Source organism: Pseudomonas sp. 8_5_2 (assembly GCF_059295255.1).
Map to the genome: position 1 here is coordinate 536201 of NZ_CM181238.1, position 900369 is coordinate 1436569.

832 protein-coding genes, 16 tRNA genes, 3 rRNA genes, 9 pseudogenes and 3 riboswitches (2 of these 863 only partly in view) are annotated in these 900369 nt (G+C 63.0%); of the genes and pseudogenes, 510 read left to right on the top strand and 350 right to left on the bottom strand.

Features of this window, described 5'->3' with window-relative positions:
• The 35 genes from rpoC to bfr all read left to right on the top strand — a co-directional run.
• On the top strand, positions 1-2450 hold the 3' portion of the coding sequence (gene rpoC, locus AC5O5R_RS02310; protein ID WP_172221119.1) for a DNA-directed RNA polymerase subunit beta'. It extends 1750 nt beyond the left edge of the window; only the last 2450 of its 4200 coding nucleotides appear in the window; the start codon falls outside the window, past its left edge; the stop codon is at positions 2448-2450.
• 211 nt (positions 2451-2661) lie between these two features.
• Positions 2662-3033, top strand: coding sequence for a 30S ribosomal protein S12 (gene rpsL / locus AC5O5R_RS02315; protein WP_003255492.1), 372 nt, complete (start codon positions 2662-2664; stop codon positions 3031-3033).
• Between the two features lie 106 nt (positions 3034-3139).
• On the top strand, positions 3140-3610 hold the full coding sequence (gene rpsG, locus AC5O5R_RS02320; RefSeq protein ID WP_008089143.1) for a 30S ribosomal protein S7: 471 nt from the start codon (positions 3140-3142) through the stop codon (positions 3608-3610).
• Positions 3611-3640: 30 nt separating this feature from the next.
• Entirely contained in the window at positions 3641-5788 is a 2148-nt protein-coding gene (fusA, locus tag AC5O5R_RS02325; protein WP_172285392.1) for an elongation factor G, read from the top strand.
• Positions 5789-5815: 27 nt separating this feature from the next.
• On the top strand, positions 5816-7009 hold the full coding sequence (gene tuf / locus AC5O5R_RS02330; RefSeq protein ID WP_172221125.1) for an elongation factor Tu: 1194 nt from the start codon (positions 5816-5818) through the stop codon (positions 7007-7009).
• A gap of 142 nt (positions 7010-7151) precedes the next feature.
• Complete coding sequence (gene rpsJ, locus AC5O5R_RS02335) at positions 7152-7463, top strand: 30S ribosomal protein S10 (RefSeq protein ID WP_003186070.1); 312 nt, start codon at positions 7152-7154, stop codon at positions 7461-7463.
• A gap of 80 nt (positions 7464-7543) precedes the next feature.
• Positions 7544-8179: a 50S ribosomal protein L3 gene (gene rplC, locus AC5O5R_RS02340; protein WP_172221128.1), complete on the top strand. Its 636-nt coding sequence runs from the start codon at positions 7544-7546 to the stop codon at positions 8177-8179.
• A 12-nt stretch (positions 8180-8191) separates the two neighbouring features.
• Positions 8192-8794, top strand: coding sequence for a 50S ribosomal protein L4 (rplD, locus tag AC5O5R_RS02345; protein WP_003255485.1), 603 nt, complete (start codon positions 8192-8194; stop codon positions 8792-8794).
• Positions 8791-9090: a 50S ribosomal protein L23 gene (gene rplW, locus AC5O5R_RS02350; RefSeq protein ID WP_003255484.1), complete on the top strand. Its 300-nt coding sequence runs from the start codon at positions 8791-8793 to the stop codon at positions 9088-9090. The genes rplD and rplW overlap by 4 nt, the downstream gene beginning before the upstream one ends.
• 14 nt (positions 9091-9104) lie before the next feature.
• Positions 9105-9929, top strand: a complete 825-nt coding sequence (rplB, locus tag AC5O5R_RS02355; RefSeq protein ID WP_172221131.1) for a 50S ribosomal protein L2 — start codon at positions 9105-9107, stop codon at positions 9927-9929.
• Between the two features lie 16 nt (positions 9930-9945).
• On the top strand, positions 9946-10221 hold the full coding sequence (gene rpsS, locus AC5O5R_RS02360; protein ID WP_003255482.1) for a 30S ribosomal protein S19: 276 nt from the start codon (positions 9946-9948) through the stop codon (positions 10219-10221).
• Between the two features lie 11 nt (positions 10222-10232).
• The gene (gene rplV / locus AC5O5R_RS02365) at positions 10233-10565 is read left to right on the top strand and encodes a 50S ribosomal protein L22 (RefSeq protein WP_003103908.1); all 333 of its coding nucleotides are present in this window, start codon (positions 10233-10235) and stop codon (positions 10563-10565) included.
• A gap of 13 nt (positions 10566-10578) precedes the next feature.
• A complete protein-coding gene (gene rpsC / locus AC5O5R_RS02370) occupies positions 10579-11265 on the top strand; it encodes a 30S ribosomal protein S3 (protein WP_003255481.1) in 687 nt (228 codons plus the stop codon).
• Between the two features lie 12 nt (positions 11266-11277).
• Positions 11278-11691, top strand: coding sequence for a 50S ribosomal protein L16 (rplP, locus tag AC5O5R_RS02375; RefSeq protein ID WP_003255479.1), 414 nt, complete (start codon positions 11278-11280; stop codon positions 11689-11691).
• The gene (gene rpmC, locus AC5O5R_RS02380; protein ID WP_002555481.1) at positions 11691-11882 is read left to right on the top strand and encodes a 50S ribosomal protein L29; all 192 of its coding nucleotides are present in this window, start codon (positions 11691-11693) and stop codon (positions 11880-11882) included. The genes rplP and rpmC overlap by 1 nt, the downstream gene beginning before the upstream one ends.
• A gap of 2 nt (positions 11883-11884) precedes the next feature.
• Positions 11885-12151 carry a 30S ribosomal protein S17 gene (rpsQ, locus tag AC5O5R_RS02385; protein ID WP_023534981.1) on the top strand — a complete coding sequence of 89 codons (267 nt, stop codon included), beginning with the start codon at positions 11885-11887 and terminating at the stop codon, positions 12149-12151.
• 23 nt (positions 12152-12174) lie between these two features.
• A complete protein-coding gene (rplN, locus tag AC5O5R_RS02390) occupies positions 12175-12543 on the top strand; it encodes a 50S ribosomal protein L14 (protein ID WP_002555479.1) in 369 nt (122 codons plus the stop codon).
• An 11-nt stretch (positions 12544-12554) separates the two neighbouring features.
• Positions 12555-12869, top strand: a complete 315-nt coding sequence (rplX, locus tag AC5O5R_RS02395; RefSeq protein ID WP_003255476.1) for a 50S ribosomal protein L24 — start codon at positions 12555-12557, stop codon at positions 12867-12869.
• Positions 12870-12889: 20 nt separating this feature from the next.
• A complete protein-coding gene (rplE, locus tag AC5O5R_RS02400; RefSeq protein ID WP_003255474.1) occupies positions 12890-13429 on the top strand; it encodes a 50S ribosomal protein L5 in 540 nt (179 codons plus the stop codon).
• A 13-nt stretch (positions 13430-13442) separates the two neighbouring features.
• The gene (gene rpsN / locus AC5O5R_RS02405) at positions 13443-13748 is read left to right on the top strand and encodes a 30S ribosomal protein S14 (RefSeq protein WP_008089807.1); all 306 of its coding nucleotides are present in this window, start codon (positions 13443-13445) and stop codon (positions 13746-13748) included.
• A 208-nt stretch (positions 13749-13956) separates the two neighbouring features.
• Positions 13957-14349, top strand: a complete 393-nt coding sequence (rpsH, locus tag AC5O5R_RS02410; protein ID WP_003255471.1) for a 30S ribosomal protein S8 — start codon at positions 13957-13959, stop codon at positions 14347-14349.
• A 12-nt stretch (positions 14350-14361) separates the two neighbouring features.
• On the top strand, positions 14362-14895 hold the full coding sequence (gene rplF, locus AC5O5R_RS02415; RefSeq protein WP_172285391.1) for a 50S ribosomal protein L6: 534 nt from the start codon (positions 14362-14364) through the stop codon (positions 14893-14895).
• Positions 14896-14905: 10 nt separating this feature from the next.
• Entirely contained in the window at positions 14906-15256 is a 351-nt protein-coding gene (gene rplR / locus AC5O5R_RS02420) for a 50S ribosomal protein L18 (protein ID WP_003255467.1), read from the top strand.
• A gap of 3 nt (positions 15257-15259) precedes the next feature.
• A complete protein-coding gene (gene rpsE, locus AC5O5R_RS02425; protein WP_003255465.1) occupies positions 15260-15760 on the top strand; it encodes a 30S ribosomal protein S5 in 501 nt (166 codons plus the stop codon).
• Positions 15761-15762: 2 nt separating this feature from the next.
• Entirely contained in the window at positions 15763-15939 is a 177-nt protein-coding gene (gene rpmD, locus AC5O5R_RS02430; RefSeq protein ID WP_011531895.1) for a 50S ribosomal protein L30, read from the top strand.
• Between the two features lie 3 nt (positions 15940-15942).
• Positions 15943-16377, top strand: a complete 435-nt coding sequence (gene rplO / locus AC5O5R_RS02435; RefSeq protein WP_003255461.1) for a 50S ribosomal protein L15 — start codon at positions 15943-15945, stop codon at positions 16375-16377.
• Positions 16378-17709: a preprotein translocase subunit SecY gene (secY, locus tag AC5O5R_RS02440; protein ID WP_003255459.1), complete on the top strand. Its 1332-nt coding sequence runs from the start codon at positions 16378-16380 to the stop codon at positions 17707-17709.
• A gap of 29 nt (positions 17710-17738) precedes the next feature.
• Entirely contained in the window at positions 17739-17855 is a 117-nt protein-coding gene (gene rpmJ / locus AC5O5R_RS02445; RefSeq protein WP_002555468.1) for a 50S ribosomal protein L36, read from the top strand.
• A gap of 129 nt (positions 17856-17984) precedes the next feature.
• On the top strand, positions 17985-18341 hold the full coding sequence (rpsM, locus tag AC5O5R_RS02450) for a 30S ribosomal protein S13 (protein ID WP_172228320.1): 357 nt from the start codon (positions 17985-17987) through the stop codon (positions 18339-18341).
• 18 nt (positions 18342-18359) lie between these two features.
• Entirely contained in the window at positions 18360-18749 is a 390-nt protein-coding gene (gene rpsK / locus AC5O5R_RS02455) for a 30S ribosomal protein S11 (protein WP_003255454.1), read from the top strand.
• 15 nt (positions 18750-18764) lie between these two features.
• Positions 18765-19385, top strand: a complete 621-nt coding sequence (rpsD, locus tag AC5O5R_RS02460; protein WP_012270238.1) for a 30S ribosomal protein S4 — start codon at positions 18765-18767, stop codon at positions 19383-19385.
• Positions 19386-19407: 22 nt separating this feature from the next.
• Positions 19408-20409 carry a DNA-directed RNA polymerase subunit alpha gene (locus tag AC5O5R_RS02465; RefSeq protein ID WP_003255452.1) on the top strand — a complete coding sequence of 334 codons (1002 nt, stop codon included), beginning with the start codon at positions 19408-19410 and terminating at the stop codon, positions 20407-20409.
• Between the two features lie 42 nt (positions 20410-20451).
• On the top strand, positions 20452-20838 hold the full coding sequence (gene rplQ, locus AC5O5R_RS02470) for a 50S ribosomal protein L17 (protein ID WP_003255451.1): 387 nt from the start codon (positions 20452-20454) through the stop codon (positions 20836-20838).
• Positions 20839-21010: 172 nt separating this feature from the next.
• Positions 21011-22450 carry a catalase gene (locus AC5O5R_RS02475; protein WP_172228318.1) on the top strand — a complete coding sequence of 480 codons (1440 nt, stop codon included), beginning with the start codon at positions 21011-21013 and terminating at the stop codon, positions 22448-22450.
• A 163-nt stretch (positions 22451-22613) separates the two neighbouring features.
• Positions 22614-23078, top strand: a complete 465-nt coding sequence (gene bfr / locus AC5O5R_RS02480) for a bacterioferritin (RefSeq protein WP_003255449.1) — start codon at positions 22614-22616, stop codon at positions 23076-23078.
• A 71-nt stretch (positions 23079-23149) separates the two neighbouring features.
• Here the strand turns inward: bfr and uvrA are convergent, their stop codons facing one another.
• The gene (uvrA, locus tag AC5O5R_RS02485; protein ID WP_172285389.1) at positions 23150-25984 is read right to left on the bottom strand and encodes an excinuclease ABC subunit UvrA; all 2835 of its coding nucleotides are present in this window, start codon (positions 25982-25984) and stop codon (positions 23150-23152) included.
• Positions 25985-26113: 129 nt separating this feature from the next.
• Here uvrA and AC5O5R_RS02490 point away from each other — a divergent pair, with 129 nt between their 5' ends.
• Positions 26114-27508: an MFS transporter gene (locus AC5O5R_RS02490; protein WP_172285388.1), complete on the top strand. Its 1395-nt coding sequence runs from the start codon at positions 26114-26116 to the stop codon at positions 27506-27508.
• Positions 27509-27517: 9 nt separating this feature from the next.
• A complete protein-coding gene (locus AC5O5R_RS02495; RefSeq protein WP_172230115.1) occupies positions 27518-28069 on the top strand; it encodes a single-stranded DNA-binding protein in 552 nt (183 codons plus the stop codon).
• Between the two features lie 179 nt (positions 28070-28248).
• Here AC5O5R_RS02495 and AC5O5R_RS02500 read toward each other — a convergent pair whose 3' ends face one another.
• Positions 28249-29643, bottom strand: a complete 1395-nt coding sequence (locus AC5O5R_RS02500; RefSeq protein WP_172230112.1) for an aminotransferase-like domain-containing protein — start codon at positions 29641-29643, stop codon at positions 28249-28251.
• 439 nt (positions 29644-30082) lie between these two features.
• On the opposite strand from AC5O5R_RS02500, the gene AC5O5R_RS02505 reads away from it, so the two are divergent.
• The 10 genes from AC5O5R_RS02505 to AC5O5R_RS02550 all read left to right on the top strand — a co-directional run bounded on the left by AC5O5R_RS02505 (position 30083) and on the right by AC5O5R_RS02550 (position 42071).
• Positions 30083-31108 (top strand): TauD/TfdA family dioxygenase, encoded by a 1026-nt coding sequence (locus AC5O5R_RS02505; protein ID WP_172230109.1) that lies wholly within the window; start codon positions 30083-30085, stop codon positions 31106-31108.
• A gap of 31 nt (positions 31109-31139) precedes the next feature.
• The gene (locus AC5O5R_RS02510) at positions 31140-31925 is read left to right on the top strand and encodes a sulfite exporter TauE/SafE family protein (protein ID WP_172230106.1); all 786 of its coding nucleotides are present in this window, start codon (positions 31140-31142) and stop codon (positions 31923-31925) included.
• A 21-nt stretch (positions 31926-31946) separates the two neighbouring features.
• Positions 31947-32708, top strand: a complete 762-nt coding sequence (locus AC5O5R_RS02515; RefSeq protein WP_172230103.1) for an SDR family NAD(P)-dependent oxidoreductase — start codon at positions 31947-31949, stop codon at positions 32706-32708.
• Between the two features lie 153 nt (positions 32709-32861).
• On the top strand, positions 32862-35930 hold the full coding sequence (gene fdnG, locus AC5O5R_RS02520) for a formate dehydrogenase-N subunit alpha (protein ID WP_172288052.1): 3069 nt from the start codon (positions 32862-32864) through the stop codon (positions 35928-35930).
• A complete protein-coding gene (gene fdxH / locus AC5O5R_RS02525) occupies positions 35930-36901 on the top strand; it encodes a formate dehydrogenase subunit beta (protein WP_172220644.1) in 972 nt (323 codons plus the stop codon). Before fdnG ends, fdxH begins: the two co-directional genes overlap by 1 nt.
• On the top strand, positions 36898-37554 hold the full coding sequence (locus AC5O5R_RS02530) for a formate dehydrogenase subunit gamma (protein WP_172220641.1): 657 nt from the start codon (positions 36898-36900) through the stop codon (positions 37552-37554). The genes fdxH and AC5O5R_RS02530 overlap by 4 nt, the downstream gene beginning before the upstream one ends.
• Before the next feature lie 4 nt (positions 37555-37558).
• On the top strand, positions 37559-38479 hold the full coding sequence (gene fdhE, locus AC5O5R_RS02535; RefSeq protein WP_172220638.1) for a formate dehydrogenase accessory protein FdhE: 921 nt from the start codon (positions 37559-37561) through the stop codon (positions 38477-38479).
• A 143-nt stretch (positions 38480-38622) separates the two neighbouring features.
• Entirely contained in the window at positions 38623-40050 is a 1428-nt protein-coding gene (selA, locus tag AC5O5R_RS02540) for an L-seryl-tRNA(Sec) selenium transferase (RefSeq protein ID WP_172220633.1), read from the top strand.
• A complete protein-coding gene (selB, locus tag AC5O5R_RS02545; RefSeq protein ID WP_172220630.1) occupies positions 40047-41969 on the top strand; it encodes a selenocysteine-specific translation elongation factor in 1923 nt (640 codons plus the stop codon). The genes selA and selB overlap by 4 nt, the downstream gene beginning before the upstream one ends.
• Before the next feature lie 6 nt (positions 41970-41975).
• Positions 41976-42071, top strand: a tRNA-Sec gene (locus AC5O5R_RS02550).
• 14 nt (positions 42072-42085) lie between these two features.
• On the opposite strand, the gene AC5O5R_RS02555 is transcribed toward AC5O5R_RS02550, so the two are convergent.
• Positions 42086-43075 (bottom strand): asparaginase, encoded by a 990-nt coding sequence (locus tag AC5O5R_RS02555; RefSeq protein ID WP_372242412.1) that lies wholly within the window; start codon positions 43073-43075, stop codon positions 42086-42088.
• 72 nt (positions 43076-43147) lie between these two features.
• Entirely contained in the window at positions 43148-44590 is a 1443-nt protein-coding gene (locus AC5O5R_RS02560) for an alanine/glycine:cation symporter family protein (RefSeq protein WP_172220624.1), read from the bottom strand.
• Between the two features lie 178 nt (positions 44591-44768).
• Between AC5O5R_RS02560 and AC5O5R_RS02565 the strand changes: the two genes are divergently transcribed.
• Together AC5O5R_RS02565 and AC5O5R_RS02570 are read left to right on the top strand one after the other, a co-directional pair.
• The gene (locus AC5O5R_RS02565) at positions 44769-45578 is read left to right on the top strand and encodes a helix-turn-helix domain-containing protein (protein WP_172220621.1); all 810 of its coding nucleotides are present in this window, start codon (positions 44769-44771) and stop codon (positions 45576-45578) included.
• A 399-nt stretch (positions 45579-45977) separates the two neighbouring features.
• Positions 45978-47016 (top strand): annotated as a pseudogene (locus AC5O5R_RS02570) (IS110 family RNA-guided transposase).
• Here AC5O5R_RS02570 and AC5O5R_RS02575 read toward each other — a convergent pair.
• Both AC5O5R_RS02575 and AC5O5R_RS02580 read right to left on the bottom strand, forming a co-directional pair.
• On the bottom strand, positions 46990-47793 hold the full coding sequence (locus AC5O5R_RS02575; RefSeq protein WP_172220618.1) for a TSUP family transporter: 804 nt from the start codon (positions 47791-47793) through the stop codon (positions 46990-46992). The pseudogene AC5O5R_RS02570 and the gene AC5O5R_RS02575 overlap by 27 nt on opposite strands.
• Positions 47794-47803: 10 nt before the next feature.
• Positions 47804-48865, bottom strand: coding sequence for a TauD/TfdA family dioxygenase (locus AC5O5R_RS02580; protein WP_172220615.1), 1062 nt, complete (start codon positions 48863-48865; stop codon positions 47804-47806).
• Positions 48866-49102: 237 nt separating this feature from the next.
• Here AC5O5R_RS02580 and AC5O5R_RS02585 point away from each other — a divergent pair, with 237 nt between their 5' ends.
• Positions 49103-49987, top strand: a complete 885-nt coding sequence (locus AC5O5R_RS02585) for a sugar nucleotide-binding protein (RefSeq protein ID WP_172220597.1) — start codon at positions 49103-49105, stop codon at positions 49985-49987.
• Positions 49980-50912, top strand: a complete 933-nt coding sequence (locus tag AC5O5R_RS02590; protein ID WP_172220594.1) for an NAD-dependent epimerase/dehydratase family protein — start codon at positions 49980-49982, stop codon at positions 50910-50912. The genes AC5O5R_RS02585 and AC5O5R_RS02590 overlap by 8 nt, the downstream gene beginning before the upstream one ends.
• A gap of 129 nt (positions 50913-51041) precedes the next feature.
• Here AC5O5R_RS02590 and AC5O5R_RS02595 read toward each other — a convergent pair whose 3' ends face one another.
• Positions 51042-51485 (bottom strand): winged helix-turn-helix transcriptional regulator, encoded by a 444-nt coding sequence (locus AC5O5R_RS02595; RefSeq protein WP_172220591.1) that lies wholly within the window; start codon positions 51483-51485, stop codon positions 51042-51044.
• A gap of 100 nt (positions 51486-51585) precedes the next feature.
• On the opposite strand from AC5O5R_RS02595, the gene AC5O5R_RS02600 reads away from it, so the two are divergent.
• A complete protein-coding gene (locus tag AC5O5R_RS02600; protein WP_172220588.1) occupies positions 51586-52791 on the top strand; it encodes an MFS transporter in 1206 nt (401 codons plus the stop codon).
• On the opposite strand, the gene AC5O5R_RS02605 is transcribed toward AC5O5R_RS02600, so the two are convergent.
• The 5 genes from AC5O5R_RS02605 to AC5O5R_RS02625 all read right to left on the bottom strand — a co-directional run bounded on the left by AC5O5R_RS02605 (position 52779) and on the right by AC5O5R_RS02625 (position 56769).
• The gene (locus tag AC5O5R_RS02605; RefSeq protein ID WP_172220585.1) at positions 52779-53462 is read right to left on the bottom strand and encodes an OmpW/AlkL family protein; all 684 of its coding nucleotides are present in this window, start codon (positions 53460-53462) and stop codon (positions 52779-52781) included. The genes AC5O5R_RS02600 and AC5O5R_RS02605 overlap by 13 nt on opposite strands.
• A 110-nt stretch (positions 53463-53572) precedes the next feature.
• On the bottom strand, positions 53573-54067 hold the full coding sequence (locus tag AC5O5R_RS02610) for a DUF3299 domain-containing protein (protein WP_172220653.1): 495 nt from the start codon (positions 54065-54067) through the stop codon (positions 53573-53575).
• 150 nt (positions 54068-54217) lie between these two features.
• The gene (locus AC5O5R_RS02615; RefSeq protein WP_172220582.1) at positions 54218-55483 is read right to left on the bottom strand and encodes an ABC transporter permease; all 1266 of its coding nucleotides are present in this window, start codon (positions 55481-55483) and stop codon (positions 54218-54220) included.
• Complete coding sequence (locus tag AC5O5R_RS02620) at positions 55483-56193, bottom strand: ABC transporter ATP-binding protein (protein ID WP_172220579.1); 711 nt, start codon at positions 56191-56193, stop codon at positions 55483-55485. Before AC5O5R_RS02620 ends, AC5O5R_RS02615 begins: the two co-directional genes overlap by 1 nt.
• Entirely contained in the window at positions 56194-56769 is a 576-nt protein-coding gene (locus AC5O5R_RS02625) for a DUF2796 domain-containing protein (protein ID WP_172220576.1), read from the bottom strand.
• A 129-nt stretch (positions 56770-56898) separates the two neighbouring features.
• Here AC5O5R_RS02625 and AC5O5R_RS02630 point away from each other — a divergent pair, with 129 nt between their 5' ends.
• Positions 56899-57243, top strand: a complete 345-nt coding sequence (locus AC5O5R_RS02630) for a hypothetical protein (RefSeq protein ID WP_172220650.1) — start codon at positions 56899-56901, stop codon at positions 57241-57243.
• A gap of 41 nt (positions 57244-57284) precedes the next feature.
• On the opposite strand, the gene trxA is transcribed toward AC5O5R_RS02630, so the two are convergent.
• From trxA to AC5O5R_RS02645, 3 genes are read right to left on the bottom strand one after another with little or no spacing between them, the layout of a single operon-like run.
• A complete protein-coding gene (trxA, locus tag AC5O5R_RS02635; RefSeq protein WP_172220573.1) occupies positions 57285-58157 on the bottom strand; it encodes a thioredoxin in 873 nt (290 codons plus the stop codon).
• Between the two features lie 31 nt (positions 58158-58188).
• On the bottom strand, positions 58189-58848 hold the full coding sequence (locus tag AC5O5R_RS02640; protein WP_172220570.1) for a class I SAM-dependent methyltransferase: 660 nt from the start codon (positions 58846-58848) through the stop codon (positions 58189-58191).
• Positions 58848-59300 carry a YbaY family lipoprotein gene (locus AC5O5R_RS02645; RefSeq protein WP_172220567.1) on the bottom strand — a complete coding sequence of 151 codons (453 nt, stop codon included), beginning with the start codon at positions 59298-59300 and terminating at the stop codon, positions 58848-58850. The genes AC5O5R_RS02640 and AC5O5R_RS02645 overlap by 1 nt, the downstream gene beginning before the upstream one ends.
• Before the next feature lie 106 nt (positions 59301-59406).
• Here AC5O5R_RS02645 and nrdR point away from each other — a divergent pair, with 106 nt between their 5' ends.
• The 12 genes from nrdR to AC5O5R_RS02705 all read left to right on the top strand — a co-directional run bounded on the left by nrdR (position 59407) and on the right by AC5O5R_RS02705 (position 68164).
• A complete protein-coding gene (nrdR, locus tag AC5O5R_RS02650) occupies positions 59407-59871 on the top strand; it encodes a transcriptional regulator NrdR (RefSeq protein WP_009685710.1) in 465 nt (154 codons plus the stop codon).
• A 2-nt stretch (positions 59872-59873) separates the two neighbouring features.
• Positions 59874-61004 (top strand): bifunctional diaminohydroxyphosphoribosylaminopyrimidine deaminase/5-amino-6-(5-phosphoribosylamino)uracil reductase RibD, encoded by a 1131-nt coding sequence (gene ribD, locus AC5O5R_RS02655; protein WP_172220564.1) that lies wholly within the window; start codon positions 59874-59876, stop codon positions 61002-61004.
• Positions 61005-61046: 42 nt separating this feature from the next.
• Entirely contained in the window at positions 61047-61712 is a 666-nt protein-coding gene (locus tag AC5O5R_RS02660) for a riboflavin synthase (RefSeq protein WP_172220561.1), read from the top strand.
• Positions 61713-61730: 18 nt separating this feature from the next.
• Positions 61731-62822 (top strand): bifunctional 3,4-dihydroxy-2-butanone-4-phosphate synthase/GTP cyclohydrolase II, encoded by a 1092-nt coding sequence (gene ribBA, locus AC5O5R_RS02665; protein ID WP_172220558.1) that lies wholly within the window; start codon positions 61731-61733, stop codon positions 62820-62822.
• A 91-nt stretch (positions 62823-62913) separates the two neighbouring features.
• Positions 62914-63390, top strand: a complete 477-nt coding sequence (gene ribH, locus AC5O5R_RS02670; protein ID WP_003255395.1) for a 6,7-dimethyl-8-ribityllumazine synthase — start codon at positions 62914-62916, stop codon at positions 63388-63390.
• Complete coding sequence (gene nusB / locus AC5O5R_RS02675; protein ID WP_172220555.1) at positions 63387-63887, top strand: transcription antitermination factor NusB; 501 nt, start codon at positions 63387-63389, stop codon at positions 63885-63887. Before ribH ends, nusB begins: the two co-directional genes overlap by 4 nt.
• Before the next feature lie 18 nt (positions 63888-63905).
• A complete protein-coding gene (gene thiL / locus AC5O5R_RS02680; protein ID WP_172220552.1) occupies positions 63906-64874 on the top strand; it encodes a thiamine-phosphate kinase in 969 nt (322 codons plus the stop codon).
• Positions 64871-65374, top strand: coding sequence for a phosphatidylglycerophosphatase A family protein (locus tag AC5O5R_RS02685; protein WP_003255391.1), 504 nt, complete (start codon positions 64871-64873; stop codon positions 65372-65374). Before thiL ends, AC5O5R_RS02685 begins: the two co-directional genes overlap by 4 nt.
• Positions 65375-65390: 16 nt before the next feature.
• On the top strand, positions 65391-66134 hold the full coding sequence (locus tag AC5O5R_RS02690; RefSeq protein WP_172286626.1) for a substrate-binding periplasmic protein: 744 nt from the start codon (positions 65391-65393) through the stop codon (positions 66132-66134).
• A 184-nt stretch (positions 66135-66318) separates the two neighbouring features.
• Positions 66319-66936, top strand: a complete 618-nt coding sequence (gene ribA, locus AC5O5R_RS02695) for a GTP cyclohydrolase II (RefSeq protein ID WP_172232079.1) — start codon at positions 66319-66321, stop codon at positions 66934-66936.
• Positions 66933-67352, top strand: coding sequence for an MFS transporter (locus AC5O5R_RS02700; protein WP_172232076.1), 420 nt, complete (start codon positions 66933-66935; stop codon positions 67350-67352). Before ribA ends, AC5O5R_RS02700 begins: the two co-directional genes overlap by 4 nt.
• Positions 67352-68164: a cobalamin-binding protein gene (locus AC5O5R_RS02705; protein ID WP_172232073.1), complete on the top strand. Its 813-nt coding sequence runs from the start codon at positions 67352-67354 to the stop codon at positions 68162-68164. Before AC5O5R_RS02700 ends, AC5O5R_RS02705 begins: the two co-directional genes overlap by 1 nt.
• Here the strand turns inward: AC5O5R_RS02705 and AC5O5R_RS02710 are convergent.
• The 5 genes from AC5O5R_RS02710 to ribB all read right to left on the bottom strand — a co-directional run bounded on the left by AC5O5R_RS02710 (position 68142) and on the right by ribB (position 74140).
• Positions 68142-70013, bottom strand: a complete 1872-nt coding sequence (locus tag AC5O5R_RS02710; protein WP_494514936.1) for a TonB-dependent receptor domain-containing protein — start codon at positions 70011-70013, stop codon at positions 68142-68144. The two genes, AC5O5R_RS02705 and AC5O5R_RS02710, sit on opposite strands and share 23 nt — an antisense overlap.
• Before the next feature lie 141 nt (positions 70014-70154).
• Positions 70155-72050, bottom strand: coding sequence for a 1-deoxy-D-xylulose-5-phosphate synthase (gene dxs, locus AC5O5R_RS02715; RefSeq protein ID WP_172231272.1), 1896 nt, complete (start codon positions 72048-72050; stop codon positions 70155-70157).
• 176 nt (positions 72051-72226) lie between these two features.
• The gene (ispA, locus tag AC5O5R_RS02720; RefSeq protein ID WP_172286629.1) at positions 72227-73114 is read right to left on the bottom strand and encodes a (2E,6E)-farnesyl diphosphate synthase; all 888 of its coding nucleotides are present in this window, start codon (positions 73112-73114) and stop codon (positions 72227-72229) included.
• A complete protein-coding gene (locus AC5O5R_RS02725; RefSeq protein ID WP_027594918.1) occupies positions 73111-73353 on the bottom strand; it encodes an exodeoxyribonuclease VII small subunit in 243 nt (80 codons plus the stop codon). Before AC5O5R_RS02725 ends, ispA begins: the two co-directional genes overlap by 4 nt.
• Before the next feature lie 136 nt (positions 73354-73489).
• The gene (gene ribB, locus AC5O5R_RS02730) at positions 73490-74140 is read right to left on the bottom strand and encodes a 3,4-dihydroxy-2-butanone-4-phosphate synthase (protein WP_172231266.1); all 651 of its coding nucleotides are present in this window, start codon (positions 74138-74140) and stop codon (positions 73490-73492) included.
• Between the two features lie 81 nt (positions 74141-74221).
• Positions 74222-74363, bottom strand: a riboswitch (FMN riboswitch).
• Positions 74364-74425: 62 nt separating this feature from the next.
• On the opposite strand from ribB, the gene AC5O5R_RS02735 reads away from it, so the two are divergent.
• Positions 74426-74641: a hypothetical protein gene (locus tag AC5O5R_RS02735; RefSeq protein ID WP_372242463.1), complete on the top strand. Its 216-nt coding sequence runs from the start codon at positions 74426-74428 to the stop codon at positions 74639-74641.
• Positions 74642-75086: 445 nt separating this feature from the next.
• Here the strand turns inward: AC5O5R_RS02735 and AC5O5R_RS02740 are convergent, their stop codons facing one another.
• From AC5O5R_RS02740 to exaC, 9 genes are all read right to left on the bottom strand, one after another.
• On the bottom strand, positions 75087-75788 hold the full coding sequence (locus tag AC5O5R_RS02740) for a LexA family transcriptional regulator (RefSeq protein WP_172220549.1): 702 nt from the start codon (positions 75786-75788) through the stop codon (positions 75087-75089).
• Between the two features lie 185 nt (positions 75789-75973).
• Positions 75974-76501: an inorganic diphosphatase gene (gene ppa, locus AC5O5R_RS02745; protein WP_016497835.1), complete on the bottom strand. Its 528-nt coding sequence runs from the start codon at positions 76499-76501 to the stop codon at positions 75974-75976.
• Positions 76502-76594: 93 nt separating this feature from the next.
• The gene (locus tag AC5O5R_RS02750) at positions 76595-77410 is read right to left on the bottom strand and encodes a M90 family metallopeptidase (protein ID WP_172220547.1); all 816 of its coding nucleotides are present in this window, start codon (positions 77408-77410) and stop codon (positions 76595-76597) included.
• A 20-nt stretch (positions 77411-77430) separates the two neighbouring features.
• Complete coding sequence (locus AC5O5R_RS02755) at positions 77431-78078, bottom strand: DedA family protein (protein ID WP_019472362.1); 648 nt, start codon at positions 78076-78078, stop codon at positions 77431-77433.
• 276 nt (positions 78079-78354) lie between these two features.
• The gene (locus AC5O5R_RS02760) at positions 78355-78813 is read right to left on the bottom strand and encodes a GNAT family N-acetyltransferase (protein ID WP_172220544.1); all 459 of its coding nucleotides are present in this window, start codon (positions 78811-78813) and stop codon (positions 78355-78357) included.
• A 108-nt stretch (positions 78814-78921) separates the two neighbouring features.
• On the bottom strand, positions 78922-79737 hold the full coding sequence (gene eutC / locus AC5O5R_RS02765; RefSeq protein ID WP_172220541.1) for an ethanolamine ammonia-lyase subunit EutC: 816 nt from the start codon (positions 79735-79737) through the stop codon (positions 78922-78924).
• 8 nt (positions 79738-79745) lie between these two features.
• The gene (locus AC5O5R_RS02770) at positions 79746-81140 is read right to left on the bottom strand and encodes an ethanolamine ammonia-lyase subunit EutB (protein ID WP_172220538.1); all 1395 of its coding nucleotides are present in this window, start codon (positions 81138-81140) and stop codon (positions 79746-79748) included.
• A gap of 46 nt (positions 81141-81186) precedes the next feature.
• Positions 81187-82635: an ethanolamine permease gene (gene eat, locus AC5O5R_RS02775; RefSeq protein WP_172220535.1), complete on the bottom strand. Its 1449-nt coding sequence runs from the start codon at positions 82633-82635 to the stop codon at positions 81187-81189.
• A gap of 225 nt (positions 82636-82860) precedes the next feature.
• On the bottom strand, positions 82861-84381 hold the full coding sequence (gene exaC / locus AC5O5R_RS02780) for an acetaldehyde dehydrogenase ExaC (RefSeq protein WP_172220532.1): 1521 nt from the start codon (positions 84379-84381) through the stop codon (positions 82861-82863).
• Between the two features lie 255 nt (positions 84382-84636).
• On the opposite strand from exaC, the gene AC5O5R_RS02785 reads away from it, so the two are divergent.
• The 4 genes from AC5O5R_RS02785 to AC5O5R_RS02800 all read left to right on the top strand — a co-directional run bounded on the left by AC5O5R_RS02785 (position 84637) and on the right by AC5O5R_RS02800 (position 88936).
• On the top strand, positions 84637-86610 hold the full coding sequence (locus AC5O5R_RS02785; RefSeq protein ID WP_172220529.1) for a sigma-54-dependent Fis family transcriptional regulator: 1974 nt from the start codon (positions 84637-84639) through the stop codon (positions 86608-86610).
• A 66-nt stretch (positions 86611-86676) separates the two neighbouring features.
• Positions 86677-88026, top strand: coding sequence for a UDP-N-acetylmuramate:L-alanyl-gamma-D-glutamyl-meso-diaminopimelate ligase (gene mpl, locus AC5O5R_RS02790; protein WP_172220526.1), 1350 nt, complete (start codon positions 86677-86679; stop codon positions 88024-88026).
• Positions 88023-88652, top strand: coding sequence for a flavin prenyltransferase UbiX (gene ubiX / locus AC5O5R_RS02795; RefSeq protein ID WP_172220523.1), 630 nt, complete (start codon positions 88023-88025; stop codon positions 88650-88652). The genes mpl and ubiX overlap by 4 nt, the downstream gene beginning before the upstream one ends.
• On the top strand, positions 88649-88936 hold the full coding sequence (locus AC5O5R_RS02800) for a YceK/YidQ family lipoprotein (protein ID WP_172220520.1): 288 nt from the start codon (positions 88649-88651) through the stop codon (positions 88934-88936). The genes ubiX and AC5O5R_RS02800 overlap by 4 nt, the downstream gene beginning before the upstream one ends.
• A 3-nt stretch (positions 88937-88939) precedes the next feature.
• Here the strand turns inward: AC5O5R_RS02800 and AC5O5R_RS02805 are convergent, their stop codons facing one another.
• The 6 genes from AC5O5R_RS02805 to AC5O5R_RS02830 form a co-directional block, all read right to left on the bottom strand.
• Positions 88940-89584: an oxidoreductase gene (locus AC5O5R_RS02805; RefSeq protein WP_172220517.1), complete on the bottom strand. Its 645-nt coding sequence runs from the start codon at positions 89582-89584 to the stop codon at positions 88940-88942.
• Positions 89585-89611: 27 nt separating this feature from the next.
• The gene (locus AC5O5R_RS02810; protein ID WP_494512031.1) at positions 89612-91345 is read right to left on the bottom strand and encodes a C13 family peptidase; all 1734 of its coding nucleotides are present in this window, start codon (positions 91343-91345) and stop codon (positions 89612-89614) included.
• Positions 91346-91418: 73 nt separating this feature from the next.
• The gene (locus AC5O5R_RS02815; RefSeq protein WP_172220511.1) at positions 91419-92525 is read right to left on the bottom strand and encodes an acetoin dehydrogenase dihydrolipoyllysine-residue acetyltransferase subunit; all 1107 of its coding nucleotides are present in this window, start codon (positions 92523-92525) and stop codon (positions 91419-91421) included.
• Positions 92522-93544, bottom strand: a complete 1023-nt coding sequence (locus tag AC5O5R_RS02820; RefSeq protein ID WP_172220508.1) for an alpha-ketoacid dehydrogenase subunit beta — start codon at positions 93542-93544, stop codon at positions 92522-92524. The genes AC5O5R_RS02815 and AC5O5R_RS02820 overlap by 4 nt, the downstream gene beginning before the upstream one ends.
• A 33-nt stretch (positions 93545-93577) precedes the next feature.
• Positions 93578-94555, bottom strand: coding sequence for a thiamine pyrophosphate-dependent dehydrogenase E1 component subunit alpha (locus AC5O5R_RS02825; protein ID WP_172220505.1), 978 nt, complete (start codon positions 94553-94555; stop codon positions 93578-93580).
• A 22-nt stretch (positions 94556-94577) separates the two neighbouring features.
• Positions 94578-95633 (bottom strand): ATP-NAD kinase family protein, encoded by a 1056-nt coding sequence (locus AC5O5R_RS02830; protein WP_494514937.1) that lies wholly within the window; start codon positions 95631-95633, stop codon positions 94578-94580.
• 285 nt (positions 95634-95918) lie between these two features.
• On the opposite strand from AC5O5R_RS02830, the gene AC5O5R_RS02835 reads away from it, so the two are divergent.
• A complete protein-coding gene (locus tag AC5O5R_RS02835; protein WP_172220499.1) occupies positions 95919-97778 on the top strand; it encodes a sigma-54-dependent Fis family transcriptional regulator in 1860 nt (619 codons plus the stop codon).
• A gap of 202 nt (positions 97779-97980) precedes the next feature.
• On the opposite strand, the gene accC is transcribed toward AC5O5R_RS02835, so the two are convergent.
• The 6 genes from accC to AC5O5R_RS02865 form a co-directional block, all read right to left on the bottom strand.
• A complete protein-coding gene (gene accC, locus AC5O5R_RS02840; protein ID WP_172220496.1) occupies positions 97981-99336 on the bottom strand; it encodes an acetyl-CoA carboxylase biotin carboxylase subunit in 1356 nt (451 codons plus the stop codon).
• A gap of 17 nt (positions 99337-99353) precedes the next feature.
• A complete protein-coding gene (gene accB, locus AC5O5R_RS02845) occupies positions 99354-99815 on the bottom strand; it encodes an acetyl-CoA carboxylase biotin carboxyl carrier protein (protein ID WP_172220493.1) in 462 nt (153 codons plus the stop codon).
• A gap of 99 nt (positions 99816-99914) precedes the next feature.
• On the bottom strand, positions 99915-100370 hold the full coding sequence (gene aroQ, locus AC5O5R_RS02850) for a type II 3-dehydroquinate dehydratase (protein WP_003255330.1): 456 nt from the start codon (positions 100368-100370) through the stop codon (positions 99915-99917).
• A gap of 179 nt (positions 100371-100549) precedes the next feature.
• Positions 100550-102319, bottom strand: coding sequence for a protein-disulfide reductase DsbD (locus AC5O5R_RS02855; protein ID WP_494514938.1), 1770 nt, complete (start codon positions 102317-102319; stop codon positions 100550-100552).
• Positions 102320-102458: 139 nt separating this feature from the next.
• The gene (locus AC5O5R_RS02860; protein ID WP_494514939.1) at positions 102459-104420 is read right to left on the bottom strand and encodes a methyl-accepting chemotaxis protein; all 1962 of its coding nucleotides are present in this window, start codon (positions 104418-104420) and stop codon (positions 102459-102461) included.
• Positions 104421-104648: 228 nt separating this feature from the next.
• Positions 104649-106007, bottom strand: coding sequence for a GGDEF domain-containing protein (locus AC5O5R_RS02865; RefSeq protein WP_172286319.1), 1359 nt, complete (start codon positions 106005-106007; stop codon positions 104649-104651).
• Positions 106008-106255: 248 nt separating this feature from the next.
• Between AC5O5R_RS02865 and AC5O5R_RS02870 the strand changes: the two genes are divergently transcribed.
• The 5 genes from AC5O5R_RS02870 to AC5O5R_RS02890 all read left to right on the top strand — a co-directional run bounded on the left by AC5O5R_RS02870 (position 106256) and on the right by AC5O5R_RS02890 (position 111227).
• Positions 106256-107323: a DUF2333 family protein gene (locus AC5O5R_RS02870; protein WP_494514940.1), complete on the top strand. Its 1068-nt coding sequence runs from the start codon at positions 106256-106258 to the stop codon at positions 107321-107323.
• Between the two features lie 2 nt (positions 107324-107325).
• Entirely contained in the window at positions 107326-107862 is a 537-nt protein-coding gene (locus AC5O5R_RS02875; protein WP_172232566.1) for an NUDIX hydrolase, read from the top strand.
• Positions 107863-108147: 285 nt separating this feature from the next.
• A complete protein-coding gene (locus tag AC5O5R_RS02880) occupies positions 108148-108519 on the top strand; it encodes a translation initiation factor Sui1 (protein WP_494514941.1) in 372 nt (123 codons plus the stop codon).
• A 152-nt stretch (positions 108520-108671) separates the two neighbouring features.
• On the top strand, positions 108672-110585 hold the full coding sequence (gene speA, locus AC5O5R_RS02885; RefSeq protein ID WP_494512038.1) for an arginine decarboxylase: 1914 nt from the start codon (positions 108672-108674) through the stop codon (positions 110583-110585).
• 186 nt (positions 110586-110771) lie between these two features.
• Positions 110772-111227: an REP-associated tyrosine transposase gene (locus tag AC5O5R_RS02890; RefSeq protein WP_494512039.1), complete on the top strand. Its 456-nt coding sequence runs from the start codon at positions 110772-110774 to the stop codon at positions 111225-111227.
• 77 nt (positions 111228-111304) lie between these two features.
• Here AC5O5R_RS02890 and AC5O5R_RS02895 read toward each other — a convergent pair whose 3' ends face one another.
• Positions 111305-112642, bottom strand: a complete 1338-nt coding sequence (locus tag AC5O5R_RS02895; RefSeq protein ID WP_494514942.1) for an MATE family efflux transporter — start codon at positions 112640-112642, stop codon at positions 111305-111307.
• 150 nt (positions 112643-112792) lie between these two features.
• Here AC5O5R_RS02895 and AC5O5R_RS02900 point away from each other — a divergent pair, with 150 nt between their 5' ends.
• Positions 112793-117694, top strand: coding sequence for an alpha-2-macroglobulin family protein (locus AC5O5R_RS02900; RefSeq protein ID WP_494514943.1), 4902 nt, complete (start codon positions 112793-112795; stop codon positions 117692-117694).
• 125 nt (positions 117695-117819) lie between these two features.
• On the opposite strand, the gene AC5O5R_RS02905 is transcribed toward AC5O5R_RS02900, so the two are convergent.
• Entirely contained in the window at positions 117820-118113 is a 294-nt protein-coding gene (locus AC5O5R_RS02905) for a hypothetical protein (protein ID WP_172228263.1), read from the bottom strand.
• A gap of 77 nt (positions 118114-118190) precedes the next feature.
• On the opposite strand from AC5O5R_RS02905, the gene pbpC reads away from it, so the two are divergent.
• The 3 genes from pbpC (at position 118191) to AC5O5R_RS02920 (ending at position 123239) form a co-directional block, all read left to right on the top strand.
• Positions 118191-120545, top strand: coding sequence for a peptidoglycan glycosyltransferase PbpC (gene pbpC / locus AC5O5R_RS02910; protein WP_494514944.1), 2355 nt, complete (start codon positions 118191-118193; stop codon positions 120543-120545).
• A 109-nt stretch (positions 120546-120654) separates the two neighbouring features.
• Entirely contained in the window at positions 120655-121407 is a 753-nt protein-coding gene (locus AC5O5R_RS02915) for an RHS repeat-associated core domain-containing protein (protein WP_494514945.1), read from the top strand.
• A gap of 167 nt (positions 121408-121574) precedes the next feature.
• Positions 121575-123239, top strand: a complete 1665-nt coding sequence (locus AC5O5R_RS02920) for a ShlB/FhaC/HecB family hemolysin secretion/activation protein (RefSeq protein WP_494514946.1) — start codon at positions 121575-121577, stop codon at positions 123237-123239.
• Positions 123240-123326: 87 nt separating this feature from the next.
• On the opposite strand, the gene AC5O5R_RS02925 is transcribed toward AC5O5R_RS02920, so the two are convergent.
• The 8 genes from AC5O5R_RS02925 to AC5O5R_RS02960 all read right to left on the bottom strand — a co-directional run bounded on the left by AC5O5R_RS02925 (position 123327) and on the right by AC5O5R_RS02960 (position 129449).
• Positions 123327-124103, bottom strand: coding sequence for a helix-turn-helix domain-containing protein (locus AC5O5R_RS02925; protein ID WP_494514947.1), 777 nt, complete (start codon positions 124101-124103; stop codon positions 123327-123329).
• A gap of 119 nt (positions 124104-124222) precedes the next feature.
• On the bottom strand, positions 124223-124693 hold the full coding sequence (locus tag AC5O5R_RS02930) for a prepilin peptidase (RefSeq protein ID WP_172285717.1): 471 nt from the start codon (positions 124691-124693) through the stop codon (positions 124223-124225).
• A gap of 197 nt (positions 124694-124890) precedes the next feature.
• The gene (locus tag AC5O5R_RS02935; protein ID WP_172230130.1) at positions 124891-125460 is read right to left on the bottom strand and encodes a DUF4136 domain-containing protein; all 570 of its coding nucleotides are present in this window, start codon (positions 125458-125460) and stop codon (positions 124891-124893) included.
• A gap of 19 nt (positions 125461-125479) precedes the next feature.
• Positions 125480-126115 carry a DUF4136 domain-containing protein gene (locus tag AC5O5R_RS02940; protein ID WP_172230127.1) on the bottom strand — a complete coding sequence of 212 codons (636 nt, stop codon included), beginning with the start codon at positions 126113-126115 and terminating at the stop codon, positions 125480-125482.
• 21 nt (positions 126116-126136) lie between these two features.
• Positions 126137-126886 (bottom strand): methyltransferase domain-containing protein, encoded by a 750-nt coding sequence (locus tag AC5O5R_RS02945; RefSeq protein WP_172230124.1) that lies wholly within the window; start codon positions 126884-126886, stop codon positions 126137-126139.
• Positions 126883-127188: a MazG-like family protein gene (locus tag AC5O5R_RS02950; protein WP_172230121.1), complete on the bottom strand. Its 306-nt coding sequence runs from the start codon at positions 127186-127188 to the stop codon at positions 126883-126885. Before AC5O5R_RS02950 ends, AC5O5R_RS02945 begins: the two co-directional genes overlap by 4 nt.
• A 54-nt stretch (positions 127189-127242) precedes the next feature.
• A complete protein-coding gene (locus AC5O5R_RS02955; protein WP_494514948.1) occupies positions 127243-128094 on the bottom strand; it encodes a MaoC family dehydratase in 852 nt (283 codons plus the stop codon).
• A gap of 2 nt (positions 128095-128096) precedes the next feature.
• Positions 128097-129449, bottom strand: a complete 1353-nt coding sequence (locus tag AC5O5R_RS02960) for a 3-oxoacyl-ACP reductase (protein ID WP_172285718.1) — start codon at positions 129447-129449, stop codon at positions 128097-128099.
• Between the two features lie 118 nt (positions 129450-129567).
• Between AC5O5R_RS02960 and AC5O5R_RS02965 the strand changes: the two genes are divergently transcribed.
• Positions 129568-130845 carry an acetyl-CoA C-acetyltransferase gene (locus tag AC5O5R_RS02965; RefSeq protein WP_172227938.1) on the top strand — a complete coding sequence of 426 codons (1278 nt, stop codon included), beginning with the start codon at positions 129568-129570 and terminating at the stop codon, positions 130843-130845.
• 139 nt (positions 130846-130984) lie between these two features.
• Positions 130985-131764: an AraC family transcriptional regulator gene (locus AC5O5R_RS02970; protein WP_172285720.1), complete on the top strand. Its 780-nt coding sequence runs from the start codon at positions 130985-130987 to the stop codon at positions 131762-131764.
• Positions 131765-131809: 45 nt separating this feature from the next.
• On the opposite strand, the gene AC5O5R_RS02975 is transcribed toward AC5O5R_RS02970, so the two are convergent.
• The 5 genes and pseudogenes from AC5O5R_RS02975 to AC5O5R_RS02995 all read right to left on the bottom strand — a co-directional run bounded on the left by AC5O5R_RS02975 (position 131810) and on the right by AC5O5R_RS02995 (position 137175).
• The gene (locus AC5O5R_RS02975; RefSeq protein ID WP_372242445.1) at positions 131810-132577 is read right to left on the bottom strand and encodes a methyl-accepting chemotaxis protein; all 768 of its coding nucleotides are present in this window, start codon (positions 132575-132577) and stop codon (positions 131810-131812) included.
• A 90-nt stretch (positions 132578-132667) separates the two neighbouring features.
• Positions 132668-133753, bottom strand: a pseudogene (locus AC5O5R_RS02980) (cache domain-containing sensor histidine kinase); the annotation flags it as partial.
• Between the two features lie 167 nt (positions 133754-133920).
• Entirely contained in the window at positions 133921-134331 is a 411-nt protein-coding gene (gene cueR / locus AC5O5R_RS02985; protein ID WP_494514949.1) for a Cu(I)-responsive transcriptional regulator, read from the bottom strand.
• Positions 134328-136730, bottom strand: a complete 2403-nt coding sequence (locus AC5O5R_RS02990) for a heavy metal translocating P-type ATPase (protein ID WP_172285721.1) — start codon at positions 136728-136730, stop codon at positions 134328-134330. Before AC5O5R_RS02990 ends, cueR begins: the two co-directional genes overlap by 4 nt.
• Positions 136731-136788: 58 nt before the next feature.
• The gene (locus AC5O5R_RS02995; protein ID WP_172227948.1) at positions 136789-137175 is read right to left on the bottom strand and encodes a hypothetical protein; all 387 of its coding nucleotides are present in this window, start codon (positions 137173-137175) and stop codon (positions 136789-136791) included.
• 145 nt (positions 137176-137320) lie between these two features.
• Here AC5O5R_RS02995 and AC5O5R_RS03000 point away from each other — a divergent pair, with 145 nt between their 5' ends.
• Positions 137321-137518 (top strand): heavy-metal-associated domain-containing protein, encoded by a 198-nt coding sequence (locus AC5O5R_RS03000; RefSeq protein WP_172227950.1) that lies wholly within the window; start codon positions 137321-137323, stop codon positions 137516-137518.
• 117 nt (positions 137519-137635) lie between these two features.
• A complete protein-coding gene (locus AC5O5R_RS03005) occupies positions 137636-138817 on the top strand; it encodes a multidrug effflux MFS transporter (RefSeq protein ID WP_494514950.1) in 1182 nt (393 codons plus the stop codon).
• On the opposite strand, the gene AC5O5R_RS03010 is transcribed toward AC5O5R_RS03005, so the two are convergent.
• Entirely contained in the window at positions 138768-138965 is a 198-nt protein-coding gene (locus AC5O5R_RS03010; protein WP_256676265.1) for a hypothetical protein, read from the bottom strand. The two genes, AC5O5R_RS03005 and AC5O5R_RS03010, sit on opposite strands and share 50 nt — an antisense overlap.
• Before the next feature lie 491 nt (positions 138966-139456).
• Here AC5O5R_RS03010 and AC5O5R_RS03015 point away from each other — a divergent pair, with 491 nt between their 5' ends.
• Complete coding sequence (locus AC5O5R_RS03015) at positions 139457-140170, top strand: ArsR/SmtB family transcription factor (protein WP_172285722.1); 714 nt, start codon at positions 139457-139459, stop codon at positions 140168-140170.
• Positions 140171-140191: 21 nt separating this feature from the next.
• On the opposite strand, the gene AC5O5R_RS03020 is transcribed toward AC5O5R_RS03015, so the two are convergent.
• The 5 genes from AC5O5R_RS03020 to AC5O5R_RS03040 all read right to left on the bottom strand — a co-directional run bounded on the left by AC5O5R_RS03020 (position 140192) and on the right by AC5O5R_RS03040 (position 144553).
• Positions 140192-141139: an adenosine deaminase gene (locus tag AC5O5R_RS03020; RefSeq protein ID WP_172230651.1), complete on the bottom strand. Its 948-nt coding sequence runs from the start codon at positions 141137-141139 to the stop codon at positions 140192-140194.
• 96 nt (positions 141140-141235) lie between these two features.
• Positions 141236-141922, bottom strand: a complete 687-nt coding sequence (locus AC5O5R_RS03025; RefSeq protein ID WP_172230654.1) for an SDR family oxidoreductase — start codon at positions 141920-141922, stop codon at positions 141236-141238.
• 366 nt (positions 141923-142288) lie between these two features.
• Positions 142289-142873 (bottom strand): IMPACT family protein, encoded by a 585-nt coding sequence (locus tag AC5O5R_RS03030; RefSeq protein WP_172230657.1) that lies wholly within the window; start codon positions 142871-142873, stop codon positions 142289-142291.
• A gap of 9 nt (positions 142874-142882) precedes the next feature.
• On the bottom strand, positions 142883-143545 hold the full coding sequence (locus AC5O5R_RS03035) for a TetR/AcrR family transcriptional regulator (protein ID WP_172230660.1): 663 nt from the start codon (positions 143543-143545) through the stop codon (positions 142883-142885).
• 90 nt (positions 143546-143635) lie between these two features.
• The gene (locus AC5O5R_RS03040; protein ID WP_172230663.1) at positions 143636-144553 is read right to left on the bottom strand and encodes a LysR family transcriptional regulator; all 918 of its coding nucleotides are present in this window, start codon (positions 144551-144553) and stop codon (positions 143636-143638) included.
• 118 nt (positions 144554-144671) lie between these two features.
• Between AC5O5R_RS03040 and aptA the strand changes: the two genes are divergently transcribed.
• From aptA to AC5O5R_RS03090, 10 genes are all read left to right on the top strand, one after another.
• The gene (gene aptA / locus AC5O5R_RS03045; protein ID WP_494512051.1) at positions 144672-146018 is read left to right on the top strand and encodes an omega-aminotransferase AptA; all 1347 of its coding nucleotides are present in this window, start codon (positions 144672-144674) and stop codon (positions 146016-146018) included.
• 73 nt (positions 146019-146091) lie between these two features.
• Positions 146092-147585, top strand: coding sequence for a CoA-acylating methylmalonate-semialdehyde dehydrogenase (locus AC5O5R_RS03050; protein WP_172232977.1), 1494 nt, complete (start codon positions 146092-146094; stop codon positions 147583-147585).
• A 680-nt stretch (positions 147586-148265) separates the two neighbouring features.
• Positions 148266-149802, top strand: a 16S ribosomal RNA gene (locus AC5O5R_RS03055).
• Between the two features lie 85 nt (positions 149803-149887).
• Positions 149888-149964: transfer RNA gene (locus tag AC5O5R_RS03060), tRNA-Ile, on the top strand.
• 24 nt (positions 149965-149988) lie between these two features.
• Positions 149989-150064: transfer RNA gene (locus AC5O5R_RS03065), tRNA-Ala, on the top strand.
• Positions 150065-150308: 244 nt separating this feature from the next.
• Positions 150309-153201: ribosomal RNA gene (locus AC5O5R_RS03070) — 23S ribosomal RNA — on the top strand.
• A gap of 143 nt (positions 153202-153344) precedes the next feature.
• Positions 153345-153460, top strand: a 5S ribosomal RNA gene (rrf, locus tag AC5O5R_RS03075).
• The 16S, 23S and 5S rRNA genes sit together here with 2 tRNA genes alongside, the layout of an rRNA operon.
• A 153-nt stretch (positions 153461-153613) precedes the next feature.
• The gene (locus AC5O5R_RS03080) at positions 153614-154273 is read left to right on the top strand and encodes a paraquat-inducible protein A (protein WP_172229936.1); all 660 of its coding nucleotides are present in this window, start codon (positions 153614-153616) and stop codon (positions 154271-154273) included.
• Positions 154260-154883, top strand: a complete 624-nt coding sequence (locus AC5O5R_RS03085; RefSeq protein WP_172287246.1) for a paraquat-inducible protein A — start codon at positions 154260-154262, stop codon at positions 154881-154883. Before AC5O5R_RS03080 ends, AC5O5R_RS03085 begins: the two co-directional genes overlap by 14 nt.
• On the top strand, positions 154876-157176 hold the full coding sequence (locus tag AC5O5R_RS03090; protein ID WP_172287244.1) for a PqiB family protein: 2301 nt from the start codon (positions 154876-154878) through the stop codon (positions 157174-157176). The genes AC5O5R_RS03085 and AC5O5R_RS03090 overlap by 8 nt, the downstream gene beginning before the upstream one ends.
• Before the next feature lie 206 nt (positions 157177-157382).
• Here AC5O5R_RS03090 and rpsT read toward each other — a convergent pair whose 3' ends face one another.
• A complete protein-coding gene (gene rpsT / locus AC5O5R_RS03095; RefSeq protein ID WP_003247625.1) occupies positions 157383-157661 on the bottom strand; it encodes a 30S ribosomal protein S20 in 279 nt (92 codons plus the stop codon).
• Between the two features lie 250 nt (positions 157662-157911).
• Here rpsT and murJ point away from each other — a divergent pair, with 250 nt between their 5' ends.
• From murJ to ispH, 6 genes are all read left to right on the top strand, one after another.
• Positions 157912-159450, top strand: a complete 1539-nt coding sequence (gene murJ / locus AC5O5R_RS03100; RefSeq protein ID WP_172229945.1) for a murein biosynthesis integral membrane protein MurJ — start codon at positions 157912-157914, stop codon at positions 159448-159450.
• A gap of 118 nt (positions 159451-159568) precedes the next feature.
• Entirely contained in the window at positions 159569-160519 is a 951-nt protein-coding gene (gene ribF / locus AC5O5R_RS03105) for a bifunctional riboflavin kinase/FAD synthetase (RefSeq protein WP_172229948.1), read from the top strand.
• Complete coding sequence (gene ileS / locus AC5O5R_RS03110) at positions 160516-163347, top strand: isoleucine--tRNA ligase (protein WP_172287242.1); 2832 nt, start codon at positions 160516-160518, stop codon at positions 163345-163347. The genes ribF and ileS overlap by 4 nt, the downstream gene beginning before the upstream one ends.
• On the top strand, positions 163340-163855 hold the full coding sequence (gene lspA / locus AC5O5R_RS03115) for a signal peptidase II (RefSeq protein WP_172233412.1): 516 nt from the start codon (positions 163340-163342) through the stop codon (positions 163853-163855). Before ileS ends, lspA begins: the two co-directional genes overlap by 8 nt.
• Positions 163848-164285 carry an FKBP-type peptidyl-prolyl cis-trans isomerase gene (gene fkpB / locus AC5O5R_RS03120; protein ID WP_172287241.1) on the top strand — a complete coding sequence of 146 codons (438 nt, stop codon included), beginning with the start codon at positions 163848-163850 and terminating at the stop codon, positions 164283-164285. The genes lspA and fkpB overlap by 8 nt, the downstream gene beginning before the upstream one ends.
• A gap of 14 nt (positions 164286-164299) precedes the next feature.
• On the top strand, positions 164300-165247 hold the full coding sequence (gene ispH / locus AC5O5R_RS03125) for a 4-hydroxy-3-methylbut-2-enyl diphosphate reductase (protein WP_172287240.1): 948 nt from the start codon (positions 164300-164302) through the stop codon (positions 165245-165247).
• Between the two features lie 129 nt (positions 165248-165376).
• Here the strand turns inward: ispH and AC5O5R_RS03130 are convergent, their stop codons facing one another.
• Positions 165377-165865: a GspH/FimT family pseudopilin gene (locus AC5O5R_RS03130; protein ID WP_172287239.1), complete on the bottom strand. Its 489-nt coding sequence runs from the start codon at positions 165863-165865 to the stop codon at positions 165377-165379.
• A 109-nt stretch (positions 165866-165974) separates the two neighbouring features.
• Here AC5O5R_RS03130 and pilV point away from each other — a divergent pair, with 109 nt between their 5' ends.
• The 5 genes from pilV to thiO are packed head-to-tail and all read left to right on the top strand — an operon-like array spanning position 165975 to position 168808.
• Positions 165975-166157: a type IV pilus modification protein PilV gene (gene pilV / locus AC5O5R_RS03135; RefSeq protein ID WP_172231260.1), complete on the top strand. Its 183-nt coding sequence runs from the start codon at positions 165975-165977 to the stop codon at positions 166155-166157.
• The gene (locus tag AC5O5R_RS03140; protein WP_494514951.1) at positions 166154-166804 is read left to right on the top strand and encodes a PilW family protein; all 651 of its coding nucleotides are present in this window, start codon (positions 166154-166156) and stop codon (positions 166802-166804) included. The genes pilV and AC5O5R_RS03140 overlap by 4 nt, the downstream gene beginning before the upstream one ends.
• Complete coding sequence (locus AC5O5R_RS03145) at positions 166801-167265, top strand: hypothetical protein (RefSeq protein WP_172231254.1); 465 nt, start codon at positions 166801-166803, stop codon at positions 167263-167265. The genes AC5O5R_RS03140 and AC5O5R_RS03145 overlap by 4 nt, the downstream gene beginning before the upstream one ends.
• 1 nt (position 167266) lies before the next feature.
• Entirely contained in the window at positions 167267-167656 is a 390-nt protein-coding gene (locus AC5O5R_RS03150; protein WP_172231251.1) for a type IV pilin protein, read from the top strand.
• 54 nt (positions 167657-167710) lie between these two features.
• The gene (thiO, locus tag AC5O5R_RS03155) at positions 167711-168808 is read left to right on the top strand and encodes a glycine oxidase ThiO (protein ID WP_172231248.1); all 1098 of its coding nucleotides are present in this window, start codon (positions 167711-167713) and stop codon (positions 168806-168808) included.
• A 37-nt stretch (positions 168809-168845) separates the two neighbouring features.
• On the opposite strand, the gene AC5O5R_RS03160 is transcribed toward thiO, so the two are convergent.
• Both AC5O5R_RS03160 and AC5O5R_RS03165 read right to left on the bottom strand, forming a co-directional pair.
• A complete protein-coding gene (locus tag AC5O5R_RS03160) occupies positions 168846-169076 on the bottom strand; it encodes a PP0621 family protein (protein ID WP_172231245.1) in 231 nt (76 codons plus the stop codon).
• 94 nt (positions 169077-169170) lie between these two features.
• Entirely contained in the window at positions 169171-170190 is a 1020-nt protein-coding gene (locus AC5O5R_RS03165) for an outer membrane protein assembly factor BamD (RefSeq protein WP_172287423.1), read from the bottom strand.
• 147 nt (positions 170191-170337) lie between these two features.
• Here AC5O5R_RS03165 and rluD point away from each other — a divergent pair, with 147 nt between their 5' ends.
• The 8 genes from rluD to AC5O5R_RS03205 all read left to right on the top strand — a co-directional run bounded on the left by rluD (position 170338) and on the right by AC5O5R_RS03205 (position 175762).
• On the top strand, positions 170338-171300 hold the full coding sequence (gene rluD, locus AC5O5R_RS03170; RefSeq protein ID WP_172228580.1) for a 23S rRNA pseudouridine(1911/1915/1917) synthase RluD: 963 nt from the start codon (positions 170338-170340) through the stop codon (positions 171298-171300).
• The gene (gene pgeF, locus AC5O5R_RS03175) at positions 171297-172037 is read left to right on the top strand and encodes a peptidoglycan editing factor PgeF (RefSeq protein WP_494514952.1); all 741 of its coding nucleotides are present in this window, start codon (positions 171297-171299) and stop codon (positions 172035-172037) included. Before rluD ends, pgeF begins: the two co-directional genes overlap by 4 nt.
• A gap of 250 nt (positions 172038-172287) precedes the next feature.
• Positions 172288-174852, top strand: coding sequence for an ATP-dependent chaperone ClpB (gene clpB, locus AC5O5R_RS03180; protein WP_172228576.1), 2565 nt, complete (start codon positions 172288-172290; stop codon positions 174850-174852).
• Positions 174853-175320: 468 nt separating this feature from the next.
• Positions 175321-175396 (top strand) — tRNA-Asn (locus tag AC5O5R_RS03185).
• 3 nt (positions 175397-175399) lie between these two features.
• A tRNA-Pro gene (locus tag AC5O5R_RS03190) sits at positions 175400-175476 on the top strand.
• 6 nt (positions 175477-175482) lie between these two features.
• Positions 175483-175558: transfer RNA gene (locus tag AC5O5R_RS03195), tRNA-Lys, on the top strand.
• Between the two features lie 46 nt (positions 175559-175604).
• Positions 175605-175681, top strand: a tRNA-Pro gene (locus AC5O5R_RS03200).
• 5 nt (positions 175682-175686) lie between these two features.
• A tRNA-Lys gene (locus AC5O5R_RS03205) sits at positions 175687-175762 on the top strand.
• A 265-nt stretch (positions 175763-176027) separates the two neighbouring features.
• On the opposite strand, the gene AC5O5R_RS03210 is transcribed toward AC5O5R_RS03205, so the two are convergent.
• The 4 genes from AC5O5R_RS03210 to AC5O5R_RS03225 all read right to left on the bottom strand — a co-directional run bounded on the left by AC5O5R_RS03210 (position 176028) and on the right by AC5O5R_RS03225 (position 178831).
• The gene (locus AC5O5R_RS03210) at positions 176028-177323 is read right to left on the bottom strand and encodes an NAD(P)/FAD-dependent oxidoreductase (protein ID WP_172228574.1); all 1296 of its coding nucleotides are present in this window, start codon (positions 177321-177323) and stop codon (positions 176028-176030) included.
• A gap of 84 nt (positions 177324-177407) precedes the next feature.
• On the bottom strand, positions 177408-177581 hold the full coding sequence (locus AC5O5R_RS03215) for a DUF3094 domain-containing protein (protein ID WP_144170447.1): 174 nt from the start codon (positions 177579-177581) through the stop codon (positions 177408-177410).
• Positions 177582-177714: 133 nt separating this feature from the next.
• Positions 177715-178344 carry a DUF1780 domain-containing protein gene (locus tag AC5O5R_RS03220; protein WP_003247546.1) on the bottom strand — a complete coding sequence of 210 codons (630 nt, stop codon included), beginning with the start codon at positions 178342-178344 and terminating at the stop codon, positions 177715-177717.
• A 55-nt stretch (positions 178345-178399) separates the two neighbouring features.
• Positions 178400-178831: a hypothetical protein gene (locus AC5O5R_RS03225; RefSeq protein WP_172228572.1), complete on the bottom strand. Its 432-nt coding sequence runs from the start codon at positions 178829-178831 to the stop codon at positions 178400-178402.
• A gap of 59 nt (positions 178832-178890) precedes the next feature.
• Here AC5O5R_RS03225 and AC5O5R_RS03230 point away from each other — a divergent pair, with 59 nt between their 5' ends.
• A complete protein-coding gene (locus AC5O5R_RS03230; RefSeq protein ID WP_172228570.1) occupies positions 178891-179625 on the top strand; it encodes an energy-coupling factor ABC transporter permease in 735 nt (244 codons plus the stop codon).
• A gap of 80 nt (positions 179626-179705) precedes the next feature.
• Here the strand turns inward: AC5O5R_RS03230 and yacG are convergent, their stop codons facing one another.
• From yacG to AC5O5R_RS03250, 4 genes are read right to left on the bottom strand one after another with little or no spacing between them, the layout of a single operon-like run.
• Positions 179706-179906 (bottom strand): DNA gyrase inhibitor YacG, encoded by a 201-nt coding sequence (yacG, locus tag AC5O5R_RS03235; protein ID WP_172228568.1) that lies wholly within the window; start codon positions 179904-179906, stop codon positions 179706-179708.
• The gene (coaE, locus tag AC5O5R_RS03240) at positions 179903-180526 is read right to left on the bottom strand and encodes a dephospho-CoA kinase (RefSeq protein ID WP_172232106.1); all 624 of its coding nucleotides are present in this window, start codon (positions 180524-180526) and stop codon (positions 179903-179905) included. The genes yacG and coaE overlap by 4 nt, the downstream gene beginning before the upstream one ends.
• Positions 180526-181392, bottom strand: coding sequence for a prepilin peptidase (locus AC5O5R_RS03245; protein ID WP_172232103.1), 867 nt, complete (start codon positions 181390-181392; stop codon positions 180526-180528). The genes coaE and AC5O5R_RS03245 overlap by 1 nt, the downstream gene beginning before the upstream one ends.
• Positions 181393-181394: 2 nt before the next feature.
• Positions 181395-182603 (bottom strand): type II secretion system F family protein, encoded by a 1209-nt coding sequence (locus AC5O5R_RS03250; RefSeq protein WP_172232100.1) that lies wholly within the window; start codon positions 182601-182603, stop codon positions 181395-181397.
• Between the two features lie 215 nt (positions 182604-182818).
• On the opposite strand from AC5O5R_RS03250, the gene AC5O5R_RS03255 reads away from it, so the two are divergent.
• The 6 genes and pseudogenes from AC5O5R_RS03255 to bla all read left to right on the top strand — a co-directional run bounded on the left by AC5O5R_RS03255 (position 182819) and on the right by bla (position 187073).
• On the top strand, positions 182819-183229 hold the full coding sequence (locus AC5O5R_RS03255) for a pilin (RefSeq protein WP_172232097.1): 411 nt from the start codon (positions 182819-182821) through the stop codon (positions 183227-183229).
• Positions 183230-183300: 71 nt separating this feature from the next.
• Positions 183301-183376, top strand: a tRNA-Thr gene (locus tag AC5O5R_RS03260).
• A gap of 254 nt (positions 183377-183630) precedes the next feature.
• Positions 183631-183942: pseudogene (locus tag AC5O5R_RS03265) on the top strand (Fic/DOC family N-terminal domain-containing protein); the annotation flags it as partial.
• 677 nt (positions 183943-184619) lie between these two features.
• Positions 184620-184847, top strand: a complete 228-nt coding sequence (locus AC5O5R_RS03270; RefSeq protein ID WP_494514953.1) for a hypothetical protein — start codon at positions 184620-184622, stop codon at positions 184845-184847.
• Between the two features lie 245 nt (positions 184848-185092).
• Positions 185093-186022, top strand: a complete 930-nt coding sequence (locus AC5O5R_RS03275; RefSeq protein ID WP_172231967.1) for a malate dehydrogenase — start codon at positions 185093-185095, stop codon at positions 186020-186022.
• 172 nt (positions 186023-186194) lie between these two features.
• Complete coding sequence (bla, locus tag AC5O5R_RS03280) at positions 186195-187073, top strand: class A beta-lactamase (RefSeq protein ID WP_172231964.1); 879 nt, start codon at positions 186195-186197, stop codon at positions 187071-187073.
• A gap of 15 nt (positions 187074-187088) precedes the next feature.
• On the opposite strand, the gene AC5O5R_RS03285 is transcribed toward bla, so the two are convergent.
• The 3 genes from AC5O5R_RS03285 to AC5O5R_RS03295 all read right to left on the bottom strand — a co-directional run bounded on the left by AC5O5R_RS03285 (position 187089) and on the right by AC5O5R_RS03295 (position 193677).
• The gene (locus tag AC5O5R_RS03285) at positions 187089-188042 is read right to left on the bottom strand and encodes an arsenic resistance protein (protein ID WP_494514954.1); all 954 of its coding nucleotides are present in this window, start codon (positions 188040-188042) and stop codon (positions 187089-187091) included.
• 265 nt (positions 188043-188307) lie between these two features.
• Complete coding sequence (glyA, locus tag AC5O5R_RS03290; protein ID WP_172229231.1) at positions 188308-189561, bottom strand: serine hydroxymethyltransferase; 1254 nt, start codon at positions 189559-189561, stop codon at positions 188308-188310.
• A gap of 285 nt (positions 189562-189846) precedes the next feature.
• A complete protein-coding gene (locus AC5O5R_RS03295) occupies positions 189847-193677 on the bottom strand; it encodes a sensor domain-containing protein (RefSeq protein ID WP_494514955.1) in 3831 nt (1276 codons plus the stop codon).
• Between the two features lie 247 nt (positions 193678-193924).
• On the opposite strand from AC5O5R_RS03295, the gene AC5O5R_RS03300 reads away from it, so the two are divergent.
• The 3 genes from AC5O5R_RS03300 (at position 193925) to gdhA (ending at position 197796) form a co-directional block, all read left to right on the top strand.
• Positions 193925-194326, top strand: a complete 402-nt coding sequence (locus tag AC5O5R_RS03300; protein ID WP_172229227.1) for a hypothetical protein — start codon at positions 193925-193927, stop codon at positions 194324-194326.
• 240 nt (positions 194327-194566) lie between these two features.
• Positions 194567-196234, top strand: coding sequence for an energy-dependent translational throttle protein EttA (gene ettA / locus AC5O5R_RS03305; protein ID WP_172288127.1), 1668 nt, complete (start codon positions 194567-194569; stop codon positions 196232-196234).
• A 221-nt stretch (positions 196235-196455) separates the two neighbouring features.
• Positions 196456-197796 carry an NADP-specific glutamate dehydrogenase gene (gene gdhA / locus AC5O5R_RS03310; protein ID WP_172232167.1) on the top strand — a complete coding sequence of 447 codons (1341 nt, stop codon included), beginning with the start codon at positions 196456-196458 and terminating at the stop codon, positions 197794-197796.
• Between the two features lie 141 nt (positions 197797-197937).
• Here the strand turns inward: gdhA and AC5O5R_RS03315 are convergent, their stop codons facing one another.
• The 4 genes from AC5O5R_RS03315 to AC5O5R_RS03330 all read right to left on the bottom strand — a co-directional run bounded on the left by AC5O5R_RS03315 (position 197938) and on the right by AC5O5R_RS03330 (position 201494).
• A complete protein-coding gene (locus tag AC5O5R_RS03315) occupies positions 197938-198435 on the bottom strand; it encodes a GreA/GreB family elongation factor (protein ID WP_172232170.1) in 498 nt (165 codons plus the stop codon).
• Between the two features lie 67 nt (positions 198436-198502).
• On the bottom strand, positions 198503-198859 hold the full coding sequence (locus tag AC5O5R_RS03320; protein ID WP_172232173.1) for a hypothetical protein: 357 nt from the start codon (positions 198857-198859) through the stop codon (positions 198503-198505).
• A gap of 217 nt (positions 198860-199076) precedes the next feature.
• Positions 199077-200930 carry an Lnb N-terminal periplasmic domain-containing protein gene (locus tag AC5O5R_RS03325; RefSeq protein WP_494514956.1) on the bottom strand — a complete coding sequence of 618 codons (1854 nt, stop codon included), beginning with the start codon at positions 200928-200930 and terminating at the stop codon, positions 199077-199079.
• A gap of 75 nt (positions 200931-201005) precedes the next feature.
• Positions 201006-201494 (bottom strand): DUF3015 domain-containing protein, encoded by a 489-nt coding sequence (locus tag AC5O5R_RS03330; protein WP_172233007.1) that lies wholly within the window; start codon positions 201492-201494, stop codon positions 201006-201008.
• Between the two features lie 250 nt (positions 201495-201744).
• Between AC5O5R_RS03330 and AC5O5R_RS03335 the strand changes: the two genes are divergently transcribed.
• The 5 genes from AC5O5R_RS03335 to bamJ (AC5O5R_RS03355) all read left to right on the top strand — a co-directional run bounded on the left by AC5O5R_RS03335 (position 201745) and on the right by bamJ (AC5O5R_RS03355) (position 206416).
• Positions 201745-204183, top strand: coding sequence for a Lon protease family protein (locus tag AC5O5R_RS03335; RefSeq protein ID WP_494514957.1), 2439 nt, complete (start codon positions 201745-201747; stop codon positions 204181-204183).
• A 162-nt stretch (positions 204184-204345) separates the two neighbouring features.
• A complete protein-coding gene (locus AC5O5R_RS03340; RefSeq protein ID WP_085673987.1) occupies positions 204346-204684 on the top strand; it encodes a PA4575 family protein in 339 nt (112 codons plus the stop codon).
• Positions 204685-204791: 107 nt separating this feature from the next.
• The gene (locus AC5O5R_RS03345) at positions 204792-205280 is read left to right on the top strand and encodes a TIGR00645 family protein (protein ID WP_016501546.1); all 489 of its coding nucleotides are present in this window, start codon (positions 204792-204794) and stop codon (positions 205278-205280) included.
• Between the two features lie 127 nt (positions 205281-205407).
• Positions 205408-205713: a DUF6482 family protein gene (locus AC5O5R_RS03350; protein WP_172228949.1), complete on the top strand. Its 306-nt coding sequence runs from the start codon at positions 205408-205410 to the stop codon at positions 205711-205713.
• Positions 205714-205798: 85 nt separating this feature from the next.
• Complete coding sequence (gene bamJ / locus AC5O5R_RS03355; RefSeq protein ID WP_172228947.1) at positions 205799-206416, top strand: BamJ family beta-barrel-assembly machinery protein; 618 nt, start codon at positions 205799-205801, stop codon at positions 206414-206416.
• A gap of 107 nt (positions 206417-206523) precedes the next feature.
• On the opposite strand, the gene AC5O5R_RS03360 is transcribed toward bamJ (AC5O5R_RS03355), so the two are convergent.
• From AC5O5R_RS03360 to AC5O5R_RS03370, 3 genes are all read right to left on the bottom strand, one after another.
• Positions 206524-206769, bottom strand: a complete 246-nt coding sequence (locus AC5O5R_RS03360) for a PA4570 family protein (RefSeq protein WP_010951938.1) — start codon at positions 206767-206769, stop codon at positions 206524-206526.
• Positions 206770-206853: 84 nt separating this feature from the next.
• Complete coding sequence (locus AC5O5R_RS03365; RefSeq protein ID WP_172228945.1) at positions 206854-207195, bottom strand: zinc ribbon domain-containing protein YjdM; 342 nt, start codon at positions 207193-207195, stop codon at positions 206854-206856.
• Between the two features lie 187 nt (positions 207196-207382).
• Positions 207383-208351 carry a polyprenyl synthetase family protein gene (locus AC5O5R_RS03370; protein ID WP_172228943.1) on the bottom strand — a complete coding sequence of 323 codons (969 nt, stop codon included), beginning with the start codon at positions 208349-208351 and terminating at the stop codon, positions 207383-207385.
• Between the two features lie 244 nt (positions 208352-208595).
• On the opposite strand from AC5O5R_RS03370, the gene rplU reads away from it, so the two are divergent.
• The 5 genes from rplU to AC5O5R_RS03395 all read left to right on the top strand — a co-directional run bounded on the left by rplU (position 208596) and on the right by AC5O5R_RS03395 (position 212284).
• Positions 208596-208910, top strand: a complete 315-nt coding sequence (rplU, locus tag AC5O5R_RS03375; protein WP_003247466.1) for a 50S ribosomal protein L21 — start codon at positions 208596-208598, stop codon at positions 208908-208910.
• A 38-nt stretch (positions 208911-208948) separates the two neighbouring features.
• On the top strand, positions 208949-209206 hold the full coding sequence (rpmA, locus tag AC5O5R_RS03380) for a 50S ribosomal protein L27 (protein ID WP_003247464.1): 258 nt from the start codon (positions 208949-208951) through the stop codon (positions 209204-209206).
• A gap of 189 nt (positions 209207-209395) precedes the next feature.
• The gene (cgtA, locus tag AC5O5R_RS03385; RefSeq protein WP_172228941.1) at positions 209396-210622 is read left to right on the top strand and encodes an Obg family GTPase CgtA; all 1227 of its coding nucleotides are present in this window, start codon (positions 209396-209398) and stop codon (positions 210620-210622) included.
• A gap of 85 nt (positions 210623-210707) precedes the next feature.
• The gene (gene proB, locus AC5O5R_RS03390) at positions 210708-211826 is read left to right on the top strand and encodes a glutamate 5-kinase (RefSeq protein WP_494512074.1); all 1119 of its coding nucleotides are present in this window, start codon (positions 210708-210710) and stop codon (positions 211824-211826) included.
• Positions 211823-212284, top strand: coding sequence for a CreA family protein (locus AC5O5R_RS03395; protein WP_172233124.1), 462 nt, complete (start codon positions 211823-211825; stop codon positions 212282-212284). The genes proB and AC5O5R_RS03395 overlap by 4 nt, the downstream gene beginning before the upstream one ends.
• 149 nt (positions 212285-212433) lie before the next feature.
• Here AC5O5R_RS03395 and mksF read toward each other — a convergent pair whose 3' ends face one another.
• From mksF to mksB, 3 genes are read right to left on the bottom strand one after another with little or no spacing between them, the layout of a single operon-like run.
• Entirely contained in the window at positions 212434-215268 is a 2835-nt protein-coding gene (mksF, locus tag AC5O5R_RS03400; protein WP_172287146.1) for an Mks condensin complex protein MksF, read from the bottom strand.
• On the bottom strand, positions 215265-215972 hold the full coding sequence (gene mksE / locus AC5O5R_RS03405) for an Mks condensin complex protein MksE (RefSeq protein ID WP_172223637.1): 708 nt from the start codon (positions 215970-215972) through the stop codon (positions 215265-215267). The genes mksF and mksE overlap by 4 nt, the downstream gene beginning before the upstream one ends.
• Positions 215962-217251, bottom strand: a complete 1290-nt coding sequence (gene mksB / locus AC5O5R_RS03410) for an Mks condensin complex protein MksB (protein WP_172223634.1) — start codon at positions 217249-217251, stop codon at positions 215962-215964. Before mksB ends, mksE begins: the two co-directional genes overlap by 11 nt.
• Before the next feature lie 285 nt (positions 217252-217536).
• Here mksB and AC5O5R_RS03415 point away from each other — a divergent pair, with 285 nt between their 5' ends.
• From AC5O5R_RS03415 to AC5O5R_RS03430, 4 genes are all read left to right on the top strand, one after another.
• The gene (locus AC5O5R_RS03415; protein ID WP_172223630.1) at positions 217537-218322 is read left to right on the top strand and encodes an energy transducer TonB; all 786 of its coding nucleotides are present in this window, start codon (positions 217537-217539) and stop codon (positions 218320-218322) included.
• On the top strand, positions 218319-218774 hold the full coding sequence (gene rimI, locus AC5O5R_RS03420; RefSeq protein WP_172223626.1) for a ribosomal protein S18-alanine N-acetyltransferase: 456 nt from the start codon (positions 218319-218321) through the stop codon (positions 218772-218774). Before AC5O5R_RS03415 ends, rimI begins: the two co-directional genes overlap by 4 nt.
• A gap of 52 nt (positions 218775-218826) precedes the next feature.
• Positions 218827-219465, top strand: a complete 639-nt coding sequence (gene can, locus AC5O5R_RS03425; protein WP_172223623.1) for a carbonate dehydratase — start codon at positions 218827-218829, stop codon at positions 219463-219465.
• 71 nt (positions 219466-219536) lie between these two features.
• Entirely contained in the window at positions 219537-220121 is a 585-nt protein-coding gene (locus tag AC5O5R_RS03430) for a D-Ala-D-Ala carboxypeptidase family metallohydrolase (protein ID WP_172223619.1), read from the top strand.
• Here the strand turns inward: AC5O5R_RS03430 and AC5O5R_RS03435 are convergent.
• Positions 220061-220978, bottom strand: a complete 918-nt coding sequence (locus AC5O5R_RS03435) for a LysR substrate-binding domain-containing protein (protein ID WP_172223616.1) — start codon at positions 220976-220978, stop codon at positions 220061-220063. The two genes, AC5O5R_RS03430 and AC5O5R_RS03435, sit on opposite strands and share 61 nt — an antisense overlap.
• 227 nt (positions 220979-221205) lie before the next feature.
• On the opposite strand from AC5O5R_RS03435, the gene AC5O5R_RS03440 reads away from it, so the two are divergent.
• Positions 221206-221820 carry a LysE family translocator gene (locus AC5O5R_RS03440; protein ID WP_172223613.1) on the top strand — a complete coding sequence of 205 codons (615 nt, stop codon included), beginning with the start codon at positions 221206-221208 and terminating at the stop codon, positions 221818-221820.
• A gap of 162 nt (positions 221821-221982) precedes the next feature.
• On the opposite strand, the gene AC5O5R_RS03445 is transcribed toward AC5O5R_RS03440, so the two are convergent.
• Positions 221983-222059 (bottom strand) — tRNA-Met (locus AC5O5R_RS03445).
• Between the two features lie 95 nt (positions 222060-222154).
• Positions 222155-223078, bottom strand: a complete 924-nt coding sequence (locus tag AC5O5R_RS03450) for a FecR family protein (protein ID WP_494515457.1) — start codon at positions 223076-223078, stop codon at positions 222155-222157.
• Positions 223079-223269: 191 nt separating this feature from the next.
• Between AC5O5R_RS03450 and AC5O5R_RS03455 the strand changes: the two genes are divergently transcribed.
• On the top strand, positions 223270-224484 hold the full coding sequence (locus tag AC5O5R_RS03455; RefSeq protein ID WP_172285926.1) for an MFS transporter: 1215 nt from the start codon (positions 223270-223272) through the stop codon (positions 224482-224484).
• A gap of 467 nt (positions 224485-224951) precedes the next feature.
• Positions 224952-226109: an MFS transporter gene (locus AC5O5R_RS03460; RefSeq protein WP_172223607.1), complete on the top strand. Its 1158-nt coding sequence runs from the start codon at positions 224952-224954 to the stop codon at positions 226107-226109.
• A gap of 4 nt (positions 226110-226113) precedes the next feature.
• On the opposite strand, the gene AC5O5R_RS03465 is transcribed toward AC5O5R_RS03460, so the two are convergent.
• Both AC5O5R_RS03465 and AC5O5R_RS03470 read right to left on the bottom strand, forming a co-directional pair.
• Positions 226114-227070 carry a FecR domain-containing protein gene (locus AC5O5R_RS03465; RefSeq protein ID WP_494514958.1) on the bottom strand — a complete coding sequence of 319 codons (957 nt, stop codon included), beginning with the start codon at positions 227068-227070 and terminating at the stop codon, positions 226114-226116.
• Positions 227057-227572 carry a sigma-70 family RNA polymerase sigma factor gene (locus AC5O5R_RS03470; RefSeq protein WP_172223600.1) on the bottom strand — a complete coding sequence of 172 codons (516 nt, stop codon included), beginning with the start codon at positions 227570-227572 and terminating at the stop codon, positions 227057-227059. The genes AC5O5R_RS03465 and AC5O5R_RS03470 overlap by 14 nt, the downstream gene beginning before the upstream one ends.
• Positions 227573-227743: 171 nt before the next feature.
• On the opposite strand from AC5O5R_RS03470, the gene AC5O5R_RS03475 reads away from it, so the two are divergent.
• From AC5O5R_RS03475 to AC5O5R_RS03485, 3 genes are all read left to right on the top strand, one after another.
• Positions 227744-228370 (top strand): DNA-3-methyladenine glycosylase family protein, encoded by a 627-nt coding sequence (locus AC5O5R_RS03475; protein ID WP_494514959.1) that lies wholly within the window; start codon positions 227744-227746, stop codon positions 228368-228370.
• A 90-nt stretch (positions 228371-228460) separates the two neighbouring features.
• The gene (ada, locus tag AC5O5R_RS03480) at positions 228461-229519 is read left to right on the top strand and encodes a bifunctional DNA-binding transcriptional regulator/O6-methylguanine-DNA methyltransferase Ada (protein WP_172223594.1); all 1059 of its coding nucleotides are present in this window, start codon (positions 228461-228463) and stop codon (positions 229517-229519) included.
• A gap of 56 nt (positions 229520-229575) precedes the next feature.
• Positions 229576-231987 (top strand): DUF3772 domain-containing protein, encoded by a 2412-nt coding sequence (locus AC5O5R_RS03485; RefSeq protein WP_494512079.1) that lies wholly within the window; start codon positions 229576-229578, stop codon positions 231985-231987.
• Between the two features lie 28 nt (positions 231988-232015).
• On the opposite strand, the gene AC5O5R_RS03490 is transcribed toward AC5O5R_RS03485, so the two are convergent.
• A complete protein-coding gene (locus AC5O5R_RS03490; RefSeq protein ID WP_494514960.1) occupies positions 232016-233233 on the bottom strand; it encodes a DUF3422 domain-containing protein in 1218 nt (405 codons plus the stop codon).
• Between the two features lie 279 nt (positions 233234-233512).
• Between AC5O5R_RS03490 and AC5O5R_RS03495 the strand changes: the two genes are divergently transcribed.
• Positions 233513-233803: a type II toxin-antitoxin system TacA family antitoxin gene (locus AC5O5R_RS03495; protein WP_172223584.1), complete on the top strand. Its 291-nt coding sequence runs from the start codon at positions 233513-233515 to the stop codon at positions 233801-233803.
• Positions 233761-234282, top strand: coding sequence for a GNAT family N-acetyltransferase (locus tag AC5O5R_RS03500; RefSeq protein ID WP_172223581.1), 522 nt, complete (start codon positions 233761-233763; stop codon positions 234280-234282). Before AC5O5R_RS03495 ends, AC5O5R_RS03500 begins: the two co-directional genes overlap by 43 nt.
• Here AC5O5R_RS03500 and AC5O5R_RS03505 read toward each other — a convergent pair whose 3' ends face one another.
• From AC5O5R_RS03505 to AC5O5R_RS03515, 3 genes are all read right to left on the bottom strand, one after another.
• Positions 234283-235713 (bottom strand): aldehyde dehydrogenase family protein, encoded by a 1431-nt coding sequence (locus AC5O5R_RS03505; protein WP_172285932.1) that lies wholly within the window; start codon positions 235711-235713, stop codon positions 234283-234285.
• Positions 235714-235726: 13 nt separating this feature from the next.
• The gene (locus AC5O5R_RS03510) at positions 235727-237226 is read right to left on the bottom strand and encodes a purine-cytosine permease family protein (RefSeq protein WP_172285933.1); all 1500 of its coding nucleotides are present in this window, start codon (positions 237224-237226) and stop codon (positions 235727-235729) included.
• 94 nt (positions 237227-237320) lie between these two features.
• Complete coding sequence (locus AC5O5R_RS03515; RefSeq protein WP_494514961.1) at positions 237321-237710, bottom strand: YybH family protein; 390 nt, start codon at positions 237708-237710, stop codon at positions 237321-237323.
• Between the two features lie 203 nt (positions 237711-237913).
• On the opposite strand from AC5O5R_RS03515, the pseudogene AC5O5R_RS03520 reads away from it, so the two are divergent.
• The 7 genes and pseudogenes from AC5O5R_RS03520 to AC5O5R_RS03550 all read left to right on the top strand — a co-directional run.
• A pseudogene (locus AC5O5R_RS03520) lies at positions 237914-238144 on the top strand (Fic family protein); the annotation flags it as partial.
• A 280-nt stretch (positions 238145-238424) separates the two neighbouring features.
• Positions 238425-239243 (top strand): polyphosphate kinase 2, encoded by an 819-nt coding sequence (ppk2, locus tag AC5O5R_RS03525; RefSeq protein WP_172224550.1) that lies wholly within the window; start codon positions 238425-238427, stop codon positions 239241-239243.
• 36 nt (positions 239244-239279) lie between these two features.
• Entirely contained in the window at positions 239280-240476 is a 1197-nt protein-coding gene (locus AC5O5R_RS03530; protein WP_172224547.1) for a monovalent cation:proton antiporter-2 (CPA2) family protein, read from the top strand.
• Between the two features lie 38 nt (positions 240477-240514).
• The gene (locus AC5O5R_RS03535; protein WP_172224544.1) at positions 240515-241612 is read left to right on the top strand and encodes an AI-2E family transporter; all 1098 of its coding nucleotides are present in this window, start codon (positions 240515-240517) and stop codon (positions 241610-241612) included.
• Between the two features lie 7 nt (positions 241613-241619).
• A complete protein-coding gene (locus AC5O5R_RS03540; protein ID WP_494514962.1) occupies positions 241620-243134 on the top strand; it encodes an efflux transporter outer membrane subunit in 1515 nt (504 codons plus the stop codon).
• Complete coding sequence (locus AC5O5R_RS03545) at positions 243131-244222, top strand: HlyD family secretion protein (RefSeq protein WP_172285937.1); 1092 nt, start codon at positions 243131-243133, stop codon at positions 244220-244222. Before AC5O5R_RS03540 ends, AC5O5R_RS03545 begins: the two co-directional genes overlap by 4 nt.
• Complete coding sequence (locus tag AC5O5R_RS03550; RefSeq protein ID WP_172224535.1) at positions 244212-245222, top strand: DUF2955 domain-containing protein; 1011 nt, start codon at positions 244212-244214, stop codon at positions 245220-245222. Before AC5O5R_RS03545 ends, AC5O5R_RS03550 begins: the two co-directional genes overlap by 11 nt.
• Position 245223: 1 nt before the next feature.
• On the opposite strand, the gene AC5O5R_RS03555 is transcribed toward AC5O5R_RS03550, so the two are convergent.
• The 9 genes from AC5O5R_RS03555 to AC5O5R_RS03595 all read right to left on the bottom strand — a co-directional run bounded on the left by AC5O5R_RS03555 (position 245224) and on the right by AC5O5R_RS03595 (position 253865).
• Positions 245224-246936: a SulP family inorganic anion transporter gene (locus tag AC5O5R_RS03555; RefSeq protein WP_494514963.1), complete on the bottom strand. Its 1713-nt coding sequence runs from the start codon at positions 246934-246936 to the stop codon at positions 245224-245226.
• Positions 246937-247069: 133 nt separating this feature from the next.
• Complete coding sequence (gene ychF / locus AC5O5R_RS03560) at positions 247070-248170, bottom strand: redox-regulated ATPase YchF (RefSeq protein WP_494512084.1); 1101 nt, start codon at positions 248168-248170, stop codon at positions 247070-247072.
• Between the two features lie 22 nt (positions 248171-248192).
• Entirely contained in the window at positions 248193-248777 is a 585-nt protein-coding gene (gene pth / locus AC5O5R_RS03565) for an aminoacyl-tRNA hydrolase (protein ID WP_133331270.1), read from the bottom strand.
• Positions 248778-248856: 79 nt separating this feature from the next.
• Entirely contained in the window at positions 248857-249453 is a 597-nt protein-coding gene (locus AC5O5R_RS03570) for a 50S ribosomal protein L25/general stress protein Ctc (RefSeq protein ID WP_172224524.1), read from the bottom strand.
• Positions 249454-249571: 118 nt separating this feature from the next.
• The gene (locus AC5O5R_RS03575) at positions 249572-250513 is read right to left on the bottom strand and encodes a ribose-phosphate pyrophosphokinase (RefSeq protein ID WP_003247410.1); all 942 of its coding nucleotides are present in this window, start codon (positions 250511-250513) and stop codon (positions 249572-249574) included.
• A gap of 48 nt (positions 250514-250561) precedes the next feature.
• Positions 250562-250636: transfer RNA gene (locus AC5O5R_RS03580), tRNA-Gln, on the bottom strand.
• A gap of 20 nt (positions 250637-250656) precedes the next feature.
• Positions 250657-251517: a 4-(cytidine 5'-diphospho)-2-C-methyl-D-erythritol kinase gene (gene ispE / locus AC5O5R_RS03585; RefSeq protein WP_172224521.1), complete on the bottom strand. Its 861-nt coding sequence runs from the start codon at positions 251515-251517 to the stop codon at positions 250657-250659.
• Positions 251518-251521: 4 nt separating this feature from the next.
• On the bottom strand, positions 251522-252139 hold the full coding sequence (gene lolB / locus AC5O5R_RS03590; protein ID WP_172224518.1) for a lipoprotein insertase outer membrane protein LolB: 618 nt from the start codon (positions 252137-252139) through the stop codon (positions 251522-251524).
• Between the two features lie 4 nt (positions 252140-252143).
• Positions 252144-253865, bottom strand: a complete 1722-nt coding sequence (locus tag AC5O5R_RS03595; RefSeq protein WP_494512085.1) for a tetratricopeptide repeat protein — start codon at positions 253863-253865, stop codon at positions 252144-252146.
• Positions 253866-254197: 332 nt separating this feature from the next.
• Here AC5O5R_RS03595 and hemA point away from each other — a divergent pair, with 332 nt between their 5' ends.
• The 6 genes from hemA to AC5O5R_RS03625 all read left to right on the top strand — a co-directional run bounded on the left by hemA (position 254198) and on the right by AC5O5R_RS03625 (position 259547).
• Positions 254198-255475, top strand: coding sequence for a glutamyl-tRNA reductase (hemA, locus tag AC5O5R_RS03600; RefSeq protein ID WP_172287797.1), 1278 nt, complete (start codon positions 254198-254200; stop codon positions 255473-255475).
• The gene (gene prfA / locus AC5O5R_RS03605) at positions 255472-256554 is read left to right on the top strand and encodes a peptide chain release factor 1 (protein ID WP_494514964.1); all 1083 of its coding nucleotides are present in this window, start codon (positions 255472-255474) and stop codon (positions 256552-256554) included. Before hemA ends, prfA begins: the two co-directional genes overlap by 4 nt.
• Entirely contained in the window at positions 256554-257384 is an 831-nt protein-coding gene (gene prmC / locus AC5O5R_RS03610; protein WP_172287800.1) for a peptide chain release factor N(5)-glutamine methyltransferase, read from the top strand. Before prfA ends, prmC begins: the two co-directional genes overlap by 1 nt.
• On the top strand, positions 257378-258133 hold the full coding sequence (locus tag AC5O5R_RS03615) for a molybdopterin-synthase adenylyltransferase MoeB (RefSeq protein WP_172232805.1): 756 nt from the start codon (positions 257378-257380) through the stop codon (positions 258131-258133). Before prmC ends, AC5O5R_RS03615 begins: the two co-directional genes overlap by 7 nt.
• Positions 258126-258923 carry a glutamate racemase gene (gene murI, locus AC5O5R_RS03620; RefSeq protein ID WP_172232808.1) on the top strand — a complete coding sequence of 266 codons (798 nt, stop codon included), beginning with the start codon at positions 258126-258128 and terminating at the stop codon, positions 258921-258923. The genes AC5O5R_RS03615 and murI overlap by 8 nt, the downstream gene beginning before the upstream one ends.
• 105 nt (positions 258924-259028) lie before the next feature.
• Positions 259029-259547, top strand: a complete 519-nt coding sequence (locus tag AC5O5R_RS03625) for an acyloxyacyl hydrolase (protein ID WP_172232811.1) — start codon at positions 259029-259031, stop codon at positions 259545-259547.
• Positions 259548-259606: 59 nt separating this feature from the next.
• Here AC5O5R_RS03625 and AC5O5R_RS03630 read toward each other — a convergent pair whose 3' ends face one another.
• From AC5O5R_RS03630 to AC5O5R_RS03650, 5 genes are all read right to left on the bottom strand, one after another.
• Complete coding sequence (locus AC5O5R_RS03630) at positions 259607-260308, bottom strand: SDR family oxidoreductase (RefSeq protein ID WP_494514965.1); 702 nt, start codon at positions 260306-260308, stop codon at positions 259607-259609.
• A 12-nt stretch (positions 260309-260320) separates the two neighbouring features.
• Positions 260321-261748 (bottom strand): deoxyribodipyrimidine photo-lyase, encoded by a 1428-nt coding sequence (gene phrB / locus AC5O5R_RS03635; protein WP_172228994.1) that lies wholly within the window; start codon positions 261746-261748, stop codon positions 260321-260323.
• The gene (locus AC5O5R_RS03640) at positions 261739-262638 is read right to left on the bottom strand and encodes a MerR family transcriptional regulator (protein ID WP_494514966.1); all 900 of its coding nucleotides are present in this window, start codon (positions 262636-262638) and stop codon (positions 261739-261741) included. The genes phrB and AC5O5R_RS03640 overlap by 10 nt, the downstream gene beginning before the upstream one ends.
• Positions 262628-263596 carry a YbgA family protein gene (locus AC5O5R_RS03645; RefSeq protein ID WP_172228998.1) on the bottom strand — a complete coding sequence of 323 codons (969 nt, stop codon included), beginning with the start codon at positions 263594-263596 and terminating at the stop codon, positions 262628-262630. Before AC5O5R_RS03645 ends, AC5O5R_RS03640 begins: the two co-directional genes overlap by 11 nt.
• Positions 263597-263693: 97 nt before the next feature.
• Positions 263694-264680 carry an NAD(P)/FAD-dependent oxidoreductase gene (locus tag AC5O5R_RS03650; RefSeq protein ID WP_172286336.1) on the bottom strand — a complete coding sequence of 329 codons (987 nt, stop codon included), beginning with the start codon at positions 264678-264680 and terminating at the stop codon, positions 263694-263696.
• A 186-nt stretch (positions 264681-264866) separates the two neighbouring features.
• On the opposite strand from AC5O5R_RS03650, the gene AC5O5R_RS03655 reads away from it, so the two are divergent.
• Both AC5O5R_RS03655 and hemH read left to right on the top strand, forming a co-directional pair.
• Entirely contained in the window at positions 264867-265772 is a 906-nt protein-coding gene (locus tag AC5O5R_RS03655; protein ID WP_172286337.1) for a TIGR01777 family oxidoreductase, read from the top strand.
• Between the two features lie 13 nt (positions 265773-265785).
• Positions 265786-266799 carry a ferrochelatase gene (gene hemH / locus AC5O5R_RS03660; protein ID WP_494514967.1) on the top strand — a complete coding sequence of 338 codons (1014 nt, stop codon included), beginning with the start codon at positions 265786-265788 and terminating at the stop codon, positions 266797-266799.
• A gap of 132 nt (positions 266800-266931) precedes the next feature.
• Here hemH and AC5O5R_RS03665 read toward each other — a convergent pair whose 3' ends face one another.
• Positions 266932-268206, bottom strand: a complete 1275-nt coding sequence (locus AC5O5R_RS03665) for a uracil-xanthine permease family protein (protein ID WP_172229005.1) — start codon at positions 268204-268206, stop codon at positions 266932-266934.
• 2 nt (positions 268207-268208) lie between these two features.
• Positions 268209-268847, bottom strand: coding sequence for a uracil phosphoribosyltransferase (gene upp, locus AC5O5R_RS03670; RefSeq protein ID WP_172286338.1), 639 nt, complete (start codon positions 268845-268847; stop codon positions 268209-268211).
• Between the two features lie 160 nt (positions 268848-269007).
• Here upp and AC5O5R_RS03675 point away from each other — a divergent pair, with 160 nt between their 5' ends.
• The 4 genes from AC5O5R_RS03675 (at position 269008) to AC5O5R_RS03690 (ending at position 270930) form a co-directional block, all read left to right on the top strand.
• Complete coding sequence (locus AC5O5R_RS03675; RefSeq protein WP_172219934.1) at positions 269008-269565, top strand: hypoxanthine-guanine phosphoribosyltransferase; 558 nt, start codon at positions 269008-269010, stop codon at positions 269563-269565.
• A 2-nt stretch (positions 269566-269567) separates the two neighbouring features.
• Positions 269568-270041, top strand: a complete 474-nt coding sequence (locus AC5O5R_RS03680; protein WP_494512088.1) for a WbuC family cupin fold metalloprotein — start codon at positions 269568-269570, stop codon at positions 270039-270041.
• Between the two features lie 59 nt (positions 270042-270100).
• On the top strand, positions 270101-270571 hold the full coding sequence (locus AC5O5R_RS03685; protein ID WP_172219940.1) for a hypothetical protein: 471 nt from the start codon (positions 270101-270103) through the stop codon (positions 270569-270571).
• A gap of 68 nt (positions 270572-270639) precedes the next feature.
• On the top strand, positions 270640-270930 hold the full coding sequence (locus AC5O5R_RS03690; protein WP_172219943.1) for a PA4642 family protein: 291 nt from the start codon (positions 270640-270642) through the stop codon (positions 270928-270930).
• A gap of 96 nt (positions 270931-271026) precedes the next feature.
• On the opposite strand, the gene mqo is transcribed toward AC5O5R_RS03690, so the two are convergent.
• Together mqo and AC5O5R_RS03700 are read right to left on the bottom strand one after the other, a co-directional pair.
• The gene (mqo, locus tag AC5O5R_RS03695) at positions 271027-272535 is read right to left on the bottom strand and encodes a malate dehydrogenase (quinone) (RefSeq protein ID WP_172219946.1); all 1509 of its coding nucleotides are present in this window, start codon (positions 272533-272535) and stop codon (positions 271027-271029) included.
• Positions 272536-273134: 599 nt separating this feature from the next.
• Entirely contained in the window at positions 273135-273368 is a 234-nt protein-coding gene (locus tag AC5O5R_RS03700; protein ID WP_172219949.1) for a hypothetical protein, read from the bottom strand.
• Between the two features lie 145 nt (positions 273369-273513).
• Here AC5O5R_RS03700 and AC5O5R_RS03705 point away from each other — a divergent pair, with 145 nt between their 5' ends.
• Positions 273514-274098 (top strand): YajG family lipoprotein, encoded by a 585-nt coding sequence (locus AC5O5R_RS03705; protein ID WP_172219952.1) that lies wholly within the window; start codon positions 273514-273516, stop codon positions 274096-274098.
• 71 nt (positions 274099-274169) lie between these two features.
• On the opposite strand, the gene AC5O5R_RS03710 is transcribed toward AC5O5R_RS03705, so the two are convergent.
• Positions 274170-274376, bottom strand: a complete 207-nt coding sequence (locus tag AC5O5R_RS03710) for a hypothetical protein (protein WP_172219955.1) — start codon at positions 274374-274376, stop codon at positions 274170-274172.
• A gap of 160 nt (positions 274377-274536) precedes the next feature.
• Between AC5O5R_RS03710 and AC5O5R_RS03715 the strand changes: the two genes are divergently transcribed.
• On the top strand, positions 274537-274797 hold the full coding sequence (locus AC5O5R_RS03715; RefSeq protein WP_172219958.1) for a hypothetical protein: 261 nt from the start codon (positions 274537-274539) through the stop codon (positions 274795-274797).
• Positions 274798-274831: 34 nt separating this feature from the next.
• Here AC5O5R_RS03715 and AC5O5R_RS03720 read toward each other — a convergent pair whose 3' ends face one another.
• Entirely contained in the window at positions 274832-275998 is a 1167-nt protein-coding gene (locus AC5O5R_RS03720; RefSeq protein ID WP_172219961.1) for a 1-acyl-sn-glycerol-3-phosphate acyltransferase, read from the bottom strand.
• A gap of 124 nt (positions 275999-276122) precedes the next feature.
• Between AC5O5R_RS03720 and AC5O5R_RS03725 the strand changes: the two genes are divergently transcribed.
• The 4 genes from AC5O5R_RS03725 (at position 276123) to AC5O5R_RS03740 (ending at position 278138) form a co-directional block, all read left to right on the top strand.
• Entirely contained in the window at positions 276123-276305 is a 183-nt protein-coding gene (locus tag AC5O5R_RS03725) for a CPXCG motif-containing cysteine-rich protein (protein WP_172219964.1), read from the top strand.
• Positions 276305-276565, top strand: a complete 261-nt coding sequence (locus tag AC5O5R_RS03730; protein ID WP_172220030.1) for a putative signal transducing protein — start codon at positions 276305-276307, stop codon at positions 276563-276565. The genes AC5O5R_RS03725 and AC5O5R_RS03730 overlap by 1 nt, the downstream gene beginning before the upstream one ends.
• Positions 276566-276580: 15 nt before the next feature.
• Positions 276581-277201, top strand: a complete 621-nt coding sequence (locus tag AC5O5R_RS03735; protein ID WP_172219967.1) for an SOS response-associated peptidase — start codon at positions 276581-276583, stop codon at positions 277199-277201.
• 118 nt (positions 277202-277319) lie between these two features.
• Positions 277320-278138 carry a M48 family metallopeptidase gene (locus AC5O5R_RS03740; protein ID WP_172219970.1) on the top strand — a complete coding sequence of 273 codons (819 nt, stop codon included), beginning with the start codon at positions 277320-277322 and terminating at the stop codon, positions 278136-278138.
• A 139-nt stretch (positions 278139-278277) separates the two neighbouring features.
• Here the strand turns inward: AC5O5R_RS03740 and AC5O5R_RS03745 are convergent, their stop codons facing one another.
• From AC5O5R_RS03745 to AC5O5R_RS03755, 3 genes are all read right to left on the bottom strand, one after another.
• Positions 278278-278859: a TMEM165/GDT1 family protein gene (locus tag AC5O5R_RS03745; protein WP_172220033.1), complete on the bottom strand. Its 582-nt coding sequence runs from the start codon at positions 278857-278859 to the stop codon at positions 278278-278280.
• A gap of 90 nt (positions 278860-278949) precedes the next feature.
• A riboswitch (yybP-ykoY riboswitch) is annotated at positions 278950-279089 on the bottom strand.
• Positions 279090-279128: 39 nt separating this feature from the next.
• On the bottom strand, positions 279129-280127 hold the full coding sequence (locus tag AC5O5R_RS03750; RefSeq protein ID WP_494512091.1) for a methyltransferase: 999 nt from the start codon (positions 280125-280127) through the stop codon (positions 279129-279131).
• A gap of 53 nt (positions 280128-280180) precedes the next feature.
• Positions 280181-281146, bottom strand: a complete 966-nt coding sequence (locus AC5O5R_RS03755) for a 2-hydroxyacid dehydrogenase (protein WP_172219979.1) — start codon at positions 281144-281146, stop codon at positions 280181-280183.
• A 241-nt stretch (positions 281147-281387) separates the two neighbouring features.
• On the opposite strand from AC5O5R_RS03755, the gene AC5O5R_RS03760 reads away from it, so the two are divergent.
• The 10 genes from AC5O5R_RS03760 to AC5O5R_RS03805 all read left to right on the top strand — a co-directional run bounded on the left by AC5O5R_RS03760 (position 281388) and on the right by AC5O5R_RS03805 (position 294373).
• The gene (locus tag AC5O5R_RS03760) at positions 281388-283070 is read left to right on the top strand and encodes a fatty acid--CoA ligase (protein ID WP_172219983.1); all 1683 of its coding nucleotides are present in this window, start codon (positions 281388-281390) and stop codon (positions 283068-283070) included.
• A gap of 332 nt (positions 283071-283402) precedes the next feature.
• Positions 283403-285289, top strand: a complete 1887-nt coding sequence (locus AC5O5R_RS03765; protein WP_172219986.1) for a DUF1302 domain-containing protein — start codon at positions 283403-283405, stop codon at positions 285287-285289.
• A gap of 25 nt (positions 285290-285314) precedes the next feature.
• Entirely contained in the window at positions 285315-286679 is a 1365-nt protein-coding gene (locus AC5O5R_RS03770) for a DUF1329 domain-containing protein (protein ID WP_172219988.1), read from the top strand.
• 234 nt (positions 286680-286913) lie between these two features.
• Positions 286914-289631: a winged helix-turn-helix domain-containing protein gene (locus tag AC5O5R_RS03775; RefSeq protein WP_494514968.1), complete on the top strand. Its 2718-nt coding sequence runs from the start codon at positions 286914-286916 to the stop codon at positions 289629-289631.
• A 159-nt stretch (positions 289632-289790) separates the two neighbouring features.
• Positions 289791-291398: a tetratricopeptide repeat-containing response regulator gene (locus AC5O5R_RS03780; protein WP_172219994.1), complete on the top strand. Its 1608-nt coding sequence runs from the start codon at positions 289791-289793 to the stop codon at positions 291396-291398.
• A complete protein-coding gene (locus tag AC5O5R_RS03785; protein WP_172219997.1) occupies positions 291395-292087 on the top strand; it encodes a sensor histidine kinase in 693 nt (230 codons plus the stop codon). Before AC5O5R_RS03780 ends, AC5O5R_RS03785 begins: the two co-directional genes overlap by 4 nt.
• A gap of 168 nt (positions 292088-292255) precedes the next feature.
• Complete coding sequence (locus tag AC5O5R_RS03790) at positions 292256-292534, top strand: AbrB/MazE/SpoVT family DNA-binding domain-containing protein (protein WP_218584436.1); 279 nt, start codon at positions 292256-292258, stop codon at positions 292532-292534.
• A complete protein-coding gene (locus tag AC5O5R_RS03795; RefSeq protein WP_172220003.1) occupies positions 292531-292878 on the top strand; it encodes a type II toxin-antitoxin system ChpB family toxin in 348 nt (115 codons plus the stop codon). Before AC5O5R_RS03790 ends, AC5O5R_RS03795 begins: the two co-directional genes overlap by 4 nt.
• A gap of 18 nt (positions 292879-292896) precedes the next feature.
• The gene (locus AC5O5R_RS03800; protein WP_172220006.1) at positions 292897-293541 is read left to right on the top strand and encodes an MBL fold metallo-hydrolase; all 645 of its coding nucleotides are present in this window, start codon (positions 292897-292899) and stop codon (positions 293539-293541) included.
• A gap of 109 nt (positions 293542-293650) precedes the next feature.
• Complete coding sequence (locus tag AC5O5R_RS03805; protein ID WP_172220009.1) at positions 293651-294373, top strand: YiaD family glycine zipper/OmpA-like lipoprotein; 723 nt, start codon at positions 293651-293653, stop codon at positions 294371-294373.
• Positions 294374-294407: 34 nt separating this feature from the next.
• Here the strand turns inward: AC5O5R_RS03805 and pta are convergent, their stop codons facing one another.
• Together pta and AC5O5R_RS03815 are read right to left on the bottom strand one after the other, a co-directional pair.
• Positions 294408-296495, bottom strand: a complete 2088-nt coding sequence (gene pta, locus AC5O5R_RS03810) for a phosphate acetyltransferase (RefSeq protein WP_172220012.1) — start codon at positions 296493-296495, stop codon at positions 294408-294410.
• Positions 296496-296526: 31 nt separating this feature from the next.
• A complete protein-coding gene (locus AC5O5R_RS03815) occupies positions 296527-296829 on the bottom strand; it encodes a DUF3565 domain-containing protein (protein ID WP_172220036.1) in 303 nt (100 codons plus the stop codon).
• On the opposite strand from AC5O5R_RS03815, the gene AC5O5R_RS03820 reads away from it, so the two are divergent.
• Both AC5O5R_RS03820 and AC5O5R_RS03825 read left to right on the top strand, forming a co-directional pair.
• Positions 296828-297313 (top strand): FKBP-type peptidyl-prolyl cis-trans isomerase, encoded by a 486-nt coding sequence (locus AC5O5R_RS03820; RefSeq protein ID WP_172220015.1) that lies wholly within the window; start codon positions 296828-296830, stop codon positions 297311-297313. The genes AC5O5R_RS03815 and AC5O5R_RS03820 overlap by 2 nt on opposite strands.
• A gap of 145 nt (positions 297314-297458) precedes the next feature.
• A complete protein-coding gene (locus tag AC5O5R_RS03825; RefSeq protein WP_172220018.1) occupies positions 297459-297941 on the top strand; it encodes a glutathione peroxidase in 483 nt (160 codons plus the stop codon).
• A gap of 78 nt (positions 297942-298019) precedes the next feature.
• On the opposite strand, the gene AC5O5R_RS03830 is transcribed toward AC5O5R_RS03825, so the two are convergent.
• On the bottom strand, positions 298020-299210 hold the full coding sequence (locus AC5O5R_RS03830; protein WP_172220021.1) for a glycosyltransferase family 4 protein: 1191 nt from the start codon (positions 299208-299210) through the stop codon (positions 298020-298022).
• A 306-nt stretch (positions 299211-299516) separates the two neighbouring features.
• Between AC5O5R_RS03830 and AC5O5R_RS03835 the strand changes: the two are divergent.
• Positions 299517-300116 (top strand): annotated as a pseudogene (locus AC5O5R_RS03835) (PAS domain-containing protein); the annotation flags it as partial.
• A gap of 228 nt (positions 300117-300344) precedes the next feature.
• Positions 300345-300704 (top strand): annotated as a pseudogene (locus tag AC5O5R_RS03840) (methyl-accepting chemotaxis protein); the annotation flags it as partial.
• Between the two features lie 112 nt (positions 300705-300816).
• On the opposite strand, the gene cysZ reads toward AC5O5R_RS03840, so the two are convergent.
• On the bottom strand, positions 300817-301545 hold the full coding sequence (cysZ, locus tag AC5O5R_RS03845) for a sulfate transporter CysZ (RefSeq protein ID WP_172220027.1): 729 nt from the start codon (positions 301543-301545) through the stop codon (positions 300817-300819).
• A gap of 329 nt (positions 301546-301874) precedes the next feature.
• On the opposite strand from cysZ, the gene trxB reads away from it, so the two are divergent.
• Positions 301875-302837 (top strand): thioredoxin-disulfide reductase, encoded by a 963-nt coding sequence (trxB, locus tag AC5O5R_RS03850; protein ID WP_172286645.1) that lies wholly within the window; start codon positions 301875-301877, stop codon positions 302835-302837.
• A gap of 87 nt (positions 302838-302924) precedes the next feature.
• Here trxB and nadC read toward each other — a convergent pair whose 3' ends face one another.
• A complete protein-coding gene (gene nadC, locus AC5O5R_RS03855; protein WP_494514969.1) occupies positions 302925-303773 on the bottom strand; it encodes a carboxylating nicotinate-nucleotide diphosphorylase in 849 nt (282 codons plus the stop codon).
• 241 nt (positions 303774-304014) lie between these two features.
• On the opposite strand from nadC, the gene AC5O5R_RS03860 reads away from it, so the two are divergent.
• The 3 genes from AC5O5R_RS03860 to ampE all read left to right on the top strand — a co-directional run bounded on the left by AC5O5R_RS03860 (position 304015) and on the right by ampE (position 307665).
• On the top strand, positions 304015-306177 hold the full coding sequence (locus tag AC5O5R_RS03860) for a DUF1631 domain-containing protein (RefSeq protein ID WP_172286647.1): 2163 nt from the start codon (positions 304015-304017) through the stop codon (positions 306175-306177).
• A gap of 88 nt (positions 306178-306265) precedes the next feature.
• Positions 306266-306838 (top strand): 1,6-anhydro-N-acetylmuramyl-L-alanine amidase AmpD, encoded by a 573-nt coding sequence (gene ampD, locus AC5O5R_RS03865; RefSeq protein ID WP_172286648.1) that lies wholly within the window; start codon positions 306266-306268, stop codon positions 306836-306838.
• A complete protein-coding gene (gene ampE, locus AC5O5R_RS03870) occupies positions 306835-307665 on the top strand; it encodes a regulatory signaling modulator protein AmpE (protein ID WP_172286649.1) in 831 nt (276 codons plus the stop codon). Before ampD ends, ampE begins: the two co-directional genes overlap by 4 nt.
• A gap of 10 nt (positions 307666-307675) precedes the next feature.
• Here the strand turns inward: ampE and AC5O5R_RS03875 are convergent, their stop codons facing one another.
• Entirely contained in the window at positions 307676-308452 is a 777-nt protein-coding gene (locus AC5O5R_RS03875) for a TatD family hydrolase (protein ID WP_172286650.1), read from the bottom strand.
• 2 nt (positions 308453-308454) lie between these two features.
• Positions 308455-309450, bottom strand: coding sequence for a catabolite repressor/activator (gene cra, locus AC5O5R_RS03880; RefSeq protein WP_172286651.1), 996 nt, complete (start codon positions 309448-309450; stop codon positions 308455-308457).
• Positions 309451-309734: 284 nt separating this feature from the next.
• Here cra and ptsP point away from each other — a divergent pair, with 284 nt between their 5' ends.
• Genes ptsP through AC5O5R_RS03895 form a run of 3 tightly spaced genes read left to right on the top strand, consistent with a single transcriptional unit; the run spans position 309735 to position 315268 of the window.
• Entirely contained in the window at positions 309735-312587 is a 2853-nt protein-coding gene (gene ptsP / locus AC5O5R_RS03885; protein ID WP_494514970.1) for a phosphoenolpyruvate--protein phosphotransferase, read from the top strand.
• Positions 312588-313535, top strand: coding sequence for a 1-phosphofructokinase (gene pfkB / locus AC5O5R_RS03890; RefSeq protein WP_494514971.1), 948 nt, complete (start codon positions 312588-312590; stop codon positions 313533-313535). It begins immediately after the preceding gene.
• Positions 313532-315268 carry a PTS fructose-like transporter subunit IIB gene (locus AC5O5R_RS03895; protein ID WP_494514972.1) on the top strand — a complete coding sequence of 579 codons (1737 nt, stop codon included), beginning with the start codon at positions 313532-313534 and terminating at the stop codon, positions 315266-315268. The genes pfkB and AC5O5R_RS03895 overlap by 4 nt, the downstream gene beginning before the upstream one ends.
• Before the next feature lie 84 nt (positions 315269-315352).
• Here AC5O5R_RS03895 and AC5O5R_RS03900 read toward each other — a convergent pair whose 3' ends face one another.
• Positions 315353-315577 carry a DUF3820 family protein gene (locus AC5O5R_RS03900; protein WP_172226380.1) on the bottom strand — a complete coding sequence of 75 codons (225 nt, stop codon included), beginning with the start codon at positions 315575-315577 and terminating at the stop codon, positions 315353-315355.
• A gap of 199 nt (positions 315578-315776) precedes the next feature.
• On the opposite strand from AC5O5R_RS03900, the gene AC5O5R_RS03905 reads away from it, so the two are divergent.
• A complete protein-coding gene (locus AC5O5R_RS03905) occupies positions 315777-316253 on the top strand; it encodes a ferritin-like domain-containing protein (protein ID WP_172226377.1) in 477 nt (158 codons plus the stop codon).
• Here AC5O5R_RS03905 and AC5O5R_RS03910 read toward each other — a convergent pair.
• From AC5O5R_RS03910 to norR, 15 genes are all read right to left on the bottom strand, one after another.
• Positions 316250-317740, bottom strand: coding sequence for a diguanylate cyclase (locus AC5O5R_RS03910; protein WP_494514973.1), 1491 nt, complete (start codon positions 317738-317740; stop codon positions 316250-316252). The genes AC5O5R_RS03905 and AC5O5R_RS03910 overlap by 4 nt on opposite strands.
• Before the next feature lie 251 nt (positions 317741-317991).
• Entirely contained in the window at positions 317992-319326 is a 1335-nt protein-coding gene (locus AC5O5R_RS03915; RefSeq protein WP_172288332.1) for an OprD family porin, read from the bottom strand.
• A gap of 204 nt (positions 319327-319530) precedes the next feature.
• Positions 319531-319755: a hypothetical protein gene (locus AC5O5R_RS03920; protein ID WP_494514974.1), complete on the bottom strand. Its 225-nt coding sequence runs from the start codon at positions 319753-319755 to the stop codon at positions 319531-319533.
• 182 nt (positions 319756-319937) lie between these two features.
• Positions 319938-321320, bottom strand: a complete 1383-nt coding sequence (locus tag AC5O5R_RS03925) for a heavy metal sensor histidine kinase (RefSeq protein ID WP_172226365.1) — start codon at positions 321318-321320, stop codon at positions 319938-319940.
• A complete protein-coding gene (locus tag AC5O5R_RS03930; protein ID WP_172226362.1) occupies positions 321295-321969 on the bottom strand; it encodes a heavy metal response regulator transcription factor in 675 nt (224 codons plus the stop codon). The genes AC5O5R_RS03925 and AC5O5R_RS03930 overlap by 26 nt, the downstream gene beginning before the upstream one ends.
• Before the next feature lie 9 nt (positions 321970-321978).
• On the bottom strand, positions 321979-325071 hold the full coding sequence (locus AC5O5R_RS03935) for a multidrug efflux RND transporter permease subunit (protein WP_494514975.1): 3093 nt from the start codon (positions 325069-325071) through the stop codon (positions 321979-321981).
• Positions 325068-326231 (bottom strand): efflux RND transporter periplasmic adaptor subunit, encoded by a 1164-nt coding sequence (locus tag AC5O5R_RS03940; protein WP_494514976.1) that lies wholly within the window; start codon positions 326229-326231, stop codon positions 325068-325070. The genes AC5O5R_RS03935 and AC5O5R_RS03940 overlap by 4 nt, the downstream gene beginning before the upstream one ends.
• A 219-nt stretch (positions 326232-326450) precedes the next feature.
• Positions 326451-327185 carry a YkgJ family cysteine cluster protein gene (locus tag AC5O5R_RS03945; protein ID WP_172285773.1) on the bottom strand — a complete coding sequence of 245 codons (735 nt, stop codon included), beginning with the start codon at positions 327183-327185 and terminating at the stop codon, positions 326451-326453.
• A complete protein-coding gene (locus AC5O5R_RS03950) occupies positions 327182-327493 on the bottom strand; it encodes a hypothetical protein (RefSeq protein ID WP_172225962.1) in 312 nt (103 codons plus the stop codon). The genes AC5O5R_RS03945 and AC5O5R_RS03950 overlap by 4 nt, the downstream gene beginning before the upstream one ends.
• An 88-nt stretch (positions 327494-327581) precedes the next feature.
• On the bottom strand, positions 327582-328481 hold the full coding sequence (locus tag AC5O5R_RS03955) for a chemotaxis protein (RefSeq protein ID WP_172225959.1): 900 nt from the start codon (positions 328479-328481) through the stop codon (positions 327582-327584).
• A gap of 191 nt (positions 328482-328672) precedes the next feature.
• The gene (locus AC5O5R_RS03960; protein WP_172285774.1) at positions 328673-329857 is read right to left on the bottom strand and encodes an HlyD family type I secretion periplasmic adaptor subunit; all 1185 of its coding nucleotides are present in this window, start codon (positions 329855-329857) and stop codon (positions 328673-328675) included.
• Positions 329854-332022: a type I secretion system permease/ATPase gene (locus AC5O5R_RS03965; protein ID WP_494514977.1), complete on the bottom strand. Its 2169-nt coding sequence runs from the start codon at positions 332020-332022 to the stop codon at positions 329854-329856. Before AC5O5R_RS03965 ends, AC5O5R_RS03960 begins: the two co-directional genes overlap by 4 nt.
• Positions 332019-333455 (bottom strand): TolC family outer membrane protein, encoded by a 1437-nt coding sequence (locus AC5O5R_RS03970; RefSeq protein WP_494514978.1) that lies wholly within the window; start codon positions 333453-333455, stop codon positions 332019-332021. The genes AC5O5R_RS03965 and AC5O5R_RS03970 overlap by 4 nt, the downstream gene beginning before the upstream one ends.
• A 63-nt stretch (positions 333456-333518) precedes the next feature.
• Positions 333519-357596, bottom strand: a complete 24078-nt coding sequence (locus tag AC5O5R_RS03975) for a BapA/Bap/LapF family large adhesin (RefSeq protein ID WP_494514979.1) — start codon at positions 357594-357596, stop codon at positions 333519-333521.
• A gap of 191 nt (positions 357597-357787) precedes the next feature.
• Positions 357788-359341: a nitric oxide reductase transcriptional regulator NorR gene (gene norR / locus AC5O5R_RS03980; RefSeq protein WP_172221193.1), complete on the bottom strand. Its 1554-nt coding sequence runs from the start codon at positions 359339-359341 to the stop codon at positions 357788-357790.
• Positions 359342-359495: 154 nt separating this feature from the next.
• On the opposite strand from norR, the gene hmpA reads away from it, so the two are divergent.
• The 13 genes from hmpA to AC5O5R_RS04045 all read left to right on the top strand — a co-directional run bounded on the left by hmpA (position 359496) and on the right by AC5O5R_RS04045 (position 372272).
• Positions 359496-360674: an NO-inducible flavohemoprotein gene (gene hmpA, locus AC5O5R_RS03985; RefSeq protein WP_172221190.1), complete on the top strand. Its 1179-nt coding sequence runs from the start codon at positions 359496-359498 to the stop codon at positions 360672-360674.
• A gap of 454 nt (positions 360675-361128) precedes the next feature.
• Complete coding sequence (locus tag AC5O5R_RS03990) at positions 361129-361635, top strand: disulfide bond formation protein B (RefSeq protein WP_172221187.1); 507 nt, start codon at positions 361129-361131, stop codon at positions 361633-361635.
• A gap of 558 nt (positions 361636-362193) precedes the next feature.
• A complete protein-coding gene (gene cyoA, locus AC5O5R_RS03995; protein WP_172221184.1) occupies positions 362194-363138 on the top strand; it encodes a ubiquinol oxidase subunit II in 945 nt (314 codons plus the stop codon).
• Between the two features lie 3 nt (positions 363139-363141).
• Positions 363142-365160, top strand: a complete 2019-nt coding sequence (cyoB, locus tag AC5O5R_RS04000) for a cytochrome o ubiquinol oxidase subunit I (RefSeq protein ID WP_172221181.1) — start codon at positions 363142-363144, stop codon at positions 365158-365160.
• Between the two features lie 3 nt (positions 365161-365163).
• The gene (gene cyoC, locus AC5O5R_RS04005; RefSeq protein ID WP_172221178.1) at positions 365164-365790 is read left to right on the top strand and encodes a cytochrome o ubiquinol oxidase subunit III; all 627 of its coding nucleotides are present in this window, start codon (positions 365164-365166) and stop codon (positions 365788-365790) included.
• Positions 365790-366122 (top strand): cytochrome o ubiquinol oxidase subunit IV, encoded by a 333-nt coding sequence (cyoD, locus tag AC5O5R_RS04010; RefSeq protein ID WP_172221175.1) that lies wholly within the window; start codon positions 365790-365792, stop codon positions 366120-366122. Before cyoC ends, cyoD begins: the two co-directional genes overlap by 1 nt.
• Before the next feature lie 11 nt (positions 366123-366133).
• On the top strand, positions 366134-367021 hold the full coding sequence (gene cyoE / locus AC5O5R_RS04015; RefSeq protein ID WP_172221172.1) for a heme o synthase: 888 nt from the start codon (positions 366134-366136) through the stop codon (positions 367019-367021).
• A 331-nt stretch (positions 367022-367352) separates the two neighbouring features.
• Positions 367353-368561 (top strand): alanine transaminase, encoded by a 1209-nt coding sequence (gene alaC / locus AC5O5R_RS04020; protein ID WP_172221169.1) that lies wholly within the window; start codon positions 367353-367355, stop codon positions 368559-368561.
• Between the two features lie 114 nt (positions 368562-368675).
• Positions 368676-369803, top strand: coding sequence for a hypothetical protein (locus AC5O5R_RS04025; RefSeq protein ID WP_494514980.1), 1128 nt, complete (start codon positions 368676-368678; stop codon positions 369801-369803).
• A gap of 159 nt (positions 369804-369962) precedes the next feature.
• Positions 369963-370346: a YkgJ family cysteine cluster protein gene (locus AC5O5R_RS04030; protein WP_172221163.1), complete on the top strand. Its 384-nt coding sequence runs from the start codon at positions 369963-369965 to the stop codon at positions 370344-370346.
• 194 nt (positions 370347-370540) lie between these two features.
• Positions 370541-371104 carry a GNAT family N-acetyltransferase gene (locus AC5O5R_RS04035; protein WP_172221160.1) on the top strand — a complete coding sequence of 188 codons (564 nt, stop codon included), beginning with the start codon at positions 370541-370543 and terminating at the stop codon, positions 371102-371104.
• 221 nt (positions 371105-371325) lie between these two features.
• Positions 371326-371865, top strand: a complete 540-nt coding sequence (locus tag AC5O5R_RS04040; protein WP_172221157.1) for a hypothetical protein — start codon at positions 371326-371328, stop codon at positions 371863-371865.
• A 20-nt stretch (positions 371866-371885) separates the two neighbouring features.
• A complete protein-coding gene (locus tag AC5O5R_RS04045) occupies positions 371886-372272 on the top strand; it encodes a lysozyme inhibitor LprI family protein (protein ID WP_494512106.1) in 387 nt (128 codons plus the stop codon).
• A 138-nt stretch (positions 372273-372410) separates the two neighbouring features.
• Here AC5O5R_RS04045 and mnmH read toward each other — a convergent pair whose 3' ends face one another.
• Both mnmH and selD read right to left on the bottom strand, forming a co-directional pair.
• Positions 372411-373523 carry a tRNA 2-selenouridine(34) synthase MnmH gene (gene mnmH, locus AC5O5R_RS04050; RefSeq protein WP_494514981.1) on the bottom strand — a complete coding sequence of 371 codons (1113 nt, stop codon included), beginning with the start codon at positions 373521-373523 and terminating at the stop codon, positions 372411-372413.
• A complete protein-coding gene (gene selD / locus AC5O5R_RS04055; RefSeq protein ID WP_494514982.1) occupies positions 373523-374557 on the bottom strand; it encodes a selenide, water dikinase SelD in 1035 nt (344 codons plus the stop codon). The genes mnmH and selD overlap by 1 nt, the downstream gene beginning before the upstream one ends.
• 123 nt (positions 374558-374680) lie before the next feature.
• Here selD and AC5O5R_RS04060 point away from each other — a divergent pair, with 123 nt between their 5' ends.
• From AC5O5R_RS04060 to phnE, 4 genes are read left to right on the top strand one after another with little or no spacing between them, the layout of a single operon-like run.
• Positions 374681-375535 carry a putative selenate ABC transporter substrate-binding protein gene (locus AC5O5R_RS04060; RefSeq protein WP_172221146.1) on the top strand — a complete coding sequence of 285 codons (855 nt, stop codon included), beginning with the start codon at positions 374681-374683 and terminating at the stop codon, positions 375533-375535.
• Positions 375532-376341, top strand: coding sequence for a phosphonate ABC transporter ATP-binding protein (locus AC5O5R_RS04065; RefSeq protein ID WP_172221143.1), 810 nt, complete (start codon positions 375532-375534; stop codon positions 376339-376341). The genes AC5O5R_RS04060 and AC5O5R_RS04065 overlap by 4 nt, the downstream gene beginning before the upstream one ends.
• Entirely contained in the window at positions 376335-377162 is an 828-nt protein-coding gene (locus tag AC5O5R_RS04070; protein WP_172221140.1) for a PhnE/PtxC family ABC transporter permease, read from the top strand. Before AC5O5R_RS04065 ends, AC5O5R_RS04070 begins: the two co-directional genes overlap by 7 nt.
• On the top strand, positions 377159-377926 hold the full coding sequence (gene phnE / locus AC5O5R_RS04075) for a phosphonate ABC transporter, permease protein PhnE (RefSeq protein WP_494514983.1): 768 nt from the start codon (positions 377159-377161) through the stop codon (positions 377924-377926). Before AC5O5R_RS04070 ends, phnE begins: the two co-directional genes overlap by 4 nt.
• A 130-nt stretch (positions 377927-378056) precedes the next feature.
• On the opposite strand, the gene AC5O5R_RS04080 is transcribed toward phnE, so the two are convergent.
• The 3 genes from AC5O5R_RS04080 to AC5O5R_RS04090 form a co-directional block, all read right to left on the bottom strand.
• Positions 378057-378944: a bestrophin family protein gene (locus tag AC5O5R_RS04080; RefSeq protein ID WP_172231414.1), complete on the bottom strand. Its 888-nt coding sequence runs from the start codon at positions 378942-378944 to the stop codon at positions 378057-378059.
• Positions 378945-379193: 249 nt separating this feature from the next.
• Positions 379194-379847, bottom strand: a complete 654-nt coding sequence (locus AC5O5R_RS04085) for a serine protease (protein ID WP_494515458.1) — start codon at positions 379845-379847, stop codon at positions 379194-379196.
• Between the two features lie 569 nt (positions 379848-380416).
• Entirely contained in the window at positions 380417-380650 is a 234-nt protein-coding gene (locus tag AC5O5R_RS04090) for a hypothetical protein (protein WP_104960812.1), read from the bottom strand.
• Positions 380651-380932: 282 nt separating this feature from the next.
• On the opposite strand from AC5O5R_RS04090, the gene AC5O5R_RS04095 reads away from it, so the two are divergent.
• Positions 380933-384691: an anti-phage protein Upx-like protein gene (locus tag AC5O5R_RS04095; protein WP_494514984.1), complete on the top strand. Its 3759-nt coding sequence runs from the start codon at positions 380933-380935 to the stop codon at positions 384689-384691.
• 98 nt (positions 384692-384789) lie between these two features.
• Here AC5O5R_RS04095 and AC5O5R_RS04100 read toward each other — a convergent pair whose 3' ends face one another.
• The 15 genes from AC5O5R_RS04100 to AC5O5R_RS04170 form a co-directional block, all read right to left on the bottom strand.
• The gene (locus AC5O5R_RS04100) at positions 384790-385377 is read right to left on the bottom strand and encodes a tail assembly protein (protein ID WP_494514985.1); all 588 of its coding nucleotides are present in this window, start codon (positions 385375-385377) and stop codon (positions 384790-384792) included.
• On the bottom strand, positions 385377-385736 hold the full coding sequence (locus AC5O5R_RS04105) for a hypothetical protein (RefSeq protein WP_104960817.1): 360 nt from the start codon (positions 385734-385736) through the stop codon (positions 385377-385379). The genes AC5O5R_RS04100 and AC5O5R_RS04105 overlap by 1 nt, the downstream gene beginning before the upstream one ends.
• A 256-nt stretch (positions 385737-385992) precedes the next feature.
• A complete protein-coding gene (locus tag AC5O5R_RS04110) occupies positions 385993-386190 on the bottom strand; it encodes a hypothetical protein (protein ID WP_033698165.1) in 198 nt (65 codons plus the stop codon).
• 129 nt (positions 386191-386319) lie between these two features.
• A complete protein-coding gene (locus AC5O5R_RS04115; protein ID WP_494514986.1) occupies positions 386320-387477 on the bottom strand; it encodes a phage major capsid protein in 1158 nt (385 codons plus the stop codon).
• 81 nt (positions 387478-387558) lie between these two features.
• Positions 387559-387789 (bottom strand): helix-turn-helix domain-containing protein, encoded by a 231-nt coding sequence (locus AC5O5R_RS04120; RefSeq protein ID WP_081874717.1) that lies wholly within the window; start codon positions 387787-387789, stop codon positions 387559-387561.
• Between the two features lie 3 nt (positions 387790-387792).
• A complete protein-coding gene (locus AC5O5R_RS04125; protein ID WP_494514987.1) occupies positions 387793-389082 on the bottom strand; it encodes a tyrosine-type recombinase/integrase in 1290 nt (429 codons plus the stop codon).
• 250 nt (positions 389083-389332) lie between these two features.
• Positions 389333-389626, bottom strand: coding sequence for a hypothetical protein (locus AC5O5R_RS04130; RefSeq protein WP_494514988.1), 294 nt, complete (start codon positions 389624-389626; stop codon positions 389333-389335).
• Entirely contained in the window at positions 389626-390897 is a 1272-nt protein-coding gene (locus AC5O5R_RS04135) for an AAA family ATPase (RefSeq protein ID WP_494514989.1), read from the bottom strand. The genes AC5O5R_RS04130 and AC5O5R_RS04135 overlap by 1 nt, the downstream gene beginning before the upstream one ends.
• On the bottom strand, positions 390894-391301 hold the full coding sequence (locus AC5O5R_RS04140) for a virulence-associated protein E (RefSeq protein ID WP_494514990.1): 408 nt from the start codon (positions 391299-391301) through the stop codon (positions 390894-390896). Before AC5O5R_RS04140 ends, AC5O5R_RS04135 begins: the two co-directional genes overlap by 4 nt.
• 295 nt (positions 391302-391596) lie before the next feature.
• Entirely contained in the window at positions 391597-391866 is a 270-nt protein-coding gene (locus AC5O5R_RS04145; protein WP_494514991.1) for a hypothetical protein, read from the bottom strand.
• Complete coding sequence (locus tag AC5O5R_RS04150) at positions 391863-392021, bottom strand: hypothetical protein (RefSeq protein ID WP_494514992.1); 159 nt, start codon at positions 392019-392021, stop codon at positions 391863-391865. Before AC5O5R_RS04150 ends, AC5O5R_RS04145 begins: the two co-directional genes overlap by 4 nt.
• A 386-nt stretch (positions 392022-392407) precedes the next feature.
• On the bottom strand, positions 392408-392632 hold the full coding sequence (locus tag AC5O5R_RS04155; protein WP_494514993.1) for a helix-turn-helix transcriptional regulator: 225 nt from the start codon (positions 392630-392632) through the stop codon (positions 392408-392410).
• 109 nt (positions 392633-392741) lie between these two features.
• Positions 392742-393536, bottom strand: a complete 795-nt coding sequence (locus AC5O5R_RS04160; RefSeq protein ID WP_494514994.1) for a hypothetical protein — start codon at positions 393534-393536, stop codon at positions 392742-392744.
• The gene (locus AC5O5R_RS04165) at positions 393536-394744 is read right to left on the bottom strand and encodes a tyrosine-type recombinase/integrase (RefSeq protein ID WP_494514995.1); all 1209 of its coding nucleotides are present in this window, start codon (positions 394742-394744) and stop codon (positions 393536-393538) included. The genes AC5O5R_RS04160 and AC5O5R_RS04165 overlap by 1 nt, the downstream gene beginning before the upstream one ends.
• 207 nt (positions 394745-394951) lie before the next feature.
• Positions 394952-395036 (bottom strand) — tRNA-Leu (locus AC5O5R_RS04170).
• A 105-nt stretch (positions 395037-395141) separates the two neighbouring features.
• Between AC5O5R_RS04170 and queA the strand changes: the two genes are divergently transcribed.
• From queA to AC5O5R_RS04200, 6 genes are all read left to right on the top strand, one after another.
• Positions 395142-396191 (top strand): tRNA preQ1(34) S-adenosylmethionine ribosyltransferase-isomerase QueA, encoded by a 1050-nt coding sequence (gene queA / locus AC5O5R_RS04175; RefSeq protein WP_172231411.1) that lies wholly within the window; start codon positions 395142-395144, stop codon positions 396189-396191.
• A 14-nt stretch (positions 396192-396205) separates the two neighbouring features.
• Positions 396206-397321, top strand: coding sequence for a tRNA guanosine(34) transglycosylase Tgt (gene tgt / locus AC5O5R_RS04180; protein WP_172287079.1), 1116 nt, complete (start codon positions 396206-396208; stop codon positions 397319-397321).
• Between the two features lie 42 nt (positions 397322-397363).
• Entirely contained in the window at positions 397364-397699 is a 336-nt protein-coding gene (gene yajC / locus AC5O5R_RS04185) for a preprotein translocase subunit YajC (protein WP_172224197.1), read from the top strand.
• 63 nt (positions 397700-397762) lie between these two features.
• Entirely contained in the window at positions 397763-399625 is a 1863-nt protein-coding gene (secD, locus tag AC5O5R_RS04190; protein WP_172224194.1) for a protein translocase subunit SecD, read from the top strand.
• Positions 399626-399635: 10 nt separating this feature from the next.
• On the top strand, positions 399636-400544 hold the full coding sequence (secF, locus tag AC5O5R_RS04195; protein ID WP_172224190.1) for a protein translocase subunit SecF: 909 nt from the start codon (positions 399636-399638) through the stop codon (positions 400542-400544).
• Between the two features lie 120 nt (positions 400545-400664).
• Entirely contained in the window at positions 400665-401207 is a 543-nt protein-coding gene (locus tag AC5O5R_RS04200) for a glycine zipper 2TM domain-containing protein (RefSeq protein WP_172224187.1), read from the top strand.
• A gap of 184 nt (positions 401208-401391) precedes the next feature.
• Here the strand turns inward: AC5O5R_RS04200 and suhB are convergent, their stop codons facing one another.
• Positions 401392-402210: a type III secretion system regulator SuhB gene (gene suhB, locus AC5O5R_RS04205; RefSeq protein WP_494514996.1), complete on the bottom strand. Its 819-nt coding sequence runs from the start codon at positions 402208-402210 to the stop codon at positions 401392-401394.
• Between the two features lie 151 nt (positions 402211-402361).
• Here suhB and trmJ point away from each other — a divergent pair, with 151 nt between their 5' ends.
• The 22 genes from trmJ (at position 402362) to AC5O5R_RS04315 (ending at position 422223) form a co-directional block, all read left to right on the top strand.
• Positions 402362-403117 carry a tRNA (cytosine(32)/uridine(32)-2'-O)-methyltransferase TrmJ gene (gene trmJ, locus AC5O5R_RS04210; protein WP_172224181.1) on the top strand — a complete coding sequence of 252 codons (756 nt, stop codon included), beginning with the start codon at positions 402362-402364 and terminating at the stop codon, positions 403115-403117.
• Positions 403118-403121: 4 nt separating this feature from the next.
• Positions 403122-403907 (top strand): serine O-acetyltransferase, encoded by a 786-nt coding sequence (cysE, locus tag AC5O5R_RS04215; RefSeq protein ID WP_172224177.1) that lies wholly within the window; start codon positions 403122-403124, stop codon positions 403905-403907.
• Between the two features lie 179 nt (positions 403908-404086).
• On the top strand, positions 404087-404578 hold the full coding sequence (gene iscR, locus AC5O5R_RS04220) for a Fe-S cluster assembly transcriptional regulator IscR (protein WP_043196984.1): 492 nt from the start codon (positions 404087-404089) through the stop codon (positions 404576-404578).
• 46 nt (positions 404579-404624) lie between these two features.
• A complete protein-coding gene (locus AC5O5R_RS04225; protein ID WP_172224172.1) occupies positions 404625-405839 on the top strand; it encodes an IscS subfamily cysteine desulfurase in 1215 nt (404 codons plus the stop codon).
• A gap of 46 nt (positions 405840-405885) precedes the next feature.
• Positions 405886-406272 (top strand): Fe-S cluster assembly scaffold IscU, encoded by a 387-nt coding sequence (gene iscU / locus AC5O5R_RS04230; protein ID WP_003248539.1) that lies wholly within the window; start codon positions 405886-405888, stop codon positions 406270-406272.
• Between the two features lie 28 nt (positions 406273-406300).
• Entirely contained in the window at positions 406301-406624 is a 324-nt protein-coding gene (gene iscA / locus AC5O5R_RS04235) for an iron-sulfur cluster assembly protein IscA (protein ID WP_060511418.1), read from the top strand.
• An 8-nt stretch (positions 406625-406632) separates the two neighbouring features.
• Positions 406633-407154: a co-chaperone HscB gene (hscB, locus tag AC5O5R_RS04240; RefSeq protein WP_172224168.1), complete on the top strand. Its 522-nt coding sequence runs from the start codon at positions 406633-406635 to the stop codon at positions 407152-407154.
• Positions 407155-407195: 41 nt separating this feature from the next.
• On the top strand, positions 407196-409058 hold the full coding sequence (gene hscA / locus AC5O5R_RS04245) for a Fe-S protein assembly chaperone HscA (protein ID WP_172286980.1): 1863 nt from the start codon (positions 407196-407198) through the stop codon (positions 409056-409058).
• Positions 409059-409061: 3 nt separating this feature from the next.
• The gene (gene fdx / locus AC5O5R_RS04250) at positions 409062-409403 is read left to right on the top strand and encodes an ISC system 2Fe-2S type ferredoxin (RefSeq protein WP_172224159.1); all 342 of its coding nucleotides are present in this window, start codon (positions 409062-409064) and stop codon (positions 409401-409403) included.
• A gap of 9 nt (positions 409404-409412) precedes the next feature.
• Positions 409413-409613 (top strand): Fe-S cluster assembly protein IscX, encoded by a 201-nt coding sequence (gene iscX, locus AC5O5R_RS04255; protein WP_172224156.1) that lies wholly within the window; start codon positions 409413-409415, stop codon positions 409611-409613.
• Positions 409614-409702: 89 nt separating this feature from the next.
• The gene (gene ndk / locus AC5O5R_RS04260) at positions 409703-410128 is read left to right on the top strand and encodes a nucleoside-diphosphate kinase (protein WP_172224153.1); all 426 of its coding nucleotides are present in this window, start codon (positions 409703-409705) and stop codon (positions 410126-410128) included.
• 28 nt (positions 410129-410156) lie between these two features.
• Positions 410157-411302, top strand: a complete 1146-nt coding sequence (gene rlmN / locus AC5O5R_RS04265; protein ID WP_172224149.1) for a dual-specificity RNA methyltransferase RlmN — start codon at positions 410157-410159, stop codon at positions 411300-411302.
• Between the two features lie 14 nt (positions 411303-411316).
• Positions 411317-412078 (top strand): type IV pilus biogenesis/stability protein PilW, encoded by a 762-nt coding sequence (pilW, locus tag AC5O5R_RS04270; RefSeq protein WP_494514997.1) that lies wholly within the window; start codon positions 411317-411319, stop codon positions 412076-412078.
• Positions 412075-413094: a RodZ domain-containing protein gene (locus AC5O5R_RS04275; RefSeq protein WP_172286978.1), complete on the top strand. Its 1020-nt coding sequence runs from the start codon at positions 412075-412077 to the stop codon at positions 413092-413094. Before pilW ends, AC5O5R_RS04275 begins: the two co-directional genes overlap by 4 nt.
• A gap of 3 nt (positions 413095-413097) precedes the next feature.
• Positions 413098-414207: a flavodoxin-dependent (E)-4-hydroxy-3-methylbut-2-enyl-diphosphate synthase gene (gene ispG / locus AC5O5R_RS04280; protein ID WP_346612019.1), complete on the top strand. Its 1110-nt coding sequence runs from the start codon at positions 413098-413100 to the stop codon at positions 414205-414207.
• Between the two features lie 25 nt (positions 414208-414232).
• Positions 414233-415522, top strand: a complete 1290-nt coding sequence (gene hisS / locus AC5O5R_RS04285; RefSeq protein ID WP_172224140.1) for a histidine--tRNA ligase — start codon at positions 414233-414235, stop codon at positions 415520-415522.
• A gap of 38 nt (positions 415523-415560) precedes the next feature.
• Positions 415561-416202: a tetratricopeptide repeat protein gene (locus AC5O5R_RS04290; protein ID WP_172286976.1), complete on the top strand. Its 642-nt coding sequence runs from the start codon at positions 415561-415563 to the stop codon at positions 416200-416202.
• The gene (bamB, locus tag AC5O5R_RS04295) at positions 416203-417345 is read left to right on the top strand and encodes an outer membrane protein assembly factor BamB (RefSeq protein ID WP_172286975.1); all 1143 of its coding nucleotides are present in this window, start codon (positions 416203-416205) and stop codon (positions 417343-417345) included. It begins immediately after the preceding gene.
• Positions 417346-417461: 116 nt separating this feature from the next.
• Complete coding sequence (gene der / locus AC5O5R_RS04300; protein WP_172231896.1) at positions 417462-418925, top strand: ribosome biogenesis GTPase Der; 1464 nt, start codon at positions 417462-417464, stop codon at positions 418923-418925.
• A gap of 283 nt (positions 418926-419208) precedes the next feature.
• Complete coding sequence (locus AC5O5R_RS04305; protein WP_494514998.1) at positions 419209-420114, top strand: RHS repeat-associated core domain-containing protein; 906 nt, start codon at positions 419209-419211, stop codon at positions 420112-420114.
• Between the two features lie 181 nt (positions 420115-420295).
• Positions 420296-421444 carry a pyridoxal phosphate-dependent aminotransferase gene (locus tag AC5O5R_RS04310; protein WP_494514999.1) on the top strand — a complete coding sequence of 383 codons (1149 nt, stop codon included), beginning with the start codon at positions 420296-420298 and terminating at the stop codon, positions 421442-421444.
• On the top strand, positions 421432-422223 hold the full coding sequence (locus tag AC5O5R_RS04315; protein WP_172231890.1) for an amidohydrolase: 792 nt from the start codon (positions 421432-421434) through the stop codon (positions 422221-422223). Before AC5O5R_RS04310 ends, AC5O5R_RS04315 begins: the two co-directional genes overlap by 13 nt.
• 105 nt (positions 422224-422328) lie before the next feature.
• On the opposite strand, the gene AC5O5R_RS04320 is transcribed toward AC5O5R_RS04315, so the two are convergent.
• Both AC5O5R_RS04320 and AC5O5R_RS04325 read right to left on the bottom strand, forming a co-directional pair.
• Positions 422329-424884 carry a PepSY domain-containing protein gene (locus AC5O5R_RS04320; RefSeq protein WP_494515000.1) on the bottom strand — a complete coding sequence of 852 codons (2556 nt, stop codon included), beginning with the start codon at positions 424882-424884 and terminating at the stop codon, positions 422329-422331.
• Positions 424885-425142: 258 nt separating this feature from the next.
• On the bottom strand, positions 425143-427428 hold the full coding sequence (locus AC5O5R_RS04325; protein WP_494515001.1) for a TonB-dependent receptor: 2286 nt from the start codon (positions 427426-427428) through the stop codon (positions 425143-425145).
• A gap of 221 nt (positions 427429-427649) precedes the next feature.
• Here AC5O5R_RS04325 and AC5O5R_RS04330 point away from each other — a divergent pair, with 221 nt between their 5' ends.
• Both AC5O5R_RS04330 and AC5O5R_RS04335 read left to right on the top strand, forming a co-directional pair.
• The gene (locus AC5O5R_RS04330) at positions 427650-428330 is read left to right on the top strand and encodes a Fe2+-dependent dioxygenase (protein WP_172218953.1); all 681 of its coding nucleotides are present in this window, start codon (positions 427650-427652) and stop codon (positions 428328-428330) included.
• 3 nt (positions 428331-428333) lie between these two features.
• Positions 428334-429083, top strand: coding sequence for a tetratricopeptide repeat protein (locus AC5O5R_RS04335; RefSeq protein ID WP_172287689.1), 750 nt, complete (start codon positions 428334-428336; stop codon positions 429081-429083).
• Between the two features lie 54 nt (positions 429084-429137).
• Here AC5O5R_RS04335 and AC5O5R_RS04340 read toward each other — a convergent pair whose 3' ends face one another.
• Positions 429138-430301, bottom strand: a complete 1164-nt coding sequence (locus tag AC5O5R_RS04340) for a type III PLP-dependent enzyme (RefSeq protein ID WP_172218957.1) — start codon at positions 430299-430301, stop codon at positions 429138-429140.
• A 505-nt stretch (positions 430302-430806) separates the two neighbouring features.
• Here AC5O5R_RS04340 and AC5O5R_RS04345 point away from each other — a divergent pair.
• The 3 genes from AC5O5R_RS04345 (at position 430807) to AC5O5R_RS04355 (ending at position 434819) form a co-directional block, all read left to right on the top strand.
• On the top strand, positions 430807-431292 hold the full coding sequence (locus AC5O5R_RS04345; protein WP_172218959.1) for a sigma-70 family RNA polymerase sigma factor: 486 nt from the start codon (positions 430807-430809) through the stop codon (positions 431290-431292).
• A 20-nt stretch (positions 431293-431312) separates the two neighbouring features.
• A complete protein-coding gene (locus AC5O5R_RS04350; RefSeq protein ID WP_172218962.1) occupies positions 431313-432281 on the top strand; it encodes a FecR family protein in 969 nt (322 codons plus the stop codon).
• Positions 432282-432389: 108 nt separating this feature from the next.
• Positions 432390-434819, top strand: coding sequence for a TonB-dependent siderophore receptor (locus AC5O5R_RS04355; protein WP_172218964.1), 2430 nt, complete (start codon positions 432390-432392; stop codon positions 434817-434819).
• Between the two features lie 109 nt (positions 434820-434928).
• Here AC5O5R_RS04355 and AC5O5R_RS04360 read toward each other — a convergent pair whose 3' ends face one another.
• The 4 genes from AC5O5R_RS04360 to AC5O5R_RS04375 are packed head-to-tail and all read right to left on the bottom strand — an operon-like array spanning position 434929 to position 438374.
• Entirely contained in the window at positions 434929-436086 is a 1158-nt protein-coding gene (locus AC5O5R_RS04360; protein ID WP_172218965.1) for an osmoprotectant ABC transporter ATP-binding protein OsmV, read from the bottom strand.
• Positions 436083-436736 carry an ABC transporter permease gene (locus AC5O5R_RS04365; RefSeq protein WP_172218967.1) on the bottom strand — a complete coding sequence of 218 codons (654 nt, stop codon included), beginning with the start codon at positions 436734-436736 and terminating at the stop codon, positions 436083-436085. Before AC5O5R_RS04365 ends, AC5O5R_RS04360 begins: the two co-directional genes overlap by 4 nt.
• A complete protein-coding gene (locus AC5O5R_RS04370) occupies positions 436733-437647 on the bottom strand; it encodes a glycine betaine ABC transporter substrate-binding protein (protein WP_172218969.1) in 915 nt (304 codons plus the stop codon). Before AC5O5R_RS04370 ends, AC5O5R_RS04365 begins: the two co-directional genes overlap by 4 nt.
• 13 nt (positions 437648-437660) lie before the next feature.
• Entirely contained in the window at positions 437661-438374 is a 714-nt protein-coding gene (locus AC5O5R_RS04375) for an ABC transporter permease (protein ID WP_172218971.1), read from the bottom strand.
• Positions 438375-438863: 489 nt separating this feature from the next.
• Here AC5O5R_RS04375 and AC5O5R_RS04380 point away from each other — a divergent pair, with 489 nt between their 5' ends.
• Entirely contained in the window at positions 438864-440447 is a 1584-nt protein-coding gene (locus AC5O5R_RS04380; RefSeq protein WP_172218973.1) for a peptide chain release factor 3, read from the top strand.
• A gap of 358 nt (positions 440448-440805) precedes the next feature.
• Positions 440806-441705 (top strand): hypothetical protein, encoded by a 900-nt coding sequence (locus tag AC5O5R_RS04385; protein ID WP_494515002.1) that lies wholly within the window; start codon positions 440806-440808, stop codon positions 441703-441705.
• Positions 441706-442065: 360 nt separating this feature from the next.
• On the opposite strand, the gene AC5O5R_RS04390 is transcribed toward AC5O5R_RS04385, so the two are convergent.
• The 9 genes from AC5O5R_RS04390 to AC5O5R_RS04430 form a co-directional block, all read right to left on the bottom strand.
• Positions 442066-443034, bottom strand: coding sequence for a peptide ABC transporter ATP-binding protein (locus AC5O5R_RS04390; protein WP_172218977.1), 969 nt, complete (start codon positions 443032-443034; stop codon positions 442066-442068).
• A complete protein-coding gene (locus tag AC5O5R_RS04395) occupies positions 443034-444002 on the bottom strand; it encodes an ABC transporter ATP-binding protein (protein WP_172218979.1) in 969 nt (322 codons plus the stop codon). The genes AC5O5R_RS04390 and AC5O5R_RS04395 overlap by 1 nt, the downstream gene beginning before the upstream one ends.
• 10 nt (positions 444003-444012) lie before the next feature.
• Complete coding sequence (locus tag AC5O5R_RS04400; protein WP_172218981.1) at positions 444013-444939, bottom strand: ABC transporter permease subunit; 927 nt, start codon at positions 444937-444939, stop codon at positions 444013-444015.
• A 10-nt stretch (positions 444940-444949) separates the two neighbouring features.
• A complete protein-coding gene (locus AC5O5R_RS04405; protein WP_027920247.1) occupies positions 444950-445960 on the bottom strand; it encodes an ABC transporter permease subunit in 1011 nt (336 codons plus the stop codon).
• Between the two features lie 91 nt (positions 445961-446051).
• Positions 446052-447662: an ABC transporter substrate-binding protein gene (locus tag AC5O5R_RS04410; protein ID WP_172218983.1), complete on the bottom strand. Its 1611-nt coding sequence runs from the start codon at positions 447660-447662 to the stop codon at positions 446052-446054.
• A 78-nt stretch (positions 447663-447740) separates the two neighbouring features.
• Complete coding sequence (locus tag AC5O5R_RS04415; RefSeq protein WP_494515003.1) at positions 447741-449120, bottom strand: OprD family porin; 1380 nt, start codon at positions 449118-449120, stop codon at positions 447741-447743.
• A gap of 232 nt (positions 449121-449352) precedes the next feature.
• Positions 449353-450945 carry an ABC transporter substrate-binding protein gene (locus tag AC5O5R_RS04420; RefSeq protein ID WP_172218987.1) on the bottom strand — a complete coding sequence of 531 codons (1593 nt, stop codon included), beginning with the start codon at positions 450943-450945 and terminating at the stop codon, positions 449353-449355.
• 146 nt (positions 450946-451091) lie between these two features.
• Complete coding sequence (locus tag AC5O5R_RS04425) at positions 451092-452717, bottom strand: ABC transporter substrate-binding protein (RefSeq protein ID WP_172218989.1); 1626 nt, start codon at positions 452715-452717, stop codon at positions 451092-451094.
• A 333-nt stretch (positions 452718-453050) separates the two neighbouring features.
• Positions 453051-453767: an SIMPL domain-containing protein gene (locus tag AC5O5R_RS04430; RefSeq protein WP_172218991.1), complete on the bottom strand. Its 717-nt coding sequence runs from the start codon at positions 453765-453767 to the stop codon at positions 453051-453053.
• 201 nt (positions 453768-453968) lie between these two features.
• Between AC5O5R_RS04430 and AC5O5R_RS04435 the strand changes: the two genes are divergently transcribed.
• From AC5O5R_RS04435 to AC5O5R_RS04450, 4 genes are all read left to right on the top strand, one after another.
• Positions 453969-455225 carry an ATP-binding protein gene (locus AC5O5R_RS04435; RefSeq protein ID WP_494515004.1) on the top strand — a complete coding sequence of 419 codons (1257 nt, stop codon included), beginning with the start codon at positions 453969-453971 and terminating at the stop codon, positions 455223-455225.
• On the top strand, positions 455225-455785 hold the full coding sequence (locus AC5O5R_RS04440) for a response regulator transcription factor (protein WP_172218995.1): 561 nt from the start codon (positions 455225-455227) through the stop codon (positions 455783-455785). Before AC5O5R_RS04435 ends, AC5O5R_RS04440 begins: the two co-directional genes overlap by 1 nt.
• Positions 455786-456000: 215 nt before the next feature.
• Positions 456001-456942, top strand: coding sequence for an AEC family transporter (locus AC5O5R_RS04445; RefSeq protein WP_494512119.1), 942 nt, complete (start codon positions 456001-456003; stop codon positions 456940-456942).
• 56 nt (positions 456943-456998) lie between these two features.
• Positions 456999-458360: an amino acid permease gene (locus tag AC5O5R_RS04450; protein ID WP_172218999.1), complete on the top strand. Its 1362-nt coding sequence runs from the start codon at positions 456999-457001 to the stop codon at positions 458358-458360.
• A gap of 97 nt (positions 458361-458457) precedes the next feature.
• Here AC5O5R_RS04450 and AC5O5R_RS04455 read toward each other — a convergent pair whose 3' ends face one another.
• The 5 genes from AC5O5R_RS04455 to gatC all read right to left on the bottom strand — a co-directional run bounded on the left by AC5O5R_RS04455 (position 458458) and on the right by gatC (position 463301).
• A complete protein-coding gene (locus AC5O5R_RS04455; protein ID WP_172219015.1) occupies positions 458458-459501 on the bottom strand; it encodes a calcium/sodium antiporter in 1044 nt (347 codons plus the stop codon).
• A gap of 60 nt (positions 459502-459561) precedes the next feature.
• Positions 459562-459936 (bottom strand): septal ring lytic transglycosylase RlpA family protein, encoded by a 375-nt coding sequence (locus AC5O5R_RS04460; RefSeq protein WP_172219001.1) that lies wholly within the window; start codon positions 459934-459936, stop codon positions 459562-459564.
• A 153-nt stretch (positions 459937-460089) separates the two neighbouring features.
• Positions 460090-461535 (bottom strand): Asp-tRNA(Asn)/Glu-tRNA(Gln) amidotransferase subunit GatB, encoded by a 1446-nt coding sequence (gene gatB, locus AC5O5R_RS04465; protein WP_172219003.1) that lies wholly within the window; start codon positions 461533-461535, stop codon positions 460090-460092.
• Between the two features lie 11 nt (positions 461536-461546).
• Positions 461547-462998 (bottom strand): Asp-tRNA(Asn)/Glu-tRNA(Gln) amidotransferase subunit GatA, encoded by a 1452-nt coding sequence (gatA, locus tag AC5O5R_RS04470; protein WP_172219005.1) that lies wholly within the window; start codon positions 462996-462998, stop codon positions 461547-461549.
• A 15-nt stretch (positions 462999-463013) separates the two neighbouring features.
• A complete protein-coding gene (gene gatC / locus AC5O5R_RS04475) occupies positions 463014-463301 on the bottom strand; it encodes an Asp-tRNA(Asn)/Glu-tRNA(Gln) amidotransferase subunit GatC (RefSeq protein ID WP_172219007.1) in 288 nt (95 codons plus the stop codon).
• A gap of 204 nt (positions 463302-463505) precedes the next feature.
• On the opposite strand from gatC, the gene mreB reads away from it, so the two are divergent.
• From mreB to tldD, 8 genes are all read left to right on the top strand, one after another.
• Entirely contained in the window at positions 463506-464543 is a 1038-nt protein-coding gene (gene mreB / locus AC5O5R_RS04480; protein WP_003255163.1) for a rod shape-determining protein MreB, read from the top strand.
• Between the two features lie 165 nt (positions 464544-464708).
• Positions 464709-465734 (top strand): rod shape-determining protein MreC, encoded by a 1026-nt coding sequence (mreC, locus tag AC5O5R_RS04485; RefSeq protein WP_172219017.1) that lies wholly within the window; start codon positions 464709-464711, stop codon positions 465732-465734.
• Positions 465734-466222 (top strand): rod shape-determining protein MreD, encoded by a 489-nt coding sequence (gene mreD / locus AC5O5R_RS04490; RefSeq protein ID WP_172219009.1) that lies wholly within the window; start codon positions 465734-465736, stop codon positions 466220-466222. Before mreC ends, mreD begins: the two co-directional genes overlap by 1 nt.
• Positions 466223-466255: 33 nt before the next feature.
• Complete coding sequence (locus AC5O5R_RS04495) at positions 466256-466864, top strand: Maf family protein (RefSeq protein ID WP_172219011.1); 609 nt, start codon at positions 466256-466258, stop codon at positions 466862-466864.
• Between the two features lie 57 nt (positions 466865-466921).
• Positions 466922-468379, top strand: a complete 1458-nt coding sequence (gene rng, locus AC5O5R_RS04500; protein ID WP_172219013.1) for a ribonuclease G — start codon at positions 466922-466924, stop codon at positions 468377-468379.
• A gap of 82 nt (positions 468380-468461) precedes the next feature.
• Positions 468462-472283, top strand: a complete 3822-nt coding sequence (locus tag AC5O5R_RS04505; RefSeq protein WP_494515005.1) for a YhdP family protein — start codon at positions 468462-468464, stop codon at positions 472281-472283.
• A gap of 8 nt (positions 472284-472291) precedes the next feature.
• Complete coding sequence (locus AC5O5R_RS04510) at positions 472292-473143, top strand: carbon-nitrogen hydrolase family protein (protein ID WP_172286870.1); 852 nt, start codon at positions 472292-472294, stop codon at positions 473141-473143.
• Positions 473144-473145: 2 nt separating this feature from the next.
• Positions 473146-474585: a metalloprotease TldD gene (gene tldD / locus AC5O5R_RS04515; RefSeq protein WP_172286871.1), complete on the top strand. Its 1440-nt coding sequence runs from the start codon at positions 473146-473148 to the stop codon at positions 474583-474585.
• Positions 474586-474639: 54 nt separating this feature from the next.
• On the opposite strand, the gene yjgA is transcribed toward tldD, so the two are convergent.
• Positions 474640-475161 carry a ribosome biogenesis factor YjgA gene (gene yjgA, locus AC5O5R_RS04520; RefSeq protein WP_172230296.1) on the bottom strand — a complete coding sequence of 174 codons (522 nt, stop codon included), beginning with the start codon at positions 475159-475161 and terminating at the stop codon, positions 474640-474642.
• Positions 475162-475269: 108 nt separating this feature from the next.
• Here yjgA and pmbA point away from each other — a divergent pair, with 108 nt between their 5' ends.
• The 6 genes from pmbA to AC5O5R_RS04550 all read left to right on the top strand — a co-directional run bounded on the left by pmbA (position 475270) and on the right by AC5O5R_RS04550 (position 480513).
• On the top strand, positions 475270-476616 hold the full coding sequence (gene pmbA, locus AC5O5R_RS04525; protein WP_172230299.1) for a metalloprotease PmbA: 1347 nt from the start codon (positions 475270-475272) through the stop codon (positions 476614-476616).
• A gap of 116 nt (positions 476617-476732) precedes the next feature.
• Positions 476733-477134 (top strand): FagA protein, encoded by a 402-nt coding sequence (locus AC5O5R_RS04530; RefSeq protein ID WP_172286872.1) that lies wholly within the window; start codon positions 476733-476735, stop codon positions 477132-477134.
• Positions 477127-478503: a class II fumarate hydratase gene (locus tag AC5O5R_RS04535; protein ID WP_494512123.1), complete on the top strand. Its 1377-nt coding sequence runs from the start codon at positions 477127-477129 to the stop codon at positions 478501-478503. The genes AC5O5R_RS04530 and AC5O5R_RS04535 overlap by 8 nt, the downstream gene beginning before the upstream one ends.
• 30 nt (positions 478504-478533) lie before the next feature.
• Positions 478534-478995 (top strand): DUF2753 family protein, encoded by a 462-nt coding sequence (locus AC5O5R_RS04540; protein WP_172230308.1) that lies wholly within the window; start codon positions 478534-478536, stop codon positions 478993-478995.
• 1 nt (position 478996) lies between these two features.
• Positions 478997-479608, top strand: a complete 612-nt coding sequence (locus AC5O5R_RS04545; protein ID WP_172286874.1) for a superoxide dismutase — start codon at positions 478997-478999, stop codon at positions 479606-479608.
• 11 nt (positions 479609-479619) lie between these two features.
• Positions 479620-480513: a ZIP family metal transporter gene (locus AC5O5R_RS04550; protein WP_172230317.1), complete on the top strand. Its 894-nt coding sequence runs from the start codon at positions 479620-479622 to the stop codon at positions 480511-480513.
• 170 nt (positions 480514-480683) lie between these two features.
• Here AC5O5R_RS04550 and AC5O5R_RS04555 read toward each other — a convergent pair whose 3' ends face one another.
• The 10 genes from AC5O5R_RS04555 to AC5O5R_RS04600 form a co-directional block, all read right to left on the bottom strand.
• Positions 480684-480956: an HPr family phosphocarrier protein gene (locus tag AC5O5R_RS04555; RefSeq protein ID WP_086979053.1), complete on the bottom strand. Its 273-nt coding sequence runs from the start codon at positions 480954-480956 to the stop codon at positions 480684-480686.
• 19 nt (positions 480957-480975) lie between these two features.
• Positions 480976-481830 (bottom strand): RNase adapter RapZ, encoded by an 855-nt coding sequence (gene rapZ / locus AC5O5R_RS04560; protein ID WP_172232862.1) that lies wholly within the window; start codon positions 481828-481830, stop codon positions 480976-480978.
• A gap of 2 nt (positions 481831-481832) precedes the next feature.
• Positions 481833-482297, bottom strand: coding sequence for a PTS IIA-like nitrogen regulatory protein PtsN (ptsN, locus tag AC5O5R_RS04565; protein WP_172286875.1), 465 nt, complete (start codon positions 482295-482297; stop codon positions 481833-481835).
• Positions 482298-482309: 12 nt separating this feature from the next.
• Positions 482310-482618 carry a ribosome hibernation-promoting factor, HPF/YfiA family gene (gene hpf, locus AC5O5R_RS04570; protein ID WP_172232868.1) on the bottom strand — a complete coding sequence of 103 codons (309 nt, stop codon included), beginning with the start codon at positions 482616-482618 and terminating at the stop codon, positions 482310-482312.
• 79 nt (positions 482619-482697) lie between these two features.
• Positions 482698-484191, bottom strand: a complete 1494-nt coding sequence (locus AC5O5R_RS04575) for an RNA polymerase factor sigma-54 (protein ID WP_494512125.1) — start codon at positions 484189-484191, stop codon at positions 482698-482700.
• Positions 484192-484367: 176 nt separating this feature from the next.
• Positions 484368-485093 carry an LPS export ABC transporter ATP-binding protein gene (lptB, locus tag AC5O5R_RS04580; protein ID WP_010952146.1) on the bottom strand — a complete coding sequence of 242 codons (726 nt, stop codon included), beginning with the start codon at positions 485091-485093 and terminating at the stop codon, positions 484368-484370.
• Positions 485094-485618 carry a lipopolysaccharide transport periplasmic protein LptA gene (gene lptA / locus AC5O5R_RS04585; RefSeq protein WP_172219174.1) on the bottom strand — a complete coding sequence of 175 codons (525 nt, stop codon included), beginning with the start codon at positions 485616-485618 and terminating at the stop codon, positions 485094-485096.
• Entirely contained in the window at positions 485605-486177 is a 573-nt protein-coding gene (gene lptC, locus AC5O5R_RS04590) for an LPS export ABC transporter periplasmic protein LptC (RefSeq protein ID WP_172219176.1), read from the bottom strand. The genes lptA and lptC overlap by 14 nt, the downstream gene beginning before the upstream one ends.
• A gap of 8 nt (positions 486178-486185) precedes the next feature.
• Complete coding sequence (locus AC5O5R_RS04595) at positions 486186-486710, bottom strand: KdsC family phosphatase (protein WP_172219178.1); 525 nt, start codon at positions 486708-486710, stop codon at positions 486186-486188.
• A gap of 11 nt (positions 486711-486721) precedes the next feature.
• Positions 486722-487696 carry a KpsF/GutQ family sugar-phosphate isomerase gene (locus AC5O5R_RS04600; RefSeq protein WP_172219180.1) on the bottom strand — a complete coding sequence of 325 codons (975 nt, stop codon included), beginning with the start codon at positions 487694-487696 and terminating at the stop codon, positions 486722-486724.
• Positions 487697-487944: 248 nt separating this feature from the next.
• Between AC5O5R_RS04600 and AC5O5R_RS04605 the strand changes: the two genes are divergently transcribed.
• From AC5O5R_RS04605 to hisC, 10 genes are all read left to right on the top strand, one after another.
• The gene (locus AC5O5R_RS04605) at positions 487945-488754 is read left to right on the top strand and encodes an ATP-binding cassette domain-containing protein (protein ID WP_172219182.1); all 810 of its coding nucleotides are present in this window, start codon (positions 487945-487947) and stop codon (positions 488752-488754) included.
• Positions 488754-489551, top strand: coding sequence for a lipid asymmetry maintenance ABC transporter permease subunit MlaE (gene mlaE / locus AC5O5R_RS04610; RefSeq protein ID WP_172219184.1), 798 nt, complete (start codon positions 488754-488756; stop codon positions 489549-489551). The genes AC5O5R_RS04605 and mlaE overlap by 1 nt, the downstream gene beginning before the upstream one ends.
• Entirely contained in the window at positions 489551-490036 is a 486-nt protein-coding gene (gene mlaD, locus AC5O5R_RS04615; RefSeq protein WP_010952152.1) for an outer membrane lipid asymmetry maintenance protein MlaD, read from the top strand. Before mlaE ends, mlaD begins: the two co-directional genes overlap by 1 nt.
• Positions 490037-490045: 9 nt before the next feature.
• Entirely contained in the window at positions 490046-490693 is a 648-nt protein-coding gene (locus AC5O5R_RS04620) for an MlaC/ttg2D family ABC transporter substrate-binding protein (protein WP_172219186.1), read from the top strand.
• Positions 490690-490992 carry an STAS domain-containing protein gene (locus tag AC5O5R_RS04625; protein WP_172219188.1) on the top strand — a complete coding sequence of 101 codons (303 nt, stop codon included), beginning with the start codon at positions 490690-490692 and terminating at the stop codon, positions 490990-490992. The genes AC5O5R_RS04620 and AC5O5R_RS04625 overlap by 4 nt, the downstream gene beginning before the upstream one ends.
• Before the next feature lie 117 nt (positions 490993-491109).
• Positions 491110-491349, top strand: a complete 240-nt coding sequence (locus tag AC5O5R_RS04630; RefSeq protein ID WP_003255121.1) for a BolA family protein — start codon at positions 491110-491112, stop codon at positions 491347-491349.
• Between the two features lie 23 nt (positions 491350-491372).
• A complete protein-coding gene (gene murA, locus AC5O5R_RS04635; protein WP_172219190.1) occupies positions 491373-492638 on the top strand; it encodes a UDP-N-acetylglucosamine 1-carboxyvinyltransferase in 1266 nt (421 codons plus the stop codon).
• Between the two features lie 91 nt (positions 492639-492729).
• Positions 492730-493365 carry an ATP phosphoribosyltransferase gene (hisG, locus tag AC5O5R_RS04640; RefSeq protein ID WP_033701084.1) on the top strand — a complete coding sequence of 212 codons (636 nt, stop codon included), beginning with the start codon at positions 492730-492732 and terminating at the stop codon, positions 493363-493365.
• Between the two features lie 126 nt (positions 493366-493491).
• Complete coding sequence (gene hisD, locus AC5O5R_RS04645; protein WP_172219192.1) at positions 493492-494817, top strand: histidinol dehydrogenase; 1326 nt, start codon at positions 493492-493494, stop codon at positions 494815-494817.
• A 2-nt stretch (positions 494818-494819) separates the two neighbouring features.
• Positions 494820-495866, top strand: coding sequence for a histidinol-phosphate transaminase (gene hisC, locus AC5O5R_RS04650; RefSeq protein WP_172219194.1), 1047 nt, complete (start codon positions 494820-494822; stop codon positions 495864-495866).
• A gap of 62 nt (positions 495867-495928) precedes the next feature.
• On the opposite strand, the gene AC5O5R_RS04655 is transcribed toward hisC, so the two are convergent.
• Positions 495929-497113 (bottom strand): alkaline phosphatase family protein, encoded by a 1185-nt coding sequence (locus tag AC5O5R_RS04655; RefSeq protein ID WP_494515006.1) that lies wholly within the window; start codon positions 497111-497113, stop codon positions 495929-495931.
• A gap of 139 nt (positions 497114-497252) precedes the next feature.
• On the opposite strand from AC5O5R_RS04655, the gene AC5O5R_RS04660 reads away from it, so the two are divergent.
• The 4 genes from AC5O5R_RS04660 to AC5O5R_RS04675 all read left to right on the top strand — a co-directional run bounded on the left by AC5O5R_RS04660 (position 497253) and on the right by AC5O5R_RS04675 (position 500136).
• A complete protein-coding gene (locus AC5O5R_RS04660; protein ID WP_172287406.1) occupies positions 497253-497903 on the top strand; it encodes a FadR/GntR family transcriptional regulator in 651 nt (216 codons plus the stop codon).
• Between the two features lie 13 nt (positions 497904-497916).
• The gene (locus AC5O5R_RS04665) at positions 497917-499197 is read left to right on the top strand and encodes a CynX/NimT family MFS transporter (RefSeq protein ID WP_172219209.1); all 1281 of its coding nucleotides are present in this window, start codon (positions 497917-497919) and stop codon (positions 499195-499197) included.
• A gap of 176 nt (positions 499198-499373) precedes the next feature.
• Positions 499374-499850 carry a nuclear transport factor 2 family protein gene (locus tag AC5O5R_RS04670; RefSeq protein WP_494515007.1) on the top strand — a complete coding sequence of 159 codons (477 nt, stop codon included), beginning with the start codon at positions 499374-499376 and terminating at the stop codon, positions 499848-499850.
• Positions 499843-500136, top strand: coding sequence for a GIY-YIG nuclease family protein (locus AC5O5R_RS04675; RefSeq protein ID WP_172219213.1), 294 nt, complete (start codon positions 499843-499845; stop codon positions 500134-500136). The genes AC5O5R_RS04670 and AC5O5R_RS04675 overlap by 8 nt, the downstream gene beginning before the upstream one ends.
• A 25-nt stretch (positions 500137-500161) precedes the next feature.
• On the opposite strand, the gene yejK is transcribed toward AC5O5R_RS04675, so the two are convergent.
• Positions 500162-501169: a nucleoid-associated protein YejK gene (yejK, locus tag AC5O5R_RS04680; RefSeq protein WP_494515008.1), complete on the bottom strand. Its 1008-nt coding sequence runs from the start codon at positions 501167-501169 to the stop codon at positions 500162-500164.
• 370 nt (positions 501170-501539) lie between these two features.
• Here yejK and AC5O5R_RS04685 point away from each other — a divergent pair, with 370 nt between their 5' ends.
• Positions 501540-501821 carry an HU family DNA-binding protein gene (locus tag AC5O5R_RS04685; RefSeq protein ID WP_003255106.1) on the top strand — a complete coding sequence of 94 codons (282 nt, stop codon included), beginning with the start codon at positions 501540-501542 and terminating at the stop codon, positions 501819-501821.
• A gap of 50 nt (positions 501822-501871) precedes the next feature.
• Here the strand turns inward: AC5O5R_RS04685 and rlmF are convergent, their stop codons facing one another.
• From rlmF to AC5O5R_RS04710, 5 genes are all read right to left on the bottom strand, one after another.
• A complete protein-coding gene (gene rlmF, locus AC5O5R_RS04690) occupies positions 501872-502822 on the bottom strand; it encodes a 23S rRNA (adenine(1618)-N(6))-methyltransferase RlmF (protein ID WP_172219217.1) in 951 nt (316 codons plus the stop codon).
• Between the two features lie 117 nt (positions 502823-502939).
• Positions 502940-505786 (bottom strand): valine--tRNA ligase, encoded by a 2847-nt coding sequence (locus AC5O5R_RS04695; protein ID WP_494515009.1) that lies wholly within the window; start codon positions 505784-505786, stop codon positions 502940-502942.
• A 209-nt stretch (positions 505787-505995) separates the two neighbouring features.
• Positions 505996-506361 carry a DNA polymerase III subunit chi gene (locus tag AC5O5R_RS04700; RefSeq protein ID WP_494515010.1) on the bottom strand — a complete coding sequence of 122 codons (366 nt, stop codon included), beginning with the start codon at positions 506359-506361 and terminating at the stop codon, positions 505996-505998.
• 5 nt (positions 506362-506366) lie between these two features.
• Positions 506367-506795: a DNA polymerase III subunit chi gene (locus AC5O5R_RS04705; RefSeq protein WP_172219230.1), complete on the bottom strand. Its 429-nt coding sequence runs from the start codon at positions 506793-506795 to the stop codon at positions 506367-506369.
• A 49-nt stretch (positions 506796-506844) separates the two neighbouring features.
• Positions 506845-508338 (bottom strand): leucyl aminopeptidase, encoded by a 1494-nt coding sequence (locus tag AC5O5R_RS04710; protein WP_494512130.1) that lies wholly within the window; start codon positions 508336-508338, stop codon positions 506845-506847.
• 301 nt (positions 508339-508639) lie between these two features.
• On the opposite strand from AC5O5R_RS04710, the gene lptF (AC5O5R_RS04715) reads away from it, so the two are divergent.
• A complete protein-coding gene (gene lptF, locus AC5O5R_RS04715) occupies positions 508640-509755 on the top strand; it encodes an LPS export ABC transporter permease LptF (protein WP_172219234.1) in 1116 nt (371 codons plus the stop codon).
• Positions 509748-510809 (top strand): LPS export ABC transporter permease LptG, encoded by a 1062-nt coding sequence (gene lptG, locus AC5O5R_RS04720; protein WP_172219236.1) that lies wholly within the window; start codon positions 509748-509750, stop codon positions 510807-510809. Before lptF (AC5O5R_RS04715) ends, lptG begins: the two co-directional genes overlap by 8 nt.
• Positions 510810-510898: 89 nt before the next feature.
• On the opposite strand, the gene AC5O5R_RS04725 is transcribed toward lptG, so the two are convergent.
• From AC5O5R_RS04725 to gcvH, 6 genes are all read right to left on the bottom strand, one after another.
• Positions 510899-511387 carry an RDD family protein gene (locus AC5O5R_RS04725; RefSeq protein WP_172219238.1) on the bottom strand — a complete coding sequence of 163 codons (489 nt, stop codon included), beginning with the start codon at positions 511385-511387 and terminating at the stop codon, positions 510899-510901.
• A gap of 97 nt (positions 511388-511484) precedes the next feature.
• Positions 511485-511697 carry a cold-shock protein gene (locus tag AC5O5R_RS04730; protein WP_172219240.1) on the bottom strand — a complete coding sequence of 71 codons (213 nt, stop codon included), beginning with the start codon at positions 511695-511697 and terminating at the stop codon, positions 511485-511487.
• A 358-nt stretch (positions 511698-512055) separates the two neighbouring features.
• Positions 512056-513177 carry a glycine cleavage system aminomethyltransferase GcvT gene (gene gcvT / locus AC5O5R_RS04735; protein WP_172287838.1) on the bottom strand — a complete coding sequence of 374 codons (1122 nt, stop codon included), beginning with the start codon at positions 513175-513177 and terminating at the stop codon, positions 512056-512058.
• 27 nt (positions 513178-513204) lie between these two features.
• Positions 513205-514581 carry an L-serine ammonia-lyase gene (locus AC5O5R_RS04740; RefSeq protein WP_494515011.1) on the bottom strand — a complete coding sequence of 459 codons (1377 nt, stop codon included), beginning with the start codon at positions 514579-514581 and terminating at the stop codon, positions 513205-513207.
• A gap of 142 nt (positions 514582-514723) precedes the next feature.
• Complete coding sequence (gene gcvP, locus AC5O5R_RS04745; protein ID WP_494515012.1) at positions 514724-517579, bottom strand: aminomethyl-transferring glycine dehydrogenase; 2856 nt, start codon at positions 517577-517579, stop codon at positions 514724-514726.
• 11 nt (positions 517580-517590) lie between these two features.
• Positions 517591-517974, bottom strand: a complete 384-nt coding sequence (gene gcvH, locus AC5O5R_RS04750) for a glycine cleavage system protein GcvH (protein ID WP_172288869.1) — start codon at positions 517972-517974, stop codon at positions 517591-517593.
• A gap of 603 nt (positions 517975-518577) precedes the next feature.
• Here gcvH and AC5O5R_RS04755 point away from each other — a divergent pair.
• Both AC5O5R_RS04755 and AC5O5R_RS04760 read left to right on the top strand, forming a co-directional pair.
• Positions 518578-519969, top strand: a complete 1392-nt coding sequence (locus AC5O5R_RS04755; protein WP_218584422.1) for an NAD(P)/FAD-dependent oxidoreductase — start codon at positions 518578-518580, stop codon at positions 519967-519969.
• 78 nt (positions 519970-520047) lie between these two features.
• Positions 520048-520545, top strand: a complete 498-nt coding sequence (locus AC5O5R_RS04760; RefSeq protein WP_494512135.1) for a RidA family protein — start codon at positions 520048-520050, stop codon at positions 520543-520545.
• Positions 520546-520658: 113 nt separating this feature from the next.
• On the opposite strand, the gene gcsR is transcribed toward AC5O5R_RS04760, so the two are convergent.
• From gcsR to arcD (AC5O5R_RS04790), 6 genes are all read right to left on the bottom strand, one after another.
• A complete protein-coding gene (gene gcsR / locus AC5O5R_RS04765) occupies positions 520659-522167 on the bottom strand; it encodes a transcriptional regulator GcsR (RefSeq protein WP_172219252.1) in 1509 nt (502 codons plus the stop codon).
• A gap of 185 nt (positions 522168-522352) precedes the next feature.
• Positions 522353-522721 carry a DUF5064 family protein gene (locus tag AC5O5R_RS04770; protein ID WP_172219254.1) on the bottom strand — a complete coding sequence of 123 codons (369 nt, stop codon included), beginning with the start codon at positions 522719-522721 and terminating at the stop codon, positions 522353-522355.
• A gap of 56 nt (positions 522722-522777) precedes the next feature.
• Positions 522778-523707 carry a carbamate kinase gene (arcC, locus tag AC5O5R_RS04775; protein WP_494515013.1) on the bottom strand — a complete coding sequence of 310 codons (930 nt, stop codon included), beginning with the start codon at positions 523705-523707 and terminating at the stop codon, positions 522778-522780.
• A gap of 182 nt (positions 523708-523889) precedes the next feature.
• On the bottom strand, positions 523890-524900 hold the full coding sequence (locus AC5O5R_RS04780; RefSeq protein WP_172219258.1) for an ornithine carbamoyltransferase: 1011 nt from the start codon (positions 524898-524900) through the stop codon (positions 523890-523892).
• 69 nt (positions 524901-524969) lie between these two features.
• On the bottom strand, positions 524970-526223 hold the full coding sequence (gene arcA / locus AC5O5R_RS04785) for an arginine deiminase (protein ID WP_172288496.1): 1254 nt from the start codon (positions 526221-526223) through the stop codon (positions 524970-524972).
• Between the two features lie 33 nt (positions 526224-526256).
• Positions 526257-527684: an arginine-ornithine antiporter gene (arcD, locus tag AC5O5R_RS04790; RefSeq protein WP_172288498.1), complete on the bottom strand. Its 1428-nt coding sequence runs from the start codon at positions 527682-527684 to the stop codon at positions 526257-526259.
• Positions 527685-528116: 432 nt separating this feature from the next.
• On the opposite strand from arcD (AC5O5R_RS04790), the gene arcD (AC5O5R_RS04795) reads away from it, so the two are divergent.
• Positions 528117-529544 carry an arginine-ornithine antiporter gene (gene arcD / locus AC5O5R_RS04795; RefSeq protein WP_494512137.1) on the top strand — a complete coding sequence of 476 codons (1428 nt, stop codon included), beginning with the start codon at positions 528117-528119 and terminating at the stop codon, positions 529542-529544.
• Here arcD (AC5O5R_RS04795) and AC5O5R_RS04800 read toward each other — a convergent pair.
• The 6 genes from AC5O5R_RS04800 to gap form a co-directional block, all read right to left on the bottom strand.
• Complete coding sequence (locus tag AC5O5R_RS04800; RefSeq protein WP_172231835.1) at positions 529524-529937, bottom strand: YbaN family protein; 414 nt, start codon at positions 529935-529937, stop codon at positions 529524-529526. The genes arcD (AC5O5R_RS04795) and AC5O5R_RS04800 overlap by 21 nt on opposite strands.
• 53 nt (positions 529938-529990) lie before the next feature.
• On the bottom strand, positions 529991-530584 hold the full coding sequence (locus AC5O5R_RS04805) for a biliverdin-producing heme oxygenase (protein ID WP_494515014.1): 594 nt from the start codon (positions 530582-530584) through the stop codon (positions 529991-529993).
• 141 nt (positions 530585-530725) lie between these two features.
• Positions 530726-533326: a TonB-dependent receptor gene (locus tag AC5O5R_RS04810; RefSeq protein WP_494515015.1), complete on the bottom strand. Its 2601-nt coding sequence runs from the start codon at positions 533324-533326 to the stop codon at positions 530726-530728.
• Between the two features lie 125 nt (positions 533327-533451).
• Complete coding sequence (locus AC5O5R_RS04815) at positions 533452-534414, bottom strand: FecR family protein (protein ID WP_172224375.1); 963 nt, start codon at positions 534412-534414, stop codon at positions 533452-533454.
• A 91-nt stretch (positions 534415-534505) separates the two neighbouring features.
• Positions 534506-535018, bottom strand: coding sequence for an RNA polymerase sigma factor (locus AC5O5R_RS04820; protein ID WP_172224378.1), 513 nt, complete (start codon positions 535016-535018; stop codon positions 534506-534508).
• 197 nt (positions 535019-535215) lie between these two features.
• Complete coding sequence (gene gap, locus AC5O5R_RS04825) at positions 535216-536217, bottom strand: type I glyceraldehyde-3-phosphate dehydrogenase (protein WP_172224381.1); 1002 nt, start codon at positions 536215-536217, stop codon at positions 535216-535218.
• Between the two features lie 264 nt (positions 536218-536481).
• Here gap and edd point away from each other — a divergent pair, with 264 nt between their 5' ends.
• The 11 genes from edd (at position 536482) to AC5O5R_RS04880 (ending at position 549903) form a co-directional block, all read left to right on the top strand.
• Entirely contained in the window at positions 536482-538308 is a 1827-nt protein-coding gene (gene edd / locus AC5O5R_RS04830) for a phosphogluconate dehydratase (RefSeq protein WP_494515016.1), read from the top strand.
• On the top strand, positions 538305-539264 hold the full coding sequence (locus AC5O5R_RS04835; RefSeq protein WP_172224387.1) for a glucokinase: 960 nt from the start codon (positions 538305-538307) through the stop codon (positions 539262-539264). The genes edd and AC5O5R_RS04835 overlap by 4 nt, the downstream gene beginning before the upstream one ends.
• A gap of 186 nt (positions 539265-539450) precedes the next feature.
• Complete coding sequence (gltR, locus tag AC5O5R_RS04840) at positions 539451-540176, top strand: two-component system response regulator GltR (protein ID WP_172224390.1); 726 nt, start codon at positions 539451-539453, stop codon at positions 540174-540176.
• Entirely contained in the window at positions 540157-541611 is a 1455-nt protein-coding gene (locus AC5O5R_RS04845) for an ATP-binding protein (RefSeq protein ID WP_172224414.1), read from the top strand. The genes gltR and AC5O5R_RS04845 overlap by 20 nt, the downstream gene beginning before the upstream one ends.
• A gap of 228 nt (positions 541612-541839) precedes the next feature.
• On the top strand, positions 541840-543087 hold the full coding sequence (locus tag AC5O5R_RS04850) for a D-mannose isomerase (RefSeq protein WP_172286965.1): 1248 nt from the start codon (positions 541840-541842) through the stop codon (positions 543085-543087).
• 107 nt (positions 543088-543194) lie between these two features.
• On the top strand, positions 543195-544481 hold the full coding sequence (locus tag AC5O5R_RS04855) for an ABC transporter substrate-binding protein (RefSeq protein WP_494515017.1): 1287 nt from the start codon (positions 543195-543197) through the stop codon (positions 544479-544481).
• Positions 544482-544641: 160 nt separating this feature from the next.
• Entirely contained in the window at positions 544642-545550 is a 909-nt protein-coding gene (locus AC5O5R_RS04860) for a carbohydrate ABC transporter permease (RefSeq protein ID WP_172224399.1), read from the top strand.
• A complete protein-coding gene (locus tag AC5O5R_RS04865) occupies positions 545543-546388 on the top strand; it encodes a carbohydrate ABC transporter permease (protein WP_172224402.1) in 846 nt (281 codons plus the stop codon). The genes AC5O5R_RS04860 and AC5O5R_RS04865 overlap by 8 nt, the downstream gene beginning before the upstream one ends.
• Before the next feature lie 3 nt (positions 546389-546391).
• Positions 546392-547546: an ABC transporter ATP-binding protein gene (locus AC5O5R_RS04870; RefSeq protein WP_172224405.1), complete on the top strand. Its 1155-nt coding sequence runs from the start codon at positions 546392-546394 to the stop codon at positions 547544-547546.
• A gap of 41 nt (positions 547547-547587) precedes the next feature.
• On the top strand, positions 547588-548931 hold the full coding sequence (locus tag AC5O5R_RS04875) for a carbohydrate porin (protein ID WP_172224408.1): 1344 nt from the start codon (positions 547588-547590) through the stop codon (positions 548929-548931).
• Between the two features lie 117 nt (positions 548932-549048).
• Entirely contained in the window at positions 549049-549903 is an 855-nt protein-coding gene (locus AC5O5R_RS04880) for a D-hexose-6-phosphate mutarotase (RefSeq protein ID WP_494515018.1), read from the top strand.
• Here AC5O5R_RS04880 and hexR read toward each other — a convergent pair.
• A complete protein-coding gene (hexR, locus tag AC5O5R_RS04885; RefSeq protein ID WP_169774905.1) occupies positions 549896-550759 on the bottom strand; it encodes a DNA-binding transcriptional regulator HexR in 864 nt (287 codons plus the stop codon). The two genes, AC5O5R_RS04880 and hexR, sit on opposite strands and share 8 nt — an antisense overlap.
• 211 nt (positions 550760-550970) lie before the next feature.
• Here hexR and zwf point away from each other — a divergent pair, with 211 nt between their 5' ends.
• From zwf to AC5O5R_RS04910, 5 genes are all read left to right on the top strand, one after another.
• Positions 550971-552440 (top strand): glucose-6-phosphate dehydrogenase, encoded by a 1470-nt coding sequence (gene zwf / locus AC5O5R_RS04890; protein ID WP_494512142.1) that lies wholly within the window; start codon positions 550971-550973, stop codon positions 552438-552440.
• Positions 552412-553152, top strand: a complete 741-nt coding sequence (gene pgl / locus AC5O5R_RS04895; protein ID WP_172221576.1) for a 6-phosphogluconolactonase — start codon at positions 552412-552414, stop codon at positions 553150-553152. Before zwf ends, pgl begins: the two co-directional genes overlap by 29 nt.
• Positions 553153-553169: 17 nt before the next feature.
• Positions 553170-553850: a bifunctional 4-hydroxy-2-oxoglutarate aldolase/2-dehydro-3-deoxy-phosphogluconate aldolase gene (locus AC5O5R_RS04900; protein ID WP_172221574.1), complete on the top strand. Its 681-nt coding sequence runs from the start codon at positions 553170-553172 to the stop codon at positions 553848-553850.
• 87 nt (positions 553851-553937) lie between these two features.
• Positions 553938-554666 (top strand): monalysin family beta-barrel pore-forming toxin, encoded by a 729-nt coding sequence (locus AC5O5R_RS04905; RefSeq protein WP_172286860.1) that lies wholly within the window; start codon positions 553938-553940, stop codon positions 554664-554666.
• Positions 554667-554692: 26 nt separating this feature from the next.
• Positions 554693-555421 (top strand): monalysin family beta-barrel pore-forming toxin, encoded by a 729-nt coding sequence (locus AC5O5R_RS04910; protein ID WP_494515019.1) that lies wholly within the window; start codon positions 554693-554695, stop codon positions 555419-555421.
• A 166-nt stretch (positions 555422-555587) separates the two neighbouring features.
• Here the strand turns inward: AC5O5R_RS04910 and leuA are convergent, their stop codons facing one another.
• The 4 genes from leuA to AC5O5R_RS04930 all read right to left on the bottom strand — a co-directional run bounded on the left by leuA (position 555588) and on the right by AC5O5R_RS04930 (position 560766).
• Complete coding sequence (gene leuA / locus AC5O5R_RS04915) at positions 555588-557261, bottom strand: 2-isopropylmalate synthase (protein ID WP_172221565.1); 1674 nt, start codon at positions 557259-557261, stop codon at positions 555588-555590.
• A gap of 310 nt (positions 557262-557571) precedes the next feature.
• Positions 557572-558399 carry a M23 family metallopeptidase gene (locus AC5O5R_RS04920; protein WP_172221562.1) on the bottom strand — a complete coding sequence of 276 codons (828 nt, stop codon included), beginning with the start codon at positions 558397-558399 and terminating at the stop codon, positions 557572-557574.
• Between the two features lie 3 nt (positions 558400-558402).
• Positions 558403-559782, bottom strand: coding sequence for an exodeoxyribonuclease VII large subunit (gene xseA, locus AC5O5R_RS04925; RefSeq protein WP_494515020.1), 1380 nt, complete (start codon positions 559780-559782; stop codon positions 558403-558405).
• Between the two features lie 105 nt (positions 559783-559887).
• Positions 559888-560766, bottom strand: coding sequence for a LysR family transcriptional regulator (locus AC5O5R_RS04930; protein ID WP_172221557.1), 879 nt, complete (start codon positions 560764-560766; stop codon positions 559888-559890).
• Positions 560767-560863: 97 nt separating this feature from the next.
• On the opposite strand from AC5O5R_RS04930, the gene AC5O5R_RS04935 reads away from it, so the two are divergent.
• The 4 genes from AC5O5R_RS04935 to guaA all read left to right on the top strand — a co-directional run bounded on the left by AC5O5R_RS04935 (position 560864) and on the right by guaA (position 565584).
• Positions 560864-561619, top strand: coding sequence for a sulfite exporter TauE/SafE family protein (locus AC5O5R_RS04935; protein ID WP_172221554.1), 756 nt, complete (start codon positions 560864-560866; stop codon positions 561617-561619).
• A gap of 51 nt (positions 561620-561670) precedes the next feature.
• Positions 561671-562228, top strand: a complete 558-nt coding sequence (locus AC5O5R_RS04940) for a sugar ABC transporter ATPase (protein ID WP_172221552.1) — start codon at positions 561671-561673, stop codon at positions 562226-562228.
• 86 nt (positions 562229-562314) lie between these two features.
• Positions 562315-563784 carry an IMP dehydrogenase gene (gene guaB, locus AC5O5R_RS04945; protein ID WP_172221549.1) on the top strand — a complete coding sequence of 490 codons (1470 nt, stop codon included), beginning with the start codon at positions 562315-562317 and terminating at the stop codon, positions 563782-563784.
• A 222-nt stretch (positions 563785-564006) separates the two neighbouring features.
• Positions 564007-565584, top strand: a complete 1578-nt coding sequence (gene guaA / locus AC5O5R_RS04950; protein WP_172221546.1) for a glutamine-hydrolyzing GMP synthase — start codon at positions 564007-564009, stop codon at positions 565582-565584.
• A 60-nt stretch (positions 565585-565644) separates the two neighbouring features.
• Here the strand turns inward: guaA and AC5O5R_RS04955 are convergent, their stop codons facing one another.
• Positions 565645-568350 carry a dermonecrotic toxin domain-containing protein gene (locus tag AC5O5R_RS04955; RefSeq protein WP_494515021.1) on the bottom strand — a complete coding sequence of 902 codons (2706 nt, stop codon included), beginning with the start codon at positions 568348-568350 and terminating at the stop codon, positions 565645-565647.
• Between the two features lie 195 nt (positions 568351-568545).
• On the opposite strand from AC5O5R_RS04955, the gene AC5O5R_RS04960 reads away from it, so the two are divergent.
• Together AC5O5R_RS04960 and tadA are read left to right on the top strand one after the other, a co-directional pair.
• A complete protein-coding gene (locus tag AC5O5R_RS04960) occupies positions 568546-569928 on the top strand; it encodes a multicopper oxidase family protein (protein ID WP_172221540.1) in 1383 nt (460 codons plus the stop codon).
• Positions 569928-570410, top strand: coding sequence for a tRNA adenosine(34) deaminase TadA (gene tadA / locus AC5O5R_RS04965; protein WP_172221537.1), 483 nt, complete (start codon positions 569928-569930; stop codon positions 570408-570410). The genes AC5O5R_RS04960 and tadA overlap by 1 nt, the downstream gene beginning before the upstream one ends.
• Positions 570411-570490: 80 nt before the next feature.
• Here the strand turns inward: tadA and AC5O5R_RS04970 are convergent, their stop codons facing one another.
• On the bottom strand, positions 570491-570961 hold the full coding sequence (locus AC5O5R_RS04970; protein ID WP_172221534.1) for a hypothetical protein: 471 nt from the start codon (positions 570959-570961) through the stop codon (positions 570491-570493).
• 140 nt (positions 570962-571101) lie between these two features.
• Positions 571102-572559, bottom strand: a complete 1458-nt coding sequence (mltF, locus tag AC5O5R_RS04975; protein ID WP_172221531.1) for a membrane-bound lytic murein transglycosylase MltF — start codon at positions 572557-572559, stop codon at positions 571102-571104.
• Between the two features lie 280 nt (positions 572560-572839).
• On the opposite strand from mltF, the gene purL reads away from it, so the two are divergent.
• Together purL and AC5O5R_RS04985 are read left to right on the top strand one after the other, a co-directional pair.
• Entirely contained in the window at positions 572840-576739 is a 3900-nt protein-coding gene (purL, locus tag AC5O5R_RS04980) for a phosphoribosylformylglycinamidine synthase (protein WP_172221528.1), read from the top strand.
• A 3-nt stretch (positions 576740-576742) separates the two neighbouring features.
• Positions 576743-577054, top strand: a complete 312-nt coding sequence (locus AC5O5R_RS04985) for a YqfO family protein (RefSeq protein WP_172221525.1) — start codon at positions 576743-576745, stop codon at positions 577052-577054.
• Between the two features lie 102 nt (positions 577055-577156).
• On the opposite strand, the gene tatC is transcribed toward AC5O5R_RS04985, so the two are convergent.
• Genes tatC through tatA form a run of 3 tightly spaced genes read right to left on the bottom strand, consistent with a single transcriptional unit; the run spans position 577157 to position 578438 of the window.
• Positions 577157-577918, bottom strand: coding sequence for a twin-arginine translocase subunit TatC (gene tatC / locus AC5O5R_RS04990; RefSeq protein WP_172221522.1), 762 nt, complete (start codon positions 577916-577918; stop codon positions 577157-577159).
• A complete protein-coding gene (tatB, locus tag AC5O5R_RS04995) occupies positions 577915-578205 on the bottom strand; it encodes a Sec-independent protein translocase protein TatB (protein WP_172221519.1) in 291 nt (96 codons plus the stop codon). Before tatB ends, tatC begins: the two co-directional genes overlap by 4 nt.
• Positions 578205-578438, bottom strand: coding sequence for a twin-arginine translocase TatA/TatE family subunit (gene tatA, locus AC5O5R_RS05000; RefSeq protein ID WP_172221516.1), 234 nt, complete (start codon positions 578436-578438; stop codon positions 578205-578207). The genes tatB and tatA overlap by 1 nt, the downstream gene beginning before the upstream one ends.
• A 145-nt stretch (positions 578439-578583) precedes the next feature.
• On the opposite strand from tatA, the gene gspK reads away from it, so the two are divergent.
• Entirely contained in the window at positions 578584-579549 is a 966-nt protein-coding gene (gspK, locus tag AC5O5R_RS05005) for a type II secretion system minor pseudopilin GspK (RefSeq protein WP_172286603.1), read from the top strand.
• Positions 579550-579646: 97 nt separating this feature from the next.
• Here gspK and AC5O5R_RS05010 read toward each other — a convergent pair whose 3' ends face one another.
• Entirely contained in the window at positions 579647-581674 is a 2028-nt protein-coding gene (locus AC5O5R_RS05010; RefSeq protein ID WP_172222326.1) for a PhoX family protein, read from the bottom strand.
• 139 nt (positions 581675-581813) lie between these two features.
• Positions 581814-583889, bottom strand: coding sequence for a PhoX family protein (locus tag AC5O5R_RS05015; RefSeq protein WP_172222321.1), 2076 nt, complete (start codon positions 583887-583889; stop codon positions 581814-581816).
• A 224-nt stretch (positions 583890-584113) separates the two neighbouring features.
• Between AC5O5R_RS05015 and AC5O5R_RS05020 the strand changes: the two genes are divergently transcribed.
• The 12 genes from AC5O5R_RS05020 to AC5O5R_RS05075 all read left to right on the top strand — a co-directional run bounded on the left by AC5O5R_RS05020 (position 584114) and on the right by AC5O5R_RS05075 (position 594715).
• A complete protein-coding gene (locus AC5O5R_RS05020; protein WP_172222316.1) occupies positions 584114-585754 on the top strand; it encodes a bifunctional UDP-sugar hydrolase/5'-nucleotidase in 1641 nt (546 codons plus the stop codon).
• Positions 585751-586176, top strand: coding sequence for a pilus assembly protein PilZ (locus AC5O5R_RS05025; protein WP_172222313.1), 426 nt, complete (start codon positions 585751-585753; stop codon positions 586174-586176). Before AC5O5R_RS05020 ends, AC5O5R_RS05025 begins: the two co-directional genes overlap by 4 nt.
• A gap of 21 nt (positions 586177-586197) precedes the next feature.
• Positions 586198-587952 (top strand): type II secretion system secretin GspD, encoded by a 1755-nt coding sequence (gene gspD / locus AC5O5R_RS05030; RefSeq protein WP_172222335.1) that lies wholly within the window; start codon positions 586198-586200, stop codon positions 587950-587952.
• Positions 587952-589400 carry a GspE/PulE family protein gene (locus tag AC5O5R_RS05035; RefSeq protein ID WP_172222340.1) on the top strand — a complete coding sequence of 483 codons (1449 nt, stop codon included), beginning with the start codon at positions 587952-587954 and terminating at the stop codon, positions 589398-589400. Before gspD ends, AC5O5R_RS05035 begins: the two co-directional genes overlap by 1 nt.
• A gap of 3 nt (positions 589401-589403) precedes the next feature.
• A complete protein-coding gene (gspF, locus tag AC5O5R_RS05040) occupies positions 589404-590606 on the top strand; it encodes a type II secretion system inner membrane protein GspF (protein WP_172222308.1) in 1203 nt (400 codons plus the stop codon).
• 17 nt (positions 590607-590623) lie between these two features.
• Positions 590624-591058, top strand: a complete 435-nt coding sequence (gene gspG, locus AC5O5R_RS05045) for a type II secretion system major pseudopilin GspG (RefSeq protein WP_172222304.1) — start codon at positions 590624-590626, stop codon at positions 591056-591058.
• A gap of 3 nt (positions 591059-591061) precedes the next feature.
• A complete protein-coding gene (gspH, locus tag AC5O5R_RS05050; RefSeq protein ID WP_172222300.1) occupies positions 591062-591490 on the top strand; it encodes a type II secretion system minor pseudopilin GspH in 429 nt (142 codons plus the stop codon).
• Positions 591487-591855 (top strand): type II secretion system protein GspI, encoded by a 369-nt coding sequence (locus AC5O5R_RS05055; RefSeq protein ID WP_172222297.1) that lies wholly within the window; start codon positions 591487-591489, stop codon positions 591853-591855. The genes gspH and AC5O5R_RS05055 overlap by 4 nt, the downstream gene beginning before the upstream one ends.
• Before the next feature lie 157 nt (positions 591856-592012).
• Positions 592013-592603, top strand: coding sequence for a type II secretion system protein (locus AC5O5R_RS05060; protein ID WP_172222276.1), 591 nt, complete (start codon positions 592013-592015; stop codon positions 592601-592603).
• Positions 592600-593676 carry a GspL/Epsl periplasmic domain-containing protein gene (locus AC5O5R_RS05065; RefSeq protein WP_172222272.1) on the top strand — a complete coding sequence of 359 codons (1077 nt, stop codon included), beginning with the start codon at positions 592600-592602 and terminating at the stop codon, positions 593674-593676. The genes AC5O5R_RS05060 and AC5O5R_RS05065 overlap by 4 nt, the downstream gene beginning before the upstream one ends.
• Positions 593673-594059, top strand: a complete 387-nt coding sequence (gene gspM, locus AC5O5R_RS05070) for a type II secretion system protein GspM (RefSeq protein WP_172222268.1) — start codon at positions 593673-593675, stop codon at positions 594057-594059. The genes AC5O5R_RS05065 and gspM overlap by 4 nt, the downstream gene beginning before the upstream one ends.
• Complete coding sequence (locus tag AC5O5R_RS05075; protein ID WP_494512156.1) at positions 594056-594715, top strand: hypothetical protein; 660 nt, start codon at positions 594056-594058, stop codon at positions 594713-594715. The genes gspM and AC5O5R_RS05075 overlap by 4 nt, the downstream gene beginning before the upstream one ends.
• 50 nt (positions 594716-594765) lie before the next feature.
• Here AC5O5R_RS05075 and AC5O5R_RS05080 read toward each other — a convergent pair whose 3' ends face one another.
• Together AC5O5R_RS05080 and AC5O5R_RS05085 are read right to left on the bottom strand one after the other, a co-directional pair.
• Complete coding sequence (locus tag AC5O5R_RS05080) at positions 594766-595320, bottom strand: L,D-transpeptidase family protein (protein ID WP_172222260.1); 555 nt, start codon at positions 595318-595320, stop codon at positions 594766-594768.
• 21 nt (positions 595321-595341) lie between these two features.
• Positions 595342-595893 carry an NUDIX hydrolase gene (locus AC5O5R_RS05085; RefSeq protein WP_494512157.1) on the bottom strand — a complete coding sequence of 184 codons (552 nt, stop codon included), beginning with the start codon at positions 595891-595893 and terminating at the stop codon, positions 595342-595344.
• 124 nt (positions 595894-596017) lie between these two features.
• On the opposite strand from AC5O5R_RS05085, the gene AC5O5R_RS05090 reads away from it, so the two are divergent.
• From AC5O5R_RS05090 to purT, 5 genes are all read left to right on the top strand, one after another.
• Positions 596018-596617: a CoA pyrophosphatase gene (locus tag AC5O5R_RS05090; RefSeq protein ID WP_172222253.1), complete on the top strand. Its 600-nt coding sequence runs from the start codon at positions 596018-596020 to the stop codon at positions 596615-596617.
• A 44-nt stretch (positions 596618-596661) separates the two neighbouring features.
• Positions 596662-597186: a gamma carbonic anhydrase family protein gene (locus tag AC5O5R_RS05095; protein WP_172286729.1), complete on the top strand. Its 525-nt coding sequence runs from the start codon at positions 596662-596664 to the stop codon at positions 597184-597186.
• The gene (locus AC5O5R_RS05100) at positions 597176-597379 is read left to right on the top strand and encodes a DUF1289 domain-containing protein (protein ID WP_172222246.1); all 204 of its coding nucleotides are present in this window, start codon (positions 597176-597178) and stop codon (positions 597377-597379) included. Before AC5O5R_RS05095 ends, AC5O5R_RS05100 begins: the two co-directional genes overlap by 11 nt.
• A 190-nt stretch (positions 597380-597569) precedes the next feature.
• On the top strand, positions 597570-598037 hold the full coding sequence (locus AC5O5R_RS05105; RefSeq protein ID WP_172222237.1) for a 7-cyano-7-deazaguanine/7-aminomethyl-7-deazaguanine transporter: 468 nt from the start codon (positions 597570-597572) through the stop codon (positions 598035-598037).
• Between the two features lie 76 nt (positions 598038-598113).
• On the top strand, positions 598114-599295 hold the full coding sequence (gene purT, locus AC5O5R_RS05110; RefSeq protein ID WP_172222234.1) for a formate-dependent phosphoribosylglycinamide formyltransferase: 1182 nt from the start codon (positions 598114-598116) through the stop codon (positions 599293-599295).
• A 137-nt stretch (positions 599296-599432) separates the two neighbouring features.
• On the opposite strand, the gene AC5O5R_RS05115 is transcribed toward purT, so the two are convergent.
• The 3 genes from AC5O5R_RS05115 to AC5O5R_RS05125 form a co-directional block, all read right to left on the bottom strand.
• Positions 599433-600731, bottom strand: coding sequence for an MFS transporter (locus AC5O5R_RS05115; RefSeq protein ID WP_172222229.1), 1299 nt, complete (start codon positions 600729-600731; stop codon positions 599433-599435).
• Between the two features lie 272 nt (positions 600732-601003).
• Positions 601004-602209, bottom strand: coding sequence for a transporter associated domain-containing protein (locus AC5O5R_RS05120; protein WP_494515022.1), 1206 nt, complete (start codon positions 602207-602209; stop codon positions 601004-601006).
• Positions 602210-602218: 9 nt separating this feature from the next.
• A complete protein-coding gene (locus tag AC5O5R_RS05125) occupies positions 602219-603028 on the bottom strand; it encodes a cytochrome C assembly family protein (RefSeq protein WP_172222201.1) in 810 nt (269 codons plus the stop codon).
• A 313-nt stretch (positions 603029-603341) separates the two neighbouring features.
• Here AC5O5R_RS05125 and ffh point away from each other — a divergent pair, with 313 nt between their 5' ends.
• The 6 genes from ffh to AC5O5R_RS05155 all read left to right on the top strand — a co-directional run bounded on the left by ffh (position 603342) and on the right by AC5O5R_RS05155 (position 607458).
• The gene (ffh, locus tag AC5O5R_RS05130; protein ID WP_172286731.1) at positions 603342-604718 is read left to right on the top strand and encodes a signal recognition particle protein; all 1377 of its coding nucleotides are present in this window, start codon (positions 603342-603344) and stop codon (positions 604716-604718) included.
• A gap of 259 nt (positions 604719-604977) precedes the next feature.
• Complete coding sequence (gene rpsP, locus AC5O5R_RS05135; RefSeq protein ID WP_011535318.1) at positions 604978-605229, top strand: 30S ribosomal protein S16; 252 nt, start codon at positions 604978-604980, stop codon at positions 605227-605229.
• Positions 605230-605234: 5 nt separating this feature from the next.
• A complete protein-coding gene (gene rimM / locus AC5O5R_RS05140) occupies positions 605235-605771 on the top strand; it encodes a ribosome maturation factor RimM (protein WP_172286732.1) in 537 nt (178 codons plus the stop codon).
• A 3-nt stretch (positions 605772-605774) separates the two neighbouring features.
• Positions 605775-606527 (top strand): tRNA (guanosine(37)-N1)-methyltransferase TrmD, encoded by a 753-nt coding sequence (trmD, locus tag AC5O5R_RS05145; RefSeq protein ID WP_172223294.1) that lies wholly within the window; start codon positions 605775-605777, stop codon positions 606525-606527.
• Between the two features lie 42 nt (positions 606528-606569).
• Positions 606570-606920 carry a 50S ribosomal protein L19 gene (rplS, locus tag AC5O5R_RS05150; protein WP_003252148.1) on the top strand — a complete coding sequence of 117 codons (351 nt, stop codon included), beginning with the start codon at positions 606570-606572 and terminating at the stop codon, positions 606918-606920.
• 127 nt (positions 606921-607047) lie between these two features.
• Positions 607048-607458, top strand: a complete 411-nt coding sequence (locus tag AC5O5R_RS05155; protein WP_016485145.1) for an acyl-CoA thioesterase — start codon at positions 607048-607050, stop codon at positions 607456-607458.
• A 180-nt stretch (positions 607459-607638) separates the two neighbouring features.
• Here AC5O5R_RS05155 and AC5O5R_RS05160 read toward each other — a convergent pair.
• A pseudogene (locus tag AC5O5R_RS05160) lies at positions 607639-608730 on the bottom strand (cation:proton antiporter); the annotation flags it as partial.
• Positions 608731-608798: 68 nt separating this feature from the next.
• On the opposite strand from AC5O5R_RS05160, the gene xerD reads away from it, so the two are divergent.
• From xerD to AC5O5R_RS05190, 6 genes are all read left to right on the top strand, one after another.
• Complete coding sequence (gene xerD, locus AC5O5R_RS05165) at positions 608799-609695, top strand: site-specific tyrosine recombinase XerD (protein ID WP_172223287.1); 897 nt, start codon at positions 608799-608801, stop codon at positions 609693-609695.
• Positions 609696-609848: 153 nt separating this feature from the next.
• Positions 609849-610592, top strand: coding sequence for a thioredoxin fold domain-containing protein (locus AC5O5R_RS05170; RefSeq protein ID WP_172223283.1), 744 nt, complete (start codon positions 609849-609851; stop codon positions 610590-610592).
• A gap of 82 nt (positions 610593-610674) precedes the next feature.
• Positions 610675-611979 (top strand): homoserine dehydrogenase, encoded by a 1305-nt coding sequence (locus AC5O5R_RS05175; RefSeq protein ID WP_172223280.1) that lies wholly within the window; start codon positions 610675-610677, stop codon positions 611977-611979.
• Positions 611980-612037: 58 nt separating this feature from the next.
• The gene (gene thrC, locus AC5O5R_RS05180; protein ID WP_172223277.1) at positions 612038-613447 is read left to right on the top strand and encodes a threonine synthase; all 1410 of its coding nucleotides are present in this window, start codon (positions 612038-612040) and stop codon (positions 613445-613447) included.
• A gap of 223 nt (positions 613448-613670) precedes the next feature.
• Positions 613671-614081: an ANTAR domain-containing protein gene (locus AC5O5R_RS05185; protein WP_494515023.1), complete on the top strand. Its 411-nt coding sequence runs from the start codon at positions 613671-613673 to the stop codon at positions 614079-614081.
• Between the two features lie 79 nt (positions 614082-614160).
• Entirely contained in the window at positions 614161-614442 is a 282-nt protein-coding gene (locus AC5O5R_RS05190) for a DUF3509 domain-containing protein (RefSeq protein ID WP_172223271.1), read from the top strand.
• 144 nt (positions 614443-614586) lie between these two features.
• Here AC5O5R_RS05190 and AC5O5R_RS05195 read toward each other — a convergent pair whose 3' ends face one another.
• Together AC5O5R_RS05195 and AC5O5R_RS05200 are read right to left on the bottom strand one after the other, a co-directional pair.
• Complete coding sequence (locus AC5O5R_RS05195; protein WP_494515024.1) at positions 614587-615462, bottom strand: TIGR02285 family protein; 876 nt, start codon at positions 615460-615462, stop codon at positions 614587-614589.
• Positions 615463-615482: 20 nt separating this feature from the next.
• Positions 615483-616682, bottom strand: coding sequence for a CaiB/BaiF CoA transferase family protein (locus tag AC5O5R_RS05200; RefSeq protein WP_172223264.1), 1200 nt, complete (start codon positions 616680-616682; stop codon positions 615483-615485).
• Between the two features lie 131 nt (positions 616683-616813).
• Here AC5O5R_RS05200 and AC5O5R_RS05205 point away from each other — a divergent pair, with 131 nt between their 5' ends.
• Together AC5O5R_RS05205 and recJ are read left to right on the top strand one after the other, a co-directional pair.
• Positions 616814-617356 (top strand): YaeQ family protein, encoded by a 543-nt coding sequence (locus AC5O5R_RS05205; protein WP_172223260.1) that lies wholly within the window; start codon positions 616814-616816, stop codon positions 617354-617356.
• 8 nt (positions 617357-617364) lie between these two features.
• Positions 617365-619074 (top strand): single-stranded-DNA-specific exonuclease RecJ, encoded by a 1710-nt coding sequence (gene recJ, locus AC5O5R_RS05210; protein ID WP_494515025.1) that lies wholly within the window; start codon positions 617365-617367, stop codon positions 619072-619074.
• 361 nt (positions 619075-619435) lie between these two features.
• Here recJ and AC5O5R_RS05215 read toward each other — a convergent pair whose 3' ends face one another.
• Both AC5O5R_RS05215 and AC5O5R_RS05220 read right to left on the bottom strand, forming a co-directional pair.
• Entirely contained in the window at positions 619436-619699 is a 264-nt protein-coding gene (locus AC5O5R_RS05215) for a DUF3077 domain-containing protein (protein ID WP_494515026.1), read from the bottom strand.
• A gap of 850 nt (positions 619700-620549) precedes the next feature.
• Positions 620550-621545 (bottom strand): IS110 family RNA-guided transposase, encoded by a 996-nt coding sequence (locus tag AC5O5R_RS05220; protein ID WP_494514720.1) that lies wholly within the window; start codon positions 621543-621545, stop codon positions 620550-620552.
• A gap of 458 nt (positions 621546-622003) precedes the next feature.
• On the opposite strand from AC5O5R_RS05220, the gene AC5O5R_RS05225 reads away from it, so the two are divergent.
• Positions 622004-623110 carry an NADH:flavin oxidoreductase/NADH oxidase gene (locus AC5O5R_RS05225; protein ID WP_172223252.1) on the top strand — a complete coding sequence of 369 codons (1107 nt, stop codon included), beginning with the start codon at positions 622004-622006 and terminating at the stop codon, positions 623108-623110.
• A 289-nt stretch (positions 623111-623399) separates the two neighbouring features.
• Here AC5O5R_RS05225 and AC5O5R_RS05230 read toward each other — a convergent pair whose 3' ends face one another.
• The 5 genes from AC5O5R_RS05230 to ydcS form a co-directional block, all read right to left on the bottom strand.
• On the bottom strand, positions 623400-624824 hold the full coding sequence (locus AC5O5R_RS05230; RefSeq protein ID WP_172223247.1) for a gamma-aminobutyraldehyde dehydrogenase: 1425 nt from the start codon (positions 624822-624824) through the stop codon (positions 623400-623402).
• A gap of 17 nt (positions 624825-624841) precedes the next feature.
• Positions 624842-625648: an ABC transporter permease gene (locus tag AC5O5R_RS05235; protein ID WP_172223243.1), complete on the bottom strand. Its 807-nt coding sequence runs from the start codon at positions 625646-625648 to the stop codon at positions 624842-624844.
• A complete protein-coding gene (locus tag AC5O5R_RS05240) occupies positions 625638-626549 on the bottom strand; it encodes an ABC transporter permease (protein WP_172286144.1) in 912 nt (303 codons plus the stop codon). The genes AC5O5R_RS05235 and AC5O5R_RS05240 overlap by 11 nt, the downstream gene beginning before the upstream one ends.
• Before the next feature lies 1 nt (position 626550).
• The gene (locus AC5O5R_RS05245; protein ID WP_494512160.1) at positions 626551-627582 is read right to left on the bottom strand and encodes an ABC transporter ATP-binding protein; all 1032 of its coding nucleotides are present in this window, start codon (positions 627580-627582) and stop codon (positions 626551-626553) included.
• A gap of 148 nt (positions 627583-627730) precedes the next feature.
• The gene (ydcS, locus tag AC5O5R_RS05250; RefSeq protein WP_172232439.1) at positions 627731-628882 is read right to left on the bottom strand and encodes a putative ABC transporter substrate-binding protein YdcS; all 1152 of its coding nucleotides are present in this window, start codon (positions 628880-628882) and stop codon (positions 627731-627733) included.
• Positions 628883-629037: 155 nt separating this feature from the next.
• Between ydcS and AC5O5R_RS05255 the strand changes: the two genes are divergently transcribed.
• From AC5O5R_RS05255 to AC5O5R_RS05325, 15 genes are all read left to right on the top strand, one after another.
• Positions 629038-629718, top strand: a complete 681-nt coding sequence (locus AC5O5R_RS05255; protein WP_172232436.1) for a tellurite resistance TerB family protein — start codon at positions 629038-629040, stop codon at positions 629716-629718.
• Positions 629719-629922: 204 nt separating this feature from the next.
• Positions 629923-631545, top strand: a complete 1623-nt coding sequence (locus AC5O5R_RS05260) for a methyl-accepting chemotaxis protein (protein ID WP_172286142.1) — start codon at positions 629923-629925, stop codon at positions 631543-631545.
• Positions 631546-631550: 5 nt separating this feature from the next.
• On the top strand, positions 631551-632057 hold the full coding sequence (locus tag AC5O5R_RS05265) for a chemotaxis protein CheW (protein ID WP_494515027.1): 507 nt from the start codon (positions 631551-631553) through the stop codon (positions 632055-632057).
• Entirely contained in the window at positions 632054-633325 is a 1272-nt protein-coding gene (locus tag AC5O5R_RS05270) for a CheR family methyltransferase (RefSeq protein WP_172229906.1), read from the top strand. Before AC5O5R_RS05265 ends, AC5O5R_RS05270 begins: the two co-directional genes overlap by 4 nt.
• Positions 633322-633984, top strand: a complete 663-nt coding sequence (locus AC5O5R_RS05275; protein ID WP_172286139.1) for a chemotaxis protein CheW — start codon at positions 633322-633324, stop codon at positions 633982-633984. Before AC5O5R_RS05270 ends, AC5O5R_RS05275 begins: the two co-directional genes overlap by 4 nt.
• Positions 633981-636263 (top strand): hybrid sensor histidine kinase/response regulator, encoded by a 2283-nt coding sequence (locus tag AC5O5R_RS05280; protein WP_494515028.1) that lies wholly within the window; start codon positions 633981-633983, stop codon positions 636261-636263. The genes AC5O5R_RS05275 and AC5O5R_RS05280 overlap by 4 nt, the downstream gene beginning before the upstream one ends.
• On the top strand, positions 636260-637273 hold the full coding sequence (gene wspF, locus AC5O5R_RS05285) for a Wsp signal transduction system protein-glutamate methylesterase WspF (RefSeq protein WP_172286137.1): 1014 nt from the start codon (positions 636260-636262) through the stop codon (positions 637271-637273). Before AC5O5R_RS05280 ends, wspF begins: the two co-directional genes overlap by 4 nt.
• A gap of 51 nt (positions 637274-637324) precedes the next feature.
• Positions 637325-638329 (top strand): Wsp signal transduction system regulator diguanylate cyclase WspR, encoded by a 1005-nt coding sequence (gene wspR / locus AC5O5R_RS05290; protein ID WP_172230601.1) that lies wholly within the window; start codon positions 637325-637327, stop codon positions 638327-638329.
• A 200-nt stretch (positions 638330-638529) separates the two neighbouring features.
• Positions 638530-639625, top strand: a protein-coding gene (prfB, locus tag AC5O5R_RS05295; RefSeq protein WP_172230604.1) for a peptide chain release factor 2 whose coding sequence is annotated in 2 segments (ribosomal slippage) — positions 638530-638601 and positions 638603-639625 — 1095 coding nt in all. Because the reading frame shifts where the segments join, the coding sequence is not laid out codon by codon here.
• A gap of 92 nt (positions 639626-639717) precedes the next feature.
• Entirely contained in the window at positions 639718-641220 is a 1503-nt protein-coding gene (lysS, locus tag AC5O5R_RS05300) for a lysine--tRNA ligase (RefSeq protein WP_012270790.1), read from the top strand.
• A gap of 209 nt (positions 641221-641429) precedes the next feature.
• Positions 641430-642134, top strand: a complete 705-nt coding sequence (locus AC5O5R_RS05305; protein ID WP_172230607.1) for a TetR/AcrR family transcriptional regulator — start codon at positions 641430-641432, stop codon at positions 642132-642134.
• 29 nt (positions 642135-642163) lie between these two features.
• Positions 642164-642712, top strand: a complete 549-nt coding sequence (locus AC5O5R_RS05310) for a hypothetical protein (RefSeq protein ID WP_172230610.1) — start codon at positions 642164-642166, stop codon at positions 642710-642712.
• Between the two features lie 135 nt (positions 642713-642847).
• Positions 642848-644125, top strand: coding sequence for a flavohemoglobin expression-modulating QEGLA motif protein (locus AC5O5R_RS05315; RefSeq protein ID WP_172288280.1), 1278 nt, complete (start codon positions 642848-642850; stop codon positions 644123-644125).
• On the top strand, positions 644097-645020 hold the full coding sequence (locus tag AC5O5R_RS05320; protein WP_172231680.1) for an alpha/beta hydrolase: 924 nt from the start codon (positions 644097-644099) through the stop codon (positions 645018-645020). Before AC5O5R_RS05315 ends, AC5O5R_RS05320 begins: the two co-directional genes overlap by 29 nt.
• Complete coding sequence (locus AC5O5R_RS05325) at positions 645017-645343, top strand: PA3694 family proteiin (RefSeq protein ID WP_172231677.1); 327 nt, start codon at positions 645017-645019, stop codon at positions 645341-645343. Before AC5O5R_RS05320 ends, AC5O5R_RS05325 begins: the two co-directional genes overlap by 4 nt.
• 152 nt (positions 645344-645495) lie before the next feature.
• Here the strand turns inward: AC5O5R_RS05325 and lptF (AC5O5R_RS05330) are convergent, their stop codons facing one another.
• From lptF (AC5O5R_RS05330) to AC5O5R_RS05340, 3 genes are all read right to left on the bottom strand, one after another.
• Positions 645496-646287 (bottom strand): lipotoxin F family OmpA-related lipoprotein LptF, encoded by a 792-nt coding sequence (gene lptF, locus AC5O5R_RS05330; protein WP_172231674.1) that lies wholly within the window; start codon positions 646285-646287, stop codon positions 645496-645498.
• A gap of 50 nt (positions 646288-646337) precedes the next feature.
• Complete coding sequence (locus tag AC5O5R_RS05335; RefSeq protein WP_172231671.1) at positions 646338-646751, bottom strand: DUF4398 domain-containing protein; 414 nt, start codon at positions 646749-646751, stop codon at positions 646338-646340.
• Positions 646752-647029: 278 nt separating this feature from the next.
• Positions 647030-647374: a pilin assembly protein gene (locus tag AC5O5R_RS05340; protein WP_172231668.1), complete on the bottom strand. Its 345-nt coding sequence runs from the start codon at positions 647372-647374 to the stop codon at positions 647030-647032.
• 199 nt (positions 647375-647573) lie between these two features.
• Here AC5O5R_RS05340 and ppc point away from each other — a divergent pair, with 199 nt between their 5' ends.
• From ppc to AC5O5R_RS05375, 7 genes are all read left to right on the top strand, one after another.
• Positions 647574-650201: a phosphoenolpyruvate carboxylase gene (gene ppc, locus AC5O5R_RS05345; protein WP_494515029.1), complete on the top strand. Its 2628-nt coding sequence runs from the start codon at positions 647574-647576 to the stop codon at positions 650199-650201.
• A 257-nt stretch (positions 650202-650458) separates the two neighbouring features.
• Positions 650459-651109 carry an adenylate kinase gene (adk, locus tag AC5O5R_RS05350; protein WP_110678221.1) on the top strand — a complete coding sequence of 217 codons (651 nt, stop codon included), beginning with the start codon at positions 650459-650461 and terminating at the stop codon, positions 651107-651109.
• A gap of 230 nt (positions 651110-651339) precedes the next feature.
• Positions 651340-652014: a tRNA (adenosine(37)-N6)-threonylcarbamoyltransferase complex dimerization subunit type 1 TsaB gene (gene tsaB / locus AC5O5R_RS05355; protein WP_494515030.1), complete on the top strand. Its 675-nt coding sequence runs from the start codon at positions 651340-651342 to the stop codon at positions 652012-652014.
• A gap of 129 nt (positions 652015-652143) precedes the next feature.
• Positions 652144-652434 (top strand): hypothetical protein, encoded by a 291-nt coding sequence (locus AC5O5R_RS05360; protein WP_172288566.1) that lies wholly within the window; start codon positions 652144-652146, stop codon positions 652432-652434.
• Between the two features lie 3 nt (positions 652435-652437).
• On the top strand, positions 652438-653307 hold the full coding sequence (locus AC5O5R_RS05365; RefSeq protein ID WP_494515031.1) for a DUF72 domain-containing protein: 870 nt from the start codon (positions 652438-652440) through the stop codon (positions 653305-653307).
• Positions 653308-653335: 28 nt separating this feature from the next.
• Positions 653336-654166 (top strand): isocitrate lyase/PEP mutase family protein, encoded by an 831-nt coding sequence (locus tag AC5O5R_RS05370; RefSeq protein WP_172229273.1) that lies wholly within the window; start codon positions 653336-653338, stop codon positions 654164-654166.
• A complete protein-coding gene (locus AC5O5R_RS05375) occupies positions 654166-654855 on the top strand; it encodes an extensin-like domain-containing protein (protein ID WP_494512167.1) in 690 nt (229 codons plus the stop codon). Before AC5O5R_RS05370 ends, AC5O5R_RS05375 begins: the two co-directional genes overlap by 1 nt.
• A gap of 12 nt (positions 654856-654867) precedes the next feature.
• Here AC5O5R_RS05375 and AC5O5R_RS05380 read toward each other — a convergent pair whose 3' ends face one another.
• The gene (locus tag AC5O5R_RS05380) at positions 654868-655488 is read right to left on the bottom strand and encodes an energy transducer TonB (protein ID WP_172229269.1); all 621 of its coding nucleotides are present in this window, start codon (positions 655486-655488) and stop codon (positions 654868-654870) included.
• A 103-nt stretch (positions 655489-655591) separates the two neighbouring features.
• Here AC5O5R_RS05380 and AC5O5R_RS05385 point away from each other — a divergent pair, with 103 nt between their 5' ends.
• Positions 655592-656368, top strand: a complete 777-nt coding sequence (locus AC5O5R_RS05385) for a class I SAM-dependent methyltransferase (protein WP_494515032.1) — start codon at positions 655592-655594, stop codon at positions 656366-656368.
• A gap of 102 nt (positions 656369-656470) precedes the next feature.
• Here the strand turns inward: AC5O5R_RS05385 and AC5O5R_RS05390 are convergent, their stop codons facing one another.
• A complete protein-coding gene (locus AC5O5R_RS05390) occupies positions 656471-657112 on the bottom strand; it encodes a TetR/AcrR family transcriptional regulator (RefSeq protein WP_172230936.1) in 642 nt (213 codons plus the stop codon).
• A 156-nt stretch (positions 657113-657268) separates the two neighbouring features.
• On the opposite strand from AC5O5R_RS05390, the gene AC5O5R_RS05395 reads away from it, so the two are divergent.
• Positions 657269-658369, top strand: a complete 1101-nt coding sequence (locus tag AC5O5R_RS05395; protein WP_172230933.1) for an efflux RND transporter periplasmic adaptor subunit — start codon at positions 657269-657271, stop codon at positions 658367-658369.
• Positions 658370-658375: 6 nt separating this feature from the next.
• A complete protein-coding gene (locus tag AC5O5R_RS05400) occupies positions 658376-661441 on the top strand; it encodes an efflux RND transporter permease subunit (RefSeq protein WP_494515033.1) in 3066 nt (1021 codons plus the stop codon).
• A 65-nt stretch (positions 661442-661506) separates the two neighbouring features.
• Here the strand turns inward: AC5O5R_RS05400 and AC5O5R_RS05405 are convergent, their stop codons facing one another.
• The 5 genes from AC5O5R_RS05405 to plsB all read right to left on the bottom strand — a co-directional run bounded on the left by AC5O5R_RS05405 (position 661507) and on the right by plsB (position 666338).
• On the bottom strand, positions 661507-662193 hold the full coding sequence (locus AC5O5R_RS05405) for a DUF4197 domain-containing protein (protein WP_494515034.1): 687 nt from the start codon (positions 662191-662193) through the stop codon (positions 661507-661509).
• A gap of 33 nt (positions 662194-662226) precedes the next feature.
• Complete coding sequence (locus AC5O5R_RS05410; RefSeq protein WP_172228986.1) at positions 662227-662625, bottom strand: YbaY family lipoprotein; 399 nt, start codon at positions 662623-662625, stop codon at positions 662227-662229.
• Between the two features lie 69 nt (positions 662626-662694).
• Positions 662695-663396, bottom strand: coding sequence for a hypothetical protein (locus AC5O5R_RS05415; protein WP_172228984.1), 702 nt, complete (start codon positions 663394-663396; stop codon positions 662695-662697).
• Between the two features lies 1 nt (position 663397).
• The gene (locus tag AC5O5R_RS05420; protein WP_172228982.1) at positions 663398-663778 is read right to left on the bottom strand and encodes a YbaY family lipoprotein; all 381 of its coding nucleotides are present in this window, start codon (positions 663776-663778) and stop codon (positions 663398-663400) included.
• 73 nt (positions 663779-663851) lie between these two features.
• Complete coding sequence (plsB, locus tag AC5O5R_RS05425; RefSeq protein ID WP_172287888.1) at positions 663852-666338, bottom strand: glycerol-3-phosphate 1-O-acyltransferase PlsB; 2487 nt, start codon at positions 666336-666338, stop codon at positions 663852-663854.
• Positions 666339-666569: 231 nt separating this feature from the next.
• Here plsB and AC5O5R_RS05430 point away from each other — a divergent pair, with 231 nt between their 5' ends.
• The gene (locus tag AC5O5R_RS05430) at positions 666570-666779 is read left to right on the top strand and encodes a cold-shock protein (protein WP_003252255.1); all 210 of its coding nucleotides are present in this window, start codon (positions 666570-666572) and stop codon (positions 666777-666779) included.
• Between the two features lie 64 nt (positions 666780-666843).
• On the opposite strand, the gene AC5O5R_RS05435 is transcribed toward AC5O5R_RS05430, so the two are convergent.
• The 3 genes from AC5O5R_RS05435 to dapE are packed head-to-tail and all read right to left on the bottom strand — an operon-like array spanning position 666844 to position 669201.
• Positions 666844-667221: a hypothetical protein gene (locus tag AC5O5R_RS05435; RefSeq protein ID WP_172228971.1), complete on the bottom strand. Its 378-nt coding sequence runs from the start codon at positions 667219-667221 to the stop codon at positions 666844-666846.
• A gap of 16 nt (positions 667222-667237) precedes the next feature.
• Positions 667238-668050, bottom strand: coding sequence for a putative RNA methyltransferase (locus AC5O5R_RS05440; RefSeq protein ID WP_172228969.1), 813 nt, complete (start codon positions 668048-668050; stop codon positions 667238-667240).
• Positions 668050-669201, bottom strand: coding sequence for a succinyl-diaminopimelate desuccinylase (dapE, locus tag AC5O5R_RS05445; RefSeq protein ID WP_172228967.1), 1152 nt, complete (start codon positions 669199-669201; stop codon positions 668050-668052). Before dapE ends, AC5O5R_RS05440 begins: the two co-directional genes overlap by 1 nt.
• Positions 669202-669404: 203 nt before the next feature.
• Here dapE and AC5O5R_RS05450 point away from each other — a divergent pair, with 203 nt between their 5' ends.
• The 4 genes from AC5O5R_RS05450 (at position 669405) to AC5O5R_RS05465 (ending at position 674431) form a co-directional block, all read left to right on the top strand.
• A complete protein-coding gene (locus AC5O5R_RS05450) occupies positions 669405-670058 on the top strand; it encodes a DUF1120 domain-containing protein (protein WP_494515035.1) in 654 nt (217 codons plus the stop codon).
• Positions 670059-670162: 104 nt separating this feature from the next.
• Positions 670163-670876: a fimbria/pilus chaperone family protein gene (locus AC5O5R_RS05455; protein ID WP_494512174.1), complete on the top strand. Its 714-nt coding sequence runs from the start codon at positions 670163-670165 to the stop codon at positions 670874-670876.
• Positions 670877-670920: 44 nt separating this feature from the next.
• Positions 670921-673272: a fimbria/pilus outer membrane usher protein gene (locus tag AC5O5R_RS05460; RefSeq protein ID WP_494515036.1), complete on the top strand. Its 2352-nt coding sequence runs from the start codon at positions 670921-670923 to the stop codon at positions 673270-673272.
• 70 nt (positions 673273-673342) lie between these two features.
• Complete coding sequence (locus AC5O5R_RS05465) at positions 673343-674431, top strand: DUF1120 domain-containing protein (protein ID WP_494515037.1); 1089 nt, start codon at positions 673343-673345, stop codon at positions 674429-674431.
• A gap of 33 nt (positions 674432-674464) precedes the next feature.
• On the opposite strand, the gene AC5O5R_RS05470 is transcribed toward AC5O5R_RS05465, so the two are convergent.
• A complete protein-coding gene (locus tag AC5O5R_RS05470) occupies positions 674465-677053 on the bottom strand; it encodes a glycosyltransferase (protein WP_494512177.1) in 2589 nt (862 codons plus the stop codon).
• Positions 677054-677172: 119 nt separating this feature from the next.
• On the opposite strand from AC5O5R_RS05470, the gene tcdA reads away from it, so the two are divergent.
• Complete coding sequence (gene tcdA, locus AC5O5R_RS05475) at positions 677173-677982, top strand: tRNA cyclic N6-threonylcarbamoyladenosine(37) synthase TcdA (RefSeq protein ID WP_172287255.1); 810 nt, start codon at positions 677173-677175, stop codon at positions 677980-677982.
• A 63-nt stretch (positions 677983-678045) separates the two neighbouring features.
• Here tcdA and AC5O5R_RS05480 read toward each other — a convergent pair whose 3' ends face one another.
• From AC5O5R_RS05480 to AC5O5R_RS05495, 4 genes are all read right to left on the bottom strand, one after another.
• Positions 678046-678456, bottom strand: coding sequence for a SufE family protein (locus AC5O5R_RS05480; protein ID WP_172227758.1), 411 nt, complete (start codon positions 678454-678456; stop codon positions 678046-678048).
• On the bottom strand, positions 678453-679658 hold the full coding sequence (locus AC5O5R_RS05485; RefSeq protein ID WP_172227756.1) for a cysteine desulfurase: 1206 nt from the start codon (positions 679656-679658) through the stop codon (positions 678453-678455). The genes AC5O5R_RS05480 and AC5O5R_RS05485 overlap by 4 nt, the downstream gene beginning before the upstream one ends.
• A 69-nt stretch (positions 679659-679727) precedes the next feature.
• Positions 679728-680762 (bottom strand): 2,3,4,5-tetrahydropyridine-2,6-dicarboxylate N-succinyltransferase, encoded by a 1035-nt coding sequence (dapD, locus tag AC5O5R_RS05490; protein ID WP_172227754.1) that lies wholly within the window; start codon positions 680760-680762, stop codon positions 679728-679730.
• Between the two features lie 31 nt (positions 680763-680793).
• Positions 680794-681141 (bottom strand): ArsC family reductase, encoded by a 348-nt coding sequence (locus AC5O5R_RS05495; RefSeq protein WP_172227752.1) that lies wholly within the window; start codon positions 681139-681141, stop codon positions 680794-680796.
• Between the two features lie 588 nt (positions 681142-681729).
• Between AC5O5R_RS05495 and AC5O5R_RS05500 the strand changes: the two genes are divergently transcribed.
• Entirely contained in the window at positions 681730-683376 is a 1647-nt protein-coding gene (locus AC5O5R_RS05500; protein WP_494515038.1) for a Na+/H+ antiporter, read from the top strand.
• Positions 683377-683466: 90 nt separating this feature from the next.
• On the opposite strand, the gene dapC is transcribed toward AC5O5R_RS05500, so the two are convergent.
• Genes dapC through map (AC5O5R_RS05515) form a run of 3 tightly spaced genes read right to left on the bottom strand, consistent with a single transcriptional unit; the run spans position 683467 to position 688215 of the window.
• Positions 683467-684663: a succinyldiaminopimelate transaminase gene (gene dapC, locus AC5O5R_RS05505; protein ID WP_172227748.1), complete on the bottom strand. Its 1197-nt coding sequence runs from the start codon at positions 684661-684663 to the stop codon at positions 683467-683469.
• A 30-nt stretch (positions 684664-684693) separates the two neighbouring features.
• On the bottom strand, positions 684694-687393 hold the full coding sequence (locus AC5O5R_RS05510) for a [protein-PII] uridylyltransferase (RefSeq protein WP_494515039.1): 2700 nt from the start codon (positions 687391-687393) through the stop codon (positions 684694-684696).
• Between the two features lie 39 nt (positions 687394-687432).
• On the bottom strand, positions 687433-688215 hold the full coding sequence (gene map / locus AC5O5R_RS05515) for a type I methionyl aminopeptidase (protein ID WP_172231877.1): 783 nt from the start codon (positions 688213-688215) through the stop codon (positions 687433-687435).
• A 347-nt stretch (positions 688216-688562) separates the two neighbouring features.
• On the opposite strand from map (AC5O5R_RS05515), the gene rpsB reads away from it, so the two are divergent.
• The 22 genes from rpsB (at position 688563) to ispD (ending at position 713848) form a co-directional block, all read left to right on the top strand.
• Positions 688563-689300: a 30S ribosomal protein S2 gene (rpsB, locus tag AC5O5R_RS05520; RefSeq protein WP_172231881.1), complete on the top strand. Its 738-nt coding sequence runs from the start codon at positions 688563-688565 to the stop codon at positions 689298-689300.
• A 186-nt stretch (positions 689301-689486) separates the two neighbouring features.
• Positions 689487-690350 carry a translation elongation factor Ts gene (gene tsf / locus AC5O5R_RS05525; RefSeq protein ID WP_172231884.1) on the top strand — a complete coding sequence of 288 codons (864 nt, stop codon included), beginning with the start codon at positions 689487-689489 and terminating at the stop codon, positions 690348-690350.
• 177 nt (positions 690351-690527) lie between these two features.
• Positions 690528-691271, top strand: a complete 744-nt coding sequence (pyrH, locus tag AC5O5R_RS05530; RefSeq protein ID WP_027920035.1) for a UMP kinase — start codon at positions 690528-690530, stop codon at positions 691269-691271.
• A complete protein-coding gene (gene frr, locus AC5O5R_RS05535) occupies positions 691268-691825 on the top strand; it encodes a ribosome recycling factor (protein WP_172219519.1) in 558 nt (185 codons plus the stop codon). Before pyrH ends, frr begins: the two co-directional genes overlap by 4 nt.
• A 15-nt stretch (positions 691826-691840) precedes the next feature.
• Positions 691841-692596, top strand: coding sequence for a polyprenyl diphosphate synthase (gene uppS, locus AC5O5R_RS05540; RefSeq protein ID WP_172219521.1), 756 nt, complete (start codon positions 691841-691843; stop codon positions 692594-692596).
• Positions 692596-693411 carry a phosphatidate cytidylyltransferase gene (locus AC5O5R_RS05545; RefSeq protein WP_172219523.1) on the top strand — a complete coding sequence of 272 codons (816 nt, stop codon included), beginning with the start codon at positions 692596-692598 and terminating at the stop codon, positions 693409-693411. Before uppS ends, AC5O5R_RS05545 begins: the two co-directional genes overlap by 1 nt.
• Positions 693408-694598, top strand: a complete 1191-nt coding sequence (ispC, locus tag AC5O5R_RS05550) for a 1-deoxy-D-xylulose-5-phosphate reductoisomerase (RefSeq protein WP_172219525.1) — start codon at positions 693408-693410, stop codon at positions 694596-694598. The genes AC5O5R_RS05545 and ispC overlap by 4 nt, the downstream gene beginning before the upstream one ends.
• A 70-nt stretch (positions 694599-694668) precedes the next feature.
• The gene (gene rseP / locus AC5O5R_RS05555) at positions 694669-696021 is read left to right on the top strand and encodes an RIP metalloprotease RseP (protein WP_494515040.1); all 1353 of its coding nucleotides are present in this window, start codon (positions 694669-694671) and stop codon (positions 696019-696021) included.
• 73 nt (positions 696022-696094) lie between these two features.
• Entirely contained in the window at positions 696095-698458 is a 2364-nt protein-coding gene (bamA, locus tag AC5O5R_RS05560; protein ID WP_494515041.1) for an outer membrane protein assembly factor BamA, read from the top strand.
• A 44-nt stretch (positions 698459-698502) separates the two neighbouring features.
• Positions 698503-699006 carry an OmpH/Skp family outer membrane protein gene (locus AC5O5R_RS05565; RefSeq protein WP_012270843.1) on the top strand — a complete coding sequence of 168 codons (504 nt, stop codon included), beginning with the start codon at positions 698503-698505 and terminating at the stop codon, positions 699004-699006.
• Between the two features lies 1 nt (position 699007).
• Complete coding sequence (gene lpxD / locus AC5O5R_RS05570; RefSeq protein ID WP_172219530.1) at positions 699008-700063, top strand: UDP-3-O-(3-hydroxymyristoyl)glucosamine N-acyltransferase; 1056 nt, start codon at positions 699008-699010, stop codon at positions 700061-700063.
• A 114-nt stretch (positions 700064-700177) separates the two neighbouring features.
• Positions 700178-700618: a 3-hydroxyacyl-ACP dehydratase FabZ gene (gene fabZ, locus AC5O5R_RS05575; RefSeq protein ID WP_008094893.1), complete on the top strand. Its 441-nt coding sequence runs from the start codon at positions 700178-700180 to the stop codon at positions 700616-700618.
• A complete protein-coding gene (gene lpxA / locus AC5O5R_RS05580; RefSeq protein WP_494515042.1) occupies positions 700615-701391 on the top strand; it encodes an acyl-ACP--UDP-N-acetylglucosamine O-acyltransferase in 777 nt (258 codons plus the stop codon). The genes fabZ and lpxA overlap by 4 nt, the downstream gene beginning before the upstream one ends.
• A 1-nt stretch (position 701392) precedes the next feature.
• Positions 701393-702520 carry a lipid-A-disaccharide synthase gene (gene lpxB / locus AC5O5R_RS05585; RefSeq protein WP_172219534.1) on the top strand — a complete coding sequence of 376 codons (1128 nt, stop codon included), beginning with the start codon at positions 701393-701395 and terminating at the stop codon, positions 702518-702520.
• A gap of 1 nt (position 702521) precedes the next feature.
• Entirely contained in the window at positions 702522-703145 is a 624-nt protein-coding gene (gene rnhB, locus AC5O5R_RS05590; protein ID WP_172219536.1) for a ribonuclease HII, read from the top strand.
• A gap of 130 nt (positions 703146-703275) precedes the next feature.
• Positions 703276-706800 carry a DNA polymerase III subunit alpha gene (dnaE, locus tag AC5O5R_RS05595; RefSeq protein ID WP_494515043.1) on the top strand — a complete coding sequence of 1175 codons (3525 nt, stop codon included), beginning with the start codon at positions 703276-703278 and terminating at the stop codon, positions 706798-706800.
• A 106-nt stretch (positions 706801-706906) separates the two neighbouring features.
• Entirely contained in the window at positions 706907-707854 is a 948-nt protein-coding gene (gene accA, locus AC5O5R_RS05600; protein ID WP_172219540.1) for an acetyl-CoA carboxylase carboxyl transferase subunit alpha, read from the top strand.
• A 153-nt stretch (positions 707855-708007) separates the two neighbouring features.
• Positions 708008-709291 (top strand): tRNA lysidine(34) synthetase TilS, encoded by a 1284-nt coding sequence (gene tilS, locus AC5O5R_RS05605; RefSeq protein WP_494515044.1) that lies wholly within the window; start codon positions 708008-708010, stop codon positions 709289-709291.
• A gap of 269 nt (positions 709292-709560) precedes the next feature.
• Positions 709561-711189, top strand: a complete 1629-nt coding sequence (gene pyrG / locus AC5O5R_RS05610) for a CTP synthase (RefSeq protein ID WP_172285375.1) — start codon at positions 709561-709563, stop codon at positions 711187-711189.
• A gap of 199 nt (positions 711190-711388) precedes the next feature.
• Positions 711389-712678: a phosphopyruvate hydratase gene (gene eno / locus AC5O5R_RS05615; protein ID WP_172219554.1), complete on the top strand. Its 1290-nt coding sequence runs from the start codon at positions 711389-711391 to the stop codon at positions 712676-712678.
• A gap of 184 nt (positions 712679-712862) precedes the next feature.
• Positions 712863-713144: a cell division protein FtsB gene (gene ftsB / locus AC5O5R_RS05620; protein WP_172219556.1), complete on the top strand. Its 282-nt coding sequence runs from the start codon at positions 712863-712865 to the stop codon at positions 713142-713144.
• Positions 713141-713848 (top strand): 2-C-methyl-D-erythritol 4-phosphate cytidylyltransferase, encoded by a 708-nt coding sequence (gene ispD, locus AC5O5R_RS05625; RefSeq protein WP_172285377.1) that lies wholly within the window; start codon positions 713141-713143, stop codon positions 713846-713848. Before ftsB ends, ispD begins: the two co-directional genes overlap by 4 nt.
• A gap of 134 nt (positions 713849-713982) precedes the next feature.
• Here the strand turns inward: ispD and AC5O5R_RS05630 are convergent, their stop codons facing one another.
• Positions 713983-714879: a LysR substrate-binding domain-containing protein gene (locus AC5O5R_RS05630; RefSeq protein ID WP_494515045.1), complete on the bottom strand. Its 897-nt coding sequence runs from the start codon at positions 714877-714879 to the stop codon at positions 713983-713985.
• A gap of 107 nt (positions 714880-714986) precedes the next feature.
• On the opposite strand from AC5O5R_RS05630, the gene AC5O5R_RS05635 reads away from it, so the two are divergent.
• From AC5O5R_RS05635 to rpoS, 8 genes are all read left to right on the top strand, one after another.
• Positions 714987-716099 carry an S-(hydroxymethyl)glutathione dehydrogenase/class III alcohol dehydrogenase gene (locus AC5O5R_RS05635; RefSeq protein WP_016712915.1) on the top strand — a complete coding sequence of 371 codons (1113 nt, stop codon included), beginning with the start codon at positions 714987-714989 and terminating at the stop codon, positions 716097-716099.
• 8 nt (positions 716100-716107) lie between these two features.
• Positions 716108-716962, top strand: coding sequence for an S-formylglutathione hydrolase (fghA, locus tag AC5O5R_RS05640; protein WP_494515046.1), 855 nt, complete (start codon positions 716108-716110; stop codon positions 716960-716962).
• 176 nt (positions 716963-717138) lie between these two features.
• Positions 717139-717612: a 2-C-methyl-D-erythritol 2,4-cyclodiphosphate synthase gene (gene ispF, locus AC5O5R_RS05645; protein WP_172219564.1), complete on the top strand. Its 474-nt coding sequence runs from the start codon at positions 717139-717141 to the stop codon at positions 717610-717612.
• Positions 717609-718667 (top strand): tRNA pseudouridine(13) synthase TruD, encoded by a 1059-nt coding sequence (truD, locus tag AC5O5R_RS05650; RefSeq protein ID WP_172285379.1) that lies wholly within the window; start codon positions 717609-717611, stop codon positions 718665-718667. Before ispF ends, truD begins: the two co-directional genes overlap by 4 nt.
• Positions 718655-719404 carry a 5'/3'-nucleotidase SurE gene (gene surE, locus AC5O5R_RS05655; RefSeq protein ID WP_172219568.1) on the top strand — a complete coding sequence of 250 codons (750 nt, stop codon included), beginning with the start codon at positions 718655-718657 and terminating at the stop codon, positions 719402-719404. Before truD ends, surE begins: the two co-directional genes overlap by 13 nt.
• Before the next feature lie 35 nt (positions 719405-719439).
• On the top strand, positions 719440-720078 hold the full coding sequence (locus AC5O5R_RS05660; protein WP_172219585.1) for a protein-L-isoaspartate(D-aspartate) O-methyltransferase: 639 nt from the start codon (positions 719440-719442) through the stop codon (positions 720076-720078).
• Positions 720079-720295: 217 nt separating this feature from the next.
• On the top strand, positions 720296-721153 hold the full coding sequence (locus AC5O5R_RS05665) for a peptidoglycan DD-metalloendopeptidase family protein (protein WP_172219570.1): 858 nt from the start codon (positions 720296-720298) through the stop codon (positions 721151-721153).
• A gap of 109 nt (positions 721154-721262) precedes the next feature.
• Complete coding sequence (gene rpoS / locus AC5O5R_RS05670) at positions 721263-722270, top strand: RNA polymerase sigma factor RpoS (RefSeq protein ID WP_003252351.1); 1008 nt, start codon at positions 721263-721265, stop codon at positions 722268-722270.
• Positions 722271-722870: 600 nt separating this feature from the next.
• Here rpoS and fdxA read toward each other — a convergent pair.
• Both fdxA and mutS read right to left on the bottom strand, forming a co-directional pair.
• Positions 722871-723194, bottom strand: a complete 324-nt coding sequence (gene fdxA, locus AC5O5R_RS05675) for a ferredoxin FdxA (protein WP_172219572.1) — start codon at positions 723192-723194, stop codon at positions 722871-722873.
• Positions 723195-723334: 140 nt separating this feature from the next.
• Positions 723335-725908, bottom strand: coding sequence for a DNA mismatch repair protein MutS (gene mutS, locus AC5O5R_RS05680; RefSeq protein ID WP_494515459.1), 2574 nt, complete (start codon positions 725906-725908; stop codon positions 723335-723337).
• Between the two features lie 271 nt (positions 725909-726179).
• On the opposite strand from mutS, the gene AC5O5R_RS05685 reads away from it, so the two are divergent.
• Both AC5O5R_RS05685 and AC5O5R_RS05690 read left to right on the top strand, forming a co-directional pair.
• Positions 726180-727178 carry a hypothetical protein gene (locus tag AC5O5R_RS05685; RefSeq protein ID WP_494515047.1) on the top strand — a complete coding sequence of 333 codons (999 nt, stop codon included), beginning with the start codon at positions 726180-726182 and terminating at the stop codon, positions 727176-727178.
• On the top strand, positions 727126-727740 hold the full coding sequence (locus AC5O5R_RS05690; protein WP_494515048.1) for a hypothetical protein: 615 nt from the start codon (positions 727126-727128) through the stop codon (positions 727738-727740). The genes AC5O5R_RS05685 and AC5O5R_RS05690 overlap by 53 nt, the downstream gene beginning before the upstream one ends.
• Here AC5O5R_RS05690 and AC5O5R_RS05695 read toward each other — a convergent pair.
• The 9 genes from AC5O5R_RS05695 to AC5O5R_RS05735 form a co-directional block, all read right to left on the bottom strand.
• A complete protein-coding gene (locus AC5O5R_RS05695; protein WP_494515049.1) occupies positions 727712-728980 on the bottom strand; it encodes a site-specific integrase in 1269 nt (422 codons plus the stop codon). The two genes, AC5O5R_RS05690 and AC5O5R_RS05695, sit on opposite strands and share 29 nt — an antisense overlap.
• A complete protein-coding gene (xisR, locus tag AC5O5R_RS05700) occupies positions 728950-729144 on the bottom strand; it encodes an excisionase family protein (protein WP_060495023.1) in 195 nt (64 codons plus the stop codon). The genes AC5O5R_RS05695 and xisR overlap by 31 nt, the downstream gene beginning before the upstream one ends.
• Complete coding sequence (locus tag AC5O5R_RS05705) at positions 729141-729716, bottom strand: hypothetical protein (protein ID WP_494515050.1); 576 nt, start codon at positions 729714-729716, stop codon at positions 729141-729143. The genes xisR and AC5O5R_RS05705 overlap by 4 nt, the downstream gene beginning before the upstream one ends.
• Entirely contained in the window at positions 729713-729898 is a 186-nt protein-coding gene (locus AC5O5R_RS05710) for a hypothetical protein (protein WP_494515051.1), read from the bottom strand. Before AC5O5R_RS05710 ends, AC5O5R_RS05705 begins: the two co-directional genes overlap by 4 nt.
• 192 nt (positions 729899-730090) lie before the next feature.
• Positions 730091-730543 (bottom strand): hypothetical protein, encoded by a 453-nt coding sequence (locus AC5O5R_RS05715; protein ID WP_494515052.1) that lies wholly within the window; start codon positions 730541-730543, stop codon positions 730091-730093.
• Entirely contained in the window at positions 730540-731058 is a 519-nt protein-coding gene (locus tag AC5O5R_RS05720) for a hypothetical protein (RefSeq protein ID WP_494515053.1), read from the bottom strand. The genes AC5O5R_RS05715 and AC5O5R_RS05720 overlap by 4 nt, the downstream gene beginning before the upstream one ends.
• A gap of 84 nt (positions 731059-731142) precedes the next feature.
• On the bottom strand, positions 731143-731388 hold the full coding sequence (locus tag AC5O5R_RS05725; RefSeq protein ID WP_238739193.1) for a pyocin activator PrtN family protein: 246 nt from the start codon (positions 731386-731388) through the stop codon (positions 731143-731145).
• Positions 731385-731894 (bottom strand): hypothetical protein, encoded by a 510-nt coding sequence (locus tag AC5O5R_RS05730; RefSeq protein ID WP_494515054.1) that lies wholly within the window; start codon positions 731892-731894, stop codon positions 731385-731387. Before AC5O5R_RS05730 ends, AC5O5R_RS05725 begins: the two co-directional genes overlap by 4 nt.
• Positions 731895-732193: 299 nt before the next feature.
• Complete coding sequence (locus AC5O5R_RS05735) at positions 732194-732898, bottom strand: S24 family peptidase (protein WP_494515055.1); 705 nt, start codon at positions 732896-732898, stop codon at positions 732194-732196.
• A gap of 97 nt (positions 732899-732995) precedes the next feature.
• Between AC5O5R_RS05735 and AC5O5R_RS05740 the strand changes: the two genes are divergently transcribed.
• The 34 genes and pseudogenes from AC5O5R_RS05740 to AC5O5R_RS05905 all read left to right on the top strand — a co-directional run bounded on the left by AC5O5R_RS05740 (position 732996) and on the right by AC5O5R_RS05905 (position 761791).
• A complete protein-coding gene (locus tag AC5O5R_RS05740) occupies positions 732996-733229 on the top strand; it encodes a transcriptional regulator (RefSeq protein ID WP_494515056.1) in 234 nt (77 codons plus the stop codon).
• A 205-nt stretch (positions 733230-733434) separates the two neighbouring features.
• A complete protein-coding gene (locus tag AC5O5R_RS05745; RefSeq protein ID WP_494515057.1) occupies positions 733435-733923 on the top strand; it encodes a phage regulatory CII family protein in 489 nt (162 codons plus the stop codon).
• Positions 733916-734119, top strand: coding sequence for a TraR/DksA C4-type zinc finger protein (locus AC5O5R_RS05750; RefSeq protein ID WP_494515058.1), 204 nt, complete (start codon positions 733916-733918; stop codon positions 734117-734119). The genes AC5O5R_RS05745 and AC5O5R_RS05750 overlap by 8 nt, the downstream gene beginning before the upstream one ends.
• Positions 734116-736896 carry a bifunctional DNA primase/polymerase gene (locus AC5O5R_RS05755; protein ID WP_494515059.1) on the top strand — a complete coding sequence of 927 codons (2781 nt, stop codon included), beginning with the start codon at positions 734116-734118 and terminating at the stop codon, positions 736894-736896. The genes AC5O5R_RS05750 and AC5O5R_RS05755 overlap by 4 nt, the downstream gene beginning before the upstream one ends.
• A gap of 325 nt (positions 736897-737221) precedes the next feature.
• Positions 737222-737770 (top strand): hypothetical protein, encoded by a 549-nt coding sequence (locus tag AC5O5R_RS05760; RefSeq protein ID WP_494515060.1) that lies wholly within the window; start codon positions 737222-737224, stop codon positions 737768-737770.
• 207 nt (positions 737771-737977) lie between these two features.
• Positions 737978-738322, top strand: a complete 345-nt coding sequence (locus AC5O5R_RS05765; protein WP_494515061.1) for a phage holin family protein — start codon at positions 737978-737980, stop codon at positions 738320-738322.
• 160 nt (positions 738323-738482) lie between these two features.
• On the top strand, positions 738483-739082 hold the full coding sequence (locus tag AC5O5R_RS05770; RefSeq protein WP_494515062.1) for a terminase small subunit: 600 nt from the start codon (positions 738483-738485) through the stop codon (positions 739080-739082).
• Positions 739083-739086: 4 nt separating this feature from the next.
• Positions 739087-741134 (top strand): annotated as a pseudogene (locus tag AC5O5R_RS05775) (phage terminase large subunit family protein).
• Between the two features lies 1 nt (position 741135).
• Positions 741136-741342 carry a phage head-tail joining protein gene (locus AC5O5R_RS05780; protein ID WP_056806607.1) on the top strand — a complete coding sequence of 69 codons (207 nt, stop codon included), beginning with the start codon at positions 741136-741138 and terminating at the stop codon, positions 741340-741342.
• Complete coding sequence (locus AC5O5R_RS05785) at positions 741339-742820, top strand: phage portal protein (RefSeq protein ID WP_494515063.1); 1482 nt, start codon at positions 741339-741341, stop codon at positions 742818-742820. Before AC5O5R_RS05780 ends, AC5O5R_RS05785 begins: the two co-directional genes overlap by 4 nt.
• Positions 742817-743968, top strand: coding sequence for a head maturation protease, ClpP-related (locus tag AC5O5R_RS05790; protein WP_494515064.1), 1152 nt, complete (start codon positions 742817-742819; stop codon positions 743966-743968). The genes AC5O5R_RS05785 and AC5O5R_RS05790 overlap by 4 nt, the downstream gene beginning before the upstream one ends.
• Entirely contained in the window at positions 743965-744312 is a 348-nt protein-coding gene (locus tag AC5O5R_RS05795) for a head decoration protein (protein ID WP_494515065.1), read from the top strand. Before AC5O5R_RS05790 ends, AC5O5R_RS05795 begins: the two co-directional genes overlap by 4 nt.
• Positions 744313-744372: 60 nt before the next feature.
• Positions 744373-745368 carry a major capsid protein gene (locus AC5O5R_RS05800; protein WP_119369070.1) on the top strand — a complete coding sequence of 332 codons (996 nt, stop codon included), beginning with the start codon at positions 744373-744375 and terminating at the stop codon, positions 745366-745368.
• Between the two features lie 2 nt (positions 745369-745370).
• Entirely contained in the window at positions 745371-745685 is a 315-nt protein-coding gene (locus tag AC5O5R_RS05805; RefSeq protein ID WP_494515066.1) for a head-tail joining protein, read from the top strand.
• Positions 745682-746344, top strand: coding sequence for a hypothetical protein (locus tag AC5O5R_RS05810; RefSeq protein WP_494515067.1), 663 nt, complete (start codon positions 745682-745684; stop codon positions 746342-746344). The genes AC5O5R_RS05805 and AC5O5R_RS05810 overlap by 4 nt, the downstream gene beginning before the upstream one ends.
• The gene (locus AC5O5R_RS05815; RefSeq protein WP_494515068.1) at positions 746337-746867 is read left to right on the top strand and encodes a hypothetical protein; all 531 of its coding nucleotides are present in this window, start codon (positions 746337-746339) and stop codon (positions 746865-746867) included. Before AC5O5R_RS05810 ends, AC5O5R_RS05815 begins: the two co-directional genes overlap by 8 nt.
• Complete coding sequence (locus AC5O5R_RS05820) at positions 746864-747466, top strand: phage baseplate assembly protein V (protein WP_494515069.1); 603 nt, start codon at positions 746864-746866, stop codon at positions 747464-747466. The genes AC5O5R_RS05815 and AC5O5R_RS05820 overlap by 4 nt, the downstream gene beginning before the upstream one ends.
• Positions 747467-747509: 43 nt before the next feature.
• Positions 747510-747788: a hypothetical protein gene (locus tag AC5O5R_RS05825; RefSeq protein ID WP_494515070.1), complete on the top strand. Its 279-nt coding sequence runs from the start codon at positions 747510-747512 to the stop codon at positions 747786-747788.
• A gap of 2 nt (positions 747789-747790) precedes the next feature.
• On the top strand, positions 747791-748117 hold the full coding sequence (locus AC5O5R_RS05830; RefSeq protein WP_494515071.1) for a GPW/gp25 family protein: 327 nt from the start codon (positions 747791-747793) through the stop codon (positions 748115-748117).
• Positions 748114-749094 (top strand): baseplate assembly protein, encoded by a 981-nt coding sequence (locus AC5O5R_RS05835; RefSeq protein ID WP_494515072.1) that lies wholly within the window; start codon positions 748114-748116, stop codon positions 749092-749094. The genes AC5O5R_RS05830 and AC5O5R_RS05835 overlap by 4 nt, the downstream gene beginning before the upstream one ends.
• Positions 749091-749813 carry a phage tail protein I gene (locus AC5O5R_RS05840; protein WP_494515073.1) on the top strand — a complete coding sequence of 241 codons (723 nt, stop codon included), beginning with the start codon at positions 749091-749093 and terminating at the stop codon, positions 749811-749813. The genes AC5O5R_RS05835 and AC5O5R_RS05840 overlap by 4 nt, the downstream gene beginning before the upstream one ends.
• Entirely contained in the window at positions 749810-750676 is an 867-nt protein-coding gene (locus AC5O5R_RS05845; protein WP_494515074.1) for a phage tail-collar fiber domain-containing protein, read from the top strand. The genes AC5O5R_RS05840 and AC5O5R_RS05845 overlap by 4 nt, the downstream gene beginning before the upstream one ends.
• A 4-nt stretch (positions 750677-750680) precedes the next feature.
• A complete protein-coding gene (locus tag AC5O5R_RS05850) occupies positions 750681-751421 on the top strand; it encodes a hypothetical protein (protein ID WP_494515075.1) in 741 nt (246 codons plus the stop codon).
• Between the two features lie 7 nt (positions 751422-751428).
• Complete coding sequence (locus AC5O5R_RS05855; RefSeq protein WP_494515076.1) at positions 751429-751893, top strand: hypothetical protein; 465 nt, start codon at positions 751429-751431, stop codon at positions 751891-751893.
• Positions 751894-751953: 60 nt separating this feature from the next.
• The gene (locus tag AC5O5R_RS05860; RefSeq protein WP_494515077.1) at positions 751954-752265 is read left to right on the top strand and encodes a hypothetical protein; all 312 of its coding nucleotides are present in this window, start codon (positions 751954-751956) and stop codon (positions 752263-752265) included.
• A gap of 64 nt (positions 752266-752329) precedes the next feature.
• Positions 752330-753499 (top strand): phage tail sheath subtilisin-like domain-containing protein, encoded by a 1170-nt coding sequence (locus AC5O5R_RS05865; RefSeq protein WP_494515078.1) that lies wholly within the window; start codon positions 752330-752332, stop codon positions 753497-753499.
• Positions 753500-753511: 12 nt separating this feature from the next.
• A complete protein-coding gene (locus tag AC5O5R_RS05870; RefSeq protein ID WP_056806658.1) occupies positions 753512-754021 on the top strand; it encodes a phage major tail tube protein in 510 nt (169 codons plus the stop codon).
• 45 nt (positions 754022-754066) lie between these two features.
• Complete coding sequence (locus AC5O5R_RS05875) at positions 754067-754363, top strand: phage tail assembly protein (protein WP_494515079.1); 297 nt, start codon at positions 754067-754069, stop codon at positions 754361-754363.
• 131 nt (positions 754364-754494) lie between these two features.
• Positions 754495-758490 carry a phage tail tape measure protein gene (locus AC5O5R_RS05880; protein ID WP_494515080.1) on the top strand — a complete coding sequence of 1332 codons (3996 nt, stop codon included), beginning with the start codon at positions 754495-754497 and terminating at the stop codon, positions 758488-758490.
• A gap of 9 nt (positions 758491-758499) precedes the next feature.
• Positions 758500-759345 carry a phage tail protein gene (locus AC5O5R_RS05885; RefSeq protein ID WP_494515081.1) on the top strand — a complete coding sequence of 282 codons (846 nt, stop codon included), beginning with the start codon at positions 758500-758502 and terminating at the stop codon, positions 759343-759345.
• Positions 759320-759526, top strand: coding sequence for a tail protein X (locus AC5O5R_RS05890; protein WP_494515082.1), 207 nt, complete (start codon positions 759320-759322; stop codon positions 759524-759526). Before AC5O5R_RS05885 ends, AC5O5R_RS05890 begins: the two co-directional genes overlap by 26 nt.
• 60 nt (positions 759527-759586) lie before the next feature.
• Positions 759587-760630, top strand: coding sequence for a phage late control D family protein (locus AC5O5R_RS05895; protein WP_494515083.1), 1044 nt, complete (start codon positions 759587-759589; stop codon positions 760628-760630).
• 37 nt (positions 760631-760667) lie between these two features.
• A complete protein-coding gene (locus AC5O5R_RS05900) occupies positions 760668-761237 on the top strand; it encodes a glycoside hydrolase family 19 protein (protein ID WP_494515084.1) in 570 nt (189 codons plus the stop codon).
• The gene (locus AC5O5R_RS05905; protein ID WP_494515085.1) at positions 761237-761791 is read left to right on the top strand and encodes a lysis protein; all 555 of its coding nucleotides are present in this window, start codon (positions 761237-761239) and stop codon (positions 761789-761791) included. Before AC5O5R_RS05900 ends, AC5O5R_RS05905 begins: the two co-directional genes overlap by 1 nt.
• A gap of 237 nt (positions 761792-762028) precedes the next feature.
• On the opposite strand, the gene drt4 is transcribed toward AC5O5R_RS05905, so the two are convergent.
• Both drt4 and AC5O5R_RS05915 read right to left on the bottom strand, forming a co-directional pair.
• A complete protein-coding gene (gene drt4 / locus AC5O5R_RS05910) occupies positions 762029-763666 on the bottom strand; it encodes an antiviral reverse transcriptase Drt4 (RefSeq protein WP_494515086.1) in 1638 nt (545 codons plus the stop codon).
• Positions 763667-763729: 63 nt separating this feature from the next.
• Positions 763730-765142, bottom strand: a complete 1413-nt coding sequence (locus AC5O5R_RS05915) for a caspase family protein (RefSeq protein ID WP_494515087.1) — start codon at positions 765140-765142, stop codon at positions 763730-763732.
• A gap of 166 nt (positions 765143-765308) precedes the next feature.
• Here AC5O5R_RS05915 and AC5O5R_RS05920 point away from each other — a divergent pair, with 166 nt between their 5' ends.
• On the top strand, positions 765309-765497 hold the full coding sequence (locus AC5O5R_RS05920; RefSeq protein ID WP_494515088.1) for a hypothetical protein: 189 nt from the start codon (positions 765309-765311) through the stop codon (positions 765495-765497).
• A gap of 340 nt (positions 765498-765837) precedes the next feature.
• Here the strand turns inward: AC5O5R_RS05920 and AC5O5R_RS05925 are convergent, their stop codons facing one another.
• The gene (locus tag AC5O5R_RS05925; protein WP_494515089.1) at positions 765838-766071 is read right to left on the bottom strand and encodes a hypothetical protein; all 234 of its coding nucleotides are present in this window, start codon (positions 766069-766071) and stop codon (positions 765838-765840) included.
• Between the two features lie 458 nt (positions 766072-766529).
• On the opposite strand from AC5O5R_RS05925, the gene AC5O5R_RS05930 reads away from it, so the two are divergent.
• The 4 genes from AC5O5R_RS05930 (at position 766530) to recX (ending at position 769797) form a co-directional block, all read left to right on the top strand.
• Positions 766530-767597 carry a hypothetical protein gene (locus tag AC5O5R_RS05930; RefSeq protein WP_494515090.1) on the top strand — a complete coding sequence of 356 codons (1068 nt, stop codon included), beginning with the start codon at positions 766530-766532 and terminating at the stop codon, positions 767595-767597.
• Positions 767598-767651: 54 nt separating this feature from the next.
• Positions 767652-768134 (top strand): CinA family protein, encoded by a 483-nt coding sequence (locus AC5O5R_RS05935; protein ID WP_172219577.1) that lies wholly within the window; start codon positions 767652-767654, stop codon positions 768132-768134.
• Between the two features lie 103 nt (positions 768135-768237).
• The gene (recA, locus tag AC5O5R_RS05940) at positions 768238-769305 is read left to right on the top strand and encodes a recombinase RecA (RefSeq protein ID WP_172219579.1); all 1068 of its coding nucleotides are present in this window, start codon (positions 768238-768240) and stop codon (positions 769303-769305) included.
• A 21-nt stretch (positions 769306-769326) separates the two neighbouring features.
• The gene (gene recX / locus AC5O5R_RS05945; protein WP_172219581.1) at positions 769327-769797 is read left to right on the top strand and encodes a recombination regulator RecX; all 471 of its coding nucleotides are present in this window, start codon (positions 769327-769329) and stop codon (positions 769795-769797) included.
• 121 nt (positions 769798-769918) lie between these two features.
• Here the strand turns inward: recX and AC5O5R_RS05950 are convergent, their stop codons facing one another.
• On the bottom strand, positions 769919-771037 hold the full coding sequence (locus AC5O5R_RS05950) for an LOG family protein (protein ID WP_494512187.1): 1119 nt from the start codon (positions 771035-771037) through the stop codon (positions 769919-769921).
• A 160-nt stretch (positions 771038-771197) separates the two neighbouring features.
• On the opposite strand from AC5O5R_RS05950, the gene AC5O5R_RS05955 reads away from it, so the two are divergent.
• Entirely contained in the window at positions 771198-771407 is a 210-nt protein-coding gene (locus AC5O5R_RS05955; RefSeq protein ID WP_172224565.1) for a hypothetical protein, read from the top strand.
• 17 nt (positions 771408-771424) lie between these two features.
• Here AC5O5R_RS05955 and AC5O5R_RS05960 read toward each other — a convergent pair whose 3' ends face one another.
• Complete coding sequence (locus tag AC5O5R_RS05960) at positions 771425-771844, bottom strand: quorum-sensing-regulated virulence factor family protein (RefSeq protein ID WP_172224568.1); 420 nt, start codon at positions 771842-771844, stop codon at positions 771425-771427.
• A 217-nt stretch (positions 771845-772061) separates the two neighbouring features.
• Between AC5O5R_RS05960 and AC5O5R_RS05965 the strand changes: the two genes are divergently transcribed.
• The 3 genes from AC5O5R_RS05965 (at position 772062) to AC5O5R_RS05975 (ending at position 774041) form a co-directional block, all read left to right on the top strand.
• Positions 772062-772772: a tRNA-uridine aminocarboxypropyltransferase gene (locus AC5O5R_RS05965; RefSeq protein ID WP_172224571.1), complete on the top strand. Its 711-nt coding sequence runs from the start codon at positions 772062-772064 to the stop codon at positions 772770-772772.
• Positions 772773-772951: 179 nt separating this feature from the next.
• Complete coding sequence (erdR, locus tag AC5O5R_RS05970) at positions 772952-773602, top strand: response regulator transcription factor ErdR (RefSeq protein WP_172224574.1); 651 nt, start codon at positions 772952-772954, stop codon at positions 773600-773602.
• Positions 773603-773675: 73 nt separating this feature from the next.
• Complete coding sequence (locus tag AC5O5R_RS05975) at positions 773676-774041, top strand: diacylglycerol kinase (RefSeq protein WP_010952700.1); 366 nt, start codon at positions 773676-773678, stop codon at positions 774039-774041.
• On the opposite strand, the gene finR is transcribed toward AC5O5R_RS05975, so the two are convergent.
• Positions 774038-774964 (bottom strand): LysR family transcriptional regulator FinR, encoded by a 927-nt coding sequence (gene finR, locus AC5O5R_RS05980; protein ID WP_172224577.1) that lies wholly within the window; start codon positions 774962-774964, stop codon positions 774038-774040. The two genes, AC5O5R_RS05975 and finR, sit on opposite strands and share 4 nt — an antisense overlap.
• A 117-nt stretch (positions 774965-775081) precedes the next feature.
• Here finR and fpr point away from each other — a divergent pair, with 117 nt between their 5' ends.
• A complete protein-coding gene (gene fpr / locus AC5O5R_RS05985; protein ID WP_033700840.1) occupies positions 775082-775861 on the top strand; it encodes a ferredoxin-NADP reductase in 780 nt (259 codons plus the stop codon).
• 170 nt (positions 775862-776031) lie between these two features.
• Here fpr and AC5O5R_RS05990 read toward each other — a convergent pair whose 3' ends face one another.
• Positions 776032-776553: a SprT family zinc-dependent metalloprotease gene (locus AC5O5R_RS05990; protein ID WP_172224580.1), complete on the bottom strand. Its 522-nt coding sequence runs from the start codon at positions 776551-776553 to the stop codon at positions 776032-776034.
• A gap of 107 nt (positions 776554-776660) precedes the next feature.
• The gene (locus AC5O5R_RS05995; RefSeq protein WP_172224585.1) at positions 776661-777260 is read right to left on the bottom strand and encodes a Yip1 family protein; all 600 of its coding nucleotides are present in this window, start codon (positions 777258-777260) and stop codon (positions 776661-776663) included.
• 261 nt (positions 777261-777521) lie between these two features.
• Between AC5O5R_RS05995 and ttcA the strand changes: the two genes are divergently transcribed.
• Complete coding sequence (ttcA, locus tag AC5O5R_RS06000; RefSeq protein WP_172224588.1) at positions 777522-778346, top strand: tRNA 2-thiocytidine(32) synthetase TtcA; 825 nt, start codon at positions 777522-777524, stop codon at positions 778344-778346.
• 4 nt (positions 778347-778350) lie between these two features.
• A complete protein-coding gene (locus tag AC5O5R_RS06005; protein ID WP_172224591.1) occupies positions 778351-779022 on the top strand; it encodes a DNA-3-methyladenine glycosylase I in 672 nt (223 codons plus the stop codon).
• Positions 779023-779154: 132 nt separating this feature from the next.
• Here AC5O5R_RS06005 and AC5O5R_RS06010 read toward each other — a convergent pair whose 3' ends face one another.
• The 3 genes from AC5O5R_RS06010 to arsC are packed head-to-tail and all read right to left on the bottom strand — an operon-like array spanning position 779155 to position 780516.
• Positions 779155-779568 carry a DUF2069 domain-containing protein gene (locus tag AC5O5R_RS06010; RefSeq protein ID WP_172224595.1) on the bottom strand — a complete coding sequence of 138 codons (414 nt, stop codon included), beginning with the start codon at positions 779566-779568 and terminating at the stop codon, positions 779155-779157.
• On the bottom strand, positions 779561-780166 hold the full coding sequence (gene wrbA, locus AC5O5R_RS06015) for an NAD(P)H:quinone oxidoreductase (RefSeq protein ID WP_172224597.1): 606 nt from the start codon (positions 780164-780166) through the stop codon (positions 779561-779563). The genes AC5O5R_RS06010 and wrbA overlap by 8 nt, the downstream gene beginning before the upstream one ends.
• Positions 780163-780516, bottom strand: a complete 354-nt coding sequence (gene arsC / locus AC5O5R_RS06020) for an arsenate reductase (glutaredoxin) (protein WP_172224601.1) — start codon at positions 780514-780516, stop codon at positions 780163-780165. The genes wrbA and arsC overlap by 4 nt, the downstream gene beginning before the upstream one ends.
• Before the next feature lie 85 nt (positions 780517-780601).
• Between arsC and AC5O5R_RS06025 the strand changes: the two genes are divergently transcribed.
• Positions 780602-781066 (top strand): peroxiredoxin family protein, encoded by a 465-nt coding sequence (locus AC5O5R_RS06025; protein WP_172224604.1) that lies wholly within the window; start codon positions 780602-780604, stop codon positions 781064-781066.
• Between the two features lie 123 nt (positions 781067-781189).
• Here AC5O5R_RS06025 and AC5O5R_RS06030 read toward each other — a convergent pair whose 3' ends face one another.
• Genes AC5O5R_RS06030 through AC5O5R_RS06045 form a run of 4 tightly spaced genes read right to left on the bottom strand, consistent with a single transcriptional unit; the run spans position 781190 to position 785831 of the window.
• Positions 781190-781594 (bottom strand): META domain-containing protein, encoded by a 405-nt coding sequence (locus AC5O5R_RS06030; RefSeq protein ID WP_172224607.1) that lies wholly within the window; start codon positions 781592-781594, stop codon positions 781190-781192.
• Positions 781591-782028, bottom strand: coding sequence for a hypothetical protein (locus AC5O5R_RS06035; protein WP_172224610.1), 438 nt, complete (start codon positions 782026-782028; stop codon positions 781591-781593). Before AC5O5R_RS06035 ends, AC5O5R_RS06030 begins: the two co-directional genes overlap by 4 nt.
• A gap of 31 nt (positions 782029-782059) precedes the next feature.
• The gene (locus AC5O5R_RS06040; RefSeq protein ID WP_172224613.1) at positions 782060-783049 is read right to left on the bottom strand and encodes a 2-hydroxyacid dehydrogenase; all 990 of its coding nucleotides are present in this window, start codon (positions 783047-783049) and stop codon (positions 782060-782062) included.
• A gap of 28 nt (positions 783050-783077) precedes the next feature.
• Positions 783078-785831: a response regulator gene (locus AC5O5R_RS06045; protein ID WP_494515091.1), complete on the bottom strand. Its 2754-nt coding sequence runs from the start codon at positions 785829-785831 to the stop codon at positions 783078-783080.
• Between the two features lie 193 nt (positions 785832-786024).
• On the opposite strand from AC5O5R_RS06045, the gene AC5O5R_RS06050 reads away from it, so the two are divergent.
• From AC5O5R_RS06050 to AC5O5R_RS06080, 7 genes are all read left to right on the top strand, one after another.
• Entirely contained in the window at positions 786025-786744 is a 720-nt protein-coding gene (locus AC5O5R_RS06050; protein WP_172224619.1) for a response regulator transcription factor, read from the top strand.
• A 3-nt stretch (positions 786745-786747) separates the two neighbouring features.
• Positions 786748-788109 carry a sensor histidine kinase gene (locus tag AC5O5R_RS06055; protein WP_172224622.1) on the top strand — a complete coding sequence of 454 codons (1362 nt, stop codon included), beginning with the start codon at positions 786748-786750 and terminating at the stop codon, positions 788107-788109.
• 129 nt (positions 788110-788238) lie between these two features.
• Positions 788239-789138, top strand: a complete 900-nt coding sequence (gene cysM / locus AC5O5R_RS06060) for a cysteine synthase CysM (protein ID WP_172224625.1) — start codon at positions 788239-788241, stop codon at positions 789136-789138.
• Positions 789139-790497 carry a 23S rRNA (uracil(1939)-C(5))-methyltransferase RlmD gene (gene rlmD / locus AC5O5R_RS06065; RefSeq protein ID WP_172287300.1) on the top strand — a complete coding sequence of 453 codons (1359 nt, stop codon included), beginning with the start codon at positions 789139-789141 and terminating at the stop codon, positions 790495-790497.
• 98 nt (positions 790498-790595) lie between these two features.
• Positions 790596-792836 carry a GTP diphosphokinase gene (gene relA, locus AC5O5R_RS06070; RefSeq protein WP_172229553.1) on the top strand — a complete coding sequence of 747 codons (2241 nt, stop codon included), beginning with the start codon at positions 790596-790598 and terminating at the stop codon, positions 792834-792836.
• 92 nt (positions 792837-792928) lie between these two features.
• Positions 792929-793762, top strand: coding sequence for a nucleoside triphosphate pyrophosphohydrolase (gene mazG / locus AC5O5R_RS06075; RefSeq protein WP_172229551.1), 834 nt, complete (start codon positions 792929-792931; stop codon positions 793760-793762).
• A 26-nt stretch (positions 793763-793788) separates the two neighbouring features.
• Positions 793789-794328 (top strand): DUF2058 domain-containing protein, encoded by a 540-nt coding sequence (locus AC5O5R_RS06080; RefSeq protein WP_172229549.1) that lies wholly within the window; start codon positions 793789-793791, stop codon positions 794326-794328.
• A gap of 69 nt (positions 794329-794397) precedes the next feature.
• On the opposite strand, the gene AC5O5R_RS06085 is transcribed toward AC5O5R_RS06080, so the two are convergent.
• The 4 genes from AC5O5R_RS06085 to purM form a co-directional block, all read right to left on the bottom strand.
• Positions 794398-794577: a hypothetical protein gene (locus tag AC5O5R_RS06085; RefSeq protein ID WP_172229547.1), complete on the bottom strand. Its 180-nt coding sequence runs from the start codon at positions 794575-794577 to the stop codon at positions 794398-794400.
• A 173-nt stretch (positions 794578-794750) separates the two neighbouring features.
• On the bottom strand, positions 794751-795461 hold the full coding sequence (locus AC5O5R_RS06090) for a DUF3108 domain-containing protein (RefSeq protein WP_172229545.1): 711 nt from the start codon (positions 795459-795461) through the stop codon (positions 794751-794753).
• An 8-nt stretch (positions 795462-795469) separates the two neighbouring features.
• A complete protein-coding gene (purN, locus tag AC5O5R_RS06095; RefSeq protein WP_172229543.1) occupies positions 795470-796123 on the bottom strand; it encodes a phosphoribosylglycinamide formyltransferase in 654 nt (217 codons plus the stop codon).
• Positions 796123-797181: a phosphoribosylformylglycinamidine cyclo-ligase gene (gene purM, locus AC5O5R_RS06100; RefSeq protein ID WP_016485267.1), complete on the bottom strand. Its 1059-nt coding sequence runs from the start codon at positions 797179-797181 to the stop codon at positions 796123-796125. Before purM ends, purN begins: the two co-directional genes overlap by 1 nt.
• Positions 797182-797496: 315 nt before the next feature.
• On the opposite strand from purM, the gene AC5O5R_RS06105 reads away from it, so the two are divergent.
• From AC5O5R_RS06105 to AC5O5R_RS06125, 5 genes are all read left to right on the top strand, one after another.
• Complete coding sequence (locus tag AC5O5R_RS06105) at positions 797497-798552, top strand: DUF2066 domain-containing protein (protein ID WP_172230648.1); 1056 nt, start codon at positions 797497-797499, stop codon at positions 798550-798552.
• A 12-nt stretch (positions 798553-798564) separates the two neighbouring features.
• Positions 798565-799638 carry an AI-2E family transporter gene (locus AC5O5R_RS06110; protein ID WP_172230645.1) on the top strand — a complete coding sequence of 358 codons (1074 nt, stop codon included), beginning with the start codon at positions 798565-798567 and terminating at the stop codon, positions 799636-799638.
• A 151-nt stretch (positions 799639-799789) separates the two neighbouring features.
• Positions 799790-800497: a DnaA regulatory inactivator Hda gene (hda, locus tag AC5O5R_RS06115; RefSeq protein ID WP_056796562.1), complete on the top strand. Its 708-nt coding sequence runs from the start codon at positions 799790-799792 to the stop codon at positions 800495-800497.
• A 127-nt stretch (positions 800498-800624) separates the two neighbouring features.
• On the top strand, positions 800625-801272 hold the full coding sequence (locus AC5O5R_RS06120) for a C40 family peptidase (protein ID WP_172230642.1): 648 nt from the start codon (positions 800625-800627) through the stop codon (positions 801270-801272).
• A gap of 136 nt (positions 801273-801408) precedes the next feature.
• A complete protein-coding gene (locus tag AC5O5R_RS06125; RefSeq protein WP_172230639.1) occupies positions 801409-801942 on the top strand; it encodes a C40 family peptidase in 534 nt (177 codons plus the stop codon).
• Between the two features lie 45 nt (positions 801943-801987).
• On the opposite strand, the gene AC5O5R_RS06130 is transcribed toward AC5O5R_RS06125, so the two are convergent.
• Positions 801988-803304 (bottom strand): PQQ-dependent sugar dehydrogenase, encoded by a 1317-nt coding sequence (locus AC5O5R_RS06130; RefSeq protein WP_172286746.1) that lies wholly within the window; start codon positions 803302-803304, stop codon positions 801988-801990.
• A 157-nt stretch (positions 803305-803461) separates the two neighbouring features.
• On the opposite strand from AC5O5R_RS06130, the gene AC5O5R_RS06135 reads away from it, so the two are divergent.
• Both AC5O5R_RS06135 and AC5O5R_RS06140 read left to right on the top strand, forming a co-directional pair.
• Entirely contained in the window at positions 803462-804460 is a 999-nt protein-coding gene (locus AC5O5R_RS06135; protein WP_172225419.1) for a dermonecrotic toxin domain-containing protein, read from the top strand.
• 37 nt (positions 804461-804497) lie between these two features.
• The gene (locus tag AC5O5R_RS06140) at positions 804498-806006 is read left to right on the top strand and encodes a hypothetical protein (RefSeq protein WP_172225417.1); all 1509 of its coding nucleotides are present in this window, start codon (positions 804498-804500) and stop codon (positions 806004-806006) included.
• Positions 806007-806026: 20 nt separating this feature from the next.
• Here the strand turns inward: AC5O5R_RS06140 and AC5O5R_RS06145 are convergent, their stop codons facing one another.
• Positions 806027-806605, bottom strand: a complete 579-nt coding sequence (locus tag AC5O5R_RS06145) for a hypothetical protein (protein WP_172225415.1) — start codon at positions 806603-806605, stop codon at positions 806027-806029.
• Positions 806606-806772: 167 nt separating this feature from the next.
• A riboswitch (cobalamin riboswitch) is annotated at positions 806773-806992 on the top strand.
• Between the two features lie 120 nt (positions 806993-807112).
• Between AC5O5R_RS06145 and cobO the strand changes: the two genes are divergently transcribed.
• The 16 genes and pseudogenes from cobO to AC5O5R_RS06225 form a co-directional block, all read left to right on the top strand.
• Positions 807113-807724, top strand: coding sequence for a cob(I)yrinic acid a,c-diamide adenosyltransferase (gene cobO / locus AC5O5R_RS06150; RefSeq protein WP_172225412.1), 612 nt, complete (start codon positions 807113-807115; stop codon positions 807722-807724).
• Entirely contained in the window at positions 807721-809016 is a 1296-nt protein-coding gene (locus AC5O5R_RS06155) for a cobyrinic acid a,c-diamide synthase CobB (RefSeq protein WP_172225409.1), read from the top strand. The genes cobO and AC5O5R_RS06155 overlap by 4 nt, the downstream gene beginning before the upstream one ends.
• The gene (gene bluB, locus AC5O5R_RS06160) at positions 809013-809663 is read left to right on the top strand and encodes a 5,6-dimethylbenzimidazole synthase (protein ID WP_172225406.1); all 651 of its coding nucleotides are present in this window, start codon (positions 809013-809015) and stop codon (positions 809661-809663) included. Before AC5O5R_RS06155 ends, bluB begins: the two co-directional genes overlap by 4 nt.
• Positions 809660-810568 (top strand): adenosylcobinamide-phosphate synthase CbiB, encoded by a 909-nt coding sequence (cbiB, locus tag AC5O5R_RS06165; RefSeq protein WP_172225394.1) that lies wholly within the window; start codon positions 809660-809662, stop codon positions 810566-810568. Before bluB ends, cbiB begins: the two co-directional genes overlap by 4 nt.
• Complete coding sequence (gene cobD / locus AC5O5R_RS06170) at positions 810561-811553, top strand: threonine-phosphate decarboxylase CobD (protein WP_172225392.1); 993 nt, start codon at positions 810561-810563, stop codon at positions 811551-811553. Before cbiB ends, cobD begins: the two co-directional genes overlap by 8 nt.
• Entirely contained in the window at positions 811550-813004 is a 1455-nt protein-coding gene (locus tag AC5O5R_RS06175) for a cobyric acid synthase (protein ID WP_172225390.1), read from the top strand. The genes cobD and AC5O5R_RS06175 overlap by 4 nt, the downstream gene beginning before the upstream one ends.
• Before the next feature lies 1 nt (position 813005).
• The gene (gene cobU / locus AC5O5R_RS06180; RefSeq protein WP_172225388.1) at positions 813006-813527 is read left to right on the top strand and encodes a bifunctional adenosylcobinamide kinase/adenosylcobinamide-phosphate guanylyltransferase; all 522 of its coding nucleotides are present in this window, start codon (positions 813006-813008) and stop codon (positions 813525-813527) included.
• Between the two features lie 366 nt (positions 813528-813893).
• Positions 813894-814949 carry a nicotinate-nucleotide--dimethylbenzimidazole phosphoribosyltransferase gene (gene cobT / locus AC5O5R_RS06185; RefSeq protein WP_172225386.1) on the top strand — a complete coding sequence of 352 codons (1056 nt, stop codon included), beginning with the start codon at positions 813894-813896 and terminating at the stop codon, positions 814947-814949.
• On the top strand, positions 814946-815512 hold the full coding sequence (gene cobC, locus AC5O5R_RS06190; RefSeq protein WP_172225383.1) for an alpha-ribazole phosphatase family protein: 567 nt from the start codon (positions 814946-814948) through the stop codon (positions 815510-815512). The genes cobT and cobC overlap by 4 nt, the downstream gene beginning before the upstream one ends.
• A gap of 1 nt (position 815513) precedes the next feature.
• The gene (locus AC5O5R_RS06195) at positions 815514-816242 is read left to right on the top strand and encodes an adenosylcobinamide-GDP ribazoletransferase (RefSeq protein ID WP_172225380.1); all 729 of its coding nucleotides are present in this window, start codon (positions 815514-815516) and stop codon (positions 816240-816242) included.
• A 213-nt stretch (positions 816243-816455) separates the two neighbouring features.
• Entirely contained in the window at positions 816456-817571 is a 1116-nt protein-coding gene (locus AC5O5R_RS06200; RefSeq protein WP_256678466.1) for a glycoside hydrolase family 5 protein, read from the top strand.
• Positions 817572-817632: 61 nt separating this feature from the next.
• The gene (locus tag AC5O5R_RS06205) at positions 817633-818037 is read left to right on the top strand and encodes a MarR family winged helix-turn-helix transcriptional regulator (protein ID WP_172225374.1); all 405 of its coding nucleotides are present in this window, start codon (positions 817633-817635) and stop codon (positions 818035-818037) included.
• A gap of 64 nt (positions 818038-818101) precedes the next feature.
• Positions 818102-819304: an MFS transporter gene (locus tag AC5O5R_RS06210; RefSeq protein ID WP_175586347.1), complete on the top strand. Its 1203-nt coding sequence runs from the start codon at positions 818102-818104 to the stop codon at positions 819302-819304.
• Positions 819301-819423 (top strand): hypothetical protein, encoded by a 123-nt coding sequence (locus tag AC5O5R_RS06215; RefSeq protein ID WP_256676397.1) that lies wholly within the window; start codon positions 819301-819303, stop codon positions 819421-819423. The genes AC5O5R_RS06210 and AC5O5R_RS06215 overlap by 4 nt, the downstream gene beginning before the upstream one ends.
• Positions 819424-819469: 46 nt before the next feature.
• Entirely contained in the window at positions 819470-820021 is a 552-nt protein-coding gene (locus AC5O5R_RS06220) for a glutathione peroxidase (protein ID WP_172225371.1), read from the top strand.
• Between the two features lie 291 nt (positions 820022-820312).
• Positions 820313-820492 (top strand): annotated as a pseudogene (locus AC5O5R_RS06225) (hypothetical protein); the annotation flags it as partial.
• 608 nt (positions 820493-821100) lie between these two features.
• On the opposite strand, the gene AC5O5R_RS06230 reads toward AC5O5R_RS06225, so the two are convergent.
• On the bottom strand, positions 821101-821361 hold the full coding sequence (locus AC5O5R_RS06230; RefSeq protein WP_172226395.1) for a DUF2798 domain-containing protein: 261 nt from the start codon (positions 821359-821361) through the stop codon (positions 821101-821103).
• A 115-nt stretch (positions 821362-821476) separates the two neighbouring features.
• Here AC5O5R_RS06230 and AC5O5R_RS06235 point away from each other — a divergent pair, with 115 nt between their 5' ends.
• Complete coding sequence (locus AC5O5R_RS06235; protein WP_172226398.1) at positions 821477-822406, top strand: LysR family transcriptional regulator; 930 nt, start codon at positions 821477-821479, stop codon at positions 822404-822406.
• Between the two features lie 42 nt (positions 822407-822448).
• Here the strand turns inward: AC5O5R_RS06235 and AC5O5R_RS06240 are convergent, their stop codons facing one another.
• The 3 genes from AC5O5R_RS06240 to AC5O5R_RS06250 all read right to left on the bottom strand — a co-directional run bounded on the left by AC5O5R_RS06240 (position 822449) and on the right by AC5O5R_RS06250 (position 824815).
• Positions 822449-823714 carry an OmpP1/FadL family transporter gene (locus AC5O5R_RS06240; RefSeq protein ID WP_172226401.1) on the bottom strand — a complete coding sequence of 422 codons (1266 nt, stop codon included), beginning with the start codon at positions 823712-823714 and terminating at the stop codon, positions 822449-822451.
• 147 nt (positions 823715-823861) lie between these two features.
• Complete coding sequence (locus tag AC5O5R_RS06245; protein ID WP_172226404.1) at positions 823862-824344, bottom strand: hypothetical protein; 483 nt, start codon at positions 824342-824344, stop codon at positions 823862-823864.
• Positions 824345-824593: 249 nt separating this feature from the next.
• On the bottom strand, positions 824594-824815 hold the full coding sequence (locus AC5O5R_RS06250) for a hypothetical protein (RefSeq protein ID WP_172226407.1): 222 nt from the start codon (positions 824813-824815) through the stop codon (positions 824594-824596).
• A gap of 954 nt (positions 824816-825769) precedes the next feature.
• Between AC5O5R_RS06250 and AC5O5R_RS06255 the strand changes: the two genes are divergently transcribed.
• Positions 825770-826189, top strand: coding sequence for a tetratricopeptide repeat protein (locus tag AC5O5R_RS06255; RefSeq protein WP_172226410.1), 420 nt, complete (start codon positions 825770-825772; stop codon positions 826187-826189).
• A gap of 212 nt (positions 826190-826401) precedes the next feature.
• Positions 826402-827775, top strand: a complete 1374-nt coding sequence (locus tag AC5O5R_RS06260) for a DNA recombination protein RmuC (RefSeq protein WP_172226439.1) — start codon at positions 826402-826404, stop codon at positions 827773-827775.
• Here AC5O5R_RS06260 and AC5O5R_RS06265 read toward each other — a convergent pair.
• The 3 genes from AC5O5R_RS06265 to bglX all read right to left on the bottom strand — a co-directional run bounded on the left by AC5O5R_RS06265 (position 827747) and on the right by bglX (position 834946).
• Positions 827747-831223 carry a hybrid sensor histidine kinase/response regulator gene (locus AC5O5R_RS06265; RefSeq protein WP_172226430.1) on the bottom strand — a complete coding sequence of 1159 codons (3477 nt, stop codon included), beginning with the start codon at positions 831221-831223 and terminating at the stop codon, positions 827747-827749. The genes AC5O5R_RS06260 and AC5O5R_RS06265 overlap by 29 nt on opposite strands.
• Before the next feature lie 123 nt (positions 831224-831346).
• A complete protein-coding gene (locus AC5O5R_RS06270) occupies positions 831347-832525 on the bottom strand; it encodes an MFS transporter (RefSeq protein WP_172226433.1) in 1179 nt (392 codons plus the stop codon).
• Positions 832526-832606: 81 nt separating this feature from the next.
• Entirely contained in the window at positions 832607-834946 is a 2340-nt protein-coding gene (gene bglX / locus AC5O5R_RS06275; protein WP_372242434.1) for a beta-glucosidase BglX, read from the bottom strand.
• A 126-nt stretch (positions 834947-835072) separates the two neighbouring features.
• Between bglX and AC5O5R_RS06280 the strand changes: the two genes are divergently transcribed.
• Positions 835073-836950, top strand: coding sequence for an MFS transporter (locus AC5O5R_RS06280; protein ID WP_172285710.1), 1878 nt, complete (start codon positions 835073-835075; stop codon positions 836948-836950).
• A 9-nt stretch (positions 836951-836959) separates the two neighbouring features.
• On the opposite strand, the gene sugE is transcribed toward AC5O5R_RS06280, so the two are convergent.
• From sugE to rdgC, 3 genes are all read right to left on the bottom strand, one after another.
• Complete coding sequence (sugE, locus tag AC5O5R_RS06285) at positions 836960-837277, bottom strand: quaternary ammonium compound efflux SMR transporter SugE (RefSeq protein WP_172229522.1); 318 nt, start codon at positions 837275-837277, stop codon at positions 836960-836962.
• 142 nt (positions 837278-837419) lie between these two features.
• Positions 837420-838382, bottom strand: a complete 963-nt coding sequence (locus AC5O5R_RS06290) for a bile acid:sodium symporter family protein (protein WP_172229520.1) — start codon at positions 838380-838382, stop codon at positions 837420-837422.
• 186 nt (positions 838383-838568) lie between these two features.
• Positions 838569-839489, bottom strand: coding sequence for a recombination-associated protein RdgC (gene rdgC, locus AC5O5R_RS06295; protein WP_172229518.1), 921 nt, complete (start codon positions 839487-839489; stop codon positions 838569-838571).
• 216 nt (positions 839490-839705) lie between these two features.
• Between rdgC and AC5O5R_RS06300 the strand changes: the two genes are divergently transcribed.
• From AC5O5R_RS06300 to AC5O5R_RS06315, 4 genes are all read left to right on the top strand, one after another.
• Positions 839706-839781: transfer RNA gene (locus AC5O5R_RS06300), tRNA-Val, on the top strand.
• Positions 839782-839794: 13 nt separating this feature from the next.
• Positions 839795-839871 (top strand) — tRNA-Asp (locus tag AC5O5R_RS06305).
• A gap of 170 nt (positions 839872-840041) precedes the next feature.
• A tRNA-Val gene (locus tag AC5O5R_RS06310) sits at positions 840042-840117 on the top strand.
• A gap of 13 nt (positions 840118-840130) precedes the next feature.
• A tRNA-Asp gene (locus AC5O5R_RS06315) sits at positions 840131-840207 on the top strand.
• Between the two features lie 97 nt (positions 840208-840304).
• On the opposite strand, the gene map (AC5O5R_RS06320) is transcribed toward AC5O5R_RS06315, so the two are convergent.
• Entirely contained in the window at positions 840305-841102 is a 798-nt protein-coding gene (gene map, locus AC5O5R_RS06320; protein ID WP_172229516.1) for a type I methionyl aminopeptidase, read from the bottom strand.
• Positions 841103-841439: 337 nt separating this feature from the next.
• On the opposite strand from map (AC5O5R_RS06320), the gene AC5O5R_RS06325 reads away from it, so the two are divergent.
• The 3 genes from AC5O5R_RS06325 to nirD all read left to right on the top strand — a co-directional run bounded on the left by AC5O5R_RS06325 (position 841440) and on the right by nirD (position 848680).
• Positions 841440-845465 (top strand): bifunctional nitrate reductase/sulfite reductase flavoprotein subunit alpha, encoded by a 4026-nt coding sequence (locus AC5O5R_RS06325; RefSeq protein ID WP_494515092.1) that lies wholly within the window; start codon positions 841440-841442, stop codon positions 845463-845465.
• A gap of 300 nt (positions 845466-845765) precedes the next feature.
• On the top strand, positions 845766-848318 hold the full coding sequence (gene nirB, locus AC5O5R_RS06330; RefSeq protein WP_172228219.1) for a nitrite reductase large subunit NirB: 2553 nt from the start codon (positions 845766-845768) through the stop codon (positions 848316-848318).
• Positions 848318-848680, top strand: coding sequence for a nitrite reductase small subunit NirD (nirD, locus tag AC5O5R_RS06335; protein WP_172228217.1), 363 nt, complete (start codon positions 848318-848320; stop codon positions 848678-848680). Before nirB ends, nirD begins: the two co-directional genes overlap by 1 nt.
• A gap of 107 nt (positions 848681-848787) precedes the next feature.
• Here nirD and AC5O5R_RS06340 read toward each other — a convergent pair whose 3' ends face one another.
• From AC5O5R_RS06340 to AC5O5R_RS06355, 4 genes are all read right to left on the bottom strand, one after another.
• Entirely contained in the window at positions 848788-849738 is a 951-nt protein-coding gene (locus tag AC5O5R_RS06340; protein ID WP_172228215.1) for a 2-hydroxyacid dehydrogenase, read from the bottom strand.
• Between the two features lie 40 nt (positions 849739-849778).
• A complete protein-coding gene (locus tag AC5O5R_RS06345; protein WP_172228213.1) occupies positions 849779-850537 on the bottom strand; it encodes an SDR family oxidoreductase in 759 nt (252 codons plus the stop codon).
• 18 nt (positions 850538-850555) lie between these two features.
• A complete protein-coding gene (locus tag AC5O5R_RS06350) occupies positions 850556-851266 on the bottom strand; it encodes a fumarylacetoacetate hydrolase family protein (protein WP_172228211.1) in 711 nt (236 codons plus the stop codon).
• Positions 851267-851484: 218 nt separating this feature from the next.
• Positions 851485-852825 (bottom strand): MFS transporter, encoded by a 1341-nt coding sequence (locus AC5O5R_RS06355; RefSeq protein ID WP_172228209.1) that lies wholly within the window; start codon positions 852823-852825, stop codon positions 851485-851487.
• A gap of 416 nt (positions 852826-853241) precedes the next feature.
• Here AC5O5R_RS06355 and AC5O5R_RS06360 point away from each other — a divergent pair, with 416 nt between their 5' ends.
• Both AC5O5R_RS06360 and pcaQ read left to right on the top strand, forming a co-directional pair.
• Positions 853242-854171 carry a helix-turn-helix transcriptional regulator gene (locus AC5O5R_RS06360; RefSeq protein ID WP_172228207.1) on the top strand — a complete coding sequence of 310 codons (930 nt, stop codon included), beginning with the start codon at positions 853242-853244 and terminating at the stop codon, positions 854169-854171.
• A gap of 10 nt (positions 854172-854181) precedes the next feature.
• Entirely contained in the window at positions 854182-855114 is a 933-nt protein-coding gene (gene pcaQ, locus AC5O5R_RS06365) for a pca operon transcription factor PcaQ (protein ID WP_494515093.1), read from the top strand.
• Here pcaQ and AC5O5R_RS06370 read toward each other — a convergent pair.
• The 11 genes from AC5O5R_RS06370 to AC5O5R_RS06420 form a co-directional block, all read right to left on the bottom strand.
• The gene (locus AC5O5R_RS06370) at positions 855105-856451 is read right to left on the bottom strand and encodes a TolC family outer membrane protein (protein WP_172229459.1); all 1347 of its coding nucleotides are present in this window, start codon (positions 856449-856451) and stop codon (positions 855105-855107) included. The genes pcaQ and AC5O5R_RS06370 overlap by 10 nt on opposite strands.
• On the bottom strand, positions 856421-857992 hold the full coding sequence (locus tag AC5O5R_RS06375) for a DHA2 family efflux MFS transporter permease subunit (RefSeq protein WP_172229457.1): 1572 nt from the start codon (positions 857990-857992) through the stop codon (positions 856421-856423). Before AC5O5R_RS06375 ends, AC5O5R_RS06370 begins: the two co-directional genes overlap by 31 nt.
• Positions 857989-859053 carry an HlyD family secretion protein gene (locus tag AC5O5R_RS06380; protein ID WP_172229455.1) on the bottom strand — a complete coding sequence of 355 codons (1065 nt, stop codon included), beginning with the start codon at positions 859051-859053 and terminating at the stop codon, positions 857989-857991. The genes AC5O5R_RS06375 and AC5O5R_RS06380 overlap by 4 nt, the downstream gene beginning before the upstream one ends.
• A gap of 73 nt (positions 859054-859126) precedes the next feature.
• A complete protein-coding gene (locus AC5O5R_RS06385) occupies positions 859127-859927 on the bottom strand; it encodes a DUF3050 domain-containing protein (protein ID WP_172229453.1) in 801 nt (266 codons plus the stop codon).
• A gap of 41 nt (positions 859928-859968) precedes the next feature.
• On the bottom strand, positions 859969-860940 hold the full coding sequence (locus tag AC5O5R_RS06390) for a fatty acid desaturase (RefSeq protein ID WP_172229451.1): 972 nt from the start codon (positions 860938-860940) through the stop codon (positions 859969-859971).
• A gap of 10 nt (positions 860941-860950) precedes the next feature.
• Positions 860951-861778, bottom strand: a complete 828-nt coding sequence (locus AC5O5R_RS06395; protein WP_172229449.1) for an SDR family NAD(P)-dependent oxidoreductase — start codon at positions 861776-861778, stop codon at positions 860951-860953.
• The gene (locus AC5O5R_RS06400; RefSeq protein ID WP_172286188.1) at positions 861775-862920 is read right to left on the bottom strand and encodes an acyl-CoA dehydrogenase family protein; all 1146 of its coding nucleotides are present in this window, start codon (positions 862918-862920) and stop codon (positions 861775-861777) included. Before AC5O5R_RS06400 ends, AC5O5R_RS06395 begins: the two co-directional genes overlap by 4 nt.
• A 4-nt stretch (positions 862921-862924) precedes the next feature.
• Positions 862925-863368: a type II toxin-antitoxin system RatA family toxin gene (locus AC5O5R_RS06405; RefSeq protein WP_172233569.1), complete on the bottom strand. Its 444-nt coding sequence runs from the start codon at positions 863366-863368 to the stop codon at positions 862925-862927.
• Between the two features lie 9 nt (positions 863369-863377).
• Positions 863378-864634: an aspartate aminotransferase family protein gene (locus tag AC5O5R_RS06410; protein WP_172286187.1), complete on the bottom strand. Its 1257-nt coding sequence runs from the start codon at positions 864632-864634 to the stop codon at positions 863378-863380.
• Positions 864635-864637: 3 nt separating this feature from the next.
• Positions 864638-865711 (bottom strand): SDR family oxidoreductase, encoded by a 1074-nt coding sequence (locus tag AC5O5R_RS06415; protein WP_172231596.1) that lies wholly within the window; start codon positions 865709-865711, stop codon positions 864638-864640.
• Positions 865712-865915: 204 nt separating this feature from the next.
• Entirely contained in the window at positions 865916-866653 is a 738-nt protein-coding gene (locus AC5O5R_RS06420) for an AraC family transcriptional regulator (RefSeq protein ID WP_172231593.1), read from the bottom strand.
• Between the two features lie 270 nt (positions 866654-866923).
• On the opposite strand from AC5O5R_RS06420, the gene bamJ (AC5O5R_RS06425) reads away from it, so the two are divergent.
• From bamJ (AC5O5R_RS06425) to AC5O5R_RS06460, 8 genes are all read left to right on the top strand, one after another.
• A complete protein-coding gene (gene bamJ / locus AC5O5R_RS06425) occupies positions 866924-867676 on the top strand; it encodes a BamJ family beta-barrel-assembly machinery protein (protein WP_172231590.1) in 753 nt (250 codons plus the stop codon).
• A gap of 291 nt (positions 867677-867967) precedes the next feature.
• Complete coding sequence (locus tag AC5O5R_RS06430) at positions 867968-868408, top strand: YkvA family protein (RefSeq protein ID WP_172228342.1); 441 nt, start codon at positions 867968-867970, stop codon at positions 868406-868408.
• Positions 868409-868673: 265 nt separating this feature from the next.
• A complete protein-coding gene (locus AC5O5R_RS06435; RefSeq protein ID WP_172228340.1) occupies positions 868674-869900 on the top strand; it encodes a tyrosine-type recombinase/integrase in 1227 nt (408 codons plus the stop codon).
• Between the two features lie 154 nt (positions 869901-870054).
• Positions 870055-870288 (top strand): helix-turn-helix transcriptional regulator, encoded by a 234-nt coding sequence (locus AC5O5R_RS06440; protein ID WP_172228338.1) that lies wholly within the window; start codon positions 870055-870057, stop codon positions 870286-870288.
• Positions 870289-870394: 106 nt separating this feature from the next.
• Complete coding sequence (locus AC5O5R_RS06445; RefSeq protein ID WP_172228336.1) at positions 870395-872062, top strand: primase-helicase family protein; 1668 nt, start codon at positions 870395-870397, stop codon at positions 872060-872062.
• Positions 872055-872576: a hypothetical protein gene (locus tag AC5O5R_RS06450; protein ID WP_172228334.1), complete on the top strand. Its 522-nt coding sequence runs from the start codon at positions 872055-872057 to the stop codon at positions 872574-872576. Before AC5O5R_RS06445 ends, AC5O5R_RS06450 begins: the two co-directional genes overlap by 8 nt.
• The gene (locus AC5O5R_RS06455) at positions 872569-872751 is read left to right on the top strand and encodes a hypothetical protein (protein ID WP_172228332.1); all 183 of its coding nucleotides are present in this window, start codon (positions 872569-872571) and stop codon (positions 872749-872751) included. The genes AC5O5R_RS06450 and AC5O5R_RS06455 overlap by 8 nt, the downstream gene beginning before the upstream one ends.
• Before the next feature lie 130 nt (positions 872752-872881).
• On the top strand, positions 872882-873412 hold the full coding sequence (locus tag AC5O5R_RS06460; RefSeq protein WP_172228330.1) for a hypothetical protein: 531 nt from the start codon (positions 872882-872884) through the stop codon (positions 873410-873412).
• 500 nt (positions 873413-873912) lie between these two features.
• Here AC5O5R_RS06460 and AC5O5R_RS06465 read toward each other — a convergent pair whose 3' ends face one another.
• Genes AC5O5R_RS06465 through AC5O5R_RS06485 form a run of 5 tightly spaced genes read right to left on the bottom strand, consistent with a single transcriptional unit; the run spans position 873913 to position 879179 of the window.
• Entirely contained in the window at positions 873913-875250 is a 1338-nt protein-coding gene (locus tag AC5O5R_RS06465) for a hypothetical protein (protein WP_172228328.1), read from the bottom strand.
• A gap of 30 nt (positions 875251-875280) precedes the next feature.
• The gene (locus AC5O5R_RS06470) at positions 875281-876249 is read right to left on the bottom strand and encodes a hypothetical protein (RefSeq protein WP_172228326.1); all 969 of its coding nucleotides are present in this window, start codon (positions 876247-876249) and stop codon (positions 875281-875283) included.
• A complete protein-coding gene (locus AC5O5R_RS06475) occupies positions 876246-876764 on the bottom strand; it encodes a hypothetical protein (protein WP_172228324.1) in 519 nt (172 codons plus the stop codon). Before AC5O5R_RS06475 ends, AC5O5R_RS06470 begins: the two co-directional genes overlap by 4 nt.
• Entirely contained in the window at positions 876757-876999 is a 243-nt protein-coding gene (locus AC5O5R_RS06480) for a hypothetical protein (protein WP_172228322.1), read from the bottom strand. Before AC5O5R_RS06480 ends, AC5O5R_RS06475 begins: the two co-directional genes overlap by 8 nt.
• Positions 876996-879179: a hypothetical protein gene (locus AC5O5R_RS06485; RefSeq protein ID WP_494515094.1), complete on the bottom strand. Its 2184-nt coding sequence runs from the start codon at positions 879177-879179 to the stop codon at positions 876996-876998. The genes AC5O5R_RS06480 and AC5O5R_RS06485 overlap by 4 nt, the downstream gene beginning before the upstream one ends.
• On the opposite strand from AC5O5R_RS06485, the gene AC5O5R_RS06490 reads away from it, so the two are divergent.
• On the top strand, positions 879129-879749 hold the full coding sequence (locus tag AC5O5R_RS06490) for a hypothetical protein (protein ID WP_494515095.1): 621 nt from the start codon (positions 879129-879131) through the stop codon (positions 879747-879749). The genes AC5O5R_RS06485 and AC5O5R_RS06490 overlap by 51 nt on opposite strands.
• A gap of 81 nt (positions 879750-879830) precedes the next feature.
• Entirely contained in the window at positions 879831-880151 is a 321-nt protein-coding gene (locus AC5O5R_RS06495; RefSeq protein WP_494515096.1) for a hypothetical protein, read from the top strand.
• A 297-nt stretch (positions 880152-880448) separates the two neighbouring features.
• On the opposite strand, the gene AC5O5R_RS06500 is transcribed toward AC5O5R_RS06495, so the two are convergent.
• From AC5O5R_RS06500 to AC5O5R_RS06510, 3 genes are read right to left on the bottom strand one after another with little or no spacing between them, the layout of a single operon-like run.
• The gene (locus AC5O5R_RS06500) at positions 880449-881369 is read right to left on the bottom strand and encodes a hypothetical protein (protein ID WP_172233091.1); all 921 of its coding nucleotides are present in this window, start codon (positions 881367-881369) and stop codon (positions 880449-880451) included.
• A 24-nt stretch (positions 881370-881393) separates the two neighbouring features.
• Complete coding sequence (locus AC5O5R_RS06505) at positions 881394-881546, bottom strand: hypothetical protein (RefSeq protein ID WP_172233088.1); 153 nt, start codon at positions 881544-881546, stop codon at positions 881394-881396.
• A complete protein-coding gene (locus AC5O5R_RS06510; protein ID WP_172233085.1) occupies positions 881543-881890 on the bottom strand; it encodes a hypothetical protein in 348 nt (115 codons plus the stop codon). Before AC5O5R_RS06510 ends, AC5O5R_RS06505 begins: the two co-directional genes overlap by 4 nt.
• A 531-nt stretch (positions 881891-882421) precedes the next feature.
• Here AC5O5R_RS06510 and AC5O5R_RS06515 point away from each other — a divergent pair.
• The 3 genes from AC5O5R_RS06515 to AC5O5R_RS06525 all read left to right on the top strand — a co-directional run bounded on the left by AC5O5R_RS06515 (position 882422) and on the right by AC5O5R_RS06525 (position 884253).
• The gene (locus AC5O5R_RS06515) at positions 882422-882964 is read left to right on the top strand and encodes a recombinase family protein (protein ID WP_172231961.1); all 543 of its coding nucleotides are present in this window, start codon (positions 882422-882424) and stop codon (positions 882962-882964) included.
• A gap of 585 nt (positions 882965-883549) precedes the next feature.
• Positions 883550-883888, top strand: coding sequence for a helix-turn-helix domain-containing protein (locus AC5O5R_RS06520; protein ID WP_172231958.1), 339 nt, complete (start codon positions 883550-883552; stop codon positions 883886-883888).
• On the top strand, positions 883885-884253 hold the full coding sequence (locus tag AC5O5R_RS06525; protein ID WP_172231955.1) for a hypothetical protein: 369 nt from the start codon (positions 883885-883887) through the stop codon (positions 884251-884253). Before AC5O5R_RS06520 ends, AC5O5R_RS06525 begins: the two co-directional genes overlap by 4 nt.
• A 48-nt stretch (positions 884254-884301) precedes the next feature.
• Here AC5O5R_RS06525 and AC5O5R_RS06530 read toward each other — a convergent pair whose 3' ends face one another.
• Together AC5O5R_RS06530 and AC5O5R_RS06535 are read right to left on the bottom strand one after the other, a co-directional pair.
• Complete coding sequence (locus tag AC5O5R_RS06530) at positions 884302-885285, bottom strand: EAL domain-containing protein (RefSeq protein ID WP_172286185.1); 984 nt, start codon at positions 885283-885285, stop codon at positions 884302-884304.
• 118 nt (positions 885286-885403) lie between these two features.
• Positions 885404-887485, bottom strand: coding sequence for a carboxy terminal-processing peptidase (locus AC5O5R_RS06535; RefSeq protein ID WP_494515097.1), 2082 nt, complete (start codon positions 887483-887485; stop codon positions 885404-885406).
• Positions 887486-887629: 144 nt separating this feature from the next.
• Between AC5O5R_RS06535 and AC5O5R_RS06540 the strand changes: the two genes are divergently transcribed.
• Positions 887630-888592 (top strand): NAD(P)H-quinone oxidoreductase, encoded by a 963-nt coding sequence (locus AC5O5R_RS06540; protein ID WP_172286183.1) that lies wholly within the window; start codon positions 887630-887632, stop codon positions 888590-888592.
• Positions 888593-888716: 124 nt separating this feature from the next.
• Here AC5O5R_RS06540 and AC5O5R_RS06545 read toward each other — a convergent pair whose 3' ends face one another.
• From AC5O5R_RS06545 to AC5O5R_RS06570, 6 genes are all read right to left on the bottom strand, one after another.
• Positions 888717-889370: an HAD family hydrolase gene (locus tag AC5O5R_RS06545; RefSeq protein ID WP_172224891.1), complete on the bottom strand. Its 654-nt coding sequence runs from the start codon at positions 889368-889370 to the stop codon at positions 888717-888719.
• Positions 889371-889384: 14 nt separating this feature from the next.
• On the bottom strand, positions 889385-890374 hold the full coding sequence (locus AC5O5R_RS06550; protein ID WP_172286182.1) for an ABC transporter ATP-binding protein: 990 nt from the start codon (positions 890372-890374) through the stop codon (positions 889385-889387).
• A gap of 1 nt (position 890375) precedes the next feature.
• Entirely contained in the window at positions 890376-891173 is a 798-nt protein-coding gene (locus tag AC5O5R_RS06555) for an ABC transporter permease (protein WP_372242427.1), read from the bottom strand.
• Positions 891160-892008, bottom strand: a complete 849-nt coding sequence (locus AC5O5R_RS06560; RefSeq protein ID WP_494515098.1) for an ABC transporter permease — start codon at positions 892006-892008, stop codon at positions 891160-891162. The genes AC5O5R_RS06555 and AC5O5R_RS06560 overlap by 14 nt, the downstream gene beginning before the upstream one ends.
• Positions 892005-892811 (bottom strand): alkaline phosphatase family protein, encoded by an 807-nt coding sequence (locus tag AC5O5R_RS06565; RefSeq protein WP_172224880.1) that lies wholly within the window; start codon positions 892809-892811, stop codon positions 892005-892007. Before AC5O5R_RS06565 ends, AC5O5R_RS06560 begins: the two co-directional genes overlap by 4 nt.
• 144 nt (positions 892812-892955) lie before the next feature.
• On the bottom strand, positions 892956-894020 hold the full coding sequence (locus tag AC5O5R_RS06570; protein ID WP_172224878.1) for an ABC transporter substrate-binding protein: 1065 nt from the start codon (positions 894018-894020) through the stop codon (positions 892956-892958).
• 316 nt (positions 894021-894336) lie between these two features.
• Between AC5O5R_RS06570 and AC5O5R_RS06575 the strand changes: the two genes are divergently transcribed.
• Entirely contained in the window at positions 894337-895050 is a 714-nt protein-coding gene (locus tag AC5O5R_RS06575; protein ID WP_172224875.1) for a UTRA domain-containing protein, read from the top strand.
• A gap of 116 nt (positions 895051-895166) precedes the next feature.
• Here AC5O5R_RS06575 and AC5O5R_RS06580 read toward each other — a convergent pair whose 3' ends face one another.
• The 6 genes from AC5O5R_RS06580 to minD form a co-directional block, all read right to left on the bottom strand.
• On the bottom strand, positions 895167-897320 hold the full coding sequence (locus tag AC5O5R_RS06580; RefSeq protein WP_172224873.1) for a mechanosensitive ion channel family protein: 2154 nt from the start codon (positions 897318-897320) through the stop codon (positions 895167-895169).
• A gap of 44 nt (positions 897321-897364) precedes the next feature.
• The gene (locus AC5O5R_RS06585) at positions 897365-897532 is read right to left on the bottom strand and encodes a hypothetical protein (protein WP_011532728.1); all 168 of its coding nucleotides are present in this window, start codon (positions 897530-897532) and stop codon (positions 897365-897367) included.
• Between the two features lie 193 nt (positions 897533-897725).
• Complete coding sequence (locus tag AC5O5R_RS06590; RefSeq protein WP_172224870.1) at positions 897726-899015, bottom strand: M18 family aminopeptidase; 1290 nt, start codon at positions 899013-899015, stop codon at positions 897726-897728.
• A 124-nt stretch (positions 899016-899139) separates the two neighbouring features.
• Complete coding sequence (locus AC5O5R_RS06595) at positions 899140-899775, bottom strand: RluA family pseudouridine synthase (protein WP_172224869.1); 636 nt, start codon at positions 899773-899775, stop codon at positions 899140-899142.
• Positions 899776-899931: 156 nt separating this feature from the next.
• Positions 899932-900186: a cell division topological specificity factor MinE gene (gene minE, locus AC5O5R_RS06600; RefSeq protein ID WP_003252572.1), complete on the bottom strand. Its 255-nt coding sequence runs from the start codon at positions 900184-900186 to the stop codon at positions 899932-899934.
• A gap of 3 nt (positions 900187-900189) precedes the next feature.
• A protein-coding gene (minD, locus tag AC5O5R_RS06605) for a septum site-determining protein MinD (RefSeq protein WP_016485323.1) crosses the window boundary here: on the bottom strand, positions 900190-900369 show its 3' end. Its footprint extends 633 nt past the window's final position; the window shows 180 of its 813 coding nt (coding positions 634-813); its start codon lies off the right edge, out of view — the gene reads right to left on this strand; the stop codon is at positions 900190-900192.

The following is a 900369-nucleotide window of genomic DNA, read 5'->3' on the forward strand; positions in this document are numbered from 1 at the left end:
CGGCAGGCCTGCCATACGATGTCGTCAACCAGCCGATGAAGAAAAAGGCGATCTCCAAGCTGATCAACCAGTGCTACCGCGTGGTTGGTCTGAAAGAGACCGTTATCTTCGCCGACCAGCTGATGTACACCGGCTTTGCCTACTCGACCATTTCCGGCGTTTCCATCGGTGTGAATGACTTCGTCATCCCTGATGAAAAAGCCCGCATCATCAACAGCGCCACCGATGAAGTGAAGGAAATCGAGAGCCAGTACGCCTCCGGCCTGGTAACCCAGGGCGAGAAGTACAACAAGGTCATCGACTTGTGGTCGAAGGCGAACGACGAAGTTTCCAAGGCGATGATGGCCAACCTCTCGAAAGAGAAGGTCATCGACCGCGAAGGCAAAGAAGTCGAGCAAGAGTCCTTCAACTCGATGTACATGATGGCTGACTCCGGTGCCCGTGGTTCCGCAGCACAGATCCGTCAGTTGGCCGGTATGCGTGGCCTGATGGCCAAGCCGGACGGCTCCATCATCGAGACGCCGATCACCGCGAACTTCCGTGAAGGCTTGAGCGTGCTTCAGTACTTCATCTCGACTCACGGTGCTCGTAAAGGTCTGGCGGATACCGCACTGAAGACCGCCAACTCCGGTTACCTGACTCGTCGTCTGGTAGACGTTGCCCAGGATCTGGTGGTTACCGAGATCGACTGCGGCACCGACCATGGCCTGTTGATGACCCCGCACATCGAAGGCGGCGACGTTGTAGAGCCGCTGGGTGAGCGTGTACTGGGTCGTGTCATCGCCCGTGACGTGTTCAAGCCAGGCACCGAGGACGTTATCGTTCCGGCCGGTACCCTGGTTGATGAGCAGTGGGTCGAATTCATCGAGCTGAACAGCATCGACGAAGTGATCGTGCGTTCGCCGATCAACTGCGAAACCCGCTTCGGTATCTGCGCCAAGTGCTACGGTCGTGACCTGGCTCGCGGTCACCAGGTGAACATCGGTGAAGCTGTCGGCGTTATCGCTGCCCAGTCGATCGGTGAGCCGGGTACCCAGCTGACCATGCGTACGTTCCACATCGGTGGTGCTGCAAGCCGTACCTCGGCTGCCGACAGCGTCCAGGTGAAGAACGGCGGTATGGTTCGTCTGCACAACCTGAAGCAGGTAGTACGTGCCGATGGCAACCTGGTTGCCGTATCGCGTTCGGGCGAGTTGGCCATCGCCGACGAATTCGGTCGTGAGCGTGAGCGTTACAAGCTGCCTTACGGTGCGGTAATTTCGGTCAAGGAAGGTGAAAAGGTCGAAGCTGGCGCCATCGTCGCCAAGTGGGACCCGCACACCCACCCGATCGTTACCGAGCTGAAAGGTACCGTGACCTTCGTGGGCATGGAAGAAAACATCACCATCAAGCGTCAGACTGACGAATTGACTGGTTTGACCAACATTGAAGTACTGGACGTCAAGGATCGCCCTGCCGCAGGCAAGGAAATCCGTCCGGCTATCAAGATGGTCGATGCCAATGGCAAGGACCTGTACCTGCCAGGTACCGATGTACCTGCTCAGTACTTCCTGCCAGCCAACGCCTTGGTAGGTGTGGCTGACGGTGCACAGATCGGTGTTGGTGACGTAATTGCGCGTATCCCGCAAGAAACGTCGAAAACCCGTGACATCACCGGTGGTCTGCCACGTGTTGCCGACTTGTTCGAAGCACGCCGTCCGAAAGAAGCCTCGATTCTGGCTGAAGTCAGCGGCACCATCGCGTTCGGTAAAGAGACCAAGGGCAAGCGCCGTCTGGTCATCACTCCGACCGACGGTAGCGATCCGTACGAAGAGCTGATTCCTAAGTGGCGCCACCTGAACGTCTTCGAAGGCGAACAGGTAAACCGCGGCGAAGTCATCTCCGACGGCCCGAGCGATCCGCACGACATCCTGCGTTTGCTGGGTGTGAGCGCGCTGGCGAAGTACATCGTCAACGAGATCCAGGACGTTTACCGTCTGCAAGGCGTTAAGATCAACGACAAGCACATCGAGACCATCCTGCGTCAGATGCTGCGCAAGGTCGAGATCTCGGAGTCGGGTGATTCCAGCTTCATCAAGGGCGACCAGATGGAACTGACCCACGTACTGGTGGAGAACGAGCGTCTCGCCGGCGATGACAAGTTCATCTCCAAGTTCACCCGTGTGCTGCTGGGTATCACCAAGGCGTCGCTGTCGACCGAATCGTTCATCTCCGCGGCTTCCTTCCAGGAAACCACCCGCGTACTGACCGAAGCGGCGGTAACCGGCAAGCGCGACTACCTGCGCGGCCTGAAAGAGAACGTGGTCGTGGGTCGTCTGATCCCGGCCGGTACCGGTCTGGCTTACCACAGCGAGCGCAAGCGTCGCCGTGAAGCCGACAAACCGCTGCGTGTGAGCGCTAGTGAGGTCGAAGCTGCACTGACCGAAGCGCTGAATTCCAGCGGTAACTAAGTACAGGGCAGGGCCCCGGCAACCCTCGAACGGTCATCGACGACACACAATGTTGCCGATGATCGGGCGAGGAGGGCCGGGGCCTCGTCTTGACTGGGTGCAAGATCCTCCGTAGACTTTTGTACCCTTAAATTTGGTGAGGCTCCGTCTCGTCAATTTTTGGCTTTCTTGCAAGACAATAGAGTCGCAAGACAATCAGTGGAGCTAGTAGATGGCAACTATCAACCAGCTGGTACGTCAGCCGCGTAAGCGTTCGGTCGAGAAGTCCGACGTTCCTGCGCTGCAGAACTGCCCGCAACGTCGTGGCGTGTGCACCCGTGTGTACACCACCACGCCGAAAAAACCTAACTCGGCACTGCGTAAAGTATGCCGTGTGCGTCTGACCAACGGTTTCGAGGTTTCCTCGTACATCGGCGGTGAAGGCCACAACCTGCAAGAGCACAGCGTCGTCCTGATCCGTGGCGGCCGTGTAAAAGACTTGCCAGGTGTTCGTTACCACACCGTTCGCGGCTCTCTGGATACTTCGGGCGTCAAAGGCCGTAACCAGGGTCGTTCGAAGTACGGTACCAAGCGTCCGAAGTAATCGGCCGTTTGCACACATCCATTTTTTTGAGTCGATAAGAGTAAGGTCGGGCGGGGGTCGTAGACCCAGGTCCCGGGCTAACCTGAAGACCGTTTGAGGGCTTATCATGCCAAGACGTCGTGTAGCAGCAAAACGTGAGATTCTGGACGATCCTAAATACGGATCCCAAATCCTCGCCAAGTTCATGAACCACGTGATGGAAAGCGGCAAGAAGGCCGTGGCCGAGCGCATCGTTTACGGTGCCCTGGACAAGGTCAAAGAGCGCAAGAACAGCGACCCCCTGGAAATCTTCGAGAAAGCTCTCGACGCCATCGCTCCGCTGGTCGAAGTAAAGTCCCGTCGTGTCGGCGGTGCCACTTACCAGGTTCCGGTTGAAGTTCGTCCATCCCGTCGTAACGCTCTGGCAATGCGCTGGCTCGTAGACTACGCCCGCAAGCGCGGCGAGAAGTCGATGGCTCTGCGCCTGGCCGGCGAACTGCTGGATGCTGCTGAAGGCAAGGGTGCTGCAGTCAAGAAGCGTGAAGACGTTCACCGTATGGCTGAAGCCAACAAAGCGTTCTCGCACTACCGCTTCTAATTCAAGCATCAATCATTTTGCGAGGGCTTTATGGCTCGTACTACAGCAATTAACCGCTACCGTAACATTGGTATCTGTGCCCACGTTGACGCGGGCAAGACCACCACTACCGAGCGGATCCTGTTCTACACAGGTCTGAGCCACAAGATGGGCGAGGTGCATGACGGCGCCGCGACCACCGACTGGATGGTGCAGGAGCAGGAGCGGGGTATCACCATTACCTCCGCTGCCGTTACTACCTTCTGGAAAGGTTCCGTTGGTCAGTACGACAACTACCGCGTAAACGTCATCGATACCCCCGGCCACGTTGACTTCACCATTGAAGTAGAGCGTTCGCTGCGTGTACTCGACGGCGCGGTCGTTGTGTTCTGCGGTACCTCCGGCGTTGAGCCGCAGTCCGAAACCGTATGGCGTCAGGCCAACAAGTACGGCGTTCCACGTGTTGTTTACGTGAACAAGATGGACCGTGCCGGTGCCGACTTCCTGCGCGTTGTTGGTCAGATCAAGAACCGTCTGGGTCACACCCCGGTTCCTGTTCAGCTGGCCATCGGTTCGGAAGATAACTTCCAGGGTCAGGTCGACCTGATCAAGATGAAGGCTATCTACTGGAACGACGACGACAAAGGCACCACCTACCGTGAGGAAGAAATTCCTGCGGACATGCTCGAGCTGGCCGAAAAATGGCGCGCGAACATGGTCGAAGCGGCTGCCGAGTCCAGCGAAGAGCTGATGAACAAGTACCTGGAAGGCGAAGAGCTGACCGTCGAAGAGATCAAAGCCGGTCTGCGCGCGCGCACCCTGGCCAGCGAGATCGTTCCGGCTGTCTGCGGTTCGTCCTTCAAGAACAAGGGCGTTCCCCTGGTTCTCGACGCCGTCATCGACTTCCTGCCTGCTCCTACCGAGATTCCTGCGATCAAGGGTATCCACCCTGACCTGATCGAGAAGCCGAAGGATGAGCTGGTCGAGGCCGACTACGACGAGCGTCATGCCGACGACAACGAGCCGTTCTCGGCTCTGGCGTTCAAGATTGCCACCGACCCGTTCGTTGGTACTCTGACCTTCGTCCGTGTTTACTCGGGTATGCTGCAGTCCGGCGACTCGGTGATCAACTCGGTCAAAGGCAAGAAAGAGCGCGTTGGTCGTATGGTGCAGATGCACGCCAACCAGCGTGAAGAAATCAAAGAAGTACTGGCAGGCGACATCGCTGCTCTGATCGGCATGAAGGACGTCACCACCGGTGACACCCTGTGCAACGCCGACAAGCCGATCATCCTCGAGCGTATGGACTTCCCGGAGCCTGTGATCTCGGTAGCTGTAGAGCCGAAGACCAAGCAAGACCAGGAAAAGATGGGTATCGCACTGGGCAAGCTGGCTCAGGAAGACCCTTCGTTCCGCGTCAAGACCGACGAAGAAACCGGCCAGACCATCATCTCCGGTATGGGTGAGCTGCACCTGGACATCCTCGTTGACCGCATGAAGCGCGAGTTCAACGTCGAGGCCAACATCGGCAAGCCGCAGGTTTCGTACCGCGAGAAGATCACCAAGTCCAACGTCGAAATCGAAGGCAAGTTCGTTCGTCAGTCGGGTGGTCGTGGTCAGTTCGGTCACTGCTGGATCCGTTTCTCGGAGCCAGATCAGGACGACAAAGGCAACATCACCGAAGGTCTGGTGTTCTCCAACGAAGTCGTTGGTGGTGTGATTCCTAAGGAATTCATCGCCCCGATCCAGAAGGGTATCGAAGAGCAGATGAAGAACGGCGTTGTTGCCGGCTATCCTCTGATCGGCCTGAAGGCCACGGTATTCGACGGTTCGTACCACGATGTCGACTCCAACGAAATGGCGTTCAAAATCGCTGCTTCGATGGCAACCAAGCAGCTGGCCCAGAAGGGCGGCGGCGTGGTTCTCGAGCCGATCATGAAGGTCGAAGTTGTAACCCCGGAAGACTACCTGGGTGACGTGATGGGTGACCTGAACCGTCGTCGTGGTCTGGTTCAGGGTATGGATGATTCGGTCTCCGGCCGCGTCGTTCGTGCTGAAGTACCGCTCGGAGAGATGTTCGGTTATGCGACCGACGTTCGTTCCATGTCTCAGGGTCGCGCGAGCTACTCCATGGAATTCTCCAAATACGCCGAAGCTCCGTCGAACATCGTCGAAGCACTCGTTAAAAAACAAGGCTAATCCCCTTTAGGCAAGAGGTTCACTGTCGTGGCTAAAGAAAAATTTGATCGTTCCCTTCCCCACGTTAACGTCGGCACTATCGGCCACGTTGACCACGGTAAGACCACTCTGACCGCAGCTCTGACTCGCGTTTGCTCCGAAGTTTTCGGTTCCGCAATCGTCGACTTCGACAAGATCGACTCGGCTCCGGAAGAGAAAGCGCGCGGTATTACCATCAACACCGCTCACGTCGAATACAACTCGACCATTCGTCACTACGCTCACGTCGACTGCCCAGGTCACGCTGACTACGTGAAGAACATGATCACCGGTGCTGCCCAGATGGATGGCGCGATCCTGGTTTGCTCGGCCGCCGATGGTCCGATGCCACAAACCCGTGAGCACATCCTGCTGTCCCGTCAGGTTGGCGTTCCGTACATCGTGGTCTTCCTGAACAAGGCTGACCTGGTAGACGACGCTGAGCTGCTGGAACTGGTCGAGATGGAAGTTCGCGACCTGCTGTCCACCTACGACTTCCCAGGCGACGACACCCCGATCATCATCGGTTCGGCTCGTATGGCCCTGGAAGGCAAAGACGACAACGAAATGGGCACCACTGCCGTTCGTAAACTGGTCGAAACTCTGGACAGCTACATCCCAGAGCCAGTTCGTGCCATCGACCAGCCGTTCCTGATGCCGATCGAAGACGTATTCTCGATCTCGGGTCGTGGTACCGTTGTTACCGGTCGTATCGAGCGTGGTATCGTCCGCGTTCAGGATCCGCTGGAAATCGTTGGTCTGCGTGACACCACCACCACCACCTGCACCGGTGTTGAGATGTTCCGCAAGCTGCTGGACGAAGGTCGTGCTGGCGAGAACTGCGGCGTTCTGCTGCGTGGTACCAAGCGTGACGACGTTGAGCGTGGCCAGGTTCTGGTCAAGCCAGGTTCGGTCAAGCCGCACACCAAGTTCGTTGCCGAAGTCTACGTTCTGTCGAAGGAAGAAGGCGGTCGTCACACTCCGTTCTTCAAAGGCTACCGTCCTCAGTTCTACTTCCGTACCACTGACGTGACCGGTAACTGCGAACTGCCGGAAGGCGTTGAAATGGTAATGCCAGGCGACAACATCCAAATGGTTGTCACCCTGATCAAGACCATCGCAATGGAAGACGGTCTGCGTTTCGCCATTCGTGAAGGCGGTCGTACCGTCGGCGCCGGCGTCGTGGCCAAAATCGTCGAGTAATCACTCGATCGGTTGAAAAAAACCCCCGCTCAGCGGGGGTTTTTTTTATTCGGTTGACACTAAATTGAGGCGTCTATAGAATCACGCCTCCTTTTAGCGGGCGTAGTGCGTCCGTTGGGAACAGCCTGGAGTCTGAAATCCAATGCAAAATCAGCAAATCCGAATCAGGTTGAAGGCTTTCGACCATCGCCTGATCGACCAATCCACCCAGGAAATCGTGGAAACCGCGAAACGTACTGGTGCACAAGTGCGTGGTCCAATTCCACTGCCTACCCGCAAAGAGCGTTTCACCGTTCTGGTTTCCCCGCACGTCAACAAAGACGCGCGTGACCAGTACGAGATCCGCACTCATAAGCGTGTTCTGGACATCGTCCAGCCAACGGATAAAACCGTTGACGCGCTGATGAAGCTTGATCTGGCGGCAGGTGTGGAAGTGCAGATCAGCCTCGGCTAAGACTTCGGTCTTGTCCGTGTAACGCTCTGAAATGGGCGGCCATAGCGGGTGAAAGCCCCGTACACTCATGAGGTTACAACATGACTATTGGTGTAGTCGGTCGCAAGTGCGGTATGACCCGCATTTTCACCGAAGAAGGTGTCTCCATTCCGGTCACGGTCATCGAGATCGAGCCGAATCGCGTCACCCAGTTCAAAACTGAAGAAACCGATGGCTACCGTGCAGTGCAAGTCACTGTCGGCGAGCGTCGTGCTTCTCGCGTGACTGCCGCTCAGGCAGGTCACTTCGCCAAGGCTAACGTTGCCGCTGGTCGCGGTGTCTGGGAGTTCCGTCTTGAAGAAGGCGAGTTCCAGGCTGGCGACTCGATCAAAGCTGAACTCTTCACTGAAGGCCAGCTGGTAGACGTTACTGGTCAGTCGAAAGGTAAAGGCTTCGCCGGTACCATCAAGCGCTGGAACTTCCGTGGTCAGGACAACACCCACGGTAACTCCGTGTCGCACCGTGTTCCTGGTTCCATCGGCCAGTGCCAGACTCCTGGTCGTGTGTTCAAGGGCAAGAAAATGTCCGGTCACATGGGCGCCGAGCGCGTGACTGTTCAGTCCCTGGAAGTAGTTCGCGTAGACGCTGAGCGCAACCTGCTGCTCGTCAAGGGTGCCGTTCCAGGCGCTACTGGCGGCGACGTGGTTGTACGTCCAGCTGTCAAGGCTCGCGGTTAAGGGGAAACTGACATGCAACTTAATGTAAATGACGCTCAGGCGATCGAAGTTTCCGAACTGACTTTCGGTGGCGAATTCAACGAGACGCTGGTTCACCAAGCAGTCGTGGCCTACATGGCCGGCGGCCGTCAAGGTACCAAGCAGCAGAAGACCCGTTCCGACGTGGCTGGTGGCGGTAAGCGCCCATGGCGTCAGAAGGGTACTGGCCGTGCTCGTGCTGGTACCACTCGTGGTCCGATCTGGCGTGGCGGTGGTGTAACCTTCGCGGCTCGCCCTCAAGATCACTCGCAAAAGCTCAACAAGAAGATGTACCGCGCAGCCCTGCGCTCCATCCTCGCTGAGCTGGTGCGTAGCGACCGTCTGGTCGTGGTTCAGGACTTCGCTGTCGAAGCGCCGAAAACCAAAGATCTGCTGAACAAGCTGAACGGCATGGGTCTGAGCGACGTACTGATCGTTTCCGACGCTGTTGATCAGAACCTGTACCTGGCTGCTCGTAACCTGCCGCACGTCGACGTACGTGACGTACAAGGTTCCGACCCGGTCAGTCTGATCGCATACGAGAAAGTGTTGATCACTGTCTCGGCCGTGAAGAAATTCGAGGAGCTGCTGGGATGAACCAGGAACGCGTATTCAAAGTCCTCCTTGGCCCGCACGTTTCCGAGAAGGCTACCGTTCTGGCTGAGAAGAAAGGCCAGTTCGTATTCAAGGTTGCTACCGACGCAACCAAGCTGGAAATCAAGAAAGCTGTCGAAGGCCTGTTCAACGTAAAAGTTGAAAACGTGTCGACCGTTAACGTTCTGGGTAAAACCAAGCGTACCGCACGTGGTCTGGGCAAGCGTAATGACTGGAAGAAGGCGATCGTCTCCCTTCAGCCAGGCCAAGATCTCGATTTCAGCAGCAGTGCTGAGTAAGGAAGGGGTGCATCATGGCAATCGTTAAATGCAAACCGACTTCCCCTGGCCGCCGTTTCGTGGTCAAGGTGGTCAACAAGGAGCTGCACAAAGGCGCTCCTCACGCACCGCTGCTCGAGAAAAAATCGAAGTCTGGTGGTCGTAACAACAATGGCCGCATTACCACTCGTCACGTTGGTGGTGGTCATAAGCAGCATTACCGTCTGGTTGACTTCCGTCGCAACGACAAAGATGGCATCCCAGCCACTGTCGAGCGTATCGAATACGACCCGAACCGTACTGCTCACATCGCCCTGCTGTGCTACGCAGACGGCGAGCGTCGCTACATCATCGCCCCTAAAGGCGTGAGCGCTGGCGACCAGCTGATCGCAGGTACCCTGGCCCCAATCAAGGCCGGTAACTCCCTGCAGCTGCGCAACATTCCAGTGGGTAGCACCATTCACGGCATCGAACTGAAGCCGGGTAAAGGTGCACAGATCGCTCGTTCCGCTGGTGCTTCGGCTCAGCTGATCGCTCGCGAAGGTGTCTACGTGACCCTGCGTCTGCGCTCTGGTGAAATGCGTAAAGTACTGGCTGAGTGCCGTGCGACCCTGGGCGAAGTCTCGAACTCCGAGCACAGCCTGCGTTCGCTGGGTAAAGCAGGTGCCAAACGCTGGCGCGGCGTTCGCCCAACCGTTCGTGGCGTTGCCATGAACCCGGTTGACCACCCACATGGTGGTGGTGAAGGTCGTACCTCCGGTGGTCGTCATCCGGTATCGCCATGGGGCTTCCCAACCAAGGGTGCTAAAACCCGTGGTAATAAGCGTACCGACAAAATGATCGTCCGTCGTCGCAAGTAACTAGAGGGATACGACAGTGCCACGTTCTCTGAAAAAAGGTCCTTTTATCGATCTTCACCTGTTGAAGAAGGTCGAAGTGGCGGTGGAGAAGAACGATCGCAAACCAGTTAAAACCTGGTCGCGTCGTTCGATGATCCTGCCACAAATGGTCGGTCTGACCATCGCGGTTCACAACGGTCGCCAGCATGTTCCAGTTCTCGTGAACGAAGACATGGTCGGCCATAAACTGGGCGAGTTTGCCGGTACCCGCACTTATCGTGGGCACGTGGCTGACAAGAAAGCCAAGCGTTAAGGGGTTAGGAAATGGAAGTAGCCGCTAAGTTGTCGGGCGCTCGAATCTCCGCCCAGAAAGCCCGCTTGGTCGCCGACCAGATCCGCGGGAAGAAGGTGGGCGAAGCGCTCAACCTGTTGGCCTTCAGCAGCAAAAAAGCCGCTGAAATCATGAAGAAAGTCCTCGAGTCGGCCGTTGCCAACGCCGAACACAACGAAGGCGCAGACGTTGATGACCTGAAGGTCTCCACCGTCTTCGTCAACGAAGGGCGTTCGCTGAAGCGCATCATGCCGCGTGCCAAAGGCCGCGCAGATCGCATCGTCAAGCGGTCTTGCCATATCACTGTCAAGGTTGCGGACAAGTAACGGAGTCGATCAGATGGGTCAGAAAGTACATCCCACTGGCATTCGCCTGGGAATCGTCAAGGAGCACACGTCCGTCTGGTATGCAGACGGCGCTACTTACGCAGATTACCTGTTGAAGGATCTGAAAACACGTGAGTACCTCCAGGACAAACTAAAAAGCGCGTCCGTAAGCCGTATCGATATTCATCGCCCGGCTCAAACCGCACGCATCACCATCCACACTGCTCGTCCCGGTATCGTTATCGGCAAGAAAGGTGAAGATGTTGAGAAACTGCGTCAGGACCTGACCAAGCAGATGGGTGTGCCTGTGCACATCAACATCGAAGAGATCCGCAAGCCGGAACTCGACGCTATGCTGGTTGCGCAGAGCGTAGCTCAGCAGCTGGAACGCCGCGTAATGTTCCGTCGCGCCATGAAGCGCGCCGTACAGAACGCCATGCGTATTGGTGCCAAGGGCATCAAGATCCAGGTGAGCGGTCGTCTCGGCGGCGCCGAGATTGCTCGTACCGAGTGGTATCGCGAAGGTCGTGTGCCTCTGCACACCCTGCGTGCCGATATCGACTACAACACCTACGAAGCTCACACCACTTATGGTGTGATCGGTGTGAAGGTTTGGATCTTCAAAGGCGAAGTTATTGGTGGTCGCCAAGAAGAACTGAAACCACAAGCACCAGCGCCTCGTAAAAAAGCTGCTAAGTAAGGGGTACGCCAAATGTTGCAACCAAAGCGTACAAAATTCCGCAAGCAGATGACTGGCCACAACCGTGGTCTGGCACTGCGCGGTAGCAAAGTCAGCTTCGGCGAATTCGCCCTGAAGGCTGTTGCTCGCGGTCGCCTCACCGCCCGCCAGATCGAGTCGGCACGTCGTGCCCTGACCCGTCACGTAAAACGTGGCGGCAAGATCTGGATCCGTGTGTTCCCGGACAAGCCGATCTCCAAGAAACCTCTCGAGGTTCGTATGGGTAAAGGTAAGGGCTCCGTGGAATACTGGGTTGCCCAGATCCAGCCAGGCAAAGTCCTGTACGAGATCGAGGGTGTTTCTGAAGAGCTGGCGCGCGAAGCTTTCGCCCTGGCTGCTGCAAAGCTGCCTCTCGCCACCTCCTTTGTTAAGCGGACGGTGATGTGATGAAAGCGAATGAACTTCGTGAAAAATCGGCACAGCAGCTGAACGAGCAACTGCTCGGCCTGCTGCGCGACCAGTTCAATCTGCGCATGCAGAAAGCAACTGGCCAGTTGGGGCAGTCGCACCTGCTCTCGCAAGTTAAGCGTGACATCGCTCGCGTGAAAACTGTGCTCAACCAGCAGGCAGGTAAGTGATCATGGCTGAAGCTGAAAAAACCGTCCGTACGCTGACTGGCCGTGTCGTCAGCGACAAAATGGACAAGACCATCACCGTACTGATCGAGCGTCGCGTAAAGCACCCGATCTACGGTAAATACGTTAAGCGTTCGACTAAGCTGCACGCGCACGACGAAACCAACCAGTGCAAGATCGGCGACAAAGTTTCGATTACCGAAACCCGTCCGCTGGCCAAGACCAAGTCCTGGGCACTGGTTGAAGTCCTCGAACGCGCTGTTGAAGTCTAAGGGCTAGGGGTCGGAGAAATTTTATGATTCAGACTCAATCCATGCTCGATGTGGCCGATAACAGCGGCGCTCGTCGCGTCATGTGCATCAAGGTGCTCGGCGGTTCGCACCGCCGTTACGCCGGCATCGGTGACATCATCAAGGTTACCGTCAAGGAAGCAATTCCGCGCGGTAAGGTCAAAAAAGGCCAAGTGATGACTGCTGTTGTCGTGCGCACCCGTCACGGTGTCCGTCGCGCTGACGGTTCCATCATTCGTTTCGACGGCAACGCTGCTGTTCTGCTGAACAACAAGCAAGAGCCGATCGGCACTCGCATCTTCGGGCCAGTGACCCGTGAACTTCGTACTGAGAAGTTCATGAAGATCGTCTCGCTCGCCCCTGAAGTGCTGTAAGGAGATCCGACATGCAAAAGATTCGTCGTGACGACGAGATCATCGTGATCGCCGGCAAAGACAAAGGTAAGCGCGGTAAGGTGCTGAAGGTTCTCGCTGATGACCGTCTGGTCATCGGTGGTGTGAACCTGGTCAAGCGTCATACCAAGCCTAACCCGATGGCGGGCGTTCAGGGCGGTATCGTCGAGAAAGAAGCGCCTCTGCACGCTTCCAACGTTGCCATCTTCAACGGCGAAACCAACAAGGCTGACCGCGTTGGTTTCAAAGTAGAAGACGGTAAGAAAATTCGTGTCTTCAAGTCGACCCAAAAAGCGGTTGATGCTTGAACACTGCTAGGTAGAAGACCATGGCACGACTGAAAGAGATTTACCGGAACGAGATCGCTCCCAAGCTTAAGGAAGAACTTAAGCTGTCGAACGTGATGGAAGTTCCGCGCGTTACCAAAATCACCCTGAACATGGGTCTGGGCGAAGCGATCGGCGACAAGAAAGTCATCGAGCACGCTGTTGCCGACCTGGAAAAGATCACCGGTCAAAAGCCGGTCGTGACTTTCGCTCGTAAATCCATCGCTGGCTTCAAAGTCCGCGAAGGATGGCCGATCGGCGTCAAGGTGACCCTGCGTAGCGACAAGATGTACGAATTCCTGGACCGCCTGCTGGCGATCTCCCTGCCTCGGGTCCGCGACTTCCGCGGCCTGAATGCCAAGTCCTTCGATGGCCGTGGCAACTACAGCATGGGCGTGAAAGAGCAGATCATCTTCCCGGAAATCGATTACGACAAGATCGATGCTCTGCGCGGTTTGGACATCACCCTGACCACCACTGCTCGTTCGGATGACGAAGGCCGCGCTCTGCTGCGTGCATTCAAATTCCCGTTCCGCAACTGATTGGAGTAGGAAAATGGCCAAGAAGAGCATGAAAAACCGCGAGCTGAAGCGTCAGCTCACGGTAGCCAAGTTCGCCAAAAAGCGTGCTGAGCTGAAAGCGACCATCGTCAACGTGAACGCCTCTCCTGAAGAGCGTTTCGCTGCCGTTGTTGCGCTGCAGAAGCAGCCACGTGATGCCAGCGCTGCGCGTCTGCGCAACCGTTGCCGCCTGACCGGTCGTCCTCACGGTGTATACCGTAAGTTCGGCCTGGGCCGTAACATGCTGCGTCAAGCTGCAATGCGTGGTGACGTACCAGGTCTGGTCAAGGCCTCCTGGTAATCGCTGCAGGTGTGATTCCGGCGTAAGGAGAGCAATCTTCCGACCGCCGGTGATCTCGCCAACAAACAAGCCCCTATATGGGGCTTGTTTCGTTTCTACCTTGTGTCTAGAATGACCGGCTCACCTGAGCCTGGGGTTTAACCCTGTCCGCTCGGGTGGTTGTGATAGCCGCAAGGCTAATAATTCTTGTATCAGGAGCATCTAGCCCATGAGTATGCAGGACCCGTTAGCGGACATGCTAACTCGCATCCGTAATGCCCAGATGGCTGAAAAGTCCGTCGTAAGCATGCCTTCCTCTACCCTGAAGGTCGCGGTTGCCAAAGTTCTGAAAGACGAAGGTTACATTGCCGGTTACCAGGTTACTGGTGAGGCCAAGCCTTCTCTGTCGATCGAGCTCAAGTACTTCGAAGGCCGTCCGGTCATCGAGGAGCTGAAGCGCTCCAGCCGTCCTGGCCTGCGCCAGTACAAGGCCGTTACAGACCTGCCGAAAGTACGTGGCGGCCTGGGCGTGTCTATCGTCTCCACCAACAAAGGTGTGATGACTGACCGCGCTGCGCGCGCTGCCGGTGTCGGCGGCGAAGTTCTGTGCACAGTGTTCTAAGGGGAGATAGGCATGTCTCGCGTCGCTAAGAACCCCGTTAAGCTGCCAGCAGGCGTCGAAGTCAAATTCGCCGGTCAGCAGCTTTCGGTGAAGGGTGCCAAGGGCACTCTCGAACTGAACGTTCACTCGTCTGTTGAAGTCTCCGAAGTCTCCGGCGAACTCCGTTTCGTCGCTCGCAACGGTGATCAGCAAGCTCGTGCTATGGCCGGTACTACCCGTGCCCTGGTCAACAACATGGTCCAAGGCGTAAGCCAAGGCTTCGAGCGTAAGCTCCAGCTGGTCGGTGTTGGTTACAAGGCGCAGGCTAAAGGCACCGTCCTGAACCTGGCTCTGGGCTTCTCGCATCCAGTGGACTACGAACTGCCAGCCGGTATCACCGCTGAAACACCTAGCCAGACCGACATCCTGATCAAGGGTATCGACAAGCAGCTGGTAGGTCAGGTGGCCGCTGAAATCCGCGACTTCCGTCCACCAGAGCCTTACAAAGGCAAGGGTGTGCGTTACGCGGACGAAGTAGTCCGTCGTAAAGAAGCCAAGAAGAAGTAGGGCCTAGCAAATGACCGACAAAAAAGTTATTCGACTGCGTCGCGCTCGCAAAGCACGTCTCAAGATGCACGAACTCGAAGTCGTGCGCCTGTGCGTGTTCCGCTCCTCGCAGCACATCTACGCCCAGGTCATTTCGGCCGACGGCAGCAAGGTTCTGGCAAGCGCCTCGACCTTGGACAAAGACCTGCGTGATGGCGCCACCGGCAACATCGACGCGGCCACTAAGGTTGGCAAGCTGGTAGCTGAGCGTGCGAAAGCCGCCGGTGTATCTCAAGTTGCCTTTGACCGTTCCGGCTTCAAGTACCATGGCCGCGTCAAAGCGCTGGCTGATGCTGCTCGTGAAGGCGGGCTGGAGTTCTAAGTTATGGCAAATAACGATCAAAAGCGCGACGAAGGCTACATCGAGAAGCTGGTTCAAGTTAACCGCGTTGCCAAAACCGTAAAAGGCGGCCGTATCTTCACCTTCACCGCGCTGACCGTGGTAGGTGATGGTAAGGGCCGTGTTGGCTTCGGCCGTGGCAAGTCGCGCGAAGTACCTGCCGCGATTCAGAAAGCCATGGAAGCTGCTCGTCGCAACATGATCCAGGTTGACCTGAAGGGCACCACCCTGCAGTACGCCACCAAGGCTGCCCACGGCGCCTCGAAGGTTTACATGCAGCCTGCTTCGGAAGGTACCGGTATCATCGCCGGCGGTGCAATGCGTGCTGTCCTGGAAGTTGCTGGTGTTCAGAACGTTCTGGCCAAGTGCTACGGTTCGACCAACCCAGTGAACGTGGTTTACGCCACCTTCAAGGGTCTGAAAGCCATGCAATCTCCTGAATCCATTGCTGCCAAGCGCGGCAAGAGCGTCGAGGAGATCTTCTGATCATGGCAACCGTAAAAGTAACGCTGATCAAGAGCGTCTCGGGCCGCATCCCTAACCACAAACTGTGCGTTAAGGGTCTGGGTCTGCGTCGCATCGGTCACACTGTAGAAGTCCAGGATACTCCCGAGAACCGCGGGATGATCAACAAGGCTTACTACATGCTGAAGGTCGAGGGCTAATCGATGAAACTCAATGATCTGAGTCCAGCGCCGGGTTCCCGTCGCGAAAAGCATCGTCCAGGTCGTGGTATCGGTAGCGGTCTGGGTAAGACCGGCGGCCGTGGCCACAAAGGTCAGACCTCCCGTTCGGGTGGTTCGATCGCTCCTGGCTTCGAAGGCGGTCAACAGCCGCTGCACCGTCGTCTGCCGAAATTCGGCTTCGTTTCCCTGAAAGCCATGGACCGCGCAGAAGTGCGTCTGTCCGAGCTGGCCAAAGTGGAAGGCGACGTGATCTCCGTGCAATCCCTGAAGGATGCCAACGTGATCAACCAGCACATTCAGCGTGTGAAAATCATGCTGTCTGGCGAAGTTACTCGCGCAGTCACCATCAAGGGCATCGCAGCCACCAAGGGTGCGCGTGCGGCTATCGAAGCAGCTGGCGGCAAATTCGAGGAATAAATGGCTAAGCAAGGTGCTCTCTCTTCGCTCGGTAAGGGCGGGATGTCGGAACTCTGGGCTCGTCTGCGCTTTCTGTTCATGGCGATCATCGTCTATCGGATAGGTGCGCATATCCCGGTTCCCGGCATCAATCCGGACCGTCTGGCGGATCTGTTTCGGCAGAATGAGGGGACCATTCTTAGCTTGTTCAACATGTTTTCCGGTGGCGCGCTTGAGCGCATGAGCATCTTTGCACTGGGGATCATGCCGTACATCTCGGCATCGATCATCATGCAGCTGATGACGGCGGTCAGCCCGCAACTGGAGCAGTTGAAGAAGGAAGGTGAAGCTGGCCGTCGCAAGATCAGCCAGTACACCCGCTACGGCACCGTTATCCTGGCACTGGTTCAAGCCATTGGCATGTCCATTGGCCTGGCCAACCAGGGCGTGGCGTTTTCTGCAGGGCTGGGCTTCCATGTCGTCGCCGTCTCCACGTTCGTGGCTGGCGCGATGTTCATGATGTGGCTGGGCGAGCAGATCACCGAGCGCGGTGTGGGCAACGGTATCTCGATGTTGATCTTCGCAGGTATCGTTGCCGGTCTTCCGAGAGCAATCGGGCAGTCTTTCGAGTCTGCACGCACAGGCGATATCAACATTTTCGCCCTGGTCGCAATCGGTTTGCTGGCAGTAGCGATTATCGGTTTCGTGGTGTTCATTGAGCGTGGTCAGCGTCGTATCGCCGTTCACTACGCCAAGCGTCAGCAGGGCCGCAAGGTTTTTGCTGCGCAGACCAGCCACTTGCCGCTGAAAGTGAACATGGCGGGGGTTATCCCGGCCATTTTCGCGAGCAGCATTTTGCTGTTCCCGGCTTCGCTGGGTGCCTGGTTCGGTCAGTCCGAAGGTATGGGCTGGCTGCAGGACATCTCGCAGTCGATCGCTCCTGGTCAGCCGTTGAACATTCTGCTGTTTAGTGCAGGGATCATTTTCTTCTGCTTCTTCTACACAGCGTTGATGTTCAACCCGAAAGACGTAGCGGAAAACCTGAAGAAGTCCGGTGCCTTTATTCCGGGTATCCGTCCTGGTGAGCAGTCGGCGCGCTATATCGATGGCGTTCTGACCCGTTTGACCATGTTCGGTGCTCTATACATGATGGCCGTCTGCCTTCTGCCCCAGTTCCTGGTGGTGGCAGCAAATGTGCCGTTCTACCTTGGCGGGACCTCGTTGCTGATTGTGGTAGTGGTTGTGATGGACTTCATGTCCCAAGTACAATCGCACCTCGTTTCGCACCAGTACGAATCCCTGATGAAGAAAGCCAACCTGAAAGGCTACGGCGGCAGCGGTTTGCTGCGCTGATACGCCCCTTAAGGTTCGAGGAGTCGGTAATGAAAGTTCGTGCATCGGTGAAAAAGCTGTGCCGTAACTGCAAGATCATCCGTCGCGAAGGCGTCGTACGAGTGATCTGCAGCGCGGAACCGCGTCACAAACAGCGCCAAGGCTGAGTGTGATTTGCGTCAAACCCAGCAGCTAGTGTGCTGCTGGGTTGATTAATCGTTTCTACAGCGATATTATCTCGCGCCCTATTTCTTGGCTTCCGGGGCGTAGGTAGCTGTCAATTGGAGTCCCACTGAATGGCCCGTATTGCAGGCGTCAACATTCCAGATAACAAGCATACTGTTATCTCGCTGACCTACATCTATGGTGTCGGTCGCACAACTGCACATAAGATTTGTGCAGACGCTGGTGTAAACCCAGCCGCTAAGATCAAGGATCTGAGCGACGAGCAAATCGAAACCCTGCGTGGCGAAGTCGCGAAGTTCACCACCGAAGGTGACCTGCGTCGTGACATCAACATGAAGATCAAGCGCTTGATGGACCTGGGTTGCTACCGCGGCCTGCGTCATCGTAAAGGTCTGCCGGTTCGCGGTCAGCGCACCAAGACCAACGCACGCACCCGTAAGGGCCCGCGTAAGCCGATCCGCAAGTAACCGCCCAGGAATATAGACATGGCAAAACCTGCTGCTCGTCCTCGTAAGAAAGTCAAAAAGACAGTGGTTGATGGCATCGCCCACATCCATGCTTCTTTTAACAACACCATCGTGACCATCACCGACCGTCAGGGCAATGCTTTGTCCTGGGCGACCTCCGGTGGTTCGGGTTTCCGTGGTTCGCGCAAATCCACCCCGTTCGCAGCCCAGATTGCTGCCGAGCGTGCTGGTCAAGCTGCGCTGGAATACGGTCTGAAGAACCTCGACGTTAACGTCAAGGGTCCAGGTCCAGGTCGTGAGTCCGCCGTTCGTGCATTGAACAGCTGCGGCTACAAGATCGCCAGCATCACCGACGTGACGCCAATCCCGCATAACGGGTGCCGTCCGCCGAAGAAGCGTCGCGTGTAATCAGGAGACAGAAGAATGGCACGTTACATTGGTCCAAAATGCAAACTGTCTCGTCGTGAAGGCACCGATCTGTTCCTGAAGAGCGGCGTTCGCGCTCTGGAATCGAAGTGCAACATCGAAGCAGCCCCAGGTATCCACGGCCAGCGCCGTGGCCGTCAGTCCGACTACGGTACCCAGCTGCGCGAGAAACAAAAAGTCCGTCGTATCTACGGTGTTCTGGAGCGTCAGTTCCGCGGTTACTACCAAGCTGCAGCCTCGAAAAAAGGCGCAACTGGTGAGAACCTGCTGCAACTGCTCGAGTGCCGTCTGGATAACGTCGTTTACCGTATGGGCTTCGGCTCGACTCGTTCCGAGTCGCGTCAGCTGGTTTCGCACAAAGCGATCAGCGTCAACGGTAAGACTGTAAACATTCCATCCTACCAAGTTCGTCCGGGTGACGTGGTCGCGGTCCGCGAGAAGTCGTTGGCTCAGCTGCGCATTGTTCAAGCCCTTGAACTGTGCGCCCAGCGTGGCCGCGTTGAGTGGGTTGACGTGGATGCTGCTAAAAAGTCGGGCGTTTTCAAGAACGTTCCTGCTCGCAGCGACCTGTCTGCCGACATCAACGAAAACCTGATTGTCGAGCTCTACTCCAAGTAAGGGCTAGAAAATAGGTGCATCCATGCAGATTTCGGTAAATGAGTTCCTGACTCCCCGCCACATTGATGTGCAGGTAGTCAGTCCGACCCGCGCCAAGATTACGCTCGAGCCTCTCGAGCGTGGTTTCGGCCACACCCTGGGCAACGCGCTGCGCCGCATCCTGTTGTCCTCCATGCCTGGCTGTGCAGTAGTCGAGGCCGAGATCGATGGCGTACTCCACGAGTACTCCGCGATCGAAGGTGTTCAGGAAGACGTAATTGAAATCCTGTTGAACCTGAAAGGCCTGGCTATCAAACTGCACGGTCGTGACGAAGTTACGCTGACCTTGTCGAAAAAGGGTTCGGGGGTGGTTACCGCTGCCGATATTCAGCTGGATCACGATGTCGAGATCGTCAACCCCGATCACGTAATCGCGAACCTGGCGTCGAATGGCGCCCTGAACATGAAGCTCACTGTAGCTCGTGGTCGTGGTTACGAGCCGGCTGACTCCCGTCAAACCGACGAAGACGAAAGCCGTAGCATTGGCCGTCTGCAGTTGGACGCTTCGTTCAGCCCGGTGCGTCGTATCGCCTATGTGGTCGAAAACGCCCGTGTTGAACAGCGTACCAACCTGGACAAGCTGGTCATCGATCTGGAAACCAACGGCACCCTGGATCCTGAAGAGGCTATCCGCCGCGCTGCGACCATCCTGCAACAGCAGCTGGCCGCGTTCGTCGACCTCAAAGGTGACAGCGAGCCTGTCGTAGTCGAGCAGGAAGACGAGATCGATCCGATCCTCCTGCGTCCGGTTGACGACTTGGAACTGACTGTACGTTCGGCCAACTGCCTCAAGGCGGAGAACATCTACTACATCGGCGACCTGATTCAGCGTACCGAAGTAGAGCTGTTGAAGACTCCTAACCTGGGCAAGAAGTCCCTGACTGAAATCAAGGACGTCCTGGCCTCTCGTGGTCTGTCTCTCGGCATGCGCCTCGACAACTGGCCGCCTGCAAGTCTTAAGAAAGACGACAAGGCGACCGCCTGATCGTCGTAATCACCGAACGTAGTGTTTGGTAAGGAATGAATCATGCGTCATCGTAAAAGTGGACGTCACCTGAGCCGTACCAGCTCTCACCGCAAGGCTATGTTCCAGAACATGGCAGTGTCGTTGATCGAGCACGAGCTGATCAAAACCACCCTGCCGAAAGCCAAGGAACTGCGTCGCGTTGCCGAGCCGCTGATCACCCTGGCCAAGGAAGACAGCGTTGCTAACCGCCGTCTGGCCTTCGACCGTACCCGTTCGAAGTCCGCTGTTGGCAAACTGTTCAACGACCTGGGCAAGCGTTACGCCACCCGTCAGGGCGGCTACCTGCGCATCCTGAAGTGCGGTTTCCGCGCTGGCGACAACGCGCCTATGGCGTACGTCGAGCTGGTTGATCGTCCGGTCGGCGGTGCTGTAGAAGCTGCTGAGTAAGACGTTCTGTCTGCTACAAAGAACCGGGCCTAGTGCCCGGTTTTTTGTGTGTGCATATATTGTTATTTTCTATTGATGCAAGTCATGTAATACATTTGTCCTTATGAACTTGCTCGTCGATACTCTCCCCATAGCCGATTAGCCGGCGCTTGAAGCCCGATAAGGAGAGCCCATGAGCAAGATTCTCACCACCGCCAGCGGTGCACCTGTAGCTGACAACCAGAACTCCCGTTCCGCAGGCCCACGTGGCCCGCTGCTGCTCGACGACTTTCACCTGATCGAGAAGCTTGCCCACTTCAATCGCGAGAACATCCCTGAGCGCCGCGTTCACGCCAAGGGCTCGGGTGCGTATGGCACCTTCACCGTTACCCGCGACATCACCGGCTACACCAGCGCCAAGCTGTTCGAGCAGGTCGGCAAGCAGACTGAGATCTTCCTGCGCTTCTCCACTGTAGGTGGCGAGCGTGGCTCTGCGGATACCGAGCGCGACCCGCGCGGTTTCGCGGTCAAGTTCTATACCGAGGAAGGCAACTGGGACATCGTTGGCAACAACACGCCAGTGTTCTTCATTCGCGACCCGCTCAAGTTCCCGGACTTTATCCACACGCAAAAACGCCACCCGCAATCCAACCTGAAGAACGCCCAGATGATGTGGGACTTCTGGTCGCACTCCCCCGAGGCTCTGCACCAGGTCACCATCCTGTTCTCTGACCGCGGCATTCCGGATGGCTATCGCCACATGCATGGCTTTGGTAGTCACACCTACAGCCTGATCAGCGCCGAGGGCGAGCGCACCTGGGTCAAATGGCACTTCAAGACCCAGCAAGGTATCAAGAACCTCACTCCGGCAGACGCTGCACGGCTGGCAGGTACCGATCCGGACTATGCCCAGCGTGATCTGTTCGAGGCCATCGAGCGCGGCGAATACCCACGCTGGACCGTGTGCATTCAGGTGATGAGCGAAGACCAGGCGGCGAGCCGCGGCGAAAACCCGTTCGATGTGACCAAGACCTGGTCGCAGAAGGATCACCCCCTTATCGAAGTGGGGGTGCTGGAGCTGAACCGCAACCCGCTCAACTATTTCGCCGAAGTGGAGCAGGCGGCGTTCGGGCCAAGCAACATGGTGCCGGGTGTCGGCCTGTCGCCGGACCGCATGCTGCAAGGCCGTGTATTCGCCTACGCTGATGCGCATCGCTACCGCGTGGGGACCAACCACCAGCAGCTGCCTGTGAACGCGCCACGCTGCGCGGTGAACAGCTATCAACGGGACGGCTCCATGGCCACTGGCAGTTATGCGGGTGCGCCCAACTACGAGCCCAACAGCTACGCCGAGGCACCGAAACAGTCGCCGCGCCACGCCGAGCCTGCACTGGCCCTGAGTGGTTCGGCAGACCGCTACGATCACCGCGAGGACAGCGACTACTACAGCCACGCCGGCGCCCTGTTCCGCTTGATGAGTGCCGAGCAGAAGGCCCTGCTGATCGACAACATCGCCGGCACCATGGCAGGTGTAAGCCTGGACGTGGTGCAACGGCAGTTGCAGTACTTCTTCAAGGCCGACCCGGCGTACGGCGAAGGCATTGCCAAGGCTTTGGGCGTCAATCTTGCCTAAGTCGAAGTGATAAGAAGAACCGCCCTCATTTGGGCGGTTTTTCAATGAATATCACTACTGTTTAGCCGAATTTTTGCTTCTAATTGCGCGTTTTTCAGTGACCGCGGGCAAAAGCTGGTTCACACTGTGTGGCATAGACGTATTCACATGGAGAAGCAGGGCGATGCAAGGTCACCCGGACGTAATCAACTACCTCGTCACGTTGCTGAAGGGCGAACTGGCGGCACGCGACCAGTACTTCATTCATTCGCGTATGTACGAAGACTGGGGCCTGTCCAAGCTCTACGAGCGTATCAACCACGAGATGGAAGAAGAGACGCAGCACGCCGATGCCCTGATGCGCCGCATCCTCATGCTCGAAGGCACCCCCGACATGCGCGCGGACGACCTGGAAGTGGGCAGCACCGTGCCGGAGATGATCGAGGCGGACCTCAAGCTCGAGTACAAGGTCCGCGGCGCGCTATGCAAGGGCATCGAGCTGTGCGAGCTGCACAAGGACTACGTCAGCCGTGACATCCTGCGTGCACAGCTGGCCGATACCGAAGAAGATCACACCTATTGGCTGGAAAAGCAGCAGGGCCTGATCAAGGCGATCGGCCTGGAAAACTACCTGCAGTCGCAGATGTAAGTTATCCACAGATCATGAAAAAGCCCCTGGCACCTTCGGTATCAGGGGCTTTTTCATGTTGTCGGATGTATTCAGGCCCGGTCCCGCTCCAGCAGCGGTTTCAGGTAATGCCCGGTATACGACTGTTTCATCGTGCTCAGCTCTTCCGGCGTACCGCAGGCAATGATCTGCCCACCTTTGGAACCACCTTCCGGCCCCAGGTCCACCAGCCAGTCGGCGGTCTTGATCACATCCAGGTTGTGCTCGATCACCACCACAGTGTTGCCGTGGTCGCGCAGGCGATGCAGCACGTCGAGCAACTGCTGGATGTCGGCGAAGTGCAGGCCCGTGGTCGGTTCATCGAGGATGTACAGGGTCTTGCCGGTATCGCGCTTGGACAGCTCGCGTGACAGTTTCACCCGTTGCGCCTCGCCGCCAGACAACGTGGTTGCCGACTGACCCAGCTTGATGTACGACAGGCCTACATCCATCAACGTTTGCAGCTTGCGCGCCAGCGCTGGTACCGCATCGAAGAACTCGCGGGCGTCCTCGATGGTCATTTCCAGCACTTCGTGGATGTTCTTGCCCTTGTACTTGATCTCCAGGGTTTCGCGGTTGTACCGCTTGCTCTTGCACACGTCGCACGGCACGTAGATGTCCGGCAGGAAGTGCATCTCCACCTTGATCAGGCCATCACCCTGGCAAGCCTCGCAACGGCCACCCTTCACGTTGAACGAAAAGCGCCCGGGGCCGTAACCCCGCGAGCGTGATTCCGGCACGCCGGAAAACAGTTCGCGGATCGGCGTGAAGATGCCGGTGTAGGTGGCCGGGTTGGAGCGCGGCGTGCGGCCGATCGGGCTCTGGTCGATATCCACCACCTTGTCCAGGTGCTGCAGGCCATCCATGCTGCTGTGCGCTGCCGCTTCCAGGCTGCTGGCACCATTCAGAGCGGTAGCGGCCAAGGGGTACAGGGTGTTGTTGATCAGCGTCGACTTGCCCGAGCCGGACACTCCCGTCACGCAAGTCAGCAGGCCGATCGGGACTTCCAGGTCGACGTTCTGCAGGTTGTTGCCCCGCGCGCCCTTGAGCTTGAGCTGCAGCTTCTTGTTGCGCGGCGTGCGCTTGGCTGGCACGGCGATCTTCTTGCGCCCCGACAGGTACTTGCCGGTCAGCGAGTCAGGGTGGTCCATGACCTCCTGCGGCGAGCCCTCGGCGACGATCTGGCCGCCGTGCACACCCGCCCCCGGGCCAATATCGACGACATAGTCGGCCAGGCGGATGGCGTCCTCGTCGTGCTCCACCACGATTACCGTGTTACCAAGGTCGCGCAGGTGGTTGAGGGTGGCCAGCAGGCGGTCGTTGTCGCGCTGATGAAGACCGATGGACGGTTCGTCGAGAATGTACATTACCCCGACCAGGCCGGCGCCGATCTGGCTCGCCAGGCGAATTCGCTGGGCTTCGCCACCGGACAGGGTATCGGCGCTGCGGTCGAGGGTGAGATAGTCGAGGCCGACGTTGACCAGAAACTGCAGGCGTTCGCAGATTTCCTTGAGGATCTTCGCCGCGATCTCGCCACGGCGACCGGTCAGGGTCAGCTCGGCGAAGTAGTTGCTGGCATCACCGATGGGCAGGTTGGTCACCGCCGGCAGGGTTTTTTCGCCCACCCACACGTGGCGTGCCTCGCGGCGCAGGCGGGTGCCGCGGCAATCCGGGCAAGGCTGGGTACCGAGGAACTTGGCCAGTTCTTCACGCACGGTGGCCGACTCGGTTTCGCGGTAGCGGCGCTCCAGGTTCGGCACGATGCCTTCGAACGGGTGCGAGCGCTTGACGATATCGCCCCGGTCGTTGAGGTACTTGAAGTCGACGCTCTGCTTGCCACTGCCCTGCAGGATCACCTTCTGATGCTCGGCCGACAGCTCGCCGAAGGGCTCTTCCAGGCTAAAACCGTAATGCGCGGCCAGCGAGCCGAGCATCTGGAAGTAGTATACGTTGCGCCGGTCCCAGCCGCGGATGGCGCCTTCGGCCAGGGTCAGCTCGCTGTTGACCAGGCGCTTGGTGTCGAAGAACTGCTTCACCCCCAGGCCGTCGCAGGTCGGGCACGCGCCGGCCGGGTTGTTGAAGGAGAACAGCTTCGGTTCCAGCTCGCTGATCGCATGGCCGCATACCGGGCAGGCGAAGCGCGCGGAGAAGATCGTCTCTTCGCCCTGCTCGTCGTCCATCGGCGCCACCAGGGCAATACCGTCGGCCAGCTTCAGCGCGGTCTCGAACGATTCGGCCAGGCGCTGTTGCAGGTCGGCGCGAACCTTGAAGCGGTCGACCACCACATCGATGCTGTGCTTCTTCTGCTTGTCGAGTTTTGGCAGCTCGTCAAGCTCGTAGAGCTTGCCGTTGACCCGGGCGCGCACGAAACCCTGAGCGCGCAGCTCATCGAATACCGCCAGGTGCTCACCCTTGCGCTCGCGTATCACCGGCGCCAGCAGCATCAGCTTGCTGCCTTCCGGGCGCTCCAGTACCAGGTCGACCATCTGGCTGATCGTTTGCGCTTCCAGCGGAATGTCATGGTCCGGGCAGCGCGGGGTACCCACGCGGGCGTACAGCAGGCGCAGGTAGTCGTAGATTTCGGTAATGGTGCCGACCGTGGAGCGCGGGTTGTGCGAAGTCGACTTCTGTTCGATGGAAATGGCTGGCGACAAGCCTTCGATGGTGTCGACGTCAGGCTTTTCCATCATCGACAGGAATTGCCGGGCGTAGGCCGACAGCGATTCCACGTAGCGGCGCTGGCCTTCGGCGTACAGGGTGTCGAACGCCAGGGACGACTTGCCGGAACCGGACAGGCCGGTGATCACGATGAGTTTGTCCCGGGGCAGGGTCAGGTCGATGTTCTTCAGGTTGTGGGTACGTGCCCCACGAATCAGGATCTTGTCCACTGCGGCCTCGCTCGGCGGGCATAAACAAAGAAGTATACGGCGCCCTGCCAGTACGCGGCAAAGCGTCGCGTAGATGCCCTCAAGCTGTCGGACTGATAGAATCGCCGCCGGTTCATACGAGGTTAATCCATGCACGACACCCACAACGAGCGCATGAGCAGCGGCGAAACCCGCGCTGCTGGCGGCCTGGCCCTGGTCTTTGCCTTTCGTATGCTGGGCATGTTCATGGTCCTGCCGGTGCTGGCTACCTACGGCATGGACCTGGCCGGTGCAACCCCCGCACTGATCGGCCTGGCCATCGGTGCCTATGGCCTGACCCAGGCAGTGCTGCAGATTCCGTTCGGGATGATTTCCGACCGTATCGGCCGCCGGCCGGTGATTTACCTGGGGCTGGTGATCTTCGCCCTGGGCAGCGTACTGGCGGCGCAGGCCGACTCCATCTGGGGGGTGATCGCCGGGCGTATCCTGCAGGGCGCCGGGGCGATTTCCGCAGCGGTCATGGCATTGTTGTCCGACCTTACCCGCGAGCAGCACCGGACCAAGGCGATGGCCATGATCGGCATGAGCATCGGCCTGTCGTTCGCCGTGGCCATGGTTGTCGGCCCCTTGCTGACAAGTGCATTCGGGTTGTCAGGATTGTTCCTGACAACGGCAGGACTTGCCCTGGTGGGTATCCTGTTGATCGCGTTCGTCGTGCCCAACACCCACAGCATCCTGCAGCACCGAGAGTCGGGGGTGGCACGCCAGGCAATCGGCCCGACCCTGCGCCACCCGGACCTTCTGCGCCTGGATGTGGGCATTTTCGTCCTGCATGCCATTCTCATGGCCAGCTTCGTCGCACTGCCACTGGCCTTTGTCGAGCGCGGCGGCCTGCCGAAGGAGCAGCACTGGTGGGTATACCTGACCGCGTTGTTCATCTCATTTTTTGCAATGGTACCGTTCATCATCTACGGCGAAAAAAAGCGCAAGATGAAACGCGTACTGGCCGGGGCGGTCAGTGTGTTGCTGCTGGTGGAGCTGTTCTTCTGGCAGTGGGCTGACGGTTTGCGCGGACTGGTGATCGGCACCGTGGTATTCTTTACTGCATTCAACCTGCTGGAGGCATCGTTGCCTTCACTGGTGAGCAAAGTGTCGCCTGCAGGTGGCAAGGGGACGGCAATGGGGGTGTATTCCACCAGCCAGTTCCTCGGTGCTGCCCTGGGAGGAATCCTCGGTGGCTGGTTGTTCCAGCACGGCGGGCTGAACATGGTGTTCCTGGGTTGCGCGGTGCTGTGTGCCATCTGGCTGGTCGTTGCCTTGCGCATGAACGAGCCGCCCTATGTGACCAGCCTGCGTATGCCGCTGACGCCAGAGGCAGTCCGGGAAGCCGGCCTGACCGAGCGCCTGATGGCTGTGCCGGGTGTGACCGACGCCGTTGTGGTGGAAGAAGAATCCGCCATCTATATCAAACTGGATACGAAAATTTTGGACCGTACGACCCTCGAGCGCCTGGTAAACCCGGCCTCTTCGGCGTGCGAAGCCTAGGAGAACGTTATGGCCCGTGGGGTTAACAAAGTCATTCTGGTCGGCACCTGTGGCCAGGATCCCGAAGTCCGCTACCTGCCCAACGGTAACGCCGTGACCAACCTGAGCCTGGCTACTAGCGAGCAGTGGACCGACAAACAGTCGGGCCAGAAGGTCGAGCGTACCGAGTGGCACCGTGTGTCGCTGTTCGGCAAGGTTGCCGAAATTGCTGGCGAGTACCTGCGCAAGGGTTCGCAGTGCTACATCGAAGGCAAGCTGCAGACCCGCGAGTGGGAAAAAGACGGTATCAAGCGTTACACCACCGAGATCATCGTCGACATCAACGGCACCATGCAGCTGCTGGGCGGCCGTCCACAAGGTCAGCAGCAGGGCGGTGACCCGTACAACCAGGCCGGCGGCAACTACAACCAGGGCGGCCAGCAGCAACAGTACAACCAGGCCCCGCCACGCCAGCAGGCCCAGCGCCCGCAGCAGCAACAGCAGCAGCGCCCTGCACCGCAGCAGGCAGCACCGCAGCCGGCAGCTGACTTCGACAGCTTCGATGACGATATTCCGTTCTGATCAGAGCGTGAAGTTGTCCAGCTAGAGCAAAACCCAGGGCCATTGCCCTGGGTTTTTTTTGGGTCGCACGACTGGCCGTTCCGGAATGTGCGACGCGGTGCAATTAACCGGTGTCGCAAATCCGCCCGTGCCAGTCAATCAAGCAATGTGGGGCTGGGTGTGCAAAATCATCCAGCGCTTCAATAGAACAGCCGCGGCTCCGGCGAATCCAGCAAGCTGACCAGCTTGGTCAATGCAAAGCCCAGTTCCTGACGGCTTGGTGTCATCAGCGCAATCCGCACCCCACAGGTGGCGTTGCTACGTTCGGGCAGGAACTGGCTGCCACTCACCACCGTGACGCCGTTGCTGCGGGCCAGGTTGGCAAACTCGTCGCTGGTCCAGGGGGCGGGCAACTCCAGCCAGATGTGGAAGCTGTTGGGCTGGCTGCGGATCTTGTACTTGCCAAGAATCTGCTGCGCCATGCACTGGCGCGCCGCCGCTTCCTCCTGCTGCACCTGCACCAGGCGGTCGGCCATGCCGCTGTTGATCAGGTTGCTGGCCAGTTGTGCCATCAGCGGCGAAGGCATCCAGACACTGCTGCGCACCATCGACGATAATCGTGAGAGCGTTTGCGGCGGCGCATAAAGGTAGCCGATGCGCAGCGCAGGCAGCACGCTCTTGGACAGGCTGGTGAGGTACACCGAGCGCTCTGGCGCATAGGCAGCCAGGGGTTTGTAGTCCGGCGCGGGTTCGAGAAAACCGTAGATATCATCATCGACGATGAACAGGTCGAACTCGCGGGCGATTTCGGCGATGGCCTGGCGCCGTGCGTGGGGCATGATGGTGTTGGTCGGGTTCTGGTGAGTGGTGACACACACCAGAAGGGAAGGGCGGTGCTCCAGGCACGCCGCACGCAGTGCTTCGGGGATCAGCCCGTGCTCGTCCATGGCCACGCCGCGCAGACGGCGCCCCATGCTATGGGCCAGGGAAATGATGCCCGGGTAGCAGAAGGACTCGCACAACACCACGTCTTCATTCTTCGACAGGCTGCTGATGGCTACCAGCAGGCCGTGCTGGGCGCCCGAGGTCAGCACCACCTGTTGCCAGCGCGCTTCCGGCAACCAACGCTGAATCCAGGCCGCGCCGGCTTGTTTATGGGTGGCATGGCCGCCCTCGGTCACGTAGTCGAGTACTTGCACCAGGTCGGGTGACTGGGCCAGTTCGGTTATGGCCCCCCGCAGCCAGTCCGTCATGTGCGCGTCATCGGGTTTGATGATCGACAGGTCGATCTGGCCGCTTTCTCGCTCGGGCGGTATCGGCGTTTGGCGTGTTGACGGGGGAGGCGTTTGCGCCTGGCGTTGCTGCAGGACGAAGGTACCCCGCCCGACTTCGCCCACTACCAGGCCGCGTTTGGCCGCTTCGTCATAGGCGCGCCCGATAGTGCCGGGTGTCACGTTCAAGGACTCGGCGAGGTCCTTGAGCGTTGGCAGACGTTCGCCTGCCACCAGCCGGCCGTTGCCAATGTCCTGCTCAAGAGCATCGGCGATCATCAGGTAGACCGGCTGCGCCAGGTCGCTGTAGTGAGGAACCCACATGGAAATGGCACCAGAATCTGCGAGAACGCGAAAGCCTAGCACGAAAGGTCTTATGGGAGTAATTGTGTTTTCCTACGGGTAAATTACCTTGATTGCCATGCTTGCGTACTGCGCTTTATGTCGGCCTTGTTCGTCCTCCGCCTACTCCACGTCGGACTGGACGCCCTGACCATTGCGCCATCGACCAGAAACCTTTTGAAATCAATGAGTTGATTGAATCGATTCAATCGGCATCTATTTGCTTCGCAGAAATGGATTGAATCGATTTTATTTTTGTAATTACAATGATTGAGTCGATGCAATGTGGGCGCGACCTGCCGGTTGCCTCTACCTGTCGTCACACCGCTGTGAAAGGGAAAAATTATAACGTCTGCCGCCTCTGCCCGGCCTAGCACGACATCGAACGGCCTCGAGCCAGCTCAATGGAATAACACTCGAAATGGAAAGCGCACACCTGCATCAAGTGACTGAGCCTCAGGCTTCACTTGAGATCCGCCTGCCCTGGGTTAGCTCCAGTGCCTGGCAAACCCTGCTGAACAACACCCCTCTCGATTTCGAGACCAGCAAGGAGCTTTACCCACAGCTCAGGGACCAGGCTCAGGAGGTGCTGGGCAAGGGGTTGTGCCAGCAGATTCGCGGGTTTGTCGAAGACCCGCACCTGACCAGCATGATCGTGCGCAACTGCCCCCGGGATCGGGACATCCCGCCCACTCCTTATTCCGGTGTGCTAAGCCCGGGGAGTACGCCAATTGCCTGCTTGGTAACACTGAGCATGCAGAGCCTGATGGGTATCAACCCGATCGTTTACGAAGGGGAGAACAACGGCCGGCTGTTCCGCCACGTCATCCCGTCGCGCAATGCATCCAGCCACAAGAGTTCCCATGGCTCGCGGTTGCGCTTTTCCTACCATGTGGATAACCCGGACTTGCCGCTGTCATCCGAGCCACTTGGCACGGCGTCCTGCTGCCCGGAATATCTCTCGTTCTTCGGCATGCGCTGTGACCCGCGCATCAGCACGACGCTGGTCAATCTTGATGCGGTAGTGGCGGCATTACCTGCCTCGGCGGTTCGTGAGCTTTCCCTGCCGCAGTTCGAAGTCCGCCGCCCCGACTCGTTTACCGGCAATCGTCGGTGCACGGCCGAGCTGCCGGTGCTGGCCCGTGGTCACGCCGGTGAATGGCTGTGCCGCTTCGACAGCGAGAACACCCACGGGCTGAACTTGCGTGCAGAGCAGGCTCTGGCAAACCTGCGATCGGTGCTGGAAACCCGCCGCTTCGACGAACCGCACCTGTTGCTGCCGGGTGATTTCATGATCTTCAAGAACCAGCGTGTGCTGCACGCCCGCGATGGCTTCGAGCCGCAGAACGATGGTGCCGACCGCTGGCTGTTACGTCTGTTTGCGGTCAACGACTTGAACCGGGTGCATTTCGCGCGAGCGGACCACCTGTACGAAGTCCTCTCCTGATCTTTTTCACCGACTCGATGGAAGTACTGCTATGGAACTGTTAGGAGCCTTTTGGGCGGAACACTGGTTGTTGGCGATCCTGATGCTCGGGGCGATTGCATTTGTCGCCGGGTTTGTCGACAGCATCGCAGGTGGCGGCGGGTTGTTTCTGGTCCCAGGGTTTCTGCTGGTCGGCATGCCGCCGCAGGTCGCGCTGGGCCAGGAGAAGCTGGTCAGTACCTTGGGCACGTTGGCTGCTATTCGAAACTTTCTGGCCAACAGCAGGATGGTCTGGCAGGTGGCGCTGGTCGGGGTGCCATTCTCGTTGCTTGGTGCCTACCTGGGCGCGCATCTGATCGTCTCCATCCCCCAGGAGACCGTAGGCAAGATCATCCTGGCGTTGATCCCGTTCGGCATCCTTATCTTCCTGACACCAAAGGACCGGCCAGTCGAGGAGCGTGAATTGTCATCGCGGGTGCTCTACACCGTAGTTCCGCTTACCTGCCTTGCCATCGGCTTCTATGACGGATTCTTCGGCCCGGGCACCGGCAGCATGTTCATCATTGCCTTCCACTACCTGCTGCGAATGGACCTGGTATCCAGCTCGGCCAACTCCAAGACCTTCAATTTCGCCTCCAACATCGGTGCATTGGTGGCCTTCGTCATCGCCGGCAAGGTCGTGTACCTGCTGGCCGTGCCGCTGGTGGCCTGCAACATTCTCGGCAACCACCTGGGCAGTGCCCTGGCCCTGCGCAAAGGCAATGAAGTGGTGCGCAAGGCGCTGGTGTTCTCGATGCTCTGCCTGTTCACCAGCCTGGGCGTCAAATACCTGGTCTGACCCACCCATTTGGAGAAACTGATGAAAACTGCATTCGTGACTGGCGCCTCTTCGGGGTTCGGCCGGGCCATCTGCCGCACACTGATTGCCAAAGGCTACCGTGTGCTGGGCGGCGCCAGGCGCCTGGACAAGCTGCAGGCGCTGGAGACAGAACTGGGGGTCAATTTCATCCCCCTGGCGTTGGACGTTACCGACCCGGTATCACTCGGGACGGCGATGGAGCAGATTGCCGATGCCAAGCTGCAGATCGACCTGCTGGTCAACAATGCCGGCTTGGCGCTAGGCGTCGACAAAGCCCAGGCCAGCAGCGCGGAAAACTGGCAGCAGATGATCGACACCAACATCACCGGCCTGGCGATGGTCACCCACAAGGTCCTGCCGCGTATGGTCGAAGCCGACAGCGGCATGATCATCAATATCGGCTCCATTGCCGGCACCTATCCCTACCCGGGCGGCAATGTGTATGGCGCCAGCAAGGCCTTCGTCCGCCAGTTCAGCCTCAACCTGCGTGCCGACCTCGCCGGTACTCGGATACGGGTGAGCAACATCGAGCCTGGCCTATGCTCGGGCACTGATTTTTCTCTGGTGCGTCTGAACGGTGACCTGGAGGCGGTGCAGGCGCTGTATCGCGACGTGCAGGCCATTCTGCCGGAAGATATCGCAGCCACGGTGGCCTGGATAGCCGAGCAGCCAGCGCATGTGAACATCAACAGCATCGAGATCATGCCGGTGGCGCAGAGCAGTGCGGCGCTGAACGTGGTGCGCAACCTGCCGCGTGCCTGAGCGTGAATAAAGCGCTACCACCTGACCCAGGTCATCGCACCTTGCGGATTCTTGACTAGTCTTAACGGTTGGCAGCCATCAATTGGCCGCCACCGTGACTACCGAGAGGCGCCGGCCATGTTCCGCGCGTCCAAACCTGATCAGGAGTGCACGATGGACCTGAACCGTCGGCAGTTCTTCAAGGTCGCCGCCGTCGGCCTTGGAGGCTCGAGCCTTGCGGCGTTGGGTATGGCCCCGACACCGGCATTCGCCGAGCAGGTGCGTCACTTCAAGCTGGCGCACACCCTCGAGACGCGCAACACCTGCCCCTACTGCTCGGTCGGCTGCGGCCTGATCCTGTACAGCCAGGGTGATGCGGGTAAAAACGTCAAACAGAACATCATCCATATCGAAGGCGACGCCGACCATCCGGTCAACCGCGGCACCCTCTGCCCGAAAGGCGCCGGCCTGCTGGACTTTATCCACAGCCCGAGCCGGCTGCAGTACCCCGAAGTACGCAAGCCGGGCAGCAAGGAGTGGGTGCGGGTCAACTGGGACGAGGCGCTCGACCGCGTCGCCGACCTGATGAAACAGGACCGCGACGCCAACTTTATCGAGAAAAACGCCCAGGGGCAGACAGTCAACCGCTGGCTAACCACCGGTTTTCTGGCTGCCTCTGCTGCCTCCAGCGAGGCAGGCTACCTGACCCACAAGGTGATCCGCGCAACAGGCATGCTGGGGTTCGATAACCAGGCACGTGTCTGACATGGCCCGACGGTGGCAAGTCTTGCCCCGACGTACGGCCGTGGCGCCATGACCAACCACTGGTCAGATATCGCCAACGCGAATCTGGTCCTGGTGATGGGTGGCAACGCAGCAGAAGCGCATCCTTGCGGCTTCAAGTGGGTGACCGAGGCCAAGGCGCACAACAAGGCGCGGCTGATCGTGGTCGACCCGCGGTTTACCCGAACCGCTTCGGTGGCGGACTACTACGCGCCGATCCGTACCGGTACCGATATTGCCTTCATGGGCGGGCTGATCAATTACCTGCTGAGCAACGACAAGATCCAGCACGAGTACGTGCGCAACTACACCGACGTGTCGTTCATCGTCAAAGAGACCTATGGCTTCGAAGACGGGCTGTTCAGCGGCTACGACGAGGCCAAGCGGGTGTATGCCGACAAGTCCGGCTGGGGTTACGAGCTGGGTGAAGACGGTTTTGCCAAGGTCGACCCGACCTTGCAGCACCCCCGTTGCGTGTTCCAGCTGATGAAACAGCACTACAGCCGCTACACCCCCGAGCTGGCGAGCATGACCTGTGGCATGCCGCAGCAGCAGATGATGAAGGTGTGGGAGGAGATCGCCACTTGCTCGGTACCGGGCAAGACCATGACCATCCTCTACGCGCTGGGCTGGACGCAGCACTCGATTGGTGCGCAGATCATCCGCAGTGCGGCCATGGTGCAACTGCTGCTGGGCAACGTCGGCATGCCGGGTGGCGGGGTCAACGCCCTGCGCGGGCACTCCAACATCCAGGGCCTGACCGACCTCGGCCTGCTGTCCAATTCGCTACCAGGCTACCTGACCCTGGCCGGCGACGCCGAGCAGGACTACGCCACCTACATCGACAAGCGTGCGTCCAAGCCGCTGCGCCCGGGGCAGCTGTCGTACTGGCAGAACTACGGCAAGTTCCACGTCAGCCTGATGAAGGCCTGGTACGGCGCCAACGCCACGGCAGAAAACAACTGGGGCTATGACTGGTTGCCCAAGCTCGATGTACCGGCCTACGACGTGCTGCGCATGTTCGAGATGATGGGCCAGGGCAAGGTCAACGGCTACATGTGCCAAGGCTTCAACCCGATTGCCGCGCTGCCGGACAAGAACCGTGTCACCGCCGCACTGGCCAAGCTCAAGTGGCTGGTGATCATGGACCCGCTGGCCACCGAGACCTCGGAGTTCTGGCGCAATGCCGGGCCGTTCAACGACGTCGATACGGCCAGCATCCAGACCGAAGTGATCCGCCTGCCCACCACCTGTTTCGCCGAGGAGGATGGCTCGCTGGTCAACAGTAGCCGCTGGCTGCAGTGGCACTGGAAGGGCGCCGACGGCCCTGGCGAGACCCGTACCGACGTGCAGATCATGAGCGAGCTGTTCATCCGCCTGCGTGAGCGCTACAGCAAGGAAGGCGGTGCCTACCCCGACGCCATCATGAACATCGACTGGCCATACAAGATCCCTGATGAGCCGTCCCCGGAAGAGCTGGCCAAGGAGATGAATGGCTGGGCAGTTACCGATGTCACCGACCCGACCGGTGCAGTGATCAAGGCCGGGCAGCAGCTTTCGGGCTTTGGCCAGATGAAGGACGATGGCAGTACCGCGTCAGGCTGCTGGATCTTCGCCGGATGCTGGACCGAGCAGGGCAACCAGATGGCTCGCCGCGACAACAGCGACCCGTACGGCATGCACCAGGTGCAGAACTGGGCCTGGGCCTGGCCGGCCAACCGGCGCATCCTCTACAACCGTGCCTCCAGCGACCCCCAGGGCAAGCCTTGGGACCCGGAGAAAAAACGCCTGGTGTGGTGGAACGGCAAAGCCTGGACCGGCACCGATGTGCCGGATTTCAAGGTCGATTCGCCACCCGAGGCGGGCATGAACCCGTTCATCATGAACCCCGAAGGCGTGGCGCGTTTCTTCGCCATCGACAAGATGGCCGAAGGCCCGTTCCCGGAACACTACGAGCCGTTCGAGACGCCGATAGGCATCAACCCCCTGCACCCGCAGAACAAGAAAGCCACCAGCAACCCGGCCGGGCGGATCTTCGATTCGGTGTGGGACACCCTCGGCACCCACGACGAGTTCCCGTACGCGGCCACCACCTACCGGCTGACCGAGCACTTCCATTTCTGGAGCAAGCATTGCCGGCTCAACGCCATTGCCCAGCCCGAGCAGTTCGTCGAGATCGGCGAGGTGCTGGCCAACGAGAAGGGCATCAAGGCCGGCGATCGGGTGCGGGTATCCAGCAAGCGCGGGCATATCGATGCGGTGGCGGTGGTGACCAAGCGGATTCGCCCGCTGCAGGTCAACAACCAGACCGTGCACCAGATCGGCATCCCGTTGCACTGGGGCTTCACCGGGGCTACCCGGCATGGCTACCTGACCAACACCCTGGTGCCATTCCTGGGTGACGGCAACACGCAGACGCCAGAGTCCAAGTCGTTCCTCGTCAAAGTGGAGAAACTCTGATGGCCAGCCAAGACATCATTGCCCGCTCGGCCACCACCACCGTACCGCCCTCGGTACGCCAGCTGGAGGAGGTCGCCAAGCTGATCGACACCACCAAGTGCATCGGCTGCAAGGCTTGCCAGGTGGCGTGTTCGGAGTGGAACGAACTGCGTGACGAGGTCGGCCACAACCATGGTACCTACGACAACCCCCAGGACCTCACCGCCGAGACCTGGACCTTGATGCGTTTCACCGAGCACGAGCGCGACGACGGCAACCTGGAGTGGCTGATCCGCAAGGACGGCTGCATGCACTGCGCCGACCCAGGTTGCCTGAAGGCCTGCCCCAGCCCGGGGGCGATCATCAAGCACGCCAACGGCATCGTCGACTTCAACCAGGACCACTGCATCGGCTGCGGCTACTGCATCACCGGTTGCCCGTTCAATATCCCGCGTATCTCGCAGAAGGACCACAAGGCGTACAAGTGCACCCTGTGCTCCGACCGCGTCAGCGTGGGCCTGGAGCCGGCGTGTGTAAAAACCTGCCCGACCGGGGCGATCGTGTTCGGCAGCAAGGAGGAGATGAAGGTGCATGCCGCCGAGCGCATTGTCGACCTGAAGTCTCGGGGTTTCGACAATGCCGGGCTGTACGACCCGGACGGCGTCGGCGGCACCCATGTGATGTACGTCCTGCACCATGCCGACACGCCCAGGCTGTACGCCGGCCTGCCGGACCAACCGGTGATCAGCCCGCTGGTGGGGCTGTGGAAAGGCTTCACCAAACCGCTGGCGCTGCTGGCCATGGGCGCGGCGGTGCTGGCCGGATTCTTCCATTACGTACGGGTCGGCCCACAGCGCGTCGAAGGAGACGAAAATCCTCTCCCGCCGGACGGCAGCGTGCACCCGGCAGACACGTCGGTGCATCAGGTGGACCCGGCCGTCCATGTCTTTGATCCGACCAGGCCCGGTGGGCAAGGGGAGCAGCGGCCATGAACGACAACAGACCCATCCTGCGCTACAACGCCAACGAACGGACCAACCACTGGATCGTCGCCATCCTGTTCATGACCGCCGGTTTGTCCGGGCTGGCGCTGTTTCATCCGGCGTTGTTCTGGCTTAGTCACCTGTTCGGCGGCGGGCCGTGGACGCGCATTCTGCATCCGTTCCTGGGCGTGGCGATGTTCGTGTTCTTCCTCGGCCTGGTGGTGCGCTTCTGGCGCGCCAACTTCATCACCGCCAACGACCGCCTGTGGCTGCGCCGTATCGACCGGGTGATGCTCAACGAGGAGGAGGGCGTGCCGCCGGTTGGCAAGTACAACGCCGGGCAGAAGCTGCTGTTCTGGACCCTGCTGCTATGCATGCTGGCCCTTCTTGTCACCGGTGTGGTGATCTGGCGGGCGTACTTCAGCCATCTGTTCGGCATCGAAGTTATCCGTTTGTCTGCCCTGTTGCATGCCCTGGCCGCGTTCGTGCTGATCCTCAGCATCATCGTGCATATCTACGCGGGTATCTGGATCAAGGGGTCGATCGGCGCCATGTTGCATGGTTGGGTCAGCCGCCCTTGGGCGCGCAAGCATCATAAGTTGTGGTACCGCGAAGTGACCGGTGACAAGACCCCGACCCATCACCGACGTAAAGAAGGATGAACGTTTGAGCACGATACTCGAGCCCGGGCAGATTGAAACGTCGGCGGTAACGCCGCCGTTTCTGCATATGCCGCCCGCCAACCTGTTCGAACTGCGGGCGGTGCGCCTTGAGCAGTTGACCGCGGGTAACGCCCTCGGCGATTACATGAAGTTTATCGCGCGGTTGTGCCGTATCCAGCAGCAGCTGGTGGATAACCCGCCTGGTGATGTGCCGGTCGCGGCAGAGCGTCAGCGCCTGTGCATAAGTCATGGTCTGCCACCGCTGGCGGCTGACGGGCTGGTGCGTGAAGGAGCTTGGCTGGTTTGGCTGCAGGCCTTGCTGGCGCACTTCAACAGCGAGACCAGCGGTGCGTTGGGAGATGCGTTGCAAGCGCTGCGTGACAGCGATGAACACCAGCACAAGGGCTGGGGTGTTGCCCTGCTTGCTGGCCAGTACGACGCGGTGCCAGCGGCGTTGGTGCCCTTCATCGGGGCCGCGCTGCAGGCCGCATGGTCCAGTTGGCTGCTGTCATTGCCAGTGGCCGAGCTCAATCCCGCCGGCAGCCTGGCCCAATGCCCGGCCTGCGGTTCGCCGGCGATGGCCGGAGTGGTGCGTAACCGCGGCAAGCACAATGGCCTGCGCTATCTGGCTTGCTCGCTGTGTGCCTGCGAGTGGCATGTGGTGCGGGTCAAGTGCGTGTACTGCGATTCGAGCAAGGATTTGCGCTATACCAGCCTTGAAGACGATCGCCATGCACCGGGCAAGGCGCCGCTGCGGGCCGAATGCTGCCCAGGGTGTCAGAGCTACCTGAAGCAGAACTACCTGGAGAACGATGCGGCGGCCGAGCCGCTCGCCGATGACCTGGCCAGCCTGGCGCTGGATATGCGGCTGGACGAGGAGGGCTTCCATCGAATGGCGCCCAACCTGATGCTCGCGCCCGGCTAGTGGCCGAGTGTCTACACTGAAACACCGAGTTGCCTGCTTCGCGGGTGAACCCGCTCCCACAAGGTCCGCGCACAATCCTGTGGGGGCGGGTTTACCCGCGAAAGGGCCGGAACAGACAACGGATCAGTCCAAGGTAGTACCGAATGTCCATCACCCTCGCCAGCGACATCCCACGCCTGCCCTCCATCGATACCCTTCTGCGCCACCCGGCCTGTCTCCCACTGATCGACCGCCACGGCCGCGACGCGGTCCTCGCCACCTTGCGCCAATTGCTCGACGACCTGCGCGACCCTGCCCGTAATGGCCAAGTCGGCAGTGCCGAACTGGCCCCGCAAATCCTGCTCGGCCGTAGCGGCGAACGCCTCGCCATCCAGCAACGCAGCCAGGTCCGCCGGGTGTTCAACCTTACCGGCACCGTACTGCACACCAACCTGGGTCGTGCACTGTTGCCGGAAGAGGCCATTGAAGCCATGCAGACCGCCGCCCGCTACCCGCTCAACCTGGAGTTTGACCTGGCCAGCGGCAAGCGTGGCGACCGTGACGACCTGATCGAAGGCCTGATCCGCGAACTGACCGGTGCCGAAGCCGTCACCGTGGTCAACAACAACGCAGCCGCGGTGCTGCTGGCGCTGAACAGCCTGGGCGCGCGTAAGGAGGGCATCATCTCCCGTGGTGAGCTGATCGAGATCGGCGGTGCCTTCCGCATCCCCGACATCATGGCCCGCGCCGGTGTGAAGCTGCACGAAATCGGCACCACCAACCGCACCCACGCCCGCGACTACGAAGCCGCCATCGGCCCGCGCACTGGCTTGCTGATGCGTGTGCATTGCAGCAATTACAGCATCCAGGGCTTCACCACCCAGGTGCCCACTGCCGAGTTGGCGTGCATCGCCAGGCAACACGAATTGCCGCTGCTCGAGGACCTGGGCAGCGGCAGCCTGCTCGACCTCACCCGCTGGGGGCTGCCCGCCGAACCCACGGTGCGCCAGGCCCTGGCCGACGGCGCCGATATTGTCACCTTCAGTGGCGACAAGCTGCTGGGGGGGCCGCAAGCCGGGATCATCGTGGGGCGCAAGGAGCTGATCGCCAGGATCAAGAAAAACCCGCTCAAGCGCGCGTTGCGTGTCGACAAGATCACCCTCGCCGCACTGGAAGCCGTGTTGGCGCTGTATCGCAACCCTGACCGCCTGGCCGAGCGCCTGCCCAGCCTGCGCCTGCTCACCCGCAACCAGGCCGAGATCCACGCCCAGGCCGAGCGCCTGGCCCCTGAACTCAAGGCCCGCGTCGGTGAGCAATGGGCGGTCAGTGTCGAACCGGCGCTGGGCATGATCGGCAGTGGCAGCCAGCCCGTGGCGCGCCTGCCCAGTGCAGCCTTGTGCCTGCGCCCGCAGGTGTCGAAAAAGCTGCGCGGGCGCAGCCTGCATGTGCTTGAGCGGGCCTTGCGCGACCTGCCAGTGCCAGTGCTCGGCCGTATCGACGATGACGCCTTGTGGCTGGACCTGCGCCAACTGGATGACGAAGCCCAGTGGTTGGCGCAGTTGCCAGCCCTGCAGCTGGGGCCGGTGCAGTGATTGTCGGCACTGCCGGCCACATCGACCATGGCAAGACCGCGCTGCTGCAGGCGCTGACCGGCCAGGCCGGTGACCAGCGCCAGGAAGAGCGTGCCCGTGGCATGACCATCGACCTTGGCTACCGCTATGCAGCGCTGGCCGAAGGTGCAGCGCTGACCGGCTTTATCGATGTGCCCGGCCACGAGCGTTTTATCCACAACATGCTGGCCGGTGCCCATGGCATCGACCTGGTGTTGCTGGTGGTCGCTGCCGACGATGGGGTGATGCCACAGACCCGCGAGCACCTGGCGATCATCGAACTGCTGGGCATTCCCCAGGCGTTGGTGGCGATCAGCAAAAGCGACCGGGTCGAGCCGGCCCGCCTGGCTGAAGTGCAGGCACAGGTCGGCGAACTGCTGGCGCCCGGGCCGTATGCCGGGGCACGGCAGTTCCCGTTGTCGAGCCTCAGTGGGGAAGGGGTCGAAGCGCTGCGCCAGGCCTTGCTGGAGGCCGAGGCGCGGGTGGGGCAAAGGAGTGTGCAGGGTGGCTTTCGCCTGGCTGTCGACCGTGCCTTCGCGGTGACCGGTGCGGGTGTGGTAGTCACCGGAACGGCGCTGGCCGGGCGGGTCAGTGTCGGCGAGACATTGTTGCTGGGCAAGGCCGGCAAGCCGGTACGGGTGCGCGGCCTGCATGCCCAGAACCAGGCTGCGCTGGTGGCTGAAGCGGGCCAGCGGGTGGCGCTGAACATTGCGGCTGATCGCCTGGCCGTCGAGCAGGTACACCGCGGGGACTGGTTGCTGCCCGAGTGGCTGCATGCGCCCAGCGTTCGAGTGGATATCGAACTGCGCCTGTTACCGGGCGAGACGCGTACCTTCGAACATTTCAGCGCCGTGCACGTGCACCTCGGTACCCAGGATGTGACGGCCCGTGTGGCGTTGCTGGAAGGCGAAACCCTGGCAGCCGGCCAGCGCATGTTCGCCCAGCTGCTGCTCAACGCGCCGCTGCAGGCGGTGCACGGCGACCGCCTGGTACTGCGCGACCAGCGTGCCCAGCGCACCCTGGGCGGCGGCAAGGTGCTGGACCCGTTTGCGCCTGGCCGCCAGCGCCGCAGCGAACAGCGCCTGCGCCAGTTGCAGGTGCTGCGTGACGCCGAGGACCTGGAGGCAGCCCTGCCCGCCCTGCTTGGCAGCGCCCCCGGTGGTCTCGACCCACAGCGCCTCGAGCGGCAATTCAATCGCCTGCGCGAAACCTGGCAGTTGCCCAAGGACGTGCTGGTGGTGGCCACACGGCAAGGCCAACTGCTTTTTGCCTACGACCAGTGGCAGGCGCTCAGGCAGCAGGTGCTGGAGCAGCTGGCGCGCTTTCACCAGCAAGAGCCCGACCAGCTTGGCCCGGACCGTGACCGCCTGCGCCGCTTCGCCGCCTTGCCCCTGGAGCGACCCGCATTCGTCAGCCTGCTGGATGAGCTGCTCGATAGCGGTGCCCTGGCCAGCAGCGGACCATGGTTGCATTTGCCTGATCACAAGGTGCAGTTGAGCGAAGCCGACAGTGCGTTGTGGGCGCGCTTGCAGCCGAAGTTGCTGGCGGGCCGGTACGATCCGCCGTGGGTGAGGACGCTGGCAACCGAAGAAAACCGTGCTGAAGCTGACGTGCGCCTGTTGCTGCGCAAGCTGGCCCGGCTGGGCATGGTGCACCAGGTGGTGCGCGACCTGTTCTACCCTGATTCGACGCTACAGCGCATGGCAGAGCTGCTGCTGGGGCAGGCCAGCGAGACGCCGATAGTGCAGGTTGCCGCGTTTCGCGATATGTTGGGCATCGGTCGCAAGCGCAGTGTGCAGGTGCTGGAGTATTTCGACCGCATTGGCCTGACCCGCAGGGTGGCCGACCAGCGTTACATCCGCGCCGACAGCGCCCTGGCCCAGCAGCAGGCCAGGCACTGAATACAAGGAAGGCAATCGCGCCCGGTGGCGCGGCCGGGCTTCAAACCCGGTTGGGGACGGCAGCCGTTCCCGGGCAGGTTCGACTCCCGCTGCCTTCCGCCATTTTCTCGGGCCTGTCAGGCCCGCTCCCCACATAGATCCAGGGCAAACCACCGCTCAGCCGTGTCGACATCCAGCCCGGCCCCCAGCAGCGCAACCATCTTGCCCAGTGCCGCCTCGCGGGTCATGCCGCCGCCACTGACCAGCCCGGCCCCGCGCAGGCGGTTACCCGCCGCATAGGTATCGAACACCACCGACCCTTCAGGGCACTGGCTGATAGCCGCCAGCATTACCCCGCGCTGGCGCGCCGCGCGCAGCGCATCCAGCAATGCCTGGTCATCCGAAGGCCCGGTACCGCTGCCATAGCACTCCAGCAGCAGCCCTTGCACACCGCTGTCGAGCAGCGCTTTCAGGTGTTCGGCACGCAGGCCCGGGAACACCGGCATCACCGCCAGGTTGACCGGCTGGCGCTGTTGGCGATAGCCCAGCACCGCCGGCAATTCGGCGGCACGCTGGCCTTCACGATGGCGCGGCAGTGCAGCAAAGGCATCGAACGCTTCGCTGCGCAGTTTCGATGTCCGGCAGCCATGCAGCAGCTGACCGTGGAAATACAGCTGCACGCCATCCTCCAGCCCCTGTTCGAACTGGCGCAGCGCGCCACACAGGTTGTCCCAGGCGTCACTGCCGCCGGCACCTGCCGGCAGCATCGAACCGGTCAGCAGCACCGCTGCTGGCAGGCCCAGCAACAGGAACGACAATGCCGCGGCGCTGTAGGCCAGGCTGTCGGTGCCGTGCAACACCAGCACGCCATCATGGCCAGCCACATCCACCGCCTCGACGATGGCATCGCGCATCGCCAGCCAGTTGTGCTGCTGCATGTTGGCGCTGTCCAGCAGCGGGTTCAGCTCTTGCAGGGTCCATTGCAGCTGGGGCGCATCGGCCATCTGGGCGAAGTGTTCGCGCATCCGCGCTTCAAAACCACCGGCTGGCGCCAGGCCTTCCGGGGTTTCGAGCATGCCGATGGTGCCACCGGTATAGAGAACGAGAAGATTCTTGACTGCACGCATGGAAAGCATCCGTAGCGGTGAGCGGAGAAAGAAAAGCCGCCCGCGAACGGGGCGGCTGGGTAGCGCAGGGTATCAGCGCTGTGGCTGGGCTTGAGCGGCCATTTTGTCAGCGGCTGTTTCGGCCTGGGCATTGGCAGGCCAGGCATTGCGGTCCAGGTCCAGGTCGACGAATTTGCTCGAGTCGAACACCGGTTGCTGGATACCGGCCTTGCGCTGGTCGTCGTAGTCGTTCATCACCCGCAGGCCGACCTTGAACAGCATGGCCAGGGCCACCAGGTTGACGAAGGCCAGGCAGGTCATGGTGATGTCGGCGAAGGCGAACACGGTCGACAGGTCCTGCATCGAACCCCATACCACCAGTGCCAGTACCAGGCCACGGAAGATCATCAGCACCACGCGGTTGCGGCTGAGGAACTGCAGGCTGTTCTCGCCCAGGTAGTAGTTGTAGAGGATGCAGGTGAAGACGAACAGCGACAGCGCCACGCTGACGAACACACGGCCCCAGTCACCGACCACAGCGGCCAGCGAGTTCTGGGTCAGGACAATGCCGTCGCCTTCGAAGCCTGGGGTGTAGAAGCCCGACAGCAAGATCAGCAGTGCGGTGCAGGTGCAGATCAAGAAGGTGTCGAGGAACACGCTGAAGGCCTGGACCACGCCCTGCGCGCCCGGGTGCTTCACTGCCGCCACGGCGGCGACGTTAGGCGCGCTACCCAGGCCGGCTTCGTTGGCGAACACACCACGCTTCACGCCCATGACGATGGCGCTGCCAAGCAGGCCGCCAAACGCTGGATCAAGGCCGAAGGCGCTCTTGAAGATGGTTTCCAGCATGGCAGGCACGTGCTCGATCTGGGTGCCGATCACGTACAGGGTCACGCCGATGTAGGCAAGGGTCTTGACCGGTACCAGCAGGTCGGAAACCGCAGCGATGCGTTTGATGCCGCCGATGAAGGTGACGGCCAGCAGCACGGCCAGGACGATACCGGTGTGGCTTGGGTCGAAGGCAAAGGCGTTCTGCAGCGAGTGGGTCACGGTGTACGACTGCAGGCCGATGAAGGCAAAGCCGTAAGTGACCAGCAGCAGCACCGAGAACACGATGGCCATGCTTTTCAGCTTCAGGCCGTGCTGGATGTAGTAGGCCGGGCCACCGCGGTACAGGCCGTCGCCGTCGGCGCGTTTGTAGACCTGGGCCAGGGTGCATTCGAAGAAGCTGCTGGCCATGCCGACCAGCGCAGTGACCCACATCCAGAACACCGCGCCTGGGCCACCCAGGGTCACGGCAATGCCGACACCGGCGATGTTACCCGCGCCCACGCGACCGGCCAGGCTCAGCATCAGGGCCTGGAAAGAGCTCAGCTGGCCTGCCTGGCCACGCAGCGATTCCTTGAATACGGTGAACATGTGGGCGAAATGGCGGAACTGTACGAACCGGGAACGGATGGTGAAGTAACCGCCGAGACCGACGATCAGCACGATGAGGAGTTTCCCGGAAAGGAAATCGTTGAGTGCTTCGAGCATTGGAAAATGACCTCGATTCTTATTCTTCGCATGGAAAGACCAGCGGACGGCAGGCGCACCGCTATTCGTTGGGGCGCATGGTTGGCCATGACAAGAGTGGTTACAATTTCGCGGATTGCTCTGACTTGATGCGACTTGATGCTACAATGGCGCCATTCGCGTCACCTGGGTTCCGCACATGAGCGATCATTTCGCTACCAACCTCAAGCTGGCTTGCAGCCACTACCGCTCTATCTCCGAAGTTTGCCGGCAGCTGTCGATCAACCGCGCGCAGTTCAACAAGTACCTGAGCGGCCAGAGCCGCCCGACGGCTTTCAACCTGAAGCGCATCGGCGATTTCTTCGGTGTCGAGGATTACGAGCTGAACCTGCCGGCCGAGCAGTTCGCCCGGTTGATCGGCGCCCGCGTGTCGACCCTGGCCGATCAGCCCAGCGACCCCATCAGCGAGCTGTTCCGACCGCTGCATGAACACGCGGGCAATTTGTCGCGCTATTGCGGTTACTACTTCGAGTATTCCAACTGCATGTCGGTACCCGGCACCATCCTCGTCTCGCTGGTGCATCTGTGGGAGGAACGCGGCCGTTTCCTGTTCGAACGTCAGGAGCGGCAGGAGCGCTCCAGCGCAGCCGACCAGCATGCCGAAGTACGTTGCCGCTACCTGGGTGCGGCTTTCCAGTTGCAGGACCGGGTGTTCCTCATCGACTACGAGTCGCTCACCTTCAACGAAATGAGCCAGACCATCCTCATTCCCAGCTTCAAAAGCCGTATTACCCGCCTCAACGGCCTGAAGGCCGGGGTATCCAGCGGCGACCGGCGCAACCCGGCCTGTACCCGGGTGGTGTGGGAATATCTGGGAGAGGAGATCAACCGCATCAATGCCTATCGACAGGTAAAGCTGTACCAGCCGGATGATCCGCGCATAGATGACGATGTACGCGAGCGGCTGAGCGTGGGGCCGTTACGTAACAGCCTGTTCGAGATTGAATAGAATCCCCCGTCAAGAACTAGCGCAGTACCTATTGCAGGAGCGGCCTTGTGTCGCAAAAGGGCTGCGCAGCGGCCCCGGCAATTTGTGTATCCATGCTGAACCCTTGGGGCTGCTGCGCAGCCCATCGCGACGCAAGGCTGCTCCTTGTATGTTGTGTCTGACCCTGACGAGAGAGGTTATTCTGGTCAGGTTCGAGAAGCACTTCCGGGGAGACCGATCGCTCCTGAAGGCAGGCTTGCCCTGACCTTGTATGTAGAGAGGTCCCCCGCCTCATTGCCCACTACGAAGAGTATCGAGAAGCCGACTAGTCGGACTTCGCATTACAAGGTTGCAGCGGCATGAATTTCGAGGTCGGGGAACCGGAGGCCATTGTTACCTAACTCACATGCGGTGGGAAGAATGAGTGTCTGTGTTGGCGTGGATATCGGTTCGCGTACTTCGATTGCTGGGGTGCGTAAAGATGGGCGCCCTGTCGGGCAATGGGACATCGCCCAGACACCCGCTGGCCGCAAGGCAGCGGTGAAAAAACTGCAGGCCCTCAAACCCAAGACGATCGTGATGGAGGCCACGGGGATCTATTATTTGGACCTCGCGCTTGAGCTGCATGCGGCCGACCTTCCTGTTTCAGTCATCAACCCCAAAAGTTTCCATAACTTCGCCAAGCTCATGCTGGTCAACAGCAAGACTGATGCAATAGATGCTCAGTTGCTAGCCGAGTACGGCGAGCGTATGACGCCGCGCTTGTGGACACCGCCAAGCCCTGTACAGCTTGAGCTCAGGGCCCTCGGTCGGCACATCAATCGGCTGGTAGGACACCGCACCAGGGCGAAAAATGAGCTGCATGCACTGCAGGCGACCGCTACGACCATTTCTATTTTGATCGAGGATCAGGAGGAGGCGATTGCCACCCTGGACACTCGCATTGAGCGCTTTCGTAAAGCAGGACGCGAACTGATCGCCCAATGTCCAACCCTCACCCAGCAATACAAGCAACTACTCGCAGGCCCCGGAATAGGAGAAGTTACGGCACTTGCAGCTTTGGCTGAATTGACCACACTGCCTGAACTGCTCAAGTCCTCTCAGGTAGCACGCCATGCGGGGCTGGATGTTCGACAGACACAATCTGGAACAAGCATCGACAAGCCAGGCCGGCTCGGTAAGAGTGGGAATGCGTATCTACGCGCAGCCATGTATATGCCAGCGTTGACTGCGGTGCGCTGTGATCCTTATGCAGAGGCCTTTTACGAGTCGCTGATCGGTAGAGGCAAGAAAAAAAATGCAAGCGATCGCCGCTGTCATGCGCAAATACCTGACAGGTATCTGGGCATGCATGCGCGGGGATATGCCATTTGATACGGCCAAGCTTTTCAGCTCTGAACACCTCAGAAAAGCTTGGCCGCCAACAGAGTATCTACATAATTATTCTAAATTGCCGTAACCATTCCCCTACCGGATGCCCATCACCGAACAGCAACTTGATTGCCATCAGGGAACACACAACGATCAGTAGCGGTTTGACCAGTCGTGGTCCAAAGTAGAGCGCGCAACGCGCGCCAATTTGTGCGCCGATGATGGCGCAGACTGCCATTGCCAATCCCAAAGGCCAGATGATCGCCCCACTGAATGCAAATACCGACAGAGCTCCAAGATTGCAGCACGCATTCAATAGTTTGCTTCTGCAGATCGCCTGCATAAGCGCCTGCCCCATTAGCAAGGTGCAGGCGACCATGAAGAATGATCCGGTACCTGGGCCAAAAATACCGTCATAAAAGCCAATGGCTGGAACTACTGCCAACGTGAAGGTAAAACGTGATAGCCGTTGCCTACGGTCCTGATCACCAAGCGTGGGGCTGAATGTAAAGTACGCGGCTACCGCAATCAGCAAGATTGGGACGATTGACTCCAGGACAGCCCTGTCGAGTATGCTGATCGACAAGGCGCCTGCGAACCCACCGGTAAAAGAAAGACAAGCCATAGGCCAGTCGGACCGCCACTCGATCATCCGCTTGCGAGCAAACGCCCAGACTGCTGAAACACTGGCCGAGGACGCCTGAAATTTATTGGTAGCCATTGCCGCCAACGGGTCGACGCCTGCTATGAAAAGGGCCGGGAGCGTAAGCAGCCCGCCGCCGCCTGCTATTGCATCGAAAAAACCGGCAAACAGGGCGACAGCTGAGAGTGCAATTAGTAGTGAGGTTTCAACTTCCACTAGCATTTCTCCAGCATTAGCCGCGCACTACAAGTGGATCTTTTCGCAGGGTCAAGGGGCGGGCATCCGGTGAATAACCAAACAGTCGGATCAACAATCTCCTGTTATCCTTTACGATTTCGCGTGCATGGAGTGTTTGGCTGTTATTGATTAATAGTGCTGAGCCGGGATGAAGGATAAATTCGTGAGATTTTGCTTGGCTCAGCAGGTGCACAAGCGAGTGATAAGCTTTTTGTGCCGACTGGCTGGCCTCGTTATGCAAAGAGTAACGATAGCTACTGTAGCGCAGGGTAAATTCGCCCCTGGGATCAAACTGGAGAATGGAATTTTCGACCGTGTGCTGGCTTTCATCCTTGACGAAGCAATCGCTACGAGTGAAACAGAATGACTTCGATGATAGCGCAAGTGCCTCAAGTCCGTTCAGCTTTGCAACGGCATCGCGTACAGGTATCAATATGGTCGGTTCTCGCAAGGGGTTCCATCTGGCCGTCAGAATCAATGCGCTCGGGGCCGGAGAGTGTCCGCTCTCTGAGTTGATCGAGCAATTGTAGGGAGGCTCTGTATGCGGGCCCAGCATAAGTCCTGAATGGGAGCTCATTTCGGCTTCGTGATCATCAAGCTCATCCGATAACACATTTTCGCCGCCACCTTTGAAGTTACCAACGAGCCTTACTTGCTTGCTGCCGTTGTCTATATCAAAAGCGAAGGAGCGATAGTCGACAAGGTTCAGGAGGATCTGGTTTCGAGAGGCCAGATAGATAGTGACTGGTTCGGTACTGATGATATCCATGGGCGGAAGATGCGCTGGTGCAGGGTCGGAGTGCGGAACTTGCATCGCATTGAACTCAATGGCGGCCGCCATGCCGCAGGTGAACATTTCGAGCATATCGCGTTGCGGAGGGCTCATTGAAAGCATCAGAACTCGGGCGTGATGTGCGGAAATTCTTGCGGCTCCTGTTACGTCAGGCCCGCCGCTCGCGGCAGTTTGTCTGGACCCTGAATCCAATAACCGTGCTTGCTCCTTGGTAAACTGGAATTTGATGATTTCAGGCGAGCGGCTAAATTGAGTTCCTGTCATTGTTTTTTTTCCTTTGTATGTAGAGGAAGGTGAAACTTTTTGTTAGCTCGACGATCATTTAGCCAGATGTTTTTAACCGGGGATGCAGGACCTGATCCGTCTGAGCTGTAGGGAATGTCTCTGGCGATGGTAGGAATGGCCTTACGTATGTACTGCCGTCCCGGTGTTGGACTTCCCCGCCCGGAAACCGCAAAATGCCCCTTTCATTCATTAACCTCTTCCGGATCTGCTGACTCTATGCGTATGCGCCTAATGCTGTTGGGTGGTGGCAATGCCCTCGGGCAAGCGCTGATTCGTCTTGGGGCCGAGGAGGACATCGCTTTCCTGGCGCCGCGCCCGCCCGAGAATGGCTGGGCCCCGGCCAGCCTCACTCAGCTGCTCGATGATCACCGCCCCGATGCCGTGGTCAACCTGGCTTATTACTTCGACTGGTTCCAGGCCGAGTCGGTCAGCGAGCAGCGCCTGGCTCAGCAGGAGCGGGCGGTGGAGCGGCTGGCAGAACTGTGCCAGCACCACCAGATCACCCTGATCCAGCCGTCCAGCTATCGCGTGTTCGACGGTTCGCGGGCCACGGCCTACAGCGAAAAAGACGAACCAGTGCCGCTCGGCCTGCGTGGCCAGGCGCTGTGGCGTATCGAGCAGAGCGTGCGCGCGGCTTGCCCGCAGCATGTGCTGCTGCGCTTTGGCTGGCTGCTCGACGAAAGCATCGACGGTGCCCTCGGCCGCTTCCTGACCCGCGCCGAGCAGCCGCAAGAGCTGCTGCTGGCCGATGACCGGCGTGGCAACCCGACACCGGTCGACGATGCCGCGCGGGTGATCCTGTCGGTGCTCAAGCAGCTCGACTGTAGCGCGCCGCTGTGGGGCACCTACCATTACGCCGGCAACGAGGCGACCACGCCGCTGGCGCTGGGCCAGGCGATACTTACCGAGGCCGGGCATTACCGCCAGCTGGCTGTGCAGGCACCGACGCCGCAGGCGCATGCGGCGCGCCCGGATGCCAGCGAAGAGCCACAGCACGCAGTACTGGCTTGCAAGAAAATTCTTCATACCTTCGGTATCAAGCCGCGCGCCTGGCGTGCCGGCCTGCCGCCCTTACTGGACCGGTTCTATCGCCATGGCTGACGCCCCCATCCTGATCACCGGCGGTGCCGGCTTCATTGGTTCCCACCTGTGCGATGCGTTGTTGGACAAAGGCTACGCCGTACGCATTCTCGACGACCTGTCCACCGGCCGGCGGGCCAACCTGCAGCTCGACCACCCCCGGCTGCAACTGATCGAAGGTGATGTCGCCGATGCAGCGCTGGTCACCCAGGCCGCGGCTGGCTGCCGTGCCGTGGTGCACCTGGCAGCAGTGGCCTCGGTGCAGGCCTCGGTCGAGGACCCGGTACGCACCCACCAAAGCAACTTCATCGGCACCCTCAACGTGTGCGAAGCCATGCGCGTGCATGGGCTGCGCCGGGTACTGTTCGCCTCCAGCGCGGCGGTGTACGGCAACAATGGCGAGGGCGAGTCGATTGCCGAAGACACGCCCAAGGCGCCGTTGACCCCGTATGCCGTGGACAAGCTGGCCAGTGAGCAGTACCTGGACTTCTACCGCCGTCAGCATGGCCTGGAGCCGGTGGTGTTTCGCTTCTTCAACATCTTCGGGCCGCGTCAGGATCCGTCCTCGCCGTATTCCGGGGTTATCAGCATTTTCGCCGAGCGCGCAGTGCAGGGCTCGCCGATCACCGTGTTTGGCGATGGCGAGCAGACCCGCGACTTCCTCTACGTGGGCGACCTGGTGCAGGTGATGGTGCAGGCGCTGGAGCAGCCTCAGGTGCAGGAGGGGGCGGTGAATATCGGCCTCAACCAGGCCACTTCGCTGAACCAGTTGCTGGCCGCGCTGGAGAAGGTGGTTGGCAGTTTGCCTGCGGTCAGCTACGCCGCAGCGCGTTCGGGTGACATTCGCCATTCGCGGGCGGACAACCAGCGTTTGCTGGCGCGGTTCGATTTTCCGCAGGCGACGCCGATGGTCGAGGGTTTGGCGCGGCTTTTGGGTAAAAGCTGATATCCATTGCGGGCGCTCTGCGCCCCAACCGCCGGCAAGCCAGCTCCCACAAGATCCAGTAATCGCAAGATCAACGCGGTACCTGTGGGAGCTGGCTTGCCGACGATGGGCTGCAAAGCAGCCCCATGATCACCCATGCCGCACAACTCTGCGCAGGCAATCCTCGGCATTCAAAACCCGCCCGTCCTGGCCGCGCACCTGCAACGTCTCAAGCCCGTGGCCGCTAGCCGCTTCCACCAACTCCGATCGCACCTCGCCCGCCTCGAACAGAAACTTCTCCCCCCACTGCCGCAAGCCAACCACCACCGGAAACACCGAGCGGCCTTTCCCGGTCAGCACATATTCCTTGTAAGCGCTGCCATCCGAAGCCGGCTGCATCTCCAGCAACCCACTCTCCACCAACAGCTTGAGCCGCGTGGTGAGGATGTTCTTCGCCAACCCCAGGTTCTTCTGAAACTCACTGAAGCGCCGCAGGCCATCGAAGGCATCGCGCAGGATCATCAGCGCCCAGCGGTCACCCAGTACCTCCAGGGCCCGGGCCACGGGGCATTGCGCATTGTTTTCGTCGAGCATGGAGTCGGCCTGCCGTGATTATCTGGTTGCAGATTAAAACTACATTTGCTAAATAGCCAGCATGCGGTTTCAATTCGAAACCAGTTTTCGAGGCCAGCCGATGACCCCTTCGCAGACACGCTGGATAACCCTTCTGCTGGCCATCACCAGCGCCATGGCCGTGGCGACGGTGTATTTCGCCCAGCCGTTACTCGAATCGATGGCCGCCGAGCTGGGGGTGGCGCAGCAGCAGATCGGCTGGGTGGTCGGCGCGACCCAGGCGGGCTACGCCTTTGGGCTGTTGCTGATAGTGCCGCTGGGCGACCTCATCGACCGCAAGCGCCTGATCCTTGGCCAGTTGCTGTTCTCTGCCGTGGCTCTGGTCGGGGTGGGTATGGCGCCGAACTGGTCCGTGTTGCTGTTGGCCCTGGCTAGTACCGGGCTGATGGCAGTGATGGTGCAGGTGATGGTGGCGCATGCCGCGAGCATGGCCGCACCCGGCCAGCAAGGGCGGGCGGTTGGGACCGTGACCAGTGGCGTGGTGCTGGGGATTCTGTTAGCGCGCCTGGTCTCGGGCGGGCTGGCTGATGTGGCCGGCTGGCGCAGCGTATACCTGGTTGCAGCTGGGCTGCTGATGCTTATGGCGCTGGTGTTGTGGCGCACCTTGCCGAGCGGGCAGCGCATGGCGCACGGGCCGGGCTACCGGGCCTTGATCGCTGCCCAGTTCAGCTTGTACCGGCACGACCGGCTGCTGCGTCAGCGCGGGTTGTTCGGTGTGTTGATCTTCGCGGCGTTCAGCGTGCTGTGGAGTGCCATGGTCATGCCCTTGAGTGCTGCGCCGTTGGCACTGAGCCATACCGAGATCGGCCTGTTCGGCCTGGCAGGTGTTGCAGGCACATTGGCGGCGGCGCGCGCCGGTCGCCTGGCCGACCAGGGGCTGGGCGAGCGCAGCACCGGGCTGGCGCTGGCGCTGCTGGTACTGTCCTGGCTGCCCACGGCATTCGTCGAGTATTCACTGATTGCCTTCGTGCTGGGGGTGCTGATGCTGGACTTCGCCGTGCAGGCGGTGCACGTGACCAACCAGAGCATATTGCTGGCCGGGCGTGGCGTGATGGCCAGCCGCTTGATTGGCGCCTACATGTGCTGCTATTCGCTGGGCAGTGGCTTGGGGGCGGTGCTGGCGGGCTGGGTGTACGCCCATTGGGGTTGGGCTGCGGTATGCGGGCTTGGCATGGCGATCAGTGCGTTCGCACTGGGGTATTGGCTATGGCTGCAACGGGCGAGGGCGGCCGAGGCCGCCCTGCAGTGCTCAGGTCAGAACTTGTAGCCCAGGCCGACCATGTAGACCCACGGGTCGACTTCCACGTCGACCTTGGTCTTGCTGTAGCCCAAGGCGGTCGGGCCGTTGACGCTGGCCTTGGTATCGATATCGACGTACCAGACCGAGGCGTTCACCAGCAGGTTGTCAGTGATCATGTAGTCCATGCCCAGCTGACCGGCGATACCGACCGAATCCTGCAGCTTCAGGTTGCTGAAACCCTGTTGCTTGCGGCTGCTGCTGAGGTCTTCATCGAAGAACAGGGTGTAGTTGATGCCGACGCCGGCATACGGCTGGAACCGGGAGTTCGGCTCCATCGGGTAGTACTGCAACGACAAGGTCGGTGGCAGCTGCTTGATGTTCGCCAGCTTGCCATCCAGGCCGCCGCCCAGGCCCTTGACGCCGACGGTGTGCTTGAACGGCGTGGCGGCGAGCAGTTCCAGGCCGATGTGGTCGGTGAGCATGTAGGCGAAAGTCAGCCCCAGCTGGGTGTCGCTGTCCAGGGTAGCCTTGGTGCCCGATACCTTGTTGCCGTCGAATTTCAGGTCGCCGCTGCTCTCGTTGGGGGCAGTGGTGATGGCGCCGGCGCGGACGATGACATCGCCCGCCTGGTGGGCGTGGGCAACAGGGGCAGCGAGCGCCAGGGCCGCGAGGGCGGCGCCGAGCAAGGACTTGTTCATGGAAGCTCCCAAAGGACGTGAGTAATCGAGTAGTCCAATGGTACGGAGCCGTCTAAACCGATTGTTTGACCCAGCTCAAAAGAAGCGTCCGCATGAGTTCGAAGTGGTTCTCATTTCAGCTCATAAGCGTATATTTTCTCGGCTTCCATCTGGTAACCGGCGTCTGCCAGTTCGCTGCTGGAGGCTCTGACCTGCATCTTTCCTTCGATCCAGTAGGGCTGGTAGAGGTCTTCGACGCGCACACCCATTTCGCTGAAGATATGCACGATCTGGTTCGACGGTGGCGGTGGTACGTGGATGCACGCGCCGTAGTAGGGCACCAGCAGGAACTCGGTGGTGCGGCCCTCTTCGCTGACTTCAAGCGGCACAATGTAGCCGGGCAGTTTGATCTGCTGGCCGTCGAGGCTTTTCACCACTGGCGCGTCGGGGGCTTGCTGGCGCGCTGCGGGGGCGGACTCGGCAGACAGGGCGCTGCTGATTTGCGACAGGTCGTGCAGTGGGGCCAGTTGTGGCGGGATGACCGGGGCGCCTTCGGGGATGAGGGCGGGCCAGTCCAGCTCCTTGGGTTCGGCGGCCCAGGCAGGTATTGCCAGCGAGAGCAGCATGATCAACAGGATTTTTGCTGTCTGCGCTGGCCTCTTCGCGGGTGAACCCGCTCCCACAAGGTACTGCACAGGGTTCAAGGGCTGTGCAGTACCTGTGGGAGCGGGTTTACCCGCGAAGAAGCGCATGAGGTACTGGATCATTACTGGCTCTCAGAGGTGTATGGACAAACCATCGGCCAGCGACTGCCGATAGGCACGCCACGCCGGCACGCTACCCATCAGCAGCGCAGCCCCGAGGATGATAGCCAGCAAGGTCCATTCATGAGCGCTTGGCAGCGCCAGCGGCAGGTACAAACCATAGTTGGCCTGCACATACCCCTGGGCCAGGGCTATACCGGCATACAGCAAGCCTAGCCCGGCGAGGATGCCGACCGCTGCCAGCGATAGCGCCTCCAGTACCAGCAAACCGGCGATATGCCACGGCCGTGCGCCCACGGAGCGCAATATCGCCATCTCCCGGCGGCGCTCGTTGAGGCTGGTGAGAATCGCCGTAAGCATGCCGATCAACCCGGTCAGCACCACGAACAGCGAAACCACGAACAGCGCCTGTTCCGCGGTGCCCATCAGGCTCCACAGCTCTTGCAGTGCCACCCCGGGCAAAATGGCCAGCAACGGCTCGTTGCGGTACTCGTTGATTTCGCGCTGCAGGCTGAAGGTTGCGATCTTGTTATTCAGCCCAAGCATGAACGCGGTGATGGCGGCAGGCTGCAGGTCCATCGTGCGCGCCTGCTCGGCACTGATCCGCCCGGCACCACGGGCCGGCACACCGTTATGCCAGTCGATATGGATGGCCTCCATGCCACCCAGGCCGATGTGCAGGGTACGATCGACCGGGGTGCCGGTGCGTTTGAGCACACCGACCACGGTGAACGGCTTGTCGTCATGCTTGACCAGGCTGATCGCCGCAACGCCGTGGGCCAGCACCAGCTTGTCGCCCAGCTTGTAGTGCAAGGCGTCGGCCACTTCGGCACCCAGCACCACTTCGAACGGGTCGTTGGCAAAGGCGCGGCCCTGGCTCAATTCCAGGTGTTGGCGGCGGCCGTACTGGTAATGGCTGAAGTAGTCGCCAGTGGTGCCCATCACCCGGTAACCGCGGTGCGAGTCGCCCAGCGAAATGGGGATTGCCCACTTTACCCGCGGGTCCCTGGCATAGTGCTGATAGCTGTCCCAGCGAATGTTGTTGGTGGCGTTGCCGATGCGAAATACCGAATACAGCAGCAGGTTCACCGAACCCGAACGGGCGCCGACGATCAGGTCGGTGCCGCTGATGGTGCTGGCAAAGCTGGCACGCGCCTCGGTGCGCACGCGCTCGACTGCCAGCAGCAGGCACACCGACAAGGCGATGGCAAAGGCGGTGAGAAATGCAGTGAAGCGGCGGTTGGCCAGGCTGGCCAGGGCAAGGCGGAGCAGGTACATCATGCCTCCCGGGGCGTGGCGGCGCGGTTCAGTTGGGCCAGCGACAGGTGGCGGTCGAACAGCGGCGCCAGGCTCTGGTCATGGCTGACGAACAGCAGGCTGGCGCCAGCGGCGCGGCATTCGTCGAACAGCAGGCCAATGAACGCTTCGCGGGTGTCGGCATCCAGTGCCGAGGTCGGCTCGTCGGCAATCACCAGCTCGGGCTGGCCGATCAGTGCACGGGCAGCGGCGACCCGCTGCTGCTGGCCGATCGACAAGCTGTCGGCACGGCGCGTGAGCAGGGCAGGGTCACCCAGGCCCAGGTGCGCCAGCAGCGTGCTGGCTGCCTGGTCGACACTGCCGTGGCGCTGCACGGCGCGGGCCTTGCGGGTGTGCGAGAAGCGGCAGGGTAGCTCGACGTTTTCGCGTACCGACAGGAACGGCAGCAGGTTGAACTGCTGGAAGATGTAGCCCGTGTGATCGACCCGAAAGCGGTCGCGGGCACCTTGGCCAAGGCTGCCAAGGTCCTGGCCGAGCAGTTGTATACGGCCCTGCCCCGGCACATTCACCCCGCCCAGCAGGCCCAGCAATGTGGTTTTGCCACTGCCGCTGGGGCCCTTGAGGAACAGTGCTTCACCGGCGTCCAGGTGAAACGCCGGAATATCCAGCAGCGGCGGCTGGCCTGGCCAGGCGAACATCAGGTCATGCAGTTCGATCAACGGCTGGCTCATTCAGAAGACGACCGCAGCCTTGGCCGGCGTCGCTTCCACGCCTTTCTGGCCATTGGGGCCGATCAGTTGCACGTTGATCTTCTGCGTGGCCGGGAAGGCTTTGAACAGCGGCGCGAGGTCCACCTGGGTGAGTTTTTCGGGGTTGGCGCAGGTCAGCTGGTAGTGGGCGCCGATATCGCTGTGCTGGTGGCCGTGCTCATGCGCGTCGCCATCGTCGTCGGCTTTCGCGGTGTCGCCGAACAGCGGGCTTTCCAGCGCTTGTTGGTCTTCTTTGCAGCCGGCAGTGGCAGGCAGGCCGAACAGCTGCAGGGGTTTTTCCAGCTGCTGGCGTACGGCGGCGACCTTGGCCTTGTCGGCATCGCTGCTGGCGGCATGTTCGAAACCGACCAGGTTCATGGCCGGGCTGTCCAGCTCCAGCTCCAGGGTGTTGCCATCAAGCACGGCGTTGAGCTTGGCAACGCCATGCTCGTGGGCGCCGAGGGTGCCATGCGCATGGTCATGATCATGCTCGTCGTGGGCATGGGCTACGACCAGTGGCAGCAAGGCGAAGGGCAGGGCGAGCAGCAGGCGACGCATGGATGGCTCCGGAGCGGGCTGAAAGATGTAGTTATGTTATAACAAGATTTATTCGCGCCGCCAGTCTGTGTGGCGCAGGTTTCATGTTGGGGTAGCATGGCTGCATTGACCTTCCTCAAGGAACGCATCGTGAGAATTCGTGGACAGATTGGTGAATGGCCGGTGGACCTGACCATCGAGCTGGCGCCTGAAGAGTGGGCGCAACTTGGGCGGCAGGTCGGGGTGCCGGCGGTGGCGCAGGCCGCAGCCCCGGCAGCTGTTGCGGCGGCGCGTTCGGACGACGGGCAGTGGACCGCGGCGCGTGATGTGCTGCGTTTGGCAGGGCAGATGAGCGGGCCGGAATTGCTGGACCGTCTGGAAGGGCTGGCGGGGAGTACGGCGGCAGGCAAGCGGCTGCTGGTGCGCTTGCGGCATAGCAGTGAGGTGAAGGTGGAAAGTGGCGTGGATTCGCCGGTTTATCACTGGGTGGGGTGATGGTTTCAGAATCATGGGGCCGCAAGGCGGCCCCATGATTATCAGAACATCAGCGCCGACAGCTTGCGACGATAAACCCCAACTAACGGGTGATCCCCACCCAGCAACTCGAACACCTGCAGCATCGCCTTCTGCGGCAGCCCGTTCTCATAGCCACGATTACGCTGGAACAGCTTCAGCAGCCCATCCAGCGCCGCTTCGTACTGCTGCCGCGCCAGCTGCTGGATGCTCAACTGGTAAGCCGCTTCGTCATCCTGCGGGTTCTGCGCCAGGCGGCTCTTCAGGTCTGCCACTTCCGGCAGGCTCGCGGCCTGGCGCAGGAAGGTCAGCTGCGCCTTGGCACCGGCCAGTGCTGCCTTGTGCTCATCGGTCTTGACCGCGTCCAGCACCACTTGCGCTTCACCCAGCTCACCACGCTCGGCCAGGCAACGGGCGTACAGGATCAACGCCTCGGCATTGCTGTTGTCTTCACCCAGCAGCACCTGCAACAGCGCTTCGGCCTCGGCAAAACGGCTTTCGGCAAACAACGCCTTGGCCTGTTCCAGCGGCGATGCAGTGGGGGCGGGGGGCAGTTGCACGTGGGGTTCGAGCATGGCGCGAATGGCGGATTCCGGCTGCGCACCGGCAAAACCGTCCACCGGCTGGCCGTCCTTGAACAGCACCACGGTCGGCAGGCTGCGGATGCCGAACTGGGCAACTACCTGTTGCTCCACATCGCAATTGATCTTGGCCAGCAGCAGCTCGCCCTGGTAACCCTCGGCGATCTTCGCCAGCAAGGGCATCAGCGCCTTGCACGGTGCGCACCACTCGGCCCAGAAGTCCACCAGCACCGGCTTGTGGAAGGAGTTCTCGATCACCAGTTGCTGGAAGTTGGCATCGGTGGCGTCGAAAATGTACGGCGTGTCTTGGGTCATCGCGACTCTCGCAAACTCGTGGATGGCACCACTATAAGGTGTCGCGGCTGGCGTGGTACAGGCTGACCCGGCGGAATTCGTGTGGCTCGGCCAGGTCGGGCAGGGTCAGTGCTTCGAGCACGCCCAGTTGCTGGTACTGCGGGTGGCTGAAGTCACGCACCCGCGAGTCGGCCACCAGCGCCTGGCGGCCGCGACCGAGAAAGGCATCGAGCAGCGGCAGGTTGGCGCGGTCGTACAGCACATCGGCTACCAGGATCAGGTCGAAGCGGTCGGCCTCGGCAAAAAAATCGCTGCTGTAAGCCAGTTCCACACCGTTGAGCGCGGCATTCGCACGGCAGGCATCCAGGGCCAGCGGGTCGAGGTCGCAGGCGACCACTTCCAGCGCACCGGCGCGGGCCGCGGCAATGCCAGCGATGCCGGAGCCGGCGCCAAAGTCCAGCACCCGCTTGCCGGCCACCCACTCCGGGCGCTCGGCCAGGTAACGGGCCATGGCCAGCCCACTGGCCCAGCAGAAGCTCCAGTAGGGCGGCTCTTCAAGAATGCGCCGGGTTTCTTCGCTGCTGAAGGCGCGGTCCATGTTCTGGTCATCGATCAGCCACAGCTTCAGGTCACAGCCGGGCAGCTCGCTGACCACCAGCCGCGCTTCGCCGATCAGGCCGCTGAGGGCCTGTTGCAGGGCCAGCGGCGCCACTATGGCGCCTTCTCGAAACGCAGCGGGCCGGTGGCCTGGGTCTGGGCCTGGGTTATGCGCACCGGTAGCAGGTGCATGATCAGCTGGCCGGAGCTGCTGGCGCGGCCACGCAGCTCGACCCGGGCCCCGGCCGGAAAGGCCTCAGGGTTGAAGCGCAGGTGGTAGGGCAGGGCCTGGCCGGTGCCCGTCAGGTTGCTGCTGGCCAGCAGGCGTTGCGGGCGGTCACGTTCGTCGATGACCAGCAAGGCCAGCTCCACGTTGGCGCCGGCCGGGATTTCCAGCAGGGTACCGCTGAGTTCGCGCTGGTAGGCCGGCAACGGGCCCAATACTTCGGCCTGCTTGGCCGACCGGGCGGGGGTGGGTGCTGCGGGGGTATCGGTCTTCGGCCTGTCGCTGCCGCAGGCGGCAAGCAGGGCGGCGCAGCACAGCACGACGAGCGCTCGGTAGTGCATGGGGTAGTCCTTCACGGGCAGATTTCCCTTGGATGTTAACCCCTTTGGCTTGTCTTGCCAGTGGGATGCGCTACCATGGCCCTCCCTTTTTTTGTTGCCTGCCACCATGCACTGTCCCTTTTGCGGTGCCAACGACACCAAGGTCATCGACTCTCGTCTCGTCGCCGAGGGCGAGCAGGTGCGCCGCCGCCGCGAATGCGTGGCCTGTGGCGAGCGCTTCACCACCTTCGAAACTGCCGAGCTGGTGCTACCGCGGCTGATCAAGCAGGACGGCACCCGCCAGCCCTTCGACGAAGACAAACTGCGCGCCGGCATGCAACGGGCACTGGAAAAACGCCCGGTCAGCGTCGAGCGCCTGGAAGCGGCACTGGCGCACATCAAGAGCCGCCTGCGGGCCACCGGCGAGCGCGAAGTCAAATCGCTGGTGGTGGGTGAAATGGTCATGGCCGAGCTGCGCAAGCTCGACGAAGTGGCCTACATCCGCTTTGCCTCCGTCTACCGGCGCTTCCAGGACCTTGACGAGTTCCGCGAAGAAATCGACCGCCTGGCTCGCGAGCCGGCCAAAGAGTGAACATGCCCAGCCAAGCTGCCATCCTCGACGCCCACTACATGGCCCGCGCGCTGGAGCTGGCGCGCAGAGGCCTGTATACCACCCACCCGAATCCGCGCGTAGGCTGCGTGATCGTGCGCGATGGCCAGGTGGTGGGCGAAGGCTGGCACCTGCGCGCCGGCGAGCCGCATGCCGAAGTGCATGCCCTGCGCCAGGCCGGTGAACTTGCCCGCGGCGCCTGCGCCTACGTCACCCTGGAGCCGTGCAGTCATCATGGCCGCACACCGCCGTGCGCCGAGGCGCTGGTCAAGGCCGGCGTGGCGCGGGTCGTTGCAGCCATGCAGGACCCCAACCCGCAGGTGGCGGGGCAGGGCCTGCGGCGCCTGGCCGAGGTCGGCATCGAAGTCGCCAGCGGCGTGCTCGAAGCCGAGGCCCGGGCACTCAATCCGGGCTTCCTCAAGCGCATGGAGCACGGCCTGCCGTTCGTGCGGGCCAAGCTGGCCATGAGCCTGGACGGTCGCACCGCCATGGCCAGTGGTGAAAGCCAGTGGATCACCGGCCCGGCCGCCCGCTCGGCGGTGCAGCGCCTGCGCGCCCGGTCCAGCGTGGTGCTGACCAGCGCCTCCAGCGTGCTGGCCGACAACGCGCGCATGACCGTGCGTGGCACGGAGCTTGGGCTGGACGCCGAAACCACCCGCCTGGCACTTAGCCGCACACCGCTGCGCGTGCTGGTCGATGGCCGCTTGCGCCTGCCACTGGATGCGCCGTTCTTCCAGGCCGGCCCGGCTCTGGTGGTGTGCGCTGTCGCGGATGACCCGCGCTATGCCGCTGCCGGCCACGAACTGCTCAGCCTGCCGGGTGACAATGGCCAGGTTGACTTGCCGGCGCTGCTGCAGGCCCTGGCGAGGCGCGGGGTCAATGAAATCCTGCTGGAAGCCGGTGCCGGCCTGGTCGGTGCCTTTGCCAGGCTGGGCCTGATAGATGAGTACCAGCTGTTCGTCGCCGGCACCTTCCTCGGTTCCCACGCCCGCCCGCTGCTGGACTGGCCGCTGGAGAAGATGAGCGAAGCCCCGCGGCTGAAAATTACCGAAATGCGCGCAGTGGGCGATGACTGGCGGGTCACGGCCATGCCCCTGCCGGCGTCCGGCGTATAATGCCGGGCTTGCCCCGCGCAAACCGTTTTTGAGGAAGACCCCATGTTCACCGGCATCATCGAATCCATCGGCACCATTCGCAGCCTCACCCCCAAGGGCGGTGACGTGCGCGTGCATGTCGCAACCGGCAAGCTCGACCTGGCGGACGTCAAGCTTGGCGACAGCATTGCCGTCAATGGCGTGTGCCTGACTGCGGTCGAACTGCCGGGCGACGGCTTCTGGGCCGACGTCAGCGTCGAAACCCTCAAGCGCACCGCCTTCATCGACCTCAAGAGCGGCAGCAAGGTCAACCTGGAAAAGGCCCTGACCCCCACCACTCGCCTGGGTGGGCACCTGGTCAGCGGCCATGTCGACGGGGTCGGCGAAATCATCTCGCGCAGCGATAACGCGCGCGCCATCCAGTTCCGCGTGCGTGCACCGAAGGAACTGGCCAAGTACATCGCCCACAAGGGTTCGATCACCGTCGACGGCACCAGCCTGACGGTCAATGAGGTCAATGGCGCCGAGTTCGAGCTGACCATTGTCCCGCACACCCTGTCCGAAACCATCATGGCCGACTACCGTGCAGGGCGTCGGGTAAACCTTGAGGTCGACCTGCTGGCCCGTTACCTGGAGCGCTTGCTGCTGGGTGACAAGGCCGCCGAACCGAGCAAGGGCAGTGGCATCACCGAAAGCTTCCTGGCCGCCAATGGCTTCTTGAAATCCTGATTGAGAAGGGGGTGCCGCGTGGCGCTCAACAGCATCGAAGAACTGGTAGAAGACATCCGCCAGGGCAAAATGGTCATCCTCATGGATGACGAAGACCGCGAGAACGAAGGCGACATCATCATGGCAGCCGAATGCTGCCTGCCCGAGCACATCAACTTCATGGCCAAGCACGCCCGTGGCCTGATCTGCATGCCGATGACCCGCGAGCGTTGCGAAACCCTGAAGCTGCCGCTGATGGCGCCGCGCAACGGCTCGGGCTTCGGCACCAAGTTCACCGTGTCGATCGAAGCCGCCGAGGGTGTCACCACCGGCATCTCCGCCGCTGACCGTGCCCGCACCGTGCAGGCCGCCGCCGCCAAGGATGCCAAGGCCGAAGACATCGTCAGCCCTGGCCACATCTTCCCGCTGATGGCCCAGCCAGGTGGCACCCTGGCCCGTGCCGGGCACACCGAGGCAGCCTGCGACCTGGCGCGCATGGCCGGTTTCGAGCCCAGTGGCGTGATCTGCGAAGTGATGAACGACGACGGCACCATGTCGCGTCGCGCCGAGCTGGAAGTGTTCGCCGCCGAGCACGGCCTGAAGATCGGCACCATCGCCGACCTGATCCACTACCGCATGATCCACGAGCGCACCGTGCAGCGCGTTTCCGAGCAGCCGGTCGAAAGCGAACTGGGTGAATTCAACCTGGTTACCTACCGCGATGCAGTGGAAGGCGACGTGCACATGGCCCTGACCCTGGGCAAGATCTGCGCCGAAGATCCAACCCTGGTGCGCGTGCACAACATGGACCCGCTGCGCGACCTGCTGCTGGTCAAGCAGCCGGGCCGCTGGAGCCTGCGTGCGGCCATGGCCGCGGTGGCCGAGGCTGGCAGCGGCGTGGTATTGCTGCTGGGTCACCCGCTGGACGGCGACGTGCTGCTGGCGCACATCCGCGAAAGCGCGGGCGATGTGCCGACCAAGGCACCGACCACCTACAGCACCGTTGGCGCCGGTTCGCAGATTCTGCGCGACCTCGGCGTGCGCAAGATGCGCCTGATGAGTTCGCCGATGAAGTTCAACGCGATATCCGGATTCGATCTGGAAGTTGTAGAATACGTGCCCTCCGAGTGACTTGAGGCGGCATTGACGCCCTCTGCTCGAGTCCAGAACCCTGTCGAGGCCGCTTGTATGCGGCCTCGCTCTTGAAGATGAGAATATCGGAATGACCCTGAAGACCATCGAAGGTACCTTCATCGCCCCCAAAGGTCGCTATGCTTTGGTGGTTGGCCGCTTCAACAGCTTCGTCGTTGAAAGCCTGGTAAGCGGTGCCGTTGATGCCCTGGTACGCCACGGTGTCAGCGAAAGCGACATCACCATCATCCGTGCCCCGGGTGCTTTCGAAATCCCGCTGGTAGCACAGAAAGTCGCCCAGCAAGGCGCCTACGACGCGATCATCGCCCTGGGCGCGGTGATCCGTGGTGGTACCCCGCACTTCGAATACGTGGCGGGCGAATGCACCAAGGGCCTGGCCCAGGTGTCCATGGAGTTCGGTGTACCGGTGGCGTTCGGTGTGCTGACCGTTGACTCCATCGAACAGGCCATCGAGCGTTCCGGCACCAAAGCCGGCAACAAAGGTGCTGAAGCTGCCCTGTCCGCTCTGGAAATGGTCAGCCTGCTGGCGCAGTTGGAGGCCAAGTGATTAGCGACGAAAGCGATCGTTTCAACCCGCGCGATCCAAAACCTGCGGATGCCGGCAAGCCCTCGAAGAGCGCCAAGCGCCGCGAAGCCCGACAGCTCGCGACCCAGGCCCTCTACCAGTGGCACATGGCCAAGCACTCGCTGAACGAGATCGAAGCGCAGTTTCGGGTCGATAACGATTTTACCGATGTCGACGGTGCTTATTTCCGCGAAATCCTGCATGGGGTTCCGGCGTTCAAGAGCGAAATCGACCAGGCACTGGTGCCTTGCATGACCATCGCCCTGGACGAACTCGACCCGGTCGAACTGGCCGTGCTGCGCCTGTCCACCTGGGAACTGATGAAGCGCGTGGACGTGCCGTACCGCGTGGTCATCAACGAAGGCGTGGAACTCGCCAAGGTCTACGGCGCCACTGACGGCCACAAGTTCGTCAATGGTGTGCTGGACAAGCTGGCACCGTCGCTTCGAGAAGCCGAAGTCAAGGCGAACAAGCGCTGATCCAGGCGCTTGCGAACCATGGGTGAGTTCGAGCTGATCAACCATTACTTCGCCGCCGCGCCTTGTGCGCAGGGTGGCGAGGGCGTGGCCCTGGGTATCGGCGACGACTGCGCCTTGCTCAGCCTTCCGCCCGGTGAGCAACTGGCGGTGTCGACCGACACCCTGGTCGCCGGCGTGCATTTTCCCGCTGTCTGCGATCCGCTTCTGCTTGGCCAGCGTTCGTTGGCCGTGGCAGCCAGTGACCTGGCAGCCATGGGCGCGACCGCAATCGGCTTTACCCTCGCCCTGACCCTGCCTGACGTTGGCCCTGACTGGCTGGCGGCCTACGCCGACGGCCTCAGCCGCATGGCCCAGCGTTGCCGTATGAGCCTGATTGGTGGGGACACCACACGTGGCCCGCTGAGTATCACCGTGACCGTGTTCGGCCGTGTACCCGCTGGCCAGGCCCTGCGCCGCAGCGGCGCCCGGCCGGGCGACCTGCTGTGTGTCGGTGGTGTGCTGGGCAAGGCGGCGGGGGCGTTGCCGCTGGTGCTGGGTGAGCGCGAGGCGCCGGCCGAGCAGGCCGAGCCGCTGCTGGCCCACTACTGGTCGCCGATGCCGCAGCTCGCCTTGGGTCAGCTGCTGCGCGGCCGGGCCACGGCGGCGCTGGATATCTCTGATGGCCTGCTCGCGGACTGTGGGCATATTGCCAAGGCGTCCGCTGTCGCACTGCAGGTGAACCTGGCGCAGGTGCCAGTGTCTCCTGCTGTAGAGGCGTTTCTCGGCCGTGAGGCGGCGCTGCAGGCCGCCCTCAGCGGTGGCGATGACTATGTACTGGCTTTCACCTTGCCGCCTGGGGCGCTGGCAGCTCTGGCTGCCTTCGATTGCATCGAGGTGCATACCATTGGTCGTGTGCTCGAAGGGCAGGGTGTGACCTTGCACGACGCCTTGGGCCATGACATCACCCCCGTTCAGCGGGGCTATCAACACTTTAGGGAGACACCGTGACCGATCACCCCAACCAGGTGCCTGCGGAGTTCGTTCCGCCTTCGGTCTGGCGCAACCCGTGGCACTTCATCGCGTTTGGCTTCGGTTCCGGCACCTTGCCCAAGGCGCCGGGCACCTGGGGTTCGCTGGTCGCCATACCGTTCATTCCTTTGTGGCAGATGCTGCCCGACTGGGGCTACTGGCTGCTGCTCGGGGTGAGCATGCTGTTCGGCTTCTGGTTGTGCGGCAAGGTCGCCAATGACTTGCGCGTGCACGATCACGAAGGCATTGTCTGGGACGAGATCGTCGGCATGTGGATCACCCTCTGGCTGGTGCCGGAAGGCTGGCAGTGGTTGCTGGCGGGGTTCCTGATGTTCCGCTTCTTCGACATCCTCAAGCCGTGGCCGATCCGCTGGATCGATCGCCATGTGCATGGCGGCGTCGGCATCATGCTCGACGATATCCTGGCCGGCGTGTTCGCCTGGCTGGGCATGCAGGTTCTGGTGTGGGCGGTTGCCTGAAACAGGGAGCGCGTGAATGGCCATAAGGACTGTGCTGCTGGCGATGCTGCTTGGCTTTGCCCCGTGGGTGATGGCTGCCGACGGCGTGCCGAAGCAGATCCATCTGGTCAGCGAAGAATGGCTCGACTACACCAACGCCGACGGTACCGGGGTGGCCTGGGACGTATTGCGCAAGGTGTTCGAGCCGGCCGGGGTCAAGGTGGTTGCCCAGAGTGCGCCCTATAGCCGTGCAGTCGGGTTGGTGAAACGGGGTGAGGCCGATGCCTGGGTGGGTTCTTACAAGGATGAGAGCGACGACAACCTCTACCCGCGCTGGCACTTCGATCTGGACCACATCTACGCCCTTGGTCTGGCCAGCAAGCCTGTGCCGACCCCGGAAAACGTAGGCAATTACCGCCTGGCCTGGGTGCGTGGCTACGACTATTCCAGCTACTTGCCCAATGCTCATGACTTCCGTGAAATCCAGCGCCGCGAGGGCATTTTGCCAATGCTCGAGCACGATCGCGTGGACTTCTACATCGATGCGCTGACCGAGGTGGACTACGTGCTCAGCCAGGCCCCGCACCCCGAGCGTTTCCGCCGCACCCATGTAGCCGAACTGCCGCTGTACCTGGCCTTCGCCCGCAACGACCGGGCCAGGGCCTTGCGCGATCTGTTCGACAAGCGCATGGCCGAACTTGTGCGCAGTGGCGAGCTGAAGCCGATTTTCGAGCACTGGAAGCAGCCGTATCCGTTCACTGCAGATAGCACACCGCACTGAATCCTGTTCATGTGGCCTGGCGCGGTTCCCACAGGGACTGTGCAAACCCGATTGACCGGGTGCCGGACTCTGCCAAGCATCGAACTTTTCGATCCTGCCCCACGGTATTCAGCCCGCCCATATCCCCCAACCTGCTGATACAATCGGCCCACGAGAAATTTTCAACTTATTCCAGGAGCACAACGTGCCCGTCGTCTTTGTTGCCGCCTCTAAACTCCCGACGCCCTTCGCGACTTTCACCATGCATGGTTTCCTTGAGGAAGCCACCGGCCGTGAGCACGTGGTGCTCAGCCTGGGTGACATCGCGGACGGGCAGCCGGTGCTGGGGCGCCTGCATTCCGAGTGCCTGACCGGCGATGCCCTGTTCAGCCAGCGCTGTGACTGCGGTTCGCAGCTGGAGGCCGCCCTGCAGGCCATTGCCCGCGAAGGCCGTGGCGTGCTGCTGTACCTGCGTCAGGAGGGCCGTGGTATCGGCCTGTTGAACAAGATCCGCGCCTACGAGCTGCAGGATGGCGGCGCCGACACCGTAGAAGCCAACGAGCGCCTGGGCTTTGCCGCTGACCAGCGCGACTACGCCATCTGCCTGCCTATGCTCGAACACCTGGGCGTGAAGGCCCTGCGCCTGATGACCAACAACCCGCGCAAGGTCAAAGCCCTGACCGACATGAACATCGTGGTTGCCGAGCGGGTGCCGCTGCACACCGGTCACAACCCGCACAACCGCTACTACCTGGCGACCAAGGCCGGCAAACTGGGCCACATGCTGGGCAGCGAACACCAGGGCGAGGTGCCCCAGGCGTGACCCGCGCCCAGGTCAAGCGGCGTCTGGCGCTGGCCTGGTGGCAGTACCTGGCGATGGGCCTGGTGCCGCTGCCGGTCATGGCCTGGGCCTTCGGTGGCGGTGATGCGCTGATCCCGCTGCTGGCGATGCCGTTGTTCATCGCCGGTGCGGCGACCATGTTCCTCAGCCTGCCACGCTTCGGTGCCTACAAGCGCGCGCTGATCGCCACTTCCAAAGTGCTCGGCACCAGTGAAGAACCTGCCGCCTGGATCGAACTGGCGCGGGTGCGGCGCCTGGCCATGCTGTATGCCTGCTTCCCGGCCTGGGTCGCAGCGCTGTCGGTGCTGGTTGGCCTGGAGGCGGTGCCACAGATCCTGCTGGCACTGTCGACCGTTGTGGTGCTGTACCTCTATCGCATTCCGCGCCAGCTCGGCTGATGCGCCTGCTGCCTGGCCTGCTGGCGCTGCTGGCCTGCACTGCAATGGCCGGCGAACCGCTGCGGGTCGTCAGCCTGGCACCTTCGATGAGCGAAATCATGCTCGAGCTGCACGCCGACGACCTGCTGGTGGGGGTGCTCGACGGTGGCGAGCGACCGACGGCGCTGCGTGACCTGCCCTCGGTAGGGCGCCAGGGGCAACTGGACATGGAGCGCCTGCTCAGCCTGCGTCCCGACCTGCTGTTGCTGTGGCCAGGCAGCGTGGCGCCCGCCCAGCGCGACCAGCTCAAGCGCTTTGGCATCGCTACTTTCAGTGCTGAACCCCATGGCATCGAGCAGCTGATCGAGCAGATCGAGGCCATCGCCACGCGCGTCGGCCGTGCCGAGCAAGGCAAGAACTACGCTCAAGCCCTGCGTGACCGGCTGCAGCAACTGCGCAAGCAGTATCGACGGGAAGAACCCTTGCAGGTGTTCTACCAGGTCTGGGACCGGCCGCTGTATACCCTCGGTGGCCGGCAGGTGGTAAGCGATGCCCTGGCCGTGTGCGGGGCGCGCAATGTCTTCGCCGACCTCACGCAACCGGCGCCGCAAGTGAATGTGGAAACGGTGCTGCTGCGCAACCCGCAGGTCATCCTGGCCGGCGACCAGGCGCAACTGGCCAGCTGGAAGGCCTGGCCGCAAATCCGTGCGGTCGCCGATGACCGCTTGCTGGTGGTGCCTGACAAAGGGCTGGAGCGGCCCAGCGGGCAAATGATCGAAGCCACCGCCCGCTTGTGTGCGCTGCTGGCCGCTAGAGCGCCGGCGTCCAGGTGACACTGAACAGCAGCGTGCGGCCTTCTTCACGGTAAGGGTGGTAGGTCCCCTCGTAGCTGTACAGGGCGCGGCTGGAGCTGCGGTCCAGCAGGTTATCCAGCTTGGCTTCCAGTTTCAGCGCATCAGTTGCCGCCCAGCTAGCACGCAGGCCCAGCACGCCATAGCCACCGATACGGTTGCGGTTGGCCTCATCGTCATAGCTGCTGCTGACCGCCTGCCAGCTGCCGCCAATGCTGAAGCGCCCGAATTCACGGTCCAGGTCCAGGCTCAAGGTGCGTCGCGCGCGGCGGGCCAGGGTGTGGCCGGTATCGCGATCGCGTGGGTCGATCAGCGCCAGGCCAAGCTGGCTGTGCCAGGCGCCCCATTGCTGGTTGAGCGCCATTTCCAGGCCGTTGATGCGTGCCGAGGCGACGTTGCGGGGGATCGAGTCCTGGCCAAAGATGATCGCGTCGCGCAGGTCGGTGCGGTAAAGCGAAGTCTCCAGGCGGCTGTCGCCAGTCAGCTGGCTGCGCCATTGCAGCTCGTAGCTGCGGGAGTGCTCGGGGTCCAGGTCCGGGTTGCTGAACTGCGGGTAATACAGGTCGTTGAACGTCGGCGCGCGGAAGCCCTCACTGTAGGACAGCAGCACATCGTTCTGCGCGTTCAGCGGGACGGTGACGCTGCCGCTCCAGGTGGTCTGGCCGCCAAACTGCTGGTTGCGGTCATGGCGCACGCCCAGTTCGGTGGAAAACCGTTCGCCCTGGTAGCGGTGCTGGGCGAACACGGCACGGTTCCAGCGGCTGTCCTCGGTGAAGTCGGTGCTGCCATGTACGCGGTCCTGGTACCAGTCAGCGCCGATCAGCAGCGTGTGTTGCTGCCCCAGGGCCAGGTCGTTCTGCCAGGTGGCCTGGTCCCGATAGGTATTGAACACGAAGCGTTCGGCGCTGAGTTTGTCGCGCTTGTCATCGCGGTTTTCGCTGTGGGCAAGTTCCAGGCGTGAGTGCCAGGCATCGCTGAGCTGGGCGTCGAAGTAGCTGCCCAGGCTACTCACACTGAAGTCGGTGTACGGCTGTAGGCCAAAGCTCTCGAAGGTGATCGGGTCGAAGCCGCCGAACGGGTTGTCGTATTCGCTGCGGCCGCGGCTGTCGAGCAGGTTCAGGCCTGCCTCGAAGCGCTCGCCGAAGGTGTGGCTCAGGCTCAGGTTGAAGGCCTTGTTGCGGTAGGCGTCATGGTCGCCATCGCTGGCGAAGGACGGCCCTGTGGCATCGATGCCTGCAGTCTCGTCCAGGCTGGCGCCCAGGTTGAAACGGGTGGCGTCGTTGCCGCCAGAAAGCCCCAGGCTGCGCTGGAATGTCTGGTTGCTGCCGGCCGCGATGCGCAGACGTGGTTGCAGGCCGGGGCCGCTGCTGCGTCGGGTGAAGATCTGGATGACCCCGCCAATTGCGTCGCTGCCGTACACCGCCGAGCGCGAGCCGCGCAGCACTTCTACCCGCTCGATCTGGTCAACGTCGAGAAACTGCAGGCCGCTGTCGCCCGAGGTGGCGTTGGCGATGCGCACGCCATCGACCAGTACCAGGCTTTGTGCGGCCTTGGTGCCGCGGATGAAGATGCCTGGCAGGCTGCCACGGCCACCGGTGGGGGCCACCTGGACGCCGGGCACGCGGCTGAGCAGGTCGGTGACGCTGCTGGGCTGCAGGCGGTCGATGTCGGTGCGGGTGAAGACGGTGTTGGCGGCACTGGTAGCGGTGCGCGATTCGACCTGGCGGCTGGCGCTGATCAGCACGTCGGGGAGCTTGAGGGCGTCGTCGCGTTCGGCGGCCAATAGCGGCAGGGGGAGGCAGAGCAGGGTGGCAAAGGTTGGGGATTTCATGGGCATAACCATTTTACGAGGGCTGCGCCCTCGATCGCGACACAAGGCCGCTCCTACAGGTATTGCGAAGGCCGGGAGAGCGGCGCGGTCTCTGTAGGAGCGGCCTTGTGTCGCGAAAGGGCCGCAAAGCGGCCCCAGGGATTACAGGCCGAGCTTGGCCATCCGAGCTTTGACAGCAGCCTCGATGCCGGCCGCATCCAGCCCACACTCGGCCAGCATCTGCGCAGGCTTGGCGTGCTCGACATAGATATCCGGCAGCCCCAGGTGCAGCAGCGGCTTGAGCACCGCCTGGCTGGCCAGGAACTCACCCACCGCCGCACCGGCACCGCCCATGATGGCGTTTTCTTCGATGGTCACCAGCAGTTCATGGCTGGCAGCCAGTTCCAGCACCAGGGCCTCGTCCAGCGGCTTGACGAAGCGCATGTCGACCACCGTGGCGTTGGTCTGCGCAGCTACCTGCATGGCCTCGGCCAGTTGCACGCCAAACACCAGCAGGGCGACTTTTTCGCCTTGCCGGCGGACCACGCCCTTGCCGATTTCCAGTGGCTCGAGGTCACCGCTGATCGGCGCATTCGGGCCGGTACCACGCGGGTAGCGCACCGCTGCCGGGCCGTTGTACAGGTGGCCGGTGCTGAGCATCTTGCGCAACTCGTTTTCGTCGCTTGGGGTCATCACCAGCATGCCGGGGATGCAGCGCAGGTACGACAGGTCATAGCTGCCCGCATGGGTCGGGCCGTCTTCGCCCACCAGGCCGGCGCGGTCGATGGCGAACAGCACGTCGAGGTTCTGCACCGCCACGTCGTGAATCAGCTGGTCGTAAGCGCGCTGCAGGAAGGTCGAGTAGATCGCCACCACCGGCTTGCTGCCCTCGCAGGCCATGCCGGCGGCCAGGGTCACCGCGTGCTGTTCGGCAATCGCCACGTCGAAGTAGCGCTCAGGGTAACGCTCGCTGAAGTCGACCAGGTCGGAGCCTTCCTTCATCGCCGGGGTAATGCCTACCAGACGCTTGTCGGCGGCGGCCATGTCGCACAGCCACTGGCCGAACACGGCGGAGTACTTCGGGCCGCTGGCTTTCTTGGGCGCGGCAGGTTTGTCGGCCGGCTCCAGCTTGGTGATGGCGTGGTAGCCAATCGGGTCGACCTCGGCCGGGGCGAAACCCTTGCCTTTCTTGGTCACCACATGCAGGAACTGCGGGCCCTTGAGGTCACGCATGTTGCGCAAGGTGGCGATCATGGTCGGCAGGTCGTGGCCGTCGATCGGGCCAATGTAGTTCCAGCCCAGCTCTTCGAACAGCGTGCCCGGCACCAGCATGCCCTTGGCATACTCCTCGGTGCGGCGGGCGATTTCCCAGGCACCCGGCAGGCGCGACAGCACTTTCTTGCTGCCTTCGCGCATGCTCGCGTAGGTGCGGCTGGAAAGAATCTTGGCCAGGTAATTGGACAGGCCGCCGACATTGCGCGAAATCGACATGTCGTTGTCGTTGAGGATCACCAGCATGTCGGCGTTGACTTCCTGGGCGTGGTTCAACGCCTCGAAGGCCATGCCGGCAGTCAGCGCGCCATCACCGATCACCGCAATCGACTTGCGTGCGCTGTTCTGCAGGCGGGCGGCAATGGCCATGCCCAGCGCGGCACTGATCGAGGTGCTGGAGTGGCCGACGCCAAAGGTGTCGTACTCGCTTTCGCTGCGGCGCGGGAAGGCGGCGATGCCGTCCTTCTGGCGCAGGCTGAGCATGCGGTTGCGGCGCCCGGTGAGGATCTTGTGCGGGTAGGCCTGGTGGCCCACGTCCCACACCAGCCGGTCGTCCGGGGTGTCGAAAACGTAGTGCAGGGCGATGGTCAGCTCGATCACGCCCAGACCGGCACCAAAATGCCCACCGGTCTGACCCACGGTGTAGAGCAGTTCCTGGCGCAATTCGTCGGCCAGGGTCTCCAGGTCGGCTTCGGCCAGCCGGCGCAGGCCGGCAGGCGTGTCAGCGCGGTCGAGCAACGGCGTGACCGGGCGTTCGCGGGGGATCTCTTGAAACGTCGTGGGCATCAGGCGAGTCGTTATAGGTTTGAAGTGGCGGCAGTTTACCCCATTGTGGGAAAAGTGCCCATTCGACCACGGGTTGCGGGGCCCCTGGTGGGCGCAGCTTTACCTGTGAATGCGGCGCTGGATCAACAATCGCATTCGCGGGTAAACCTCGCTCCTACAAGGATTGATGTAGCAGCTTAGTTGCGGCGTTCGACGATGTAACGCGCCAGCGCCCGCAGCGGCTCGGCGTTTTCGCCGAAGCCTTGCAGTGCGAGCAACGCCTGGTCGCGCAGTTCTATCGCATAGGCCTTGGCCGCTTCCAGGCCGAGCAGGGCCGGGTAGGTCGGTTTGTCACGGGCTATGTCAGCGCCTTGGCGCTTGCCCAGGGTGGCGGTGTCGCTTTCCACGTCGAGGATATCGTCCTGCACCTGGAACGCCAGCCCGATGGCCTGTGCATACGTCTGCAGCGCATCCAGCTGCGCCGGTTCGGCGCGGGCACTGGCCAGGGCGCCCAGGCGCACGCTGGCTTCGATCAGTGCACCGGTCTTGTGCCGGTGCATGAACTCCAGCGCCTGCTGGTCCAGTTTCAGGCCAACCGAGCCCAGGTCGATGGCCTGGCCGCCGACCATGCCGGCCGGGCCGGCAGCCTTGGCCAGGGTCTGCACCATGGCCAGGCGGATGCTGTCGGCCTGCGGGCTCAAACCCGGGTCGAGCAGGGCGGCGAAGGCCAGGCTTTGCAAGCCGTCGCCAGCGAGGATGGCGCAGGCTTCGTCGAATGCTTTGTGGGTAGTTGGCTGGCCACGGCGCAGGTCATCGTCGTCCATGGCCGGCAGGTCATCATGTACCAGCGAGTAGGCGTGGATCAGCTCGACAGCGCAGGCAGCGCCGTTGGCTTGTTCGGCCGGGGCACCCAGCGCTTCGCAGGCCGCGTAGGCCAGCAACGGGCGTACCCGCTTGCCGCCGTTCATCACGCTGTAGCGCATGGCGGCGTAAAGGCGTTGCAGTTCATCGGTAGGCGCGACGAACAGCGGCTCGAGGGCTGCGTCGACACGCGCCTGGCAGTTGGCCTGGTAGGTGCCAATCATGCTTCCGGCTCCGCATCGAAAGGCTGCGCGGCCAGTTCGCCATCGCGCTCCAGCAGAATCTGCACCTTCTGCTCGGCCTGCGCCAGGGCGCCTTGGCAGTCCCGGGTCAGGGCGATGCCTTGCTCGAAGGCGGCCAGCGAGTCTTCCAGCGACAATTCGCCGTTCTCCAGGCGCTCGACCAATGCTTGCAGGTCTGCGAGGGATTGCTCGAAATCGAGGGAGGCTTTTTTGCGGGCCATGGCGACTGTCTCGGTAGCTGGTCAGAACGGCGCGACACTAGCAGAGCGGGGCGGGGGGAGCAAACTTCAGGGGTAATGAGGCTGGTTTCAAAGCCCCATTCGCGGGCTTGCCCGCGAATGGACCCAGTGTGGTCTATCAGGCAGGCTCGGCTTCCAGCTCCACCATCGCTTCCCGGTAGCGCGCCAGTTCCTCGATGGTCAGCACCGGCAGATTGTATTGCCGCGCGTACACTGCCACCTGCTCGCCGCGGGCCATGCTGCCATCGGGGTTCATCAGCTCGCACAGCACCGCCGCCGGACGCAGGCCGGCCAGGCGTGCCAGGTCCACCGAGCCCTCGGTGTGGCCACGGCGGGTAAGCACCCCGCCATTGCGGGCGCGCAGCGGGAATAAATGCCCCGGGCTGACAATGTGGCGCTGTTCGGCAGTGGAGCGCAGTGCCGCAGCAATGGTGGTAATGCGGTCCTGGGCCGAAACGCCGGTAGTGATGCCTTCTGCCGCCTCGATAGTGACGGTGAAGCCAGTGCCATGCCGGGCCTGGTTGTTCTGCACCATCGGCGCCAGCTGCAGCTCGTCGACGGTTGCCTCGTCCAGGCACAGGCAGACGATGCCGCTGCAATCGCGAATCATCATGGCCATGGTCTGCAACGAAATGTTCTCGGCGGCGGCAATGATGTCCGCTTCGTCCTCGCGGTCGTCATCGTCGAGCAGCAGCACAGGGCGCCCGGCCTTGAAGGCAGCGATGGCGGCACTAACGTTGGGGTATTGCGGGTGGTAGCGGGTGGACATGAAACGCTCCTCGTTAATGATCGATGAACGTCTCGGGGCGAACAAAATGCGCGCGCAGGGGCGCCCGAAACGGCCCCTGCCTGACGCCTTCTTTCATCCGGACTATGACCGTCGGCTCTGGAGTCGCACCAGATCTGCTGACCCCCGGCATGGCCGGGGCGCTCGCGGGCTCATCTTTCGATTTACCGCCGGTGGGGACTTGCACCCCGCCCTGAAGACCGGCCAAGCATACAGCACAGGGCCACCCCACTGGCAACCCGCGGATCTACGACCTTCGGCGCAATCGTGCCGCTACGTAGGCTGCAGATCGATCGGCGCCACGGCGGCCACCCTTGGCCGCATGCGATGCTGTCGTACCCGGTGACTTCGAAGCTGACGGCTACGTTCAACGTCAACAACCTGTTTGACCGGGACTACCTGTCGCGGGTGGGATCGACCTCGACGTTCAACTTCTATGGGCCTTCGCGGAGCATGATGGTTGGGGCGCGGTATGAGTTCTGATGGGGATGGGGCGGGTAGGTGCATGTCGGGAGATTTGCTGCGCCTGTGACAAGCGCCGCCCGCGCGGCGCTTCGCGGAACAAGCCCGCTTACACATTTGTTTCGGACCAGTTACTCCTGAAGCCGAAGCACTCGGCCGCTTGGGGCCCGCCATGATATCGAGTTGGTGGGCGCTGACCGGGAGGGTTTTGCCAGCGCCGCGAATTTTCTGCGGGCATTAAAAAGCCGGCTTGTGGCCGGCTTCTCGGGGACGGCTCCGACTAATTTATGGTAAGTCGCAACCGCCTTAACTGTGTGGCCATCAAGGGCCTGAAAGAGATGGCAGATAACCGTGTGGGATATTGCCGAGCCCTCTGGACTGCGGCTTGCGCCGGTCGGGGCTGAATGTGCGGCGTAGCATACAAGGGCTCGCGCGGTCTGCCCAGCAAAAAATGGCACAGGGTGTTTCAGCCGGGCCGTTGCTGGCGGAAATGCGACCAGTGGAACACCCAGCCGATGATTTCCAGCCTCTGGGCCTGACGCTGCGCGGCGGTGTAGCGTTCGGCCGCGTAGTTGTGCCGGTCATGGCTGTGCAGGTAAAGCGTGCCGTGCTGGCCGAGGCTGAGGTAGTTCACCCTCAGCGTGCCGTTGTGCAACAAGGCATAGGTTTCGCCTTCGACCACCTGGGTCATGCCCAGATCGATGGCCAGGGTAGCGTCCAGTGGAATCAGCGGGGCCATGTTGCTGGCCGGCATCGCCAGGCAGACGGCGTTGCGAGGGCGTACACCCAGCTCTTTCAGGGCTTTTGCTGGCAGGCGCAGGTGTTGTCCGGCAGCTGGCGAAAGCAGGCCGTTACGTACCTCGTGGTAGGGCACATTCAGTACCCGGCCGCGATGCACCGACAAGGGGCTTGGGGTGTTGGCGGGTGCCGGGCGGGGCGGAAAGTTGCGCAGGATCGGGTTGGGGTGTTTGGGCCCTTCGCCCGTGCGCAGCCAACGACGATGCACACAGAACAAATCGGCCAGTTCGTCCAGCCGGGCCAGGGGGACGCCGCGTTTTAACCAGTTGTTGACGTGCTGTGGTGTGACGCTGCGCTGGGCAGCGAAATCAGAAGAGGTCAGGCCACATTCGTGAAGAAGGGCTTTGAGGCGGTCGCCGGAAGTGTTCATGGCCGCGAGTGTAGCGGCGGGTTGCCAGTAAGGATATGAACCGAGTGTTGACGGAAATTGTACGAAAAGGGCCCGTTTGTAGGGCGTTGGTGTAGGACTGCGTAAGATTTATTACCGCCAGTCTCCGCACCCTCCATCCGGACAAAAAAAACCCCGCCGAGGCGGGGTTTTTTGCACAACCGGTATCAGCCTTTGTAGGCAGCAACCGATTTGGTGATCGCAGCACGGGCGGCGTCGGCGCCGTCCCAGCCTTCGATCTTGACCCACTTGCCTTTCTCGAGATCTTTGTAGTTGGCAAAGAAGTGCTCGATCTGCTGGATCAGCAGGGCTGGCAGGTCGGTGTATTCCTTCACGTCGACGTACAGCTGCGACAGCTTGTCGTGCGGTACAGCGATGACCTTGGCGTCGCCGCCGCCGTCGTCGGTCATGTTCAGGATGCCGACCGGACGGGCGCGGATAACCGAGCCTGGGGCTACCGGGTAAGGGGTAACCACCAGCACGTCCAGCGGGTCACCGTCGTCAGCCAGGGTGTTCGGGATGAAGCCGTAGTTGGCTGGGTAGAACATCGGGGTGGCCATGAAACGGTCGACGAACAGGGTGTCGCTGTCCTTGTCGATCTCGTATTTGATCGGCGCGTGGTTGGCCGGGATCTCGATGGCGACGTAGATGTCGTTCGGCAGGTCTTTGCCCGCCGGAATCTTGCTGTAGCTCATTGGGCAGTGCCCCCGTGTTTGACCAAAAAAGTGGCGGCGATTATAGGCACATTCTGCCGCTGCATGCCACGCCTGGCCTGATGTGTGGCCGCGTCAGGCGTGGCTTTCGCGGTAGTCGGGGTGTTCGGCCTGGAGCCGGCTCAGGCGCGCCAGCGGGTCCTGGCGGTAGAACAGCGACAGCTGATGGTAGACCCGTGGATACGCCTGCTGCAGCAGGTCGGGGGCACTGAAGAAGTATTCGCTGGTAACGGCAAAGAACTCTGCCGGGTTTTCGGCGGCATACGGGTCGATGGCGGTTTCGGCGTCGGGGTCGTTGTCCAGCTGGCGGTTGAGGTCGTCGTAGGCCTGTTGCATGGCGTGCGCCCATTCATCCACAGGCATGCCGCTGTGCAGCGGCGGCAGGCCATTGGCATCGCCGTTGAGCATGTCCAGCTTGTGCGCCAGTTCGTGGATGACCAGGTTGTAGGCTTCCCAGCCGCCGCTGGCCAGCACGCCGTTCCAGGCGAGGATGATCGGGCCCTGTTGCCAGGCCTCGCCGCTGTGCTCGCCATCCCAGGCGTGCTCCACGCCGCTGGCGTCGCGGTGGCGCTGGGGGCTTTTGAAGTCGTCGGGGTAAAGGATGATTTCGTGAAAACCCTGGTACCAGTTCAGGTCGCCCAGGTGCAGCAACGGTAACTGGGCCTGGGCGGCCAGGAACAGCCGTTGCTCATCGTCCGGCTCGACGCCTGGCAGGCAGGTGAGGTGTTTGTCGAGCAGGAAAAGGATGCAGGCTTCGCGCAGCCAGTGGTCTTCTTCGTCACTGATGCCGTCCAGCATCGGCAGGCGCGCGCGCACGGCCTGCCATTGCTGGGGGGCGATGGGGTAGCGCGCCAGGGTGCGCTTGCGCCGCCAGGCGCTGAATGACCACATGTCTGCTGTGCTTCGAGCGTTCAGTGAGCCTTGGCCGCACGGCCCAGGCGGCCACGCAGCAGGCCGAGGATCATTGGCACCAGCGACAGGACGATGATGCCCACCACCATCAGCGACAGGTGCTGCTTGATGAACGGCACGTTGCCGAAGAAGTAACCCAGGGTGACCAGGCCGCCGACCCACAGCAGCGAACCGGCGACGCTGAAGCCGAGGAAGCGGGGGTAATGCATGTGGGCAATACCGGCAACAAACGGGGCGAAGGTGCGCAGGATGGGCAGGAAGCGCGCCAGGGTCACGGTTTTACCACCATGGCGTTCATAGAACTCGTGGGTGCGCTGCAGGTAGTCGCGGCGGAAGATTTTCGAGTTGGGGTTATTGAACAACCGCTCGCCGGCCGTTCGGCCGATCACGTAATTGGTGCTGTCGCCCAGGATTGCCGCTGCCATCAGCAGGCCAGCCAGCAGTACCGGGTCCATGCCGCCGCCCGCAGCTACGGCGCCGGCAATGAACAACAACGAATCGCCCGGCAGGAACGGCATGACCACCAGCCCGGTTTCACAGAAGATCACGGTGAACAGGATGGCGTAGATCCATGGACCGTAATTGGTGACCAGCAGATCGAGGTAGGCATCGAGATGCAGGATAAGGTCCAGCGGGTTGAAATCCATGTACAGCACCTGTGTTCTTGGGCGTAGGCTCGGTTACCTGGCGATGGGTAAATTTTCACACATGACAGGTGGGGCATTATACGGCGAAGTGAAGAACATGCCCGGGGAGTTTGTAGCGGGGGGTTACGGTAGGGAGTTTGTGGGTCAACACAGAGCACCTGTAGGAGCAGCCTTGCGCTGCGAAGAGGCCAGTAAGGCCACAGGCAATCATTTGCCGTACCGGCCCTTTCGCAGCGCAAGGCTGCTCCTACAAATGCGCTGCCCTGTTTTGAGAGGTCAATCCTGACTGATCGGCAGGATGTAGTTCTCGAACTCGGTGTCCTTGCGAAAGCCAATGGATTCGTAGGTCTTGCGGGCTGCCTCGTTACCGGCACTGGTTGAGACCCGCAGGCGTACCGCGTTGGTGTCCTTGGCCATCTTCTTCGCCTCGCGCATCAGGTGGTCGGCCACCAGCATGCGCCGCGAATCCTCGGCCACGTAGATATCGTTGAGAATCCATACCCGCTTCAGCGACAGCGATGAGTAGCTCGGGTAAAGCTGGCAGAAGCCCAGCAGCTTGCTGTCGTCGTCTTCCGGCAGCGCCAGATAGATCACCGATTCATCCCGTTTCAGGCGCTTTTCCAGGAAGCTGCGCGAACTGTCGGGGTAGGGCAGCTGCCCATAGAACTCACGGTATTTGACGAACAACGGCGTGAGCAGGTCGAGGTGTTCCAGGGTTGCCTTGATGATGCGCATGTGCGGCCCTCAGAGTCCATTTGGGGAAACAGCGGAATGCCAGCAGCTTTCAAGGGCATGCTGCCCAATGCGCGTCACAAGTGCAATCCGCCTTCCGTTACATGTTTTTTACCCTTTGCCGAGCAGGAAGTTGCCTTTCTGGTTGCCAGCGTTGTCACTCTCCAGGCTATGGACCTCGGCTTCGTCCTTCAGATTCACCCCGGAAAGCTGGCGCCGACAGGCTTCGCGCATCAGGTACAGCAGGCGGTGCGCCGCCATGCCATAGCTCAGGCCCTCCAGGCGCACGTTGGAGATGCAGTTACGGTAGGCATCGGTCAGGCCGACCTTGGGCGCGTAGGTAAAGTACAGGCCAAGGCTATCGGGCGAGCTGAGCCCCGGGCGCTCGCCGATCAGCATCACGGTCATCCGTGCGCCCAGCAATTCGCCCACCTGATCGGCGACTGCTACCCGGCCCTGTTCTACCAGCACCACCGGCGCACAGGTCCAGCCATCGGCGGCGGCTTGCTCCTCGAAACGGGTCAGGAACGGCAGGGTGTGGCGATGAACGGCCAAGGCCGACAGGCCATCGGCGACCACGATGGCCAGGTCGACGCCACCGGGGTTGGCCTGGGCGTGCTGGCGCAGCGTGCTGATCGAATCGTCATTCAGGCGCCTGCCCAGGTCCGGGCGCTGCAGGTACTGGTGGCGGTCGCTCGCGGCGCTGTGCAGCACCAGGCTGTCGCGGCCCTTTTCTTTCAACTGAGTGGCCAGGCCAGCATGGTCGAAGGCCAGGTGCACGGCGTCGCGGGCCTGGGCATGGGCGAACTGGAAATCCAGCTGCGCCCCGGTCGGCAGGCTGGTGCCGGCACGGCCCAGGGCGATGCGCGCCGGGGTCAGGGTGCGCAAGGCCAGCCAGGGGTTGTCAGGGGTAGGCGTGCGGTTCATGGTCATCCCTATGCAAGCTGGGCCAAGGCCTGGCGGAAAGCCGGCGGCAGGTTGTCACCAAAGCGCACCCGGCCGTCGGCCTGGGTGAAGATGCCGGTATGAGCCAACCATGCCTCGAACTCCGGCCCGGGCTTCAGGCCCAGGGTCTGGCGCGCGTAAAGCGCGTCATGGAACGAGGTGGTCTGGTAATTGAGCATGATGTCGTCAGAGCCGGGTATGCCCATGATGAAGTTGATCCCGGCCACACCCAGCAGGGTCAGCAGGGTGTCCATGTCGTCCTGGTCGGCTTCGGCGTGGTTGGTGTAGCAGATGTCGCAGCCCATCGGTACGCCCAGCAGCTTGCCGCAGAAGTGGTCTTCGAGGCCGGCCCGGATGATCTGCTTGCCGTTGTATAGGTATTCCGGGCCGATGAAGCCGACCACGGTGTTGACCAGAAACGGCTTGAAATGGCGGGCTACGGCATAGGCGCGGGTTTCACAGGTTTGCTGGTCGACGCCATGGTGGGCGTTGGCCGACAAGGCGCTGCCCTGGCCTGTTTCGAAATACATCAGGTTCTGCCCGACGGTGCCGCGCTTCAGCGACAGCCCAGCCTCGTAGCCCTCCTGCAATACGTTCAGATTGATGCCAAACCCGGCGTTGGCTGCCTCGGTGCCGGCAATGGACTGGAACACCAGGTCCAGCGGCACGCCACGGTTGATGGCTTCGATCGAGGTGGTGACGTGGGTCAGCACGCAGGCCTGGGTGGGAATGTCGTAGCGCTGGATGATTGCATCGAGCATTTCCAGCAGGGCACAGATCGAGGCGATGCTGTCGGTGGCCGGGTTGATGCCGATCATGGCGTCGCCGTTGCCGTACAGCAGGCCGTCGAGAATGCTGGCGGCGATACCGGCTGGCTCATCGGTCGGGTGATTCGGCTGCAGCCGGGTCGACAGGCGCCCGCGCAGGCCCATGGTGCCGCGGAACCGGGTGACCACGCGGATTTTCTGCGCCACCAGCACCAGGTCCTGCACGCGCATGATTTTCGACACGGCGGCAGCCATTTCCGGCGTCAGCCCGGGCGCCAGGGCGCGCAGGCTGTCTTCGTTGGCCTCTTCGCCCAGCAACCAGTCGCGCAGGCCGCCCACGGTCAGGTGGCTTACCGGGCCGAAGGCCCGGGCGTCGTGGGTGTCGATGATAAGGCGGGAAACTTCGTCCTGTTCGTAAGGGATCAGCGCCTCATTCAGGAAATGCGTCAGCGGGATATTGGCCAGGGCCATCTGCGCGGCGACCCGTTCGCCGTCGTTGCTGGCAGCAACCCCCGCCAGGAAGTCACCCGAGCGTGCGGGGCTGGCCTTGGCCAATACTTCCTTGAGGCTGTCGAAGCGGTAGACCATGTTGCCTACCGTGTGTACGAAACTTGCCATACAGAATCTCCAGAGCCGCGGGCTGGCCCGCGGCGGGTGGCGGCAATCAGTGCAGGGTCTCTTCGGCCTGCTGGATCGCGGCGAATTCCTCTTCCGGTGTACCGGCTACCAGGTGGTGGCGGCTGTAGAAAGCAAAGTAGGCAATCAATACCCCATAGATCACTGCCGCGCCAATCACTACCCGTGGGTCGACCAGGAAACCGGCCACCACGGCGACGCAGGCCAGTAGCAGCGCCACGCCCGAGGTAAAGATGCCGCCAGGGGTGCGGTACGGGCGCTCCATCTTCGGCCGGCGGATACGCAGGGTGATGTGCGCGGCCATCATCAGCACATAAGACAGTGTGGCACCGAACACCGCGACCAGAATCAGCAAATCGCCCTGGCCGGTCAGCGACAGCGCGAAGCCGATGATGCCGGGGATGACCAAAGCCAGTACCGGCGCCTTGCTCTTGTTGGTTTCCGACAGTTTGCGCGGCAGGTAGCCGGCACGGGACAAGGCGAAGATCTGCCGGGAATAGGCATAGATGATCGAGAAGAAGCTGGCGATAAGCCCGGCCAGGCCGACCAGGTTGACGAAGCTGCCCATCCAGGTAGAGCCGCCGTAGGCTTTGGCCAATGCTTCGACCAGCGGGTTGCCAGAGGCTTTCAGCGCTTCGGAACCCGCGCCGCCAGGGCCGACCACCAGAATCAGCAAGGCAAAGGCGACCAGCACCAGCATCGCGCCGATCAGGCCGCGTGGCAGGTCGCGTTTCGGGTTCTTGGTTTCCTCGGCAGCCAGGGGCACGCCTTCGACAGCCAGGAAGAACCAGATCGCATAGGGGATCGCCGCCCACACGCCGACGTAGCCAAACGGCAGGAAGCTGCTGGCGCCCACGGCGTCCGTCTGGGCGATGTCGAACAGGTTGGCTGCATCAAAATGGGGCACCATCGCCACCAGGAACACCGCCAGGGCGATAGCGGCCACGGCAGTGATGATGAACATCAGCTTCAGCGCTTCACCCACACCGAAGATATGGATGCCGATGAACACGATGTAGAACGCCAGGTAGATCATCCAGCCGCCGATGCCGAACAGTGACTGGCAGTAGGCCCCGATGAAGGTGGCGATGGCGGCGGGGGCGATGGCATATTCGATCAGGATTGCCGTGCCGGTAAGGAACCCGCCCCAGGGGCCGAAGGCGCTGCGGGCAAAGCCGTAGCCGCCGCCAGCGGTGGGGATCATCGACGAAAGCTCGGCCAGCGAGAAGCACATGCACAGGTACATGGTGGCCATCAGCAGTGTGGCGAGGAACATGCCGCCCCAGCCGCCCTGGGCCAGGCCGAAGTTCCAGCCGGCGTAGTCGCCGGAGATCACGTAGGCCACGCCCAGGCCGACCAGCAGCACCCAGCCGGCGGCGCCTTTTTTCAGTTCACGTTGCTGGAAGTAGTCTGAGCCGACCTTTTCGAAGTCTACGGAAGAGCCTGCCGACGAGCCGGCGGATTGATCGCTTGGCATAGATTCACCTGTTTTTTTTCTTGGTGGCCGGGGGAGGTCCGGGCCGATGGTGATGGGTACTGCAGGAAGCGAGCCAGAGCGGCTGGTGCAGGTTGCCGCCCTGGGTTTTGTGTTTGCAGGCCTGCCCCTTTCGCGGGCTTGCCCGCTCCCACATGAATTGCACAGGTCTTGAAAACCGTGCGGTCCCTGTGGGAGCGGGTTTACCCGCGAAGACGGCGACGCGGTCTAGAAGAAGCCCAACGGATTGATGTCGTAGCTCACCAGCAGGTTCTTGGTCTGCTGATAATGATCAAGCATCATCTTGTGCGTCTCACGCCCGACCCCCGACTTCTTGTACCCGCCAAACGCCGCATGCGCGGGGTACAGGTGGTAGCAGTTGGTCCACACCCGGCCGGCCTTGATACCCCGGCCCATACGGTAGGCACGGTTGATGTCGCGCGTCCACACGCCGGCACCCAGGCCGAACTCTGTGTCGTTGGCAATCGCCAGCGCCTCGGCTTCGTCCTTGAAGGTGGTCACGCTCACCACCGGCCCGAAGATTTCCTCCTGGAACACGCGCATGCTGTTGTTGCCCTTGAGCAGGGTCGGCTGGATGTAGTACCCGGTAGCCAACGCACCCTCCAGTTTCTCCACCTTGCCGCCGGTCAGCAGCTCGGCGCCTTCCTTCTGGGCAATGTCCAGGTACGACAGAATCTTCTCGAACTGCTGCTGCGAGGCCTGGGCGCCGACCATGGTGTCGGTGTCCAGCGGGTCGCCGCGCTTGATTTGCAGCACCTTCTTCATCACCACTTCCATGAACTGCGGGTAGATCGACTCCTGGACCAGTGCGCGCGACGGGCAGGTACACACCTCGCCCTGGTTGAAGAACGCCAGCACCATGCCTTCGGCAGCCTTGTCGATGAAGCTCGGCTCGGCCTGCATGATGTCTTCGAAGTACACGTTCGGCGACTTGCCGCCCAGTTCGACAGTGGAAGGGATGATGTTTTCGGCGGCGCATTTCATGATGTGCGAGCCCACCGGGGTGGAGCCGGTGAAGGCGATCTTGGCGATGCGCTTGCTGGTGGCCAGTGCTTCACCCGCTTCGCGGCCATAGCCTTGCACCACGTTGAGCACGCCTTTTGGCAGCAGGTCGCCGATCACTTCCATCAGCACGGTGATGCCCAGCGGGGTCTGCTCGGCCGGTTTCAGCACCACGCAGTTGCCGGCGGCCAGGGCCGGGGCCAGCTTCCAGGCGGCCATCAGGATCGGGAAGTTCCACGGGATGATCTGCCCGACCACGCCCAGCGGCTCGTGGATGTGATAGGCCACGGTGCCTTCGTTGATCTCTGCTGCGCCGCCTTCCTGGGCGCGGATGCAGCCGGCAAAGTAGCGGAAGTGGTCGACCGCCAGCGGGATATCGGCATTGAGGGTTTCGCGGATCGGCTTGCCGTTGTCCCAGGTTTCGGTGATGGCCAGCAGTTCCAGGTTCTGTTCGATACGGTCGGCGATTCTCAGCAGGACGTTGGAGCGGTCCTGCACCGAGGTCCGGCCCCAGGCGTCAGCCGCAGCGTGGGCGGCATCCAGGGCTTTGTCGATGTCTTCGGCAGTAGAGCGCGGGAATTCGGCGATCGGCTGACCGTCCACCGGAGAGGTGTTGGTGAAGTACTCACCCTTTACCGGAGGAACGAACTCACCACCGATGTAGTTGCCGTAGCGGTTCTTGAAGGAAACCTTCGCGCCTTCGGTACCGGGATGTGCATAACGCATGGTGTGTCTCCTGGCTATTGTGTTTGTTAGGGAGTTGGAAAGCGTAGAGCAAAGGTCGGGCCAGCGTTGGCAGCACCAGGCAAATCAATGGGTTGGCTCAGCATCCAGCAATTTGCCGCGCAGCTCTGTGCCAGCATCGGTACGCCCGCAGTGACACTTTGTGCCATTTGCGACACGTCACCGTAGGGTGCATTGCAAACCTTTTCCGGGTAGAGGATGCTGACTGGACTCTCTATCTGCGGAGAACTACAACAAATGCAGAGCAATCATTTCAGTCACCATGCCCGGCAGGTGCATAGCGTGGCCCACGGCGGGGCCGGGGAGGGCGCAAGCGATCCGTCCATCGCCCGCTCCTGGTTGCGCTGTCTTGAGGACTACCACCTCGACCCGTCGGTGGCCCAGGCGCCGGTGGTGCTCGAACACGGGCGCCTGCTGGAAAGCCGCGAGCGTCTGCGCCAGGTGTTGCAAATTGCCGATCATGAAATGAACAGCCTGCACCAGCAGCTTTCCGGGGCCGGTCATGCGGTGTTGCTGACCGATGCCCGTGGTGTGATCCTGAATTGCGTGAGCGCCCCTAACGAGCGGCGCAGTTTCGAGCATGCCGGGCTGTGGCTGGGCGCCGACTGGAGCGAGGCACGCGAGGGCACCAACGGCATCGGCACTTGCCTGGTCGAGCGCCAGGCGCTGACCATCCACCAGAACGAACACTTCCGCGGCCGTCACACAGGCCTTACCTGTTCCGCCAGCCCGGTGTTCGACCCACATGGCGAACTGCTGGCGGTGCTCGACGTGTCTTCGGCGCGGCCCGACGTTTCCCGGCAAAGCCAGTTCCACACCATGGCCTTGGTGAACTTGTCGGCGAAGATGATCGAAAGCTGCTATTTCCTGCGCCATTTCGAGCAACAGTGGCTGCTGCGTTTTCACTTGCAGGCTGAATCGGTCGGCCTGTTCAGCGAAGGGCTGTTGGCGTTTGACGGCGATGGGCGTATCTGCGCCGCCAACCAGAGCGCGCTGAACCTGCTGGGCAGCGTGCGCGGTGGCGTGCTGGGCAAACCTCTGGAACGCTTCTTCGCCTGCAGCCACGATGATCTGTTCAGCCGCGCCACACCCGGTGGCAGCACCGTCTGGCCGCTGCGTACTTTGGACGGTCGTCAGGTCTTCGCCAGCCTGCGTGGCCAGGCCCGTGCGCCGGTGTGGTCGGTGCCTATCGGCCAGCCACGCCCGGCGCGCGAAGTGGAGCCGCTTGTGTGCCTGCTGGACGCGGCCCTGCAAAACGACTTTCGCCGCAGCGTGCGGGTGTTCGAGCGTGATGTGCCGCTGCTGCTGCGCGGCGAGACCGGCTGCGGCAAAGAGGCCTTCGCCCAGGCCGTGCACCAGGCCAGCGAGCGGCGTGGCAAGCCGTTTGTCGCCATCAACTGTGCCTCGATCCCGGAGAGCCTGATCGAGAGCGAGCTGTTTGGCTATCGCGGCGGCAGCTTTACCGGTGCTCGCAAGGAAGGCATGCGCGGCAAGTTGCTGCAGGCAGACGGCGGCACCTTGTTGCTGGACGAGATCGGCGACATGCCGCTGGCCCTGCAGACCCGTCTGTTGCGGGTGCTGGAAGATCGGCAGGTGGTGCCTATCGGTGGCGAGCCACAGGCGGTGGATGTGCGGATCGTCAGTGCCACGCACCGCGACTTGCTGGAGCGAGTCGAGCAGGGCGGTTTCCGCGAGGACCTGTATTACCGCCTGAATGGCCTGGAGGTAGCGTTGCCGGCGGTGCGCGAACGCAGCGACAAGGCGCAGTTGCTGGACTTTCTGCTGCGCCAGGAGGCGCACGGGCAGCTGATTGATATCGAGCCCAGGGCGCGCCAGGCGCTGCTCGACTTCACCTGGCCCGGTAACGTGCGGCAGATGCGCAATGTGCTGCGCACCCTGGTGGCGCTTTGCGAGGATGCCCGGATCGTGTTTTCGGACCTCCCCGCCATGGTTCGCCAGGGCGCTGCCCTCGATCGCCGGCAAGCCAGCTCCCACCCCGACCGTGCCGACTTCAGGCCATCTGCTGTCCCTGTGGGCGCTGCCTTGCCGGCGACAGGGCCAGCTGCATTGAAAGATGCCGAATGCCATGCGCTGATGGCGACCCTGGAAGCAAAACACTGGCACCTGACCCGCGTTGCCGAACACCTGGGCATCAGCCGCAATACCTTGTATCGCAAACTGCGCAAACATGGCATCACCAGGGCCGACTGAGCGAAACAGCGGGTGCGATTTGTCGCGCCCTGGGCTACCCTGCCTCGATGTTTTGCGAGGTCGACCATGCATATTCACATTCTCGGTATTTGCGGCACTTTCATGGGTTCGCTGGCCGTGCTGGCCAAGGAACTTGGCCACCGTGTCACCGGTTCGGACGCCAATGTCTACCCGCCGATGAGCACCCAGCTCGAGGCCCAGGGCATCGAGCTGACCCAAGGCTATGACCCCGTCCAGCTGGACCCGGCGCCAGACCTGGTGGTCATCGGCAACGCCATGTCGCGTGGCAACCCGGCGGTAGAGTACGTGCTGAACAAGGGCCTGCCCTACGTCTCCGGCCCGCAGTGGCTGGCTGATCACGTGCTGCAAGGGCGCTGGGTACTGGCGGTTGCCGGGACCCACGGCAAGACCACCACCAGCAGCATGCTGGCCTGGGTGCTGGAGCACGCGGGCATGAGCCCGGGCTTCCTGATCGGCGGTGTGCCGCAAAACTTCTCGGTGTCGGCGCGCCTGGGCGACACGCCGTTCTTCGTGGTTGAAGCCGACGAGTACGACAGCGCGTTCTTCGACAAACGTTCGAAGTTCGTGCACTACCACCCACGCACGGCGATCCTCAACAACCTTGAGTTCGATCATGCCGACATCTTCCCGGACCTGGCGTCGATCGAGCGACAGTTCCACCACCTGGTGCGCACCATCCCCAGTGAAGGCCTGGTCATTCACCCGACCACCGAACAGGCGCTGGAGCGGGTCATCGGCATGGGCTGCTGGACCCCGGTGCAGACCACCGGTGAAGGTGGCCAGTGGCAGGCGCGCCTGCTCAGCGCTGACGGCTCACGTTTCGAAGTGCTTTTCGAAGGTGAAGCGCAGGGCATTGTCGACTGGCCACTGACCGGCCAGCACAACGTTGCCAACGCCCTCGCCACCCTGGCAGCGGCCCGTCACGTGGGCGTGGTGCCGGCCATGGGCATCGACGGCCTGAGTGCTTTCAAGAGCGTCAAGCGGCGCATGGAAACGGTTGCCGAAGTGCAGGGCGTGACCATCTACGATGATTTCGCCCACCACCCCACCGCCATCGCCACCACCCTCGACGGCCTGCGCAAGCGCGTTGGCGAAGCCCCGGTGATCGCGGTGATCGAGCCACGTTCCAATTCGATGAAGCTGGGTGCCCACCGCGACGGCCTGCCGGAAAGCGTCAACGACGCTGACCAGGTGATCTGGTACGCGCCGGCGAACCTCGGCTGGGACCTGGCGGCCACCGCCGCACAATGCAAGGTGCCGAGCGTGGTGGCTGACAGCCTCGAGGCGATCATCGAACGGATCAAGGGCCAGGCCCGCCCAGGCACCCACGTGGTGATCATGAGCAACGGCGGCTTTGGCGGCCTGCACGGCAAGCTGGCCGAGGCGCTGAAGTGAGCGGGCCGGAACGCATCACCCTGGCCATGACGGGCGCCTCGGGCGCCCAATATGGCCTGCGACTGCTTGATTGCCTGGTGCGCGAAGACCGTGAGGTGCACTTCCTGATCTCCAAGGCTGCGCAACTGGTAATGGCCACCGAGACCGACGTGCTGCTGCCGGCCAAGCCCCAGGCCATGCAGGCGTTCCTCACCGAATACACCGGCGCCGCCGACGGGCAGATCCGCGTGTACGGCAAGGAAGACTGGATGTCGCCGGTAGCCTCGGGTTCCGGTGCCCCGGCGGCGATGGTGGTGGTGCCCTGTTCCACAGGCACCCTGTCGGCGATTGCCACCGGTGCCTGCAACAATCTGATCGAGCGCGCGGCCGACGTTACCCTCAAGGAGCGCCGTCAGCTGATCCTGGTGCCTCGCGAGGCGCCGTTTTCCACCATCCACCTGGAGAACATGCTGAAGCTGTCGCAGATGGGCGCAGTGATCCTGCCGGCGGCGCCGGGCTTCTATCATCAGCCACAGACCATCGACGATCTGGTCGACTTTGTCGTGGCGCGTGTGCTCAACCTGCTGAACATTCCCCAGGACATGTTGCCGCGTTGGGGCGAGCATCATTACGGGGTGGATGATTGAAGCGAGCGCTGGCTGGTTTGCTGACCCTGGGACTGTTGAGTGGCTGTGCCACGGTGCGCACGCTGGACGCCAACAAACCCGGGGCACCGGTAGTGTATGCCGGTACCCGGTTGGACTTGTATGTGATCAATGGTGGCTGCTGCCCGCGAGATCGCTACGGGGCTGACGCGCCGGGTTACCCAGCGCTGGACCTGCCTGGCAGCATGTTGCTCGACACCCTGTTGCTGCCGTTGTCGTTGCTGACGGCGGCCGGGGTAGGCTTCCAGGCCACCGGCGGCCTGTAACGGCTATATCTTGCCCAACCTGCGCAACTCATCCGACTCCACAACCCGTATCCCGTCTTCTTCCTCCAGCGCCAGGCGCCACAGCGCCCGGGCCAGCGTGCAGGCCTCGATCCCCCGGTATTTTCCGGGTATCAGCCTGGAAAACGGTGAAGCCAGCTGTTCACCGAGCCGTGGCTGAATCCGCTCGCCCAGCAGCAACGACGGCCGCACGATGGTCAGCTGTGGCCAGTTCTGAGCCTTCAGCGCCTCTTCCATTTCGCCCTTCACCCGGTTGTAGAAAATCGACGACTTGGGGTCCGCGCCCAGCGCACTGACCACCAACAGATGCCGCGCGCCCATTTCCCGGGCACGCTTGCTGAACGCCACCACCATGTCCAGGTCCACCGCGCGGAAGGCTGACTCGGAGCCGGCCTGCTTCAGCGTGGTCCCCAGGCAGCAGTAGGCGATATCGACCCGCCCGGCCAGCTGCGGCAGGAACACGGCCGGGTCGCCCACCGGGTTTTCCAGGTGCGGGTGCTCGGCCAGGGGCCGACGGGTAGGCGCGAGCACCCGGGTAATGGTCGGCTCGTTGAGCAGGCGGTCGAGCAGGTGTTCACCGGTCAGGCCGGTGGCTCCGGCAAGCAGGACATGCTGAGGCGTCAAGTACATGATGTCTCTCCCTTGTTACACTCAAGCTTAGTGGCTGCCGGGCGTTTTTGCCTGTTCCCCCATGTTGGCCTGCGTGGCATTGCGCAGTGCCTCCTCGGCTTGCTGGCGGCGCAAGTGCTGCCAGTGCTCAAGCACCGTCGGGGGGGCCCACAGCTGCGGTTCAGAGGCTTCGAAGCCTTCTCTGTGTTCCCTTTCGGCAACGCTGGCGCGTGCCAGTTCAAACGCTTGTTTCAGGTCGTCGGTCTGGTTCAGTGCTTCGGCAAACAGGGCATCGCCAAAGTAGGTGAAATCGGCTTCTTCCGAACACCCGAAGGACACGCGGTCAGCTCTGGCGGCGGTCATGATCAGCGTGCGTTCATCCTTGAGCGGGGCGATATAGCCCCCGGAATAGCAGGCGGATATGACGATTACCTTGTCTCGGTCCTTCAGTGGCGCGAGGGCGCTGGCCAGTTCGTCAGCGGTCAGGTCGGCCAGTTGCAGGCGCGGCTGGTCGAGCACCAGCTGGTGGTCGTGGCTGCCATGGCTGGTGAGGTAGATGAACACCAGGTCTTCGGGGCCGCTGCGTTCGGCCAAGGTGCTGGCGGCGCGGGTGAGGTTCTCGCGGGTGGCCATGGGGCGGGTGGCCATGTGATCGCGGTGGTTGACCAGGGTCACCTGGCCACGGGCGCCAAAACGCACCTTGAGCATGTTGCTGACGTAGTCGGCTTCGCGCAGGAACACGCTTTGCTGGCCATCGCCGGCCACTACCAGGCTGTACAGCTGGATCGGCGGGGCCGAGCGCGGTACCCGGGCCAGCGCCTCCTCCAGTAGCCGACCCTGGTTGAGCAGGGCCAGGTCCAGCGGGTCGGACAGCAGCTTGCCTTTGTGGTCGCGCACGCGCACGCCATTGGCCCACATGCCGCTTTCGACCCTGCCGCTGGCCAAGGTCAGCTGGCCCTTGCCGTGGTAGGCATCGTCGAGGAAGCCGCCAATATACTTGCTGCCGTCGGCCAGCTGCAGGCTGCCCTGACCGGACAGCCGCCAGTCGACGAAATTGCCCTTGTAGTGGCTGCCGTCACTGCCTAGCAGTTCGCCCTCGCCGGACAGCGAGCCGTCTTTGAATTCGCCGATCCACACATCGCCATCGGCGTTTTCGTAGCGGCCACGGCCCTCCAGGCGGTTGTCCTTGAACTCACCGATGTACTGCTCGCCGTCGACACTGTCGTAGGTGCCGCTGCCTTGCAGCTGGCCATTGACGAAGCGGCCGCTGAACTGGTTGCCGCTGGCATCGCTGCGCACGCCGGCGCCGTTGGGCTTGCCCTTGGCGAAAAGGCCCTGGTAGCGGCTGCCGTCGGCCAGCTCCAGTTCGCCTGCGCCTTCGTACAGGTCGTCCTTGAACTGGCCACGGTAGGTCTGGTCGGCTTGCTTGAGGGTGCCTTCGCCATCGCGGCGACCGTGGTTGAAGGTGCCGGCATAGTGGCTGCCGGGGGTTGTCAGGTCCCCCAGGCCCTGGAACAGCCCTTCGCTGAACTGGCCCCGGTACACCTCGCCGTTCTGGCCGTGCCATTCACCCGGGCCATGCCATTGGCCGTCCTTGAAGCTGCCGGCGTACCAGCTGCCGTTGGGGTAGTCGATGCGGCCCTCGCCCTGCAACAGGCCATCGACCACCTGGCCCCGGTAGCGCCCGCCGTCAGGCAGGCGTGCGTCCGGCGGGAGCAGCGATTCGCCATCGCCACAGGCGGCGAGCAGCAGGACCAAGGTGATGGGGAGCAGTGGACGCATGGCGAGGACCGGGCAATAGGTCTGCCGAGTATGACGCAGAATTGGATCCTGAGACAGCGAGAGGCATGCGCCCTCAACGCCCTCGTAAAAAGTCCATCATCCGCCGATTCACCTCATCAGCCGCCTCCATCTGCACCATATGCCCGGCCTCCGCCAGCACCAGCACTTCAGCCTCCAGCCCCTCGGCATGGCTGGCCGGGATGATCGCGTCCTTGCCGCCCCACACCACCAGCGCCGGGTGTTGCCCCAACACACCGCGCAGGTCATGGCGCTGCCGGTCGCCGTCGGCGAGCGCCGAGGCCAGCTGCTGCAGGGCCTGATCCACACCTTCCAGGCGCTTGAACTTGAGCATGTCCTCGAGCATTTGCCGGGTGACCAGCGCCGGGTCGGCAAACAGCTGCATCATCTGCGGCTTCAAGGCATTGCGGTTGGCAGCGGCGACGAAACCTTGCAGGTACTGCGCGTTGATCGCCTCGCCCAGCCCGGCGCTGGCCACCAGGCTCAGGCTGGCCACCCGCTGCGGCGCCAGGCGCGCCAGGTTCAGGCAGACCGCGCCACCCATGGAATGGCCGGCCAAGTGGGCCTTGGCGATGTCCAGGTGATCGAGCAAGGCCAGCACGGTTTCGCTCAGTTCATCCAGGTCACCACGCTGCAGGGCCTTGGCCGACTCGCCGTGGCCCGGCAGGTCGAGGGCGATTACCCGGCGCTCGACAGCCAGTGCCGGGTGATTGAAAAGCCAGTTGTTGAGGTCGCCACCAAAACCATGCACCAGCACCAGCGGCGTGCCGCCTTCACCCAGCTCGAACCAGCGCAGCAGCCGACCGCCCACTTCGGCTTTCTGCGGAGCAGGCCCCTGGGCCTGGTCGGCGCCACCTTCGGCGACGAATTCGGCCTGGAAGCGCTGTACCAGCGCATCGATTTCGGCTTCCTCGGCCTCGCCCTCCACCACCACTGCCAGCAGTGCGCCGACCGGCAGGGTTTCATCCGGCCTGGCCACCTGGCGGCGCAGCACACCGCTGAACGGTGCTTCGACGCTGCTGCTGATCTTGTCGGTCTCGACGTCCAGCACCTCGTCGCCCTTGTTGATCGGGTCACCTTCCTGCTTCAGCCAGGTGTCTACCCGGCCCTCGGTCATCGACAAGCCCCACTTGGGCATGGTCAGGGTATGGATCTGGCTCATGCGGCACTCCTTGCAGCTTCGATCACCTTGCGCACGGCGGCCTCGATTTTCGCCGCGTCAGGGATGTACAGGTCTTCCAGCGCATCGGAGAACGGCACCGGGGTGTGCGGCGCGGTGACCATCTCGACCGGGCCCTTGAGCGCAGCGAAGGCTTTCTGCGCCACCAGTGCGCTGATGTCGGTGGCCATCGAGCAGCGCGGGTTGGCCTCGTCGATCACCACCAGGCGGCCGGTCTTCTCCACGCTTTCCAGAATGCTGTCTTCGTCCAGCGGGCTGGTGGTGCGCAGGTCCAGCACTTCGCAGTCGATGCCCTGGCGGGCCAGATTGTTGGCGGCCTCCAGCGCCACATGCACCATGCGGCCGTAGGTGACCAGGGTCACGTCATCGCCATCACGCAGGAAGTTGGCTTCGCCGAACGGCACCGTGTACACCTCTTCCGGCACCTCGCCCTGCATGCTGTACAGCAGCTTGTGCTCGCAGAAGATCACCGGGTCGTTGTCGCGGATGGCCTGGATCAGCAAGCCCTTGGCATCGTAGGGGGAGGACGGGCAGACCACTTTCAGGCCGGGGATGTGCGTCCACAGCGAGGTCAGCATCTGCGAGTGCTGGGCTGCCGCGCGCAAGCCGGCGCCATACATGGTGCGCATCACCAGCGGGGTGACCGCCTTGCCGCCGAACATGTAGCGGAACTTGGCAGCCTGGTTGAGGATCTGGTCCAGGCAGCAGCCGGCAAAATCGACGAACATCAGTTCGCACACCGGGCGCAGGCCTTGGGTTGCAGCACCGACCGCAGCACCGACGTAGCCGATTTCCGACAGCGGTGCGTCGAGCACACGCCCCGGAAACTGGTGATACAAGCCTTTGGTCACGCCCAGCACGCCACCCCAGGCGTCTTCTTCACCGGGCGCACCGGCCCCGCCGGCCACGTCTTCGCCAATGATGAACACGCTGTTGTCGCGGCGCATTTCCTGGGCCAGGGCTTCGTTGATGGCCTGCTGGTAGCTAATCTTTCTTGGCATGGTGGTTCTCCTGTTGTTCTTGTAGTCCGGGGCTCAGGGGTAGGCGACGTAGACGTCGGTGAGCAAATCGGCGGGCTGCGGCTTGGGATCGGACTTGGCACGGCGCACGGCGTCTTCGATCAGGTCTTCGATGCGGGCGTCGATCGCGTCCAGTTGCTCGGCGGTGAGCAGGCCGGCACGGGTGGTCTTGTTGCGGAACTGCATCAGGCAGTCGCGGGTTTCGCGCAGGTTCTTCACTTCGTCGGGCGCGCGGTAGGTTTGCGCGTCACCTTCGAAGTGCCCGTAGTAGCGGCTGAGCTTGACCTCGATCAGCGACGGCCCTTGCCCGGCACGCGCACGCTCGATGGCTGCCCCGGCGGCTTCATGCACGGCAAAGAAGTCGAAGCCGTCGATGGTGACACCGGGCATGCCGAAACCGGCGGCGCGGTCGGCGATGTGGTCGCAAGCCACCGACCAGTTCGAGGCAGTGGCTTCGGCGTAGCCATTGTTCTCGGCGACGAAGATGCACGGCAGGTTCATGATCGACGCCATGTTCATGGCTTCGAACACCGCGCCTTCGTTGGAGGCACCGTCGCCGAAGAACGCCACCGACACGTCGTCGCGGCCCTTGAGCTTGGCGGCCAGGGCAGCACCGGCCACCAGTGGCGCACCCGCACCGACGATGCCGTTGGCACCGAGCATGCCCTTTTCCAGGTCGGCAATGTGCATCGAGCCGCCCTTGCCCCCGCACACGCCGGTCTTCTTGCCGTAGATTTCGGCCATCATGCCGTACACATCGACGCCCTTGGCGATGCAGTGGCCGTGGCCACGGTGGGTCGAGGCGATGCAATCGCTATCGCGCAGGTGGGCCATGACCCCGGCGGCGGAAGCCTCTTCGCCGGCATACAGGTGGACGAAGCCAGGGATTTCGCCGGTGGCGAACTCTATGTGCAGGCGTTCTTCAAAGGCGCGGATGGTGCGCATCACTTCATAGGCATGCAGCAGTTGTTCGGTACTCAGTTGATTGGACATCTTGTTGTTCTCCAGGGTTGTCTCAACGCGGGTTTGCAGGGTGCAGCCGATGGCCGCGAGGCACGGCCAGCAGGTGGTGGCGGGCGGCATGCGCCAGCACGGCCTCGACATCCACGCTCAGCGGGCCTTGGTGGTCGAGGGTGATGGTGGGGGTGTCGTGCTCGGCAAATTCGATTTCGCGTTCGCCGTCCAGGGCCAGCGTGCCGCTGGCCAGGCTCAGGCGGTGGGCGACGCCCGCTGTCAGCGTGCCGCTGGCGGTGATGCCGCAGCCCTGCAGCAGGCCGGGCGCCAGTGGCGCGAGCAGCGCCTGGTCGGCACCCGGGTTCAGGCGTACCCAGGCGCCGTGCGGGTCCTGGCGCGAGACCGGGCACCACAGGCCGCACAGGGCCGACAGGCCGATGGCGTGAGGCTCGGCAAAACAGGCGAACACTTCGCTCAGGTCTTCGCTGCGGCTGAGCGCGCGTGCACCGATGAAGCGCTGGGGTGACACCGCCACTTCCACCAGGGCCCACTGCGCAAGTTGTTGCTCGGGTACCTTCACCAGCAGGCGTTTGTTGCGGCGCAGGCCGATGCTGGCGGGCACCTGGCCGCTTGCGAGCAAGCCGCCGGCCAAGCCCGCGCTGGTGGCTTCGCGCAACTCGGGGAAAGCGTTGTTGGTACCGGTGGACAGGGTCAGCAGGGGTATGTCACCGGCCTCGGCGGCGACTGCCTTGTGGGTGCCGTCGCCACCGAGCACGGCGATCATCGTCACGCCGCGTTCGACCATGCGTCGGGTGGCCTGGTGGGTATCGGCCACGGTCTGGGTCAGTGGCAGGTCGAGTATTTCAATGGCAGGCCAGTGCTGGTCATGGGCGACCGGGCCGTTGCTGGCCTTGAGCACGGCGGCAGCGATGCCGGTCATGTCGCTGGGCAGCAGCACCTGGCCGATGCCGGTGGCGCCGAAGGCAGCAAGCAGGCGCTGGATGGCCGAGGCCTTGTCGGTGCTCGAATAGAGCCCGGCATTGGCGGTCAGGCGGCGCAGGTCGCGGCCTGAGGCCGGGTTGGCAATGATCCCGACAGTCGGGGCGGGTAGCGGCATGGCGCACCTCGTATTGTTGTTTGCCATAAGGCAGGAGCAAGCCCGGTGCCAGCTTTCTGCGGCTGCGCTGAAATACCTGAGGCAGAGCGGTCTGAATGCGCTCGGCCGCACATTGACGGCAGCGCCGGCGAGACGCCGGGTGCCTGCGCAGGGTGGTAATTGCCGAGACGCCGAGACGCTGCGTCTCAAGCGAGCCGGTAATCACGCAGTGCTTGTCGGGGCATGTTCGGAAGCGCTTAATGGCCTCACAACGACAAGAACAGCAACGAGAACCGGAGGGCCTGAATGCTTGCCGCGAACTCCCGAGCCCATGTCGACTGCGTCAGCAGGGTGCTGAAGAACGCCGATCGCCTGCCGCAGGCGCCGGTGCCTGCGCTGATCCTCGATTCATGGCGCCGCTCCATGGACCTGCACCACCTCGACCCTGGCTCTCAGCAAGGGCCGCGCATCCTCTCGCAAAGCCTGCTCAACGAATGCCGTGAACGTGCGGAACTGTTCCTGCGTATCGCCAGTGATGCCGTGGCGCGCCTGCACCAGCAGGTGCGCGGCGCCGACTACTGCGTGCTGCTGACCGACGGCCTGGGGCGTACCATCGACTACCGGGTGGAGTCATCCATCCGCAACGACTGCCGCAAGGCCGGGCTGTACCTGGGCACTTGCTGGTCGGAAGGCGAGGAGGGCACCTGCGGGGTGGCGGCGGTGCTGACCAGCAGGGCGCCTGTCACGGTGCACAAGCGCGATCATTTTCGCGCGGCCTTCATCGGCCTGACCTGTACCGCAGCACCGGTGTTCGACCCGCAGGGCGAGTTGCTGGGCGTGGTGGATGTCTCGGCCTTGCAGTCCCCGGACGACCGTCGCAGCCAGCACCTGATCCGCCAGCTGGTGGAGCAGACTGCCCGCGAAATCGAAAACGCGTTTTTCATGCACAGTGCCCAAGGCCATTGGGTGATGCGCGCCCATGGCACGCCGGGCTATGTGGAAAGCCAGCCTGACTACCTGCTGGCGTGGGACGCCGATGGCCGCCTGCAGGCGATCAACAGCCTGGCGCGGCAACGCCTGGTGGAGCGCCTGGGGCGCCTGCCAGAGCACATCGGTGAGCTGTTCGACATGGACCAGCTGCGCCGCGTCAATGCAGCGTCTGCCCAGCGTCTGCCAGGTCTGGGCGGGCTGTATGGCCGGGTCAGTGCACCGCAGCTACGCCAGCGCGCGCAGCCGTTACGCCAGGCCCAGGACGCCCGTATCGAGCACCACCTGCGGCTGGCGACCAGGGTCAAGGACTGCAACCTGGCGGTGCTGGTACAAGGCGAGACGGGGGCCGGCAAGGAAGTATTCGCCCGCCAGTTGCACCAGCAGAGCAAGCGCCGCGCGGGGCCCTTCGTTACGCTGAACTGTGCGGCAATCCCTGAAAGCCTGATCGAGAGCGAGCTGTTCGGCTACGTGGCCGGGGCCTTTACCGGCGCCTCCAGCAAAGGCATGCAGGGCCTGTTGCAGCAGGCCGACGGCGGCACGCTGTTCCTCGATGAAATCGGGGATATGCCGCTGAACCTGCAAACCCGCCTGCTGCGGGTGCTGGCCGAGGGCGAAGTGGCGCCTTTGGGCGCAGCTCAGCGCGAGCGGGTGGATATTCAGGTGATCTGCGCCACCCACCGCGACCTCGCGGCGAGGGTGGCAGGCGGGCACTTCCGCGAGGACTTGTACTTCCGCCTGGCCAATGCCCGTTTCGAGCTGCCGCCGCTGCGTGAGCGCGATGATCGCCTGGGCTTGATTCAGCAGATGCTGGCCGAGGAAGCCGAGGCCTGCGCGGTCGAAGTGGTGTTGGCGGACGATGCGCTGCAAGCGCTGCTGGTCTACCGCTGGCCAGGGAACTTGCGCCAGTTGCGCCAGGTGTTGCGCTATGCCTGTGCGGTGAGCGAAGGCGGGCTGGTGCGGTTGCAGGATTTACCGACCGAGGTGCGCGGCGAGGCGGTAGCGGCGGCTGAAAGCGGAGTGTCCTGCCCGGCACGTCAGTTGCTGCTGGATGCGCTGATCCGCCATCGCTGGAAGCCGGCCGATGCCGCGCGGGCGTTGGGGATATCACGGGCGACGCTGTATCGACGGGTGCACGAGCACCGCATCGAGATGCCGCGGATGAAGGGGGAGCCCTGACGCTATCCCCTGTAGGAGCGGCCTTGTGTCGCGATGGGGCGCGCAGCGGCCCCACGATTTCAGCTCCGCCGCGGATATCGCCGGGGCCGCTTTGCGGCCCTTTCGCGACACAAGGCCGCTCCTACAAGGATTTGTGAAACGCGGACAGGCAATAAAAAGCCCCGGCACTGGGCCGGGGCTTTGGGTACATCACACTACTCGATCACTCCTGGTTAGCCAGTTTGTGCTCGAGGTAGTGAATGTTGATGCCGCCTTTGCAGAAACCTTCATCACGCACCAGGTCGCGGTGCAGCGGGATGTTGGTCTTGATGCCGTCGACGACGATCTCGTCCAGGGCATTGCGCATGCGCGCCATGGCTTCGTCGCGGTCCTTGCCGTAGGTGATCAGCTTGCCGATCAGCGAGTCGTAGTTCGGCGGAACCGAGTAACCGCTGTACAGGTGCGAATCGACACGTACGCCGTTGCCGCCCGGGGCGTGGAAGTGCTTCACCTTGCCTGGGCTCGGGATGAACTTCTTCGGGTCTTCGGCGTTGATCCGGCACTCCAGCGAGTGGCCGCGGATAACCACGTCTTCCTGGCGGTACGACAGCTTGTTGCCAGCGGCGATGCTGAGCATCTCCTTGACGATGTCGATGCCAGTGACCATTTCCGACACCGGATGCTCAACCTGAACGCGGGTGTTCATCTCGATGAAGTAGAAGCTGCCGTTTTCGTACAGGAACTCGAAGGTGCCTGCACCGCGGTAGCCGATCTCGATGCACGCATCGACGCAACGCTTGAAGACTTCCTGACGGGCCTTCTCGTCGATGCCCGGGGCCGGCGCTTCTTCCAGCACCTTCTGGTGACGGCGCTGCAGCGAGCAGTCACGGTCGCCCAGGTGAATGGCGTTGCCCTGGCCATCGGACAGCACCTGCACTTCCACGTGACGCGGGTTGGTCAGGAACTTCTCCAGGTACACCATCGGGTTGCCGAAGGCAGCACCGGCTTCGGTACGGGTGAGCTTGGCCGAGGCGATCAGGTCCTCTTCCTTGTGCACCACGCGCATGCCGCGACCACCACCGCCACCGGCGGCCTTGATGATCACCGGGTAGCCGACGTCACGGGCAATGGCCAGGGCGACTTCTTCGTCTTCCGGCAGCGGGCCTTCGCAACCCGGAACGGTCGGTACGCCCGACTTGATCATCGCAGCCTTGGCCGAAACCTTGTCGCCCATCAGGCGAATGGTGTCGGCTTTAGGGCCGATGAAGGCAAAACCGGATTTCTCGACCTGCTCGGCAAAGTCGGCGTTTTCTGCCAGGAAGCCGTAGCCCGGGTGGATCGCGGTGGCGCCGGTAACTTCGGCGGCAGCGATGATCGCCGGGATGTGCAGGTAGGAGTTCTTGGATGGCGCGGGGCCGATGCAGACCGACTCGTCTGCCAGGCCCAGGTGCATCAGTTCGCGGTCAGCCGTGGAGTGCACGGCGACGGTCTTGATGCCCAGCTCTTTGCAGGCACGCAGGATCCGCAGGGCAATTTCCCCGCGGTTGGCGATCAGGACTTTTTCGAGCTTCGCAGACATCGTTGGCTCTCCGCGATTCAAACGATGGTGAACAGCGGCTGGTCGAACTCAACCGGCTGGCCGTCTTCTACCAGGATGGCGTCGATCACACCGCCGATATCGGATTCGATGTGGTTCATCATCTTCATGGCTTCGACGATGCACAGGGTGTCGCCTTTTTTCACCGACTGGCCAACTTCAGCGAAGTTTGGCGAGGTCGGCGATGGCTTGCGGTAGAAGGTACCGACCATCGGCGAGCGCACCACGGTGCCTTTCAGGGCCGGGGCAGCAGCGGCTTCGGCGGCTGGCGCGGCGGCGGCAGCAACCGGGGCGGCTACAGGCGCGGCAGCCATCGGCGCAGGTGCGTAGAACTGCTGGGCAGCTGGGGTCTTGCTGTGACGGCTGATACGGACCGACTCTTCGCCTTCCTTGATCTCCAGTTCGTCGATGCCAGACTCTTCCAGCAGCTCGATCAGTTTCTTGACTTTACGGATATCCATTAATCATCAACTCCCAAAGGTTCGGTCAGGGGGCGAAATACAAAAAACGTATCTAGAACGTTTCTCTCGAACCCTGGCCCACTGAGGCCAGGGTTTTCATCATTTGGGCTGTGCGTTGGCAGCCAGTTGTTCCAGTGCGGATTCCAGGGCCAGGCGATAACCGCTGGCGCCCAGGCCGCAGATCACCCCTACGGCAACATCGGAAAAGTAGGAGTGATGACGGAACGGTTCGCGTTTGTGCACGTTTGACAGGTGCACTTCGATGAATGGGATGCTCACCGCAAGCAATGCGTCACGTAATGCGACGCTTGTGTGGGTGAAAGCAGCCGGATTGATCAGGATGAAGTCCACACCCTCGTTGCGTGCGGCGTGAATACGGTCGATCAGTTCGTATTCGGCATTGCTCTGCAGGTACTGCAGATGGTGGCCTGCTGCGCGGGCACGTTGCTCCAGGTCCTGGTTGATCTGGGCCAGGGTCACGGCGCCGTAATGGCCTGGCTCGCGAGTACCGAGCAGGTTGAGGTTGGGGCCATGGAGCACCAGTAGCGTTGCCATCTGCGGATTCCTTGGATTTGTAGGGCAATTCGACACAGCGCGGCGAGTGTGCCGTAAAGCGACGGCAAGTGTCCAGTTCCCGGCAATAGCCAGCACGATGTCCGAGATTCGCGCGAAGTATGTGACCAAATAATTAAATCTGGTCACTGTATCGAGGATTTTTCACGGCTCGCGGGAAGTTATAGCCCGAGTTTGCCCCGTACGCGTGCCAGGATTTGCGCGAATTCACCGGCGTTTATCTCGCCAACGACCCGATCAGCGGTTATTTCGCTGCCGTTCGCAGCAAAGAACAGCAACGCCGGCGGGCCGAACAGCTGGTAGCGATCAAGCAGCTTGCGCTGCTGTGCATTGCTCTCGGTGATGTCGAAACGCAGCAGCTTGAGGCCGGCCAGCTGTGCGTGCACCTGGGGTGCGTTGAGCACTTCGTGTTCGATCACCTTGCAGCTGATGCACCAGTCGGCGTACCAGTCCAGCAAGACCGGTTGGCCGGCCACCTTGGCCTCGGCCAGGGCCGCATCCAGGGCGGCGGGGGTGGTGATGGTCTGCCAGGCATCCGCTTGTGCCACTGTGCTGCTGGTGGCGCTCGGCGCTGCGGCCGGCAGTGGGCGCAGTGGATCGCCCTGGCCACTCAGGGCCCCGTACCAGCAGGCCAGTGCGTACACCAGCAAGCCCAGGCCGAGCAGCTGCGCCAGGCGCTGGCGTGGCGCTTTGACCACAAACTCCAGGGCGCCGAGGAACAGCGCCACGCCGGCGGCCAGGAAGCCCACCAGCAGCAAGGTCACCGGGCCCGGTAGCACACGGCTGAGCAGGCCGATCGCCAGCCCCAGCAGCAGTACGCCAATCGCGTTTTTAACCGTGTTCAACCACGGCCCGCTTTTCGGCAGCCAGGCAGCACCGCCGGTGGCGATCAGCAGCAATGGCGCACCCATGCCCAGGCCCAGGGCGAACAGTTTCAGGGCTCCCCCGACAGCATCGCCGCTGGCACTGATGTACAGCAGCGCCCCGGCCAGTGGTGCCGACACACAAGGCGAAACCAGCAGGCTGGACAACACGCCCAGCACCGCCGCGCCCAGCAGCGAACCGCCTTTGGTGCGGCTGGCGACGCTGTCCAGGCGGGCGCTCAGGGCCTGCGGCAGTTTCAGCTCGAACAGGCCGAACATGGCCAGGGCGAACACCACGAAGAACAGTGCGAAAGGCCCCAGCACCCAGGCCGACTGCAGGCGTGCCTGCAGGTTCAGGCCGGCGCCGAACAGGCCCATCAACGCACCCAGTGCCGCGAAGCTGGCCGCCATCGGCAGCACGTACGCCAGCGACAGCGCCAGGCCGCGCAGGCCGCCGACCTGGCCGCGCAGCACCACACCGGACAGGATCGGCAGCATCGGCAGCACGCAGGGGGTGAAGGTCAGGCCGACCCCGGCGAGAAAGAACAGCAGCAGCGATTTCCAGCTCCAGCCGTGTTCGGCGCTGGCGGGTGCGGCTGCGCCACCTGGGCCATCGATGCTCAGGCGGGCGGTTTCCGGCGGGTAGCACAGGCCCTTGTCGGCGCAGCCCTGGTAGCCCACCAGCAGGGTGAAGGCACGCGGATCGGTGCGTGGCAGCTCGATGTCGAGCACGCCGTGGTACACCTCGACGTCGCCGAAGAACTCATCGTGCTTGGCTTCGCCCTTGGGGATGTTCGGCGCGCCCAAGGCGATGTCGGCCGGTTCCGTGTGGAACTGGAAGCGGTGGCGGTAGAGGTAGTAGCCCTCGGTGGCGACGAAGCGCAGCTTTATGCTTTGCGCATCGGCCTGGACCAGGCTGAGCTTGAAGGCCTCGTGGACCGGCAGGAAGTCGGCGTTGTTGGCCAGCGAGGCGGCGCCGAGGGTGGCGCTGGGACGGTTGTCGAGCAGGCCCGTGGCGAAGGCAGGGCTGGCCAGCAGCAGGAACAGCAGGAAAAACAGGCGGCGCATGGCGGACTCGCGAGGTGGAACGTGCAGGCCATGATAACGGAACTGTTGTGGGTTGGCTTTGTGGGAGCAACTGTCTTGTGTTGCCTGTTTTGGCCTCATCGCCGGCAAGCCAGCTCCCACAGGTATCGTGCAGGCCGGCTCAGACCCTGAACGCCCGCACCGCCCGGTTTAATTCGCCTCCCAGGCTCAGCAATTGTTCCCCCTGCTCACGCCCCTCGCCAATCCGCTGCAGGTTGTCCTCGCCCAGCTCATGAATCCGCTCGCTGTGGTCACGAATCTCGCTCACCGCGCCCGTCTGCTGCGCGGTGACATCGGCAATCCGCACCGCCGTGTCGGCAATGGTGCGGATGGCGCAGACGATCGCCTCCAGCGCCCCATCCGCCGCCTGGGCCTGGTCGGCCGTGGCCTCGGCATGCTCCAGCTGCGCGCGCATACCCGCCACCGAGCTCCTGGCTGCCTGCTGCAGGCGGTCGATCAGTGCCTGGATCTCACCGGTGGCCCCGGTAGTGCGCTGCGCCAGTGAACGCACCTCATCGGCGACCACGGCGAACCCCCGGCCCATCTCTCCCGCCCGGGCTGCCTCGATCGCGGCGTTCAGGGCCAGCAGGTTGGTCTGTTCGGCAATCGAGCGGATCACCGTGAGCACCCCGCCGATGGTCGCCGACTCTTCTGCCAATTGCTCGATCATGCGGGCGTTGCCCTGTACCTCGTCAACCAGTTCACGCAAACCGGTCAGGCTTTGGCCAATCACCGCCTGGCCCTGTTCCACCGCATGCCCGGCATCGCGGCTGGCATTGGCCGCCGCGCTGGCATCGCCGGCCACTTGCTGGATGGTCGCTTCCAGCTCGCCCAGGGCATCGCGGATCTGCCCGGTATCGCCGGCCTGGCGTTCGGCGCCATCGTGCAGGGCGGCGCTCATGCCGGCCAGAGCGTGGCTGCTGCCCGCCACCTGCTCGGCGTTGTGGCGGATGGTGCCGACCAGCTCCACCAGGTACTGGCGCAGGCGGTTGAGCGAGTCCTGAATGTCGTGCAGTTCGCGATTGGTCTTGCCCAGGGCGATGGCCTGGGCGAAGTCGCCTTCGGCCCAGCGCGACAAGGCCGGGGCCAGGCCGGTCAAGGTGCGCGCCAGGCGGCGTTGCAAGGTGTCGATCAGCAGGGCAATCAGCAGGATCAGGCCGATCATCAGGCCCTGGATGATGCGCACCTCGGCGGCAATCCTTGCGTGCTGGCCGCGTACTTCGGGTTCCAGCCGCGCAATCGCCTGCTGCACCGCGTCCAGGCGCTGGCCAGTGCTGGCGGCGAGGGTGGCACGACGCTCGATCTGTTCGCGGGTGCGTTGCAGTTCGGCCGGGTAGCGGCTGAGCAGGCTTTGCAGTTCACGCTTGAGGCCTACGGCAATGTCTTCCTGCCGGGCGCTGGCCTGGGATTCCAGGCCCATCATGGCGGCGAAGTCGTCGGCACCCGACTCGGCGGCGCGGGTCACGCCCAGCAATGGCAGGCCCTCGATGGCCTGGGCCTGGGCGCGGATCAGTTGCAGTTCGCGCTGCACTTCGTCAGCCAGCTCCGCTCGGCCGCTGCTGACCAGCTTGTCCCGGGCCAGCGACAAGCGGCCCAGGTGTACCGTGGCGTCGAGCAGCGGCAGCAGGTAGCGGTGGGCGTCGGCGCTGCCGCTGTCGCGGGCATAGCCGGCCAGTTGCTCGAAGTTGGCGCCCAGTTCCCGTTCGGCCTGCAGCAGCAGGGCTTGAGGGTCGCCGGCCAGCTTGCCGGCGGCCAGCAGTTCATTGGCGGTGAAGGCCTGCAGGCTGTTCAGGCTGGGGCGCAGTTGGTCGCCGAGCGCGTCGGGCCAGTCGGCCAGGGCGGCCTGTAGCTGCTGGTTGGCGTCCATGGCCGCCGCATGGCGCAACGCATCGCCGCTGCCCAGGTACGCCCGGATATTGCCTGCCGCCTGGTTCTGGAACTGCTGGGACAGGCCCAGATAGCGTTCCATCATCTGGTAAGGGCGCTCCAGGGCACGCTGCGACCACCACAAGGTAGCGCCCAGGGCGATACACACGGTCACCAGCAACAGGGTGTTGAAATTGGTCAGCCACTTCAGGCGCATAGCCGCGAACTTCCTGCGGAGGGGAGTGGGGGAGGTAGGTGCCCGAAGTTATTGCGATTTTGTGACTGGGTGATGACGGCAGAGGGTTGGCGTCAGAAAAAAGTGGCAGAGTGCCTGTATCTGTTTCGCCTGGATTGGCCCTTTCGCAGCGCAAGGCTGCTCCTACCCATTGACGCCCGGTAGGAGCAGCCTTGTGCTGCAAAAGGGCCGGCACGGGTGGTGCAAAACTCAGGGCTCTACCCGTACCACGCAGTTCCGCCCGGCATGCTTGGCCCGGTACAGCGCCTCATCCGCCGCACTGGCCATGGTCAGCGCATCCAGCCCGTCATCCAGCTGCACCACCCCGGCACTGAAGGTGCACTGCAAATCCTGCGGCTGCGCGGGGTACAGAATTTCGGCAAAGCGCCGGCGAATATCGTCCAGCACCTTGTGCGCCGCCTCCAGAGCGGTGTTGGGCATGACGATGGCGAATTCCTCACCCCCGTAACGGCCAATGAAATCGCTCTTGCGCAAGCGCTGCTTGAGGAACAGCGCCAGGCTCTTGATCACCCGATCGCCCATGGGGTGCCCGTGGCGGTCGTTGATCTTCTTGAAGCGGTCGATGTCGAGCATGGCAAAGCTCAACGGCTGCTGCTCGCGGCGGGCGCGGAAGCTGCAGTCTTCGAGCAACTGCAGGATGTGCGTGTGGTTGTACAGCCCGGTCAGGCTGTCGCGCACCATGCGCGCCTTCAGGTGCCGGGCACGTGCGGCGCGGTTGCGCACCGTGGTGATCAGGTGGCGTGAGCGAAACGGCTTGGTCAGGAAGTCATCGCCACCTTCGCTCATGGCATCCAGCTGCTTGTCCAGATCGTCCTCGGCCGACAGGTAGATGATCGGCACGCTCACATAACGATCGCTATGGCGGATGACCTTGGCCAGTTCAGGGCCGGTGCACGCGGGCATGTACAGATCGAGGATGATCAGGTCAGGCTGGAAGTCGGCAAGCTCTGCCATGGTGCCGATCGGGTCGGTCAGGCTGCGGGTGAGCATGCCGGCGCTGGCCAGCACACGCTCGGTGTGCAGGGCCTGGGTGCGGGAGTCATCGATGATCAGCACGCGCAGCGGGTCATGAGGGGCGGCATTGGTCAGCAGTTCGACCTTTTCCAGCAGGCTGGAAGCCTCCAGGGTACCCGTGAGGAAGTCCTGGCCGCCGGCGCGCACAGCCGCCAGGCGAGTCGGGGTATCGGTTTCCTGATGGCTGAAGAACAGCAGCGGAACAGGCTGCGCCAGGCCCTGCTGAACCTTGGCGGCCAGCAGCAGGCCCTGGCCGCGGCCGGTGAAGTCGACATCCATGATGATCGCCGCAGGCGGGTATTCACCGATCGAGGCAAGCAATGCCGCCGCGCTGGGCAACGCTTGCACCACCAGGCCAAAGAACTCCAGTTGCTGGGCCAGGCGCAGGGCACGCTCATGGTCCTGCAGCAGGATGTACACCGGCTTGCGCAGGGCCGGCAGCAGCACCTGGTCAAGCGGGTCGTCCTTGCGCAGGCCGCTACGCATCAGCTGTTGGGCGGGGCACTGCGGGCTCGGCTCGACTGCTTGGCTCATGTCCTGGCTACTTGTAGGTTGGAGGTGCAGAGGCAATGATGGCTCTATGCTAGCAGCTCTTTCCTGCCGAGTGAGTGCCCTGCATCAACAAAGCCACAAGAACCAATATTCAGTTGCTGACCGAATGGTCGCTTATGCGCAAGGCGGTGTCTGCTTTATAGTGCTGCCATGCGGGCTTGCCGTGGCACCCTTGCGTAGGCCTGTGGTCCAAGCCCCTGAACCGTCGTGACTAATTTAAGGACAAAGCCATGCTGGACTGGAAAAACCGCGAGGCCAAAGCCGAGCCCCGTGAGCGTGTCGACGGCCGCGGCGCCGCCGCCCGTAGCTACGTTGGCGGCCTTTGGAGCCGTGCCCTGGGTACCCTGATCGGGTTGTACCTGCTGGTGTGCATCGGCCTGGGCTGGTACTGGAGCGAGGAACCGAACCTGTTCCCGGTGCAGCAGACCGCCCAGGCCGCGGCCGAGCACAACGGCCAGCAGATGGTAGTGGGCTATACCACCATCGAAACCCTGAAGACCGTGGCCGGCACCTTGTTGAACAAGCCCGGCGGTTACATTTCCAACGACCGCTTCCCGCCAGGGCTGTGGATGGACAACATGCCGAGCTGGGAATACGGCGTGCTGGTCCAGGTGCGCGACCTGTCCCGCGCCCTGCGCAAGGACTTCGCCCGCTCGCAGTCGCAGTCCACCGAAGACGCCGACCTGGCCAAGGCCGAGCCACGCTTCAACTTCGACAACAAGAGCTGGATCCTGCCGTCGAGCGAATCCGAGTTCGAAGAAGGCATCAAGTCGCTGAACCGTTACCAGACCCGTCTGGCCGCCGGTGACAAGGGCGCCATCTTCTACACCCGTGCCGACAACCTGAACAACTGGCTGGGTGACGTGGCTACGCGCCTGGGCTCGCTGTCGCAGCGCCTGTCGGCCAGCGTTGGCCGGGTCAAGCTGAACACCACGCTGAAGACCGAATCGGTGGTTGCCGGCCAGGCGCCGCAGGTGGACGAAGAGCTGGTGGAAACCCCATGGCTGCAGATCGACAACGTGTTCTACGAAGCCCGTGGCCAGGCCTGGGCGCTGTCGCACCTGCTGCGCGCCATCGAGGTGGACTTTGCCGACGTGCTGGCGAAGAAGAACGCCACGGTCAGCGTGCGCCAGATCATCCGTGAGCTGGAAGCCTCGCAAGAGCCGCTGTGGAGCCCGATGGTGCTCAACGGCAGTGGCTTCGGCATGTGGGCCAACCACTCGCTGGTCATGGCCAACTACATTTCCCGGGCCAACGCGGCAGTCATCGACCTGCGTCAACTGCTGTCGCAGGGTTGATCATGGCCATCAGCCCAACCGAGGCCGCCCATCGGGCGGCTTCCGACCGCGAACTGGTCACCTGGGTGGACGAAGCCGACCAGGTGCTGGGCGCCTTGCCCCGGGCTGAACTGCGCGAGCGCGGCCTGATCGGCCGTTGCACCTTCATCCTGCTGTTCAACAGCGCCGGTGAGTTGTGCGTACATCGACGGACGCTGAGCAAGGCGCTGTACCCGGGGTATTGGGACGTGGCTGCCGGCGGCATGGTTGCGGCCGGGGAAGGCTATGCCGACTCGGCGGCCCGAGAGCTGGCCGAGGAGCTGGGCATTGAAGATGCGCCGCTGCGCTTTCATGAGCGGTTCTACTTTGACCAACCGGATAACCGGTTGTGGTGCGCGGTGTATTCGGCGGTGTCGGATGCGCCGCTGCGGTTGCAGCCGGAAGAGGTGATCGAAGCGCGCTTTGTCAGTCTTGCGCTGGCTGAAGAGGAAAGCCTGACAAGACCCTATTGCCCGGACTCGTTGGCGGCGTTGCAGCGCTATAAAGCTAGCCTGGAATAGTTGCCGGCCCTTTCGCGGGTAAACCCGCTCCCACAGGATTTGTGCAGCTCTCAGGGGCGGCGCAGTCCCTGTGGGAGCGGGCGTGCCCGCGAATAGTCGCAAAACATTCGCAAAATGCCGCAATCCTGTACTTAGCAACCGCCGCATTTATCGTTAAACTGCGCGCCCTTTACGGGCTGCCGCAGGTCTTGCGGCAGTAGCGCCGCCCCTGCCAGAGTGGGGCTTCGCGGTCGGCCTCAACCCCAAGGCACGACCAGTTTTTGTCCTCAGCACAGAGGAACAAAAGTGGCCAAGAAAGCTTCTTCCTTCGCCGCCCTAGGCGGTCTCGTTTACTCCACCGACAGCGGTCGGCACTGCCCCGACTGTGGCCAGCCGGTGGATGCCTGTACCTGCAAGCAGCAGATCATCCCCGAAGGCGATGGCATTGCCCGTGTGCGCCGCGAAAGCAAAGGCCGTGGCGGCAAGACCGTGACCACCGTCAGCGGTGTGCCGCTGCCGCTCCCCCAGCTCAAGGAGCTGGCCACCACCCTCAAGCGCCGCTGCGGTACCGGTGGTGCGCTGAAGGATGGCGTCATCGAGATCCAGGGTGACCATGTCGAGCTGCTGATCGGCGAGCTGATCAAACAGGGCTTCAAGGCGAAAAAGTCCGGCGGCTGAGCAACCCGCGCGATTTTTTGCCCAGTGCTTTCTAAACTCGTTGCCGTGACCAGGGTCTATCGCTGGGCACGGACGAATCGTCATTTTTGCCTTTTACACTGCGCCCGCCTCCTTGCGGGGCAGTGTCTTCGACTTATCTATAGGGGACTTGAATGTCCGTACGACGCACACGCAAAGACGATGGTAGCCAATGGACCGTGGCCGACAGCCGCAGTGTTTACGGCATCCGCCATTGGGGCGCTGGTTATTTCGCCATCAATGAAGCCGGGCGCGTCGAAGTGCGCCCCAACGGCCCGGACAGCGCGCCGATCGACCTGTACGAGCAGGTCGACGAGCTGCGCCAGAGCGGCCTGTCGCTGCCCTTGCTGGTGCGCTTCCCCGACATTCTGCAGGACCGTGTGCGCCAGCTGACCGGCGCGTTCGACGCCAACATCGCGCGCCTGGAATACCAGAGCCAGTACACCGCGCTGTACCCGATCAAGGTCAACCAGCAGGAAGCGGTGGTGGAAAACATCATCGCCACGCAAAACGTATCGATCGGCCTCGAAGCCGGCTCCAAGCCCGAGCTGCTGGCCGTGCTGGCACTGGCGCCGAAGGGCGGTACCATCGTCTGCAACGGCTACAAGGACCGCGAGTTCATCCGCTTGGCGCTGATGGGGCAGAAGCTTGGCCATAACGTGTTCATCGTCATCGAGAAAGAGTCGGAAGTGGCCCTGGTGATCGAAGAAGCGGCCGAGCTCAAGGTCAAGCCACAGGTTGGCTTGCGCGTGCGCCTGTCGTCGCTGGCGTCGAGCAAGTGGGCCGACACCGGTGGCGAGAAGTCCAAGTTCGGTTTGTCCGCCGCCCAGCTGATCTCGGTGGTACAGCGCTTCCGCGATGCCGGCCTGGACCAGGGCATCCGCCTGCTGCACTTCCACATGGGTTCGCAGATCGCCAACCTGGCCGACTACCAGCACGGCTTCAAGGAAGCCATCCGCTACTATGGCGAACTGCGTGCGCTGGGCCTGCCGGTCGACCATATCGACGTGGGCGGTGGCCTGGGCGTGGACTACGACGGCACCCACTCGCGCAATGCCAGCTCGATCAACTATGACATGGACGACTACGCCGGTGTGGTGGTGGGCATGCTCAAGGAGTTCTGCGATGCGCAGGGCCTGCCGCACCCGCACATCTTCTCCGAAAGCGGCCGCTCGCTGACCGCGCACCATGCCATGCTGGTGATCCAGGTGACCGACGTCGAGAAACACAACGACGACGTGCCGACCATCGACAACAAGGAAGCCCTGCCGCAGACCGTGCAGTGGCTGGCTGACCTGCTGGGCCCGACCGACATCGAGATGGTCACCGAGACCTACTGGCGTGCCACTCACTACATGGGTGACGTGGCTGCGCAGTATGCCGATGGCAAGATCACCCTGGCCGAGAAAGCCTTGGCCGAGCAGTGCTACTTTGCCGTGTGCCGCCGCCTGCACAACTCGCTGAAGGCCCGCCAGCGCTCGCACCGTCAGGTGCTGGACGAGCTCAACGACAAGCTGGCCGACAAGTACATCTGCAACTTCTCGGTGTTCCAGAGCCTGCCGGACACCTGGGCCATCGGCCAGGTGTTGCCAATCATCCCGCTGCACCGCCTGGACGAAGAGCCGCTGCGCCGTGCCGTGCTGCAGGACCTGACCTGCGACTCCGACGGCAAGATCAACCAGTACGTCGACGAGCAGAGCATCGAGACCAGCATGCCGGTGCATGCGCTGAAGGATGGCGAGGACTACCTGCTGGGTGTGTTCCTGGTCGGTGCCTACCAGGAAATCCTCGGTGACATGCACAACCTGTTCGGTGACACCGACTCGGTGAACATCTACCAGAACGCCGACGGCAGCGTGTACCACGCCGGCATCGAGACCCACGACACCATCGAAGACATGCTGCGTTATGTGCACCTGTCGCCGGAGGAGTTGATGACCCACTACCGCGACAAGGTGGCCAGCGCCAAGATCACTGCGCGTGAGCGGACCCAGTACCTGGATGCGCTGCGGTTGGGGTTGACCCGGTCTTCGTACCTGTCGTCCTGAGGCCCTGGGGGCCGCTCCAGCAGGGGCCGCGATACCGTCCCATGGCATCGCGATTTTTTGTAGGAGCGGCCTTGTGTCGCGAAATGAGGGCGCAGCCCTCACCGCGTCATACGCGGTAATGATCCCTCGGCACTTTCCGACATCCCCACACCTATCCTTTGAATGCAATCTTCAAAGGAGTTCGACATGGATCGTCAAGGTAATCACCGCTTGCGCCAAGGGCGCTATTCAGAGCCTGGTCGGCTCTACCTGCTGACCACCATCACGCGCCATAGACTACCTCTGTTCGCAAACCTGATCTTCGCGCGGTCGGCAATCCAGCAACTGCGCGCGAGTGATCAAGATGGAAGTTGCCGCTCTCTGGCGTGGGTCCTGATGCCGGACCATTTGCATTGGCTTATCGAGCTTGGGCCGACCAGCTTGAGCAAACTCATGTGTGCCTTCAAGTCGCGTAGCAGTTGCGCGCTTTACCGGCAAGGCGTCGAACGAAAGCACATCTGGCAACCTGGTTTTCATGACCGGGCGTTGCGCAAGGAAGACGATATCAGAGCGACTGCCCGTTATATTATTGCCAATCCCATAAGGGCTGGCCTGGTGCGACGTGCCGGCGATTATCCGCATTGGGATTGTGTGTGGCTGTGAAGCCGCAGGTGAGGGCTTCGCCCTCATTTCGCGACACAAGGCCGCTCCTACAAAGGATAACGATCTCCTGTGGCCAATCATCCCAGCCAACGATCGCTCTGCTGCAACCGCCACCCCACCCACCCCAGCGTCCCTGCGCGCAGCGCCATGAACACCAGAAACGCCAACCACAACCCATGGTTGCCCATTCCGCTCATGGCCAGCGCAACCGGCAGCGCAATCAACAACGACACCAGCATTGCGTTGCGCATCTCCCGCGCCCGGGTCGCGCCGATGAACAGCCCGTCCAGCAGGTAACTCCACACCGCGATCAACGGCAGCAGCGCCAGGTACGGCAGGTACGGATAGGCTGCGGCCCTCACGCTCTCGATGTCGGTCTGCAGGTCGATGAACAGGTGCCCACCCAGCAGGAACAACCCGGCGAAGCCCAGGCTGGTGATCAGCGACCAGCCGCAGGCCACTACCAGCGAGCGGCGCAAGGTGTCGCGGTGACGAGCGCCGATGGCGTGGCCGCACAGGGCCTCCACCGCGTGGGCCAGCCCGTCAAGGGCATAGGCCGTCAGCAACAGGCCGTTGAGCAGCAGGGCATTGGCCGCCACGGTGGCCTCACCCAGGCGCGCGCCTTGCACCGTGATCAGCAGGAACACCAACTGCAGCGCCAGGCTGCGCAGAAAGATGTCGCGGTTTACCGCCAGCAGCGGGCGCCAGGCCTGCCAGCGCTTCAGCGCCGTCCATACGATATGCCCCGGGTAGGCGCGCAGGGCCGGGCGGGTCAGGGCCAGGCCAAGCAGGGCGCCGCTCCACTCGGCAATCACCGACGCCCGTGCCGAACCCAGCACGCCCCAATCCAGGCCAAGCACGAACCACAGGTTCAAGGCGATGTTCAGCAGGTTGGTGGTTAGCAGGATGGCCAGCGGCGCCCTGGCGTTCTGCGTGCCCAGGAACCAGCCGACCAGCGCGTAGCTGGCCAGTGCCGCAGGCAGGCCGAGCAGGCGGGTGTGGAAGAAGTCTTCGGTAGCTTGCTGCAGGGCCGCACTGGGTTGCATGGCGTGCAGTGCCAGCTGGCTGAAGGGCAGCGCCAGCAGGCCGATCAGCATGGCGAAGCCGAACGCCAGCAGCAGCCCTTGCACCAGCACCTGGCGCAGCGCCGCGCCGTCCCCACGGCCGGCGGCCTGGGCGGCGAAGCCGGTGGAGCCCATGCGCAGGAAGCCCATCAGGCCGACCATGAAGGTGAACATCGTCGCGCCCACGGCCACCGCCCCCAGCTGGTGGGCGTGGGGGAGGTGGCCGATGACGGTGCTGTCGACCAGGGCGACCAAAGGCACGGAGATGTTGGACAGGATCATCGGTGCGGCCAGCGCCCAGACCTTGTGGTGGGTGGGGCGGTGGCGCCAGTCGGTGGTCAGTTGCAGCATTGGAGTCCTTGATCGATCAGGAGCAGGCTCGCGCCCCCGCTTTTCGGAATGGCCACAGTGTAACGGCCAGGCAACCAATTCGCGCGAACATGGTCTCAGCGAGCTATAGTTGCCCCCCTCACGTACACGCTGCCCAAGAGTTCATACTCCATGTTCAACAAAGGATTGTTGCTGGCCTGCGCGCTGGCTTTGCTCGGTGCCTGTGACTCTTCGACGCCGGACAAACCGGCGCCCGCCGAAAAACCGCTGGCCACCACGCCGGCCGAAGCCCCGGCAGCCAGGCGCGAAGACCCGGCCGCACTCGCCAAGCGCTACGAGGGCCGCGAGCTCAGCGTGCTGGATGTGTCGGAAGTGCAGCTCGACGGCGCAGCCACGCTGTCGATCAGCTTCTCTGCGCCGCTGGATGCCAAGCAGGACCTGGCCAGCAAGGTGCACCTGGTCGACACCGTCAAAGGCAAGCTCGACGGCGCCTGGGAACTCTCCGACAACCAGATGGAACTGCGCCTGCGCCACCTGGAGCCGCAGCGCAAGCTGGTACTGACCGTCGACAAAGGCCTGCTGGCAGTCAACGGCAAGCAGCTGGACAGCGAATCGATCACCCGCCTGGAAACCCGCGACATGCAGCCGACCATCGGCTTTGCCAGCCGCGGCTCGCTGCTGCCCACGCGCCTGGCTGAGGGGTTACCGGTCATTGCCCTGAACGTCGACAAGGTCGATGTCGAGTTCTTCCGCGTCAAGCCGGCCATGCTCTCGAGCTTCCTGGCCAGCTGGGGGCGCAACAGCAGCCTGTACTACTACCAGTCCAAGGAAACCCTGGACATGGCCGAGCTGGTCTACAGCGGCCGCTTCGACCTCAACCCCGCGCGCAACACCCGCGAGACGGTGCTGCTGCCAATTGCCGGCATCAAGCCGCTGCAGGAAGCGGGCGTGTACCTGGCGGTAATGCGCGCCTCGGGCACCTACGACTACTCGCAGCCGGCAACCTTGTTCACCCTCAGCGACATCGGGGTTTCGGCGCATCGCTACCGCGACCGCCTCGACGTATTCGCTCAAGCCCTGGAAGGCGGCAAGGCGATGAACGGGGTCAACCTGGAAATCCATGACGAGAAAGGCAAGTTGCTGGCCCAGGCCACTACCGACGGCAAGGGCCATGCGCAACTGCCGATCTCGCCGAAGGCCGACACCCTGATCGCCACCCAAGGCGTCAACACCACGCTGCTGCGCTTGAATACCGCCGCACTGGACCTGGCCGAGTTCGACATCACCGGGCCGCTGGCCAACCCGCTGCAGTTGTTCATTTTCGGCCCGCGCGACTTGTATCGCCCGGGTGAGACAGTGCTGCTCAACGGCCTGCTGCGCGACCAGGACGGCAAGCCGGTCAAGGCCCAACCGGTAAGCGTCGAAGTGCGCCGACCGGATGAGCAGGTCAGCCGCAAGTTCGTCTGGGAAGCTGATGCCAGTGGCCTGTACCAGTACCAGTTGCAACTGGCCAGCGAGGCGCCGACCGGTCGCTGGCAACTGCTGCTCGACCTGGGCGGCGGGCGCAAGCAGGTGTACGAGTTCCTGGTCGAAGACTTCCTGCCCGAGCGCCTGGCGCTGGAGCTGAAGGGCAGCAGCACACCGCTTTCGCCTGACGAGAATGCCCGCATCCAGGTCAATGGCCGCTACCTCTATGGCGCCCCGGCCGCTGGCAATCGCCTGAGTGGCCAGGCCTATGTGCGCCCGCTGCGCGAGGCGGTGCCGGCGTTGCCTGGCTACCAGTTCGGCTCGGTGAGCGAAACCGAGTTGAACCAGGACCTGGAGCTGGACGAAGTGACCCTCGACCAAGCTGGCAAGGCTGTACTGGATATTGAAAGCCGCTGGGCCGAAGCCCGCTCGCCACTGCAGCTGACCGTACAGGCCAGCCTGCAGGAGTCTGGTGGCCGACCGATCACCCGGCGGCTGGAACAGCCGATCTGGCCCGGTGAACGCCTGCCAGGCCTGCGCGGGCTGTTCGATGGCGAGGAAACCGACAGTGACGGGCCGGTTGAATTCGAGTTCCTGGTGGCCGACCCCGACGGCAACAAGCTGGCGGCCAACGACCTCAAGGTAAGGCTGATTCGCGAACGCCGCGACTACTACTGGAACTACTCGCAGAGCGATGGCTGGAGCTACGCCTACAACGAGAAATTCCTCACCCAGAGCGAGGAGACCATCAGCGTCAAGGCCGGCTCCACAGCCAAGCTCAGCTTCCAGGTGGAGTGGGGGCCTTACCGGGTCGAGGTGGAAGACCCGCAGACGGGCCTGGTTTCCAGCGAGCGCTTCTGGGCCGGTTACCGTGCCCAGGACAACGCCGAAGGCGGCGCGGTGCGCCCGGACCAGGTCAAGCTGGCGCTGGACAAGCCGTCCTACGCTGACGGCGCCACGGCCAAGGTTACCGTTACGCCACCTGCTGCCGGTACCGGTTACCTGATGATCGAATCCAGTGATGGCCCGCTGTGGTGGCAGGAGATCGACGTGCCCGCCGAAGGCAAGGCCTTCGACGTGCCGTTGGACAAGGCCTGGGCCCGCCATGACCTGTACATCAGCGCCTTGGTGATTCGCCCCGGCGAGCGCAAGGCCAACGCCACGCCCAAACGCGCCGTCGGCGTGTTGCACCTGCCGCTGGACAGGGCTGAACGCAAGTTGGCGCTGAGCCTGCAGGCGCCGGAAAAAATGCGCCCCAAACAGCCGCTGACCGTGAAGTTCAAGGCCGCCAACGCCGATGGCAGCGTGCCAAAGCAAGTACACGTGCTGTTGTCGGCAGTGGACGTGGGCATTCTCAACATCACCGACTTCAAGACCCCCGACCCGTTCGCCAGCCTGTTCGGGCGCAAAGCCTACGGCGCCGACCAGCTGGACATTTATGGCCAGCTGATCGAAGCCGGCCAGGGCCGCCTGGCCAGCCTGGCATTTGGCGGTGATGCGGCCATGGCCAAGGGCGGCAAGCGCCCCAACACCACGGTGACCATCGTTGCCCAGCAGAGCCTGCCCGTTACCCTGGACGACAAGGGCGAGGGCCAGGCCACGGTCGATATTCCTGACTTCAATGGCGAGCTGCGGCTGATGGCCCAGGCCTGGACCGAGGAGCATTTCGGCATGGCCGAAGGCAAGACGGTGGTTGCCGCGCCACTGATTGCCGAGCTGTCGGCCCCGCGCTTCCTGGCCGGTGGTGACCGTACCAGCCTGGCGCTGGACCTGGCCAACCTGTCGGGCCGCGCCCAGCAGTTGAATGTGGACATCAGCACTGAAGGGCAGCTGAGCCTGGCCACCAATGCTGTGCAAAACGTTGCCCTGGCCGAGGGCCAGCGCTCGACGCTGATGATCCCGGTACAGGCCCAGGGTGGGCTGGGGCAGGGCAAGGTGCACGTGCGCGTCACTGGCCTGCAATTACCGAACGAACCGGCCACCGCGTTCGAACGCGAGTGGACGTTGGGCGTGCGCCCGGCCTACCCGGCGATGCTCAAGCACTACCGCGTGGCCTTGAAGGACCAGCCGTGGACATTGCCCGAAGCCGACCTGGCCGCCTTCGAACCCGCCGGCCTGGAAGCCAGCCTGGCCTTGTCGAGCCGGCCGCCGCTGAACCTGGCCGAGCAGATCCGCGCCCTCGAAGCCTACCCCTACGGTTGCCTGGAACAGACCACCAGCGGCCTTTACCCGTCGCTGTATGCCGATGCCGACAGCCTCAAGCGCCTGGGCATCAAGGGCGAACCGGCGGATGTGCGCAAACGCAAGATCGAAATGGGCATCGAGCACCTGCTGGGCATGCAGCGCTACAACGGCAGCTTTGGCCTGTGGAGCTCGGACAGCGAAGAAGAGTACTGGCTGACCGCCTACGTCACCGATTTCCTCCTGCGTGCCCGTGAGCAGGGTTATGGCGTGCCGGCCGAAGCGCTGAAGAAGGCCAGCGAGCGCCTGCTGCGCTACCTGCAGGAGCGTAACCTGATCGAAGTTGACTACAGCGAAAACGCCGACCATACCCGCTTTGCCGTGCAGGCCTATGCGGCGCTGGTGCTGTCGCGCAGCCAGCAGGCGCCGCTGGGCGCCCTGCGTGGCCTGTTCGAGCGCCGCGCCGACGCCCGCTCTGGCCTGCCGCTGGTGCAGCTGGCGGTGGCGCTGGACAAGATGGGTGACAAGCCGCGTGCCGAACAGGCGTTGCAGGCTGGCTTGGGTATCAGCCGCGGCAAAGGCTGGATGGCCGACTACGGCAGTGCGCTGCGCGACCAGGCGCTGATTCTGGCGCTGCTGCAGGAGAGCAACCTGGCCAGCAGCCAGGTCGATCAGCGCCTGTTCGCCTTGTCGGATGAACTGGCGGCCAACCGCTGGCTGTCGACCCAGGAGCGCAATGCCCTGTTCCTTGCCGGGCGCGGCCTGCTGGGCAAGCCCGAAGGCAAGTGGCAGGCCCGCCTGGACAGCGCTGGCGAGGTGCGCGAGTTCAACAATGCCGAGGCTGGCATGAAGCTGGAAGGCCCTTTGCTGGCCTCGCCGCTAAGTGTGCAGAACCAGGGCAGCGAAACGTTGTACCAGCAACTGACCTTGTCCGGTTACCCACGCCAGGCGCCTGCGGCCGGCGGCAACGGGCTGCAGATCCGTCGTGAGTATCTGGGCATGAATGGCCAACCGCTGGACCTGCACAACCTGCGCAGTGGCGACCTGGTACTGGTGCACCTGGCACTCAAGGCCGAAGAGCGTGTGCCGGATGCGCTGGTGGTGGACCTGCTGCCGGCAGGCCTGGAGCTGGAAAACCAGAACCTGGCACAAAGTGCCGCCAGCCTGGATAACGCCAGCAGCGCGGTGAAGGAATGGCGCGAGTCGATGCAGAACGCCAGCGTGGTGCACCAGGAATACCGTGATGACCGTTACGTCGCCGCGCTGAAACTCGACGGCTACGGCACCACCCACCTGCTGTACCTGGCGCGGGCGGTGACCCCGGGCACGTACCGCGTGCCGCCGCCGCAGGTCGAGTCGATGTACCGGCCGAACCTGCAGGCGGTGGGGGATGGGCAAGGGGAGATGATCGTCAAGGCCCGCTAAGGCGAAAGCTGCACATGAGCAGCCTCGTGCTGCGAAGAGGCCGGTAAGCCCCATGAAAAGGGAGCTAGCAGTACCGGCCTCTTCGCAGCACAAGGCTGCTCATACAAAAGATGTCGCTTCGGCTTTCAGTGAATCACCCAGCTCATCACCCACAGTCCCAGCACCAGCCAGATGATCCCAAGGATGATCGAGGCGCGCATGAACGCGCGGATGGCCGAGTACAGCAGCATCAGGCCGATGATCAGGGCCAGGATGCTGACCAGCGAGGTGTCCATGCCCAAGGTGCGCGCCAGGCCGTCGATGAAATTGCCACCGGCATTGGCCAGCAGGTTGAATAGCCCGCTCAAAGCGTCGACGATGATGCGGATCAACGACCCCAGTGCCTGGCCCAGCCACTCGAAAAAACCTTCTACATGCATAGTTGCTTCCTGATGAACGAATCGGCGAGTCTGCCGTTCCCAAGCCTTTGGCCATTCGCTGGCCAGGTCGGTTCCCGATGCCAAGCTTAGCGCGGCCACGCACCCGTGCGGGCAAGCTGTTGCGCGCCATGGCGATCGGCATGCTGGTGCTGTTCGGCCTGGTCTGGCTGGCCGACCGTATCTGGCCGCTGCCACTGCCGGGCGACGACCTGGCCCGGGTGGTGCTGGCCGAGGACGGTACGCCACTGTGGCGCTTTGCCGATGCCGAGGGTGTCTGGCGCTACCCGGTGAGCCCTGACCAGGTTTCGCCGTTGTACCTGCAGGCCTTGCTGACCTACGAGGACCGCTGGTTCTACAGCCATCCGGGGGTCAACCCGTTCGCGCTGGCACGCGCTGCCTGGCTGAACCTGCGGGGCGGGCGTGTGGTGTCGGGCGGCAGCACGCTGTCGATGCAGGTGGCGCGCCTGCTCGACCCGCATGACCGTACCCTGGCCGGGAAACTGCGGCAGCTGTGGCGTACGGCGCAGCTGGAATGGCATTTGTCCAAACGTGACATCCTGCAGATATACCTGAACCGTGCGCCCTTCGGCGGTACCTTGCAGGGTGTTGCGGCGGCCAGCTGGGCATACTTGGGCAAGTCGCCCATGCACCTTAGCCCCGCCGAAGCGGCGCTGCTGGCGGTACTGCCCCAGGCGCCCAGCCGCCTGCGCCCCGACCGTCATCCCGAGCGCGCCCAGCGCGCCCGGGACAAGGTGCTGCAGCGCCTGGCCGAATACCAGGTGTGGCCTGAACAGCAAATCCGCGAGGCCGCCGAGGAACCTCTGGTGCTGGCGCCCCGCCAGGAACCGGCCCTGGCGCCGTTGCTGGCCCGGCGCCTGAACAGCGCCGACAGCCCGCCGCTGATCCGCACCACGCTCGATGCCGCGCTGCAGCGACGCCTTGAAGACTTGCTGCTGGGTTGGCGCGCACGTCTGCCAGAGCGCACGTCCGCAGCCATTGTGGTGGTCGAGGCGCAGACCATGGCGGTGCGTGCCTATCTCGGCTCTATAGACCTGGCTGACGAACGCCGCTTCGGGCATGTGGACATGGTGCGCTCATTGCGCTCGCCCGGCTCGACCCTCAAGCCCTTCCTCTACGGCATGGCGCTGGATGATGGCCTGATCCATTCCGAATCGCTGTTGCAGGATGTGCCACGGCGCTACGGCGACTACCGCCCCGGCAATTTCTCGATGGGTTTCAGCGGGCCGGTTTCGGCCAGTTCGGCCTTGGCGCTGTCGCTCAACCTGCCGGCGGTGCAATTGCTGGAAGCTTACGGCCCCAAACGCTTTGCCGCGCAACTGCGCATGGCGGGCATGCCGCTGATACTCCCGCCGTTGGCCGAGCCCAACCTGTCGCTGATCCTTGGCGGCGCCGGTAGCCGGCTGGAGGAACTGGTTGGCGGGTATGCGGCGCTGGCACGGGGTGGCAACAGTGCCCGGGTGCGCCTGCAACCGCAGGACCCGCTGGTCGAACGCCGCCTGCTGTCGCCAGGGGCGGCGTGGATCATCCGGCGCATCCTCAGTGGCCAGGCCCGCCCGGACCGTGACCCGCATGCCGAGTTGGTGCAGCGCCCGCAACTGGCCTGGAAGACCGGCACCAGTTACGGCTTTCGCGATGCCTGGTCGATTGGCGTTGGCCCGCGCTACCTGATCGGCGTATGGATCGGCCGCCCCGACGGCACGCCGGTGCCCGGCCAGTTCGGCCTGGCTTCGGCGGCGCCGCTGATGCTGCAGGTGCACGACCTGCTGAGCAACCGTGACAGCCAGCGTGGCATCAGTGTGCCGGTCGAACGGGTGCCGGCAAATGTCGGGGTGGCGGCGATCTGTTGGCCTTTGGGCCAGCCGATGAGCAGGAAGGACCCCAACTGCCGACGTCAGCGCTTTGCCTGGACCCTGGACGGCACCACACCGCCGACCCTACAGGCCGCCGACCAGCCCTTGGGGCTGGGTTTGCGCGAAAGTGTGTGGGTCAACGACCAGGGGCTGCGCGTGGATAGCAGTTGCCCGGGTGCCAAGGCCCGCGATATCGCCCTTTGGCCGGCGCCGCTTGAGCCTTGGCTGCCCCGGGTCGAGCGGCGCGCGGCACGGCTGCCGGCCATCGACCCGGCCTGCCCAGCGCAAGTGACGGCCAGCGCGCCACCGCTGTCAATCGTCGGCGTGCGCCCGGGCGACAACTTGCGTCGCCCGGTCACCAGCAGCGAGCCGCTGCAGTTGCATGTGTCGGCCCTGGGCGGTGGCGGGCGGCGCTGGTGGTTCCTCAATGGCCAGCCATTGGGGGAAACCCAGGGGCAAGACAGCTTGCTGCTGCGCTTGCCGCAGGTCGGGCAGGCCGAGCTTAGTGCACTGGATGAAAGCGGCGAGACGGCGCGGGTGATGTTGCAGGTCAGCGAGTGATGCCGTGTATTACTGGCGAGCGCCCGACAGCTAGTATTTCTGACAGTTGTTCACGGCCTCTGTAAATCTTAGTGTCAGGCGTGAAACTCTCCTGATGGCTATCTAGTCTATGAATGCTATGAAGTCAGCGGAATCTGACGCTGAAAGCGCCATACCTGTTGGCAACCCGCACAGCATCGCAGTGTCTTTGGTCTATACACCATATGGTCATGAAAGCGCTGGGGGTAGCGTCCAAGAGGAAGTCAGATTTGTCGGCCAACTGCATCACCGACCGCTTAATGGTTACCTCCTGGGTAATGGGCATCGCCTCTACCATCCCGGTATTTTCCGCTTCGCCTCACCTGATCAGCAAAGCCCGTTTGCCGAGGGGGGAGTGAATGCATACGCCTACTGTGCCGGTGATCCTGTCAACTACCTTGATATTTCAGGAAGGAATCGAGGAAGGGTCAAGCGCTCCAGCTCTTTGCCGCGGCTATCCCGGCCGTCTGTCGGCAGTACCCCTTTGAGAAATGCCCAGTCCTCGCTAGCGCTGCATCCTGAGACCCTGCATGGCCAAGCTACCAAGTTTACTGAGTACTTGAAGGCCTGGATTATAGAGGACGGCCTTCAAGACAGTATTCATATAACAGCCCAAGCCGAGGTAATGGCGAAAGCAGATCGCTTCAACTGGGGGTGCTTGGGTGATGCTGTCGCGTTGGAGGTGACGCAGGCAATCGTCGACACACAATTATCGGGCGGGTTTGTTCATTTCTCCGTGAAAGACGACGGACTGTTCATGCGTAGCTTCCCGGCAGAGGGCCTTAAGAGCGTGATGCTTCACATAAGGGGTGGCGTGAGAGACATGCCAACCCGTCCAGTGTAAACCCGTTTTTCTGCACGCCATGACGAAACCTGAAAGCGGGGATACAGCGCGGGTGGTGTTCCGGCTCAGCGATCAGGCGTTCGACGGCAGCCGGGCCAGCACCTACGCTTGCAGGTGACGGGCGTGAGCGGCTGGCGCCCGCAATTCAAGGGAACATGGAGCGCCCTATGCGTCCACTGGCCGTGCCCCTACTGTTGCTGCCCTGGGCGCTTGCGGCCCAGGCCGGGCCGTTGCCGGTGTTCTTCGACAGCCATGAATACGAACGTCGCCTGCCCAGTACCAACCTGCCCACGGATGCCTATCGCCCTGTCAGCTCGAGCCCGCGGCTAGCCATCGCGGACGACCATCGCCATGCCTGGGCACCTGTAGAGACGCGGCTGGTGCTGCACAAGGTGCGCTTCGAGGGCGGCACGGTGTTCTCCTTGAGCGACCTGCGCGAGCACTATCAGCCGCTGATCGGGCGCGAGATCACCCTTGGCGAACTGCAGCAATACACCCGGCGCCTGACCCAGCACTATCGCCAGGCGGGCTACCCGCTTTCTTATGCCTACTTGCCGCCACAGGATGTGGCCGAGGGGCGCATCAATGTGGTGCTGGTGGAAGGTTATATCCGGGACTACCGCGTGGACGGCGATATTGGCCCGGCCAGCGACTATCTGCAGCAACTGCTGGTGCAACTTGAGGCGGAGCGCCCGTTGACCCAGGAAACGCTGGAGCGCTATCTGGGGCTGGCCGAGCGCATTCCTGGCGTGGCGATAGATGCCGAACTGGCCGTGGCACAGGCCGTTGATGGTGCTGCCCGGCTGACTGTGCACGCGCGGCGCAAGCCGTTTGGCGCTGGTGTTACCTTCGCGCAGTCAAACCGTGAAGCTGCGCAGGCGCTGTTCACAGCCACCAGCAATGCCCAGACCCGCTTTGCCGAACAACTTACCGCCAGCCTGCTGCTGCCCGCTGGAGATGACCATGTCCATTACCAGCGCCTGGACTACAGCCAGTACCTGGACGCCGCCGGCAGCCAGCTGCTGCTGTCGGCTTCACGCTACCGCAGCGAGCCTGGCACGCGTATTCGCCTGGACGATGGCCTGGACATCTTGCGCAAGCGCGACAGCGAGCGTTTCGAGATTGGCTTGCGCCAGCCGGTAATTGTCAGGCCAGGGGAGTGGATGGCGCTGCAGGGGCATTTGTATTCGGTCAGCGAGCATGTTGAGGACCAGGGGGAAGGTCCGCCATCATCAGGGAAGTACGCCACCTATGTACGTGCACTGTCGTTCGAAGGCGACTGGCGCGAGGCGCAAGGGGGGCGTTTGCGTATCGTCAGTGCTGGTGTGTATCAAGGCCTGGATTACCTGGGCGGGCGCAGCGATGCCGATTACGATCTGGATTTTTTGCGGCTGCGGCTTTCGGGGTTGCAGAGCGACCTGCTGTTCGATAATTGGCAGGGGGTGGTGTCCGGGGCGTTGTACTGGAGTGATGACCGGCTGCCCGACAGCGAGCGTGCGGGGTTTGGCGGGCAGAGTTTCGGGCGCGGTTATCCACGTGACCAGGCAGACGGGGACAAGGGGTGGGGGGTGGCTTACGAGTTGAACTACAGCCTGCGCAGTAGCTGGCTGGCGCTGGTGCAGCCCTATGTCCTGGTAGATGCGGCGCAGGCCTGGCATAACCGGGGGGTGGTGCAGGATGCCCATCTGGCTTCGGTGGGGCTTGGGGTGCGGGTTGGTGACAGGCGCTTTTTCAATGTGACGCTGGAGGTGGCGAAGCCTCTGGCGGATGTGGCGCTGGATAGCTTGGACCGCGGGCCACGGGTGAGCTTGAGTGTTGGGGTTCAGCTGTAGGGGGGGCTGCCATCGGCGGCAGGCCAGCCCCCAACAGGGATCGCATCAGGGCAAACACCTGTCAGCGCGAACGCAACTTGCCAAACATCAATGGGTGGTGAACCGCTGATGCACCGGCGATGAACTCGGCGTCAGCGCCAGTGCCAGCTGGGTACGGTTATGCATGTGGGTCAGGCGCAACACCTGCGACACATACAGTTTCACCGTGTTTTCGGTAATGCCCAGCTCACAGGCGATCTGGTAATTGGTCTTGCCCTTGCTGACCAGGCGTGCGACCTCCAATTGCCGCGGCGACAGCTTCTCGAACGCCGCAGGCAGCTCGCTTTCAGGCTCTTCGACATCACTGGCACGTCGGTGAACACCTTGGCCACGGGCTCTTTCCAGGTCCTGATACAGCTCGTCCACAGAGTCGGCCAGGTCTTGCAGGCGCTGGTTCAACCCGCCCAGGTCGCGGAAGTTGCGCTGACGCTTCAGCAACGCTTCTTCCTGCCGGCGCACACCCTCCAGCAACTCATCAAGGTCCATCGGTTTCTGGTAATAATCGGCAAACCCTTCGCGTAGCGCGCGGATCACGTCCTGCTTCTCGGCACGTCCGGTAAGCATGATGGCCTCGAACATGCGCTGGCTGCCGTCGACTTGCTTGAGCGCGCGTACCAGGTCTATCCCGTCCCGATCCGGCATGTGCAGATCGCAGATGACCAGGCCAATGGTCGGGTCTGCCACATAACGTTCGATGGCTTCGTCAGTAGAATGGGCCGATACGGTCGCGTAGCCCTTGGTTTCGAGGAATTCACACAGTTGTTCGACAATGACCGGCTGGTCATCAACGACCAACACCTTCACTTCACTCACTGGTCTGGACACGATCAACTCCCTGTTCGTATACGGCCCTGCTCCCGGGCCAGACGCTCTGGCAGTATAAAAGTAGTCGCTCTGAGCGATTATGTACAAGGTATGTACAACAGATCGGACCGCAGTGAAGCTCATTGGATCCATACGGCTGTCAGAAGAAAGCCCGCGAGCACATAAGGCACGAACGCCTGCTTGTCCCCCATCTCCTCGGTCAGCGCCTGCAAACGCTTCTTCACCTTGGGGTTGAGCAGGGTCCACAGGCGCCGTCGGGTGAGCAGCCACAGCAGCACGCTGACCCCGGCCCCGATGAACGTACCCAGCACATATTGCGGGCTGGTGGCCAGGGCCAGGGCGCCCATCAGCTTGACGTCGTCGGCGCCGAAGCGGCCCAGCATGTAGCCAGGCAACGTCAGCAGCATGACGATGGCCAGCGCCCACCCGGCATCACTGGCATCGGCGCCGATCCAGGTGCGGCCAGTGGCAAACAGCCAGACCAGGGCGCAGGTGGCCACACCCACGGTCAGGAGGTTGGAGATCTGGCGTTGACGCACATCCTGTTCGGAGCACAAGGCAAGCCACAGCAGGAGAACGATGCTTTGCATGGGCAGTTCGCCTTTCCCAATGTTGAACACTTCTACCCGGTCAGTCAGGTTTCCTTAAGTGAAGATAGACGGGAACCGGCAGGCGAGTGGGCTGGAAAGGCTAAAAGGCGTGCCTGGAATGAATTTTGTCGTAGTTGTCACATGCCTGAACCCGCCCCCCACAGGGGCTACGAATCAGCCAGGAGCGAATTACAGGGCTATTTCTTGCTCCCTGGTGGGTAGTTGCCCAGCACCTTGGCCACGGTGCTCTGGATGGCGCTGTTGCGTTCCTCCGGGCTGGGCGGATAATTGTTCATGATCTGTTCGGCACTGCCGCGCCACACCAGCTTGCCGTCGCGGCCATCGAACATATCGATCTGGATGGTGGCGACCTTGTAATCGACACTGCGCGTCTCGTTATACATCGGACCGCCCCAATAGCCGCCCCAGTAACCACCCCAGCCACCGCCGTAGTTGGTGGTGATCTGCTGCTGGCGCTGTTCGACGATCAGGTAAGAGCGCACCATCAGGTCAGGCCGCCCGCCGCCCTGCACCGGGCGCAGGCCACGCTGGTCGAGCTGGTCGGCAACGGCCTGGCGGATGCGCTGCTCGGTCAGGTCGCTCTTGATCCGCGGGTCGTCAGGGCGATACTGCAGGCCCGGCTCCTGCCACGCCCAGCTGCGGTAGGCGGCGAAATCGCGGCTGGCATCGAAATCCTGCTGAACGTTGTTGCTTGAGCAGGCAGCCAGCAACAACGCGAATGACAGTAGAACGAGACGGCGCAACATGATGGTTCTCCGTTAAGCGTTAACTGGGAGGATAGCCGCTGAGCGCCTTGTGCACAGAATCGCGCAGGGCACTTTCGCGGTCGCGCGGCGAGTCCTTGTCGCTGCCGCTTTCGGCGCTGGCGCTCCAGACCGGCTGGCCGTTGCGGGCGTCGAACAGGTCGATGCGCACCACCATCACCTCCACCTCGTAGGTGCGCACGATGGGCACGCTGGCGTAACCCCCGTAGCCATGCCGATAGCCGCCGTAACCGACACCGCCATACGGGGATGGGCCGTAGTAGGGGTCGTATGAGTCGTAGTCACGCACCTGGCGCAAGCGCTTTTCCAGGCGAATGTCGGCGCTGACCAGCAAATCGCCGGCACCCCCCCGGGCGGGGCGCAGGCCATGCTGGTCGAGCGCGCCGCTTACGGCATCGGCCAGCTGTGCCGGGTCGGCATTAGCCGAGCCGCTGGGTAGCTGGCCACTGCGCCAGCTCCAGCTGCGGTACTGACCGTAATCACGAGAGGGCGCCGGGTAGGCACTGGCATCGAAGGTGCTGGCCGCCTGGGCCGGGGCCGGGGGCAGCGGGCGGCTGCTGGCCACATACGGGTTGCTGCCCTGGCAGCCAGCCAGGGCAAGCGGCAGCAGGGCCAGGCACAAAAGACGGTACGGCATTAATTCCTCCCGGCGGGCGGGTCAACGCGGGCGGCAGACCCAGTGCAGGTAGCGGCCAAGGCCGGCGAAGCTGGGGTGGCGACGATAGGCGAGTTCCATTTCCAGCAGGTCGAGTAGTTCGGCCTTGCCCTGGAATTCCTTGGGCATGTAGTCGTGGAACACGCGTACGCCGCTCTCGCTTTCGACCTGCCACATAGGATCAAGTTGCGCCTTGAGTTCACGTGGATCAAGCGGTTTCTGTGGGGTCAGGCTCTGCTTTTCACCTTCCAGCCGGTTGCTGCGCAACTTACGGAAGTGGCCTTTGAGCAGGTTGCGGTAGACCAGTGCGTCGCGGTTGTAGAATGCCAGTGACAACCAGCCGTTGGCGGCCGTGAGCTGGTGCAGCACAGGCAGGATGCTTTCGGGTTCGGCCAGCCATTCGAGCACGGCGTGGCACAGCACCAGGTCGTAGGGCTCGGTGAGCAGGCCGAGCAGGTCCTGCCAGGGGGCCTGAATGAAGGTGGCCGGTTGGCCGGCTTCGGCAAAGCGCGCCCGCGCGCCGTCGAGCATCGGCGCGGCAGGTTCGGCCAAGGTCAGCTGATGGCCGCGCTGGGCCAGCCACAGGGCCATATGGCCCAGCCCGGCGCCGATATCGAGGATGCGCAGTGGGCGGTCGGGCAGGGCCTCGGCCAGGTCGGCCTGCAGCACGGCCAGGCGGATGGCGCCCTTGGCACCGCCGTAGATCTTCTCGGCGAAGCGGGTGGCCAGTTCATCGAAGTGACGGTCGTTCATCGGGCGAAGCGCCTTTCGCTATCGGCCAGCTTGGCCCGCACCACCTGGTCCATGTCCAGGCCCAGTTCGCTGCACAGCAGCAACAGGTAGAGCACTATATCGCCGACTTCCTGGCCGGCGTGGGCAAGCTGGTCGGCTGGCAGCTGGCGCGACTGGTCCTCGCTCAGCCACTGGAAGATTTCCACCAGCTCGGCCATTTCGACGCTGGCGGCCATGGCCAGGTTCTTCGGGCTGTGGAAACCTCTCCAGTCGTTGGTGTCGCGGATCTGGTGCAGGCGTTGGGTGAGTTCTTGCAGATTCATCGGGTTCTCCTAATGCTGCATAGCTTCTGCCCAGGCCCGATGCAAAGCAAGCGCCTAAAGCCGATCCCAGCGCCCGACCATGTGCAGCACGCCGCCATGCCCATCCAGCCGTAACTGACCCGAAGGCCCCGCCTCGGTGGCGCTGAGCACTACCTCTGACGGCAGTCGCACCGGCTTGCGGAAATCCACTTCGAAGGCATAGCCACTGTGCGGCAGATGCCCGTTCAACGCTGCCAGGGCCATGGCCTTGCTCCACATGCCATGGGCGATGGCCGTAGGGAAGCCGAACAGCCGCGCACTGGCGGCGCTGAGGTGGATAGGGTTGTAGTCCCCGCAGACCTTGGCATAGCGCCGACCGATGTCACTGTCGGCGTACCAGCGGGTGGCCTCGGGCAGTGATGCTGGCTCACCCTCGGCAGGCTCTGCTGTTGCCCCTTCGAGCTTCAGCCTGCGCACCAGCATGCGGCTGGTCTCGCGCCACAGCAGGCCGATGCTGTCTTCAGCCTCGGTGACCAGGTCGAAGGTGCCGCCCTTGGCATGGGGCTGTAGATTATTCGCGTACACCGCAAAGCGCAGCCCCTCGACACCGCCAAGCGGGCGCAGCACTTCGATGCGGTTGTGCAGGTGCACCAGGCCCAGCAGCGGGAAAGGGAAGCCTTGGCCAGTCATCAACTGCAGCTGCAGGGTGAAGGCCATGATGTGTGGATAAGTACCCGGCAGCCGCCCGTTGTCGGGGAAGTGGCAGAGCCGCCGATAGGCGCCGAGGTTGTCCGGCTGAACCCGGATGAAGCAACGCAGGCCATCCTGCGGAAGTTGCTCGCCGCTGATCTTGCGCTTGCTCGCTGCACGCAGGTACAGGCTGGCGCGCGAAGCGGGGCTGTGCAGGTCGTGCCATTGTCGGTCCATGCTTACGCCCCCATCAGTGCCTGGCCACATACGCGCAGCACCTGGCCATTGACCGCCCCGGAGCCTGGCTGGCTGAGCCAGGCGATGGCTTCGGCGACGTCCTGCGGGCGGCCACCCTGGCCCAGGGTACTCAAGCGCCTGCCGGCTTCGCGCAGGCCCATGGGCATTGCCGCCGTCATGTGCGATTCGATGAAGCCGGGCGCCACGGCATTGATGCTGCCACCCCGTTCGGCAAGCCTGGGCGCCCAGGCCTGGGCCAGGCCAATCAGGCCGGCCTTGCTGGCGGCATAGTTGGCCTGCCCGCGGTTGCCGGCGATGCCGCTCACCGAGGCCAGCAGGGTGATGCGGGCATCTTCCCCCAAGGCGCCGTTGTCATGCAGCGCCTGGGTCAGTACCTGCGGCGCCTTGAGGTTGACCGCCAGCACCGCGTCCCAGTATTCGGGGGTCATGTTGGCCAAGGTCTTGTCGCGGGTAATGCCGGCGTTATGCACCACGATGTCGATGCCCTCTGGCAAGGCTGCGAGCAGCTGTGTTGCCGCGTCGCTGGCGCAGATATCCAGCGCCAGCGCTTTGCCGCCCAGGCGTGCAGCGAGGGCGTCGAGGTCCTGGCTGGCTTGCGGGACATCGAGCAGCAGCACGTCGGCGCCGTCCCGGGCCAGGGTCTCGGCGATGGCTGCACCGATACCGCGTGCAGCGCCTGTGACCAGGGCGCGACGGCCAGCCAGTGGCCGGGTCCAGTCTTCGACCTGGCTGGCGCAGGCCTCCAGGCGTAACACCTGGCCAGAAACAAAGGCGCTTTTCGGTGACAGGAAGAACCGCAGCGCACCTTCCAGCTGGTCTTCCGCGCCGGGGCTGACATACAGCAACTGTGCAGTCGCGCCATTGCGCAGCTCCTTGGCCAGCGAGCGGCTGAAGCCTTCGAGGGCACGCTGGGCGACGCTGGCCAACGGGTTGTCGAGGCTTTCCGGGGCCCGCCCCAGCACCACCACATGGGCACAGGGGGCGAGGCTGCGCAGCAGTGGCTGGAAAAACTCGCGCAACTGCTTGAGCGCATCGCTGTCGGACAGATGACTGGCATCGAATACCACGGCCTTGATCTTCGGCCCCAGGCCGGCGACCCAGGCCTCGGCCTGCAGGTTGTCGGCATTGAAGCTGTAAAGCTCGTCGGTCAGGCGCGCTGCGATGGCTTGCACTTTGCCCGCCAGTGGTCCGCCACCCAACACCAGGGCGCCTTCCACCGGGCGCAGGCGACCTGACTGCCAGCGCTCCAGCGGTGCGGGTGCAGGCAGGCCCAAGGCATCCACCAGCCGGCGCCCGAGGTTGGAGTTGGCAAAGTCGAGATAACGATCGCTCATTGAGTGGTCTCCGCAAGGCAGGCTTGAAAGTGTGGACCAAGTTTGTGTCGACACGTTCGAATCGTGGCAAAAACACCTAGGCTGTAACGGGTCAAATTGTTTCTGGAGGAACCAACGCATGCGTTCATCTCGCCGGGTAGCGATCCTGGGCGGCAACCGAATACCCTTTGCCCGCTCCAATGGCGCCTACGCAACGGCCAGTAACCAGGCGATGCTGACCGTCGCCCTGGAAGGCTTGATCGAACGCTATCGCCTGCATGGGCTGCGAATGGGGGAGGTGGTGGCTGGCGCCGTGCTGAAGCATTCGCGCGACATGAACCTGACCCGCGAATGCGTGCTGGGATCACGGTTGTCGCCCCAGACGCCGGCGTATGACATCCAGCAAGCTTGTGGCACCGGGCTTGAGGCGGCGCTGCTGGTGGCCAACAAGATTGCCCTGGGCCAGATCGACTGCGGCATTGCCGGCGGTGTGGACACCACCTCGGATGTACCGATTGCCGTCAGCGAAGGCCTGCGCCATATCCTGTTGCAGGCCAGCCGTGGCAAAAGCCTGGGCGAGCGGCTGCAGCCCTTTCTCAAGCTGCGCCCTCACCACCTGAAGCCCGAGTTGCCGCGCAACGGCGAACCGCGCACGGGGTTGTCTATGGGCGAGCATTGCGAGCGCATGGCCCAGGCCTGGCGTATCGGCCGTGCCGAACAGGACGAACTGGCGCTGCTCAGCCACCAGAAGCTTGCCGCCGCCTATGCCGGGGGATGGCAGGATGATTTGCTGACGCCGTTTCTTTCGCTTGCGCGGGACAACAACCTGCGCCCGGACCTGACCCTGGAGCAGCTGGCCAGGCTCAAGCCAGCCTTCGATCGCAGTGGCCAGGGCACGCTGACGGCGGGCAACTCCACGCCGCTTACCGATGGTGCCTCGCTGGTGCTGCTGGGCACCGAGGAATGGGCTGCGCAGCAGGGCCTGCCGGTGCTGGCTTACCTGGTCGATGGCGAGACAGCAGCGGTGGACTTTGTCACCGGCCGCGAAGGGCTGTTGATGGCCCCGGCTTATGCGGTGCCGCGTTTGCTGGCGCGCAACGGCCTGACGCTGCAGGACTTTGACTACTACGAAATCCATGAAGCCTTTGCGGCCCAGGTGCTGTGCACACTCAAGGCCTGGGAGGATGCCGATTTCTGCCGTGAGCGGCTGGGGCTGGATGCGCCGCTTGGGTCAATCGACCGCAGCAAGCTCAACGTCAAGGGCAGTTCGCTGGCGGCCGGCCACCCGTTTGCGGCGACTGGCGGCCGGATATTGGCCAACCTGGCCAAGCTGCTGGCGACCGCAGGAAAGGGGCGGGGGCTGATCTCGATCTGCGCGGCGGGTGGGCAGGGCGTGACTGTCATCATGGAGCGGTGATTCTTCGGGCTACCGCGTCGACTTCTTCGCGGGTGAACCCGCTCCCACAGGACTATGCGAAACCCTGTGGGAGCGGGTTCACCCGCGAAGCAGGCGGTAAACTGTTAGGCTTGTCTGCTCAGAACTACAAGAAACCGCCATGCCGATCATCGGACAACCCCGCGCCCTTCCGGCGCTGGATCATCTGCCCAGGCCCCTCTACGCCCGTTCGGAGAGCCTCGGCGCCGGTTCCTGGACGACCCGGCACCAGCACGACTGGGTGCAGTTTTCCTACGCCATCAGCGGGGTGCTGGGCGTGTACACCCATGAGGGCAGCTACTTCGCCCCGCCGCAATGGGGTGTGTGGATTCCTGCCGATGCCGAGCACGAGGTGGTGACTTCGATGCGCGCCGAGATGCGCAGCCTGTACGTGCGTCGTGATGCCTGCCCATGGGCAGCGCAGCAATGCCGCGTGCTGGAGGTGACCCCGCTGGCGCGCGAGCTGATCAAGCAGTTCTGCCTGTTCCCGGCGGATTACCCGGAGGGCGACAGCGTCGAAGCACGCCTGGTAGCTGTGCTGCTTGACCAGTTGCGCAGCTTGCCGGAAGTAGGTTTTTCGCTGCCGTTGCCACGTCACCCCGGGCTGCTGGCGCTGTGCAACGGCCTGATCGCGGCGCCGGACCAGCCGCAAACCTTGCAGCAGTGGGCCCGGCAGCTGGGGTGTTCGGAGAAGACACTGATGCGGCTGTTCCAGCGCGAGACCGGCTTGAGCTTTCGCAACTGGCGCCAGCGCATGCGCCTGCTGTCATCGCTGGCGTTGCTGGAGGCGGGGGAGAATGTGACCGAGGCGGCGCTGGGCTGTGGGTATGATTCCACCTCGGCCTACATTGCCGCGTTCAAGCAGTTGTTCGGGGCAACGCCAGGGGAGTTGAAGCTTTAACGATCGGTCGCCAGTGCCGGCCCCTTCACCGGCACTGGCTGCACATCAGGTACGGAACCTGCGCACCAGCGTATCCAGCTCATTGGACAACCCGGCCAGGCTCTCCGAGTCCACCCGTGCCGCCTGGGCCAGTTCGGCCACCAGCTGCGCATCTCCGTGAATCTGGCTGATATGCCGATTGATGTCCTCGGCCACCTGGTGCTGCTCCTCGGCCGCCGTGGCGATCTGCGTATTCATGTCGCGAATCACATCCACCGACTCGCGGATCTGCCCAAAGCTGTCGCGGGCCAGGCCGATACGGCTGACCGACTGCTGCGATACCTCCAGGCTGGCATGCATCTGCTCGGCCACTTCGGCAGTGCGGCTGGCCAGGTTGCCCAGCAGGCCGTCGATTTCGGCAGTCGAGTCGGCGGTGCGCTTGGCCAGCGCCCGTACCTCGTCGGCCACTACAGCAAAGCCACGGCCCTGCTCACCGGCACGTGCCGCCTCGATGGCGGCATTGAGGGCCAGCAGGTTGGTCTGCTCGGCAATCGAGCGAATGGTGCCAAGGATCGACTGAATGGCGTTGCTGTCGCGCTCCAGCTGCTGGATCGACTGCGCCGACTGCTCGATTTCCTGGCTCAGGCGGTCGACGCTATGTACGGCGGCATCAATCTGCTGCTGGCCTTCCCGCGCCTGTTGCTGGCCGCTGTCGGCCGACTGCGCCGCCTGGCTGCAGGACCGCGCCACTTCGTTGGCGGTAGCGACCATTTCGTGGAAAGCGGTGGAAACCATGTCCACGGCTTCGCGCTGGCGGCCGGCCGCTTCGGCCATGTCGCTGGAGACGCGGGTCGAGCGTGTGGAGGTGCTGAGAATCTTGCCGGCGGCAGCACCAATGTGCTGGATCAGGCTGCGAATGGCGCCGAGGAACTGGTTGAACCAGCTGGCCAGTTGCGCGGTTTCGTCACGGCCACGGATTTCCAGGTTGCGGGTCAGGTCACCCTCGCCTTGGGCAATGTCCTCCAGGCTGTTGGTGACGCTGTTGATCGGGCGCACGATGAGCTTGGCGAAGGCCGCGCCGACCACGGCGAACAGCGCCGCCAGCACCACGGCGATGACGCCGATCAGCCAGGTCAGCCGGGTAGTGGTCTGCATCACTTCGCTTTGCTGGATCAGGCCGATGAAGGTCCAGCCCAGTTGCTCGTCGGGATACACGTTGGCCATGTAGCGCACGCCGTTGAGCTCGACTTCGACCAGGCCTTTGCCGGCCTTGGCAAGCTCGGCGTAACCGTCGCCAAAGCTGGCCAGCTGCTTGAAGTTGTGGGCGGCGTCACGCGGGTCGACCATCACGTTGCCGTTGCTTTCAACCAGCATCAGGTAGCCGCTGTCACCCAGTTTGATCTGCTTGACGATTTCGGTCAGGCCTTTGAGCGACACGTCGATGTTGACCACGCCGCCGGGGTTGCCCAGCTGGTTGGCCACGGCGCGCACGGTGCTGACCAGCACGGCGTCGTCGGCAGCCCAGTAGTAGGCGCCGGTGCGTACGGTCTTGCCCGGGTTGGCCATGGCCAGCTGGTACCACGGACGGGGGCGCGGGTCGTAGTTGACGAACTTCTGCCCGGCCGGCCAGCCGACGTAGCCGCCGTCACTGACCCCGTAGGAAACATAGGCATAGTTGGGGTGTGAGTCTGCCAGGCGGGTGAAGAACTCCAGCAGCTGCTTGTCCTGCTCGCCCAGCTCGTAGGACGGGTTGGCACTGGTGAACTTGTTCAGGTTGCTGCCGGTGGCGGCGACCATGGGCTGCGCAGCGAGGTACTCGACGTTCTGGTTGATGCCCTGGAAGAAGATGTTCATCGCGTTGCTGACCTGGCGGATTTCCCGGCTGCTGCCGTCGAGGAATCCATCGCGGGCTTCGCCACGCAGGTTGAGGACCACAAGGGTGGCCACGAGGACGATGGGCAAGCCGGCGATGACCGCGAATGCCCAGGTCAGTTTCTGTTTGATGCTCATCGACGCTCCCGGGATTTTTGTTTTCGACACATGAGGCAGGTAGCAACTGCATCGGCCACATCCGGGTTTTATGAAGCCAGAACGCCTGTATTTATTGGATAAAGTCGTGGTTGGTGACTATTCGGTCGTGTTTGGACGCTTATGGCATACCAAACGGCTGTGACGGTTCAGTTACAGCAGGTTCCCGCAGCGCCATTGGCCAGGTCCTTGAGGATCGGGCAGTCCGGGCGGTCGTCCCCCTGACAGTGCGAAACCAGTTCGCCAAGGGTATCGCGAAGACTCACCAGTTCCTCGATGCGGCGGTTCAGCTCACCGATGTGCTGCATGGCCAGCGCCTTCACATCGGCGCTGGCGCGTTGGCGGTCCTGCCACAGGGTCAGCAGCTTGCCGACCTCTTCCAGGGAAAACCCCAGGTCGCGCGAGCGCTTGATGAAGGCCAGGCTATGCAGGTCTTGCGCCTGGTACAGGCGGTAGCCGCTGTCACTGCGCGCGGCGGGCTTGAGCAGGCCGATGGCTTCGTAATAACGGATCATCTTGGTGCTGAGCCCGCTGCGGCGGGCGGCCTGGCCGATGTTCATGGGGCGTCCTCCTGGTGGGTGGTGCCGGGTTTCCAGGCCTTCAGCCACAGCGCGTTGCTGACCACGCTGACGCTGGACAGGGCCATGGCGGCGCCGGCCAGCACCGGGTTGAGATAACCCAGCGCAGCCAGCGGAATGCCGATCAGGTTATAGATGAACGCCCAGAACAGGTTCTGGCGGATCTTTGCGTAGGTCTTGCGGCTGATTTCCAGGGCGGCGGGCACCAGGCGCGGGTCGCCACGCATCAGTGTGATGCCGGCTGCCTGCATTGCCACGTCGGTGCCGCCACCCATGGCGATGCCGATGTCGGCGGCGGCCAGGGCCGGGGCATCATTGATGCCGTCGCCGACCATGGCAACCACGCCATCCTGCTTCAGCGCAGCCACCGTCGCGGCCTTGTCGGCCGGCAGCACCTCAGCATACACATCGTCGATGCCCAGGGCGTCGGCCACCACTTTGGCGCTGCCGCGGTTGTCCCCGGTCAGCAGGTGGCTGCTGATGTGTTGTGCGTGCAAGGTGTCGATGGCCTGCGCGGCGCCGGGCTTGAGGCTGTCACCAAAGGCGAACAGGCCCAGCACGCGGGGTTGCGTGCCGCGTTCGACCAGCCATGACAGGGTGCGCCCCTCGGCTTCCCAGGCCTGGGCCTTGGCGGCCAGGTCGCCGGGCAGCAGCCCGCTTTCATCGAGCAGGCGGCGGTTACCCAACGCCAGCTCGCGGCCTTCGACACGCCCGGCTATGCCGCGCCCGGTCAGCGACTGGCTGTCGGCGACAGTCGGCACGTCGAGCCCTTGTTCGGCACAGGCGTCCAGCACCGCTTTGGCCAGCGGGTGTTCGCTGCCGCGCTGCAGGGCGCCGGCCAGGCGGTGCAGGTCGGCGCCGCTGCCATCTTGCGCCTGGCTGTGGACCACCCGGGGGCTGCCGGAGGTGAGGGTGCCGGTCTTGTCGAAGACCACACGGTTGACCGCATGGGCACGCTCCAGGGCTTCGGCGTCCTTGATCAGGATGCCATGGCGGGCGGCAACGCCGGTGCCGGCCATGATCGCCGCGGGCGTGGCCAGGCCGAGTGCACAGGGGCAGGCGATGACCAGCACGGCGACGGCGTTGATCAGCGCGGTTGCCAGCGGTGCGCCCGCCAGCCACCAGCCGACCAGGGTGATCAGCGCCAGCACCAGCACGGCCGGGACGAACACCTGGCTGACCCGGTCGACCAGCTTCTGGATCGGGGCTTTGGCGGCCTGGGCGTCTTCTACCAGGCGAATGATGCGGGCCAGTACGGTCTCGGTACCAAGCGCCTGGGTGCGTACCAACAGCCGGCCTTCGCCATTGATGGCGCCGCCGGTGACATTATCGCCAGGTTGCTTGGGCACTGGCAGGCTCTCGCCGCTGATCAGGGCTTCGTCGGCATGGCTACTGCCGTCTTCGACCACACCATCGACCGGAAAGCGCTCGCCGGGCTTGACCAGCACCAGGTCGCCGAGGCGCAGCTGGGTGATGGCTACGTCTTCTTCCTGGCCATCGACTACGCGCAGTGCGCGCTCCGGGCGCAATGCTTCAAGGGCACGGATGGCACTGGCGGTCTGGCGCTTGGCGCGGCTTTCCAGGTACTTGCCGAGCAACACCAGGGCAATCACCACGGCCGAGGCTTCGAAGTACAGGTGCGGTGTCATGCCGGCAGGGGCTTGTGCCCACTGGTACAGGCTCAGGCCGTAGCCGGCGCTGGTGCCCAGGGCTACCAGCAGGTCCATGTTACCGGCACCTGCGCGTACTGCCTTCCAGGCGGCCACGTAGAAGCGCGCCCCCAGAATGAACTGCACCGGCGTGGCCAGCAGGAACTGCGCCCACGCTGGCAACATCCAGTGCAGGCCGAACGGCTGCACCAGCATTGGCAATACCAGTGGCATGGCCAGCAGCAAAGCCGCGCCGACTGCCAGGCGCTCATTGCGCAGGCGGCGTTGGGCAGCCTGTTGATCGTCCTTGGCCGCTTGCGGCAGGCTGGCGCTGTAGCCGGCCTTGTGCACAGTTTCGATCAGCAGGTTGTCGTCGACGGCCGCGAGCACTTCGAGGTGTGCGCGTTCGCTGGCCAGGTTGACGCTGACCTGCTCGACCCCTGGCAACTTGGCGAGCGCGCGCTCGACACGGGCCACGCAACTGGCGCAGGTCATGCCGCCAATCTGCAGTTCGACGGTGCGGACAGGCACGCCGTAGCCGGCTTCGCGCACAGCGTCGACCAGGGCCGCCAAGCTGTTGGCCGGGGCCTGGACACGGGCCTTTTCGGTGGTGAGGTTGACGCTGACCTGTTCAGCGCCGGTGACCTTGCGCAGGGCGCGCTCGACCCGGCCAGCACAGCTGGCGCAGGTCATGCCGGAGATCGGCAGGTCGTATGTGGTGGATGCGGGCATGGCTCTCCTCCTTGGACAGGGCTTCAGCATCAGCATCAACCTTGCCACGCAGGTAAGGTCAATAGCCCAGGCTGGCTCGCTTCAACTCCAGGCCATAGTGCCCCATTGCGATGCGGTATTTGTTGATCTGGCCCGCCTGCAGGTTCAAGCGCGTGCTGCGCTGGTCCTCGATACCCGCTTTGCATCCCGGCATCTGCCCTGGCAGCAGGCGCAGGCGCACATCCACTGGGCCCGGTGGCAGGTTGAACGAGGTGGACTGCTCCTGGAACACCCGGCCGGAGAGCTGGTCGTTGAGGTACACGCCGATTTCACAACTGCTGGCCACTTCCAGGCGCTCGCGGGAAATGATCAGCACGCTGTAGTCCGAGTTGCCTTCGGCGCTAGCCGGTGGCACCGCAGCCAGCGCGCTCAACAGCCCGACAACGCCCAATGCTGCCCTGAACATGAAAAATCTCCTGATTGCATGACATCCAAAGGCGCAGCTTGGCCGACGCGGGCGCGGATTTCCACCCCAGGTGTCGCATGGCAGGCCTTGACCTTGCCCCGATGGCAAGCTTGAGACTGCCGGAAACCATCAAGGAGGTAACCCCATGCAAGTGTTCAATGTACAAGGCATGACCTGTGGCCATTGCGTGAAGGCCGTGACCCGAGCGGTGCAGGCGCAGGATGGTGCGGCCGAGGTCGAGGTCGACCTGGCGGCCAGGCAGGTGCGGGTACAGAGTGAGTTGGCACAGGAGCAAATTCTTGTGGCCATTCGTGATGAGGGCTATCAGGCCGAAGTGGCCTGAACCATTGCCTGAGGGAGCGGGGCGCAGCCGCCCTCGGGTTTGTTGCAAATGTTTTCAGACTGATGGGGTCCACAGCAGGTAGAATCAGCCACTTGCTTAGCCTGCTATGGATTCCTGATGAACCTGCGAATGGTGCTCATCCTGGGCGCACTCAGTGCGTTCGGGCCCTTGGCGATCGACTTCTACCTGCCTGCCTTCCCGGCCATGGCGCAGGCGTTCGCCACCGACGAAAAACACGTTCAGGCCACCTTGGCCGCCTATTTCCTCGGCTTGTCCATCGGGCAGTTGGCCTACGGCCCGGTGGCGGACCGTTTTGGTCGGCGCAAGCCGCTGATGTTCGGCGTGACCTTGTTCACCCTGGCTTCACTGGCGTGCGCCTACGCCCCCAACCTCGACACCCTGGTGCTGGCGCGGTTCGTCCAGGCGCTGGGCGGTTGCGCCGGCATGGTGCTGTCGCGGGCCATCGTCAGCGACAAGTGCGACCCTGTGGCTTCGGCCAAGGTCTTTTCGCAACTGATGCTGGTCATGGGCCTGGCGCCGATCCTGGCGCCGATGCTGGGTGGGGTTCTTGTGAACCTGGCCGGCTGGCAGTCGATCTTCCTGGCCTTGAGCCTGTTCAGTGCCGGCTGCCTGCTGGCGGTCAGCCTGGGTCTGCCAGAAAGCCTGCCTGCGGACATGCCGCGTCAGCCACTGTCGGGTGCCTTGAGACAGTACCTGCGTCTGCTCGCCGACCGGGTTTTCCTCGGGCATGCCTTGACCGGCGGTATCGCCATTGCCGGTATGTTCGCCTATATCGCCGGCTCGCCTTTCGTGTTCATCAAGCTTTACGACGTGCCAGCCGAGCACTACGGCTGGCTGTTCGGCACCAATGCCGCCGGTTTTATCCTGGTGGCGCAGGTGAACGCGCGCATGCTGGCCAAACGTGGGCCGGCGTTCCTGCTGGCGCGCGCAGTGTGGATGTACCTGGCTGCGGGCCTGGCGCTGCTGGGCGTGGCAGCACTGCAACCGGCACAGCTATGGCCACTGCTGGTGCCGCTGTTCCTCTGCATCGCCAGCCTGGGCTGCATCATCCCCAATGCTTCAGCCTGCGCCATGAGCGGGCAGGGCGCGCGGGCTGGCAGCGCCTCGGCACTGATGGGCTGCCTGCAGTTCAGCGTGGCCGCGGGTGCGGCGGCGCTGGTCGGGCTGCTGCATGATGGCAGTGCGGTGCCGATGGCGCTGGTGATCAGCTTGTGCGGGGCACTGGCGGTCAGTGTCGCGCTGCTGACCCGGCGTTTGCAGGCCAGGCGTCCCGCATGAGCGGGTGAGGTGCCTGCAAGCGGGTTTCCAGCGTGGCCACGAAAGCACGCGCTTCGGCCTCGCTACGGAAACTCACCACGTGTTGATCGAGCTGCACCTGCCAAGGGCAGGCGGGGTTGCGGCTCGAGGTGCTGACGACAATTTTCATCGTGGCATACCTCCTGAAGGGGGGAGCGGATCAAGTGTAGCGCTGTGCCCCCTGCCTGCCATGACCTTCATCAGTGTCCTGACTGACGGTCGCCGGAAGCCTTTTTTGCGCCGCGTTTGCTGCTTGCCCCTCTCTGCCTGCGAGTAGCTGGAACCTTTCGCTTTATATTGCGCTATTTGCGGAAGTTGCTTGTCGGCCGCTTCCGAAGTTGCGTTCGGTGTTTTCTCCTCAGCACGTCCCTGTCCCTCTGCGCTGGCCCGCAGGGCTGCCTGTTCACGCGGTTTTGGCAAGGTCCTGCAATGCGCTGTCCGGAATGCAATGGGTAGGCATACCCAGTGGCTTTTCGGCGAGTCTGTTCCCGAACCGGTCTGCCGGAATGCTGTTTGCTGCGGCTTATACTGGCGAACCAGGCCAGTGCCAGCGAGAGGTGCTTCCCTGCCAGGGGTTGACCATCGCATCCACTCAGTGAACTTGCAGGGAGTTACAGGGACATGAACGCAGCCAGCAGTATCAGCCAGATCGCCAGCCTGATGGCCGACCCCAAGCGCAGTGCCATGTTGTGGGCACTGATCGATGGCACGCCACGGCTGGCCAATGAGCTTGCAGTAATGACCGGCCTGACTTCGTCGTCGGCCTGCGCTCATCTATCGTTGCTGTCGTCGGCGGGTCTGCTCAGGCATGAAGCAAGGGGCCGCAAGCGCTACTTCCGCCTGGCAACCCCGCAGGTCGGGGCGGCAGTAGAGGCCCTGGCCAGCGTGCAGCTTGAAAGCGCCAGGGGGGAACGGCCCAAAGCGCCGGTATCACCGTTGCCCATGTCGATGCGCCGGGCACGCCGTTGTGGTGATCACCTGGGCGGAGAGCTGGCGGGTGAGTTGTACCATCGCCTGGTGGTGGCCGGTTGGCTGGAAGGCAGCGGTCGTCAGTTGATGGTAAGTGACGAGGGGCGGGCGCAGCTTGCTCAGGTGGGGGTGTACATCGACGCCTTGGCGCCGCATCAGCAACGTGGTTGCGTGATTTGCCGCTGCACCGAGTGGAACGACCAGGGGCCGCATCTGGGCGGGGTGCTGGGCCAGGCTCTGTTCAGGTTGTTCCTGCAGTCTGGCTGGATGCGTGAGGCCGAGGACACGCGGGCATTGCATATCACGGCGGTGGGTATCCAGCAGATCAACTGCATAGCCCGCGTGACGACGCTGCAGCTCGGTTGACCGCAACGTCGCCGTTTCGAATCAGACCAGTCTGGCGTCCAGGCTGTTCTGGGCCAGGCGGCGCGCCTGGTCTTCGGTCATGCCCAGGTGGGTGTGCAGGGCGTGGAAGTTTTCCGTGACGTAGCCGCCGAAATAGGCCGGGTCGTCCGAGTTGACCGTCACCTTCACGCCGCGTTCGAGCATGTCGAGGATGTTGTGCTGGCTCATGTGGTCGAACACGCAGAGCTTGGTGTTGGACAGCGGGCAGACCGTGAGCGGGATCTGCTCGTCGATGATGCGCTGCATCAGGCGCTCGTCCTCGATAGCGCGCACGCCGTGGTCGATACGCTTGATCTTCAGCAGGTCCAGGGCCTCCCAGATGTATTCGGGCGGGCCTTCTTCGCCAGCATGCGCAACGGCGACGAAGCCCTCGCTGCGGGCGCGGTCGAATACGCGCTGGAACTTGCTTGGCGGGTGGCCCATTTCCGAGCTGTCCAGGCCAACGGCGATGAACGCATCGCGGAACGGCAGGGCCTGGTCGAGGGTCTTGTGCGCTTCATCTTCGCTGAGGTGGCGCAGGAAGCTGAGGATCAGGCCACTGCTGATGCCCAGTTGCTGGCGGCCATCCTTTAGCGCCTGGTTGATGCCGTTGAGCACCACCTCGAAGGGGATGCCGCGGTCGGTGTGGGTTTGCGGGTCGAAGAACGGCTCGGTGTGGATCACGTTCTGGGCCTTGCAGCGTTGCAGGTAGGCCCAGGTCAGGTCGTAGAAGTCCTGCTCGGTGCGCAGCACGTCGGCGCCCTGGTAATACAGGTCGAGGAATTCCTGGAGGTTGTTGAAGGCATAAGCGCCCCGCAAGGTCTCCACATCGTCCCAGGGCAGGGCGATCTTGTTGCGCTCGGCCAGGGCGAACAGCAGCTCGGGCTCCAGGGAGCCTTCCAGGTGCAAGTGCAGTTCGGCCTTGGGCAGGGCGTTCAACCAGTCATACATAGTGGGTCATCTCGATCAGGTACTGTTGCCGCCATTCTACAGGGGCTGGCCGGGCAATGCGCCCGACCAGGCTGCGACCGGATGAATCACCAGGCATTACCAGATCAAGGGTTCGCCTTTGTAGTTGATGAAGCGCAACCCGCCGTTACCACTTTGCGCCTTGATCTGTTCGAGCATGCCGCGGGTACTTGTCGGTACGTCGATCTCGGCGTTTTCGCCGCCCATGGCGGTCTTTACCCAACCCGGGTGCATGGCCAGGACGCACAGGTCGGGCCGCTGCTGTTCGACGACGAAGCTGTTGATCATCGAGTTCAGTGCCGCCTTGCTGGCCTTGTACAGGCAGATTTCGCCGCCGTCGGGGATGGTCACGCTACCCAGGATCGAGCTCATGAAGGCCAGCACCCCGCTGTCTTTGCGTACCTGGCCGACAAAGCGGCGGGCCACGCGGATCGGCGCCACGGCGTTGGTCATGAACAGGTCGCTGATGTCGCTGTTCTGAACGCGCTCGAGGTCTTGCGGCAGGGGGCCCATGACGCCAGCGTTGACGAACACCAGGTCGAACACCTGGCCTTTCAGGCGTTGCTGCAGGGCATCAAGCTGGGCTGTATCGTTCATTTCCAGCTGTTCGATATGCACGTCGGGCACATCCTTCAGGGCACCGGGCTGCAGCGGGTTGCGTACGGTGGCGGTGATGTTCCAGCCGTCTTCTTGCAGGCGTTGCACCAGGCCCAGGCCCAGCCCGCGGGAGGCACCGATGATCAGTGCGTTTTTTTCGTCAGCCATGTGAGCGCTCCTTGGTGGTTTTGCAGAAGGGGGGTAGTGAGGATAGTGCAGGGCGGAGCCTGTCTCAGGGATAAATGGTTAAAAAATGTTCAGCCCCGGCAAGCCTTGTATTGCCGGGCGGTTGGCCTGTTGGCGCACGGGTTATCCACAGGCTGGTCCACAGTTATTGTGTGCAAGACAGAAAACGCCTGCGTCGCTACAAGCGCGATTGAATTGGGGATAACTTGAAACTATTCAGCAGTTTGCGGCTGTCATCAAAAAGTGATCAAAATATGATCAAAGCCTTGCAGGCCTTGTGGGCGTAAGCGTGCAGCAGAGTGCCCCAAGCTTATCCACAGGCAGGCCCACAGCTGCTGTGGGCAATATTCAGCGCGCTTCGAGCAAGATGCGCCCGCGGCTGAGGTCAGCCAGTTGCTGTTGCAGCGGCGCAAGGTGGGCTTCGCCTACGGCGATGAGCATGTCCACGCCATTGGCCGTGAACTGCTCATCCAGTACCAGGCCGTCAACCTCTGCCAGGCGCAACTTCACCAGTGCCAGCTCGCTGAAACTGCAGCTGCAGGCAAACTCGCTGCGTTGCACCAGCAGCCGCTTGGGCGCCTGCTGCAGGCATTTGTTGGCGCCGCCGCCATAGGCCCTGGCCAGGCCGCCGGTGCCCAGCTGGATACCGCCGTACCAGCGAATCACCAGCACCACTACCTGATCGCAGTCCTGTGCTTCGATGGCCGCCAGGATCGGCCGACCTGCGGTGCCGCCGGGCTCACCATCATCGCTGCTGCGGTACTGCGCGCCGAGTTTCCAGGCCCAGCAATTGTGAGTGGCTGCCAGGTCGCTGTGACGTTCGATGAAACTCATCGCCTCGGCGGCGCTGCTGATCGGCCCGGCGAGGGTGATGAAGCGGCTTTTACGGATTTCCTCGCGGTATTCGCAGAGGTCGAGCAGGGTAGAGGGCATAAATGATGGTCAGGCAGCCGGCTTGATGCCGCAGCCCTTCAGGATAATGTGGATAAGATTGTTGCTCGCGTCTTCCATGTCCTGCTTGGTCAGGCGGCTGCGGCCGGTAACCTGGCAGATCTGGGTGGCGAAGTCGGCATAATGCTGGGTGCTGCCCCACAGCAGGAAGATAAGATGCACCGGGTCGACCGGGTCCATCTTGCCCGCTTCCATCCAGGCCTGGAACACCGCAGCCCGGCCGCGGAACCATTCGCGGTAGTCGGCACTGAAATATTCGGTCAGGCAGGTGCCGCCGCTGATCACTTCCATGGCGAAAATCCGCGAGGCTTGCGGGTTGCGCCGCGAAAACTCCATCTTGGTGCGGATGTACTGGCTCAGGGCTTCACCCGGGTCGTCCTCCACGCTCAGGGCGTTGAAGGTGCTGTCCCACAATTCGATGATGTTGCTGAGCACCGCGATATAAAGGCCCAGCTTGTTGGTGAAGTAGTAGTGCAGGTTGGCCTTGGGCAACCCCGCCTTGAGGGCGATGGTGTTCATGCTGGTGCCCTTGAAGCCATGGCGGGCAAATTCGTCTTCGGCGGCCTGGATGATCGCCTGTTCGTTCTTCTGGCGGATGCGGCCGGCGGGCTTGCCCGAGGCGGAGAGGCGATGCGCAGGGACTTCTAGGGTCATGGACGATTCCGTACGGGTCAGTGGCTGCGGCAGTCGGACAAGATTACCTGCCTGTGACGAACTGACAAGCATTTGCGGCAGGTACTGGCATCAGCGTGTCGCAGCCAGGCTTTCGAGGAAGCTTTCCAGCACCAGGTTCGGCCGCCGGCCCTTGCGGGTGACCCAGCTGAGGCTCAGGTCATAGAAGCGTTGCTGGGGTTTCAGGGCACGCAAGCGCCCTTGCTGCACCCAGAACGAGGCGTAGTGGTCTGGCAGGTAGCCGATGTAGCGCCCGGTGAGGATGAGAAACGCCATACCCTCGCGGTCCGACGCGCTGGCCGTGCAGTTCAGCGCCTGATAATGCGCCTGGATGTCGGCCGGCAGGCGAAAGGTGGGCGTGATGGCTTCCTGGCTGTTGAGGCGCTCGTCGTCGATCTGCTGGTCTTCGGCATAGAACAGCGGGTGGCCGACGGCGCAGTACAGCAGCGAGCGTTCGCTATACAACGGTTGGTACTCAAGCCCCGACAGCGGGCTGGTCTGGGGTACGACCCCGACATGCAGGCTGCCGTCGAGCACGCCGTGTTCGACCTGGCTCGGGGCAATCATGCGGATCTGGATGCGCACATCGGGGCCCCGGTCCTTCAGCTCGGCCAGGGCATGGGTGATGCGCATGTGCGGCAGGGTAACCAGGTTGTCGGTCAGGCCAATGTTCAACTCACCACGCAAATGCTGATGCAGGCCGTTGACCTCGGTGCGGAAGCTTTCCAGGGCACTGAGCAGTTGCAGGGCCGAATGGTAGACCTCGCGGCCCTCCTCGGTCAGCGAGAAGCCGGCCCGGCCGCGTTGACACAGGCGCAGGCCGAGGCGTTGCTCAAGGTCATTCATCTGCTGGCTGATGGCCGAACGGCCGATGCCCAGTACGTTCTCGGCTGCCGAGAAACCGCCGCACTCCACTACGCTGCGGTAGATCTTCAGCAGGCGGATGTCGAAATCGCTGACTTGGGCGAGTGGATCGGGGCGTCGGCTCATTAGTTTAGTCACGACCTGTCTGAAGATTAGAAATGTAGGCTTTTCCCGACTTTATCGCCGTGCCAATTTAGCTGCAACAACATACATCGTTGCCTAATCGTCTTTCGAGGAACCGCCGATGAACATGCCCGAAACCGCAACCGTCGGTATCGCCAGCCAGCTCAAGCTGGATGCGCACTGGATGCCCTACACCGCCAACCGCAACTTCCACCGTGATCCACGCCTGATCGTGGCGGCCGAAGGCAATTACCTGGTCGATGACCAGGGGCGCAAGATTTTCGATGCCTTGTCTGGCTTGTGGACCTGCGGCGCCGGGCATACCCGCAAGGAAATCACCGAAGCGGTTACTCGCCAGCTGAGCACGCTGGACTACTCCCCAGCGTTCCAGTTCGGCCATCCGCTGTCGTTCCAGCTGGCGGAAAAGATTGCCGACCTGGTGCCGGGCGATCTGAACCACGTCTTCTATACCAACTCCGGTTCCGAGTGCGCCGACACTGCGCTGAAGATGGTGCGCGCCTACTGGCGCCTCAAAGGCCAGGCGAGCAAGACCAAGATTATCGGCCGTGCCCGTGGCTACCATGGCGTGAACATTGCCGGTACCAGCCTGGGTGGCGTCAACGGTAACCGCAAGATGTTTGGCCAGTTGCTCGATGTCGATCACCTGCCTCACACCGTACTGCCGGTGAACGCCTTCTCCAAGGGCATGCCGGAAGAGGGCGGTATTGCCCTGGCGGACGAAATGCTCAAGCTGATCGAGCTGCACGATGCCTCCAACATCGCGGCGGTGATCGTTGAGCCGCTGGCCGGCTCGGCCGGTGTACTGCCGCCGCCGAAGGGTTACCTGAAGCGCCTGCGTGAAATATGCACCCAGCACAACATCCTGCTGATCTTCGACGAAGTGATCACCGGCTTCGGCCGCATGGGTGCGATGACCGGCGCCGAAGCCTTCGGCGTGACCCCGGACCTGATGTGCATTGCCAAGCAGGTAACCAACGGTGCCATCCCCATGGGCGCGGTGATTGCCAGCAGCGAGATCTACCAGACCTTCATGAACCAGCCGACGCCGGAATACGCCGTAGAATTCCCGCATGGATACACCTATTCGGCACACCCGGTAGCCTGCGCCGCCGGCATCGCTGCGCTGGACCTGCTGCAGAAGGAAAACCTGGTGCAGTCCGCCGCCGAGCTGGCGCCGCACTTCGAGAAGCTGCTGCACGGCGTGAAGGGCACCAAGAACGTTGTTGATATCCGTAACTACGGCTTGGCCGGCGCCATTCAGATCGCCGCCCGTGACGGTGATGCCATTGTCCGCCCGTACGAAGTGGCGATGAAATTGTGGAAGGCAGGCTTCTATGTGCGCTTCGGTGGCGACACCCTGCAGTTCGGCCCGACGTTCAACACCACGCCGCAGCAACTGGATCGCCTGTTCGACGCCGTTGGCGAAAACCTGAACCTGATCGACTGATCTATCCGATTTTGATGCCAGGCGCGCGCACGTATTCCGCGCCTGCATTTACCTTCTTTATCTGGAGTTTTGCATGAGCATTGTTCAGCACCTGATCCATGGCGAGCTGGTTACCAAGGGTGAGCGCACCGCCGATGTCTTCAACCCGTCCACTGGCCAGGCCGTTCGCAAGGTCGAGCTGGCCAGCCGCGCGACCGTGCAGGAAGCGATCGACTCGGCCAAGGCCGCCTTCCCGGCCTGGCGCAATACCCCGCCGGCCAAGCGCGCCCAGGTGATGTTCCGCTTCAAGCAACTGTTGGAGCAGAACGAAGCACGTATCTCGCAGATGATCAGCGAAGAGCACGGCAAGACTTTGGAAGACGCCGCAGGTGAACTGAAGCGTGGCATCGAGAACGTAGAGTTCGCCTGTGCCGCGCCTGAAGTACTGAAAGGCGAGTACAGCCGCAACGTCGGCCCGAACATCGACGCCTGGTCCGACTTCCAGCCGCTGGGCGTGGTTGCCGGCATCACCCCGTTCAACTTCCCGGCCATGGTGCCGCTGTGGATGTACCCACTGGCCATCGCTTGCGGTAACGCTTTTATCCTCAAGCCTTCAGAGCGTGATCCGAGCTCGACGCTGTTCATTGCCCAGTTGCTGCTGGAAGCCGGTTTGCCGAAGGGCATTCTCAACGTGGTGCACGGCGACAAGGAAGCCGTGGATGCGCTGATCGAAGCGCCAGAGGTGAAAGCGCTGAGTTTCGTCGGATCGACCCCGATTGCCGAATACATCTATGCCGAAGGCACCAAGCGCGGCAAGCGCGTGCAGGCGCTGGGTGGTGCCAAGAACCATGCGGTGCTGATGCCGGATGCCGACCTGGACAACGCCGTCAGCGCACTGATGGGCGCAGCCTATGGTTCGTGCGGCGAGCGTTGCATGGCCATTTCGGTGGCGGTGTGTGTGGGCGACCAGGTGGCCGATGCCCTGATTGCCAAGCTGGAGCCGCAGATCAAGGCACTGAAGATTGGTGCCGGTACCTCGTGCGGTCTGGACATGGGTCCGCTGGTCACCGCTGCTGCCCGGGACAAGGTCGTCGGTTACATCGATGACGGTGTTGCTGCTGGCGCGAAGCTGGTGGTGGACGGCCGTGGCTTCCGTGTGACCGGTAATGAAGATGGCTATTTTGTTGGTGGCACCCTGTTCGACAAGGTGACCCCGGAGATGCGCATCTATAAAGAAGAGATCTTCGGCCCGGTGCTGTGCGTGGTGCGGGTGAACAGCCTGGAGCAGGCCATGCAGTTGATCAATGATCACGAGTATGGCAACGGCACATGCATCTTCACCCGTGACGGTGAGGCCGCGCGTCTGTTCTGTGACGAGATTGAAGTGGGCATGGTGGGTGTCAACGTACCGCTTCCGGTGCCGGTGGCTTATCACAGCTTTGGTGGGTGGAAGCGTTCGTTGTTTGGTGACCTGCATGCTTATGGGCCGGATGGGGTGCGGTTCTATACCCGTCGCAAGGCTATTACCCAGCGTTGGCCGCAGCGGGCTAGTCATGAGGCGTCGCAGTTTGCGTTTCCTAGCCTTTAAGGCGGGTAACTGAAGCGGGGAGGCCGATAGGCCTCCCCGCTTTGTTTTGGGGTTTTGGATATTGGGTCTGGTATTGCTGTGCTGTGCTGATGGTCGTCAGGGCAGCGCTCGATCTCACAGGCGCCGAAAGGGTTGTGGCAGGCACTTGTCGGCCTTGATACGGTCTTTGCCCCTATATTTCACTTTCTTGAAATTAAAGGTTGACGCCCTTTCGAATCCCCTTATAATGCGCCCCACTTCCAGCGACAACGGAACGACAAACTCCTTGATATTCAACGAGTTAGGTAGTTCAGAGGATGCTGTAAGGGCTTCGATCGAAAGATCGGCAGCGGTGATAAAGGCAGTTGACAGCGGATTTAAACGCTGTATTATTCGCCTCCCGCTACGAGAGATCGCAGCGAGCCAAGTGTTTGAAGCTAAACGAGTTTCTCGGAAAAAACTTCAAAATAAACGCTTGACAGGCTCTGAGGAAAGCGTAGAATGCGCGCCTCGGTTGAGACGAAAAGCTCTTAACCAAACGCTCTTTAACAAATCGAATCAAGCAATTCGTGTGGGTGCTTGTGAGTACGGACTGATAGTCAGAAAGATTATCAGCATCACAAGTGGCCATGCGAGAAATCACATAGTCATTTGAGATTGCTGAGCCAAGTTTAGGGTTTCTTAAAAACCCAAGCAGTATTGAACTGAAGAGTTTGATCATGGCTCAGATTGAACGCTGGCGGCAGGCCTAACACATGCAAGTCGAGCGGATGACGGGAGCTTGCTCCTGGATTCAGCGGCGGACGGGTGAGTAATGCCTAGGAATCTGCCTGGTAGTGGGGGACAACGTTTCGAAAGGAACGCTAATACCGCATACGTCCTACGGGAGAAAGCAGGGGACCTTCGGGCCTTGCGCTATCAGATGAGCCTAGGTCGGATTAGCTAGTTGGTGGGGTAATGGCTCACCAAGGCGACGATCCGTAACTGGTCTGAGAGGATGATCAGTCACACTGGAACTGAGACACGGTCCAGACTCCTACGGGAGGCAGCAGTGGGGAATATTGGACAATGGGCGAAAGCCTGATCCAGCCATGCCGCGTGTGTGAAGAAGGTCTTCGGATTGTAAAGCACTTTAAGTTGGGAGGAAGGGCAGTAAGCGAATACCTTGCTGTTTTGACGTTACCGACAGAATAAGCACCGGCTAACTCTGTGCCAGCAGCCGCGGTAATACAGAGGGTGCAAGCGTTAATCGGAATTACTGGGCGTAAAGCGCGCGTAGGTGGTTTGTTAAGTTGGATGTGAAAGCCCCGGGCTCAACCTGGGAACTGCATCCAAAACTGGCAAGCTAGAGTACGGTAGAGGGTGGTGGAATTTCCTGTGTAGCGGTGAAATGCGTAGATATAGGAAGGAACACCAGTGGCGAAGGCGACCACCTGGACTGATACTGACACTGAGGTGCGAAAGCGTGGGGAGCAAACAGGATTAGATACCCTGGTAGTCCACGCCGTAAACGATGTCAACTAGCCGTTGGAATCCTTGAGATTTTAGTGGCGCAGCTAACGCATTAAGTTGACCGCCTGGGGAGTACGGCCGCAAGGTTAAAACTCAAATGAATTGACGGGGGCCCGCACAAGCGGTGGAGCATGTGGTTTAATTCGAAGCAACGCGAAGAACCTTACCAGGCCTTGACATGCAGAGAACTTTCCAGAGATGGATTGGTGCCTTCGGGAACTCTGACACAGGTGCTGCATGGCTGTCGTCAGCTCGTGTCGTGAGATGTTGGGTTAAGTCCCGTAACGAGCGCAACCCTTGTCCTTAGTTACCAGCACGTTATGGTGGGCACTCTAAGGAGACTGCCGGTGACAAACCGGAGGAAGGTGGGGATGACGTCAAGTCATCATGGCCCTTACGGCCTGGGCTACACACGTGCTACAATGGTCGGTACAGAGGGTTGCCAAGCCGCGAGGTGGAGCTAATCTCACAAAACCGATCGTAGTCCGGATCGCAGTCTGCAACTCGACTGCGTGAAGTCGGAATCGCTAGTAATCGCGAATCAGAATGTCGCGGTGAATACGTTCCCGGGCCTTGTACACACCGCCCGTCACACCATGGGAGTGGGTTGCACCAGAAGTAGCTAGTCTAACCTTCGGGAGGACGGTTACCACGGTGTGATTCATGACTGGGGTGAAGTCGTAACAAGGTAGCCGTAGGGGAACCTGCGGCTGGATCACCTCCTTAATCGACGACATCAGCCTGCTGATGAGCACCCACACGAATTGCTTGATTCATTGTAAAAGACGATGCTGTAAAGCGACCCTGTTATAGGTCTGTAGCTCAGTTGGTTAGAGCGCACCCCTGATAAGGGTGAGGTCGGCAGTTCAAATCTGCCCAGACCTACCATTACATGGTTTAGCCGCAGAATACGGGGCCATAGCTCAGCTGGGAGAGCGCCTGCCTTGCACGCAGGAGGTCAGCGGTTCGATCCCGCTTGGCTCCACCACTTTCGCTGTACACAGTCACTTGTCAGAACTTAGAAATGAACATTCGTGAATGAATGTTGATTTCTGACTTTTGTCAGATCGTTCTTTAAAAATTCGGATATGTGATAGAAATAGACTGAACACCAGTTTCACTGCTGGTGGATCAGGCTAAGGTAAAATTTGTGAGTTCTGCTCGAAAGAGCGACGTGCGAATTTTCGGCGAATGTCGTCTTCACAGTATAACCAGATTGCTTGGGGTTATATGGTCAAGTGAAGAAGCGCATACGGTGGATGCCTTGGCAGTCAGAGGCGATGAAAGACGTGGTAGCCTGCGATAAGCTTTGGGGAGTCGGCAAACAGACTGTGATCCAGAGATCTCTGAATGGGGGAACCCACTCAGCACAAGCTGAGTATCTTGTACTGAATACATAGGTGCAAGAGGCGAACCAGGGGAACTGAAACATCTAAGTACCCTGAGGAATAGAAATCAACCGAGATTCCCTTAGTAGTGGCGAGCGAACGGGGACCAGCCCTTAAGTTGGTTTGAGATTAGTGGAACGCTCTGGAAAGTGCGGCCATAGTGGGTGATAGCCCCGTACACGAAAATCTCTTATCAATGAAATCGAGTAGGACGGAGCACGAGAAACTTTGTCTGAATATGGGGGGACCATCCTCCAAGGCTAAATACTACTGACTGACCGATAGTGAACCAGTACCGTGAGGGAAAGGCGAAAAGAACCCCGGAGAGGGGAGTGAAATAGATCCTGAAACCGTATGCGTACAAGCAGTGGGAGCCTACTTTGTTAGGTGACTGCGTACCTTTTGTATAATGGGTCAGCGACTTATATTCAGTGGCGAGCTTAACCGAATAGGGGAGGCGTAGCGAAAGCGAGTCTTAATAGGGCGTTTAGTCGCTGGGTATAGACCCGAAACCGGGCGATCTATCCATGGGCAGGTTGAAGGTTAGGTAACACTGACTGGAGGACCGAACCGACTACCGTTGAAAAGTTAGCGGATGACCTGTGGATCGGAGTGAAAGGCTAATCAAGCTCGGAGATAGCTGGTTCTCCTCGAAAGCTATTTAGGTAGCGCCTCATGTATCACTGTAGGGGGTAGAGCACTGTTTCGGCTAGGGGGTCATCCCGACTTACCAAACCGATGCAAACTCCGAATACCTACAAGTGCCGAGCATGGGAGACACACGGCGGGTGCTAACGTCCGTCGTGAAAAGGGAAACAACCCAGACCGTCAGCTAAGGTCCCAAAGTCATGGTTAAGTGGGAAACGATGTGGGAAGGCTTAGACAGCTAGGAGGTTGGCTTAGAAGCAGCCACCCTTTAAAGAAAGCGTAATAGCTCACTAGTCGAGTCGGCCTGCGCGGAAGATGTAACGGGGCTCAAACCATGCACCGAAGCTACGGGTATCATCTTATGATGATGCGGTAGAGGAGCGTTCTGTAAGCCTGTGAAGGTGAGTTGAGAAGCTTGCTGGAGGTATCAGAAGTGCGAATGCTGACATGAGTAACGACAATGCGAGTGAAAAACTCGCACGCCGAAAGACCAAGGTTTCCTGCGCAACGTTAATCGACGCAGGGTTAGTCGGTCCCTAAGGCGAGGCTGAAAAGCGTAGTCGATGGAAAACAGGTTAATATTCCTGTACTTCCAGTTATTGCGATGGAGGGACGGAGAAGGTTAGGCCAGCCTGGCGTTGGTTGTCCAGGTTTAAGGTGGTAGGCTGAAATCTTAGGCAAATCCGGGATTTCAAGGCCGAGAGCTGATGACGAGTTGCCTTTAGGCGACGAAGTGGTTGATACCATGCTTCCAAGAAAAGCTCCTAAGCTTCAGATAACTGGGAACCGTACCCCAAACCGACACAGGTGGTTAGGTAGAGAATACCAAGGCGCTTGAGAGAACTCGGGTGAAGGAACTAGGCAAAATGGCACCGTAACTTCGGGAGAAGGTGCGCCGGCGAGGGTCAAGGACTTGCTCCGTAAGCCCATGCCGGTCGAAGATACCAGGCCGCTGCGACTGTTTATTAAAAACACAGCACTCTGCAAACACGAAAGTGGACGTATAGGGTGTGACGCCTGCCCGGTGCCGGAAGGTTAATTGATGGGGTTAGCGCAAGCGAAGCTCTTGATCGAAGCCCCGGTAAACGGCGGCCGTAACTATAACGGTCCTAAGGTAGCGAAATTCCTTGTCGGGTAAGTTCCGACCTGCACGAATGGCGTAACGATGGCGGCGCTGTCTCCACCCGAGACTCAGTGAAATTGAAATCGCTGTGAAGATGCAGTGTATCCGCGGCTAGACGGAAAGACCCCGTGAACCTTTACTATAGCTTTGCACTGGACTTTGAATTTGCTTGTGTAGGATAGGTGGGAGGCTTTGAAGTGGGGACGCCAGTTCTCATGGAGCCATCCTTGAAATACCACCCTGGCAACTTTGAGGTTCTAACTCAGGTCCGTTATCCGGATCGAGGACAGTGTATGGTGGGTAGTTTGACTGGGGCGGTCTCCTCCCAAAGAGTAACGGAGGAGTACGAAGGTGCGCTCAGACCGGTCGGAAATCGGTCGTAGAGTATAAAGGCAAAAGCGCGCTTGACTGCGAGACACACACGTCGAGCAGGTACGAAAGTAGGTCTTAGTGATCCGGTGGTTCTGTATGGAAGGGCCATCGCTCAACGGATAAAAGGTACTCCGGGGATAACAGGCTGATACCGCCCAAGAGTTCATATCGACGGCGGTGTTTGGCACCTCGATGTCGGCTCATCACATCCTGGGGCTGAAGCCGGTCCCAAGGGTATGGCTGTTCGCCATTTAAAGTGGTACGCGAGCTGGGTTTAGAACGTCGTGAGACAGTTCGGTCCCTATCTGCCGTGGACGTTTGAGATTTGAGAGGGGCTGCTCCTAGTACGAGAGGACCGGAGTGGACGAACCTCTGGTGTTCCGGTTGTCACGCCAGTGGCATTGCCGGGTAGCTATGTTCGGAAGAGATAACCGCTGAAAGCATCTAAGCGGGAAACTTGCCTCAAGATGAGATCTCACTGGGATCTAGAATCCCCTAAAGGGCCGTCGAAGACTACGACGTTGATAGGTTGGGTGTGTAAGCGCTGTGAGGCGTTGAGCTAACCAATACTAATTGCCCGTGAGGCTTGACCATATAACACCCAAGCAATTTGCTCATGCAGATTGCGGTGGTGAAGATGACACGAACCGAAAGTTCGCACTGTTCACAAAGCATCACAACTATCACATATCCGAATTCGCTGGGCTGTCCATCTGGACATTCTGGCTACAGAATTTCTTGACGACCATAGAGCATTGGAACCACCTGATCCCATCCCGAACTCAGTAGTGAAACGATGCATCGCCGATGGTAGTGTGGGGTCTCCCCATGTGAGAGTAGGTCATCGTCAAGATTCATTTCGCAAAACCCCTATCTGCGCATGCAGGTAGGGGTTTTGTCTTTGTGGGCGAAAATCTCAGGTATCGTGCATGCCTGTGGTTTGTCGGCTCCCACAATTCGAGCCAGAACACTAGAATAGGCTCACGCACCTATCCAGAAGGGCTCCATGTCCAACCCTGTCGAACCCCAAACGCTGGCCCAGTTGCCGCTGGACGAGTTGGTCGCCTGCCACGAATGCGACCTGCTGCTACGCAAGCCTGTGCTCCAGCATGATGAGAAAGCCCAATGCCCGCGCTGCGGCTACGAGCTCTATGCCCATCGCCATAATGTGGTCAATCGCAGTCTGGCCCTGGTGCTCACAGCCCTGTTGCTATTCGTACCGGCAAACTTCCTGCCGATCATGCAGTTGCACCTGCTTGGCCAGACGTCGGACGACACTGTCTGGAGCGGCGTAGTGGGCCTGTACAATTCGGAAATGCGCGGCGTGGCGGTAGTGGTGTTCTTGTGCAGCATGGCCATTCCCCTGGCAAAACTGCTCTGCCAGCTGGCTGTGCTGCTCAGTATCCGCCTGAACATCGGGCGCAACTTCGGCCTGCTGTTCTACCGTATCTATCACCACCTGCGCGACTGGGGCATGCTCGAGGTCTATTTCATGGGTGTGCTGGTGGCCATCGTCAAGCTGGTGGACCTGGCCGAATTGACCGTGGGTTTGGGGTTGTTCTGCTTTATCAGTCTGTTGCTGATCCAGGTCTGGCTTGAAGTGGTGATGTCACCGCACCAGATCTGGAGTGCGCTATCGGGGGAGGACCTGCATGCGGGCGATTGATGCGGGCATTCTTGTCTGCAATGAATGTCACGAACTGAACAGAAATGAGCCGGGCAGCAAGTCGCAAACCTGCACCCGCTGCGGTGCGATTGTGCATGCGCGCCGGCCGAACAGCATCGTGCGTACCTGGGCGTTGCTGATTGCAGCGTCGATTCTGTACATCCCGGCCAATGTCCTGCCGATCATGACCGTGAGCACCTTGGGGCAAGGCAGCCCCGACACGATCATGTCCGGCGTCATCACCCTGCTCAAGCACGGCATGGTGCCCATTGCCGCCGTGGTGTTCATTGCCAGCATCCTGGTACCCACGTTCAAGCTGGTGGGGATTGGCCTGTTGTTGTACTCGGTGCAGCGCCGTCAGCCGCTTTCGGCGCGGCAGCGCATATTGATGTACCGCTTCATCGAATTCATCGGGCGCTGGTCCATGCTGGATATCTTCGTCATTGCCATCCTGGTGGCGGTGGTGAATTTCGGCCGGATAGCCAGTGTCGAAGCCAACCTGGGCGCTGTCGCCTTCGCAACTGTGGTGATCCTGACAATGCTTGCCGCTTTAACTTTCGATCCCCGACTGATTTGGGATAACACGGAGTCGGATGACGACCATGAGTGACCTGCCAACGGCTAAAACCCGCCCAGCCTCGAACTGGTCGGCTATCTGGATCCTGCCATTGATCGCGTTGATGATCGGGGGCTGGCTCGCATGGCAGGCATACCGTGATGCCGGCGTGGAAATTGAAGTCCGCTTCGAGTCGGGTGAGGGCATCGTCGCCAACAAGACCGAGGTTATCTACAAAGGCATGCCGGTTGGCAAGGTCAAGAGCCTGGTGCTCGATGCCCAGGGCGAGAAGCAGGGGGTGATCGCCACCATCGAGATGAACAAGGCCGCCGAGCCGCATCTCACTAAAGGCACCCGCTTCTGGCTGGTGAAGCCGAGCGTCACCCTGGCGGGTATTTCCGGCCTTGAAACGCTGGTGTCGGGCAACTATATCGCCGTCAGCCCGGGGGAGGGGGAGCGCACCAAGCGCTTTACCGCGTTGAAAGTGGCGCCACCGCTCTCGGACTCGGAACCCGGCCTGCATTTGATGCTCAAGGCCGAGAGGCTGGGCTCGCTCAATCGCGATAGCCCGGTGTTCTACAAGCAGATCCAGGTTGGCCGGGTGAAAAGCTATCGGCTGTCCGAGGACCAGAGCACTGTTGAGGTCAAGGTGTTCATCGAGCCGGCATACGCCAGCCTGGTGCGTAAACATACGCGTTTCTGGAATGCCAGCGGCGTCAGCATCGATGCTTCGCTGTCGGGGGTGAAAGTGCGTAGCGAGTCACTGTCGAGCATTGTCGCCGGCGGTATCGCCTTCGCCACGCCGGAATACCGCAAGGACAGCCCGCCAACCGACCCGAGCCTGCCATTCCGCCTGTATGAAGACTTCGATGCAGCCCAGGCCGGTATCCGGGTCAAGGTCAAGCTGAGCGACTATGAAGGCCTGCAGGCCGGCCGTACGCCGGTCATGTACAAGGGCATCCAGGTTGGCTCGCTGAAAGCCCTGAAGATGGAAGACAACCTGGCCAGCGCATCCGCCGAGCTGACGCTGGACCCGTTGACCGAAGACTACCTGGTCGAGGGCACGCAGTTCTGGGTGGTGAAACCCTCCATATCCCTGGCGGGTATTACCGGCCTGGAAGCACTGGTCAAAGGTAACTACATCGCCATTCGTCCAGGTGAGAAGGGCGCGCGGCCAGAGCGTGAGTTCGAGGCGCGCGCCAAGGCGCCGCCGCTCGACCTCAAGGCGCCGGGCCTGCACATGGTGTTATTCGCCGATACCCTGGGGTCGCTCGAGATCGGCAGCCCGGTGATGTACCGCCAGGTGAAGGTAGGTAGCGTGCAGAGCTACCAGTTCGCCCGCAACAGCAACCGTATCCTGATCGGTGTGCATATCGAGAAGGAATACGAGAAGCTGGTCAACGGCTCGTCGCGCTTCTGGAACGTCAGCGGTATTACCCTGACGGGCGGCTTGTCGGGCATCAAGATCAAGAGTGAATCACTGCAGACACTGATGGCCGGTGGTATCGCGTTCGACACGCCGCGCCCCGATGTAGCACTTAAACGCCATATCCCACGTTTCCGCCTGCATGAGAGCCAGGAGGCGGTGAACCGTGCGGGTACGTTGATCACCATTCGGGTAGACCGTGCCGATGGCCTCAAGCCGGGTACTGCGATCCGCTTCCGCGGCCTGGATGTAGGCAGTATCGAGAGCGTCGACCTGACCGATGACCTGCAGGCTGTGCTGCTGCGGGCGCGCATTACCGAGTCGGCGAACCGCATTGCACGTGCAGGCACGCAGTTCTGGGTCGTCAAGCCGGCCTTGGGTCTGGTACGCACCGAGAACCTCGATACCCTGGTGGGCGGGCAGTACCTGGAAGTTCAGCCAGCCGCCAAAGACCGTGGCCCGCAGCGCGACTTCATTGCCTTGGCCGATGCGCCGCAAGTGGCAGGGCCGGAGGTCGGCCTGCCGTTGACGCTCAGCGCCCCGCGCCGTGGTTCGATCAAGCCGGGTGTGCCGGTAACCTATCGTGAGGTTACGGTGGGTAAGGTGACGGGTTTCGAGCTGGGCCAGAGTGCTGATCGGGTGCTGATCCATATTCTCATCGAGCCGCGCTATGCCGCCTTGGTGCGCAGCGGCAGCCGCTTCTGGAACAGCAGTGGCTTCGGTTTCGACTGGGGGCTGTTCAAGGGGGCTACGGTGCGCACCGAGTCGGTGGAAACCCTGATTGATGGCGGTATCGCCTTCGCAACACCGGACGGTGAGCAGATGGGCAACCCGGCACGGCCTCAGCAGACGTTTGCCCTGTTTGAGAAGGCTGAAGATGAATGGCTGCAGTGGGCGCCGAAGATCCAGATAGCCAGGTAAATGCAGGGGCGGCTCACCGGCGAGGGCGGTGACGCGGTGAATGGCACCGGCTTTGCCGGTGTTCGCGGGTGAGCCCGCTCCTGCAGGTATGTCAATTGATGCTGATTCCTTGGCAATTCAAGGTAAATGTTTGGAGTGAACAATTGCCATGAATTGCAGGCAACAAAAAACCGACCCTAAGGTCGGTTTTTCGAATAGCGCGTCGCTTAGGCAGCTGCAGCTTCTTTCAGCGCCTTGATGTGGCCATTCAGACGGCCTTTGTGACGAGCAGCCTTGTTCTTGTGGATGATACCCTTGTCGGCCATACGGTCGATTACAGGTACAGCCAGAACGTAAGCGGCTTGCGCTTTTTCGGCGTCTTTTGCGTCAATGGCTTTAACTACATTCTTGATGTAGGTGCGGACCATGGAACGCAGGCTGGCGTTGTGGCTGCGACGCTTCTCAGCCTGTTTTGCACGTTTCTTGGCGGAAGGTGTGTTGGCCACCGTCGAGCTCCTCGAAAGACTTTAGGTAAATAGCAAACAAAATAGGCCGCGAATCATGCCGATGAGTCGACCGGATGTCAAGGCCACCTGCAAGGTTCCGCCGAGCGGTGCGCCAACAACCTGGAAAGATTCCTTTCTGCTGCGCGACCTGTACACTCGGGAATTTTTGGCTCCCCTGCAACGGCGCGGGAGTATCGCACATTCGGACGCTGTCTGGCAGCGTCCTCTGTCATTGGCGTGAATCTTTTCGATGAACCTGCTCAAATCCCTGGCTGCAGTAAGCTCGATCACCATGATTTCGCGGGTGCTAGGCTTCGTTCGTGACACCATCCTGGCGCGCATCTTTGGTGCTGGCGTTGCCACCGACGCCTTCTTCATCGCGTTCAAGCTGCCCAACCTGCTGCGGCGCATATTCGCCGAGGGTGCGTTCTCGCAGGCGTTCGTGCCGATTCTGGCCGAGTACAAGACCCAGCAAGGCGAGGAGGCGACACGCACCTTCATCGCCTATGTCACTGGCCTGCTGACCCTGGTCCTGGCCCTGGTGACCACCATCGGCATCCTGGCGGCGCCGTGGGTGGTGTGGGCAACCGCCCCAGGTTTTGTCGACAGCGCAGAAAAATATGAGCTCACCACCGACCTGTTGCGGGTGACATTTCCTTATATATTGCTGATTTCGTTGTCGTCGCTGGCCGGCGCGATCCTCAATACCTGGAACCGTTTCTCGGTACCGGCCTTCACCCCGACCCTGCTGAACGTGGCGATGATCGCCTTTGCCCTGCTGCTGACACCGTACTTCAATCCGCCGATCATGGCCCTGGCCTGGGGCGTGCTGGCGGGCGGCCTGGCGCAGTTGCTGTACCAGCTGCCGGCATTGAAGAAGATCGGCATGCTGGTCCTGCCGCGCCTGAACCTCAAGGATGCCGGCGTCTGGCGTGTGCTCAAGCAGATGCTGCCGGCCATTCTCGGAGTATCGGTAAGCCAGATATCGCTGATCATCAATACCATCTTCGCCTCCTTCCTGGTGGCCGGCTCGGTGTCGTGGATGTATTACGCCGACCGCCTGATGGAGCTTCCTTCAGGCGTGCTGGGCGTGGCCTTGGGTACCATCCTGCTGCCAACCCTGGCCAAGACCTACGCCAACAAGGACCGCGAAGAGTACTCGCGGATCCTCGACTGGGGCCTGCGGCTGTGCTTCCTGCTGGTACTGCCTTGCACCCTGGCCCTTGGCATCCTGGCCGAGCCCCTGACCGTGGCGCTGTTCCAGTACGGCAAGTTCAGCGCCTTCGACGCGGCCATGACCCAGCGCGCGCTGATTGCCTATTCCGTGGGTTTGCTGGCAATCATTCTGGTCAAGGTGCTGGCACCGGGCTTCTATGCGCAGCAGAATATCCGTACACCGGTGAAGATTGCCGTGTTCACCCTGGTCTGTACCCAGCTGTTCAACCTGGCCCTGGTCGGCCCGTTCGCGCATGCCGGCCTGGCCCTGGCCATCAGCCTGGGTGCCTGCCTGAATGCCGGCCTGCTGTTCTGGAAGCTGCGCAGCCAGCAGCTGTTCGAGCCGCAGCCTGGCTGGGCGATGTTCCTGTTCAAGCTGGTGCTGGCGGTGACGCTGATGTCGGCAGTATTGCTGGCCGGCATGCACTATATGCCGGCCTGGGAGCAGGGCAGCATGCTCGAGCGCTTCATGCGCCTGGGCGCACTGATCCTGGCCGGTGTGGTGACGTACTTCGGTTGCCTGTACCTTTGTGGGTTCCGGCCCCGGCATTTTGCCCGCAAGGCCTTGCACTAAGGCGCTGGGCGGGTCAGGCGTCGGTTTTTAGCATTCCACGCCGCCCTTGGGCGCTGCTGCCTGTCACCGGCGCCCGGGTGTGGTTATAATCGGCCACTTTATGAGCAAGAAGCGCGTTATGCAGCTGGTTCGAGGTCTTCACAACCTGCGCCCCGAGCACCGGGGCTGTGTCGCCACCATTGGCAACTTCGACGGGGTTCACCGCGGCCACCAGGCAATCCTGGCGCGCCTGCGCGAGCGCGGCCAGGCCTTGGGCCTGCCGACCTGCGTGGTGATCTTCGAACCGCAACCACGCGAGTACTTCGCCCCCGAGACTGCCCCTGCGCGCCTGGCTCGCCTGCGCGACAAGGTCGAGCTGCTGGCCGGCGAAGGCATCGACCGGGTGCTGTGCCTGGCATTCAACCAGCGCCTGAGCAGCCTCAGCGCCGATGACTTCGTCAAGGCTATCCTGGTCGATGGCCTGGGCGTGCGCCACCTTGAAGTGGGCGATGACTTCCGCTTTGGCTGCGACCGCGCTGGCGATTTCGCCTTCCTGGTCGAAGCCGGCAAGCAGTACGGCTTCACCGTCGAGGCGGCCAACACGGTCATCCAGGATGGCCTGCGGGTCAGCAGCACCGAAGTGCGCCAGGCCCTGGCCGAAGGCAACTTCGAGCTGGCCGAGCACCTGCTGGGCCGCCCCTACAGCATCACCGGCCGCGTGCTGCATGGCCAGAAACTGGCCCGCCAGCTCGGCACACCGACTGCCAACATCCAGCTCAAGCGCCGCCGCGTGCCGCTGTCCGGGGTCTACTTGGCCAGCATCGAGATCGACGGCAAGGCCTGGCCGGGTGTCGGCAATATTGGCGTGCGCCCCACCGTAGCCGGTGACGGGCGCCCGCACCTGGAGATTCATCTGCTGGACTATGCTGGCGACCTTTACGGTCGGCGCCTGACGGTGGAGTTCCACCACAAGCTGCGTGAAGAGCAGCGATTCGCCTCCCTGGAGGCGCTGAAGTCGGCGATCGATGCGGATATCGCCGCCGCACGTGCACATTGGCACGCTCAACCGCTAACCAAGAGCCTGAAATGACCGACTACAAAGCCACGCTTAACCTTCCGGACACCGCCTTCCCCATGAAGGCCGGCCTGCCTCAGCGCGAACCGCAGATACTGCAGCGCTGGGACAGCATTGGCCTGTACCAGAAGCTGCGCGAGATTGGCAAGGATCGTCCCAAGTTCGTGCTGCACGACGGCCCGCCCTATGCCAACGGCAAGATTCACATCGGTCATGCGCTGAACAAGATTCTCAAGGACATGATCGTCCGCTCCAAGACCCTGGCCGGCTTCGATGCCCCGTACGTGCCGGGCTGGGACTGCCACGGCCTGCCGATCGAGCACAAGGTCGAGGTCACCCACGGCAAGCACCTGTCGGCCGACCGCACCCGCGAGCTGTGCCGCGAGTACGCCGCCGAGCAGATCGAAGGGCAGAAGACCGAGTTCATCCGCCTGGGCGTGCTGGGTGACTGGGACAACCCGTACAAGACCATGAACTTCGCCAACGAGGCCGGTGAAATCCGTGCCCTGGCCGAAATGGTCAAGCAAGGCTTCGTGTTCAAGGGCCTCAAGCCTGTGAACTGGTGCTTCGATTGCGGCTCGGCCCTGGCCGAAGCCGAAGTCGAGTACGCCGACAAGAAATCGCAAACCATCGACGTGGCCTTCCCGGTGGCCGACCAAGCCAAGCTGGCTGCCGCCTTCGGCCTGCCTTCGCTGGCCAAGCCTGCCGCCATCGTGATCTGGACCACCACCGCGTGGACCATCCCGGCCAACCAGGCGCTGAACATCCATCCGGAATTCAAGTACGCCCTGGTCGATACCGGCGAGCGTCTGCTGGTGCTGGCCGAAGAGCTGGTCGAAGCCTGCCTCGAACGCTGGAACCTGGAAGGCTCGGTAATCGCCACCGCTCAGGGTTCGGCGCTGGAACTGATCAACTTCCGCCATCCGTTCTACGACCGCCTGTCGCCGGTGTACCTGGCCGACTACGTCGAGCTGGGCGCCGGTACCGGCGTGGTTCACTCCGCCCCTGCCTACGGTGAAGACGACTTCGTCACCTGCAAGCGCTACGGCATGGTCAACGACGACATTCTTACCCCGGTGCAAAGCAACGGCGTGTATGTCGAATCGCTGGAGTTCTTCGGCGGCCAGTTCATCTGGAAGGCCAACCCGGCCATCGTCGAGAAGCTGAGCGAAGTCGGTGCGCTGATGCACACCGAAACCATCAGCCATAGCTACATGCACTGCTGGCGCCACAAGACCCCGCTGATCTACCGCGCCACCGCGCAGTGGTTCGTCGGCATGGACAAGCAGCCAAGCACGGGCGAGCCGCTGCGTGAGCGCGCGCTCAAGGCCATTGAAGAGACCAGGTTCGTCCCGGCCTGGGGTCAGGCGCGCCTGCATTCGATGATCGCCAACCGCCCGGACTGGTGCATCTCGCGTCAGCGCAACTGGGGTGTGCCGATTCCGTTCTTCCTGCACAAGCAGACCGGCGAGCTGCACCCGCGCACCGTCGAGCTGATGGACGAAGTGGCCACGCGCGTCGAGCAGCAAGGTATCGAGGCCTGGTTCAAGCTGGACGCCGCCGAGCTGCTGGGCGCTGAAGCGGACCAGTACGACAAGATCAGCGACACCCTCGACGTGTGGTTCGACTCGGGCACTACCCACTGGCACGTGCTGCGTGGTTCGCACGATATCGGCCATGCCACCGGCCCGCGCGCCGACCTGTACCTGGAAGGTTCCGACCAGCACCGCGGCTGGTTCCATTCTTCCCTGCTGACCGGTTGCGCCATCGACAACCACGCGCCGTATCGCGAGCTGCTTACCCACGGTTTCACCGTGGACGAGAACGGTCGCAAGATGTCCAAGTCGCTGGGCAACACCATCGAGCCGGAAAAGGTCAACAACACCCTGGGTGCCGACATCCTGCGCCTGTGGGTCTCCGCCACCGACTACTCCGGTGAAATGGCGGTTTCCGAGCAGATCCTGCAGCGCAGCGCCGACGCCTACCGCCGCATCCGCAACACCGCGCGCTTCCTGCTTTCCAACCTGTCCGGCTTCGACCCGGCGCGCGACCTGCTGGCGCCGCAAGACATGCTGGCACTGGACCGCTGGGCCGTGGACCGCGCCTTGCTGCTGCAGCGCGAGCTGGAAGAGCACTACAGCGAGTACCGGTTCTGGAACGTCTACTCCAAGGTGCATAACTTCTGCGTGCAGGAGCTGGGCGGCTTCTACCTCGACATCATCAAGGACCGCCAGTACACCACCGGCGCCAACAGTGTCGCCCGCCGTTCGTGCCAGACCGCGCTGTACCACATCAGCGAGGCGCTGGTGCGCTGGATCGCGCCGATCCTGGCGTTCACCGCCGACGAAATCTGGCAGTACCTGCCGGGTGAGCGCAACGAGTCGGTCATGCTCAACGGCTGGTATCAGGGCCTGAGCGAGCTGCCGGAAGGCATCGAGCTGGACCGCGCCTACTGGGACCGCGTGATGGCGGTGAAAGCATCGGTCAACAAGGAGCTGGAAAACCAGCGTACCGCCAAGGTCATCGGCGGCAACCTGCAGGCTGAAGTCACCCTGTACGCCGACGAAGGCCTGAGCGCCGACCTGGGCAAGCTGGGCGACGAGCTGCGCTTCGTGCTGATCACTTCGGCCGCCAGCGTGGTGCCGTTCGTGCAGGCACCGGCCGAAGCCGTGGCCACCGAAGTCGAAGGCCTCAAGCTGCAAGTGGTCAAGTCCGGCCACGCCAAGTGCGGCCGTTGCTGGCACTTCCGTGCCGACGTCGGCAGCCACCCGGAGCACCCGGAAATCTGCAGCCGTTGCGTCGACAACCTGAGCGGTTCGGGTGAGGTGCGTCACTATGCCTAACCCTGCAGAGGGGCGCTTCGGGCGCCTTGCATGGCTTTGGCTGAGCTTGCTGGTGCTGGTCCTCGACCAGGCCACCAAGCTGTACTTCAACAACGCCCTGACCATGTACCAGCAGATTGTCGTCATCCCTGACTACTTCAGCTGGACCCTGGCCTACAACACCGGTGCCGCGTTCAGCTTCCTGGCTGACGGCGCCGGCTGGCAGCGCTGGCTGTTTGCGCTGATCGCGGTCGTGGTCAGCGCGGTGCTGGTGGTATGGCTCAAACGCCTGGGGCGCAACGAAACCTGGCTGGCCGTGGCGCTGGCGCTGGTACTGGGTGGTGCGATCGGCAACCTGTATGACCGGGTCGTGCTCGGCCATGTGGTCGATTTCATCCTGGTGCACTGGCAGAACCGCCATTATTTCCCGGCCTTCAACGTGGCCGACAGTGCCATCACCGTTGGTGCGGTGATGCTGGCGCTGGATATGTTCAAGAGCAAGAAGTCCGAGGATCCGGTCCATGACTGACACCCGTATCGGCCAGAACACCGAAGTCACCCTGCACTTCGCGCTGCACCTGGAAAACGGCGACACCGTCGACAGCACGTTCGACAAGGCCCCGGCCACCTTCAAGGTCGGTGACGGCAACCTGCTGCCTGGTTTCGAAAGCGCGTTGTTCGGCTTCAAGGCTGGTGACAAGCGTACTGTAGTGGTGGCCCCGGAGAATGCCTTCGGCCAGCCCAATCCGCAGAACATGCAAACCATGCCGCGGTCCCAGTTCGAAGGCATGGAGCTGTCCGAAGGGCTGCTGATCATTTTCAACGATGCCGCCAACGCCGAGCTTCCGGGCGTGGTCAAAGCATTCGATGATGACCAGGTGACCATCGACTTCAATCACCCACTGGCTGGCAAGACCCTGACCTTCGAGGTGGAGATCCTCGAGGTGAAGGCCCTGTAAGCCTGGAGCCGAGCATGCAAATCAAACTCGCCAACCCTCGCGGCTTCTGCGCGGGGGTCGACCGGGCGATCGAGATCGTCAACCGCGCGCTGGAAGTCTTCGGCCCGCCGATCTATGTGCGTCACGAAGTGGTGCACAACAAGTTCGTGGTGGAAGACCTGCGCAACCGTGGTGCCATCTTTGTCGAAGAGCTGGACCAGGTACCGGATGATGTCATCGTCATCTTCAGTGCCCATGGTGTTTCCCAGGCCGTGCGCCAGGAAGCCGCTGGCCGTGGCCTGAAGGTGTTCGATGCCACCTGCCCACTGGTCACCAAGGTGCACATCGAGGTGGCCAAGTACAGCCGTGACGGCCGTGAGTGCATTCTCATCGGCCACCAAGGGCACCCGGAAGTCGAAGGCACCATGGGCCAGTACGACGCCAGCAATGGCGGTGACATCTACCTTGTCGAGGACGAGAAGGACGTTGCCAACCTGCAGGTGAGAGACCCGGACCACCTGGCCTTCGTCACCCAGACCACGTTGTCGATGGACGATACAAGCCGTGTCATCGATGCCCTGCGTGCGCGCTTCCCGAACATCGGCGGCCCGCGCAAGGACGACATTTGCTACGCCACCCAGAACCGCCAGGACGCGGTGAAGCAACTGGCGGACGAGTGCGATGTGGTACTGGTGGTCGGCAGCCCCAACAGCTCCAACTCCAACCGCCTGCGCGAGCTGGCCGAGCGCATGGGCACCCCGGCCTACCTGATCGACGGTGCCGAGGACCTGCAACGTGGCTGGTTCGACCAGAAGCTGCGCATCGGCATCACCGCCGGCGCCTCGGCCCCCGAAGTACTGGTGCGTGGTGTGATCGAGCAGCTCAGGGCCTGGGGCGCCACCGGCGCCGAGGAACTGGACGGGCGTGAAGAGAACATCACCTTCTCGATGCCCAAAGAGCTGCGGGTTCGCTCGCTGATCTAATGTAAGCCTGTATTGGCCTCATCGCCGGCAAGCCAGCTCCCACAGGAATAACACTGCCTTCAAGGCTTGTGTTGTACCTGTGGGAGCTGGCTTGCCGGCGATAGGGCCAGCAAAGTCGACTCAAGGCTATCAGGATGCACACCGAGTATTGTTGCGATCCTCTGCAAGCACGTTGACTCGTCCCGTCGATGCCATTACCACTTGATAACGGCTGTTGGCAGATGAGCGTTCGCACACTTCCAGCGTCACCCCCAGCCAGCTGTTGCTCGGCGTCATTGGCAACCCCTGCGCACTGAACTTGAATTGCTCACCGCGATTGCTGGTGATTTTCAGGGGCCGCGCCAGCCGCTGTTCGCGCACCATCTGCTGGTTATGCTCCAGCACTACCCGCCAGCCATTCCCCCAATTACCGTCCAGCGCCTGCACCAGCACAGGCTGGCTTTGCAGCAGCGCATGGCTGCGTGCACTGCGCAGCGTCTGTGCCAGGTCACGGGCGGCGGCTGCCCTGTGCAGGTCGTCGCTCAACCTGGCGTAGGCCGGCATACCCAGCTGTGTCAGCAGGATGGCCAGCGCCAACGCCGTCATCATTTGCATCAGTGTTACGCCACGTTGCTTCACCGTGCATTCCCCTGTGGAAGTGCTTCGCTATAGCTTCACGATCGTTGGGCAGGTGGTCTAGTCGCTCAGGTTCAAGTTGATTGCAGGAAAAATCCGAGGAGGTGCAGGGATGCACGTAAGGCAACGGGGCATGACGCTACTGGAGGTGCTGTTGGCGGTGGTGGTTTTGGCAGTGGGGCTGTTCGCGGCGGCGGCTCTCCAGCTTCAGGCATTGCAAGCCACCGACACTGCGCGCCGCGACGGGCAGGCGGCGATGGCGGCGTACAGCGAGCATGAGCGGCGGCTGCCGTGAGGCGCGCAGAGGGTGGTTTCGGCTTGCTTGAACTGCTGCTGGCGCTGGCCATCGGGTTGACGCTGCTGACCGCCGCGAGCCAGCTGTTTGCCTCCGCTCACCAGGCCTGGCGCTTGCAAGGTACGGCAGTGCGGATGCAGCAGGATGCCCGGCTGGCGCTATTGCGCATGGCGCAGGATATCCGCATGGCGGGGATGTTCGGCTGCCTGCGGCTGAAACCAGGCGACTTTCCGGACCCGGCGAATTATCAGGTCTTCGCCCGGCCACTGGAGGTCGGCCCGTCAAGCCTGAGCCTGGTGGTTGCCGAGCTGCCGGGCCACGCTGGCGATCCGGACTGGACCTTGCTGACCAACTGTACCAACGAGGCGAAGGTGTACCAGGGGCGCGCGCAAGGCAGCGACAGGCTTCTGGCGGTCCCGGTCAGCCGGTACCGTTATCATCTCGAGGGCAAGACCCTGTACTTCACGCGCCGCCGTGATCGCCCCCAGCCCCTGATCGACCATGTGCGCGCGCTGCAAGTGACGCATGTACGGCTGCCGGGCAGGGCACGGATCGATCTTCAATTGACGCTGTACGAGCCGGCTTTGCACCTGAAGCAACACCACGAGCTCAGTGTGGCGATTCGCAATCCGGTATCGACGCCATGAACCGGCAGCGTGGCGTGGTCTTGTTGCTGGCTTTGGTGCTGAGCATGTTGCTGGGTCTGCTTGCCGCATCAGCCCTGCGCGACGCAGTTACGGCCACGCGGATGACCGGTTACCTGAGCGACAGCCTGCTGGCGCTGGAGCAGGCCGAGCAGGCCCTGCAAGCTGGGCATGGCGAACTCCAGCGGGCACCCCCTGACTCTTGCAAGGCGTGCCTGCCGCCGACTCGACCGCACGATTTGGGCGGGCAATGGCAGCGTGCGCCAACCGGCTTTTTCCAGCTGCAGAACCTGGGTACCAGCAACGGTGCTGCACACATGCCCCCAGGGCAGCAGGTCACCTTGTTCCGGGTAACGGCCGTGAGCCTCGACACTCAGCCAAGGCATGTGCTGGAGGCTGTCTATGCCGTGGTCGGCGACCAGACCCAGCGCATTACCTGGCGACAAAGAGCGAGAGGAGACTGACATGCAGCAAGGCTTGAGCCTGATCGAGTTGTTGATTGTGCTGGCCGTCACCGGCATTCTGGCAGCCATTGCCTACCCCAGTTACAGCGACCAGCTTCGGCGAGCCGCGCGCAGCGAAGTGGTTGGCCTGTTGCACGATGCCGCGCTGCGCCTGGAGCGCCACCGCGTGCGCACCGGCCAATACGCCGAGGGCAACCCGGCGTTGCCCGACGGTAACCGCCACTACAGCCTGCAGGCCCGGCGCGACAGCGATACCTTCACGCTGCACGCCCGGCGGCTGCCGCATGGGCTGATGGCGCAGGATCGCTGTGGTGATTTCCAGCTCGACCAGGCTGGCGTGCAGCGCAACCCGGGTGCCGTCGAGGCCAGCGAGCGCTGCTGGGGAAGCTGAAGGTTGAATGGTGCCCGGTGCATCGCGGTTTTACTTCAGGTGTTGGATCGACAGATGAGCAAGCAAGTAGTGGTGGTCGGCGGCGGGGTGATTGGTCTGCTGACGGCATTCAACCTGGCGGCGAAGGTCGGCCAGGTGGTGGTGTGTGATCAGGGCGAGGTCGGTCGCGAGTCGTCCTGGGCCGGCGGTGGCATCGTCTCGCCGCTGTACCCGTGGCGCTACAGCCCGGCGGTGACCGCCCTGGCGCACTGGTCGCAGGACTTTTATCCACAGCTGGGCGAACGTTTGTTCGCCAGCACCGGCCTCGACCCTGAAGTGCACACTACCGGCCTGTACTGGCTGGACCTGGACGACGAGGCCGAAGCCCTGGCCTGGGCCGAGCGCGAGCAGCGGCCGCTGAGTGCCGTGGATATCTCTGCAGCTTATGACGCGGTGCCGGTATTGGGGCCGGGGTTCAAGCGGGCCATCTACATGGCTGGCGTGGCCAATGTGCGCAACCCTCGCCTGGTGAAGTCGCTGAAGGCGGCGCTGCTGGCATTGCCGAACGTGACCTTGCGCGAACACTGCCAGGTCACCGGTTTCGTTCATCAAGATGGTCGGGTGACCGGGGTGCAGACTGCCGATGGCGTGCTGGTGGCGGATGAGGTAGTGCTCAGTGCCGGCGCCTGGAGTGGTGACCTGCTGCGCACGCTTGGCCTTGAGCTGCCAGTGGAGCCGGTGAAGGGCCAGATGATCCTGTTCAAGTGTGCCGAAGACTTCCTGCCGAGCATGGTCCTGGCCAAGGGGCGCTACGCCATCCCGCGCCGTGACGGGCACATTCTGGTGGGCAGCACGCTGGAGCATGCCGGGTATGACAAGACCCCGACCGACGATGCTCTGGATAGCCTGAAGGCATCTGCAGCCGAGTTGCTGCCTGGGCTTGAAGGGGCCACGGTGGTGGCGCACTGGGCCGGGCTGCGGCCTGGGTCGCCGGAGGGGATTCCTTACATCGGGCCGGTGCCTGGGCATGCGGGGCTGTGGTTGAACTGCGGGCATTATCGCAACGGGCTGGTGCTGGCGCCGGCATCGTGCCAATTGTTTACCGACCTGCTGACAGGGGCCGAGCCGATCATCGACCCGGCGCCGTATGCGCCGGCGGGTCGGTTGGGCTGAGGGCCTGTAGACAACTCAGCCGTTTATCAGTGCCGACTCAGCCCTGCTTGCCAGGGCCTTGCTGCAGGTGCGCCGGGCTGCAGTACCACTCACCGCCGCGCTGAAGCGCGCGGTCATTGGGCAGGTGCACGCCGCAATGGGCACAGCGCACCATCTGCAGCGGCGCGTCGAGCTTCGCTTCGGGGCGCGACTGCTGGCTGACTTTGAACTTGCGCCACAGCCAGAACGCGGCGGCGATCAGGGCGATCCAGAAAAGTAGGCGAACCATGGTGTCCAGCTTGTCGATTGAAGAAGCCGACAGTCTAGGACGCGGACAATAAAAAAGGGAGGCCCAAGGCCTCCCTTTCATGTACCGCAGTGCGTCAGTCGAACAGACCAAAGGTCATGTAGCTGAACCACGAGCGGTCTTTCTCGGCTTCTTTCGGGCCTTCCGGCACGATCGGGTTGCCATCTTCGTCTTTGGGCAGCAGTTCTTGCGGCATCTCGTCGCGGGCATCCTGGAACTGCTTGACCACGTCCTGGTTGGCGCGGGTTTCGCCCGGCGGCAGCGGGGCGTCGGTCTCGATCAGGCCCAAGGTGGCCTTGGACAACCAGCCACGACCGTCAGACTCGGTCTGCTTGGGCTGGAACTCGCCATCGGCCAGGCTCGGGTGGTCCGGGTAGTTCAGCTTGAGGGTTTCCAGGCTGGTGGCGGCCAGTTCGTCCAGGTGCATCTTCTGGTACGACTCGACCATCACCGCCAGGCCGTCGCCGACCGATGGGGTTTCCTGGAAGTTCTCTACCACGTAGCGGCCACGGTTGGCGGCTGCCACGTAAGCCTGGCGGCTCAGGTAGTAGTCGGCCACGTGAATTTCGTAGGAAGCCAGCAGGTTGCGCAGGTAGATCATGCGCTGCTTGGCGTCTGGCGCGTAGCGGCTGTTGGGGAAGCGGCTGGTCAGCTGGGCGAACTCGTTGTACGAGTCGCGCGCGGCACCCGGGTCACGCTTGGTCATGTCCAGTGGCAGGAAGCGTGCCAGCAGGCCGCGGTCCTGGTCGAACGAGGTCAGGCCCTTGAGGTAGTAGGCGTAGTCGACGTTCGGGTGCTGCGGGTGCAGGCGGATGAAGCGCTCGGCGGCCGACTTGGCAGCCTCGGGCTCGGAGTTCTTGTAGTTGGCGTAGATCAGCTCGAGCTGCGCCTGGTCGGCATAGCGGCCGAACGGGTAGCGCGACTCCAGGGCCTTGAGCTTGTTCACGGCGCTGGTGTAGCTGGAGTTGTCCAGATCAGCCTGGGCCTGCTGGTACAGCTCGGCCTCGCTGAGGTTCTCGTCGATGACTTCCTTATTGGAGGAACAGGCCGCGGTAAGCCCGAGGATGGCGATCAGCAGCAGGTGTTTCACTCGCATGGCGGCTTGCGTCCCTTTGACGGCCGCTGTCTTGGGCGGTGCCGTCCTGTTATGATGAGCGCCCCGGCCAACCCCGGGACAAAAGAAGCCGTATTTAACCACAAGCTCGCAGCCGAAACCAAAGGCTGTGCGCCCGCCGAATCGAGCATGTCCGAGATCATTCAACTTAGTGCAGAGGTACCGTCCGATCTGGGCGGTCAACGCCTCGACCAGGTCGCCGCCCAATTGTTCGCTGAGTACTCGCGTTCGCGGCTTACCACGTGGATCAAAGAGGGCCGCCTGACGGTCGATGGCGCCGTCGTGCGCCCTCGTGACACCGTCTATGGTGGCGCCGTACTTGCCCTGCAGGCCGAGCAAGAGGCCCAGGGCGAGTGGATCGCAGAAGACATCGAGCTGGATATCGTCTACGAAGACGACCATATCATGGTGATCAACAAGCCCGCCGGGCTGGTTGTGCACCCGGCCGCCGGCCATGCCAGCGGTACCCTGCTCAATGCGCTGCTGCACCACGTGCCAGACATCATCAATGTGCCGCGTGCCGGCATCGTCCACCGCCTGGACAAGGACACCACCGGTCTGATGGTGGTGGCCAAGACCCTGCAGGCGCAGACCAAGCTGGTCGAGCAGATGCAAAGCCGCAAGGTCAGCCGCATCTACGAGTGCATCGTGATTGGCGTGGTGACTGCCGGCGGCAAGATCGACGCCCCGATCGGTCGCCACGGCGGCATGCGCCAGCGCATGGCGGTAACCGATGGCGGCAAGCCAGCGGTCAGCCACTACCGCGTGCTCAAGCGCTTCCGCTCGCACACTCATGTGCGGGTCAAGCTGGAGACCGGCCGTACCCACCAGATCCGCGTGCACATGGCGCATGTCGGGTTCCCGCTGGTCGGCGACCAGACCTACGGCGGGCGCTTCCGCATCCCGCCTGCTGCGAGCCCGACCATGGTCGAGGCGGTCAAGACCTTCCCGCGTCAGGCGCTGCATGCGCGTTTCCTGGCACTGGCGCACCCGATCACCGGCGAGATCATGAAGTGGGAGTCGCCGCTGCCGGATGACTTCCTCTGGTTGCTGACGCTGCTGAACGAAGACCGCGAGAGCTTTATCGGATGAGTGGCCTGGCGCAGTCGCTGCTATTGCCCGACTGGCCAGCCCCGGCCTCGGTTCGCGCCTGCGTCACCACCTGTCAGGGCGGCATCAGCCAGTCGCCCTACGCAACGTTCAACCTTGGCGATCATGTGGGGGATGACCCTGCTGCGGTTGCCGAGAACCGCCGTCGTCTGAGCGACGAGTTCGCCATCCAGCCGGCCTGGCTCAAGCAGGTGCACGGGCTGGTGGTGGCGGATGCCGACCCGGCCGTGGTGGCCGAGGCCGACGCCAGCTGGACTGACCAGCCCGGTGTTGCCTGTACCGTGATGACTGCCGATTGCCTGCCTGTGCTGTTCTGCGACCGGGCCGGTACCCGCGTGGCGGCCGCACATGCGGGCTGGCGCGGGCTGGCTGGTGGGGTGCTGGAAGCTGCGCTGGACCGCCTGGCGCTGGCACCGGAAGAGGTGCTGGTGTGGCTGGGGCCGGCGATTGGCCCCAAGGCATTTGAAGTCGGGCTGGAAGTGCGGGATGCCTTTACTGCCGTGCACCCTGAAGCGGCCCGGGCCTTTGTCGACGGACAGCGGCCGGGCAAGCTGATGGCCGACATCTACGAGCTGGCGCGTATTCGCCTGGCGGCGCGTGGGGTGACGGCTGTTTATGGTGGTGGCTGGTGCACGGTCAGTGATGAGCGGTTCTTTTCCTATCGCCGTACCCCGCAGGGTGGGCGGTTTGCTTCCCTTGTGTGGCTGGAACCGCGCTAGCCTGCACCGGCCTCTTCGCGGGCACGCCCGCTCCCACAGGTACAGCATCGCCCTCGGGGCCAGTGATGATCCTGTGGGAGCGGGTTCACCCGCGAATGGCCCAGCACTAATCCAACAGGTTGACCCCGGTCAACCCCGCTACGCTTGAATCTTCCAGAATCAGCCTTATCTATAAGGTCATCTCAGGCAGGTTTCTTCATGAACAGGCGCTGTCCATCGCTCCGACCTGCCCTTTAAAGGAAGGTACACCATGCGAATAGACCGTTTGACCAGCAAGCTTCAACTAGCCATATCCGATGCCCAGTCCCTGGCCGTTGGCATGGATCACCCAGCCATCGAGCCCGTGCACCTGATGCAGGCACTGCTTGAACAGCAGGGCGGTTCGATCAAGCCGCTGCTGATGCAGGTCGGCTTCGACATCAACAGCCTGCGCCAGGCGCTGGTGAAAGAACTCGACCAGCTGCCGAAAATCCAGAACCCGACCGGCGACGTGAACATGTCGCAGGACCTGGCACGCCTGCTCAACCAGGCCGACCGCCTGGCCCAGCAGAAGGGTGACCAGTTCATTTCCAGCGAACTGGTGGTGCTGGCCGCCATGGACGAAAACAGCAAACTCGGCAAGGTTCTGCTGAGCCAGGGCGTGACCAAGAAAGCCCTGGAAAATGCCATCAACAACCTGCGTGGCGGCGCGGCCGTCAACGACGCCAACGCCGAGGAATCGCGCCAGGCGCTGGACAAGTACACCGTCGACCTGACCAAGCGTGCCGAAGAAGGCAAGCTGGACCCGGTAATCGGCCGTGACGACGAAATCCGCCGTACCGTGCAGGTGCTGCAACGCCGTACCAAGAACAACCCGGTGCTGATCGGTGAGCCCGGCGTGGGCAAGACTGCCATCGCCGAGGGCCTGGCCCAGCGCATCATCAATGGTGAAGTGCCCGACGGCCTCAAGGGCAAGCGCCTGCTGGCGCTGGACATGGGCGCGCTGATTGCCGGTGCCAAGTACCGTGGCGAGTTCGAAGAGCGCCTTAAATCGCTGCTGAACGAGCTGTCCAAGCAGGAAGGCCAGATCATCCTGTTCATCGACGAGCTGCACACCATGGTCGGCGCCGGCAAAGGCGAGGGCGCCATGGACGCCGGCAACATGCTCAAGCCGGCCCTGGCCCGTGGCGAACTGCACTGTGTGGGCGCCACCACGCTTAACGAGTATCGCCAGTTCATCGAAAAGGACGCCGCCCTGGAGCGCCGCTTCCAGAAGGTGCTGGTCGAGGAGCCGAGCGAGGAAGACACCATCGCCATCCTGCGCGGCCTTAAAGAGCGTTATGAAGTGCACCACAAGGTGGCCATCACCGACGGCGCAATCATCGCTGCGGCCAAGCTCAGCCACCGCTACATCACTGACCGCCAGTTGCCGGACAAGGCGATCGACCTGATCGACGAAGCGGCCAGCCGCATCCGCATGGAGATCGACTCCAAGCCGGAAGTGCTCGACCGCCTTGATCGCCGCCTGATCCAGTTGAAGGTGGAGTCGCAGGCGCTTAAGAAGGAAGAAGACGAAGCGGCCAAAAAACGCCTCGAGAAGCTGACCGAAGAAATCGAGCGTTTGGAGCGTGAGTATTCCGACCTGGAAGAAATCTGGGCGTCCGAGAAGGCCGAAGTGCAGGGCTCGGCCCAGATCCAGCAAAAGATCGAGCAAGCCCGCCAGGAGCTGGAAGCCGCTCGTCGCAAAGGCGATCTCAGCCGCATGGCCGAGCTGCAGTACGGGGTGATCCCGGACCTGGAGCGCAGCCTGCAGATGGTTGACCAGCACGGCAAGACCGAGAACCAGTTGCTGCGCAACAAGGTGACCGAGGAAGAAATTGCCGAAGTGGTGTCCAAGTGGACCGGCATTCCAGTGGCCAAGATGCTCGAAGGCGAGCGCGAGAAGCTGCTGAAGATGGAAGACCTGTTGCACCAGCGCGTGATCGGCCAGGGCGAGGCGGTAACCGCAGTGGCCAACGCCGTGCGCCGCTCGCGCGCCGGGCTGTCCGACCCTAACCGGCCGAGTGGTTCGTTCATGTTCCTTGGCCCGACCGGTGTGGGCAAGACCGAGCTGTGCAAGGCGCTGGCCGAGTTCCTGTTCGACACCGAAGAGGCCATGGTCCGCATCGACATGTCCGAGTTCATGGAGAAACACTCCGTGGCTCGCCTGATCGGCGCCCCACCAGGGTATGTAGGGTATGAAGAGGGCGGTTACCTGACCGAAGCGGTACGGCGCAAGCCTTACTCGGTGGTGCTGCTGGACGAGGTGGAAAAGGCTCACCCGGATGTGTTCAACGTGCTGCTGCAAGTGCTGGAAGACGGCCGCCTGACCGACAGCCACGGGCGCACGGTGGACTTCCGCAACACCGTGATCGTGATGACCTCCAACCTGGGCTCGGCGCAGATCCAGGAGCTGGTCGGCGACCGCGAGGCACAGCGTGCGGCAGTAATGGATGCAGTGGGCGCGCACTTCCGGCCAGAGTTCATCAACCGCATCGATGAAGTGGTGGTGTTCGAACCGCTGGGGCGCGAGCAGATTGCCGGTATTACCGAAATCCAGCTGGGCCGCCTGCGCAGCCGCTTGCTGGAACGCGAGCTGTCGCTGAGCCTGACCCCGGAGGCGTTGGACAAGCTGATTGCCGTGGGTTACGACCCGGTGTACGGCGCACGGCCGCTGAAGCGGGCGATTCAGCGCTGGATCGAGAACCCGCTGGCGCAGTTGATCCTGGCAGGCAAGTTTGTGCCGGGTACGGCGATCGATGCCAAGGTGGAAGGCGACGAAATCGTCTTTGTATAAGTTGTTCCATCATGAGCCCCGCGTTTGCGGGGCTTTTTTTTTACCGGTTTTTCTGTGCTGGCCCTATCGCCGGCAAGCCAGCTCCCACAGGTTCAGCACCGCTTTCGAAGGCTGTGGAGGGCAATGTGGCAGCTGGCTTGCCGGCGATAGGGCCCTCACAGCCCCAGCAATTCCGGGCCTTTGCGGACTTGCCGGGTAACCCGCTGAAATTTTTGAAATTTCTGCTTGCATCCTAAAACGGGTCCCCCTAATATACGCCGCGTTGTCAGCCACTAAGCGAATCACCAGCAACATAGGTGACCGCAAAACAACTTACAAATCAGTAAGTTGAATGAAAAAAAGGGGTTGACAAGCAAAACGAAGAATGTAGAATAGCCGGCCTCAGCAGCGACAAAGCGAAAGCTAAGAAGCTGAAGAGTTCGAAGCTAACACAGACTTCGAAGCAGTAAAGATGTACCGAAGTTCAGTTCCGCGATAGCTCAGTCGGTAGAGCAAATGACTGTTAATCATTGGGTCCCTGGTTCGAGTCCAGGTCGCGGAGCCATCTCGGGGTGTAGCGCAGTCCGGTAGCGCGCCTGCTTTGGGAGCAGGATGTCAGGAGTTCGAATCCCCTCACCCCGACCATTTTCCGGGTCGTTAGCTCAGTTGGTAGAGCAGTTGGCTTTTAACCAATTGGTCGTAGGTTCGAATCCTACACGACCCACCATGTTAAAAAGGGCATCTCAAAGAGATGCCCTTTTTTTTGAAAGACCCGGGGTGTAGCGCAGTCCGGTAGCGCGCCTGCTTTGGGAGCAGGATGTCAGGAGTTCGAATCCCCTCACCCCGACCATTTTTGGGTCGTTAGCTCAGTTGGTAGAGCAGTTGGCTTTTAACCAATTGGTCGTAGGTTCGAATCCTACACGACCCACCATGAAACAAGGGCATCTCGTATGAGATGCCCTTTTTCTTTTGCCCCAAAAAAATGCACCCTTCGGTGCAGATCTTCCCGGGCGCTTTTTGCTACACCGTCACCCCTTGTAGGAGCGGCCCGCGAATTCGGCTGTAGGGCCACTATCGCATTCGCGGGTAAACCCGCGCCTACCAGGGAATGCAAAGGCGTTGAGCCTTGTGCAATCCCTGTGGGAGCTGGCTTGCCGGCGATCAGGCCAGCACAGGCAACCTCTGTGGCATGCCTGTCAGTGCAGTTTCAGGCGCGGCTCGGTGCCCCGGCCAATCTTGCTGCCCAGCATCATCAACGCCGTGCGGAAGAACCCGTACAACGCCATCTGGTGCATGCGGTACAGCGACACGTAGAACATCCGCGCCAGCCAGCCCTCCAGCTTCACGCTGCCCATCAGGTTACCCATCAGGTTGCCCACTGCCGAGAAACGCGAAAGCGACACCAGCGAGCCGTAGTCCTTGTACGCGTAAGTCGGCAGCGGTTTGTTCTCCAGTCGCGCCTTCAGGCTCTGCGCCAGCATCGAAGCCTGCTGGTGCGCTGCCTGTGCGCGTGGCGGCACATTACGATCACTGCCCGGTTGCGGGCAGGCGGCGCAGTCACCGAAAGCGAAGATGTTGTCATCGCGGGTGGTCTGCAGGGTAGGGCGTACCACCAGCTGGTTGATGCGGTTGGTTTCCAGGCCATCGATGTCCTTGAGAAAGCCCGGCGCCCGGATACCGGCCGCCCACACCTTCAGGCTGGCCTGGATCAGCTGACCGTCTTGGGTCTTCAGGCCATCCTCGGTCACTTCGCTGACCGCAGCGTTGGTCAGCACCTTGACCCCGAGTTTTTCCAGGGTCTTGTGCACCGGCACGCTGATGCGCTCTGGCAGCGCGGGCAGCACACGCGGGCCCGCTTCGATGATGGTGATGTGCATGTCCTTGGGCTGGATGCGGTCCAGGCCATAGGCCGCCAGTTCGTGGGCCGCATGGTGCAGCTCCGCTGCCAGCTCGACACCGGTGGCGCCGGCGCCAACGATGGCCACGCTGATCTGCTCGCTGGCCACATCGCCGGCGTGGGCGCGCAGGTAGTGATTTAGCAGCTGCTGATGGAAGCGCTCGGCCTGCTTGCGGGTGTCGAGGAACAGGCAGTGCTGCGCCGCGCCCAAGGTGCCGAAGTCGTTGGTGTTGCTGCCCACGGCGATGACCAGGGTGTCGTAACCCAGGGTGCGCGCAGGCAGCAGCTCGCGGCCATCCTCATCGAGGGTGGCGGCCAGCTGGATCTGCTTGCCTTCACGGTCCAGGCCGCTCATGCGCCCCAGCTGGAAGTTGAAGTGGTTCCACTTGGCCTGGGCCACGTAGTTCAGTTCGTCTTCCGAGGAGTTCAGCGAGCCGGCCGCCACTTCGTGCAGCAGCGGCTTCCAGATGTGCGTGAGGTTGGCGTCGACCAGGGTGATTTCGGCCTGCTTGCGCTTGCCCAGGGTTTTACCCAGGCGGGTCGCCAGTTCCAGGCCGCCGGCGCCGCCGCCGACAATCACGATGCGATGAGTCATGGGGATATCTCATAAGGTTTACGGAATGCTTGGCCCTGGGGGCCGGCCGCAAACTGCACGAGGGGTGGGCGAGCGCGAAGCAGCTCATAGCACCAGTCCACTGAGCAGGCGGCTGATGAGACCCAACCCGATGGTCACGGCCACCACCAGCGCAAGGAGCAGCCACGGCCGGAAGGGCCTGCGCTCGACTTGGTGCTGGGGGGCTCGCAGATACTCATCGACGCGACGCTGATCTTCTGGATTCAGGCGGCTGGTCATGGTGGGGCCTCGTCAGGTAGACGTTAGAGACTGCCCAAACGCTACAGCGTTCGGGCAAGCGCTTGAAACAAATGATAATGCTTTCTATCTCTTGCGCCGAGTGTACGCCATCGCAAACATTCGGTGCAGTGGATCAAAGACTGATGCCCACGTCGAACACGATGCTGCGGCCCAGGTTGCCGCGCAGAAAATCCGGGGCATCGGGGTGGGCGAACAGCACCCGGGCAAAGGTTGGCCCGACCAGTGACAGCGAACGCCAGCCCTGGCGCAGGTATTCGGTGGGCGGCGGGAAGTGGGTGTTCAGGTCGAGCACTTCGCGCTTCAGGCTTGAGAAGGCAATGATGTCCAGCTCGTTCAGCTCCAGCCCGCGTTCCCGATAGTTGTGCGCCTTCTTGCGCAGGGTCGGTGCCAGGCGCCCCAGCAGTTCGGTGGCACTGATGCGCCGCGGGCGGGCTTCGCGGCGCACCAGTTGCGCCAACGAGAACGCGCTGCGCCGGCGCTGCAGCTCTTCGCGCCATTCATCGTTCAGCCGGCGGCCCTCGTCGAGCACGAAAAACACCTCGAAGGCGGCATCGCGGAACAGCACGTCGGGTGGCTCCTGGCCTGCCGGGGTGAAGTCCTCGCTGCGGTAGGGGATGTTCAGCCCTTGCAACAGGCGCTGGCACACCCAACGCTCCCGCTCCCACTTGCGGGCGTTGGAGAGAAAGGCATTGGCTTGTTCCGCCTGGATGGTAAGCAGGCGCAAATAGTCTGAGTCATCCATGCCCACAAGCTTAGTCGCTAATCGATGACGGTAAGATGCTGTTTGTGCGCAATATTCAGGTGAGTGCCGACCACTGCTGAACCAGCCCGAACAGATGCACCAGGCCAAAGCCCAGGCAGATCAGCGAACTGACCACGATAAACCGCTGTGAGCGGCCAGTCCCTGCCAGCAACTTCGGCCCCAGCAGGCCGCGGGCCAGATACACCAGGGTAATCAGGCAAAGGGCCGGCAGCAGCAACGGCAGCCTGGCAATCGCCCCGGCAGCGGACAACGCATACGCCGACCAGAGCAGCAGTACAGCGGCGATGGCGGTCGTGATCAGCGCGGGGTACCAGCGGCCTTTTTCGGCGGCCACGGCCATGTGCTCGCCGGCGCCGAACAACCGGTACCAGCGTGGCCCCACGGCGATGATCGCCAGGTGCAAAATGCCGATAAAAGCGTTGAGCGCTGCGGCCAACAGCAGCGCAGGGTTGATTCCTTCAGGCATTGCCAATGCTCCCTGCATCGAATGATGCGCCAGCCTACCGCAGCCGGAAGAAACGGAGAATGGGTGTAGACTCAGCTTTATCCACAGGGTTGAAAGGGGCATTGCGTCCGGTGATCAGCGCACAGGTGTTGTCCGACACCAGCCTTGCCCTTGGCTGGCTTGGCTACGTGCCCTTGCTGGTCTGGGCGGCCAGCCGCGCCCGCTGGGTGGAATTGTTCACCGACCGGCGCCGCCAGCATCTGCTGTTTGGCACGGTGTTCTGCCTGTTTGCCCTGTGGCTGGTCAGGCGCGATTTCGATACCGGCGTTTCCTATCACTTCATTGGCATGACAGCAGTCACGCTACTGCTGGACTGGCCGCTGGCGGTGCTGGGTGGGTTCATGGCCCAGCTAGGCCTGCTGGCGCTGGGTCGCCAGGACCTCGCGGCACTTGGGGTGAACGGGCTGTTGCTGGTGGGCCTGCCGGTACTGATCACCGAAGCATGTGCCCTGCTGGTCGAGCGCGCCCAGCCGCGCAACCTGTTCGTCTATATCTTCTGTTCAGGCTTTTTCCCCGCTGCGCTGACGGTGCTGGCTTGCCTGCTGGCCGGGCTGGGGGTGTTGTGGCTGGATGGGCGTTTCGCCATGCCGGAATGGCTCAGCGACTTTGTCGGCTACCTGTGGCTGATGATGTTCCCCGAAGCGTTCATCAACGGCATGGTGATCAGCGCGCTGGTGGTGTTTTGCCCGGAGTGGCTGGAAACCTTCAACCGTACGCGTTATTTGCAGGCGCCGTGGAAGGAAGATGAGCGATAGATAAGTGTTGGCTGTGCCGCCCCTTTCGCGGGTAAATCGGATCGCCGCGAAGAGGCCGGCCCAGCCAACCTGCTACCGGATCAGTGCCGCGGCTCCAGGTCCCCCGAATACAGCTCATCCTCGGACTCTTCCGCCCCCGGAATCTTGTGCTCTTCCGCCGCCCAGGCCCCCAGGTCGATCAGCTTGCAGCGGTCCGAGCAAAACGGCCGGAATGTGTTGTTATCGTTCCATTCCACAGGTGCGCCACAGGTCGGGCAGTCGACGGTCAATGGCTGGCTCATGGCTGGCCTCCTCGTAAAGTCAGGTAAAAGTGATGCAGGGTGTCGATCTGCTGATGCAACGCGGCCAGGTCGCCGTCATTGACCACCACATCATCGGCATGGCGCAGGCGTTCTTCCCGGGCCAGCTGGGCCCCCAGAATCGCCTGCACCTGCTCGGCACTGGTGTTGTCCCGCGCCAGTGTACGCGCCACCTGCAACTCTTGCGGCGCGTCGATCACCAGCACCCGCTGGGTCTTCTGGTATTGCCCCGACTCGATCAGCAGCGGCGACACATACACCGCATAAGGCGACTGGGCCTTGGCCAGGTAGCTGAAAATCTCCTGCCCGATCAGCGGGTGCAGCAATTGCTCCAGCCATTTGCGCTGCGCCGGGTCGGCGAAAATCAGCTGGCGCAGGGCCGCGCGATCAAGCTGGCCGTCCGCCTGCAGCACACCAGGGCCGAAGCGCTCGACGATGCTGGCCAGGGCCGGCCGGCCGGGTTCGACCACCCAGCGCGCGGCCTGGTCGGCATCGACCAGGTGCACGCCAAGCTCGACGAAGCGCTCGGCAGCAGCGCTTTTGCCGCTGCCGATGCCGCCGGTAAGCCCGAGAATCCAGGGGGTAAAGGCTGCAGTGGTCATCAGAATCCAAGCAGTTGCAGGTAAGAGGCGTATATTTCATCACCCCAGAGCACAGCAATCCACCCCGCAATCGCCAGATAAGGCCCGAACGGCATCGCCGCGCCCATCTGGTGCCGGCGCAAACGCAGCAGGCACAGGCCAACCAGTGCTCCGACCACTGACGACAGCAGCAGTGTCAACGGCAACACCTGCCAGCCGCCCCAAGCCCCGATCAGCGCCATCAGCTTGAAGTCGCCGTAGCCCATGCCTTCCTTGCCGGTGATCAGCTTGAACACCCAGTAAACGGTCCACAGGCTCAGGTAGCCGGCCACCGCGCCCCACAGCGCATCGGTCAGCGGTGCATAAATGCCAAAGGCGTTCACGATCAGCCCCAGCCACACCATCGGCAACACCAGCACGTCCGGCAACAGCTGATGCTCGGCATCGACCAGGCTCAAGGCCAGCAGGCACCAGGTCAGCGGCAGGGCCAGCAAGGCCTCGGCCGAGGCGCCAAAACGCCAGGCCACCAGCAGTGAAAGCAGGGCGCTGGCCACCTCCACCAACGGGTAGCGCAGGCTGATGCGGGCTTTGCACGATGAACAGCGGCCACGCAAGGCCAGGTAGCTGATGACCGGAATGTTCTCCCACGCGCGAATCTGATGCGCGCAATGCGGGCAGCGCGACGCGGGCAGGCACAGGTCGAAGCGTGCGTGTTGCGCAACCGGCAGCCCTAGCACCTCCTGCGCTTCCCGCTGCCATTGCCGCTCCAGCATGATCGGCAGGCGATACACCACCACGTTGAGAAAACTGCCCACCAGCAGCCCCAGCACCGTGGCCAAGGTCAGGAAGTACGCCGGCTGCTCAGCCAAAAAAATCCATGAAGTCATGTTCAGATCAAACTACCCAGCTGGAAGATCGGCATGTACATCGCCACTACCAGGCCGCCCACCAGCACGCCCAGGATCAGCACGATGGCTGGCTCCAGCAGGCTGGTCAACTGGTCCAGTGCCTGGCTGACCTGTTCCTCGTAATGGCTGGCGGCCTTCTCCAGCATCAGGTCCAGCGTACCGCTGGATTCACCGATGCCCGTCAGTTGCACCAGCAACGGCGGAAACAGCGGTTCACCGGCCATCGCCTGGTTCAGTCCCTGCCCATTGGCCATGCCCTGGCGCAGCCGCAGCACCGCCTGCTCATGCAAGTCGCCGCCGCACACCTTGGCCACCGTGCCCAACGCATCCAGCAAAGGCACACCAGCGCCATAAGACGTCGCCAGGCTGCGCGCAAAGCGCGCCAGCGCCGCCTGCCCCAGCAGCTTGCCGAACACCGGCAACGCCAACACCCGTCGAGATATCCACAGGCGCGCTGATGCATGCTGCCGGTAGAGCTGGCGCACGGTCACACCCACCGTCACAGCCATCAGCAACAACAACGGCGCAGACCGGCTCAGCCCTGTGGACAAGTCGATCACCCACTGGGTAAATGCCGGCAAAGCCGCGCCCATGCCGGCGAACATGTTTTCAAACTGCGGGATCACCTCCAGCAACAAGACCGCCGCCACCCCCAGCCCCGTCAGCAACAGCAGCAGCGGGTAGACCATCGCCTTGCGCACCTTCTTGTGCAGCGCCCCACGCTGTTCAAGCATCCCCGCCAGTTGCTCCAGCTGCCGGTCCAGCGTGCCGGACTGCTCGCCTACCCGTACAAGGTTGCAATACAGCGCATCGAACCACGCCGGATGGCGCTGCAACGCATCTGCCAGCCCCAGGCCCGAGGCCACATCCTGTTTCAATCTATCCAGCAATGCCGCCTGTGCTGCATCGCAGCCACTGCGCCCCATCACTTCGAACGCCTGCAACAACGGCACACCCGCCTTCAGCAATGTCGCCAACTGCCGGCTGAAACCCGCCGGGTCGGCTTTCCCTCGCCGCTTGGGCAAACTGAACGCAAACCCGCCGGCCGGGCGCAGGCTGGCGACATTAATGCCCTGGCGGATCAGCCCCGCACGCACATAAGCCGGGCTGCGCCCGGATGCCTGGCCACTGACCTGCGCGCCATTGGCGTCAGTGCCGTGCCAGCTGTAGAGGAGTGTCGATAGAGTCATGCAAAGGTCCTTGTATAGCCCCAGCGACAAGCCTGGAAACAGCTTGCCGCGTCCATGCCAGGGCGCGCGTCCGTGATGCTCACTAGAGTAGTTCAGCGAAGATGACGCCCAAGCGGGCAGGGGTGACAAAAGGTGTCTGTTCAGGCCTACTGCGCCGCTGCCGGTTGGGGCGCGATTGACCCCAATACGTATGCGTATGAAAAAGGAAACCGTTCATGAAAGGGCAACGCGGTATCACCCTGATCGAACTGATGATCGTCGTCGCGATCATTGGCATTCTGGCGACCATCGCCTTACCGATGTACACCAACCACCAGTCACGCTCGAAGGCCGCGGCCGGCCTGCTGGAAATCAGCGCACTGAAGACCCCGATGGATTTGCGCTTGAACGACGGCAAGGACGTCGCCAGCGTGACCGCGCTCGGCGGCCAGCCGGCGACCGCGCACTGCGCGATCACCGCCAGCGGCAAAGCGTCGGACGGCACTGCCAGCATCGCTTGCACGCTGGTAGACGCACCGGCCGCCGTGGTCGGCAAGGCACTGACCCTGACGCGCACCCCTGCCGGCTGGAGTTGCACCACCGACATTGAGGAAGACCTGGCGCCGAACGGGTGCAAGCGGGCCTGAGGGTAGGGCAATAATCCCGAGGAAACAGGGGTTTGCGTAACGGGTGCGAGCAGTGGTACGTTGCGCTACACGCCGGTGTAGCTCAGTCGGTAGAGCAGCGCACTCGTAACGCGAAGGTCGCAGGTTCGATTCCTGTCTCCGGCACCACATAGCAAGGCCGTTCCCCTTCGGCAACTCCCCCATGAAAGCCCGTCTTGTGCGGGCTTTCTTGTTGCCGGTTTCTTGCCGCCCAAGCCGTCATCCTCCCTGACCGTTCAACTTATCGTTCAGCAATTTTCCACTCAAGGTTGCACCACTTTCCAGATAATGCTTATCTGGCGATGCGGTTTCGCCCAATGTTTTCGTGCTATTTTTCTGATTTTTTCCACATAATGAATTTTCCGGCTAGAGATAATTCTTAGATGGCAACCTTTACCCATCACGATCTCCAGCTGCTGAACCCTTCATTCGACTCCCGTCTGGTCGACGTGCAGAGCGAGCTCGAGTTTCTGCGCAGGCTCAGATTGGAGGTCGACACCCCACCGCACGTTTTCTTCCAGCTCAAAGGGTTGTTTTATACGCCGGAGAGCTTGGGATCTGCACGGATCGAGGGCAACCAGACTACGCTGGCGGAGTACATCGACAGCAAGGTCGAAGGCAAAGCGGAAAGTACCGACCAGCTGCTGGAGGTCGCCAACATCGAAAAAGCGATGGACTACATAAAAGCTGTGGTCTAGCCCGGTGTAGCCCTGACCGAACACACCATCCGCGAACTGCATGCCATGACCGGCCGTGAAGTAGGGTTTCATTTTCCGTCCGACGGACTCACCTTCCGAACTCCGGCTTCAAGGCCGATGGTGCCCGCGTATTTTGACCTCCGCTTTCCAGTCGCCTGACTGTTGTAGTCAGCTTCTATGTGCATTAGCAATAAAATGTAGTTAAAAGCCCTGATCGTGCACGTTCACTGCCTTTCGCACAACATTCAGCGACGATTCCTACAGCTTCCATACTTGCTCTTCCGCGAGATGTGAGGCTAAATTTCCAGGTCACGTAAAATCCGTGACCGGGCGTAGGAACCCGTTGGTAAACTTGGCGCACGCACTAGGCGCCCCTGCACCACAGCTGGCGCTTTTTTTGTGCCTGCCGTGCTGTGTCATGGCGGCTGTGTGTGGGCAGGCTTCGGCCTGGCCGGGTTTCCAAGTTTCCCGGTATTCCTACCCCACACACAGCTGCCACCCAATCCCGTAGGAAGGATCGTGGCAGCTCCAACTAAAACTTGGAGCCTCATGCATGCTTATCTCAAGTCCATCCGTGATCCACGCACTCGTTCGCCGCCGGCGCGCCTCGCCGAATCTCATTGAGCTCACTCACGACCGATCCCGCTCCGTCTCCGACAGATCGGAGGCACACCATGACTGACACCGAACGCCTTTCCACCATCCAAAGCTATGCCTGGACCCTGGAGCTGTTAGGCGAAGCCCTGGTCCAGCATGACGAAGTGCTGGAATGCGAACACAACCCGCGCCTCAGTTTCCGCAACACGGCTGGCATCCATCAGGCGATCCGCATCATCAGCCGATTGGCCAGTGAGGAGTGCGGGAAGGTGATGGAGCATCATGCTCAGGACCCGGCGGAATAGGCGGCGTATTCCCTGTGTTGCGCTGTGAGAGCGCAGGTCGGTCCGGGCGGCAGGGGCTGGTTTGAGCTCGTTGGGGCTGCTGCGCAGCCCTTCGCAGGCAAGCCAGCTCCTACAGGGATCGCGTTTTGGCGGCAAGCACCTGATGCGATCCCCGTGGGCACGCCTGGCCTTTTCGCCCCGGCAAGCAATACTTCTCTCTATACGCAGGCGTGTTCCTGGTGGTGCGCGCCGCTGGGAGGTGTCAGGTGAACAAGCTAACAATCGTGGGTGCCGGCCTGGTCGGCGAGGCGGCGGCGCAAGTCATCGCCCGCGAAGAGCTGTGCCGTGAACTGGTGTTGATGGACGTGCAGGGCGAGCTCGCGCAGGGCAAGGCGCTGGATGTGTGGCAGGCTGCAGTGGAATCCGGCTCCGACACGCGGGTATCCGGTGGGGCCAAGGCCGAGATGCTGGCGGGCTCTGAAATGGTGGTGATCACCGCAGGGGTACCGCGCAAGCCAGGGCAGTCGCGTCAGGATGTGCTCAGCATCAACCTGCCGATTCTCGATGGCATCATGGCGGATATCAAACAGCATGCGCCGGCGGCAACGGTGCTGGTGGTGTCCAACCCGGTGGACGTGCTCACCTACCGCGCCTGGAGCGTCAGCGGGCTGGGCCGCGACAAGGTGTTCGGCCAGGCCGGCGTGCTCGATACCGCGCGCATGAAGTGTTTCATCGCCGAGGAAACCGGCTTTTCTGCCCGGGATATCACCGCGCTGGTGCTGGGCGGGCATGGCGACAGCATGGTGCCGCTGATGCGCTACTGCCAGATCGGCTCGGTGCCGCTGTCCCACTTCTTGTCCAGTGAGCAGATCGAGCGAATTGTCGAGCGCACCCGCAAAGGTGGCGGCGAGATCCTCAACCTGAAGAAGATGGGCAGCGCCTGCGATGCGCCGGGTGTGGCCATTGCGCAGATGGTGGATGCCATCGCCAATCGGCGAAACCGCATTCTGCCCGCGGTGGCGATTCTCGAGGGTGAGTACGGGCGCAAGGGCATCGCCATGGGCGTGCCGTGTGTGCTGACAGAAGAAGGGCTGGCGCGGGTGATAGCGCTGCCGCTGGATAAGCAGGAGCAGGCGATGTTCGACCATTCTGCCGATCAGGTTGCGCGGGATATCGCGGAGATGGAGGCGTTGTAAGCGTTAGTTCGGGCCAAGGAGGGCCCGTCGCGGCAGCCCCAATGGCTCTATGTAAGAATCGCCTGACAGGCATCAGGCCAAAGCCCCTCGATCGTGGCAATTGTGTTTCAGTGGCTTTGTATCTGGGTTGAAACCTTCTAGTCTCCCCCTTCGTTTTTCAGTGGGAGCTGACATGAACCAGCCCATTCACCGCCGCCACCTGCTTCAGGGGGCAATTGTTTGCGCCGCTGCCATGGCCTTGCCTGCTTGGGCAGCCGACCCGGTCACTGAACAGTTGCAGCAACTGGAGCAGTCCGAGGGCGTCACTCTCGGCCTGTGGGCGCTCGACACCGCCACCGGCAAGCAACTGGCCTACCGGGCCGAACAGCGCTTTGCTTTCTGCAGTACCTTCAAGGCCATACTGGCAGGCGCAATCCTGCACCAAAGCCAGAAAGACCCAGGGCTGTTGCAGCGCCGCATCCCGTACGGCAAAGAACAGCTCGTGGTGTATTCCCCCATCACCGAGAAGCACGTAGGCAAGGGCATGACCGTTGCCGAACTGTGCGCCGCCACCGTGCAATACAGCGACAACACCGCAGGCAACCTGCTGCTTGAGCAGGTCGGCGGCCCCGCCGGGCTGACGGCTTTCGCCCGTAGCATGGGCGACCCGGTTTTCCGCCTCGACCGCAACGAGCCCGGCCTGAACACGGCCATACCCGGCGACCTGCGTGACACCACGACACCCATCGCGATGGGTACGACCCTGCAGCGCTTGCTGCTGACCGACGCGCTGCCCGTTGCGGGCCGTGAACAGTTGCAGGCCTGGTTGAAAGGCAATACCACGGGCGATGCCCGTATCCGTGCGGGCCTGCCGCAGGGCTGGGTGGTGGGCGACAAGACAGGCTCGGGTGACTACGGCGTCGCCAACGACGTGGCGATCATCTGGCCGGAAGGCCGCGCGCCCTGGATTCTGGTGGTGTTTACCCATGGCGCGAAGAAGGATTCACCATGGCGCAGCGAACCCGTCGCCGCTGCCACGCGCGTGGTATGGGAGGCTTGGCGCGCCGGCTGATAGGCGCAAGGTGAGTCAGCGTACCAGCCGTGGTACTGCGCGCACGTAGATCAGCTCGCCCACCAGCTCCAGCAGCGTTTGGGTGATCACGGCCGCCGCCGCCAAACTGCGCAGCTCCTCTGGCAACGCCAGCGCCAGCGGCAGCACCACCAGTGAATTGCGCGTGGCGGCACTGAAGGTCACCGAGCGGGCCTCGGTGGCCGGCAGGCGCAGCAGCCGAGCCGAGATGAGGCCCAGCACAGGTGCCAGCAGCAGGAAGCCGATGTACACCGGAATCACCGGCAGCAAGCGCTCGAAGTCGCGCAGTACCACGGTAACCTGCGAAGCGATCACCACCAGCAGCACCAGCGCCATCGCCGGAACCGGCAGCCACGCCCAGGCATCGTTCCAGGCCGAGACCGCGCGGTAGCGGCGGGCGCCGGCGCTGGTGAATACGGCAAGGGCCATCGGCAGCACGATCAGTAGTACGAAGGCTTCCACAAACGGTGCGATGGAAATGCTCACGCTGCTGTTTTCACCGAGTATCAACGCAAGGTAGACCGGCAGCATTAGCAGCTGTACCAACAGCAGAACGGGGGTGGCAGCCAGGGTCAGCCGCGAGTCACCCTTGCCGATGTGGGTGAACACCACCACGTAGTCGATGCACGGCGTAAGCAGCACCAGCAGGGCGCCGACGAGGATTGCCGGGTGCTCGACCAGCCCGCGGGTGATAGCCCAGACCAACAGCGGCACAAGGATGAAGTTGACCAGCAGCAGGGCAGCCATGAAGCGCCGATTGCCCAGGTTTTGGCGCAGGTCGAGGAAGGGGATTTGCAGGAACATCGCATACATCAGTACGGCGATGGCAGGGGTGACCAGGGCCTCGAGATGGCGTGCAGTGTCGCTGGCCAGCAGGCCGAAGGCGATGGCGACGAGCACGACCGCGAAGTAGAGGGGGATCTGCCGGGTTTCGAGTTGCTCTCTGGTCAAGGTGCGGCCTGTGCTCGGTAGTGTGAAAGGGGCACAGGGTAATACGTGCTGCCAGCAGGATGTCGCGAATTTTGTAGGAGCGGCCTTGTGTCGCGAAAGGGGCGCGCAGCGGCCCCCTGATTGCAGCTTCGCCGCCGGGATCGCCGGGACCGCTTTGCGGTCCTTTCGCGACACAAGGCCGCTCCTACAAAGGCCGTCGTTGCACCTGAGCCCAATGAAAAAGCCCGGCACTAGGCCGGGCTTTTTCACATCAGGCGAGCGCCGATCAGTTGCCGTAAACCGGCAGCTTCTTGCAGATGGCCTTGACCTTCTCGCGCACGGCGTCGATCACCGCGTCGTTGTTCAGGTCAGCCAGGATGTCGCAGATCCAGCCGGCCAGTTCCTTGCACTCGGTTTCCTTGAAACCACGGGTGGTCACGGCTGGGGTGCCGAAACGCAGGCCCGAGGTCACGAACGGCGAACGTGGGTCGTTAGGTACCGAGTTCTTGTTGACGGTGATGAAGGCTTTGCCCAGCGCGGCGTCAGCGTCCTTGCCGGAGATTTCCTGCTTGATCAGCGACAGCAGGAACAGGTGGTTTTCAGTACCACCGGAAACCACGTCGAAACCACGCTCGATGAACACGCTGGCCATGGCCTGGGCGTTTTTCACCACTTGCTGCTGGTAAGCCTTGAACTCAGGCTGCAGGGCTTCCTTGAAGCAGATGGCCTTGGCCGCGATGACGTGCTCCAGCGGGCCGCCCTGGGCGCCCGGGAATACCGCCGAGTTCAGCTTCTTCTCGATGTCGGCGTTGGCACGGGCCAGGATCAGGCCGCCACGTGGACCGCGCAGGGTCTTGTGGGTGGTGGTGGTGACCACGTCGGCGAACGGCACCGGGTTCGGGTATACGCCAGCTGCAACCAGGCCGGCAACGTGAGCCATGTCGACGAACAGGTAGGCACCAACCTTGTCGGCGATGGCGCGGAAGCGGGCGAAGTCCAGCACCTGCGAGTAGGCCGAGAAGCCGGCAACGATCATCTTCGGCTTGTGTTCGACAGCCAGGCGCTCGACTTCGTCGTAGTCGATCAGGCCGTTGCCGTCGATGCCGTACTGCACGGCGTTGTACAGCTTGCCCGAGGAGCTTACGGAAGCACCGTGGGTCAGGTGGCCACCGTGGGCCAGGCTCATGCCCAGGATGGTGTCACCAGCCGACAGCAGGGCCAGGTAGACGGCAGCGTTGGCCTGGGAGCCTGCGTGCGGCTGGACGTTGGCGTAGTCGGCGCCGAACAGCTCCTTGGCACGGTCGATGGCCAGTTGCTCGACGATGTCGACGTACTCGCAACCACCGTAGTAGCGCTTGCCCGGGTAGCCTTCGGCGTACTTGTTGGTCAGGACCGAGCCCTGAGCTTCCATGACTGCCGGGCTGGTGTAGTTTTCCGAAGCGATCAGCTCGATATGCTCTTCCTGGCGCAGAGCTTCTTGCTGCATGGCTTCGAAGAGCTCGGCGTCGTACTTGGCAATGGTCAAATCACGGCTGAACATGGCGGTCCTCAAGGATCGGGGGTGAGTTAGGCGGGCATTCTAACCGATTGATTCGCGGCTGGCATATGAAGTGGCATCAAGTCGCGGACCAATGGGGCTCATGTTGCATCCCGCGCCGCGTCTGGGCTGGATGGGCATTCGAGTTGACTTTTAAGTCCGGTTTTTTGGGGGCGCTTTGCGCCCCATCGCCGGCAAGCCAGCTCCCACAGGTACCGCATCAACTTCAATGCCAGCGCGAATCCTGTGGGAGCTGGCTTGCCGGCGATGAGGCCAGTGCAGGCTGCATCAATGGAACATGAACAACGTCTCGTTGGCGAACTGCGCCTCGAACTGATGGGCCGGCATCGGCCGCCCGAACAGGTAGCCCTGCACCTCGTCGCAACCATGCTCACGCAAGAACTCCAGCTGCTCGTGGGTTTCCACGCCCTCGGCGATTACCGCCAGGTTGAGGCTGTGGGCCATGGCGATGATGGCCCGGGCAATCTGGGCATCCTGTTCGCCTTCGGGCAGGCCGTCGACAAAGGTGCGGTCGATCTTCAGCACGTCGATGGGGAACTGCTTGAGGTAGTTGAGCGACGAGTAGCCGGTGCCGAAGTCGTCCACCGCAATGCTCAGGCCGAGGTTTTTCAGGCTGGCCAGAATCTGCAGCGCCTCGTTCACCTCGCGCATCAGGATGCTTTCGGTCAGCTCCAGTTCCAGGCAGGCCGGCGGCAGGCCGCTTTCCTCGAGGATGTTGGCGATACGCGTGCCCAGCTGGCCATCGGAGAACTGCCGCGCCGAGATGTTCACCGACACCTTTGGCACCCGCACCTTGGCTTTGTGCCAGGCCTTGAGCTGGCGACTGGCCTCGCGCAGCACCCAGTCGCCTACGTCCACCACCAGGCCCAGTTCTTCGATCACCGGGATGAAGTCGCCCGGCGGCACCAGGCCGCGGGTCGGGTGGCGCCAGCGCAACAGCGCTTCGGCGCCGGTCAGGCGCTTGCCGTCGCCGCTGAACTGCGGCTGGTAGTAGAGGATGAACTCGTTCTGCTCCATGGCATGGCGCAGGTCGCTTTCCAGCTCCAGGCGTTCCAGGGCACTGGCGTTCATTTCCGCCTGGTAGAACTGGAAGTTGTTCTTGCCGCGTTCCTTGGCGTGGTACATGGCGGTGTCGGCGTTTTTCATCAGCTGGCTCAGCTCGCTGCCATCCTGCGGGCTCAGGGCGATGCCGATACTGGCGGTGACGAAGAACTCGCGGTTCTCCAGCACGAACGGCCGCACCAGGCTGCCGAGAATGCTCTCGGCCACGTGGATGGCGCGGTTCAGTGCCAGTTCGCGGGTGGGGCGCGGTTGCAGTAGCAGGGTGAACTCGTCGCCGCCCATGCGGGCCACGGTGTCGTCGTCGTCCACGCAGGCCAGCAGGCGCAGGGCCATGTCCTTGAGCATGCGGTCGCCTGCAGCATGGCCCAGGGAGTCGTTGATCGGCTTGAAACGGTCCAGGTCGAGGAACATCAGCACCACCCAGGCCCTCTGCCGCTCGGCTTGCTGCAGGGCGTTGTACAGGCGGTCCTGGAACAAGGTGCGGTTGGGCAGGTGGGTGAGGGCGTCGTAGTAGGCCAGGCGGTGGATGCGCTGTTCGCTGGCCTTGCGCTCGCTGATGTCGGTGAAGAAGCACACGTAGCTGGCCAGGTCGCCTTCGTCGTCCAGTACCGCAGTAATGCCCACCCAGGCCGGGTAGTGGTCGCCATCGCGGCGCTTGAGCCATACCTCGCCTTCCCAGCTGCCGCGCTGGTGCAGTTGCTTGACCACATAGCGCAGGTGACCTTCCTGCTGCTGATCGACGGTGAGCATGCCCGGCAGCTGGTCGAGCACCTCGCTGACCGCATAACCACTGACGCGGCTGAACGCCTCGTTGGCCTGGACGATATAACCGGCCGGGTCAGTGATGAGGATGGCCGAGGTGGAGTGTTCGAACACCGTTGCGGCCATGCGCAGGTCTTTTTCCGCGCGGCGTTGCTGGCTGATGTCGCGGCCCACCCCGAGCACGCCTTCAAAGCGCTGGTCATCGTCCCATACCAGCACCAGGCGCAGCTCGATGGGGATCTTGCGGCCGTCGGCACGCAGGCAGTCGAACAGGAACAGCTGGGTCGGCAGCTGGCTGCGCAGCTGGGCCAGCTGGGCCGGGTCGCCCATGGCCGTGCTGACGCGCTCCATCAGGCTGTAGACGCCGGTGAGCTGCGCCGGGTTGGCGATGATCGACTGCCAGCCGTTGGCAAAGATCCAGTCGGCCTGATAGCCGAGCACGTTTTGCACCGAAGGGCTGACATAGTTGAGCTTGAGCAGGCTGTCGGTGGAGAAGATCACGTCGCTGATGCTTTCGGCGAGCATGCGGTAGCGCTGCTCGCTGTCGCGCAGCGACTGGCTGGCCTCGATCTGCACCGTGACGTCCTTGCCCACGCCGATGATGCGCGTTACCAGGCCATCGGCGTCGCGGGTCAGGACCTGCTCGCGGATGTCGTAGCAGCGCCAGCCGCCATCGCGGTGGCGGAAGCGCAATTGGCAGTGCAGCGGCTGGTCATGGCCGCTGTCGCGTTGTTGCTGGCGCAGGGCCTGGTAGTGCGCGGCGTCCTCGGGGTGCAGCAGCAGCTCCCAGAAGCGCTCACCCATCTGCGCAAGCTCGGTCCGGTCGTAGCCCAGGGTCTGGCCGAGGTGGCGGTTGCTGAAGATCATCCGCTGGCTGGCGACGTCCTGCACGTACAGCTGGTCGGGCACGGTGCGCACCACGTCCGACCAGAAGCTTTCACGCTCCAGCAGCGACAGCTCGACCTGTTTGCGGCTGGTGATGTCGCTGATGCTGAGAATCACCGCCTGGTAATCGCGGCGCTGTTCCGGCAGGCGCGCCATCAACCACAGGTGCAGCTCGCCGCCCAGCGGCGCAGGCAGGCGTACTTCCAGCTCCAGCAGCGGGCGTTGTTCGATCAGGGCGTCGATCAGTTGCATGCCAACGCTGTCGCGGCCATCGCCACTGCCATCGATCAGCCGTTGCCAGGCCCCTTCGTGGCACTGGATATTCAGCAACTGCCGCGCCACCTGGTTGACCTCGGTGATCTTCAGCTCCAGCAGCAGCGAGCGGCGCAGGTTCGGGTCCAGGGCCAGGCTGTGCTTGAGTGCGGCGCGGTTGCGCAGGTGGTAACGGTCGAGCTGGCCGGGCAGGCTGGACAGGTCGAGTACGCACAAGGCAACCCCGGTACCTTCGAAAATTTCCTGGTAGCGCCGGCGGTCCTCCTGCAAGGCCCGCTGGCGGCGGCGCATGTTGATCAGGGCCAGCACCGGCAGCAGGGCGCAAAACAGCACCAGGACACATTTGCCGATCAATGCCGGCAGCAGCTTCTGCCGGGTCAGCGTGGCGTCGAACAGGCCACGCAGCTGCCAGGTGCTGTTGTCGATAAAGGCCAGCATCACGCTTTGCAGCGGTTCGTTGCTGGTGTCGGCCGGCGCATGGCGCTGCAGCACTTCGCCGCTGCGGCTGTTCTCCAGCAGCCACAGCGGGTGGCCACTGCCATCCAGGTGCACGGTGAGGGCGCGGTAATAGTCGGGGGACAGGCGCAGCAGCCAGTAGCCGCGGCCCTGTTCGGCGGACTGGCGCAGCAGCAGGTAAAGGGTGCTGTTATCCGCCGAATTGGTGAAGAAGTACGCACGGCCCTGTTTCAGTTCGAGCAACTCGTCAAGCATCTGGCGGTCGGGGCTGCCGGCCAGGCTGTCGGCGCGCACCTGCCCGGCGCTGTCCAGCCAGGCCACGCTCTGCAGGGCGGGCAGGCGCTCGCGCAGGGTGCGGATCACGCTGGGCAGGGCAGCAGGCGTCGGCGCATCGACGTAGGGCTGCATCACGTTCACGGCCTGTTGCGCCTTGAACGCCATGTTCAGGCTCAGGTGATCGGCCAGTTCGGCGCTGGCGTCCAGGCTCTGTTTGCGCAGGTCGGCCTGGGTGTGGTTGAACTGGGCGAACAGCTGCCACAGCAGCAACCCCAGCAGGATCAAGGCCAGCAGCGCCAGGGCACCCTTGATCGACCCGCGCAGCGAAGCAGCGGGCGCCTGTGGCGCGGAACGCAGTGACGACGGATGAGTAAGGTTGGTCAAGCGTTGAACCTGCGATTGGGCTGGCGATGGCAGGGATGGATCATGCACGGGGTGTGCCGGTGTCTGGCTGCCGGACCGTGGTGGCGCACTATAAGGCCGGACACCCGAAACGGGCTAGCATGCCTAGGATTATGGCAAAGTGCCAGCCGTGTTGACCGATGGTGACTGCCCGGTGGTTCGGCAAGCCCCTGCAAGCTGTGCGAGAATAGCCGCCGCTTCAATGACCACGCACCGGAGATGTTCGCTTTTGGTTACTCACTTTTCCTCCAATGGCCTCGATTCCGCCTGCGGGCGCAGCAGTCAGACCCTTGTCAGTACTGCCGTGACCGAGGACGTATCCTGCAAGTCCTGCCAGCGCACGCTGAGCAAGCCCGAGTCGGCGGCTGCCGGCAAGAACAAGACCCCTTCGCTGGCTGAACTGCGCAAGACCGCCCAGGCGGCAGAGCCCGCTGTTGCAATGGCTGCTGGCAAGCCGGCTGCCAAGGTTGTCGGCACGGCGCCTGCGGCCGCCAGGCCGGCCCAGGTGGCCGAGCAGCAACCTGCGCGCAGCGCCGGCTTCAGCGTGAAATCCGCCTGGGCATCGCGCCTGGCCGAGCAGGGCGACCGTTGCCGGTTGCCACGGGGCAAGGCCAGGCAGCGTCACGTCTGAGCCATCCCGGTTGCTGTGCCGGCCCTTTCGCGGCTTTAGCCGCGAAAGGGCCGGCACAGGCAGCAAATTCCTTTCAGGGATCACACTGATCCCGGCCCACCATCGCCACCTCCTATGCAACGCCGTGCGTTGGCGTAGAATGGTCGTCTTTGTCCAATGACATCCCATGTACATATCCCCCTGGCCCCTGCGCCGGGGCGGTCGTCGATGTCTTTACCTATCTGATTAGAGGGCTTGGTTTTGGCTCAATACGTCTACACCATGCATCGGCTGAGCAAAGTCGTGCCGCCGAAGCGGGAAATTCTCAAGAACATTTCCCTGTCGTTCTTCCCGGGCGCCAAGATTGGCGTGCTCGGCCTGAACGGCGCCGGTAAATCGACCCTGCTGCGGATCATGGCGGGCGTCGACAAGGAATTCGACGGCGAAGCCCGTCCGATGCCCGACATCAACGTTGGCTACCTGCCACAGGAACCGCAGCTGGACCCGAACAAGACTGTGCGCGAAGTGGTCGAGGAAGCGGTCAGCGTGATCAAGGATGCCCAGGCGCGCCTGGACGAGGTCTACGCCGCCTACGCCGACCCGGACGCCGACTTCGACAAGCTGGCCGCCGAGCAGGCCAAGCTGGAGTCCATCCTGCAAGCCGCCGACGGCCACAACCTGGAGCGCCAGCTGGACGTCGCTGCCGACGCCCTGCGCCTGCCGGCCTGGGATGCGCGAATCGAGCACCTGTCCGGTGGCGAGAAGCGTCGTGTGGCCCTGTGCCGCCTGCTGCTGTCGGCCCCCGACATGCTGCTGCTCGACGAACCGACCAACCACCTGGACGCCGACTCGGTGGCCTGGCTGGAGCGCTTCCTGCACGACTTCCCGGGCACCGTGGTAGCCATTACCCACGACCGTTACTTCCTCGACAACGTCGCCGGCTGGATCCTCGAACTGGACCGCGGTGCCGGTATCCCGTACGAAGGCAACTACTCGGGCTGGCTGGAAGCCAAGTCGGACCGTCTGGCGCAGGAATCCAAGCAGCAGAGCGCCCACGAAAAGGCCATGAAGGAAGAACTGGAATGGGTGCGCAAAGGCGCCAAGGCCCGCCAGTCCAAATCCAAGGCCCGTCTGCAACGCTTCGAAGAAATGCAGTCGCAGGAATTCCAGAAGCGCAGCGAAACCAACGAGATCTACATCCCGGCCGGCCCACGCCTGGGCGACAAGGTCATCGAGTTCAAGAACGTCTCCAAGGGCTATGGCGATCGCGTGCTGATCGACAACCTGTCGTTCGCCATGCCTAAAGGCGCGATCGTCGGCGTTATCGGCGGTAACGGTGCCGGTAAGTCGACCCTGTTCCGCATGCTGATGGGCAAGGAGCAACCCGACTCGGGCAGCATCGAGATCGGCGAAACCGTGCAGCTGGCCTGCGTCGACCAGAGCCGCGAAGACCTGGACGGTGGCAAGACCGTGTTCCAGCAGGTTTCCGACGGTTCCGACATGATCAAGATCGGCAGCTACGAGATCCCGTCGCGTACGTACGTTGGCCGCTTCAACTTCAAGGGTGGCGACCAGCAGAAGTTCGTCAAGGACCTGTCCGGTGGTGAGCGTGGCCGCCTGCACCTGGCGCTGACCCTGAAGGAGGGCGGTAACGTCCTGCTGCTCGACGAACCGTCCAACGACCTCGACGTCGAAACCCTGCGTTCGCTGGAAGAAGCCCTGCTGGACTTCCCTGGTGCCGCGATCGTGATCTCTCACGACCGGTGGTTCCTGGACCGTGTGGCTACCCACATCCTGGCCTACGAAGACGACTCGAACGTGGTGTTCTTCGAGGGCAACTACACCGAGTACGAAGCAGACCGCAAGAAGCGCCTGGGCGATGCTGCTGCCCAGCCGCACCGTGTACGGCACAAGAAACTGGCCCAGTAAGCCGGTTTACTGATGCACAGGAATGGGGCCCACGGTGGCCCCATTTTTGTGCCTGGCTGAAACAAGCCTGCGCCTATATAGGGGGTCTTTTTGTATACACTTATATAAAACGCACCAAATAATTTCAAAAAAACGACATCTCGCCCTATTCCAGTGCAATTGCTTCTTGGTACATTCCTGAAAAAACCAATAAGTCCAAACCCTTCGGTGAGATGTCTACCATGATCGAATCTGTCGACAATTTCCTTGCGCGCCTCCAGCAGCGTGACCCAGGCCAACCCGAATTCCACCAGGCGGTGGAAGAGGTGCTGCGCACCCTGTGGCCGTTCCTCGAAGCCAACCCTCACTACCTGCAATCGGGCATCCTCGAGCGCATGGTCGAGCCCGAGCGTGCGGTACTGTTCCGTGTGTCCTGGGTAGATGACCACGGCAAGGTGCAGGTCAACCGGGGCTACCGCATCCAGATGAGCAGCGCCATCGGCCCATACAAGGGCGGCCTGCGCTTCCACCCGTCGGTGAACCTCAGCGTACTGAAGTTCCTGGCCTTCGAGCAGGTATTCAAGAACTCCCTGACCTCGCTGCCCATGGGTGGCGGCAAGGGCGGCTCGGACTTCGACCCGAAAGGCAAGAGCGACGCCGAAGTGATGCGCTTCTGCCAGGCGTTCATGAGCGAGCTGTACCGCCACATCGGCGCCGACTGCGACGTACCGGCCGGTGACATTGGCGTGGGTGCCCGCGAAATCGGCTTCATGTTCGGCCAGTACAAGCGCCTGGCCAACCAGTTCACTTCGGTGCTGACCGGCAAGGGCATGACCTACGGCGGCAGCCTGATCCGCCCGGAAGCCACCGGCTACGGTTGCGTGTACTTCGCCGAAGAAATGCTCAAGCGCCAGGACAAGCGCATCGACGGTCGCCGGGTGGCAATTTCCGGTTCCGGCAATGTCGCCCAGTACGCTGCGCGCAAGGTCATGGACCTGGGCGGCAAGGTGATTTCGCTGTCCGACTCCGAAGGCACCCTGTACGCCGAAGCCGGCCTGACCGACGCCCAGTGGGATGCGGTCATGGACCTGAAAAACGTCAAGCGTGGCCGTATCAGCGAGCTGGCCGGGCAGTTCGGCCTGGAGTTCCGCAAAGGCGAGACGCCGTGGAGCCTGCCCTGCGATATCGCCCTGCCGTGCGCCACGCAGAACGAGCTGGACGCCGAAGACGCCCATACCCTGCTGCGCAATGGCTGCATCTGCGTGGCCGAAGGTGCCAACATGCCGACCACCCTGGCGGCTGTGGATATCTTCCTGGACGCCGGCATCCTCTATGCGCCGGGCAAGGCTTCCAACGCCGGTGGCGTGGCCGTGTCGGGCCTGGAAATGTCCCAGAACGCCATGCGCCTGCTGTGGACTGCCGGTGAAGTGGACAGCAAGCTGCACAACATCATGCAGTCGATTCACCATGCCTGCGTGCACTACGGTGAAGAGGCCGATGGCCGTATCAACTACGTGAAAGGCGCGAACATCGCCGGCTTCGTGAAAGTGGCCGATGCGATGCTGGCGCAGGGCGTGGTCTGATTCGCGATTCCTGGGGCCGCTTTGCGGCCCTTTCGCGACACAAGGCCGCTCCTACAAGCGATCGCGAGCAGTCAGTCTGTCGCGGTCCGCTGTAGGAGCGGCCTTGTGTCGCGATGGGCTGCAAAGCAGCCCCCTGGGACCTCAATCTCCACCCAAAACCTCAAGCACTTCTATCACCTGCTCTCCCACAGGCCGCCGCCACACCACCTCGTCCCCAGGCCCGGCACCCAGCAACGCCCGCCCCAGCGGCGACCCCCAGTTGATCAGCCCGCGCCCCGCATCGGCTTCATCCTCGCCCACCAGTTGCACCACATGCTCCTGGTCCTGGGCATCGACAAACCGCACCCGGCTACCAATCTGCACCTTGCTGCCCGACGTCGCAGCCGGCACCCGCTGGGCGCTCTGCAACCGCGCATTGAAGTAACGCAGGTCGCGCTCGATATCGGCCAGGCGCTGCTTGTCGCCACGCTCGCCCTGCGCCTGCAGTTCGCTGCGCAAGGCATTCAGCCCGGCCACCCGTTCCTGCAGCTGGCGCAGGCCGCTGGCGGTCACGTAGTTGGGTTGTTCGCTGACACGCCGCTCAACCGGTTGGTCGGCCTGGGCGGCGGCCTGGTCTTCGTTGACGAATGCTCGGCTCATGGCGGGCCTCCTTGTGCAGGTGACCATGATCGCAGGCCGGCAGTTTCAACGGATGTCCGTTTGCGACTCAGTCGTGGCGATAGGCCTTGGCGGCGCCACGGTCCTTCTCCTGCTCCCACTCGCGGTCGCGCTGGTCCCAGAAGCGTTCGTGATACTGGCGCTGCTCTTCGCTGTTCTGCATGGCGTGGCACTGGCGGAAGCCGTCATCCCAGCCGGTTTCGTACTGGCGTTCGTGCAGGTAACGCGGCACGTCCTTGCGGAAGTTGCCCACCATCAGCCCGGCCGCCTGGCGACCGCTGCCGCAGCCGTCCTGGAAGCCGTCGGCATAGGCGGGAGGGTAACCGTGCTCGACCATCTGCTGATGGGTGGTTTCGCAACCTGACAACAACAACGCGATGCACACGCCGAACCAGTACCGCGACATGACTACAAGACCCTCCAGTTGATGAGAGAGAGTCTAGGTGGCGAGTTGTCGGGGAGGTGTCAAAACAGTGTCAAAGACTCGGTTGGATCACACTGTTGCCTGTACCTGCCCTATCGCCGGCCAGTTCCCACATGTACTGCACCGGCCCGGCAGGCCGAGGTTATCCTGTGGGAGCTGGCTTGCCGGCGATGAGGCCCGTGCAGGCAACCGGCAACTTTCAGTAGTGATACCACTTCAGCTCCAGCATCACCTCGTTCTGCGCCGTGGCCAGGTGGCTGAATTCCCGCGAAGCGCTCAACCTCAGCCCCAGGTTCTGGCTGATCTCCCACTGCTGGTTCAGGCTCACACTGCGCCGCACCTCGCCATTGGTGAAATAATCGCCCTTGGCCTCCAGCGTCATGTTGCCCAGCCCGTTGCGCCACAACAGCCCGCCATTGAAGCCCGCCGCCGGGGCGATGAACTGGGCGAAGTCGTTGTGATGCTCGACCCGCACCGTACCCAGGGCAAAGCCCAGCAACCCGTCAGCCAATTGCCAGGTACCGCCAGCCCCACCGTTGACGTGGCTTACCAGCACCTCGTCATCATGCTTGCCCGGCACCCGCTCCAGGCCACCGGCTACTTGCCATGACCAGGGTTTGAGCAGCTCGTTGCGGGGTGTCAGCGAGCGGATGGTGGCCAGGTCCAGGCGCTGCACCTGCCAGTCGTTGCCTTCGTACTGGCGCACCTTCAGCTGCAGGATCTCGATCTGCGCACCCAGCGGGAAGCCATAGGCGTTGTCATTCAGATCGTGGTACGCCATGCGCAGGCCGTATTCGGCGTAGGCACGGTCCTCACGTGTGCCCACGCCCAGCTGCCAGGTGCGTGAGTCGTGGCCATCCTCGGGCAGGCCGGGGCGTTCGATCTGCAGCGGTGGTGGCGGGTTGCTGTTGATCGCCCGCAGCAACTCGAAGCTGCGCCCGGCGCGCGCAGGGTCGCGTTCCTGGCCGTTGGCGCGGTAGCGCTCCAGGCGGTAGGCGGCGTCCTGTACCAGGGCTTGGCGCTCGCGGGGCAGGGCCTTGAACTCAGCGCTTTGCAGGCGCTTGGTGTCGGCGCTCACCGCCAGTACCTGCTGTTTTTCGTCATGGTCCAGCGGCTCGGCACGCGCCAGTAGCTCGCGCTCGCGTGACGGGCGATACGTTTCGCTGGCGACCAGGCCGGACTGCTTCACCGCCTTCACCGTGTCGGTGGGGATGGCAGTCAGCGGAAACTGCGAGGTCAGGTCCAGGCTGGGGCGGGCCACCTGCAGCAGCTCCAGCAAACGATACGAGCAGTTCTCGTCGAAGAAGAAGTAGTCGAACTGGATCTGCTTCAGTTCCCACACATGTTCGACCATGCGCCCGGTTTCTTCGGGGGTAAGGTCCAGCTGGTACTCCCACAGGTCGCGGTTTTCCAGGCTGCGGTATTCGGATAGTTTTTCCTGGTAGGGCATCAGCGCGAACAGCCCCGGGTAGCCACCCATCAGGCCTTTCCAGGCATACAGGATGCTGTTGTCGCTGCCTTCGATGTACGCGCCAAAGTTGATTGCATAGCTGAGCAGCGTGGTGTCGTCGCTGCGGGTGCTTGACTGGTCGATGCGCAGCAGGGTGTGGCCGAACATCGATGACGGGCTGTTCAGGTAGGCCGCCGGAAAGATCAGCGCCGCACTGTGCGGATCGATCGACTGGTACCAGGTCTTGAATTCCTGGCAGTCCGGCTGCGGCAGGTCTTGCAGATCAAGCTGCTCGCGCAGCCAGCGGGTGCGCGCCGGGAACACGCACTGGGCGTGTTTGTCGCCCAGGCTGGCCGGTTGGTACAGCGCCTGGACCGTGGCTTGCAGCTCCTGGTCGGGGTGGTGCGCGCCATCCTCGGCGAGGAAGAACGCGTCGTCGTCCACATAGCTGCGCCAGCCGCCTAGCTTGGCGGTTTCATAATGGCCCAGGGCAATCCAGTAAGGGGTATTGGCCAGTTGCTGGACACGGCCTTGGTCCAGCACCGGTGCAGCATGAACAGGGGCGCAAGCGATCAGCGCCAGGGAAGCGAGGCGTTTGAGCATATCGGGCAACTACTTCTTGACGATGCCGAAAGAAAGGCGAAACCCGCCCCAGCGCTGGGGCGGGAACAGCTGCGCTTAGGCCTCTGTTGCGTATTTGGCCAGGCGTGGGTCGGTTTTCAGGACAGCCAGGGTGTTGCTGTGCACGGTTTCGGCCGTGACATCGGCGCTGGTGAAGATCTGGTTGAAATGCTGGTGAGCCACCGACTCGAAGTAGCCGCGGTCTTCCGGCGCCACACCCAGTACCACGGCATAGGTGGTCAAGGCTTCGCCCTGGCCCATGGCCATGTCTTCCGACAGCTCGTTCATCATGCCATTCATGGCGAACCAGGACTTGCCGCCATAAGTCAGCGAAGCCTTGGTCGAGCAGCCGTTGGTGCCGGAGGTCATACCGAAGGTGGCGTTACCGGAGGTGCCGTTGGTGGTGGAAGCCAGGAAGTGTGCCGGCGTACCGCGCTGGCCTTCGAACAGCATGTTGCCCCAACCGCAGTTCGGGCCGCCTGGCGCTTCGGCCATGGCGTTCAGCGAGACCACGGTGAACAGAGTACCCAGAAGAATCCGTTTCATAGCATTTGTTCTCTTTGTCTTAACCAAGGGTCAGGGTTTCTGGCAACTCGGTTGCCAGGTCGGGAAAGCATTTCACCCACCCGCGCAGCTTGGAGTTTAGGCACGATCTAAAGGTTGCGTTGTTGATTGCGAAAAATTTGCTGTTACATGACTTGCACCGGCTGCGACATAAAGTCTCGCCGAGCCTTGCAAGGCGCGCGCGGGCAGCGCCAGAATGCTGCGTATCTGCCCGCCGAAGTAAGGAAACCCAATGCCCGATCCTGTCGCTGCGCGCCTGCGTCTCGCGCCTGAAGCCCTGACCCGGCGTTTCTCACCCGAGCAGTTTGCCTTTACCAATACCGACGATCTGGAGCCGTTTCGCGGAGTCCTGGGCCAGGAACGTGCTGTCGAGGCCCTGCAGTTCGGCGTGGCCATGCCCCGCCCTGGTTACAATGTGTATGTGATGGGCGAGCCGGGCACCGGCCGCTTCTCGTTCGTCAAGCGCTACCTGAAGGCCGAAGGCAAGCGCCAGCACACCCCGGCGGACTGGGTGTATGTCAACCACTTCGAAGACAGCCGCGAGCCGCGCGCGCTGGAGTTGCCGTCCGGCAGTGCCGGGGAATTCATCAACGACATGAGCGGGCTGATCGACAACCTGCTGGCCACCTTCCCGGCAGTGTTCGAGCACCCGTCGTACCAGCAGAAGAAGGGTGCCATCGACCGCGCCTTCAACCAGCGTTACGACCGCGCCCTGGATGTGATCGAGCGCGCTTCGCTGGAGAAGGACGTGGCCTTGTACCGCGATGCCAGCAACGTGGCCTTCACCCCGATGGCCGAGGGCAAGGCGCTGGATGAGGCCGAGTTCGCCCAGTTGCCCGAAGCGGTGCGCGAGCAGTTCCACGATGACATCGCCATGCTCGAGGAGCGGCTGAACGAAGAGCTGGCCAGCCTGCCGCAGTGGAAGCGCGAGTCGAACAACCAGCTGCGTCAGCTCAACGAAGAAACCATTACCCTGGCCCTGCAACCTTTGCTGGCGCCGCTGTCGGAAAAGTACGCGGAAAACGCGGCGGTCTGCGCCTACCTGCAATCGGTGCAGCTGAACCTGCTGCGCACCGTGGTCGAGCAACTGGTCGACGACAGCAAGACCGACGCGGTCGCACGCAAACTGCTCGAAGAGCAGTACGCCCCAAGCCTGGTAGTCGGCCACCACGCCGACGGCGGGGCGCCGGTGGTGTTCGAGCCGCACCCGACCTACGACAACCTGTTCGGCCGCATCGAATACAGCACCGACCAGGGCGCGCTTTACACCTCGTACCGCCAGCTGCGCCCGGGCGCATTGCACCGTGCCAATGGCGGATTCCTGATTCTCGAAGCCGAGAAAATGCTCGGCGAGCCATTCGTGTGGGACGCCCTCAAGCGCGCCCTGCAGTCGCGCAAGCTGAAAATGGAGTCGCCCATTGGCGAACTGGGCCGCGTGGCCTCGGTCAGCCTGACACCGCAGATGATTCCGCTGAACGTGAAGCTGATCATCATCGGCTCGCGCCAGCTGTACTACGCGTTGCAGGACCATGACTCGGACTTCCAGGAGATGTTCCGGGTGCTGGTGGACTTCGACGAAGACATGCCCATGGTCGACGAGAACCTGGAGCAGTTCGCCCAACTGTTGCGCACCCGTACCAACGAAGAGGGCATGGCGCCGCTGACCAGCGACGCAGTGGCGCGCCTGGCCACCTACAGCGCCCGCCTGGCAGAGAACCAGTCGCGCCTTTCGGCGCGTATCGGCGACCTTTTCCAGCTGGTCAGCGAGGCCGATTTCATCCGCCAGCTGGCCAGTGACGAAATGACCGACTCCGGCCACATCGAACGGGCGCTCAAGGCCAAGGCCACCCGCACCGGGCGTGTATCGCAACGGGTGCTGGACGACATGCTGGCCGGGATCATCCTGATCGACACCGAAGGCGCGGCCATCGGCAAGTGCAACGGGCTGACGGTGCTGGAAGTAGGCGACTCCGCGTTCGGCATGCCGGCGCGGATCTCCGCCACCGTCTACCCGGGCGGCAGCGGCATCGTCGACATCGAGCGCGAGGTCAACCTCGGCCAGCCAATTCACTCCAAGGGGGTGATGATCCTGACCGGCTACATGGGCAGCCGCTATGCCCAGGAATTCCCGCTGGCGATTTCCGCGAGCATCGCCCTGGAGCAGTCCTACGGCTACGTGGACGGCGACAGCGCCTCGCTGGGTGAAGCCTGCACCCTGATCTCGGCGTTGTCGCGTACGCCGCTCAAGCAATGCTTCGCCATCACAGGTTCCATCAACCAGTTCGGTGAAGTGCAGGCAGTGGGTGGGGTCAACGAGAAGATCGAGGGCTTCTTCCGCCTGTGCGATGCGCGTGGCCTGACCGGCGAGCAAGGGGTGATCATTCCGCGGGCCAACGTGGCCACGCTGATGCTCGACGAGCGTGTGCTGCAGGCGGTGGAGAATGGGATGTTCCACGTCTACGCCGTCAGCCAGGCCGATGAGGCACTGAGCCTGTTGGTGGGCGAGGAAGCCGGTGTGCCGGATGAAAAGGGCCAGTTCACCGAGGGCAGCGTCAACGCCCGGGTGGTGGAGCGCCTGCGCGAAATTGCCGAAATGATCGGTGAGGAAGAAATCGAAAGGGCGGAAAAGGAACGCCTGGAAGAGGTGATTGCCCAGGCCAAGCCGGCCTGAGTCAATAAACCGGCGCTAGCGGCGATGTGCTACCGTTCAGCGCCGGTTTTCCAACTTTCTGCGCGGCTATTCTATGCTGGAACTTAGGACAGTATCAGCGTTCAGGATGGAGACAGCCTGAGTTTTTCGGGCTGAACAAGGCTCTATGGAGGGGACGCGGCCATGCGCAACCTCAGCCTCACACGCCAGTGCCTGGGCCTGGTGACCCGCATCGAATGCAGCATTCGCCCGCTGGCCGGGGACAACGGCATGTGGACCTTGCTGTTCGCCGCCGGCATGGCCGGTGAACAACCTTCCGCGATCAAGGCCCAGGGCCCGTTCCATGGGCCGATGGTGGCCGAATCGGTGCTCAATGCCATTGTCGACAGCCTGACCCTGCATGGGTATCAGGTGGCCGAAGACCCGCAAATCTGGTGTCTGCATCTGCAGGCGCAATTACGGCGGATCAATGGCGAGCGCTGTCGCAACCTTGGGGATTACCAGTTTCATCCTGAGACCTGAACGACTGCCGGGGCTGCCGGGCAGCCCCAACACCGGGCTTTTGCTGTAACAGGTGGCTGGCTATACTCGCCGTCGCTTTTTTAGTCACCTGACGAGTCCCGAACTTCATGGAACGTATTCTCGAAAATGCGATGTATGCCTCGCGCTGGCTGCTCGCACCTATCTACTTTGGCCTGTCCCTCGGCCTGCTGGCCCTGGCGCTGAAATTCTTCCAGGAAGTGGTCCACGTCCTGCCCAATGTCTTTGCCCTGAGCGAGGCGGACCTGATCCTGGTGATCCTGTCGCTGATCGACATGTCGCTGGTGGGCGGCCTGCTGGTGATGGTGATGATTTCCGGCTACGAGAACTTCGTCTCGCAACTGGACATCGACGACAGCAAGGAAAAGCTCAACTGGCTGGGCAAGATGGACTCTTCGTCGCTGAAGATGAAGGTGGCCGCATCGATCGTGGCGATTTCGTCCATTCACCTGCTGCGGGTGTTCATGGATGCGCAGAACATCTCTACCGATTACCTGATGTGGTACGTGATCATCCACATGACCTTCGTGGTGTCGGCGTTCTGCATGGGTTACCTGGACAAGCTGACCAAGCACTGAGCCTGGTCGAAGCTGACACCGCCCGTCCGTTGCAAAACGGACGGGCGGTGTCGTTTCTGGCTTGTGCTTTTGCTCTGCCTGTACAAAAAATGAGCTCTCATGCACGGTTCCCACGCGAGGTGCTCTCATGAACCTGCAGAAGCTCAATGCCGAGGCCAGGGCTGGCCATGTCGACGAACTGAACCTGATCGCCATCGAAGGCGGTGACTACCTGCTCGAGGCCCGGGTAAAAGGCCACGCGCATCCCTTGTCCGATGCCCGTGGGGAACGCCTGCGCGTGCACTCGGTGGAGGAAGCCCGCAAGTTGCTGCAAACCATCCCGTTGGTCTCGATGCACCTGGTCCACTGGTCGGTCCAGGACGAAATGTGCGGCATGGGTTCGCACCCTGAAGAAGACCTGAAGGTGCCGATTTCCCAGCGCTCGGCCTGGTAGCTGCTCGCCGCGCCCCAGTGTGCTAGGCTGCTCGCCCTTTTCATCAAGGGCGCGGCTGCACTGCGCCCTGCAGTGGAGCACGACCATGTCCGAACTCAACCTGTCCACCGACGAAACCCGCGTAAGCTACGGCATCGGCCGCCAGCTGGGCGGCCAGCTGCGCGACAACCCGCCACCGGGCGTTAGCCTGGATGCCATCCTGGCCGGCCTGACCGACGCCTTCAATGGCGCCGACAGCCGCGTCAGCGAAGCCGACCTGTCGGCCAGCTTCAAGGTCATCCGCGACATCATGCAGGCCGAAGCTGCCGCCAAGGCCGAAGCCGCCGCTGGCGCTGGCAAGGAATTCCTGGCTGAAAACGCCAAGCGTGACGGCATCACCACCCTGGCTTCGGGCCTGCAGTTCGAAGTGCTGACCGCTGGCGAAGGCGCCAAGCCGACCCGCGAAGACAACGTGCGCACGCACTACCACGGCACCCTGATCGACGGCACCGTGTTCGACAGCTCCTACGAGCGTGGCCAGCCGGCTGAATTCCCGGTCGGTGGCGTGATTGCTGGCTGGACCGAAGCCCTGCAGCTGATGAACGCTGGCAGCAAATGGCGCCTGTACGTGCCGAGCGAGCTGGCTTACGGCGCCCAAGGCGTTGGCAGCATCCCGCCGCACAGCGTGCTGGTGTTCGACGTCGAGCTGCTCGACGTTCTGTAACACCGCTGGGGCCGCCTTGCGGCCCATTCGCCGGCAAGCCAGCTCCCACAGGCTGCGTTGTACTTGTGGGAGCTGACTTGCCGGCGATGAGGCCGGCCCTGGCAGCCTCAATTCCAGTCTGTTCCCCCAGGGCGCAATGCCCGTGCATAGCAGAACAGAAACAAATTCCGCACCAGCTCCTTGAGCACCCCCGGTTCACTCGAATTCAACCCGCTCATGTCCAGGTCGCCCTGGTCACGCAATTCGTCGAGCGCTTCTTCTTCAAGCACCGCGCACACTTCGCCGGTTTCCCGATGAAGAATGCGCAGGTAGGGGTGAGGGCGTTCCAGCCAGGCGTCGATCAGATAAGTCATGGCTATTCTCCTTGGATAGCAGTTCCAATGAGAATAATTCTTATTATCAAAATAGCAAGCGCCAATTGGCAGAATCTTGAGTAATCAGACTTTGCGTACGAACTCGGACTTCAGCTTCATGGCGCCGATGCCGTCGATTTTGCAATCGATGTCGTGGTCGCCGTCGCACAGGCGGATGTTCTTGACCTTGGTGCCGACCTTGACCACCAGGGACGAGCCTTTGACCTTGAGGTCCTTGATCACGGTGACGGTATCGCCGTCCTGCAGGATGTTGCCGACCGAGTCCTTCTTCACCACCTCATCGCTGGCCGCTTCGGCGTCGCCGCTGGCCGACCACTCGTGGGCGCATTCAGGGCAGATCAGCTGAGCGCCATCCTCATAGGTGTATTCGGAGTTGCATTTCGGGCAGGGCGGCAGAGTGCTCACTTCGGTTCCTCAAACAAACAGACAGGCGGTTAAAGGCCTGCATTGTAAAAGGTATTTTCCCAGAAGTGATTATGTCCGGACAAAAGCATTCGCGGGCTTGCCCGCTTCCACAGGGATAGCACTAACCTCAGCGGCGGTACTCATCCTGTGGGAGCGGGCAAGCCCGCGAAGAGGGCGACTCGCTCTATCAGTGAGTACGGGCTACGGCGAACTCGCTCAGTTCTACCAGCGCATCCCGGTATTCGCTGGCCGGCAGCACTTCCAGGCAGGCAATGGCACGCTTCACGTAATCGCGCGCCAGCTCTGCGGTGTACTGCAGCGCACCCGACTCTTCGACTGCCACGCGAATCTGCTCCAGGTCCTCCAGGCCACCCTTCTGGATGGCCTTGCGCACCAGCGCCGCCTGCTCGGCAGTACCTTCGCGCATGGTGTAGATCAGCGGCAGGGTAGGCTTGCCTTCGGCCAGGTCGTCACCGACGTTCTTGCCCAAGGTCTGCGAGTCACCCTTGTAGTCCAGCAGGTCGTCGACCAGCTGGAAGGCCACGCCCAGGTGGTCACCAAAGGTTCGCAGGGCCTCGCGCTGCTCTTCGCTCGCCCCGGCCAGCGCAGCGGCGCTGTGGGTCGAGGCTTCGAACAGCATGGCGGTCTTGCCGCGGATGACCTCCATGTAGACGTCCTCGGTGGTGCTGGCGTCGCGTACCCGCGACAGCTGCAGCACTTCACCCTCGGCAATCACGCGGGTGGCCTTGGACAGAATCTGCATGACCGGCATCGAGCCCAGTTCGACCATCATTTCGAACGAGCGCGAATAAAGGAAGTCGCCTACCAGTACGCTCGGCGCGTTGCCCCACAGGGCATTGGCGGTGGAGCGGCCACGGCGCATGCCGGACATGTCGACCACGTCGTCGTGCAGCAGGGTGGCGGTGTGCAGGAATTCGATGGTAGCGGCCAGCAGGCGCAGGTCGTCGCCCTCGCGGCCGAGCGCCTTGCCACACAGCAGTACCAGCAGGGGACGCAGGCGCTTGCCACCGGCGGACGTGATATAGTCGCCGATCTTCGATACCAGCGGCACGCGCGAGGTCAGCTGCTTCTTGATGATCTCGTCGACGGCGCTGAAGTCATCAGCCACCGCGCGGTAGAAGGTTTGGGGTTGCATCGGCTGCTCCAATAAGGTTGCGCGGCATGCTAGGTCGCGGGTCCCGGTGTGTCAAGGCGCGGTGCCTGCTGGCCGGGGGCGGTACTTGCAAGCAAAACCCGGGTTGCGTACAATCGCGCACCCTAACTTCCTGGGCAGCACCTGCCTTACGCAATTGCGCCGGGCCGTTCCAGCCCTGTGCAGCCATGCCAGCCAATACTCATCATATAAAGCGCTGGGTGAGCAGGATTATCGGAGAAATACCATGTCTTACGCAGTAATCGTTACCGGCGGCAAGCAGTACAAAGTCGCTGAAGGTGAATTCCTCAAGATCGAGAAGCTGGAAGTCGCCACTGGCGAATCCGTGACTTTCGATCGCGTTCTGCTGGTCGCCAACGGTGAAGAAGTCACCATCGGTGCTCCAGTGGTTGCTGGCGCTAAAGTAGTGGCCGAAGTCGTTTCGCAAGGCCGCCACGACAAGGTTCGCATCATCAAGTTCCGTCGTCGTAAGCACCACATGAAGCGCATGGGCCACCGCCAGTGGTTCACCGAGATCAAAATCACCGGCATCCAGGCTTAATCCCCTAGATCCCCTGAATTTATTTGGAGAATTGAACCATGGCTCACAAGAAGGCTGGTGGTAGTACTCGTAACGGTCGCGACTCAGAATCGAAACGCCTTGGCGTGAAGATGTATGGCGGCCAGGTTATCAAGCCGGGCAACATCATCGTCCGTCAGCGTGGCACCGAATTCCACGCCGGCTACGGCGTTGGCATGGGCAAGGATCACACCTTGTTCGCCAAGATCGAAGGCGTGATCAAGTTCGAGAAGAAAGGCGAGTTCATGCGCCGTTACGTGAGCATCGTCGCCGCTTAATTGCGACGTCGCTCCAGAAGCCCCGTCATGCGACGGGGCTTTTTCGTTTGTGTTGAGCCTCTTGCAAAGCTGTTTGTATGGGCTGCCGGCGTGGGTTTCTTCGGTCGTACGGGGCCGCCGCGCTCATTTTTGCAAGAGCCTCAGGTTTATCAGTATTCAACTCGTCGGAAGGCGAGAGGCGGTTTTTGAATGAAGTTTGTTGACGAAGTATCCATTCGGGTCAAGGCCGGTGACGGCGGCAACGGTTGCATGAGCTTCCGTCGCGAGAAATTCATCGAGAACGGTGGCCCCAACGGGGGTGACGGTGGCGACGGCGGTTCGGTGTACATGGTCGCTGACGAAAACCTCAACACCCTGGTCGACTATCGCTACACCCGTCACCACGAGGCCCAGCGTGGCTCCAACGGTGGCAGTACCGATTGCACCGGCAAGAAGGGTGAAGACCTGTTCCTGCGCGTGCCAGTCGGCACCACCGTGATCGACGCCTCGACCCAGGAAGTGATCGGTGACCTGATCACCCCTGGCCAGAAGCTGATGGTCGCCCAGGGCGGCTGGCACGGCCTGGGTAACACCCGTTTCAAGTCCAGCACCAACCGTGCACCGCGTCAGACCACCCCGGGCAAGCCTGGTGATCAGCGCGACCTGAAAATGGAAATGAAAGTGCTGGCCGACGTCGGTCTGCTGGGCCTGCCGAACGCCGGCAAGAGCACCTTCATCCGCTCGGTCTCGGCTGCCAAGCCGAAAGTGGCGGACTACCCGTTCACCACCCTGGTGCCCAACCTGGGCGTGGTCAGTGTCGACCGCTGGAAGAGCTTCGTCATCGCCGACATCCCCGGCCTGATCGAAGGCGCTTCCGAAGGCGCCGGCCTGGGCATCCGCTTCCTCAAGCACCTGGCGCGTACCCGCGTGCTGCTGCACCTGGTCGACATGGCGCCGCTGGACGAAAGCAGCCCGGCCGACGCCGCCGAAGTCATCGTCAACGAGCTGACCCAGTTCAGCCCGTCGCTGGCCGAGCGTGAGCGTTGGCTGGTGCTGAACAAGGCCGACATGGTCATGGACGACGAGCGTGACGAGCGGGTCAAGGAAGTGGTCGAGCGCCTGCAGTGGGAAGGCCCGGTCTACGTGATTTCGGCCATCTCCAAGCAGGGCACCGAGAAGCTCAGCCACGACCTGATGCGCTACCTCGAAGACCGCGCCGACCGCCTGGCCAACGACCCGGCCTACGCCGAAGAACTGGCCGACCTCGACCAGCGCATCGAAGACGAAGCCCGTGCCCAGCTGCAGGCCCTGGACGACGCCCGTACCCTGCGTCGCACCGGCGTCAAGAGCGTGCACGACATCGGCGACGATGACGCGTGGGACGATGATTTCGAGGACGACGAAGACGGCCCGGAAATCATTTACGTGCGCGACTGACCGGTTGCAGTACACTGAACGCCGCTCTCTGGAGCGGCGTTTTTGTATCTACGGTATCTACAGATTCGACATAGGTTGGAAGACGATGCGAAGCAAGGTGACGGGCGCCAGGCGCTGGGTCGTGAAGATTGGCAGTGCGCTGCTGACCGCCGATGGCAAAGGCCTCGACCGCGGTGCCATGGCCGTTTGGGTCGAGCAGATGGTCGCGCTGCGTGAGGCAGGCGTGGAGTTGGTACTGGTCTCCTCCGGGGCCGTGGCTGCCGGCATGAGCCAGCTGGGCTGGACCACGCGACCGAGTGCGATGAACGAGCTGCAGGCCGCTGCATCGCTCGGCCAGATGCGCCTGGTACAGGCCTGGGAGTCGAGCTTCGGCGAGCACGGCAAGCACACTGCGCAGATCCTGCTGACCCACGACGACCTGTCCGACCGCAAGCGTTACCTCAACGCCCGCAGCACCCTGCGCACCCTGGTCGACCTGGGTGTAGTGCCGGTGATCAACGAAAACGACACCGTGGTCACCGACGAAATCCGCTTCGGCGACAACGACACCCTGGCGGCGCTGGTGGCCAACCTGGTCGAAGCCGACCTGCTGGTGATCCTCACCGACCGCGATGGCATGTTTGACGCCGACCCGCGCAACAACCCCGAAGCCCAGCTGATCTACGAGGCTCGTGCCGACGACCCGGCGCTGGACGCGGTGGCCGGCAGTACCGGTGGTGCCCTGGGCCGTGGCGGTATGCAGACCAAGCTGCGTGCCGCGCGCTTGGCTGCCCGTTCCGGTGCTCATACCATCATCATCGGTGGCCGCATCGAGCGCGTGCTGGACCGCCTCAAGGCCGGCGAGCGCCTGGGGACCCTGCTGTCGCCCGAGCGCGGCATGTTGGCTGCACGCAAGCAGTGGCTGGCCGGTCACCTGCAAACCCGCGGCACGCTGGTGCTGGATGCCGGTGCCGTGCAGGCGCTGCGTGAGGCCAACAAGAGCTTGTTGCCGGTGGGTGTGAAAACCGTGCAGGGCAGCTTCCGCCGTGGCGAGATGGTGGTGTGCGTTGGCCCGGACGGTATTGAAGTGGCTCGCGGGCTGGCCAACTACAGCGCCCTGGAGGCGCAGAAGATCATTGGTCAGTCGTCCGCTACCATCGAGTCGATCCTCGGCTATAGCGCCGAGCCTGAGCTGGTACACCGCGACAATCTGGTGCTGGTATGAAGCTGCTGAAGAGGGCGCTTGCCCTGGCGTTGTTCGCGCTGCCAGTAGTGGCCGGGGCTGAGGAAATCGGCCAGGTGTCCACTGTGTTCAAGTTCCTCGGGCCGAACGACCGGATTGTGGTCGAAGCGTTCGACGACCCCAAGGTCGAGGGTGTGACCTGCTACCTGTCGCGGGCCAAGACCGGCGGGGTGAAGGGTGGCCTGGGGCTGGCCGAGGACCGTGCGGAGGCGTCGATTGCCTGTCGCCAGGTCGGGCCGATCAGCTTCAAGGGTGAGCTCAAGGATGGCGATGAGGTGTTCAAGGAACGCACCTCGCTGGTGTTCAAGACCATGCAGGTGGTGAGGTTCCTCGACAAGAAGCGCAATACCCTGGTGTACCTGGTGTACAGCGACCGCATTGTCGAAGGCAGCCCGCAGAATGCGGTGACTGCGATTCCGATCCTGCCTTGGGCTCATTGATAGCCAGGTAGATTGCCGGGAGGCCTTTGGCCTCCATTCGCCGGCAAGCCAGCTCCCACAAGTACTGCGCAGATCTTGAAACTTGTGCATTACCTGTGGGAGCTGGCTTGCCGGCGATAGGGCCGCAAAGCGGCCCCAGTACACCGATATCAGGCCAGTTCCTCGGCCTGATGATCCTCACGCACAACCGGCTTCACCTCATCCAGCCGGCTGATGAACTTCCAGTCCGCTTCGTCGATATAGATGCCATTCGGCCCGCTGCCGCCTTCCAGGTCGATGGCCACATGCGCCGACACCTGCGGTTTCACGCTCGCCAGAATCGGCACAAAGCCCAGTTGCAGGCTGGTCTCCAGCAGTGCCGCCTGGTTGCGTTCGTCGATGTCCGCCGCTTCGTCCAGGTAGTACGGCAGGCGGATGCGCCCGGCCAGGTCGCGGTCCATCAGGTGCAGCAACAAATACATGTTGGTCAGCGCCTTGATGGTCATGGTGGTGCCGTTGGACGCCGCACCGTCGATGTCGGCGTGGATGATCGGCTGGCCGTTGACCTTGGTGATCTCGAACGCCAGCTCGAACAGGTCCTTCAGGCCTAGCTGGTTGTGGTTGGCGGCCACCAGGCGTGCCAGGTATTCCTTGGCTTCCTCGTTCTTGTTGTCCTGATCGGCGCTCTGGGTCAGGTCGAAGACCGACAGGGTTTCGCCTTCTTCATACTGCCCGGCACTGTGGATGATCTGGTCGATGTGCTTGAGCGCTTCCTTGTTCGGCGCCAGCACCACGCGGAAGCTCTCCAGGTTGGAGACCTGGCGCTTGTTGATCTCGCGGTTGAACAGGGCCAGCTGGTGCTCGAGGCTGTCGTAGTCGCTGCGGATGTTGCGCAGGGTACGGGCGATGTCGGTGACTGCCGCGCGGCGTGCCTTGGCCAGGGTCAGGGCTTCGTCGGTGCGGTGCGCGTAGGCGTTCACCAGCAACTGCAGGCGGCGCTCCATGTCGTCTTCGCTGTCGAACTTGGCCACGCCTTTCAGGCGCACCTGGGCATACAGCGCCTCGATCTGGTTGTCGACGCGCTGCAGGCCCTGCCAGCTGTCCTGGTAGTCGTTGAGCAGCGGCAGCAGGTTGTCCATCGAGTCGTCGATGGCTTCCATGTACGGCGTGCCGTAGGGCAGGTCGGCCGGCAGCAACTGACGACGGCGCAGGGCGTCTTCCAGGGTGCGCTGCTTGGACTCGAGGTCGCCGAGTTGCCGACCGACCAGTTGCAGCTTGGCCGACAGTTGCTGGACGCGTTCGGTGAAGGCGTCGCTGGAGCGCTTGAGCTCGTCCTGGGCGGCTTCCAGCTGCGACAGGTGTTCCAGCTTCTCCGGCTCTTCAGCGGCCAGGGTTTCGCTGCGGCGGAAGTCTTCCAGCGCCTTCTGCGCATCCAGCACCTGCTGGTACAGGGTTTCGGTCTGCGCCTTGGAGGCGGAGCGGTCGGCGGCCACGGCCTGCTGGGTCCTGAGCTGCTTCAGCTCTTTTTCCAGGCGCTCTTTCTGGTCGCGCAGGGCGGCGCGATCGGCCAGAGCCTGCAGCGCCGGTGGGTCGATGTGGGTCAGGTCGATGGAAAGGCCTGGGGCCTCGAAACGCTCGCCCTTGAAGCCGTCCAGCACCGCTTCCAGGGATTTTACCCACAGGTCGCTGTCTTCCAGCTCGATGCCGCGGTCGCCCAGCGGCAGGCTGAACAGCGCGCCGTTGAACAGGCGCATCAGGCGGTCGACATCCTGCTGCGAAAATTCTTCCCGCAGGCGCGCGTAGCTGTTGTTGTCGGCGTGGTCCAGCTGCTGCTTGACCTGTTTCAGGCGTTGTTCCAGGTCGCGCACGCGCTCGTCCAGGTCTTCGGCGCTGAACTGCCGCGACTGGGCCAGGGCGCCGGCCAGTTCGTCGTGAGCGTCCTTGGCCGCCAGCAGCTGCTGCTCCAGCACCTTGACGTCATCGACCAGGGCGAAGCGGTGCTTGAGCACCGACAGCTCGCCCAGCCAGCGCTGGATGCCGCTGATTTCACGCTCCAGGCGCATCAGCTCCTGAGTGCCGCCGCGCTGGTCGTTCTGCAGGCGGTCCTGCTCGCCACGGTAGTGCTCGGACTGGATGACCAGCTCCTCCTTGCGCGCCATGGCGTATTCCTGCCAGGTGCCGAGCAGGGTGTCGAGCACCGGCGAGATACGGTGCAGCTTGCCGCGCAGGATATCGCGCTGGGCCACACCACCGGCCAAAGCTTCGACCAGAGGGCCGGCGGCGACAAGGGCGTTGTAGTCCTGCTCCATGCGGCGCACGTCACGGAAGGCCTCTTCGCAGGCGGCGATGTAATCGACGCTGCCCGAACGCAGGCTGTGCTCGAAGGCATCGAGGAACAGCTGCTTGAGCTTGGCTGCGGTGATTTCGCGCATGTGCAGCAGGTTGATGAACAGTGCGCGGAAGGTTTTCAGGCTTTGCTCGCTGGTGGAGCGCAGCGGGATCATGGTCAGGTCCAGCGGCACCGAAGTATGGCCGCCAACCAGCAGTCGGCGCAGTTCGTCCGGCTTCAGCTCATAGGCCTTGATGCCCAGGCGCTCGAGGTTGGTGAACAGCTCTTTCTGGCGCAGGCAGGTGTCGTTCTTCTGGTAGTGAGCCAGGTCCAGTTCGCCCTTGTAGGCGAAGAACTGGTGGCCGAAACCGCCGCCCGGACCGCGCCCGACCACGCCGATCACATGCGGGCCGTGGGGCAGGCTCAGTTCGCAGAGAATGTACGAGGTGTCGCTGGCGAAGTAGAAGCGGCGCGACTGCTCGAGGCTGTACTTGCCGAAGCTCATGTCCGACATGCGCGCCAGGATCGGGAACTGCAGGGCGTTGATCGACGCCGATTTGCCCAGGTTGTTGGCGCCGTATACCGACAGCGGGTGCTCCAGCGGGAACAGGCCAAGGCTGTAGCCGGCAGTGTTGAGCAATGCGAAGCGGCGGATGCCGTAGCGTTCCTGGCTCATGCGTCAATCTCCTGTTGCTCTTCGCGGATGGCCCGGGCCAGGGCGTCCTCTTCACTTTCGTCGCCTTCGAACGGCGTGAGGTCGAGCGGGTCATCGGTGCGGTTGAGTTCTTCGGCGCTTTGTTCCTCGACCAGCACCGGGGTCGGCAGCGGCAGGTCGCTGTGCAGGGTGGCGGCGAGGTCGCGGTCCTGCTGCACCGACAGGCACACGTCGAGGAAGCGGTGCATCGGCGGCAGGAAGCGGTAGATGCCGCCTTCTTCATGGGCGAAGCCGAGCTGGGTCATGCGGCGCAGGATCTTTTCTTCCAGCTCTTCGACCGTTTGCACTTCGGCCTGCAGGAACAGGTCGCGGTACTTGTCCAGCAGCGAGGGCAGCTCGTCGCGGCCGATGCTGCCGCCGTCGAGCACGGCCATCGGGTCGCGGCCCTGGTCGGCCAGGTGCTCGACCAGGATGAAGGTGAACAGCGACAGGCGCTGCGCGGTCTTGTTGACCTGCGCGGCGGTCATGTCCGGCACGAAGTAGTAGAAGCCACGGGTGTCGCAGACCAGTTCGAAGCCCAGGGCCTTGAACAACGTGCGGTACTGGTCCTGGAAGTTCGACAGCTGGGCGTACAGCTCGGGGTCGCGGCGGCTGACGTGGAAACCTTTGAACAGCTCGCGGAAGATCGGCGCGAGCTGGGACAGTTCGGAAAGATCAAGATGCATGGGCTGGGCTCGCGGTGGGTTCGGTAGGCGCGCTGGTGGCGTCTTCGCGGCTGGAGGTCAGGGCGAACGAGCGCAGGCTGACCAGGTGTTCCTGGGTGGTGTACTCGCGCCGCTCGAGGCGTTCGCGCCTGAAGCGCTTTTCTCGCGACAGGCGCGAGAACCAGTACAGCAGCTCGTCGGTGGCGCCTTCGGGTTCCTGTTCCAGCAGCCAGACCATCAGGTCTGGCAGCGGCAGGGCCTGTTCGCAGCGTTCGAGCATTTCCTTGACCGTACGCGGTGCGCGCGGCAGGGCGTCGGACTGGGTCTTGTGCGCCTTGGGGAAGCGCGCCGGCTTGGGCTCGAAGCGGGCCAGGGCGTAGACATAGGCTTCGACCTGGCTGGCGCTACCGAGGAAGGTGCTTTGCGGTCGGGTGAACATCGGCATTGCCGCTTGCGGCACGGCATCGATGCCCTTGCGCCGGATCACCGACAGGGCCAGCGCGGCGCCACGGGTTACGGCGTTGTGCCGGCGGGCTTCTTCGCGCAGCGGCAGCAGCAGTTCGCGGGCATGGCGCAGGGTCAGCTGGGCGCTGGTCTGCATTTCCAGGATGCGCGCGTGGGTGCGCAGCAGCATGTCGTCGTCGACCAGGTGGCCCAGGCGCGCCTGTTCGCCCAGCAGTTTCAGCAGCACGGTCTCGACCTTGCGCACGCCCTGTTCGAAGGCACCGTCGGCGTTGACCAGCTGGATCATCGGCTCGACGTACTCGTCCCAGGTGGCCAGCACTTCGGCATAGCGCTGGCGCAGCGGAATCTGCCGGTTGCTGGTCTTGGCCCGTTCGGCCACGGCCACCAGTGCCTGCTCGTCGTTGTCGAGCTTTTTCAGCACATCGCGCACGCGCATGTCGAGCAGGCGCAGCTGGCGCGCCAGGTCGTCGCTGTCGCGGTTGTCGAAGGCGTCCTGGATGTGCCCGGCAAGGCGCTCCAGGTGGCGCAGGTAGGCTTCGATCTCCAGGCACAGGCCCAGCCGGTGTTCGCGGCGCAGGTAGGCGAGGAAGTCGTGGATCTGCGCGTTTAGCTCGAACCGGTTCGGGCTCTTGGCCACCGGGACCAGGATATCCAGGCGGATCCACACGTCGAGCAGCTGAGTGATGTCCTGCGGGGTGCTCTCGAGCTGCTGGCGGGCCACGTGCTGGCGCAGTTCCACCAGGCTGAGTGTGCCTTGGTCGAAACGCTCGCACAGCGGCTCGATCAGGGCCCAGTGTTCGGCTAGGGCGCGCAGGACGCGCTTGGGTTCGATCATTGGCTTCGACTCGTTGCCAAGAAAAAGGGGGCGATTGTACTGCATCCGGGGGGGAGGATTTCACCCCTTGGTCTGTAATGAGAGATAACCTTGAACCTTGTAGGGGATTCACTGGCCCTTTCGCGGGTGAACCCGCTCCCACAGGTACTGCACAAGGCCATGTGGGAGCGGGTTCACCCGCGAAAGGGCCGGAACAAGCCACAAAAAACCGCCGACCAGTTGCGGCACTCGAATGCCAACAGCGTTAGAATGGCCAATTGTTTTAGCCCCTCGGATACCCGTCCTTTGCTCACCGAACCCCGTCGCCGCGCCTTCCTGTCCGCCATGCAAGTGGTGCACTGGCTGCCGCGCGCCGAACTGCCGTTCGCCGCACCGTCGCGGCCCGAGCTGCTGTTGCCGATAGCGCCGGTCGATGCCCTTGATTTCGATGTGCGGCCCGCGCCGGCCAGCAATGACGCGCCGGCCACCCCGCAGGCGCGCTCCGGCGAGCGACCGAAAATCGAGATCCCGCGCCCGGGCACCGCGCCCAAGCCTGCCGCCAAGCCCGTCGAGGCCGACGAGCAGCCAGCAGCCCCGCGCCCGGCCCCGGTGCCGCCACCGCGCTTCTCGCTGCAACTGCTGCGCGCCGGCAGCTGCCTGCTATTGGTGGAATTGGCCACCGGCCAGCCCTTCCAGAGCCGCGACCCGTCCTACCTGCTGCTCAAGGACATGCTGCGCGCCGCCGGCCTGCCCGACGCCCCGCAGATCATCGGCGAGCCGGTGCGCTGGCCGCTGCTGGTGCGCGGCAATATGGATCAGGGCCCCGAGGCCGCGCGCGATTTCGTCCAGGGCTTTGTCCAGGCCCGCCTGGAGGATGCCCCCTGCACCTTGCTGTGGCTGGTCGGCCTGCCAGCCTTGCGCTTTGCCGCCAATGCCGACGCCCAAGCCTATTACCAAACCCTGAAGCTCGATGGCCTGGGCGATGCCTGGGCGTTGCCGGGCCTTGAACTGTTGATGGACGAGCCGCAGCGCAAGGCGGACGTCTGGAAAGCCATGCGCCAGCTGATGGCGCGCTGGAAGAGCGTTGAATGAGTGAATCGATCAGTTTCCGCCCAATGACCGAGGCGGATCTGGATGCCGTACTGAAGATCGAATATGCCGCGTTCAGTCATCCCTGGACCCGCGGAATCTTTCAGGATGCGCTCAAATCGTACGAGGTCTGGCTGATGTTCGATGGCGAGCAGCAGGTGGGCCACGGGGTGATCAACGTGATCATCGACGAGGCGCACTTGCTCAACATCACCGTCAAGCCGGAAAACCAGGGCTGCGGCATGGGCCTGCGCCTGCTGGAGCACCTGATGGCCCGGGCCTACCAGCTCAATGGCCGCGAATGCTTTTTGGAAGTGCGCGCCAGCAACCAGTCCGCCTACCGTTTGTATGAACGCTACGGTTTCAACGAAATCGGCCGCCGCCGCGACTACTATCCGGTTGCCGGCGGCCGTGAAGACGCCCTGGTAATGGCCTGCACCCTGCTCGAAGATTGACCTTGCAGGGCTTGGCGCTGTTACCCAGGCAAACCCTGATGAGGCAACGACCATGCATGACCTGCAGGAACTGATCGACAACAACGCCCGCTGGGCCGACGCGATCAACCAGCGCGACCCCGACTTCTTCGCCAAGCTGGCCCGCCAGCAGACCCCGGAGTTTCTCTGGATCGGCTGCTCCGATGCCCGCGTGCCGGCCAATGAAATCGTCGGCATGCTGCCGGGCGATCTGTTCGTTCACCGCAACGTCGCCAACGTGGTGCTGCACACTGACCTCAACTGCCTGTCGGTGATCCAGTATGCGGTGGAGGTGCTGAAGGTGCGGCATATCCTGGTCACCGGCCACTACGGCTGCGGTGGCGTGCGCGCCGCCATGCAGGACCGCCAGCTGGGGTTGATCGATGGCTGGCTACGCTCGATCCGCGACTTGTATTACGAAAAGCGCGGCGAGCTGGCCAAACTGGACAGCGAAGAAGCCAGGGTCGACCGCCTGTGCGAGCTGAACGTGATCCAGCAGGTGGCCAACGTGGCCCACACCAGCATTGTGCAGAACGCCTGGCATCGCGGCCAGGAACTGTCGGTGCATGGCTGCATCTATGGCATCAAGGACGGGCGCTGGAAAAGCCTGGATACCACCATCAGCGGCTTTGCCCAGTTGCCCCCGCAGTATCGGTTGCGGGCTTTGGAGTAGTCGTTCTGCCTGTCAGCCCCAAACCGCTTAACTGAATGGCAGCGTCGATCAAGTTGGCCAGGAGAGCCTATATGAGCCGTACCAAGTGGAGGCTGCTGGCATTGAGTCTGGCATTGAGCGCAACCGCCCACGCCGACGAACGCGACCTGTGGATGTTTGCCCAGTGGGCCGGCGACCACCAGACACGCCCGTTCCGGGAAATGCTGGTGGACGCTCGCCTTTACGGCGTTGTACCTATCCACCAGTTGTTGCGCTCGGCCTCGGACTGGAAGCTGTGCCATGCGTCCCCCTTCGCCGTGCCGCCCGCCAGCAACTGGCCGGCCGTGCGCTCGACACTGTCGCTGATCCAGACCTTGTCTGCCCAGGGCCTGCTGCGTCAGTTCGAGGTGGTATCGGCCTACCGCGACCCGCGCCTGAACGTGTGCGCCAGCGGGGCGGCCAACAGCGCCCACACCCGCGCCTTCGCCGTCGATATCCTGCTGCCGGCCTGGGCCGACCCCAACCCGCTGTGCCGTTTCTGGCAGCAGCATGGCCAGGCCTGGAACATGGGGCTGGGCCGCTACCCCTCCGGGCGCATCCACCTCGATACCGCCGGCTATCGCACCTGGGGTGGCAATGGCAGTGCGGACTCGTCGTTCTGCGCCAGGCCCAGATGAGCCAGGCAGCTGGCGCATTCCTCCAGCACCCAGGCGGCGAAGCGCTGGCGTTTACCGTTGTCGTCCAAGGAATGCGGGCTGAGCAGGTGGTAGGCCGAGCCGTCGCGGACAAAGCCGAAGGGTGCCTGCAACTGCCCGCTGTCGAGTTCGTCGCGCACCATCAGCGCTGAGGCCATGGCCAGGCCCAGGCCAGCGCTGGCTGCCTGGATCGACAGGTAGAAGTGCTCGTAGTCACTGCGTTGGGTGTGCATGGCCTGCTGGCCGCTCAGGCGTAGCCAGCTGGCCCAGGCGCCGGGGCGGGTGCTGCTGTGCAGCAGGCGCTGGCCTTCGAGTTGGCGGGGGGCAGGAGGGCGGCCCACGGGGCCGATCCATTCGTCGCAGATTTTCAGGCTGTAAAGCTGGTTGCCCCAGTGGAAGTCGTCGCGGCGTATGGCCAGGTCGATACCGCTGCGGGCGAAGTCCAGAGGCCCACCTGCCGCCACCAGGTGCAACTGCAGGTCGGGGTGGGCGGCATGGAAGCGGGGCAGTCGCGGGATCAGCCAGCGCATGGCAATGGTGGGTTCGCAGGACAGTACCAGCACGTTGTCCCGGGCCTGCTGCTGCAGGTGCTGCACGGCCCCTTCGAGCTGTTCGAAGATGGCCTGGGTGGTGCCTTGCAGGGCGCGGCCGGCCGGGGTCAGGAACAGGGCGCGGTTGCGCCGTTCGAACAGCTCCACGCCAAGGCTCTCTTCCAGCAGGCGCACCTGGCGGCTGACAGCGCCGTGGGTGACATGCAGCTGCTCGGCGGCGCGCACGAAGTTCTCGGTCCGGGCGGCGATGTCGAAATAGCGGAGTGTGTTGAGGGGCGGCAGTTTCATGAGCTTGTTTTGGCAGGCCCGGCCTCTTCGCAGCACGAGGCTGCTCCTACAGGTTTTCGTATCGCCATGTGGGAGGAGCCTTGTGCTGCGAAGAGGCGGGAGCAGGCACTACACCTTTGTGAGAAAAACTATCAGATATGCCCCACTATAAATCGATTTTTACCGGACCTTAAGCTCTCGATAATGACTTCGTCTGTGCATTTTCATCGCCTATCGAGAGCTTCAACATGACCGAACTCATCGCCGTAGCCCTGTTTACCATCCTCGCCGTCATCAGCCCCGGCGCCGACTTTGCCATGGTCACCCGCAGCAGTTATGCACAGGGCCGCAAGGCCGGGCTGGCCGCAGCCGTGGGCATTGCCCTGGGGGTGCAGGTGCACGTGCTGTACACAGTGCTGGGCATTGCCGTGATCATCAGCCACAACCCGGTGCTGTTCCTCACCATGAGGGTGCTGGGGGCGGGTTACCTCGTCTATCTCGGCTACAAATCTCTGACCAACACCCGGCGCATCAGCCTGGAGGCTGGCGGACCATCCACGGCCAGCGTGCTGCAAGCCTTGCGCACGGGCTTTCTGACCAACGCCCTCAACCCCAAGACGATGCTGTTCGTCATCAGTGCCTTCACTCAGGTGGTACAACCCGGCAGCTCGCTGACACTGGCTTTTGCCTATGGCGCATTCATGTCCGTTGCCCATTGGCTGTGGTTCAGCCTGGTGGCAGTGTTTTTCTCCAGCACGGCATTGCGCACGGCCATGATCGACCGGCAGGTATTGGTGGACCGAGTTATCGGTATGGCGTTGATCGGGCTTGGGCTGGCAGTGGCGGTGACGGGCATTCGTTGAGCGGGCGATTGCATTCGAGCAGGCCTGGGCGCGGCAGCCGTGGGTGGTCCGTGAGCGGGCGTTGATCGAAATGCTTGTTGGGCCAGCAGGGGACGTTGTTCTGAATACTTTATCGCAGGCAAAGAAAAAGGGCTTACCTTGCGGTAAGCCCTTCGTCTTGTTTGGTGGCTACACAGGGACTTGAACCCCGGACCCCAGCATTATGAATGCTATGCTCTAACCAACTGAGCTATGTAGCCGATGGCGCGCATTATTCTCTTGAACGGCCCCCCTGTCAACACTCATTTCAAAAAAAATTTGCACGCTTTCAAAAACTTAGCGGCCGGGTTCGGTTTCAGCGCACTACCAGCCAGTGCCCGAGCACGCCCTGCAGTTGCAGATGCTGGGCCGCAGCCAGCGATTCCAGGCTTGCGGCAGGCCGGTCGAGGTTGAAATCGCCGCTCACGCGCCGATGGGCCACTTGTGCATCCATCATCCATAACCTTTGCCCCTGATAGCCGGCAAGGCGCTCAAGCACCTGCCCCAGTGGCATGTCGGTGGCTTCCAGGCGCCCAGTGCGCCAGCTGTCGGCGGTTTGCAGGTCGGCTTTTTGCACCGGGTCGATGCGGGTGTCATCGAAGGTTACCCGCTCGCCGGTCGAAACCATGCGCTGCTCACCACCCTGGATGACCATGGCCTTGCCACTGAGGACCACCAGCTCGTCATGCCCTGCATGCCGGGCGACCTGCAGGCGGGTGCCGAACACCTGGATGCGCGCGTTGCCTACGTCCACTTCCATGGCCCGCCCATCGAGCATCACTTCAATGTACACCTGACCCTGCACCAGGTGCAGCTGGCGGGTGCGGCCGCGCAGGTCGACGTTCATTGCGCTGGCGCTGTCCAGGTTCAGTGTCGTGCCGTCGGCCAGGCGCGTACTGCGGCGCTCGCCCACCGCGGTGTGCAGCTCGCTGGCCAAGCGTTGCATCAGCGGCCAGTACAGATAGGCAGCGGCGCCCACCCCCAGCAGGAAAGCCAGTGCCAACCACTTGCTCACCTGGCTGCGGCGCACGCTTATCTGCTGTGGGCGAGGGCGGGCAGGTGCTGGTTGCAGCTGTTGCCAGAAAGTTTCCAGCTCGGCGTAGGCTTGGGCGTTATGGGGCACCTGGCACCAGGCGGCGAAGGCCTGGCGCTGGGCTTCATCGCAACCAGGCTGGCGCAACAGCGAAAACCATTCCAGCGCTTCCTGCTGAGGGTCGGGCTGGAACTGTTTGGCGGGCATCGGGCTCATGGGATCGGTCTGCTCGCGGTAAGGGCCGTTTTGCCCAACGATGACAGGGGTATGAGTCAAGGATGCTAATTATATTGAGAACCATTTTCAAGTAAGACACGACAGAGGGATAAAAAAGGTAGCTATGTATCTATTTGTTTCCCGATAATCGGATCCCAAACTGCGGACGGAGATTCAGGCACATGGCCACCAGTAGCGCCACCACGGCGTCCACCAGCGCAGCAGCGAGCCCGGCCACGCCGCTGGTGATGCGCATCATCGGTTTCTGCGCCCTGGCGCATCTGATCAACGACCTGATCCAGGCGGTGCTGCCGGCGATCTACCCGATGCTCAAGGCCAACTACGACCTGAGCTTCGCCCAGATCGGCCTGATCACCCTGACGTTCCAGATCACCGCATCGCTGCTGCAGCCCTGGGTGGGCTTTTTCACCGACCGCAGGCCGTCGCCCAACCTGCTGCCGCTGGGCACCCTGTGCACGCTGGTGGGCATCGTGATGCTGGCCTTCGTCGGCAGCTTCCCGATGATCTTGCTGGCGTCGGCGCTGGTGGGGATTGGCTCGTCAACCTTCCACCCGGAAACCTCGCGTATTGCGCGCCTGGCATCGGGTGGGCGTTTTGGCCTGGCGCAGTCTACCTTCCAGGTCGGCGGCAACACCGGTTCGGCCCTGGGCCCGCTGCTGGCGGCGGCCATCGTGATTCCGTTCGGCCAGACCCATGTCGCCTGGTTCGGCCTGGCGGCGCTGTTCTTCCTCGGCGTCACCCTGATGCTGCGTGGCTGGTACAAGGAACACCTCAACCAGGCCAAGGCGCGCAAGGCGGTACAGGCAACTCATGGCATTTCCCGCGGGCGGGTAATAGCGGCGTTGATCGTGCTGGGCCTGCTGGTGTTCTCCAAGTATTTCTACATGGCCAGCTTCACCAGCTACTTCACCTTCTACCTGATCGAGAAGTTCGATGTGTCGGTGGCCAGCTCGCAGCTGCACCTGTTCCTGTTCCTGGGCGCGGTGGCGGCGGGTACCTTCTTCGGCGGGCCGATTGGTGATCGCATCGGGCGCAAGGCGGTGATCTGGTTCTCGATCCTGGGCGTGACGCCGTTCACCCTGGCGCTGCCGTATGCCGACCTGTTCTGGACCACCGTGCTGAGCGTGGTGATCGGCTTCATCCTGGCTTCGGCGTTTTCCGCGATCGTGGTGTATGCACAAGAGCTGGTGCCGGGCAGCGTGGGCATGATTGCCGGGATCTTCTTCGGGCTGATGTTCGGCTTTGGCGGCATTGGCGCTGCGCTGCTGGGCTATGTCGCCGACCTGCGTGGCATCGAATACGTGTATGGGCTGTGCTCGTTCCTGCCATTGTTCGGCTTGCTGGCGGTGTTCCTGCCCAATACCGGCAAGCGCTGAAGCGCCGGCTCATCTGCTCTTTGTAGGAGCGGCCTTGTGTCGCGATGGGCTGCGCAGCGGCCCCGGCGATCTATGCAGCGAAGCTGAAATCCCGGGGCTGCTGCGCAGCCCATCGCGACACAAGGCCGCTCCTACAGTGTCCGCGACAGCAGGTCAGGCACCCAGGTGCCGACGATTGACGACCTGACCACCTTCGCCTAGAGTGCCGCGTCTGTTTTCCCAACCACCTGCGTAGTAGCCCAAGCAATGCGCCGTACCCGGTCCCTCCCATACGCCCACCAGCCTGCCCTCCAGGCCCTGCGTCGTGCGTGGCCGAGCGACACGGTGCTCAAGCGCCGCCGCAGCGTGCTGTTTGCCTTCACCTTCTCGCCACACCTCGCCTGAACTGATCTGCGCTGTTGCGTCGCGCGCTACCTGGGCGTGCGCGCCTGTGTCTGCACGTCTTTTCGGTTTGCAAGGAGTGGTACATGAACATGCGTTTGCTGGCGGGCCTGTTGTTCGCCGTTTCGGTCGTGGGCTTCAGCCTCGGGGCCAGCCTGCCGCTGGTGTCGCTGCGCCTGCATGAGGCAGGGGCGAGTACCCTGGAAATCGGCATCATCTCGGCCATCCCTGCTGCGGGCATGATGCTGTCGGCGTTCCTGGTCGACGCCTGCTGCCGTCATCTCACCCGGCGTACCATCTATCTGCTGTGTTTCAGCCTGTGCACGGTGAGCATCGCCCTGCTCGAGTCGGCGTTCGCCTCGCTGTGGCTGCTGGCGCTGCTGCGCCTGGGGTTGGGGCTTGGCATGGGTATCGCCATCATCCTTGGCGAGTCGTGGGTCAACGAACTGTGCCCGGAACACAACCGCGGCAAGATCATGGCCCTGTATGCCACCAGTTTTACCGGCTTCCAGGTGCTCGGCCCGGCCATGCTGGCAGTGCTGGGCGCCCACAGCCCGTGGATCACCGGTGTGGTTACCGCCTGCTATGGTCTGGCGCTGCTGTGCATCGTGTTTACAGTACCCAACGACCATGTCGAACATGAAGAAGGCGAAAAGAGCTTCGGCCTGGCCGGGTTCTTTCGGGTGGCACCGGCCTTGTGCGTGGCCGTGCTGTTCTTCTCGTTCTTCGATGCCGTAGTGCTGTCGCTGCTACCCGTCTACGCCACCAGTCATGGCTTTGCGGTAGGTGTGGCCGCATTGATGGTGACCGTGGTGTTTGCCGGCGACATGCTGTTCCAGCTGCCGCTGGGCTGGCTGGCCGACCGGGTGGAGCGCACCGGGCTGCACCTGGTGTGCGGGCTGGTGGCGATGTCGATCGGGATCGGTTTGCCCTGGCTGCTGGGGCTGACCTGGCTGCTGTGGCCGCTGCTGGTGGTGCTGGGCGCGGTGGCGGGGGGTATCTATACCCTGGCGCTGGTGCTGATCGGGCAGCGCTTCAAGGGTCAGGACCTGGTCACCGCCAACGCCAGCGTGGGCTTGCTGTGGGGCGTAGGTAGCCTGGTCGGGCCCCTGGTCAGTGGCGCGGCGATGGGCGTGGCGCCGCATGGTCTGCCTATGGCGCTGGCACTGATGGCCGGGCTGTTCGTGTGCTTTGCCCGGCAGTCGTACCGGCGCGCGGGGCGCTTGCGAGCCTTGGCGGACTGAGCGTTCAGACGGCGCTGATGCTCACCCAGTAGCGCGTGCGGTAGTCGACCCGCACCGGCAGGCTGTGGGTAAGCAAGTGCAGAATCTCGCCGATGTCGGCCAACTGGTAGGTACCGGATACCTTCAGGCCAGCTACTTCGGGCGCGCAGCGCAGCAGGCCGGGGCGATACCGTGCAAGTTCGGCGACAAATTCGCCCAGCGGCATCTGTCGCACGCTGAGTACACCGTCGGTCCAGCCCCAAGGGTCGCTGTGCAGTTGCACAGGCTGCACGCTGCCATTGGCCGACACTTGCAAGGTCTGGCCGGCCAGCACCTGCCGGGGTGCGGCCGAGGCGGGGAACAGCGTGACCTCGCCACGGCGCACGGCCAGCAGCAGGCCGCGATCGTTTTCGCGCAGCAACAACTGGCCGTCGCGGGTGGCCAACGGGCCGACGCGGGTGTCGATGCGGAACGGGCGGTTGTCGTCGCGGTTGCTGTCCAGGCTCACCTCGCCGCGCACCAGCTGCAACTGGCGTTCCTCGGCGCTGTAGCGCAGGTCGATGGCGCTGGCAGTGTTGAGCTGGATAAGGCTGCCGTCGCTGCCTTGCAGCTGGCGGCGCTCACCGGTTTCAGTGCTGCTGTCGGCCAGCAATTCCGGCAGGCCCAACGGCTCGCGTGCGGCCCAGCCCAGGCTGCCGCCCACGGCCAGCAGCATCAGCAGCTTGAGTTGGTCGCGGCGGCTGATGCGTTGGCGCTGGCTGCCGTCCAGGGTGCGCCGGCTCAGGTCCTTGGGCAGCCCCGCCAGTTCCTCGCCGAGCTGGCTGACCCGTTGCCAGGCCAAGGGGTTGTGTGGGTGACTGGCCAGCCACTGCTGGAACTGCTGCTCGGTACGCGGGCTGGGGCGGTCGAAGCGGAGCTTGACCAGCCAGTCGATGGCCTGGTCGACCTGCGCCTGCGCTGGCGCGCCATCAGGCATCGGCATAACGCACCCGGTAACAGACGCCCAGGGCTTTGGCCAGGTCGCGCTCGACAGTGGCCCGGGACACCGCCAGTTGCTGGGCAACCTGGGCGATGCTCAAGCCATCGAGTTGGGCCAGCAGAAATGCCTGGCGGGCACGCGGCTTCAGCTGGTGCAAGGCCCGGTCCAGGCGTTCAAGGCTATCGAGGATGATCAGGCGGTGCTCTTCGCTGGGCACTTCGGCCTCGGGCAGGTGCGCCAGGCTTTCCTGGTAGGCCCGCTCCAGCGCGCGGCGGCGGTACTGGTCGATCATCAGGCCGCGGGCGATGCTGCCAAGGTAGGCCCGCGGCTCTTTCAGCGGTGACACCTGGCGAGCACGCAACAAGCGCACGAAGGTATCCTGGGCCAGGTCTGCCGCGTGTTCATTGCAACCGACCCGGCTGCGCAACCAGCTGCGCAGCCAGGCGTGGTGGGACTGATAGAGCAGGGCGACCTCGGCCGGCTTGAACGTGTCGTTGATCTGCATCGTCGCGAAGGCCCGGTCCCGTGATGGATGTGATTGTGAATAGTTCTCAATTCTATGCGGGGACGACCGTGCCGATCAATGGTATGCCAGGAATTAGCCGCGCAAGAACCGGCGTTTCCCCGATGAACGGTTGGGCTAAGCTGGACCTGCAATCGACCCGATGGAGATGCCATGATCCTGGCCGACCTAACCCCCGCAGCCTATCGCGCAGCCAGTGAACAGCTGGCTGCAATCGACCCGGACTGGTCGCGGCACATTGCGGCGATCGGCCCCTGCCTGCACCAGGCGACGCCAGGGCGTGAGCCTTACGAGGCGCTGGTGCGGGCGATTGCCTACCAGCAACTGCATGCCCGTGCCGCCGAGGCGATACTCGGGCGGTTGCTGGCGCTGTTCCCGCAGCAGCCATTCCCGCAGCCGGAGCAGTTGTTGGCGGTTACCCCGGAGGCGATGCGCGCTTGTGGTTTTTCGGCGAGCAAGCTGACGACGGTCCGGGGCATTGCCCAAGCCCGGCTGGACGGCCTGGTGCCCACGCGGGAGCAGGCCTTGAGCATGACCGACGAGGCCTTGATCGAGCGCCTGGTGGCGCTGCGCGGGGTAGGGCGGTGGACGGTGGAGATGCTGCTTATCTACAGCCTGGAGCGTTCGGACATCCTGCCCGTGGACGATTTTGGCGTGCGCGAGGGATATCGGCGGCTCAAGGGCCTGGACAAGGCACCGACGCCGGCACAGATGCGCTCGCTGGGCGGCGGCTGGCGGCCGTATCGTACCGTGGCGGCCTGGTACCTCTGGCGCGCCTGAGCTGCAGCTTGCGAGAACACGCGGCCCCTGTGGGAGCGGGTTCACCCGCGAAGAGGCCGGCACAGGCAACCCTCTATCTGGACACTTACCATGCCCCCTTACATCACCCCAGACCAACGCTGGCAAGCCGTGGAATCCCGTGATTCGGCCGCCGCCGGCCAATTCGTCTATGCCGTGCGCACCACCGGCATCTACTGCCAGCCCAGCTGCAAATCACGCCTGGCCAAGCGCAGCAACGTCGAGTTCTACGACACCCCCGCCGCCGCCGAAGCAGCCGGCTACCGCGCATGCAAGCGTTGCTCGGCTACCCCAAAGGCCAGCGCCACTCGCCACAGCCAGTTGGTCACCCGGGCCTGCCGCCTGATTGAAACCAGCTACCCGGCGCCCAGCCTTGACCAGCTCAGCGCGCAACTGGCCGTCAGCGCCTTCCACCTGCACCGCCTGTTCAAGGCCGAAACCGGCCTTACCCCCAAGGCCTACGCCACCGCCTTCCGCGCCCGGCGCCTGCGCGCTCATCTGGAAGACGGCCAGCGCTCGGTCACCGATGCCATCTACGATTCCGGCTACAACTCCAACAGCCGCTTCTACGAAAGCGCCGACCAGCGCCTGGGCATGCGCCCCCGCCAGTACCGCGCAGGTGGCGCCGGGGCAACCATCCACTTTGCGCTCGGCCAGTGTTCACTGGGGGCGATTCTGGTGGCCCAGAGTGAAAAGGGCATTTGCGCGATCCTGCTCGGTGATGACCCCGAGACCTTGCTGCACGACCTGCAGGATCAGTTCCCCAAGGCCCACCTGATCGGTGGCGACAGCGCCTATGAACAGCTGGTAGCCGAAGTGGTCGGCTTTGTCGAAGCCCCGGCACTGGGCCTGGCCTTGCCGCTGGATGTGCAAGGCACGGCCTTCCAGGAGCGGGTGTGGCAAGCCCTGCGCGAGGTGCCGGCCGGCAGCCGGGTCAGCTACACCGACATCGCCGAGCGCATCGGCGCGCCCAAGGCGGTGCGTGCGGTAGCCATGGCCTGCGCGGCCAATCACATCGCCGTGGCCATTCCCTGCCACCGGGTGGTACGCCGGGACGGCGACATCAGCGGCTACCGCTGGGGCGTGGAGCGCAAACAGCAACTGCTCAGGCGAGAAACGGCACTCTCCTGATTGCCTGAAGCCGCGTAGAATCCCCCGCCAAATCGAATTGTAAAGAGGAATATTCGATGAGGCGCCCCAGCCTTGCCCGTTATTGCCCAGGCCTGATGGCCCTGATGGTCCTGCTGCTGGCGCTTGCCAGCCCGGCCTGGTCGGCACCGGCCACGCCGTTGTCGAACCTGGCGAGTGCAGAAGCGCCCGCGCTGGATGAGAACGCCAGCGTCGAGCAGCTGAGCGACCGCCTGGACCAGATCCGCCAAGGTGTCACCAGCGAAGCCAACGACGACCTGCTGGCGCAGCTGCGCCTGGCTGCAGTGCAGGTTCAGCGCCAGGCCGATGCATTGAGTGCCCTGCGCACTGCCGATGTGGAAAAACTCGATGACAAGCTCAAGGTCATCGGCCCGGTGCAACCGGACGAGGCCGCCACCCTGACTCAGCAGCGCAAAGAGCTGCAAGCCGAGAAAAAGGCCCTGGTAGCGCAACAGGACCAGGCCACCAAGCTGACCCAGTCGGCCCGTGACCTGTCCACGCAAATCGTCAACCTGCGCCGCAGCCAGTTCAACTCGCAGATCACCAGTCGCGCAGCCTCGCCGCTGAGCCCGGCGTTCTGGCAAAGCATTATCCGCCCCACCCAGGATGACGTCGCCCGCCTGCGCGACCTGCGTGGCGAAACGGCCGACGCCGTGGCCAGCGCTTTCAACGCTGACCACCGCTGGGTGTTCATCGCCAGCCTGGTGGCGGCGATCCTGGTGTGGACTGTGGTGCGAGGCTTGATCGAGCGCTCGCTGGCCCATGCCATGGTGCGCTGGCTGCCCGAAGGCCGGTTGCGCCGCAGTGCCCTGGCGCTGGGTGTCAGCCTGGCAACCCTGGGCACCATTGCGGGCTCTGTGTCGTTGCTGCGTTGGGGCCTTGAAAGCAGCGCCGAGCTGGGCTCGGACATTGCCAGCCTGACCAACCACGTGCTCACGCTGGTGGTGTTCAGCGCCTTCATCACCGGGCTTGGCCGCGCCATGTTGATGCTGCAACGCCCGTCCTGGCGCCTGCCCGCCATTCACGACGAAGTGGCCACGGCACTGGGCTGGTTCCCCAAGTTGCTGGCCCTGGCGCTGATGGTGATGGTGACCCTGGAGCGTATCAACAGCGTGATCGGCGCCAGCCTGGCGCTGACGGTGGCCGTCAACGGCGTGACCGCGCTGGTGGTTGCGATCATTTTTGCGGTCGCCTTGCTGCGTTACCGGCGTACCCTGCGCAAGCATGACCTGGAGCGCCCCACTGGCCTGGCGGGGCTGATCCCGTTCGTGATGGTGGTGTGGCTGGTGCTGATCTTGCTGGCGCTGCTCACCGGCTACCTCACGCTTGCCTACTTCCTGACTGCCAAGTTGCTGTGGGTAAGCCTGGTAGCCACCTGTGCCTACCTGCTGACCACCTTCTTGGGCGACCTCTGCGAAACCCTGCTGTCACCACGGCAGCCAGGTGGCCTGGCACTGGCGTCAAGCCTGGGCCTGGCGCCGCGCCACCAGGCGCAGGCCAGCACCATTCTTGCCGGTATCGGCCGTACGGTGCTGCTGTTCCTGGCCTTGTTGCTGGCACTGATGCCGTCGGGTACCAGCCCGGGTGAATTGCTGCTCAGCCTGGGTGACTGGGACGGCACCGGTGGCAAGGTGCTCGGCAACCTGAATATCGTGCCCCAGGACATTCTGCTGGCGCTGGTGATGTTCTTCGGTGGCCTGTTCGGCATCCGTGTGGTCAAGCGCTGGCTGAGCGAGCGCCTGCTGCCGGAAACCGACATGGATGCTGGCATGCGCGCCTCGCTGGTGACCCTGGTGGGTTACCTGGGCTTCCTGTTCCTGGCCATGCTGGTGATGTCGACCCTGCGCATCAACCTCACCAGCCTGACCTGGGTGGTCAGTGCCCTGTCGGTGGGTATCGGTTTCGGCTTGCAGCAGATCGTGCAGAACTTCATCTCCGGCTTGATCCTGCTGACCGAGCGCCCGGTGAAGGTGGGCGACTGGGTCAGTCTGGCCGGCGTCGAGGGCGATATCCGCCGCATCAACGTGCGCGCCACCGAGATCCAGATGTCCGACCGTTCGACGGTGATCGTGCCCAACTCGCAGTTCATTTCGCAGAACGTGCGCAACGTGACCATGGGCAATGCGCTGGGTGTGGTCGGCATTACCCTGACCTTGCCATTGGAGACCGATGCCAATCGGGTACGTGAACTGCTGCTGGCGGCGTACCACGAGCATGAGGCGATTCTGGATGCGCCGGCTACTTCGGTGTCGTTCAAGGACCTGACTGCAAGCGGCATGGTGATCGGCGTAAGTGGCTACGTGGCGGGGCCGCGGCAGGTCTCCGGTACCCGCAGCGATCTGCTGTTCACCATCCTTGGCCGGTTGCGTGACGAGGGGATCGCCCTGTCCTCGCCGCAGAGCATGGTGCTGGTGCAAGAGGGCGGGCGGCCGGCTGACGAGCCGGTGTAAATGCCTGGGGCGCCAAGCGCCCCCGGCTTCAATGCTGCTTGGCCTGCCTGATCCTCAGCAGAATCACCAGCAGCACCAGCAAAACCGGCGGCGCCATGGCCATCAAGCCGTCACGCGCCGTCAACCCCAGCCCCAGCACATTCAACCCGCCATACAGCAACTTGAACAGGTTCAGCAGGTAGTAGGTGATGGCAATGATCGACAGCCCCTCCACTGCCCGCTGGATCTTCACCTGGGCATCGGCCCGGGTATTGAGGCTGCGCAAGATCCCGGCATTCTGTTCTTCCATTTCCACCTGCACCCGCGCCTGCAACAGGTCGCCCAGGTTGGCCACATTCTTCGCCAACTGCTCCAGCCGCTGTTCGGTGGCCGCGCAGTAGCGCACGGTGGGCTTGAATCGGCGCTCGATGAACACCCCCAGGCGCTGGCAGTCGCCCACGTGGCTTTCGCGCAGTTCGCCCAGGCGCTCGAACACCAGTTGCGCATACGCCTGGGTGGCACCGAAGCGGTGGCGGGTTCTGACTGTGCGGCTGACCACCTGGCGTGACAGGTGGGCGATGGCGTCCAGCAACCCTTTGGAGTCATGGCCGTCCCCGCCGGCGCTGCGCTCCGACAGGCTGACCAGGGTCTTGTCGAAGGCATCCAGTTCCTGGCTCAACTGCTTGGCCGTGGTCAGCGTCAGCGAGGCCATCATGCGGTAGGTCTCGATTTCCAGCAGGCGGCGAATCATGCGGCCCTGGCGGTAGGCATTGAGGCGGCGGTTGATGAACAGCAAGCGGTTGCTGCCGTCTTCGGTCAGGCGGAAATCGCTCCACACCACCGCGTCACCACCGCCTACGCATGAACCGCAGGGGTCCTTGAAACCGTAGGGGGCCAGGTCCAGGTCCTGTTCATCGCGTACCAGTATCTGCACGGCGTTGATCACCTGCGCAGCTTGCGGGGCGATAGCGTCGACCAGGATCGAGGGTAGGGCCTGCCACTCAGTGCCGGCGGCAGTGCAGGGCACCACCAGCGTCAGGGTGAAGAACTCGGTGTGCCTTTCCCACTTGAACGGCTGGCCATTGAGGCAGGTGATGCCTTGGGCGGCTGCGGTGTCCACGGCATCCGGGCAGCAACGTTGCAGCAGCGCCGTACAGGCAGCATCGCCGCCGAGCAGGGCCAGGTGGAAGACATGCGCCGGGCCGTCGAAGTACAGCGACGGGCGGGCGTGCAGTTCGTTGTGCAAGGCGGTGCGATGAGGGTGCATGGGTGGTCCGACCTGGTGTTGTGATTGTGGGGGTACCAGGAAGTGGGACTTTGCGCGGGAAGGGGAAAGTCACGCGGGACAGAGGTTTGTGTTTCCTGGTCTGGCTCTTCGCGGGTGAACCTGCTCGCACAGACCTGGCGTCGCTCCCCGGAACTGGATGACCGTTCGTAACGCAAAGTGATTTACAGCTATACATTTGCGTTACGCTTTCGTAGGCTTTGCCTAATCGACAGAATGGGTCGATCTGGTGGCCCGCGTGGTACGGGCGAGGAGTCATCCATGGGTGAAGTGCATACACGGGACCGCAGCAAAACGGTGCCATTGAACATGAGGGTTGCCGAGCATCGCCGCGACCTGATCGACGCTGCAGTTGAAGTTGTTGGCGGTGATCGCACCAGCTTTGTGCTTGAAGCTGCCTGCAAGCGGGCCGAGGAAGTGCTCATGGAGCAACGCTTGTTCCTGCTTGATGAACAAGCCTATGACGCATTCACCCAGGCACTGGAAGACAACCCTATCAGGAGCAACGAATGCGTGAAGAAGCTGCTGGCAAGGCCGAAGCGCTGGCGCTGAGTGCTCCACAAGTGTTGAACGCGGACCATGACCTTGGCCAGTTCGATTGTGGGGAAGCTTCCATCAACAGCTACTTGTGGGACAAGGCACTGAAGGCCCAGCATGCCAAGCACGCGGTGGTCTATGTCAGCTGTTTTGCAGGCACCAACGCCGTCGCTGGTTTTTACACGTTGTCGAATGGGTCTGTGGCACGGGGCCACGGTGTATCGGCTCGCCTGCGCCGCAATGCGCCTGACCACCTGCCGGTGGTCGTATTGGGGCGCATGGGTGTAACCCGCCAGGCTGCGGGGCAGGGTGTGGCAACCGACCTCCTGCAGGATGCGATCGAACGAGCACTGGCCGCCTCGGAGGTCGTGGGCTGCGTCGCGATGATCGTGCATCCCCTTAGCGAGCGGCTGGAGAAGTTCTATGCCAAAAATGCTGGCTTCCGCCTCTGCCCCGAGCTGTCACCCAAGACGATGATGATGTCGCTGAAATAATCAGCCGAGGCACCGCGTCACATGCTTGACCGACTGATAGGCCGCCAGGCCCCAAGGCCCGAGCTCCCGCCCGATTCCACTGCCCTTGGTGCCGCCCCACGAGGTCTCGACGAACACCGCCTGCACCGAGTTGATCCACACATGGCCAACTTCCAGCGCGTCGGCCACCCGCTCGGCGCGTTCCAGGTCGGCAGAGCACACGGTAGCCACCAGCCCGAAGCGGCTGTCGTTGGCTTCGGCAATCGCCTGCTCCTCGGTAGCGAAGCGCCGTGCGCACAGCACCGGGCCGAAGATTTCCTCGCTCCACAGGCGGCTGCCCTTGGGCACATCGGTGTACAACGTCGGGCTGACGAACCAGCCCTCACGGTCCAGCGCCTTGCCACCGGCCAGGCAGCGCAAGCCTTCTTCCCGCGCCGTGGCAAAGTAGCTGGCCACTTTCAGCCACTGCGCCTGGCTGGTCAGCGGCCCCATGTCGACTTCCTCGGTCAGCGGGTTGCCCACCCGTAGCTGTTCCAGTGCGGCCTGCAAACGCGGCAGCAATGCATCGGCAATGCCGTCCTGCACCAGCAGCCGCGACGTGGCCGAGCACATCTGCCCGGCGTTCCAGCTGATACCGGCGACGATCCACGCCACCGCCTGGTCGACATCACAATCATCGAACACCACGATCGCCGACTTGCCGCCCAGCTCCAGTGTCACTGGCCGGCACTGCGCCGATGCGCTGCGCATCACCTGGCTGCCGACACTGTTGCTGCCGGTGAACGACAGCTTGTCCAGGCCGTTGTGGCTGCTTAGCGCAGCGCCGGTTTCGGCCTTGCCGTTGACGATGTTCACCACGCCTGCCGGCAGGCCAATCGCGTCGGCGATCTGGCCGTAGGCTAGTTCGATCAGTGGGGTAACTTCCGAGGGCTTGAGCACCACGGTGCAACCCGCGGCCAGGGCCGGAGCGAGCTTCCAGGCGCTGGTCACCAACGGGAAGTTCCACGGCACGATCAGCCCGACCACGCCTACCGGCTCCAGGCGTGTGCGCGCCGTGAAGCCCGGCGCAGCCAGTGGCACGTCACGGTTTTTCGACGGTAGCTGTTCGGCCAGTTCGGCGTAGTAGGCGAACGTGGCGATGGCGTCGTCCAGGTCAATTTCCGCCTCATGGCGTGGCTTGCCGTTGTTGCGCATCTGCAACGCAATCAACGCTTCGCGACGCTGCCCCAGCTGCTCGGCAAACCCGCGCAAGCAGGCAGCGCGCTCGCTGGCGCTGGTGTTCTTCCAGGCGGGCAGGGCGCCACGGGCGGCAGCCACGGCCTGGTCGACCTGGGCCACGCTCGCGGCCATGAATTCAGCAAAGGGCAGCCCGAGCGCAGGGTCGTTGACGCTGATGCAGTCGCTGCCCTGGCCTTCGACCCAGCGGCCGGCAATGTAGTGGGAAGTGGTCATGGTCGGTTTCCAGTCAGGCCATTTCGGCAGTGGTTACCGGCGTGTGCGCAGTGCTTTTGCAGCGCACCCAACGCGGCCCACGGGGGCCATACACGCCAGCAGGTTCAGGGAAAAGGTTGAGCAGCAGCAGGTACAGCACGCCGGCCAGCCCCAGGGTTACCGGCAGGCTCACGTCGATGCCGCCGGCCAGGTCGCCCAGCGGGCCGACGAACTGCCCCGGCAGGTTGACGAAGCACAGGCCGACCGCTGCGCTGGGCAGCCATGCGCCCATGCCGCGCCAGTTCCAGCCATGCAGGAACCAGTAGTGGCCGCCGCGCTGGCCGCGGGTAAACACCTGCAAGTCATCGGCATGGTAGAAACCGCGGCGGGTGATCAGCCCGAGAATCATGATCACCATCCACGGGCTGGTGCAGGTGATGATCAGCACGGCGAAGGTCGACACGCTCTGCACCAGGTTGAAGGTGAAGCGGCCAACGAAGATGAAGCCGATTGCCAGCACGCCGATCAGCAATGTGGCGCCGGCACGGCTGAGCAAACGCGGGAACACGCTCGACATGTCCAGGCCAGTGCCATACAGCGCGGTGGTGCCGGTGGACATGCCGCCGATCACCGCAATCAGGCATACCGGCAGGAAGAACCAGCTCGGTGCTACCGCCAGCAGGCCGCCGACATAGTTGTTGGCGGCGATGTAGTCCGGTGCGTGGGTGGCTACCAGGGTGGCGGTGCACAGGCCGAACAGAAACGGGATCAGCGTCGCACCCTGCGCTGCAACTACTGCCAGCATGATGCGCGCCTTGGGCGTTTCACGCGGGATATAGCGTGACCAGTCGCCAAGAAAAGCGCCGAACGAAACCGGGTTGCTCATGGCCAGGATCGCCGCGCCGACGAAGGCTGCCCAGAAGCCCGCCTGGCCTAGGTTGACGCTGCCCGCATAGCCGGCATCGAACGGCCCGGCGAAGGCGACAATGCCCAGCAGGAACAGCAGGCTCGAGGCCCACACGGCAATCTTGTTGACCCACAACATGAAACGGAAGCCGAAGATGCACACCACCAGCACCAGCACGGCGAACAAGCCATAGGCCAGGCCCAGGGTCAGGTCGGTTTCCGGCAGGCCGGCCAGGCGCTTGGCACCGCCGACCAAGGCATCACCCGAGCTCCACACCGACAACGAAAAGAACGCCACCGCAGTGAGCAGCGACAGGAACGAGCCGACGATACGCCCGTGCACACCAAAGTGTGCGCCAGACGACACGGCGTTGTTGGTGCCGTTGATTGCCCCGAACAGGCCCATTGGCGCGAGAATCAGCGCACCCACGGCGACGCCGAGCAAGATCGCCCACACGCCCGCCTGGAACGACAGCCCGAACAGTACCGGGAAGCTGCCCAGCACGGCTGTGGCAAAGGTATTGGCGCCGCCGAAGATCAGGCGGAACAGGTCCAGCGGGGCGGCGTCGCGTTGATCGTCGGGGATCTGTTCGACGCCATTGGTCTCGATACCGGTCGAGTGGCTCATGGTGATGCTCCAGCGCGGTTGTTGTGGGCCGGCGCAGTGCGCGGGCCTTGTTGTGGGTGCGATGGCAGGGCGGCAAGGCCGCTAGAAACAACGATCAGGCTGGTGATGCGACCGACAGGTGCTCGTGGCAGGCGAGCCACTGCTCACCCTGGCGGCGGAAGACGATAGTCTCGCGCTCGCTCAACTGGTGGTCTTCACCGGCGATGCGGATATGCGTGGCTACATCGTGCATGAAGATGGCCACGTCCCCTTGCAGGCTCACATGGGCATTACCCGACTCGCAGGCCAGCACTGCAAAGCCCTCTGCCTGCCACTGGGCCCAGAGCTGCTCGTAGGCACGGCGCGACAGCAGCGGTTGCGGCAAGGTGTGGACAAGGAACGTGGCGTCTTCGCTGAAGCAGGCGAAATAGCGGGCGGTGTCGTTGCTGGCAAACGCGGCAACGAGGGCAGCGGCGGCTTGCCGTACCTGGAGTGTCTGGTCCACGGGAGTGGCCTCACGGTTTTTGTGATTGTGGTGAAGCGATTCTGGTGGCGGTGGGCGAGGGGAAAAATCGCTGGGGGCAAATAATCAGTTCAGGAATTTGTGAAGTGATGGGCGCGCTTCCATTACCCCGTGATGTCCCTGGATCAAGGTGAGCGCGGTCGTGGTAATCATTTTGTGGCAGTTACACACCAAGCAATCCAGCGACCGACCAAGTAACCGACCAAGTAACCGACCAAGTAGCGACTCTCTTGAATGTAATGCCTGTGGGTATCGCCTTGAAGGCCGGGGAGCTTATGCAACAGCTGGGTCTTTCGCACCGGGCCACATTCCGCAAGAGTTACTTGCACCCGGCCCTCGCTGCTGGATTGATCGAGATGACAGACCCTGATTCTCCTCGTAGTCCCAAGCAGCGGTATCGGCGCGTTACAAAGTAGGCTCGTTAGCGAAAAACTCAAATACGGCCACTGCTCTGGGGCGGCCATCGACCAGAAGCCGCTGTTGAGCCCAACAACAATCCTTGTGGGAGCGGCGGTGCGGCGATCCCACAGGGATTGCATCAGGACTTTCAGGTGCTTTTGCAGAGCACCTGTCATCTGCTGCAATCAATATTCAGCAACCTTTCCGCCATCTCCCCTGATGCCGGCACGGCAAGCGAAGCAGCAAACTGCCATGGATCAACCATACTGACTCTTCATTCGCCCTGTGGAGAGGGACATGTCGAAGCCATCAAGGAAAAAAGCCACCCAGGACCAGCACGAGAAACTGGGTGGCAAGGCTTACGAAAAAGCGCTCAAGCCCCTGCATGTCGAGCTGGTCAAGCTGCAGGAGTGGGTGGTGGCCAAGGGCTTGAAGGTGTGCATTGTCTTCGAAGGCCGCGACGGTGCAGGCAAGGGCGGCACCATCAAGGCCATCACCGAGCGCGTCAGCCCCCGGGTGTTTCGCGTAGTGGCGCTGCCGGCTCCGACCGAGCGGGAAAAAACCCAGATGTACGTGCAACGCTACCTGGGCCACCTGCCCGCAGCAGGCGAAGTGGTGATCTTCGACCGCAGCTGGTACAACCGCGCCGGTGTCGAGCGGGTGATGGGTTTTTGCAGCGATGAGCAGGCCAGCAAGTTCCTCAGTGTGGTGCCGCTGTTCGAGAAGATGATGGTCGAGTCGGGCATCATTCTTGTCAAATACTGGCTTGAAGTCAGCGCCGAAGAGCAGACCCGCCGCCTGCAGGACCGCATCAACGACGGCCGCAAGCTATGGAAGCTGTCGCCGATGGACCTCAAGTCGTATACCCGCTGGGATGCCTACACCAAGGCCCGCGACGACATGTTCGCCGCCTCCGACTCGTCATGGGCGCCGTGGTTCGTAGCCCATTCCAACGACAAGCGCCGCGCCCGGCTGAACATCATCAGCCACATGCTGACGCGCATTCCCTACAAGGACATCACCCGCGAGCAGATCGTGAAGCTGCCCAAACGCGGCAAGATCGGCAAATACCAGCCCTTGGCCTACCCGTTCAAAGCGGTCGAAGAGCGTTTCTGATCCCGCCCTTGCGGGCAATAGCGAGGGTGCGAGTCTATGCCACATGACGGCAGCTTGCTGCAGGCGACAGTGGTGTTCCTGTTGGCTGTGGTGCTTCTTGTGCCGCTTGCGCAGCGGTTGAAAATGGGCGCAGTCCCCGGCTATCTGTTGGCCGGTATGCTGATCGGGCCCTCGGTGCTTGGCCTGCTGAACAACCCGGACAACGTTGCACGCCTGTCGGAGATGGGTGTGGTCATGCTGTTGTTCGTCATTGGCCTTGAGCTTTCCCCCAGGCGCTTGTGGACCATGCGCCGGGCGTTGTTTGGCGTTGGCACATTGCAGGTGGGCCTGACGGCACTGCTACTGGGGCTGTGCGCCTATTTCCTGTTTGACCAATCAAAGGCGGCTGCAATCGTGCTGGGGCTGGGCCTGGCCTTGTCATCCACGGCCTTTGGCCTGCAGGTACTGGCCGAGCGCAAGGACCTGGGCAAGCCACACGGGCGCCTGGCCGTGGCAATTCTGTTGTTCCAGGACATTGCTGCCATTCCACTGATTGCCGTGGTGCCAATGCTGGGGGGGGATAGCAGTGCCGCCGAAGAACGTGGCTGGCCGGTGCTCGCGGTATTGGCCGGTATTGGCGTGCTGATCGTGTTCGGCCGCTACCTGTTCACCCCGGTCTTCAAATGGACGGTCGGCTCGGGTTTGCCAGAGCTGTCGACGGCTACCGCGTTGCTGGTGGTGCTGGGGGCGGCCTGGCTTATGGAGCATGTGGGGGTGTCGATGGCGCTGGGCGCCTTCCTGGCTGGCGTGCTGATGGCAGATTCGCCGTTTCGACATGAGCTGGAAACCCAGATCGAGCCGCTCAAAGGCCTGCTCCTCGGGCTGTTTTTCGTCGGTGTCGGCATGAGTGCCGACCTGCGGCTGCTGTTTGGCATGCCGCTGATAGTGTTGGGTCTGACATTGTTGCTGGTGGCAGTCAAGTTACCCCTGCTGTTTGGGCTGGCACGCACGGCGGGCGGGCTCAACAGGGCCCAGGCCTTGTGCCTGGCGGTGGTGCTGGCGTCTGGCGGGGAGTTTGCGTTCGTGGTGTTCAAGCTGGCGCTTGACCATCAGGTGCTGACGCAGCAAGTGCACGATCTGCTGGTACTGGCCATCACCTTGTCGATGGCCGTGGTGCCCTTGGTGATGATGGCCCTGGCCCGGCAGTTGCGTGATGACAACCCTGCGCAGCCAAGCCCTGAAACGGGCCACTGACCGCGCCATGCGGCGCACTGAGTGTTCGGAGGTGATCCATGCAGCCGAGTTTCAAGCTGGACAGCAATCTGTCACGGGGGTTGCTCGATGTACTCATCAAGGCTGGCCTGGTGGCTGCTCTGGTGGTGTTCGCCTTCCAGACGTTCCAGCCATTCCTGGAGTTGATGCTGTGGGCGATGATTCTGGCGATTACCTTGTACCCACTGCATCGTCGCCTTCAGCACCGCACCGGGCTCAAGCACGGCTATGCAGCGACACTGGTGGTGGTGCTGCTGCTGTTGGTGTTGTTGGTGCCGATCTACCTGGTAGTGATGTCCATCGGTGAGTCGGTGGACAGCATGGTGGGCCTGCTCAGGAGCGGTGCCTGGAGTGTGCCTTCACCCCCTGAGTCGGTGGCTGCCTGGCCGCTGATCGGGCCGAAGGTGCATGCGCTCTGGCTGGCCGCCTCCCAGAACATGGCCAGCGTCCTGAACCAATGGATGCCCCAGCTCAAGGGCGCCGGGCTTACCCTGCTGGGGGCTGCAGCCAGTGCTGGCGGGGCCTTCCTGCTGTTTATCGGAGCAATAATCATTTCTGGGGTGCTCATGGCTTTTGGTGAGCGTGGCGAAGTTGCAGCGCAGCGCATCGCCATGCGGGTATCGGGCGAAGAGCGTGGCAAGCCGCTGGCCAGACTGTGCACGGCTACCATACGCGCAGTGGCGCAAGGCGTGATCGGCATTGCCTTTATTCAGATGCTGCTGATCGGTGTCGGTTTTGTAGTGAAGGGCGTCCCCGGGGCCGGGATGCTGGCCATTGTCATCCTCATGCTGGGCATTGCCCAGGCACCGGCTACCTTGATTACGCTGCCGGTCATCATCTATGTGTTCAACGCCGAAGGCTTCACCGTGGCGACTGTGATTTTCGCCATCTACACCTTCGTCGCCGGGCTGGCCGACAACGTGCTCAAGCCGCTGTTGCTGGGGCGAGGGGTTGATGTGCCGATGCCAGTGGTGCTTATCGGGGCTCTGGGCGGCATGGTGGTCAAAGGCATCATCGGCTTGTTCATCGGCCCGGTGATCCTGGGCGTGACCTACGTACTGTTCTGGCAATGGGTTGCGCTGCAGGTGCCGGAGCAGCCGGCGCCACCTGCGCCCTGAGCTTGCCATGGCCAACCGCTGGCATGGCCTTGCGCTGCTGATTGTGCTGGCGGGGTGTACCCGGGTCGGGCCGGATTTCGCAGCGCCTCAGACCCCGTGGCTGGGTAGCTGGAGTACGCCGTTGCTAGAGCAGGCGGTGCGTAGCGCTGCGGCGCCTGATTTGCGCCAGTGGTGGGCGGTGTTCACCGACCCGACGCTGGACGCGCTGATTTCCGAGGCCGATACCAATAACACCAACCTGCGCGTGGCAGGCCTGCGTATCGCTGAAGCCCGCGCCCAACTGGCCATCGTGCAGTCCGGTCGCTATCCGCAATTGCAGCAGTTGAGTGCGCAGAGCTTGTACCTGAAGCAGAACCAGTCTGGTACTGCCAGCGCTCGTGACTCGGTGTTCTGGCAGGCCAGCGTCGGTTTCGACATCGCTTGGGAAGTCGACTTCTGGGGCCGATTCAGTCGGGCAATCGAAAGCGCTGATGCCGTTTATTTCGCCTCCCAGGCCAACTACGCCGACGCCATGCTGCTGTTGCGAGCGCAGGTGGCTGACACCTATTTCGCCCTGCGTACAGCCGAGGCGCGGCTGGATATTGCGCAACAGAACGCCCGGCGCCAGGCACGTAGCCTGGAGATCACCGAACGGCTGTTCCGCCACGGTGAAAATGACGAACTGGACTGGCAACAGGCGCGTACCCAGTATCTGGCCACCCAGGCCACCATCCCGGAGTTCGAAAACCAGCTCAATGCCTTGCGCAACGTGCTGTGCTCGCTGCTGGGTCGTCCGCCAGGACCGCTGCCCCAGCTGGATGCGCAACACGGCGTTTTGCCTTTGCCGGACCGCGCCGTGCTTCACGACGTACCTGCCAGCCTGTTGCAACGGCGGCCGGACATTCGTGCCGCTGAACAGGCCGTGGCGGCGCAATCTGCGCTGGTGGGCGTGGCCGAGGCGGACCTTTATCCACAACTGAGCCTTCTCGGCAGTATCGGCTGGACCTTGTTGTCGGCCAGTCACCTGCCCGACACCTTCGAGCTCGCCGCAGGCCCGAGCCTGATCTGGAACCCCTTCGATTACGGCCGGCGCAAGAACGCCGTCCGCGTGGAGGATGCCCGTCTGCAACAATTGATCGAGTTGTACCATCAGAGCGTGCGCGAAGCCGCCCGTGAGGCGGACGACGCCGCCAGTGGCCTGGTGCGTTCGCTGCAAAGCGCCAGCATTCGCCAGGAAGCCTCTCAGGCTGCCCAGCGTTCGTTGAACCTGGCCAGTTCGCAGTATCAGGAAGGCTTCGCCGACTTCCAGCGCGTGCTCGACGCCCAGCAACTGCTGCTGCAGCAACAGGATGGTTACCTGGTCAGTCGAGGCAATGCGGTGAGTAGCCTGGTGAGCCTGTACAAGGCGTTGGGGGGCGGCTGGGACAACACGCGCAAGGCGATCGACCCTGCCAGCCGCCAGCAGATGGAGAACCGTAGCGATTGGGGCGACCTGCTGAGCGAGCCGGCTGCTGCCAACCCTGAACAAGGTGAGCCAAAATGAGCGACGCCGCACAAACGCCGCCAGCCCCTGACCGCGGCATGCGCTGGATAGTTGTTCTGATCATCGTCAGTCTGGTCTGGTACCTGCTGGCCGACCGTTTTACACCCTACACCCAGCAGGCCCGGCTGCAGGCCTATGTTGTTCCGATCGCTGCTGAAGTGGCCGGGCAGATCAAACGCGTGGCGGTGGGCAACAACCAGGAAGTGCGCCGGGGTGATGTACTGTTCGAGCTCGATCAAGAGCAGTACAGCATTGCCCTGGCCCGCGCCGAAGCCGATCTCGATACCGTGCGCCGGCAGATCGGCGCCAGTACCGCTGGCATTGATTCGGCCCAGGCCGCGCTGGTGGCGGCCCAGGCCAACGAGCGCAAGGCGCGGCAGGACGCCGCGCGCCTCAAGCGGTTGATCGAAGAAGACCCCGGCACGGTATCGGTGCGTCGGCTGGAAGGCGCCCAGGCAACGCGCGACCAGGCCATAAGCCAGGTAGCGGCGGCGCGTGCCGAAGTCGAGCGCGCCCGTGAACAGCAGGGCGGCGCCGACGCCGACAACGCGCAACTGCGCAGCGCGACGGCCAACGTGGAAAAAACCCGTCTGGACCTGGCTCGCACCGTGGTGCGCGCCGATGCCAATGGTTTGATCACCGACCTGCGCACCGATGTTGGCCACTATGTCGGGGCGGGCAGCCCGATGATGACCCTGATCACGATTCATGACGTGTGGATCAGCGCCGACATGACCGAGAACAACCTCGGCCGCCTTCGCCCCGGCACCCCGGTGCTGGTGGTGCTCGACGCATTGCCCGGCACCGTGCTGAAAGGGCGGATACGCAGCATTGGCTACGGCGTGAGCGTGGGCCAGAGCACTCCGCCAGGCACGCTGCCGACTGTGCAGAACAGCCGCGAGTGGTTGCGTTCGGCGCAACGCTTTCCAGTGATAGTCGAACTGGAGCGCGACCAGCTGCAGGACAAGACCGCGCTGCGGGTCGGCGGCCAGGCCGAGGTCATGGCGCTGCCCGGTGAAGGCAATCCGTTGAACGTGCTGGGCCGGATGTTCATGTGGCTGATGAGCTGGCTATCTTATGCCTATTGAGCTGCGCGGCCTGCGTGCCATGCGCCTGGCCTGGGGCGTGGCGTTGTGCTTGGCCGCAAGCTTTGGCATGGGTTTGCCGGTGCCGATCCTGGCGCCGGTGTTCGCGGTGCTGCTGCTGGCCACGCGCAGCCAGCCGCTGCCACTCAAGGCGGCGCCGGCCCTGGCGGTGCTGGTACTGCTCAGTTGTGGCAGCGGGCTGCTGCTGATTCCGCTGTTGCGTCATGCCCCGGCGAGCGGTGTGTTGCTGGTGGGGGTGGGGGTGTTCCTGACCCTGCGCTACGCGCTGAAGGGCGGCAACGGCCTGTTGGCCAACCTGCTGGTAATCGGCTTGACCATGATTGCCGCTGCCGGCACCAGCGACTTCAGCTTGGCGCTGTCGGTGGTCGAAGCGCTGGCCAAAGGCATGCTTCTGGCGGTGTTGGGCTCTGCAGCGGCGCATGCGTTGTTCCCCGAGCCTGCCAATGCGCCACCGCAGCCGGCGCCTGCGCTACTGGGCAGCGAGCATGTGAGCTGGGTGGCGCTGCGTGCCACGCTGATTGTGATGCCTGCCTTTCTGCTGGCGCTGATAGCCCCAGACCAGTACATGCCGCTGATCATGAAAGCGGTGAGCGTGGGGCAACAGGCCGGCGAGACCCGCGCACGCCACGCCAGCCGCGAGCTGATCGGCTCGACCTTGCTGGCGGGGTTGTTGGCGATGCTGCTGTGGGGGGCGCTGAGCCTGTTTGTGCACGTGTGGATGTTCTTTCTGTGGGTGCTGCTGTTTGCTCTCTGGCAGGCGCGACGGTTGTACCAGGCGGTGCCGAACCGGCAGAGTCCGGCGTTCTGGGTCAGCTGCATCACCACCCTGCTGATCCTGCTGGGGCAGTCGGTGCAGGACAGCGCCGGCGGGCAGGATGTGTATAAAGCGTTTGCGGTGCGCATGGCCTTGTTTTTGGCGGTATCGGTGTATGCCAGTGCCATGCTGATCTGGATCGATCGGCGCCGGACCTGCGCAGGATAACCTACGGCTGCCAGTCAACCCCGGTGTCCTTCAGGTAAGCATCAACTGCCGCACCCACTGTGGGGTGAAAAGCCTTCTCGCCCATATGCTCGAACAACTCGAATCGGCGCATCTTGTCCTTCACCGGGTCTTTCATCTCGGCAAACTGCAACTCCACCCCACGCGCCTCTAGCGCCCGGTCCAGCTCGCCCAGCATGTCCGCCGAAGTGATGTCGATGCTGGTCACCGGCTCGGCGGCAATCACCAGTCGCTGCACCGGTGTTGGCGATGCTTCCAGCGCCGCCATTACGGTGCTCTGGAACTGCTCGGCATTGGCAAAGAACAACGGCGCGTCCCAGCGCAGCAGCACCAGCCCCGGGATCCGACGGGCCTGTGGATAACGCTGCACGTCATGGTAGCCACGCAGCCCGTCGGCACGGCCGAGCACCGCGTGGTGCGGCCGCCAGCCATCCCACAGGAACTCGATAACCGAAATCACCACGGCTATGCATATACCAGGAACCGCCCCGAACACGGCAACACCGACGAAGCAGGTGAACGACAGCCAGAACTCCCACTGTTGCATGCGGAAGATGCGCTTGAGATCGGTGAACTCGAACAAGCCCAGTGCCGCGGCAATCACCACTGCCGCCAGTGCGCTGTTAGGCAGATGCTGCATCAGGTCTGGCGCGAGCAGCAGCAGGAGGGTGACCGCCAGTGCACCAATGATACCGGTAAGCTGGGTCTGCGCCCCGGCAGCCTCGGCTACCGGGGTACGCGACGAGCTGCTGCTGATCGGGATGCCCTGGAACAGCCCCGAGGCCAGGTTGGCTACACCCAGGCCGAACATTTCCTGGTTGGGGTTCACGGGCATCTTCAGACGTGCGGCGTAGGAGCGTGACAGCACACTGGTATCGGCGAACGACACCAGCGCTACGGCAATACCGCCCAAAACCACTTCGACCAGATCGATGTCTGTTACCCAGGGGAAGACGAGGCTAGGCAGGCCCTGAGGCAACTGGCCCAGTACCTTGACGCCCAGTTGGTCGAGATTGAACAGGCTCACCGCCAGCGTCGCCAGCACCACCGCGATGAGGATGCCCGGCAGGCGTTTGAAAGGCTTCAGCAATATGATCAGCATCAGGCTACCGGCGCCAACGATGAAGCTTGGCCAGTGCCCTTGGCCGTTGAGCAACGCCTGGCCCAGCAGCAAAAGGTCGCGCAGGGGGCCCTCGCTGTTCACTTTGAGGCCGAACAGCTTGGGTAACTGGCTGATCAGTACCGTAAGTGCGATGCCATTCATGTAGCCATAGCGGATAGGCTTGGACAGCAACTCGGTGATGAAGCCCAGGCGCAACAGCCCGGCGATCACGCAGAAAGCTCCCGCCACCAGGGCCATAAGGCTGGCGACGGCAATGGCGCGTTGCGGGTCGCTGGCAGCGTATTGCACCACTACCGCCAGGATCGGCGCGGCCAGGGCCGAGTCCGGGCCAAGCACCAGGATGCGGCTGGGGCCGAACAGGGCATAGGCCAGCAGCGGGATGATGGTGGCGTACAGGCCATAGATACCAGAGACGCCAGAGGCTTCGGCGTAGGCGATACCCACCGGTACCAGCATGGTGGTAAGCACCAGGCCGGCGGCGATGTCCCTGGGCAGCCAGGCAGGGTTGTAATGGAGCAGGGTCGCCAGGCCGGGTAACCAGCGTTGCCAGCCGACACGAGGTGTTTCGGGCATGATATGGGCTCTGGCGGGAGAGTGCTCGATCGAAGTCTAGATGCTCAAGGACCGGGCCGCTCGCAGATCCAGAAAAACAAAACCCCTTGAGGCGTGGGCCTCAAGGGGTTCTGTTGGGACTGCAGGCTGCCGCTTAGACGTTGAAGCGGAAGTGCATCACATCGCCGTCTTTAACGATGTAGTCCTTGCCTTCCAGGCGCCATTTACCGGCTTCCTTGGCACCGGCTTCACCCTTGAACTGGATGAAGTCGTCATAGGCCACTACTTCGGCGCGGATGAAGCCTTTTTCGAAGTCGGTGTGGATGACACCGGCCGCCTGCGGTGCGGTGGCACCGATGCGAACGGTCCAGGCGCGTACTTCCTGCACGCCGGCAGTGAAGTAGGTCTGCAGGTTCAGCAGTTCGTAACCGGCGCGGATCACGCGGTTCAGGCCAGGCTCTTCCAGGCCCAGGGCCTCGAGGAACATGTCCTTCTCTTCACCGTCGTCCAGCTCGGCGATTTCCGCTTCGATCTTGTTGCACACCGGCACCACCACCGCGCCTTCTTCCTCGGCAATGGCCTTGACCACGTCCAGGTGCGGGTTATTGTCGAAGCCGTCTTCGGCGACGTTGGCGATGTACATCACCGGCTTGCTGGTCAGCAGGTGGAAACCACGGATGACGGCTTTTTCGTCGTCAGCCATGTGCTTCATCAGGCTGCGCGCCGGCTTGCCTTCGGTGAAGTGCGGGATCAGCTTTTCGAGGATGGCCTTCTGCGCCAGGGCTTCCTTGTCGCCGCCCTTGGCGTTGCGCGCAACCTTCTGCAGCTGCTTCTCGCAGCTGTCGAGGTCGGCGAAGATCAGCTCGAGGTCGATGATCTCGATGTCACGCTTGGGGTCGACGCTGTTGGAAACGTGAATCACGTTCTCGTCTTCGAAGCAGCGCACCACGTGGGCAATGGCGTCGGTCTCGCGGATGTTGGCGAGGAACTTGTTGCCCAGGCCTTCGCCCTTCGAGGCACCGGCCACCAGGCCGGCGATGTCGACGAACTCCATGGTGGTCGGCAGGATGCGGTTAGGCTTGACGATCTCCGCCAGAGCCGCCAGGCGCGCATCGGGCATCGGCACGATGCCGCTGTTTGGCTCGATGGTGCAGAAAGGGAAGTTCTCCGCCGCGATGCCAGACTTGGTCAGGGCGTTGAACAGGGTGGACTTGCCGACGTTGGGCAGGCCGACGATGCCGCAATTGAAACCCATGGATATTCCCCTCTCTAGGAAATCAGGCCTTCTGGCTGTGCAGCTCGCGCATCGCCTTGGCGAAGTCGCCGGCAAGCACGTCCGGCAGCACGCCGAGGGCAAAATCGATGCTGGCGTCGAGCTTCTCCTGCTCGGCGCGCGGCGCGCGGCCCAGGACGAAGTTGGAGACCAGTTTGGCGTCACCCGGGTGGCCTATGCCAAGCCGCAGGCGGTAGAAGTCGTTCTGGTTGCCGAGCTGCGCAATGATGTCTCGCAGCCCGTTGTGCCCCCCATGGCCGCCGCCGCGCTTGAGCTTGGCAACGCCCGGAGGCAGGTCGAGTTCGTCGTGTGCCACCAGTATCGCTTCCGGTTTGATGCGGAAGAAATTGGCCAAGGCCGCCACGGACTGGCCGCTACGGTTCATGTAGGTGGTCGGGATCAACAAACGAACGTCGTTGCCCTGATGGCTGAACTTAGCCGTCAGGCCGAAATACTTTTTGTCAGCGGTCAGCGAAACACGCTGGGCGCTGGCAATGCGTTCAACGAAAAGAGCCCCTGCGTTATGCCGGGTCTGTTCGTATTCGGGGCCGGGGTTACCCAGGCCGACGATCAACTGGATGGCGGTCACGTCAGGGGCTCTTCCTTGGAGTTGTTGGGTTACAGGGCGCGCGGCACTGTAACCCGATCAACACCGGCGCGCGAGTGGATTACTCAGCGGCGCCTTCTTCAGCTTCTGGAGCAACGCGTGGAGCGTGAACGTTGGCAACAGCTTTGTCATCACCGTGGGCCAGAGCTACGAACTCTACGCCTTTAGGAGCTTTCAGGTCCGACAGGTGGATGATGGTGCCGATTTCGGCGTTGGCCAGGTCAACTTCGATGAACTCAGGCAGGTCTTTGGCTTCGCAGGAAACTTCGATCTGCGATTCAACGTGCGAGATCTCGCCGCCTTTCTTGACCGGGGCTTCTTCGTTGATGAAGTGCACTGGAACAACAGCGGTCAGCTTCTGGCCAGCAACGACGCGAACGAAGTCGGCGTGCATGATGAAGCCTTTGGCCGGGTGACGCTGCATGGCCTTGACCACGACGTTCTGCTTGGCGCCGTCAACGTTCAGTTCGATAACGTGGCTGAAGGCAGCTTCGTTTTCGAACAGCTTGGCGATTTCCTTGGCCACGATGGTCAGGGATTGGGCTTCTTTATCGCCACCGTATACAACGGCCGGGATGCTCAGCGCGTGACGCAGGCGGCGGCTCGCACCTTTCCCCAGGTCAGTACGCGCTTGTGCGTTCAGAATGAAATCAGTCATTTTGTTTCTCCAAAATAGCCCCCCGAGGGCGTTTGCGACCAGCGCCAACGGGGATGGCAAAAAAGCCCCGCCCCAACACGTGTTGGGGCGGGGCGCTTCACATCAATACGGGTTCCGCTTAGCGGAACATCGCACTGATTGATTCTTCATTGCTGATGCGGCGTACCGCTTCAGCGACAACCGGTGCGATATCCAGCTGGCGGATACGGTCACAGGCCTGAGCAGCGGCGGACAGCGGAACGGTGTTGGTCACCACCAGCTCGTCCAGTACCGACTTCTCGATGTTCTCGATCGCGCGGCCCGACAGGACAGGGTGCGTGCAGTAGGCATAAACCTTTGCAGCGCCGTGTTCTTTCAGGGCTTTGGCCGCGTGGCACAAGGTGCCGGCGGTGTCGACCATGTCGTCTACCAGGATGCAGGTGCGCCCTTCGACGTCGCCGATGATATGCATAACCTCGGAGTGGTTAGCCTTTTCGCGGCGCTTGTCGATGATACCCAGATCGACACCCAGGGACTTGGCGACGGCGCGTGCGCGCACGACACCACCGATGTCCGGGGAGACGATCATCAGGTTCTCGAAACGCTGGTCCTCGATATCGTCGACCAGTACGGGCGAGCCGTAGATGTTGTCGACCGGGATATCGAAGAAACCCTGGATCTGGTCAGCGTGCAGGTCGACGGTGAGTACACGGTCGATACCTACGACAGTGAGCATGTCAGCGACAACTTTGGCGCTGATGGCTACACGTGCCGAACGCGGACGGCGGTCCTGGCGGGCGTATCCGAAGTAAGGAATCACGGCGGTGATTCGGGATGCTGATGAGCGGCGGAAGGCGTCGGCCATCACTACCAGTTCCATCAGGTTATCGTTGGTCGGGGCACAAGTCGGCTGAATAATGAAGACGTCTTTACCGCGGACATTTTCATTGATCTCAGTGCTGATCTCGCCGTCGGAGAATTTACCGACAGAGACGTCACCGAGAGGGATATGCAGCTGACGTACGACACGCCGAGCCAGATCGGGGTTAGCGTTCCCCGTAAAGACCATCATCTTGGACACGCGCAGTACCTGAAGGCTGAGGGTATACCTGGATGAGTATAAGGAAAATGGCAGGGGCGGCTGGATTCGAACCAACGCATGGCAGGATCAAAACCTGCTGCCTTACCGCTTGGCGACGCCCCTGTATCTGTTGCTGCGAACGCTTATGCGCTCGACTTCTTGACCAGACTTTGCAGCTTGCGATGCAACATCGAAATATTGCTTCCTTTCGCCACAAACCCTGTTTGGGTCGCTGAAAGAAGGGCCAGAACTTTATCAGCTTCGGCTTTGCTTGGGAAGGCCCCAAACACACAACTTCCAGTTCCGGTTAGCCGAGCTTCAGTGAATTTTCCCAGCGAATTCAACGCATTGCGAACTTCTGGGTAATTCTGCTCTACCACCGGTTGGCAGTCATTTCGACTGTTTCCCTCGGGAACGGGGCGCATCTTAAGGGGGAGCGAATCACGTGTCAACTGTGGATGTGAAAAAATTTCTACTGTGCTGACAGACACTTGCGGCACCAGCACGACATACCAGGGCTCTGCGGGATCGACCGGGGTCAGTTGCTCGCCCACACCCTGGGCGAACGCCGCATGGCCGCGCACGAATACCGGCACATCGGCGCCAAGGCCCAGGCCCAGCGCGGCCAGGCGGTCTTCGTCCCAGTCCAGCTGCCACAGATGGGCAAGGCCCAGCAGGGTGGTGGCGGCATCCGAGCTGCCGCCGCCGATACCGCCGCCCATTGGCAATACCTTGCTCAGCCAGATGTCGGCGCCCAGCGTGGTGCCCGATTGCGCCTGCAGCTGGCGCGCTGCGCGCACGATCAGGTTGCTGTCGTGGGGAACCGTGTCGATCTCGGTGTGCAGGCGAATGACGCCGTCGTCACGCAAGGCGAAGCTCAGTTCGTCGCCGTGATCGAGAAACTGGAACACAGTTTCCAGCTCGTGGTAGCCGTCTGGGCGGCGGCCAATGATGTGCAGCCACAGGTTGAGCTTGGCCGGGGCGGGCAGGGTAAGTGTGTGCATGCAATCAGTGCCCCAGCTGGCGCGGCTGCCAGTCTTTCACTACCAGGGTCACGTCCAGGTCCTTGCCGTGCAGCTTCAGGCGTTCCGGCAGCCAGTAACCGTTCTGCTCGGTATAGCTCAGGTACTGCACCTGCCAGCCATCCTGGTCCAGGCTGGCCAGGCGGCTGTCGCCGTCCAGGGTCAGCTTGCTCTTGCTGTCAGGGGCGGGCAGGCCGCGCACCCACCAGACCAGGTGCGAGACCGGCAGGTTCCAGCCCAACTGCTCTTCCAGCAGGGCTTCCGGGCTGGTGGCCTCGTAGCGGCCCTGGTTGGCCACTTCCAGCACCACGCCGCCGGGGCGACCGGTCAGGCGTGCAGCACCACGGCCCAGCGGGCCGGCCAGGCGAATGTCGTAGTAGTCCTGGCGTTGCAGCCAGAACAGCGTGCCGCTGCCGGAGTCGCGCGGGGCGCGGATGCCGACCTTGCCGTTGATCTGCCAGCCGTCCAGGCTGCTCAGTTGTTCTTTATGGGCGCGCCACTGTTGCGGGTCGCCGTGGCCCTGCAGGGCCTCGCGGCTACCGAAGCCGGCGCAGCCGGCCAGCAGGGCGATCAGGGTGAAGGTAATGCAATGGCGCAGGAACATGGCGTTAAAGGGTCTCGGATCCGGTCAGGCGCAGGATGGTCTTGCGCAGGATGGGGCTGTCGGCCTGGGCGTCGAAGCCCTTGGCCCAGACCTGACGGGCTTCGCGGCGCTTGCCGTTGGCCCATAGCACTTCACCCAGGTGGGCGGCCACCTCGTGGTCGGGGAAGCTGGCAAAGGCCTGGCGCAGGTAGCTTTCAGCCGCGTCGAGGTTGCCTTGGCGGTAGTTGACCCAGCCCAGGCTGTCGAGTACCGCCGGGTCGTCCGGGGTCAACTGGTGGGCCTTGTCGATCAGCGCCTTGGCTTCGGCATAGCGGGTGGTGCGGTCGGCCAGGGTGTAGCCCAGGGCGTTCAGGGCCATGGCATTTTCCGGCTCGCGGGTGATGATGGCGCGCAGGTCTTTTTCCATCTGCGCCAGGTCATCGCGCTTTTCGGCCAGCATGGCGCGGGTGTACAGCAGGTTGAGGTCGTCCGGGTAGCGCTGGATGGCTTGCTGCAGCACCTGGTTGGCCTGGGCGTCCTTGTTGTTGTTGCTGTAGCTTTCCGATTCGATCAGGAACAGCTGGATAGCGTAGTCCGGCTGGGCTTCGCGGGCCTCGGCGAGCAGCCGCGAGGCTTCGCTGCCGCGGCCGTTGGCAATCAGGATGTCGGCCTGGCGCAGCTGGGCTGGCAGGTAGTCGGGGCCTGGGCCGACCAGGGCGTATTCACGCAGGGCGCCAGCAGGGTCGTGACGCTCTTCGTGGATGCGGCCCAGGTTCAGGTGCGCGGCATCGACGTTGCTGTCGCGTTCGATCAGTTCCTGCAGATAGCCTTCGGCTTCGTCCCAGTCCTTGTTCTCCAGGCATACCAGTGCCAGGGAGTAGCGCAGCTCGTCATCATCGGGGTATTGCTGGACCAGGCTGAGGAACTCGCCCTTGGCGTCGGCGATGCGGTCCTGTTCGACCAGGGTGCGCGCGTAGGTCAGGCGCAGACGCTTGTCGTCCGGGTTGTCGCGAATGGCCCCGCGCAGCAATGGCAGGGCCTCCGGGCCGCGGTCAAGGGTCTGCAGCAGGCGCGCACGCAGCAGGATCGGGGCGATCTCGCCGTTTTGCGGCGGGTGCGATTCCAGCAGTTCCAGGGCCTGTTCGGCCTTGCCGTCCTGGTTCAGCAGCAGAGCCTTGCCGAATACCAGCTGGCTGTTGTCCGGGTACTTCACCAGCAGCCGCTCGAAGCTTTGCAGCAGACCGTCGCGGGTGCTCTGGTCGGTTTCGGCGGCGGAGAGGGCGAGGAAGTCGAAATGGGTGTCGCCCTGGCCTTGCAGCACCTTTTCCATGTAGGCCATGGAGTCGTCATAGCGGCCAGCACGGGCCAGCTGGATGGCGGCGGCGCGCTGGGCGTCCAGGTTCTGCGGGTCGTTGCGGGCCCAGACCAGTGCGTTGTCCAGCGCCGGCTCGTCGGCGCCGAGGTATTCGGCGATACGGTAGGCACGTTCGGAAACACCGGGGTCCTGGGTTTTTGCCGCTTGGTCGGTGTAGTTGGCCAGGGCGATGTCGAAGCGGTTGCGCTGGCCGGCCAGCTCCGCCACCAGCAGGCTATAGAATGTATCGGGCTTGAACGAGCCATACACCACGGGCTTTTCCGCCTCGCTCTTGCCGGCTTCGGCAACGGGAGGCTCGGCCGTTTGCGGGGCCAGGCTCTGGCAGCCCTGGAGCAGGGCGAAGGCAAGCAGCAGTGCGTATGGTCTGTTCATAGAAAGGCTTATAGGAGGACTCACCGGCGGTGGGGGCATGATGACACAAGCGCGGGGGCAAACCCACCTGTGCTGTGGCTGGTTAATTGCGACCTTTGAGGGGGGGAAGGGTTCCGTAACGGGGCGGCTGTGCCGGGTGTCCGCCACAACAGCTTTGTCGCCGGTGAAATCGAGCGCCGCGCGGGCGGCGCTCGTTCTCACCGGCGAAGAGGTCCCAGGACGAACACCTTGAGAGGCACCACCTGACTATCAGCGCAATAGCGAACGGTGGTTGTTCTAAAACCTGCGAAAGAGGACAATTATCGGCTTCCCGTCACAACCAGCGACCTTGCATGGCCTTTCTTGCACTTGGTATCAACCATAAGACTGCCTCGGTAGACGTACGCGAGCGCGTGGCGTTTACCCCAGAGCAGCTGGTAGACGCCCTGCAGCAGCTCTGCCGACTGACATCCAGCCGCGAAGCGGCGATCCTGTCGACCTGCAACCGCAGCGAGCTCTATATAGAGCAGGACCACCTGTCCGCCGACGCCGTGCTGCAATGGCTGGCCGACTATCATCGGCTCAGCCTGGACGAGCTGCGCGCCAGCGCCTACGTCCACGAGGAGCACGATGCCGTCCGGCACATGATGCGGGTGGCCTCGGGCCTGGACTCGCTGGTACTCGGCGAGCCGCAGATCCTTGGCCAGATGAAGTCCGCCTACGCCGTTGCGCGCGAGGCCGGCACTGTCGGCCCGTTGCTCGGGCGCCTGTTCCAGGCCACCTTCAGCGCTGCCAAGCAGGTGCGCACCGACACCGCGATCGGCGAAAACCCGGTGTCGGTGGCGTTTGCCGCGGTCAGCCTGGCCAAGCAGATCTTCAGCGACCTCGGTCGCAGCCAGGCGCTGCTGATCGGCGCCGGCGAAACCATTACCCTGGTCGCTCGTCATCTGCACGAGCAGGGCGTGCGCCGCATCGTCGTGGCTAACCGCACCCTGGAGCGGGCCAGTATCCTGGCCGAACAGTTCGGCGCTCACGCCGTGTTGCTGGCCGACATCCCCCAGGAACTGGCCAACAGCGACATCGTCATCAGCTCCACCGCCAGCCAGCTGCCGATTCTGGGCAAGGGCGCGGTCGAGAGCGCGCTGAAGCAGCGCCGGCACAAGCCGATCTTCATGGTCGACATCGCCGTGCCACGCGATATCGAATCAGAAGTCGGCGAGCTGGACGACGTGTACCTGTATACCGTCGACGACCTGCATGATGTGGTGGCGGAAAACCTCAAGAGCCGCCAGGGCGCGGCGCAGGCTGCCGAAGAACTGGTCTCGGTGGGCGCCGAAGACTTCATGGTGCGCCTGCGCGAGCTGGCCGCAGTGGATGTGCTCAAGGCCTACCGCCAGCAAAGCGAGCGCCTGCGCGATGAAGAACTGCAAAAGGCCCAGCGCCTGCTGGCCAACGGCGGCAACCCCGAGGACGTGTTGGCCCAACTGGCCCGGGGCCTGACCAACAAACTCCTGCATGCGCCCAGCGTGCAGTTGAAAAAGCTCTCGGCCGAGGGCCGCGTCGATGCGCTGGCCATGGCCCAGGAACTCTTTGCCCTCAACGAGGGCTCCACGGACAAGACTCCGCAATGAAAGCGTCGCTGCTGAACAAACTGGAAATCCTCCAGGACCGCTTCGAAGAACTCACCGCCCTGCTTGGTGACGCCGAGGTCATTTCCGACCAGACGCGCTTTCGCGCCTATTCCCGCGAATATGCCGAGGTCGAGCCGGTCTACTCTGCTTATAAAGAGTGGCGCAAAGTCCAGGACGACCTCGAAGGCGCGCAGGCGCTGCTCAAGGACAGTGACCCGGACCTGCGCGAAATGGCCGTGGAAGAGGTGCGTGACGCCAAGGAGCAACTGCTGACGCTGGAGGCGCAGCTGCAACGCATGCTGCTGCCCAAAGACCCCAACGACGGCCGCAACGTGTTTCTCGAGATCCGCGCCGGCACCGGTGGCGACGAGGCGGCGATCTTCTCTGGCGACTTGTTCCGCATGTATTCGCGCTACGCCGAAAAACGCGGCTGGCGCCTGGAAATCCTCTCGGAAAACGAGGGCGAGCACGGCGGCTACAAGGAAATCATCGCCCGCGTCGAAGGTGACAGCGTGTACGGCAAGCTCAAGTTCGAGTCCGGTGCACACCGTGTGCAACGCGTGCCGGAAACTGAATCCCAGGGCCGTATCCACACCTCCGCGTGCACCGTGGCGGTACTGCCCGAGCCCGACGAACAGGCGGCGATCGAAATCAACCCGGCCGACCTGCGCGTAGACACCTACCGCTCTTCCGGCGCCGGCGGCCAGCACGTCAACAAGACCGACTCGGCAATCCGTATCACCCACTTGCCCACCGGCATCGTGGTGGAGTGCCAGGAAGAGCGTTCGCAGCACAAGAACCGTGCCCGCGCCATGTCCTGGCTGTCGGCCAAGCTCAACGACATGCAGACCAGCGCCGCGCAGAATGCCATCGCCAGCGAGCGCAAGCTGCTGGTGGGCTCGGGTGACCGTTCCGAACGTATCCGTACGTACAATTATCCACAGGGCCGGGTGACCGATCACCGTATCAACCTGACCCTGTACTCGCTGGACGACATCCTCGCCGGTGGCGTGGATGCCGTGATCGAACCGCTGCTGGCCGAATACCAGGCGGATCAACTGGCCGCCCTGGGGGACTGATGACCATCATCGCCAGCCTGCTGCGCAACGCGCAGTTGCCCGAATCGCCTACCGAGCGCCTGGATGCCGAACTGCTGCTGGCTGCGGCCATCGGCAAGTCGCGCAGCTACCTGCACACCTGGCCCGAACGCATCGTCAGCAGCGAGGACGCCCAGACCTATGCCGGCTATCTGCAGCGTCGCCGTGGCGGCGAGCCGGTGGCCTATATCCTTGGCCAGCAGGGCTTCTGGAAGATCGACCTCGAAGTGGCGCCGCATACCCTGATCCCGCGGCCGGATACCGAGCTGTTGGTCGAGACGGCCCTTGAGCTGCAACCTGCCTTGCCAGCCAAGGTCCTCGACCTGGGCACCGGCACCGGTGCCATCGCCCTGGCCCTGGCCAGTGAGCGCCCGGCCTGGCAGGTGACTGCAGTTGACCGGGTAGAGGAGGCTGCTGCCCTGGCCGAGCGCAACCGCAAACGCCTTGGCCTGGCGAATGCCGAGGTGCGGGTGAGCCACTGGTTCGACAGCCTGGCCGCTGAGCGTTTCGACCTGATTGTCAGCAACCCGCCCTACATCGCCGCTGCAGACCCGCACCTGGTGGCGGGCGATGTGCGCTTCGAGCCCAGCAGCGCGCTGGTGGCCGGCGCCGATGGCCTTGACGACCTGCGCGTGATTGCTGCGCAGGCCCCCGGGCACCTGTTGCCGGGGGGCTGGTTGCTGCTGGAACATGGCTACGATCAGGCAGCGGCGGTACGCGCCTTGCTGGTTGAACAAGGCTTTATCGAGGTGGCCAGCCGCACCGACCTGGGCGGCCATGAACGCATTACACTGGGGCGCCTGCCATGCTGAGTGATGAAGAGCTGCTGCGTTACAGCCGGCAGGTACTGCTGGCCCAGATCGACATCGACGGCCAGTTGCGCCTCAAGCAGAGCAAGGCGCTGATCGTCGGGCTGGGCGGGCTGGGTTCACCGGTAGCCTTGTACCTGGCTGCTGCCGGGGTAGGCGAGCTGCACCTTGCCGACTTTGACACGGTTGACCTGACCAACCTGCAACGCCAGGTGATCCACGACAGTGCCAGCGTTGGCATGAGCAAGGTCGACTCGGCCTTGCAGCGCCTGCAGGCGATCAACCCGGAAATCAGCCTGGTTCCGCACCGGCATGCACTGGACCAGGACTCGCTGGCGGCGGCGGTGGCGGCGGTCGACCTGGTGCTGGACTGTTCCGACAATTTCTCTACCCGCGAGGCGGTCAACGCCGCCTGTGTGGCCGGCGGCAAACCGCTGGTCAGCGGTGCAGCAATCCGCCTGGAAGGGCAGCTGTCGGTATTCGACCCACGGCGTGACTACAGCCCGTGCTACCACTGCCTGTACGGGCATGGCAGCGAGGACGAACTGACCTGTAGCGAAGCGGGCGTGATCGGCCCGCTGGTGGGCCTGGTCGGCAGCCTGCAGGCGCTGGAGGCAATGAAGCTGTTGGCCGGCTTCGGTGAACCGCTGGTCGGCCGCCTGCTGCTGATCGATGCGCTCGGTACCCGTATTCGCGAATTGCGGGTCAAGCGTGACCCGGCCTGTGCGGTGTGCGGCAAACGCGATGGCTGAGCGCTCGGCGCCGGTGGGTGTGATGGACTCGGGGGTAGGCGGCTTGTCGGTGCTCGCCGAGATCCAGCGCCTGCTGCCCAACGAGACGCTGCTGTACGTGGCTGATTGCGGCCACGTCCCCTATGGCGAGAAGTCGCCAGGCTATATCCGTGAACGCTGCCGGCATATTGCTGCGTTCTTCCATGAGCAGGGTGCCAAGGCCATGGTGCTGGCCTGCAACACTGCCACGGTGGCGGCGGTGACCGATTTGCGCGCGTTGTACCCGGTGTGGCCGCTGGTGGGCATGGAGCCTGCGGTAAAGCCTGCGGCGGCTGCCACCCGCTCTGGCGTGGTGGGGGTGCTGGCTACCACCGGCACCCTGCAGAGCGCCAAGTTCGCCGCCTTGCTCGACCGCTTCGCCAGCGACGTGCAGGTGATCACCCAGCCTTGCCCGGGGCTGGTCGAGCTGATCGAGACCGGCGACCTGGCCAGCCCGGCATTGCGCCAGATGCTGCTGGGCTACGTGCAGCCGCTGCTGGCTGCAGGTTGCGACACGCTGATCCTCGGCTGCACCCATTATCCCTTCCTGCGCCCGTTGCTGGCCGGCATGGTGCCTGCGGATGTGGCCGTCATCGACACCGGCGCTGCGGTGGCGCGGCAGCTGCACCGGCTGCTGGGCGCGAGTGATTTGCTGGCCGAAGGCCCGGCCCGCGATACCCGCTTCTGGACCAGCGCCGATCCGCAATCTCTCAGAAATATCCTACCTGTGCTGTGGCATAAGGCCGACGATGTGCAAAGCTTTCCGTTGTGAAAAAAACGTGAAAAACAGCTGAACTATCGTTCTACTTCTGCTTTCTACCGCTTGCCTGACATGAGGCGGACACTAATAACAGCATCAGGAAGAAGGATGTTTCTCATGAAGAAACTGCTGGGCTTGGCGGCGGCTGCCGCTTTTGTTTTGGGGCAGGCAGCATCGGCGCAGGCCGCCGATGTGTCGTTCTCGGCGGGGCAGACCGGTGACTCGACCATGGTTTACCGGCTGGGGCTGCAATCGAACTGGGATGCCAGCTGGTGGCAGACCAGCGTCGGTCGGCTGACCGGCTACTGGGATGGCGCGTACACCTATTGGGATGGCGACGAGACGGCGAGCAACCACAGCCTGTCGTTCGCACCGGTGTTCGTCTACGAGTTTGCCGGGGAATCGGTGAAGCCCTATATCGAGGCAGGGATCGGTGTTGCGGCGTTCTCCAGTACCGAGCTGGAAAGCAACGAGCTGGGCTCGTCGTTCCAGTTCGAAGACCGCATCGGCTTTGGTTTGCGCTTTGCCGGGGGGCACGAGATCGGGGTTCGGGCGATTCACTATTCCAACGCGGGTATCAAAGAACCTAACGATGGGGTGGAGAGCTACAGCCTGCATTACCGCATGGCGCTCTGATTTCTCCCGTATCGTCTCCTTCGCGGGCTTGCCCGCGAAGGAGACGACGCCTATTTCCGCTATCGGCGCGAAAGGGGCCACAAGCTAGTAAGGTCCAGGGTTTCCAGCACCAGCTCTGGTTCAGCCTGCGGCCAGCGCTGCAGCAGAACATCTGCCGCACTGTGCGGTGTCCATTCCTCTGGTATCGCAGGTGCCGGCGTAACCGGTGTTTTCAACGACTGCGGCCCCACTACTGTCAACCCGATCCCATGATCCCTCAGCGCCTGACGCTGCTCGCGCATCCACTGCGGCATGTTGTTCCAGCCCGCTGTCACCTGGGTTGGGGCATACAGCTGCAGCGCCGAATAACGGTTGAACACCGCCATCACCTGCGGCGAGTGACCCTTGGCCAGCAAAGGCAATGCACTGGCCAGGCAGTGCTCCCCCGCTAGCTGGTTGCTGGTGACGATCGCCTCGATCAGCTCGCTGTCCGCCAGATCATCCGACAGATAGTCAGTGGTTCCGGCATTGAGGATCAGGCCATCCAGCGTGCACCAGGCATGGCCTATCTGCTGGCCGGCGCTGGCCGCTTGTTTTTCGTCATGCAGCTGCCAAGGCAAGCGCAATAGCTGGCTGCCATAGCGAGCGCCCAATGTCATGAGTGCCTCTTCATCCTTGCCACTTGCGGCAACGCGATGCCCCTGTTCCAGCATCCGTTCCACCAAAGCCAAGCCAAGTCCATTGCTTGCGCCCGTAACCCAAAAACTGCGTGAGTTAGTCAAGACGTTTTTCCCCTAATGCTGCTGGCGTGGCAGGCTCTTGAAAGCCTCCAGTGCACGCAAGCGACTGCTACTGAGTTCGACTATTGGGCTGTGATACAAATTATTAGCAAAAAGATCGGCCGACTTCACTGGTAAATGAATGGCTTTTTCATCCAGCGCCTCCAGTTCAGGTACCCATTTACGAATGAAACGCCCCTGTGGGTCGAAGCGTTGCGACTGTGAAACCGGGTTGAATATGCGGAAATAGGGCACTGCGTCGGTGCCGGTAGACGCGCTCCACTGCCAGCCGCCGTTATTGGCGGCAAGGTCGCCGTCTATCAGGTGGCGCATGAAATGCCGCTCGCCCTTGCGCCAGTCGATCAGCAGGTTCTTGCTGAGGAACATGGCCACGACCATGCGCAAGCGGTTGTGCATCCAGCCGGTATGCAGCAGCTGGCGCATGGCCGCGTCGATGATCGGGAAGCCGGTGCGACCCTGTTCCCAGGCCTCGAGGTCGGCCGGGGCATCGCGCCAGGGCAGGGCTTCGGTGTGAACGCGAAACGCGCGGTGGCGCGACACCTGCGGATAACCGGTCAGGATGTGTTTGTAGAACTCGCGCCACAGCAGTTCGTTGATCCAGGTCTGCACGCCGCTGCTACCGCTGTCGAACTCGCCCCGGTTGCTGGCCAGGGCACCATGCAGGCATTGCCGCGGCGATATGACACCGGCGGCCAGGTAGGCCGAAAGCTGGCTGGTGCCGGGCCTGGCCGGCAGGTCACGCAGATGCTGATAGTCGTCGATGGTTTCGTCAAGGAAGCGAGACAGCCGCCCCTGCGCCTCGGCCTCACCCGCCGGCCAGTGTTCACGCAGGGCGCGCGCAGGGTGTTGGAAACCGTCCACCTGTTGCGGGATAGGGTCGCTATGGATCTGCAGGGGCGCCTGACGCTTCACCCGTGGGGCCAGTGCAGGCAGGCTGCGGTGCAGGTGTTCGAGGCAGGTTTTCTTGAACTGGCTGAACACCTGGAAATAACCGCCACTGCGGGTGAGGATGGTCCCCGGGCGGAACAACAACTGGTCAAGGTGACTGTGGGCCTGGATCGACGATTGTTCCAGCAGCGCCCGCGTGGCGTCGTCGCGCTGCTGTTCGTTTATGCCGTACTCCTCGTTCCAGTGCACGCTGGCGACCTGGTGTTGGCGACATACCTCCAGCACGGCTTGCGGTGCCTGCTCCCAGGTATCGATCTTGCGAATCAGCAGGGGGATGTTCAGCTGCTCCAGCGACTGGCGCAGCTCACGCAGGTTGCGCAGCCAGAAGTCGACCTTGCAGGCCGCATCGTCGTGGGCCTGCCATTGCCCGGGGCTGACCAGCCACAAGGCGATGGTCGGGCCGCGTTCAGCGGCAGCGCTGAGCGCGGTGTTGTCATCGACGCGCAGGTCGCTGCGCAGCCAGGTCAGGTGCATGGTGTTGTCATCTCTACAGGCTGGCGGTGTTGTGCTTGAAGCAAGCGCAATGCCGCCTGCGGGGTATCGAAAAGGAAAAGATCTGGCAGCTCGCAAGCTTTCAAGCGGGCTTCATGCAGCGCCAGCGTGGCGCCGCCCAGCAGCTTGGTGCCCGGTAAGCCTTGCAGGGTGCGCAGCAAAGCCCTGTCGTCGATGCGTGGCCCCAGGTGAATGAGCATCGCCCAAGGCCTCAGCGCGCTGACCGCACTTTGCAGTTGTGCCGCGGCCAGCGGTTGTTCGAGCACCTCGACCGGCATGCCGTTGCTGGTAAGCAGCCAGGCGCAAAGCCACAAACCAGGGCTGAAGGCGCGCTCGCTGTCCTCGATCAGCAATACGGCCGGGCCTTGCAGCAGCTGGTTGTCGTGATAGACGCGGGCGCCGAGCTTGCTGCGCAGCCAGCTGTGGAAAAACACCTGTTCAAGCCGCGCATTGAAGTAGGTGCGCCAGCGCAAATCGAGCTGGTCGAGCAGCGGCAACAGCAATTGCTCACACAGGGTGACCGCTGGGTAAAGGGCCATTGCCTGGTTGAGCTGTTGGTCGAGGGCGCGTTGCGACAGGTTGGCGATGGCTTCGATCAGTTGGGCTTGCCTGGCCTGCCAGTCACCTTTCGGCGGCGTGGTGGTCGGTTTGTCGAGCAATTCACGGACCTGGCCTACCGAGGCGCCGCGTTGCAGCCAGGCCAGGACTGCTTCGACCCGCTCGACCTGGTCGAGCGAATACAGGCGGTGTCCCTTGGCGGTGCGCTGGGGCTTGAGCAGGCCGTAGCGACGCTCCCAGGCACGCAGGGTGACCGGATTCACGCCGGTGCGCCGGGCCAGTTCGCCGATGGGTAGCAGGGTTTCAGACGGCATTGCGCAAACCCAGGCTTTCCGGGTGAGGCTGCAGGTAGGCCTGTTGCTGCAGGTACGGGTCGGGGTGTTTGCGCAAATGGTGCTTGAGCAGCGTCAGCGGCACCACCAATGGCACAACACCCTGCTGGTATTGAGCGATGATGGTCTCCAGCTCGACCTTGTCCTCCTGGGTCAGGGCATGCTTGAAGTAACCACTCAGGTGCTGCAGCACGTTGCAGTGGGTGCCGCGGCTGGCACAGCGGCGCAGGGCGTGCATCAGCTGGCTGAAGTAGTGCGGGCCGATGCGCTGTGGGTCATCGTCCTTGCTCATGCTGCCGAGCAGGCGCCCGAGGGTGCGATAGGCCTGGGGATTGTTGGCCATCAGCAGGTACTTGTAACGCGAGTGGAAGCGCACCAAGGCACCTCGGCTCAGGCCAGCGACCAACAGGCGTTGCCAGTCGGCGTAGGCGTACACGCGGCTGATGAAGTTCTCCCGCAGCACCGGGTCATGCAGGCGCCCTTCCTCTTCCACCGGCAGATCGGGCCGCAGCGCACAAAACGCCTGGGCGTAGACCCCACGGCCGGCGTTGAAAGCAGGGTGGCCGTCGGCCTGGTACACCTTGACCCGCTCCAGGCCGCAGGACGGCGACTTCTGCATGAAGATGTAGCCGCAGATGTCGTCCATTTGGGCGGCCATCTGTTCGCCATAACTGCGCAGCGGGCCGGTCACGTCCAGGTCTGGGTTTCGGGTGCCCAGCACTTTCGGCTGCTCGGGGTTGCCGACCAGGCGGATGGGGTCTCGGGGGACGCTGAGGCCGATGGCCACTTCCGGGCATACCGGTAACCAGTCGAAGTGCGCTTCCAGCTGGGTGCGGCACAGGTCGGAGGACTTGTGACCGCCGTTATAGCGCACACTGTGCCCGGTCAGGCAGGCGCTAATGGCGATGCGCGGCTTGCTGTGAGCGGATGGGTCGTGCATGGCTGCCTCCAGTAAACCTGTACATGGGTAAAGCTTTGTACAGGTTTATTCCAGCACAGCCCTGACGTTATGCAAACCAGTTTTTTGCCTGGCACTGTCACTCGAGGTGTTCGAGCAGTCGGCGCGCCGCTTCCTGGCCGCTGAGCCAGGCGCCTTCGACACGCCCCGACAGGCACCAGTCGCCACAGGCGTACAGGCCCTGGTCGGCGTCGGCCAGCGCGCCCCATTCATGGTTGCTGGTAGGGCGGGCGTACAGCCAGCGATGGGCCAGGGCGAAGGTGGGGGCCGGTACTACGCAGCCGACCAGTTCGGCGAATTCGCCCCACAGCTGCTCGATCACCTCTTCCTTGGCCAGGTCGATGTGCTGGCGGCTCCAGTCCGACGTGGCATGCAGCACCCAGGTATCGAGCTGCTCGTCACGCCCCGGTTTGCTGCGGTTGCGGGCCAGCCAGTCGAGCGGGCTGTCCTGTACGAAGCAACCTTGCATCGGCGTGTCCAGCGTAGCCTGGAAGCCCAGCGCAACGGCCCAGGTAGGCTCCATTTGTACCCCGGCGGCCACGGCGGCCAGTTTCGGGGTAGCCGCCAGCAGTGGCGTGGCCTGCGGCGCCGGTACCGCGATCACCACGCGGCTGTAGGGGCCGTGGCTGCAGCCTTCGGTGTCCTGCAGGTGCCAGTACTGCTTGCCGCGGAATACCTCGGCGATGCGGCAGCCGAAGTTGACCGTGACGTCCTTGAGCAGGCCGCGGGTAATCGCGCTCATGCGGGGCACGCCTACCCAGCGCGTCTGTTCGTCGGGGGAGGGGCTGAGTATGCCGTTGTGGTAGTTGTACAGCTGCGGCTTCCACTGTTCGGCCCAGCCAGCTGCAACCCATTGCTGCACCTGCTCGACAAAGCGCCGGTCACGGGCGGTGAAGTACTGGGCGCCGAGGTCGAGGGCGCCGGCTTCGCTGCGCTTGCTGGCCATGCGCCCGCCACTGCCGTGGCCTTTGTCGAACAAGTGCACGGATTGCCCGGCCTTTTGCAAGGCCTGGGCAGCTGACAAGCCGGCGATACCGGCTCCGATGATGGCAATAGGTACTGTCATGATGGCCTCTTCAAACCTTGCTGTGAGCAGACTACGCTGTCAGGCAAACCTGTACAATGCACAACTTTTGTATAAGGTTATTCCGCTTGGCGGGCAGGTTGGCCTATGTTTATCCGAGAGCGTCGGGTCAAAAAAGTGCCTTGATGTTAAAAATAGACCACCGCTGCATTCTGCGAGGACACAGCCATGCATATATTGCTGACAGGCGGCACTGGATTGATCGGCAAGCACCTTTGTCAGTACTGGCTCGGCCAGGGCCATCGCCTGACGGTGTGGAGCCGGCGTCCGGAGCAGGTAGCGAAAATCTGCGGCACTGGCGTACGTGGTATTGCCCGCCTGGAGCAGCTGGAGGCGGACGACCACCTGGATGCAGTGGTCAACCTGGCCGGTGCACCCATTGCCGACCGGCACTGGACAGCTGCGCGGCGCAACCTGCTGTGGGCCAGCCGCATCACCCTCACCGAGCAGTTGCAGGCTTGGCTGGGCACCCGGGAGCAGCGCCCGGAAGTGCTGATTTCCGGTTCGGCGGTGGGCTGGTACGGTGACGGCGGCGAGCGCGAGCTTACCGAGGCCTCATCGCCGGTGCGTGAAGACTTCGCCAGTCAGCTGTGCATCGCTTGGGAAGAAACGGCCCAGCGTTCCCAAGCCCAGGGCATTCGCGTGGTACTGGTGCGTACCGGGCTGGTACTGGCCAGCGATGGCGGCTTTTTGTCGCGCCTGCGCCTGCCCTTCAAGCTGGGGCTGGGCGGGCCGTTGGGGGACGGGCGGCAGTGGATGCCCTGGGTTCATATCGACGACCAGGTGGCCCTGATCGATTTTCTCTTGCAGCACAAGGATGCCAGCGGTCCTTATAATGCCTGCGCTCCGGAGCCGGTACGCAACCGCGAGTTCGCCAAGCGCCTGGGCCGTACCCTGCACCGTCCGGCACTGCTGCCGGTACCGGCACTGTTGCTCAAGGCCGGCCTGGGCGAGCTGTCCATCCTGCTGCTCGGCGGCCAGCGGGCGCGCCCGGCCCGTTTGCTGGGCGCAGGTTTCACCTTCCGCTTCAACGATCTGCAATCGGCCCTGGACAACTTGTCCAGCCGCCTCTGACATAGGACGCTGCATGACCGATCACGCCTTGCTTCTGGTCAACCTGGGTTCCCCGGCTTCCACTTCGGTGGCCGATGTGCGCCGCTATCTCAACCAGTTCCTCATGGACCCGTATGTGATCGACTTGCCGTGGCCGGTGCGACGCCTGCTGGTGTCGCTGATCCTGGTCAAGCGCCCGGAGCAGTCGGCGCACGCCTACGCCTCGATCTGGTGGGAGGAGGGCTCGCCACTGGTTGAGCTGACCCGTCGCCTGCAGGCGGCGATGGTGGCGCACTGGCCCCATGGCCCGGTGGAAATTGCCATGCGCTACGGCCAGCCGGCCTTGCCCGACGTGCTGGAGCGCCTGGCAGCCCAAGGTGTGCGCAAGGTGACGTTGGCGCCACTTTATCCACAGTTCGCCGACAGTACGGTGACCACTGTGGTCGAGCTGGCAAAACAGACGATCAGCCAGCGCCAATTGCCGCTGCAGATGCGCGTGCTACAGCCGTTTTATGAGCACCCGGATTACATCGAGGCACTGGTTGCCAGCGCCAGGCCGTACCTGGAGCAGGATTACGATCATCTGCTGTTGAGCTTCCACGGTTTGCCGGAGCGCCACCTGAAGAAGCTGGATCCCACTGGCAAGCATGACTTCCAGGCAGCCGATTGCTGCAAGGACGCCAGCGCCGAGATGCGCGCGGTGTGCTACCGCGGGCAGTGCCTGGCCACGGCCAAGGCCTTTGCGCAGAAAATGGGCATACCCGATGGCAAGTGGTCGGTGTCGTTCCAGTCGCGCCTGGGGCGGGCCAAATGGATCGAGCCCTACACCGAGGCGCGGCTGGACGAGCTGGCCAGGGCAGGGGTGAAGAAGCTGCTGGTGATGTGCCCGGCGTTCGTCGCGGACTGCATCGAAACGCTGGAAGAAATTGGTATGCGCGGCAGCGAGCAATTTATCGAGGCCGGCGGGCGGGAGCTGGTGCTGGTGCCGTGCCTGAACGATCACCCGGAATGGGTGAGGGTGTTGGCTGATATGTGCGAAAAGGCCTGATTTACAGGTTGCCTGTACCGGCCCTATCGCCGGCAAGCCAGCTCCCACAAGGTGCTCACAGTTCTTGAAAACTGTGGGGTACCTGTGGGGGCTGGCTTGCCGGCGATAGGGCCAGATCAGCCTGAAGCGGGATCAAGGCTGTTGATCATCCAGCTTCTTGTGCTTCCAGCCATCATTGCCCGGCAAGATCAGGTTCAGGGCGATGGCCACGATGGCACACAGGGCGATGCCTTTCAGGCCCCAGTCATCCGGGCCGTCACCGCTGCCGATCAGTACGCCGCCGATACCGAATACCAGGGTTACCGATACGATCACCAGGTTGCGCGCTTCGGCCAGGTCGATCTTGTGGCGGATCATGGTGTTCATGCCCACCGCCGCGATCGAGCCGAACAACAGGCACAGGATGCCGCCCATCACGGGCACCGGAATGCTCTGCAGCAGCGCGCCGAACTTGCCGATGAAGGCCAGGGTGATGGCAAAGAACGCCGCCCAGGTCATGATCTTCGGGTTGTAGTTCTTGGTCAGCATCACCGCGCCAGTCACTTCGGCGTAGGTGGTGTTGGGCGGGCCGCCGAACAGGCCGGCTGCCGTGGTGGCCAGGCCGTCACCCAGCAGGGTGCGGTGCAGGCCGGGCTTTTTCAGGTAGTCACGGCCGGTCACACTACCGACCGCGATAACCCCGCCGATATGCTCGATGGCCGGTGCAAGGGCCACTGGGACGATGAACAGGATGGCCTGCCAGTTGAATGCCGGTGCGGTGAAGTTGGGGATCTCCAGCCACGGTGCGGCGGCGATCTTGGCGGTGTCGACCACGCCGAACGCGAATGCCAGGGCAAAGCCCACCAATACCCCGGAGATAATCGGCACCAGGCGGAAGATGCCCTTGCCGAATACCGCCACGATAAGGGTGGTGAGCAGCGCGGGCATGGAGATCAGCATCGCGGTCTGGTAGGGCATCAGCGCAGCGCCGTCACCGCCTTTGCCCATGGCCATGTTGGCGGCGATCGGTGCCATGGCCAGGCCGATGGAGATGATCACCGGGCCAATCACCACCGGCGGCAGCATGCGGTCGATGAAACCGGTGCCTTTGATTTTCACCATCATGCCCATGAAGGTGTACACGAAGCCTGCTGCCATCACGCCGCCCATGGTCTCGGCCAGGCCGAACTGGCCCTTGGCGAGGATGATCGGGGTAATGAAGGCAAAGCTCGAAGCCAGGAATACCGGTACCTGACGGCCGGTGACCAGCTGGAACAGCAGCGTGCCGATGCCGGCGGTGAACAGCGCGACGTTCGGGTCGAGGCCGGTGATCAGTGGCATCAGCACCAGCGCGCCGAATGCCACGAAGAGCATCTGCGCGCCCGAAACGACCTGGCGCCAGAGCGGGTCGTTGAAGCCGTCCTGCATGGTCAGGCGTCCTTTTGCTTGGTGCCGAAGATCTTGTCACCGGCATCGCCCAGGCCAGGCACGATATAGCCGTGTTCGTTCAGGCGCTGGTCGATCGAGGCGGTGTAGATCTGCACGTCCGGGTGGGCTTTTTCCACCGCTTCGATGCCTTCGGGCGCGGCCACCAGCACCATGGCGCGGATTTCCTTGCAGCCCGCTTTTTTCAGCAGGTCGATGGTGGCGACCATCGAAGCACCGGTGGCCAGCATCGGGTCGATGATCAGCGCCAGGCGCTGGTTGATGTCCGGCGCGAGCTTTTCCAGGTAGGTGTGGGCTTCGAGGGTTTCTTCATTGCGGGCGACGCCGACGGCGCTGACCTTGGCGCCCGGGATCAGGCTGAGCACACCGTCGAGCATGCCGATGCCGGCGCGCAGGATCGGTACTACAGTGATCTTCTTGCCGGCGATTTTTTCCACTTGCACCTTGCCACACCAGCCGTCGATCTCGTAGGTTTCGAGCGGCAGGTCCTGGGTGGCTTCGTAAGTCAGGAGCGCGCCGACTTCCTGGGCGAGTTCGCGAAAATTCTTGGTGCTGATGTCGGCACGGCGCATCAGGCCGAGCTTGTGGCGGATCAGCGGATGGCGGATCTCACGAGTGGGCATAGGGGGGCTCCGAAAGGCGGGCAAAAAAACCGCGCTAGATTAATCTATTCAGCCTGTGCTGTCGTCTGGTCATTCTGCACGTTAGTCCATAAAGGCTTGATCTGTGACGAGCGGATGCGTACCTTTGCCCGCTTTTCCAAAATGCCCCCCGGAGCGCGCCATGTCCGCTGATCTCGAGCATATCCGTCAAGTCATGCGTGAAGCTGACTGCCTGTACACCGAAGCCGAAGTCGAAGCGGCCATCGCCAAAGTCGGCGAGCAGATCTGCAAAGACCTGCACGACAAGAACCCGGTGGTGTTCTGCGTGATGAACGGTGGCCTGATCTTCGCGGGCAAACTGCTGACCCACCTGCAGTTCCCGCTGGAAGCCTCGTATCTGCACGCCACCCGCTACCGCAACCAGACCAGTGGCGGTGAGCTGTTCTGGAAGGCCAAGCCGGAAGTGTCGTTCATCGACCGTGATGTGCTGATCGTTGACGACATTCTCGACGAAGGCCACACCCTCAGCGCCATCATCGAGTTCTGCAAGCATGCCGGCGCGCGCTCGGTGCACACTGCTGTGCTGATCGACAAGGACCACGACCGCAAGGCCAGCCCGGACCTGAAGGCCAATTACGTGGGCCTGCCCTGCATCGACCGCTACATCTTCGGCTACGGCATGGACTACAAAGGCTACTGGCGCAACGCCAACGGCATCTTCGCCGTCAAGGGGCTGTGAGCATGCGCCAGCCTGCGTTCATCGACCAATCGCTGTTCGCCGGGCTGGCCGAAAAGGCTGCTGCCAACCCGCGTGGGCGCCAGCACCATAACTTCCATGCGATGGAAGAGCCTTGCCACCGCATGGCCGTCGGGCTGCAGACGAGCACCTACATTCCCCCGCATCGCCACTTGAGCGACGACAAGGCCGAGGCCCTGATCGTGCTCAAGGGGCGGCTGGGGTTGCTGATTTTCGATGAGCAGGGCGCGGTCACCGGCAAGCGGGTGCTGCAGGCGGGCGGTGACTGCCTGGGCGTGGACCTGGCGCCCGGTACCTACCATGGCCTGGTGGTGCTGGAGCCGGACAGCATCCTGTTCGAGTGCAAGGCCGGGCCGTACCGCCCTGTAGGTGAGGGCGAGCATGCGCACTGGGCGCCGCGTGAAGGTGAGGCCGGCGTGGCCGAGTACCAGGCCTGGATGCGCGCGCAGTTCGATTGATAGCGCCGGTACGGCCAGACCCGGCATGCTAGAGTGCTCCTTCATTCAAGGAGCCTCACATGCGTGCGATTCTTCCCTTCCTGCTGGCGTTCAGCCTGCCACTCGCCGCCGCACCGTTGCACAGCCAGTTCCTGCCACCTGACGACCAGTCCCTGCGCCAGGAAGCGCCGACCGGCCAGCAACTGCTGCAAGTCACCGACTACTCCGTTGTGGTGGGCGCCCAGCGCCAGTCCGACCAGCAACCTATCCCGATCACCTCGTCGCTGCAGGTACGCCTGAAGGGCAAGCCACTGAGCAAGGGCGCGACCATCGCCCAGGTGCTGCTGACCTTCGACGGTGAGGCCGCCAAGAGCCTGAAGAAGCCCGTGTACGACGACAAGACCCGCACCCTGAGCCTGAACTACCCGCTCAGCGATTACCGGGTGATCATGGACCTGCTGCGCAACGAGACGCTGTATGTGCAGTTTCTCACCTACGCCAACGGCCACATCTGGGCCGACCTGCACACCGGTACCGTACGTACGCGTTGAGGCGCGCCGCCTGCGGGGGGTAAACTGCCGGCCTTCGAAATTCCGTGATGGCCCAGTTGGAGTCGGCAATGCGTAAAGACAAGAAACAGGTAATCGGCGACGAAATCAGCGACGACTACATCAAGTCGTTCCTTCAGTTCGAACCGGCCGATGGCGTGACCTCGCCGTCGCTGCACAAGCTGGTCAAGGCCTACCGCGGACTGCGCGTCGACGATTTCGAGCGCTTTGTCGGCTTCTTCGTCGAAGCGGGGCTGGACCTGGATGGCAAGGACGAGCACGGCAAGACCTTCGTCGAGCTGATCGCCGACCAGCGCACTGCGCCGGAGTACATCGAGATCATCGATAACGCCCGGGGCTGATTTGTAAACCTGTACCGGCCTCTTCGCGGGCACAGGTTGATGAAGAATCAGGCACAAAAAAACGCCCCGAGGGGCGTTTTTTCGTTACTGGCAGGCTCAGGCGTAATGCTTGGCCGCCGGGCTGCTTTCTTCGAGGTTCAGCGCCACATCGTTGTCGGCACTGATCTTCCGGTACAGGGCTGCGTCGGTTGCCAGGGTCTTCTCGCGGGCCGGGAAGATTTCCTTGAGCTTGGCAGCCCAGGCACCTTTGGCCTGCTCGGGGAAGCAGCGCTCGATCAGTTCCAGCATGATCGACACGGTGACCGAAGCACCTGGCGATGCGCCGAGCAGTGCGGCCAGGCTGCCGTCCTGGGCCGAAACCAGCTCGGTACCAAACTGCAGCACGCCGCCTTTTTTCGGGTCTTTCTTGATGATCTGCACGCGCTGACCGGCCACTTCCAGGCGCCAGTCCTCGGCTTTGGCCTGCGGGTAGAAGCGACGCAGGGACTCCAGGCGCTGCTCCATCGACTGCATCACTTCGCTGACCAGGTACTTGGTCAGGTCCATATTGTCGCGGGCCACGGCCAGCATCGGGCCGATGTTGCCCATGCGCACCGACAGCGGCAGGTCCATCAGCGAACCGTGCTTGAGGAACTTGGTGGTGAAGCCGGCGTATGGCCCGAACAGCAGGGATGTCTTGCCGTCGACCACGCGAGTGTCCAGGTGCGGCACCGACATCGGCGGGGCGCCGACTGCGGCCTGGCTGTAGACCTTGGCCTGGTGCTGCTTGACGATTTCCGGGTTGTCGCAACGCAGCCACTGGCCGCTGACCGGGAAGCCGCCGAAGCCTTTGCTTTCCGGGATGCCGGACGCCTGCAGCAGCGGCAGGGCAGCGCCGCCTGCGCCGAGGAAGACGAAGCGGGCGTCGACTTCGCGGCTACCGCCGCTGTTGACGTCCTTGATGCTCACGGTCCAGCCGCTGCCGTTACGGCGCAGGCCAACGACTTTCTTGCTGTACTTGACCTGCGCGTCCGGCGCGTCGCCCAACAGCTTGAGCAGCTTGTTGGTCAGGGCGCCGAAGTTGACGTCGGTACCCTTGAGCACGCGGGTTGCGGCGATGTGCTGGTCGGCCGGGCGGCCCGGCATCATCAGCGGCATCCAGTCGCTCATCACGGCCTTGTCTTCGGTGTATTCCATGTCGGCGAAGGCATGGTGCTGCTTGAGCAGCTCGAAGCGCTTCTTGAGGAAGGAAACACCCTTGTCACCTTCGACGTAGCTCAGGTGCGGGACAGGGTTGATGAAGGCACGCGCCGGGCCGAAGTTGCCCTTCTTGCTCAGGTAGGCCCAGAACTGGCGCGACACCTCGAACTGGGTGTTGATGTGCACGGCCTTTTTGATGTCGATGCTGCCATCGGCGGCCTGTGGCGTGTAGTTAAGCTCGCACAGGCCGGCGTGGCCGGTGCCTGCGTTGTTCCAGGGGTTGGAGCTTTCCGCGGCTCCGGAGTCCATCGCCTCGACGACCTCAAGCTTCAGGGTCGGGTCAAGCTCCTTGAGCAGTACGGCCAGGGTGGCACTCATGATGCCCGCGCCTACCAGTACTACATCAACCGATTCGTTCTGCGCCATTTAACGCGTCTCCACAATCTACAGCTACCTAATTGACAGCATAGGACCTGGGTTCGCCAGGGTCGCCATGTCCGACTTTTCGCAGTTCTTGCAACTTCCGCGGACACCGCCAATCAGTCTTCGGGTTCAGCTATTGAACGCCGTTTGCCACAGGTGCGGCAATTCGACTTATGGTCAAGGTGTCGTGCGTGCGTTATGGAACGGTTCAGACACTCATACGGGATGAGCGCATTTGCCGCCTGTTCAGGGCTGTTCGGGACACATCTGCCGCTTTTGCACATGCCAGACTGTTCATTTGCTCGCCACACTCTTGTGAAGTTGTGAAAACCGTTTTTTCACGCTCTTTTGGAGACGTGAACCTCAAAAAGGGACTGCGCGATGGCAACCCGCAGGTTCATGCAGTGTGAAGGGCCGGAAAAGCAGGCACGACAGCCGATGCAAGACCTGAGTGGAAGGCTCTCTGTGGGCGAAGCGGTGAAGTTGCCGGGGTCAATCGGCGGTGCGGGGCCCGATCAGGAGACGTCCTTATAATCGGGGGGAGATTATAGCGATGTCGCGGACAGAAATGTCGCCATTCGTGGTTTTTATTGCAGCGTTTGTCAGGCCGCGAGGATGCGCTGGTGCCAGCGGCGGCTTGCGCGGGTGCAAACCCGGGCGCTGGCGGGCAGTTCGCGGCCCAGCCAGGCCAGCTGGATTTCGTCGACCTGGACCCAGCCGCTGCCGCTTGGCGCTTGGCTGCATTGCTTGAAGGCCAGGCATTTTCCTTCGCTGTCGAGGCGAGCATAGGCATTGTGGCGCGGGCGTTGGAAGAGCAGGGTCCAGAGCGAGGCCATGGCGGCGAGTCCTTTGCATTAGGGCTTGGCGCAAGGATAAGGGCGCGGCGATGAAACGATTGTGACAAGCGGGCCGCACCGATGACTGGTCGATGCGTGGCTGGGTATACTGTGGGCCTTTGCCGCATTTTCTGGAGAAACGCGCATGTTGCAACGTCTGTTGTTCGGTTTGATCGCCGTGGCCAGCCTCAGCCTGGTCGGTTGTGCCCACAGCCCGCAACAACTCAACCCGCAACCCAAGCTCACCGCCCAGCTGGCGCCGGTCGGCCATGGCCAGCCGGTGGTGGTCAGGGTGGTCGATGGCCGGCCTTCGCAGTCGCTGGGTACGCGCGGTGGCATGTACCCCGAGACCAGCACCATCAGCGTCAGCGGTAACGACATCGTGCCCAAGCTGCAGGCCCAGGCTGAAGCCGCCGTGCGCCTGCTCGGCTTTACCCCGACGCCGAACGCCGGCAACGCGCCACAGCTGACCGTGACCCTGGCCGAGCTGAAATACCAGTCGCCCAAAGACAACCTGTACGTCACCGAGGCCACCATCGGCGCCACCTTCCGTGCCGACGTGACCAATGGCGGGCGCAGCTACAACGGCCGTTACGGTGCTTCGCTGGACCAGCGTTTCGGCATGGCGCCGAACCAGGACACCAACACCCAGCTGGTGAGTGATGTGCTGAGCGATGCGCTGACCCGCCTGTTCAAGGACCCGACCATCGGTCAGGTGCTGGGCCAGTAAGGCATCAGCGGTAAAAAGAAAACCCGCTGCCTGGGTGCCAGACAGCGGGTTTTTTGTTGTTTGTGCCGGTTTCAGGCTGCTGCTATGTGGAAATCCAGCAGGCTGTAGCCAGTCCCTGCGTCCACTTCCGGCAAGTCTTCATGAACATGCCCGCCCAGTGCACAGTAGACCAGCCAATGACGGTCCTGCACATTGATGGCAAAACCATCGATCAGCGCCTGCTGTTCATCGCTCTGAGCCACGAGGTAGAGGCGGTCCTGGTTTTCGGCGTGCAGCATGAACAAGCTCCGGATCATGGGAAGGCCGACAGGGTGGCCTGTTCTGATGACGAGCGGATGACAGATGAAATTTAATGACACTTTGTCGCCCAGGCCAGGTGCCAGGGGCCGACTTGGGTAGAATGCCGGGCTTTGCCGTCGCTTACACCGAGGTTGCGTGATGTCCTTGCAAGTGTTCTGGGGGTTCCTGGCCGCCCATCCCACCAAGCTGATCAACCTGCTGGCGTTGCTGCTCACGTGCCCTGGCGGGTTGTTGCTGCACAGCGCACGGCGGCGCGAGGCGCAGACCCGCGAGGGCCTGGCGCTGGAAGAAGGGGTTGTGGACGCGTTTGGCCTGCGGGTGCCCAGGTATTTCTACATTCTCGGGTTTGCTTGCCTGGCCATGGCGCTGCTGTTGTCCTGGCTCAGTACCTGGGTCTGACATCCTGGGGCTGCATAGCAGCCCCGGCAATCGGTCAGGCTACCGGCGCCTGCTGCCTGACCTGATACTGGTTGCGCACCGGCGTGGCATATTGCAGCACCAGGTAAGGCTGCTGCTCTACCGGGCAGGCATCCAGGCGACGCTGCCATTCTTCCTTGGCCCGCGCCAGCTCTTCAGCCGGGAACTTCTGCTCGGCGCTTGGCACTTGCAGTGCCTCATCCTTGCCTTCCCACATGGCATAAGCCAGGTAATGCACCGGGAACAACCGGTAGCCACCGAGGATTTGCCGATCGATGGCGACCGCCAGTTGCTTGGTATCTTCGTGATACTCGGTCACTGGCGCTGCGAAGTTGATATGCACCCGGCCCTTGTAGCCGGTGATGCCCTTGGCAATGCTGTTGTCGTCCTCGCCCGGCGCCTTCTTGTAGGTGCCGGTGGTGGCGCGGATGTACAACTCGCGGGCCTTGGCCTGGTCGCAGGGGTCGTATTCGTAGCTGATCGATACCGGGGTCAGGTTGAGGCTCTGGATCACCGCGCCGAACGGCTCGTCCTTGCGGCTCATGTGGAACATCTTGAGGATCGCCGAATCGGTGCGGTCGTCACCGTCCTTGGCCCGGCCTTCGGCCTGGGCGATCCAGATGGACGCAGCGTCGTTGCGGATCGAGTGGTTGATGTAGGCCGACAGCAGCTGGTAAGCGGCCAGCTTCTCGCGGCGGCCACTGATCGAGCGGTGCACGATGAAGCTCTTGTTGAGGCGCATCATGTCGCTGACAAAGGGCTTTTGCAGCAGGTTGTCGCCGATGGCGATGCGTGGGGTCGGCAAGCCCGCGTGGTAAACCGCGTAGTTGACGAAAGCCGGGTCCATCACGATGTCGCGGTGGTTGGCCAGGAACAGGTACGCGGTGCCGGCCTTGAGCTGCTCCACGCCCGAATAGGTGACGCCGTCAGTGGCGCGATCGATGGTCTGGTCGACGTAGTACTCGACTTTGTCCTGCAAGGTAGACACGCAGGTTACACCGGCGAATTCCTTGCGCAGGCGGCGGGCAATCAGGGGTTTGAGCAACCAGCCGAGCGCACCGGCCGCACGCGGAAAACGGAAGTGGGTGAGGATATCGAGGAATGCCGGGTCGCTGAGCAGGCGTGCCAGCACGGCAGGGACCTCAGCGTCGTCGTACGGTCGGATGGCATCGAATTCGCCCATCATGCTCTCTTGTTGGAAACGGCTAGGGTAATAAGGTAGGGGCGGGCTCCGAAAAACGGCTCGGACGCACACAGGCCCTGTAACAGACCGGCAATTATACGCATAAGTCACCCCGGAGGCCGCGATGCTGGAAACTGCGAACTACGATTGCCCTTATTGTGGCGAACAAGTCGAGACCACGGTGGACCTGTCCGCAGGCGACCAAGAGTACATAGAGGATTGCCAGGTGTGCTGTAAGCCTATTCGCTTCGTGCTGCAGGTTCATGGTGAGGAGTGGATGCTGGATGTGTACGGTGAGAATGAATGATGCGGCGCATCTACGAACCGGAAAACCTGCTGGAAGCCGAAATGCTGGCAGGCATGCTGGCCAGCGAGGGCATCGATGTGCACCTGGCGGGGCGTGACCTGGTTGGCGGCGTCGGCGAGCTGCCGCTGCAAGGTTTGCTCGGGCTTGCCGTGCCGGACGAGCAGGCCGAATACGCACGGCAGTTGATCGATGCGTACAATGGTGCCCAGCCGCTTGCCGGCGACGAGCCGGAGAGTCTTCCCGGTACCTTGATCTGCTAGGTTCTGAATTCGCTCATGTGTGGACGTTACGCCCTGTTTCGCTGGCCCCAGGCTCTCGCCAGTCTGCCGGGCTTTCCCGTGGGCCAGCCGGCCCAATGGAACATTTCGCCCGGCGCCTCGGTGCTGATCCAGCGCCAGTTAGACGGCCAGCAGCAGTTAACCAGCGCCCGCTGGGGGTTGACCCCGGCCTGGCTCACCGACTTGTCACGTACCCCGGCCCATGCCCGCGCCGAAACCCTGGCCGAGCAGCCAATGTTTCGCGAAGCATTTCGCCAGCGCCGCTGCCTGATGCCGGCCAACGGCTTTTACGAATGGCGTGGCGAGGTGCGCAAACGCCCTTACTGGCTGACCCCTGGGGAGGGCGCGTCACTGTACTTCGCCGCCGTGTGGGAGGCGTATCCGGTGCAGGACCAGGTGTGGCTCAGTTGCGCAGTAGTAACCCAGGCGGCCATGAGCCAGCGCCGGCCGTTGATCCTTGATGAGGCAGGGCAGGCGGCCTGGCTGGACCCGGGTACGCCGTTGGCGCGTTTGCAGGAGTTGCTGGCCGCCCCGCCGGCACAGCTGCGCGAGCGGGCCCTGGCCAACTTCGTCAATGACCCCAAGCTGGATGCGCCGGAGTGCCTGACCCCGGCCTGATGGCGACGGGTTCACCCGCGAAGAAGCCAGTGCAGGCGACGAAAATCTTCCCTGCGGCTATGGCGGCCCACAGGCGACTCGGCCTAGGATACGGCGCATGTAAAAAGGGAGTGTTTTCATGCGTAAGTCTTTTGTCGTCAGCCTGTTGAGTGCGGGCATCCTGCTAGCGGGCTGCCAGGCGGTGAATACCACCAGCGGCGGTGCTGTCGGCGTCGAGCGCCAGCAGTACATGTTCAGCATGCTGTCGACCGATGAGGTCAACCAGATGTACGCCCAGTCGTACCAGCAGACCCTGGGTGAAGCTTCTAGCAAGGGTGTGCTCGACAAATCCAGCGCCGATGCCAAGCGGGTGCAGGTGATCGCCAACCGGCTGATCGCCCAGGCGCCCAAGTTCCGCCCGGATGCCGCGCAATGGAACTGGGAAGTCAACGTGATCAAGAGCGACGAGCTCAACGCCAACTGCGGCCCGGGCGGCAAGATCATCGTCTACACCGGTCTGATCGACCAGCTCAAGCTCACCGACGCCGAGATTGCTGCGGTGGTGGGCCACGAGATTGCCCACGCCCTGCGTGAGCACAGCCGCGAAGCGATGTCCAAGGCCTATGGCGTGGAAATGGCCCGCCAGGGTGCTGGCGCCATCTTTGGCCTCGGCCAGGGCAGCATGGCCATGGCTGATACCGTGGTGAACTACGCGATGACCCTGCCCAACAGCCGGTCGAACGAAAACGAAGCCGACCTGATCGGCCTGGAGTTGTCGGCGCGTGCCGGTTACGACCCCAATGCCGCGATCACCTTGTGGAACAAGATGAGCAAGGCTTCCGAAGGTGCGCCGCCGGAGTTCATGAGTACTCACCCTGCATCCGAAAGCCGCATTGCCTCGCTGCAGGCGGCGATTCCGAAGGTGATGCCGCTGTATCAGGCGGCGGCCAAGCAGTAAGGCCGCGAGGGGGCTGCCTGGCAGCCCGATCGCCGGCAAGCCAGCTCCCACAGGTACTGCACATGGCTTGAAGCCGGTGCGGTCAAGGTGGGAGCTGGCTTGCCGGCGATTGGGGCGCAAAGCGCCCCCGCTTTACTGGTCAGCCTATCCAGCCACTGGCCTTCATCGCCGAGTACACGGCCACGATAGCCAGCACGATGAACGCCGTGGCCGCCAGGCGACGGATCAGCGTCAGCGGCAGTTTGTCTGCCGCGAAGTTACCCGCCAGTACCACCGGCACGTTGGCAATCAGCATGCCCAGGGTGGTACCGATGATGACCATGATCAGGTGCGGGTACTGCGCGGCCAGCATCACCGTGGCAACCTGGGTCTTGTCACCGATTTCCGCCAGGAAGAACGCGATCAGTGTGGTCAGGAACGGCCCGAAGCGGCGTGCGGGGTTTTCGTCGTCGTCCATCTTGTCCGGCACCAATGTCCACAGCGCTGTGGCGGTAAAGCTTGCGGCCAGGATCCAGTGCAACGCCGAATCGCTGAAAAAACCACCCACCCACGCACCCACGGCACCGGCTGCGGCATGGTTGGCCAGGGTAGCGGCGATGATGCCGGCGATGATCGGCCAGGGCTTGCGAAAGCGGGCGGCAAGAATGAGCGCGAGCAGTTGCGTCTTGTCGCCGATTTCGGCGAGGGCAACGATAGCGGTGGGGACCAACAGAGATTCCAGCATCAGGATTCCTACGGGGGCGGGTCGACACGGCTATGACACGTACAGCCTCCCCGCCCCGGGTAAGGTGTGCGTGTCATAGGTCTTGTCAAACCCTGGATCCGTCTTTGCGGATCTTCCATGCAGGCTGGCATGGTGGGTCGCACGCGCCATGGTCTGTGGACCAAGTATGTTGACGCGTACCGGGCGAGCTGGGTGCTCGCGGGAGACTACTCCCCTAGGACGGTGCGGATTCTGCCTAGCCGAAACGCTTTCGGCAAGCGCTGTTTTTATCCGGATGTTGCCCGGTAGATGCGGAAGCCGTCGGCCTCGTCACGTACCTGGCAGTTGCCCAAGGCGCCTTCGATCAACGGTTTGTAGCGCAGGAAGCTGTTGGCCACAAGGCGCATTTCGCCACCTTTTCGCAGATGAACGGCCGATTTTTTCAGCAAGTTTTCCGATGCCTGATAATGGGTGTGCACCCCGGTGTGGAACGGCGGGTTGCTCAGGATCAGGCTGAGGTCGGTGGGTGCCGCATCGATGCCGTCACCGCTGATCACATCACCCTCCAGGCCGTTGGCGGCCAAGGTCAGGCGGCTGGCGGCGACTGCGAAGGCATCCACGTCCAGCAGGGTCACCCGGCTTTGCGGGTAGCGGCGCTTGACCGTGGCGCCCAGTATTCCGGCACCGCAGCCAAAGTCCAGCACATGGCCGTTGGGCAGGCCATCCAGGTGCTTGAGCAGCAAGGCCGTACCGCGATCGAGGCGGCCATGGCTGAACACGCCCGGCAGGCTGACGACCTGCAACGGGCCGTCCTCCAGGGCCAGCTCGAAGCGTTCGGCCAGGCTTTCCAGCGGTTTTGCCTGCGGTGCATTGTCGATGGTCACCTGCCACAACTGGCAGTGCCGGGCGCTGTCGAGCTTGCGTGGCTTGCCAAGGGCCTGCAGCTGCCTGGCCGCGCCTTCGATGCCGCCACGTTTCTCGCCGACCAGGTACAGCACCCGGCCCGCCAGGCGCGAGGCCAGGGCATTGAGCAGGTAGGCGGCAAGCTCGCGGGACTTGGGCAGGAACAGCACGGCGCTGTCGAACGCGACTTCAGGCGGCTCCACCGCATAGTGGCTGCGGCCGGCGAAGCGGCTGTCGAGCATGGCCTGGTCGCCGGCATGCCAGGTCCAGGCCTGGGCCTGCGGCAACTGGCCGAGCAGGTCGTCGGCGGGGGCGCCGGCGATCAGCAGCGGCCCCTGGAACAGCTCTGCCTGGCGGAGCAACACTTCACTGCGCGGGTCCATGGACGACCTCTCCCGGAAAAAGTGGCGCAGTGTAGCAGAGGCGAGCGCCGGGCTCAGCTGACCACGCGGCGGGGCTGCCCGGCGAAGAAGGCCTGCACGTTTTCGCTGAGCTGGCCGACGATGCGCTGGCGTGACTCCACTGCGCCCCAGGCGCTGTGCGGGGTGATGATCAGCCGCGGAATACCGGCTTCGAGCAGCGGATTGCCGTTGACCGGCGGCTCCACGCTCAGCACGTCGGTGGCGGCGCCGCCGAGGTGGCCGCCGCGCAGGGCGTCGGCCAGCGCCTGTTCGTCGATCAGGCCGCCACGGGCGGTGTTGACCACCAGCGCACCGGGCTTGAGCATGGCCAGTTCGCGGGCGCCGAGCATGTGCCGGGTGTGCTCGTTCAGCGGGCAGTGCAGGGTCAGGGCATCGACTTGTGGCAGCAGTTCGTCCAGCGGCAGGCGGTCGGCGCGTTCCGGGCGGCCGGGAATCTGCCCGCTGAGCACGCGCATGCCGAACGCTTCGGCCAGGCGCGCGACCGCGCCGCCCAGCTCGCCATGGCCGAGCAGGCCGAGGGTTTTGCCTTCCAGTTCGACGATGGGGAAGTCCAGCAGGCAGAACTGGCTGGCCTTGGCCCACTGGCCCTCGGCTACCGCCTGGTTGTAGTCGCACAGCCGGGTGGCCAGGGCCAGCAGCAGGGCGAGGGTGTGCTGGGCTACCGACGGTGTGCCGTAGCCCTGGCAGTTGCACACGGTGATGCCCTGGGCCCGCGCCACCGCCATGTCGACATTGTTGGTGCCGGTGGCGGCCACCAGAATCAGCTTGAGCTGCGGGTTGGCGGCCAGTGCAGCAGCGTCGAGCATGACCTTGTTGCTGATCACCGCCACGGCCCCTTGCAGGCGTTCTGCCACTTGCTCCGGGCGGGTGGCGTCGAACAGCTCGAATTCATCGAACTGCTGCTTCAGTGGCGATAGGTCGAGGTCGCCAAGGTCCAGGGACTGGTGATCGAGAAACACGGCGCGACGCGGGCTGGGCATGGAGTTCTCCGGTGGCAGGACGGGTGATTGGGTTATGGCCATTCGCGGCGAAGAGGCCCTCAGCTCCACCAGATAACCTGAAGCTGCCGGCGCAGTGTCTAGCTCAACCTTGTCACCCGTCAACGCCCCCCGCTCATACCTTTGTCAGGCAAATCATTCCTTCGACTGATTTAGCCGTCACATTGGCGAACTACAGTAGTTGCCAGACTTGTCCGGCCCGCTTTTCAGAAAAGGGATACCCATGTTGCAGACCCGCATCATCAAACCCGCCGAAGGCGCCTACGCCTACCCGTTGCTGATCAAGCGCCTGCTGATGTCCGGCAGCCGCTACGAGAAGACCCGCGAAATCGTCTATCGCGACCAGTTGCGGCTGACTTATCCACAGCTCAACGAGCGGATCGCGCGGCTGGCCAATGTGCTCACCGAAGCCGGCGTAAAGGCCGGTGACACCGTGGCGGTGATGGACTGGGACAGCCACCGCTACCTGGAGTGCATGTTCGCCATCCCGATGATCGGTGCGGTGGTGCATACCATCAACGTGCGCCTGTCGCCCGAGCAGATCCTCTACACCATGAACCACGCCGAAGACCGCGTGGTGCTGGTCAACAGCGACTTTGTCGGCCTCTATCAGGCCATTGCCGGGCAGTTGACCACCGTTGACAAGACCCTGCTGCTGACCGATGGCGCGGACAAGACTGCCGAACTGCCCAACCTGGTTGGCGAGTACGAGCAACTGCTGGCTGCCGCCAGCCCGCATTACGATTTCCCGGATTTCGATGAAAATTCGGTGGCCACCACCTTCTACACCACAGGCACGACCGGCAACCCCAAGGGCGTGTACTTCACCCACCGGCAACTGGTGCTGCACACCCTGGCCGAAGCCTCGGTAACCGGCAGCATCGACAGCGTGCGCCTGCTGGGCAGCAACGATGTGTACATGCCGATTACTCCGATGTTCCATGTGCATGCCTGGGGCATTCCCTACGCTGCCACCATGCTCGGCATGAAGCAGGTGTACCCGGGGCGCTACGAGCCGGACATGCTGGTCAAGCTGTGGCGGGAAGAAAAAGTCACCTTTTCCCATTGCGTGCCGACCATCCTGCAGATGCTGCTCAACTGCCCGAACGCGCAGGGCCAGGACTTTGCCGGCTGGAAGATCATCATCGGCGGCAGCGCGCTGAACCGCTCGCTGTACCAGGCTGCCCTGGCGCGCGGCATTCAGCTGACTGCGGCGTATGGCATGTCCGAAACCTGCCCGCTGATCTCCGCCGCGCACCTGAACGACGAATTGCAGGCCGGCAGCGAAGATGAGCGCGTCACTTACCGCATCAAGGCGGGGGTCCCGGTGCCGCTGGTGGAGGCTGCCATCGTCGATGGCGACGGCAACTTCCTGCCCGCCGATGGCGAAACACAGGGCGAACTGGTGCTGCGTGCACCCTGGCTGACCATGGGCTACTTCAAGGAGCCGGAAAAGAGCGAGGAGCTGTGGCAGGGCGGCTGGCTGCATACCGGTGATGTCGCCACGCTCGATGGCATGGGCTACATCGACATCCGCGATCGCATCAAGGATGTGATCAAGACCGGTGGCGAATGGATTTCCTCGCTGGACCTCGAAGACCTGGTCAGCCGTCACCCGGCGGTGCGTGAAGTGGCGGTGGTGGGGGTGGCCGACCCGCAGTGGGGCGAGCGCCCGTTTGCCCTGCTGGTGGTGCGCGACGGCCAGTCTATCGACGCCAAGTCGCTCAAGGACCATCTCAAGCCGTTTGTCGAGCAAGGTCACATCAACAAATGGGCGATTCCAAGCCAGATCGCCGTTGTTACTGAAATTCCCAAGACCAGTGTCGGCAAGCTGGACAAGAAACGCATCCGCCAGGACATCGTCCAGTGGCAGGCCAGCAACAGCGCGTTCCTTTCCACGCTGTAACCACCCTGCGGGTCGTATGCGTCAGAATACGACCCGCATGCTAGAGCGGTCGGCGCCTTGCCAAATGGCAAAAATGCGCCATCCTTGAGCACTGCCAGCGCGCGATCGCAGCAATATCACAGCGAGTTGGCGGCACGGAGCGCAAATCACACTTTAGAGGGATCAAGCGCCTGTGCCTTGCTGGCTATAGTCGGGGCCAGGGGATTTTCAGGAAGGGGGAGGGCGGCATGCGCAACACATGTCGCCGCGGGCGCAAGCCTGCATACCGGTCGCACGGGCCGTTTCTGAAAGGACTCACTGCCATAACAAAAAAAGTACATGGAGTAGCGTCGATGAAATCTGCAAACCTGTTCTGGCGCCGGGCCAAGCTGCCCCTGGCCGTCAGCCTTGCTTCCACGCTCGCAAGTCCTGCTTTCGCTGTCAGTTTCAACATCGGTGAAATCGAAGGCCAGTTCGACTCGTCGCTCTCCATTGGCGCCAGTTGGTCGACCGCCAACCCCAACAAGAACCTGATCGGGGTGAACAACGGCGGCAAGGGCCTGTCGCAGACATCCGACGATGGCCACCTGAACTTCAAGAAAGGCGAGACCTTTTCCAAGATCTTCAAGGGCATCCATGACCTGGAGCTGAAGTACGGCGACACCGGCGTGTTCGTGCGCGGCAAGTACTGGTACGACTTCGAACTCAAGGATGAAAGCCGCGAGTTCAAGGACATCAGCGACTCCAACCGCAAGGAGGGCGCCAAGTCGTCCGGCGCCGAACTGCTCGACGCCTTCGTCTACCACAACTACGCCATCGGCGATCAACCCGGCTCGGTGCGCTTCGGCAAGCAGGTGGTGAGCTGGGGTGAAAGTACCTTCATCGGCGGCGGCATCAACTCGATCAACCCCATCGACGTGTCGGCGTTCCGCCGCCCGGGGGCCGAGATCAAGGAAGGCCTGATCCCGGTCAACATGTTCTACATCTCGCAGAGCCTGACCGACAACCTGTCGGCCGAAGCCTTCTACCAGCTCGAATGGGACCAGACGGTCGTCGACAACTGCGGCACCTTCTTCTCCCAGCCAGACATCATCGCCGACGGCTGTACCGACAACCTGCGCGTGCTCAACAGCAGCCGGGCGGTGCCTGCCGCGGCGCAGCAGTTCCTCGCCACCCAGGGCGTGAACATCAACGAAGAGGGCGTGATGGTGCGCCGTGGCGCCGACCGTGATGCGCGGGACAGCGGCCAGTTCGGTGTGGCCATGCGCTACATGTTCGAGCCGCTGGACACCGAATTTGGCGCGTACTTCATGAACTATCACAGCCGTGCGCCGATCTTCAGCGCCACCGGCGCCCCGGCGTCGGTGTTCTCCGGCATCGCCGGCCTGCCGGCACAGCTGCGTGCGCTGGCGCCGCTGATCGTGGCGGGCAACTCGCAGTACTTCGTCGAGTACCCCGAAGACATCCGCCTGTACGGCTTGAGCTTCTCTACCACGTTGCCAACCGGCACGGCCTGGAGCGGTGAGGTCAGCTACCGGCCCAACGCCCCGGTGCAGTTGAACACCACCGATATCCTGTTTGCCGGTGTTCGTCCACTGGGCGGTGCACTGACCAACGCTTCGCTGCTGGCGGGCACGCCCGGCCAGGACCTGCACGGCTATCGCCGCAAGGAAATCACCCAGTTCCAGACTACCCTCACGCACTTCTTCGACCAGGTGATGGGCGCCAGCCGCATGACCGTGGTGGGCGAGGTGGGCGTCACCCACGTCGGCGGCCTGGAGAACGCTCACGACACACGCTACGGTCGCGATCCGGTATTCGGCCCCGGCCCGCTGCCAGCCACCGGCGGTGCAGACACCTGCCAGGCACTCAATGCCAGCACCATCGCCGGTGCCGGTGCAGGTGCCTCCACCACCAACCTGAACCGCAAGTGCGAGAACGACGGCTATACCACCAGCACATCCTGGGGTTACCGCGCGCGTGTCATCTGGGACTACAACGACGTGTTCGCCGGTATCAACCTGAAGCCGAGCGTGGCCTGGTCGCACGACGTGTCCGGCTATTCGCCTGGCCCGGGCGCCAACTTCGAGGAAGGCCGCAAGGCTGTCAGCCTGGGTCTGGATGCCGAATACCAGAACACCTACACGGCGACCCTGTCGTACACCAACTTCTTCGACGGCAAGTACAGCACCGTGGATGACCGCGACTTTGTCGCCCTCAGCTTCGGCGTGAACTTCTAAGCACTCAGATCCAGGACGACACGACATGAACAAGACCAGAAGTCTGCTGCAAGCCGGTGTACTGGGCCTGTCCCTGCTGGCGACCAGCGTCATGGCTGCGGTATCCGCCGACGAGGCGGCCAAGCTGGGCAGCACCCTCACCCCGATGGGCGCGGAAAAGGCCGGCAATGCCGATGGCTCGATCGGCCCGTGGGAGCCATTGTCCAAGACTGCGGGCAGTGTTGACGGCAAGGGCTTCCTGTCCGACCCGTATGGCAGTGAAAAACCGCTGTTCACCATCACCGCGCAAAACGCCGAGCAGTACAAGGACAAGCTCTCGCCAGGCCAGCTGGCGATGCTCAAGCGCTACCCCGACACCTTCAAGATCCCGGTATTCAAGACCCACCGCGGCTCCACCGCGCCTGCCGACGTGTTCGCCGCCATCAAGGCCAACGCCACCAAGGCCACCCTGGTGGAAGGCGGCAACGGCCTGAACGACTTCCGCACCGCCGTGCCGTTCCCGATCCCTAAAAGCGGCCTGGAGGTGATCTGGAACCACATCACCCGCTACCGCGGTGGCAGCGTCAGCCGCCTGGTGACTCAGGCCACGCCGCAGCAGAACGGCTCTTTCAACCCGGTCTACTTCTCCGACCAGTTCGTCTTCCGCGACAAGATGAAGGACTACGACCCGAACAACCCGGGCAACATCCTGTTCTACTTCAAGCAGGAAGTGACTGCACCGGCGCGCCTGGCCGGTACCGTGCTGCTGGTGCACGAAACCCTCGACCAGGTAAAAGAGCCGCGCAAGGCATGGATCTACAACGCCGGCCAGCGTCGCGTGCGCCAGGCGCCGCAGGTGTCGTATGACGGCCCGGGCACCGCTGCCGATGGTTTGCGCACCTCGGACAACCTGGACATGTTCAACGGCGCGCCAGACCGCTACGACTGGAAGCTGGAGGGCAAGAAGGAGCTGTATATCGCGTCCAACGCCTTCAAGCTCGATGACCCCAAGCTGAAGTACACCGACATCATCAAGGCCGGGCACATCAACCAGGACCTGACCCGTTACGAGCTGCGCCGCGTCTGGCACGTGGTCGCAACCCTCAAGCCGGGCCAGCGGCACATCTACGCCAAGCGTGACTTCTACATCGACGAAGACACCTGGCAGGCGGCGGTGATCGACCAGTACGACGGCCGTGGCCAGCTGTGGCGCGTTTCCGAGGCACACGCCCAGCCGTACTACAACGTGGAAGTGCCATGGTACACCCTGGAAACCATCTACGACCTGCAGTCGGGTCGGTATCTGGCCCTGGGCATGAAGAACGAAGAGAAGCGCGCCTACGACTTCGGCTTCAGTGCCAGCAAGGCTGACTTCCAGCCTGCAGCGCTGCGCCAGTCGGGTATTCGTTGAGCCCTGCCTGACCCAACAACGCCCCGGCTTGCCGGGGCTTTTTTTATGGTCTGGCAATAAACCTGCTGAATACCTCGCCAAACCCCCGCTCCAGCCCCTGTCCATCAGCCATGTTGCTTTTTGTCGCAGTCTTTTCCAGGGCAATTGTTCCCATCATCTTCAAATGCGCAGCGTTACCCGCTAGTCTCGCAAGCATTCATATCGCCGTAGTCTTCCAACCGGAACGAGAAGGCCATGACAGATCTGTCCCGTACGCATGGATTCGCCAGCCAGGCCCTGGGCCTGCTGGACGGGCGTTTCTTCCGGCCGCCGCTGCCGGACGGCCATGTGCCGCGCCTGCGTTTGTGTCAGCGCTTGTACGCCGGCCTTGCTGGCCGGCTGCTGCTGGTCAATGCCCCGGCAGGTTTCGGCAAAAGCTCCCTGGCCATCGAGTTTTGCGAAGCATTACCTGAGCATTGGCGCAGCTTGTGGCTGGGCCTGAGCCAGCGCGATGCCGACCCTGGCCGCTTTCTCGAGCGCCTGCTCGAAGGCTTGCAGCAGTACTGCCCGGCGCTGGGCGGCCAGGCCATGGGCCTGCTGAAGATGCGCCAGCGGCATCAGCCGTTCGCCTTCGAGGAGTGGCTCGACGGCCTGCTCGACGAGCTCGCGCTCTACCTGCAAGCCGATACGCCGTTGCTGCTGGTGCTGGACGACTACCACCTGGCCCAGGGGCCGGTGCTCGACCGCTGCCTGCAGTTCTTCCTCAACCACTTGCCGCCCGGCCTGGTGTTGCTGGTCACCAGCCGCCAGCGCCCGGACTGGCACCTGGCACGCCTGCGCCTGTCCCGGCAACTGGTCGAGCTCAACGAACAGGACTTGCGCCTTACTGCCGAAGAGTCGCTGGCGGTGATTGGCCGCCAGCCCACCGGCTTGCGCGGCCAGGCCCTGGACAACCTGATCCAGCGCAGCGATGGCTGGGTTGCCGGTTTGCGCTTCTGGCAACTGGCGGCCAGCGAGAGCGCTGACGAGCAGGCATTGCCCCAGGCCCTGCACGGTGGCGAAGGCCTGATCCGTGACTACCTGCTTGAAGAAGTCATCGACATGCTGCCTGCCGAGGTCCAGGCCTTCCTGTATGAAACCGCCTGCCAGGAGCGTTTCTGCGCCGCCCTTTGCGACGCCCTGCGCGCGCGTCACGACAGTGCCGCAGTGCTGCGTTTCCTGCAGGCGCATCAAGTGTTCCTGGTGCCGCTGGACGAGCATGGCCACTGGTTTCGCTACCACCACCTGTTCTCCGACCTGCTGCGCAGCCGCCAGGCCAGCGAACCGCTGTCGGGCCTGCACCTGCGGGCATGTCGCTGGTTCGAAGCCCAAGGCCTGCTGGACGAGGCGGTGGAGCAGGCACTGCGTGCCGGCCACCTGGATGTCGCCGCCGACCTGGTGCAGAGCTTGTCCGAAGAGCAACTGCTGGCCGAACAGAATGTCGGCATGCTGCTGCGCTGGAAGATGGACCTGCCCGACAGCCTGCTGATCAGCACGCCGCGGCTGATCGTGCTGTACAGCTGGGCGCTGGGCCTGGCTTGCCAGCTGGACGCGGCCGAGGACCTGGCCGGTTACCTCAGCCGCTTCCTGCCCGCGCCATCGGCAACCGCGCAAAAGTCCATGCTGGCGCAGTGGCTGGCGCTCAGTGGTGTCATCGCCCGGGGGCGGGGCGACCGCGAGCTGACCCTGGCCTATTGCGGCGAAGCGCTGCAGAGCCTGCCGAACAAACGTTATGGCCAACGCCTGGTTTGCCTGTCGACGCTGTCCAACCTGGCCATTGCCGATGGAGACTTCTGGCGGGCCCGCGGCTGGAACCGCGAGGCTTTGGAACTGGCCCAGCGGGTCGGCAACCCGCTGTTCGAGGCGCTGGCCCATTACGACCGCGCGCGGGTGCTGCACGCCCGTGGCGAAGTATTGCGCGCGCTGGACGAAGTGCGCCAAGGCTTGCAGCGCCTGCAAGGGCTGTCGGCGCAGCGGCTGTATGCCGTGCGCGCGCGCCTGACGCTGTACGAGGGCTATCTGCTGGTCTCGCGCCTGCAGCCAGCCCAGGGCCGTGCGCGCCTGCGCGCGGGGCTGGGCGAGGCGCGGGCCTGCCGGGATATCAGCGTGCTCATCGGCCACTGCGTGATTGCCACGCTTGACGGCCGGGAGGGGCATTTTGCCGAGGCCTTTGCCGAACTGGCCGAGGCCGAACGGCTGATGCACATCTGGGATGTGCCGCCGGTGTACTACCTGGCCATGATCACCCTGGTCAAATGCGAGCTGTGGCTGGCCCAGGGGCGCACCGACCTTGCCGAGTCCTGGCTGCTGCGCCTGGGCCAGACCTATGGCGGCGAGCAACCGGCGGCGGCGCCGGAGTTCCACCCGCTGCTGCCATTGCACATCGAATTGCAGCAGGCGTTGCTCGAGCGTGTCCAGTCACGCCGTGATGAGGCCGTTCAGCGTCTGGCGGCCCTGGTCGAGCGTGGCCAGGCCAGTGGCGGCATGATGCTCACGGTCAGTGCCTTCAGCCAGTGGCTCGTGCTGTTGCTGGACGAAGGCCGGGAAGGGCAGGCCGTGCAATTGTTGCCAGGGTTGCTGGAGGCCGCCCAGGGGGGCGTACTGCAGCCTTTCCAGCCCCTGCTGGAGCGGCACCCGCAGTGGCTGCAGGAGCAGTTGCAGGTTACTGGCGCTTGTCCCGTAAGGGCAGAGCTGCTCAAGCGTTTGCCGCCGCTGCCAAGTGTGGGCCCCGGCAGCAGCGAGGCCCTCAGCGGCCGTGAACTGGCTGTGCTCGAGCTGATTGCCCAGGGCTGCTCCAATCAGCAGATCAGCGAGCGGCTGTTCATTTCGCTGCATACCGTGAAAACCCATGCCAGCCATATCAACAGCAAGCTCGGGGTGGAGCGTCGCACCCAGGCGGTGGCCAGGGCCAAATCCCTGGGGCTGCTGGTGTGAGGCTGGTCGTGCGGGGCATTGCCCGCTAAAGTGATGGCTTGGCGCCATGGTTTGTGGCCCGCAATGCTCTACCCTCATCTTTCCCGACCAGCTGCCGATACAGCGATCGGTGGCATCGCCTCGCGCGATTTTTCAATCATTCCAAGGCAGGTCGTGTTGATGCTGCAGTACGGGCAAAAGAGCTTTCTGATCGTCGACGACTTTACCGACTTCCGCACGTCGACGCGTTCCATGCTGCGCGAGTTGGGCGTGCGCGATGTGGACACCGCCGACAGCGGCGAGCAGGCGCTGCGCATGTGCGCGCAAAAGCGCTATGACTTCATCCTGCAGGACTTCCACCTGGGCGACGGCAAGAAGAACGGCCAGCAGGTACTCGAAGACCTGATCATCGACAAGCACATCAGCCATGAGTGCGTGTTCATCATGGTCACTGCCGAGAGCAGCCAGGCCATTGTCCTCAGCGCCATCGAGCACGAGCCCGATGCCTACCTGACCAAGCCGTTCAACCGGGTTGGCCTGGCCCAGCGTGTCGAGAAGCTGTTCCAGCGCAAAACGCTGCTGAAGCCGATTCTGCAGGCACTGGACCGCAATCGCCCGGCCGAGGTGCTGGCGGCCTGTGCCGAACTGTGCAAGAAGGACCCGCGTCTGGCGCCGCTGTGCCTGCGCTACCGGGCCGATGCCCTGCGCAACCTCAACCGTTTCGACGAGCTGGAAAAATTCCTCAAGGCTATCCTGGCCAGCCGTCCGCAGCCGTGGGTGTACACGGCGCTAGGCGCGCTGATGCACAAGCGCGGCCAGAATGCCCAGGCCCAGGGGGTTTACGAGCAGGCGCTGAAGGCGTTCCCGATCATGCCAGCCCTCTACGATGGCATGGCCGAGGTACTGGTGGCGCAAGGCGAAACCAGGCGCGCGCAGAACCTGCTTGAAGAAGCCGTGCGCCTGTCACCGCTTTCGGTGCGTCGGCAGTCGAAGCTGGGCAAGCTGGCGCTGGAGAACGAGGACTTCGAGAGCGCGTCGAAAGCGTTCCGCCATGCCGTCAACCAAGGCCAGAGCTCGCGCTACAAGGATGCCGAGAACAACCTTGGCCTGGTGCAGGCGCTGATGAGCAAGAACGCAGGCTTTGGCCTGGACGCCCGTACCCGGGTAGAAATCAACACCACGCTCAGCGAGGTGGCCAAGGAAAACCCCGAAGACCAGGGCTTGCAAGTGCGTGCGCGGATGATGAAGGCCGCCAGCCTGCAGCAGGCCGGCGACCCGGAAACCGCCGGCAAACTGACCGAACAGGCGATCCAGCGCCTGGACAAGATGAATCAGTTCTTCTCGGTCGATTCAGCCCTGACCGTTGCCGCGCAGTTGCAGGCGATGGGGCAGGAGGCCGCCGCAATCGGCGTGCTGAAAAGCTGTGTGGAAAGTTATGGCGATGACCCCAAGGTCATGGAAAAAGTGGGCAAGCTGACCGACGACCCCAACGTGCTCAACGCCATTACCGAAGCGGTCACCCTCAATCGCCAGGGTGTGCGCAGTTACCAGGGAGGGCAGCTCGGCGAGGCGTTGCAGTTGTTCCGCAAGGCGCTGGGTTTGCAGCCGAAGAACATCAGCATTGCCCTCAACACCGCCCAGGCGCTGCTGCGCATCGGTGGTGACAACCCTCAGCCGGCGATCATGCAGGAGTGCCGCGACGCCTTGACCAGCGTGTCCGGTATCCCTGGCAGCGACAACCGCTATGACCGTTACCGCAAACTGCACATCCGAGTGTTCGGCGCATGAATCAAGACAATCAGGGGCTGGATTTTTCCACGGTGATCGCCTCCACCGTGCACGACCTGAAGAGTTCCCTGGCGGCGCTGATCCAGTCCCACAGCCAGTGGGTCGAACGGTTGCCCGAGGAACTGCGCGGGGGGGCCGAGCAGGGCATCATGGAGCACGAGTTTCGCCACCTCAACGGCATGCTGGTGCAGTTGCTGGGGCTGTACAAACTGGGTGTGAACCAGTTGCCGGTGTGCCCGGACTACCACGAGCTGGACGACTTCATCGAAGCACAGCTGGCCGCGCACCAGGAAGTGCTGAAGCACAACGACATCCTCGCCACCTGGCGCATCGATACCGACAACCCGCTGGGCTTCTTCGACCGCGAGCTGGTGGCTTCGGTAATCGCCAACGTCATCACCAACGCCACCCGCTTTGCCGGCCACGCCTTGCTGATCACCATTGAAGAAGCAGACAACCAGCTGGCCATTTGCGTCAACGATGACGGCCCAGGTTATCCACAGCGCATGCTCGAGCGCCAGGAGGAGTACATCCAGGGCATCGACTGCACCAGCGGCAGTACCGGGCTGGGGCTGTATTTTGCGGCGCGGATTGCGGCGCTGCATGAAAGCAGCGGGGTGCGCGGGCGGATCGAGATTTCCAATGGCGGAGCACTTGGGGGCGGGTTGTTCAGGTTGTTCCTGCCTTGAACATGACGGACATGGTGTTTCGAATGTTTTCAGTTGGAAACTCATTTCCCAAGGTGATGTAAGGCATTTCCTTCACGTGATTGCAGGGCTTCTATCCTGAGCCGCCGAATGACAGTGTAGATACTACGTCTCTACATTTCGCTTGCAATCATCTGGAGGGTTTCTACTATGTATCTACCTTGGGAGATACTCATGCAAATCAAGATTCAGCAGTGGGGCAACAGCGCCGCCATCCGCTTGCCCGCCGCAGTGCTCAAACAGATGCGACTCGGTGTCGGTTCCACCCTGAACCTGGACGCAACGGGTGAGGCGCTGGTGCTTAAGCCCGTCAGGTCAAAACCTAAGTACACCCTTGAAGAGTTGATGGCACAGTGCGACCTGAACGCACCGGAGCCAGAGGATTTGGCTGTCTGGAACGCTATGCGCCCAGTAGGGCGTGAAGTGTGAAGCGGGTCAAGTTTGCAAGGGGCGATATTGTTCGCGTCAACCTCGACCCTGCAGCTGGGCGAGAGCAGCAGGGCATAGGGCGACCTGCACTAGTGCTCACTCCGGCAGCTTTTAATGCAGCAGGCCTGGCTGTGATCATCCCTATCACCCAAGGAGGTGGTTTTGCGAGGCATGCAGGTTTCGCTGTCACGCTCAGCGGTGCGGGAACGCAAACGCAGGGTGTGATGCTCTGCAACCAGATACGCACAGTGGACCTTGAGGCCCGCCTCGCCAAACGCATTGAGTCGGTACCCGAGGTTGTCATCCTTGATGCATTGGCTCGCGTGCAAACCCTATTCGATTAAACGGTTTTCGTATTTATCATGCAGAATCCATCGCCTGCCCTCATTCGCGAAACCTTCCCCGTAGGCCCCTTGCAGTGCAACTGCACACTCATCGGCGACCCGCTGACCAAAAAGGCCATCGTCGTCGACCCGGGCGGTGACCCGGAGAAGATCCTGGCCCGCCTGCAGGTACACGGCCTGACGCTGGCAAGCATCATCCATACCCACGCGCACTTCGATCACTTCCTCGCCTCGGGCAAGCTCAAGGCGCTGACCGGCGCCACGCTGCACCTGCACAAGGATGACCAGAGCCTGTGGGACAACCTGGAGATGCAGTGCCAGATGTTCGGCGTGCCGTACACGCCGGTACCGGCCCCAGACCACTGGCTGGCTGATGACGAGGAGCTGGCCTGCGGGTGCGGCGTGGCTTTGCATACGCCAGGCCACACCCCGGGCTCGATGAGCTTCTGGTTCGCCGACGCCAAGCTGCTGATCGCCGGCGATACGCTGTTCCGCCGTGGCATTGGCCGCACCGATTTGTGGGGCGGCGACCAGCGGGCTATCGTTCGTTCGATCAAGGAGCGGCTGTACCGGCTGGACGAAGAAGCCATCGTGGTGACCGGCCATGGGCCCGATACCCGGCTGGGTGACGAGATGCGCGAAAATCCCTTCGTGCGTGCGTGATGGCCGGTGAAAAAGCTTTCACGGAATTTTTCGTCGCCCGAGCGTTCCAAGGCTGGCATAGATCCGATTGCGATCTGCCGCATTTATGAATTTCAGTAGGAGCTTGTCCATGTTCACCATGCGTCGCCTGATTATCGTCGCAACTGCCGCGGCCCTGATGACCGGCTGTGCCGGCCAGAACCCTTATGACAACCAGGGTCAGGCGCAGGGCTCCTCGGGGATGAGCAAGACCGCCAAATACGGCGGCCTGGGCGCGCTGGCCGGTGCAGTCGCCGGCGCCGCCATCGACCACAACAACCGTGGCAAGGGTGCACTGATCGGCGCCGCCGCGGTGGGTGCCGCCGCCGCCGGCTATGGCTACTACGCCGACAAGCAGGAAGCCGCACTGCGTGCGCAAATGGCCAACACCGGTGTGGAAGTGCAGCGCCAGGGTGACCAGATCAAGCTGATCATGCCGGGCAATATCACCTTTGCCACCGACTCGGCCAACATCGCGCCAAGCTTCTATCAGCCGCTGAACAACCTTGCCGGTTCGTTCAAGCAGTTCAACCAGAACACCATCGAAGTGGTCGGCTTCACCGACAGCACCGGCAGCCGCCAGCACAATATGGACTTGTCTCAGCGCCGTGCACAGGCAGTCAGCGCCTACCTGACTTCGCAGGGTGTGGATGCCTCGCGTCTGTCGGTGCGTGGCATGGGCCCGGACCAGCCGATCGCCAGCAACGCCGACGCCAACGGCCGCGCGCAGAACCGCCGTGTGGAAGTCAACCTGAAGCCGATTCCGGGCCAGCAGTATGACCAGCAGCAAGGCCAGGTTCAGCAGTACCCCTGATTGATCCGCGGGGCTGCAACGCAGCCCCGGCTTGTTAGCGCACCACGCTGGCCTGGATGGCCGTCAGGGCAATGGTGTGCACGATGTCGTCCACCTGAGCCCCGCGCGGCAAGTCGTTCACCGGCTTGCGCAACCCCTGCAACATCGGCCCCAGGCTGACCCCGTCAGCACTGCGCTGCACAGCCTTGTGCGTGGTATTGCCCGTATTCAGGTCGGGGAACACGAACACCGTGGCCCGCCCGGCCACCGGGCTACCCGGCGCAATTTCCCGTGCAATGGCCGGGTTCGCTGCCGCGTCATACTGCAACGGCCCGTCGATCAGCAGCGCTTGCGTCGCGCCCTGTGCCAGGCGTGTCGCTTCGCGCACTTTCTCGACCTCTTCGTCGCTGGCCGAATCGCTTGAATAACTGATCATCGCCACCCGCGGCGCGATGCCGAAAGCCTGCGCCGATTCGGCGCTCTGTCGGGCAATCTCGGCCAGTTCGGCAGCGCTCGGATGCGGGTTCATCACACAGTCGCCGTACACCAGCACCTGCTCGGGGAACAGCATGAAGAACACCGACGACACCAGGCTTGAGCCCGGCGCGGTCTTGATCAGCTGCAGGGCAGGGCGGATGGTATTGGCGGTGGAATGCACCAGGCCGGAAACCAGGCCGTCCACTTCGTCCAGGGCCAGCATCATGGTGCCGATCACCACCGGATCTTCCAGTTGCTGCTCCGCCATCGGCGCATTCAGGTTCTTGCTCTTGCGCAGCTCGACCATCGGCTCCACGTAACGCCCGCGAATCAGCTCAGGGTCGAGGATCTCCAGGCCGGGCGGCAGGGTGATGCCTTGGGCGCGGGCCACAGCGTCGACATCTTCGGGCTTGGCCAGCAGCACGCAGCGGGCAATGCCACGGGCCTGACAGATGGCGGCAGCCTGAACCAGCAGTGGCTCGGCGCCTTCGGGCAGGACGATGCGCTTGTTGGCCTGTTGTGCACGCTGGATCAGCTGGTAGCGGAACACAGCCGGTGACAGGCGCAGTTCCCGCGGGGTGCCGCAGCGCTGGTGCAGCCACGCCGCGTCGAGGTGGCTGGCGACGAAGTCGGTGATGAACTCGGCGCGCTCGCGGTCGTCCACCGGGATTTCACGGTTCAGCGAGTTGAGCTGGTTGGCGGTGTCGTACGAGCCGGTGCTGACCGACAGGATCGGCAGCCCGGCCTGTAGGGCACCGCGGCACAGGCCGAGGATGCGCGAGTCGGGCTTGCTGTCACTGGTCAGCAGCAGGCCGGCCAGCGGCACGCCATTGATTGCTGCCAGGCTGACGGCGAGGATGATGTCGTCGCGGTCGCCCGGGGTTACCACCAGGGTGCCCGAGGTCAGCAGCGGCACCGTGTTGGCCACCGTGCGCGCGCAAATGATGATCTTGCTCATGCGCCGTTGCTCGTAGTCGCCGGCATTGAGCACCTGGGCGCCAAGCAGGTCTGCCACGTCACGGGTACGCGGGGCGTTCAGTTCCGGCTGAAAGGGGATGCAGCCGAGCAGGCGGAAGTCGTTGCCGCGCAGCAAGGGCGAGTGCTCGCGCAGGCGCGTGGCGAAGTCTGCCATGGTTTCATCGGTGCGCACTTTGTTGAGGATCACCCCGAGCACCTTGGGGTCGCGCGGGCCGCCGAACAGCTGTGCCTGCAGTTCAACCCGGCCAGACAGCTCGCTCAGCACTTCGTTTTCCGGTGCCGACACCAGGATAACTTCGGCATCCAGGCTTTTGGCCAGGTGCTGGTTGACCCGCGCCGCATAGCTGGCATGCCGCGTGGGCACCATGCCCTCGACCACCACCACGTCATTGCCGACGCAGGCTTGCTGGTACAGGCGGATGATTTCTTCCAGCAACTCGTCCAGCTGGCCGTCGCCGAGCATGCGCTCGACCTGGCCCAGGCTCAGCGGCACGGGGGGCTTGATGCCGTGGGTACGGGCCATCAGTTCGGTGGAGCGTTCTGGGCCGGTGTCACCCGGGTGAGGTTGGGCGATCGGCTTGAAGAAGCCGACCTTCAGGCCGGCGCGCTCCAGGGTGCGCACCAGGCCCAGGCTGATCGAAGTCAGGCCGACACCGAAGTCGGTCGGCGCAATGAAAAAAGTCTGCATGCGTGCTTCTCGAAATAAGCGGTGCAAGAAATTAACGGCCAAGGGTAGCGCTATCGGCCCCTTGTGCGCACCAGCCGCAAGCGAAAGGTTGGCCGATGTGCTGCGCGCGCAGTACTGGGTCGAGTACCCACGGCCTGGCCTGCCACGGCGGCTGATGCCGCAGGTGCTGGGTGTGGCCGCACGACAGTTCGGCCACCCAATGGCCTTCATCGTCCTGATGGAAGCCGGTGATCCGACTGATGGGCCGTTGCTCGTCCGCAGCGCGTTCGCAATCGGGCGATGGCTTGGTTACACTTGTCCGCTCTACATTCTTTTGCAAAAGGTCTTGCCCCATGCTGATCGCCGCCAACAAGGCTGTCTCCATCGACTATACCCTGACCAACGACGCCGGGGAGACCATCGACAGCTCCGCCGGTGGTGCGCCGCTGGTTTACCTGCACGGTGCCGGCAACATCATCCCGGGCCTGGAAAAAGCCCTGGAAGGCAAGCAGGCCGGTGACGAGCTGAACGTTTCCATCGAGCCGGAAGACGCCTACGGCGAATACCTGGCCGAACTGGTCAGCACCCTGAACCGCAGCATGTTCGAAGGCGTCGACGAGCTGGAAGTGGGCATGCAGTTCCACGCTTCCGCGCCGGACGGCCAGATGCAGATCGTCACCATCCGTGACCTGGACGGCGACGACGTCACCGTTGACGGCAACCACCCACTGGCTGGCCAGCGCCTGACCTTCCAGGTCAAGGTAGTTGACGTGCGTGATGCCAGCGAAGAAGAAATCGCTCACCGTCACATCCACGGTGAAGGTGGCCATCACCACTGATTTTCTGCGCTAAGCTCAGAAAGTCGCCAGGCGCTCGGGCAAACCGATTTGCCTTCCTTCGGGAGGTAGACGGTTTGGACGGGCGCCTTTTTAGTGGGCGGAATTCGCCTGCGCGGCAACCGGGAATCTGAGAGGGGATTTCATCATGAGTGCATTTCACGACCTGAAACTGGACAGGCTGGACGGTGGCGAGCTGCCCCTTGCACCGTTCAAGGGCCAAGTGGTGCTGGTGGTCAACGTTGCCTCCAAGTGTGGCCTGACGCCGCAATACAAGGCGCTTGAGAACCTCTACCAGGATTACAAGGACAAAGGCTTCAACGTGCTTGGCCTGCCGTGCAACCAGTTTGCCGGCCAGGAGCCGGGCAGTGAAAAGGACATTCAGGAATTCTGCAGCCTCAACTACGGGGTGAGTTTTCCGTTGGGGGCCAAGCTGGAAGTGAACGGGCAGGGCCGCCATTCGCTGTATCGCCTGCTGGCGGGTGAAGGCGCCGAGTTCCCAGGCGACATCACCTGGAACTTCGAGAAGTTTCTGGTGGGCAAGGACGGGCGGGTGCTGGCACGCTTTTCGCCACGCACGGCGCCGGATGATCCGGCAGTGGTGCAGGCGATCGAGAAGGCGCTGGGCTGATAAGCCTGCTCCGTATCAAGGCTGCCAGGTGCCTGGCACGGGATCTTCAGTGCCTGTGAGATCGAGCGCCACTCGATTTCACTGGCGCTGAAAACCCTGCGTCGAACCCCCAGCCTGAACACCGCTTCGACGGCAAGCACTGAACAAAAACCCCTCAAACTGCTCGACAATCCCCGGCCAGCCCTGACGACTGGCATGCTGCCGGGCATTCAACCGCACCCGGCGCAACGTTTCCTCTTCCTCCAGCAACCAGCCAGCTGCATCGATGAACGCCGCCTGATCCCCCGGCATGGCCAACGCGCCGCTGTGGCCGTGGCGAATATGCTGCGCTGCCGCCGCCTCGTCATACGCCACCACTGCCAGCCCTGAGGCCATGGCCTCAAGTACCACATTGCCGAAGGTCTCGGTCAGGCTCGGGAACAGGAACAGGTCACCGCTGGCATAGTGCTCGGCCAGTACCTCCCCGCGCTGGGCGCCGCAGAAAATCGCATCCGGCACCTGCTGCTCAAGCGCGGCGCGCTGCGGGCCGTCACCCACCACGACCAGGCGCAGGCGTTTCTGTGGATAAGTCTTCTGCAATGCCTCCAGGCAAGGGCGCAGCAGGCCCAGGTTCTTTTCCACCGCCAGCCGGCCGACATGCAGCACGGCGATGTCTTGCGGGCCTAGGCCCCAGCTTTCACGCAACGCCAGATTGCGCCGGGCCGGGTTGAACAGGCAGGCATCCACACCTCGGGCCAGCAGTTCCAGGCGTTCGAAACCACGGCGCTCCAGTTCCAGGCGTTGGCTGAGGCTAGGGACCAACGTGCTGGCCGTGCGCCGATGGAACCAGCGCAGGTAGTGCGTGAGCAGGCGCGCCAGCAGCCCCAGGCCGTACTGGCCGGAGTACTGCGGGAAGTTGGTGTGAAAGCCGCTGACCACGGCAATCCCCAGGCGCCGGGCCGCGCGCAGCGCGCTGAGCCCCAACGGCCCTTCGGTGGCGATGTACAGCACATCCGGGCGCTGTCGCCGCCAGCGGCGCAACAGCTTGTGCATGGACACCTCGCCCCACTGCAAGCCCGGGTACCCAGGCAGGCCCCAGCCACGGCACAGCATCAGCTGCGGGTCGTTGTGCACGGGCCCTTCACCGGCCTGACGCGGCCGCACCACCTCGACTTCATGGCCACGCTGGCGCAACCCTTCACTCAGGCGGCCAAGGGTATTGGCCACGCCGTTGATCTCGGGCGGGAAGGTTTCGCTGACCAAGGTGATACGCAGGGCGGGTGTATTCATGACAAAAAGTTTCCGCCTGCGGGGTTGCGTGAATGTGACTGCCATGTGACGTACTGATGACGCCTGACCAGCAACACGCTGCGCCTTATGAATATTTCCTTTTATGGCACTCAAGAAGGTGTCCCTGGCAGCCGATGAAGATGCATTCGACTACCGATGCGCTCCAGGAGTGCGGTGATGTTCAACAACAAGCTCAAGCAAGAAATCCGGCAGCTGCGCGAAGACCTGATGTCCATCGAACAGGTCAAGAGTAGCCTCGACAGCGAAATGCTGGTGCTGCAGCTCGACCCCCAGGGACGGATCGAGATGGTCAATGGCAACTTCGAGAGCGAGATGCTCTACCGCGCCGATCAATTGCTTGGACGCAGCATCGAGGACATCGTCCCCGCCCATGTGAAGTCGCTGGACTTCTACCAGCGCATGAAAAGCGCGATCAGCCGTGGCGAACACCTCAATGGCGCGTTCCGCCTGCTGCGCGGCAACGGCCATGAAGCCTGGTTGCGGTCGATCCTGCAGCCGGTCAAGAACAGCGAAGGGCGCATCAAGTACTTCACCATGCACTCCAGCGACCTTACCCGCACCATCGAGACATCCCGCGAGCACGAAAGCCTGATCAAGGCATTGATGCGCTCTACCGGCGTGATCGAATTCGACCTCAACGGCACCATCCTCACCGCCAACGAGCGCTTCCTGGCTGCGGTCGGCTACCGCCTGGAGCAGATCCGCGGCAAGCACCACCGCATGTTCTGCGAGCCGGAGGAGGCCAACTCGGTCGGCTACCAGGCGTTCTGGGACAAGCTGCGCCGTGGCGAATACGTTGCCGACCGCTTCAAGCGTATCGATGCCCATGGCCGGGTGATCTGGCTGGAAGCATCGTACAACCCGCTCTTCGACGCCCACGATGTGCTGTACAAGGTGGTCAAGTTCGCCACCGTGATCACTGACCAGGTCAATCAGGAGCAGGCCGTGGCCGAAGCGGCAGACGTGGCCTACAACACCTCGCTGGGCACCGATGCCAGTGCGCGCAAGGCCACTGCTGTGGTGACCCAGAGCGTCAGCGTGATGCGTGGCCTGGAAGCCTCGATGCAAGAGGCGGCCGAGGGGATCCAGGCGCTGGACACCCAGTCCCGGGTGATCGGTTCGATCATCAAGACCATCAGCGACATCGCCGGGCAGACCAATCTGCTGGCGCTGAACGCAGCCATCGAAGCTGCCCGCGCGGGCGAGCAGGGCCGGGGGTTTGCCGTGGTTGCCGACGAAGTGCGCCAGCTGGCTTCGCGCACCAGCACCGCGACCGAGGAAATCGCCCGGGTGGTGCAACAGAACGAGCAACTGGCCCAGGCGGCGGTATCGATCATCGATACCAGCAAACGCCAGGCCGAGCAGGGGTTGGCGCTGGCCGATGAGACCGGCAGCGTGATTGTCGAGATTCAGGACGGGGCGAAGCGGGTGGTGGATGTGGTCGGGCAGTTTTCCAGCCGGTTGGGGCAGTAGCAGCCAAGTAACCGGGGCCGCTCTGCGGCCCATCGCCGGCAAGCCGGGCTCCCACACTTACGGCATAGCCCTCAAGTTCTGCAGGGCCCAAGTGGGAGCCTGGACGCTGTACTCAGTTGCGCTCGCGCACCCAGAACAACGTAGCCCCGGCCACCGCCGCCGGCATCATCAGCACGTTCACCCCCGGAATCATCAGCGCCAGGTAGGTGATGCCGCCAAAGCCCAGCGACTGCCAGCGTTTTTGCCGCAGCCAGGCGAGCATGTCCTGCCAGCTCATCTTGTTGTTGTCTGCCGGGTAGTCGATGTACTGGATGGCCATCATCCATACCCCGAACATCAGCCACAGCGGCGCGGCGATTACATTGACTACCGGGATGAGCGAGAGGATGAACAGGCCGATGGCCCGTGGCAGGAAGTAGCCCAGCTTGCGCATTTCGCGGCTGAAGGTGCGTGGCACCATGGCCGCCAGCTCACCCCAGCTGAACGCCGGGAAGGTGTCTTCGCCACGTACCACCACCTCGACCTTTTCTGCCAGGAAGCCATTGAACGGTGCGGCAATGATGTTGGCCACCAGCGTGAAGGTGAAGAACACCATCAGCACCAGCAAGGCAACGAACAGCGGCCAGAGTATGTAGCTGAGGAAGCTCAACCAGTCTGGCAGCGTCGGCATCAGGGCATCCAGCCACAGGCTGAACTGGTGCCCGGCGAAGTAGACCATGCCACCGAACAGCAACAGGTTGACCGCCAGCGGCAGCAGCACGAACAACCGCAGGTTGGGGCTCAGCACCAGTTTCAGGCCTTCGCGAAGGTATTGGGGGCCAGAGAGGACAGGGGCTTGCATCGAGGTACTCCGCAAAGAAGGAAAACGCGCTGACCTTACCGAGTTTGCCGCGCCGACGAAAGGCGGGCAGCCAGGGGGAAACCGGCTGTAACAAAAGCGCCAGGCATTGGCAGTCGATGAAATCACGGCATAGAGGATGCCTATGAGGTGGATTGTCGAAGGATATTTCCTTAATCTTTGCGACCTCGCTACAGTGCGCTCAACTTTCCGCTTTCCGGGCCTGTGCGTTGTAGCCTTCCCCAAGTGCTGCGTGGGCCCCTTTTAATTTTCCAGCTGGCGCAGCCGGTACACCGATGCCGGCCCTGCGGCCCGCTCGACAGGAGTTCGACATGTCTGAAGTACGTCATTCGCGCGTCATCATTCTGGGTTCCGGCCCTGCCGGTTACAGCGCTGCGGTGTATGCCGCCCGTGCCAACCTCAAGCCGCTGCTGATCACCGGCATGCAGGCGGGTGGCCAGCTGACCACCACAACCGAAGTCGACAACTGGCCGGGCGACCCACACGGCCTGACTGGCCCGGCCCTGATGCAGCGTATGCAAGAGCACGCCGAGCGCTTTGAAACCGAAATCGTCTTCGACCACATCAACGCCGTCGACCTGGCCAACAAGCCGTTCACCCTGCAAGGTGACAGCGGCACATACACCTGCGACGCGCTGATCATCGCCACTGGCGCCAGCGCCCGCTACCTTGGCCTGCCTTCGGAAGAGGCGTTCATGGGCAAGGGTGTTTCGGCCTGTGCCACCTGTGACGGCTTCTTCTACCGCAACAAGCCGGTGGCGGTAGTGGGCGGCGGCAACACTGCGGTGGAAGAGGCGCTGTACCTGGCCAACATCGCCAGCAAGGTGACCCTGGTGCACCGTCGCGAGACTTTCCGCGCCGAGAAGATCCTGGTCGACAAGCTGAACGCCCGTGTCGCCGAAGGCAAGATCGAGCTCAAGCTCAATGCCACCCTGGACGAAGTGCTGGGTGACAACATGGGCGTGACCGGTGCGCGCCTGAAGAACAACGACGGCAGCAGCGACGAAATCAAGGTCGACGGCGTATTCATCGCCATTGGCCACACCCCGAACACCTCGCTGTTCGAAGGCCAGCTGACCCTGAAGGACGGCTACTTGGTGGTTGCCGGCGGCCGTGAAGGCAATGCCACCGCCACCAATGTCGAAGGCGTGTTTGCCGCTGGGGACGTGGCGGACCACGTTTACCGCCAGGCCATTACCTCGGCCGGTGCTGGCTGCATGGCGGCGCTGGACGTCGAGCGTTACCTGGACGGGCTGGCCAACGCTTCGTTCTGATTCAAGTGGGGCGGGGGTCGCTTTGCGGCCCTTTGCAAACAACAAAAAACCGGCTCGATGGCCGGTTTTTTGTTGTTTGCAATCAGCTCACAGGCTCAACCGCATCGACAGGTCGACCGCCTTCACATCCTTGGTCATCGCACCGATCGAGATGTAGTCCACGCCGGTCTCGGCAATCTCCCGCAGGGTTGTCTCGTTGACCCCGCCACTGGCCTCGAGCTTGGCTTTGCCAGCAGTAATGCCCACTGCTTCGCGCATTTCATCCAGGTTCAGTTCGTCAAGCATGATGATGTCGGCGCCTGCGTCCAGTGCCTGGCGCAGTTCGTCCAGGCTTTCCACCTCGATTTCCACCGGCTTGCCCGGCGCAATGCGGTGGGCCGCCGCCACGGCTTGAGGCACACCGCCGCTGGCGGCGATATGGTTTTCCTTGATCAGGAAGGCGTCGTACAGGCCGATGCGGTGGTTGTCGCAACCGCCACAGGTAACTGCGTACTTTTGCGCCAGCCGCAGGCCCGGCAGGGTTTTACGGGTATCCAGCAGGCGCACCTGGGTGCCCTCCACCAGGTCCGCCAGGAACCGCGCACGGGTGGCCACCCCAGACAGCAGCTGCAAGAAGTTCAGCGCACTGCGCTCACCGCTCAGCAGCGAACGGGCCGGCCCTTCGAGGTGGAACAGTGGCTGGTTGGCCTTGGCGCGTTCGCCGTCGGCCACCTGCCAGTGCACTGCCACGCGCGGGTCGAGCTGGCGGAATACCGCATCGACCCAGGCCGTGCCGGCGATCACACAGTCTTCGCGGGTGATGATGGTGGCCTTTGCCAGGCGCTCGGCCGGGATCAACTGCGCGGTTATATCGCCACTGCCGATGTCCTCCAACAGTGCGCGGCGCACATTGGCTTCGATTTCAGCGGTCAGGTCGGCGAGGCGTAGGTTCGGCATGGTCTGCTCCAAAAGCTAGATGCCCGCGATTATAGGGCAGGGGACCTAGGTGTACAGCCGCATTGGTCACGACCTTTGGTCGGGCATCGTGAGCATCCACGGCGAATCAAGGTCCTTGATCAGCCAGTGAAACGATGCTGGCAGCTGTGCGAAATTTTACCGATAATGGTGACCAGTATTTGGCGTCATGGGTTTGACGACCTCTGGCCCGTGTGGCCAGTCACCCAGCAAGGAGTCCGGGATGCAGAAAGAAGGCAAGGTGGTGCCCTTGGCGGCAGCCATCGACCGAGGGGGGCGTATGCCTCTGCCTTGCCTTCCGGTGTTGCTTCTGCAAGTGCGCGACAAGGCCGCCCTGCAGTTGCGCCAAGGCTTGCAGGACTTGTTCGACAACGCTGACGACACCCTTTTCGAAATGGCCGACAAGGCCCTGGATCGCTGTGACCAGAACCTATATTTCGAGGCCATGCGCGACCTGCGCCTGAAGCGCAAAAGCATCGAGCGTGGTTTTCTCGACATCTTCTACGATACCTTCGCCCGCATCGGCCAGGTTGACCTGCTGGCGCACCTGGCCGATGCCGGCAAGCCGCGCAGCAAGGCCCAGGTAGAGCGGGCCGTTGCCGTCGAAGGCATGGTAGGGCGGGTGCTGTCACGCGATGGCATTGCCCTGCAGCAACTGGTTTTGCGCTTGCAGGTGCTGCTCGACCGCCCGTTGTACGAGCAACATAACCCGCTGGGGCCAGCCGCGTTGTGCGACTATTTTCTCGACGCCGGTCGCAACCTGGGGGTAGGCCTGCGAGTCAAGCTGGTACTGCTCAAGCTGTTCGAGCGCTATGTGCTGCGTGATGCCGACATCATCTACAACCAGGCCAACCAATTGTTGCGTGCGGCCGGCGTGCTTGCCGAGTTGCCACTGCCGCCGCGGCGGCGTGCCGAAGACCGGCGCATGCGCGCGCGCCGTGGGCCTGTAACAAAGGGCCAAGCGCCAGACGCAGACGCCACAGGCCAGGCCTGTTTCAACGCCTTGCAAACGCTTCTGGCGCCGGTGCGCGGTCAGTTCGCGCCGCGCTTGCACAGCGCGACCAGCGTTCAGCCAGTCAGCACCGCCGACCTGCTGCGCCTGCTTTCGCATCTGCAGCGCTATGTGCCCGCTACCCATCAGGCTGATGATTTCGACCTTGGCCAGCAGCTTGAGCAACTGCTGTTGCGGGTCAGCGTGCGCAGCGGCACGCACCGGCGGATCGCCTCGGCCGACGAAGACATGCTCAACCTCGTCGGTCGGCTGTTCGCCTTTATCGAGCGCGATGACAACTTGCCCGCCAGCCTGCGCCCGCTGCTTGCACGCCTGCATATTCCGCTGCTCAAGGTGGCCTTGCTGGACAAGGGGCTGTTCAGCCGGGCCAGTCATCCGGCACGCCGGCTGCTCAACGAGATCGCAACCGCGGCGATGGGTTGGGAGTGCGGTAGCAAAGGCCTGCGCGACAGCCTGCACCTGAAGGTTGAGCGTATCGTCCAGCGTCTGCTCAACGATTTTGCTGAAGATGCCAGCCTGTTTGCCGAGTTGCTCGACGACTTCGTCGCCTTCAATCAGGACGAGCGGCGGCGCAACGAGCTGCTTGAACAACGCACCCGCGACGCAGAACTGGGGCGTGCCCGCGCATTGCAGGCCAGGCAGCAGGTGCAGCAAGTACTCAATCAGCGTCTGCGGGGCCGGCTGTTGCCGCAGGTGGTAGTACAGATGCTGGTGCAAACCTGGAGCCAGGTATTGCTGTTGGCGTGGTTGAAGCAAGGCGAGGCCTCCAGGGCCTGGCGCGAGGCATTGCAGACCATGGACACGCTGCTGGTCAGCGTTACCCCTCCACAGGATCCTCAAGCCCTGCTGCAGCAAGTGCCGAGCCTGCTCAAGGCATTGCGTGATGGATTGACCAGCGTGGCCCTGGATTCCCTGGCAACCCGCGAGTTCTTCTTGCAACTGGAGCAATTGCACCTGCGTGCCTGCGCAACAAGCAGCGAGCTACCGCCTGGCGGCCAGCGCCAGCGCTTGAGCGACGTGCTGGTGGCCGAAGATATCGTGCTGGCGATAGCCGAGGAGCCAGCCTGTGCTCCGTTGCAGGTTGCCGACGCGCAGGCTGCGGCGCTGCAGCAGGTACAGCGGCTGCGTATCGGTACCTGGTTCGAGGTGCTTGACGAGGCCGAGCCGCAGCGTTGCAAGCTGGTGGCGCGCATCGACAGCAGCGACAGGCTGGTGTTCGCCAACCGCACCGGCATGAAAGTGCACGAATGGAGCGCCGCCAGCCTGGCCCAGGCCCTTCAGCGCGGCGATTTGCGCGTGCTCGATGACGGGCTGCTGTTCGAGCGAGCGCTGGAGGCAGTGCTCGACGGTTTGCGGCGTCGGCAGGTGCAGTAGCTGGCAACATTACAATCATTCACATGCAAACGGCGTTGAGCGCAGGGCATACTGTTGCTCTGTTCATGGCGTTTTCAGGATCTGCCCCATGCAATTGGACCGTGCCACTGGCTGGTTCCACGGAATCGGAATCACCCACTGCCCTTCGCCGAACTTCAATGCCCGCCCCGAAGGCGAAGCGATTTCCCTGCTGGTGATCCACAACATCAGCCTGCCGCCAGCCTGTTTCGGTACCGGCAAGGTGCAGCAGTTCTTCCAGAACCGCCTGGACCCCAACGAACACCCCTATTTCGCCAGCATCAACCACCTGACCGTGTCCGCGCACCTGTTCGTCGAGCGTGATGGTGCGGTGACCCAATTCGTGTCGTTGCTTGACCGCGCCTGGCACGCGGGTGTGTCGTGCTTCGACGGGCGCGAAGGCTGCAACGATTTCTCCATCGGCATCGAGCTGGAAGGCACCGACGATCTGCCTTATACCGATGCCCAGTACGCGGCGCTGGAGCAGCTTACCCGGCACATCCGGGGCGCCTGGCCGGCCATCGACCTGTCTCGCATCCAGGGTCACAGCGACATCGCCCCGCAGCGCAAGACCGATCCCGGCCAGGCCTTCGACTGGTCGCGCTACCGCAAAGCGCTGCAGCACAACGAGGACAAGGCATGAGTTTTCTGGTGTTGTTGCTGGCGCTGTGGGTCGAGAAGTTCTCGGCCTTGCGCCATCAGGTCCAGCGTGACGGGTTTTTCCTTGGCGAGCTGGTGCGCCTGGAGCGTAGCGGCAAGGTGCACCCCTGGTGGACGCTGGCCATTCTGGTGCTGGCCCCGGTTGCGCTGCTGGTGTTGCTGCTGCATGTGCTGGAGCCGGTGGCGTATGGCTTGCTGGCCTTGCCAGTGCACCTGCTGGTGCTGATCTACAGCCTGGGCCGTGGCGATGCCAAGGCTTCGCTGGGGCCGTTCCGTGATGCCTGGCGGCGGGGCGATGACCAGGCGGCGTTGCATGTGGCCGAGCGCGACCTGGGCCTGTCCGCCGATGAACCGCACAGCCTGCTGGTGCGTGTGCAGGGCAACCTGTTGTGGCAGGTGTATCAGGGCTTTTTCGCGGTGATTTTCTGGTACTTCTTGCTGGGGCCCGGTGCTGCGCTGGCTTATCGCCTGCTGGCGCTTTGCGGTGAACACAGCAGGCAGCCGGCGCTGCAGAAACGTGCCGGGCAGCTGCGGCACATCATGGACTGGTTGCCGGTGCGCGTACTGGCCCTGAGCTTCGCGCTGGTGGGCAACTTCCTGGCGGTCACCCGGGTGATGTTGCACGAGGTGCTCAACTGGCACATCAGTGCTGCGCACCTGGTGGCCCGGGTGGGGCGTATCGCCGATGACATTCCCGAGGAAGAAGACAGCCAGCGCGGGCTCGGGCGGTTGGACAGCCTGTGGGAACTGCTGCTGCGCTGTGCGGTGTTGTGGTATGCAGGGTTTGCGCTGTGGACGGTGCTGGTCTGAACCGAGGCCGCTACCAGCCAAATACCTCGCAAGCATTGCGGCTGCTGGCTTCGGCCAGCTCCGCGACTTCCACCCCCATCACCTGCGACAGCGCCTCGGCAATCTCCGGCAAATGCTCCGGGCTGTTGCGCACCCCGGGGTACATCACCGGCGCCATGTCTGGCGCATCTGTCTCCAGCACAACGCTGTCCAGCGGCAGCCGCGCCAGTGTCTTGCGCAGCCGCAACGCCTGGGGCCAGGTGCCGGCACCGCCCAGGCCGAGCCGGAAGCCCAGCTTGATGTACTCGCGGGCCTCTTCATAACTGCCGGCAAAGGCATGAATCACCCCCGCGCGCGCCGGCTTGTAGCGCTTGAGCGTGGCGATCACCTGCGCATGGCTGCGGCGCACGTGCAACAGGGCGGGCAAATCAAGGTCGCAAGCCATTTGCAGTTGCGCTTCGAACAGTGCCTGCTGGCGGGTCTTGTCCAGGTCTTCGAGGTAGTAGTCCAGGCCGAACTCGCCCACCGCACACAGCCGTGGGTTACCCCGCAGGCGTTCCAGCCACTCGCGCAGCTGCGCCAGATGCTCCGGGCGGTGCTGGTCAAGGTAGACCGGGTGCAGGCCGAGCGCCGCGAACAGCCGTTGATCGGCGCAAGCCAGGTCCCATACCCTTTGGAAGTTGGCCTGGTACACCCCCAGCACCACCATCCGCTCCACCCCGCGCGCCGCCGCGTTGGCCAGCAACTGCGGGCGGTCGGCGTCGAAGTCGGGGAAGTCCAGGTGGGTGTGGGTGTCGATCAGGCGCATGTTCAGGCCGCAGTGATGCGTTGCTTGAATGTGCGACCGACGGCATGCACGCCAGGCTCGTAGCGCTTTTCTTCGATCGCGGCCAGCGCCAGCTCCAGCGCGGTGGCGGCAATCAGGCCATGCTGCTGGGCCATGGCATTGACCGGCAGCGGCAGGAAATCGAGCAACTGATTGTCGCCGAAGGTGCCAAGCTGCAGCTGCCGCGAATCGGCAGGGCGTGCCTGCAGGGTGTCGAACACCCCTTGCAGCAGCACATACGAGGTGGTCACCAGTGCATCGGGCAGGCCGCCGAGCTCATCGATCAGTTGCTGCATCAGGCGCTGGCCGCACTCACGGCTGAACGCTTCGCCCTGATAGCGGCGCACTTCACCGGCATAGCCATGCAGGGCTTCGTCGAAGCCACCGGCGCGCGCCTGACTGACCGACAGCTCGGGGCGTGCGCCGATCAGGGCGATGCTGCGTGGGGCCGCGCTCAGCAGGCTGGCGGCCAGTTGGCGGCTGGCGTCGCGGTCGTCGCTGATCACCGAGCAGAAGTGAGCGGGGTCCAGGCGGCGGTCGATGGCAATCACCGGCAGGCCTTTGTCCTGCAGCTCGCGGTAGCTGTCATCTTCTGGCGGCAGGCAACTGGCAACGAACAGCGCATCGCAACGGCGGGCACGGAACAGCTGCTGCAACTGGCGTTCGCTGTCGGGCTGGTCATCGCTGCTGGCGATCAGCAGCTGGTAGCCGCGGGCGCGGGCGCCTTGCTCCAGCTGCTTGGCAATGCGGGCGTAGCTGGGGTTCTCCAGATCCGGGAGAATGAAGCCCAGGGTACGGGTATGCCGGCTGCGCAGACCGGCGGCCTGCGGGTTGGGCGTGAAGCCATGGGCCTCGACCACCGCGCGTACCCGCTCGACAGTGCTGCTGCTGATGCGCTGCTGTTCGGCCTTGCCATTGATGACGTAGCTGGCAGTGGTCACGGACACACCGGCCAGACGGGCGATATCGCTGAGTTTCACCGAATTTTCCTTGTTATTACCGGGGCTGGCTGTGAGGCCTGACCGGGTAGTTTGACCCGCTACAGGCAGCACGCGCAGACGACCATTGTCGCAATTGTCCGACAGGATGGGGCTTTTTCATCGGCAGATTATCGAGTAACGTGGCCGTCTGGTCAGATTAAACGTTTCAGCTGCCGAATTTTCTGCCTCGGCTTGCACTTGTGCAAGGCTGTTGAACTGGCCGTCTACGTGAATTTCACAACAATACTCCAGTACCCGACCGGGAACTGCAAAAGGAGAAGGTCATGCTCGAGCTCGTCAAGGAGCAGATAGCCATGGGCCAGACGGCCGCCGACAAAGCTGAGGCATTACGCCTGCTGGCCGGGCGGCTGGTCGCTGACGGCCTGGTCGCCGAGGGCTACCTGCAGGGGTTGCAGGACCGCGAGGCGCAAGGCTCGACCTTCCTTGGGCAGGGCATTGCCATTCCCCATGGCACGCCGCAGACCCGTGACCTGGTGCATGCCACCGGCGTGCGCCTGCTGCAGTTTCCCGAGGGCGTGGACTGGGGCGATGGCCATACGGTCTACCTGGCCATCGGTATCGCAGCCCGCTCCGACGAACACCTGCGCCTGCTGCAACTGCTGACCCGTGCGCTGGGCGAGACCGACCTGGCCGAAGCCTTGCGCCGGGCGAGTTCCGCCGAAGCGTTGCTGAAACTGCTGCAGGGTGCGCCGCAGGAACTGGCGCTGGATGCACAACTGGTCGGCCTGAACCTGCCGGCCGAGGACTTCGACGAGCTGGCCTGGCGCGGTGCCCGGCTGTTGCAGCGCGCCGATTGTGTCGACAGCGGCTTTGCCGCCGTGCTGCAACAGGCCGAGCCGCTGCCGCTGGGCGAGGGCCTGTGGTGGCTGCACAGCGAGCGCCAGGTGCGCCAGCCGGGCCTGGCCTTCGTTACCCCGCAGCAACCGCTGCGCTACCGCGACCAGCCACTCAACGGCCTGTTCTGCCTGGCCAGCCTTGGCGCTGCCCACCAGGCCCTGCTTGAGCGCCTGTGCGAGGTGCTGATAGAGGGCCGCGGGCAGATGCTGTACCAGGCCACCAGCAGCCGCGCGGTGCTGCAAGTGCTGGGCGGCGAAGCGCCGGCCGACTGGCCCAGCGCGCGTATCGTGCTGGCCAACCCGCATGGCCTGCATGCGCGCCCGGCCAAAGTGCTGGCGCAGCTGGCCAAAGGCTTCGAAGGGGAAATCCGTGTGCGCCTGGCCGACAGCACTCAGCCGGCGGTGTCGGTGAAGAGCCTGAGCAAGCTGCTCAGCCTCGGTGCCCGTCGCGGTCAGGTGCTGGAACTGGTGGCCGAGCCAGGCATTGCCGCCGATGCCTTGCCGGTGTTGCAGACTGCCATCGAACAGGGCCTGGGCGAAGAGGTGGAGCCGCTACCAGCAGGCACCGCTGCCGTCGCCGAAACCACCCCTGAAGTGCTGCAGGCCCCCCAGGCTGGCAGCCGTATCCAGGGCGTTGGCGCTGCCCCTGGCATTGCCAGCGGCCCGGCGCATGTATGTGTCGAGCGTGAGTTCGACTACCCCTTGCGTGGCGAGTCGTGTGCCCAGGAGCGGCAGAAACTGCGCGAAGCCCTGGCGAACGTGTCCAGTGAATTGCAGGCATTGATCCAGCGCAGCGACAAGGCCATTGGCGAGATATTCGTCACCCATCAGGAAATGCTCGCCGACCCGGCGTTGACCGACGATGTCGAACAGCGCCTTGGCCAGGGCGAAAGCGCCGCAGCGGCGTGGATGGCCGTGATCGAGGCGGCCGCCCGCCAGCAGGAGGCGTTGCACGATGCCTTGCTGGCCGAGCGCGCCGCCGACCTGCGCGACATCGGCCGGCGCGTGCTGGCGCAGTTGTGCGGTGTGCAGCCCCAGGTCGAACCTGAACAACCCTATGTGCTGGTGATGACCGAGGTCGGCCCGTCCGATGTCGCCCGGCTGGACCCGGCGCGGGTTGCCGGTATCGTCACCGCTCAAGGTGGCGCCACCGCCCACAGCGCCATCGTTGCCCGTGCCCTGGGCATTCCGGCAGTGGTCGGCGCGGGTGCTTCGATACTGCTGTTGCACAGTGGCACGCCGCTGCTGCTCGATGGCCAGCGCGGCGCGGTCAGCGTGGCGCCGCCGGCAGATGAGCTGCAGCGTGCCCTGGCCGAGCGGGATTTGCGCGAGCAACGCCTGCAGGCCGCCTGGGCTGACCGCTTCGAACCCGCCGTTACCCGTGATGGCCACGCCGTCGAAGTGTTCGCCAACATCGGCGACAGCAGCGGCATTGCCAAGGTGGTGGAGCAGGGCGCCGAAGGCGTCGGCCTGCTGCGCACCGAACTGATTTTCATGGCCCACCCACAACTCCCGGATGTGGCAACCCAGGAGGCCGAGTACCGTCGCGTGCTCGATGGCCTTGATGGCCGGCCGCTGGTGGTACGCACCCTGGATGTCGGTGGCGACAAACCGCTGCCGTACTGGCCGATTGCGGCCGAGGAAAATCCGTTTCTCGGTGTGCGTGGGGTGCGCCTGACCCTGCAACGCCCGCAGGTGATGGAAGCGCAGTTGCGCGCCTTGCTGCGGGCTGCCGACCAGCGCCCGCTGCGCATCATGTTCCCGATGGTTGGCCAGGTGCATGAGTGGCGCGAGGCGCGGGCCATGGTCGAGCGTCTGCGGACAGAGATCCCGGTAGCGGACTTGCAACTGGGCATCATGGTCGAGGTCCCTTCGGCAGCGCTGCTGGCGCCGCAACTGGCACGCGAGGTGGACTTCTTCAGCATCGGCACCAACGACCTTACCCAGTACACCCTGGCCATCGACCGTGGCCACCCTAGCCTGTCGGCCCAGGCCGACGGCCTGCACCCGGCAGTGCTCAGCCTGATCGACATGACCGTGCGTGCTGCGCATGCGCACGGCAAGTGGGTGGGTGTGTGCGGTGAGCTGGCGGCCGACCCGCAGGCCGTCGCCGTGCTGCTCGGCCTCGATGTAGATGAGCTCAGTGTCAGCGCGCGCAGCATTGCCGAAGTCAAGGCCCTGGTCCGCCAGGCCGATCACCAGACGGCCCGCGCCCTGGCGCGTGAGGCCCTGCAACAGGACAGCGCCGCAGCGGTTCGCGCGCTGGTGGAGCGTTACTGAATGGCCAAGATCCTCACCCTCACCCTGAACCCGGCGCTGGACATCACCATCGGCCTGGATACCTTGCGCGCGGGGCAGGTCAACCGCAGCCAGGTGCAGCAGACTGACGCCGCCGGCAAGGGGCTGAACGTTGCCCAGGTACTGGCCGACCTGGGGCACAGCGTTACCGTTGGCGGTTTCCTCGGGCAGGACAACCTGCAACCGTTCGAGGCACTGATCGACGGGCGCGGCTTTGCCGATTGCTTCGTCCGCGTGCCCGGCGAAACCCGCAGCAATATCAAGCTGGTCGAGGCTGACGGGCGCGTCACCGACATCAACGGCCAGGGCCCGGAGGTCGACGAGGCTGCTCGCAGCGCCTTGCTGCGCCTGCTCGAACAGGTCGCCCCTGGGCACGATGCCGTGGTTGTCGCAGGCAGCCTGCCGCGTGGAGTGGGTGCCGACTGGTTCCGCCAGTTGCTCGACCAGTTGCAGGCCCAAGGCCTGAAGGTGGCCCTGGACAGTAGCGGCGAAGCCCTGCGTGCCGGACTGCAAGGCGCGCCCTGGCTGGTCAAGCCCAATACCGAAGAGCTGGGCGAGGTGCTTGGCCTGGCTGTGGATAACCCTGCACAGCAGCGTGCCGCGGCGCTGCGCCTGTTGGCCAGCGGCGTAGAACATGTGGTGGTGTCTGCCGGCGAGCAGGGCGTCAGCTGGTTCGCCCGCGACCTTGCCCTGCATGCCAAACCACCCAAGGTACGTGTCGCCAGCACGGTCGGCGCAGGGGATTCGCTGGTGGCCGGCATGGTCCATGGCCTGCTGCTGGGTGAAGCGCCGGCGCAGACCTTGACCCGCGCCACCGCGATCGCCGCCCAGGCCGTTACCCAGGTCGGCTTCGGCATCCGTGACCGCGAGCAACTGGCGCGGCTTGAAGCTGGCGTGCAACTGACAGAACAACAAGAGGGTTGCCGATGAACATTGCCATTGTCACCGCCTGCCCCAACGGCCAGGTGTCGAGTGTGCTGAGCGCTCGTTTGCTGGCCGCTGCCGCCCAGCGGCGTGGCTGGAGCACCAGCGTCGAAGTGCAGGACGCCGGCCACCCGGAGCGGCAGCTGAGCGCGGCGCAGATCGCCGAGGCCGACTGGGTGCTAGTGGTCAGCACCGGCCCGGTGGACCTGGGCCGTTTCGTCGGCAAACGCGTGTACCAGAGCACGCCCTCGCGGGCGCTGGCTGACCGCGAAGGTTTCCTGGATGAAGCGGCAGCCAACGCTCAACTGCTGGCCGCAGAGGCACGCCAGGCCGAAGTTGCCGGCGCTGGCGCGCGCATTGTCGCGGTCACCGCTTGCCCGACCGGTGTTGCACACACCTTCATGGCCGCAGAGGCCTTGCAGCAAGCTGCACAACAACTGGGCTATCAGCTGACTGTCGAGACCCAGGGCTCGGTCGGTGCGCGTAACCCCTTGTCTGCCGACGCGATCGCCGAGGCGGATGTGGTGCTGCTGGCCGCCGATATCGAAGTCCCTGCCGCGCGTTTTGCCGGCAAGCGCATCTACCGCTGTGGCACCGGCATCGCCCTCAAGCAGGCCCGTGCCACGCTGGACAAGGCGCTGGCCGAGGCCAAGGTGGAAAGCAGCGCTGACGCTGCAGCGGCCAGCCCGGCAGCGAAAGGTGAGAAAACCGGTGTGTACAAGCACCTGCTCACCGGCGTGTCGTTCATGCTGCCGATGGTAGTGGCCGGTGGCTTGCTGATTGCCCTGTCCTTCGTGTTCGGCATCGAGGCCTACAAAGAGCCCGGCACCTTGCCGGCCGCGCTGATGCAAATCGGTGGCGAGGCTGCATTCAAGCTGATGGTGCCGCTGCTGGCGGGGTACATCGCCTGGTCCATCGCCGACCGCCCGGGGCTGGCCCCCGGCATGATTGGCGGGCTACTGGCAAGCACCTTGGGCGCGGGTTTCATCGGCGGCATCGTGGCCGGCTTTCTTGCCGGTTACAGTGCCAAGGCCATCGCCCGCTGGGCGCGCCTGCCCAGCAGCCTGGAGGCACTCAAGCCGATCCTGATCATTCCCCTGCTGGCCAGCTTGTTCACCGGCCTGGTGATGATCTACGTGGTCGGCCAGCCGGTGGCGGCCATGCTCGCAGGGCTCACGCTTTTCCTCGACAGCATGGGCACCACCAATGCCATTTTGCTGGGTCTGTTGCTGGGCGGCATGATGTGCGTCGACCTGGGCGGGCCGATCAACAAGGCAGCGTATGCCTTCTCGGTAGGCTTGCTGGCATCGTCTAGCTACGCACCGATGGCAGCCACCATGGCTGCCGGCATGGTGCCCCCGATCGGCCTGGGCATCGCCACCTTCCTGGCCCGGCGCAAGTTCGCCCAGAGCGAGCGCGAGGCGGGCAAGGCGGCGTTGGCGCTGGGGCTGTGCTTCATCTCCGAAGGCGCAATTCCGTTCGCCGCCAAGGACCCGTTGCGGGTAATCCCGGCCAGTGTTGCCGGTGGGGCGTTGACCGGGGCGTTGTCGATGTACTTCGGTTGCAAGCTGATGGCGCCGCATGGTGGCCTGTTTGTGCTGCTGATTCCGAATGCGATCAACCATGCATTGCTGTACCTGCTGGCGATCGTGGCGGGCAGCTTGCTGACGGCGGTGGTGTATGCGCTGATCAAGAAGAGCGAGCAGGTGGAACTGGCTGTGGCGCCGGTCAAGGGGTAGGGGCTGGCTGGGCCTATCGCCGGCATCAAGGCTGACAGGCGCTGCAAATCTTGCGGCCAGCACCTGCAAGCCCTGATGCGATCCCTAAGCGCGCCGATGCTTCTGCCGCAACGGCCCCAGCAGATCCCCCAGCCCGTTGTGATCCACCTCATGCATCAACGCCAACAACCCCCCCAGTTCACCCGCCGGGAAGCCCCGGCGCGCGAACCACGCCAGATAATCCCCCGGCAGGTCGGCAATGATGCGCCCCTGGTACTTGCCGAAGGGCATGGTCCGGGTCACAAGCAGTTCGAGCATTTCCGGTTTCATCGGCGCACCTGGCTGGGGAAAAGCGCCGACCATACTGCAATCTGCACGAGGTCCCAAGCGGCAATCATGCAGAACGCCATCCGACGGCATCTTCTTCCGGTTCTTAACTATCTGATTTTAAAGGATATTTATAAATTCAAAAGCTTGGCACGAACACTGCTCCCTTACAGATGACTATCACCTGCCAAGGAGTTTCACCATGAGCAACCCCAACAAAGACGTAATCGACGTACTCAACGACCTGATCGAGTACAGCAAGGACGGCGAAAAGGGTTTCAAAGCCTCGGCCGATGATGTGAAGAACCCGGAACTGAAAGCGTTCTTCGTCCAGCGTGCCGGCGAGTGCGCCAACGCTGCCGGCGAACTGCAAAGCGAGGTGCGCCGCCTGGGTGGCGACCCTGAAACCTCCACCAGCATCAGCGGCGACATGCACCGTGGTTGGGTCAACCTTAAATCGATGCTCACCGGCAAAGATGAAGAAGCGGTGCTGAACGAGGTTGAACGCGGCGAGGACCACGCCCTCAAGGCCTACAAGGAAGCCCGTGAGAAGCTGGTGAAGCTGGGCCGCACCGCCAGCGACCAGTCCTACATGCTGGTGGAAAACCAGCTGCAGGGCGTGCAGCGCAACCATGACCAGGTCAAGGCGCTGCGTAACGCTGCCCGCGCCCGTTCCTAAACGGCAGGCCCCTCTACCCGGTTGCGGCCTTTGGCCTTGGCCCGGTAGAGGGCTTCGTCCGCAGCACCCAGCACACTCGTCAGGTCGTGCCGGGTGCCGGACAAGCCGATGCCGATGCTTACTGTTATCGCGTCGGTATCTTCGGCAAAGGGTGCGAGCGCTTCGACGCTGGCCCGTATCCGTTCTGCCAGCAGCAGTGCTCCGGCCAACTCCGTTTCCGGCAGCACGACCTGAAATTCCTCCCCACCATAGCGCGCTGCCAAGTCAGCGGGACGACGAATGCACGCCTCGATGGCCTTGGCCACTTCGCGCAGGGCATGGTCGCCCCCAGCGTGGCCGTGGCGCTGGTTGAATGCCTTGAAGTGATCCACATCCACCATCAGCACCGCCAGTGGTTTGCGGTTGCGCTGGGCGCGTGCCCACTCCTGTCTCAGCACCTGGTCCAGGCGCCGGCGGTTGGCCAGGCCGGTCAGGCTGTCGGTGGCCGCCAATGTCGCCAACCCTTGCTCGGCCTCGTGGCGACGGCTCAGCTCACGACCCAGCAGCAGTGTCAGCCAGAGAATACCCACGCACAGCACACCAGTGGCAACGCTGACCAGAATCGCTGTGCGGCGCCACGACTGGAACACCTCGTCGGCCGAATGCACCACCAGCACGATCAGCGGTAATTGTGGGACCCGGGCGAAGGTGTACATGCGCAGGCGGTGGTCACTGCCGGAGCGCGCAGTGAAGCTGCCGCGCTGTTCACTCAGTATGCGCTTGAAGTTTGGTCGCCCGGCATAGTTGCTGCCGATCAGCGGGTCCCGCGCGCGGCTGGGCTGGCGGGCGAGCAGTTGCCCGTCGGTGTTGATCAGGTTGATGCTGCTGTCATCACCGATGTCCAGGCGCTGGAACAGCTCACTGAAATACGACAGGCGCAGGGCACCTGCAGCCAGACCGGCGAATTCGCCATGCGGCCCGGAAATACGCCGGCTGAAGCTGATGCACCAGTCCAGGTCGCCAAGCCTGGCCTTGAATGGTGGGCCTACCAGCAGGCCGAGGTTGGCATTGCGCTGGTGCGCCAGAAACACCCCGGTATCGCCGAAGTTGGCCTGGCGCGGCACGCTGCTGGTGGAATCGCCCACCACATTGCCTTGCTTGTCCAGCCACAGCACGTCACCGCGCTTGCGGTCGACGAACGCCTCGTTGAACAGCAGGCGCTGCCGCAACGGGCCGGGTACCTGCGCCAGTTCCTTTCGCCCGACCGCCCAGATCAGGCCTTGCAGGGACTGGTCGTAAAGTTCGACGTTGCGCAGGATGTCGCTTTCGATCAGCTGGACGATGTTGTTGGACGAACGCAGGGCAGACAGTTCGACACTGTCACGTTCGCGCGCCAGCAGGTAGCTGACGATGGCCACGATTGCGAGCACGGCAAGGCAACTGCCCAGGTTTAGGATCAGCGCGGGGTGCGACCTGTAGACTGCAAAACGCTGGGGTTGGGTGGGCATGCTCGCTACTGCGTGGGCAGGGCCATTCGCGGCGGCGACATTCTAGGGAAGCGGGGATTGTCGGACAAGATTTGTCCGACGGAATCACGCTGTGCTGCAAGTTCGATTCATTTCAGCGCCCCTGTGGGAGCGGGTTAACCCGCGAACACCGGCGAAGCCGGTGCCCGGCACCGCGGAGCCTTCTTCGCGGGTGAATCGGATCGCCGCACCGCCGCTCCCACAGGGTTACAGGTGAAGCTTGCAGGGTGAGATCAGAACACGTTCAGCGGATAGTCGACGATCACCCGCAGTTCGTCGTTGTCGCTGTTGCTGTCGATCGACGCATAGCCCTGGCTGCCACGGTGGGTGGCGTAGCGCACCTGCACCGCCAGGTCTTTGAGGTCCCCCTCCTGGAACACGTATTTCACATCCAGGTCGCGCTCCCAGTGCGTGGCATTCTTGCCGTCGGCACGGTAGTAGTCGTAGTGGCTGGTGTCCTGGGTGGCTTTGCTCAGGTCCGCCTCGCCGCGCGAGTACGACAGCGTGGTGCTCAGGCCCGGGATGCCTGCGCCGGCGAAGTCATAACCGTACTGCAGCTTCCAGGAACGCTCGTTCGGGGCGTTGAAGTCCGAATACATGCGCGAGTTGTCCAGGTACACGCTGTCGCCCAGGTTGATGTAGTCGAACGGCGTGTTGCCGTTGACCCGCTGGTAGGCGGCGGTGACGCTGTGGTACCCGGCATTGACGGTGAAGTGCAGGCTGTAGGTGTTGTTGTCGATCTTGCCCAGCAGGGCCTGGCCGGTGTCCTGGGTGTGGTAGAAGTGCACGCCCGGGTTCAGGCTGACCAGGTCGTTGACCACGTAGGTGTAGTCGAAGTCCGCGTAGTACTGGTTCCAGATGTCCTTCAGCTCGGCCGCGTACAGGTTGGCGGTGATGTTCGGGGTACCGCTCCACGACGCGCCGGCCCAGTTCAGGTGCTTGCTCTTGTCGTGCTCGTCCAGCGACCCGTAGTAGGTATCGATACGGCGGTGACCGCTTTGGTTGTACGGGTGAGTGAAGCTGACCTGGCCGCCTTCGAGCAGCAGGCCGTCAACGCTGGTGTTGGTCAGGCTCACACCGCGGAAGGTCTGCGGCAGCATGCGGGTTTCGCCGCCGGCGATCACCGGGTTGGTAAGGAACAGGTCACCGGCTTTGAGCTCGGTGTCAAAGGCCTTCAGCTTGATCGCGGCACCGGCGGTGGAGAACGAGTGCGGGGCAGCACCCAGCTCGCCGTCGTCCTTGATGTGCTGGGGCAGGATGCTGGTGCCGGCATGGCCGCCACCGCCGTCCAGTTTCAGGCCCAGCATGGCATGGGCGTCCAGGCCAAAGCCGATCACACCCGGGGTGTAGCCCGACTCGAAGCGTGCAACGGCGCCCTGGCCCCACTCGCGGGTGTCGCGCACGCCGGCATTGTGGTTGTCGCGGTTGAAGTAGGCGTTACGGAAATGCAGGTTGAAGGACGAACCTTCGATGAAGCCATCAGCCTTGTCTTCATCTGCCTGGGCGGCGAAGGGGATCGTTGCAGTCAACGCAATGAAAAGCGGGGTAAAGCGAAACGCGGAAGACACCGGTACTAGCTCCTTTGGTCTGACGGTGGGGCAGTTTTTATTTTTGAATGTGCGTCTTTTTATAGAAGGACGTTACAGCGGGGCTGAGAGTTTAAGCACATAAAAAAAGCCGCTGATTGGCAGCGGCTTTAAAAGGCTAACATATCGGCACCGGTGGTGCCCATGGCGTAGCCAAGGGAAAACGGGAGCAATAACAGCGCTTGATCAGCTGTCGCTGTTGGCATCGACAGAAACTTTGGAGGCTGTCTGGTTTACGTCTTTCACGGCGTCAGCCTGTTGTGCGGCTACAGCGTCGCGGGCCTCTTGATGGACGGCGGCGAGCTCTGCATTACGGTTGACGAAAGCGGGGGATTCTTCGGCCATGGCCAAGGGCGACAACAACAGGGAAGACAGGACGAAGACGCTGGCAATACCCATACTGTTGGACATTTGAAACTACCTTCTTGCGGGGCAAGTGCTAATGAGGACAGGGGTAAAGTTAGTCCTTTCAGTGCACTTGAAACAGAGCGAAGTGCGATAAGCACTGTTGCGCAAAAGGTAACGATCCCTCAAAAAGCAATAGCACTTTCGCCGCAAACCACTGCGCTAGACACGGTCCTACAGGGACCGCGTCAGACTGGCAGTTGGATGCCGAAGGTATTGAACCCGGCCCCACTGCGCACAAACACCTCCCCGCCATGCATCAAGGCAATCGCCTTGACGATCGCCAACCCCAACCCATGGTTGCCCCCGCCACTGTTGCTGCGCGCCGCATCCACGCGGTAGAAGCGTTCAAACAGCAACGGCAGGTGCGCATCGTCGATCGCCGGCCCGGGGTTGCTCACGGCAATGCTGACCTGCCCGGGCTCGGCGTCAATCCGCACCTGGATCTGCTGGTGCGGCGCCGTGTGCTGCACGGCGTTGTTCAGCAGGTTGATCAACGCCCGGCGCAACTGGGCTTTCTCGATGGGCACCTGTGCGTCGCCGGTCACGCTCACGCTGACCTGTGCGTCTTCGAGGATGTAGTCCAGGTAGTCGAGGGTGGTGGCCACTTCCTCGGCCAGTGAAGCCTGGGTCAGGGCAGTGGCCTTGCTGCCCTGGTCGGCGCTGGCCAGGAACAACATATCGTTGATGATGCTGCGCAGGCGCTCCAGCTCCTCAAGGTTCGATTGCAGCACCTCGAAGTAGTGCTCGGCGCTGCGCCCGCGGGTCAGCGCCACCTGGGTCTGGCCGATCAGGTTGGTCAGCGGCGAGCGCAGTTCATGGGCGACGTCGGCGTTGAACGCCTCCAGCCGTGAATAGGCTTGGCTGACCCGGTCCAGCGCCGCATTGAAAGCGCCGGCGAACTGCGCCAGTTCCGGGGCCAGGGCCTGGGTCTGCAGGCGCCCGTCCAGGCGCGGCGGGGCCAGGGCCTGGGCCTCGTTGGACAATGCCAGCAGCGGGCGCAGGCCGATCCGCGCTACCCAGTAGCCCAGCAGCGAAGCCAGCAACACGCCGAGCACCGCCAGCCCTACAATCGCCACCAGCAGGCTGTGCTGGGCCTGCCAGAAAGTTTCGGTGTCGATGCCGATCAGAAAGCGCAGTGGCGGGCGCTGGTCCAGCGCCGGCAGTTCGCTGACCAGCACCTTGTAAGGGTAGGGGCGGTCAGGCAGGCGCAGGTCGCGCATGCCTTGTGCACCTTCGGCAAAAGCGCGTATCAGCTCGCTGGGCTGACCGTACTCGTAGGCCGGGTTGCTGCTGACCACCCAGAAGCGAATGCGCTTGTCCTCTTCGCTGAGCAGGTTGAGCTTGTTGTTGATCTTGGCCCAGTGCTCGGGCGTGCCGAAGCGGTTGAGGGTGGATTCGAGCACGCTGAAGCGCGCATCCAGTTCGGCCTGCGGCAGCAGGTCGAGGCTGCGGTCGACCTGGCGATACAGCGCCGAGCCGATCAGCAGGAACACGCTCAGCGCCACCAGAATGAACAACGCCGACAGGCGCAGCGCGATGGAGTTACCCGGCACGGTTTTCCAGGACATAGCCCATGCCTCGGATGGTGTGCAGCAGCTTGTTGTCGAAGGGGCCGTCGAGCTTGGCGCGCAGGCGCTTGATCGCCACCTCGACGACGTTGGCATCACTGTCGAAGTTGATGTCCCAGACCAGCTCGGCGATCGCCGTCTTCGACAGGATCTCGCCTTGCCTGCGGGCCAGCACGCTGAGCAGCGAAAACTCCTTGGCGGTCAGCTCCAGGCGCTGGCCGGCACGTGTTGCCTTGCGCGCCATCAGGTCGATCCACAGGTCGGCCACTTGCACCTGCAGCGGCTCGTGGCTGCTGCTGCGCCGGGTCAGGGCCTGCAGGCGGGCAACCAGTTCGAGGAACGAGAACGGCTTGCCCAGGTAGTCGTCAGCGCCTTCGCGCAGGCCGTGGATGCGGTCTTCGACCCGTTCGCGGGCGGTCAGCATGATCACCGGTGTCTGCTTGCGCGCACGCAAGGCGCGCAGCACTCCATAGCCGTCCAGGCCGGGCAACATCACGTCCAGCACGATCACCGCGTAATCGCGTTCCAGGGCCAGGTGCAGGCCATCGATGCCGTCGCGGGCCAGGTCGACGGTAAAACCCTGTTCGCTCAGGCCGCGATGCAGGTAGTCGGCGGTTTTTTCTTCGTCTTCGATGATCAGCACACGCATGGTCTTGTCCTAACTGGCACTTGGCGCTGCCGCCCGGGCAGCCTGGCGGCGGTGGAACAGGCGCTCGAGGGTCAAGTATATGACCGGGGTGGTGAACAGCGTCAGCGCCTGGCTCACCAGCAGGCCGCCGACCACCGCGATACCCAGCGGCTGGCGCAGCTCGGCCCCGGTGCCAAAGCCGAACATCAGCGGGACTGCGCCAAGCAAGGCGGCCAGGGTGGTCATGATGATCGGCCGGAAGCGCGTGAGGCAGGCCTGGTGGATTGCCTGCTCGGGTGTCAGGCCGCGATGACGCTGGGCTTCGAGGGCAAAGTCGATCAGCAGGATGCCGTTTTTCTTGACGATACCGATCAGCAGCACCACGCCGATCAGCCCCATGATGCTGAAGTCCTGGCCCATCGCCCACAGCAGTATCAGCGCCCCGAGGCCCGCCGAGGGCAGGGTGGAGATGATCGTCAGCGGGTGAACGAAGCTTTCGTACAGCACGCCGAGAATGATGTACACCGCCACCAGCGCTGCCAGGATCAGCCATGGCTGGCTCGACAGCGAGCTCTGGAAGGCCTGGGCCGCGCCCTGGAAATTACCGCTGATGGAGTCGGGCATGCCCAGCTCGCGCTGGGTGCGTTCGAGGATGCTCACCGCATCGCCCAGGGCCACGCCGGGGGCCAGGTTGAACGACAGGTTGGCGGCCGGGAACAGGCCGTCGTGGCTGATCGACAGTGGCCCGGTAGTGGGCGGCGCCACATGCGCCACGGCTGAAAGCGGCACCATTTCGTTGGTCAGCGGCGAGCGCAGGTAGAAGAAGTTGAGGCTCTCGGCCTTGCCGCGCTGGCGCGCATCCAGTTCGAGGATCACCTTGTACTGGTTGGTCTCGGTCTGGAATTCGCTGATCTGCCGTTGGCCGAAGGCGTCGTACAGTGCCTGGTCGACGTCGGTGGTGGTCAGGCCGAAGCGTGCGGCAGCCTGGCGGTCGATGTCGATGCGGGTGACGCTGGCGCCCAGTTGCAGGTCGTTGGACAGGTCACGCAATGCCGGGTTTTCCCGCAGGCGTTCGGTCAGGCGCTGGGTCCACAGGTTCAACGCTACGCCGTCGTTGCTCTTGAGCACGTACTGGTACTGGGTGCGGGACGGGCCAGAGCTGAGGTTGATGTCCTGGCCAGCCCGCATGTACAGGACGACACCCGGCACCTGGGCCAGCTTGGGGCGCAGCCGGTCGATCAGCTCGCTGGCGGACACATCGCGCTCGCCGCGCGGCTTCAGGGCGATCCAGAAGCGGCCGTTGGCGATGGTCTGGTTGCTGCCGGTGACGCCTACCGAGTGGGAAAACGCGCGCACGGCCGGGTCGGCCTCGATGATTTTGGCCAGCGCCTGGTGCTTCTCGATCATCGCCGGGTACGACACGTCCGCCGCCGCTTCGCTGGTGCCGAGGATGAAGCCGGTGTCCTGCAGCGGGAAGAAGCCTTTGGGGATGGCCACGTAACCGGCCACCGCCAGGGCCAGGGTCACGCCGAACACGCCCAGGGTCAGGCGCTGGTGGGCGAGGGCGCGGTCCAGGCCCTTTTCGTACCACCGCACCAGGCGTTCGCCAAAACCGCCTTGGTGCCCGCCGGGCGGGCGGCGCATGAACAGCGCGCACAGGGTCGGCGCCAGGGTCAGCGAGACCACTACCGAAATCAGGATGGTGGCGGTGGCGGTGAGGGCGAATTCCTTGAACAGACGGCCGACCACGCCGCCCATGAACAGCAACGGAATGAACGCCGCAATCAGCGAGAAACTGATCGACACCACGGTAAAACCGATTTCGCCCGCGCCCTTGAGCGCCGCCGTGCGGCTGTCTTCACCGGCCTCCAGGTGGCGGTGGATGTTTTCCACCACCACGATGGCATCGTCGACCACGAAGCCCACTGAAATGACGATGGCCACCAGGGTCAGGTTGTTCAGGCTGAAACCGAGGATGTACATCAGCGCGCAGCTGGCGATCAGCGACACACCAAGCACGCTGGACACGACCATGGTCGCCGACCACTGGCGCAGGAACAGCGCCATCACGCCGATCACCAGGGCCACGGCGATCATCAGGGTCAGTTCCACTTCATGCAGCGAGGCGCGGATGGTTTGCGTGCGGTCCTGCAGCACCGACACCTCGACCGAGGCCGGCAGCATCTCCTGCAGCTTGGGCAGGGCGGCCAGCACCCGGTCCACGGTATCGACGATATTGGCGCCGGGCTGGCGGAAGATCACCAGGTTGAGCCCGGGCTGGTCGCCGGACCACGCCTTGACGTAGGCGTTTTCGGCGCCGTTGATGACCTTGGCCACGTCCTTGAGGTGCACCGGGGCGCCGTCGCGGTAGGAAACGATCAGCTGCGCGTAGTCCTCGGGGTGAAACAGCTGGTCGTTGGCGGCGATGGTCGACACGTTGTGCTCGCCGTACAGTGCGCCCTTGGCCAGATTCAGGCTGGTCTGCTGGATGGCCTGGCGCAGGTCGGCCAGGGTCAGGCCGATGGCGGCGAGTTTTTCCGGCTGGGCCTGTACCCGGATCGCCGGGCGCAGTTGCCCGGTGATGTTGATCAGGCCAACCCCTTCGATCTGGCTCAGCTGGCGGGCCAGCAGGGTTTCGGCATAGTCGCTGAGGTCGTTGCCGGGCATCTGGTTGGAGCTGACGGTCATTACCAGCACCGGGCTGTCGGCCGGGTTGACCTTGCGCCAGGTCGGCGGGTTGGGCAGGTCTTGCGGCAGGCGTGCGGTGGCTGTGTTGATCGCCGCCTGCACTTCCTGGGCGGCGGTGTCGATGTTCTTGTCCAGGGTGAACTGCAGGATCAGGGTGGTCGAGCCCAGCGCGCTGCTGCTGGTCATCTGGGTCATGCCGGGGATGGCACTGAACTGCACTTCCAGCGGGGTGGCCACTGAGGAGGCCATGGTTTCCGGGCTGGCGCCAGGCAACTGGGCGGTTACCTGGATGGTCGGGAAGTCCGCTTCGGGCAGCGGTGCCACCGGCAGCCGCGGGAAGGCGATGGCGCCCAGCAGTACCAGGGCGAAGGTCAGCAGCAGGGTGGCAATGGGGTGGTCGATGCACCAGGCCGAGACACCGTTGCGCGTGTTCATGGCTGGCTCCGGCGGTCGGCCATTTCCGACGGTACAGGGGCATCGGGGGCCACCTCGACATGAGAGCCAGGCTTGAGCCGCGACTGCCCATCGAGCACCAGGCGCTCGCCCGCCTTGACCCCGGCGATGATGTTCAGCCCGCTGTCCTGGTACAGCACCTTGACCGGCACGCTGGTGACCTTGTCGCCGTCCAGGCGGTAGACAAAGTGCCCGTCGACGCCGCGTTGCACCACCGGTGGTGGTACCACCAGGGCGTTTTCTTCCACGGCTGTGCGCAGGCGAATGGTGACCAGCTGGCCCGGCCACAGGCGGCCGTCCTTGTTGTCGAACTCGGCCTTGACCCGCACGGTGCCTGTGTTGGCGGAAATCTGGTTATCGATCAGCGCCAGATGGCCCTCGCCCAGCAAGCTGCGTTCACCATCGGCGTCCATATAGGCTTGCACCAGCGCCGGGGTGGGCGCCTTCAGCAGGCCCTGCAGGGTCGGCAGCATCTGCTGCGGCAGGGCGAACTCGACGGCGATCGGGTCGATCTGGGTGACGCTGAACAGGCCCTGGGTGTCGCTGGTACGCACCAGGTTGCCCGGGTCGACGTTGCGAATACCTACCCGGCCAGTGACCGGAGAACGTATTTGCGTGTACGACAACTGCACCTCGGCATTGGCGATGGCGGCCTGGTTGCCCTTGACCGTGGCCTGCAACTGGTTGACCAGCGCCTGTTGCTGATCGAGTGTCTGTTTCGACACGCCATCGTCGCTGCTGAGCAGGCGGTAGCGCTTGAGGTCCACCCCGGCCACCTGGATCTGTGCCTGGCTCTGGCCCAGCTGCGCACGCGCCTGGTCGAGGCTGGCGCGGATGGAGCGGTCGTCGAGGGTGGCCAGCAGGTCGCCTTCCTTTACCCATTGGCCTTCCTTGACCAGTACCTGGGTCAATATCCCTTCAACCTGCGGGCGCACCTCGACGCTGTGCAGCGACAGCACCGAGCCGATCGCGCTGGCGTAGCGCGGCACGTCCTGCTGGACGACACTGACCACGCGCACGGGGATGGCCGTCGGCGCCCGGGCAGTGGATGCCGGTTGGCGCTGGCTGAACCAGATGCCTGCTAGCACCAGGACGAGCAGCGCCAGGGCGGCCAGGAAAGCAGAGCGGGACGGACGTCGCATCGGTGCGGGGACCTTGGCCAGAGGGGAAGAGGGACGGTTGTCTGTACTTCATCTTATAGCCCCCGAACCCGGTCGGCAGCGTGACCGCTGGCTGACAGCCGTGTCAGTTTCGCGGGCCTCATCGCCGGCAAGCCAGCTCCCACAGGTTCTGCACAACCTTCAAGACATGTGCAGGACCTGTGGAGCTGGCTTGCCGGCGACAGGGCCGGGCCTGTTTCTCTAAAAACCGATGAAGGCGTAATACACCGGGGGCTCGTTGGTAGTGTGCAAACCCTGCTCCCGCAAGCTCGCCACCAGCGCTTCGTCTTCCACATGCAAGGTCCACTGCGCCCCGTCATCTACCGGAATCTGCGCCAGCGCGTTAGCAAACGCACCCATATCCGGCAGGTAAGCCGTAAACCCGTTGCCCTTCAGCGCGCTGGTGGTCATGCCCAGTGCCTGGCACACCGCCACCTTGGCAGCAATGTCGTCGCGGTCGGCTTGCCGCGATGCCTGCACCAGCGCCTGCAGCCCGGCATCCACCAGTTGCGTGCCATGGATCAGCTCAGGCCCCTGCTGCCAGGCTTCAGGCGGGCAATCCTTGCTATCGGGCCGTAGCGGAATATGCGGGTTGATTTCCACCGGGTAGATCCGGCACACCAGCGGGCGCTGTTCGTAGATCGTGCACAGGTCGTTGTCATCGAGGTTATGGCAGCGGCCCGGGTTGAAGGCCGCGAACGTTACCGAAACCCGCGCATCGCCAGTGCCGCAGGGCACCGCGTGCGAGCGGCGCAGCACATGCTCGCGCTGTTCGGGCGGCATGCCAGGGCCATCGACCACGAACGCCTCGATCAGCACCACTACCTGGCCCGCAGCATCGGCCCAGCGGCGCGCTTCATCGAGGGTGAGCGGTACATGGTGGCCGGTGCAGCATTTGCCGCAGCCGGTACAGGCAAAACGCACGCTGTCGGTCACTTGGCTTCCGGGTTCCATTCACTGACAAACGCCCGCTGGTGCTGGCGGTCGTACAGGCACAGCTCGGTGCCGCTGCGCTGCTGCATGTGTTTTTGTGGGTAGACGCCTTCGACCAGCAGGGCGCTCATGCCCACCTGGTCATCGAACTCGGCGGGCTTGCCACGGGCATGGGCGTCCTTGAACTGGCTGGCGGCCAGGCAGGCCTTGAGCATCTGCTGGCGCTGCTCGTTCCACGCCTGGCTGCTGGAGGCATGAGCGACACCGCTGAACAGGGCGCAGCCAATCAGGATGGAGCTGAAAAACTTCATACGCGGTTCCGGCAGTTTTCTTCGGAGGGACGCGAATTATGCCCGACTCACCCTTGGGGGCAAGCTGGGGGTTTTGTCTCTGAATATATCAGCGCTCGGCGAACACAACGGTTCGCGCCGCCACCACCAGACAGTCGGTCAGTTCTGGCGAGGAGAACTTGGTGAGGATGGCATTGGCCCCGGCCTGGGTCGCTTTCTCGCTGCTCATGGCGCTGTCCAGCGAGGTGTGCAGCAGCACGTACAGGTGCTGGAAGTCAGGCGTTTCGCGCAGGGTGCGGGTGAACGCGTAGCCGTCCATTTCGCTCATCTCGATGTCGGAGACAATGATGTTGATCTCCTGCGCGGTGCCTTGCAGTTCCAGCAACACGTTGATGGCGTCCTTGGCACTGCGCGCGGTGTGGCATTCGATGCCGAGGTTGCGCAGGGTGTGCAGCGACTGCTGCAGCGCCACCTGGCTGTCGTCCACCACCAGGATGTTGGCGGCGGCGAGCAGGCTGGCGTCTTCTTCGTTCAAGGCGCCGTGAGCCGGTTCGGCCACGGGTGGGGCGATGGAGTGGATGACTTTTTCGATGTCCAGCACCTGCACCAGGGCATTGTCGACCCGGGTAACCCCGGTGATGAACGAGCGGTTGCCCGAGGCAAAGGGCGGCGGTTTGATGTCGGTACTCAGGCAATGCACGATGCGGCTGACCGCCTGCACATGCAGGCCCTGGCGCGAGCGGCTGATCTCGGTGACGATCAGGCAGCCGCCAGCCGGGTCGGCCAACGGTTGCTCGCCGATCGCGCGGGACAGGTCGATGACCGACAGCGAATGGCCGCGCAAGGTCGCCACGCCTTTCACGTTGGGGTGCGATTCGGGCAGCTTGGTCAGCGGCGGGCAGGGGATGATCTCGCTGACCTTGAGCAGGTTGATTGCCATCAGCTTGCCGCTGCGCAGGGTGAACAGCAGCAGGGACAGCGAGTCCGCGCGGGCATTTTGGGTGGCCATGGTGACCTTCGGTGGGAAACAGGGGATAACCGGTTATCGGCCTGGTCGGGCCTGGCTTTAGGTGTGTATTGCCTGTTCTGGCCTAATCGCCGGCAAGCCAGCTCCCACAGGTACTGTGCTGGCTTCGAGGTGATGCTGTACCTGTGGGAGCTGGCTTGCCGGCGATTGGGCCGCAAAGCGGCCCCGGCCAGTTACCGCTCCCGCAGGGCCTCCTTGGCGCGGTTCAACGGTTTGATCAGGTAGTCGAGAATGGTCTTCTCACCGGTCCGGATATCTACCGTGGCGATCATCCCTGGCACGATCGCAAAATGCTTGCCGGCCTTGTTCTGCAAGCTGTCCTGCTCGGTGCGGATGAACACCCGGTAGTAATAGATTTCCGGCTTCACCTCATCCTGCAGGGTATCCGGCGAAATTCCCACCACCTTGCCGTCCAGCCCGCCATACACCGAGTAGTCATAGGCACTGATCTTGACCTTGGCCGCCTGGTCCGGGTGGATGAAGGCGATGTCACGCGGGGCGATGCGGGTTTCGATCAGCAGGCGCTCGTCCATCGGCACAATCTTCATCACCTGGCCACCGGGCTGTACCACGCCGCCCAGGGTATTGACCTCGATGTCCTTGACGATGCCGCGCACTGGCGAGCGCAAGGTCAGGCGGGTGAGCGAGTCGCTGCGCCCCCGCACCACTTCGGACAGGCTGTCGGCCTCGGCGCTAGCTTTCGCCAGCTCTTCCCGGGCACGCACCAGGTAATCCGAGCGTGCTTCGTTGGCCTTGAGTTCCAGCTCAGAACGCTGGCGGTTCAGCCGGATCACCTCGACCCGGCTGGAGGCGCCCATTTTCGCCAGGTTCTCGGTGATCTTCAGCTCGCTGCGTACCAGTTGCAGCGAGTCTTCAATGCCTGCCAGGGTCTGTTCCAGCCCGCGCCGGCGGGTCTGGTACAACGCTGTTTCGGCCTCGATCAGGTCTGGCGAGTCGCGCAGGCTTTCGGGGAAGCGCAGCGGCTTGCCCGTCACCTCGGCCTGCAGGCGGGCCTGGCTGGCCTTGGCGGCGCGGTACTTGGCTTCGCTTTCGCCCACACTGGAGGCGGTCTTGGTAGGGTCGAGCTGGGCCAGTATCTGCCCGCGCTCGACCAGGTCGCCCTCGGCCACGCTCATCTGCGCGACGATACCGCCTTCAAACGACTGGATCACCTGCTCCCGCGAACTGGGGATCACCTTGCCGGTGCCGGTGGACACCTCGGTCACCTCGAACCAGGCCGCCCAGCCCAGGAACGCCGCCAGCATCAGCGCGCAAATGGTGATGATGCGTCCGGCGCGGAAGACCGCCTGGTCGTCCTGGCCGTCCAGGTAGGAGGCCGGGAGTTCATGGTTGCTCATGCCTGCGCTCCTTGCAGTTTGGCCAGCGCCGCATCGCGGCTGTCGTCGATGACGATGCGCCCGCCGTCGAGCACGATGATGCGGTCTACCCGCTGCAGCACGCTCAGGCGGTGGGTGGCGATCACCAGGGTGCGGCCCTGGCAGAAGCGCTCCAGGTTATCCAGCAGCTTGCGCTCGGTCATGTCGTCCAGCGACGCAGTCGGCTCGTCCAGCAGCAGCACTTGCGGCTGGCGTACCAGCAGGCGTGACAGCACCAGGGCCTGGCGCTGGCCGCCAGACAAGCCCAGGCCACCTTCGAGGATCAGGTGGTCCATGCCCTTGGGCAGGCGGCGGACGAAGTCCAGAGCGCCAGTGGCGGCCAGTGCGGCCACCAGTTCCTGGTCGCTGGCCTGGCCGGCGCCGAGGGTGAGGTTTTCCCGCAGGGTGCCGTGGAACAACCGCGAGTACTGTGCCAGCAAGCCGACGTCACGGCGCAGGTCGGCCGGGTCGAGGTGGGCCATGGCGATGCCGTCCAGGCTGACCTCGCCTTGCACCAGGTCCATGGCCCCGCCCAATGCCTGCAGCAGGGTCGATTTGCCCGCGCCGTTGCGCCCCAGCACGGCGATGCGCTCGCCGGGCTGGATGTCCAGCTGGCCGATATTCAGCACCGGTGGGGATTCTTCGCTATAGCGGAAGTTGGCCTGGCGCAGGCGGTACTCGCCGCGAAGCGCCGGCACGTGCACGCGGGCTTCGCCTTCCGGGTGGTCCACTGCCGACTGCATCAGTTTGTCCAGGCCTTGCAGGGCTACCTTGGCCTGCTGCCAGCGGGTCAGTACGTGGGTCAGCTGAGCCAGCGGCGCCATCATCCGCGACGACAGCATCGACGCCGCTACCAGGCTACCGGTGGTGAGGTCGCCGGCGATGACCATGGGCGCGCCGACCACGATGACCACGGCAAACACCGCGCCTTGCACGTTCTGCGTCCAGGTCACCAGACCATTGGTGAGGGTGCGCAGGCGCAGGTTGGTATGGGCGCAGGCGGCGTTGTACTGGTTCCACTGCCGCTCGAAACGCGCTTCGGCCTGCAGTGCCTTGATTTCGTCCAGGCCTTGAATGCTTTCTACCAGCATGGCGTTGCGCAGCGCCGATTCGCGCATCGAGGCATTCGCCAGCCGCGCCAGGCGCCGTTGCGCCAGCAGCCCAGGCAGCACCATGGCCAGCAGCGCCACTAGCGGGATGAATACCAGCACACCACCGATTAGCCAGAACACGAACAGGAACAGCAGGAAGAACGGCAGATCGGCCAGTGCCGTGGCGGTACTGGAGGTGATCAGGTCGCGGATCGATTCCAGCTCGCGCAGCTGCGAAATGAACGAGCCGGTGGATTTGGGCCGCACCGAGTTGCGCAGGCGCAGGGCATGGCCGTAGACCAGGTCGCTTACCCGCAGGTCGGCGCGCTTGCCGAGCAGGTCGGTCACCTTCAGGCGCAGCAGGCGCATGCTGAAGTCGAACACCAGCGCCAGCACTACACCGCCAAACAGCACGTACAGGGTTGGCAGCGATTCGGCCGGGATCACCCGGTCGTACACCTGCATGGAAAACAGCACGCCGGCCAGCGCCAGCACGTTGGCCACCAGCGAGGCGACCATCACCTGGCCATAGGGGCGCAGGTCGCGCAGCACGATGCGGGCGAACCAGTGGCGGTCGTACGGCGCGGTGTAGTCATCGGTGCGCACGTCACGCAGCGGCCGTGCCGGGCGCAGCAGGGCGACGCGGTTGATACGGCCCTTCAGGCTGTCGCGGGGCAGGCGTGAGGTCAGGCCCTGGTCACCGGCGAAGACGACCGCCAGGTCGTCCTCCTCGGTCACCGACTCGACCACCGCCAGCTGGCCATCGTCCAGCTCCAGCACCAGCGGCGTGCGCCATTGGCGCAGGCCCTTGGCATCGAAGCGTACAAAGCGCAGCGCCAGGCCGGCCTGGCGGGCCATGTGGCGAAGGATTTCGTCCAGCGGGCGGGCATCTTCGATGGCGGCGAGGCGGATACGCTGCGGTGAGACGTCGAGGCGGTAGTGGTGCGCCACCTGCAGCATCACCTCAAGCCAGGGGCCCAGGTCTGGCCGGTGCACGGCTGGCTGTTCAGGCGCCTTGGCCTGGTCGGGCAGGGTCACATTGATCGGATCATTCATGGCTGGATCTCCACACCTTGCAGGTTGCGCCCTTCAAGGCCAAAGGCCGTGCGCAGGGCGCCGGTGTTGTACAGGCAGTCGACATCCAGGCGCAGCAGGTCGGAGCGGGTGCCGGCAAGTTCGAAGCGTGACTGGTAGATCTCGCCCTCGGCGTTGAGCAGGTCCAGCAGCGGCCGGGTGCCCAGGTCCAGGTACTGGCGGCCGTAGAGCATGCGGGCTTCCTGAATGCTGACCTGGCGCGCTTCCAGCGAGGTCAGGCGGCGGCCCAGCCCGGAGGTTTGCGCCATGGCCTCGGCCAGGCCACGACGGGCTTGCAGGCGTGCCGCGTCTTCGGCGGAGTCGGCGGCGGTCAGCGCATGGCCGGCGGCGCGGCTGCGGGCGCTGATGGCGCCGCCCTGGTAGATGGGCACCTCGACGTTCAGGTAGATACCCGCCTGGGTGCGGTCCATGCGCGAGTTGTCGCGGTTGTAGTCGTCGTCCAGGTAATGGTTGACCTGTGGTTGCAACGACACGGTCGGGTAGGCCTCGGCCTTGGCCTGGGCCAGTTCGGCCTGGCCCTGGGCGCGCTGGGCCAGGGCCATCAGCACTGCGGGCAGGCGGTCATCGCCCTGCGCCGGCCGCTTGCAGGCCTGGTTCAGTGCGGGGGGCGATTCTTCGGCCAGCACCGGTGGGGTTACCCGCCCCATCAGGGCGGCCAGGGTCGAGCGCCAGCGTTCGTACTGCGCCTGGTATTCCTCCAGCGTGGCGCGGGCGCTTTCCACGCGGGACTCGGCCTGCACCACATCGGAGCGGGTGCTGGCGCCCATGTCGCTGCGCTGGCGGGCCATGCCGGCGATGTCGCCAACGCCGCGGATCTGATCGCGGGCGATCAGCATCAGTTGTTCGTAGCGACGGGTTTCGATCCAGGCATAGGCGGTGTCGCGGGCCAGGTCATCCACCACCAGCAGAATGTTGGCCTGGGCGCGGGCGGCGGCGGCCTGGGCAGCGCTGACGGCACTGTCGACCTTGCCAAAATCGTACAGCATCTGTTTCAGCGACAGGTTCAGCGCCTGGCTGTTGCGGTCGCCGCCGTAGCCGGTGTCGTAACCGGTGCGGATACCGCCGGAAATTTGCGGGTAGTAACCCGCGCGGGCAACGTTGATACCTTCGCCCTGTTTGTACAGGTTGCCGATCGCTTCGGCGATGCTGGGGTGCCATTGCGCTGCCTGCAGCACGGCTTCGCTCAACCCCAGGCGGTCGCCACCGGCGACCGGAGCCATCCCGGTAGCGGGGCGTGCGGGCACAGCTTCGGGCGCATAGCGTAGCAGCGATGGCCCGATCTGGCGCAGTTGTGGGTCGATGTCATCGGCTGCCTGGGCAACCGTGTGGAAATTGAGGGCCAGGAGCCCGCAGGCTCCCAGCAACAGCGGTGACAGCGGACTGCTTCGCTTCACATAGTTCCCTTACTGCTGGTCGTCCATGCCGCCGGGCATGTGCCCGGCGGGATTGCGGCGGCCTCAGACAACGTGGATTCCGTTCTGCACCCACAGGTGGTGGCTTGGATCCTCCTGGGCCGTGTATTGGTTATAGTCGACCCCGTCGGCGGTTTGGTACCCGACCAGGGTCCAGTTGTCCGTCATGTGAACCGAGTCTTTGTCGTCCCCCTTGATGATCAGTGTGTCGGTGCCGGTTTCGGTGATTGCCACCACGTCCGCCAGGTTGAGGGTCAGCGCCACGGAACTTGTGTCGTTGAGGTCGATGATTTCAATGTCATGCACCCGCCCGGCCACGTTACCCAGGTCGATGCTGGCATCGCCGCCGCCCCACAGCAGGGTGTCGGTACCGCTGCCACCCTCGACGCTGGCGAAGTTCTGGTCGACTACCACCAGGGTGTCATTGCCGGCACCACCCTGCAGGGTGATATGCCCGCCCTGGCTGCCATCGAGGTGGTCGTTGCCGTCGGTGCCGGCGATCACATCGGTGGTGGCTGCCAGACTGGCCAGCGCAACCGTTTCGTCACCGCTTTCAGACAGCAGCGAAGTGGTGGTGACGAGGCCGGCGGCGTTGTCCAGGTTGACGGTGAGCGTTGCCGTGTCGGTGCTGCCGTTGGGGTGGGTGAGCTCGTAGGTGAAGGTGTCGTGCTGGCCGACCGCCGCCGAGGTCAGCCCCGAATTGAGGGTGTAGGTGTAGCTGCCGTCGGCGTGCACCAGCAACGTGCCGTAGGTGCCGGCAACGCTCACCCCGTTGTAGCCCGGGATGGTGTAGGTGTTGGCCGCCGTCAGCACGCTCAGCACGGTCAAGGCGGAGCCGACGTTGTCATCCGTCAGCAGGTTGCCGGTGGCCGCCGTCGCGCCGCTGACCACGAACTCGGTCAGGTGCGTGGTGGTGGCGTTGAGGCTGGTGGTGATTGAACTGAGCAAGCCGATGCCGCCCGCCGTGACACGTACGTGGTAAGTGCCGGCCCCCTGGTTCTGGAAGGTATACCCCGCACCGCCACCCAGCAGGCTGATCAGCGAGCCACCGTTGACCGTCTGCACCAGCACGTACTGGCCGGTAGCCGGGTTGAGCTTGAGCAGCTCGATGGTGGTGCCGTTGAGCAGGCTCAGCAGGTTGCTGGAGTTGACCACCACTTGCAGGTTGGCCGTGGTATCGGCGGCAACCGTGGCGGTGTAGGTGGCCTGCCGCGAACCAATTACAGGCAGGTTCAGCACGCCGAGCGTGGCGCTGCTGGTGTCTACCCGGTTGGCCAGCGTCAGGTCGCTGAAGCCGACATCGTTGACGGCATCGACTACCGTGGCTGGCGCAGCGTAGTTGATGTCGCTCCAGATCTCCGTGGCCTGCGGGCTGTCGATGCGCACGTACAGGTTGGCGGCATCGGTCACACCGTTCGGGTGCGCCAGCTGATAGCTGAACACATCGACCTTGCCGACGCTGGCCGGGCTGCCGTTAGGGGTGTAGGTGTAGCTACCGTCGGCGCGGATCACCAGGGTGCCGTACAGGCCCTGGACCGTGGTGGCGGTACCCGCCGTGACATAGCTGCCGTCCTTCAGCACTTGCAGCACGGCGGCGCTGTCCGGGCCACGGGCATCGACGCTGCCGTCGGTACCCACGTCGGTGATGACGTTGCCGGTGGTGGCAGTGCCGGTGCCGGTGAACTGGGTCAGGCTGGTGGCCGTGATGTCCAGCGTGGTTGTGACCTGGGTGGCGACGCCAATGCCGCCGCTACCCACGGTCAGGCGGTAGTCGCCTGCCTGCAGTTTGCCGATATCGACCTGCAGCCCGATGGGCAGCACGATCAGGTCGAGCAGCCCCTGGGTGTTGCCGGTGGCGAGGGTCACCCAGGCGCCGCTGGCGTCTTTCACCTGCAGGGTGAACGAAGCGTTGTTGAGTAGCGCCAGCACGCTGTTGGTGGTCAGGGTCAGGATCGGGTCGACCGTGGTGCCTGGCTCCACGGTCCAGGTGAAGGTCTTGGTGAAGCCCGACAGTACAGTCAGGAAGCTGTCTGTGTAGGTCTTGGTGGCGCTGACCGGTACCAGGTCGACCGTGGCCGTGGCCAGGTTGTCGCTGGCGATGACCGGCGCGTTCGCATCCACATCCGGCGCGGTGATGTTGACGTTGCCCGACACGTTGCCGCGGGGGTCGCTGACCGTCACCGAGAGGATCTGGCCGTTGTCCTGCGGCGGGGCCAGGGTCACAGTGAAGCCGCCGTCCGGGCGTACGGTTGCGGTCTGCAGCACGGTGCCGTTGGCGCTGCGCACGGTAACCGTGGCACCCACCTCGCCGGTACCGGTGAGGGTCGCGCCGTCGGCGCTGATCAGCAGGTTACCGGCAGCGGCTGGCGGGGTCAGGTCCGGTGCGGTAAGCGCGGTGCCGGTGGACACGTTGCCGGCGCTGTCGGTGAGGGTGACGCTGAGCGCCTGGTTGTCGATCTGGGCTGCAGTCAGGCTGACCACGAATGTGCCATTGCTGGCCACCGTCGCCGTGCCCAGCACGGTGCCGGCGCTGTTGCGCACGGTGACCGTGCTGCCGACCTGGCCAGTACCTGTGACCGAGGTGCCGTTGTTGTTGATGGCGGCAACCGGTGCAGCTGGCGGGGTAGTGTCCGGGGCAGGCAGGTTGACGCTGCCGGACAAGTTGCCAGCGGCATCGGCCTGCCGCACCACCAGCAGCTGCCCGTCGTTCTGTGCGGTGGTCAGGGTGATGGTGAAGCTGCCGTCTGCTTGCACCACACCGGTGCCAACCTGGCCGTTCGGGCCTTGAACGGTAACCGTCGCACCTGCCTCGCCACGGCCTGTCAGCACCGTGCCGGTGCCGTTGATTTGCACATTGGTCGGCGCGGCCGGCGGCTGCACATCGATGGCGGTGAAGCGGGTGCTGCCCGAGTTGTTGCCCGCCACATCGGCTTGGCTTACGCCCAGTTCCTGGCCGTTGAGCTGCGCGCTGTCCAGGGTGATGCTGAACGCACCACCGGCATTCACCACACCACTGCCGATCACGTTGCCGGTAGCGTCGCGCACGGTCACCGTGGCACCGGCTTCGCCGCTACCGGTCAGCACCAGGCCGTTGCTGGACAGGGCCGTCACCACCGGGTTGGCTGGCGGCGTAACGTCGGTGGCCTGCACGAAGGTAGGCTGCGACTCGCCGCCTACCAGTGCCACCGCAGTAACACTGATGTGCTGGCCATTGAGCAGAGGCGCGCTCAGCTGGAGCTCAAAGGTGCCGTTGAGTGTGGCACCCCCGGTGCCGATCAGGTTACCCCCGGCATCGTAGACGCGAATGCCGGTGCCACTGGGCGCACTGCCCGACAGCGTCAAGCCGTCGCTGCCCAGCGTCACGTTGCTCGGTGGCACGGGTGGGGCGATCAACGGGGTCACGTAAGTGGCCACCGCCGAGGTGTTGAAACCGTCGGATTGGGTCACCGCCAGCGTGGCCAGTGAACCGGCCGCCGGCACCAGGGTGATCTGGAAGTTGCCGGCGGCATCCACCTCACCCGTACCCAGCACCGCCCCGCCGCGGCTCACGGTGACTGTTGCGCCTGCCTCACCTTTACCGGTCAGTATGTTGAAGGTGTTGTTGATGCCCAGGTCGGTAACCAGTGCCGGTGGCGAGGTGTCGTTGGTCTGGTAAGCCGCTGGCAGCGATGCGTTGCCTGCTGCGTCCGTGGACACCACGCTCAGCAGCTGGCCATTGTTTTGCGCCGGGCTGATCGGCACGGTGAACTGGCCGTTATCACCGACCACCACCTCGCCGACCACGTTGTTGTTCGGCCCGCGCACGGTGATGGTGCTGCCTGCCTCGGCAGTACCGGTCATCGAGGTACCGGCCGGGTTGAGCAACAGGTCGCTCGGCTGCACAGGTGGCGTCAGGTCTGGTGCAGTCACCACCAGTGGCGCGGACGGGTTGCCGGTCGCGTCCTGGGCAATCAGGGTGAGCTGCTGGCCATTGATTTGCGCCGTAGTCAGGTCGATGACGAAGGTGCCGTCCGGGTCGACTGTCACCTGGCCCAGCAGGTCGCCATTGTTGTTGATCACGGTGACCCGTGTGCCGGCCTCGGCGGTACCGACCAGCTGTGTGCCGCTGTTGTTGATGACTGCAACGACGGTGTCCGGTGGCGTGATATCTGCTGCCGACACAGTGCTGATCGGCGAGATGTTGCCCGTGCCATCGGTCAGGGTTACCTGCAGCACCTGGCCATTGAGCTGCGCGTCGTCCAGGTTGACCGTAAAGGTGCCGTTGGCGGCGACCGTGGTGGTGCCAATCTGAGCCGTGCCGACGAACACCTGCACGGTGGCGCCCGCTTCACCGACGCCGGTAAGCACATCGCCCGCTGCGTTCAGCTGCAGCTCGGTGGCTGGCACAGGCGGCGTGAGGTCTGGCGCCCGCACTTCGACCGGCTCGCTGACGTTGCCGGGTGGATCGGCCTGCTGTACCGACAGCACTTCATCGTTGATCTGCGGGGGTGACAGTTCGACGCGGAAGCTACCGTCGGCAAGCACCGTACCCGTGCCCAGCAGGGCACCGGCGGCATTGTTTACGGTAACCGTCGCCCCGGGCTCGCCCAGGCCGGTGACCACGCTGCCGTCGGTGTTGACGCCCACCTGGGTGAGCGCTGCCGGCGGGGTAAAGTCCGGCGTCAGCAGGGTTGCCACCGCCGACACGTTGCCGGCGCCGTCGGCCTGGGTGAAGCTGAGCAGTTCGGCGTTGCCCAGTGCCGGGTTCAGGGTGATGGTGAAGTAGCCACTGGCATCGACCACGGCGCTGCCGATTTCGTCGCCGGCCGGGTTGGTCACAGTCACCAGCGCGCCAGCTTCGCCACGGCCGGTGAGGGTGACGCCGTCACCGGAGATGGCCAGTTCGCCTGGTGCGGCGGGTGGCGTGGTATCCGGCGCAGTGACGGCGCTGGAATCCGACTGGTTCCCAGCCGCGTCGGTCAGTACCACATTCACCTGCTGGCCGTTGGCTTGCGGCGAATCGAGATTGACCTGGAAGCTGCCATCAGCGCGCACTGTCGCGGTGCCCAGCACGCTGCCGTCGCTGGCCAGGACCTTGACTGCCGCCCCCGCCTCGCCGGTACCGTTGAGCAGGCTGCCGCCCCCGGCAAAGGCCAGGTTCTCGGCGGCATCCGGGGCCACCCGATCGGGTGCGATCAGGCTGACGCTGTTGGACTCGTTGCCGGCAGCGTCCCATTGCACGGCGCTGATCTGCTCGCCGTTGATTTGCGCGCCGCTCAAGTCGGCGCTGAAGTTGCCGTTGGCATCGACCAGTGCAGTGCCCAGGTCGACACCGCCTTCACCCGTGACGGTAACGGTAGCCCCAGGCTCGCCGCGGCCACTGAGCACCAGGCCATCGTTGGACAGCACCAGGTTGGTCAGTGGTTGCGGCGCGGTGGTATCCGGTGCCTGCAGGCTGGCCGGCAGCGATACCGCCCCATCGGTGCCCGTGGCACTGACTTGCAGCAGCTCGCCGTTGGCCTGCGCACTGCCCAGATTGACGGTGAAGGTACCGTCGTTGGCGACCGGGCTGGTGCCCAGCAATACGCCGTTCGGGCCGTACACGATGACTGTGGTGCCAGCTGGTGCGGTACCTGTCACCGACAGGCCGTCGGCCGCCAGTACCAGGTTGTCCGGCGTATCAGGCACGAGCACGCCCGGTGCCGTGACGTTTTGCTCAGGCGATACGTTCTGCGCAGCGTCCGCTTGCACCACGCTCAGGCTTTCGCCGGTAATCGCGGCCGGCGACAGGCTGACGCTGAAGTGCCCGTCGGCAGCCACCGTGGCAGTGCCCAGCGCAGTCCCGTCCGCTGCCCGCACGGTGACAGTGGCGCCTGCCTCGCCGTTGCCAGCCAGGGTAGCGCCGTCAGCAGATACCGCAAGGTTGCTCACGGCGGCGGGTGGCGTGGTGTCGGCTGCGGCGTAGGGGGCTGCCGGCGATACATTGCCGGCAGCATCGGTTGCCGTGACCTGCAAGGCCTGGCCATTGGTCTGGGCGCTGTTCAGGGTGACCTGGAAGGTGCCGTTGCTGCCGGCAACTGCCGTGCCCAGAACGTTGCCGCTGGCATCGCGAACAGTCACGGTGCTGCCGGCTTCGGCGTTACCGGTCAGTTGCAGGCCGGTGGCCGCCAGGGCCAGTGCAGTCGGTGTGGCCGGTGGTGTGAAGTCAGGCGCGGTGACCGCCACGGCGCTGGAAGTGTTGTTGCCTGCGTCGGTCTGGGTCACGCTCAGCTGCTGGGCATTGAGCTGGGCGCTGGTGAGGGTCAGGGTGAAGCTGCCGTTGGCAGCGACCAGGCCGGTGCCGATTATGGTGCCATCCGGGCCGCGCACGCTCACCGTGGCGCCAGCTTCGCCCAGGCCGGTCAGGGTCAGTCCGTTATTGTTCAGCGCCACATTGGTCAGCGCTGCTGGCGGGGTCAGGTCCGGGGTCGCCACGTTGACCGCTGGCGAGGTATTGCCGGCGGCATCCACTTGCGTGACGCCGATGGCCTGGCCGTTGGTTTGCGGGGTGTCGAAGGTCACCGTGAAGCGCCCGTCGGCGCCTACCGTGGCCGTGCCGAGCACAGTACCGGCGGCATTGCGTACCTGTACCGTAGCACCCACTTCACCGCTGCCGGACAACTGCCGGCCGTCCTGGCTCAGCGCCGGGTTGCCGATGGCTGCAGGCGGCGTGCGGTCTGGCGTGGCCAGGCTGGCCGGACCGGATACGTTGCCGGCGGCATCACTGAGGGTGACCTGCAGTGGGCTGCCGGTGGTTTGTGCGCTAGGCAGGGTGACCTGGAACTGGCCGCTCTGGTTGACGGTGCCGGTGGCCAGGATGGCACCACTGGCATCGCGCACCGTGACGCTGGCACCCGCTTCGCCCTGGCCGCTGAGCACGGTAGCTGCGCCGTTGAGGCTGAGATTGCTGGCGGCCAGCGGTGCCTGCAGGTCGGGTGCCTGCAGGCTGGCGGCGAGCGATACGTTACCTGCGGCGTCGGCCTGGGTGACGATCAGGTTCTGGCCGTTGGCGACCGCTGGCGTGAGGGTGACGGTGTACAAGCCGTTGCTGCCCACGGTGGCGGTACCGAGCACAGTGCCCTGGGTATCGGTCACGCGTACGGTAGCGCCGACTTCGCCCTGGCCGGTCAGCGTACTGCCGGTCCGGTCGATGGCTGCGGTCGGTGCATTCGGCCCCGTGGTGTCGTTGGCCACCAGGGTGGCTGGCACCGAAGGCTCGCCGTCGACCGTGGTGCGGGCGCTGACTTGCAGGGTCTGGGCATTGAGCTGGGCGTTCTGGAAGAACACGCGGAAGGTGCCGTCGCTGCCGACGGTGGCGGTGCCCAGGGTGGTGCCCCCGGAAGTTACGGTGATCAGCGAGCCGACGGTGCCCTGGCCGGTGAGCAGGAAGCCGTCGGCGCTGATGCTCAGGCCGGTAGGCGTTGCGGCTTCGGTGCCGGTAGGCCCGGCCACTGGCACTTCAGTGGAAATATTGCCCGCCGGGTCGATGACCACCACGGTGCCGTTGTCGCCAGCGGCCAAGGGCGGGTCTACCGGCACCACGAAGGTGCCGTCCGGGCCTGCGGTGCCGCTGCCGACAGGATTGCCGTCGGCGTCACGCACTTCCACGGTACTGCCTGGCTCGGCGCTGCCGCCCACGGTGGTGCCGTCCGGGCTGACGATAATCCCGGTGGCTGGCAGTGGGTCGGTGGTGTCTGGCGCAGTGGTGGTGATTGGCGCCGAATCGTTACCGGCAGCGTCGGTCACGACCACGGTCAGTGTCTCGCCGTTGGTCAGCGGGTCGGTCAGTGGCACGCTGAAGCTGCCGTCCGGGTCGACCGGTACGGTGACCACGTTGCCCGCGCTGTCGGTCACAGTGACAGTGCTGGCGCCCGGTGCACTGCCGGTGACGGTGGTGCCGTCATCGCTGACTGCCACCTCGGTAGGCAGGGCCGGCGGGGTGATGTCTGGTGCGGTGACTGGGGTGCTGTCGGAGACGTTGCCGGCAGCATCGGTCAGGGTCACCTCGAGTACCTGCCCATCAAGCTGTGCAGGCGCCAGCGGTACGGTGAAGTTGCCACCCGCCGGTACCACCACGCTGCCGAGCAGGTCGCCGGCGACGTTGCGTACTTCGACGGTGCTGCCTGCTTCACCAGTGCCCTGGATGGCGTTGCCACCCGCGGTGATGGTGAGGCCTGCCGGTGCGGTTGGCGCAGTATTGTCGTCGGCCGTGAAGCTGGTCGAAGGCGAGGCGTTGCCGCCTTCATCGATCAGCACCACCGAGACTGTTTCGCCGTTGGTTTGCGGTGGGGCTATCGGTACCTGGAAGGTGCCGTCGCCGTCCACCACCACGGTGCCCAGCAAATCCCCGGCACTGTTGCGTACTTCCACGGTGCTGCCTGCTTCGCCCTGGCCGCTGAGCAGCGTACCTTCTTCGTTCAGGCCAAGGCCCTGGGCCGGCAGCGGTGCCTCGAGGTCCGGAGCGGTCACGGTGTCGGCAGGGGAAGGGTTGCCGGCGCTGTCCGCCTGGGTGACGGTCAGCGTCTGGCCATTCACCTGCGCAGGGTTGATGGCCACGCTGAAGCTGCCATCTGCCTGCACGGTGGCGGTGCCCACTACCGCGCCGCCGGTGCCGGTGACGGTGACTTGCGCCCCGGGTTCACCGGTACCTGTGAGGGTAGTGCCGTCGCCCGACAGGCTGAGGGCGCCGGGAATCGCCGGAGCCTCGCTGTCGGGTGCCGCCAGATCTACGGCCGCCGACAGGTTGCCGGTCGGGTCGCGCTGCTCCACGGTCAGCGCCTGGCCGTTGGTTTGTGGCGGGTCAAGGGTGATTTCGAAGGCGCCGTCTGCGTCAACCACAACGCTGCCGAGCGCACTGCCATCCGGGCCGCGCACGGTGACGGTGGCGCCCGGCTCGCCGTTGCCGGTCACCGTGGTGCCGGTGTCGTCGATGGCCGGTGTAGTGACCACTTGCGGTGGCGTGGTATCTGGCGCGGTGAAGTCTACCGGGCCTGCGCTGTTGCCGAGGTTGTCGGTGGCGTCCACGGTCAGGCTTTCGCCGTTGCGTTGGGCGGTATTCAGGGTGACGTCGAAGCGACCGTCCGCGCCCACCGTCGCAGTGCCCAGGACGTTGCCGTCGGCATCGCGCACGGTGATGGTCGAGCCGCTCTGGCCCTCGCCGGTCAGGTGGATACCGGCGGTATCGATGGCCAGGCCCGAGGGTTGCAGCGGCCCGTCCAGGTCAGGGGCATTGATGGTGGCGGTCGAGGTGTTGCCGGCGTTGTCGCGCAGCACCACGTCCAGTTCCTGGCCGTCGGTTTGCGCTGGTGCCAGCTGCACGCTGATGACACCGTCGGCGCCCACCTGGGCATTACCCAGCACATTGCCCTGGGCGTCGATGACCTGCACCGTGGTACCTGGCTCGCCGCGCCCGGTGAGGGTGCTGCCATCGTTGCTCAGCTGCAGCTCGGTCGCTTCGTTGGGCGGGGTGATGTCCGGTGCGCTGACCTGGGTCGGCAGCGAGCTGTTGCCATCGGCATCGATGGCCACCACGTCGAGTGCTTCGCCGTTTGCCTGAACCGGCGTGAGGCCAATGGTGAAGCTGCCGTCCTGGCCGACTTGTACGCTGCCGACCACGTTGCCCTGGGCGTCCCGAACCTCCACCAGCGAGCCTGCCGGGGCGGTGCCGCTGACTGCACTGCCATCGCCTGCCACTACCACGTCGCTGGGGCTTTCTGGCACGGGTGCATCCGCCACGATCACGCCCAGGCCAACCGAAGGGTTGCCAGCGGCATCGATCTGCACCAGCACGATGGTTTCGCCAGCCGCCAGCGGGGTGTCGAGATCGACCACGAAGGTGCCATTGGCGGCGACGGTGCCGGTGCCGATCAGGTTGCCATCGGCATCACGCACTTCGACGCTGGCCCCGGCTTCGCCGCGACCCGATACGGCCAGCCCGCCCGCACCGGCTGCTACGTTGGTGATGATGTCCGGCGGGGTAATGTCCGGCGTCACATAACTGAGCGGCACGGAGGTATTGCCAGCCGCATCGATGACCGTGACGGTGACGGTCTCGCCGTTGGCCTGAGGTGGGTCGAGGGTGAGGGTGAAGCTGCCATCGAGCTCGGCGATGGTGTTGCCGATCAGGTTGCCGTCAGCATCATGCACTTCCACCCGCGCGCCAGGTTCGGCGCTGCCCACCAGGGTTTCACCCTCGGTCAGCACCAGCCCTGCCGGTTGCAGTGGGGCCACGTTGTCCGGGGTAAGCAGTGGGGCTGGCGTGGACACGTTGCCGGCGCCATCGGTCAGGGTCACCTGCAGGGACGAACCGTCCACCACCGGGTCCGGCAGTTGTACGGTGAAGCTGCCGTCCGGCTGCACGGTACCGCTGATCAGCAGCTCGCCCTGGTCGTTGCGCACTTCCACGGTCGCGCCCACTTCGCCGCGGCCCGACACGGTAAGGCCGTCGTCGCTGATGGCCAGGTTGCTGGCCGGTTCCGGCGGTGTGATATCGCCGCCATTATCGACGATCGGCGCGGTAACCGTGCCGGCCAGGGAAGCATTGCCGGCAGCATCGGTAGCGGTGACCTGCAGTTGTTCCCCAGCCACTTGCGCTGGGCTGAGGGTGATTTCGAAGGCACCGGTGGCACCCACCACGACACTGCCCAGCTCGGTAGTGCCGTCGGCGGCCAGTACACGCACGGTGCTGCCCACTTCGGCGCGGCCGGTGACGACGGTGCCGGTCGGGTTGACCACCAGGTCGCTTGGCTCCAGCGGCGCGGTGATGTCCGGCGCGGAGACTTGTACCGGTAGCGACGAAGTACCGTTATTGTCGATGGCCACCACGTCCAGCAGTTCGCCATTGGCCTGGGCCGGGTCGAGCACGACGGTGAAGGTACCCTCGGCACCTACAACGATGCTGCCCACCAGGGTGCCGTCAGCGTCATGCACCTCGACGCGGCTGCCCACCGGGGCCGAGCCGCTGATGCTGGTGCCGTCCTCGGCCACCACCAGCTCGCTTGGGCTGGCAGGTGTGGTCACCAGCGGTACATCGTAGTCCAGCGCTGTCGATGCATTGCCGCTCGCGTCGGTCTGCACCAGGCTCAGGCGCTCGCCCGGCAGCGCGGCAGGGTCGAGGTCGAGCAGGATGGTGCCGTTGGCGGTCACCGTGCCGGTGCCGATCAGCGCGCCGTTGGCGTCGCGCACCTCGACGGTGGCCCCGGATTCACCGCGGCCGCTCAGGGTCAGGCCGTCGGCGCCGACCACGATGTTGCTGACCACCGCAGGTGGTGTGATGTCCGGTGCATCGAACTGCAATGGGGTGGAGGTATTGCCGGCAGCATCCACCAGGCGGATGTCGAGCACTTCGCCATTGGCCTGGGCAGGCGACAAGGTGACGCTGAAACTGCCGTCCTCGTTGGCCAGGCCGGTGCCGATCACGTCGCCAGTGGCGTCGCGCACCTGCACCGTGGCGCCTGGCTCGCCGCTACCAGTCAGGGTAACGCCGTCGACCAGCTCCAGGCCCGACGGTTGCGCAGGGGCTTGCAGGTCCGGGGTATTCACTGTACCCGGTTCGGATTCGTTGCCGGCGGCGTCGGTCAGCACCACTTGCAAGCTGCTGCCATCGTTAACCGGCGGGTCCAGGGTGAGCTGGAAGGTGCCATCGGGGGTGACCGTGCCGTTGGCCAGCACGTTGCCTTGGGCATCACGTACTTCGACGCTGGCACCGGCCTCGCCACGGCCGTTCAGCTGACCACCGGCCAGGCCGATGACCAAATTGGTCGGGGCTTCTGGCGGCGTGGTGTCGCCGCCGTCGATGTCCGGTGCGGTGACATTGCCAGCGGTGGAGGCATTGCCGGCAACGTCGGTGGCGGTGACTTGCAGCTGCTCGCCGTTCACTTGTGGTGGGTCGAGGGTGATGCTGAAGCTGCCGGTGGCGCCGACGACTACGGTGCCCAGCACGGTGGTGCCGTCGGCTGCCAGCACGCGCACGGTGCTGCCGGCTTCGGCACGGCCGGTGACCACGGTGCCGTCGCCATTGATCAGCAGTTCGCTCGGGGCGACCGGTGCGGTGATGTCCGGTGCGCTTACCTGTACCGGCAGGGACGAGGCGCCGCTAGCGTCGATGGCCACCACATCCAGCAGTTCGCCGTTGGCCTGGGCCGGGTTGAGGATGACGGTGAAGGTACCTTCGGCACCTACCACGATACTGCCCACCAAGGTGCCGTCAGCGTCATGCACCTCGACGCGGCTGCCCACCGGGGCGCTGCCGCTGATGCTGGTGCCGTCTTCGGCCACCACCAGTTCGCTCGGGCTGGTCGGGGCAGTGGTCAGCGGTACTTCGAACGCAAGCGCTTCGGAGGCGTTACCGGCGGCGTCGGTTTGCACCAGGCTCAGTTGCGCGCCTGGCTGGGCGGCGGGGTCGAGGTCGGCGATGAAGGTGCCGTTTTCGCCGACAGTAGCAGTGCCGATGACGGTGCCGTCGGCATCGCGCACCTCCACGGTAGCACCGGCCTCGCCACGGCCACTGAGCACCAGGCCATCGGCGCCGACCACGATATTGCTGACGGCGGTTGGCGGTGTGATGTCCGGGGCATCGAATTGCAGCGGTTCGGAGTTGTTGCCGGCTGCGTCCGACAGCCGCACTTCCAGCGCCTCGCCATTGGCCTGGGCCGGGAACAGCGTGAGGCTGAAGGTGCCGTCCTCGTTGACCAGGCCGGTGCCGATCACAGTACCGGCAGCGTCGCGCACCTGCACGGTGGCGCCAGGTTCGCCGCGCCCGCTGAAGGTGACGCCATCAACCAGGGCCAGCTCGGTGGGTTGCGCAGGGGCTTGCAGGTCCGGGGTATTCACTGTGCCCGGTTCGGATTCGTTGCCGGCGGCGTCGGTCAGCACCACTTGCAGGCTGCTGCCATCGTTAACCGGCGGGTCCAGGGTGATCTGGAAGGTGCCATCGGGGTTGACCGTGCCGTTGGCCAGCACGTTGCCCTGGGCATCGCGCACTTCGACGCTGGCACCGGCCTCGCCACGGCCGTTCAGCTGGCCACCGGCCAGGCCGATGACCAGGTTGGTCGGGGCTTCTGGCGGCGTGCTATCGCCGCCGTCGATGTCCGGTGCGGTGACATTGCCGGCGGTGGAGGCATTACCGGCGACGTCGGTGGCGGTGACTTGCAGCTGCTCGCCGTTCACTTGTGGCGGGTCGAGGGTGATGCTGAAGCTGCCGGTGTCGCCGACTACCACGGTGCCCAGTACGGTGGTGCCGTCGGCGGCCAGCACACGCACGGTGCTGCCGGCTTCGGCACGGCCGGTGACGACGGTACCGTCGCCATTGATCAGCAGTTCGCTCGGGGCGACCGGTGCGGTGATGTCCGGTGCGCTTACCTGTACCGGCAGGGACGAGGCGCCGCTAGCGTCGATGGCCACCACATCCAGCAGTTCGCCGTTGGCCTGGGCCGGGTTGAGGGTGACGGTGAAGGTACCTTCGGCACCTACCACGATACTGCCCACCAAGGTGCCGTCAGCGTCATGCACCTCGACGCGGCTGCCCACCGGGGCGCTGCCGCTGATGCTGGTGCCGTCTTCGGCCACCACCAGTTCGCTCGGGCTGGTCGGGGCAGTGGTCAGCGGTACTTCGAACGGCAGCGCTTCGGAGGCATTGCCGGCGGCGTCGGTTTGCACCAGGCTCAGTTGCGCGCCTGGCTGGGCGGCGGGGTCGAGGTCGGCGAGGAAGGTGCCGTTTTCGCCGACAGTAGCAGTGCCGATGACGGTGCCGTCGGCATCGCGCACCTCCACGGTAGCACCGGCCTCGCCACGGCCACTGAGCACCAGGCCATCGGCGCCGACCACGATATTGCTGACGGCGGTTGGCGGTGTGATGTCCGGGGCATCGAATTGCAGCGGTTCGGAGTTGTTGCCGGCTGCGTCCGACAGCCGCACTTCCAGCGCCTCGCCATTGGCCTGGGCCGGGAACAGCGTGAGGCTGAAGGTGCCGTCCTCGTTGACCAGGCCGGTGCCGATCACAGTACCGGCAGCGTCGCGCACCTGCACGGTGGCGCCAGGTTCGCCGCGCCCGCTGAAGGTGACGCCATCAACCAGGGCCAGCTCGGTGGGTTGCGCAGGGGCTTGCAGGTCCGGGGTATTCACTGTGCCCGGTTCGGATTCGTTGCCGGCGGCGTCGGTCAGCACCACTTGCAAGCTGCTGCCATCGTTAACCGGCGGGTCCAGGGTGAGCTGGAAGGTGCCATCGGGGGTGACCGTGCCGTTGGCCAGCACGTTGCCTTGGGCATCACGTACTTCGACGCTGGCACCGGCCTCGCCACGGCCGTTCAGCTGGCCACCGGCCAGGCCGATGACCAGGTTGGTCGGGGCTTCTGGCGGCGTGCTATCGCCGCCGTCGATGTCCGGTGCGGTGACATTGCCGGCGGTGGAGGCATTACCGGCGACGTCGGTGGCGGTGACTTGCAGCTGCTCGCCGTTCACTTGTGGTGGGTCGAGGGTGATGCTGAAGCTGCCGGTGGCGCCGACGACTACGGTGCCCAGCACGGTGGTGCCGTCGGCTGCCAGCACGCGCACGGTGCTGCCGGCTTCGGCACGGCCGGTGACCACGGTGCCGTCGCCATTGATCAGCAGTTCGCTCGGGGCGACCGGTGCGGTGATGTCCGGTGCGCTTACCTGTACCGGCAGGGACGAGGCGCCGCTAGCGTCGATGGCCACCACATCCAGCAGTTCGCCGTTGGCCTGGGCCGGGTTGAGGGTGACGGTGAAGGTACCTTCGGCACCTACCACGATACTGCCCACCAAGGTGCCGTCAGCGTCATGCACCTCGACGCGGCTGCCCACCGGGGCGCTGCCGCTGATGCTGGTGCCGTCTTCGGCCACCACCAGTTCGCTCGGGCTGGTCGGGGCAGTGGTCAGCGGTACTTCGAACGGCAGCGCTTCGGAGGCATTGCCGGCGGCGTCGGTTTGTACCAGGCTCAGTTGCGCGCCTGGCTGGGCGGCGGGGTCGAGGTCGGCGAGGAAGGTGCCGTTTTCGCCGACAGTAGCAGTGCCGATGACGGTGCCGTCGGCATCGCGCACCTCCACGGTAGCACCGGCCTCGCCACGGCCACTGAGCACCAGGCCATCGGCGCCGACCACGATATTGCTGACGGCGGTTGGCGGTGTGATGTCCGGGGCATCGAATTGCAGCGGTTCGGAGTTGTTGCCGGCTGCGTCCGACAGCCGCACTTCCAGCGCCTCGCCATTGGCCTGGGCCGGGAACAGCGTGAGGCTGAAGGTGCCGTCCTCGTTGACCAGGCCGGTGCCGATCACAGTACCGGCAGCGTCGCGCACCTGCACGGTGGCGCCAGGTTCGCCGCGCCCGCTGAAGGTGACGCCATCAACCAGGGCCAGCTCGGTGGGTTGCGCAGGGGCTTGCAGGTCCGGGGTATTCACTGTGCCCGGTTCGGATTCGTTGCCGGCGGCGTCGGTCAGCACCACTTGCAAGCTGCTGCCATCGTTAACCGGCGGGTCCAGGGTGAGCTGGAAGGTGCCATCGGGGGTGACCGTGCCGTTGGCCAGCACGTTGCCTTGGGCATCACGTACTTCGACGCTGGCACCGGCCTCGCCACGGCCGTTCAGCTGGCCACCGGCCAGGCCGATGACCAGGTTGGTCGGGGCTTCTGGCGGCGTGCTATCGCCGCCGTCGATGTCCGGTGCGGTGACATTGCCGGCGGTGGAGGCATTACCGGCGACGTCGGTGGCGGTGACTTGCAGCTGCTCGCCGTTCACTTGTGGTGGGTCGAGGGTGATGCTGAAGCTGCCGGTGGCGCCGACGACTACGGTGCCCAGCACGGTGGTGCCGTCGGCTGCCAGCACGCGCACGGTGCTGCCGGCTTCGGCACGGCCGGTGACCACGGTGCCGTCGCCATTGATCAGCAGTTCGCTCGGGGCGACCGGTGCGGTGATGTCCGGTGCGCTGATCGACGTTGGCAGGGACGAAACTCCCTCATCATCGATCGCCACCACGTCCAGCAGTTCGCCATTGGCCTGAATCGGGTCAAGTGCCACGGTGAAGCTTCCATCGGCACCTGCGACCACGCTGCCGAGCAGTGTGCCATTGGCATCATGTACTTCCACGCGGGTGCCGGCAGGTGCAGTACCGCTGATGCTGCTGCCATCTTCGGCGAAGACCAGATCGCTTGGGCTGGCTGGGGCGGTAGTGGCCGGCACTTCGAACTGCAGTGCCTGCGAGGCGTTACCGCTTGGGTCGCTCTGCACCAGGCTCAGTTGCTCACCCGGCTGGGCTGCCGGATCGAGGTCGACGAGGAAGGTGCCGTTGGCCGCCACCACACCGGTGCTGATCACGCTGCCACTGGCATCGCGCACTTCGACGGTCGCACCTGGTTCACCACGGCCGCTCAGGGCGAGGCCACCGGCGCCTACGATGATGTCGCTTACCGCCTCGGGCGGTGTGATGTCCGGTGCATCGAATTGCAACGGCGCCGAGGTGTTGCCGGCGGCATCCACCAGGCGCACGTCCAGTGCTTCACCGTTGGCCTGGGCAGGCGAAAGGGAAAGGCTGAACAGGCCGTCGGCGCCGACCAGGCCGGTACCGATCACGGTGCCGGCGGCATCGCGCACTTGCACGGTGGCACCGGGTTCACCGCGCCCGGTGAAGGTGACGCCGTTGATCAGGGTCAGCTCGATGGGCTGCGCAGGGGCCTGCAGGTCCGGGGAATTGACCGAAGCGGGTGGCGACACGTTGCCGGCGGCATCGGCCAGGGTCACTTGCAACGCGCTGCCGTCATTCACGGCAGGGTCCAGGGTGATGGTGAAGCTGCCGTCCGCCGCAACGGTGCCGGTGGCCAGTACATTGCCTGCGGCATCCACAACCTGCACGGTGGCACCGGGCTCGCCGCGACCGGCCAGCTGGCTGCCGGCCAGGCCGACTACCAGGTCAGTCGGCGCTGCCGGTGGCGTGATATCGACCCCATCGATATCCGGCGCAGTGACTGCGCTGGTCGCCGAGGTGTTGCCGGCGGCATCGGTTGCGGTCGCTTGCAGCACCTCGCCGTCGACCTGGGCGGGTTCCAGGGCAATGCTGAATACGCCGGTAGGGCCGACCACCACCGTGCCCAGCTCGGTGCCATCAGCGGCCACAACACGTAGGGTGCTGCCCGGTTCGGCGCGGCCGGTGATGACGCTGCCATCAGCGCTGACGGCCAGATCGCTTGGGGCGGCCGGTGCGGTGATATCGGGAGCGTTGATCTGCGTCGGCAACGAAGACACGTCGTCGACATCGATCGCCACCACATTCAGCAGTTCGCCGTTGGCTTGAGCAGGGTTGAGCTCGATGCTGAAGCTGCCATCGGCATTGGCCGTGGCGGTGCCGATCAGTGCACCGCCGGCATCGTGCACCTCGACGCGGCTGCCGGCAGGGGCAGTCCCGTTGAGGGTGGTGCCATCGGCATCAATGACCAGACCGCTCGGGCTGACCGGGGCGGTAGTGAGCGGCACTTCGTATTCGAAGGCGAGCGAAGCGTTACCGCTTGGGTCGACCTGAACCAGGCTCAGCTGCTCGCCAGGTTGTGCGGCCGGATCCAGGCTGATCAGGAAAGTGCCATTGGCGGTGACCACGCCACGGCCCAGCAGGTTGCCATCGGTATCACGCACTTCCACGGTGGCGCCGGCTTCGCCGCGGCCACTCAGGGCCGTGCCGCCCTGGCCTACCAGGATATCGCTGACGGCATTCGGTGGGGTGATATCCGGGGCGTTGTATTGCAGCGGTGCCGAGGTGTTGCCGGCGGCATCCACCAGGCGTACGTCCAAAGCTTCGCCGTTGGCCTGGGCAGGGGACAGATTCAGGCTGAATGTGCCGTCTTCGTTGACCACGCCACTGCCGATGATAGTGCCGGCTGCATCACGCACTTGCACGGTAGCGCCCGGCTCGCCGCTACCGGTGAAGGTCACGCCGTCGGCCAGGGCCAGTTCGGTTGGTTGGGCAGGGGGCAACAAGTCAGCCGAGGTTACCGAGCCCGGCTGCGAAATATTACCCGCCGCATCGGTCAGGGTGACTTGCAGGGTGCTGCCGTCAATTACGGCAGGGGCCAAGGCGATGATGAAGGTGCCGTCGGCGCCGACAGTGCCGGTGGCGATGATATTGCCCTCGGCGTCACGGACCTGCACGGTGCTGCCGGCTTCGCCGCGGCCGCTGAGTTGGCTGCCGGCCAGGCCGACTACCAGATCAGTCGGCGCTGCCGGTGGTGTGGTATCAACCCCGTCGATGTCCGGCGCGGTAACTGCGCTGGTCGCCGAGGTGTTGCCGGCGGCATCGGTTGCGGTCGCTTGCAGCACCTCTCCGTCGACTTGTGCGGGTTCCAGGGCAATGCTGAATACGCCGGTCGGCCCGACTACGGCAGTGCCCAGTTCGGTGCCATCGGCGGCCACGATGCGCACGGTGCTGCCTGGCTCGGCGCGGCCGGTGATGACGCTGCCATCGGCGCTGACGGCCAGTTCGGTCGGTGCAGCAGGGGCAGTGATGTCCGGAGCGGTGACCTGGGCAGGCAGCGAAGAAAGACCGCTGTCATCGATCGCGACCACATCCAGCAGTTCGCCATTGGCTTGAGCTGGATTGAGCTCGATGCTGAAGCTGCCATCGGCATTAGCGATGGCACTGCCGATCAGGGTGCCGTTGGCGTCATGCACTTCGACGCGGCTGCCTGCCGGGGCAGTACCGGTGAGGGTGGTGCCGTCGGCATCGATGGCCAGGTTGCTCGGGCTGTCCGGAGCGGTGGTCAGCGGCACATCGTACTCGACGGCCACGGACGCATTGCCGCTTGGGTCGGTCTGCACCAGACTCAGTTGGTCGCCGGGTTGGGCGGCCGGGTCGAGGTCGATAAGGAAGGTGCCGTTGGCACCGACCACGCCAGTGCCGATCACGCTGCCGCTGGCGTCACGTACTTCGACGGTGGCACCCGGTTCACCGCGGCCGCTCAGGGCCAGGCCTCCGGCGCCGACCACGATATTGCTCACCGCCTCGGGCGGGGTAATGTCCGGTGCATCGAATTGCAGCGGTGCCGAGGTGTTGCCGGCGGCATCCACCAGGCGCACGTCCAGTGCTTCACCGTTGGCCTGGGCGGGCGCCAATGTGACACTGAAGAGCCCGTCCGCACCCACTACACCAGTCCCGATGAGGGTGCCGGCGGCATCGCGCACCTGCACGGTAGCGCCCGGCTCGCCGCGACCGGTGAAGGTCACGCCATCGGCCAGGGCCAGTTCGGTTGGTTGAGCCGGCGGCAGCAGATCGGCGGAAGCCACGGAGCCCGGCTGCGAAATATTGCCAGCAGCGTCGGTCAGGGTAACTTGCAGGGTGCTGCCGTCAATTACGGCAGGGGCCAAGGCGATGACGAAGGTGCCGTCGGCGCCGACAGTGCCGGTGGCGATGATATTGCCCTCGGCGTCACGCACTTGCACGGTGCTGCCGGCTTCGCCGCGACCGCTGAGTTGGCTGCCGGCCAGGCCGATCACCAGATCGACAGGCGCCTCAGGTGGCGTGGTGTCGCCGCTGTCGATATCCGGCGCGGTGACCGAGCTGGCGACAGAGGTGTTGCCGGCGGCATCGGAGGCAGTAGCTTGCAGCACTTCGCCGTCCACTTGCGGCGGGTCAAGGGTGATGCTGAACACACCCGTTGCACCCACGACGGCAGTGCCGATCTCGGTGCCATCGGCGGCCACGATGCGGACGGTGCTGCCGGGTTCGGCGCGGCCTGTAAGCACGGTACCGTCAGCGCTCACAGCAAGTTCGGTTGGTGCAGCAGGGGCAGTGATGTCCGGAGCTGTGACCTGGGCAGGCAGCGAGGAAAGACCGCTGTCATCGATCGCGACCACATCCAGCAGTTCGCCATTGGCCTGGGCGGGGTTGAGTTCGATGGTGAAGCTGCCATCGGCGTTGGCGATGGCGCTGCCGATCAGGGTGCCGTTGGCATCGTGGACTTCGACGCGGGTGCCAGCCGGTGCGGTACCGGTCAGGGTGGTGCCGTCGGCATCGATGGCCAGGTTGCTAGGGCTGTCCGGAGCGGTGGTCAGCGGTACATCGTATTCGACGGCCACGGACGCATTGCCGCTTGGGTCGGTCTGCACCAGGCTCAGTTGGTCGCCGGGTTGGGCGGCCGGGTCGAGGTCGATCAGGAAGGTGCCGTTGGCACCTACCACGCCGGTGCCGATCACGCTGCCGCTGGCATCCCGTACTTCGACGGTGGCGCCTGGTTCACCGCGGCCGCTCAGGGCCAGGCCTCCGGCGCCGACCATGATGTTGCTCACCGCCTCGGGCGGGGTAATGTCCGGTGCATCGAATTGCAGTGGTGCCGAGGTGTTGCCGGCGGCATCCACCAGGCGTACGTCCAGGGCTTCGCCATTGGCTTGGGCGGGCGCCAATGTGACATTGAACAGGCCATCCGCACCCACCACGCCGGTGCCGATGATAGTGCCGGCTGCATCGCGCACCTGCACGGTAGCGCCTGGCTCGCCGCGACCGGTGAAGGTCACGCCGTCGGCCAGGGCCAGTTCGGTGGGTTGAGCGGGCGGCAGCAGGTCGGCCGAGGTCACGGAGCCCGGTTGAGAAACATTGCCCGCCGCATCGGTCAGGGTAACTTGCAGGGTGCTGCCGTCCACGACGGCGGGGTCCAGGGCCAGCACAAAGGTCCCATCCGACCCTACCGTGCCAGTGGCCAGGACATTGCCTTCGGCGTCACGCACTTGAACAGTGGTGCCGGCCTCGCCGCGACCGCTGAGCTGGCTGCCGGCCAGGCCGATCACCAGATCGACAGGCGCCTCAGGTGGCGTGGTATCGCCGCCGTCAATGTCCGGTGCAGTGACCGAACTGGCTTCTGAAGTGTTGCCTGCGGCATCGGAGGCGGTAGCTTGCAGCACTTCGCCGTCCACTTGCGGCGGGTCAAGGGTGATGCTGAACACACCCGTTGCACCCACGACGGCAGTGCCGAGTTCGGTGCCATCGGCGGCCACGATCCGCACGGTGCTGCCGGGTTCGGCGCGGCCTGTAAGCACGGTACCGTCAGCGCTGACAGCGAGTTCGGTCGGTGCAGCAGGGGCAGTGATATCTGGAGCGGTGACCTGGGCCGGCAGCGAGGAGAGACCGCTGTCATCGATCGCGACCACATCCAGCAGTTCGCCATTGGCCTGGGCGGGGTTGAGTTCGATGGTGAAGCTGCCATCGGCGTTGGCGATGGCACTGCCGATCAGGGTGCCGTTGGCATCGTGGACTTCCACGCGGGTGCCGGCGGGTGCGCTACCGGTGAGGGTGGTGCCGTCGGCATCAATGGCCAGGTTGCTTGGGCTGTCTGGTGCAGTGGTCAGCGGTACATCGTACTCGACGGCGACCGAGGCGTTACCGCTTGGGTCGGTCTGCACCAGGCTCAGTTGGTCGCCGGGTTGGGCGGCCGGATCCAGGTCGATCAGGAAGGTGCCGTTGGCACCGACCACGCCGGTGCCGATCACGCTGCCGCTGGCATCGCGTACTTCGACGGTGGCACCTGGTTCACCGCGCCCGCTCAGGGCGAGGCCAGCGGCACCGACGACAATATTGCTCACCGCCTCGGGTGGGGTGATGTCCGGTGCCTCGAATTGCAGCGGCGCCGAGGTATTGCCGGCGGCATCCACCAGGCGTACATCCACGGCTTCGCCGTTGGCCTGGGCAGGGGAGAGGGTCAGGCTGAACAGCCCGTCCGCACCCACTACACCAGTGCCGATGAGGGTGCCGGCAGCATCGCGCACCTGCACGGTAGCGCCCGGCTCGCCGCGACCGGTGAAGGTCACGCCATCGGCCAGGGCCAGTTCGGTTGGTTGAGCTGGCGGCAACAAGTCCGCCGAGGTTACCGAGCCCGGCTGCGACACGTTGCCAGCAGCATCGGTCAGGGTGACTTGCAAGGCGCTGCCGTCAATTACGGCAGGCGCCAATGCGATGATAAAGGTGCCGTCGGCGCCGACAGTGCCGGTGGCGATGGTATTGCCCTCGGCGTCATGCACTTGCACGGTGCTGCCGGCTTCGCCGCGACCGCTGAGCTGGCTGCCGGCCAGGCCGATCACCAGATCGACAGGCGCCTCAGGTGGCGTGGTGTCGCCGCCGTCGATGTCCGGTGCAGTGACCGAACTGGCTTCTGAAGTGTTGCCTGCGGCATCGGAGGCGGTAGCTTGCAGCACTTCGCCGTCTACCCGTGGTGAGTCAAGGGTGATGCTGAATACACCCGTTGCACCCACGACGGCAGTGCCGATCTCGGTGCCATCGGCGGCCACGATCCGTACGGTGCTGCCGGGTTCGGCGCGACCTGTCAGGACGGTACCGTCAGCGCTGACGGCCAGTTCGGTTGGTGCAGCAGGGGCAGTGATGTCCGGAGCGGTGACCTGGGCCGGCAGCGAGGAAAGACCGCTGTCATCGATCGCGACCACATCCAGCAGTTCGCCATTAGCCTGGGCGGGGTTGAGCTCGATGGTGAAGCTGCCATCGGCGTTGGCGACGGCGCTGCCGATCAGGGTGCCGTTGGCATCATGCACTTCGACGCGGCTGCCAGCCGGGGCAGTACCGGTCAGGGTGGTGCCGTCGGCATCGATGGCCAGGTTGCTCGGGCTGTCCGGAGCAGAGGTCAGCGGCACATCGTACTCGACGGCGACCGATGCGTTACCGCTTGGGTCGGTCTGCACGAGGCTCAGGTGTTCGCCGGCCTGCACGTCGAGTTCGAGCAGGAACGTGCCGTTGGCGGAGACCACTCCACGGCCCAGCAGGTTGCCATCGGCATCGCGCACTTCGACGGTGGCACCGGGTTCACCGCGGCCGCTCAGGGCCGTTCCCCCGGCGCCGACCAGAATGTCGGTGACGGCTTCGGGCGGGGTGATGTCGGGCGCGGTGAATTCCAGAGGAATCGAGCTGTTGCCGGCGGCATCCACCTGGCGGATATCCAGGGCTTCGCCGTTGGCCTGGGCAGGCGCCAGGGTCAGGCTGAAGGTGCCGTCGGCGTTGACCAGGCTAGTGCCAATGATATTGCCGGCCGCATCGCGAACCTGCACGGTGGCGCCGCGCTCCCCACGGCCGGTGAGGGTGACGCCGCTGGCCAGGGCCAGGTCGGTGGGCTGGTCTGGGGCGGTGGTATCAGGGGTGTCGACGTCCGGGGCAGTGATGCCGGCGGCCGGTGAAGTATTGCCGGCTGCGTCGGCGGCGCTCACTTCCAGGGCCTGGCCATCGGTTTGCGGTGGTTGCAGGGCGATGCTGAACTGGCCATCTGCACCCGCGACCGCCGTGCCCAGCAGCACACCGCCGGCGCCACGCACGGAAACTGTCGAGCCGGGCTCGGCGCGCCCGGTAAGGGTGCTGCCCTGCCCATCGATGGCCAGCTCGGTCGGGGCCAGTGGTGCCGTGGCGTCCGGGGCCGTGACGGTGCCGGGCGCCGAGACATTGCCGGCGCCATCGGTCAGGGTGACGTCAAGGTTCTCGCTGTTGATCTGCGGCGGGTTGAGCGCAACATCGAAACTGCCATCGGCAGCCACTGTGCCGCTGCCGATCAGGTTGCCGGCTGCATCACGGATGTTCACGGTGCTGCCGGCTTCGCCGCGCCCGGTCAGGCGCAGGCCATTTGGGGATACCAGCAGGTCGATCGGTGTGGCCGGTGGCGTGGTGTCGCCCGGCTCTGATCCGCTACTGCTGCCGCCACCGCTGTGATCGGCCGCCGCTGCCGCACCGCCGACACCGAGCAGGCTGAGCCCGGCAATCGCCCAGGTGGGCATGGCGCTACCGGCACTGCCGATACCCGCCACCAGCTCGTCCAGCGAGGCCACGTCTTCGAAGGTGAAACCGGTAAACGCCGCCGCATCGTACTGGGCATGCCACAGGGTGCCGTCTTCGCCGACAAAGACAATATCGCTGCCAACCCCGGCCTGGTCCACGGCGAAGAAGTTGCCGATAGTCACTTTTTCACCCGACTTCAGCGTGACGATCAGGTCTTGCCCGCGCTGGGTGACGGTGGCTACCTGGTCAGGGGCCACAGGCATCTGTACGACGCCCGGTCCGTTAAGCGTGATGTTGCCAAAGGCGTTCTGGGTGGCGACTGCGGATTGCTTATCGGCGACGACGATGTTGTCCATGGATGCTCCCTGCTGGTATGCGGATCCCCCGGCCCGAACTATTCGGGCCACAACCGGCGCAACAGAGCCCTTTACCGGGCGTTGAGCACAGCCTCGACCGGCTAGTCGAGATTCGGGTGGTTAGGGAGATATAGCAGCCAGGCGGGAAGCAACCAGATGGCTTTCTGGGTTAATCCTTTGGTAGAGAGGCCTCAGCGAAGCGCCAGCCTGCGGGCCAGGCGGCTCAGATTTGCGCGGTCCAGGCCCAGTTCTCGCGCAGCCGCTGCCCAGTTGTCCTGGTGCCGTTGCAGGCAGGCCTCGATCACCTGACGCTGGTAGAGATCGAGCGCTTCGCGCAGCCCGCCTTCGGGCAGGGATAGCACTGCAGGCGGGGCTGCGGGGGAGGGCAGGGCGCCCGTGGTCGTCGCCACGCGCAGGTCCAGGTCGGTGGCTTCAAGCGTCAGGATACGCGGCCGTTCCGGGTGCTGGCCCATGGCTTTTAGCGCCGAGCGGCCGATCAGGTGTTCCAGTTCCCGCACATTGCCTGGCCAGTCGTAGGCCAGCAGCGCGGCCTGGGCTTCGCTGCTCAGGCGCAGGCTGTTCAGGCCCAGGCGCGAACGGTTCTGTTCAAGGAAGTACCCCGCCAATAGCAGCACATCGCGGCCACGTTCGCGCAATGGCGGTACGTGCAGCGGATACACACTGAGCCGGTGATAGAAGTCGGCGCGGAAGTTGCCATTGCGCACTTCCGCTGCCAGGTCACGGTTGGTGGCGGCAATCAGGCGCACGTCCACGCGGTGCTCGCGGTCCGAACCCAGGCGCTGCAGCTGGCCGCTTTGCAGCACGCGCAACAGCTTGGCCTGCACCGTCAGCGGCAACTCGCCCACTTCGTCGAGGAACAGCGTGCCGCCGTTGGCCAGTTCGAACTTGCCGCGGCGCTCACCGTGCGCGCCGGTGAATGCACCGCGCACATGGCCGAACAGCTCGCTTTCCACCAGGGTGTCCGGCAAGGCGGCGCAGTTGAGGCTGACCAGCGGCTTGTCAGCGCGGGTGCTGGCCTGATGCAGGGCCTGGGCCACCAGTTCCTTGCCGACGCCGGTTTCACCGGTAATCAGTACGGTCAGGTCGCTGCCGCCGACCAGGCGGATTTCCTCCACCAGGCGCTTGTGGGCAGGGCTCTGGCCGATCAGCTCTTTATCCTGGCCGCTGGCCTGGCGGTAAATTTCGGCGCGGTGGTGTTCGTCTTCGGCGCGTAGCGCCAGGTGCTCGATGCGCTCGGCCACGGTAACTGTGGCCGCGGCCAGGCTGGCGAAGGCCTGCAGGGATTCCAGCTCCAGGCTCTGGAACTGCCCGGGGGTGAGGGCATCGAGGGTGACCAGGCCCCAGGGGCGCTCATCGACCATCAAAGGGCAGCCCATGCAGTCATGCACTTCAAGGTGGGCATCGGCTGCGTTGACCAGGCCATCGTAGGGGTCTGGCAGGTCCGAGTCGCTGGCGAAACGGGTAGGCTCCGGGCGGCTGAGCAAAATCTGGAAGCGCGGGTGCTCGCTGACCCGGAAGCGCCGACCCAGGGTGTCGGGGCTAAGGCCGTCCACCGCCAGTGGTACCAGCCACTCACCGTCCAGGCGCAGCAGCGCGGCGGCGTCGCATGGCAACAGCGAACGCATGGCCTGCAACAGGCGGCGGTAGCGCTCCTGGTCGGGCAAGTCGCGCGACAGGTCGCTGACCAGCGGCAGCAGGGCGGTAAGCAGTGGCTTTGTAGTCATATGGACTCCTGTTGGTCGATATGACTATACGCTCGAGCGGGTCGTTTTGACACGGCCCCCATCACACCCCTGATTTTGCTGGGGATAAAAGTTGGCACGATTGCTGTAATGGCACAGGCAGTCATTTGAAGCCTCAGGCTCAGGAGTTGCTGCAATGCTCAATGCCGAACAACGTGCAATCATCAAGGCCACTGTCCCCCTGCTGGAAACCGGCGGCGAAGCGCTGACCACCCACTTCTACAAGATGATGCTCAGCGAGTACCCGCAGGTACGCCCGCTGTTCAACCAGGCGCACCAGGCCAGTGGTGACCAGCCGCGGGCCTTGGCCAATGGCGTGCTGATGTACGCCCGGCATATCGACCAGCTGGAGCAGTTGGGCGGCCTGGTGGGGCAGATCATCAACAAGCATGTTGCCCTGCAGATCCTGCCGGAGCACTACCCGATCGTCGGCAGCTGCCTGTTGCGTGCCATCGAGGAAGTGCTGGGCAAGGAAATCGCCACCCCCGAAGTCATCGAAGCCTGGGGCGCGGCCTATGGTCAGTTGGCCGATATCCTGATTGGGGCCGAAGAAAACCTCTATAAACAGAAGGAAGAAGCCGCCGGCGGCTGGCGCGGTACTCGCGAATTCCGCCTGGTGCGCCGTGAGCAGGAAAGCAGCGAAATCGTCTCGTTCCATTTCGCCCCGGTGGATGGCAAACCGGTGCTCAAGGCCGAGCCTGGCCAGTACATTGGCCTGAAGCTGGACATAGACGGTGCCGAGCAGCGTCGTAACTATTCCCTGTCGGCGCTGTGCGATGGCAAGGAATACCGCATCAGCGTCAAACGCGAAGCGGGCGGCAAGGTCTCCAGCTACCTGCACGATGAATGTGTGGTGGGCGAGACGGTGCTGTTGTTCCCGCCGGCGGGTGACTTCACCCTGGCTGCCAGCGACAAGCCGCTGGTGCTGATCAGCGGTGGTGTGGGCATTACCCCGACCCTGGCGATGCTGCAAGCCGCACTGCAAACGCAGCGTGAGGTGCATTTCATCCACTGTGCGCGTAATGGCGCCGTGCATGCCTTCCGTGACTGGGTCGACGGGCTGGCCGCACGTCACCCGCAGCTCAAGCGCTTCTACTGCTATGCCGAGCAGGACAGTGCTGATCAGGCTGATGCAGTGGGCCTGCTGAGTGAAGACCTGCTGGCCGAGTGGCTGCCGCAAGAGCGTGACGTGGATGCCTACTTCCTTGGGCCCAAGGCCTTCATGGCGGCGGTCAAGCGCCAGCTGAGGGGCCTGGGTGTGCCCGAGCAGCAGAGCCGCTACGAGTTCTTCGGGCCGGCGGCTGCCTTGGAGTGATGTAGTGCCTGTACTGGCCCTATCGCCGGCAAGCCAGCTCCCACAGGCACACCACAGGCCCCAGGACCTGTGCGTTCCCTGTGGGAGCTGGCTTGCCGGCGATAGGGCCGGTGCAGGCTTATGCATTCTCAGTGGCTGGGCCGCACCTCTCCTTCCTGCCTATATATAAAGAGAGATGAAACCGCCCACCCAGCTTTCACCTTTAATCCTGCTTTAATCACGGTATCCTTCACTCCCGGGTGTCGAGGGGCTCGCCCCTGCGCGGCACCCGGGCAGCCGTTTTTTGCCGCCCGACGTTGAACCGACCTCGTTGCGGCCGGTCTCAGCCACACCGGATAGCCCTGCGCAGTGCTATCACGCCGCTTCCTCGGCACGCTCCAAGGCCCTGCCCCAGCGTGTAGACTTGCGCAAGGCAGGCGGACCACGCTGCCACTATCCATCGAAGGAACCGGCAATGAACGAACAAACCTCGCGCCTCAATCGGGAACGGCGCTTTCTGGTGCTGTTGGGCCTGATCTGCATTTCGCTGATTGGCGGCGCCCTCTACATGCAAGTGGTGTTGGGTGAGGCACCTTGCCCGTTGTGCATCCTGCAGCGCTACGCGCTGCTGTTCATTGCCATATTCGCCTTCCTTGCTGCGGCGATGCCGGGGCGGCGCAGCCTGACCCTGTTCGAGGCGCTGGTGGTGGTCAGTGCAATTGGCGGAATCGTTGCGGCCGGCAACCATGTGTATATACTCGCCAACCCCATGGTCAGTTGCGGCATCGACACCCTGCAGCCGATCGTGGATGACCTGCCGCTGGCCAAAGTCTGGCCGCTGGCGTTCCAGGTCGACGGCTTCTGCAGCACGCCGTACCCGCCGATTCTCGGTCTGTCACTGGCGCAATGGGCGCTTGTGGCCTTTGTACTGACCGCCATTCTGGTTCCGCTCGGGATCTTGCGCAACCGACGCCAGGCTTAGACATAAGTCCCGATTTGCGTGTGGTCTTTTACGCCGCACGAGAACAGGGAAAATGTCCACACCGCTTGATCCAGATCAACCCCGAGGCCTTGCAGAATGCGGCCTTGGCGCCTATCAGGCGGGGTGCGACAAACTGTCGCGAAGTTGAATAATTGAGCAGCATTGTTACGTATTCTGTAAAAGACTGTTGCTCAATAAGTCATAGTCAAGGGTTGGCGACCTAACTACAATCGCCCCCAATTTCCGTTCGGCACTGCTTGCGAGTCGCAGGATTGAAGGAAGCCCCAGCGCTCCTTTTTGCTGACTTCGTCAAGTTTCGCCCAACGGCGATACCGGGCGGACACCCCTCCGCGTTTCCCGCACCAAATGGACTTGGTCTGAAGTACAGGCCTGTTGCCTACGAAACCATAAGCACCGCCAACACGTTTGAAGCCAAGGTCCTGCAGTCGGACCCCAGGCAGGAGCGAGTACGGGCGAAAAATGCCTCACTTGGCAGGACGAAGTGTTGGCTACCAAAACACAAATTGCATTGAAGCAAGCTGATCTAGAGGTCGTGAGATGAGTAAAAAGCGTTACCCCAGACTGTTTGGCATATTGCCCGTTTTAGGCATGCTTTTACTCAGTGGGTGCAACTGGACCCTGCTCGACCCGAAGGGCCAGGTCGGCATTGAGCAAAAGAACCTGATCCTGATCGCAACCGGCCTGATGCTGCTGGTGGTGATTCCCGTCATCATCATGACCCTGGCGTTCGCCTGGAAGTACCGTGCTTCCAACAAGGCAGCCACCTACACCCCCGACTGGTCGCACTCGACCAAGATCGAGGCCGCGGTGTGGATCATCCCGATCCTGATCATCATCGCCCTGGGTTACGTCACCTACAAGTCGACCCACAAGCTGGACCCTTACCGTCCGCTTGATTCGGACGTCAAGCCGATCCAGATCGACGTGGTCGCGCTGGACTGGAAGTGGCTGTTCATCTACCCGGAGCAGGGCATCGCTACGGTCAACAAGATCAACTTCCCGGCCAACACCCCGATCAACTTCCGCGTCACCTCCGACGCCGTGATGAACTCGTTCTTCATCCCGGGCCTGGGTGGCCAGATCTACGCCATGGCTGGCATGACCACCAAACTGCACCTGATCGCCAACGAGAACGGTGTGTTTGACGGTATCAGCGCCAACTACAGCGGTGCTGGTTTCACCGGCATGAAATTCAAGGCTACTGCCACTTCCCAGGCCGACTTCGATGCATGGGTCGCCGAGGTCAAGCAGTCGCCACTGAAGCTGGACAAGGCCGAGTATGAAGCTCTGGTCAAGCCTAGCGAATACGTCCCAGTCGCGCTGTACAGCGAGGCGCCAGCGGAGCTGTTCCAGACCATCGTCGACAAGTACGAAGGCATGAATCGCGGCAAGCCGGTCCACGAAGAAGCAGGCAGCAAAGATCTGGCCACTACCAAGGGTGTGGAAACGAGTATGCAACCAGCTGCCGGTGCAGAGGAGTAAGAGATGTTCGGTAAACTAAGCCTGGAGGCGATACCCTATCACGAGCCGATAGTCATGGTGACGCTTGCCATGATCGCGCTCGGCGGTATCGCTGTCGTCGGTCTTATCACCTATTTCCGCAAGTGGACCTACTTGTGGAGCGAGTGGCTGACTACTGTCGACCACAAAAAGATCGGCGTGATGTACATCATCGTCGCGATGATCATGCTGCTGCGCGGCTTTGCCGACGCCATCATGATGCGTACCCAGCTGGCTGCCGCTACCGGTGGCTCCGAAGGCTATCTGCCGCCTGAACACTATGACCAGATCTTCACCGCTCACGGTGTGATCATGATCATCTTCATGGCGATGCCGTTCTTCACCGGCCTGATGAACCTGGCGGTTCCTCTGCAGATCGGTGCACGTGACGTTGCCTTCCCGTTCCTGAACTCCCTGAGCTTCTACCTGCTGCTGGCAGGCGTGCTGCTGGTCAACATCTCGCTGGGCGTTGGTGAATTCGCCAAGACCGGCTGGGTTGCCTATCCGCCGCTCGCAGGCATCCAGTACAGCCCTGGGGTAGGTGTCGACTACTACATCTGGGCGCTACAGCTATCCGGCCTTGGTACGACGCTTACCGGTGTGAACTTCCTCGTCACCGTGATGAAGATGCGCGCACCTGGCATGAAGCTGATGGACATGCCGATCTTCACCTGGACCTGCACCTGGGCCAACGTACTGATCGTTGCTTCGTTCCCGATTCTGACTGCCGCACTCGCTCTGCTGACTGTTGACCGTTATCTGGACTTCCACATTTTCACCAACGAGCTTGGTGGGAACCCGATGATGTACGTCAACCTGTTCTGGGCGTGGGGTCACCCTGAGGTCTACATCCTGATCCTGCCGGCCTTCGGCGTGTTCTCGGAAGTGACTTCGACGTTCTCTGGCAAACGCCTGTTCGGCCACCACTCGATGATCTACGCATCGGGCGCGATCGCCATCCTCGGCTTTGCGGTATGGCTGCACCACTTCTTCACCATGGGTGCCGGCGCCAGCGTCAACACCTTCTTCGGCCTGGCGACGATGCTGATCTCCATCCCGACCGGTGTGAAGCTGTTCAACTGGCTGTTCACCATGTATCAGGGCCGTGTGCGCTTCACCGCACCGATGCTCTGGACCCTGGGCTTCATGGTCACCTTCTCCATCGGTGGCATGACCGGCGTACTGCTGGCCGTACCAGGTGCTGACTTCGTCCTGCACAACAGCCTGTTCGTAATTGCGCACTTCCACAACGTGATCATCGGTGGCGCGGTATTCGGCTACATCGCCGGTTTCGCCTTCTGGTTCCCGAAAGCCTTCGGCTTCACCCTGAACGAGAAGTGGGGCAAAGCTGCCTTCTGGTTCTGGCTGTCGGGCTTCTACGTTGCGTTCATGCCGCTGTACGCCCTGGGCTTCATGGGCATGACCCGTCGTCTGAACCACTCCGACAACCCACTGTGGGAACCCTACCTGTACGTAGCCGTTGTCGGCGCCGTGCTGATCCTGTTCGGTATCGCTTGCCAGCTGATCCAGATCTACGTGTCGGTTCGCGACCGCAAAGACAACATGGACGTCACTGGCGACCCATGGGGCGGCCGTACCATCGAGTGGTCCACTTCGTCGCCACCTCCGTTCTACAACTTCGCTCACATGCCTGAGAAAGTTGGTCTGGACGCCTGGCACGAAGCCAAGGAAGCCGGTGTTGCGTACAAAGTTCCGGCCAAGTACGAAGCGATCCACATGCCGAGCAACACCTCCACCGGTCTGTTCATGGGTCTGTTCCTGACCGTGTTCGGTTTCGCCTTCATCTGGCACATCTGGTGGCTGGTGGGCGCGAGCCTGTTGGCAACCATCGCAGTCTTCGTTCGCCACGCTGCACGTGACGACCAGGGCTACATGGTTCCGGCCGAAGAAGTGGCGCGCATCGAAGGCGAGCGTCTGAAAGCGCTGGCCAAAGCAGGTGCTCTGCCTGCCGGCGCACGTGTCGAATCGTTTGAGCGGGTGTAATCAATGTCCAGTCAAGTAATGCACGGCGGCGCTGCTCATGGTCACGACCATGGGCATGACGACCACCACCACGACTCGGGCCAGATGACCGTACTGGGCTTCTGGCTGTACCTGATGACCGACTGCATCCTGTTTGCGTCGCTCTTCGCCACCTACGCGGTGCTGTCCGGCAGTTTTGCCGGCGGCCCGTCGGGTCATGACATCTTCCAGCTCGATTTCGTAGCTGTTGAAACGCTGTTCCTGCTGCTGTCCTCGATCACCTTCGGCTTCGCCATGCTGAAGATGTTCGATGGCAAGAAAGCAGGCGTACTGGGCTGGTTGGCTGTGACCTTCCTGTTCGGTGCAGGCTTCATCGCGATGGAAATCTATGAATTCCATCACCTGATCAGCGAAGGCTTCGGCCCGCAGCGCAGTGGCTTCCTGTCGGCGTTCTTCGCGCTGGTCGGTACCCACGGCCTGCACGTGACTGCTGGTCTGATCTGGATGGCAATCATGATGTACCAGATCAGCAAGCACGGCATCACGCCGACCGCCAAGACCCGCATGAGCTGCCTGAGCCTGTTCTGGCACTTCCTGGACGTGGTCTGGATCTGCGTATTCACCGTCGTTTACCTGCTGGGGGTTCTGTAATGGCTAACGCACACGACACTCATCACGAAGGTAATCACGGTAGCGTCAAGTCGTACATGATCGGCTTTGTACTGTCGATCATCCTGACCGCGATCCCGTTCGCGCTGGCGATGACCGCCAGCTTGCCGAAGAACCTGACCGTTCTGATCATCGTTGCCATGGCCGTGATCCAGGTAGTCGTACACCTGGTGTACTTCCTGCACATGGACCGCTCGAAAGAGCAACGCAACAACGTGTCGACGTTCCTGTTCACCGTGATGGTTATTGCACTGCTGGTCGGCCTGTCGCTGTGGATCATGTTCAACATCCACATCGAAATGATGGCCAAGTGAGGTAAGACTGCATGTCCGTTAAGCACTTTATCCAAATCACCAAACCGGGGATCATTTTCGGTAACGTGCTTTCCGTGGCAGGCGGTTTCTTCCTTGCCTCGAAGGGCCATGTGGATTTCGCCCTGTTCCTGGCGGTGGTGATCGGTACTTCGCTGGTGGTGGCGTCCGGATGCGTGTTCAACAACTGCATCGACCGTGACATCGACCACAAGATGGAGCGCACCAAGAACCGCGTCATGGTTCAGGGCGGTATGTCGCTGCCCCTCGCGCTGATCTACGCCACCCTGCTCGGGGTGGCGGGTTTCAGCCTGCTGTATGTCCAGGCCAACCCGCTGGCGGCGTTCTGTGCGCTGATCGGCTTCGTTGTCTACGTCGGTTTCTACAGCCTGTGGCTGAAGCGCAAATCGGTGCACGGCACCTTGGTCGGCAGCCTGTCCGGTGCCATGCCTCCGGTGATCGGCTACTGCGCCGTGAGCAACAGCTTCGACCTGGCTGCGGTAACCCTGCTGGTGATGTTCAGCCTGTGGCAGATGCCTCACAGCTTTGCCATCGCGATCTTCCGTTTCAAGGATTACAGCGCTGCCAATATTCCGGTCCTGCCGGTGGCACGCGGTATCCTTGCCGCGAAGAAGCAGATCGTGCTGTACGTGCTGGCCTTCGTGCTCGCCACCTTGATGCTTACCCTTGGCGGTTACGCCGGCCTCGGCTACCTGGCCGTGGCAGCTGCCATGGGCCTGTACTGGCTGTACATGGCATGGGGTGGCTACAAGGCCGAGGACGATAGCAAGTGGGCGCGCAAGGTGTTCGGTTTCTCCATCCTCACCGTCACTGCCCTGAGCGTGATGATGGGTGTGGATAGCCAAACGGCTGCGGACGTGCTGATGACTTACGCACGCTGAAATAGCTGCCTGTTTCACGAAAACCCCGGACATGTGCCGGGGTTTTTTTATGGGTTTTTCCTGGGCCGGCCTCTTCGCGGGTGAACCCGCTCCCACAGGATCTCCACAAGCTTGAGGGTTTTGATATCCCTGTGGGAGCGGGTTCACCCGCGAAGAGGCCATGCCTGAAGAAATAAATCCCTGATTTTAAAAAATAGATCTGAAAAAATCTAAAAAAACAGGAAATTGTCCTTTACATGCATCCTGTTTCGGCACTATCTTCTGATCCAGGCCGCCATATCGGCCAACGTCGCTCGGACGGTTCCGGGCGCTTACGTATTCAGAGGAAGCCATGGCCAACCCAGGTTCGCCGCGCCGCTTTGCGCGCATCGATCGTCTCCCCCCTTACGTCTTCAACATCACTGCCGAGCTCAAGATGGCTGCCCGCCGCCGTGGCGAGGACATCATCGACCTGAGCATGGGCAACCCCGATGGCGCCACCCCGCCGCACATCGTCGAGAAGCTGGTGCAGGTCGCCCAGCGTGAAGACACCCACGGCTACTCCACCTCCCGCGGTATCCCGCGCCTGCGCCGGGCCATCTCCAACTGGTACAAGGAACGCTACGAGGTCGACATCGACCCGGAAAGCGAAGCCATCGTCACCATCGGCTCGAAAGAGGGCCTGGCGCACCTGATGCTGGCCACCCTTGATCAGGGCGACACGGTACTGGTGCCCAACCCCAGCTACCCGATCCATATCTACGGTGCAGTGATTGCCGGTGCCCAGGTGCGCTCCGTGCCGCTGGTGCCGGGTGTGGACTTCTTCAACGAGCTTGAGCGGGCCATCCGCGAGTCGATCCCCAAGCCGAAGATGATGATCCTCGGCTTTCCGTCCAACCCCACTGCCCAGTGCGTGGAGCTGGACTTCTTCGAGCGTGTGGTGGCCCTGGCCAAGCAGTATGACGTGCTGGTGGTCCACGACCTGGCCTATGCCGACATCGTCTACGACGGCTGGAAGGCCCCATCGATCATGCAGGTGCCAGGCGCCAAAGACATTGCGGTGGAGTTCTTCACCCTGTCGAAGAGTTACAACATGGCTGGCTGGCGAATCGGCTTCATGGTCGGCAATCCCGAACTGGTCAGCGCCCTGGCCCGGATCAAGAGCTACCACGACTACGGCACCTTCACCCCCTTGCAGGTAGCGGCCATCGCCGCGCTGGAAGGCGACCAGCAATGCGTGCGCGATATTGCCGAGCAGTACCGCCAACGCCGCAACCTGTTGGTGAAGGGCCTGCACGAACTGGGCTGGATGGTCGAGAACCCCAAGGCGTCGATGTACGTGTGGGCGAAGATCCCGCCGGAGTACGCGCACCTCGGCTCGCTGGAGTTCGCCAAGAAGCTGCTGGCCGAGGCCAAGGTATGCGTGTCGCCGGGTATCGGCTTTGGTGAGTATGGCGACGACCATGTGCGCTTTGCCCTGATCGAAAACCAGGACCGCATTCGCCAGGCCATTCGCGGTATCCGCCAGATGTTCCGGGCTGACGGCCTCGGCCGCAAGTAAGCAACCGGGGCTGCAAAGCAGCCCCGGAATCTTCAGCCGGGCGAGCTTTCCGCCTGCATCCCACGCCTCAGCCTACCTATCTTCAGCACTCATTTCTCAGCGAAGAGATCCCCCATGAGTGTCTTCACCGCCTATTTCTGCGGCACCGGCTCGCACCGCTTCGACGATGCCAACCCCAACTTCTGGAACGGCGAACTGGTCTCGACCCTTGCCAGCAACGATCAGGGCCGCGAGTTCGCCCACTGGATAGCCGTGGACGGTCCAGGTAGTGGCAACCTTCAGGATGACAACCTGTTCGTCGAGCCTGGCATTTACTACAACTGGAGCGGCCAGCTGTTCGGGCGCGGCTGGGAAGAGAACGTCAACCATGTGCTGCAGCTGATAAAGGGTGAAACCAGCTGGCAGCGCCGCAAACTGAGCGAAGATGAATATGAACGGCTGAAAGACGCCGGTGTGCCGATACCGGATGCTGCTTCCACGGCCTCCTGGTTCTGGCGCACTTACGACTATGGAGTACGTCAGCCGACCCCGCAGGAGCTGCAGGAGCGCATCATCAGCATGTTCCGCGAGCCACGTCTGCCAACCCAGGTCAACCTGGTGGGATGGAGCAGGGGAGGGATCAGCTGCCACATGTTGGCCAACGCCATGGCGAACGACCCTGCACTGCGGGGGATACCTGTGAACATATTCGCGATTGATCCAGTGCCTGGGGTCGGCAACGTGCAGTCCGAGCGGGTAACGTTGGCTGCCAATGTCCGGGAATACGTAGGCTTCTATTCCCGGGATGAGCGCTCCAGAGGGTTTGCCTGTGTCATCCCGTCAGTCCACGGCAGCACGCGTATCTGCGTCTACCCGATGCCAGGGCGCCATGCCACGCTGGTGGGCAACGCCTCGGCCGATGGTGCGGGCGTTGGCAAGGTGTTGGCCGAGCCTGGCCTGATCGTGCGCCATTTTGCCGAGGTATGCCTGACTCGCTGGGGCGTTCAGCTGGCCAACCGCCTGAATCTCGACGATAGCCAGTTGATGCAATACCACAAGGCGATGGCTGCAGCGGACGGGCGCTACCAGGACATGCGAAACGAGTCGTACACCGTGCTTACCGAAGGTGAAAAGCATGACCGGCTGGTGCATTGCGGCCTGGCCCCCACGCATTTCAGCAAGGTGCAGGGCAACGCCTATCACCCCCGCGAGGGGTTGGCCTTGCAGCGCTGGAATGCCAGCACCTACAAGGCTATCAGCTGACGGCAGCGGGCGGCCGGTGACGTCACTGGCCGCTCGCACCCGTGCGCCGGATCAGCGGCAACTTTTTTTACGTCTGCCCTCTATCCAGCCGGCCCCGCTTGGATTAAAAATGGCGCCGCGGGCCAGACCCGATAACAACAACCTTCCCTCCGTGGCACCATGTCCGAATATAACCCTTGCCTTGACTGCGGCGCCTGCTGCGGGTACTTCCGTGTGTCCTTCTTCTGGGGCGAATGCCAGTCTGCCGGGGGCGTTGTGCCGGACGACCTGGTGGTCCAGATCAACCCAACCCGCGTTGCCATGATTGGCACCGATGCCAAGCCTTGCCGCTGTGTCAGCCTTGCTGGCGAGATTGGTAAAGAGGTGGCCTGTACCATTTATGCCAACCGTTCCAGCCCTTGCCGCGAGTTTGATGCTTCGTGGGAGGGTGGGGTGCATAACCCCAGCTGTGATGATGCGCGGGCGGCGTACGGGCTGCCACCGCTCACCCCGCCGGGGGCCAACGAACCGCACTGGCCGGATGATGGGGCTGAGGTGGCCTGAGGCATTGTTGCTCGCCTGCACTGGCCTCATCGCCGGCAAGCCAACTCCCACAGGTACTGCACGAGGCTCAGGCCCTGTGGAGACCTTGTGGGAGCTGGCTTGCCGGCGATGGGCTGCAAAGCAGCCCCGGGATGCCCGAACCTTGCACATGAAGTTAAACTGTCATCTCCCCAGCAATGGACAGGAGATCCGGCGTGACCCCACCCCGCAGTTTCCCCAGTGACCTCTGCCTCGACAGCCCGCGCCTGCAGTTGCGCCCCATGCGCCATGCCGATGCCGCGCAGTGGCTGGCGATCATGGCCGACCCCGAGGTCATGCGTTATTGGCACCATGCCCCCTGGCATGACCTGGCCGAGGCCGAAAGCGCCCTGGCCGCCGACCGCGAAGCCTATGCCAGCGGTGATCAGCTCAAGCTCGGCATGTACCGCCGCGACAACGGCGAACTCATCGGCATGGTCCAGCTGTTCAACATCGACGACATCTCCCGCCGCGGCGAAATCGGCTACTGCCTGGCCAGCGCGGTGCAGGGCAGGGGCTACATGGACGAAGCGCTGACCTGCTTCATCGACTACCTCGCCCATACCCTGCACATGCGCCGCCTGGAAGGCGAGATCGACCCGCGCAACCAAGGCTCGGCACGTACCCTCGAACGGCAGGGCTTCGTGCTGGAAGGCACCCTGCGGGCGCGTTGGTGCGTGGCGGGTGAACTGTCCGACTCGGGTATCTACGGATTATTGCTGGAGCCACCGGTTGCATAGTCTCATGGCGGCTACTACTGTTCGGGCACAATTCCCACTTGTGGCCCGTGCTCCATACCCGTAGCCGACCCACCAAGACCGTGGGCACTTCGACCTATGGCAACTACTACGGCGAACCACGCAATTTCATGGTGACCCTGCGCGGCAGTTACTGAAGGTTTGGTGGCGGGGCAGGGCCTGGGTTAAGGTCGCAGTCTGTCCCGTTTTCCCAGGTGTGTCCCTTGCCCGTTTTCTACCTGAGCATCAGCCTGCTGCTGTACCTGCTCGCCCTGTTTTTCGACGGTGCACTGATGAGCGGCGGGCGCCACATGCCGGCGCTGCAGATGCTGCTGTACGGGCCATGGGGCATGCCCTTCGGCTTGTACCAGTGGTTTGCCAACCCGCTGCTGGCCGTCGCCATCCTTGCGCATCGGCGGCTCCGCCGGCTGGCGTTGCTGGCCGGGCTGGCAGCGCTGTACCTGGCGGCCAGCAGCTTCGGCATCACCCGTTTGCCGGATAACCAGACCTATGAATTCCATGACCTGACCGGTTTTGGTCTTGGCTTCTACCTGTGGCTGGCGGCGATGGTGGTGTTCTGCCTGGGCCAGGCCTGGCATTGCTGGAAGGCGCGTAGCGCAGACGACATGCCGGGCTGGAGCTGGCTCGACGTGGTGCTGATTGCGGCGTTGGGCGTGGCCTTGTATACGGCGACTCAAATGCCCTCGTTGCGCTTCGAGCCGGGCAAGGTGCTGATGCCGCCTGAGCAGCCGCAGACGCTGTGATATCCACAAGGAGGATTCGCATGATCAAGCATTATCTGGCAGGCCTGGCACTGGCCGGCGTGCTGCCAATGGCGGTGGCGGAGGACTACACGCCGGCCTATGGACAGTGCATGGACAAGGCCTCCAGTACTGTGGCCATGAGTGAATGCATCGGGGCCGAGACACACGTGCAGGACCAGCGCTTGAACCGTGTGTACAAGCAACTGATGGGCAAGCTGGATGCCGGGCAGCAGAAGAGCTTGCGCGATGTACAGCGCAAGTGGCTGGCCTACCGCGATGGTAATTGCCAGTTCCATGTGCAGGCCAGTGGCGGGACCATGGCGCAGCTGGAGGGTGGTTCATGCATGATGGACATGACCCGCGACCGGGCGGCCGAGCTGGAGCGGGTGCTCAGTCCGGGGCAGTAAGTTGCCTGTTCCGGCCCCTTCGCGGGTAAATCGAATCGCCGCACCGCCGCTCCCAATAGGGATAGCGCACAGCTTGAGGCTTGCGCTGTCCAGGTGGGAGCTGGCTTGCCGGCGATGGGGCGCGAAGCGGCCCTGGTTTTATTTGTGGGGTTCGCGAAGCGCCCGGGCCTTGAGGTACTCGCGCACTTCCACGGCATCCCCGGCAAACTCGATGCGCTCGGCTTTGGCATCGCGCTGGTAGGCATACATCGGGTCGTAATATTCGTTGAGCAAGCCTTCGATCCAGCCCCGGTGCAGGTCTACCACGCCGCTGCGCTGCTGTTCTTCCAGGGCCTGGCGCAGGGTCTCCGACAACCTCTGGTAACGTTCGCCACCAAGACGTTTGTGGATATTGGCCATGCTTTGCAGCATTCGCTCGGCAAACAGGCGGCGGCCATCTTCTTCGCCATGCACGCTGACGAACTCGGCACTCAGGTTGACCACGTAGTCGCGCAGAATGCGCTCGACGCGGTTGGCGAAACTGTCTTCCAGCCACACCAGCGGGTACTGCTGCATACCTTGGTACAACGCCAAGGGTACGGTGCAGCTGCCAACGATGCGCCCTTCATCTTCAAGCACAAACTGCCCGATGCCCCTGGCGCGTTTCTTCAGCACATCGATTGCCAGCTGGTTTTCGAAGTCGATCTGAGCTGGTTGCGCAGTGGCGCGCTTGCCAAAGCTGGAACCACGATGATTGGCATGGCCTTCCAGGTCCAGCACGTTGCCCAGCTGGTGTAGCACGTCGGTCTTGCCGGTGCCGGTCAGGCCGCCCAGCAGCACGAAATCGCACTGCTCGACCGCCTGCTGGGTGGTCTCCAGCAAAAAGGTGCGCATGGCCTTGTAGCCACCTTTGATGCGCGGGTAGCGGATACCCGCCTCATCGCGCAGCCAGCCCTGCACGATCTGCGAGCGCAGGCCGCCACGGAAGCAGTACAGGTAGCCCTCGGGGTGGGCCTGGGTGAACGCCACCCAGGCGTCCAGGCGTGCCTGTCTGGTGGCGCCGCTGACAAGCTGGTGGCCCAGGGCGATGGCGGCAGCCTGGCCCTGCTGCTTGTAGCAGGTGCCGACCTTCTGCCGCTCCTGGTCATTCATCAGCGGCAGGTTGACCACGCCCGGGAAGGCGCCTTTGGCGAATTCGACCGGGGCACGCATGTCCATCATCGGCACGTCGTCGAGGAACAGCTGGGCAAAATCGGTGCAGTCGGGGCGCATCAGATCACCTCGACTGCGTGGCTCTGTCGCTCGACCAGCGTGCCGATCGGCGACAGTTTCAGGCCCAGCTCTGCGGCCACCGCGAGGAATTCGGTTACACCTTCCGGGGCCACCGCCACCAGCAGACCGCCGCTGGTTTGCGGGTCGCACAACAGGTGCTTCTGGTCGTCGCCGAGGGCGCCGATCTTGTGGCCGTAGCTGTCGAAGTTGCGCAGGGTGCCACCAGGGATGCAGCCCTCGGCCAGGTAATGGTCCACGCTGGGCAGGCGCGGCACGGCGGCGTAGTCCAGGTGCGCGGTAAGGCCGCTGCCTTCGGCCAGCTCCACCAGATGGCCGAGCAGGCCGAAACCGGTGACGTCGGTCATGGCCTTGACCCCATCGAGTTTGCCGAAGCGGCTGCCGGGGGTGTTGAGGGTGCACATCCAGTCGCGGGCCAGGCCCTGGTCCTGTGCGCGCAGTTTGGTCTTTTTCTCGGCGGTGGTGAGGATGCCGATGCCCAACGGCTTGGTCAGGTAAAGCTGGCAGCCCACGGTGGCGGTGTCGTTGCGCTTGAGGTGGCGCTTGCTGACCACGCCGGTCACGGCCAGGCCGAAGATTGGCTCGGGGGCGTCGATGGAGTGGCCGCCGGCCAGCGGGATGCCGGCTTCGGCGCACACCGCACGGCCACCGCGGATCACTTCGCGGGCGACTTCCGGTGGCAGTACGTTGACCGGCCAGCCGAGGATGGCAATGGCCATCAGCGGATCACCGCCCATGGCGTAGATGTCGCTGATGGCATTGGTGGCGGCGATGCGGCCGAAATCGTAGGGGTCATCGACAATCGGCATGAAGAAGTCGGTGGTGGAGACCACACCGCGCTCTTCGTCCAGCGCGTACACGGCTGCGTCGTCGCGCGAGGCGTTACCGACCCACAGTTTCGGGTCCAGGGTCTGGGCGCCGCTCTCGGCGAGGATCACGTCCAGCACCTTGGGGGAAATCTTGCAGCCACAGCCGGCACCATGGCTGTACTGGGTCAGGCGAATCGGCTCGCTCATACGCACCTCGGCAGGTCAAATTGTTGCGCGATTGTAGCAAAGCTGGCCTTTGGGGCTGTGGCTCTTATACTTCTGCGGGTCAGCTACCCGCTGCTCTTCTCGCCATTGAACCGGAGATCACCCATGCTCAAACGCCCCTTGGCGCTCGCCGCCGGCCTCGTGCTGTCTTGTTGTGCCGTAGTCGCCCAGGCCGCCGAAACCCTGCGGGTCAGCGCCATCCCCGACGAAGCGCCGACCGAATTGCAGCGCAAGTTCAAGCCATTGGGCGAGTACCTGGCCAGGCAACTGGGCATGGAGGTGAAGTTTGTGCCGGTAGCCGACTACCCGGCGGTGGTCGAGTCGCTGGCTGCCGACCGGCTGGACCTGGCCTGGCTGGGCGGCTTCACCTTTGTCCAGGTGCACCTGAAGGACCCGAAGGCAACCCCGCTGGTGCAGCGTGAGCAGGATGCGCAGTTCACCTCCAAGTTCATCACCGCCAACCCTGACGTGAAAAGCCTCAGCGACCTCAAGGGCAAATCGTTCGCCTTCGGCTCCATCTCGTCCACTTCGGGCAGCCTTATGCCGCGTTACTTCATGCTCAAGCAGGACAACATCAAGCCCGAGGACTACTTCAGCCGTGTGGCCTATTCCGGTGCCCACGACGCCACCGTGGCCTGGGTGCAGGCCGGCAAGGTGGACGGTGGTGTGCTCAATGCCAGCGTGTGGCAGAAGCTGGTGGATGCCGGCAAGGTCGATACCGGCAAGGTGAAGGTGTTCGCTACCACCCCGACCTATTTCGACTACAACTGGACCGTGCGCGGCAATATGGAGCCGGCGCTGAAAGAGAAGATCAAGAAGGCTTTCCTCGACCTCGACCCGGCCAACCCGGAGCACAAGGCGATCCTCGACCTGCAGGCTGCCAGCCGCTTCATCGAGACCAAGCCTGAAAACTACGTGGGCACCGAGCAAGCTGCACGCGAGGCCGGTCTGCTCAAGTGACTGCTTCCAACGTGGCTATCCATCTGCACAGTGCCGGGCTGCGTCATGGCCAGGTGCGTGCGCTTGACGCGGTGAGCCTGTGCATCGAGCAGGGCGAGCGTGTCGCCATAATCGGGCCGTCGGGGGCGGGCAAGTCGAGCCTGCTGCACCTGATGGCTTCGGCTATTCGGCCTGGCAGCGGTCGCCTGGAGCTGCTCGGCGAGCAGCCGTGGGCTTTGTCGGCCAGGGCACGTCAGCGCCTGCGGGCGCAGGTAGGCCTGGTGCACCAGGCACCGCCGTTGCCGCCGCGCCAGCGAGTGGTGACAGCGGTGCTGGCCGGCCGCCTGGGGCAGTGGGGAATGCTGCGCGGCTTGCTCAACCTGCTGTACCCCAGCGATGTACCGGGGGCGCGCCAGGTTCTGGCAGAGCTGGGCCTGGCCGACAAGCTGTTCGTGCAATGTGGCCAACTGTCCGGCGGGCAGTTGCAGCGAGTGGGGATTGCCCGGGCGTTGTACCAGCGGCCGCAACTGTTGCTGACTGACGAGCCGGTGTCAGCAATGGACCCGGTGTTGGCCGACCATAGCCTGGCCTTGCTCAACCGCCATGCCCAGGCTAATGGTGTGACCCTGGTGGCGAGCTTGCATGCAGTAGAGCTGGCGCTGGCGCACTTCCCACGGGTGATCGGCATTCGCGACGGGCAGGTGGTGTTCGACTGCGCGGCCGAGGCGGTGAGCGAGCAGATGCTGGATGCGTTGTACGCCAACGAACAACTGGCTTCGCCGCCCACCCAGGGACCGACTCTGACCGTGCAGATTCCGCGATGCTGACAGCTGACGCGCGCGACCCGGCCCTGATGCCGCGGTTGCTGCTGACCTTGCTGGCCGTAGCGGTGCTGTGGCCAGGCGTGCAATTGAGCGAACTTGACCCTTGGGTGCTGTTTCAGGCGGAGAACCGGCAGCAGATCGCCAGTTTCACCGGCGCCTTCTGGCCGCCGGCACACGATGCCGATTTCCTTGCGTTGCTGTACGAAGCCACCTTACAGACCCTGGCGGTGGCCACTGCCGGCATGGCGTTGGCGTTGTTGCTGGCGATTCCTGCAGGGCTGCTGGCTAGCCGAGCGTTGTCGCTGCGTGCCGCCTCCCGCGGTGGGCGGGCCGGTTTCTGGTCGCGGTTGCTGCGCCTGCCTGTGCGCGGGTTGCTGATTTTCCTGCGCAGTGTGCCGGAAATCGTCTGGGCACTGCTGTTTGTGCGGGCTGTGGGGCTGGGGCCGACGGCGGGTGTACTGGCCATCGCCATCACCTACAGCGGCATGCTCGGCAAGGTATACGCCGAGATTTTCGAGTCGGTCGACCAGCGCCCGGCGCATGCCTTGATGCAAGCGGGCAGCGGCCGGCTGGCGGCATTTCTCTACGGCATTCTGCCTAATGCTGCCTCCGAGGTTGTGTCCTACACCGTGTACCGTTGGGAGTGCGCGGTGCGGGCGTCGGTGGTGATGGGCTTTGTCGGCGCTGGCGGGCTGGGACAGCAGATCGACTTGTCGATGCGCATGTTCGCCGGTGCGGAGGTGGCGAGCATGCTGCTGACTTTCCTGCTGCTGGTGATGCTGGCCGACCTGCTTAGCCGCCTGTTGCGCTGGAGGCTGGCATGAACCGGGTGATCAACCTGTTACTGCTGGCTGCCATCGTGACGGCGGTGGCGGCCTCGTTCGCTTACCTGGAACTGGACCTGCAGGCGCTGGTGGGCAACGGTGGGCTGGGGCAGATGGGTGAGTATGCCGGGCGTTTCCTGCACCCGGACCTGTCGGCTGCACACCTGCGTGCCGTTTGGCACGGGGCGCTGGAGACCCTGGCCATGTCCGGCCTGGGGACGCTGCTGGCCATGGTGCTGGGGATGCTGCTGGCGCTGCCGGCTGCGGGCCGCTTCGGTTGGCCGTTCCAGGCGGCGTCGCGGTTGCTGCTCAATGGCTTGCGGGCCATTCCGGAACTGGTATGGGCGGCGCTTACGGTGCTGGCGGCCGGCCTTGGCCCCAATGCCGGTACCCTGGCCCTGGCGCTGCATACGGCTGGCGTGTTGGGGCGGCTGTTCGCCGAGGCATTGGAAAATGCGTCGCCGGAGCCTGCAGCGGCGATTCGCTTGCAGGGTGGTGGCCAGGTCGCGGCGTTCTGCTATGGCACCTTACCCAATCTCTGGCCGCAGTTGCTGGCCTACAGCCTGTACCGCTGGGAGAACAACATCCGCATGGCCAGTGTGCTGGGGTTGGTCGGGGCGGGCGGGTTGGGGCAGATGCTGTACACCACCCTGAGCCTGTTCCAGGAGGCCCAGGCCAGCACGGTGATCCTGGGCATGCTGGTGCTGGTGTTGCTGGTGGATGTGCTCAGTGATGTGCTGCGCCAGCGGTATGTGCGCGCCTGACCGATAGCCGGGGCCGCGTTGCGGCCCATCGCCGGCAAGCCAGCTCCCACAGGTATTGCGCAAGTCTTCGGGTTTTCACGCTCCCTTGTGGGAGCTGGCTTGCCGGCGATAGGGCCCTTGAGGTCATGCGCTAGGCCAGCTCCCCACACTGCGCCTCCCGCTGCATCGATTCCAGATTGCGCTCGATCGTCTCGCAAATGGTGTCCATCTGGATCTGGTGCTCACTGAACCTGAACGGGCTCTGCAAATCCGTGCCAATCCGCTCGATGGCCAGCAGCATGAACCCCACCACGGTCGAAGCCAGCGGCGTAAACCAGCCCAGCGACTCCACCAGCCCGACCGGCACGATCAGGCAGAACAGGGTGATGAACAACCGCGGAAAATACACATAAGGGTAGGGTAGCGGCGTATTGGCGATGCGCTCCATGCCGCCCTGCGCATTGGACAGGTCCACCAGGGTCGATTCCAGCCGCGCCAGGCGAATGCTGTCCAGGCGCCCGGCCTGGTATTCCCGTGCCAGCAGGGCCGCCGAGCCCCCAAGAATGTCATTGGCAAAGTTGTTCGAACGGTTGCGCCGCTCGAATTCTGCCGGCGGGATGAAGGCCATCAGTTCATCCGGGCAGCGCTCGCCTTTAAGGTGCGCGGCGAGGCAGTTCACATAGGCGATATGCCTGCGCAGCAACGTGGCCTTCACCGGGTTGAGCCCATCGTCGCGGTCATCGATCAGTGTCAGCGTCTGTCGCGCAAAGCTGCGCGAACTGTTCACCAGCGCGCCCCACAACGTGCGCGCCTCCCACCAGCGGTTGTAGGCACTGCTGTTGCGGAAACTCACCAGCACCACCAGCGCCGAGCCCAGCAGGGTCAGCGGAATCAGCGGCAGGGTGAACTTGCTGTTGAAGAACAGCATGAAGTCGATGGTGACCAGCACATCCCAGATCAGCAGCCAGAACAGCGACCAGCCGATGTAACCGATGGTCTTCACGACCAGGCGGTACTTGCGGGCGATGATGTCTTTCACGCGGGGTACCTCGGAACGCGGGGGATGCAGGATCGGACGTCGAGGGACTGGCATGGTTCGGTGCTGTTCGTCAGGGTGGTGTTACAGAAGTGTTCAGCAACAGGGCTGGGCCCCTGTAGGAGCGGATTCACCGCGAAGGGGCCGCTAGCCTTGCATCATGATCAGCATTTCGTCCGCGAATTTTGCGGCCCGGCGCTCGACCAGCTCCTGGTCAACGGCGAAGTCAGGAACATGCGGGCCAGCGCCAATTCAGGGTTTTGGTTTGGCAACCACCGCCACATACCCCTTGATAGCCACAGGAGCAGCGGGCTTGGCTTTTTGCGCCAGCTGAAACTGGTAACGCCGCCATTCCTTGTCTATTTCGCTGAACGACATGAACACGCTGATGCGTGCCTTGCCGATGAGGTCGGGGCGCTTGCTGGCGTCGATCTCGCCTTTGGGGATGATCGCAATGTTGATCCCCACCACCGTGCCATCGTCGGCGAACACCGGCCCGCCGGACATGCCTTTGACCACAGGCCCGTCGTGCACCGAGTAGAAGACACTGCCTGGCGTCCCTTCAAGGCGCACCAGCGACGGCAGTGCATGGCCCTTGCCCTGTACCGGCATCATCAGGCTGTTGAAGCCGACCGCCGTTACCCCCTCACCAGGCACATACTGGCGCCACAGCGGGACCTTGGCTGCCTTGTGCTTGAAGAACACCACATCGCCCAGGCCTTCATGGACAACGTGGCGCAGGAAGGGGGTATGTTTGGCGGTTACTGCATAATCCTCGTTCCACTGGATGGCGCTGGCCATCAGCAACATTGGCAGCGGCGGGCCAGATGTCACCAGAAAGGCCTGGCTGTAGACGGGATCTGAAAGGTACGACGTTGGCACTCCATTGCACCCACTAAGCAGCATCATTGCTGCCACACAGGGCGCGATTGTTTTCATGGGTCACACAGGGTGGATAAAAGGGAGCGCAACTATGGCCAAGTGCTATTACGCTATCAATGCTTTCGGAATATATCCGACGAATGAAAGCTTAAGTGTTAATCCCGGTGATGGCCAATAGAGTGCAGATATGCGTGAAGTGCCCGGAGTCATTGGGGCGGCGTCAAGCTGCCGGACTCTGGCGCCTGCGGGGACTTTAATTGGATTTGCTTACGCTTGCGGCTTCGGGGCATGTCATGAGAAATCCGATTGAAAACGCTGACCCGGACGGCTACCAGCTGCGCTTTTCTGAACACCTCGGCATGAAGCGTGCCTGAGCCCAGAACATAGATGGGCATAAGCCCGGCGAGCTCACGCGCGCTTGCAAAAAATGCAGACGAAAAAAAACCGACCATAAGGTCGGTTTTTTCCGGATCTTGGTGCCCGAGGGAGACCCGTACTGCTCAATTTTGGCCTTTATTTACAGGTGTCTAGGTCTTTGTGAGTGGGGGTCTACTCACAAATCTACTCACTTTTTTGCAAGCGTTGCAAAGCCGTCACACGGTTGTGCCGTCTATTCGGACTGATGCTTGAGCGTCATCAGCATACGGGATGCTCACCTCGACCTTTTTGCCTGACTCGGTAGTGATTTCAATCACGAGTCGGTGAGGAGGGGCGGCAAAGTCGTCTGTGTACAGGACGTGGACAGCCTCTTTGCATGAGTCCCCCGTGGAGACCGGCCAATAAGCCGAACCGTCTTTGGCCGGCAGGTACACTTGAATGTTGGACATTTCCTATCTCCTAGCTGCTTTCGATTGGGTGTCTTAGCAGGCTAGCCGACTTTTACGATCCTTCTTCGGGATGTCAAAGTATATTGTATCTCATTGTTTTAATTGGTTTTTTCGTAGTTAAAGCTTTGAGATATCCCCATTGATACCCCCGCGGTGAGCCTCCTATTTGATGCCGATCCTCTTCGTTCCACTTCTGCATGGCACAACCCTTCAGCTACGATGCCAGGATGACATCACGGGCAACGGGATGTCGCAGATCCGTAGACTAGAAAGAGATCAAGTATGAGCAGGGACGAAGCAGGTACTGGTATGAAAGAGTTCGATTTTGAGGCGATGATGGCAGCCATGGCCTTGAGTGCGAGCGCTGAACCAATTGAGTCAGTAATGGAACGGTGCCCCGCGTTGATTAAAAAGCTGGAGCGGTATTGCCCAGTAACAACTGCGGCGGTGTTTGGTGGATTATTACTTAACCCAAAATTCCAAAAGAACTGTCTCCGGCTTGAGTATCTTATTCACCTTGCGATTGCAGTAGGCAACGGAAAACGTACTGCACCATACCAAGATCTAATCGATGCATACAATTCAGTAGGGAACGAATACAGTCAGCTGGAAGATCCCCCCGAGGATCTTTTCGCTCATCGCATTTATACGCGCCGAGGAAACTATTTAGTAATTGATGGTATTTGGGAGGGTGCAGGCTTCTACTTGCAAAGATTTATGCATCTTGTAGATAGCATGCCTGATTATGGGCTCTTTGGCGCTCTCCGAAACTCCATACATGCGCTACTTAAAATTTCGAACTTTATATGCTTGCGGGCTAACCTCATGCCCAACAGCCTTGGCGACGAATTTGGACAGGACCGCCTCGGCGGCGCAACTGCAGCGAAAGCAGCTGCATTCAAGAGTTCAGTCGCGGTTTCGCCTACCGATCTTCGAGAGTTGGGTGTCGAGTTTGAGGATATTGAGCCATTCATTTTTGATCCTTCAACGCGAAACCTTATAAAAGAGCAAAGCCTTGGTAATACTTCTCTTGAGCGAAAACCTCTAGCCATGATTGGGGACGATATATATGTCGTACTCCCAACTGCAATATCTTTAGCAATCCGATCGTGTTGCGTTTCAGTGCTAGCGACCGGCAAATCCAGGCCGACTTTTACTTACAACCTGAGCAAAGAATATTCCAGACTTATCAGTCACATGAAAATATTAGGTGGCGACGGTATTGATGCAGATTTTGCTCACAATGGCGACGAAGCCTTTTTCTGTGTTCAAAAAGTTATAGACACAGGGCGATATATCAATTTTGCATTTCTATTGGACAGTCTAGAAGATTTTGCAGACTCTGGCTTTATGGGCATGTATAGCCCGAGCGAAAAATTAAGGGAAAAGCTGGCAGAACAAGTTATAGAAATGCAAGACAAGGCTTCGGCTGACCCCCAATTTAGGGGCGGAATAAATTTGATAGTTAGCTGCGGTATAGGTAGAGGCGCCGCCTTTGATTTGTCGCTCCCCCCGCGGGATGGGTGGAAGCTCGAAGTCATCAGCGCTCATGACTTTTACACTCTTAGCAATGTAGAGCAGTTTGAGCCATTGAATCTGTGGCGCATGCTCGAAGCTGAAGAAAAATTGCAAGAAAGCAACGTCCTTATCCAGAATATGAACGGACTTTTGAATCTTTACGCATGGTGCGATTCCTTAAATGGTCACATGGTGCCGCACTCAGAGATTCCTGATGATCCTCACAACTCAACATTGTTCTTGGCAATCACACAGAATGGACTGCGAGAGACACGACAAAAAGTTGCATTTTCGATGGACGACCAGGTCCAGCAATACACCGACGGATCATGGTTACTGATTCGCAAAGAAGGCTCAAGCTACTTTAAGGAAGAAGATCTTCTACCACTATACGGAAGCTTCACTCCCGGGATTCCGAAAGGAGCCGTTATAACAAAAAACAGATGTTGGTGGACAGAGCTGGCATCGCCGCCTAATGGAATTGATACTGCTAGCTACGATCGCTGGAAGATGCTGGGAGTATGGATAGTCCGTGCCGCGCCTATTCTTGATGACGCCCTAGGTCAAGAGCTAGGGCAAGGACCTATAGTTTGGAGATGTGTATTTGAGAAGCCGCAAGACGCAACCTATATCGAAGAACACGGTAATGAAGATGATGCTGCCAAATCGATAACTGCGACTGTCCATGCTGAGATCAGGACCGTCCAACTGAACATAGGCCCCGACTTCGACAAGGCGTTGTTCAACCCAACAAACATAGCAGAACGGGCTCTGGTGCAAGCTTTTGTGGCGGGAGTGCTAGAGCTTGCACGAAAAGACGGCTCATTAGTGGACGATCTAACAAATAAAATAGTACCAAATGACCAGGCGCGGCATGCACATATTTTCCAAGCTTCGAAATTTAGAGACCACTTTCCAGAGCTATTAAGCAAAAAAGTAATAACAATAAACAACTTAGATGAAGGCCTTGGCAAACTTAATATGGGCTGGAAAGTCCGAGATAGGGGAGACGGCGGCGTAATTGAGGGCAAAGTGGAATGCCAAGCCTACCTGAATGCCCTCGTTACCAGATTAGAGGTTGAACTCTGCAGGGATGTCAAACAATTCAACCGCGAGAGCTTGGTGTCAGAGCTACTCATGAATGCAGATACCGCTAGCGTCTCACGCGATCGGTGGCATAGGACAGCGTCAGCAGTTCTATCACTTAGGAATGATCAAAATGCAGCGCTAGCCGTCATGCGTGATTACGAGTTCAAGCTTAATTCTGTACTGCAGCCGAGCCGAAACTTAATTGAGATGGCAATTTGTGAATCTCCAGTTGAGGGCGGAAATTTTGTGGGCGACCTCGATATCGCTCGCCTACTCGGCAAGGCTGCATGCTTACACCACTTGGGAGGGTGGTCAGATCTGATACGCTGGGATGTAATGACACCCAAAGTGATGATCCGCCCTTTAGGCGACGTTCATGTAGAGCATGATTTCATCGAAACTGTAGTAGAAGATTTTGGAACAGCGACGAGCACACATAGATACCTGTCCTCTGCTCGCAACTATGCAAAGAACCTGAAGGAACGCGACTCTTCCAGTGAAAAATCTCAAGAGATAGATCCTAAGTTTTTAGCTGCTTGGATGCAAGATCTCGGAGCAAGCTTTGAAGACTTCTGCAAGTTAGTAGATGCGATAGAAAACTATGCAGTCAATACTGGTCAATCTGTCCTGGTAATGCGTCGCGCTGAGCTTTTGAACTTAGGAGAAAGCGCGGAGAGCGCGGAGTGCATACTCCAAGCTATGACCCTGGCCCCTAGGGAGTCTTGGCGTTACGTGCCGGAAGGCTATGAGTCAAAAGATATCGATCCGTGGCGATTCAAACGACGCTTGAGCGTTGTAAGACGCCCTCTTCTACAAATCACAACTAGCGAAGAACCTCTCTACCTCATCGCCCCTGGAATTATTCGAGAGGGTTTCATCGCAATGGTGAGCAACTATTATAGCGGATCCTATCCAGACCGGCATTGCGGACCAGGAATGCGAAAGTATGCTGGATATGCTCGCGAGCGAGATGGGATGGCTTTTAATACTAAAGTATCTGAAAAACTAGAAGAGCTAGGCTGGCAAACCCAGCCTGAAATCAAACTAACAAAGATACTTAAAGACAAACTTGATCGCGACTATGGAGACGTCGATGTACTAGCATGGGATGCTGATCTGGGTCGAGTACTAATTATTGAATGCAAAGATTTACAATTCAAAAAAACGTACGGAGAAATTGCAGAGCAACTCAATGATTTTCGCGGAGTAGAGAGAAATGGGAAACGAGATCTATTGAGAAAACATTTAGACAGGGTTTCGATCCTGCGCGAGCAAGCCCATAAAGTCCAAAAATATCTGAACCTCAAAAGTATCCCTATAATTGAAAGCGTTGTGGTGTTTAGCAATCCCGTACCCATGCAGTTCGCGTCAGGCGCAATTCGGGAAGAGGCAAAAACATTCACGTTCAACTCTCTATCAGACCTGCGCGAGTGAATTTTACTGTGACGATAGTGTTTGATGGGTGTCTTCAAATTTGAGGACACCCCCTAAATACCCTCAGTCTGGGGTATTCAAAGTGGCCCTGGTTCACTTCAAGCCTTGTCCTGGGCCACGATCGATGCAGAAATGATGGCCCCGCCCCAGCGGCGCTCGCCGATGCAGATCGGTACCGGTAATCCACTAGCGGTGGTGTTCTTGGCACTTCCAAAGGCGTAGCTAGGCAGGTTCTCGGGCGCGCCGCTCTGTGACAGCCCCTTCGCCTGGGGGCTGAGCATCTGAATCACGCCGCCAGCGACCAGCGCGATACCTGGCCCGTAGGTGGCGCCTCTGGTGAACGGTCCAGCAATGAGCAACGCGATTCCAACGATCGTCTGCAGCAGCCCAGCACGCTTGCTGCCATGCACTACCGGCACAAACCACAGCTCTCGGGCTCCCCCTCGGGTCAGGTCACCGTCGCCAATGTTCTTGCCATTCTTGAATATCGCGAAGCGTAGCCCCCGGCTCTCGGCATCGGCCAGGTCACGGGCGAAGCCTGGATAATTAGCATCCAGCGCTTTAGCGGCCTCTTTTGCGTCACCGCGTTGCAGCAGGAAGTGGTGGTGTTTGCCGTACTTCTTGCCCAAGAAGCCGCCCAGACGGATTTTGGTTTTTGGCGCATAGTCGATCACGGTCGCAGCCATCACACGGCCTCCTGTGGCATGGACAGATGGACGCCCAGGCGCCGAGCGAGCATCTCGCGGCACTGCAGCGCCTCCAGGCGAATGGAGTCCTCTCGGGCAGGACAAGGGTTCCAGTTGGGCGCATAGCTCGACATTGAAGCGCGAGCGCCGCGTAGGGTGCCACGCAGCAAGGCGGCAGATATCCGCGCCTCCTCCTCGGTAAAGAACACGCCATCGAGCTTCACCCTTTGGCCGGCCTGGACACGATCGACTTCCCACAGCAGATAGCAGGGGCCACCTTTGTCCAGGGTGAAGGTGGCCACGTCGCAGGCTCGGGCGAAACGCTCTTGAAAGGTGGACGGAGCTGGTTGAATGGTCATCAGCGGATAGCCTCCAGGTGTTAACTCGTCGGTGTTAAAGCGTTAACTTTTCGAGGTTAAAGCTGTTAATCCGGTTAACACCCGCCAGAGGGCGCTATCGCCGTCTATGCCGCTGTTTCCGTGGCTTCCAGCCCCATGCACGTTCGGCATGGTGTTAACCTCGTTTTAACTTTTTTTTAACCGGGGAAAAAATGTCTACGTGGGGTCGGAGGCGGTCTAGGTCAGCGGACCTTCCAGACTTTCGACCCGCCCCCCCTCAGTAGGTCGGCGCGATGTATGGCGGCGCCGACCGGATCTGTTCCAGCGCTTCTGCGGCGCTCAGGCCGCTGGCCAACAGTCGATCGATCTCTTTACTCAACCGCTCACGCTCTTCCATCTGGCGCAGCAGGGCGCGGCTGTGGGCGATCTGGTTGAGGGCTCGTTGAACTGGCTTGGGTAGATGGGTATGGCTCATGGTCTTCTCCGGTGTGAATGAAAAGGCCCGCGAGTGCGGGCCAGTGCCGGATCACCCCACAAAGGAAAGAAGGGCTCCGACTGCTGCGGTTAGGAGGTCGTGGCACTCACAGCTGACCCACGCTTGCGCTTACGGAGTCGGCGCACCGGTCAGCGTCACCAGGCGAGTGGCCGTAGGAGCGAACACAGCCAGGCCAGCGCGCAGCTCTGCCAGGATGGTCACCATGTTGCGGCGGAAGTTGTCGCCGTCGTGGCGGCTGGCCTCCACGGTCACTTCCTGACGGTCCAGCAATGCGGCCACGCTGGTATCGAGGATCAACGCCTCGCCCTGCGGCATGCCGTTGGTGACGACTACAGGGGTGCCCCACAGGCTGGGCGGTGCTGGATCGCGTGGAGTGCCGATCACATACTGCCCGTCGCCATCCTCGGCGCGCTCGCTCTCGATGGCGAACCAGTCACGCGGGTTCATCACGATAACGTTCGGGTTCCAGCCTTCGGCCTTGAGGTCAGTGAGGGCTGCGCCGATACGGTCAGCTGGCTTGCCGGTGGTGATGCCTGCGGCGGTTGCCTGCTTCTTGAACCCGAGGATTTCGCCTGGTCCACCGTCGCCGTTGATGAGCTCGGCTTCCAGCTTCTGGCGAACCCCCACGCTCATAAGCGTATTGATCTGCCCCTCAAGCTGGTCATTGTCCTGCAGCACCTGGAGGCTCGCCGGAATCCAGGTGGCGATGGTGGCGATCTCCGCCCGCTCCATCTTGGTGGGCATCGACCCTTCGGCCTTCTCCTCACCTTCTTCTGTTTGGTAGGCCGCGCCGTTGATGTAGCCGTCGAGGCGAACGAACTCGTAGGTAGCGCTGGTGACCGGCACGATCGGCAGCACATCCAGCAAGCTCAGCCGCGGCTGCGGAATTCCGCGGATCCCGGCGCCATCACGCTGCGGGGCAGTTGGGTAGCTGGTCGAGCCAGTGACGCCTTTGTTGGGATTGGTGATGGCTGCGCGGACGCCCACTTTGCAATTGATCTGGCCGGAGGACTTCATACCGTTGCGGAAGCCAGCGATGCCATCAGCGGCCACGACCTGGGCAGTCACAGCATTGGAGTCGGTGGAATCGTCGTTAGCGCCTCGGCGGGCGCTGACATTCACCATCTTCTGCTCGATTTCTTGGAGGCGGGCGCCGAACTCGGTTTGTTTCTCTGCAGAGGACGATTTGAAGTCAGCGATCTGCGTGCCGATGTTCTGCAGCGTTTGATTCAGCTGGGTCATGTCCTGCTGATAGGGATCTGGCATAGGGTTCTCCGGGGTGTGTAAACGATGCCGTCTACCCTATGCGCGCACGCACACCCCGGTCAGCGGTTAACTTCGACGTCCTCAGTCGGTATCCGTCGCAAAGCGCACTATGTCGGCTATTTTGTAGAACCGCCGATTGCCACGGCGCACGAATGGCAGCGGTGAACGACCTTCTGCAGCCAGGCGGCGCAGGTAGCTGGGGGCATATCCCAGCAGGTCTGCCGTGGCTGGCTCGGGCACCAGGCCACCAATCAGTGGGGTGATGCCTGCCTGGGCCAGCCGCTCGGTAACGTCCTGTTCAACGTCCACCATGATTTACATGCTCCTCTGTGATGCATCCGGATTTTCGCTGGAGGCCGCGTGGTCTGCGGCCTGTGTCGGATTTTGTGGGATTGTGTATCTCGGGTATGTCTCGCCTGTGAGTGCGCTCAACCCGAGCCCGTCTAAATGGTCGTGCCAGCGTTCCAGGGCTTGGCGCTTAAGGGCTTCGGCGGTGGTGTGGATGTAGGTGGCGTCCATGTTGCGCAGGGCGTGGTTCACCAGCATCTCGCCCACTAGGTAATCCACGCCCAGGTCCATCCAGCTGGTGCGGGCGACCTTGCGCACGTCGTGGCTGGTCCACTGGCGGTCACTCAGTTCGGCAAACACCTGGCTGGCTGCCGTGGCACTCAGTGGCCCGCGCCGGCTGGTTGGGAACAGGTAGGCACCGTGATAGCCCTGGGCGGCCTGCTGGGCTTGATAGCGTCTCAACAATGCGCAGGCCTGGCGGGTGAGCGGCAGGGTGTGGTTCTGCTTGGTCTTGGTGTCGTCGGCGGGGATGAACCACTGGCCGGCCTGCAGATCGACGTTGCGCCACAGCGTACTGCGCGTCTCGCCCAGGCGGGTACCGTGACACAGCATCATCAGCGCCAGCAGGGCGTCACCGGGCCGCACCTCGCTCCAGCCTGCCAGCTTGGCCAGCAGATCGGGCAAGTGCTTCTCGCGCAGCCGGGACGACTTCGGCTTGATCCGCACCGCAACGAAATCCCCGAAGCGCAGCGAGCCCATGGGGTTCTGCTCGATCATCCCGAGCCGGTGTGCCTTGCGCATGGCCACCGCCAGCACGTTGAACACCAGGCGGACGAACGAGAGTGCATAGCGCTCCTGCAGTGGCCACATCAGGCGTTGATCGAGTGTGGCCTTGCTCACCTCGGCCAGCGGTAAGTCATGCAGCCTTGGCGCCAGGTGGCAGGTCATGGCCGACTTCGAGCCGGCCTTGCGCTTGGCTGACAAGTTGCGGTCGCGCAGCATGCGATCCAGGTACCAGTCCAGCAGCTCACCGGTACGGCTCCAGGTGCTGGTCAGCGAGGTGGCCTCGGCGTCTGCGGCACGGCGCCCCAGGATGGCCGGCAGCGCGGTCAGCATGGCCTTGGTGGTCAGGCTGGGGAAGTCGCCGGCCTTGCCCCACTTGCCCCTGACAACGACGTGCCAGGCGCCCCGGGTGCGGTCGACGGTCGAATAGCGGAATCGCAGCTCGGGGTAACGCGGGTCACGCAATTGGCGAACTGGCTGGCCGGCCTGCTTGCGTATTTCGGCGTCACTGAGGGGGATGTGTTTGGTGGTCATGTTTGCTCCTCAAACTGAGGGTGTCGTTTAACCGAACCAGGCCAGATGATCCGAATCAGACCAAATGAGCCGATTCGGATCAGGGCGCAACTGTGTCGAAAGCAACACACTGTGGCGTTTTCTACACAGTGGCGAACGCGGTCGGGCCATCCGATAAGGTGGGAAAATCCCGTGTTTTGCCGAAGCGGGAATTCCCGCCAACCTCGTCGAGCGCTCGCCGATCGCTCGCCTAGGTATCCACTGAGTCTCGTCACGGCCCCACCTCCGCACCTGGCCAGCGCACGCGCACGTCGGCCAGCGCTTCGTCGCGGGTAATGGGCTCGCTGATCATGGTGAATGGCCGGCACCCCGGCACCAGCACCGACCAGTTGCAGCGGCGCTCCAGGCCGTCGTTCGCTGCCAGCTCTGCGAGTAGCGCCAGCCGGTTAGCTTTGACGTATTTGCGCACATCGTCGGTCAGCTTTGAGGCGGGGGAGATCCGCACCCGCATACCTTGATTCTTTGCGGAAAATCCACGTTCCAGCAGGTAGTCGAGCGCGGCCATTACAGGTCCTCCGCGTCATCATCCAGCGATGGAAGCGACGCGACACCCGGCAGCGGATCTTCCTGCTGATTCTCCCACTCGTGCCCATTTTCCTTACTCGTGCCCACGCCAGAGGATGGGCATGAGTAGGATTCTGAGGGCACGAGTGGTTGAAAGGGCTCGAATGAGCCACCCGCTTGAGGCAATGACCAGAACGACTTCACATCCTTTTTGTTGCCGGTTCTGGCGGTGACAACAGACAGCTTTTCCCTCGCTCGGCGAATCTGCTTCTCGGTGTAGCCATTGCGCCTCATCAGGGTTTTTGCTTCATTACTTTCGAGCGGGTTGTCATTTAAGATCCGATATAGGCAGTCGCTGGGATCATCCAGGTCTTGTGCCTCCTCATCACAGGATGCCTCCGCTTCTCCGAGGATCTCCCGGGCACTACCTTCGATGGCTGCGCCCCACATCACGCGAGTGGCTTCGATCCCATCTCCGATGTCGCATGGCTCGATGGTGTAGGAGACGCCTCCCTCGTCAGCGCCGATGTTCGACTTCGCTCGCGCCAGCACGCGTTGGTCGGAGTCCTCCTGCTTGGCAGCCACCAGTACCGTGCGCGCCAGCGCCGAGAACGCTTGCGAGCCAATAACTCGATCAGCAGGCGACGAGCCAGCGCCACCCTTGGCGAAGTGGGAAATTCCCACTACGGCGCAAAGGTTCTGCTCGGCGAAGTCCACCACGCCTTGCAGCGCCCGGCGCACGTCATTGGCCTTATGCATGTCACCCTTCACTGCGCTGACGATGGGGTCGAGCATCAGAAGCGATACGCCGCCAATCTCGCTGGCCGTTTCACGCAAACGGACAATGTCGTTGGCTGGGTCGAATGGATCGGCGTCGCCCCTTGCGTTCGAGAGCCCCTGGATGATGTAGACCCGGCTCATGTCAGCGCCAGCAGCGGTCAAGCGGGGGATCAGCGTATCGGCTGGATCATCCTCGCTCGACCAGATGAGTGCATTGCCCGGCTCGCTGCAGCGGCTGCCATCCGGCCAGCGCCCCCCAGTGGTGATGGTGGCGATCAGGCCGATCAGCAGCGTGGTTTTCCCTGTGCCGCCAGCGCCGGCGAGGATGTGCAGTTTTCCTTTGGCCAACCAGCCAGGCCACAGCCAGCGGATGGGAACGGCCTTGATTGTCGACGCCTTAACCGCATTGACGCGCCATAGGGGCGTTACGTTTTCACGATTGATGGGGCTAAGAGGCTCGGTCCATTCTTGTGCAAAGCGGTCAATAGTCATTTGACCCCCAGGCGCAGCTTGGCGAGGTTGAAGCGCGCTAGGTCGTCACCATCCAACTTCCCTTGTCGCTGGAGAGGGTGGCCGATCCGATAAACCATGCGCTCATGTTCAATTGCCGCCTTACTTGGGCCGCGCCGCGGTTGTTTATCGCCGGGAAACAAGTCTCGCAAATCCAGACCAATTGCCGAGACAATCTCTTTTGTTGTGCAGCCGGCCCAGCATTTGAGCAAGACGACACCGTCCGAAGTTTCTCTAATGGCCAAACTGGGGTGCTTGTCATTGTGTGCGGGGCAGCAGGCTTTCCACTTGTCGGCGCCAGCAGACTTAACTTTGTCTAGTCGGTTAAGCACTTTATCCAGGCAAGCCGATCCCATCGGCGCTTGTGCACCGTTTTGGATGTTCATGGTTATGCTCCGGGTTTGACTTCGGACAAATGGAGAGTCGCGGCAGCGCCAGTGTCGGACAAGTTGCCAACTAGACTGCCTAGGCTTTCGAGGAGCCAGCCTATATCAGTTACCGCCACAGGGCTCAGACCGGTTTCACCGTTCGATGCTGTACAAGCCAACAAGTGGCCTATGCCTGATATCCCATGCGCGAGTACCGACACACAACTTTCAGTCGCATGCTCTGTCGCTTTCAGCTGACCGGGAGTCATGTTCTTCAGCGCTTCGTGGCGTGGCAGGAGATCGTTCCAATAGCTCATTGCACACCCCCGACTTCGTTCGCGCTGTAGCTATAGCCGATGTACCGGTGCCGCCAGCAAAAGTTCTGCGAGCCGAGTTTGACGTTATCGAGCTGCGCGTAAAGGTCTTTCGAGATCGGATGCTGCTGACCAAGAGCCGGGATAATCATCGCCGTAAGGATACATTCGAGCTTTTTAAACGCCTCCCTGGCCTGGTTTTGGTGGTGGCATTCGAAATCGGCGAGAACGGCCGGCTCCAGCATTGTTTGCTTCGGGCCACGGATCATTGCTCACCTCCTTGCGCTTCCAAAGCGCGGGCCTGATCCATGTGGTGGTTGTAGCGCTTCAAACGGACGGACGGGGACGAGTTTGCGCGGAGGGCGCTGAGGGCCATCTTGCGGTGAGCAAGAGCGCGGATTTTGGACGGAATGAGGGTGTTCATCGGTTCAGCTCCTAACGTTGAGGAGCTGCCACGGATCGTCGCCAAACGATTTAGGGTGGCAGCTGTGCGCAGGTTGGCGAACCGGGACGTTAGGCACCCGGCAGACCCGAAGGTCTCCCGCGCACAGCCGCCATAAACAGGATGTGCGGACACAAAAAAAGCGCCTGCAATCATCAAGGGGGCGCTTGTGCGCCTAACAGTAATCGGGTCGCCAAACCCGGTCGCTGAATTTGCAGCGACAGATGGACGATACAGCGAGCGCTGAATGGTTGCAAGTCCTACTCGTGCCCATTTTTTCCACTCGTGCCCATCCCTGTGCGTGGGCACGAGTGCGAAATATGGGCACGAGTAAGGAGAAAGGGCATCAATGGAGGCGGGGTAGGTCATCACGCCACCTCGCCACGGCTAGCTGCGATCTGCTCGTCACACCAGGCATGAATCTCAGCCTCGATCCACACGACGCACTTCGGGCCGAGGGTGACTTGCTTGGGGAACGCGCCAGCGGCTATACGTCGGTAAATCTCTGTGCAGGACAGGCCAGTGATCGACTCAACGTCCTGGCGCTTGATAAAGCGGCGAGCGGGCGGGGTGGTGTTGGTAGGGTTAGCCATCGTCTGCGCCTCCTTGGGCGGTTTCGGTAATCGACGATGGCAATGCTGGCGGGTGGTGATCGGAGAGTCATTGCAACTGCAAAAATCAGTTTTGCAGTTGCAATTGCAGTCAGTTGGGGATGGCTTTCCTAAGCCTGGTCAGCTCGGCATTCGAGTCGCTGAAATGCTTCTGTAAGGAGCTTTCGCTGAGGCCGCGTATCCCGGCGTTGCGATCAAGAATCGACGCGATCAAGGATGCTTGGGTGTGTTTTTTCTTATCTGTTGTTGCTGCCTCTAAGAGGGCCGCGACGGTAATGCGTAGAGACGGTGGTAGCTTTTCTTGTTCGCTATCCGGCATGAGCTTGACCGGCTTGGGGTCTTCTGTAGGTGAGAAGTTGTAAAACGGCTTTTCAATCCATACGCAATGATCGTTGAGCATGACTGTTAAGGGAGGTTTTTCAGGAATGGAATCTTTATTTGCCATCTCTGCAAGTTTATAAATGTCACTGGTCAGTGCCATGAATTTTATGTCGTCAGGGTCTTCGTCTTGAGGGGATATGAACATATCGCTCTGGCTATCCCTGATTGCGTAAAATCCACCATCCAGATCCCTGATTGCATAAGCCAGGCGACCATCGACTTGAACCGTGTCGCAGGGGAGGTAGAACCCGAGACATACACCAGCCATTGCGTCAGGCTGCAGATAATAGCGGCAATCCTTAACATGGTCCTCATGTAGGTCCTTTTCAAACATGGGTTTGAGGCTGACTATCTCACCATGGCAGGTTCTAAATAGCCTGATCCATCCGCCATCGTATAAAGAGAGTAGTTTGAACTCATCTACCTCTTCATTGATTAGTGTTGAAAGCAGGCTTGCCGCCTCTTTCATAGGTATTGCCGCCTTGAACTTGCTCAGCTTGCTCATCAGGAAGCGCTCCGAATAGAAACCACATTCGCGCCAGCGCAAAGGGCGTCAATTTCATCTGCCCAGCTCTGCATCATTTCCCGTCGCTGCTCCAGGTAGTGCGCATGGTTGTACGTGTCGCGGATCGAGTCTTGATCCCCGTGGGCCAGTTGCCGCTCGATCCAGTCACGGTTGTAGCCTCGGGTATTGAGGCTGGTGCTCAGTAGATGGCGGAAACCGTGGCCGGTCTGGCGTCCCTCATATCCCATCGTGGCGAGGGCTTTGTTCACCGTGTTCTCGCTCATTGGCCTGGACCGATTGTTACGGCCAGGGAAGGCGAGGGGATAGGTGCCGGTCAGTTCATGCAGGGCACGCAGCAGGACCACGGCCTGGCGTGGGAGCGGGACGATGTGAGGGCGTCGTGCCTTCATTCGCGCTGCTGGGATAGTCCAGGTCGCTGACTCCAGGTCGAACTCGTCCCAGGGCGCCAGCCGCAGCTCACCGGGTCGCACTGCTGTCAGCAGTAGCAGGCGAATGGCGATCTTGCTGGTGATATCGCACTGGGCCGCGTCCAGTTTCCCCAGCAGATCTGGCAGTTCGCCTTCTGATACGTGCGGATGGTGGCGAGTGCGCGGGGCGTGCGCGGCTACCACGTCCAGATCGGTGGCGGGGTTGCCGGGTACCACGCCCTTGGCCAGGCCGAAACGGAATATCTGGCTCAGCCACTGGCGAACCTTGCGGGCGACGTTGAATGCCTCGCGCCGCTCGATCTTGCGCACCAGGTCGACCAGCTCAGGGCGTTGCACCTCGGCAGCTGGCCGTTTGCCAATCACCGGGAATATGTCCGACTCCAGATACTGCAGCGCTTTCGATGCAGTGGCGGGAGCCCATCGTGGCTGGTTGTAGTCGTACCATTCCCGCGCTAGCACTTCGAGCGTCAGCACCTGTGCGGCGGCAGTGGCCTTTTCCTGCTGTTTATGTGCGCTTGGGTCAATACCTTGTGCCAGCAACTTTCGCGCGGCATCCCGGCGCTCGCGTGCCTGGGCAAGTGTGACGGCGGGGTAGGCGCCCAGGCCCAGCATCTTGGCCTTGCCCTCGAATCGGTAGCGAAGGCGCCAGAGCTTCCCGCCAGCGGTCGTCACCTCAAGACAAAGGCCCAGGGCGTCAGCGAGGCGATAGAGCTTGTCGCGGGGTTTGGCGGTGCGGATGGCGGTATCTGTGAGCGCCACGGCTATTCCCTTGCAGTGCCGAACCGCGCTGGATTGCGGTCGGTGTGTGAGTAGGATTCTGGACCGAACTCGTCCTACTCACAAATCTACTCACATACTTTGGGGCTTTCAAGGGAATCACTGGGAACGATAGGCACAAAAAAACCGGCTCAGTGGCCGGTTTCTCTGGTGTTCCGGGTCTGGTAGGGACCGCTTGGAACTATATGATGGTGCCCCGAGGGAGACTCGAACTCCCACTCCTTTCGAAAACGGATTTTGAATCCGCCGCGTCTACCAATTCCGCCATCAGGGCGTGGCGCGCAGTATAGAGAGACGCCGCTGGTCGGTCAATCGGCTTTCATGGTCAATTTTCGCGCATTGGGCTAAACTTCCCGGCCCTGCCGAACCGAACATCATCATGCGCGTCGCCGATTTTTCCTTCGAACTTCCCGATTCCCTGATCGCTCGCCACCCACTGGCCGAGCGCCATGGCAGCCGTCTGCTGGTCCTCGATGGGCCGAGCGGCGCGCTGGCCCATCAGCAATTTCCCGATCTGCTCGACCACCTGCGCCCCGGCGACCTGATGGTGTTCAACAACACCCGGGTGATCCCGGCGCGGTTGTTTGGCCAGAAGGCCTCCGGCGGCAAGCTGGAAGTGCTGGTCGAGCGCGTGCTCGACAGCCACCGGGTGCTGGCCCATGTGCGTGCCAGCAAGGCGCCCAAGGAGGGTGCGGTCATTCTCATCGATGGCGGTGGTGAGGCCGAGATGGTCGCACGCCATGACACGCTGTTCGAGTTGCGCTTCACCGAAGAGGTGCTGCCATTGCTCGACCGCGTCGGCCATATGCCACTGCCGCCCTACATCGACCGCCCCGATGAGGGCGCCGACCGCGAGCGCTACCAGACCGTGTACGCCGAGCGTGCCGGGGCGGTCGCAGCGCCCACTGCGGGCCTGCACTTTGACGAAGCCTTGCTGGAAAAAATTGCTGCAAAGGGCGTCGAGCGGGCCTTTGTCACCCTGCACGTGGGCGCGGGTACCTTCCAGCCAGTGCGGGTCGACAAGATCGAAGACCACCACATGCATAAAGAGTGGCTCGAAGTGGGCCAGGATGTGGTCGACGCCATCGAGGCCTGCCGTGCCCGTGGCGGCCGCGTGATCGCGGTCGGTACCACCAGCGTGCGGTCGCTGGAAAGCGCAGCGCGCGATGGCGTGCTCAAGGCCTTCAGCGGCGACACCGACATCTTCATCTACCCAGGCCGGCCGTTCCATGTAGTCGACGCCCTGGTCACCAACTTCCACCTGCCGGAGTCCACGCTGCTGATGCTGGTCTCGGCCTTCGCCGGCTACCCCGAGACCATGGCCGCCTACGCGGCGGCGGTCGAGCACGGGTACCGCTTCTTCAGTTACGGTGATGCCATGTTCATCACCCGCAATCCGGCGCCACGCGGGCCCGAGGATCAAGCATGAGTCGCACCTGTCGAATGTCCTTCGAACTGCTGGCCACCGACGGCAAGGCCCGTCGTGGTCGCATCACCTTCCCACGCGGCACCGTGGAAACCCCGGCGTTCATGCCGGTGGGTACCTATGGCACGGTCAAGGGCATGCTGCCGCGCGACATCGAGGCCATCGGCGCCGAGATGATCCTGGGCAACACCTTCCACCTGTGGCTGCGCCCGGGCACAGAGGTGATCAAGAAGCACAACGGCCTGCACGACTTCATGCAGTGGAAAGGCCCGATCCTCACCGATTCCGGCGGTTTCCAGGTGTTCAGCCTGGGCGCTATGCGCAAGATCAAGGAAGAGGGCGTGACCTTCGCCTCGCCGGTCGATGGCTCGAAAGTGTTCATGGGCCCGGAAGAGTCGATGCAGGTGCAGCGCGACCTGGGCTCGGACGTGGTGATGATCTTCGACGAATGCACTCCGTACCCGGCTGAGCACGACGTGGCGCGTACCTCCATGGAGCTATCGCTGCGCTGGGCCCAGCGCTCGAAGAACGCCCACGCCGACAACACCGCGGCGCTGTTCGGCATCGTCCAGGGCGGCATGTACCAGGACCTGCGCATGCGCTCGCTGGAAGGCCTGGAAAACATTGGCTTCGACGGCCTGGCCATCGGCGGCCTGTCGGTGGGCGAACCCAAGCACGAAATGATCAAGGTGCTGGATTACCTGCCGGGCCAGATGCCTGCTGACAAACCTCGTTACCTTATGGGGGTAGGCAAACCGGAAGATCTCGTTGAGGGTGTGCGCCGCGGCGTCGACATGTTCGACTGCGTGATGCCTACGCGCAACGCGCGCAACGGCCATCTGTTCGTCGATACAGGGGTGATCAAGATCCGCAACGCGTTCCATCGCCATGATGAATCGCCGCTGGACCCGACCTGTGACTGCTACACCTGCAGCAACTTCTCCCGCGCCTATCTCCATCACCTGGACAAGTGCGGAGAAATGCTGAGCAGCATGCTGAATACCATCCACAACTTGCGCCATTACCAGCGCTTGATGGCCGGTTTACGCGAGGCTATTCAACAGGGTAAATTGGCCGCCTTTGTCGACGCCTTCTACGCCAAGCGCGGGCTGCCTGTGCCGCCCTTGGACTGACTGCCCGCATCCATTATTAGAAAATTACATTAGGAGTGCCCAATGAGCTTCTTCATCCCCGCCGCATACGCGGACGCTGCTGCACCTGCCGCCGGCCCAGCCGGTACCGGTTTCGAGTGGATCTTCCTGGTCGGTTTCCTGGTCATCTTCTACCTGATGATCTGGCGCCCACAGGCCAAGCGTGCCAAAGAGCAGAAAAACCTGATGAGCAACTTGCAGAAAGGTGACGAAGTTGTCACCAACGGCGGCATCGCCGGCAAGATCGTCAAGGTTTCCGATGACTTCGTGGTACTGGAAGTGTCCGACACTGTCGAACTGAAGTTCCAGAAGGGTGCCATCGCGGCCACCCTGCCAAAAGGTACGCTCAAGGCTATCTGAGTTACCGGTTTATTTTTCCAGTCGGGGCGCGCAACGCGCCCCGCGTCTTGAACGGGCGGCGTGATGCTGAACAAATACCCTCTGTGGAAATATGCACTGATCGTGCTGGTACTGGTGGTCGGTTTCATTTATTCCGCTCCCAACCTCTACCCGGACGACCCGGCGGTGCAGATCAGCGGTGCCAGCTCGGCGCTGCAGGTGAACCAGGCCGACCTCGATCGCGTCAGCAAGGCGCTGGTCGATGCCAAGATCGCCGTAAAAGGCGCGAGCTTGGGCGAGAAGGGCAGCGGGCTGATCCGCCTGACCAATCAGGAAGACCAGCTGCCAGCCAAGGATGTAGTGCGCAAGGCACTGGGCGATGATTACGTCGTGGCCCTTAACCTGGCCCAGACTACCCCGCAATGGCTGCGCAACCTGGGTGCGAGCCCGATGAAGCTGGGCCTGGACCTGTCCGGTGGTGTGCACTTCCTGCTGGAAGTGGACATGGACAAGGCCATGAGCGCCCGCATGAAAGTCTATGAAGGCGAGGTCAAGACCTTGCTGCGCAAAGAGCGCGTCCGCTACCGCAGCCTGCCTCAGCAGGATGGCGGCATCATGCTGGGCTTCTCTGACGATGCTACCCGCGAACAGGCACGTGCCCTGATCCGCAAGAATTTCAATGATTTCGAGCTGACCACCAGCGACCGCAACGAGCTTGCCGTGCTGCGTCTGGCGCTGACCCAGGCGAAAGTCGCCGAGATCCGCGAGTACTCGATCAAGCAGAACCTCACCACCGTGCGCAACCGCGTGAACGAGCTGGGCGTGGCCGAGCCGCTGGTACAGCGCCAGGGCGCCAACCGCATCGTGGTCGAGCTGCCAGGCGTGCAGGACACTGCCGAAGCCAAGCGTATCCTCGGTAAAACCGCCAACCTGGAGTTCCGTTTCGGTGCCGAGCCGGGCGCGTCCAAGGCCACTACCGAAGTCTTCGAGTTCCGTGAAGGCGGTCGTTCGGCCCCTGTCGAGCGCGGCCTGATCATCACCGGTGACCAGGTTACCGATGCCCAGGCCAGCTTCGACGAGCACGGCCGCCCGCAGGTGAACATCCGCCTGGATGGCCACGGTGGCGAGCTGATGAGCCGCGCAACCCGCAGCAACGTCGGCCGCAGCATGGCGGTGATCTTCATCGAGCAGAAGCCGGTCACCCGTTACGTCAAGCAGACCGTGGGCGGCGTCGAGAAGGACGTTGCCGTACAAAGCTTCCAGGAAGAGAAAAAGATCATCAGCCTGGCGACCATCCAGTCGCCGCTCGGCAGCCAGTTCCGCATCACCGGCCTGAACGGCCAGGGCGAATCGTCCGAATTGGCCCTGCTGCTGCGTGCCGGCGGCCTGGCCGCACCGATGTACTTCGCTGAAGAGCGCACCATTGGCCCAAGCCTGGGTGCCGACAACATCACCAAGGGTATTGATGCGTCGCTGTGGGGCATGCTGTTCGTCTCGCTGTTCATCATCGCCATCTACCGCGCCTTCGGTGTGCTGGCCACCATCGCCCTGGCGGGCAACATGGTGCTGCTGCTGGCGTTGATGTCGCTGCTGGGCGCCACCCTGACCCTGCCGGGTATCGCCGGTATCGTATTGACCATGGGTATGGCGGTGGACGCCAACGTGCTGATCTTCTCGCGTATTCGCGAAGAGATTGCTGCCGGCATGTCGGTGCAGCGCGCCATCCACGAAGGCTTCAATCGCGCCTACTCGGCAATCGTCGACGCCAACCTGACCACCTTGCTGGTCGGCGGCATCCTGTTTGCCATGGGTACCGGCCCGGTCAAAGGCTTTGCGGTCACCATGTCCCTCGGGATTTTCACCTCGATGTTCACTGCCATCATGATGACCCGTGCATTGGTCAACCTGACTTGTGGCGGGCGTGACATCAAGAAGCTGTGGGTTTGAGGGAGCTGCGATGAAAACCATCAATTTCATGGGCGTGCGCAATGTCGCGTTTGCCGTTACTGTGCTCCTCACTGTCCTGGCGCTCTTCAGCTGGTGGCAGAAAGGCCTGAACTTTGGTCTGGACTTCACCGGCGGTACGCTGATCGAGCTGACGTACGAGCGTCCTGCCGACCTCAACGCCGTACGTGCCGAGCTGGTCGAGTCCGGCTTCCACGAGGCGGTGGTGCAGAGCTTCGGCGCGACCACCGACCTGTTGGTGCGCATGCCGGGTGATGACCCGCAGCTGGGCAGCAAGGTGGCGGCAGCACTGGAGAAGGCTGGCGGCGACAACCCGGCCACGCTCAAGCGTGTCGAATTCGTCGGCCCGCAGGTGGGTGAAGAGCTGCGCGACCAGGGTGGCATGGGTATGCTCCTGGCGCTGGGCGGCATCCTGATCTACCTGGCGTTCCGCTTCCAGTGGAAGTTCGCCGTGGGTGCGATCATCTCGCTGATCCACGACGTGGTGGTCACCCTGGGTATCCTGTCGTTCTTCCAGATCACCTTCGACCTGACGGTGTTGGCGGCGGTGCTGGCGATCATCGGCTACTCGCTTAACGACACCATCGTGGTATTCGACCGGGTGCGTGAGAACTTCCGCGTCATGCGCAAGGCCTCGTTGATCGAGAACATCAACATTTCCACTACCCAGACGCTGCTGCGTACCGTTGCCACCTCGGTTTCGACCTTGCTGGCCATTGCGGCGCTGCTGTTCTTCGGTGGTGACAACCTGTTTGGCTTCTCGCTGGCCCTGTTCATCGGCGTCCTGGCCGGTACTTACTCGTCGATCTACATCGCCAACGTGGTACTGATCTGGCTGAACCTGAACAGCGAAGACCTGATCCCGCCGGTAAAGGCTGAGGGTGTGGACGACCGCCCATAAGGGGGTTTCTTACGCCGCTTGGCGATCAAAAAGGCGCGAGTGTTGAACTCGCGCCTTTTTTTTTGCTCCAAGGCAGGGAGAAGGCGGGCTAGCCCCCGCGGGTACGATCAGGAGGTTCATGTGAATAAATCAATGCTGGTAGGTGCTGTGCTGGGTGCTGTCGGTGTCACTGCCGGAGGTGCTGTCGCGACCTACAGCTTGGTGAACAAGGGGCCTGAATACGCCCAGGTCACCGACGTGCAACCGATCAAGCAACAGATCAAGACACCGCGTGAAGTGTGCAAGGACGTAGCCGTGACGCGCCAGGCGCCGGTCAAGGACCAGCACCAGATCGCCGGTACTGTGGTGGGAGCCCTTGCCGGTGGCCTGCTGGGCAACCAGATTGGCGGTGGTACCGGCAAGAAGATCGCTACCGTGGCCGGTGCGGTCGGTGGTGGTTATGCCGGCAACAAGGTGCAGGAGGGCATGCAGCAGCGTGACACCTATACCACCACGCAAACCCGCTGCAATACGGTCAATGACATCAGCGACAAGGTGGTGGGTTACAACGTGAAGTACACCATCGGTGACAAGGTGGGCCAGGTGAAGATGGATCATGAGCCAGGCTCGACCATCCCTGTCGACAAGAATGGCAAGCTGATCCTCAGCGAAGCTGGGCAGTAATGTCGTTGCCTGTACCGGCCTCATCGCCGGCAAGCCAGCTCCCACAGGAAGGCATCTGCTCGCAGGCCTGTGGATAACCTTGTGGGAGCTGGCTTGCCGGCGATGGGGTTGGAACAGGGAATGCAAACCATCAGGCACAAAAAAAGCACCTCGAAAGGGTGCTTTTTTTGTCGGCTATCCGCGCTTAGCGCTTCATGCTTTCTGGCAGGTGCGGCTGGATGGCAGTCAGCACGGCCTTGAAGCACTTGATGTTGCCGGCAACGATGTGGCCCTTCTCAAGGAAGTCATGGCCACCGTTGAAGTCGCTCACCAGACCGCCCGCTTCCTGAATCAGCAGCACGCCAGCTGCCATGTCCCACTCGGACAGGCCCGACTCCCAGAACGCATCGAAACGGCCGGCGGCCACGTAGGCCAGGTCCAGGCTGGCGGCGCCGGCGCGGCGGATGCCGGCGGTCTGGCCAGTCAGGGCGCGGAACATGCCCAGGTAGTTGTCGATATCGGCCATCTGGCTGTCACGGAACGGGAAACCGGTACCCAGCAGGGCGCCTTCCAGGCTGGTGCGCGAGCTGACGCGCAGGCGGCGGCCGTTGAGCTGGGCGCCACGGCCACGGCTGGCGGTGAATTCTTCCTGGCGAACCGGGTCGAGAACAACGGCGTGCTCAAGGCGACCGCGGTATTTGCAGGCGATGCTCACGGCAAAGTGCGGGATACCGCGCAGGAAATTGGTGGTGCCGTCCAGCGGATCGATGATCCACAGGTAGTCCTTGCCTTCTTCGCCGGTGCCCGCGTGCATGCCCGTCTCTTCACCCTGGATGGAGTGGTTCGGGTAGGCCTTGCGCAGCGCGTCGACGATTTTCTGCTCGGCGGCGCGATCAACCTCGGAGACGTAGTCCTTAGCCTCTTTCTCGTCCACCTTGATGGTATCCAGGCGTTCGATGGAGCGGAAAATCAGTTCACTGGCGCTGCGAGCGGCGCGCAGGGCGATATTCAGCATAGGCTGCATGGGCGGGTCACCTGGAGATGTTAAAGAAGAAAGCCGATCATTCTAGCAGAAAACTTTGGCGGCAGAAGTGTCACATTTGCTTTCATGGCGTTACGTCTGTCGGTTCTGTAAGATCGAACGTCCTGATTACTGCCCTTGTGAGCACAACACCTTGCTGCAAAATATTCGTGTTGTTCTGGTCAATACCAGCCACCCCGGCAACATCGGCGGCGCTGCGCGTGCCATGAAAAACATGGGCTTGTCGCGCCTGGTGCTGGTGCAGCCGAAAGAATTCCCCGCTGCGGATGCCAGTGCCCGGGCCTCGGGCGCCGACGATGTGCTGGATAACGCCCAGGTGGTCGACAGCCTCGAGCAGGCCCTGGTCGGCTGCAACCTGGTAATGGGCACCAGCGCCCGCGAGCGCAGCATTCCCTGGCCGTTGATCGGCCCGCGCGAGTGCGGCGCCAAGGCGGTGGAGCATGCCAATGGTGGCGAGGAAATCGCCCTGGTGTTCGGGCGCGAACACGCCGGCCTGACCAACGAAGAACTGCAGCGATGTCACTTCCACGTGCACATTCCCTCGAACCCCGACTTCAGCTCGCTGAACCTGGCTGCCGCTGTCCAGGTGCTCTCCTACGAAGTGCGCATGGCCTCGCTGGCCACCGTAGAAGCGCCGGGCAAGGTCGAGAAGGCTGACGCCAGCGAGCTGGCGACCATGGACGAAATGGAGCTGTTCTACGACCACCTGGAAAAAACCCTGGTGGGCATCGGCTTCCTCGACCCCGACAAGCCCAAGCACCTGATGCCGCGCCTGCGCCGGCTGTACGGGCGGGTGGCGGTCGAGCGTACGGAAATGAGCATTTTGCGCGGCATCCTTACCGAGACCCAGAAGGTGGTCCGGGGCGAGCCGCATAAACGGAAGGACTGATCAGATGTTCGAACGCCTGCGTGAAGATATTCAAAGCGTATTCCATCGTGACCCGGCTGCGCGCAATGCTTTCGAGGTGCTTACCTGCTACCCGGGCATGCATGCCATCTGGCTGCACCGCCTGGGCAATGCCCTGTGGAAGCGTGATTTCAAGTGGCTGGCGCGGCTGGTGTCGAACTTCGGCCGCTGGCTGACCGGTATAGAGATCCATCCCGGTGCCACCATCGGTCGGCGTTTCTTCATTGACCATGGCATGGGCATCGTCATCGGCGAAACCGCCGAGATCGGCGATGACGTCACCCTCTATCAGGGTGTGACCCTGGGCGGCACCAGCTGGAACAAAGGCAAGCGCCACCCCACCCTGGAAAACGGCGTGGTGGTAGGGGCGGGGGCCAAGGTGCTGGGCCCGTTCACCGTCGGCGCCGGCGCCAAGATCGGCTCCAACGCGGTGGTGACCAAGGCGGTGCCGGCCGGGGCTACGGCGGTGGGCATCCCGGGGAGGATCATCGTCAAGAGCGAAGACAGCGAGGTGGAGGCCAAGCGCAAGGCCATGGCCGAGAAGATCGGCTTCGATGCCTACGGTGTCAGTGGCGACATGCCTGACCCTGTGGCCCGTGCCATCGGCCAGATGCTCGACCACCTGCAGGCAGTCGACGAGCGGCTGGAGGGTATGTGCGGGGCGCTGACCAAGATGGGCAGTGACTACTGTGCCAAGGAGCTGCCGGCACTGCCGGAAGACGACTTCACCGAGGTTGCCCAGGCCGCCCAGCGCGACACTCAGTCGCATTGATTGCGCCGCGCTGACATCATGGTGACATACGGGGCGTGTGCGCACGCCCCTCGTCTGCTACAATCGCGCCCGCCTCCCGGATGCAAACCCGACTAAAGCAGTAGGTCTAATAGTTGACTTAAATGCTCGGGAATCGCATACTCCGACACATCCCGAAACTCCCGTGGTACCCAATAGCCATGCGACTGACTACCAAAGGCCGATACGCCGTGACTGCCATGCTCGACCTGGCGTTGCACGCGCAGCATGGGCCGGTGTCTTTGGCCGACATTTCCGAGCGCCAGGGCATTTCCCTCTCTTATCTGGAGCAGCTGTTCGCCAAGCTGCGCCGCAGCAGCCTGGTTTCCAGTGTGCGCGGTCCAGGCGGTGGCTATCAGCTGTCGCGGGGCATGGAAACCATCCAGGTGGCCCAGGTCATCGATGCGGTCAATGAATCGGTCGATGCTACCCGCTGCCAGGGGCTTGGGGACTGCCATGCCGGTGATACCTGCCTGACCCACCACCTGTGGTGCGACCTCAGTCAGCAGATCCATGAATTCCTCAGTGGCATCAGCCTGGCCGACCTCGTCAAGCGCCGTGAGGTGCAGGAAGTCGCCCAGCGCCAGGACCTGCGGCGTGTCGCAGGCCGAACCGCCCAGCTGGACAAGATTGAGACGTCCGCCGTCGATTGATCCCCCTGGGACGACGAGCGACGCCACCGCCTGATAGGAGAGACAAATGAAGTTGCCGATCTACCTTGATTACTCCGCGACCACTCCGGTCGACCCACGCGTGGCCCAGAAAATGGCCGACTGCCTGCTGGTCGACGGGAACTTCGGTAACCCGGCTTCGCGCTCCCATGTCTTCGGCTGGAAGGCCGAAGAGGCGGTCGAGAACGGTCGTCGCCAGGTTGCCGAGCTGATCAACGCCGATCCGCGCGAAATCGTCTGGACCAGCGGTGCCACCGAGTCCGACAACCTCGCACTCAAGGGTGTCGCGCACTTCTATCAGACCAAAGGCAAGCACATCATCACCTCCAAGATCGAGCACAAGGCGGTCCTGGATACTGCTCGCCAGCTGGAGCGTGAAGGTTTCGAAGTCACCTACCTCGAGCCAGGCGAAGACGGCATCGTCACCCCGGCCATGGTAGAAGCGGTACTGCGTGACGACACCATTCTGGTCTCGCTGATGCACGTGAACAACGAAGTCGGTTCGATCAACGACATCGCCGCCATCGGTGAGCTGACCCGCTCGCGTGGCGTGCTGTTCCATGTCGACGCCGCGCAGTCGGCCGGCAAGGTCGACATCGACGTGCAAAAGCTGAAAGTCGACCTGATGTCGTTCTCGGCGCACAAGGTCTACGGCCCCAAAGGCATCGGCGCGCTGTACGTCAGCCGCAAGCCGCGTGTACGTCTGGAAGCCATCATTCACGGCGGTGGCCATGAGCGCGGCATGCGTTCGGGCACCCTGCCGACCCACCAGATCGTCGGCATGGGCGAAGCCTTCGCCATTGCCAAGCAGGAAATGGCCGCTGAAAACGTGCGCATCAAGGCCCTGAGCGACCGCTTCTTCAAGCAGGTCTCGGACCTTGAAGAACTGTACGTCAACGGCAGCCAGACCGCCCGTGTACCGCACAACCTGAACCTGAGCTTCAACTACGTCGAAGGCGAGTCGCTGCTGATGTCCTTGAAAGACATCGCCGTATCGTCCGGTTCGGCCTGCACCTCCGCTTCGCTCGAGCCGTCGTATGTACTGCGCGCTCTGGGCCGCAACGACGAACTGGCGCACAGCTCGATCCGCTTCTCCTTCGGCCGCTTCACCACTGAAGAAGAAGTCGACCACGCCGCGCAGGAAGTCTGCAAGGCAGTCAACAAACTGCGCGAACTGTCCCCGCTGTGGGACATGTACAAAGACGGCGTCGACATCTCCAAGATCGAGTGGGCCGCCCACTAAGCAGTCGCCGGCAAGAGCGGCTCCCTGATGAGGAAGGAATTGCACCATGGCATACAGTGAAAAGGTCATCGACCACTACGAAAACCCACGCAACGTCGGCAAGATGAATGCCGAGGACCCGGATGTCGGTACCGGCATGGTCGGTGCTCCAGCGTGCGGTGACGTGATGCGTCTGCAAATCAAGGTCAACGAGCAGGGCGTCATCGAAGACGCCAAGTTCAAGACCTACGGCTGCGGTTCGGCCATCGCTTCCAGCTCCCTTGCCACCGAGTGGATGAAGGGCAAGACCCTGGACGAAGCCGAAACCATCAAGAACACCCAGCTGGCCGAAGAACTGGCGTTGCCGCCGGTCAAGATCCACTGCTCGGTACTCGCCGAGGATGCCATCAAGGCAGCCGTGCGCGATTACAAGCAGAAGAAAGGCTTGATCTAAGTCGCCTGTTGCAAGGTAAGGAGTTCTGATGGCTATCAGCATGACAGAAGCCGCCGCCAACCACATTCGCCGCTCCCTCGATGGGCGCGGCAAGGGTGAAGGCATTCGCCTGGGCGTGCGCACCACCGGTTGCTCGGGCCTGGCCTACGTGCTGGAGTTCGTCGACGAGCTGGCGGACGAAGACACAGTGTTCGAAAACCACGGCGTCAAGGTGATCATCGATCCCAAGAGCCTGGTATACCTCGACGGTACCGAGCTGGACTTCGTCAAGGAAGGGTTGAACGAAGGTTTCAAGTTCAACAACCCCAACGTGCGCGGTGAATGTGGCTGCGGCGAAAGCTTCAACGTTTGAGGCTGGCTGTGGGTACTCCTTGTCATTACGCATTGTTTGACCTCCAGCCAAGCTTCCGCCTGGATCTCGACAAGCTGGCCACTCGCTATCGCGAGCTGGCCCGCGAAGTCCATCCCGACCGCTTTGCCGACGCCTCCGAGCGTGAGCAGCGCGTAGCGCTGGAAAAGTCCGCCGCCCTCAACGACGCCTACCAGACGCTGCGCAGTGCGCCGCGCCGTGCCCGCTACCTGCTGGCCATCAGCGGCCACGAAGTGCCCCAGGAGGTCACGGTCCACGACCCGGACTTCCTGATGCAGCAGATGCAGTGGCGTGAAGAGCTCGAAGAGTTGCAGGACGAAGCCGACCTTGACGGTGTCGGTGTGTTCAAGAAGCGCCTGCGGGTTGCCCAGGACACGCTGAATGAGGACTTTGCCGCCTGCTGGGATGCCCCAGGCGAGCGCGACAAGGCCGAGCGCCTGATGCGCCGCATGCAATTCCTCGACAAGCTCGCCCAAGAAGTGCGCCAGCTGGAAGAGCGCCTCGACGATTAACCCGGTGCTGCCCGTGATGGCACCTAAGGTATCAGATAAGCATGGCCCTACTGCAGATTGCCGAACCCGGTCAAACCCCTCAGCCGCACCAGCGCCGCCTGGCGGTGGGTATCGACCTGGGTACCACCAACTCTCTGGTCGCCGCACTGCGCAGCGGCCGTAGCGAGCCCCTGCCTGACGCGCAGGGCAACGTCATTCTGCCGTCCGCGGTGCGCTACCTCGAAGGGCGCAACGAGGTGGGGCAGGCTGCGCGCGATGCCGCGTCCATTGACCCGCTGAACACCGTGCTTTCGGTCAAGCGCCTGATGGGGCGCGGCCTGGCCGACGTCAAGCAACTGGGCGAGCAGCTGCCGTACCGCTTCATTGGCGGTGAGTCGCACATGCCGTTCATCGAAACGGTCCAGGGCCCGAAAAGCCCGGTGGAAGTGTCCGCCGACATCCTCAAGGTACTGCGCGAGCGCGCCGAAGCCACCCTGGGTGGCGAGCTGGTGGGCGCGGTGATCACCGTGCCGGCCTATTTCGACGATGCTCAGCGCCAAGCCACCAAGGACGCTGCACGCCTGGCCGGTCTCAACGTGCTGCGCCTGCTCAACGAACCGACTGCAGCTGCCGTGGCCTATGGCCTGGACCAGAATGCCGAAGGCGTGGTGGCCATCTATGACCTGGGCGGTGGTACCTTCGATATTTCCATCCTGCGCCTGACTGCTGGCGTGTTCGAAGTGCTGGCCACCGGTGGTGATACCGCTCTGGGCGGTGACGATTTCGACCATGCGCTGGCCAGCTGGATCATCGACCAGGCGGGGTTGTCGTCCGACCTGGACCCGGCCACCCAGCGGGCGCTGCTGCAAACCGCCTGCGCTGCCAAGGAAGCCCTCACCGACGCCGACGTGGTCAGCGTCAGCCATGGCGCCTGGCAGGGCGAGCTCAGCCGCGCCGCCTTCGAGGCCATGATCGAACCCCTGGTCGCCCGCAGCCTCAAGGCCTGCCGCCGCGCCGTGCGCGACAGTGGCGTCGAGCTGGAAGAAGTCAGCGCGGTGGTCATGGTCGGTGGTTCGACCCGCGTGCCGCGTGTGCGTGAAGCGGTGGGCGGATTGTTCGGCCGTACCCCGTTGACCTCGATCGACCCCGACCAGGTGGTGGCTATCGGTGCTGCCATCCAGGCCGACACCCTGGCCGGCAACCGCCGTGAAGGTGGCGAACTGCTGCTGCTCGATGTCATCCCGCTGTCGCTGGGTCTTGAGACCATGGGCGGCCTGATGGAGAAGGTGATTCCGCGCAACACTACCATTCCGGTGGCGCGTGCCCAGGAGTTCACCACGTACAAAGATGGCCAGTCGGCCATGATGATCCACGTGCTGCAGGGCGAGCGCGAGCTGATCAGCGACTGCCGCTCGCTGGCGCGCTTCGAGCTGCGCGGCATTCCGGCGATGGTTGCCGGCGCGGCGAAAATCCGCGTCACCTTCCAGGTCGATGCCGACGGCCTGCTCAGCGTCGCGGCCCGCGAACTGGGCTCGGGCGTGGAAGCCAGCATCCAGGTCAAGCCGTCCTATGGCCTGACCGACGGCGAAATCGCCCGCATGCTCAAGGACTCGTTCGAACACGCAGGTTCCGACAAGCATGCCCGCCAGTTGCGCGAGCACCAGGTGGACGGCGAGCGCCTGCTCGAAGCGGTACAGGGCGCCCTGGACGCCGACGGCGAGCGCCTGCTGAGCAGCGACGAGCGCGACGCAATCGAATTCCAGATGCAAGAACTACGTGATTTGCTGGCCGGCACCGATGGCGCAGCCATCGAGCAACAGACCAAGCGTCTGTCGCAGGTGACCGATGCATTTGCCGCCCGTCGCCTTGATTCGACGGTCAAAGCCGCACTGGCCGGGCGCAACCTGAATGAGATCGAGGAGTAATCGATGCCGCTGGTGACATTCCTGCCGCATGAGAAGTTCTGCCCCGAGGGGCTGACCGTGGAGGTGCCGACCGGGACCAACATCCTGGAACTGGCCCACGACCATCACATCGAGATGGAAAGCGCCTGCGGCGGCGTCAAGGCCTGCACCACCTGCCACTGCGTAGTGCGCAAGGGTTTTGATTCGTTGGAAGAAGCCGACGAGCTGGAAGAAGACATGCTGGACAAGGCCTGGGGCCTGGAGGCGCAATCGCGCCTGGGCTGCCAGGTGGTCGTGGCTGATCAGGACCTGACCATCGAGATCCCCAAGTATTCGCTCAACCACGCTGCTGAAGCGCCGCACTGAGGATCGCGCATGAGTCTGAAATGGGTTGATGTACTTGAGATCGCCATCCAGCTTGCAGAAAGCCGGCCGGACACCGATCCTAGATATGTGAATTTCGTCGATCTGCACCGTTGGGTGCTGGCTTTGCCAGAGTTCAGCGACGATCCGTCACGCGGCGGTGAGAAAGTGCTCGAGGCCATCCAGGCGGCCTGGATAGACGAAGCCGACTAAGCGTGACACTGCAGGTTAGGCAATCCCCTGGAACCCGCGTATAATTCGCGGGTTTAATTTTTCGTAACACTCAAATTCTGGAGTTTTCCATGGCTGTTCAACGTACTTTCTCGATCATCAAGCCTGACGCCGTTGCCAAAAACGTCATCGGCAAGATCACCACCCGCTTCGAAGACGCCGGCCTGAAAATCGTTGCCTCGAAAATCAAGCAACTGTCCAAAGCCGAAGCCGAAGGCTTCTACGCCGAGCACAGCGAGCGCGGCTTCTTCGGTGACCTGGTTGCTTTCATGACTTCCGGTCCGGTTGTTGTTCAGGTGCTGGAAGGCGAGAACGCCATCGCCAAGAACCGTGAGCTGATGGGCGCTACCAACCCTAAAGAAGCTGCTGCCGGCACCATCCGTGCTGACTTCGCCGAGTCGATCGACGCCAACGCCGTACACGGTTCGGACTCCGAAGCTGCTGCTGCTCGCGAAATCGCTTACTTCTTCGCTGCTACCGAGGTAACCACTCGCTAAGCGAAAGCTTACGGGTGAGGGTGAATCCATGACGACATCTACTGGCAAAATCAACCTGTTGGGTCTGACCCAGCCGGAAATGGAACAATTCTTCGACTCGATCGGGGAAAAACGCTTCCGTGCCGGCCAGGTGATGAAATGGATTCACCATTTTGGCGTGTCCGATTTTGCGGCCATGACCAACGTCGGCAAGGTCTTGCGCGAAAAGCTCGAGGCCGTTGCCGAAATTCGACCACCGGAAGTGGTCAGTGAAGACATTTCCGCCGACGGCACCCGCAAGTGGGTGATCCGCGTTGCCTCCGGCAGCTGTGTCGAAACCGTCTACATACCTACCGACGACCGCGGCACGCTCTGCGTTTCGTCGCAAGCCGGCTGTGCCCTGGACTGCAGTTTCTGCTCCACCGGCAAGCAAGGCTTCAACAGCAACCTCACCGCCGCCGAAGTGATTGGCCAGGTGTGGCTTGCGAACAAATCCTTCGGGACCGTTCCTGCCAAAGTCGACCGCGCGATTACCAACGTGGTGATGATGGGTATGGGCGAGCCCCTGCTGAACTTCGACAACGTCATCGCTGCCATGAAAATCATGATGGATGACCTGGGCTATGGCATTTCCAAGCGTCGCGTGACCCTGTCCACCTCGGGTGTGGTGCCGATGATCGACGAACTGGCCAAGCACATCGACGTGTCGCTGGCCCTGTCGCTGCATGCACCGAACGACGAGCTGCGCAACAAGCTGGTACCGATCAACAAGAAGTACCCGCTGAAAGTGCTGCTGGAATCGTGCATGGGTTACATGGCCACCCTGGGTGGCAAGCGTGTCCTCACTGTCGAGTACACCCTGCTCAAGGACGTCAACGACCAGCCCGAGCATGCCGCGCAGATGGTCGAGCTGCTGCGCGACGTGCCGTGCAAGATCAACCTGATCCCGTTCAACCCGTTCCCGCATTCGGGCTACGAGCGGCCAAGCAACAACGCCATTCGTCGCTTCCAGGACCTGCTGCACCACGCTGGTTTCAACGTCACCACCCGCACCACCCGTGGCGAGGACATCGACGCCGCCTGTGGCCAGCTGGTTGGCCAGGTCAACGACCGCACCCGTCGCAGTGAGCGCTACATCGCCGTACGTCAGCTTTCCGCAGACGTCGAGCTGCAAGACAGCGCCGCCAGCCACTGACCGGGACGTTGCCCATGAGCCTGCGCGCCGCGCTGTCGATCCTTGCGCTTTTGCTGCTGGCCGGCTGCGTGTCGGGTGGCACGGGCGACCCCCTGGCCAGCCGCCAGGGCAGGGCAGAGGCAGGGCGGGCGTATGTGCAGCTAGGCCTGGGTTATTTGCAGCAGGGTTTGACCGAGCAGGCCAAGGCGCCGTTGGGCAAGGCCCTGGCCCTGAATGAGCGGGATGCCGACGCCCACGCCGCCCTGGCGCTGGTGTTTCAGGCCGAGGGGGAGCCAGCGCTCGCCGAAGCGCACTTTCGCAAGGCCCTGCAAATAAACAGCGCCAGCACGCGAATGCGCAACAATTACGGCAGTTTCCTTTATGCTCAGGGGCAATTTGCCGAGGCCGAGCAGATGTTTCTGCTGGCCAGTGCCGATACCCTGTATCCTGAGCGTTCACGCGTGTACGAGAACCTGGGCCTGACTGCCCTGAGGCTCGAGCGCCGCGACCAGGCGCACACGTATCTGCTCAAAGCTTTGCAACTCAACCAGCGGCAACCGAAAGCGTTGCTGGAAATGGCTGAGTTGTCCTACGAAAACAGGCATTATGTGCCGGCCCGGGACTACTACGATCGTTTCAGCCAGTTGAGCGACCACGACGCCCGTAGCCTGCTGCTGGGTAGCCGCCTTGCCAGGGTATTCGACGAGCAGGGCACATTGGCCGAGCTTGGCCAGCAATTACAACGACTTTATCCCGGTACGCCGGAATATCAGCAATACCTGTCGGAGCAACGATGAACGCCGCGCATCCCGAAGTAGCAGTAGCGCCTGGCCAGAACCCCGGTGAGCTTTTGCGCCTGGCCCGTGAGAAACGGGACTGGTCTCAAGCCGAGGTGGCCCGCAAGCTCAACCTCACTGTCAGTTCGTTGAACCACGTGGAAACCGGCGCCTTCGACAAGCTGCCCGGGCATACTTTCGCCCGTGGCTACATTCGCGCCTATGCCAAGCTGATGGACATGGACCAGGCCGCCCTGGTCGACGCCTTCGACCGCTACACCGGTACCCACGCCAAAGGCAGTGACGTGCATTCGCTGGGCCGTATCGAAGAGCCGGTACGCCTGTCGCACAACATCCTGCGCGGCGTCAGCCTGCTGCTGCTGGTGGTCGTGGTCGGTGGCGGGTTCTTCTGGTGGCAGGACCAGGGCAGCCTGCGTGGCAAGGACCTGGCCAAGATCGCCCTGGAGCACGTCGAAGTCGAAAGTGCCGACGGCACCACCCAGATTCACCCGCTCGATGAGCCTGAAGACCAGGCCGTCTCGGTTGGCCAGCAGCCCGAAAGCGCGCCGCTGTCGCTGGAACAGGGCGCCGACGGCCAGCCTGCCGCTGCCGCCGAGCAGGCACCTGCCAGCCCTGCGCCAAGCGTTGCCGCAGCGCCTGCTCAACAGGCCCCGGAGCAAGCAGCACCTGCTGCGACCCCGGCACCTGCTACCCCGGCGCCTGCCCCTGTTGCGCCCGCTGCCGTCGCGCCGGCGCCAGCCGTGGCCGCCGCCGAGCCTGCCGCAGTGCCGGCAGGCAGCGCCAAGGTCGCGATCCAGTTCGTCGCCGATTGCTGGACCCAGGTCAGCGACGGCAACGGCAAGGTGCTGTTCAGCGCCATCAAGCGCAAGGGGGACAACCTCGAGCTGACCGGCAAGCCGCCGTTCGCGGTACGCCTGGGCTTTGCCCGTGGCGCCCAGGTCAGCTACAACGGCCAGCCCGTCGATGTTGCCCCGTTCACCAGTGGCGAGACCGCTCGCCTGAAGTTGGGACAGTAAGTCATGCACGGTGAATCTCCGATCAAACGTCGCGAATCCCGCAAAATATGGGTCGGCAATGTGCCGGTGGGTGGTGATGCGCCCATCGCGGTGCAGAGCATGACCAATACCGACACCAACGATGTGGCCGCCACCGTCGGGCAAATCCAGCGCCTGGTCGATGCCGGCGTGGACATCGTGCGGGTCTCGGTACCTGACATGGACGCCGCCGAAGCGTTCGGCAAGATCAAGCAGCTGGTCAGTGTGCCGCTGGTCGCCGACATTCACTTCGACTACAAGATCGCCCTGCGTGTGGCCGAGCTTGGCGTCGATTGCCTGCGTATCAACCCGGGCAACATCGGCCGTGAAGACCGTGTGCGGGCGGTGGTCGATGCCGCGCGTGACCGTGGCATTCCGATCCGTATCGGCGTCAACGCCGGTTCCCTGGAAAAAGACCTGCAGAAGAAGTACGGCGAACCGACCCCAGCCGCGCTGGTCGAGTCGGCCTTGCGGCACGTCGAGCACCTCGACCGCCTGGACTTCCAGGACTTCAAGGTCAGCGTCAAGGCCTCCGACGTGTTCATGGCCGTCGAGGCCTACCGCTTGTTGGCCAAACAGATTGTGCAACCGCTGCACCTGGGCATCACCGAAGCCGGTGGCCTGCGGTCGGGGACGGTGAAATCCGCCGTCGGCCTCGGTATGCTGCTGGCCGAGGGCATCGGCGATACCATCCGCATTTCGCTGGCGGCCGACCCGGTCGAAGAAGTGAAAGTCGGCTACGACATCCTCAAGTCGCTGCACCTGCGTTCGCGTGGCATCAACTTCATCGCCTGCCCGAGCTGTTCGCGGCAGAACTTCGATGTGGTCAAGACCATGAACGAGCTGGAAGGGCGCCTGGAAGACCTGCTGGTGCCGCTGGACGTAGCGGTGATCGGTTGTGTCGTAAACGGCCCCGGCGAAGCCAAGGAAGCCCATGTCGGCCTGACCGGCGGTACGCCGAACCTGATCTACATCGATGGCAAGCCGGCGCAGAAGCTGACCAATGACAACCTGGTGGATGAGCTGGAAAAACTCATCCGTCAGAAGGCCGCCGAAAAGGTCGAAGCCGACGCGGCGCTGATCGCCCGTGGCTGACACACAGAATTCGTAAGGACTATTCGTGAGCAAATCGCTGCAAGCCATCCGTGGCATGAACGACATCCTGCCAGAACAGTCGCCGCTGTGGCGCTACTTCGAAGGCACCGTGGCCGGGCTGCTGGACACCTACGGGTACAGCCAGATCCGCACGCCGATCGTCGAGTTCACCGAGCTGTTCAAGCGCTCTATCGGTGAAGTTACCGACATCGTCGAAAAAGAGATGTACACCTTCGAGGACCGCAACGGCGATTCGCTCACCCTGCGCCCTGAAGGTACCGCCGCTTGTGTGCGTGCCGTGCTCGAACATGGCATCACCGGCAACGGCCAGGTGCAGAAGCTGTGGTACATCGGCCAGATGTTCCGCCACGAGCGCCCGCAGAAGGGCCGCTATCGCCAGTTCCACCAGATTGGCGTGGAAGTGTTCAACCTCGATGGCCCGGACATCGATGCCGAGCTGATCATGCTGACCTGGCGCCTGTGGGGCCTGCTTGGCATCCAGGACGCGGTCAAGCTCGAGCTCAACAGCCTGGGTACCAGCGAAGCCCGTGCGCGCTACCGTGATGCGCTGGTCGAGTTCCTCTCGGCGCGCCTGGAGCAGCTGGACGAAGACAGCCAGCGCCGCCTGAAGAGCAACCCGTTGCGCATCCTCGACAGCAAGGACCAGAACACCCAGGCCGTGCTGGTCGGCGCGCCGAAGCTGGAAGACTACCTGGACGAAGAATCGCGCGTGCACTTCGAGGGCCTCAAGGCTCGCCTGGACGCCGCCGGCATTCCGTTCGTGATCAACACCAAGCTGGTGCGTGGCCTGGACTACTACAGCAAGACCGTGTTCGAGTGGGTCACCGACAAGCTCGGCGCCCAGGGCACGGTGTGCGCCGGCGGCCGCTACGACGGCCTGGTCGAGCAGATGGGTGGCAAGCCGACCACGGGCGTCGGTTTCGCCATGGGTATCGAGCGTCTGATCCTGCTGCTGGAAACCCTGGGCAAGGTACCTGCGTCCATCAGCCGTCAGATCGACGTCTACCTGTGCGCCTTTGGCGAGCAGGCGGAGCTGGCCGGCCTGCGCTTGTCCGAAAGCCTGCGCGACCGTTTGCCGGGCCTGCGCCTGGCGGTCAATGCCGGCGGTGGCAGCTTCAAGAGCCAGTTCAAGAAAGCCGACAAGAGCGGCGCACTGTTCGCCTTGATCCTCGGCGATGACGAGCTGGCAAAGCAGGAAATCGGCTTGAAGCCCCTGCGTGGCCAGGGCGAACAACAGAACATTGCCTGGGATGCTCTTGCAGAGCACCTGGAAACCGCGATCGCTCAGGCGTAACGCGGTTCAACAACGAATAGGCGAAAAGGAGTATTGGGGTGTCGAGTACCGATGATGATGACCTGGCAGGGGTCAAGGACTGGTGGAACCGCAACGGCAAGCCGCTGCTGACAGGCGCATTGCTGGCTGGCGTGGTGGTGCTGGGCTGGAACACCTGGCACAAGTACCAGAACAACCAGTCCCAAGGTGCCTCGCAGCTGTATCAGGCCTTGCTTGAGACCAGCCTGACGCCGACTGGCCAGCCAGATACCACCAAGGTGGCGGAACTGGCCGGCAAGCTCAAGAGCGATTTCGGTGGTACCGCCTACGCCCAGTACGGCAGCCTGTTCGTGGCCAAGGTCGCGGTCGAGAGCGGCAAGCTCGACGACGCCGCTGCCGAGCTGAAAAGCGTGCTGGACAAGCCGGCCGATGTGACCCTGGGCGAGATTTCGCGCCAGCGCCTGGCGCGTGTGCTGGCTGCCCAGAACAAGGCCGAGGACGCCCTCAAGCTGCTTGATGGCGACGCCGACAAGGCCTTCCTGGCCAGCCGCGAAGAATTGAAGGGTGACCTGCTGGTACAGCTGGGTCGCGCCGACGATGCGCACAGCGCTTACGAAAAAGCCAAGGCTGCGCTGTCCGATGAGGCGGCGGTCGGTGGCCTGCAATTGAAGCTGGATGACCTGGCCAAAGGGGACGCGTAAGTGATCGGTTGGAAACAAGCAGCAGTGCTGACCCTGGCCGTACTGGCCGCGGGTTGCAGCAGCAACAGCAAGAAGGAACTGCCACCGGCCGAGCTGACCAAGTTCACCGAGGAAGTGGTGCTGAAGAAGCAGTGGAGCCGTTCGATCGGCGACGGCCAGGGTGAAACCTACAACACCCTGGTACCGGCCATCGAAAACGACCGCATCTACGCTTCCGACGTCAACGGCGAAGTCTTCGCCCTGGACCGCATCACCGGTGACGTTGTGTGGAAAAAGGACCTGGAGCTGCAGGTTTCCGGCGCTGTCGGCGTGGGCTACGGCCTGGTCATGCTCGGTACCCTCAAGGGGGAAGTCATCGCCCTGGACTCGACCACCGGTGAAGAACGCTGGCGTTCGCGCGTGACCAGCGAAGTGCTGGCCCCGCCGGCCAACAACGGTGATGTGGTGGTGGTGCAGACCCAGGACGATCGCCTGATCGGCCTGGATGCCGCCACTGGCGATCGCCGCTGGATCTACGAAAGCACTCCGGCCGTGCTGACCCTGCGTGGCACCGGTGCTCCGATTGCCACCAATCGTCTGGCGGTTGCCGGCCTGTCCACCGGCAAGGTGGTGGCGGTGGATATCAACAACGGCGTACCTGTGTGGGAAAGCCGCGTGGCCATCCCGCAGGGCCGTTCCGAGCTGGACCGTGTGGTCGATATCGACGGTGGTCTGCTGCTTTCTGGTGGTACCCTGTACGTCAGCACCTACCAGGGCCGCGTAGCGGGCCTGGACCTGGAAAGCGGCCGTGTGCTCTGGCAGCGTGATGCTTCCAGCTACGTGGGTGTCGCCCAGGGCTACGGTAACGTCTACGTCAGCGAAGCCTCGGGTAACGTCGAGAGCGTCGATGAGCGTTCTTCCAGCGCCCTGTGGACCAACGACACCATGGCCCGCCGTCAGCTGTCGGCACCGGAAGTGTTTTCCAGCTACGTGGCCGTGGGTGACTTCGAGGGCTACCTGCACCTGCTGAGCCAGGTCGATGGCCGCTTTGTCGGCCGTGAGCGTATCGACAGCGATGGCCTGCGCGCCCGCCCACTTGTGGTCGGCGACACCATCTATGTATTCGGCAACAGCGGCAAGCTCGAGGCACTGACCATCCGCTGAAGCTATGCTTGAAGCCTTGGCGGGCTTCAAGCCGCGGCGTAGGACACGCCGCCAGACCTCCGGCCGCTGCCTTGCAGCGGCCTTTGTATTTTCAAGAATTCGAGAGTGGAGAGCCGATGGTTCCCGTAATTGCCCTGGTGGGCCGCCCGAACGTCGGCAAATCCACCATGTTCAACCGCCTGACCAAGACCCGCGATGCCATCGTCGGTGACCTGTCTGGCCTGACCCGTGACCGCCAGTATGGTGATGCCAGCTGGCAGGGTCGTTCCTTCATCCTGATCGACACTGGCGGTATCACCGGTGACGAAGTGGGCATGGACGAGAAGATGGCCGAGCAGTCGCTGATGGCCATCGAAGAAGCTGATCATGTGCTGTTTCTGGTCGATGCCCGCGCGGGCATGACGGCGGCAGACCAGATGATCGCCGAACACCTGCGCAAGCGGAACAAGTCGGCTATTCTGGTGGCCAACAAGATCGACAACATCGACCCGGACGTTGCCCGCGCCGAGTTCTCGCCGATGGGCATGGGCAACGCCATTCCGGTGGCGGGCTCCCAGGGCCGTGGTATCAACGCCCTGATGGAAGCCGTGCTCGGTCACCTGCCGCGTGATGCCGAAGAGGAATCGCTCGATCAGGAAGTCGCCGAAGGCGAGGAAGCGGTACGCATCCCCGGCCCGAGCGAGAAAGATGGCATCAAGATCGCCATCATCGGCCGGCCGAACGTCGGCAAGTCGACCCTGGTCAACCGCATGCTCGGTGAAGAGCGTGTGGTGGTCTACGACGAGCCAGGCACCACCCGCGACAGTATCTACATCCCGTTCGAGCGCGATGGCGACAAGTACACCTTCATCGACACCGCGGGCGTGCGCAAGCGCGGCAAGATCCACGAGGAAGTCGAGAAGTTTTCGGTGGTGAAGACCCTGCAGGCGATCAAGGACGCCAACGTGGTGATCTTCGTCATGGACGCCCGCGAAGGTGTGGTGGACCATGACCTGAACCTGCTGGGCTTCGCCCTGGAAGCCGGCCGTGCCATCGTCATCGCCCTGAACAAGTGGGATGGCATGGAGCCGGGTGAGCGCGACTACGTGAAGACCGAGCTGGAGCGCCGGCTGTTCTTCGTCGACTTCGCCGACATCCACTTCATTTCCGCCCTGCACGGCACCGGCGTGGGCAACCTGTACAAGTCGGTACAGGCCGCGTTCAAGTCGGCGGTCACCCGCTGGCCGACCAGCCGCCTGACGCAGATCCTCGAAGACGCCGTGAGCGAGCACCAGCCACCGCTGATGAACGGTCGCCGCATCAAGCTGCGCTATGCCCACCTGGGGGGTGCCAACCCGCCGCTGATCGTGATCCACGGTAACCAGACCGACAAGATTCCCAAGTCGTACTCGCGTTACCTGGAAAACACCTATCGCCGGGTGCTGAAGCTGGTCGGTACGCCGATCCGCATTGAGTACAAGGGCGGTGAGAACCCGTACGAGGGCAAGAAGAACACCCTCACCGATCGCCAGGTCAACAAGAAGCGCCGCCTGATGTCGCACCACAAGAAGGCCGAGAAGAAGCGCCGCGACAAGCGCTGATTGTGCGTCGGCTTCTTCGCGGCGGTTCGACGCCTCGATGAGCCCGCTCCCACAGGTACTCCGCTGTCCTCTAAGACTGTGCGATCTGTGTAGGAGCGGGTTCACCCGCGAAGAGGCCCTTTGATCCAGCGCAATACCCTCATGGTTTCGAACTTCCCCCCCAAAAAAATCGGCTATGCACAAAGGTGCCCTGTGCCGTATGTCATTTCTACCAGTTTCCCTTCTCGGATGAACGTGGGAAATTACCTCGCAAACCATTCCATTGATGTTGGAGATAATCAACATGGCAGCGAGTTTCTTCTATCAAGAAAATACCTTGGTCAGTGTTGTAGCGAGTGAGCGTGCATCGCGCTATGTGCGTACGAAAGAAGTGATTTTGTGTGATCGTTCTGGTGACGGTTCTCCAGCATCATTGCTCGCTTGCGAACTCAGCGGGACCGTGAGCGTGGCTGCGAGCGAAAATAAGTTGTTGGGGTTCCGGTATACACCTTACGGTCGGAGGTTTGGAACCTTGTCTGAGGCGACTCAGCTAGGTTTCAATGGAGAGTACTTGCTTTCGGGGATGGCGCTATATTTGTTAGGTAATGGTTATCGTGCCTACAATCCTGGCACGATGCGGTTCATCTCGCCTGATAGTATTTCACCCTTTCATGTTCTCAATGCTTATGGCTACTGCAGGAATGATCCGATCAACAAGACAGATCCTAGTGGTCATATTGAAACGCGTCATCTAAATAAGTTGAGAGCGAATCTTAAGGTCGTCAAAAATTCTAACGAAAAAATGGCGGCGTATTATAGAAGCGTGATCGACCTTGGCGAAAGGACGAAACTGAAGGATGGGCAGGCTATCGCTTCCGCGGCCAAGCTAGGGATTCAAGAAGCCTATGTGGAGGGAGGGCCTGCTTTTGCATGGCTGGGGAAAAAGATAGGTAAAGATAAGTACATTGGTCACGAGGAAGTTATTAAACACTTTGTGAAACTCTACCTCTCGGGTTATGCCGAATTTCAAGATGGTATTGATGCAAAGTTAGACTCTTCGGCTTATCAATGGGCAGTAAATGAAGCAAAACTCAATGTTAAGGCCGAACAAGCTATGTTGGTAGTTAGTGCCAAAGCTCAACAGGCTAATTCGAATGTTCGTGTTGATCAGCCTCCTCAGGGTGAGATGAGTCGTGTGAGGACGAGCTGATGGCGGCGCTGATCGGTTGTTTACCGTTGCCCATGATGAACTTGGCGAAAGGGCCTGCTCTGTACAGACGGCCCTTTGATCCAGCGCAATACCCCCATTGTTTCAACCTTTTTCCTGACTGCTCGATCCGCTATGCTCGGACTCCACCCCGTGCCGGATACACCCCAGGAAAGAGGGCTCCATGATCCGCAGCAAACTGCCGAATGTCGGCACGACCATCTTCACCACCATGTCCCAGCTCGCCGTGCAAACCGGCGCGTTGAACCTTTCGCAAGGTTTCCCCGACTTCAACGGCCCGCAGGCACTGCTCGATGCCGTAGGCCGACATGTGGCCGCCGGGCATAACCAGTACTCGCCGATGACCGGCCTGCCAGCCCTGCGCCAGCAAGTGGCGGCCAAGGTCGAGCGCTTGTACGGGGCTAGGGTGGATGCCGACCAGGAAGTGACCATCACCCCCGGCGCCACCGAGGCGATCTTCTGCGCGATCCAGGCGCTGATCCATGCCGGTGACGAGGTGATCGTCTTCGACCCTTGCTACGACAGCTACGAGCCATCTGTGGAGCTGGCCGGTGGCCGTTGCGTGCATGTGCAACTGAGCGACGGCAGCTTCCGTATCGACTGGCAGAAGTTCAGTGACGCCCTGAGCCCGCGCACACGCATGGTCATCCTCAACTCGCCGCACAACCCCAGCGGTGCGTTGATCACCCGTGAAGACCTCGACCAGCTGGCCCGGTTGATTGCCGAACGCGATATCTACCTGGTCAGCGATGAAGTGTATGAGCACCTGGTTTATGACGGCGTGCGCCACGCCAGCGTGCTGGCCCATGATGAGCTGTACCAGAAGGCCTTCGTGGTCAGTTCGTTCGGCAAGACCTACCACGTTACCGGCTGGAAGACCGGCTACGTGATCGCCCCGCCGGCGTTGACCGCCGAGTTGCGCAAGGTGCACCAGTACGTCAACTTCTGCGGCGTGACGCCATTGCAGTGCGCCCTGGCCGATTTCATGGCTGAGCACCCCGAGCATATCGATGAACTGCCAGCCTTCTACCAGGCCAAGCGCGACCTGTTCTGCGGCTTGCTGGAAGGCTCGCGCTTCAGCTTCACCCGCACGACGGGTACGTATTTCCAGTTGGTGGACTATTCGCAGATCCGTCCGGACCTGAATGATGTCGACATGTCGCTGTGGCTGACCCGCGAGCACGGCGTGGCGACCATCCCGGTATCGGTGTTCTACCAGCAACCCATCCCCGAGCAACGCCTGGTACGCCTGTGCTTTGCCAAACGAGAGGAGACGCTGCGCCAGGCAGCGGAAAAATTATGCGCGATCTAAGTACCTTGCCTAACCTGAGAGTCGCTTTGGTGCAAACCACCCTGGCCTGGCACGACCGCGAAGCCAACTATGCACACTTCGAGGTGCTGCTGGAGCAAGTGGGCGAGGTGGACCTGGTGGTTCTGCCGGAAATGTTCACCACCGGGTTCTCAATGCAGTCTGAAAGCCTGTGCGAGCCGGAGAACGGCCCGACGTACAAATGGCTGAAGGCGCAGGCGAAGAAGCGTAACGCGGTGATCACGGGCAGCGTGATCATCCAGGCCGCCGACGGCAGCCACCGCAACCGCCTGCTGTGGGCGCGCCCGGACGGTGAGATCCTGCACTACGACAAGCGCCACCTGTTCCGCATGGCCGGCGAGCACAAACACTACACACCGGGTGAGCGCCAGGTGCAGTTCGAGCTCAAGGGCTGGCGGATTCGCCCGCTGATCTGCTACGACCTGCGCTTCCCGGTGTGGAGCCGCGACGCCCAGGACACCGACCTGCTGCTGTACACCGCCAACTGGCCAGCGGCGCGCCGGCAGCACTGGAACAGGCTGCTGCCGGCGCGGGGCATCGAAAACCTGTGCTTTGTGGCTGCGGTGAACCGGGTGGGCACCGATGGCAAGGGCTTTGCGTATTCCGGCGATAGCCAGGTGCTGGACTTCCAGGGTGAAAGCCTGCTCAGCGCGGGGGAGGCCGACGGGGTGTTCACCGTCGTGTTGAGGGCGGCGGAGCTGGCGGCGTACCGGGCCAAGTTCCCGGCCAACCTGGATGCCGATACCTTCGAGCTGCACTAAAGCAGGGCCGGTCCTTTCGCAGCACAAGGCTGCTCCTACAGGTTAAGCGCTGCATCTGTAGGAGCAGCCTTGTGCTGCGAAAGGGCCAACTACATCTATTACAGATCAGTACACATCCCGCCGATATCGCCCATCCTCGACCAGCTGCTGCACAACCGCCTCGCCAAGCAAACCGTTGAGCGCCGCATCCACTCCCGCAGCCATCCCCTGCAGGCTGCCGCAGACATACACACAGGCGCCATCTGCCACCCAGCGTTTGAATTCCTCGGCCTGCTGCAGCAGCACATCCTGCGCATACACTTTCTCGGCCTGATCCCGCGAAAACGCCAAGTCCAGGCGTGCCAGGTCGCCGCTGGCCAACCAGCCTTGCAGCTCATCAGCGCACAGCAGGTCATGGGCGCGATTGCGCTCGCCGAACAGCAGCCAGTTGCGCTGCTCGCCCGCATTCACCCGCGCCCGCATCAGGCTGCGCAGGCCGGCCAGGCCAGTGCCATTGCCGATCAATATCATCGGTGCGGCACTTTCCGGCAGGTGGAAGCCGCTGTTGCGCCGCAGGCGCAGGCTTAGCGTGCCGTTCAGCGGCAGGTACTCGGTCAGCCAGCCGGAACCCAGGCCCAGGTTGCCATCGGCGTGGCGCTCCTGGCGCACGATCAGTTCCAGCACACCATCGCTGGCAATCGAGGCGATCGAATATTCGCGGCTGCCGATCGGTACCAGTGCGTCCACCAGCGCTTGCGGCTGCAAGCCGATCAGGTGATCACGTCGCGTCGGCAACTGTCGCCCGACCAAGGCCTGGGCCAGCGTTTCGCCCAGGCCATTCACCTGCACCCGGGCAGTGGCGTCCAGCGCCATGCCGTTGAGGAAAGCGTCGATCCGTGGCTGCCCATTGAGCGGCAGGATCTCCACCAGGTCTCCGGCTTCCCAGCTGGCGGGTTGCTCCGGTTGCAGGCCCAGCAGGTACACCGGCTGGCCTTGGCTACCCGGGTTGAGCAGTTCGCGGCGCACCAGCGACCAGTTGCCAAAGCTTGGCGGCTGCCAGGCGGCCACCGGCTGGGCGCCGGTCAATTGCGCCAGCTCCTGCTGCCATTGCTGCAGGGCTGCCTGGTCGGCATTGTCCACTTCCACCGGGCTGAACGCGCTGCTGGCACCGCGCTCACCCAGCCACGCTTGCAGACGGCGGGCAAAACCGCAGAAGTGCGGGTACTGGCGGTCACCCAGGGCGAGCAGGGCGTAGTTGAGGTTGTTCAGCGCCCACGGCTGGCCCAGCACCTTGCGTTCGAAGGCGCGGGCGCTGTCGGGCGCTTCGCCGTCGCCGAAGGTACTGACCACGAACAGCGCGCGGCGCGCCTGGCGCAAGTCGCTTTCCGCCAGATCGGCCAAGGCGCGTACCTGCACCGGCAGGCCGGCCGCCTGCAACTGCCCGGCGCTCTGCCAGGCGAGCTGCTCGGCAAAGCCGCTCTGGCTGGCAAAACCGATCAGCCAGCTGTCGCTGCTGCCAGTGTTGCTTGTGACATTGCCGCGGGCTGCGCGGACCTGGCGCTTCTTGCGGCGGCGGTCGAGGTACAGCAGCCAACCGGTGACGAAGAACAGCGGCATGGTCAGGCTGGCGATGGTGACGATAATGCGTCCCGGCAGGCCGAAGTATTCACCGACGTGCAGGGCGTAGACGCTTTGCAGCAGCTGGGCCTTGAAGGACTTGTCGGTGTAGCGGTCGTGTTTTTTCACCTGGCCGGTGGCCGGGTCCAGTACCAGGGTGTTGAAGGCGCGTGGGTGATCGGAACTGTCCAGCAGGTAGAACAGGTTGGCCGGCTGGCCGCCAACCGGAGGCAGGCGCAGGTTGTAGGCGGCCAGGCCTGGGCCGGCGGCGTCCTTGAGGTTGGCCCAGATGGCGTCGTAGTCGACGACCAGCGGCGGCGCGTTCTTGTCGACCTTTTGCGGCCCGTGGCGGCCACGGCCTTCGCCGCGCTTTTGCTGCTGGCCGGCGGCCGGCGCGTCGGCCAGCAGCTTGTTCAGGCCTTCGCGGTACCACTCGTAGGACCAGAACAGGCCGGTCAGGGCGAACAACAGGTAGAACAGCAGGCACCAGGTACCGGCCACGGCGTGCAGGTCCCAGTTGAAGGCGCGGCCTTTCTTCGCCCAGTCGAAGGTCAGCCAAGTGCGCCAGTCCAGCGCCTTGCGCGGCCAGCGCAGGTACAAGCCGGACAGGCAGAAGAACACCAGCATCAGGGTACAGGCGCCGGTGATCTGCCGGCCTGTGTCGCCGATGGCCAGGAAACGGTGCAGCTTGAGCATGAGGTTGAAGAAGCCTTGCCCGGCCACTTCACCCTTGAGTTCGCCGGTGTAGGGGTCGGCGTAGCGCAGCTCGCCGCGACGTTCGCCCGGTGCCGGCATGAAGAAGATTCGTGCGGCGTTGCCTTCGCGTACGTCCACCCACAGCATCGACACCTTGTCGTGTTGCTGGGCTTCGACGCGCTGCACCAGTTCGGCCGGTGGCAGTACGCCTTCGGCGCGGACTTCTACCTTGAGTACGTCGGCATTGAATGCGCGCAGCAGTTCTTCCTGAAACGAGTACAGGGCGCCGGTGATGCCCATCACGGCCAGCACCAGGCCAGCGGTGATGCCAAAGAACCAGTGCAATTGGAACAGCGTCTTCTTCACCACATGATCACCTTGTGTTTCTGCCGCTGCCTGCGCGGCGTGCATTATGCCTTGATACGCAAAAGCCCCGCTCACTGGAATGAACGGGGCAGCGCGGGTGCTGTTTACCGGGTTGGCCTGTACCGGCCTCTTCGCGGCTGAAGCCGCTCCCACAGGTACTGCACAGGGTTCGAGAGCAGTGCAGTACCCGTGGGAGCGGCTTTAGCCGCGAAAGGGCCGGCACAGGCGCAGCCCAGTCAACAGATCAACCCCATGCCAACATCAGAAGTGCACGCTGGTGGTCAACAGTGCAGTCCGCCCGGCCGCCTGGTTGGCGAAGTGGGTGGAGAAGGCCTTGTCGTAGTACACCTCGTTGGTCAGGTTCTGCACGTTCAACTGCAGGTCGACGTTCTTGGTCAGCTTGTAGGCAGCCATGGCGTCGTAACGCACGTAGCTGTCGACCATGGTGGTGTTGGCCACGCTGCCGTACACGTCATCCACGTAGAACGCACCGCCACCGATGGTCAGCTTCGGCGTGATGGAATAGGTGGTCCACAGGCTGGCGCTGTTGTTCGGGGTGTTCGGTAGCTGGTTGCCGTCATTGGCCTTGTTCAATGGGCCACCGTCGATCTGGCGGGCCTGCATGTAGGTGTAGCCGGCGAACACCTGCCACTTGTCGGTGATCTTGCCGCTAGCCGACAGTTCGATACCTTGCACGCGGGTTTCGCCGACGTTTTCGTAGGTGGTGGTGTCCACCTGGACGCGGGCGTTTTCCTTCTCGGTGCGGAACAGCGCGGCGGTCAGCGACAGGCGCTGGTCCAGCAGGTCCCACTTGGTACCGATTTCGTAGTTGGTGGTTTCTTCCGGCTCCATGTCGCTGGCCAGCAGATTGCCGTTGCGGTCTGTCGTACCACCCAGAGGGTTTCCTTCCGTGCCTTCGCCGAGCATGGCACCTGGCGGGGTCGCGGAAGTAGCGTAGGACACGTAGATACTGCCGTTTTCAGCAGGTTTCCATACCAGGCCCAGCTGGCCGGTCACAAACTCGCTGACGTCCTTGCCCTTGGCAGTGGTAGTGCCGGCAGCGTTGTGGGTCTTGTAGTCGGTGTCGAAGTGGTCATAGCGCAAGCCCATGTTCACCAGCCACTCAGGCGTCAGCTCGAGGGTGTCGAACACGTAGATCGCGCGTGTCTTGCTGCTGGTGTCAGTGCCGGCATAGTTCCGCGCAATGTTGCCGTTCCACGGGTCATCCGGGTTCGGGTTGCTCAGCGAGGTGCAGTTGTAGCCGCTGTTCGCGCCGATCAGACTCGGGTTGCAAGTTGTGGCAGTCGAACCACCGGTATTGGTGTCGACGGTGTAGCTCGAACGGTCGCTTTCTTCACGGCTCAGCTCGATACCGGTCGAGAAGCTGTTCTTCATGCCGCCCACGTAGAACTCGCCAAACAGGTCGGTCTGGTTGGTGGTGGTAGCGGTGTTGCCGACGCGGGTGTTGGCGCGGCGCCAGACGCTGCCGTTGTTGACGTTGCCCTTGCTGTCGTCAGGCTGGGTCAGGATGTAGTCCTGCATGCTGTTGCCGTGACGCAGTGTGTTCTTGATGGTCAGCGAGTCGGTCAGGTCGTGTTCGATCGCAAAGGTGGCGATGTCCACACGGGTCTTGCGGAAGTCGCGCCCGGTCAGGCCATAGAAGTTGTCGCTGTCGCCGCCATCGTAGGGCTTGCTTGGGTGCGCCGATGTACGTGCGGCGCTGCCACCCGTGGGGATGGTGTATGGAATCCCCGAATCCGGGAGGTCGTCGCTTTCCAGGTGATAGTAATCGAGGTTGACGCGGGTCGGCGTGCCCAGGCCAAAGGCCAGCGACGGGGCAATGCCCCAACGGTCATAGTTGACCTTGTCGCGGCCGGCTACGTTGCTTTCGTGGGTCATCAGGTTCAGGCGGCCGGCAACGGTGTCGCTGAACTGGTAGTTGCCATCGAAGGTATAGCGCTGGGTCTGGTCGCTGCCCCAGGTCCAGGCGCCGTCCAGCGAGTTGCCCAGGTGCGCGCGCTTGCTCACCAGGTTGATGGTGCCGCCTGCAGCGCCACGGCCACCGATGGCCGAGTTCGGGCCCTTGGCCACTTCCACCGACTCGATGGCGAAAATTTCGCGGGTTTGCGCGCCAGTGTCACGCACACCGTCGAGGTAGGTATCGCCTTGGGCGTCGAACCCGCGGATGAACGGGCGGTCGCCTTGCGGGTTGCCACCTTCGCCAGCACCGAAAGTAATGCCCGGTACCGTGCGCAGGGCATCCTGCAGGGTCAGGGCATTGGTGTCCTTGATCACTTGCTGCGGGATGACGGTGACCGAGCGCGGGGTGTCTACCAGCGGCGCGGTGTACTTCTGCGAGGCGGCCTTCTCCACCTTGTAGTCGGTGCTGGCCTGTTCAGCCTTGCCGTTGACGCTGGTCGCGTCCAGGGTGACAGCGCTGCTGGCAGCCGGGTCGGCGGCGTACACCGACGAAGCGCTAAGGGCTACACCGATAGCGGTGACGATCAGGCGTGGCGAACTCACTGCAGATGGTACGTACTGGCGCATTGCTAAGGACCTTCCCCAAGGTGTTGTGGCGGCGGATACTAATGTAAGCAATTGTGACTAACAATTGAGATTCGTTACCATTCGTGAAGAATTTACAATCTTTACAATTTGCCTTTACGGTTTCATCAAGCTGAAACGTCTTAAGCGGCGAATGGGGCTTGTGAAGTGCAAAAGGGAATCAATATCATTGACTCCTTTGGATTTCCTGACGGTACTCCGACATGCTGCTGCACATCCCCGGCCTGTTCGAGGCTGATGAACTGGCCCGTATCCGCGAGGCGCTGGAGCAGACCGACTGGGCCGACGGCAAGATCACGGCTGGCTATCAGTCGGCCAAGGCCAAGCACAACCTGCAGTTGCCGGAGGGCCACCCGCTGGCCAAGGAGATAGGCACTGCGCTGATCGACCGTCTGTGGAAAACCCCGCGCTTCATGTCGGCGGCTTTGCCGCACAAGGTGTTCCCGCCGTTGATCAACTGCTACCGCGAAGGCGGCAACTTCGGTTTCCACATCGACAACGCCTTGCGCCAGCCCAAGGGCAGCGCCGAACGGGTGCGCACCGACCTGTCTTCCACGCTGTTCCTCAGTGACCCGGACAGCTATGACGGCGGCGAGCTGGTGATCCAGGACACCTATGGCGTGCAGCAGATCAAGCTGGCTGCCGGAGACCTGGTGCTGTACCCCGGCACCAGCCTGCACAAGGTCAACCCGGTGACCCGCGGGCAACGCTATGCTGCGTTCTTCTGGACCCAGAGCCTGGTGCGCGAGGACAGCCAGCGGGCGCTGCTGTTCGAGATGGACAACGCCATCCAGCAACTGACCGCCGATGTGCCGGATCACCCTTCGCTGCTGCAATTGACCGGCACCTACCACAACCTGCTGCGCCGCTGGGCCGAGGTCTGAACCGTGTCCTACCTGTTACGACGTGAAGAAGTGGTGGATGTGGCTGGCTTGCAGGCCATGCTCGAAGAAAGCCCCGGCAAGGCTGCCCAGGCGATCCTCGCCGCAGCCGGGCAGGGCGTGATCGAGGCGCAGTCGCTGCTGGGTCAGATCCTGCTCGACGGGCGCGGTATCGAGGCGGATGCCGGGGTCGCCCGCCGCTGGTTCGGCATTGCTGCACAGGGCGGCAGTGCCATGGCGCACAACATGCTCGGGCGTTGCCTGGAGCATGGCTGGGGCGGTGAGGTGAACCTGTCCCAGGCCGCCATTCACTATGCCCGGGCGGCAGATGCCGGCCTGGACTGGGGCCTGTACAACCTTGCCAACCTGCTGGCAACCGGGCGTGGCGTACCGGCCAACCAGGCGCAGGCGCTGATGTGTTACGAGAAGGCTGCCCAGCAGGGCCATGCCAAGTCGATGAACCTGTACGGGCGCTACCTTGAGCAAGGCATCGCCACGGCACCCAGCCCGGCGCGGGCGGTGCGCTGGTACCGGCGTTCGGCCGAGGCGGGGGATTTTCGCGGCATGTTCAGCCTGGCGCTGGTGCTGGTCGAGCGCGGTGAGCTGGCCGAGGCGGGGCGCTGGATGGAACAGGCCTGTGTCGAGGGCAACATGAATTTCCTGCGCAGTGCATTGTTCACCTTGCAGGGGGCCGGGCCGGTGTTGATGGCCTTTGCGGCTCGCTACGCCGAAGAGATTGACCGGCGCGGGGAGTGAGGCCAGCACAGGCAGCACATAAACAAAAACGGGGCCTCGCGGCCCCGTTATGCATTACAGGTAGAACGACTTCAGCGGCGGGAAGCCGTTGAATTCCACTGCGCTGTAGCTGGTGGTGTAGGCACCGGTCGACAGCCAGTACAGGCGGTCACCGATGGCCAGGTTCAGCGGCAGGCCGTACTTGTAGTTTTCGTACATGATGTCGGCGCTGTCGCAGGTCGGGCCGGCGATGACCACTTCTTCGGTTTCGCCTTTCTTCTCGGTCCAGATCGGGAACTTGATGGCTTCATCCATGGTTTCGATCAGGCCGGAGAACTTGCCCACGTCGGTGTAGATCCAGCGCTCGACGGCGGTGCGCGACTTGCGTGCAACCAACACTACTTCGCTGACCAGAATGCCGGCGTTGGCAATCAGCGAGCGGCCTGGCTCCAGAATGATTTCCGGCAGGTCGTCACCGAAATCTTCCTTCAGGAAGCGGATGATCTCTTCGGCGTAGGTTTCCAGGCTGTTGGTGCGGGTGATGTAGTTGGCCGGGAAGCCGCCACCCATGTTGATCAGCTTCAGCTCGATGCCGTCTTCTTCCTTCAGGCGCTCGAAAATCACTTTGACCTTGGCGATGGCTGCGTCCCATACGCTGATGTCGCGCTGCTGCGAACCCACATGGAAGGAAATGCCGTAAGGCACCAGGCCCAGGTCGCGGGCGAGGATCAGCAGGTCCATGGCCATGTCGGTCTGGCAGCCGAATTTACGGGACAGCGGCCAGTCGGCAGTGGTGGAACCTTCGGTCAGGATACGCACGTACACTTTCGAGCCCGGCGCGGCCTTGGCGATGTTGCGCAGGTCGGCTTCCGAGTCGGTGGAGAACAGGCGCACGCCCTTCTCGTAGAAGTAGCGGATGTCCTTGGACTTCTTGATGGTGTTGCCGTAGCTGATGCGGTCGGCGCTGACGCCGCGGTCCAGCACCTTGTCCAGCTCGTAGATCGAGGCGATGTCGAAGCTCGAACCTTTCTCTTTGAGCAGGTCGATGATTTCAACGGCCGGGTTGGCCTTGACCGCGTAGTAGACCTTGGCGAATTCGAAACCGGCGCGCAGGTCGTCGTAGGCCTGGCTGATCATCTGGGTGTCGATGACCACGAACGGGGTTTCCTGCTTGTCGGCGAACGCCTTCATTTTCTGGAAGGTGTCACGCGCGAAATAGTCTTCAACCTGGATCGACATGCTCAGGGACTCCATGGGCAAACGGTAAATTTAAGTGGCTGCAAACTGAACGTCCTCCGTATCCCCACTTTGGTTCGCCTACTCAGTACTTGAGCCGGATGGATCGTTTCCAGCATGGACGTTCGGCGCGCACTTTAGGGCGTGAAGAATGCAGAATCAACAGGCAATCCGGGCGCGATCGGCGTGGATCGACGACCCGCCATTTGAATAACCGACTCGTGTGACCGGCTGATGTTCCCCGGGATGTTTCAAGCGTAAATAATTGTGGAATGGACCGCGTTGACCCCTGCGCGGGTAAACCCGCCCCCGCAGGGTTTTCGCTATTGAAGTGGCAGCAGGTTCACCCGCCAAATGGCCACAGGTGTTCATATTTATGGCCACATTTTTTTGTACGACCGTGCATGAAATCCGTCATAAATTTTTTGTTACCGACTGGCGGAATTGCCGGTTTTTATGAGAACCATTACTATTCGCACCCTTATCTGCCTCCCTGACGGCCCTGATCGTGTCCGGACACAAAGGCTTCTTCGACCATTACCATGAGCTGATCGGCACCTGGACGCGCAAGTTGCGCAATCGCCAGCAGGCCGAAGACCTCACCCATGACGCCTTTGTCCGGGTGCTGGAAAACCCGCGTGAGCAGGTTGAGCAGCCGCGTGCCTACCTGCACCAGACGGCCCGCAACATTGCGGTGGACGGCTTTCGCCGCGAAGACCGGCGCCAGGCAGTTGAGCTGGACGCGTTCGACGCCGGCGCTGTCGGCAGTAGCGACCCGGAGGCTTACGTGCATGCACTGGAACTGGCCGACAGCGTCGAGCGGGCGCTGGCCGAGCTGCCGCTCAACTGCCGGCAGGTGTTCATCTGGCAGAAGCTCGAAGGCCTGACCCAGGCCGAGATTGCCCAGCGCATGGGGTTGAGCAAGAACATGGTCGAAAAGTATATGATCCGCACGCTCCGGCATCTGCGTGAGCACCTGGATGTGTCGGCATGATGAGTCAGGAGGCCTTTTCGATGAAACAGCCCGGTACCGGTACCGATACCGTCCGCGAGCAGGCGGCCGCATGGTTCGTTCGCGTGCAGGACGCGCCCGGTGATACCGCGCTGCAGAAGCAGTTACGTGCCTGGTTGGAGAGCGACGCGCGCCACCGCGAAGAATTCGACCATCTCAGCCGCGTCTGGCAGGCCGCCGACCTCATACCTCGTCAGCGCCTCGAGGCCCTATGCCAGCCGGACCCGGTGCAGCAGCTGCCGCGCCGGCGTTTATTGCGCCAGGCGTTGGCCGCTAGTGTGGCGGTATTGGCATTGGGGCTGGGCTGGAGCGCCTGGCACTACCAGCAACTGAATCACCAAGACACCCTGCAGACTGCCTTCAATGAGCGCCGCCAGGTCGAATTGCCGGACGGCTCGCACCTCGAACTCAACGGCAGCACGCAGTTGCAGGTCGATTTCAGCGCCGGCCAGCGGCATGTCCGGCTGAGTGCCGGCGAGGTGATGTTCACCGTCGCCCACGACAGCAGCCGGCCATTCGTGGTGGACACTGCCCAGGGCAGCGTGACCGTCACCGGTACCCGCTTTGATGTACGCCTCGACCCGGCCGCTACCCGCGTGGCAGTGGAGCAGGGCTCGGTGCGGGTGCAGGGCCAGGGCGCTTCGCTGGCGCGACTGACTGCTGGCCTGGGCTCATATATAGATGCAAAAGGCGTGGTGGCCGCACCCTATACGGTCAACACCAATGCCGTGACCGCCTGGCGCCAGGGCAAGCTGGTGTTCGACAACGCCACCCTCGCCGAGGTGGTGGCCGAAGCATCGCGCTATCGCAGCCAGCCGATATGGATCGCCCCCGGCAAAGTCGCCCAGTTGCGGCTTTCCAGCACCTTCAGCACCGACGATACCGACGCCTTGCTGCGGGCCTTGCCGAGCATCCTGCCGGTGGCCATCAAGGCCCATGAAGACGGGTCGCGAGAAATAATCGCGAAATAGATTCAGGTTTTTTTCCGCTCGTTCGTCTTCCCCGCTAGCTGCAACTGCCAAGCATTTACATTTGCATGCGGTTGGCGTTTATCCCGCATTCCAGGAAGTTTCGACGACGTGAACAATAACAAGCCCTTCCCACGCTTCCGTGCCTTGGCGCTGGCCTTGGCAGTCAGTGCCGTGGCCGTCCACAGCCAGTCCGCAGCGGCGGCCGGCACCATCCAGATCCAGGCCCAGCCATTGGCTTCGGCGCTGAACCAGCTTGGCCAGCAGACCAACCTGCAGCTGTTCTTCAGCCCCGACCTGGTTGCCGGCAAGCAGGCCCCGGCCGTGTCTGGCCGGCTGGCCCCCGAGCAGGCGCTGCAGCAGTTGCTGCAAGGCAGCGGCCTGACCTACGAGATGTCCCAGGGCACGGTGGTGGTCAAGCCGGCCCAGGCCGCTGACGCCCTCGGCGGCGGCAGCCTGGAGCTGGCGCCCACCGACATCAAGGTGGTGGGTGACTGGCTGGGTGAGGCCCAGCAGAGCGTGGTGCAGAACCACCCCGGCGCACGCACCGTGGTGCGCCGCGAGGCGATGGTGGAGAAGGGCGCGATGAATGTGCGCGACGTGTTGCGCGGCATCCCTGGCGTGCAGGTACAGGATTCCAACGGCACCGGCGGCAGCGACCTGTCGTTGAACGTCGGTGTGCGTGGCCTGACCTCGCGGTTGTCGCCGCGCTCCACGGTACTGATCGATGGCATTCCGGCGGCCTTTGCGCCTTACGGCCAGCCGCAGTTGTCGATGGCGCCGATTTCATCCGGCAACCTCGACAGCATTGATGTGGTTCGCGGCGCAGGCTCGGTGCGCTATGGCCCGCAGAACGTCGGCGGGGTGATCAACTTCGTCACCCGGGCGATCCCGGAGAAAGCCTCAGCCGAACTGTCCACCACCCTGGAAACCTCCCAACACGGCGGCTGGAAGCACACCGAGTCAGCGTTCGTCGGCGGCACTGCAGACAACGGCATGGGCGTTGCGCTGCTCTACACCGGGGTGAATGGCAACGGCTACCGCGAGAGCAACAACGGCAACGACATCGACGACGTCATCCTCAAGACCCACTGGGCGCCCACCGATGTCGACGAGTTCTGGCTCAACTTTCATTATTACGATGGCCGCGCCGACATGCCCGGCGGGCTGACCCAGGCCCAGTACGACAGCAACCCGTACCAGTCGCTGCGCGACTACGACTACTTCGCCGGCCGGCGCAAGGACGTATCGTTCAAGTGGCAGCGCCAGCTCGACGACGCTACCCAGTTCGAGGTGCTGACGTACTACACCGACAGCTTTCGCGGCAGCACCATCGCCGCGCGCGACATGAAAACCCTGTCGTCATACCCGCGCAACTACCACACCTTCGCCATCGAGCCACGCCTGTCGCGCATCTTCTTCGCCGGGCCGACCACCCAGGAAGTCAGCGTGGGCTACCGCTACCTCAAGGAAGCCATGCGCGAGCAGTCGACCCGCCTTGCGCTGATCGACAATGTGCCGACCCCCACCCCGACGTCCGATGGTCACGTGTTCCAGGACCGCAGCGGCGGCACCGAGGCCAGCGCCTACTACATCGACGACAAGATCGACGTGGGCAACTGGACGATCACCCCGGGCATCCGCTTCGAGCACATCAACACCGACTGGCGCGACCGCTCGGTGCTGGACGCCAACAACCGCCCGGTGCCGGAGAAAAACCGCAGCATCACCAGCAACGAGCCGTTGCCGGCGCTCAGCGTGATGTACCACATCTCCGATGCGTGGAAGGTGTTCGCCAACTACGAGACCTCGTTTGGCAGCCTGCAGTACTTCCAGCTGGGGCAGGGTGGTGCGGGCGACAGCACGGCCAATGGCCTGGAGCCGGAAAAAGCCAAGACGTATGAAGTGGGTACGCGCTATGACGATGGCGGGTTTGCCGGTGAACTGACAGCGTTCTACATCGACTTTGATGACGAGTTGCAATACATCAGCAATGACGTGGGCTGGACCAACCTTGGCGCCACCAGGCACCAGGGTATCGAGGCGTCAGTGCGCTATGACCTGGCCGGGCTGGACCCGCGCCTTGACGGGCTGTCGGTGAGCGGCGGTTATACCTTCACCCGCGCCACCTATGAAGGGGAGATCCCGGGCTTCAAGGGCCGTGACTTGCCGTTCTATTCACGCCAGGTGGCTACTGCCGGAGTGCGTTACGCGGTCAACCGCTGGACCTGGAACCTGGATGCCTACGCCCAGTCGAAGCAGCGCGCGCCAGGTACCGGGATCAACGCCGACGGCAGCTTCAACGGCGACTACATCACCGAGCCTGGTGCCGATGGGCAGTATGGCGATATTCCGGGGTACGTGACCTGGCATGCCCGGGGCGGGTATGAGTTCGGGCCGCAGATGTCCAACCTGAAGCTGGCGGCGGGGGTGAAGAACCTGTTCGACAAACAGTACTTCACTCGCTCCAGCGACAACAATGCCGGCATCTATGTGGGTGAGCCGCGGACCTTCTATGTGCAGGCCAGTGTAGGGTTCTGATACCGCGTCGCCTGCTTCGCGGGTGAGCCCGCTCCCACAGGTCCGGTGCAAGTCTTGGCTTCTGCACCTACCCTGTGGGAGCGGGTTTACCCGCGAAGAGGCTCTCGGATCAGGACGCGACCGCCTCGGCTGGCGAAACAATGCTGGTCTTGGCCCCACGCGAGCGCCCCGAGCTCAGGTAAGCCGCAATCGACTCCTGGGTCACTTCACCCAGGAACACCTGCTCGGCATCCAGCACCGGCAACCAGGCCCGGTTGAACTCGTACATGCGCGACAGCAGGATGCGCAGATGCTCATCATGCGAGGCCGTGGCATTGAACTGGCGCAGGAAGTCGCCACACGTACCTTGCTGGCGATGCATGTCACGCCGGCGCACGTAGCCCAGCGCCTTGTTCTGCCCATCGGTCACTACCACATAGCGGCGGTCGTGCTCGTCCAGCAGTTCCACCGCATCGCTCACCGGCGTCCCCGGGCTTACCGACGGCGCGTTGTCCGCTGCATCTTCGGCACGCACCAGCAACAGGCGCTTGAGGGTGCTGTCCTGGCCGACAAAATTGCTGACAAAGTCGTCCACCGGGTGCGCCAGCAAGGTGTCCGGGTGGTCCAGCTGCAACAGCTTGCCCGCGCGGAAGATGGCAATCTTGTCACCCAGCTTGATCGCCTCGTCGATATCGTGGCTGACCATGATCACGGTCTTGTTCAATGCCCGTTGCATCTCGAAGAACTCGTTCTGGATCATCTCGCGGTTGATCGGGTCGACCGCGCCGAACGGTTCGTCCATCAGCAGCACCGGCGCGTCCGCTGCCAGGGCGCGGATCACGCCGATACGCTGCTGCTGGCCGCCGGAAAGCTCGCGCGGGTAGCGCTGCAGGTACTGTTTGGGTTCGAGCTTGATCATGTGCATCAGCTCGCGGGCGCGGTCGTGGCACTTCTGCTTGTCCCAGCCGAGCAGGCGCGGTACCACGGTGATGTTCTCCTCGATGGTCATGTTGGGGAACAGGCCGATCTGCTGGATCACATAGCCGATATGGCGGCGCAGGGTGACCTCATCCAGCCCGGTGGTGTCCTCGCCGTTGATGAACACCTGGCCGGAGGTAGGTTTGATCAGGCGGTTGATCATTTTCAACGTGGTGCTTTTACCGCAGCCCGACGGGCCGAGAAACACACAGATTTCGCCTTCGTTGACGGTGAGGTTCACCGAGTCGACGGCTTTGACGTCCTTGCCGTTGGCGTTGAAGGTCTTGCTGAGGTTTTTCAGTTCGATCATGAGCGCAGTCCTTCTGGAGTCAGGGCACGTTGCAGGGTTTGCAGCAGCAGGTCGGCGATGATCGCCAGCAGGCTGACCAGTACGGCGCCGACCAGCAGCATCGACATGTCGCTGCGGCTGATGGAGGTGAGGATGAGCACGCCCAGGCCGCCGGCGCCGATGGTGGCGGCAATGGTCATGACGCCGATGTTCATGACCACGGCAGTGCGCACACCGGCAAGAATCACCGGCACTGCGATGGGCAGTTCGACCATGCGCAGGCGCTGGCCGAAGGTCATGCCGATGCCGCGCGCCGCTTCACGGATGCCGGGTTCGACGTTGGTCAGGGCCAGGTAGGTGTTGCGCATGATCGGCAGCAGCGAGTACAGGAACACCGCAGTGATCGCCGGCAGTGGGCCAAGGCCCTGGCCGAACTTTGAATAGAACGGCAGCAGCAGGCCGAACAGGGCGATGGACGGAATGGTCAGCAGCACCGTGGCGCTGGCCTGCAGCGGGCCGGCGACGGCCGGGAAGCGTGTCATCAGGATGCCCAGCGGCACGCCGACCAGAATCGCCAGGCTGACGGCGACGCCGACCAGCATGATGTGCTGCCAGGTCAGCTGCAGCACCTGCGCCCAGTCCAGGTGGTTGAAAGTGTCGATCAGGTTCATGGCTGGCCCTCGCTGTGCAGTGGGTGCTCTCGCAGGAAGGCGGCAGCCACGGCGGTGGGGTTCTGGTGCTCGACGTCGACCTGGGCGTTCAGCTGGCGCATGGTTTCGTCATCCAGCAGCTCGGCCAGAGGCTTGAGCAGGCCGACCAGTTGCGGGTTGGCATCGAGCACGGCTTTGCGTACCACCGGCGCGGCGGTGTAGTCGGGGAAGTAGTGCTTGTCGTCTTCCAGCAGTTTCAGGTTGAACGCGCTCAGGCGGCCGTCGGTGGTGTAGACCAGCCCGGCGAATACCTGGTTGTTGCGCATGGCGGTGTACACCAGGCCGCCGTCCATCTGGCGGATATTGCGCCGGTCCAGCGGCAGTCGGTACATCTCGCGCAGCCCGACCAGGCCGTCGGGGCGGTTGGCGAACTCGGTGTCCAGTGCCACCAGGTGGGTGCGCTCGCTTTCGTCACGCAGTACCAGGTTGAGGTCGCTGATGGTATTGATCTGCGGATAGGCTTCGGCCACTTGCTTGGGCAAACCCAGCGCGTAGGTGTTGCTGAACTTCGACGGGCTCAGCCAGATCAGGTCCTTTTTTGCATCCAGCGCCTTTACCCGGGCGAAGGTGGCTGCGGCACTGGGCATGCGCTCGTCGATATGGTTGTACGACACCAGCGACACGCCGGTGTATTCCCACATCAGGTCGAGCTGGCCGGTTTCCTGGGCCTGGCGGGCAATGTTGCTGCCAAGGCCGGTGGTGACGCGCACGTCAAAGCCATTGGCGCGCAGGTACTGCGCAGTGATTTCGGCTAGCACGGTCTGTTCGGTGAACACCCGCGCGCCGATACGGATCAGCGGTTTGTCCGCCGCCTGGGCAAATCCTGCAAACAGCAGGGCCGCGCCCAGCAGCAAGGCGATTCTCTTCTTCATACGTTCCCTATCTTTATTGGGCCAGGCCACGTTCCAGCCAGCGCTTGCTGGAGAAACTCACCGCAGCATCCAGCACCAGGGCCAGCAATGCGGTGCAGGCGGCACCCAGCAGCAGCTGTGGCTGGTTGTTCAGGCCGATGCCGGGAAAGATCAGGCTGCCCAGGCTGTTGGCCCCGATCAGGAAAGCCAGTGGCGCGGTACCCACGTTCAGCGCCAGGGCCACGCGCACCCCGCCGACAATGATCGGCACGGCGTTCGGTAGCTCCACTTGCCAGAGTTGCTGGCGCGGGGTCATGCCGATGCCGGTGGCGGCTTCCTTGAGCGAGGCGGGGACGTTTTTGAGGCCCTCGTAGGTGTTGCGCACGATGGGCAGGAGGGAGGCGAGGAACAGCGCGAAGATCGCAGGCCCGGCGCCGATGCCCAGGATACTGAGGGCGATGGCCAGAACGGCCAGAGGGGGAATGGTGTTGCCAACGTTGAAGAACTGCATGAAGCGCTCGGCTTTGTCGACCCGGTGCGGTCGACTGAGCGCAATGCCGGCGGGGATGCCCACGGCCAACGCCGCCGCCATCGAAGCCAGCACCAGTATCAGGTGCGCTTGCAGGTAGAACCCAAGATCGTCGCGATAACGCGCGATCGTGTCGATGCCGATCCAGTGGATCAGCAGGGCCAGGATGACGAGCACGGCGGCCCATCCCAACAGCCCTTTACCGTAGCGTTTAGCCACAGGCGGACTCCTTGTGTTGTCGGCGAGCACACTTCTTTGAAGCCGGCCATGGTTGGCGGCGGGTGGTGTGTTCGCGAGTAGCAGCGTGACGCAGGCCGAAGGCTGCGAATCAAGCCATGAGCCGAACCCCGTCGGGCCCGAAAATGCCAGTAAAACCAATCCCCAAGCGAAGCGGGTTGCAGGGGAGTGGACGTCTCCGTGGGCGCAAAGGTTCCCACTTGAAGCGGCATTTGGCCAGCGTTAATCACTGGGTGTGCGTAATTATGGCGAGAAAAAACAGTGGGTTAATGTGCTGCGGGCGTTGAAACAACTACCCTGTGGCCATTTGCCGTGATAAAGCAATTGCCTGGAAAATTTGTTGTGGCAGGGCCGGCCTATTCACCCACGAAAGGGCCGTACCAAGCGCCGCCTGTTCAGCAAATTTTGGTCCCCGCCCAACTTCAGGTATGATATCGCCCCTTTTAAAATCCCCCAGTCAGGCGATTTCCCATGACCAACCAGGCCGCCGAAGTCGCGAAGCGCCGCACTTTCGCAATCATTTCCCACCCCGACGCCGGTAAGACCACCATCACCGAGAAGCTGTTGCTGATGGGCAAGGCCATTGCCGTCGCCGGTACCGTGAAGTCGCGCAAGTCCGACCGCCACGCCACCTCCGACTGGATGGAAATGGAGAAGCAGCGCGGCATCTCCATCACCACCTCGGTGATGCAGTTCCCGTACCGGGAGCACATGATCAACCTGCTCGACACCCCCGGCCACGAAGACTTCTCGGAAGACACCTACCGCACCCTGACCGCGGTGGACTCGGCGCTGATGGTGCTCGACGGCGGTAAAGGTGTAGAGCCGCGGACCATCGCCCTGATGGACGTGTGCCGCCTGCGCGACACGCCCATCGTCAGCTTCATCAACAAACTCGACCGTGATATCCGCGACCCGATCGAACTGCTCGACGAAATCGAAGCCGTGCTCAAGATCAAGGCCGCGCCAATCACCTGGCCGATCGGTTGCTACCGCGACTTCAAGGGCGTGTACCACCTGCGCGGTGACTACATCATTGTCTACACCCCGGGCCACGGCCATGAGCGTACCGAGGTGAAGATCATCGAGAAGCTCGACTCCGATGAAGCCCGTGCGCACCTGGGGGACGAATATGATCGTTTCCTCGAACAGCTCGAACTGGTCCAGGGCGCCTGCCATGAGTTCGATCAGGACGAGTTCATCAACGGCCAGCTGACCCCGGTGTTCTTCGGTACCGCACTGGGCAACTTCGGCGTAGACCATGTGCTCGACGCGGTTGTCGACTGGGCGCCGCGCCCGCTGGCCCGTGTCGCCCACGAGCGCACCGTGGAGCCGGTGGAAGAGAAGTTCACCGGCTTCGTGTTCAAGATCCAGGCGAACATGGACCCGAAGCACCGCGACCGTATCGCCTTCATGCGCATTTGCTCGGGCAAGTACGAGAAGGGCATGAAGATGCGTCATGTGCGTACCGGCAAAGACTTGCGCATCGGCGATGCACTGACCTTCTTCTCCTCCGAGCGTGAGCAACTGGAAGAGGCGTTTGCCGGTGACATCATCGGCCTGCACAACCACGGCACCATCCAGATCGGCGACACCTTCACCGAAGGCGAGGCGCTGGGCTTCACCGGTATCCCGCACTTTGCCCCGGAACTGTTCCGCCGCGTACGCCTGAAGGACCCGCTGAAATCCAAGCAGTTGCGCCAGGGCCTGCAGCAGTTGGCCGAAGAGGGTGCAACGCAGGTGTTCTTCCCGGAGCGCAGCAACGACATCATCCTGGGTGCGGTGGGTGTGCTGCAGTTCGACGTGGTCGCCAGCCGCCTTAAGGAAGAGTACAAGGTGGAATGCGCCTACGAGCCGATCACCGTCTGGTCGGCGCGCTGGATCAGCTGCGACGACAAGAAGAAGCTCGAGGAATTCCAGACCAAGGCCATGGAAAACCTGGCCATCGACGGTGGCGGGCACCTGACCTACCTGGCCCCGACCCGGGTCAACCTGGCACTGATGGAAGAGCGCTGGCCGGACGTCAAGTTCCGCGCTACCCGCGAACATCACTGATAACTGAAATGGGGCCGCAACGCGGCCCCATTTCAGTTCACTTCATCAAACACTCCCTGAACTCCGCAACGAGGTCGCCACGACCCGCCTGCAGGCGGCACTGCCGGTGTGGTGGCGGGGCACTTGTAGAGCGTCGACAGCGAATTGATCCGGCGCTGAACCCCAGATCGTCAATTGACCCAAGAATGCAGAACACCTGATGCCTGAGCGCCTCTCGCGCATTTTGCACGGTTCTGAAACAGCATATTTCACTAAGTCATTGATTTTAATGATGGTCATTTTTTGTCACAAATGGCATGGCTGCTGCAATGGTTACTGCGCGAATGGATTTCTCGCTAACAACATAGGGCCAAACATCATGATCACCTCTGCCGACTACCCCGTTGTCGATACCCAAAGCCGCTCAGGGGTTTCCTGGGCGGCTATCTTCGCTGGCGCCGCTACTGCTGCAGCCTTGTCTCTCATCCTTGTGGTACTGGGTGCGGGCCTTGGCTTTGCGGCCACTTCGCCCTGGGCTGATGAGGGTGCAAGTGCCAAGGCCCTGGGCGTCTCCACCATTGTCTGGCTGCTGCTGACGCAGATCATCGCCTCAGGGCTGGGCGGCTACATTGCCGGTCGGCTGCGGGTGAAATGGGCCAACCTGCACGGTGACGAGGTGTATTTCCGCGATACCGCACATGGCTTCCTGTCCTGGGCTGTAGCAACGCTGGTAGCGGCGATGCTGGTACTGGGTGCAGCTGGCAACCTGGTAGGTGCCGGTGCCAGTGCCGCGTCACAGGCCGCGACCATGTCGGTAGCAGCAGGTGGTGCAGCAGCGGCGGGTAGCAATAATGACTCGACGGGTTACTTCGTCGACAGCCTGTTCCGTGGCGATGGCCCGGCACCGGTCAGCGACGATGCCGCCAACGGTGTAGCCGCACGCATCCTGGCCAAAGGGATTGCCAGTGACCAGGCATTGCCTGCCGAAGATCGCGCCTACCTGGCGCAACTGGTGGCGCAGCGTACCCGCCTGAGCCAGGCCGAAGCAGAGGCACGTGTCGACCAGGTGATGGCCCAGGTACAGCAGCTGAAGACCGACGCCAAGCAAGCGGCCGACACCGCTGCCAAGGTTGCCGCCTGGACGGCGCTGTGGACCTTTGTCGCACTGCTGTGCGGCGCGTTCTTCGCCAGCGTCGCGGCGCTGTACGGTGGCCGTCAACGTGACCGCGTGCAGTGGCTTGAAGGTGACTACGTCGCTCACCGGACCATTCAACGTTAAGCAAGGAGAACTGCCATGCGCTCGATACTGTTGTGGATGATCGGGGTACCGATTCCCGTGATTATCCTGATTGCACTGTTCATGCACTGAATCGAGGGGCGGCTTATGCCGCCCTTTGCTTTGGCGCTCGACAAGGAGACAGGCCATGCGCTCGATATTGCTGTGGATGATCGGGGTGCCGATCCCGGTGATCATCCTGATCTGGTTGTTCATGCATTGAAATAGCCGGGGCCGCTTTGCGGCCAATCGCCGGCAAGCCAGCTCCCACCCAGACCGCATCGAATTCACGCCCTGCGCCGTACTTGTGGGAGCCTGGCTTGCCGGCGATGGGCCGCAAAGCGGCCCGCCCTTAATCAACGATCAAAGAAACTGCTCGGCATAGTGGCACGCTACCTGCCGGGTACTGACCTGTCGCAGCGCCGGCACCTCCTTGGCGCACCGCTCGGTCGCATACGGGCAGCGCTTGTGAAACGCACAGCCATCCGGCGGATTCAACGGGTTGGGCAGCTCGCCAACAATGCGTATCTTTGGTTTGAGTGGGTCCGGATGAATAGCCGGCGTGGCCGACAGCAGCGCCTGGGTATAGGGATGCAGCGGCTTCTCGTAGATATCCGCCTTGGGCCCCATCTCCGCCGGCCGCCCCAGGTACATCACCAGCACCTGGTCAGCCACATGCCGCACTACCGCCAGGTTGTGCGAGATGAACACGTAGGCGGTGTTGAACTCCTTCTGCAGGTCCATGAACAGGTTCAGCACCTGGGCCTGGATCGACACGTCCAGCGCCGAGGTCGGTTCGTCCGCCACCAGCACCTTGGGCTGCAGCATCATCGCCCTGGCCAGGGCGATACGCTGGCGCTGGCCACCGGAAAACATGTGCGGGTAGCGCTGGTAGTGCTCGGGCCGCAGGCCGACCTGTTCCATCATCTTCTGCACCTTCTCGCGCCGTTCGGCCTTGCTCAGCGAGGTGTTGATCAGCAGTGGCTCGGCCAGTTGGTCACCAATCTTCTGCCGCGGGTTGAGCGAGGCATAGGGGCTCTGGAACACCATCTGCACATCACGGCGCAGTTGCTTGCGTTCGGCCTTGCTGGCGCCTGTCACCTCGGTGCCGGCGATCTGCAACGAGCCCGACGATGGCTCTTCGATCAGGGTCAGGGCACGCGCCAGGGTCGACTTGCCGCAGCCGGACTCGCCGACCACCGCCAGGGTCTTGCCAGCTTCCAGCTCGAACGACACGCCATTCAGCGCCTGAACCAGGGCATGGCCCTTGAACAGCCCGCGGGACACTTGGTAATGCCGGGTCAGCGCCCGGGCGGATAGAACGACGGCCATCACGCCACCTCCTGGTTCAGCGGGTAGAAGCAACGCACCAGGCTATGCGCCTTGGGGTCGAGGGACGGGCGCTGGTTTCGGCAGTTGTCCTGCACATACGGACAGCGCGGCGACAGCAGGCAACCGACCGGGCGGTCGTAGCGGCCGGGGACGATGCCGGGCAGGGTGGCCAGGCGTTCGGCGCCGATGCTGTGCTCGGGGATCGCCGCCAGCAAGGCTTCGCTGTAGGGGTGGGCGGGCACATCGAACAGCTCGGGTACCTGGCCGACTTCCACGGCCTGGCCGGCGTACATCACGCACACTCGCCTGGCCGTTTCGGCAACTACGGCGAGGTCATGGGTGATCAGGATCAGCGCCATGTTGCGTTCTTTCTGCAAGTTGACCAGCAGTTCCATGATCTGGGCCTGGATGGTCACGTCGAGCGCGGTAGTGGGCTCGTCAGCGATCAGCAGCTTGGGCTCGCCGGCAATTGCCATGGCAATGGCCACACGTTGGCTCATGCCGCCGGACAGTTGGTGCGGGTAGGCATCCAGGCGGCTTTCCGCAGCCGGGATTTCCACCTTTTTCAACAGCTCCAGGGCCCGTTGGCGCGCCGCCTTGCCTTTCAGGCCAAGGTGCTGGCGCAGCACTTCCTCGATCTGGAAGCCCACCGTATAGCTGGGGTTGAGCGCGGTCATCGGGTCCTGGAAGACCATCGCGATGTCCTTGCCCACCACTTTGCGCCGCTGCCGGCCGCTGAGCTTGAGCATGTCGGTGCCGTCGAAGTTGAGGGCATCGGCGGTAATGCGCCCCGGCGCGTCGATCAGCCCCATCAGGGCCATCATGGTCACCGATTTACCCGAACCGGACTCGCCGACGATGGCCAGGATCTCGCCGGCGTCCACCACCAGGTCCAGGCCGTCGACCACCGGTACTGCGTTGGCGTCGCCGAAGCGCACGTTGAGGTTATTGATCTGCAACAGTGACATGGCGTTCTCCTCAGGCGGCGTTCTTGAGTTTCGGGTCCAGCGCATCGCGCAGGCCGTCGCCCATCAGGTTGATTGCCAGCACACTGAGCAGAATGGTGATGCCCGGCAGGCTCACCACCCACCAGGCGCGCTCGATGTAGTCACGGGCCGACGCCAGCATGGTGCCCCACTCGGGGGTTGGCGGTTGTACGCCCAGGCCCAGGAAGCCCAGGGCGGCGGCATCCAGAATCGCCGAAGAAAAGCTCAAGGTGGCCTGCACGATCAGCGGCGCCATGCAGTTGGGCAGCACGGTGACGAACATCAGCCGCGGCAGCCCGGCACCGGCCAGGCGCGCGGCGGTGACGTAGTCGCGGTTCAGTTCGCCCATCACCGCAGCGCGGGTCAGGCGCACGTAGGAGGGCAGCGAAACGATGGCGATGGCAATCACCGTGTTGATCAGGCCTGGGCCGAGGATGGCGACGATGGCCACGGCCAGCAGCAACGACGGCAGGGCCAGCATCACGTCCATCAGGCGCATGATCGACGGCCCGAGAATTTGCGGGAAAAAGCCGGCCAGCAGGCCCAGCAGGATGCCCGGGATCAGCGACATCACCACCGACGACAGGCCGATCAGCAACGACAGCCGCGCGCCCTGGATCAACCGCGAAAGCAGGTCGCGGCCCAGTTCGTCGGTACCGAGGATGAACTGCCAGGTGCCGCCTTCGAGCCACACCGGCGGGGTCAGCAGGAAGTCGCGGTATTGCTCGCTCGGGTCATGCGGGGCGACCCAGGGTGCGAACAGTGCGCAGAACACCACCAGGCACATGAAGGCCAGGCCCATTACCGCGCCCTTGTTGCGCGCGAAGGCTTGCCAGAACTCTTTGTACGGCGAAGGATAGAGCAGGCTGTGGTCCACCGGGCTGGCCGGCGCCACAGGTTTTGCAATCGGGCTAGTCATGGCAAGGGCCTCAGCGCTGATGACGGATGCGTGGGTTGGCCAGGCCGTAGAGAATGTCCACGACGAAGTTGACCAGGATTACCAGGCAGGCGATCAACAGGATGCCGTTCTGGACCACGGGGTAGTCGCGGGCGCCGATGGCTTCGATCAGCCACTTGCCGATGCCCGGCCATGAAAAGATGGTTTCGGTCAGCACCGCCCCCGCCAGCAGCGTGCCGACCTGCAGGCCGAATACGGTCAGAACCGGGATCAGCGCGTTGCGCAGGCCGTGCACGAACACCACGCGGGCTGGCGACAGGCCCTTGGCGCGGGCGGTGCGGATATAGTCCTCGCGCAGCACTTCGAGCATCGACGAGCGGGTCATGCGGGCGATCACCGCCAGCGGGATGGTACCGAGCACGATGGCCGGCAGGATCAGGTGCATCACCGCGTCCTTGAACGCGCCTTCTTCGTCGCTGAGCAGGGTGTCGATGAGCATGAAGCCGGTCTTCGGCTCGATGTCGTAGAGCAGGTCGATGCGCCCGGACACCGGGGTCCAGCCCAGGCTGACCGAGAAGAACATGATCAGGATCAGGCCCCACCAGAAGATCGGCATCGAGTAGCCGGCCAGCGATATGCCCATCACCCCATGGTCGAACAGCGAGCCACGCTTGAGCGCGGCGATCACCCCGGCCAGCAGGCCGACGACGCCGGCGAACAGCAGGGCGGCCAGGGCCAGTTCGAGGGTAGCGGGGAACAGGGTGAGGAACTCGGTCCACACGCTTTCGCGGGTGCGCAGCGATTCACCCAGGTCACCGTGGGCCAGCTTGCCGACGTAGTCCAGGTACTGGACCGGCAGCGGCTTGTTCAGGCCCAGGCGCTCCATGGCCTGGGCATGCATTTCGGGGTCGACCCTGCGCTCGCCCATCATCACTTCCACCGGGTCGCCGGGGATCAGGCGTATAAGCGCGAAGGTGAGCAAGGTGATGCCGAAAAAGGTCGGTATCAGCAGGCCAAGGCGCCGGGCAATAAAACTCAACATTGTCGGGGTTACCTCATCAGGCCGTGCGGCCAACAGCGCGCGACGGCAGTGCCGCCGGTCCCCGTGAGGGTTGCCGGCGGTCGTTGTTGTTCTACTTCACCTTGGTGGTGGCGAAGTTGTTGTTGGTCAGAGGGCTGATCACGTAGCCCTCCACGTTGTCACGCATGGCCGTGAACACCTTCGGGTGGGCCATGCTGATCCAGGGTTGGTCGTCATCGTACACTTTCAATGCCTCGCTATAGAGCCTTGCGCGTTCGTCGTTGTCGATCACCTCGCGGGCCTGGGTAATCAGGTCCTGGAATTTCGAGTTGCACCAGCGCGCGTAGTTCTCGCCGTTTTTTGCCGCTTCGCAGCTCAGCAGCGGGGTAAGGAAGTTGTCCGGGTCGGCGTTGTCACCTGCCCAGCCGGTGGACACCAGGTCGGCTTCGCCCTTTTTCGCCCGGCGCAGCATTTCGGCCCACTCCATCACGCGAATGTCCAGCTTCAGGCCGATCTGTTTCAGGTCGGCCTGCAGCATTTCGGCGGACAGGCGCGGGTTGGGGTTGGTCATGCCGCCGCCGTTACGGGTGAACAACGTGATCACTGCGCCTTCCGGTACGCCAGCTTCCTTGAGCAAGGCACGCGCCTTGTCGAGGTCGCGGGGTGGGTTCTGGTTGCTGGTGTTGTAGCCGATCATGGTCGGCGGGTACGGGTTCACGCCCACTAGCGCGTTGCCTTTGCCAAACAGCTGGTCAACATGGCTCTGCCGGTCGAAGGCCATGTTGATGGCTTTACGCACGCGCACGTCGCTGAGGTACTTGTGCTGGGTATTCATGGCGATATAGCCGGTGACCAGCGCTTCGGTCTCGGCCACCTTGAGCCTGGGGTCGGCCTTGATCGACGGCACGTCCTCCGGTTTGGGGTACACGGCGACCTGGCATTCGTTGGCGCGCAGCTTCTGCAAGCGCACGTTGCTGTCGGTACTGATGGCGAATACCAGGCTCTCGGCTGGCGGCTTGCCGCGGAAGTAGTCGGGGTTGGCCTTGAAGCGGACCTGGGCGTCCTTGTTGTAGCGCTGGAAGATGAACGGGCCGGTGCCGATCGGCTTGCTGTTCAATTGGGCGGTGTTACCGGCCTTGAGCAACTGGTCGCCGTATTCGGCGGAGTAGATCGAGGTAAAGGCCATTGCCATGTCACGCAGGAACGGCGATTCGGGGCGGGCCAGGGTGATCACCACGGTGTGCTCGTCGATCTTTTCCACCGACTTGAGCAGGCGGCTGAAGGACATGCTTTCGAAGTACGGGTAGCCGACACTGGTCTTGCCATGCCACGGGTGGGCCGGGTCGAGCTGGCGCCGCAAGCTCCACAGCACGTCGTCGGCGTTGAAGTCCCGGGTGGGGGTGAAGTAGTCAGTGGTGTGGAACTTCACTCCCTGGCGCAGGTGGAAGGTGTAGGTCAGGCCATCTGCCGAAATGTCCCAGCGTTCGGCCAGGGCTGGCTGCACGTCAGTGGTACCGGGCTTGAAGTCGACCAGGCGGTTGAACAGCGTTTCTGCGGTGGCATCGAAGGTGACCCCAGTGGTGTACTGGACCACGTCGAACCCTTCCGGGCTGGCTTCGGTGCATACCACCAGCGGCTTGGCCGCCAGCTGCGTGGCACTGCCCAGGACCAGTGCGGCCAGGGCAAGGCGCAGCGGTAGCGATTTCATGAAAGCTTTCTGCATGGGTTGAGTTCTCCCTGCTTGCATGGGTTCCAGCGTAGCCGCCACGGCCCGCCGTGAAGCGGACCGTGGCGTCAACGGTCAGAGAATGTTGAACGGAATGGTGGTCACCACGCGGAACTCGTCCAGGCTGCCATCGCCCTGGGCCTTGCTGGCGCGGTGGGTGGTGTAGGTGGCGCGGATGCTGGTGTCTTTCAGCGGCCCGCTCTGCACCGCGTAGCTGCTGCCGATGCCCCACTCGTAGTGGGTTTCGCCATCCAGGCCTTTCACGTCATAGGCCGTGCCGCGGTAGTGCGTGCCATCGATGCCCCAGCCGCGGGCGTTGTACAGGTTGAACTTCAGGCCCGGCACGCCATAGGGCGCCATGTTCAGCACGTAGGAAATCTGCAGCGACTTCTCGTTGGGGCCGTTGAAGTCCGACAGCAGCGAGTTGGCCAGGAAGATGCCGTTGGTTTCGTGCAGGTAGTCGAAGTACTCGTTGCCGTTCACCTGCTGCCACGAAGCGCTGAGGGTGTGCGCCTGATGGGTCAGTCCGAGCGACAGGCTGTAGGTGTCGTTGTCGATCTTGCCCATCTTCTGGCTGCCGGCGTCGACAGTCTTGTAGTAGTTCAGGCCGGTGTTCAGGCTGAGCACCGCGCTGTCGCCGAGCACGTGGTTGGCGCCGAAGTAGTACTGGTTCCAGAAGTCGTCGACCTTGGTGGCGTACAGGCTGGTGCTGAGGCTTCTGAACGGCTGGTAGTTGATGCCGGCGGTGCTGGCGCGGTCGGTTTCAACGCCGGCGGCGCCGTACTCGCTGCGGAACTTGCTCAGGCTCTGCTCGGTACGTGGCGAGACGCGGTCGAAGGTGCCCAGGTCGATGCTGAGGTTGTCGAACTCGGCGCTGTGCAGGAACGCGCCCTGGAAGCTTGAGGGCAGGGCACGGTTGCCGATGTAGGCGAGCATCGGCGTATCCACCGACTGGCGGCCCAGGGTCAGGGTGGTGTTGGACACGCGCGCCTTGATGTTGCCCAGGCCCAGTTTGCTCCACTGGCCGATGGGATCGCCGTCGCTGTGGGTCAGTGTGCGGTTATTGGGCCCGGCAATGGCCTGGCGGCTCTGCTGCAGGGCGATGGCGTTGTAGCCGGCGGCCTCGACGGCAAAGCCCACAGTGCCCTCGGTGAAGCCCGAGCTGTAGTTGAGGATGGTGCCCTGTAGCCAGTTTTCGCGGCTGTGGGTGTCGTGGCGGGTGCGGTCATTCTTGTAGTACTTCCACAGCGGGGCGCGTGCGGCGCGTTCGCGGGCGTACCAGTTGCGGGTGCTACCGGACAGGCTCTGGCCGTCGATGAAACCGCTGGCCTGGGCCTGCTCGCTGCTGTCCTTCAAGGTAATGGGGATGAAAGCCTGGCTTTGCGGGTCGGCCTGGGCCATGGTGGTCAAGGCACCGATGGATAACGCCAGTGCGGTCAAGGTGAATGCTTTCAAGGTTGAAGCTCCTTTTCTTTTCTAGTTATTGCCGGCCTTGTGAGCCGGGGTGCTTGTAGCGGTGTTGCCAGGGGTGCCACGGGATCGCCGGGCAAAATTGGGGAGATGTGTTGCCTGTGCTGGCCCAATCGCCGGCAAGCCGGCTCCCACAGGGAACTGGGTAGGTCCCGAGATCTGTGGAGTACTTTGTGGGAGCTGGCTTGCCGGCGATGAGGCCGGTGCAGGTTAAAAATCAGTCAACACTCACACCGGAAAAATCATTGCGTCCGAACGGGCTGACCTTGAACCCGGAAACCTTGATGCCAAGTGGCTGGTTGACCGTGGAATGCGCCACCGGGGTAATCGGGACCTGCTGCTTTAGCCGCTGCTGGGCTTGCTGGTACAGCGCGCTGCGCTGCGCGCGATCGGTTACCTGCTTGGCCTGTTTGACCAGGCTGTCGTACTGCGGATCGCACCACAGCGAGTAGTTGTTGCTGCCGATGGCATCGCAGCTATAGAGGGTGCCCAGCCAGTTGTCCGGGTCGCCGTTGTCACCGGTCCAGCCGATCAGGGCGATGTCGTGTTCGCCGCTTTTCATGCGCTTGAGGTACTCGCCCCATTCGTAGCTGACGATGCGCACCTTGAAGCCGAGCTTGGTCCAGTCGGCCTGGAGCATTTCGGCCATCAGCTTGGCGTTGGGGTTATACGGGCGCTGCACCGGCATGGCCCAGAGGGTGACCTCGGTGCCCGGCTTGACCCCCGCCTGCTGCAAGAGCTGCCTGGCCTTTTCCGGGTCGTAGGGTGCGTCCTTCAGGCTTTTGTCGTAGGACCATTGGGTTGGCGGCATGGCGTTGACTGCCCGTTGGCCGGAGTCTTGGTACACCGCCTGGAGAATCGCTTGCTTGTTGACTGCCATGTCCATCGCCTGGCGCACTTCCAGGCGGTCGAACGGGGGGTGCTGGGTGTTGTAGGCGATGTAGCCAAGGTTGAAGCCCGGTTGCTGCAACACCTGCAACTTGCTGTCGGCCTTGAGCGCCGGCAGGTCGGCCGGGCGTGGGTGCAGGGTGACCTGGCACTCGTTGCGCCGTAGCTTCTGGATGCGCACCGAAGGGTCGATGTTGATCGAGAACACCAGGTTGTCGAGCTTGACCTGCTCCGGTGCCCAGTAGTCCTTGTTGCCCTTGTAGCGGATCTGCGAGTCCTTCTGGTAACGCTGGAACACAAACGCCCCGGTGCCGATCGGTTGCTGGTTGATGTCGCTGGGGCGACCGCTGGCCAGCAGTTGCTCGGCGTATTCGGCAGACAGTATCGAGGCGAAGCTCATGGCCAGGTTCTGGATGAACGCGGCGTCGACCGTATTCAGGGTGAACACCACGGTCAGCGGGTCGACCTTGTCGACACCGGCGATGTTCTTGTCCAGGCCCATGCTGATGAAATAGGGGAACTCGGTAGGGTACGCCTTGCGGAACGGGTGGTCCTTGTCGAGCATGCGATTGAAGGTGAACAGCACATCGTCGGCATTGAAGTCGCGGCTCGGGGTAAAGGCCTTGTTGCTGTGGAACTTGACCCTCTCGCGCAGGTGGAAGGTATAGCGCAGGCCATCGTCGGAGACTTCCCAGCGGGTCGCCAAAGCAGGGTGCACGGCTGTGCCGCCGCGTTCGAACTCGACCAGGCGGTTGTAGATCGGCTCGGCGGCGTCGTTGTCGGTGGCGCTGGTGTACTGGGCGGTGTCGAAGCCTGCGGGGCTGCCTTCGGAACAGAACACCAGGTTGTTGGCCAGCAAGGCCGGTGACTGGCTCATCAGGCCCAGGGCCAGCAGGGTCGAAAGGCGGGTAGCGTGGCGCATGGCAAGTCCTTTTTCGTCTGTTTGCGCCGTCTCGGGGTACGAATGACGGCAACAGTTCGCCGACCCCGCAGCGGATAGCCGCAGGACGACATGCAAAAGTTGCTGGAGGAAGGGGCGCCCGCGGCTCGGCGGGCGCCGGCGTTACCCTATTTGTCCACGCTGACGCCGTAGAAGGAGTTCAGCGCAAACGGGCTGATCTTGAAGTCCTTCACTTTGGCGCTCATGGGCTGGTACACGGTGGAGTGGGCGATCGGGGTGATCGGCACCTGCTCCTTGAGGATGTGCTGCGCCTGCTGGTACAGCGCGGTGCGTCTGGCCTGGTCGGAGGTGGCCTTGGCCTGCTTGATCAGGTCGTCGTAGGGCTTGTAGCACCATTTGGAGAAGTTGTTGCCGTCCACGGCATCGCAACCGTAAAGCGTGCCCAGCCAGTTGTCCGGGTCACCGTTGTCACCGCTCCAGCCAATCAGCATGGCGCCCTGTTCGCCGCCCTTGGAGCGCTTGATGTACTCGCCCCATTCATAGCTGACGATCTTCGCCTTGATGCCGATCTTGGCCCAGTCGGACTGCAGCATTTCGGCCATCAGCTTGGCATTGGGGTTGTATGGCCGTTGCACGGGCATGGCCCACAGGCTGATCTCGGTACCGTCCTTGATGCCGGCTTCCTTGAGCAGCTGCCTGGCTTTTTCGGGGTCGAACGGGGCGTCCTTGATACTGTCGTCATAGGACCACTGGGTCGGCGGCATGGCGTTGACTGCCAGCTGGCCCGCGCCCTGATACACCGATTCGATGATCTTCTTCTTGTCCACGGCCATGTCCAGTGCCTGGCGCACCTTCAGCTGGGCCATGGGGTTGGGCTCGTTGCTGCCCTTGATCTTGTCCATCACGTTGTAGGCGATGTAGCCCAGGTTGAAGCCGGCCTGCTGCGGCATCTGCAGGTTCTTGTCGGCCTTCAGCGGCTCGATATCGGCCGGGCGCGGGAACAGGGTGACCTGGCACTCGTTCTTCTTCAGCTTCTGCATGCGCACCGAGGCGTCGGTAGTGATGGCGAAGATCAGGTTGTCGATCTTCACGTCCTCGGGCTTCCAGTAGTCCTTGTTGCCCTTGAAGCGGATCTGCGCGTCCTTCTGGTACTTGCTGAACACGAACGGGCCGGTGCCGATCGGCTTCTGGTTGATGTCGGCGGGCTTGCCGCCCTTGAGCAGCTGGTCGGCGTATTCGGCGGACTGAATGGAGGCGAAGCTCATGGCCAGGTTCTGGATGAACGCTGCGTCCACTTCGTTGAGGGTGAACTTCACCGTGTGCTCGTCGAGCTTCTCGAGCTTGGCGATGTTCTTGTCCATGCCCATGTCGGTGAAGTACGGGAATTCGGTGGGGTAGACCTTGCGGAACGGGTGGTCCTTGTCGAGCATGCGGTTGAAGGTGAACAGCACGTCGTCGGCGTTGAAGGGGCGGCTGGGCTTGAAGTAGTCGGTGGTGTGGAACTTGACCCCTTCGCGCAGGTGGAAGGTGTAGGTCTTGCCGTCGTCGGACACTTCCCATTTGGTCGCCAGCCCCGGGATGACTGCAGTGCCGCCGCGTTCGAACTGGGTGAGGCGGTTGAACACGGTCTCGGCCGAGGCATCGAAGTCTGTGCCGGTGGTGTACTGCCCTGGGTCGAAGCCTGCCGGGCTGCCTTCGGAGCAGAACACCAGGTTGGACGCGGCAAGTGCCGACGGAGCACCGGTGAGCAGACCTGCGCCTAGCAGGAACGGAATGACTGCGTGTTTGAGCATGGTGGCCTCATTGTTGTCATTTTTCGATTGAGGTGGCCTCGTGAGCCGACCTGCGGATACTTATGCAGGGGGTGATCCCAATGCAACAGGCATAAGGATAGTTGGCGTCAGAAAAGTAGTACGAGCGTACATGGATGTCGCATCGGTATAACTTTCGGCGAAGTTAAACGTTTGCGCAGGCAAAATGATGGCATTTTGCTGGATGTTTCGAGGCGGGGATATTTGTAGGCGGCACCTTTATGGCGCGTAGGAAAGGTCTGAAAACACTTGATTTGGCGTTGACGCGGTCCCTGTGGGAGCGGGCGTGCCCGCTCCCACAGGGACTATGTGGCCTTACGGCATCTGCACTTCGATCAAACCATCAGCATTCATGCTCACTTCACTGGTCCCGGCTTCGATATCCGGCGCCGGCGCCGCTTCATCCGCGCCCATGGCCTTCATCGCCATTGGTGCACTGCGCATGTACGGGCGTGGGTAGCCGCTGCTGTTGAGGTTCAAGCTGACCACTTTGTAGCCCTTGCCGCCCAACGCCTCGGTGGCCAGTTGCGCGCGCGCCTTGAAGGCATCGACCGCATCCTTGAGCAGGGCGTCTTCGCTGGTCTTGCGCGTGGCCGGGGCGATGGAGAAGTCCATGCCGCCCATCTTCAGTTCCTGCAGCAGGTCGGCGGTGAGCTGGGACAGGGCCGGGAAGTCGGCGCTTTCCAGGCGCAGTTCGGCGCGTTCGCGCCAGCCGGTGATCTTCTGGCCCTTGCTGTCATAGACCGGGTAGCTGTTGCGGCTGCCCTGGCTGATCTTCACGTCCTTGACCTGGCGCGACTGCTGCACCGCCTTGTTCATGGTTTCGGTGATCTGCTTGGCGAGCTTGCCCGGGTCGGTGTTCTGCGCTTCGCTGTACAGGGTCACGACCATCAGGTCGCGCGGCACTTCCTTGCTGACTTCGGCGCGCAGCGAAACCTGGTTGTAACGCGGTTCATCGGCGGCCAGCGCCGGCAGGCTGGCGAGCAGGCCGCAGGACAGGATCAGGGCGGTGCCGCGACGTGGGATTTGCATGGGGTACTCCTTGGCAATAAAAGGCGTGGGGTGTGGCCATCCATTCCACGCATGGCCAATCAGACCGGCAACAGTGTAGTGGGTTCAAAAGTGCCATCATGAAGCTGTGACAAAGTGTGGCGCTTTGCCGCAGCGCTGCAGCGAGGCCCCCGGCTTCGGTATACTCCAGCCGATTTTCTGGAGCACTCATCAGGAGAGCTCATGCTCGCTGCCGTACAACCGCTGTCCGCTACCCGCCAGAACCTCTGGCGCCTGACTGTCATTCGCGTACTGGTCCTGGCTGCCCAGGCCGGCTCCGTGGGTGTCGCCTACTGGACCGAACTGCTGCCGTTGCCCTGGCTGTCGCTGGCGGGCACATTGGCCCTGTCGTCGCTGTTGTGTGCCTTCACGGCCCTGCGCCTGCGCCTTTCATTGCCCGTCACCGAAATGGAGTACGCCCTGCAGCTGGCCTGCGACCTGCTGATCCACAGCGCCTTGCTGTATTACTCCGGCGGGTCCACCAACCCGTTCGTCTCGTACTACCTGGTGCCGCTGGCGATTGCCGCAGTGACATTGCCCTGGCTGTACTCGCTGATTCTTTCCGGTATCGCCCTGACCGCCTACAGCATGCTGCTGGTGCAGTTCTACCCGCTCGAAGGCCTGCCCATGGCGCGCGACAAGATGCAAGTCTACGGCATGTGGCTGAGCATCGCCCTGGCCGCGGCAGTGATCACGTTCTTTGCTGCACGCATGGCCGAAGAGCTGCGCCGCCAGGAGCAGCTGCGTTCCGAGCGGCGTGAAGAAAGCCTGCGTGACGAGCAACTGCTGGCCGTGGCCACACAGGCTGCGGGTGCCGCGCACGAGCTGGGCACGCCCCTGGCGACCATGAGCGTACTGATCAACGAGATGCGCCAGGACCACACCGACCCTCTGCTGCAGGATGACCTGCAGATCCTCCAGGACCAGGTCAAGTTGTGCAAGGAAACCCTGCAGCAACTGGTGCGTGCCGCCGAAGCCAACCGCCGCCTGGCGGTGCAGGAGCAGGATGTGACCGCCTGGCTGGACGAGGCGCTGAACCGCTGGCACCTGATGCGCCCGGAGGCCAGCTACCGCTTCCAGCGCCTGCGTGACGGCCAGGTGCCGCGCCTGACCCCGCCGCCGGACCTGACCCAGGCGCTGTTGAACCTGTTGAACAATGCCGCAGATGCCTGCCCCGATGACCTGCAGGTGCACCTGGACTGGGACGCCCAGGACATCGTCATCAGCATCCGCGACCATGGCCCCGGCGTGCCGCCGGCCATTGCCGAAGCCATCGGCAAACCCTTCATTACCACCAAAGGCAAAGGCTTCGGCCTCGGCCTGTTCTTGAGCAAGGCCAGCGTGACCCGTGCGGGCGGTTCGGTGAAACTCTATAGTCATGAACAGGGTGGCACCCTGACCGAACTGCGCCTGCCTCATGGCAAGCGAGGAGATGAATGATGAGCGAAGAAAACCAGGTCGAAAGCGAAGAGCTGCCGCACCTGCTGCTGGTGGATGACGATGCCACCTTTACCCGGGTCATGGCACGTGCCATGAGTCGCCGCGGTTTCCGTGTAAGCACTGCCAGCTCTGCCGAAGAGGGGTTGATCCTGGCCCAGCAGGACCTGCCGGACTACGCCACGCTGGATCTGAAGATGGAAGGCGACTCAGGCCTGGTGCTGCTGCCCAAGCTGCTGGAGCTGGACCCGGAAATGCGCGTGGTGATCCTGACCGGTTACTCGAGTATTGCCACTGCGGTGGAAGCGGTCAAGCGCGGCGCCTGCAACTACCTGTGCAAACCGGCGGACGCCGACGATGTGCTGGCGGCGTTGCTGTCGGAGCATACCGACCTGGATACCCTGGTGCCGGAAAACCCGATGTCGGTAGACCGCCTGCAATGGGAGCACATCCAGCGCGTGCTGGGCGAGCACGAGGGCAATATCTCGGCCACCGCGCGCGCGCTGGGCATGCACCGGCGGACCTTGCAGCGCAAACTGCAGAAGCGCCCGGTCCGGCGCTGATTCATTTCGCCTGTACCGGCCTCATCGCCGGCAAGCGAGCTCCCACAGGGACGCCACTGGTTCCGAAACCTGTGCAGCACCTGTGGGAGCTGGCTTGCCGGCGATAGGGCCGGTACAGACAGAAATTTCTCTATAACACCCCGCGATCCCCGCAAATCCCGGCCGTTGGCGTATCATTGGCCACCTGACGGCAACCCCTCCAGGATCGCTTGCGCATGCTCGCCCTTCTTATCCAGACGCTGAACATCACGGCACCAGTCTTCGCCATGCTGTTCATGGGCATACTGCTCAAACGCATCCACCTGATCGACGACAATTTCAACCGCGTCGCCTCGCAGCTGGTGTTCAACGTGTGCATGCCGGCACTGCTGTTCCTTGGCATCTACCACGCCGACCTGGCCTCGGCAGTCAAACCGGGGGTCATCCTCTATTTCATCGTCGCCACTCTGGTCGGCTTTGCCATCGCCTGGGGCATGGCCATCTGGCGCAGCCCGCTGGCCGATCGCGGCATTTATACCCAGGGCGCGTTCCGTGGCAACAACGGTGTGATCGGCCTGGCCCTGGCCGCCAGCCTGTATGGCGACTACGGCATCTCCCTGGGGGCGGTGCTCGCCGGCCTGGTCATCCTCATGTACAACTCGCTGTCGGCGGTGGTGCTGGCGGTATACAGCCCGGACCTCAAGTCCGACCCGTGGAGCATCTGCAAGAGCATTTTCAGCAACCCGCTGATCATCAGCGTGCTGGTGGCCGCGCCGATGGCTTACGGCCAGGTGCCGCTGCCCAACTGGCTGCTGACCTCGGGCGACTACCTGGCGCAGATGACCCTGCCGCTGGCACTGATCTGCATTGGCGGCACGCTGTCGCTGGCGGCGCTTCGCGACAGCGGGAGGCTGGCCGTGGATGCCAGCCTGGTGAAGATGGCCTGGCTGCCCCTGCTTGGCACACTGGGTGCGTGGTTGTGCGGCTTCCGCGGGGCGGAACTTGGCATCCTGTTCCTGTACATCGGCAGCCCGACCGCAGCGGCAAGCTACGTGATGGCGCGGGCGGCCAATGGCAATCATGAACTGGCGGCGTCGATCATCGTCATTACAACGCTAATGGCGGCGATCACCACCAACGTTGGTATTTTCATCTTGCAGTGGGGCGGATGGATCTAGATCCTTGACTGCAAATAACAGCAACAACACTGCCTCACTGAGCTAAAGGACACTTCATGCAAGACCAGAGCACGCCCGAGCGGTTACAGCGCGGGCTGAAGAATCGCCATATCCAGTTGATCGCGCTGGGCGGGGCCATTGGTACCGGTTTGTTCCTGGGCATCGCCCAGACCATCCAGCTGGCTGGCCCCTCCGTACTGCTGGGCTATGCCGTCGCCGGCCTGATGGCCTTCCTGATCATGCGCCAGTTGGGCGAGATGGTGGTCGAAGAGCCGGTAGCCGGCAGCTTCAGTCACTTCGCCCACCAGTACTGGAGCGAGTTCGCCGGCTTCGTCTCGGGGTGGAACTACTGGGTGGTGTATGTGCTGGTCGGCATGGCCGAGCTGACGGCGGTGGGCATCTACGTGCAGTACTGGTGGCCCGACTTCCCCACCTGGGCCACGGCAGCAATCTTCTTCGTGGCAATCAACCTCATCAACCTGACCCAGGTAAAGGTCTATGGCGAGATGGAGTTCTGGTTCGCCCTGGTCAAGGTGGTAGCCATCGTCAGCATGATCGGCTTTGGCGCCTGGCTGCTGACCAGCGGCCATGGCGGCCCGGATGCCAGCGTAGCCAACCTGTGGCAGTACGGCGGCTTCTTCCCTAACGGCGTCAGCGGCCTGGTCATGGCCCTGGCGGTGATCATGTTCTCGTTCGGTGGCCTGGAGCTGGTGGGCATTACCGCCGCCGAGGCCGACAACCCGCGCCAGAGCATCCCCAAGGCCACCAACCAGGTGGTCTACCGCATCCTGATCTTCTACATCGGTGCCCTGGCCGTATTGCTGTCGTTGTACCCGTGGCAGAAGGTGGTGCAGGGCGGCAGCCCGTTCGTGATGATTTTCCACGAGCTGGACAGCGATCTGGTAGCAACCATCCTCAACATCGTGGTGCTGACCGCCGCGCTGTCGGTGTACAACAGCTGCGTATACGCCAACAGCCGCATGCTGTTCGGTCTGGCCAGCCAGGGCGATGCGCCGCGCCAGTTGCTGAAAGTAAGCCGTAGCGGTGTACCGCTGACTGCGCTGGGCGTGTCCGCCTTCGCCACCGGCCTGTGCGTGCTGATCAACTACCTGATGCCGGGGGAGGCGTTTGGCTTGCTGATGGCGCTGGCAGTGTCGGCACTGGTGATCAACTGGGCGAGCATCAGCATCACCCACCTGAAGTTCCGCAAGGCCAAGCTGGCAGCGGGGATAACCCCGTTCTACAAGAGCCTGGGGCATCCGCTGACCAACTACCTGTGTCTGGCGTTCATCGTGCTGATCCTGGTGGTGATGTACCTGACCCCGCCGATCCGGATTTCGGTGATGCTGATTCCGGGGTGGATTGCCGTGCTGTGGGTGGCTTTCAAGTTGAAGAAGGGTCGGCAGGTTCGGCGGTAGATCTTTAGCGCCTGTGATATCGAGCGCCGCCCGCGCGGCGCTCGATATCACGGGCGATGCAACGCTAAAGGCATGCGCATTGTGGCCCTGACGCAACTCAATGCTGCCGCCGCCATGCCCGCACGGTCGTGTACAACAACACAAACGCCAGCACCGGCAGCACATAAAACAGCATCAGCTTTTCCAGGCGGCCCGCCAGCGGCATGCCCATGGTAAAGGCTGCCACGTGCAGGCCATAAGCCAGGTACAGGCAGAGAAACACCAGGCCTTCGGCGCGGGTGATCCGGTAGCCGGAATAGAACACCGGCAGGCTCAGTACCGCCACGCCGAGCATCACCGGCAGGTCGAAGGCCAGGGCGTTGGGCGAGATCGACAGTGGCTCTGGGGTAACCAGCGCGGTCAGCCCCAGCACCGCCAGCAGGTTGAACAGGTTGCTGCCGATCACCGTACCTACGGCGATTTCCCGCTCACCCCGCAGGGCGGCAACCAGCGCTGCGGCCAGTTCCGGCAGGGAGGTGCAGATGGCGACGACCGTCAGGCCGATGATGCGCTCGGACAGGCCCAGATCGGTAGCCACCTCCACCGCGGCATCCAGCAACAGGTGGCCTGCCAGGCTCAGCAGCCCCAGGCCGGCCAGCACCAGCAGCAACGTCCCTGACCAGAAGCGCCGGGCGCTTGCCTTGACGGTGTCCGGGGCGGGATAGGTGCGCGCGTAGTGGCGGGACTGGTGCCAGAGCATTACCAGATAGCCGGCCAGGCCCAGCAGTAGCAGTCCGCCTTCGACCCGACCCAGATGGCCGTTGGCAGACAGCCCGTACACCAGCGCACTGGCGATGATCATCAGCGGGATATCCAGGCGCACCAGCTGGCGCGAAACTCGCAGCGGGATGATCAACGCTGCCAGGCCGAGAATGACCAGCACGTTGAAGATATTGCTGCCGATAACGCTGCCTACCGCCACGTCGGGCGCGCCCTGGTAGGCGGCCTGCAGGCTCACGGTCAGCTGTGGTGCGGTACTGCCGAAGGCCACCAGGCTGAGGCCGATGATCAGCGGGCGTACATGAAGGCGCTGTGCCAGGCGCAGCGCGGCGCGCACCAGCAGTTCGGCGCCGCCTACCAGCAACAGCAGGGCAATGCCCAGTTGCAGCAGGCTGAAAGTGGGAAGGGTGGCGAGGTCGAAAATGGTCGGACTCCTGTCGCGTCAGTCGCTAAGCCCTTGTACCCGTACGCGCGCCGTTCCGCTACGGAGCATGCCGATTTTTTCTGCTGCGGCACGTGACAGGTCGATCAGGCGGCCACGCGTATGCGGGCCACGGTCATTGATGCGCACCACCACACTGCGCTGGTTGGCGGTATTGGTGACCAGCACGCGGCTACCGAATGGCAGGCTGCGGTGGGCGGCGGTGAGGCCATGCTGGTTGAACGGTTCGCCGCTGGCAGTGCGTTTGCCATGGTGGCGTGAGCCGTAATAGGAAGCGGTGCCGGTCTTGTCGTAACCGCGTGGGTCGATGTCATGGCTGGCGCAGCCGGCCAGGAAGGAAAACAGGGCGAGGGTGCCGAGGGATCGTTTCAACAAGTTCTTGCTCCGATGCTGCGGTTGGGGCCGCTGTGCGGCCCATCGCCGGCAAGCCAGCTCCCACAGTTACAGCGCTGCCCTCTAGGGCGATCCTGTACCTGTGGGAGCTGGCTTGCCGGCGATCGAGGGCAAAGCCCTCGCCGCTTTTTCAGCTCACCCTTCGAGCTTGGCCTTGAGCAATTGGTTCACCTGCCCCGGGTTGGCCTTGCCTTTGGACGCTTTCATCGCCTGGCCGACGAAGAAGCCGAACATCTTGCCCCGCTTGGCCTCGTCGGCTGCGCGGTACTGTTCGACCTGCTCGGCGTTGGCTGCCAGCATTTCGTCGAGCATCTTGTCGATCGCACCGGTATCGGTGACCTGTTTCAGGCCTTTGCTCTCGATGATGCTGTCGGCATCGCCTTCACCGGCAGCCATGGCCTCGAACACGGTCTTGGCGATCTTGCCGCTGATGGTGTTGTCGCGGATACGCAGCAGCATGCCGCCCAGCTGTGCGGCGCTGACCGGCGCCTGGTCGATTTCCACGCCCAGCTTGTTCAGCAGGCTGCCCAGCTCGACCATGACCCAGTTGGCAGCCAGCTTGGCGTCGCCGCCGATCTTCACCACTTCTTCGAAGTAGTCCGCCTGTTCGCGGCTGGAGGCCAGCACGTTGGCGTCGTAGGCCGACAGGCCGTACTGGCCCTGGAAGCGCTCGACCTTTTGTGGCGGCAGCTCCGGCAGGCCGGCGCGAATGGAAGCGAGGAAGCTGTCCTCGATCACCACCGGCAGCAGGTCCGGGTCGGGGAAGTAACGGTAGTCGTTGGCTTCCTCCTTGCTGCGCATCGAGCGGGTCTCGTCCTTGTTCGGGTCGTACAGGCGGGTTTCCTGCACCACCTTGCCGCCGTCCTCGATCAGGTCGATCTGGCGCTGGATCTCGGTGTTGATCGCACGCTCGATGAAGCGGAACGAGTTGACGTTCTTGATTTCGCAGCGGGTACCGAACTCCACCTGGCCCTTCGGGCGGATCGACACGTTGCAGTCGCAACGCAGCGAGCCTTCGGCCATGTTGCCATCGCAGATGCCCAGGTAGCGCACCAGTGCGTGGATCGCCTTGACGTAGGCCACCGCTTCCTTGGCGCTGCGCATGTCAGGCTCGGAGACGATTTCCAGCAGCGGGGTGCCGGCGCGGTTCAGGTCGATGCCGGTGGAGCCGCTGAAGTCTTCGTGCAGGCTCTTGCCGGCGTCTTCTTCCAGGTGCGCGCGGGTTACCCCGATGCGCTTGATGGTGCCGTCTTCGAGGGCGATGTCCAGGTGGCCCTTGCCGACGATCGGCAGGTCCATCTGGCTGATCTGGTAGCCCTTGGGCAGGTCAGGGTAGAAGTAGTTCTTGCGCGCGAATACGTTGCGCTTGCCGATTTCGGCATCAATCGCCAGGCCGAACATGCACGCCATGCGCACGGCTTCCTGGTTCAGTACCGGCAGTACGCCGGGCATGCCCAGGTCTACCAGGCTGGCCTGGGTGTTCGGCTCGGAGCCAAAGGTGGTGGCGCTGCCGGAGAAGATCTTCGACTGGGTGGCGAGCTGAGTGTGGATTTCCAGCCCGATCACAACTTCCCATTGCATGTGTGAACTCCTCAGAAGCCGTTGGGGGCGCGGGTGTGCCAGTCGGTCACTTGCTGGTAGCGGTGCGCGACGTTGAGCAGGCGGCCTTCCTGGAAGTACGGCGCCAGCAGCTGTACGCCGACCGGCAGGCCGTCGACGAAGCCGGCTGGCATCGACAGGCCCGGCAGGCCCGCCAGGTTGGCAGTGATGGTGTAGACGTCCTCGAGGTAGGCGGCGACCGGGTCGCTGCTCTTGGCGCCGAGCTTCCAGGCCGGGTTTGGCGTGGTCGGGCCGAGGATCAGGTCGACGTCGTCAAAGGCGGCCATGAAGTCGTTCTTGATCAGGCGGCGGATCTGCTGGGCCTTCACGTAGTAGGCATCGTAGTAGCCGGCCGACAGGGCGTAGGTGCCCACCATGATGCGGCGCTGTACTTCCACGCCAAAGCCTTCGCCACGGGACCGCTTGTACAGGTCGGTGAGGTCCTTGGGTTCCTCGCAGCGGTAGCCGAAACGCACGCCGTCGAAACGCGACAGGTTGGAGGACGCCTCGGCCGGGGCGATCACGTAATAAGCCGGAATGGCATGCTGCATGTTCGGCAGGCTGATTTCCTTGACCACTGCACCGAGCTTTTCCAGCTCCTTTACGCTGGCCTGGACCAGATCGGCGATGCGCGGGTCGAGGCCTGCGCCGAAGTACTCCTTCGGCAGGCCGATGCGCAGGCCCTGCAGCGAGGCATTGAGGTTGGCGCTGTAGTCCGGCACCGGCTCTTCGATGCTGGTGGAGTCCTTGGCGTCGAAACCGGCCATGCCTTGCAGCAGCAGGGCGCAGTCTTCGGCAGTGCGGGCCAGCGGGCCACCTTGGTCGAGGCTGGAGGCATAGGCGATCATGCCCCAGCGCGAAACACGACCGTACGTCGGTTTCAGGCCGGTGAGGTTGGTCAGTGCCGCCGGCTGGCGGATCGAGCCACCGGTGTCGGTGCCGGTGGTGGCCGGCAGCAGGCGCGCGGCCACTGCCGCCGCCGAGCCACCGGACGAGCCGCCCGGGACGTGCTCGAGGTTCCACGGGTTCTTCACCGCGCCGTAGTGGCTGGATTCGTTGGCCGAACCCATGGCGAACTCGTCCATGTTGGTCTTGCCCAGGGTGACCATGCCGGCTTCGGCCAGCTTGGCGACCACGGTGGCGTCGTAGGGCGCCTTGAAGTTGTCGAGCATCTTCGAGCCGCAGCTGGTGCGTACGCCGTTGGTGCAGAACAGGTCCTTGTGGGCGATTGGCGCACCCAGCAGCGCACCGCTTTCGCCTGCGGCACGACGGGCGTCGGCGGCACGCGCCTGGCCCAGGGCCAGGTCTTCGGTGACGCTGATGAAGCTGTTGATTTGCGGGTCGAGCTGCTTGATGCGCGCCAGCAGGGCGCCGGTCAGCTCTTCGGATGAAAACGACGTGTCGGCGAGTCCGCGGGCGATCTCGGCCAGGGTCAATTGATGCATGGCAGGCTCTATCCCTTACTCGATGACTTTGGGAACCAGGTACAGACCGTTTTCGGTCGATGGCGCGATCGCCTGGTAGGTGTCGCGCTGGTTGCTTTCGGTGACCTGGTCGGGACGCAGGCGCTGGCTGGCCTCCAGGGGGTGGGCCAAGGGCTCGATGCCGGTGGTGTCGACCGCTTGCATCTGGTCGACGAGCCCGAGAATGCTGTTCAGGGCATCGGTAATGCGTGGCAGTTCGCCATCATTCAGGCCCAGTCGGGCCAGATGGGCGATCTTTTCCACGTCGCAGCGTTCAAGCGCCATGGTGATCTCCAGGGGAAACAAAGAACGGAATGATGTCCGTGGTGAGGAACATGTCAGCTTTCTGGCGGTCTAACGGCCGCGATCATCTGCTGGCGTGCTCGGAAAAACAGCCAATTTAACATATTGGCTCCTTGCCCAAAATCCCTGCCATTGTTAGAGTTTGCCGCACTTTTTTACCCACGCTTTCCCCAGGGTCACTTTCCCATGTTCAAGAAACTGCGTGGCATGTTTTCCAGCGATCTTTCCATCGACCTGGGTACTGCCAACACCCTTATTTACGTGCGTGAGCGCGGTATCGTCCTGAATGAGCCCTCGGTTGTTGCCATCCGTACCCATGGCAACCAGAAAAGCGTCGTCGCCGTCGGTACCGAAGCCAAACGCATGCTGGGCCGTACGCCTGGCAATATTGCTGCCATTCGTCCGATGAAGGACGGCGTCATCGCCGACTTCAGCGTTTGCGAAAAAATGTTGCAGTATTTTATCAACAAGGTCCACGAGAACAGCTTCCTGCAGCCAAGCCCGCGCGTGCTGATCTGTGTGCCGTGCAAGTCCACCCAGGTAGAGCGCCGCGCCATTCGCGAGTCGGCGCTGGGTGCCGGTGCGCGTGAAGTGTTCCTGATCGAAGAACCCATGGCGGCGGCGATCGGTGCCGGCCTGCCGGTTGAAGAAGCCCGTGGTTCGATGGTCGTGGATATCGGTGGCGGTACCACTGAAATCGCCCTGATCTCGCTGAACGGTGTGGTCTATGCCGAGTCCGTCCGCGTTGGCGGCGACCGCTTCGACGAAGCCATCGTCACCTACGTGCGCCGCAACTACGGCAGCCTGATCGGCGAATCCACCGCCGAGCGCATCAAGCAGGAAATCGGTACGGCCTACCCGGGCGGCGAAGTGCGTGAAGTCGACGTACGCGGCCGCAACCTGGCCGAAGGCGTGCCGCGTGCCTTCACCCTGAACTCCAACGAAGTGCTCGAAGCACTGCAGGAATCGCTGGCGACCATCGTCCAGGCGGTCAAGAGCGCGCTGGAGCAATCGCCGCCGGAGCTGGCCTCCGACATCGCCGAGCGCGGCCTGGTGCTGACCGGTGGTGGCGCGCTGCTGCGTGACCTCGACAAGCTGCTGGCCCAGGAAACCGGCCTGCCGGTGATCGTCGCCGAGGACCCGCTGACCTGCGTCGCCCGTGGCGGTGGTCGTGCCCTGGAGATGATGGACAAGCACGCGATGGACCTGCTCTCCAGCGAGTGATCCCGCTCGCTGTTCATGAGCATCCGGTTTACAGGTAGTACGCACAGTGCTACCTGTATGTGCCGTGCTGGCGCCCGTTGGGGCGCCGTATCCATCAATCCGCAACCAGGCTGGTGCGTTGTCCCATGTCCAATGACCTCCTGAGTCGTCCACGAGGAACGGCCCATTAAACCGCTTTTCTCCAAGGGCCCTTCGCTGGGCGTTCGCCTGCTCGTTCTGGTGGTGATGTCGGTCGCGTTGATGGTTGTCGACGCGCGCTTCGACGTGCTCAAGCCGGTGCGCAGCCAGATGGGCCTGGTGCTGATGGAATCGTACTGGATCACCGACTTGCCGCAGCGTGCCTGGCAAGGCGTGGCCGGCCAGTTCGGCAGCCGCACCGAACTCATCGCCGAAAACGAGAAGCTCAAGACCGAAGCCCTGCTGCTGCAGGGGCGCCTGCAAAAGCTGGCGGCTCTGACCGAGCAGAACGTGCGCCTGCGCGAGTTGCTCAATTCCTCGGCGCTGGTCAACGAAAAGGTCGAAGTGGCCGAGCTGATCGGGGTCGACCCCAACCCGTTCACCCACCGCATCCTGATCAACAAAGGGGAGCGTGACGGTGTGTTCCTGGGGCAGCCGGTACTCGATGCCCGCGGCTTGATGGGCCAGGTGGTCGAACTGATGCCTTACACCTCGCGGGTGCTGCTGCTCACCGACACCACCCACAGCATCCCCGTGCAGGTCAACCGCAATGGCCTGCGCGCCATCGCCAGCGGCACCGGCAACCCGGAGCGCCTGGAGCTGCGCCATGTGGCCGATACTGCCGACATCAAGGAAGGCGACCTGCTGGTCAGTTCCGGCATGGGCCAGCGTTTCCCTGCCGGCTACCCGGTGGCCACGGTCAACGAAGTGATCCACGATTCCGGCCAGCCGTTCGCCATTGTGCGTGCCATTCCCACGGCCGCGCTCAACCGCAGCCGCTACATGTTGCTGGTGTTCAGCGACCGACGTAGCCCGGAACAGCGTGCCACCGACGCAGCCCTTGCCCAGGAAGAGGCCGACCGCAAGGGCTTGGCCGCCCCTGGCCAGCCGGCTGCCACACCTGCTGCGCCAGCCACCCCTGCAGCGCCGGCCACGCCGGCCGCGCAGCCTGCAGTCCCGGCTGTCGCGCCTGCCGCCGCGCCGGCCGCACCCGCTCAACCCCGGAGGCAATGATGGCTGCATCACGCCGCAACAACGGCTGGGTCATCTGGCTGACTTTCGCCATCGGCCTGTTGCTCAGCGTCTCGCCCATGCCGCAGTTCATGGAAGTGTTCCGGCCCATGTGGCTGGCCATGCTGGTGTCGTTCTGGACGCTCGCCGTGCCCGGCAAGGTCGGCATGACCACGGCGTTCGTGCTGGGCCTGGCCGAGGACGTACTGTACGGCACCCTGCTGGGGCAGAACGCGCTGGTGCTGACCCTGATCACCTTCCTGGTGTTGTCCTTGCAGCAGCGCTTGCGGATGTTCCCCATGTGGCAACAAAGCCTGGTCATCCTGGTGATCTTCGGCATCGCCCAGCTGATCCAGCTGTGGCTCAGCGCGCTGACCGGCAACCGCCTGCCCACCCTGGCACTGGTCTGGTCGGCAGTGATCAGCGCCTTGCTCTGGCCGTGGATCAGTTTCGCCCTGCGCGACCTGCGCCGCCGCTTGCGTATCAACTGACGGCGACGCCGCCGCCGACAGGGAGATGTCTGCATGAATACGCTTTACCTGGCCTCTGGCTCGCCCCGTCGTCGTGAACTGCTGACCCAGATCGGCGTGCCGTTCAGCGTCGTCAGCGCCCCCATCGATGAAACCCCGCTTGCCGACGAAAGTGCCCCGGCCTATGTCGAACGCCTGGCCCGGGCCAAGGCCGCCGCGGGCCTTGCCTGCGTTACCGGGCCGGCTGTAGTGCTGGGCGCCGACACCGCCGTGGTGCTCGATGGTCGTATTCTCGGCAAACCGGAAAACCGCGAACATGCGCTGGCCATGCTGGCCGACCTGTCAGGCCGCGAGCACCAGGTACTGACCGCAGTCGCCCTAAGCGACGGCCAGCGGGTGGGCAGCCTGTGTGTCACCAGCACGGTGTGTTTTCGCCCGATCTGCGACGCTGAAGCGCAGCGCTACTGGGCCAGCGGCGAACCGGTCGACAAAGCCGGCGGCTATGCCATCCAGGGCCTGGGCGCGGTGTTCGTGACCGGCCTTGCGGGCAGCTACTCGGCGGTGGTCGGCTTGCCGCTGTGTGAAACAGCCGAATTGCTCGGCCAGTTTGGCATCGCCTGCTGGCAATTGCCTGCGCATGCCCCAGCGGGAGCGAACCGGTAGTAGCCAGCACGTCATACGCCATCCATCATTACAAAAGACCTTAGACGAGAGCCGGCCATGAGTGAAGAGATCCTGATCAACATCACCCCGATGGAGTCACGCGTGGCGGTGGTGGAAAACGGGGTACTGCAGGAAGTGCACGTCGAGCGCACCCAGCGCCGTGGCATCGTCGGCAATATCTACAAGGGCAAGGTGGTGCGGGTGCTTCCGGGCATGCAGGCGGCCTTCGTCGACATCGGCCTGGAGCGCGCGGCGTTCATCCATGCGTCGGAAATTTCCCAGCGCGAAGGCTCGGCAGTAGAGAACATCACCGCCCTGGTGCACGAGGGCCAGGCACTGGTGGTGCAGGTGACCAAGGACCCGATCGGCACCAAGGGCGCGCGCCTGACCACCCAGCTGTCGATTCCGTCGCGCTACCTGGTGTACATGCCGCGCAGCAGCCATGTCGGTATTTCGCTGAAGATCGAGGACGAAGCCGAGCGGGACCGCCTCAAGCAGGTGGTCAGCAACTGCATGGACAGCGAGAACATCAAGGATGCCGGCGGTTTCATCCTGCGTACTGCCGCCGAAGGCGCGCGTGCCGAGGAGATCCTGCAGGACATCCGCTATCTGCGCCGCCTGTGGGAGCAGATCGGCACCCAGATCCAGACCTGCGGTGCGCCCACGGTCATCTACGAAGACCTCGGCCTGGCCCTGCGCACCCTGCGTGACCTGGTCAACCCGAAGATCGAGAAAATACGCATCGACTCGCGGGAAACCTTCCAGAAGACCACGCAGTTCGTCGGCGAACTGATGCCGGAAATTGCCGATCGCCTCGAACACTACCCTGGCGAGCGGCCGATCTTCGATCTGTACGGCGTCGAAGACGAGATCCAGCGTGCCCTGGAACGCAAGGTGCCGCTGAAGTCCGGTGGTTACCTGGTGGTCGACCCGGCCGAAGCGATGACCACCATCGACGTCAACACCGGTGCATTCGTCGGCCATCGCAACCTTGAGGAGACCATCTTCAAGACCAACCTCGAGGCTGCCACCGCCATTGCCCGGCAGCTGCGCCTGCGCAACATCGGCGGCATCATCATCATCGACTTTATCGACATGGAAGATGAAGAGCACCAGCGTCAGGTGCTGCGCACCCTGGAAAAGCAGCTGGAACGCGACCACGCCAAGACCAACATCATCGGTATTACCGAACTGGGCCTGGTGCAGATGACCCGCAAGCGCACGCGTGAAAGCCTTGAGCAGGTGCTGTGCGAGCCGTGCCCGGGCTGCCAGGGCCGCGGCAAGCTGAAAACCCCCGAGACCATCTGTTACGAAATTTTCCGCGAGATCCTTCGTGAGGCCCGTGCCTACCAGGCCGAAGGTTACCGTGTGCTGGCCAACCAGAAGGTGGTCGACCGCCTGCTGGATGAAGAATCCGGCAACGTGGCAGAGCTGGAAACCTTCATCGGGCGAACCATTCGCTTCCAGGTCGAGTCGATGTATTCGCAGGAACAATATGACGTGGTGCTGCTCTGAGGCTTCCTGACCTGCGCTGCGGCGGGTTCGGGCTGGCAAAACCGGCACCGCGGGCCATCATGGATATACGACTTGGAGGGCCATGGCCATGGGACGTCTGACCCGCGTTCTTGTCGCCTTGACCCGCTGGGGGCTGGGTATTTGCGCCCTGCTGGCGGTATTGGTGGCGCTGTATGTCAGCCTCGGCCGCGAACTGGTGCCACTGGTGGCCGAGTACCGCGCCGATGTGGAAAGCAAGGCTGGGCAGGCACTGGGCCTGCCAGTGCATGTCGGTGCCCTGGAGGGGCACTGGAGTGGGCTGGCGCCGGTGCTGCGGGTGCGCGACCTGCAATTGGGCGAGGGCGCCACGGCGCTACGTCTGGACGATGTCATGCTGGTGCCCGACGTGTGGGCCAGCCTCACTGCCCGCGAAGTGCGCCTGGCGCGCATCCGGCTGGGCGGCCTGCAGCTGATCCTGCGCGAAAACGAGCAGGGCGCCTGGCAGCTCGAAGGGCTGCCGAAGCAGGATGACGCGCCGCTCGACCCTGCCCAGTTGTTGCAGCGCATGCGCCAGCTGGGGCGCATCGATGTGTTCGACAGCCAGGTCACCCTGCACCCTTGGCAGCGCGATCCGCTGACCCTTACCTATGTCAGCGCCGGCCTGCAGGCCGGCGCCTCGCGCCAGGCACTGGACCTGCGTGCGACATTGCCCGATGGCCAGCCGCTGGCGCTGAACCTGCGCAGCCGTGCATCGGCCGAGGCGTGGCGTGAGGCCCAGGTCGAAGCCTACCTGAGCCTGCCGCAAAGTGACTGGGCACGCTGGTTGCCACCCAGCCTGCTGGGGCAGTGGCAGGCCAACGCCCTGCACGCCGGCGGCGAAATCTGGGTCGACTGGGGCAATGAGCAGTTGCAACGTGCCGTGGTGCGGCTCAATGCACCCGAGCTGCAGGGTGCCTATGCCGGGCGCAAGCCTGCCAAGCTCGCCAATCTGGCCCTGGGGGCGTGGTTCCAGCGCGAGGATCAGGGCTTCGACGTAGTGGTCGACTCGCTGGCCATGGATATCGGCAAGACCCGCTGGGAGTCGCACCTGCAGTTGCAGCAGCGCGCTGGCGAGAATGCAGCCGATGAAAGCTGGCGAGTGCAAGCCGACCGGCTCGACCTTACCCCATTGACCCCGTTGATCAATGCCCTGGCGCCCTTGCCGGACAAGGTCATGGCAGTCGTCGATGGCCTGAACGTGACCGGGGCCTTGCGCAATGTGCGCCTGGAGGCGCGGCCCAAGGCTGAAGGTGACCAGCGGCTGCAGTTCGAAACCAACCTGGAGGCGGTCGGTTTCGACGCCTATCACGGGGCCCCGGCGGCGGGGAACGTCAGCGGCAGCATCAGCGGCGACCTGGGCCATGGCGAGCTGCGCCTGGACACCGATGCGTTCATGCTGCACTTGTACCCGATCTTCGCCAAACCCTGGCACTACCTGAAGGCCAATGCGCGGCTGACCTATGCCCTGGACAAGGACGGCTTCACCTTGGTCGCGCCCTACCTCAAGGTGCTGGGCGAGGAGGGCAAGATTGCCGGTGACTTCTTGATCCGCCTGCTGTTCGAGGAGGGTCGCGAAGACTACATGGACCTGCGCGTCGGCCTCACCGACGGCGATGGCCGCTACACCGCCAAGTACCTGCCCGAAGTACTCAGCCCGGCCCTGGACGAATGGCTGCGCAGCGCCATCGTCAAAGGCACGGTGGACGAAGGCTACTTCCAGTACCAGGGCTCGCTGAACCATGGCGCCACGCCGGAAGCCCGCAGCATCAGCCTGTTCTTCAAGGTGCGCGACGCGGCCCTGGACTTCCAGCCGGGCTGGCCGCAGGTGCAGCATGTGGATGGCGACGTGTTCATCGAGGACAGCGGTGTGCGCGTCAAGGCCCAGCGTGGCGTGCTGCTGGACACCAAGGTCAGCGACGTCAATGTCGACATCCCCCACGCCGAGGGTGACCAGCACAGCCACCTGTACCTGGATGGCAACTTCGACGGCAGCCTGGGCGATGGCCTGAAGATTCTCAAGGAGGCGCCCATCGGCACCGGCGAGATCTTTGCCGGCTGGGAGGGCGAGGGGCCGCTCAAGGGCAAGGTCAAGCTCGATATCCCCCTGGCCCACGGGCAGCGACCCAAGGTGCAGGTGGATTTCGCCACCGCAGATGCGCGCCTCAAGGTGGCGCCGCCAACTCTTGAGTTGAGCCGCCTGAAGGGTGACTTCAAGTTCGATTTCGACAAGGGCCTGAGTGGCAAGGGGATCAGTCTGCAGGCGTTCGGCAAGCCTGTGACGGCGCAAATCACGGCCGAGGGGCAGGACGGGCAAATGCAGACGCGCATTGACGCCAATGGCCAGGTGTCGCTCAAGGCACTCACCGAATGGCTGCAGTTCAACCAGGCCCTGCCAGCGTCCGGCGACCTGCCCTATCAGCTGCAACTGAGCCTGGGCAGCCGCGACAACCGGCTGAGCGTCAACTCCAGCCTCAAGGGCCTGGCCATCGACTTGCCTGCGCCGTTCGGCAAGGCCGCAGCGGATACCCGTGACAGCCGTTTCAGCATGAGCCTGCAGGGGCCGGAGCGGCGCTTCGATGGCGCCTACGCCGACCTGGCCCGCTTCGCCTACGCCGCGCCATCAGACAAGCTGGCCCAGGGCCGTGGCGAACTGTTGCTGGGTACCGGTGACGCCCAGGTGCCGGCCGGGCAAGGCCTGCGTGTACGCGGGCACCTGGACGCGCTGGACCTGGCGCCCTGGCAGGAACAGTCGGCGCGCCTGGCCGGCGATGACCCGGGCGGCAGTGCACGGCAGAACCTGCAAAGCGTCGACCTGAGCATCGGCCAGCTGAAAGCCTTTGGCATGGACCTGAACCAGGCCGTGGTGCGCCTGGCCCGTGGCGGCTCGGCCTGGGACCTGCGGCTCGACAGCAAGGAAGTCATCGGCAATGCCCGGGTGCCCGATGCCAAGGGCGCGCCCATGGTCGTGCGCATGCAGACCTTGCGCCTGCCTGCCGCCACGCCTGCTGAAAAGCAGGCCGAGGACGGCCCGGATCCACTGGCCAGTTTCGACCCGCGCAAGGTGCCGGCACTGGATTTGAGCATCGACAAGCTGTACCGCGGTGATGACCTGTTCGGCAGCGCGTCGGTCAAACTGCGGCCGACCACCCGGGGTGTCACTGCCAGCGATATCGATCTCGACTTCAAGGGCCTGCGCATTGATGGCGGTGGTGGCTGGGAAGGCCAGGTGGGCGATACCAGCAGCTGGTACAAAGGGCGCCTGGACGGCAAGAACCTGGCAGACGTGCTCAAGGCCTGGGGCTTTGCGCCGACCGTGACCAGCCGTGACTTCCGCCTGGATGTGGATGGCCGGTGGCCGGGTTCGCCTGCTGCGGTGGGCCTCAAGCGCTTCTCCGGGAGCATGGACGCGGCACTGCGCAGTGGCCAGTTCGTCGAGGTAGAAGGCAGTGCCCAGGCCTTGCGGGTGTTCGGCCTGCTCAACTTCAACTCGATTGGCCGGCGCCTGCGCCTGGACTTCTCCGACCTGTTCGACAAAGGCCTGGCCTATGACCGGGTCAAGGGCCTGCTGGTGGCCAGCAATGGCGTCTACGTGACCCGCGAGCCGATCGCCATGACCGGCCCTTCGAGCAGTTTCGAACTCGAAGGCACCCTGGACATGGTGCGTGACCGGGTCGCCGCCAACCTGCAGGTGAGCCTGCCGGTGACCAACAACCTGCCGCTGGCCGCGCTGATTGTCGGCGCCCCGGCCATCGGCGGGGCGTTGTTCCTGGTCGACCGGCTGATCGGTGACCGTGTATCGCGCTTTGCCAGCGTGAATTACCGTGTCGAAGGCCCGTGGAAAGAGCCTAGAATCACCTTTGTGAAACCTTTCGAGAAATCCCGCTAGGAGTGCCCATGAAGGCAGCGGTAATCCAGATGGTCAGCCAGGACGATGTGCTGGCCAACCTGCAGCGTGCCGCTGCCCTGCTGGAGCAGGCCGCGCTCGGAGGGGCGCGGCTGGCGGTGCTGCCGGAAAACTTCGCCGCCATGGGCCGCAAGGACGCCGCCGCCATAGGCCGCGCCGAAGCAATGGGTGACGGGCCGATCCTGCCATGGTTGAAACGCACTGCTCGCGACCTCAGGTTATGGATTGTCGCCGGCACCTTGCCATTGCCACCGGTCGGCCAGCCCGAGGCCAAGGCCCATGCCTGCTCGCTGCTGATCGACGAACACGGTGAGGTAGTGGCACGGTATGACAAGTTGCACCTGTTCGACGTGGACGTTACCGACAACCGTGGCCGCTACCGCGAGTCGGATGATTACGCCCATGGCGCCCAGGTGGTGGTGGCGCAAACACCGATTGGCAAGCTGGGGCTGAGCGTTTGCTACGACTTGCGCTTCCCCGAGCTGTACACCGCGCTGCGGGCCGCTGGGGCAGAGCTGATAACGGCCCCAGCTGCGTTTACCGCAGTGACGGGCGCGGCGCACTGGGACGTACTGGTGCGCGCCCGAGCTATCGAAACCCAGTGCTACCTGCTGGCTGCGGCGCAGGGAGGCACCCACCCTGGCCCACGGGAAACTCATGGCCATGCGGCGATTGTCGACCCCTGGGGGCGGATTGTCGCGCAACAGGCGCACGGCGAAGCGGTACTGCTTGCCGAGCGCAATACAGATGAACAAGCGTCCATCCGGGCGCGCATGCCGGTGGTATTGCACCGGCGCTTTTTCTCGCAGGACGCATTGCGGCCTGCGCACACCTCGGAGTGACTATGAGCCAGATGTTATCCACCGTCAGTGAGCAGCTCCTGGCACCAGGCGGCTTGACCCTGGACAGCCTGCAGAGCGTGCTGGGTGAGTTGGCCGGCCCCGGCATCGATGCCGCTGACCTGTACTTCCAGGGCCAGATCTCGGAAACCTGGGCGCTGGAAGACGGTATTGTCAAAGAGGGCAGTTTCAACCTCGATCAAGGCGTGGGCGTGCGTGCCCAGTCCGGTGAAAAGACCGGTTTCGCCTACAGCAATGCGATCAACCTCGAAGCTCTGACCTCGGCGGCCCGCGCTGCCCGGTCGATTTCCCGTGCGGGGCAGAACGGCAGTGTGCAGGCATTCCGTAGCCAGGAAGTGCCCGCGCTGTATGCCGCCGACAACCCGCTCGATGTACTCAGCCGTGCCGAGAAGGTAGAACTGCTCAAGCGTGTCGATGTCGCCACCCGTGCCCTGGACCCCCGCATCCAGCAGGTCAGCGTAAGCATGGCCGGGGTCTGGGAGCGCATCCTGATCGCTGCGGCGGACGGCAGCCTGGCCGCCGACGTGCGCCCGCTGGTGCGCTTCAACGTGAGCGTCATCGTCGAGCAGAATGGCCGTCGCGAGCGCGGCGGGCAGGGCGGTGGCGGGCGTACCGATTACCGGTTTTTCACCGAAGAACGGGTAATGGGCTATGCCCGTGAGGCGCTGCGCCAGGCCCTGGTGAACCTGGAGGCAATCCCTGCACCTGCCGGTACCTTGCCTGTAGTGCTCGGCTCTGGCTGGTCGGGCGTGCTGCTGCACGAGGCTGTCGGCCACGGCCTGGAAGGCGACTTCAACCGCAAGGGCAGTTCGGCATTCAGCGGCCGCATTGGCGAGAAAGTGGCATCGAGCCTGTGCACCATCGTCGACGATGGCACCCTCGAGGGCCGCCGTGGCTCGCTGAGCGTGGACGACGAAGGCACCCCGACCGAGTGCACCACGCTGATCGAGAACGGCGTGCTCAAGGGCTACATGCAGGACAAGCTCAACGCCCGCCTGATGGGCATGGCGGTCACCGGCAACGGCCGGCGTGAGTCCTACGCGCACCTGCCGATGCCGCGCATGACCAACACCTACATGCGTGCTGGCGAAAGCGACCCGCAGGAAATCATCGCGTCAGTGAAGAAAGGCATCTACTGCGCCAACCTCGGGGGTGGCCAGGTGGACATCACCAGCGGCAAGTTCGTGTTCTCGACCAGTGAGGCTTACCTGATCGAAGACGGCAAGATTACCGCACCGGTAAAAGGCGCGACCCTGATCGGCAATGGCCCGGAGGCGATGAGCCGGGTGTCGATGGTGGGCAACGACCTGGCGCTGGACAGCGGGGTAGGGACTTGCGGCAAGGACGGGCAGTCGGTCCCGGTCGGGGTAGGGCAGCCAACCTTGAAGCTGGATGCGATTACCGTGGGCGGTACCGGGGCTTGATGGCGGCGCGGGCCTGTGGGGTGGGCAAGCCCAAGCCCACAGGCCGCTGTGCGATCAGCGCAAGCCGCGCTGCATCTCGTCGAGGTCGCGGATGTACTTGAACATCTTGCGTGCGGCGGCGGGCGGCTTGTTCCGCGCCTTCTCGTGCTGGGCATGGCGCACCAGCGAGCGCAGCTGCTGGCGGTCGGTGTCGGGGTATTCTTTGACGAAGCGCTCGAGGTCTTCGTCGTTACCGTCGATCAGCCGGTCGCGCCAGCGCTCCAGGCCGTGGAAACGCTCGTTGTACTGGCGGCTCGAACTGTCCATCTGCTCGAGCAGGGCGTGGATGGCTTCCAGGTCCTGCACGCGCATCAGCTTGCCGACGAACGACATGTGGCGTTTGCGGGCACCGTGAGCGGTGTGCTTGCTGGCCTCGGCCAAGGCCTTGCGCAGCTCGTCGGTCAACGGCAGGCGGGCGAGGGTATCGGCCTTGAGCGTAGTCAGGCGCTCACCGAGTTCGACCAGCTCATGCAGTTCGCGCTTGATCTGGGTTTTGCTTTTTTCGCCGTCGAAGGCGTCGTCGTTTGAATCAACCATGGTGGCAGTCCGCTAGAAATCGCCGCCATGATAACCAGTCGGGGGCCGCTTGTCCGGCCCGGTCGTAGAATGACCCTCGCCGAACGCAGAATTTGAGTGGAGAGAACCATGAGTGCAGTCCAGAGCGTAGGTCCCAAGGACCTGCCAGCATTGCAGGAGCAGGTCGAGGCGATCATCGCCGAAGCGCGCCGCCAGGGGGCCAGTGCCTGCGAAGTGGCGGTGTCACTGGAGCAGGGCCTGTCCACCACGGTACGCCAGCGTGAGGTCGAAACGGTCGAGTTCAACCGCGACCAGGGCTTTGGCATCACCCTGTATGTCGGCCAGCGCAAAGGCTCGGCCAGCACTTCGGCCAGTGGCCCGGAAGCGATCCGCGAAACCGTCGCCGCTGCCTTGGCGATTGCCAAGCACACCTCCGAGGACGAATGCTCGGGCCTGGCCGACGCGGCGCTGATGGCCCGTGAAATCCCCGACCTGGACCTGTATCACGACTGGGACATCGAGCCCGAGAAGGCCATCGAGATGGCCCTCGCCTGCGAAGCGGCGGCGTTCGATGCCGACCCGCGCATCCTCAACGCGGACGGCACTACCCTCAATACCCACCAGGGCTGCCGCGTGTATGGCAACAGCCACGGTTTCATCGGTGCCTACGCCTCGACCCGGCACAGCCTCAGCTGCGTGATGATTGCCGAAGGCGACGGCCAGATGCAGCGTGACTACTGGTACGACGTGAACCGCCAGGGCGACCTGCTGGCCGACCCGCGTAGCATTGGCGTGCGCGCGGCCCAGCGTGCCGCCAGCCGCCTGGGCGCCCGCCCGGTACCCACGTGCGAGGTGCCGGTACTGTTTTCTGCCGAGCTCGCCGGTGGCTTGTTCGGCAGCTTCCTGTCGGCCATTTCCGGCGGCAACCTGTACCGTAAATCGTCGTTCCTGGAGGGTACCATCGGCCAGCGCCTGTTCCCCACCTGGCTGACCCTGGACGAGCGCCCGCACATCCCTCGCGCACTCGGCAGCGCTGCGTTCGACGGTGATGGCCTGGCCACCTATGCCAAACCGTTCGTCGACAAAGGCGAGCTGGTGTCGTACCTGTTGGGTACCTATTCCGGGCGCAAGCTGGGGTTGCCAAGCACGGCCAACTCGGGCGGCGTGCACAACTTGTTCGTCAGCCATGGCGTGGAAGACCAGGCAGCGCTGATCCGCCGCATGGGCCGCGGGCTGTTAGTGACAGAGCTGATGGGGCACGGGCTGAACATGGTGACGGGTGACTACTCCCGTGGTGCAGCAGGGTTCTGGGTCGAGAATGGCGAGATCCAGCACGCAGTGCAGGAAGTCACCATTGCCGGCAATATGAAGGACATGTTCCAGCAGATTGTGGCGATTGGCAGTGATCTTGAAACTCGTAGCAATATTCATACTGGCTCGGTGCTTATCGAGCGGATGACGGTTGCAGGAAGCTGATCTTCAGCAAACCTGCCAAGACCCGGCCCTCGCGCCGGGTTTTTTTTCACCACGTTTTTCTTGAAGTGATTCTGTTTATCACTTAATAATGAATATCATTACCCAGTAGCCCGGCGATGATGTTCATGAAACCCGTCCTCCGCGAACTCCCCTACCTGGAAAACTGGCGCTGGCTCAGCCGTCGCATCCGATGCGCCCTCGAACCCGACGAGCCGCGCCTGATCGAGCACTACCTGGCCGAAGGCCGCTACCTGGTGTGCTGCACCGACACCTCGCCATGGACGGTGGCGCTGACATCCTTCCGCCTGCTGCTGGATACCGCCTGCGACCGCATGCTGCCCTGGCATTGGCGCTGCCTGTGCCTTGACCAGGCCTGGCGCCCTTTGCTGGACCTGCGCAACCTCGACCGCCAGGAAAACAACCAGCGCTGGCAGCCCTATGCCCTGCAATTGGCTAGTTGCCGCCTGCTGCCGTCGATTTCTCCCGATGAACTGATGCAAGGATTTGATGATGAGTGATACCCGTATCGAGCGTGACAGCATGGGTGAACTGCAGGTGCCGGCCCAGGCCCTGTACGGCGCCCAGACCCAGCGCGCGGTCGACAACTTCCCGATCAGCGGCCAGCGCATGCCGGCCCAGTTCATTCGTGCGCTGTTGCTGGCCAAGGCTGCCGCGGCCAAGGCCAACGTCGAGCTGGAGCAACTGTCGGCTGCGCAGGGCCTGGCCATCGTCAAGGCCGTGGAGCAACTGCTGGCGGGCGACTTCATCCAGCACTTCCCGGTGGACGTGTTCCAGACAGGTTCCGGCACCAGCTCGAACATGAACGCCAACGAAGTCATCGCCACCCTGGCAACCCGCGTGCTGGGTGAGACGGTCAACGCCAATGACCACGTCAACTGTGGCCAGAGCAGCAACGACATCATCCCGACCACCATCCATGTCAGCGCCGCGCTGGCCCTGCACGAGCAGTTGTTGCCGGCCCTGGCCCACCTGGTACAGGTGATCGAGACCAAGTCGGCGCAAGTGCATCGGTATGTGAAGACCGGTCGTACGCACTTGATGGACGCCATGCCGGTACGCATGAGCCAGGTACTGGATGGCTGGGCAGCGCAAATCAACGGCGCCAAAGCGCATATCGAAGCCACTTTGCCGAGCCTGCAGACGTTGGCCCAGGGCGGCACAGCCGTGGGTACCGGCATCAACGCCCACCCGCAGTTCGCAGCCGGTTTTGCCCGTCAACTCAGCGGCCTGAGCAAGGTCGAGTTCACCCCCGGGCAGAACCTGTTCGCCCTGATCGGCTCGCAGGACACCGCCGTGGCCCTGTCCGGCCAGCTCAAGACCACCGCCGTGGCGCTGATGAAGATCGCCAACGACCTGCGCTGGATGAACTCCGGCCCACTGGCCGGTCTGGGCGAAATCGAGCTGCAAGGCCTGCAGCCGGGCTCGTCGATCATGCCAGGCAAGGTCAACCCGGTGATTCCGGAGGCCACCGCCATGGTTGCCGCCCAGGTGATCGGCAACGACGCAACCATCGCCATCGCCGGCCAGTCAGGCAACTTCGAGCTGAACGTGATGCTGCCGGTCATCGCCCGCAACCTGCTGGAAAGCATCGAGCTGATGGCCAACGTCAGTCGGCTGCTGGCCGACAAGGCCATCGCCAGCTTCAAGGTCAATGAAGGCAAGCTCAAGGAAGCCTTGGCCCGCAACCCGATCCTGGTCACCGCGCTGAACCCGATCATTGGCTACCTGAAGGCCGCTGAAATCGCCAAGACCGCCTACAAGCAGGGCCGCCCGGTCATTGATGTGGCGCTGGAGCACACTGACCTGTCGCGCGCCCAGCTGGAAGCGCTGCTGGATCCGGAAAAACTCACCGCCGGCGGCATCTGACCGGGCGTCAATGCCCGCAGGAGAAACGTCATGCAGTACTGGAAACGCACCACCGAAATCGCCAACCGCCTGTTTGAACAAGGCCAGCTGGTGGATGCCCGGGAACACTACCTGCAAGCCCTGGCGCTGGCCCAGGTGCTGTTCGAGCGCTGGAATGACGTGGACGAGGCGGTGGCCGCTTTCGTCATTGCCCACCACAACCTCGCCGACCTGCATCTGCGCCTTAACCAGCCACACGAAAGCGCCGACTACCTCTGCGCGGCTCACCAGCGGCTGCTTCAGGCCAGTCAGGAAGCGCGTTTGCCCCAGGGCCTGCGCGATGCGGCCCTGCGCCACAGCGGGCGCACCTACACCGAATTGCTGAGTTTCATCGCCGAGTATGGCCAGTACCCGCGTACCGCGCGCCTGCTCAACCGTCACAGCGCCGGGGCCAGCGCCGTTGCTGCCCAAGCACAAACGGCGCCCAGCCCCCATACCTACGGAATCCACTGACATGCCCCACACCTTGCCTGCATTGCCTTACGCCTACGATGCGCTGGAACCGCACATCGATGCTCAAACCATGGAAATTCACCACACCAAGCACCACCAGACCTACGTCAACGGCCTCAACGCCGCCATCGAAGGCACCGAATGGGCTGAATGGCCGGTCGAGAAACTGGTCGGCGCGGTCAAGCAACTGCCGGAAAACCTGCGCGGCGCGGTGACCAACCATGGTGGCGGCCACGCCAACCACAGCCTGTTCTGGCGGGTGATGTCGCCAGAGGGCGGCGGCGAACCGCACGGTCAGGTGGCACAAGCCATCGGCGCGCAGCTGGGCGGCTTCGACGCGTTCAAGGACGCCTTCACAAAAGCTGCGCTGACTCGCTTCGGCAGCGGCTGGGCCTGGCTCAGCGTGACCCCGCAGAAAACCCTCGTGGTTGAGAGCAGCGGCAACCAGGACAGCCCGCTGATGCACGGCAACACCCCGATCCTTGGCCTGGACGTGTGGGAACACGCCTACTACCTCAAGTACCAGAACCGTCGCCCGGAATACATCGGTGCCTTCTACAACGTCATTGACTGGGCGGAAGTGGAACGTCGCTATGTCGAAGCCTTGAAGTGAGTCTGACCGGTATGCGCTCTGAGGTGATGTCTGTCAGCAGTGTGCGCCTGTTCCGTCTGGCGCTCGGGACTGTGCTATTGCTGGCCGGCACCGCGCTGCTGGTGGCGCGGGGCCTCGCCTGGCTCGACCTGGAACCCCGCATGCTGCGCGCCCTGGAGGGCGGAGCACTGTGCGCGTTGGGTACGGCACTGGGCGCGGTACCGGTACTGATCATTCGCAACATGCCGGTGGCGCTGGCTGACACGCTGCTGGGCTTTGGTGCCGGGGTGATGCTGGCGGCCACGGCGTTTTCCTTGATAATCCCAGGGCTGGATGCGGCGCAGAACATTGGTTTCAGCCCCTGGGGTGCAGGTGGGCTGATCAGCTTCGGCCTGATGTTCGGCGCCTTGTGCCTGTTCCTGATCGACCTCAAGGTTTCCGGTGCATCGCCCGAGGCGCTGGTCGGTACGGAAAACCAGCCGGTGATTGCCGCACGCATCTGGTTGTTCGTGATTGCCATCATTGCTCACAATATCCCTGAAGGCATGGCCATTGGCGTGTCGGCGGGTGGTGGCATGCCCGATGCCGACAGCCTGGCCATGGGCATCGCCTTGCAGGACGTTCCCGAAGGCCTGGTGATCGCACTGGTGCTGGCTGGCGCGGGCATGCCGCGTTTCAAGGCTTTTCTCATCGGCGCGGCCTCTGGCCTGGTCGAGCCGGTGGCCGCAGTGATCTGTGCGTGGCTGGTGAACGTCGCCGAACTGCTGCTGCCGTTGGGCCTGGCCTGCGCCGCGGGGGCAATGCTGCTGGTAGTGACCCAGGAAATCATCCCCGAATCGCGCAGCAACGGCCATCACCGCCTGGCCAGCCTGGGGCTGTGCATAGGCTTCTGCCTGATGATGGTGATGGATACGGCGATGTCCTGATCCAGCCTGCCGGAAGGTTGACGCTGAGCCTGTAGGAGCGGCCTTGTGTCGCGATGGGGCGCGCAGCGGCCCCAAGATTTCAGCAGCGATGCACAGATTGCAGGGGCTGCTTTGCGACCCTTTCGCGACATAAGGCCGCTCCTACAAGGGTGGCCTTGCTAGCCACGTAGTTATTCGCCTTCGTCGAAGAAGTTGTTGATCAGCTCGACCAGCGCGTCCATGGCGTCGTTGTCCTGATCACCTTCGGTATGCAGGTGCACCTGGGTGCCCTTGCCGGCCGCGAGCATCATCACCGCCATGATGCTCTTGCCGTCCACCAGTTTGTCCGGCGCACGGCCAACCCGCACCTGGCAGGGAAAACGGCCGGCAACGCCGACGAACTTGGCTGCCGCCCGGGCATGCAAACCCAGCTTGTTGATGATGGTGATTTCACGGGCGGGCATGGTGGGGCGGATCCTTGGGCTAGAGGTCGCGGTGGCGGACCTGGACGTTTTTCAGGGATTTCTGCAGCAACTGGCCAAGGCGTTCGGTGATGTACACCGAGCGGTGGTGGCCACCCGTGCAGCCGATGGCGATGGTCACATAAGCGCGATTGCTGGCGGCGAAACGGGGCAGCCACTTGAGCAGGTAGCTGGAAATGTCGTTGAACATTTCTTCGACATCGGGCTGTGCAGCCAGGTAGTCGACCACCGGCTGATCAAGGCCGGAGTGCTCGCGCAGCTCGGGCTTCCAGTAGGGGTTGGGCAGGCAGCGTACATCGAACACCAGGTCGGCATCGACCGGCATCCCGCGCTTGAAGCCGAACGACTCGACCAGGAACGCCGTGCCGGGTTCGGGTTGGTTGAGCAGGCGCAGCTTGATCGAGTCCCGCAACTGGTACAGGTTGAGGTTGGTGGTGTCGATCTTGAGGTCGGCCAGGTCTGCAATCGGCCCCAGCAAATCGCTTTCGACGCGGATGGCTTCGGCGAGCGAGCGGTCGGCGTTGGTCAGCGGGTGGCGTCGGCGGGTTTCCGAGAAACGCTTGAGCAGCACCTCTTCGTCGGCATCCAGGTACAGCACGTCGCACTGGATGTGCCGGGCACGGGCTTCTTCAAGCAGTTCCGGGAAGCGCGTCAGGTGGCTGGGCAGGTTGCGTGCGTCAATAGACACGGCCACCTTGGGTTGCAGCAATTCGGTATTGATCAGTGCGTTTTCCGCCAGCTGCGGCAGCAGCCCGGCGGGCAGGTTGTCAATACAGTAAAAACCGTTGTCTTCCAGGACATCGAGGGCGGTGCTCTTGCCGGAGCCGGACCGGCCGCTGACGATGATCAGGCGCATGTTCAGTGCTCGTTCTGTACGTCCAGGACAACCTGGAACAGGGCGTCACTGCTGGTGGCCGCACGCAGGCGATCACGGACCTCCTTGCGATCGAGCATGCTGGCAATCTGGCGCAGCAGTTCCAGGTGGGCATCGGTGGCGGCTTCAGGCACCAGCAGGACGAACAGCAGGTCCACCGGCGCGCCATCGATGGCGTCGTAATCGATAGGGGCTTCCAGGTGCAGCAGGGCGCTGACCGGTGCCGAGCATCCTTCAAGCCGGCAGTGCGGGATGGCAATGCCATTGCCGAAACCGGTCGACCCGAGTTTTTCCCGGGCGACCAGTTTTTCGAAGACGTCTTGCATCTCCAGTTCTGGCACTTGATCGGCGATGACGTTGGCGACCTTTTCAAGGGCGCGCTTCTTGCTGCCGCCCGACACGTTCACAAGTGAACGGCCGGGGGTCAGGATGGTTTCAAGTCGGATCATGGATGAGGGGGATCAGCGGGCAGCTGCACCTTGCAGCAGGCTTTGCTGTTTTTCCTTGTGTTTTTTCAATTGGCGGTCGAGCTTGTCGGCCATGGCGTCGATCGCTGCATACATGTCTTGGTCTTCGGCATTGGCAACCACCTCGCCGCCAGGAATCTGCAGGGTCGCTTCGACTTTCTGCTGCAGCTTCTCGACTTTCAGGATGACCTGGGCGTTGGTGATCTTGTCAAAGTGCCCCTCCACGCGAGCCAGCTTTTCAAGCACGTACTCACGCAGTGGTTCGGTGACTTCTACATGGTGTCCACTGATGTTGACTTGCATACAGCTTCTCCTTTGTTGCCCGTGCATAAAGAGGCAGGTCTTGCACCTGCCCCAGAAACGCTGTGGCACATCCCAGGGGCTACATCAGTCGCTTGCGCTCGCTCGACGGTGCGATGCCGAGAGACTCGCGGTACTTGGCGACGGTGCGACGGGCTACCTGGATGCCTTGTGCCTCCAGTAAACCAGCGATCTTGCTGTCACTCAATGGCTTTTTCTGATTTTCCGCCGCAACCAGTTTCTTGATGATCGCGCGAATCGCTGTGGACGAGCATTCTCCGCCTTCGGAGGTGCTGACGTGGCTGGAGAAAAAGTATTTCAGTTCGTAGATGCCACGCGGCGTGTGCATGTATTTCTGCGTGGTCACCCGCGAAATGGTCGACTCGTGCATGCCCACCGCTTCGGCGATGTCATGCAGCACCAAGGGCTTCATGGCTTCATCGCCGTGGTCGAGGAAACCACGCTGGTGTTCGACGATTTGCGTGGCAACCTTCATCAGGGTTTCGTTGCGGCTTTGCAGGCTCTTGATGAACCAGCGCGCCTCCTGCAGCTGGTTGCGCATGAAGGTGTTGTCGGCGCTGGTGTCGGCGCGGCGCACGAAGCCTGCGTATTGCGGGTTGACGCGCAGGCGCGGGATGGCCTCCTGGTTCAGTTCGACCAGCCAGCGCTCGCTGTCCTTGCGCACGATCACGTCGGGCACCACGTATTCAGGCTCGCTGGACTCGATCTGCGAACCAGGCCGCGGGTTGAGGCTTTGCACCAGCTCGATGACCTGGCGCAGCTCGTCTTCCTTGATTTTCATGCGCCGCATAAGCTGGCTGTAGTCACGGCTGCCGAGCAGGTCGATGAAGTCGCTGACCAGACGCTTGGCTTCGGTCATCCACGGCGTGCTGGCGGGCAGTTGGCGCAGTTGCAGCAACAGACACTCGCCGAGGTTGCGGGCGCCGACGCCGGCTGGCTCGAACTGCTGGATGCGGTGCAGTACCGCTTCGACTTCGTCCAGCTCGATGTCCAGCTCCGGGTCGAACCCGGCGCAGATCTCCTCGAGAGTGTCTTCCAGGTAGCCCTGGCCGTTGATGCTGTCGATCAGGGTGACGGCGATCAGGCGATCGGTGTCGGACATCGGCGCCAGGTTGAGCTGCCACAGCAGGTGGCTTTGCAGGCTTTCGCCGACAGAGGTGCGGGTAGTGAAGTCCCACTCGTCGTCATCGTTGCTCGGCAGGCTGCTGGCGCTGGTCTGGTAGATGTCTTCCCAGGCGGTGTCGACCGGAAGCTCGTTGGGGATGCGTTCGCTCCACTCACCTTCTTCCGGGTTGTCGACAGTGACGGTGCTTTCCTGGAAGTTGTTGTCCTGGGCTTCGGCAGTCGGCTTGTTCTCGGCGTTATCCGCCATCGGGTCGCCGTTGTCGAAGTCCTCGCCGTCTTCCTGACGTTCGAGCATCGGGTTCGACTCCAGCGCTTCCTGGATTTCCTGTTGGAGGTCCAGGGTGGAAAGCTGGAGCAAGCGGATGGCCTGTTGCAACTGCGGTGTCATCGTCAGTTGCTGGCCCATTTTTAGGACGAGCGATGGTTTCATGGCAGGGGCTTAATACCTTGTTCGCCGGCGCGCATGCGCCATCCACTACACGAGGGCGCCGGGGCGCCAGATCAAGCAAGTTTTATGCCTTAAATTGTAGCGTTTGCCTAGAGCACCGTAACAACTTTACCCCCGGTTGCAGGGCTGTCTGGCGGTGCTCCAGGCGCGTTCCGGGGTCAGAGCCGGAACTCGTGACCCAGGTAGACTTCCTTGACCAGTTCGTTGGCCAGGATGGTTTCGGCATCACCTTCGGCGATCAGCCGGCCATCGTTGACGATATAGGCGGTTTCGCAGATATCCAGTGTCTCGCGCACGTTGTGGTCGGTGATCAGCACACCGATACCCTTGGCCTTGAGGTGGTGGATGATCTGCTTGATGTCGCCGACCGAGATCGGGTCGACGCCGGCGAACGGTTCGTCCAGCAGGATGAATTTGGGTGCGGTCGCCAGGGCGCGGGCAATTTCCACCCGGCGGCGCTCACCGCCGGACAGGCTCATGCCGAGGTTGTCGCGGATATGGCTGATATGGAATTCCTGCAGCAGGCTTTCCAGCTCTTTGCGCCGGCCGTCGCGGTCGAGGTCCTTGCGGGTCTCGAGGATGGCCATGATGTTGTCCGCCACCGACAGCTTGCGGAAGATCGAGGCTTCCTGCGGCAGGTAGCCGATACCGGCGCGTGCGCGACCGTGCATGGGCTGGTGGCTGACGTCGAGGTTGTCGATCAGCACGCGCCCCTGTTCGGCCTGGACCAGGCCGACGATCATGTAGAAGCAGGTGGTCTTGCCGGCGCCGTTGGGGCCGAGCAGGCCGACGATCTGGCCGCTGTCGATCGACAGGCTGACATCACGCACGACCTGCCGCCCCTTGTAGCTCTTGGCCAGGTGCTGGGCTTTGAGGGTTGCCATTTACTCGGCCTTCTTCTTGGGCTGGATCACCATGTCGATACGCTGACGTGGCTGGGTCACATTGCCACCGCGCCCGGCAGTCGCCACCTGGCTCTTGGTGTTGTAGACGATCTTCTCGCCTTCGGTGGTGTTGCCCTCGTTCTCGACCTTGGCGCGGTCGGTGAGGATCACGGTGTCTTTTTGCGCCTGGTACTGGATGGTGACTGCCCAGCCTTTCATCTTGTCGGGCTTGGCAGCACTCTGTTGCTGCTCGAAGTAGGCCAGGTTGCCAACCGAGGTGACGACGTCGATGTCGCCATTGCTCGCGCGGGTCATGGTCACCGTGTTGCCTTTGATCATCATCGAGCCTTGGGTAATGATCACGTCACCGGTATAGGTGGCCACACCCTGCTTGTCATCCAGGTGTGCGTTGTCGGCCTGGATGCGAATAGGCTGATCACGGTCATTCGGCAGGGCGAAGGCGCTCGCGGTTCCCAGTGCTGCGCTCAGGCTGAGCAAAAGGGGGAGGGTTTTAACGAGCCTCATACTGTCCTCTTACGTTAGAGAGCAGGTCCATCCTGCCTTCTTTCAAATAGGCTTTCATGCCCTTGCCCGTGGTTGTCCCACCGGCGCCGTCGATTCTAACGGCTTGCTCGGTCTGAGCATATTGCTTCTGTGGAAATACGGTCATGCGCGAACTGGTAATAATCGTTTCGCGTTGCTTCTCGTCGGTGCGTGCCACACGTACCTTGTCGATCAGTTCGACCTCGGTACCGTCCGGATTCACCTCGGCGCGCACGCTTTGTACGTGCCACGGGTATTCGGTGCCGCGGTACAGGCGCAGGTCCGGGGTGGTCACCAGGGTGACTTCGCTGGCCTTTACATGCTCGACCTTGTCGGCGGTCATTTCGTACTGCAGCTTGCCGTCAGGCAGGAACTGCACACTGTGCGCGTTGATCGCATAGTAGTCGATGGCGCTTTCGTCGACCTGGGCCACCGGCTGGTCGAGGAAGCTTTCCGGGCTGACGTTCCAGTAACCGATGGCTGCCAGTACGGCGGCGATCACCGTCAGCAGCGCGATATTGCGGAGTTTCTTGCTGAACATGGGCAGCCTTACAGGTAGTTGGCGTTGGCAGCGTCCAGGGTGCCCTGGGCCTGCATGATCAGTTCGCAGAACTCGCGGGCGGCACCTTCGCCGCCGCGAGCCTGGGTCACGCCATGGGCGTGCTGGCGAACAAACGGCGCGGCGCTGGCTACCGCCATGCCCAGGCCTACCCGGCGAATCACCGGCAGGTCGGGCAGGTCATCGCCAAGGTAGGCGACCTGTTCATAGCTTAGGCCCAGTTCGGCGAGCAGGCCGTCGAGTACCACCAATTTGTCTTCGCGGCCCTGGAAAAGGTGCGGGATGCCGAGGTTGCTGGCCCGGCGTTCGACCACCGGGGTCTTGCGGCCGCTGATGATCGCGGTGGTTACGCCCGAGGCCATGAGCATCTTGATGCCCTGGCCGTCGAGGGTGTTGAAGGTCTTGAATTCGCTGCCGTCCTCGAGGAAGTACAGGCGGCCATCGGTCAGTACGCCATCGACGTCGAACACCGCGAGTTTGATGGCCTTGCCACGTTGCATCAGGTTCTGACTCATTCCATCGCTCCTTACAGCACGCCGGCGCGCAGCAGGTCGTGCATGTTGAGGGCGCCGGTCGGTCGGTCTTCGTGGTCCACGACCACCAGCGCGTTGATCTTGTGGTCTTCCATTATTTTCAAGGCCTCGGCGGCGAGCATCTCCGCGCGGGCGGTCTTGCCATGCACCGTCATCACCTGGTCGATCAGGGTGGTGTGCACATCGATGTTGCGGTCCAGGCTGCGGCGCAGGTCGCCGTCGGTGAAAATCCCGGCCAGCTTGCCGTCAGCTTCGACGACCACGGTCATGCCGAGGCCCTTGCGGGACATTTCCACCAGCGCATCCTTCAGCAGGGTGCCGCGCTGCACCTGAGGCAGTTCACCCCCGGCGTGCATGACGTTCTCTACCTTGAGCAGCAAGCGCCGCCCAAGTGCGCCGCCAGGGTGCGAGAAGGCGAAGTCTTCTGCGGTGAAGCCGCGCGCCTCCAGCAGAGCGATGGCCAGGGCGTCGCCCAGTACCAGTGCTGCGGTGGTGGAGGAGGTGGGCGCCAGGTTCAACGGGCAGGCCTCCTGCGCGACCCTGGCATCGAGGTTGACATCCGCTGCCTGGGCCAGGGTGGAGTCCGGGTTGCCGGTCAGGCTGATCAGCTTGATGCCCAGGCGCTTGATCAGCGGCACCAGGGTGACGATCTCGGCGGTGCTGCCGGAGTTCGACAGCGCCAGGATGATATCGCTGCCGGTGATCATGCCCATGTCGCCATGGCTGGCTTCGGCAGGGTGCACGAAGAACGCCGGTGTGCCAGTGCTGGCCAGGGTGGCGGCGATCTTGTTGCCGATGTGCCCGGATTTGCCCATGCCCAGCACCACGACCCTGCCCTCGCTAGCCAGGATGATTTCGCAGGCTTTGACAAAGTGTTGGTCGATGCGCGCCAGCAGGCCCTCGACGGCCTCGAGTTCCAGGCGCACGGTGCGCTGGGCGGATTGAATCAGCTCGCTGGATTGGCTCATGTCGAAAACGCAGTGCCTGATGAAAAGGCGGCGATTATAGCCGCAATGGAAGAAACCCTCACGCTTTCGATTGCCGTGAAGAATGTCAGGCCAGCCTGTCGCAGCGCTGAACGACTCGTTGCCCGCCCTTGGGGCGGCGCTGTCAGCGGTGCTATAGTTCGCCGCTATTCGGCCTGTCAGGGGTGCGTGTGCCTTCCAGATGGAGGCCGGCGTCCATTAGGACGAGGCTGCACTAGCAAGGAGTCTAGATGAGTGTGGATAGCGCCTACGCGGTCGAGTTGAAGGGGGTTACCTTCAAACGTGGTTCGCGCAGCATTTTCAGCAACGTCGACATTCGCATCCCGCGCGGCAAGGTCACCGGCATCATGGGGCCATCGGGTTGCGGCAAGACCACGTTGCTCCGGTTGATGGGCGCCCAGTTGCGCCCGTCCAGCGGTGAGGTATGGGTTGCCGGGCAGAACCTGCCGACCCTGTCGCGCAGCGATCTGTTCGATGCCCGCAAGCACATGGGTGTGCTGTTCCAGAGCGGTGCGCTGTTCACCGACCTCGATGTCTTCGAGAACGTCGCGTTCCCGCTGCGCGTGCATACCCAGCTGTCGGACGAAATGATCCGTGACATCGTGTTGATGAAACTGCAGGCCGTCGGCCTGCGCGGCGCCATCGACCTGATGCCTGACGAGCTTTCCGGTGGCATGAAGCGCCGGGTGGCGCTGGCCCGGGCAATTGCCCTGGACCCGCAGATCCTCATGTACGACGAACCGTTCGTCGGCCAGGACCCGATCGCAATGGGCGTGCTGGTGCGGCTGATTCGCCTGCTCAACGATGCCCTGGGCATCACCAGCATCGTCGTTTCGCATGACCTGGCGGAAACCGCCAGCATTGCCGACTACATCTACGTGGTGGGTGACGGCCAGGTGCTGGGCCAGGGTACGCCTGACGAGCTGATGGGCTCGGATAACCCGCGTATCCGCCAGTTCATGAAGGGTGACCCGGATGGCCCGGTACCTTTCCACTTTCCTGCGCCTGACTACCGCGCCGACCTGCTGGGGGCGCGTTGATGCGCAGAAAATCCTTACTCGAACGTGTCCGCCTGCTGGGCCGCTCGGCAATCGACGTGCTGGCAGTGCTGGGGCGTTCCTGCCTGTTCCTGTTCCATGCGCTGGTCGGGCGTGGCGGCATTGGTGGTGGCTTCCAGCTGCTGACCAGGCAGCTGTATTCGGTTGGTGTGCTGTCGCTGGCGATCGTCGTCGTGTCCGGGGTGTTCATCGGCATGGTGCTGGCGCTGCAGGGCTACAGCATCCTGACCAAGTACGGCTCGGAGCAGGCGGTAGGGCAGATGGTGGCCCTGACCCTGCTGCGTGAGCTTGGCCCGGTGGTGACGGCGTTGCTGTTCGCCGGCCGTGCGGGGTCTGCGCTGACCGCCGAAATCGGCAACATGAAGTCCACCGAGCAGCTGTCGAGCCTGGAAATGATCGGCGTCGACCCGCTCAAGTACATCGTCGCGCCCCGCCTGTGGGCCGGTTTCATCTCGCTGCCGCTGCTGGCGCTGATCTTCAGCGTGGTCGGTATCTGGGGTGGCTCGTGGGTGGCCGTGGACTGGCTGGGCGTCTACGAGGGTTCGTTCTGGGCCAACATGCAGAACAGTGTTTCGTTTACCGACGACGTGCTCAACGGGCTGCTCAAGAGCCTGGTGTTCGCCTTCGTCACGACCTGGATCGCCGTATTCCAGGGGTACGACTGTGAGCCCACCTCAGAAGGGATCAGCCGTGCCACCACCAAGACCGTGGTCTATGCCTCGTTGGCAGTGCTGGGTCTGGACTTTATTCTGACCGCCTTGATGTTTGGAGATTTCTGATGCAAAACCGCACCCTGGAAATCGGTGTCGGCCTGTTCCTCCTGGCCGGGATCCTGGCGCTGCTGCTGCTGGCCCTGCGTGTCAGCGGGCTGTCGGCCAGCCCGAGCAGCGATACCTATAAAGTTTATGCCTACTTCGACAATATCGCCGGTTTGACGGTCAGAGCTAAAGTGACCATGGCCGGTGTGACCATCGGCAAGGTCACCGCCATCGATCTGGACCGTGATTCCTACACCGGTCGGGTAACCCTGCAGCTGGACAAGTCGGTTGACAACCTGCCGACCGACTCCACTGCCTCGATCCTGACCGCCGGCTTGCTTGGCGAAAAGTACATCGGCATCAGCGTGGGCGGCGAAGACGAAGTGCTCAAGGACGGTGCGACCATCCACGACACCCAGTCGGCACTGGTGCTGGAAGATCTGATTGGCAAGTTCTTGCTCAACTCTGTTGGCAAGGAACCGAAAGAAGCGCAACCGGCTAATTAAGGAGTTTCCATGATTTCGATCCTGCGACGTGGCCTGCTGGTCCTGCTGGCGGCTTTCCCTTTGCTGGCGTTGGCCGCCCAAACGCCTCATGACGTGGTTCAGAGCACGACCAACGAGTTGCTTGGTGACCTCAAGGCCAACAAGGAACAGTACAAGTCCAACCCCAGTGCTTTCTATGATTCCCTGAATCGTATCCTCGGCCCGGTGGTGGACGCAGACGGTATTTCCCGCAGCATCATGACCGTCAAGTACTCGCGCAAGGCCACCCCGGAGCAGATGCAGCGCTTCCAGGAAAACTTCAAGCGCAGCCTGATGCAGTTCTATGGCAACGCGCTGCTGGAGTACAACAACCAGGGTATCGTGGTTGATCCGGCCAAGGCCGATGACGGCAAGCGTGCCAGTGTCGGCATGAAGGTTACCGGCAACAACGGTGCCGTGTACCCGGTGCAGTACACCCTGGAGAACATCTCCGGCGAGTGGAAGGTGCGTAACGTCATCGTCAACGGCATCAATATCGGCAAGCTGTTCCGCGACCAGTTTGCCGACGCCATGCAGCGCAACGGCAACGACCTGGACAAGACCATCGATGGCTGGGCCGGCGAAGTGGCCAAGGCCAAGCAGACCGCCGACAGCTCGCCAGAGAAGACCGTCAAATGAGTGAAGCCGCTGTAAGCATGGCCGAGCCGGGCGTGCTGCGCCTGGCCGGTGTGCTGGACTATCGCAGCGGGCCGGCCCTGCGCAAGCAGGGCAAGGCACTGATCGCGGCCAGTGCTGAGGCACAGCTGGTGCTCGATTGCACGGCGGTGCAGCACTCCACCAGCGTCGGCCTTTCGCTGCTGCTGGCATTCGTGCGTGACGCCCAGGCCGCCGGCAAGGGCTGCCTGGTACGTGGCATGCCCGACGACATGCGGGAAATTGCCGGGGTCTATGACCTCGATGAAGTGCTGGCAACCTGATGGCCCGGCACGGATGATGGCCCCTCGGTCAGCGAAGCCCTCGTTGGGCTTCGCAGGCGAGGGGCTTTTTTGTATGATGGCCGACCCGTGCGCATCGGGCGCCGATTGAGGTTGAGCATGCAGGCCGTAGAAGTTAAAAGCTTCCTTGAAGAAAAATTGCCCGGTTCCCGGGTCGAAGTTGAAGGCGAAGGCTGCAACTTCCAGTTGAACGTGATCAGCGACGAGTTGGCTGGCCTGAGCCCGGTCAAACGTCAGCAGGCGATCTATGCTCACCTGAACCCGTGGATCGCCAATGGCAGCATCCATGCGGTAACCATGAAATTTTTCAGCAGCGCAGCCTGGGCTGAGCGCACCTGAGCCAACTTGGCGGCGAGACTCCAATGGACAAACTGATTATTACTGGCGGCCCTCGTCTTGACGGCGAGATCCGCATTTCGGGCGCGAAGAACGCAGCCCTGCCGATCCTGGCAGCGACCCTGCTGGCTGACGGCCCGGTAACCGTGGGCAACCTGCCACACCTGCACGACATCACCACCATGATCGAGCTGTTCGGTCGCATGGGCATCGAGCCTGTGATCGACGAAAAGCTCGCGGTGGAGATCGACCCACGCACCATCAAGACCCTGGTCGCGCCGTATGAGCTGGTCAAGACCATGCGCGCCTCGATCCTGGTGCTGGGCCCGATGGTCGCCCGTTTCGGCGAGGCCGAAGTGGCCCTGCCAGGTGGTTGCGCCATTGGCTCGCGCCCGGTCGACCTGCACATCCGCGGCCTTGAGGCCATGGGTGCGAAGATCGATGTCGAAGCCGGCTACATCAAGGCCAAGGCGCCTGAGGGTGGCCTGCGCGGTGCGCACTTCTTCTTCGACACCGTCAGCGTGACCGGTACCGAGAACATCATGATGGCCGCTGCCTTGGCCAAAGGCCGCAGCGTGCTGCAGAACGCTGCGCGCGAGCCTGAAGTGGTCGATCTGGCCAACTTCATCAACGCCATGGGCGGCAAGGTTCAAGGCGCGGGTACCGACACCATCACCATCGATGGCGTAGAGCGCCTGCACTCGGCCACCTATCGCGTGATGCCGGACCGTATCGAAACCGGTACCTACCTGGTTGCCGCTGCCGTGACCGGTGGCCGCGTCAAGGTCAAGGACACTGACCCGACCATCCTTGAAGCCGTGCTGGAAAAGCTCAAGGAAGCGGGCGCCGACATCAATACCGGCGAAGACTGGATCGAACTGGACATGCACGGCAAGCGGCCCAAAGCCGTCAACCTGCGTACCGCACCGTACCCGGCCTTCCCGACCGACATGCAGGCGCAGTTCATCTCGCTGAACGCCATCGCCGAAGGCACTGGCGCGGTGATCGAGACCATCTTTGAAAACCGCTTCATGCATGTGTACGAAATGCACCGCATGGGCGCGCAGATCCAGGTCGAAGGCAACACGGCCATCGTCACTGGCGTCAAGACGCTGAAGGGTGCCCCGGTAATGGCAACCGACCTGCGTGCTTCCGCCAGCCTGGTGCTGTCTGCGCTGGTGGCCGAAGGCGACACCCTGATCGATCGCATCTACCACATTGACCGTGGTTACGAGTGCATCGAAGAAAAACTGCAGATGCTCGGCGCGAAAATCCGCCGCGTACCGGGCTAGTAGCCCGCTGGTGCAAGGATGCACCTGATGAATTGAATGCGGTCGGGCTCAACGCCCGGCCGGCAGTAGCCGCTTAAGGACCGACGTTCCAATGTTGACCATCGCGCTTTCCAAAGGCCGTATTCTCGACGACACCCTGCCATTGCTGGCCGAGGCCGGTATTGTACCGACCGAGAACCCGGACAAGAGCCGCAAGCTGATCATCCCCACCACGCAGGACGACGTGCGCCTGCTGATCGTGCGTGCCACCGACGTGCCAACCTACGTCGAGCATGGTGCCGCCGACCTTGGCGTGGCCGGCAAGGACGTGCTGATGGAATACGGCGGCCAGGGCCTGTACGAGCCCCTGGACCTGCAGATTGCCTGCTGCAAGCTGATGACCGCTGGCGTGGTGGGTGCACCCGAGCCCAAGGGCCGTCTGCGGGTGGCCACCAAGTTCGTCAACGTAGCCAAGCGCTACTACGCCGAACAGGGCCGCCAGGTCGATATCATCAAGCTGTACGGCTCGATGGAGCTGGCGCCGCTGATCAACCTCGCCGACAAGATCATCGACGTGGTCGACACTGGCAACACCCTGCGTGCCAACGGCCTCGAACCCCAGGAAATGATCGCCACGATCAGCTCGCGCCTGGTGGTCAACAAGGCCTCGATGAAAATGCAGCACGCTCGTATCCAGAGCCTGATCGACACCCTGCGTAAAGCTGTCGAATCGCGACACCGCGGCTGACTCCTGAGCGCGACCTTCGCTGTCGCGCCCGTCTATCCGCGTCATAGCCACTTTTCTCGGGTGCCCGCGCGGATGGACTGGTAGCCTAGGGCGCCTGAGCATTCGCTAATAATCGAGGCCCTCGCCATGACCGTGTCCACTGCAATTGCCCGTCTCAACGCTGCTGATCCGGATTTCGCCCGACATCTGGATCATCTGCTGAGCTGGGAAAGTGTGTCCGATGACGCGGTCAACCAGCGCGTGCTCGACATCATCAAGGCCGTGCGCGAGCGCGGCGATGCGGCGCTGGTGGAGTTCACCCAGCGTTTTGACGCTGTTGCCGCCACCTGTATCGATGACCTGATCCTCGGCCGTGAGCGTCTGGAGCTGGCCCTGACCCGCATCACCGCGGCCCAGCGCGAAGCGTTGGAAAAGGCCGCCAACCGTGTGCGCATGTACCACGAGCGGCAAAAGCAGGACTCCTGGCAGTACACCGAAGCCGACGGCACTGTGCTTGGCCAGAAGGTGACACCGCTGGACCGCGCCGGCCTGTATGTGCCTGGCGGCAAGGCGTCGTACCCGTCGTCGGTGTTGATGAACGCCATTCCGGCCAAGGTCGCCGGCGTGCCGGAAGTGGTGATGGTGGTGCCGACCCCGCGTGGCGAGGTCAATGAGCTGGTGCTGGCGGCTGCCTGCATCGCCGGTGTCGACCGGGTGTTCACCGTCGGTGGCGCCCAGGCCGTGGCTGCACTGGCCTACGGCACCGAAAGCGTGCCACAGGTAGACAAGATCGTCGGCCCCGGCAACATCTATGTCGCCACCGCCAAGCGCCACGTGTTCGGCCAGGTCGGTATCGACATGATTGCCGGCCCGTCGGAAATCCTCGTGGTATGCGACGGCCAGACCGACCCGGACTGGATCGCCATGGACCTGTTCTCCCAGGCCGAGCACGACGAAGACGCCCAGGCCATCCTGGTCAGCCCGGATGCCGGTTTCCTCGACCGCGTTGCTGCCAGCATCGACAAGCTGATGCCAACCATGGAGCGTGCCGAAATCATCGAGAAGTCGATCAATGGCCGCGGTGCGCTGATCCAGGTGCGTGACATGCAGCAGGCGATCGAAGTGGCCAACCGCATCGCACCGGAGCACCTGGAGCTGTCGGTGGCCGACCCGCAGGCTTGGCTGCCGCACATCCGCCATGCCGGCGCGATCTTCATGGGCCGCCACACCAGCGAAGCGCTGGGTGACTACTGTGCCGGCCCCAACCACGTATTGCCTACCTCGGGCACCGCGCGGTTCTCGTCGCCACTGGGGGTATATGACTTCCAGAAGCGTTCGTCGATCATCTTCTGCTCCGAGCAGGGCGCGTCCGAGCTGGGCCACACTGCATCGGTGCTGGCCCGTGGCGAGTCGCTGACCGCCCACGCCCGCAGTGCTGAATACCGCATCCTGACCCAAGAGAAGGGGAACTGAGCATGAGTCGATTCTGGAGCCCCTTCGTCAAGGACCTGGTGCCTTACGTGCCGGGCGAGCAGCCCAAACTGGCCCGCCTGGTCAAGCTGAACACCAACGAAAACCCCTACGGCCCGTCGCCCAAGGCGCTGGAGGCCATGCGCGCCGAGCTGAACGACAATCTGCGCCTTTATCCAGACCCGAACGGCGACCGGCTCAAGCAGGCGGTGGCCGAGTATTACGGCGTGACTGCGGCGCAAGTATTTGTCGGCAATGGCTCGGACGAAGTGCTGGCGCACATCTTCCACGGCCTGTTCCAGCACGATGCCCCGCTGCTGTTCCCGGACATCAGCTACAGCTTCTACCCGGTTTACTGCGGCCTGTACGGTATCGCCTTCGAACAGGTGGCGCTGGACGAGCAGTTCCAGATCCGCATTGGTGACTACAACAAGCCCAACGCCGGCATCATCTTCCCCAACCCCAACGCGCCGACTGGCTGCCTGATGCCGTTGCAGGCGGTGGAGCAGCTGCTGCAAGCCAACCGTGATTCGGTGGTTGTGGTGGATGAGGCCTATATCGATTTTGGTGGCGAAACAGCCATCAGCCTGGTGGACCGCTACGACAATCTGCTGGTCACCCAGACCTTGTCGAAATCGCGCTCGCTGGCCGGCCTGCGGGTTGGTCTGGCAGTGGGTCACCCGGACCTGATCGAGGCGCTGGAGCGGATCAAGAACAGCTTCAACTCTTATCCGCTGGACCGTGCGGCGATCGTCGGTGCTGCGGTGGCGTTCGAGGACCGCGAGTACTTCGAGGCTACCTGTCGCAAGGTGATCGACAGTCGCGAAGTGCTGGTTGGTCAATTGCAGGCCAAAGGTTTCGACGTGCTGCCATCGGCGGCCAACTTTATCTTTGCCCGTCACCCGCAGCAGGACGCCGCTGAGCTGGCGGCCCGTTTGCGCGAGCAAGGGGTGATCGTGCGCCACTTCAAGCAGCAGCGTATTGCCCAGTTCCTGCGGATCACCATTGGCACGCCGGAGATGAACCAGGCGCTGCTTGATGCGTTGAACTGACGGCAGTCCCTGTGGCAGCGGCCTTGCACGCCAATCGTGACGCAAGGCCGCTGCCACGGTGTTCAATAGCCGCTTTCTTCGATGACAACCGCCTTGGGCTCTGGCCTGTTGCGTACCGCCGCCGGTGTTCCGTCGAGCACCAGCACATAGTCGTTCTGCTGCTTCATCCCCTCCGGATCGCGCCATTGCCCGCCTGCGGCCGGCACCTGCGCCACCACATGCCCGTTCTTCAAAATGCTCAGATGGCCGCTGGCGTTACTGTTCCAGCGCAGCTGCCCTTTGCTTTCATCCGCCCGTGCCTTGCGCACCCCGGTGTTTCCCAGCAAGGGCGTCCCGTCCAGTAACCAGTCCGGCTGCAGTTTCAACCCCATGTGGCGCAATAGGGTCGGTGCAACCGAGGTTTGCGCGGGCAGGCTGTACAGGTGGTTCGGGCCGGGGTTTTCCGCAGGAATGCCGGGTTGCGTAAACTCCTGGTTCAGCGGCTTGTTGCTGGCGATGAAGATGGTCTTTTCCTGTTCCGACAGCCCGCCGTGGCCTTTGCCCCAGTAGTCGCGGCCATGGTCGGTGCTGACCATCACCAGCCAGTCTTCCTGCGGATACCTGCGCCGCCGCTCATCGACCTTGTCCAGCAACTGGCCAATCTGGTTGTCGACCTTGCGCAGCGCGCGCTGGTAACGATCACCAAAACCTCTGTCGTGGCCGGCCTGGTCCGGTTCGTCGAGCTGGATGAAGGTGAAGTCCGCGGGCGTGTTGCCAAGGATCTGCAGCGTACGCTCGATCACCTGCTCATCCGATAAACCACTTTCACGCACATCTGCGCCATGCGCATCTTCCAGCATGAATGCCGTATTCAGCGGCGACCAGTTGACCACGCTGGCCAGGTAGGCGTTGGGCATGGCCATGCGCAGCCGCCTGAACAGGCTGGGGAACGCCCGGTCAACCCGCAATGATTCGTCGTTGGAGGTAACGCCATGCTTGTTGCTCCACACGCCGGTCAGCAGCGTCACCCAGCCTGGGCCGCTCAGGGTCGGCTGCTCGCTGCCCCTGCCGTTGACCCCGCCAGCGTAGGCTTTGCCGTAATACAGCCGCTGCCTTAGGTGGGTGGCGTCACCCAGCAGCAGGTATCGCTCCAGTTGCACACCGTCCAGGCCAATGAACAAAGCCTTCGGGCGGCTGCGCTGTTGCGTCGGATCACAACCGGGCAGCAAGGTGAGGAACATCAATAGCAGCAGGCTCGCTCGTCGCATGCAAAGGCATCCTTGAAGGTATGCTGCGAGCGTTGCAACAAAGCGTATTCTCCACAACTGGCAAAAATGACAGGTGGTTTACGCCATTGACCGGGATCCAGTAAGCTGCAGCAATTCATCGGATGATTGGTTGAGTGGGATGGGTACAGAGCTGACCAGGCGTTCCTTGGTCGAATTGGCTGTGGAATCGATGCGCGAGCGCATTCTGCAGGGCGACTGGCAGGTAGGGCAGCGTCTGCCAACCGAGCCGGAACTGGCCTTGCAGCTTGGCATCAGCCGCAATACCGTGCGCGAAGCCATGCGGGTGCTGGCCTTCAGCGGCCTGGTGGAAATCCGTCAAGGCGACGGCAGCTACCTGCGCACCGCCCAGGACCCGCTGCAAGCGGTGCAGGCGATGTCGCGCTGCAGTGCCGAGCAGGCCCGGGAAACCCGCCATATCCTGGAAACCGAAGCGATTGGCCTGGCGGCCCTGCGCCGTACCGCTGCCGACCTGCAAGCACTGCGCGATGCCTTAGGCAGCAGTGCCGGGCATTTTCATGGTGATGTCGACGCTTATGTGGCCTGCGACCTGGTGTTTCACCAACGGCTGGTAGATGCCGCTCACAACCCGGCGTTAAGTGAGCTGTACCGCTACTTTTCCGGGGTGGTCGCTGCCGCGCTGCAGCAGAACATGGCGACCGTGCCGCGTTGCCAGGCCACGTTCGACCTGCATGGACAGATCCTCGACGCCATCGAGCAACGCGACGCGGAGCGGGCCAAGCGCCTGAGCCGTACCCTCATCGAATCCTGACCCCGAGAAGGCCATGGCTGAATCCATCACTCGCAATACCCCGCCCGACCCGCGCGATCTCGATGAGCTGCTGATCGACGCTGAAGCCGACGACGAGCAGGTCCAGCAACAGCCGGTGCTGCTGCGCAGGCCCTGGTTGCTGTTGCTCGGCCTGGTGCTGGTGGCCTTGAACCTGCGTCCGGCGTTGTCGAGCATGGCGCCGGTGCTGGGCCAGGTCTCCGAAGGCCTGGGGCTGAGTGCGTCGCAGGCAGGCTTGCTGACCACCTTGCCGGTGCTGTGCCTGGGCTTGTTCGCCCCGCTGGCGCCGCTGCTGGCGCGGCGCTTTGGCAGTGAGCGAGTGATCGTGGGCATTCTGCTCACCTTGGCGCTGGGGATTGTCGTGCGCAGTACCCTGGGGGCCGCCGGGGTTTTCCTTGGTAGCCTGATGGCGGGAGCCAGCATCGGTATCATCGGCGTGCTGCTGCCCGGTATCGTCAAGCGCGATTTCCCCCAGCACGCTGGCACCCTGACTGGCGTGTACACCATGGCGCTATGCCTGGGCGCGGCCATGGCTGCCGGGGCTACTGTGCCGCTGGCGCAGCATTTCGACGACAGCTGGGCGGTGGGGCTGGGCTTCTGGGTGCTCCCGGCCTTGCTGGCCATGCTGGTGTGGCTGCCCCAGGCCCGTCAGGGGCATGGCTTGCACAAAGTAGCCTACCGGGTCCGCGGCCTGTGGCGTGACCCCTTGGCCTGGCAGGTGACCCTGTACATGGGGCTGCAGTCGTCGCTGGCCTACATAGTATTTGGCTGGTTGCCATCAATCCTGATCGGCCGCGGCCTGAGCCCTACAGAGGCGGGGCTGGTGCTGTCGGGGTCGGTGATCGTGCAATTGGTCAGTTCCCTCAGCGCACCCTGGCTGGCGACCCGCGGCAAGGATCAGCGCCTGGCGATCGTGATGGTCATGCTGATCACCTTGGCGGGCTTGTTCGGTTGCCTGTACGCGCCGATTTCCGGGCTATGGGGTTGGGCGGTGGTGCTGGGCCTGGGGCAGGGGGGGACCTTTGCCCTGGCGCTGACCCTTATCGTGCTGCGTTCGAAAGACGCTCATGTGGCGGCGAACCTGTCGAGCATGGCTCAAGGCGTAGGTTACACCTTGGCGTCCATGGGGCCGTTTGCAGTAGGGCTGGTACATGACATGACCGGCGGCTGGGCGGCGGTGGGCTGGATTTTTGCCGTGCTGGGGATTGGCGCCATCGTGTTCGGGTTGGGTGCCGGGCGTGCTTTGCATGTGCAGGTGACCAGCGAGAGGGTTTGAGGAAAATGTTGGCAGTGCCGGCCTCTCCGCGGGTAAACCCGCTCCCACAGAATCTGTGCCTGCTCTGGGCCTGTCACTTTCCTGTGGGAGCGGGTTTACCCGCGAAGAGGCCGGCACTGGCGTAAGCCGTCGGGGCAGATTATCGTGCTGCTTTCGATCCCAGCACGGACCCGCCCATGAGCGACGCCAACCGCGACCTGATCACCCGTTTCTACCAGGCCTTCCAGCGCCTGGACGCCGGGGCCATGGTGGCCTGCTACAGCGATGATGTCGTTTTCAGCGACCCGGTCTTCGGCACCCTGCGCGGCAAGGACGCGGGTGACATGTGGCGCATGCTCACCAGCCGTGCCACAGACTTCACCCTTGCGTTCGACAGCGTCCGCGCAGACGAACGTGGTGGTGGTGCGCACTGGGTGGCGACTTACCTGTTCAGCCAGACCGGCCGTGTCGTGGTCAATGACATCCAGGCGCGCTTTGTGATTCGTGATGGGTTGATCTGCCAGCACGACGACAGCTTCGATCTGTGGCGCTGGTCACGGCAAGCGCTGGGCGTGCCCGGGGTGCTGCTCGGCTGGTCGCCGCTGGTGCAGAACAAGGTCCGCCAGCAAGCGTTCAAGGGCCTGCGGGCATTTCAGCAGGCCCGTGGTGAGTGAGGTCGTCGTGCATGCCATAGGCAAACCCTGGTTTGTCTATCTGGTACGGGCGGCGAATGGTTCGTTGTATTGCGGTATCAGTGACGACCCGCAGCGGCGCTTTGCCGCGCACCAGAAGGGGCGGGGGGCGCGGTACTTCAAGACCAGCCCGGCCCAGGCGCTGGTGTATGTGGAGCAGTGGCCGGACAAGGGTGAGGCGTTGCGGCAGGAGCGGCTGGTGAAGCGGCTGCGCAAGTCGGCGAAGGAGGCGTTGGTCGCCTCCTATGATGCTTCTTGCATGATTTAGGGCTGCAAAACAGCCCCCAGGGCCATCAGTCCTTGCGTCGTTTCAACTGGTCCACCAAGGTGGTCGGCAGCCCTTTGATGATCAAGGTCCCGGCTTCCTCGTCATACTCCACCTTGTCCCCCAGCAGATGCGCCTCGAAGCTGATCGACAGCCCTTCGGCGCGCCCGGTAAAGCGGCGAAACTGGTTAAGGGTGCGTTTATCCGCAGGGATTTCCGGCGACAGGCCGTAATCCTTGTTGCGGATGTGTTCGTAGAACGCCTTGGGGCGGTCCTCGTCAATCAGGCTCGACAGCTCTTCCAGGGTCACCGGTTCGCCCATCTTGGTCTGCGCAGTGGCGTACTCGACCAGGGTCTGGGTCTTTTCGCGCGCGGACTCTTCGGGCAAGTCCTCGCTCTCGACAAAATCACTGAAGGCCTTGAGCAGGGTGCGGGTTTCACCCGGGCCATCAACGCCTTCCTGGCAGCCGATGAAGTCGCGGAAATACTCCGAGACCTTCTTGCCGTTCTTGCCTTTGATGAACGAGATGTACTGCTTGGAATTCTGGTTGTTCTTCCACTCCGACAAATTGATGCGCGCCGCCAGGTGCAGTTGGCCCAGGTCAAGATGGCGCGAAGGCATTACGTCCAGTTCGGCGTTTACCGCCACACCCTCGCTGTGGTGCAGCAGGGCGATTGCCAGGTATTCGGTCATGCCTTGCTGATAGTGGGCAAACAGGATGTGGCCACCGGTGGACAGGTTCGACTCCTCCATCAGCTTTTGCAGATGCTCCACGGCCACGCGACTGAACGCGGTGAAGTCTTTCTCCTTTTCCAGGTATTGCTTCAGCCAGCCGCTCAGCGGGTACGCACCAGACTCGCCGTGGAAAAAGCCCCAGGCCTTGCCTTGCTTGGCGTTATAGCTGTCGTTGAGGTCGGTCAGCAGGTTTTCGATGGCATCGGAAGCGGCCAGTTCGTTATCGCGGGCATGCAGCACGGCGGGGCTGCCATCAGGCTTTTTGTCGATCAGGTGAACGATGCAATGACGGATTGGCATGGGATTCTCGGCGAGCTGCAAAAGTCGTCAAGTTTAACCCAGACACAAGGTGGTGCAGTGGCCGGATGTTGGCAGAAATGCCGGTTGTTCGTTTTTTGTTCAAATTTGTGCGATTAAGGCTAAAACCCCCGAAAAACCTGCATTAAATCGAAGTGCGCAGCGGATATTTATCCGTTCCTGTGGTAGCTTTGCGCGGTCTTGTGCACCTCGTGTGGCGCATTGCTGGCAGCGTGCTGTCGTCGTGTCGAACCAAACGCCGATTTACGTATCTAGATACGGGATTGGCGCGGCCCTCCACTTACAGGGGCTGGCCCGATAACGTCGTAGTTCGCTGCATAACCATCGAATTTGATAGGGAAGGAACATCACCATGGCATTGACCAAAGACCAACTGATTGCCGACATCGCCGAATCGATCGCCGCGCCAAAAGCCACCGCCAAAAACGCGCTGGAGCAACTGGGCCAGATCGTTGCCGACCAGCTGGAAAACGGCGCTGAAATCACTCTGCCAGGCATCGGCAAGCTGAAAGTCTCCGAGCGTCCTGCCCGTACCGGCCGCAACCCTTCGACTGGCGCTGCCATCGAAATCGCTGCCAAGAAAGTCGTCAAGTTCGTACCAGCCAAAGTGCTGACCGACGCTATCAACAAGTAATTGTTGACGCTTTGACGAAACCGCGCCCGGCTTGCCCGGGCGCGGTTTTTTTATGCCTGTGATTTACTGCGGGTGCGCCAGGCCTGGCGCGCAGCGTCGTCATGGAAGCTCCAGGCGACCATGCGGCTCTGCTTCTGCCCTTGGCCCATTTCGACAATGCGCACGGCCTTGGCGCCGGCCTTCTTGAGTGCAGCCTCGATCCCCGGCAGATTGCTGGCCTTGGACACCAGGCTGGTGAACCAGAGTACCTGCTCGGCGTATTGCACGCTTTCTCCCGCGAGCTGGGTAACGAAGCGGATTTCGCCGCCCTCGCACCACAGCTCGTTGTTCTGGCCACCGAAGTTCAGCACCGGCAGCTTGCGCTTGGGGTCCTGCTTGCCAAGGTTCTTCCACTTGCGCTGGCTGCCACGAGTGGCTTCATCGCGCGAGGCATGGAAGGGCGGGTTGCACAGGGTCAGGTCGAAGCGTTCGTCGTCCTGCAGCAGGCCGGTGAGGATGTGCGCCCGCTTGGCCTGCTGGCGCAGGGTGATGGCCTTGGCCAGGCCATTGGCCTGGATGATGGCCTTGGCCGAAGCCAGGGCTACCGGGTCGATGTCCGAACCGAGGAAACGCCAACGGTAGTCGCTGTGGCCCAGCAGCGGGTAGATGCAGTTGGCTCCTACGCCAACGTCCAGTACGCGCACCTGGGCGCCTTTGGGGATTTCACCGGCGTTATCGTCAGCCAGCAGGTCGGCGGCCACGTGGATGTAGTCGGCGCGGCCGGGGATCGGTGGGCACAGATAATCGGCCGGAATGTCCCAGTGCTGGATGCCGTACTGGGCCTTGAGCAGGGCGCGGTTGAACACCCGCACGGCTTCGGGGTTGGCGAAGTCGATGCTGGGTTTGCCGTGTGGGTTGGTGATGGTGAACCGCGCCAGGTCAGGGTGGGCCTTGATCAGGCTGGGGAAGTCGTAGCGGCCCTGGTGGCGGTTGCGCGGGTGCAGGGTGGGTTTTTCGGTCATGGTCGGATCCTGAAAAGCATCGCCGGCAAGCCGGCTCCCACAGGTACGGTGCTTTCCTGTGGGAGCCGGCTTGCCGGCGATGGGCTGCGCAGCAGCCCGCTATGGCTTCACTTTTGGTTACAGCGCTGCAATCCGCGCATGCTGCTCGGTGAAGTTGGCCAGGGCCTGTTCGGACTCGGCCAGCTTGGCGCGCTCTTTCTCGATCACCGCATGCGGTGCCTTGTCGACGAAGGCCGCGTTGGACAGCTTGCCACCGACACGCTGGACTTCGCCTTGCAGGCGCTGGATTTCCTTGTTCAGGCGCGCCAGCTCGGCATCCTTGTCGATCAGCCCGGCCATCGGCACCAGTACCTGCAGGTCACCTACCAGGGCGGTGGCCGACAGCGGCGCTTCGTCGGCATCGCTCAGTACCGTGAACGACTCGACCTTGGCCAGCTTCTTCAGCAGTGCCTCGTTTTCCTGCAGGCGGCGCTGGTCGTCGGCGTTGGCGTTCTTCAGGAACAGCGGCAGCGGCTTGCCCGGGCCAATGTTCATTTCGGCGCGGATGTTGCGCAGGCCGACCATCAGCTCTTTGAGCCACTCGATGTCGCCTTCGGCAGCGGCGTCGATGCGTGCTTCATTGGCCACTGGCCACGGCTGCAGCATGATGGTCTTGCCTTCGATGCCGGCCAGCGGCGCGATGCGCTGCCAGATTTCTTCAGTGATGAACGGCATGAACGGGTGCGCCAGGCGCAGCGCCACTTCCAGCACGCGCACCAGGGTGCGACGGGTGCCACGGGCGCGCTCGACCGGGGCATTCTCGTCCCACAGTACGGGCTTGGACAGCTCCAGGTACCAGTCGCAGTACTGGTTCCAGATGAACTCGTACAGCGCCTGGCTGGCCAGGTCGAAGCGGAACTGCTCCAGCTGGCGGGTCACTTCGGCTTCGGTGCGCTGCAACTGCGAGATGATCCAGCGGTCAGCCAGCGACAGCTCGTAGGCTTCGCCGTTCTGGCCGCAGTCCTCGCCCTTGTCCAGGACGTAGCGGGCGGCGTTCCAGATCTTGTTGCAGAAGTTGCGGTAGCCTTCGACGCGGCCCATGTCGAACTTGATGTCGCGGCCGGTCGAGGCGAGCGAGCAGAAGGTGAAGCGCAGGGCGTCGGTGCCGTAGCTGGCGATACCTTCGGGGAACTCGGCCTTGGTCTGCTTGGCGATCTTCTCGGCAAGCTTTGGCTGCATCATGCCGCTGGTGCGTTTCTCCAGCAGGGCGTCGAGGGTGATGCCGTCGACGATGTCCAGCGGGTCCAGCACGTTGCCCTTGGACTTGGACATCTTCTGGCCCTGGCCGTCACGCACCAGGCCGTGCACGTACACGGTCTTGAACGGTACTTGCGGAGTGCCGTCCTCGTTCTTGATCAGGTGCATGGTCAGCATGATCATGCGCGCAACCCAGAAGAAGATGATGTCGAAGCCAGTCACCAGTACATCGGTGGAGTGGAACTTCTTGAGGAACTCGGTCTGCTCCGGCCAGCCCAGGGTGGAGAAGGTCCACAGGCCCGAACTGAACCAGGTGTCGAGCACGTCGTCGTCCTGGCGCAGGACCACGTCGGCGCCCAGGTTGTGCTTGGCGCGCACCTCTTGCTCGTTGCGGCCGACATACACCTGGCCGGCCTCGTCGTACCACGCCGGGATACGGTGGCCCCACCACAGCTGGCGGCTGATGCACCAGTCCTGAATGTCACGCATCCAGGAGAAGTACATGTTTTCGTACTGCTTGGGCACGAACTGGATGCGGCCATCTTCCACTGCAGCGATGGCAGGTTCTGCCAGCGGCTTGGTGGAGACGTACCACTGGTCGGTCAGCCACGGCTCGATCACGGTGCCCGAACGGTCGCCCTTCGGCACTTTCAGAGCGTGGTCGTCGATGCTCACCAGCAAACCTTGGGCGTCCAGGTCGGCGACGATCTGCTTGCGCGCGACGAAGCGGTCAAGATTGGCGTACTGGGCCGGCAGGCTGGTGTCGACCTGCTCGTTGATGCTGCCGTCGAGGTTGAACGCCTGGGCGCTGGCCAGCACGAAGGCGTTCTTGTCGAAGATGTTCAGCAGCGGCAGGTTGTGGCGCTTGCCGACTTCGTAGTCGTTGAAGTCGTGGGCCGGGGTGATCTTCACGCAGCCGGTACCGAACTCGGGGTCGCAGTAGTCGTCGGCGATGATCGGGATGCGGCGGCCGACCAGGGGCAGTTCGACGAACTTGCCGATCAGTGCCTGGTAGCGTTCGTCACCTGGGTTGACCGCAACGGCGGCGTCACCCAGCAGGGTTTCCGGACGGGTGGTGGCAACGACCAGGTAGTCCTTGCCTTCGGCGGTCTTGGCGCCGTCGGCCAGCGGGTAGCGCAGGTTCCACAGGTGGCCTTTCTCGTCGTGGTTCTCCACTTCGAGGTCGGAGATGGCCGTGTGCAGCTTGGTGTCCCAGTTGACCAGGCGCTTGCCGCGGTAGATCAGGCCGTCCTCGTGCAGGCGCACGAAGGCTTCCTTGACCGCTTCGGACAGACCGTCGTCCATGGTGAAGCGCTCGCGGCTCCAGTCTACCGACGAGCCCAGGCGACGGATCTGACGGCTGATGTTGCCGCCGGACTGGTCCTTCCATTCCCAGACCTTGTCCAGGAACTTTTCGCGGCCCAGGTCATGGCGGTTCTGGCCCTTGGCCTCGAGCTGGCGCTCGACCAGCATCTGGGTGGCGATACCGGCGTGGTCGGTGCCTGGCTGCCACAGGGTGTCACGGCCTTGCATGCGGCGGAAACGGATCAGGGCGTCCATGATCGCGTTGTTGAACCCGTGGCCCATGTGCAGGCTGCCGGTCACGTTCGGCGGCGGGATCATGATGGTGTAGGACTCGCCTGCACCTTGTGGGGCGAAATAGTTCTCGGACTCCCAGGTGTTGTACCAGGAAGTTTCGATGGCGTGCGGCTGGTAGGTCTTATCCATGCGCGGCGGGACCCTGTGCATTAATTCGGGAAAGCCGGGAAGTATAACCAAGCTGGGGGCCGCAGGCGACAAGCTGCTGCTATCTGGCAAGGCAGGCATGGCCTCTTCGCGGGTAAACCCGCTCCCACAGGTACAGCACCGCCTTCAGGCCTGTGGTGATCCTGTGGGAGCGGGTTCACCCGCGAAGCAGGCGACACCGATGTCCTGTTTTACTCGGAACGCGTGATCAACCGCTCGATGCGCGCATCCAGCCGGCGCTTGATCTCGTTTTCGATATGCGGGGTGAAGTCGTTGATCACGTCCTGCATGATCATCTGCGCCGCCGCACGCAGCTCGCTTTCCAGGTGCAGCAGGGTGTCCTGGCGGCGGGTCTGCGAGTCTTCTGCAGGCACTGCGGCAACCGTTACGGGCGGCGCTGGCACATTGCCGGCGGGCTCATTCAGCAGCAACGGGATCTGCTCGACCGTCTCGGTCAGCAGCGGCGGTTGCAGGTCGGCATCGCCAAGCAGCTGGCGGATCGACTCGAGGTCATCGAGCAGGTGGGCGGAGTCGGGCAGGGAGGAGGGCTTGTCCATCGTCGTCAAAGTCGCTGTAAGCGGTGGTCTTGCAGAGCATAGCCCTGTTCACGGTAGAAACGGAATCGCTCACGCGCCGATTGGCGAATGCCAGGCTCTTCGATCACGATCTCGGCTACCCGCTCGAACTGGCCGACGAACCCCGGCACGCTGGCGCCCAGGTTGATCAGCAGGTCGCGGTGCTCGCCCGCGCTGTCCGCCAGGCCCAGGGCCACGCCAGCATCGCCATGCACCTCGGCGAGGTCGTGGGGCACGAAGGCCTCGCCCCGGAAGCGCCAAAGGCGCTGGTCCAGTTCGTCGCGCTGTTCGGCATCCTGGCAGTGCAGATAGACCCGGTGGCCGAGGCGCCAGGCCTTGTCGCACAGCTTGCAGGCGAAATCGAGCCGCGCTGACAGCGAGTCGGTGGGCAGGATGTAGAAATCGACTTTGCTCATGGTGGTATCGCCAGCCGGTGGCGCGCAAGGCACCACCGGCTTCATGGCGTCATGCGCCAGCGCGGTCCAGCAGGTACTGGGTCAGCAGGGGCACCGGGCGGCCAGTGGCGCCCTTGTCCTTGCCACCGCTGACCCAGGCGGTACCGGCGATGTCCATGTGCGCCCAGTTGTAGGCCTTGGCGAAGCGCGACAGGAAGCAGCCGGCAGTGATGGTGCCGGCCTTGGGCCCGCCGATGTTGCCCATGTCGGCGAACGGGCTGTCCAGTTGCTCCTGGTACTCGTCGAACAGCGGCAGCTGCCAGGCACGGTCGTCGGCGCGCTTGCCGGCGTCGAGCAGTTGGCCGACCAGCTCGTCGTTGTTGCCCATCAGGCCGCTGGTGTGGCTGCCCAGGGCGACGATGCAGGCGCCGGTCAGGGTGGCGATGTCGATCACCGCCTGCGGCTTGAAGCGCTCGGCGTAGGTCAGGGTGTCGCACAGCACCAGGCGGCCTTCGGCGTCGGTGTTGAGGATTTCGACGGTTTGCCCGCTCATGGTGGTGACGATGTCGCCTGGGCGGGTGGCGCCGCCGCTTGGCATGTTTTCGGCGCATGCCAGCAGGCACACCAGGTTGATCGGCAGCTGCAGCTCGAGCACCGCGCGCAGGGTGCCGAACACACTGGCAGCGCCGCACATGTCGTACTTCATCTCGTCCATGCCGGCGCCTGGCTTGAGGCTGATGCCGCCGGTGTCGAAGGTGATGCCCTTGCCGACCAGTACGAACGGCTTGTCGGCCTTCTTGGCGCCCTGGTAATTGAGCACGATCAGGCGTGGCGGCTGGTCACTGCCCTGGCCGACGGCGTAGAACGCGCCCATGCCCAGGTCCTTGATCTTCTTCTCGTCCAGCACCTCGACCTTCAGGCCCTTGTGCGCCTTGCCCAGTTCCTTGGCCTGCTCGGCCAGGAAGCTTGGGTGGCACAGGTTGGGCGGCAGGTTGCCCAGGTCGCGGGTGAAGGCCATGCCGGTGGCAATCGCGCTGGCGTGTTGCACGGCGCGCTCGACTTCGGCCTGGCCGGCCTTGTCAGCCAGCAGGGTGACCTTTTTCAGGGCACGTGGCTCGACCTTTTGGCTTTTGAAGCGGTCGAACACGTACTCGCCGTCCAGCAGGGTCTCGGCCAGCAGGCGGTACTTGCCGTAGTGGGCGTCACGGTTGCTGACGGCGATGTCATCCAGGGCCAGCATTGCGTCGGCGCCGTTCAGGCCCTTGAGCACGCCGGCGACGCTGGCCACCAGTTTGCGCCAGGCACGGTCGCCCAAGGCGTCGTCCTTGCCACAGCCCACCAGCAGCACGCGCTCGGCTTTCAGGCCTGGCAGGCTGTGCAGCAACAGGGTCTGGCCTGGCTTGCCGGCCAGGTCGCCGCGCTTGAGCACGGCGCTGATGGCGCCTTCGCAGGCTTGGTCGACAGCCTTGGCAACTGCGCCGAGCTTGCGGTTTTCACCTACTGCGATGACCAGAGTGGCGGTTTTTACGGATGCAGCAGCTACGCTTTTTACAACCAGTTCCATGTCAGGATCCCCGAATGATCGATACGAATGGCGCTGTGTGTTCCAGCGCTCTGCGCGGGCCTGGCCGCGTCGTCGCGCGCCAGCGGAAAAGCTGCCAGTTTGAGCCTGCGGCAAGCGTGCTGACAACCCCGTCATGCACGTTAACGCGCGGCCAAGTGACAGGGGCGGTCAATCACAGGATAATGCGCGCACTTTACATGGAGGTTCGCCTTTGGCGAACCGGCATCGGTCTAGGCTGTAGCAAGTCATTGTCTGGCGCCATTGCATGGCAGTCCGCCCTGACAACCCAGGAGTGTCTGGTTTGATCGTCTTTCGTTATCTGTCCCGCGAGGTCCTGGTGACCTTGAGCGCCGTCAGCGCTGTGCTGCTGGTGATCATCATGAGCGGGCGCTTCATCAAGTACCTGGCCCAGGCTGCCCAGGGCGTGCTCGACCCGGGCGTGCTGTTCCTGATCATGGGCTTCCGTCTGCCAGGCTTCCTGCAACTGATCCTGCCGCTGGGGCTGTTCCTCGGCATTCTCCTGGCTTACGGGCGCCTGTACCTGGAAAGCGAGATGACCGTGCTCTCGGCCACCGGCATGAGCCAGCAGCGCTTGCTGGGCATGACCATGGCGCCGGCGGCGCTGGTTGCCCTGCTGGTCGCCTGGCTGAGCCTGAGCCTGGCGCCGCTGGGCGTGGCTCAGGTGCAGCAGATCATCAGCCAGCAGGATGCCCTGACCGAGTTCGATACCCTGGTGCCGGGCCGCTTCCAGACCCTGCGCGACGGTTCGCGGGTGACCTACACCGAACAGCTGTCGGATGATCGCGTCAACCTGGGCGGCGTGTTCATCTCCGAGAAGCGCTTCAACCAGGACAAGACCAAGGACCGCGCCCCCTCGGTACTGGTCGCCGAAAAAGGCCACCAGGAAATCCAGGCCGACGGCAACCGCTACCTGGTACTGGAAAACGGCTACCGCTATGACGGCAACCCGGGCCAGGCCGACTACCGCGCCATCAAGTACGACACCTACGGTGTACTGCTGCCCAAGCCGGAAGTCAGCGAGGAAGTGACCGAACGCGAAGCCATCCCGACCCTGGATCTGTTCGGCAAGACCGACCTGCGTGAGCGCGCCGAGCTGCAATGGCGGCTGTCGCTGCCCATCCTGGTGTTCGTCGTTACCCTGCTGGCAGTACCGCTGTCCCGGGCCAACCCGCGCCAGGGCCGGTTCCTCAAGCTGTTGCCGGCAATTCTCCTGTACATGGCCTACCTGACAATGCTGATTTCCGTACGCGGCGCCCTCGAGAAGGGCAAACTGCCGATCGCCCTGGGCATGTGGTGGGTCCACGGCCTGTTCCTGCTGATCGGCCTGGGCCTGATGTACTGGGAACCCCTGCGCCTGAAACGCGCCGCCCGTCGTGCGGAGGTGGCCCATGGCTAAGCTTGACCGCTACATCGGCCAGAGCGTGCTGATGGCAATTCTGGCGGTGCTGGGCATCATTCTCGGCCTGGCCTCGCTGTTCGCGTTCATCGACGAGATGAGCGACCTGAGTGACACCTACACGCTGATGGAGGCGGTCAACTTTGTTCTGCTGACCGCCCCGCGGCGGCTGTACGACATGCTGCCCATGGCGGCCCTGATCGGCTGCCTGATCGGCCTGGGCAGCCTGGCCAGCAGCAGCGAGCTGACCATCATGCGTGCCGCCGGGGTTTCCATCGGCCGCATCGTCTGGGCGGTGATGAAGCCGATGCTGGTGCTGATGCTGGTCGGCCTGCTGATCGGCGAATACGTGGCCCCGGTGACCGAGAACAAGGCCCAGGCCGATCGTTCCCTGGCCCAGGGCGGTGGTGAAGCGCAGAGCTCCAAGCGCGGCATGTGGCACCGCCAAGGTGAGGAATTCGTGCACATCAACGCCGTGCAGCCCAACGGCCTGCTGCTGGGCGTGACCCGCTACCGCTTTGACAGCGAGCGCAAGATCGTTACCTCGAGCTTCGCCCGGCGTGCCCAGTACAATGACGATCACTGGATGCTCAGCGATGTCAGCACCACGTTCTTCCGCGGTGACCACACCGAAGTGGTGAAGGCGCCCGACGAGCGCTGGGATGTTTCGCTTACCCCGCAGTTGCTGAACACCGTGATCCTCGCCCCTGAATCGCTGTCGATCACCGGGCTGTGGGACTACATTCACTACCTGTCCGACCAGGGCCTGAACAATGCCCGTTACTGGCTGGCGTTCTGGACCAAGGTGCTGCAGCCGATGGTGACCGCTGCGCTGGTGCTGATGGCGATTTCCTTCATCTTCGGCCCGCTGCGTTCGGTAACGCTCGGCCAGCGCGTGTTCACCGGCGTGCTGGTGGGCTTCGTGTTCCGCATTGCCCAGGACCTGCTGGGGCCATCGAGCCAGGTGTTCGGCTTCCCGCCGCTGCTGGCGGTGGTGATACCGGCGGGGGTCTGTGCCCTGGCCGGTGTCTGGCTGTTGCGCCGGGCAGGTTGATTGCCTTAGCGGTACAAAATAGCCGACCTCAGGGTCGGCTTTTTTGTGGCTGATGCCCTATCGCCGGAGCAGGCAACACAAGGCTCAAGTCACTTCTTCTGCTTCGGCACCCGCACCAGCTGGCTTTCCGAATAGATGTCATGCCACCCGCGCTTGCGCTTGTCGATCAACGCCCAGAAAAACCCCAGCCCCAGGCATAGCCACGAGGCGATCGACACCACGAAGCGCAACAGTGCCTGCCACAGGCTGATCGCCGAGCCATCGGCATTCTGCACCCGCACGCCCCACACCTGCATGCCCAGGGTCTGCCCGCCATGGGTCCAGAACTTGGCAAAGAAGCCGAACAAGGCGAACAGCAGCACCGTCGATAGCAGCGGGTCACCATCCAGTGCGCCAGCCTCGGTCAGCTCGCGCATGCGCGCTTCGCCAATGATTGCCATCTGGATCAGCTTGTAGGCGCCGGCGGTAACGATCAGCAGCGCAGTACACAGCAGGAAATCGTAGAACATCGCAGCCAGACGCCGGCCGAGGCCAACGGGCGGGAATTCACCCTGCGGGAGAAGGTGACGGGTAGGCATATGCGTGGCAGCTCCGAATGGCAAAGGCTCATTCTATGGAATTGCAGGCATAAAAAAGCCCCTGCGGGTCAACGCAGGGGCTCTTTTTCGAAGATTATCAGGCTTCTGCCTGGACTTCGTCAGCCTGCATGCCTTTTTGGCCCTGCACGGCAACGAAGGTCACTTTCTGGCCTTCTTTCAGGCTTTTGAAGCCGTTGCCCTGGATAGCGCGGAAGTGCACGAACAGATCCGGACCGCTTTCTGGAGTGATGAAGCCGTAACCTTTCTCGTCGTTAAACCACTTGACGGTACCGTTCAGACGCTCAGCCATTGTCTTGTTTCCTACGAAGCTTAAATTTTGATGACAGTTTCTTTTGCATTTATTGTAGGCAAAAGATTACTGGGCTGGGTTGCAGGAAAGTAAGAGACGGCGAACGGGTTGTAGCAGATCGCGGCTACTGGCCCAGGTCACGAACTGTTGCGACCCATGCAAACACAGTGCAGTGACTCTACGCCAACTCCCGAGCGAAAAACAAGCCCTTGGTCGTATGGAAAACCGGCCGTTTACCGATAACCGACCGAATGGTCGGAAACGGCATGGCGCCTGGCCTGGCGCCATGTTCAAAAGTTATTGGGCAGGTTCGAAAACGAATATGTCCAAGCTGCCCGATAACCTTCACAAAACAGTTTCAACCACGGTAGTAACGTTGTGCCACGAAAGGCATTTTACTGACTTTCAAGGCCACCTTCTTGCCGCGCACCACTGCATACAACGGGGTGTCGAGTGCGGTATGTTCGCTATCGATATACCCCATTGCGACAGGCGCGCCGAGTGTCGGACCAAAACCGCCACTGCACACTTTGCCTACAGGTTTATCGTTTGCGTCGACGATGTCTGCACCTTCACGCACGGGCGTTCGTTCCTGCGGCAACAGCCCGACGCGCTTGCGCGCCACTCCGTCGCGTTGATGGGCGAAGATGGCTTCGGCCCCCGGGAAGCCTGCGGCACGTGCACCGTCGGCACGGCGCACCTTGGAAACCGCCCACAGCAGGCTGGCTTCGACCGGCGTGGTCTCGCTGTTCATGTCGTGGCCATACAGGCACAGGCCGGCTTCCAGGCGCAGCGAGTCGCGTGCACCCAGGCCGATCGGCTGTACTTGCGGATCGGCCAGCAGGCGGCGGGCCAAGGCTTCTGCTGCGTTGACGGGTACCGAGATCTCGTAGCCGTCTTCGCCGGTGTAGCCCGAACGGCTGACATAGCATTCCTCACCCAGCAGTTTGATCGGGCGCAACTGCATGAAGGTCATGCCCGCGACTTCCGGGGCCAGGCGCTCCAGCACCTTGACCGCTGCCGGGCCCTGCAGGGCCAGCAGGGCACGTTGCTCGAACAGCGGCTGGACGTCGCAACGTTTGCCGATGTGCTGTTGCAGGTGGGCCAGGTCCTGGTCCTTGCAGGCCGCGTTGACCACCAGGAACAGGGTGTCGTCGCCCAGGTTGGCAACCATCAGGTCGTCGAGGATGCCGCCTTGTTCATTGGTGAACATGGCATAGCGCTGCATGCCCACCGGCAGGTCGATGATATCTACCGGTACCAGGCTTTCCAGGGCCCTGGCAGCATCGCTGCCGCGCAGCATGATCTGGCCCATGTGCGAGACATCGAACAGGCCGGCCTGCTCGCGGGTGTGCAGGTGTTCCTTGAGCACGCCCAACGGGTACTGCACCGGCATGTCGTAGCCGGCGAACGGCACCATGCGTGCACCCAGTTCCAGGTGCAGGGCGTGCAGCGGGGTCTTGAGCAGTGTTTCGGACATCGGTGACTCCTTGCTGTTGTTGTCTGGTCAACATTCGATGATGTTGACGGCCAGGCCGCCGCGGGCGGTCTCTTTGTATTTGCTTTTCATGTCGGCGCCGGTCTGGCGCATGGTGCGGATGACCTTGTCGAGCGACACAAAGTGCTGCCCGTCGCCGCGCAAGGCCATGCGCACCGCGTTGATGGCCTTTACCGAGCCCATGGCGTTGCGCTCGATGCAAGGCACCTGGACCAGCCCGCCAATCGGATCGCAGGTCAGGCCCAGGTTGTGTTCCATGCCGATCTCGGCGGCGTTTTCCACCTGCTGTACGCTGCCACCCATCACCTCGCACAGGGCCCCGGCGGCCATCGAGCAGGCCACGCCGACCTCGCCCTGGCAGCCCACTTCGGCGCCGGAGATGGAGGCGTTTTCCTTGTACAGGATGCCGATCGCCGCAGCGGTGAGCAGAAAGCGCACCACCCCGTCATCGCTGGCAGCCGGCACGAAGCGCATGTAGTAGTGCAGCACTGCCGGGACGATGCCGGCCGCGCCGTTGGTGGGTGCGGTGACTACGCGCCCGCCGTAGGCGTTTTCTTCGTTGACCGCCAAGGCGTAGAGGTTGACCCAGTCGAGCACCGAAAGGGCATCGCGCAGGCTGGCCTCCGGGTGACGGCTAAGCTGGCGATACAGCGCTGGGGCGCGGCGTTTGACCTTGAGCCCGCCGGGCAGGATGCCTTCATGCTGGCAGCCGGCTTCGACGCAGTCCTGCATCACCTGCCAGATGTGCAGCAGGCCCTCGCGGGTTTGCGCCTCCGGGCGCCAAGCGGCTTCGTTGGCCAACATCACCTGGCTGACCGAGAGGTTTTGCGCGGTGCAATGGCCGAGCAGTTCCCTGGCGGTCTTGAACGGGTAGGCCAGCACCGTGCTGTCCTCGACGATGCGGTCGTGGCCGGCGGCATCCTCGTCAACCACGAAGCCGCCGCCCACCGAGTAGTACTCGCGGCTGCGGATTTGCAGGCCGGCGTCATCGAAGGCGCGGAAGATCATGCCGTTGGGGTGATAGGCCAGCGGCTTGCGGATCATCGCCAGGTGCTGTTTTTCGTTGAAAGCGATGCTGTGCTCGCCCAGCAGGTTGATGCGACCGCTGTCGCGGATGGCCTGCAGGCGGGCGGGGATGGCTTCGGTATCGACCGTGTCAGGGTGTTCCCCCTCAAGGCCCAGCAGCACGGCCTTGTCGCTGCCGTGGCCCTTGCCCGTGGCGCCCAGCGAGCCATACAGCTCGGCCTTGACGGTGACAGTGCGGTCGAGCAGGCCATCACGGCGCAACCCTTCGGCGAAGCGCGCAGCAGCGCGCATCGGGCCGACCGTGTGGGAGCTGGAGGGGCCGATGCCGATCTTGAACAGGTCGAAGACGCTCAGTGACATTGCTCGTTCCCTCCAGAAGGTAAAGGCGAGTGCTGCGCACTCGATCGCCGGCAAGCCAGCTCCCACAGGTAATGCACAACCCTTTGCAGCAGTGGAGCCCTTGTGGGAGCTGGCTTGCCGGCGATGAGGCCAGTGCGTCGAATCAGGCGTCCTGATAGCTCTCGATCGACGGGCAGGCGCACACCAGGTTGCGGTCGCCGAACACGTTGTCGACCCGGCCAACCGGCGGCCAGTACTTGCTTTCGACCAGGCTCGCCAGCGGGTACACCGCCTGCTCGCGGCTGTAGCCGTGGGTCCATTCGCCAACCAGTTCGGCCGCGGTGTGCGGGGCGTTTTTCAGCGGGTTGTCGTCCTTGTCCAGGCTACCGTTCTCCACGGCGCGAATTTCTTCGCGGATCTGGATCATCGCATCACAGAAGCGGTCCAGTTCTTCCTTGGCCTCGCTTTCGGTCGGTTCGATCATCAGCGTGCCGGCCACCGGGAACGACATGGTCGGAGCATGGAAACCGAAGTCGATCAGGCGCTTGGCCACGTCGTCGACGCTGATACCGCTGGTGTCCTTCAGCGGGCGCAGGTCGAGGATGCACTCGTGGGCCACCAGGCCATTGCCGCCGGTATACAGAACAGGATAGTGCTCTTCCAGGCGGCGGGCGATGTAGTTGGCGTTGAGGATTGCCATCTGCGAAGCACGCTTGAGGCCGGCACCGCCCATCATGCGAATGTACATCCAGGTGATCGGCAGGATGCTGGCGCTGCCGAACGGCGCGGCACACACCGCACCGGTGGTGTTTTCCAGCTGCGCATGGCCGGGCAGGAACGGCGCCAGGTGCGATTTGACGCCAATCGGGCCGACGCCCGGGCCGCCGCCACCGTGGGGGATGCAGAAGGTCTTGTGCAGGTTCAGGTGGGAAACATCGCCGCCGAACTTGCCCGGGGCGCACAGGCCGACCATGGCGTTCATGTTGGCGCCGTCGATGTACACCTGGCCACCGTTGTCATGGATGATCGCGCAGATCTCGCCGATCGCTTCCTCGAACACGCCGTGGGTCGACGGGTAGGTGATCATGATCGCGGCCAGGCGCTCGCGATGTTCGATGGCCTTGGCGCGCAGGTCCTCGACATCGACGTTGCCGCGGGCGTCACAGGCGGTGACGACTACGCGCATGCCGGCCATGTGCGCGGTCGCCGGGTTGGTGCCGTGGGCGGAGGACGGGATCAGGCAGATGTCACGGTGCGCCTCGCCACGGCTACGGTGGTAGGCACGGATCGCCAGCAGGCCGGCGTACTCGCCTTGGGAGCCGGCGTTGGGCTGCAGCGACACGGCGTCATAACCGGTGGCGGCGCACAGCATGGCCTCCAGCTCGGTGGTCATCTGCAGGTAGCCCTGGCTTTGCTCGGCAGGGGCGAACGGGTGCAGGTTGCCGAATTCGGCCCAGGTAACCGGGATCATTTCGCTGGCGGCGTTCAGCTTCATGGTGCACGAGCCCAGCGGGATCATGCTGCGGTCCAGCGCCAGGTCCTTGTCGGCCAGGCGGCGCATGTAGCGCATCAGCTCGGTTTCGCTGTGATAGCGGTTGAACACCGGGTGTTCGAGAATGGCCGACTGGCGCAGCAGGGCAGCAGGCAGCAGCGAGCCGGTGCTGGCGGCCAGCGCGGCAAAATCTGGCTGGGCCTGGTCGCCCGCGAACAGCTGCCACAGGGCCTCGACATCCGCCTGGCTGCTGGTTTCGTCCAGCGACAGGCCCAGGTGGCCGGCGTCGACCTGGCGCAGGTTGATGCCTTGGGCGCGTGCCTGGTCATGCAGGCCGGCAGTGGAACTGCCGGTGGCCAGGGTCAGGGTGTCGAAGGCGCTGGCGCCCACCACCTGCACGCCCAGCGTGTTCAGGCCGGCGGCGAGGATAGCGGTCAGGGCATGGGTACGTTCGGCGATGCGCTTGAGGCCGGCCGGGCCGTGATAGACGGCGAACATGCTGGCGATGTTGGCCAGCAGTACCTGGGCGGTGCAAATGTTGCTAGTGGCCTTTTCGCGGCGGATATGCTGCTCGCGGGTTTGCATGGCCAGGCGCAGCGCAGTCTTGCCGAAGCGGTCGATAGAAACGCCCACCAGGCGGCCCGGCATGTCGCGCTTGAACGCGTCACGGGTGGCGAAGTAGGCCGCGTGCGGGCCACCGAAGCCCAGTGGCACGCCGAAGCGCTGGGCGCTGCCGATGGCCACGTCGGCGTCGAACTCGCCCGGCGGGGTCAGCAGGGTCAGGGCCAGCAGGTCGGCGGCGACGGCGACCAGAGCATTGGCGGCGTGGAAGCGCTGCACCACGTCGCGGTAGTCGAACACTTCACCGTTGCTGGCCGGGTACTGCAGCAGGGCGCCGAAGAAGGCGCTGACATCACCCAGTTCGCGCTCGTCGCCGACCACGATCTCGATACCCAGCGGCTCGGCACGGGTGCGCAGCACATCAAGGGTTTGCGGGTGGCAATGCACCGAGGCGAAGAAGGCGTGGCTGGTCTTGTTCTTCGACAGCCGCTTGCAGAAGGTCATGGCCTCGGCCGCTGCAGTGGCTTCGTCGAGCAGGGAGGCGTTGGCGATCGGCAGGCCGGTCAGGTCGCTGATCAGGGTCTGGAAGTTCAGCAGTGCTTCCAGGCGGCCCTGGGAAATTTCTGGCTGGTACGGGGTGTAGGCGGTGTACCAGGCCGGGTTCTCCAGCAGGTTGCGCAGGATCGGTGCCGGGGTGTGGGTGTTGTAGTAGCCCTGGCCGATGTAGCTCTTGAACAGCTGGTTGTTGCCGGCGATGGCCTTGAGCGCGGCAAGCGCGTCGGCTTCACTTTGGCCGTCATGCGAGCCAAGCACGCTGGTGCCCTTGATGCTGTCGGGGATGACTGCGGCGGTCATGGCTTCCAGCGAGTCGAAGCCCAGTGCTGCGAGCATGGCCTGCTCGTCAGCGGCGCGCGGGCCGATGTGACGGGCGATGAACTCGTTGGCGGTGCCGAGGTTGGTGGTCATGGCAGGGTTCCTCAGGCGTCGTCGTTGGCTTTGATCAGGCGGTCGTAGGCGTCCTGGTCGAGCAGGGCGGTCACTTCGCTCATGTCGGCCGGGTTGAAGCGGAAGAACCAGCCTTCGCCCATCGGGTCTTCGTTGACCAGTTCCGGGCTGTCTTCGAGCTGGCCGTTGACTTCGACCACTTCGCCGGTCAGGGGCATGTACACCCCGCTTGCAGCCTTCACCGATTCGACGGTGGAGGCTTCGCTGCCTTTCTCATACTGCTGCAACTCGGGCAGTTGCACGAAAACCACATCGCCAAGGGCGTTCTGGGCGTAGGCGGTGATGCCCACGGTGACGCTGCCATCGGCTTCGACGCGCAGCCATTCGTGATCTTCAGTGAAACGCAACTCGCTCATGGGGAATCCTCGGGAAGCAGGGCGTTGGGCGCGGTGGCTCCGCGCTCTTGGGTTGATAATCTACTAGCAAGAACACGGCCAATCTTGGAAAAACCATATAAAACAATGAGATAGGTATTTCCCATGTTCGTTTCGTGGTTTTTCTGGAACGAAAACGCTACGCAAGGGCAGCAGGTGAAAAGGGTTTGGGGATCAAACCCTTGCGCGGGCGCATTCGAACGAGCTTGTATCGATTTCGGTACGGTGTATTCAAATCGATACGCTGCGTTGAATTCGGGCAAGTACGCTGCTTGAAACAGTCCTGACAACTCGCAGCATTACTGTGCTCTTTCTCCTATTTAATGTCGCCAAATCAACTATTTGTGTCACCTGCACGATAGTTTTCAAATGGCTGAACTAAGTATTTGCCTTCAGCGATGTGTTTGCCCGCTGGCGCTCACCAAAATAGCCCCCCTTCAATTTGCACCGCCCGCCACCACGCGCTGGTCAGGAAGTTGGCCAGGACGTCTGTCGGCCAGGCAGATGGCTGGCTGCCCGGGCTTATGCAAACAACACCGAATACCAGGAAAGGAAAGTGTCATGGGAATGACGAGGCGTAATCTATTGATCGGCGGCGGCGTCGCGGCTGTCGTGGCAGGCGCGGGAATCCTTACCCCCTTGCTGACCCGCGAAGGCAGGTTGATCCCTGGCAAACCGCGGTTTGGCTATGTCGAAGGCACCGAGGGCGCACTCCCCAAACAGGCAGATGTGGTCGTTGTAGGGGCGGGCATTCTGGGGCTGATGACGGCAATCAATCTGGTCGAGCGCGGCCTCTCGGTAGTTGTTGTTGAGAAAGGTGAAATTGCCGGTGAGCAGTCCTGCCGGTTCTATGGCCAGGTCATGACCTACAAGATGCCGGATGCAACTTTCCAGTTGCACCATCTTGCCAAACAACGCTGGCGAGAAATGAATGCCAAAGTGGGTGCAGATACCAGTTATCGCACACAAGGCCGGGTTGAAGTGCCCTTCGATGAAGAAGACCTGGAAGGCGTCAGAAAGTGGATTGATGTCAAAACCCGCGAAGTTGCAGCAGATATACCGTTCAATACGCGCATCATTCAAGGCAATGAACTTGAACAGCGCCTGCGTGGTGCAGCATCGCGCTGGACGGTGGCAGGCTTCGAGGAAGATTCCGGTAGCCTGGATGCCGAGCGCGCATCGTTTGTGATGGCGGAATACGCCAGGAAAGCGGGTGTGCGTATCTACACTCACTGCGCCGCGAGGGGCCTGGAAACCCAGGCAGGAGCCATCTCTGACGTGGTGACCGAGAAGGGCGCCATCCGCACTTCGCGTGTGATAGTGGCCGGCGGCGCGTGGTCGAGGTTGTTCATGCAGAACCTGGGCGTCGATGTGCCTACCTTGCCCGCTTACCAGTCCCAGCAGATCATCAGTGCGGCGCCCCGTGCGCCTGGCGGCAACGTTGCGTTGCCAGGGAATATCTACTTCCGCGAGCAGGCCGACGGTACCTATGCCACCTCGCCGCGCGTCGTGGTTGCCCCCGTGGTGAAAGAGTCGTTCATGTACGGCTACAAGTACCTGCCCTTGCTGGCCATCCCTGACTTCCCGGTGCACATCTCGCTCAACAAGCAGCTGATTGATTCGTTCATCCAGCCCACGCACTGGAAACTGGACGAGGTTTCGCCTTTCGAGAAAAACCGGTTGATGACAGCGGCCCCGGACCTGCCGGAGCTGAATGCGTCTTTGGCAAAACTCAAGGTCGAATTCCCGGCTTTCAGCGATGCAAAACTGATCGATCAGTGGAGCGGTGCGATGGCCATCGCACCGGATGAGAACCCCATCATTTCGCAGGTCAAGGAGTACCCCGGCCTGGTTCTCAATACCGCAACCGGGTGGGGGATGACGGAGAGCCCGGTGTCGTCCGAACTGTCGGCGGACTTGCTGCTTGGCAAAGCGCCTGTGCTGGACCCGAAACCGTTCAGCCTGTATCGATTCTAAGCACACCTGGCGCAATGGAATGACCCGTGCACGCATCGACGATGCGTGCATATTTTTGGCAATCATCAGGAGAACAGTATGAAAGTCGCTTTCAAGACTGCAGCAGCAATGGCCGTGGCACTCGCAGGTGCCGCAAGCGTGCAGGCACAAGACATCGTGCGCCATGGCGCCGGCAGTTTCCCTATTTCGTCGGCAGTAGAGGTTCCTGCAGGGAAGACGGTCGTCTACCTGAGTGGTTCCGTCCCGACGGTCATCCATCCTGATGCGCCCAAGGGTTCGCTGGAAGCCTATGGAGATACCAAGGCACAAACCATCAATGTGCTGCAGAACATTCAGCAGCAATTGAAAGACCTGGGCCTTGGCCTTGCCGACGTGGTGAAGATGCAGGTATTCCTGGTGGGCGGGCCGGAGAACGGCGGGAAGATGGACTTCGACGGATTCATGGCTGGCTATACCCAGTTCTTCGGACCAACCGCCAAGCAGCCGGTCCTTCCTGCGCGCTCGGCGTTCCAGATCGCCGGCCTGGCCGACCCTGCCTGGCGTGTCGAAATCGAAGTTACCGCAGTTCGTCCCTGAACCAGGCTGCCCGCCAGCCCTGGGCTAGCCATGCCCGGGGCTGGCAGCTGTTTCCCGTACAGCCGGCTGGCGTAGGAAGAGCCTGAATAACGACCGGGTTATTCCAACTACAGTCAGCCTTTACCCGGTATTCCATATTTGCGAAGGCGCTGGGCGATGGCGGTATGCGAAGTTTGCAGGCGCCCGGCTAGTTGCCGGGTCGAGGGATAGCTGGCATATAACCGCTGCAACAGCTCACGTTCGAAATCGCCCACGGCTTGCTCCAGGCTGGCCACTTCGCCATCTTGCCCGCGCGCTACCGAGGTGCCGGCGATGTCCAGGTCGCCGATGTCCACCAGGTTGCCCTCGCAGATGGCGGCCGCGCGGAAAATCACGTTTTGCAGCTGGCGCACATTGCCCGGCCAGGGGTTGGCCAGCAGTGCCGAATGGGTGGCCGGGGTCAACCGGCAAGCTGGGCGCTGGATCTGCGTGCAGGCCTGCTGCATGAAGAAGTGCGCCAGCATCAGGATGTCCTGGCCACGGTCGCGTAGCGGCGGTACCTGCAGGTTGAGCACGTTGAGGCGGTAGAACAGGTCTTCGCGGAAGCTGCCTTCGGCAACCATGCGCTCCAGGTCGCGGTGGGTGGCGCTGATGATGCGCACATCCACCTTCACTTCGCGGTCGCCGCCCACCCGGCGGAAGCTGCCATCGCTGAGAAAACGCAGCAGCTTGGCCTGCAGGTACGGCGACATTTCGCCAATTTCATCGAGGAACACCGTGCCCTGGTTGGCCAGCTCCATCAGCCCGGGCTTGCCACCGCGCTGTGCACCGGTGAAGGCGCCGGGGGCGTAGCCGAACAGCTCGCTCTCGGCCAGGCTTTCGGGCAATGCAGCACAGTTCAGGGCCAGGAACGGTGCCGAGTGACGGCTGCTGATGGCATGGCAGGCACGGGCCACCAGCTCTTTGCCGGTGCCGGTTTCACCATGCACCAGCAGCGGTGCGTCCAGTGCCGCCACGCGCAGGGCGCGGGCTTTGAGGGTGCGGATGGCCGGCGACTCACCGAGCAAGGCATCGAAACCTTCGGCGTGGTCGTGGTGCAGGGCCGACAGGCGTTCACCCATGCGGGTCGGCGGGTACAGCGTCAGCAGGCCACCGGCGTTGGTGATCGGCATGGCGTCCAGCAACAGGCTTTGGCCGTTCAGTTGCATCTCACGCATCGGCAGGTGGAAATTGTTGTCCAGCAGCGCTTGCAGCAGCGCCGGGTCGTCGAACAGCTCGCCCACCGAACGCCCGGCTGATTCGCGGCCGCACAGTTCGATCAGCGCCGGGTTGGCCAGCAGTACCTTGCCAGCGCTGTCTACCGCCAGTACCGGGTCGCTCATGGCGGCAAGCAGGGCATCGAGCTGCAGGTGACGGCGCTGGCCGGGGAGGATGTCGACCACGTCCACCGACTGCACGCCATGTACTTCGAACAGTGCGTCGTGCAGCTCTTCAAGTACGGCGGGGCTGAGGGTCGGGGCGTCGATGTAGACGTTCGGCGGGACCATCTCCACGGCGTCCAGATTGAGGTGGCGGGCACCGAGCAGGGCAAGGACTTCCTGGGTGATGCCGACGCGGTCGATGAAGCTGACGTGGATGCGCATGGGTACGGTGAAGTGGTGGCCAGGGAGGGCGGTAGTATGCCTTAACAGCGCTGGTGACGCTTTGCGGCCCTATCACGACACAAGGCCGCTCCTACAGGCTGCGCGCCGGTTTCAAGCGTCGCGCTATATCTGTAGCAGCGGCCTTGTGTCGCAAAGGGCTGCAAAGCAGCCCCCGATTCTGGTGCTCACTCCAGATGTTCTGGCTTGATCGGGTCACCGGATTTCACATCCAGCTTGGTGCGAATGTCTTCGAACATCAGGTCATAGATCTTGTGCGGTGAACCAAGGGTTTCGAATTTCTTTGGTGGCGCCAGATGGGCCTGGGCCTTGCGGCTCAGCACCATCAGGAAACTGGGCAACACCTGATCCTTGGGCAGGAAAAACTTTTCGTCCACCGGCTTGCCTTCGATGCTGCCATGCATGTGAAACTGAATGCCACGTCCTTCCCTGGGATCCTGCGCCGCTTCGTACTGAATGTTGAGGTCGTAGCTGTGGTCGCTGCTGTTCAGCGCAGTGCGCTCGATGTGTACATGACCGGACTGGTACTGGGCCATGGCAGGCTCCTTTGGAAGGTCGAAAACGGCGGGCCACGCAGGCCCGCCCGCTGCATTCAACGGTAGCTTATCCCCGGCTTCGCGGTGGAAACCCGGGTGCCGGCAGTGCCCTTGACGATATCCTCGATGTTTTCCAGCGAGCTTATAACCGCCACCTTGCCGGTGTTGCGGGCAAAGTCGCAGGCGGCCTGCACCTTCGGCCCCATAGAGCCTGCGGCGAAGCCCAGCTTCTCCAGCTCGTCGGGATGCGCCTGGGCGATGGCCTTCTGCGTCGGCTTGCCGAAATCAATGTACGCCGCATCCACATCCGTGGCGATTACCAGAAGGTCGGCATCCAGCTGCTCTGCGAGCAAGGCCGAGCACAGGTCCTTGTCGATCACCGCCTCGATGCCTTTGAGTTTGCGGTTTTCATCGTACATGGTGGGGATGCCGCCGCCGCCGGCGCAAATCACGATGCTGCTCTTCTCCAGCAGCCACTTGATCGGGCGGATCTCGAAGATGCGCTTGGGTTTGGGGCTGGCCACCACGCGGCGATACTTGTCGCCGTCTGCCTTGACCACCCAGCCTTTTTCCTTGGCCAGGCGCTCGGCCTCTTCCTTGCCGTAGACCGGGCCGATGAACTTGGTCGGGTCCTTGAACGCAGGGTCGTTGACGTCCACTTCCACCTGGGTCAAAAGCGTGGCGAACGGCACTTCGAAAGCCAGCAGGTTGCCCAGTTCCTGTTCGATCATGTAGCCGATCATGCCCTCGGTTTCTGCACCCAGCACGTCCAGCGGGTAGGCCTCGTCGGGCTTGTACGACATGCCCTGCAGCGACAGCAAGCCGACTTGAGGACCGTTGCCGTGGGCGATGACCAGTTCGTTGCCAGGATGGATCTTGGCGATCTGTTCGGTGGCGGTGCGGATATTGGCGCGCTGGTTGTCAGCGGTCATCGGCTCGCCGCGACGCAGCAGGGCGTTGCCGCCCAATGCAACAACGATACGCATGAGGAATGTCCTTTAACGAAAGAGGGAGCGCTGCTCTGGACCGGATATCACAGCCCCCTTGTGGGAGCGGGTTTACCCGCGAAGGCGTCAGCCCAGGGTTAAGGTGCTGGTGCTGCCGACGCATTCGCGGGTGAACCCGCTCCCACAGGGGATCGTAGTCGCCCGGCCTGGCGAGTCAGCCCTTACAAGTCAGCCAGGGTCGATACCAGGATCGCCTTGATCGTGTGCATGCGGTTTTCCGCCTGCTCGAAAGCAATGCAGGCCGGCGACTCGAACACGTCGTCGGTCACTTCGATGCCGTTGGCCAGGTCCGGATATTGCTCGGCAATCTGCTTGCCGACCTTGGTGTCGGAGTTGTGGAACGCCGGCAGGCAGTGCATGAACTTGGTGCGTGGGTTGCCGGTCGACTTCATCAGCTCGGCGTTCACCTGGTACGGCTTGAGCTGCTTGATGCGCTCGCCCCAGGCCTCGATCGGCTCACCCATCGATACCCACACGTCGGTGTGCACGAAGTCCACGCCCTTGACGGCGGCTTTCGGGTCTTCGGTGAGGGTTATGCGCGCGCCGCTTTCTTCGGCGTACTTCTGGCAGCGCTCGACTAGGTCGTCGTGCGGCCACAGCGCCTTGGGCGCGGCAATGCGCACGTCCATGCCCAGCTTGGCGCCGATCAGCAGCAGCGAGTTGCCCATGTTGTTGCGCGCGTCGCCCAGGTAGGCGTAGCTGATGTCGTGCAGCGGCTTGTCGCTGTGCTCACGCATGGTCAGCACGTCGGCGATCATCTGGGTGGGGTGGTATTCGTCGGTCAGGCCGTTGAACACCGGTACACCGGCGAACTTTGCCAGCTCTTCGACGATTTCCTGCTTGAAGCCACGGTATTCGATGGCGTCGTACATGCGTCCGAGTACGCGGGCGGTGTCCTTCATGCTTTCCTTGTGGCCGATCTGCGACGAGTTGGGGTCGATGTAGGTGACGTTGGCGCCTTGGTCATAGGCCGCCACTTCGAAGGCACAGCGGGTACGGGTGGAGGTTTTTTCGAAGATCAGGGCAATATTGTTGCCTTTCAGGTGCTGCTGCTCGGTCCCGGTGTACTTGGCGCGCTTGAGATCGCGGGACAGGTCCAGCAGGTAGCGCAGCTCGCGGGTGGTGTGGTGCTCCAGGCTGAGCAGGTTGCGGTTGTGAATATTGAACGCCATGACATTTCTCCTTGAGTTTGGTGAACACACCGGCCGCGGCTTTGTGAGCGCGGCCGGGGGCAATGGTCGTTAGTAGTCGACAGGGTCGCGCACGATCGGGCAGGTCATGCAGTGGCCGCCGCCGCGGCCCCGGCCCAGTTCGCCGGCGCTGATGGTGATCACCTCGATACCGGCCTTGCGCAGCAGGGTGTTGGTGTAGGTGTTGCGGTCGTAGCCAATGACCACCCCTGGCTCGATGGCAACCACGTTGTTGCCGTCATCCCACTGTTCGCGCTCGGCGGCAAAGCTGTTGCCGCCGGTCTCGACCACGCGCAGGGTGACGCCAAGCTGCTCGCCCACTACCTCGATGAACGATTTGTTGATGCGGCGTACATCCATGCCGTACGGCTTGCCCTCGTCCGGGCGAATGATGAACGGTACGATCTCTTTCACCACTTCCGGGAAGACCGTGACCAGGTCGCGGTCGCAGAAGCTGAACACGGTGTCCAGGTGCATCGCGGCGCGAGACTTGGGCAGCCCGGCGACGATCACTTCCTTCACCGCGCCTTTGGCAAACAGGCTCTGCGCCAGCTGGCCGATGGCCTGGCGCGAGGTGCGCTCACCCATGCCGATCAACACGATGCCATTGCCGATCGGCATCACGTCACCGCCTTCAAGGGTGGCATTGCCGTGCTCCTTGTCCGGGTCGCCGTACCACACCTCGAAGTCGGCGCCGGTGAACTCCTTGTGGAACTTGTAGATGGCGGTGGTGAGCAGGGTTTCCTGACGGCGCGCCGGCCAGTACATCGGGTTCAGCGTGACGCCGCCGTAGATCCAGCAGGTGGTGTCGCGGGTGAACTGGGTGTTGGGCAGCGGTGGCAGGATGAAGCTGGAGTGGCCCAGGTAGTCGTTGTACATCTTGACCACATCGGCGCCTTCGCTCTGCGGCAGGTCCTGGCCAGCCACACCGCCGATCAGGAACTCGGCCAGGTGGCGTGGATCGAGGCCTTCGAGCCAGCTGCGCACTTCGTTGGTCAGGCCGACACCCACGGTGTCGGGGGTGATCTTGCGATCGAGGATCCACTTCAGCGCTTCGGGCTGCTGCACGATGTCGGTCAGCAGGTTGTGCATTTCAAGCACATCCACGCCGCGCTCGCGCATCTTGGTCACGAAGTCGAAATGGTCACGCTTGGCCTGGTCGACCCAGATCACATCGTCGAACAGCAGCTCGTCACAGTTGCTCGGCGTCAGGCGCTTGTGCGCCAGGCCCGGGGCGCAAACCATCACTTTGCGCAGTTTGCCGGCTTCGGAGTGGACACCGTACTTCTGTTTTTCAGCGGACATGGTTTCATTCCTCCAATTGAACGAAGACGTGGGTCAAAGGGTCAGGAAGCCGTCATACAGGCCATAGGCTGCCACCAGGGCGCCGATGACAACGGCTGCGAAGATCAGTTTTTCCACGTTGGTGAAAATGGGTTGGCCGATCTCACGCTTGGCCTTGGCGAACAGGATCGCGCCAGGTGCGTAGAGCAGGGCCGAGAGCAGCAGGTACTTCACGCCGCCGGCATACAGCAGCCAGATGGCGTACAGCAGGGCGATGCCACCGATGACCAGGTCTTTCTTGCGTTCGGCCAGGGCCTGTTCGTAGGTTTCGCTGCGTAGCGCCAGCAGGAAGGCGTAGGCCGCCGACCACAGGTAAGGCACGAGGATCATCGAAGTGGCGAGGTAGATCAGCGACAGGTAGGTGCTGCTGGAGAACAGCGTGATCACCAGGAAGATCTGCACCATGGCATTGGTCAGCCACAGGGCGTTGGCCGGCACCTGGTTGGCGTTCTCGCGGCGCAGGAACTCCGGCATGGTGTGGTCCTTGGCTGCGGCGAACATGATCTCGGCGCACAGCAGCACCCACGACAGCAGTGCTCCCAGCAGCGAGATGATCAGGCCGACGCTGATCAGCACCGCCCCCCAGTGGCCGACCACATGTTCCAGTACCGCGGCCATCGACGGGTTCTGCAGTTTGGCCAGGTCCGGTTGGGTCATGATGCCCAGCGACAGCACATTGACCAGCATCAGGAACAACAGCACGGTGACAAAGCCGATGACCGTGGCCTTGCCCACGTCAGCGCGCTTTTCCGCCCGTGACGAGAAGATGCTCGCGCCCTCGATGCCGATGAACACCCACACGGTGACCAGCATCATGTTGCGCACCTGGCTCATCACGCTGCCCAGCTCGGGCGTGCCTTTGCCCCAGATGTCGGCGGTGAAGATGTCGAGCCTGAACGCGAACAGGCAGATCAGGGTGAACAGGACCAGTGGCACCACTTTGGCCACGGTGGTGACCAGGTTGATGAACGCCGCCTCCTTGATGCCACGCAGTACCAGGAAGTGCACTGCCCACAGCAGCACCGATGCGCCAATGATGGCGGCCGGGGTGTTGCCTTCGCCGAAGATCGGGAAGAAGTAGCCCAATGTGCTGAACAGCAGCACGAAGTAACCGACGTTGCCCAGCCAGGCACTGATCCAGTAGCCCCAGGCGGACGAGAAGCCCATGTAGTCGCCGAAACCGGCCTTGGCGTAGGCGTACACCCCGCCATCCAGGTCAGGCTTGCGGTTGGCCAGGGTCTGGAACACGAATGCCAGGGTCAGCATGCCGACCGCGGTAATGCCCCAGCCGATCAGCACCGCGCCAACTCCCGCGCTGGCGGCCATGTTTTGTGGCAGCGAGAAGATACCGCCACCAATCATCGAGCCGACGACAAGTGCAACTAACGCGCCGAGTTTTAATTTTCCGGATGAATCAGACATTTAACAACTCCTGCCAGGAGAAAGTTGACGACAGCATAAATCCGTCGCCTGTGCCGTTCGCTGACGTGGGTCAGTTAATGGCGTCGTGAAGTAGGAAATTTCCTTCACGGTGCTCCTGGAGAGTGCCGACAGCTTTTGCTGCAGGCCTTTTGCGCTGGCACCTCCATGTCTTTCTAGAGCAAACGCTCCGTTCAGCCTGCGATGCTTGACGCTAGCCGTTTTTTCCGCTTTCGCAAATTTTTCACAAGAATTTCGAGTTTTATCAATTTCTTTTCTAGTTGCTGACTAGCTGCTAATTTTTACAATGGATCTGCATAGATAAAGCAGTTATGACAGCGCTAGCGTGGGTGCCTCGCTTTAATATAAGTAACACTATCTTCAAGTACCGCCTGACTGTTTCAGGCGGATGACAACAGGTGACAAGGTAGGACCATGAGCGAACCTGGACAAAAGCTGCGCCTGGGCGCATTGATCGCGCTGGTGGTCGGCTCGATGATTGGTGGCGGTATCTTCTCGCTGCCGCAGAACATGGCGGCGCGTGCCGATGTCGGCGCGGTGCTGATCGGCTGGGGGATCACCGCGGTCGGCATGCTGGCCCTGGCGTTCGTGTTCCAGACCTTGGCCAACCGCAAGCCTGAGCTGGATTCGGGGGTGTACGCCTATGCCAAGGCCGGCTTCGGCGACTACATGGGGTTTTCGTCGGCCTGGGGCTACTGGATCAGCGCCTGGCTGGGCAACGTCGGCTACTTCGTGCTGCTGTTCAGCACCCTGGGGTTCTACTTTCCGGTATTTGGTGAAGGCAATACGCCCATCGCCATCGGCTGCGCCTCGCTGCTGCTGTGGGCAGTGCACTTCCTGGTGCTGCGCGGCATCAAGGAGGCGGCGTTCATCAACCAGGTCACCACCGTGGCCAAGATAGTGCCGCTGGTGATGTTCGTGGTCATCGCGGCATTTGCCTTTCGCGCCGATATCTTCACCCGGGACATCTGGGGCCTGAGCAACCCGCAGTTCGGCAGCGTGCTGGAGCAAGTGCGCAACATGATGCTGGTGACCGTGTTCGTGTTCATCGGCATTGAGGGCGCCAGCGTGTATTCCGGGCGAGCCCAGCGCCGTTCGGACGTGGGCAAGGCCACGGTCATTGGTTTTCTCGGCGTGCTGGCGCTGCTGGTGCTGGTCAACGTGTTGTCGCTGGGGGTAATGACCCAGCCGGAGCTGGCCGGGTTGCAGAACCCGTCGCTGGCCTCGGTGCTGGAGCATATCGTCGGGCCCTGGGGCGCCTTGCTGATCAGCCTCGGGCTGGCGGTGTCGCTGCTTGGCGCGCTGCTTTCATGGGCGTTGTTGTGTGCCGAAATCCTTTACGCCACTGCGCGCGACAAGACCATGCCGCGCTTTCTGACCAAGGAAAACGCCAACCAGGTGCCCGCTAATGCCCTGTGGCTGACCAACTGCATGATTCAGGGCTTTCTGCTGATCACGCTGTTTTCGGCGGGCACCTACACCAGCCTGATCTACCTGGCCTCGTCGATGATCCTGGTGCCATACCTGTGGTCGGCGGCCTATGCCGTGCTGTTGGCGGCACGCGCAGAAACCTATGCCGGGCAGCCTGGGCTGCGGCGCAAGGACTTGCTGGTGGCGGTGGTTGCCTTGCTATATGCGGTGTGGCTGCTGTACGCCGGCGGGCTCAAGTACCTGCTGCTGTCGGCGCTGTTGTACGCCCCCGGTGTGATCCTGTTCGCCAGGGCCAAGCGTGAACAGGGGCAGGCTTTGTTCACGCACTGGGAAAAGCTGATTTTTGCCGCCGTGCTGGCGGGTGCCGCGCTGGCCGCCTATGCCCTTTACTCAGGGCTGCTGAGCCTGTGACGGGGCAGGGCAGGCGTGCTCCGGGCGCGACCAGATCCACAGGTTGCCCAGGGTCATGCCGGCGATGGCCAGAAACACCGGCCAGTGGTGTTCCAGAAAGGTCAGCATCAGGCCTGCACACAGCAACATGCTGATGGTCGCGCTGACCTTGGCCCGGCGCTGGATCACCTTGCCATTGCGCCAGTTGTACAGGATCGGCCCGAACAGCCGGTGGTTTTCCAGCCAGGCTGACAGGCGCGGCGAACTGCGCGTGGCGGCCCAGGCGGCCAGCAGGATGAACTCGGTGGTCGGCAGGCCGGGGATCACGATCGCGACCAACCCGATTCCCAGGCTCACGTAAGCCAGGATTCCGTACAGCAGGCGGGCGAGTTTCGAGCGGGCGGGTTGGGTCATGGTCTCACTGCAAAAACGGTTCGGCCACCGGAAGGGTGGCCGGGTACGGCGTATCAAACCAGCGCGGCATCCACAGCATAGGCGTGCTTGAGCAGTTCGGTGAAGCGCTCGAAGGCGGCGACTGCGCCACGCTCGGCAGCGGCTTCCTCTTCGGCCGACAGCGCCAGGCCATCGAGGATGCGGGTGAACTGCTTCCAGCCTTCGGCACGGCCGCCGGCCGGTTCGCCCAGGTGGCGGGCACCGAAGCTGTCGGACAATTCCAGGGCCACGGCACGCTTGATCAGAAACGCAGCGCCCAGTTTGGAGCCTTCGGAGACGAAGATCCAGCCCATTGCTTCGCCCAGGCTGGTGGTGCCCAGGGCGCCCGGCACGGCGGCCGGCACTTCGGTGTCGAGGTCGGCGAGGTCCAGGCGGGCCTGGTCGGCACGGCAGCGCTCGGCCAGGTCGGGGACGATGGCGATCAGGTGCGGGTCGTTGTACAGGGCTTGCAGCTCGGACTGGAACAGGTACTGGGCGACCACGAAGCGGGCGAAGCTTTCGCGGCTGTCGAAGGGTGCGTGGGCTTTGACCAGGGCATCCAGCTCGGCGTGCGGGGCGTGGGTGATCTGGTTCAGGCGCTGGGAGCGCAGGGCTGGGCGGTCGGTCATGGGGCAGTCCTTGGAAAAGGGGGGCGTCTAGATACAAGACGAAACAGTGTGGGCGGGACAGTAAAAAAACCGGAGTTTGTGTTGCCTGTGCCGGCCTCTTCGCGGGTGAACCCGCGAAGAGGCCGGCACAGGCGGTAGAAATCAGATATCCCAAACCACATTGATACCGAAGTTGCGCCCCGGCATGGTCAGGCGGTCGATGTTGGCCGGCTGGGTCACCGCGGCCTCACCCTGGCCGTCGTAGCTGCGGACCGAATCCCACTGCCAGTACTTCTTGTCGGTGAGGTTGTACAACCCGGCGTTGATGGTCACGTCGTCGGTGACCTTGTAGAAGCCGGTCAGGTCCAGCACGCCGTAACCCGGGGTGCGGAACTTCGAGGTCGAGCCGTCAGGCGAATAGAAGGTGCCGTCGTCCACCCGGGTTTTGCGCTTGACCAGCGTCCAGCTCAGCAGGCCGCCGTAGTTCTGTTGCTCGTAGCCCAGGCCGAATACGCCCTTCAGTGGGTTGACGGTGTTCAGCGGCTGGCCGGTATCATCGTTGCGGCCGTAGGTGTAGGCGATCGAACCCTGGGTATACAGGCCCTGAGGTGCACCGAAGTGGTCGAGGTTCAGGCGGCCCTTGACCTCGGCACCCTTGATGGTGGCGTGCTTGATGTTGTTGGCCTGGAAGGTCTGCTCCAGGTTGGCGCTTTGCACGGCGTCTTCGTCGATGAAGTCGCGGTACTTGTTGTAGTACACCGCCACGTCGAAGTTGCCGGCGACGAAGTTGCCACGCAGGCCGGTTTCGTAGCTTTTGCTCTTCTCCGGTTCGAGGCCCGGGTTGCCTTCTACGCGGTAGCCTTCCTCGAGGTTGACGAATTTGCCGTACATGGACTTGGCGGTCGGTGTACGGAAGCCTTCGGCGTACTGGCCGTACCAGGTGTAGTTGTCGTTGAAGGCATAGGTCAGGCCGAACTTGGGCGACACGCGGTGCCACTTCTTGTCCGAGTCGTCCTGCGACGTCGGCGCCGTGCCGGTGGACTCCAGGCCACGCAGGAACTCCTCGGTGAACGTGGGCTCCATGCGCGTGTAGTCGTAGCGTGCGCCGGGCATGAAGGTCCAGTTGTTCCAGCGGATTTCATCCTGCATGAACAGGCTGTAGGTGTTCACCGTCGGGTCCGGGAAGTCGCTGACCAGCACCTGGCCGTCTGCCGGGCGTTCGGCACCGACGGCGGAGCAGCCCGCGCCCACGGTCAGGCAGGTGCCGGTGCCGCTGCGCGAACCGGTGACCTTTTCATGCTTGAGGGTAATGCCATAGGTCAGCAGGTGGTCGGTGGCGCCGATGCTGAAGGCTTTGTCCAGCTGGGCGTCGAACACCCACTGGCGGTCTTTGTAGGTAGTGTCGCGGGTTCGCAGTACCTGACGGCCAGGCGGCGCATAGACTTCTTCGGTGTGCTGGTCGGTCTTGGCGATCTGGTAGTTCAGGCTCCACTTCACATGGTCGGCGACCCGCGAATCCAGGCCGAACTCATGGTTGATGCCGTAGCGCTCGCGGGTGATGGTGTCGTTGCCATTGCGCGCCTTGTAGTAGCCCATGCCACCGAAGCCAGGAATGAACGGCCCGCCCACCGCACTGAGGATGTTCTGGTCGCGGTCATCCTTGTAGCGCTCGAAGGTGAAGCCCAGGCGGGCATCGTCGGCGTAGTTCCAGCCCAGCTTGGCCAGTACGTTGGTGGTGCGCACGTCCATCGGGTTGGCTTCGGTGCGCGACAGGCCGTCACCGCTGTGGCTACCGTGGGTTTCGGTTTCGTGGCCGTTGCGCTGGCTCAGGTGCAGCAGGCCGTCGACATCGCCTTGGCGGCCGGCGACGGTGGCAGAGGTCAGCCAGCTTTCGTCAGCCGAGCTGTAGCCGGTCTTCAGGCGCGCACCCACGTCCTTGCCGGGCTTGATGATGTCGTCCGGGTCGAGGGTGAAGTAGCTGACCGCGCCGCCGATGGCGTTGCTGCCATACAGTACCGAAGCCGGGCCGCGGAGGATTTCCACGCGCTTGACGATCTCCGGGTCCACGTAGTTGCGCTGGGTCTGGGCGTACGGGCCGTAGAAAAAGCTGTCAGGGATCGACACTCCGTCGACCTGGGTAAGGATCCGCTCGCCGTCGATACCCCGAATGTTGTAGCCGTTCAGGCCGCTGCGCTGGCCGGTGCCGGCCACCGACACACCCGGCTCGTAGCGCACCAGGTCCTGGATGTTGTTGACGTTCTGCCGGTCCAGTTGCTCGCGGGTCTGCACGCTGACGGTGCTAGGCACCTGGCTTGCGTCCTGGGCGCTGCGGGTGGCGCTGACGGTGACCTGTTGCAGGGCTACCACATTGCCGCCGGCCTGGCGCTCGAGCACCACATTGCCGTTACTGATCTTGCGAAAGCCCAGGCCGGTACCGTTGAGCAGGCGCTTGAGTGCGGCTTCCGCCGGTAGCGCGCCCTGCACCCCCGGCGACGCCACGCCGTCGGCCAGCTCGGCGCTGAAGCCGACCTGCCAGCCGGTGACCTGGCTGAAGGCGTTGATTGCCGACACCAGCGGCTGCTGGCCGATGCTGAAGCGGTAGTCACCGATGCGCGGGCTGCTGGCCTGGCCCTGCTCCCCAGCGGAGCCTGCAGCCAGCGCTGGCAGGCTGCAGGCGCCGCTGGCGAGCAGGGCCAGGGTCAACAGGGACAATTGCCCTGTGCGGCGAGGAAGGATGGACGAGCGGGTAGGACCTGTGGACATCGAAAGCGCTCCCAGACGCGCGGACTGTTATAGGTGATGGCTGTTCTCGTTATCAAACAAGAATCAGTTGCATTGGCTATAACGAGACGGGCGGGGTAGCGCAGTCGCGTAAAAATAATTTCAGGTCAGTCGAGAATGACCAGCGCAGGGTACTCGTGCAGTTGCGCAGAGGTGATGTGAGCCAGGGCCCGCAGGGTTTCCAGCGGTTGGTCGAGGCGATAGTTGCCGGTGACCGCTACGTCCTCGAGCTGCGTGTTGCGATTGATGATCCAGCCCGGGTAGTAGCGGCGCACCTCGGCCAGCACCTGGCTCAGCGGGCAGTTCTCGAACACCAGGCGGCCGTCGATCCAGGCCAGGTCCTTGTGCATGTCGGGGCGCTGGCGCTGACCGAAGCCCTGCGGCCCTACGTTGATGCTGTCGCCAGCGCTCAGGCGGATACGCTGGTCACGGCCGCCTTGCAGGTCGACATCGCCGCGCTGCACCCGCACCTGCGCCTCGCCGTCGACGTAACGCACGGCGAAGTCGGTATCGCGTACTTGCGCACGCAATGGTCCGGCCTGCACTTCCAGTGGCAGCCGCGCGCCATCGGGCACCTGGAAATACGCCTCGCCCTGCAGCAGCCGCGCCACCTGGCGGCCGTCGCGCAGGTCGCTGGCGAAGGCCGAATTGGTATTGAGCAACACTTTCGCGCCGTCATCCAGTTGCAAGCGCTGGCGCTCGCCAACCACCGTGAGGTGGTCGGCCTGCAGGCGCATGGGCAGGTTGCCCAGGGTGAACAGGCCCACCAGCAACACCGCGGCGGTAGCCATGGGTTTCCAGTGGCTGCGCAGGCGCCCTCTCCAGGAGCGGCGTTTTTGCTGGTGCAGGTGCCCGGCCACCTGATGCAGCGGGCTACCGTTCCACAGGGCCTCTGCCTCGACATACGCCTCGGCGTTTTCAGGTGCAGCGCAAAGCCAGGCTTCAAAGGCCTGGGTATCTTGTGCATCCGCGCATTGCAGGCGTACCAGCCAGTCCAGCGCCTCGTCCATGGCACGAGCACGGGCGCTAGGCCCGGCGGGTGACGGGCGAGGGGCGGGGCTGTCGGTCACGGTGAATCCTTGAATGGTTTTTTTTCGAATGATCAAGGCTAAGGCGGTGTGTGGCAAGGGCTTTGCGCTGCTGCACTGGCCAGCGGTCGGCTCACTTCAAGCGCTCGGCGACGCCCATGCAGATGGCCATGATCAGTTTCAATTCCTTTTGTACCGTGCTGGACGAAACATTCAGCTGTTCGGCAATTTCCAGGTAGGTGGCGCCATGCAGGCGGCTGAGGATGAATATGCGCTGCTGGCGTTCGCTCAGCTGGTTGAGACTGACGCTCAGGTGCTTGAGCAACTGCTCGGCATGGGCCGCATCTTCGCTGCTGGTGGCGGGGGCGGCGACACTGTGCAGCACTTCGTCGGGCACGTCGTCGACCAGCATGCGTGCCTGCACCCGGCGTGCGCGCAGGTGGTCAAGCGCCAGGTTGCGTGCGGTCTGGAACACGAACGGTTCGATGTGCTCGATGGGCCGTTCGCCCAACGCGCGGGATACCCGCAGGTAGGTTTCCTGCAGCAGGTCCTCGGCCGTGCTGGGATTACCTACCATGCGCTGGAGGGTACGCAGCAGGGTCAGGCGCTGGATGAGGAAAACGGAATTGAACCGGGACTGACTCACGGGTGGACCTGGCCGACGAAAGGTTAATGATAATGCTTATCATCTTTGCGGAAGGTCAAGTGTGGAAGTGTTAGGAAAAGGTAAAGATTGTGAGTAAGGGCTTGAAGGTGCCTGCCGGGGAATTCACATCGGCTGTAAGATCGAGCGCCGCGCGGGCGGCGCTCGGTCTCACAGGCGCAGATAATGGCAAGCCGAACTCACCGCGCCCGGCACAGCGCCAGACAGTTATCCAGCATGCGGTTGCTGAACCCCCACTCATTGTCATACCAGGCCATCACCTTGAGCATGCGCCCGTTGGCCTTGGTGTGGTTGGCATCGAAGATCGACGACAGCGGGTTATGGTTGAAATCGCATGAAACCAACGGCAGGGCGTTGTAGCCCAACACTCTGGAATGCTTGCTGGCTTCGAGAAACAGCTGATTCACCTGCTCGGCCGTGGCTTCACGCTTGAGGTTCACGGTGAGGTCCACCAGCGACACGTTGATCACCGGCACCCGCACCGACATGCCGGTGAGCTTGCCCGCCAGTTCCGGCAGCACCAGGCCCACAGCCTCGGCGGCGCCGGTCTTGCTCGGGATCATCGACTGGGTCGCCGAGCGCGCGCGGTACGGGTCGCTGTGGTACACGTCGGTCAGCACCTGGTCGTTGGTGTAGGCATGGATGGTGGTCATCAGGCCCTGTTCGATGCCGAACTCGCGGTCCAGCACCTGGGCAATCGGCGCCAGGCAGTTGGTGGTGCAGGAGGCATTGGAAATGACCTGGTGCGAAGACCGCAGGATGTCGTGGTTGACTCCGTATACCACAGTGGCATCGGCGCCTTTGGCTGGCGCCGACACAATCACCTTGCCAGCCCCGGCGGCCAGGTGTGCGGCGGCCTTGGTGCGGTCGGTGAACAGACCGGTGCACTCGAACACCACATCGATGGCCTCGGCCTTCCAGGGTAGCTCGGCCGGGTTGCGGATGGCGCTGACCGCAATGCGGTCGCCATTCACCGTCAGGCTCTCATGGTCCGCCTCGACAATGGCATCGAAGGTGCCATGCACGCTGTCGTATTTCAGCAGGTGGGCATTCATGGCGCTGTCGCCCAGGTCGTTGATGGCGACGACCTGCAGGTCCTGGCGGTAGCCTTGGGTATACAGTGCGCGCAGGACGTTGCGCCCGATGCGGCCGAATCCGTTGATGGCGATGCGTAGGGTCATGGCAGTACCTCTGGCAGTCCGAGTGAAACCTGTGGCACAAAGGAGCTTCACTGAAACGGTTTTGTTGTTGGAATTACAAGATTATTCACTATCAGATAGAAAACAAGCCTTTTTAGTGGCAGTATTTTGTTTAAACATACAACGAGTGGTTGGGCGATGTGCCCCCAGCGTTGCACCAGGCCCTTTACCTTGAGCCTAGGCCGCAATCGTTTGGAGGGGAAATGCCCGGTAAACCGCCCTTACAATTAGCCTGGAGTCCAGTACATGCACCCGCGCATCCTTGAGGTCACCCAGCGGCTGATCGAACGCAGCCGTGCCACCCGCGAACGCTACCTGCAGCTGATTCGCGGGGCGGCCAGTGACGGCCCCATGCGCGCCAGCCTGCAGTGCGCCAACTTCGCCCATGGCGTGGCCGGTTGCGGCAGCGACGACAAGCAGACCCTGCGGCTGATGAACGCGGCCAACGTGGCTATCGTTTCGGCGTATAACGACATGCTCTCGGCGCACCAGCCGTATTTGCACTTCCCCGAGCAGATCAAGCAGGCCCTGCGCGAGGTGGGTTCGGTGGGCCAGTTCGCCGGTGGCGTGCCGGCCATGTGCGACGGAGTGACCCAGGGCGAGCCAGGCATGGAACTGGCCATCGCCAGCCGCGAGGTGATCGCCATGTCCACCGCCGTGGCCCTGTCGCACAACATGTTCGATGGCGCGCTGATGCTGGGCATCTGCGACAAGATTGTCCCCGGCCTGATGATGGGCGCCCTGCGCTTTGGCCACCTGCCGACTATTTTCGTCCCGGGCGGGCCGATGGTGTCGGGCATTTCCAACAAGCAGAAAGCCGATGTACGCCAGCGCTATGCCGAGGGCAAGGCCAGCCGCGAAGAGCTGCTGGAGTCGGAGATGAACTCCTACCACAGCCCGGGCACCTGCACGTTCTACGGCACCGCCAACACCAACCAGCTGGTGATGGAAGTCATGGGCCTGCACCTGCCCGGCGCCTCGTTCGTCAACCCGTACACCCCGCTGCGCGACGCGCTCACCGCCGAGGCCGCACGGCAGGTGACGCGCATGACCAAGGCCAGCGGCAGCTTCATGCCGCTGGGCGAAGTCGTCGACGAGAAGGCGCTGGTCAACTCGATCGTCGCCCTGCATGCCACCGGCGGCTCGACCAACCACACCCTGCACATCCCGGCGATTGCCCAGGCGGCGGGTATCCAGCTGACCTGGCAGGACATGGCCCACCTGTCCGAGGTGGTGCCGACCCTGTCCCACGTCTATCCCAACGGCAAGGCTGACATCAACCACTTCCAGGCGGCTGGCGGCATGGCCTTCCTGATTCGCGAGCTGCTCGACGCCGGGCTGCTGCATGAAGACGTCAACACCGTCGCCGGCCCCGGCCTGCGCCGTTACACCCAGGAACCGTTTCTCGACAACGGCAAGCTGGTGTGGCGCGAAGGGCCGCAGCACAGCCTGGACGAGACCATCCTGCGCCCGGTGGCGCGGCCGTTTTCGGCCGAAGGTGGCCTGCGCGTCATGGAAGGCAACCTCGGCCGTGGGGTGATGAAGGTGTCTGCCGTTGCCCCCGAGCACCGCGTGGTGGAAGCCCCGGCGCGGGTGTTCCACGACCAGCAGTCGCTGGCCGATGCGTTCAAGGCCGGCGAGCTGGAGTGTGACTTTGTTGCGGTGGTGCGTTTCCAGGGCCCGCGCTGCAATGGCATGCCCGAACTGCACAAGCTCACGCCCTTCCTGGGGGTGCTGCAGGACCGTGGCTACAAGGTGGCGCTGGTCACCGACGGGCGCATGTCGGGTGCCTCGGGCAAGATCCCTGCGGCTATCCACGTGTGCCCCGAAGCTTATGATGGCGGCCCGCTGGCGCGCGTGCGTGAGGGTGATATGGTGCGGGTCGATGGTGTCGAAGGCACGCTGCGGGTGATGGTGTCGGCCGAAGAACTGGCCAGCCGTGACCTGCCGCCGGCGCCCCAGGGCAACGACCTGGGTTGCGGGCGCGAGCTGTTCGGCTTCATGCGCATGGCGTTCAGCCCCGCAGAGCAGGGCGCCAGTGCATTCACTTCGGCCCTGGAGAACCTCAAATGAAGGACTTGCTGGTTGGCGACATCGGCGGCACCAATGCCCGTTTTGCGTTGTGGCGTGACAACCAGCTGCATGAAGTGAAAGTCTTCGCCACCGAGGATTACACCAGCCCTGAACAGGCCATCGAAGCCTATCTGCAGGGGCAGGGCATTGCTCGCGGTGGCGTGGCCGCGGCCTGCCTGGCAGTGGCCGGGCCGGTCGATGGCGATGAATTCCGCTTTACCAACAACCATTGGCGGCTCAGCCGTACGGCGTTCTGCAGGACCTTGCAGGTCGGGCAGTTGTTGCTGGTCAACGACTTCACCGCCATGGCGTTGGGCATGACCCGCCTGCGCGAGGGGGAGTTTCGCGAAGTGTGCCCCGGCACGGCTGACCCGTCGCGCCCGGCACTGGTCATCGGGCCTGGTACCGGCCTGGGCGTGGGCTCGCTGCTGCGCCTGGGCGAAAAGCACTGGCAGGCCCTGCCCGGCGAAGGCGGGCATGTCGACTTGCCGGTGGGCAATGCCCGCGAAGCGGCGATCCACCAGCAGATCCATGGCCAGATCGGCCACGTCAGTGCCGAGACGGTGCTCAGCGGGGGAGGTCTTGTGCGTTTGTACCAGGCGATCTGCGCGCTGGACGGAGACATACCGCGACACAAGACCCCGGCGCACATCACCGATGCCGCGCTGGGCGGCGAGCCGCGGGCGCTGGCGGTGGTCGAGCAGTTCTGCCGCTTCCTGGGGCGAGTGGCCGGTAACAATGTGCTGACCTTGGGCGCGCGGGGCGGGGTCTATATTGTCGGCGGGGTGATCCCGCGCTTTGCCGAGCTGTTCCTGCGCAGTGGGTTTGCCACAAGTTTTGCCGACAAGGGTTGCATGAGTGGTTATTTTGCCGGCGTGCCGGTGTGGTTGGTGACGGCGGAGTTTTCCGGGTTGCTGGGGGCCGGGGTGGCCTTGCAGCAGGCGCTGGATCACTGACAGTTGAAGGGGGCCGCAGCGCGGCCCGATCGCCGGCAAGCCAGCTCCCACACCGATCGCGACAAGACTGGATTTGTACACTAACTGTGGGAGCCCGGCTTGCCGGCGATGGGCTGCAACTCAGCCCCGGAAGGCAACACCGTACAGCAGGCAAAAGACCTGCAATCAACAAGAGGAAGGACCACCTTGAGCACTGCCGGCAAATCGATCCTGATGGTCGACGACGACCAGGAAATCCGCGAACTGCTGCAAACCTACCTGAGCCGTTCCGGCTTCCAGGTGCATGCCGAAGCGGACGGCAGGGGCTTTCGCCAGGCCCTCGAATCCACCCCTTGCGACCTGGTCATCCTCGACGTGATGCTGCCCGACGAAGACGGCTTCAGCCTGTGCCGCTGGGTGCGCCAGCATCCCCGTCTGGCACGGGTGCCGATCATCATGCTCACCGCCAGCTCCGACGAAGCCGACCGGGTCATTGGCCTGGAACTGGGCGCAGACGACTACCTGGGCAAGCCCTTCAGCCCCCGCGAATTGCAAGCGCGGATCAAGGCCCTGCTGCGCCGTGCCGAATTCGGCCAGGCAGCACCGGTCAGTGCCGTGCTGGCCTTCGACGACTGGCGCCTGGACACGGTCAGCCATCGCCTGTTCCACCGTGACGGTGAAGAGGTGATCCTCTCGGGCGCCGACTTCGCCCTGCTCAAGCTTTTTCTCGACCGCCCACAGCAGATCCTCGATCGTGACACCATCGGCAACGCCACCCGTGGCCGCGAGCCGATGCCGCTGGACCGCATCGTCGACATGGCGGTCAGCCGCCTGCGCCAGCGCCTGCGCGACACCGACAAACCCCCACGGCTGATCCGCACGGTGCGTGGCAGTGGCTACCTGCTGGCTGCGCATGTCTGCAGTGCATCCTGAGCGGCGCTGGCGCCTGCTGCCTCGTTCGCTGCTGGCGCGCATGCTGTTGCTGACCCTGCTGGTGGTGGTGCTGGCCCAGGGTTTGTCGAGCATCATCTGGGTCGCCCAGCTGCGCGCCAGCCAGGTTCAGGGCCTGCGCGCCAGCGCCAGCAGCCTGGCCCATTCGATGAGCGCCAGTGTCAGCTACTTCCGCTCGCTGCCGGTGGCCTACCGGCCACTGGTGCTAGACCAGCTGCGCAGCATGGGGGGCACGCGCTTTTTCGTGTCGCTCAATGCCAAGCCGCTGGACATGCCGGTACTGCCCGTCACGCCGCGCAAGCAGGCGGTGATCGAGGTGTTCCAGCAAGTGCTGCATGAGCGCCTGGGCGCGCAAATGGACATTTCCGTCGAGTTCGTCGCCCCGGATGACCTGCGCATCTTCAACAGTGGCTTGAAGCTCGACGAACTGCCACGCTCCTGGGCGCATTATTCGCTGACCCTGGAGCCGCTCAACCCGCCGGTGCTGGTAACGCAGATCCGCCTGGCTGAGGGCGAGTGGCTGTACATCGCCTCGCTGCTGCCCGAGCCCTACACCAGCCTTGAGGCCGAACGCCTGCCACGCCAGCAGATCGGCTTCATCGTGCTGACCACCGCCTTGCTGCTGTTGTTCATCGGCCTGCTGGTGCACTGGCAGAGCTGGCCGCTGAAACGGCTGGCGCGGGCCGCGCGCGAGATGTCGCTGGGCGCCGATGTGGCGCCGGTGGCCGAAGGTGGCGGCAGTGAAGTGGTCGAAGTGAGTCGGGCGTTCAACAGCATGCGCGAGCGTATCAGCCGCTACCTGACCGAGCGCAGCCAGCTGTTCAGCGCCATTTCCCACGACCTGCGTACGCCGATCACCCGCCTGCGGTTGCGTGTCGAACTGCTCGAAGACGAGCGCCTGCAGGCCAAGTTCAGCCAGGACCTGGACGAACTGGAGCTGCTGGTCAAAGGCGCGTTGCAGTGCGTGAAGGACACTGACATCCACGAGAACATCGAGCCTGTCGACCTCAACCAGGTGCTGGAGATTCTGGCCGAGCCGTACCTGGGCGATGGCCGCATCACGTTGCTGGGGCGGGCGTTGGCGCCGTATGCGGGCAAGCCGCTGGCGCTGCGGCGCTGCATTGGCAACCTGATCGACAATGCCATCAAGTACGGCGAGCGGGCACGGTTGCGCATCATCGACAGTGCCGAGGGGTTTGTGCTGCAGGTGGACGACCAGGGCCCCGGGGTGCCGCAGCAGCAGCTGGAGCAGGTGTTCGAGCCGCATTTTCGCCTGGCCGGGCAGCAGCAGGGGTATGGGCTGGGGTTGGGAATTGCGCGCAACATTGCCCATAGCCATGGCGGGGAAGTGAGTTTGCTGAACCTGCGCGAGGGCGGGTTACGGGTGACCTTGTATCTACCGCGGGGTATGGACTGACTTTATGCGCTGGCAGTTCTGGCCCTATCGCCGGCACGCCAGCTCCCACAATGACCGCACGGGGTTCAAGGTTTGCACTGTAGCTGTGGGAGCTGGCTTGCCGGCGATAGGGCCGTTGCAGGTCACTCAATTGTCACTGTCGAGTGACAAACCTGCCGTCCTTCGTGACATCCGCCCAAATCCCGCTGGCTAGAATTCGCAAACGACTGGCAAGGAGCAAGCTGGCCCATGACCCCCCTCGACCTGCCAGCAACCAGCTGGCTCAACGCCCCGGCCCATTCCAACTGGCGCCAGGCTGAAGCACATCGCCTGCTGGCCTTTGCCAAGGCCGCGAAACTGCCGGACGGCTTCGGTAACCTCGATGCCAAAGGGCAGCTCGCCCCCGGCGCCCGCGCCCAAACCATGAACACCGCCCGCATGACCCACTGCTTCGCCCTGGCCCATCTGCAGGGTGTGCCTGGCTACCTGGCCTATGCCGAGCACGGCGTGACCGCCCTGCGCGGGGCCATGCAAGATGCCCGCTACGGCGGCTGGTTCGCCCACCCCGGCGGCCATGATGACAGCGGCAAGGCGGCCTACCTGCATGCCTTTGTCGCCCTGGCCGCCAGTTCGGCGGTAGTAGCGGGTGTCGACGATGCGCCCGCTTTGCTGGCAGACGCGGCCCAAGTGCTGGAGTCGCATTTCTGGTGCGAAGGGGAAGGCGCCCTGCGCGAAACCTTGTCCCGTGCGTGGCAGTTGCCTGAACCGTATCGGGGCGCCAACAGCAACATGCACGCGACCGAGGCCTTCCTGGCGCTTGCAGACGTCACCCGCAACACGCTGTGGCTGCAACGCGCCCTGCGCATCGCCGAACGCATCATCCATACCCATGCCGCCGCCAACGGCCACCGGGTGATCGAGCATTTCGACGCGTTATGGCAACCGCTGCCGCACTACAACCAGGAACACCCGGCCGACCACTTCCGCCCTTATGGCACCACGCCCGGGCACGCGCTGGAATGGGCGCGGCTGCTGTTGCACCTGGAGGCCAGCCTTGCGCAGGCCGGCCTGCACGCACCGGACTGGCTGCTTGGCAGCGCCCGCGCGCTGTTCGACGGCGCTTGTGGGCAGGCGTGGCATGCCGATGGCGCCCCGGGCTTTGTCTACACCCTGGACTGGGCCGATCGCCCGGTGGTGCACGCGCGTTTGCACTGGGTGCACGCCGAGGCCTGCGCCGCCGCCGCCGCGTTGTTGCAAAGGACCGGCGAGGCGCATTACGAGCAGTGGTACCGGCGCTGCTGGGACTTCATCGCCAACCATTTCATCGACCACACCGCGGGCAGTTGGCACCACGAGCTCGATGCGCTGAACCAGCCGGCCGGGAGCATCTGGCCGGGCAAACCCGACCTTTATCACGCCTGCCAGGCACTGCTGTTGCCCGGCTTGCCGCTGGCGCCGAGCCTGGCCAGCGCCCTGGCCGGCAATGTAACCAGATGATGACATTCAAGCATCGCTTCGTTACCTGACGAGGCGGGCGGGCTGTTTAGACTCCATGCAACGCAAGCGCTCGACTTGCACGGCATAACAACAAGAAAGGTGCTTCGATGAATTCCACACTCCGTCTCGCTGCCGCAATTTCCTTGGCCTCGATACTGCCCTTCAGTGCCCAGGCTGCCGACGCCAAAGGCAGCGTCGAGGTCGTGCACTGGTGGACCTCGGGTGGCGAAAAAGCAGCCGTCGATGTGCTCAAGGCCCAAGTCGAAAAAGATGGCTTCACCTGGAAGGACGGTGCCGTCGCTGGCGGCGGTGGTGCCACTGCCATGACCGTACTCAAGAGCCGCGCCGTGGCCGGCAACCCGCCGGGTGTCGCGCAAATCAAAGGCCCGGACATCCAGGACTGGGCGGCCACCGGGCTGCTCGACGCGGATGTGCTCAAGGGGGTGGCCAAGGCCGAAAACTGGGATTCGCTGCTCGACAAGAAAGTCGCCGATACCGTCAAGTACGACGGTGACTATGTCGCCGTGCCGGTCAACATCCATCGCATCAACTGGCTGTGGATCAACCCTGAAGTGTTCAAGAAAGCCGGTATCGACAAGCCGCCGACCACCCTCGACGAATTCTATGCGGTTGCCGACAAGCTCAAGGCGGCCGGTTTCATCCCGCTCGCCCATGGTGGGCAGCCGTGGCAGGACAGCACGGTGTTCGAAAGCGTGGTGCTGTCGGTGATGGGTGCAGATGGCTACAAGAAGGCCATGGTCGACCTCGACAGCGCAACCCTCACCGGCCCGCAGATGGTCAAGGCGCTGACCGAGCTGAAAAAAGTCGCCACCTACATGGACCCGGATGGCAAAGGCCAGGACTGGAACCTGGAAGCCGCCAAGGTCATCAACGGCAAGGCCGGCATGCAGATCATGGGCGACTGGGCCAAGAGCGAATGGACCCTGGCGAAGAAAACCGCCGGTACGGACTACCAGTGCGTGCCGTTCCCCGGCACCGAAAAGGCCTTCCTGTACAACATCGACTCGCTGGTGGTGTTCAAGCAGAACGACGCCGGCACCGCTGCCGGCCAGCAGGACATTGCCCGCAAGGTGCTGGGCGAGGACTTCCAGAAGGTCTTCAGCAGCAACAAGGGCTCGATCCCGGTGCGCAACGACATGCTGGCCGACATGGGCAGGTATGGTTTTGATGCCTGCGCGCAGACCTCCGCCAAGGACTTCCTTGCCGACACAAAAAATGGCGGCCTGCAGCCGAGCATGGCGCACAACATGGCCACCACGCTGGCCGTGCAAGGGGCGTTCTTCGATGTGGTGACCAACTACATCAACGACCCCAAGGCCGACCCGGCCGATGCGGCGAAGAAGCTGGCGGCTGCCATCAAGTCCGCCCAGTAAAGCGCTGATGGCCCTATCGCCGGCAAGCCAGCTCCCACAGGGTATTCACTGCCTTTGAAAACTGTGGGTTACCTGTGGGAGCTGGCTTGCCGGCGATAGGGCCAGTACCGACAACACAAAAGGCAGAGCCACGCACTGTCTGGGCTTCGGGTACCACATCATGACCACTACAACCGCTCAACTGCGGGCCTCACCCCTGGACGCGCTACAGCGCTGGCTGCCCAAACTGGTGCTGGCGCCAAGCATGATCATCGTCCTGGTGGGCTTCTACGGCTACATCCTCTGGACCTTCGTGCTGTCCTTCACCACCTCGACCTTCCTGCCCACCTACAAGTGGGCGGGCCTGGCGCAATACGCGCGGCTGCTCGACAACGATCGCTGGTGGGTGGCGAGCAAGAACCTGCTGGTTTTCGGTGGCCTGTTCATCGCCATCAGCCTGGTCATCGGCGTGTTGCTGGCGGTATTGCTGGACCAGCGCATCCGCCGCGAGGGCTTCATCCGCACCCTATACCTGTACCCCATGGCGCTGTCGATGATCGTCACCGGCACGGCATGGAAGTGGCTGCTCAACCCCGGCATGGGCCTGGACAAGCTGCTGCGCGACTGGGGCTGGGAAGGCTTTCGGCTGGACTGGCTGATCGACCCTGACCGGGTGGTGTACTGCCTGGTGATTGCCGCCGTGTGGCAGGCCTCGGGCTTCATCATGGCGATGTTCCTGGCCGGTCTGCGCGGCGTCGACCCGTCGATCATCCGCGCTGCGCAAATCGACGGCGCCAGCCTGCCGCGCATCTACTGGCGAGTGGTGCTGCCCAGCCTGCGCCCGGTGTTCTTCAGCTCGCTGATGATCCTTTCGCACATCGCCATCAAGAGCTTCGACCTGGTCGCGGCGATGACTGCCGGTGGCCCCGGGTACTCGTCCGACCTGCCGGCGATGTTCATGTATTCGTTCACCTTCAGCCGCGGCCAGATGGGCATGGGTTCGGCCAGCGCCATGCTCATGCTCGGGGCGATCCTCGCGATCCTCGTGCCTTACCTGTATTCGGAGCTGCGGAGCAAACGCCATGCATAGCCCTGCCCAAAAACCGCCACTGAGCCCCAGCCGCATCGCCATCCACGTGGTGTTGCTGATTGCTGTGCTGCTGTACCTGGTGCCGCTGGTAGTGATGCTGCTGACCAGCTTCAAGACCCCGGAAGACATCAGCACCGGCAACCTGCTCAGCTGGCCCTCGGTGATCACCGGCATCGGCTGGATCAAGGCCTGGGGCACGGTCAGCGGCTACTTCTGGAACTCGATCATGATCACCGTGCCTGCGGTACTGATCTCCACCGCCATTGGCGCGCTGAACGGCTACGTGCTGTCGATGTGGCGCTTTCGCGGTTCGCAGCTGTTCTTCGGCCTGCTGCTGTTCGGCTGCTTCCTGCCGTTCCAGACCGTGCTGCTGCCGGCCTCGTTCACCCTTGGCAAGCTCGGCCTGGCCAGCACCACCAGTGGCCTGGTGCTGGTGCACGTGGTCTACGGCCTGGCCTTTACCACGCTGTTCTTCCGCAACTTCTACGTGAGCATCCCCGAGGCGCTGGTCAAGGCTGCTCGCCTGGACGGAGCCGGGTTCTTCACCATCTTCCGCCGCATCATCCTGCCGATGTCGACGCCGATCATCATGGTCTGCCTGATCTGGCAGTTCACCCAGATCTGGAACGACTTCCTGTTCGGGGTGGTGTTCTCCAGCGGCGAATCGCAACCGATCACCGTGGCCCTGAACAACCTGGTCAATACCAGCACCGGGGCCAAGGAATACAACGTCGACATGGCGGCGGCGATGATTGCCGGCCTGCCAACGCTGCTGGTCTACGTGGTGGCAGGCAAATATTTCGTCCGCGGGCTGACGGCCGGCGCGGTAAAGGGGTAAGTCATGGCAACGCTCGAACTTCGCAATGTGAACAAGACCTACGGCAGTGGTTTGCCAGACACCCTGAAGGATATCCAGCTGTCGATCAGGGACGGCGAGTTCCTGATCCTGGTCGGCCCGTCGGGCTGTGGCAAATCCACCTTGATGAACTGCATCGCCGGGCTGGAGCAGATCAGCGGCGGCGCGATACTGATCGACCAGCAAGACGTCAGCGGCATGAGCCCCAAGGATCGCGACATCGCCATGGTGTTCCAGTCCTACGCGCTGTACCCGACCATGAGCGTGCGCGAAAACATCGAGTTTGGCCTGAAGATCCGCAAGCTGCCGCAGGCCGCCATCGACGAGGAAGTGGCGCGCGTGGCCAGGCTGCTGCAGATCGAGCACCTGCTGGCGCGCAAGCCGGCGCAACTGTCCGGTGGCCAGCAGCAGCGCGTGGCCATGGGCCGGGCGCTGGCGCGGCGGCCGAAGATCTACCTGTTCGACGAGCCGCTGTCCAACCTCGACGCCAAGCTGCGGGTCGAGATGCGCACCGAAATGAAACTGATGCACCAGCGCCTGAAGACCACCACCGTGTACGTCACCCATGACCAGATCGAGGCCATGACCCTGGGCGACAAGGTGGCGGTGATGAAGGACGGCATCATCCAGCAGTTCGGCACCCCGCAGCAGATCTACAACGACCCGGCCAACCAGTTCGTGGCCAGTTTCATCGGCTCGCCGCCGATGAATTTCATTCCGGTGCGGCTGACGCAGCAGGATGGCCGACTGCTGGCGCTGCTCGACAGCGGCCAGGCGCGCTGCGCGCTGCCTCTGGGCGTGGCGGCTGACGACCTTGACGGCCGCGAGATCATCCTTGGTATCCGCCCGGAGCAGATTACCCTGGGGGCAGCAGAGGGCAATGGCCTGCCGGGCATTCGCGCCGAGGTGCAGGTGACCGAGCCCACCGGGCCGGACCTGCTGGTATTCGTCACCCTCAACCAGACCAAGGTGTGCTGCCGCCTGGCACCGGACGTGGAGTGCCGGATCGGCGACAGCCTGAACCTGCAACTGGACCCGGCCCGGGTGCTGCTGTTCGATGCCGACAGCGGCCAGCGCCTGCGCCTGGCCAGCACTGGCGCAACCGCCAAGGACAACGTGGCTCACTTCAAAGGCCGTTGACTCGTCTACACCATCAATAAGAAAAAAGAGGACGCAAAGGGATGGAACAGCGCAAACGCATCAGGACATTGGGCTCGCTGGCATTGCTCGCCGTGGTCGGCAGCAGCGGCGCGCAGGCTGCCGAGGCATTTTCCAGCGAATCGAAATGGATGACCGGCGACTGGGGCGGCACGCGCACCGAGTTGCTGGACAAGGGCTATGACTTCACCCTCGATTACGTCGGCGAGGTGGCCGGCAATCTGAACGGGGGCTACAACGACGACAAGACCGCACGCTACAGCGACCAGTTTGCCCTCGGTGCGCACCTGGACCTGCAGAAGATTCTTGGCTGGCACGATGCCGAGTTCAAACTGGCGATCACCGAGCGCAGCGGGCGCAACCTGTCCAACGACCGCATCAGTGATCCGCGTGCCGGGCAGTTCAGCTCGGTGCAGGAGGTGTGGGGCCGCGGCCAGACCTGGCGCCTGACGCAGATGTGGGTCAAGCAGAAGTACTTCGACGGCACGCTGGACGTGAAATTCGGCCGCTTCGGCGAGGGCGAGGACTTCAACAGCTTCCCCTGCGACTTCCAGAACCTGGCCTTCTGCGGCTCGCAGGTGGGCAACTGGGTAGGCGGCATCTGGTACAACTGGCCGGTCAGCCAGTGGGCGCTGCGGGTGAAGTACAACATCACACCGGAATTCTTCGTCCAGGTCGGCGCCTTCGAGCAGAACCCCTCCAACCTGGAAACCGGCAATGGCTTCAAGCTCAGCGGCAGCGGTACCAAGGGGGCCATCCTGCCGGTAGAGGCCGTGTGGTCGCCCAAGGTCAATGGCCTGCCGGGCGAGTACCGCCTGGGCTACTACTACAGCACGGCGAATGCCGACGATGTGTTCGACGACGTCAACGGCAACCCGCAGGCGCTCAGCGGTGGCGCCTTCAAGTCGCACTCCAGCAAGCATGGCTGGTGGGTGGTCGCGCAGCAGCAGGTGACTGCCCAAGGCGGCGATATCAACCGAGGCCTGAGCCTGTTCGCCAACTTCACGGTGCATGACAAGGCCACCAACGTGGTCGACAACTACCAGCAGGTGGGACTGGTCTACAAGGGTGCCTTCGACGCCCGCCCCAAGGATGACATCGGCTTCGGTGTGGCGCGTATTCATGTAAATGACGACGTGAAGAAGCGCGCCGAACTGCTCAACGCCCAGAGCGGTATCAGTGATTACGACAACGCAGGCTTCGTGCCGCTGCAGCGTACCGAGTACAACGCCGAGCTCTACTACGGCTTCCATGTCACCAACTGGCTGACCGTGCGGCCCAACTTGCAGTACATCAAAAGCCCTGGCGGGGTGGATGAAGTGGACAACGCGCTGGTCGCAGGTTTGAAGATTCAGTCGTCATTCTGAGGGCAATTGTTGTAAATTTACGCCAATCCCTTTTCGGTTCCCGGCACCCACTGGCCTGCAGTGGGTGTCGGGGATAGGCCGAGACAGCGCTATCTCAAACAACAAGAGCTCTGAACCATGCCCGAACATCCGCTCCATCGCTTCTTTTCCTCGCAGCGGCCAAGGCCGACATTCGAGTGGGAGCGTTACCAGCAGCGCGATGTGCTGATCATCGATCATCCCCGTTGCCAGGCAGTGTTCAGCCGCCAGGGCGCGCAGCTGCTGCACTTTCAACCGACCGGAGAACGGCCTTGGCTGTGGTGCGCCGAGCAGTGGCCGCAGGTGGGGGCGATTCGCGGGGGCGTACCGGTGTGCTGGCCCTGGTATGGCCGCCACCCCAGCGAAGACCTGTGGCCAGCCCATGGCTGGGCACGCCTGCTGGACTGGAAGCTGGTGGACAGCCGCGAGGACGAGGAGGGCGTGACCCTGAAGTGGCGGCTGGACCTGTGCGACTGGCAGGTCGACCTGCATGCGCGGCTGGGAAGCCGCATGGAACTGAGCCTGAGTACCGAGCACCAGGACAGTGAACCTTGCCAGCTGAGCCATGCGCTGCTGGCCTACTGGCGCATCAGTGACGTGTCCGAGATAGCGCTGTCCGGGCTTGAGGATATCGAGGGCTACGACCGCCTGAACCGCCAGGCCTGCCGTGAAGATGGCGCGCTGAAGCCCAGGGGTGGCTGCCAGAAGGTCTACCCGGGAACGCCGCGCGTGCAGTTACAGGACCCGGCCTGGCAGCGCGAGCTGTGCATCGATACCGGCGACAGCGATGACACGGTGGTGTGGCACCCCGGCAACCGCCCGTTGATGGGCGTGAGCGGCCGCGAATCCCAGCGATTTATCTGCGTCGAGGCCGCCAGCGGCAGTGGCGAAGGCCTGAGCCTGGCCCCAGGGCAACGCGCCCACCTGCGGCTGCAGGCGCACCGGCTCAGTTGAGTTCGTCGTCCTCGATCGGGTAGCGGCTGGCGTTGAGGCTTTCCTTGATCTTGCGCAGGTGCGGCTGGAAATCCACACCGCGGCGCAAGGTCATGCCGGTGGCCAGCACATCGAGCACGGTCAGCTGGATGATCCTCGAGGTCATCGGCATGTAGATGTCGGTGTCTTCAGGTAGCGGAATATGCAGGCTCAGGCTGCAAGCGTTGGCCAGCGGCGAGCCGGCGGCGGTCAGGCCCAGCACCGAGGCGCCGTTTTCGCGGGCCAGGCGGGCCACTTCGACCAGTTCCCGGGTGCGCCCGGTGTAGGAAATGATCACGAACAGGTCACCGGTGTGGGCCACCGAGGCCAGCATGCGCTGCATCAGCACGTCGGCGTGGGCCGACACCGCCAGGTTGAAGCGGAAGAACTTGTGCTGCGCGTCCAGGGCGACCGGTGCCGAGGCGCCGAGGCCGAAGAAGTGGATCTGCCGGGCCTGGATCATCATGTCCACGGCACGGCTGACCTGCTGCGGGTCGAGCTGCTGGCAGGCGCTGTCGAGCGAGGCGATGGCACTGGCGAAGATCTTCTGGGTATAGGCTGCCGGGTCGTCGTCGGCCTCTACTGCGCGGCTGACGTAGGCGGCGCCGCTGGCCAGGCTCTGTGCCAGCTGCAGCTTGAGTTCCGGGTAGCCGCTGACGCCGAACGACCGGCAGAAGCGGTTGACGGTCGGTTCGCTGACCTTGGCCGCCTGAGCCAGCGCAGCGATGCTGAAACGGGTAGCTTGTTGCGGGTTGAGCAGGATGACTTCGGCGACTTTGCGTTCGGCCTTGTTCAGCTCGTCCAGGCGTCCCTGGATCTGTTCCAGGAGGTTTCGCACGCGGTCCATGGGTGTGTCCTTGGGTCGGGAAGGCAGCCGGCTGTGGGAGCAGCAGGCTTTTTGCAGGGTCGTCTATCGTACTGTCGGTACGGTTGACGTACCACTTGTCTGTAACACTTGTGGGTAATGTTGTGGTTTTTACTACATTTACCCTTGAAAACCGTATGTGAAAGCGGTATTCCTAGTACAACTTTAGGAAAGAACCAACATCATGGCTGCGATCAGTGTCGAACCTTGCACCTTTGCCCTGTTTGGCGCCTTGGGCGACCTGGCATTGCGCAAGCTGTTTCCTGCGCTCTACCAACTCGACCGTGCCAACCTGCTGCACGCTGATACCCGCCTGCTGGCGCTGGCCCGCGAGGCAGGCAGTGCGCAGGACCACCTGAACACTATCGAAGCACACTTGCGCCGGCATGTGCCCGAGGCGGATATCGAGCCTGCTGCGCTGGGCCGCTTTCTGGGTCGCCTGGGCTACCAGCACCTGGATTTTCTGCAACCCGAGGGTTACCAGGCGCTGGCCGGGCAACTGCCAGGCGAACTACCGCTGATCGCCTATTTCGCCACTGCCGCGGCGGTGTACGGGGCCATCTGCGAAAACCTCGACAAGGCCGGGCTGGCCCAACGCACCCGGGTGGTGCTGGAAAAACCGATCGGCCACGACCTGGAATCGTCGCGCCGGGTCAACGATGCCGTGGCGCGGTTCTTCCCGGAAAACCGGGTGTACCGTATCGACCATTACCTGGGCAAGGAAACGGTGCAGAACCTGATTGCCCTGCGCTTTGCCAACAGCCTGTTCGAAACCCAGTGGAACCAGAATTCCATCTCCCATGTGGAGATCACGGTTGCCGAAAAAGTCGGCATCGAGGGCCGCTGGGGCTACTTCGACAAGGCCGGCCAGCTGCGTGACATGATCCAGAATCACCTGTTGCAGCTGCTGTGCCTGATCGCCATGGACCCGCCCAGCGAACTGTCTGCCGATGCCATTCGCGACGAGAAGGTAAAAGTGCTCAAGGCCCTGGCGCCAATCACCGGCGATGGGCTGAGCACGCGTGTGGTGCGTGGCCAGTACATTGCCGGCTACAGCGAAGGCAAGCCGGTACCTGGCTACCTTGAAGAAGACAACGCCAACGCCCAGAGCGACACCGAAACCTTCGTCGCGCTGCGCGCAGACATTCGCAACTGGCGCTGGTCCGGCGTGCCGTTCTACCTGCGCACCGGCAAGCGCATGCCGCAGAAGCTGTCGCAGATTGTCATCCATTTCAAGGAAACACCGCACTACATCTTCGCCCCGGAACAGCGTTTGCAAATCGGTAACAAGCTGATCATCCGCCTGCAACCGGACGAAGGCATTTCTTTACGGGTGATGACCAAGGAGCAGGGCCTGGACAAGGGCATGCAACTGCGCAGCGGCCCGTTGCAGCTGAATTTTTCCGACACCTGGCGCAGTACAAGGATTCCGGATGCCTACGAGCGGCTGCTGCTCGAAGTGATGCGCGGCAACCAGAACCTGTTTGTGCGCAAGGACGAAATCGAGTACGCCTGGAAGTGGTGCGACCAGCTGATCGCCGGCTGGCGGAACGCGGGCGATGCGCCCAAGCCTTATGCGGCAGGCTCGTGGGGGCCGATGAGCTCGATTGCACTGATCACTCGCGATGGGAGGGCCTGGTATGGCGACATCTGAGGCGATAACCGAACTGAAACTGCCAGCGGACGTGAAGGCACACGCCCTGGCCGACGCCAACACCTTGGCCACGACTCTGGCCAATGACGTCGCTGAACGTCTGCGTGCGGCCGTTGCGGCCAAGGGCGAGGCCTGCGTTGTGTTGTCCGGCGGCCGCAGCCCGGTGCCGTTCCTGGAGAAACTTTCTGGCCAGAGCCTGGACTGGGCAAAGGTCACCGTCAGCCTGGCCGATGAACGCTGGGTGCCAGTGGAGCACGCTGACAGCAACGCCGGCCTGCTGGCCCGTCACCTGCTCAAGGGGCCGGCGGCCAAGGCGCGCTTCGTTGGCTTGTACCAGCAGGCTGAAAGCCTGGATGCCGCTGCGCTCAAGGCCGACCAGGCTTTGGCTGCGCTGCCGGTGATCGATGTGCTGGTGCTCGGCATGGGTGACGATGGCCATACCGCCTCGCTGTTCCCCGCCAGCCCCGAGCTGAAAGCAGGCCTGGACCTGGCGAGCTCACGCCGCTGCCTCCCGATGCTGGCACCTGGCGTGCCGCACCAGCGCCTGTCGATGACCCGCGCGCTGCTGGCCAGTGCCGCCTTCATCGCGCTGTCCGTGCAAGGCCAGGGCAAACTCGCTACCCTGCGCGCCGCGCTGGGTGGCAACGACCTTACCGAAATGCCGATTCGCGCTTTTCTTCACGACCCCCTGGACATCTACTGGTGCCCATGAGCCAAGGATCTACAGTCATGACCACCCTCGAACGCCCACAGGCCCTGCTCTCGATGGCCGATAAAGCCGCACGGATCGACGCCATCTGCAAAAAGGCGCGCATCCTGCCGGTGATCACCATCGCCCGTGAGGAAGATATCCTGCCGCTGGCTGATGCGCTGGCTGCTGGCGGCATCCGCACCCTGGAAGTGACCTTACGATCGCAGCACGGCCTGAAGGCCATCCAGGTGCTGCGCGAACAGCGCCCGGAGCTGTGCGTCGGCGCCGGTACGGTGCTGGACCGCAGCATGTTCGCCGCTGTTGAGGCGGCAGGTGCGCAATTCGTCGTTACACCGGGCATTACTCCGGACGTGCTGGCGGCGGGAGTAGACAGCGAAATTCCATTGCTGCCGGGTATCAGCACGCCGTCCGAAATCATGATGGGCTATGCCTTGGGCTATCGCCGGTTCAAGCTGTTTCCGGCGGAAATCAGTGGCGGCGTGGCGGCGATCAAGGCCTTTGGGGGGCCGTTCGGTGATATCCGCTTCTGCCCGACCGGTGGCGTGAACCCGGCCAATGTCCGCAATTACATGGCCTTGCCCAATGTGATGTGCGTGGGTGGTACCTGGATGCTCGACAGCAGCTGGATCAAGAACGGCGACTGGGCGCGGATCGAGGCGTGCAGCGCGGAGGCGATGGCGCTGCTGGACGCCAACTGAATTTGTTGTGTGCTTTACGGCTTGTGGGGCGCTTGGTCGGCGCCCTTTTTTTCGCCTGCAAGAAAGTATTCCTGCTGAAGGAGCGTGTTGTCGACCGTTAAGTTTGTACCTCTTTCGGTAACAGGGGAACTAACGGTGATCAGTCATCACGAACATGAATTTAAAGGGTCGTATGAGATTGAGCGCCACCTGTATGGTGCGCAGGGTTTGCAAGCGGGGAGTTGGGTTGCCGGGAAAACGGTTTTTGGCAGCATTAAAGTGAACGGTGTTTCTGTCGAGTGCTATACCCGCCCCGCTTTTGCCTACCTTTCTTATTGCTCCCGGGTGCAGGAGAGTCGTTCTGATCAATATGTAAGCCGGCAGCATTACTGGTGTGGGCTTGGTCGGGAATTCATGGGCGATATCGGGTGCGCGTTCAAAATCAGTGCGGGCGTTAATCGGGCAAATTCATTGTCCGGCATTGTCACTGATTTGCCTGCTCATGTGTTGTGGGGCGAACCCAGCGAGCACGTGCGCGATGTGTATTTGAACGGTAGTGCGGCATATCTGATTTATCAGGTGAATATCGCTTACGCCCATTGCCTGCTCGCAAACAAAATAAGCAAAGAACTCCAAGGTGCGTTTTGCGATGTGGGCGGGCAACAGGTGCTTGTGTCCGCAACCGCCACCAGTAGCCTGGTTGCAGTCGATGAATCGCAGGCTGTTGAGCTTGCTGGCTGGCCCCTTATAAAGCAGGCAGTGCTTGAGCGGGCAGGGCTGGGTGTACTTCAGTTTGACTACGCTGCACGAGATGTTCCCTTCTATCGATATAAATAACAATACTTGACAGGAAATCAGATGATATGAGCTTTATTGACAAGGCAATGGTCAAGGACATCGGAGACTTTCCGCACAAGCGCGGGTCTTATGAGGTTGAGAATTATTTGCTTGGTGGTGACGGTGCAGTCAACGCCGGTTGCTGGATATATGATAAAACCGTCTATGGCGACATGAAGCTGGGGCCGCAGAATTGGGCGACATACAGTACGCCGGTCTTGGCTTACCTGGCGCATTTGAATACCGTACGTGTGCCCAGTAGCGTCAAATATATACAGGACGTGGCTGTAACCGAGGGGTATAGCTCGACATTCACTTCAACATTGGAAACGGAAATTGGTCTGGGGTCTGGTTTTCTGGGGTGTGTGATCGGTGGCAAGTTGACGTCGAGTTCCAGTGAGGGGATTTACGGGTCTACGGTCAATACGCGTAAAATTGAAATGGAAGGCCCAGGAGTGTTTAATATCTACCAGTTGCACTATGTCTATGCACATTGTGTGACGTCGGCAGGTAACTTTGGGGATTTCTTCGAGTATTCGAAGTGCCAAAAAATCAAAAATCGCGAAGACCTGTTCTTCCTGACTTCGCTGGCCAGTGAAACCACCGTTGCTGTTGCCTCAAAATACTCTATTGCGCCGCTGGGCTGGGGAGAGATACAGATTGCCGCCCTCATGGACGGATACAATGCAGAGTTCAATAGTGGCCGTTTTGCCTTCGACTGGAAGGCCCGTAATCTTCCCGGGTGTCATTACTGAAGAAAGGCATGAGCAACCCGCCATTGGCGGATGGCTACTCGCTTGGTACTACTGCGCTACACCTGCAGATGGCGCGTTGGTTGTGCGGCAGGTTTACCACAATAGGGCAGTAAATAAAAAAGCCCGCATCACAGGATGCGGGCTTTTTCATTCATTGCAGCACGGCTCAGGCCGCCTTGGCTTCCTGCTGGCTCAGCGAACGGTTCAGCGCGCTGAACAGCGCCTTGAAGCTGGCCGTGGTGATGTTTTCATCGATACCCACACCGTGCACCGGACGGCCGCCAGCGACGCGCAGTTCGATGTAGGCCGCAGCCTTGGCGTTGGTACCCGCGCCAATGGCATGCTCGTTGTAATCCATGATCTCCACGGCAATCGGCAGGCCGGCTACCAGCGCTTCCAGGGCACCATTGCCCTTGCCGCGCCAGTGCAGCGTGGTTTCGCCTTCACCGGCAACTTCCACTTCCACGGTGCTGTGGCCGTTTTCTTCCTGCAGGCGGTGGCTGACCAGCGCATATGGGGCGTTGGCCTGGAGGTATTCCTTGTGCAGCAGGCTGTAGATCTGCTGGGCGGTCATTTCCAGGCCCAGGCGGTCGGTTTCGCCCTGCACCACTTGGCTGAACTCGATCTGCATGCGACGCGGCAGGCTGATGCCGTATTCCTGCTCGAGCAGATAGGTGATGCCCCCTTTGCCCGACTGGCTGTTGACGCGGATCACCGCCTCGTAGCTGCGGCCGATGTCGGCCGGGTCGATCGGCAGGTACGGCACTTCCCACAGCTCGCCTTCTTGCTGCTTGGTAAAGCCCTTGCGGATGGCATCCTGGTGCGAGCCGGAGAACGCGGTGTGAACCAGATCGCCAACGTAGGGATGACGCGGGTGCACCGGCAGCTGGTTGCACTCTTCGACAACCTTGCGCACGCCGTCGATGTCCGAGAAGTCCAGTTGCGGGTCGATGCCTTGGGTGTAGAGGTTCAGCGCCAGGGTCACCAGATCGACGTTGCCGGTACGCTCGCCGTTGCCGAACAGGCAGCCTTCGGCGCGGTCCGCACCGGCCATCAGGCCCAGTTCGGTGGCAGCGATGCCGGTGCCACGGTCGTTGTGGCAGTGCAGGCTGATGATCACGCTGTCGCGGCGGCTGATATTGCGGCAGAACCACTCGATCTGGTCGGCGTAGATGTTCGGCGTGGCGACTTCCACGGTGGCCGGCAGGTTGAGGATGACCTTGTGCTCAGGCGTCGGGTTCCACACCTCGATGACCGCATCGCAGACTTCCTTGGCGAACTCCAGCTCGGTGGCGCTGAAGGTTTCTGGCGAGTACTGGAAGGTCCACTGGGTGTCCGGTTGCTGGGCAGCGTACTTGACGAACAGCTTGGCCGCGTTCACTGCGATGTCCTTCACGCCTTGCTTGTCCTGGTTGAAGACAATGCGGCGGAACGACGGGCTGGTGGCGTTGTACAGGTGGACGATGGCCTTCTTCGCGCCGCGCAGCGACTCGAAGGTGCGGGCGATCAGGTCTTCACGGGCCTGGGTGAGCACCTGGATGGTGGTGTCGTCCGGGATATGGCCGTCTTCGATAAGGGTGCGCACGAAGTCGAAGTCGGTCTGCGAAGCGGACGGGAACGAAGCCTCGATTTCTTTCACGCCAACCTGCACCAAGGTCTTCCAGAAGCGCAGTTTCTTCTCCGAATCCATCGGCTCGATCAGCGACTGGTTGCCATCACGCAGGTCGGAGCTGCACCAGATTGGCGGCTCGGTGATGGTTTTCGACGGCCAGGTACGGTCAGGCAGGTCGATGGTCGGGAACGCGCGGTATTTTTTCGAAGGGTCTTTGAGCATGGTCATGGAAGCAATCCTTTTGTGTGCGGCCGAGATCGGGCCTGCCGAGCGATAACGAGGTGAAGAGGCGAGGCGACGCGATTCAGCCTGGTAGTCGGGCGCTGACCAGGCAGAGGCTGCGATGTTGTCGGAGCAGGATGAGGGTGCTGAAGGTTTTCATGCTTCCAAACTTAACCAGTGAGGTGGGGGATGGCAAGCGTTCGGCAGAAATTGAGAGGAATGCTTAAAAAAGTCGGTTTTGCGAGATTTTATGGCAGGGATTTTCTGGGTGCTTATTGATTGTTGCGCGGTATTTTTCGCTGGCGCAACCCAAAGCTCAGGGCTGGAAGGCACCAATGAAGATTGCCGGGTCCACGCGAGCATCGTTCAGGCTGACGTTCCAGTGCATATGCGGCCCGGTAGCCCGCCCGGTCGAGCCCACGCGCCCGACCACATCGCCGCGGCGCAGCTGTTGCCCTACCTGGGTATCGATCTTCGACATGTGGCAGAACATGCTGATGAAGCCCTGGCCATGGTCGACGAAGACGGTACGGCCATTGAAAAAGTAGTCCCCCACCAGGATCACCTTGCCGTTGGCCGGGGTCTTGATCGGCGTGCCGGCCGGCACTGCAAAGTCCAGCCCGGCGTGGGGGTTGCGTTCTTCGCCATTGAAGAAGCGGCGCACGCCGAACTTGCTCGACAGCGGGCCGCTGACCGGCTTGTCGAGGATCAGGTTGCTCGGCAGGGACGGGCTGAAGCTGCGGTATGCCTTGATCTGCTCGGCCAGTTCGCGGTCGATGCGCTTGAGGTCGGCCGGGTTCGGGTTGACCTGGCGGGTGTTCTTGAGGGTGATGCGTTGCTCGGGGTATTGCTTGCTGCCGACCGTGAACGGCAGGGTGCGACCGCCCTGGCTCAGCAGGGCGGTGCCGGGCTTCTGGGTCAGCGGGATGCCGACGATGGCCAGCCAGTTGTCCTGTTCCTTTACCACCAGCACCGGTTTGCCGTCGAAGCGGGCACTGGGTGCGCTGGCGGCAGGGCCGAGGTCGATCACCGCCACACCGCCGGGTACCGGCTTGTTCAGTGTGCGGGTGATGTAGCTGGCCTGGGCGCCGCCAGCCAGTAGCAGCAGGGAAAGGGCAAGCAAGGGCGCGAACAGGCGGGGCATGTGTCAGTCCAGTAGTGAGAGGGTGACCGGGGTCAGGTGGTTGTCTTCAACCCGCACCAGCAGCTCGCCCTGGTTCAGGCGGGCGGTGAGGCGTTGGCCATTGCGGGTCTGTTCGGCGCTGCGTATCGCCTGGCCTTGTTCATCCAGCAGGATGCTGTAGCCGCGGGCGAGGGTGGCCAGCGGGCTGACCACTTGCAGCGTCTGCAATTGCGCCTGGAAGCGCTGGCGACGGTCCTTGAGCACTTCGCGCATGGCCCGTGGCAGGCGCTCGGCCAGGCTGTCCAGGCGCTGGTTCAGCAGTTTCAGGGTGCGCCCCGGGTGCTGCGCGGCCAGGCGGGTATCCAGGCGTGCCAGGCGTTCGCGGCGCTGGTTGAGGTTGAGCGTGAAGGCGCGCCGCAGGCGCATGTCCAGGTCGTCCAGGCGCTGGGCCTGCTGCCGCAGGCGCTCGCCGGGGTGGCGCAGGCGCCGGGTCAGTGATTCCAGGCGCAGGCGGTCGTGGGTCAGGCGGTTCTGCATGCGCAGCAGCATGCGCCGTTGCAGGCCTTCCAGGCGTTGCTGCAGGCCACTGTTGTCGGGGGCCAGCAACTCGGCGGCGGCAGACGGTGTGGGCGCACGCACGTCGGCGACGAAGTCGCTGATCGATACATCGGTCTCATGGCCCACCGCACTGACGATGGGCGTGACGCAGGCAGCCACCGCCCGCGCCACGGCTTCTTCGTTGAAGCACCACAGGTCTTCCAGCGAGCCACCGCCACGGGCCAGGATCAGTGCGTCGAAACCCAGGCTGTCGGCCAGACGGATGGCGCGCACGATCTGCGCGATGGCTTCGCGGCCCTGCACTGCCGTGGGGATCAGGTTCAGTTCCACCTGCGGCGCGCGGCGGCCGAACACGCTGATGATGTCGCGGATCACCGCGCCGGTGGGCGAGGTGATGATGCCGATGCGCTGCGGGTGGGCCGGTAGCGGCTTCTTGCTCTCGGCGCTGAACAGCCCCTCACCACCGAGCTTTTCCTTCAGGGCCTCGAACGCCAGGCGCAGCGCGCCGTCGCCGGCCGGTTCGACGGTGTCGAGAATCAGCTGGTAGTCGCCACGCCCTTCGAACAGCGAAACCTTGCCGCGCACCCGCACAGCCAGGCCATCGCGCAGGGTCTGGCGCACACGCGTGGCGTTCTGCCGGAACAGCGCGCAGCGCACCTGGGCGCCGCTGTCCTTGAGGGTGAAGTACATGTGCCCGGACGCGGGGCGGGCGAGATTGGAAATCTCGCCCTCTACCCACACGCTGCGGAACACGTCTTCCAGCAGCACGCGGGCGCGGCCGTTGAGTTGGCTGACGGTAAGGACCTCGCGGTCCAGGCCGAGTCGTTCGAAGGGGTCTCTGATCATGCTCGGCATCATCGCAGTTGCGGGTGGCGAGCTTCAAGCAGTACTAACTGAGTTGCCCGAATTACACTTGCCTGGCATGGCAAACAAGTAATGTGACGGCGGCGGTCACTGCCACATGGCACCAGTGAAGTGCCGCGCCAGTTGCCCCGCTTCTCGCCGGCAGGCCAGCGCAACGGTACTCATGCAGCGACTCTCCAGTGCCACGAAGCTGACCGAAACCGGGGCGATCTCACGCATGCATGCCGGCAACAATGCCACGCCAAATCCGGCTTGAATCAGTTGCAACTGCGTCGTCTTGCGCGACAGCACCTGTGCCGCCTGCGGGAAAAAGCCCGCGTCCATGCACAGGGAGGCAGACAGGTAACTCAGCCCGCCACGGTCGCGGTGCGGAATGGAAATAAAACGCTCTTCACGCAACTGCTCCAGCCTCACCTGCGTTGCACCAGCCAACGGATGCCCAGCCGAAACGGCCAGAAACAACGGTTCGCTGAACAATTCATGCAGCACCACGCCCTCATGCTGGCGCAACACCGGCAAACGCAGCAGGCCGATATCCAGACGCCCCGCCGCAATATCCTCCAGCTGCGCCTCCGACGACTGCTGAGCAATCTCCAGCGCAACCCCAGGGTTATCGCGCAAGTAGCCGCCCAGGCGAGCCAGCAGCGAGCCGGTCAGCGGTACGGTACTTGAATGGTTCAGGCGCAGGCTGCCCTGCAACCCTTCGCCAATATCGCGGGTAACCCGCTCCGCTTGTGCCAGGTCAGCCAGCAAACGCCGCGCCCGCTCCAGGAAGGCCTGCCCCGCCAGCGTCAGGCGCGGCAGGCGCGCGGTACGCTCGAACAGCGGAGTGCCCAACTGTTGCTCCAGCTCCTTGATCTGCCGGCTCAGCGCCGACTGGGCTACGTAGAGTCGCTCGGCGGCGCCACTGAAGCTCCCGCACTCGGCGATTTCCACGAAGTAACGCAACTGGCGGATCGACGTCATGTCATGCCTTTTCGAGATGGCTTTGTCGATAAAGGCATATTAGTCGGCATGGCTCGCTGCTGGCTAACCTTTGTCTGTCTTCCCAGGAACTGCTGCCATGATCGCCCAGCTGTCTTTTTCCGGCCTTGACTGGCTGCCCATCCTGCTCGGTGTCGGGGTTGCCTACATCGTCTTCGGCATCGCCGGTTTCGGGACTGCGCTGGTGGCTGGCCCGGTACTGATCCACTTTATGCCGCTGTCACGGATCATTCCGCTGCTGGTGTTGCTCGACTTCGTCGCGGCATTCGGCAACCTGCTGCCGTCGCGCCGCGATGTGGTGCGCAGTGAGTTGCTACGGCTACTGCCGTTCATGGCCATAGGCTGCACGTTCGGTGTGGTGTTCCTGCTGCAGTTGAAGTCTGATTTGTTATTGCTGTTGATGGGTGTGTTTGTCACGGCCTATGCGCTGTACGGCCTGGCGGTGAAGGTGCGGCCGGCGAACCTGTCCGGTTTCTGGGCGGTGCCGATGGGCACGGCAGGCGGGCTGTTCGGCGCGTTGTTCGGCAGTGGTGGCTTCCTTTATGCGCTCTACCTGAGTGCACGGCTGCAGGCGAAGGAACAAGTGCGCGCCACCCAGAGCGCGCTGATCAGTTGCAGCACGGTCGTACGCCTGACGCTGTTCCTGATCGCCGGTGTGTATGCCGATCAGAGCCTGCTGCTGCTCGCCGCCTGCCTGTTGCCGGTAATGTTCGTCGGCCTGTGGGTCGGGCGCAGGCTTACCCACAGGCTGTCCCGCGAAGCCTTCGTGCGTCTGGTCACCTGGCTGGTACTGGCCAGTGGCCTGGCGCTGATAGGTCGCTACCTCAGCGCTTGAGCAGGCGGTAGAATTGCGCCATTACCGCAGTTTTTCAGGCTTGCCTCTTTCATGAACACCCAGAGCATCATCGTCCCCAAGCTGTCTACCGTCCCGGCGCATGAGGCCCGCAGCCGCGCCATCCTGCGCTGGCTGGTACGTGAGAAGGTGGTCGAGGAGCAACTGACCACCTGTGGCCGCACCGGCAACCGGATGGGCCACGCGTTGGCCGCCGGTGCCCGCAAAGTCGCCCTGCACCCCGACAAGCTACCGTTCGGCGAACCGGTCAACGGCTTGGAGGTGATGCTCAAGCGCTGCATTTATACCCCCACCGAGGGCTTCCTCGAAGAGGCTGGCTGCCCGGAGTGCCGGCGTGAAGTGGGCGAGCCGCTGTTCGAAAGCCTGGAAGAGTGGATGCCGGCAGTGAGCGACAACTTTACCTGCCCGCTCTGCGGTCATGAAGATGACATCAATGGCTTCATTTACCTGCAGCCATGTGCCTTTTCCAACCTCGGGTTCATCTTCAACAACTGGGGCGAGGCCGGGTTTACCCAGGCCTTTCTCGACAGCTTCGCCGACTGGCTCGACCAGCCGGTGACCGTTGTGCAGGTAAAACTGCCACAAGGCTGACCGAAGGCCCTTATTTTGCATTGAGCGGCGCGCCGTGGATGAGTATAATGGCGCGCTTCCATTTTTCCCGCCCGGGAGCCCCCGCGATGCTGCGTATCAGCCAAGAAGCCCTGACCTTCGACGATATTCTCCTTGTACCTGGCTATTCCGAGGTACTACCCAATGAAGTCAGTCTCAAGACCCGTTTGACCCGTGGCATCGAGCTGAACATTCCGCTGGTATCCGCTGCCATGGATACCGTGACCGAAGCGCGTCTGGCCATTGCCATGGCCCAGGAAGGCGGCATCGGCATCATCCACAAGAACATGACCATCGATCAGCAGGCCGGCGAAGTACGCAAGGTCAAGAAGTTCGAGGCTGGCGTGGTCAAGGACCCGATCACCATCGATGCCGACGCCACCGTGCGTGACCTGTTCGACCTGACCCGCCTGAACAACATCTCTGGTGTTCCAGTGCTGGAAAACGGCGACCTGGTCGGTATCGTCACCTCGCGTGACGTGCGTTTCGAAACCCGCCTGGATGCCAAGGTACGCGACGTGATGACGCCTAAAGAGCGTCTGGTTACCGTGCGCGAAGGCGCCGACAAGAACGAAGTCCGCGAGCTGCTGCACAAGCACCGCCTGGAAAAAGTCCTGATCGTCGACGACAAGTTCAGCCTCAAGGGCATGATGACCGTCAAGGACATCGAAAAAGCCAAGGCCTACCCGCTGGCCAGCAAGGACGACCAGGGTCGCCTGCGCGTCGGCGCCGCCGTCGGCACTGGCAAGGACACCGGCGAGCGCGTTGCCGCGCTGGTTGCCGCTGGCGTTGACGTGGTGGTGGTCGACACCGCCCACGGCCACTCCAAGGGCGTGATCGACCGCGTTCGCTGGGTCAAGGAAACCTACCCGCAAGTGCAGGTGATCGGCGGCAACATCGCCACCGGCGCCGCCGCCAAGGCCCTGGCCGAAGCTGGCGCTGACGCGGTCAAGGTCGGTATCGGCCCAGGCTCGATCTGCACCACCCGTATCGTTGCCGGTGTCGGCGTGCCGCAAATCAGCGCCATCGCCAACGTTGCCGCAGCGCTGGAAGGCACTGGCGTGCCACTGATCGCCGACGGTGGCATCCGCTTCTCCGGTGACCTGTCCAAGGCCATCGTTGCTGGTGCTTCCTGCGTGATGATGGGTTCGATGTTCGCCGGTACCGAAGAAGCCCCGGGTGAAGTCGAACTGTTCCAGGGCCGTTCCTACAAGGCTTACCGCGGCATGGGCTCGCTGGGTGCCATGGCACAGGCGCAGGGCTCGTCCGACCGTTACTTCCAGGACTCCTCGGCCGGCGCCGAGAAGCTGGTACCGGAAGGCATCGAAGGCCGTGTGCCTTACAAGGGCGCCCTGGCCGCGATCATCCACCAGCTGATGGGCGGCCTGCGTTCGTCCATGGGCTACACCGGCAGCGCAACCATCGAAGAGATGCGCACCAAGCCGGAATTCGTACGCATCACTGGTGCCGGCATGGCCGAGTCCCACGTGCATGACGTGCAGATCACCAAAGAAGCCCCTAACTACCGCGTAGGCTGAGGCTTCTTGGGTTCGTACGAAATGTAGCCGAGCGGCGATCAGGCAAGGCGAAAACAGGCGAGGAAGCGGAGTTTGCTGGTTGCAAATGAGCATTCCGAGCCTGTTTTCAACGCAGCATGATCGACGCGCAGGCACATTTCGTACGAAGCCCAGCAACATCAGCATGCGGGGCTGTCATTACAGCCCCGCGTCGTTTCCGATTTCCACTGACGAGATTGAGTCATGGCCCTCGACATTCACGCTCACCGCATCCTGATCCTCGATTTCGGTTCCCAGTACACCCAGCTGATCGCCCGCCGCGTGCGCGAAATCGGCGTGTACTGCGAACTGCACCCGTTCGACATGGACGATGAAGCGATCCGCGAATTCAACCCGCGCGGCATCATCCTCGCCGGCGGCCCCGAGTCGGTCCACGAAGCCAACAGCCCGCGCGCGCCACAGGCCGTGTTCGACCTGAACGTACCGCTGCTGGGCATCTGCTACGGCATGCAGACCATGGCCGAGCAGCTGGGCGGCAAGGTTGCAGGTTCCGACCTGCGTGAATTCGGTTATGCCCGCGTAGATGTGGTCGGCAAGAGCCGCCTGCTCGATGGCATCGAAGACCACATCGACGCTGACGGCGTACTGGGCCTGGACGTGTGGATGAGCCACGGCGACAAGGTTACCCAGATGCCAGGCGACTTCCACGTGCTGGCCAGCACCCCGAGCTGCCCGATTGCCGGCATGTTCGACGATGCGCGCGGCTACTACGGCGTGCAGTTCCACCCGGAAGTGACCCACACCAAGCAGGGCGGTCGCATCCTGTCGCGCTTCGTGCAGGATATCTGCGGCTGCGAAGCCCTGTGGACTGCGTCCAACATCGTTGAAGACGCCATCGCCCAGGTGCGTCAGCAAGTCGGTTCGGCCAACGTCCTGCTGGGCCTGTCCGGCGGCGTCGACAGCTCGGTGGTTGCCGCGCTGCTGCACCGTGCCATCGGCGACCAGCTGACCTGCGTATTCGTCGACAACGGCCTGCTGCGCCTGCACGAAGGTGACCAGGTAATGGCCATGTTCAAGGAGAACATGGGGGTCAAGGTAATCCGCGCCGACGCTGAAAAGCAGTTCCTCGATAACCTGGAAGGCGAAGCCGACCCGGAGAAGAAGCGCAAGATCATCGGCCGCACCTTCATCGACATCTTCGATGCCGAAGCCAGCAAGCTGGACAACATCCAGTTCCTCGCCCAGGGCACCATCTACCCGGACGTAATCGAGTCGGCTGGCGCCAAGAGCGGCAAGGCCCACGTGATCAAGTCGCACCACAACGTCGGTGGCCTGCCAGAGGAAATGAACCTCAAGCTGGTCGAGCCGCTGCGTGAACTGTTCAAGGACGAAGTGCGCAAGATCGGCCTGGAGCTGGGCCTGCCGTACGACATGGTCTACCGCCACCCGTTCCCGGGCCCGGGCCTGGGCGTGCGGATCCTCGGTGAAGTGAAGAAAGAATACGCCGACATCCTGCGCCGCGCCGACCACATCTTCATCGAAGAACTGCGCAAGGCCGACTGGTACCACAAGACCAGCCAGGCGTTCGTGGTATTCCAGCCGGTCAAGTCGGTTGGCGTCGTTGGCGACGGCCGTCGCTACGCTTGGGTCGTTGCCCTGCGTGCCGTCGAGACCGTGGACTTCATGACCGCGCGCTGGGCACACCTGCCGTACGAGCTGCTTGAGACCGTCAGCGGCCGCATCATCAACGAAATCGAAGGCATCTCGCGCGTTACCTACGACGTGTCGAGCAAGCCGCCGGCCACCATCGAGTGGGAATGAGTTGAGCCACAAGGGCGCCGCAAGGCGCCCTTGTGCTATCGGGCAAATGGATTGCTCCGATCAGCTGCGCACTGGCGGGACACTCAACAGCAAGTCGCTGCGCACAAAGCCCCCATCAACACCAAGTCCGGGATCAATACCGATATCCAAGGTTTGGCCGACACCCGCGCGCGCCACGCGCAAGCCGATACAACCCTGCAGTTCGCTCACGCCGGGCACATCTTCAAACAGATTGGCGTGGCTGTTGCCCATGAGCGCCACCCACTTGGATGTTCCGCGTTGCGTCTGGTCGGCAGTGATGATCTGCTGAGCAGCGTAATTCATCATGCGCTGTCGGGGAGCAGGAAAAGGCGGGAGCTCTTCCCAGCCCATACGGTAGCTGAGCATGCTGTCAATGCCCTGCACTCTGATGTTCTGGCTGTAAGCCTCGTACAGCATGCCTTTGAGGGTGTAATGAACGGGATCGTTGGACTGCACCGCCGCAGTTTCGTCCCAGGTCTCCACGTAGGTTTTCAAGTCTGCCGGCAGTACGCCTGTTCGGTTGAACATGTCCATGTCGGCCTGTTGGTAATCGACCATGAAGTGCTCGGAGTACAGCACCTTGACCCCTTGGCGTTTGAACTGCTTCATATTCCTCGTCAAGAACTGCCTTGCGCCATCCTCGATGTGCGACTCACCCATCACCAGCCCTTGGTGCTCTTCGTACAGGCTACCGATTATCTGCCGAGCATCAGCCCCTTGCGGGATATTGGGAATCGCTGGGCGCTCTGGCAGTCGGAGCTGGTCATAGAAAATTTCCACGTCGCGTGTCATCTGCCCAAGCGCTTGATGATATGCCCTGTTGAGAGGGCTGCCGTATGGGTCTCGCATCAGTTGTGCGCCTGCTCCAGTAAGCGCGAAAGGTTTCAACTCGGACCGTTCTGGCTCGGCAATATCATAAAGCTCCAGTGTCAAAGGGGGCAGTTGCGGCCTTGGCCGTAGACGCCCCCAGGCCTTGAGCAGAAAGCGCGGCGTGCCACCTTTGAGGCCCATACGCTCATGGGGCTGCCAGCGGCCATCGACATCCCTGACGATGGGAATTGCCTGGCGGAAAGAGAATGGCGTTTCGGGGTCGACGATAACCCACGTCTCCAGTTCATGGATAAAGCGCACCTGATAAGTCAGGTCGCCGACCATTGCATAGAAATTGCCGTTTTGCAGGTGTACGCCCTCCAGCGGCCCTCTGCCCGCTTTGGTTGCCACGATGTCGTTGCTTTGCAGGGCCTGCAACTGGTTGTCCAGCTCGCCTGGCTGGAATGCCTTGGGCACCCAGGTCTCGATTTCTTGCGGGGTCGCAGGCTGCAATTCTTCGGGGAAATCATGCTCTACGGGTAGGTCAGGCGCGATCGGCGGTTCGAGGGCCGGGCCAGCTGCGCCCGTTTCGGAGGCTGGCGCGCCGGCGTCAGTGGCCCCTGCGAGGCCGATCATCAGGGTGTTGATCACCGCAAAGATGGCGTTTTGCACGCCTGCCTGGCGTTCAGCGCTGGTATGTCCGTTGATGGCTTGATCGATATCCAGGCCGATCTCGACCAGCCCGGCGCCCACTCCTGCCAATGCTACCGGCCACGCCAGCGCTGTCAGGGGCCCGAAAACCGTGTTGGCGGCACTCAGGTAGCCGAGCCACAATTGCTTGCGCAGGTCTGCGTTGGAGCGCAGCGCCAACTCCGCATCGTCGGTCATGCGCTGCTGGGCAGCCTTGTGAAGATAGCTGAACGCGTCCATATGCAAGGGTTTGCCGAGGGTGTTGATCCCGCCCACCTCGAGCGCATCCCACTGGCGCCTCATCAGGTCGAGCAGGGCAGCCAAGCCGGTGTTGGTCCAGTGAGCGAGGTAGTCCGCGACCTTGATCAACGAGGACTCTTGATGGCAGGCAAGCGGGAAGTGGCTGGTCAGGCGTGCTTTGCCGGCAGGCGTCAGGGTGGTTGCCAGGACCCAGGCGTGAAGCTCGCGGTCGTTGGCGAACAATCGAAACGCCTCGGCCTCACCGGGCAGATACAGCAGCTGGTAGCCGTCAGCCATGACGATTCTGAGGATGTCGCTGGAAATGCGCTCGCCGAGGCTGAAGGCAAGGACCTTCATGCCTGCCGGCGGCAGATTCGTTTGCTGCAGATGCGCCAGGGTGGGTGCGCCGTCGCGCTTTCCGGCCAAGGCCTCGGCGGCCAGCCGAACGCGGGCGGCCAAGGCCTTGTTGCCCGCATGCGCCTGGGTTTCGAGTGCCTTGACCAGGAATGTGGCTTTTGCCAGCGTGCGGTAATCGTCGCCATGTCGGGTCCAGAAATCGCGGGCGCGCTGGTCGAAGAGGCTGCTGAAATCGATGCTCCAGAAGTAGTCGAGCGCATCCTTTGGCAACAGCCTGATCTCGTTGCGCTCGTCATAGGCAGCCTCGCCCGGCCCCTTGCTGTAGAAGCCGCAGTAAGTGCTTAGCAGGTCGCTGGCGTCTTGCTCGGCAACGCTGAAGCGGCGCATGACCAGCTGGACAAGGGTGAGGGTTTGAGAGGGTTGGGTGTCATGTTGCCAGCCGGTGAATGTGCGCGGACTGCTGGTGGCCTGGTGGAAGCGATGAAAGTACACCTGGTCTGGCTCCAGGTCGTCGAGCTGATGTTCGGCCAATAGCGTCAGGGCCGTGTCGCGGGCCATCTGCAGCATGTCCGGGCAGGCGGTACTCAGCTTCATGGCGATTTGCTGGAGTGTTTTCAGGTCCTGTTGCTGCGTATCGGAAAGAAGCATGGGCGATCTCACACGGCTTGATGAGGGCCGCAGCGTGCGCTTGGGGGCTGGCAAACAGGCGGTAATTAACGCTCCAGGCAGGCGCAATCCGGAGAGTTCACTTAATCTTTCCCATTTGCAGGTGTATCGTATTCGCCCTTCATCGCCAGCCACTGCTGGCAGCTTGATTGCGCAGAACATGAGGTACCCGCACCGATGTCCTTCACCCGTCGACAAATGCTCAAAGGCCTCACCGGCCTGGTTGTGGTTGGCCTGGGCGCCGGTGGCGCGGCGCGCTATTGGCTGGGCAAGGTCGAAGACGAGAATGCCGGGCATGACTACGAGCTGATCGCCGCGCCCCTGGAGGTAGAGCTGGTACCGGGTTTCAAGACCGAGGCCTGGGCGTTCGGCCCATCGGCGCCGGGCACCGAACTGCGGGTGCGGCAGGGCGAGTGGCTGCGGGTACGCTTTATCAACCACCTGCCGGTCGAGACCACCATCCACTGGCACGGCATCCGCCTGCCGCTGGAAATGGACGGCGTGCCTTATGTGTCGCAGTTGCCGGTCAAGCCGGGCGAGTACTTCGACTACAAGTTCCGCGTACCGGACGCCGGCAGTTACTGGTACCACCCGCATGTCAGCAGTTCCGAAGAACTGGGCCGTGGTCTGGTCGGCCCGTTGATCGTCGAGGAGCGCGAGCCGACCGGCTTCAAGCATGAACGCACCTTGAGCCTGAAAAACTGGCACGTGGACGAGCAGGGCGCCTGGCTGCCCTTCAGCATCCCCCGCGAGGCGGCGCGTAATGGTACTGCTGGCCGGCTGATCACCATCAATGGCCAGGCCGATTCGGTGACTGAGCTGCCTGCCGGCCAGGTGGTGCGGGTGCGCCTGCTCAACCTCGACAACACCTGGACCTACCGCATCAACCTCAAGGGCAACTGCGAGGCGATGATCTACGCCCTCGATGGTAACCCGGTTACGCCGCGCAAACTCGACGACGACTACTGGCTGGGCCCGGGCATGCGTATCTGCCTGGCGATTCGCATACCCCAGCCTGGGGAGGAAATTTCCCTGCGTGACGGTTTCGTGCGCCTGGGCACATTGCGGTCGGTTGCCAGCAATGCCGCGCCAAGCGACTGGCCAGCCGCGTTACCGCCAAACCCGGTGGCCGAGCCGGACCTGGAGAATGCCGAAAAGCTCAACTTCAATTTCGAGTGGGTCGGCAAGGTCTCGGTGGATACCGACAACGGCCGGCCGCCGAGCCTGTGGCAGATCAATGGCCAGGCCTGGGACATCACCGACAAGACCTGCGCGGACCGGCCGATAGCCACGCTGCAGAAGGGCAAGAGCTACATTTTCGAGCTGAAGAACATGACCCAGTACCAGCACCCGATCCACCTGCACGGCATGAGCTTCAAGGTGATCGCCTCCAACCGCCACGACATCACCGAGCCGTGGTTCACCGACACCTACCTGCTGGGCAAGAACGAGCGCGCCCAGGTGGCGCTGGTGGCGGATAATCCGGGCACCTGGATGTTCCATTGCCATGTCATCGACCACATGGAAACCGGCCTGATGGCCGCGATCGCGGTGGTCTGATGCGTCCGCAGATCATCGATCGTAGCCGCGATCAGGAATTCATGCGCCTGGCGCTCGACCTGGCCGCCGCGGGTGCGGCTCTGGGCGAGGTGCCGGTGGGTGCAGTGCTGGTCCAGCATGGCCAGGTGATCGGCCAGGGGTTCAACCGGCCGATCATCGATAGCGATCCTAGTGCCCATGCCGAGATGGTGGCAGTGCGCGCGGCGGCGAAGTCCGCCAGCAATTATCGTCTACCGGGCAGCACCCTGTACGTGACTCTGGAGCCGTGCAGCATGTGCGCCGGGCTGATCGTGCATGCGCGGGTGATGCGGGTGGTGTATGGGGCGTTGGAGCCCAAGGCGGGCATCGTGCAGAGCCAAGGCCAGTTTTTCGGGCAGGGCTTCCTGAACCATCGGGTGATGGTGGAGGGGGGCGTGCTGGCGGAGGAGTGCGGGCAGATCCTGAGTGAATTCTTCAGGGCGCGTCGGGCGAAGAATTCATGAAGTCTGTCACCGTCGCTCTGTGAAGTGGCGGGAGGATGCCCCCTGTCGGTGGTGGAACAGAACAGGGGGCAGGGTGTCGCTCAACGGGGTGGAAGCGTGTTTACGCAAGAAAGTTTTCCGGCAATGTTCCCGTGATCATAATCGTTTTTCTGCATTTTCAGGCCCGGGAGGACGTCTTCACCTGTCTTCTTGAGTTTCAGATCTGCGATCGAGGTCCACTCGGTGTCCAGGGGCGTATCACTGGTAACTTCCAGGTAGAAAAGCCAGTCATCCAGCGGGCAATCTTTAGCACCCCTGGGGTTATCCGCGCCGAGAATGATCACCGAGTGTTTTGCTGCCTGTTCCAGCTTGAAGTCATAAACTTCATCGTTTTTGCAAGGGTAGTTGCCCATGTAGGCCGCGCTTCGCTCCTGGATGTCGAACGTGGTGCAGGCGACGGACTGATTTTTCTTCTTCAGGTGCAGCTGGCCGTTGACGCTTTGAGCCGATTGTTCGGCATATGCAACGTTGCTGAGAAGTAGCGCGCACAGCAAATAAGTCAGCTTGCTCATGATCCTCTCCATGATTGAATGCACGTGGGTGCTGGCGTGTTTTAACCCGCCTTCAGGCATGGGGAAACTGGCAGTTATATCAGTTGCAGCCATTCGGTTTTCTTGATCGCCCCGAGGCGGGACTTGCTGCCACCCGGGACTTACATCGGCGGCGACTGATCCGCCGGCTTGTCCTTGTTTACCCCAGGCACATGCAGATTGCCCTCGGCCACCTGGCCTTCGAGCTGCGGCTGGGTTACCCAGGTGAGGATGTCGTAGTAGCGGCGGATGTTGGCCACGAAGTGCACCGGCTCGCCGCCGCGGGCATAGCCGTACCTGGTCTGCCGGTACCACTGCTTCTGCGCCAGGCGCGGCAGCATCTTCTTCACATCCAGCCACTTGTTGGGGTTGAGCTTTTCGCGCTTGGCCAGGGTGCGGGCGTCTTCCAGGTGACCGCCGCCAACGTTGTAGGCGGCCAGGGCGAACCAGGTGCGGTCAGGCTCCTTGATGCTGTCGTCGAGCTCTGCCTTGATCTTCATGAAGTACTTGGCGCCGCCCTGGATACTCTGCCTCGGGTCAAGGCGGTTGGATACGCCCATGGCCTGGGCGGTGCGCTGGGTCAGCATCATCAGGCCGCGCACGCCGGTCTTGGACGTGACCTCCGGTTGCCACATCGACTCCTGATAGCCGATGGCGGCCAGCAGGCGCCAGTCCACCTGCTCGACCTTGGCGTAACTCTTGAAGTGCTTTTCGTATTTGGGCAGGCGCTGTTGCAGGTGCTGGGCGAAGGTATAGGCGCCGACATACCCCAGTACGTCCACATGGCCGTAGTAGCGGTCCTTCAGGCGCTGCAGGGTGCCGTTTTTCTGCGCCTTGTCGATAAATTCGTTGATTTCGTTGAGCAGGCTGTTGTCTTCGCCAGGCGCAACCGCCCAGCGCTGGTCACGCGTGTCGCCTACGTCGAAAGCGACCCGGACGTTGGGGAAGTACACCTGGTTCATCGACAGCTCGTTGGAGTCGACCAGGGTAAGGTCGATCTGGCCTTCATCGACCATGCGCAGCAGGTCGACCACCTCGACGGCGTCGGATTCTTCGTATTCCAGGCCCGGATTCTGCTTTTTCAGCTCTGCCAGCAGGTCGGCATGGCTGCTGCCCTTGAGCACCATGATCTTCTTGCCGACCAGGCCCTTGGCGTTGGTCGGGCGAGGGCGGCCGTTGCGGTAGATGACCTGGGGGGTGACTTCGAGGTAGGGATGCGAGAACCGCGCCTGGGTCTTGCGCCGTTCGCTGCTGACCAGCCCGGCTGCGGCCAGTACCGGGCCGGAGGGCTTGCCAAGGTCATCGAACAGTTCGTCGAGGTTGTCGGCGGTTTCGATCTCCAGCTTCACGCCGAGATCATCGGCGAAATGTTTGACCAACTCGTATTCGAAGCCGGTTTCGCCGTTGCGGTCCTGGAAGTAGGTGGCCGGGCTGTTGCGGGTGATCACGCGCAGCACGCCATCCTCCTTCACGCGCTCGAGGGTGCTGGGTTTTTCAACGCAGGCACCGAGCAGCAGAAAGAGTCCGGTTGCGAAAAGCCATTTGGCGCAACGCTGGCGCAAAGCAGTGTGGGCGAACATAGGTTGCAGTATACGCAAAGGACTGGCGCTGCCATATCTCGACAACGGTTTGCTTGTCTGGTAGCACATTCTGTGCAGTGGCGGCCTGATCCTCTGTAGGAGCGGCCTTGCGTCGCGATGGGCCGCTCCTACAGGGCGCGTGGAGAACAGGTGGAATTTTTGACCCGGAAGTCCGGTTCCACCGCCCGGCAGCCATGGCTTAGAGCGGGTGCCGAAAGCCAACGAATTAGGCTAGAATGCACGGCCTCTAAGCACACCCCTTCCTGAGGCTGTCCCGACGATGTTGATCCTGCGCGGCGCTCCTGCCCTTTCTGCCTTTCGCCACGGTAAATTACTCGAGCAACTGAGCCAGAAAGTCCCCGCTGTTACTGGTTTGTATGCCGAATTTGCCCATTTCGCCGACGTCGACGGCGAGCTGACCGCCGACCAGCAGCAGGTGCTGGGCCGTCTGCTCAAGTACGGCCCGAGCGTGCCGGTACAAGAGCCGACTGGCCGCCTGTTCCTGGTCGTGCCGCGTCTGGGCACCATTTCGCCGTGGGCCAGCAAGGCCAGCGACATCGCCCACAACTGCGGCCTGCAGTCGATCCAGCGCCTGGAGCGTGGTATCGCCTATTACGTCGCCGGCAACCTGAGCGACGCTGATGCCCAACTGATCGCCGCCGAACTGCACGACCGCATGACCCAGCGCGTGCTCGGCCAGCTGGAGCAGGCCGCTGACATGTTCAGCCACGCCCAGCCCAAGCCGATGACCTCGGTAGACATCCTGGCCGGTGGCCGCGATGCCCTGGCCAAGGCCAACATCGACCTGGGCCTGGCCCTGGCCGAAGACGAGATCGACTACCTGGTCAATGCCTTCCAGGGCCTCAAGCGCAACCCGAACGACATCGAACTGATGATGTTCGCCCAGGCCAACTCCGAACACTGCCGCCACAAGATCTTCAACGCCAGTTGGGACATTGACGGCCAGGGCCAGGAAAAAAGCCTGTTCGGCATGATCAAGAACACCTACCAGATGCACAGCGAAGGTGTGCTGTCTGCGTACAAGGACAACGCCTCGGTCATCGTCGGCAATGTTGCCGGCCGGTTCTTCCCGAACCCTGAAACCCGCCAGTACGGCGCGGTGACGGAGCCGGTGCACATCCTGATGAAGGTCGAGACGCACAACCACCCGACCGCCATCGCTCCGTTCTCCGGCGCCTCCACCGGCTCCGGCGGCGAAATTCGTGACGAAGGTGCTACCGGCCGCGGCGCCAAGCCGAAGGCTGGCCTGACCGGCTTCACCGTGTCCAACCTGCGCATCCCTGGCTTCGAACAGCCGTGGGAGCAGGCCTACGGCAAGCCAGAGCGTATCGTCGACGCCCTCGATATCATGATCGAAGGCCCTCTGGGCGGCGCCGCGTTCAACAACGAATTCGGCCGCCCGGCGCTGACCGGCTATTTCCGTACCTTCGAGCAGGCGATCAGCACCCCGCACGGTGAAGAAGTGCGCGGCTACCACAAGCCGATCATGCTTGCCGGCGGCATGGGCAACATCCGTGAAGAGCACGTGCAAAAAGCCGAGATCACCGTGGGCGCCAAGCTGATCGTGCTCGGCGGCCCGGCCATGCTGATCGGCCTGGGCGGCGGCGCTGCTTCGTCGGTAGCTACCGGTGCCAGCTCGGCTGACCTGGACTTCGCCTCGGTACAGCGCGAAAACCCGGAAATGGAACGCCGTTGCCAAGAGGTCATCGACCGTTGCTGGCAGCTGGGCGACAACAACCCGATCGCCTTCATCCACGACGTCGGTGCCGGTGGTATCTCCAACGCCTTCCCGGAACTGGTCAACGACGGTGGCCGTGGTGGCCGCTTCGAACTGCGCAACGTGCCCAACGACGAGCCGGGCATGGCCCCGCACGAAATCTGGAGCAACGAATCGCAGGAGCGCTACGTGCTGGCGGTCAGCGCCGTCGACTTCGAGCGCTTCCAGGCCATCTGCGAACGTGAGCGTTGCCCGTTCGCCGTGGTCGGCGAAGCCACTGAAGAGCCGCACCTGACCGTAAGCGACAGCCACTTCGGCAACACGCCGGTGGACATGCCGCTCGACGTGCTGCTGGGCAAGCCGCCACGCATGCACCGTTCGGTTACCCGTGAAGCCGAACTGGGCGATGACTTCGACCCGAGCGAGCTGGACCTGGACAGCGCCGTCCAGCGCGTGCTGAACCACCCGGCGGTAGCCAGCAAGAGCTTCCTGATCACCATCGGCGACCGCACCATCACCGGCCTGGTTGCCCGCGACCAGATGGTCGGCCCGTGGCAGGTTCCGGTGGCCGACTGTGCCGTCACCGCCACCAGCTTCGACGTCTACACCGGCGAAGCCATGGCCATGGGCGAGCGCACCCCGCTGGCGCTGCTGGATGCCCCGGCGTCCGGGCGCATGGCTATCGGCGAAACCATCACCAACCTGGCCGCTGCGCAGATCGAAAAGTTGTCCGACATCAAGCTGTCGGCCAACTGGATGTCCGCTGCCGGCCACCCGGGTGAAGACGCGCGCCTGTACGACACGGTCAAGGCCGTTGGCATGGAGCTGTGCCCGGAACTGGGCATCACCATTCCGGTCGGCAAAGACTCGATGTCGATGAAGACCCAGTGGAGCGATGAGGGCGGCGAGAAGAGCGTCACCTCGCCGATGTCACTGATCATCACCGGCTTTGCCCCGGTCACCGACATCCGCAAGACCCTGACCCCGCAACTGCGCATGGACAAGGGCGAGACCGACCTGATCCTGATCGACCTGGGCCGTGGCAAGAACCGCATGGGCGCCTCGATCCTGGCCCAGACCTACGGCAAGATCGCTGCCCAGGCACCGGACGTCGATGACGCCGAAGACCTCAAGGCATTCTTTGCCGTGATCCAGGGCCTGAACGCCGACGGCCACCTGCTGGCCTACCACGACCGTTCCGACGGTGGCCTGGTGACCACAGTGATGGAAATGGCCTTTGCCGGCCACTGCGGCCTCGACCTGCAACTCGATCCGCTCACCGACAACCGTGTCGAAGTGCCGGCCATCCTCTTCAACGAAGAACTGGGCGCGGTCATCCAGGTTCGCCAGGATGCCACCCCGGACGTGCTGGCACAGTTCAGCGCCGCTGGCCTGGGCGAAGAGTGCGTCGCAGTGATCGGCAAACCGGTCAACAACGCTGAAGTGTCCATCAGCCTGAACGGCGAAGTGCTGTTCGACGACGACCGCCGCATGCTGCAACGCCAGTGGGCCGAAACCAGCTACCAGATCCAGCGCCTGCGCGACAACGCCGACTGCGCCGACCAGGAATTCGACCTGCTGCTCGAGGAAGACAACCCTGGCCTGTCGGTGAAGCTGGGCTTCGACGTCAACGACGACATCGCTGCGCCGTACATCAAGAAAGGCGTGCGCCCGCAAGTGGCAATTCTGCGTGAGCAGGGCGTCAACGGCCAGGTCGAGATGGCTGCTGCCTTCGACCGCGCCGGCTTCGCTGCCATCGATGTGCACATGAGCGATATCCTCGCCGGTCGTGTCGACTTCGATGCCTTCAAGGGCCTGGTGGCCTGCGGTGGCTTCTCGTACGGTGACGTGCTGGGCGCTGGTGAGGGCTGGGCCAAGTCGGCGCTGTTCAACAGCCGCGCCCGCGACGCTTTCCAGGCCTTCTTCGAGCGTACCGACAGCTTCGCCCTGGGCGTGTGCAACGGTTGCCAGATGATGTCCAACCTGCACGAGCTGATCCCGGGCACCGAGTACTGGCCGCACTTCGTGCGCAACCGCTCGGAGCAGTTCGAGGCGCGCGTGGCCATGGTCGAAGTGCAGAAGTCCAACTCGATCTTCCTGCAGGGCATGGCCGGTTCGCGCATGCCGATCGCCATCGCCCACGGCGAAGGCCATGCCGAGTTCGCCAGCGAAGAAGCACTGCTGGAAGCCGATGTCTCTGGCTGCGTGGCCCTGCGCTACGTCGACAATCATGGCAAGGTCACCGAAGCCTACCCGGCCAACCCCAACGGCTCGCCGCGTGGTATCACCGGCCTGACCAGCCGCGACGGCCGCGTGACCATCATGATGCCGCACCCGGAGCGTATGTTCCGTGCCGTGCAGAACTCCTGGCGCCCGGATGAGTGGCAGGAAGATGCCGCACTGATGCGCATGTTCCGCAACGCGCGGGTGTGGGTGAACTAAGGCGTGTACAAGCTCGCCTTCTTCGTCCCGGCCAGCCATGTTGAAGTGGTCAAGGCCGCTGTGTTCGCCGCTGGCGGCGGGCGCATCGGTGACTATGACCACTGCGCCTGGCAAACCCTGGGCCAGGGCCAGTTTCGCCCGTTGCACGGCAGCCAGCCGTACCTCGGGCAAACCGGTCAGGTCGAGGTGGTGGAGGAGTGGAAGGTGGAGCTGGTGGTGGATGACGAGCGGGTAGCCCAGGTCGTCGCTGCGCTCAAGCAGAGCCACCCGTACGAGACGCCAGCCTATGAAGTCTGGCGGCTCGGCGAGTTCTAGACCGCATCACGGCCTTCGCGGGTGAACCCGCTCCCACAGGTACTTCACAGGGTTTGAAACTTGTGAGGTCTCTGTAGGAGCGGGTTCACCCGCGAAAGGGCCCTATGATCCAGCCACAATCTCCTTGCCGGGCTCAGGCCGCTTCAACCAGGCACAAGCCAGCAACCCCACCTCGAACAGCACCCACATCGGCACCGCCAGCATTGTCTGTGAAAACACATCCGGCGGCGTAAGTATCATCCCCACCACAAAGCAGCCCACGATCACGTAGGGCCTGCTGCGCCGCAACGTGGCTACATCGGCCAACCCCATCCAGACCACGATAAACGTCGCTACCGGAATCTCGAACGCCAGGCCGAAAGCCAGGAACAGCGCCAGGATGAAGTCCAGGTACTGGCTGATGTCGGTCATCATCGCTACGCCGTCCGGTGTCACGCTGGCGAAGAAGCCGAACATCATCGGGAATACCAGGAAGAACGCGAATGCCATGCCGCCATAGAACAGCAAGATGCTCGATAACAGCAGCGGCAGCACGATGCGCCGTTCGCGCTGGTACAGACCCGGTGCCAGAAAGCCCCAGGCCTGGTGCAGCAACAGCGGCATGGCGACGAACAGCGCGCACATCGCCGTCAGCTTGAACGGCGTCAGGAACGGCGAAGTGACGCTGGTCGCGATCATGCTCGCGCCTTCCGGCAAAAAACGCCGCAGCGGCTCGGAAATGAACGTGTACAGCGCCTGGGCAAAGGGGAACAGGCCGGCGAATACCAGCGCCACCAGCGCCAGGCAGCGCACCAGGCGTTTGCGCAGGTCGCGCAGGTGTTCGGTCAGAGGCATGCTGGCCGCCGGCCCCGTGGCAATAGTCATGAGGCGTTTTCCTTGGGCTCTGCAGCCGCGGCCACCGCACCGGCTGGCTGCGTATTCAGGCTGATGCCTTGGCGAATCTCGTGTTCCAGGCGCTGCAAAGGCGCGCTGTCCAGCTCTGGCAGCTCAATCTCGCGCTCCACCTGCGTGCGCAAGGCGTGCATGGCCCGGCGCGCCTGGCCCAGGCCGCGGCCAAGCGTGCGCGCGGCCACCGGCAGGCGCTCCGGGCCCAACACCAGCAACGCGACAATGCCCACCAGCAGCAACTCGCTGAAGCCGACCTCGAACATCAGGCCTGCCGGTCCGTTTGCGAGGGTTGTGTGGACTGCCCGGTCAGTGGGCACTGTTGCTGCACGTGTGCCTGGCCGCGGGCGTTGGCATCCGTGTCACCACCCATGGATTTGCGAAAACCCTGGATCGCCTCGCCCACATCGCTACCCAGGCCCTTCAGGCGTTTGGTACCAAACAGCAGGAATACGATCAGCAGTACGATCACCAGTTGCCAGATTCCAATACCACCCATTGCGACTACTCCTGTAAGGCCATGAAAAGGAAGGCTAATCCTGCCTCGTCCAGATGACGTGAACATGACGAACTGGCATTGCCATCTAGCTGCAACACGCCGCGTGTTGACTGGCGTTTTTATCCGGCACGCGAGGCACGCACGCATGGGAGGCAGGAAACAGCGGGGCGCGGCCCTGCTGATGGTGATGGTGGTATTGGCGATGCTGGCGGCGGGCATGGCATGGCTGGTGGAGGATGGCCGACGGCAGGTCGACGAGGTGCGCCTGTTGCACCAGCGGGTGCAGGCCCGGGCCATGGAGCAGGCTGGCCTTGCCTATGCCGGGCAGGCGCTGCGTGACCCTGCCTGGCGGCTTAGCCCGCTGTTCTGGCAGGCGTTGCGCGGGCAACCGCTGAACTATGATTTTGGCGCCGGTCAGGCGCAGCTGCGGGTGCGCGACCAGCACACCTGCTTCAACGTCAACGCGCTGCTTGGCGCCGACGGGGAACGCGCCGAACGGCAGTTGCGTTACCTGCTGGGTGACACCATGGCCGCCGAGCGCCTGGTCGATGCCCTGGCCGACTGGCTTGACCCCGACAGCGACGCCCGCCTGCAAGGCGCCGAGAGTGCCCAGTACCTGCGCCAGCAACCGCCGCGACTGGCGGCCAACCAGCCGATGCTCGACACCAGCGAACTGAACCTGTTGCTGGAGCCGGATGCTACTCGCCAGGCCCGTTACCCGATGCTGTGTGCGTTGCCGCAGACCAGCGGCTGGCGGCTGAATGCCAATGCCCTGGGGCTGGAGCATCTGCCACTGCTGGACGCGCTGTACGAAGGGCGCTACTCGCGTTCATTGCTCAGCCGCATCGTCAGTGGCCGGCCGGCGTCGGGCTATGTGGATGCCGCAGCGCTGCGCCAGGCGCTGGGGGCGGTGGATGATGAAACGTTTGAACGGTTGAGCGAAGGCTTGTTGCTCAACAGCGGGCATTTTCTGTTGCAGCTGTCGTTCGAGGAGGAGGGGCGGGTGATTCGCAGCGAGTTCCAGGTCGAAGCGCTCGGGGTGGTGCAATGGCATGCACGGGTGCCGGCGCAGCAGGTGCGGGTTCGCAGCAGGGAGCCGATGGGTTGGTAGGGGGCGGGGCTGCTTTGCGGCCTGTTCGCGGGCAATCCCAGTCAAGGCCTTGCCCCGAAAAGAGCCGCAAAGCGCCCCCCCCCCGCGCACAGGTCGATCAGGCAGTACCGATCTCCCCACCATCTTCTCGCTGAATCACCACAGTCGAGGACCGTGGCCGCACTTTGACCCCAGCTGGGGGGATGTCAGTTGCGATTTCGCTGCAGGGCCAGTTATCGGGGTGCGAGATGTTGACGAAAATCGTTTTATTGTCAGGCGTGAACGCGATGCCAGTTACTTCACAGCCGTTAGGCCCAACAAAAAAGCGCCGTAGATCTACCTGGTTCTTGGCATTTACCGGGACCTGCATGCCATGCGTGTCAATCAGATGAGTGGGAATTACTGCCAGTAACTGATCGTTGGTGTATTCGGTGACTGTGCTCTCGCGGCTATCCGTCTCGAACCACAGCACACCGCGACTATCGAATTTCATGCCGTCAGGGCAGGCAAACTGATTGGCCTCGGTCAGGCCCGAACGATTGATGTCAGTCGTGCCCGCCGCATTGGCCCCGAATACGAAAATGTCCCAACTGAAGGTTGGCTGGCCTTCACACTCTCGCCAGCGAATGATCTGGCCGTGGCGGTTGGGGCCGCGAGGGTTGGCTGCGTCGACTTTTTCCGGCGGACGCACCTTGTTATTGGTCAGCGTCACGTAAGCATCGCCATTCAGCGGGTTCACAGCGGTCCATTCCGGCCGGTCCATTGGCGTCGCGCCCACGGCATCACCGGCACCGCGGGTATTGAGCAGGATGCCTGGCAGGTCACCATACAGGGCACCCAAGGTGCTCCCGTCCGTAGTCGCCGTGCCGACGTCCAGCAATAGCCATTCACCCTTGCCGTCAGCATCGAAACGGGCGGCGTACAAACTGCCGCTGTCCAGGTATTTGTCTCCGGTAGCCAGGCGATCAGCCGGGTGGGCATCGTCTGCGTCCCAAAGGGCGTCAGAAACGAATTTGTACAAATATTCATTATTGGAGTCGTCGCCCATGTACCAGACCAGCGGTTTGCCGGCTACAGCCCGGCCGGGGCCGCAGCCTTCATGTCGAAAGCGGCCCATGGCAGTACGTTTCACGGCGCGGGTAGTAGCGCTGAACGGGTCGATCTCGACAATATAACCGTAGGTGCTGGCTTCGTTGCGGTAGTCATCGGTGGCGCTGGGACCGGTCGGGGTAACGTCGAAACGGGCAAACTCGTCATCTACTTCACAAGGGGCACCGGCAGCACTCTCCCAGCTGTATTCACTATTCGTGGCGCGCACCCCAAGGCGTGCCTGATCGCTTGGCAGCGTGGCTTTATTGACGAAATAGCGTGGCCAATTCTCTTCACCGCTCAGGTAAGTGCCCCAGGGGGTGTAGCCGTTGCCGCAGTTGTTATTGGTGCCCCGACAATGAGTGCCTGTGGGCGAAAATCTGGTCTTAACATGGTCGGTGCCACGCAGGGGGCCGGCGAGCTCCATAACTGTGGCGCTTGTAAAGCGGCGGTTGAGCGGGTCGTTCTCAACCACTTGCCAACGGCCAGCGACTTTTTTAACGCGGACCACGCCAGCTCCGTGGGCGTTGATCTCCTTGCGAACTTCCTCGGGCGGGCGGTTTGCAATAGCGTCGGTGGTAGGGCCATTCGGGTGCAAGGCTTGGGGGTCGATGAATTCGAAGTTGATCGCAAGCAGGCCGTCACTGGAGCTGCCGTCGAGGGGAAAAAAGTGCATGCCGTCGTGGTGCATGCCCATCGCATTGGCCTGGTCGACGGATGTGTTGCTGCCATCCTGCCGCCATGGGCGTGATAACTCATTGAGCGGCGTGCCCCAGGGCGCCAGAACATGGGCGGTGTATCCCGGCGGGACGCTGCAACCGTCGGTACGCGAGCCGTTGATGGATTCGAAGCCCAGGGTGGGCGCAGGTCGCACCGTTAGCTCAGGGGCGTCAGGCTGGCGCAGGCAGCTGCCCTTGCCCATGGCGACAACCATGGCGGCAGCTGTGTCGCCGGCAGGGATTCTTTGATTCTTGATCAAACAGGCGTCGGTAACATCGTGTAGGGAAGGATTGCGGCTGGGATTTCTGTCGTGGTTATCAGTGGTGTCTCGGCTCATCCGGGCATTCTCTCGATACGCTTTGTGAGCAACAACGCTAGTGCTCCGGATTGCGGGGTTGAATCAGGAAATCTACCCAGATCGGTCATGGACGACCGGTGTTCGAATCCGGTCGACCACTGAATGGCGGCCTGGTAAATCAGGCCGTGCCGATCTCCCCACCATCATCCCGCTGTATCACCACCGTCGAAGCCCGCGGCCGCACCGTGGCCCCAGCTGGCGTAGCATCGGTAGCCTTGTCGGTATACGGCCAGTTCCCCGGGTGCTGAATGTTCACGAACAAGGTCTTGTTGTCCGGGGTAAACGCAATCCCCGTCACCTCGCAATCATTCGGCCCGACGAAGAAGCGGCGCAGGTCCACCTGGTTCTGCGCGTTCACCGGCACCTGCTTGCCGCTGGCATCCACCAGGTCGGTGGGGATTACCGCCAGCAACTGGTCGTTGGTGTAGTCGGTGAGGGTGGTTTCGCCGTTGTCGGTCTCGAACCACAGCACACCACGGCTATCGAAGCTCATGCCATCCGGGCTGGCGAACTGGTTCAGTTCGGTCAGGCCCGAGCGGTTGATGTCGGCGGTGCCGGCTGCGTTGGCGCCGAACACGAAGATGTCCCAGCTGAAGCTCAGCTGGTCGTCGCTGTCGTGCCAGCGGATGATGTGGCCGTGACGGTTCGGGCCGCGCGGGTTGGCTGCATCGACTTTTTCCGGGGTGCGCGCGCTGTTGTTGGTCAGGGTCAGGTATACGTCGCCATTCAGCGGATTGACTGCGGTCCATTCCGGCCGGTCCATCGGCGTGGCGCCCACGGCATCGCCAGCGCCACGGGTGTTGAGGATGATGCCGGGAAGGTCGCCATACAGCGCGCCGAGGGTGCTGCCGGCGGTGGTGGCGGTGGTCACGTCCAGCAGCAGCCAGACGCCGGTGCCGTCGGCATTGAAGCGGGCCACGTACAGCTTGCCCTGGTCCAGGTATTTGGCACCGGTGGCCAGGCGGTCGGCCGGGCTGGCGTCGGCGGCGTCCCAAACGGCAGTGGATACCCACTTGTACAGGTACTCGTTGTTCGAATCGTCGCCCATGTACCACACCAGCGGCTTGCCGGCGACCGGCAGGCCAGGGCAGCAGCCCTCGTGCCGGAAGCGGCCCATGGCTGTGCGCTTGGTGGCCAAGGTGCTGCTGTTGTACGGGTCGATCTCGACGATGTAGCCGTAGGTGCTGGCTTCGTTACGGTAGTCGTCGGTGGCGCTGGCGCCTTTCACGGTCACGTCGAAACGGGCGAATTCGTCGGCCACTTCGCTGCTGTCACCGGCAGCGCTTTCCCACTTGTACTGGCCGCTGGAAGTGCCCACGCCGATGCGGCGCTGGTCTTCGGGGCGGGTGCCCTTGTTGACGAAGATGCCAGGCCAGTTCTCTTCGCAGGTCAGGTAGGTGCCCCACGGGGTGTAGCCGTTGCCGCAGTTGTTGTTGGTGCCACGGCAGTGGGTGCCGGCGCTGGAGTACTTGGTCTTGACGTGCTCGGTGCCACGCAGCGGGCCGGTGATCTCCATGCGCGAGGCGGTGGTGAAGCGGCGGTTGAGCGGGTCGTTGTCGACTACCTGCCAGCGGCCGCCGACTTTCTGCAGGCGCACCACGCCAGCGCCGTGGGCGTTGATTTCCTTGCGTACTTCTTCCACCGGGCGCTTACCGTTGACATCGGTGGTGGGGCCGGCCGGGTGCAAGGCGGCGGCGTCGATGTATTCGAAGTTGATCGCCAGCAGGCCGTCTTCCGAGCTGCCGTTGATAGGGAAGAAATGCATGCCGTCATGGTGCATGCCCATGGCGTTGGCCTGGTCGGTGGAGGTGTTGCTGCCGTCGGACTTCCATGGGCTGCCATTGCTGTTGATCGGTGTGCCCCACGGGGCCAGCACATAGGCGCTGTAGCCGGCGGCAACGACGCAGGCGTCGGTGCGCGAGCCGGGGATGGACTGGAAGCCCAGCGCCAGCTTCGGCACTTCCGGCTCGGTGACTGGCGGCTCGGTCACCGGTGGTTCGGTGACCGGATCATCATGATCGGAGCCACCACCGTCGAAGCAGCCTGTCAGGCCGGTACCGGCAATCATGGCGATGGCGGCGCCCAGGCTGCCGCGCATCACGCTACGGCGGCTCAGGTAGGCGTCCATGACGTTGGCCATCGGCAGGTTGCCGCTTTGGTTCCGGTCCAGGTTGTCGCCGGTATCTCGACTCATCAGGGTGTCCTTGTTGTGGCTGAGTTGGAGGAAACCGCGACTTTAGAGCGCTAGTGTGATGATTCATTGGCAGAAATGTTAACGAGCTTTTAAAACTACCGGTTCTTAGATCCGTGGCCTACAGACCAATTTGGAATTGCTGTCGGATTTCTGCCATCAAACTGTAATGCCAACGCCGCAACATCCGGAGCCCTGAATGAGCGTGGATAAGGATGGCGGGTTCGATGGCAAGCAGTGTGCACAGGCGCGAAGTGATTGGCTGGATGGGTGTCGGTGCCCTGGCACCGCTGCTTGGCGCCTGTTCCGCCTTGCCTGGGCAGCAGGACGGTCACGCCCACCTCGACCTGCTGTATGTGGCCGATACCCTTGATGCCCGCCAGCCTGGCCAGGCTGTGGTGCCGGCCACCCGCCTGGGGCCGGTCAGCCACCTGGGCCGTGCGCCGTGGATGACCGGCAGCAGCGCCAGCGTCGCCTACCCACAACTGGCACCCTTGCTCGATGCCGGCCAGGCAGCGTCTGCCCAACTGGGCGGTTATGCGGTGCTGGCCGCGTTGCTGGAGCAATTGCGCGGCGAGGCGGGGGCAGGCAACAGCCTGACCCTGGAGAACGGGCAGGGCTGGAACGGCAGTGGCCTGGCCTACCTGACCCAAGGCGAAAGCGGGGTGCAGGGCAGCCAGCTGCTGGGCAGCGAGGTGCGGGTCAGCAGCGACGAACGCGTGCTGTGGCCACAACGCAGCCCCGGCCTGTATCGCCAGGCTGGCCCCATCACCCTGGGCGCCGGGCTGGCAGATGCGCAACGCCAGGCGCTGGGTGTAGAAACCTTGCACATCTTCGAGCGCGGCGGCGCCCGTATTGCCGTGGTCGGTGTCACCGACCCTTACGCACAGGACCAGAAAGCCTCCCTGAAACAGTGGTACCAGTCGCTGCAGCCGGTGTTCGAACAGGCCCGGCGCGAGGCCGACCTGGTAGTGGCCATGGCTGATGTCGGTACCGGCCCCGGCCTGTGGCTGGCCGAGCGGGTAGCACAGATCGACGTCCTGCTGTGCGCCCGTGGTCAGGACTTGTGGCCGGCACCGGTGGCGGTCACCCAGGCCAGCGGGCGCCGTGTGCCGGTGCTGTTCGCCGGCTGCCGGGGCAGTGGCGCGTTCCGCCTGCGCTGTCAGCGCGTCGCTGGGCTATGGCAGTTCGACGGGCGTTTCTTCCCGGCTTTCGAACAACAGCTGGCACCTGCCGCCCTGTTACGTGTCGGGCAATTGCAGGCGAAATTACGGCAACAACGGGCCGGCCACGCGGCCTGGCTCGACCAGCCTTTGGCCCGTGCGCCGCAGGCCTTGTGGCGCCGCGATACCCGTGGCGGCAGCTGGGACCGCTTGCTGCATCAAGCCTTGGCTGACGACAGCAGCATGCCCGTCTTGCTGCCGGGCCTGCGTTATGACTATCCGCTGCCGGCAGGGGCAAGCATCACCCGCGAACACCTGATAAGTCTGACCGGTGGCTACCCGGCACCTGTAGTCGAAGCGCCGGCCCGGCAGGTGGAACAAGTACTGGAAAACGCCGCAGAGCAACTGTTCGGCGACCCGCTGCTGCTGGACAACAGCCAGGACCTGCCACGCTGGCAGGGCCAGGCCTGGCATGTCAGTTACAGCCCGCAAGGCAAGCGCATCACCGGCCTGGAACCGGTACAAGGGCTGTGCCGCACATTTGGCCTGCAGTTCGAAACCCAGGCCGGCGAACCGCTTTGGCAGCGGGTCGAGGCCTGGCTGGCTCGGCAGCCTGGCGACTGGCAACTGGCCGCCCTGCAACTGCCCGACGTGCGTTACGTGCAGGGCCACCCGGGCTGGCATCCACGGCAGTTGGCCTCGTGATAGTTGCCTCGCGCCTGTTCACCGGCGCTGGCCTGGCCCTGGCCGGCTGGCTGGCCGCCCAATGCGTGCTGCAACTGAGCCGCCAGCCGCAGCCGGCCACGGCGCCAGCAAGGGTGAACAGCCCGCTAGCGGGGCTGATGGTCGGTCACTGGCAGGTGCCGGTCGACGACGGCAGCATCGCCATTACCCGCCTGCCGCTGCACTACCTCGGTGGCCTCAAGGCTCACCCCCTGAGCTCCAGCGTGGTGGTGCTGCGGTATGGCGAGCAGGTGCGCACCCTGGCCCGCGGCCAGCGCCTGGCGCCAGGAATCGTGCTGCAGGACATCGATGGCGATGGCCTGATCTTCAACAACCAGGGGCGGCGTGAACGCCTGCCCTGGCCGCCACGCCCTGCCGTGACCGGCTTCAAGCGCCAAGGATGAACGATGCCTGTTAGATACTGCATGGCGGCTGCGCTGAGCCTGGCCCTGGTCCTGGCCGTGCCGGGGGTGAGTGCCGAGGAGCCTACGTTCGATGAAAACGGCACGCCGATGTACGAGGTGAACTTCGTCGACACCGAACTCGGCGAGTTCATCGACAGCGTGTCGCGCATCACCGGCACTACCTTCATCGTCGACCCGCGGGTCAAAGGCAAGGTCACCGTGCGCACGGTCGACCTGCACGACGCCGATGCCATCTACGACATCTTCCTGGCGCAACTGCGCGCCCAGGGCTATGCCGCCGTCGACCTGCCCAACGGCAGCGTGAAGATCGTCCCTGACCAGGTCGCGCGGCTGGAGCCGGTGCCGGTGGAGACCGGCGCAGGGCAGGGCGCGGGCAGCGACAGTGTGGCCACCCGGGTTTTCAATGTACGCAATGCCGCCAGCGAACAGGTGCTGGGCATCCTCAAGCCGCTGATCGACCCGCGGGTGGGCGTGATCACGCCCTACCCGGCGGCGCACCAGTTGGTGGTCACCGACTGGCGCAGCAACCTTGACCGCATTGCCAGCCTGCTGCATCAGCTGGAACGCCCCAGCGAAGCCGCCGGCACCCGTACCCAGGTCATCTACCTGCGCCACGCCAATGCCGGTGAAGTGGTCAAGGTGCTGCGCGGGCTCAGCCAGGAAGGCGCGGTGCCCGGCGAAGGCGCGGCCAATGGCGGTGGCGAAGGCCAGGGCAAGGACCAGCCGCTGGCGGTGGCCAGTGACTCGGGTATCCGCCTGGAGTACGAAGAAGGCACCAATGCCGTGGTCATGGTCGGCCCGGACAGCGAGCTGGCTGCCTACCGCGATATCGTCGAGCAACTGGATATCCGCCGTGCCCAGGTGGTGGTCGAGGCGATCATTGCCGAGGTATCGGACAGCAGCGCCCAGGAGCTCGGTGTGCAATGGCTGTTCGCCGATGAAAAGTTCGGCGCCGGCATCGTCAACTTCGGCAGCAACGGGGTGAACATCGCCAACATCGCCGGGGCTGCCGCCAGTGGTGACAGCGAGGCGCTGGGCGACCTGCTGTCGACCACTGCCGGCGCCACGGCAGGTATTGGTCACTTTGGCGGCGGCTTCAACTTCGCCATGCTGGTCAATGCGCTAAAGGGCAAAAGCGGCTTCAACCTGCTGTCCACGCCCACCTTGCTGACCCTGGACAACGCCGAGGCGTCGATCCTGGTCGGTCAGGAAGTGCCTTTTGTCACGGGCTCGGTAACCCAGAACAACGCCAACCCGTACCAGACCATCGAGCGCAAGGAAGTCGGGGTGAAGCTGCGCATCAAGCCGCAGATCAACATCGACAACAGCGTGCGCCTGGACATCGTCCAGGAGGTGTCATCGATTGCCGAATCCAGCGCCGCCAGCGACGTGATCACCAACAAGCGCGAGATCAAGACCAAGGTCATGGTCGAGGACAATGGCCTGGTGATCCTCGGTGGCCTGATCAGCGACGAGCTGAGCACCAGCAATCAGCGTGTGCCCTTGCTCGGCGATATTCCTTACCTGGGCCGGCTGTTCCGCTCCGATGCCAGCAAGAACACCAAGCAGAATCTGATGGTGTTCATCCGCCCGCGCATCCTGCGGGACGGGCCGAGCCTGGCCGGGCTGAGTGAAGACAAGTACCGCAGCTTGCAGCAGACCACGCCGCTGCAACTGCCGGACCTGGCACAAGGGACGCCGTTGCTGCAGGTGTTTCCCTCCAGCCGCGCGCGCCTGGAAGGCGGTGACTGGTGATGCTGCCGTATCGCCAGGCGCGCCACAGTGGGGTAGCCATGGCCCCGACCGAGCAGGGCTGGCAGCTGTGGCTGCGCCCTGATGCCGACAGTGCCCAGTTGCAGGAGCTGCTGCGCGTGCATGGCCAGCCCTGCGCGCTCGAATACCTGGAGCCGGCTGCCTTCGACGAGCGCCTCGGGCAGCTGTATCAGGGCGGCGATGCGGCCACAGCAGCCTTGATCGAGGGCATTGGCGACCAAGTCGACCTGGCCAGCCTGATGAGCGAGATGCCGCGTATCGAAGACCTGCTGGAAAGCGACGACGAAGCCCCGGTGATCCGCCTGATCAACGGCCTGTTCGGCCAGGCCCTGCGCCTGCGTGCTTCGGACATCCATATAGAAACCTTCGAACAAAGCCTGGTGGTACGCCTGCGAGTCGATGGCCACCTGCGCGAAGTGCTGCGCCCGCCGCGTGCGCTGTCGGCCATGCTGGTGTCGCGGATCAAAGTCATGGCGCGCCTGGATATCGCCGAAAAGCGCCAGCCCCAGGACGGTCGCATCACCTTGCGCGCGGCAGGGCGCGAGGTGGATGTGCGGGTTTCGACCTTGCCCGGTATCCACGGCGAGCGGGTGGTGATGCGCGTGCTGGACAAGCAGGCCAGCCTGCTGGCGCTGAGCAACCTGGGCATGCCGGCGGCTGTGCTGCAGGGCCTGCGGAGCTGCCTGGCGCGCCCCAATGGCATCGTGCTGTCCACCGGCCCGACCGGTTCGGGCAAGACCACCACGCTGTACGCCAGCCTCAACAGCCTCAATGACGGCAGCCGTAATATCCTCACGGTCGAGGACCCGGTGGAATACGCCATCGCCGGGATTGGCCAGACCGCCATCAACCCGCGCGCCGGGCTGACCTTCGCCAGCGGCCTGCGGGCCATCCTGCGCCAGGACCCGGACGTGATCATGCTCGGCGAAATCCGCGACCAGGAAACCGCGCAGATCGCCGTGCAAGCCAGCCTCACCGGCCACCTGGTGCTGTCCACCCTGCACACCAACAGTGCCGTGGGCGCGGTGACCCGCCTGCGCGACATGGGTATCGAACCGTTCCTGATCGCCTCATGTCTGCGCGGGGTACTGGCCCAGCGCCTGGTGCGGCGCTTGTGCAGCTGCGCCGTGGCCCACCCGCTGCAGCCTGCCGAGCGGGAGCTGTGGCCAGAGCTGGCAGCGCTGGGCAGCAGCTACCATGCGGTTGGCTGCGAGCAGTGCCAGGGCAGTGGTTATGTCGGGCGCCTGGGCTTGTACGAATTCATCGAACTGGACGCCGGGCTGGTTGGCCTGCTGTACGCCGGTGCCAGTGAGCTGGCCATGCAGGATTACCTGACCGACCGCCGCCAGAGCCTGGTGGCGATGGCCAGCGACTGCCTGGCGCGCGGTGAGACCAGCCTGGCCGAAGTGCTACGCGCGGTGCAGGGCTGAGCCATGCCGACCTATCGCTACCAGGCCGTCGACCTCGCCGGCAAACCCCACAAGGCCAGCCTGCAGGCCGACAGTGAACGCCATGCGCGCCAGTTGTTGCGCGAGCAGGGCCTGTTTGCCCGGCAGTTGCAGCGCCATGAGTCCGGCACCCGGCCACCCCGCCGTCAGCGTCTTGGCCGGGCCCAGCTGTGCGAGCTGACGCGTCAGCTGGCCACTCTGACCGGTGCCGGCATCCCCTTGGTGGATGCCTTGGCCACACTTGAGCGCCAGTTGCGTCAGCCGGCCCTGCACAGTGTGCTGGTGGCGCTGCGGGGTTCGCTGGCCGAAGGCCTCGGCCTGGCCCGCAGCCTGGCGCGCCAGGGTGCACCGTTTACCGGCCTGTACTGCGCATTGGTCGAGGCAGGCGAACGTTCCGGGCGCCTTGCCCAGGTACTGACCCGCCTGGCCGATCACCTGGAACAGGTACAACGCCAGCAGCACAAGGCGCGAACCGCGTTGATCTACCCCACGGTGCTGATGGGCGTATCGCTGGCCGTGGTGGTCGGCCTGATGACCTTCGTGGTGCCCAAGCTCACCGAGCAGTTCGCCCATGCCGGGCAGAGCCTGCCGCTGATTACCTCGCTGCTGATCGGCCTGAGCCAGGGGCTGGTGCACGCCGGGCCCTGGTTGCTGGGGCTGGCGCTGATGCTCGGCGTGCTGGGCGGCTGGTTATTGCGCAAGCCGCACTGGTGCCTGCGCCGCGACCAGCTGCTGCTGCGCCTGCCACGCATCGGCAGCCTGTTGCAGGTGCTGGAAAGCGCACGCCTGGCGCGCAGCCTGGCGATTCTCAGTGGCAGCGGCGTGGCCTTGCTCGAAGCCTTGCAAGTGGCGACCGAAACCGTCGGCAACCGGCGCATCCGCCTGGCCATGGAGCAGGTGCGCCAGCAGGTGCAGGGCGGCACCAGCCTGCACCGTGCGCTGGATGCCAGCCAGCAATTCCCGCCGCTGCTGGTGAACATGGTCGGCAGTGGCGAGGCCAGCGGCACCCTGGCCGACATGCTCGAGCGCGTGGCCGACGACCAGGAGCGCGGTTTTGCCCGCCAGGTCGATACCGCCATGGCGCTGTTCGAACCCCTGATGATTCTGGTGATGGGCGCCGTGGTGCTGTTCATCGTGCTGGCGGTGCTGCTGCCGATCATGCAACTCAACCAGGGCCTGCAACTGTGAACACAAGGAGTATTGCCATGCAGCATCGACGTAATCGCCAGCGCGGGTTCACCCTCATGGAAATCATGGTGGTGATCTTCATCATCGGCCTGCTGATCGCCGTGGTCGCCCCCAGCGTGCTGGGCAACCAGGACAAGGCCATGAAGCAGAAGGTGCTGGCCGACCTGGCCACGCTGGAGCAGGCGCTGGACATGTACCGGCTGGACAACCTGCGCTTCCCCAGCAGCGAACAGGGCCTGGCCGCGCTGGTGAAAAAGCCGGCCCAGGAGCCGTTGCCACGGGCCTGGCGCAGTGACGGCTATGTGCGCCGCCTGCCGGCAGATCCGTGGGGCACCCCTTACCAGTACCGCATGCCTGGCGAACATGGGCGGGTGGATGTCTACTCGCTGGGCGCTGACGGGCTGCCGGGCGGCGAAGGGCAGGATGCCGACCTGGGTAACTGGGCGCTGTAACGGGTGCGCCGTCAGCGTGGCTTCAGCCTGATCGAGTTGCTGGTAGTGCTGGCCATTGCCGGGTTGATGACCGGGCTGGCAGTGGCCGGGCTTGGCGGCCAGGCCGGTGTCGACCAGGCCCTGCAACGGCTGGCTGCGGAAATCCGCAGCCAGGCTGCGCTTGCCCGGCATGCCGGGCAATTGCGCGGGCTGCGCTGGAATGACCAGCGCCCCGAGTTCGTGCTGCGCGAGGGCAATGGCTGGGTGGTGGCAGCAACTGCCCTCGGCGATTGGCCCAAGGGCCTGCAACCGGACTGGCCCGCCAGCCCACAGCCGCGCCTGCTGTTCACGCCACACGGCTGGTCGCAGCCGGGCAGCGTGTACTGGCGCTGGGCCGATGGCAGCCAGCAGTGGGCATGGAGCCGGGCCGACGGCCTGCGGGTAGCACCATGAAGCAGGCACAGCGCGGTTTCACCCTGCTGGAAGTGACCGTGGCCCTGGCAATTGCCGCCGTGCTGGCGGTGATCACCAGCCAGGTGCTGCGCCAACGCCTGATGGTGCAGGACAACCTGCAGCAACACCGCCTGGGCCTGCTGTGCGCGCGGGAGCTGCAAACCCGCTTCGCCGTCGAGCAGTACTGGCCCGCCGCCAATCAGGTCGGCGGCGAACTTGGCCAGGGCGGCCAGTTGTGCCATTGGCAAATGCAACTGCGGCGCACCGGCGTGCGCGACTTGCGCCGTGGCGAGCTGCAGCTGTACGCCGACCGCGACCAGCGCCTGCCGCTGGGCCAATACACCGTGTTCCTGGAGCGCCCATGAAAAATTCGCCAATCCTCCGCGGTTCCGGTAGGAGCAGCCTTGTGCTGCGAAGAGGCCAGTGTGCCCAATGGACTTCTGTCAGTCGGTCGGACCTCTTCGCAGCACAAGGCTGCTCCTGCAAGGGCTCAGTGCAAGCATCAAATCCGAGAATCAACCCATGAAACACCGCCAGGCCGGCCTGACCCTGATCGAACTGATGGTCGCCCTGGCCCTGACCGCCTTGCTCGGCATCATGCTCGCCGCGCTGGTCAACGGGTGGCTCAAGGTACGTGAACGCCTGCAAGTGACTACCCAGGAAACCTCGGTGCTGGATTTCTGCCTGGCCCTGGAGCGCCGTTTCGACAGCCCGGTGCTGCGCCGCGTCTATGAGCAGCGCCTGCCCCAGACCAGCCGCTGGCTGGACTGGCAACCGGCAAGCAAGCAATTGCTGTGGGTCGCTACTACCGGCCTGCCCGAGGCCGAAGGCGGCTCGCGCCTGCAACGTCAGCGCCTGCGCCTGGACGCCCGCGAGCAGCGCCTGCTGCTGGAAAGCTCGGCCGACCTGTACGCCGCCACGGCCCCACACTGGGTACGACGCGAGCGGCTGGAGCGGGTCAGCGCCATGAATGTCCTGTATTACCAGGGCGGCCGCTGGCTGGCCTGGCCTTCCGATCAACCCGCGCACCCCGGGCGTGGCGTGCGTGTGGAACTGCAGCGTGACGGAGCACCCTATGTCTGCACTTTCGCCCTCCCTTGGGGGCGCTCATGAAGTTTGAATGGCGGCGGCATGCACCGCCACAGCCTTGGCTGTTGCTGCGCCCGGGCCCGGTCTGGCACTGGGCACTGGTTGCGGGCAGTAACGTGCAAGATGAAGGGCAGGGCGAGCCGCCGGCGAACCTCCAGGCTCGCGTGGCATTGATCCTGCCTGCCGAGGCCAGCAGCCGTTTCCGGGTGCCGGCGCCACCCGGGCTCAAGCGCGAAGAGTGGCCGTTGTTGCTCGAAGACCGCCTGCTGCAGGCCACCGAGGAGGTCGCCTGCGCCTGCCTGGCCCGTGAGCCTGGGCACCTTCGCCTGCTGGTGGTCGCGCGTCAGCAACTGGAAGACTGGCGTGGGCAGTGTGCCGCATGGGGCTTGCAGGTCGAGCGCTGCTGGGCAGAGTTGCAACTGCTGCCCACGCCTGAGCCGGGTAGCGCCTGGCAATGGCAGCGCACACCTGGTGTGTCGTTGTACAAAGGGCTGGCCGAGGACGGGCAGGAGCACTGGCTGGCATGGCCGCAAGTGCTGGGTGACGTGCCGCGGCAGCCGTGGGCGCAGCTACAGACGGTGGCGCTGAGCGGCAATTGGCCAAGCACATTCGCAGTGCTGGAAAAACTGCCCGGCCTGTTCGAACGCACCTACAGGACGCAAGCGTTGCCGCTGGCGTCGCGGCAACAACGACGTCTGCTCGCCGCCTGCCTGGTGCTGGCCGCTGTATGGAGCGGCCTGTGGCTGAACCAGCAATGGCGTCAGGCGCAACTCTGGCGCAGCCAGGTTATTGCGGTAACCGGCGAGCAGGCCAGCCCGCGGCATGCCGCGCAAGCCCTCAAACGCCTGCGCGAAAGCGAACTGCAACAGCAACTGCACAGCCGCCAGCTGCACGGCCTGCAATCGGCATTGCAGGCGTGGCTGCGCAGCCACCCCGACTGGCGTCTGCTGGCGGTGCGCTTTGATGGCCAGCGCTGGCACCTGCACCTGGAGGGCGAGGGCAGTGCGCCGCCTTGGCAGGACATGGCCAGCGCTGCCGGCGCCTCCGTGCAGGTGAACGGTGGGCAGGTGGTGTTCGATCTGGGAGCGACCTCATGAACCGCGAATGGCTGCAACGTCATCGATTGGCCTTCGCCTGGGTACTGATAGCCCTGTTGCTGGCCTTCCTGGCCCTGCGCGCAGGTGTTGCGCAATGGCGAGAGCTCAGCCAGTGGCGCGCTTTGGCCGAGCAGGCTGCCGGCCTGAAGGGCGGGCCTGGGTTGAACCTGGAGCGGCTTCGCCAATCGGCCCAGGCACGGGGGATTGAACTGGCTGAGGTGGATGCGCAGGGCAGCACCTGGAAACTGCGCGGCCAGGTGGTCGATGGACGCGAGCTGGAAGGCTGGTTGCAGATGTTGCGAGCAGAGGGCCTACAGCCCTTGCAATGGGGCATGGAGCGAGAGGGCAAGGGGTTGGGTTTTGATCTGGTGGTTCAACCATGAGGCGTCGGGCAGCGGCATGGGTTGTGCTGGTCTTCGTGTTGACGCTGCTGGTCGAACTGCCGGCCAGCTGGGTGGCGCGTGCGTTTGGCCTGCCCATGCGTGATGTCAGTGGCAGCCTGTGGCTAGGCGAGGCGCAACAGATGGGGGTGGTCGGCCCCTTGCGCTGGGCGGTGCAGCCTTGGCGCTTGCAGGCGAACCTGCAGTTGGGCTTTCAGGGCCAAACCTGGCAGTTGCGCGCCGAAGGCTGGCCGTGGCGCTGGCAGTTGCAGGCAGTGCCAATGGGTGCCCAGGCTACGGCGTTCACGGACTACCGCCTGGCTGGCCAGTGGCAGGGGACGATACGGCTGGAGGGGGGAGGGCGCCAATGTAGAGCCAGCGAGGGCCGCTTGACGGTCACCGACCTTGCACTGAGCGCCCCGTGGTCGCTGGGTTTGGGCGAGGGCTGGCTGGAAATCGACTGCGCCAGCGGCTGGCGCCTGCGTGGGCATCTGACACAACAGAGCCAGCATCAATTGACCCTGGAGGCCGACCTGCAACAGCGCCAGGCGCAGGTAGTGTTCGAATTGCAGCCCGAGGCGGCGCTGACGCCGTTGTTGCGTGGTGCACAGTGGCTCGGACCGCAAGCGTTGGCAGGGCAGCGAAACCTTCACTGGTAGGCAACTGATGTACGGATTTCGACCTGCAGAGCCTGCTGCAGGTCGCTAGGTCAGGGCCGAATCTCGATCAACGTCCCATCGCGCACCAGTTCCCACACTTCCTGCATGTCGCGGTTGCGCATGGCAATGCAGCCGTCCGTCCAGTCCAGGGTATGGAAGTACCATTCCGGGTATTCATCGTTCAGCGGCGTGCCATGGATCATGATCATGCTGCCGGCACTCACCCCTTCACGGGTGGCGCGGGCTGCATCGCTGATGTTCGGGTAATTGATGTGCATGGCCAGGTTGAAACGGTCGCTTTGCTTGCGCCAGTCCAGCCAGTACAGGCCTTCGGGGGTTTTCTTGTCGCCTTCTCGTTCCTTGGCACCCTTGGGCTGCTTGCCCAGCGAGATACGGTAGGTTTTCAGCGGCTCGCCACGGCTGATCAACTGCAGGCGGCGTTCGGACTTGATCACCAGTACCTTGTCGATCAGCGGTTGCATGGCCTGCTGCGAAGGCGACGGAGTTTGCGCTGCCGGCAGGGGCTTGCGGACGATGGTCTCGGTGAAGGCCGCCTGGGACACCGAGGTAACGCAAAGGCAGAAAAAGGCAAGCAACCAGCGCATGTAACGTATCCCTGAAGGGTTCTAGGTGGTGGTCGGGACGGTCATCGGCGGCAGGTATTCATGGCCTATGGGGTAGTGCTGCCCGATGCGGTCGCGATAGTAGCATTCTAGTGTGAGAGTGACGGTGCGGAAAGCCAGCTCGCTCCACGGTATCTCGTGCTCTTCGAACAGCTGCACCTCCAGGCTTTCGACACCGACCGCAAAATCAAGGTCCGCCAGTTCGGCGCGGAAGAACACATGCACCTGGTTGATGTGCGGCAGGTCGAACAGCCGGTACAGGCTCAGCGGCCCGACCCTGGCGCAGGCTTCCTCTACGGTTTCGCGACGGGCGGCCTGGTCGAGGGTTTCGCCGTTCTCCATGAAACCGGCGGGCAAGGTCCAGTAGCCTCGGCGCGGCTCGATGGCACGCCGACACAGCAGTACCCGGCTGCCCCAGGTCGGCAGCACGCCGGCGACGATGTTGGGGTTCTGGTAGTGGATGGTCTGGCAATGGTCGCAGACATACCGCAGGCGGCTGTCGCCCTCGGGGATCCGCTGAGTGACCGGCTGGCCACACGCGCTGCAGAATTTCATAGGGGGGTCCTTTTGCTCAAGGCTATCTTGGCGTGCCTGCCGGGCCGTCGCAAGTGCGCGGGGCTTGGGTGCTTCGCGGCTTTGGTGCATCATGCAAGACAGGCCTTGGATACGAGCGTGCGCAATGCTGGACGAGCTACTTCGCCGAATGAGCAACCACCAACCCGCGTCACTGGAAACCGACCGACGGTTTCCGGAAGCGGCGGTCCTTTTGCCCATTACTCGCAGCGAAGCGCCCGAACTGGTCTTGACACTGCGCGCCAAGGGCCTGTCCACCCACGGTGGTGAAGTGGCTTTTCCCGGTGGTCGTCGCGACCCCGAAGACCCAGACCTGGTATTCACTGCGCTGCGCGAAGCCGAAGAAGAAATCGGCTTGCCGCCCGGCCTGGTCGAAGTGCTGGGCCCGCTCAGCCCGCTGATATCGCTGCATGGTCTGAAAGTGACGCCATTCGTCGGGGTAATCCCGGACTTTGTCGAATACCGCGCCAACGACGCCGAGATCGCGGCAGTATTCACCGTGCCGCTCGAATTCTTCCGCCAGGACCCGCGTGACCATACCCACCGTATCGACTACCAGGGGCGTAGCTGGTACGTGCCCAGCTATCGTTACGGCGAATACAAGATCTGGGGGCTGTCGGCGATCATGATCGTCGAGCTGGTCAACCTGCTGTTCGATGCCGGCATCAGCCTGCACCAGCCGCCCGAGCGTTATATCGAAATCTGAGCGGGGCCAACCCTGCCAACTGTGTCCTAGCCTGAGGAACCTTCATGAAATACCGCCTGGGCGACCTGCGGGTCGAGTGTCACCCCACCAGTTGGGCCGCCCCTAACGCCACGTTGATCGGCAACGTTCGCCTGCATGCTGATGCCAGCGTGTGGTTTGGCGCGGTGCTGCGCGGGGACAACGAGCTGATCGACATCGGCGAGGGCAGCAATGTCCAGGATGGCACGGTGATGCACACCGACATGGGCTCGCCGCTCACCTTGGGGAAAGGGGTGACCGTTGGCCACAACGCCATGCTGCATGGCTGCACGGTGGGCGACTACAGCCTGGTCGGCATCAATGCGGTGATCCTCAACGGCGCGCGCATTGGCAGGCATTGCATCATCGGCGCCAATGCGCTGATCGCAGAGGGCAAGGAAATTCCTGATGGTTCGCTGGTCATGGGCTCGCCGGGAAAGGTGGTGCGTGAGCTGACCGAGCAGCAGATGCGCATGCTCGAAGCCAGCGCTGCGCATTACGTGCACAATGCCCGGCGTTATGCGCAGGAGTTGGTGGTTGATGATGAGTGAAGTTGCAGAGCGGCCGGTGGCCTCGCCGTGTGTGAGCATCTGTGCGCTGGATGAGCAGGATATCTGTACCGGGTGCCAGCGTACCGTGGCCGAAATTGGCCGCTGGGGTCGGATGGACAACGACGAGCGCCGGGTGGTGCTGAAACGCTGCCATGAAAGGGCAGTGGAGGCCGGCCTGATTATCGGAGGCTGAACACAGTGCTGGCTTCATCGCCGGCAAGCCAGCTCCCACAGGTAGTCCATGTGGCCTGAGGTTTTGCACGATCACTGTGGGAGCTGGCTTGCCGGCGATAGGGCCAGTGCAGGTAACACACCTGCTTGATCAAGCTGCCATTGACCTGAAAATCAAGTAATCTGTGCCGCTTGCCCGACGGTCACTGCCCATGTTCTATCTCATTGCCTATATCAGCAGCGTAGTGCTGATCAACTTCGCGTTCTCCAGCGCCCCGCACCTGGACATCATCTGGTCTGCCTGGGGCGGCCTGGTGTTTATCCTGCGTGACATGGTGCAGACCCGCTTCGGCCATGGCGCGCTGGTCGCGATGCTGGTGGCCCTGGTGCTGTCCTATGTGACCTCGGAGCCGGCCATCGCCCTGGCCAGTGCCACTGCGTTCTTCATTTCCGAGCTGATCGACTGGCTGGTGTTCAGCATCACCCGCCGGCCACTGCGCGACCGCCTGTGGCTGAGTTCGGCGCTGAGTATTCCGGTGGACACGTTCATCTTCTTCGGCATGATCGGCGCCCTGACCCCTGCGGTGATCGGCACCGCCATGGCCTCGAAATTCGCCGGTGTCACTGCCGTGTGGCTGGCCATGGCATTTCGCGCCCGGCGGGCTGCCGTGGCCGGTTGATGGTGTAGAATAGCGGTCCTTTTTCAGCGGGCAGTGCCACGCCTGGTACGGCCCCGGATGCCTTCGAGGACCTGAAATGACCCGTATCGGAACCCCCTTGTCGCCCACCGCGACCCGTGTACTGCTCTGCGGCTGTGGCGAGCTGGGCAAGGAAGTGGTGATCGAGTTGCAGCGCCTGGGCGTCGAAGTGATCGCCGTCGACCGCTACGCCAATGCCCCGGCAATGCAAGTGGCGCACCGCAGCCACGTGGTCAACATGCTTGATGGCGTTGCCCTGCGCGCGGTGATCGAGGCCGAGAAGCCGCACTATATCGTCCCGGAAATCGAAGCCATCGCCACCGCCACCCTGGTGGAGCTGGAAAACGAAGGTTTCAACGTGGTGCCGACCGCCCGCGCCACCCAGCTGACCATGAACCGTGAAGGCATCCGCCGCCTGGCCGCCGAAGAGCTGGATCTGCCGACCTCGCCGTACCACTTTGCCGACACCTTCGAAGACTACGCCAAGGCCGTGGCCGATGTCGGCTACCCCTGCGTGGTCAAGCCGGTGATGAGCTCGTCGGGCAAGGGCCAGAGCCTGCTGCGCAGCGATGCCGACCTGCAGACGTCGTGGGACTACGCCCAGGAAGGCGGTCGCGCCGGCAAAGGCCGGGTGATCGTCGAAGGCTTTATCGACTTCGAATACGAAATCACCTTGCTGACCGTACGCCACGTCGGTGGTACTACGTTCCTCGAGCCGGTTGGTCATCGTCAGGAGAAGGGCGACTATCAGGAGTCGTGGCAGCCGCAGGCCATGAGCCCCAAGGCGCTGGCCGAGTCGCAGCGCGTGGCCAAGGCGGTCACCGATGCGCTGGGTGGTCGCGGCCTGTTTGGCGTGGAACTGTTCGTCAAAGGCGACCAGGTATGGTTCAGCGAAGTGTCACCGCGCCCGCATGACACTGGTCTGGTAACCCTGATTTCCCAGGACCTGTCGCAATTCGCCCTGCATGCCCGCGCCATTCTTGGCCTGCCGATCCCGGTCGTGCGTCAGTTCGGCCCATCGGCGTCGGCGGTGATCTTGCCGGAAGGCCAGTCGCAGCAAACCAGCTTTGCCAACCTGGGCGCAGCGCTGAGCGAGCCGGATACCGCCATTCGCCTGTTCGGCAAGCCGGAAATCAACGGCACCCGGCGCATGGGCGTGTGCCTGGCGCGTGACGAATCGGTCGAAGCCGCGCGGGCCAAGGCGACCCGGGCAGCGCAGGCGGTCAAAGTCGAGTTCTGAGCCGGGACCCAAGGGGCCGCTTTGCGGCCCTTTCGCCGGCAAGCCAGCTCCCACAGGGTCTCCACAAGGCCCTAGGGCTGTATATCCCTGTGGGAGCTGGCTTGCCGGCGATGGGCTGCAAAGCAGCCCCGGCTTTCTCAAAGCTCGGTATTGCGGGTCTCTTTCAGGCACAGCACGGCAATCAGGCTGATCACCGCCGCCGCCGACACATAACCCCCCACCCAGCTCAACCCACCCATGCTCACCAGCTTCTGGGCAAAGAACGGCGCCGCCGAGGCCCCGACGATGCCGCCCAGGTTATACGCCGCCGAAGCCCCGGTATACCGCACGTGAGTCGGGAACAGCTCAGGCAGCAGTGCGCCCATCGGCGCAAAAGTCACGCCCATCAGGAACAGCTCGATGGCCAGGAACAGCGCCACGCCGGTAGTCGACCCCGAGGTCAGCAACGGCTCCATGGTAAAGCCCGATGCCACCGCCAGCACGCCGCCGACGATCAGTACCGGCTTGCGCCCGTAACGGTCGCTGAGCCAGGCCGACAGCGGCGTAGCCAAGGCCATGAAGACCACCGCAAAGCACAGCAGGCCAAGGAATGTTTCGCGGCTGTAGCCCAGCGTGGTCACGCCATAGCTCAGCGAGAACACCGTGGAGATGTAGAACAGCGCATAGCACACCACCATGGCTGCAGCGCCCAGCAGGGTTGGCCGCCAATGCTTGGCGAACAGCTCCACCACCGGCATTTTCACCCGCTCCTGGCGCGCAACGGCAGTGGCGAACACCGGGCTTTCTTCGAGCTTCAGGCGCACGTACAGCCCCACCAGTACCAGCGCGGCGCTGAGCAGGAACGGAATGCGCCAGCCCCAGTCACGGAATTGTTCATCGCTGAGGGTAAGGGCCAGGGTCAGGAACAGACCGTTGGCGGCCAGAAACCCGATCGAAGGGCCCAGCTGCGGGAACATGCCGAACCAGGCGCGCTTGCCTTCCGGGGCGTTCTCGGTAGCCAGCAAAGCCGCGCCGCCCCATTCGCCGCCCAGGCCCAGGCCTTGGCCAAAGCGCAGCAGGCAGAGGATGATCGGCGCCCAGACGCCGATGCTGTCATAGCCCGGCAGCACGCCGATGGCGGTGGTCGACACACCCATCAGCAGCAGCGAGGCGACCAGGGTCGACTTGCGACCGATACGGTCACCAAAGTGGCCGAACAACGCCGAGCCCAGCGGCCGGGCAAGGAAGGCGATGCCGAAGGTAAGGAAGGCCGCCAGCATCTGCGCGGTACCCGACCCGGACGGGAAGAACACCGGGCCGATTACCAAGGCAGCGGCAGTGGCATACACGTAGAAATCGTAGAACTCGATGGCGGTGCCGATGAAGCTTGCGGTGGCTACCCGCGCGGGCGAGTTGACCGGCGCGGCAGGGGCTTGGGCATAGGTGCTGCTTGTCATTAAGTAGGTCCCTAACAGTCTGGTCCGGCTCCATGGGCATGGCTCGCGCGGTGTGCCAGGCAAAGGGCAGGCATGTCGCGCGGGCGCCGGAGCGTTTTGTTGTTGTGTGCGCCCGACTGACGATAGCCCAAGGGGGGTAGGGGCGGGGCGGGCACTGTTCGGGGTATTGAAGCAGGACCGCAGGGCGTGTCAGTGGAGCGGACTGGCCGTGTAACGCCGGGTGCGGGTAGCAGGCGTGGCGGCGGGGCTGGGTAAGCGTGACCGGAGTATAGCTATCGGGTCACGGTCCACACCAGTACCTTGCTGGCACAATTGTCCTCTGTTTCGAGGATTTCCAGGCGATAGCGGCCGATCTTCAGGCAAACGGCGCTTTCGGGGATGCTTTCCAGCGCTTCGGTCACCAGCCCGTTGAGGGTTTTTGGCCCGCCATCGCTAGGCAGATGCCAGCCAAGGCTGCGATTGAGCTCGCGCAGCGAGGCGGTGCCGTCGATCACGAAGGTGCCATCGGGCTGTGGGTGCACGTGCGGGTTTCCCAGGCTTTGCTCGTCCTCGAACTCGCCCACGATCTCTTCGAGGATGTCTTCCAGGGTGACAATGCCCTGCACTTCGCCGTACTCGTCCACCACCACGCCCAGGCGCCGCTGCTGCTTGTGGAAGTTCAGCAACTGCATCTGCAAGGGCGTGCTCTCTGGCACGAAATAAGGCTCGTAGCAGGCGCCGTGCAGTGCCTCAAGGGTCAGCTCGGCCTTGGGCAGCAGGTGGCTGATCAACTTGGTGTTGAGGATCGCTTCGACCTGGTTGATATCGTTGTGGTAGACGGGCAAGCGGGTGTGGCGGCTGACGATAAGTTGCTCGATGATGCGTTCCATCGGCTCGTCGAGGTTGATGCCGTCCACTTCGTTGCGTGGCACCAGGATGTCGTTGACGGTGACCTTGTCCAGTGACTGCAGGCCGTCGAGCAGGCCGTGGCGCGGCGCCTCGTGCGCTTCATCTTCATCCGTGTCGTCGTCTTCCTGCGCGTGCAGGGCAACTGCTGTCGGCTGTGCACGGAAGGGGCGCAGGATCAGCTTCGCGCAGCCGTCGAGCAGGCAGGCAAAGGGTTGCAGCAGTGTCAGCGGCGCTTTCAGCAGGCTGACACCGAGGCTGACAAGTGCCTGCGGGTTGCGCCTGGCCAGGCGCCGGGGCAGAAATTCGGCGAAAACCAGCAATACCAGGGCGGCGCCCAGGCCGGCCAGCCAGAAACCGTGTTCACCGCTGTAGCGCTGCCCGATCAGGCACGCCAGGCCCAGCACCAGCAACTTGCCCAGGCTGGCGCAAAGCACCAGCGCCTGGGCTGGCAGTGGTGGTTGACCGTCATCGCCGTTGCGCAGCGAGCCATTGAGTTGCAGGCGGGCGGCATCCACGGCGGTGAACAGCGCTGCCCACAGCAGCGCCAGTGCCAAGGTGCCCAATAGCGTTGCGTACGGCAAGGTGTCCATGGGCGGCCGTCAGATATGCAGAATGAATTCGCGAACCAGCTTGCTGCCGAAATAGGCCAGCATCAGCAGGCAGAAACCGGCCAGGGTCCAGCGGATCGCCTTGTGGCCACGCCAGCCCAGGCGGGTGCGGCCCCACAGCAGCACGCTGAACACCACCCAGGCGACACAGGCCAGCAAAGTCTTGTGCACCAGGTGCTGGGCGAACAGGTTGTCAAGGAACAGCCAGCCCGAGATCAGCGACAGCGACAGCAGGCACCAGCCGGCCCAGAGGAAGCCGAACAGCAGGCTTTCCATGGTTTGCAGCGGCGGGAAGTTGCGAATCAGCCCGGACGGGTGCTTGTTCTTCAGCTGACGGTCCTGCAGCAGCAACAGCAGCGACTGGAACACGGCGATGGTGAACAGCCCGTAGGCCAGGATCGACAACAGGATATGCGCCAGGATGCCCGGCTCCTCGTTGATCAGCGGCACCGTGCCGGGGGGCGCGAACTGCGCCAGCAGCGCCGTCACCGCGCCCAGCGGGAACAGCAGCACCAGCAGGTTTTCCACCGGTATGCGCATGCAGGCCAGCAGGGTCAGGGCGATGACGGCCACGGCGATAAGGCTGGCAGCGCTGAAGAAGTCCAGGCTCAGGCCCAGCGGGGTGATCAGCTGGAAGAACAGCGCGCCGGCCTGGGCGAGCACCGCGACGGCACCCAGCAGGGCAAGCAGGCGTTTGTCGGCCTTGCGACCCTGGGCCAGGTGCAGGCCCTGGTAGACGGCTGCAGCTATATAGAGGCCGGCGGCGATCAGGTTGGGGATGAGGCTGGGTGAGGAGACCATAAGTCCTGGTTGACGAGCCTTAAAGAGACGGAGTTTGGCATAGATCCCGCCGCTCTAGGAAGACTGGCAGGCCGCGTAACGGCATTCGCGGGTGAACCCGCTCCCACAGGTACCGCGCAAGCCACAAGTGTAGTGAAGATCCTGTGGGTGGGGGTTCACCCGCGAACAGGCAGGCACAGCCACCGAATATCTCCCAAGGTGTGCGCCGCCGCCGCACTTCGCTATAATCGCCGCCTTGCTGTGCCCGGCGGGTGTGTATTCCCCCTAGGGCGCCTGACAAACCTCGGCTTTTACTGGGCCTGAAAGGATCACCATGTTCGAAAACCTGACCGACCGCCTGTCACAGACGCTGCGCCATGTCACCGGCAAGGCCAAGCTGACCGAAGACAACATCAAGGACACGCTGCGCGAAGTGCGCATGGCCCTGCTCGAGGCCGACGTTGCCCTGCCGGTGGTCAAGGATTTCGTCAACAGCGTCAAGGAACGTGCGGTCGGCACCGAAGTGTCGCGCAGCCTGACCCCGGGCCAGGCGTTCGTGAAGATCGTCCAGGCCGAGCTTGAGAGCCTGATGGGGGCGGCCAACGAAGACCTGGCCCTCAATGCTGCCCCGCCTGCTGTGGTGCTGATGGCCGGCCTGCAGGGCGCCGGCAAGACCACCACCGCCGGCAAGCTGGCGCGCTTCCTCAAGGAACGCAAGAAAAAGAGCGTGATGGTGGTGTCCGCCGACGTCTATCGCCCGGCGGCGATCAAGCAGCTGGAAACGCTGGCCAACGATATCGGCGTGACCTTCTTCCCGTCCGACATCAGCCAGAAGCCGGTAGCCATTGCCGAAGCGGCCATCCGTGAAGCCAAGCTGAAGTTCATCGACGTGGTCATCGTCGACACCGCCGGCCGCCTGCACATCGACGCCGACATGATGGACGAGATCAAGGCGCTGCACGCCGCGGTCAAGCCGATCGAGACCCTGTTCGTGGTCGACGCCATGACCGGCCAGGACGCCGCCAACACCGCCAAGGCGTTTGGCGAGGCGCTGCCGTTGACCGGCGTGGTGCTGACCAAGGTCGACGGTGACGCCCGTGGTGGTGCCGCGCTGTCGGTACGTGCCATCACCGGCAAGCCGATCAAGTTCATCGGCATGGGTGAAAAAACCGAAGCCCTCGAGCCGTTCCACCCTGACCGCGTCGCTTCGCGCATCCTCGGCATGGGTGACGTGCTCAGCCTGATCGAGCAGGCCGAGCAGACCATCGACAAGGCCAAGGCCGACAAGCTGGCCAAAAAGCTGAAGAAAGGCAAAGGCTTCGACCTCGAAGACTTCCGCGACCAGCTGCAACAAATGAAGAACATGGGCGGCCTGGGCGGCCTGATGGACAAGCTGCCGAGCATCGGCGGGGTGAATCTGTCGCAGATGGGCAACGCCCAGGGCGCGGCCGAGAAGCAGTTCAAGCAGATGGAGGCGATCATCAACTCCATGACCCCGGCCGAACGCCGCGACCCCGACCTGATCAGCGGTTCACGCAAGCGCCGTATCGCCCTGGGCTCCGGTACTCAGGTGCAGGACATCGGCCGGTTGATCAAGCAGCACAAGCAAATGCAGAAGATGATGAAGAAATTCTCTGCCAAAGGCGGCATGGCCAAGATGATGCGCGGCCTGGGCGGCATGATGCCAGGCGGCGGCATGCCCAAGCTGTAACCCCTATTCCGGGTGCCTGCCTTTTGTCGGGCAGGTACCCAGAAACCCCGCCCTGGCGGGGCAATTGCCGCGGATTTCGCGGCTCAACCGGCAAATCTGGACGGTAGGCCATGGCCTTGCCGAAAAAGTCATTTGCAAATGTCCGTGTATTCCCCGAGAATATGCGGCCTTTTGGGCACCCGTGTGCCTATTTGGCATTCAGATTTGCAGTACCAGCTGCTGTATCAACTGCAGCACCGACTATAGGAACGATGTTCACATGGTAACCATTCGTCTGGCCCGTGGCGGCTCGAAAAAGCGCCCATTCTACCACCTGACCGTGACCAACTCGCGTAACGCCCGTGACGGCCGTTTCGTTGAGCGCGTTGGCTTCTTCAACCCGATCGCATCGGGCGCCGAAGTCAAGCTGTCGGTCAACCAAGAGCGCGTCACCTACTGGCTGAGCCAGGGCGCACAGCCGTCTGAGCGTGTTGCTCAGCTGCTGAAGGAAGCTGCCAAGGCCGCTGCCTGAACAGTATGAACGCGACGCCAGAAAAGACTGACGACCTCATCGTCGTTGGCAAGATTTTTTCGGTTCACGGCGTTCGCGGCGAGGTGAAGGTGTATTCCTTTACCGATCCGATTGAAAACCTGTTGGATTATCCACGCTGGACGCTTCGGCACGAAGGCAAGGTAAAGCAGGTCGAGCTGGTCAGCGGTCGTGGCTCCCAAAAGGGCCTGGTCGTGAAACTGAAAGGCCTCGAGGATCGCGATGAAGCCCGGCTTCTGAGCGGTTACGATATCTGCATTGCGCGGAGCCTTTTGCCCAACCTGGCAGCCGACGAGTACTACTGGTACCAGTTGCAAGGCCTGAAGGTCATCAACCAGGACGAACACCTGTTCGGCAAGGTCGATCACCTGTTGGAGACCGGTGCGAACGATGTAATGGTGGTCAAACCCTGCGCAGGCAGCCTGGATGATCGCGAGCGTCTGTTGCCCTATACGGAGCAATGCGTGCTGGCAATCGACCTGGAAGCAGGCGTGATGCGGGTTGAATGGGACGCGGACTTCTAGACGATGGGTAACCTTCGCGTAGACGTCATCACGTTGTTCCCCGAGATGTTTTCGGCCATCACGGAGTACGGCATTACCAGCCGTGCGGTGAAACAGGGGTTGCTTCAGGTGACTTGCTGGAACCCGCGGGACTACACCACAGATCGTCACCACACGGTGGATGATCGGCCGTTTGGCGGTGGTCCGGGCATGGTGATGAAAATCAAGCCTCTGGAAGACGCACTGGTTAACGCCAGGCAAGCGACCGGAGCATCGGCAAAGGTGATCTACCTTTCGCCGCAAGGCCGCAAGCTGACTCAGCAGGCGGTCAAAGGCCTGGCCGAACAGGAATCGTTGATCCTGATCGCCGGTCGTTATGAAGGCATCGACGAGCGCTTTATCGAGGCTCATGTCGATGAGGAGTGGTCGATTGGCGACTATGTGCTTTCCGGTGGCGAGCTGCCGGCCATGGTACTGATCGATGCGGTTACGCGGCTGCTGCCCGGAGCTTTAGGGCATGTGGACTCGGCGGAAGAGGATTCCTTCACCGACGGTCTGCTCGATTGCCCGCACTACACCCGACCTGAGGTGTATGCGGATCAGCGTGTTCCCGACGTGTTGCTAAGTGGCAACCATGCACATATCCGGCGTTGGAGGATGAAGCAGTCCCTTGGTAGGACCTTCGAACGACGCGCCGATCTTCTGGAAAGTCGCTCACTTTCTGGAGAAGAGAAGAAGCTGCTCGAGGAATATCTCCGCGAGCGGGACGATAGTTAAACGTATCGATGGTGGATCACGTATCCATCTTAGGAGCACAGCATGACCAACAAGATCATCCAGCAGCTCGAAGCCGAGCAGATGAGCAAGGAAATCCCGACCTTCGCACCAGGCGACACCGTAGTCGTCCAGGTTAAAGTGAAGGAAGGTGAGCGTTCCCGTCTGCAGGCGTTCGAAGGCGTCGTTATCGCCAAGCGTAACCGCGGTCTGAACAGCGCCTTCACCGTGCGCAAGATCTCCAGCGGCGTTGGCGTAGAGCGTACCTTCCAGACCTACAGCCCGCAGATCGACAGCCTGGCCGTGAAACGTCGTGGTGACGTGCGTAAAGCCAAGCTGTACTACCTGCGTGACCTGTCCGGCAAAGCCGCTCGCATCAAGGAAAAACTGTCCTGAGTACAGTTTGCCCGGTGGCCCAGGCCGCCTAGCGAGAAAAAAGCAGCCTTCGGGCTGCTTTTTTGTGGGAGCAGGTTTACCCGCGAAGGGTGTGCACTGGCACGCCCGCCTTACGATGGAGTAGCCCATGAGCACTACCCGAGACCAGGAAATCCAGCGTCGCACCGAGCTGTCGGTGACCCGCGTGACCAAGGCGGTATTCCCCAACACCACCAACCACCACAACACCCTGTTCGGCGGCACCGCCCTGGCCTGGATGGACGAAGTATCGTTCATTGCCGCCACCCGCTTCTGTCGCCTGCCGCTGGTGACCGTGTCCACCGACCGCATCGACTTCAAACACCCGATCCCCGCCGGCTCTATCGTTGAGCTGGTAGGCTCGGTGGTCAAGGTGGGCAACACCAGCTTGCAGGTGCAGGTCGACGTGTTCGTCGAGAACATGTACCTCGATGGCCGCGAGCGCGCGATCCATGGCGTGTTCAGCTTTGTCGCCATCGATGAGGACAAGCGCCCGGTGCCGGTGCTGCCGCAAGCCTGAATCTCAACCTGCAGCAACTGCCGTTTCGCTGACGGGGGCTGGCTCGACCAGTGCCACCAGGGTCCAGCCGGGCTGTGGGGCCAGCGGGTTGTCGGGGCTTGAAACATGCACCCAGCCGTGGGCATCACGCGCAAACAGCAGATGAGCGCGCTCGCCATGCAGCGCCTGGTAGTCCTCCAAAGCATCCTGATGGCCAGCCTCGTGCAGGCGAATGGCAAAAATGGCCGACACCGCCGCGGCGACGATGCCGCGTGGTGCTATCCAGGCCAGCAGGGCGCGTTCACGCCAGTTCAGCGAAGAGCCCAGCGTCGACAGCAACACGTTCAATGGCCGTGCCAGCAACTGGATCACCAGCAGCAGCGCAAGTACCGCCGGACCCAGCCCGAGCAGGGCATGCAAGTCGAGCCGCGCGGCCAGCAGGATGAACAGGCCGGAGATCAGCAGCACGCTGAGGTTTTCCTTGAAGTGCAGGATCTGCCGCACATCGACCCCGCGCATGTTGGCCAGCCACATACCCATGATCGTCACTGCCAACAGCCCGGACTCGTGCACGATCAGGTTGGCGGCAATGAAGATGCCCAGCACGGCGGCCAGCGAGGCCAGGTTGTGCAGGTATTCCGGCAGCCACTGTTCGCGCATGATCTGCCCCAGCAACCAGCCCCCCGCAGCGCCCAGCGCACTGCCGCAGAAGATCACCCCGGCAAAGGTGCCCAGGCTCTGGGTCAGGCCATTGCCGTCGGCGCTGGCAATGATGAAGCTGTACACCACCACCGCGAGCAAGGCGCCGATCGGGTCGATGACGATGCCTTCCCAGCGCAGGATGTTGGCGATCGTCGCGTTGGGCCGGACCACGCGCAGCATCGGTACGATCACGGTGGGGCCGGTGACCAGGGTCAGGGCACCAAAGAGGATTGCCAGCTGCCATTCAAAGCCCAGCAGCCAGTGGGTCGCCAGCGCGATGACCAGCCAGGTCGACAACGCACCGAGGGTGACAAGGCGGTGCACCACGCTGCCGATCTCGCGCCACTGTGACAGGTGCAGGGTGAGGCTGCCCTCGAACAGGATCAGCGCCACCGCCAGTGAAACCAGCGGCATCAGCAATGGGCCGAACAGTGCCTGCGGGTCGAGCCAGCCGAGCAGCGGCCCGACCACGATGCCGGCCAGCAGCAGAAACAGGATCGCTGGAAGCTTAAGGCGCCAGGCCAGCCACTGGCAGGCGAGTGCCGCGGCGCCAATGCCACCGACGCTGAGAAGGATCTGCTGTTCGTTCATGCGGCCTCCCTATGCCGGCGTTGTTATGAAAGACTAAGCGCCATTTCGTCGTTTGCCACCGAGATTTCATGTCTGCCCTCGACCACCCCCTGATCGACCAGTTCCTCGACGCCCTGTGGCTGGAAAAAGGCCTGTCCGATAACACCCGCGTGTCCTACCGCAGCGACCTGGCCCTGTTCAACGGCTGGCTGCAGGCGCATTCGGTATCCCTGCCCGACGCTGGCCGCGACCTGATTCTCGATCATCTGGCCTGGCGCATCGACCAAGGCTACAAGCCTCGCTCGACGGCGCGCTTCCTGTCCGGGCTGCGTGGTTTCTTCCGCTACTTGCTCCGGGAAAAGCTGGTCGCCGTCGACCCGACCCTGCAAATCGACATGCCACAGCTCGGCAAGCCATTGCCCAAGTCGCTGTCGGAGGCGGACGTCGAAGCCTTGCTGCTGGCCCCGGACCTGGGTGAAGCCATCGGCCAGCGCGACCGGGCCATGCTGGAAGTGCTGTACGCCTGCGGCCTGCGCGTTACCGAACTGGTCAGCCTGACCCTGGACCAGGTCAACCTGCGCCAGGGTGTGCTGCGGGTAATGGGCAAGGGCAGCAAGGAGCGGCTGGTGCCCATGGGCGAAGAAGCGGTGCTGTGGGTGGAGCGCTATACCCGCGACGGCCGCGCCGAGCTGCTCAACGGGCGCCCCAGCGATGTGCTGTTCCCCAGCCAGCGCGGCGAGCAGATGACCCGCCAGACCTTCTGGCATCGCATCAAGCAGCATGCCCGGGTGGCGTGCATCGACAAGCCGCTGTCGCCGCACACCTTGCGCCATGCCTTCGCCACCCACCTGCTCAACCATGGCGCCGACTTGCGCGTGGTGCAGATGCTGCTGGGCCACAGTGACCTGTCCACCACCCAGATCTACACCCACGTCGCCAAGGCCCGCTTGCAGCAACTGCATGCCCAGCACCACCCGCGTGGATGAATGTTTTTCATGTTCTGCCGACCGGTCCTTGCAAGGCCCTTCACCGGCGGTGTGATGTGGTAGGCTTGGGCGGTTTGCACCAAGGGCCGCACGGCCACCGCGTATTTTCCGCAGGTGGCGCCCTCCGGCCCCTGTCCGCCTTCAGGAGTTCCCATGCGCGTGACCCAGTTTTTCGCCGCCGCCGCGTTGGCGTTGGCCAGTACTTTTGCCGTTGCTGCGGCAACCGATAGCAACGCCGGTGCCGAGCAGGCCATCCGTAAATCGTTGCAGAACCTCGAGCTGGAAGTACCTGTAGAAAGCGTGGCCAGCAGCCCGGTCAGCGGCCTTTACGAGGTCAAGCTGCAGGGTGGCCGCGTGTTGTACGCCAGCGGCGACGGCCAGTTCGTGATGCAGGGCTACCTGTTCCAGATCCAGGACGGCAAGCCGGTCAATCTGACTGAAAAAACCGAACGCCTGGGCATCGCCAAGCTCATCAATGGCATTCCAGCCGCCGAGATGGTGGTTTATCCTGCCAAGGGCGAGACCAAGTCACACATCACCGTATTCACCGACACCACCTGCCCGTACTGCCACAAGCTGCATGCCGAAGTGCCTGAGTTGAACCGTCGCGGTATCGAAGTGCGCTACGTCGCCTTCCCGCGCCAGGGCCTCGGCTCGGCAGGTGACCAGCAGTTGCAGGCCGTGTGGTGCTCCAGCGACCGTCGCGGGGCGATGGACAAGATGGTCGAAGGCGAAGAAATCAAGGCGGCCAAGTGCGCCAACCCGGTGGGCAAGCAGTTCCAGCTGGGCCAGTCGATCGGCGTCAATGGCACGCCAGCCATCGTCCTGGAAAGCGGCCAGGTCATTCCGGGCTACCAGCCGGCACCGCAGGTCGCCAAGCTGGCACTTGCCAAGTAATACAATTCAGTACGCCGTCGTCATGGGGTGACGGCATGTTTCACGGTCGGCGAAGTGTCGGCCGTTCAATGGGGAGTTCACAGTGAAACCGGTCAAAGTAGGCATCTGTGGGTTGGGGACCGTCGGTGGCGGAACCTTCAATGTACTTCAGCGCAACGCCGAGGAGATTGCCCGCCGTGCCGGGCGCGGTATTGAAGTGGCCCAGATTGCCATGCGCTCGCAGAACCCGAACTGCCAGATTACCGGTACCCCCATTACCGCTGACGTGTTCGAAGTTGCGAGCAACCCGGAGATCGATATTGTCATCGAGCTGATCGGTGGCTACACCGTGGCCCGTGACCTGGTGCTCAAGGCCATCGAAAACGGCAAGCATGTGGTTACCGCCAACAAGGCGCTGATCGCCGTACACGGTAACGAAATCTTCGCCAAGGCGCGCGAGAAGGGCGTCATCGTCGCCTTCGAAGCGGCCGTGGCCGGTGGTATTCCGGTCATCAAGGCCATTCGTGAAGGCCTGTCGGCCAACCGCATCAACTGGCTGGCCGGCATCATCAACGGCACCGGCAACTTCATCCTCACCGAAATGCGCGAGAAAGGCCGCGCCTTCCCCGACGTACTGGCCGAAGCCCAGGCGCTGGGTTACGCCGAAGCGGACCCGACCTTCGACGTGGAAGGCATCGATGCCGCGCACAAGCTGACCATCCTCGCCTCGATTGCGTTTGGCATCCCGCTGCAGTTCGACAAGGCCTACACCGAAGGCATCACCCAGCTGACCACCGCTGATGTGAACTACGCCGAGGCCCTGGGCTACCGCATCAAGCACCTGGGCGTGGCGCGTCGCACCGCCGAGGGCATCGAGCTGCGCGTGCACCCGACGCTGATCCCGGCCGATCGCCTGATCGCCAACGTCAACGGCGTGATGAACGCGGTCATGGTAAACGGTGATGCCGCCGGCTCCACCCTGTACTACGGTGCCGGCGCTGGCATGGAGCCTACCGCTTCGTCGGTGATCGGCGACCTGGTCGATGTGGTCCGTGCCATGACTTCCGACCCGGAAAACCGCGTGCCGCACCTGGCCTTCCAGCCTGATTCGCTGTCGGCTCACCCGATCCTGCCGATCGAGGCCTGCGAAAGCGCCTACTACCTGCGCATCCAGGCCAAGGATCACCCGGGCGTACTGGCCCAGGTGGCCAGCATCCTCTCGGAGCGTGGTATCAACATAGAGTCGATCATGCAGAAGGAAGCCGAGGAGCAGGACGGCCTGGTGCCGATGATCCTGCTGACCCACCGTGTGGTCGAACAGGGCATCAACGACGCCATCGTCGCCCTGGAAGCCCTGCAGGACGTGGTCGGCAAGGTCGTGCGCATTCGCGTCGAACAGCTCAACTAACACATAGCGCCGTCGGGCCGCCAGCGTGGCCCCGGCCTCAGCATCGAAGGTTTGCACCATGCGCTATATCAGTACCCGCGGCCAGGCACCGGCCCTGAACTTCGAAGACGTACTGCTGGCTGGCCTGGCCAGTGACGGCGGCCTGTACGTCCCGGAAAACCTGCCTCGCTTCACCCAGGAAGAAATCGCTTCGTGGGCCGGCCTGCCGTATCACGAACTGGCTTTCCGTGTGATGCGCCCGTTCGTCGAAGGCAGCATCGCCGATGCCGACTTCAAGAAAATCCTTGAAGAAACCTACGGCGAGTTCGCCCATGCTGCGGTTGCCCCGCTGCGTCAGCTGAACAGCAACGAATGGGTGCTGGAGCTGTTCCACGGCCCGACCCTGGCGTTCAAGGACTTCGCCCTGCAACTGCTCGGCCGCCTGCTCGACCATGTGTTGGCCAAGCGCAACGAGCGCGTGGTGATCATCGGCGCCACCAGCGGTGACACCGGTTCGGCCGCCATCGAAGGTTGCCGCCGTTGCGACAACGTCGACATCTTCATCCTGCACCCGCACCAGCGCGTGTCGGAAGTGCAGCGTCGGCAGATGACCACGCTGTTCGGCGACAACATTCACAACATCGCCATCGAAGGCAACTTCGATGACTGCCAGGAAATGGTCAAGGCCAGCTTCGCTGACCAGTCGTTCCTCAAAGGCACCCGCCTGGTGGCCGTGAACTCGATCAACTGGGCGCGGATCATGGCCCAGATCGTCTACTACTTCCACGCGGCCCTGCAGCTGGGCGGCCCCGCGCGCTCGGTGGCGTTCTCGGTACCCACCGGCAACTTCGGCGACATCTTCGCCGGTTACCTGGCCCGCAACATGGGCCTGCCGGTCAGCCAGCTGGTGGTCGCCACCAACCGCAACGACATCCTGCACCGCTTCATGAGCGGCAACCAGTACGTGAAGGAAACCCTGCACGCCACCCTGTCGCCGTCGATGGACATCATGGTCTCGTCCAACTTCGAGCGCCTGCTGTTCGACATGCACGGTCGCAATGGTGCGGCTATCGCCGAGCTGATGGCTAACTTCAAGCAAGGCGGTGGCTTCAGCGTCGAGCAAGATCGCTGGACCGAAGCCCGCAAGCTGTTCGACTCCCTGGCCGTCAGCGACGAGCAGACCTGCGAGACCATCGCCGAAGTGTTCGCTGCCACCGGTGAAGTACTCGACCCGCACACCGCGATCGGCGTCAAGGCCGCCCGCGAATGCCGCCGCAGCCTGGACACGCCGATGGTGGTGCTGGGCACTGCGCACCCGGTCAAGTTCCCTGAAGCGGTGGAGAAGGCCGGTGTAGGTAGGGCGCTGGAGCTGCCGGCGCACCTCAGCGACCTGTTCAGCCGTGAGGAACGTTGCACCGTGCTGGCCAATGACCTGAAGGCTGTGCAAAGCTTTGTCAGCCAGCACGGCAACCGCGGCAAGCCGCTGTAATAGCCTGGGCCGCGCTGCGGCCCATCGCCGGCAAGCCAGCTCCCACCTTGATCGCATAGACCCGAGATCATGTGCAATACGTGTGGGAGCTGGCTTGCCGGCGATGGGCTGCGTAGCAGTCCCGGAACTATCAGTCTTTTCCTTCAATTCCCTCAGAAACGTCCTATTCAGGTGCGCGTAGCGCAACGCCTACCGTAGTCGGTCCTCACACCAGGAGCGGCTCATGCACCAGCCCTACGTGGTGATCCACCAGGCTCGCCCATCCCACCAGATCCTCCTGCATCAGGCCCTCAATGCCCAGGGCATCTTCAATGTGCGCCTGAGCGAGGGCACCGACGCCTGCCTTGATGCGGCACGCCGCCCTGATCTGCTGGTCATCGACCATGCCATGCCAACCCGCTCCGGCCTTGCCTTGCTCGCCCAGCAGCAACAGCCCCGCGCTCTGCTATTTGTCGGCCAGCCGACCCCCAGGCAGCGCAACCTCGCCGATGAGGCCAGAAAACGCGGTCTATGGGTGCTGGCCGAGCTGCCCTGGCCGTTGTCGATGCCCCGCTTGCAACAGGCGCTGAGTGCTCTGCAACTGGGCCAGGGGCGGCGTATTCAAACTGTCATGTCCGCCCCGCATGCTCAGTGAACCCGCCACAGCGTGGCGAACTTTCCGCTGCGCTTGCTGGTCAGTTGCTTTATATCCCACCACGCAGCGAGTGATACGGATGGAAAGAATCTGCAGACTGCTCAACGACGCACTGACCCCCTATCAGACCCACCTCGGCCTCGCCGATGCCAGCGGTAATCGCCAACTGACCGTTCACGACCGCCTCGCCGGCATCACCCTGCGGCGTACGGTCAGCGAGCGGCAGTTGCAGGAGCAACGCCTGTTGATCGATCTGGTGGATGGTCTGCACCGTGATTTGCAGATAGCCGAAGGGCGATTGCAGCCCTGTGTGATCGCCGCCCTGCAGCAACGCCAACAACCCCAGGGAACCTTTGCCTGAGTGGCGTATCAGACACAGTAGGGCAGCCAGCCAGTGCTTTGCTCCGGTGCTGGCATGGCTGTCACGGGAAGTCCTGAAGGGCTTTCGCTTGGCCCCGGGCGTCCTCCCCAGCGTCCGGGGTTTCTTTTATCCGCAGCCAGGCAGTTATTGGGTTTCGAAGAAGCGCTTGCTGTCGTCCAGGTAGTCTCCCCGCAACGCAGGGTCCAGCCAGCGCGCATACAACCCAGGCAGCACATCGTGGCGCAGCGCAGGCAACAGCTGGTCGATATGCGCCACTGCAGCACGCCCCAGCGGGCTGTCGGAACACCCCACATGCAAAAACTGGTAGCGCTCCACGCCCTGCGCCGGATGGAACTGGTACTCGGTCAGTGACCCGCCTTGTTGCTGGATCAGGTAGCGCACTTCGGGCCAGTAGCCGAGCACCATGCGCAGGCGACCCAGTTGCTGCATCTGCAGCAGGTTGGCGGTAGCGTCGTTGCCGTAATGACGGCTGAGCGAGGTACCGGGCAACTGACCCAGAATGGTATCGATCTGGGTGCCGTAGCTGCGTTCTGCAACGATGCCCAGCTTCAGTGCCGGCTGTTTGAACAGCGCGAGCAGGTCCACGTCCTGCCCACTCAGAAACGGCTCAACCAGTGCCTGGTTTTCCCGGCGCAGCACCAGCCCCCCGCTCAACACACCAAGCGACGGCATGGAGAAGTGCACGTACCTGGCGCGCTCCGGGGTCCACAGCAGGGTCGGGTCGCAGGTGAAACTGTTGGGGTCTTGCAGCATCTGAATGCCACGGGCGCGGTTGACCCGCACGATGCTGTGGTCGTACTCGGGCATCTGCCCGATCAGAATGGGCAGCAACTGGTCGATCACCCCTTGGCCTTTCTCCGAGCCTTCGAAGATGGTGAACGGCGGCAGGTCACGCACCAGCCAGAACAGGCGCTCTCTGGCGCTTGCAGGCTGCAGCAGCAATGCGGGCAGAAGCCCGCACAGCAGGACCAGTCGGCGTAAGCAGCGGGCAGCGCGCATGGGGCCGGGCAGCGCCAGGGTCAGACCGTGCCGGCTTTGCGCAGGCTGGCGATGGCCGCTGGGTCGTAGCCCAGGCCGCCAAGCAGCGCTTCGGTGTGCTCGCCCAGTGCCGGGCCGACCCACTCGGCGGAGCCTGGGGTGTCCGACAGCTTGGGCACGATGCCGGGCATGCGGAACGGTTTGCCATCGGGCAGCTTCGCCTGCAGAAACATCTCGCGTGCCAGGTACTGCGGGTCGCTGAACATGTCTTCGGCCGAGTAGATGCGGCTGGCCGGCACTTCGGCCGTGGTCAGCACCTGCATGAGCTGTTCCAGCGGCAGGCTGTTGGCCCAGCGGTCGATCACTCCGTACAGCTCGTCGCGGCGCAGGTCCCGGCCGTCGTTGCTGGCCAGCGCAGGGTCGTCGGCCAGGTCGGGGCGGCCGATGGCCTGCATGAAGCGCTTGAAGATCGCATCGCCGTTGGCGCCGATCTGCACATGTTTGCCATCCGCGCTGGTATGGATGGAGGAGGGGGTGATGCCCGGCATGATATTGCCGGTGCGCTCGCGGATAAAACCGAACACGTCGAACTCCGGGACCATGCTTTCCATCATGGCGAAGATCGCCTCGTACAGCGCAACGTCCACCACCTGACCCTGGCCGTTGTTGACTTCGCGGTGGCGCAAAGCCATGAGCGCGCCGATCACCCCCCACAGGGCGGCAATCGAGTCACCGATGGAAATGCCCGTGCGCACCGGTGGGCGGTCTTCGAAGCCGGTGATGTAGCGCAGGCCGCCCATCGACTCGCCCACGGCGCCAAAGCCTGGCTGGTCTTTCATCGGCCCGGTCTGGCCAAAGCCTGACAGGCGCACCATCACCAGGCGCGGGTTCAGCGCATGCAGCACATCCCAGCCCAGGCCGAGCTTTTCCAGTACGCCCGGGCGAAAGTTCTCGATCAGGATGTCGGCCTCGGCCAGCAACTGCTTCAGAATGTCTCGGCCTTCGGGGTGCTTGAGGTTCAGGGTCAGCGACTGCTTGTTGCGGGCCTGCACGAACCACCACAGCGACGTGCCCTCGTACAGCTTGCGCCACTTGCGCAACGGGTCGCCGCCATCGGGCGACTCGACCTTGATCACCTCGGCACCGAACTCGGCACAGATGCGCGACGCAAACGGCCCAGCAATCAGGGTGCCGAGTTCGATGACTTTGAGGCCGGCGAGGGGTTTGCTGGGCGTAGGCATGGGGCATCCGTGGCAACTGGGCAGAGCCGTGGTTTTATCATAGGTCGGTAGCGCCGGGTACTGCTGCGGCGCATGCAGGGTGTGGATAGGTTAGACTGTTGCACTTTTCTTTTGCACGAAGCCCGTCGACCATGGCCCAGCCGTCCACCACCTACAAGTTCGAACTGAATCTGACTGACCTTGATCGCAACGTCTACGAAAGCGTCAAGCAGACCATCGCCCGCCACCCATCGGAAACGGAAGAGCGCATGGCGGTCCGGCTGTTGGCGTACGCGCTGTGGTACAACGAGAACCTGTCGTTCGGTCGTGGCCTGTCGGATGTCGACGAGCCGGCGCTGTGGGAAAAAAGCCTGGATGACCGCGTGCTGCACTGGATCGAAGTGGGCCAACCCGATGCCGACCGCCTGACCTGGTGCTCGCGTCGCACCGAACGCACCAGCCTGCTGGCGTATGGCAGCCTGCGTGTGTGGGAAACCAAGGTGTTGAGCGCAGTCAAGAACCTGAAGAACCTGAACATCGCCGCCGTGCCCCAGGAAGTGCTGGAGACCTTGGCTACCGATATGCCACGCAGCATCAAATGGGACGTGATGATCAGCGAAGGCACGGTATTCGTGACTGACGACCGTGGCCAGCACGAAGTGCAGTTGCAGTGGCTGCTCGGTGAGCGTGGCTGAAGCGACCCATGCGTATCGAACCGCGTCCCCTGCCGCCGACCCTGCCATTGCTGGGTAACCTGCCACCCTTGCTGACCCGCCTGTACGCTGCGCGTGGCGTGCAGAACGAGGCCGAGCTGGACAAGAGCCTGGCGCGTCTGCTGCCGTATCAGCAGCTCAAGGGCATCGAGGCCGGCGTGGACCTGCTGGTCCAGGCCCTTGACCAGCGCCAGCGTATCCTCATCGTCGGTGACTTCGATGCCGACGGCGCCACCGCCAGCACCGTCGGGGTGCTGGGCCTGCGCCTGCTGGGCGCGGCCCATGTCGACTACCTGGTGCCCAACCGCTTCGAATACGGCTACGGCCTGACCCCGGAAATCGTCGAGGTAGCGCTGCAGCGCCAGCCACAGCTGCTGATCACCGTGGACAACGGCATTTCCAGCGTCGACGGCGTTGCCGCCGCCAAGGCGGCCGGGCTCAAGGTGCTGGTCACCGACCACCACCTGCCCGGCCAGCAGCTTCCCGATGCCGACGCCATCATCAACCCCAACCAGCCGGGCTGCGAGTTTCCCAGCAAGGCGTTGGCCGGGGTTGGCGTCATCTTCTACGTGCTTATGGCCTTGCGCGCGCGCCTGCGCAGCCTCGGCCGCTACGAAACGCAGCCGCAGCCCAATATCGGCGAACTGCTCGACCTGGTGGCGCTGGGCAGTGTTGCCGACGTGGTGCCGCTGGACGCCAACAACCGCATTCTGGTCCATCAGGGCCTGGAGCGTATCCGCGCCGGCCGCGCCAGGCCGGGCCTGAAAGCCATTCTCGAAGTGGCGCGCCGTGATCATCGACGCATCACCTCGACCGACCTCGGCTTCATCCTTGGCCCACGGCTGAACGCCGCCGGGCGCCTGGATGACATGAGCCTGGGTATCGAGTGCCTGCTGTGCGAGGACCAGGCCCTGGCCCAGGACATGGCCCAACAGCTGGATGGCCTTAACCAGGACCGCAAGTCCATCGAGCAGGGTATGCAGCGCGAAGCGCTGGCGCAGCTCAAGGACCTGCCGGTCGAGTCCATGCCGTACGGGCTTTGCCTGTTCGATGCCGACTGGCACCAGGGGGTGATCGGTATTCTGGCATCGCGCCTGAAGGAGCGTTATCACCGGCCGACCATCGCCTTTGCCGATGCCGGTGACGGCATGCTCAAAGGCTCGGCGCGCTCGGTGCCGGGGTTTCACATTCGTGATGCGCTGGATGCCGTGGCGGCGCGCCAGCCGCAGCTGATCAGCAAGTTTGGTGGCCACGCCATGGCAGCAGGGTTGTCTTTGCCCGAGGGCAATTTCCCGGCGTTTGCCGAGGCGTTCGACGAGGAAGTGCGGCGCCAGTTGTGCGAGGACGACCTGACCGGCCGTCTGCTGTCCGATGGCAGCCTGGCAGTGGAAGAGTTCCACCTCGACCTGGCCAAGGCCCTGCGCAATGCCGGGCCGTGGGGGCAGCATTTCCCCGAGCCACTGTTCCATGGCGTGTTCCAGCTGGTGGAGCAGCGTGTGGTTGGCGAGCGGCATTTGAAGGTGATGCTCAAGAGCGAATGTGGTTCGGTGCGGCTGGACGGCATTGCCTTTGGTATCGACCGCGAAGTCTGGCCGAACCCGACAGTGCGCTGGGTCGAGCTGGCCTACAAGCTGGATGTGAACGAGTTTCGCGGCAATGAAAGTGTGCAGTTGATGATTGCCCATATGGAGCCGCGCTGACTGCAGTTCCGGGGGCTGCTCTGCAGCCCATCGCCGGCAAGCTCCCACTGCGACCGCTTTGCCCTCAAGTCATGCGCCTTCCCTGTGGGAGCGGGCATACCCGTGAACACCGGCGAAGCCGGTGCCATCCACCGAGTCGCCTGCTTCGCGGGCATGCCCGCTCCCACAGGGTTGTGCGGCGGGCTGAAATGCCTGTAAGGGTGCTTGGCTGTCGCGGCGGTTGGGGCTGCCAGGTGCCTGCCTTTAGTGTGATGTCGCCTATGAAATCGAGCGCCGCCCGCGCGGCGCTCGATCTCACAGGCGCTGCAAACTTGTCGGCGTACACCCGGTGGCCTTCACGCGAACGACGACCACACCAACCTCAACGCGACATACCTAACTCGGCATCATCCATCAACGCCTTGGCCATCGCACTGAGGTAGTGGGCAGCCCAGATCATCATCGGTTTCTCATCCATCAGGCCGACAATGGTCAGTTCGCGTACGTAGCCCATCAATTCAGATGCCTGATCACGGGCGTCCCGGCACGGAATGCCGGCTTCGATGCGGAACAGGGGGTGGGTTTGGTTTTCACCTTGGAAGAAGGTGGTTTTGCCGACAGTGAATTGGGTGTCGTCTGTGCTCATTGATCCCTCTCCTGAATCACTTCGAGTGGATGTCCTGGCCTCTTCGCGGGTGAACCCGCTCCCACAGGTTGTGCGCAAGCCTTGATGCTTGTGGGGGTCTGTAGGGGCGGGTTTACCCGCGAAGAGGCCGGTAAATCCAACCTCACTGCCGGCTCATCTTGATCTCCAAAGCCAGCGACAATGGATGAAAGTGCTTATTGGAAGCAAAATCGAAATGAGGGGGTGGATCAGGGATTGTCATTTTCATATCAATCACTCGTAGGGTTACTGATTGACTGCTTCTCCGATTCCACACGAAGGGTGGCAGTTGTACGCGGTGTGGAATCCAGGCTACGAGTAAACCCGGTAGGCTTGTGACCTTCCGCGCACAACTGCCATGACGACAGCTACTCGGTAATTGATCGGGATTCCACGCCCGGACGCTGAATGGCAGCGACCAGCAAAGGCTAATGACTCAGGATTCCAGTAACAATCAGGCGGGTGTCGACAGGACTTGTAGGGTATTTCCTCAGGTTGGGAATCGCCATACATCGGTTGTAGGGGATATCTGAAATGCTTGTCAGGGTGTTTGGCTGTCGCGGCGGTTTGGGCTACCAGTTGCCTGCCTTCAGTGTGATGTCGCCTATAAGATCGAGCGCCGCCCGCGCGGCGCATCGCGGATAAATCCGCTCCTACATTTGTTGCAACGTGGCCATGCCTGCGAGGCCATAGTTGTCAGCCTTGGTGCATGACTCAAGACTGGTGGAGCGGCAGTCGCGCTCACATGTAAATATCGTCAGGCCAACAACGCAGGCAACCATGGCCTGACAGGTTTGGCACGTTGCAACAAATGTAGATACTCTGTTGGCGGTCAAGCTTTTCTGAGGTGTTCAGAGCTGAAAAGCTTGGCCGTATCAAATGGCACATCCCCGCGCATGCATGCCCAGATACCTGTCAGGTATTTGCGCATGACAGCGGCGATAGCTTGCATTTTTTTCTTGCCTCTACCGATCAGCGACTCGTAAAAGGCCTTTGCATAAGGGTCACAGCGCACCGCAGTCAACGCTGGCATATACATGGCTGCGCGTAGATACGCATTCCCACTCTTACCGAGCCGGCCTGGCTTGTCGATGCTTGTTCCAGATTGTGTCTGTCGAACATCCAGCCCCGCATGGCGTGCTACCTGAGAGGACTTGAGCAGTTCAGGCAGTGTGGTCAATTCAGCCAAAGCTGCAAGTGCCGTAACTTCTCCTATTCCGGGGCCTGCGAGTAGTTGCTTGTATTGCTGGGTGAGGGTTGGACATTGGGCGATCAGTTCGCGTCCTGCTTTACGAAAGCGCTCAATGCGAGTGTCCAGGGTGGCAATCGCCTCCTCCTGATCCTCGATCAAAATAGAAATGGTCGTAGCGGTCGCCTGCAGTGCATGCAGCTCATTTTTCGCCCTGGTGCGGTGTCCTACCAGCCGATTGATGTGCCGACCGAGGGCCCTGAGCTCAAGCTGTACAGGGCTTGGCGGTGTCCACAAGCGCGGCGTCATACGCTCGCCGTACTCGGCTAGCAACTGAGCATCTATTGCATCAGTCTTGCTGTTGACCAGCATGAGCTTGACGAAGTTATGGAAACTTTTGGGGTTGATGACTGAAACAGGAAGGTCGGCCGCATGCAGCTCAAGCGCGAGGTCCAAATAATAGATCCCCGTGGCCTCCATCACGATCGTCTTGGGTTTGAGGGCCTGCAGTTTTTTCACCGCTGCCTTGCGGCCAGCGGGTGTCTGGGCGATGTCCCATTGCCCGACAGGGCGCCCATCTTTACGCACCCCAGCAATCGAAGTACGCGAACCGATATCCACGCCAACACAGACACTCATTCTTCCCACCGCATGTGAGTTAGGTAACAATGGCCTCCGGTTCCCCGACCTCGAAATTCATGCCGCTGCAACCTTGTAATGCGAAGTCCGACTAGTCGGCTTCTCGATACTCTTCGTAGTGGGCAATGAGGCGGGGGACCTCTCTACATACAAGGTCAGGGCAAGCCTGCCTTCAGGAGCGATCGGTCTCCCCGGAAGTGCTTCTCGAACCTGACCAGAATAACCTCTCTCGTCAGGGTCAGACACAACATACAAGGAGCGGATTTATCCGCGATGCGCCGCGCGGGCGGCGCTCGATCTCACAGGCGCCATCATCCCCACGTCAGACACCCCAAAATCCCATGGAACCTTCCCCCCAACCATTCTGGTCTAGTCTGAATACTGACCGGACCCGGGCCAGGGACGTGTAATTGAGTGCTCGGGCCGGATCACCATTGGAGTCCTTGGGAGGTGCCCTCATGAGCTTGCTGCTCGAGCCTTACACCCTGCGTCAGCTGACCCTGCCCAACCGCATCGCTGTGTCGCCGATGTGCCAGTATTCCGCCATCGATGGCCTGGCCAACGATTGGCACCTTGTTCATCTGGGTAGCCGCGCCGTAGGCGGTGCGGGGCTGGTGATCACCGAAGCCGTGGCGGTCACTGCCGATGGCCGTATCACCGCCGAAGATCTCGGCCTGTGGGAAGACGCCCAGATCGCCCCGCTGCAACGCATCACCCGCTTCATCACCGCCCAGGGCGCCGTGCCCGGTATCCAGCTGGCCCACGCCGGACGCAAGGCCAGTACCTATCGCCCTTGGCTGGGCAAGCAGGGCAGCGTCAAGCTGGAGGAGGGGGGCTGGCAGCCGGTGGGGCCGTCGAGGATCGCCTTCGACCCACAACACACTGCGCCGCGTGAATTGAGCAAGGAAGAAATCCAGGACGTGGTCGACGCCTTCGTGGCCTCGACCAAGCGTGCCTTGACGGCGGGTTTCAAGGTGGTGGAAATTCATGCCGCCCATGGCTACCTGCTGCACCAGTTCCTGTCGCCGCTCAGCAACCAGCGCCGCGACGAGTACGGCAGCTGCTTCGAAAACCGCATCCGCCTGACCCTGCAGGTGGTCGAGGCTGTGCGCAATGCCTGGCCCGCCGAATTACCGCTGTTGGTGCGGGTATCGGCGACCGACTGGGTGGAGGACGGCTGGAACCCGGATGAAACCGTCGAGCTGGCGCGGCGCCTGCGTGCGCTGGGTGTCGACCTGATCGATGTATCGTCGGGCGGCACGTCGGTCAACGCCGAAATCCCTACGGGCCCCGGTTATCAGACCCGTTTCGCCGAACGCGTGCGCAAAGAGGCGGAAATCGCCACCGGCACCGTGGGCATGATCACCGAGCCCGCCCAGGCCGAGCACATCCTGCGCACCGGCCAGGCCGATGTGATCTTCCTCGCCCGCGAACTGTTGCGCGACCCTTACTGGCCGCTGCATGCCGACGACGACCTGGGCGGCAACAAGGCCACCTGGCCGGCGCAATACCAGCGCGCGACCAGCCGGGCCAACCCGATTCATGAGTCAGACCTACGCGACTAGAGGCTACCTGTACTGGCCTCTTCGCGGGCGTGCCCGCTCCCACAGGTACAGCACTAACTCAAGGGCTGTGATGTACCTGTGGGAGCGGGCACGCCCGCGAATGCGATGGTGGTTTTACCTCCGCATTCGCGGGTAAACCCGCTCCCACAGAGTCTGCGCAGCCTGAAGGGCTGGATGATGCCCATCCCATTTTGATGGCTGCAAGATAAAGGATGTGGCATTGGGAATGCGCTGAACCGCTTGTAGAAGCGCCTGGATTGAGCTGCCGGTCCCAATCCAGGCTTTACGCTCAATGTTTGATCATCACATGCCGCACGCAGGTGTAATCCTCCAGCCCGTACATCGACATATCCTTCCCATACCCGGAATGCTTCTGCCCACCGTGCGGCATTTCGCTGACCAGCATGAAGTGGGTATTCACCCAGGTACAGCCATATTGCAGGCGCGCAGCCAGGCGATGGGCGCGGCCGGTGTCGCGGGTCCATACCGATGAGGCCAGGCCGTAGTTGGAATCGTTGGCCCACTCCAGCGCCTGCGCCTCGTCGGTAAATCGCGTCACCGATACCACCGGGCCGAACACTTCGTTGCGCACGATCTCGTCGTCCTGCAGGGCGTCGGCCAGCACGGTCGGGGCGTAGAAGAAACCATCGCCATCAATGGCTTTGCCACCCGTTACCAGGCGAATGTGCGGCTGGGCGATGGCCCGCTGCACCAGGCCGGAGACCTTGTCGCGGTGCTGGGCACTGATCAATGGCCCCAGTTCGGTGTCTTCTGCTTCCTGCAGGCCGGCCTTCAGGCTGGAGACTGCTTCACCCAGGCGCTCGACAAAGCGTTCGTAGATACCGTCCTGCACATACAGCCTGCAGGCTGCAGTGCAGTCCTGGCCGGCGTTGTAGAAGCCGAACGTTCGGATGCCGTCGATGGCGGCATCGATGTCGGCATCATCGAACACCAGCACCGGGGCCTTGCCACCCAGTTCCATGTGCATGCGTTTCACGCTGTCGGCGGTGGCACTGATGATATGTGCGCCTGTGGGGATCGAACCGGTCAGCGACACCATGCGCACCTTGGGGTGGTTGACCAGCGGGTTGCCGACTGTCTGGCCTCGGCCGAAGAGGATGTTCAAGACGCCAGGCGGTAGCAGCTCCCGGGCCATTTCGCCCAGGCGCAGGGCGGTCAACGGGGTCATCTCCGAAGGTTTGATCACCACGGTATTGCCGGCCGCAAGGGCCGGGGCGATCTTCCATGCCAGCATCATCAACGGGTAGTTCCAGGGGGCTATCGAGGCCACCACGCCCACCGGGTCACGGCGAATCATCGAGGTGTGGCCCGGCAGGTATTCGCCCGCCGCAGAGCCGCCCAGGCAACGCGCGGCACCGGCGAAGTAGCGGAACACATCGGCAATCGCGGGGATTTCGTCATTCAGTGCGGCGCTCAATGGCTTGCCGCAGTTCTGCGATTCCAGCCGCGCCAGTTCATCGCCATGGGCTTCGATCGTGTCGGCCAGCGCCAGCAACGCCTGCGAGCGCTCCTTGGGGCTGGTTTGCGACCAGCTGTCGAAGGCCTGGTCGGCGGCGCGCACGGCGCTGTCCACCTGGGCTTCGGTGGCTTCGTTGATTTGCGCCAGGGCACTGCCCAGGGCCGGGTTGAGCACGGTCCAGGCCGGGCCTTCGCCCGCGACCAGTTGGCCGTTGATCAGCATCTGCGTTTGCATCGGAGACTCCTCCAGGGTCATTTGCCACTGCCCGCGACGCTTTCGCCGCCGCGGGTCAGGTAATAGGCGCCAAGGATCGGCAGCATGGTCACCAGCATCACCAGCATGGCGACCACATTGGTCACCGGCACGTCGCGCGGGCGGCTGAGCTGGTTGAGCAGCCAGATCGGCAGGGTGCGTTCGTGGCCGGCGGTAAAGGTGGTGACGATGATTTCATCGAACGACAGGGCAAAGGCCAGCATGCCGCCCGCCAGCAGCGCCGAGCCAAGGTTGGGCAGAATGATGTAGCGGAAGGTTTGCCAGCCATCGGCGCCAAGGTCCATCGAGGCCTCGATCAGGCTTTGCGAGGTCCGCCGCAGGCGGGCGATCACGTTGTTGTAGACGATCACCACGCAGAACGTGGCGTGGCCGACCACGATGGTGAACACCCCCGGCTCGATGCCCAGGGTCTTGAATGCCGAGAGCAGGGCGATGCCGGTGATGATGCCGGGCAGGGCGATGGGCAGGATCAGCATCAGCGAAATGCTCTCCTTGCCAAAAAAGCTGCGCCGGTACAACGCCGCCGAGGCCAGCGTGCCGAGCACCAGGGCGATCAGCGTGGCCAGGCAGGCCACCTGCAGCGATAGCTTGATGGCCTCCAGCACATCGGGCCGGGCAAAGGCCACGGTTAACCACTTCAGGGTAAAACCCTTGGGTGGGAAGCTGAACGCGGCTTCTTCGGTGTTGAACGCGTACAGGAAGATGATCAGGATCGGGAAGTGCAGGAACAACAAGCCGCCCCAGGCTGCCAGGCGCAGCCCGGTTGACGCTTTTTCAGAGTGCATCGAAGGCCCCCAGGCGCTTGACGATGGACAGGTACACCGCGATCAGCACGATCGGCACCAGGGTGAACGCGGCGGCCATCGGCATGTTGCCGATCGCCCCTTGCTGGGCGTAGACCATGCTGCCGATGAAGTACCCGGGCGGGCCGACCAGTTGCGGCACGATGAAATCGCCCAGGGTGAGCGAGAAGGTGAAGATCGAGCCGGCGGCGATGCCCGGAATCGACAGCGGCAGGATCACCTGCACAAAGGTTTGCCCGGGCCGCGCACCCAAGTCCGCCGACGCTTGCAGCAGCGAAGGCGGCAAGCGCTCCAGAGCGGCCTGGATGGGCAGGATCATGAACGGCAGCCAGATGTACACGAACACCATGAAGCGCCCCAGGTGCGAGGTGGATAATGTACTGCCGCCCACCCCCGGCACGGTCAGCACGGCTTGCAGCAGCGCATCCAGATGCAGCTGCTGGACGAACCACTGGGCGACGCCGCCCTTGGCCAGCAGCAGGGTCCAGGCGTAGGTCTTGACGATGTAGCTGGCCCACATCGGCATCATCACCGCGATGTAGAAAAACGCCTTTGTCTTGCCGCTGGTGTAGCGCGCCATGTAGTAGGCGATGGGAAAGGCCAGCACCGCGCTGGCCAGCGACACGGCCACCGCCATGCCCAGGGTGCGCAGGATGATGTCGAAGTTCGACGGGTTGAGCAGCGCGGCGAAGTTGCCCAGGGTCAGTTCCGGGGTCACCGCCATGGTGAAGTCGTCGAAGGTATAGAAACCCTGCCACAACAGGTTCAGCAGCGAGCCCAGGTAGATGGCGCCGAACCAGGTCAGCGGCGGGATCAACAGCAGCGCCAGGTACAGGTTGGGGCGCCGGTACAGCAGGTTGGACAGGCTGCGCAGTGTGCTCATGTCAGTGGGCCTCGGTTTCCTGCAACACCGTCATCGCCTCACGCGGCCAGTGCGCCTGAATCCGTTGCCCCGGCTGCCAGGCCTGTGCCTGTGCCTGCCAGCGGTCGTTGGCCTGGGTCACCGCCAGCAGTTGGCCGCTGTCCAGCTGCAGCTCGTAGCGGGTGGCGCTGCCCTGGTACTGCACATCGCGCAACAGGCCGCTGACCTGCACCTCATGGCTGGTGACCACCGGGTCGCCCAGGCGGATGTGCTCGGGGCGGATCGAGAAGGGCGCCGGGCTGCCGTTCAGGGCCATCGCCAGCTCGCCACGCACCACGTTGGAGGTGCCGACGAATTCGGCGACGAAGGTGGTGGCGGGTTTCATGTACAGGTTGCGCGGCGTGTCGACCTGCTCGATACGGCCGCGGTTGAACACAGCGACCCGGTCGGACATCGACAGGGCTTCGGTCTGGTCGTGGGTGACGAATATGAAGGTGATGCCCAGTTGGCGCTGCAGCTTTTTCAGTTCGCCCTGCATCTGCTCACGCAGTTTCAGGTCCAGCGCGCCCAGGGGTTCGTCCAGCAGTAGCACCCGCGGCCGGTTGACCAGTGCCCGGGCCAGGGCCACGCGCTGGCGCTGGCCCCCGGACAGGTGCGCCGGTTTGCGGGCGCCGTAGTCGGCCAGTGCCACCATGGCCAGGGCTTCTTCGGCGCGGGCCTGGCGTTCGGCCCTGGCGACGCCTTTTACTTTCAGGCCATAGGCGATGTTGTCCAGCACATTCATGTGCGGGAACAGCGCGTAGTCCTGGAACACGGTGTTGACGTCACGTTGATAGGGCGGCACGCCGGCGGCCTCCACACCGTGGATGCGGATCGAGCCGTGGGTGGGCTGCTCGAAGCCGGCGATCAGGCGCAGGCAGGTGGTCTTGCCCGAGCCCGAGGGGCCGAGCATGGAGAAGAACTCGCCATCGATGATGTCGATGCTGACCTGGTCGACGGCCTTGACCTCGCCGAAGGTACGGGAAACCTGGGTGAACTGGACGGCTAGGGGCATAAGCAGCTCTCAGTTGTTCTTGTATTGCCTGTACTGGCCCTATCGCCGGCAAGCCAGCTCCCACAGGGACCGCACAGTACTGGAGACTTGTGCAGTACTAGTGGGAGCTGGCTTGCCGGCGATAGGGCCGGTGCGGGCGAAGCAACCCTCAGCGCCCACCCATGATCGCAATATAGTCCTGGGTCCAGCGGCTATACGGCACGAACTTGCCGCCCTGGGCCTGCGGGGTTTTCCAGAACGCGATCTTGTCGAAGTTGTCGAAACCGTTGGTCTTGCAACCTTCGGCGCCCAGCAGTTCGCTGCCGGTGCAGGCCGCTGGCACCGCCGGCAACGAGCCGAACCAGGCCGCCACGTCACCCTGCACCTTCGGCTGCAGCGACCAGTCCATCCACTTGTAGGCGCAGTTGGGGTGTTTGGCCTCGCTGTGCAGCATGGTGGTGTCGGCCCAGCCGGTAGCGCCCTCCCTGGGAATGGTCGAGGCCACCGGCTGGTTCTCGGCCTTCAGGCCATTGACCATGTAGCCCCACGAGCTGGAGGCGACTACACCTTCGTTCTTCACATCGCTCATCTGCACCGTGGCGTCATGCCAGTAGCGGTGGATCAGCGGTTGTTGCTGGCGCAGCAGTTCGAGCACGGCCTTGTATTGCTGCTCGTTGAGTTCGTACGGGTCGTTGATGCCCAGCTCGGGCTTGGCCGACTTCAGGTACAGCGCCGCGTCAGCGATGTAGATGGGGCCGTCGTAGGCCTGGACCCGGCCTTTGTTGGGCTTGCCGTCGGGCAGGTTCTGCGGCTCGAACACCACGCCCCAGCTGGTGGGCGGCTGCTTGAAGGTATTGGTGTTGTACAGCAGCACATTCGGCCCCCACTGATACGGGGTGCCATACACCTGCTTGTCGACCACGTACCAGCCGCCGTCCTGCAGACGCGGGTCGATGTTCTTCCAGTTGGGGATCAGGGTGGTGTTGATCGGCTGTACGCGCTTGCCCACGATCAGCCGCAGCGAGGCGTCGCCCGAGGCGGTGACCAGGTCGTAGCCGCCCTTGGTCATCAGGCTGACCATTTCGTCCGAGGTGGCGGCGGTCTTGACGCTGACCTTGCAGCCGGTCTCCTTCTCGAAACCGGTCACCCAGTCGTAGGCCTTGTCGCTTTCGCCGCGTTCGATGTAGCCGGGCCAGGCGACGATGTCCAGGCGCCCCTCGCCGGGCCCCACGGCCTTGGGTGGCTCGGCGGCCTGCAGGCTGGCGCTGGCGAGCAAGGCGCCCGACATGGCGCCGAGCAATGCGGTCTTGTGCACTGGCATGGTGTTCCCTCTTCTTGGAGATTTTGGTCCGGGCAGTGCTCGAGTCTAGTTGGCTTTTTGCCAGCCAACGCAACATCCAGAAGCAAATCCCCGATGGCGCACGCTGCGCCAAGCCTTACTCTGGCCATTCATTTCCCAGATGCGGAGACGCGCGAATGAATACCCGGGGCTTGCTTGATCAACTGCTCAAATCCGGCCAGCAACTGCTCGACAAAAAGGCAGGTACAAGCCAATCCGCCAGTGCTGGCGGGGGCCTTGGCGGGCTGTTGTCCGGTGCGGGGGGCGGCCTGCTGGGCGGGGGGGCGCTGGGGCTCTTGCTGGGCAACAAGAAAGCCCGCAAATATGGCGGCAAGGCGCTGACCTACGGCGGTCTGGCCGCGCTGGGCGTGCTGGCCTACAAGGCCTACGGCAACTGGCAGGCGAACCAGCAGGGCGCCAGGCCGGAGCCGCAGACGGTCGACCGCCTGCCACCGCCCCAGGTCGAGCAGCACAGCCAGGCGGTGCTGCGGGCGCTGGTCGCGGCGGCCAAGTCCGACGGGCATATCGACGAGCGTGAGCGGGACTTGATCGAGGGTGAATTCGCCCGCCTGGACAGTGACCGCGAACTGCAGTACTGGCTGCATGCCGAGCTGAACAAGCCGCTTGACCCGGCCGAGGTGGCGCGAGCTGCGCAAACCCCGGAGATGGCTGCCGAGATGTACCTGGCCAGCGTGATGATGGTTGACCAGGAAAACTTCATGGAGCGCGCGTACCTGGATGAACTGGCGCGCCAGTTGCGGCTGGACCCGGCGCTGCGTCAGGAGCTTGAAAGCCAGGTACGGTTGGCGGGAGCGTAGTGGCAGTGCTCGCCATGGCATTTGCAGCGGCTGGGTGATCGAGCGCCGCCCGCGCGGCGCTCGATCTCACAGGCGCTGAATCTGTCGAAGCGGGCACCCGGTGGCCTTGACGCCCCATCCCCACATTTCACCCGCAAAAGCATAAGGCCTCTGGGCTATACTTCGGCGATTTCCCCGCTCGTTGTGAATTCCTGAGGGCTGAATGTGAAGAACTGGACCTTGCGCCAACGGATCCTGGCAAGTTTCGCCGTGATCATCGCCATCATGCTGCTGATGATCGTGGCCGCCTACTCGCGGTTGGTGACCATCGAAAGCGCCGAAGAGGCGGTGGGGACAGACAGCATCCCGGGGCTCTATTACAGCTCGATGATCCGCAGCGCGTGGGTCGACAGTTACGTCACCAGCCAGCAGTTGGTCGGCCTTTCCAACCGACGCGAAATCACATCTGCCGACCTGGAACTGTTCAAGAGCTTCGAGGACCGTCTGAAGCAGCACATGGCCAGCTACCAGGGGACCATTCAGGATACCGACGACCAGACGCGCTTCGACAGCTTCAATCAGATGGAGCAGGCCTACCTCAAGGTCGTCGGCCAGGTACTGGACGCCTACCGCCAGCATGACTACGACGAAGCCCAGCGGCTGATCACCGAGGTGCTGACCCCGGCCTGGGTGGCCGGGCGCAAGCTGCTCAACGAAGTGATCGATCACAACCGTGCCTCCTCCGAAGCCGACACCAGTGAGATCGTCAGTGCCGTGAGCACCGCCAAGGGCAGCATGGTGGTATCGCTGCTACTGGCCATCGTCGCGGCCGGCATCTGCGGCCTGCTGTTGATGCGCGCCATCACCGCGCCCATGCAGCGCATCGTGCATGCCCTCGACAAGCTGCGCTCGGGCGACCTGAGCATGCGCCTGAGCCTGGACCGCAAGGACGAGTTCGGTGCCATCGAAAGCGGCTTCAACGAAATGGCCGAAGCCCTGGCCAACCTGGTGGCCCAGGCCCAGCGCTCGTCGGTGCAGGTGACCACCTCGGTGACTGAAATTGCCGCCACTTCCAAGCAACAGCAGGCGACTGCCACCGAAACTGCCGCGACCACCACCGAGATCGGCGCTACCTCGCGGGAAATTGCCGCCACCTCGCGTGACCTGGTGCGCACCATGACCGAAGTCACCTCGGCCGCCGACCAGGCCTCCAGCCTCGCCGGCTCCGGCCAGCAGGGCCTGGCGCGCATGGAAGAGACCATGCACCAGGTCATGGGCGCTGCCGACCTGGTCAACGCCAAGCTGGGCATTCTCAACGAGAAGGCCAGCAATATCACCCAGATGGTGGTGACCATCGTCAAGGTCGCCGACCAGACCAACCTGCTGTCGCTCAACGCCGCTATCGAAGCGGAAAAGGCCGGCGAGTACGGCCGTGGTTTTGCCGTGGTGGCCACCGAAGTGCGCCGCCTGGCCGACCAGACCGCCGTGGCCACCTACGACATCGAACAGATGGTGCGCGAGATCCAGTCGGCCGTGTCGGCCGGGGTGATGGGCATGGACAAGTTCTCCGAAGAAGTGCGCCGCGGCATGTTCGAGGTGCAGCAGGTCGGCGAGCAGCTCAGCCAGATCATCCACCAGGTGCAGGCGCTGGCGCCGCGCGTGTTGATGGTCAATGAAGGCATGCAGGCCCAGGCTACCGGTGCCGAGCAGATCAACCAGGCGCTGGCCCAGCTCAGCGACGCCAGCACCCAGACTGTCGAGTCGCTGCGCCAGGCAAGCTTCGCCATCGATGAGCTGAGCCAGGTGGCCGCAGGCCTGCGCGGCGGCGTGTCGCGCTTCAAAGTCTGACTGCGATGAACGACTTGCGACCCCGCGCCGCGCGGGCGGGCAACGCCAAGGGTGCGTTGTACCTGCAGTTTCGCATCAGGCAGCAGCGCTTTGCCCTGAGTGCGCACGAGGTGATCGAGGTGCTGCCGCGTCAGCCGCTCAAGCCCATTGCCCAGGCGCCCGCGTGGGTCGCGGGCATCCTCGCCCACCGCGGCCTGCTGGTGCCCGTGATCGACCTGGCCGCATTGAGCTTCGGCCAGCCGGCGGCGCAGCGCACCAGTACCCGCCTGGTGCTGGTGCACTACCGAGGGGGGCTGCAGCTTGGCCTGATCCTGGAACAGGCCACCGAAACACTGCGTTGCCACCCCGACGAATTCCAGCCCTATGGTGTGGATACCGGCGAGGCGCCGTACCTGGGGCCGGTGCGCCAGGATGAACAAGGCCTGCTGCAGCGTGTGGAAGTAAACGACCTGCTGCCGGCGGCCGTGCATGAACTGCTGTACGCGGATCACCAGACAGGGATGGCGACATGATCGAACAGCGTTTTTTTCGCTTCTTGCGCGAGCGCATCGGCCTGGACGTGGAGTCGGTGGGCGCGCCCATGGTCGAGCGTGCGCTGCGCCAGCGCTGTGTTGCCATGAACGCCATCGACCTGGACGATTACTGGCTGCGGCTGCAGCAGTCTGCCGATGAACAGCAGGCGCTGATCGAGGCGGTGATCGTTCCGGAAACCTGGTTCTTCCGTTACCCGGAGTCCTTCACCGCCCTGGCCAGCCTGGCGCACAAGCGCCTGGCCGAGTTGGCGGGGGCGCGGCCACTGCGCTTGCTCAGCTTGCCGTGCTCGACCGGCGAGGAGCCCTATTCGCTGGCCATGGCCTTGCTGGATGCCGGCATCGCACCGGGTGCGTTTTTGATCGACGGCATGGACATCAGTCCCAGCTCGGTGGCCAAGGCTGGGCAGGCCGTGTATGGGCGCAATGCGTTTCGCGGCAGCGACCTGGGCTTTCGCGAGCGCTACTTCGATGCTGTTGACGAAGGCCACCGCCTGCATGAGCGGGTACGCCAGCCAGTCAGCCTGCAGGTAGGCAACGTGCTCGACCCGGCGCTGGCCAGCCGCGATGGCCTGTACGACTTCGTGTTCTGCCGCAACCTGTTGATCTATTTCGACGTACCAACCCAGCAGCGAGTGTTCGAAGTGCTCAAACGCCTGCTGCATCCGCAGGGTGTGCTGTTCATCGGCCCCGCCGAGGGCAGCTTGCTGGCACGGTTGGGCATGCGCCCGCTGGGCATCGCGCAGTCGTTCGCCTATGTGCGTCAGGAGGGCGGCAGCACGCCGCTGGCGGCGGCTTCGGCCCTGCCCGTAAAGCGTCCCCAACCCGCACTGGCCACCCCGGGCTATCCGCCGCCGGGTGCAGCGTTGCCGCGCCCGCTGCGGGTGCTGCCGGTCACGACCAGGCCCGCGCCGGCGCGCAACCAGCGTGAGGACGAAAGCGAGTTGCTGGACAGCATTGCCCGGCTGGCCAATGCCGGTGCCAGCGATCAGGCCCGCAGCGAATGCCAGCGCTACCTGGGGCAGTTCGCGCCGTCGGCGCAGGTGTACTACTGGCTGGGGCTGCTCAGTGACACCGCAGGCGATGCGCAGCAGGCACTGACCCACTACCGCAAGGCCCTGTACCTGGAACCACAGCACCCCGAGGCGCTGGTGCACCTGGCGGCCCTGCTGGCGGCCCAGGGCGACCTGGCCGGGGCCCGGCGCCTGCAGGAGCGGGCTGCGCGGGTTGGCCGGGAGTCTGAGCGATGAAGGGTGAATCCGCGATGCAGCTACTGGCCGAGGATGACGCGCACATCGACGACTGCTGGAACCGCATTGGCGTCCACGGTGACAAGCAGTGCCCACTGCTGGAACAGCATGTCCACTGTCGCAATTGCGAGGTGTATGCCGCTGCAGCCACGCGCCTGCTCGACCGCTATGCCTTGATGCAGGACCACCAGCCGGCAGTGGCGCCGGTGGAGGAACACACCGGCCGCTCCATGCTGCTGTTCCGCCTGGGTGAAGAATGGCTGGCGCTGGCCACGTCCTGCCTGGCCGAGATCGCCCCGTTGCAGGCGGTTCATTCGCTGCCACACCAGCGCTCGCGGGTGCTGCGGGGGGTTGCCAATGTGCGGGGGGCGCTGGTCCCGTGCCTGTCGCTGGCCGACCTGCTGGGTGTGCAGGCCGCTGCCGCTGAGCCGCGCGGCGGGCGGGCGATGCCACGCATGCTGATCCTGGCTGCCGAAGGTGGCCCGGTAGTGCTGGCTGTCGAAGAAGTCGACGGTATTCATCGGCTCGACCCGCTGCTGCAAGGCAGTGGCCAGGATGCCACGCACTTCACTGCTGCAGTGCTGCAATGGCGCGGCCGCAGTGTGCGAGTGCTGGACGATCAACAATTATTGTCTGCCGTACAGCGGAGCCTTTCATGACCCCGGAGCAAATGCGCGACGCATCGTTGCTCGAACTGTTCAGCCTGGAGGCCGAGGCGCAGACTCAAGTACTGAGTACCGGCCTGATGGCGCTGGAGCGCAACCCCACGCAGGCCGACCAGCTTGAGGCGTGCATGCGTGCCGCCCATTCGCTGAAGGGCGCGGCTCGTATCGTCGGAGTGGATGCTGGCGTCAGCGTTGCCCACGTCATGGAAGATTGCCTGGTGGCAGCCCAGGAAGGGCGCTTGCGCCTCACCGCCGAGCATATCGACGCGTTGTTGCAGGGGACCGACCTGCTGATGCGCATCGCTACGCCGGGCGACGCCAGGGCGCAGGCGACCCTGCCGGTGTTCCTTGCACAAATGGCCAGCCTGCTCGATCCAGGCGCTGCGGCTATAGCTGCCACGCCGGCTTTGCCGGGCCTGGCGCCGCCAATCGAACCTGTGCTGCTGGCAAGGGAGCCACTGGAGCTTGAGCCGGAGCCTGAGCCGACCGTGCATCGCAATGCCGGCAAGCGCGCCGGCGAAGGTAGCGAACGGGTGCTACGGGTCACCGCCGACCGCCTCAACAGCCTGCTCGACCTGTCCAGCAAGTCGCTGGTGGAAACCCAGCGGCTCAAGCCCTACCTGGCCACCCTGCAGCGCCTCAAGCGCATGCACGGGCAGGGCATGCAGGCGCTCGACGGCCTGCGCATGCAACTGGAAGACAGCGGCCAGAGCAGCGAGGTGCTTGATGCCTTGGCGCAAACCCAGCGCCTGTTGGCCGAGACCCAGCAGATTCTGCAGCAGCAGGCCGCCGACCTTGATGAGTTCGGCTGGCAGGCCAGCCAGCGTGCGCAACTGCTTTACGACACCGCGCTGGCCTGCCGCATGCGCCCGTTTGCCGATGTGCTGACCGGCCAGAGCCGCATGGTCCGTGACCTCGGCCGGTCCTTGGGCAAGCCGGTACGGCTGGCCGTGGAAGGCGAAAAGACCCAGGTCGACCGCGATGTACTGGAAAAGCTCGAAGCACCGTTGACCCACCTGTTGCGCAACGCGGTCGACCACGGCATCGAGCCGCCGGAACGGCGCCTGCTGGCAGGCAAGCCGGATGAGGGCGTGATCCGCCTGCGTGCTTCGCACCAGGCCGGCATGCTCAGCCTGGAGCTGATCGATGATGGCGCCGGCATCGACCTTGAGCGCCTGCGCAGCAGCATCGTGGAACGCGCCCTGTCGCCTGCCGACACAGTGGCGCGGATGAGTGAGGCGGAGCTGCTGACGTTCCTGTTCCTGCCCGGCTTCAGCCTGCGCGACAAGGTCACCGAAGTGTCCGGCCGTGGCGTGGGGCTGGATGCGGTGCAACACATGATCCGGGAGCTGCGCGGCTCGATCGAGCTTACCCAGGTGGCGGGGCAGGGCTGCCGCTTCCACCTGCAGGTGCCACTGACCCTGTCGGTGGTGCGCAGCCTGGTGGTCGAGGTGGGCGGTGAGGCCTATGCCTTCCCCCTCGCCCATATCGAACGCACCCTGGAGGTGACTGCCGAGCAGATCGTGCAGATCGAAGGGCGCCAGCACTTCTGGCACGAAGGTCGGCATATTGGCCTGGTGGCAGCCAGCCAGTTGCTGAACCGCCCGGCCGGGCAAACCGAAGAGGCCAGCCTGCGGGTGGTGGTGATCCGGGAGCGCGAGCAACTGTACGGCGTGGCCGTGGAACGGCTGGTGGGCGAGCGGGTGCTGGTGGTGATGCCGCTCGACCCACGGCTGGGCAAGGTGCAGGACATTTCTTCCGGCGCCTTGCTCGATGATGGTTCGGTGGTGCTGATCGTCGATGTCGAGGACTTGCTGCGCTCGGTGGAAAAACTGCTCAGCACCGGCAGCCTTGAGCGTATCGAACGCGGTAACAGCAGTGCCCGTGGCATGGTCCGCAAGCGCGTGCTGGTGGTCGACGATTCACTGACCGTGCGTGAACTGCAGCGCAAGCTGTTGAGTAACCGTGGCTATGACGTGGCCGTGGCGGTGGATGGCATGGACGGCTGGAACGCCCTGCGTGGCGAGGATTTCGACCTGCTGATCACCGACATCGACATGCCGCGCATGGACGGCATCGAACTGGTCACCCTGGTGCGCCGCGACCAGCGCCTGCAGGCGCTGCCGGTGATGGTGGTGTCGTACAAGGACCGTGAGGAAGACCGGCGGCGTGGCCTGGATGCCGGCGCCGACTACTATTTGGCAAAAGCCAGTTTCCACGACGATGCGTTGCTGGATGCTGTAGTCGAGCTGATCGGAGGTGCTCAAGGATGAAGATCGCCATCGTCAATGACATGCCCATGGCCGTCGAGGCGCTGCGCCGGGCAGTCGCTTTCGAGCCCGCGCATCGGGTGGTGTGGGTGGCCAGCAATGGCGCCGAAGCGGTGCAGCGCTGTGCCGAACAACTGCCGGACCTGATCCTGATGGACCTGATCATGCCGGTGATGGATGGCGTCGAGGCCACCCGGCGGATCATGGCCGAAACCCCGTGTGCCATTGTCATCGTCACCGTCGACCGCCAGCAGAACGTGCACCGGGTGTTCGAGGCCATGGGCCATGGCGCCCTGGATGTGGTCGATACCCCGGCGCTGGGTGCTGGCGATGCCCGCGAGGCGGCGGCGCCATTGCTGCGCAAGATTCTCAATATCGGCTGGTTGGTCGGCCAGCAGCGTGCCCCTGCCGAACGCCCGAAGGCCGTGCCGGTGCGGGAGGCCTCGCAACGCCCTGGCCTGGTGGCGATCGGCTCGTCGGCTGGCGGGCCGGCAGCGCTCGAAGTGTTGCTCAAAGGCTTGCCGAGCAAATTCCCCGCAGCCATCGTGCTGGTCCAGCATGTCGACCAGGTGTTTGCCGCTGGTATGGCCGAATGGCTCAGCAGCGCTGCAGGCTTGCCGGTGCGCCTGGCCCAGGAAGGCGAGCCGCCGCAGCCTGGCCAGGTGTTACTGGCAGGCACCAACCACCACATCCGGCTGCTGAAAAACGGCCAACTGGCCTACACTGCCGAACCTGTCAACGAGATCTACCGGCCCTCCATCGATGTGTTCTTCGAGAGCGTGGCACGGTACTGGACCGGCGATGCGGTGGGCGTGTTGCTCACCGGCATGGGCCGCGATGGTGCCCAAGGCCTGAAACAGATGCGCCAGCAGGGCTTTCTGACCATTGCTCAGGACCAGGCCAGCAGCGCCGTCTACGGGATGCCCAAGGCTGCTGCGGCGATAGATGCTGCGGTGGAGATCCGCCCGTTGGAACGAATAGCCGGGCGCTTGACGGAAATTTTCGCAAAATGACGAAGTGTATTGAATCACGCCGCCTGGCCGGCAGTGATCGGGTGAACTGGCATGAATGATTTACCGATCGAAGGTTTCGCGACCGCCCATGAAAATTCGGCGATGGTGCTGTTGGTCGACGACCAGGCCATGATCGGCGAGGCGGTGCGGCGTGGCCTGGCCAATGAAGACAACATCGATTTCCACTTCTGCGCCGACCCGCACCAGGCCGTGGCCCAGGCCATGCGCATCAAGCCCACGGTGATCCTGCAGGACCTGATCATGCCGGGCCTGGACGGGCTGACGCTGGTACGCGAATACCGCAACAACCCGGCAACCCAGGACATCCCGATCATCGTCCTGTCGACCAAGGAAGACCCGCTGGTGAAAAGCGCGGCATTTGCCGCCGGGGCCAACGATTACCTGGTCAAGCTGCCGGACACCATCGAACTGGTGGCGCGCATTCGCTATCACTCGCGCTCCTACCTGACCTTGCTGCAGCGTGACGAAGCCTACCGCGCCTTGCGCGTCAGCCAGCAGCAGTTGCTGGACTCGAATCTGATGCTGCAGCGGCTGATGAACTCCGATGGCCTGACCGGGCTGTCCAACCGCCGCCACTTCGACGAGTACCTGGAGCTGGAATGGCGCCGGGCCATGCGTGAACAGCAGCAGTTGTCGTTGCTGATGATCGACGTCGACTACTTCAAGGCCTACAACGACAGCTTCGGCCACCTGGCCGGCGATGAAGCGCTGCGCCAGGTGGCCGAATCCATCCGTGGCTCCTGCGCGCGGCCGACCGACCTGCCGGCACGTTACGGTGGCGAGGAGTTCGCCCTGGTGCTGCCCAATACCTCGCCAGGCGGTGCGCGGCTGGTGGCCGAGAAGCTGCGTCAGACCGTGCAAGGCCTGGGTATCCCGCACAGCGCGCCGGCGGCCGGCTCGTACCTCACCGTGAGCATTGGCCTGGCCACCCAGACCCCGGCGCAGGGCCACCACTGCCGTCAGCTGATCTCGGCGGCGGACAAAGGCCTGTACCAAGCCAAGAACAACGGGCGCAATCAGGTCGGTATCGCCTGACAGGGCCTCATCGTCGGCAAGCCAGCTCCCACAGGTGCAGCACCCGCCTTGTGGGGCTGGCTTGCCGGCAACAGGGCCGGGGCAGGTGCCAGAGGTCATTCAGGCGATGCCACTTCTACCGCCCGGCGGGTCTGCCGCCGTGCTGCGGACTCGGTTATACTCGCGGGCTTTTCACCGAATTCGCACGAGAGCCGCCGACCATGGAAATCCAACCGATCCTGAACACCATCAAGGACCTCACCGAGCGTTCCCAGTCCATTCGGGGGTATCTTTGACTACGATCAAAAGCATGACCGCCTGATCGAAGTCAACCGCGAGCTGGAAGACCCCAACGTCTGGAACAAGCCAGAGTACGCCCAGGCCCTGGGCCGCGAGCGTGCCATGCTGGCGCAGGTGGTCGAGACCCTGGACAAGATGTCCAACGGCCTGGCCGACTGCAAGGACCTGCTCGACATGGCTGTCGAGGAAGACGACGAAAGCGCCGTGAGCGACGTCGAGACCGAGCTGCAAGGCCTGGAAGAATCCCTGGCCCAGCTTGAGTTCCGTCGCATGTTCAGCGGCGAGATGGACCCGAACAACGCCTACCTGGACATCCAGGCCGGCTCCGGTGGTACCGAAGCGCAGGACTGGGCCAACATCCTGCTGCGCATGTACCTGCGCTGGGCCGACAAGCGTGGTTTCGACGCCACCATCATCGAGCTGTCCGAAGGTGAAGTCGCCGGCATCAAGGGCGCCACCGTGCACATCAAGGGCGAGTATGCCTTCGGCTGGCTGCGCACCGAAATCGGCGTGCACCGCCTGGTGCGCAAGAGCCCGTTCGACTCCGGTGCGCGTCGCCACACCTCGTTCTCGGCGGTGTTTGTGTCGCCCGAAATCGACGACAAGGTCGAGATCGATATCAACCCGTCCGACCTGCGCATCGACACCTACCGCTCCTCGGGTGCCGGTGGCCAGCACGTGAACACCACCGACTCGGCGGTGCGTATCACCCACGTGCCGACCAACACCGTGGTGGCCTGCCAGAACGAACGCTCGCAGCACGCCAACAAGGACACCGCCATGAAAATGCTGCGGGCCAAGTTGTACGAGCTGGAAATGCAGAAGCGCAACGCTGCTTCGCAGGCGCTGGAAGACAGCAAGTCGGACATCGGCTGGGGCCATCAGATTCGCTCCTACGTCCTCGATGACTCGCGTATCAAGGACCTGCGTACCGGCGTCGAGCGCAGCGACTGCAACAAGGTGCTGGACGGCGACATCGACCAGTACCTGGAAGCGAGCCTCAAGCAGGGGCTGTAAGCCGCATACCACTGCCGCGCTACCGGCCGCTTGCCGGTAGCGCGTGCCCTGCCCGAGAAGGGCAACGAATACCTGATGGAAAGAATGACGACATGAGCGACCTGAAGACCGAATCGCAAGACCTGCAACAGGAAGAAAATGCCCTGATCGCCCTGCGCAAGGAAAAACTTGCCGCCGAGCGCGCCAAAGGCAATGCCTTCCCCAATGACTTCCGTCGCGACAGCTACTGCAACGACCTGCAGAAACAGTACGCGGACAAGACCAAGGAAGAGCTGGAAGCAGCCGCGATCCCGGTCAAGGTAGCCGGCCGCATCATGCTCAACCGTGGCTCGTTCATGGTGATCCAGGACATGACCGGTCGCATCCAGGTCTACGTCAACCGCAAGACCCTGCCGGAAGAAACCCTGGCGGCGGTCAAGACCTGGGACCTGGGCGACATCATCAGCGCCGAAGGCACCCTGGCCCGTTCCGGCAAGGGCGACCTGTACGTCGAGATGACCAACGTGCGCCTGCTGACCAAGTCGCTGCGCCCGCTGCCCGACAAGCACCACGGCCTGACCGACACCGAGCAGCGCTACCGCCAGCGTTACGTCGATTTGATGGTCAACGAAGAAACCCGCCACACCTTCCGTGTGCGTTCGCAGGTGATCTCGCACATTCGCAAGTTCCTTATCGAGCGCGACTTCCTCGAAGTCGAAACGCCGATGCTGCAGACCATCCCGGGCGGTGCCGCCGCCAAGCCGTTCGAAACCCACCACAACGCCCTGGACATGGCCATGTTCCTGCGCATTGCGCCGGAGCTGTACCTCAAGCGCCTGGTAGTGGGTGGCTTTGAAAAGGTGTTCGAGATCAACCGCAACTTCCGTAACGAAGGCGTTTCGACTCGTCACAACCCTGAATTCACCATGCTCGAGTTCTACCAGGCCTACGCCGACTACCGCGACAACATGGACCTCACCGAGGAACTGTTCCGCGAGCTGGCGCAGCTGGTACTGGGCAGCACCGACGTGCCTTACGGCGACAAGGTGTTCCACTTCGGCGAGCCGTTCGTGCGCCTGTCGGTGTTCGACTCGATCCTCAAGTACAACCCGGAGCTGACCGCCGCCGATCTGCAGGACGTCGACCGGGCCCGTGACATCGCCAAAAAGGCTGGTGCCAAGGTGCTGGGCCACGAAGGCCTGGGCAAGCTGCAGGTGATGATTTTCGAAGAGCTGGTCGAGCACAAGCTGGAGCAGCCGCACTTCATCACCGAGTACCCGTTCGAAGTGTCGCCGCTGGCCCGTCGCAACGACGACAACCCGGCCGTGACCGACCGCTTCGAGCTGTTCATCGGTGGCCGCGAGATCGCCAACGCCTACTCCGAGCTCAACGATGCCGAAGACCAGGCCGAGCGTTTCCTGGCCCAGGTGGCCGAGAAGGATGCCGGTGACGACGAAGCCATGCACTACGACGCCGACTTCGTCCGCGCCCTGGAGTACGGCATGCCGCCGACTGCAGGCGAGGGCATCGGTATCGATCGCCTGGTGATGCTGCTGACCAACTCGCCGTCGATCCGCGACGTGATCCTGTTCCCGCACATGCGTCCGCAGGCCTGAGTGAAGTGAACGAGCCGCCTTTCGAGGCGGCTTTTTCTTGCCTGAAGCATTATGTTGTCTGTACCGGCCCTATCGCCGGCAAGGCAGCTCCCACAGGTATCGCACAGGTCTCAGGCTTGTGCAGTACCTGTAGGAGCTGGCTTGCCGGCGATAGGGCCGGTACAGGCTGCAGATGACTTGAACCATGAGGTAGCCCCTTGACACCCGCCATGCCTGACCAAGGCGCCGCCGGCATCGCCACCGCCGTCGCCGAAAGCGTGCAATACCAAGGCCGCAAGACTGCCCGCCAAGGCAGCGAGCAGCGCCGCCAGCTGATCCTCGACGCCGCCATGCGCATTGTCGTGCGCGACGGCGTGCGCGGTGTGCGCCACCGCGCGGTGGCGGCCGAGGCCGGTGTGCCGTTGTCGGCCACCACCTACTACTTCAAGGATATCGAGGACCTGCTCACCGATACCTTTGCCCAGTACGTCGAGCGCAGCGCTGCCTACATGGCCAAGCTGTGGGCCAACACCGAGGTGCTGTTGCGCCAGTTGGTGGCCCAGGGTGATGGCACCCCGCAGGCACGGGCACGCCTGGCCGACGAAGTGGCGGGCATGACCGCCGACTACGTACAGCGCCAGTTGCTCAACCGTCGCGACTTCCTGATGGCCGAACAGGCCTTTCGCCAGGAAGCCCTGCTGTGCCCGCGCCTAGCCGAACTGGTACGCGCCCACGAGCAGATCCTGCTGCACGGCACTCGGCAATTGCTGCAGGTGGTAGGCTCGCGGCAACCGGAACAGGACGCCCAGATGTTGACGGCGATTATCGAGCAGATGGAATATCAGGGCCTGCTCAAGGATGCGAACGCGCAAGCCGATGGGCAGATGCTCGCTATGCTTACCCGGTACCTGCAGCTGGTGCTGGCATCGGCCTGAGGCGAGTCCGACTTTTCAAGGAGAACCTGATGAAAGCCTGGCGTGTGGTGTTGTTGACTCTGTCATTCCTGCTGCTGGGCGGTTGTCTGGTGACCTTCCACGAGCCCCTGCCCAGCAACCAGTCGGCGCCCAAGTCCCTGCTCGGTAAATGGAGCAGCAAGGACGCCTGGGGCGAGCCGCTGAAGCTCACCATCAGCCGCAGCGGCGGCGATGCCTACAAGGCGGTGGCAACGGCCAAGGGCAAGGCCCCTGAAGAATACGTGTTCACCGTCTCGCGCCACGGCAACCGCTGGTACCTGTCGGCTGGCGTGCCCAAGCGCCTGGGCGGCAATTTCCTCATCGGCGGTTTCGACATCGTCGATGGCAAGGAACTGGTGGTCTACAACCTGGATGTCGAGCAGGTGCAGCAGGCGGTGGACAAGAAGGAACTGAGCGGGCGCAGCACCGAGGTGCCGGAAGACAACGGCGACGGCGTGCTGATCGACAGCCCTGCGGCGCGGGTGCTGGCATACCTTGACGACCCGGCCAACTCGGACCTGTTCGTCGAGGTGGCGCGGTTCCAGCGCTCCGGCAAATGACCGTGCTGGCCTCTTCGCGGCCAAAGCCGCTCCCACAGGCACTGCACAGGTCCTGAATACTGTGCGGTACCTGTGGGAGCGGCTTTAGCCGCGAAGAGGCCGGTACAGGTTTCCTGTACTAGAAAGGAGTCCCCGGTGGACGAATACCAGCAAACCATCCGCGCCCTGTCCGACCGCATCGTTGCGGCACAGACCCCGATTCGGGTCCTGGACGCGGTGAAGTGGGACGACAACATCCGCCAGGGCTTCCTCAAGGCCAAGGGCAAGGAACCACCGGCAGTCGACCGCGCCTATTACCAGTCGCGCCCGCTGGCCTTCGACTCCAACGCGGTCAAGGCCGAGTTCCAGGGCATCGAACGCGACATCATCCGCCAGCTCGGCCAGTTCAACCCGGTCGGCCAGATCATGAAGCGCATGTGCCGCGAGTACCGCATGGTGGTGCGTATGCTCGAAGCGCGCGGCACCGAGGATTTCGGCCTGATCTCCCAGGAGCTGTACGGCGCTGCCTCGGACGCCTTCCACGCCGGCGACCCGACCTTGGCAGACCTCGGCCTGATGCTGTCGGACTACCTGAACAACATCGATGGCCGCGGCGACCTCAAGGACGAACCCAAGAACCTCACCGCCAAGGAGGCCGTGGAGATCCTCCAGCGCCGGCTGAACAAGGTGTTCGGCGAGGCCGAGGAGACCATCCGCGTGTTCGAGTCCGACGGTATCGTCGCCGATGCCGCAGCGGGTGCCGACTACATCAAGGTGCGTGCCGACGCCATGTTCAACGCTCGCGACGTGCGCGCCCTGGAGGTGCACGAAGGGCTGGTGCACGTCGGTACCACGCTCAATGGCCTGAACCAGCCGATCTGCACCTTCCTGGCCAAGGGCCCACCCTCGTCGACGGTGACCCAGGAGGGCCTGGCCATTCTGATGGAGGTGATAGCCTTTGCCTCCTACCCCAGCCGCCTGCGCAAGCTCACCAACCGCACCCGCGCCATCCACATGGTCGAGGAGGGCGCGGACTTCATGCAGGTGTACGGGTTCTTCCGCGAGCAGGGCTTCGAGATGGCGCAAAGCTACAGCAACGCCAGCCGGGTGTTCCGCGGTTCGGTGCCCAATGGCTTGCCATTCACCAAGGACTTGTCCTACCTCAAGGGCTTCATCATGGTTTACAACTACATTCAGTTGGCCGTGAAGAAGGGCAAGCTCGAGCAGATTCCGCTGCTGTTCTGTGGCAAGACCACCCTGGAAGACATGCGCACCTTGCGCCAGCTGGTCGAAGAGGGCCTTGTCGAGCCGCCCAAGTACCTGCCGGAACAGTTCCGCGACCTGAACGCGCTGTCAGCCTGGATGTGCTTCTCCAACTTCCTCAACCACCTGAGCCTGGACCGTATTGAAGCCGACTACGCGAACATTCTCTGAGCGCTGCCGCCTGCTGGCCCTTGGCCTGGTCCTGCTCGGGCCTGGCGGCTGCAGCAGCCTGCTGTTCTACCCCGAACCTGGCCAGGCCTTTACCCCGGAGCGGGCCAAGCTCGAGTACCGTGATGTTACCCTCACCAGCGCTGACGGTATTCGCCTGCACGGTTGGTGGCTGCCGGCCAAGGCGGGGGTCGAGGTCAAGGGCACGGTGCTGCACCTGCACGGCAACGGCGGCAACCTGCCCGGGCACCTTGGCGGCAGCTACTGGCTGCCGGAGCAGGGCTACCAGGTGCTGATGATCGATTACCGCGGCTACGGCTTGTCCGAGGGCAAGCCGAGCCTGCCTGAGGTGTACCAGGACATTGCCGCCGCCATGGCCTGGCTCGACCAGGCGCCCGAGGCCAAGGGCAAGCCGCTGGTGCTGCTGGGGCAGAGCCTCGGCGGTGCCATGGCCATTCACTACCTGGCGGCCCACCCCGAGCAGCGCCAGCGCTTCAGCGCGCTGGTGTTCGACGGCGTGCCGGCCAGTTACCGTGCTGTCGGGCGCTTTGCCCTCAGTACGTCCTGGATGACCTGGCCGCTGCAGGTGCCGCTGTCGTGGCTGGTGCCGGACGGCGACAGCGCGATCCGCTCGATCGAGCAGCTAAGCAGCCCGCCCAAGTTGTTTTTCCACAGCATCGACGACAATCTCGTGCCGATGGACAACGGCATCCAGCTGTATCAGCACGCACCTCCACCGCGCGTGCTGCAACTGACCCGCGGCGGCCACGTGCAGACTTTTGCCGACCCTACGTGGCGCCAGGTCATGTTGCGTTTCCTCGACGACCCCAGCCATTTCAACGGGCTTCGGCGGCTGGCCGAAGTGCCCAATTACCCTGACGAGAAGAACAAGCAATGAGTGAAGAACGCAACGCCATCCCGCTGATCCTGACCGGCGTCGGCAGCATCATCGTGACGGTGGGGGCCTTGTGGTATTACGGCTACCTGCATTTCGCCAAGCCCGAGGATGCCCTGCTGCTGCAGGACTTCACCATGCTCAAGACCATCCCCGGCGAGGACTACAAAGTCTCCCTCGACCCCGCCCCGCAAGTGGCCCAGTGCATGGATGGCGTGCTGGTGCTGTTCGACACTCAGCAAAAAGGCCTGACCGGCGTGTTGGTGGACAACCGCAAGCGCGCGGTGCGCTGCATGGGGGAGGAAAGCCCGCAGCAGGTGCAATGAGGGAGCGACGTGATTTTTGTGGGGCCTGGGAAATCGAGCGCCGCCCGCGCGGCGCTCGGTCTCCCAATCACCACATCTCTAAAGGCACGAGACCAAACGCCCAAATAAAAACCCCACCATGAAGGCGGGGTTCCGGGTTCAGCCAACCGGTCTTACTGACTGACCTGGCTCACCGAGCGCGGTGCCACCGGCTGGTTGTCGTTGGAGATGGTCACCTCGACCCGACGGTTCTGCGCACGGCCCGAATTGCTGCCGTTGTCAGCCACCGGATATTCCTTACCATACCCTTGCGACACGATACGCGCCGGGTCTACACCTGCACGCACCAGTGCCATGCGCACGCTGTTGGCACGGCGCTCGGACAGGGTCTGGTTGTAGTTGGCCGAGCCGACGCTGTCGGTGTAGCCCTCGACGATCACCTTGCGCTCCGGGTTTTCCTGGAGGAACTGCGCCAGCTTGGTAACGTTCGGGTAGGCGTTGCTCTTGAGCTCGGCCTTGTTGAAGTCGAACAGCACGTCGCCAAAGGTGACCAGGGTACCGCGGTCGGTTTGCTTGGCGTTGAGGCTGTCCTGCAGCTTGGCGATCTGTGCGTCGCGGGCATCGAGCTTGGCCTTGGCGCGCTCTGCCGAGGCGTTTTTCAACTCGCCCTCAGCGGTGCGCAGGGCGATGGTCTGCTTGGCCACTTCGACGCGCTGGTTGGTCAGGTAGGCGAGTTGATCGACTTTCTTCTCGTCCTCACGGTCCATGTAGGCCTTGTCGGCCTTGTTCAGCCAGTCCTGGGCGTCCTTGGTCTCCAGTGCCGCGACCTTGCTCGATTGCGGGTCGCTTTGCAGCGCGGAGAAGTTGGTGCGGGCCGACTCGAGGTTGGCGTTAGGGTCGTGGGAGCAGGCAGCAAGACCGACGCTCAGGGCCAGCAGGGCGGGAATCATGACGTGTTTGCGCATAGTGTTCATCCTTTGATCGAGTGCGAAGGCTAAGGTTGGCGGGGCAGGGCTCACTGAGCGCTGCGCAGGCCTTCCTCACGTACGTCCTGAACGCCCTGGCGGGCATCCTGCACAGCCTTCTGGGCCTTGGCCGCCTGGGCTTTGCGTTCGGCGAGGCGGGCGTCCCATTCGGCCTGTTGGGCCAGACGCTTGGCTTCGTCGTACTTCTTGTCGTGCATGGCGATTTCGGCCTGCTTGAACTTGTCCTGCGCCGCTTTCATTTCCACGGCGGCAAACTCGGTACCGCCAGCGCTGACGGCTGAGTTAACGGCGGACTGGGTGACGGCATACTGCTCGGTGGGCGGGTTGCCCGCACAGCCAGCCAGGACCAGGCTACTGCCCAGGGCCAGCGCGGCCAGCTTGAACCCGCGCACATGAGTGGATGACGGTTTGAAAGTGCGGGTTTTCATGGTGGTCAGTTCCATTGGATCACTCCTGATAACGACGATGTCCGTAGCAGTCCATCGCTCATTCCCTGACAGTTTCCGTGCGCTTCAGCTCAACGGTGCACGAGGGCAGGTGTGCAGGGTTTTAGCGTGATGGCTATTGGCTCCGACTCGAACGTTTTTCCAATAGTTCAGAAAAAAGTCGCCCGAGAGAGCAACTATTCGTGACTGATCGGTCAATGATTTATGCCTGGAACTTCTGCGGGCTGGGGAGGTATCCCGGGCCTCGACAGGGCCCGGAAGGGTGGTGCGGGCGGTTACTTTTCGCTGTCATCGGCGGTGGTGCTGAGGCTCTGCAGATGTTGCCGCGACAAGGACAGAAAGCGCGGCGTAGAGCCGACGTCCTCGTAAAGCGGATCACCTTCCTCGTCGGTGGCAATGACCTGGCGGCCCTGTACATAGGGGAAGCTGGCTTCCAGTTCCTCCAGTGCGGCAGCCACCAGTTCGCCAAGCAGTTCTTCGGCGGTGCGCTTGGGGTACATGTCGATCAGCGCGGCCAGGCGCGCCTCGGACTCAAGGTCCAGGTGCAACACATGGCCTGTGCGGCTCAAGGTACCGGCGGCGTTCTGTTCCCAGTGCTGGGCGAGTTCACGGATTTTCATGACGACCTCTGTTAACGCCTCGTAGGGCTTGCATGGCATCGGAGTGCTGTGCTTTGAGATTAGTTTGCTTTGGCCGATCACGGCTTGCCATCGCTGCCCGGCTGTGGGCACTCTTGGGGTGTGTACCGCGCGCCCCAGTGGGCCGCGCTGAGGCTGAAAGGGATGCAGTGCGCCAGAGCCGCGCCGGAGAGAAGGGCCAATGACCGATATCGATGTGCGTTTGCGTGAAGATGTCCATGTGTTGGGTGAGCTGCTGGGTGAAACCATTCGCCAGCAGCATGGTGATGCGTTCCTGCAGAAGATCGAGGACATCCGCCACAGTGCCAAGGCCGACCGTCGCGGCCCCGGCGAGCAACTGAGCTCGACCCTGGCGGACCTTGCCGAAGAAGACCTGCTGCCAGTGGCGAGGGCCTTCAACCAGTTCCTCAACCTGGCCAACATGGCCGAGCAGTACCAGTTGATCCGCCGCCGTGATGCCGATCAGCCCGAGCCGTTCGAGGCGCGGGTACTGCCCGAGCTGCTGGCACGTCTGAAGCAGGCCGGGCACAGCAACGATGCCCTGGCCCGGCAACTGGCCAAGCTCGATATCCAGCTGGTGCTGACTGCGCACCCCACCGAGGTGGCCCGCCGCACCTTGATCCAGAAGTACGACGCCATCGCCGGCCAGCTGGCCGCCCAGGATCATCGCGACCTGACCCCGGCCGAACGCCAGCAAGTGCGCGAACGCCTGCGCCGGCTGATCGCCGAGGCCTGGCACACCGAAGAAATCCGCCGCACCCGGCCCACCCCGGTAGACGAAGCCAAGTGGGGCTTCGCGGTGATCGAGCATTCGCTGTGGCACGCGATCCCCAGCCACCTGCGCAAGGTCGACCAGGCCCTGCAGGAGGCCACCGGCCTGCGCCTGCCGCTGGAGGCCGCCCCGGTGCGCTTCGCCTCGTGGATGGGCGGTGACCGTGACGGCAACCCCAACGTGACCGCTGCCGTGACCCGCGAGGTGCTGCTGCTGGCGCGCTGGATGGCCGCCGACCTGTTCCTGCGCGATATCGATGCGCTGGCCGCCGAGTTGTCCATGCAGCAGGCCAGCGGCGCCCTGCGTGAACGGGTTGGCGACAGTGCCGAACCTTACCGCGCCTTGCTCAAGCAACTGCGCGACCGACTGCGCGCAACACGTGCCTGGGCGCATTCGGCGTTGACCAGCGACCAGCCAGCCAGCGCCGAAGTGCTGGTGGACAACCGCGACCTGATCGCGCCGCTGCAGCTGTGCTACCAGTCGCTGCATGAATGCGGCATGGGCGTGATCGCCGAAGGGCCGTTGCTCGACTGCCTGCGTCGCGCCGTTACCTTCGGCCTGTTCCTGGTTCGCCTGGATGTGCGCCAGGACGCTGCCCGCCACTGTGATGCGCTGACCGAAATCACCGACTACCTGGGCCTGGGGCGTTACGCCGACTGGGATGAAGAGCAACGCATCGAGTTCCTCCAGGCCGAGTTGAAAAACCGCCGGCCACTGCTGCCTGCGCACTTCACGCCGCAGGCCGATACCGCCGAAGTGCTGGCCACTTGCCGAGAGGTGGCCGCTGCGCCTGCTGCTTCGTTGGGGTCCTATGTCATCTCCATGGCCGGTGCTGCCTCTGACGTGCTCGCGGTTCAATTACTGCTCAAGGAAGCCGGGCTGACCCGGCCAATGCGCGTGGTGCCGCTGTTCGAAACCCTGGCCGACCTCGACAACGCCGGCCCGGTGATGCAACGCCTGCTCGGCTTGCCGGGCTACCGCGCCGGCTTGCGGGGCCCGCAGGAAGTGATGATCGGCTACTCCGACTCGGCCAAGGACGCTGGCACCACCGCCGCCGCCTGGGCCCAGTACCGGGCACAGGAAAACCTGGTGCGGATCTGTGCCGAACACCAGGTGGAGTTGCTGCTGTTCCATGGCCGAGGCGGTACGGTAGGCCGCGGCGGCGGCCCCGCCCATGCGGCGATCCTGTCGCAGCCACCGGGCTCGGTAGCGGGGCGTTTCCGCACCACCGAGCAGGGCGAGATGATCCGCTTCAAGTTCGGTTTGCCGGGCATCGCCGAGCAAAACCTCAACCTGTATCTGGCCGCTGTGCTGGAAGCCACGTTGTTGCCGCCACCGCCGCCGCAACCGGCCTGGCGCGAGGTGATGGACCAACTGGCCGCCGATGGCGTCGCGGCCTACCGCAGGGTCGTGCGCGAAAACCCCGACTTCGTCGAGTATTTCCGCCAGTCGACGCCAGAGCAGGAACTGGGGCGCTTGCCGCTGGGCAGCCGCCCGGCCAAGCGCCGCGCCGGGGGCATTGAAAGCCTGCGGGCAATCCCGTGGATCTTCGGCTGGACCCAGACCCGTTTGATGCTGCCCGCCTGGCTGGGCTGGGAAACGGCGCTGAGCAATGCCCTGGCCCGCGGCCAAGGCGAGCTGCTGGCGCAGATGCGTGAGCAATGGCCGTTCTTCCGAACCCGCATCGACATGCTCGAGATGGTGCTGGCCAAGGCCGATGCACAAATCGCCGAGGCCTACGACGAACGTCTGGTGCAACCGCACTTGCGTCCTTTAGGTGTGCATCTGCGCGACCTATTGTCGCAGTCGTGCCAGGTGGTGCTGGGCCTGACCGGGCAGCCGGTGCTACTGGCGCACAGCCCCGAGACGCTGGAGTTCATCAGCCTGCGCAACACCTACCTGGACCCGCTGCACCGCCTGCAGGCAGAGTTGCTGGCCCGCTCGCGCAGCCGCGAAGCCGCTCTGGACAGCCCGTTGGAGCAGGCCTTGCTGGTGACCGTGGCGGGTATCGCCGCAGGCCTGCGCAACACCGGCTGAGGGCAGGGTCTGGCCACCCTGGGTGCGGGGCGCGAGGGGCGGGGGCGAAGACGGAGAAGGTGGTTGCGCCTGGCGCAACCACCGGGCGGGTCAGCCGCAAGTGGCGCATTCCTGCAACTTTGGGACGCTTGTATGGCTGCCGGGCGCTGTGTATCTTGAGCAGCCTTCTGACCGTTTTATGGTCATACCCGATTTTCCGGACTTGGCCCTGGTTGCCGAATCCATTGAATTTCATAAAAAAATTTGAGGAGCACGAGATGCGCGTAATTCTGCTGGGAGCTCCCGGGGCCGGTAAAGGTACTCAGGCAAAGTTCATCACCGAAAAGTTCGGTATTCCACAGATTTCCACCGGCGACATGCTGCGTGCCGCCGTCAAGGCCGGTACCCCGCTGGGCCTGGAACTGAAGCAAGTCATGGATGCCGGCCAGCTGGTTTCCGACGAGTTGATCATCAGCCTGGTCAAGGAGCGCATCGCCCAGCCTGATTGCGCCAACGGCTGCCTGTTCGACGGTTTCCCACGCACCATTCCGCAAGCCGAAGCCATGGTCGCTGCCGGTGTCGACATTGACGCCGTGGTCGAAATCGCCGTGGATGACGAAGAGATCGTCGGCCGCATGGCCGGTCGCCGCGTGCACCTGGCCTCGGGCCGCACTTACCACATTCAGTACAACCCGCCGAAAGTGGAAGGCAAGGACGACGTCACTGGCGAAGACCTGATCCAGCGCGACGACGACAAGGAAGAAACCGTTCGTCATCGCCTGTCGGTTTACCACAGCCAGACCAAGCCGCTGGTGGACTTCTACCAGAAGCTGTCGGCTGCCAATGCGGGCAAGCCGAAGTACAGCCACATCGAAGGCGTTGGCTCGGTCGAAGCCATCACCGCCAAGGTCCTGGCAGCCCTGAGCTGATCCAGTACCTGTCGACAACGGCCCGCTTGCGGGCCGTTGTCGTTTGGGGCTGCTAACGCAGCCCATCGCCGGCAAGCCAGCTCCCACAGGATCGCGCCATTTCTGAAGGCTGTGCAGTATCTGTGGGAGCTGGCTTGCCGGCGATAGGCCGCACAGCGGCCCCTTCGGGACACAACGCCGCCGCTGCTCTATACTGCCGCTCTTTTTCTTCGCACCTGGATACCTGTTCGATGACCACCCTGCTGGCCCTGGATACCGCCACCGAAGCCTGTTCCGTTGCGCTGCTGCATGACGGCAAGGTAACCAGCCATTACGAGGTGATCCCACGTCAGCACGCGCAGAAACTGCTGCCGATGATCAAGCAGTTGCTGGCCGAGTCTGGCGTCGCGCTGAATGCACTGGATGCCATCGCCTTCGGCCGTGGCCCGGGCGCGTTCACCGGCGTGCGCATTGCCATCGGTGTGGTCCAGGGCCTGGCCTTCGCGCTGGAGCGCCCGGTACTGCCGGTTTCCAACCTGGCCGCACTGGCCCAGGGGGCGCTGCGCGAGCATGGCGTTCAGCAGGTGGCCGCTGCCATCGATGCGCGTATGGACGAAGTCTATTGGGGCTGCTATCAGGCCAGCGCAGGCGAAATGCGCCTGGTCGGTCACGAGGCGGTATTGCCGCCGGAGCAGGTGGCGCTGCCGGCGGGCAGCGCTGGCGAGTGGTTCGGTACCGGTACCGGTTGGGGCTATGCCGAGCGCCTTGCAGTGCAGGTGGCGGCCAGCAATGCCAGCGCCTTGCCCCATGCCCTGGACGTTCTGAGCCTGGCCAGCTTCGCCTGGACCCGCGGCGAGGCGATCGGTGCCGAACAGGCGCAACCGGTGTATCTGCGCGATAATGTAGCTACGCCGAAGAAGCGCTGAGTGCTGTTCGTCGGTTATCGCCGATCACACTAAAACCTTTTGCGCGATCTGTGGTCCAGTTATCACTCAAGCATTAGCGACCTGACTCTGATGCTGCTAAATTGCCATCATTGGTCCTGAGTTTATGCCATGCGTATCGACGGTTTCTCATCGCAGTCCTACCCGGTCAAGCGCGCACCGCGCAAGGCAGCGGTGCGTGACGAGGCCATCGATGACGCCGAAGTTGTAGAAGAAGCCGAAGTCGCCGCTCAGGAAGCCACCGCCCGCCGTCGCAGCGGTGGCCTGCCAGCCCGCCAGCAGGACATGGTCTTCCCCCGCGCCCGTGACCGCCGTACCGCCACGGCGCTGGCCAGCTACCTGAGCACCGCAAGTTTCACCGATTGGGACATGGAAGTGCTGGGGCTCGACCTGTACATTTGATGGATGAGTCCATCACCACTGCCTTATTTTCTCGGTTGCCCGTCGTGGAGCGAAAACGCCTGGCGCGACTACCTGTACCCCGCCGACGCCAGCAGCGCTGAAATGCTTGGCTTCTACAGCCAGGTGTTCAATGCCGTCGAGGGTAACACCACCTTCTACGCACGCCCCGCACCCGGCACCATTGCGCGCTGGGCCCAGGTGATGCCGGCGCACTTCCGTTTCACTGCCAAGTTCCCCCGGGACATCAGCCATGAGGGTGACCTGCGTGATCAGCTTGAGCCGGCCTTCGACTTCACCCGGCTGATGGCCCCGCTGGGCCAGCGCGTCTCGCCTTGCTGGCTGCAGTTGCCGCGCCAGTTCGGCCCGGCGCGGGTGGGTGAGCTTGGTCGCTTCCTTGACCAGATTGGCGTGCCGGTGGCTGTGGAGGTGCGCAACCCGGCGTTCTTCACCAAGGGCGAGGAGGAGCGCCTGCTCAACCGCCTGCTGCACGAGCGCGGCGTGGAGCGTATCTGCCTCGACCCGCGCGCGCTGTTCAGTTGCACTTCACGCGACCCTGCCGTGCGGCACGCGCAGTCGAAGAAGCCCAAGGTGCCGCCACGCCCGGCGGCTTTCAGCCAGCACCCGCAGGTGCGCTTCATCGGTCATCCGCAGCTGGAAGCCAACGAGTCGTTTCTCACCCCGTGGGTGGAAAAAGTCGCTGGCTGGATCGAAGAAGGCCGCAGCCCTTATATCTTCCTGCACACCTCGGATAACCGCCTGGCGGCGGCGCTGGCCCTGCGTTTTCACCAGCGCCTGATGCAGCGCCTGCCCGGCCTTGCACCTTTGCCGGAATTGCCGCGAGCCCCCGAGGTCGAACAACTGGGGCTACTCTGAGCCTTCCCTGACTGCCGGAGGTTGAACCATGGATGTGCAAACCCTGCGTGCCGAAGCCTTCAAGGCCTTGCACGAACGTGATGGTGCCTTCGTCATCCCCAACCCGTGGGATGCCGGCTCCGCGAAGCTGCTGGCCAGCCTTGGCTTCGAGGCACTGGCCACCACCAGTGCCGGGCTGGCCTTCAGCCTGGGTCGCCCGGACGCCGAAGGCGCCTTGACCCTTGACGATACCCTTGATAATGCCGGCGAGATCGTCGATGCCACGGCGTTGCCGGTGGCTGCCGACCTGGAAAACGGCTTCGGCGACCTGCCCGAGGACTGCGCCCAGACCATTCTGCGTGCTGCCGAGGCTGGTCTGGTGGGCGGTTCCATCGAGGATGCCAGCGGCCGCAGTGACGCCCCCATCTATGACATCGGCCTGGCAGTGGAGCGCGTGCGTGCAGCCGTGCAGGCAGCGCGCAGCCTGCCGTTCCCATTCACCTTGTGCGCCCGGGCAGAAAACCTGCTGCACGGGCGCATGGACCTGGACGACACCATCCTGCGTCTGCAGGCCTACGCCGAGGCCGGCGCCGATGTGCTCTATGCCCCGGGCCTGCGTACCGTCGAGGAAGTCCGCGCGGTGGTGCAGGCAGTGGCACCACGGCCGGTCAACGTGCTGATGGGGATGGCGGGGGTGCCGTTGAGCGTCAACCAGTTGCAGGACCTGGGCGTGCGTCGCATCAGCGTCGGCTCGTCGCTGGCTCGCGCTGCGCTCGGCGCCGTCCACCGCGCGGCCTTGGAGATTCGTGACGAGGGCACGTTCGGCTACGCGGAGCAAGCATTGCCGTTTGCCCAGCTTAATGACCTGTTCCGCCGCTGATGCGGGTGCTGCTGGCGCTGCTGGCCGGCCTGCTGTTGCTGGCTGGCCTGGCCTGGCAGTTCGGCTGGCGCCTGCCCGCCGTGTGGAACCCCTGGGCGCCGCTGGACGTGCGACAGCCGCCCAATCTGCTGACACCCTACAAGCTGTCGCGTCTGCGTGATGACCCGGCGTTGTGCCGCCAGGCGCTGGAAACCAGCCATCTGCGCTACCGGGCGCAAGCCGATAGCCCCGCTACGGCCAATTGCCCCCTGCACAATGTATGGCGCCTCGAAGCGGGCCAGGCGCGGCTCAGCAGCAGCTTCCTGGCCAGTTGCCCGCTGGCGGTGGCCTACGCACTGTTCGAAAACCACGGCCTGCAACCTGTTGCCCAACGGGTACTGGGGCAGCCGGTGGCGCAGGTAGATCACCTGGGCAGCTTTGCCTGTCGTAACGTCTACCACCGCAAACAGGGCCGGCTGAGCCAGCACGCCACGGCCAATGCCTTGGACATCAGCGGTTTCCGCCTGCAGGACGGCCAACGCATCGTGCTGGCGCGGGACTGGCAGGCGGGCGGGCAGAAGGCGGAGTTCCTGCGGCAAGTGCAGCAGGCAGCTTGCGAGAGTTTCAGTACGGTGCTGGGCCCGGACTACAACGCTGCGCACCACAACCACTTTCATCTGGACATGGGGCGCTGGCCGATCTGCCGCTGAGTTGATCCAGGCTCAGGCGTGAACGCGCACGTTGTTCAGCACCACCGGGCGCGCCCAGTGGATGTCGAACTCCAGGTCATTTTGCAGCTTGGCTAGCGTGGCTTCGTCGAAGGGTTCCGGGGCCGGGTCCAGCAGGTTGGTCTCGAACTCGGCGATGGGCAGGAACAGCGACCGCGGTGCGGGACCTGGCCCGGGCTCGGCAATCGCGTGGCCCTGGCTCATCACCACCGGGCGCAGCCAGCTGTTGCTGATGTCGAGCTGGCGTTGCTGCTCGATCAGCTCGATGGCGCTGAACGGCTCGGCAGCAGGCTCCAGCAAGTTGGCCTCAAGCTCGGCCTTGGGCAGGAACAGCGGCTCCGGCGGTGCCACCACGGTGTCCTGCACCGGGCAGGCGCGCTGGGCGTCAATCAGGGCCAGCGCACGGGCGCCGCCGATTGGCTCGCCGCTGTCGTGGTCGTACTGCACGAACGACTGGCTGACCTGGTCGACGGGCTCTTCCGGCTGTTCGGCCATGGCCCGGGCAAAGAAATCCTGCCACAGGTGGCTGACGCCCCCGAGTGCCTGGGTATTGTGCTGACTGTAGTTGCCGACAGGCGACAAATAGGTCAAGCCGATGGGAAGAGTATCTGACATGGCAGCCGCGCGCGTTGTGCTCTGGCAGAATAGCGGGATATTGCCTGTATCGGCCGTGGCTGCCGATACATTAACGGCTGGGTTCAATTTTCAGGTGTGGATGATGGAAGAGCAGGGCACAGGTATCCGGGTCGAGGCACTGTCGGCTGAGTTCGAGGCGCAAGCCGCCGCATGGGCCGAGCGGCTAGCGTTGCCGCTGCAGGACGATGCCGCAGGCTTTGCCGTGCAGGTGGGCGTCGATGGCCTGCAGGTCCAGCAACTGGGGCCGCAGGCACCGGGCCCGGTGCGGGTTGACTTCGTCGACGGCCAGGCGGCGCACCGGCGCCAGTTCGGCGGCGGTAACGGGCAGATGATCGCCAAGGCGGTGGGCATCGCCCAGGGCGTGCGACCACAGGTACTGGATGCCACGGCGGGGCTGGGCAAGGACGCGTTCGTGCTGGCCAGCCTGGGTTGCCAGATGACCCTGATCGAGCGTCAGCCGCTGATTGCCGCGTTGCTGGAGGATGGCCTGGCGCGGGCCCGGTCGGATGCCGAGGTTGGGCCGATTGTGGGGCGCATGCGCCTGCTGACGGGCAACGCCATCCAGCGCATGCGCGACTGGGAAGGTGAGGCGCCGCAGGTGATCTACCTCGACCCGATGTTCCCGCACCGGGACAAGAGCGCGCTAGTGAAGAAGGAAATGCGCGTGTTCCGGCCATTGGTCGGTGATGACCTGGACGCCCCGGCGCTGCTCGAAGCCGCTCTTGTCCTGGCCAGCCACCGGGTGGTGGTGAAGCGCCCGCGCAAGGCACCGATCATCGACGGGCCGAAGCCGAGTCATAGCCTGGAGGGCAAGTCGAGCCGGTATGACATTTACCCGAAGAAGGCCCTGAAGGCCTGAGCAACCTCGTTACTTCTGTGGGAGCGGCTTCAGCCGCGAACACCGGCGTAGCCGGTGCCAACCAGCTCGGAGCCTGCGCTCCCGCAAAGACATCCGCGGGCCTCAGGGTTGATAAGCCCGCAGGAACACCCCCACCACCTCGCGCACATGGGCCTCGGCTTCGTCGCCGTCCAGGGGCCCCGCGCAGCCCAGCAACAACCGGTAATCCGGGGCGCCTTTGACCAGGCAGAAGAAATGCTCGGCCGCCCGCAGCGGGTTGTCGATGCGCAGCAAGCCCCGCTCATCCGCCCCACGCAGCAACGCTTCCATCCCCGCCAGCACGCGCTTGGGCCCGGCCTCGTAGAAGTACTCGCCAAAGCTCGGGTCCTGGCTGCCCTGAGCCATTATCAAGCGGCTGAGCTTGACCGCTTCGTCACTGCTGATCAGCGCCTGGAAGCCACGAGCGATGGTCAGCAGAACCTCTTCCACCGGCGCCCCTTCGGGGTACTCGAACAGCAAGTCGGGCAACTGGATCTGACAGGTTGCCATGACCGCTGAGCAGAACAGCGTCTGCTTGTCGGTGAAATGGCTGTAGACGGTGAGCTTTGAAACACCTGCCGCCGCAGCGACCGCATCCATGCTGGTGTTGGCGTAGCCAAGGCTGAGGAACAGCGTCTTGGCCGCTTCGAGAATCGCCTCGCGCTTGGCCAAGTCCTTTGGCCGGCCTGGACCGATGGGGGCGTCGTTGGACATTGTGGTCTGCATCTGCTTGAAGAAGCGCCCATCTTAACGGGTCAGGCGCCACAGCGCTCCGCCGTACCTCGCAAAATCCACCACGCACACTCTTCCCGCCACCGCTTGCCTGACTTAATATACCCGTCAGTACAAATATTCGAAGTGCCCTCCGCGAAAGGATTCATCATGTTGCGCCATGCCTTGTCCATCGCCTTGCCCGCCGCCGCCGTGCTGTTCCTGGCGGCGTGCGGCCAGGAAGCCGCCCCGCCCGCCGCGCCTCGCCCGGCGCTGGTGGTGCAGCCGCAGCCGGCCGAAGCCGCTGCCGACAGTTACCCCGGTGAAGTGCGGGCGCGCTTCGAGCCGGAGCTGGCCTTCCGCATTGCCGGCAAGGTCAGCAAGCGCCTGGTCGAGGAGGGGCAGCGGGTCAAGGCCGACCAGCCGCTGGCCGAGCTCGACCCGCAAGATGTGCGCCTGCAACTGGAAGCCAACCGCGCCCAGCTGGCGGCCGCCGAGGCCAACCTGTCGCTGGTGCGCGCCGAGCGCGATCGTTACCAGAAGCTGCTGGACCGGCAGATGGTCAGCCACTCGCAGTACGACAATGCCGAAAACCTCTACCGCGCCGGCCAGGCCCGCCTGAAGCAGGCCAAGGCCGAGTTCGACGTGGCCGGCAACCAGGCCGAATATGCCGTGTTGCGCGCGCCGCAGGCCGGGGTTATCGCCAAGCGCCAGGTCGAGGTGGGCCAGGTGGTTGCCGCCGGGCAGACCGTGTTCACCCTGGCCGCCGATGGTGAACGGGAGGTGGCCATCAGCCTGCCGGAGCAGCATTTTGCCCGCTTCGCCGTGGGCCAGCCGGTGAGTGTCGAGTTGTGGTCGCTCCCGGAGGCGCGCTTCCAGGGGCGTATTCGCGAGTTGTCACCTGCCGCCGACCCGCGCTCACGCACCTTCGCCGCGCGCATCGCCTTTGCCACGGCCGCTACACCTGCGGACCTGGGCCAGAGCGCCCGGGTATTCATTGCCCACGAAGGGCTGATCCCGTTGGCTGTGCCGCTGTCCGCCGTCACTGCGGAAAACGGCCAGGCCTATGTCTGGCGGGTCAACAAGGACAGCCGCCTGGAGCGGGCTACGGTGCGCCTGGGGGCGTATGGCAGTGACAGCGTGCCGGTGCTCGAAGGCCTTGACCCGGGCGACTGGGTGGTTGCCGCCGGTGGCCATGTGCTGCGCGAGGGCCAGGAGGTACGCCCTGTGGACCGCACCAACCGTGTAGTGAACCTGACGGCCAAGGAGTAAGTCCCGATGGGTTTCAACCTCTCTGCCTGGGCGCTGCGCAACCGCCAGATCGTCCTGTTCCTGATGATCCTGCTGGCGGCCATTGGCGCCATGTCCTACACCAAGCTCGGCCAGAGCGAGGACCCGCCGTTCACCTTCAAGGCCATGGTCATCCGCACCCTGTGGCCTGGCGCCACTGCTGAAGAAGTGGCGCGCCAGGTGACCGAGCGCATCGAGAAGAAACTGATGGAAACCGGCGAGTACGAGAAGATCGTTTCGTTCTCCCGCCCCGGCGAGTCACAGGTCACCTTCATGGCTCGCGACTCGCTGCATTCAGACGACATCCCCGAGCTCTGGTACCAGATCCGCAAGAAGGTCGCGGACATCCGCCACACCTTGCCGCCCGAGGTCCAGGGCCCGTTCTTCAACGATGAGTTCGGCACCACGTTCGGCAACATCTATGCGCTGACCGGTGACGGCTTCGACTATGCGGTGCTCAAGGACTACGCCGACCGGATCCAGATCCAGTTGCAGCGGGTCAAGGACGTGGGCAAGGTCGAGCTGCTCGGCCTGCAGGACGAGAAGGTCTGGATCGAGCTGTCCAACCTCAAGCTGGCGACCCTTGGCGTGCCGCTGGAGGCGGTGCAGCAGGCCCTGCAGGAGCAGAACGCGGTCAGCACTGCAGGCTTCTTCGAGACACCCAGCGAGCGCCTGCAACTGCGGGTGAGCGGGCGTTTCGACAGTGTCGAGCAGATTCGCCAGTTCCCTATCCGCGTCGGTGACCGCACGTTCCGCATCGGCGATGTGGCCGAGGTGCACCGTGGCTTCAACGATCCACCTGCACCGCGCATGCGCTTCATGGGTGAAGATGCCATTGGCCTGGCCGTGTCGATGAAGGACGGCGGTGACATTCTGGTGCTGGGCAAGGCCCTGGAAGGCGAGTTCGAGCGCCTGGCGCACAACCTGCCGGCCGGCATGGAGCTGCGCAAGGTCTCGGACCAACCGGCGGCGGTCAAGGCTGGCGTGGGCGAGTTTGTCCAGGTGCTGGTCGAGGCACTGGTGATCGTGCTGCTGGTGAGCTTCTTCTCCCTCGGCCTGCGCACCGGCCTGGTGGTGGCGCTGGCCATCCCGCTGGTGCTGGCGATGACCTTCGCCGCCATGCATTACTTCGGCATCGGCCTGCACAAGATATCCCTGGGCGCGCTGGTGCTGGCCCTGGGCCTGCTGGTGGACGACGCGATCATTGCCGTGGAAATGATGGCAATCAAGATGGAGCAGGGCTACGACCGCCTCAAGGCGGCCAGCTACGCCTGGACCAGCACCGCCTTTCCGATGCTCACTGGCACCCTGATCACGGCGGCGGGCTTCCTGCCGATTGCCACGGCGGCCTCCAGCACTGGCGAATACACCCGCTCGATCTTCCAGGTGGTGACCATCGCCTTGCTCACCTCGTGGGTCGCAGCCGTGGTGTTCGTGCCTTATCTGGGCGAGCGCCTGCTGCCTGACCTGGCCAAGCTGCATGCGGCGCGCCATGGCTCGGACGGCCACGCACCAGACCCCTACGCCACGCCGTTCTACCAGCGTGTGCGGCGAGTGGTGGCGTGGTGCGTGGGGCACCGCAAGACGGTCATAGTGCTGACCTTGGCAGCCTTTGTCGGCAGCATCCTGCTGTTCCGTTTCGTGCCTCAGCAGTTCTTCCCGGCCTCCGGGCGCCCGGAGCTGATGGTCGACCTGAAGCTGGCCGAAGGCGCCTCGCTGGCCAATACCGCCGAGCGGGTCAAGCAGCTCGAGGCACTGCTCAAGCAGCAGGATGGCATCGACAACTATGTGGCCTATGTGGGTACCGGTTCGCCGCGCTTCTACTTGCCACTGGACCAGCAACTGCCTGCAGCCAGCTTTGCCCAGTTCGTGGTGCTGGCCAAGTCGATGGAGGACCGCGAGCGCCTGCGCAGCTGGCTGATCGACACCGTGGACCAGCAGTTCCCCGACCTGCGTGCCCGCGTTACCCGCCTGGAAAACGGCCCGCCGGTGGGTTACCCGGTGCAGTTCCGGGTCACTGGCGAACACATCGAGAAGGCCCGTGCACTGGCCCGTGAAGTGGCCGACAAGGTGCGCGAGAACCCGCACGTGGTGAACGTGCACCTGGACTGGGAAGAGCCGAGCAAGGCGGTGTTCCTGGAAATCGACCAGGACCGTGCCCGCGCGCTTGGCGTCAGCACCGCGCACCTGTCGAGCTTCCTGCAGAGCTCGTTGACCGGTACCACGGTCAGCCAGTACCGCGAAGACAACGAACTGATCGAGATCCTTTTGCGCGGCACCCGGCAGGAGCGCAGCGAGCTGGCCAACCTCGGCAGCCTGGCGTTGCCGACCGACAACGGTCAGAGCGTGGCGCTGTCGCAGGTGGCGAGCCTGGAGTACGGCTTCGAGGAAGGCATCATCTGGCACCGCAACCGCTTGCCGACGGTGACGGTGCGTGCCGACATCTACGACAAGGAACAGCCGGCGACGCTGGTGAAGCAGATCGAGCCGACCCTGCACGAGATTCGCGCCAAGCTGCCGGACGGTTACTTGCTGGAGGTAGGCGGCACGGTAGAGGACTCCGAGCGCGGGCAGAAGTCAGTGAATGCCGGCATGCCGCTGTTCGTGGTGGTGGTGCTGACCCTGCTGATGATTCAGCTGCGCAGCTTCTCGCGCACGGTCATGGTGTTCCTCACCGCCCCCCTGGGGCTGATCGGCGTGACCCTGTTCCTGCTGGTGTTCCGCCAGCCGTTCGGCTTCGTTGCCATGCTGGGCACCATTGCCCTGGCGGGGATGATCATGCGCAACTCGGTTATCCTGATCGACCAGATCGAGCAGGACATCGCCTCGGGCATGCAGCGTTGGCAGGCGATCATCGAGGCCACGGTGCGGCGCTTCCGGCCGATCGTGCTGACCGCGCTGGCGGCCGTGCTGGCGATGATTCCGCTGTCGCGTAGCGTGTTCTATGGGCCGATGGCAGTGGCGATCATGGGCGGGTTGATCGTGGCCACGGTGTTGACCTTGCTGTTTCTGCCGGCGTTGTATGCGGCATGGTTCAGGGTCAGGAAGGGCTGATATCAGTCAATCAAGCCATTGGGGCCGCTTCGCGGCGATGGGCTGCGAAGCAGCCCTTGGCGGCCTCAAAGAGCGCCGAACACCTTCTTGGCCAGGCTGGTAGCCGCCTGAGCCGGGTTCTGGCGAATGCTCTGTTCCTGTTTGGCGATCATCTCGAACAGCCCATCCAGCGCCTTCTCGGTCACATAGTTCTCGATATTGGCGTCATCCTTGACCAGCCCCAACCCCTTGGCCTGGGCGGCGAAGGCATTGTATTGCTGAGCCACGCCGACCTTGTCGGTAGCCTGCTTGACGATAGGCAGGAACTTGGCGCGAATCTGCTCGCGGCTGCTCTTGTTCAGGTACTGGGTGGCCGAATCGTCGCCGCCGCTGAGAATGCCCTTGGCATCCGTCACGCTCATGTTCTTCACGGCATCTACCAGAATCGCCTGGGCCTGCGGCACTGCTGCTTCAGCGGCCTTGTTCATGCTGGTTTCCAGGGCTTCGACCTGGTCGCCCTTGCCAAACATCTTCATGGCCTTGGCCGCTTTGCCCAGGTTGCCCGGCAGCTCGATGCGCACATCCGGGTTGTTGCTGAAACCACCCGGCGTGCTCAGCTGCTTGACGGCCAGCTGCGCGCCTTGGGTCAGGGCATCTTTAAGGCCGCCGCTGGCGTCCTTCTGGGTCAGGTCGCCCAGCGACAGGGCCAGGGCACTGGCCGACAGCAGCAAGCCGGCGCACAGGGTGGTGAAGCGCAGGGAAGTGCGGATCATGAAGCGTTCCTTGTAAACAGGTGAATACGGGTATCAACGAACCTGGTCGACCTTGATGCGCACAGGCTGCGGGTCATTGCCGTCGAGCATCACGCCGTGGTGTTCGGTGTTGATGAACAGCAGCTTGCCATCGAGCTCGATGCGCGCGCTCACCGCGTAGCGGTGGCCGGGTTTGACCTGGGCCGGGTCGTAGGTGAGGTGAAACGGCAGCGGTACGTTGCCTTTGACCGGGCCGGCCTGGCGCGCCAGGGTCACTGCGGGGGCGTCCATCAGGGAAACGTCCTGCAGTTCTACGCTCAAGGTGGCGGCGGGGGGCAGGGCGATGCGTTGCACGTAGAAGACTTCGCCATCCAGGCTGGCCTGGTTGGACGGGGTGTGGCTGGAACAGGCTGCGAGCAGGGATGCGCAACACAGCATAAAGAGCTTTTTCATGGAATCTCCGGTGTCCTTGGGGCTGGCTCGTAACCAACCCCGGGACTTTAGCGGATTTTCCCTGATCAATCAGCGCCGCGGCTTGCGCAATACGATATTGGAGAGGTCAGGCGGGCTGGAAAGGTCCAGGTTTTTAACGACGTTGCCAGCCAGCAGCACTGTGCGTTCGAGGTCATACAAACCCAGGTGCAGTTTGGCTTGTCGGCCTTCTGGCACCGAGGCCGCATCGAGGAACATCGAGAACGGCGCGCCACCGTTTCTCAGGTACAGCGAATGCTCGGCGAGGTTGCTGGCGTAGCGATTGCTGTAACCGTCCTCTTGAATCAGCAGCAGGTGGGCATCCAGGTAGGCCGCCTCCACGCGCAGTTCCGGCGGGACGACTATCTGCCCGCTCAAGCCGAACACGAGAGGTTCGACAGGGTACTTTTGCGACGCCTGCGCAGCAGCATCGACTGCATCAAGGTTCAGCTCCAGCGGCATGCCCTGCAGGACATCGGCGATGGCCAGGGTTTGTGTGGTGCGCGCGACCACGGCTTCTGCGCCGAGCCCGATGGTACACAGGGCTTCAAGGGTGACCTGTTCCAGGCCGTCCAGGCTCAGCGGGTCGAGGTGGACGCGAAACGGCATGGGCGACCCGCTGGCCTGGGCGCTGCAGGTGGCAAGGAACTGTTCGTGTCCGTCTATAAAGGCGGTCACCCTGACCGAAAGTCGTGGCAAACCTTCGGGCAGATCCGGGATATAAGGGGTGGCAAGGTTACCGGTGATTTCCATGTCATTGGTCCTTGAACAAATTGCCGCCATGCATGCCTTCGAGCGCGCCTGCGACGCTGTCGACCACGACGCGTTGGGTGCCGAACACCCTGTACGGATCTATCGGGTGACGGCTGGTGTTGATGAAGTGCAATTTGCCGTCCTTCTCGATGCGCACGGACAACGCGTAGGTCCGGCGAGGGTCGATCAGGCTGCTGTCGAAGGCCAGTTGCAGATTGATCGGCATCACACCCCCACATCGCAGGCGCAGCTCGGCCTGGCTGACGGCCGGGGCATCCGCCAGGGAAACATCAAGCAGGCTCAGTTGGACCTGGCCGGAGGGTGGCAGGCGGTTATCGCTGGAGGAGACGATCTCGACGTTGAACGACTTTAGCTGGGTCATGGTGTTACTCCTTGAGAAGGGAAACAGCACGTCGATCCTGTCCCCTCTCAAGGCCTGGCGGCAGGCTGAAAACCTACCCTTGGACTACATCCACTGGCTCGTCCCGATGCAGCGCCACCTGGCGGATCGACAGGCGCAACTCGGCCGACAGCACACGCTTGGCCACGCCTTCGGCCAAGTCGCCGAGCTTGTCGTGAAACCCCAGTTTGCCCTGCGCGTCGGCGTGCAGCACGCCTTGCTGGATGAGGGTCTGGATGAAATGGCGGAACAACGTCTTGTCGAAGAACTCCGGGGCGTTCAGGCCGTGCAGAATCGACAGGCGCTGGGCCATCATCACGCACAGGTCCTCCAGTTCCTCGGCGCTGAGGGTGCTCTGGCCGCTGTTGAGCAGCAGGGAGGTGACCATGTAGAAGCGCTGCAGGGTCTGGGTGATGGTGCGGGCCAGCAGCGTCAGCAGCACGAACGGCCGCGAGCTGGGCGCCGGGCGTATGTACACGTCGTTGTCCTGGCGCAGCAGGCCCTGGTCGACCAGTGCGGCCAGCCACTGGTCAATCACTTCGTCCAGCTGCTCCGGTGCCCAGCGCAGGAACAGCTCGGTCTGCAGGTACGGGTACAGGGCGTGCACGTACTGGCCCAGCAGTTCGCGGCTCATGCGCGAGCTGCTGAGGAAGAAACTGGCCAGCAGTGCCGGCAGGGCGAAGATGTGCAGCACGTTGTTGCGATAGTAGGTCATCAGCACCGCGTTGCCTTCATCCAGGTAAAGGATGCGGCCCAGGGCGTCTTTCTGTTCGGAAACCAGGTTCATCCCGCGCACGTGTTCGATCAGCGCCTGGCCGTCGCCGTCTGGCAGCGTCGTATGTGGCGAGTAGGGCACCTGGCGCAGCAGGGCCAGGTACAGGTCGAGTACGCGCACCAGCGCGCGTTCGTCCAGCGCCAGGCGGCTGGTGGACAGCAGCGCCAGGGCCACCAGGTTGACCGGGTTGACCGCAGCGGCCTCATTCAGGTGGCGGGCCACGGTTTCACCCAGGCGCGTGGTAGTCGCGTTGAGCCAGGCCGGACGGTACTGGGGGCCGTGGTCCTGATCACGCCAGCCAGGCTGCTGCTGGTCGAGGAAACCGGCCAGGCGGATCGGCTCGCCAAAGTTGACGTAAACCTGGCCAAAGCGCTGCTTGAGTGCGCCGAACACCTTGAAGATGTCGAAGATCGACTCTTTCTTCTTGCTGGCGCCGCGCAGTTCGCCCAGGTAGGTACGGCCTTCGAGCACGCGTTCGTAGCCGATATAGACCGGTACGAACACGATCGGGGTGCGTGACGAGCGCAGGAAGCTGCGCAAGGTGATGGCCAGCATCCCGGTGCGCGGCTGCAGCATGCGCCCGGTACGCGAGCGGCCGCCTTCGACGAAATACTCGACCGGGAAGCCTTTGCTGAACAGGGTGTGCAGGTACTCGTTGAACACGGCGGTGTACAGCGGGTTGCCTTTGAACGTGCGGCGCATGAAGAAGGCGCCGCCGCGGCGTAGCAGGTTGCCCACCACCGGCATGTTGAGGTTGATGCCGGCGGCCACGTGCGGCGGGGTGAGGCCATTGCGGAACAGCAGGTAGGACAGCAGCAGGTAGTCGATATGGCTGCGGTGGCACGGCACGTAGACCACTTCATGGCCGGGGGCGATGCCCTGTACCTGCTCGATGTGGTTGACCTTGATGCCGTCGTAGATCTTGTTCCAGAACCAGCTCAGCACCACTTCGAGGAAGCGGATGGCGGTGTAGGTGTAGTCCGAAGCGATCTCGTTGCCGTAGCGCAGTGCCTGGGCCTCGGCCTTGGCCAGCGGCAGGTTTTCGCGCTGCGCTTCGTCGAGGATGGCCTGGCGCACCTGCGGGGCGTGGACCAGGCCTTTGACCAGATTGCGCCGGTGCGAGATGTCCGGGCCGATGACGGCGGTCTTGAGGTTGCGAAAATGCACGCGCATCAGGCGCTGGGCCATGCGCACGGTGCGCTCGTGACCCTTGTTGTGCTGCACCAGTTCGCGCAGGTGAATCGGCGCCGAGAACTGCACCCGGGTCTTGCGCCCCAGAATAACCACGGTCAACAGCCGGCGCAGGCGCCCGGTCACTGCCCAGCTGTCGGCGAACAGCAGCTTCCATGGGCTGGACTCGCTGGCCGGTGTCTGGCCCCAGAACACGCTGACCGGAATGATCTGCGCATCTTCCTCGGCATGCTGGCTGATGGCCGCGACCAGGCGCTCGAGGGTGGGCGGGGCGCCACGCTTGTCCTGGCGGCCGAGCCAGTCCGGGTCGGGGGTGAGGTAAAAGAACGCGGCCGGTTCCTGCAGCGGGCCGACCGCCACCGGTAGCACCGGGCGTGGCAACCCCGCCTTGGTGCATTCGTGGTCAAGCACGGCCAGGTCGGTGAGGGCCGGCGAAGGCAGGGCGTAGAACACCGGGCGGCTGCGGTCGAGCTTGAGGGTAAGTGAAGACTGGTTGATGGTTTCGGAGCGCACCCACAGGTACAACAGGCGACGCAAGGCGCCGAAGATCAGGCGGCGCAGGGGGGAACGGGTCATGGGGTGTGTGCCCTGGGTGTGATTTTAGATGGGTATCCAGCCAATTAGTCTGCCGTATCCGCGCAAGTTCAGCAAAAATCGCCGAACGGCGGGACCGTCATCAAATTATTTTGTTCTGTGTCATATACTCGGCCTGCCACTTGCAGGATATTTCCCCAAGCGGCGTCGACACGGGGCGGTGGCCTCGTGTCAACAAGGCGATTTTCACAATAAAAATCCGGAGTAGTTCAGATGTCGTCTCGTGAGACTGGGAATGTAAAGTGGTTCAACGATGCCAAGGGTTATGGCTTCATTCAGCGCGAAGGTGGTGCGGATGTGTTCGTCCACTATCGGGCGATCCGCGGTGAGGGGCATCGTACCCTGGTCGAAGGGCAGCGGGTGGAGTACGCCTGCGTGCAGGGCCAGAAAGGCCTGCAAGCCGAGGACGTAGTAGGGCTCTGAGCCTCTGGTTTCAAGCTGCAGGAGCGGACAAGCCCGCTCCTGCAGAGTCAGGAACGGCCCGGATTCATGACGTACGCCAGGTGATTTCCTCTTCACCGTCGGCGCTGATGCGGACCCAGCGGTCGGCGTCTTCTTCCCCATCTTCCTCTACCCAGCCACCCGGCGCACAGCGCACTTCCACACCCAGTGCGGCGAACGCGGCACGGGCGCAGGCGACGTCGTCGTCCCACGGCGTCTGGTCACTTTCCAGGTACAGGCTGTTCCATTTCCCTACAGCCTTGGGTAACCAAGTCACCGGAATGTTACCGGCCTTGCATTTGAAGGTCTGGCCTTTCTGCTGCCATTCGCTGCACGGGCCGACTGCCTCGGCCAGCCACTGGGCAATCTGCTTGTGGTCGACGTCGGCGTCCTTCAGGTAAATCTCGATATCAGGTTGACGCATAAGGGCTCCGGTGTGCTCAGTCTTGGCGCACGAAATAGTCATAACGCATGGAAACCGTGACTTCGAACGGTTCTGGCTGGTCGATCACCCTGGCCCGTTTTTCGGCGCTGGCGCGCCACCCGTGCGGGGTCATTGCCAGCAGGTCGGCGCGGGCCTTGGGCAAGGCCAGGCTCAGGCGGAACTCCAGGGTTTCGCTGTGGGCGTGGGCCATACCTTCGGGGATCAGGGCCAGGTGCTTGTCGTCTGCATAAGGGCGTACTTCATCGTAGAGCACCTCGCGCAGTTCCATCAGGTGGCCGCTGGTCGGGCCAACCCGCATCAGCCCACCGCCTGGGCTGAGCAGGCGTTTGGCCTCGGCCCAGTCCAATGGGCTGAACACGCTGGCGATGAACTGGCAGCTGGCGTCGGCCAGTGGCACGCGGGCCATGCTGGCCACCATCCAGGTCACTGCTGGCGCCCGGCGGCAGGCGCGCTTGACCGCCTCGCGTGAGATGTCCAGGGCGTAGCCGTCAGCAGCAGGCAGGGCCTGGGCCAGCTGGGCGGTGTAGTAGCCCTCGCCGCAGCCGATGTCCAGCCACGCGCCCGGCTGGCGCTCGCTGGCCAGCTCGGCCAGGCGGCGGGCCACCGGCGCGTAGTGACCGGCGTCGAGAAAGTCGCGGCGAGCCTCGACCATGGCCTGGTTGTCACCCGGGTCGCGGCTGTTTTTATGCTGCACGGGCAGCAGGTTCAGGTAACCCTGGCGGGCGCGATCGAAGCGGTGGCCGGCCGGGCACACCACGCCGTTGTCGAGCGGGCTCAAGGGCGCCTGGCAAAGAGGGCAGGCAAGCATCAGGCGAGCAACCGGACCAGGGTCTGGTAGTAGATTTCAGTCAGCAGGTCGAGGTCGCTGGCGAGGATGCGCTCATCCACCTGGTGGATGGTGGCGTTGACCGGCCCCAGCTCGACCACCTGGGTGCCCATGGTGGCGATGAAACGGCCATCGGAGGTACCGCCGCTGGTGGACGGCTGGGTGTCGCGCCCGGTGACGCCCTTGATGCTGGCCGACACCGCGTCCAGCAGTTCGCCCGGCTCGGTGAGGAACGGCAGGCCCGACAGTGCCCAGTCGACCGACCAGTCCAGTTCATGCTTGTCGAGAATTGCCGCAACCCGCGCCTGCAGGCCTTCGACGGTGGACTCGGTGGAGAAGCGGAAGTTGAACAGCGCGGTCAGATCGCCCGGGACCACGTTGGTGGCGCCGGTGCCGGAGTTGAGGTTGGAGATCTGGAAGCTGGTGGGCGGGAAGAACGCGTTGCCTTCGTCCCAGTGCTCGGCCGCCAGTTCCGCCAGGGCTGGGGCGGCCAGGTGGATCGGGTTGCGGGCCAGGTGCGGGTAGGCCACGTGGCCCTGCTTGCCGCGCACGGTCAGCTTGGCACCCAGTGAGCCGCGACGGCCGTTCTTGACCACGTCGCCCAGCAGGGTGGTGCTGGACGGCTCGCCGACGATGCACCAGTCCAGGCGCTCGCTGCGTGCTTTCAGGCGCTCGATCACGGCCTTGGTGCCGTGGTGGGCCGGGCCTTCTTCGTCGCTGGTGATCAGGAACGCGACCTTGCCGCGGTGGTTCGGGTAGTCCTGCACGAAGCGCTCGCTGGCGATCACCATGGACGCCAGACTGCCCTTCATGTCGGCAGCGCCCCGCCCGCAAAGCATGCCGTCGGCGTCGATCAGCGCTTCAAACGGCTCATGCTGCCACTGCTGCACCGGGCCGGTCGGTACCACGTCGGTATGGCCGGCGAAGCACAGCACCGGGCCTTCCTGGGTACCGTGGGTGGCCCAGAAGTTGTCGACGTCCTCGAAGCGCATGGGCTCCAGCTGGAACCCGACGGCGCCCAGACGGTTCATCATCTGCGCCTGGCAGTCGGCGTCGAGGGGGGTGACCGAGGGGCGACGGATCAGGTCGCAGGCCAGTTGAAGGGTAGGCGAGAGCTCGGCAGGGGCCGTCATGGTAAAACTCCGAAAGCGGGCAAGGCGGGCAAGGCGCAATAGTTTAAAGCAAAACCTGGGTGTGAAGCGTTCGGCTTCGACTCGTTTGGCCGGCAAGCCTGAGTCAAGGGAAGTATTTCTCAATCTGTTCCGCGTACGCGAATGTGTAGGTTGTGCCCCGCCCCTAGGGGCCAACCAACACACAACGTAAGGTGAAGAGCACAATGGGTAACAAGCAGTTGATCGCCATGGGCATTGCGCTGATGTGCAGCACGACCGTGTTTGCCAGCGCAACGGATATTGTCGTCACCGGTGTCATCAAACCTGGTGCATGCACGCCTTCACTCAGTGGCGGCGGAACATTTGACTTCGGTGATATTTCGGTAGACCAGCTACATCGAGATCGACAAACTCAGTTCATATCGCCCCCCCAGCAACTTTCCGTGAACTGTAAAAGCCCTACCCGGTTCGCCTTGCGGGGGGTCGATGGCAGAGCGGGCAGTGCGGACTCGGCAGCGGGCACGATCATCGCATTTGGCCTTGGGATGAACGAGCATGGCCAGCGAATCGGCGCCTATTTCCTGCGAACGAATGCCAGCAGCTATGTTGTCGATGGCAGCACGTCCGTGACGCGTCTTATTACAGCTGACAGTGGTACGTCCTGGCAGCGCGATTATACGCCGGACTATTCCTATCTCTATAACGGTGCAGTGGGCAGGTTCCATGGTTTTGCGGTCGGAGCAGCAGTACCCACGGCCATCCGGAATCTGACCGCTGATTTGCAGATTGACATGAACATTGCTGCGTTGAGGAACCTCACCGTGACCGATGACGTAAAGATCGATGGCGCTTCGACCATCGAACTGTCCTATCTGTGATCAAGCGCTGACGTCAAGCCTACAACGTTGACGATAAGCGCATTGGGGCCTTGACGTGCTCGCTGCTCCAGGGCGGCGAGCACGTTTCTTGTAGAGATTCGAGTTTGAGCATATTGATCCGTTTACTGTTGAGTGCGGGCGGCCTGCTGCTGTCGGGCAGTGCAGCACAGGCTGCTGGCATGGTCCCGGAAACTTCGGTGGTGATCGTCAACGAAGCCGATGGCGAGGCAACGATCACGGTACGCAATGAAGACCCCACCCCCGCGCTGTTGCTCGTCACCCTGCAGAACCTGCCTGAAGACCTGGAGCCATTGCTGTTTCTCTCCCAGCCCGCGTGGCGCGTCGAGGCGGGCGAGGAGCAGCGGGTAAGGTTTATGTTGCGTGCAACTGCGCCCCTGCAAGTCCAGCGTTTGAAACGGGTGATATTCGAAGGCATTCAGCAGCAAAAACTGACAGGTGAGCGTATCGCCAAGGTCGGGGTGAGCGTGAGGCAGAACCTGCCTGTCATCATCCATCCCAAGGGGCTTGCTGCCAATCGCTCACCGTGGGAGGGCTTGCAGTGGCGCTACCACGGCCAAGGTGTACAGGTTGAGAACCCGACTCCCTATGTGGTGCGGCTGGCGCAGGAAGTCAGGTTGATGCCCGCGGACGAGCAAGCGTATTTGCCGCGCACCTACATCTTGCCCGGCGAATCGCTAGTGCTTCGGCTGGACGCGGCAGCCCGACGGGATAATCGCAGCGTAAAGCTGTTCCCGGCCACGGTGTACGGCTATGCCGTAGATGAATTCGAGGCACCGTTAGGCAGGGGGAACGGTTGAGTGGGGGCGCGGGAAAGTGCCGGGCGGTTGGCTGGCGTTGGCCAGTGGCGCTTTTCTTTGCTGTTTATCTTCTTGAGTGCAGCGCCAGTGACGGCGTCGCGTTCGACCTCGAACTATTGCGTCAGAGAGGCTTGAGTGAAGAGCTGGCGTCTTACTTTCAGGACATCGCCCGGTTTACCCCCGGCAATCACACCGTAAGCCTGGAGGTAAATGGCGATCGAGCAGGACAAGCACAGGCACGCTTTCTCGACGATGGCAGTTTGTGCATCGACTCCGCTTTGCTGGAAGCCGGAGGCATACAGGTGCCGGCCGGCGCGTCAGATACGGCTGCTGACTTGTGCATAGACCTGTTGGCGGATTACCCACAGAGCCAGATAAACGCAGACCCGCAATCCGCCAGTGTATCCATGGTCGTGCCGGCACAAGCGCTGCGCAAGTCCGCTGCAGGCCATGATTTATCGGCGTTTGCCACTGGTGGGTTAGCCGGCATGTTCAATTACGATGTGACGATGCTGGATACACGCTTCAAGGATGGCAGCAGCAGAGCCTGGACCGCGCTTACCGAGCCGGGTTTCAACCTCGGTGACTGGATCGTGCGCAGCCGTCAGGTTGCCAGCATTGGCCAGCAGTCCAGGCAGTTCAACGCGCTTGATGCCTACGCGCAACGAACGTTCGCCGGGCAGGCGGCGGTTTTGCAGGTTGGCCAGATCCACCTGGGCAACCCTGTGCTCGCTGGTGTATCTGTTGACGGCTTTCAGGTGTTCCCTGAGCAGGCCTTGGGGCATCTGCAGCAGCGCCGTGCGGTTCAAGGCATCGCCAAGACCCAGGCGAGGGTGGAGATCTTTCAGCGCAATCGGCTGGTGTACGCGACAGTCGTGCCGCCGGGCCCGTTTTCCATCGAAAGCCCTGCGCCAGTCGATGCCTTTGCCGAACTGGAAATGACCATCCATGAAGCGGACGGCGAGCAGCGACGTGTGACCTTGCCCGCTACGCCCATGACTGGCAGCTTGTCGGGGGGGTACCAGTTCGGTGTCGGTCAACTGCGCCACAGCAGTGCGGCTTCGCCCTGGGTGCTGAGCGCCGGGTGGAGCGGGAGTGTGCTCGATGGCGTGGCCTTTGGTGGCGGCATGCTTGCAACCGATGGTTATCAGGCAACAGGGTTTGCACTGGGCGTTCAGCCATGGACGCAAGCTCAGATGCAGTGGTCAATCGGCTATTCGCAGCCTCGACGCCAGAAAGCAGGAATGCAAAGTCAGGTTAACCTCAGCCAGCAGCTAGCCGAAGGTTGGGCGGCAAGTTTCAGCTACGGGGTGCAGGGCCCGCACTATCAAGACATCCAACAGGCGCTGGAGCCGTCACGCAGCTTGAACGGGGTGCAGGATTACCTTGGCGTCGGCTTGTCATGGCAAGGGGGCGCGCTGGGGAACTTCAGTATTGGCGGCAGCCAGTCGCGTGCGGGTAGCGGTCAGGTCAGCACCCAGGCAAATTTCGGCTGGGGAACAACGCTGAAGCGGGTTTCGCTGAATGCGGGCATGGAATGGAGGCTCAGCGGGGCAGGTGAGCAGGGGCGCTTGCTGTATCTGAGCGCCAGTCTGCCATTGGGCAGCAAGCGCAGGCTGTACGCATCGAGCCGAGGTAGCGCCGGCAACTACCGCTCATCCATCAACCTGCGGGAACGTGTCAATGAATCGTTCAGCTATCGCCTGGGAGGCAGCCATGCAGGCAATGACCCGGTGTTGCGACCCAGCCTTGGCGCTTCATGGCTGGCGCCATTCGGCCAGATGCAGCTGGATTACTCGGCCACCGGCAGCAGTGCACAAACCCTCGCTGCCAACCTGCGTGGCGGCGCAGTGGGGCATGCAGATGGCATCACGTTATCGCCTTACCCGATACAGGATACCTACGCACTCATCGAAGTCGGTGATCTTGCAGGTGTGAAAATCGACACGCCAAGTGGGCCCGTGTGGACCGATGGCGAAGGACGAGCAGTGGCCTCGCAGGTTCGGCCATACGCTGACAATCGTCTGCAAGTACAGCCCCGGAGCCTGCCACGTAGTGTCGATCTGGCCAACAGCCAGGGCATTGTAAGGGCCGGTCGAGGGGCATTTTCGCATTTGCGTTTCGCTGTAGAGCGCACTCGACGTGTCTTGCTACAAACACTGCACGTTGGCGGGCAGCCCGTGGCGGACAGCTCGATGGTAGTGGATGCCAACGGCAGCTTCGTGACGATGGTGCAGGCCGGTGGCTTGATATTCCTGCATGACTTTCAGGAGAACGAGCGCTATCAGGTGACCTCGCCAGGCGGACCTGGCTGTGCACTGGAGTTTACCCTCAGCGACAATCCGGAGCCGGATCAATACTATGAAACGACCACGGCCCTTTGCCATGCGATATGAGTTCTTGTGCAGGACGCGCCCCATTCGCGACCGCCGCGGCGCGCTGCTTTTGCTGAGCCGGTGCCTGGGGATGTTGTTGATGGGAGTGGCCGGATCTGTCGCCGCGCAGGGCTGTCAGATCTTGCTCAGCCAGCCCGTTATCGAGTTTGGCCAGGTCAACAGGACTCAGTTGCAAAAGCATGGGAATCAATACCTGTTTGCCGCGAAACATCTGCAACTGACGGTTCAGTGCTCCAGAAGAACCGACATGCTCCTGAACTATCTGGCTGCCGGCACCTATGGTGATAGCTATGGCTTTGGCGAGCGAGGACAGTATTCAATGCAACTGTCTGACGCACAGCTCGATGGCCAACCGGTCATGCTGGGTGCAGCCAGGGACCCGCGTGGCCCCTGGATGCAAAAAGGCGACCGGATTCGCTGGGTGCCAGGCATGCAGGTCACGCCATTGCTTGCAGATGTAGCGCTTCAAGGCACAAATTTCACGGCTCGCCTTACAATCCAGGGCTGGCTCGATGCAGCGTCGAACTTGTCAAACGCCGACGAGTTGCACGCAGGGGGTGTGTTGGAAGTCGATGGCGCAACTGCAGCCTTGGCGTTACAGGCAAGTGTCGTCCCAGCAGCTTGCAAGCTGTTCTTGGGTCATGACGGTGTGGTGGACTTCGGCCTCATTGAATCTGGACAGCTATCGGCTGGCAACACCACCACTCTGCGACGCTCGTTGCCTGCTGCCGTGACCTGCGACGGCCTCACTCGTTTCGCTCTGCGCGCGGTGGACAACCGCCAGCCCGGCTTGATCAGTCACGTAAAAGACGTAGCACGCTCCGCCCTGTTTGGCGCAGGTAAAAAGACCAGTGACGGCCTGGCATGGTCTTTACAGCTTGAGGGGCCGGCGTTAGGGGATGGGCAGGTGCTCCAGCCGCTCTACTCCCCGCAGAGTGGTGCAGGCTGGCAGCCAGGCCCGGGAGCTGCGTTCTTTCATAACGACGGTCGTTTGCTGGGGTTTGCCCTCAGTAACCGCGCAGCAGCCGGGCCTGCCTTGATCAGGCAGCTCGAGGCTATGCTGATGGTCGAGTTGTACATTGCTCCTTTGCGTCAACTCGACCTGCGCGACGAGACTGCCGTCGACGGGGCGGCCACGCTGGAGATCGTCTATTTGTAAGCCCGAACTATGCCAGGTGGCCGCAAGTTTCCGTTATGTGTGCGCCGTTTGCACCTCGGCCTCCGGCTTTGGCAGCGACGACAGCAAGGCCATCACCAACGCTGCCAGGTACGGCAACGACTGCACCAGCAACATCGCCACCCAGAAGCGCATGTCCGAGCTCGGCAGCCCCTGAACCAGGTAGATGCCCAGCGCTGCGCCCCACAGCAGCAACATGATGAACAGCTCCTCCCGCGCCTCGGAAATCGCCACCAGCAGCCCATGACTGTCAGCATGCTTGGGCGTGCGGATGAACGGCATGCTGCTGGTGAAGAAGCCATACAGCACTGCCTTGGCGATGGTATGCGACAGCGCCAGCCCGGCCAGCGCCGCAGCGAAGGCGTCCTTCAGATTCACCCCCACCGCACGGCGGTAGAGGAAGATGATCTTGCCCACCTTGAAGAAGAACAGCGCCAGCGGCGGGATGGCGAAAATCATCAGCGGCGGGTCGACCCGGTGTGGCACGATGATCATCGCCGCCGACCACAACAATGCGCCGATCGTGAAGAAGATGTTCATGCCATCGGCAATCCATGGCAGCCAGCCGGCCAGGAAGTGGTAGCGCTGGCCACGGGTCAGCTCGCTGCCCTTGCCGCGCAGCAGGGCGCTGGCGTGGTGCTTGATGATCTGGATGGCACCGTAGGCCCAGCGGAAGCGCTGCTTCTTGAAGTCGATGAAGGTGTCGGGCATCAGGCCCTTGCCATAGCTGTTATGGGCGTAGGCAGCCGACAGGCCCTTCTCGAACACCCGCAGGCCCAGCTCGGCGTCCTCGCAGATGCACCATTCGGCCCAGCCCAGCTCTTCCAGCACGCTACGCCGGGTCATGGTCATGGTGCCATGCTGGATGATCGCGTCACGGTCGTTGCGGGTGACCATGCCAATGTGGAAGAAGCCTTTGTACTCGCTGTAGCACAGCTTCTTGAAGGCGCTCTCGTGCTGGTCGCGGTAGTCCTGCGGCGACTGCACCACGGCAATTTTCGGGTCGGCGAAGTGCGGCACCATGTGCTTGAGCCAGTTGCGATCGACGCAGTAGTCCGAGTCGATCACCGCGATCACTTCGGCATCCTTGGCGGTATGCGGGATCAGGTAGTTCAGTGCGCCGCCCTTGAAGCCCGCCAAAGGCGCGACATGGAAGAACTTGAAGCGCTCGCCGAGCTTCTCGCAGTGGGCCTTGAGCGGCTCCCACACGGCCGGGTCCTTGGTGTTGTTGTCGATCACCAGCACTTCGTAATCGGGGTAGTCCAGCGCGGCCAGGGCATCGAGGGTCTGCTTGACCATCTCAGGCGGTTCGTTGTAGCACGGCACATGCACCGATACCTTGGGGCGGTAGGCGCTGTCGGCCTGCACGGGCAGGAACTCACGACGTCGCTTGTGGGTCCACACCGCCTCGGCCAGTTCGTGGGCCTCGGTGAGCAGAACGATGAATACCCCCAGCGCGCCCAGGGCCAGCAGCACACCCACAGTCAGGCTGAACCAGGTGCTGTATTGCTGGCTGTAGTCGTAGGCAATCCACACCAGCACCGACCCGCACAGGAAGGTGATGAAGGTCAGGAAGGTGCGACCACGCTGGCGCAGGGCCGAACCGTCGATGAACAGCACCATCAGCGCAATCATCGCCAGCACCACCGAGGCTACCGCCAGGGCACGCCACTGCGGGATTGCCACCACCGGGCCGTCGAAATTGAATTTCTGCTGGCGCTCGGCGTTGTACACGCCCCAGTAGGCGCCTACCGAACCCTCGTCGCTGGCCTTCCACGGCTGGTCATAGGCTTCGATGACGAAGTAGTTGTAGCCGCGGCGGTTGAGGGTGTTGACCAGGGTGCGCAGGTAGATGGCCTGGTCGGCCTGGGTGGCATCGGCGCCACCACGCATGCGGCCGTTGCTCGGCCAGCCGACTTCCGACAGCAGCAGGGGCTTGCGCGGGAACTGGTGCTTCAGCTCTCGCGCCCGGTCGAGGACGAACTCGACCGAGTCTTTCATCGGCACGAATTCCCAGTAGGGCAGGATGTGCGCGGCGATCAGGTCGACGTGCTTGGCCAGTTCGGGGTTTTCCTTCCAGATGTGCCACTGCTCACTGGTGGTCACCGGTACCTTGACGGCTGCGCGCACCCGGTCCAGGTATTTGATCAGGTTTTCCGGTGTCACCTCTTCACGGAACAGCGCCTCGTTGCCCACCACCACCCGCACCACGCTGCGCGAGGTATTGGCCAACTCGATGGCCGTGGCGATTTCGCGTTCGTTGCGCTCCAGGTCCGGGCTGATCCAGATGCCCAGGGTTACCCGCAGGCCGAATTCTTCGGCCAGCCGTGGGATATCCGCCTGTGTCCCCTCCACGGTGTAGATACGCACGCTGTCGGTCAGCTTGCTCAACTGCTCCAGGTCCTGGCGCATCTCGTCGTCATTGGGGTATTGGCCCTTCTGCGGGCTTTCACCCAGGCGGAATGGCGAATACGAGAAGCCAGAGATCTGCTCTGGCCAGGCAGGGGCGGATACCGGGCGGTTGATCAGCGCCCAGAACCCGGTGAACAGCGCGGCAATGGCCAGGACCACGACCAGGTTCAGGCCGAATTTACGTGAAGACATTGTCGTCCATATCTGTCGAAGTGATAGGACATTAAAGCAGGGTTGGTAGGCTCTTTCCTAACGATGCAGGCCAGCGGCCGGCTGGCATATAATGCGCGCCGGTTTTTTGGGGTATGAACATGAGCACAGAAGATCCACGCTTCGCCGGCGTTGCCCGGCTGTATGGCGACCAAGGGCTGCAACGCCTGGGCCAGGCCCACGTGGCCGTGGTCGGGATTGGCGGGGTAGGCTCGTGGGTGGCCGAAGCGCTGGCCCGCAGTGGCGTGGGCGAAATCACCCTGTTCGACCTGGACGATGTCTGCGTCAGTAATACCAACCGCCAGGCCCATGCCCTGGAGGGGCAGGTGGGGCGGCCCAAGGTCGAGGTCATGGCCGAGCGCCTGCGGGGGATCAACCCGGCGTGCACGGTGCATGCGGTGGCCGACTTCGTCACCCGCGACACCATGGTCGAATACATCACCGAGAACCTTGACTGCGTGATCGACTGCATCGACAGCGTCATGGCCAAGGCCGCGCTGATTGCCTGGTGCCGGCGGCGCAAGATCGCCATCGTCACCACCGGTGGCGCTGGCGGGCAGATCGACCCGACGCAGATCCAGATCGCTGACCTGAACAAGACCTTCAACGACCCGCTGGCCTCACGTGTTCGCTCAACGCTGCGTCGCGACTACAATTTTTCGCGTAATGTCAGCCGCAACTACGGCGTACCGTGCGTATTTTCCAGCGAACAGCTGCGCTATCCCAAGGGCGATGGCAGCGTTTGCCTGCAGAAGAGCTTCGTTGGCGAGGGTGTGCGGCTGGACTGTTCAGGTGGCTTTGGCGCGGTGATGATGGTGACCGCGACCTTTGGCATGGTGGCGGCGAGCAAGGCTGTCGAGAAGCTGGTCGCCGGGGCGCGGCGGCCTGCGGAGCGAGTAAAGCCTGAATAAACCGCGCTGCTTCTTCGCGGGTTCATCGAGGCGTCGAACCGTCGCGAAGAAGCCAGCGCCGATTCAATGGTCAGACGCCAACTCCGCCATCCGCTGCAACACCGCATGCAGCCCATTGCTACGCGATGGCGACAGCTGGCGCTCAAGCCCCAGCTCGGTGAACCACCCGCGCAGATCGAGCCCGGCCAGTTCTGCACTGGTCATCCCCTGCACCCGCACCAACAGCAAGGCCAGCAGCCCGCGCAACAAGCGGGCATCGCTGCTGGCCTTGAACCGCCACAGCCCCTCGACCTGCTCGGCCACCAGCCATACCAGGCTTTCGCAGCCATGCACCCGGTTGGCCTCGGTTTTTTCGGCGTCAGCCAGCGGTTGCAGGCGCTCGCCCCACTGCATCAGCAGCCGCGCGCGCTGTTCCCAGCCCTTGCCTTGGGCAAAAGCCTCCAGCGCCTGGCGTGCGTCTTCAGGCAGCCTCATCGCAACAGCTCCAGGCCTTGATCGAGCGCGGCGAAGAAACGCTGCAGGTCATCGCTGTCGCTGTACAAGCCCAGCGATACGCGGATCGCACCTTCCAGCCCCAAGCCTTGTAGCAGCGGCATGGCGCAATGGTGGCCGGCACGCACGGCAATGCCCTGTTCGGTGAGCATGTGGGCGATGTCGGCATTGTGCACACCGTCTATGACGAAGCTGGCCAAGGCCGCCTGCGGGGCGCCGATTACCCGCACGCCCTCGCGATCGGCCAGGCCGCGCAGCAGGTGCTGGTGCAGGCTGGTTTCATGGGCTTCGACTGCCTGGGCATCAAGGCTGGCCAGGTAGTCCAGGGTCGCGCCCAGGCCAATCACCCCGGCGATCGGCGGGGTCCCTGCCTCGAACCCCAGCGGCGCCGGGCGAAAACTGGCGCTCTGGTACTCGGCCAGTTGCACCATTTCGCCGCCGAACTGCCAATGACGCAGCATCGCCAGCGCCTGGCTGCGGCCATACAGTACGCCGACGCCGTCCGGGCCATACAGCTTGTGGCTGGAGAACACATAGAAATCACAGCCCAGTTGCTGAACGTCATGGCGGCCATGCACCACACCCTGGGCGCCGTCGACCACGGTCAGCGCCCCCTGGGCGCGGGCATGGGCCAGCAGCGCCGGCAACGGCTGCCAGGTACCCAGCACGTTGGACAGCTGGCTGATAGCGAGCACCCGGGTGCGCGGGCCGATCAGCTGCAGCGCCTGGTCCAGGTCGATGCGGCCGTGGATATCCAGCGGCAGTACCACCAGGCGCAGGTTGCGCCGGTGCGCCAGCTGTTGCCAGGGCAGCAGGTTGGCATGGTGTTCCAGGGCGCTGACGGCAATTTCGTCGCCGGCCTCGAAGCGGTGCTCCAGGCCGTAGGCCAGCAGGTTCAAGGCCGAGGTGGCGCCGTGAGTGAACACGATCTGCTGTGAGTCAGGCGCATTGAGCCAGGCGGCGACCTTGTCGCGGCTGGTTTCGAAGGCCTGGGTGGCCAGTGCGCCGGGCAAATGCTGGGCACGGTGCACGTTCGCCGCGCCATGGCCGTAGTAATGACTCAGGGCGTCGAGCAGGGGCTGCGGCTTCTGGGTGGTGGCGGCGCTGTCCAGGTAGGTCTGGTGCTGCCGTTGCAGGGCGGCGATGGCGGGAAAATCGGCACGCCAGGGGGAGGGCTGGAACATGTTAGCGGGGCCTGGAATGAAAAACGGGTCTGGCGTTGTGCCAGACCCGATCTTAACATCCCCAACGACTCAGTTGTGGGCGTGCAGTGCCTCGTTCAGCTCGATGGCCGACTTGTGAGTCTTGCACTCGACCGCGCCGTTCAGCGAGTTTCGGCGGAACAGCAGGTCGGTCTGACCGGCCAGGTCGCGCGCCTTGACCACTTTGACCAGCTCGTTGTTCTCGTCCAGCAGGTTCACCTTGGTGCCGGCAGTGATGTACAGGCCGGCTTCGACGGTGTTGCGGTCGCCCAGCGGGATACCGATGCCGGCATTGGCGCCGATCAGGCAGCCTTCGCCCACCTTGATGACGATGTTGCCGCCACCGGACAGGGTGCCCATGGTCGAGCAGCCGCCGCCCAGGTCCGAGCCCTTGCCGACGAACACGCCAGCGGAAACGCGGCCTTCGATCATGCCCGGGCCTTCGGTGCCAGCGTTAAAGTTGACGAAGCCTTCGTGCATGATGGTGGTGCCTTCGCCAATGTAGGCGCCCAGGCGCACACGGGCGGTGTCGGCGATGCGCACGCCGGCCGGGACCACGTAGTCGGTCATCTTCGGGAACTTGTCCACCGAGAACACTTCCAGCAGCTCGCCCTTCAGGCGCGCTTCCAGTTGCAGCTCGGCCAGTTCGGCCAGGTCGACCGCGCCCTGGTTGGTCCAGGCCACGTTCGGCAGCAGCGGGAAGATACCGGCCAGGCTCACACCGTGCGGCTTGACCAGGCGGTGCGACAGCAGGTGCAGCTTGAGGTAGGCCTCAGGGGTGGAGCTGAGCGCGGCGTCTTCGGCCAGCAGAGTGGCGACCAGCGGCTTGTGGCTCTCGGCCAGGCGGGTCAGCAGGGCGGCCTGGGTGGCGTCCACGCCCTTCAGGGCTTCGGCCAGCTGCGCGGCCTGGCCATTGGTGAAGGCGATGGCCTGATTGCCGCCTTCATAACCAAGAACAGGGGCTACTGCGGCAACCAGCTCGGCGCTCGGGTTGAGCAGTGGTTGTGCGTAGAATACTTCCAGCCAGGTGCCCTGGCGGTTCTGGGAGCCGACACCGAAGGCCAGGCTGAACAGGGTATTGGACATGTGATTACCTCGTGCGAAATAGGGTAGGGGCTCAGGCCAGGGCAGCGGCGTACAGGTCGGGCTTGAAGCCGACCAGGGTACGCGCGCCAAGGTCGAGCACCGGGCGCTTGATCATCGACGGCTGGGCCAGCATCAACTCGACGGCCTTGGCCTGGTCGAGGTCGGCTTTGCTGGCGTCGTCCAGCTTGCGGAAGGTGGTGCCTGCACGGTTGAGGATGATTTCCCAGCCGTGTTCGTCGCACCAGCGGTTCAGGCTGTCACGGTCGATGCCTTGGGCTTTGTAGTCATGGAATTCGTAGGCGATGGCCTGGTCTTCGAGCCAGGTGCGCGCTTTTTTCATGGTATCGCAGGCTTTGATGCCGTAGAGCGTGTAGGTCATTGTGTGCATTGGGGATACAGGTTGCCCCAATTTCTCCATTTTTCGATTTCAGTCGCGGGATTATGCGGGAACGAAACAGTGAGCGCCACGGGTGTGCTTGCCTTGAGTCTTGCAGTATGTCGGAGATCCAGCGCCGCCCGCGCGGCGCATCGCCGGCAAGCCAGCTCCCACATCTGTTTCGGGCCAAGCACTCCTGCATCCTCCGCACTCGCGCCCTGGGTGCATGCCTGGAGGTTGCAGCAAAGCAGCAGCGCAACCTTCGATAGTGAAGGAAGCAGACAAGGGGGCGCGCGCCAATGCCACAGGTATGATTGGCCCGAAACAGATGTGGGAGCTGGCTTGCCGGCGATGCGCCGCGCGGGCGGCGCTCGATCTCACAGGCGCTGCACACCTCAAGGCATACACCCATGGGCAATACAGCCCGACCCTGCCCAATTACCCAACCGAAGTATCATCATGTTACACATTCATCCAACACCTGCGACTATCGTGCAGCGGTCCCCTATCCCCAGTCCCCGCTAACATATTGTTCCAATGGCGATGTTTCGCCCTGTTGTCGATTCTGGTTCACAAAGGAAGCCTTCCCGGATGCAGTCTGCCTACACCGTCCTGATCCTGCTGACGCTGGTCAGCCTGTCGAAGCTGGTCGGCCGCATGATTCCGCTGCCGTTGCCATTGGTGCAGATCGCCGCCGGCGCCTTGCTCGCATGGCCGACACTGGGCCTGCACGTAGCCCTGGACCCCGAATTGTTCCTGTTCCTGTTCTTGCCACCGCTGCTGTTCGCCGACGGCTGGCGCATTCCCAAACGTGAGTTGTGGCGCATCCGCGGTCCGGTGGTGGCGCTGGCCGTTGGCCTGGTGTTGTTCACCGTGGTCGGGGCCGGCTACTTCATTCACTGGCTGCTGCCGAGCATTCCGCTGCCGGTGGCCTTCGCCCTTGCCGCCGTGCTGTCGCCGACCGATGCCGTGGCGGTTTCGGCCATTGCCCAGGACCGCCTGCCCACCCCGCTGATGCATATGCTGCAGGGCGAGGCCTTGATGAACGACGCCACGGGCCTGGTGACTTTCAAGTTTGCCCTGGCGGCGGCGATTACCGGGGCGTTCTCGCTGGCCGACGCCAGCTTCAGCTTCGTCCTCGTGGCGCTGGGCGGCCTGGCTGTGGGCGTGGCCCTGAGCTGGCTGATCGGCCGTCTGCGCATGTGGATGATCACCCGTGGCTGGGACGACCCGGCCACCCACGTGGTGTTCATGCTGCTGTTGCCGTTTGCCGCCTACGTGCTGGCCGAGCGCCTGGGCGTGTCGGGCATCCTCTCGGCGGTAGCGGCCGGCATGATGCAGAGCTGGCTCGACCTGCTGCCACGGCAGACCAGCACCCGGCTGCTCAACCGCAGCGTCTGGTCGCTGCTGGAGTTTGCCTTCAACGGCCTGATCTTCCTGTTGCTGGGCCTGCAACTGCCGGACATCATCAAGGCCGTGGTCAGCCATGAAGCGACCCTCTGGCCGACACTGGCCTATCGCAGCCTGGACGTGGTGGCGATCTTCGCTGCGCTGATCGTGCTGCGGTTCATCTGGGTGCAGAGCATCTGGCGCGCCATTGGTGTGGTCCGTCGCTGGCGCGGCAAGCCGGCACTGGTGCTGATGCCGACGGCACGCTCGTGCTGGTTGCTGACCCTGGGCGGGGTACGCGGTGCGGTCACTCTGGCCGGTGTGATGTCGATCCCGTTGTTGATAGGGGCGGGCAACGCTTTCCCTGAACGTGACTTGCTGATCTTCATCGCGGCCGGGGTAATCCTGCTGTCGCTGATCAGTGCCTGCATCGCGCTGCCGATCCTGCTGCGTGGGGTGACCCAGAGCCCGGACGAGCGCTTGCAGAAAGAAGTGCAGAAAGCCTGGCGGCGCACCGCCGAGGCGGCGATCCATGCGCTGGAGGCAGAGGATGTGATTGACGCCAATGCCCCGCAGGATGCTGCGCAGGCGACCCTGGCGACCGAGCTGAAGGCACGCTTGATGGCTGAATACCGGGATGAACTGGACAGCTACAACGACAGTGCCGAAGCCAAGGCGCTCGCCGAGCAGATGGATCTGCTGGAGCGTAAGTTGCGCTTGCGGGCACTGAGGGCGCAGCGGTTGGAGCTGTACAACCTGCATCGCCAGCACGAGGTTGGGGATGAAGTGGTGCGGCAGGTGCTGGGTGAGCTGGATATGAGTGAGGCGAACCTGGGGTCAGTCAGGTAGAGCGTAGGGGCCGCAAAGCGGCCCCGGCAATCTTGACTGGCTGGCACAGGGTACTGCGCAGTCCTCAAGAACTATGCAGCCCTTGTTGAATCAGCGGTTCTGCAGGAACGCGCGAATCCGCTCCGCCGCCTCGATGCACTCGGCCAGCGGTGCGACCAGGGCCATCCGCACACGTCCTGCACCCGGGTTCACGCCGTCCACTTCACGCGACAGGTACGAACCCGGCACTACCGTGACATGCTGGGCCTCGAACAGGTCGCGGGTGAAATCGGCATCACAGCCCGGCACCTTGGCCCACAAGTAGAAGCTGCCGTCCGGGCGCTGTACGTCCATTACCGGTTGCAGGATATCCAGCACGGCATCGTACTTGGCGCGGTACTGGTCGCGGTTCTCGCGCACGTGCGCCTCGTCCTGCCAGGCGGCGATGCTGGCCAGCTGGGTTTGCACCGGCATGGCGCAGCCGTGGTAGGTGCGGTACAGCAGGAACGGCTTGATGATCGAGGCGTCGCCGGCGACGAAGCCCGAGCGCAAACCTGGCAGGTTGGAGCGCTTGGACAGGCTGTGGAACACCACGCAACGCTTGAAGTCGCTGCGGCCCAGCTCGGCGCAGGCGCTCAACAGGCCCGGTGGCGGGGCGTCTTCGTCGAAGTACAGCTCGCTGTAGCACTCGTCGGCGGCAATCACGAAGTCGTGTTCGTCAGCCAGGGCAATCAGCTGCTTCAGGGTATCCATTGGCACCAGCGCGCCGGTGGGGTTGCCTGGCGAGCACAGGAACAGGATCTGGCAGCGCTTCCAGACGTCGGCGGGTACGGCGTCGAAGTCGGGGTTGAAGCCGTTGTCTTCCAGGCACGGCAGGTAGTGCGGGGTGGCACCGGCCAGCAGCGCTGCACCTTCGTAGATCTGGTAGAACGGGTTGGGGCTGATGACCAGGCCATCATCGGCGCGGTTGACCACGGCCTGGGTGAAGGCGAACAGCGCTTCACGGGTGCCGTTGACCGGCAGGATATTGCTGTCGGCGTGCAGCCAGCCAGCCGGTACGCCAAAGCGCCGCTCGCACCACTGGCCGATGGCCTGGCGCAGGGCGGGCAGGCCGAGGGTGCTGGGGTACACCGCCAGCTTGTCGAGGTTGTCGGCCATGGCCTGGGCGACGAACGCCGGCGATTCGTGCTTCGGCTCACCGATCGACAGGGCGATGGCGCGTTTGTCCGCCGCAGGCACAACACTGCCCAGCAGGGCGCGGAGCTTCTCGAACGGGTAGGGCTGAAGCTGGGTCAATGCATGGTTCATCGGCGCAAGGTCTCGTCAATCGTCTAGTCGTTAAAAATTCACGCGGGTAGGGCTGGCATCACTGGTCTGGCCGGCCTGCAGCTGCTGGACGATGGCTTCCTGCAGGCGCCTGCACAGTTGTGGGTCGGACAACGGCTGGTTGTCGGCATCGGTGATGAAGAACACGTCTTCGACCCGCTCGCCGAGGGTAGCGATCTTGGCGTTCTGCAGCGACAGGTCAAACTCCAGGAAGATCCGCCCCAGCCGGGCCAGCAGGCCTGGACGGTCGGGCGCGGTGATCTCGAGGATGGTCACCGGGCGCTGGGCATCGTTGAGGATGGTCACCTGCGGCGGGAAGTTGAAGTGCTTGAGCTGGCGCGGCACCCGGCGCTGGATGATGGTCGGGTAGTCCTCGGGGTTGCGCAGCGCTTCGGTCAGGCCGTCGCGAATCTGCCTGACCCGCTGCGGGTTGTCACCGATCGAGCCGCCATCGTTGTCCAGCACGATGTAGGTGTCGAGGGTGAACTGGCTGCTCGAGGTGATGATCCGCGCGTCATGGATGTTCAGGTTCAGCTGCGACATGGCCGCCACCGTCACAGCGAAGAAGTCGTGCTGGTCGGGGGCGTAGATGAAAATCTGCGTGCCACCCTCGAACTCGCGCTGGGTGGTTTCCTTGATCAGCACCAGCGGCCCGCCATCGGCAGGTTGCTGCAGGATCGCGTCGGTGTGCCAGGCCACATCGCCGGCATTGTGCTTGAGGAAGTAGTCATCGCCAAGCTGCGACCACAGCTGCTCGACATCGTCCGGGTCGGTGCCTTCGCGTACCAGGATGTCCAGCGCTGCGGACTGCGTCTGGCGGATTTGTTCTTCGCGATCCAGCGGGTTTTCCAGGCCCCGGCGCAGCGCACGCTTGGTCTCGGAGTACAGCTGGCGCAGCAGGCTGGCCCGCCACGAGTTCCACAGGCTGGGGTTGGTGGCGTTGATGTCGGCCACGGTCAGTACATACAGGTAGTCCAGGCGCGTCTCGTCGCCCACGTGCAGGGCAAAGTCGTTGATCACCTGCGGGTCGGACAAGTCTTTGCGCTGGGCGGTGGTGGACATCACCAGGTGGTTCTGCACCAGCCACACGATCAGCCGGCTGTCCCAGGCCGGCAACTGGTGGCGTTCGCAGAATTTCTGCGCATCCACCGCGCCGATTTCCGAGTGGTCGCCCTGGCGACCCTTGCCGATGTCGTGGTACAGCCCGGCCAGATAGATCAGCTCGGGCTTGGGCAGGCGGCCCATCAGCTTGCTGGCCAGCGGGAATTTCTCGGACACCGGCGTGTATTGCAGCTTGCGCAGGTGCTTGATGAGGTTGAGGGTGTGCGCATCGACCGTATAGATGTGGAACAGGTCGTGTTGCATCTGCCCGACGATCAGGCCGAATTCCGGCAGGTAACGGCCAAGGATGCCGTAGCGGTTCATCCGCCGCAGGTTGCGGTGGATGCCGATTTCGCACTTGAACAGCTCGATGAACAGGCTGGTGTTGCGGATATCGGTGCGGAAGGTGTCGTCGATCAGGTGCCGGTGCTCGCGCAGCAGGCGTACGGTGTCGGCGCGCACGCCCTTGATCTCGGGGTGCTGGGCCATCAGCACGAAGATTTCCAGCATGGCGAACGGAGTGCGCTTGAACACGTTCGGCTTGCTGGCTTCTATGTAGCCGTCGTGCAGGCGGAAGCGTGCGTTGAGGGGTTGGGTAGTGCCGCTGTCATCGTCGGCGAGGATGACTTCCTCGAAATGCTGGATGATCAGGTCGCACAACTGGCTGATGCTCATCACCACCCGGTAGTACTGCTGCATGAACTGCTCGATGGCCCGCTTGGGGTTGTCGTCGCTGTAGCCAAGCAGCGCAGCAATGCTGCGCTGGTGGTCGAACAGCAGGCGGTCCTCGGCACGCCCGGCCAGCATGTGCAGGGCGTAGCGCACCTTCCACAAAAAGTCCTGGGACGAGGCCAGCAGTTCGTTCTCGCTCTCCAGCAAGAAGCCTTCGCCGGCCAGTGCGTGCAGGTTCAGGGTGCCGTACTGGCGGCGGGCCACCCACAGCACCGTCTGGATGTCGCGCAGGCCACCGGGCGAACCCTTCACATTCGGCTCGAGGTTGTACTCGGTGTCGTTGTACTTGTGGTGGCGGGCCTTGAGTTCGGCGCGCTTGGCCAGGAAGAAGTCTTTGCTGGGCCACATGTGCACGGTGCTGGTGACTTCGAGCATGCGCTGGCGCAGGGCTTCGGGGCCGGCGATGGTGCGGCTTTCCATCAGGTTGGTGATGACCGTGAGGTCGCGGGCCTGTTCGGCGCACTCGTCGACGGTGCGCACGCTCTGACCCACTTCAAGGCCGATGTCCCACAGCAAGGTGAGAAAACGCTCGATCGCGTCGCGGTACTGTTCGTGCTCGGCCGCGCCCAGCAGGATCAGCAGGTCGATGTCCGAATGTGGGTGCAGTTCGCCGCGCCCGTAGCCGCCCACAGCCACCAGGGCGATGCCGCTGGGGTCGCCCCAGGCAAACTGGTTCCACGCCTGTTGCAGGATATTGTCGACCAGCCAGGCGCGGGCTTCGATCAGCGGGCGTATTTCACCACCCGCGCGGAAACGCTTGTCGAGCACCTCGCCGGCCTGGCGGATGGCTTTCTTGAAGGCGGCGATGGGGCTCGCCTTGAGGGCCAGTTCCGCCTGGAACTGGCCGCGGTCGAACAGCTCGGGGTCCACCTGGGGCATCGCGTCACGTTCCTGTCGGGGGTGGCTGCCGGCGTGCGGTCAGGCCGAGATGCGCGGGATGGTGTCGTCCTTGCGCAGGGTGAAGATCTCGTAGCCGGTCGCAGTCACCACCAGGGTGTGCTCCCACTGGGCCGAGAGCTTGCGGTCCTTGGTGATGGCGGTCCAGCCGTCGCCCAGCACCTTGGTGTCGGCCTTGCCCTGGTTGATCATCGGCTCGATGGTGAAGGTCATGCCTTCTTTGAGTTCCATGCCGGTGCCGGCGCGGCCGTAGTGCAGAATCTGCGGCTCTTCGTGGAATACCTTGCCGATACCGTGGCCGCAGAACTCGCGTACCACCGAGAAGCCGTTCTTTTCCGCGTGCTTCTGGATCACTTCGCCGATGTCGCCCAGGCGGCAGCCCGGCTTGACCAGTTCGATGGCCTTGTACATGCATTCCTGGGTGACCTGGGACAGGCGCTCGGCCCATACCGGCACGGTGCCGACGTGGAACATGCGGCTGGTGTCGCCGTGGTAGCCGTCCTTGATCACGGTGACATCGATGTTCAGCGTGTCACCGTCCTTGAGCGGCTTGTCGTTGGGTATGCCGTGGCAGACCACATGGTTGATCGAGGTGCAGATCGACTTCGGGTAGCCCTTGTAGTTGAGCGGTGCCGGGATGGCCTGCTGGACGTTGACGATATAGTCGTGGCACAGGCGGTCGAGCGCTTCGGTGGTGACACCGGGCTTGACGTGCTCTTCGATCATTTCCAGCACTTCGGCGGCCAGGCGGCCAGCGATGCGCATCTTCTCGATGTCTTCTGCGGTCTTGATGGTGACGGTCATTACAGGCTCTCTACGGCGCCGTGCACGGCGCGAACAAACGGGAAAGGCCGGATTCTAGCAGAGCAGGGCGCCGATCGGTCGGGATAAAGGCGGCCATGCTGCTGTCTACAGCTGGCATTCTGGCGCGAAAGCCGGGGTGCTGCAAAAGCCGCTGACGGACGCAACAGTATTCGGGTTCCGTTCGCTCGCGGTCTGTGGTATAAAATGCGCCGCTTTCGGGGATGACCCCGTGAGCTTCAAACCCACACACGTGTCGACACGATGACCTGGGTGCCCCGATCTCTTCGGAATCGCGGGTTGGTCATTGGGATGCGTGGAGGCCCAACCCGACTTACCAAGGAACTATCATGTCCCAAGTCAATATGCGCGATATGCTGAAGGCCGGTGTGCACTTCGGCCACCAGACCCGTTACTGGAACCCGAAAATGGGCAAGTACATTTTCGGCGCGCGTAACAAGATTCACATCATCAACCTGGAAAAAACCCTGCCAATGTTCAACGACGCCCTGGCGTTCGTAGAGCGTCTGGCTCAGGGCAAGAACAAGATCATGTTCGTCGGTACCAAGCGTTCCGCCGGCAAGATCGTGGCCGAGCAAGCTGCTCGCGCCGGTTCGCCATACGTTGACCACCGCTGGTTGGGCGGCATGCTGACCAACTACAAGACCATTCGTGCTTCGATCAAGCGTCTGCGCGACCTGGAAACCCAGGCCGAAGATGGCACCTTTGCCAAGCTGACCAAGAAAGAAGCCCTGATGCGTTCGCGCGATCTGGAAAAACTGGACCGCAGCCTGGGTGGTATCAAGGACATGGGCGGTCTGCCTGATGCCCTGTTCGTTATCGACGTTGATCACGAGCGCATCGCGATCACCGAAGCCAACAAGCTGGGTATCCCGGTTATCGGCGTTGTCGATACCAACAGCAGCCCGGAAGGTGTTGACTACATCATCCCAGGTAACGATGACGCCATTCGCGCTATCGAGCTGTACATGACTTCGATGGCTGACGCCATCATCCGCGGCCGCAACCACGTTGCTGGCGGCACCGAAGTCTACGCTGAAGAAGCGGCTGCACCTGCTGCCGAGTAATTAGACGCTAGCGTCGACTTGGCACGCAAAAAGGGGGCTCTGCCCCCTTTTTGCCACCTTGAAATCCTGCTGTCAGCATCGGCCCCGCATCATGGGCCCGCTGAGTCAAAAACAGCGGATTTGCAGAATTGAACGCCCGTGAGCAACGGGTGGAATGGTTGAAAAACTTTCCAAGAGGATTTTGAAATGGCAGCAATTACTGCAGCGCTGGTCAAAGAACTGCGCGAGCGTACCGGCGAAGGCATGATGGATTGCAAGAAAGCCCTGGAAAAGGCTGGCGGCGACATCGAAAAAGCCATTGACGACATGCGTGCCTCGGGCGCCATCAAGGCCGCCAAAAAGGCTGGCAACGTCGCTGCTGAAGGCGCTATCGCCGTCAAGACCGACGGTAAATCCGCCGTCCTGCTGGAAGTGAACTCGCAGACCGACTTCCTGGCCCTGCAAGACGACTTCAAAACCTTCGTCGCCGAAAGCCTCGAAGAAGCCTTCGCCCAGAAGCTGACCGACGCCGCTCCGCTGATCGCTTCGCGTGAAGCTGCTCGTGAAGCCCTGGTTGCCAAGGTAGGCGAGAACGTCAACATCCGTCGCCTGGTGCGCGTTGAGGGTGACGTTGTCGGTGCCTACCTGCACGGCAACAAGATCGGTGCTGTCGTTGTCCTGAAAGGCGGCGACGTCGAGCTGGCCAAGAACATCGCCATGCACGTTGCCGCTTCGAACCCGGAGTTCCTGGATTCGTCGGAAATCTCCGCCGAAGCCATCGAGCGCGAGAAGGCCGTCTTCCTGCAGCTGAACGCTGACAAGATCGCCGGCAAGCCGGAAAACATCGTTGAGAACATGATCAACGGTCGTATCACCAAGTTCAAGGCCGAAGCCTCGCTGAAAGAGCAAGCTTTCGTCATGAACCCGGAAGTCAAGGTCGGCGAGCTGGCCAAGAAAGCCGGTGCTGAAATCGTTTCGTTCACTTACTTCAAAGTAGGCGAAGGCATCGAGAAGCCGGTCGACAACTTCGCTGAAGAAGTTGCCGCCCAGCTGGCTGCTGCCAAGCAGTAAGACAGCCCCGTCTGTCGCCACAAAGAGGCTGCCCGCTCACGCGCGCAGCCTCTTTGTCAAAGCGGGAGCGGTTTACAAGGCCGTTGCTCGCTGACGCAGTCGCTGCGTCACATTAGAGTTATACGCAGGCTCAAGAAGCCCGCCAGAATTTTACAAACGCCGCAGGAGAGATTCGCAATGGCTCAGCAGGGCAGTGGTCATCAGGCTCGCTATAAACGCATTCTACTCAAACTTAGCGGCGAGGCCCTGATGGGCTCGGAAGAGTTCGGGATCGACCCCAAGGTCCTGGATCGCATGGCGCTGGAAGTCGGCCAGCTGGTCGGCATCGGTGTCCAGGTAGGCCTGGTGATCGGTGGTGGCAACCTGTTCCGTGGTGCGGCGCTCAGTGCAGCCGGCATGGACCGCGTTACCGGCGACCACATGGGCATGCTGGCCACCGTGATGAATGGCCTGGCCATGCGCGACGCGCTGGAGCGGGCAAACATCACCGCCATCGTCATGTCGGCGATCTCCATGGTTGGCGTGACCGATCACTATGATCGCCGCAAGGCCATGCGCCACCTCAACGCCAAGGAAGTCGTAATCTTCGCTGCCGGTACTGGCAACCCGTTCTTCACCACCGACTCTGCCGCTTGCCTGCGCGCCATCGAAATCGATGCCGATGTGGTATTGAAGGCAACCAAGGTCGATGGTGTATACACTGCAGATCCATTCAAGGACCCGCATGCCGAGAAGTTCGATCATCTGACCTACGATGAAGTGCTGGATCGCAAGCTGGGTGTGATGGACCTGACGGCAATCTGTCTGTGCCGCGACCACAAGATGCCACTGCGCGTCTTCAACATGAACAAGCCCGGCGCCCTGCTGAACATCGTGCATGGCGGCGCGGAAGGAACTCTGATCGAGGAAGTTCAAAAATGATCAACGACATCAAGAAAGACGCGCAGGAGCGCATGACCAAGTCCCTCGAGGCCCTGGGTCGCCACCTGGCCGCGATCCGCACCGGTCGCGCCCATCCGAGCATCCTCGACAGCGTCAAGGTCACCGCCTGGGGTAGCGAGATGCCGCTGAACCAGGTTGCCGCGATCAGCGTCGAAGATGCCCGGACCCTGAAAATCGTTGCCCACGACAAGAATCTCAGCGCGGCCATCGAGAAAGCCATCCTCACCTCCGACCTGGGCCTGAACCCGTCCAGCGCCGGTACCACTATTCGTGTGCCGATGCCGGCCCTGACCGAGGAAACCCGCAAGGGCTATACCAAGCAGGCCAGCGGCGTTGTCGAGGATGCCAAGGTGGCCGTGCGCAACGTGCGCCGCGATGCCCTGGCCGACCTGAAAAAGCTGACCAAGGACAAGGAAATCAGCGAGGACGAAGAACGTCGCGCCGCTGACGAGATCCAGAAGCTCACCGACAAGTTCGTTGCTGACGCCGATGCAGCCTTCAAGGCCAAGGAAAAGGACCTGATGGCCGTCTAAGGCCGGGGTTTTTTAATGGAAAAGACCAAGCCAGCGGCGCCGTCCTCGGTGCCGCGTCATGTCGCGATCATCATGGATGGCAACAACCGCTGGGCGAAAAAACGCCTGCTGCCCGGCGTTGCCGGGCACAAGGCGGGCGTCGACGCCGTTCGCGCGGTCATCGAGGTGTGTGCCCAGTCCGGGGTCGAAGTGCTGACCCTGTTCGCGTTTTCCAGTGAAAACTGGCAGCGCCCCGCCGAAGAGGTCGGTGCACTGATGGAACTGTTCTTCTCGGCGCTGCGCCGCGAGGCCAGGCGCCTCAACGAGAACAACATCAGCCTGCGCATCATTGGTGACCGTTCACGGTTTCATCCCGAGTTGCAGGCTGCCATGCGCGAAGCCGAGGCGCTGACCGCCGGCAGCAATCGCTTCATCCTGCAGATCGCGGCCAACTATGGCGGCCAATGGGATATCGCCCAGGCCGCCCAGCGGCTGGCGCGGGAAGTGCAGGCCGGGCACCTGCGCCCGGACGATATCACCCCAGGCCTTTTGCAGACCTGCCTGTCGACCGGCGAGCTACCGCTGCCGGACCTGTGCATCCGCACTGGTGGCGAGCACCGCATCAGCAACTTCCTGCTGTGGCAGCTGGCCTACGCAGAACTGTACTTCTCCGACCTGTACTGGCCGGACTTCAAACACGAGGCCATGCGCAATGCCCTGGCCGATTTCGCTTCGCGCCAGCGCCGCTTCGGTAAGACGAGCGAGCAGGTCGAGGCTGGAGCTCGTGCTTAATGCTTAAACAACGCATCATTACCGCGCTGATCCTGCTGCCGATCGCGCTGGGCGGTTTCTTCCTGCTCAACGGCGGGGATTTCGCCCTGTTCATCGGTTTTGTGGTCACCCTGGGTGCATGGGAGTGGGCGCGCCTCGCCGGGCTGATGGCCCAGCCGCTGCGCATCGCTTATGCCGCAGCGGTCGCTGGGGCGCTGATGCTGCTGTATGTGCTTCCCGAGCTGGCGCCCTGGGTGCTGGGGGCTGCAGTTATCTGGTGGGGGTTGGCCACCTGGCTGGTGCTTACCTACCCGCGCAGCAGCGAACTGTGGGCCAGTGCCGCCTGCCGATTGCTGATCGGCCTGCTGGTGCTGCTGCCGGCCTGGCAAGGGCTGGTACTGCTCAAGCACTGGCCGCTGGGCAACTGGCTGATCCTGTCGGTAATGGTGCTGGTATGGGCCGCCGACATAGGCGCGTACTTTTCCGGGCGCGCGTTCGGCAAGCGCAAGCTGGCCCCGCAGGTCAGTCCGGGCAAGAGCTGGGAAGGCGTGTACGGTGGCCTGGCGGTCAGCCTGCTGATTACCCTGGGGGTCGGCATCAGCCGCGACTGGGGCGTCGGCCAGATCCTGCTGGGCCTGCTGGGTGCCGCGCTGCTGGTCATGGCCTCTGTGGTCGGTGACCTGACCGAGAGCATGTTCAAGCGTCGTTCCGGCATCAAGGACAGCAGTAACCTGCTGCCTGGCCATGGCGGCGTGCTCGATCGCATCGATAGCCTTACCGCGGCCATCCCGATTTTCGCCGTGCTGTTGTGGGCTGCCGAATGGGGTGTGATGTGAGTCGCCCGCAGCGCATTACCGTGCTAGGCGCCACTGGCTCGATCGGCCTGAGCACGCTGGACGTGATCGCGCGTCACCCTGACCGTTACCAGGCGTTTGCCTTGAGCGGCTATTCGCGCGTCGACGAGTTGCTGGCGTTGTGCGTGCGGCATCGCCCGGCCTTTGCCGTGGTGCCCAGCACCGAGGCGGCCGCGCGACTGCGCGAGGGCCTGGCAGCGGCTGGCTGTGCTACCGAGGTGCTCGAAGGCGAGGCGGGCCTTTGCCAGGTTGCCTGCGCTGCTGAGGTGGACGCGGTGATGGCCGCCATTGTCGGTGCAGCCGGCCTGCGCCCGACCTTGGCGGCGGTCGAAGCGGGCAAGAAGGTGTTGCTGGCCAACAAGGAAGCCCTGGTAATGTCCGGGGCGCTGTTCATGGAGTCGGTGCGGCGCAGCGGCGCCGTGCTGCTGCCGATCGACAGCGAGCACAACGCAATCTTCCAGTGCATGCCTGGCGACTACGCGCGCGGCCTGAGTGCCGTGGGTGTCCGTCGAATCCTGCTCACGGCCTCTGGAGGCCCGTTCCGCGAAACGCCTGTCGAGGCGTTGCTGGACGTGACGCCGGAGCAAGCCTGCGCGCACCCCAACTGGTCCATGGGGCGCAAGATATCCGTGGATTCGGCCAGCATGATGAACAAGGGGCTCGAGTTGATCGAAGCCTGCTGGTTGTTCGATGCCGTGCCGGCCAAGGTCGAGGTAGTGGTGCATCCGCAGAGCGTGATCCACTCCCTGGTCGACTATGTGGACGGTTCGGTGCTGGCGCAGTTGGGCAACCCGGACATGCGCACACCCATCGCCAATGCCTTGGCCTGGCCTGAGCGGATCGATTCGGGCGTGGCTCCGCTGGACTTGTTTGCCATCGCCCGTCTGGATTTCCAGGCGCCCGACGAACAGCGCTTCCCTTGCCTGCGCCTGGCCCGGCAGGCTGCCGAGGCCGGCAATAGCGCACCCGCCGTACTGAACGCGGCCAACGAAGTGGCGGTCGAGGCATTTCTCGAGCGGCGTATCCGCTTCCCCGATATCGCGGGTATGATCGAACAGGTGCTCGATCAGGAGCCCGTCGTACCGCTGCCGTCGCTGGACGCGGTGTTCGCCGCCGACCAGCGTGCCCGGGAGCTTTCCCGTGAGTGGCTGAGGCGTCACGGTCGCTGATGCAGGCCCACCACGGTTCGCGAGGGGCTGGGCATGACGCCGGCCCGCTGAACATCATTCGGAGATGGACATGACAGCGCTCTACATGATTATCGGCACCCTCGTGGCCTTGGGTGTGCTGGTCACCTTCCACGAATTCGGCCACTTCTGGGTCGCGCGCCGCTGCGGCGTCAAGGTGCTGCGCTTCTCGGTGGGCTTCGGCACGCCGCTGCTGCGCTGGCATGACCGCCAGGGTACCGAGTTCGTGGTCGCGGCGATTCCGCTGGGGGGCTACGTCAAGATGCTCGACGAGCGTGAAGGCGATGTGCCGCCCGCGCTGGCCGACCAGTCGTTCAACCGCAAGTCCGTGCGCCAGCGCATAGCGATCGTCGCGGCGGGCCCGATCGCCAACTTCCTGCTGGCGATCTTTTTCTTCTGGGTGCTGGCAATGCTGGGCACCCAGCAGATCCGCCCGGTGATCGGTGCGGTAGACGCCGGCAGCCTGGCCGCCTCGGCCGGCCTGGCGGCGGGTCAGGAAATCGTTTCCGTCGACGGTAAGCCGACCAGCGGCTGGTCGGCGGTCAATCTGCAACTGGTGCGCCGCCTGGGCGAAAGTGGCACCTTGCAGGTAGGGGTGCGTGATGAAGGTGCCAGCGCCGAGCGCCAGCTGCAGGTGAAGCTGGACAGCTGGCTGAAAGGCGCCGACGAGCCGGACCCGATCCAGTCCCTGGGGCTGCACCCTTGGCGCCCGGCGATCGTGCCGGTGCTGGCCGAGATCGACCCGAAGGGCCCGGCAGCGGCTGCAGGCCTTAAAACCGGTGACAAGCTGCTGAGCCTCGATGGGGTGGCGGTGACGCAATGGCAGCAAGTGGTCGACAGCGTGCGTGCGCGCCCGGATGCCAAGGTGGTGGTGCGCGTCGAGCGCGATGGCGCTGCCCTGGACGTGCCGGTGACATTGGCCCGCAAGGGTGAGGGCAAGGCGGTTGGTGGTTACCTGGGGGCGGGGGTAAAAGGTGGCGAATGGCCTGCCGACATGCTCCGCGAAGTCAGCTACGGGCCACTGGATGCGGTGGGTGAGGGCTTGTCGCGCACCTGGAGCATGAGCGTCCTGACCCTTGAATCGCTGAAGAAAATGCTGTTCGGGGAGCTCTCGGTAAAAAACTTGAGCGGACCGATAACCATTGCTAAAGTGGCGGGCGCTTCAGCCCAGTCCGGCGTCGGAGATTTCCTGAATTTCCTGGCCTACCTGAGCATAAGCCTAGGGGTTCTTAACTTGCTGCCCATACCGGTACTGGATGGGGGGCATTTGCTGTTTTACCTGGTCGAGTGGGCGCGCGGTCGTCCGCTCTCAGATCGGGTGCAAGGTTGGGGGGTCCAGATCGGTATCAGTTTGGTCGTAGGGGTGATGTTGCTCGCCCTGATCAACGATCTGGGTCGACTATAAAGCTTCGCTCAATTGCAAGCCTGCCGTGTTGTCACGGCGGGTTGTTTATTGCCAGTTGGAATAAAAGGACTTCATGAAACGTCTGCTGCTAACTGCGGTCATGTCCGCACTGATGATCGCTGAAGTTCACGCCGAGTCCTTCACCATCTCCGATATCCGCGTCAACGGCCTGCAGCGGGTTTCCGCCGGCAGTGTCTTCGGTGCCCTGCCGCTGAACGTCGGCGACCAGGCCGACGACCGCCGCCTGGTGGACTCGACCCGCTCGCTGTTCAAGACCGGGTTCTTCCAGGACATCCAGCTGAATCGCGACGGCAATGTGCTGATCATCAACGTGGTCGAGCGCCCGTCGGTGTCCAGCATCGAGATCGAAGGCAACAAGGCGATCAGCACCGAAGACCTGATGAAGGGCCTGAAGCAATCGGGCCTGGCCGAAGGCGAGATCTTCCAGCGTGCCACCCTCGAAGGTGTGCGTAATGAGCTGCAGCGCCAGTACGTGGCCCAGGGCCGCTACTCGGCCGAAGTCGACGCCGAAGTGGTGCCGCAGCCGCGCAACCGCGTGGCGCTGAAGATCAAGATCAACGAAGGCACCGTAGCTGCCATCCAGCACATCAACATCGTTGGCAACAACGTGTTCGACGATGAAACCCTGGGGCAGCTGTTCGAGCTGAAAACCACCAACTGGCTGTCGTTCTTCAAGAACGACGACAAGTACGCCCGCGAAAAACTTTCCGGTGACCTGGAACGCCTGCGTTCCTACTACCTGGACCGCGGCTACATCAACATGGACATCGCCTCTACCCAGGTGTCCATCACGCCGGACAAGAAACACGTCTACATCACCGTCAACATCAACGAAGGCGAGAAGTACACCGTTCGCGACGTGAAGCTCTCCGGTGACCTGAAGGTGCCGCAGGACCAGGTTCAGTCGCTGCTGCTGGTGCAGCCGGGCCAGGTATTCTCGCGCAAGGTGATGACCACCACCTCCGAGCTGATCACCCGCCGCCTGGGCAACGAAGGCTATACCTTCGCCAACGTCAACGGCGTGCCACAGCCGAACGAGCAGGACCACACGGTCGACATCATGTTCGTGGTCGACCCGGGCAAGCGTGCCTACGTCAACCGCATCAACTACCGCGGCAACACCAAGACCGAAGACGAAGTGCTGCGTCGCGAGATGCGCCAGATGGAAGGTGGCTGGGCGTCGACCTACCTGATCGACCAGTCCAAGACCCGCCTCGAGCGCCTGGGCTTCTTCAAGGAAGTCAACGTCGAGACCCCGCCAGTGCCAGGCACCGACGACCAGGTCGACGTCAACTACAGCGTCGAAGAGCAGGCGTCCGGCTCGATCACCGCCAGCGTCGGTTTTGCCCAGAGCGCCGGCCTGATCCTCGGTGGTTCGATCAGCCAGAGCAACTTCCTCGGTACCGGTAACAAGGTGTCCATCGGCCTGACCCGTTCGGAATACCAGACCCGCTACAACTTCGGCTTCGTCGACCCCTACTTCACTGCCGACGGCGTCAGCCTGGGCTACAACGCCTTCTACCGCAGCACCGACTACGACGACCTCGACGTCGACGTGGCCAGCTATGCGGTGGACAGCTACGGTGCGGGCGTCAGCCTCGGTTACCCGATCAGCGAAACCTCGCGCCTGACCTACGGCCTGAGCGTGCAGCAGGACAAGATCAAGACCGGCAAGTACACCGTTGACGAGATCTTCGATTTCCTCGACCAGGAAGGCGACAACTTCCTCAACTTCAAGGCCTCGATCGGCTGGTCGGAATCGACCCTGAACAAGGGCGTGCTGGCGACCCGTGGTCATTCCCAGAGCCTGACCCTGGAGTCCACCATTCCGGGCAGCGACCTGTCGTTCTTCAAGCTCGACTACCGCGGCCAGCTGTTCCAGCCGATCAACAACGACTACACCCTGCGCCTGCACACCGAGCTGGGCTATGGTGATGGTTATGGCAGCACCTCTGGCCTGCCGTTCTACGAGAACTACTTCGCGGGTGGCTTCAACTCCGTGCGTGGCTTCAAGGACAGCAGCCTGGGCCCACGCAGCACCCCGAGCCGTGGTGAAGGCAACCCTGGTGGCCGGCCTGGCACCATCGCCGACCCGGACCAGGATCCGCTGCCGTTCGGTGGCAACGTGCTGGTGCAAGGTGGTGTCGAATTGCTGTTCCCGCTGCCGTTCGTGAAAGACCAGCGTTCCCTGCGCACCTCCGTATTCTGGGATGTGGGTAACGTGTTCGACACCAATTGCGGCAACAAGCCTGATTGCGAGAAGGTCGGGTTCTCGGGCATGGCCAGCTCGGTCGGCCTGGGTGTGACCTGGATTACCGCGCTGGGCCCGTTGAGCTTCAGCCTGGCGATGCCGGTCAAGAAGCCGGACGATGCCGATACTCAAGTGTTCCAATTCTCTCTGGGCCAGACCTTCTAAGGTCGGCCCTCGCTTAACGACAACGGTTTATCCAGGAGTGCATCGTGCGTAAATTGGCTCAACTGGCCGTAGTGGCCGCGGCGCTGGTCGCCACCCCGGCTTTCGCCGAAATGAAGGTCGCCGTGCTGAACTATCAGATGGCCCTGCTCGAATCGGATGCCGCCAAGAAGTACGCGGTTGATGCCGAGAAAAAATTCGGCCCGCAACTGACCAAGCTGAAAAGCCTGGAAAGCAGCGCCAAGGGCATCCAGGACCGCCTGATCAAGGGCGGTGACAAGATGCAGCAGCAGGAGCGCGAGCGCCTGGAGCTCGAATTCAAGCAGAAGGCCCGCGACTTCCAGTTCCAGTCCAAGGAGCTGAACGAAGCCAAGGCCGTTGCCGACCGCGACATGCTCAAGCAGCTGAAGCCGAAGCTGGATGGCGCTGTCGAGGAAGTGATCAAGAAAGGTGGTTTCGACCTGGTTCTCGAACGGGGTGCGGTCATCGATGTCAAGCCTCAGTACGACATCACCCGCCAGGTCATCGAGCGCATGAACCAAGCCCGTTGATATGAGTGTGACCATGACGCTAGGCCAGCTGGCCGAGGCCCTCGGTGCCACCCTCAAGGGGCCCGAGGCGCTGCAGATTACCGGGCTGGCCACCTTGCAGGAGGCTGGCCCCGGCCAATTGAGCTTCCTCGCCAACCCGCAGTACCGCAAATACCTGGACAACAGCCAGGCGGCTGCGGTGCTGCTGAAGGCTGCGGATGCCGATAGCTTTGCCGGCAATGCACTGATCGTCGCCGATCCGTACCTGGCCTATGCGCGCATTTCCCACCTGTTCGACCCCAAACCCAAGGCTGTGGCGGGTATTCATCCCAGCGCCGTGGTGGCTGAGGACGCGCAGGTGGATGCCAGTGCCAGCATCGGGCCGTTTGCGGTCATTGAAAGCGGCGCGCGCATCGCGGCAAATGTCAGTGTGGGTGCACACTGCGTGGTCGGTGCCCGTTGCGTGATCGGTGAGGGCGGCTGGCTGGCGCCACGGGTCACCCTGTACCATGACGTGACCATCGGCAAGCGTGTGGTGATCCAGTCGGGTGCGGTGATTGGTGGTGAAGGCTTCGGCTTCGCCAACGAGAAGGGCGTGTGGCGCAAGATCGCCCAGATCGGTGGCGTGACCATTGGCGATGACGTGGAAATCGGTGTCAACACTGCGGTCGACCGCGGTGCACTGTCGGACACGCGGATCGCTGACGGGGTCAAGCTCGACAACCAGATCCAGATCGCCCACAACGTGCAGATCGGTGAGCATACGGCCATGGCCGCCTGCGTCGGTATCTCCGGCAGCACGCGCATTGGCAAGCATTGCACCATCGCCGGCGGTGTCGGCATGGTTGGCCATATCGATGTCTGTGATAACGTTTTCGTGTCCGGGATGACCATGGTGACCCGTTCGATCACAGAACCGGGTGCCTATTCTTCCGGCACTGCCATGCAGCCACTGGCTGAATGGCGCAAGAGCGCCGCGCGCATCCGCCATCTGGACGACATCGCCAAGCGTCTCCAGCAGCTGGAAAAACGCGTCGATACCGTGACCTCAGGTGGCCTGCCGGCATCAGAAGGCTGATACCATTCCCTGAGCAAGAGTGAACAGTCGCTAGCTGGCTCCTCTTTGGACTGCAAAAGGAGCGTTTGGTCAGCACCTGCGCTCCCTATTATTATTACAGGCTTCCCCCCCGAAATGATGGACATCAACGAGATTCGCGAATACCTGCCTCACCGTTACCCGTTCCTGTTGGTGGACCGTGTGACGGATCTGGACTTCGAGGCCCAGAGCATTCGTGCCTACAAGAATGTCAGCATCAACGAGCCGTTCTTCAACGGCCATTTTCCAGCGCACCCGATCATGCCGGGCGTCCTGATCATCGAAGCCATGGCCCAGGCGGCCGGTATTCTCGGTTTCAAGATGCTCGATGCCAAGCCGGCCGATGGAACCCTGTACTACTTTGTCGGCTCCGACAAACTGCGCTTCCGTCAACCAGTACTGCCGGGTGACCAGCTGGTACTGGAAGCCAAGTTCCTCAGCCGCAAGAGCATGATCTGGAAGTTCGAATGCCGCGCGCTGGTCGACGGCAAGCCGGTCTGCTCGGCACAGATCACCTGCGCGGAACGCTCCCTATGAATTCGATTGATCCTCGGGCCATTATCGATCCCTCGGCCAAGCTGGCCGAGGGTGTCGAGGTCGGCCCTTGGTCGATCGTTGGCCCCGATGTAGAAATCGGGGAGGGCACCGTCATCGGCCCGCATGTTGTGCTCAAAGGGCCGACCCGTATCGGCAAGCACAACCGTATCTTTCAGTTTTCCTCGATCGGTGAAGACACCCCTGACCTCAAGTACAAGGGTGAACCGACGCGCCTGGTGATCGGCGACCATAACGTGTTTCGCGAAGGGGTGACCATTCACCGCGGTACCGTTCAGGACCGCGCGGAAACCACCGTGGGCGACCATAACCTGATCATGGCCTACGCCCATATCGGCCACGACAGTGTCATCGGCAACCACTGCATCCTGGTCAACAACACGGCATTGGCCGGCCATGTGCATGTGGGTGACTGGGCGATCCTGTCCGGCTATACCCTGGTGCACCAGTACTGCCATATCGGTGCCCACGCGTTTTCCGGCATGGGCACGGCAATCGGCAAGGACGTACCTGCCTTCGTGACCGTCTTCGGCAGCCCTGCCGAAGCCCGCAGCATGAACTTCGAGGGCATGCGCCGCCGGGGGTTCAGCGACGAGGTGATCCACGTGCTGCGTCGTTGCTACAAGATTGTCTATCGCCAGGGCCTTACCGTCGAAGACGCGCTGAAGGAATTGACCGAAATGGCCGAAAAGCACCCTGAAGTCGACCTGTTCCGTCAGTCGATCGTGAACTCCGCTCGCGGCATCACCCGCTGATATGGCCCAGCTTTGCGTAGCCCTGGTCGCAGGTGAGGCCAGTGGTGATATTCTCGGTTCAGGCTTGATGCGTGCGCTCAAGGCGCGCCACCCTGACGTCCGTTTCATCGGCGTTGGTGGCCCCTTGATGGAAGCCGAAGGGCTGCAATCCTACTTCCCCATGGAGCGCCTGGCGGTGATGGGCCTGGTCGAAGTGCTGGGGCGCCTGCGCGAGCTGCTCAAGCGCCGCAAGCTGCTGATCCAGACCTTGATTGACGAAAAGCCCGATGTCTTCATCGGCATCGACGCACCTGATTTCACCCTCAACATCGAACTGAAACTGCGCCAGGCCGGGATCAAGACCGTGCACTACGTCAGCCCCTCGGTGTGGGCGTGGCGGCAGAAGCGCGTGCTGAAGATTCGCGAGGGTTGCGACCTGATGCTGACCCTGCTGCCATTCGAGGCGCGCTTTTACGAGGAGCAGGGCGTACCGGTACGCTTCGTCGGCCATCCGCTGGCCGACACCATTCCGCTTGAAGCCGACCGGCCGGCGGCACGTGCTGCGCTGGGCCTCGACGACGGGCCGGTGGTGGCATTGATGCCGGGCAGCCGAGGTGGCGAAGTAGGGCGCCTTGGGGCGTTGTTCCTCGATGCCGCCGAACGCCTGTGCCAGCAGGTGCCGGGCGTGCGTTTCGTGCTGCCCTGCGCCAACGCCGCGCGACGCGCCCAGGTCGAGCAGATGCTCGAAGGTCGGCACCTGCCGCTGACCCTGCTCGATGGCCAGTCGCACCAGGCCCTGGCGGCCTGCGATGCAGTACTGATCGCCTCGGGCACCGCCACCCTCGAAGCGCTGCTGTACAAGCGTCCGATGGTGGTCGCCTATCGCCTTGCGCCTTTGACCTACTGGATACTCAAGCGCCTGGTGAAAAGCCCCTACGTCTCGTTGCCGAACCTGCTGGCCCAGCGCGAGCTGGTACCCGAGCTGCTGCAGGACGACGCCACCAGCGAAGCCTTGGCCAACACCCTGGCGCCACTGGTTGGCGATGGCAGCCAGCAGACCGAACGCTTCGACGAAATTCACCGCACCCTGCGCCGTGACGCCTCCAACCAGGCGGCCGAGGCGGTACTGGCCCTGCTCAAGGACCGCTGACATGCAAACTGGACTGGACTTCAAACTGGTCGAAGACCTGGTCGCCGGCGTCGACGAAGTGGGCCGTGGCCCGCTGTGCGGCGCGGTGGTGACGGCGGCGGTGATCCTTGATCCTGCACGCCCGATCCTCGGCCTGAACGATTCGAAGAAACTCACCGAAGCCAGGCGTGAAGCGCTGTTCGACGAGATCTGCGAAAAGGCCCTGAGTTTCTGCATCGCCCGTGCCGAGGTCGAGGAAATCGACCGGCTGAACATTCTGCAAGCCACGATGCTGGCCATGCAGCGCGCGGTCGAGGGCCTGCACATTACGCCCAGGCTGGCCCTGATCGACGGCAACCGCTGCCCGAAACTGGCTGTGCCATCGGCGCCGGTGGTCAAGGGTGATAGCCAGGTACCGGCGATCGCTGCTGCCTCGATTCTGGCCAAAGTGTCCCGCGATCGGGAGATGAGCGCGTTCGAGCTGATCTACCCGGGTTATGGCATCGGTGGGCATAAGGGCTACCCGACGCCGGTCCACCTTGAGGCCCTGGCGCGGCTTGGGCCTACACCCATTCATCGGCGTTCCTTTGCCCCGGTGCGGGCAGCATGGGACGCGCGCAGCGGTGTGGTCGATTCGCTGATCTGACCCCGGGGCCGCTTTGCGGCCCATCGCCGCGGTTCGTCGCCCCGACCAGCCGGCTCCCACAGAGGCCCCAAATCCTCCCTCATAAGCTACAATCCCGCCCTTGTCGTCAAGCACTGCTACAGGATCTTCCATGTCGGTTCCCTTCGTTCACCTGCGCGTCCACTCTGAATTCTCGCTGGTTGACGGCCTGGTGCGGATCAAACCGCTGGCCAAGGCGCTGGCCGGGATGAACATGCCGGCGGTGGCGATTACCGACCAGAGCAACATGTGCTCGCTGGTCAAGTTCTACAAGACCGCCATGGGCGCCGGCATCAAGCCGATCAGTGGCGCCGACCTGTGGCTGGCCGGCGCCGACCCGGAAGCACCGCTGTCGCGTATTTGCTTCCTGGCGATGGACCCACAGGGCTACCGCAACCTCACCGAGCTGATTTCGCGCGGCTGGACCGAGGGTCAGCGTAACGGCCTGGTCATCCTTCAGCGTGAGTGGATCGCACCTGCCAGCGAGGGCCTGATCGCCCTGTCGGCAGGCAAGGAGGGTGACATCGGCATGGCCTTGCTGGCCGGCAGGGACGATGAAGCTGCCGCGTTGCTGCAAGACTGGATGGGCATGTTCCCCGAGCGCTTCTACGTCGAAGTGCAGCGCACCAACCGCGCTCGCGACGAAGAGTATGTGCACGCCGCCGTGGCGCTGGCCGACCGCCTTGGCGCCCCGCTGGTAGCCACCAACGACGTGCGCTTTCTCAAGCAGACCGACTTCGACGCCCACGAAACCCGCGTCTGTATCGGCGAAGGCTGGACCCTCGACGATCCACGGCGCCCGCGTAACTACAGTGACCAGCAGTACCTCAAGTCGGCCGCAGAAATGGCCGAGCTGTTCAGCGACCTGCCCGACGCCATTGCCAACACCGTGGAAATTGCCAAGCGCTGCAATATCCAGGTACAGCTGGGCAAGTACTTCCTGCCCGACTTCCCGACGCCCAACGGCATGGGCATCGACGATTACCTGCGCCACGTGGCCCACGAAGGCCTGGAAGAGCGCCTGGCGGTGCTGTGGCCGAAAGAGACCACCCCCAATTACGAAGAAAAGCGCCAGGAGTACCTGGACCGCCTGAAGTTCGAGCTGGATATCATCATCCAGATGGGCTTCCCCGGTTACTTCCTGATCGTCATGGACTTCATCAAGTGGGCCAAGAACAACGACGTGCCGGTTGGCCCAGGCCGGGGGTCGGGTGCTGGCTCGCTGGTGGCCTACGTACTGAAGATCACCGACCTCGACCCGTTGGCCTACGACCTGCTGTTCGAACGTTTCCTCAACCCTGAACGTGTTTCCATGCCCGACTTCGACGTCGACTTCTGCATGGACGGCCGTGACCGGGTCATCGATTACGTGGCCGAGGCCTACGGGCGCAACGCGGTCAGCCAGATCATCACTTTCGGTACCATGGCCGCCAAGGCGGTGGTGCGTGACGTGGCGCGGGTGCAGGGCAAGTCCTACGGCCTGGCCGACCGCCTTTCGAAGATGATCCCGTTCGAAGTGGGCATGACCCTGGAGAAGGCCTACGAGCAGGAAGAAATCCTGCGCGACTTCCTCAAGGGTGACGAGGACGCCCGCGAAATCTGGGACATGGCGCTGAAGCTGGAAGGCGTCACCCGGGGTACCGGCAAGCACGCCGGTGGTGTGGTTATCGCCCCCACCAAGCTCACCGACTTCTCGCCGATTGCCTGTGATGAAGAAGGCGGTGGCCTGGTAACCCAGTTCGACAAGGATGACGTCGAGGCGGCGGGTCTGGTGAAGTTCGACTTCCTCGGCCTGCGTACCCTGACCATCATCAAGTGGGCGATGGAGATCATCAACCGCGAGCAGGCCAAGAAGGACCTGCCCGACCTCAATATCGACTTCATCCCGCTGGACGACCGCAAAACCTACGAGCTATTGCAGAAAGCCGAAACCACGGCGGTATTCCAGCTTGAGTCGCGCGGCATGAAGGAGCTGATCAAGAAGCTCAAGCCCGACTGCCTGGAAGACCTCATCGCACTGGTGGCACTGTTCCGCCCGGGCCCGCTGCAATCGGGCATGGTGGACGACTTCATCAACCGCAAGCACGGCCGCGCCGAACTGGCCTACCCGCACTCCGACTACCAGTACGAGGGCCTGAAGCCGGTCCTGGCACCCACCTACGGCATCATCCTGTACCAGGAACAGGTGATGCAGATTGCCCAGGTAATGGCGGGCTACACCCTCGGTGGTGCCGACATGCTGCGCCGCGCGATGGGCAAGAAAAAGCCCGAGGAAATGGCCAAGCAGCGGGGCGGTTTCATCGAAGGCTGCGTGGCCAACAATATCGAAGCGGATCTTGCGGGCAACATTTTCGACCTGGTAGAGAAGTTTGCCGGCTACGGCTTCAACAAGTCCCACTCCGCCGCCTACGGCCTGGTGTCGTACCAGACGGCCTGGCTGAAAACCCACTACCCGGCGCCATTCATGGCGGCGGTGCTGTCGGCGGACATGCACAACACCGACAAGGTGGTGGTACTGGTGGAGGAGGTGCGCAACATGAAGCTGCGCCTCGACGCGCCGGACGTGAACTTCTCCGACTTCAAGTTCACCGTCAACGACGACGGCCGCATCGTCTATGGCCTGGGCGCCATCAAAGGGGTCGGCGAGGGCCCGGTGGAGGCCATCGTCGAAGCCCGTGCCGAGGGCGGCCCGTTCAAGGACCTGTTCGATTTCTGCGAGCGCATCGACCTCAAGCGCGTCAACAAGCGCACCCTCGATGCGCTGGTGCGCAGTGGCGCGCTGGACCGTCTTGGCCCGTATTTCCATGACGAGATCAAGGCTTACCACGCCAACATCGACCGCAACCGTGCGACCTTGCTTTCGGCGCTGGGCGAGGCCATCAAGGCCGCCGAGCAGACCGCCCGCACCGCCGACAGTGGCCACATCGACCTGTTCGGCGGCATGTTCGACGAGGTCGACGCCGACGTGTATGCCAGCCATCGCAAGGCGCGCGAGCTGACCCTGAAAGAGCGCCTGAAGGGCGAGAAGGACACCCTTGGCCTGTACCTCACCGGCCACCCGATCGACGAGTACGAAACCGAGATCCGCCGCTTCGCCCGCCAGCGTATCATCGACCTCAAGCCGTCACGCGAAACCCAGACCATCGCCGGCATGATCATTGCGCTGCGGGTGATGAAGAACAAGAAGGGCGACAAGATGGGCTTCGTCACCCTCGATGACCGCTCGGGGCGGATCGAGGCGTCGCTGTTTGCCGACGCCTACATCGCGGCGCAGTCCTTGTTGCAGGCCGATGCCATGGTGGTGGTGGAAGGCGAGGTCAGCAATGACGACTTCTCCGGTGGCCTGCGCCTGCGGGTGAAGCAAGTAATGACCATGGAAGATGCGCGCACCAAGCTGGCCGAGAGCCTGCGCCTGAAGGTGGCGCACGAGGCCCTCAAGGGCGACCGGCTGAAGTGGCTGGGCGAGCTGATCACCCGTCATCGCGGGGCGTGCCCGATCACCTTGGAGTACACCGGCAGCGATGCCAAGGCCATGCTGCAGTTCGGCGAGCAGTGGGCGATCGACCCGGCTGACGGCCTGATTCAGGCGCTGCGTGACCAGTTCGGGCGTGAGAACGTCTTCCTGCAATATCGTTGAATCGACAAAAATTTAATCTCGACCTGAATGCGCCTGATCCCTTAAGGTAGGGCGCCAAACGGATCAACCGGCCGGCCGCCTGGCCGTAGACCCAAGACGGATGACTATGAACCCGAATTTTCTCGATTTCGAACAGCCGATTGCCGACCTGCAAGCCAAGATCGAAGGCCTGCGCCTGGTAGGCAACGACAACTCGCTGAACATCAGCGATGAAATTGCCCGTCTGCAAGACAAGAGCAATACCCTGACCGAAAGCATCTTCGGCAACCTGACCAGCTGGCAGATCGCCCGCCTGGCCCGTCATCCACGTCGTCCTTACACCCTGGACTACCTGGAGCACATCTTCACCGAGTTCGAAGAACTGCACGGTGACCGCCACTTCTCCGACGACGCCGCCATCGTCGGTGGTACCGCGCGCCTGGACGGCAAGCCGGTGATGGTCATCGGCCACCAGAAGGGCCGTGAAGTACGCGAGAAGGTGCGCCGCAACTTCGGCATGCCGCGCCCGGAAGGCTACCGCAAGGCTTGCCGCCTGATGGAAATGGCCGAGCGCTTCAAGATGCCGATCCTGACCTTCATCGACACCCCGGGCGCCTACCCGGGCATCGACGCCGAAGAGCGCAACCAGAGCGAGGCCATCGCCTGGAACCTGCGCGTGATGGCGCGGCTGAAAACCCCGATCATCGCCACCGTAATCGGTGAGGGTGGTTCTGGCGGCGCGCTGGCCATCGGTGTCTGCGACCAGTTGAACATGCTGCAATACTCCACCTACTCGGTGATTTCGCCAGAAGGCTGCGCTTCGATCCTGTGGAAGACTTCCGACAAGGCGGCTGATGCGGCCGAGGCCATGGGCATTACTGCCGAGCGCCTGAAGAGCCTGGACATCGTCGACAAGGTCATCCAGGAGCCGCTGGGCGGCGCCCACCGCGACCCGGTGAAAATGGCCGAAAGCGTCCGTGCCGACCTGGTGCAGCAACTGGACATGCTCGGCAAGTTCGACCACGACGCGCTGCTGGCCCGTCGTTACGACCGTCTGATGAGCTACGGCCTCTGATTCGATGATTTGTCCGGGGGCCGCTTTGCGGCCCTATCGCCGGCAAGCCAGACTCCCGCATGCGTCAGCATCTACGCGGACAATGTGGGAGCTGGCTTGCCGGCGAAAGGGGTGCAAAGCACCCCCTGCGATCTCAAGCCATGTGAGGCCCTCATGATCTACCTCACCCCTTGGCTCAACGCCCCCGCCTGGTACATCGCCTTCTCCGGCGGCCTCGATTCCACCGTCCTCCTGCACCTGCTGGCCCATCACGGCCGCAGCCACGCAACCCCGCCGCTGCGCGCCCTGCACATCCACCACGGCCTGCAACCCGCCGCCGACGCCTGGCCCGCCCATTGCCAAGCCATCTGCGACAGCCTTGGCATCGTACTGCAGGTCATCCACGTCCAGGTCAGCCCCGGCGCCAGCCTCGAACAGGCCGCCCGCAACGCCCGCTATGCCGCCTTCAAGCAGGTCCTCGGCCCAGGCGACATCCTGTTTACCGGCCAGCACCGCGACGACCAGGCCGAAACCTTGCTTTTCCGCCTGCTGCGCGGCGCCGGCCTGCGCGGCCTCTCGGCCATGCCCGGGCAGCGGCCACTGGGGCAGGGCACGCTGGTCAGGCCGCTATTGGCGATACCGCGCCAGCAACTGCATGACTATGCCCTGACTCACGGTTTGCGCTGGATCGAAGACCCGTCGAACAGCGACACGGCGTTCGCACGCAATTACCTGCGTGGCGAAGTGTTCCCGGTGTTGCAGCAGCGCTGGCCGCAGGCCGGCCAGAATCTCGCGCGCTGTGCAGAACATCTGGGCGAGACACTGGGCCTGCTGGATGAAGTGGCATCAAGCGACTTGGCCAAAGCCGGGGAGGGCGCAGCGCCAGCCTGGGCCGGCCTGGATTCGTTGGACCTGGCAACGCTTGGTGCATTGTCGCCTGCCCGTCAGCGCAATGCGCTGCAGTACTGGCTAAACAGCAGAACCCGCCTGCCTGATGCCCGTCATTGGGCGGGCTGGGATGACCTGCGCGACGCAGCCGAGGATGCGCAACCTGTCTGGCGGCTTGCCGACGGTCGGTTGCTGCGCAGTCACGGGCGAATCTGGTGGTTGAGCGGCGACTGGCTGGAGCAACCGACGGGCAGGGTACGCTGGCGTGATCCTGCACAAGCACTGGTGTTGCCGGGCAACGGCAGCGTGCGTGTTGTCTGCCCCCAGCTGCACGGTGAACTGCACGTCGGCTACCGTCAGGGCGGCGAGATACTGGATATCCCCGGCCGTGGCCGACGCGACCTGAAGCGCCTGCTCAACGAGCTGCAAGTCCCGCACTTCGTGCGCCCGCGGCTGCCCCTGCTGTATGGCGGCGAGCGCCTGCTGGCGGTGGCCAACCTGCCCGGACTGGGGCAGGCGGATTGCCAGCTTCACTGGCAGCCTCCGACGAACGCGCAAGGTTTGAGCTGAAGGGTACATTCCGGTAGACTACCCTCCCTTCTTGATACAACTTCTGTGCGTTCCTCGGAAACACGGCAGTTGCCGATTACCAAGCAGTTTTTTGCTGAGCTGATTCTGGAAATGACGAGCGAGCTCCATGCCGGGGATATCCCTGGTCTGTACAGACGCGGCAGTTTTTCGAGATGCACTGTGATTGACGCAGGTGATCGGGGGCTTCGGCCTTCCTTCGCTTTCTCCGGCGGCGCTGGCCGCCTTAACGCAGACTTCTAGGGTTTTTCATGACGCGCTACATATTCGTCACGGGCGGTGTTGTTTCTTCATTGGGGAAAGGCATTGCCTCCGCTTCCCTGGCGGCCATCCTGGAAGCGCGGGGCCTGAAGGTCACCATGCTCAAACTGGATCCGTACATCAACGTCGATCCGGGCACCATGAGCCCGTTCCAGCACGGTGAAGTGTTCGTCACCCACGATGGCGCCGAGACCGACCTCGACCTGGGCCACTACGAGCGGTTCATCCGCACCACGATGACCCAGAACAACAACTTCACCACCGGCCGGGTGTACGAGCACGTGCTGCGCAAGGAGCGCCGTGGTGACTACCTGGGCGCGACCATCCAGGTCATCCCGCACATCACCGACGAAATCAAGCGCCGCATCATCAAGGGTGCCGGCGACGCGGACGTGGCGATGGTCGAGATTGGTGGCACGGTGGGTGACATCGAGTCGCAACCGTTCCTTGAGGCTATTCGCCAGCTGCGTTTCGAAGTGGGCGCCAAGCGCGCCATGCTGATGCACCTGACGCTGGTTCCTTATATCGCCACTGCCGGCGAGACCAAGACCAAGCCGACCCAGCATTCGGTCAAGGAGCTGCGCTCCATCGGTCTGCAGCCTGATGTGCTGGTCTGCCGCTCCGATCACCCGATCGACAGCTCGTCGCGCCGCAAGATCGCCCAGTTCACCAACGTTGAAGAACGCGCGGTGATTGCCCTGGAAGACGCCGACACCATCTACAAGATCCCGGGCATCCTGCATTCGCAAGGCCTGGACGATTTTGTCGTCGAGCGCTTCGGCCTGCAGTGCGACAGTGCTGACCTGTCCGAATGGGACGCCGTGGTCGATGCCAAGCTCAACCCCGAGCAGGAAGTCACCATTGCCATGGTCGGCAAGTACATGGAGCTGCTGGATGCCTACAAGTCGCTGATCGAAGCGATGAGCCATGCCGGCATCAGCAACCGCACCAAGGTCAACCTGCGCTACATCGACTCCGAAGACATCGAGAACCAGGGCACCAGCCTGCTCGAAGGCGCCGACGCCATCCTGGTACCGGGCGGTTTCGGCCTGCGCGGCGTGGAAGGCAAGATCACCGCGGTGCAATACGCCCGTGAGAACAGGGTGCCGTACCTGGGTATCTGCCTGGGCATGCAAGTGGCGGTGATCGAATTCGCCCGCAACGTGATGGGCTGGAAAGACGCCAACTCCACCGAGTTCGACCGCAATAGCGGCCACCCGGTAGTCGGCCTGATCACCGAGTGGGCAGATGCTACCGGTGCGGTCGAAACCCGCAACGAAACTTCGGATCTGGGCGGCACCATGCGTCTGGGCGCACAGGACTGCCAGCTGGCTGCCGGTTCCAAGGTGCACGACTGCTACGGCAAGGACGTGATCACCGAGCGCCACCGTCACCGCTACGAAGTGAACAACAACCTGCTGCCACAACTGGTCGATGCCGGCCTGGTGGTCTCGGGCCGTTCCGAAGACGGCGCGCTGGTGGAAGTGGTCGAGTCCAAGGATCACCCATGGTTCGTTGCCTGCCAGTTCCACCCGGAATTCACTTCCACCCCGCGTGATGGCCACCCGCTGTTCAGCGGCTTCGTCAAGGCGGCCCTGGCCCAGAAGAACAAGGCCTGATTTTTCAGGTCTTTGATGAGTTTTCCGACGGTTAAGGCCGCGCAAGGCTCAGTTCTCGGGTAAAGTACGCCCCGATCTCCCCCTGACCGCTCGGTCAGGGGTTGCTTTTGCCAGGCCTGCCTGCTGCGTCCCCGCCTGGTGAAAGGCAAGAATTTCCTAAAGCTGCGTTGTTTTCGTCAATTCTGGAGTGCTTACAACAATGGCAAAAATCGTCGACATCAAAGGTCGTGAAGTTCTCGATTCGCGTGGCAACCCCACCGTGGAAGCCGATGTACTGCTCGACAACGGCATCATCGGCAGCGCCTGCGCGCCGTCCGGTGCTTCCACTGGCTCGCGCGAAGCGCTTGAGCTGCGTGATGGCGACAAGAGCCGTTACATGGGCAAGGGCGTGCTGAAGGCCGTCGCCAACATCAACGGCCCGATCCGTGACCTGCTGCTGGGCAAGGACCCTTCCGAGCAGAAGGCCCTGGACCGCGCCATGATCGAACTGGACGGTACCGAGAACAAGGCCAAGCTGGGCGCCAACGCCATCCTGGCTGTCTCCCTGGCTGCCGCCAAGGCCGCTGCCCAGGACCAGGACCTGCCGCTGTACGCGCACATCGCCAACCTGAACGGCACCCCGGGCCAGTACTCGATGCCGGTTCCGATGATGAACATCATCAACGGCGGCGAGCACGCCGACAACAACGTCGACATCCAGGAGTTCATGGTGCAGCCGGTTGGCGCCAAGACCTTCTCCGACGGCCTGCGCATGGGCACCGAAATCTTCCACCACCTCAAAGCCGTGCTCAAGGCCCGTGGCCTGAACACCGCCGTAGGTGACGAAGGTGGCTTCGCGCCGAACCTGGCTTCCAACGAAGACGCCCTGGCCGCCATCGCCGAAGCCGTCGAGAAGGCCGGCTACAAGCTGGGCACCGACGTGACCCTGGCCCTGGACTGCGCAGCGTCCGAATTCTACGAAGACGGCAAGTACAACCTGTCTGGCGAAGGCAAGTCGTTCGACGCCGAAGGCTTTGCCGAGTACCTGAAAGGCCTGACCGAGCGTTTCCCGATCATCTCGATCGAAGACGGCCTGGACGAGTCCGACTGGGCAGGCTGGAAGATTCTCACCGACAAGATCGGCGAAAAGGTTCAGTTGGTTGGCGACGACCTGTTCGTGACCAACACCAAGATCCTCAAGGAAGGCATCGAGAAGGGCATCGGTAACTCGATCCTGATCAAGTTCAACCAGATCGGCTCGCTGACCGAAACCCTGGAAGCCATCCAGATGGCCAAGGCTGCCGGCTACACTGCCGTGATCTCGCACCGCTCCGGTGAAACCGAAGATTCGACCATTGCCGACCTGGCCGTGGGTACCGCTGCCGGCCAGATCAAGACCGGTTCGCTGTGCCGTTCCGATCGCGTTTCCAAGTATAACCAGCTGTTGCGCATCGAAGAGCAACTGGGTGCCAAAGCGGTATACCGTGGTCGTACCGAGTTTCGCGGCTAAGCAAGAGATGGTAAAAAGACAGTCGCCGGAGCTGTAGGAACGTTCGTACTGAATTTTCCTACAATCCTCCAACGGGTTTCTGTCTGCGAAGCCTGGCCTCGGCCAGGCTTCGTGCTATTCGAAACCCCGAACTGGACCCCATGACTGAAAAGCGTGCGGCGGTCTTTTTTACCTGGATACCATCATGCGCAGTCCTTATTGGTTGTTCCTCGTCCTGCTCCTGCTGCTGGGTGGCCTGCAGTACCGCCTGTGGGTGGGTAATGGCAGCCTCGCGCAAGTGACCGAGCTACAGCAGCAGATCGCCGAGCAGCATGCCGAAAACGAGCGCCTGCTCGAGCGGAACCGCGTGCTCGATGCCGAAGTGCTGGAGTTGAAAAAAGGCATGGAGACCGTTGAAGAACGGGCTCGCCACGAATTGGGAATGGTCAAAGAGGGCGAAACCCTCTTCCAGTTGCCACAGAAATGATCGATACCTTGCCGGCCTTCTGGGCCGTGATTCCTGCTGCGGGCGTAGGTGCCCGCATGGCTGCCGACCGCCCCAAGCAATACCTGGAGCTGGCCGGGCAGACCCTTCTTGAGCACAGCCTCGACTGTTTTCTTGGCCATCCCGCGCTCAAGGGCGTGGTGGTCAGCATTGCCGAAGATGACCCCTACTGGCCCGGCCTGCGCTGCGCCCGTGATCCGCGCATTCAGCGCGCGGCGGGTGGCCGCGAGCGTGCCGACTCGGTGCTGAACGCGTTGCTGTTGCTGCATGCCCAAGGGGCGGCGGACAGCGACTGGGTGCTGGTGCACGATGCCGCGCGGCCGAACCTGGCGCGCAGCGACCTGGACAAGCTGTTGTCGGAGCTGGCGGACGACCCGGTGGGCGGCCTGCTGGCGGTGCCGGCACGCGATACCCTGAAGCGTGCCGACAGCAATGGGCGAGTGAGCGCCACCGTTGATCGCAGTACGATCTGGCAGGCGTATACACCGCAGATGTTCCGCCTGGGGGCCCTGCACCGGGCGCTGGCCGAGTGCCTGGTGTCGGATGTAGTGGTGACCGATGAGGCCTCCGCCATCGAATGGTCCGGCCAGGCGCCGCGGCTGGTCGAAGGGCGCAGTGACAATATCAAGGTGACCCGGCCGGAAGACCTGGAGTGGCTGCGCCAGCGTTGGTCGGGTAGACGCTGAGCTCGCTGGGTCCGCTTCGCGGCCCAATCGCCGGCAAGCCAGCTCGCACAGTAACCGCGATGCCCTCAGGTCTGTGGGGACCCTGTGGGAGCTGGCTTGCCGGCGATTGGGCCGCGAAGCGGACCGCTTTGCAATCAGATCCCGCGATACTCCGGTAACCCCGCCAACCCTTCCTTCAGGTAATCCACCAGGCGCCGCACCTTCGGCGACAGGTGCCGCTGCTGCGGATACAACGCCCATACCGCAGTATTCGGCGGCTGGTGCGCCTCCAGCAGCGAGACCAATGCGCCGGTGTTGAAATGTTCCCGTACGTAATAGTCCGGCAACTGGCACAAGCCGATGCCTTGCAATGCCGCATCCAGCACCGCCTGACCGCTGTTGCAACGCCAGTTACCCTGAACCCGCTGGCTGATCTCGCGGCCGTCCTGCTGCAACGCCCACAAGTCCGAGCTGCCCACCAGGCAGTTGTGCCGCGCCAGCTCCGACAGGCTGTGCGGTCGGCCATAGCGCTCCAGGTAAGCCGGCGAGGCACACAGGTACATGCGTCGGGGCGCCAGGCGGGTGGCCACCAGCCGCGAGTCGGCCAGCCGGCCCAGACGGATCGCCAGGTCCATGCCTTCATGCAGCAGGTCAAGGGTGTTGTTGCTCAGTTCAACGTCCACCCGCAATTGCGGGTACAGCGCCATGAACCGCGTCACCAGTGGCACGATGAAACGCTCGCCGTAGGCCACCGCGCAGGTCATGCGCAGCAGCCCTTTGGGCTCGCTGGCCAGGTCACCCATGGCGCGCAGGGCTTCCTCACGGCCATCCTGCAGGCGCTGGCAATGCTGGAGAAAGGTCTGCCCGGCCTCGCTCAGGGTTACCCGGCGGGTGCTGCGGTACAGCAGTCGTGTTTGCAGGCGCTCTTCCAGCCGGGCTATCTGCCGGCTGATGTGCGACGAGGAGACGCCCAAGCGTTCGGCTGCCGCCGTGAACTGCCCCGACTCGGCCACGGCGACGAATTCGTCTATGCCTTCCCAGCGGCTGCTCATGGATTATCCCTGTATGGCAATAATGTTTTGTCTTGGCCCGGATTATTCATCAAATGAGGGTGAATTACACTGCCAGCCTGAATCGCCACTCTGTCTGGAGACCTTTGATGATCAAGTCCCGTGCTGCCGTAGCCTTTGAAGCCAAGAAACCCCTGGAAATCGTCGAAGTCGACGTGGCCATGCCCAAGGCGGGTGAGGTGCTGCTGCGCGTGGTCGCCAGTGGTGTCTGCCACACCGACGCCTACACCCTGTCCGGTGCCGACCCGGAGGGGATCTTCCCGTCGATCCTCGGCCACGAAGGCGGCGCGATCGTCGAAGCGGTAGGTGAGGGCGTGACCTCGGTGGCCGTCGGCGACCATGTGATCCCGCTGTACACACCGGAATGCGGCAAGTGCAAGTTCTGCCTCTCGGGCAAGACCAACCTGTGCCAGGCCATCCGTGCCACCCAGGGCAAGGGTCTGATGCCGGACGGCACCACGCGCTTCTCCTATAAGGGCCAGCAGCTGTTCCACTACATGGGTACCTCGACCTTCTCCGAGTACACCGTGCTGCCGGAAATCTCGGTGGCCAAGATCCAGAAGGAAGCGCCGCTGGAGAAGGTGTGCCTGCTGGGCTGCGGCGTCACTACCGGCATCGGTGCGGTGCTCAATACCGCCAAAGTCAAGCCGGGTGACACCGTGGCCATCTTCGGCCTCGGCGGCATCGGCCTGTCGGCAGTGATCGGTGCGGTAAAGGCCAAGGCCTCGCGCATCATCGCCATCGACATCAACCCGGCCAAGTTCGAGATCGCCCGCCAGCTGGGCGCCACCGACTGCATCAACCCGAAAGACTACGACCGGCCGATCCAGGAAGTCATCGTCGACCTCACCGACGGCGGCGTGGACTTCTCCTTCGAATGCATCGGTAATGTCCAGCTGATGCGTGCGGCGCTGGAATGCTGCCACAAGGGCTGGGGCGAATCTGTGATCATCGGTGTAGCCGGTGCCGGCCAGGAAATCGCCACCCGTCCGTTCCAGCTGGTCACCGGCCGCGTCTGGCGCGGTTCGGCGTTCGGCGGCGTGCGCGGCCGCAGCGAGCTGCCAAGCTACGTGGAAATGTCCGAGAAGGGCGAGATTCCGCTGGATACCTTCATCACCCATACCATGGGGCTGGAAGACATCAACAAGGCCTTTGACCTGATGCACGAAGGCAAGAGCATCCGCAGCGTGATCCACTTCTGAGGTGAGCCATGAGCCTGGATAACATCTCCTGCCAGAAGAGCTTCGGCGGCTGGCACAAGCGTTACCGGCATCACTCCAAGGTGCTGGGCTGCGACATGGTATTTGCCGTGTACCTGCCGCCGCAGGCGGAGCAGGGTGAGAAGCTGCCGGTGCTGTACTGGCTCAGCGGCCTGACCTGCACCGACGAGAACTTCATGCAGAAGGCCGGCGCCCAGCGCCTGGCCGCCGAGCTGGGGCTGATCATCGTTGCCCCGGACACCAGCCCGCGTGGCGAGCAGGTGCCGGGTGACCCGGACGGTGCCTGGGACTTCGGCCTGGGTGCCGGCTTCTACCTCAACGCGACTCAGCAACCCTGGGCCCAGCACTACCGGATGCACGACTACGTGGTGCAGGAGTTGCCGGTGCTGATCGAGGCGCACTTCCCGGCATCGGCCGAGCGCAGCATCAGCGGCCACTCCATGGGCGGGCATGGTGCGCTGGTGTGCGCCTTGCGCAACCCGGGGCGGTACCGCTCGGTGTCCGCGTTCTCGCCGATCAGCAACCCGATGGATTGCCCGTGGGGCGAAAAGGCCTTCAGCCGCTACCTGGGTGAAGACCGCGCGCGCTGGCGTGAATGGGATGCCAGCGTATTGCTGGCCGAAACCCCTGCTGGGGAGTGCCCGCCGTTGCTGGTGGACCAGGGCGACCGTGACGACTTCCTCGAGAAGCAGCTCAAGCCCGAAGCGCTTGAGCAGGCGGCACGCAAAGGCGGCCATGAGCTGACCCTGCGCCTGCAGCCTGGCTATGACCACAGCTACTACTTCATTGCCAGCTTCATCGAAGAGCACCTGCGTCATCATGCGGTGGCGCTGGGGCGGGTGTAGGGCATAGCCAAGGTGTTTGCCTCATCGCCAGCAAGCCAGCACCCACAGGTATTTCACAGGTCTGATCGGCTGTGGTGATCCTGGGGGAGCTGGCTTGCCGGCGATGGGCTGCGAAGCAGCCCCTATGCCTCAAAAGCAGGTAGAATCACGCCCTGACTCATTCAGGGCGTTTTTTTATGCGTATTGGCCACGGCTACGATGTGCACCGCTTCTGCGACGGTGATTTCATTACCCTGGGCGGGGTGCGTATCCCGCACAAATACGGCCTCCTGGCCCACTCCGATGGCGACGTACTGCTGCATGCCCTGAGCGACGCCTTGCTCGGCGCGGCAGCGCTGGGCGACATCGGCAAGCACTTCCCCGACACCGACCCGCAGTTCAAGGGCGCCGACAGCCGCGCGCTGCTGCGTCATGTGGTCGCTATCGTCCAGGCCAAGGGCTGGAAGGTTGGCAACGTAGACGCCACCATCGTCGCCCAGGCGCCGAAAATGGCCCCTCATATCGAGACCATGCGCCAGCTGATCGCCGAAGACCTCAAGGTTGAACTCGACCAGGTCAACGTCAAGGCCACCACTACCGAGAAGCTTGGCTTCACCGGCCGCGAGGAGGGGATCGCCGTGCATTCGGTTGCCCTGCTGCTGCCAGCATGACTGAACTCGAACTGCTGGGCCCGCGTGCATCGGGCGAACCACTGGGCACTGCCGTGCTCAAGGCTGTGGCGGAAGACTTCCAGGTCGACGAGGTGCTGGATATCCCGCTGTCCGGCCAAGGCGAACATCTGTGGCTGTGGGTCGAGAAGCGCGACCTGAACACCGAAGAAGCCGCCCGCCGCCTGGCTCGCGCTGCTGGCGTGCCGGCGCGCAGTATCAGCTACGCCGGGCTCAAGGACCGTCAGGCGCTGACCCGCCAGTGGTTCAGCCTGCACCTGCCAGGCAAGGCCGACCCCGACCTGTCGCGGGCCGAAGACGCCAGCCTGAGTGTGCTCAAGCAGGTGCGCCACCAGCGTAAGCTGCAGCGTGGTGCGCATTCGGCCAACGGCTTCACCCTGCGCCTGACTGCGCTTGCCGCTGATCACCAGGCCGTGGATGCACGCCTGGCACAGCTCAAGCAGCACGGCGTGCCCAACTACTTTGGCAGTCAGCGCTTCGGCCACGGCGGCGGCAACGTCCACGACGCCCTCGACTGGGCTGCACGCAAGGCCCTGCCCGAACAGCGCAACGTGCGCTCGCGGCTGCTGTCGGCCGGGCGCAGCTACCTGTTCAACCAGCTGTTGGCCGCGCGTGTGGCCGAGGGTAGCTGGGCGCAGGCCCAGGTTGGCGACCTGCTGGCGTTCACCGACAGCCGCAGCTTCTTTGCCGCGGGCGAGGCGGAATGTGTCGACCCGCGCCTGGCGATTCTCGACCTGCACCCGACCGGCCCGATGTGGGGCGAGGGCGCTTCGCCGGCCAGCGGCGCCACCGCGCAGCTTGAAAATGCTGTCGGCGCACGTCAGCCGGCACTTTGCCATTGGTTGGCCCTTGCGGGCATGGATCACGAACGGCGTATTCTGCGGCTCCCTATTGGCGGCCTGACGTGGCATTATCCCGAGCCTGATATCCTGCAACTGGAATTCGTCCTGCCGGCCGGATGCTTCGCCACCGTGGTGGTGCGCGAAGTCGTGGATCTGGTGTCGGCAGGGCAGACGGACAGCCCATGCGTATTCTGATTTCGAACGACGACGGTGTTACCGCACCAGGCCTCGCCGCGCTGCACGCTGCGCTGGCGGATTATGCCGAGTGCGCGGTGATCGCCCCGGACCAAGACAAGAGCGGCGCCAGCAGTTCGCTGACGCTCGACCGGCCACTGCACCCGCAGACCTTGGCCAACGGCTTCATCAGCCTCAACGGCACGCCGACCGACTGCGTGCACCTGGGGCTGAACGGGCTATTGCCGTACACGCCGGACATGGTCGTGTCGGGGATCAACCTCGGTGCCAACCTGGGCGATGACGTGCTGTACTCCGGCACGGTCGCCGCAGCACTGGAAGGCCGCTTCCTCGGCGGTACTTCGCTGGCGTTTTCGCTGCTGTCGCGCCAGCCGGACAATCTCCCTACTGCCGCGTATATCGCCCGCCGCCTGGTTGAGGCACAGTCGCGCCTGGAGCTGCCACCACGCACTGTACTCAACATCAACATCCCCAACTTGCCGCTGGAGCACATCCGTGGCATCCAGCTCACCCGCCTGGGGCACCGGGCCCGGGCGGCGGCGCCAACCAAGGTGGTCAATCCGCGCGGCAAGGAAGGCTACTGGATCGCTGTGGCCGGTGATGCCGAGGACGGCGGCCCGGGCACCGACTTCCATGCGGTGATGCAAGGCTATGTATCGATCACCCCGCTGCAGCTCGACCGCACCTTCAATGACGCCTTCGAACAGCTCGACGGCTGGCTGGAGGGCGTGCTCTGATGCGCGAGGACGATATGCTGCGGCGTGGTATCGGCATGACCTCCCAACGTACCCGGGAGCGGTTGATCCAGCGCCTGTGCGAAGAAGGCGTTGCGAACACCAAGGTGCTTGACGTGATCCGTCGCACCCCGCGGCATCTGTTCGTCGACGAAGCGCTGGCGCACCGCGCCTATGAAGACACCGCGCTGCCAATCGGCCACAACCAGACCATCTCGCAACCGTTCATGGTTGCGCATATGAGCGAGTTGCTGCTCGAGGCCGGCCCGCTGGACAAGGTGCTGGAAATCGGCACCGGCTCGGGTTACCAGACGGCGATCCTGGCCCAGCTGGTCGAGCGGGTGTTCTCGGTAGAGCGAATCAAGGTGCTGCAGGACCGGGCCAAGGAGCGCCTGGTGGAACTGAACCTGCGCAACGTGGTGTTCCGCTGGGGCGACGGTTGCGAGGGCTGGCCGGCGCTGGCGCCGTACAACGGCATCATCGTCACCGCCGTGGCGCCGGAGGTGCCGCAGGCGCTGCTTGACCAGCTGGCACCGGGTGGCCGCATGGTGATCCCGGTGGGGCCAGCGGGCGAAACCCAGCAGCTGATGCTGATCGTGCGCGAGGAGCATGGGTTTTCCCGTCGCGTGCTGGGCGCCGTGCGTTTCGTGCCGCTGCTCAATGGCCCGCTGGCCTGAGCAGTGCAGGCGCGAGCCACGCGGTATTTTTACGCGCTCGGCGAATTCTTGCAGTTTCACCCTGTCTATCTGGCGGAGTGCTAGCGCGCAACGAGCGCCGGGGTATTGCGAATGCCTTTGATACCCGCCTGCCAATACCGGCCGGCTTGGTTATAATTGCAACAATATTGCATTTCTTGTCTTCATATCGTTTTTCGGCACCATGAGGGGAGCGCGGGTGGGTCACACAGTCATTCGGCAGCGCAAGGACGGGTCGGGCTTCAAGCTTCTGCTGATTGCATTGGCCATGGGCACGTTCCTGGCGGGTTGCTCGAGCACCAGCAGCAACAGCGCGCGGGTGGTCGACCGCAACAACACCGTGCCCAAGCGCCCGACGGTGACCTCCGGCCAATACATCGTCAAGCCAGGGGATACGCTGTTCTCGATCGCCTTCCGTTATGGCTGGGATTACAAGGAGCTGGCAGCCCGCAACGGCATCCCGGCGCCTTACACCATTCGTCCGGGCCAGCCGATTCGTTTCAGCAGCGGTTCCACCAGCAGCACCACGGTGGTGTCCAGCCCGTCCTCGTCAAGCCGCACCACGGTCACCCGGCGCCCTGTTGGCAGCCCTGCCCCGGCGCCTGCCAACACCGGCAAGCCAGCTACGCCGACACCTTCCACCAGCGCGCCGGTGGTGGCAACCGTGCCGGCTGCGGAGCGCGCAGTAGGCGGCTGGACCTGGCCGGCCAACGGTGTGCTGATTGGAAAATTTGCTTCAAACGGTAGTTTGAATAAAGGCATTGATATCGCCGGTGATTTGGGACAGCCTGTTTTTGCTGCGTCTGATGGTGCAGTGGTCTACGCCGGGAGTGGTTTGAGGGGCTACGGCGAGCTGATCATCATCAAGCACAGCGATACCTACGTCAGTGCCTACGGTCACAACCGCAGGCTGTTGGTTCGGGAGGGGCAGCAGGTCAAGGCAGGGCAGTCGATTGCTGAAATGGGGTCCACGGGCACTGATCGGGTGAAGCTGCATTTCGAGATTCGCCGCCAGGGCAAACCCGTCGATCCACTCCAGTTCCTGCCACGTCGTTGACCTTTGTACCCCCGCCTGTTCCTGTGATGTAGAGGGGACAGACTCTTGCGCTGCCAGGGATGAAGGTGCCGCTCGAGTCTGAGTTCGAACTCAGCAAAGGACTATAACAATGGCTCTCAGTAAAGAAGTGCCGGAGTTTGACATCGACGATGACGTCCTCCTGATGGAGACGGGAATCGTTTTGGAAACGGATGTGGTGTCAGACGAACCTGCTGTATCTTCGGTTCGGACGAGGGCCAAGTCGGGCTCTTCGCTCAAGCAACACAAGTACATCGATTACAGCCGGGCGCTCGATGCCACCCAGCTGTATCTCAACGAGATTGGTTTCTCGCCTCTGCTTTCGCCAGAAGAGGAAGTGCACTTTGCGCGCTTGTCGCAAAAGGGCGACCCTGCTGGCCGCAAGCGCATGATCGAAAGCAACCTGCGCCTGGTTGTAAAAATTGCCCGTCGTTACGTGAATCGTGGCCTGTCGCTGCTCGACCTGATCGAGGAGGGCAACCTGGGGCTGATCCGTGCGGTCGAGAAGTTCGACCCGGAACGTGGCTTCCGTTTCTCGACCTATGCGACCTGGTGGATTCGCCAGACCATCGAGCGGGCGATCATGAACCAGACGCGCACCATTCGCCTGCCAATCCACGTGGTCAAGGAGCTGAACGTCTACCTGCGCGCCGCGCGTGAGCTGACCCAGAAACTTGATCACGAACCTTCGCCAGAAGAAATCGCCACCTTGCTGGAGAAGCCGGTCGCCGAGGTCAAGCGCATGCTCGGCCTGAACGAGCGGGTCTCTTCGGTAGATGTGTCGCTCGGCCCTGACTCGGACAAGACCCTGCTCGATACCCTGACCGATGATCGCCCGACCGACCCGTGCGAACTGCTGCAGGATGACGACCTGTCGCAGAGCATCGATCAATGGCTAGGCGAGTTGACCGACAAGCAGCGTGAAGTGGTGGTGCGCCGCTTCGGCCTGCGTGGGCATGAAAGCAGCACGCTGGAGGATGTTGGCCTGGAGATTGGCCTGACCCGTGAGCGGGTGCGGCAGATTCAGGTAGAAGGGCTCAAGCGCCTGCGCGAGATCCTTGAGAAGAACGGCCTGTCCAGCGAGTCGTTGTTTCAGTAGCTGAGGCTGCAACATTAAAAACGCCCCGATAGCCTCGGGGCGTTTTTGTGTGCGTCATTTTCGCAGCACAAGGCTGCTCCTGCAGGGATACAGGATCATGCAGGCCCTCCCGGTCTCTTGTGGGAGCAGCCTTGTGCTGCGAATGGGCGGCCAAGCAGCCCCAAAATCTGCCAGCCACAGCAGATGTCGAATATGTACTGCGCCACCCCGGTAACATTGCATGTAAGCCTTTTCTTACTTGTTTTGTAAGCTATCTATGCATGCCTCAGTAAATCATTGTCGTTTCCAGCGCCTGTATTTTTCCAAGCCATTGAAAGTCATGGATTATTCGGCCGTGAGGAAATGTGTCCAGTGCAATACCTTGTGAGGTTTCGCGCTTGCTCGCTCAGCTCAACCCGCTAGTATTCGAACTGTGCACAGGGACATGCACAGGCTTTCAGGATGAAGGCCAGGGACATCGCAAGAAGCGATTTCATCAGGACGATGTTCAGGACAAGCAGGGACTACGGAAAAAAATGTGGGCGGGTCAAACCGCCCCTTTTTTTTGCCCGCAGAAAAACAAAAAAGGCCCCGAGGGGCCTTTGTCGTGTCCGGGTGCTATCAGCGCGCCAGGTCTGCAATCTTGCCAGTCTTGCCGTCCCATTCTGCAGCGTCCGGCAGGGCTTCCTTACGCTCGGTGATGTTCGGCCAGACTTCCGCCAGTTCGGCGTTCAGCTCGATGAAGTTCTCCATGCCCGAAGGCACTTCGTCTTCCGAGAAGATGGCTTGCGCTGGGCACTCCGGCTCGCACAGAGCGCAGTCGATGCACTCGTCCGGGTGGATGACCAGGAAGTTCGGGCCTTCGTAGAAGCAGTCCACCGGACAGACTTCCACGCAGTCGGTGTATTTGCATTTGATGCAGTTGTCGGTGACGACGAAGGTCATTTCTAGTTCTCTCCTCAGGCGACGGCGGCGGCCCTTCCTCTCAGGGCCGCGCGGTTTACAGGTATGTGGCTGCAGGCCAGGCTAATAACCTGCAGCACCAGCAAACCGCGGCGGATTCTACCAGCTTGTAATGGGCGCCGTTATAACAGGTTCTTTAGTTGATATAGCATTTCGATAGCTTGACGCGGGGTCATGTCGTCAAGTTGCAGCTTGCCCAGCTTGTCGATGGCCGGGTGGGGCAGGCTGGCGAACAGATCGCTCTGGTGCGGCACCTGTGGCGCGTCCTTCGCTTTCTGCGCTGCTGGCTGTTCATGTGGCAGGCTGGTGGTTTCCAGGCGCCCCAGGTGTTCGCGGGCACGCTGGATGACCACCGTCGGTACGCCGGCCAGTTGCGCCACGGCCAGGCCGTAGCTCTGGCTGGCGGGGCCAGGCAGCACGTGGTGCAGGAACACGATGCGCTCGTTGTGCTCGGTGGCGTTCAGGTGCACGTTGGCCACCAGTGGCTCGCTTTCGGGCAGCACGGTGAGCTCGAAATAATGCGTGGCGAACAGCGTGTAGGCACGCAGCTGGGCCAGGCGCTCGGCGGCGGCCCAGGCCAGCGACAGGCCGTCGAAGGTGCTGGTGCCGCGGCCCACTTCGTCCATCAGCACCAGACTGCGGTCGGTGGCATTGTGCAGGATGTTGGCGGTTTCGCTCATCTCGACCATGAAGGTCGAGCGCCCACCGGCCAGGTCGTCGCTGGAGCCGATGCGGGTGAAGATACGGTCGACCAGTGACAGCTCGCAGGAGGCCGCCGGGACGAAGCTGCCGATGTGCGCCAGCAGCACGATCAGGGCGGTCTGGCGCATGTAGGTGGACTTACCGCCCATGTTCGGGCCGGTGATGATCAGCATGCGGGTGCTGTTGTCCAGGCCCAGGTCGTTGGCCACGAACGGCGTTGTCAGTACCTGTTCGACTACCGGGTGGCGGCCTTGCTCGATGCGCAGGCACGGTTCATCGACGAAGCATGGGCAGTTCAGGTCGAGGTTCAGTGCCCGCTCGGCGAGGTTGCTGAGCACATCCAGTTCGGCCAGCGCGGCGGCGCTGTCCTGCAGCGGCGCCAGGTGGCTGATCAGGGTTTCCAGCAGCGCATCGTAGAGCATCTTTTCGCGGGCCAGGGCGCGGCTCTTGGCCGACAGCGCCTTGTCCTCGAACGCTTTCAGCTCGGGGGTGATGAAGCGCTCCGCGCCCTTCAGGGTCTGGCGCCGGATATAGTCGCCCGGTGCCTGCTCGGCCTGCTTGGTAGGCAGTTCGATGAAGTAGCCGTGCACGCGGTTGTAGCCGACCTTGAGGTTGGCAAGACCGGTGCGCGCCTTTTCCCGGGCTTCTAGGTCGATCAGGAACTGGCCGGCGTTTTCGCTGATCGCCAGCAGATCGTCCAGTTCGTTGTCATAGCCCGCCTTGAGCACGCCGCCATCGCGGATCACCGCCGGCGGGTTGTCGACCACAGCCCGCTCCAGCAGGCTGGCCAGCTCCGGATAGGTGCCGGTGATGGCGGCCAGGCGTGCCAGGTGTGGCGCCTCCAGCTCGGTCATGGCGTTTTGCAGCTCGGGCAGCGCGCCGAGGGCATCACGCAGGCGGGCCAGGTCGCGAGGACGGGCATTGCGCAGGCCGATTCGGGCGAGGATCCGCTCGATGTCGCCAATTTCCTTCAGCTGTGGCTGCAGCTTCTCGAACCGGTAGCTGTCGAGCAGGCAGCGGATCGAATCCTGACGCGCCTGCAGCACCTTGAGGTCGCGCAACGGGCGGTTCAGCCAGCGGCTCAGCAGGCGGCTGGCCATGGCAGTCTGGCAGCGGTCGATTACCGACTGCAGGGTGTTGTCACGCCCGCCCGCCAGGTTGATGTCCAGCTCCAGGTTGCGGCGGCTGGCGCCGTCGAGGATCACCGTGTCGTCCAGGCGCTCGTGGCGCAGGCTGCGCAGGTGCGGCAGGGCGGTACGCTGGGTTTCCTTGGCGTAGGTCAGCAGGCAGCCGGCGGCGCCAATGGCCAGGGTCAGCTTGTCGCAGCCAAAGCCCTTGAGGTCCTTGGTCGCGAACTGCTGGCACAGCGCCTTGCGTGCCGAATCGCGGTCGAAGTCCCACGGTGCACGGCGGCGGGCGCCCGGGCGTTTTTCGGCAGGCAGGTCGCGCGGCCAGTCGTCGGGGATCAACAGTTCGACGGGGTTGAGGCGCTCGAGTTCGGCCAGCAGGTTTTCCCAGCCCTTGATCTCCTGCACGCTGAAGTTGCCGCTGGTGATGTCGAGCACGGCCAGGCCGAACAGGCGCTCGTCGCCCAGCAGCGCGGCAATCAGGTTGTCGCGGCGCTCGTCGAGCAGCGCCTCGTCACTGACCGTGCCTGGGGTGATGATGCGCACCACCTGGCGTTCGACGGGGCCCTTGCTGGTGGCCGGGTCGCCTATCTGCTCACAGATCACCACCGATTCGCCGAGCTTGACCAGCTTGGCCAGGTAGCCTTCCAGCGAATGGAACGGAATTCCGCACATGGGAATGGACTGCCCGGCCGACTGACCGCGCGCGGTCAGGGTGATATCCAGCAGTTTCGCGGCCTTCTTCGCATCTTCGTAGAAGATCTCGTAGAAGTCGCCCATGCGGTAGAACATCAGCTGGTCCGGGTGCTGGTTCTTCAGCTTCCAGTACTGCTGCATCATCGGTGTGTGTGCGGAGAGATCGGAAATTGCTTTGTTCATCAAGGGGTTACTGGTGCCGTCTCGAAATTATGGGGCAAAAATGGGGCGTCTGGGTCCAAGCGTAAGCTGTGCGGTACTTGGAAAAATGCTAGCAAATAGCTATGTTTGCCCCGCATCCTTTGCGCAGGATGCAGAGAATATCATGGGGTAGCCCCGGCTGGCTGCTCGCGTTTGTGCCCTGGACGGCCTGAGAGGTGACGGTTACCCCGTATGCTCAAAGCTTTCAGTGGGGTTATCGTGTACCTATCAAGGAATTTTCATGGCGCGTAAGCCTATCAGTCGGACGTTGCAGCTGAAGCCCGTCCAGTTCTCTGCCCACCAGCAAGGTGAGGAGGTCACCCTTATTCAATTGATGAGGGAGCTGCGCGATCGTTGCCCAACCGTAGGATCTCGTATTTGGGAGCAGATGGTTGTGCTAGCTGATGGCACCAAGATGCCTCAGCAGTGCTTTTTCTTTAACAACTACCATGACCTTGATGATCAAACTCTAATGTTTGAAGTCTGGTCCTACGAGCCCGGTGCTCTACCTCAGACGCTAACGCCCGACCCTAATCAACAAAACGCTGTCATTGATGAACGTGACGGGACGGATGATTCACGGGAAATGATACAAATTTCTCATGTCTTAGTGTTCGGTAGGTCTGCCATAATTGAAAGCACTCGTGGGGCTGGTGGGATAATATTCATTCAGCGTTATTTGAATAGATTGGCTAAAGATCATGAGCTTGGTCGTAAATTTAGCTTCTATTTCACTGATGCAGTATCTTCAGCTCTGCGTGGGGAGATCGAACGAGGGAAGGGCGCTGTTGGATTCACGCTCGGATTGAGCGAGTCCGTTCCTAATTCTGAAAGTGAATTGTTGGGCATGCTGTCTGGTGTGAAAGGTTATATGCCAAGCAGCGGAATGATGACCGTAGAGTGGAAATCAAAAGACACATTGCCGGTGGATAAGGTTATTGCTGCATACGACGAAGCGCAGCAGCAGGATGAGATAGATAGTGTTATCATTCACTTAGCCAATGGATCTTCGATTAGGGGTTTGGCCAAGTTTAAGATTAAGAAGACAATCGAAGTAGAGGACGTCGGGGGCAAGCATCCCAATAGGGCGGAACTGTCTCAGAAGATGCTAGTCTACCTTGAAGAGCTGTGCGAGCCTGGAGCTAATGGGAAAAGGATTTTAGACGAATTTGGAGCGCTTGCTGACAATGAAATTTTCATCCCTACTGCCAGAAGAGCTAAGGAACGCCCAGGCGGTTAACCGAGAGCTTGCTACCGTGGCGCGCGCGTCACGGAGCAATGCTGTTTATCTCGGCTTTAACTCCTTTGTATTTCTTGTGGGCGGTGGGCTGACCCTATTTGGCACTAAATTTGTCGATGAGGGATTTCTTAATGCAATTATTGCTTTCTCAGGGGTTATTATAGGTTTTGTTATAACCGCAATGCTGTTTTCGGGGCGTAGCCAGTTTTTGGGGAGGTTGACGCTCGAGCAAGCCCACAGGTATGTTCTGAAAACGAAATATATCCTCATGTCGCAAATGAACACTCTATTTGCTTTTTTGATGTGCGTGGTTTTTTCTTTGTTGACAATGCTGTCAATTAAGACAAGTCTGATTGTTAGTAGGGATGTTTCTGTTTTTTTTGCGGCAGGCTTCTTCTTGTTGGGTTGTTACCGAATGCTTATTCTTCCATTTCAGATTTATGATATTCATTCATTTGCACTCAATAATCTTCTTGAGGACAGCGCTGAAGAGGTTAAGTCTAGTATTCGTGCTGCCAGCGATGCACGGAAGGCTAAGTTGGCGAAACTCGGTGGCCACTGATTTTTCTGTTATCTACAATACCTTTCCAGATCCTCGCTAGTTCGTTAGATGATTCATCCTCCATCCACTTGGCATAAACCTCAACCAACGTAGTGAAATCTTTATGCCCCATCTGCTTGGCAATAAATGCCAGATTGCCGCGGGCTGTCAGGCACCAGCAGGCGTAGGTGTGGCGTGTTTGATAGGGTCGCCTTGGGCGAATCCCCGCGCGCCGCTGTATGGCGGCCCACTTGGTGTTCCAAGCTGTTGAGACGAACCACGCGTTGATTACCTTTTTCCGTGCCTGTGTGCTTGGCGATAGGAGTGGGGTAACCGACTCATCCCTCCATTCATGCCGGTTGTGATACAGGCGTATATTCTGCTTTGGATGCTTGGTCACGATTGAAATAAGTGTGCGGCAAGCCTCGATCGCCGGCTCCATCAGCAGCACGGTGCGGGGTTTTCCCGTCTTAGGAAGCTTGAACGTGCCATCGGCAGTGATCGCCCTAGTGACTTCAATTTTTCCGGCCTGCAGGTCGATGTCCTCCACGGCCAACGCGCAAAGTTCTCCTGGTCGTAGGCCCGTGTAGACCGCAAGTGTGGTCGCCGCAACATCTTGAGGGTGGAGGCAGCCTCTCGTTACGATCAGGTTGAACTCTTCATGAGTCAGTGGATCCGGCTCTTTCTCGCTCATGGCAAAGCGTGTGCATGCAGCAGCGAGTCCAGAGATGCAGTAGTGGTTGCTCTCGCACCAAGTAAGGAAGCCAGCAAAGGTGGCAAGATAGTGGTTGGCGGTCGAGGGGGCTCGGGTTTCGATCAGGCGCGCGCGAAGAATGTGGATGTCTTCAGGCAGCAGGATACCGGCCAGTCGATCCCCACCCACCAGATCAACGCAAATGTCGATAGCGTAGGAGTACTTTTCCTCGGTCATTGGTGTGATGTCGACTGCCTTCAGTGGCTTGTAACGCTCTGCAAGAACAACCAGGCGCTCGTCCTTCGCATTGCAGTAGTTGGCAGCGTGCTTTGAGTTCGGGAAGTGTCGCCCATACTCGAACGTGCCCATTTTGATGTCGTGAAGAATCGCCGCCCTGAGAAGGGCGGCGTGTTTGATGTTGGCTTTTGTTACCGGTAGGCCTAGGGACTCGCGGCAGCGGATGCGGCGCCACATGAAAACGACCCGCAAATTGCCTCCGTGAATCTCGATACCAGTATGCTTAGCCAGCTCGGCCTCTAGGCCACTTGGGATGCGCTCTCGGCCCACTTGTCATACTCTGCGATGTTAATGGTAATGCGGCCGTCAGGGGCCTTTCGCCAGATCCGGCCCTGCGCCCAGGTTCCATTCTTCACTTTGTGGCGAATGGCATCCTCGGAGTAGCCGGTAAGCTCGGCGGCTCGGTTGATCAGTACCCAGCGAGGTGTGCTCATGCGGTCACCTCACGCGCATGCTTGCGATCCAAGCGGGCGATCTCCGCTAGGATCAATGCGCCAGCTCTGACGAGCATTTGTCTTTGATTAGTTGGCTTCCAGTGTTCGGGCTGCCATGGCCAAGATGGCGGGATGGCAGTTACCTCGTAATGGTCCATGTTGCAGGTGTAAGCCCAAAACGCATATGCACCGGCAGCGTCGGCCAGCTGGCCTCGGGTGTACTGGTCATCCCGCTCTGCTGTGTATCCCTCGCCGTCTATCTGGCGCAGCCGTTCCTCGAGAACGCGCAGAGCAGCCGTGCGGGCATTGTTGATGTCGGGCCTACCGCCCTCCGCGGAGTTGAGATCGCGTCTCACCGTAGCGTCGGCATAGGGCATACCGGATAGCAGGATGCTGCTCTCGGGCTTGCAGCCCTCCGCGTTTATCAGGCGGTGGCGCTCAATCTCTGCGATCAAGCCCAACACTGTCGCGGGCGGTAGTGCCGTACCGTAGTCATTCAGGGCTACGGAGTCGTATTGGTTCGCGGCAGCAGCAGTGGCGAGCGCCCTCAGTCTGATGATGTCGATTGTCATGCCGTAGCCCTTCGCATGATGTTGAAACCAGCTGCCTGGCGGGTCTTGGAGCACTGGTCGTGATTGCCCTTTACGCGAGCCTTGCCACAGATGTCGCAAATGAACGACATGGCGGGGCGAAGCATGGGTTGCATGCCTTTGCGGGTGCGGGTGGTCGGGGTATAGGTCGATGTGTCGATCACAGCGAATACCTCTCGTGGACACGGCGAGCGTTGGGGCTCAAGGCCAACTGCTCAACGTTTGTGGCGCTATTTACGGTCGTTAGCGTGCCTGTCGCGGGCTGGCTGCTAGTGCTGATGCGCTCCAGCTGGGCCAGTGCAGCGATTAGCGCCACTGCGAGCGTGAGGCTGATCAGCTGCCAGGTGAGTGTTGATTTACCCACGTTGGCGGCCCTCGTTGATCTGGCTGAGTGCCTGCTTGCTGGCCAGCTCAAACAGCTCGTCGACGGAAACCGGCGTGACGGACTGCTCGAAGTTGCGCACGGCGTCAAACCGGGTGCGGTACAGTCCGGCCTGGCCGAGCCAAGCGGAGGCGGCGCGCTGCTCGGCGTCAGACTGAGGGTTGTTGTCTGCGCTCAGGTGGGCCTTTTGTCGATCAACCAGCTTCATCGCCTGGTCGAACGCCAGCACGCGACCAGGGTAGTAAAAGGAGGGGTTGTCAGCGTTGGTCAGTACCAGGGTGTCCAGCGGTGGTACGGGGGTGCCTGAGGCCCAGTTGTCGAGAATCTTGCTCAGGCCGAGTGCCTCGGCAATGACTTGGGCCTTGGTAGTTTTGCCGCAGCCCTCTGGGCCGTGGACGATGCAGCTGCGTGGGGTTTGGTTGGTCATGCTGCAGCTCCTGCGGTGGCGGAGCTGGCTGGGGTGCTACGGAGTTGGGAGTGGATTCGCTTGGCCAAGTCGTCAATGACGTCAGCCTGGGCGCCTGCTCGTGCTGCCTCGGCTTCGGTCTTCAATGCCTTGAAGGTACGTTGAGCCAGCCGCATCGTAGACGAAGCGCTGACCAGCCTCTCGTAGTCCGCCTTGGACACTGGGAGGCCGGTGTAGGACATGATTCGCGCTTCCAGCTCACTGATGCAGGCCTGAAGCGCAACGATCTTGGCTTGACGTGCGACCAACTGCAGCTCGCATGTTTGCTGGGCGCGCTGCAGCTCCGTGCGCAGCTCCTCCTGGCCTTGTTTCGCTTCCTTGAGCTGAAGGTTCAGGGTCTGGTCGTGGAAGGCTTTACCGTCCTCGAAGCCACGGGCGTAGGCGAGGCGGCGGGCTTTCGCGATCAGGAAGGGGAGAATGATGAGGGTGACCATCCAGCCGATGCCGGCTGCGAGCGCGTACTGATGAGGTTGCATGTGCTGTGCTCCGAATGCGCCCGCCGCCGTGGATTTGAGAGCCGGTGGCGGGCGTGATGCCCCTGATGGCCGGGGCCGCCTAGATCACGAAGATTGGGTGGTGCGCTCAGCCTGCCGGTCGAGATAGCTGGCCAGGTTGTGCAGGTAAACCACCATCTGAGCCTTTCCCGAGGGTTCAATTCGGCTCACTTGAAGATCAATACGACCCTTGTTGATGAGCGTCTTGAAGTACCGATCAGAGCCGAGGTGAGGAAAGTAGCGCTCTCTGACTTCGGTTAGTGTCGGGCAGGTTTTGCCCCATTCCTTGAGAAGTAGGTCGTATGTGCTCATGCGCATTTCCCGAGGCCTTCGGGGCTGGGATGGAGCTTTGCGCGTACTGCGGCGGCGAGGTGCTCTTTGCAGGTCCCGGTGACCGCGACGCAAACGTCGCCCTGGTCGTTGGTCACGACTGCGCCCAGCGGTAGCTCACGGTTGACGGTCGCGATGACGTAGGCGGTCTGACCGGTTTGCAGCACCTCTTCCACGCTTACCTGCGCCTCCATGAGTGCGAGCGCCTCTTCTGACTGGGCGCCGGAGTCAGCTCGGCCATTCGCGAGGTCTTGCAGGAAGTCCCGCAGGGATTGGCACTTGGTGGAGAGTGCGCGTGGGAGGCTCAGGCTGCTCAGCAGCGGGCCGATCGTCACCTTGATGCGGTGATGGGTCGCGTCGTTCTCGATCTCAAGCTGCGCGTCGACCGACACTTCCGGGCGTAGCAACTTGCAGATCGCTGAGCCGCCCTTATCCAGACTGCCCTGCAACAGCATGATCTGGCGAAGCGGTATCTGGAACTCGCTCATACTGCACCCCCGGTCACAGCTACGGCGTGGGCTTTACCATTCGGGGTGACGACCAACTGCAGGCCGGTGCTGCGCTGGAATGCCTGAATCTTTGCAAGGCTGCTGCAGGCGGTGGGATGTATCAGGACCACTACTGATCCGTTGTGCTGTGCTGATTTCATTCTTCCGTGTCCTTGATGTGAGAGATGGGCACGGAGCTGAAATTAGCAAAGGCTAATTAATTGATCAATAGCAAATGCTAAATTATTGAGGCGTGGCTGCGCTCCGACGGATGACCGGTAGGGCGCAACCTGAAGCTATCAGAGCTTTTTAGCGTTCCAGGCCAGCAGGACGCGGGCCTGTATGTGCATGCGCTCGATCATTGATTGATCAATCGTGATCGGTGGATAGATAGGGTTATCGGAGATCATCCGCAGGAGACCGCCGGTAAGGCGCTGTAAACGTTTGATGTAGAGGTCGCCGTCCAGGGTGAAGACATAGATCGCGTCGGTTCTCACCTCGGTAATGCCACGATCTACTAGTAGGGCGTCTCCATCCGCAAACGTTCCAGACATGCTGTCACCGTCACCTGTGATGATGGCCAGGTTGTCGACGTTGGAGAAGCTGAGGCCTTGCATCCTCAGCCAGTCGAGGTGAACCGTCATGTCGCGGATGACTTCAATATGCATTTCTGGGGCTGCCTTGCCATGCCCCATAGATGCCGCGATATCCAGATGCGGGATCAGCACGAAGTTCTTGTCCTTTGCCGGCCGGGTTGGCAGGCGAACCACGTTTGCTAGGGCTGCTGTGGAGGGCTCCTCCAGCGGAGGAGATGTCAGCGTCCCTGCTGCAAGTCCAATCTTGAGTTCGAGATTTAGCGCAGCCTTCTCCCCCAGCTTGCGATGGCCGTTGAGAAGCTGCGACAGGTACGACGCGTCCAGGTCATGAGCCTCGGCGAATTCCTTCTGGCTCAGGGTACCCATGATCGTACGGAGGGAGGCGATACGCCTTTCATTGATGTCCATGTGGCGATGATTGCTTTCCGTTAGCAAACAGTAAATTACAGGTTGCTATTGCCTTGTTAATTAGCAATTGCTAATCTCTTCGCCAATGGAGGTGTCTATGACGCTTAGCGAGTACTTGAAGACGATGGATAAGGAGGGGCTCGATGGCCTCGCACGGCGCTGCGGAACATCAGTTGGCCAGTTGAAGCAGGTTGCCTACGGGAACCGACGCGCAAGCGCGGGATTGGCTGTGAATTTGGACCGGGAAACAGGAGGGAAAATTCTCTGTGAATCGCTCCGGCCGGATATCGACTGGGGCTATTTAAGGCAAGGAAAACAGCAAGAACGCTGAGCCAGGACTCTCACCTCCCGGCCCAGCTATGAAGGCGTAAACGCCAACACTCTCGTCACCCGGTGTTCTCTCTCACAAGGCCAGCCGGATGACTATTACCGCATGCAATGCCCGCACAGCACGTACGGCACCGCACACAGGTCGTAGTTGTAGGATAGGTCCTACCTGTTCCTATGACTAGGCCGTAAACCGAGGATTTACGGTTATGAGTCGCATTGATCTTTTGCCGGGCGCTGGCCCGGTCCTCACCTTGCGGCAAGCGCTCTACCGCGCAGGTCGTGACTATCACGGGGGTATCACCAAGCTGGCCTTCGATATGGGCCTTGAGGTGGATACCCTGCAGAAGAAACTCCATCACAACGAAGAGCGTCGCTGGCCAACACCTGACGAGCTGGAAGAGATCATCCAGTGGACCCGTGACCCGAGGCTGCTTGATGCCCTGATGCGCCCGGCCGCCGCCGTCTGGTATCGCCCGGAGCCGGTGCCAGCGACCAACCAAGCGTTGCAAGCAGTAGCCAAGCTACTGGAGGAATCCAGCGAATTCGTCGGCAGCCTGCATGAGGGCGCCGCTGACAACGTCTGGACGGCAGTTGAGGTTGCCGACCTCGAGCACCGCGGGATAGATGTTATTCGCCAGGTGCTGGCCATCATGGCGGGTGCTCGCCAAGCGATGGAGGACGAAGCTCATGGCTGACGCCGTCGATTTCGCCAACGATCACGCCGAGTATTTCCTGCAGCTTTCGCTGCAACGTCTTGCACGACTCCCTGAAAAACCTAGCGCACAGTTCTGTGAAGATTGCCGCGGCCCGATCCCGCTCGCCCGTCAGCAGTCAGCCGCAGGCTGCGAGACCTGTGTCCATTGCCAAGAGCTACGGGAGCGCCGCAGATGAGCGAGCGCCCAACCTCTGCCACAGCTGATTGGGCGCGGCGGTACATTGAAGCCTTCGGTCTCGCTCTGGTTCCCATTGAGCCAGGTGAGAAGGGGCCGAAGGCGGCCGGCTGGAACAAGCCAGGCGGTTATTTCACTGATGCCTCGGAAGCTGAAGCGTTCTGGACTGCGAGCCCGAATCACAACCTCGGCGTGGTGCTCGGGCCGAGTTGTGTCTGCTCGCTCGATGTTGATGACGTTGAGCTTACACGTCAGGTCTTGCAGCAGACCCTTGGGCTCGACGTTGACGCGCTCGCTGACGCATACCCGACCTCTGTAGGCAACCTTGAGCGATTCCGCGTGATGTTCCGTGTGCCCGAGGGTGTGGAGTTGAGTCGCCACGCCCTAGTCTGGCCTAACAAGAACGACCCCGATGGCACCATATACAAGGGGCTCATGGCGCAAGTGAAGGCCGCGCAGGACGAAGGCGATGCTGCCCGCGAGGCGGCTTTCCGCATGGCGGCTGAGCCTTTCAAGAAAGTGACGGTTTTCGAGCTGCGGGGAGGCCTGGTGCAGGACGTCTTGCCGCCATCCATTCACCCCGGCACTCGTAAACCCTACACGTGGCGTACACCACCGACGGCTGAGGGGCTGCCCGAGTTGCCAGCTGACCTACTGGGCATCTGGCAGGGTTGGGACGAGTTCAAGCCGAAGGGAGAGGCTGTTTGCCCTTGGAAGCCTAAGGCGGCAGCACCTGCACCTGCCGTTCGCCCCGTGGCCAGGCCATCACCAGCTGCTGCACGATCTGGTGACCGACTCCCCGAAGTCATTCCCGAATTCAACCGCGTCCATGACATCGCCACGATGATCGAGGCGCATGGTTACAAGCGCATCGATGGGAAATGGCTAAGCCCCCACAGCAGCTCAGGTCTGCCCGGTGTGACGATCAAGGACGGCAAGCTCTACTCGCATCACACTTCCGACCCGCTGGCCAACGGGCACAAGAACGACGCGTTCGATGTGTTCTGCATCCTCATGCACGATGGCGACCAGAAGGCTGCGACTAGGGCGGCGGCACAGATCCTCGGCATTGACGCGAAATCCCGGCCACCGGAACCGCCGCCATTGGGCGAGCTTCCCCGTACCCCATCGGTAGTCGAGCAGGCCGATCAAGGGCTAGTCGTCGACAGCGATGTCGATCACCTTCCCCAGGCCCCATCGGACGTCGAAGCGCCCAGCCCGGACAGCTCCTCGGCCAAAGGGGGGGCAGGGGGTAGCGCCCTGGACATTGGCGGTGCGATGCGCCGCTTCGCCCTGGTCGAAGGCACCACCAGTGTTTGGGACTTGGACAAAGGGCGTTCGATGAAGCGGACAGGCTTCGAGGCTCTGGTCGGCAAGCCGCTCGCGAAGGAGTGGATGGAGCGGACCGACAAGAAGCTTATCGCCGCCGAGCAGGTGGCAGAGCTTGAGCAGGCTCGAAAGATGTCCAGCAAGAAGGGCGGTGCGCTGAAGCTGGAGCCGCTCGACCGGTACATCTACATCGATGGCACGAAAGAGGCCTGGGATCGAGAAAAGAAACGCCGTCTGCCTGAGGGCAGCGTGAAAATGGCCCTGGGTGACGCCTATCAGCTCTGGCTGAACAGCCCGGAACGGCGGGTGGTGGACGTCGACCATATCGTGTTCGATCCGACGATGACCAAGGATCCGGCGGTCTACATCAACACGTTCGAGGGCTTGCCGCTTGAGCCGGCCCGCGACGACGCGGCTTGCGAGAACCTGCGTTGGTTGATCTCGTTCCTTTGCAACCATGACGCCGAGGCGTTGGACTGGCTGGTGAAGTGGCTGGCGTACCCGCTGCAGCATATGGGCGCGAAGCTGGACACCGCGATCCTGTTCCACTCGACCATGGAAGGCTCGGGCAAGAGCCTGCTGTTCGCAGACATCATGGGCGAGTTGTACGGTGAGTACGGTGCCACTGTTGGGCAAGACCAGCTGGAAGGCAGCTTCAACGCCTGGCGAAGCGGTAAGCTGTGGGCCGTGTTCGAAGAGGTTGTGAGCCGCGACCAGCGCTACAACCAGGTCGGCAAGATCAAGCACATGATCACCGGCAAGACTGTGCGTATGGAGTCGAAGTTCATCAACGGCTGGGAAGAGACCAACCATATGAACGCGGCCTTCCTGAGCAACGAGATCATGCCGTGGCCGATCAGCGAAGACGACCGCCGGATGTTGGTCATGTGGCCCTTGGAGACGCTGCCCGCTGATAGGCAGAAGGCAATCGCCAGGGAGCTGGCGAACGGTGGGGTGGCGGCCTTGTATGGCTGGCTGCTGAGTGTCGACCTCGAGGACTTCAACCAGCGCACACGCCCGCCGAAGACCGAGGCACGGCAGCGCCTGGTTGAGCTGAGCCGCACAGCCTGGCAGACCTTCTTCCACCTCTGGCGCAACGGTGAGCTTGGGTACGGCCTGTGGGGCTGCTGCCTGACCTCGGATGTGTACGCCATGTTCATTGAGTGGTGCGCCCACAACAAAGAGCACGCGATGAGCCAGACCAAGTTCTCGCTGATGCTCAGTGCGAAAGTGGAGAAGACAAGGGCTATCCCCTGGACGGACTGCACCACGGAGCACGGCGTACGACGTTTTGCCGCGTTCTTCATGCCCAACGATGGTGATCCTTCCCTGCCCCCATCCATGAATGCGGCCGGGCTGGGTAAGAACGTTCGCGAGTGGCGCGAGCGAGCGAAGCTCGCAGGCTGGACGGTGGAAGGCTGGGACCACATCAAGAGGGTTGCAGCATGACTCCGCCGGTAGGTGTGTTGGGTGTGTTGGGTTGGTGTTGGGTTGGTTTACGCAAGCCAACACAGATTCAGACCACGGATTCCGTGGCTTGGCGTCATTGTGTGTTGGGTGTGTTGGGTTCGCGCACGCACGCGCGCATGCGATCTATTTCAACAGCAGGAATTGAAGGGTGGATAATTCTCTATGCGAACCCTGAAAAACCCCACACACCCAACACAATAAACACAGATGCTTCCAATCCATTGAATTCATTGGGTTTCGTATGTGTTGGGTTTGTGTTGGGTTGGCTGAATGTGTGTTGGGTATTGATTTGGGGGGAACGGCGATGACGATGGACCTGGAAAGACGCCTTCAACGCCAGGTGCAAGTGGCCCAGCACCTGAAGGACATGGCAGAACTGATCAACCAGGCGGAGCGCCTGCGACTGGTGGGCGAACTGATGCAGCACTGGGGGGAGCAACGCAGGCAACTGGGATTGGGAGCCAGCCTCGGCAGCCAGATGGGCACGATCATGGAGTGGAAGGGGGCGGCACCTCGCACAGGCTCATCTGGTGCGCGGATTCTGATGGCGGGCGCTGGTCTGGATCACGCTGCCGCCGAAGTCGATGCAGCCGTTGCTGAGCTGGCTCGCGGGGACAAGCGGGCGGCAACGCTCGCCAAGCTGGCCGAGCTGCGTTACATCCACCAGGTCACGGTCAGGGAACAGATGCGCGAGGTCGGGCTTGCAGAAGAGGCCGACCGGACCTACCGGAATTGGGTCAAGGCCCTGCACCTGCGGGTCTTTGCGCAACTGGCCGCTCGCTCTGGTCGCGTTCGGCAACAGACCGTTCGTCGGGTCACTTTGCAACTTGTGTGCAACATTGATGCTACATAGCGACCACATTGTGACGAACCGAAAAATCCCCCTTTTCGGTTTTTCCGGTGACCTGTAAAAAGTCACCACGATGTGAAAAGTGCGCTTAGGCGCTGACCCAACAAGCACTGTGCTGTGCAACCCGCCCCGACCTGTCGGTGCATCGAGAACCCTGCCAACCGGCGGGGTTTTCTTTTTCCGGCGCCGTGCTTTGCCAATGAGGCTTACATGAACAGCGAGCAACAAGCGTTAGCCGAACTGCCGATCTGGATGGTGATCGTGCTGTCCCTGGTCGGCGGTGTGTCGGGAGAGATGTGGCGGGCGGACAAGGCGGGTGCTCGCGGTTGGGGGCTGATTCGCCGGCTGGCTTTGCGGTCTGGTGCCTGTGTCACCTGCGGGCTGTCGACCAACATGCTGCTGTACGCCCTCGGCGTTTCGGTGTGGGCGGCAGCAGCAGTTGGTTGCCTGACCGCGATGGCCGGCGCCGATGTGGCGATCAACCTCTACGAGCGCTGGGCCGCCAAGCGGCTGGGCCTCGGGCAGGTGCCGCAGGCCGGCGAGCCGGGTCAGTGACCCGCCCGGAATCCTGGGTAGGGCCGGGGACCCTGGCGATATGGCCGGGGTACGGGGCAGGAAACCCGCGGCTCTTCGCTAGCGGACAGTTCACCAGCTTAGTGAACTGCGGTGAACTGGTTAACCCCTTGAGTTCATTGGGTGAACTGGACTTTCCGACATGACTTATCTCACCAAATCGGAGTTCGCTGCCCGCCACGGATGGTCGAAATCCTACGTTTCAAAACTCGGCAAACAGGACCGCCTGGTGCTTTGCTCGGACGGCAAGGTCGACGTCGAAGCCACCGAGGCGCTGCTGGCGGAATCGGCCGATCCCAGCAAGGCCGCTGTCGCGGCCCGGCATGAAGAGAATCGAGTCGAGCGGGATGTGCGTAGTCACCTCCAACCTGGCGGCGACACACCTGCGGTGCAGCAACCGGAACTGTCGCCTTCTGGTGGCCCTAACTTTCAGCGGTCGAAGGCTCATCGCGAGTTCTACCTTGCGGGTCTGGCGGAGACCGAGTTCTACAAGGTCCGAGGCAATCTAGTTGAACGGGCCGCAGTCGAAGGCGCTGCGTTCGCAGCGGGGAGGGCACTTCGTGAGCAGTTTTTCGGCTTGGCCCCACAGCTAGCTGGCGAGCTGGTTGGGATGAGCGACTTATGGGAAGTCGAGAGGCACCTCATTGACACTTTCCGTCGGGTCTTCACCGAAGCCGCCAACATGAACAGCGCCGACCTCGAACAGGCCATAGGCCTGAAAAAATTCACTAACCAGAGCTGAGCTTATGCCCACCGGATACGCAGACGGTGCAGAGGTGTACCGCGAAGCGTTTTGCCGAGGGCTTACGCCTGACCCTGATCTTTGGGTCGACGAATGGGCAGATGAGTACATGCGAATCCCGCGTGGTACCGGTGCCGCAGAGCCTGGCAAGTATCGCACCGCGCGTACGCCGTATGCCCGCGAACCTATGCGCTGTCTGTCACCTGCTCACCCGTGCAAGCGGGTGGTAACCAAAATCGCCTCGCAGCTGATGAAGACGCAGATTGCCCTGAACTGGATCGGAGCGCTGATCCACATGGCTCCGGCCAACATCTTGACGCTACTGCCCACCGGGAGCTTGGCCAAGCGGGTGTCTTCACGGATCGGCAAGACTATCGATTCAATCCCGGAGCTGAAAGCGCGGGTGGCGGCGGTCCGGTCAAGGGATTCCCGTAATACGTTGGACACCAAGGAATTCGATGGAGGCGCACTGTTTGCCACTACGGCCGGCTCGGCGGCCAACCTGTCTGAGCTTTCGGCTCGGTATGTGTATGGCGATGAGGTTGATCGATGGGAGGTGGATGTCAACCAGGAAGGTGACCCTATCAAGCTGGCCGAAGCTAGGGGTAGTACGTTTGGGCGTAACGCTAAGTTCTACTTTTCTAGCTCTCCGCTCATTAAGGGCATGTCACGAATTGATGACCTCTACATGATGGGGGATCAGCGGCACTACTACGTGCCTTGCCCGCATTGCGGGCACATGCAGGTGTTGGTCTGGGAGCGACTGTTGTATTCGGCTGATTTCAGCACCACGCATTACCAGTGCGCGGGACCTGAGTGCGATGTGCTCATTGAGGAGCACCACAAGGCAGATATGCTGACCAAAGGTGAGTGGCGCGCTCATGCACAAGGTGATGGCGAGACTGTGAGCTTCCACCTAAGCGCGTTGTATGCCCCTTTAGGTTGGCAATCTTGGGCCACGCTGGCTCGGGAATATGAAGAAGCCAAGCTTGCTCAGAATCGCGGGAATCTGCACCCCATGCAGGTTTTCTACAACACCCGGTTGGCTGAGGTCTGGGATAGCGCAATTGAGCAGACCAAGGCCGAGGTGCTGCAGGCCCGCGCGCTGCAAGAGGACTACGTCCTGGGCACCTTGCCTGTGGGCGCGCTGGCGCTGACGGCCTCCGTTGACGTCCAGGCCAACCGCCTGGAGATGATGGTAATGGCCTGGGGCGCCGGCATGGAGCGCTGGGTGGTCGATCACCAGGTGATCCCTGGCGACCCGGCCGACGAACGTACCTGGGCTTTGCTGGATGACCGCTTGAAGCATCGCTACCGGCACCCTTGTGGGGTGAGCCTCGCGATCCTGGCCACTGGCATTGACTCCGGCGGTCACCATACGCATGAGGTCTACCAGTTCACCCGTGTGCGTCGATGGCGCAACGTGTTCGCGCTCAAGGGTGCGAGCAAGCCGGGTAAGGCTGTGATCGCCCAGCGTCCGTCGCAGGTTGACGTCACCTGGAAAGGCCAGACCGAACGCAATGGTGCCGAGTTGTGGATTGTTGGTACCGACACGGCCAAAGACTGGATCTACAACCGTTACAACTTCGAAAAAGGGCCTGGCGCGTTGCATTTCGCCAAGGACCTACCCGATGAGTTCTTCCAGCAGTGTGTCGCCGAACGCAAGGTCGTCCGGTACGTGAAGGGTCATGAGCGGTTCGAATGGATCAAGAGCAAAGCAGAGCGAAACGAGGCGCTCGACCTCATGGTGTACAACCTGGCCATGGCCTATTTCCTCGGCCTTCACCGCTACGTCGAGCACGACTGGGACAAGCTGCGACAGGCGCTCGCACAGGCAAGCCTCTTCGAGCAAGGCGAACCGCAGACAGCCCGGCCCAGGCCGCTGAGCCGGACACCGACGACCAAGACGAAGACGATACACCGTCAAGGTCTGCACCTCCGCCGGCGCCGGTCAGGCGCAGCGATCCGCCGCCACCCCAGCTGGCCCCTCGGACTGCGCCACAACCCATGCAACGCCGCAGCTCCAGCAGCGGCTACCTGAAGAGACGCTGACATGGCATACACGAAAGCAGACCTCGCCACCGTCGAGCGTGCGATCGCGCGTGGTGAAAAGATCGTTCGGTATTCGGACCGTACCGTCGAGTATCGAACGGTCGACGAGTTGATCAAGGCGCGCGACCTGATCCAGTCCGAACTGGTGAAGGCCGCCGGGCCGCGCTCGCGCGTGACTCGCCTCTACCATGGGGGCAAGGGACTATGAGCGGGCGTTACATGTCCATCGGCCGCTCGGGCATCTTGGTGCCCGAGCGGATCAAGGCCAGCTACGAAGGCGCTGCCGAGGGGCGGCGCTCGTCAGGGTGGGATGCGCCTGATACCGGTGTGAACAGCCTGATCATGCCGGCCTTGCGCAACCTGCGTTCTCGCTCGCGCAGTGCGGTGCGCAATGATCCTTACGCTGCCAACGTCATCGATAAGCGTGTTAGCAACCTGATCGGCACCGGCATTACGCCGCATCCACAGCTCGCCGACAAAGAGGTGCGCAAGGCGATGCAGGTCCTGTGGGAGGACTGGGTAGATGAGGCTGATGCTGATCAGCTCACGGATTTCTACGGCCTGCAGGCCTTGGTGGCCCGAACGGTCGAGCAGTCGGGCGAATGCTTCGTCCGCTTGCGTCCGCGCCGGTTGGAGGATGGCTACGCTGTGCCGCTGCAACTGCAATGCCTGGCTCCGGAGTTCGTCCCGCACGACAAGTTCGAGGTGACCCGCTTCGGCAATGTGATACGCGCAGGGATCGAGTTCAACGGCATGGGGCGGCGGGTGGCGTACTGGTGCTATCGCGTCCACCCCAGCGACAAGTCCTCGCTGAATGTCGGTTACAACCAGTTGGTACGTGTCCCCGCCGAGCAGATGCTGCACGTCTTCGAGCCACTGGAGCCGGGGCAACTGCGCGGTGTGCCGCGCCTCGCGCCCGTCCTGAAGCGCTTGCGCAGCCTGGACAACTTCGATGATGCGGTGTTGTTCCGGCAGGAAGTGGCCAACCTGTTCGCAGGTTTCGTGCGAAAGCCAGCGCCGGACGGTCGACCACAGCTTGATCCTATAACCGGGGCGGCCGTCGACCTCGACCGAGACGGGTTCACCCCAATGGTGGGTTTGGAGCCCGGCACGGTGCAGGAGCTGGGGGCAGGCGAGGAGATCGAATTCTCCGACCCGCCGGACGCCGGCAACAACTACCGCGACTTCATGCGGCAGCAGCTGATGGCTGCTGCCGCCGGTACGGGCTTGCCCTACGAACTGATGACCGGCGACATGCAAGGTGTGAACGACCGGGCGATCCGCGTGGTGCTGAACGAATTCCGGCGCCGGTTGGAGCAGCTCCAGTTCCAGGTCTACGTCCACCAGTTGTGCCGTCCTGTGCGGAAGGCTTGGTTAGACATGGCTGTGCTGGCCGGTGCGCTCGACCTGCCGGCCTACTCGCAGCGGCGTCGCGAATACCAACGAACCCGCTGGGTTCCACAAGGCTGGGCCTACATCCACCCCGTTCAAGACGTCCAGTCCCGGCAGATGGAAATCGCTGCCGGATTCACCACTCGCAGCGAGACCTGCTTGCGCAACGGTACCGATGCCGAAGTGGTGGACGAAGAGAACGCCGCCGATCTCGCCAGGGCGAAGGTCCTAGGTATCAAGTACAGCACTTTGTCGGCGGTCGATGACGATCCCGACGAAAAGGAGAAACCATGACCCCCTTGAAACCCCTCCGTATCTTCAACAAGACGCCCACGCAGCAGCCCGAAAACGAACAGCATTGGTATCGCATCAGCGCTGCCACCAAAGCCGAGGGCGCTACTGACGCTGAGCCAACCCCGATCGAGATCTATATTTATGGCGAGATCGGTGGCTGGGGCATCACCGCCAACCAGTTCCTCCGCGACCTGAAGGCGGTCGATGACGGTGTCTCACCGGTTCAGGTGGCCTTCAATACCAACGGTGGCGACCTGTTCGAGGGCGTGGCCATCCACAACGCTCTGCATCGGCTGGGCGAGCGCTGCACCGCCCGTATCGATGCGTTGGCTGCCAGTGCAGGTAGCGTAGCGGTATGCGGCGCCCACCGGGTGGTGATGGCGTCCAACGCGATCCTAATGATTCACAACCCCTACACCTGGATCGAAGGCGACGCCGAAGAGCTGCGGCGGGTGGCCGATGTGCTCGACCAAGCCTTCGAGGTGATCATTGCGGCTTACAAGGCAAAATCGCCTGACATCGACGAAGTCGAGCTGCGTCGCCTGGTCAACGCTGAAAGCTGGCTTACCGCTGAGGAGGCGCTCGCGCTCGGGCTCGTTAATGAGATCGGCTCCGGCGTGCAAGTCCGCGCTTGTCTGGGCAATGGCGCGGTCATGGCCCGCTATCAGAAAACCCCGCAGGCCTTGCTTGATCAGTTGGCCAGCAAGCCGCCGGCTGAAGACCCTGTAAAGCCGCCCGCGCCCACAAAGCCTGAAGTTGCTGACGCAGCGACGCTGGCGCTCATGATCACTCAGGACTGCGCCAAGGTCGGAATCGGCAACCTGGCTGAAACGCTTATAGCGTCGACCAAGCTGATTGACGCTACCACGGTGCAGGCAGCGCTGAAGAAGGCCAAGGCCGTGCACGATCTTTGTGTCGCGGCGCGGTTGCCCGAGCTCACGAAAGAATACGTCGCTGCCGGCCTGGACGCTGATGCGGTGCGGGCGCGGCTGTTCGAGAAGATTGTCAGCTCCGGTAAGGGCTTCGAGATCAACAACGCCTTGCCGCCGGCCGACGATGAGCAGGAAAAGATCAAGGCGCAACTCCCGAATCCATCCGGTATCTGGGCTGCCCGCCGGCAGGCCGCCAATAAAGGAGCACGACCATGAGTAACATCCGGCAGGAGCCGGTTCACGCCGGTGAGTTCCTGCTTTCTGAGGGAGCAGGAAAGATTTCCCGCGAAGCCATCAACGTCGCAGCTGGTCCTGGCCTGGTCGCTGGCCAAGTGCTTGGTCTGGTAACGGCCAGCAGCGAGTTCACTGCCTACGACCCCGCTGCAGAAGATGGCAGCGAAAAAGCCGTGTGCATTCTCTATGCCTCCCTTGGCGAATCCGACACCGTTCGCCGTGGCCGCGCGGTGGTGCGGCTGGCTGAGGTCAGTGAGGCCCTGCTGACCGGCATTGACGCCGATGCGGAACAGGCATTGGCAGCGCATTTCATCATCCTGCGCTGACGCGACTCTCTCTCATCCCAACCCCGCCCTGAGCGGGGTTCTTACTTTTTGGAGTACCTCATGGCTGAAATTGCCATTTTCCAAGACGACGCTTTCGGCGTTGCAGCCCTGACCGCAGCTATCAACGACCAAGAATATGTGCCAGGACGCCTCGCAGCTCTTGGCCTCTTTCAGGAAGAGGGTGTTGCCACCCTTACCGTGCAGATCGAGAAAGACGGCGACACGCTCGCTCTGGTGCCGGCGGGCGAGCGCGGTACCTCTGGTCTGGTGGTGGGCGGTAGCAAGCGCACGCTGATCCCGTTCAACACCGTTCATCTTCCGCAGCGCTTTGCGATCAAGGCAGACGAGATCCAGGGTATTCGCGCGTTCGGCACGCTGACGGAGCTGCAAGCCGTTCAGGATGTGGTCAACAAGCGTCTGGCCAAGGCGAAACGCCAACTGGATGCCACTCACGAGTTTCATCGGATGGGGGCCATCAACGGTAAGGTGCTCGACGCAGACGGTTCTTCAGTTCTGCTGGATATTTACAAGGTTTTCGGGGTGTCGCAGCAGAAGCAGTCGATGGGGCTGAATGATCCGAATGCCAACATTCAGGTGCAGTGCGTGGACGCCCTGGACATGCAGGAAGACGCGCTCGGCAATGTGACCACTACCGGTGCCCGCGCTTTCTGCGGCAAGACGTTCTGGAAGAAACTTATCGCCCACCCTTCGGTTGTCGATACCTACAAGGGTAGCCAACAGGCCGCATCGCTTCGTGGCGACGGGCGTGAAACGTTCGAGTTCGGTGGTATCAGCTGGGAGCGTTACCGGGGCAAGGTAGCAGGTGTTCCGTTCGTCCCTGACGATGAAGCGCGCCTGGTGCCGGAGGGTGTTTCCGAACTGTTCCTGTCTGTCTACGCGCCGGCAGACTACATGGAAACCGTCAACACCGAGGGCTTGCCGTATTACAGCAAGCTGGAGGAGATGCCTTTCGGTAAGGGTGTTGCGGGTGAGGCTCAGTCCAACCCGTTGCACATCTGCACGCGTCCCCGTGCAGTTATCCGCCTCACCGCCTGATCATGGGCTTCCGCGACCTGATCGACGACGTGGACGAGGCGGTGTTCGATGTCCTGGGAGATCTCGCGCATATCGAAGGTCGTGAGGTTCTCGGGATGTTCTCGGCGCCTTGGTTACAGCCCAAGCTCGGCCAGATCAATACCGGCCTGCGTGAGCCGCACCTGGTCATCCGCGTTGGTGACAACGCGGGTGTCGATACGCGGCAGAGTGTGGTGGTCGATCTGCCGCCTGAGGACGGTGGTGGCAACTACATCATCACGCGCATAGAGCCAAGCGGCGACGGCCTGGTAACGCTCGTTCTGAGGAAAACACCATGAGTGTCGGCAGCTATCACAAGGTGTCAGCCAGTGCAGGGTTGTTGACCCTGCAGATGAGCCCGCAAGACGTCAAAGGCTTTGAGGACTTTGCCAAGCTGGTGCCCAAGGCCATGGCTGCAGCTCAGCGGCGAGCGATTAACAAGACGCTTCGCTGGCTTCGCGGGCAGGTTGCACGCGAGGTGGGGCGGCAAGAGCGAATCGCCATCGCGGCGGTGAGGCAGCGACTCAAAGCCTTCCCGATGGGCAGCAACGGGCAAGGCAAGCTGTGGTTCGGTATCCGTCCAATCGAAGCCAGTCGCGCTGGTCGCCCTAGGCAAACGCGGGCCGGAGTATCGGTGGCGGGTCGTCGGTACCAGGGGGCGTTCTACCGGCAGGTATACGGCGGAAAGCCCGATATCTGGATTCGCACAGCCAGCAAGCACTTCGACGCCGCCGATTATCCGGATAGCGAAGTGTCCGGGGGCGGTGGACGGCGTTCCGGGTGGGTCTCCGAGAACGACAGTCGCTTCCCGCTGGCGAAGGCGAAGATCTCGCTCGATGACGTTCGACCGCACTTCGAAGCCTGGACTAACCGGGCGCACGATCGATTGAAGGTCGTCCTCGAGCAAGAGCTGAACTTTGAACTGCAGAAGTATTTGCGGAGAACAGGCAATGGTTGATGACCCCATACCTCTCGCTGGGATCTACGCGGCGATTGAGCAGCACATCAGTGAGGCAATTCCCGGGCTCGCTTATGTCGGCACTATGCCGGACGGGATCGAGGTGGTGCCGATGCCAGCGGTAGTGCTGGAGTTGGCTGGCCTTGAGAGTGCGGACAAAGATCCTGGTACAGGTGAAACTGCCGTCGATGCTCGTTTCGAGGCCCGTGTGATCGTTGGTGTAGAGGTGCCCAACTGCTTGCATGTGGTCGCTTTCGCTGCGGCCCAGTTGGCGGTCCTGTTGCGGATGCAGTCCTGGGGCTTGGCGGTTGAGTTTGCCCAGTTTGTGCGGGCAGAGCGGGACTGGAGCCGGCCCGAGCTGGATAGTTACGCGGTTTGGGTGGTTGAGTGGACCCAGGTGATCTATCTGGGAGAGGAAGAGTGGCCGTGGCCCCGAGAGCCCGGCCCGCTGGTGGTCGCCTTTGATCCTGACGCTGGTCAGGGCAACGAGCATCACTACCAATCACCTGAGGCCCTGGAGTGAGTTACGCGAGCGCCGAGCACGACCGTATGTTGGCCGGCGTCATGATCAAGGGCTATGTCGTGGCGGTCGACCTGGACGCGGGCAAGCTGCGCATGTCGGACGGTACCGGCTGGAGCAGTGCCTGGGTGCGTTGGCACTCGTTGGCTGCCGGCAAGGCGCGACACTGGCGAGCACCGAGCCTGGGAGAGCAGGGCGCGTTGGTCAGCCCTAGCGGCGACCCTGCTCAGGGTACATTCATTCCCGGCCTGTACGGCAATGCCGGCGAGCGCCCGGACAACCGCGACCATGTCGAGGTGTGGCGTTTCGATGATGGCGGCTCCCTGGTCTACGACTGGGAGGCCAATAGCTACACCATCAAGCTCCCCACCGGCACGGTCAACATCGAGGTCGGCAGCAGTAAGGCGGTGGTCACCGACGACGCGATAACGGCCAAGTCGACAGCGATCAGCGCCGAGGCCGAGAGCATCACGGCTAAGGCCGCCATGATCACCCTGCAGGGTTCCGTGCAGATCGACGGACCGTTACGCGTAACGGGCGACATTCTTGGCCTCGGAAAAATCATCGACACCGGCGGCAACACAGCCAACCACAAACACTGACAGCCCGCTCTCGCGGGCTTTGTCTTTTCTGGAGCATCACTTTATGGCAGTCAAGAAATCCGCTGCGGATGACGCGGCAACGGATGCGGTCGAACCCGCAGTTGTACCTGGTTCGAGCTCCGACCTCATTGTGTTGCAGGCCGCGACGCGTGGCGTGACCTACGCCGACAGTGCCTACACCTCGCGCTCGCTGTTCCTGCAGGCCGGCGACGAGCTGCGCGAGTTCAAGGTGCTGGCCGGCCGCGTGACCATCCCGTCCGACGACACCGAGGCGCTGGCGTTCCTGGGTGGCCACGCCGACCTGCAGCGCCTGGGCGGTTAACCATGATTGGCGTGGACCGGCGAACCGGCCAGCCACTTTCGGGCCTCGATCACCTGAAACAGTCGATTGAGGACATTTTAACCACCCCATTGGGTAGCCGTCGCATGCGGCCGGATTACGGCAGCAACCTGCGCCGCTTTGTCGACCTGCCGGTTAATGAGGGCTGGAAAAGCGCGGTGCAGGCCGAAGTGGCCCGCGCCTTGGGCCGCTGGGAGCCGCGCATGCAGCTGGAGCGCGTCAAGGTGGTTTCTGTGCTCGAGGGCCAGATTGGCCTGGAGCTGACAGGCCAGTACCTGGGCAACTCGGCTGTCGTGGAGGTAAGCGCATGATCGACCTTTCTTTGCTCCCACCGCCCGATGTGGTGGAAACCCTGGAGTTTGAGACGCTGTATCAGGAAGTGGTGGGGATTTTTCGCAGCCACATGGGCGACCAGTGGACGGCGCTGTTGGAGTCCGAACCGGTCGTCAAACTGATGGAGGTCATGGCCTACCGCGAGCTGCTGATGCGCGCGCGGGTCAACGCGGCCGCCAAGGCCAGCTTGCTGGCCTATGCCAAGCGTGGTGACCTGGACAACCGCGCCGCCGACTACGGCGTGCAACGCCTGACCATTCGCGCGGCTGATCCTGACGCGGTGCCACCTGTGGCGGCCGTGATGGAGGATGACGAGGCGTTGCGCTATCGCACGCGGCTGTCGCTTGAGGCGCTGTCCGTTGCCGGCAGTCGCGGTGCGTATGAGTACCACGGCCTGACCGCCTCGGCCGAGCTGGCCAACGTATCGGTCGATTCGCCCCGGTTTTCCGGGGTGGCGCTCGACGCCGCGGTTAAAGCGCTACTGCCGGCCGGGGCCATTGTGGTGGCCTGCGACTACGACGCGGGCTTGACCAATCCGATGCCCGGCGACGTGTCGCTGGCCATCCTGCCAAGGACGGAAAGCACCACACTGCCGGCGCAACTGGTGGCCACGGTGCAGGCGGCGCTGTCGGCCGAGAGCGTGCGGCCGGTCACTGACCGCCCGCGCGTGCAGACGGGGGCGCCGACCGACTTCAAAGTGCAGGCTGTGTTGCACGTTGAGGCGGGGCCAGATCCGGCGGTGGTCAAGGCATCTGCCCGGAAGGGCCTGGATGCAGCCATTGCCGAAGCCCGGCGGCTGGAAGGGCAGTTGCCGCTGTCGGCCATCTATGCGGCGTTACACGTAACGGGTATTAGCCAGGTTGACCTGGTGTACCCGGCTGCAGGGATCGTGTGTGACAAGCGGCATTACCCCAACTGCACATCAGTCGCGCTGACCACGCAGGTGGCAACGTGAGCCTGTTGCCGCACAACGCCACGTTGCTGGAGCGCGCACTGGAGCGGGCCAGCGAGCAGGACATTGACCCGGAAATCATCCGGGGCGTGGCCGACTCGACGCGTTGCCCGCCGGACTTCCTGCCGTGGCTGGGTTGGGCCTGGAAGGTCGAGGGCTGGGAGGCGGCCAACACCAACGCCCAGCGCCGCGAGCTGGTCCGCGAGGCGATCCCGGTGCACAAGACCAAGGGCACCGTCGGCGCGATCCGGCGGGTGCTGAAGGCGGTGCGCGTCAACGCGGATTTCAAGGAATGGCACCAGATCCCGAACGCGGCCCCGTACACGTTTCAGGTCACGGCCTGGGCGAACGAGAACCGCGAGGGGGAGGGCTCGATTATCTCGCCGCAGCTGGGGGAGCGCTTGCGCGCGTTGGTCGACGCGGCAAAGAACGAGCGCAGCCACTACGAGTTTCGCCTGGGCGCGCGCTTTGACGGCGGCTTGCTGTTTGCCAATGCCACCCGAGGGCGCGGCCTGCAGCGCCTGACTGTGAATGCCCAGGCGGTGCAGATCGATGTGGCCGTGCAGGGTCTGCAGCTGGCCAATGCCACCCAGTCGCTCGGCGTGTCTCGGCGCTCTGTCGAGGCGCTGGGCGTTCCGATCAACGCTGAATCGGGCTTTGCGGTCGCCAGCGCGACCCGTGCCCTAGTCGTCGTGCGTACCACGATGGAGGCTGTTCTATGAGTACCCCGTTACAACCTGTGATCACCAAGGCGGGGCTGGCGGCGATCCTGCGGGCCGATAACACCGGCATCGCGGCGCAGATCACCCATATTGCCTTGGGCACCTCGGGCTACACGCCGTCGGCCGACCAGAAAAGCCTGGTTGCGCAAACGGCCAAGTATCCGATTGCAGGCGGCGAGCGCCTGAGCAGCACCTTGCTGCACCTGACCGCCCTGGCCGATGGCGACCGCGCTTTTTGGGTGCGGGAAATCGGCTTTCTGCTGAGCGACGGCACCCTGTTGGCGGTGTGGTCCGATTCATCCACGCCACTGGCCTACAAGTCGGCGGATACCGACTTGCTGTTGGCCTACGACCTGTCGCTGGCGGCTCTGCCGGCGGACAGCGTGACGATCATCAGCAATGAGGCTGGGTTGAGCCTGAGCCTGGCCGGGCCGCTGGCTGCGCAGGCGCAGGCATTGATTGCCGAGCAGTTGCGCGGTCTGCAGCGACAGGACCAGATCGACCAGCAAGGCAAGTGGCAGCGTGTAGCGGGTGAGCAGATTTCCAATTTGCTGGCTCGCATGCTGGAGGTGGAGCGCCGGCAGGATGCCGACCGCGAAGGCCTGGCAGGCGCTGCCGTCAGTACCGCCTCAACGCTGGTAGCCGAGCAGTTGCGCGGCCTGCAGCGGCAGGATCAGCTGGACGCGCTGGCCGAGGATTCACGCCGGGCCGGTGCGGTACTCAGTAATCACGCGCAACGCTTACTGGCCGCAGAGCAGCGTCAAAGCGCTGACCGCGAGGGCCTATTGAGCGTGTCAGTCAGCAACGCAGCGGCGGTCATCGCGCTGCAAACATTAGTAGTCCAAACCATTTACGGAGCGTAAAGCCATGAGTCTAGAGAGTGATGTTGCCAACCTGGTAACAAAAACCGAGTCGCTTATCAGCTACTTCCAAACGCGCAAAGCCGGCATTGATGCGTCTGTGGCTGCAGCAATTGCCGCTGTTCCTGCCAACTACAAGAACTTCTACGTTAACCCCGTTACCGGTGTGGACACGAACGAAGGAAACGCCGCTGCGCCGTTGAAAACTATAGACAAGGCGATCAGCAACACGCCGTATGGCGGCACGGTTGTGATTTACCTGCAGGCCGACTACACCATGCCGGCGAATATCACCGTCGACAGCCGATTTATCCATTTCCGCTCTGATGTTTCGGGCGTGAAACGGAAGTTGAATTGCACCTACTTCCAGACCAACGACAACTCGGTCACCTACATGTCGGGCATGGTGTTGTTTAACGGCGCCCAGGTCATGGCGAGCGATATCACCTTCGTGTTCCCGTCTCCCGCTGGGCAAAACCCGGTGCCTATCGGGTTCACCAACTCGTTCTTCAAGACCAACTCCAACGCGGGCAACGTCCTCGCGCCTATCAAGCTCAGTTCTTGCGAGGTTCAGGCCCCAGCAGACTGGCAAGGCTGGCTGGTCGGCTCGCCTAACAGCGCGGTGATTTTCGAAGTGTTGGGCGTAACGTTCCCGGCCGGGTTCTCGGGCCGCTATATCTACGGGGCCACGGCCGGCGCTAACCCCAACACCATGAGCAACTTGCTCACCAACCTGACCACTCTGTGAGGAAAGCATGAACAAGCAAAACATTACTGTGATTTTCGGCGGCCTCTCTTACGTTGGTTTCAACTATGAAGACCTGCCGCTGGGTGCTGCCTTGCTGGTGGCGGCCGAGCAGATCGACCAAGCCGCCGATTTGGCCCGTCGTACAGTCCTGGGCGACTCGTTGCGCGCGCTGGAGTATCAAATCACCGCCGACGAAGCCAAGGCCTTTGCGGCGGCGAAATACGAGGGCGAGGTGCCGCCGACGGTGCAAGCTTGGATGGATGCCGCCGACATGGAGGCCCAGGCGGCGACTGACAACATTCTGGCCGAGGCTGCAGCTTGGAAAGGCGCACTGTACAAGATCCGCGCGGCGCGCTTGAAGGGTAAGCAGGAGGTGCTCAAGCGTACCTCGCTGGAGGGGGCAGAGGCCGTGGCCGACGAGGCGATTGCCGAAATCAAGGCCAGCATTCATGGCGTCGGCAACGCCGCCTAATCCCGTTTCACCCAACCCCAAGGGCCGCTAAGCGGCTTTTTTTGTGCCTGGAGGGCACGCATGAACCGAACCCACCTTGAGCACGTCCTGGCAGCGCTGCTGATCATGGGCGCCCTGTGGGGCGTCCTGGCCCTGCTGGGCGTGCCCGCTGGCCACTGGGCCGGCGCCGCTGCCGGCATCTTCTTTTTCGCCGGCCGCGAGTACACCCAAGGCGAGCGCAACCTGGCGCACGTCGAGTCGGTGCACCTGGCCAACCTGCGCTGGTACGACGGCCTACGCATCTGGCGATGGACCGTAGACGGCCGTCTCGACTTTTTCTGCCCGCTGGTGGCCTGCCTGATCGTGGCGCTGCTGGTCCAGCTGCAGCGCTGACAGTTTTCCTTTCTCCCACCCTCGGGCCGCGCATGACGCGGCCCTGTGCATTCTGGAGTATCAAATGGCTGCAAACTTCTTTCACGGCGTTACCGTATCGAACGTCGACACCGGTGCTCGCAACGTCTCGCTGCCGTCGTCTTCGATCATTGGCTTGGTCGACACCTTCACGGAAGGCGCGAGCGCCACGGCCAAGGCTGGCGACCTGGTGCTGATCACCAACGAGCGCGAGGCGGTCGCCGCGTTCGGCCCGGCCTCGGCCATCACCAAGGCCTGCCAGGCTATCTATGCCCGCGCCAAGGCGGTAATTGTTGCCACCGGTGTGGCCAAGGTGGTCGATCCGGCCGCGCAGACCTCCGGGATCATTGGCGGTGTGCAGGCCAGTGGCAAGCGTACCGGCCTGCAGGCGCTGCTCGATGGCAAGAGCCGTTTCAACGCGCAGCCGCGCTTGATCATTGCGCCCAAGCACAGCGCGACCCAGGCGGTGGCCACTGCCATGCAGTCGATTGGCGAGAAGCTGCGTGCGCTCGCGATCATCGACGGCCCCGGCACTACTGACGAGGCGGCTACCACCTACGCCAAGTCGTTCGGCTCCAGGCGCCTGTACATGGTCGATCCCGGTGTGCAGTTTTGGGACACCATCACCAGCGCGACCATCGACGCGCCGGCCTCGGCCTGGGCTGCAGGCGTGTTTGCCTACACCGACAGCGAATACGGTTTCTGGTCGTCGCCTTCGAACAAGGAGTTTGTCGGTGTCACCGGTACCACCCGCGCAATCGAGTACCTGGACGGCGACGAGACCTGCCGGGCCAACCTGCTCAATAACGCCAACATCGCGACCATCATCCGTGACGACGGTTTCCGCCTTTGGGGCAACCGTACGCTGTCGAGCGATGCCAAGTGGGCGTTCGTCACCCGCGTGCGGACCATGGACATGGTCATGGACGCGATCCTGTACGGCCACAAATGGGCGGTGGACCGTGGCATTACCTCGACCTATATCCGCGATGTGACCGAAGGCCTGCAGGCCTTCATGCGCGACCTGAAAGCCCAGGGCGCAATCATCAACTTCGAGGTCTATGCCGACCCGGTGCTCAACTCCGCAAGCCAGCTGGAGCAGGGCAAGGTGTATTGGAACATCCGCTTCACCGACGTTCCGCCGGCGGAAAACCCGAACTTCCGCATTGAAGTCACCAACCAGTGGCTGACCGAAGTACTCGACCAAGTCGCGTAAGGAGCGCATCACATGGCAATGATTCCCGAAATTCTGGCCAACATGAACCTGTTTGTGGACGGTGTCAGCTTCCAGGGCGATGTGCCCAGCCTGACCTTGCCCAAGCTCACGCTCAAGATGGAAGAGCATCGCCCAGGTGGCATGGACATGCCTATCGAGATGGACGTGGGCATGGAGAAGATGGAGTCCAACTTCACCACCACTGGCGTGCGTAAAGAGTCACTGAAGTTCTTCGGCCTGGCTGACGGCAACGCTTTCAACGGCACGTTCCGTGGCTCGTTCAAGGGCCAGAAGGGGGAAACCAAGGCAGTAATCGTCACCCAGCGCGGCACCCTGAAAGAGCTGGACATGGGGGACTGGAAGCCAGGCGATAAGGCCGAGCTGAAGCACGCTGTGGCCCTGACCTATTACAAGCTGGAGGTCGGCGGCGAGGTCATCTACGAGATCGACCCGGCCGGCATGAAGCGCGTCATCAATGGCGTCGACCAGCTCGCCGGCCAACGCCGAGACCTCGGCCTGTAATCCCTCCCCACCTCATATCTCTTTCCGAATCAAGGACCCCAAATCATGGCCAAGCCACTGCCAAAGTTCATCACGCTCGAAGCCGACCGCGTCACCGTAACGCTGACCAGCCCGGCCGAGCTCAACGGCGTTCAGCAGGACACCATCACCCTGCGGGCGCCGACTGTCCGCGATATCCGCAACTCGACCCAAACCTCGGACGGTGACGATGAGCAGCGCGAGCTGAACCTGTTCGCCTCCTTGGCCGATGTTCACGTCAAAGACCTGGAGGGCCTCACATACAAGGACTACAACCGCCTGGCGACCGGTTACAACTTTTTGGTGCGAGACGACGAGCTTTAATCCCGCCACGCAGAAGCAAGCAGCCAAGCGACTTGCGGCTGAGTTGAATTTCTCCGCCGCAGAGATCCAGACCATGTCCTACGCGGACATGGTCTGGTGGCTCACGGATTGAGCTTGCACAGGGGGCACCGATGGCAAGCAGACTAGCGTTATCGCTGGTGATCGGGGGGGCTGTCGCCTCATCGGTAGGCGCAGCGTTCAAGACGGTTGAGAACGGCATCCAGAAACTGGAGGCCAAAGGCAGCAGGGCCAAGGTGCTGAAGAGCACCATTGGCGAAACCATCAAGCTGCGCGAAGAGTGGAAGCGTGCGCACGACAGCGGTGCTGCCGGCGCTGACAAACTGCTGCGCAAGCTGGACAGCAATCTGGATGCCCTGCGCAAGCAGGGTGTCGAGGTTGGTCGTCTCAGTCGTGAATATCAGCGCCTGGGGCGTGAGGCGAAAAGCGCGGATCTGCAGCTCAAGGGGCATCAGCAGCTGCAGGCGGGCAAGGCCTCAATGAAGTCGAACATTGGCCAGGCCGTAGTTGCCACGGGCATGGCCGCAGTGCCGACGATGATCAGTGCGAATTATCAAGCGGTCATCCGTGACATTGCGATCAAGGCCGACATCGTCAACAAGCCGGAGGAACGGCAGCTTACCCGGACGGTGATCGACACAGCCAAAGACACAGGGATGTCACGCAACGATGTGGCTGACCTGGTCAACCAGTTGGTTGGTGCCGGCATGGAGCTGGACAAGGCGCTGTCCTATGCGCCGGTCGCGGCCAAATTCGCGATTGGCCAGGGATCTTCGGGTGTCGACACTGCGTCGATGATCCAGGCGCTGCAGCAAAACGCCAAAATCAACGACCCGAAGGTCATGCAGCAGGCGCTGGAGGCTATTGCCTACCAAGGCCAGGCGGGCAGCTTCGAGGCCAGCGATATGGCCAAGTGGTTCCCGCAACTGTTGGCCGGCATGGAAAAAAACGGGATCACCGGGCTGGATGCGGTGACCTCGCTTGGCTCGATGCTGCAGGTGCAGATGAAGACCGCCGGCAGCTCGGATGAAGCGGCGAACAACTTCAAGAACTGGATGGAGAAAATCGGCGCCGGCGATGTGGTCAAGGCCTACAAGGACGCGGGCATTGATTACCAGTCCTCGCTGAACACCGGTCTGCAGAAGGGAATGAACGTCATCGAGGCGTCCATGGCCCTGGCCATGAAGTACGTCGAGGCCACTGATCCCGCGAAGGCCAAGAAGATCGAGGCGGCCAAGGCCAAGATCGACAAGGAAGTCGACCCCGAGAAAGCCAAGGCCGCACTGGACGCTCTGGAAAAGACCCTACGCACCGGCGACATCTTCGCCGACATGCAGGTCAAGGCGGCGCTTACTGCTTATGGGCAGAACAGGGGGTTGTATGAGGAACTCAAGGCCGACTCGCAAAAGGCTTCGGGCATCCTCGACAAAAACTTGGCCGAGCGCCGTGAAACCTCGGCGCAGCAGTGGGCCGAGACGGTCCAGGCGGCTGACGACGCAATGCGCAGCATTGGCGACGCTATCCGTCCGGCAACTGATATGGCGGCGAAAGGCCTGACAGCGATCGCCCGTGGCATTACCTCGCTGTCTGACAGCTTCCCGGCTGTCGTCGCGGGCATTACCGGCACCGTGGCGGCCATCCTCGCACTCAAGACAGCATCCAGCGCGTTCAAGATCGGGCGTGGTGTGTTGAACATCGCGCGAGGTCGAGGCCTGGAGAGGATGGCCGGCCGGGCGGGGCATGGCGATCGTACGGCCATTGAGCTGCCTAAGACGGGCAGCAAAGTGGTAGATACTGGCCTTGGCCTGCTGGGTAAGGTGTTTGGAGCAACGCCGAAGGATGCGGCGCCGGCGAACGACCCGCTAGCAGGCAGGGATGACACGCAGAGAGTGTTCGTGGTCAATGCCGATGCGTTCAGCGGGATCGGCAGCAGCGTCACAAATAGTGCCCCTGCAGCCCCTGCCCGGGGTAGTCGTAGAAGCCGGCGTCGGGCTCGCAGACGAGAAGCAAGGCAAGCGCCCCCAGCTCGGCCCGGGGTGAAAGCTGAGGCACCTAAGCCTCCACCGGTGAAGCCAGCTGTTCCTGCTGCTGTGCCGAAGATGGTGACCGGGGTTGAAGAGTTGGGCAGGGTTGCCCGCTCTGTACGTGGCGTTACGCATCTCGCTAAGCGCCTGCCTGGCGGGAATGTGATCGACGCCGGTGCAGCTGCGATCGATGTCGCGATGAATGCCACATCTCAAGATGAAAAGGCAGAAGGGTATGGCGGGGCAGCTGGCAGCCTTGCGGGAACACTCGCAGGCGCGGCTGCAGGAGCGGCCATTGGATCGGTGGTACCGGTCATAGGTACTGCAGTCGGCGGTGCCATCGGCGCTGTACTGGGCGGCATGGGCGGCGAGTCGATCGGCGGGTGGCTGGGCAAGCGCTGGTTTGGCGATGAGCAACCCGAGCCCGTAGCCAGGGCGAAGGCGGAAAGTCCGCCAGCGCCTGGGGAGGCGGTACGGGTATCCTTGGCACTGGCGCATGAGGACAAGCCAACTCCCAAGGTTGATACCTCGGCCCCGTTATCAGCAGCGCCAAAAGCTGCTCTCGTAGCGCCGGTAGTGATCGACAACCGTGAGCCTGCCACCAAGCCAGTGCCGTCGGCGCCGGTACCGGCCTTAGGTGACACGGTGCGCAACGTGCCCGCCCCTGGGCCAGCCGAGCCTGAGGGGGCGTATGAACCGCTCGACCCGACGTCTAAAGACCCGTACCTGGTGCCCGCGCTGACGGCCAACAAGGTCCGATTCCCGGGTGCGCCTTTGGTGCGGCCACCGGCGCAGCCCGAACCTCAACCTGAGGCCGAGCCGATCGAGCAGCAACCGCCGGCGAAACTGGGCGAGACGGTACGAGCCGTGGCCGTTTCGGCTCCGGTGCAACCTGAGCCAGCAGTCGAGCCTGAACCGGAACCGGCGCTGCAGGAGCTGCCGAGGCTGGGCGACACGGTAAAAGCCGTGGCCACTCCGGCCCCGGCTGAGACTGAAGTGTCGTATGACTCGCTCGACCCGGCGTCAAAAGATCCGTACCTGGTGCCCGCGCTGACGGCCAGCAAGGTGCGTTTCCCAGGTGCGCCACTTGTACGGCCGCCGGCGCAACCGGCGCCTCAAGCCGAAGCCGTACCGATCGTGCAGGAGCCGCCAGCGAAGCTGGGCAATACGATGCGAGCCGTGGCCGTTTCGGCTCCGGTGCAACCTGAGCCAGCAGTCGAGCCTGAACCGGCACCAGCGCTGCAGGAACTGCCGAGGTTGGGCAATACGGTAAAAGCCGTGACCACTCCGACCCCGGTTGAGCCTGAAGTGTCGTATGACCCGCTCGACCCGGCGTCCAAGGAGGCGTCCAAGGACCCTTACCTCGTACCGGCATTGACGGCAAACAAGGTGCGCTTCCCTGGTGCGCCGCTTGTACGGCCGCCGGCGCAACCTAACCCTGTGCCTGAGCCTGTGCTGCAGGAAGCACCGAAGTTGGCCAGCTCAGTGCGATCCGTGGCTAGACCTGCGCCGACCGAGCCTGAGGTGTCGTATGACCCGCGTGACCCCGAGTCCAAGGACCCTTACCTGCTGCCGGCGTTGACGGCCAACAAGGTGCGCTTCCCTGGTGCAGGTCTGGTGCCACCGCAACCGGCGCCGGCAACGCCGCCGGTGAAGCTGGGCGAAACGGTGCGGGAGGTGCCCGCTAAATCGGCACCGGTGCCTGTGATGATCGACAGCGGCGAGCGTAAGCCCGCCGCTGATGGTGCGTCACGGCCAGCTGTCCCCCAGTTGGCAACTTTGCCGGCCGGTTTCGGTGATGTGGTGCGTGACATGGTGGCCAAGTCGGCACCAGTGCCACCTCGGATGACCGAAGTGGCTCAACCAGCCAAAGCGGCTGCGCCTGGGGCGGTATCGGTGCCGAAGGTGGATCAGGCGTTTTCGTTCTCGCCCAACATCAAAATCGATGTGCAGGGCGATGTGAAAGACCCGTCGCAGGTTGTCCGTGAAATCGAGTCGCCACTGCGTCTGCTGTTTGAGGCATGGCAGCGCGAAGCATCAGCGCGCATGACTTCGGCTCAACTGTTCGACCAACCACATGTTTAAGGAGGGCCTATGGCCTACATGGAGCAGCTGGAGTCCTCCCTGTCCGGGCTGGTTTCAGCGGGTGAAGCCGGTCGCAAGGGTGTGGACGGCATGCTGTCCCCACTCAATAGCGCGGTGGGCAGCATCACGGGTGCCGCGTCGGAGCTGGAAAACATTCCATTCGTGGGGCCTGAGGCGGGTGCGAAGCTTGGCCGGATAGTGCGCAGTATCAACGTGGCACAGTCTCAGGTGGGGCAGGTGGCGTCGATGTATAGCCGAGCAGTCACCGGTGCCGCTCAGGTACAGGAGCGGCTCGGCACCTTCAAGCAGATGGCGGCCAAGGTCACGGCCCAAGCCGGCCGGGTGGCGGGGTTGGTCAGCCCGTCGCTATCCAACGTGTTGCCTTCCGGCGGCCTACTGCGCTCTGCCACTCCGCTACCTGATGCGGTTGCGCCATACCCGCACCTCCTGATTATCCAGCCACACGACCCTAAGAAGCAGCCGTATTACTTCAACCTGGGCACGGCCGCCTTTGACGAGTTGCGGCGTCAGACGTCGTTCCGTTGGGTTGGCCAGGAGCGTCTGCGTCGAAGCGTGGCCCAGCAGGCAGTGGGCCTGGGTGAGGAAAAGATCACACTCAAGGGTGCGATCTTTCCCCACCACAAAGGCGGCATCAAGCAACTGAGCGTGCTGCGCAGCATCGGTCGCAACCTGCAAGCACTGAAGCTGGTGACGGGTTATGGCGAGGTGCTGGGCGATTGGTGCCTGCTCAATATTGAAGAGGAGCAAAGCCACCTGCTGGCGGGTGGCATCCCCCGTAAACAGGGCTTCAACCTGGAGTTTGTGAGCTATGGCAACGACCTGCAGAACGTCTGACGGGGATCTGCTGGACGTGATCTGTCAGCACCATTACGAAAATCTCAATGGCACGGTCGAAGCAGTGCTCGATGCCAACCCGGACTTGGCCAGGGAGGCACAGCCGTACCGCGCCGGCTTGTTGGTATTTCTGCCCGATCTGTCGGCGCCGGCGGTCGAGTTGCTGCAGCTGTTTGACTGACCCCGCGTTACGCGTAACGAAGCCCCGTCCAGTGCGGGGCTTCCTGTTTCTGGAGTAAGCATGAAACCAACGTATCGAATCATCGCGGACCGCAAGGACATTACCGCGCTGATCAATGACCGCTTGCTGCTGCTGCGGATCTCAGACAAGCCAGGTATGGAGTCGGACGAGTTTGAGCTGCGCATTGACGACCGCGATCAGGTCGTTGCGCTGCCAGCGCGGGGAGGGGTGGTGGAAGTTCTGCTGGGCTACGAGGGGCAACCGCTGAAGCGCATGGGCGCCTACACGGTCGACGAAGTGCAGTTATCCGGCCCGCCTGATGAGCTGACCATTCGCGGCAAGGCCAGCGATATGCGCGGCAGCGGTAAGACCATCCGTAGCGGCAGTTGGGAGAATGTGCCGCTGTCCGAGATCGTCGCTGAAATCGCCAAGCGCAATGGGTGGGAGGTGGTCTGCCCGGTCACGACGAAGGTGGAGCGGATCGATCAGCGCAACGAGTCGGACTTCAACTTTGTGACGCGCCTGGCGCGGCAGTACGACAGCACCGCCAAGGTTGCTCAGGGCAAGCTGCTGGTGATGCCCAGACAGGGTGGGAAGAGCACTTCGGGCAAGTCTCTGCAGGTCATCACCGTCAACAAGACGGACGTGTCCCGCTATCAGTTCCGGCTAAGCGACCGCAGTACGCAGAAGGCAGTGAAAACCCAGCACCAGGATCAGAAGACCGGCGCTTTGAAGGTGGTCCAGTTGGACAACGAAGAATCGCCGGACGGCCTGCCCCCAGTTCACACCGACCGCCATATCTACCCCAACGAGACTGCAGCCAGACAGGCGGCCAAGGCGCGGCTGGCCGCGTTCAATCGCAGCACAGCCGGTGTGCGCCTGGAGATGGCGGGCCGGCACGACCTGTTCGCTGAGTGCTCGGTGAATGCCCAGGGCTTCAAGGTCGGGCTCGATGGCGAGTACCTGGTGGAAAGCGTGGAGCAAGTGTTCACGGCCAGCGGGTGGACCACGACCGTGGAGTGCAACGGCGGTAAGAAGGGCAAGGCCAAGGCCTCGGGCAAGAAAAAGAAAGACGACAAGCCGCTCAAGGTAGAGCAGCTCTAATCCTCAAGGCCGCACACGGCCATCACTGGAGAAACCAATGGCTATCTCAGTACAACAGCTGCAACAGATCCTCCCCAACGCCGGCCGCAAAGCCGGCGTTTTTGTTCCCGGTCTCAACGCAACAATGGGCAAGTACTCAATCATCACACCCAAGCGAATGGCGGTGTTCCTTGCCCAGGTCGGCCACGAATCTGGCCAGCTGCAGTATGTACGCGAGCTTGGCAACGATGCCTACCTGGCCAAGTACGACACCGGGCGGCTGGCGGAGCGCCTTGGCAATACCCCGGCGGCTGACGGCGACGGTCAGCGGTACCGTGGCCGTGGGCTCATTCAGATCACCGGTCGCGATAACTACGAGGCCTGCAGCGAAGCGCTATTCGGTGACAGCCGCTTGCTCAACACCCCCGACCTGCTCGAGCAGCCGGTCTACGCGTCGCTGTCGGCCGGCTGGTACTGGCAGCGAGCGGGGCTTAACACCCTGGCTGATAAGGTGCTGCAGGCCGATGACTCCATGTTCGAGCTGATCACTCGCCGTATCAATGGTGGCCTGAATGGGTTGAGGGATCGCCAGGCGCTCTACAAACGCGCGCTTGGGGTGCTGCAGTAATGCCGCTGAACTGGCGTATCGCGCTTCTGGCTGTTGCGGTCGGACTCTATGCCGGCGGGCGAGGGGCCTGGATGTGGCAGGCCAGCGAGTACGGAAAGCAGCTGGCTGAACAGGCTGCAGGTTATGTCCAGCAACTGGCGGACAGTGATCGGGCTCACGGTCGAGAACGTGAGGAGGCTGCAGCTGCGGCCCTGAAACAGTTGGCGGAGCAGAAAACTCAGCGACAAGCCCTAGAAGATCGCCTGCAGGAGCAAGGCAAAACATATTGGAAGGAGATGAACGATGCACAACAGATTCAAGATCGCCTGCGTGACAGGCTGGCTACTGCTGACTTGCGGCTGTCAGTCCTTGTCGAAGCCGGAGCCTTTGCCGCCCCGGGTGGTGACGGTGGGGTGCGAGAAGCCGCCTGCACCGGGGGCGTGGTTTATGGCGCCCTACGCGCCCGACTTGACCCAGCGCATGCTCAACGAATTATCAGCATCACCGACACCGGTGATCGAGGACTGATCGCGCTGCAGGCCTGCCAGGCTTACGTGCGCGAACTCACCAAGTAAAATGAGGTAGCGGGGCCGAATGCGTGAACGTTCAGTCCGGCCCGGCGAATTTTGCAGACATTGCCTGCCAGTTCAGCCGAAATGTCTGCTTCTGCATACAGAGCCGCGGGTCTACAGTCTTTTGTTAATGTGGAAGATACTGGCTGTCCTTTGAATGACTTTATAGCTAGATTGCAGCTGCGAGATCATAAATGATTCTGCCATTAGCTTGTATGGCGATGGGTAATTTGCGCTAGGTTAAACTTTCATCCATTCAGAAAATGTTGGGGGGCAATCATCGAAATTGTATGACACAACTGTGCAATATTGCTCGGCTCTGCTTTCCTCGCCAGGGGGGCAAAAGAAATCCACTTCGAATTTCTTTAATATCTCAAAGGTTTTGTCGTTTGTGTAGGGGTTTTCAACTTTGTCAAGCCGATATAGTTGATAGAGTAGGAGCCAGTTTTCGTCAATGGTATAAAGTTGTTGGCCCAGAAGGCTCTTTCCATATTCAGATGTGCGCTCAAGAGCAGATTCGAAGTTGCAGAGCATAGATATCGCGATGCAATCTTTCGATTCAATTATTGCCTCGATGGATTTGTCGGTTGGGTCGGAGTCTAATCGCTCGAGGTAGTACAGAGCCCAGCACATGCCATCTGATCTTCTATCGCGGGCGTTAGTGGTTATGATGGATTCTAGTTTTTTTATAATATCATCCCGATCATAATCATCTGAGCGAGCATCAATTTTTTCTAGATAAGGTAGAAGTATTGGGTAGTGCCAGCATAAGTTAATGGCGTACTGTAGTACGTCAGCTGCAGCTTTGCCCTGAACTCGGGCGCAAATTGCAGACAAAGCGAATTTTATAACACTTCCGTCTGGTGTCTCGTTATTTAGTCTTACGGCATGGTCTAGGAATTGGAATGCATCGCGTGTAGTCATGTATGCAATTTGCCCATCATCTCGCAGCAAAGGAGGGAGGGCGCTCATCAAGACGCCGACCCAATGTTCTTGCAGGGGGCTTGGGAGTTCTATAATTGACGTTTTAGCTAAGTTCAAAGATAGCCGATATTGACTCAGTTCTTTTCCTAGTAACCGAATGAATTCTTCGGCTTCGGCGTGTGTATCACATACGGCTGTGTAGTCGTCAATATATCTTACGAATGAAAATTTATCCTTAAGCTGGCGATCTACTGCTGCAAGTATTATTTCGACGGCAATGCTTGATGATGCAGGGCCGATAGGTAAGCCTGATGTCTCATTACGTTTGGCTCCGCGTAAAACTCTATCTAGCTCAGCGCTCCAGTGATGTGGATGACCGCCTTCCGCGAGTTTCGCCTTGGCTTCGTTAAAACCTTGGATGGCCCATTCTAGAGAATGCGTGTAAATTGAGCCGAAGCAATTGGAGATATCTGTATGTGCTCGGAACTTTTTACCAAAGCCTTGGTTGGTTGCCGTCAGGGCTTTTGTCTCTGGGTTTTCATAGTTCATAATAAACATACGGCCATCAAGGTGCGATGCGACGCTTATGGCGCTATTATTGTCGTGTATCGCTTCTTTTAATTCATGATAGTTTGCTTCGTGTGCTTGAAATATCTGAGAAAGTGCTAGTGGATGGATTATTCCCAGTGTGCGTGAAACGTTGTTGTATCTTGTTGCTCGATACTCGATATAATTGAAGCCTAGCTTTTTTCTTGTTTTGCTTAATGGCGAGGCTTTTAGGAGTGCGTGGGCGATCTCAGGTGTGAAACGTCTTGTCGAGATGCTTGGCGGTAACTCTGTGGCTGACTCTTTTTGATTGGGGAAGTAGTTCCATCTAGTCAGCGCTTCGAGGAAGTGCCTTTCTTCGCAGGCGGTAGCTGCTGAAGTTTGGTGTGAAATGGCAAACTCTTTCATTAGGCTTTCCCGAAAATTTTACTGAAAGTTTGTGTCTGTTTTAGTTGGCGTATCTCTTTGGGGTTACCCGTCTAGGGATTGCTTGACAATATTGTCGAGGTGCGTTTTTATGATTTCAAGGGCGTGTCCTAATCCACGCTCCCAAATGACAGACGGGGTCTGGATAACTGTCTGCCATGAAATGGCATGGTACTCCCATTTGATCTCGCTTTGTTCCAGGACTTTTTTGTCCCAACCTTTTTGCGTAAGCGAAGCAGTAGCGGATAAGATCATCACATCAGTGTTGGAGTGAATTATACCTATGTAGCACCGGTAAGATGGTAGGGAGGGGTTGTTGGAGTTAAGTGAGATTTCGAATGCTTCAACTGGTAAAGATTCTGTCGCATTAATATATGAAGGTCGAGTTTTTTGAACGGTGACCTCTCTGCCATGGAGGATGTTAATTGGATTGTCGGAGGGGGCGCTATATGTTTCCTGTTCGATCTGTATGAAATACTTTTTATCCCACCCCTGTTTTTGTCCAAACTCGGCAAAATGTCTAGTCTTAGGGAGGTGTGCTAGTCTTAAATCGGAGTTGACCGACTTGCTGTAAAAATCCTTAATTAAGGTTTGTGATATTTCAGTGTTTTTTAAAAGTGAGTTGCTTGTGTTGATGGCTTCAACGGCCTCATTGTAATCGATAAAGCGCAAATCACTTTTGCTGATTTCTTGTTTCAGGATTGCTTCAATGCTTTTTCCTGTCGCACTAGCCATTGTAGTATTGTTACGAGCAGTGAAAAGTTCTACCATCTCATCTGTGACAATGCTAAATGCCTCCAATCCAGACCCTTGGTTAACAAAAAAAGGTGTTTGGTTGTTTGTGGAAGCGAAAGAGTCTGCAAGTGCGGCTTGAATGTCGCGATATAAGATGGTGCCCGTGCTTCTTGAGAGAGCTGCCTTTACCCATGCTGCGGTAAAATGGCTAGTAGTAATTGATGCGTAAGAATTTTGGTCGTGCTGGCTAGAAGCCATGCATACGAATGAAGATAGACGACTTGTCTGGATGGATTTTAAGAAGCTGTTGCTTGAGTCCTTTATGTACGGCGCCCCGGATTGGCATGCGTCAATTACTTTCACTGCAACTTTCGGGCTTGCGTTTCTTAGTAGGTCGTCTAGTTCGGTATTGCTAATTGAGGTCGTTGCTGCGCGTTTTTCGTCAAAATCGGTGCAGCAGAATAGTGCATCATCTTGGTATCCGCCGTGACCAGTAAAGTAAATAAATATTTCCTCAATTTCTGCGGAGTTGGAGTGGCTTGAAAAAAAGTCGCGAAGCTTTCCTTTTGCTTCCTCCGCTCTAGCGTTGCTGATGATCTCGATTGCTTGATATTTATTTGTTGCTTTAAGGGTTTCTTGCATAAGGACTAAATCATTCGCACACGCTGGCAGGGCGGTGAGGCGGTCGTATTTGTCAATTCCTATCAATAGCGCTAAGTTCATTACTGAATCGTTCCATTGGATACAAGAGGGTCTAGAGTAGCCTTGTGCCATCTTTATTCCAAGGGCAGAAGGCGATCTGCGCCGCTGGCGTTCTGTGTACGCAGGGCGCAGTCCTCGACCACTGCTACTCGATCCCTTTCTACCGGATCTAGTCAAGATTCCAATCGTGGTGCTGAACAACAACGATGACTGCTTTATCGCCCGGTCGTACGATGCGAAACCGTGCGTGGAGATGGGGGAGCCTTACTTCCACGCGAAAGATACATTCCGCCAGCTCGGCATCGTGGCGTATGGCGACACGAGCGAGAGGTTCGTGCCGCTGATCGAGATGATGGTGCCTGCGGCAGTGGTCTAATCGATTGATGCGAGCTCCGCCGATCTCACCAACATGACGGAAAGCCTTACCCAGTTTCGCCAAGACGTGCGCGCCAAGGTCATGCGGTCCACCGGCATCTTTTCAGTGCCTGGATTGCCCGCACTAAAACCCTGGAGCCGCTCGGCTATTACACCGAAAGCGCTTGCAGGCACGCGATTGCTTCAGGTACGAGAATTCTTAGGGCAAAAATAGGGCAAATCCCGGAGCGTTTAGACCTTTACTGGCCATCTTCTGAAGCCAGAATAGCCGCTTATGCAGGCCTCTGGAGGCCTATCGAGATCTTCGGGCGGGTTCAAGTCCCTATCCCCGTTGGAGGGAATCACTGCAAGGTCTGTTTGGAACGGTGTTTTTTGATGAGGTAATCCAGGAAGGCAAACACCTGCTCCAGCTCCAGATCTCTGGTTCGTCCAGATCGATCATCCACTATGATGGAGTTTCTGACCCGTTCGAGAACTTGTAAGTCTGTTAAAGCGTCGAGCTCGGCCGCATTAAGTTGGGGATTATTAGCCAGGACTAGGGCGCGTAGCTCTTCCATTGATCGGTCGCGTCTCATCGACATACTCCTTTGCCAGCTCAAAAATTATAGCCGTACAAAGAAAGCAGCGATGTGACCCCGATCAGTGGCTGAGTCGGCCTGCGTTGAGAGGGTAGGGAGAATGGGGCAAAAATGGGGCAAACTGTACGCCATTCCATGCCATTCCATGCCTAAGTCTAGGGTGAAACCAGAATGCAAAGGGCGGCCAACCCCTGATGCTGCGGGGCTTTGGCGGCATATGCGGTTTTTACTACAGCACAATCGGTGTGTGTGCGGAAAGATCTGACATTCAGGGCCTTACAGCGGGTGATCTGGTTGGCGATGGTAAACCCGCAATGGTACAGGCTTTTTCGTTACGATGCAGGCGCCCGCGATGGGGCATGCGCGCGCAGCCCGGCGGGCAATGGTGGAGCTGCAGCGCGTTAGTCTCTAGAATGCGCGGCCCTCGATGAATGCCGTTAGCCGTGATTTGCGCGATGAATGTGTCCAGCCCTGTCCCTCATGTAAAGCAACAGCTGATCTACCTCCTTTATGGCGATCGCCGTATCTATCAGCTGGAAGCCAAGCTCAGCATCCTTACCGCCCTGGCGCGTTGCAAGCCGGCGGAGTTGCCCACGATCCGAGTACTCACCGACCAGCCACAAGCCTTTGTCGGCTGGCCGGTGGAAGTGATCAGCCTGGACCCGCAGACCCTGCACGCATGGACCGGCGACGGCGGCTACACCCACCGACGCAAGGCATGCGCCATCGCCCTGGCCGGGAAGTGGGCAGACAAGACAGTGTTCATCGATACCGATACGGTGTTCCTGCAGTCGCCGCTGAAGCTGTTCAGCCAGGTCGATGCCGGGCAGTTCCTGGTCGACGAAGTGGAAATGAGCTGGGCCGAGGCCTCGCGCTGCGCGGACTACGGTAATTTCAGCGCAGGGCTGGCCGAGGCGGGCGATGCCCCGGCCGCTGATTTGCGGCTCTGCAACAGCGGTGTGATGGGTTTCACCCGCTGCAATGTCGGCGTCGCCGAGCGCGCTATCCCGCGCATCGATGCCTGGACGCCTTATGCCGGTGACCTGCACACCATTGAACAGATCGCCTTTTCCTTCGAACTGCACGGGGCGCAGCTCAATGAGGCGCGTGGCGTGATCAGCCACTACTTCGCGATGAAGCAGTACGTGCATGCCATCCTTGAAATTTTCTTCGCCAAACAGGGCGAAGGCTTCCATCCAGGAATGCCGGGCCTGGCCGTAAAAGTGCCGGCGCATCGCCCGGTGCCGTCGTGGCTGTCGCGGCTCTCGGTCAAGTGGAGTCTCAAGGGGGTGCCGCGGGAGCTGCGCGGCATCGGGCGCAAGCTGTTGTATGGCAGCGTGATGAGCGGTGACGACTACCAGCGCGCCTGCAAGGTGGTCTGGTGGCGTTCGGCAATTGAAGACATGCGCAAGCTCGACGGCCTGGACTGGAGCCAGGCATGGCCTGAAGGGCTACCGCGGCTCGGTCGGCGTGACGAGCGTGCGTTCAGCGAAATTGCCCGGGACAGCCTGCAGGTTTCCTGAGCCAGGGCGCTGTGCAGGGTGGTAGGGTAGAGGGCAGCCTTCAAGGAGCCCGACATGGACCCGATCACCACGCTTGCCATCCGCCTGGGTGAGCACCTGCGCCGCTTCAGCGCGCAGGTCACCACCGCCGAGTCCTGCACCGGCGGTGGCATTGCCGAGGCCATCACCCGCGTACCCGGCAGCTCGGCATGGTTCGAGGCCGGCTACGTAACCTACTCCAACGCCCAGAAAACCCGCCAGCTCGGGGTGCCTGAGGCGTTGTTCGGTCAGGTCGGCGCAGTCAGTCAGGAAGTGGTCGAAGCCATGGTCCGTGGTGCGCAGGCCGCCAGCGGCGCGCGCTTCGCCGTGGCGGTGAGCGGCGTGGCCGGGCCGGACGGCGGTTCGCCTGCCAAGCCGGTAGGGACCGTGTGGCTGGCCTGGGGTGACGGTAGCCGTGTAGTGACCGAACGCCGGCACTTCAACGGCGACCGCGATGCGGTGCGCCGACAAACGGTGATCGCCGCGTTAGACGGCTTGTTACAGCTTGGTGCCGAGTAAATCGACGACAGGGGTTTGCGCGGGCGCTGGCCTGTGGAATAATACTGGCTACTTATACAGTTATTGCGGCCATCAGGGCCAAGTCGAACACGTGAGGATTTCAATGGACGACAACAAGAAGCGCGCCTTGGCTGCGGCCCTGGGTCAGATCGAACGCCAATTCGGCAAAGGTGCGGTCATGCGCATGGGTGACCATGAGCGCCAAGGCATTCCTGCCATCTCCACCGGTTCCCTGGGGCTGGATATCGCCCTGGGCATCGGCGGCCTGCCGAAAGGCCGTATCGTCGAGATCTACGGCCCGGAATCGTCGGGTAAGACCACGCTGACTCTGTCGGTCATCGCCGAAGCCCAAAAAAGTGGTGCTACCTGCGCCTTCGTCGACGCCGAACACGCCCTCGACCCCGAGTACGCCGGCAAGCTGGGCGTCAACGTCGACGACCTGCTGGTTTCGCAGCCGGATACCGGCGAACAGGCCCTGGAGATCACCGACATGCTGGTGCGCTCCAACGCCGTTGACGTGATCATCGTCGACTCCGTGGCCGCGCTGGTACCCAAGGCCGAGATCGAGGGCGAAATGGGCGACATGCACGTGGGCCTGCAGGCTCGCCTGATGTCCCAGGCGCTGCGCAAGATCACCGGTAACATCAAGAACGCCAACTGCCTGGTCATCTTCATCAACCAGATCCGTATGAAGATCGGTGTGATGTTCGGTAGCCCGGAAACCACTACCGGTGGTAACGCCCTGAAGTTCTACGCGTCGGTCCGCCTGGACATCCGCCGTACTGGCGCAGTCAAGGAAGGCGACGAAGTGGTTGGCAGCGAAACCCGCGTCAAGATCGTCAAGAACAAGGTTTCGCCACCGTTCCGTCAGGCCGAGTTCCAGATTCTCTACGGCAAAGGCATCTACCGTAACGGCGAGATCATTGACCTGGGTGTTTCCCAAGGCCTGGTCGAAAAATCCGGTGCCTGGTATGCCTACAAAGGCAACAAGATCGGTCAGGGCAAAGCCAACGCTGCCAAGTACCTGGCTGAGAACCCGGCTATCGGTACCGAAATCGAGAAGCAGATCCGTGAAAAGCTGCTGAAAGCCGGCGCTGCGGGTGAAGCGAACAAGGCTGCCGCCGCGGACGCCAGCGCCGACGACGTCGCTGATGCTGAAGCCGGTTATTGATTGCTCGGTAGTTAGTCGAACATGTCCGCCGTACTCGACACCCCCGTCGCCATCCGGCGGACAGCCATGGACCTGCTCGCGCGACGTGAGCACGGTCGCGTCGAGCTGACGCGCAAGTTGCGTCAGCGCGGCGCTTCGGATGAGCTGATCGAGCCCGAGCTCGACCGGCTTGCCGAAGAAGGGCTGCTCAGTGAAGCCCGCTACCTCGAAAGTTTCATCAGGTACCGTTCCGGCTCTGGCTATGGCCCTGCGCGCATTCGCGAAGAGCTGGGTCAGCGTGGCTTGGCGCGTGCTGATATCGACCAGGCGTTACGCGAGAGCGAGATCGACTGGCGCGAGCGCCTGCGTGAGGTGTGGCAGCGCAAGTTTGCCGGGCAGCCGCCGCATGACCCGCGCAGCCGCGCCCAGCAGACCCGGTTCCTCGCTTACCGGGGGTTCCCGATGGACATGATCGGCCGGCTGCTCAGCGGCCGGGATCTCGACGATTACTGACGGCTGGCGCTGCGCTGTCGCGCAGAGAGCTGATGCTGGGCGCACCGCGTACCCTGTGGGAGCGGGCGCTTTTTAAATTTTGCGCAAGACAGTTGCTCCTACAGGTAGGATCGACCCGTTATCAACTGACCTTCAACGCCTCCCTGGCCCGCTGCGTGGTATGCATTGGCTGCGGCTTGGCCCAGTTCTCCGACAGGTTGATAAAATCCACCAGCTCGCGCAGTCGGCCCTGATCCCGACCATTGAAAGCAAATGACAGGCGGGTCAGGTGGCTGTAATTGCCCACCTCATGTTCCGCACTGCTGTCCGCCTGCTGGTGATACCTGCCGCTCAGGCGCAAGTCGGCAAAGCCCTCCTGGATCTCATGCAGCGCCGCGTCGCTGAGCGGGTGATGCATGCGGATCACGAACTGGCTCTTCAGCCAGCGGCTGGAGTGATAGTTGCTGTAGAACTGGTTGATTTCCTCCACGGCCTCGTCGGCGCTGTGCACCAGGCGCACCAGCTTCAGGTCGGTGGGCAGGATGTAGCGGTTTTCTTCCAGCTGGCGGCTGATGAAGTCCAGGCAGTCGCGCCAGAAGCTGCCGCCGGGCGAATCCAGCAGCACCACCGGAACCAGCGGGCTCTTGCCCGTCTGGATCAGGGTCAGTACCTCCAGCGCTTCATCCAGCGTGCCGAACCCGCCCGGGCACAGCACCAGGCCGTCGGCTTCCTTGACGAAGAACAGTTTGCGGATGAAGAAAAAGTGGAACGGCAGCAGCTTGTCGGTGCCATCCACTGTGGGGTTGGCGTGCTGTTCGAAGGGCAGGGTGATGTTGAAGCCCAGGCTGTGTGCACTGCCAGCGCCTTCATGGGCAGCCGCCATGATGCCGCCGCCGGCGCCAGTGATAACCATCAGGTCGGAGCGCGCCAAGGTGGCGCCCAGCTCGCGGGCCAACGCGTACATCGGGTGTTCCAGCGGCGTGCGCGCCGAGCCGAATACGGTTACCTTGCGCCGGCCTTTGTAGCGTTGCAGGGTGCGGAACGACTGGTCCAGTTCACGCAGGGCCTGCAGGGTGATCTTCGCGCTCCAGCGGTCGCTGTCGTCATGGGCCATGCGCAGGATGGTCAGCATCATGTCGCGATACAGCGGCAAGTTGGGGCTGTCGGGGGCTACCAGTTGCAGTTGTGCGTCGATGTTGCTCAGGTCGATGTTGTTGTCGTGGAAGTGGCTGAACAATTGTTCGTTCGATTGGTAAGGCATGCAACGTCTCCTTCTGCACCAATACCTCTGACCTCAATCTAGACCCTCCGGCCCGATCGTGCCGGAGTGTTTACCGCAGCCGCCCGTCGGTATACCGCCACTGGCGGTGAGGGTTTGGTTAACTGGTGAAGCGAAACGTGTCGATGCAGGAGGTGGCGGTATGCATCGCTTGACCATCGAGGTGGACGGGCAGCTCTATCAGCTGCTTGAGAACGCGGCCCAGGTGCATCACCTGAGCCTTGAGGCCGAGTGTCGGCGCCGTTTATCAGGGCTGGAGTGCCAGTCGCGTTACTTGCAGGCGTTGCTGGCTGACATGCGCGCCGATGCTGACGATGGGCGCTGGCGCGCCCGTGAAGACGAAAAGGTATAGCTGCATAACAGCTGTTGTTACTTCTTCTTGTTGCCTGCCACGCAGCTGGCGCTGTCGAAGGCCTGATCCATGACCGGCTGGTTGGTCTTGTAGACGGTAAAGCGGTAGACCATTACCGCACCTTTGGACATCAGGTTGCGGTAGCCGCTGTTACGGCAGACGCTGTCGCCTAGCTGGCTGCGCACCTGCGCCGGGTTGGCCTGCATGCGCTCGGCGTGGCTCTGGCGCACGCTCAGGTGGTTGACCAGTGCCTTGCCTTCTACGGTGTAGCCCTGGTCGAGGATGTCCTCGTTGATTGCGCGCGGGGTGCCGACGCTGCTCTCCTTGGCGACCTTCTGCAACGTATTGTTCAGGTCGTAATCCTGCTTGGAAGCCGCGTGGGCTGCCAGGGGCAGAGCGAGTAGCAGGCTCAGGGCGGGGGCTATAAGGCGCAGCATGAATCTCTCCTGGTTCGATGACTGGCGCTTTGACATGCGCGGGCCGGCGGTGTTCCGTGAACCGTGCGGGCGCGAAGTTAAGGCACGGTAAAGTGTCGATTATAAGGGCCGCCTTGCCACCTGCACAGCAAATGGCCGCCGTTCTGGTAAACTGGCTCCCTTGTTTTTTTCGAGCCATCCTTGTGCCCATTTCCAACCTGTCCAGAGGCCTGCCGGCATGAGCCATGCGGTAGCGCGCCTGCGCGCCGAACGTCTGGCCCGCAGCGTCAAGCCTTTCATCGCCCGCGGCTCACGTGCCGAGCGCTGCCCGGCTTGCCGGGTCATCGCCACCCATTGCCTGTGCGCCTGGAAACCCCGCGTGCAGGCCGAATCGGGTGTATGCCTGCTGATGCACGACACCGAGCCGTTGAAGCCCACCAACACCGGCTGGCTGATCGCCGACCTGATCGACGACACCGCCGCCTTTGGCTGGCTGCGTACCTCGGTAGACGAGGGCTTGCTGGCCTTGCTCGACGACCCGCGCTGGCAGCCCTATATCGTCTTCCCTGGCGAGTTCGTCGCCCAGGAGCGGGTTGTCACTGAAGTGGTGCGTGAGCCGGGCAAACGCCCGCTGTTCATCCTGCTGGATGCCACCTGGACCGAAGCGCGCAAGATGTTTCGCAAAAGCCCGTACCTCGACCGCTTCCCGGTGTTGAGCCTGGAGGCCGAGCAGATGTCCCGCTACCGCCTGCGACGCTCCAAGCGGGACGATCACTTCTGCACGGCGGAAGTCGCGGCCATGTGCCTGGACCTTGCCGGTGACAGTCAGGCCTCGCAGGCGCTGGATGCCTACCTGGATGTGTTCAGCCTGCATTACCTGAGCGGCAAGCGGCGCTTGCCGCTGGACGACCAGGACGACACCCACCAGCGTTTGCATACCTTCCTATAGTCCAAGGGGCACAACCCCTGCTTTGGTTCATAATGACGGAGCTGGCAGCCAGGGTGGGCGAGACGGCAGGGCGATTGGCTTGATCACCCTCGACCGTGCTCGGCCTCCTTGGCGCCGATTCCCCACCGGGCGCTTCCCTTACCCCCGAACGCCCGGCACAGAACAGGATCCCTAGATCGATGGCCACTTACGAAATCCTGATTGCCGATGACCACCCACTGTTCCGTGGCGCTCTGCGCCAGGCCGTTACCCTTGGCCTGGGCCCGGATGTACGCCTGGTCGAAGTCGCGAGCATTGCCGAGCTGGAAGCCCGCCTGAGCGAAAAAGCCGACTGGGACTTGGTGTTGCTGGATTTGAACATGCCGGGGGCCTACGGTTTTTCCGGGCTGGTGCTGCTACGCGGGCAATACCCGCAGATCCCCGTGGTGATGGTTTCGGCCCAGGAAGAGGCCGCCGTGGTGGTCAAGTCCCGCGAGTTCGGCGCCAGCGGTTTCATCCCCAAGTCCAGCACCCTGGAAGTGATTCAGGATGCCGTGCGCAAGGTGCTCGACGGCGAGGTCTGGTGGCCACCGCAGGCGTTCGAGAAGGTCGATGTATCGGCCGAGGCCAAAGCCGCCAGCGAAGGCCTGGCCAGCCTCACGCCGCAACAGTTCCGCGTGCTGACCATGGTCTGCGAAGGCTTGCTGAACAAGCAGATTGCCTATGAGCTCAGCGTCTCCGAAGCGACCATCAAGGCCCACGTGACCGCGATCTTCCGCAAGCTGGGGGTGCGTACCCGGACCCAGGCCGCGCTGTTGCTGCAACAACTTGAATCGGTTGCCAGCAACTGACTGCGCCTGGCTTCACGCTTTTTTGACCCGTGCCGGTCTAGTCTGCTGGCCTTTCTGTCGTTAAGTGACTCACATGACATCGCCATTCAAGGGCCAGACCGGCCTCAAACGCATTTTCAACGCTGCCGGGTATTCGCTGGACGGCCTGCGCGCCGCTTTCAAGGGCGAGGCGGCGTTTCGCCAACTGGTGCTGCTTAACGTGCTGCTGATCCCGATTGCGTTCTGGCTGCCGGTCAGCCGCGCCGAGCGGGCGATCATGATCGCGGTGTGCCTGCTGGGGTTGATCGTCGAGCTGTTCAACTCGGCCGTGGAAGCTGCCATCGACCGCATTTCGCTGGAGCGCCACCCCTTGTCGAAAAACGCTAAGGACATGGGCAGCGCTGCGCAGCTGGTGGCGCTGACCATGGTGGCGCTGGTGTGGGGCGTGATCCTGCTTTAAGCGATCGGCGGCAGCACGATTTCATCACTGCGGGTAAAGCCCGCGGTGAAGTTGCGGCATAGCTCGAGGAACTCGCGCATGGCCGAGGTCTGGTACTTCTGTTTGTGCCAGATGAAGTAGAACTGGCGCATCAGGTCCAGTTCGGGGGTTTCCACCGGCACCAGGCTGCCGCGGCGGAATGCGTCACGCAGGGCCAGGCGCGATATGCAGCCGATACCCAGGCCTGACTCCACCGCCCGCTTGATCGCCTCGGTGTGCTCCAGCTCCAGGCGTATATTGAGGTTGGCGCGGTGATGGCGCATGGCCTGATCGAAGGTCAGGCGCGTGCCCGAGCCTTGCTCACGCAGTATCCACGCCTCTTGCGACAGGCTTTCGATGTCGGCGCGGCCCAGCTTGGCCAGCGGGTGCTGCGGCGCGCAGAACACCACCAGCTCATCCTCTACCCATGGCTGTACTTCCAGGTCCGGGTGGTTGCAATCACCCTCGATCAGACCCAGATCAATTTCGTAGTGAGCCACTTGCTGCACGATATGCACGGTGTTCTGTACATGCAGTTTTACCTGGCTTTCCGGGTGGCTCTGCATGAAGCTGCCGATCAGCAGGGTGGCCAGGTAGTTGCCGATGGTCAGCGTGGCGCCGACCGCCAGCGAGCCGAACCCGGACTTGCCATTGAGCAGGTCTTCGATCTCCTTGGCCTGGTCGAGCAGGGCCACAGCCTGGGGCAGCAGTTGATGGCCCAGGGCGTTCAGCGCCAGGCGCTTGCCGGCACGGTCGAACAGCTGGCAGCTTGATTGGCGCTCCAGCTCAGTGATCGAAGTGCTGGCAGCCGACTGCGACAAGGCCAGCAGGCTGGCGGCTCGAGAGACGCTCTGGTGCTGGGCTACGGCGACGAAGACTTGCAGTTGACGGAGTGTGAATCGCATATCGATATAACCGATAACACATATCTTGATAATCCAGTTAACAGATATTGTCGCTGCCCCTAAACTATCGCGCAACTGCGCGTTTTGCGCGCTGCGTTTTCTTCAGGAGCCCCATCGATGAGCAACATGAACCACGAACGTGTCCTCAGTGTGCACCACTGGAACGACACCCTGTTCAGCTTCAAGTGCACCCGCGACCCGGGGCTGCGCTTCGAGAACGGTCAGTTCGTGATGATCGGCCTGCAGCAGGAAACCGGCCGCCCGCTCATGCGTGCCTATTCCATCGCTTCGCCGAACTGGGAAGAGCATCTGGAGTTCTTCAGCATCAAGGTGCCGGACGGTCCGCTGACCTCGCAGCTGCAGCACTTGAAGGAAGGCGATGAGATCATCATCAGCAAGAAGCCTACCGGTACTCTGGTGCTCGACGACCTGAACCCGGGCAAGCACCTGTACCTGCTGAGCACCGGCACTGGCCTGGCGCCGTTCATGAGCGTCATCCAGGACCCGGAAACCTACGAGCGCTTCGAAAAGGTGATTCTGGTGCACGGCGTGCGTTACGTGAACGAAGTGGCCTACCGCGAATTCATCACCGAACACCTGCCGCAGAACGAGTTCTTCGGTGAGTCGGTCCGCGACAAGCTGATCTACTACCCGACCGTGACCCGTGAGCCGTTCGAGAACCAGGGTCGTCTGACCGACCTGATGCGCAGCGGCAAGCTGTTCAGCGACATCGGCCTGCCACCGATCAACCCGCAGGACGACCGCGCGATGATCTGCGGCAGCCCGAGCATGCTCGACGAGACCAGCGAAGTGCTGGACAGCTTCGGCCTGAAGGTTTCGGCCCGTATGCGCGAGCCGGGTGACTACCTGATCGAGCGTGCTTTCGTCGAGAAGTAAGCGCAGGCTGGTATGAAGAAGGCGACCCTCGGGTCGCCTTTCTTATATCTGGTATCCATGCATTGCCTGGTCCGGCCCTATCGCCGGCAAGCGAGCTCCCTCAGGTTCGGCACAGCATTCCAAACCTCTGCTGTACCTGTGGGAGCTGGCGGTGCAAGGCAAAACCCGGTCTATTCGACCCGCGTCTCGCCGCTGTACACCAGAATCGCTCGGCACCGCTTGCACAGGTACCGCCGCCCTTGACGCACCAGCTTGTGGCGCTGTGCAGTGAAGGGGAAGTCACTCTGCGGGCACGGGCAGCGGTAGATATAGCGAGTGGCCACGCGCCGTTGCACTTCGTAGTTGTGGCAGCGGTTGGGCGGCAGTTCGTAGACCCCGCGCATGATCAGCTGCCATTCCTCGCCATGGGCCTGGATGCGTTCGCCGAACAGCTGGTGGGCCACCAGATGCGCCACTTCATGGGCTACGGTCTGACGCAGGAAATCATCCTGGTTTTCCCGGTACAGCTGCAAGTTGAAGCGCAGCAGGTTCTCGTGCAGGTGCGCGACTCCGGCTTTTTGCCCGCGCAGCCTGAAGCTGACTTCCGGGCGCGGAAAGGAGCGTTTGAAGAAGGTTTCGGCTTGCTGGTAACAGATTTCGACGCGTTGTTTGAGCAACTCGGGCATGGCGGCATGGTTCTCCTGACTGGTCATTATGCCGCAGCCGCGAGCCGCCTGCCGAGCCACCGCCCGTCAGCGCACAGCCAGAGGCCGCCTCGCGGCGGCCTCTGGTTGATGCCCCAGTGTTGGTTGAGTCTGTTCTAGTTGGTGTAGACGGGCCCCACGCCCAGTCCCCAGATGATCACCGTGGCGGCCATGATCGCCACCAGTACCACAAGGCCTACCGCCAGCACCGAGCTGGAGAACAGGAAGCCTTCGTCAGGCGGAATGTTCATGAACGTCGGCAAGCCGACATACAACAGGTACACGGTGTAGCAGATTGCAGCGGTGCCGATCAGCATGCCCAGCCACAAGTGCGGGTACAGCGCGACCAGGCCGCCGATGAACAACGGGGTGGCGGTATAGGTGGCAAACGCGATGCATTGCGCCATGGACGGGTTGGCATCGTAGGTGCGCGCCATCCAGTGGATGAACGCGCCCATCACCGCAACACCGCCGAGCATTGCCAGGTAAGACATGATGCTCATCCAGAGCGCGCTTTCCATGGTCAGCATCACGGCGGGTCGGTCGCCGATCACCCAGCCAACCTGGGTGGTGCCGATGAACGCCGAAATAGCGGGAATGGCTGCCAGGATCAAGGTGTGCGTCAGGTACATGTGGCTGATGGTTTCTTCTTCGCCACGAATTTCCCGCCATTCCTGGTCGGGATGGGTAAACAGCCCCACAACGTGATGAATCATGCCTTCACTCCTCTCAATGTTGCCAAGCGCCCCCCGAATGGAGCGCATGCGGCCAGGGGCCTGAACACAGATGCAAGCGGTAATGTGGCCTTATGTCGCAGTATAGGAAGCCGTTACCGGCACAAACCGGGCTTTTTAGAGCAAATTGCGCTTTAGGGCGTGCTGCTGATTACATTGAAGTCTTTGTCGGAATGCCTACAGTGATGCCGCGTTTGTGGGTAAAATAGCCGGCTTTTGTCACACCTCGCGGATCCAAGCGCTATGGGCACCCTCTCGGTCAACCAGAACAAACTGCAAAAACGCCTGCGTCGTCTCGCTGGCGAAGCCATCACCGACTACAACATGATCGAGGATGGCGACAAGGTGATGGTCTGCCTGTCCGGCGGCAAGGACAGCTACACCATGCTCGACGTTCTGTTGCACCTGCAGAAGGTGGCACCGATCAAATTCGAGATCGTCGCGGTGAACATGGACCAGAAACAGCCGGGCTTTCCCGAGCACGTGCTGCCGGCCTACCTGAAGGAACTGGGCGTCGACTACCACATCGTCGAGAAGGATACCTACTCGGTGGTCAAGGAGCTGGTACCCGAGGGCAAGACCACCTGCTCGCTGTGCTCGCGCCTGCGCCGTGGCACCCTGTACACCTTCGCCGACGAAATCGGCGCGACCAAGATGGCGCTGGGGCACCACCGCGACGACATCGTCGAAACCTTCTTCCTCAACATGTTCTTCAACGGCGCGCTCAAGGGCATGCCGCCGAAGCTGCGTGCCGACGACGGCCGCAACGTGGTGATCCGCCCGCTGGCCTACTGCCACGAGAAAGACATCCAGGCCTACTCGGATATGAAAGAGTTCCCGATCATTCCTTGCAACCTGTGCGGCTCGCAGGAAAACCTGCAACGCCAGGTGGTCAAGGACATGCTGGTGGAGTGGGAGCGCAAGCACCCGGGCCGTACCGAAAGCATCTTCCGCGCCATGCAGAACGTGGCGCCGTCGCAACTGGCCGACCGCAACCTGTTCGACTTCACCAGCCTGAAGATCGACGAAAGCGCCACCCCGCGCTTCCTCGACGTGCTGAACATCTGAAGCCATGCGCGATTACCAGTGGCTGCACGAGTATTGCCTGAACCGTTTTGGCTCGGCCCAGGCCCTGGAGGCCTTCCTGCCGCAGCCGCGCACCCCGGCGCAACTGCGCGACATCAGTGACGACCGCTACCTGTCGACCCTGGCCCTGCGCGTGTTCCGCGCCGGGCTCAAGCACAGCCTGGTGGATGCCAAGTGGCCGGTGTTCGAACAGGTGTTCTTCGGCTTCGACCCGGAGAAGGTGGTGTTGATGGGCGCCGAGCACCTGGAGCGGCTGATGCACGACGAGCGCATCATTCGCCACCTGGGCAAGCTCAAGAGCGTGCCGCGCAATGCCCAGATGGTGCTGGATATCGCCAAGGCGCACGGCAGCTTCGGCGCGTTCGTCGCCGACTGGCCAGTGACCGATATCGTCGGCTTGTGGAAGTACCTGGCCAAGCACGGCAACCAGCTGGGCGGGCTGTCGGCACCGCGCTTTCTGCGCATGGTCGGCAAGGATACGTTCATCCCGACCGATGACATGGCGGCGGCATTGATTGCGCAGAAGGTGATCGACAAGCAGCCGACCAGCCTGCGCGACCTGGCGCTGGTGCAGCAGGCGTTCAACCAGTGGCACGAAGAGAGCGGGCGGCCGTTGTGCCAGCTGTCGGTGATGCTGGCGCATACCGTCAACCATTGAGATTGCTGGGGCCGCTGTGCGGCCCAATCGCCGGCAAGCCAGCTCCCACAGAGACCTCACAAGTCCTCAGTACTGTGCAATATCTGTGGGAGCTGGCTTGCCGGCGATTGGGCTGCAGAGCAGCCCCCGAATTCAACTGCCTTCGCCCGCGATGCGCCGCTCATGCTGGAACTTCCAGCGCACATACAGCAGCCCGGCAATGAACAGCCCCAGGCTGACCAGCACCTCAAGCCAGCCAAACACCGCCCGCGCTGGGTCGAACGCTGCCAGCACGCCCTTGATGAAATAAATATTCACCACGAAGCAGGTCCAGGCATGTGCCCGGGCGCTGCCCGACAGCATGCCTGGCAGCAACAGCAGCAGCGGTACCAACTCGATGGCCAGGATCACTTCGACCCGTGCCCCATGCAGGTTCGCGAACCACAGGTTGTTCACCAGTAGCAGGGCGATCAGGCCAAGGAACAACGCAAGGCTCAGCGCCCGCGTCAGGCGCAGGCGCGGTGCCAGCCAATCCAGTGGCGGCAACACCTTGGGCTGTTTAGCCACGCGCGGCCTCCAGGGCTTTGGCGGTGGTCGCCAGGCGTTGCCCAAGGGCGCGGCACAGGGCGATTTCATGTGGGTCGAGTTCACGCTTGCCATCGGCGCCCGCATGATGGCTGGCGCCATAAGGCGTGCCGCCGCCACGGGTGTCCAGCAGCGCCGATTCGCTGTAGGGCAGGCCCATCACCAGCATGCCGTGGTGCATCAGCGGCAGCATCATCGACAGCAAGGTGGTTTCCTGGCCGCCGTGCAGGCTGGCGGTGGAGGTGAACACGCCAGCCGGTTTGCCGACCAGCTCACCGCCCAGCCACAAGCTGCTGGTGCCATCGAGGAAGTATTTGAGCGGCGCCGCCATGTTGCCGAAGCGGGTAGGGCTGCCCAGTACCAGCCCGGCGCAGTGGCGCAGGTCGTCCAGGGTGGCGTACAGCGCGCCACTGGCCGGGATGTCCGGGGCCACCGCTTCGCATTCGGTGGATATCGCCGGCACCGTACGCAGCCGCGCCTCCATGCCGGCCAGTTCGACGCCGCGGGCAATGTGCCGGGCCATTTCGCTGGTCGAACCATGGCGGCTGTAATACAGCACCAGGATGAAGGGCGCGCTCACGGCAGGATCTCCAGCACTTTTTCTGGCGGGCGACCGACCACGGCCTTGTCACCGGCAACCAGGATCGGCCGTTCGATCAGCTTGGGGTGTTGGGCCATGGCTTCGATCAGTTGCGTATCGGTCAGCGCCGGGTCGGCCAGGTTGAGGGTTTTGTACTCGTCCTCGCCAGTGCGCAGCAGTTGGCGTGGGGCGATGCCCAGCTTGCCGAGCAGGGCCTTGAGGGTAGCGGCGTCGGGCGGGGTCTCGAGGTAGCGCACGATGGTCGGCGCCAGGCCGCGGGCTTCGAGCAGTTCCAGCGCGCCGCGGGATTTCGAGCAGCGCGGGTTATGATAGAGCGTCAGGTCGGTCATGTCGGGTCGCATCCAGCAGGGTGTGGCGGCTATTCTAACCGCAGCGACTGACCCATTTGCTTTAAAACTCGAGAAGGATTGACCCATGGCAAGGCGTCTGGCAGCAGTACTGGCCATCACCGCGAGCTTGTTGCTCGGTGGTTGCGGTGCCGATTATGGCGTGGACCAGCACGGTAATACGGTTAAGGCCGAGCAGATCGAAGGGCACTGGCTGGTGCTCAACTACTGGGCAGAATGGTGCGGGCCGTGCCGTACCGAAATCCCTGAACTGAACAGCGCGGCCAAGCAGTGGGCTGCCGACGGCGTCAAGGTGGTGGGGGTGAACTTCGACGGCTTGCAAGGGCAGGACCTGAAGCAGGCCGCGGAAACCCTGGGCATCGGCTTCACCGTGCTGGCCCAGGACCCGGCCGAGCGCTATGACCTGCCTCGCAGCGAGGCGCTGCCGGTCACTTACATCATTGACGACAAGGGCAAGGTGCGTGAGCAACTGATGGGTGAGCAGACCCTGGAAGGGTTGCAGGCCAAGATCAAGGCCCTGAAAGGCGCCTGATGTTCGCCTGTGCCGGCCCTGTCGCCGGCAAGCCAGCTCCCACAGGACCGCACAGCATTTGAAACCTGCGTTGTACTTGTGGGAGCCGGCTTGCCGGCGATGAGGCCGGTACAGGTTGGCGCTTCAGCCTTCTTCAGGCCAGAAGCGCAGCGGCTTGCCCTCGGCCGGCCATAAGCGCATCTGCTCCACCGGCGACACATCCCAGCGCTGCACGGTCTCAAGCGCCTGCAGGAAGCGCTTCTCCTGCTCCATCAACGCCGGCGCGCACAGCTTGCGGGTCTTGCCGACCTTGCCGAAGCTCAGGTGCTTGCCGTCCAGCGTGTAGGGCGCAAACCAGTGGTTGCAGCCGCCGTTGCCATAGGCACGGCCGTCGCTGGCCAGGGTTAGCGTCAGGTGGCTGTAATCGATCAGCGGGCGTTCGCCAATCCATTCCAGCACGTAGCTGCGCTCCTGTTGCAGCTTGGATGGTTCTGCGGCGCAGCCGAGCAGGCCGGTGGCAATCAGCGCGCCGGTCAGCAGATTCTTCACTCGGCGCTCTCCTGGCAACGCGGGCACAGGTGCTTTTCACCACGGCTGGCCCAGCCCAGCTCGGCGATACGCGCGCTGGCGGCTGGCTGGCGGGCTTTCTTGCCCAGCTTGGCGTCGACCGCAAACTCGAAGTCCAGCACGGCGTCGCAGCTGTCGCACTCGACCTGCCAGCTGAGGATTTCCAGCTCGTTGAACAGCGGGCCGCTGGCCACGGCAACCCATTGGCCGCGCGGATTGATCAGGTGGCGCACGCTCTCCACGGTCAGGCGCATGGACAAGTCCTTGCTGCCTTTGAGGGTGACCAGCAGGGTATCGCCTTTGTGCATCGAGCCACCGTTGCCGGTGACCTGGTAGCGGCCCGGCACCAGTGCACGGCACTCGATCAGGGTGTGTTGCGGGTTGAAAAGGGTGTAGCGGAAATCGTGCTCGACCATGGGTCCTCCAGAAATGCCGCGTATCCTAGCATTAACCCGAGACCTGATTCTGCGGATTGCCTGCCGCCCAGCGGCTGATGTTGTCCAGCGTGGTCGCGGCAATGGCATCCAGCGCCTCGCGGGTGAGAAAGGCCTGGTGGGCGGTGATGATCACGTTGGGGAACGTCAGCAGGCGGGCCAGCACATCGTCCTGCAGCGGCAAGTCGGAGCGGTCCTCGAAGAACAGCTGTGCTTCTTCTTCATAGACGTCCAGGCCCAGGTAGCCGAGCTGGCCGCTTTTTAGCGCGTCGATCAGTGCCGGGGTGTCGACCAGTGCGCCGCGGCCGGTGTTGATCAGCATGGCGCCGGGCTGTAGTTGCGCCAGGCTGTGCGCGTTGATCAGGTGCCGGGTGTGCTCGGTCAACGGGCAATGCAGGCTGATGATGCGCGCTTCGCGCAGTAGCTCGGGCAATGTCAGGTAGCGCGCCCCCATGGCCAGCAGCTCTGGGTTGGGGTAGGGGTCGTAGGCCAGCAACTGGCAGCCGAAACCGGCCATGATACGGGCGAACGCGACGCCGATCTGGCCGGTGCCGACCACACCGACGGTTTTGCCGTGCAGGTCGAAGCCGGTCAGCCCGTGCAGGGTGAAGTCACCTTCGCGGGTGCGGTTGTAGGCCCGATGCAGGCGCCGGTTCAAGGCCAGGATCAGTGCCACGGCGTGCTCGGCCACTGCGTGTGGCGAGTATGCCGGCACGCGTACTACCGCCAGGCCCAGACGCTCGGCGGCGGCCAGGTCGACGTGGTTGTAGCCGGCCGAACGCAGCGCGATCAGGCGTGTGCCTCCTTCGGCCAGGCGCTGCAGCACCCCGGCGTCGAGCTCGTCGTTGATGAACGCGCAGACGACTCCGTAGCCGCTCGCCAGCGCGGCGGTGTCGAGGGTCAGGCGGGCGGGTTGGAAATGCAGCTCCAGGCTGCTGCCGATGGCGGCGCGGGTGAAGCTTTCCTGATCATAGTGCTGGCTGCTGAATAACAATGCGCGCATGGTGGGGCTCCTTGATCATTGCTCGATTTCAGGCGCTCAGGCGGGCCTGTGCGGCCAGGCGATTGATTGCCGCATCCAGCTCATCCAGGGCCTGTTGCACCAGCGGGCTCTCCTGCTTGAGCAAGGTCTCGCTGCGCTGGCAGGCCGCGCGCAATTGCGGTACGCCGCAATAGCGCGAGGCACCGTTCAGGCGGTGTACCTGTTCGATCAGGCCGTCGCGGTCATCAGCGTCGCGGGCGCTGCGGATGGCTTCGCGGTCGGCATCCAGCGAGGCCAGCAGCATGCTCAGCATGTCGGCCGCCAGATCGGCTTTGCCAGCCGCCAGGCGCAGGCCTTCCTCAGCGTCCAGCACCTTCAGTTCGTCGCCATTGACCAGTTGCTCGGCCTGCAATTGCTGCGGCATGCCAAGGCTGAGGCCGGTCCACTTCATCACCACCTGGGCCAGTTGCCGCTCGCTGATCGGCTTGGTCAGGTAATCGTCCATGCCGCCGTGCAGCAAGGCGCGTTTTTCGTTGGCCATGGCATGCGCGGTGAGCGCGACGATCGGCAGCGGGTTGCCGCTTTGGGTGTTTTCCCACTGACGGATCTGTTCGGTGCAGGCGCGCCCGTCCATGCCCGGCATCTGCACGTCCATCAGCACCAGATCGAACGGCTCGCCCTGCACGGCCTGTACCGCGGCATATCCGTTGTCGACTGCCAGCACCTCGGCACCCAGGTCTTCAAGAAGCGTCTGCACCAGCAGCAGGTTGGCGGCATTGTCATCGACGCAGAGGATCCTCGGCTGGCGCTGACCAATGGCGCTGCTGGCCTCGCCCAGCGGTCGGCGCGGTTGTACCAGTTCCAGCAGCAGGCGGCGCAGCTTGCGCGTGCAGGTCGGCTTGGACAGCAACTGGCCGTGGCCGTTGGGCAGGTAAGGGTGGTACAGCGCCTGCTCGGTGGTCGGGCACAACACTACGCACTGGCACTGGTTGCGCTCGAGCTGCTGGTGGTATTTGCCCAGTTGTTCGGGCGACAGGTTGCCCAGGTTGGCCCCGAGCACGGCCAGCTCGAACGGCTGGCCAGCCTGGCTGGCGGCCTGCACCGCTTGCAGCAGCTGGTCGTAGGTGGCGAACAGGCTGACGCTGAGGCCGCAGTCTTCCAGCTGGTGCTCCAGCGCCTGGCGCGCCAGCTCGTGGCCGTCGACGATGGCAGCACGGCGGCCCAGCAGCGGCTGCAGCGGCAGTTCCTCGATATCGTCGTGGGCCTTGGGCAGGTTGAGGCTGATCCAGAATTGCGAGCCTTCGCCCGGGGTGCTGTCGACGCCAATTTCGCCACCCATCTGCTCGATCAGGCGCTTGGAAATCACCAGCCCCAGCCCGGTACCGCCAGGCTGGCGGGCCAGCGAGTTGTCGGCCTGGCTGAACGCCTGGAACAGCGTGCGCACATCTTGTGGCGACAGGCCGATACCGGTGTCCTGCACGCTGATGCGCAGCTGGGCGTAGTCTTCGTGTTCGTCTTCGAGCATGGCACGCACGACGATGGTGCCTTCGCGGGTGAACTTGATGGCGTTGCTGACCAGGTTGGTAAGGATCTGCTTCAGCCGCAGCGGGTCGCCGACCAGCGACGAGGGCGTATCGCGGTAGATCAGGCTGAGCAGCTCCAGCTGTTTGGCGTGGGCGGCCGGGGCGAGGATGGTCAGGGTGTCCTGGATCAGGTCGCGCAGGTTGAACGGGATACTGTCGAGGACCAGCTTGCCGGCCTCGATCTTGGAGAAGTCGAGGATCTCGTTGATGATGCCCAGCAGGTTGTCGGCAGACTTTTCGATGGTGCTCAGGTAGTCCAGCTGGCGCGGGCTCATCTCGCTTTTCTGCAACAGGTGGGTAAAGCCGAGGATACCGTTGAGCGGGGTGCGGATTTCGTGGCTCATGTTGGCCAGGAACTCCGACTTGATGCGGCTGGCCTCCAGCGCCTCCTTGCGCGCCATGTCCAGCTCGATGTTCTGGATCTCGATGGTTTCCAGGTTCTGGCGCACGTCCTCGGTGGCCTGGTCGATGCTGTGCTGTAGCTCCTCGTGGGCGTTGTGCAGGGTTTCGGCCATGCGGTTGATGCCGCGCCCCAGCTCGTCCAGCTCGTGGCTGCCCATGGCGGGCAGACGTTCTTCCAGGTGGCCGTCCTTGAGCTGGTTGACCGCGTGCTTGATGCGCTCGATAGGGTCGTTGATGGTGCGGCTCATGCGCAGCGCCAGCAGGCCGCTGAGCACCATGCAGGCGAGGATCAGCAACAGGCTGGTGAACAGGTTGCGGTACCCGCGCAGCAGCGTGCCGTCGTGCGACAGCTCTATCTCGACCCAGCCCAGCAGGCGTTCGGCTTCGGCCGGTACGGCATCGGTGGCCAGGTCGCGGTGGTGGCCGAACACCGGCATCAGGTAGCGGGTGGCGTCATTGCCGCTGCGCTGCAGCAGCTGGGTGCCGGTGCCGCCGCTGGGTGGCTGGTTGAGCATGCTGGGGCCGGCGTGGGCCAGGCGCGTGCGGTCCGGGGCAAGGAAGGCAACTGCGCGCACATCAGTTTGCTCGAGGGTTTGCGCGGCGATGCGCTCCAGTTGCGCCGGGGCCAGTCGGGCCATGGCAGGCGCGGCCAGCGGCGCCAGTTGCTCGGCGATCATCTTGCCCCGCTGCAGCAGCTGGGTACGCAGGTCGTTCTGTTGCAACCAGATAAAGTAGCTGCCCAGCACCAGGGCCATCAGGCCCGCTGGCAGCAGGGCCAGCAACAACACGCGGCTGCGGATTCCCAAGCGATCGAGCACACTCGCCTCCTGTGATGTGCCTGGATGCCGTCAAGCGCTGACGGCCAAGCCGGCAAGTTACTCCGGCTGCGATGCTATTGCACCTCTTTAGTAGGTGTTTTGCGCCGCTGCAGGGGCATTGGTCGCAGGGCGGTTGCCTGGCAGGCGTTAGATGCTCAATAATCGCGCAATTGAGAATAAATGGCAGTTGCCAATGAATCCTGTAACTATTTACAACTCCAGCATCCTTGCCATCGAGGATGATCCGGTGCTTGGCGCCTACCTGCATGAAGAATTGCAGCGTGGCGGTTTTCAGGTGACCTGGTGCCGCAACGGCCTGGAGGGCCTGGAAACAGCAGGGCGCCAGGTGTTCGATGTGGTGCTCATGGATATTCTGCTGCCCGGGCTCAACGGCCTGGACGCGCTGGCACAGTTGCGCACGCGCAGCGCCACGCCGGTGATCCTGATGTCGGCGCTGGGCGCCGAGGCAGACCGCATCAGCGGCTTCCAGCGGGGTGCCGACGATTACCTGCCCAAGCCGTTCAGCATGGCCGAGCTGCGGGTGCGCATCGAGGCAATCCTGCGCCGCGTGGCGCTGGAGCGTCGCCACCAGGCCCCGCAGGAGCAGGCCGGCTGTGGCGAACTGCAATTCGACGAGGGGCTGTGCGACGTGCGCCTGGATGGCCGCCTGGCAGGCCTTACCCCCAGCGAATTCCGCCTGTTCGACATCCTCAACCGCAACCTCGACGACGTCCTGAGCAAGCCTTTCCTGTATCAGCAAGTGCTGCAGCGTGGCTATTCGCGGCATGACCGCAGCCTGGACATGCACGTCAGCCAGATCCGTCGCAAGCTCAAGGGCATCGGCTATCACGAACGGCAGATTCGCACGGTATGGGGCAAGGGCTACGTGCTCAGCGCCAGCGAGGTGGAGTGAGGCATGCTCGACCGCCATTCGCTGTTCTGGAAGCTGGCCATCCTGCTGGTGGGCTTCTGCCTGCTGATGATCGGCCTCAGCTACACCTGGGGCCGGCACATGGAAACCCAGAACGCCTTCCTGTCGGAGCCTGCGCGGCAGGCGTTGCGTGGCTACGCTGGCGAGGCCGAGCAGGCCTGGCGCACCGGGGGGCGCACAGGGCTGGACCGCTGGGTGACGACGATGCACCAGCGCGAACGGGGTTGGGTGGGTGTGCTTGATCTGAACTTGCGGCCGCTCGACAGTGCCACCCTGAACCCGCAGATCATGCAGCGACTGACACGCCTGCGCGGGGTCGACTGGCCCATGAGCCGGCGCAGCGTCAACCAGCCATGGGTGCGCATACCGTTCCCGGGGGCGCCGGAGCAGGGCATGCTGGTGATCGAACTGCCGCAGCGGTTCAACCCGGACCAGCACCGGTTGCTGTGGCGCATTGTCACCAACGGCATCATCCCCGGGCTGTTCACCTTGATGCTGTGCGTGGGCCTGTATCGCATGTTGATCGTGCCGCTGAACCAGTTGCGCGAGCAGGCCAATGCCTGGCGCGCCGATCAGCTGTCGGCACGCCTCGACTCGCGCACCATTGCCCGGCATGACGAGCTGGGGGAACTGGCCCGCGCCTTTGACCAGATGGCCGAGCGGCTGCAGGGTACGGTGGCCATGCAGCAGCAGTTGCTGCGCGACTTGTCCCACGAAATGCGCACGCCGCTGAGCCGGCTGCGGGTAGCCTGCGATGGCGAAACCGACCTGCAGCGCCTGCGCGAGCGCCTGACCCGTGAAGTGGACTGCATGCAGCAACTGGTCGAGGACACCTTGCAGCTGGCCTGGCAGGACGCCGAACGTGCGCCGATGAACCTGGAGCCGATCGAGGTCCACGCACTGTGGGAACTGCTGGCCGAAAACGCCAGCTACGAGAGCGGCTGGTCGCCTGTGCGCCTGCGTTGCGAGGTGCCGGCCGATTGCTGGGTGGAGGGCAACCTCAACCACCTGGCCCAGGCGCTGGAGAACATGTTGCGCAATGCCATCCGTCATTCGCCGGCCTGTGGCCTGGTGCGCCTGGGCGGGCAGCGCGAAGGTGGTTACTGGTGGCTGTGGCTGGAGGATGAAGGCGGTGGCGTGGCCGAGGATGACCTGGAGCGGATCTTTGCGCCGTTCTCACGGCTGGACGGTTCACGGCCCGGGGACGGTGGCTTCGGGCTGGGGCTGAGCATCGCCCGCAGTGCCATCCAGCGCCAGGGCGGGACCCTGTGGGCGCAGAACGGCAAGCGCGGGCTGCGGCTGTGGATGAGGTTGCCGCTACATGCGCCGGCCGCCGCAGCGGCCTAGACGGCAATCATTCCATTCAAATCAGGCTTATATAGCTTGTAGCTATATGCACCACAGATTGCGTGATATGGCCCGGAAGGGTTTGCCGGTATGATAGGCGCCCCTGCCGTCCGGATTGTGAAACACGCCATGACCTTGCAGTACCCAACCATCGCCGATTGCGTCGGCAATACGCCTCTGGTTCGCCTGCAGCGCATCGCTGGCGAAACCAGCAATACCCTCCTGCTCAAGCTCGAAGGTAACAATCCTGCCGGCTCGGTAAAAGACCGCCCGGCGCTGTCGATGATCACCCGCGCCGAGCTGCGCGGCCAGATCAAGCCCGGCGATACGCTGATCGAGGCTACCTCCGGCAATACCGGTATCGCCCTGGCGATGGCGGCGGCGATCAAGGGTTACAAGATGATCCTGATCATGCCCGACAACTCCACCGCCGAACGCAAGGCTGCCATGACCGCTTATGGTGCCGAGCTGATCCTGGTGACCAAGGAGGAGGGCATGGAAGGCGCCCGTGACCTGGCCGAGAAGCTGCAGGCCGAAGGCCGCGGCATGGTCCTCGACCAGTTCGCCAACGGCGACAACCCGATCGCCCACTACAACAGCACCGGCCCCGAGATCTGGCAGCAGACCCAGGGCAGCATTACCCACTTTGTCAGCTCCATGGGCACCACCGGCACCATCATGGGCTGCTCGCAGTACCTGAAGGAGCAGAACCCCGCTGTGCAGATCATCGGCCTGCAGCCGATGGAAGGCTCGGCCATTCCGGGCATCCGCCGCTGGCCCGAGGAGTACCTGCCAAAGATTTTCGACGCCACCCGCGTCGACCGTGTGGTCGACATGTCGCAGCAGGAAGCCGAAGACACCACCCGCCGCCTTGCCCGTGAAGAGGGCATTTTCTGCGGTGTGTCCTCTGGTGGTGCGGTTGCAGCCATGCTGCGCCTGTCCCGCGAAGTGGAAAATGCCACGATGGTCGCGATCATCTGCGACCGTGGCGACCGTTACCTGTCCACCGGCCTGTTCGATCCGAGCTAAATGTCCAAGAAAAAAAGCAACAGCGGCCTGCGCTTCCAGCCAGCCGGCGGCAACCGCAGCGCCCAGGTCCCCGTGGGCAAGAAACAGCGCCTGGAAATCGAGCGCCTGGCTGGTGATGGCCGTGGCATCGCCTTTGTCGAGGGGCGTACCTGGTTCGTCAGTGGCGCCCTGGCCGGTGAGGCCGTGGAGGCGCGGGTGCTCAATGCCCGCGGCAAAGTGGTCGAGGCGCGCCTGGAGCGCTTGCTGCAGGCCAGTCCCGAGCGCCGTGAAGCACCGTGCCGCTACTACGACCGCTGCGGCGGCTGCAACGTGCAGCACCTGCCACACGAGGCGCAGCTGGCGCTGAAGCAGCGCACGCTGGCCGAACAGCTGCAGCGGGTAGCCGGGGTACAGCCAGAGGAATGGGCCGCGCCGCTGAGCGGGCCGGAATTCGGCTACCGGCGCCGGGCCCGGGTGGCCGTGCGCTGGGACGTCAAGGCGCGTCAGCTTGAGGTCGGCTTCCGCGCCGAAGCCAGCCAGGACATCATCGCCATCGACGACTGCGCGGTGCTGGTACAGCCCTTGCAGTCGATTCTGCGCCACTTGCCGACCGTACTTCGCTCGCTGGGCAAACCGCAGGCGCTGGGCCATGTGGAATTGTTCAGTGGCACCGCCGAGGCGCTATTGGTGCGCCATGTTGCACCGCTGCCGGCAGACGATCTGGCCAAGCTGCAGGCGTTTTGCGAGCAGGCCAATGCCCAGTTGTGGCTGCAAGGCGAAGGTGAGCCCGCGCCGGTCGACCCGACGGCGCAACTCGGCTTTACCCTGGCGCCGTGGCAGCTGGAGCTGGCCTGGCGCCCGGGCGACTTCGTGCAGGTGAATGCGCAGGTCAACACCGCGATGATCGAGCAGGCACTGGCCTGGCTTGCACCGCAGGCCGAGGAGCGCGTGCTGGACCTGTTCTGCGGCCTGGGCAACTTTGCCCTGCCGCTGGCCCGACAGGCTCGCGAGGTGGTGGCAGTGGAAGGTGTGCAGGCGATGGTTGATCGCGCTGCAGCCAATGCCCGGAACAACAATGTGCATAACGCACGGTTTTTTCAGGCCGATTTATCGCAGCCTTTGGCAGGCGCCGGATGGGCCGCCGAGGGCTTTTCTGCGGTACTCTTGGATCCACCGCGCGACGGTGCGTTCGAGGTGGTGCAAGGCATCGCCCGCCTCAAGGCCAGCAGGCTGGTCTATGTATCGTGCAACCCGGCCACGCTGGCGCGAGACGCCCAGGTGCTGGTCGGCCAGGGGTACCGGTTAAAAAGGGCCGGGATTCTCGACATGTTTCCTCAAACGGCACATGTCGAGGCCATGGCGTTATTCGAAGCGGGCTAGCTGACTGGCCCCTTGGTGCGGCTTCCAGGGAATGGCGGCCGCACGGTGATCGCCAGCGCATCCATTAGTGCTGCGCTGTATGGAAAGGTAAAAAAAAGATGGTACAGGTGAGAGTGCACCAGCCGGTCAATACTGACGGCAGTATCAATCTCGAAGCATGGCTGGACCATGTGGTAAGCGTCGATTCAGCACTGGATCGCGCAGCGCTGAAAGAAGCCTGCGAGTTTGCCCATGAGGTGGAGAAAAAAGGTAACCCGGCCAAGCATTCCTGGGCGGACGGTACGTCCAGCTTCCAGGCGGGGCTGGAAATCGCCGAAATTCTCGCCGACCTCAAGCTCGACCAGGACTCCCTGGTGGCAGCCGTCATCTACCGCTCGGTGCGCGAGGGCAAGGTCACCCTGGCCGAGGTCAGCCAACGGTTTGGCCCGGTGGTGTCCAAGCTGATCGACGGCGTGCTGCGCATGGCCGCCATCAGCGCCAGCCTCAGCCCACGGCAGTCGCTGGTGCTGGGCTCGCAGGCGCAGGTCGAGAACTTGCGCAAGATGCTCGTGGCCATGGTCGACGACGTGCGCGTGGCCCTGATCAAGCTGGCCGAGCGCACCTGTGCGATCCGCGCGGTCAAGGCTGCTGACGACGAGAAGCGCCTGCGTGTCGCACGCGAGGTGTTCGACATCTATGCGCCGCTGGCGCACCGCCTGGGTATTGGTCACATCAAGTGGGAGCTGGAAGACCTGTCCTTCCGCTACCTCGAACCCGACCAGTACAAGCAGATCGCCAAGCTGCTGCACGAGCGCCGGCTGGACCGCGAGCGCTTCATCAGCGATGTGATGAACCAGCTGCAGAACGAGCTGCTGGCCACCGGCGTCAATGCCGACATCAGCGGCCGGGCGAAACACATCTATTCGATCTGGCGCAAGATGCAGCGCAAAGGCCTGGAATTCAGCCAGATCTACGATGTGCGCGCCGTGCGCGTGCTGGTCCCGGAAATCCGCGACTGCTACACCGCGCTGGGCATCGTGCACACCCTGTGGCGGCATATCCCCAAGGAGTTCGACGACTACATCGCCAACCCCAAGGAGAACGGCTACCGCTCGCTGCACACCGCAGTGATCGGCCCCGAGGGCAAGGTGCTGGAGGTGCAGATCCGCACCCACGGCATGCACGAAGAAGCGGAGCTGGGGGTGTGCGCGCACTGGCGCTACAAGGGCACCGACGTCAAGCCCAGCTCCAACCATTACGAAGAAAAGATCTCCTGGCTGCGCCAGGTGCTGGAATGGCACGAGGAGCTGGGCGACATCGGTGGCCTGGCCGAGCAGCTGCGGGTCGACATCGAGCCGGACCGGGTCTATGTGTTTACCCCGGACGGCCACGCCATCGACTTGCCCAAGGGGGCCACGCCGCTGGACTTCGCCTACCGCGTGCACACCGAGATCGGTCACAACTGCCGCGGCGCCAAGATCAACGGGCGCATCGTGCCGCTCAATTACAGCCTGCAGACTGGCGAGCAGGTGGAGATCATCACCAGCAAGCACGGCAACCCCAGCCGTGACTGGTTGAACTCCAACCTGGGTTATGTCACCACCTCGCGGGCGCGGGCCAAGATCGTGCACTGGTTCAAGCTGCAGGCGCGCGACCAGAACGTCGCCGCCGGCAAGACCTTGCTCGAGCGCGAGCTCAGCCGGCTGGGCCTGCCGCAGGTGGACTTCGAGCGCCTGGCCGAAAAGACCAACGTCAAGACCGCCGAGGACATGTTCGCCTCGCTCGGCGCCGGCGACCTGCGCCTTGCCCACCTGGTCAATGCCGCCCAGCAGTTGCTGGAGCCCGACCGCATCGAGCAGATCGAACTGGTACCGCGCAAGCCCACCGGGCCGCGTACCGGCAAGCGTGGCGACATCCAGATCCAGGGTGTTGGCAACCTGCTCACGCAAATGGCCGGCTGCTGCCAGCCGCTGCCCGGCGACGCCATTGTCGGCTACATCACCCAGGGCCGCGGCGTGAGCATTCACCGCCAGGACTGCGCCTCGGTACTGCAGCTGGCCGGCAAGGAGCCGGAGCGCATGATCCAGGTCAGCTGGGGGCCGATTCCGGTGCAGACCTACCCGGTCGACATCGTCATCCGCGCCTACGACCGCCCCGGCCTGCTGCGCGACGTGTCGCAGGTACTGCTGAACGAGAAGATCAACGTGCTGGCGGTGAACACCCGCTCGAACAAGGAAGACAACACCGCGCTGATGTCGTTGACCATCGAGATTCCGGGCCTGGACGCCCTTGGGCGCCTGCTGGGGCGGATCTCGCAGCTGCCGAACATCATCGAGACGCGGCGTAACCGTACCCCTTGAGACCGCGGCGCCTGCTTTGCCGGTAAACCCGCTCCCGCACCTGTGGGAGCAGGTTCACCCGCGAAGAAGCCACCACCGAAGGACCTGCCTGAATGACCTACACCCTCGACGACCTGCTGCACCTCATGGCCCGCCTGCGCGACCCGCAATACGGCTGCCCATGGGACCTGAAGCAGAACTACGCGAGCATCGTCCCGCATACCATCGAAGAGGCCTACGAAGTCGCCGACACCATCGAACGCGGCGATTTCGAGCACCTGCAGGGCGAGTTGGGCGACTTGTTGTTTCAGGTGGTCTACTACAGCCAGCTGGCCCGGGAGGAGGGGCGTTTCGAGTTTGATGGCGTGGTCGACAGCATCACCCGCAAACTCATCCGCCGCCATCCGCATGTCTTCCCCACCGGCGAGCTCTACGCCCCGGTGGATACCCCCAGCCTGAGCGAAGCCCAGGTCAAGTCACGCTGGGAAGAGATCAAGGCCGAAGAACGCGCCGAAAAAAGCCAGCCCGAACAGCTCTCGCTGCTCGACGATGTGCCGGCAGCCTTGCCGGCGCTGTCGCGGGCAGCCAAACTGCAAAAACGCGCGGCCACGGTCGGCTTCGACTGGCCAGCGGCCTTGCCGGTGCTGGACAAGGTGCGCGAAGAGCTGGATGAAGTGCTTCAGGCCATGGCCGATGGCGACGCCGATGCGTTGGAAGATGAAGTCGGTGACCTGCTGTTTGCCGCCGTCAACCTGGCCAGGCACCTCAAGCAGGACCCGGAAAATGCCCTACGCCGCGCCAACCGCAAGTTCGAGCGGCGTTTTCGCTTTATCGAACAGGCATTGCGCGACAGTGGCCGCCCCATTGAAGATTGTAGCCTTGACGAGCTGGACGCCCTTTGGGGTGAAGCCAAACGTCAGGAAAAGAACCTGCCCAGCTGCGGCTGAGCTGTTGCATAAGTGAGTGAACATTCATGAGCCTTTCCCTTCGCGACCAATTGCTCAAAGCCGGTCTGGTCAACCAGAAACAGGTTTCTCAGGCCACCAAGGCCGAGAAGAAACAGAAACGCCTGGAACACAAGGGCCAGGTCGAGGTGGACGACAGTCAGCAGCGCTTGGCCAAGGAAGCCATGGCCGAAAAAGCCAAGCGTGACCAGGAGCTGAACCGCCAGCAGCAGGAAAAGGCCGAGCAGAAGGCCCGTGCCGCGCAGATCAAGCAACTGATCGAAGCTACCCGCCTGCCCAAGCTCAATACCGAGGACTACTACAACTTCGTCGACGACAAGAAGGTCAAGCGCATCGCCGTCAACGCCCTGATGCGTACCCGGCTGAGCAACGGTGCATTGGCTGTGGTGGGCCATGGTGGTGGTTACGAGGTGATTCCGCGAGAAGCGGCAGTGAAGATCCAGGAGCGTGACCCTGGTCGCATCCTGTTGCTCAACACCCATGTCGAGGAAGCGGACGAGGACGACCCGTACGCGGCCTACAAGATCCCTGACGATCTGATGTGGTAAGCACGAAAAACCCCGCCTTGGCGGGGTTTTTCTTTTGAAGGCTGGGTCATTGCGTTGAAAGCCCGGTCATTACGTGGTGCGCTGGTTTTCCAGGTCTTCCAGTTCTACACGGTACTGATGCGCTTCGTGCTCATTGTGGAACATGCCCACCAGCTGGCCTTGCTGGTGCACATCCCAGATCCGCACGCCAGCGGCCAGGCCTTCGTGGGACATTTTCGATTCGTCGCGTTCGGTTACTTGGACTGTCATCGGTAAACTCCACTTCTTCAGTTGGCTGCGACACTGTGTCGCACACCTTCTTTATAGAGTTTGTTAGCAGGCTAAGTAAATAAAACAGGCATGAAACAAGTTTCATGTAGGCCGCCCAGCCATGAAAAAGCCCCGCACTGGGCGGGGCTTCAGGTGTTGCTGGCAGGGCAGTATCAGTTGCCTTTCACCGGCTTGCCATCGACCGTGCCATCCTGCAGCACGATCACGTACTCCTTGCCATCGGTCTCCACCTGGCGCAGTTGCACCAGCAAGTAGTCCCAGCTCTTGGCAAACCACAGCTCGGTGATGCGTTTGCTCTGGCTTGGGTCGCGCACGCGCTCGACCTTTACCGCATCGACCTGGCCGGTCTTGGTGGTGACCTTTTCAGTACCCAGTACGCGGAAGTCGTAGGTGTCGATCTCGTCACCATCAACCACCTGGTAAGTCATGCTCTTCTTGCCAGCGGCCACATCATGCTGCAGGGCCAGCTGATAAGACGACTTGTCCAGCACGCCGCGGTTCAGCGGCAGGCTGACGGCATCGCCACGGTCACTGCCAGTGACCTTCTTGGCGGTCCAGTCGAAATTGAGGTCGACCTTCTTGGCCTTGCCCAGGCCACCGCGCTCGAAGTGGTACTTCTGCGGCAGCAGAGTGTCGTTTTCCAGGCGCAGGGTACTTTGCTCGGTCAGGCTGGCGATCATCATGGAAGCCTTGAAGTTCAGGTCCCAGGTACCGTTGGCGTTCTTGACCAGGCTGCGCTCGGCGGTGCCGCTCATGGGCAGTTGCTTCCAGTCGGCGGTGTAGCTGGCCGAGAACGGCTTCAGATCAGCTGCCTGGAGGGGCAGGGCGAGCACGGCAAGTGCCAAGAGCAGGGCGCGACGCATAAGTTCTCCTAGGATCGAATCAAATGACCGCTGGCGGGCAGCGGCTGGCCATCCAGTAATGCACCCTGTTCACCAAGACGCAAGCGCCCTTCGGCAAACCAGCGCACTGCCAGCGGATAGATCAGATGTTCCTGACAGTGCACCCGCTGAGCCAGGCTTTCGACGGTGTCATCAGACACCAACGGCACCACAGCCTGTACGACCAGTGGCCCGCCATCGAGTTCCTCGGTCACGAAGTGAACGCTGCAGCCATGCTCGGCGTCGCCTGCCTCCAGGGCCCGGCGGTGGGTATGCAGGCCCTTGTATCTGGGCAGCAACGACGGGTGGATATTGAGCAGACGGCCCTGGTAGTGGCGTACGAAGTCGCCACTGAGGATACGCATGAAGCCGGCCAGTACCACCAGGTCCGGGGCAAAGCCGTCGATGCACGCCATTAGCGCGGCATCGAAGGCTTCACGGCCGTCGTAGCGGGTGTGGTCGAGCACGGCGCTGTCGATGCCGGCGGCCGCAGCGCGCTGCAGGCCGTAGGCATCGGCGCGGTTGGACACCACCGCGCGGATGTGCGCCGTGCTGTCCTGGCCCTGGCAACTGTCGATCAGGGCTTGCAGGTTGCTGCCGGAGCCCGACAGCAGTACCACTACATTGCAGGTCTTGCTTGGCATCAGTGTGCCTTGAGGTTCTGCAGCTCGACCTGGGCAGCGCCTTCAGCGGCCTCGGCGATGTGGCCGATCACCCACGGCTGTTCACCGGCGGCGCGCAATTCGTTCAGGGCCGCTTCGACCTGGTCCTGGGCTACGCAGATGACCATGCCGACACCGCAGTTCAGCACGCGGTGCATTTCATGCTCGTCGACGTTGCCTTTTTCCTGCAGGAAGTCGAACACTACCGGGCGCTGCCAGCTGGCCACGTCGACCACGGCCTGGGCGTTTTTCGGCAGGACGCGCGGAATGTTGTCCAGCAGGCCGCCACCGGTGATGTGGGCCATGGCCTTGACGGCGCCGGTGTTCTTGATCAGCTGCAGCAGCGGCTTGACGTAGATGCGGGTCGGGGCCATCAGCAGGTCGGTCAGCGGCTTGCCATCCAGCTGGGTGTTCTCGATGTCGGTAGCGGACACTTCGAGGATTTTGCGGATCAGCGAGTAGCCGTTGGAGTGCGGGCCGGAGGACGGCAGGGCGATCAGCGCGTCGCCGGTGGCAACCTTGGAGCCGTCGATGATCTCGGCCTTTTCCACCACGCCTACGCAGAAGCCGGCCAGGTCGTAATCTTCGCCTTCGTACATGCCTGGCATTTCGGCGGTTTCACCACCGACCAGCGAGCAACCGGCCAGTTCGCAACCGGCGCCGATGCCGGTTACCACGGTGGCGGCTACGTCCACGTTGAGCTTGCCGGTGGCGTAGTAGTCGAGGAAGAACAGTGGCTCGGCACCGCACACAACCAGATCGTTGACGCACATGGCGACCAGGTCCTGGCCGATGCTGTCGTGCTTGTTCAGGTTCAGCGCCAGGCGCAGCTTGGTGCCGACGCCGTCGGTGCCGGAGACCAGCACCGGCTGCTTGTAGCCGGCCGGGATCTCGCAGAGGGCGCCGAAGCCGCCCAGGCCACCCATGACTTCAGGGCGTGCGGTGCGTTTTGCCACGCCCTTGATGCGTTCGACCAGTGCTTCGCCGGCGTCGATGTCTACACCGGCGTCCTTGTAGCTCAGGGAGGGTTGCTTGCTCATTGATCCAGGCCTTTAGGAGGGAGGGATTCTTAAAAACGACCATGACGGCCAAGGCCGGCGGGTGAGCGGCGGCTGCCTGAAACGTCAGTGGTCTGTGAAGGCGCGCGATTTTATCAGGGTTGCCGGGCAGCGGCCATCCTCAGGCCGACGGGCAGGGCATTAAAGTGGGTAAAGGTGAGGCACTGAACCTCTGAGATCCGACACCTGTCGGATCCAGGCATATCTGCAGCAACCAATCTTTCACCCGCGCGACTGGTTACCTGGCGCCCCCGTGTATAAGGTATAGGCATTGCGGTAAATGGACAGGAACCCTCCATGCGTTTGTTCAACATTCTGGCAGCAGGTTGCCTGGCCCTGATCTCGGCCACTGCCCTGGCTGAAAATGTCTCCGGCCTTTACCAGGTGCGCGAACCGGTCACCGGGCAGGGGGCTGAGGCGCGTACCGCCGCCACTGCCCAGGCCCTTGACACACTGGTGTTGCGCCTGACCGGCGACCCCAAGGCGGCGCAAAGCCCGGCCCTTGCCGAGCTGCGCAAGGACCCCCAGCAAATCATCAACCAGGTGGGCACCGAAGCCGGCCCACCCGAGTCGGTGCTGGTCGAATTCGACCCTGGCAGTACCGAGCGGGCCCTGCGCAAGGCCGGCCTGGCCCTGTGGGGCAGCAACCGGCCGTCGATCCTTGGCTGGTGGTTGAACGGCAGTGTCGAGGGCAGCAGCCTGGTCGGTGACGGCCAGGCCAGCGCCCAGCCCCTGCGCCGTGCCGCCCAGCACCGTGGCTTGCCACTGCGTCTGCCGCTGGCTGACCTGCAGGAACAACTGGTGGCCAATGCCAAGCAGCTCGAAGCCAGCGACCCGGCGCCGCTGCGCCAGGCCGCCGAACGTTACGGCGCCGATGCCTTGCTGGCGGTGCATGCCCAGGAGGCCGACGGCAAGTGGCAGGGCAAGTGGCAGCTGTGGCTGGGCGACCAGCGCGAGCAGGGCAATGCCGAGGGCGCCGACCAGGCGGCGTTGGCCGATGCGGTGATGCTGGCGGTAAGCAGCCGCCTGGCGCCACGCTATGTCACCCGCCCCGGCGCCAGCAGCCAATTGCAGGTGCAGGTGCAGGGGATGAGCCTGCAGCGCTACGCGGAGTTGGCCCGTGTGCTTGAGCCCTATGGCCCACGCCTGCAAATGGCCGAAGGGACCACCCTGACCTATGGCGTCACCGCCAACCGTGAACAGCTGCGTGCCCAGCTTGCCCTGGCCAAGCTGCAGGAGCTGCCGGCAGAGCAAGCCGCGCCCGCGACACCGGCACCAGTTGCCGGGCAAGACCCGGCCGTGCCGGCGCAACCTGCACCCAAGCCGTTCGATGGCCTGCGATTCCGTTGGTAAGGAGCTCCAAAATTGACTGACATGCGTCGCTGGATCTGGCTGGGCGTTGCACTGCTGCTCGCCGTACTGTTGTACAGCTTGCACAACATTCTCACGCCCTTCCTGATCGGCATTCTCCTGGCGTACCTGGCCGACCCCCTGGTCGACTGGCTTGAGCGCCGGGGGTTGTCACGCACCTGGGGGGTGGTAGTGGTGTTCGGCCTCTTCACTCTGCTGTTCATGGCCCTGTTGCTGGTGCTGGTGCCAATGCTGGCCAAGCAGCTGGTGCGTTTGTACGAGCTGGCGCCGCAGATGCTCGACTGGTTGCAGCATGTGGCGCTGCCCTGGGTGCAACACCGGTTGGGGCTGGCCGATGGTTTCTGGAAGTTCGACAAGATCAAGGCGGCCATCAGCGAACACATGGGGCAGACCACCGACATTGTCGGGGTGGTATTGTCACAGGCGACGGCGTCGAGCCTGGCGCTGATGGCCTGGCTGGCCAACATGGTCCTGATTCCGGTCGTGGGGTTCTATCTGCTACGTGACTGGGACCTGATGATGGCCAAGCTGCGCAGCTTGCTGCCACGCCAGCATGAGGAAGATGTGGTCGGCCTGGCGGGCGAATGCCATGAAGTACTTGGGGCGTTCGTGCGCGGCCAGCTGATGGTGATGGTGGCCTTGGGGTTCATCTATTCTGCCGGGCTGATGCTGGTGGGGCTGGAGCTGGGGCTGCTGATCGGCATGCTCGCGGGCCTTGCGGCCATCGTTCCTTATATGGGCTTCATCATCGGCATTGGTGCAGCGCTGGTGGCCGGCCTGTTCCAGTTCGGCGGCGATTTGTACCCGATGCTGGGCATTGTTGCCGTGTTCATGGTCGGGCAGGCGCTGGAGGGCATGGTGCTGACGCCGTTGCTGGTGGGCGACCGCATCGGGCTGCATCCGGTGGCAGTGATCTTTGCCATCCTTGCCGGCGGTGAGCTGTTCGGGTTTACCGGGGTCTTGCTGGCGTTGCCGGTGGCCGCGGTGATCATGGTGCTGCTGCGGCATGTGCATGATTTGTACAAGGAATCGGATATGTATGCCGGGGATGTGGACCCGGAATTGTGATGCCATATACCTCCGACCCACCCCAAAACCCGCAACCTGTTGATTTTCCTTGCGCTATCCGATGCCGTGATTGTGCACCCAGCGCTGCGGGTATAGACTTTGCACATTGTTCACCAAAGGCCCCCTGCGGTCCTGCCGACCGCCCGCGAGCATGAAACCACCGATCCAGTTGCCCCTGGGTGTGCGCCTGCGCGATGACGCCACCTTCATCAACTACTATCCGGGCGCCAATGCTGCGGCATTGGGCTACGTCGAGCGGCTATGCGAAGCCGACGCCGGCTGGACCGAGAGCCTTATCTACCTGTGGGGCAAGCAGGGTGTTGGCCGTAGCCACCTGCTGCAGGCTGCCACCCACCGCTTTCAGCAGCGCGGCGAGCCCGCGGTCTACCTGCCCTTGGCACAACTGCTCGAGCGCGGTGTAGAGCTGCTCGACTACCTGGCCCAGTATGAACTGGTGTGCATCGACGACCTGCACGTGATCGCCGGCAAGGCAGACTGGGAAGAGGCCATGTTCCACCTGTTCAACCGCCTGCGTGACAGCGGCCGACGCCTGTTGCTGGCAGCCTCGGCTTCGCCACGCGAACTGCCGATCAAGTTGCCGGACCTCAAGTCGCGGTTGACCCTGGCCCTGGTGTTCCAGATGCGTGGCCTGTCCGACGAAGACAAGCTGCGCGCCCTGCAGCTGCGTGCCTCGCGCCGTGGCCTGCACCTCACCGACGAAGTCGGTCACTTCATCCTTACCCGTGGCGCGCGCAGCATGAGTGCGCTGTTCGACCTGCTCGAGCGCCTCGACCAGGCCTCGCTGCAGGCACAGCGCAAGCTCACCATCCCTTTTCTCAAGGAAACCCTCGGCTGGTAACCCCCTGAAAACCTTGGGCCAGAGCGGCAAAACGAAAAAGTCACATGTTTTTCGATAAAATTTGCAAATGGCCATGATAGAGGGCATAGTTTCCCCCTTCTAAAGGATTACAGACACGGTCGTGCCCATGCTGAAGCGCTTCGCACCCCTCGTGCCACTCGCACTCGTGACCCTGCTTTTTGGCTGCGCGGCCCATGGCCCGGCTTCTCAATCAGCACCTCAGGATCACACCCCGATCGCCGCACAGTCGGCGGTCAAGGCCAAAGCCTCGACCTCGTCGGTTTTCGGCGAACCGGAAGAGCTGGCCACTGAAGATGACCTGGAGGTCTTCTCCAGCAGCAGCAAGCCTTACCAGCTGCCAGTACTGGCGGACAGCATTCTCGAGCGTGGCATGTCGTTGATCGGTACCCGCTACCGCTTCGGTGGTACCTCGGAAAAGTCCGGCTTCGACTGCAGCGGTTTCATCGGCTACCTGTTCCGCGAAGAGGCGGGCGTGACCCTGCCACGCTCCACGCGTGAAATGATCAACGTCGATGCTCCGAAAGTGGCACGCAACAAGCTCAAGCCGGGTGATCTGCTGTTCTTCAGCACCAATGGCCGCGGTCGCGTCAGCCATGCCGGCATCTACCTGGGTGACAACCAGTTCATCCACTCCAGCAGCCGCCGCAGCGGGGGCGTGCGCATCGACAGCCTCGGTGACCGCTACTGGAGCAAGACCTTCATCGAAGCCAAGCGCGCCTTGGCCATGGCGCCGACCAACATCGCGCGCAACTGATGAAACGGATGCACCCGCCACGGCGGCGATGCTTTGAAAAAAGCTCGCCGCCGTGCGCATTTACAGAAGTCGTCTAATCTGAATTCTCAACTCTTTTCGGCTGCGGTTCAGCAGTCTCGGACAGGATGGTCTGGCCATGATAAAGATGGCGCGCTTTGCATTTCTCTCCCTGGCGGCCTTGCTGGCTGCCTGCTCCAGCCGCGCGCCCGCGCCGGCGCCTGTGGTGCAGCCGCAGGTCAGCTACAGTCAGCCCAGCCCTTCGCCCATTGCCGATGACGTGCTGATCCGTGCCATCGGTCTGGTAGGCACGCCTTATCGCTGGGGCGGCAACACCCCGGACTCCGGTTTTGATTGCAGTGGCCTGATCAAGTATGTGTACCGTGATGCTGCCGGCATCAGCCTGCCGCGTTCGACGCGGGAGATGATCGTCATGCGTGCGCCGACGGTGGACGCCAAGTCGCTGCAGTCCGGTGACCTGGTGTTCTTTGCCACCAGCGGCGGCTCGCAGGTCAGCCATGCGGGTATCTATGTAGGTGAGGGGCGCTTCGTCCATGCTCCTTCCACTGGCGGCACGGTTCGCCTGGATTACCTGTCCAACAGCTATTGGGCGAAGGCATACCTGGAAGCCAAGCGGGTGATCCCGGCAGGGCATCTGGCACAGAATCCTTAACCCGGTGCCATCGCCGGCATGCCGGCGACAGCCCGCGGTTTTGCTTCAGTGCAGCCTGCTGATTCGCCAGACCACATTGCCCACGTCATCCGCCACCAGCACGCCACCGCGACCGTCGTTGGTCACGCCTACGGGTCGGCCCATGGCATTGCCGCTGCCATCGACAAACCCCGTCAGCAGGTCGACAGGCTGCCCCGATGGTTTGCCGGCAGCGTTGAACGGCACGAAAATCACCTTGTAGCCGCTGTGTGGCTTGCGGTTCCACGAGCCGTGCTGGCCCACCAGTGCCCCCTGGTTGAAGGGCGGCGGCAAAGCGTCGGGGGCGGCGAATGCCAACCCGAGTGATGCGGTGTGTGGGCCTACCGCATAATCCGGCACCCGTGCCTGGGCCACCTTTTGCGGGTTCTGCGGTTGCACCCGGGTGTCTACATGCTGCCCGTAGTAACTGTAGGGCCAGCCATAGAAGCCGCCGTCCTGCACCGATGTGATGTAGTCCGGCACCAGGTCGCTGCCAATTTCGTCGCGCTCGTTCACAGCAGTCCACAATGCCCCGCTGTGTGGTTCCCAGGCCAGCCCGTTGGGGTTGCGCAGGCCGGTGGCGTACAGCCGGTGCTGGCCGCTGGCCGGGTCAACTTCCCAGATGGCCGCCCGGCCTTGCTCTTTGTCCATGCCGTTTTCTCCCACATTGCTGTTGGAGCCAACCGTCACATAGAGTTTTTTACCGTCGCGGCTAGCCACCACGTTCTTGGTCCAGTGGTGGTTCAGCGGACCGCCTGGCAGCTCGACCACCGGCTGCCCTTTTTCACCTATCTGCAAAGCCCCCGGCTGGTAGTGAAAGCGCAACAGCCTGTCGGTGTCGGCGACGTACAGGTCATTGCCAACCAAGGCCATGCCGAACGGGGAGTTGAGCCCTTCGATAAACGGTGTGCGCAGTTCTGCGACACCATCATGGTCGGCATCGCGCAACAGGGTGATACGGTTGGCGCTGGGCACCGCTGCGCCTGCGCGTTGCATTGCCTTGCCCATGAACCATCCGCGTATGCCCTTGCCATCTTCGGGTTTGGGCGGTGCATTGGTTTCTGCCACCAGCACATCGCCGTTGGGCAGCACGTACAACCAGCGCGGATGGTCGAGCTTGTCGGCAAACGCCACCACTTGCGTGCCTGCTGCGGCCGTGGGTTTGCCGCCCTGCGGCCAGCCGATCGCCGGGGCAACGTTTACGGTGGGAATCAGGGACTTTCTAGGGGCGGGCAATTGCGGCGTCGGGCCGCTGCCCTGGTCCACATTCAACAGGGCTGTTTCGCCACAGCCGGCCAGGCATGCCGCGATTGTCAGTGCAGTGAGGGTGCGGGTTCGGTTCATGTGCGCTGCTCTGCAGGGAGTCTTTTGCATTCAGAACTCGCTGCTGCACGTTGGGTTCAGTCAGGCAGGGTCACCTACCGCGCTCAGATATATCTACCGCCGCCAGGGGTGTGCAGCTGACGAACATTTCGTTTCCGGCATCTATCAGGAAACGACCATGTACGACCTGCAACAGGCAATGCTGCATAACCTTCGAGTGCTGGGGGCTGGTCATGAGCTGGCGCAGTTGGCGCGGGATTTTGTTCGCGAGTACCCCGACCCCTACCGGTTGGCCCGCGACCATGCCAGTGCCATCGTGCGCCAGCACACGAAAAAAGACTGGGATCCGGACCGTGTCTGGTGGCACCAGTTCAAGGGTGCCAGTTCCAGCAGCCGCAGTTTCAACGGTTGGGCGCACAGCGGCCCCCCGGTCAAGTCGCTGCGCCTGACCGAGCTGGTGATCGAGCGTTTCGACCTGGGCTTTCAGGACGCCACCGATGAGCTCGACCTGTACGGTGGCTTCTACCGACAGGGCCCCCATGCCCCCTGGTTCGATGAACGTAACGAAGTGCCGATGCTGGCGCGCGATGTACAGCGCGATTTCTGGAAGCTGGATTTTGCCCAGGTCGTGCGCCAGCAGGTTAATGACTTCTGGGTTGCCCATGCGGGCGACTTTCAGGTGTTGGCCAAGGTCAACCTGATGGGTGAATGCGCGCGAGCGCTGCGCGAAGGCAGCATCACTGGCGACGATGCCTCGCAACTGCGAAGCCTGGTGAATATCGGCTTGAAGCCCCAAGGCAGCGTGCCGACCCTGGCACAACTGCGTCAGCCGACTGGGGCCAGCGAAATAGCCGTCAGCGCCTGCCACCCCGCAGGGGCTGGGCGGGTGTGGATGTATGTGCTGTCGCTACCACACGGGCGAACCGTGCTTTACCTGCCTTTCGATGAACAGACACTGCGCGGCTTTGACTCACCGGAAGCGATGGCCGGATGGTTCAGCGCCCAGCTGCGTAGCAAGGCGGGGGTGCAGCGTGTACTGGCGGGCATCGTCACAGACCCGCAGTTGACGGTGGAAACGGATGATGCACGAGAGGCCCTGCAGACCATTGCAGATAGCCCGGGGGGGGCACGAGGCGCTGGGCCTGCTGGCGCGTTCATACAGGCCTGTTTCAGGTGATTTCTTCGCCCACCTGGGGAAGGACGCTGCGCAGAACATGAGGCACAACGCTGAAATGCTGGTGGACAACCACCGGTTGCGGGAAGGAATGTTCAGCGGCTATGTCGATGTGTTGTTACGGTTCTCGTTCTACTTTGCGCCGCTATGCCCAAGCCTGCCGCTGGCGATTCTGGGCCTGTCGCTTGCCAAGCTGTATGTAGATATCGACCAGGGCCTGCATGCCCGTACCCGCGAGGGCCGCGAGGCAGCGCTGGGGGCAGCGATTTTCGACAGTATCTTCGCGGCCTTGGGCATGGTCGAGGTCGACGCCAAGACTGCGAGCACGCTCAGAGCCCTGTCGTATCGACCCGCATTTCACGAGGCAGAGGCTTCACTGGCCGGCTGGCAAGTGGCACCCGCGCCTGAACAGGTGCTGGAGGGGCAGGAGGCCAATGTACTGCTGGCGGGCAAGCCGCTTGGCGCCGACGAGCTCAAGGGCATCCGGCTTGGCGCCAATGGCGAATGCTGGATTGACCTGGGTGGCCTGCCGTACCGGGTGCGCTACAGCAGCGAGCTCGAGCACTGGCTGGTGGTTGACCCGGGCAACCCGTTCGCCTTCAGCCCCATACGCCCGGTGCGCCTGTCAGGTAGTGGCGAATGGGAGATGCTCGAACCGCCGCGGCTGACGGGTGGGGCCCCTGACGACGGCTTGGCAAGTGAGACATCGCCATTCTGGGACGAGTACATGCGCAGTAACCAGCAGCGTAGTGCTGCAATCTCCACTGAGGCGTTCTTGCGGCATCAGGCGCTGCTGGATTCAGCGGATATCGCCTTGGTGCCTGACGGGGGCGATCCGTTATCCGATTCCCAGGGATACGAATACGTCGAGTACGAGGGGCAGGCGCAATACACCTACCGGGAGGGCGCGGGCTACAACAACAGCCTGATCGAGGTCTACACGCATGATGATTCGATCAACAGTTTCCTGCGTGAGGGGCAGCGAACCAGCTCGTCGGTCCGCTACCTGAACAAGCTTGCAACCAGTATGGAGCGCCTGCCCCGGGATGCTGCAGTCCCCCTTTACCGCGGCGGGCACGGGGTACGAGGCACCAGTGGCGTGCATTTTTGCAGTGGGCGTTTCAAGGTAGGCGATACATTGGTCAACACCGATCTCTCATCCTTCACCGAAAACCCATACATGATGCGCAAGTTCGCCGCCGACCCGGATGACATGGCCAGTACGGGGGAACTCGGTGTGTTCGATGAAAGTTCAGTGGTGTTCGAACTACCTGCTGGCGCGTATTCGAGTGGCGTTCCGGTCACGGCGTTCTCTGCCTACAAGGAGGAAGCCGAAACCTTGTTCATGCCTGGCGCCTATTTCCAGATCGAGCATATAGGCCAGATCACCGGGGCGGACTACCGCTTTGTCAATGTCCGGTTGCGCCAGGTACCCAAGCCGGCTTCAGGTCCGGTGTATGACTTGCGCACTGGCGTGGTGTTTGCCAGGGATGCCTACCTCGAGCGCCTGGGTAGCCCGCAGTTGGTCGATCGTTTCTTCCCGGCCTGATCTTGTGGCCGTCCCGCTGCTCAGGCTTGTTTGAGCAGCAGCGCCACCCCCGGGAAGTACTGGCCTTGCTCGTTGTGCAGCTTGCGATAGGCATACGGGAAGTACCAGGCGATGGCGCAGGCGGTATGCGTTTTCAGGTCGTCGACCAGGTCCTGCAGTTCTTCGGGGCTGGCGTGCTGGCCTGCTTTCCAGGGGCTGATGAACAGCGCCGCCGCCTTCAACTGGCTCGGGTAGGCGACCTGTCGGGCGAGGGCGGCGGTCTGTTGCAGGGCGCCAGCCATGTCCAGCCGGCCGACCTTCGGCCAGCGCTGGCTTGTACTGAGGTACAGGGCCTCCTCGGCGCTGATGATCGACAGGTCGCAACGCCCTTCGTTTTCGCCTTCGTCGCGCTGCTTCTTGCCGGCGAACTGCTGCAATGCTGCCAGCTCGGCCTGCCAGGCGGCCGCTGCCAGCAGCCCGACGTTGGCAGCGGCGCCGTGCCAGTAAGGGGCTTCAGCATCGCCGGCAAACTGGTTGAAGCGGTCGATGCAGTCGACCCAGCGCTCCAGCACGGGGCTGAGAAACTCCAGGCGCGGGTTGTTGATGATCTGGCCTCGCATGCTGCGCTCTCCTGTTGCAGGTGTGTTCCCATTCACTCGGGGGTGATGGCTATGAGCCATCACTGGGTTGAGTGTGGCACACCTTGGGGATTTGGCCATTGCGCGGTGGCGTGCCTGTTCGACGGCAATGGTCCCGGTTCGATTGACGCTCAGGGTGCAACCCTCTAACCTTCGCGCGTGTTTCAGGTGCCCTGCCAGCCTCGACCTGGCAGGGTGAAACTGGGAAGCCGGTGGGCGCCAGCAGGGCGCGATTCCGGCGCTGCCCCCGCAACGGTAGGTGAGTCGCGGCCGCGCAGGGCCACTGGGTGCCAGCACCCGGGAAGGCGCGCAGGCCCGGGCCAAGGCCCGCTCACAAGCCCGGAGACCGGCCTGAAACTGCCAACGGCATCACGGAGGGTGATGCGCGGTGCACCGTGGCCTGCGGCCGCGGCCCCTGCGCGTTCTCCGTTTGCCTGCCTATTACCTGCCGTCGCGCGTTGCCGTGGCGCCAGCCAGCGGAGAACCCTGATGAGCGAACCCACCGAACGCGACGAACGCCACTTGGCGCGCATGCAGCGCAAGAAGGCGATCATCGACGAACGTATCGCCAATTCCCCCAACGAATGCGGCCTGTTGCTGGTGCTGACCGGCAATGGCAAGGGCAAGAGCAGCTCGGCCTTCGGTATGCTCGCGCGCGCCCTGGGCCATGGCATGCAGTGTGGCGTGGTGCAGTTCATCAAGGGCCGTAACAGCACCGGTGAGGAGCTGTTCTTCCGGCGTTTCCCCGAGCAGGTGCGCTACCACGTGATGGGCGAAGGCTTTACCTGGGAGACCCAGGACCGCCAGCGTGATATCGCCGCCGCCGAAGCGGCCTGGGCCGTTTCGCGCCAGTTGCTGCAGGACCCGAGCGTGCAGTTCGTGGTACTGGATGAGCTGAACATCGCCCTCAAGCATGGCTATCTCGACCTTGACCAGGTGCTTTCCGACATCCAGGCCCGTCCGCCCATGCAGCATGTGATCGTCACCGGCCGTGCGGCCAAGCCCGAGATGATCGAGCTGGCGGACACGGTGACCGAAATGGGCATGCTCAAGCACGCCTTTCAGGCCGGGATCCGCGCACAAAAGGGCGTAGAACTGTGAACCAGCCCCGTCATTGCCCCGCCGTGTTGATCGCGGCACCGGCCTCGGGCCAGGGCAAGACCACCGTTACTGCTGCGTTGGCCCGCTTGCACCGTAACCACGGGCGCAAGGTGCGGGTGTTCAAATGCGGGCCAGATTTTCTCGATCCGATGATTCTGGAACGTGCCAGCGGTGCGCCGGTTTATCAACTGGATTTGTGGATGATCGGTGCCGAGGAAAGCCGCCGCCTGTTGTGGCAAGCCGCAGGTGACGCCGACCTGATCCTGATCGAAGGGGTAATGGGGCTGTTCGACGGCACGCCGTCCAGCGCCGACCTGGCGCGCCACTTTGGCGTGCCGGTGCTGGCGGTGATCGATGGCACGGCCATGGCTCAGACCTTCGGCGCATTGGCCCTGGGCCTGGCACGTTACCAGGCCGACCTGCCATTCGCCGGCGTGCTGGCCAACCGTGTCGGCAGCCTGCGCCACGCGCAACTGCTGGAGGGCAGCCTGACCGAAGGCTTGCGCTGGTACGGTGGCTTGTCGCGCGAGCGTGGCATCGAACTGCCCAGCCGTCACCTGGGCCTGGTCCAGGCCAGCGAGCTGAACGACCTCGACGCACGCCTGGACGCCGCCGCCGAGGCGCTGGGCGCCAGTTGCGATGCTGCCTTGCCGCCGCCAGTGGCCTTTGCCGCGCCCGAGCCACAAGCCAGTGCTGCCTTGCTGGCCGGCGTGCGTATTGGTGTCGCACGGGACGAAGCCTTTGCCTTCACCTATGGCGCCAACCTCGAACTGCTGCGCAACCAGGGTGCACACCTGGAATTTTTCTCGCCGCTGCATGACCGCGAATTGCCTGCGGTCGACAGCCTCTACCTGCCGGGCGGCTACCCTGAACTGCACCACCACGCCCTGGCTGCCAACGCGCCGATGTGCGAGGCGATCCGTGCCCATCACGCCCAGGGAAAACCGCTGCTGGCAGAGTGCGGCGGCATGCTGTACCTGCTTGATGCCCTGACCGATGTGGCCGGCGAACGTGCCGAACTGCTCGGCCTGCTGCCCGGCGAGGCAACCATGCAGAAGCGCCTGGCAGCGCTGGCCCTGCAGGCAGTGGCGCTGCCGGAAGGCACCCTGCGTGGCCACACCTATCACCACTCGCTGACCAGCACCACGCAGGAACCGATCGCTCGCGGCCTGAGCCCCAACGGCGGGCGGGGCAATGAAGCGGTGTATCGCCTGGGGCGGCTGACGGCTTCCTACGTGCACTTCTACTTCCCCTCCAACCCGGACGCGGCGGCGGCGCTGTTGCGACCATGAGCCAGCACGCCTTCAGCGACGCCGAGCGCGCCGCCATTTACCGGGCCATCGGCGAGCGCCGCGACATGCGCCATTTCGCCGCTGGCGAGGTAGCGCCGCAACTGCTTGGCCGCCTGCTGGCTGCCGCGCACCAGGCACCCAGTGTCGGGCTGATGCAGCCCTGGCGCTTCATCCGCATTACCCAGCGTGACCTGCGTACACGTATCCAGGCACTGGTGGAGGCGGAGCGAGTGCGTACCGCCGAGGCGCTGGGCGAGCGCTCCGATGCCTTCATGAAACTGAAGGTGGAGGGCATCAACGACTGTGCCGAGCTACTGGTGGCGGCCTTGATGGACAACCGTGAGTCGCACATATTCGGCCGCCGCACCCTGCCGGAAATGGACCTCGCCTCGCTGGCCTGCGCCATCCAGAACCTCTGGCTGGCCGCCCGGGGCGAAGGCCTGGGCATGGGCTGGGTGTCGCTGTTCGACCCGCAGGCGCTGGCGGCCTTGCTGGGCATGCCGGCCGGGGCCAAACCGGTGGCGGTGCTGTGCCTGGGGCCGGTCACCGAATTCTACCCGGCGCCGATGCTGGTGCAGGAAGGCTGGGCCGAAGACCGGCCCTTGACTGAAATGCTGTTCGAAAACCAATGGGGAGAGCGCCAATGAGCGTGGCCTTGCTGACCGTGGCCGGGGTGGCGCTGGACGCCTTGCTGGGCGAGCCGCAGCGGCGCCACCCGTTGGTGGCGTTCGGCACTATGGCCAGTAACCTCGAGCGCCGCCTGAACGCCGGCGGGCGCGGCTGGCGCAGCCACGGCGTGAGCGCGTGGTTCCTGGCGGTGGTGCCGCTGACCCTGGGGGCGCTGATTCTGTCCTGGCTGCCGTATATCGGCTGGCTGGTGGACGTGCTGGCGCTGTACTGCGCCGTCGGGCTGCGCAGCCTGGGCGAGCATGTACTGCCAGTGGCCAACGCCTTGCGCCAGGGCGACCTGGCAGAGGCACGGCGGCGGGTCGGCTACCTGGTCAGCCGCGAAACCCGCGAACTGGACGAGCCCGCCGTGGCCCGCGCGGCCACCGAGTCGGTGCTGGAAAACGGCAGCGATGCAGTGTTCGCCGCGCTGTTCTGGTTTGTGGTCGCTGGCGCGCCGGGCGTGGTGCTGTACCGCCTGAGCAACACCCTGGATGCCATGTGGGGTTACCGCAACGAGCGCTTCGAGCGCTTTGGCTGGTGTGCGGCGCGCATCGACGATGTGCTCAACTATATTCCCGCAAGGCTGGTGGCGCTGACCTATGCGCTGCTGGGCAAGACCCGCCTGGCCCTGGCCTGCTGGCGCAAGCAGGGCCCGTTGTGGGACAGCCCCAACGCCGGGCCGGTGATGGCCGCCGGTGCCGGTGCGCTGGGGGTCGAGCTGGGCGGCCCGGCGGTGTACCACGGTGAGCTGCATGAACGACCCCGCCTGGGCGAGGGGCCGATGGCCGACGCCGACGCCATCGAGCGTGGCTGGTACCTGGTCCAGCGCGGCGTGTGGCTGTGGCTGCTGGTGATCTGCCTGGGGGCGTATATCAATGCTTGAACACGGTGGCCGCTTGCTGCGCGCTGTGCGGCAATACGGCATTGCTCGCGAGCAATGGCTCGACCTGTCCAGTGGCATCGCGCCTTGGCCGTTCCCTATCCCTTCGATCCCTGTGGATGCCTGGGCCCGCCTGCCGGAAACCGAGGACGGCCTGGAAGATGCAGCGCGCACCTACTACGGTGCCCGTCAATTGCTGCCAGTGGCCGGTTCGCAGGCCGCGATCCAGGCATTGCCGCAGCTGCGCGCAGCCGGCCGGGTAGGGGTGCTGACCCCGTGCTATGCCGAGCACCCGTATGCATGGCAGCGGGCGGGGCATCAGCTGCTGGAGCTGGATGAAACGCAGGTCGAGGCGGCGCTCGACACGCTCGATGTGCTGGTGCTGGTCAACCCCAACAACCCAACGGGGCGCCGGGTGCCGCGTGAGCGCCTGCTGGCCTGGCATGCTCGCTTGGCCGCCCGCGGTGGCTGGTTGCTGGTCGATGAAGCGTTTATCGACAACACACCTGCCGAAGGCGTGGTCGGTTGCGCCGAACGCCCAGGCCTGATCGTGCTGCGCTCGTTTGGCAAATTCTTCGGCCTGGCTGGCGTGCGCCTGGGTTTTGTTGCTGCCGAGCGCAGCCTGCTGCTGCGCCTGGCTGAGCTGCTCGGCCCTTGGACCGTGAACGGCCCGACCCGGGTGCTGGCCCAGGCCTGCCTGGCCGATCAAGCCGCCCAGCGTCAGCAGATCGAACGCTGCGCTGGCGCCAGCCAGCGGCTGGCCGAGCTTTTACGCAGCGCTGGCCTGGCGCCCAGCGGTGGCTGCGACCTGTTCCAGTACGTGCGTAGCCAGCACGCTGTGCAATTGCATGACTTCCTCGCCCGCCGCGGCATCCTCGTGCGCCTGTTCGAGCAGCCTCTGGCCGTGCGCCTTGGGCTGCCCGCTTGCGCGGCAGATGAACAGCGCCTGGCCCAGGCCCTGGCGGATTACCAGAAGGAAACAGCATGACCACCCTCATGGTGCAGGGCACCACCTCTGATGCGGGCAAGAGCACCCTGGTGACCGCGCTGTGCCGCTGGCTGTTGCGCCAGGGCGTCGGCGTGGTGCCGTTCAAACCGCAGAACATGGCGTTGAACAGCGCGGTAACTGCCGACGGCGGTGAAATCGGCCGGGCCCAGGCCGTGCAGGCCCAGGCCTGCAGGCTGGCGCCGCACACCGACATGAACCCGGTGCTGCTCAAGCCCAACAGCGACACCGGCGCCCAGGTGATCATCCATGGCCGCGCCGTCACCAGCATGAACGCGGTGGCCTACCACGACTACAAGGTCATCGCCATGCAGGCGGTGCTGGCCTCGCACCAGCGCCTGAGCGCCGTCTGGCCAGTGGTGATGGTCGAAGGTGCGGGGTCGCCGGCAGAGATCAACCTGCGTGCCGGCGATATCGCCAACATGGGCTTTGCCGAAGCGGTGGACTGCCCGGTGATCCTGGTCGCCGACATCAACCGCGGCGGTGTATTCGCCCATCTGGTCGGCACCCTCGAACTGCTGTCGCCTAGTGAGCAGGCGCGGGTCAAGGGATTTGTCATCAATCGCTTCCGCGGTGACATTGCCTTGCTGCAACCGGGGCTGGACTGGCTGGAAGAGCGTACCGGCAAGCCGGTGCTTGGTGTGCTGCCGTATGTGACCGACCTGCACCTGGAGGCCGAAGACGGCATCGATGTGCGCCAGGGCGCCAAGCACGAGCGCGTGCTCAAGGTGATCGTGCCGGTACTGCCGCGCATCAGCAACCACACCGACTTCGACCCGCTGCGCCTGCACCCGCAGGTAGACCTGCAGTTCATCGGTCCGGGTCAGCCGATTCCGGCTGCCGACCTGATCATCCTGCCGGGCTCCAAGAGCGTGCGCGGCGACCTGGCACAGTTGCGCGAGCGCGGTTGGGAAAAGGCCATCGCGCGGCATTTGCGCTATGGCGGCAAGTTGATTGGTATTTGCGGCGGCTTGCAAATGCTGGGTCGCGAAGTGCATGACCCGCTGGGCCTCGAAGGCCCTGCAGGCTCAAGCCTGGGGCTTGGCCTGCTCGACTATGCCACGGTGCTGGAAGCTGAAAAGCAACTGCGCAACGTTGCTGGCACGCTGAACCTGGAAGCAGCGGCGGTGGCAGGCTATGAAATTCACGCTGGCGTCACCACGGGGCCTGCCCTGGAGCATCCTGCAGTGACGCTGGCTGATGGCCGCTGTGACGGTGCTGTCAGTGCTGATGGCCAGGTGCTCGCCACTTATCTGCACGGTTTGTTCGAAGGCAGCCAGTCGTGCGCGGCGCTGCTGCGCTGGGCAGGGCTGGAGGATGTGCAGACCATCGACTACCAGGCTCTGCGCGAACGCGATATCGAACGCCTGGCCGATCTGGTGGAGAAGCACCTGGACACGGCGCAATTGCGTCAACTTTGTGGGGTGGCCTGATATGCGCAGCCTTGTACTCGGTGGTGCCCGCTCCGGTAAAAGCCGCCTGGCCGAACAACTGGCCAGTGATAGCGGCCTGCCAGTGACCTACATTGCCACCAGCCAGCCGCTGGACGGTGAGATGAACGAGCGCGTGCTGCTGCACCGCCAGCGGCGGCCGGATGACTGGGGGCTGATCGAAGAGCCGCTGGCTCTGGCCGCAGTGCTCCGTGCCAACGCGGCAGAAGGGCGCTGCCTGCTGGTGGATTGCCTGACCCTGTGGCTGACCAACCTGTTGATGCTGGAAGACCAACAGCGCCTGGCCGAGGAACGTGATGCCCTGCTGGCCTGCCTGGAGCCATTGCCTGGCACTATCATCCTGGTCAGTAATGAAACTGGCTTGGGGGTAGTGCCCATGGGGGAGCTGACCCGGCGTTATGTCGATTTGGCCGGGTGGTTGCATCAGGCGGTGGCCGAGCGTTGTCAGCGCGTGGTGCTGACGGTGGCGGGGTTGCCGTTGGTGCTGAAAGGGGCTGGGTTGTGAGGGGCCGTCATGAATGCTTTGAGCCGGGAAGTGTCCGCCTTGAGTATTCCGCCGCCGGTGAGATCGAGCGCCGCCCGCGCGGCGCATCGCCGGCAAGCCAGCTCCCACCTCTGTTTCTAACCAGTTATACCTGTGCAATTGGCGCGCGTCCCCCTGGAGCACGACGCAGTATCGAAGGGGACAACCAAGGGACCGCGCGCTAATGGATCAGGAGTAATTGGCCCGAAACAGATGTAGGAGCTGGCTTGCCGGCGATGCGCCGCGCGGGCGGCGCTCGATCTCACAGGCGCCGAAATACTCAAGGCGGACACCTCCCGGTCCACCACACTCACAACTCTTTTCCCAACCTGAAACAGGCCTACACCCATGACCCAACCCTGGTGGCAAACCCCCTGCCAACCCCAAGACAGCGTCGCCATGGACCAGGCCCGCGCCCGTCAGCAACAGCTGACCAAACCCGCAGGCTCGCTCGGCCAGCTGGAGGGCCTGGCCATCCAGCTGGCCGGTCTGCAAGGCCGTGAGCGACCAAGCCTGGACCAGCTCGCGATCAGCATTTTCGCCGGCGACCACGGCGTAGTCGAAGAGGGCATCTCGGCCTATCCGCAGGCGGTGACCGGCCAGATGCTGCGCAACTTCGTCGGCGGCGGCGCGGCAATCAGTGTGCTGGCGCGCCAGCTGCAGGGCAGCCTGGAAGTGATCGACCTGGGCACCATCGACGCTCATCTCGAGCTCCCCGGCGTGCGCCATCTGCGCCTGGGCACCGGTACGGCCAACTTCGCCCGCCAGCCAGCGATGACCGAAGGTCAGTTACACGCCGCCCTGCAGGCCGGCCGCGACAGCGCCCTGCGCGCAGCCGAACAGGGCGCGCAGTTGTTCATCGGTGGCGAGATGGGCATTGGCAACACCACGGCCGCCGCGGCCTTGGCCAGCATCCTGCTGGGCTGCCCGGCCCTTGAACTGAGCGGTCCTGGCACGGGCCTGGACGCCGCCGGTGTGCGGCACAAGGCCGAGGTCATCGAACGGGCGCTGAGCCTGCATGGCCTGCAAGCGGATGATCCACTGCAAGCACTGGGCTGTGTCGGCGGCTTTGAAATCGCGGCTTTGGTCGGCGCCTACATCGGCTGCGCGCAGGCAGGTATCGCGGTGCTGGTGGATGGCTTCATCTGCAGCGTCGCCGCGCTGCTGGCCGTGCGCCTCAACCCGCAGTGCCGGGCCTGGCTGCTATTTGCCCATCAAGGCGCAGAGCCTGGGCACAAGGCCCTGCTTGCCGCGCTGCAGGCCGAGCCATTGCTGGCCTTGGGGCTGCGCCTGGGCGAGGGGAGCGGGGCTGCCCTGGCCGTGCCGCTGCTACGCCTGGCCTGTGCGCTGCACGGGCAGATGGCAACCTTTGCCGAAGCTGCAGTGGCGGACCGCCCGGCATGATCCTCGACCTGCTGCGCCACGGTGAAACGGAACAGGGCGGCCTGCGTGGCAGCCTCGACGATGCCCTGACCGACAAGGGCTGGGCGCAGATGCGCAGCGCGGTTGCCCAGGCCGGCCCCTGGGAGGTACTGGTCAGCTCGCCGTTGCAGCGCTGTGCGCGCTTTGCCGATGAACTGGGCGCACGGCTGAACCTGCCGGTGCAGCGAGAGCCCGCACTGCAGGAGCTGCACTTCGGCGATTGGGAAGGCCGCAGCGCCGCACAGATCATGGAAGATCAGGCGGATGCGCTGGGGCGTTTCTGGGCAGACCCTTACGCCTTCACACCGCCCAATGGCGAGCCGGTCGAAGCGTTTGCCCAGCGTGTGCTGGAGGCTATCGAGCGCCTGGCCGGTCAGCATGCCGGCAAACGCGTGCTGCTGGTGACGCATGGCGGGGTCATGCGGCTGTTGCTGGCGCGTGCCCGTGGCTTGCCCAGGGCGCAGTTGCTGCAGGTCGAAGTCGGGCATGGTGCGTTGATGCGGCTGGTACCGAACGACCACGGGCAACTGCTGGAGGGGCGTTGAAATGCTGCCGTTCTGGATTGCCTTGCAGTTTCTCAGCAGCTTGCCCGTAAGCCTGCCGGGTATGCCGGCACCGCGCGAAGTGGGGCGTTCCCTTTTGTATTACCCGCTGGTGGGGCTGCTGCTTGGCCTGCTGCTGTGGCTGGCCAGCCAGCTACTGCAAGGTACCCCGGCACCACTGCACGCGGCTTTGCTGCTGACGCTGTGGGTACTGCTCAGTGGCGCCTTGCACCTGGATGGCTTGGCTGACAGTGCTGATGCATGGCTAGGTGGTTTCGGCGACCGTGACCGCACACTGCGGATCATGAAAGACCCTCGCAGTGGCCCGATTGCCGTGGTCACCCTGGTGCTGGTGCTGCTGTTGAAGTTCTGCGCCTTGTGGGTGCTGGTTGGGCAAGGTATCGGGGCGCAGTTGCTGCTGGCGCCGCTGATCGGGCGAGCGGCGATGTTGGGCCTGTTCCTCGGTACGCCTTATGTGCGTCCCGGCGGGTTGGGCCAGGCGCTGGCCGAGCACCTGCCTCGGCGCGAGGCTGCCTGGGTTTTGCTCGTCAGTGTGCTGCTGTGCATCGTGCTAGCTGGCCATCAGGCGTTCTCGATCATGCTGGTGGTATTGGCGGGCTTCGCCTGGCTACGTCACGCGATGTGTCGGCGCCTTGGAGGGACTACGGGTGACACGGCAGGGGCGATGTTGGAGCTGTTGGAGCTGGCAGTGGTGCTGGTGCTGGCGATCTAGGAATATTCCGACGATTTTTTAAGACGTAGCTGTAAGGCTTTTTACCCTTCGAATCCCGGTAATTTCCGGAAAGATATCAGCAAAAGCCACCATCTTCTTGCAGGCGTATGCTCGCCGCTTCTTCAACTGACAAGGAGCGTGCGTGCCATGCGTCATTTCGTTCTCGCTGCATTGTTGTCGTTCATGCTGCCGGCTGCCACGGCGGCCGAGTTAATGGCTTTCTGGGACAACCCTCGCCATGGCGGCAACAGCTTCAATCGGTTACCGCCCGATCAAGCCTACTTCGATGCCCTGAGCGGCTATGGCGCGACCTGGGTGCGGCTGTCCTACGATAAATGGCAGCCGGCCCAGCGTGATTTTCTGCTCGGCGACGCCGATGACTATCAAGGCCTGCCTGCTGGCGACCTGGCGATCTTGCGCGCCACCCTCGACCGAGCTCACCAGGCGGGGCTGAAAGTTGTCATTGCACCGCTCTCGCTGCCTGGCATGCGCTGGTCGCAGAACAACCAGGGGCAGTTCGACGATCGTCTCTGGCAAGACAAGCGCTACTGGCGGCAGGCTGAGGCCTTCTGGCGCGATGTGGCGCGCGAACTGAAGGACCACCCGGCTATCGCCGCCTATAACCTGATCAATGAACCAGCACCGGAAAAACAGGGCGGCTTGGCCGAGCATGCCGAGACGGTACAAATGCAGCAGTGGTATGCGCGAGAGCAGGGTGGTGCGCGAGATCTGCCAGCGCTTTATCGACAATTGATAGCGGCTATTCGTGAAGAGGATGCCGATACACCCATCATGGTCGATGCCGGCTGGTTCGCTGCAGCAGACGCGTTCGGTTACTGGCCCGCCCCTCTGGAAGACCAGCGGGTGCTGTACAGCGTGCACATGTACGAACCCTATGTTGCCACCAGTGCGCCCAATATGACGCGCAAGCAGCCCATCGCCTATCCCGGTCCGGTAGCCTTCGCCGGGCAAATCCAGCAGTGGGATGGGCAACGGGTGGAACGTTATCTGCAACTGCCCCTGGCCTGGATTGCGGCCATGAACCTGCCGCGTTCACGCCTGGTGGTGGGTGAGTTCGGCTGCATGCGCCGGCTGCCGGGCTGCAAGCAATACCTTGAGGATGTCCTCAGCGTGCTGGATCGCAACCAGTTGCACTGGGCGTTCTACAGCTTTCGCGAAGACAACTGGGATGGCATGGATTACGAGCTGGGTTCGGCCAAGGTGCCATGGCGCTATTGGCAGGCGATCGAGGAAAATGCGCCGGACCCTTTGCCGCGCAACGGCACGCCGGAATTCGAGCCGATTCGCAAACGATTGAATCCAGATTGAGCTTGTCGGCTAAAAATGAAATGTCTTGCAACAGTCATGACGCGGGTATATACACGTATCCATGCTGACCAGTGAATGCATCTGCACCCATTTGCGTCGTGCCGCCCGCGGGGTGAGCCGGCACTATGACGAAGCCCTTGCGGACTTCGGGGTGAACGTTGCTCAGTTTTCCCTGCTGCGGCATTTGCAGCGGCTCGATCGCCCGAGCATCACTGCCCTGGCCGAAGCCATGGGGCTGGAGCGCAGTACCCTGGGGCGCAACCTGCGTGTGCTGGAGGCTGAGGGCTTGGTGGCCTTGGCCGATGGCGACGACCAGCGCAACCGCGTGGTGTTGCTGACCGAGGCGGGCATGCGACTGCTGCACGCGGCCCGCCCAGCCTGGGAACAGGCCCAGGCCTCGCTTGTCGAGCGGCTGGGGGCAGGGCAACGGGATGAACTGGTGCGCCTGCTGGACCAGCTGGCCTGAATTGATACGACTATAAGCGGGTATATACCCGTAAAAACCTTGCGATGTGCTGGAGATAATGACAATGACTTCGGTGTGGCGAACCAGCGGGTGGGTATTGGTAGGGGCCGCGCTGATCCTGGCGCTGTCCCTGGGTGTGCGGCACGGCTTTGGCCTGTTTCTGGCGCCAATGAGCGCTGATTTTGGCTGGGGGCGTGAAGTGTTCGCCTTCGCCATTGCCTTGCAGAATCTGATCTGGGGCCTGGCACAGCCGTTCGCGGGCGCCCTGGCCGACCGGTTGGGGGCGGCGCGGGTGGTGATCATTGGTGGCATTCTCTACACCGCGGGGTTGATGCTGATGGGCATGGCCGATTCGGCATGGTCGCTGTCGCTCAGTGCCGGTTTGCTGATTGGTATCGGCCTGTCCGGCACGTCGTTCTCGGTCATTCTAGGCGTGGTCGGGCGGGCTGTACCTTCCGAGAAGCGCAGCATGGCCATGGGCATCGCCAGTGCTGCCGGCTCTTTCGGCCAATTCGCCATGCTGCCGGGCACCCTTGGCCTGATCCAGTGGCTGGGCTGGTCCGCCGCGCTGCTGGTGCTGGGCCTGATGGTGGCGTTTATCGTGCCCTTCGTCGGGCTGCTGCGCGATCGTCCGCTGCCCAGTCATGGCGCCGAGCAGACCCTGGGTGAGGCACTGCGCGAGGCTTGCTCGCATTCCGGTTTCTGGTTGCTGGCGCTGGGCTTCTTCGTCTGTGGCTTCCAGGTCGTGTTTATCGGTGTGCATTTACCTGCGTATCTGGTTGACCAGCACTTGGCGGCGACCACTGGCACGACGGTGCTGGCGCTGGTTGGCCTGTTCAATATTGTCGGCACCTTCACCGCCGGCTGGCTGGGCGGGCGCATGTCCAAGCCGCGCCTGTTGACCGGCTTGTACCTGCTACGTGCGGGGGTGATCGGGCTGTTCCTGTGGGCGCCGGTTAGCCAGTTCAGTGCTTACCTGTTCGGTATCGCCATGGGCCTGCTGTGGCTGTCCACCGTTCCACTCACCAACGGCACCGTGGCCACGCTGTTCGGGGTGCGTAATCTGTCCATGCTTGGCGGTATTGTTTTCCTGTTCCACCAGTTGGGTGCCTTCTTGGGTGGCTGGCTGGGCGGGGTGGTGTATGACCGTACCGGCAGCTACGACCTGGTCTGGCAGATATCCATCCTGCTCAGCCTGCTGGCTGCCGCCCTGAACTGGCCGGTGCGCGAGCGCCCGGTGGCCCGCTTGCAGGCCCAGGCGGTATGAACCGCTACCTGGTTCGCGGGCTGCTGGCCGTGGCTGCGCTGATGCTGCTGGCGTGGGCGTGGTGGGGCTGGCACCAGGGCGGGATGGCGTTGATGCAATTGGGCATGAGTGTTTGTTAGGCGCTACCCTGCAAGCTCAAGGAATGTTTTGCGGGAGTGATGAACCATGCGTGCACATTGGTTGACGGTGCCGGTGCTGGCCCTGGTTGGCAGCGCATCAGGCTGGGCTGCCGATTGCCCGGCGTTGTTGCAGGGGAGCCTGCCAGAATTGCGGGGCAAGGGGCAGGTCGAGTTGTGCGAGCGGTTTGCGGGCAAGCCGCTGGTGGTGATCAATACGGCGAGCTATTGCGGGTTTGCGCCGCAGTTCGAGGGGCTTGAGGCGACGTACAAGGAGTATCACGGGCAGGGGCTTGAAATGCTTGGTGTGCCGTCCAATGATTTCAAGCAGGAAGATGCCGACAGTGAGCAGACGGCCAAGGTCTGCTATGCCAATTACGGGGTTACGTTCACGATGACCAAGACGCAGGCGGTGCGGGGCAAGGATGCAATACCGCTGTTTGCGGAGCTGGCTAGCCAGAGCAGTGCGCCGAAGTGGAATTTCTACAAGTATGTGGTGGATCGCAAGGGCAAGGTGATTGGTAATTTCTCTAGCCTGACCAAGCCGGATGACCCGGAATTCCGGGCTGCCATTGAAAGGGCTATCGGCTCTCAGCCGTGACCTCCATGAATGCCCATGGCTTGAAGCTTGGAGCTTGGAGCTTGGAGCTTGGAGCTTGGAGCTTATGCGCCGGTTTTGATATGGCGAACAGTCCAGTTGCGATGGCGACGCTTACTCACCTTTTCGCCCTTACGGCGAGTCACTTTTTTTCTTGGAAAAAAGTAACCAAAAACCGCTCGCTCCCATCATCCGGCCCCTACGCTGCGCTTCGGGGTCCCCTCACTCCGGCCTTGCTCCCGGGAGGACCGCGCTGCAGGCCCCATCCTGGGGCCCAGCGCTTGACGGGCATCCTTGCCCGTCACCTCCCTCCGCAAGGCCTGCGTTCGGCCTCCTGAAGTCGCGAAGATCAAGATCAAGATCAAGATCAAGATCAAGATCAAGATCAAGATCAAGATCAAGATCAAGATCAAGATCAAGATCAAGATCTACAGCAACAGCAACAGCAACAGCAACAGCAACAGCAACAGCTCCTGCTTCTGCTCTTGCTCTGCTTCTAAGCGCGCGATAGTCCAGACGACACAGATTGCGACTTCAGGAGGCCGAGCGCAGGGCTTGCGGAGGGAGGTGACGGGCATGGATGCCCGTCAAGCGCTGGGCCCCAGGATGGGGCCTGCAGCGCGGTCCTCCCGGGAGCAAGCCCGGAGCGAGGGAACCCCGAAGCGCAGCGTAGGGGCCGGATGATGGGAGCGGGCGGTTTTGGTTACTTTTGCCAAGACAAAAGTGACCCGCCGTAAGGGCGGAAAGGTGACTCAGCGCCACCCTCGCTAATGAATGTCTACTTGATATGAATGCCCATGGCTTGAAGCTTGAAGCTTGAAGCTTGTGCGCCGGTTTTGATATGGCGAACAGTCCATTTGCGATGGCGACGCTTACTCACCTTTTCGCCCTTACGGCGAGTCACTTTTTTTCTTGGAAAAAAGTAACCATGGTTACTTTTGCCAGGACAAAAGTGACCCGCCGTAAGGGCGGAAAGGTGACTCAGCGCCACCCTCGCTAAGGAATGTCTACTCAAAATGAATGCCCATGGCGTGAAGCGTGAAGCGTATGCGCTCACTCCTACGGCAGAGGAGCGGAGGATTTCACCTCGCATGCACCGTAATGGCCACCAACCGTACCACCAGCGGCCTAACCATTAGCACACAAACGAAAGCCACTGGCATCGCCAGCTGATACGCCTTCATGACGTTGCTCAGGTACTCCGGGCTGAGGCCGGCATTGGCCGCGGTGATCACAAAACACATCAACAGCGCCATGATCGACGACATATAGAAAGCGAACACGTAAGGCGTGGCGCCCGGGTGCAATTTGCGACGGCTACGCGCTTGGGACAGGTCTCTCATGGCAACTCCTGAAAGCTGGGTGGACGCGCAGGTTAACAATCCAGCATCAAGCCGCTGTAGACCCGCCGGATTGATTTCTTTATAAAGAAAATCTTACGAATCCAAGAGCTCGCCCATGGATCTGCTCAACGCCATTCGCAGTTTCATCAAGGTGGCAGACGCCGGCAGTATCGCCGCCGGCGCTCGCAACCTCGGGCTTAGCCCGGCTGCGGTCAGTCAGAACCTGGCGCGCCTGGAAGCCCACCTGCAGGTGCGCCTGATCAGCCGGACTACCCGCAGCATGGCGCTGACACCCGCCGGCAGCCAGTATTACCAGCACGTCAGGCACATCGAGCGCGACCTCGCCCTGGCTGAGCAGGCCGTCACCACCCCCGACAGCGAGCCGCAGGGGCGGCTGTGCATTGCCTCCACCTCCGCGTTCGGGCGACACGTCCTGGCGCCGCTGATTCCTGCATTCAGTGCCCGCTACCCACTGCTTTCGATAGAGTTGGTAACGACCGATCGCAGGGTCAACCATGCCCGTGAAGACGTGGATGTCAGTCTGCGCATTGCCCCGCAACTGGAAGACCAGCTGCTCGCCCGGCCCATCGCCCGTATCCCGTTCATCTGCTGTGCCTCGCCCGGCTACCTGCAAGGCGCAGGTGTGCCTGCTACCCCCGAGGCCCTGCGCGATCACCGTTGCCTGGTATTCCGCTATCCGGTAGACGGCCGCTTTCTGCGCTGGGGCTTCGTGCGGGACGGGCTGCGCTTCGAGCCGGAGTTCGGCAGCGTACTTATCAGCGATGACATCGATGCCCTGACCCAGATGGCAGTGCACCATGGCGGCATCACTCGTCTGGCCGAGTTCATCGTACGGCCACACCTGGCATCCGGTGCGCTGGTGCCGCTGTTCGAGTACAGCGACAGCGGCAACGCCTATGCCCAGACCGAGCCAATGGACATCTACCTGTGCCTGGCCGACCGTTTCGCCATGACCACCAAGGTACGCGCTTTCATGGATTATCTGCGCGAATGCCTGGGCGACAGCTGGCAGGTGCAGGCATGAAAAAACCGCCACGAGGGCGGTTTTTCATGCGGCGCGGATGAATCAGAAGCGGTAGGTGAGCGACGCGCCGACACCGTGAGCGCTGTTCTCATACTTGGCCTGGTAGCTGCCTTTGGTTGCGCTGACCTGGTTGACCTTGGTGTCCTCTTCCCACAGGTAGGAGTAGGCCACGTCGATGGTCATGTCGTCGTTGGGGCTCCAGCCGGCACCCAGGCTGAAGACCTTGCGGTCGCCAGTGGGGATGCGCGGTGAGCGGTCATGGTTGTTGGTCGGCGACTGGTCGACGGTGAAGCCGGTGCGCAACACCCACTCCTTGTTGACCTTGTACGACGCGCCAATGGCATGCGCCCAGGTGTCGTGCCAGTTCTGGTCTTCCTTGATGGTTTCGAAGGCCGAACCTGTCAGCGGGCCTGGTACATCGTTCTGCACGGTGATGTCTTTCAGGCGGCTCCAGCGCGTCCAGGTGCTGCCTGCGTACAGGGTCCACTGGTCGTCCAGTTCATGGGTTACCGAGAGGTCGACCGATTCCGGTGTCTTGATCTTCAGACTGGCGTCGAACTTGTTGCCGTTGAACGGCCCGATCAGCGGGGTGCTGACGCGGGTCTTGCCTTCGAGCTTGTAGTCGACCATCGAATGGTAGGTCAGGCCGACGCGGGTGCTGTCGGTGGCCTGTACCAGGATACCGATGTTGTAGCCAATGGCGGTATCGTCGCCCTTGATCTTCACTTCGCCGTCGTTGCGGCCCGGGGTGAACGGGTTGATCAGGCTCGAGCCCAGTTCACCCTTGATGCGGTTGATGGTAGGGCCGAAACCGATCGAAACCTTGTCGTTGAAGGCGTAGCTGACGGTTGGCTGGAAGGTGACTACCTCGACGTGGCTCTTCTTGCCCCAGTATCGTGCAGCGTCATCGCTGCCATAGTCGGTTACCAGGCCGAATGGAACGTAGACACCGAAGCCGACGCTCCAGTGGTCGTCGATCGGCTTGACGTAGTAACCCATGGGTACGCCAACCAACGGCACCATGTCACCATCGGTTTCCCCCCCGAGGTTGCTACCCGGGCCCGAGATGTCGGACTTGGCGATGACGGCGGCGCCGCCCACGGTGAATTGTTCACGTTTGAGGCGAGACATGCCGGCCGGGTTACCAAACACGGTGCTGGCATCTTCGGCAGATGAAGAACGTCCCGCGAAACCTGTCCCCATGCTGCTGATGCTCTGCTCGTTGAGCGCGAAGCCGGCAGCGAACAATTGGCTGGATGCAAGCGTGATCGCAACGCCGAGGGAGGTTTTGAGCATTACTTTTTTCATTATTAGAAAACTCCTTGGGATCTCCGGGGCGAAAAGCTACCAACAAATCACGCTCTGCGCTATAGCCTCAATCGCAGGAGTTAGAGCGGTTTTGTAGGACAATCCGACCACAATTCCCTTTTTTTCGCTTTTTTTGTAGGACGCTTCCTAAGATGCCTGTGGCAATCTCTGATCTATGCAGGTGTGCCAGGCATGAGTGAAGTCGCGCAGGCGACCCTGGGGGTTGAAAATCTGTCGCCAGATCCGCGCCAGGCCCAGCAAGTCGTCCGCCGCAGGCAGCAGCGTTGCCTGCTCTTCGACGAGCATCCAGGCGATAGCGGTGGAGTAGCGCAGGTTGACGGTGAGCTCCAGGTGCGGGCCGCCGAGGAAGGCGTGCTGGCTGGCGAGGCCACGGACTACGCTGGCCAGGTCGGGATCGCGGGCCAGATAGTCATCCCACAGTGCCTGGTGGCGGTGTTCGCCGATGCGGTACAGGCCATGCCCGCGCCGGTCATGCAGGGCCGAGCCCAATGCCGACTGGCTGGCGGCGATACCCAGCAACAAGGCTTCGGCGCTCGCGCAGTGACGATTGAGGTAGACCAGGGTGGGTCGGATCACATACTGACACAATTCATTCGCCGCAATACCCATGATGCCCTCGAACAGTAAAGGGCCGGACGGGCACTGGAGCTTGGCAGCTGGTGAATGATCAGGCCCGCCGGAAGCGGTTAGCACCGCTCGAGTTGAAGTGTAGTGTGATAACCGTGGTGTAAAGAGCTGTTTTTAAATCGATTGCTGCCTGACGCACTGGGCGATATGCCCTAAGGCAATTACGCCAAGAACGTTCAGGCAGGCTCACGATGGGAGGATTCAGCGCTTGAATGCCGCCGTATTCGCCACTCACGCGGTGAGCGATTGGCGAGTCCGGGCGATGACCGCCTGCAGCGGTTCAGTGCGGCTGTACTGTTCGGGGTACAGGCGCTCGGTGTGGCAGGCGACGCCGTGTTCGTCTACCAGGGTGAAACTGAAGCTGCCCTTGCGTGGGGCAACGATAAGGCACTTCAACGGCGAGAAGGCCTGGGAAAGGGTGCCAATGGCAGCCTGAATTTGATGAGTATGCATATTGTTGGAGGTTCCTGCTTTAAACACGGGAGATATGATCCGTGCATGATAGAAACGTTCCAGTGACGCCTTTATTAAGGGACGAACGAACCTGACTGGAACAAAGCAGCCAGAGGGGGCGCAATCAAAGGTGGGCGCTTGGGCTGACTGGTAGGTACTTAGGAAGGCAGGCAGCACGCCGGGGCCAAGGTTCTAGGCCGTCGGGGTGGAATCCTGATCAATCTGTCACGTGATTCGTGCTTGGGCAGCGCTGGGCTGGCGAGGGAATCATCGATTGGGCCGGTCCGCTTTCGGCAGGGCCACTCATTAGTGAGGGCGGGTCTGCAAGGACGCTTTAGGCCAGAATTGACTTTCAGCTTGGTACTAACGAGGGGCACCTTACCGCAACCGTGGGTGCTTTGCAAGCGTTGCCACGCTGGTGGAGGTGAGCCGAGCAGTATGGCGCGTATTTGCGTTGCTGGGAAGAGGGGGCAAGTGGCCCGTATTCGGGCGAATGCACCTGTTTCGTGCATGCAAATGAGGGTTTCTGCTGCAGTTGTTCACATTCCCGGCAGCGGTTGTAACAGGTCCGCAACACGGCCCTGGCGTCTCGCCAATGCCTTGACTGCAGGGTTAAGTCAATGAAAAAAAACACTATTTTTAGCTGGTGAAAAAATCGTCAGTTTGACCAAGGCCCCCAATTCACGGGGGTTTGCGGGGTGTGGAGGGGGGTTGTCCACCGAGTTATCCACAGGATCTGTGGATTGTCCCGCGCGCTTGCTCTAGCACGGGTGTGCCAGCAACAGAGTGAACTGTCCGACAATCGTGATGCACCAACGGACTGGTCGGTCACTCAGCTGAAAACGTCAAGAAAAGATCATTGAAAATTTTTTTCAATCCTCCGTAAATCGACAGGTCAAGGTGGCAAAAACAGCGTAGAGTGGCGCGCCTTTCGAGTTGCCAAACCTGTTGCTAATGAAGTTTCGCGGTAAACACCTCGCCAGCCCTGCGGCATCTGCTCCTGCACCCTCCGCCAAGCGCTTTTCCCTCACCGTGGCCTTATGGCTGCTCGACAGCCCGCGCCTGGGCGAAAAGCCCCAGGTCAAGCACCTGGCAGGGCGTCTGCTGAAGCAGCCTGCGCGGCAAGGTGTGGTGGTGGCGCAAAGCCGACTGGGCCAGATGCTGTGCCGTGATTGCGGCAATGCCCGAGACCGCCGCATCGGCCATGATCTGCTGCGTCAGGCGGCCCGCGCCGGTGATCGGCGGGCGCAGCTCGAGTACGCGCGGTTGTGCCAGCACAACGAGCCGGATCAGGCGCGCTACTGGCTGGAGCTGGCCGCCGGGCAGGGATCGCAGGAAGCGCGAAGGTTGCTCCGGCAGTGGTTCCCGTCCTGAAGGTGTAGTGCTCGTGCCCGCGAAAGGGCCGGCACAGGCAACACACCGCTCGGGCTGATAAGCTGCGCAGCAATCATCCAGGATCTTTCGGGGTAAGCATGACAGTGGATCTGGCCAGCATTCTGCTGGGCTTGGTGGCGGGTGCCGTACCCTGCCTGGGTTGGCTCATGCAGGTGCAGCGCCGGCAAGGCGCCCGGCAAGGCGAGCAGGCCTTGCTCGAAGAGCGCCTGAACGCCGCACAGCTGGCCCAGGCCGGCCTGCAGGCGCAGCTGGAGGCCAGCCGCGACGAGGTCAGTGACCTCAGCGAAGCCAACACCCTCAAGCAGACCCAGCTGGCTGCCCAGGGCCGCGAGCTGGAGCTGCTGCAGGTCGACCGGGACAACGGCCGTGACGCCGCCCACGCCTGGAACCTGGAACGCGCCAACCGCGAAGCCGAACTGCGCCGGCTGGAAGCGCAGACGGCACGCCTGGAGGCCGAACTGCGCGAGCAGCAGGAAAGTCACCAGCAGCGCCTGGAAGACCTGCAGGAGGCACGCGACACCTTGCGTGCCCAATTCGCCGACATGGCCACGCGGATTTTTGACGAGCGCGAGCAGCGCTTTGCCCAGACCAGCCAGCAACAGCTGGGCCAGCTGCTCGACCCGCTCAAGGAGCGCATCCAGTCCTTCGAAAAACGCGTGGAAGAAAGCTACCAGCAGGAGGCGCGCGAACGTTTCTCGCTGGGCAAGGAGCTCGAGCGCCTGCAACAGCTCAACCTGCGCCTCTCCGACGAGGCCACCAACCTGACCCAGGCCCTGAAGGGCCAGAAAACCCAAGGCAACTGGGGCGAGCTGATCCTCGAACGCGTACTGGAGCATGCCGGCCTGGAAAAGGGCCGCGAATACCAGACCCAGGTCAGCCTGAAGAGCGCCGATGGCGAGCGCTTCCAGCCCGACGTGCTGATCATGCTGCCGGGCGACAAACAGGTGGTGGTGGACGCCAAGGTCAGCCTCACCGCCTACCAGCAGTTTGTCGCCGGTAATGACGAGGCGGCGCTCAAACAGCACGTGCAGTCGCTGCGCAGCCATGTCAAAGGCCTGTCGGGCAAGGACTACAGCCGCCTCGAAGGCCTGCACAGCCTGGATTTCGTGCTGCTGTTCGTGCCCATCGAAGCGGCTTTCGCGGCAGCCCTGCAAGCCGAGCCGGGCCTGTTCCAGGAAGCCTTCGACCGGCAGATCGTGATCGTCAGCCCCACCACCTTGCTCGCCACCTTGCGGGTGATCGACAGCCTGTGGAAGCAGGAACGCCAAGGCCAGAACGCCCGCGAAATCGCCGAGCGGGCAGGCTGGCTGTACGACAAGTTTGTGCTGTTCATCCAGGACCTGGACGAGTTGGGCAGCCGCCTGCAGCAGGTGGACAAGGCCTATGCCGCGGCGCGCAACAAGCTGTGCGAAGGGCGCGGCAACCTGGTCAGTCGCAGCGAGCAGCTGAAACTGCTGGGCGCGCGGGCCAGCAAAAGCCTGCCGCCAGACCTGCTGGAACGGGCGCTGTCCGACGAAGCGTTGCCGGACGCGGCGCTTACTGAACCTGGCTCAGATGGCGATTGAGCAGGGCGCGCAGGGCCGCCGGCTTGACCGGCTTGGCCAGGTAATCCAGGCCTGACGCATGCACCATGGCGATGGTTTCTTTGCTGCCGTCGGCACTGATGACCACGCCCGGCACTGGCTCGCCAACGCGGGCTCGCAGCCAGCCCATCAGGCCGGTGCCGGTCTCGCCGTCGTCCAGGTGATAGTCCACCAGCGCCAGATGCGGGCGCATGCCCTTGGCCAGCAGCGCCTCGCATTCGGCCTGGTTGCGTGCAGTCCACACCTGGCAGCCCCAACGGCTTAGCAGGCTGTTCATGCCAATCAGGATGCTGTCTTCATTGTCCACGCACAGCACTTGCAGCCCTGCCAGCGGCTGGCCGCCTTGCTCCACCGCGGCAGTGGGGGCCGGCGCGGCCTGGCGGGCAATGGGCACGCTGACGCGGAACACCGTGCCCTTGCCCGGCCACGAGCGTACTTCCAGCGTATGCCCCAGTACCCGGCACAGGCCGTCGGCAATCGCCAGGCCCAGGCCCAGGCCTTTTTCGGCCCGGGTCTGGTGGCTGTCCAGGCGCTTGAACTCCTGGAAGATCACCTGCAGCTTGTCGTCGGCAATGCCCGGGCCACGGTCCCAGACCTCCAGCCACAGGCGCTCGCCCTGGCGCCGTGCGCCCAGCAGGATCGGGCTCTTGCCATAGCGCAGGGCGTTGGTCAGGAAGTTCTGCAGCACCCGGCGCAGCAGCTTGATGTCGCTGTCCACCCGCAGTCGGCTGCCGCGCAAGCGGAACTCCAGGCCTTTTTCGGCGGCCAGCACCTTGAACTCGGCGCCCAGGGTGTCGAACAGCTCGTTGAGGGCGAACGGCTTGGCATCCGGGGTGATCTTGCCGTTCTCCAGGCGCGAGATATCCAGCAGGTCGCTGATCAGCTCTTCGGCAGAGCGCAGAGAACTGTCCATGTGCTGCACCAGCTGCTGGGCTTCATCGTTCATGCCCTCGGCCTGCTGCGACAGGGCGGCGGAGAACAGCCGCGCGGCATTCAGCGGCTGCATCAGGTCATGGCTGACGGCCGCCAGGAAGCGGGTCTTGGACTTGCTCACCGCTTCGGCCTGGCTCTTGGCTTCGGACAACGCCTGGTTCAGTTGCGACAGCTCATGGGTGCGTTCTGCCACCCGTTGTTCCAGGCCTTCGTTGGCATCGCGCAGGGCCTGCTCGGCCTCGCGGAACGGGGTGATGTCGGTGAAGCTCATGACAAAGCCTCCACCGGGCATCGGGTTGCCGATCAGCTCGATCACCCGGCCATTGGGGAACAGCCGCTCGGAGGAGTGCGCGCGGCCCTGGCGCATCCAGTGCAGGCGCCGGGCCACATGCACCTGCGCCTCGCCGGGGCCGCACAAGCCGCGCTCGGCGTTGTAGCGGATGATGTCGGCAATCGGCCGGCCTACGCTGATCAGCCCGTCCGGGTAGTTGAACAGTTCCAGGTAGCGGCGGTTCCAGGCGACCAGGTGCAGGTTCTGGTCAACCACGCTGATGCCCTGGTTGATGTTTTCGATGGCCCCTTGCAGCAGGGCGCGGTTGAACTGCAGCACTTCACTGGCTTCGTCGGCTATGCGCACCACGTCTTCGAGCTGCATGTCCCGGCCTTCGATGGCGGCCTTGACCACGGCGCGGGTCGACGAGGTGCCAAGCACGCCGGCCAGCAGGCGTTCGGTATGTTCGATCCAGTCGCCGTCGGCATTCTGGTTGGGGTTGAAGCCCTTGCCCTGGCGGTAGGCGAAGCGGATGAAGCTCTGCCGCGCGCGCTCTTCACCGACAAAGCGCGAGGCCAGGGTCAGCAGGTCGTCGATCTGTACCGCCAGAAGCGGCTTGCTGCTAGGGCGGGCGCTGGTTTGCTGGCCGATGAAACGGCCGGCCTGCCAGTGCTCGGACACCCGGGTGCGCGACAGCACCGACACCCAGGCAAACAGGGTGAAGTTGCCCGCCAGTGACAGCACCACGCCTTGGGTCAACGGGCTGATCGGCAGGTCAAGCGGGTTGCCGTGCAGCCAGGCAAGCCCCGGGAACAGCTGCAGCGACCAGCCCAGGCTATGCGCGGCAATTGGCAGCACCAGGGTGTAGAACCACAGGAAAATGCCGGCGGCCAGGCCGGCGAACACGCCACGCCGGTTGGCCTGCTTCCAGTACAGCGCGCCGAGCATGGCCGGGGTGAGCTGGGTCACGGCGGCGAAGGCGATCTGGCCGATGGTCGCCAGGCTGGCCGTGGAGCCCAGCAGGCGATAACTGACGTAGGCCAGCAACAGGATCACCACGATGGTGACCCGACGCACCGAGAGCATCCAGTGGCGGAATGCCTCGAACGGCCGCTCGGCGTTGTTGCGCCGCAGCAGCCAGGGCAGCAGCATGTCGTTGGACACCATGGTCGACAGCGCCACGGCCTCGACGATGACCATGCCGGTGGCTGCCGACGCGCCGCCAATGAACGCCAGCAGCGCCAGGCTCGGGTGGGCCTCGGCCAGCGGCAGGCTGATCACGAACGAGTCGGAAATCACCGTCCCCGGCAGCAGCATCTGCCCGGCCAGGGCAATCGGCACCACGAACAGCGCAGCCAGCGCCAGGTACATCGGGAACACCCAGCGTGCCAGGCGCATGTCCTGGGGTTCGATGTTTTCCACCACGGTGACGTGGAATTGCCGCGGCAGGCAGATGATCGCCATCATCGCCACGGCGGTTTGCACCACCATCGACGGCCAGTTGATGGTTTCTTGCCAGTAGTCCTGCAGGTGGATCGACTGGCGCGCCTGGGTGAACAGGTCATCGAAACCGTCGTACAGGTTGAAGACGACGAAAATGCCCACGGCCAGGAAGGCCAGCAGCTTGACCAGCGACTCAAAGGCAATGGCCAGCACCATGCCGCGGTGGTGCTCGGTCACATCCAGGCTGCGGGTACCGAAGACGATGGCGAACAGCGCCAGCACCAGCGACACCACCAGTGCAGTGTCCTGTACCCGGGTGCCGGTGGCGTCGGCGCTGGCGCCGATCAGCAGGTTCACGCCCAGCACGATGCCCTTGAGCTGCAAGGCGATGTACGGCAAGACACCGACCAGGCAGATCAGCGCCACCACCACCGCCAGGGTTTGCGATTTGCCATAGCGGGCGGCGATGAAGTCGGCGATCGAGGTGATGTTCTGCTGCTTGCTGATCAGCACCATCTTCTGCAGCACCCAGGGCGCGAACAGCAGCAGCAGCACCGGGCCCAGGTAGATCGGCAGGAACGCCCAGAGCTGTTCGGCGGCCTGGCCGACCGCGCCGAAGAAGGTCCAGCTGGTGCAGTACACCGCCAGCGACAGGCTGTACACCCAGGCACGCAGCTTCGGCGGCAACGGCGTGCTGCGGCGGTCGCCATAGAAGGCGATGGCGAACATGACGGCCATATAGGCCAGGGCGACCACGGCGATCAGCCCGCTGGACAACGACATGAAAACTCCGAAGCAAAAAGATAACGCGGTCCCGATCAGTCAGTCTGGCACGCAGGTGGCGTTACGTCAGCGCCGACGATAGTCGCGTGGCAGCGGGTCGCAGGGGGAGCCGGCAAGCCTCTGTCATGCTTTACGGGTACCCAACCCATAAAACACCCCTGCCAGTATCACCGACAACACCAGCAGGTAGAAGATCGCCCCCGGCCACAGGTGCACCAGGGCGAACCCCACCATCACCGGCCCCAGTGCCGCGCCAAGGTTGGACAGGTTCTGCGCACCGTAATACACCCCGCGCAGGTGCTCCGGCGCGATCAGGTCGATGAACATGTATTCCGCCGGGATCACGATGATTTCGCCCAGGGTGAACACCAGCATCGCCAGGCACCAGGCCAGCACCGAGCCGGCCAGCGCAAAACCCAGCAGCCCGGCAATGAACAGGCCCATCCCGGCCAGCAACCAGGGCATCAGGCGCTGACGACTGATGCGCCGGCCAATGAGGTATTGCAGGGCGATCACCGTGACCGCGTTGGTGGTCACCAGGTAACCGACCAGCCGCGCCGCCTCGGCCGGGCTGCTGGTCACCACCAGGTACTGCGACAGGTAGGCCGTGAACTGGCCGAACACCACCGCGCTCAGCACCCCGCCCAGGGTAAAGCACACCAGCCTGCGGTCCCGCGCCAGCCCCAGCGCCACCTGGCCGAAACCGGCCGCAGGTTTTTCCGCCGTACTGGCCTGCAGGCTGCGATCACCCAGGCGCCAGTAGGCCAGGCACATGCCCAGGCCGAGCACGGCGGAGGCGATGAACGGCATATGGTCGTGCAACTCCAGCATGGCTACGCCCAGCAGCGGGCCGGTGGCATAGCCGACGTTGCTCAGGGTGTACTTGATGGCGAACACTTCGGCCCGCTCTTCCACCGGCAATAACGCGCAGAACCCGGCCTTGGCAGCGATATCCACCACCGCCAGGGCCAGGTTGATCAGCACCAGGCACAGGAAGAACAGCAGTGCCGAGCGGCTGGCGACGGCGCCGACAAAGGCCAGGGCAAACAGCAGGGTGCTGACGCTGACCAGCGTGTGGTTGCGCAAGGTATCCACCAGGTGGCCGCCGTACAGGCTCAACAGCGAGGCAATGATCAGCGCGCCACCGATCAGCAGACCGATCTGGCTGATCGGCAGCTGGAAGTTGTCGGCCAGGTACACCACCAGGTAAGGCAGGGTGAGGGCGCGGGCGACGGTCAGGGTGAAGGTGGTGGTGAGCAGCAGGCGCACGGTGTGCGGGTAGCGTCTTATGGCGGCGAACATAGCCACGTCCTTGTTGTGGAACAGCCTGGTCGGAGCATATGCCACATCAGGCGGGCTGTGCAGCCCATCGCCGGGGAGCCCTCAGGGCATCACCTGGAAGCTGGCCTTTTCCAGCGCCTGCGAGTCCAGGCCGACCATCACGTCGAACCCGCCGGGCTCAATGACAGGGCGCAAGTCACGGTCCATGAAGCCGAGCGCAGACTGGGGTATTTCAAGAACCACCTCTCGAGTCTGGCCGGGTTCGAGCAGCAGCTTTTCGAACCCTATCAGCTGTTTCACCGGCCGGCTTACAGAGGCGCTACGGTCACGCACATACAATTGCACGACTGTTTCACCGCTGCGGGTCCCTTCGTTACGAACAGTGGCCGCGACACGCAAATCCTGCCCCGATCGCAATCGGGCGCTCGACAAACGGGGTGGCGAGACACTGAATCGGGTGTAGCTCAAGCCGAAACCGAAGGGGTAAAGCGGCGTATCGTCGATGTCGTAGTAGCGTGATCGATAAGCAGATGGCGTTGCCGGATCGAACGGCCGACCGGTGTTGAGATGGTTGTAGTACATCGGAATCTGGCCCGCGCTGCGCGGGAAGGTCACCGCCAGCTTGCCAGAGGGGTTGTAATCGCCAAACAGCACGTCGGCGATGGCATTGCCACCTTCGGTTCCACTGAACCAGGTCTCGAGCACCGCATCGGCCCATTGGCTTTCCTCGGTGATGGTCAGCGGGCGACCATTCATCAGTACCAGCACCAACGGCTTGCCAGTCGCCTTCAGCGCGCGCAGCAACGCCCGCTGCTGCTCCGGCAGATTCAGGTCGGTCCTGCTGGCGCCCTCATGGGACATACCCCGGGCCTCACCCAGGGCGGCGACGATGACGTCGGCCCGGCGGGCAGCGGCGACGGCCTGTGCAATCAGGGTTTCGGGCGCCGTCGGATCGAAGCTCATCTGGTTGTCGGCCAGCAGTGCAAAGGCAAGCGGGTCGTCATTGATGTTCGCGCCTTTGGCGTACACCAGCCTGGCGTCAGGTGCCTGGGCGTTTTCGATGCCCCGACGCAAGGTGATCGCGTGCCCGGGCTTGCCGCTGGCATGCCAGCTGCCCAGGATGTCCAGCGCATTGTCGGCCAGCGGCCCGACCAGGGCGATGTTCGCGTGCGGGTTCAGTGGCAGTACCTGCTTGTGATTTTTCAGCAGTACCAGCGAGCGCCGCGCCATATCCCTGGCCTCGGCACGGTGAAGGCGTTGCGCTTCGCCGACGGCTGCATGGGGTGCCTGCAGGCGGCGAAAAGGGTCATGGAACAGGCCAAGATCGTACTTGGTGGACAGCACCTGGCGCACCGCGGCATCGAGTTGTTGCTCACTTGCCAGCCCTTGCTTGATCAGGCTCTGCAAGTACCGGGCGAAGTAGCGGTCACTCATGCTCATCTGTGTGCCGGCGGTGAACGCCGCTTCCGCCGCACCCTGGCCGTCCTCGGCAATTCCATGGTCGATCAGCTCCGCCACCGCACCGTGATCACTGATGACCAGCCCGTTGAACTGCCACTGCCGACGAAGCACGTCCTGCAGCAGCCAGCGGTTGGCAGTTGCCGGCACGCCGTTGAGGCTGGTCAACGCGGTCATTACAGCGCCAGCCCCGGCGTCCACCGCCGCCTTGAAGGGCGGCAGGTGGTCTTCGGCCAGGCGTCGCTCGCTCATGTCCGTGGTGTTGTAGTCGCGGCCACCCTCGACTGCGCCATAGCCGGCGAAATGCTTTACGCAGGCCATCAAGCTGTTGCTGGCCCCCAGTGTCGGCCCCTGCAGTGCGCGGATCACTACCTGGGCGATGCGTGCGGCAAGGTAGGTATCTTCGCCGTAGCCCTCCGACATCCTGCCCCAGCGCGGATCGCGACTGATATCCAGCACGGGGGCGAATGTCATGTCCAGGCCATCGGCGGAACCTTCGATGGCGGCCACCCGGGCAGCGCTGGCGATTGCGTCGAGGTCCCAGCTTGAAGCCTGGCCAAGGTTGATCGGAAAGATCGTGCGCTGCCCGTGCACCACATCGCCAGCAAAGAACAGCGGGATGCGCAGCCGGCTGCGCTGGGTGGCCGCCTGCTGAAGGGCGCGGATCTGCGCAGGGGTTATGCCGGGTTCGGTGAACATCGCCCCCACTTCACCCCGGGCAACCGCATCGAGCTCCGTGCTGGAGGGCGGCGCAGCGCGTGCATGCTGCATGCGTAGTTGGCCGATTTTCTCCTGCACGGTCATTTGCCTGAGCAGCGCATCCAGCAACGCGTCCTTGTCGGCGCTCATGGAGTGCCCGCTGGCGGGGTAGGCGGCGAGCAAGGCCGCAAGCCAGAGGGTTGCCACAGGCCTTTTGCGCAAAACCTTGATCAGACCGATACGCTTGTTCATCCAGGTTTCCGGCAGAACACATAGCCTGGACATTGATGCCTGGGCGCGTAACTCGCTACTGTCATTACTGTCAGTTGACATCTGCGATGTGGCTTTGCAGCGTCATGCGCATTCTAATAAGGCAACGGGCCCTTCTGGCCGAACCCAGGACCAAGGACGATGAGTCACTCCTCGCAATTCACCTTGCTCGGCAAACGGCGCTTCCTGCCGTTCTTCATCACCCAGTCACTGGGTGCCTTCAACGACAACCTGTTCAAGCAGTCTCTGATCCTGGCGATCCTGTTCAAGCTCAGCCTGGGCGACGGTGACCGTTCGATCTGGGTCAACCTGTGCGCCTTGCTCTTCATCCTGCCGTTCTTCCTGTTCTCGGCGCTGGGTGGGCAGTTTGGGGAAAAGTTCGCCAAGGATGCGTTGATCCGCTTCATCAAGCTGGCCGAGATCGTGATCATGTCGGTCGGTGCGCTGGGGTTCATCACCAACCACCTGGCGCTGATGCTGGTGGCGCTGTTCGGCATGGGCACCCACTCGGCGCTGTTCGGCCCGGTGAAGTATTCGATCCTGCCGCAGGCCCTGCGTGAAGAGGAACTGGTCGGTGGCAATGGGCTGGTGGAAACCGGCACCTTCCTGGCCATCCTCGCCGGCACCATCGGCGCCGGGGTGATGATGTCGGCCGATAGCTATGCCACGGTGGTGGCTGGTGGCGTGGTCGGCACGGCAGTGCTCGGCTACCTGGCCAGCCGCTGGATCCCGCGGGCGGCTGCCGCCGCGCCGGAAATGGCCCTGGACTGGAATATCTTCAAACAGTCGTGGGCGATCCTGCGCATGGGTCTGGGCCAGCCGCCAGCGGTGTCGCGCTCGATTGTCGGCAACTCGTGGTTCTGGTTCGTCGGCGCCATCTACCTCACGCAGATCCCGGCCTACGCCAAGGACTGGCTGCACGGTGACGGTACGGTCGTGACCCTGGTGCTGACACTGTTTTCGGTGGGCATCGCGCTGGGCTCGCTGCTGTGCGAACGGCTTAGTGGGCGCAAGGTGGAAATCGGCCTGGTACCGTTCGGCTCGTTCGGCCTGACCCTGTTCGGCCTGCTGTGGTGGTGGCATTCCGGCGATGTGCCGGCGGCAGCGACGCCGCATGACTGGCTGGCGCTGCTGGGCATGCGCGAGGCCTGGTGGATTCTGCTTTCCATCGTTGGCCTTGGTGTGTTCGGCGGTTTCTATATCGTGCCGCTTTACGCGCTGATCCAGGCGCGCACTGCCGAAGACCAGCGCGCGCGGGTGATCGCCGCCAACAATATCCTCAATGCCCTGTTCATGGTGGTGTCGGCGCTGCTCACCATCGTGCTGCTGGGCGTGGCCGAGCTGAGTATTCCGCAGCTGTTCCTGGTGGTGTCGCTGCTCAATATCGCGGTTAACGCCTATATCTTCAGGATCGTGCCCGAGTTCACCATGCGCTTCCTGATCTGGCTGCTCAGCCATTCGATGTACCGCGTGCAGCACCGTGACCTCGAGCGCATCCCCGACCAGGGCGCAGCGTTGCTGGTGTGCAACCATGTGTCGTTCGTCGATGCACTGCTGCTGGGCGGGGCAATCCGCCGGCCGATCCGCTTCGTGATGTACTACAAGATCTACAACCTGCCGGTGCTCAACTTCGTCTTTCGCACCGCAGGCGCCATTCCGATTGCCGGGCGCAACGAAGACCCGACCATCTACGAGCGGGCGTTTGCGCGTATTGCCGAGTACCTGGCCGATGGCGAACTGGTGTGCATCTTCCCCGAGGGCAAGCTGACCGGTGATGGCGAGATCGACGTGTTCAAGGGCGGCGTCAACCGCATCCTCGAAGAAACCCCGGTGCCGGTGATTCCGCTGGCGTTGCAGGGTTTGTGGGGCAGCTTCTTCAGCCGCGACCCGGCCAAGGGCTTTTTCAAGCGGCTGTGGTCGCGGGTGACCATCGTGGCCGGCGCCGCGATCCCGGTGGAGGCGGCGCAGCCCGACGTGTTGCGCGAGCAGGTCAGCCGTTTGCGAGGTGACCTGCGCTAGGGGAGGGGGTCAGCTGGCGCTGACTTTCAGGCCTACCAGGCCGATGATGATCAGCGCCACGCTGGCCAGCCGTATCAGGGCCATCGACTCGCCAAACAGGATGATGCCGGCGACTACCGTGCCAACCGCGCCAACGCCGGTCCAGATGGCATAGGCAGTGCCCAGCGGCAGCTCTTTCATGGCCAGGCCCAGCAGGCCCAGGCTGACAGCCATGGCGGCGACGGTGAGTACGGTGGGCAGTGGCTTGCTGAAACCGTCGGTGTATTTCAGGCCGACGGCCCAGCCGACCTCGAACAGGCCGGCGAAGAACAGGATGATCCAGGACATGGTGCGTCTCCATCGTTGCAAATGATGGGGCCGTCCCCGGAATGGTCACGCGGTGCGTCGCGAGGTCGTCCTCACAGTGAGCACCATGGTGCACACCTGCGGGTCTCAGGGCAAGCCCGCGAAGAGGCCGGTACAGGCACCCTCAATGCCTTGCCGGCTCACCGCCTTCAGCGGCATCCGGATCCTCCATCCGCCGAAACCAGGTCGAAAGCAGCGCCCCGGAAATATTGTGCCAGACGCTGAACAAAGCACTGGGCACGGCCGCCAGCGGCGAGAAGTGCGCCGCAGCCAATGCTGCGCCCAGCCCGGAGTTCTGCATGCCCACCTCCAGCGCCAGCGATTTGCGCTGGGCCAGAGGCAGCTTGCACACCTTGCCGGTCAGGTACCCGAGCAGATAACCGAAGCTGTTGTGCAGCATCACCACCGCCATGATCAGCAGCCCCGACTCGGCTATCTTCGCCTGGCTGGCTGCTACCACCGCGCACACGATCATCACGATGCTCACCACCGATACCAGCGGCAGCACCTGTACCGCTGCCTGCACCCGGGCACCGAGCAAACGCTGGGCCAGCACGCCGAGCACGATGGGCAGCATCACCAGCTGCAGGATCGACCAGAACATGTCCATGAAGGACACCGGCAACCAGGCCGAGGCCAGGAACCAGATCAGCGCCGGGGTCAGCAGCGGGGCGAGCAGGGTGGTGACTGCAGCGATCGCCACGGCCAGCGCCAGGTCGCCCTTGGACAGCCACACCATCACATTCGACGCCGTGCCGCTTGGGCAGCAGCCGACCAGGATCACGCCTACGGCGATTTCCGCCGGCAGGTGGAACAGCTGGCACAGCAGCCAGGCCATGCCCGGCATGATCACGAAGTGTGCGACCACACCCAGCATTACCCGCCAGGGCTGGCGGGCGAGGGCGGCGAAGTCGTCGAGCTTGAGGGTGAGGCCCATGCCGAACATCACCAGCCCCAGCAGCGGCACGATGGCCACCTTGAGGGCGATGAACCATTGCGGTTGCAGGAAGGCCAGCACGGCGAACACCAGCACCCACAGGGCGAAGGTGTTGCCGACGAAGCGGCTGAGGGCGGCGAGGGCGCGCATGGGGGGCAATTCCTTTTCTATTTATTGCTTTGTGAAATTCCACGGCCCTGTCGCCGACAAGCCAGCTCCCACAGGTAGGCGACAGATTCTGAAAACTGTGGCGTACCTGTGGGCGCTGGCTTGCCGGCGATAGGGCCGGTGCAGACAAAAATGGCTTTCAGGCCTGCACTGGCATTTCAAGACACATCAGACCCCTTGCGGAATCTCTTCACCACCCAGTGCCTCGAACAGCACCGGCAGGAACTCGGCAAAGGTCATCATCATCAGCTGGAAGCTGGCATCGAACTGCTGGGCCGCCTCGTCACCGCCGTCCTGCTCGGCCTGCTCTTGCAGCAGCTCCTCGAACTTCAGGCGCTTGATCACCATCTTGTCGTCCAGGACGAACGACAGCTTGTCCTGCCAGGCCAGGGCCAACTGGGTCACCACCTTGCCGGTGCTCAGGTGCAGCTGGATTTCCTCGCTGGTCAGATCCTGGCGCTTGCAGCGCACGATGCCGCCGTCTTCGGCGGTGTCGCGCAGCTCGCATTCGTCCAGCACATAGAAGCCTTCGGCGGCCTGCTGCGACTTGACCCAGTCGGTCATGGTGGCAGCCGGTGCAATTTTCACTGTCGCCGGGCGCACCGGCAGCGAGCCCATCACTTCACGCAGTGTCGACAGCAGGTCTTCGGCACGCTTGGCGCTGGCCGAGTTGACCAGGATCACGCCCAGGCGCGGGGCAATTGCGGCGAAGATCATCGAGCGGCGGATGAACGCGCGCGGCAGGAACGCCTGGATGATCTCGTCCTTGATCTGGTCACGCTCCTTTTTATAGACCTTGCGCATTTGCTCGGTCTCGATCTCTTCGACCTTTTCCTTGACCGCGTCGTTGACCACGCTGCTCGGCAGGATGCGTTCTTCCTTGCGCGCGGCGATCAGCAGGTACTCGCCGCTGACATGCACCAGGGGAGCGTCTTCGCCTTTGCCGAACGGCGCGACGAAACCATAGGTGGTCAGCTCCTGGCTGGCGCAGGGGCGGGCCGGCTTGCTGGCCAGGGCGGCTTCCAGCGCTTCAGCCTCGAACGGGACATCCTGGGTCAGGCGGTAGGTCAGCAGGTTCTTGAACCACATGAGGGGCAATCTCTCCTTAATGCATAAGGCGGGCATTATTCTCCGAGCGCTGCTCTGAGACCAGCCCTGTCACAGGGCCAGCAGTGGCTTATCGGTAAAACAACTGCACCGCAGCGCTAGGTCTTTGAAAGGCCTGAGGTTTTTTTTGAAAAAAGTTTAAAAAGTGCTTGCCAGGGTACAGGTGCGTCCGTAGAATGCGCGCCACACCGAGACGAAGGGTGATTAGCTCAGCCGGGAGAGCATCTGCCTTACAAGCAGAGGGTCGGCGGTTCGATCCCGTCATCACCCACCACTCGATGTATAGCGCAGCGGTAGTTCAGTCGGTTAGAATACCGGCCTGTCACGCCGGGGGTCGCGGGTTCGAGTCCCGTCCGCTGCGCCATATTCCACTTCCAGGGCCCACTGAACACCCGGAAGTAACAAAGAAAGCGACCCTAGGGTCGCTTTTTTTGTGGGCGAATTTTGGCATTTGTACGATATTTGAAAAAACTTCGATAAGTGCTTGCCAGAGCGGAAAGTCGCCCGTAGAATGCGCGCCACACCGAGAGACATGGGTGATTAGCTCAGCCGGGAGAGCATCTGCCTTACAAGCAGAGGGTCGGCGGTTCGATCCCGTCATCACCCACCACTCGATGTATAGCGCAGCGGTAGTTCAGTCGGTTAGAATACCGGCCTGTCACGCCGGGGGTCGCGGGTTCGAGTCCCGTCCGCTGCGCCATATTCCACTTCCAGGGCCCACTGAACACCCGGAAGTAACAAAGAAAGCGACCTTCGGGTCGCTTTTTTTGTTACTGAACGCATGGAATGCAGCACCGTCAGCGACGGCGCTCTTCTTCCCGCAAGGTCAGCACCTCAAAACCATCCTCGGTCACCGCCACGGTATGCTCCCACTGCGCCGACAAGCTGTTGTCGCGGGTAATCACCGTCCAGCCATCCTTCAACGTCCGTGTCCCGCGGCTGCCCTGGTTGATCATCGGCTCGATGGTGAACACCATGCCCGGCGTGAGCTTCATGCCCATCCCGCGCTGGCCGATGTGCAGCACCTCCGGCCCTTCGTGCATCTGCTGGCCAATGCCATGCCCGCAGTATTCGCGCACCACGCTGTAGCCCGCTGCTTCGGCATGGCGCTGCACGGCATGGCCGATATCACCGAGCGTCGCCCCCGGGCGCACCTGTTCGATGCCTTTCCACAACGCGTCGTAGGTGGTGTCGACCAGCCGCTGCGCTTCATCGCTGATGTGCCCGATACAGTACATCTTCGATGAGTCGGCGATGTAGCCACCCTGTTCCAGGGTGATGTCGACGTTGATGATCGAGCCGTCCTTCAGCACTTCATCCGCCTTGGGGATGCCATGACAGACGACGTGGTCCACCGAGGTATTGAGCGAGTAGGGGAACCCGTACTGGCCCTTGCTCGCCGGGCGTGCCTTGAGCGTGTCGACGATGAACGCTTCAGCGCGGTCATTGATTTGCATCGTCGTAACACCAGGGCGGATGAAACCGTCGAGTTCGGCGAACACCTGGGCCAGCAGCTGGCCGGCACGGCGCATCAGGTCGAGTTGGGCAGGGGTCTTGAGAATCACTTTGGACATGGGGGGAGGGCAGGCGCTCATGCTGGAAATTGACCCAGCATAGCGCCAGGGAGTGCGAGGCTGCCACCGCTTGGTGCATTGCCTGGGCCGGCCCTTTCGCGGGTGAACTCGCTCCCACAGGCACATCACCGCCCTCAGGCCTTGCGTCAACCCTGTGGGAGCGGCGGTGCGGCGATCCGATTCACCCGCGAAAGGGCCGGCACAGCTGGCCCGTAATTTGCTGATCAACCTGCATCCAGGGCTATCAACGTCGACTGCCCACAACATTTCACGACAAAGGCGCCGTGTTGTCCCCGCTTGCCAGGCAAGGCGGGGGCAACCGGCGCCTTTTTTGCACGCCCGGAACAGGAGCCCGCCCATGGCCAATAGCGAAGTACGCAGCGTCTGCCCCTATTGCGGCGTCGGTTGCGGCATCGTCATGAGCGTTGCCGACGGCAAGGTCGGCAAGATCAGCGGCGACAAACTGCACCCCAGCAATTTCGGCCGCCTGTGCACCAAAGGCCTTACCGCGCATGTGCCGCTGAGCGCCGCCGGGCGCATGGCGGACGCCTATGTGCGCCAGCAACGCAGCCAGCAGCCGATACGCACCGGCATGGACCAGGCTATCGCCGCCACCGCTGCACGCCTGCGCGGCATCATCGACCAGCACGGCGCCGATGCAGTGGCGCTGTACGTGTCCGGGCAGATGTCGCTGGAGGCCCAGTACCTGGCCAACAAACTGGCCAAGGGATTTATCCGCACCCGCCATATCGAGTCCAACTCGCGCCTGTGCATGGCCAGTGCGGGCAGCGGCTACAAACTGTCGCTCGGTGCCGACGGCCCGCCCGGCAGCTATCAGGACTTCGAGCACGCCGATGTGTTCCTGGTGATCGGTGCCAACATGGCCGACTGCCACCCGATCCTGTTCCTGCGCCTGCTCGATCGGGTCAAGGCCGGGGCGAAGCTGATCGTGGTCGACCCACGGCGCAGTGCCACCGCCGACAAGGCCGACCTGTTCCTGCAGGTGCGCCCCGGCAGCGACATGGCCTTGCTCAACGGCCTGCTGTACCTGCTGCAGCGCAATGGCCATACCGACCCCGACTTCATCGCCCGCCACACCGAGGGCTGGGACCAACTGCCGGCCTTTCTCGACGACTACACCCCCGAGCGCGTGGCCGCCATCACCGGGCTGACCGAGGCCGACATCATCCAGGCCGCCGAATGGATCGGTGGCGCCAACAACTGGATGAGCTGCTGGACCATGGGCCTGAACCAGAGCGTTCACGGCACCTGGCACAGCAACGCTATCTGCAACCTGCACCTGGCCACGGGCGCGATCTGCCGCCCCGGCAGCGGGCCGTTCTCGCTGACCGGCCAGCCCAATGCCATGGGCGGCCGCGAGATGGGCTACATGGGCCCAGGCCTGCCAGGCCAGCGCTCGGCGCTGGTGGCCGCCGACCGCGCCTTCGTCGAACAGCAATGGCAGTTGGCACCCGGCAGCCTGCGCAGCGAGGGCGGCGAGGGCACGGTGGCGCTGTTCGAACAGCTGAAAACGGCTGAAGTGAAAGCCTGCTGGATCATCTGCAGCAACCCGGTGGCCAGCGTCGCCAACCGTCAGCAGGTCATCGACGGCCTGCGCCAGGCCGAGCTGGTCATTACCCAGGATGCCTTCCTCGACACCGAAACCAACCGTTACGCCGACATCCTGCTGCCGGCCGCGCTGTGGGCAGAAGGCGAGGGCGTGATGATCAACAGCGAGCGCAACCTGACCCTGATGCCACGCGCCGTCGAGCCGCCCGGGCAGAGCCTGCCGGACTGGCAGATCATCGCCCGCGTCGCCTGCGCCATGGGCTATGCCGAGGCCTTCGACTACCCCGATGCCGAAGCGGTTTACGAGGAAATCCGCCGTTTCCACAATCCCGCAACCGGCTACGACCTGCGCGGTATCGGCTATGCCGACCTCCGCCAACAGCCGCGTCAGTGGCCCAGCGCCCCCGGGCGTGAAGCTGAGCGCAGCCCGCTGCGCTATATCAACGACGGCAGCAGCCAGGCGATGCTGCACGACGCCGAGGGCCAACGGCCGGCGCTGGCCTTTCCGACCGCCAGCGGCAAGGCCCGCTTCTTCGCCCGGCCATGGCTGCCGGCGCCGGAGCTGCCGGATGCCGACTACCCCATGGTGCTGAATACCGGCCGCGTGCAGCACCAGTGGCACACCCTGACCAAGACCGGCAAGGTGCCGGCGCTGAACAAGCTGGAGCCCGGGGCTTTCGTCGAAATTCACCCTGACGACGCCGCTCGCCTGGGCATCGCCGACAAGGACCAGCTGGCCATTCGCTCGCGGCGTGGCCAAGCCGTGCTGCCGGCGCGCATCAGTGATCGGGTGATGCCGGGTAACTGTTTTGCGCCGTTCCACTGGAACGACCTGATCGGCGAGCAACTGGCGATCAATGCCGTCACCTGCGATGCGGTCGACCCGCTGTCGTTGCAGCCCGCCCTCAAACACTGCGCCGTGGCCCTTGAGCGGGTCGCCGGTGAGCGTATCGAAGCCCTTGACCTGAACACTGCCATTCCGGAGCCAGCCCGCATGCCGACCGCCACCCTGTCCCGCCTGCTTGGCCTGGACCAACTGCCGGCCCCGGTGCTGGCCGAGGAAGAGCGCCATTACCTGCAAGGCTTTTTGCTGGGCCTGGATCAGTCGCGCGCCGAAGGCGTGCCCAGCCTGCCGGCCACTGCGCCGCTGGCTGCCAACCGCCGGTTGTTCGTCGACGGCCTGCTCGCCGGGCTGTTTGCCCAGCCAGCGGCCCTGCCCGTTGCGCTGCAGGCGGCGCCGAAGCATCAGGTGCTGTGGGCCTCGCAGACCGGCAATGGCGAGCTGCTGGCCGAACGCTGTGCCGAGCGCCTGCGCGCAGCCGGCCTGGACGTGCAGCTCAGCTGCATGGAGGCGGTCAGCCCGAGCCAGCTGCAGGGGGTGCCCAGTGTGGTGTTGATCGCCAGCACCTTTGGCGATGGCGAGGCGCCCGACAGCGCGGCGGCTTTCTGGCAGGCCTTGCAGGGCGAGGAAGGCGCCCACTGCGCCGAGTTGCCCTATGCCGTGCTGGCCCTGGGCGACTCCAGCTACGACCAGTTCTGCGGCTTTGGCCGCAAGCTCGACCAGCGCCTGGCCGAGCTGGGTGGGCGGCGCCTGTTGCAACGGGTGGACTGCGAGCCGGACTTCGACGACACCTTCGCCGACTGGCTCGAGGCCCTGCTGCCCACGCTGGGGCGTGCAAGCACAGCGCAAGCGCTCAGTGAACCGGCCACTGTGGCCACCTACAGCAAGCAGCAGCCGTGGGTCGCCAGCGTGCTGGAAAACCGCCTGCTCAATGGCCCAGGCGCCAGCAAGGAAACCCGCCAGCTGGTCTTCGACCTCAGTGGCAGCGGCTTCAGCTATGCGGCCGGTGATGCCTTGGGGGTGTGGCCGCGTAACTGCCCGGCCCTGGTCGACGAACTGCTGGCGCTGATGCAGCTTGACGGCCAGGTCTTGGTCGAGCTCAACGGTAAGCCTGCCATGCCTCTGGCCGAAGCGCTGCAAACGCATCTGGAAATCGCCAAGGTCACTGCGCAGCAACTGCAGGCCTTTGCCGTCAATGCGCCCGATCTGCAGCGCCTGCTGCAGCCCGCGTGCAAAAGCGAATTGCAGGACTGGCTGTGGGGCCGGCAACTGGTCGATGTACTGCGCGCTTTCCCCCAGCAGCTGCCGCTGGCCAGCTGGCTGGCGCTGCTCAAGCCGTTGCAGCCACGCCTTTACTCGATCAGCTCCAGCCCGCTGGCGCACCCGGGCCAGGTACACCTGACCGTGTCGACGGTTCGTTATGGCGAGCGCAAAGGGGTGTGCTCGAGCTTTCTCGCCGACCGTGCGCAGGCGTTGCGGGTGGCGATCTTCCCCCAGGTGTCGAAGCACTTCCGTCTGCCTGAGGACGATAGCCTGCCAGTGATCATGGTCGGCCCTGGCACTGGCATCGCGCCATTTCGCGCCTTTCTCGAAGAGCGTCAGGCCCGTGGGGCAAACGGCGGCAACTGGCTGTTCTTCGGCGAGCAGTACGCGGCTACCGATTTCTATTACCAGGACCAGCTGCAAGCCTGGCAGGCAGCCGGCCACCTGCGCCTGGACACGGCGTTCTCGCGGGACCAGGCGCAGAAGGTCTATGTGCAGCAGCGCATGCTGGAGCAGGGCGCCGAGTTGTGGCGCTGGCTGCAGGCGGGGGCGTACTTCTATGTGTGTGGTGATGCCCAGCGCATGGCCAAGGATGTGGATGCGGCATTGCGTGCCGTGGTGGCCGAGCATGGCGGGATGGATGCGGCGCAGGCGGCTGCCTATGTCGAAGGTTTGAGCAAGGCCAGGCGTTATCGGCGGGATGTGTACTGAGTGCACCGGGATGGGGTGATGTGCACTGTGAATGTGCATGCCTGTGCCGGCCTCTTCGCGGGTGAGCCCGCTCCCACAGGTACTGTGCAAGCCTGAGAGCCTGTGGAGCCCCCGTGGGAGGGGGGCACCCGCGAAGAGGCCGGCACAGGCAAGGCAATTGGCACAGTCCCTGCTTTATCTCCACTACAACAAGCCCCGCTGATCAACGGCGATCAACCCGGCGGCACACCGTGATGAATACAGGCAAAGGCGCCTGGAGCTTCGGCTCCAGGCGCTTTTTTTTTGATCGAGGATCGGCTTATGAAGGCAACAGCGAGCAGCGCGCAACAACAGCGACTGGTCATCGTCGGCAACGGCATGGTCGGCCACCATTGCGTCGAGCAACTGGTCAGCCGTGGCGCCCTGCAGCGCTTCGAGGTGCGGGTGTTTGGTGAAGAACGCCAGCGCGCCTACGACCGCGTGCACCTGTCCGAGTACTTTGCTGGCAGCTGTGCCGAAACCCTGGCCCTGTGCGAGCACGATTTCTACAACACTAACGGCGTTCACCTGCACCTGGGCGAAGCCGTGCTGGAAATCGACCGCGAGCGTTGCGAGGTGATCACCAGCGAGGGCCGTTACGGCTACGACCACCTGGTGCTGGCCACTGGTTCATACCCCTTCGTACCGCCGATCGAAGGCTCCAGCGGCCATGCCCGCCTGGTCTACCGCAGCCTTGACGACCTTGATGCCATTCGCGCTGCTGCCGCCGATGCCCGCCGTGGCGTGGTGGTCGGTGGTGGCCTGCTTGGCCTGGAGGCCGCCAACGCCCTGAAGTCGCTGGGCCTGGAAGCCCATGTGGTGGAGTTCGCGCCCCGGCTGATGCCGGTGCAACTGGACGGCGAAGGCGGTGCCGCGCTCAAGGCGCAGATCGAAGCGCTGGGCGTGGGTGTGCACCTGTCGCGCGCCACCCAGTCGATCAGTGCCGGTGAGGCCTACCGCTATCGCATGAACTTCGATGGCGGCGAGCACCTGGAAACCGACCTGATCGTGTTCTCCGCCGGCATTCGCCCGCAAGATGCCCTGGGCCGTGCCTGCGGCCTGGACATCGCCGCGCGGGGCGGCGTGGTAATCGACGACCACTGCCGCAGCAGCGACCCGCGCATCTTCGCCATTGGCGAGTGCGCCTCGTGGAACGGCAGCGTGTTCGGCCTGGTCGCCCCGGGCTACAGCATGGCGCGCAACCTGGCAGCGTTGATGATGGATGAGGCGGCGGTGGCATTCAGCGGTGCCGATATGTCGACCAAGCTCAAGCTGCTGGGCGTGGATGTCGGCTCGATCGGCGACGCCCACGGCGCCACGCCGGGCGCACGCAGCTACCGCTTCATCGACGAAGCCAACAGCGCCTATCGGCGGCTGGTGGTGGATGCCAGCGGCAAGCGGGTACTGGGTGCGGTGCTGGTCGGCGACAACAGTTACTACGACACCCTGCTGCAGTACGCCCAGAACGCTATCGCCCTGCCGGCCGACCCGGCAGCGTTGATCCTGCCGCAAGGCGGTGGCGCGCCGGCCCTGGGCGCCGATGCGTTGCCCGACAGCGCGACCATCTGCTCCTGCCACAACGTCAGCAAGGCCGCGGTGTGCGCCGCCATCGACAGCGGTTGCAGCGACCTCGCTGCGGTCAAGGGCTGCACCAAGGCCGCGACCGGCTGCGGGGGTTGCGCGGCCCTGCTCAAGCAAGTCTTCGAACACGAGCTGACTGCCCGTGGCGTGGCGGTGGACAAGAGCCTGTGCGAGCACTTCGCCTACACCCGTCAGGAGCTGTATGGCCTGGTGCGGGTGGAGGGCATCCGTACCTTCAACCAACTGCTCGAACGCCATGGCAAAGGCCACACTGGCTGTGACATCTGCAAGCCGGCAGCGGGCAACATCCTCGCCTCGTGCTGGAACCAGCCGATCATGGACCCGGCGCTGGTGCCGCTGCAGGACACCAACGACACCTTCATGGCCAACATGCAGAAGAACGGCACCTACTCGGTGGTGCCGCGTATTCCGGGAGGTGAAATCACCCCCGACAAGCTCATCGTCATCGGCCAGGTGGCGAAAAAGTACGACCTGTACACCAAGATCACCGGCGGCCAGCGCATCGACCTGTTCGGCGCCCAGTTGCACGAGTTGCCGCTGATCTGGGGCGAGCTGATCGAAGCCGGTTTCGAGACCGGCCACGCTTATGGCAAGTCGACCCGCACGGTGAAGTCGTGCGTGGGCAGCACCTGGTGCCGCTACGGCGTGCAGGACAGTGTCGCCATGGCCCTGCGCCTGGAAGACCGCTACAAGGGCCTGCGCAGCCCGCACAAGCTCAAGTTCGCGGTATCTGGCTGCACCCGCGAATGTGCCGAGGCGCAGAGCAAGGACATCGGCGTGATCGCCACCGACAAGGGCTGGAACCTCTACGTGTGTGGCAATGGCGGCATGCGCCCGCGGCATGCCGAACTGTTCGCTACCGACCTCGACGACGAGACCCTGGTGCGGTTGATCGACCGCGTGCTGATGTTCTACATCCGCACCGCCGACAAGCTGCAGCGCACGTCGGTGTGGCGCGAGAACCTGGAGGGCGGGCTGGACTACCTGAAGCAGGTGGTCCTCGACGACAGCCTGGGCCTGGCCCACGAGCTGGAGGCGCAGATGCAGCATGTGGTCGAGCAGTATGAATGCGAATGGGCCAACGCCCTCAACGACCCGGAAAAGCTCAAGCGCTTCCGCACCTTCGTCAACGACCATCGCGCCGACCCGGACGTACATTTCGTGCGCGAACGTGAACAACGCCGACCGGCGGCGCCGTTGCACCTGATCCCTACTGTCGAGGAGGCTGTCTGATGAATCTGTCCAATGCTGCTGTGAAAACCCGCGAAAACTGGCAGGCGGTATGCCGGGCGCAAGACCTGGTGGCCGATTCTGGCGTGGTGGTGTGGCTCGACGGTGCCCAGGTCGCGCTGTTCTATCTTCCTGGGCAAGCCCAAACCCTGTACGCGGTGGACAACCGCGACCCACGCTCCGGCGCCAACATCATCGGCCGCGGGCTGGTCGGTAGCGTGCAAGGGGAACTGGTTGTGGCCGCGCCGTTGTACAAGCAGCGCTTCAGCTTGCAGAGCGGGGCATGCCTGGATGATGGGGGCCAGCGGTTGCGGGTGTGGCCGGTGCGGTTGAAGGGTGAGTGGGTGGAATTGGCGGTAGCCTGATCATGGTGCATTGCCCGTGCCGGCCCTTTCGCGGGTAAACCCGCTCCTGACAGATCGCGTCCCGTTGCAGGAGCAGGTTTACCCGCGAAGAGGCCGGGACAGGTGGCCTAGATCACCAGCCCTTGAGGTTTATGCCCGGCAAACACATCCACCAGGCTGGCCACCACCATCTCGCCCATGCGCGTGCGGGTCTGCACCGTGGCACTGGCGCGATGCGGCTGCAGCACCACATCCTCACGCTCGAACAACGCCTCGGGCGCTCGCGGTTCATCGGCAAACACATCCAGCCCCGCCCCCGCGATCTCGCCGGCCTGCAACGCAGCGGTCAAGGCGGGCTCATCCACCAGCTTGCCGCGCGCGATGTTGATCAGGTAACCCTCGCTGCCCAAGGCCCGCAGCACGTCGCGATTGATCAGCGCCTCACCCTTGTCGGCCGCCGCTGCAAGGATCAGCGCATCGCTGTCCTTGGCCAGCTGCAGCAGGTCGGCCTCGAAGCCGTAAGGCACATCCAGCGCCTGCAGGTCGGTGTAGCGAATCGGGCAACCGAACGCGGCCGCCCGCTGCGCCACCGCGCGGCCGACCCGGCCCATGCCGACGATGCCCACGCGCATGCCCGACACTTGACGGGCCAGCGGCAACGGCGCCAGCGGCGTGGGACTGGTGGCCCAATGGCCGGCGCGCACGAAACGGTCACCGGTGCAGATACCCCGGCACAAACCGATCAGCATGCCGATGGCGAGATCGGCGACGTCTTCGGTTAGGGCACCGATGGTCGCTGTCACCTGGATGCCGCGGTCGCGGGCGTAGGCCAGGTCGATCGCGTCGGTGCCGACACCGTTGACCGCAATCACTTCCAGATTGGGCAGGCGCGCCATCAGCGCCTGGCTGATACCAGTGTGGCCGCCGGTGATCACGCCGCGAATATTGTCGGCATGCTGGCTGACATAGGCCTCCTTGTCGGCCTGTTCGTAGTAGCGGTGTACGGTGAACAACTGTTCAAGGCGCTCACGGATCTGCGGGATGAGGATCGGGCTAAGTTGCAGGACTTCTGGTTTCATCGGTCACTCCATCAGGAACAGGGCTCATCGAAAACAAGGTTCAGCCACGGCCAACGAATGGCATGTTGCTGGCCATCACGGTCATGTTCAGTACGTTGGCGTCCAGCGGCAGCGCGGCGATGTAGCGCACCGCGTCGGCCACATGGCGCACGTCGAGCATCGGCTCGGCGGCGATCTCGCCATTGGCCTGGCGCACACCACGGGTCATGCGTTCGGACAGCTCGGTCAGGGCGTTGCCGATGTCCACCTGGCTACAGACGATGTTGTAAGGCCGGCCATCCAGCGCCAGTGCCTTGGTCAGGCCCAGCACCGCATGCTTGCTGGCGGTGTAGGGCGCGGTGAACGGGCGCGGGGTATGCGCCGAGATCGAGCCGTTGTTGATGATCCGCCCGCCTTGCGGCTGCTGGCGGCGCATCAGGCCGAAGGCCGCACGGGCACAGAGGAACACCCCGTCGACGTTGGTGGCGATGACGTTGCGCCAGTTTTCCAGCGGTAGCTCGTCGACCGGTACGGCGGGGGCGTTGATGCCGGCATTGTTGAAGATCACGTCCAGGCGGCCATGTACCTCCTCGATGGTGGCGAACAGCTGCGCGACGCTCTGTTCATCGCGCACGTCAGTGGGTACAGCCATGGCTTCACCGCCCGCTGCCTGCGCGTGTTCGACGACTGCTTGCAGCGGTTCGCGGCGGCGCCCGGCGAGGACCAGGCTGAAGCCGTCTTCCAGCAAGGCGAGGGCGACCGCGCGGCCGATGCCGCTGCTGGCGCCGGTGACCAAAGCGATTTTCTTGTTCTGCTTCATTTCGTCACTCCAGGGGAATCAGGCAGCGTTGGCGGCTTGCCCGACAGGGCGGGGGCCGACGCGCAGGTGCAGTTCGCCGATACCGTCGATGCCGGCATGGATCGTGTCGCCCGGGTTCAGCGGCGCCACGCCGGGCGGGCTGCCGGTCATGATCAGGTCGCCCGGGCGTAGCGGCAGCTGGCGGGACAGCCGGCTGATGACTTCGGCCAACGCCCAGGTCTGCTGACTGAGGTGCGCGCGCTGGCGCTCCTGGCCATTGACCTGCAGCCACAGCGCCGCATTCAGCGGCCAGGCGCATTCGCTGGCGGGGACGATGGCGGTCATGGGTGCCGATGCCTCGAACACTTTGGCCGCTTCCCATGGCAGGCCCTCGGCCTTGGCCTTGCGCTGGTGATCGCGACGGGTCATGTCCAGGCCGGCGGCAAAGCCGAACACGTGTTCCAGGGCATGTTCCGGGGCAATGTTGGCACCGCCCTTGGCGATGGCCGCGACCAGCTCGATTTCGTGGCAGAACTCGTCGGTCTGCGGCGGGAAGGGCAGCTCTCCCGCTGCCTCGACCACATTGCTTGCCGGTTTCATGAAGAACACCGGCTCCTGTGGCGCCGGGCCGTAGGTTTCCGGCCATGGGTAGTTGCGGCCCAGGCAGAACACCCGGCCGACCGGAAAGCGCGCATCGCTGCCGCGGATCGGCAGGCTGACGATGGCCGGCGGGTTGAACAGGTAAGTCATGGGTGGATCCTCCGTTCTGGAGTGGCCAGCGTATGTCACAGGCTGGCCGGCAAAGTTGGACGAAAGCGGGGTTGGGTTGGACTATCCAAGTAACCTGTGCTGGCCTCTTCGCGGGTAAGGTGCTCCTGCAGGGGGACGGTGTGCCCTCGGGGTTGACGCTACCCCTGCAGGAGCGGCTTTAGCCGCGAAGAAGCCAGTACAGCCACAACACCTCAGGCTCAGTCAGCCGTCTTCAGCTCAATGCGATACAGCTTCCCAAGCAGCAGCGAATACGAAAGCGTCCCCATCAACGCCACCCCGCCAATGAACCAGAACGCCATGGCGAACGAACCGCTGGCATGCACGATCGCGCCAATCACGATCGGCGTGACGATGCCGCCAATGTTCGCGGCCAGGCTGGTAACCCCGCCGGTCAGGCCGATAAGCTCCTTGGGGGCCACTTCCGACACCGCCGCCCATGACGACGAAGCGATACCTTGGGCGAAGAACGCCAGGGTGAGGACGGCGATGCACAGCACGTTCGAGTCGGTGAAGTTCACCAGCACGATCGACATGCCCAGCATCGAGCCCACCACCAGCGGCAGCTTGCGGGCGAACGACAGCGAGTAGCCCTTGCGGATCAGAAGGTCGGAGACGATGCCCGCCAGCAGGATGCCGACCGTGGCCCCGATGAATGGCATGACCGCGAAGATGCCGACCTTGATCAACGTCAGCTGGCGCTCTTCGATCAGGTAGGTGGGGAACCAGGTGAGGAAGAAGTACAGCGCCGAGGTGCTGGCGAACTTGCCCAGGCAGATCGCCCACACCTGGCGGTAGCGGAACAGCTCGGCCACTTGGCGCCAGTCGAAACGGGTGCGTTCCTGGCTGCTCTTGATCAGGCCGCCGCCGTTCTCGATGTAGGCCAGCTCTTCCTTGCTGACCTTCTTGCAGTTCAGCGGGTCGCGGTACAGGAACAGCCACACCACGCCAAACACGATGCCGACCAGGCCGGTGCTGTAGAACACATGCCGCCAGTCGTAGGTCGTCGCGAGCCATAGCAGGGCGCCGGTGAACAGCGCAGTGCCCAGGTACTGGCCGCACACGTAGATGCTGCTGGCCATGCCGCGCTCGCGGGCGGGGAACCACACGGTGACGGCGCGGCTGTTGGCCGGGAAGGCCGGGGCTTCCATGGCGCCGACCGCCAGGCGCAGGCCGAACAGCGAGGCAAAGCCGCTGGCCAGGCCCTGGGCCACGGTCACCGCCGACCAGCTGATCAGCGACACGCCGTAGGTCAGGCGCGAGCCGAAGCGGTCGGCGATGAAGCCTGCCGGCACCAGGGCCAGGGCGTAGGTCCAGGCGAAGGCGGAGAAGATCAGGCCCATCTCGACCTTGTCCAGGCCCAAGTCCTTGGCCATGAACGGCGCGGCGATGGAAATGTTCACCCGGTCGACGTAGTTGATGATGGTCGCCACCAGCAGCAGCGACAGCATGAACCAGCGGCGGCGGGTGGGCAGGCGCTGGGCAGGGGCCGCGTCCAGCGCGTACGACGACGCGGCGCGGGGGGTAGGCGTGCTCGACATGAGTCGACCTCGTTTGTTGTTGTTGATAGAGGTTGGGCTGCAGTCCCTTTACTAAGGTGGTCGTACGACTTGTTGAATGCAACGTTGGTTTTAGACCGTTTTTTTCACTAAAGGCGGGGGAGGGCTGAACTGTCCAAAAAAATCGGAAGGCGGGGTTTTGATTGTTTTTTCTGCTGGGTGTCGCATTTTTAGAGGGCTGTGGGGGTTCAAGGTTGCGCGGTTTTTTGCAGACAGGTTTAATTTGAAAAGCTTGGACATCGTACAACTTGCCTTGCCTCGTCGGGCCTCTTCGCGGGTGAACCCGCTCCCACAGAGTCAGCACATGATTTGGGAGCTGCGCTGTACCTGTGGGAGCGGGTTTACCCGCGAAGAGGCCCGCACAGGCAACTTTTTACCTAGAACCTGGAGCCAGCCCAATGCCCCCAAAGCGCGAGGTCCCGACCTACGTCATGCAGCAGCGCAGCGAGCTGATGGACTTCTACATCCGCGACCAGCGCGGGCGCCCCGCCGAAACCTCGCCGCATCGCCACGAGTACTTCCAGATCCAGGTCAACTTCGGCGGTGACACGGTGCAACACATCGGCAGCGTGCAGCGCCCCTTCAAGCGCAACACCCTGGCCTTCATCCTGCCGCACCGGGTGCATGTGATTCCGCACCCGCTCGACAGTGACTTTGTGGTGATCAACTTCTCCCAGACGTTCCTGCTGCCGCACCTGGCCTGTGACCCGATGGATCTGGAAGAGGTGTCGATCCTGCAGGCGCCGGAGCTGTCACCGTTCCGCTTTCAGGAGCATCTCGACTTTTGCCTGGGCGAGGCCGACTTTGCCGAGCTGCGGCAAGTTCTCGACCGCATGCGTGCACTGGATGCCAACCGCCGCTTCGGCACCCGCGAAATCCTCAAGGGCCTGTTGCTGCAACTGATCGGCCAGGTCTGTGGCCTGTATGCCGAGCCGCTGCGTGAACTGGCCGACAGCAATGCAGCGCAGCTCAGCCGCCGCGCTGCGCTGGGCCGCATGAGCGAATACCTGCGCCGGCATATCGACGACCCCGACCTGAACCTGCAGAAGGTCGCCGCCGCCACCTACCTGTCGCCCACCTACCTGACCCACTGGTTGCGCAAGGAAATCGGCAAGACCTTCAGCGAGCTGGTGCTGGAGCGGCGCATGCACGCCGCACGCAACTACCTGCTCAACGGCAGCCGCCCGGTGGGCGAGGTGGCACGGCTGTGTGGCTTTGCCGACGAAGCCTACTTTTCCCGACGTTTCCGCCAGATCCACGGCCTGCCACCCGGGCAGTTCCGCCGCCAGCAGCGCGACCCGGATACGCCGCAGGTGGCGATGCGGTAAGCTTGCCAGCATGAACCTCGACACCCGCATCAAGTACCGCCACCTGCTGTGCTTCCTGGAGATTGCCCGGCAGGGCAGCCTGGCCAGGGCGGCCGACAGCCTGGCAATCAGCCAGCCGGCCATCTCGAAAACCCTCAAGGAGCTCGAAGCGCTGCTGGAAACGCGACTGTTTTCACGCAGCCGCCAAGGTGTGGAACTGACCCCCGCCGGTACGCGTTTCATGCGTTATGCCGGCCCCAGCGTGCAAGCCCTGCGCGACGGTGTCAGCAGCCTGCGGGGTGAAGCGCGGGCGCCGTCGCAGGTGCGCATTGGCGTGCTCTCCACCGTCGAAGGCCTGCTGATGCCCGAGGTGCTGTGCCGCCTGCACCAGCGCCATGAAGCGCTGGTGATCAGCGTGGTCACCGGGGTCAGCGCACAACTGCTCGGCCAGCTGCGCCTGGGCGAGCTGGAACTGGTGGTCGGGCGCATGACCGACAGCCCGCAAATCCAGGGCCTGTCGTTCGAGCACTTGTACAGCGAATCGATGAGCCTGGTGGTGCGGCCCGGCCACCCGCTCTTGGCCAGCTCGCCGGTAGAGCGCACCCAGGTAGGCCGCTACCCGCTGGTGCTGCCGCCTGCGGGCACCACCATCCGCCAGCACGCCGACAGCCTGTTCGTGCAGTGCGCCATCCAGATGCCGGCGCAGCGCCTGGAAACCCTGTCACTGGCCCTGAGCCGGCGCTACCTGCTGGGCAGCGATGCGCTGTGGGTGGCACCGCGCGATGCGGTGCTGCTCGACCTGCGCCGTGGCGACCTGGTCGAGCTCGACCTGGGTGTGCGCGAGCCCGGCGGCTCGGTGGGCATCTGCCGCAATGCCGCCTTGCCGCAGAGCCTGCCGGGGCAGTGGATGTGCGAGGTGCTGCGCGAGGTGGCGGGGCAGTACCGTGAAGGTGCCTACCCTTGAACCCGCGCCGTGAGCAGGGCGCTGAGGGCCTTGAGGTTGTCGTCGCCGAGGCTGCCGCTGGCCGCCATCAGCCGTAGCTGTGCCTGCATGATTGCGTAGCGCTGACGCGCCAGTTGCAGCTGGGTGCGGGTGACCTGCTGTTCGGCATCCAGCACATCGCTGCTGATCCGCGCACCGGCCTCGAAGGCATGGGTGGTAATGCGCAGGTCACTCTGGCTGGAACGCAAGGCCTGTTTCAGCGCCTGGTACTGGCTGATGCCGCCGGTCAGGTTCAGGTAGGCCTGGCGGGCCATGAAGTCGGCCTCGCGCCGGGCATCTTCCAGTTCGTCCTCGGCGGCGCCCTGCAGGGCACGCGCCTCGCGGGTGCGGCTTTGGGTGCCGCCACCGGCATACAGCGGCACGCTGAGTTGCACGCCGACCACGGTCTGGGTGTATTTCTCCTCGGGTACGGTGACGTCGTAGAGGCTGCCACCCACCGAGGCAAAGCGGCCATGTGCGGCCACCAGGTCGAGGGTTGGCAAGTGGCCGGCCTGTTGCTTGTGCACTTCCTGTTCGGCGATAAGCTGGCGTACTTCGGCGGCCTGCACCTTCAGGTTGTGCTGGCGCGCCTGTTCGGTCCAGGCATCCAGGCGGGCCGGTTGCGGGCCACTGAACGCCACCTGCTCATCCAGCCTGGCCAGCTCGCCCGGCGTGCTGCCGGTCAGCCGGGCCAACGCCTGTTGATTCAGGCGCAGGGCATTGCCGGCAGCTATCTGTTCGGCCTGCGCCAGGTCGTAGCGGGCCTGGATGCGCTGCACCTCGTTCTCGGTGCCCGAGCCCTCGCGACGAAAACGCTGCGCCTTGTCCAGTTGCTGGCCGAGGGTGTGTACCTGTTGGCGGCTGGTCGCCAACTGGTCTTCGGCCAGCAGCAGTTCGAAGTAGCTGTCGGCCACGCGCAGCATCAGGTCCTGGCGGGCGGCGAGCAGGTCGATCTCGCCGGCTGTGGCCAGGGCCTTGCCCTGTTCATGGCCAATCACGTTCTGCCAGCGCAGCAGCGGCTGGATCAATACCAGCGCGTAGGCATTGGAGTTGTCCCGGTTGCGTCGGGCGGCCCCACTGTGTTCGCGGTCGACCCAGGCTGCGCCGCTTTCCAGTGAAAGGTGCGGCAGCAGGCTGGCCAGCCCTTGCGGGGCCTTTTGCGCAGCCGCCAGCTGGCGTTGCTGGGCGGCGGCATAGGCCATGTCATGCCCCAGCGCCTGCTGGTAGGTCTGGTACAGGTCGCGGGCCTGAACGGGGCTGGCGCAGATCAGCGACAGCACCAGCACGGCTAGGCGGAGGGGTGTGCATTGTCCGAACACGTCACGGACTCCTTTGCAAGTGAGGGCTTGGGTTGGCGGGGGTTGCGCATCAGCAGCACCATGGGCACGCCGATCAGCATCACCACGCCAAGCAGGCCGAAGAGCATGCTGAAACCGAGCATCTGCGCCTGCTCCCGGGCCTGGACGAAGGCCAGCAGGGCGTTGGCCTGGTCGGCGCCGAGCAGGTCGGTGGACAGCCGCCGCGGGTCAAGGCTGGCCAGGTCCCAGCCACTGGCGAGCAGGCGGTTTTCGTCGACATGCTCGGCGAGCTGGCGGTAACGCGCCCAGGAGAAGCGCGTGAGCAGGGTGGCGGCGATGGCGATACCGACGCTGCCACCCAGCTGGCGCATCAGGTTGAGCACGCCGGAGCCCACCGAGATCAGCTGTGCCGGCAGTTGGCGCATGGCCAGGTTGGTCAGTGGCACGAAGATCATGCCCAGGCCGAAACCACGGATGATCAGCGGCCAGTACAACGTGTCGGGGTTGCTTTGCAGGGTGAACTGGGTGTGCAGATACATGGCATAGCCGTAGACCAGGATGCCCACGCAAATGAAGTAACGCTCATCAATGCGGTTTTCCTGCGACAGCTTGCCGATCACCAGGGTGCTGACAGCGCTGGCCAAGGCCCCGGGGAAGATCACCAGGCCGCTCTGATAGGCGCTTTGTTCGAGCAGCGTCTGCAACAGCAGCGGTACCATGAACAGCGTGCTGTACAGGCCGAAGCCGACGCAGAAGGCACAGACCGAACCCAGCAGGAATTCGCGGTTGTTGAACAGCGCCAGGTTGACGATGGGGTTGGCGACCCGTCGTTCCCAGTAGCAGAAGCCCAGTAGGCCAAGCAGTGCCAGGGCCAGGCACAACAGGCTCAGGTCCGACTCCAGCCAGTCCCAGTGCTCGCCCCGTTCCAGCAGGATCTGCAAGCTGCCGACACCCACCGCGAGCAGTACGAAACCCAGGTAGTCGATGCTTTGCGGGCGCCGTTCGTTGGGCGAGTCGTTCACGCACAGCCAGGCCAGCAGCAGCGCCAGCGCGCCGATGGGCAGGTTGATGAGGAAAATCCAGTGCCAGGAGAACTCGTCGATCAGGTAGCCGCCCACCGAAGGGCCGAGGGTGGGCCCCATCATTACCCCGACCCCGTACAAGGCCAGGCCCGAGCTGACCTTTTCCTTGGGGAACACGTCATAGATGATCGCCTGCGAGATGCCCAGCAGGCCGCCGCCGGCCAAACCCTGCACCACCCGCCACAACACCATCTGCCACAGCTCCTGGGACATGGCGCAACCGAGCGACGCCAGCACGAACAGCGCCGACGACACCAGGTAATAGCGGCGCCGGCCAAACCACGCCGACAGCCAGCCGCTGGCTGGCAGGATCACCACGTTGGCGACGATATAGCCGGTCGAGACCCAGGAGATCTCGTCCACCGAAGCCCCCAGGCTACCCATCAGGCTGGGAATGGCGACGTTGACGATGGTCACGTCGAGCAATTCCATCATCGAGATCAAGGTGACGGTCACCGCCACCAGCCAGGGCGACTTCATAGGGGCTGCCCGCTGTCGCGGGTATCAACCTCGACGAACACACTCATGCCCTGGCCCAGCGCCTGCTGCATGGACGTGGGCAGCTCGCGGAACTCGATTCGCGCCTGCATGCGCTGCACCACCTTGGTGAAGTTGCCGGTGGCGTTTTCCTGCGGCAGTAGCGAGAAGCGCGCCCCGGTGGCCGGCACCAGGCTGTGCACCACACCTTCGAAGTGCTGCCCCGGAAAGGCGTCGACGCTGATGCGCGCCGGTTGGCCGACGCGGACACGGCCGATCTGGGTTTCCTTGAAGTTGGCCACCACCCACATGTGCTCGGTGCTGACCAGGCTCAGCAGCTTTTGCCCGGCGACCACGAACTGCCCTGGCTGCACATCCTTGTGCACGATCACCCCGCCGCGCGGCGAAGCCTGCCGGGTGTCCTGCAGCTCGATGCGGGCCAGCGCCAGTGCCGATTCGGCGGCCTTGATCCGGTACTCCTCCACTTTCAGTGCCGCCTCGTTGGCCAGGGTGCCTTCGCGGGCGGCGGTGGAGTTGTCGCGGGCTGCCTGCAACTGGTGGTTCAGGGCGTTGAAGCGCGCCCGTGCGGCTTCCAGGTCCTGGGTGCTGACCACCCCTTGCCCGGCCAGGCGTTGCGTGCGCTGGTAGTCGCTGCGGGCCTGCTCGACATTGGCCACCAGTTGCCCGATGGTGGCTTGCGCCGCCTGGCTGCGTGCCGCCGCACTGCGGACCTGGCTGTCCATCAGGCCGGGCATGCCGCCTTGCCCGGTGGTCACCAGCGCGCCCAGGTAGTTGGCCCGGGCCTGTTCGACCCGTTGCTGGTATTCGTCCTCACGCACCTGGAACAGCAGGTCGCCTTGCTTCACCCGCGTGTTCTCGTGCACCGGCACCTGCACCACCACGCCGCTGAGCCTGGCCCGGATGGGAATGATCACGCCTTCCACTTCGGCGTTGTCGGTGCTGACGTACTGCCGTGCGTATTGCCAGCGTTGCACGCCCAATGCTGCCAGGCCTGCGATGACCAGCGCCGATACCGCCAGCTTGGCGTATTTGCCTTTCACCATGTCACACGCTCTCGTCCTTGTCGTTGTAGGCCATTACCCCTTGCTCGCGGTGGGCGCAGGCAAGGGGCAGTACTCAGCTGGCGGCGGCCACGCAGTTGCCCTGCGCGATAGCGGTGGCGCGTTGGTGCAGCAGCTCGAGCACGCCGTCCCACAGCACGGTGCGGGCCACCAGCGCGTCGCCAGCGCTTTTGGCCAGGGCCATTTGCTGCGCGGGCTCGCTGACGATCTCGGCGATGATGCGCTTGGCCGCCGGGCCGTGATCGTCTCCGTCCATCTCGATATGGCGTTTGAGGTAGTAGGTGAGCATCGGCACGCTGGCTTCATCGATGGCCCAGCGCTGCAGCAGGCCGCCGAACATGTCGGGGATGATGTCTTCGCGGCCGAAGAAGAAGTACGCCAACACCTGCTCGGTCGAGCCATGCAGGGCAACATCGAGGGTCTTGCTGACGAACACCTTGGCCGGCAGCGGAATATCGACGGTGGTCAACGCCTGGGCCAGCGGCACGCCGGCCTGCAGCAGGGCCTGGAACTGGCGGAACGGCCCGGTGTCGGCGCCGATCTCGTCCATGGCGGCCAGGTAGAGGTCCAGGTGGCTGATGAAGCCACCGGCAGGGTGCTCGTCGGTCTCCTCGCCGGTGACGATCTCGTTGATCAGCCGCGCGGCAATGATGTGGCGTGGCGGCAACCACGGTAGCGTCACGCAGGTCAGGTCGCGCTGGATGCGCTTGAGCAGGGTCATGAAGTCCCACACCGCAAAGACGTGGTTCTCCATCAGCAGGCGTACGTCGTCCAGCGAGCTGATACGGGCGAACAGCGGGTGTGCCAGCAGGGTGCGGCGTTCGTTTTCAATCAATGCATCTACGTCAAAAGACATACTCGGCTCCATGAGTGTGAGGGGTGTGCAGCGGGCGCGGGTCATTGCCCGCTGCGGCCAGGCGGTGGCATTGCTTGCCAGGCGCCGGCATAGGGGAAACGTGCCTTGCAGTAGCGCAGGGCGCCGAAGAAACGCGGTTCGAGCAGCGCCTGGCGGCCGTCGTACCAACCGCTGGCGAGCAGTTGGCGATGCAGGCGTGGCAGGCGCCAGCACGGCACCCGCGGGTACAGGTGGTGCTCCAGGTGATAGTTCGAGCCCAGGTGCAGCAGGGTGCTGAGCCACGCTGTGCGCGAGCGGGCCACCGGCAGTGCAACGCTGGCCTCGAAGGCATGCTCCTGGTAGGCGTTGAGGGCGGACACCAGCAGCGCCAGCAGCAGGCACCCGGCCACGGCGGGCAGCAGCACCGGCCACTGCGCTGCCAGCGCCAGCCACAGTGCCGGCCACAACAGTTGGCAGGCGAGGTTGGCCCTGGCCAGCAGGCGCACCTGGGTGTCCGGCAAAGGCAGCGTGCCGCTGACCTTGGCACCAGGCAGGGCCAGGCGCACGGTCTGCACCAGGTACCACCCGGTGGCATGCAGGCGCGACACCAGCAGCCGGGTGACGGCCAGACGATAACGCCGCAGCAGGCGCCAGTCCGGGTCCTTGGGGCCGCCGTTGTGGCGATGGTGCTGCCAATGGTCGACGAAGTAGCCGGTGACGCAGAAGCCGGTCAGCATCGAGCTCAGCAGCACCGCCAGCAGGCAGCTGAACAGGCGGTTGTCGCTGAGGTTGAAGTGGAAACCCTCGTGGCCCAGGATGCCCATCAGGAACAGACCGTAGCCCGCCGGCAGCAGCAGCGGCAAAGCCAGCGGCCATGCCTGCGGAGCCTGGTCGACAATCGCCACCAGTAGCGCCAGCGGTACGGCGAACAGCAGCAACGCATAGCCGACCACCAGGGTGGTTTCCAGGGCGGACGGCGTCAGCAGGCTGCGCGCCGGGCGTAGCGTGGGCTTGTCCAGTGCCAGTTGCGTCATCGGCCCGGCCTCAGTCGATCAGTTCGGGCTTGAGCGACAGCTGACCGGCCTTGCTCAGGCTGCGCAGGCGCAGGCTGATGAAGGCGTCGACCAGGCTCGGCATCCAACGGGCGGTGTACATGGCCACGCTGCCGAGGAAGGTCAGGCCGCGGTTGCGCAGGCCCGCCTGGGTGCAGGCGCGGACCAGGCCATTGCTGGCGTCATCAAGCTTTTCCTCCAGCGACAGCAGCACCCGTTCGCCACGTTTGAAGCTGACCAGGCGCTTGACCGACAGGCCGACCCGCTCGGCCGGGTCGTGGATGGCCGTGTCGATGAAACCGGGGAACACCGTGACCACGTCGAGCTGGCCTGGGTACTGCATGCGCAGTACGTCCGAATAAGCGCTCATGGCCCGCTTGCTGGTGGCGTAGGCGGCCACATAGGGCGCGTTCACCAGGGCAAACAGCGACGATACGTTGACCACCTTGCCGTGCTTGCGCAGCAGCGCCGGCAGCAAGCGCGAGGTCAGCTGCCAAGGGGCCAGCAGGTTCACTTCGAGGGCGCGGCGCACGTCATCGTTCACCCCCGTCTCGCCACGCTCCAGGGTCAGCACCCCGGCATTGTTGACCAGGATATCGATGTCGCCGAAGCGCTCCAGAATCGAGGTGGCCGCTTCGTCCAGGCGTTCGCGGTCGCACAGGTCGAGCAGGTAGTAGGCGTCGAAATTCAGCGCGGTGTGCGGTTCGAGCTGGTCGATGCCGATCACGGTAGCGCCCTGGCGCTTGAGCTTGCGTGCGGTTTCCAGGCCCAGGCCGCGTGCTGCGCCGGTGATGACGACGATCTTGTTGAGCAGTTTCACAGGGTGACTCCATTGGCAATGCTGAAGGTGGCGCCTTGCAGGTAGCGGTCAAGGTTGGCGGTCATGCTGAAACGCCCGGGTGGGTGGAACTGCAGGCCGCGGGTGCTGGCCAGCCAGTCGCAGCCCAGGTTCGAGCGGATGAAGGCCAGGCCGCCGAGCATCTGGTGGGCCAGGTCGGAGGCGCTGGCCAGTTGTTGCTCGATGCCGTAGCGGGTCAGCAGCAGGCGCGCCAGCAGGTCATCGGCGTCGCCTTGCAGCTGCTCCACTTCCTGCGCCAGGCCTTCCAGGGCGCTCAGGCACAGTTGCAGTTGGCAGGCCAGCTGCACACGCTGCTGGTCGCTCCAGCGGCGCTCGTCGACCGCGCGCTCCACCAGGCCCATGCAGGCGCCCAGGTAGCTGGCGCTGATCAGCAGCTCGAACCAGACGAAGCCGATGGTCTGCACATCGCCCAGCTGCGACTTGAGGCCGGCGGAAAAAATCATCTTGTCGCTGACGTACACATCCTCCAGTCGCAGCTCCAGGCTCTGCGCCCCGGCCAAGGCGCTGTTGCCCCAGAACGGGTGGTGGCTGATGCCCGGTGCGGTCGCCGGGATCATCGCGATCATCAGTTCTTCGCCATGCTCGCCGGCGCGGCTGAAGCTGGCCGTGAGCAGGTCCATCGAGGTGCTCAGGCTGCACGGTTGCTTGCTGCCACTCAGGCGCACGCCGTCTGCCAGTTGCACGGCTTCCATGCCGGCATCGAGAATGCCGCCACCGGGCACGCCTTCAGCAAAGCCCGAAGCCAGCAGCAGGCGCTGCCGGGCGATGGCCGACAACAGCAGGCCTTCGGCGCCTGCGCCCTGGGCCACCACGGCGACCAGGCTCGCCACGGAAAACTGATGCATGGTGCTGGCCACGGCCAGCGAGGGCGACAGGGCACCGAGGGCCAGCTGCACGTGCAGCGCTTCGCGGGCGCTGGCACCCAGGCCCCCGCTGGCCTTGGGCACCAGCAGGGCAACCGGGCCGGTATGCTTGAACCAGTCCACCACCGGGCTGCCTGCAGCCTCGCGCTGTTCGAACGGCAATTCGCTCAGCAGGTTGGCAAAGCCTGGGGCAAAGCGTTGCAGGGCGTGCCTGGCGTTTTGCAGGAGTGACAAGGGCATGGCATCAATCCTTGATCTGGCTGTTCGGGAACAGGCCATGGATGATGGCGCTGATGTTGTCGCGGATCGCTTGCCGGGCAACCGGGTCGAGCATGTCGGCAAGCATCGGCAAGCCCAGGTCGAAGCAGGAGCGGAAGGCGATGCTGGCGCCTTCGGCGGTTTCGCTGACTTGCCACGAGCCGGAAAAGTGGTCGATGTCGCCCGCGGTCTGGCGAAAATGGATATGCAGGTTGGCGGGGTCGAAGACATCGCGCTCCTGCCATTTGAGGATGCCGCTGTGGAAGTTCACCTCCCAGTTGCTCAGCACCTCGTGCTCGTGGATCGACTCGATCTCGATGTTGCGCACCGATTCGCACAACTGCGGGTACACGCTGAAGTTGCTGATGGCGGCGTAGACCTGTTCGGCGCTCTGGCTGGGAACATGGGCGTTCAGGCTGACTTCTTTCATTACGGTGTCCTATTCGAAGGTGCGGGCAATGGCCCGGGCAAAGCCGCCCAGCAGCCACTCAACGTCGCTGTCGCTGTACAGGGCTGGCGGGGTCAGGCGAATTACCCGGTGATCGTTGAGCGAATGGTTGACCACGATGCGTTGGTCGATCAGGTGCATGACCATGTTTGCCGCCAGCCCCGCATCGGCGAACTCCAGGCCCAGCAACAGGCCGGCGCAGCGCAGCTGCACCTGGCTGCCGCAGGGGTGCTGGCGCAGTAGCGTCTGCAGGCCCAGTTGCAGGCGTTGCCCCAGGGCCTCGGCACGCGCCACCAGTTGCTCGCGTTGCATCACTTCGAGGGTGGCCATGACCGCGGCCATGGCCAGTGGGTTGGCGCCGAAGGTGGAGGTGTGCATCAGCGGGTTGCGGTTCAGCGGCGCCTGCATGTCGGCGGTGCAGACCATGGCGCTGACCGGCACGCAACCGCCGGAAAGGCTTTTGCCGACCAGCAGAATGTCGGGTACCACGCCCTCATGCTCGCAAGCCCACCAGCGCCCGGTCCGGCCCATGCCTGACTGGATTTCATCGGCAATCAGTACTGCACCGTATTGGTCGCACAGCGCGCGCACCTGCTGCAGGTAGCCGGCCGGGGGTACGATCACCCCGGCTTCGGCCTGTACCGGTTCGAGGATCACGCAGGCTCGCTCAGGCTGTGCCTGCAGTTGCAGGCGCAGCGCCTCGGCATCACCGAATGGTATGAAGTGGCTGTCACCCAGGCGCTCGCTGAACGGTGAGCGATACAGCGCCCTGCCGGTCACAGCCAGCGCGCCGAGCGTCTTGCCGTGGTAGCCACCGTGGGTCGAGATCACCCGCTGGCAGCCGTTGAGCCAGGCCAGCTTCAACGCCGCCTCGGTGGCTTCGGTGCCGGAGTTGCAGAAGAACACGTATTGCAGCGGGGGTGGGCATACCGCTGCCAGGGCCGCAGCAGCCTGGGCCTGGAACGGGTTGAGCATGAGCTTGCTGGCCATCGGGTGGCTGTGCAGCTGCCGGCTCACCCGCTCGACCACCTGGGGGTGTGAATGCCCGAGCAGGAACACGCCGTAGCCGCCGGCATCCAGGTAGCGGTTGCCGTCCATGTCGAACAGGTAGACACCTTCGCCACTCACCTCGATGGGCAGGTTCATCATCGACGCCAGGCGCGCATAGCCGGCGTTGACGTGGTCGCGGTACTGCGCGCGCACACGTTCGGCATCAAGCCCTTGGGGCAGGGGGATGAAACTGTTCATCGGTCAGGCCTCCAGGACCGGTTCGGCGCGGCGCTCGGCCGCTGCCGGAATCTTCAGCATGCGTTGCATGGCCGAGAGCTTGGGCGACAGCCGCGCCAGGGTCAGGGCCAGTTCCTGGCGTGGCGAGCGGCAGGCCAGGTGGCGGGCAGGCAGCAGTTGCTCCAGCGAGCTGGGCAGCGGCTGCAGCAGGCTGGCGTAGCGGCACAGCTGGGTCGCCCGGCCGAGGGCGGCGCGGATGTTCTCTTCAAGGGCCGGCAGGAACACCGGACGCACCAGGCGTTCGTAGATATCCGGGTTCATGCAGCGCGGGCGCTGGAAGGGCTTGCCCTGGTCTTGCATTTGCGCGCACATCAGGTCGAGCAGGGTGCGAATGTCCAGCGCCTGCGGGCCGTTGGTAAGGAAGTAGTCGTCACCGATCAGGCGCTGGTCCAGGGCGCTGGCAATGCCGGCTGCCGCGACATCACGGGCGATCACATCCACGCGTCCGTCTTCCGGGCAGGGGATGATCGGCAGGTAGCCTGACATCATCAGCCCCATGGTCAGGTGAAAGCCCTGCAGGGTCGGCATGTGGCCGCTGTGGCTGTCGCCGATGATGATCGACGGGCGGAAGATCGAAACCGGTACGCCGGCCTCACGCACCAGGCTTTCGGCCTGGCGCTTGACCACTTCGTATGGCGTCGAGGGCATTACCCCGGGGTGGTAGTCACAGGGGTGGGTGAAGGCGGTGCTGACGTGGTACAGCGGCACGTCGGCGTCGCGGACAAACTCCAGCACCTGCTCGGTGCCTTGGTAGTTGACCGAGAACACGGCTTCGGCGTGGCCGTCCAGGCGGGTGATGGCTGCGCAGTGGATGACCCAGTCGACGCGCTTGGTCAGCGCCAGGTAGTCCGCGCTGGACAGGCCCAGGCGCGGTTGGCAGATATCACCGCGCAGGGTCTCGACCCCGGGGTGGCTGATGCTGCTACGGCGGGTCAGGCACACCAGGTGATAACGCTCGGCCAACTGGTCGATCAACGTATCGCCCAGCACGCCGGCACCGCCGGTGAGAAAAACAGTCAGCCGCGAGGGTCCTGACATGGGCTAGCACTCCTTGCTTACTAGGTGGGTGAAGTGGCATGTGCCATGGCGCCCGTCTGCCTGGCAGCCGCAAGGGGGCCAAGGATCGGAACGATTAAAAAAGCCGACCTGTGCGCCTGTATCTCACGGGCGGCGGCCGGCAAGCGGCCCTGCGCCTGGAGGTGGAGACCCCGGGTGGCGCGGGCTGGAGGGGATGATGGCGATTTAGAACTGCTGATTCTTGAATGAATCGCTTGTATTGCGCAGCACGGCTGCAACGCGGCTCGGCGACATGCCGACCATGCGCCGCATCATGCGGGTGAGGTGAGCCTGGTCAGCAAAGCCGCCGGCCATGGCGGCATCGCTGAGGCTGGCGTCGTGGGCGAGGGCGTGGCAGGCACGTTCGAGTTTGCGCCAGATGATCCACTGCGACAGTGGCACGCCCATCTGGCGGGTGGCGAAGAAGCGCAGGCGCGGGCTGGACAGGCCCACCGCGCTGGCCGCGCGCGACACCGCGCCGATACCGGCCCAGTCTTCGCGCAGCAGGTGCAGGGCGTTGGACAGGCGTGGGTCGAAGCTTTCCGGGGGGACCAGCTTGAGTTCCAGAGCGGCGACCACATCATGGAAGTTGGCGGCCTGACGCACGCAATCGACGATGTCGGCGCTCACCGCAGCCTTGCCGCTCTCGTCGAGCAAGGCTTTCAGCGCACGCCCCAGTGGTGCGTCGGGATAGAAATAGAGGAAGGCGACCCGGCCAGGGTTGGGCAGCGAACGGTGGTTGACCGAGGGGCCGATCAATACCCCTGGGGCAGTGACCACCTCTTCGCCGAACTCCACCGTGATGTCCAGACTCAAGCCGATGCACAGCTGGATGGCAACGTGGGCATGGGCAGCGGTCTGGTCAGTCTGGCCGGTGTAGCCCAGCCAGTAATCACCGAAGGTTACTGCGCCATCCCATCTCATTGTGCATCCCTGAAGCCCGTTCTAGATAGCCTGGCCGCGCCCGGGCCAGTATCCTGAAAGCGGCAGATGATAGCGTTATGGTATATCTTGGTCGATACAAAGCGTAACGAACTATCTTTTGCGTTAATTAGGGCTGTGGGGCAGGGCTGGCAGGGGTGGAACTAATCAGGCTTTTCCTGCTCTTATGCCGGTAGCCATGGGTTGGGGACGCCTGATAAGCTCGCGGCTTCTACCCTGATTGCCCTTATGGCGCATGAACAAGGAAATCACATGAAACAGCATCGTTTGGCGGCTGCGGTTGCCCTGGTTGGCCTGGTACTGGCTGGCTGTGATCAACAGGCCAGCAGCCCCGAGCTGAAGACTCCGGCACAGAAAGCCTCCTACGGAATCGGCCTGAACATGGGCAAGAGCCTGGCTCAGGAAGGCATGGAAGACCTTGATTCGAAAGCAGTCGCGCTCGGCATCGAAGACGCCGTCAGCAAGAAAGAGCAACGCATCAAGGATGAAGAGCTGGTAGAGGCCTTCACCTCGCTGCAGAAACGCGCTGAGGAGCGCCTGGCCAAGGCCAGCGAAGAAGCTGCCTCGGCCGGCAAGAAGTTCCTTGAGGAAAACGCCAAGAAGCCTGGCGTGGTCACCACCGCCTCGGGCCTGCAGTACGAAGTGGTCAAGAAGGCCGACGGCCCGCAGCCCAAGCCGACCGACGTGGTCACCGTCCACTACGAAGGCAAGCTCACCGATGGCAAGGTGTTCGACAGCTCCGTCGAGCGCGGCAGCCCGATCGACCTGCCGGTCAGTGGCGTGATCCCGGGTTGGGTCGAAGGCCTGCAACTGATGCACGTCGGCGAGAAGTACAAGCTGTTCATCCCGGCTGAACTGGCCTACGGCGCGCAAAGCCCAAGCCCGCTGATCCCGGCCAACTCGGTGCTGGTCTTCGACCTGGAACTGATCGCCATCAAGGATCCGGCCCAGCTGCAAGGCGCCGAGCCGGAGGCGCAAGCCCCTGCCGAAGAGCCTGCCAAGTAACACTGGCTGGTTTCAGCAAACGCCCCGTTCTCACGGGGCGTTTGTGTTTTTGCCTGGCGGGTTGGTCGAACCCCCGACTGTTGATACTGTCCGAGAAAGTGCAGCTTGAAGATGCAGGATGCTTGTAACGCCAACCGTTTGCGGCGTACACACCACGGTGTGAAACGGTTGTGTAAAAAACGCCCGATCTGACCGGGACCCTTGCCTGACAGGCACCTGAGGTCAGAAAATTCGCCCTGTTCACAAGGTTATCCACAATAAATGTGGATAACCTTTCCTCTTGGAGGCTCCATGAGCGGTCCCTGGAATTTCGCCCGTTTCCTGCCGTTGGCAGAGCGCCTGCTTAGCCGCGGCCGGTTGCCGGCCTTGCTGTTTGCCGTGGCGCGTAAAGGCCCACGCCTGGGCCAGCTACGCGAAGATGTGAAGCTGCTGCAGTCGCTGTGCCTGGCCTGGTGGCGTGGCGAATACCGCGCCATCAGCCCCAAGGCGCTGGTCACCATCGTCGCCGGACTGCTGTATTTCGTCAGCCCTATCGATGCCATCCCCGACTGGATACTGGGCGTGGGCTTCCTCGACGACATCGCCGTGCTGGGCTGGGTGTTGAAGACCGTGGCCGACGAACTGGCGCGCTTCAAGGCCTGGCGCGACAGCCAGGCACCCGAGCGGCTGCGGGTGGTCGAGCGCTTGCCGGCTACCCCGGAAGCGCTGCGGCTGGAGCGTAATACGCCGTGAAACCGGCCATAACTACCGCAACTGCACAGACCCCGGAGTTGGTAATATAATTGGCATAAGGGTTATGCCTACGGATTACATGCGGGAAGGCGAAGCGCCTCTACATGTGCCGGATTAGAGCGGCCTGATGCTCTTAATGCCTTGTTGTATGGGGCCTGCGTTGTATCGCGTTGTCATGTGGTGTTCCGTGTTGGTCATTGGAATCACTACAGAAAGGGGCATAATGGCTGGGTAATTTGCCCCCTGCCAGAGAGGCTATGCCCCCATGTCCGCCAAGCTCACTACCCTGCAGATCGACGCACTGAAGAAACCCGGCAAGCACCGGGTAGGTGGCGAGGGCTGCGGGTATCTTTACCTGGAGATCTCCAAGGCGGGCGGAAAGGTGTTCCGGCTCAAGTATCGCCTGGACGGTAAGGAGAACCGCTACACCATCGGTGCCTACCCGCAAACGTCGCTCAAGCAAGCCAGGGATGAAGCGGTACGGGCGAGGGGGCTGATCGACGAAGGCAGGCACCCGATAGATGCCAAGCGTGAGGCAGTTGAGGGGGCCAAGCGGGAAGCGGTGCTGGCGCAGGAACATGTTTTCCGGGTCGTGGCCGAGCGCTACCTTGCCACCAAGACCAAGCTAGCGGCCAGCACGCTGCAGCAATATGGGCGGGCACTGGAGAACCACATCTACCCTGTCGTGGGTGATCTGCCTGTTGCTGATATCAAGGTCAGTCACGTCGATACCATCATTCAGAAGTTGAAACGCAAGCCGACCATGGCGCGCTATGCGCTGGGCGTCACCAAGTCTGTGCTGGGGTACGCGGAACTGCTTGACCTGGTGCCTCGCAACGTGGCTGAGGGCAAGAGTGGTTTGCTACCGGATCATGCCGCTGAGAGCCATCCGGCTTTCACCAAGCCTACCGAGTACGCAGACCTTGGTGAACTGATGCGCCGGCTTGATGCTTATGAGGGAGCCAACGGATCAGTAGGCAACGCGCTGCGGCTGCTGGTGCGCATCGCCTGCCGTCCTGCTGAACTGGCCGCGATGCACTGGCGTGACGTGAACCTGGACGCGGCAGAATGGCGTTACGTCATCACCAAGACCAAGGGCAGGGACGGCAAACCCAAGATCCAATTTGTGCCGCTTGCGTCGCAATCGGTCCACATCCTGCGGACGCTGTTCGAGCAGTGTGAGGGCAGGGGGTATGTGTTCCCGTCCCCAGGCAATGCCGCTGGGCACATACAGGCAGATAGCCTGCTGTCCGCGCTAATCAACGGCTTGGGGTATAAGCGCGGGCAGATCACTGCTCATGGCTTCCGTGCCAGCTTCCAGTCGATTGCCTATGAGCAACTCGGCGTCGATCAGATGACCTTGGAACTGATGCTGGCCCATCGGGTGCCGGGCGCGCTGGGCGATACCTACATGCGTGCAGAGTTGGAAACGCAGCGGCGCGAGGCTGCACAGAAGTGGTCCGATTGGTTGGATTCCCAAGCACAAGCTTGACAGCCCAAGCGACGAACGGCAGCACTTACTTTGTTGTATTGCGTGTGCATTTTTTGGTATGTAGTTAAGTAAGAGTTCGAAGTAACTTACGCGCACCCTCTACTCACGGGAACCGCCACGAACAGTCCAGCCGACTTGTTACGAGGTTCCCGTCATGTCTACTCCCCACGTCACCCTCATCGATATTCGGGCTGCTGCCGATCTGCTCGGCTACAAGAACCCGCGCACCCTTTACGTGCTCATCAAAACCGATGGTTTTCCGTCCCCGATATGCGTGGGACCGCGTCGTAGCGACGGGCGTGCAGGCAAATCACGGTTCGTTCTGGAAGAAGTCCAGGCTTGGATCGCGGCCCGCGTGGCTGAACAGCGCCCTGCGCAGCATGCGTAACCGACGGGCAAAGAAAACCCCGGCGTGGGTTAGAGCCAGCCAGGGTTAAGAGGTGATTCCGATGGGTAATAGTATAACAAGTTCTGCGAGCGCAAGCTTGCGCGCCGTGAACGCTGATATTGATTTGCTCGCGAACGGGTTTGACCTGCGCACCCTGTGCTCACGGGCACCAAAACACGATAAGCCTCATACCATTCTTGGGACAACCCAAGCAGCCAACGAGCAGTCCGTAGTGCCCGGCACCGTTCACAAATTCGGCGAAAATCCGACCAGTGTGGCAGCAGGCATTGAAGCGCAGGGCAAGCAAGCATCGTCAACGGCACCTGCTGCCACGGTGATCAAGATGGTCCCTAAGGAAGGCGGTCGATCCACAATCAAAGTGGGCGACATAGACCCTGAGTCGCGCGAGATACTGCGTTACATCAGTGAGGACTTCATCCTCGTGACTGCAGACGGTGCGGTCTATGCCTACTACATCAAGCGCGGCTGCCGATTGACCAAAGAAGGCATGAAACATCAAATCCAGAGCCGTCACGGCACCATCGAGCAAGTCGCCAAGATCGACGGTGAAAAGATCGAATGGAAATCGCTCCCAGCTGGCGAAATCTGGTGGGAGTGGAAAGGCCACGAACGGCGCGTCGTCATGTACCTGGTAATGGAACCGACAGCACTGTCGGAAAGTGACGATGACCGGGACGTGTTCAACCTATGGCACATCCGCAAGCTGGAAATGGCGGAGCGCACAACGGCAGCCACCTTCGATGACATGTCGATCCTATGGGACCACCTGCTGTACCTGGCGGACGGGGACGCGCCGACGGCGGTGCGGTTCGTGTCCTGGCTGGCGTGGCTGTATCAACACCCTGACGACAAGATCCCTACTGCCTGGCTGCTGTATTCCGAGAATCGACGGATCGGCAAGAACCTGGTCGGCCGGCTGCTTGCGCGGGTGTTCGGCCAGTCGATGGTGCTGACGGATGGCGACGGCAAACTGCTTACCTGCAAGTTCGACGACGCGCTGCTGGACCGGCGAATCGCTTTCCTCAATGAGGTACGTCTGGTGGGCAAGGACCGGGCGAACTTCGAGGTGTTCAAGAACCGGGTCTCCGCCGAGCGCGTCGTCATCGAGCCGAAGGGAAGGCCCGCCCGTGAGGTCCGCAACACTGTGCACTACATCCTGACCACCAACCACGACGACGCGCTGCCGCTGACCGGAAACGAGGGGCGCATCAATGTCATGCGCTGTCTCGCACCGCGCAAACCAGATGCTTACTACGAAGAGCTAGTGGCGTGGATTGACGGCCCGGGCGCGGGCGTGTTCGCCAATGTGCTGGCCACCTGGGACTTTAAAGGGTGGGACCCCCATGCACCAGCACAGGAAACCGAAGCGGCCCGGGACATGCAACTTGCCGCCCGTGGGCACGGTGTCAGCTTCCTGGAGGAGCGCGCCGCGGCGCGCGAGGGTGCCTTTGCGCTGCAGATCGGTCGGTGTCTGGGCATCTACCAGCAACTGCAGCGGCTGCACCCTGAACTGATGAGGGATTACAGCATCACTCCACAGACGCTGCCAAAGATCCTCAAGGCGCTCGGCTTCAAACAGCTGTTCAAGCCCGGCACTGACGGCAAGCCATCGAGCAACCCGACTACCAAGGTATGGTGCTGGACCAACCACGATTGGTGGGACCGTCAGCCGGCAGCGGTATGGAACCAGTATCTAGAAGCGGGCGTACCGCCAGATGGCATGCCGCCCCATGGAGGTAATGACCATGAGTGAGTCAATTTCCAGCACCGTGAACCGACCTGTTTCGTTCAGCTTGGAGGTGTACGGTTCTGCCGCCAGGAGAATCGAAAAGGCTGCTGCGAAGCAGGTCGTCGATGATGCTGCTGCCCACCGGGCCAAGCTCAAGCAGGTGCGGCTGGAGAATCAGATACTGGCCGCTGAGTGGGCTGGGATCATGATGCGCAAGAGCATCGAAGAGGCTCTCGACCCGGCGACCGACCCACGTCTGCGGCGTGACCTGCGCAACGATGTGCTTGCCCACGGTGTCGGTAAGCCGCGTGAGGTCGAGTCGGAAACGGCCGAGTCGAAGCGCAAGGGCTCCGACGAAAGCCACCTGCTCGCTGTGCTGGCCGCGCTGTCCGCCCAGGCACAGCAGTCGCAGCTGCGCCTGGAGCGCGATGTATCGAACCAGATCACCACCGACGATCAGGCACTGCAACTGCTCCAGGAAATCACGCAGCAACGCGGCCTGGTAATCGATCACGAAGAGGGCAACGACAATGACTGACCAACCAATCACCCCTGAACGAGTTCGCGCACTGGTGGCCATCGCCCGTAACCAATCCCGTCCGGTCACCGTCCGAATGCGCGCCGCTGACGACATCCTGGACATGTGCGACCCTGATTACGTGGCGACCCTGGCACAGCCGTTGGCGCCCAGGGGCTCAAGTACTCCAGGTTGAACTTGAGGGCAAGCAATCACATAGACAAAGGGGCCAGGCGGGCGCACTAGCCCGTGCTCCCCTTATCGATTCCCTTTGCACATCAGCACCGCTATCATCCCGAGTTTCTGCAGTCGATGAGGGGGCAGCGGTGCCTACTACTTGGATTGAGATAGCCGATACTGCAGTCAAAATCGGCTTAGGTGCTGTTGTGACTGGGCTCGCGACGTTGGTGAATAACCGGTTGAGCCATGCAAAAAATGCGGAGAAGGACAGGCACGCCAAAAACGTGGAAATCCTGGAGAGTGTTACGCTTGCCGTAGAAGAAGCCACTCATGCGCTGCTGAAACATTGGTCCTTCATTGTTGACTGGGCTCGCAGCGTCGACAGTGGGCGGGAGATCACCAAGGAGCGGGAGCAGACGATTACTGATGCTCGAACTGAGCTTTTCCACCTGTTCAAGGGACTCACGAATAGCGAGGGCAGGTTGCTTCTGCTGGGATATGCCGAGCAGCAAAAAAAGCTGAGGGAGTTCGGCACGCTCATCAGTGAATACCACCGCTATTCTTCCCGAAACAACGACCTAATCGAAGTAACGGAACTGGAAGCGTGGCGTCTCAAAATCCTTCAGGGTAGGGAAGAGTTATACGCGGTCCTAAACAAAGCGTATCGGACAGCCTAGCGAGGCTGATCGAGCGGCGATAAATAGGCCATCCTTGGCCTTCCGACCTTCACTTGCCTCGCTTCCCCTTGTCAGTGCCGAAGCCAGTATCACTGCTGGCTTTGCCATCCTGGTGCCGCCCGGACTGAGGAAAGTATTGGTCCTTGCTAGGGACCGGCTGGTGCTTCGTACCGTCACGTTTGTCGATCATCACTCACCTCCACATGTGCCGGAATGGCACAGTCATTCGTCATCCACGCGCGTGCTTGCGTCAGGCGACAGCCCGAACAGCTCGGCGCGCAGGTCCTGCTCCAGCACATCTACCCTGCTGCGGTGCTCCACCGCCCAAATGGCTGCCTGCATCCCGCGGAGGGCAGCACGGCGCCGAGCCTTGATAGTCTCGGTGCCGGGGCCGTCCTCAACATCCCTACGGAGGCGGCACAAGAGCTGGCAGATTTTGGTTTCGCGCGATGCGTTCTCGCCTATCTGCGGCGTTGGTCCTGACGACATGTGCCACCCCCTTACATGAACAGGCCATACAGGGCACCGAGGCCGGCGCCGACCCCCATACCCATCGGACCACCAAAGGAACCCAGTGCGGCACCAGAGGCAGCGCCACCCAGCGCACCGCTGAGCCGGCTACCACCGCCCGCTGATTGCTGCGTAGTCTGGCTACCGGGCGCGCCTTGCAGCAGCTGTAGGTAATCGCTGATCATCGAGTACGGCAGGTTCTGGTTGTAGTTCCATTGCTGCATGCCTGCGTTGATCTGCGCTTGCTGATCCGCCGTGTTCTGCTGGCCCATCTGCGTCATCAGGCTGCCAGGGTAGGCCAGACCACCCTGCACATCGCCGATGAGCGCCTGCGACCGGCCAAGGTTGGTAAGCGCGTTCTCCTGCCCGTTCTGGCCAAGGCTAGCGAGCTGCGATTGCAGGCTGGCGCCCATGCCGGTCATGCCCTGCGACAGGCTGCCAGCGTTTGCCAGGCTGTTGGCCGACAAGCCAGCCAGGCCTTGGCCAAGGGCACCGCTTGTGCTCAGTGCGCCGAGGCCCTGCGAGGTCAGGCCCTGACCCAGCTGGCCAGCACTGTTCATGGCCTGCAGCCCCTGTGCGTACGCTGCGTTACCCATGTTCGCGGAAATATCCCCGACCGTGTCTTGATAGCCACGGGCCGCAATGCCCTCGGCGATGCCCTGTCGACTGGAACCCATCTGCCCTGCAGCTTGAGCGCCTTGACGGATGGCCGGCATGACCTGCTCGTTGAAGTTCTCGGTCACCGGGCGAATTGCCGAATTCACAGCCGATTGGAAGTACGGGTTGTTCGCTGGGTTACCAGCTGCCATCAGCTGGTTCATGGCGTTCATGGTGCCCGACTGGCCAGCCTGGATACCACCGCTGGTGCCGTAGCCTGCCAACTGGCCAGCAGCGTTGCTGACTGTGCCGATACCGCCAGATGCCTGCGTGGCTTGGGACAGCATGGAGTCGAGTGCCGACATGCCATACGGGGTGGCACCGTTGAGGTACTGTGCCATGTTCTGCATGTTGGTGGTGGCGTTGCCCTGGAGCTGCTGCCCATTGGCCAATTGATTTTGGGCACCAGTCATCATGTTCTGGCTGGCACCGAACGCGTTCTGGCCAGCCAATCCCATCATGCCCATGTTTGCCATTGTCTGGTTCTGGCCCATGCCCTCAAGGTAGTTGGGGCTCGCTACGGCTTGGCCAGGGTAGTACTGGGGACCGGCACCGCCGTACAGGCCGTTGGCGCGGGCATAGGCTTCGGACAGGTACGGTTGCACACCTGCCCACGGGTCGGCCTTTTGTACCGTAGTGCTGCTGCCGCCACCGCCTGATCCACCGCCCATGTCGCACACTCCTGGGGGCATTGCCCCACGTCAAAAGGCCGGGCGCTGGGTCGACCCAGCAGCCATTTCGTTGAAGAACTTGTCGAAGTCCGCATTGCTCATACTGGCAATGTCCTTTGCCGAGACGTTACCGCGCTGGTCCGGTGCACGACTGGAGCCGCTGACGCTCGACAGGCTGGTAGGAGCTTGTCGCGCGGGCTGCGAACGCACAGAGCGGTGCGATCCCTGGAAGCCGGTAGCCACAGCACGTTCGTACATGGCCTGTGCTGGGTTGATCCCCTGTTGGCGACACTGCAGCGCGAACTGCAGCAGCGCGGTGGCTTGGGTTTCTCGAATCTGTTGCTCGGTCGCACCGGGGTACGCCTGCTTAATGTGCTCGATGGCAAGGGCGTCCATATGCGCCACCGCTGCGTCGTAATCTGGTCGCTGACTACGGACCTCTGCTTCCAACTTCACTGTGTCCTGCGCGACCTCGTTGACCTGCGCGCGGAATTGCTGCTCCTGCACAAACTGTTGGGATTGGGCCTGGCCCTGGCGGAGGTTCTCCAGCTCCTGCTGGAATTGCGCCTTGAGTCCGTTCAGGTGGCCCTCGGGGTCGTCGACGAACGCTGGGATTTCGGCCTGTTGCTGCGCCTGCTGTTGCTGCTGGGCCAGCTGCTGCGTCTGCGCCTCGATCTGCGCGAGCCGCTGCTGCAGTTGTGCCAGTTCGGCCTGTGCTTGCTGGCGACGTGCCCGCTCTTCCTGCAGGGCACCGAGTGGGACTTTCTGGTGGCGACCTTTGCCCTGGCTGTCATCAGCGGGATCTTCGTTACCCTGGTCGTCGGCCTGGGCCAAATGTTCGTCACGGCGCTCAGCGTGCTCGTCATAGGCCTCAACCTGATCGGCGACGTCGTTGGGCACAGCATCGTTGACGTTCACGTCGTCAGGGATGCCAGCACTGCCAGTGGCCGCTGCTGCGATCTCACCGAGGAAATCGTCTTGGGTTTGTTCTTCGCTCATTTCGATACTCCTGCGCGGGCGCGCCTAGGTGTGCTGGCGGCTGGACTGGACTGCTGTGTCAGGCCATAGCGTTCCGCCAATTCATCGGCAGAGCGCTGGTCTTGCTCGGCACGCACACGGCGGTCGATGGCCTGGGACAGTTCACGCTGCAGCTGTGCGACTTTCGTCGCGTGCGATACCTTGGCCTGGTAGTCCGCCAGCTCGGCGGGGTCGAGTGGTCGGCGGGTGATCTGCTCGGGTGTCCAGCCGACGATCCCGCTACGCACGACTTGACGCTCTTTGCGCTGAATCGTCAGCAGTGCATGAAGCATCTGGCCCTCAGCCTCTATTGCACTGCGGGTTTCGACGCGGCTTGGTGGGAGCGTTTCCAGCAGCCTGGAAATATCGACCACGGGTGCGCCGATGATCACAACGAAACCGCCGTCGTCTGCTGGCTCGATGCGGGCACGCTTGGTGTCGATGGCCGCGAGCGCGGCGTCGTTGCGGAGCTGCAAAATCTGGCTGCGGTCAAACATGGCGATTCCCCTTGGCGTCGTTGAGCGCAGCGGTCAACGCTGCGATTTCGTTTTCACGTTGGCCAGCGAACCCGGCTTCCTGCGTGGCGCGAGCCAGTTTGAAGCGTGCGGCATTCAGTGCCTGCTCAGCCTGTGCCAGCTGTGGCCCCAGCATTTCGTATGCCCGGCACAGGCGGTCGTAATTGCCCTGTGCATCGCGGACAGCGACCTTGGCTTGTTCGATATTGGTGTTCATCGTTGCGCCTCCAGTTGGCCGCGCAGTCTGTCGAGGGCAGCGCGTTTGCCCGAAGTCAGGTAAGGGATCATCGCCAGCTTCACCGCATCGCGAGCTTTCTTTGCGGACTTGTCCAAGGCATCGCGCTTCTGGTCGTCGTCGAGCGCGGACCAGCCTTTGGAAGCCATGAGTCGGCGCGCATTGTTGGCGGTGATCTGGCCAATCAGCTGGGTGTATTCGTGGTACTGCGTAGGTGTCAGTTCATGGCGGACCTTGCCGGACGTGAAGTGATCTGCAGCAGTCGAAGGTGTCCAGCCGATGCGCGCTGCTTCCTGGCGCAGGGGGTCTGAGCTTTCCTGCGACTGGGCGATAGGTGCGGCAATGGAGAAAGGCCCGCCTGGGTACGTGCGGTTCGCCATGGGTTCGCCAAACTGGTCAAGACGCGTAGGCAGATCGGTGCGCAGGCCCGGCATTCGGTACTTGATCTGATCCAGCACAGAGTTGGTTTCCCGTGCGAACGGATCTTGCTCACTGGCAATGTTGCTCAGCAGCGTGAAAGGCTGTGCCATCGTTCCGGCTTGCTGGCGCAGATACCATTCGCCGTTGCGCTTGGGGTCCTGCAGGAACTCCACGAAGTTCGACAGGCCCTGCATGTACGTTTTGTTGATGGTGTTGTTCACCAACGAGCCGAGCACATTGGCTGCGATGTCGGCGCCATCCTTTTCGTCGTACTTAAGGGTGGCCATATCGCTGGCCAGGCCGAGCCACTGTGCGAAGGGGTCGAGTCGGTTGTACTCGTAATACTTGCCGCCGACTTTGATGCTGTATGGGCGCCACCCGCTGGCCAGCAGGGCTTGGCGTTCCTTCTTGTCGTCGGGGCCGGCACCAGTGATGTAACCCGCCTGGGCCAACATGCCGGCGCCAACCATGACGCCAGTACCCCACAGAATGCGCGCAATGGCCCGCTCCTGCTTGGCACCACCCGCCATCAGATCCTCCCGAACGTCTGCGAGCAGCGGCGCTGCCGGAGTGCGCTTGAGGCCAAACTTTACGATGTTATCCGGGGTGCGCACGAAGGGCACAATCAGGTTAAGCCAGGGAGCTTTGGCCTTGGCTGACATGATCGCGCTGGCAAACGCACCGGCTTTATTGTTGAACGTGTTGTTGCGGGCGTGTTCGCCAGCCGCTTCGATCATCTTGGCGGTAGGGTTTTGCACAAGCTGTTCAATGCGCTGGCTGAACTTCACCCCGCTGGGCAGTTGACCTTGGCGCTTCTCGACCAGCGCTTCGCGGCGTGCCAGGGTGCGCAGTTCGGCTTCATAGTTCAACGTAGCGAACCAGGCATCCTCGGCACCGAGGGCGCGGTAAGGCAGGCTAGCAGCGCGGTTAGCGGCGAAGGCTGCACCACCCAGTACACCGGGCTGGCGTGGGGTGTTGTTCAGGCCCTGGCTATTGTCCTGCTTTGCCATGCCACCCAGTACCGCCGATTCGCCAGTACGAAAAGCGTCGGCGGCTGCCGTGCCGGCTTTCGACATGCCCCGACTCATACCTATCAATAGGTCTATGGGTTCCGCGAAAACGGTTTGACCGGATTTACCACCAGTAGCCAAGCGCTTGATACCGCCGATGCCGGCCGCAATGCCGCGTTCAATGACTTCGTTACCGAGCACAGCTGTGTTGCTGGCGATGTTCACCGCATGGGTGCGCACGCCGCTCAGCAGCGCTGCCCGGTAGTAGTAGCCGAACAAGCGCTGCATCTTGCCTTCGGGCTGGCCGACCAGCTTCGCCAGGTTCTGCACGCCGCCAGCCTGTACTGCTTTTCCGATTGCAGCGGCGAGATCATCAGCACCTTGAACACCGCCAAGGCCTTCGAGGATTCGCTGTGCATCGTTGATGTTCTGGACCTGGCGTCTTTGGGCTGCAAGTGCTCGGCCACTCTCGGCGCGTGCGCCCATCAGTTCGCCGAACACCGTTTTCAGGTCGCCCAGATCTTGCACAAAGGAGGCCTTTTCCAGGTCGCTGGCCTGGCCGCTGGCGATGCGTTGCTGCTGCTCCATCACCGTCTTGAGTCGGTCGCTTACCAGATCGGTGCCAGCAATGATTTGCTCGGCGTTCCAAGCTTGGCCGATCCTGCGGCTAAAGGCTTGGGCTTGTGCACCGTCGAGGCCTATCAGGTTGGCCAGGCGGCGTTGTTCATCCATGGTCACGACACCACGGCGGCGGGCTTCGATGTCTTGTTCAGCTGGGCGCAGCAAGTCGAGCGAGCGGGTGCGCTGCTCGCCCTGCACCCCAAGATTGTCGAGCAATGGCGCCACGTCCTGGCTACCCGCGAACGGTGTTTTCGGCACAGGTTGCGGCACAGGCTGTGGGGCCGGCTCGGGCGCTGCCTGTGGCGCGATCTGCTCGGGCGCAGGGGTAGCCATGGCTTCGGCTTGTGGCGCTGCAGCAGGTGGCGCTGGCGGCTGTTCTGCCTGGTTGTTGAGGGTTGGCCGGCGAAGGCTGGCAGCACCGCCCATGGCGCCGCCGACTACGCCACCGAGCAACATGGACTTGTCGACGCCTTCCATGGCTGGGCGGTCGGTCGCCAAATTGGTCAGTACCTGCTGCTGCCCGCTTTGGCTGAGTTCTTCCAGGCTCTCGATACCGGTCCCGATCAACGAGCGGTTGACCAAGCCCTTGGCGACGTCGACACCGCCTGCGCCAGCCATCTGCGCGTCAATGTCCGCTACACCCAGCTTGCGACCGATACGTGCCCCAGCCGCACCGAGTAGACCAGTACCGATGCCCGACAGAAGCGCGAGGCCGGATTGGCCGGGGGGCAGCGTGCCCGTAGCTTGCCGGGTTTGCTCTGCTTGCTGACCAGCTGCGACGATGCCCTCGCCAGTACCCGCCCCGACCACACCTGCAACTGCTGGGGCAGCACCGAGGGCCTTCACGCCCAATGCTACGCCACGACCGATGCCACCACCGGCCAGCATGGACGGCACAGATTCAGCGATCAGGTGCGGGACATTGCCTGGGTTTTCTGCCAGAGCCTGCAGCGTGCCACCAATACCTTTTGCCTGATCCAGCGCCTGGCGCGAGGCTTGGCGGTCGGGCGTGTCGTGCTGGTCAAGGTAATTGCGAACGCCGCGAGTGTCATACCCGATGGCTTCGGGAATAGCCCCGCCTGAGAGCAGGCCTGCGATGCCAGCTACAGCATCACCGACGCCTACGCCACCACGGGCGACCGACCGGCCGTAGTCACCAAGCATGCTGTTGTCGATGGCTGATTCGATGCGACCCAGATAGCCGGCCTGCTCTGCGGGTGGCACATCGTTGTCGATGGCATCACCGAACGCCGACAGCGGATCACCAAATGCGCTTACCTGCGGCTGCGCTGGCGCCTTCTGCGGTTGAGGCGCAGCAGGGTCAGGCGGCGTTGGGTCGTCGGGGAGTTCGTCCCCAAAGGCGGAAAATGCCATCGCACGTTAACCTCGTTTGGTGGCGGTCTTGCCGCTCACAGGGTCGATGTACTGCGCACCGGCCGGCAGGGCGTCGTATTCCGCCTTGGTCGTCGGGGTGGCAATCTGTGCTTGGCCTGGTACACGTTTCTCGGTCTTGGCTGCACCACCGCCACTAGCGGCCATTGGCAGCACACCGACCGGCTGTTGTTGCTGTGGCGCGTAGCTCTGCAGGTTGCCAGTACCGGGTAAAGCCTCGGCAGCGGATGGGCCTGTGTTGCCCAGGATTTCGTCGACGGCCGCATCAGCACCGGCGTTGGCCTTGCGGCCAGGGCTGTATTGGTTGAATGGCTCGCCGTAAGGTTCGTATTGGCCCGTCTGCAGGTTGAGCACATGGCGCTGCATACGGCCATCGCCCAAGGGCTCGTCGAGCACCTGGCGCTGGGTAGGCATACGCGGTCCGGAGGAACCACCTTGATTGGCACCGATGCGGCCTTCGCGGGTAGCGAACTGCGCCTGCTGCTGGGCCAGGGTTGCGTCACGGTGCTGCGCCAGGTTATCGCTGTTGATTGCCCGGATCAGGTCGTCCGGGTTTACGCCAAGGCCGGCCATCTGCCGGGCGGTGGGGCTCAGCTGGTCGAGGAAGCTGGGGTCTTGCAGGCGCTCCTGATACTGCGCCTGTTGCGCTGCCTTGGCGTCTGCTGCCTGCTGGCGCATCTGCATCTGCTGCGCCTGCAGCGCGGTCATCTGCTGGCGGTACTGGGCCAATTCCTGCTGGCGGCGCTGTTCGCCCATCAGCACAGCAGCTTCGCTACCAGCCTGACCGAGGGCCTGGCTGCTGGATCCTTGCCGGCCCTGCGACATGAGTTTGAGGCCGAGCATCAGGCGCGGGTCTGCGAGCAGGTTGCCGACATTCTCCTGGCTAAAAATGTCCGCGAAAGTAGCCATGATGATTTCCCCTGGTCGTGTGGGTCAGTGAACCGTGTTGCTGGCCGGCAGCAGGTGGCATCGGCACAGAGCAGTGGCCAGGCGCAGCATCTGCGCGTGGGTGCGGTCGGCCTTGCGCTGTGCAGGTGTATCAGCTGGCGGGGTGGCAGGCATGGTGAGGGCGGTGGCGAAGTTCATGGCTGTGGCTCCAGGCTGGGTTCGGCGTAGATGCGGACCAGTTCGACCTGGCCGGTAATGGGGTCGGTCGCTCCGGCACAGAAGCCGGCTGTCTTGCGGTGGCGCTTTTGGGTGGCGCGGGCAATCGCAAGGGCTAGCCGGCACTCCGCCTCGCTCAAGTGCGCAGTGTGTTCCAGGGCGAATGCGGCGAGGTCGTGGGTGGTGTACGCGAGGTACGGCCTGCCGGGTTCTCCGGTGTGGGCGGGTACAGCTGTGGGGAGTTCGGCGCGGTGGCGGCACAGCCAGCTGGCGTCAACCCCGGCGAGGGCGGCGGTTGCTGCGAGGCTGATGTTTTGATCGTTCATGGCGCCCACCGTTGAGTGGATTTTCTGCTTGCCTACAGAATATTCCGGTGTCGAGTTATGAACAATCGTGATTAGACGGACGGTACTTGTTGAACTTGGCAATATAGAGTATATGCGGCTTCCTCTACAGGGCGGGTTGTTACGCTTATTGGCACAGGTTTTTTAGGTGGTGACTTAAAATAAGTGGCTGAAATTTACGGAAAATTTTTCCGGGAATTCCGAAGGACGTTTTTCATTCACACGGGTTTGGGCTCGGGACGGGGGTGTCAGGGTTTCAGACCCTATATGTAATTGTGTAACGTTCTGGAAGGACGATACGAGTACCGGGCGGGGTCGACTATTCCGCTCCCAGACCCTTTTCCAGGGGGCGATTGGGCACAGCCGGCGACCTTCGCCCATGTATTCATCAGGGTATAGCCTGTTGACCGCGCGTCGGATGAATACACTTGCTTGGGCTGCGCGCTTGATTGGAGGGGTAAACGGTGCCACCGTGAATACATCTAGACCCTGATGAACACAGAGGTGGGCACCATGAACGTTGGATACATCCGCGTCAGTACCGCTGACCAAAGCACCGAGCGCCAGCTTGATGGCATGCAACTGGACAAGGTGTTCACCGATACCTGCAGCGGTAGCACCGTGGACCGCCCACAGCTGCGCGTGGCGCTCGAAGTGCTGCGAGCTGGGGATACCCTATGGGTGCACAGTGTCGACCGCCTGAGCCGCTCCCTGGTGGATCTGCTGGCGTTGATGCAGGAACTCAATGGCCGGGGTGTGGCTGTTCGTTTCGTGAAGGACGGTGCGCTCCACTGCGACGGCACAGCCGCGAGTAACCTGCAGCTGGGTATCCTGGCCGTCGTTGCACAGTTTGAGCGTGCCAGGCTGCTGGAGCGCCAGGCGGAAGGCATTGCCAAGGCGAAGGCCCGAGGGGTGTACAAGGGTGGGGCGAAACAGACGGATACCGCAGCGATCCTTGGGGCAATCGACAACGGCATGTCGTACCGGGATGCCGCATCCAAGTTGGGTGTGTCACTGAGCACAGTTCAGCGGGCGGTGAAGGCTGCTCGGGGATGATCGTAACAACCTAATAATCGGGCTAATAAGGCAACCTAATAGGGCTCAAACCCGCGTGCTAGAGCGGTCATTATTAGCTTTATTGGTTTTATTACCTAATGAGCCCTACCCGGCGCCGCCGCTGGCGCTATCAGCACAGCGCTATTACGCCTATGAGATTTCCAGTGTACACCTGTACTCTCTCTCTCTCTCTCTATTTATTAGAAAAAAGTAATAAAAGTAATAAATATAATAAACGACCGCTCTGTGCTGCACATTCCAGCCTTATCACCTGTGCCATCAGACCTAATAAATCAGACTACTAAAACTAATAATTTCAGCAGTGCCATCATTCGCGGACCCTAGACGTCGACCCCCATACACCACCCCACGTTTGCCCCTCGGGCCTGCCTGAGCACTGGCGCCAGAAACCGCTTACAATGAGATATAACGGAAGGGGAGCACCCCGATTGCCTTTTGCTATGGTCGAATCCGGCCTCGCTTGGGGCATGATTGGGGGCACAGACGGCGCCATTCGTCGCCTAATCCCCATAGTAGATAGGCTGCACGGATTACATGCGGTAATCCATTTTTAAGGGGTTTGTAATGGGTATTCAGGTCATCAGCCGGGACGGTCAGCCCGAGTACGCCGTGGTTCCCTGGGAGCAGTATCAGGCCCTGCTGAAGGCCGCCGGGCAGGCACCCACCGAGGCGGTTGTCGGTGAAGCGGCCAGCAGCGCTGCCGAAGCGCCGTTGCCGGGGTTCAGTGAAGTAGGGCAGATTCGTCAGGCCAGGGGCATTGCCCCTGAGCAACTGGCGCGCAATGTCGGGGTCAGCCCGGCGTACCTGGCCATGATCGAGTCGGGTGAGCGTCAGCCCGATGCCGCCATCCGCCGCGCCCTGGCGTGGCACCTGGGTGTGGCGGGCTGGAGCGAGCCATCATGAGCCAGGTCAGGATCAGCCGTCAGCACTGGGATAACCTGCTGGGCGAGCTTGACCTGGCCCGTCGTCAACGTCACCTGCTGACGTACCGAGCGCTGATCGAGCGCTTGCAACTGCCCAGCCCGGCCATGCAGACGCTGACCGCGGCGTTGGAATACCTGGCGCTGCTCGATGCCCGCGCCGAGCAGCCACTGCGCAGCTCGCTGGTGATCAGCCAGGGTGCCAGCCGTTTGCCGCGTACCGGCTTTTTTGAGTGCGTGGAGCGGCTTGGGCGTTTTTCCGGGCCGGTGGATGGCATGGAAGCGGCGTCATGGCATGCCTCCGAGGTGGTGCGGGTGTTCGAGTACTGCTATCCCGAAACAGCCTGAGTCTTTACCTGTACCGGCCCTATCGCCGGCAAGCCAGCTCCCACAGGTTCACCACAGGCCTTGAGCCTTTGCGCTGTACCTGTGTGGGAGCTGGCTTGCCGGTGATAGGGCCATGACAGGGAACGCATCCCTGTGAATCAACCCACAAGGCCTGCCATCGGCATCGACCACCTGCAATGCATCCAGGTGCTGATGCCGACCGAACAACTCCAGCAGCTGCCCGATCGTGGCATTGAGCCGCACCGTCGGCTGTTCGGCCAACGGCACGCTGATCGATACCGGCAACGGCCTGGCCTCACGCACGCCCAGCTCCTGCGGTCGCCCCAGCAGGTAACCCTGCACCAGGTCCACGCCCATCTCCACCAGCACCGCCAGCTCCTCTGCCAGCTCGATACCTTCGGCAATAACCTGCGCCTTGGACGCTCGGGCAATCTGTAATATCGAACCCACGAACTCGCGCTTGAGCGGATCACGGTGGATGCCGTCGATGAAATGGCGGTCGATCTTCACGTATTCAGGGCGCAGCTCCGACCACAGGCGCAGGCTCGAATATCCTGCGCCCAGATCGTCGATGGCAATCGAAAAGCCCATGTCGCGGTAGTGGTGCAGGGCATTGGACAGCAGCTGGAAGTCGTCGGTGGGGGTGTGCTCGGTCAGCTCGATCACCACCCGGCTTGGCGGCAGCCCGACCTGTTCGAGCAGTTTCAGGGTAAGGCCGGAGGGGTAGTGCGGTTCCAGCAGCGATTCTGGCGAGACGTTGAGAAACAGCTTGCCCTGCAACTGTTGCTCGCTGAAGCGGCGGCAAGCACTTTCCCGGCAAGCGGCCTCCAGCTCGGTCAGTCGGCCGGCCTGGCGGGCCACCGTAAACAGGTTGAGCGGTGCGTGCAGCGGGCTGTTCGACGGCCCACGGCTCAGCGCCTCATGGCCGAATACCCGTTGCTCGCTCAGGCACATGATCGGTTGAAACAGGCTGTGAATGCGGCTTTGAGCCAGAATGGCGCTCAAGGCACTGAGCTGTTCGGCAACGGTCATGACGTATTCCTGAAAATGAAAGGGCCGGGCATCTGCATGCCCGGCCCTTATATTTCACGACAGCGCTATGACTGTATGATGACAGGTCACATTAATCTGCCATCACTGTCACTGTGCCTTACTTCTTGGCCACCTTGGTGCTGGCGCTGAGGTAGTCGATCAGGATGCGGCCGGTTTCGGACAGGTAGGCATCGTCTTCCGGCTTGGTGTTGTCATCCTCGGCCGGCAGCGCGTCTTCGTCCTCTTTCTTCAGCTCTTTGAGCGGCTCTTCACCCTTGGCCTTGCGGCGGATGTTTTCCAGCGCCAGCTGCTTGGCCTCGATATCGTCGTGGCGTGCACGGCGGTCCTGCTCGTTGAGGCTGACGGTTTTTTCGTTCATCAGCTTCTGGGTCAGGGCCAGGCGGTCGCGGATGTAAGTGAACTCGGCGTCCTTGTCGCTGCGCGCTTCATGCTGCGCCTTGAGCTGGGCCAGGTACGGCTTGAAAGGGTCGGCCGCCGGCTTGACCACCGGGCGGATGGTGTCCCACGGCATGGCCTCGGGCAGGGCGCTCTCGCCAATTTCCTTGGTGTCGATGATCGACGGGTAGTCGATGTCGGGCAGCACGCCCTGGTGCTGGGTACTCTGCCCGGACACCCGGTAGAACTTGGCCAGGGTCAGCTTCAGCTCGCCATGGTTGAGCGGCTGGATGGTCTGCACGGTGCCTTTGCCGAAGGTCTGGCCGCCGATGATCAGGGCGCGGTGGTAGTCCTGCATGGCACCGGCGAAGATCTCCGAGGCCGAGGCCGACAGGCGGTTGACCAGCAGTGCCAGCGGGCCTTTGTAGAAGGCACCGGGGTTTTCGTCTTCCAGCACGTCGACGCGGCCATCGCTATTGCGCACCAGCACGGTCGGGCCTTTTTCGATGAACAGGCTGGTCAGCTCGGTGGCTTCCTGCAGCGAGCCGCCGCCGTTGTTGCGCAGGTCGATGACCACGCCGTCGACTTTCTCTTTCTGCAGTTCGGTGAGCAGCTTCTTCACGTCACGGGTGGTGCTCTTGTACTCCGGGTCGCCGGCGCGGTAGGCCTTGAAGTCCAGGTAGAAGGCCGGGATCTCGATGATGCCCAGCTTGTAGTCACGCCCGTCCTGCTTGAGCTTGAGAACCGACTTCTTCGCCGCCTGCTCTTCAAGCTTCACCGCTTCGCGGGTGATGGCCACGATCTTGCTGGTCTGGTCGCTTGGCGCATTGCTGGCCGGGATCACCTCCAGGCGCACCACCGAGCCTTTCGGGCCACGGATCAGCTTGACCACTTCGTCCAGGCGCCAGCCGACCACGTCGACCATTTCCTTGTTGCCCTGGGCCACGCCGATGATCTTGTCGGCCGGCGCCACCTGTTTGGTCTTGGCGGCCGGGCCTGCCGGTACCAGGCGCACGATCTTGACCTGGTCGTTGTCGCTCTGCAGCACAGCGCCGATACCTTCGAGCGACAGGCTCATGTTGATATCGAAGTTTTCCGCGTTGTCCGGCGACAGGTAGTTGGTGTGCGGGTCGTAGGACTGGGCGAAGGTGTTGATGTAGGCCTGGAAGATATCCTCGGCACGGGTCTGGTCCAGGCGCGCCAGCTGGTTCTTGTAGCGCTTGGTCAGGGTTTCCTGGATCTGCTTGGGTTCCTTGCCGGCGATTTTCTGGCGCAGCACTTCGTCCTTGACGCGCTTGCGCCACAGGTCGTCGAGTTCAGCCTGGTTCTTCAGCCACGGCGCATCCTTGCGGTCGATCAGCAAGGTCTCCTTGGTAGAGAAGTCCATCTTGTCCGCACCTTTGTTCAGCTCGGCCAGGGCAAAGTCCAGGCGTTGCTTGACGCGATCCAGGTAGCGCTTGTAGATGGTGAAGCCCGGGTCGAGGTTGCCGCTTTTGAGGAAATCGTCGAACTGCGTTTTCCATTTGTCGAATTCGGCAATATCGGCCGCGGTGAAGTAACTGCGCGCCGGGTCCAGCAGCTTGATGTAGCTGTCATAGATGATGACCGAACGGGCGTCATCCAGCGGCGGCTTGCTGTAGTGATGGCGCTTGAGCAATTCCACCACGTTGAGGCTGGCGACGATCTCGTCGCGGTCCGGCTGCAGGGTGTCCCACTTGTTGGCGGCCGCCGCATTGCCGCCGAGCGTGAGGCTACCCAGGCCGATCATCAGGGCCAGGGCGGTGCTTGGAAGGAAATGCTTCATGCTGATTCGACGTGGGGGCATTTGATCACGCATAGTAGGCCGTCTATTCCGTTCGCCGGCTCCATCAGAGCCGGGCGCATACTGCAAAAAGCCTGGGACATAGCGGTCCCAGGCTCGGTCATATGATTCAACTATGGAGGCACTGTGAAGGCATTGCAAGGCGTTGACGGACATGTGGAGTGGGTCGAGGCCGAACGCCCGGCCTGTGACGCCGGCCAAGTGCGCATTCGCGTGGCCGCCGCGGGGCTGAACCGCGCCGATCTGCTGCAGATGAAAGGGTTGTACCCGCCACCGCCGGGGGCCAGCCCTTACATGGGGCTGGAGTGCGCCGGGGTGGTCGAGGAAGTGGGCGCCGGTGCCGACTGGCGGGTCGGCGACCGGGTGTGTGCGCTGCTGGCCAGCGGCGCCATGGCCGAGCAAGTGGTGGTGGATGCCCGCCACGTGCTGCCGGTGCCCGAGGGCCTGAGCCTGAATGAGGCCGCGGCGTTGCCGGAGGTCTATGCCACTGCCTGGCTGAACATCTTCCAGCTGGGTGCGCTGAAAGCCGGTGAGAAGGTGCTGGTGCATGCCGGTGCCAGTGGCGTTGGTTCGGCTGCCATCCAGCTGTGCAAGGCGTTCGGCAGCCCGGTGTGGGTCAGCGTCGGTTCGCCGGACCGGCTGGCCTACTGCGAGGCGCTGGGCGCCGCAGGTGGCGTGGTGCGTAACGAAAACCTGGAAGCGCTGGAAGGCTTCGGCCCGTTCGACGTGATTCTCGACCCGGTCGGCGCCAGCTACGGTGAACTCAACCTGAAGGTTCTGGCCCGTGACGGCCGTTGGGTGATCATTGGCCTGATGGGCGGGCGCAAGTTCGAGCTGGACCTTGCCCAGGTGCTGGGCAAGCGCCTGGAGATTACCGGTTCCACCCTGCGCAACCGCGATGACAGCTTCAAGGCCGAGTTGCTGCGCGAGCTGCAGCAGCAGGTGTGGCCGCTGTTTGCCGAAAAGCGCTTGTCGCCGCAGCTGGTCGATACCTACCCGGTCGAGTTTGCCCAGGCGGCGTATGCCGAGCTTGAGACCAACCAGGTGTCGGGCAAGCTGGTGATGGTCATCGACCCGAGCCTGGTGTAAGCAGGTCAGGCCTCTTCGCGGGTAAACCCGCTCCCACAGGGATCACCACAGGTTCCAGGGTTGTGGTATCCCCTGTGGGAGCGGGTTCACCCGCGAAAGGGCCGGTACAGGCAATGCAAGAAGCTCAGGACCAACTCAGGATCGGCCATTTGTTGGTCTCGGCATGCTCACGCAACACCCCATCCGGGTTCACCGCATACGGGTGATCCACCTTCAGCAGCAACGGAAGGTCATTCCTCGAATCGGAATAGAAACTCGCCCCCTCCAGGTTCTCCTGCTCCTGATCCAGCCACTCCAGCAACCGGGTGATCTTGCCTTCGCGGTAGGTCAGCACCCCATGGGTCTTGCCGGTATACACCCCGTTCACAGCCTCCAGCTCGATCGCCAGGTATTCATCCACCCCCAGCCGCGCCGCAATCGGCCCCACCAGGTGCGTCCCCGAAGCGGAAATGATCAGAATCCGATCCCCACGCTTGCGGTGCTCGGCAATGCAGCGGCAGGCGTCGCCGTAGATGATCGGCTCGATCACGTCCTCGACCCACGGCTCTACCAGATGCTCGACCTCTTCCAGGGTACGCCCGGCAATCGGCTCCAGGCTGAACGCCATGTAGTCTTCCATCTGCAGGTGGCCTTTGCCGTAGGCCTCCATCAGTTCATGGTCGCGACGCACAAACTCCTTGCCGTCGACCCAGCCCAACCGGGCCATCTGCTCGCTCCACAACGACGCGCAGTCGCCATGGATCAGGGTTTCGTCCAGATCGAATATTGCCAGTGCCATTGTGTTGAATCTCCTTAAGCCACTTCCCGCAGCGCCGTGGGGTCGATCGACAAGCTTACCCGCTTCCCGTCCGCGTGCAGGTCGGCCGGCGAACGGTTGAGTACGTCGACCACCAACTCCACCTCGCGCACGTTTACCCGGTAGCGAATCACATTGCCCAACAGGCTGTGGCTACGTACTTCTGCGTCCAGCTCACCATTCACGCCCAAGGTGATCGACTCTGGGCGGATGGCCAGGCGGCTGGTGACCGGGCGCTGCAGCAGGCGGCTGGCGCTTTCGGCGTCGAGCAGGTTGTAGTTGCCGATAAAGCCGGCGGCAAACAGGTCCACCGGCGCGGTGTAGAGGGTTTCGGCATCGCCGCTCTGGACGATGCGCCCCTGGTTCATCAGGAAGATGCGGTCGGACATCGTCAGCGCTTCTTCCTGATCGTGGGTAACGAAGATGGTGGTCAGCCCCAGTTCGCGCTGGATCGCGCGAATCTGCTCGCGCAGGTGCTTGCGAATGCGCGCATCCAGCGCCGACAGCGGCTCGTCCAGCAGCAGCAGGCGCGGGCGGGTGACCAGCGAACGCGCCAAGGCCACACGCTGGCATTGGCCGCCAGACAGCTGGTGCGGGTAGCGCCCGGCAAAGCTGCCCAGCTCCACCAGCGCCAGTACCTCGCGTACCCGGGCCAGGCTTTCATCGGCCTTGACCTTCTGCATGCGCAGGCCAAAGGCGACGTTCTGCTCCACGGTCATGTTGGGGAACAGTGCGTAACTCTGGAACACCATGCCGATGCCACGTTTTTGCGGGCTGACGGGCACGATGTCGTGGCCGTCGAGCAGGATCTGCCCGCTGTCCACCGGGGTCAGCCCGGCGATGCAGCGCAGCAGGGTGGACTTGCCGCAACCGGAAGGGCCCAGCAGGGTGACGAACTCGCCACGCTCTATATGGCAGTCGATGTTTTCGAACACCGGGCTGCCGCCGTAGCTTTTCTGCAGTTTTTGCACGCTGACGAAGCTCATGTCAGGTCTTGTCCTTGTTCAGGCGGTTGGCGACCCAGGTCAGTACCAGCACGAAAGCGAAGTAAGAGATCACCAGCGCGCTGTTGAAGTGGCCGCTGCTGTTGCGCATGTTGTTCAGGTACACCTGCAGGGTTTCGTAGCGCGTGCCGACCAGCAGGTTGGCGAACACGAACTCGCCGAACAAAAACGAGAACGACAGCAGCAGCGCTACCATCAGGCCCTTGCGCAGGTTCGGCAGCACCACCAGCAGTGCCGCCTGCCAGGTGCTGGCGCCGAGCAGCTGGGCGGCGTCCATCAGGTCGCGCAGGTTGATCGCCTGCAGGTTGTTGGTGATGGCCCGGTACATGAACGGCAGGGCGATGGTGAAGTAGCAGCCGATCAGGATCCACGGCGTGCCGACCATCGCCATCGGCCCGCTGCCGTACAGCTGCAGCAGCCCCACCGACGACACCACGGGTGGCACCGCGAAGGGCAGCAGGATAAGGATGTTCATCAGCGCATCGAGCCTGGGGAAGTGGTAATGCACCACGAACAGCAGCGGCAGGATCAGCACCACCGACAGCACCAGTGCGCCGACGCACACCAGCAGCGACTGGCCGAAGGCCGCCAGGAAGCGCGGTTCGCTCCACAGCGCCGCATACCATTTAAGGGTCAGGCCGCTGGGCAGCAGGCTGGCCGACCAGCTGGTGGCCAGCGAGTAGAGCAGGGTGCCAGCCAGGGGCAACAACAGGATCAGGAACAGCAGGTAGACCACGACGCGGTGGTACCAGCCGCCGGAGCGGGCGTCAGCGCGCATGATAGCTCCTTTTCAGCAGCCATTGATGCACCACCGTGACCAGCGTCATCAGCCCCACCAGCACCATCGCCAGTGCGCTGGCCAGGTTGGGGTCGAGGCTGATGTCACCGGCCACAAGGCCAGCGATGCGGATTGGCAGCACGTTGAAGTTGCCGGTGGTGAGTGCGTACACGGTGGCGTAGGCACCGAGGGCATTGGCCAGCAGGATGACGAAGGTGCCGAGCAGTGCCGGGGTCAGCACCGGCAGGCCGATGTGCCGCCAGTACTGCCAGTGGTTGGCGCCCAGCAATGCGGCCGACTCGCGCCAGTCCTCGCGCAAGGCGTCGAATGCGGGGTACAGCAGCAACACGCCAAGAGGGATCTGGAAGTAGGTGTACACCAAAATCAGCCCGCTCTTGGAATAAATGCTGAAGTCTTCCAGCAGGCCGACCTGCTTCAGCAGCAGCGTCAGCGCGCCATTGAACCCGAGCAGGATGATGAAGGCGAACGCCAGCGGCACCCCGGCGAAGTTGCTGGTCATGTTGGCGAAGGCGCTGACGAAGTCGCGCAGCTTCGAATCGACCTGGCGCAGCGAGTAGGCGCCAAGGGTGGCGATGATGATGCCGAACAGGCTCGACCAGAAGCTGATCTCCAGGCTGCGTTGCAAGGCCTGCAGGTAGAACTTCGAGGCAAACACCTTGCTGAAGTTTTCCACGCCCCAGCCCGCCTCGGACTGCACGCTGTTGATCGCCACCCAGGCCAGCGGGGCGATCTGGAAAATGACGAAGAACACGGCGAACGGCAGCAGGCACAGCAGGGCCAGGTAACGGCCACGTCTGCTGCGGTTGGGGGTATTCACTTGAGCAACTCCCGGCAGACCGTTTTGTCGTGTGCCGCACCCAGCACTTCGCAGATGGTCCCGCACAGCTCGGTCTGCAGCGGTTTTGCCGCAGGGTCGAGGCTGAAGGCATCGCCGAACACGAACAGCGGCACTTCGCGCTCCTCGGCCAGCAGGCCGTTGTGCGAGCGATCGTTGTTCATGCCGTGGTCGGCGGTGACCAGGACCTGGTAACCCTCTTCAAGCCAGCGTGGCAGGTAGTCGGCCAGCAGGATGTCGACGCTGCGCGCGGCGTTGCGGTACTGGCTGCTGTCCAGCCCGTGGCGGTGGCCGATGTCGTCGACGCTCATCGGGTGTACCAGCAGGAAGTTGGGTGCGTGGCGGCGACGCAGGTATTCGCCGTCGGCCAGCAGGTGCGAGTCGGGGTAGCGGTCGTCCCAGTAGAACAACCCGTGCTGGATCGGCAGCTTCGGAGCGTGGGTATGGCGGTCGCGCTGCGGGTCGAAGGGCGAGCGGTTGTACAGCTCGCTCATCCAGTGATAGGCCGCTGCAGCGGTGCCCAGGTTGGCCTCGCGGGCGTAGTGAAACACGCTGCGCTGGTTGGACAGGCGGTTGACGTTGTTGTGCACGATGCCGCTGTCGATGGGCGGCACGCCGGTGAGGATGCATTCGTACAGCGGTCGCGACAGCGACGGCAGCTCGCATTCCACACGGTACAGCGCGGCGCGGTCGGCCTCGACATAGGCGTGCAGGTGGCCCATGGCGTGGTGGGCGACCTGGTAGTTGAGGCCGTCTAGCAGGACCAGAATGACGTTGTGTTGCATGTTTGCTCCAGTCATGAACCGCGTTGGATTCATCGCCGGCAAGCCAGCTCTCCCAGGGATCCCACATGGCGAGTGTTGTGGCGATCTTGTGGGAGCTGGCTTGCCGGCGATGAGGCCCGTACAGGTGCCAGGGATGCTGGCGCCTTACTCCATTTCGATGATCACCTGCTCCTGCCACTTCTGCGGCAGCGCCTTGGAGGTCTTTTCCCAAGCGTCGGCGTTCTTGATCGGCTGCGCCGCACCGTACTGCTCGTTGGGCAGCAACTTGGCCTGCACGTCTGCGGGCAGCTTCAGGTGCTCTGCCCGGATCGGCCGCGCGTGACCCTTGGCCAGGTTGATCTGCCCTGCATCACTGAAGATGTATTCGCGGGTCAGCTTGGCCGCATTCGGGTGCTTGGCGTACTTGTTGATGATGGTGGTGTAACCCGAAGTGACCGAGCCATCCGAGGGGATCAACACCTCAAAGCGGTTGGGATCGATCTGGTCACGGTAGCTCAGGCCGTTGAAGTCCCACACCACGCCAACTTCCACCTCGCCCTTTTCCAGGGTCTGGATGGTCGGGTTGGCCAGCGACAGGCGTTTCTGCTGCGCCAGCTTGGTGAACAGCTGCAGGCCCGGTTCTATGGTGTTCTCGTCACCCTTGTAGGCGATGGCCGCAGCCAGCACACCGTTGGCGGCCTGGGCGGCGGTGCCGACGTCACCGATGGCGACCTTGTACTTGCCTTTTTCAAGGTCATGCCAGGTTTTCGGGCGTTCGTCTTCCTTGACCAGGTCTTTGTTGATGATGAACGCGATGGTGCCGGTATAGGCCAGTGCCCAGTGGCCATCCTTGTCCTTGGCCCATTCAGGCACCTGGTCCCAGGTGCTTGGCTTGTACGGCTGGCTGACGCCCTTGGTCACGGCGATGGGGCCGAAGGCGGCACCCACGTCGCCGATGTCGGCGCTGGCGTTGTCCTTCTCGGCATCGAACTTGGCGATTTCCTGGGCCGAGCTCATGTCGGTGTCGCTGTGCTTGAGGCCGTACTTGCTGGCCAGGTCTTCCCAGGTGCCTTTCCAGTTGGCCCAGGCATCGGGCATGCCCACGCTGTTGATGTTGCCTTCCTTGCGGGCGGCGTCTTCCAGTGCCTTGAGGTCGGTGCCGGCGGCCATGGCCGTGGTACACAGGGCGATGGCCGAACCGAGCAGTGACGCCATGAAGAACTTTTTCATCCGTAGCTCCTTGGGTGGGTGCCTTTTGCGATCGTTGTTATGGGTAAAGCCGTTGCCCGCGACCATTGGTCTAGGTCAGCAAACCTTGAGCCAAGGTAGGCCGCTTGCGTGACAATTTGATGTAGGGAAGGGCCGGCAAGCGCCCTGCAGCTACAGCGTAGACCACCTAATCACCCCGGCCCTGCTGGCTTGGCGCGTTTCTGGCAGTGACTGGCCAAAGCCTTTGTCACAGGATGTTCATCAGCCCTGCCTAGGCTGCACTATTCTCCACATGCCCTGTGCTGGGGCTGGACTAGTCCAGATAGGTAACCTTTCGATGCAGTCGACGCCCCCGCGTGCGGTAACAGCTATCTGCCATGCCCTACAGGAGCAGATCGAGCACGGCTTGCTGGCGCCGGGCGGCAAGCTTCCGGCCGAGCGCCGGCTGAGCGAGGTGTTCGATACCACGCGCATTACCCTGCGCGAGGCGTTGGCGCAGCTGGAAGCCCAGGGGTTGATCTACCGTGAAGAACGCCGTGGCTGGTTCGTTGCGCCGGAGCGGCTGACCTACGACCTGATCGAGCGTAGCCATTTCCATGCCATGGTGCGCGACCAGGGCCGGCTGGCCAGTACCGAGCTGCTGTCGGCGCGGCTGCAGCCGGCATCGGCGGCCATCTGTGCGCGCTTGCAGCTGCCCGCGTTGTCCAGCGTGGTGCGGATTTGCCGGCTACGGCGGATTGACGGCCGCGCGGTGCTGTACGCCGAGCATTACCTCAACCCGCGGTATTTTCCCGAGATTCTGCAGTACGACCTGGCGCAGTCGCTGACCGAGATTTATGGGCGGGTGTATGGCATCCGCTATGGGCAGGTGTGCTTCGAAATCCTGCCGACGGCGCTGCCGGTGGAGGCAGCGGCCGCATTGAAGGTGTCGGTGGGCAGCCCCGGGCTGCACATTACCCGGGTCAACAGTGACCAGCATGGGCACCTGATCGACTGCGACCTGGAGTATTGGCGGCATGATGCCATCCGCATCCGCGCCCAGGCGGGTTGATAGTAGATTCCGGGGCTGCTTTGCAGCCCATCGCCGGCAAGCCAGCTCCCACCTCGACCGCATTGGCTTCCAGCCTTGCGCAGTACCTGTGGGAGCTGGCTTGCCGGCGATAGGGCCTAGCTGGAAGAACCGGTTTCCGCCATCCCCCCACCACCCGCTGTCACCACCTGCACCGACAACCGCGGCGTCGCCAGATCCAGCCCGGCCTCATCGAGCTGCCGCTTCAGCGCCAGGTTGAACGCCCGTGACACCTCCCACTGCTTGATTGGTGCCGTCTTGAACCGCGCCCGCAAGATCGCCGACCCCGACTCGAAGCTTTCGACCCCCTGCAGCTCCAGCGGCGACCAGATATTGCGGCGCATCAGCGGGTCATTGCGCAGCTTCTGGCCGACCTCGCGCACCAGCGTGATCGCCTGGTCGATGTTCATGTTGTGCGGGATCGCGACCCGGAAGATCGCGTAGCCGAACTCCCGCGAGTAGTTCTTGATGCTCTTGATCTCGCTGAACGGGATGGTGTGCACGATGCCATCGATGTCACGCAGGCGCACGGTACGAATGGTCAGCCCCTCCACCGTGCCCAGGTGCCCGCCAACGTCCACGTAGTCGTCGATGGCCAGCGAGTCTTCGATGATGATGAACAGCCCGGTGATCAGGTCGGCCACCAGCGACTGCGCGCCAAAGCCGATGGCCAGGCCGATCACACCGGCACCAGCCAGCAGCGGGGTGACGTTCATGCCCATGTTGGCCAGGGCCACGATCACCGCGATGATGAAAATGACCACGAACATCACGTTGCGGATCAACGGCATCATGGTTTGCGCACGGGCGTTGGCCAGGCCCCGGCGCGAGCGCACCAGGGCATGGTGCACGGCGGTATCGGCGAGGATCCACACCAGCCAGGCGACGATCAACGTGCCGGCCAGACCCAGCAGGCGCAGGCTGATGTCATGGCCATCGCCCTCGGCAAAGCTGATCATCGACAGGCCCCATACACGCAGGCCAAGCTCGATGAACACCAGCCAGATGAACAGGTGCACCAGCAGGTAGCCGAAGTTGCGCAGGCGCTCGGCGTACACCGCCTGGCGCTTGCTGGCCCGCTTGGGGTTGGCCGCATGACGGCGCACCAGGCCGTTGAGCACCATGCACACCACTACCAGCACCGTGCACATCAGCGATTGGCGCAGGGCGGTGCTGGTATCGCCGGCGGATACGAAGGTGGCGAACAGCGAGATGGCCACCAGGATCAGCGCCGGGATGAACCAGAAGCTGCCGAGGATCTCGATGGTATCGCTGAGGGTACGCCGGGTCAGGCGTCGCGACAGCGGCTGGTTGCGGATCAGGTGGGCGATCGGGCGACGGAAACGCAGGATGAACAGCCCGGTGCACAGCGCCGCGATCACGTTGGCCAGGGTCGCCAGGGCGTGCGCCAGGTGCGTGCCCAACGCGACCAGCATGCGGGGGTCGCTCATCGCCTCGCCAAAGGCGGCAAAGCTGCCGATCAGCCACAGCGGGCGGAACGCCTGGTGGCGCAGGATGTGCAGGGCGCGATGGCGGTGCGGGCCGTCGAGCAGCGAGAAGGCGATCACGCAGATGGCCGAGAAGCACGTACCCACCACCAGCGCGTAGGCCAGCACCATGGCCAGCGATTTGCCCAGCGACGGCGGCAGCACGAAGCTCAGGTACACGGTGAACACCAGCGCCACCAGCCACGGCCCGAGCTTGCGCAGGGCAAAGCGCACCAGGTCCCAGGTGCGCGGGTGCTGCGGCAGTTCTTCACTCAGGCCGAAGCGCAGGCGCACCCGGTGGCCAACCCAGTTGAAGGCATAGGCCAGCACGCTCCACACGGCAATGACCGCGGCAAAACCGAACAGGATGGCCGGCCACTGGTGCACCGGTACTATCAGTTCGGTCAATTCGGCCTGGGCCTGTTCTATTTCTGCCGACCAGCGGTGGAACGGGCTGGCATCACCGCTGAACTGCTTTTCGAAATCATGCAGGGCGCCACCGATCAGGCCGAGCACGCCCTGTTCGACATTCGGTTGCGATTGCTTGGTGGCGTCGCGCAGCTTTTTCAGGTCGGCTAGCAGCTTGGCCCGTTGCTGGTCGTTTTCCAGGTTCTTGATCACCTCGTCCAGCGACTTGCCCAGTGGCTCGCTGGCTTCGGGCTGGGCGGGCGCGCTGCCGCCCAGCAGGCCGGGCAGGCCCGCTGCCTGTACCGGAGTGATGAATAGAAACAGCAGCAGGAACAGGTAACGCAGGAGGGCAGGCACGGGCAAAACTACCTCAGGTCAAACGATTGACCGAGTGTAGAGGTTTATGTCGGTAGTTTCTCGAGGATCTTCCAGCAAGTAAGGCCGAAGATGCCCAAGGTGCCGATCCACATCATCAGCACGCCGATGTTGCGTTCGCGCAGGCTGAAGCCGATGGTGAGCAGCATCAGGAACAGGAACACCGGCACGAACAGCGACAGAAACGGGGACATGGAAAGCAATCCTTTTGCAGTGGGGCCATGTAACAAGCATAGCGGCTGGCAAGCGAAGCGGCATTGACCTTGAACAGGCCCGGCCCTATCGCCGGCAAGCCAGCTCCCACAGGTTCCCCATGATGCCTGGGCCTGGGGTTATCCTGTGGGAGCTGGCTTGCCGGCGATAGGGCCGGGCCTGCCCAAATAAATCTCAGGGCAGTTCGCGGCTACGGTAGAAGGCTGTAAGTACTTTCACCAGGTGCGCCAGGTCATGGCTGCCGCACAATTCACGAATCGAATGCATGGCAAAGGTCGGCAAACCGATATCCACCGTGCGCACACCCAGGTGGCTGGCAGTGATCGGCCCGATGGTAGAGCCACAACCCATGTCGCTGCGCACTACAAAGCTCTGCACCGGTACTTCCTCGGCCATGCACAGGTGGCGGAAGAACCCGGCCGTTTCGCTGTTGGTGGCGTAGCGCTGGTTGTTGTTGACCTTGATCACCGGCCCGGCGTTGAGCTTGGGCCCGTGGTTGCTGTCGTGCTTGTCGGCGTAGTTGGGGTGTACGCCATGGGCGTTGTCGGCCGACACCATCAGCGAGCGCTGGATGGTGCGCACGTAAGTATCGCCCTCGGGCAAAAGGCGCTGCAGGGTCTGCTCCAGCATCGGCCCGTCGGCGCCGCAGGCCGAGCAGCTGCCGACTTCTTCGTGGTCGTTGCACACCAGCACGCAGGTCTCGTCACTGTCGGCGGCGAGCAGGGCCTGCAGGCCGGCGTAGCACGACAGCAGGTTGTCCAGCCGCGCGCCGGCGATGAAGTCGCCGTTCAGGCCGATCAGTGCAGCGTCCTGGGTATCGTAGAAGCTCAGTTCGTAGTCCAGCACCACGTCGGCGATCAGTTCGTGCTCGCGGGCCAGTTGTTCGGTGAGCAGGGCGCGGAAGTCGATACGCTCGTCACCTGCCACTTGGGCCAGGATCGGCGGCAACTCGTTCTGCGGGTTGATCATCCAGCCTTCGTTGGCGGTGCGGTTCAGGTGGATGGCCAGGTTGGGGATGGTTGCAATCGGCAGCTTGAAGTCGATCAGCTGGCTTTCGACCTTGCCGTCACGGCGGTAGGTGACGCGGCCCGCCAGCGACAGGTCGCGGTCGAACCAGGGGGCCAGCAGCGCGCCGCCATACACTTCCACGCCCAGTTGCAGGAAGCCCTGGCGCTGCAGTTCAGGCTGTGGCTTGACCCGCAGGCACGGGCTGTCGGTGTGGGCGCCGACCATGCGGATGCCGTTCAGCAGCGGGGCCTGTCTGCCCAGCTTGATGGCGATGATCGAAGAGTCGTTGCGGGTGACGTAATAGCGACCGCCAGGCACCGTGGCCCAACTGTCGCGCTCGTCCAGGCGCTGGTAGCCGGCAGCTTCCAGGCGCTGGGCCAGGCTGGCGGTGGCGTGGAAGGGCGTAGGGGAGGCCTTGAGGAAATCGATAAGGCCAGAATTCAGTACTTCGCGCATAGCTCACTCCAGACAGCAGTGGCGCGAGTTTAACGCAGAATGTCGACAATTTGTGTCTGCATTGCACCCTGCAGGAGCAGCCTTGCCCTGCGAAGAGGCTGCTCCTACCGAGTAGGGTTTGTGGTTAGAACGGCGCCGGGCACTCGAACTTCAACCGCTGCCCGGAAACCGGATGGGTGAAGCTGAGCATCGACGCATGCAGACACAGCCGCTCATGCGCTGCCAGTGCCTCGGGGTTGGCGTACAAGCGATCGCCGAGCAGCGGGTGCCCGATCGACAGCATGTGCACGCGCAACTGGTGCGAACGCCCGGTGATTGGCGTCAGCTCGACCCGGCAGTGGTCAGCGCAACGCTCGACGATGCGCCAGAAGGTCAGCGCATGCTTGCCCTGCTCGTGGTCCACCACATGCCGTGGCTTGGTGGGCGGGTCGTAACGCAGCGGCAGGTCGATGCTGCCGCTCTCCAGCGCCGGCTGGCCCCAGCACAGCGCGGTGTAGGCCTTTTCGGTTTCTCGGTCATGGAACTGGCGCGACAGCTCGCGGTGGCTGTCGGCATCGCGGGCCAGCAGGATGATGCCGGAAGTCTCCCAGTCCAGGCGGTGCACGATCAGCGCGTCGGGGTAGCCGTTTTCCTGTAGGCGGGTGATCAGGCAGTCCTTGTTGTCGTCGGCACGGCCGGGCACCGACAGCAGCAGGGTCGGTTTGTTGATCACCAGGATGGCGGCGTCTTCGTGCAGGATCTGGATGTTGGACAGCGGCATTGCGGCATCTCTGTGATAGCGGGGAAAACCATTGGGGCCGCGTTGCGGCCCATCGCCGGCAAGCCAGCTCCCACAGGTACAGTGCGGACCCTGTGGGAGCTGGCTTGCCGGCGATGGGCTGCAACGCAGCCCCAATGAACCAGGCAGGTCGCTGAATCAGCGATCCGGCAGCGTGATGTTCAGCTCAAGGATCGAGCAGCTGCCCTGGTTTTCCAGCTCGATATGCACGTCATCGTTGCCGATGTTCACATACTTGCGGATCACTTCCAGCAGTTCTTTCTGCAGTGCAGGCAGGTAGTCCGGCTCGCTGCGTTGGCCGCGCTCGTGCGCCACGATGATCTGTAGACGCTCTTTCGCCACCGACGCGCTGGTCTGTTTTTGTCTGCCACGAAAGAAGTCAAAAAGGTTCATGGTTTACTTGCCTCCAAACAGGCGCGCGAAGAATCCTTGCTTCGGCACTTCGATGAACCGCAGGGGCTTTTCTTTGCCCAGCAGACGGTCGACGGTATCGCTATAGGCCTGGCCGGCATCGCTCTGGTCGTCGAGGATGACCGGGATGCCCTGGTTGGAAGCCTTGAGCACAGCCTGGGACTC

Excerpts from the sequence above, each read along its gene's own strand:
- rimM (WP_172286732.1), top strand. The coding sequence starts at position 605,235 with ATGAACGCGACGCCAGAAAAGACTGACGACCTCATCGTCGTTGGCAAG.
- tldD (WP_172286871.1), top strand. The coding sequence starts at position 473,146 with ATGAGCCAGATGTTATCCACCGTCAGTGAGCAGCTCCTGGCACCAGGC.
- gspM (WP_172222268.1), top strand. The coding sequence starts at position 593,673 with ATGAACCGCGAATGGCTGCAACGTCATCGATTGGCCTTCGCCTGGGTA.
- AC5O5R_RS05205 (WP_172223260.1), top strand. The coding sequence starts at position 616,814 with ATGGCCCAGCCGTCCACCACCTACAAGTTCGAACTGAATCTGACTGAC.
- tatC (WP_172221522.1), bottom strand. The coding sequence starts at position 577,918 with ATGACTATTGCCACGGGGCCGGCGGCCAGCATGCCTCTGACCGAACAC.
- ampE (WP_172286649.1), top strand. The coding sequence starts at position 306,835 with ATGAGTTTTCTGGTGTTGTTGCTGGCGCTGTGGGTCGAGAAGTTCTCG.
- AC5O5R_RS04380 (WP_172218973.1), top strand. The coding sequence starts at position 438,864 with ATGACCAACCAGGCCGCCGAAGTCGCGAAGCGCCGCACTTTCGCAATC.
- AC5O5R_RS02560 (WP_172220624.1), bottom strand. The coding sequence starts at position 44,590 with ATGCTCGAAGCACTCAACGATTTCCTTTCCGGGAAACTCCTCATCGTG.
- gspK (WP_172286603.1), top strand. The coding sequence starts at position 578,584 with ATGGGAGGCAGGAAACAGCGGGGCGCGGCCCTGCTGATGGTGATGGTG.
- nirD (WP_172228217.1), top strand. The coding sequence starts at position 848,318 with ATGAATCTGTCCAATGCTGCTGTGAAAACCCGCGAAAACTGGCAGGCG.
- AC5O5R_RS03710 (WP_172219955.1), bottom strand. The coding sequence starts at position 274,376 with ATGCTGCACGCCGAAAACCAGGACCGCCTCTACCTCGTGGCTCAGAGC.
- AC5O5R_RS02475 (WP_172228318.1), top strand. The coding sequence starts at position 21,011 with ATGAGCAAGATTCTCACCACCGCCAGCGGTGCACCTGTAGCTGACAAC.
- AC5O5R_RS05020 (WP_172222316.1), top strand. The coding sequence starts at position 584,114 with ATGGCAAGCAGTGTGCACAGGCGCGAAGTGATTGGCTGGATGGGTGTC.
- nrdR (WP_009685710.1), top strand. The coding sequence starts at position 59,407 with ATGCACTGTCCCTTTTGCGGTGCCAACGACACCAAGGTCATCGACTCT.
- AC5O5R_RS06220 (WP_172225371.1), top strand. The coding sequence starts at position 819,470 with ATGCGTGCACATTGGTTGACGGTGCCGGTGCTGGCCCTGGTTGGCAGC.
- AC5O5R_RS04150 (WP_494514992.1), bottom strand. The coding sequence starts at position 392,021 with ATGAACACCCTCATTCCGTCCAAAATCCGCGCTCTTGCTCACCGCAAG.
- AC5O5R_RS06085 (WP_172229547.1), bottom strand. The coding sequence starts at position 794,577 with ATGACAGTCCAAGTAACCGAACGCGACGAATCGAAAATGTCCCACGAA.
- AC5O5R_RS05400 (WP_494515033.1), top strand. The coding sequence starts at position 658,376 with ATGGGTTTCAACCTCTCTGCCTGGGCGCTGCGCAACCGCCAGATCGTC.
- AC5O5R_RS03830 (WP_172220021.1), bottom strand. The coding sequence starts at position 299,210 with ATGAATACACCCGCCCTGCGTATCACCTTGGTCAGCGAAACCTTCCCG.
- AC5O5R_RS04670 (WP_494515007.1), top strand. The coding sequence starts at position 499,374 with ATGAGCGACGCCAACCGCGACCTGATCACCCGTTTCTACCAGGCCTTC.
- AC5O5R_RS02820 (WP_172220508.1), bottom strand. The coding sequence starts at position 93,544 with ATGCCAAGAAAGATTAGCTACCAGCAGGCCATCAACGAAGCCCTGGCC.
- AC5O5R_RS06175 (WP_172225390.1), top strand. The coding sequence starts at position 811,550 with ATGACCACCCTCATGGTGCAGGGCACCACCTCTGATGCGGGCAAGAGC.
- AC5O5R_RS06485 (WP_494515094.1), bottom strand. The coding sequence starts at position 879,179 with ATGGATGAACAACGCCGCCTGGCCAACCTGATAGGCCTCGACGGTGCA.
- gcsR (WP_172219252.1), bottom strand. The coding sequence starts at position 522,167 with ATGCGCATCCACGTCAGCTTCATCGACCGCGTCGGCATCACCCAGGAA.
- AC5O5R_RS03475 (WP_494514959.1), top strand. The coding sequence starts at position 227,744 with ATGATCCTGGCCGACCTAACCCCCGCAGCCTATCGCGCAGCCAGTGAA.
- wspR (WP_172230601.1), top strand. The coding sequence starts at position 637,325 with ATGAATGATTTACCGATCGAAGGTTTCGCGACCGCCCATGAAAATTCG.
- tsaB (WP_494515030.1), top strand. The coding sequence starts at position 651,340 with ATGACCACCCTGCTGGCCCTGGATACCGCCACCGAAGCCTGTTCCGTT.
- mreD (WP_172219009.1), top strand. The coding sequence starts at position 465,734 with ATGGCTGCATCACGCCGCAACAACGGCTGGGTCATCTGGCTGACTTTC.
- AC5O5R_RS02505 (WP_172230109.1), top strand. The coding sequence starts at position 30,083 with ATGGAAAGCGCACACCTGCATCAAGTGACTGAGCCTCAGGCTTCACTT.
- AC5O5R_RS03030 (WP_172230657.1), bottom strand. The coding sequence starts at position 142,873 with ATGCCCTCTACCCTGCTCGACCTCTGCGAATACCGCGAGGAAATCCGT.
- AC5O5R_RS04410 (WP_172218983.1), bottom strand. The coding sequence starts at position 447,662 with ATGCAGAAAGCTTTCATGAAATCGCTACCGCTGCGCCTTGCCCTGGCC.
- AC5O5R_RS06035 (WP_172224610.1), bottom strand. The coding sequence starts at position 782,028 with ATGGTCGAGCACGATTTCCGCTACACCCTTTTCAACCCGCAACACACC.
- AC5O5R_RS05740 (WP_494515056.1), top strand. The coding sequence starts at position 732,996 with ATGACGCTTAGCGAGTACTTGAAGACGATGGATAAGGAGGGGCTCGAT.
- yejK (WP_494515008.1), bottom strand. The coding sequence starts at position 501,169 with ATGCCAATCCGTCATTGCATCGTTCACCTGATCGACAAAAAGCCTGAT.
- AC5O5R_RS05405 (WP_494515034.1), bottom strand. The coding sequence starts at position 662,193 with ATGATCCGCACTTCCCTGCGCTTCACCACCCTGTGCGCCGGCTTGCTG.
- AC5O5R_RS05235 (WP_172223243.1), bottom strand. The coding sequence starts at position 625,648 with ATGCACTCTGAAAAAGCGTCAACCGGGCTGCGCCTGGCAGCCTGGGGC.
- AC5O5R_RS05015 (WP_172222321.1), bottom strand. The coding sequence starts at position 583,889 with ATGAGTCGAGATACCGGCGACAACCTGGACCGGAACCAAAGCGGCAAC.
- AC5O5R_RS04870 (WP_172224405.1), top strand. The coding sequence starts at position 546,392 with ATGGCAACGCTCGAACTTCGCAATGTGAACAAGACCTACGGCAGTGGT.
- ychF (WP_494512084.1), bottom strand. The coding sequence starts at position 248,170 with ATGGGTTTCAATTGCGGCATCGTCGGCCTGCCCAACGTCGGCAAGTCC.
- upp (WP_172286338.1), bottom strand. The coding sequence starts at position 268,847 with ATGCCCACTCGTGAGATCCGCCATCCGCTGATCCGCCACAAGCTCGGC.
- AC5O5R_RS04505 (WP_494515005.1), top strand. The coding sequence starts at position 468,462 with ATGGCCATGGGACGTCTGACCCGCGTTCTTGTCGCCTTGACCCGCTGG.
- gspF (WP_172222308.1), top strand. The coding sequence starts at position 589,404 with ATGCCGACCTATCGCTACCAGGCCGTCGACCTCGCCGGCAAACCCCAC.
- rplN (WP_002555479.1), top strand. The coding sequence starts at position 12,175 with ATGATTCAGACTCAATCCATGCTCGATGTGGCCGATAACAGCGGCGCT.
- AC5O5R_RS02990 (WP_172285721.1), bottom strand. The coding sequence starts at position 136,730 with ATGCCCGCATCCACCACATACGACCTGCCGATCTCCGGCATGACCTGC.
- AC5O5R_RS04600 (WP_172219180.1), bottom strand. The coding sequence starts at position 487,696 with ATGAGCCAATCCAGCGAGCTGATTCAATCCGCCCAGCGCACCGTGCGC.
- gspD (WP_172222335.1), top strand. The coding sequence starts at position 586,198 with ATGGCGGCTGCGCTGAGCCTGGCCCTGGTCCTGGCCGTGCCGGGGGTG.
- rpsE (WP_003255465.1), top strand. The coding sequence starts at position 15,260 with ATGGCAAATAACGATCAAAAGCGCGACGAAGGCTACATCGAGAAGCTG.
- AC5O5R_RS05955 (WP_172224565.1), top strand. The coding sequence starts at position 771,198 with ATGCATCGCTTGACCATCGAGGTGGACGGGCAGCTCTATCAGCTGCTT.
- AC5O5R_RS04880 (WP_494515018.1), top strand. The coding sequence starts at position 549,049 with ATGCCCGAACATCCGCTCCATCGCTTCTTTTCCTCGCAGCGGCCAAGG.
- AC5O5R_RS06040 (WP_172224613.1), bottom strand. The coding sequence starts at position 783,049 with ATGCGCGCATTGTTATTCAGCAGCCAGCACTATGATCAGGAAAGCTTC.
- AC5O5R_RS06480 (WP_172228322.1), bottom strand. The coding sequence starts at position 876,999 with ATGAACACCAATATCGAACAAGCCAAGGTCGCTGTCCGCGATGCACAG.
- gspG (WP_172222304.1), top strand. The coding sequence starts at position 590,624 with ATGCAGCATCGACGTAATCGCCAGCGCGGGTTCACCCTCATGGAAATC.
- bfr (WP_003255449.1), top strand. The coding sequence starts at position 22,614 with ATGCAAGGTCACCCGGACGTAATCAACTACCTCGTCACGTTGCTGAAG.
- AC5O5R_RS05255 (WP_172232436.1), top strand. The coding sequence starts at position 629,038 with ATGAATACCCGGGGCTTGCTTGATCAACTGCTCAAATCCGGCCAGCAA.
- AC5O5R_RS05095 (WP_172286729.1), top strand. The coding sequence starts at position 596,662 with ATGAAATACCGCCTGGGCGACCTGCGGGTCGAGTGTCACCCCACCAGT.
- AC5O5R_RS02575 (WP_172220618.1), bottom strand. The coding sequence starts at position 47,793 with ATGCTAGTGGAAGTTGAAACCTCACTACTAATTGCACTCTCAGCTGTC.
- sugE (WP_172229522.1), bottom strand. The coding sequence starts at position 837,277 with ATGTCCTGGATCATCCTGTTCTTCGCCGGCCTGTTCGAGGTCGGCTGG.
- AC5O5R_RS05975 (WP_010952700.1), top strand. The coding sequence starts at position 773,676 with ATGACATCGCCATTCAAGGGCCAGACCGGCCTCAAACGCATTTTCAAC.
- trmD (WP_172223294.1), top strand. The coding sequence starts at position 605,775 with ATGGGTAACCTTCGCGTAGACGTCATCACGTTGTTCCCCGAGATGTTT.
- rpsC (WP_003255481.1), top strand. The coding sequence starts at position 10,579 with ATGGGTCAGAAAGTACATCCCACTGGCATTCGCCTGGGAATCGTCAAG.
- AC5O5R_RS04025 (WP_494514980.1), top strand. The coding sequence starts at position 368,676 with ATGAGTGTCTTCACCGCCTATTTCTGCGGCACCGGCTCGCACCGCTTC.
- AC5O5R_RS04045 (WP_494512106.1), top strand. The coding sequence starts at position 371,886 with ATGATCAAGCATTATCTGGCAGGCCTGGCACTGGCCGGCGTGCTGCCA.
- AC5O5R_RS04030 (WP_172221163.1), top strand. The coding sequence starts at position 369,963 with ATGTCCGAATATAACCCTTGCCTTGACTGCGGCGCCTGCTGCGGGTAC.
- rplE (WP_003255474.1), top strand. The coding sequence starts at position 12,890 with ATGGCACGACTGAAAGAGATTTACCGGAACGAGATCGCTCCCAAGCTT.
- AC5O5R_RS04365 (WP_172218967.1), bottom strand. The coding sequence starts at position 436,736 with ATGAACCTGATCGACACTTTCAACCACCTGGACTGGGCGCAGGTGCTG.
- AC5O5R_RS03360 (WP_010951938.1), bottom strand. The coding sequence starts at position 206,769 with ATGACTTATCTGATCGACGCCTGGCTGGAACGCCCTCACCCCTACCTG.
- AC5O5R_RS05060 (WP_172222276.1), top strand. The coding sequence starts at position 592,013 with ATGAAACACCGCCAGGCCGGCCTGACCCTGATCGAACTGATGGTCGCC.
- AC5O5R_RS02590 (WP_172220594.1), top strand. The coding sequence starts at position 49,980 with ATGGCTGACGCCCCCATCCTGATCACCGGCGGTGCCGGCTTCATTGGT.
- AC5O5R_RS05340 (WP_172231668.1), bottom strand. The coding sequence starts at position 647,374 with ATGAAAATCCGTGAACTCGCCCAGCACTGGGAACAGAACGCCGCCGGT.
- AC5O5R_RS03570 (WP_172224524.1), bottom strand. The coding sequence starts at position 249,453 with ATGACTGATTTCATTCTGAACGCACAAGCGCGTACTGACCTGGGGAAA.
- rapZ (WP_172232862.1), bottom strand. The coding sequence starts at position 481,830 with ATGCGCCTGATCATCGTCAGCGGCCGGTCCGGCTCCGGCAAGAGCACC.
- AC5O5R_RS03530 (WP_172224547.1), top strand. The coding sequence starts at position 239,280 with ATGCCACATGACGGCAGCTTGCTGCAGGCGACAGTGGTGTTCCTGTTG.
- ispD (WP_172285377.1), top strand. The coding sequence starts at position 713,141 with ATGATCGATACCTTGCCGGCCTTCTGGGCCGTGATTCCTGCTGCGGGC.
- AC5O5R_RS05850 (WP_494515075.1), top strand. The coding sequence starts at position 750,681 with ATGAGTCTAGAGAGTGATGTTGCCAACCTGGTAACAAAAACCGAGTCG.
- ptsP (WP_494514970.1), top strand. The coding sequence starts at position 309,735 with ATGCTCGAGCTCGTCAAGGAGCAGATAGCCATGGGCCAGACGGCCGCC.
- rplC (WP_172221128.1), top strand. The coding sequence starts at position 7,544 with ATGACTATTGGTGTAGTCGGTCGCAAGTGCGGTATGACCCGCATTTTC.
- gcvP (WP_494515012.1), bottom strand. The coding sequence starts at position 517,579 with ATGACCACCAACCTCGGCACCGCCAACGAGTTCATCGCCCGTCACATC.
- lptG (WP_172219236.1), top strand. The coding sequence starts at position 509,748 with ATGGCTAAGCTTGACCGCTACATCGGCCAGAGCGTGCTGATGGCAATT.
- AC5O5R_RS05870 (WP_056806658.1), top strand. The coding sequence starts at position 753,512 with ATGGCAATGATTCCCGAAATTCTGGCCAACATGAACCTGTTTGTGGAC.
- AC5O5R_RS04140 (WP_494514990.1), bottom strand. The coding sequence starts at position 391,301 with ATGAACATCCAAAACGGTGCACAAGCGCCGATGGGATCGGCTTGCCTG.
- AC5O5R_RS02565 (WP_172220621.1), top strand. The coding sequence starts at position 44,769 with ATGAGCGATCATTTCGCTACCAACCTCAAGCTGGCTTGCAGCCACTAC.
- prmC (WP_172287800.1), top strand. The coding sequence starts at position 256,554 with ATGACCATCATCGCCAGCCTGCTGCGCAACGCGCAGTTGCCCGAATCG.
- AC5O5R_RS03705 (WP_172219952.1), top strand. The coding sequence starts at position 273,514 with ATGTTGCAACGTCTGTTGTTCGGTTTGATCGCCGTGGCCAGCCTCAGC.
- map (WP_172231877.1), bottom strand. The coding sequence starts at position 688,215 with ATGACCGTCACCATCAAGACCGCAGAAGACATCGAGAAGATGCGCATC.
- AC5O5R_RS06215 (WP_256676397.1), top strand. The coding sequence starts at position 819,301 with ATGAACCGCTACCTGGTTCGCGGGCTGCTGGCCGTGGCTGCGCTGATG.
- AC5O5R_RS05875 (WP_494515079.1), top strand. The coding sequence starts at position 754,067 with ATGGCCAAGCCACTGCCAAAGTTCATCACGCTCGAAGCCGACCGCGTC.
- rplO (WP_003255461.1), top strand. The coding sequence starts at position 15,943 with ATGAAACTCAATGATCTGAGTCCAGCGCCGGGTTCCCGTCGCGAAAAG.
- AC5O5R_RS05055 (WP_172222297.1), top strand. The coding sequence starts at position 591,487 with ATGAAGCAGGCACAGCGCGGTTTCACCCTGCTGGAAGTGACCGTGGCC.
- ppc (WP_494515029.1), top strand. The coding sequence starts at position 647,574 with ATGACCGATATCGATGTGCGTTTGCGTGAAGATGTCCATGTGTTGGGT.
- AC5O5R_RS02755 (WP_019472362.1), bottom strand. The coding sequence starts at position 78,078 with ATGGATTTCAACCCGCTGGACCTTATCCTGCATCTCGATGCCTACCTC.
- AC5O5R_RS06265 (WP_172226430.1), bottom strand. The coding sequence starts at position 831,223 with ATGTCGTTGTCCAGCGGGCTGATCGCCGTGGTCGCCCTGGCCTATATG.
- lolB (WP_172224518.1), bottom strand. The coding sequence starts at position 252,139 with ATGTTCCTGCGCCATTGCATTACCTTCACCCTGATCGCCCTGCTGGCC.
- AC5O5R_RS05790 (WP_494515064.1), top strand. The coding sequence starts at position 742,817 with ATGACCCCCTTGAAACCCCTCCGTATCTTCAACAAGACGCCCACGCAG.
- AC5O5R_RS02510 (WP_172230106.1), top strand. The coding sequence starts at position 31,140 with ATGGAACTGTTAGGAGCCTTTTGGGCGGAACACTGGTTGTTGGCGATC.
- AC5O5R_RS05155 (WP_016485145.1), top strand. The coding sequence starts at position 607,048 with ATGAGCACTACCCGAGACCAGGAAATCCAGCGTCGCACCGAGCTGTCG.
- AC5O5R_RS06585 (WP_011532728.1), bottom strand. The coding sequence starts at position 897,532 with ATGTCCCCGTTTCTGTCGCTGTTCGTGCCGGTGTTCCTGTTCCTGATG.
- ribD (WP_172220564.1), top strand. The coding sequence starts at position 59,874 with ATGCCCAGCCAAGCTGCCATCCTCGACGCCCACTACATGGCCCGCGCG.
- AC5O5R_RS03220 (WP_003247546.1), bottom strand. The coding sequence starts at position 178,344 with ATGGATGACTCAGACTATTTGCGCCTGCTTACCATCCAGGCGGAACAA.
- AC5O5R_RS03900 (WP_172226380.1), bottom strand. The coding sequence starts at position 315,577 with ATGAAACCGGAAATGCTCGAACTGCTTGTGACCCGGACCATGCCCTTC.
- AC5O5R_RS05960 (WP_172224568.1), bottom strand. The coding sequence starts at position 771,844 with ATGCTGCGCCTTATAGCCCCCGCCCTGAGCCTGCTACTCGCTCTGCCC.
- AC5O5R_RS06340 (WP_172228215.1), bottom strand. The coding sequence starts at position 849,738 with ATGAAACCAGAAGTCCTGCAACTTAGCCCGATCCTCATCCCGCAGATC.
- AC5O5R_RS05715 (WP_494515052.1), bottom strand. The coding sequence starts at position 730,543 with ATGACCAACCAAACCCCACGCAGCTGCATCGTCCACGGCCCAGAGGGC.
- rlmD (WP_172287300.1), top strand. The coding sequence starts at position 789,139 with ATGTCCAAGAAAAAAAGCAACAGCGGCCTGCGCTTCCAGCCAGCCGGC.
- AC5O5R_RS05430 (WP_003252255.1), top strand. The coding sequence starts at position 666,570 with ATGTCGTCTCGTGAGACTGGGAATGTAAAGTGGTTCAACGATGCCAAG.
- pcaQ (WP_494515093.1), top strand. The coding sequence starts at position 854,182 with ATGAACCTCGACACCCGCATCAAGTACCGCCACCTGCTGTGCTTCCTG.
- AC5O5R_RS04275 (WP_172286978.1), top strand. The coding sequence starts at position 412,075 with ATGAACGCCGCGCATCCCGAAGTAGCAGTAGCGCCTGGCCAGAACCCC.
- alaC (WP_172221169.1), top strand. The coding sequence starts at position 367,353 with ATGGCCAACCCAGGTTCGCCGCGCCGCTTTGCGCGCATCGATCGTCTC.
- AC5O5R_RS04900 (WP_172221574.1), top strand. The coding sequence starts at position 553,170 with ATGACCACCCTCGAACGCCCACAGGCCCTGCTCTCGATGGCCGATAAA.
- frr (WP_172219519.1), top strand. The coding sequence starts at position 691,268 with ATGATCAACGACATCAAGAAAGACGCGCAGGAGCGCATGACCAAGTCC.
- AC5O5R_RS03775 (WP_494514968.1), top strand. The coding sequence starts at position 286,914 with ATGACAGATCTGTCCCGTACGCATGGATTCGCCAGCCAGGCCCTGGGC.
- AC5O5R_RS06465 (WP_172228328.1), bottom strand. The coding sequence starts at position 875,250 with ATGGGCGGTGGATCAGGCGGTGGCGGCAGCAGCACTACGGTACAAAAG.
- AC5O5R_RS05410 (WP_172228986.1), bottom strand. The coding sequence starts at position 662,625 with ATGAAAAAGCTCTTTATGCTGTGTTGCGCATCCCTGCTCGCAGCCTGT.
- AC5O5R_RS03165 (WP_172287423.1), bottom strand. The coding sequence starts at position 170,190 with ATGCGAGTGAAACACCTGCTGCTGATCGCCATCCTCGGGCTTACCGCG.
- AC5O5R_RS03975 (WP_494514979.1), bottom strand. The coding sequence starts at position 357,596 with ATGGACAACATCGTCGTCGCCGATAAGCAATCCGCAGTCGCCACCCAG.
- iscA (WP_060511418.1), top strand. The coding sequence starts at position 406,301 with ATGGCTATCAGCATGACAGAAGCCGCCGCCAACCACATTCGCCGCTCC.
- hmpA (WP_172221190.1), top strand. The coding sequence starts at position 359,496 with ATGCTCAATGCCGAACAACGTGCAATCATCAAGGCCACTGTCCCCCTG.
- AC5O5R_RS02620 (WP_172220579.1), bottom strand. The coding sequence starts at position 56,193 with ATGAGCCAGCCGTTGATCGAACTGCATGACCTGATGTTCGCCTGGCCA.
- lptA (WP_172219174.1), bottom strand. The coding sequence starts at position 485,618 with ATGAGGCTCGTTAAAACCCTCCCCCTTTTGCTCAGCCTGAGCGCAGCA.
- AC5O5R_RS05245 (WP_494512160.1), bottom strand. The coding sequence starts at position 627,582 with ATGCCCCTAGCCGTCCAGTTCACCCAGGTTTCCCGTACCTTCGGCGAG.
- map (WP_172229516.1), bottom strand. The coding sequence starts at position 841,102 with ATGAGCGCCTGCCCTCCCCCCATGTCCAAAGTGATTCTCAAGACCCCT.
- AC5O5R_RS04935 (WP_172221554.1), top strand. The coding sequence starts at position 560,864 with ATGATCGCCCAGCTGTCTTTTTCCGGCCTTGACTGGCTGCCCATCCTG.
- AC5O5R_RS06380 (WP_172229455.1), bottom strand. The coding sequence starts at position 859,053 with ATGGTGAAAGGCAAATACGCCAAGCTGGCGGTATCGGCGCTGGTCATC.
- mksF (WP_172287146.1), bottom strand. The coding sequence starts at position 215,268 with ATGAGCCAGGAACGCTACGGCATCCGCCGCTTCGCATTGCTCAACACT.
- AC5O5R_RS06195 (WP_172225380.1), top strand. The coding sequence starts at position 815,514 with ATGCTGCCGTTCTGGATTGCCTTGCAGTTTCTCAGCAGCTTGCCCGTA.
- rplQ (WP_003255451.1), top strand. The coding sequence starts at position 20,452 with ATGCGTCATCGTAAAAGTGGACGTCACCTGAGCCGTACCAGCTCTCAC.
- AC5O5R_RS06475 (WP_172228324.1), bottom strand. The coding sequence starts at position 876,764 with ATGTTTGACCGCAGCCAGATTTTGCAGCTCCGCAACGACGCCGCGCTC.
- AC5O5R_RS03925 (WP_172226365.1), bottom strand. The coding sequence starts at position 321,320 with ATGTCCTGGAAAACCGTGCCGGGTAACTCCATCGCGCTGCGCCTGTCG.
- AC5O5R_RS06500 (WP_172233091.1), bottom strand. The coding sequence starts at position 881,369 with ATGGCTACTTTCGCGGACATTTTTAGCCAGGAGAATGTCGGCAACCTG.
- selA (WP_172220633.1), top strand. The coding sequence starts at position 38,623 with ATGTCCATCACCCTCGCCAGCGACATCCCACGCCTGCCCTCCATCGAT.
- AC5O5R_RS02600 (WP_172220588.1), top strand. The coding sequence starts at position 51,586 with ATGACCCCTTCGCAGACACGCTGGATAACCCTTCTGCTGGCCATCACC.
- AC5O5R_RS03035 (WP_172230660.1), bottom strand. The coding sequence starts at position 143,545 with ATGACCCTAGAAGTCCCTGCGCATCGCCTCTCCGCCTCGGGCAAGCCC.
- AC5O5R_RS02810 (WP_494512031.1), bottom strand. The coding sequence starts at position 91,345 with ATGCGTCCACTGCTCCCCATCACCTTGGTCCTGCTGCTCGCCGCCTGT.
- AC5O5R_RS06525 (WP_172231955.1), top strand. The coding sequence starts at position 883,885 with ATGAGCCAGGTCAGGATCAGCCGTCAGCACTGGGATAACCTGCTGGGC.
- AC5O5R_RS03500 (WP_172223581.1), top strand. The coding sequence starts at position 233,761 with ATGCGTGAAGAAGCTGCTGGCAAGGCCGAAGCGCTGGCGCTGAGTGCT.
- AC5O5R_RS06120 (WP_172230642.1), top strand. The coding sequence starts at position 800,625 with ATGCTGAAGCGCTTCGCACCCCTCGTGCCACTCGCACTCGTGACCCTG.
- AC5O5R_RS02865 (WP_172286319.1), bottom strand. The coding sequence starts at position 106,007 with ATGAGCCAAGCAGTCGAGCCGAGCCCGCAGTGCCCCGCCCAACAGCTG.
- mksB (WP_172223634.1), bottom strand. The coding sequence starts at position 217,251 with ATGATCGAACCCAAGCGCGTCCTGCGCGCCCTAGCCGAACACTGGGCC.
- purL (WP_172221528.1), top strand. The coding sequence starts at position 572,840 with ATGTTGATCCTGCGCGGCGCTCCTGCCCTTTCTGCCTTTCGCCACGGT.
- hpf (WP_172232868.1), bottom strand. The coding sequence starts at position 482,618 with ATGCAAGTCAACATCAGTGGACACCATGTAGAAGTCACCGAACCACTG.
- AC5O5R_RS03495 (WP_172223584.1), top strand. The coding sequence starts at position 233,513 with ATGGGTGAAGTGCATACACGGGACCGCAGCAAAACGGTGCCATTGAAC.
- AC5O5R_RS03640 (WP_494514966.1), bottom strand. The coding sequence starts at position 262,638 with ATGCCGTCTGAAACCCTGCTACCCATCGGCGAACTGGCCCGGCGCACC.
- AC5O5R_RS04135 (WP_494514989.1), bottom strand. The coding sequence starts at position 390,897 with ATGACTATTGACCGCTTTGCACAAGAATGGACCGAGCCTCTTAGCCCC.
- AC5O5R_RS03950 (WP_172225962.1), bottom strand. The coding sequence starts at position 327,493 with ATGAAGTTTTTCAGCTCCATCCTGATTGGCTGCGCCCTGTTCAGCGGT.
- AC5O5R_RS04440 (WP_172218995.1), top strand. The coding sequence starts at position 455,225 with ATGAGCGAAGAAAACCAGGTCGAAAGCGAAGAGCTGCCGCACCTGCTG.
- AC5O5R_RS05275 (WP_172286139.1), top strand. The coding sequence starts at position 633,322 with ATGAAGGGTGAATCCGCGATGCAGCTACTGGCCGAGGATGACGCGCAC.
- AC5O5R_RS04665 (WP_172219209.1), top strand. The coding sequence starts at position 497,917 with ATGGCTGAATCCATCACTCGCAATACCCCGCCCGACCCGCGCGATCTC.
- AC5O5R_RS05170 (WP_172223283.1), top strand. The coding sequence starts at position 609,849 with ATGCGCGTGACCCAGTTTTTCGCCGCCGCCGCGTTGGCGTTGGCCAGT.
- secF (WP_172224190.1), top strand. The coding sequence starts at position 399,636 with ATGAAAACCATCAATTTCATGGGCGTGCGCAATGTCGCGTTTGCCGTT.
- cyoE (WP_172221172.1), top strand. The coding sequence starts at position 366,134 with ATGTCCGTTAAGCACTTTATCCAAATCACCAAACCGGGGATCATTTTC.
- proB (WP_494512074.1), top strand. The coding sequence starts at position 210,708 with ATGCGAAGCAAGGTGACGGGCGCCAGGCGCTGGGTCGTGAAGATTGGC.
- aroQ (WP_003255330.1), bottom strand. The coding sequence starts at position 100,370 with ATGGCAACGCTACTGGTGCTCCATGGCCCCAACCTCAACCTGCTCGGT.
- AC5O5R_RS06355 (WP_172228209.1), bottom strand. The coding sequence starts at position 852,825 with ATGTCGAGCACGCCTACCCCCCGCGCCGCGTCGTCGTACGCGCTGGAC.
- AC5O5R_RS04325 (WP_494515001.1), bottom strand. The coding sequence starts at position 427,428 with ATGCGCCAGTACGTACCATCTGCAGTGAGTTCGCCACGCCTGATCGTC.
- AC5O5R_RS05810 (WP_494515067.1), top strand. The coding sequence starts at position 745,682 with ATGAGTGTCGGCAGCTATCACAAGGTGTCAGCCAGTGCAGGGTTGTTG.
- arcD (WP_172288498.1), bottom strand. The coding sequence starts at position 527,684 with ATGTCTGATTCATCCGGAAAATTAAAACTCGGCGCGTTAGTTGCACTT.
- AC5O5R_RS04960 (WP_172221540.1), top strand. The coding sequence starts at position 568,546 with ATGTCCTTCACCCGTCGACAAATGCTCAAAGGCCTCACCGGCCTGGTT.
- AC5O5R_RS05765 (WP_494515061.1), top strand. The coding sequence starts at position 737,978 with ATGAACAGCGAGCAACAAGCGTTAGCCGAACTGCCGATCTGGATGGTG.
- AC5O5R_RS03485 (WP_494512079.1), top strand. The coding sequence starts at position 229,576 with ATGAGGCGCCCCAGCCTTGCCCGTTATTGCCCAGGCCTGATGGCCCTG.
- hscA (WP_172286980.1), top strand. The coding sequence starts at position 407,196 with ATGGCCCTACTGCAGATTGCCGAACCCGGTCAAACCCCTCAGCCGCAC.
- AC5O5R_RS03505 (WP_172285932.1), bottom strand. The coding sequence starts at position 235,713 with ATGACCACTTCCCACTACATTGCCGGCCGCTGGGTCGAAGGCCAGGGC.
- AC5O5R_RS03805 (WP_172220009.1), top strand. The coding sequence starts at position 293,651 with ATGTTCACCATGCGTCGCCTGATTATCGTCGCAACTGCCGCGGCCCTG.
- AC5O5R_RS03435 (WP_172223616.1), bottom strand. The coding sequence starts at position 220,978 with ATGAAACTGCCGCCCCTCAACACACTCCGCTATTTCGACATCGCCGCC.
- AC5O5R_RS05860 (WP_494515077.1), top strand. The coding sequence starts at position 751,954 with ATGAACCGAACCCACCTTGAGCACGTCCTGGCAGCGCTGCTGATCATG.
- AC5O5R_RS06240 (WP_172226401.1), bottom strand. The coding sequence starts at position 823,714 with ATGAAAAAAGTAATGCTCAAAACCTCCCTCGGCGTTGCGATCACGCTT.
- lpxB (WP_172219534.1), top strand. The coding sequence starts at position 701,393 with ATGGCCCAGCTTTGCGTAGCCCTGGTCGCAGGTGAGGCCAGTGGTGAT.
- speA (WP_494512038.1), top strand. The coding sequence starts at position 108,672 with ATGTCCGTACGACGCACACGCAAAGACGATGGTAGCCAATGGACCGTG.
- rpsB (WP_172231881.1), top strand. The coding sequence starts at position 688,563 with ATGTCCCAAGTCAATATGCGCGATATGCTGAAGGCCGGTGTGCACTTC.
- AC5O5R_RS06470 (WP_172228326.1), bottom strand. The coding sequence starts at position 876,249 with ATGAGCGAAGAACAAACCCAAGACGATTTCCTCGGTGAGATCGCAGCA.
- AC5O5R_RS04385 (WP_494515002.1), top strand. The coding sequence starts at position 440,806 with ATGATCACCTCTGCCGACTACCCCGTTGTCGATACCCAAAGCCGCTCA.
- bamJ (WP_172231590.1), top strand. The coding sequence starts at position 866,924 with ATGAAACAGCATCGTTTGGCGGCTGCGGTTGCCCTGGTTGGCCTGGTA.
- dapD (WP_172227754.1), bottom strand. The coding sequence starts at position 680,762 with ATGTCCAATACCCTGTTCAGCCTGGCCTTCGGTGTCGGCTCCCAGAAC.
- AC5O5R_RS04110 (WP_033698165.1), bottom strand. The coding sequence starts at position 386,190 with ATGAGCCATACCCATCTACCCAAGCCAGTTCAACGAGCCCTCAACCAG.
- AC5O5R_RS04115 (WP_494514986.1), bottom strand. The coding sequence starts at position 387,477 with ATGCCAGATCCCTATCAGCAGGACATGACCCAGCTGAATCAAACGCTG.
- AC5O5R_RS04930 (WP_172221557.1), bottom strand. The coding sequence starts at position 560,766 with ATGACGTCGATCCGCCAGTTGCGTTACTTCGTGGAAATCGCCGAGTGC.
- pmbA (WP_172230299.1), top strand. The coding sequence starts at position 475,270 with ATGAGTGCAGTCCAGAGCGTAGGTCCCAAGGACCTGCCAGCATTGCAG.
- xerD (WP_172223287.1), top strand. The coding sequence starts at position 608,799 with ATGTCTGCCCTCGACCACCCCCTGATCGACCAGTTCCTCGACGCCCTG.
- AC5O5R_RS06435 (WP_172228340.1), top strand. The coding sequence starts at position 868,674 with ATGTCCGCCAAGCTCACTACCCTGCAGATCGACGCACTGAAGAAACCC.
- AC5O5R_RS06455 (WP_172228332.1), top strand. The coding sequence starts at position 872,569 with ATGACTGACCAACCAATCACCCCTGAACGAGTTCGCGCACTGGTGGCC.
- purM (WP_016485267.1), bottom strand. The coding sequence starts at position 797,181 with ATGAGCAAGCAACCCTCCCTGAGCTACAAGGACGCCGGTGTAGACATC.
- tcdA (WP_172287255.1), top strand. The coding sequence starts at position 677,173 with ATGAGCACAGAAGATCCACGCTTCGCCGGCGTTGCCCGGCTGTATGGC.
- pbpC (WP_494514944.1), top strand. The coding sequence starts at position 118,191 with ATGCCAAGCTTAGCGCGGCCACGCACCCGTGCGGGCAAGCTGTTGCGC.
- AC5O5R_RS05935 (WP_172219577.1), top strand. The coding sequence starts at position 767,652 with ATGGACCCGATCACCACGCTTGCCATCCGCCTGGGTGAGCACCTGCGC.
- AC5O5R_RS03245 (WP_172232103.1), bottom strand. The coding sequence starts at position 181,392 with ATGACTTCATGGATTTTTTTGGCTGAGCAGCCGGCGTACTTCCTGACC.
- fghA (WP_494515046.1), top strand. The coding sequence starts at position 716,108 with ATGAGCCTGGATAACATCTCCTGCCAGAAGAGCTTCGGCGGCTGGCAC.
- AC5O5R_RS02920 (WP_494514946.1), top strand. The coding sequence starts at position 121,575 with ATGCGTCCACTGGCCGTGCCCCTACTGTTGCTGCCCTGGGCGCTTGCG.
- rpmC (WP_002555481.1), top strand. The coding sequence starts at position 11,691 with ATGAAAGCGAATGAACTTCGTGAAAAATCGGCACAGCAGCTGAACGAG.
- AC5O5R_RS06410 (WP_172286187.1), bottom strand. The coding sequence starts at position 864,634 with ATGAACAGTTTCATCCCCCTGCCCCAAGGGCTTGATGCCGAACGTGTG.
- AC5O5R_RS02970 (WP_172285720.1), top strand. The coding sequence starts at position 130,985 with ATGCCGATCATCGGACAACCCCGCGCCCTTCCGGCGCTGGATCATCTG.
- AC5O5R_RS03860 (WP_172286647.1), top strand. The coding sequence starts at position 304,015 with ATGCAGAAAGAAGGCAAGGTGGTGCCCTTGGCGGCAGCCATCGACCGA.
- AC5O5R_RS05375 (WP_494512167.1), top strand. The coding sequence starts at position 654,166 with ATGCGGGTGCTGCTGGCGCTGCTGGCCGGCCTGCTGTTGCTGGCTGGC.
- AC5O5R_RS05105 (WP_172222237.1), top strand. The coding sequence starts at position 597,570 with ATGTTCTATCTCATTGCCTATATCAGCAGCGTAGTGCTGATCAACTTC.
- AC5O5R_RS02660 (WP_172220561.1), top strand. The coding sequence starts at position 61,047 with ATGTTCACCGGCATCATCGAATCCATCGGCACCATTCGCAGCCTCACC.
- AC5O5R_RS04955 (WP_494515021.1), bottom strand. The coding sequence starts at position 568,350 with ATGCTTCTTTCCGATACGCAGCAACAGGACCTGAAAACACTCCAGCAA.
- AC5O5R_RS03015 (WP_172285722.1), top strand. The coding sequence starts at position 139,457 with ATGAACGCAGCCAGCAGTATCAGCCAGATCGCCAGCCTGATGGCCGAC.
- AC5O5R_RS04530 (WP_172286872.1), top strand. The coding sequence starts at position 476,733 with ATGATGTTCATGAAACCCGTCCTCCGCGAACTCCCCTACCTGGAAAAC.
- leuA (WP_172221565.1), bottom strand. The coding sequence starts at position 557,261 with ATGACCATGCTCAAAGACCCTTCGAAAAAATACCGCGCGTTCCCGACC.
- ispG (WP_346612019.1), top strand. The coding sequence starts at position 413,098 with ATGCACGGTGAATCTCCGATCAAACGTCGCGAATCCCGCAAAATATGG.
- AC5O5R_RS03920 (WP_494514974.1), bottom strand. The coding sequence starts at position 319,755 with ATGTCCAACAGTATGGGTATTGCCAGCGTCTTCGTCCTGTCTTCCCTG.
- AC5O5R_RS05660 (WP_172219585.1), top strand. The coding sequence starts at position 719,440 with ATGACCTCCCAACGTACCCGGGAGCGGTTGATCCAGCGCCTGTGCGAA.
- arcD (WP_494512137.1), top strand. The coding sequence starts at position 528,117 with ATGAGCGAACCTGGACAAAAGCTGCGCCTGGGCGCATTGATCGCGCTG.
- AC5O5R_RS03655 (WP_172286337.1), top strand. The coding sequence starts at position 264,867 with ATGCATATATTGCTGACAGGCGGCACTGGATTGATCGGCAAGCACCTT.
- rplF (WP_172285391.1), top strand. The coding sequence starts at position 14,362 with ATGTCTCGCGTCGCTAAGAACCCCGTTAAGCTGCCAGCAGGCGTCGAA.
- ada (WP_172223594.1), top strand. The coding sequence starts at position 228,461 with ATGCCCCCTTACATCACCCCAGACCAACGCTGGCAAGCCGTGGAATCC.
- AC5O5R_RS05200 (WP_172223264.1), bottom strand. The coding sequence starts at position 616,682 with ATGCCTACGCCCAGCAAACCCCTCGCCGGCCTCAAAGTCATCGAACTC.
- AC5O5R_RS06440 (WP_172228338.1), top strand. The coding sequence starts at position 870,055 with ATGTCTACTCCCCACGTCACCCTCATCGATATTCGGGCTGCTGCCGAT.
- AC5O5R_RS03955 (WP_172225959.1), bottom strand. The coding sequence starts at position 328,481 with ATGGCCACCCAAAATGCCCGCGCGGACTCGCTGTCCCTGCTGCTGTTC.
- eat (WP_172220535.1), bottom strand. The coding sequence starts at position 82,635 with ATGCCAAGCGATCAATCCGCCGGCTCGTCGGCAGGCTCTTCCGTAGAC.
- zwf (WP_494512142.1), top strand. The coding sequence starts at position 550,971 with ATGGCTGCGATCAGTGTCGAACCTTGCACCTTTGCCCTGTTTGGCGCC.
- AC5O5R_RS03395 (WP_172233124.1), top strand. The coding sequence starts at position 211,823 with ATGAAGCTGCTGAAGAGGGCGCTTGCCCTGGCGTTGTTCGCGCTGCCA.
- AC5O5R_RS05630 (WP_494515045.1), bottom strand. The coding sequence starts at position 714,879 with ATGAGCAGCCGCTGGGAAGGCATAGACGAATTCGTCGCCGTGGCCGAG.
- AC5O5R_RS03755 (WP_172219979.1), bottom strand. The coding sequence starts at position 281,146 with ATGCCCAGCCCGCGTCGCGCCGTGTTTCTCGATCACCAGTCCCTGGAC.
- AC5O5R_RS05075 (WP_494512156.1), top strand. The coding sequence starts at position 594,056 with ATGAGGCGTCGGGCAGCGGCATGGGTTGTGCTGGTCTTCGTGTTGACG.
- tilS (WP_494515044.1), top strand. The coding sequence starts at position 708,008 with ATGATCTACCTCACCCCTTGGCTCAACGCCCCCGCCTGGTACATCGCC.
- AC5O5R_RS04595 (WP_172219178.1), bottom strand. The coding sequence starts at position 486,710 with ATGAGTCAGAACCTGATGCAACGTGGCAAGGCCATCAAACTCGCGGTG.
- AC5O5R_RS06105 (WP_172230648.1), top strand. The coding sequence starts at position 797,497 with ATGCGTTTGTTCAACATTCTGGCAGCAGGTTGCCTGGCCCTGATCTCG.
- AC5O5R_RS03685 (WP_172219940.1), top strand. The coding sequence starts at position 270,101 with ATGCGTGCGATTCTTCCCTTCCTGCTGGCGTTCAGCCTGCCACTCGCC.
- trxA (WP_172220573.1), bottom strand. The coding sequence starts at position 58,157 with ATGACCCAAGACACGCCGTACATTTTCGACGCCACCGATGCCAACTTC.
- arsC (WP_172224601.1), bottom strand. The coding sequence starts at position 780,516 with ATGACCGACCTGACGCTCTATCATAACCCGCGCTGCTCGAAATCCCGC.
- AC5O5R_RS06280 (WP_172285710.1), top strand. The coding sequence starts at position 835,073 with ATGAGTCACTCCTCGCAATTCACCTTGCTCGGCAAACGGCGCTTCCTG.
- AC5O5R_RS02930 (WP_172285717.1), bottom strand. The coding sequence starts at position 124,693 with ATGCAAAGCATCGTTCTCCTGCTGTGGCTTGCCTTGTGCTCCGAACAG.
- AC5O5R_RS03825 (WP_172220018.1), top strand. The coding sequence starts at position 297,459 with ATGAGTGCATTTCACGACCTGAAACTGGACAGGCTGGACGGTGGCGAG.
- thiL (WP_172220552.1), top strand. The coding sequence starts at position 63,906 with ATGGGTGAGTTCGAGCTGATCAACCATTACTTCGCCGCCGCGCCTTGT.
- AC5O5R_RS03465 (WP_494514958.1), bottom strand. The coding sequence starts at position 227,070 with ATGCCGATGCCTGATGGCGCGCCAGCGCAGGCGCAGGTCGACCAGGCC.
- AC5O5R_RS05065 (WP_172222272.1), top strand. The coding sequence starts at position 592,600 with ATGAAGTTTGAATGGCGGCGGCATGCACCGCCACAGCCTTGGCTGTTG.
- AC5O5R_RS04370 (WP_172218969.1), bottom strand. The coding sequence starts at position 437,647 with ATGAAGAAGAGAATCGCCTTGCTGCTGGGCGCGGCCCTGCTGTTTGCA.
- norR (WP_172221193.1), bottom strand. The coding sequence starts at position 359,341 with ATGACTACAAAGCCACTGCTTACCGCCCTGCTGCCGCTGGTCAGCGAC.
- AC5O5R_RS05270 (WP_172229906.1), top strand. The coding sequence starts at position 632,054 with ATGATCGAACAGCGTTTTTTTCGCTTCTTGCGCGAGCGCATCGGCCTG.
- AC5O5R_RS04770 (WP_172219254.1), bottom strand. The coding sequence starts at position 522,721 with ATGGCCCAGTACCAGTCCGGTCATGTACACATCGAGCGCACTGCGCTG.
- rplD (WP_003255485.1), top strand. The coding sequence starts at position 8,192 with ATGCAACTTAATGTAAATGACGCTCAGGCGATCGAAGTTTCCGAACTG.
- AC5O5R_RS04060 (WP_172221146.1), top strand. The coding sequence starts at position 374,681 with ATGCTCAAACGCCCCTTGGCGCTCGCCGCCGGCCTCGTGCTGTCTTGT.
- AC5O5R_RS03535 (WP_172224544.1), top strand. The coding sequence starts at position 240,515 with ATGCAGCCGAGTTTCAAGCTGGACAGCAATCTGTCACGGGGGTTGCTC.
- AC5O5R_RS04390 (WP_172218977.1), bottom strand. The coding sequence starts at position 443,034 with ATGGCCGTCGTTCTATCCGCCCGGGCGCTGACCCGGCATTACCAAGTG.
- cysZ (WP_172220027.1), bottom strand. The coding sequence starts at position 301,545 with ATGCAAGCCCCTGTCCTCTCTGGCCCCCAATACCTTCGCGAAGGCCTG.
- AC5O5R_RS04625 (WP_172219188.1), top strand. The coding sequence starts at position 490,690 with ATGAGTGAAGCCGCTGTAAGCATGGCCGAGCCGGGCGTGCTGCGCCTG.
- AC5O5R_RS06025 (WP_172224604.1), top strand. The coding sequence starts at position 780,602 with ATGGCAAGGCGTCTGGCAGCAGTACTGGCCATCACCGCGAGCTTGTTG.
- AC5O5R_RS06575 (WP_172224875.1), top strand. The coding sequence starts at position 894,337 with ATGCAGTCGACGCCCCCGCGTGCGGTAACAGCTATCTGCCATGCCCTA.
- AC5O5R_RS03040 (WP_172230663.1), bottom strand. The coding sequence starts at position 144,553 with ATGAGCCGACGCCCCGATCCACTCGCCCAAGTCAGCGATTTCGACATC.
- AC5O5R_RS05385 (WP_494515032.1), top strand. The coding sequence starts at position 655,592 with ATGGAAGAGCAGGGCACAGGTATCCGGGTCGAGGCACTGTCGGCTGAG.
- AC5O5R_RS04160 (WP_494514994.1), bottom strand. The coding sequence starts at position 393,536 with ATGAGCAAGCTGAGCAAGTTCAAGGCGGCAATACCTATGAAAGAGGCG.
- arcA (WP_172288496.1), bottom strand. The coding sequence starts at position 526,223 with ATGTCCGCTGAAAAACAGAAGTACGGTGTCCACTCCGAAGCCGGCAAA.
- gatA (WP_172219005.1), bottom strand. The coding sequence starts at position 462,998 with ATGCATCAATTGACCCTGGCCGAGATCGCCCGCGGACTCGCCGACACG.
- AC5O5R_RS03335 (WP_494514957.1), top strand. The coding sequence starts at position 201,745 with ATGCCCGATCCTGTCGCTGCGCGCCTGCGTCTCGCGCCTGAAGCCCTG.
- AC5O5R_RS06520 (WP_172231958.1), top strand. The coding sequence starts at position 883,550 with ATGGGTATTCAGGTCATCAGCCGGGACGGTCAGCCCGAGTACGCCGTG.
- AC5O5R_RS04100 (WP_494514985.1), bottom strand. The coding sequence starts at position 385,377 with ATGGCTGCGACCGTGATCGACTATGCGCCAAAAACCAAAATCCGTCTG.
- AC5O5R_RS04310 (WP_494514999.1), top strand. The coding sequence starts at position 420,296 with ATGATCCGCAGCAAACTGCCGAATGTCGGCACGACCATCTTCACCACC.
- AC5O5R_RS05835 (WP_494515072.1), top strand. The coding sequence starts at position 748,114 with ATGATCGACCTTTCTTTGCTCCCACCGCCCGATGTGGTGGAAACCCTG.
- AC5O5R_RS04540 (WP_172230308.1), top strand. The coding sequence starts at position 478,534 with ATGCAGTACTGGAAACGCACCACCGAAATCGCCAACCGCCTGTTTGAA.
- AC5O5R_RS03320 (WP_172232173.1), bottom strand. The coding sequence starts at position 198,859 with ATGTCGCGGTACTGGTTCGGCGTGTGCATCGCGTTGTTGTTGTCAGGT.
- AC5O5R_RS04395 (WP_172218979.1), bottom strand. The coding sequence starts at position 444,002 with ATGTCACTGTTGCAGATCAATAACCTCAACGTGCGCTTCGGCGACGCC.
- AC5O5R_RS05090 (WP_172222253.1), top strand. The coding sequence starts at position 596,018 with ATGCTGGACGAGCTACTTCGCCGAATGAGCAACCACCAACCCGCGTCA.
- AC5O5R_RS03770 (WP_172219988.1), top strand. The coding sequence starts at position 285,315 with ATGAACAAGACCAGAAGTCTGCTGCAAGCCGGTGTACTGGGCCTGTCC.
- AC5O5R_RS02555 (WP_372242412.1), bottom strand. The coding sequence starts at position 43,075 with ATGCGTGCAGTCAAGAATCTTCTCGTTCTCTATACCGGTGGCACCATC.
- AC5O5R_RS05435 (WP_172228971.1), bottom strand. The coding sequence starts at position 667,221 with ATGCGTCAACCTGATATCGAGATTTACCTGAAGGACGCCGACGTCGAC.
- AC5O5R_RS06595 (WP_172224869.1), bottom strand. The coding sequence starts at position 899,775 with ATGCCGCTGTCCAACATCCAGATCCTGCACGAAGACGCCGCCATCCTG.
- AC5O5R_RS05265 (WP_494515027.1), top strand. The coding sequence starts at position 631,551 with ATGAACGACTTGCGACCCCGCGCCGCGCGGGCGGGCAACGCCAAGGGT.
- AC5O5R_RS04435 (WP_494515004.1), top strand. The coding sequence starts at position 453,969 with ATGCTCGCTGCCGTACAACCGCTGTCCGCTACCCGCCAGAACCTCTGG.
- cobO (WP_172225412.1), top strand. The coding sequence starts at position 807,113 with ATGAGCGAACCCACCGAACGCGACGAACGCCACTTGGCGCGCATGCAG.
- AC5O5R_RS06530 (WP_172286185.1), bottom strand. The coding sequence starts at position 885,285 with ATGACCGTTGCCGAACAGCTCAGTGCCTTGAGCGCCATTCTGGCTCAA.
- AC5O5R_RS05080 (WP_172222260.1), bottom strand. The coding sequence starts at position 595,320 with ATGCGCTGGTTGCTTGCCTTTTTCTGCCTTTGCGTTACCTCGGTGTCC.
- AC5O5R_RS05120 (WP_494515022.1), bottom strand. The coding sequence starts at position 602,209 with ATGGACACCTTGCCGTACGCAACGCTATTGGGCACCTTGGCACTGGCG.
- AC5O5R_RS05365 (WP_494515031.1), top strand. The coding sequence starts at position 652,438 with ATGAGTCCATCACCACTGCCTTATTTTCTCGGTTGCCCGTCGTGGAGC.
- AC5O5R_RS06145 (WP_172225415.1), bottom strand. The coding sequence starts at position 806,605 with ATGCGAGGCCAGATCATCAACAACCCGCGCCTGGAGTTTCTCAGCCCC.
- AC5O5R_RS05890 (WP_494515082.1), top strand. The coding sequence starts at position 759,320 with ATGGCAACGACCTGCAGAACGTCTGACGGGGATCTGCTGGACGTGATC.
- gatC (WP_172219007.1), bottom strand. The coding sequence starts at position 463,301 with ATGGCGCTTGAACGCTGCGACGTGGAAAAGATCGCCCATCTGGCCCGA.
- AC5O5R_RS02770 (WP_172220538.1), bottom strand. The coding sequence starts at position 81,140 with ATGGCAAGTTTCGTACACACGGTAGGCAACATGGTCTACCGCTTCGAC.
- fabZ (WP_008094893.1), top strand. The coding sequence starts at position 700,178 with ATGATGGACATCAACGAGATTCGCGAATACCTGCCTCACCGTTACCCG.
- AC5O5R_RS04855 (WP_494515017.1), top strand. The coding sequence starts at position 543,195 with ATGAATTCCACACTCCGTCTCGCTGCCGCAATTTCCTTGGCCTCGATA.
- AC5O5R_RS03595 (WP_494512085.1), bottom strand. The coding sequence starts at position 253,865 with ATGAACAGACCATACGCACTGCTGCTTGCCTTCGCCCTGCTCCAGGGC.
- cyoB (WP_172221181.1), top strand. The coding sequence starts at position 363,142 with ATGTTCGGTAAACTAAGCCTGGAGGCGATACCCTATCACGAGCCGATA.
- eutC (WP_172220541.1), bottom strand. The coding sequence starts at position 79,737 with ATGAACCGCACGCCTACCCCTGACAACCCCTGGCTGGCCTTGCGCACC.
- recA (WP_172219579.1), top strand. The coding sequence starts at position 768,238 with ATGGACGACAACAAGAAGCGCGCCTTGGCTGCGGCCCTGGGTCAGATC.
- AC5O5R_RS05925 (WP_494515089.1), bottom strand. The coding sequence starts at position 766,071 with ATGAGACGCGACCGATCAATGGAAGAGCTACGCGCCCTAGTCCTGGCT.
- AC5O5R_RS05190 (WP_172223271.1), top strand. The coding sequence starts at position 614,161 with ATGGAAAGAATCTGCAGACTGCTCAACGACGCACTGACCCCCTATCAG.
- AC5O5R_RS05855 (WP_494515076.1), top strand. The coding sequence starts at position 751,429 with ATGAACAAGCAAAACATTACTGTGATTTTCGGCGGCCTCTCTTACGTT.
- ispF (WP_172219564.1), top strand. The coding sequence starts at position 717,139 with ATGCGTATTGGCCACGGCTACGATGTGCACCGCTTCTGCGACGGTGAT.
- hemH (WP_494514967.1), top strand. The coding sequence starts at position 265,786 with ATGACCGATCACGCCTTGCTTCTGGTCAACCTGGGTTCCCCGGCTTCC.
- dapC (WP_172227748.1), bottom strand. The coding sequence starts at position 684,663 with ATGAACCATGCATTGACCCAGCTTCAGCCCTACCCGTTCGAGAAGCTC.
- AC5O5R_RS02860 (WP_494514939.1), bottom strand. The coding sequence starts at position 104,420 with ATGCGCCTGAAGTGGCTGACCAATTTCAACACCCTGTTGCTGGTGACC.
- AC5O5R_RS04710 (WP_494512130.1), bottom strand. The coding sequence starts at position 508,338 with ATGGAACTGGTTGTAAAAAGCGTAGCTGCTGCATCCGTAAAAACCGCC.
- bglX (WP_372242434.1), bottom strand. The coding sequence starts at position 834,946 with ATGTCCAGGCTATGTGTTCTGCCGGAAACCTGGATGAACAAGCGTATC.
- purN (WP_172229543.1), bottom strand. The coding sequence starts at position 796,123 with ATGCCAAGCAAGACCTGCAATGTAGTGGTACTGCTGTCGGGCTCCGGC.
- AC5O5R_RS02645 (WP_172220567.1), bottom strand. The coding sequence starts at position 59,300 with ATGCACTACCGAGCGCTCGTCGTGCTGTGCTGCGCCGCCCTGCTTGCC.
- AC5O5R_RS04660 (WP_172287406.1), top strand. The coding sequence starts at position 497,253 with ATGGGTACAGAGCTGACCAGGCGTTCCTTGGTCGAATTGGCTGTGGAA.
- AC5O5R_RS04360 (WP_172218965.1), bottom strand. The coding sequence starts at position 436,086 with ATGATCGAACTGAAAAACCTCAGCAAGACCTTCAACGCCAACGGCAAG.
- AC5O5R_RS03935 (WP_494514975.1), bottom strand. The coding sequence starts at position 325,071 with ATGAACACGCGCAACGGTGTCTCGGCCTGGTGCATCGACCACCCCATT.
- AC5O5R_RS05825 (WP_494515070.1), top strand. The coding sequence starts at position 747,510 with ATGGCAGTCAAGAAATCCGCTGCGGATGACGCGGCAACGGATGCGGTC.
- rdgC (WP_172229518.1), bottom strand. The coding sequence starts at position 839,489 with ATGTGGTTCAAGAACCTGCTGACCTACCGCCTGACCCAGGATGTCCCG.
- AC5O5R_RS04510 (WP_172286870.1), top strand. The coding sequence starts at position 472,292 with ATGAAGGCAGCGGTAATCCAGATGGTCAGCCAGGACGATGTGCTGGCC.
- ispA (WP_172286629.1), bottom strand. The coding sequence starts at position 73,114 with ATGATTGGCACCTACCAGGCCAACTGCCAGGCGCGTGTCGACGCAGCC.
- rplS (WP_003252148.1), top strand. The coding sequence starts at position 606,570 with ATGACCAACAAGATCATCCAGCAGCTCGAAGCCGAGCAGATGAGCAAG.
- AC5O5R_RS04430 (WP_172218991.1), bottom strand. The coding sequence starts at position 453,767 with ATGCAAATCCCACGTCGCGGCACCGCCCTGATCCTGTCCTGCGGCCTG.
- AC5O5R_RS02825 (WP_172220505.1), bottom strand. The coding sequence starts at position 94,555 with ATGTCCAATCAACTGAGTACCGAACAACTGCTGCATGCCTATGAAGTG.
- AC5O5R_RS03350 (WP_172228949.1), top strand. The coding sequence starts at position 205,408 with ATGAACCTGCAGAAGCTCAATGCCGAGGCCAGGGCTGGCCATGTCGAC.
- AC5O5R_RS05280 (WP_494515028.1), top strand. The coding sequence starts at position 633,981 with ATGACCCCGGAGCAAATGCGCGACGCATCGTTGCTCGAACTGTTCAGC.
- AC5O5R_RS04685 (WP_003255106.1), top strand. The coding sequence starts at position 501,540 with ATGGCATTGACCAAAGACCAACTGATTGCCGACATCGCCGAATCGATC.
- pfkB (WP_494514971.1), top strand. The coding sequence starts at position 312,588 with ATGGCCAAGATCCTCACCCTCACCCTGAACCCGGCGCTGGACATCACC.
- AC5O5R_RS02725 (WP_027594918.1), bottom strand. The coding sequence starts at position 73,353 with ATGGCCCGCAAAAAAGCCTCCCTCGATTTCGAGCAATCCCTCGCAGAC.
- AC5O5R_RS04705 (WP_172219230.1), bottom strand. The coding sequence starts at position 506,795 with ATGAGCAAAGTCGATTTCTACATCCTGCCCACCGACTCGCTGTCAGCG.
- AC5O5R_RS04970 (WP_172221534.1), bottom strand. The coding sequence starts at position 570,961 with ATGAGCAAGCTGACTTATTTGCTGTGCGCGCTACTTCTCAGCAACGTT.
- rng (WP_172219013.1), top strand. The coding sequence starts at position 466,922 with ATGAGTGAAGAGATCCTGATCAACATCACCCCGATGGAGTCACGCGTG.
- AC5O5R_RS03720 (WP_172219961.1), bottom strand. The coding sequence starts at position 275,998 with ATGGGCGAATTCGATGCCATCCGACCGTACGACGACGCTGAGGTCCCT.
- AC5O5R_RS05730 (WP_494515054.1), bottom strand. The coding sequence starts at position 731,894 with ATGAGCGAGTTCCAGATACCGCTTCGCCAGATCATGCTGTTGCAGGGC.
- AC5O5R_RS05225 (WP_172223252.1), top strand. The coding sequence starts at position 622,004 with ATGAGCTTGCTGCTCGAGCCTTACACCCTGCGTCAGCTGACCCTGCCC.
- AC5O5R_RS03090 (WP_172287244.1), top strand. The coding sequence starts at position 154,876 with ATGAGTGACCTGCCAACGGCTAAAACCCGCCCAGCCTCGAACTGGTCG.
- yajC (WP_172224197.1), top strand. The coding sequence starts at position 397,364 with ATGAGCTTCTTCATCCCCGCCGCATACGCGGACGCTGCTGCACCTGCC.
- AC5O5R_RS06205 (WP_172225374.1), top strand. The coding sequence starts at position 817,633 with ATGCTGACCAGTGAATGCATCTGCACCCATTTGCGTCGTGCCGCCCGC.
- AC5O5R_RS02950 (WP_172230121.1), bottom strand. The coding sequence starts at position 127,188 with ATGAATCTGCAAGAACTCACCCAACGCCTGCACCAGATCCGCGACACC.
- AC5O5R_RS03990 (WP_172221187.1), top strand. The coding sequence starts at position 361,129 with ATGAACGAACAAACCTCGCGCCTCAATCGGGAACGGCGCTTTCTGGTG.
- AC5O5R_RS04725 (WP_172219238.1), bottom strand. The coding sequence starts at position 511,387 with ATGCCTACCCGTCACCTTCTCCCGCAGGGTGAATTCCCGCCCGTTGGC.
- AC5O5R_RS05845 (WP_494515074.1), top strand. The coding sequence starts at position 749,810 with ATGAGTACCCCGTTACAACCTGTGATCACCAAGGCGGGGCTGGCGGCG.
- AC5O5R_RS02740 (WP_172220549.1), bottom strand. The coding sequence starts at position 75,788 with ATGAACACTTCCGGCGACCGCCTCAAAGCCCTTCTTCACGAATGTGGC.
- can (WP_172223623.1), top strand. The coding sequence starts at position 218,827 with ATGCATGACCTGCAGGAACTGATCGACAACAACGCCCGCTGGGCCGAC.
- AC5O5R_RS04420 (WP_172218987.1), bottom strand. The coding sequence starts at position 450,945 with ATGCGCCACGCTACCCGCCTTTCGACCCTGCTGGCCCTGGGCCTGATG.
- ispE (WP_172224521.1), bottom strand. The coding sequence starts at position 251,517 with ATGCACACACTTACCCTGCCCGCCCCGGCCAAGCTCAACCTGTGGCTG.
- rpsG (WP_008089143.1), top strand. The coding sequence starts at position 3,140 with ATGCCAAGACGTCGTGTAGCAGCAAAACGTGAGATTCTGGACGATCCT.
- AC5O5R_RS06360 (WP_172228207.1), top strand. The coding sequence starts at position 853,242 with ATGCCCCCAAAGCGCGAGGTCCCGACCTACGTCATGCAGCAGCGCAGC.
- AC5O5R_RS02895 (WP_494514942.1), bottom strand. The coding sequence starts at position 112,642 with ATGCTGCAACTGACCACCGACTGGCGCCACCGCCCCACCCACCACAAG.
- relA (WP_172229553.1), top strand. The coding sequence starts at position 790,596 with ATGGTACAGGTGAGAGTGCACCAGCCGGTCAATACTGACGGCAGTATC.
- secY (WP_003255459.1), top strand. The coding sequence starts at position 16,378 with ATGGCTAAGCAAGGTGCTCTCTCTTCGCTCGGTAAGGGCGGGATGTCG.
- rlmN (WP_172224149.1), top strand. The coding sequence starts at position 410,157 with ATGACGACATCTACTGGCAAAATCAACCTGTTGGGTCTGACCCAGCCG.
- suhB (WP_494514996.1), bottom strand. The coding sequence starts at position 402,210 with ATGCAGCCTATGCTGAATATCGCCCTGCGCGCCGCTCGCAGCGCCAGT.
- AC5O5R_RS05500 (WP_494515038.1), top strand. The coding sequence starts at position 681,730 with ATGCAGTCTGCCTACACCGTCCTGATCCTGCTGACGCTGGTCAGCCTG.
- hisD (WP_172219192.1), top strand. The coding sequence starts at position 493,492 with ATGACCGTGTCCACTGCAATTGCCCGTCTCAACGCTGCTGATCCGGAT.
- glyA (WP_172229231.1), bottom strand. The coding sequence starts at position 189,561 with ATGTTCAGCCGTGATTTGACCATTGCCAAGTACGACGCCGAGCTCTTC.
- AC5O5R_RS05795 (WP_494515065.1), top strand. The coding sequence starts at position 743,965 with ATGAGTAACATCCGGCAGGAGCCGGTTCACGCCGGTGAGTTCCTGCTT.
- AC5O5R_RS03625 (WP_172232811.1), top strand. The coding sequence starts at position 259,029 with ATGAAGAAACTGCTGGGCTTGGCGGCGGCTGCCGCTTTTGTTTTGGGG.
- AC5O5R_RS05305 (WP_172230607.1), top strand. The coding sequence starts at position 641,430 with ATGCCTGACCAAGGCGCCGCCGGCATCGCCACCGCCGTCGCCGAAAGC.
- AC5O5R_RS06415 (WP_172231596.1), bottom strand. The coding sequence starts at position 865,711 with ATGTCAGGACCCTCGCGGCTGACTGTTTTTCTCACCGGCGGTGCCGGC.
- phrB (WP_172228994.1), bottom strand. The coding sequence starts at position 261,748 with ATGCACCTGACCTGGCTGCGCAGCGACCTGCGCGTCGATGACAACACC.
- rpsM (WP_172228320.1), top strand. The coding sequence starts at position 17,985 with ATGGCCCGTATTGCAGGCGTCAACATTCCAGATAACAAGCATACTGTT.
- AC5O5R_RS03230 (WP_172228570.1), top strand. The coding sequence starts at position 178,891 with ATGGGTGTAGACTCAGCTTTATCCACAGGGTTGAAAGGGGCATTGCGT.
- accC (WP_172220496.1), bottom strand. The coding sequence starts at position 99,336 with ATGTCTGCGAAGCTCGAAAAAGTCCTGATCGCCAACCGCGGGGAAATT.
- ppa (WP_016497835.1), bottom strand. The coding sequence starts at position 76,501 with ATGAGCTACAGCAAGATTCCGGCGGGCAAAGACCTGCCGAACGACATC.
- lptC (WP_172219176.1), bottom strand. The coding sequence starts at position 486,177 with ATGTTCAGCAAGAAACTCCGCAATATCGCGCTGCTGACGGTGATCGCC.
- AC5O5R_RS02605 (WP_172220585.1), bottom strand. The coding sequence starts at position 53,462 with ATGAACAAGTCCTTGCTCGGCGCCGCCCTCGCGGCCCTGGCGCTCGCT.
- AC5O5R_RS06450 (WP_172228334.1), top strand. The coding sequence starts at position 872,055 with ATGAGTGAGTCAATTTCCAGCACCGTGAACCGACCTGTTTCGTTCAGC.
- AC5O5R_RS05240 (WP_172286144.1), bottom strand. The coding sequence starts at position 626,549 with ATGAGCACACTGCGCAGCCTGTCCAACCTGCTGTACCGGCGCCCCAAC.
- AC5O5R_RS03460 (WP_172223607.1), top strand. The coding sequence starts at position 224,952 with ATGAACATGCGTTTGCTGGCGGGCCTGTTGTTCGCCGTTTCGGTCGTG.
- ppk2 (WP_172224550.1), top strand. The coding sequence starts at position 238,425 with ATGTCGAAGCCATCAAGGAAAAAAGCCACCCAGGACCAGCACGAGAAA.
- AC5O5R_RS06430 (WP_172228342.1), top strand. The coding sequence starts at position 867,968 with ATGAGCGGTCCCTGGAATTTCGCCCGTTTCCTGCCGTTGGCAGAGCGC.
- AC5O5R_RS02875 (WP_172232566.1), top strand. The coding sequence starts at position 107,326 with ATGGCCATCAGCCCAACCGAGGCCGCCCATCGGGCGGCTTCCGACCGC.
- rplR (WP_003255467.1), top strand. The coding sequence starts at position 14,906 with ATGACCGACAAAAAAGTTATTCGACTGCGTCGCGCTCGCAAAGCACGT.
- cyoA (WP_172221184.1), top strand. The coding sequence starts at position 362,194 with ATGAGTAAAAAGCGTTACCCCAGACTGTTTGGCATATTGCCCGTTTTA.
- AC5O5R_RS05185 (WP_494515023.1), top strand. The coding sequence starts at position 613,671 with ATGCACCAGCCCTACGTGGTGATCCACCAGGCTCGCCCATCCCACCAG.
- AC5O5R_RS03750 (WP_494512091.1), bottom strand. The coding sequence starts at position 280,127 with ATGGACCCGCGCAGTGAAGTGTTGCTCCGCCAGGCAGAGCTGTTCCAG.
- AC5O5R_RS02785 (WP_172220529.1), top strand. The coding sequence starts at position 84,637 with ATGCAGAGCAATCATTTCAGTCACCATGCCCGGCAGGTGCATAGCGTG.
- AC5O5R_RS04450 (WP_172218999.1), top strand. The coding sequence starts at position 456,999 with ATGCAAGACCAGAGCACGCCCGAGCGGTTACAGCGCGGGCTGAAGAAT.
- AC5O5R_RS05735 (WP_494515055.1), bottom strand. The coding sequence starts at position 732,898 with ATGGACATCAATGAAAGGCGTATCGCCTCCCTCCGTACGATCATGGGT.
- minE (WP_003252572.1), bottom strand. The coding sequence starts at position 900,186 with ATGAACCTTTTTGACTTCTTTCGTGGCAGACAAAAACAGACCAGCGCG.
- rpsP (WP_011535318.1), top strand. The coding sequence starts at position 604,978 with ATGGTAACCATTCGTCTGGCCCGTGGCGGCTCGAAAAAGCGCCCATTC.
- AC5O5R_RS04920 (WP_172221562.1), bottom strand. The coding sequence starts at position 558,399 with ATGCCCCGCCTGTTCGCGCCCTTGCTTGCCCTTTCCCTGCTGCTACTG.
- fdxA (WP_172219572.1), bottom strand. The coding sequence starts at position 723,194 with ATGACCTTCGTCGTCACCGACAACTGCATCAAATGCAAATACACCGAC.
- AC5O5R_RS03225 (WP_172228572.1), bottom strand. The coding sequence starts at position 178,831 with ATGCCTGAAGGAATCAACCCTGCGCTGCTGTTGGCCGCAGCGCTCAAC.
- AC5O5R_RS03895 (WP_494514972.1), top strand. The coding sequence starts at position 313,532 with ATGAACATTGCCATTGTCACCGCCTGCCCCAACGGCCAGGTGTCGAGT.
- AC5O5R_RS03555 (WP_494514963.1), bottom strand. The coding sequence starts at position 246,936 with ATGCCCGAAACACCTCGTGTCGGCTGGCAACGCTGGTTACCCGGCCTG.
- AC5O5R_RS06405 (WP_172233569.1), bottom strand. The coding sequence starts at position 863,368 with ATGAAAGAAGTCAGCCTGAACGCCCATGTTCCCAGCCAGAGCGCCGAA.
- wspF (WP_172286137.1), top strand. The coding sequence starts at position 636,260 with ATGAAGATCGCCATCGTCAATGACATGCCCATGGCCGTCGAGGCGCTG.
- AC5O5R_RS03965 (WP_494514977.1), bottom strand. The coding sequence starts at position 332,022 with ATGAATGATCCGATCAATGTGACCCTGCCCGACCAGGCCAAGGCGCCT.
- AC5O5R_RS05115 (WP_172222229.1), bottom strand. The coding sequence starts at position 600,731 with ATGACAAGCAGCACCTATGCCCAAGCCCCTGCCGCGCCGGTCAACTCG.
- AC5O5R_RS05370 (WP_172229273.1), top strand. The coding sequence starts at position 653,336 with ATGGATGTGCAAACCCTGCGTGCCGAAGCCTTCAAGGCCTTGCACGAA.
- AC5O5R_RS05310 (WP_172230610.1), top strand. The coding sequence starts at position 642,164 with ATGAAAGCCTGGCGTGTGGTGTTGTTGACTCTGTCATTCCTGCTGCTG.
- AC5O5R_RS03650 (WP_172286336.1), bottom strand. The coding sequence starts at position 264,680 with ATGACAGTACCTATTGCCATCATCGGAGCCGGTATCGCCGGCTTGTCA.
- AC5O5R_RS04495 (WP_172219011.1), top strand. The coding sequence starts at position 466,256 with ATGAATACGCTTTACCTGGCCTCTGGCTCGCCCCGTCGTCGTGAACTG.
- AC5O5R_RS05885 (WP_494515081.1), top strand. The coding sequence starts at position 758,500 with ATGGCCTACATGGAGCAGCTGGAGTCCTCCCTGTCCGGGCTGGTTTCA.
- AC5O5R_RS03675 (WP_172219934.1), top strand. The coding sequence starts at position 269,008 with ATGTCCGCTGATCTCGAGCATATCCGTCAAGTCATGCGTGAAGCTGAC.
- tatA (WP_172221516.1), bottom strand. The coding sequence starts at position 578,438 with ATGGGTGGTATTGGAATCTGGCAACTGGTGATCGTACTGCTGATCGTA.
- AC5O5R_RS05510 (WP_494515039.1), bottom strand. The coding sequence starts at position 687,393 with ATGCCCCAGGTGGACCCCGAGCTGTTCGACCGCGGCCAGTTCCAGGCG.
- AC5O5R_RS05335 (WP_172231671.1), bottom strand. The coding sequence starts at position 646,751 with ATGGAACTGACCACCATGAAAACCCGCACTTTCAAACCGTCATCCACT.
- tsf (WP_172231884.1), top strand. The coding sequence starts at position 689,487 with ATGGCAGCAATTACTGCAGCGCTGGTCAAAGAACTGCGCGAGCGTACC.
- AC5O5R_RS05750 (WP_494515058.1), top strand. The coding sequence starts at position 733,916 with ATGGCTGACGCCGTCGATTTCGCCAACGATCACGCCGAGTATTTCCTG.
- rpsJ (WP_003186070.1), top strand. The coding sequence starts at position 7,152 with ATGCAAAATCAGCAAATCCGAATCAGGTTGAAGGCTTTCGACCATCGC.
- AC5O5R_RS05705 (WP_494515050.1), bottom strand. The coding sequence starts at position 729,716 with ATGACAATCGACATCATCAGACTGAGGGCGCTCGCCACTGCTGCTGCC.
- gcvT (WP_172287838.1), bottom strand. The coding sequence starts at position 513,177 with ATGTCCGAAACACTGCTCAAGACCCCGCTGCACGCCCTGCACCTGGAA.
- AC5O5R_RS04400 (WP_172218981.1), bottom strand. The coding sequence starts at position 444,939 with ATGACTAGCCCGATTGCAAAACCTGTGGCGCCGGCCAGCCCGGTGGAC.
- queA (WP_172231411.1), top strand. The coding sequence starts at position 395,142 with ATGCGCGTCGCCGATTTTTCCTTCGAACTTCCCGATTCCCTGATCGCT.
- AC5O5R_RS03760 (WP_172219983.1), top strand. The coding sequence starts at position 281,388 with ATGTTGCAGACCCGCATCATCAAACCCGCCGAAGGCGCCTACGCCTAC.
- recJ (WP_494515025.1), top strand. The coding sequence starts at position 617,365 with ATGCGTATCGAACCGCGTCCCCTGCCGCCGACCCTGCCATTGCTGGGT.
- rpoS (WP_003252351.1), top strand. The coding sequence starts at position 721,263 with ATGGCTCTCAGTAAAGAAGTGCCGGAGTTTGACATCGACGATGACGTC.
- AC5O5R_RS04655 (WP_494515006.1), bottom strand. The coding sequence starts at position 497,113 with ATGCGACGAGCGAGCCTGCTGCTATTGATGTTCCTCACCTTGCTGCCC.
- ribH (WP_003255395.1), top strand. The coding sequence starts at position 62,914 with ATGACCCTGAAGACCATCGAAGGTACCTTCATCGCCCCCAAAGGTCGC.
- AC5O5R_RS05905 (WP_494515085.1), top strand. The coding sequence starts at position 761,237 with ATGCCGCTGAACTGGCGTATCGCGCTTCTGGCTGTTGCGGTCGGACTC.
- gatB (WP_172219003.1), bottom strand. The coding sequence starts at position 461,535 with ATGCAATGGGAAGTTGTGATCGGGCTGGAAATCCACACTCAGCTCGCC.
- phnE (WP_494514983.1), top strand. The coding sequence starts at position 377,159 with ATGAACCGGGTGATCAACCTGTTACTGCTGGCTGCCATCGTGACGGCG.
- AC5O5R_RS05010 (WP_172222326.1), bottom strand. The coding sequence starts at position 581,674 with ATGAGCCGAGACACCACTGATAACCACGACAGAAATCCCAGCCGCAAT.
- AC5O5R_RS04090 (WP_104960812.1), bottom strand. The coding sequence starts at position 380,650 with ATGTCCAACATTCAAGTGTACCTGCCGGCCAAAGACGGTTCGGCTTAT.
- AC5O5R_RS02905 (WP_172228263.1), bottom strand. The coding sequence starts at position 118,113 with ATGCATGTAGAAGGTTTTTTCGAGTGGCTGGGCCAGGCACTGGGGTCG.
- AC5O5R_RS02835 (WP_172220499.1), top strand. The coding sequence starts at position 95,919 with ATGCTTGCCGCGAACTCCCGAGCCCATGTCGACTGCGTCAGCAGGGTG.
- AC5O5R_RS06590 (WP_172224870.1), bottom strand. The coding sequence starts at position 899,015 with ATGCGCGAAGTACTGAATTCTGGCCTTATCGATTTCCTCAAGGCCTCC.
- AC5O5R_RS02935 (WP_172230130.1), bottom strand. The coding sequence starts at position 125,460 with ATGTTGCGCCGTCTCGTTCTACTGTCATTCGCGTTGTTGCTGGCTGCC.
- AC5O5R_RS04760 (WP_494512135.1), top strand. The coding sequence starts at position 520,048 with ATGAAAGTCGCTTTCAAGACTGCAGCAGCAATGGCCGTGGCACTCGCA.
- rplX (WP_003255476.1), top strand. The coding sequence starts at position 12,555 with ATGCAAAAGATTCGTCGTGACGACGAGATCATCGTGATCGCCGGCAAA.
- AC5O5R_RS05930 (WP_494515090.1), top strand. The coding sequence starts at position 766,530 with ATGAATGTGTCCAGCCCTGTCCCTCATGTAAAGCAACAGCTGATCTAC.
- AC5O5R_RS06290 (WP_172229520.1), bottom strand. The coding sequence starts at position 838,382 with ATGCGCGCCCTCGCCGCCCTCAGCCGCTTCGTCGGCAACACCTTCGCC.
- AC5O5R_RS03325 (WP_494514956.1), bottom strand. The coding sequence starts at position 200,930 with ATGCTCAAACGCCTCGCTTCCCTGGCGCTGATCGCTTGCGCCCCTGTT.
- AC5O5R_RS06515 (WP_172231961.1), top strand. The coding sequence starts at position 882,422 with ATGAACGTTGGATACATCCGCGTCAGTACCGCTGACCAAAGCACCGAG.
- cueR (WP_494514949.1), bottom strand. The coding sequence starts at position 134,331 with ATGAACATCGGCCAGGCCGCCCGCCGCAGCGGGCTCAGCACCAAGATG.
- AC5O5R_RS03680 (WP_494512088.1), top strand. The coding sequence starts at position 269,568 with ATGCGCCAGCCTGCGTTCATCGACCAATCGCTGTTCGCCGGGCTGGCC.
- AC5O5R_RS03250 (WP_172232100.1), bottom strand. The coding sequence starts at position 182,603 with ATGACTCTATCGACACTCCTCTACAGCTGGCACGGCACTGACGCCAAT.
- clpB (WP_172228576.1), top strand. The coding sequence starts at position 172,288 with ATGCGAATAGACCGTTTGACCAGCAAGCTTCAACTAGCCATATCCGAT.
- AC5O5R_RS06250 (WP_172226407.1), bottom strand. The coding sequence starts at position 824,815 with ATGCATACTCATCAAATTCAGGCTGCCATTGGCACCCTTTCCCAGGCC.
- AC5O5R_RS04810 (WP_494515015.1), bottom strand. The coding sequence starts at position 533,326 with ATGTCCACAGGTCCTACCCGCTCGTCCATCCTTCCTCGCCGCACAGGG.
- fusA (WP_172285392.1), top strand. The coding sequence starts at position 3,641 with ATGGCTCGTACTACAGCAATTAACCGCTACCGTAACATTGGTATCTGT.
- AC5O5R_RS02625 (WP_172220576.1), bottom strand. The coding sequence starts at position 56,769 with ATGCGTCGCCTGCTGCTCGCCCTGCCCTTCGCCTTGCTGCCACTGGTC.
- ileS (WP_172287242.1), top strand. The coding sequence starts at position 160,516 with ATGACCGACTACAAAGCCACGCTTAACCTTCCGGACACCGCCTTCCCC.
- AC5O5R_RS04095 (WP_494514984.1), top strand. The coding sequence starts at position 380,933 with ATGAGCAGGGACGAAGCAGGTACTGGTATGAAAGAGTTCGATTTTGAG.
- rpsQ (WP_023534981.1), top strand. The coding sequence starts at position 11,885 with ATGGCTGAAGCTGAAAAAACCGTCCGTACGCTGACTGGCCGTGTCGTC.
- erdR (WP_172224574.1), top strand. The coding sequence starts at position 772,952 with ATGGCCACTTACGAAATCCTGATTGCCGATGACCACCCACTGTTCCGT.
- AC5O5R_RS03910 (WP_494514973.1), bottom strand. The coding sequence starts at position 317,740 with ATGCCCACCCAACCCCAGCGTTTTGCAGTCTACAGGTCGCACCCCGCG.
- gap (WP_172224381.1), bottom strand. The coding sequence starts at position 536,217 with ATGACCCTACGCATCGCCATCAACGGATTCGGCCGCATCGGGCGCAAC.
- AC5O5R_RS04315 (WP_172231890.1), top strand. The coding sequence starts at position 421,432 with ATGCGCGATCTAAGTACCTTGCCTAACCTGAGAGTCGCTTTGGTGCAA.
- AC5O5R_RS05800 (WP_119369070.1), top strand. The coding sequence starts at position 744,373 with ATGGCTGAAATTGCCATTTTCCAAGACGACGCTTTCGGCGTTGCAGCC.
- AC5O5R_RS05470 (WP_494512177.1), bottom strand. The coding sequence starts at position 677,053 with ATGTCTTCACGTAAATTCGGCCTGAACCTGGTCGTGGTCCTGGCCATT.
- AC5O5R_RS05440 (WP_172228969.1), bottom strand. The coding sequence starts at position 668,050 with ATGCTTGCCTGCCCTCTTTGCCAGGCGCCCTTGAGCCCGCTCGACAAC.
- mksE (WP_172223637.1), bottom strand. The coding sequence starts at position 215,972 with ATGCATCTTGATCTTTCCGAACTGTCCCAGCTCGCGCCGATCTTCCGC.
- AC5O5R_RS05760 (WP_494515060.1), top strand. The coding sequence starts at position 737,222 with ATGACGATGGACCTGGAAAGACGCCTTCAACGCCAGGTGCAAGTGGCC.
- AC5O5R_RS06210 (WP_175586347.1), top strand. The coding sequence starts at position 818,102 with ATGACTTCGGTGTGGCGAACCAGCGGGTGGGTATTGGTAGGGGCCGCG.
- AC5O5R_RS05965 (WP_172224571.1), top strand. The coding sequence starts at position 772,062 with ATGAGCCATGCGGTAGCGCGCCTGCGCGCCGAACGTCTGGCCCGCAGC.
- AC5O5R_RS03790 (WP_218584436.1), top strand. The coding sequence starts at position 292,256 with ATGTATCTACCTTGGGAGATACTCATGCAAATCAAGATTCAGCAGTGG.
- exaC (WP_172220532.1), bottom strand. The coding sequence starts at position 84,381 with ATGCGTTATGCACATCCCGGTACCGAAGGCGCGAAGGTTTCCTTCAAG.
- AC5O5R_RS06375 (WP_172229457.1), bottom strand. The coding sequence starts at position 857,992 with ATGAAGTCGCCCTGGCTGGTGGCGGTGACCGTCACCTTGATCTCGATG.
- AC5O5R_RS02530 (WP_172220641.1), top strand. The coding sequence starts at position 36,898 with ATGAACGACAACAGACCCATCCTGCGCTACAACGCCAACGAACGGACC.
- AC5O5R_RS05035 (WP_172222340.1), top strand. The coding sequence starts at position 587,952 with ATGCTGCCGTATCGCCAGGCGCGCCACAGTGGGGTAGCCATGGCCCCG.
- AC5O5R_RS05215 (WP_494515026.1), bottom strand. The coding sequence starts at position 619,699 with ATGAGCACAGACGACACCCAATTCACTGTCGGCAAAACCACCTTCTTC.
- AC5O5R_RS03330 (WP_172233007.1), bottom strand. The coding sequence starts at position 201,494 with ATGAAACGGATTCTTCTGGGTACTCTGTTCACCGTGGTCTCGCTGAAC.
- AC5O5R_RS03080 (WP_172229936.1), top strand. The coding sequence starts at position 153,614 with ATGTCCAACCCTGTCGAACCCCAAACGCTGGCCCAGTTGCCGCTGGAC.
- AC5O5R_RS02610 (WP_172220653.1), bottom strand. The coding sequence starts at position 54,067 with ATGCTGCTCTCGCTGGCAATACCTGCCTGGGCCGCCGAACCCAAGGAG.
- rimI (WP_172223626.1), top strand. The coding sequence starts at position 218,319 with ATGAGTGAATCGATCAGTTTCCGCCCAATGACCGAGGCGGATCTGGAT.
- rlmF (WP_172219217.1), bottom strand. The coding sequence starts at position 502,822 with ATGACCGAAAAACCCACCCTGCACCCGCGCAACCGCCACCAGGGCCGC.
- rpmJ (WP_002555468.1), top strand. The coding sequence starts at position 17,739 with ATGAAAGTTCGTGCATCGGTGAAAAAGCTGTGCCGTAACTGCAAGATC.
- ttcA (WP_172224588.1), top strand. The coding sequence starts at position 777,522 with ATGGGCACCCTCTCGGTCAACCAGAACAAACTGCAAAAACGCCTGCGT.
- AC5O5R_RS02690 (WP_172286626.1), top strand. The coding sequence starts at position 65,391 with ATGGCCATAAGGACTGTGCTGCTGGCGATGCTGCTTGGCTTTGCCCCG.
- AC5O5R_RS03550 (WP_172224535.1), top strand. The coding sequence starts at position 244,212 with ATGCCTATTGAGCTGCGCGGCCTGCGTGCCATGCGCCTGGCCTGGGGC.
- AC5O5R_RS04800 (WP_172231835.1), bottom strand. The coding sequence starts at position 529,937 with ATGACCCAACCCGCCCGCTCGAAACTCGCCCGCCTGCTGTACGGAATC.
- AC5O5R_RS04805 (WP_494515014.1), bottom strand. The coding sequence starts at position 530,584 with ATGACCGACCGCCCAGCCCTGCGCTCCCAGCGCCTGAACCAGATCACC.
- rpsK (WP_003255454.1), top strand. The coding sequence starts at position 18,360 with ATGGCAAAACCTGCTGCTCGTCCTCGTAAGAAAGTCAAAAAGACAGTG.
- AC5O5R_RS02580 (WP_172220615.1), bottom strand. The coding sequence starts at position 48,865 with ATGACAGGAACTCAATTTAGCCGCTCGCCTGAAATCATCAAATTCCAG.
- cysE (WP_172224177.1), top strand. The coding sequence starts at position 403,122 with ATGTTCGAACGCCTGCGTGAAGATATTCAAAGCGTATTCCATCGTGAC.
- rpmD (WP_011531895.1), top strand. The coding sequence starts at position 15,763 with ATGGCAACCGTAAAAGTAACGCTGATCAAGAGCGTCTCGGGCCGCATC.
- mazG (WP_172229551.1), top strand. The coding sequence starts at position 792,929 with ATGACCTACACCCTCGACGACCTGCTGCACCTCATGGCCCGCCTGCGC.
- AC5O5R_RS03370 (WP_172228943.1), bottom strand. The coding sequence starts at position 208,351 with ATGCAACCCCAAACCTTCTACCGCGCGGTGGCTGATGACTTCAGCGCC.
- AC5O5R_RS06005 (WP_172224591.1), top strand. The coding sequence starts at position 778,351 with ATGCGCGATTACCAGTGGCTGCACGAGTATTGCCTGAACCGTTTTGGC.
- AC5O5R_RS05495 (WP_172227752.1), bottom strand. The coding sequence starts at position 681,141 with ATGACCTACACGCTCTACGGCATCAAAGCCTGCGATACCATGAAAAAA.
- AC5O5R_RS05785 (WP_494515063.1), top strand. The coding sequence starts at position 741,339 with ATGAGCGGGCGTTACATGTCCATCGGCCGCTCGGGCATCTTGGTGCCC.
- AC5O5R_RS04695 (WP_494515009.1), bottom strand. The coding sequence starts at position 505,786 with ATGGATAAGACCTACCAGCCGCACGCCATCGAAACTTCCTGGTACAAC.
- AC5O5R_RS03020 (WP_172230651.1), bottom strand. The coding sequence starts at position 141,139 with ATGTATGACTGGTTGAACGCCCTGCCCAAGGCCGAACTGCACTTGCAC.
- iscX (WP_172224156.1), top strand. The coding sequence starts at position 409,413 with ATGAGTCTGAAATGGGTTGATGTACTTGAGATCGCCATCCAGCTTGCA.
- AC5O5R_RS03960 (WP_172285774.1), bottom strand. The coding sequence starts at position 329,857 with ATGAGCAACCATGAACTCCCGGCCTCCTACCTGGACGGCCAGGACGAC.
- AC5O5R_RS04850 (WP_172286965.1), top strand. The coding sequence starts at position 541,840 with ATGACCCCCCTCGACCTGCCAGCAACCAGCTGGCTCAACGCCCCGGCC.
- AC5O5R_RS03545 (WP_172285937.1), top strand. The coding sequence starts at position 243,131 with ATGAGCGACGCCGCACAAACGCCGCCAGCCCCTGACCGCGGCATGCGC.
- mqo (WP_172219946.1), bottom strand. The coding sequence starts at position 272,535 with ATGGCGCAGAACGAATCGGTTGATGTAGTACTGGTAGGCGCGGGCATC.
- AC5O5R_RS04085 (WP_494515458.1), bottom strand. The coding sequence starts at position 379,847 with ATGCTGCTTAGTGGGTGCAATGGAGTGCCAACGTCGTACCTTTCAGAT.
- rpsD (WP_012270238.1), top strand. The coding sequence starts at position 18,765 with ATGGCACGTTACATTGGTCCAAAATGCAAACTGTCTCGTCGTGAAGGC.
- AC5O5R_RS05915 (WP_494515087.1), bottom strand. The coding sequence starts at position 765,142 with ATGAACTTAGCGCTATTGATAGGAATTGACAAATACGACCGCCTCACC.
- AC5O5R_RS06270 (WP_172226433.1), bottom strand. The coding sequence starts at position 832,525 with ATGTTCGCCGCCATAAGACGCTACCCGCACACCGTGCGCCTGCTGCTC.
- AC5O5R_RS03715 (WP_172219958.1), top strand. The coding sequence starts at position 274,537 with ATGTCCTTGCAAGTGTTCTGGGGGTTCCTGGCCGCCCATCCCACCAAG.
- AC5O5R_RS06245 (WP_172226404.1), bottom strand. The coding sequence starts at position 824,344 with ATGGGTATTGCGGCGAATGAATTGTGTCAGTATGTGATCCGACCCACC.
- AC5O5R_RS06325 (WP_494515092.1), top strand. The coding sequence starts at position 841,440 with ATGGCCAATAGCGAAGTACGCAGCGTCTGCCCCTATTGCGGCGTCGGT.
- AC5O5R_RS05780 (WP_056806607.1), top strand. The coding sequence starts at position 741,136 with ATGGCATACACGAAAGCAGACCTCGCCACCGTCGAGCGTGCGATCGCG.
- pgeF (WP_494514952.1), top strand. The coding sequence starts at position 171,297 with ATGAGTGGCCTGGCGCAGTCGCTGCTATTGCCCGACTGGCCAGCCCCG.
- AC5O5R_RS03875 (WP_172286650.1), bottom strand. The coding sequence starts at position 308,452 with ATGCGCCTGATCGACACCCACACCCACCTGGACTTCCCCGACTTCGAC.
- rpsH (WP_003255471.1), top strand. The coding sequence starts at position 13,957 with ATGAGTATGCAGGACCCGTTAGCGGACATGCTAACTCGCATCCGTAAT.
- AC5O5R_RS03800 (WP_172220006.1), top strand. The coding sequence starts at position 292,897 with ATGCAGAATCCATCGCCTGCCCTCATTCGCGAAACCTTCCCCGTAGGC.
- AC5O5R_RS04105 (WP_104960817.1), bottom strand. The coding sequence starts at position 385,736 with ATGACCATTCAACCAGCTCCGTCCACCTTTCAAGAGCGTTTCGCCCGA.
- dxs (WP_172231272.1), bottom strand. The coding sequence starts at position 72,050 with ATGCCCACGACGTTTCAAGAGATCCCCCGCGAACGCCCGGTCACGCCG.
- AC5O5R_RS06510 (WP_172233085.1), bottom strand. The coding sequence starts at position 881,890 with ATGAACGATCAAAACATCAGCCTCGCAGCAACCGCCGCCCTCGCCGGG.
- AC5O5R_RS02830 (WP_494514937.1), bottom strand. The coding sequence starts at position 95,633 with ATGCCGCTACCCGCCCCGACTGTCGGGATCATTGCCAACCCGGCCTCA.
- AC5O5R_RS02705 (WP_172232073.1), top strand. The coding sequence starts at position 67,352 with ATGCGCCTGCTGCCTGGCCTGCTGGCGCTGCTGGCCTGCACTGCAATG.
- cobD (WP_172225392.1), top strand. The coding sequence starts at position 810,561 with ATGCTTGAACACGGTGGCCGCTTGCTGCGCGCTGTGCGGCAATACGGC.
- AC5O5R_RS03160 (WP_172231245.1), bottom strand. The coding sequence starts at position 169,076 with ATGGTTCGCCTACTTTTCTGGATCGCCCTGATCGCCGCCGCGTTCTGG.
- ptsN (WP_172286875.1), bottom strand. The coding sequence starts at position 482,297 with ATGATCCGACTTGAAACCATCCTGACCCCCGGCCGTTCACTTGTGAAC.
- AC5O5R_RS04875 (WP_172224408.1), top strand. The coding sequence starts at position 547,588 with ATGGAACAGCGCAAACGCATCAGGACATTGGGCTCGCTGGCATTGCTC.
- AC5O5R_RS06080 (WP_172229549.1), top strand. The coding sequence starts at position 793,789 with ATGAGCCTTTCCCTTCGCGACCAATTGCTCAAAGCCGGTCTGGTCAAC.
- AC5O5R_RS03455 (WP_172285926.1), top strand. The coding sequence starts at position 223,270 with ATGGCCACCAGTAGCGCCACCACGGCGTCCACCAGCGCAGCAGCGAGC.
- AC5O5R_RS05720 (WP_494515053.1), bottom strand. The coding sequence starts at position 731,058 with ATGCAACCTCATCAGTACGCGCTCGCAGCCGGCATCGGCTGGATGGTC.
- pyrG (WP_172285375.1), top strand. The coding sequence starts at position 709,561 with ATGACGCGCTACATATTCGTCACGGGCGGTGTTGTTTCTTCATTGGGG.
- fdx (WP_172224159.1), top strand. The coding sequence starts at position 409,062 with ATGCCGCTGGTGACATTCCTGCCGCATGAGAAGTTCTGCCCCGAGGGG.
- xisR (WP_060495023.1), bottom strand. The coding sequence starts at position 729,144 with ATGAGCACACCTCGCTGGGTACTGATCAACCGAGCCGCCGAGCTTACC.
- cbiB (WP_172225394.1), top strand. The coding sequence starts at position 809,660 with ATGAGCGTGGCCTTGCTGACCGTGGCCGGGGTGGCGCTGGACGCCTTG.
- AC5O5R_RS05390 (WP_172230936.1), bottom strand. The coding sequence starts at position 657,112 with ATGCAGACCACAATGTCCAACGACGCCCCCATCGGTCCAGGCCGGCCA.
- AC5O5R_RS02975 (WP_372242445.1), bottom strand. The coding sequence starts at position 132,577 with ATGGCCGAAGCGGCCGGCCGCCAGCGCGAAGCCGTGGACATGGTTTCC.
- drt4 (WP_494515086.1), bottom strand. The coding sequence starts at position 763,666 with ATGAAAGAGTTTGCCATTTCACACCAAACTTCAGCAGCTACCGCCTGC.
- AC5O5R_RS02945 (WP_172230124.1), bottom strand. The coding sequence starts at position 126,886 with ATGAACGACCGTCACTTCGATGAACTGGCCACCCGCTTCGCCGAGAAG.
- AC5O5R_RS02915 (WP_494514945.1), top strand. The coding sequence starts at position 120,655 with ATGAATGCTATGAAGTCAGCGGAATCTGACGCTGAAAGCGCCATACCT.
- cysM (WP_172224625.1), top strand. The coding sequence starts at position 788,239 with ATGACCTTGCAGTACCCAACCATCGCCGATTGCGTCGGCAATACGCCT.
- AC5O5R_RS04545 (WP_172286874.1), top strand. The coding sequence starts at position 478,997 with ATGCCCCACACCTTGCCTGCATTGCCTTACGCCTACGATGCGCTGGAA.
- pyrH (WP_027920035.1), top strand. The coding sequence starts at position 690,528 with ATGGCTCAGCAGGGCAGTGGTCATCAGGCTCGCTATAAACGCATTCTA.
- AC5O5R_RS03490 (WP_494514960.1), bottom strand. The coding sequence starts at position 233,233 with ATGCACCCTCATCGCACCGCCTTGCACAACGAACTGCACGCCCGCCCG.
- AC5O5R_RS04125 (WP_494514987.1), bottom strand. The coding sequence starts at position 389,082 with ATGACCACCAAACACATCCCCCTCAGTGACGCCGAAATACGCAAGCAG.
- AC5O5R_RS04575 (WP_494512125.1), bottom strand. The coding sequence starts at position 484,191 with ATGAAACCATCGCTCGTCCTAAAAATGGGCCAGCAACTGACGATGACA.
- rpsN (WP_008089807.1), top strand. The coding sequence starts at position 13,443 with ATGGCCAAGAAGAGCATGAAAAACCGCGAGCTGAAGCGTCAGCTCACG.
- cgtA (WP_172228941.1), top strand. The coding sequence starts at position 209,396 with ATGAAGTTTGTTGACGAAGTATCCATTCGGGTCAAGGCCGGTGACGGC.
- fpr (WP_033700840.1), top strand. The coding sequence starts at position 775,082 with ATGAGCAACATGAACCACGAACGTGTCCTCAGTGTGCACCACTGGAAC.
- rnhB (WP_172219536.1), top strand. The coding sequence starts at position 702,522 with ATGCAAACTGGACTGGACTTCAAACTGGTCGAAGACCTGGTCGCCGGC.
- plsB (WP_172287888.1), bottom strand. The coding sequence starts at position 666,338 with ATGACCCGTTCCCCCCTGCGCCGCCTGATCTTCGGCGCCTTGCGTCGC.
- nadC (WP_494514969.1), bottom strand. The coding sequence starts at position 303,773 with ATGCCGAACCTACGCCTCGCCGACCTGACCGCTGAAATCGAAGCCAAT.
- uppS (WP_172219521.1), top strand. The coding sequence starts at position 691,841 with ATGGAAAAGACCAAGCCAGCGGCGCCGTCCTCGGTGCCGCGTCATGTC.
- AC5O5R_RS04305 (WP_494514998.1), top strand. The coding sequence starts at position 419,209 with ATGGCAGCGAGTTTCTTCTATCAAGAAAATACCTTGGTCAGTGTTGTA.
- AC5O5R_RS06565 (WP_172224880.1), bottom strand. The coding sequence starts at position 892,811 with ATGCAACACAACGTCATTCTGGTCCTGCTAGACGGCCTCAACTACCAG.
- AC5O5R_RS06400 (WP_172286188.1), bottom strand. The coding sequence starts at position 862,920 with ATGCCCTTGTCACTCCTGCAAAACGCCAGGCACGCCCTGCAACGCTTT.
- truD (WP_172285379.1), top strand. The coding sequence starts at position 717,609 with ATGACTGAACTCGAACTGCTGGGCCCGCGTGCATCGGGCGAACCACTG.
- pgl (WP_172221576.1), top strand. The coding sequence starts at position 552,412 with ATGGGAGGGCCTGGTATGGCGACATCTGAGGCGATAACCGAACTGAAA.
- AC5O5R_RS03255 (WP_172232097.1), top strand. The coding sequence starts at position 182,819 with ATGAAAGGGCAACGCGGTATCACCCTGATCGAACTGATGATCGTCGTC.
- bla (WP_172231964.1), top strand. The coding sequence starts at position 186,195 with ATGAACCAGCCCATTCACCGCCGCCACCTGCTTCAGGGGGCAATTGTT.
- AC5O5R_RS03785 (WP_172219997.1), top strand. The coding sequence starts at position 291,395 with ATGAATCAAGACAATCAGGGGCTGGATTTTTCCACGGTGATCGCCTCC.
- AC5O5R_RS03010 (WP_256676265.1), bottom strand. The coding sequence starts at position 138,965 with ATGAAAATTGTCGTCAGCACCTCGAGCCGCAACCCCGCCTGCCCTTGG.
- lpxA (WP_494515042.1), top strand. The coding sequence starts at position 700,615 with ATGAATTCGATTGATCCTCGGGCCATTATCGATCCCTCGGCCAAGCTG.
- AC5O5R_RS06200 (WP_256678466.1), top strand. The coding sequence starts at position 816,456 with ATGGCTTTCTGGGACAACCCTCGCCATGGCGGCAACAGCTTCAATCGG.
- AC5O5R_RS06350 (WP_172228211.1), bottom strand. The coding sequence starts at position 851,266 with ATGACTTACCTGTTCAACCCGCCGGCCATCGTCAGCCTGCCGATCCGC.
- eno (WP_172219554.1), top strand. The coding sequence starts at position 711,389 with ATGGCAAAAATCGTCGACATCAAAGGTCGTGAAGTTCTCGATTCGCGT.
- AC5O5R_RS06550 (WP_172286182.1), bottom strand. The coding sequence starts at position 890,374 with ATGAGCTTCGTCAGCGTGCAAAAACTGCAGAAAAGCTACGGCGGCAGC.
- trxB (WP_172286645.1), top strand. The coding sequence starts at position 301,875 with ATGTCTGAAGTACGTCATTCGCGCGTCATCATTCTGGGTTCCGGCCCT.
- AC5O5R_RS06235 (WP_172226398.1), top strand. The coding sequence starts at position 821,477 with ATGGATCTGCTCAACGCCATTCGCAGTTTCATCAAGGTGGCAGACGCC.
- coaE (WP_172232106.1), bottom strand. The coding sequence starts at position 180,526 with ATGACCACTGCAGCCTTTACCCCCTGGATTCTCGGGCTTACCGGCGGC.
- AC5O5R_RS05685 (WP_494515047.1), top strand. The coding sequence starts at position 726,180 with ATGGCGCGTAAGCCTATCAGTCGGACGTTGCAGCTGAAGCCCGTCCAG.
- AC5O5R_RS05415 (WP_172228984.1), bottom strand. The coding sequence starts at position 663,396 with ATGGAAATCACCGGTAACCTTGCCACCCCTTATATCCCGGATCTGCCC.
- AC5O5R_RS05085 (WP_494512157.1), bottom strand. The coding sequence starts at position 595,893 with ATGAAATTCTGCAGCGCGTGTGGCCAGCCGGTCACTCAGCGGATCCCC.
- AC5O5R_RS05830 (WP_494515071.1), top strand. The coding sequence starts at position 747,791 with ATGATTGGCGTGGACCGGCGAACCGGCCAGCCACTTTCGGGCCTCGAT.
- AC5O5R_RS05220 (WP_494514720.1), bottom strand. The coding sequence starts at position 621,545 with ATGAGTGTCTGTGTTGGCGTGGATATCGGTTCGCGTACTTCGATTGCT.
- AC5O5R_RS05380 (WP_172229269.1), bottom strand. The coding sequence starts at position 655,488 with ATGTCAGATACTCTTCCCATCGGCTTGACCTATTTGTCGCCTGTCGGC.
- AC5O5R_RS04740 (WP_494515011.1), bottom strand. The coding sequence starts at position 514,581 with ATGTCACTGAGCGTCTTCGACCTGTTCAAGATCGGCATCGGCCCCTCC.
- AC5O5R_RS03940 (WP_494514976.1), bottom strand. The coding sequence starts at position 326,231 with ATGCGACGTCCGTCCCGCTCTGCTTTCCTGGCCGCCCTGGCGCTGCTC.
- AC5O5R_RS05545 (WP_172219523.1), top strand. The coding sequence starts at position 692,596 with ATGCTTAAACAACGCATCATTACCGCGCTGATCCTGCTGCCGATCGCG.
- AC5O5R_RS06140 (WP_172225417.1), top strand. The coding sequence starts at position 804,498 with ATGAGGCACAACGCTGAAATGCTGGTGGACAACCACCGGTTGCGGGAA.
- pilW (WP_494514997.1), top strand. The coding sequence starts at position 411,317 with ATGAGCCTGCGCGCCGCGCTGTCGATCCTTGCGCTTTTGCTGCTGGCC.
- surE (WP_172219568.1), top strand. The coding sequence starts at position 718,655 with ATGCGTATTCTGATTTCGAACGACGACGGTGTTACCGCACCAGGCCTC.
- rplV (WP_003103908.1), top strand. The coding sequence starts at position 10,233 with ATGGAAGTAGCCGCTAAGTTGTCGGGCGCTCGAATCTCCGCCCAGAAA.
- AC5O5R_RS04780 (WP_172219258.1), bottom strand. The coding sequence starts at position 524,900 with ATGGCGTTCAATATTCACAACCGCAACCTGCTCAGCCTGGAGCACCAC.
- AC5O5R_RS03315 (WP_172232170.1), bottom strand. The coding sequence starts at position 198,435 with ATGAGCCGAGCATTCGTCAACGAAGACCAGGCCGCCGCCCAGGCCGAC.
- AC5O5R_RS03430 (WP_172223619.1), top strand. The coding sequence starts at position 219,537 with ATGAGCCGTACCAAGTGGAGGCTGCTGGCATTGAGTCTGGCATTGAGC.
- mnmH (WP_494514981.1), bottom strand. The coding sequence starts at position 373,523 with ATGCGCCCCGACTGCACCGATTTTGCCCAGCTGTTCCTCGACGACGTG.
- AC5O5R_RS04910 (WP_494515019.1), top strand. The coding sequence starts at position 554,693 with ATGAGCTTTATTGACAAGGCAATGGTCAAGGACATCGGAGACTTTCCG.
- cyoC (WP_172221178.1), top strand. The coding sequence starts at position 365,164 with ATGTCCAGTCAAGTAATGCACGGCGGCGCTGCTCATGGTCACGACCAT.
- AC5O5R_RS05895 (WP_494515083.1), top strand. The coding sequence starts at position 759,587 with ATGAAACCAACGTATCGAATCATCGCGGACCGCAAGGACATTACCGCG.
- adk (WP_110678221.1), top strand. The coding sequence starts at position 650,459 with ATGCGCGTAATTCTGCTGGGAGCTCCCGGGGCCGGTAAAGGTACTCAG.
- AC5O5R_RS03615 (WP_172232805.1), top strand. The coding sequence starts at position 257,378 with ATGCTGAGTGATGAAGAGCTGCTGCGTTACAGCCGGCAGGTACTGCTG.
- AC5O5R_RS04845 (WP_172224414.1), top strand. The coding sequence starts at position 540,157 with ATGTCTGCAGTGCATCCTGAGCGGCGCTGGCGCCTGCTGCCTCGTTCG.
- AC5O5R_RS05805 (WP_494515066.1), top strand. The coding sequence starts at position 745,371 with ATGGGCTTCCGCGACCTGATCGACGACGTGGACGAGGCGGTGTTCGAT.
- ffh (WP_172286731.1), top strand. The coding sequence starts at position 603,342 with ATGTTCGAAAACCTGACCGACCGCCTGTCACAGACGCTGCGCCATGTC.
- AC5O5R_RS06545 (WP_172224891.1), bottom strand. The coding sequence starts at position 889,370 with ATGGCACTGGCAATATTCGATCTGGACGAAACCCTGATCCATGGCGAC.
- AC5O5R_RS06090 (WP_172229545.1), bottom strand. The coding sequence starts at position 795,461 with ATGCGTCGCGCCCTGCTCTTGGCACTTGCCGTGCTCGCCCTGCCCCTC.
- AC5O5R_RS05480 (WP_172227758.1), bottom strand. The coding sequence starts at position 678,456 with ATGAGGCTGCCTGAAGACGCACGCCAGGCGCTGGAGGCTTTTGCCCAA.
- AC5O5R_RS05450 (WP_494515035.1), top strand. The coding sequence starts at position 669,405 with ATGGGTAACAAGCAGTTGATCGCCATGGGCATTGCGCTGATGTGCAGC.
- AC5O5R_RS04120 (WP_081874717.1), bottom strand. The coding sequence starts at position 387,789 with ATGGTGGACGTTGAACAGGACGTTACCGAGCGGCTGGCCCAGGCAGGC.
- AC5O5R_RS05690 (WP_494515048.1), top strand. The coding sequence starts at position 727,126 with ATGAAATTTTCATCCCTACTGCCAGAAGAGCTAAGGAACGCCCAGGCG.
- AC5O5R_RS05100 (WP_172222246.1), top strand. The coding sequence starts at position 597,176 with ATGATGAGTGAAGTTGCAGAGCGGCCGGTGGCCTCGCCGTGTGTGAGC.
- AC5O5R_RS04425 (WP_172218989.1), bottom strand. The coding sequence starts at position 452,717 with ATGCTCAAACACGCAGTCATTCCGTTCCTGCTAGGCGCAGGTCTGCTC.
- AC5O5R_RS03820 (WP_172220015.1), top strand. The coding sequence starts at position 296,828 with ATGCTGATCGCCGCCAACAAGGCTGTCTCCATCGACTATACCCTGACC.
- AC5O5R_RS04130 (WP_494514988.1), bottom strand. The coding sequence starts at position 389,626 with ATGGCCGCGCTCGACTACCTGCTGGAACGTGGATTTTCCGCAAAGAAT.
- AC5O5R_RS05865 (WP_494515078.1), top strand. The coding sequence starts at position 752,330 with ATGGCTGCAAACTTCTTTCACGGCGTTACCGTATCGAACGTCGACACC.
- iscR (WP_043196984.1), top strand. The coding sequence starts at position 404,087 with ATGCGACTGACTACCAAAGGCCGATACGCCGTGACTGCCATGCTCGAC.
- AC5O5R_RS04620 (WP_172219186.1), top strand. The coding sequence starts at position 490,046 with ATGATTTCGATCCTGCGACGTGGCCTGCTGGTCCTGCTGGCGGCTTTC.
- AC5O5R_RS03470 (WP_172223600.1), bottom strand. The coding sequence starts at position 227,572 with ATGCAGATCAACGACACGTTCAAGCCGGCCGAGGTCGCCCTGCTCTAT.
- AC5O5R_RS03700 (WP_172219949.1), bottom strand. The coding sequence starts at position 273,368 with ATGGCCTCGCTCTGGACCCTGCTCTTCCAACGCCCGCGCCACAATGCC.
- AC5O5R_RS02615 (WP_172220582.1), bottom strand. The coding sequence starts at position 55,483 with ATGTACCTGCTCCGCCTTGCCCTGGCCAGCCTGGCCAACCGCCGCTTC.
- AC5O5R_RS05745 (WP_494515057.1), top strand. The coding sequence starts at position 733,435 with ATGAGTCGCATTGATCTTTTGCCGGGCGCTGGCCCGGTCCTCACCTTG.
- AC5O5R_RS04155 (WP_494514993.1), bottom strand. The coding sequence starts at position 392,632 with ATGGCTAACCCTACCAACACCACCCCGCCCGCTCGCCGCTTTATCAAG.
- AC5O5R_RS04730 (WP_172219240.1), bottom strand. The coding sequence starts at position 511,697 with ATGGCTGAGCGTCTGAACGGTACCGTCAAGTGGTTTAACGACGAGAAA.
- bamA (WP_494515041.1), top strand. The coding sequence starts at position 696,095 with ATGAAACGTCTGCTGCTAACTGCGGTCATGTCCGCACTGATGATCGCT.
- aptA (WP_494512051.1), top strand. The coding sequence starts at position 144,672 with ATGAACATGCCCGAAACCGCAACCGTCGGTATCGCCAGCCAGCTCAAG.
- tgt (WP_172287079.1), top strand. The coding sequence starts at position 396,206 with ATGTCCTTCGAACTGCTGGCCACCGACGGCAAGGCCCGTCGTGGTCGC.
- selD (WP_494514982.1), bottom strand. The coding sequence starts at position 374,557 with ATGAGCGAGCCGATTCGCCTGACCCAGTACAGCCATGGTGCCGGCTGT.
- guaB (WP_172221549.1), top strand. The coding sequence starts at position 562,315 with ATGCTGCGTATCAGCCAAGAAGCCCTGACCTTCGACGATATTCTCCTT.
- AC5O5R_RS02760 (WP_172220544.1), bottom strand. The coding sequence starts at position 78,813 with ATGCGCATCATCAAGGCAACCCTGGAACACCTCGACCTGCTCACGCCG.
- AC5O5R_RS06130 (WP_172286746.1), bottom strand. The coding sequence starts at position 803,304 with ATGAACCGAACCCGCACCCTCACTGCACTGACAATCGCGGCATGCCTG.
- AC5O5R_RS05755 (WP_494515059.1), top strand. The coding sequence starts at position 734,116 with ATGAGCGAGCGCCCAACCTCTGCCACAGCTGATTGGGCGCGGCGGTAC.
- pta (WP_172220012.1), bottom strand. The coding sequence starts at position 296,495 with ATGCAGACTTTTTTCATTGCGCCGACCGACTTCGGTGTCGGCCTGACT.
- mlaD (WP_010952152.1), top strand. The coding sequence starts at position 489,551 with ATGCAAAACCGCACCCTGGAAATCGGTGTCGGCCTGTTCCTCCTGGCC.
- AC5O5R_RS03665 (WP_172229005.1), bottom strand. The coding sequence starts at position 268,206 with ATGCAGGACGGCTTCAACGACCCGCTCTGGCGCCAGGTCGTTTCGGGC.
- ndk (WP_172224153.1), top strand. The coding sequence starts at position 409,703 with ATGGCTGTTCAACGTACTTTCTCGATCATCAAGCCTGACGCCGTTGCC.
- lptB (WP_010952146.1), bottom strand. The coding sequence starts at position 485,093 with ATGGCAACCCTCAAAGCCCAGCACCTGGCCAAGAGCTACAAGGGGCGG.
- AC5O5R_RS02515 (WP_172230103.1), top strand. The coding sequence starts at position 31,947 with ATGAAAACTGCATTCGTGACTGGCGCCTCTTCGGGGTTCGGCCGGGCC.
- AC5O5R_RS03025 (WP_172230654.1), bottom strand. The coding sequence starts at position 141,922 with ATGGCTGACGAAAAAAACGCACTGATCATCGGTGCCTCCCGCGGGCTG.
- AC5O5R_RS05770 (WP_494515062.1), top strand. The coding sequence starts at position 738,483 with ATGACTTATCTCACCAAATCGGAGTTCGCTGCCCGCCACGGATGGTCG.
- AC5O5R_RS02960 (WP_172285718.1), bottom strand. The coding sequence starts at position 129,449 with ATGAGCGATCGTTATCTCGACTTTGCCAACTCCAACCTCGGGCGCCGG.
- bamJ (WP_172228947.1), top strand. The coding sequence starts at position 205,799 with ATGTCCGAACTCAACCTGTCCACCGACGAAACCCGCGTAAGCTACGGC.
- AC5O5R_RS03510 (WP_172285933.1), bottom strand. The coding sequence starts at position 237,226 with ATGAGCCACTCGACCGGTATCGAGACCAATGGCGTCGAACAGATCCCC.
- AC5O5R_RS03345 (WP_016501546.1), top strand. The coding sequence starts at position 204,792 with ATGGAACGTATTCTCGAAAATGCGATGTATGCCTCGCGCTGGCTGCTC.
- rpsL (WP_003255492.1), top strand. The coding sequence starts at position 2,662 with ATGGCAACTATCAACCAGCTGGTACGTCAGCCGCGTAAGCGTTCGGTC.
- ribF (WP_172229948.1), top strand. The coding sequence starts at position 159,569 with ATGCAGCTGGTTCGAGGTCTTCACAACCTGCGCCCCGAGCACCGGGGC.
- AC5O5R_RS04405 (WP_027920247.1), bottom strand. The coding sequence starts at position 445,960 with ATGTTGAGTTTTATTGCCCGGCGCCTTGGCCTGCTGATACCGACCTTT.
- nirB (WP_172228219.1), top strand. The coding sequence starts at position 845,766 with ATGAAGGCAACAGCGAGCAGCGCGCAACAACAGCGACTGGTCATCGTC.
- AC5O5R_RS06255 (WP_172226410.1), top strand. The coding sequence starts at position 825,770 with ATGAAGTTTCGCGGTAAACACCTCGCCAGCCCTGCGGCATCTGCTCCT.
- thrC (WP_172223277.1), top strand. The coding sequence starts at position 612,038 with ATGCGCTATATCAGTACCCGCGGCCAGGCACCGGCCCTGAACTTCGAA.
- rluD (WP_172228580.1), top strand. The coding sequence starts at position 170,338 with ATGTCCGAGATCATTCAACTTAGTGCAGAGGTACCGTCCGATCTGGGC.
- AC5O5R_RS04445 (WP_494512119.1), top strand. The coding sequence starts at position 456,001 with ATGCTCGCCCTTCTTATCCAGACGCTGAACATCACGGCACCAGTCTTC.
- iscU (WP_003248539.1), top strand. The coding sequence starts at position 405,886 with ATGGCATACAGTGAAAAGGTCATCGACCACTACGAAAACCCACGCAAC.
- AC5O5R_RS04940 (WP_172221552.1), top strand. The coding sequence starts at position 561,671 with ATGAACACCCAGAGCATCATCGTCCCCAAGCTGTCTACCGTCCCGGCG.
- ribB (WP_172231266.1), bottom strand. The coding sequence starts at position 74,140 with ATGTCCACCCGCTACCACCCGCAATACCCCAACGTTAGTGCCGCCATC.
- AC5O5R_RS03050 (WP_172232977.1), top strand. The coding sequence starts at position 146,092 with ATGAGCATTGTTCAGCACCTGATCCATGGCGAGCTGGTTACCAAGGGT.
- AC5O5R_RS05325 (WP_172231677.1), top strand. The coding sequence starts at position 645,017 with ATGAGTGAAGAACGCAACGCCATCCCGCTGATCCTGACCGGCGTCGGC.
- AC5O5R_RS04330 (WP_172218953.1), top strand. The coding sequence starts at position 427,650 with ATGCTGCTGCACATCCCCGGCCTGTTCGAGGCTGATGAACTGGCCCGT.
- AC5O5R_RS02955 (WP_494514948.1), bottom strand. The coding sequence starts at position 128,094 with ATGGACCGACAATGGCACGACCTGCACAGCCCCGCTTCGCGCGCCAGC.
- AC5O5R_RS06420 (WP_172231593.1), bottom strand. The coding sequence starts at position 866,653 with ATGAGATGGGATGGCGCAGTAACCTTCGGTGATTACTGGCTGGGCTAC.
- AC5O5R_RS05230 (WP_172223247.1), bottom strand. The coding sequence starts at position 624,824 with ATGCAAACGCAGATGCTGATCAACGGCCAACTGGTCGCGGGCGAAGGC.
- accA (WP_172219540.1), top strand. The coding sequence starts at position 706,907 with ATGAACCCGAATTTTCTCGATTTCGAACAGCCGATTGCCGACCTGCAA.
- AC5O5R_RS04145 (WP_494514991.1), bottom strand. The coding sequence starts at position 391,866 with ATGATCCGTGGCCCGAAGCAAACAATGCTGGAGCCGGCCGTTCTCGCC.
- AC5O5R_RS02815 (WP_172220511.1), bottom strand. The coding sequence starts at position 92,525 with ATGAGCCAGATCCATACCCTGACCATGCCCAAGTGGGGCTTGTCGATG.
- AC5O5R_RS02965 (WP_172227938.1), top strand. The coding sequence starts at position 129,568 with ATGCGTTCATCTCGCCGGGTAGCGATCCTGGGCGGCAACCGAATACCC.
- AC5O5R_RS04835 (WP_172224387.1), top strand. The coding sequence starts at position 538,305 with ATGAAGGACTTGCTGGTTGGCGACATCGGCGGCACCAATGCCCGTTTT.
- mlaE (WP_172219184.1), top strand. The coding sequence starts at position 488,754 with ATGCGCAGAAAATCCTTACTCGAACGTGTCCGCCTGCTGGGCCGCTCG.
- prfA (WP_494514964.1), top strand. The coding sequence starts at position 255,472 with ATGAAAGCGTCGCTGCTGAACAAACTGGAAATCCTCCAGGACCGCTTC.
- AC5O5R_RS06135 (WP_172225419.1), top strand. The coding sequence starts at position 803,462 with ATGTACGACCTGCAACAGGCAATGCTGCATAACCTTCGAGTGCTGGGG.
- ydcS (WP_172232439.1), bottom strand. The coding sequence starts at position 628,882 with ATGCCAGTGCACAAGACCGCATTGCTCGGCGCCATGTCGGGCGCCTTG.
- AC5O5R_RS04070 (WP_172221140.1), top strand. The coding sequence starts at position 376,335 with ATGCTGACAGCTGACGCGCGCGACCCGGCCCTGATGCCGCGGTTGCTG.
- AC5O5R_RS04535 (WP_494512123.1), top strand. The coding sequence starts at position 477,127 with ATGAGTGATACCCGTATCGAGCGTGACAGCATGGGTGAACTGCAGGTG.
- cobT (WP_172225386.1), top strand. The coding sequence starts at position 813,894 with ATGACCCAACCCTGGTGGCAAACCCCCTGCCAACCCCAAGACAGCGTC.
- murA (WP_172219190.1), top strand. The coding sequence starts at position 491,373 with ATGGACAAACTGATTATTACTGGCGGCCCTCGTCTTGACGGCGAGATC.
- ftsB (WP_172219556.1), top strand. The coding sequence starts at position 712,863 with ATGCGCAGTCCTTATTGGTTGTTCCTCGTCCTGCTCCTGCTGCTGGGT.
- AC5O5R_RS06345 (WP_172228213.1), bottom strand. The coding sequence starts at position 850,537 with ATGAAGCAGAACAAGAAAATCGCTTTGGTCACCGGCGCCAGCAGCGGC.
- fkpB (WP_172287241.1), top strand. The coding sequence starts at position 163,848 with ATGACTGACACCCGTATCGGCCAGAACACCGAAGTCACCCTGCACTTC.
- secD (WP_172224194.1), top strand. The coding sequence starts at position 397,763 with ATGCTGAACAAATACCCTCTGTGGAAATATGCACTGATCGTGCTGGTA.
- rseP (WP_494515040.1), top strand. The coding sequence starts at position 694,669 with ATGACAGCGCTCTACATGATTATCGGCACCCTCGTGGCCTTGGGTGTG.
- AC5O5R_RS03735 (WP_172219967.1), top strand. The coding sequence starts at position 276,581 with ATGTGTGGACGTTACGCCCTGTTTCGCTGGCCCCAGGCTCTCGCCAGT.
- AC5O5R_RS03145 (WP_172231254.1), top strand. The coding sequence starts at position 166,801 with ATGAACCGGCAGCGTGGCGTGGTCTTGTTGCTGGCTTTGGTGCTGAGC.
- AC5O5R_RS06535 (WP_494515097.1), bottom strand. The coding sequence starts at position 887,485 with ATGAAGCATTTCCTTCCAAGCACCGCCCTGGCCCTGATGATCGGCCTG.
- mltF (WP_172221531.1), bottom strand. The coding sequence starts at position 572,559 with ATGTTCGCCCACACTGCTTTGCGCCAGCGTTGCGCCAAATGGCTTTTC.
- AC5O5R_RS02890 (WP_494512039.1), top strand. The coding sequence starts at position 110,772 with ATGGATCGTCAAGGTAATCACCGCTTGCGCCAAGGGCGCTATTCAGAG.
- dnaE (WP_494515043.1), top strand. The coding sequence starts at position 703,276 with ATGTCGGTTCCCTTCGTTCACCTGCGCGTCCACTCTGAATTCTCGCTG.
- AC5O5R_RS04225 (WP_172224172.1), top strand. The coding sequence starts at position 404,625 with ATGAAGTTGCCGATCTACCTTGATTACTCCGCGACCACTCCGGTCGAC.
- AC5O5R_RS04605 (WP_172219182.1), top strand. The coding sequence starts at position 487,945 with ATGAGTGTGGATAGCGCCTACGCGGTCGAGTTGAAGGGGGTTACCTTC.
- hda (WP_056796562.1), top strand. The coding sequence starts at position 799,790 with ATGAAACCACCGATCCAGTTGCCCCTGGGTGTGCGCCTGCGCGATGAC.
- cyoD (WP_172221175.1), top strand. The coding sequence starts at position 365,790 with ATGGCTAACGCACACGACACTCATCACGAAGGTAATCACGGTAGCGTC.
- gcvH (WP_172288869.1), bottom strand. The coding sequence starts at position 517,974 with ATGAGCGAGTTGCGTTTCACTGAAGATCACGAATGGCTGCGCGTCGAA.
- AC5O5R_RS02805 (WP_172220517.1), bottom strand. The coding sequence starts at position 89,584 with ATGTACTTGACGCCTCAGCATGTCCTGCTTGCCGGAGCCACCGGCCTG.
- AC5O5R_RS05125 (WP_172222201.1), bottom strand. The coding sequence starts at position 603,028 with ATGGTCTCCTCACCCAGCCTCATCCCCAACCTGATCGCCGCCGGCCTC.
- AC5O5R_RS03765 (WP_172219986.1), top strand. The coding sequence starts at position 283,403 with ATGAAATCTGCAAACCTGTTCTGGCGCCGGGCCAAGCTGCCCCTGGCC.
- AC5O5R_RS06230 (WP_172226395.1), bottom strand. The coding sequence starts at position 821,361 with ATGAGAGACCTGTCCCAAGCGCGTAGCCGTCGCAAATTGCACCCGGGC.
- tadA (WP_172221537.1), top strand. The coding sequence starts at position 569,928 with ATGCGTCCGCAGATCATCGATCGTAGCCGCGATCAGGAATTCATGCGC.
- lpxD (WP_172219530.1), top strand. The coding sequence starts at position 699,008 with ATGAGTGTGACCATGACGCTAGGCCAGCTGGCCGAGGCCCTCGGTGCC.
- AC5O5R_RS03215 (WP_144170447.1), bottom strand. The coding sequence starts at position 177,581 with ATGACCAGCCGCCTGAATCCAGAAGATCAGCGTCGCGTCGATGAGTAT.
- AC5O5R_RS02710 (WP_494514936.1), bottom strand. The coding sequence starts at position 70,013 with ATGAAATCCCCAACCTTTGCCACCCTGCTCTGCCTCCCCCTGCCGCTA.
- AC5O5R_RS03930 (WP_172226362.1), bottom strand. The coding sequence starts at position 321,969 with ATGCGTGTGCTGATCATCGAAGACGAAGAAAAAACCGCCGACTACCTG.
- AC5O5R_RS02995 (WP_172227948.1), bottom strand. The coding sequence starts at position 137,175 with ATGTTCAGGGCAGCATTGGGCGTTGTCGGGCTGTTGAGCGCGCTGGCT.
- AC5O5R_RS04860 (WP_172224399.1), top strand. The coding sequence starts at position 544,642 with ATGACCACTACAACCGCTCAACTGCGGGCCTCACCCCTGGACGCGCTA.
- AC5O5R_RS03690 (WP_172219943.1), top strand. The coding sequence starts at position 270,640 with ATGCGTAAAGACAAGAAACAGGTAATCGGCGACGAAATCAGCGACGAC.
- ampD (WP_172286648.1), top strand. The coding sequence starts at position 306,266 with ATGCAATTGGACCGTGCCACTGGCTGGTTCCACGGAATCGGAATCACC.
- AC5O5R_RS03450 (WP_494515457.1), bottom strand. The coding sequence starts at position 223,078 with ATGCCCGCCAAACAGTTCCAGCCCGACCCTCAGCAGGAAGCGCTGGAA.
- AC5O5R_RS04630 (WP_003255121.1), top strand. The coding sequence starts at position 491,110 with ATGCAGGCCGTAGAAGTTAAAAGCTTCCTTGAAGAAAAATTGCCCGGT.
- lspA (WP_172233412.1), top strand. The coding sequence starts at position 163,340 with ATGCCTAACCCTGCAGAGGGGCGCTTCGGGCGCCTTGCATGGCTTTGG.
- AC5O5R_RS03000 (WP_172227950.1), top strand. The coding sequence starts at position 137,321 with ATGCAAGTGTTCAATGTACAAGGCATGACCTGTGGCCATTGCGTGAAG.
- purT (WP_172222234.1), top strand. The coding sequence starts at position 598,114 with ATGACCCGTATCGGAACCCCCTTGTCGCCCACCGCGACCCGTGTACTG.
- AC5O5R_RS03150 (WP_172231251.1), top strand. The coding sequence starts at position 167,267 with ATGCAGCAAGGCTTGAGCCTGATCGAGTTGTTGATTGTGCTGGCCGTC.
- AC5O5R_RS02870 (WP_494514940.1), top strand. The coding sequence starts at position 106,256 with ATGCTGGACTGGAAAAACCGCGAGGCCAAAGCCGAGCCCCGTGAGCGT.
- AC5O5R_RS04700 (WP_494515010.1), bottom strand. The coding sequence starts at position 506,361 with ATGGACAAGCCCTCCTCCCTGCCCGACTCCGCCCACCTGCTCGATGAC.
- rplP (WP_003255479.1), top strand. The coding sequence starts at position 11,278 with ATGTTGCAACCAAAGCGTACAAAATTCCGCAAGCAGATGACTGGCCAC.
- AC5O5R_RS05995 (WP_172224585.1), bottom strand. The coding sequence starts at position 777,260 with ATGATTCATCACGTTGTGGGGCTGTTTACCCATCCCGACCAGGAATGG.
- ispH (WP_172287240.1), top strand. The coding sequence starts at position 164,300 with ATGCAAATCAAACTCGCCAACCCTCGCGGCTTCTGCGCGGGGGTCGAC.
- lysS (WP_012270790.1), top strand. The coding sequence starts at position 639,718 with ATGAGCGACCTGAAGACCGAATCGCAAGACCTGCAACAGGAAGAAAAT.
- yacG (WP_172228568.1), bottom strand. The coding sequence starts at position 179,906 with ATGAGCCAGCCATTGACCGTCGACTGCCCGACCTGTGGCGCACCTGTG.
- hisC (WP_172219194.1), top strand. The coding sequence starts at position 494,820 with ATGAGTCGATTCTGGAGCCCCTTCGTCAAGGACCTGGTGCCTTACGTG.
- murJ (WP_172229945.1), top strand. The coding sequence starts at position 157,912 with ATGAACCTGCTCAAATCCCTGGCTGCAGTAAGCTCGATCACCATGATT.
- hemA (WP_172287797.1), top strand. The coding sequence starts at position 254,198 with ATGGCCTTTCTTGCACTTGGTATCAACCATAAGACTGCCTCGGTAGAC.
- AC5O5R_RS03730 (WP_172220030.1), top strand. The coding sequence starts at position 276,305 with ATGCGGCGCATCTACGAACCGGAAAACCTGCTGGAAGCCGAAATGCTG.
- AC5O5R_RS02750 (WP_172220547.1), bottom strand. The coding sequence starts at position 77,410 with ATGTGGTCATTCAGCGCCTGGCGGCGCAAGCGCACCCTGGCGCGCTAC.
- recX (WP_172219581.1), top strand. The coding sequence starts at position 769,327 with ATGTCCGCCGTACTCGACACCCCCGTCGCCATCCGGCGGACAGCCATG.
- AC5O5R_RS03780 (WP_172219994.1), top strand. The coding sequence starts at position 289,791 with ATGCTGCAGTACGGGCAAAAGAGCTTTCTGATCGTCGACGACTTTACC.
- AC5O5R_RS02500 (WP_172230112.1), bottom strand. The coding sequence starts at position 29,643 with ATGTGGGTTCCTCACTACAGCGACCTGGCGCAGCCGGTCTACCTGATG.
- AC5O5R_RS03270 (WP_494514953.1), top strand. The coding sequence starts at position 184,620 with ATGACTGACACCGAACGCCTTTCCACCATCCAAAGCTATGCCTGGACC.
- AC5O5R_RS02900 (WP_494514943.1), top strand. The coding sequence starts at position 112,793 with ATGTTCAACAAAGGATTGTTGCTGGCCTGCGCGCTGGCTTTGCTCGGT.
- AC5O5R_RS05465 (WP_494515037.1), top strand. The coding sequence starts at position 673,343 with ATGTTGTTGATGGGAGTGGCCGGATCTGTCGCCGCGCAGGGCTGTCAG.
- rplU (WP_003247466.1), top strand. The coding sequence starts at position 208,596 with ATGTCTTACGCAGTAATCGTTACCGGCGGCAAGCAGTACAAAGTCGCT.
- AC5O5R_RS06125 (WP_172230639.1), top strand. The coding sequence starts at position 801,409 with ATGATAAAGATGGCGCGCTTTGCATTTCTCTCCCTGGCGGCCTTGCTG.
- AC5O5R_RS04555 (WP_086979053.1), bottom strand. The coding sequence starts at position 480,956 with ATGCCCGCCCGTGAAATCACCATCATCAACAAGCTGGGTTTGCATGCC.
- AC5O5R_RS03085 (WP_172287246.1), top strand. The coding sequence starts at position 154,260 with ATGCGGGCGATTGATGCGGGCATTCTTGTCTGCAATGAATGTCACGAA.
- thiO (WP_172231248.1), top strand. The coding sequence starts at position 167,711 with ATGAGCAAGCAAGTAGTGGTGGTCGGCGGCGGGGTGATTGGTCTGCTG.
- AC5O5R_RS02495 (WP_172230115.1), top strand. The coding sequence starts at position 27,518 with ATGGCCCGTGGGGTTAACAAAGTCATTCTGGTCGGCACCTGTGGCCAG.
- AC5O5R_RS05880 (WP_494515080.1), top strand. The coding sequence starts at position 754,495 with ATGGCAAGCAGACTAGCGTTATCGCTGGTGATCGGGGGGGCTGTCGCC.
- AC5O5R_RS05420 (WP_172228982.1), bottom strand. The coding sequence starts at position 663,778 with ATGACCCAGCTAAAGTCGTTCAACGTCGAGATCGTCTCCTCCAGCGAT.
- AC5O5R_RS03645 (WP_172228998.1), bottom strand. The coding sequence starts at position 263,596 with ATGCACGACCCATCCGCTCACAGCAAGCCGCGCATCGCCATTAGCGCC.
- AC5O5R_RS04550 (WP_172230317.1), top strand. The coding sequence starts at position 479,620 with ATGCGCTCTGAGGTGATGTCTGTCAGCAGTGTGCGCCTGTTCCGTCTG.
- tatB (WP_172221519.1), bottom strand. The coding sequence starts at position 578,205 with ATGTTCGAGGTCGGCTTCAGCGAGTTGCTGCTGGTGGGCATTGTCGCG.
- AC5O5R_RS06390 (WP_172229451.1), bottom strand. The coding sequence starts at position 860,940 with ATGACGCAACTGGCACTGGACAAGCCCACGCTACGCCCGGCGCGCAGC.
- rplW (WP_003255484.1), top strand. The coding sequence starts at position 8,791 with ATGAACCAGGAACGCGTATTCAAAGTCCTCCTTGGCCCGCACGTTTCC.
- AC5O5R_RS05485 (WP_172227756.1), bottom strand. The coding sequence starts at position 679,658 with ATGTTCCAGCCCTCCCCCTGGCGTGCCGATTTTCCCGCCATCGCCGCC.
- AC5O5R_RS05395 (WP_172230933.1), top strand. The coding sequence starts at position 657,269 with ATGTTGCGCCATGCCTTGTCCATCGCCTTGCCCGCCGCCGCCGTGCTG.
- AC5O5R_RS05725 (WP_238739193.1), bottom strand. The coding sequence starts at position 731,388 with ATGAGCACATACGACCTACTTCTCAAGGAATGGGGCAAAACCTGCCCG.
- AC5O5R_RS03905 (WP_172226377.1), top strand. The coding sequence starts at position 315,777 with ATGAGCAACCCCAACAAAGACGTAATCGACGTACTCAACGACCTGATC.
- cobU (WP_172225388.1), top strand. The coding sequence starts at position 813,006 with ATGCGCAGCCTTGTACTCGGTGGTGCCCGCTCCGGTAAAAGCCGCCTG.
- murI (WP_172232808.1), top strand. The coding sequence starts at position 258,126 with ATGGCTGAGCGCTCGGCGCCGGTGGGTGTGATGGACTCGGGGGTAGGC.
- AC5O5R_RS02855 (WP_494514938.1), bottom strand. The coding sequence starts at position 102,319 with ATGCGCCGCCTGTTTTTCCTGCTGTTCCTGCTGCTGGCCAGCCCTGCC.
- AC5O5R_RS04340 (WP_172218957.1), bottom strand. The coding sequence starts at position 430,301 with ATGTCGATCCAGGTTGAAGACTATTTCGCGCGTGACACCTTCCAGAAA.
- AC5O5R_RS03540 (WP_494514962.1), top strand. The coding sequence starts at position 241,620 with ATGGCCAACCGCTGGCATGGCCTTGCGCTGCTGATTGTGCTGGCGGGG.
- AC5O5R_RS06055 (WP_172224622.1), top strand. The coding sequence starts at position 786,748 with ATGCTCGACCGCCATTCGCTGTTCTGGAAGCTGGCCATCCTGCTGGTG.
- AC5O5R_RS06385 (WP_172229453.1), bottom strand. The coding sequence starts at position 859,927 with ATGTCTTTTGACGTAGATGCATTGATTGAAAACGAACGCCGCACCCTG.
- rplB (WP_172221131.1), top strand. The coding sequence starts at position 9,105 with ATGGCAATCGTTAAATGCAAACCGACTTCCCCTGGCCGCCGTTTCGTG.
- lptF (WP_172231674.1), bottom strand. The coding sequence starts at position 646,287 with ATGCGCAAACACGTCATGATTCCCGCCCTGCTGGCCCTGAGCGTCGGT.
- AC5O5R_RS03340 (WP_085673987.1), top strand. The coding sequence starts at position 204,346 with ATGCGCAACCTCAGCCTCACACGCCAGTGCCTGGGCCTGGTGACCCGC.
- dapE (WP_172228967.1), bottom strand. The coding sequence starts at position 669,201 with ATGACGGCCCCTGCCGAGCTCTCGCCTACCCTTCAACTGGCCTGCGAC.
- AC5O5R_RS03740 (WP_172219970.1), top strand. The coding sequence starts at position 277,320 with ATGCGTAAGTCTTTTGTCGTCAGCCTGTTGAGTGCGGGCATCCTGCTA.
- hisG (WP_033701084.1), top strand. The coding sequence starts at position 492,730 with ATGTTGACCATCGCGCTTTCCAAAGGCCGTATTCTCGACGACACCCTG.
- AC5O5R_RS03725 (WP_172219964.1), top strand. The coding sequence starts at position 276,123 with ATGCTGGAAACTGCGAACTACGATTGCCCTTATTGTGGCGAACAAGTC.
- AC5O5R_RS02490 (WP_172285388.1), top strand. The coding sequence starts at position 26,114 with ATGCACGACACCCACAACGAGCGCATGAGCAGCGGCGAAACCCGCGCT.
- mreB (WP_003255163.1), top strand. The coding sequence starts at position 463,506 with ATGTTCAAGAAACTGCGTGGCATGTTTTCCAGCGATCTTTCCATCGAC.
- fdxH (WP_172220644.1), top strand. The coding sequence starts at position 35,930 with ATGGCCAGCCAAGACATCATTGCCCGCTCGGCCACCACCACCGTACCG.
- yjgA (WP_172230296.1), bottom strand. The coding sequence starts at position 475,161 with ATGGTTGATTCAAACGACGACGCCTTCGACGGCGAAAAAAGCAAAACC.
- AC5O5R_RS04350 (WP_172218962.1), top strand. The coding sequence starts at position 431,313 with ATGAAACAGCCCGGTACCGGTACCGATACCGTCCGCGAGCAGGCGGCC.
- gdhA (WP_172232167.1), top strand. The coding sequence starts at position 196,456 with ATGATCGAATCTGTCGACAATTTCCTTGCGCGCCTCCAGCAGCGTGAC.
- AC5O5R_RS02940 (WP_172230127.1), bottom strand. The coding sequence starts at position 126,115 with ATGCCGTACCGTCTTTTGTGCCTGGCCCTGCTGCCGCTTGCCCTGGCT.
- AC5O5R_RS06505 (WP_172233088.1), bottom strand. The coding sequence starts at position 881,546 with ATGAACTTCGCCACCGCCCTCACCATGCCTGCCACCCCGCCAGCTGAT.
- AC5O5R_RS05360 (WP_172288566.1), top strand. The coding sequence starts at position 652,144 with ATGCGTATCGACGGTTTCTCATCGCAGTCCTACCCGGTCAAGCGCGCA.
- AC5O5R_RS04865 (WP_172224402.1), top strand. The coding sequence starts at position 545,543 with ATGCATAGCCCTGCCCAAAAACCGCCACTGAGCCCCAGCCGCATCGCC.
- arcC (WP_494515013.1), bottom strand. The coding sequence starts at position 523,707 with ATGCGTATCGTTGTTGCATTGGGCGGCAACGCCCTGCTGCGTCGCGGC.
- AC5O5R_RS06570 (WP_172224878.1), bottom strand. The coding sequence starts at position 894,020 with ATGAAAAAGTTCTTCATGGCGTCACTGCTCGGTTCGGCCATCGCCCTG.
- AC5O5R_RS03210 (WP_172228574.1), bottom strand. The coding sequence starts at position 177,323 with ATGACTCATCGCATCGTGATTGTCGGCGGCGGCGCCGGCGGCCTGGAA.
- AC5O5R_RS02585 (WP_172220597.1), top strand. The coding sequence starts at position 49,103 with ATGCGTATGCGCCTAATGCTGTTGGGTGGTGGCAATGCCCTCGGGCAA.
- AC5O5R_RS05815 (WP_494515068.1), top strand. The coding sequence starts at position 746,337 with ATGGTTGATGACCCCATACCTCTCGCTGGGATCTACGCGGCGATTGAG.
- AC5O5R_RS05900 (WP_494515084.1), top strand. The coding sequence starts at position 760,668 with ATGGCTATCTCAGTACAACAGCTGCAACAGATCCTCCCCAACGCCGGC.
- rpmA (WP_003247464.1), top strand. The coding sequence starts at position 208,949 with ATGGCTCACAAGAAGGCTGGTGGTAGTACTCGTAACGGTCGCGACTCA.
- bluB (WP_172225406.1), top strand. The coding sequence starts at position 809,013 with ATGAGCCAGCACGCCTTCAGCGACGCCGAGCGCGCCGCCATTTACCGG.
- xseA (WP_494515020.1), bottom strand. The coding sequence starts at position 559,782 with ATGATCAGAGACCCCTTCGAACGACTCGGCCTGGACCGCGAGGTCCTT.
- cobC (WP_172225383.1), top strand. The coding sequence starts at position 814,946 with ATGATCCTCGACCTGCTGCGCCACGGTGAAACGGAACAGGGCGGCCTG.
- edd (WP_494515016.1), top strand. The coding sequence starts at position 536,482 with ATGCACCCGCGCATCCTTGAGGTCACCCAGCGGCTGATCGAACGCAGC.
- accB (WP_172220493.1), bottom strand. The coding sequence starts at position 99,815 with ATGGATATCCGTAAAGTCAAGAAACTGATCGAGCTGCTGGAAGAGTCT.
- AC5O5R_RS03440 (WP_172223613.1), top strand. The coding sequence starts at position 221,206 with ATGACCGAACTCATCGCCGTAGCCCTGTTTACCATCCTCGCCGTCATC.
- AC5O5R_RS05990 (WP_172224580.1), bottom strand. The coding sequence starts at position 776,553 with ATGACCAGTCAGGAGAACCATGCCGCCATGCCCGAGTTGCTCAAACAA.
- guaA (WP_172221546.1), top strand. The coding sequence starts at position 564,007 with ATGGCCCTCGACATTCACGCTCACCGCATCCTGATCCTCGATTTCGGT.
- AC5O5R_RS02595 (WP_172220591.1), bottom strand. The coding sequence starts at position 51,485 with ATGCTCGACGAAAACAATGCGCAATGCCCCGTGGCCCGGGCCCTGGAG.
- AC5O5R_RS02465 (WP_003255452.1), top strand. The coding sequence starts at position 19,408 with ATGCAGATTTCGGTAAATGAGTTCCTGACTCCCCGCCACATTGATGTG.
- AC5O5R_RS03005 (WP_494514950.1), top strand. The coding sequence starts at position 137,636 with ATGAACCTGCGAATGGTGCTCATCCTGGGCGCACTCAGTGCGTTCGGG.
- pilV (WP_172231260.1), top strand. The coding sequence starts at position 165,975 with ATGCACGTAAGGCAACGGGGCATGACGCTACTGGAGGTGCTGTTGGCG.
- AC5O5R_RS05950 (WP_494512187.1), bottom strand. The coding sequence starts at position 771,037 with ATGCCTTACCAATCGAACGAACAATTGTTCAGCCACTTCCACGACAAC.
- mpl (WP_172220526.1), top strand. The coding sequence starts at position 86,677 with ATGCATATTCACATTCTCGGTATTTGCGGCACTTTCATGGGTTCGCTG.
- finR (WP_172224577.1), bottom strand. The coding sequence starts at position 774,964 with ATGCGATTCACACTCCGTCAACTGCAAGTCTTCGTCGCCGTAGCCCAG.
- AC5O5R_RS05635 (WP_016712915.1), top strand. The coding sequence starts at position 714,987 with ATGATCAAGTCCCGTGCTGCCGTAGCCTTTGAAGCCAAGAAACCCCTG.
- AC5O5R_RS03815 (WP_172220036.1), bottom strand. The coding sequence starts at position 296,829 with ATGGGGCAAGACCTTTTGCAAAAGAATGTAGAGCGGACAAGTGTAACC.
- der (WP_172231896.1), top strand. The coding sequence starts at position 417,462 with ATGGTTCCCGTAATTGCCCTGGTGGGCCGCCCGAACGTCGGCAAATCC.
- AC5O5R_RS06050 (WP_172224619.1), top strand. The coding sequence starts at position 786,025 with ATGAATCCTGTAACTATTTACAACTCCAGCATCCTTGCCATCGAGGAT.
- AC5O5R_RS05195 (WP_494515024.1), bottom strand. The coding sequence starts at position 615,462 with ATGCGCGCTGCCCGCTGCTTACGCCGACTGGTCCTGCTGTGCGGGCTT.